Here is a 785,507-nt window from a genome sequence, read left to right as displayed (position 1 = left end):
TGCGCAAGGCAGGAAATTTAAATCTAGATTTTTCTAGACCAACCGTCAACCACTTTTTGAATTTTTCGAGAAAATTCTCGAAGCGGCCAACCACCCTTTATTTTTGAGAAAGAACAAGCCGCCGGGTCATTCCGTTGGGCTTCCCCGTGCGGCGAAAGAGGTTCTAGGTGAAACGCCATTGGAGGTCAAGCGGTTTTTTAAATTTTTTTTCATTCTTTCTACGCCGATTTTTCAACTAGTTGTATTAATTGTATTTTCAAACAAGACATTTTAGTCCTTTTGTTTTTAACCACCGGAATGGGCCTTGCTGACGACATCTTCCGGTGCGCAATGCTGCGCCGAAAGCCATGTTGGACTTCAAAAAAATGATGAAATGGATCAAGCTTTCCCGGTTCGGATTCCTCTATCATGTCCATGGAGGCCAAATGAAGAAGACCACGGAAAACCTGTATCGGGAACGGATGCTCTCCGTTCTCCTTCACATCCAGTCCCACCTCGACAGTGAGCTGGATTCCGACACCCTGGCCGAGATGACCTTTTTCTCCCCCGTCCACTTCCATCGCATCTTCAAAGGTATGATGGGTGAAACGGTGATCGAGCATATCCGGCGCATACGGCTCGAACGGGCCGCGCACCGACTCGCCGCCAACGCTGCAAACGTCACCACGACCGCATTCGATGCAGGATACGAAACCGTGGAGTCCTTCAGCCGCGCCTTCAAGAACAACTTCGGATGCCCTCCGTCCAAATACCGAAAACGGCACTGGGACACCTTGACCGAGAGATTCCCTGAACTGGTTCACTACAGGCCGGACAAGGTTCACGATTGCGTCCGCCTGGCGGAAAAGGAGACTGACATGGAAGTGCGGATAGAAGAAGTCGATGCAATGAGAGTGGCCTTTGTCCGCAAGACCGGCCCCTACAACGAATGCGGCGAAGCCTGGAGCAAGCTTTGTTCCTGGGCCGGGCCGAGGGGTCTGCTCCGCATGGGTGCCAAGTATATCGGCGTCGGCCACGACGACCCGCAGGTCACGCCACCGGACAAGATCCGCTATGACGCATGCGTCACCGTGGACGAAACGATCAATGGCGAAGGTGAAATCGGAATCCAGACAGTGGGCGGCGGCGAGTATGCCGTGACCATCCACAAGGGACCCTACGAAAACCTGGAGGCCACCTATGCCGAACTCATGGGCAAATGGCTTCCCCGAAGCGGCAGGCAGATCGGCGGCAACCCCTGCTTTGAAATGTACCTCAACGACCCGGACTCGACTCCGCCTGACGAGCTGCTGACCGGCATCTACATCTCGTTGGCCTAAACACAAAAGGCCCGACAATTTTGCCGGGCCTTTTTATTGATATATACTCGAGCTAGAAATCGAGACTCTTGGGCGTCCGGGGGAACGGCATGACGTCGCGGATGTTGGAAACGCCCGTGACCAGCATGAGCATGCGCTCGAAGCCCATGCCGAACCCGGCATGAGGCGCGGTGCCGAACTTGCGGGACTCCAGGTACCACCAATAGTCTTCCCGGTTCAGCCCCGTCTCGTCCATGCGGGCGGTGAGGACGTCCATGCGCTCCTCGCGCTGGCTGCCGCCGATGATCTCCCCGATGCGCGGCACCAGGCAATCCATGGCGGCCACGGTCTTGTCGTCGTCATTCAGGCGCATGTAGAACGGCTTGATGGTTTTGGGGTAGTCATAGACATAGACCGGCTTCTTGAACTTCTCCTCGCACAGGAACCGCTCGTGCTCGGTCTGGAGGTCGATACCCCACTCCACCGGATACTCGAACTTCTTCTTGGTCTTCTTGAGGATATTGATGGCCTCGGTGTAGGGCAGCCGCTCGAACGGATCCTTGAGTATGGTCTCAAGAGTGGACATCAGGGTCTTGTCCACCCAATTGGCGAACAGGTCCACGTCTTCGGCGCAGTTGTCCAGCATGTGGGAGACAAGGTACTTGATCATCTCCTCGCCCAAATCCATGTCGTCGCTCAGGTCGGCAAAGGCCATCTCCGGCTCGATCATCCAGAACTCGGCCACATGGCGCGGGGTGTTGGAATTCTCGGCGCGGAATGTGGGCCCGAAGGTGTAGCAATCGCCGAGCGACAGGGCGAACATCTCGGCTGACAACTGACCGGACACGGTCAGGGCGGACGGCTGGCCGAAGAAGTCCTCTTCCGGCCCTGCCTTGCTGCCCTGCTCCAACGTGGTCACGCGGAACATCTCCCCCGCTCCCTCGCAGTCGCTGCCTGTGATGATGGGCGTATGGATGTAGAAGAAATCCTTATCCGCAAAGAACTTGTGCACGGCCTGGGCCAACTCGGAACGCATGCGGAACATGGCCCCGTACTTGTTGGTCCTGGGCCGCAGGTGGGCGATGGATCGCAGGAACTCATCGGAATGGCGCTTCTTCTGAAGCGGAAAGGTCTCCTGGTCGGCCTCGCCGAGGACTTCAAGCGTCCTGCCGCGCACTTCCCATTTCTGGCCCTTGCCGGGCGACTCGACCAACTCGCCGGTCACGGCGACGGACGCCCCGGTGCCCGTCCTTGCCAAGGCGGCTTCGATCTCGGGCGTGTGGTCGACTATCACCTGGATCGTGCCGAGGCAGGAGCCGTCGTTGAGGGCGAGAAAGGAAAATCCCTTGCTGTCGCGCTTGGAGCGCACCCACCCCTTGATGACGATTTCCTCGACAGGGGCCGTAGCGTTCAGGGCGTATTTTATCTTGGTTCGTTTCATCAATGCATCCTTTTAGCGAATTTTTTCCCTGCTGATAGCGATTCTGACGTCAATTGGCAATCCAGGGACTCTGGATATCATGTGTTGCCACCTGTTGTCAGGTAGGATATTAAACACGCCCGAACAACAACTCTCTATATCCATGAGGACCTAGATGGGATTCTTCAGCAGATTGAAAAAGGCCTGGGGCAGCTCGGAAGACATCGCCCAGCAGGCTCTTGATGAATACAGGCAGGAGCAAGGCGTCACGGCAGAGCCGACCGCCGCGCAACCGGACCCTGCCCTCGAAACGACCGCTGTGGAGACGGCTCCCGTTACCCGGACCGATGCCGCGCCGACGGCCGAGGCGGAATGGCAACAGAGCCTGACCCTGTCGCTCAGGCAGGCAGAGCCCAAGCTCTCCGAGTGGCTGAACCTCATCGTCGAAGGCGTGGATGAAAAAGGTCCGGCCCTATGGGAACGGCTCGCCTTTCTGTTCAAGGCTCTCGGAGCGCCCGAAAGCGAAGCCAAGGAATTCATCGCCAAGTTTGAAGCCTGGCTGGACGACATGGGCTACGTTGCCGTGGTCGAATTCAAATCGGAGTTGCAGTTCCGTTTGGCCCTGGCCCTGGACCTGGAAGACGAAGAAGACGAGCGCGATCGCCTCTTCCTCAAGCTTTCCGAGGGGATATCCAAGACCCGGGAACAAATCACCAAACGCATCGACTCCCTGCTCTCAACCCACTCCTCACTGAACGACGACTTCTGGGACGAGTTTGAGGAAATCCTGATCATGGCCGATGTGGGCATGGAAGCGGCGACCCAGCTCATGGAAAACCTCAAGGCACGCGCCCGGAAGGCCGGGACCGACAACCCGGACGACTTCAAGGACATCCTGCGCGACGAGCTGGAAGAAATTTTCAAGGTCCCGCCGCGCATCGAAGTGGTCAACCCGCCCGAAGTGCTGATGATGGTCGGCGTCAACGGCGTGGGCAAGACCACCACCATCGCCAAACTCGCCTACCGCGCCCAGATGCAGGGCCGCAAGGTGCTCATCGCTGCGGGCGACACCTTCCGCGCGGCGGCCATCGACCAGCTCAAGGTTTGGGCGGACCGGCTCGGCGTGGGATTTTTCGCCAAGGCCGAGGGAAGCGACCCTGCCGCCGTGGCTTTCGAGGCCATGGACAAGGCCAAGAGCGAGGGGTACGACCTGCTTATCATCGACACGGCAGGCCGCCTTCACACCAAGGTCAACCTCATGGAGGAGTTGACCAAAATCCAGCGTGTGGTAGGCAAGAAGCATGAAGGCGCTCCCCACCGTTCCATCCTGGTCATCGACGCCACCACCGGCCAGAACGCACTGTCCCAGACCGCCCTGTTCAACAAGGCCGTGGGCGTGGACGAGATCATCCTGACCAAGCTGGACGGCACTGCCAAAGGCGGCGTCGTGGTGGCCGTGACGCTGCAGAACAAACTTCCGATCACCTTTGTGGGACTCGGCGAGAAAATGGAAGACCTGAGACCGTTCAACGGCCAGGACTTCGCCAAGGCCCTGCTCACATAAACCCTTTAATAAACGGTAAGTATCGTGTCCGAAGAATTCAAGGAACGCAATGGCGTGGAAAGCGGCGAGGAATCCTTTGCCGAACTGTTCGAACAGTACAGCGACGGCGGCGGGGATGACCTCAACGTCGGCGACAAGGTCTCCGGCAAGGTCATCCAGGTGGGCGAAACCACGGTCTTCGTGGACACCGGCACCAAGCTGGACGGCGTGGTCGAAAAGGAAGAACTGCTCGACGAGGACGGCAACTGCTCCGTGAAAGACGGCGACACCGTTGAACTCTACGTGGTCGGCAGGGACTCGGGCGGCATCAAGCTGTCCAAGGCCATCTCCGGCATCGGCGGCCTGGCCATGCTCGAAGAGGCCAAGGCCGGCGGACTGCCCGTGGAGGGCAAGGTCGAATCCACCTGCAAGGGCGGCTTCAACGTGTCCATCCTCCAGCGCCGCGCCTTCTGCCCGGTCAGCCAGATCGACGCACGTTTTGTGGAAGATCCCGAGGAATACGTGGGCAAGACCCTGGAATTCCTGGTCACCAAGCTGGAACAGCGGGGCCGCAACATCGTCATTTCCCGGCGGGCGCTCATCGAGCGCGAAGCAGCCGAATCCGCCGCCTCCTTTGTCGAGGAGACCAAGGTTGGCGACGAGGTCGAAGGCACCGTCACCCGGCTGGCCGGTTTCGGCGCGTTCGTCGAGATCATGCCGGGCCTGGACGGGCTGGTGCACATCTCCCAGATTTCCCATGGCCGCATCGGGCACCCCGAGGAAGCCGTGACCGTCGGCCAGAAGGTCAAGGCCAAGATCACCAAAATGGATCGCGACGACAAGGGACGGCTCAAGATTTCCCTGTCCATGAAGGAGCTGGCCCAGGATCCCTGGGACACCATCTCCTCCACCTTTGCCGAAGGCGACAGGGTCACCGGCAAGGTTGTCAGGCTGGCCGATTTCGGCGCGTTCGTCGAGATCGCGCCCGGCATCGACGGCCTGGTTCACGTCTCGGAGATGAGCTACACCCAGCGCGTCAACAAGCCCGCCGATTTCGTATCCGAGGGTCAGCAGGTGGCGGTCAAGATCAAATCCATCGATCCGGAAAAACGGCGCATCGGCCTGTCCATGAAGGACGCAGAAGGCGACCCGTGGATGGACGTGGCCGACAAGTACCAGACCGGCCAGAAGGTCACTGGCACCGTGGAGAAGCAGGAGCAGTTCGGCATCTTCATCCAGCTGGAACCCGGCATCACCGGGCTGCTGCCCAAGTCCGTCATCGCCCGGAGTGAAAACCCGGCTCCCTTCGAGAAACTCCACGCAGGCGACACGGTGGAAATCTTCATCGGAGAGGTCAAGGCCGGGGAACGCAAGATATCCCTGACCACCGGCGACGTGCAGGGGGCCGACGACTGGAAGCAGTTCGCTCCCAAGAAGCAGCAGGCCGCCGCCTCCACCGGAGGCATGGGAATGCTCGGAGCCGCGCTCCAGGAAGCCTTTGACAAGAAGAAATAACCGTGCACGCAGCAAAAGGCCCGGCTCCGAAAGGAACCGGGTCTTTTTTTATGGCCGGATGAAAGCGCCTTCAGAACAGGGGCGTAATCTCGGCGGAAAATCCGGGAAGCTCGATGCGGTAATGATGCAGGAACAGCATGTCGCCTTCCCCGTCGCCGTAAAGCGGATCGCCGATGATGGGATGGTCGATGGAGGCAAGGTGGGCACGGATCTGATGGCGCGCCCCCTTCAAGATGAGGCACCGGGCCAGGGTGGTGTCCTGAGCATGATCGTGGGCCAGGGAGGTCACGAACGTCCAACGGCAGTCATCCTTGTCGTCCTCATCGAGTACCCTGGTCGTCTTTCGGTCGTCGGTATCCAACCGGTTGCGCACGATCACCGTGCCGTCCAGCCGTCCGGCCACCTTGGCCAGATAGAATTTCATGATCCTGCCCTGCCGCTCGTACTTGCGGTAGAGTTCGCAGGCCTCCCGGCCCAAACCCACCAGCAGCAGGCCTGATGTCAGGTTGTCCAGCCTGTTCAAAAGCAAGGGCTCGACGTCCGGGATCATCTCCGGCAGGACCGCTTCGACGCTGGGCTCATCCCGCCCCGCTATGGCCGCCGAATGCACCCCGCCCGGCTTGAACACGGTGGCGAACGTTTCCCCGCGAGCGACCAGCTTCAGCCCCAGGGACTCGGGCGACAGGACGGCCAGCCCTCCGACGATATCGATCTCCTGGCCGGGACTCACCTTGTAGCCGGGCTTCTGCGGTTTGCCGTCCACGAGCACACGCCCGTCTTCGCACAGCCTGCGCCGCAACCTGAGTCCTGTGTCGGGCAATAGTGCGTGCAGGGCCTTGTCCAGGCGATACCCTTCCCCTCCGGGGCCGATGACATGCTTCTCGCTTTCTGGCATGGGTGGACAATACCCTCACGATACCCATCTAAGCAAGGACTTCGAGGACCGTTGACGGTGGGTCTGAATCGTCCTAGAAAAAGACTCTTCTTTACTAAAAAAACCAACGAGGAAAGCGCGATGGCAGCAGAAGTGCTTTGGATATCGGCCAAGGAAATCGACCAGCTCGGAATCACCATGACCGAGATCATGGACGGCGTGGAAGCGGGCTTTGCGGCCATCGGCCGGGACGAGGGGGAAATGCCCGCCAAGATCGGCATCCACCCGCGCGAAGACTGCTTCATTCATGCAATGCCCTGCTACCTCGGCGGCGACATCGACCGGGCAGGGGTCAAGTGCGTGTCCGGCTACCCGCCCAATCCGGCCAAGGGGCATCCCTACATCACCGGCATCATGCTGCTCAACGATCCGGAAACGGGCCTGCCGCAGGCCGTCATGGACGCGGCCTGGGTCACGGCCTGGCGCACGGGCGCGGCCTCCGGCGTGTACGCCCGCCACTTCGGCGACCCGGACACCACCTCCGTGGCCATGATCGGCACCGGGGTCCAGGCCCGGGTCAACCTGCTAGCCATGAAGGAAGTCTTCCCCAAACTCGCCGATATCCGCTGTTACGACCTGTACGAGGCTTCCACGGACCGGTTCATCGCCGACATGCAACCCCAGCTTCCGGGCGCCGCCTTCACCAAGTGCGCCGACATGCAATCCGCCGTGACCGGCAGCGACGTGCTCATCACCTGCACGCCCATCGTGGAAACGCCTGAACGGTTCATTCCCCGCGACTGGGTCAAGGACGATTGTCTCGTTATTTCTGTCGATTACGACTCCGCCATCCACGAAGACGTCTTTGCCGGCGCGAACTTCACCTGCGACAACCGGAACCAGTACGTCTGGACCCGCGAGCAGGGCACCTATTTCCGGAACGGCTACCCGGGGCCTGCGGACATCGACGCCGACATGAGCGAAATATGCTCCGGCACGAAGCCGGGCCAGCGCTCGGGCCGACGCGGAGCCGTACTCATGGGCATCGCCTCCCACGACATCATGACCGCCGCCCTGGTCTTTGACCGGGCCGCCAAAGCCGGTCTCGGCACCAAAGTGGAACTGTAGATGACAGGTCTGCTCTATGTCCTGGCCGCAGCTTTCATGTGGGGAATGATCGGCGTCTTCACCAAGTATATCCTGGCCGAGGAGGTATCCGCCCTGGAGATCGCCTTCTGGCGGGCCATCATCGGCTGGCTGTTCTTCCTGGCCCACGCCCTCGTTGCCGGACAGGCCAGAGCGCACCGCAAGGATCTGCCCGCCCTGTTCGGCTTCGGCTTCGTCTGCGTGACCATGTTCTACGGGGCCTATCAACTGGCCATCCGCGACGTGGGCATGGCCCTGGCGGCGGTCCTGCTTTACACGGCCCCCGCCTGGGTCGCGCTGCTGTCCTGCATCGTGCTCAAGGAGCGCATGACCCCGATCAAGGCGGCCTGTGTGGCCATGACCATCGCGGGCGTGGCCGCTATCAGCCTCGGGCCCAAGCTCATCAGTGACGCCGCTTTTGACCTGAACCTTTTCGGGCTCGCGGCCGGGCTGGTGTCCGGCTTCACTTACGCCCTGTATTACATACTTGGAAAGAAGTTCCTCTACCGCTACCCGACCCCGACCATCTTTGTGTACGCCCTGCCCTTCGGCGCGCTGCTCCTCCTGCCGTTCGTCGACTTCACGCCCAAGTCCGTCCAGGCGTGGATGCTCCTGGCCGGGTTGGCCCTGGTCACGTCATATGGCGCCTTTTCCATGTATTACGCGGGACTCAAGCGGATGGAGGCGACCCATGCCTCGATCATCGCCACTTTCGAGCCCGTGGTGGCCGCAGTGCTCGCCTTCCTGCTCTTCGGCGAGAAGTTCTCCCTGCCCGGATACCTGGGCAGCACCCTGATCATCGGGGCCGTTTTCCTGGTCATCATGACCGGCAGAAAAGCCCCGCAACCGGTGGCGGAAAAGGCGTAACCCATGTCGGAACTCAGGCAGGTCAAAGCGTCCGCCGGTGCGGGCAAGACATACCAGCTCACACGCCGTTTCCTGGCGCTGCTCGAAGGTTCCGACCCCGACGCCGTCCCGTTCGTCTGCGCCAACCGGACCGGCAAGGGATTCGCCTGGCCGGAAATCATGGCCGTGACCTTCACCAACAAGGCCGCCGCCGAGATGAAGGAGCGGGTGGTCTCCGGGCTCAAGGAAATCGCCCTGGAATCCGGCGGCCATGCAGACGTCTGCTCGCCCGAAACCGCCGGGCGGACCCTCGGCGCAATCCTGCGCCGCTACCACCGGCTCAACATCCGCACCATCGACTCCCTGCTCGCCCTGCTCCTGCGCCTCTTCGCCCTGGAATTCGGCGTGCGCCCGGACTTCGAGATCATCTTCAACCAGGACGAGCTGTTCGAAACCGTGTTCGACCACTTCGTCGCCCTGTGCGAAACCAGCGAAGTGGAAAACGACCTCCTGGCCGACGCCCTGGACACCCTGATCCGATCCGAGGGGCGGAGCGGATTCTGGGTACAGGACACCGTGCGCAAGCGGCTGGCCGAGTTGGTGCAGTTCCTCGACACCGCGCCGGACTCCCTGCTGGTGGACAAGGACCGCATCAAGGACCTGCTCATCGCCGAATTCGCCGAATTCAAGACGGCGGTGGACAACATGAGCGCTTTCCTGGAGGACGCAGGATTGCCCGTGGGCAAGCATTTCCTGAATTTTCTGGACAAATGCACGGCGGCCGAGGCCTTTGACCCCGTGCCCGACTCCGCCATGATCCAGAAGGAATCCTTCCGCGACTGCGTCAACGCCAAGGGCAAGGACAGCGTGGACAACGTGGCCGAGGCCCACTACGCCCGGTTGCAGATGGCCTGGACTCGCTACCGGTCCGCCCATCCCCTGCTCACCGGGGCCTTTTACCTGGCTCCGGCCATCGAGATCGCCGTACGGTTGGACAACGGCATGGAGGTGCTGCAACGCCAGCAGGGAACCGTGCTCAACGCGGGCGTGGCCCGGCGCATCGCCCACCTGCTCGACTCCGACGCGGTAGTGTCCGAGGCTTACTGCCGCTTGGGCTGCCGATTGCACCACCTGCTGGTGGATGAATTCCAGGACACCAGCCGTGACCAGTGGAACGCGGTCACGCCCCTGGCCTCGGAATGCCTGGCCAAGGGAGGCTCCCTGTACTGCGTGGGCGACGTCAAGCAGGCCATCTACGGCTGGCGCGGCGGCGACTCCACCCTCTTCGAAGGCATCGCCGCCCAACCCGAACTCGCGCCCCTGGCCGAGACCGTGGACGCGGGCAGCCTGCCCGACAACTGGCGCAGCTTCCGCAACGTGGTCGAATTCAACAACGACTTTTTCAGCCACCTCGAGGACGAGGAGCTGGCCAGGGAACTGGCTGACGATTTGTTCCGTTCCGCGCCCGACGACTTCCGGTGCGAGTTCGCACGCGCCCTGGCGACCGGCTTCGCCGACTGCGCCCAAGGCGTACCCGACAAGCACGCCGACACCGACGGCTACGTGCGCATGGAACGAATCCCCGGTGGTCGGAACAGCGACGTCGAAGATCAGGCCCTGGAACGGCTGGACGGGCTCATGGACGACCTCGTTGCCCGGCGCCGCTACCGCGACATGGGCATCCTGGTCCGGTCCCACAGCCACGCCGAGTTGGTCTGCGACCTGCTGGTGCGCAAGAACATCCCCGTCATCACGGAAAACTCGCTGCAACTGGACCGCCACCCCGTTGTCCGCCAGCTTGCCGGATTCCTGGCTTTCCTCGACTATCCCCGCGACGACCTGGCGTTCATGACCTTCATCATGGGCGAGGAGGTGTTCCTGGCCGAAACCGGGTTGGACAGCGCCGACGTGCTCGACTGGCTCACCCAGGCGAAACGGAATCCGCTGGGCGTCCGGTTCCGCAAGGATTTCCCCGACCAGTGGCAGCGGTACATCGAACCGTTCTACAACCAGTCCGGGCTGATGACGCCCTACGACCTGACGCGGGAGGCAATCCGGGTCTTCCGCGTGCTTGAGCGCCACCCCGAATCGGAGCTGTACGTCCGGCGCTTCCTCGAAGTGGTCCACCTGGCCGAAGAGAACGGCTACACGTCGCTGAGCAATTTTCTGGAATACTGGGCCGAAAATTCGGACCAGGAAAAGGTGCCCCTGCCGGACAACATCGACGCAGTGCGCATCATGACCATCCACAAGTCCAAGGGGCTGGAATTCCCGGTGGTCATTGTCCCGTTCCACCACTGGAAGGCGGACAACGACAAAAGCTACACCCTCATGGACTACCGGGATCACACCCTGCTCGCCCCCCTGCGCAAGGACATGGGACGGGCCTACCTCGAAAGCATGGGACGGGTCATGCGCGAACAGCTCAACCTGCTCTATGTGGCCTGGACCCGCGCCCGCGAGGAGTTGTACGGCTTCTTTGCGGAGCCCTCCGCGTCCACCCCTGCCCAGGTTGCCATCAACCGCTTCCTGGACCTCGACGACAACGGCATATTTGAACGCGGGAGCACTCCCGCCGAGACTCACCCCGCCGCGCCGACGCCCCGGCCCGTACCGCAACCCCTGCCGGAGGCCGAACCGGTCGTGGGCCTCATGGAATGGCTGCCCAGGCTGCGCGTCTATCGCCACAACCTGGAGGAATATTTCTTCAACGAACGGATGCGCGGCGAAGTGGCCCACCGGGTCATGGAGCATCTGCTGGTCACAGGCAGGGACGCGGACGACGCGCAACGGGCCATCCGTCTGGCCATGGCCGATTTTCCGGCTCTGGGCTCCCTGCCCCAAGACGACCTTGCCCGGCTGGGTTCGGACCTTGAGGCCATGACCCTGTGGGCGCTGTCGCAACCGGACCTGCGCGCCTGGCTGGACAGGGGCGTCCGCGAGCCCGAAGTCATGGACTCGGACGGCGAATTCAAACGATTCGATCTGCTCTGCCGGGACGGGGGGACCGTGATCGTGGACTTCAAGACCGGTCGCCAGGACCCGAAGAATCACGACCAGGTGCGTGAATACATGACCATCATGCGGACAATGGAGAACGTCGACCCCAAAGGGTATCTCGTCTACCTGGACCAACGTGAGATCGTCCAAGTGGAGGCAAACTAGATGCAGCCGCTGACACTCATCCCCTGGACCACGGACTTCATGGCCGCACTGGCCGACCTGATGGCCGAGCGCGGGTCGCTCTCCGACACCATCGTGCTTTTCCCGCACAACCGGCCGCGCCGCCACCTCAAGCCCCTGCTGCGGGATCATCCCGCCATTGAAAAGCCGGTCTTCATGCCCGAAATGATCTCCATCGCGGACTTCATCGGCGGCCTGCACAAACGCCTTGCCCCGGTCCCGCCCGTCCAGGCCAACCAGCTCGACCTGGTCTCCCTGCTGCACGGCGTGGTCTCGGACATCCATGGTCGCCCGGGAAGCCAGCTCTCCAAACTTCCGGAGCTGGATATCGAGCAGTTCCTTGCCTGGGGCATGCCGTTGGCAGGGCTCATGGACGACCTGCTGCGCCAGGACGTGACCCCGCAGGACCTCGACTACATGGAAGGTGAAGTCTCACCCTACGCAGCAGCCCTGCTCGGCCATCTGGGGGACATCCAGCGGGAATATCTCGCCAGACTCGAGGACAGGGGCTGGGCCACCGCCGGACTGGCCGCTCGTTTCGTGACCGGCCACATGGACGAGGTCATCACCCGACTGAAGGGCAAGACCGTGCTCGCAGCCGGGTTCTACGCCCTGAGCGGCAGCGAGGATGCGCTGTTCAAGGCGTTGTGGCAGGAGGGAATACTCCATCCGCTCATCCACGGAGACCCTGCCCTGGCCGACGACGCCGTGCCCCACTGGTCCGCAGCGGAGCACGCGGCATGGCTGACGCGCTGGCGGACCAAAGCGATCATTCCGCCCGAACTCGAGGGCCATGAACGAACCCCGGAGGTCCGGTTCTGCGAAGGCTATGATCGCCATTCCCAGCTGGCCCGACTGGAGGAGGACATGCTGGACGCCGGGAACCTGGCCGGTACCGCCGTCATCCTGCCGGACGAGGGCGCGCTGCTCCCCGTGCTGCATCACCTGCCCGAAAAGGACCCCAACATTTCAATGGGATATCCCCTGGGCCGAACCTCCCTGGCACGGCTGGTGGAGACCCTGCTCTCGCTCCAGGAGAACCGGCACAGGGACGGACGGTACTACTGGCGCGACGTGATCAACCTCATCCGCCATCCCTACCTGCGGTTGCTCGGGCCGGAAGACGCGCCTTTGCGTACCATCTTCCAGGTCTGGGAAGGAGAAATCCGGCAAGGCGAAAAATTCATCGACGTTGCGGCCTGGGAACCTCCCTACACCGACGAATCGCTGGAAGGCGTGGACCGTGCGATCGTGGAACCACTCCTCCGGGACCTGCTCGCCGGGAGCCTGGACAACTTCGAGAACACCGCCACCCTGGCCGATCTGGCCGACGCGCTGACCGGGCTGGCCGAACTCCTTCACGCAAGCGGGGAACGGCTCTGGCACAACTACCTGATCGACGCGGAATGTTTGTTCCGGCTGACCACCTCGGTCATCCCGCAGCTCAAAGGAGCCGAGGCCAGCCACGAACCGTTCAGCCGTACAACACAGTACGCCTTCCTTCGCCGCATGCTGTCCATGGAACGGGTCTCGTTCGAGCCCGACCCCATTGCCGGACTCCAGGTGCTGGGCGTGCTGGAGACGCGCCTGCTCCATTTCAACAGGCTGTTCGTCCTGGACGCAATCGAGGAGCGGCTGCCGGGCACCAACCCCTATGATCCGCTCCTGCCCGACCCGCTGCGCAACCTGCTCGGCCTGCCCGACTCGCGCGAGCGGGACAACGTTTCCGGCTACAATTTCTACAGATTGCTCATGGGTGCCGACGAGGCGGTCATCTACTACCAGGACGGCGTCCAGCCAGGCCAGCTCGACCAGAAGGCCGTGCGCAGCCGGTTCGTGGAGCAGCTCCTCTGGGAGCGGGAACAAAAACAGGGGCGCGCCATGACGCCGGAAGACGGAATCATCGACACCGTGACCTTCCCGGCCAGCCCCATCCCCCCGGAACCGCCCGCCGTCACGATCACCGCCGGACTGGGCGAAACGCTGTTGAACAAGCTCACTTCCAAGGGATTGTCGCCGTCCTCCCTGGACCGGTACATGAACTGCCCCAAGCAGTTCTTCTTCGACTATTTGACCGGCGTGCGCCCGGTAAAATCCGTGGAGGACGACACCGACCGCAGCGAGTTCGGCTCCCTCATCCACGAGGTGCTGACCGAATTTCTGACCCCGTACGTCAATGTGGAGACCGAACTGGGCAAACTCGACCCCACACCGCTCACGGCCCTGTTCAGCGACATCTTCAAGGCAAGCCCCCTGTACAAACGGCTCTCCCTGGACGGTCGGATGGGGCTGATGGAGGCAGGCCGGTACCGCCTGACCGAGTTCCTGGCCGGACAGCAGACCGCCACCCTGCTGGGGCTGGAAAAGGAAGCCTGCGCCTCCATCGAGGCCGAGGGCGTGACCGTCCCGATCAAGGGACGATTGGACCGGGTGGAGCAGCGGGACGGCAGGCTGGTCATCCTGGACTACAAGACCGGCAACGCCCCGCTCCCCCGCTCGGATTTCTGGGACGACATGGAACTGCGCGACCGCATGGAAACATTCGACCCTGACGTCGTGGATACGACGCTTTTGGCCGACATAGCCTCCGGCGTGCGCTCCGTGCAGGTCCCGGCCTATGTCTATCTCCATGCCCGAAGCGAGGGGCAGGTCCCGGACAACGCCGGGCTGGTCAACCTCGGCGACAACGGGAAGGAACAATTGATGTTCGGCAGGAAATGGACGGACGAGGAATGCGCCGAGGCCACGGGCGAAATCATCCCCCTGGTGATCCGGACCATCGTCACACACATGCTCCGGGCCACCCGGTTCGAGGCCCGAACCGGCAAACGGTGCCAATGGTGCGACTTCAAGACCGCCTGCGGCAGATAACCGACAAGGACTGACACCATGCAATACTCGGAAGGAAGCATCGGCAGGGTTTTCACCCTGCGCCTGGAAGACGGCGAGCGAGTGCCCAACTGCATCGAGCGATTCGCCCGGGAACACGGCATCATGACTGCCCAGTGCACCCTGCTGGGCGGCATCGACGGCGGCAACATCGTGGCCGGCCCCAAAGACGGCGATGCCCCGGTCATCGACCCCATTCTCCATCCGGTCAGCGGCGCGCACGAAGTCCTGGGCATGGGAACCCTGTTCCCCGACGAGACGGGCGTGCCGGTCCTGCACATGCACGCCGCCCTCGGCCGCGACGGCGACACGCACACCGGCTGCATCCGTCCCGGCCTGGACGTCTGGCTGGTTGGCGAAGTGATCATCATGGAAATCCTGGGCACGGACATGCTCAGGAAAAAAGAAGCCAAGAGCGGGCTGGCCCTGCTCTGCAAGGGATAGGGAATGTATTCGGCGCATACCGTCATCTGCGGTGCGGGCATAATCGGCCTGACCATTGCCCGCGAACTGCTCAAAGCGGGTTTCGACGACATCATCATCTTCGACAAGGAGCCGGAACCGGGCAAACACGCCTCCGGTCGGAACAGCGGCGTGCTCCATGCCGGAATCTATTATGACCCCGGCACCCTGAAAGCGAAGATGTGTCTGGAGGGCAACCGCCGCATGCAGGCCTACTGCGAGGAACGCGGCCTGCCGCTGTTCAGGTCCGGCAAGGTCATCGTGGCCCGTACCGAAGACGAGCTGTCCACACTGGATGAATTGCAGCGACGGGCCACGGCCAACGGCGGCACGGTGGAAATGATCGACGAGCGGCAGCTTGCCGAAATCGAACCCAACGCCAGGACCGTCGGTCGCGCCCTGCACTCACCGTTTACCGCCGTGGTGGACCCCAGGGCCATCCTGGCCGCCATGCGCACCGAGCTGGAACAATCCGGCAAGGTCCGGTTCTTCTTCGACACCCGGTTCATCGGCGCGAAAAAGAACGCGGCAGCGACCAGTCAGGGCGACATAAGCTACCAACAGTTCATCAACGCCGCCGGGGCCTACAGCGACAGGGTGGCCCAGGCCTTCGGCATCGCCGAAAACTACCGGTTGCTGCCGTTCAAGGGCATTTACAGGGTGCTGAAAAAACCCGCCGCCGACAAGATTCGGGGCTCCATCTACCCGGTGCCCAACATCAGGAACCCCTTTCTCGGCGTCCACTTCACCCGCAGCGTGCACGGCGACGTGTACGTCGGGCCCACGGCCATCCCGGCCTTCGGGCGCGAAAACTACGGCATCCTCAAAGGGTTGGATTCCGAGTTCCTGTCCATCCTGTTCCGCGACCTGCACATGTTCCTGGAGAATGAAAAATTCCGGACAATCGCCCTGGAAGAGCCGCGCAAGTACCTCTTCAAATACTTTTTCAACGACGCGGCCAGGCTGGTGAAACACATCGCTCCGCACGACGTGCTTCCCAGCTCCAAGGCGGGCATCCGGCCTCAGCTGGTGGACATAAAAAACAACCAGTTGGTCATGGATTTCGTGGTCGAGCGTTTCGGCAATACGGTCCATGTCCTGAACTCCATTTCCCCGGCTTTCACAAGCTCCATGTATTTCGCGGAACTGGTGGTCAAGGAACATGTTACAGGAGCATGACCAGTCGGTTCAAACACCAGTTTACCTTGACTTGGAACCGATTAAAGCGCAAGTGACAGCTAATATTAATATAGACGAGGTAATCCAATGAAACTTCCGAATCTCACATTCGGCGACCTGACGGCCCGGCTTCCCATCATCCAGGGCGGCATGGGCGTCGGCATATCCCTTTCCGGTCTGGCGAGTGCCGTGGCCAACGAAGGCGGGGTCGGCGTCATCGCCACCTCCATGATCGGCATGCGCGATCCCAAACGGTCCAAGGACCCCGAAGGGGCCGACCACCGCGGCCTGATCGAAGAAATCCGAAAGGCCCGCGGCAAGATGACCGACGGTCTGCTCGGCGTGAACATCATGTGTGCCCTGACCAACTACAGCGACATGGTCAAGACCTCCATCCGCGAAGGCGTGGACCTGATCATCTCCGGCGCTGGGCTGCCCATGGACCTGCCCGGCTACCTGCGCGAAGTCTCCGATGAACTGAAGAAGGACATAAAGACCAAACTGGTGCCCATCGTGTCCTCGGGCCGCGCCGCCAACATCCTTTGCAAGAAATGGATGAAGAAATTCGAATACCTGCCCGACGGCTTCGTTGTGGAAGGCCCCAGAGCGGGCGGCCACCTCGGCTTCAAGGCCGAAGATCTGGAAAAGCCCGAATTCCAGCTGGAGAACATCGTGACCGACGTCATCAACGCGGTACAGCCCTATCGCGACTCCCACCACAAGGACATCCCGGTCATCGCGGCTGGCGGCGTCTATACCGGTGACGACATCGCCAAATTCCTGGAAATGGGCGCGGCCGGCGTGCAGATGGGCACCCGATTCGTGGCCACCGAGGAATGCGATGCGGACGAGGCCTTCAAGCAGGCATACGTCAACGCGCAGAAAGAGGACGTGACCATCATCAAGAGCCCGGTGGGCCTGCCCGGCCGCGCTCTCAAGAACGCCTTCCTCGACGCCGTCTCCTCCGGCCTCAAGCATCCCAAGAAGTGCGTGCACAAGTGCCTGCACTCCTGCGCCGAGGAAAACTCCCCCTACTGCATCGCCCAGGCCCTGGTAAACGCCTACAAGGGCAGGCTCAAGCACGGGTTCGCCTTTGCCGGAGCCAACGCCTACCTGATCGACAAGATCGTCACGGTCAAGGAACTGATGACCGACCTGCGCGAGGAAGCCGAGCGCAAGTACGAGGAAGTCGGCATCAGGCTCCAGGAGACCCGCGAGGAGATGGGCAAAAAGATTCAGGAGACCAAGGAAGAGGCGGAACGCCGCATCCGGGACGCCCTGAACAAATAAAAAAACCAATGAAAAAGGCGGGACCGAATGGCCCCGCCTTTTTTTGCGTCCTGTGAACCGGGCCTATTCGAACCGGCGGGCGGAAATGATGGAGATGGGATCGACCGGCACATCGTCGTAGCCCTGCCATTCCCGGGTCCTGGCCTTGCTGATCTTCACGGCAACGTCCATGCCGTCGACGACCTCGCCGAACACGCAGTAGCCGAAATTCTCGTCGTCCTCGCCCGTGTGGTCGAGGTCCGGGTTGTCGGCGACGTTGATGTAGAACTGGCTGGCCGCAGAGTGCGGTTCGGGCAGGCGGCCCATGGCCACGGTGCCGGTCACGTTCTTCAGGCCGTTGGTCGCCTCGTTGACGATGGGCTCAAGGGTTTCCTTCTCCTCCATGGAAAAGGTCAGGCCGCCGGTCTGGATCATGAACCCCTTGATGACGCGGTGAAACAAGGTGCCGTCATAGAACTCGTCGTCGACATACCGGAGAAAGTTCTCAACGGTCTTGGGGGCCTTGTCCGGGAAAAGTTCGATCAGGATTTCGCCTTCCGGGGTCTCCAGAAGGACCATGGGATTTTCCATTATCTGCTCCGTATCATTCTTTTTTGTTATCGTCTTCGGTCACACCCGCCAAAGGGTGCGCCTGGTCGTATACCTGCATGATGCGCTGCATGTCCAGATGCGTGTACCGCTGGGTCGTGGTCAGGTTTTCGTGACCTAACAGTTCCTGCACGCTGCGCAGGTCCGCGCCCGCCTCAAGCATATGGGTTGCGAAGCTGTGCCGGAGCATATGCGGATGCACGTCCTTGGGCAGCCCGGCCAGCTTGGCGAGCTTGGCCACGATGCGGTTGGCCTGCCGCCGGTCGAGCCGCCTGCCCGCCCGGACGCTGACGAACAGCGCCTGCTCGGAGTAGTCTGAGAGCAGCGCATGGCGTTGCTCCATATAGCGTCGAATGCGCTTCACCGCAGCATCCGACAGGGGCACGATGCGCTCCTTGCTCCCCTTGCCCACCACTCGGATGACGTCGGAGTCCACGTCGTTCAGGTCCAGGCCCACGGCCTCGCTGATACGCAGGCCCGAGCCGTACAGCACCTCGGCCAGGGCGATGTCGCGCAGCCCTTCCGGGTCCGGCGTGACCGAGGCCTCCATCATGGACACGGCCTGATCCACGTTGAGCACCTGGGGATGGCGCTTCTCCTGCTTGGGATTGCGAATGCCCGCCATGGGGTCCTTGGCTATCTGCTTGTGACGCAGAAGATACTTGAAATAGGCGCGCAGACTGGACAGCTTGCGGCCCATGGAGGTCTTGGAGAGCCTACGACGATGGAGTTCGGCCAGAAAACCGCGCACCAGGTCACGGTCGATGCGCCCGGGTTTTTCCAGAGTCCGCTTCCGGGGCTTCAGAAACTCCTGAAACTGTTCGAGGTCGGTCCCGTACGAGCGGACGGTCGCGGCGGAGTATCCCTTTTCCACGCTGAGAAAAGCGAGAAAACCCTGGACCAGTTCGCCGGGCCGGTCACGCTTTGCGCTGGTCGATGACATAGCTGCTCTTGGGGTCTTCCTTGGCCTTCTTCTTGAGCCCCATGGCGATGGATGAAACCTCGCCGTAATGGCTTATGCGCCTGTCCGTATTGACCACTACGGCCAAAGAGATGGCCATGAGCGGGAAGACCTTGGTGTTGCCCTCCCGGTCCACGGAGGTGATGTTGCCCCGCTGGCGGTCTTCGGGGTCGTAGAAATGCGGCACGATGTCGTCGAAGGCCTTGATGATCCGCTTGCAGGCGTCCTCCACCAGATTCGGGGGCAGGATGAACACGAAATCATCGCCGCCCACGTGGCCGACAAAGGACTGCACCCCCTGATAGGAACGGATGGTGTTGACGATAAGCCGGGCGGCCATCATCAGAATCTCGTCGCCCCGGGAGAACCCGTACTTGTCGTTGTAGGACTTGAAATAATCGAGATCGCAGTAGGCCAGGGCAAAATCGTCGCCCGAGTCGATATGCTGCTGGATGCGCTGGATGATGGAAGTGTTGCCCGGCAGCTTGGACAGCGGGTTGGCGTCCAGCGCCCGCATGGCCCGGCACAGGGTCAGGTTGATGCGGTCGCGCACCTCGGACGGATTGAAGGGCCGGACCAGGAAATCGTCCACCTCGATCTGGTTCCAGTTCCACGGCGTCTCCACGTCCACCGGGTCCACGCACATGACCACCGGCAACTGGCGGTACACGTTTTCGCTCTTGACCAGATTGGCCACTTCCTTGCCGGAAATGTCGGCCAGCCGGTTGTCCACAACCAGCAGATCCGGCGGTTCGTTGAACAGGTGCTCAATGGCCTTGCCGCCGTTTTCGAACACCGTGAACTCGATGACGTCAGGCGACCACAGGGTGCGCAGCATGTCGGCAAACCCCTTGTCCGGAGAGAGCAGGAACGCGATCTGCTTGCGCTGGAACAGGGATTCTTCAAGGGTCTGGTTCATTTCCGGAATCTAGCATCGGTCCGCGTCCGCGTCAAAGCGGAAGCCCTTCCGCGCTCAAAGGCGGAAGGGCTCCGTGAATGCTTTGCCGACAGGGGGCTACTGCGCCCGGACGTCGCCGATGCGCATGGTGATCTGCTGCAGTTCCTCGGCCAGCCGGGCCAGATCGGTGACTGCGGTGGTGGATTCGTTCATGGATCCGGCGATCTCGTTGGACACGGTATTGACCTCCTCGACGCTCATGGACACTTCGCCCGTGGCGGCGGCCTGCTGCTCGGACGCTGCGGCGATACTGCGGATCTGCTCGTCCGCAATACGGGCGATGTTCAGGATATCGTTGAGGACCTCGCCGGCTTTTGAAGACAGCGCCGTGGATTGGTCGATGGCTTCGGTGGCCTTCTTGAAGGCTTCCAGGTTGCGCCGGGTGCCGCCCTGAATGGACTGGATGGCCTCCCCCACTTCCTGGGTGGCGTTCATGGTCTTCTCGGCCAGCTTGCGCACCTCGTCCGCCACCACGGCGAAACCCCGGCCCGCTTCGCCGGCCCTGGCCGCCTCGATGGCCGCGTTCAGGGCGAGCAGGTTGGTCTGATCGGCGATGTCGGAAATGACCGTCATGATGGCGCCGATGGACTCCACGTCCCCTCCCAGGGCCCGGATGTTCTCGTCCACCACGACCGCCCGCTGCCGAAGTTGCTCGATGGACTCGACCACAGCCGAAACCGCCTCGCCGCCACGTTCGGCGTTGGCACTCATTTCCTCGGCGCTGCGGGCCGCGGCGGACGCGTTGCGGGCGATCGCCATGACTGTGGCGCTCATCTCCTCCATGGTGGAAGCGACCTGCTCGGCCATTCCCTTCTGACGGTCCGCCCCTGCGGTGGTCTGTTCCACCTGGGCGGCCAGTTCCTGGGAGGCGGCCGACAGCATGGAGGCCACGGAGTCTGCCTGGGTGGCGGTCTCCAGCATCTCGCGCTGGGCGCGACGGATTTCGGTCTGGTCCATGACAACCTTCATGGCGCCAAGCACTTCGCCGTTCTGATCCAACAGGGGCATGCCGAAGTATTCGATCTCCATGACCCGCCCCGGATTGGCCTCGGTGTTGGAGAAGACCATCTCACGACCCTGCATCGCCTTGTCGCAGGCGCAGTTGCCGCCGGAGCAGTCTCCCGATTTGAAGTATTCGGAACAGGTGGTGCCGACCAGCGCCTGGGAGGTGGTGTTGCCCAGGCCCGCGGCCGCCTTGTTCATGAAATTGATCTTGTGATCCTTGGAAATGGCCATGAGCGGCAAGGGCAGCTCATCCAGCAGGAGGACCAATCCGTTGAGCATGTGGTTGGTGCCGCTCATGAGCCGCGCGTAATCGCCCTCGAATTGATCGGCCTTGGCCCGGTCATGCAGGTGGCCCTGTTCGATCCTGCCTGCCACATCGGCAAGATCCTGGATCATGGCCCGAACCGTGCGGCGGATATCGATGAGCGCCGACTGCATGTGGGCAATCTCGTCGCCGTTTTCCTTCTTTTCAAAGAGCTCGGCCAGGTCGCCGCGCGCCGTGTCCTCGGCCAGCCGCATGGTCCGCTTCACCGGCCTGAACACGAACCTGGCCAGGAGCATATGCACCAACAGCATGACCGAAGCGACCATAATCACGCCCACGATCTGCATGACCGTACGCTGCCGGACGGCTCCGGCGGCAATATCCTCGACATAGGCGCTCATGCAGATGGTCCAGCCCGTGGTCGGCTCGGTGGACACGGCCAGAACCTTCTCGCGCCCCTGCCAATCATACTCGATCACTCCCTCGTTGACGGCAAGGGCCTGCTTGACGAACTCCAGCCCGCTCACGTCCCTGCGGAACTGCTCGGGGTCGGGGTGCTGGATGAAGACCCCCGCCTTGTCCAGGACAAAGCCGTACCCTTCCTCGCCTATGGAAATCGGGGCGATGAACTGATTGACGAAGGCGTCCCAGGAACCGAGCAGGGATATGCCTCCGCTGATCTGCCCCCAGTCGTCGCGAATCGGATAGCTGACGGTCAGAACGCGGGATGTTGTTCCTGTAACGATATCGACGCTGTCGTCAATGACCCCGGTATCGTTGCCCGCCATGACATCCTTGAAATATCCCTTGGAGGCGACGCTGGTGCCCACCAGCCCCACGCCGTCCTTGTCGGCGGCGGCCACGATCGTCCCGGTATCGTCGAAGACCACCACGCCCCAAAGGTTGGGAGTGGCCTTGACGATGGACTCGCACGCCACCTGCGCCTCATCGGCCGCGCCCTGCACCGCGTAGTACATGTCCCGGTGTTGCGACAGCACCCGGGCCAGGGACTTCTGGTCGGTGATGAACATCGACAGGGATCGTGAACTGGACATGGCCTGAGAACTGGCCGTCTGAACGGCCTCTTTGTAGGTCATGGAAAAGGTGGAACCGGTAACGTAGACTACCAGACCACCGATTCCGATAGCGATCACCAAACAAAGTGGAATGAGGAGCTTGAAAGACAACCGACGACGAACAAAATCAAACATACACCGCCTCGCTTTGAACTTGAGGATGACATCGTGGTAATCAGAGCATGAATGGTCGGAGCCGGACAATGGGAGCCCGCCGCTCCCGATGCCGTAAACATCATGTCATCACCGATATGTCATTGCTTCTTATGTTCTTGATTTTATAGTTCATTTACACTTGTTGGTCAATCAATCAGGTGGGAATGACTATCAGGAAGCTCAAACACCTACACAAAGTGGCATGAATAAAAGTCGAAAAAAAATGGATCATGCTGTTTTCCGCATAATCCATCCCATGCCGCTCGCCTTTTCAGAGCAAAAAAATGCCAAAAATATCAGAATGTCAGGTCGGATACTTCAATCAACTGGTCAGCCATCTCATCCATGACCTTGTCCAGATCGGTCATCTTGAACTTGAGTTCGATGAGCGCTTCCGGGCGCAGATAGGAGGTCTGATCGTCGCCTGAATTGCCGAACTCGAAGAGCCGGGCCAGATAATCTGCGATATGCACCACGCAGGACATGGGCTTGTAGAATTCTGCCAGTTGCGGGGCATGGTGGCGGGCCATGGACTCCCGGATATTCGGGGGCAGCCCCCAATGCCGGGCAAGCCAGGCGTTGATGCGGTCGTGGCCAAATCCCATGACATCCTTTTCGGCCTGGAAATACGTCATGTCCTTGGCCTTGACCGTGTCGAGGATTGTCTGGTGCAGATCGGGCAACTGCACGGCGGTGACCACCTTGCCGAGATCGTGCAACAATCCGGCCACGGCGTATTCCTCCGGGTCCTCGAACCCGGCCCGGCGGGCGATGATGTTGCAGGCGGTGGCGCAGCCCAGGCTGTGTTCCCACAGCCCCTTCATGGCCTGAACCATCATGTCGAAGACCGAAGTGGAGATGATGATGCCGCGCACCACGTTGAAGCCAAGCAGCACCAGGGCGTGCTGGATGGAACTGATGCGGCCGGGGAACCCGTAGATGGGCGAATTGACCATCTTGAGCACCTTGGCCGAAAGCACCTGGTCCGTGGATATGACCTTGGCGATCCCCTCGGTCGACGCCTCGGGGTCCTGCACCATGGCCGTGACCTTTTCCAGGACCTGCGGCAGGGTCGGCAGGTCCTTGACCTGGAGGATTTCCCCGCGAACGCTGGTTTTCAGATCTTCCATGGCCTATTCCTCACCACCGTTGTCACCGGCCTCGTCCCCGGTCTCGTCCACCGCCTCAAGAGCCTTCATCCTGGCCTCCTGGGCTGCGGCCTTGAGCTGGAAATACTGATCCATGCGATTCTTGACCCGCATCATCCACTTGTCCTCGGCATGCCTTCTGAAAAGATGGTCCAGCCGCTCCTGGCGCTCGGCCCACTTGGTGCCCGAACCGGCTCCGCCCATGTCCACGGGGTGTCCCTGAACCGTGATGCGGTCAATGCTCATGGCCTGCAACCGCTTGATATGGCTGTCGCTGAGCTCCATGCCCTCGGCCATGATGGTCATCCCCCCCTCCTTGGTGACGGGTTTGGCCAGCTTCATGCCGGGCTTGGCGAGATCGATGGGTATTTTCTGCATAGTACAACCGGGTTTATTATCCCTTACACCTTGGATACACGGCGTCGGGCGCGCATTCAACCCCGATTAATCAAACTTTATCAAAGAAAATCAAAACACCCATAACCACAAAGGCCACGGCCGCGATCTTCTTGATGACGTCGGTGGGGATATACTGGCAGATGAACTGGGCGAACATCACGCCCAGAAAGCTGACCAGCACCAGAGCCAGGGAGGAACCGAGGAAGACTGTCCACGGTTTCTGGGTCTTTGCGGTCATGAGCATGCAGGCGAGCTGCGTCTTGTCTCCCAGTTCGGCCACGAACAGCGTACCAAATGTAGTGGCAAGCAATTTCCAATCCATGGGTGTTTCCTTTTATATTTGTGATTCCCGGGCCAGATACCACATGCCCGGCAGCTGTTTCACGGCCCCTCGCATCTCGAGCATCAGCAGGACCCGACTGATGATAGCCGGATTCCAGCCGAGTTCCCGGCCCAGAGCGTCGATATGCACCTTATCGGCAGAATCGAGAACAGCCAAGACCTTCAATTCGTCCCCGGTCAGCGACAGGCTCTCCCGGTCGGTCAGCGACGGTCGCTTGATGACCGGCTTGTCGCCTCCGTCCTCCTGACCGGCCGTCGGCTTCCTGCCTGCCTTGACCCTGGCCCGTCCCTGGTCGATCCCCTCCTCGTCCCGTGCCGGGGACGGATCGGGCACGTCCTCCAGTTCACGGGCAAAATCATAGCGCAGGATTTCAACGATGTCCGATGCGGATTCGACCAGGGCAGCGCCCTGCTTGATGAGGCGGTGACACCCGGTAAAGGAGGGCTGGCCGATCGGGCCCGGCACGGCGAACACGTCCCGGCCCTGCTCCCCTGCCAGGCGCGCCGTGATCAGGCTGCCGGACTTGTGGGCCGCCTCGGCCACCAGCACGCCCAGCGACAACCCGCTGATGATCCGGTTCCTGACCGGGAAATGCCCGCCGCGCGGCCGCACGCCCGGGCCGTACTCGGTGACCACCAGACCGTTCTGGTTCAATTCCTCGCGCACGTCGATATTGCCCGTGGGATAATCGATGTCCAGGCCGCAGCCGAGCACGGCAATGGAGCTGCCGAGACCAGCAAGGCCGCCCAGGTGCGCCTGCCGGTCAATGCCGAGCGCCAGCCCGGAAACCACGGTGATGCCGATCTTGGACAGTTGCGCGCTGACTCTCCCGGCTGTTTCCAGTCCAAGCCGTGTGCACTCCCGTGCGCCGACCACGGCCACACCGGGATTCTTGAACAGCGTCACGTCGCCCTGCACATAGAGCATGGCCGGAGGATCGGGGATTTCCTTGAGCTTATCGGGGAAACGGGGATCGAACCAGGTGACCACGTCCATGGACGCCTGCCGGGCCGCCCGGAACTCCTCTTCAGCGTCGGTCCGCCAGACCTCGGCCGCACAGGCCCGGGCCACCTTCTGACCGGACAGACCGAGTCCGTGCCAGGATTTCGCATCCTGCACGGCATCGAACGCGCTCGAATAATGACCGAACAACTCCCGCCACACCTTTGGCCCAAGTCGGGGGGTGTGTTTCAGGGCGAGACAGGCAAAAAACTCTTTATGTTGGTCCATCAGGTGTCCAAAGGAAAGGCCGGACCCCGCAAACGGCGAAAATCCGGCCATTCATGCCTCTTGTGTATGAAAAAATCCTAGCCGCCCAACCTCGTCAGCTCCTTGCGGCCCAACCCGGCCTCGTCGGAGTTCGGGAAATCCTCGATCAGGGCGCGCAGGTAGAAGATCGCGTTGTCGCGGTCGCCCACCCTGTCGTAGGCCATGCCGATCTTGAGCAGGGCCGCAGCGCTCTTGTGATGCTTCGGGAACCGCCCGGTGACCTCCTTGAATGTCAGGATGGCCTGGGCAAAATCCTTCTCGGAGTAATACGTCTCGCCTTTCCAGTACAGGGCGTTGGCCGCCAGTGCATCCGAGGGATACTTGGCCAGGAACTGGTCGAAGGTGGCGCGGGCCCCTTCCATATTGTCCATGGAATACTGCTTGTACCCCTTTGCGTACAGCGCCTGTGCACCGGAAATCTTCGCCTTGGGCCTGGAAGCAGTCATGGGCGCGGGCTTGGGCGCGGTTTTTCGCTTGACGACCTCCGGCTCCGGAATGGTCGCGGGCGGCTTGGGCACGTCGGCCCACGGTTTGTCCTCGCCGCTCTGGGCGACGGGCGGCTCGGTGGCCCCTTCCGGCTTCACCCAGCCATCGTCCTCGGGCTTCAGATCGGTCACCCACCCCTCGCCCGCCGGGGGCTCAGGCGTCTCTTCGGTGGGAACGGCCACGGACGTGCCGTTGCGCAACCCGGCGACCTTCTCCTCAAGGTCGGTCACCCGCTGGTCGAGCCGGTCCCTGTCCTCGACCACCTCGTCCGCCATCTGACGCTGCTTTTCACGGAAATTGAGGAAGCTCTCCTCAAGGGACTTGACGCGCCACTCCATGCTCGCCGTATCCGTGGTCGCGCTCTTCCCGGCGGCAGTGCAGCCGAAGAGAAACAGACCGAGGACGGCAAACAACAGGAACTTCAGGCATTTCATCGAGCGGCTCTCGCTTTATCACGGTTGATTGTTTCATTGGAAATAGGCGATACCACGATTTTTTGCAAGGAATCGTTGACAATTCCGCAACACCCCTCTTTGAGGGAAGCCTTGCATGCCGGACGATTTTCAGGCAGAAAAAACGCGCTATTCAACGCGATTCTTACGCACAAAAACGGAGCCTTCTTCCACCATGGATTTACAAGAAACCCTCAAGATGATTGGCCTGATGTTGGCCCCGGCCTTTTTCAGCCTGCTCGGCATGGGCGCACTCGGCAGCCCGGCCGTGGCCGTTCTCGGCGAACTCAGCGCCAAGACGAACAAAAAGGTCTTTTTCGACAAGTATGGCCAGCAGACAGGCTCCTTGGGATTGATACTGCTCGCGTTCCTGGTCGTCATCTATGGAGTCGGCATCGGCATCAGCCTCTACCGCTACCCCCGACTCATTGAGCAATCCCTCAACCCCGCCTCCCCGTTTTTTACCGGAGCCGTGCTTCTCGCCGTGTTCGCCGTGGCCGCGCTCATCTATTTCCTGACCTGGAAGTCCATGCGGCAGGCCAAGGCCCCCCACATCATACTGGGGCTCATCGCCGCCCTGTCCGCCATCGGCGCGGTGGCCGTGGTCACCCCGGCCAAACTCTTCTTCAACCTGTCCCAGGGAAGCCCCTCGCAGGAGGCCCTGGCAACGGCTTCGGCCATGGCCCTGCCGCTGTCCGCCATGTACGGCGTTCTGGTCCTTGCCGCCGCAGCCTCCCTGAGCCTGGCCTACCTCGTCATCCGCCGCAACAAGGACGACTTTGGCCGCGACTACTACTCCTTTGCCATGAAGCTGGCCGCGCGCTGGTCCATGCTGCCCATGATCGGCTTCATGGCCTGCCAGGGCTGGCTCTACGCCCGGCTGCCGGAGAATATCCAACTCATTATTCTCGGCACCCCTCTGGCCTATGTCTGGGCCGGAGTGGTCATCCTCGGCGCCGTCAACGTCGGGCTGTGGATACTCATTGCCCGCAACGAATCCCCGTTGCGCATGAAGGGGCCGGCCTTCCTGTCCGTCTTCATTTTCTGGGCCATGCACGCCCTGAACGCCACCCTGTTCGTCAACTTCATGACCATGCTGTAAGACACCGCCCTCCGCACGAAAAAAGGCCGGGAAGTTCACCTTCCCGGCCTTTTCCTTTTCGGTTCGAGGTATCTTACTTCCCGGCAGGCAGAGCCGCGCCGCCCACGGTCAGGGGTTCCTGTTTCCTCCCGAGCTGGGTGGACAGGGAGTAGATTTCGTGCGGGTCGAGGATCAGCACCACCGAGCCGTCGCCCATGATGGTGGCGCCCGACAACCCCTTGAGGTTGAAGTTGTTGAGATACTGCCCGAGGGGCTTGATGACGATCTCCTGGCGTTCCAGAAGCCGGTCCACAACAAGGCCGAGACGGCGGTCGTTGTCCTGGATGATGACCATGGGCAGGACGTCGCGGTCGTCCATGGACTGAGGGAGATCGAGCAGTTCGGCCAGTTCCACTATGCCCAGGACCTCGCCGCGCAGCTCGACGGCCTTGCGGTTGTTGACCTCGGAGAGCTTTTCCACCTCGATCTTGGTGGTCTCGGACACCGCGTCCAGCGGGATGGCGAACGTGTCGCCGCCAACCTGGACCATGAGGGCGTCGATGATGGCCAGGGTCAGCGGCAGGGTCAGGGTGAGCTTTGAGCCCTTGCCCACCTCGGACTGGGTGTGCACGCTGCCCTTGAGATTCTTGATGTTCGTCTTGACCACGTCCATGCCCACGCCGCGACCGGAGATGTCCGTGACCTTTTCAGCGGACGAGAAGCCGGGCGCGAAGATAAGGTCCAGCGCCTCGCGGTCGTCCATGGCGTTGGCCTCTTCCGGGGTGATGACGCCCTTTCGCATGGCCACCATCTTGAGCTTTTCCGGGTCCATGCCGCGACCGTCGTCTTCCACCTCGATGGCCACTGAATTGCCCTTGTGATAGGCGCGCAGCCAGACGTGGCCCTTGGGCTTCTTTCCGGCAGCGATACGCTCGTCCTCGGGTTCCAGGCCGTGGTCAACCGCGTTGCGGACGAGATGGACCAGCGGATCACCGATCTCCTCGACAACGGACTTGTCGAATTCGGTCTCTTCGCCTTCCATGATCAGTTCCACCTGCTTGCCCGACTTTCGGGACAGGTCGCGCACCAAGCGCGGGAACCGGGAAAACACGGTCTGGACCGGAACCATGCGGACCTTCATGATGGTGTCCTGAAGATCGTCCGATATACGCGCCATGGCGTAGGTGGTTTCCGTGAGCTGCTGGGCCACCACATGAACCTCTTCCTGCCCGTCCTCGAGGGCGCGGGCGAGCATGGCGTACCGGTTCCGGTTGATGATCAGCTCTCCGATGACGTTCATCAGATGGTCCAACTTGTGATGATCCACCCGGATGGTGCTCGACACCTTGGGCTTCGCAGGGGGCTGCTGTGCGCCACTGGACTTGCTGGCGTTACTCATAGGCTTCCTGGCCGCCGAAGCGGGCTTGGATACGGGTTGCTTGACGGGATCGGGCGCGGGAGCCGGCTTGGGGGCTTCCGCCACCGGTTCGGGCGCGGGGGCCGGTTCAGGGACGGGAGCTGCCGCCGGTTCGGAGATGGGCTCGGGTTCGGGAGCGGAGGCGACCTCGGCCCCCTCCTCTTCGATGGAACCGCCGACGGACTTCACGGCCTTGACGATCATCTCCCGCAGGATGGCATGTTCCTGTTCCAGGATGTCCAACATCAGAGAAAAATCCATGTCCGACTTGCGGGCCTGATCAACCAGACCGGCGGTTCTGGACGCGTACTCCCTGATTTCGTCGAACCCCATGTATCCCGTGGAGTTCTGAATGGTCTGGAAAGTACGGAACAGACCGTCGATGATGTCCTTCTGCCCGGAATCCTTCCGGAGCAGGTCGAAAGCGACGTCAACAGCCTTGAGCTGCTGGTCGATGGTGGAAATGAACAGGGCCACGTCCTCCGGATCGTATTCGTCTGCGACGGATTCGACCGCTGCCGCCTCGGCAGGAGTCGGCGCGGCTTCCGCTTCCTTGGGGTGATCCTCGGATTTACCGGAGACCAACCCCTGAACCGCAGCCGTATCGCCGTCGTTGGTGACCTTCTGGAGAATCTGCGCCATGGCGCTGGTATCCACGGGGTCGACCCTGCTGGTCTCTATATCGACCTTGGACACCAGGGTCTCGATGAGGTCCACGGCGGCCAGCAGCAGGTCGATCATGGACTGGCTGGAAGCGATCTCGCCCTTGCGGACCTTGTTGAGCAGGGTCTCGGCCTCGTGGGTCAGGGAATTGAGTTCCTTGAAGCCGATAATGCCGCTGTTGCCCTTGAGGTTGTGAAAATACCGGAACGTATCGTTGATCAGTTCCTCGGCCCCTTCGGGCTCCCCTTCCAGGGTCAGCAGACAACGGTTGAGGTTTTCCACGATCTCCTGGGCCTCTTCAAGAAAATCGGCCAGATGGCCTTCGCCCACCGTGGTCAGGGCATACGGGGTATCGTCGAAATCGGGATCGGGCTCCGGGACGAAGGCGGGCACGGAAGCAGTCACCTCTTCCTCGACCGTGGCGACAGGTTCCGGCGCAGGCGCAGGCGCAGGCTCGACAACGGACTGGGGCTCGGAAACAGGCTCAGGCTCCAGGACAACCTCGCCCTCCGCCCCGGGGCCCCCCGTGACATCCCCGAGTTCACCCTTCAGAGCCGCCTCGATTTGTGCGATGACGGGTCCGGTGTCCACGTCACCTTCCACGCCGCTGGTCTCCAGATTGTCGACCATGGTGCGCAGGGCGTCGGTGGCGGACAGGATCAGGTCCATGATCCCTTCCGTAACCTGCATGGACCCCTGGCGCAGTTCATCCAGGATGTTTTCCGCCTTGTGGGCCAGCCCGTTGATCTTGTTCAACCCCAAAAAGCCCGATGCGCCCTTGAGGGAGTGCATGGGCCGGAAAATCTCATTCAGAATGCCGAGGTTCTCGGGGCTCTTTTCCAGCTCGAGAAGATTCGGCTCAATGGTCTCCAAATGCTCTTTCGCTTCGATGAAAAAATCTGACAAGATTTCCGGATCGAGAAAGTCCTGGCTCATCGAGTCTCCTTCTGCAATGCCGCGTTATGTGGTTTCACACCGTCAGCCAAGCAGCATCTTGACGTTGCGGACGAGTTTTTCCGGTTGCGCGGGTTTGACCATGTACAGGTTCGCACCGACGGTCAAGCCGGTCTGAATGTCCTTGTCCTGCCCTTCGGTGGAAAGCACCACGATGGGGATGTCCCGGTAGCTCTCCTGCTCGCGAACGGTCTTTATGAACGTCAACCCATCCATGCGGGGCATGTTGACGTCGGAAACGATAAGATCGACAAAATCGAGACTGTATAGCTTTTCCAGCCCGTCAAGGCCGTCTTCCGCGGTGGTCACCTTGAAGCCTTCCTTCTTCATGATGAAGGCGACAAGATTCCTCACTGTTTTGGAATCGTCCACAATCAGAATATGTTTAGGCATGATGTTCCCCCTGGTAACACGTCTCGTGCCCGCATATCAAATCCAGCATAGCGAGGCTCCCTATTCTTCCTTCTTGTAAATAATTGAACCCGGAAACCGGATGGGCTTGAAGGCGCGCGTGATGTGGTGCAGCGACTCCGAGTGTCCGATGATCAGGTAACCGCCAGGAAGCAGGTTGTCGTAGAAATCGTTGATAACCTGCTTTTTCATTGCATCATCAAAATAGATTATGACGTTTCTGCAAAAAACAATCTGGGACCGCTCGATCCGCTTGATCTGATTGCGATCCTTGAGATTTATCTGACCGAAACTCACCAACTTCTTGATTTCCTGCTTGAGCTTGTTCTGCCCCCCCCCGGAATCAAAATACCGCTCCACGATGTCCTTGGGCGTTGTCCGCAGGGTGTAGTCGTTGTAAACGGCCTTGCGCGCAGACTCGAGGACGCGCTCCGACAGGTCGTTGGCAGTGATACGGATATCCCAGGAATCCATCTCCCCCTTGAGCACCTCGTTGATGATCATGGAAATTGTGTAGGGTTCCTCCCCGGTCGAACAACCCGCCGACCAGATGCGCAGCCGATTGCCCGCCTTGCGGCACTTGTCGAGCACGTCGGGCAGGACTTCCTTCTGGAAGACCTCAAGCTGCGGCGGATTGCGGTAGAAGCTGGTCTCGTTGGTTGTGATGACCTCGAACAGCTTCCTGAATTCCGCCGACCGCGACGAATCGTACCTGAGCAGATTGTAGTATTCGTCGAAATTCTTGAGGTTGAGTTTCTTGAGCCGGTTGCCGAGCCTGTTTTCAAGGAGATATTTCCTGTTGTCGGCTATCCAGATGCCGCATTCCTGATAAATGAAGTCACGCAGATTGACGAACTCCTGGTCCGTAATCCGAAGCTCCCTGCCCAGTGAGATGGTCTTTGAAAAAAGCGATGACATCTTTGTCGCCTACTCTTGGGCTTCCTGAATCCGGGTGATGGCCTCTTCCGCCGCGCTCACCAGTTCGTATTCATCACTGTTGGTGACCTCGAGCAGGGCATTGAACGCTTCGGGCCCTCCGATTCTGCCAAGCCCCTCGATTGCCTTCATGACGACGAAACGGTTGGTGTTCTTGAGCATGGCAACCAAATGCGGAACCCCTTCGGTCAGCCCGTGCTCGCCAAGGGCGTCGATGGCCCGTATCTTTACCCAATCGTCCTCGTCGTTCAGGGCGTGAAGGAGATGAGGGACCATCTCGTCGTCAAAATAGCGGCCCATGATCTCAATGACGGTCAGCCGCACGTCCTTGTTCTCGTCGCTGAGGCGCTGCAGAACCAACTGCCGCCAGTCGGAAGGATCACCGACGCCGGCCAGGGCCTCCAGCGCCACCTTCCTGACATCCGGAATCTCATCTTCCACGGCCTGCTTCAGGTAATCGAGGTTCTCGGTGGCACCGAGCTTGCCCAGGGCATAGATCGCCATGAAACGCTGGATTGGGTCCTCGCTGACGGCCATCTCCCTGAAGCGGGTCACGACCGCGTCGCCGCCGATGGCTATGCAGGCATTGAGGGCCGACTCCTTGACGTCGTCGTACTGATGCCCGAGCATCGGGAATATGTCATCCACGACCTCGGCCAACCGGAGCTTCTCGCCCAGCAGGTAGACCACGCTCTTGAGCACGGTGCCGTCCTTGTGCTCCTCGAGTATCTTGATGAAAAAGTCTTTTGCCGACTCGTCGGCCCGCTCCGCAGCAACGCTTATGATCTGCCGCTGGATGGGCAACGAAGTCTGCCAGAAAGCCTCCATGAGCACACCGCAGACCGCGTGCGCTTCGCTGCACTGCTCGGGCGCGATCAGGGAGAGGGCCTGCACGGCAACGCCGGCCGTGGTCTGGTCATCGCCGAGGACCCCTTCCTTCAGGGCTTCGGTCAGCCCGATTTCGGCCAGGCACCCGATGATGGTCTGCAGCCGGTCCTGATCACGATCCTGATCCAGGCCGGCCGCGATGGTGAGGATTCCCCTGGAGGCCTGTTCGCCGCCCACATGGGCCAGCCCCTGAATGGCTGCATCCTGTATTTCCTCGTCCTCGTCCTCGAGCGCCACCAGCAGGTACTGGCGGAACCGCTCCCGCTCCTCGTCGCTCAGGAGGGTCAGGGACTTGCCCCCGAGAATTTTGACCACGGCCTTGACGATTTTATTCCGCAGCGCGGTGGGTGCATCGGGCATGCGCCGCAAAAGCATGGTCACGGCCTTGACGTTGCCCAGCTCGCCCAGGGAATCGATGATCATCGACGCAACCAGGTCGGACGCGGAGTCCAACGCCTTGACCAGGGCGTCCACGGAACTGGAATGCCCGATCTTGGTCAGCGCCTCGATCACGGAATACTGAACCCACTCCTCGTCGTTGATGGCCTTGTTCAGGCAGGGAGCGGCCTCGGCCATGCCCAGATCGCCCAGGCTGACCGCAGCCTGGTAGCGGACGTTGACCTCGGGGTCCCTGAGGAGGGCGTCGCAGAGGGGCTCGACAGCCAACAGGCTCCCGGTGGAGCCGAGGATGTCGGCCATGAAAATTCGGATATCCGCGTCTTCATCCTGGCTGAGCTCGATGAGGGACCCCATATCCTGGCTCCCCACCTCCCGCAGGATGTCCATGGACAAATTCCGCACGGGGGCGTCGTCCGAGCGCAACAGCGGCAGCACGGCCTGCACCGTCTCCTTGCCGCCGATCTTCCTGAGGGAACTGTCCACCGCCTCCTGGATGCCGAGATGATTGGTGGTCAGCAATTCCGCCAGTTTGGGCACGGCTTCGGTACAATTGTCCTCGCCCGCCCTGAACGCGCTCTCACGGACGACCTCCTTGTCGTCGCTGTCGAGCAACGCCAGATATTCGGTACACTCCATGCTCCAAACCTCCAGTGCAAATTCAGAATTCAAACGGCCCTATTGATACAGATTCGAGACAATGGAGTCGGCCATGTCGTCGAGATCAATAATTTCATCCGCCAACTTCTCGTCTACGATGGCCTTGGGCATGCCATAGACCACGCAGGTGGAATCACTTTGGGCCAGCGCCCTGCCGCCCTTTTCCTTGAGAGCCCTGACGCCTTCGCATCCATCGTTGCCCATGCCGGTAAGGATGACGCCGAGACCGCGCCGCCCGACGGCTTTGGCGACCGAAGAGATGAGCACGTTGGCCGAAGGCTTGTACAACTCGCCCGACGGCTCGTCGGTGACCTTCAGTTCGATCCGGCTCACCTTCTGGTCCAGAACCACATGCCTGCCGCCCGGAGCCACGAAGACGCACCCCGGCCTGAGGACGTCGCCGGTTTCGGCTTCCTTGACCGAGAGCCGGCTGACGCCGTCAAGACGCTCGGCAAAGGGACCGGTAAAGGCCGCCGGCATGTGCTGGGCAATGACGATGCCCGCCGGGAAATCGGCCGGGAGAGATGACAGAATCTTCTGCACGACAGGGGGCCCGCCGGTGGAGACACCGATGGCGACCACGTCGCGAACCGGCTTGCCGGACCGGCGGTCCACAGGTGCCGCGACCTTCTGCCGGACGGGCCTGGCAGCGGGAGCCGTATGCCGCATCTTGCGGGCGGCCACGGCCTTGACCTTCTCGATCAGGTCCCGTTCGATCTTGATGATATCCAGAGAAACCTTGGAAAGCTGCTTGGGGATGAAATCCACGGCCCCGAGCTCCATGGCCTTCAGGGTGGACTCGGCGCCTTCGGTGGTCAGGGAGCTGACCATGAGGACGGGTCTCGGGGATTCCATCATGATGTGCCTGAGTGCGGTAAGACCGTCCATCCTGGGCATCTCGATATCCAGGGTGACAACGTCGGGATCGAAGGAGCGCACCATTTCCAGGCCTTCCTTGCCATCGCGTGCGGCACCGACCACCTTGATGCCCGGGTCCTTCTCGAGCATCGTGCAGATGGCTTTCCGCATGAATGCGGAATCATCCACAACCAAAACTGTAATCACTTAGAACTCCTTGCTTCCCTCTGCCGGATCATTATGCAGAAAACCACACACGCCCGACAAGGGCCAAAACACGTTTGACCGTACCGCCTCCGGCCATACATTGTAATTATTTTATCATGCAATTTCCGACTTTAGGCACCTTTCCCCCCTTTGTCCACAACCTTGACGATCCCCACATTTTTACCTTGCCTTTTCATCCCCCCTGAGCTAAACACCCCTCTCACGACATCGGGATGTGGCTCAGTCTGGTAGAGCGCTGCGTTCGGGACGCAGAGATCGGAGGTTCAAATCCTCTCATCCCGACCAGAAAAATCAAGGGTTTACGGAAATACTCCGTAAACCCTTTTTTGTTGTTGCCAGTATCTGAAAGGCACTTCGCTCAAAATCAGAGGGACACCTCCCCCAATTCCGGCTCACCTCAACATCAGCTCCTGCGCAGACTCCGCGTTAAAAAACGATCCAGCTGATTGGTGAATTCCTGCTTATCCTTTGGGCCGATGGGCGTCGGACCGCCGGAGACCATGTTGGCGCTTCGCAGTTCCTCCATCAGATTGCGCATTCGCAGCAACCCTTTCACGTTTTCTTCCGTATACAGCTCGCCACGTGGATTGAGGCCCGTGGCTCCCTTGTCCACGATCGCATCGGCCAAGGGGATGTCCGCCGTGATCACGAGGTCTCCCGGCTCGACCAGCCGGACGATTTCATTGTCCGCCTCGTTGAAGCCGGACGCCACATGGAGAGTCTTGATCAGCGGCGAAAGGGGAACGGAAAGAGGAAAGTTGGCCACCAGCGTCATGTCGATCTCGCGCCGAAGCACGGTCTTGAACAAAACATCCTTGATGACATTGGGACAGGCGTCGGCATCAACCCATATCTGCATCGGCACTCTCGTAAGGCTGGAATATTGAACGACTCAAAAAACGGACCCTATCCGCAATCGGCAAACAAGAAAACCCATTGCAATCAGCAATCGGCGGCTCCCTGCCGTCATTCCTTTGGTAAACACGCCTTCATCTTTCGAGGCGAGGGCCAGTGAAACACCGCTATTTTGAGCGTATCAAAATAGCGCCCACCTCTCAGGGAGAGATGCGCGCTGAAGCCACTATGGGCTTAGGCTCAAAGCCTACCAGCGAGGACGCTCTTCGCGAGCCTTGGCTCCGTCGGCTGCCGAATGGTTGCTCGCGCTCCGCGCGACCCACGGCTTACTCGACAGGGGGGCTCAGACCGTTTCCAGGCGGACCGTGTTCAGGACAACGGACAACGCCTTGAACCAGAATTCGACTTCATCGCCGTGTTGAAGGGCCAGCTCACTGGCGCTCTCGGCGGAAATGAGGGCGCAGACGTCCGTGCCGTCGTCAAGGCGGCCCAACACCTCTGAAATGACCGGAGAGTCGGTCACGCGCAGGATGGTGGCGTGAAAACGGTTGCGGGCGCTGCCCGCCGTTTCCCGGCCGCAGCGCATGACGTTCACCAGCGGCGCCTTGACCGTGGCCACCAAGGGACTCCCCTCTTTCAGGTCGAGGCTGTGCAGGCTGTCTGCGGTGATGACCGCGCTGATCTCGCAGCCGGAGCGCGTCTCCATGACCACCTCGGCCATGACCGAATCCTGCCTGATGCGGGTCACGTGGCCGACAAAGGAGTTTCGGGCGCTGGTCTGGCGGAGCATGGCCTTCTGCGCGCTGTGCACGATGGAATGCATGTCTTCCGGGGAGAACTGCTGGAAACAGGCGGTCAAATCGAGAGACGACTGGCCGAGCACATCACGGACCACGGTGATGGGCACGCCGCTGCGAAGCATTTCCACGGCCCTGGTGTTGCGCAGGACGTTGGGGCCGGACAGCTCACGGGGCAACCCCGCCTCCTTGCCGCGGGCGTAACAGATGCGGCGGAAGTATCCCGGGTCCGCGTGAAAGAAATCCCCGCGCGCCCCGCATCCCATGGGGCCATCCAATACGCCCATGATCTGGGAGAAGACCTCGTCGGGCAGGGGAACCGATCGCTTCCGATCCTCGGAACCAAGGCGGATGGCCGTGCTCCCGACATCGAAACAGGTGGCGTCGTCCAGGGACAGTATCTCACCCAGCCGCGCCCCTGAATGTCGAAGCAACAAGAAAATCAGCCACATGCGCATACGGGCGCGGATGCTGTCCGCCCGTTTGGCGCTGTCCTTCCATTGGGAGAAAGCCCGCTCGAACGCCAGCACCTGGGGCGGTTCCAGGTACTTCACATGCTCCGACACGCGGAAGAATTCCCGCGGACAGACCTTTCCCGATGGTTTGTTTGCATTCATCACATATCCATGAACAGTCACTCATTCATCCATTCGCGTGACCCGTTTGCGCCATTTGGACACAAAACATAGGGGAATAAGTACATCGACACAAGCCTCGCATGCACCATGCGCCCCGCCAACCCGAACACACCGCAGCCCATGACATTGAACATCAACATCCGGAAGCACCTGAACCAGTTCGAGCTGCACACCGCACTGTGCTGCCGCGCCGGTGAACTGACCGCCATAGTCGGCCCGTCCGGAGCGGGAAAAACCACCCTGGTACGCCTCGTGGCAGGCCTGGACCTGCCTGACCACGGCACCATCTCGCTGGGAGACGATATCTGGACCGATACCGAAACCGGACGATCCATTCCCACGCACAAACGGGAAATCGGACTGGTTTTTCAGGAATTCCCCCTGTTTCCGCACCTGACCGTACACCAGAACATCGGTTTCGGCGCCCCGGACGAAACCGATGTCGGGCCGCTCATGCAGACCTTCGGCATTCGCCACCTGGCCGACCGCAGGCCGAATTCCATTTCCGGCGGAGAACGGCAACGCGCGGCCTTCTGCCAGGCCCTTGCCCGCAAACCGAAACTCCTGCTCCTGGACGAACCCTTTTCCGCCCTGGACGTAGCCACCCGTTCCTCACTCTGCGGCCTGTTGATGGACCTCAAGGAGGACCTGAACATCCCCATCCTCCACGTGACCCACGACCTCATCGAAGCCCAGTGGCTCGGCGACGCCATCGTGGCCGTGGAAAACGGCAGAATCACGCTGGAGTGGCTGAACCGCCAGGCAATCCATCGTCCGTCGATCGCCCCGACCGTCTCACCCGTCTAACAAGGAAACGCATCATGCCCAGAATCCGCACACTCGTCCTGGCCCTTTGTTTCATCGCCCTCTTGGCCCCGACTGCACAGGCAGACGACGTGGTCCTCGCCTCGGGCGCGGGCTACAAGAAAATGGTCAACGCACTCAACGCGGCCTACAAGCAGCAGACCGGCCATGCTGTCAGCCTCATCTACGGCAACATGGCCCGCGTCACGACCCTGGCCCGTGAAAGCGGCGAGGTCGGGCTGGTCCTGGGAGACGAAGCCTTCCTGGACAAGGCCGGGCTGCCCATCGAAAAGAAACTGGAACTGGGACGGGGCAAGCTGGTCCTGGCCTTTGCCAAGTCCTCGAAGTTTTCCCGCGTGGAAGACCTGGACGACCCGCAGGCCGGACGTATCGCCCTGCCCGACACCAAGAAGGCGATCTACGGCAAGGCGGCCAGGGAATACCTGCTGACGAGCGGCCGCCTGCCCGGCATCCAGCCGCGATTGGTGGAAGTCGCGACCATTCCCCAGGTGTTCTCCTATCTGAACACCAATGAGGTGGACATGGGATTCCTCAACCTCACCCACGCCCTGAACGTCCAGGAACACATCGGCGAATTCGTGGTCATCGACGAAAGCGGCTACTCGCCCATCCGCATCATCGTCGGGGTCCTCGACACCTGCAGCAACAGGCAACAGGCCGATGAATTCCTGTCCTTCCTCCAGACGCCCGAGGCAAAGGCGATCATCAAGAAGCACGGGCTGTAAGGAGCCATGGACTTCCTTCGGATACTGACCGAGCCGCAGACCACCGGGCCACTCTGGCTGACGCTGAAAACCCTGGCTGCAGCGGGCGCGCTTCATCTCGTGGGCGGCGTGCTGATAGGCTACTACCTGACCAGCGGCAAGGGATTCATGCGTTCGGCCACGGACTTCCTGGTCACGCTCCCGCTGGTCTTTCCGCCCATTGCCACGGGCTTCATCCTGCTCATGCTGCTGGGCCGGGCCGGGCTCGTCGGCAGCGTCCTGCCCGTGGACATGGTCTTCAGCTTTCCGGGCGTGGTCCTGGCCTCGTTCGTGGCCGGAATGCCGCTCATGGTCAAGCCGGTGGAGGCCGCCCTGCGCGGCGACGTGAAGCGGCTGGCCGAGATCTCGCACGTGCTGGGCAAAAACCGATGGCAGACATTCTGGCTGGTGCTCCTGCCCGGCATCCGACGCAACGTGGCCGCCGGGTGGTTCCTGGCCCTGGGACGATCGTTGGGCGAGGTCGGCATCACGCTCATGCTCGGCGGCAACATCATCGGCAAGACCAACACCCTGTCCCTGGAAATCTACAACGCCGTGTTCAGCGGCGAATTCGACCGCGCGCTGGTGCTTTCGGCCGTCATCGGCGCGTTTTCCCTCACCATTTTCATCGCACTGAAAAGACTTTCAGCCGTATAGGAGACCCCATGAACACTCTTGAAACCGTTCGCGAAAAGGCGCTCAACCTGTGGGAAAAGGATGGCATCCTCGACGAACGCATCACCGTCACCGCCGGTCCCCTGACCGTCAAAGAGGCCATCGGCACGCCCGAAGAAACCGATTTTCCCATCCAGCAGGGCAAGGAAAAACTCATGGAAGCCGTGTTCCGGGGTGCGCGGGGCCAGGCCTTCACCGACCACTACGGCAATTTCACCGGCACCCTGGCCGAAGTGGCCGCCCTGCCCCTCGAGGACAACTTCAACCGCGCGGTGTTCGTGTCCACGTTGAACGCGGTCTGCCGCTCACAAGGCAAGGCGTGCGGCACGGTCCATTGCAGGAACACCGGCCCCAAGGACTGTTCGGGCGAGATATTCGACCACATCCGGCAGCACTACGACGCCGGGCGCATCACCATCATCGGCTTCCAGCCCGCCCTTGCCGAGGCGCTGAACAGCCGGGCCGAAATACGGCTCATCGACCTCGACCCCGACAACGTGGGCCAGGTCAAACGGGGGGTGTTGGTGGAAGGCGGCGACGCCACGCAGGACGCCGTGGAGTGGTGCGACCTGCTCCTTGTCACGGGCACCACTCTGGCCAACTCCACCATCGACCGGTTCCTGACCGACAAGCCGGTACTCTTTTACGGGACCACCATTTCGGGCGGGGCAGCGCTCATGGGCTGGGAGCGGTTCTGCCCGCAGTCCACCTAGCCGGGAAGGTATGAAGCGACATCGTCCGGGACGACGGCGTCGGCCACGAGTTCCAGCCCCGATCCTGCCGGGGCGAGGATGGTGCACATGCCATGCTCCGGCTCGAAACAAAAGAGGCCGTCCGTGGGGTGCCCCGTCACCCGGCAGAGCACGGAACGGATGACGCCCGCGTGGGTCACGGCCAGAACAGGCTGCGGCCCGGCGGCCAGCCTGACAAGAGCGGGCATGGCGCGGTCCGCAACGTCATCAAATGATTCGCCGCCAGGAGGCCGGAAGCCGCCGAAACGGACGCCGCGCTCGGCATACCCGGCGGGGAACCGGGTTCGGATATCGTCGAAGAACAGACCGTCCCACTCCCCCATGTCGATCTCATCCAGTTCCGGGATGATTTCCGCTTCCCTGTCCAGGCGTGCGGCCAGGGGCGCGAGGGTGTTCAGGGCGCGCCTTGCCGGGCTGGCGCACAACCGGACGAATCCGGCATCGGCCAGGCTCGCGGCCAGTCGCTCGGCCTGGGCGACTCCTTCGGCGGACAGGGCAACATCGGTTCGGCCCACACACCGTCCCTTTGCCTGATCTGTCCGGGCATGGCGAACCAGCACGATCATGCAAAAGCCTCCCGGGCCAGTTGCTCCGAGGACACGCCCATTTCCCGGTCGAACCGGGCCAGCAGGTTCCGGGCCCGTTCCAGACGGCCCCGGATGGCCGGAACCGCGCCGGGTTCGTCGGCATACATCTCCATCTTCTCCAGGTACCGCCCTTCCAGAAGGACCGGATGGTCGCAACGGACCAGTTTGTCCGCAAGAAAAACCACCTCCCTCTCCGAGATGGGCTCGTCAGGAAACAGCTCCACGTCGAAATGGGCCCGGACGATCTCGGCGGCCGCGTGGAACCCGTGATCATGGAGCAGTTCCGCGCCGGCTTCCTCATGGCGTCTGGTTCCCTTGCCGATATCGTGGGTCAGGGCCGCACCGCGCACCAGCTTTCGGTCAAGCGGCTTTACCCCGTCACGCCGGTTGAGGGCCGCGCACAGGGCTTCGGCCACACGGGACACGGCCTCGCAATGGCGCATGACGTGCCCGGTGCCGTCGGCCATGGCCCACAACTGGGCGCACTCCGCGTCGTCTGGGTACCCCCTGCCGAAGGAGGTCACGGCCAGGTCGTAGTCTTCCGGAAGGTCGAGGTCGTGCAGGATGCCCGAATCGGCCACATCCAGATCAGCCGAATCCGCCTCAAAACGTTTGAGCACTGCGCGCAGTCCGCCGACACCGTCATGATGCAGGATATCCGGGAGCAGGTCCCGGCGGATGACGGGCGGATGCCCCCGCTCGCCACGAAACCGGGGATAGAGAACCGCCGGGCGCTCCCGCCCGAACGCTTCGGCGAGGCCGCGCACCGTCTCCGGACGCACCAGGGGAACATCCGCCGGAAGCATGAAAAAACCGTCGATATCGTCGGGCAACGCCTTGACTCCGGCCAGGACGGAAGAAAACATGCCCTGCTCGAAGTCCGGGTTATGCACGGCCACGCCTCCGGCCTTTTCGGCGGCAGCAGCCACTTCATCGCCTCGCTTGCCCGTGACCACGATGATCGGCTCGATACACGCCGGGGCAAAAACATTGATGACCTGTTCCAATACGGTCCCGTCCCCCAGCGGCAGGAACGGCTTGAACCTGCCCATGCGTGAAGAAAGGCCCGCCGCCGGAATTACAGCCGCCAACCGCGTCATGCACCTGCTCCCGATCGGGCCTTGATCAATTCGCCGACAATGGAAACCGCGATCTCCTCGGGCGTCTGCGCGCCGATGGTCAGGCCGATGGGACAATGGCAGCGGTCGATATCAGCCTGGGTGAAACCGTCGTCCAGCAGCGATGCGTAAATCTTGTCGCGTTTCTTGCTGCTGCCGATCATGCCCACGTACCCGGCCTTGGTCCTGAGCGCCTCGGCCAGCACGTTGCGGTCGTGCAGATGGCCCCGCGTGACCACGACGATGAACGCGTCTTCGTCCACGTCGAGGCCGTCGAAGCACCCGTCAAAGGACGACAGCACCACCACCTCGTCCGCTTCCGGGAAACGGTCCTTGTTGGCAAAATCCGCCCGGTCGTCGAGGACCACCGTGCGAAACCCGACCATGGCCCCCACGCGCGCAGTAAACAGGGACACGTGCCCGGCACCGAAGATATAAAGCGGCGCAGGCGGGATAAATGGCTCGAGGAACAACATGTTCACGCCCCGGTTCTCGAAGCGCGGCTCAGTTTCTTCGGCGTCCTTGAGGACCATATGGTTCACGGCCCGCCACACATCGGTCTCCTCGTATCGCGTGGACAGGACCGAACGGACGCCCCTGCGCAGCAATCCGTCCAGCTCCCGGTAGGCGGCGGCGCACAGTCCGTCCGGTTCCACGGTCTCCAGCAATATGGACAGCCCGCCGCCGCAGATCATGTCCGAGTCGGCGGCCAGTTCCTGGGTCATGTCCACGAACATCAGATGCGCGGCCCCGTTCCCGGCTTCCAGCATGGCCCGACAATTCTTGCAGGCCAGGGCCTCGGCCAGCCCGCCGCCCACGGTGCCGATGATGGAACCGTCCCGGCGCACGGCCATCTTGGCACCCGAGGAGCGCGGCGTGGAGCCGGAGCTCTCCACCACGGTGGCCAGGGCAAAGGGTTCATTCCGGTCAATCAACCGGCAGACGGAACGCACAAAATTCTTCATGATCACAACTCCCTATCAATCACTATCCGCCGCTTCCCGAGCCCAGGTAAGGCCGGAGCAGCGTCATTTTTCATTTCAATATCGATTTGCAGCACATTTTCCGTAACACCCAGAGCGATGACGGGCAAAGAGGCAAGCGCACGCTTCGCGCGCTCCCCCACGCCGTTTCCGCCGCATACCAGCACATGGAGCGTCCGCCCGGACAGGCGCGCCGAAAAATCACTCAAACCTTCCACGGCGTACAACGCCTCGTTCAGCTCTTCGAGTCGGAGCAGGCCCGTGCCGACGGCAACGCCGGCCGCCAACCGGCGCACATGCGGATCAAGCCGCCGCAAGGGGCTGCCGCAACGGCAAGGGCCGGGCAGGATGCACCCCCGGTCGCCGGTCCGGTAGCGGATGAGCGGCATGCCGAGCTTGAGCACCGAAGTGACGACCATTTCGCCGAACTCCCCGTCAGGCACAAGGCTCCCGGTTTCCGGATCGACAATCTCGAGGAACACGTCGGCCTCGCGCAGGTGCAGGCCCGATCCCGGCGCACACTCCACTGCCCCGCCCAGCCCGGTCTCGATCATGCCCCAGTGCCGGAACACTCGACAGCCGAAAATCCGCTCCACGTTGTCGGCCAGCGCATCCGGAACCGAGTCCCAACAGAGCAGGACCGAGCAAACCGTGCCTGCGGGCAATCTCCGCCGCTCCCACTCGCGGGCGAGCAGATGGACGTGGGCGGGCGGCCCGACGATGCAGGACGCTTCCTCGGCGAGCAGGTGGTCCACCCCGGCTCCGGCATCCTCCAGGACGCCATGGGCCACGGCGCGCGCGCCGGAACGGGAAAGCGCGTCCACCAGCAACCGCCCTACCCCGCCGGGACGTTCCCCCGGCATGAGCACCAACGCGGTCTGCCCCGGCCCGACCAGATTGCGCATGCCCCAGTCAAAATAATCGGCAGTGGCCTCAAGGTCGTCACGGGTATGGAACACGCGCTTGGGCTGCCCGGTGGTGCCCGAGCTTTGCAGGGTCACGACCCGCGCAATGTCGTCCTGCGACACACACAGAAACCGTTCCGGCTGCTCGCGCAGGTCGTCGGGCGATACCGTGGGCAACCGGGAAAAATCCTCCGGGGACCGTATGGATGCCGGGTCCACGCCTGACAGGCTCCGCGCATAAAAGGAGCTGTTCGCCTGCGCATGAGCGATCAGCGTCCGCAACCTCGCAAGCTGCCACTCGCGCAGTGCATCCTTTGAAGGAGGAAGCTTGTCCGCCCGGCCCATGCGCCGGACGAGCCATTGGTCAAGGACAGGCAGAGCCACATTTCCCCCGGTACAGGGTTTCGCCGTCCATGGACGTCAGGTTGTAGGCGCAAAAGGGAATCAGCCGACCGTCGGGCGACACCACGTGAATGCAGCACCCCTTGAGCCGTTCGAGGTCGAGGGTCCAGGCGTCCTGAAAGGCCATGGCCGACACGGCCAGGGTGTGCGTGGCCGCCCGGCTGATAAAGGCGTCGAGCGCGTCCGGCGCGTCCGCCATGGGCAACGTCTTGTCCGGCGCAGCCCACTGGCGCTTGACGAACGCCTTGGCCTTGTCCGCGCCCTCGGACGCCGGACGCGGCGTGCAGCCGCATGTGCCGCCCGCCGACAGCTTGTCGAGGCCGCCGTCCTCGGCCACCACGTAATTGGCGTGAAAGGAGCAATGGGAGTGCTCGCACCCCGGCGGCAGGAAGTCCCGCGCCCGCACCGCGCCCCCGGTCTGCTTCTCCAACAGCCGCATCAGTTCGGGCAGGGTGATGCGCTGCTCGTCCGAAGGAGACCGGGGATAGCGACCGAAGTAGCTCACCGGCTGAAAATGCACGCCTCGCACCCCTGGCGATTGCTCCGCCGCCAGGCGCAGGATCGCGCCGAGGTCATGGTCGTTCACCCCCGGCACCACCGTGGGTACCAGCACGATGCCGATTCCCGCACGGAACAGCGCCTCGACGGCGGCCAGCTTGGTGTCGAGAAGCGGCCTGCCGCGCAGGGTCGAATAAATGGAATCCGCGGTACCGTCGAATTGCAGGAAAACGGAATCCAACCCCGCATCGGCAAGGACCTCGGCATAGCCGTGTTCCCGCCCGATGCGCAGGCCGTTGGTGTTGAGCTGGATAAAGGGGAATCCCTTGGCCTTGCCCAGCCGGATCAGGTCGGGCAGGTCGTCGCGCACCGTGGGTTCCCCACCGGAAAGCTGGACGTTGCAATGGCCGGACGCCTCGAACACCCGGTCGAAGAGGCGGCCCATCTCGTCCACCGTGGGATCGGGCGGGGCCGACCCGCCGGACGAGGCGAAGCAGACCGGGCAGCCCAGGTCGCAACGCCAGGTGATTTCCATGACGGCCGTGCAGGTGTGCTGGAGGTGTCCGTCGCACAGACCGCAATCCAGGGGGCACCCTTGCTCCACACGGGAAAAAGGTGTTTTCGGGAAAGACGGCACCTTGGGCCGCGACCAATCCTGAAAATCCGGCTGGCCGCGCCAGACAATGGTCCGGAAAATCCCGTGATCCGGGCAGCTCTTGACCAGAAAAACGCTGCCGCCCTGCATCTCGTGATGTGCCGGAATGGGGCGCAGGCAAACAGGGCATACGCTTCGCGGTAACCGGCTCATGCGTCGTCGCGCCCCTCGGAGAGATCGAAACCGTTATCGGCCAGAATTGTCCTGAGCTGGGCAAAGGTATCGGCCAAGAGCCCGCTGCAACGCTTCTTGTCGGGCTGGCCGCACTCCCGGTCCAGAATGGCTCCGCAGGTGATGCCGCCATACTGTTCCGTCGCCGCGACGAACCACTCGCGCAACTCCTCAAGCATGAGAGGCAGCTTGTCGTCGCTCTCCTCCATGTCCATGCCCTTGCCCGCGTACAGGCCCAACACGAGGGACGCGCCCGTATACACCCCGCACGGCCCGGAGCAATCGCCCAGACCGTTGCACAGCCCGGCAGCCGCCCGCGTCAGGTCAGGGTTCTCGCGGCCCATTTCGTCCAGGGCCAGCAAAACCATTATCTGGCTGCAGCAATATCCCTTTCCGGCCAATTCCATCAGCAGCAATCCGGTATCATCAAACATGCGTCCATCCTTTCTTCCTGGCGATCATCAAGAAATAGCCGAGGCCGCCGCGAGCGTTGCACCCGCACCCGGATTCCCCGACCCAAACAAGCTTGGCGGCCAAATCCCTGAGCAGACGGGAATGGTCTTCCACCAATTCGACCTCGAACCCGGCCTCTTCCACCATGGTCCGGGTCCGCGCGAAGGAAACGGCCCTGTCCGCACAGGAACCGGCCCCGGCGCCATCGTCGTCCGGGGCGCAGAGATCGGACAATGCCAGAAAGCCCCCGGCCTCGAGCACACGGTTGAATTCATCGAGCCCGGTTTTCGGATCAGCGAAAAGCGACAGCACGCATTCACAGAACACCGCCGAAAACGTCCCGTCGCCAAAGGGCAGGCAATCCCCCTTTCCCCGGACCATACCGGTCCTTTTCGCTTTTTCGATCTGTTCGGCGGAAAACTCCACGCCGTAGGCCCTGGCCCCGAACCGGGCACGCAACCTGCCCAGAGTGGCCCCAAGGCCGCAGCCCACGTCCAGCACCCGCCAGCCCGGCATCATGTCCATGGCCTCGGCGGCACGGTCCGTGAGCGCAAAGCCGCCGGGGCGCAACGTGTCGCCCGCAACCGTCCGCAGTCCGGGCCTTTCCCATAACGGGCGTCCATCCGGCACGGCTACTTGTCCTCCAGGAGATGCTCGACCTGGTTCATCTTGCCCAAAGCGAGGTTCTCCGGAATGAGAACCATGCCGCACTTGGGGCAGGCAGGCAGGGCCACGTTGAACAGCGAGTCGAGGTATTCCAATTCCACAGGCCGCAGGGCCAGCTCCTCGTCGCAGGTTGCGCACCGCCACTGGCCGGCATCGGCCTCGGGAACCTGTATCACGCTCATGACCGCTCTCCCTTGATGTGCATGCGGTGGGACCACGTGTTGTGCACGTAGTAACCACCGTCTCGTTCCTCGAATTCAACCCAGTAGGTGACCACGACAGGCCGAAACGCGGACAGGAAATGCCCGGTCTCGCCATGGACGAACCGCTGGCCGCCCCGACCGACGTGCAGCAACACCTTCTGGACGTCGCTTTTCAGGATGCGCCTGTCTTCCATGTTCGCGGCGGCCTGATCGGAAAACGCCACTTCAATGGCCTCGAACGGATCGCCGTTCGGGCCTGCGTCTTCCTGCCACAGCCCGCGCAGCAGTGTTTCCCGCAAACGGACGCGGTTCTCACGCCTGGCGGAGTATCCGGGTGACGGGCGCGCAGCCGGTGAGTCCCCCTTGGGATACAGCAGGTCGTAGAGGTGCAGGGCCCGCTTGCCGGTCCTGGCGATCATGTCGCGGCACATGGCGCAATAGGTGACAAAATCCTCTTCCCTGGCCCCGGCCCGGCGCTCCGCCACCTTCCGGCCCAACTCCGGGTTGGCCTCGGAAAGCAGGCCGCCGAAGCCGCAGCATTCGGTGTACTCGCCGGTCAGCTCCGGCTCCACCAGAGAGACGTTCGCCTGTTCGAGCAGGGCCCGGACATCCTCGCGCAACACCCTGTCGTGCCGGGCTGCGCAGGGATCGCTGATGGCCAGGGTCCCGCCCCCGTCCGTGGCCTGAACCGGCACCCCAAGGGCGCGCAGCACGGACCAGTGGGACACTATCTCCGCATCGGGCAGCCCGACGCGAAGGGTCTTGATGCAGGTCGGACAGGCCGCGATGATCTTGGGGCTGCCCAGGGATTCCCAGACGGACTTGAGCTCGGCCATTGCCTCCTCGAAAAGCCCGACCCGGCCCGACCAGTCGGCGGGCGCGCCGCAACAGTGGAGCATCAACCCCACGTTGCCCAGCCGTTCGCGCAAGTCGCCGTAGGCTGTTTCCACGCCGTCCGGGTCGGAGGCCGTCAACTGGCAGCCGGGAAAGAAAACATACTCGCTCGCATCCGTGCCGGGAGCGTGCCGGGCCAGCGCGCACCGCTCGCCATTGGCAAAGGCCATGTCGCGCAGGGCGAAATCATGCGCCGAGGGCGGCATCTTGCCCCGCTCGACCATGGACCGCCGGGCCTCCAGGCAGACGTCACCCATGGAAAAGTCTTCGGGGCACACGGTCTCGCACAACCCGCACAGCATGCACGAGTTGATCATGGTGTTGGCCTGGCGCGTGCCCATGACAATGGACTCGTTGTTGTAGATCTGCCGCGCGTAGACCTTGGGATAGTATTTGTAATGCCTGAGATATTCGCAGGTCTTCACGCACTCCATGCACTCGCACTGCAAACACCGCTTCGCCTCGTCGCGGGCCTCGACCTCGGCGTAGACGCCGTCGGAGGGAGTCGGGGGCAGCGGCTCCACCTTGTCCAGGCTGGTGAACAGCCGCGTCTCGTACGGGCCTTCCAGCTCACGGCCCGAAACCATGGAAACGCCCTGGGTGAAACGTTCGATGGAGTTGGCCGCCCGACGGCCCGTTGCCGCCTGGAAAACCGCAGACGGCTCCCCGGTCCGGCTGGCGAACAGCCCTGCCCGCTCGGTGCCGAGGGTAATCTCGTCCGGCTGGCCAAAGCTGCGCACGTCCTCGGGCAGGTCGTCGGAATCGATAAAGACCGCATCCTTTTCCTCAAGCAGGGAGTCGAGCAGTTCGGGAGTGAGGCTGACGTTCTCCTTCATGTCCGCACCCATGGCGCGTAGCGCTTCCATCTCGTTTGCCAGCACGCCTCCGGGCAGGGTCGATTCCGGGACGGCGGACAGGCAACTCCCCGCCTGCTCGCAGTACAGGGTCACGTCGAACCCGCGCCGGGCCATCTCCCAGGCAGCGCACAGCCCGGTCAGGGTGCCGCCGACCACGGCCACGGACTTATGCCTCGACGGCAAAGGCTTGGGCGGCCTCACCGACTTGGCGAGTGCGGCGCAGGCACGTTCCAGCGCGTCGATCTCCACGGCCCCGCCCGCGTCCTTGCGCACGCAGGCCCCCTTGCACGGGCCGTCGCACAACCGGACCAGCACGCCGGGCAGCGGAAGCGTCTTGGCAAGAACGGACCACGCCTTGTCAAAACGGCGCTGGGCCATCAACGCGCAAAAGCCCTTCACATCGACATGCAAAGGGCAGGACGCCGTGCATCGGGGCGCTTCTTCCTGCACGCACCGGCTCTCCAATCGTCTCAATTCTGACTGATCCATGCTTTTCCCTGCCGTCTATGGAGAAGAAAGAAAGCGGCCCATGCAGCGCATGGACCGCTCCCTGTTATTTGTTGTTAGCCTTTCAGGCCTGCCAGCACCTTTTCAGGCAGGGCGGGCAGCTCGCGGATACGCACGCCGCATGCGTTGTAGATGCCGTTGATGATCGCCGGGTGCGGGACGCACAGCGGAATCTCGCCAACGCCGGACGCGCCGTGCGGGCCGTCGGGCCGCTGGGACTCGACGTAGATGATCTCCATGTCGTCCGGAATCTGCTTGATGTACGGGAAACCGGCACCCTTCATGGTGGAGTGCTTCTTGATATCCTCGTAGTTCTCGGACAGGGCCAGGCCGACAGCCTGGGCCATGCCTCCGTAGATCTGGCCGTCAACAACCAGGAAGTTGTTGACCTTGCCCACGTCGGCCACGAAGGTCAGATGTTCCACAGTGGTATTGCCGGTGGCGATTTCCACGGCGACCTCGGCCATGCACAGGCCGTACATGTAGCAGGCAAAGGGCTTGCCCTGGCCGTTCTCGTCGCAGTTGTTGGCCGGAGCCGACCACTTGCCGTGATGCAGCAGGTCGATCTTCTCGTCCACCATCTCCTGGTAGGTGCGGAACGTGCCGTCAGGCTTGTTCATGGCGGCCATCAGCATCTCGCAGCCCACACGGATGGCGTTGCCGACCACGACCTGGGAGCGGGAACCGCCCGCCGGGCCGCCGTTCGGGCAATACCGGGTGTCGTTGAGATGCAGCTTGATCTGCTCGGGCTTCAGGCCCAGGGGACGCAGGGTTTCGTGAGCCGTGCCCAGCACGCCCATGTCAGCGCCCTGCCCGTGGTCGTGCCAGCAGGTCAGAACGGTCACGGAGCCGTCTTCCTCGAGACGGACGTCGGCCTCGGCGGTATCCGGGCCGTCAAGGCCGGAACCGTACACGCCAAGGGCGATGCCCACGCCGCGCTTGACCTCGGCCGTGGAATTGGCCTTGGCCTTCTTCTTGGCTTCCTCGTACTTGGGACGCAGCTTGTCGATCATCTCGGGCAGGGAGTACACTTCGGGATCGCAACCCGTGGGAGTGGTGGAACCCTTGCGGTACACGTTCTTGTAGCGCAGATCCAGCGGATCCATGCCCAGCTTCTCGGCCAGCTCATCCATCAGGACCTCGGACGGGAATTCCGCCTCGGGTCCGCCGTAACCGCGGAAAGCCGCGCCCCAGGCGTGGTTCGTGCACACGGTGCGGCCTTCGCCGCGAATGTTGGCGATGTCGTAACCCGCGCCAATGAACTGCGCGCCGCGAAGCGTCAGCAGGTCGCCGAACTCGGAGTACGGGCCATGGTCCACGGTCCAGTCGGTCTCCATGCCGAGCAGCTTGCCTTCCTTGTCGGCGGCCATGCGCACGGTGGTGAACTGCGGGGAACGCTTACCCGTGTAGGTCTGCTGCTGGTACCAGTCGTAGGCCAGGAAGACCGGCTTGCCGGTGGCCAGGCAGGCGGCGCCGACCAGGGCTTCCATGGTCGGGGAGAACTTGTAGCCGAAGGTGCCGCCGGTCGGGTTCTGGACCATGACGCCGTTTTCGGGCTCCACGCCCAGACCGGGAGCGATCATGTACAGGTGCAGATGCAGGCCGATGGATTTGGAGTGGATGCACAGCTTGCCTTCGTCGTCCAGGTAGGCGAATCCGACGTCCGGCTCGATGGGCATGTGGGGCTGACGGGTGGTGAAGAAGTCGCCTTCCATGACCACGTCGGCGGAATCGAAGATGGGCGCGGTTTCCCCGCCCTTGGCAATCTTCTGGGTGTAGTAGACGTTCGGCGTGCCCGGGTGAATCTCGATGGCGTCGTCGGCCATGGCGGCCGGGGCGCTCATGTATTCGGGCAGCCGTTCCAGTTCCACCTTGACCTTGGCCGCGGCTTCCTTGGCGTGCTTTTCGGTATCGGCGCAGACGATGGCGATGGCGTCACCGTACTGGAAGACCTTCTCGTCGCACAGGATGGGACGGTCCCAGCCGTCGCCCTTGTTGCTCGGGAAGGTGATCAGACCGGTGATGCGGTTCTTGCCCTTGACGTCCTTGTGAGTGACGACCTTTTCCACGCCGGGCATCTTCTCGGCCTCGGAGGTGTCGATGGACAGAATCTTGGCGTGGGAGACCTCGGCCTGCACCAGGGCGCACTTCAGGGTCTCGGCGGGCATCTTGATGCCCAGGTCCGCACCATAGTCCAGGGTGCCCGTGACCTTGGCGACAGCCGTGGGACGGGGATACTTGGAACCCCAGATGCGGCCGTCCTCGGGAATCTTGAACAGCAGGTCGTCCAGGGGCTTGTCGCCGCGCATGACGGCGGCGGCGTCCATGACCGCGTCCACCAGTTGCTTGTAACCCGTGCAGCGGCAGGCATTGCGATATTTCTGGAACCAGTCGCGGATGTCGTCGCGCGTCGGAGAGGGGTTGCTCTTGATCAGCGCATAGGTGGACACAATGAAGCCCGGAGTGCAGAAACCGCACTGGGCGCCGCCATTGGCGATCCAGGAAACCTGGATGGGATGCAGGTTGTCCGGAGTACCGATGCCCTCGGTGGTCAGGACGGTCGCACCGTCCTTGACGCGGCCCATCTTCATGGAGCAGGAGCGCACCAGCTTGTCATCGACGATGACGGAACAACTGCCGCACTGGCCGGTTCCGCAACCGACCTTGACACTGGTAAAACCGAGATTCTCGCGCAGGACATTGGCGAGCGTTTCGTCCTTATCGCAGATGACCTGCTTGGGCGCTCCGTTTACCGTAAGATTGAGTTTGATCATGACAGTATTCCTCCTTGTATGTGTCACTGTCGTGCTTTCGCGTCCTGTGGGGACGTAATTTGGATGTTATTTCCCGAAAGGACATATGGGGTACCGGCAGACGTCGCACGTCGCACAAAACCCCCCGTGTCCCAAGCTCACAATGTCCTCGCGCGTGACCGTTTCACCGGCCAGCAGACGGGGAACCACCAGATCGAAAATGGACGCCCTGTAGTACATGACGCAGCCGGGCAGCCCCAGGATGGGAACCCCGTCCAGGTCGGCGTAGAGGAACATGACGCCCGGAAACGTCGGCGAGCCGTAGGTGACGACTTCGGCCCCGGTGGACCGGATGGCCGTGGGAGTCTGGTCGTCCGGGTCCACCGACATGCCGCCCGTGACCACAACCATCTCCGCGCCCTCGGCGATGAAGGCCAGGATGGCGTCACGGGTCATGGCCGGATCGTCCGAGCTCAGCCGCTGATCCATGACCGTGGAGCCGAGCTGGGAAAACTTCTTGCGGATGACCGGACCGAACTTATCCTTGATGCGGCCGCTGTAGACCTCGCTGCCGGTGGTCACCAGCCCGACCTTGCGGTGCTTGAACTGCTTGACGCCCACCACGTAGGGATACTCGGCGCAGATCTCCTCAACCTGCTCGATCTTGCGTTCGTCGATGACCAGGGGAACCACGCGGGTTCCGGCCACGGCGCGCTTTTCAGTCACCTGCATGCCGTCGTGCATGGTCGCCAGCACGACCTCTTCGATGGAATTGATACGGTTCAGGGCCTCGACATTTACGTCGAGCAGGCCCGGAGAGGCCTCCAGATTGATGCGCCCCTCGCAGACGCCGGTCAGGGTGATGCCAGGCCCGGCTGCCGCCCTGGCTATCCGGGCCGCCGCTTCGTTTTCGTGAATGCGGCCCTTTTCCATGTTGAGGACGTAGACGTGCTCCTTTCCGATTTCCAGGAGCATGGGAATATCTTCTTCGGCGATGACGTGCCCCTTCCGAAAAGCGGGCCCCTTGGTTTCACCGGGTACGATGCGAGTCATGTCGTGGCACAGGACCATGCCTACGGCTTTTTGGACTGGAACGGTTTTCATCTGTTTACGGACTCCATATTGTTGACAAGAACTACGCTGCAACGTTTAAAATTCAATCATTAATTCAGGACTTTGAGCTGTCAGGCACAGATATCCCACAGCCCTCACGGTTGTATGTCCATACAGACATAATTCCTATGTGGCACTAGAATCCGTGTCAACAGCCTTCTAGACGAATTTTTTCACATTAATGTGAATTTATGGAATAGATTTTACGGCTAACAGACTTGAATAATTGATCTAGTTAACGAAATAGAAAAATCATCTTTCCCCAAAAACCCAATTGAACTTTGTAAAAAAGACACACGACCGTATGCCTTGGTGTCCAAAGGCGACCCTACTGAAGATGATGGCAGCCCAGGCTCTGCCGGTTGCTGCGGGCTGACATGGCGATGATGCCGGCGGCAAAACAACCGTGGTAGAGATCGATGAGGGGCTTGGAAAGAGGTGTCTTCCTGTAGAAACTGGTCAGGTCCTTGATGAGCACCCGCAAGTCCTCACAGGCCCGGGCAAGCCGTTGCTCGGTCCGGTTGATGCCCGCATAATTCCACATGGTCGAACGGATGCTCATCCAGTCCTGGGCGATGAGGGCCGGGTCCTCGTTCTGGACCTGCCCGGGATGCTGCCAGTCCGGGATGGAACGGAGCATCCGCTGGTTGGCGCTCCGGCCCCTGCCGAGCCGCGCACCGATGGCGTCCCCGGCGTTGCGCCCCCAAAGCACTCCTTCCAACAACGATGTGCTGGCCAGCCTGTTGGCCCCGTGCACCCCGGTGCAACTGCACTCGCCCACGGCATAGAGCCTGTCCAGGCTCGTGCGGCCGCTGATGTCCGCAAACACGCCGCCGCAATGGTAATGGGCTGCCGGAACCACGGGGATGGGTTCCCGGTCGATGTCGATGCCGATGTCCCGGCACCGGGCATGGATGGTGGGAAAGCGCTCGGACAGTTCATGCTCCACCGGGCGGCAGTCGAGATAGACGCAATCGTCGCCGGTACGGTGCAGGGTGTCCACGATGGCCCGCGACACCACGTCGCGCGGGGCCAGTTCCAGGCGGGCGTCATACCGGCCCATGAACCGATCTCCCCGGCGGTCCAGCAGGTGTGCGCCTTCGCCGCGCATGGCCTCGGTGATCAGGAACAACCGTTTGGACCGATGAAAGAGTGCGGTGGGATGGAACTGGACGTACTCGGCGTTCATGATCCGCGCCCCTGCCCGATGTGCCATGGCCATGGCCGCACCGAGGGAGCACTGGGCATTGGTGGAGTGGAGGAACAATCGCCCCGCTCCCCCGGTGGCAAGCACGGTGAAATCGGCAAGAAGGGTTTCAACCTCGTTGCTGTCCTGGTTGTAGACGTAGGCCCCGAGGCACTGGTTGGTCCGGCAATAACGGAAGGAAAGATTGCCCGTGTGGTGCAGGCTGGTGATCAGGTCCACTGCGGTGCGCCGGGTCATCACCCGGATATTCGGTTCATTGCGGACCGCCTCGGCGAGACAATCCATGATCGCCTTGCCGGTGTAGTCGCCGCAGAACAAGACCCGGTGGACCGAATGCGCTCCCTCGCGGGTCATGGCCAGGCTGCCGTCCCCGTTTCGGGCGAACGGCACCCGAAGCCGTTCCACCAGCATCTCACGCACGGCATCCGGACCGCATTTGGCCAGATGGTTGACCGCCTTGACGTGATTGTGTTGACAACCGGCCTGCATGATATCCTTGGACAACAGGGAAGGAGTGTCATCCTGTCCCCGGCCGACGATGCCGCCCTGGGCGTAGGCGGTGTTGCCGTCGCCGAGAAAATCCCCGGCCGAAAGCAGGGCGACGTGATAGCCTTGATCGGCCAGGCGCAGGGCGCAGCAGGCCCCGGCCACGCCGGAACCGATGACCAGGGCTTGGTATGCCTGACGAATCCGGGACATGCAGATGGGCTCAGACTGTGCCGGAGGGGATGAAACCGCAGGCGGTCTCGATCATTTGCCGGCTTCCCGGCAACACCATGAGCTTCCGCCCTTCGATATGCCAGGATGTGATCACACCGGCCTCTTCCAGGGAGGCCAGGGCCTTGCCCAGCATGTGCGGGAAAAGATGACGGGTGCGGTTGCTTGCGCCGCACAGGGAATGCAGGCTGCCGATGTCGGCCTTGAAGCCGCCCTTGAAGACAAGGACCGCACCGTGGAGCCACTTGGCCAGACCGGAGCGCTTCATGGAAAATCTACTTTCCACGGCCAGACGCAGGTTGCATTCGTTGCGGAGGGAATTCACCACATCGCCGTTCACCTCCACGAGGCAGCATTCCTTGCTCTGGTCGAGCAGAACGCGGTCGATGAGGCGGGTCATGTAGCGGTATCCCTTGCCCTCGATAAGCAGCGAACCGGTATGGAGGCGGAACAGGCTGGCGTAGACCCGGTCCCGGTTCTCATCGAAATTGCGCAGCCCCGTCTCACGCAGCACATCGGCGGGGTTCACCTGTATTTTCCCCTGGCTGTCCCGATTGGTGACGGTACGCATGGCACAATAAAGCAGGACGTCCAGGTCCCATTGGTCAAAGGTCTCGCCGGTAAAGGACACGCGCTTGTCCCGGGCAAGGTCCACGAGCTGCCTGTCCTTGACGAAATGGGACTTGCCCATGAACGAGGCGGAAAAGAGGTCGGAGAGCAAATAGATGCCGAGTTTCTGCTGGCGGAACTCCTTGCGGGGCCTGGGCACGTCCAGGAATCCGGTTTCCCCGGCGGTATAGGAATTGAGCGAAACAAACGCGCCGTTGGAATCGCTTCCATGTGCATAGTCAAACATCCTGGCCTCCTGATCGTGCCGCTACGGGTTGTCTTCCTGTCCGCCTACGGAGGCAACCAGCCGTCCGTGCGATCCGCCATTGCCGATGACGCCACCCTCCGGGGGTGTGCCCTGCCCCGGACGGCCGATCCATCCGGGACAGGGACTTCGGAAGGTTAGAAGGCGTCAAACTATGGTTCGATTTCTCGCGGGGGGCGCTCCGGGGCGCACTGGCGGCCCGAAGCCTCCCGGGAGAATCAAATCGAAATTCCTTCATCTGCCGGACTAGGCCGCGTCCGCCTCCAGTTGTGCGCTGGCCCTGCTCAACTCTCTGAGATGCTTGCGTTCTTCCTCGTAGCATTGATGAACCGCGTACTTTTCCGAACTGGGCACCAGTTCCTCCATCTCGAGGAAGAAGAGCATGGTATCCTTTTCAAAACCCATAGCCGCCTCGATGACTTCCTTTTCGCTCTCCGCCCGCTCCAGGAACTTCTGCCCCAGACTGTTGAACAGCATGTGCGATTCGATGAGCGCCTCGATGTACTGCATGTACTCGTCCTGAGTGGCCCAGGGGGGCACCCCCACCTTGCCCAGACGGGCCAGCATGCTCCGGAAAATGCCCTCATGCTTGGCCTCTTCTTCGGCGAGGTGTTTGAACATCTCCTTGACCCGGGGGGTCTCGGCCCTGTCAACGGCCTGCAGGTAGAACTCGCGTCCCCTCCGCTCTATCTTGATGGCGATGTTCGCTATTTCATTGGCATGGAAAAAATGAGCCATGTCAGTCCTCCGGTAAGGCCAAAAGTTGCCGAATCGGGGGGCGGTCCGATGCGGACCGCCCCGCCTGTTGCCGTCTACAATTCGTTGGGAAGCGCCTTCAGCTGCTCGTAGGTGTACACCGGCCCGTCCACGCAGACGTAGCTGCCGCCGATGTTGCACCGTCCGCACAAGCCGACGCCGCACTTCATCCGTTTTTCCAGGGTGGTGAGTATCTGGTTGTCCTTGAAGCCGAGCTTGAGCAACGCCTCCAGGGTGAACTTGATCATGATCGGCGGGCCGCAGGTCACGGCCACGGTGTTGTCGGCGGACGGCGCCATATCCAGAAGGACATTGGGGATCAGCCCCACCCTGTGCTCCCAACCGTCCGCCTCGGCGTCGATGGTCAGCACGGTGTTCAGGTCGTCCCGTTCCAGCCACTCCGGCAGCTCGTACTGAAAAGCCATGTCCTGCGGGGACCGGGCGCCGTAGAGCACGGAGATGTTTCCGTAGTCGGCGCGGTTGTCGAGCATGAACAGCAGGAGAGTCCTCAAGGGAGCCATGCCGATGCCGCCGCCCACGAACACGATGTCCTTGCCCTTGAGTTCCTCGTAGGGAAACCAGTTGCCGAGGGGGGCTCGGACGCCGATCTGGTCGCCCGCCGACAGGGAATGGAGCTTGGCCGTGACCTCGCCTGCCCGCATGACGCTGAACTGCAGGTAGTCCATGCGCGTGGGCGGCGAATTGATGACAAAGGTGGATTCGCCCGTTCCGAAGACCGAAAGCTGGCCCACCTGGCCGGGATGGAAGGTGAAGTTTTTCATTTCCTCTTCGCTGTTCAGGACCACGCGAAACGTCTTGATGTTCGGCGTTTCCTGGACGGTCTCGATGATGGTGGCCACCGAGGGAAGATAGGGATTTGGCATGTTCGTCATATTCGATTCCTGTTCAATGGCTTAACTTTCCGGTTGGGGGGCCGGTGCGGCGATCGCGTTCAGCACGACGGCTCTGATGTCCACCGAGGCCGGACAACTCTTGATGCAGCGTCCGCACCCGCAGCAGGCGATGTTGCCGTCATGCAGGGACGGGTAGTAGCTGAACTTGTGCCCCACGCGATTCTTGAGACGGTGTGCCTTGGTCGGCCGGGGATTGTGGCCGCTGGCTTCCTGGGTAAAGAGGCTGGACATGCAGTAGTCCCACGTGCGCAGCCTGACGCCCTCGTGCCCGAACTTCTCGTCGGAGATGTTGAAGCAGTAGCAGGTGGGGCACAGGTAGGTGCAGGTGCCGCAGCTGATGCACTTGCCTGCCTCGGCTTCCCAGAATTCGACGTCGTCGAAGTGCTCCAGCAACTTTTCACGGGCCGCGGACGGGTCCACGGGGTCGCCCATGGCGGCTTCGGCCGCTTCCTTGACCGCCCGGGCGTCCTCGACCTGCGCATCCGAAGCGTCGATGAGATCGGCCTTGATGAGCCCCTCTCCCCTTTCGGTAACGGCTTCGAACACGTAGCCGTCGGCAATGGGGGTCATGAGCACGTCCGACCCCGAAGGGGAGGCGGGCCCGCCACCGACCCAATTGCAGAAACAGGTGGTGGCGGGCTTCGCGCAGGTCATGGATATGAAAAGGGTCGCTTCACGGCGGGTAAGGTAGTTCAGGTCCCTGACCCGGTCGGTGTCGTACACCCTGTCTATCACGTTGAATCCGGCGGCATCGCAGGGCCGACCGCCGACAACCACGGTGGGCGTTCCATCCAGATGCTCGTTCACCTCGACCTCAACGCGACCGGGTTCCTCGGGATTCTTGTTGTATTTGTAAGTGAGCAGCGCCTCGCACTGCGGGAAGACCGCGTTCTTGGGCGACTGGGTGGGCCGGACCCGCAACTCCACGGATGCGGACTCGCAATAGGGGCCGAAGAGCACGGCATCCCCTTCACGCCGGGGCACGATGGTGCGGTATTGTTCCGCCATCTTTGCCAACCAGGAATCGAGTTCATTGTAAGCAAGGAATTTGGCAACCATTACCAGCCTCTCTCCGTGATATTTTCCTCTTCGATCTTGAAGGACTGCAGCGGGGGAATGTCGTCCACGCAGGTCCCGGCCCGGTAGTCGAAGAGATCATTGATTTCCTTGTTCATCTTGCGCCTGAGCAGGAGCAGCGGAATGGACATGGGGCAGGATCGCTCGCATTCGCCGCACTCGGTGCACCGCCCGGCCAGGTGCATGGTGTGAATGATCTGGAAGAGCAGCTTGTTCTGGACCGTGTCCTCCTGGGTCATCCAATGGGGATCGCGGCTCTGGGCAACGCAGTGGTCGCGGCAGACGCACATGGGGCATGCGTTCCGGCAGGCATAGCAGCGGACGCAACGGTCCATGGCATTGAGCCAGTGGCCCCGCCGTTCCTCCAGCGACAGCTTCTCGAATTCCGCGACATCGCTGTAGTCGTCGGTGGCGGATTCATCGGGAATCTCGCCCACCATCACGTCGGAAAGGAGCGGGCTCCGGTATTGGCAACGGCCACACTTGTCGGCGGCAACGTCCGCCAGGGCAAAGGAATGTTCCATGCCCTCGCTGGTCACCTTCACCGTGTCCCCGGACAAATCCACGCTCTCCACATAGTCCAGCGTGCCGAGCTCCCGGCCGATCTTCCTGACCGAGACCACGCCGGAACAGGGAATGCCGAACACGACCACGTCCCCGCGGTCGATGAGCTTCTCCTGAAGCAGTTCCACCACGGTGCGGCTGTCGCATCCCTTGACGATGATGCCGACCTTCCGCCCCTTGAGGCCCGTCAGGTGCGTGGCGAGGTTGTGCACGCACAGCGGGCCCGCGATCAGCCTGTCGACGTCCTCCGGGGTCTTCATGAACAGAGGGGTGGCGCGCAGGGGGTCAAAGCCCTGCTCCCAGCCGATGACCACGTCAAGCTCAGGGAGCCTGTCCTTGATCTTCTGCTTCAATTCTTCCAAATAATGCATTGAGTTACTCCGTTAAAATACCTGGCTAGAGACCCTGGAGGGCAATGGCTGCGGCCTGGGCGCACGCCTCACTGTCCAACCTGGGTGCGGGACCAAGCTCGTGAATGTGCTCCGTGAACTTCGACACCACGGTCTTCCATTTCTGCCCTTCGGAGGCGGAGACCCATGTGTATTCAAACCGCCGGGGATCGATGCCGAGTATGGGCAGGAAGCGCTTGAGCACCTCCAGCCGACGACGGGCGTAGTAGTTCCCCTCGCTGTAGTGGCAATCACGGGGGTGGCAGCCGGAAACCAGCACGCCGTCCGCCCCTTCGATCAGGCTCTTGACCACGAAAAGCGGGTCGATGCGGCCGGAACAGGGAACCCTGATGATGCGAAGATCCGTGGGTTGCTGGAATCGTCCGACGCCGGCGGTATCGGCACCGCCGTAAGAGCACCAGTTGCAGAGAAAGCCGACTATCCGTAATTCGGTAGCGTCTGCTGACATAAGACGTTGACCTCCGCGAGAATCTGATTGTCTGTGAAATGCTGCAATTGAATGGCCCCCTGCGGGCAGGTGGTGGTGCAGTTGCCGCAACCCTGGCAGACGGTCTCGATGACCTTGGCCTTGGGCTGTCCCCTGAATTCGGTCAGTTCGATGGCGGTGAAGGGGCAGGTCTCGATACACTTGCCGCAGCCCACGCACCGCTTGATGTCCACTTCCGATATCTGGGGATCGCTCTCCAGTTGATCCTTGGAAAAGAGCGCCAGCACCTTGGCGGCCGCCGCGCTCCCCTGCCCAACCGAGGAAGGGATGTCCTTGGGCCCCTGGCAGGCGCCCGCCAGATACACGCCCGCCGTATTGGTCTCGACCGGACGCAGTTTCGGATGGCTTTCCATGTAGAAGCCGTATGTGTCGTAGGAGATGCGGAGTTTCTCGGCCAGTTGGGGAGCTCCCTTGGCGGACTCCGCGCCCACGGCCAGGACGACCAGGTCGGCCTCGACCTCCACGGCGGCGCCCATGAGCGTGTCCGCCCCGCGCACCACGTAACGGTCGCCCTTGGGATAGATCATGGACACGCGGCCCCTGATGTACCTGGCCCCGTACTCCTCCATGGCGCGGCGTGTGAACTCGTCGTAGAGTTTTCCCGGAGCGCGGATGTCCATGTAGAAGACGTAGGACTGCGACTCGGGCAGGTGATCCTTGGTGAGGATGGCCTGCTTTGCCGTGTACATGCAGCAGAAACCCGAGCAATACGGGCGGCCGATGCTCTTGTCCCTGGACCCGACACACTGGATGAAGACCACGTTTTCCGGCTCCTTGCCGTCCGACGGGCGCTTGATGTGCCCGCCGGTAGGACCGGAAGCCGAGAGCAGCCGTTCGTATTGGATAGAGGTGATTACGTCGGTATAACGGCCGCCCCCGTACTCCCCGTAACGGGTATGGTCGAACAGGTCGAATCCGGTGGCCACCACGATGGCGCCCACGTTCTCGACTGCCTCTGCATCCGTTTGGTCGAATCGAATCGCTTTGGTGGGACAGATTTTTTCGCAGACTCCGCACTTGCCCTTGGTGAGCTTCATGCAGAATTCAGGGTTGATGGAGGCCTTCTTGGGAATGGCCTGGGGAAAAGGAATGTTGATGGCTGTGGTGGTCCCGATATCCTCGTTGAACACGTCCCGGGACTTCTTGCTCGGGCACTTCTCCATGCACTGGCCGCAGCCGGTACATGCCTCCCAGTCCACGTAGGTGGCCTTCCGGTTCACCGACACCTCGAAGTTGCCCACATAGCCCTGGACCCCGGCCACCTCGGCGTTGGCGTAGAGCGTGATGTTCGGGTGCTGGGCGACGTCGACCATCTTGGGGCCGAGAATGCAGCTCGAACAGTCGATGGTGGGAAAGGTCTTGTCCAGCTTGGACATCTTCCCGCCGATGGACGGGGTTTTCTCCACCAGCACGACCTCCAGGCCGCCGTCGGCGCAATCGAGGGCGGCCTGGATGCCGGCCACGCCGCCGCCAATGACCATGACCCGCTTGTTGATGCTGAATTTTTTCGCGGTAAGGCGCTTGTCATGGGTCAGCTTGGCAACCGCCATGGCCACCAGGTCGATCGCCTTTCCGGTGTTGGCCTCGATATCCTTGCCGATCCAGGAGACATGCTCGCGGATGTTGGCCATCTCGAACATGTACCGGTTGAGACCGGCGCGCTCCACCGTGCGGCGGAACGTGGGCTCGTGCATGCGCGGGGTGCACGATGCCACCACCACACCGTCGAGATTGTGCTCGCGGATGGCCTCGATGATGCCCTCCTGCCCCGGTTCGGAGCAGGCGTACATCGTGTCGCTGGCAAAAGCCACGTCAGGCAGCTTGCGCGCCTCTTCGGCCACCCTCGCCACATCCACGGTTCCAGCGATGTTGCTCCCGCAATGACAAACAAAAACACCTATTTTCATGCTACTGATGCTCCTTGCTGTTGACCGCTTCAGGAAGCGGACCGCCGCACTTCTTCCATTTTGCGAAACGCACCGACCGGGCGAACAATCAGATTGTCCAGCATCAGGCTGTCTTCACCCAGCCCGAGGGCCTTGCCGATGAGCTGCGTGTAGTAGAACACCGGCATGTTGTGCCGTGCGTTGTTGGCCGCGTTGATCTGCTTCTGCCGCAGATCCAGATTCATCTGGCACAGGGGACAGGCAGTGACCATGGCGTCGGCCCGCACGTCCTCGGCGGCGTCCAGCAGCTTGCCGGAAAGCTTCATGACCATGCCCTTGCGGGCCACGCCGAACGACGCGCCGCAGCACTCGACCTTCAGCGGGAAGGGAGCGATGTCCGCGCCCAGGGCGGCCATCAACCGGTCCATGGCAATGGGATTTTCGCAGTCGTCGAAATCCATGATCTCGGGGGGCCGGTTCATGATGCAGCCGTAGTACGGGGCCAGGCGGAGTCCCGACAGGGACTCGGTAACCCGGTCGGCTATCCGCCGGGGGCCGACCTGCTCGAACAGGACCTGGAGGACGGACATGACGGGCAACCGGTTCTCGACGGGTTCGTCAAGCAGCTTTTCAACCCGGGCCTTGAACTCCGGGTTGCGCATGCGGTGGCTGGCCGTCTTGAGATTGGTCAGGCAGCTGGGACAGGGAGTGATGATCCCCTCCACGTCCAATTTCTCCGCCTGGCCGATATTGCGGGCCGAAAGAGCGCAGGACAAGGCATGGTCCACCGTATGCGCAGGGGTCGAGCCGCAACAACTCCAGTCCGGGATGTCCACCAACTCGATGCCCAGCGTCTTGCAGACCGCGCGCGTGGATCGATCATACTCTGCGGAGGTTCCCAACCCGGAACAGCCGGGGTAGTAGGCGTAGGTGGGACTCACGATTCACGCTCCTTATTAAAGCGTTTGAAAATATCGGCCACGTTCTGCTTGCCGACGATGTCATGCGCCCTGAAGCTCAACTTGCCCTTGGGCAGAAGATCCATGCCCAGGTCGGCATCGGTCATGACGCGCCCGGTCTTGACGATGTATTTCGCCATGAGCCCCATCTCGAAAACACGGCCGTGCTTCTCGACGGAGTTCAGGAAGGTGTCCCAGAAAATCTTGATCTCGGGCTCGGGCTTGTGCCCGGCCCGGCGCGCCATGTGCCGCAGAACGTCCATGACCCGGGCCACGTCGATGTTGTTGGGGCATCGCGTGGTGCAGGACTCGCAGGAGGCGCACAGCCACAGGGCCCTGGAAGAGAGGACCGTTTCCCGCTGACCTGTTTGGGTGAGACGGACGATCTGGCTGACGGGGTAGTCGTAAAAGGAGGAATAGGGGCATCCCGCCGTGCAATTCCCGCATTGATAGCAGAGGGACAGATTCTGCTCGCTTTCCTTTTCCACTTGGCCGACAAAGTCCGCGTCGTAGGATTTATTGAGTAATACCGTGGTCATGTAATGTCCGTGTCGTTTGAAAGTTGGACGCCGGGATGGTCCGAATCACACCGGAACAAGGACCGGGGAAGGCATGCCCTCCCCGGTCGTTCTTCTGCTTACAGGGCGGCCGTGTAGATGGCGGTGACGTCGTCGTCGGTGGGACAACGGGGATTGGTGAAACCGCAGGCGTCCTTCTGGGCGTTGCCGGTCATGGTAGCGATGTCCTTGGCCTTGACATCCTTGCCATAGCGCTTGCCGAGCTCGACCAGGCCGGAAGGAATGCCGACGTCGGCGGACAGCTTCTTGATGGCTTCCAGGGCCAGTTCGGCCGCGTCGCGCGGGGACTTGCCTTCGATGTTCTCGCCCATGATCTCGGCCATCTTGACGAAGCGGTCGATCTTGGCGATGAGGTTGAACTTCTCCACGTGAGGCAGCAGGATGGCGTTGCATTCGCCATGCGGAAGGTCGTAGAAGCCGCCGAGCTGGTGAGCCATGGCGTGGACGTGACCCAGAGAGGCGTTGTTGAACGCCATACCGGCGAGGTACTGTGCGAAGCACATGCCTTCACGGGCAACGATGTCCTGGCCGTTGGCCACTGCGGGGCGCAGGTGCGTGAAGATCAGCTCGATGGCCTTCTCGGCGCAGGCGTCGGTCATGGGGGTGGCGATGGTGGAAACGTAGGCTTCCACGGCGTGGGTAAGGGCGTCCATGCCGGTGGCGGCGGTCAGCGCCGGAGGCATGCCGACCATCAGCAGCGGGTCATCCAGGGCGATGCCGGGAGTGACGCGCCAATCCACGATGGCCATCTTAACCTTGCGGGAAAGATCGGTGATGATGCAGAAACGGGTCATCTCGGAAGCGGTGCCGGCCGTGGTGTTGACGGCGACGTAGGGCGGCATGGGCTTGGTGGACTTGTCCACGCCTTCGTAATCATGAATGGTGCCGCCGTTGGAAACGACCAGGCCAATGCCCTTGCCGCAATCATGGGAGGAACCGCCGCCCAGAGTGATCAGGCTGTCGCACTTGGCTTTCTTGTAGACCTCAACGCCTTCGGCGACGTTGGCATCGGTCGGGTTGGGGATAGTCTTGTCGTAGACTTCGTACTTGACCTTGGCGTCATCAAGGATGTCGGTGACCTGTTTCAGGATTCCGGTGGCGACGATGCCGGGATCGGTGACGACCAGGGGTTTTTTACCGCCGAGAGCCTTGATCTTGCCGGGGATTTCCTTGGAAGCGCCGATACCGATGAGGGTCACGCTGGGAATGAAAAAACCGTTTACCTGTTCACGAACTGCCATAATTCCTCCTATAGGATCATAAAGGCGTTAAAGTGATGGATCGAAATGAACCGCAACAGACCTCCTTAAGGCAAACGGCGTGCCAAGTAATTATATTCAATTATTTTAATTCGTTGCCACATCCTCCCCGTTCCTCCTTCTCATCACGCGGGGCATTTTGTCCCTTCTGAAACATCCTCCCTGCCCCACATCAGATATTCAAAAAAAACACCTTTATATTCAGCATGTTAGATTCGTGTATCATTTTGATGCACTTTCCCGGGGTTTGGGTCAAAACAACACAGTGCAGTGAAACACCGCTCGTTCCCGCTCCGCATACCCGACAAAAAAAGAGAGCAGAAAAAATATTTTCTGCTCAACACACTCAAAAGAAAGACTTTTTTAATTAAAAAAAACCACCCCATTCAGCGGGGCACACCCCGCCTCAATGCGGAGGGAGGGAAAAGACAAGATGGAAACTCGGGGGAGGCGTCCTGTTTATTCGAGCCCGTACTTCTGAATCTTGCGGTACAGGGTCTTGCGCCCGATGCCGAGAACCTGGGCGGCCTTCTGCTTGTTGCCGGCGTAAATGGACAGGACGTAGGCGATGTGCTCGCGTTCCATGTTCTCAAGGGACATGGGCGGAGCATCGGACTTGCATGTGTTGCTGTCCAACAGTTCCTTGGGCAGGCAGTTTTCCGTTATGGCTCCGCCCTCGGACAGGATCAGGGCGCGCTCAAGCACGTTGCGCAGCTCGCGAACGTTGCCGGGCCAGCCGTAGCTGAGCAGCCGCTTCATGGTTTTTTCCGGCATGGCTGCGGCCGGTCTGCCGTTGGCCAGGAGCGAAAGGAAGTGCTCGACCAGCAGGGGCAGGTCCTCCTTGCGCTCCCTGAGCCTGGGGATGTGGATGTTGAAGACGTTGATGCGGTGAAACAAGGCCTCGTTGAATGTGCCCGCCTCCACGGCCTTTGCCAGGTCGCGGTTGGTGGCGAACAGGAAACGCACGTCGGCCCTGCGCTCCTTGTTTTCCCCCATCCGGCGGTACTCCTTGGTTTCGAGCAAGCGCAGCAGCGAGGCCTGGACATCCTCGGGCAGATCGCCGATTTCATCCAGGAACAACGTCCCCTTGTGAGCCACCGACACCAGCCCTTCATGCTCTTCGGTGGCCCCGGTGAAGGCCCCCTTCTTGTGGCCGAACAGCTCGGAGCGAACCATCTCCTTGTGCAGCATAGCGCAATTCTTGACGATAAGCGGTTGACAGGAGCGACCGCCGCGGTGGTGTATGGCCCGGGCGACCACGTCCTTGCCCGCCCCGCTTTCACCGGTGATCAACACCGGCACCTCCGAAGTGGTGAGCTTGTCTATGAGAAACTTGATCTCCCGGATGGGAGCGGACCGGCCGATAAGATTGTACCAATCGGTTTTCGCTTCCTGGGTATGCCTGAGCCCCTTGTTTTCCCGCTGCAGGCAGACGCGCTGGTAGGCGCGCTCGATGACCACTTCTAGACGATCCAGCTTGAAGGGCTTTGTGATGTAGTCGAAAACCCCCATGCGCATGGCTTCCACCGCGTTGTCGATGTCGCCGTGCCCGGTGATGAGAATGATCTCCACGTCCTGGTTGGCCACCTTGAACTCGGCGAACAGATCAAGCCCGTCCGCATCCGGCAGCCTGATGTCGAGGATGATGACGTCGAATTGCTGCTTCTTGAGCAACTGGCGGGCGCGGTGCGCATTTTCGGCCGTGTGGATGACGCGATCATCGGAATCCAGCTCGTTCTTGAGGAGCTTGCGGATGCTCTCCTCGTCATCGACGACCAACACATTATATGAAGATTGCATCTGTATCTCTATTTATCCAGTTGAACGGGGAGTACGACCCTGAAACAGGACCCTTCTCCCTCCACGCTGTGAACGGTTATTTCCCCGTTGTGATCCTTGACGATTCCATAACAGGTGGAGAGACCGATCCCGATGCCCTTGCCCATGGACTTGGTGGTGAAAAACGGGTCGAACAGCCTGTCCTTGATGTCCTGGGGAATGCCGGTGCCGGTATCCTCCACTTCCAGGGCAACGGAATCGCCCCCCTCCTTCATCGTCCGCACCATGATGGTGCCCTCCAACTCTTCCAGGGCGTCCATGGCGTTGGTCAGGAGGTTGAGGATGACCTGCTTGAGGCGGGGTTCGTCGGCATAGATGAGCGGCAGGTCGTCGCACAGGGCCTTGTCCAGAGTCAGCTTTTGCGACTTCTTCAAATGGAAGCCGAGGATGTTCAGGGTTTCCTCGATGATCCCGTTCAGATTGACGAATCCGAACACGGAGGTCTCGGGATGGCCGAAGTTGAGCAGGCTGCTCACGATATTCTGGCAGCGCGAACACTCCTGGAGAATGGTCTTGGTGTAGTCCTCGAACTCCCGGAGCACGTCTTCGGACATGCTGTCCCCATGCTTCTTGAGCCGACGCTGGATGCCCTCGGCATACCCGGAAATGGCCATCAGGGGATTGTTGACCTCGTGGGCCACGCCCGTGGCCAGGGTGCCGACCGTAACCATCTTCTCGGCCTGGTAGTACTTGGCCTGGAACTCCTTCTCGGTGGTCACGTCACGCTTGAAAATGAGTACCCGATTGCCCGCCCCGGTCGGGCTTTTCAAGGGTGAGGCCAGCATCTCGAACTGGCGGTTGCAGCCGTCGATCTTGAAAATAGCGGTCTCCTTGCACACCGTGTTGGTGGACAGGGACCGGAAGGCCGGGCATTCCGGGCAGGCGCCCCCCGAGTGGCGGAACAGCTCATAGCAATGCCGGCCTATGGGGTTGCCTTCAGGGAAAAGCTTGTGGAACTCGTTGTTCACCGACAGGATCTGCAGATCCTCGGACAGGACCATCATGACGTCGGTGATGCCGTCGATGATGGCCGCGATCTCACGCCGCTGGTCCTCCAACTCGTGGTTGGACTCCTGCAGTTCGTTGATCGTTTGTTGGAGCTCCTGAAAAAAGCCGAGCTTCGAATGCTCGATGCCGATCAGGTCGCTCAGGGTGGTGCCGGACGTCATTTACCAGGCCTCCTCACAAATGGACATGAGGTCTTCGGGGGAGGCCGGCCTCGGGTTGGTCAGATGGCAGGCGTCAAAGGTGGCGGTGGTGCAGATGTGTTTCAGGTCGGACTTGTCGGGCACCAGTTCCCGCAGGGAGGTGTTCAAATCCAGCTCCGCGAAGAGCTTCTCCAGCGTGTCTATGCCCAACAGGGCGGCGTCCTGGTCGGAACGGATATCCGACCCGGAGATCAGACGGCCGATCTCCCCCATCTTGGCCATGCGCGACGGAAGGTTGTAACGCATGACCGACGTCAGGAGCGTGGGGTGGACCCAGCCGTGAAGAACGTCGCATTGGCCGCCGAGGGCATGGGCCAGGGCGTGCAGGTCGCCCAGCCCGGCATTGCTGAAGGACATGCCCGCCGAAGTGCTGGCTATGGACAGCTGCTCCAGGGCCTCGATGTCCTTTTCCTCGGCTGCGGGCCTGAGGTTGGCGATGATCAGCTTGAGGGCGTTCAGGGCATGCAGTTCGGTGAACGGCGAGGCGAGCTTTGATACGTAGGACTCGATGGCGTGGGCCATTGCGTCGATGCCGGACGCCAGGATCAGGCTGCGGTCCTGGGTGACCAGAAGCTGGGGATCGATGATGGAAATATTCGGCACCAGGGACCGGCTGATGATCGACATCTTCACCTTCCGTTCCATGTCGGTGATGATGCAGAACTGGGAGATGTCCGAGCTGCTGCCTGCGGTGCTGGGGATGAAGATCATGGGCGGCAGCGGATGCATGATCCGGTTCGCGCCCTCATAGTCGCGGATTTCCCCGCCGTTGCCCACGATGGTGGCGATTCCCTTGGCAGCGTCCATGGGGCTGCCGCCGCCGATGGCGACAACCACGTCGCACCGCTCTTCCCGGTAGATTTCCACTCCCTTCTGGACCTGCTTGTCCCGGGGGTTGGAGTTGACCTCGTTGAAGTACACGCACCCCAGACCGTTGGCCCGGAGAATTCCCTTTACCAGGCCGACCCAACCGGCATCTTCCACGCCCTGGTCGCTGACGAAGAATACGCGCTTGGCTCCGACACGCTTGGCGCACTGCGCCAGATGTGTAATCGCTCCCCTACCGAAAATCACGTCAGGAATAGCAAATTTCGTACTGAGCATAAATCAATCCCCCAAGGCTGCGATGGTGTGTCGCACCATGTATCAAAACACGGGCAGTGAAGACGAAAATTCAATTTCTTTCAATAACAACAATCAATTCTTTTTTCGCCACCACACATGACAGGGCGATCATTTTTCAGAGCATCCGGCTTCCATTCGAATGGATACCCTTCGATCTCCAGCGCTGTCTTTGGCCGCTGAGGAACGGACATGAATTGTCCTGGATAATATGCGGATTGCCGACTGCGCATCCCGTTTCGACCAACGGAAAACCACCGCCACAGGCCGCCACCTGTCCCAAGTCCTGGTGCTCGCCGGCCACTTCCCTCGCGACAATCTTTTCCTACCGTCTAGGCCCCGTGGGTAGCCGTGTGTCAACCCTTCTGTCAACAACGACTCTCGAGACGTTTTGTACAATATTGTCAAAAACATACCCCGAAGAATCCAGTTGACCGGGAATGCCGACGATCCATCGGGGTCACACCAACATTTTGTCATAATGTGAAAAAACGAAAGGAATCACTGGTCCGGAGACACGATGCATCGGACTCGAAAAGCGGTGAAAAGCTCGAAGTATTTTTGTTCACCGCTCCTTGCCCAGCAGGCCAATTTCAGTGAGACGATTGCGTCTGGCTGCCAGATCATCTGCAACAATCCCCTCCTGAACACCGACCAGTTGGTCGAGATGGGTGGCGTGGCGTCCGTCCAGCAGGGAACGATGGCTTTCACCGAGAACCTGCGAGGATTGGGACTGGGTCATGAAAGGATTGGCAGGACGCAGGTGGGTGACCGCCACGTCGCCGAGATAGGCGGCGGGTTTGCCGCCCGCCAGCAACCGCAGGTCGGAGTCGAGGTCGTCGAACTGGCTGGGCGAAAAGCCGAGGTCGAACCCCCGATTCCCGGCCAGGGTCTCGACGCGGAAAAGATGGCAGCAGCCGGTCACCGAAGCGCAGTAGCGGCGGTACGCCAGGAAGTCCGGGACCAAACACTCTATGCCGGGTTCATGGATGGCCACCTCGTGGTCCTGGTTCATGGTTTCCCCCCGATCGAGAAGAAAGCCGTCCGCATGCTGGGTCAGACTCGGCGAAACGGCGTCCGCAACCCTGCAGCCCCAGACGCCGGCGTCCGGGAAATCCCTGGTTCCCGCAGCCAAGCCGCACAGCCAATCTCCGGGCACCAGCACGTCATCGTCGAGAAAGGCGATCCACTCGGCGCCGTCCCTGCGGGCCGCGTCCAGCAGCCAGTTGCGGGCAGCAGGCGCGCCCACGTTGACCGGCAGCGCGACCACCTCCATAACGCCGCCGAACCCCTCGCGGGCGGCCTCGGCCACGGCCAGGCTGTCGTCCTCGCTGCCGTTGATGAGAACCCTGACGGAAACGGCGTCCGCCCCGGAAGCAAGGTCGGAGGCGAGCACGCTCTCCAGGGTGCGGCGCAATTCATCGGCCTTGTTGTAGGAATAGATGGAAACCGCACACCGCCCCTCCAGCCTGGCGTCATACGCTGGCGGAAAAACGATGCGGTCCAGGGCGAGCAAGGCGGAGACATGATCGGGGAACACTTTCAAGATGCGGGAAAGGATGGACTTCGCCCCCTCGACATCCCCTGCCCCGGCCCGGGCAAGGGCCAACCGGAAGCCGCCCAGAGGCAGTCCGAACAGGGAGACGAGTTTTTCACAGGCCGGGACAGCCTGTTCGTATTGCTGCCCGGCCAAAAGGATATCGGGCAACAGCGCAGCGGCCAGGTCCGGCGCGGACCGGGAAAGCGATTCCCGGACGAACGACTCGGCCCACTGCCAGCGCGACAGCATGGTCTGGCGCATCAACGCCTGCCGGGCCACGGGCAGCGCCCCAGGCCGGGCGGCCAACGTATCAAACCGGGCCTCCATTTCATCAAAACGCCTATCCGCAAACAACTGCTCGGCGACCATGTCGTTGGCCGTGCCGACAGGGGCAACGGCAGCGGCCAGACGAAGCCCGGCTTCGGTCAACAGCCGCCCGACCAGGGGCGATTTGGCCTTGAGCGCCAGCAATTGCCCCGCCAGAGGGCTATTGAGGGGGAACTCGACAAAGGCCATGCACAACAACCGGATGCCGGTCTCGATCTCGGCCATGGCTTCGGCCCCGGAGGTTTCCGCCCTGGCAAAGGCCTTTTGCGCCGTTGAAAGCAGGTGGTTGTGGCCCAGTGTTCCGAAAGAATAATCGTCTCGCAAATCGTACTCCATTCCCATTTCAGTTCAGCCGAAGGGAACACGGTATAGCGGTCGTCAAAAAATCGCATCAATAAAAGAGTCTTACAATATTCATTCCAAAGCCTTGCCATTCGTTCATGCGTAACCGAAGTGGCGATATCAAAAACACGGTGTTATTTTAAGCGATTAGCTGTTGCAACATTCCCATTCTCAGGGCAATCTGACAGGACTGATTACTGCAGACCATTCAGATATGATTAAAGACCCAGGAGCAGACGTGACCCAGAGAATCAAGGCAGGAAATCTGTCGATCAATAAAGACCTTGCCGAGGCCATCAAAACCATCCTGACCGGGACCGGTCTGGATGAATCCGATTTCTGGGCCGGTGCCGAAAAGGTGCTGGCCGACTTCACGCCCCGCAACCGCGCCCTGCTGGCCGAGCGGGACCGCATCCAGGCGGCCATGGACGAGTGGCACCGCGCCCATCCCGGCCAACCCGCCGATATGCAGGCGTACCACGCCTTCCTGCGCGAGATCGGCTACCTCGTGCCCGAGGGCGACGACTTCACCATCGACGTGGACAACGTGGACCCGGAGATCGCCACCGTGGCCGGACCGCAGCTGGTCGTCCCGGCCACCAACGCCCGGTTCGCCCTGAACGCGGCCAACGCCCGCTGGGGCAGCCTGTACGACGCCCTGTACGGCTCCGACGTCATCGAGAAGGACGCGGTCCCTGCCAGGGGGTACGACCCGGCGCGCGGCAAACAGGTCATGGAATTTTCCGCAGCCCACCTGGATGAGGCCGCGCCCTTGGCCGACGGCTCGCACAAGGACGCCGTGGCCTATGCGGTGGAGGACGGCAAAGCCGTTGCCGTGACCACGGCCGACGGCGCGACCACCCCCCTGGCCGACCCGGCCCAGTTCGCCGGATTCGTCGAGGACGGCGGCCTGAAGAGCCTGCTGCTGGTCAAGAACGGGCTGCACATCGAATTGCAGTTCGACCGCGAGCACCCGGTTGGCAAGGACAACCCGGCGGGCATCAAGGACGTGGTCCTGGAATCCGCCGTGTCCACCATCCTGGACTGCGAGGACTCCGTGGCCGTGGTGGACGGCGAGGACAAGGCCGCCACCTATCTGAACCTGCTCGGTCTGGTCAAAGGCGACCTTGAAGCCAGCTTCTCCAAGGGCGGCGATACCGTCATCCGCACCCTGAACGACGACCGGCGCTACACCGCGCCCGACGGCTCCGAGCTGGTCCTGCCGGGCCGCAGCATCATGCTGGTCCGCACCGTGGGCCACCTGATGACCACCGACGCCATCCTCGACGGCGAAGGCAACGAAATTCCCGAGGGCATCCTCGACACCCTGGCCGCCGGGCTGATCTTCCTGCACGACGTCAAGGGCAACGGCAAATGGCGCAACAGCCGCACCGGCAGCGTCTACATCGTCAAGCCCAAGATGCACGGCCCGGCCGAGGTCGCCTTCACCTGCGACCTGTTCGCCGCAGTGGAGAAACTCCTGGGCATGCCCGCGCGTACCATGAAAGTGGGCATCATGGACGAGGAGCGGCGGACCACCGTCAACCTCAAGGAGTGCATCCGGGCGGCCAAGGACCGGGTCATTTTCATCAACACCGGGTTCCTGGACCGCACCGGCGACGAAATCCACACCGCCATGGAGGCCGGTCCCGTGGTCCGCAAGGAAGCCATCAAGGGCGAACCGTGGATCGCGGCCTACGAGGACTGGAACGTGGACGTGGGCCTGGCCTGCGGTTTCAGCGGCAAGGCGCAGATCGGCAAGGGCATGTGGCCCAAGCCGGACCGCATGAAGGAGATGGTCGACACCAAGGCCGTCCACCCCAAGGCGGGCGCGAACTGCGCCTGGGTGCCCTCGCCCACGGCGGCCACGCTGCACGCCATGCACTACCATCAGGTGAACGTGTTCGAGCGCCAGGCCGTGCTGTCCGGCAAGATGCGCGCCGACCTCGCCACCCTGACCACCCTACCCCTGATGGGCGACGCCCGGCCGTCCGCCGATGACGTGGCCCAGGAGCTGGCGAACAACGCCCAGTCCATCCTCGGCTACGTGGTACGCTGGGTCGACCAGGGCGTGGGCTGCTCCAAGGTGCCGGACTTGAGCGGCGTGGGACTGATGGAGGACAGGGCCACCCTGCGTATCTCCAGCCAGCACCTGGCCAACTGGCTGCGCCACGGCATCTGCACCGAGGACGCCGTCCTCGACACCCTCAAGGCCATGGCCGAGGTGGTGGACGAACAGAACCAGGGGGACCCGGCCTACACGCCCATGGCTCCCTCCTACGACGGTTTCGCTTTCCAGGCCGCCTGCGACCTGATATTCAAGGGGGCCCGGCAACCCAACGGGTACACCGAGCCCATCCTGCACGCCATGCGCCGCAGGGTGAAGGAAGCCGGTTGAATTCCACACCCCCTTTAGGAGAATGAGCCATGCCGCCCATTACCACATCCATATTCGAACTGCTCAAGATCGGCCCCGGCCCGTCCAGTTCCCACACGATCGCCCCCATGAAGGCGGGCCACGACTTCATGGAACTGGCCCGCCGGTTGCCCGAAGCGGACCGGCAAAGGGCCGACGCCCTGGAGATCCGCCTGTTCGGCTCCCTGTCCGCCACGGGCGAGGGGCACGGCACCCGGCGCGCAATCGTGTCCGGCCTGCTCGGCTTCCTGCCCGACACCTGCCGGCCCAATGTGCTGGAGGAGTTCGAGAAAACGGAGCAATCCTTCCAACTCGACCTCGGCGGTCCCACCCTTTCCTATTCGCCCGGCGAAATCATCCTGGACGCGGTCCGGCACGACCACCCGCACTCCAACACCATGATCTTCACCCTCAGGGCCGGGGATGACGTCCTGCTGGCCCGCACCTACTATTCCGTGGGCGGCGGCTTCCTGCGCAGGGAAGACGAAGAGGAGCCCGAACGCGGCCAACCGGCCTTTCCTTACAAGACTATGGCCGAACTGAAGCAGCACCTGCGGCGCAACTCCATGCGGTTGCACGAACTGATCCTGGCCAACGAAACGGCCGTCGTCGGGAGTACCGAGGCGGAAATCAACCAGGGACTCGACCGCATCGTCGAAGTCATGGAACGGGCCGTTGAGCTGGGCATCAAGAGCGCGGGCGTGCTGCCGGGCCCCATAGGCCTGCAGCGCAAGGCGGCCATCATGTACAACCGCGCCAAGGAAGAACAGTACCAGGGCACCGGATTCCTCAAGGCGATCAACGCCTACGCCCTGGCGGCCTCCGAAGAAAATGCGGCGGGGCATTGCGTCGTCACGGCCCCCACATGCGGAGCCGCGGGCGTGATTCCGGCCATAGTATTCATGCTCAAGCGCCACATGGGCGTTCCCCAGGACGAAATCCGCGAAGGACTCCTGGCTGCCTGCGCCATCGGCTTCCTGTGCAAGCACAACGCCTCCATCTCCGGGGCTGAAGTCGGCTGCCAGGGCGAGGTGGGCGTGGCCTCGGCCATGGCCGCCGCCCTGCTCGCCTATGCTCGAGGATACCGCTTTCAGGTGACTGAAAATGCTGCTGAAATCGCCATGGAGCACCATTTGGGCCTGACCTGCGACCCGGTGGGCGGCTACGTCCAGATACCGTGCATCGAACGCAACGCCATGGGTGCGGTCAAGGCGTACAACGCCTACCTCATCGCCTCCACCCTGGACGAGTCCTACCAGAAGGTCGACCTGGACAAGGCCATCGAAGCCATGGCCCAGACCGGCCGGGACATGTCGCGCAAGTACAAGGAGACGTCGCTCGGGGGGCTGGCGCAATCCATGACGGAATGTTAGGTTTGAAGAACTGCAAAAACCTTAAAAAACAATACATTCTTTACGGAGCATTTGATCGAGAATAATATTCTGCATGCCTGACCGGATTCCGGATTATGATTGCTTAAGCGTTCCGTTTCTGTTAGGAAGCGTCCTGGTTTTTCGCCCATTTTCTATTTCGGAGATTCAACAGTGATTTCTTTCAAAGGCGTCAACAAATGGTATGGGGACTTCCAGGTCCTCAAGAACATCAATCTCGACATCGCCAAGGGTGAGGTCGTGGTCGTGTGCGGCCCTTCGGGCTCCGGCAAATCCACCATGATTCGGTGTATCAACCGGCTGGAACCCATTCAGGAAGGCGACATCTCGGTGGACGACATGAACGTTTCCGACCCGCGCACCAACATGACCCTGTTGCGCGCCGAAGTCGGTTTCGTGTTTCAGCAGTTCAACCTCTATCCGCACATGACGGTCATGGAAAACATCACCCTGGCCCCCACGCTGGTGCGCGGCATGAGCCGGGGCGACGCCACGGCCATCGGCATGGACCTGCTCAAGAAGGTGGACATCCCGGACAAGGCGGGAGCCTACCCGTCCCAGCTCTCCGGCGGCCAGCAGCAGCGAGTGGCCATCGCCCGTGGACTGGCCATGCAGCCGAAGATCATGCTTTTCGACGAACCGACCAGCGCGCTGGACCCGGAAATGATCAACGAAGTGCTCGACGTCATGAAATCCCTGGCCCGCGAGGGAATGACCATGATCTGCGTCACCCACGAGATGGGCTTTGCCCGCGAAGTGGCGGACCGGGTCATCTTCATGGACGACGGTTATCTCGTTGAAGAGAACACGCCCGAGGAGTTCTTCAACAATCCGCAATCGGATCGAACCAAGGACTTCCTGAGCAAGATTCTCAGCCACTAAAGGAATTTCGCCCTTGACGGACATGGTGTCCGCCAGGGGCTTTTTCTTGGATGAACTCAACCATATCAGGAGAGGTAAATGAGAGTTCTTAAAATCACCGCCATGGCCGCACTGCTGCTCATGGCCGCTTCCGTTGCCTTCGCAGGTCCCACCTACGATCGCGTCATGTCCACCAAGGTCCTCAAGGCCGGTATCTCCAACCAGGGTATCCCCTTCGGCTTCATCAACGACAAGAACGAGTGGGTCGGCTTCGACGTCGACATGGCCACCGAGATCGCCAAGCGCCTGGGCGCCAACCTGGAAAAGGTCGTCGTCAACAACAACACCCGCATCTCCTTTGTCCAGACCAACCCGCCCAAGGTCGACATGGTCCTGTCCAACATGACCCACAAGCGCGTGCGCGACGAAAAGATCGACTTCTCCATCACCTACTTCTTCGACGGCCAGAAGTTCCTGGCCAAGAAGGGCGCCGTCAAGAACGTGGCCGACCTGGCCAACATGAAGGTCGGCTCCATGCAGGGCACCACCTCCATCGTCAACGCCACCGAATACCTGAAGAGCCTCGGCAACGCCGCTCCCAAGGTCACCGGCTACGACGGTGAAGTCGCCATGTTCGAGGCCCTGCGCTCCGGTCGCGTCCAGGCCATCACCACCGACTCCACCATCCTGCTCGGCTACGCCGCCAAGGTCCCCGGCCAGTTCGAACTGGTCGGCGAGTTCATCTCCGACGAGCCTTACGGCATCGGCCTGCCCCAGGACGACTCCGCATGGCGCGACGCCATCAACTTCACCGTCCAGGACATGTGGAAAGACGGCACGTACATGACCATCTACAACAAGTGGTTCGGTCCTGATTCCGCCTACCCGTTCCCCATGACCTCCAAGATCGAGATGTGGCCGTAGGCCCCATTTCACGAGTATGAAACAGGTCCCGGGGCTTGATGTCCCGGGGCCTTCTTCCGTAAAAGAGCACGATGTTTAAACGGCATTTCCAAAATCCCTGGGTCCAGAACCTCACCCTGCTGACATTGGTCGGCCTGGTGGTCTACTATTTCACCTTTGCCTTCGAATTCAAATATGATTTCGACTGGGCCGTCTTCTTCGTGGAAGGACAATACGGCCACATGGGCCACCTCATGGTCACCGGGCTGAACACCACCCTGACCATCACCTTCTACTCCGCGATCATCGCCCTGGTCATGGGCACCATCTTCGGCCTGGCCCGGTTGTCGAATTTCAAGCCGGTATACTGGTTCGCCACCTGCTATGTGGAGTTGTTCCGCAACACCCCGCTGCTCATCCAGCTCTTTTTCTGGAACTTCGCCCTGCCCTACGCCTTTCCCGAAGAAATCCGCTTCTGGCTCTTCGACCACAATTTCGAATTCTGGTGTGCAGTGGTGGGCTGCGGCGTGTTCACGGGCGCGTTCATGGCCGAGATCATCCGTGCGGGCATCCAGTCCATCCCCAAGGGACTGCTTGAGGCGTCCTACTCCTCGGGCCTGACCTTCCCCCAGACCCTGCGCAAGATCGTCCTGCCCCTGGCCTTCCGCGAGATCATCCCGCCGCTGGGCAGCGAGTTCCTGAACAACATGAAGAACACCTCGCTGGCCATGACCATCGGCGTGACCGAGCTGTTCTGGTCCATGCAGGAAGTGCTGTCCCTGACCTACCGCACGTTTGAATCCTTCATCGTGGCCACGGCCATCTACCTGCTGCTCTCCCTGATCATCGCCGCGTTCATGAACATCGTGAACGAGAAGCTCAAGATCATGCCGCAGGACAAGAAGACCATGCTGCGCGGTCTCGCCGACGTGCTCTTCAAGCCCTTCGGCATCATCGGCAGGGGACTGGAGTACGTGCTCTGGTACTTCCGCCGTTCCCCGGAAAAGAAGACGGTCTCCCCGATCACCCGCATGTGCCACACCCTGACCTGCTGGACCGTCAAGGGGGGCAAGGCGCTTTTTCTGGTCGCCCTGGCCTACGTGCTCTACATGCTCGGCGTGGCGCTCTTCCACTTCAACTACGAGATCATCTGGGCCAACCTGCCCGCCCTGCTCATCTGGCGCTTCCCCGGCGGCGACTCCACGGAGTTCTTCATGGGGCTGGGCGGCCTGTCCGGCTCCCTGCTCATGGCCCTCATCTCCATCACGGGCAGCTTCTTCATCGGCCTGATCATCGGCATGGGCCGTACGGCCAAAAGCCATGTCCTGCGCATTCCCTGCACCCTGTATATCGAGCTGGTCCGCGGCGTCCCCCTCATCCTGGTCATTCTCTGGTTCTATCAGGTCGTCCTGCAGTTCGTGTTCAAGCTCGAAATCCACGCCTTCTGGGCGGGCACCATCGCCCTGACCTTCTTCTTCGGCGCGTACATCGCCGAGACCGTGCGCGGCGGCATCGAGAACATCCCGCCCGGACAGGTTGAGGCGGCCAAGGCTTCCGGCCTGACCTACTTCCAGACCATGCGCAAGATCATCCTGCCCCAGGCCCTCAAGCAGATGCTCCCGGCCCTGGTCGGCATGTTCATCGCGGCCTTCAAGGACACCGCCCTGGTCTACATCATCGGCGTGATGGACCTGACCCGCGCCGCATACGCCATCAACAACAGGGTCATGATCTACCCGTTCGAGATCTACACCACGGTCATCGTGCTCTACTTCATCTTCAGCTACGTCATGAGCCTGTACGCCAAACGGCTGGAACGCAAACTCAGCCCGGAACAGGTCCGCATCGAGATGTAGCCCGCCCACGCCTGATCGGCGGACTCCGGTCACGACGTTATAAAAATTCCCCCTCCCCTTTGCGGGAGGGGTTTTTTTTCACGAATTTCTGCTATGGTGCGTGCACCGGTGCGCAAAAACCGTACATACGATTTTGCGCTGTTGGAATTTAATTAATCATTTCAGCCTGAAAATCATGGCATGCACCTTGCCTGATACGGGTTGAAACCATTGCACAACAATTGCTGGAGGTATCATGCAACGCTTCATCCTTTCCATCCTGGCCCTTTGCGCCCTGGTCCTGACGGTCAGTATGGCCACCGCCGCCACCGAAGCGCCTGCCGAGCTGAAGCTCGAAGCGCCTGCGGGGATCAAGGCCACCAAGAATCCGGTTACTTTCCCCCATGCCAAGCACGATGCGGCAGGGGTCGAGTGTGCCACCTGCCACCACACCTGGGACAGCAAGAGTGACGTTCAGTCCTGTTCCACCGCAGGCTGTCACGACCAGCCCGGCAAGAAGGGCGAAACCGCCTACTACTCCGCCTTCCACGCCAAGAATGCCGACAACAGCTGTCTCGGCTGCCACAAGATCATGAAGAAGGAAGGCAAGGTGGTCCCGGTCTCCTGCAAGGACTGCCACCCCAAGTAGTACGACCCGATCTTCCAATGAAAAAGGCCCGCACATGCGGGCCTTTTTCATTGGAAGATCACTCACCGGGACGATCACCCGGATGGCGGTGTCAGGTTACGAAACCCGCAGGGCTTCCTGGACGGCCTTGAGCTTCTTGACCTCGGCCAGCGCGGAATAGAGTTGATTCAGGTCCTTGACCTCAACGGTGAAGGCCAGGGTGGAAGTACCGTCCACCTTTGACTCGAAGCTGCCGGAGTCGATGTTGACCTCCTGCTCGGCCAGCATGGTGCATATCTTGCCGAGCATGCCGGGCTTGTTCAGGCACTTGACCTTGATCTTGGCGGGGTACGGCTTCTCTTCGACACCTTCCCAGGTCACCTGCAGCAGCCGCTCGTCCTCGAAGCTCTTGACGTTGTGGCAGTCGATGCGGTGCACGGTCACGCCGCGCCCGCGGGTGATGTAGCCCACGATCGGTTCGCCGGGCAGGGGGTTGCAGCAGCTCGCGAACCGGACCAGGACGTTGTCCACGCCGGAAATACTCAACCCGTCGCCCTTGGGCTTCTTTTTCTCTTCGACCGTCTCGCTGCCCCGGCTCCGGACCTTGCGCTCGTCCATGGGCTCGCCGTGGGTGATGGCATACAGCCGCTTGAGCACCTTGCGCGGGGTGAACCGGGAAAATCCGACCTGTGTCAGAAGGTCGTCCACGCTGCCGCAGTTGAATTCGCCCGCCAGCTTGAGGAATTCACCCTCCTTCATGGCCTTCTGGACATTGATGCCGATCCGGCGCCCCTCCTTTTCCAGGAGTTCCCTGGCCAGGGCGATGGCCCGCTCCTTTTCCACCGTGCGGATGTACTGCTTGATGCGGGTCCGGGCCTTGGCCGTCTTGACGAATTTGAGCCAGTCGCGACTGGGGACACGGTTCTTGTCCGTGATGATCTCCACGGAATCGCCGTTCTTGAGCGGCGTGTGCAGGGGTACGATGCGACCGTTGACCTTGGCGCCGGCACACTTGTCGCCCACCTCGGAGTGGATGGCATAGGCAAAGTCCACGGGCGTGGCCCCGTCGGGCAGTTCCTTGATGTCGCCGTTGGGCGTGAACACGTAGACTTCTTCCTGGAACATCTCCAGGCGCAGGGAGGACATGAACTCGCGCGGGTCGGACAGTTCGCGCTGCCAATCCATGATCTGCTTGAGCCAGGTGTACCGCTCGGCGTCGCGCCTGCCGGCGGTCTTGCCCTTCTTCGCCCCCTTGCCCACTTCCTTGTACTGCCAGTGGGCGGCCACGCCGTATTCGGCGATCTGGTTCATCTCCTCGGTGCGGATCTGGAACTCGATGCGCTCGCCGTCCGGCCCGATGACCGTGGAGTGGAGCGACTGGTACATGTTCGCCTTGGGAATGGAAATATAGTCCTTGAACCGGCCGGGAACGGGCCTCCAGGCCGCGTGGATGAGACCCAGTACGGCGTAGCAGTCCTTGAGCGACTTCAGGATGATGCGGAAGGCGATGAGGTCGTAGATTTCGTCGAAGGTCAGCCCCTGCTGCTCCATCTTCACATGGATGGAATGCAGATGCTTGGTGCGGCCGTAGACGACGCCCGAAATCTTGTTCTTCTTGAGCATGTCCTCGATCACGCCCACGACCTTCTCGATGTAGGGCTCGCCTGCGGCCCGGTGCTCCGAGACGGCATCGGTGAGCTGGCCGAACACGTCCGGCTTCAGGTAGCGGAGACAGAGGTCCTCCAACTCAGTCTTGACCCGGTGCAGGCCGAGCCGGTTGGCCAGCGGCGCGTAGATGTCCTGCGTTTCCTGGGCGATGAGCCGCTGCTTGACAGGCTTCATGTGCTCCAGGGTGCGCATGTTGTGCAGCCGGTCGGCCAGCTTGACCATGAGCACGCGGATATCCTCGGCCATGGCCAGGATGAGCTTGCGGATGTTCTCCGCCTGCTGCACCGCCCTGGACTCGAAGTCCATCTTGCTGATCTTGGTCACGCCGTCCACGATGTCGGCCACGTCGGAACCGAACAGGTCCTCGATCTCGTCCACCGTGGTGTCGGTGTCCTCCACCGTGTCGTGCAGCAACCCTGCGGCCACCGTGGCCTCGTCCAGCTGCATGTCGGCCAGGAGATTGGCCACGTTCATGGGGTGGGAAATATAGGGCTCGCCCGACCGGCGGACCACGCCGTCGTGGGCCTGGGCGGAAAAGACGTACGCCCGCTGGATCAGGTCCAGGTCGGGGTTGTCGATGTATGACGCCACCTTGTCGGTGATCTCGTTGATGCGAATCATGTATGGGTGCCTTACTGCCGTATCTGCAGGGTGCGCGGAATCCACCAGCGTTCCGAATTATACGATATGCCGGCTGGGGCCGCTTTTATATTTTGTATCCTGGCCTGGACGATGGGCAGGGCCATCGGCACGTAGAGGAAGCAGTACGGCACGTCGTCGTGCAGAATCTGCTGGACCTTGTCGTAGAGGGGCTTGCGCTCCTCCTGCCGCACCAGATGCCTGGCCCGCGTCAACAATTCATCCAGCTCCGGGTTGATGTACCGGGTGAAATTCAACCCGCCTTCAACCGCCATGGACGAATGCCAGACATTATAGATATCAGGGTCTTGTAAAATATTCCATCCCAAAATAAGGGCGTCAAACCGGCCCTTGTCCACGAACTCCTTGATAAAAGCCGCCCACTCCACGGTGCGAAGGTCCACCTTGATGCCGACGGCCTTGAGGCGTTCCTGGATGATGACCCCGGTCTTGATGCGCTGGGAGTTTCCCTGGTTGGTGATGATGGAGAAAAAGAACGGCTTGCCGTCCTTGTCCAGCCATCCGTCGCCGTCCGTATCCGTCCACCCCGCCTCGGCCAGAAGCCGCCGGGACTTGTCGGGATCGTAGGGACGCGGCTTGATGGTGTCGTTGTACTGCCAGGTGCCGGGCTTGTAGGGCCCGTTGGCCGCCTCGCCCAGACCATAGAGTACGCCCTTGACGATCTCCCGCCGGTCGATGGCGTAATCGATGGCCTGGCGCACCCGGAGGTCCTTGAAAAACGGGTGCTTGAAGTTGAACCCGAGAAACGTGTAGCCAAAGGAGAGAGACTTGAACTTGTTGAAGCTGCCGTCCCACCCGGGCCCGTCGGTCTGGTACAGGTATTGGAGCGGGTCGAGCCCCATGGAGTCCACATTGCCCGCCTTGAGTTCCAGGAACTGCGTGGCCATATCCGGAATCATCCGATAGATGATCCGGTCGATATAGGGCCTGCCCTCGAAGTAATCGGGGTTGGCCTCCAGGATTATCTGGCTCCCGGTCACCCATTCGCTGAGCTTGTACGGCCCTGCGCCGAGAGGTTGGCGGCTGTATTTCGTGTTCAGCAGATCCTCGTTCTCCAGGGCATGCTTGGGCAGGATGTCCATGGCCCAGGTAACCAGCGCCTTGGCGAACGGCTGGTCGTACACGACTTCGAAGGTGTATTTCCCGGTCAGCCGGAACTCCTTGACCAGCTTGAAGTTGCCGGCATAGGCCGTGGGCGTCTTGGGGTCGATCATGAGCCTGTACGTAAACTCCACGTCCTCGGCAGTCAGGGGGACGCCGTCGAACCAGCGAATGTCCTCCCGGACCTTGAACCTGAGGAGCTTGCCGCCGTCAAGGACTTCAAAGGACTCGGCGGCGTAGGGCACGAGATTGATGTCCTTGTCGTACTTGAGCAGACTGACGTATATCTGGGAAGCCACTTCATGGGACGCACTGTCCGAGGAAAGCATGGCGATGAGATTGCTCGGCTCGCCCAGCATGGGTTCCACCCGGGAACCTCCATATTCCGGCGCAGCGGGAACGTCGGCGGGCGTGACCGGAGGCACGGGCGTGGCAGGTCCTCCGGAATCGGAACACCCGGCGAGCGCTATCAGCAAAAGCGTAACGATGAACAGAAGAGTGCGTCTCATTTTTCCTTGCAAAACTAGCTCTGTTGGACCATAGAATGATACGAGCATGAACCGCCTTCATCACTATGAACCAACGGGTCCAAAAAGCCAAGAGCGGTGCCGCTGATATAATATGTATATACGACTTGCCCATTGTCTCAGTTATATGTAAATAGTTCAGTCCATTTGGCGTAATCCGAATTTACGAGCCCACGAATGAGCAACGCGGAAGAACAGGTAGTCAAATCCATATTGCAGGATTTCATAGGCGACTCCATCCCCGACTATATTCTGGAGATGGCCCAGGGAATTGTTGCGGAAAATGGAGTCACCAAGCTCGACCTCAAGAAGCGTGACCAGTACTGGGATATCGACGGCCAGGTGGCCGGCGACGACTTCCAGAACTACACCTCGGAAATCGGCCTGAACCTGGCTGAAAAGACCATCAACTACTACTGCAACTGCCCGGATTCCTTTTCCGGCGTCTGTCGCCACGTGGCAGCCACCGCCGTGAAGCTGAAGAAGTCCCTGGAGACCGAATCCGGGGAGGAGATGCCCGCACCGCGCACGGACTGGCGTCAGACCTTCAGACCCTTTTTCGCCACCGAACTGGAGCCCGAGGCGGGCCGCCACTATATCATCTACCGCATCTACCCGGAGCTGGGACGACTGCAGGTGGCCTTCTTCCGCGCCCGCCAGAACAAATCCGGCATCTCCCAGGTTCAGAACGAGGTGACCCTGGCCCAGATCGTGGAAAATCCCGACTGGTGCGACACCTCCCCGGCCCTGCCCGGCGTGGCCGAGCAAATCGGCCACTACCTCGACTACTGGGGACACAAGGTGGAGATTCCGGCGGGTCTGCACTCCTGGTTCTTCCGTGCGGTCAAGAACGAGTACTACCTCTACCTGCGCGAATCCGACAAGCCCGTGACCATCGAGTCCAAGCCCATGCAGCTCAAGCTCTCCCCGCACCTGAACGAGGATGGGCTGAACTTCGAGATACTGCTGGCCCGCGAGGACAAGATGCCCTTCCCCATCACCGATGAGGAGGAAATATATTTCTACGGACGCCTGCCGTTGTGGGTGTATTACAAGAACTCGTTCTACCCGGTGCAGACCGGCCTGGAGCCCAAGCTGGTCCAGTCCATGGTCGAGCAGAAACCCATCGTGCCGCACGCCGACGTGTCCGAGTTCCTGGACCGCGTCTGGACCCAGATTCCCATCAGCGACCTCTACGGGCAGGAGGACTTCCTGGAGCGGGTCGGCCCCATTTTCCAGCAGGCCGACTACGATCCCAAGCTCTACCTGGATGAGGAAGGCTCCCTGCTGGTCCTCAAAATCCAGAACATCTACACCAACGAGCACGGCGAGCACCTCATGGCCGGCCCCAACCCGGACCTGCAGACGGGCTCCTACCACGAGGCAGGCAAATCCTACCTCATCCGGCGCGCCCAGGACGAGGAGGCACAGCTCTTCGCCGAGCTGCAGGACATGAATTTCCAGCCCAGGAACAACCACATCTGGTTCATGGAGCAGGAGGAGGCCATCAACTTCCTGCTCGATCACTACCCCCAGCTGGTTGAGGCCTACCGCGTATTCGGCGAGCAGAACCTGACCCGCTACAAGGTGCGCACCACCCAGCCCGTGGTGGTGGCCGAGGTGGAAACCGACGAGGAAGAAAAGTGGTTCAACCTCGAACTGTCGGTGGAATACGACGATCAGAGAGTGCCCATCGAGGTTATTTGGGAGGCGTGGACCAAGGGCAAGCGGTATGTCCAGCTCAAGGACGGCTCCTACACTTCCCTGCCTGAATCCTGGCTCAACAAGCTGGGCCACAAGCTCAAGGCCCTGGGCTTTGACCCGGAAAAGGCGCCCAAGCAGCAGTTCAATCAGTTCGAAGCGCCGGTCCTTGAAAAGATCCTGGACGACCTGCCCCAGGCCCAGACCGACGAATTTTTCGTCAAGCTCAAAGAGAAGATCAACAATTTCGACCAGATCAAGATAATCGAACAGCCCAAGAGCCTGCAGGCCACGCTGCGCCCGTATCAGGTCCAGGGCTTGAGCTACCTCAACTTCCTGCGCGAATACGGATTCGGCGGCATCCTGGCAGACGAAATGGGCCTGGGAAAAACCATCCAGACCCTGTCCTACATCCAGTCCCTGGTGGACAAGGGCATCACCGGGCCGAACCTGATCATCGTGCCCACGTCCGTCCTGCCCAACTGGGAGCGGGAGGCGCAGAAGTTCGTCCCCAACCTGAAACGGCTGACCATCTACGGAGCCAAGCGCGAAGGGCTGTTCCAGCACATCTCCGACTCCCACCTGATCATCACCACCTATGCCCTGCTCAGGCGCGACCTGGACGAGCTGCTCAAGTACGAATACGCCTCGGTCATTCTCGACGAGGCCCAGAATATCAAGAACCCCAACACGATCACGGCCCGCTCCGTACGCAAGCTCGAGGCCGGACTGCGGGTCTGCCTGTCGGGCACGCCCATCGAGAACAACCTGTTCGAGTTGTGGTCCCTGTTCGAATTTCTCATGCCCGGCTTCCTGGGTTCGCAGCATTCCTTCCAGCGCGGCATCGTCAAGCCCATCAAGGACGGCGACGAGGAGACGCTCGACTACCTGCGCACCAGGGTCAAGCCGTTCATCCTGCGGCGCACCAAGTCCGAGGTGGCCAAGGACCTGCCGCCCAAGATCGAGACCACCCACTACTGCGAGTTGGTGGACGAACAGCGCGAGCTCTACAACGCCCTGGCCATGAAGCTCAAGGACCAGGTCCTCAGGGACGTGGACGAAAAGGGCATGGCCAAGAGCCAGATGTCCATTCTGGACGCCCTGCTCAAACTCCGCCAACTCTGCTGCCACCCGCGGCTGCTCAAACTCGACATGCCCGGCGTGTCCACCAACCTGCCCTCCGGCAAATTCGATGCCTTCAAGGACCTCGTCACGGACATCATCGAGGGCGGCCACAAGGTGCTGGTCTTCTCCCAGTTCGTGCAGATGCTTCACGTCATCCGCAACTGGCTGACCATCCGGGAAATCCCGTTCGCCTACCTGGACGGCTCGTCCAAGGACCGCTTCGAGCAGGTGGACAAGTTCAACGACAACGAAGACATCCCCATCTTCCTCATCTCGCTCAAGGCGGGCGGCACGGGCCTGAACCTGACCTCGGCGGACTACGTCATCCACTACGACCCGTGGTGGAACCCTGCCGTGGAAAACCAGGCAACCGACCGCACCCACCGCATCGGCCAGAAGCGCCAGGTCTTCGCGTACAAGATGATCTGCCAGAACACGGTGGAGGAGCGCATCCTCAAGCTGCAGGAACAGAAAAAGGACGTGGCCGAAGCGATCATCCCCGGCCAGTCCGCGCTCAAGAGCCTGACCAGGGACGACCTGGAAATGCTGTTTGAAATCTAATTAAATAGTAAATACTACTAGTTACAGCCGACCTCGCTCCTGATATCCCGATGACTGCACGGCCAGCCATCAGGTTTGGCGTATTAAAAGCAGGATACTCATGAGAGAACCAATGATCGCCCTTTATGAAGCCACGACCTTCATTTTCGACCCCCTGCACCGGTTCTGGGAAGACGACAGGACGCAAAAGACCGTGGCCGGCATTCTTATCTTCGTTTTCCTGCTCGCCCTGGCCACCATCGAACTGAAACGGCAGGGGCTCATCGTCGGGGGACTCGGCGACCAGATTCCGACCAGCCACTACATGGCCATCAGCCTCGCCTTCACCCTGGTCCTCGTCCTGGAAGTCATCAGCCTGATCTTCACCCTGCCCTGTTCCATTTCCAAGGCCGTGGGCAAGCAATTCGAGATACTGGCGCTCATCCTGCTTCGAAGCGCGTTCAAGACCCTGGCCGATTTCCCGGAGCCCATCACCATCACCGGGCACGAGCAGGAATTGTGGATCATCCTCACCGACGGAGGCGGGGCCGTGGTCATCTTCGCCCTGCTCGGCCTGTACAGGCTGCTCCAGAACAAGCTGGACGAAACCATCAAGGGCGGCCCGACCCTGTTCCGGTTCGTGGCCGCCAAAAAAATGGTGGCCCTGGTCATCCTGGCCATCTTCGTCGTCATGGGCGTGCAGAACGGCCTGAACATGCTCGGCGGCGGCGCGTCACACCACTTCTTCCTGAATTTCTACACGGTGCTGATCTTCAGCGACATCATGCTGGTGCTCATCGCCCAACGATTCCTGCCGGAATTCCGGGCGGTCTTCCGCAACTCCGGATTCGCCCTGGCCACGCTGCTCATCCGGCTCGCCCTGACCGCGCCGCCCTATTACAACGTGGCCATCGGCATCGGCGCGGCGGTCTTCGCCTGTCTGCTCACCCTGACCTACAACACCTTCTATTCCAACGCATCGAAATACGCCCGACGACAACATTGATCCCAAAAAAAGAGGGCGGCCATAAAGCCGCCCTCTTCATTTGATTCGCATGCCCGTTTTCTAGAACGGCACGTCGTCCATGCCGCTGGCCTCTGACGGGAAGGCGGGACCGAGGTCCTCTTCCTGCTCTGCGGGCCGCTGCCCCTGGGGCTGTCCCTGCGGGCGTCCCTGGGGCTGCTGGTAGCCGCCCTGGGGCTGATTCTGCTGGTAACCGCCCTGCTGGGCACCCTGCGAGTAATTGTTGTTCTGCTGGTAGCCGCCCTGCTGGCCGGCCTGGGCGCCCTGGCCGTCGGGCGCACGGTCCAGACCCTGTACGTTGTCGGCCACGATTTCGGTCATGTAGCGGTCCTGGCCGGTGGCCTGATCCTGCCACTTGCGGGTCTGCAGCTTGCCCTCGACCATGACCAGGCGGCCCTTGGAAAGATAGTTGCCGCAGAACTCCGCCGTCTGACGCCAGGCCACGATATTGTGCCATTCGGTCTTCTCGACGCGTTGGCCGGTCTGACGGTCGCGGTACCCCTCGTCAGTGGCGATGGAGAACTTGCAACGGGCCTGGCCGTTGGGGGTGTAGGACAACTCGGGATCACGCCCGAGCCTGCCGATGAGGATCACTTTATTCATGCTGCCAGCCATTTCAACTCCTTAAGGGAAATATGCTCTATACTGGGAAAATCAGTATCAGAATTTCTTTGCAATGTCTTCAAGCCTGTCCAGGCAGTCTTCCAGCTCGTAGCTGAGCCTGTCGGCCTCTTTGGGGGCGCGGTCGGCCAGGGCCTTCTCGATGGCATGGTAGAGCCGATCGGCCTCATTCGCCCCGTCCTTCAGGGCGTCGGCCACCCTGTCTTCCACCAGACCGGCACGAACCGCGTCGTACGCGGCCAGGGCCAGTTCCATGACGCCCTTTTTGGGCACCCTGTGGCCGCCCTCATCCCAGATCAGATTCCACAGGGAAGGCCAGGCCTTCTTCACGTCATCTTCATTGAACGTGTTCGCAGACACCCTGATCTGGAGATACTTGCCCATGGCTACGCCTCTTCTTCCCATTCACTCTGGATGCGGGCCACCACATCCTGAATGACGGTAAGCTGATCTTCCGGGCAGACGCCGATGAGCGGTTCGCCCTCATCCACGTTGTCGCCCCGGCCGAAATATACGGAATAGATGATTCCCTCGGGGCCGGAATAGGCCAGCGGCGTCTCGCGCTTCATGCGGGAGACGATGAGGAATTCCATCCCCTCGTGGACCTTGACCGACCGCTTGCCGGAAACCTTCAGCTTCTGGTCCACCTCGGGCACGAAATAGTATTTTGCCCGCTCCGGGGCGCGAAAGAGATACAGAGCCTCCTGGAGGATCAGCTCGATGACTTCCTTGCGGGTCAGGTAATGCTTGATGGTCAACAGCGGCTCACCGGCCTCGACGAACTGTCCCTCATGCCGGGTGTGGATGACCTCGACGTTGCCCTTTTCCGGGGCCATGATGGGCTTGCGGTTCTTTTCGCGGGTCAGGTGGGCCAGCAGGGTGCCGGGCTTTTCCTTGTAGTCCCCGCCGGGGCCCCGGACCTTGTCGCCCTGCTTCAGCCCGGCGAACTCGACCACGCCGGTATGGGGGGCGCAAACCACGATCTCGCGATAAGGGGATGCCTTGACTTTATCAAGTAACTCTTTGATATTAAGCACTATATTTCCTTTGCTTTCTGTATGGCGCAGCGTGTTTTAAACAAGCCTGACGCTGCCGTGTCGCTCAAGAGTCAGCGATAGTATAGGTTGCGCCCACCCATGGTCAAGAGGGATTGGTGGAGGTTCTTTTTGACCTCCCTGCGGTCCCAGATGCCGTGGATGTGACCCCGCTGCAGGGCGTGGTAGGCGCGATGATAATCAGGCGACACCGGCATGCCCGTGGTTTCGACGATGACCCCCGGACCGGCAAAGCCGATGTTGGAGGACTGGACCGCGAACTGATAGGGGGAGCAGCCCAGGAAAGAGGCCACCGGACCGGCATAGGAGTTGGTGTCGTAGAGTACGAGGTAAAGGCCGCCCGCATCGATATACCGGCGCACGGCGATGGTGCAGCGCGGCATCTGGATGACGCCGTTGACGCCCTCCTGGATACGGATGCCCGCCGTGCCGTGGACATAGGCGATGAACGGCTGGCGCTTGCGCCCCGCCCGCTCCGCCGCCCGGATGAACTTCTCGCCCTCGGCCGCGCCCACGGAACCGCCCCGGAATGGGGCGCACAGCACGGCCACGGTGGCGGCCACGTCCTCGATGGCGGTCTCAAAGGTGATGCAGGCCGATTTCAGCCCGGTCTTTTCCTTGGCCTTGTCCAGCTTGAGGTCGAATTTCTCGTAGCCCAGCGGATTGACTGACTCCAGCTGCTGGTTGAATTCCTTGGACATCTTGTAGTCGAAGACGTTTTCCAGGTACCAGCGGTATTCCATGGGAAAATGATGGCCGCAGGAGGGGCACACGCCCGCGAAGTCGCCGAACAGGTCGGGCACCCACAGGTCCGGGCAATGATGGGTGCGCACATTGGGACAGGAAATGGTCCTGTCCTCCTGGCTGCGCGGACTGATCCACGCCCATTCCGAGCCGGTGATGCACGCCCCGTCCTCCGGGCAGGAGAGCCGGGTCAACCGTTCCTTGACCTCTTCGCCCGCCCTGACCTGCTCCATGGAGTTGCCGGGCAGGATGCGGTCCACGCCCTTCTTGAGCGGCATGAGCAGCTTTCGGCGCACCAGATGAGCCTCGGCCCCCAGCTCCTCGAACATGGCGTCCAGCCGTTTCTTCTGCCGTCCGAGCAGGTCGTAACGGACAAAGGAATGGGTGGCCCAGATGGACCCCTTGGCTGCGGCAACGGCCCGGCTGACGATGCCGGTCCCGTCCATGCGGGCATGGCGGCTCATGGCCCGGTACTTGCGCTGGCGCGCTTCCACCAGCCGTTTCAACGAGGTCGGGGACAGGGTCCAGCGCATGAAGATGGACTCGGCGTCGTCGGACTTGCTGTCCCGCACGGCCATGGCCCGGAAAAGCTTCATGGGCTTGACGCCGGAGACCGTCTCATTGGTTGCCTGGACCAGTTCCCGGCGGAGCTCGCGGAAGAAATCATAGTGGTAGGGACGCGCGCCCAGCGGCGGCTCCTGCAGCACCCGGTCGATATACCCGTTGTTCAGGTTGTCCGTTGCGGTGATGCAGAGCTGACGGGCGCACTTCTCGATGAGCTCCGGCGTGGCGCGTACCCCGAGCTTGAGCCCGCCTTCAATGGCGGCCGCGCCCTCGGGGGAAATGACGGAATAGTAGCCGTGGGAGAGCATGATGCGGCGGTCGGCCAGCCCCACGGCTTCGGCCCCGCCGGAACCGCCCTCGGAAAAGACCGAAATGACGGGCACCCTGAGCGCGGCCAGTTCGTAGAGATTGCGGGCGATCTGCTGGGCCGCGCCCGGCCAATCCTCCACCGGATACGCGCCGGGGGTGAAGACAAAGGTGTGGACCGGAATGTTCTCGGTCTCGGCCACCTTCATGTAGTGCAGGGCCTTGGCATTGCCCCACGGCTTGACAGAACCGCCGTTGCGGAAGGACTCGCCGTGCCCTTTTTCCTGGCCGATGACCATGACCATCTGGTTGATGACCTTCTCGCCCACCCGGCGGGAAAAGACCGCACGCGCGATGAGCATGGACGGGTCGATGTTGTACTCGCCCCGTCCGCCGATCTCGGTGTAGTTGTCGTAGACGTTTTCCAGGATGTCCTTGAGGCAGATCCGCTGGGGATGCCGGACGATGCGCACCCGATCCATGGGCGTCAGGGTGGTGTCCAGCTTGCGCTCGGAAAAATCGAACAGATCCTCCATGCGGATCAGTTCTTCGCGGGTCGCGCCGCCGGGACGGGACGCGTGGCGTTCCAGCAGCTCGCCGAACTTGGCCGTGAGCAGCCTGACGGACTCGTCCTCGCGGTCGGCGAAGATGTCGCTGATGTAGGTCAGGCGATCCCTGAGGGACTGAATTCTCTTGTCAACGTCCATGTCAGAACTCCAGGAGCCCGTTGGTCTTGCGCTTCAGGAACTCGACGTTGGTGTGAAAACCGCCGGATGCGCCGGCAACGTTTCCCTCGAGCACCAACTCATCGAGGAACACGAGCCCCCGCTCCTTGGCCTGGGCCAGGTCCTTGCCCCAGATGATGGCCAGGGCGAGGTTGGGGTCATATTCCATCGGGATTTCGTAGGCGGAATCCGTCGGCACCTGTGTGTACACGTCGAGCCATTCATGGTCCTGCCAGCCGAATTTCGTGATGGTCCCGGCGCACGGCGTAAACCGGTTGTCGGTGTTCTCGGACACCAGCCGGTATTCGATGCCGACCCCCTCGAAGCCGATGGCGTCCTGATTGTACCCGAGCGGTTCGCCCAAGGCCAGCCGGAGCTGCTCGGTGATGATGTCCACAGGCTCGCCGTTCACGCGGGAAATGACGGCTGACACGCCGTTCTCCACCTGGATGCGGGTGTTGACCTCCATGAGGAACGGCTCGCCGCGCGGGGTGATGATCCACTCCCAGGTGCCCACGTTGTCGTAGCGGGTCTCCTCGGCCATGGCCAGGGAATGACGGGTGATCTCGTCCATGACGCGCCCGGCGTCGAAGGTGTATGACACCACGCCCGGGGCAAAGCCGGGAGCCACCTCGATGCGCTTCTGCTTGCCCGTGGACTGGATCGAGCAGTTGCGGGTGCCGAAATGGACATGGCGGTTGCCGGAGCGCTCGCCCACCACCTGGACTTCCAGATGGTTGAAATCAAAAATTCGCTGCTCGATGAGCACGCCCTCGTCGCCGAAATTGCGCTTGGCGTAGTTGCGGATGCGCCGGAATACGGAACGGAATTCCTCGATCCCGCCGACCTCTTCGATGCCCATGCCCCCGCCCCCGGCAGAGGCCTTGACCATGATGACGCCGTTCGAGATTCCCTGGCTGACCTGGAACTCAAACAGGGAGGACGCGATCTCGTCCGCCTCGATCTCGCTGTACACGGGACGGTCGGACCCGGGCACCGTGGGCACGCCCAGGCTGCGGGCGATGCGTTTGGTGTTGATCTTGTCCCCCAGGTCGCGGATGACCCACCAGGAGGGGCCGATGAATTCCATGGGCCGGTCACGGCGCACCACCCGCCGGGCAAAACGAAAGTCCTCGGCAAAAAAGCCGTAGCCGGGATGGACCGCCGTGGCCCCGCTCGCATCGGCCACGGAAAACAACTCGTTGGCGTCGAGATAGGATGTGATGGTGTAGACGGCGCTCTCGCCGCCCAGTTCACGCGCCAGACGGACGTGCCCCGAATGGCGGTCTTCACGGGTGGCGACGCAGACGAAATCCAGGCCGAGACGCTGACAGGCCTGCATGACCCGCATGGCGATCTCGCCGCGATTGGCTATGAGGACCTTGTGACGGTCGCTCGTACTCGAATTCACGGTCAGCCCTGCTCGCGTTTCTTCTTGCGCAGGGCGATGAGACGCTTCTGAACCTCGAGGACCAGCTTATCGAGCTTGATCTGCTTCTGCCGATCGAGATCGACGAAGTTCATGCCGACGATGCCGTTGTCCAGTACGCGCATGACCACGGCGTTCGCCCCGCGCAGGAAAATCTTGTCCTTGATCAGGAGTTCCACTTCAAGCGACTGGTTTTCCTTGAAACCCTTGTCCTGATCCAGAACCGCGAATCCGGTCGCGCTCAGGTCCATGACGCCCAGGGTCCTGCCCAGGGCCGGAAACCGGGCAGACAGGCCGGGAACCTTCGTGCGGAAGGCCTTCCTGAGTTGTCCGTCCTCATCCGGTATGCTGATTTCAAAATCCATTATTCCCCCAAAAGTCTCTTACACATCCGCCACGGATTATCAGTTGCCGGAAACCCTTTTTTCCAGGACGAACTCAACCCGCCTGTTCTTGGCGCGATATTCGTCCGAGGTGTTGGGATAGATCGGGTTGAGGTAGGCGAGCCCGGTGGCTGTCAGCCGGGTGGACTCCAGCCCCATCTTGAGCAACTCCCTGAGGACGTTGACCGCCCGCAGGGCCGATATCTCCCAATTGTCCTTGAAACGCGATCCCGAGCTCGGCCGGATATTGTCCGTATACCCGATGATCTTGATATTCTGATCCTTGTGCTTGATGAAAAAATCCTTGAGGGTGGCCACCATGCTTGCCCCCTGGGGCGTCAGCTGGACCTTGCCGGAATCGAACATGACGTCGCCGGGCACGCGGATGGTGATCACCCCGTCCTCGAAATTGGCGCTGATCACGCCTTCCACGCCCTTCTTTGTCTGCAGGGTCTTGACCTCGGCAAAGACCTTGCGCTGGGATTCGATGATCTGCCGCCGCATCAGGGCCTGGTCAAGGAGCACGCCCGCCTCTTCCTGGGAAATGCGCGAGGTTGAAATCTCCCTCATCCGTCCCTGGAGAGCCTGGGTCACCGACGAAAAAGTCTGCGAGAACTTCTCCGTGTCCAGAGTGGACATGGAGTACAGCAAGACGAAAAACACCAGAAGCAGCATGGAAAGGTCGGCAAACGTGGTCAACCACTCCTGGCCTTCCCCTTCCTCCTCGTCCCGGTAATCAATCAGATGATCGTCGTCCTGGCTCATCGTTGAATCTCACGCTCCACCGGTGCAAGGAAGGAAGAAAGCTTCTCGTACACCAGTCTCGGGTTGTTGTTCTCAAGTATGGACTTGGCACCCTCGAAAATGACCTCCAGGTGCAACTGCTCCTGCAGGGTGCGCGCCCTGAGCTTGGCCGCCATGGGAATGAAAAACAGGGTGGACATGGCCGACCCGTAGAAGGTGGTCAGCAGGGCCACGGCCATGGCCGGACCGATGGATTTGGGGTCGTCGAGCTGCGTCAGCATCTGGACCAGGCCGATGAGCGTACCCATCATTCCGAAGGCCGGGGCCAGGGCGGCCAGCCTCTTGAAGACGTCCTGCCCAACCTGATGGCGGCGGCGCATGGAGTTGATCTCGATGGACAATGTGGAGCGGATCAGGTCGGGATCGGCGTTATCGGCTATGAGCTGGCAGGATTTTTTGAGGACCATGTTCTCGGTCTGGACGTTTTCCAGGGCGATGAGCCCTTCGCGACGGCTGATCTCGGCCACCTTGACCATGATGTTGACCACGTCGCGAGTCTTGCTCTTGCGCTGCCCGAACATCTTGAAGGCGGCCTTAAAGGCCTGTATAACCTCTTCGAACGGGAACGCCACCATGATGGAGGCAAGGGTCCCGCCCACGACGATCATCATGCCGGGGACATTGATGAAGACGTCCACGGCCCCACCGAGTATGATGGCGCCTATTATGAGCGAGAACCCGACGGCAAGACCAAGTAGTGTCACTATATCCATAAAACGAGCCTGTCCTTCGAAAGCCTACACGTTCCGTTGATAAAGGCCCCTCCCCCGTCCCAGAAACCGCCGCGACCAAAGGAGCCAGCATGGAATACCAGAGAAAGATACAGCATTCTGCCGCATATATACAGGAAAAGCTAGGCAAAATTCAAGACGGATGTGTCGGTCTGGTCACGGGCACCGGTCTGGGAGGCCTGACCGATTCCATTGAAAACCCGGTCTCGATTCCCTTCGGCGACATCGACCGGTTCCCGGTCTCCACCGTGAAAAGCCATACCGGACGACTCGTATCCGGCTCCATCGACGGGGTTCCCGTCCTGGCCCTGGAGGGCAGATTCCACCTCTACGAAGGATTCACGCCCCTCGAGGCGACGCACAACATCCGCGTCCTGGGCGAGCTGGGCGTCGGGACGCTCATCCTGACCAACGCTGCGGGCGCTCTCAACCCTTCCTTCGAGACCGGCTCGCCCATGCTCATCGAGGACCACATAAACCTGACCGGGCAAACGCCCCTGCGCGGGGAGAACGTCGACGAATGGGGCGACCGCTTCCCGGACATGTGTGCCGTCTACGACCCGGCGCTCAGGCAACTGGCCGTGGACAAGGCGCTCGCCCTCGGCATCCGGCTGGAGCGCGGAGTGTACATGCAGATCACGGGACCGAACATGGAGACCCCGGCCGAGACCCGCATGTACCGGATGATGGGCGCGGACGCCATCGGCATGTCCACCTGCATGGAGGCCATCGCCGCCCACCACATGGGAATCCGGTTGCTGGCCATCTCCTGCCTGACCAACAAGAACCTGCCCGACTGCATGCAGGAGGCCTCCCTGGACGACGTCATCCGACAGGCGGGCAAGTCCTCGGCGGCCATGACGAAACTCATCCGGGCCGTCCTAAAGGAAATCCCGTAAACGGCCGATCATATCCATGAGCGAATCCCGCTCACGGCTGGTCACGTGTGTTTGAACCAAAACCGGGAAGACTGCGCATGCACAAAGCAGCACTGACGATTCTGGCGGCAGCCACCCTGCTCTTCGCATCGGGATGCGGCAACCGCATGTGGGAGGACGGCAAGAAGCTGACCAAGAACACGTACAACTACGTGTTCGACGACGCCCCCACGGCCGTGCCCTATCACGACGTCGCGGAAATCCCCATGATCGAAATCAACCACGATGCCGCCGACATCCTGAGCGACAACGTGGGCGGTGACGAGCTGTCCTCGTATTCCGCCGTCTACATCTACCGCTTCATCAACCAGGTGTCTCCCGACGACACGGCCGTGTTCGGCCAGGTCGTCGCCACGCAGGTGGCGGACCGGCTGGTCCAGCAGAAGCTTCGCATCACCGAAGGAGAGCCCGGCGGCACCGACTACCTCTATGCCGGCGACACCTCCGAGGCCGACTACATGGGACTTACGGACAAGAAGGCGGATAAGCTGCCCCCGAGGGTGGCCCGGCTCACCGGCAGCTACGTCATCGGCAACAACTTCATATACCTGTCCGCCAAGATCACCCGACTGGTGGACCGCACCGTGATCTCGGCCCACAACTGGACCATCCCCATCAGCGACAACGTCCGCGAAATGCTCCCACAGCTCAAAAATCCCGACGAGGGCATGGCCCCCACGGTCATGACCAAATTCGAATAGCCGACAAAGACAAAGGGGCGCCGGAAATCCGGCACCCCTTTTTTATTCGTTCAGTCCAGGCTAACGACGAGTCAGGACTTCTTCTTCCTTCCACACGTCTCCCGCGTCCTCGCCCCATTCCTTCTTGGCCAGCCTGTGGCCGAGGTTGAAGGCCTTGGTGTTCACGGCCCTGATCTTGGCGGGCAGTGCCGCTTCCAGGCTCTTGCGCATGGTCGCCTGATTCACGAACGGCAGGAGCATGGACAACGAGCCCAGGACCACGGTGTTCATGGCCTGGACAATGCCCACCTTGTCCCGCGCCAGGGCGGTGTAGGGCAGCCCCAGGAACTGGTTGGTAGGCGGCTGCTTGACCAGATCCGTTTCCAGCACCAGGACGCCGCCCGGCTTGAGGTAGGGGTAATAATTGTTGCACGCCTCCTGGGACAGGGCCACGAGGATATCCAGATTTTCCGCCTTGGGGTAGCTGATGGGGCTGGAGCTGATGACCAGGTCGCACTTGGATGAGCCGCCGCGCGCCTCGGGACCGTAGCTCTGGGTCTGGGTGACGTTGTAGCCGTGGCCCAACGCCAGCCCCTGGCCCATGATCTTGCCCAGGGTGATGATGCCCTGGCCGCCGAGGCCGGAAAACCGTATTTCAAAACGATCGAGTTCCTGTTGGCCTTTCATCTACTTGCCCCCCTTTGCCGCAGCCTTGAGGAACCCCCGCTGCATGGCGTAGTACTTCTCCTCGAATCCGGCACGGTCGCGCTCCACGAACACGCCGATGGGCATGCGGTCCGCGCGCTTGTCTTCGGGGAGCTCGTTGTATCGCTCCACCGGAACGGCCGTCTTCTTGAGCCAGTTGTACATGTCCACCGGGCTCTTGTACTTGTTCTTGCGCCCGAACTGGGTGTGACACGGGGTGATGGCCTCCACCAGGCTGAAACCGGGGCGCTCGATGGCCTGGGTCATGATCTTTTCCAGCTTGTTGACGTGGAAAACCGTGCCGCGGGCCACGAAATTGGCCCCCGCGCCCTTGGCCAGCTCCACGGTGTCGAAGCTCTTGTCGAGCTGGCCGTAGGGGTTGGTCATGGTGGTGGAGCCTTCCGGCGTGGCCGGTGAGGACTGCCCGCCGGTCATGCCGTAGATGTTGTTGTTCAGGACCAATGCGGTCACCCCGATATTGCGGCGGGCCGCGTGGATCAGGTGGTTGCCGCCGATGGACAGGGCGTCGCCGTCACCCATGATGCAGATGACGTTGAGCTTGGGATTGGACATCTTGATGCCCGTGGCAAAGCTCAGGGCGCGGCCATGGGTGGTGTGGACGGTATTGAAGTCCACGTACACGGCCAGACGGCCCGAGCAGCCGATGCCCGCCACCACGACCACGTCGTCCTTGGGGATGCCCAGGGAGTGGATGGAGCGGATCAGGGTGCCGAGCACGATGCCGTGGCCGCAGCCCGCGCACAGGACGTGCGGGAATTTCTTGTTGTGCCTCAGATACTGATGAATGACTTCGTTTCCGGTGATGTTGTTGCTCATGACGCTACCCCTGCATGATGACCTTGAGAATTTCCGAGGGCGTGACGATCTGACCGTCGATGCGGTTGATGGTCCGGACGGCGGCCCGGCCCATGTTCACGCGTTTCACCTCGCGGGACATCTGGCCCATGTTCATCTCCGGGACCACGAGGGTCTTCGCCTTGGCCAGAATCTTCTCCTGGTGACGGCGGGGATACGGGAACAGGGTCTTCAGTTTCAGGAGCCCCGCCTTGACGCCGTTCTCGCGCGCCTGATGCACGGCCAGTTCGGCGGAACGGGCCACGGAGCCGTAGGCGATGACGCAGACCTCGGCGTCCTCGGTTTCGATCTCCTCCACCAGCTGGATGTCGTAGAAGAACTGGTCGATCTTGCGGTGGATGCGGTCCATGAGTTCCACGATCTCCTCGGGGCGCTGCGTGGGGAACCCGTTGCGGTCATGGGTCAGGCCGGTGACGTGGAAACGATAGCCCGAACCGATGGGCGGCATGGGCGGCACGCCGCGCACGGTCTCCTCGTAGGGCTTGTACCATTCCGGCGGCATGGAGGGCACGGTGCGGGAAAAGACCTCGTACTCGCCCTCGTTGGGAATCTCGATCTTCTCCCGGGTGTGGGAGGTGACCTCGTCGAGCAGCAGGATGACGGGGGTCCGGTATTTCTCCGCCATGTTGAAGGCGGTGATGGTCATGTCCAGGCACTCCTGCACATTGGAAGCGGACAGGACGATGATGGGATGGTCCCCGTGCGTGCCCCAGCGGGCCTGCTGCACGTCGCCCTGCGCCGGACAGGTGGGCAGCCCGGTGGACGGCCCGCCGCGCATGACGTTGACCAGGACCATGGGCGCTTCGGCCATGATGGCGTAGCCGAGGTTCTCCTGCATGAGCGAGAAGCCCGGGCCCGAGGTGGCGGTCATGGCCTTGCGCCCGGCCAGGGATGCGCCGACCACCGCACCCATGGAAGCGATCTCGTCTTCCATCTGGATGAATACGCCATCATCGATCTTGGGCAGCCGCGCGGCCATGATCTCCATGATCTCCGAGGACGGAGTGATGGGATACCCGCCGTAGAACGTGCATCCGGCCAACAGCGCGCCCTCGACAACGGCCTCGTTGCCGAGCGCGAAAATTTCCTTGCGTTTCTTGCGTCTGGGCATGGACTAAGCCCCCTTCCCCGTTGCTTTCTTCTTTGCCTTGGGCTCCGGTTCGCTGTCGCCCATGTCGGCCTCAACCGGCTTCTTGCCCCTGACCACGATGGCGAAGTCGGGACAGTGCAGTTCGCAAAAGCCGCAACCGATACAGTCCTCTTCACGCACCACGGTGGATTTCCCCTGGTCGTTCAACTCAAGCACCTTGCCCGGGCAGAACTCCACGCAGATACCGCAGCCCTTGCACCAGTCCGGATAAATGGTGACCGAATTGTTACCTTTGTTTTTCCTGGCCATAGCTCCTTCCAGCGAATGAAAGATTACTCTTCGTGATCGCCTGAAATAACAGGCAGAAACAAAACCGCACGAGCGCCTGTTGAATTGCGACACTCACCTGAATTCCTAACAGGTTATTGCTTCAAGTCCAGCTTTTTAGATTTTTTTCCAGACGACGCTCCAAAACGAAAATGAAAAAACGCAAAATGCGCCCAAGGAAAATCCCTTTGAGCGCATTTTTTACCGCGATAAAAATCGAATCAGGCGCACAACACTGCGAGTGCGTTGACCACGCTGGCCGCCAAGGCGCTGCCGCCCTTGCGCCCTTCTATTGAAATATACGGGATTTTGCGGCTCATGAGCAGCGCCTTGGACTCGGCGGCGTTCACGAATCCCACAGGCATGCCCACCACCAATGCGGGTGCCGCCATGCCGGAATCCACGTGCTCAACCAATCGAATAAGCGCGGTGGGCGCATTTCCCACCACCCAAATGTCCGGCTTCAGCTCGTCCACGGCCACGTCCACTGCGGCTTTCGCCCGGGTTATCCCCTCGGCTTTGGCCCGCGCCACCACCCGAGGATCGTTCATCAGGCAGTGGACGACGCAGCCCAGCGGGTCGGTGCGGCGGACCGGAATCCCGCGTTTGGCCATCTCCGTATCCGTGACGATCACGGCCCCGCCTTTCAAGGCGTTGATGCCGCTTTCAACCGCATGACCCGAGAACCGGACCAGGTCAAGCAGCTCGAAATCGGCCGTGGTGTGGATCATCCTGCGTACGATATGCCATTTCGCACCGGCAAAGGGACGGGGCTCGGCCACTTCGGAATCAATGATCCGAAAGGATTCGGCCTCGATTTCCTCAGGTTTTTTGATGTTTCGAAAAGATATCTCGCTCAAAACCGCCTCCGCAAGGAACATGTTTTCGTGTTTTCCGAAGTATTTTTCTCTCGAAATCAAACGGTCCGGGAACGATTTTACATCATTTCCGGACCGCTGGGGTACATATTTCGACCGTTTTTCCGGGCTGACGCCCGATCAGGTTAGCGATCTCTGGCCTGATAGCGGGAGAGCTGGGCCTCCAATCTCCGACTGTAGGACGTCAGCACGTAACAGATCATGAAGTACAGCACCGCGATGGTGATCCATATCTCGAAGGAGGCGACCATTTCACGGTTGTCTACCTGAACGCCTGTACGCGTCAACTCGCCCACGCCGAGGATGGCGGCCAGGGACGTATCCTTGATCAGGGAGACGAACTGGTTGACGAAGGACGGGATCATGTTCCTGAGCGCCTGGGGCAGGATGACGAACTGCATGGCCTGGACCTGGGACAGGCCGGAGCCTCGAGCCGCCTCAAGCTGTCCCTTGGGCAATGCGAGCACGCCCGCGCGCACGATCTCGGCGACATAGGCGCCGGTAAAGATCATGAAGCAGAACATGGTCGTGGTGAACGCGGGCAACGTCTGCCCGATGAGCACCGGGGCCAGGAAAAAGAACCAGAAAATCAACAGCAAGAGTGGCATGCCGCGAATCATTTCAACATAGCAGACAGCGGGAATCTTGAGCCACCACCGTTTTGACAGCCGCATGAGTCCTGCGGCCAGACCGATCCAGAAGGCGCCGAAAATGCCGATGGCGGCCAGGATGATGGCGGCCAGCAACCCGCCCGGTTCATGGATGAACGGGAAGACCCCGTCGAACTGGGTCTGACCCCAGAGGAAGTAATCGAAATTGTGTATGACTATATCCCAATGCATTCCGTATCTCCCCTAATACATGACCTGAATCATGAAGTGCTTGTTGTACATGGTGATGCAGAATGAAACGATCAGGGAGATGATCATGTAAATCAGGAGGGCCACGGAGAAAGCCTCGAACGGAATGGCATGGTAGGATTCGATCTGCGTTGCCTGAAACATCATCTCGGTCACGCCGATGACCATGCACAGCGAGGAGTTCTTGATCAGGTTGAGCGCCTGTGAAATCAGCGGCGGAATGACGATGCGCAGGGCCTGGGGCAGGATGACGTAGCGATACCCCTGAAGGAAGGAAAGGCCCACGGCGCGGGACGCTTCAAGCTGGTTCTTGGGGATGGAAAATATGCCCGCGCGAATCTCCTCGGCAATGAAGGCCGAGGTGTACACGGTCAGGGCGATGACGCCGGTGATCAGCTCCACGTTGAACAGGACCCACTCGCCCACGAATTGGGTGCCGAACATGGAAAATGGACCCGGGAACCAATAGTAGAGATCATTCATCCACTCGTTGATGGCCGTCGGGATGATCACGTGAGACGCGTTGTACCAGAAGAAAATTTGTATGAGCAGCGGCGTGTTCCTGAAGAACTCGGTGTAAGCAAGGCTGAACCACTGGAAGGGCTTGAACGGCGTCATCCGCAGGACGCAGATGATGATGCCGAGCAGCATGGCGCAAATCAGGGAAATGGACGATATCTGCAAAGTGGTGACAAACCCGTCCCACATCCACTGGGCAGGCTCACCGCTAAACATTTTATGCCATTGAAAATTGTAATCCAAAACACTATCCGTCTGTTGATGTCTATTTTTCGGAAAAACCGGGGGCGCGCATCACGCCCCCGGTAAATGAAACCGAATCAGGCCATATTACATGGGCCAGAGCTCGAGCTGCCAACCGGCGGGCAGGTCGTAACCCATCCACTTCTTGAACAGCTTGTGGTAGGTGCCGTCGAGCCACATCTCGTTGAGGGACTTGTTGACGAAATCACGGAACTTGGAATCGTTCTCGGGCAGACCGAGGCCGTAAGGTTCGGAAGCGATGAAGTCACCGGCGATTTCCCAGTCGTCGGGATTGTCGTCGGAGGCCTTGAGACCGGCCAGGATACCGGAGTCGGTGGTCACGGCCTTGACCTTGCCCTGCTTCAGAGCCATGAAGGCCTGCGGGTATTCGTCAAAGGAGATGACCTGTGCTGCGGGCTGAGCAGCCTTGATGTTCTTCTCGGAGGTGGAACCCTTGACGGTACCGACCTTCTTGTTGGCCAGATCGGCAACGGAAGCGATGCCGCCGCCCTTCTTCACCAGGATCTTCTGACCGTCCATGAAGTAGGTGATGGAGAAGTCGATCTGTTCGTCACGGGAGAACTTGTGGGTCATGGTGGCGGCCAGCATGTCCACGGAACCCTGAACCAGCATGGGAATGCGGTTCTTGGAAGTAACGGTCTTGAACTCGGCCTTCACGCCCAGCTTGTCGGCGATGTATTTGCAGATGTCGATGTCCAGACCGGCCAGTTCCTTGGTCTCGGGATCAATGAAACCGAACAGGTAGACGGAGTCCTTGACGCCGCAAACCAGAACGCCCTTGGCCTTCACGTCTTCGATCTTGCCTGCGAAACCGACGTTCGCGGCAAACACGAAAGACAGTACCAGTGCCAAAACGAGTACCAAACGTTTCATAAAACCTCTCCTCGCTAAAGTTACTTGCTTTTATGCCAATTAAAGAATTTCCTTGAGGAAGTTCTTTGTACGCTCATGCTGAGGATTCTTGAAGAATTCATCCGGCGGAGCCTGCTCGACGACCACGCCCCCATCCATGAACAGGACCCGGTCGCAGACTTCGCGGGCAAAGCCCATTTCGTGGGTGACGCAGAGCATGGTCATACCCTCCCGCGCCAGGTCCTTCATGACGTTCAGGACCTCGTTGATCATTTCCGGATCAAGCGCCGAAGTGGGCTCGTCAAAAAGCATGACCTTCGGCTTCATGGCCAGGGAACGGGCGATGGCCACTCGCTGCTGCTGGCCGCCGGAAAGTTCCGCAGGATACTTGTGTGCCTGGTCGTGGATGCCCACCCGCTCCAGAAGAGTCAGGGCGCGCTCCTCGGCCTCGTCCTTGGGAACGTTCTTGACCTTAATTGGGGCCAGGGTCACGTTCTTCAGGACTGACAGATGCGGATAGAGGTTGAACTGCTGGAAAACGATGCCGATTTCGGCGCGCAGGTCGTTGATATTGACATCCTTGTCCAGGATATCCTTGCCGTCGAAGAGAATTTGTCCCTTCTGATATTCCTCGAGCCGGTTGATACAACGAATGAAGGTGGATTTGCCGGAACCGGACGGGCCGCATATGACCAGCACCTCGCCCTTGTTCACGGATTCGGTAATACCTTGAAGAACGTGAAAGTCGCCGTACCACTTGTGCAGCTTCTGCACTTCGATCATTGCCATTTGACGATTACTCCGATCATAAAAAGAGAAGATAACAAAAAAAAGTCCAGCCGGTCCTCATGTTCGCCGATAGGCGTACAGAGCTTCCTGAACAGACAGAAATCATTGTCTGAAAATGGAAAAAAGTCAAGGAACAGTTGTATTTTTGCCGACTAGTCTGCAACAAATGTCATTTTTTGGCATGCCCACACCATCAGTGGCGGGGAAGCACCATTTCCAGTGCCAAAATCGACATTTTCAGGCCTGTTTCCTGCCCCGGCGCAAAATCCATTGACGGTTCGTTCAACCCGGCCGTGCAATAACAAGAATTATGAGGCGGCCATCCGCCGTCAACGATGCACCGGGGGCATCGCGGCAGCCGATCCGGTAGACCTGGCCGGGAAGGCTCCCACCCACGCAAAAGGCCCCGCGCAATTGCGCGGGGCCTTTGTATTCGTGATGGGTCGGTCCGGACCTAGCTGTTCAGTTCGCGCTCCTGCGGGAAGAGCGGGAGGTAGCGGTAGACCAGGCTGAGAACCAGGAAGCCGTATGCCACGATCATGATGGACGAGGCGTACTCAACCCAGTTGGGTGCGTAGGTCTGCCAGGAATCGAACGGCATGGCCGGGAAGGCGATGGTCTGAACCGTGAAGATGTAGCGGTTCAGGGATACGCCGATGCAGTCCAGGATGGCTGCGGTGTACAGCAGCGCGGGACGGTTGCGGATGGACGGGGTCACCAGCATGATGGCCGGGACAACGCCGCACAGGATGATCTCGCTCCAGAGAAGCCATTTGCCGTAGATCATGCCGTAGAACATGTCGTCAAAGGTCAGACCGACGGAGGGCAGGTAGCCGGTGGCCCATGCCCAGGTGTCGAGGATCTTGAAGAACATGTAGACGCAGAGCATGGTGCCCGCGATCTTGCCCATCAGGGCCTTGGTCTTGAAGTCCACGAGCTTCTTGCCGGTCAGCTTCTCCATGAAGGTGGCGACCAGGACGGTGAAGACCGGGCCGGAACCGACGGCGGACAGGACGAACAGGAAGAACGTCCAGGGCCAGATGAAGAAGCCCTCGCGGAAGGCGAAGGGACGACCGATCAGGACGCCGTACATACCGCCAAGGGAACCCTGGTGGAAGGTGGACAGGAAGGCGCCGATACCGGCGAACAGGGCCATGTTGACGTGCATGTTGTGCGCCAGCGCATGAATGAAGGGAATCTTGTTCAGCTGCTTCTGCTCCAGGACCAGCGGGACGAACTCGATGATCAGGACGGTGCAGTAACAGGTGATGCAGAAGATAACTTCCGTCAGCATGGAGTGGACGTTCGGGTGCCAGTAGCCGAACCATGCGCGGCCCGGCTGGCCGATGTCGAGCGTCAGCACCAGCATGGCGCCGGAGTAGCAGATGAAACCGACCACGACGGTCAGGTTGATGATTTTCTCAAGCTGTTTGATCTTGAGGATGTACTTGAGCAGACCGGTGAAGAATGCACCGGCGCCCAGGGCGATCACTGCAAGGTCAAAGGTAATCCAGGCACCGAACCCGAAGTAGTTGTCCAGGCCGGTGGTGCCGATGCCGTTATACAGTACGAGGACGGCGGCGTAGAGACCCCAGGTGAAGAAGCCGAGAATAACGGCTGTCCAGATGAGGAAACGGCCAAAACCGCAACGCTGAACCCCTTCGGGGAAGAGTTTGCTATCCATTTTCAGCCTCCCTTAGTGACCGCTGCCACCGGCGTTGTAGTTATCGCCCTGCTTGCGGACCCACTCGCGCTCGGACATGTAGTAGACCTGAGGAGCCAGGCCGAGTTTCTCGAGCAGGCGGAAAGCGTTCGGGCTCTTGTGGAGCTCGTAGACTTCATGTTCGGGATTGTTGAGATCGCCGAAGTGGATAGCGCCGGTGGGACAGATGTCCTGGCAGGCGGTGGAATAAGCGCCGTCGGCCAGATTCATCGGGTCCTCGCCGTCGATGCGAGCCTTGTTCTTGGCGTCAAGGTAGCGGGAGTGGCAGAAGTTACACTTCTCGACCACACCGCGGGGACGGGGAGACGCGGCCGGGGAAAGCCCCTTGTCCATGCCTTCCGGCCAGAGCGGATCCCACCAGTTGAAGTAACGGGCGTGGTAGGGGCAGGCAGCCATGCAGTACCGACAACCGATGCAACGGGGGTAGATCTGCGAGACGATGCCGCCCTCTTCGTTCTTGTCCGTGGCCACGACCGGGCAGACAGGCACGCACGCGGGGTTGCCGCACTGCATGCAGGGCCTGGGCAGGTAGGCAGTCTCGTGTTCCGGGAAAGCCATGCCGTTGGACAGTTCGTAGACGTTCATCCAGGTCAGGGTCTTGAGCTTGTTGGACGCGTCGTCGCGGTCCTTGGTGAGAGCCTGAACGTAATTATAGGGGTCCGATTTGGTCATGGGAGCGATATTGTTCTCCACCTGGCAGCCGACCATGCAGGCGCCGCAGCCGGTGCACTTGTCAATATCTATGACCATGCCCCACTTGATTTTGAATTCTTTAACTTGCATGTCGGTTCCCCCTAGATTTTGGCGACGTTCACAGTGGAACCGGCCCATGTGGAGGCGCCAGCGGCAGCCTCGGAGCTCACCGTGAGGATCTTGTAGACATTATCGCCCTTCCCCTTCGAGAACTCGTCGCCGACGGTGTGGCCCATTCCGAGCGGAGCAGCCACGGCACCGGTCAGGACGCCTTCGAAGATTTGGACCAGGGCGGCGCAATCGCCGTTACCGCCGGAGAGCTTGACCTTGGAGCCAACGCTCACGCCGAGCTGCTTTGCAGTGGCGGAGTTCATCATCACCACCATGTTGTCGCCGAGCAACTGATTGTTGCTGATGGTGCACGGTGCGTTGGGGGTGGTAGCCTGATTGGCCGTACCGACGTTGAGCAGGGTGTAGGGGATGAGCCCCACGCCGCCGGAACCCTTGACGGGAACAGCGGCCTTGCCCAGGACGTTGGCGGCCAGGCCGGCAGCGACCGGAGTATCACCGGCAACCACGTAGGCGGAACCTTCGGTCAGCGAATCCATGTCCGCACCGACGGCTTCGGCCTTGGCTTCCAGCACTTCCTCGAAAGTCTCGAAGCCGAGATCGGCCAGACCGAGAATGAAGGTCGCCGCGCAGGCCGCCTTGACGGACGGCTTGGAGACCGGCACGCCCAGAACGTACGTCGCGTTGGCGACGCCGTAGGGGTTGGCCAGGTCGTCGAACCGCTCGTAGGCGTGCAGGGAAGGCAGCACCAGGTCGGCGGAAGCGGTGGTCTCGGTGTTGACGGAGTCGATGGCCACGGTGAAGCCGGCCTTGACCTGCTCGGGCAGGGCGTAGGCGGGGTTGGCCTCGTAGACGAACAGCAGGTCGGCGTTGACGCCTTCCAGGATGTCCTTCTTGAGCATCTCGGAACGGGTCATGGCGGTGGAAACCGCGCTGCCGAACTCGGGAAGGGCCTTCATGGCGCCGCCAAGCAGCAGGTTCAATGCGAACGCTGCGCCGTGGGCTGCCACGGAACCGCCGGGCACGACCACGGGATTGGACGCGGCCAAAAGCATCTTGGCGATTTCGGCCATCTGATCGGCCTTCACGCCGGTGGCGGCTTCGACCTTGGCCGGGCTGTAGTCGTTCATGACCATGGCCTTGAACGCGTCGAAATCGGCCACGTCAACGGCCTTGCCGGCCTGCAGGACGTAGTAGGCCACGCCCAGGGTGAAGGCGGCCATGCCCTCGGCCGGGACCGGCACCCACTTGTCGGTGACGGAAGCGGTCTTGGTCTGCATGGGACCGGCAAAGATGAACTTGCCGGACTCGTTGGCTGCGAAAGCGGCCAGGTTGGCGACCGTCGGGCCCCAGGACTCCAGTGCGTCGGCACCGGCCAGCAGGACCACGTCCGCGCCTTCCAGGTCATAACCGATCTGGCCGGAACCGCCCATCAGGCCGGTCCATGCCTTGTCGGCAGCCTGCATGTCGCAGGGCATCATATAGAAGGCGTCGCTGCCCTTGTCGGCCAGCAGCGCGGAGAAGACCTCGTTCACGGTACCGGTCTGATCGCCGGAGATGACGGCCACGTTGGCACCGGCGGCCTCCAGCTTCTCGGCCACGACTTCCTTGGCCTTTTCCCAGGAAATCTCCTCGCCGTTCAGCATGGGAGCCTTGATACGGTTGGGAGAGTTTTTGACCTGAACGCCGTTGGCGCACAGGGGGCAGACACCGCCGCCCGAAAGCGGGTTGTCTTCGTTGCCGGCAACGGCGAAGGCTTCTCCCGCAACAGTGCGGACCTTCACGGCACAGCCGGATTCACACATCTTGGACACCGCAGGAACACCCTTGACTTCCCCGTACTTCAGCGTGGGAATCCAGGGCCAGTTCTGCGTCCAGATGGATACATCATCAAGGGCGGTCCAGACCGTCGGAGTAAAAAGGATACCGACGGTGGCGCCCACACTCATCTGAATAAAAGCTCTGCGTGCTACGCTCATTTTCAGTACCCCTTTACTTATGGCAGGTGTAGCAGGCGTTGGGCTGGCCCTTGAGGGCGTGGCACCGTTCGCACTTCCACATCTTCATGGTCATCTTGCTGTACCCGGAAAGGATATTCCGCTCGAATGCCGGAGGCACGTCGTTGAGATGGACATCCTTCAGGTGGCACAGATTACAGTTCTGCTCGGGGAATTCCTCGGCCTCGAACACGGACGGATCGACGACGTCGGACAGTTCCTTCTTCAGCTCGGCCATGTCCTCGACGGTCATGTCCTTGTGAGCCGCGTGCGAAAAATACACGTTGTCAGGCTGGTACTGGTAATTCAGCCAGGGAACCTCCTTGCCCTGGATGAGGTACTTGACGACGTACTCACGTTCGGCGGCCAACTTGTCATCGTCGCCGGAAGCCAGATTGTCTTCGATGGCGCCGATTCCGGCCTTCATGATGGCGTCGTAGTCAGACGGGTCGATACCTTCTTCGGCAATGGCTTCCATTGCTTCTTCAGGATCGACGGCGTGACACTCGGCGCACACTTCGTTGGTCGGGAATCCGGCATAAGAGCCGTCATCCCTGAAATAGTGACAACTTTCGCAATCCATTCCCTGTCCATCCACATGCACGGCGTGGCTGAACCAGATAGGCTGTTCGACTTTTTCGAAGAACAGACCCGGGATCACAGCCCACCCCAAGACGCAGGTGGCCAGGAAGCCGATGATAAAGGGAAGAACCCCTCCACACCGTTTCGATGCTTTTCTTTCCTCCATAACCTTTGCCCCATCACTCTAAAGTTAATGTGAAAATCACACCAATTGAACTACGTTTCCATACGGCACCAATCGTTTTCGTGTCAAGAGAATATGAAAATTTTCACGATCTCTCGAAAGCGAAAAACAACTGTCATATCAATCGAATATGCGGCATTATTCACGTATCGGGTTATTTCTCGACCCTGCCGTAGACGTCATCGAATCTAACGATGTCGTCCTCCTCCAGATACGGGCCGCTCTGAATCTCGATGATATCCAGCAACACCTTGCCGGGATTGGCCAGACGATGCTGCGACGCCTTGGGGATGTCCACGAACTGGTTTTCCACCAGGATCACCGGCTTGTTGTCCACCTCAACCTCGGCGGTGCCCGAGACCACCACCCAATGCTCGCTGCGGTGATGATGCATCTGGGAACTCAACCGCGCTCCCGGAAGCACCTGGATACGCTTGATCTTGTACTGCGGCCCCTCTTCCAGCACGGTGTAGTTGCCCCAGGGGCGATGCACCGTGACGTGGCTTTCCACCAGTTGACTGCCCTGCTCCTTGAGGGCCGCCACCACGTCTCGCACCGCCTGGACGTGCGGCATGGGACAGGTCAGGGTGGCGTCCCGCGTCTGGACCATAATCATATCAGATAGGCCAACGGCGGCCAGCTTGCCGCCCTCGCTGATGAGCAGGGAGTTCCTGCAGTCGATGGCCAGGACGTCGCCCTTGATCACGTTGCCGTCGGCGTCCTTGTCTCCCAGCCGGTACATGGCCTCCCAGCTGCCGAGGTCGTCCCAGTCGAAACCGGCCCGGACCACGGAGATGTTGTCGATCTTTTCGACCACGCCGTAGTCCACGGAAATATTCGGGATATCGCGATATCCCTCCACCAGGGGCTTTTCCTCCCGGGCCATCCACCAATCCCAGAGTTGCGGCTCGCACCGGGCCACCTGGGTCAGGAAATGACGGGCCGAAAAGAGAAACATCCCGGAATTCCAAAGATGACTTCCTTCCTGGATGAACCGGGTGGCGGTCGCATAGTCCGGCTTCTCCACGAACCCGTCCACGGTATAGGCGTTCTCCCCCAGCTCCGTTCCCAGGGCGATGTAGCCGTAGCCGGTCTCCGGCTTGTGCGGCTCCACCCCGAAAGTGACGAACTTCTTCTCGGCGGCCAGGCGGGAGGCGCGTTGCAGGTCCCGGACCCACGCACCGGTGTCCCGGACCAGATGGTCGGACGGAAAAACCGCGGCCAGGGCGGACTCGTCTTCCATGACCACCCTGTCCAGGCCGAGCATGATGGCGGGCAGCGTGTTCCGTCCAAGGGGCTCGGCAAGGACCTGGCCCTCCAGGGCCGGGTCGATGACCGCCGCCTGCTTGCGCACCTCGAAGACGTGCTCCTCGTTGGTGACGATCCAGATGCGGGAGGGAGCAAAGGCTTCCAGCACGCGGGAAACCGTCTGCTGCAACAGGGTGGTCTCCCCGCCCAGGACGAGAAGCTGTTTGGGCATCAGGTTCCGGGACAGGGGCCACAGCCGGGTGCCTGAGCCCCCGGCAAGTATGATGGCATGGCACGGCGCGGCAAAACCGTCCCGGCTCATTTCGGCGTCGGACATGAATTAATCCTCATAAATGAAAGGAGAGTCGAAATCGGCCAGCCTCGGGAGCCGCTTGTCCTTTTCGGACATGACGGGCTCGCGCCCCCGCAGGGCAACCGCCCACTCCATGGCGATGTCGGGATCGTCCCAGACGATGCCGCCCTCGGTCTCGGGGGCGTACGGCGCGTCGACCTTATACTGGAATTCGGTGTCGGGCATGATGGTCACATACGCATGGCCGAAGCCGTGCGGGATGAACATCCGCTTGAAGTTGGCGGCGCTCAGGATGACGTGCCGCCACTTGCCGAAGGTCGGCGAACCCTTTCGCAGGTCCACGACCACGTCCAGGACCGCGCCGCGGGTCACCCAAACCAGTTTGGCCTGTGCCGCAGGGGGCGCCTGGAAGTGAAAACCGCGCAACACGCCGACATCCCTTGAGTAAGCGTGGTTGTCCTGAACAAACTCGCAGTCGATGCCGAGCTTCCCGAACGCTTCCCTGCTGTAGCTCTCCAGGAAAAAACCCCGCTCATCCTGGAACACCCTCGGCTCCAGGACGAGAAGGCCGGAAAAACCCGTTTCGTGAACCTGCATTCGCCTCTCCTTGTGAAATGACAGGTGACTGATGTTCCTGTAGCCGAGTTCCGCTCCCGGCACAAGCCCGCGCCCGGTTTACAGATTCCGTGAAAGAAAAAAAACGGTGTTCAGGTTCACATTTCTTCGACAGTTTGCTAGTCCCTATTCCCAGAGAGGGCAATCACACTACCCAAGGACGAACCGAATGAATTTTCTCGATATCATTCTCATCTGCATCGTCGCCCTGTTCCTCCTGCGCGGATTCTTCCGCGGATTGGTCCAGGAAATCCTGTCCCTGATCGCCGTTGTCCTGGCCGTGGTCCTGGCTTCCAACTTCGACCACCTGCTCCAGCCGCACCTGGCGCTCTACATCGACAGTGAGATGACCGTTGGCGTACTGTCGTATTCCATCATATTCGTGGGCACCCTGATTCTGGTCTGGCTCGTTGCCAAGCTCATAAGGACCATGCTCGAGATCACCCTCCTCGGCTGGGTCGACCGGACCGCAGGCGGCGTGTTCGGCCTGCTCGAAGGCGTACTCATCGGCCTGATCGGACTCATGTTCCTGCAGACGTTCGCCCCGAATTCGGACATCCTCACCCAGTCGGCCATCGCGCCTCAGGCCCAGCACCTTGTTGACAAGCTCGGGGAATACATCGACATTCCCAACCCGCAGGAGGCCCTTGATTCCGCAAGGGGCGTCCTGGGAATCGACGAGGGCGACACGGCCGAATAGGTCCGGGCGTCCGACACACTCTCATCTTCCGAAGGAGACCTCGCCATGAGCGATCACCATGACGCCGCAGCGGCCATGCAGGAACTTCTCGGCGTCATCGACGCCCTGCTCGCGCCGAACGGCTGCCCCTGGGACAAGGAGCAGACCCCCCGCTCCATGTGCGACTACCTGGCCGAAGAGACCTTCGAACTGATCGAAGGCATCCGCCAGGGCGACGCGCGCGAGGCCATGGAAGAGCTGGGCGACGTCATGTTCATCATCCTGTTCATCGCCACCCTCTACGAGCGGGACGGCGCGCACACCCTGGCCGAGTCCATCCGATACAGCGCGGCCAAGATGATCAGCCGTCACCCGCACGTATTCGAGGACGCGCAGACCAAGGACGTCAACGCCATCCTCGACACCTGGGAAGCCATCAAACGCGAAGAAAACAAGAAGACCGGCAGGAAAGGCGTATTCGATTCCCTGCCCGGCGGGCTGCCCCCCCTGCTCAAGGCATACCGCATCAACTCCAAGGCCGCCCGCAACAAGTTCACCTGGGATTCGGACGAGGCCGTGGAGGCGCAGCTCGAAGGGGAATGGAAGGAATGGAAGGATGCGCAGGCAGCAGGCGACGCCGAGGCCTCCGAGGAGGAGTTCGGCGACTACCTGTTCACCCTGGTCGAACTCGGTCGGCGCAAGGGCATCAAGGCCAACTCGGCCCTGGCCTTTGCCAACCAGAAATTCCTGAAACGCTTCGGCATGATGGAAGAGCTGGCCGAATCACGCGGCATGTCGCTGCCCGACCTGGACCTGGACGCCATGAACGCGCTCTGGGACGAGGTGAAGGAAGACGGCTCCCTCTAGCGGAAGACATATTTCAAAACGTAAAAGACGGCGACACCTGCGCCGATGCCCGTGTACATCAGGACTCACGGCACACAGCTTTTCTTGAGCTTCCAGGCCAGCCCCCCGGCCACGGCGATGCCCACCGCCAGGGCAATGACCGCCATCAGGACCTCATTCATGATTTCCCTCCCCTCATCAAGGCCATCCGGTCCGACCGGAGCCGAAGACCACATGCAGGATGTAGTACAGCGCAAAAATCGATCCGGCGACGGCCAGCAACAGGTACGGCAAGGTCAGCTTGGGCCGCTGCCAACGGTACAGCAGGACACCGACCCCGAGACTGGCGACGACCGCCATCACGAAAAAACCGACCTCGAAAGACATAAGCCCTCCATGACCAAGGCATAACCCGGCCCGGTTTTTTTCTCAACATCGCCCTAAAGATATGGAGGATACCGTCGATATGGCGGATAGGCGTTATTTCCGGCCTATTGGCTAGGGAGGGTACACTTTATGACCATGGCACTCGGCGGTCTTGGAGGCTACACGCCTTTTGATCAAGAGACATTCGGCGCCGCCGTGGTTTCCAAGACCCTGGACTACATGAACGATTCAGGCAGTGGCTCCAGCCTCGCCCCGGTGGACAAGGTCTCCGCCGAAGCGTCGCTCGTTTCCAAAACCTTGGACTACATGAACCCCGGGTCCTCGTCGGAAGACAAGACCGGCATGGCCCAAAGCTATGACTTCCAAACCAGCGTCCTCGGCGGACACGCCAAAGGCATCGTCGTCGACGCCATCATCTAACCAACCGGGGATAACGCCACGAAAAGGAAACCCCGCCCTTCTTCGCAGAGGGGCGGGGTTACTTTTCACAGCCGTTGGGCCGGTCAGTATTCCATGGCGTCCAGGTCCACGCCGAACTGCTTCCACTGAGCGTCGGCCAGCTCGTTGGCGCGGGCGACCATCTCCTCCTCCCACGGCTCCAGTACCAGGGTCTCGGCCACCAGTTGCCAGATGTACTTCACCTCGTATTTGTAGTCAGTGTAATACTTGGGGATACGCTTCATGATCTGGTCCCGGCAGTTTGAACAGCCGACCACCACCACGTCCGCGCCGGTGCGCTTGATCTGCTCGTACTTGTGCCGGGCATGGTGCGCGGACTCGTCCTCGAAGGGCATGGGCCACATGCCGCCGCCCGCGCCGCAGCAGTAATTGAGTCCCCGGCTCGGCGTCATGTCCGCGAAATCGTCCACGCACTGCCGGACGATCCACCTGGGCTCGTCGTAATACCCCTTGCCGAAATGGCGCGCCAGTTCCCGACCGTGCTTACAGGAGTCGTGCCAGGTGAACCGCTTGCCCGCGTTGACCGACTTGTCGAGCTTGATGCGCCCCTCGCGGATGACCTGAACAAGATAGTCGTAGAGATAGGTGAACCCCACCTCGTTGTTGGGGTCCTCGACGACACACGTTTCCATCCCCTTGCGGCAGCCGTAGGACCCGCCGCCGCAGTCCGGCATGATCATGCGCTCGATGTTGTACTTCTGCATGAAGTCGATCTTGCGCTTGGCCAGTTTTCTGTTGGCCGCGTAGTTGCCCGTGAACAACGCCCAGTCCACGGCCTCCCACCCCTCGCTCGGCACGGTCCAGTCCTCACGGGCGGCATAAAATATTCTCCACCACCAGAATTGGTCTTCGAAATCGCCGTAAACTTCCTTGGAGTTGGGGAAAAACAATAGGGGCTGTACCAGATAACTAGCCCATATGCTTCTTAACCCACTGTTTCAACTGTTTAAGTTGCCTTCGCGGATTGCTGTTGTTAAAGCGCCACTCGCATTCCTTCAAAAAGAGATGGAAATGCTTGGTAGGAATGCCGTTGAATTTTCTCATGTGGCGTTTGGCTTGGTTCCAAAAGTTCTCAATCCCATTGATGTGATTCTGGCTGTCGGCGAACAACTTGGAGTGGTTGATCCTGAAGTGCTTGAATTCGGACACATCGAGGACATTGTAGCCGTACCAGCAATCTGAGTAAACAACGCTGTCGGGCTGGATCTTCTCCTGGATAATCGGCATCAGCGTTTTGCCTTTGGCGTCGGGAATCACCTGTGTGTGTACCTTCCCGCCCCTTTTAAGGATCCCGAACACGGGCACTTTCCCTGCGGCCCCACGACCTCGTTTGCCCTTTCGCCTGCCGCCGAAATAGCTTTCATCGACTTCAAATTCGCCGAAAGCCATTCCTTCGTTGGCCTCTTCTTCGGCTATAATTTCACGAATCCGGTGAAAGTAATACGCAGCCGTTTTGAAGTTCACGCCGACCAGATCAGCGGCACATCGTGCTGTTGTCCCGGCTACAAAATGCTCAATCAAACGGAGCTGCTTCTCGCGACCTAAACGGCTCTTTCGCATTGCCATACCGATACCCCAACGGAGTTATCTGGTACAGCCCCAAACAATATCCTGGCGTTCGCCTTGTCCACCGGAACATAGAAGCCGGGGCACTCCTCTGCCATATCCACCCCCAGCTCGGCCATGCCTTCCAGGTATTCCTCCCTGGATATGGCCAGGTTGTTGCCGGTATCCACGTTGTTCTGCATGCCCTGATGCAGGGTGCCCGGCACCTTGTCGCGGTCGCGCAGGGACTTCATGTGCGCCATGACCGCCGGGATGTCGATGCCCATGGGGCAGGAGTAGGCGCACCGCCCGCAACCGGTGCACAGCCAGGGGAAATTGGAATCCACCACCTCGTCCACCATGCCGTAGGCAAGCATGCGCATGGCCGTGCGCGTGTCCCACCCCTCCATGCCGGGCGTCCCGGTGACCGGGCACCCGTTGGAACAGGTCCCGCAGGACATACAGGCGCTGAAATCGAACTTGTCGAGGAATTCCCGGACGTCCGGGTTCATGGGCTTGGGCATGACCGTCATGACTCACTCCTTGGCGCGATGTACGCGCGTTCGGTTCTCCGGGAGCGGACAACCGCTCCCGGAGAAGGTTCCCTACGCGCAGGATCGATGACCGGGCCCCCACCCGGGGGCCCAGGTCATGACCGCTGCCTCGGGACGGTCACAACCCTACGTTCTTGAGGTCCTCGCCGAGATATTCCCGCTCGTTTTCCCCCAGTATGCCCAGGGAGAGGCAGATGAGCGTCCACAGATGGACCACGGGGAACCCGGCTTCGTAATGTTCGCTCAGATCATGGATCTGAGAATGGCAGTTGTGGCACGGGGCGATACAGTAATCAGCCTTGGTCCGAAGAATCTGATCAAGCTTGATCCTGCCGTACTGCCTCCTCTCTTCGGCGAATCCCGATTGCAGGAATCCGCCGCCGCCGCCGCAACAATAGTTGTTTGACTTGTTGGGCCACATGTCGATGAAGTTCTCTTCGCCGACCACGGACCTGACCACGAACCGCAGGTCCTCGGCCACCGGGTCATGCAGGGATTTGCGGACCAGTTGGCAGGGGTCCTGGACCGTGAAGGTCACGCCCAGGTCCTTGTTCCAGTCGGAATTGACCGGCAGCTTGCCCTCGCGAATCCACTTCGCATACAGGCGGATGATGGACTCCATCCCGAAACTGTGCTCAACATTGAACTTTTGCAGTCCGGCCCGGACTGCGTAGAATTCGTGTCCTCACTCGGTGTTGAGCCAGACTTTGCATCCCAGGTCCTCCACAGCCTGGGCCTTGTTCCGGACCACCTTTTCCCATGACTCGTCGTCGGCCAGGAACATGCAGTAGTTCTCGGCGGCCCACCCCTTGGTGGAATAGGTCCAGTCCGCCCCGACCAGATGGAGAATCTTCCACAGGGGGACCATCTCGTCCGGCTCGGTGACGGGTTCGCGCGAGTTCTGGTTCAGGAAGTAGTATGCCCCCTTCTTGTCGATGGGCGCCTGCAGGTTTTCCATGCCCGGCTGTTCCTCGCGCACCTCTTCCAGCACATCCTCGATGACGAACTTGAAGTCCTCGCTGGACGCGCCCATGGCGCTGTTGCCCGACGTGTTCAAAGCCTGCTCGCAGGAGCCCAGGATGCCCTTGGGGCGCTCCTCCCTCGGCCAGGACTGCCGGGTGTAATAGACCAGCTGCGGGATATCCACCCCCATGGGGCAGGCGTGCACGCACCGTCTGCACATGGTGCAGAGCCAGACCCACGGCGTGGACCTGATTTCCTCCTCCTGCCCCAGAAGAGCCAAGCGGAGGAACTTGCGCGGATCCATGCCGTGCATGCCGGTGGCCGGACACCCCGAGGAACATGCGCCGCAGGTCAGGCACATGCTCAGGTTGCCATCTTCCGGCAGCAAACCCTTGACCTTGTCAACTAATTCAGACTGCTTCGGTTCGACCAGCAGTTCCGCTGCTTCGCCCATGGCTCACTCCTTTCAATCGTTTGCCGCAGGACATTCCGGGGGCGGCCTTCCGCCCCCGGAACGGTTTATATCGTTCAGGGCCAGTCATCGGGTCCGGCAGGCGACCCGACTAGACCGCTGCTTCGGCTTCCGCCTCGACCACCTGACCGGTCTGGTCGTACATGAGGCCGCACCGCAGATCGAAGAAGCGGTTGACGCTCATGGTCGGACACGGCGCATTGAGCGCCACCTGGGTAACGGTGGAGCCGAGGAACGCCTTGTCCGGGTCGCTTTCCTTGGAGTGGTGGGCCATTATGATCAGGTCCGCATCCTGCTGCCGGGCAAGCCGCAGAATCTCCATGGCGGGCTCGCCGACCTCGACCTTGTAGGAATGACCCTGAATGCCGTCCATCCGCCCTTCGTAGGCCTTTTCCAGCCGGGTCATGCACTCGCTCTTGCCCGGACCGCCGGGCTCGGTGACGTGAATGAGAACCAGGTTGGCCTTGTACTGGCGGGCCATCTGGCCGCCATAGGCCACCGCGCACTCGGCCTGGTCGGAGAAGTCCGTGGCCACGATGATGTTCTGGAACAGCGGCTCCTTGCAGTCCACGTCCTTGCACACGATCATGACCGGGCACCGGGCGCGCTGGCTTACGCGCTCGAGGGTGGAGCCCGCCATGCCCCACATCTTGGCGCGCTTTTCCTCGTATTCCTTGGTGTGCGGGCCCATGACGATGAGGTCCGTGTTCTTCTGCCGGGCCAGCCGCAACAGTTCGTTATGCGGAATTCCGGCCACCACCTTGATCTGCGAGTCCGGGATGGATTCGAGATACTTGCCGTACATCTGGGTCATCCGTTCCTGAAGCTGGCCGGTCTCGCCGGACGGCTCCAGGGTCTCGATGGAGCCCCAGCCCTGCTCCATGCCCGCCACGTGGGTCAGGTAGAGCTTGGATTCGAACTTGGTGGCGAACTCGGCCGCTGCCTTGACCGCGCACTCGTCGATACCGGTGGGCGTGACACCCACAATGATGTCCTTAAACATGACTTGCCCCCTTTTCCTTGAAGGTTATCCGTTCATACCTGCCGTTTCTGCATCGGTTTCGGGCTCGGGAACCGCCCACGCCCGGGTCTTTATGTCCTGCCTGACCGACGGGGTCAGGGTCAGGTTCTTGTCCAGCTGCATGGCCTTCTGGTCCAGCCCCAGGGCCAATCCCATCAGTTGGGTCAGATACAGCACCGGCACCGCCTTGCCGCCCGCCTTGACCGCCTTGTCCTGGTAGGCCTCCAGGTTCATCTGGCACAGCGGGCAGACCGTGACGATGGCGTCCGCGCCCTCGGCGTCGGCCAGGATCGCGGCCACGGATTTGACGGCCACTTCCGGGTGGGCCACCATCAGGGACGCCCCGCAGCACCGGTTGGACATGGACCACCGGAACACCTCACCGCCCATTGCGGTGATGAACGGCTCCATGGACACGGGCTTGCCCGGATCGTCGAAGACCGGATAGGGCCGCAGGATCTGGCATCCGTAATAGGGCGCGATCTTCATGCCCTTGAGTGAGTCGGTGACCTTCTGCTCCACGATCTTTGCGCCCACGTCGTTCTTGAGGACGTCGATCAGATGTCGGACCCGGACGTTGCCGCCGTAGGTCAGCCCCGAAGCCGCCAGGACCTCGTTGAGCCGGGCGTGGAGATGCCGGTCGCCCACCACCTCCCGGTTGACCTTGTAAAGATTCAGGTAACAGGCCGCGCACGGCGCCAGGACGTCGATACCGTCCATCTCCTGCTCCACGATGGCCAGGTTGCGGGCGGGCAGCACGTAGTTCATGAGCTCGCTCACAGGCTCGGCCGCGCTGGCCCCGCAGCAGGTCCAGTCGGGAATCTCTGTCAGCTCCGCGCCGAGCCGTTCCATGACCGCCCGGGTGGAGATGTCGAACTCGCGGGCGCTCTCGGTCAGGGAGCATCCGGGATAGTATGCATACTTCATCACAACCCCTCCATTTCACGCGCCTTGGCGAACAACGGCTTGAGCACGCCCCCCTGCCCCCTGGACGGGAGGTGGACCTTGCCCTTGCTCAGCATCTTCATGCCCAGCGGCAGGAAGGCGAGCGGCACTGTCGGGCTCTTCCGCTTGAGGAAATAGCGCTGCATCATGCTCGTCTCCTGCACCCGGCCGTGGGCCTCGACATCGTCCATGAACGCCTCGTAGAAAGCGCTGTTCCTGCGGGCTGCGGCACTGCCGTCCACCCTGGCCAACCGCTTCAAGGCGGCCATGGCAGAGGTCAGCTTGAGGCCGCGCGGACACCGCAGCGTGCACATGTAGCAGGATGAGCACATCCAGAATGTCCGGCTCTCCAGAATCTCGTCGAGCATGCCGAACTGGATCATCCGCCACATGGCCCTGGGGGTCACGTCCATGGCATGCCAGTTGGGACAGGACGCCGTGCAGGTGCCGCATTGCATGCACGCCCCCACGGACTCCCGAAGCCCCCCCAGAATGGACTGGTATTCCTCCGAAGCCGGACTCCATGTCTTCCTGACTGGTTCGCTCATGAGTCACTCCTTGCACTCTTGTCTTCCATTCTTCAGCCGGCTCAGGCCGGTTCTTCCAATGCCGCGTCGATGACGGACATCATGGGCCCGTCGTGGAATCCGGTCAGCACGGTGGCGCTGTTGGGACAGACCGCCGCGCAGGACCCGCAGCCCTGGCACAGGATTTCGTCCACCACGATCTTTTCCTCGGTCATGTCCAGGACCCGCGCGCCGTACGGGCAGGCCGCGACGCACGCCTGGCAGAGCGAACACAGGGAGTGCCGCACCGAGGCCACAACGGTCTCGCGGGCGATCTTCTCGGCGTTCAGGATGCGCAGGGCGCGCTGGGCGGAGGCCTTGGCCGAACTGATGGTCTCGTCCATGCGCCGGGGAGCCAGGCCGATGCCGCAGGCGAATACGCCCTGCTTGAGGAAATCGACGGGACGCCACTTGAAGTCGGCCTCCTGATAGAAGCCGTCCTGATCCACGGTCACGTCGAAGACCTCCAGCAATTCCTCCACATCGTTGGGCTCGATGCCGCTGGACAGGGAGAGAATATCCGGTCGAATCTCGATCTTCCTGTTGAGGATGGGATCAAACCCGGCGATCACGGGCTGGTGGTTCTCCTCGAACGTCACCTTGGGCGCGGTCTCGTCGTCGTACCGTATGAAGATGGCCCCGGCCCTGCGGGCCTGGGTGTAATATGTCTCCATGAATCCCTGGGTCATGATGTCGCGGTAGAAGACATAGATAGCCAGGTCGGGATTGCGCTGCTTCAGGTTGAGCACGTTCTTGAGCATCTCCGGACAGCAGACCTTGCTGCAGAAGGTGCGCTCCTCGCCCTCGTTGCGCCAGCACTGGATCATGGCCACAGACTTGATGGCCCCGGCGTCCAGCTGGCCGGTGGCGAGCTGCTCCTCCAGGGCGAGGTGGGTCATGACGGTCTTGTGCACGCACAGGCCGGACTCGTAGACCTTGGCCTCGTGGCCGCCGGTGGCCAGGATGGACACGCCGTGCTCCAGCTGGAACACGCCGCGCGGACTGGCGATGGCGGACCGGAACCGGCCCGCGCTGCCGCGCGAGAGGACCACCCTCGAATCGGTGAACGCCTTGATGTTGGGATGCTTCTCCACCTGGGCTATGAGCTCCTCCATGTACTTGCGCGGGTCCGAGCCGTCGAGCTGGGTGTGCAGCCGCATGGCCGTGCCGCCCAACTGCTCCTCGGTCTCCACCAGGCACACGCCGTACCCCTGGTCCGCGATGGCCATGGCGGCAGTCATGCCGGCCAGGCCGCCGCCCACGACCAGGGCGGATCGGGCCACGTCCACGGTGACCGCCGGACCGGACGGGTCCGCGCCCTGCAGCCGGGCCACGGCCGTGGACAGGGTGGAATAGACTTCCTTCTCCGCCCGGGCCCTGCACGCCTCGTCACCGGCCCCGCAGGCCGAGTCGAAGGTGGAGGTGTAGATATCCACCACGTCCATGAGGGCGGGGTTGAGGCCGATGGCCCTGCCCAGCTCCTTGAGCCGGGGAATATAGGCGTACGGCATGCACGCCCCGATGAGGATGCGGTTGGGCTTGTATTCCAGGGCGGCCTCCTCGATGTCCTTCCATCCCTGTGGGGTGCAGGCGCTGCCCACGGGCATGACCTTGCACACGGAATGGACACGGGCCATGCGCTCGCTCACTACTTCCAGATCCACGGCCTGCTCCAGGGTGGGACAGGAGGCGCAGATCGCCACCAGGGTCCGGGCCGGGTCGCGCGACACGTCCGGGTACTCCGGCTCGGACTCTGTTTCGATGCCCGCCAGCACGTCGTAGGCCTTGATGATGCGCGAGGCGGCCTGGGCCGCGGCCCCGGCCTGGATGACCGACTCGGAGATATCCCGAGGTTCCCCGAAGGCTCCGGCAGCGAACACGCCGACCTTGCTCGTCTTTTCGGACGCATAGGGCTGGGTTTCCAGGAAGCCCCACCGGTTGAGGTCGACACCCATGGTCAGGGCGAACTTGTCGGTGTCCCTGGGCGGACGCACGCCGGCGGCCAGCACGATCATGTCGTAGGTCTCGGACAGCAGCTCCCCGGAATCGGTCAGGTAGTCCACCCGGAGGCTCTGGCCGTCGTCCGCCGGGAAGATGGTGTGCGGACGACTGCGCACGAACCGCACGCCCTGTTCCTTCTCGGCGTTGCGGCGGTAGCGCTGGTACCCCTTTCCGGAGGTACGCATGTCCATGTAGTAAATGGTGGTGTCCATCTCGCCCCCGGTCATCCGCTTGGCAAGCAGGGCCTCCTTGATGGAAAACATGCAGCAGATGCCGGAACAGAAGTCCGCGTTCTTCTGGACGTCGCGCGATCCCACGCACTGAATCCAGGCGATCTTCTTCACGGGCTTGCCGTCCCCGGGCCGCAGGAGCTTTCCGCCCGTGGGGCCGGTGCCTGACATGAGCCGCTCGAACTCCACGGCGGTCAGCACGTTGGGATGGTCATAGGCCCAGATGTCGTTGCCGCCCTCCGGGTCCATGGCCGGGGTGTAGCAGTCGAATCCGCCCGCCAGGACCACGGTCCCCACTTCCAATTCCTCGGAGGAGTCGGACAGGATGCGCATGTAGAGCTTGTCCAGCCAGGGCACGAAGCGCTTGCTCGTGAACGGCTTGACCAGGTACTCCCGCGCGCCCTGCATGACCAGGTCGGCGGCGGTCTCTTCGTGGCCGGAATCGGCCATGACCACCACGGGCAGGTCGGGGCGCAATTCCCGGCTGCGGGTCAGCAGCCGCTCGGCGTCCATGTCGTTCAGGTTCATCCCCAGCAGGAGCAGGCCGAAACTCTGTTCCGAAGCCAGCGCGTCCACCGCCTCCTGGCCCGACCGGGCAAAATGAAGCGGGAAGTTCTGCTCCTCGAGTTCGGCCTGCATGAATTCCGCCAGTTCCGGATCGCGGTCGGCGACCAGGATGTGGAAATCCTTGCGCTCCTCCACCTTGAAGTCGATGGCTCCGGTGGGGCACGCGTCATGGCACTTCCAGCAGCGTATGCAGTTGTCCAGGTCCAGCACGTAGTGGTTGGGGATGGCGTAGGGCACGGGCAGGTACACGGCGGGCCGCTCGGTCAGGCCCGCGTTGAACTCGCTGGGCACCCGCACGGGGCAGACCTCGGAACACCTGCCGCAACTGACGCACTTTTGCGGGTCGATGAGCGTGGACTTCCGCGTCAGGGAGACCAGGTACTTGCCGGGCTCGCCCTCCATCTCCCCCACTTCGGTGGACAGGTAGATATCGATATTGTCGTGGAACAATCCCTTGCGCAGGCAGAACTGGCTGGACGAGTCCCGCGACATAAGCGGCAACATCTTGCACATGCCGCAGTGGTCGGATGGGAACTGGTGGTCGAGCTGGGCGAGTATCCCGCCATGGCTGGGCCGACGGTCGATGAGCGCCACCTTGTGGCCCGTGACCGCCAGGTCGAGCGCCGCCCGGATGCCTCCGATGCCCGCTCCGACCACCAATGCGCCGTATTGCTTTCTCATGACGTCCTCCTGGGAAGCCGCGTGTTAGGCCATGTGGGAAACCGTTTCCTGGAACTCGTCTTCCTTGAACACCGACAGGGGCGGCGACTCGTCCAGGCTGCGGCCCGGCACGTAGTCGAAACTCTCCTGAGTGCGTGCGGAAACAGTCCGGAACAACTCCATGACCGGAATGTCGTTGGGACAGGCGTTGGAACACTGGCCGCAGCCGACGCAGGCCGTGGACATGTGCGCCATGCGGGTCAGATGGTAGAAGACGGTGTCCGTGGGCAGCTTGAGGCTGCCCTTGCGCTTGGCCCAGCCCATGTACTGCCACGGCTTGTGCTCGAACACGTCGGTGTTGAAGACGCACTCCTTGCAGTAGCAGACCGGACAGGCCACACGGCAGTTGTAGCAATTGACGCAGGCCGACAGGTACTCGGACAGATCGGTCAGGGTGCCCGTTGCGGCGCTGGTTTGCTTGAACATCTCGTCGCGGGCGGCGGTGCGCTTGGCGACCATGGCCTCCAGGGCCTTGTCGCGCCCGTTGGTCGACTCGATCTCCGGCAGCCCCAGCCCGTTGAGCAGGGACTCGCCGCGTGCGCTGGTGGCCATGACCGGGATGTGATCGGACAGGTCCGCCCCGGCCACGCCGATGACGATATCCGCATTGGTCGGCGCGGGATATTCGCACGTCTTGCAGGCGGGAGCGATGTCCACGCCTCCGTTGGCGGTCAGCTTGTGGAACTCGAGCGTCTTCTCGAAGGCGTCGCCGTCGCCCCGGAACTGGTTGTAGGCCACGTTGTCGAACGCGCCCATACAGTCCATGCCCACCAGGATGAGGTCTTCCATGGACCCCTGGTTGAGCTTGACCAGCTCCACGAACGCCCGGATCTCGCAGGGCCGCATGACCGCGGCGATGCGCTCGCCGGTCTGGCCCCTCGTCAATCGGGACAAAAGCTTGGCCGAGTTCATGGGAAATGCCGGAGCCAGCGGGTCCGCACCCGAAAGCTGTTCCGGGTCCGTGACCAGGGTCGGCATGGGCATGCCCTTGCCGAACAGGTGCACGGGCACCATGATCCCGCCCAGCGACTCGTTCTCCAACAACCCGCGCAGGAAGCCCTGCAAGGCCGGAATCGGGCCGGAACCGTCGATCTGTATCTTTGCGGTGGTCGCCATGACACGCCCTCCTTGGGTCGCCTAGACCACGGCCATGGAACGTGCGTCCATGGGTCCGAGCTCTCTGATTTCATTGATGAAGTTGTTGACCGTCGCGGCAAACTCGTTGCCCTCGCTGGCCCCCACCCAGGTCAACTTGACCCGTTCCCTCTCGATGCCGAACTGGGGCAGAATCTCATTGAGCAGCTTGACCCTGCGCCGCGCCTTGTAGTTGCCGTTGATGTAGTGGCAGTCGCCGGGGTGGCAGCCGGACACCAGCACCCCGTCCGCACCGGACAGGAGCGACTTGACGATGTACTTGGGGTCCACCATGCCGGTACACATCATGCGGACCAGCCGCAGGTTGGGTTGCTGCACCATCCTCGAGGTCCCGGCCAGGTCGGCGGCGGTATAGGTGCACCAGTTGCAGACAAAGGCCAGTATGGTCGGTTCGAACTCTTGACTCATGGTTGCCTCCTCATGCCCGTTCCTCGGGTTGGTCTATCTGTACGGGTATCTTCACGGGTTCGGACTCCGGCTCCTCCACAGGCGGCAGCCAATCCGGGATCATGCCGAGCAACCCGTCGATCTCGTTGAATATCTGAGTCTCGTTGAAGTGCTTGATCTGGGCCGCTCCGCTGGGGCAATACCCGGCGCAGGAGCCGCATCCCTTGCACATGGCCTCGTTGATGACCGCAATGTTGCGGCGCTCGTCGAACTCGATGGCCGAGTAGGCGCACAACCCCACGCAGACCCGACAGCCCACGCACACGTCCGGGTTGATCCAGGAGGTGGTCGGCGAGATGGAGACCGTGCCCTTGGCGGCCAGGGCAATGGCCTGGGCCGCGCCGCCCGAGGCGTGGGACACCGCATCCGGGATGTCCTTGGGCCCCTGGCAGGTTCCGGCCAGGAACACGCCGTCCGTGGCCGTGGACACCGGGCCGAGCTTGGGGTGCTCTTCCAGGATGAATCCGTCCTGGCCCTGGGCCACGCCGAAGATGCGGGCCACTTCCGTGGTGTCCTTGCGCGGCTCCATGGCCGTGCACAGGATGACCATGTCCACGGGCAGCCGGATGTTCATGCCGAGCAGGGTATCCTCGCCCACCACGACCAGCTTGCCGTCCTCCTGCACGATCTCGGCGGGGCGGCCCCGGATGAAGGTCACGCCCTCGTCCTGGACCCGCTTGTAGAATTCCTCGTACCCCTTACCGAAACAGCGCATGTCGATGTAGAAATTGTAGACCTTGGTGTCGTGTCCCACCTTGTCCTTGATCAGGTGGTCGTACTTCAGCGCGTACATGCAGCAGGTGCGCGAACAGTATTCGTGGTAGTTCTTGTCGCGGCTGCCCACGCAATGGATGATGGCCACGGACTCCGGCTTTTGGCCGTTCTTCATGACGATCCTGCCCTCGGTGGGACCGACCGCGTTGTTCAGCCGCTCGAACTGGAGCGCCGTGTACACCTCGTCGTACTTTCCGAAGCCGTATTCCCGGATGGGGGTCGGGTCCATGGCGTCGTACCCGGTGGCCAGGACGATGGAGCCTACATGAAACACCTCGCGCCGCTCCTTCATCTCGTAGTCGATGGCCCCGGTGGGACAGATGGTGGCGCAGATGCCGCACTTGTCCTTGGTGATCTTCTTGCAGACGGAGCCGTCGATGACCGGAGTGCTGGGCACGGCCTGGGGCGAATTCCGGTAGATGGCCTTGCGGAATCCCAGCCCCTCGTTGAACTCGCTGAAGGCCTTGGTCGGACACTTCTCCAGGCAGGCGCCGCACCCGGTGCACACGGCCTCGTTCACGTAGCGCGGCTTGCGCAGGACCGTGACGGTGTAGTTGCCCACGAACCCGGTCACCTCCTCCACCTCGGACCAGGTCAGGAGATTGATGTTCGGCTCCTGGCTGACCGCCACCATCTTGGGAGTGGAAATACAGGCCGCGCAGTCGAGCGTCGGAAAGGTCTTGTCGAACTGGGCCATGTGCCCGCCGATGGACGGACTCTTCTCGATGAGGTGGACCTTGTGCCCGGACTTGGCAATGTCGAGCGCCGCCTGGATGCCCGCGATGCCCGCACCCACGACCATGACGTCGGGCAGGACCTCGACCTCGCGTGAAAAGAGTTCCCGGTGTTCTCCCACGCGCTCCACCGCAGCCTCCACGATGTGCCGCGCCTTGGCCGTGGCCTCCTCCGGGTCGGCCGTGGTCCAGGAGCAGTGCTCGCGGATGCAGCAGTGCTGCATGAGATAGGGGTTGAGTCCGGCCCGGGCGCACGCCTTCTGGAAAGTCTTCTCGTGCAGCCTCGGCGAACAGGACGCCACCACCACGCGATCAAGCCCGTAGCGGTGGATATCGTTGATGATCATCTCCTGCCCCGGGTCGGAGCACATGAACTGATAGTCCCGCGACACCGCCACATCCTTGAGGTTGCCCGCGAACGCGGCGACGTTTTCACAGTCGACCTTGCCCGCGATGTTGGACCCGCAGTGACAGACGTAGACACCGATCTTCCTGGCCATGTTCGTTCCTCCTTACACGGAGATCATCGCATTGGTTTTCCGCTGGTAAGCTCCAGGGTCAGCTCCCCCACCAGCTTCTTGAGTTCCTCGTTCTCGGCCGCCAGCTCCGACTCGGACTGCGTGCCGGGCAGCCGCTCGAAAATCTTGTGGCAGTTGTCGAGAAAATGCCCCCGCCACTTGTAGTACTGGCCGGGCCGCAGCTCGTGTGTCCGACAGAGGTCGTTTACGCAGCCTCCCATCAGCCCCTCCAAAACGATCTTTGCCTTGGTCTTTGCATCCCATTTGCGCCTCATCAGCCGAACCTCCTTGCCGGTCTTCCCCTGTCTCCCCAGGCGGGTGGTTCCATCATAGAGAGCAGGAGACCCGCCGCTGGTGCCGAATTCTTCCGACTGTCTTCATATGTTCCAGGCAACTCGCTGAATTCGAAGTTCAATGATCCGTTTCACTGGTTCGGCCCGCTTGCGTTCGGACAGCTCTCTTGCTCTCTTAAGACAAGATGCATGCCGAAGTGTGCATATGTGAGTCTTATTGAGATGATAGCCAAGACAGGAGGTGATGCGGAGGGCCACAAACGGCCGTTTTTCAGGCATTTTTCATCTCGCAGGACAAGACGGGTCTTGTCCTGCAAGACTTGTTTAAAACAGATGGAGAGTGGACCGGGGGCCCTGAAATGAAAATCCAGGGAGTTATTGCTCACGCCACTCTCATAGTCTCCAGGGGCTTCGAGCCGGGATTCTGTCTTGCCCGACAAGATTCCACACCGGAAAAGGCGGACTTGTTTTTAATTTAATACAACAATATCAAGGCACAACGGCAATTGCACACTGTTGTGAAAACATGATAGGGTAAGTCCCGGGAAACTCCGGAAGGAGCGTGGACCATGGCCGACATTCTGATCATAGACGGCAACACGGCGTTTGCCGAAGATCTGTCCGGAAATCTGGCGGAACACGGGCTGGAAACTGCCCGTTGCGAAACCCTTTCCCGGGCCATGGGACTCCTGCACACCGGCGACTACAAGGCGGTCCTGCTCGGCGACGACCTGAGCGACGGCGACAGCCTGGACTACCTGTCCACCATCCGGGAAATCCCCTCCTTCCCCGAAGTCATCGTCGTTTCCCGCAGCCGGGACCCGGACGTGGCCGAACGGGCCATCCAGTACGGGGCATGGAACTATGTGACCAAGCCTCCCAACATCCAGCGGCTTCTGGTCCTGCTGGAACGCGTCATCGCCTACCACATCGAACGCCACTCCGGGCAATGCCCGGTCTCCCTCAGACGCCAGGGCATCATCGGCAACAGCCGTCCGCTTCTCTCGTGCCTGGATTCCGTGGCGCAGGCCGCGGCCGGCGAGAGCAACGTCCTTCTCGTCGGCGAGACAGGCACGGGAAAGGAACTCTTCGCCCGGGCCATCCACAAGAACTCGCCCCGGAACAAGCGCCCCTTCGTGGTGGTGGACTGCGCGGCCCTGCCCGACACCCTGGCCGAGAACCTGCTCTTCGGTCACGAACGCGGAGCGTACACCAGCGCGGACTCCACCTCCGTGGGGCTGGTCAAACAGGCGGACAAGGGGACCCTGTTCCTGGACGAGGTGGGAGAACTGCCCATCGGGTTGCAGAAGGTCTTTTTGCGGGTGCTCGAAGGAAGGAGCTTCAGGCCCGTGGGCGGCGTCAAGGAGATTCAAAGCGACTTCCGGCTGCTGGCCGCCACCAACCGCGACCTGGAATCCATGGTCAACAAAGGGGAATTCCGCCGGGATCTCTTCTACCGGCTGCGCGGCATCCGCATCCAGCTCCCGCCGCTGCGGGAAATATCCGAGGACATCAACGAACTGACCTGCAAGTTCATCCAACGCCACTCCAAACGATTCAAGATGTCGTCCAAGGGATTCTCCCCGGATTTCCTGGACGCCCTCATGAATTACGACTGGCCGGGGAACATCCGCGAACTCATCAACACCATCGAACAGGCCCTTTCCCGGGCCGGGAACGACGCCATCCTCTACCCCCGCCACCTGCCCAAGGCGATCCGCGCCCAGGTGGCCCGGCGGACCCTGGAGAAGGACGCCGTCCAGGAACGGCCGACCTGCCAGCCCATCGTGCTGCACGAGGATTTCCCCGACCTCAAGACATACCGCGACAACCAGATCGCCGTAAGCGAGGAGCGGTATCTGCATACACTCATGGAAATGTCCGGCGGCAACATCAAGCATTCCTGCACCCTGTCCGGCCTGTCCAGGGCCCGGTTGTACGCCCTGCTCAAGCACTACGGCATTCAACGCCCAAAATAACGCCCCCATCCCAGTTGCAAATTGACTCCGACGGACATCGGTGGTTGAATACCGCCCACCATTATCAATATGTTCATATAAGCCATGACGCCGAAGCGACAGGAGATACGGCATGCAGCAACTGCCCACGGAAGAAATAGACCGGCGGATAGAACGGTTTCTGGACTGCGATCTTCCGGACCGCCCCACCGCCGACATCGGCTGTGCCCTGAGGGTCGCCGATTTCATGGAGTCCAAGGGATTCGGTTTCCAATTGACGGACATGTGCCCGAACAGCCCTGACCAGACCTTGTGGAAGGCGGTATTCATTACCGCAGATGCGGAATTCGCCGCCGAGGATGTCCGGGGAGCCGTGGCCATCTGCGCGGCGGCCGCAGCCGCCCTTGAAGCGGCTGAAGTGGCCTAGTCCCGACGGAAAACGACGCCATGGTCCATAAAAAGCCCTCATCCGCCCATTACCGGGCCATCCTCGAGTCCATTTCCGACGGCGTCTTCACGGTTGACGGGGAATGGCGGATCACATCCTTCAACCGGGCCGCCGAGGAGATCACCGGCATCCCGCGCAGGGAGGCGCTGGGCAAACGGTGCTCCGAGGTCTTCCGCTCCACCATGTGCACGGATCAATGCTGCCTGCGGGAGACCAAACGAACCGGCAAACCGCTGGTCGGGCGCACGGGCTACATCATCGACGCCCAGGGCAACCGCATTCCCATCAGCCTGTCCACCGCCGTATTGCGGGACGCGGACGGCACCGTCATCGGCGGGGCCGAGACCTTCCGCGACCTCAGCGAGGTGGAGGCATTGCGCAGCGAGTTGGACGGACGGTTCCGCGTAGGCGAACTGGTCAGCCGCAGTCCCCTCATGCAACGCCTCTTCTCCACCCTGGAACCCGTGGCCGCCAGTTCGAGCACGGTGCTCATTCTCGGCGAGACCGGCACGGGCAAGGAACTCATCGCCCGCACCATCCACGAATTGAGTTCTCGCCGGGACGGCCCCTTTGTGGCCGTCAACTGCGGAGCCCTGCCCGAGACCCTGCTGGAGTCGGAGCTCTTCGGCTACAAGGCCGGGGCCTTCACAGGAGCCACTCGTAACAAGCCCGGCCGCTTCGCCCTGGCCGCAGGCGGAACCCTTTTCCTGGACGAGATCGGCAACATCAGCCAGGCCATGCAGGTGCGGCTGCTCAGGGTCCTGCAGGAACAGGTCTATGACCCCCTGGGTTCCGTAACGCCCGAAAAGGCGGACGTGCGCATCGTCACCGCCACCCACAGCGACCTGACGGACATGGTCCGGCAGGGGGCCTTCCGCGAAGACTTTTACTATCGCATCAACATCGCCCGGGTGGAACTGCCGCCGCTGCGGCAACGCAAGGAGGACATACCCCTTCTCTGCATGGACTTCATACAGCATTTCAATGCGTTGCAGGGGAAGCAGGTGGAGGGTCTCAGTTCCGAGACTCTGTCCCTGCTCATGCTCCATTCCTGGCCCGGCAATGTCCGGGAACTGCGCAATGTGATAGAGCGCGCCTTCATCGTCTGTCACCAGGGGTCCATCCTGCCGAGCCACCTCCCGCCCGACTTCCCCGGGCCGGAAGGCCTGGACGGACCGTCCCCGGAAGACTCCCTGCCGGAAGCCGTCAACCGGCTGGAAAAACAACTCATCCTCAACGCCATCATACGATGCGGGGGCAACCGCCTGGCCGCCGCCAAGGAACTGGGCATCCACAAGAGCACCCTGTTCCGCAAGATTCGCCAGTTGTCCATCAAACCGCCTGTCCGCGACGGGCGTTCCTCGCCGGACAGGGAGCAGGCGGAGTAGCGAAACCGCGACTCCTGCATCCATCTGGGTCGCGATATCGCGACCCAAGCCCAAAACCATCTTTTTTCCTCATCAGCTTTCGTCAATCATGACGGCTAATTACCGTCAATCACTCCAGCCCGCACCCTGGCACGGTTGATGCTTTTATCCCTGGCAAGGAGCAGAGCCGACATGAACGCCGCCTTCAGCATATGGGAGGACCGGATAGCACCGGTTTTCGACACGGCGTCCCGACTGGCCGTCGTGACCGGGACGCGGACGGAGGGCCCCCCGCACGTGGTGACCATGCGGTGGACCTCGCCCGTGGAGGTCATCGCCATCCTGCTGGAACGGCACGTGTCCGTCCTCGTATGCGGCGCGATTTCCCGCCCACTCCACGACGCCATCGTCGACCGGAACATCGAGGTGCACCCCTTTGTCACCGGCGAATTGGACGACGTGGTGCGGGCCTGGCGGACCGGCAGGCTGCATGAGGACCGATTCCGCATGCCGGGCTGCGGTCGGGCGAACGGCGTACGCGGAAGGCGCACGCGCCGTCGGGGCGACCGCCGGGACAACGTGCATGCCCCCTTCGGGGCTTCAGCCGTTGCCGGCGGACAGGCCGTTTGCCGCTGCCCACGCTGCGGACGCGAGGTCTTCCACACGCCGGGCGTGCCCTGCTCCGCCAACCGATGCCCGGATTGCCACGCACCACTGGTGCGGGCGTAACCGACAACAAGGAGGCAGACATGCCACGCAGAGATGGTACCGGACCCAACGGTATGGGCTCGCAAACAGGTCGAGGCCTCGGGATGTGCACCGGTGTGAACGCGCCGGGCCTCAACCGGGGTTACGGAGCCGGATACGGCCGAAGAGGCGGTATGCGCGCCCGCAACGGCTACGGCTACGGTCCCGGATTCCGGGGCGGCCGTGGCGGATGGGGCGGCGGTGGCGGATGGTGGGGCGGAACCCCCGACTATGCCGCCGTGTACCCCGACGCCCGCGAATCCCTGGAGGAACGCGCCGCTTTCCTTGAAGCCGAACTGGCTTCCGTGAAACGGCGCATGGAAGAACTGAACGGGGACGACGCCGAATAACGGCTAGCCCCTTACGGCGGTGGGAGGCAAACAGCCTCCGACCGCCTTTCAAACAGACAGGCGCACAATGGCAGACTTAGACACTTTCCTGGACGAACTGCAAAGCACCCTGAACGAACAGACCAAGACCGCATATGGCGAAGAAGCCTTTGACCGATGGCGCAATCCGCCCCATCGCGGCAGACCGTCTGCGGCCAACTGCCAGGGCTCGTCCACCGGGAACTGCGGCGACACCATAACCATATTCCTCCAGATCGAGGACGACACGGTGCGGGACGCGGGATTTCATACCGACGGCTGCGGATCAAGCCAGATCAGCGGGTCCATGGCTGCGGAACTTGCCCTTGGCAAACGGTGTGAAGACCTGCCCGCCATTACCGGGGAGATCGTCCGCGACCGGCTGGGCGGCCTGCTCAAGGACGACGAGCACTGCGCCTGGCTGGCGGCCAACGCCCTGCACGACGCGGTCGGCGACTATTACAAACGCACCCTGCACCACACCGAACAAGCCTGAGAACAGCGGTTCTTAGCGGAGACATCATGACCAAAATCGGCGTCATTCGCTGCGAAAAAAACGAAAGGAAATGCCCGCTCACGGGATGCATCACCAGCCTAACGCAGCAGGCCCAGGGATTTGCATCCTATGACCAAACCCAACTCACAGGCGTCTTCACCTGCCGGGGCGACATGGACGACGTCGCGAACATGGCCAAGATACTGAAGGCCAAGGGAGCCGAAGCCATCCACCTGCCGACATGCCTGTTCGCCAACAAGTCGGACGGCGTCTGGATCATGGAAGGAGGCGGATTCTGCGACCGGATGGAAACCCTGACCGACCGCATCAACGAGGCGGGCCTCCCCTGCGTCAAGGGCACGGCCCACCTGCCCGAAGGATACGTTCCCGAAGTCTGATGCCGACCCGATCATCAACCCTTTCAACCGAGGATATCGCTATGCTCATGACCGACCTGCTGCCCATGGACCAGTGGCTGGCCCTGGAACAAACCCTGCACACCGACTGGGGAGTCAACGCCTGCGCCTACAACGCCGACGGCATGACCTTCACCGGATTCAAGAATTTCGTGAATCCCCTGTGCGCCGAAATCAAATCCCACCCCGAAGGCATCCAGGCCATCTGCTCGGTGGCACACCAGCACATGGCCAAGCAGGCCAAGGCCTCCGGCAACACCGTCATCGAACAATGCGACGGCGGCCTGCTCAAGATATGCACTCCGGTCTTCCACGACGGCGAGTTCGTCGGCATAGTGGGCGGTTGCGGCCGGGTGCCCGAAGATTCGGAGGTGGACACCTTCACCATCCACAAGGCCATCAACGTACCGCTGGACACAGTGGAGACTCTGGCAAAGGACGTGCCCGCCATCACCATGCAACGGGCCCGGGACATGGCCGATTTCCTTGAGGACTTCGTTTCGAAAATCCATTAGTACCACCGAAACACAAGGAGAATCCTCGCAATGGAAACGACCCCGATCATTGACCTGACGTCCTTTCTCGACGCCTGGACAACTGACCCGAACCTGACGAAAAACTGTTTTCTCCAACTCAAGAAGCATCTCGAGACCATGGACGGCGTCCGGTTCGACTTCGTGGCCCGTCCCGGCATCACGTACTCCCTGCGCGCATCCCACGCCAACCAGACGAGGCGCGGCCTGTTCGCCATGGTGGACGTCATCGACGACGACCCCGACGACCGCTGGCTGTCGGTCTGTTTCTACAGGGAACTGGTGGACGACCCCGACGGCCTGGGCGATGAAGTCCCCGGCGGGCTGATGGGTGAAGACGCCCGCTGCTTCGATCTCTACGAATCGGACGTTCCGCTGGTTTCCTACATCAAGGACCGGCTGAAAACCGCCTGTGCGGCCGCATCCACCGAGAATTGACCCCGCCAGGAACGGCACGTGAAAGGGCTTGCCCCGTCGGGGCAAGTCCTTTTTTGCGATCTCCGCCGAATCGGATATTCACGGGTGACATCCCGGGGCGGGCGGGTGTACGATTGTGGACGCGGACGCACCGGAAACGGTCCGACGCGCCCCGACACTGCCGCCAACCGCATCATTTCCCGGAGAGCCCCATGGACAGGTTCAAAGTATACATCACCCGCCGCATCCCGCGCGAGGGCATCGACCTCCTTCGCCGTGTGGCGGACGTGGACATCAACCCGTTGGACGCCCCCCTCGGCAGGGAGGAGCTGCTGGCCGTTGCCGCCGAATACGACGGCATACTGGGCGTGCTGACCGACAAGATCGACGCCCGGTTCATGGACGCGGCCAAAAATCTCAAGGGGTACGCCAACTACGCCGTGGGCTTCGACAACATCGACGTGCCCGAGGCCACCCGGCGCAAACTGCCCGTGTCCAACACCCCCGGCGTGCTCACCGACGCCACGGCGGAATGCGCCTGGGCGCTCCTCTTTGCCGTGGCCCGGCGCGTGGTCGAGACCGACACCATCATGCGCGCGGGCAGGTGGAAGGGCTGGGGGCCGCTCCAGTTCATCGGCGGCGACGTGCGCGGCAAAACCCTCGGCATCGTGGGCGCGGGCCGCATCGGCACGGCCATGGCTCTCATGAGCCGGGGATTCGACATGAAGGTGCTCTACACGAGTTCGTCCGGACGAAAAAACGGGGTGCTCGAATCCGAGTTGTCGGCCCGGCTGGTCTCCTTCGACCAATTGCTGGCAGAATCGGACTTCATCTCCATCCACACCCCGCTCACGCCGCAGACCAAGCACATGTTCGGCGCGGACGCCTTTTCCCGCATGAAGGACACGGCCTATGTCATCAACACGGGACGGGGGCCGGTCATCGACGAAAACGCCCTGGTCGCGGCCCTGCGCAAGGGCGACATCGCCGGGGCGGGGCTGGACGTATACGAGAACGAGCCCGCCATGGCCCCCGGCCTGGCCGGGCTGGACAACGTGGTGGTCCTGCCCCACATCGGATCGGCCACCAGATCGGCCCGGACCGGCATGGCCACCATGGCCGCCCGCAATCTCATCGCCATGCTCAAGGGCCAACGCCCGGAGACCTGCCTCAACCCGGAGATATTCGCCTAGCCGACCATGACCGTATATAAAGAAAAGGAACGCATTCTCCGCGCCATCGCGGACAGGGCGTTGCAGGCCGTCTCCCCGGACCCGGCCATGCGGACCGCCCTGTCACTTGAAAACGACACGCTGACCGTGGACGGTCGGACCTACGACCTGGCCTCTTTTGAGCGCATCTTCGTCATCGGTGCGGGCAAGGCGTCGGCGGCCATGGCCCGAACCCTGGAGTCCGTGCTGGGCGACCGGCTGCACGGCGGCCTGGTGGCCACCAAGTACGGCCACGGCGTGAAACTGAAAAAGACACGGGTCATGGAATCCGGCCACCCGGTGCCCGACCCGGCCGGGGAACGCGCGGCCAAGGACATCCTCGGACTGGCAAAGGGGACCACGGAAAAGGACCTCGTCTTCTGCCTGCTGTCCGGCGGGGCCAGCGCCATCGTGCCCGCCCCCCGCGACCCGGTGACCCTGAGCCACAAGCAGGCGGCCACCCGCAGCCTGCTCGAATGCGGCGCGACCATCAACGAGATCAACGCCATCCGCAAACACCTCTCCCGGTTCAAGGGCGGCCACCTGGCCGGGGCCCTGGAACCGGCCACGGTCGTCTCCCTGATCATCTCCGACGTCATCGGCGACCACCTCGACGTCATCGGCTCCGGGCCCACGGCCCCGGACGACTCCACCTTCCTGGACTGCCAGGCGGTGCTCGACAAATACGAGCTGTGCGCGGACCTGCCCGACGCGGTGCGCCGGGTCATCCGCGACGGCTGCGCCGGAAAGGAGCCCGAGACCCGCAAGAAAGGGGACAGCTGCTTTAACCGGGTGCTGAACACGATCATCGCGGGCAACGCCATGGCCGTGGACGGGGCTGCCGAGGCGGCCCGGGAGCTGGGCTACACCCCGGTGGTGACGGACTACGCCATGGCGGGCGAAGCGCGCGACACGGCGTCCCGGATGATCCGGCTGGCGCACGAATACGGTGAAGGCCTGCACGAGGTGAAGCCGCCCCTCTGCCTGCTGGCCGGAGGCGAGACCACCGTGACCGTCAGGGGGCGCGGCAAAGGGGGCCGGAACCAGGAATTCGCCCTGGCCGCGGCCATCGAGATCGCCGAAATCCATTCCTGCCGCGAGCAAATGTCCGTGCTCTGCCTGGGCACCGACGGCACGGACGGCCCCACGGACGCGGCCGGGGCCATGGTCTTCCCGGACACCATGGCCCGCTCCGAGGCGCAGGCCATGGTCGCCCGCGAATTCCTGGCGGACAACAACGCCTACCGATTCTTCACCAACACGGGCACCCTGCTCAAGACCGGCCCGACCCTGACCAACGTCATGGACGTGGTCGCCATCCTGGTGGACCCGAAGTAACGGCAACAGGACCCGCCTTTCCGTTGTATTGCTTTTTTCATTTCATACCGCTCTAATCCATTTATAAAAACGATTTGTGATATTGATCACAATGATACTATTGCTTGTCAGTAACGAGAAATTCAAATTGCTAGACCAAACATATCATACGGTTACAATTAAAAAAGTGTGTGGACCACAATGCTGCCCATCGCCCTTCGACTGCACCCCGGAGACGACGTCCTCGAAGAACTTGAACGCCTTGTACGTGAGCGGGAAATCCAGGCCGCCTGCGTGCTGACCTGCGTGGGGTCCCTGACCCGTGCCGTCCTGCGCATGGCCAACTGCGCGGAAGCCACGACCCTTGAGGGCCACTTTGAAATCGTGTCCCTGGTCGGGCTCCTTTCCAGCCACGGCTCCCACCTGCACATCGCCATCTCGGACGGAAGCGGCAAGACCGTGGGTGCACACCTGCTGCCCGGCAGCCGGGTGTACACCACCGCCGAGATCGTTGTCGGGGTCATGCCCGAATACCGCTTCCTGCGCACTCACGACCCGGAAACCGGATACCCGGAACTTTCCATACAACCCACAACCGTGACCAAGGAGTAGAGGACATGAGCATCAACGAACAAATCAAGAAAGATTTCACCACATTCACATGGGTCCTGATCGCGGTCGCCATCGCGGTCAACATCGTTGTCGGACAGTTGGTATCGCTCCTGAAACTACCTATTTTCCTGGACTCCATCGGCACGGTGATGGTGGGCGTCCTGGCCGGTCCCTGGGCCGGCGGCCTGGCCGGTCTGCTGACCAACCTCATCTGGGGCGTGATCAGCTCCCCCGTGGCCGCGGCCTTTGCCCCGGTGGCCATGGTCATCGGTATCGTGGCCGGCCTGTGTGCCCGTTACGGATTGTTCAAGACCTGGTGGCAGGCCATCATCGCCGGTCTGATCATCACCGTGTTCAACGCCGTGGTGGCCGTCCCCATCCGTCTCTACATGTTCGGCGGCATCACCGGCAGCGGCGCGGACTTCGTGACCGCATACATGCTCGCCCTGGGCAAGGACCTGTTCGGCTCCGTGGTGGTCACCGTGTTCACCTCCAACGTCATCGACAAGGTCGTCACCGCCGTCCTGGCCTGGGGCATCATCAAGGCTTTGCCCCAGCGGATCACGACCCGCTTCTCCGGCTCGATGCCGACCGCCGCCTGATCGCGGGCCCGAATCGCATCCCGGCAACAAACGGACGACCGCATTGAGCTCCCATGGCACGACCCTCTACATCGAGGGACGATCCCGACTTCACGGCTGCCACCCCTTCGGCAAGGTGTTCTTCATCCTGCTCGTCGGGGTGGCGGCCTATTTCGAGCCGGGGAACGCAGCCACGGCGGCGACGCTGCTCGGCCTGAACCTGGTCCTGGCCGTCACCGGCGGCATCTTCCCGGCCATGTGGAAATTCGCCTGGCGCACGCTCCTGCCGCTGGCCCTGTTCATGCTCCCCATCCACGGCTTCCTGTACCCGGGCAACCACACCGGCCTGCTCACCTGGCAAGGGATCACGCTCTACGAAGAGGGCTTGCGCTTCGGCGGGACCATCCTGTTGCAGTTGGCGGCCATCCTCGCGGCCTCCCTGCTCTTCGTCTTCACCACCCACCCGGCGGATTTCATCGCGGCCCTGAACAAGGCGGGCTGGCCGCCGGCCATGGCGTACATCGTGGGCAGCCCCCTGCTCATGCTGCCGGCCATGCGCGCCCGGACCGGCGTGATCAAGGCCGCACAACAGGCCAGGGGGCTGGATTCCGGCGGCAACCTTCTTGGCCGGATGCGCGCCCTGCCTCCCCTGATCGCCCCGCTGGTGCTGGGCGCGTTCACGGAAATCGAAGAGCGGGCCATCGCCCTGGAACTGCGGGGCTTCCGTTCGCCAGGGGCCAAGACCTCCCTGCGGATGGTCCCGGACTCCACCGCGCAACGGGTCGTGCGCAGGGCAATCCTGGCCGCGACCGGCTTTCTCGTCCTCCATGGGATGGTGTGGTGAAAAATGGCGATTATTGATATTTCGGGCCTCTCCTACACCTATCCGGACAGTGAAGACACGGCCCTGGACAACCTGTCCCTCGACATCGGGCAGGGCCAGTTCGTGGCCGTCATCGGCGCGAACAATTCGGGCAAGACCAGCCTGTGCCACGCCCTGACCGGCGTGATCCCCCACCTGTACCAGGGCAGCATCCGGGGCCATGTCCGCGTCTGCGACAAGGACAGCGCCGAGACGAGCGTGTCGGAGATGGCCGAATCCGTCGCCCTTGTCATGCAGAACCCGGAAAGCCAGCTGTCCGGCGTCCGCTTCACGGTCCGCGACGAAATCGCCTTTGGCCTGGAAAACCGGGGCATGGACAGGCAGTCCATGCTGGACCGGGTGGATGCGGCCCTCGCCCTGACCGGGCTGGCCGATCTGGCCGACCGCTCCCCCCACCACCTTTCCGGCGGCCAGATGCAAAAGGTGGCCCTGGCTGCGGCAGTGGCCGGGGACACGCCCATACTGGTCCTGGACGAACCCACCACATTCCTCGATCCGGCTTCCGCCCGGGCGGTCTTCGCAATTCTCCGCCAACTCGGGGAACAGGGCAAAACCATCGTGGTCGCCGAGCAGCGGCTGGAAAGCGTGGCCCTGTTCGCCGACCGGGTCATCGCCCTGCACAAGGGACAGGCCGTGCTGGACGGCGCGCCCGAGGAAGTGCTGGTCTCGCCGCGCATCAGGGACATCGGTCTCGACTGGACGCGGTTCACCCGCATCGGCGAACTGGCAGGGGAACGCGACCTTTGGCCGGAGGACGCCGGATTGCCCACCACCCTCGAAGACACCGTGCAGGGGCTGGGCAATGGCTGAAGCAAACGCCATGAAAATAGAAATGCGAGACATCTGCTTCCGTTACGACGGCGGGGTGGAGGCGCTCACAGACATTTCGCTCAGCCTGCGCCCGGGGGAATGCGTGGCCCTGGTCGGCCACAACGGCTCGGGCAAGTCAACCCTGGTCAAACACCTCAACGGACTGCTCCGGCCTACCCGCGGGGCGGTCCTGATCAACGGCGACCCCACCAGCGACAAACGGGTGGCCCAACTGGCAGGTTCGGTCGCCCTGCTCTTCCAGAACCCGGACAACCAGATATGCAAGGGCTCGGTGGTTGAGGAGGTGGCCTTTGGCCCGCGCAACCTGAAATACCCTGAGAAAAAGGTTCGGGAGTTGACCGCAGCCGCCATCGCCGCCATGGACCTTTCGGGCATGGAAGACCGCAACCCCCACGACCTGGGGCTGAGCGAACGCAAACGGCTGGCCATCGCCTCGGTCATGGCCATGGACACAGGGGCCGTGGTCCTGGACGAGCCCACTGCCGGACTCGACCCGCGAGAGCTCGGCCTGCTGGAGGCGATGCTGCGCACCCTCCGGGACCGGGGCAAGATCGTGCTGGCCATCAGCCACGACATGGACTTCGTGGCCGAGAACATGACCCGGGCCGTCTGCCTCGGGCAGGGACGCAAGCAATACGACGGGTCCGTTTCAGGCCTGTTCGAGAACCACACGCTGCTGGATCAATGCGGCCTGATCCCCCCACAGGCGGTACAGGTCGGTTTCCGCCTCGGGCTCGCAGCCGACGCACTGACGCCGGAAGGACTCGTTGCCGCGCTGGCAAAGGCGCGCAGGTGATGCGCTTCCCGGACAATCCGGAATCAATCGGACGCCGCTGACACGGAAATCTGTCCGGCTCCCTTTTCCCTGAACACGACCTGCATGACCGTGCCGGTCGCGTCGTCGGTCTTCATGGAGATATTCGCTCCGTGGGTCCGGGCGATGAGGGCCGCGTGATAAGTGCCCAGGCCGGTGCCGTTTTCCTTGCCCGCAGTGACGTACTTGTCGAAGAACCTGCGCCGGATGGGTTCGGGAACCGGGGCCGGATTGGAGAGGGTCAGCGTCTTGCGCTCCCCGTCGTCCAGGGACACCGTGACCACGTCGCCCTCGGCCGAGGCCTCGATGGCGTTCTGGATGAGATTCCGGCACAGGGTGCGCAGAAGCGGCCCCTCGCCGCTGATGAGAAAGACTTCGTCTCCCACGGCCTCGACCCCATTGACGGCCATGTCCAACCGCACGCCCCGGCTGGTCAGCAGCGGCATGAACTCCTCTTCCAGCTCGCACAGGACCTCCACCAGATCGATCCGTCCCGTATGCAGGGCATAGACCCCCTTCTCCATCTTGAACATGTCCAGGTGGTTGCGGATCATGTCGAGCATCCTGTACCCGGCCGAACGGATGCGCTTGATCAACCGCTCCTGCCTGTCCGTGAGGCCCCCCTCGGTGAGCAGCAGCTCCGGGTACCCGATGACCAGGCTCAACCCGGATTTCAGGTCGTGCCGGTTGATGCGCTCCACCTCGTCCTTGATCATCTCGGCCTGGTTCCGCTTCCTGATTTCCCGATACAACTGGTTGTTGTTCCTTATCAGTTCCAACTGCTTTGATTCGAGTTGCAGGGTCCGTTCCTGGACCCGCTGCTCCAGCATCTCCCGGTGGCGTCCCAACCGCCGGTCCCGGTGCTCGATCTTTTCCAGCATGGAGTTGAACTCCGCCACCAGGACGCCGATCTCATCATCGCTCTCATGCTCCACCCGGCGTGAATAATCCCGGCTCCGCGAGATGTCGTGCACCACCCTGGTCAGCTCGTGCAAGGGGCCGCCCAGCTTTCTCCTGACCACCCCCGCGACCTTGAAGCAGAACAGGAAAACCACCACCGAGATGAGGCAGCCGTTCACGAAATACCCCCGGATGAACGACCACTGGCCGTCCAGGGACATGCCGATGACCACCACGCTTCCCTGGTGGGCCGCAGGGACGGGCGCGGCCACGGTCAACTCCGACAAGCCCATGCGCACCGAGACATCGGACGCATCCTCCACTGCCGGGGCATCCTCGAACGAGACGAACACCGTGCCGTCGTCCAGGAGGACCGCCGCCCCGGTCACCTCGGGGATGAGGGACAGGGCCGCCAGGTTTTCCCGGGCCGCCTCGTCGTCCTCGAAATCCACGGACGCGGACAGGGATGAACCCATGAGTTCGGCCAGGGTCCTGGCCCGGTCGGCGGCATTGGTACGGAAGCCGTACATCATGGGGATGATGTTCAGCACGAAGAACAATCCCAAGGCCAGCAGGGTGATGGACAGAATGGCGGCAACGATCTTCCGGCCCAGGGGTCTGAGGCGTTGTTCGGTCATCGCTCCGCCTTCCTGTAGATGCGTGCCAGCTGCAACAGGCGTGAACTGACGGTCAACCCCGCCGCCTCGGCGGCATCGGAATTAATCTCCAGTTTCAACTTGCCGTTCTTCCAGGCGAAATCCACCACGCTCCCCAGCCCGAGGTTGACCGGATTCTGCGAGATCGTGAGCACGGGTTCCCCGGAAACCCTTTTCAGGATGGCGGCGACCTCCCGTTGCGGGGCCCCGATCAGGACCAGGACGTGGTATTTCCGGGCAGGCCATTGCACCAGCCTGAAACGGGCGGCAGCTTCCCCGGCGGCGAAATACGGCCTGAGCGCGTCGGGGTCCACGGCGGCAACGATGAACGGCTCATCCTTCCCCGGCCCGGCCCCCTCGGGCCAGGTGACGTACTTGACCAGTCGCTGGACGTACAATGCCCGCAACCGGTCGGGAGAGGCGGTGAGCCCCTGGCCGCCCCCGGCGACAGCGGTTGATAGGGAAAACGCCCAGATCAGGCACGCGAACAGGACCTGCCACCTCGGATGCATCAGAAATCCCAGGTCAGCCGCAATTTCAGGCTCGGGTCGACGCGCAACTCGGAGAACCGGTTGTCGGCCCCGGCCAGGTTCCGACCGATGACCTCCAGAAGAAGCTGGTCCGTGGCCCGCCAGGATGCGTGGGCCTCGACCTCGAAGTAACCGGGGTAAGCCCGCTTGTCCGGGCTGTCGATGAACCCGGCGAGCACGTCCAGGCCGACATCCTGCGCAGGCTTGGTCATGACCTGCAGCTTGACCTCGCTGCCCATGCCCTCTTCCGGCATTGCCCCGCCCATGGGCATGGCGTCCAGCCCGTAGAGCCGCTGGTAAATGAGACTGGCGGAGGGTCGCAGAGTGACCCGGTCGGAGACCCTCCACTCATAGAGCGCCTCCACCCCGTAGGCCGTTCCCTTGAGGGAATTGGTCAGGACGGCGGTGTTGGTCGCGTCATCGAAATCGTACATGATCAGGTCGTCGTAGTCGTTGACGTAAAACGACACGTCAAGACTCGTATCCCTTGAGAATCGGTGCCTGTACCCGGCTTCGTAGGCGACCAATTCCTCCGTATCCAGGTCGCCGGGGGCGATGACCCTGTACCGGTTCCCCTTGTAATCAATGAAAAAATCCCCGGACTGCTGATACCAGTTGTCGGTGCGCACCGCCCTGGACACGGCCAGCCAGTATTCCGAGTCCTCACGGGTGTGCAGCAACCGCACGGACGGCTGGATCTCCAGGCTCCCCTGCCCCAGGTAGTCGAACTTGGAACCCAGGAACAGGTACAGGCTCTCAGGCAGGACGGTGATCCTGTCCTGGATAAAGGCGTTGCCGGAGAAGGAATGGTCGTCACGATCCCTTTCGGGGCGATTCCTGTCCGGGATGTCTTCCCAATAATACCGTGTGCCCGCGCCCCAGGTCAGCCGGTGAATGCCCGCCTGCTCCGCCGCGTATTGCAGTTCCGCGTCCACGGTGTTGGCGATGTCGGTATAATCCCCCATCTGGATGCCGCCGTGGGAAAAAGAGGTTCTGAACCGGACGCCCGCGTCCAGGCCCGTGGCCCGGTCCCAGACGAACTGGGTGTACCCGTTGTACGACACGGAATCACGCGGCGAGAAGAAGCGGTCCACCCCCGCCGACGTTTCATGGATGCGCGACTCCTGCATCTCGCCCTGCAGGGTCAGCAAGTCGGTGTAGGCATTTTCCCAATCGTAGCGGAAGCCCCCCTGAAGGGTCTTCCAGTCGCGGGACCCCCTGTTCCGGCCGTCTCCCTTGATGCCGTCGCCGTCCTCGTAGGCGGTCCTGCCGAATCCCACGGCATGGCCGTTGTCACCGACCTCTCCGCCATACCGAACCACCTGCTCGACCCCGGAAGTCCCGACCGTGGTCACGCTCTGGCCGCCGCTGGCCTCCTCTGCGGTCTTGGTGATGATGTTGATGACACCGGTAAAGGAGTCGGCGCCCCACAGGCTGGTCCAGACTCCGCGAACCACCTCGATGCGTTTGATCATGCTGACGGGCACGGCGCTGCCCCAGTTCACACCGGAAGTGGTGGGCGAGGTGATGGGCCTGCCGTCGAGCAGGACCAGGTGCTTGTTGGAGAGCAGGCCGTTGAAGCCGCGAACGCCCACGGCCCACTTGTCCGTGTCCATGCGGGCGACGTGCACCCCCGGCACGAGCTTGAGGGCCTCGGGAATGGACGTCGCGCCCGACCGAAAAATATCCTCTTCGGTCAGCACGGTCACCGCCCCGGGCACCCGGGTCAGGGCTTCGGTCCTTCGAGAAGCCGTGACCACCTCCACATCCATCAGCTCTTCGAGGCTGAGGTCCTCCAAATCCTCACCCGCCAGGGCGAGGACGGGCAACAGGGCGAAAACGACCACCGCCAATGCAAGGATATAGCCGCCTGGATGCCGCATCTAGAACGACGATCCCTGGGGCACGGCCATGAGATAGCCGCGTCCGCGTATGGTCTTGATGCTGGCATGTCCGCCCAGCTTCTTGCGGATGTTGCTCATGTGCACATTGAGTACGTAGTCATCGAAATCCTCTCCCCGTCCCAATGCGTTTTCCATCAGCCGGTTGCGCTCGACCACGTTGCCCGCGTTCAGGGCCAGCATCTCGATGATGTCGTACTCGGTGGAGGTCAGGTGCACGGGCGCGCCGCCCAGCTGCAGGTTCCGGGCATTCCGGTTCAGGAGCACCTCCCCGATCTCGATGCTCTTTTTCTGGCGGGCAACGGGCATTGCGTCCTCCAGCTCATGAGCGTTGGAGTACCGGCGCAGCACAGCCCTGATCCGGGCCAGCAGTTCCCGAAGCTGGAAGGGCTTGGACACGTAATCGTCGGCCCCCATCTCCAGTCCCACCACCCGGTCGATCTCCTCGCCGCGTCCGGTCAGCATGATCACCGGCACCGGGGACTCCGCCCGCAACTGCCCCAGGATGTTGAACCCGCTTGTATCCGGCAGCATGACGTCGAGCAGCACCAGTTCATACTCGCCGTTTCCCGCCATCTCCAACCCGGAACTCCCCGAGGTTGCCGTGTCGAGACCGTATCCTTCGCCGTTGAGGTACGAGACCAGCAACTCCGCCAGCTCGGGATCATCGTCGATCAGCAACAATTGACTCATTCCATTCTCCTTTTGGACTGATCATAAATGTTCAGAATGCAGTTTGTAATAAAAAAAATATTAAAAAATATTTGGAAGCTAAAGAAACATTAATTCCATCTGTAAAAATCTATTCCCGCCATGCAACCCGATTGCAGGGAAAAAAATTCCTTCATGAACGTTTCCCGCTTTGCCTCCGTAAGAATGATCAAGAGGACCGGTTCATCGGGAGCCGGTTCGATGCATGGAAGCAACAACTTTCAAGGAGGAAAGTATGTCTCTGGTAGTCAACAACAATCTCATGGCCAACTCGGCCGCCCGGCACTTGAACGATTCCTACGGCGCGTTGAGCACGTCCACGGAACGCCTCTCTTCGGGGCTGCGCATCAACTCCTCGGCCGACGACGCCGCAGGCCTGGCCGTCCGCGAACTGATGCGGTCCGACGTCTCAACCCTCAACCAGGGGATCAGGAACGCCAACGACGGCATATCCATGATCCAGACCGCAGACGGAGCGCTCTCCGTCATCGACGAAAAGCTCATCCGCATGAAGGAACTGGCGGAGCAGGCTTCCACCGGCACATACACCGACGAACAGCGGGCCATCATCGACTCCGAGTACCAGGCCATGGCCTCGGAAATCACCCGTATCGCCAACGCCACCGACTTCAACGGCATCTATCTCCTCAACGGCAACCTGTCCGGGGATGGCATCACCATCCACTTCGGCACAGGCAACGACGCCGCAGAGGACAAGTATGACGTCACCATCGGCACCACCACCGCCTCGGCCCTCGGCGTCGGCCTGTCCGGTAACGCCGACCGGGCGGGAGCCGTGGTCTCCACCCAGGCGGCTGCGGAAGCCGCCCTCGAGGCCCTGGACGCGGCCATCGTGTCCAAGGACAAGATCCGCGCCAACCTCGGCGCCATGGAGAACCGCCTCTCCGCCACGGTTTCCAACCTGGAAGTCCAGGCCGAGAACCTGCAGGCGGCCGAGTCCCAGATCTCCGACGTGGACGTGGCCACCGAGATGACCGAGTACACCAAGCAGCAGATCATCACGCAGTCCGCCGTGGCCATGCTGTCCCAAGCCAATTCGCTCCCGCAGATGGCCCTGTCCCTCATCGGATAAAGCCGTCTCCTTCTCCAGGAGGGGGCCGGACCGGGACTCTCCCGGTCCGGCCCCACGTATTTGTTTCATCGCGCGAAAGACCGTCTTGGATGCAAAAAATCCGCATGCCCGGCAATTCGTTCCCCCCGGTCAACACGTCCGCACAAACGGGCCACGTCACCAATCATACTACGATTTGTTGTTAAGTTTCCTTTTCAATGCAAACTGATGCACAGGCTATACATTAAGAAAACGAATATTAGTATAATACTTTTTTGCTTTGAATTTATATTACTTTTTATAGTATTTATATCAGTTGGAACTGCTATTGCTGTGATGCCTACAGGAGGCAATCATGAGCAGCATATCTATTGAAATGGAAAGAGTATACGGACAATTATCATATGACATATTGTTCAAAGAACACTCTTCTCTCATATTCAAGCTAATAAACAACTTCAGTAAAGCAAAATGCTTGTCTCTTCATAGCAATGAAATAGACGACATATACCAGGAAGTAGCGCTTAAAATATACAAGAACGATTACCTGTCCCGCTACGACAAAGAAAAAAGCTCTTTCATAACCTGGCTCAACATTATCTGCAGGACCACTGTCATCGACTACTACAGGAAGAAAATGCGGTGGATGGAAGAGGTGCTCTCCGAACAGGGCCCGGTTCACACCGAAGACGGCATTGATGCGGAGTTGTTCTGCCTGCCCGCAGGAGTCCTGACCGGCAGACAGGCCCAGGTCATCACCATGATCTTCAAGGATGGAATGGAAACGGGAGAGATCGCCACCGCCCTGGACATCACCTGCAGGACCGTCCGCAGCATCAAGTTCCAGGCCCTGGAACGGCTCCGGAAGCACTACGGGGCCGCCCCCCCGATCCCCGAACAGGAAGAAGTCGCCGAAACAAGGAGGAAAGTCTCATGACCGTCGATACGACCAGCTATTACGACTCGCTGCTTGCGTCCTCGTCCACGAGCACCATCGAGTACACCAGCGCCGAAGAGGCGACCTCGCTGACCTCGGAGGACTTCCTGACCCTGCTGGTGACCGAGTTGCAGTACCAGGACCCCACTGATCCCATGGACAACGTGGAAATGGTCAACCAGCTGACCCAATACTCCCAGCTGGATGAACTGGCTTCCCTGAACGAAAAGATCGAGTCCTTCTCCGACACGCTGGACGCCATGTCCGCCGTGAGCGGCCTCGACTACCTGGGCATGGAGATCGAGGCCTCGGGCTACACCGTGACCAAGGACGGGGATGACGTCTCATCCATCTACTACACCCTGGAAGAGGACGCCGCGAGCCTGACCGTCAACGTCTACGACTCCAACGGCAACATAGTGGACACGGCCACGGCCACCGACGTCGAGGCCGGGACCTATGTCTTTGCCTGGGACGGATACGACTACACCGGTTCGGAGACCGACGACGGCACCTACTCCATCCTCTTCTCCGCCGAAAACGACGACGGCGATTCCTTCGACGTATCCACGACCACCACGGGCACCGTGACCGGCGTTTCCACCACCGACGACGGCGTCATCCTGACCCTGTCCGACGGACGAACCGTGAACATGGTCGACGTCACCTACGCCACCAACTGATCACCGAAAGACCAAGGAGCAATGCAATGAGTATCACCGGCTCTATGTACACCGGCATTTCCGGCCTCCACGCCCAAAGCCAGGCCACCTCGGTGGTCTCCAACAACCTGGCCAACTCCACCACCACGGCCTACAAGAGTTCCTCCATCCAGTTCGAGGACGTCTTCTACTCGACCGTTTACGCCGGGGGCTACCCCGACCAGGTGGGCAACGGCGTGACCGTGGCCTCCATCAACACGGACTATTCCCAGGGGGCGTATGCCTCCACCAACTCGTCCACGGACGTGGCCATCAACGGCGATGGCTTCTACATCGTGGAAGACCCGGAAACCGGCACCACCTACTACACCCGCGCAGGCAACTTCTCCTTCGACACCGACGGCTACCTGGTGGACTCCCACGGCAACCGCGTCCAGGGCTGGGAGATGACCGACGGCTCCATCGCCGGTTCCCTGGTGGACATCCAGCTGGACGAGTCGCAATCCCCGCCCAGCGCGACCACCGAGGTCAACTTCTCCCTGAACCTGGACTCCACCTCGACGGACAACGCCACCTCCACCACCGACCCGTACACGGCGCTGTTCGCCTACTACGACGGTACCCAGGACCCGCCCATCGGCGACTCGCTCTACGCATACCAGACCACCATCACGGTCTATGACGAGAACGGGTCCGCCCATGACCTGACCGTCTACATGGACCCGGTTGAAACGGACGACGACGCCATCGTCTGGGAATACATCGTCACCTGCGATGCGTCCTCCGACGAGCGGGTCTTCGACGGAACGGACATGGACACCACCAGCGGAGCCGGACTGCTCATGGCCGGAACCATGACCTTCGACACCTCGGGGCAGCTCATCTCCACCACGGCCTTCACCCTGACGGACACCCCCGTGGACTCCGATCCCATGAACATGGAAAACTGGACCCTGGCCGAGTTCGACTCCGAGGGCAACCCGCTGCTGGAGGCCAACTTCACCGGCTCGGATGAAAACCAGAAAATCGGCTTCAATTTCGGCCTGACCAATACGGATTTCTCCACAGGCACAGGCTGGACAACCACCACCATCGACTCCCTGGACGACATCGGCACCAGCGACCCGGACACCTTGCCCACCTTCAACAACTCCGTACTGGGCACCAGCGCGACCACCAGCTACGACGACAGCTCGGCCACCTACAGCCTGACCCAGGACGGCTACGCACCCGGCACCCTCATCGACGTGACGGTCAATGAAAACGGCGTCCTCTCGGGCAGCTACACCAACGGCCAGACCGAGGCCCTCTACACCTTCGCCCTGGCCGACTTCGCCAACCTCCAGGGCCTCACCGCCGAAGGCAGCAACCTCTATTCCGCCACCACGGAATCGGGCCAGGCGCGCATCGGCACCGCCGGGTCCGCCGGGTTCGGCACCATCGCGGCCAACTCCCTGGAGCAGTCCAACGTGGACACGGCCACGGAACTGACCAACCTGATCATCCTGCAGGCGGCCTACCAGGCAAACTCCAAGATCATCACCACGGCTGACACGCTGCTCTCCACCGCCATCAGCATGAAGCGCTAACGGAAGGTCACCGGGAGGTCCGCCATGATAAACAACCTGTACTCCATCGCCACCAAGGCGCTGCAGAATGCCCAGGTATCCATCGACAACGCGTCGAACAACATCGCCAACGCCGACACCGTCGGCTACCAGCGGACCGAGGTCAATTACGAGACCAGCGACTCCATCAGCATCTACGGGCTGTCGCTGGGCACCGGCGCGGACGTGGAGTCCATCCTGTCCCAGATGGACAAGTTCGTGGAGGCCCAATACCTGTCGGCCTACGCCGACCTTTCTTGTGAGACCGCTGCCCTGGAGTACCTGAGCCAGCTGGATTCCCTGCTCAACCAGTCCGATGGCGGCCTGAACGACACCTTGAGCGACTTCCTCACCGCCTGGAACGACCTGACCACCGACCCGGACTCCCTGTCCGCCCGCGAAGCGCTTCTGGGCGAGACCGAAACCCTGATCTACGCCCTGACCTCCACCATCGAGCAACTGGAGAGCTCGGTGGACGCGATCGACGCGGAAATCCAGACCGAGGTGTCCGACGCCAACAGCCTCATCGACGACATCGCGGCCCTGAACGCGGCCATTATGGCCAACCCCGGCGACAACCAGGCCATCTCGGACCGCGACCAGCTCATCCGCGAACTCGACGCCATCATCGGCGTTGAGACGCTCTACAAGGAGAGCGGCTCCGTCACCATCCTGACCGAGGAGGGGTACACCATGGTCGACGACACCGAGACCCACCACCTCGTCTACAGCTCCCCCAAGGTGACTCAATCGCTGCTCCGCGACTCAACCTACGAGGGCTCCCTGGAATTCGAGGGGGAGACCAGCGAGGAACTGCTCCTGGAATTCGTATCTACGGGGGCGGACGGCACGGCACAATTCAGGGTTTCCACCGACGGCGGGGACACCTGGCTCGAAGATGAAAACGGAGACACCATGCTCTATACCGCAGGCGACGAAAACAACAGTGTGGAAGTCGATGGCGTGGAAATCTGGTTCGACGGCAGCGGCGACCACGAGGCCGGTGACCGCTACACCATCGTGGCCAAGACCGGGTTGTATTGGGAAGGAAGCGACGGCTCCCTGACCAACATCACCCCCATGACCGACGCCTCCGGCCAGGACGTGTCCGGCCGCGTGTCCGGCGGCAGCCTGGCCGGACTGTTCACGGTCCGCGACGACGTGGTCACCCCGACCATGGACTCCCTGGACGAGCTGGCCGAATCCATCATCTGGGAAGTGAACTCGGCCCATGCCCAGGGTGCCGGAACGGAACACCACACCGCGCTCACCGGCAGCTATGAAGTGGAGGATTCTTCAGCCCTGTTGTCCAACAGCGGCCTGTATTTCGCCGACCAGGCCGCCTCCGGCGAAATCCAGCTGATCACCTACGACGAAGACGGCGCGGTCTCCACCTCGGCCATCCTCGCCTTCGACCTCGACTCCGACTCGCTGGACGACCTGGTGGCGGACATCAACGCGGCCTTCGGCGGCGAGTTGACGGCCTCCATCAACGCGGACGGCCAGTTCCAACTCGACGCGAGCGGGGACATGACCTTCGAGATCGCCGGGGATACCACGAACCTCATGGCCGCCCTCGGAGTGAACACCTATTTCACGGGCACCGACGCCTCGACCATCGCGGTGGACAGCTACGCGGCCCAGGATGTCTCGCACATCAACGCGGGCAGCGTTGGCGATGACGGCCTGGTGGCCTCGGGCTCCAACGACGTGGCCACCGCCATCACCGGGTTGTCCACAACCACGATCACCGTGGACGGCATGGAAACGACCCTGAGCCAGTACCTGGCCGGGATCGTCTCCGACGTGGGCTCGGCAGCGTCCTCCGCCGAACTGCAGCAGGCCTATGCCCAGACCTCCGCCGAATACCTCTACAACCAACAGGCCTCGGCCAGCGAAGTCAACATCGACGAGGAACTCATCGAACTGACCAAACAGCAGCAGGCCTACCAGGCCGCCGCCGAGATCATCAGCGTCACCAGGGCAATGATGGATACCATCCTGGACATCGTCTAAAGGAGCCCGCCATGCGCATCAGCACCTCCCAGATATTCTCCCAGTCGCTCAACCAGCTCAACTCCTCCCTGAACGACGTCACGCAGCTGACCATGATGAACGCCTCGCAAAAACGAATCAACAGCCCCTCCGACGATCCTGCGGGGATGGGCCGGGTCATGGAACTCAGTTCCTACGAAAGTTCCTTGAGCGGCTATCTCGAGAACTGCGCCACGGCCGACGAGTACCTGGGCCTGGCCGACGAGGTGCTCATGCAGGCCAGCGAGATCATCACCGCCGTCATGGAGCTGGCCGAACAAGGGGCCACCGAGACCTTCACCGAGACCCAACTGGAGATGATGGCCCTGGAAATGGAAGGCTATCTCGACAGCCTGTACGCCATCGCCAACACCGACCAGGGCACGGACGCCATATTCGCGGGCAACGACATCGAGAGCGACGCCTACGCCGTGGGCCTGGGCGTCACCCTGCCCGAAGGCTCCCTGAGCAACGCCGGCTTCACCTCGCTCCAAGGCGAGACCGACACCACCATCCGGGTGCGGTTCGATTCGGACGGGGAAATCGGCGCCGACGCCGTGGACTACAGCTATTCCACGGACAACGGCGAGACCTGGACCTCGGCCACCCTGGCCGCCGGCGACACCGTCCTCGACCTCGGCACGGTCCAGGCGGACATGCTGGCCGGGACCGACGTCGCCGCTTCGGAGGACGACGCCTTCATGGTGCGCCGGGCCATGGTCTACACCGGCAGCGACGAGGCCCTGAGCGTGGCAGTTTCCGAAGGGTCATCCGTGGAGATGAACACCGTGGGCTCCACCATCTTCGGCGGCGTGGACGCGGCCACGGGCCAGGCCTACGAGGAGCCCAACCTGTTCGAGACCATCAGCGACTGCATCGTCTACCTGGAAACGGGTGACTACGACGGCGTGGCCGAATGCCTGGAGAACATCCGCACCGCCCACGAGCACGTCGAGACCGGTGCCGCCAATATCGGGGCCAGGGAGGACAAGGTCACGTACATCGAACAATCCCTGAGCCTGGTCAAGGAGATCACCACCAACTCCATCAGCCGCGAGGAAGACGCCGATGCGGCCCAGCTGATCATCGAACTGGAGCAGGCCAACTACGTGTACGAGGCGGTGCTCTCCACCTCGTCCGACATCATGAAAATGACTCTGCTCAACTACATCTAGGGGTACGCCATGTCCTACGTTTCCTCCGTCTCCAGCGACGTCACGGCATACGAAACCGTTTCCCTCTCCGGTGAGGTCTCCTTCTCCGGCCTGGGCAACGGCACGGATTTCTCGGAGATCATCGACGCCACCATCGACGCCGAAAGCTACCAGTTGGAGGCGTACGAGGAACAAAAGACCGAAACCGAATACATCATCGACCTGCTGGAGATGCTCGACGAGGAACTCGAGGACCTCAACGAGACCCTGGACGACATGGACGAGCCCGACGAGTTCTTCGAAATGGAGGGCACCAGCAGCGGCGACGAAGTGACCGTGGAGCTGACCGGCGAAGCCGACGAGGGCGTCCATACCCTGATCGTGAACCAACTGGCCCAGAAGGACGTGTGGGTGAATTCCGGAGACGGATTCGACTCCGAGGACACCGTGGTCGCCGCCGCGGCCACCACCCTTGAACTGACCCTCGACGGCGAAACCATCTCCGTGGAGGTGGCCGCCGGGACCACCCTTGAAGGGTTGGTCAACGCGGTCAACAACGACGTGGACGCACGGGACAGGATTGAAGCCGAACTGCTCTACGACGGCGATGAATACTATTTCAAGCTGAGCAGCGAGGACGCCGGGGCGGACAACGCCATAACCATCGCCGGCAATGCGGGCCTGACCGGCCTGACGGGCTTCACCAACACCCAGACGGCGCAGAACGCCCAGATCAAGGTGGACGGGTTCCCGCCGGAAGAGGACGAATGGATCGAACGCGCCACCAACTCCATCGACGACGTGGTGGCAGGCATCACCTTCGAGCTCAAGGAATCCACGGATGCCGAGGGCGTGCGCATCAGCGTGGAGTACGATACGGACGCCATGATGGAGAAGATCGCCACCTTCGTCGAGTCGGTGAACCAGATCATCCTCGACATCCAGACCCTGACCGGCCGCGTCGATGACGACGAGGATGAGGACACGGAAAGCTACACCGTGGACAACTACGCCATGGACATCATCTACAACAACATCAAGAACTGCATCTCCTCAGGGGCGCTCGGCTTCACCGCATACGACAGCGAGGACGGCGGCGACTATTTCAACGCCCTCTCCCAGATCGGCATCAGCACCGACGCGGACGAGGGCTCCGACACCTTCGGCCAGTTGATCCTCGACGAGGACGAGCTGGAAGAGGCCATAGAGACGGACCCCGAGGCCATCGGCAACCTCTTTTCGCAACGGGGCGTCGGGGAGTCGGACACGGACGCGCTCCAGGTCCTGTCGGTCATCGACACGGTGACCCAGGCCGGCACGTACGACGTGCAGTACACCGTGGAAAGCGGCGTGCTGACCTCGGCCACCATCAACGGCGTCGCGGCCTCTGTGGACAGCGACAACTGGACCATCCTCGGCACCTCCGACAGCGTCTCGGGCCTGTACATGTCCGTCACCGACCGGACCGACGGCACCCACGGGGGCGACGTCCGGGTCAAGCAGGGCATCATCGGGGAACTGTCCGACATACTGGACGGCATCACCGACGCAGACGAGGGCTCCCTGCCCATCCTCATCGAAAACTACGAATCCAGCATCACCGCCCTGGACAACAACATCTACAATGAGGAAGCGCGGCTGGACGCCCTGGAAACAAGCCTCACCAGAAAATACGCCGCCCTAGACGCCCTGCTGTCGGAGTACGAGAACAAGAGCTCCCTGCTCTCCAGCCTGCTGTCGGATCTCTAGCGCCCACTGCGGGACCTCGGCTGTCCCGGGCCACATTCCCCCGGGCCCGCCCGCCTGCCGTTCCTCCGTCCACCGCCCGATGAAAATAAACATTTACTTTGTCGCGAAAAAGGCTGCAAATATATGTTGACTTTTTCGCACCGGGTTCATAAACCCCGCTCTCGCATGGAAGGGTGAATTTTTCATCCGCAATGCGAGATTACCGGGTTATCCCGAGTTAAATCTAGCTGGGAGGATTTATGAGTGACCCCTACACTGGAAAGATGGACCGCTGAACGGTCCACGGAACTCTACGGCGTCCGCGAATGGGGCGCCGGATTCTTCGGCATCTCCCCTTCGGGAGACCTTCAGGTAACCGCTGAGCCCGGCAATTTCTCCGGTGCGGTCTCCATTCCCGAAATACTTGCGGGAATACAGGACCGCGGCCTGGACATGCCCGTGCTTCTGCGCATCGAGAATATCCTCGACACACAGATTTCCCTGCTCAACGACAGCTTCCAGACGGCCATGGAATCCCTTGCTTTCAAGGGGTCCTATCTCGGCGCGTACCCGATCAAGGTCAACCAGCAGCAGCAGGTCGTGGAGGCCGTGACCCGTCACGGGAAAAAATACCACCACGGCCTGGAAGCGGGCAGCAAGGCGGAACTCATCGCGGCCATGGGCATGTTGCGCGACACCGAGGCGGTGCTCGTGTGCAACGGCTACAAGGACGAGGAGTTCATCGACCTCGGGCTGCACGCCACCCAGCTGGGATTCAAGTGCGTGCTGGTCATCGAGATGCCGGGCGAACTGCCCCTGATCATCGAGCGGGCCAAGGCCCTTGGCGTGGACCCCATCCTGGGAGTGCGCGTCAAGCTCTCCGCACAGGCCAACGGCATGTGGGCGGAGTCCGGCGGCGACCGATCCATCTTCGGCCTCAACGCCGCGCAGATCATCGAGGTCATCGACGCTCTCAAAGATGCCGGGATGCTCGACTGTCTCCAGTTGCTGCACTACCACCTCGGCTCGCAGATCCCCAACATCCGGGAAATCCGCAACGCCGTGGCCGAAGCCAGCCGCGTCTATGCGGGGCTGGTGGGCGAGGGAGCGGGCATGCGCTACCTCGACCTCGGCGGCGGGCTGGCCGTGGACTACGACGGCACCCAGACCAACTTCATGTCCAGCCGCAACTACTCGGTGGACGAATACTGCGTGGACGTGGTTGAAGGCGTCATGACCGTGCTCGACGAGCAGAACGTCCCCCACCCGACCATCATCACCGAGTCGGGCCGGGCATTGGTGGCCTACTACTCCATGCTGCTGTTCAACGTGCTCGACGCCGCGCGCTTCGAGCCGGAGCCGCTGCCCGACAAGCTGCCCGAAAACACCAACATTCACATCCTGCACCTCCACGACGCCATGCAGTCGCTCAACCTGCGCAACGTCCAGGAGTGCTTCAACGACATCCTCTACTACCGTGACGAAGTCCGGCAGGCGTTCGCCCAGGGCAAACTGTCCTTCCGCGAACGGGCGTTGGGCGACAGCGTGTTCTGGGAAACCATCCACCGCATCGCCCGGCTGGCCAAGGACATGCCCACGCTCCCACAGGAGCTGGAGGGCATCACCGAGGCCCTGTCCGACATCTACTACTGCAACTTCAGCGTGTTCCAGTCCCTGCCCGACTCCTGGGCCATAGGACAACTATTCCCGATCATGCCGGTGCATCGCCTGAACGAGATGCCCACCCGCGAGGGACTGCTGGCCGACATCACCTGCGACTGCGACGGCAAGATCGACCGCTTCATCGACAGCCAGGGCGTCAAGCGAACCATGCCCCTGCACGAATTGAAGGACAACGAGGAATACTGCCTCGGGGCCTTCCTTGTAGGGGCATACCAGGAAACGCTCGGCGACCTGCACAACCTGCTCGGCGACACCAACATCGTCACCATCAGGATACGCGAGAACGGCGAGTTCGACTTTGTCGGAGAACTGGAAGGCGACTCGGTCGAGGACATCCTCTCCTACGTGGAATACGACACCAAGGCGCTTCTGAACCGGTTCCGGGAAACGGCGGAAAACGCCGTCCGGTCCGGACAGATCACCCCGACGCAGCGGCGGAAAATCCTTCAGGCCTACAAGGACGGCCTGCAGGGGTACACGTACTTCGAACGATAGCAATTCATACCGCCCCACGGGGCGTTCAGTGAGGATACGCATATGTCCAAGGTTCTGATCATCGGCGCCGGAGGCGTCGGCAGCGTAGCGGTGCACAAGTGCGCCCAGGTCCCCGAGGTGTTCACCGAAATCCACCTCGCCAGCCGCACCAAATCCAAATGCGACGCCATCGCCAAATCCGTCAGGGAACGGACGGGCGTGGATGTCGCCACCTATGCAGTGGACGCGGACAACGTGGCCGAAACCGTCAAGCTGATCAACGCGGTCAAGCCCGACCTGCTGGTCAACCTCGCCCTGCCCTACCAGGACCTGCCGCTCATGGACGCCTGCCTGGAGACCGGGGTCAACTACCTCGACACCGCCAACTACGAGCCGCCCGAGGAAGCCAAGTTCGAATACAAATGGCAGTGGGCCTACCAGGAGCGGTTCAAGGAAGCCGGTCTCATGGCCCTGCTCGGTTCGGGCTTCGACCCGGGCGTGACCAACGTGTTCGCGGCCCACGCCATGAAGCACCACTTCGACGAGATCCACGTGCTGGACATCATCGACTGCAACGCGGGCGACCACGGCCAGGCCTTCGCCACCAACTTCAACCCGGAGATCAACATCCGGGAGATCACCCAGCGCGGCCGCTACTGGGAACGCGGCGAATGGGTCGAGACCGATCCGCTGTCCTGGTCCATGGACTACGACTTCCCCGAAGGCATCGGCCACAAGAAGTGCTACCTCATGTACCACGAGGAGCTGGAATCCCTGGTCATGCACATCAAGGGCCTCAAGCGCGCCCGGTTCTGGATGACCTTCGGCGACCAGTACCTGACCCACCTGCGGGTGCTGGAAGGCATCGGCATGACCTCCATCGAGCCCGTGGAGTACAACGGCCAGAAGATCCAGCCGCTCAAATTCCTCAAGGCGGTCCTGCCCGAGCCCGGCTCGCTGGGCCCGCTGACCAAGGGCCGCACCTGCATCGGCAACGTCATGCAGGGCGTCAAGGACTGCAAGGAGAAGAAGCTGTACGTGTACAACATCTGCTCCCACGAGGCCGCCTATGAAGAGGTCGGCTCCCAGGCCATCTCCTACACCACCGGCGTCCCGGCCATGATCGGGGCCATGATGATGCTGACCGGCAAATGGAAGGGCGAGGGCGTGTTCCACATGGAGCAGTTCGACCCCGATCCGTTCATGGCCGCCCTGAACAAGCACGGCCTGCCCTGGCAGGAAGTGGAACTGTAGTGGACGGCCGCCTGGAATATCGTTTCGACCCGGCCAAGGTCGATACCCCCTGCTACGTCGTGGACGAGGGATTGCTCCGGGACAACCTGGACACCCTCGCCACGGTCAGGGAGCGGGCCGGGTGCAAGGTGCTGCTCGCGCTCAAGTGCTTCGCCATGCACGCGGTCTTCCCCATGCTGGCCGGGAAACTCGACGGCGTTTGCGCCAGCTCGCCCCATGAGGCCCGATTGGGCCGGGAGGAGTTCGGCGGGGAGGTGCACACCTTTGCCGCCGGGTACTCCGAGCACGACATCCGCGACCTGTGCGAGACCAGCGACCACATCGTGTTCAACTCGTTTGCCCAGCTGCGCCGCTTCCGTCCGCTCGTGCAGCGGCTGGCCGTGGAGCAGGGAAAGGAGATCGAGCTGGGCGTGCGCATCAACCCGGAGCATTCCGAGGGGGCCACGCCCATCTATGATCCCTGTTCGCCCGGCTCGCGCCTGGGCGTCCGCCGCGCGCACTTCGACCCGGACGACCTTGAAGGCGTCACCGGCCTGCATTGGCACAACCTGTGCGAACAGGATGCGGACTGCCTTGAACGGACCATCGAGGCCGTGGAGCGCGGTTTCGCGGACGTGCTGCCGCGCATGCGCTACGTCAATTTCGGCGGCGGCCACCACATCACCCGGCCGGGCTACGACGTGGACCTGCTGGTCGATCTCGTCACCCGCTTCAAGAAGAAATGGGATGTCGAAGTCTACCTGGAGCCCGGCGAGGCCGTGGCCCTGAACGCGGGCTACCTGGTGGCCGGGGTGCTGGACGTGGTCGAGGCGGACATGCCGATAGTGATCATGGACTCCGCCGTGCCCTGCCACATGCCGGACGTCATCGAAATGCCCTACCGCCCCCACATCGTGGACTCGGGTGAACCGGGCGAAAGGGCCTGGACCTGCCGCATCGGCGGCCCGTCCTGCCTGGCGGGCGACGTGGCCGGGGAGTATTCCTTCGACCGGGCGGCAAAGACCGGCGACCGGCTGGTGTTCACGGACATGGCCATCTACACCATGGTCAAGACCAACACCTTCAACGGCATCCCGCTGCCGTCCATCTATCTGTACGACGACGCAAAGGAGTCGTTGACCCTCGTCCGCACCTTCGGATACGAGGATTTCAAGAACAGGCTTTCGTAGGGGGTATTATGGCTCTGCATTTTCTCGACGGTGAAATCGACAACGCCCGGCCCGAAGAGGCCGCCTTTCACGTCATACCGGTCCCGCTGGAGACATCCGTGTCCTACGGCTCCGGCACTTCGGAAGGCCCTGCGGCCGTCATAAACGCTTCCACTCAGCTGGAAGTGTGGAACGGCACGTCCACACCGGCGGAAAACGGCATCCACACCACCCCTCCCATCGACTGCGGGGGGCCCATTTCCAAGGTACTCGACCGGATCGAGGACGCGGTCTGCTACGCCGTCGAGTGTGAAGCCCTGCCCGTGGTCCTCGGCGGGGAGCACACGGTCACACTGGGCGCGCTCCGGGCCCTGCGGCAACACCGGCGCTTCGGCATCGTCCAGTTCGACGCCCACGCCGACCTGCGCAACACCTATGAAGGGTCGCCCTACTCCCACGCCTGCGTCATGCGCCGGGCCATGGACGACCTGGGCCTGCCGCTCTTCCAGATAGGGGTCCGCGCCATGTGCAAGGAGGAATCAGACTACCGCAAGGCCAACGAAGTCCCCCACCTCGACGCGCGCGAGCTGTTCCTCAAGGGCGTCCCCCGGCAGATTCTGCCCCCGGACTTCCCGGACAACATCTACATTTCCTTTGACGTGGACGGACTCGACCCGTCCGTGATCCGCGCCACCGGCACCCCGGTCCCCGGGGGGCTGAGTTGGCAGACGGCCATTTCGCTTCTGGAATCGGTGGTCAAGGGGAAGAAGCTCATCGGCGTGGACCTGGTGGAACTGGCTCCGGCAGCGGGCGATCACGCCTCGGACTTCGCCGCCGCCCAACTGGCCTACATCCTCATGGGGCTGGGAAACACGGCCGACTGATCCCCGGCCTCGCTGCGCGCCCCGCTTCACCGGGCGGCTAATCCGCCCGCCACTTCAGATTCTTCACGGATGAATACAGGTCCGCGTCTCTCTGCAGCCTGAGCACTGCGGCACGCGTCTCCCGTGCGAGCAGTCCCCAAAGCGGCTGGACCCTGTCGGGCACGGCCAAAAGCGCCTCCCTGACGCGCACGTCCCATCGGTCCCCGTAGCGGTCGATATCGTCCAACCGCAAATGCTTCCGGCAGTCGGGGCAGCCGCAATGGATGGCGTACGGCTCCTGGATGTTGAGCAGCCCGTATTCCGTGGTGATCTCTTCCCCGGCCCGGATGTCGCGCACCGCGATCTCCAGCCGGTAGTCGGTCATCATGGTGTTGGGGCAGCAGCTGTGGTTCATGTACCGGGCGTGGTCCCAGCTCAGCACCAGGCAACCGTTCCGGTCGTGATAGAGATACGTCTCCATGGATTCCCGGAGGGGATCGGGCAGCGCCTCGAACTCCTCCCTGGTCAGACAGGTGTCGAACCCGTCCCGGACCACGACGATGGTGCCCAGGGGGATGTCGCGGGTGGCGAACACGCCGTTGCCGATGACCGGAGAAACGGTCCTCACGACGGTATCGGGATGAATCATGGCCGATTCCTCAATAGACGTAGCGCACCTGCTGGCGCTCCGCCTCGATGCGGTTGAACAATGAGCGCATGATGCGCTCGTACAGCTCGTTGCCGAGCAGCTCGTCCTCGACGCCCGCGTCCACGCTGGGGTTGTCGTTGACCTCGATGACGTACGCCTTGCCCCCCACCTCCTTCAGGTCCACGCCGTAGAACCCGTTGCCGATGAGCGAGGAAGCGCTGACCGCCGCCTTGAGGATGCCGGGCGGTACCTGATTGACCGGCACCGCATCGGATTTGCCGCTGAATTCCTCGCCGCCCGTGGACGCCCAGTTGTATATCTGCCAGTGGTTGCTGGCCATGTAGTACTTGCAGGCATAGAGGGGCGTGTTGTCGATGAGCCCTATGCGCCAGTCGTAATCCGACTTGAGGAATTCCTGCCCGATGACCAGATCGGTCTTGGTGAACATGACGGCCAGCTTCTCCTTGAGGTCGTCAATGGTCTTGACCAGATACACGCCCTGGGAAAAGGAGCTCTCCGGCAGCTTGAGGACCAGGGGCAGGGGCAGCGACTTCAGGAACTTGTCGTCGCACGCCTTGCGGGCCAGCAGCCATCCCTTGGGCTGGCAGACGCCCGCGTTGGCCAACCGCTCCTGAAGATAGACCTTGTTGGAGCAGAGCATGATCGACCAGGGGTCGTCCACCACCACCAGTCCCTCGGTGTAGGCGTGCCGGGACATGCCGTAGGTGTGGTTGTCCAGGGCCGTGGTCTCGCGGATGAACAGGGCGTCGAATTCGCACATCCGCCGCTGGTCCGCCTTGGTGATGAACTCCACGTGAAACCCGACCTTTTCGGCAGCCTTGCGGAACCGCTCCAGGGCCATGGCGTCGGACGGCGGGGTCAGCTCGTCCTTGTTGGTCAGGATGGCCAGGTCGTACTTGTAGTTCTTGAGCCGGGGCCGGGTGTACCGCTTCCTGGCGCAGTAGGCGGTGAGCGCGTCACGAAGCAGGTCGGGGCTGTCGGCCAGGACCTGCTTGAGGTGGAGCACCTTGATCTTCTTCGGGCTCCACGCCCCGCTCCACTGCAACTGGATGGTGAAGAAAGGTATGGAAAACAGGGTGAACAGTTTCTGGGCCAGTTCACAGTAACGCGGGTTGTCGGTCATCCCCAGGATGACGGTCAACTCGAAGTTCGGCCCCTTGTTGGCGGGAAGCTTCCTGTCCACGTACTCCCGGATTTCGTCCAGCAGGCTCTGGGCCACCATGGTGGAGGTCGCGTCCTTCATGGCCATGACCGACGGGACCACCAGATGGTTGCGCGCGGACGCCAGCAGGGAGACGTAATACCCCATGGAGTGCGTCTTCTGGGAGTTGCACAGGTTCAGCACCTGGAACCGGCTCGACTTTGAATAGTTGGTGTCCGACAGGTAGTCCTTGGCCGAGCAGAAGGGAATCCCCGGTGCCCAGTCCTGGGACTGCCGGGCGTCGTCCACCACGATGACCATGTGGTCCTGGCCGCTGCCCTTGCCTGAAAGGGACAGGACCATTCTCAGCGCGGCCTCGCCCGGGCCGTAGTAGTCGGTCAGCGGCCTTGCGGGCTCGAAACCCATCCGCTTGTACCACTCCACCAGCTTGGTGTTGGCCATGTCGGCTTCCAGCGTGATCCGCTCGTAGCCGTGCGTCACGGCGAAATTGACGACGTGCTGCATGAGCGCCTCGCCCAATCCCATCATCCGGTAGGCCGTATCCACGGCCACGGAATAGACCCTGAGCGAACGCTTGTACTGAAACAGGATCGCGGCACCCATGCGGGTCGCCGGCTGCCTGCCTTCCGATTTTTCCAGGATCAGCACCGACTGGGCGGAACTCCTGATGCTGTTGCGCAGACTCTCTCGGGAGCTCTGCCGCTTGTCGCTGAAGCTCGTCCTTTCGAGATGCTCGAGAAATGGAAGGTCCGCCAAGGATGCTTCCCGGACAGCCAGGCGAAACGTGGATGCGCCCGGCTCCTCACATGTGGGGCTCATATGCAAGCCTCCGTTGAATAATTTCTTCCCGACCCAAGGCCGGAATGGCATATCATTATCCCCGTGCAAGTTTATGGTAAACAAAAATATACAAATTATTAGCACTGAAAATCAAATAGTTACAAAATAAATGTGTCGTCTAATCCGCGCAGGGCAATCATTGCCCCGGAATATTCCGGCCGAGACGATGACGCCTCTGTGCCGATATCGCCAAATAATAACGTCAATGCGCAATTTTCGCTTGCAAGCACTTGCTTTTTTCGATCTATACGAATCATAGAGAAGTCCCTTTTTTCGATCTTTTCAGTCAGGCTTCATTCATACCAGGCGGTGCAGCATGATTCGGATTTCCCGGGACGAATGCGTCAATACGGAAACGGCGACGCGAAAAGAATGGCTCGATACCAACGGCCTCGGCGGCTACGCCTCCAGCACGGTCATCAACTGCCATACCCGAAAGTATCACGGACTCCTCGTGGCGGCGCTCAAGGAGCCGCGCGGCAAGTTCGTTCTCCTGTCCAAGGTCGAGACCTCGCTGGTCCACGACGATCTGGAATTCAACCTCTCCACCAACAAATACCCGGGCGTCTACCACCCCACCGGACACCAGTTCGTGGAACGGTTCGAACAGGGCCTCCACCCGTCCATCACCTACCGCATCGGGGACGCCCTTATCCAAAAGTCCATGATCATGGTGCACGGCAGGAACACCGTGCTGCTCTGCTACGAGCTGCTCGAAGGCAAGGTCAAGCCTACCCTGCGCATCCGGCCCCTGCTGGCCTACCGGGACATCCACTCCCTGACCAGGGAGAACATGTTCCTGCGCCCCAAGTCCTACCCGGAAAAGAACGGTCGCAAGATCCAGCCCTACAACGGCATGCCGCCTCTCTTCATGGGCACCAACCGCCGTTCCGAATTCTTCCCCGGCCCCAAATGGAAGCTCAATTTCGAGTACCTCGCGGAACGCGAAAGAGGGTTCGACTACCAGGAAGACCTGTTCTGCCCCGGCATGTTCGAAACGACCCTGCAAAAAGGCAAGCCGGTCATCTTCGCGGCCTCCACCGACCCGCTGGGCAACCTCGAACGGCTGCGCAAAAAGGAAATCACCCGCCGCGAGACGGAATTCGCGGCGTGCAGGGACCGGGTCAAGCACGTCCAGCAACTCAAATACTTCTCCGGCCAGTTCCTGATCCGAAACGCTTCGGACTTCGCCTCCGTTGTCGCCGGGTACCACTGGTTCGGCGAGTGGGGACGCGACACCATGATCGCCCTGCCCGGCCTGACCTTTCACGCCGGGCGCAGGGGACTCGGCGAGGAAATCCTGGCCGCCTACGCAGCACTGGAACGCGACGGCCTGCTGCCCAACTATCTCGACCAGCACTCGGACCATCTGGCATACAACTCGGTGGACGCCTCGCTCTGGTTCTTCTGGGCCGTGCAGGAATACCTCAAGACCGGAGGGAGCAGGCGGTTCGTCATGGCCCGCGTCTTCCCTGCCCTGCGCGACATCATCAATGCCCATCTCGACGGCAGGGTGCCCCTGTGCGCCCTGGGCGGAGCCGGACTGCTCTACGCGGGCAACGAGCACACCCAGTTGACCTGGATGGACGCCCAGGCCTACGGCAGGCCCGTCACCCCCCGGCACGGGGCGGCGGTGGAAATCAATGCCCTGTGGTACAACGCGCTGCGTTTCTTCCTTGAGCTCTCGCCCGAACAGGATGAGCTGGCCACCCAGGCTCAACAGGCCGCAGACACGCTGGCCGCCAACTTCATCGACAAATTCTGGAACCATGCCGACAACTGCCTGAACGACGTCGTCAACGAACACGGTCGGGACCGGTGCATCCGGCCCAACCAGATATTTGCCGTTTCCCTGCCCCACACCATGCTGGACACGGGACAGATGCGGGCGATCATCAGCGTGGTCCAGGCCCATCTCCTCACTCCCTACGGCCTGCGAACGCTCTCGCCAAGGAACCCGGCCTATTCCCCCTTCTACAGGGGCGATGCGGACTCCCGCGATTCCGCCTACCACCAGGGCATGGTCTGGCCATGGCTGGCCGGCCATTTCGGCGAGGCGCTGCTCCGACAGGCCGAGGACAGGACCGGGGCCAAGGCCTTCCTGCGCAAATACTTCAGGCCGATCCTGCGGTCGTTCCCCGAAGACTTCGGCATCGCCTCGATCCCGGAACTGTACACGGGCAACCCGCCCCACATGCCCAAGGGGACCATCGCCCAGGCCTGGAGCGTGGCCGAAGCCATCCGCCTGAACAAACTGCTCGGGGAGAAATAGCCATGCGCGTACTCATGTTCGGGTGGGAATTCCCACCGTACATTTCCGGCGGGCTGGGCACGGCCTGCCTCGGGCTGACAAAGGGGCTGGCCAGCTTCGGCACGGAAATCATGTTTGTCCTGCCTCGGCTCGATTCCGACGAGGAAGGCAAACACCTGACCCTCATGGGAGCGAACCGGGTCCGGGCGAAAGTGGGCATCTCGGAGATTCTGGAGCTGCAGGAGCGCGTGTCCGTGCTCGAGGTGCTGTCGCCGCTGCGCCCCTATCTGACCGAAAAGGAATACCGCTCCATCCTGGAAAAGGACGAGCGCGTCACCGCCGCCGACATCTTCGGGGAGCTGCAGAACGACTTCGCGGGCGGGTACGGCAGCAACCTGATGGCCGAGATCGTCCGCTACAGCCTGGTGGGCGCCCACCTGGCGGCCCATGAGAAATTCGACGTCATCCACGCCCACGACTGGATGACCGCCCCGGCGGGCATCGAGGCGAAGAGGGTTTCGGGCAAGCCGCTGGTGATCCACGCCCACGCGCTGGAGTTCGACCGCAGCGGCGAACACATCAACCAGCAGGTATACGAGATCGAACGGGCGGGATTCGAGGCCGCCGACCGCATCGTGGCCGTCAGTCACTACACCAGGGACACCATCATAAAACGGTATTCCATCGACCCGGCCAAGATCACCGTGGTCCACAACGCCGTCTCCAAGGAGCGGCGCATAGGCCAGATGCGCATCGAAAAGCCCTTCAAGGAGAAACTGGTCCTCTTCCTGGGCCGCATCACCTTCCAGAAGGGACCGGACTATTTCGTCGAGGCCGCAGCCAGGGTGCTCAAAAAGAACCCGAACGTCCGCTTCGCCATGGCCGGTTTCGGCGACATGTTCCCCCGCATGGTGGAACGTATGGCCGAGCTGCGCATGGCCGACAAGTTCCACTTCCTCGGCTTCGTGCGCGGAGCCGACGTGGAACGCATCTACGCCATGAGCGACCTGTACGTCATGCCCAGCGTGTCCGAGCCCTTCGGCATCACGCCCCTGGAAGCCATCGTCTACGACGTGCCGTCCATCGTCTCCAAGCAATCCGGCGTGGCCGAGATACTCGACGACGCGGTCAAGGTCGACTTCTGGGACGTGGACCGCCTGGCCGACGAGATACTGGACATCCTCTGCAACGAGGAACGGGCCGACCGTTTGATCAAGAGCGGTCGCGAGGTTCTCAAAAAGATCCAATGGGAACAGGCTGCGGAAAAACTGCTGACCGTCTACCGCGAACTGACAGGGGGCGCCCGATGATATCCGTCTGCTTCTACTTCCAGGTCCACCAGCCCATGCGCCTCGACCAGAAGTACACCTTCTTCGACATGGGCAAGCGCCACAACTATCTGGATGAGGCGGCCAACCGGGACATCCTGCACAAGGTGGCCAACAAGTGCTACCTGCCCGCCAACCGGATGATGCTCGACCTGATCAACGAGTTCAAGGGAGACTTCCGCATCGCCTACGCCATCACCGGCGTGGCCCTGCGCCAGTTCCAACAATACTGCCCGGAGGTGCTCGAATCGTTCCGGGAGCTGGCCGACACCGGCTGCGTGGAGTTCATCGGGGAAACCCACTACCATTCCCTGGCCTTTCTCTTCTCCAGGGAGGAATTCCGGCGGCAGGTGAAGATGCACGAGGCCGCGCTCAAGGAGCACTTCGGCGTCGCGCCCGTGACCTTCCGCAACACCGAGCTCATCTACAGCAACGCCCTGGCTCTGGAGATCGAGAAGATGGGCTACAAGGCCATCCTGGCCGAAGGCGCCGACCAGGTGCTGGGCTGGCGTTCCCCCAACTACGTGTACCAGCCCGCCGGATGCTCCAAGCTCAAGGCCCTGCTCAAGAACTACCGGCTGTCCGACGACGTGGCCTTCCGCTTCTCGGACCGCAACTGGGATCAGTGGCCCGTGACCACGGACAAATTCACCCGCTGGGTCCACGCCATCGCCGGCGGTGGCGAGGTGATCAACCTGTTCATGGACTACGAGACCATCGGCGAACACCAATGGGAGGACACGGGCATCTTCCACTTCTTCCGCGACCTGCCCCGGGCCGTCATGGCCCACAAGGACTTCGTCTTCCGGACCCCGGCCGAAGCGGCCGCCAAGCTCGACCCCATGGCCCAACTCGACGTGCCCTATTTCACATCCTGGGCGGACCTCGAACGCGACGTCTCGGCCTGGCTCGGCAACCCCATGCAGGACCAGGCGGCAGAGCTGGCATACGGCCTGGAGGCCAGGGTGCTGGCCTCGGGCGACGAAGAGCTCATCAACACATGGCGGGAGCTGCTCACCAGCGACCACTTCTATTACATGTGCACGAAATGGTTCTCCGACGGGGACGTACACAAGTATTTCAACCCCTTCGAGACCCCTCACCAGGCGTTCATCACCTACATGAATGCGCTCAATGACCTGACGCTCAGGCTCAACGAGAACACGAAAGCATCCGACGAGGAGAACACCCATGGATAACAGTTGGCTTTTTGAAATCTCCTGGGAAGTCTGCAACAAGGTCGGCGGCATCCATACGGTTATTGGAAGCAAGGCCGCGCAGGCCATGCTTGCCTTTGAGGACCGCTACATCGCCCTGGGGCCGCTGCTCGACCGCAATCCGGGATTCGAGCCCTGCGATCCGCCCAAGGACCTGAAGCCCTCGCTGGAGCGATTGGAAAACATGGGAATTCACATCGCAGTGGGACGGTGGGACGTGCCCGGCAAGCCTTTGGCCTGGCTCATCGGCTTCCAGAATGCGATCCCCAGCCACGAAAAGCTCCTCTTCCAGCTCTGGAACGACTTCGGCGTGGATTCCATGTCCGGCTCCTGGGACTACATCGAGCCCGTCCTGTTCAGCACCGCCGCCGCCATGGTCGTCAAGGAAGTCAGCGACGACATGGAATCCGCCGACATCTTCGCCCACTTCCACGAATGGATGTCCGGCGCAGGCGTCCTCCATCTCAAGAAACACGCGCCCAGCGTATGTACCGTCCTCACCACCCACGCCACCATGCTCGGCAGGGCCATGTCCGGTTCCGGCGTGGACATCTACGAGCGGCTGGAGGAAATTGAACCGTCGCAGGAGGCCAAGGTCTTCGACGTCACGGCCAAGCATTCCATGGAATCGGTCTCGGCCCGCGAGGCGGACTGTTTCACCACCGTGTCCAACATCACCCGGCGGGAAGCCGCCAATCTGCTGGGCACCAACCCCGAGGTCGTGACGGTCAACGGCTTCAACCTCGAAGGGTTCGCCGATCCCGCCGAGGTGAAGAAGACCCGGGCATCCTCCCGGGAGCTGCTCCTGGACCTGGCCTCACGATTCCTTGAACGCGACCTGAAGCCGGACAAGACCCTTCTGGTGGCCACCAGCGGCCGATACGAATTCCACAACAAGGGCATCGACCTGCTCCTGGACAGCCTGTCCGACCTGAACGAAGCCCTGACCAAGGCGGACGCCGACGTCACGGTGGTGACCTTCCTGCTGGTCAGTTGCGGATACGCGGGCCTCAGCGACGAGGCGCGCCGAAGGCTGAAGAAGGAACGCTACGACATCGAAAAATACGCGGGAATCGCCACCCACCACCTGGGTGACGCCGAACACGACCCCATCGTGCAACGCTGCCGCGAACGGCATCTGGACAACACCGCCGGAAAGCGATGCTGCGTCATCTTCATACCGGTCTATCTCGACGGCAACGACGGTATCCTCAACCTGGAATACTACGACGCCCTGGCGGGCATGGACCTGACCGTGTTCCCGTCGTTCTACGAGCCGTGGGGCTACACTCCCATGGAAAGCGCGGCCTTTGCCGTGCCCACCGTCACCGCCGACCGGGCCGGATTCGGCCAGTGGGTCATGGAGATGCACCCGCAAGGCACACCGGGCGTCCAGGTCCTCAAGCGGTTGGAGGAAGACTACGACACGGCCCGCCGCAAGCTGGCACACTACCTTGACGACTTCACCAGATGGTCGCCCAAGGAGCGGGCCGACCGCAGCGCCGACGCGCGCCGGATCGCCGAGGAAACGACGTGGATCCACTTCTACCCGCGCTACATCGAAGCCTACGAATACGCGGCGAACATCCGCACCGAGCGGATCGCCGGAGTGCAGCGCATGGAAGCCGCACCCGGCAAGATGGTCTCCTTCAGCGGCGTCAACACGACCCAGCCCCGACTCCGGTCCTTCATGGTGGTCACCGAACTGCCACCGGCCCTGGCCCGGCTGCGCGAACTGGCCGACAATCTCTGGTGGGTATGGCACCGTGATTCCCAGGAACTCTTCGAGTGGATGGGCGGACACAAATGGGAGGAGTGCGGGCACAACCCGACGCTCCTGCTGGACACCATGGACCAGGAACGCCTCAACCAACTGGCCGAGGACTCGGAGTTCATGGCCCGGTTCGCGGGCGTCATGGCCCGTTTCGACGAGTACATGGCCGCAAGGAACCATGCGGATGTCCAGGGTATAACCTGGGATCATCCCATCTCATACTTCTCCATGGAGTTCGGACTGCACGAGTCCATTCCCATCTACTCGGGCGGCCTCGGCCTGTTGGCCGGCGACCACATCAAGTCTGCCAGCGACCTGAACCTGCCCTTCATCGGCGTCTCGCTGCTCTACAAAAACGGCTTCTTCCACCAACGGATCAACGGCAACGGCGACCAGGTCGTGGAATACCGGGAAAACAACTTCGCCACCATGCCCGTCACCCCGCTGCACAACGGCGACGCGGACAAGCTGCTCCTCGCCCTGGATCTGCCGGGACGGACCGTGTACGCCCAGATCTGGGAAATCAAGGTCGGCCGGGCCATCCTGTACCTGCTGGACACGGATGTGGTGGAGAACTCCCGCTCCGACCGCGACATCACGTCCCGGCTCTACGATCCCTCTTCCAAGGGCCGCATCGAACAGGAGATCATCCTCGGCGTGGGCGGCGTCCGGCTGCTCAAGGCCCTGAACATGGAGCCGGCCATCTACCACCTCAACGAAGGCCATTCCGCCTTCCTGCTGTTCGAACGCATCCGCCAGCTCATGCTCATCGACGGCGTGGATTTCGCCACTGCCAAGGAAGTCGTGCGCGGCTCCACGGTCTTCACCATGCACACGCCGGTTCCGGCGGGCAACGAACGGTTCGAGAAGTCCCTGGTGGAGAACTACTTCCGGGGCTACGCCGCCGAGATGGGCATCCCCTGGGACGCCCTGTGGAATCTGGGACACATCTACGCCGAAGAGGCGGACCACCTGAACATGACCGTGCTCGCCCTGCAGCTTTCCTGCATCCGCAACGGGGTCAGCAGGCTGCACGGCGACGTGTCCCGCCGCATGTGGATGGACCTGTGGCGGGGCTTCCTGCTCGGGGAGATCCCGGTGGGGCACATCACCAACGGGGTCCACATCACATCCTGGCTGGACGAACGGCTGCGCCACGACATCGAGGAGTCCTGCTCCCTTTCGGTGCATCAGACGCTGCTGGACGGGAACGACTGGAACTGCCTGGACGGTCTGGACGACCACCGTCTTTGGGACACCCACGTCGCCCTGAAACATCGCCTCTACGACGAAGTGCGCCGCTCCATCTCGACCCAGTGGACCCGGGAGGGCGAACCGCCCAACCGGCTCAAGGCCTTCCTCGACGCCCTGAACCCCGACCACCTGACCCTGTGCTTCGCCCGGCGCTGCACGGCCTACAAGCGCCCCACGCTGCTCTTCCACAACCTGCAGCGGGCCAAGGAAATCCTGTGCGGCGAGCGACCGGTGAACGTCATCTTCGCGGGCAAGTCGCACCCGGCGGACACCCTGGGCGCGAGCTTCATCAACCTCATCTGCCGACTGGCCAAGCAGGACGACTTCCTGGGCCGGGTCATCTTCCTGGAAAGCTACGACATCCGCCTGGCCCGTCTGCTCGTGTCCGGCGCGGACGTCTGGCTGAACAACCCGACCAGACTCATGGAGGCAAGCGGCACCAGCGGGATGAAGGCCGCGGCCAACGGCGTGCCCAACTGCTCCATCCTGGACGGCTGGTGGGACGAGGCCTTTGACGGCCGGAACGGCTGGGCCGTGGGCAGCGGCCTGACCTACGAGAGCCAGGTCAACCAGGACATCGTGGACGCGGACAACCTCTACGCGACCCTGGAGACGGAGGTCGTGCCCGAGTTCTACAACCGGGACGGCGGCATTCCCCACTCCTGGCTGAGCCGCATGAAGGACTCCATGAAAACAGCCTTCCGCCAGTACTCCACCCACCGCATGGTCCACGACTACATCGGGGACATGTACACCCCGGCCATTGCCCTGTCCGCCCGCAGGAACAAGGACAACTACCTCCTGGCCCAGGAGATCGGCGAGTGGCGCAAGCGCATTCCCGGCCGATTCTCCACGGTCACCATCCGGGACGTCCACGTGGACGGCCTCCACGGCGACGTCTTCAAACTCGGCAGCCAACTGACGGTCACCGCCAAGGTGGACAGAGGCCAACTCCTGGACGAGGAAGTCCTCGCCGAGCTGGTGGTCTCCACCCCCAACGACGAGGTGATCATCGACGCCATCCCCATGAAGCTCAAGCACACCGAAGGAAACATACTGGAATTCAGGGCGAATTACTCCCCGGCCACCTCGGGGCAGGTCCGCTACGGCGTCCGCGTCCTGCCCACCCACCCCGGCCTGTCCGGCAAGTGGGACACCCGTTTGATTCGCTGGAGCTGATCCTGCGGCAATAAAAAAGAAAGGGGCTTGCTTCGGATGAGGCGAGCCCTTTCCTTTTCCTCGCCCGTTCCCGACGGTCGGAAATCCGAAAAAAACGGAAAACGAAGTTTATTCTGTTTGAGGCTTAATACAACCACTCAAAATGAATAAACTTGCATATTTTTTGCTTGAATCAACCAATCAACACCTTTGAGGGGGTTGCCATAACGAATCATTATGTGCCGCACCACGCCGTCTGCATGGTGCGGAGACTTGGTGGCGTGGCCGTGGAAGCATGCCTGCCCCATGTCGGCGAATGCAATGAATTAAGCAGCCGGGGAGGAACAACCATGCGCAGGATCGTTTTCACCAGCCTGTTGCTGATCGCAGTCATAGCCTTTGCCCCATCGGCAAATGCCGCCATCCAGTACTACAAACTCGTCGGGACGGTCACTTCCCTCTACGAAGACGCAGAGGCTCCGCTCGACTACGCTGTCGGCGACCCCCTGACCATGTATATCGGGGTGGATACCGACATCTTCTCCAGCTATGCGTACAAGATGGTAATCACCACCACCGGCGTGGTCGCGGAGTACCCGTCCAACACCCCGTACACGACATACTATTACGCAGAGTATGTGGGCGGGAATCTGCAAGCGCCATACTACACTCCCAGCGCCGTGGGTGATTACACAGAGATCCACACGGCCCTAAACAATTATCCCGGCAACGATGTGGTGGCCCTTGGGGCAACAGGCAATTCCATCGTCCTCGACTCCTTCACCTTCATGTTCGAACCGGGGGAAACCGCCCGCCTCAATCACGAACTCTGGGGCGAGTCCCGCTCCGACCTCTCCTATTACCGCTCCACCGACATGCACCTTGACCCGACCTTTCTTCAGGGGACGTCCACCAGGCCGCAGATCACGCCCGTACCCGGCGCCATCTGGCTCCTCGCTTCCGGCCTGATCGGCCTCGCCGGACTGCGCGGAAAAATGCTCTGACCATATCGAGGGCGCAAGCTCTCGGATATCGCAGTGCACTCTGCACTTTGAATAAATTTGGCGGGAATAGGCGGGAAAAGAGCCTTTCAGGCTGTGGCAAGTGTCCATAGACTCATCCGCAGAATGAAGGCCGTTAATTCAAGTTCAGGGAAGGGACTTATGTCTAGACATCCGAAATGCATTTTGATGTTTGTAGCGGCTGTAGTCTTGGTGATCGGCCTGGCCGGCAATGCGTTTGCCGTAACCTCCTACACACCGGACTATATCGGGTATGATGACGTGTTCTGGGTCGAGGACGAGGTATACGCGGCCAACCGATCTTCATCCGCCATCCAACGAACCGACCCAAACAATGGGTACAACGTCGCGCGCTCCTTCAAGGCCGGCACCAACCAGTTGGGCGTTTCCAGCGCCGGGAGCAACGTCCTGGATGACTATACCTCCTGGGCCTATGCCGGATTGTATCAGGCCTACAGAGCCACCGGGAACACCCAATCATTTCAAATCGACATCGAAGGCTCCCTGCAGATGGGGACGCCTACCGAACCGGGCGGCTTTTACAGCGTCGGCCAGGATTTGGTCTATTCCCTCTATGCCTACGACGGCACGCAGTGGAACTTTGTCGAGAACAACACCATAAATGAACTGACGACACAGTTGACATCTGCCGGGAGCATGGCCGTCGACAATTCGTACACGCTGAATCTCAATTTGGCTGCCGGAACGGATTTTGTCCTCGGTCTCAAGTTGGGGACCGGCTACGGCAGCATCCTGTGGGGCGGGAGCGAGGTCGACTCCTTCTCCAATGATTTCTTTAACACCATGAGCCTCACGGAAGTCACGGGAGCGCAACACCTCAACGCCGCCCCCGTCCCCGGCGCCATCTGGCTCCTCGCCTCCGGCCTGATCGGCCTCGCCGGCCTGCGCAACAAAAGACGCTGACCACAACGAGAACCACACGAAAAAAGGCCTGTCTCGGTTGAGGCAGGCCTTTACTCATCCCCGGCGGGGAGGGAGGGATTCATTCCATCCGGTTGCACCATATCACCTCAAAATCACAACACTCTGGAATCATTTATGAACGAACTGTATCGGCCATTCACATGGCTACTTGAAGTGACCGGCATCGATCTCCAGCCGTTTGAGTATCTTTTGCAGGGCGACACGGGACAAGCCGCTCTCTCTGGCAGCCTGTGAGACATTGCCGCGGGTGTTCGCCAACAACTCCTCGACATAGGCGCGGGTGAAGTCGTCTATGATCTTTTCCTTGGCGTCCTTGAAGAGCATCACCTCCGGTTCATCTTTGTCGCCCGGCGCACCGTTCAGCTTCTCCACCAATTTGATGTGGCCCAACTCGAGGGATTCTCCGGCAGAGAACACGGCCAGCCTTCGAATGAAATTCTGCAACTCGCGGACATTGCCCGGCCAGCTTTTTGTGGAGAGATAGGCCACTCCGTCGGGATTGAAGAATTTGGGACACACCTTCATCTCCTCGCACGCCTTTTCAAGGAAATAGTGGGCAAGCACGGGGATATCCTCACTCCGCTCCCGCAGGGCCGGAACGTTCAGCGTCAGGACATTGAGGCGGTAGTAAAGATCCTCGCGAAACGTGTTGTCCTTGATCTTCTCTTCCAGGGGCTGATTGGTGGAGGCGATGATGCGCACATCGACCGGAAAGGTTTTGCTCGACCCCACGGGACGGACCTCCCCCTCCTGCAGCACGCGCAGCAGTTTGGTCTGGATGGCGGGCGACACGTCGCCGATCTCGTCCAGCATGAGCGTGCCCCCGTTGGCGGAGACGAATATGCCCTTGCGGTCGCGGTCGGCACCCGTGAACGCACCCTTGACGTGGCCGAACAACTCGCTCTCAAGCAACTGGTCCGGGATGGCCGGGCAGTTGACCATGAGCATGGGGCCCTTGCGCCTGCCGCTGAGCCGGTGGATGGTGCGGGCCACCAGTTCCTTGCCGGTGCCCGATTCGCCCCGCACGAGTACGGTGTAGTCCGACTCGGACACGGCGGCCACGCTCTCCTTCAGGCGGCGGATGGCCAGGGAATCCCCGACCAGCTCGTTGGCCCCGCACTGGCGGGCAACCAGTTCCTGCAAACGGGAGTTCTCGCTCAACAGGGAACTGCGTTCCAGGCCGCGCTCCACCACCTGAAACAGGGCGTCCGGCTCCACCGGCTTGACCAGAAAGTCGTAGGCGCCGTCCTTGAGGGCGTCCACGGCCGTGGGCACGGTGCCGTAGGCCGTGAGTATGACGACGCTCAGGTCGGGCTTGGCCGCCCTGGCCTGGCGCAGCAGCTCCGCGCCGTCCATGCCGGGCATGTTCAGGTCGGTGAGCAGCAGGCCGTAGGACTCGCGCGCGAGTTCCCGGAGCGCATCGTCGCCGGAATTCACGGCCTTGATGCGCTCCTCGGGGAAACGTCGTCCCAGAAGACGGGCCAGCCCCACGGCAAAGTCCTTCTCATCGTCGACAAGCAAGATGCCTACCTGGCGGCTCATTCCTCACCTCCCCCCGATTGGGTTTCGTCCACGGGCAGCCGGATCTCGAACACAGCGCCGCCATGGTTTCCTACGCGGATCGCCCCGCCCATCTCCTGGACGAGCCCATAGACCACGGCCAGCCCCAGCCCGGTCCCCTCACCCACTTCCTTGGTGGAGAAGAAGGGATCGAACAGGGACTTGAGATGCTCTTCCGGCACGCCCGGGCCATTGTCAGCCACCCGGAGGACCACCATGCCCGCCTTGGCGTCGAGCTCGGCCCCCACCTCGATGCGGCCCGTTTCGGAAACCACGGCGTCCAGGGCGTTCTTGAGCAGGTTGGCGATGATCTGTTCCACGTACTGCTCGTTGGCCATGACGTCCGGCAACCCGTCGCCCACGGTCAGGAGCAGGGTCACGCCCTTCTTGTCGGCCTGCACGCGGAACACGGACATGGCGTCCGCCACCACGCCGCCCACGTCGAGCCGGGCCTGGACCGCCCGCTTGGGCCGGGCGAAATTAAGCAGATCCTGAAGGACGTTCTGCGCCTGGGTGGCGTGCTTGAGAATGATCTCGGCGTCGGGCCTGATCTCCTGGCCGGGGACCGAGGTCTTGAGCAGCTCGGCGTAGCATTTGATGACGCCGAGCGGGTTGTTCATCTCGTGGGCAAGACCGGCTGCGAGCTGGCCCACGGTGGCCAGTTTCTCGCTCTGCTGCATGGTTTCCAGCATATGCCGTTCCTGGGTCACGTCGCGAACGTAGACGACGCCCTGTCCTTCACCTGACTCGCCGCCCGCGATGGGGAAGATGCTGATGACGAAGTGGCGGTCGCCCACGTCCACCGTGTGGGACATGAGCATCCCCGACTTCTGGGCGGCCCGCACGGGAAATTCCTCGAACGAGCCGCCGGACTTGAAGAGCGCGGCGCACCCCTCGTCGGTCATGGACCCGTCCAGGGACTTGGCGAGACGGCGCGCGGCCTCGTTGGCGAGGACCACGTTGCCGCCCGCATCCATGAGCAGGAGCGGATCGCCGATACCCTCGACGATGCCCTGCAGCATGTCCTTCTGCCGCAGCAGATTGTTCAGGGCGGACAGGTTCTCCATGGCGATGCCGAGCTGCTGGCCAAGGGCGCGGAGAATGTCCTGATCCTTGACCTTGATGCGGGTTTCCGGCTCCCATTCGAGATACAGTATGCCCTCGGTGAACTCATCGGACGCGCCCACCGGTATGAAGGCACGGTTATCCTCGTAGAACGACCGGGAATCCACCAGGATCTCCTTCCAGTTCTCCGGCAACTCGGGGCGCGGCAGCCCCTCGGGGTAAGTGTAATAACCGCGCGAGGCGAACATGCAGATGAATCCGGCGGACCGGGCGTTGAAGCGCTTCACCAGCAGCGGCAGGGAGTATTTCCACATTTCGCGCCGGTTGTGGCTGCGGTTCAGGCCGTCCAACAGTTGAACGAACAGGGACACGTCCGAACGGCGCTCGTCGGCTTCCTGCTGCAACTCGCTGGTCCGGACCACGACCATCTCCTCCAGATTCTCGGAGTGCTGCCGGAGCTGCGAGTGAACGGAATGAAGATGGTCGCCAAGCTCCTCCAGCCCCTGCACGACTTCTTCGATCTCGTCTTCCTGGTTCAGCTTCTCCAAAACCCGCAATTCCGGCTCTTCGTCGAACAGGTTGCGGAACTTCGCGGTCAGCCGCCGCAGGTTGGTCATGATCAGCCGGTTGAAAAAGGCCTGTACCAGAGCGAAGAAGATGAGCATCCCGGCGCCGTACAGAGCGGCGTAACCCATCGTCGCCTCGCGGATGCGGGCCACGGCCTGCTCCACCGGGATACCGACGACAACCAGACCGTCCAGGGCGTCGCGCTCATGGCCGAATCCGTGGTCCACGCCGTACCGCTCGATGAGCACCGGCGGGGAATCGACCGGATCGCCGTGACAGGTAAGGCAGGACTGTTTGAAGATGACCGGGCGCGCCTTGACGAAATAATCCGATCCCTTCACCTGCCGGTATCCCTCCCAGTACATCATGCCGGGATTGGCCCTGAACAGGGCGAGCAGATCCTTTTCCTCGGGATTGATCTCGTAGAGCGGGTTGCGGGCGTTCTCGGCCACGCGGCGATAGTGGTATTCCGACTGAGGCAAATCCAGCCGGTCCATAATGGCGCGGGACATATATGATGAAGACATGGCCTCGATGATGAATTCGTCATCCGGCAGGGAAGCAAACATCTTCGGGCGCAGGACCTCGCGCACATAGCTCTGCACGCTCGACACCTGGGCGAACATGAGGTCCGCCTTTTCGCGCACCTGGGTGTCCAACAGGGACGAGAGATGGAAATAGAGGCTGGAGGCGAAGAAGACGCCCAACAGCAAAACGATGGTGCCAAGGCCCACAAGGAACTTGGCCTGGAGTTTTTTCGGTCCGAGATTCGCCATGTATCGCTCCGGGGACAGGGTCCCCTTTTAAGTCTTTCAGTGCCGCCCCGAGCTGCGGAAAGAAGGCCGACACTACCTCATTTTTGCCTTCGCGTACAACCCGTCCCCACTTGGAGGCCAAGGTGCAAACCCAAGGTTAGCAACTGCAAACTCAAGTTTGCAACACCTAAAGAGCGCTTTGCTGTTTAATACAATAAATACAGACTGTTGCCATAATCAACCCATTTGGCACGAGCCTTGCCTTAGCAGAAACACCTGTTCACTTAAATTAACCCACAAGGAGAGGTTAGGTATGGCAAATGTTTCCGTCGGTCGCCCCGACAATACACCCACCTGGATCATCAGTGGCATACTGCTGATCTTGGGTGCCCTCGTAGCATCGGGAGTGCTCACCGGTCTGTTGACCACATTCAAGGTTCACAAAGCCATCGAGCTCATGGAAACCATGTGCTTCGTCGGCGGCGGTCTCGGCGTTGTCACCGCACTGATTCGCCAGTCCCGAATGAACAAGCCCATGGGCAAACTGGACGTCTTCGTCCTTGAAACCATTCCGGGCATCCTGTTCATTCTGGCCCTGGCCATGGGCATCCGCTGGTTTGCGGAGCCGATGGTCAAGATCGCGAGCGACTCCCTGGCACCCGTTCTCGGTTTCGCAATCTACAAGGTTCTTAATCTTAACTACGTCGTCCTCGGCATCATCGTCGGCATCATCATCACCAACAGCTGGGGCATCCCCAAATTCGCCGCTTCCGGCGTCAAGACCGCCCGCTTCGTCCTCAAGATGGGCGTCATCCTGCTCGGTGCCCGGTACTCCTTCGCCGAACTGGCAAAGCTGGGCATGGTCTCCGTCTGGATGATCGGTTTCTTCGTCCTGGGTACCGTTTTCTTCGTCCTGTTCCTGGGCAAGATCTTCAAGCAGCCCAAGACCATGACCGGCGTCCTGTCCGCAGGCATGGGCGTGTGCGGCGTGTCCGCAACCGTCGCATGCGCCCCGGTCGTCAAGGCCAAGTGCTCCGAGATGGCCTACACCATCGGCACCATCCTGGGCTTCGGTATTCTCTGCATGTTCGCCTTCCCGACCATCGGCAAGCTTGCGGGCATGAACGCCACCCAATTCGGCGCATGGGCCGGCACCGGCATCCTGAACTCCGCTCAGGTCGCTGCCGCCTGCCTTGCCTTCAACGCCGTGGACATCAAGACCCTGAAGGTCGGCGAGATCTTCAACATCACCCGTGTCCTGTTCCTGCCCATCATCGTCCTGGTGCTCGCCACCTGGTTCGGCAAGGCATCCGGTCAGAAGCTGTCCTTCAAGGAAGTTGTCATCGACAAGTTCCCCATCTTCATCCTGGGCTTCCTGCTGCTCTTCTTCATGTCCTCCATGGGCGTTTTCTCCCCTCCGGGCCACTACAAGGGTAAGTACCTCGATTTCAGCTACAACCAGCGCACCGAGGTCACCCCTGAGGAACTGACCATCCTGCAACAGGCTCAAACCGCAGGAATTCCCGGCCTCAACGCCGATGAACAGGCTGCCTTCGACAACCTCGTCAAGCAGCATCAGATCGCCGGCAACTTTGAAGACCGCGAGAACAAGTCCGCATTCGATGCAACCGCGCGTCAGCGCATGTCCGGCCTGGAATCCATGCTCGCCCGCGCCAAGGGCGGAGAGCTGTCCATTTCCAAGGACGTGACGTCCGCCATCAAGCACGCGGTCAAGCAGGTGCACAAGAAGTCCAAGACCGTCGTCACCCTGACCGACTGCATGATCTGGTTCTTCGCATACGGCCTCATCGGTCTCGGAATGCAGATCACCCGCAAGTCCCTCGCCCAGGCCGGCGGCTGGCCTCTCGTCATGGGCGGCATCTCCGGTGTGGCCAAGGCCACCCTGTCCTTCATCGTCGTCATGTACTTCGTCAAAGACGTCGTCCTTCACTAAAGGAGAAAGAAAATGGCACAGCCTGATGTCAATTGCGAAATAGATAAGTCCGATCAGGAACAGAACGAGGAACGCGCACTGTCCGTCTTCGCATCCGAAAAGAACGAAGACCTCACCGCTCTGGGTCTGGTCCTCGTGGTAACCTTCCTGGTCCTGCTGTTCACCAAGTGGATTGCGTAACCACATAAACTCCTCTCGCCGCAACCGGAGGAGGCACCGTGCCTCCTCCGGTTGCGGCACCCATTAAAAAGAATTTCGTCATGAAGCATATCCTTCTCGCCACACACGGCACCCCCGGAGCCCGCAAGGCTGAGCGACTCGCCCGGCAATGGGCCGACGCCTACGGCGCAAAAGTCACCGTCCTGTCCATCATCAACGAGGCCTGGGGCGACATGACCTGCGACGACTGGCTCAACACGTCCACCACGCGCAACAACTTCGGCTCTTACGTAGCCGGAGAGATCGCCAAGGAGATCGATGCCGTGTGGAACCGCGTCCGGACCGATTTCGAAGGCGTCGACATCGACTTCCTCAGCAAGGGCGGCAAGCTCGAAGAGGTGCTTGCCGAAGCGGCGGAAAAGACCGGTGCCGACGTGGCGATCATGGGCACCTGGCAGAAAGTCCAGGCTCCCGGCTTCAAGGACCGTTTCGAAAACAAGCGTCTGCACCCGCAGATGCCATGCCCTCTGGTGGTGGCGCCATGACCAATGCAACTGAGACCATAGACCGTAGAGACCTCGCCCATGTGGAGGCGGAAGAACTTCCCCGCGCAAACGTTTGGATGGAGACCAACCTGGCCTGGAATCCCGATTTCTGGGATTCCCTCCGCAACATGACCCTGATGCGCCTCAACCCGCACTGGCACATGGACAAATTTTCTGACGGGACCTACCCCGTGGAAGATGTGCTTGTGGAGAGCGAATTCAACGTCGCGCCCAGGCTTTCACGCGATGGCGGCACCTTCACGGCCGCGTTCCCGGAGATCGGCCTGACCCTGTCGGCACGCTCCTGCGACAAGGGGACGAACACGGCAGTGTCTTTTGCCATCACCCCGGCCAGGGGCGCGTCCTTCACTGTCGAAGACGCCCAACGCACCATGCAGTATTGGCTACCGAGCCTGCGCGAGTACTATCGCCTCTATGAGTCCGACTCGCTCAAGCACAGGACCTGGCGTTTCTTCATGAACAAGATCCTGCTGACCATGAACCCGACCCAACGCCGGATCTGCGGCTTCATGTTCAAGCTCACCGTGCTGGAATGCCTGCTCATCCTCATCCTGGGTGTGGGCTGGTTCTACTACGGCGCATAAGGGGGCACCATGGACATCAAATTGCTCAAGAACATGTTCCGCCACTTCTTCGTGGGGCTGGGAGCCATCACCTATCTTACGCTGGGCTTCACCCTGCTCTACCAGTACATCGGCGTGGTCAACGAATGGCCCGGCGTCTTCCTGACCGTGATGCACGAGACCTCCGGCGATTGGTGGCTGAACATCGACTGGTCCTCCCCGGTCCTGCTGGGAACGTTCATGTGCACCACCTTGGCAGCCCTGATCTACGCCGGATTGAAGCGCAACGATTTCGGTGAATACCGTGAACCCGACGTCCAGAGCCAATCCGGATTCTAAAATCCTCCCGGGGTCGGACTGCCCCCCGGCCCCGGGAGGCATTTCCCATCATCCGCCCCAAGATTCGGTCTCGGGGACATCGCCTCCCGTCCCATGAGGTTGGCACTCCGGACAATATGAGTTACCGTTTTCATGGTTCCCCTATTACCCCGGAGTCGCCGCTTCCCCTCTTTATCCCCACCACCCATGCTCCGGACCGATGTGAGTTAACCATGTGGAGCGCCTTGGAAAATATCGCGCTGAGAGAGAGCCTGCCCAACCCGATCGTCGCCGGGGAATCGATTCATGGCGTCCTCATTACCGGCCAGATCAAACGGGGCCGCTACAATCTTCACCACCTCGGTCGGCGGCGCTCGAGACATTATCTTCTCAAACAATTCTACAGTCTGAACACCGACGCATTCCTGCGCTGGCAGAATGAAGCGCGATTTATCGCCATTCCTCCTCCGGACGGCTTCATATGGCCTGTTGAAGAATGGCGGGGCGGAGTCATATCCCCATTCCCTGACGGCACCTCCCTTCACGAGTGGCTGGAAAAACCGCAGCCACTGAATGACCGCATCGGCATGGCCGCGATTCTGGCCCGGCGCATTTCGCAACTGCACATATCCGGCATCCGGCATCGCAACCTTTCGCCGACCGCTGTCTGGTTGGACGGCGAGACTCTCACCCTCACGGATTTCGGCTCGGCGCATTGCGACTGGTGGGACGACTTCTGGAAGGATTCCGCCTATACCGCCACTTCACCGGAATACTGTTCGCCGGAGTCACTGCAAGACTCGAAATGCGGGCAGGCGCATGACATCTATGCCTTAGGATTGCTGCTGCATCTGCTCCTGACCGGAAGAAGCGCCTTCGGGACCTTGAAACGTTTCCTGCGACCAACCTTCCCGGGCTCGGTTCTCCCCGACACGCTGCCGAGAACCGAAGACACTCCAGCCTCCATACGAAAACTCTGCACGGCATGCCTTGCCCCCGATCCCGTTGACCGGCCCACCGCCGTCGAAGCCGAGTCCGAATTGGAGCCATTCGCCGCCAAAGGATATCCCCCCAGGGAAAACATCATCCCCCCGCCTGCGGCAACAGACCGGGCAGACAATTTGAAAACCATGGTTTTCGTCAAGGATGACGCCAGGGCAATCCCTCTGTTCGAAGAAGTCCTGTCCATCGCCCAAAAATGCCCTGCCATATTCCTGTTCGTAGGATTGATCCCGAACAATCTGCCGAGCGGACACCTGGAACGCTTCAAGGGCAACATCTTCAGAAGACTGGGGCAGGGCTTCATGCAATGCCGGACATCAGGCCTGACTTGGAGTTTGAGACTTCTCGAAAACATTGATCACGACAAAGCCCAGGATGCCTTTATCCGCCTTTACCAGCCTGATGAGGTTCTCCAATAGACGTCTCGCGCAGTCCCACGAAATTGGCACGAACTATTCGCATAGCGGCATACACCCCACACAATTTCCGACTGTATTCTGGGAATAAAAAACAGCCACCCCATGCGTTCATACGCTTGAAATGACTGTATTTTTTTCTGGCGGAGAGGGAGGGATTCGAACCCCCGGACGGCTTGCACCGCCTCTGGTTTTCAAGACCAGCGCATTAAACCGGACTCTGCCACCTCTCCGTGGGGAATTCCGCATTGTTCATGGTGAAATGCGGGAAAATGGTTGTAGAAACCCGGCACCGGATTGTCAAGGTGCAAAGGGCTGTCCAGAAATTGCTCCCAGTGTTTGACACCTTTTCCTGCTTACCGTATGAGATGAGAATAGGTATCAACGAAATCCAAAAGCAAAACGACGGGATACACCATGAAAACCCCGCAAGACGCCTTTTCAGACTATCTGACCGACCAGAATCTCAAGATGACTCCTCAGCGACGGCTCATCCTGGAAACCATGCTCAAGCAGGGGGACCATGTGTCATCCGAGGAACTCTACGCGCGCGTCAAGAAGAAAGACCCGTCCATCGGCCAGGCCACCGTGTACAGGACCCTCAAGCTGCTCAGCGACTCCGGCCTGGTCGAACCCCTGGATTTCGCCGATGGCGTCACCAGATATGAGCCGAGCTACGGCAAGGAACATCACGACCACCTCATCTGCGAACGGTGCGGAAAAAACATCGAGATCATGGACGAGACCATCGAACGCAGGCAGGAAGCCATCGCCCGGGAGCACGGTTTCACCCTGTGCAGCCACAAGATGTACCTGTACGGCGTCTGCCCCGACTGCCGGAAAAAGGGCGAAGCCTAGACTCCCTATTCCTGCAACTGGGCAAGGAATTTGGCCAGCGGCTTGATTTCGCCTTTTACCGTATGCCAGGTATAACGGTTCCCCACCTTTTCCCCTTCCGACGTGAACTGAATTCCCAGGCCCAGGGCGCCGCCCGCGCCTGAGAACCGGCTTCGTATGGTCCCCAACGCCGTGAAGTAGGTGAATTTCTTCGTGTTCGGATTCCAGATGGAAACACGCAGGACCAGCTGGTTGCCCTTCTGCATGGGCGGCAGCCCGCCCTTGGGATGGAGCACGAACATGCGCAGGCCGCCTGCGGAGATGTTGTCCACCACCAGCCGGGTGTCACGTCCATATAGTGCGGGGTTGTTCACGGTCTGCATGTCCGGCCGCGTCATCCAGAAGGAATTGACCTTGCGGCCGCTCCACACCTTGACCCTGACCGCCCCTTCTCCGGCCACCCTGCGGCGGGCGTGACGACGGCGGATAATGAACTGGTAGCGGATCGGCGTAAGCAGGGTCAATTCCTTGAGCACCACCCCGCGCCGGTCCATGTGGCTGATGTAGGAGATGAAGGAATTGATCCGCCTGCCGGAATAGGAAAAGGGCTTGGCGAAACAGATCACGCGGGAATTCTTGAGTTTCATGGTTGCGGAAGTGACGTTGACCAGCTGCATGTTCATCCGCCCGCGCACCACGCTTCTCACCCGGGCGTCGCAGATCTTCATGCCCACCCCTTCGGGCGTGTACAGACAGACGTCCAGCAGGACTCCCTTGGAGACCAGATAGTTCTCGATGATCCGATGGCTGCGGCTGGAAACGAGATTGGTCACGAGATGGCCGACGCCAAACGCCAGCATGTGCCTGTATTTCCACAGGACCATGACCGCGACCACGGGAACGGCAACCAGAACCACCTGGGAAAGATACCCCAGAATGTCCATATTCCCGCCGCCCCCAAAGGTGCGCTGCACCTGGCGCAGGTAATCCGATTGGACAGAAAATTCGATCATGGTTTCCACGCTCGCGTTCAGCAATTTGACGCCTCAGCTACCTCAGCCTAACCGTCTGCAAATTCAATACCTCTTCACGTTCACACACAATCGGACTTACCTGTTGAGCACCCCGCGCAGACTATCGGGGGAACCGCCCACGGTCACGTTGACGGGTTCGCCCTGCTTGAGCAAGGCCCGCATGGAGTCCCGCCACAACCGACAAGGTCCGCATTTGTCAAAGGTTCTCAGCATGATCTCAAGATAAACACCCCATCTCACATACAGCAACGAATCATGCCGTGCAAGCAGCCCGGCGCCTCCTGACATCAAGTCTCAACCGAAACCGCCACCGGGCATTACGACCAAAAAACGTGCTCCCTCTCGAATACAACAAACTTGACGAGACAACACATCCACGAGCTGCCATAACAATTCCGAAAAACGACTTCCCACCGAAGAACGAACATTCCTTTCTCGGAAGTTTTTCAGTATGACTCTACAGAGCGGTGATTGACAGGGGTGATTATCGGCATACTCAACTTAGGGAGACAAGAGGATGAAATCGATCTCACGGGAGATTTTCAGAACGTATGATATCCGGGGCATCGTGGACAAGGATTTCGACGAAGAATGGGTCGAGAGACTCGGCAAGGCGTGCGGGGCCTATTTCCTGAATGCAGGCTCGAAAACCGCCGTTGTCGGCCATGACTGCCGCCAGACGTCGCCCGCCTATTCCAAGGCGTTGGCCGCCGGCCTGAACAGCGTCGGCGTGGATGTCATCGCCATCGGCCAGGTTTCCTCCCCGGCTTTCTATTATGCGGTCACCACCCTGAAGCAGACCGCGGGCGTCATGATCACTGCCAGCCACAACCCTGCGGAATACAACGGCTTCAAGGTCTGGTCCGGCAAGTCCACCATCCACTCCGACGAAATCCAGGACGTGTACGCCATCATGGAAAAAGGCGACTTCCCCGAAGGGACCGGCACAGTCACGAATAAGGACGTCATCCCCGCCTACATCAAGGAACTCTCTGCGGACGTGACCCTGGCCAAGCCCGTCAAGGTGGTTGTGGACGGCGGCAACGGCACGGGCGGCACCCTGACCGCCGATGCGCTGGAAGCGGCAGGGGCGGAAGTCATCCGCCTGTTCTGCGAGCCGGACGGCACCTTCCCCAATCACCACCCGGACCCCGTGATCGAAAAGAACATGACCCAGCTCCGCGACAAGGTGCTCGCTGAAAAGGCGGACCTCGGCATCGGCCTGGACGGCGACGGCGACCGCATCGGCGTGATCACGGAAAAAGGCGGCCTCATGTTCGGCGACCAGTTGGTGGCCATCTACGCCCGGGACATCCTCAAGGCCTTTCCCGGCGCGTCGATCATCGGCGAGGTCAAGTGCTCGCACCTCATGTACGACGACATCCGCAAACACGGCGGGGACGCGGTCATGTGGAAAACCGGCCACTCGCTGATCAAGGCCCGCATGCGCGAGATAGACGCCAAGTTCGCGGGCGAGATGTCCGGCCACATGTTCTTTGCCGACCGCTACTACGGCTTTGACGATGCCACTTACGCCGCCCTGCGCATCGTGGAAATCGTAAGCAAATCCGATAAGCCCATGAGCGCACTGCTCAACTGGCCCAAGACCTACTCCACCCCGGAAATCCGTGTGGACTGCCCGGAATCTCGCAAGACCGAGGTGGTGGGCAAAGCCGTCGAATACTTCAGCTCCAAATTCGAAGCCATCGACATCGACGGCGTGCGCGCAGTCTTCCCTGACGGCTGGGGGTTGTGCCGAGCCTCCAATACCCAGCCCGTTCTGGTTCTCCGCTTCGAGGCCGAAACCCCGGAAAGGCTGGAAGAAATCAAGACCATGTTCGAGGACAAGCTCAAGGAATGGATTTAACAAAAGATACAGTCAAATAGGCATTGAATGAGAGGACGTCCGTCACAGGGCGTCCTCTCATGTTTTCTGAACGGGACTATGCCCACAAAGATTCTAACCATCTAGGAAAGGTCCTTGATTTATGCCATAGGGACAACCATGACGCCGAGCTTCATCAAAATCCTTCTTCGCAACAATCTTGTCGTTGCGGCAATACTCTTCATTCTGCTGGGCACCCTTTTTGCCGGCCTCACCTACCAGGACCATCTGGCCAACGTCGAATTGTTCGAGAAACGCCATATTGCGGACCACCGCAACGCGCTGACCGAAAAGGTCACATGGTGCGCCCAATTCGTGGAGACTGAACGGGTCCAAGGAAAGAAACGGCTCGAGACACAACTCCGGAACATGGTCGGAGAAGCGGCGAAGATCATCACTTCGATCACCAGGTCCGGCATTCCGCGCTCGTCCCGGGAATTCACCCTGGAAATCGCACGGGAAGCCCTGCGTCCCATCCGCTTTCTCAATGGGCGGGGATACTTCTTCATGCTGGACCTCACCGGGGAAAACATCCTGTCTGCCGTGCACCCGGAAATGGAAGGGAAAAACATGCTCGAGGCCGCCGACTCCCGCGGCGGCTTCGTGGTCCGTGACATTCTTCGAATCGCCACCGAAAACGGCGAGGGGTTTTACGAATATCAATGGACCAAGCCCGGGGTTTCCGGCAATAACCACCGCAAACTATCATACGTGAAATACATACCCGAACTGGATGTGGTCGTCGGCACCGGGGATTACCTCGAAGACTACGAGTTGGATCTTCAGCAGCATATACTGACGGCGCTGGAGAATGTCGGCAGCGATGCCGATCAGTACCTGTTTGCGGGCACGTTCGACGGCGTTTCCCTCCTTGGGCCCGCCACGGGCAGAAACATGCTCCATGTCAGGGACGTCGACGGCGTCGAAGTGGTCAAAGAACTCATCCATGCCGCACGGGACGGCGGCGCATTCGTCGCCTACACTCTCCCCGCAGAAAACGGCGGGCACAGTCCACACAGGGAGCTCGGCTACGCCATCGCCCTGCATGACTGGGGCTGGTACATCGGCGCGGGCACGAGCCTCGAACACCTCGACAGGGAACTGCTTCTGGCAAAGGCACACCTGGAGCAGCGTTTCCTGAAATACACCGCCACAGCGCTGCTCATAGTCCTCATCATCACAGCCTGCACCTACTCCATCACGCGCAGGGTCGTCATCAAGGTCAAGGACAACATCGACGGCCTGAGCGATTCATTCGAAAAAGCCACACGCATCGGAGCGACTCTCTCATCCACCGATGCCACCTATGGGGAATTCCAGAGGGTCAAGGATTCCGCAAACAGGATGATCCTGTTCCAGCAAAAGGCCCGGCACCTGGAAAAGGTTCTTCTGGAAATCAATCAGCACTCCCAGACCTCCAACACGCTGGCCGAACTGCTCGCCTCCATCCACAAGATCATGTTGAGAGAGCTCGGAGCCGACAATTTCTTCGTCGCCCTGGTCGATGAAGAGGAGGACACCCTCGTCTACCAATATTGCGAAGACTCCACCATGTCCGTCTGCCCGACGATCGAGAACATCAACGATCCTCGACAAAAAAGGTTGAGCCTGTACCCCCTCAGGCAAGACAGACAGGTCTTGCTCTCCAAGGCGGAAATCCAACGCCTGCTTGAGAACGGGACCGTGGTCATGCACGGGGTCATTCCGGAGACCTGGCTCGGGGTGCCGCTCCGGGTCAGGGGGGAAATCAAGGGCGTCATGGTCATTCAGGACTATGACAAACCCAACTCATACAGCCGGATGGACCAGCAGCTTATCGCGGCCTGCTCGGATCAGATCGCGCTGGGAATAGAGCGGAAACGGGCCGAGGAAGCACTGGCCCAGTCCAAGAACGATTTCGAGAGCATCTTCAACAACTCCCAGGTTGGCATCATGCTGCTGCGCGGGGGACGCCAGCTCTACAGGGGCAATCAGCGGCTGGCCGACATTCTCGGATACGAATCGCCGGACGACATGAAAAGCATTTCCATGCGCGACCTGCACCTGAGCGATTCCCGGTTCCTCGAATTCGGCGAAAAATACTACTACAAGCTCACTCGGGAAGACCAAATCCAGGTGGAATACCAACTCGCCCGAAAGGACGGGACCCCGGTCTGGTGTTCACTTGGCGGCAAGGCGCTCAATCCGGCGAACCTGGACGAAGGCGTGGTCTGGGTCATTGACGACATCGGCCCGAGAAAGGCCATGGAAGAGGAATTGAAAAACGTCGCCGAAGCGGCAAACGCCGCCAACCGGGCCAAATCCGAGTTTCTCGCCAACATGAGCCACGAAATCCGGACGCCCATGAACGGCGTGCTCGGCATGCTGCAACTCATGCAGACCACCGAATTGAACCAGGAACAGAAAGAATACACGGACGCGGCCATCCGGTCCTCCAAGCGGCTGACCCAGCTCCTCACCGACATCCTCGACCTGTCACGGGTGGAAGCCGGAAAATTGAGCATCGCCGCAGAACCGTTCAACCTGCCGGAAACCCTCAGGCAATCCATCGAACTCTTCACCCCCACCGCCCGGCAGGCGGGCCTCGACCTGAAACTGGAACCGGACCCGGAATTGCCGGAGTTCGTCACGGGCGACCCATACAGACTGCAGCAGATCCTGGCCAACCTCATCGGCAATGCGCTGAAATTCACCCGGGAGGGCTCCGTCACGGTCGAAGCCGTCCCGTCTCCCAAGGGGGCCATCAATCGGACCACGGTCCTGTTCTCCATAGCGGACACGGGCATCGGCATCGCCCAAGACCAGATCGAGGCGCTCTTCTCGCCTTTCATGCAACTGGACGACGGAATCGGTCGGAACTTCCAGGGAGCGGGCCTCGGGCTTTCCATCTGCAAACGGCTCATCGACCTCATGGGCGGCCACATCGATATCCAAAGCGAACCCGGCAAGGGAACCACCGTCTTCTTCAGCATCGGCTTCAAGCCTGCGGAAACGCCCCCCTCCGAGCAGACCGCCGACACCGAACCACACGACGCTGTCCCCGCCCTCAAGGTCCTGCTCGCCGAGGACGACCGCGTCAGCGCCATCTCCGCACAGCGCCTCATGGAAAAGCTGGGCTGCACAGTGGTCGCGGTCCCGGACGGCATCCAGGCGCTCGACACTCTCAAACAGCAGAAGTTCGATGCCGTGTTAATGGATGTCCAGATGCCCGGAATGGACGGCACCGAGGCAACGCGGGCGATCCGCTCCGGCGAAGCCGGACCGGATAACCGGGACATTCCCATCGTGGCCCTCACCGCCTACGCCATGGCCGGGGACAAAGCGCAATTCATTGAGGCAGGCATGACCGACTACCTGGCCAAGCCTCTGGATATCGGCGAACTTGAAGCAATGCTCAAAAAGATATCCCGGACAACGTAGCGCATCAGGCTGCACTCTCGTTCAACAAAAAAGGCGCGCCCCGAAAGGGACGCGCCTTGTGGGAGAGACCGTTGTCTCGAATTGTTAGAGGAACTTTCTCCGCAGGCCGACCAGGCCGACCAGGCCGGAACCGAGAAGCCAGATGGCGCCGGGGATGGGGGTGGGGGAGAAGGTCAGGTTGTCCATCGTCACCACACTGTACATGGGGCTCAGGTTGAAAGTCAGCTTTGTTACGCCTTCGAAATCCGCCACGGTCAGGAAGCCGGGAAGCGAAGCCACCAGATTGGTCATGAGGCCATCGACCATACTCGTGGCGGTATAGGACGCGCCCGCGTCATTGGAGAGGGTCGTATTCCACATGGACAGATAGAATTGGGTGACGTCCACCGCACTGGAAAAAATGATTGAAGCGCTGGCCGGTGCCTGGTAGCCGACGGTCAACAGCAGCTTGTTCGGATCGTTGCCGTTGTCCCGAGCGATGATCCAGTTCTCAAAGGTCACGTCACCGATGGTGAACGTGGTGCTGTTGATCCAGGTGGGCGTCTCCTGAAAGGTGATGGTCGTGGTAGCGGCGCTGGCCACTCCGGCGGAAAGAACAAGGACGAAAACAGCCAGGGTTGCGAAAAGTTTCTTCATGGTCATCTCCCTTGAAATTGCGAATTTAACCAGTTTATGCAAAACGCATTCCATTCGACAAATAAAAGCTAATTCCAACAATAAAACAACAACTTACATTCACATGACGTAACGTCGTACAACTCCGGTATCGATTTTTCCGATTTTACCGGACTCCTGCATCCGGCCACAGAGGACAATGAACTCGGCAGCCCACCCCTTGACCCTTGAGGATTCCAAAGCGGCCATGTCGTGTTCGACCAAATGGCGGCCAGAAGCGAAGCCGAGCCTGCGAATAAAGAAATGGACTTACGATTTGTACCGTAAGCAAATGATTTTGACAAAAAATGATAGATTTGAACTCTCGAACGAGCTTAACACCCGTTACACGCTTAGCAGGCGTACAGGGGATTCCAAGCGAATCAAAAAGATCAATAATTACAAACCATTGTTGAGTCTAGTCGGATTTATTGGAAGGCTAATTTAACCTTTGTTCCCCCTAAAAGGGGGCACAAAGGGGGGCACAAAATTCTAACACCCTACTCTAGAGATACTCTCTATTGCGGTTGAACATCCTGCCGACCAATACTAAAATAAGCGAACCCGGCCTGTCCCATACGCTCTGGCTGGTACAGGTTGCGCCCGTCAAAAATCAACGGCGCGTTGAGAGCACTCTTGATGGCCTCAAAATCAGGATTGCGGAACTGATTCCAATCCGTAACCACAGCCAAAGCATCAGCCCCTTCCAGCACGCTATTCTGGTCGTCCATGATTTCCAGCCCCTCAATATGGCCGACCTCATCACGCGCACGATCATTAGCGACCGGGTCAAAGGCTCGCACCGACATTCCTTGTGCGGTGAGATCTTTGATAATCTCGATGGCTGACGCCTCGCGAATATCATCGGTATTGGCCTTGAATGCGATACCCCATAAGGCCAAGGTCTTGCCCTTCACACCGCCTTGCGGTTCATAGTACTCCAAAATCTTGTTGGCCAGGATATGCTTCTGAGCATTGTTGACCTCGTCCACGGACTTGATGAGCTTGGCTTCATAGCCATTCTCTGCCGCCGTACCGATGAGTGCCTTCACGTCCTTAGGAAAGCAGGACCCGCCGTAACCTACGCCTGGATAGATGAAACTATAGCCGATACGGCTATCCGAACCGATCCCTGCACGCACCTCAGTGACGTTGGCCCCAACCCGTTCACAAATACTAGCGACCTCGTTGATGAAAGATATCTTCGTCGCCAACATGCAGTTGGCAGCATACTTGGTCATCTCGGCAGAACGCACGCCCATGACGATAAGCTTCTCACGACTGCGGGCAAAAGGCGCATACAGTGTACCGATAACCTTGGCGGAATTGTTGTCTTCAGTACCCACGATTACACGATCGGGCTTCATAAAGTCATTAACCGCGTCGCCTTCTTTCAGGAACTCCGGGTTTGAAACGACATCAAATGGAATATCCTCACCACGCTTGGCAAGCTCCTCGGAAATAATACCGCGCACGCGATCAGCAGTTCCCACCGGCACTGTCGATTTATCGACCACGATTTTTGAAGCGGTCATCTTCTGGCCGACTTCACGGGCCACTGCATCCACGTACCGCAAGTCACAAGAGCCGTTCGCACCACAAGGCGTTCCTACGGTGATGAACACCACTTCACAAGCATCCAACCCTTCGCCGAGATCGGTAGTGAAGTGAAGACGGCTCTGCTGGGTATTGCGCTTGACCAAGTCTTCCAGGCTAGGCTCAAAAATATGCACTTTTCCCGACTTGAGCGTCTCCACAACCTTTGGGTTGACGTCCACGCAATAAATCGTGTTGCCCATTTCTGCGAAACAGGCAGCGGAAACCAAGCCGACATAACCGGTGCCAACGATGCATACGTTCATGGTACCACCTCCATATTAACATTCAGTGTGATGCAGAGTCAGATACCCCCGGCAAAGCCGGGGGCTTGAATTCGTGAGCCGCTCGAAGCGGCTTTAAGAACCGCCTAAAGGCGGAAAGACTTGTTCTCACCTCTGCGCCTGTACAATTGCCGCACCGACCATTTCGGCATGCGAAAACCAAGGGAATACAGCATCGATACAGGCGCTTATTGAGGGGCTTACGCCAAGAAAGACTCCCGCATAATTCGAACTCTTATGGTCCCCCGGCAGAGCCGGGGGATTTCTCATTGGATTAACAACTCTCACCCAACTCAAAAGGGAGATGATAGTCTTAGTTATGCTCATCCAAAGATAAACCGCGCAGAAGGTACGATTCGCACGGCCACATTACGCACAATTATAGGCAAGACGACGCCAACGACGGCGAGAATGGTGAAATACATGAAAAACCACCCACCATGCCATGGAACAAGCTGAAAAAGAAAACCCTTTGCAAGCCCGATCGATATAGTATTCATCAAATAAATGGGGAAGGAATACATACCAATATATTCCACGTACGACCGCAGGGGAAAATGAAGTCGGCCTACAAGAAGGCATGGAAACAGGGCTAGGGCAGAAACGAAGAATGAACGCTCCATATCTCCGAAATACACCGCGACAGCAAACAGCAAGTATACGTAGATCTTGCCTCGATCCAATATATTAATAAACGTATTGATCTCTTTTGCTACTATCCAGCCGAAGACAAAAAAGAAGAAGAACCTGAAATAGTAATCAAGAGCGAAAATTTTCAAATTAAAATCAAAGAGCTGAAAGACGACACCAACAAACAGAATCAGATATCGACTCAAGCCGAACTTTACGGCAAGTGGTGTCGACAAATAATACAAAAATAATACATAGATAAACCACAAGTAGTCTGAATAGGAACCAATCGGATACAGCAATACACCCACAAGTTCCAGCCCCCCCGATGGAACGTTATCAACATGTATGTAGTGTGACGCAACCACTTTTCCCAAGAAAATTAAACAAAGGAAAAAGAAATATGGTGGCAGCAGCCTGATGCACTTTTTTTTGTAAAAAGTGGCTATCGAATTAGAGGAAAAATCGTCGCCCAACGAATAATGGAAAGTGATTCCACACAGAAACATAAAGACTGACATGTGGAACATGTATATGTGATTCTTGAGGATGGTATACCATTCATGCCCGGAAGGGGGATGGCCGGAAACGATATGACCTATCACGACCAAAATTATCGCCACCCCTTTGGCAGCATCTACCTCTGATATCCTCCCACTCATTGACATCAACTCTTCATAATTTAAACAGGTTAGTTCGGCACACTTCGCCATATACATCAAGAGTCTTCGAGGCGATATCATCCCAACTGTACTCTGACAGAACGAAATCACGACCGAATTTTCCTGTATCAGCAAGATTCCCGGCGTGGATCAATGAATTCAATTTATCAGACAGATCAGCGACATCCCCCTGTCGAAAAACATAGCCAATCCGCCCTTCCTGGCCGGAGTAAACCTCCAGGCACTCCGGAATGTCGCTCGACAACGTCGGGCAGCCATAGCTCATGGCTTCAAGCATGGCGATAGGCATGCCTTCCAAATCTGAAGGGATGCAGAAAAACTTGGCGTTAGAAAAGGCTTCGTCTTTATCCATATCGAAAAGCGGGCCGGTAAAAACGATCCTTTCGTCATCTCCGGCAAGTTTTTTAAGCGTACCAAGATACCCCCCGCTCAAACTGTCTTCACCAACAATAGCAAGTTTCAGGTCGGTATCAAGGTTTCGGAACGCCTCGACGAGATAATGAATGCCCTTTTCCGGGACCAAGCGTCCCAGTGACAAAACAAAACGGCCGGGCTCCAACCCGAATCTCGTCAACCGTTCCAGCGGTCTTGATGTCGGCCGATCAATACCGTTAGGTATATATACAACCTGCTTCCCGTATCTCGAAGCGTAGTGCTCTCTCAACACTTTCGACACTACAATGGTTTTCGACGGACAATTGGCCGAAGTCCATGCACCTGCCTTGAGCACCAGGCTCGCTATGCCGCCCCATTTGGCTCTGAGGTGGTCAAGGCCATGCACGGTCACGACCGTGGCCACGCCTGTCAGCCGAGGCATCCACGACAGCAAAGAAGGACCGGTCGCATGAATATGGACGACGTCGTACCCCAAAAGCACCGATGGCATTGTGGCGGCAGTATGGGTTATCGCCTCCAGGTGTTTGCTATAAACAGCCGGACGATTCTTCAAGTGGATACCGGCGAAGTCACTGCCAAGGTCATTGTACTTTGACCGGCAAAAGACAGTAACGTCATGCCCGTGCGCGACCATCCGGGTGGATAACTCCTGCACATGGCGCTCGATTCCGCCTGAGCACTCCCCTCCGATGCTGCGAAGACCAAGGACTGCTATACGCATACTAGTCGAAGCACCAGTCAATTTCTTTCCCCAGAAGGGTTTTGATCTTGTTTTTCACCACCCACTTGGCAGGGGTTGCAAGATCTTTTTTCATTGCAGGAGCCGCACTCCCCACCATCCAGCATTGCTTGTCACATTTGCCGACCTTGCTCCTGACCGCTTGCGCCTCAGGACTGTTCCAAATTTCATCGAAACTCTTTTCCCTGATGTTCCCCATGCTTTCTTCCATCCCGTTGCAAGGTCGAATCTCGCCAAATGGATCCATGAAGAACAAATCAGAGCCGACCTCACAGGGAAGAAGGCGGGCATTGCCACGGACGTAGTTTGCCAACCCATAGTTAAAATAAGCCCTGAACCAATTCTTCGGGCGGTTGGTCTTCAGCAGCCGCTTGGCGACGGTCTTGAACTGGTCTGATATCATTTCAATATCTTCAAATGAATTATCGAACTTATGGAAGTAATAGGTGTTGTGCATCGCCGCAGTCGCGAACTCCATCCCCATGGCTTCAGCGAGCTCATAGAGCTCAACCATATCTTTCGCATTCCTGTCGGAAACAGTGGTCCCGAAGCCGATGTCTGCAAGCCCCATCTGTCTCAGCCCCAACAATGAACGGAGTCCATGGTCGAATCCATCCTTGAGTCCCCGGAGATCGTCATTCACGGCGGGCAGGCCTTCAATACTGATACGAACGCCCATTCTGGGGAAAAACCGCTCGGCGGCAGCGAGTATTTTATCTGTGTAGTATCCGTTAGTACTTACAACCAAACGATCCGTCTTTGTGAGAACGACTTCGATTATATCCTCAATGTCAGACCGCAAAAACGGTTCGCCGCCTGTAACATTAGCAAACCTGAAACCTCCAGGCAGCTTCTCGAGATCGGCAGGAGACACCTCTTCACTGTTCTTGGTTGGGAATTGCCACGTATTACACATGTGGCACTTGGCATTACATTTATATGTTACCGCCAACAATGCTTCGGGTGGCATTTGCATCTGAAACTCCTTTTTCCGCCTGATTCAATACTGAAGTCTTATACAGAATTCCCATAATAAAGTAGGACACACCCATCGTGGAGATATTCCCAACGTGATTGGTGGATACCATTACAACACAATGGAAAATAAAGACAATGTAAAAAGTTAGAAGGAATTTATCCGTTGATAATCTTCGCATATCACGAACAAATGCTCCACAGACCCGGAAGACATACATCAAGTAAAAAAACAGCCCGACAAAGCCTGTTTCAACCAGAATTCGGATATAGTCGTTGTGCGGAGGCAAATTACCCCATTTCGTCTTGGTCCTTACCAGCTCAGTCGAGCTTCCCAGACCAAACCCTAAAAGGGGACTCTTATCAAGAACAATATTCATGAGTTCTTTGGTCACTGAAACCCTGAAATCCACACTGTTGACCTGCCCTGGACGTTTGTCGATGATATCGGTCATTCCTTCAACAATAACTGACCCCAAAGCAAGGCCGACAAGGACAACCATCAATACGGCATACTTTCTCAGTGCCTTGCTGAAAGACGCCCAAACCAGAATTGCAAATCCGAGGGCGAACAAGACAGAACGCGAATAGGTCAAGACAATCGCCCCACCCACCGACACCATGTACACGAAAAAGAAAAACACTCGATGCTTGTTGAGTATCAAGAGGGCGATAACAATGAACAAAACGGCCAGGAAAAAGGCATACTGATTCGGATGGAAGAAGGTCGACAGCATCCTGAAGTAGCTTTGTCCCCAATAATTGGAAAACAAATTGGCTGAGCCGGAAAAGTACTGGTAATATCCGTACGCAACTATGGGAAGGGAAAACGCAGCGAACAGCTTTAGGACCTTAAAAGCATGATCGTAGGATCGAACTATGTTGTACCCCACAACGTACAATAACAACGTTGTTGCAACCTTAAGAAAAGTCAACAAGAACAACTGTAAATCCGTTGCGTTGTAAATGGACAAGGTGGAACTGAATAAAAACAGAAAGTAAAGGCCGATGGGGAACACGAAGAGCTTTCCACCGGGCTTGATCAGTTGATAACAACTGAATAGAAAAACGAACGAGCTGAAAAAGAACGACAAATAGCGGGAAACACCCCAGCCATAAAGGGAGTATATGGGTCCTTCAAGTGCGAGGCGGAAAAACAGCACTAAAAGAAATAAATATATTTCTTTATTGTTCATTCTCATATTGCTTCTTGATCTTGACACGGACTGCAGGAACACCCGCTACGACCTCACCCTTGATGGTGTCGGACATAACCACTGCGTTGGCGGCAACGGTTGTCCCTTCACGCAATATCAGGGGAGGTTTCCTGCAAAGGATTTTCGCCCCTGCCCCGATATTCACATTGTCCTCTACTATTATTCTTACTGGTAGCCCATCAGGCCCGTCATGCCCTCCACCGAGGACAACATGATTATAAATATTGCAGTTCTGACCGATGCTTGATCCCGGATGAAAGATCACTCCCAAGCCATGATGCCACAACCGGGTATTGCTGCCTATCGCAACTTGAGGAGGTAAAACGCACCCAAAGATCAAAAAAATGAACCCTTTGATCAATTGGGGGATCAATGGGACTTTGTACGTATACAGTCGATGTTGTACTTTATGCAGGAATAACAGCACCGATCATCTCACACTGTTGAATATGTCCATGACGTGGCTTATATGCGATTCACTCGAATGAAGTTCGTGTACTCTTTTCGAGGCATTTATCCCCATCGTCCTCACAGCATCAGCATTGTCGCTTGCCCAAGACATCTTTTCAGCCAAATCGGCGACATCATCAGGATTGTAAAAAAGGCCTGTCACGCCCTCCTCAACCAAATCAGTAAAACAACCATGCCTCGGCACAACGACCATTTTCGACCGCAATGCAGCCTCAAGCAACACATTTGGCTGGTTGTCATACCACACTGACGGTATCACCACGAACGAAGCTTTTGCATACAGCTCATTCAATTCTTCACCTGAAGCAAAATCCTTGAATGTCGCAATTGATCCATAGTCACGCTTCAAATCGATTTCATAGTCCGTTTTTCCCGTATACCCGACAAGACACAGGGGAAGCGTACCACTTTCGCAGCCAGCATATGCTTCAAGCAGCTGATGCACACCCTTCTCCTGCACAAATCTGCCGACAAAAAGAATGCGGTCCGGCGAATCTGAGTTGGCAGGCTCGTCTGCCAAGCTTTCGATCATTGTCGGCACATGATGACATTTTTCGGCAGGGAAACCGCATTCGATATATTTCTCCATGGTGAACAAAGACGGAAAAACGAAAGCGGATATCCGGCGCCGATGCCGAAGTAGCAGGTTGAAGTAATACGCAAAGACTTTTACCGAGCTTGCCGCCAGGGACCCTTTGACACACCTGTTCGCGATGCATCTATGGTAACCACGCTCTATACATTCTTCGCAGATTTTTCCATCTGCATACAGATGGGCCTGCGGACATATCGAACCGAAATCCGAGATTCTCACCACGCAGGGGACATCATTATTAATGAAGGAATCAATAACCGCTGGCGATATTTTGTTTAGATAATGAAGCACATACGCGACGTCAGGCTTTTGTTCTTCAACAAAATGTCGTGTTTTTTTGTACACTTCATACGAATAGAAATGCCTTGTGATCGACTTGACTAGCGTCGCGATGGATTTGTCATCGGGATTAAAGTAGGCATCGCCGCTCTTGGAAACGGATGAGAAAAAATAATCCTCGTATTCACACTTCTCATTCTCGGGGCTGTGTACCGAAATCGGCATCACGGAATTACCGCGCTCTTCAGCCAGAGCCTTGAATTTGAACAGGTACTTCTCCGGACCGCCACTTATGAAGTAGCGGTGGTTGCACAATGCGATTTTCATCGTTTAACCCAAGCCGTATTCCGAAAGGAGTTGTTTCAAATGGTGCCCATTCATCATGGAGTTATCCACGACTTGCGGGATTCTCTCTTCCAGATGCGCAACTATTTTTTTCTTATTATCCCACGCATTATCAAACGCCGCAGTCAGGGTCTCTTTTTCCATCTTGCTGATATTGTAAATCCATTCCTTTGCGCCAACCATTTCACCAAGTATTCCCCAGGTTCTATGATCATCCTCATAGGTCAAAGAAAGGAATGGCGTCAGGACCGAAGCCGCCCCGATGCAAGAGTGGGTTCTTTCGCCCGTAAAAAAGGCACAATGCAACTGCATGGATTTAAGCGTGCTGACACTTAAATCATCCTCAATAGCGACCATTTGATCTTTATGTTTGCACGCCTCAAGCACCCTCCTGGCCATCACACGATCATCGTGGAATTCCTTGGGGCCTATCGAATGAGGGAAAAACGCGATCTTTGCACCACACTTCTCAACGATATAATCGAAATACTGAGCGTAAATACTCACTCGGGCAGCCATCTTTTCAGACTCGTCGGCTATGGACTTAAGACACCCGTGAAAGACGTCTGTCTTGTTGACAAGCGTCGCACCGACGATCACATCCTTGTCCACGTCCAAGCCATGCTTTTCCAATACGGTACGACCAACGCTGGCATCGTCGGGGGAAACCAGAAAAGCCTTATCCGCAGTGAGATGGATGTTCGCATTCCGGATCTCCAGCTTGTCTCTCACGATACTGTAGCTTAACGCTTCACGGGTCGTAGCCAAGTTGACTCGTTCCAGCCCCATCTTGAATGCAGCTTTTGCCAAGGGACGTTCGTAGACAAAGGATTTCAAACTCGTTCCGTATACGACAACAGGAACGTTGATAAAATTGCAAAAAAGAATCAGTGCATTGTGCATAATAGCGTACGCATTATCATGAGCACAGATCACACAATCAACCTCATCGTACGCCTGAAAGAGCTTACTTTTGAAAAATTTGGAAGGCAGACCTTTGTCAATCTTCCGCATGATCAGATACAGCAGGTGCTTCGGGATCTGGCCCAACAAATGCTTAATCTTAACCCACTTCGTCGTACGTGCATATGGGATAAGAGTATCTGTTATAACTTCTACTGGATTACCATATATCTTTTGATCGTAATCAGGAGACGTGGAATATAGATAGAGCTTCTCTACTTCAATATCCCCAAATGTTCTTAAAATACCACGAAGAATAGCCTCTTCACCTTTGTTGTGTGCAGGAATATTCTCTGGAATTAGAACCTTCATACTTCCTCCTGTGCTGCTTTCGCACTCCGAACAATTGAATAGATAGAAACAGAGCTTGCTATTATGAAATTCAAGAAAAATGCTATGGAAATAGCGCTGGCTGCGCCGTCAATGCCATATCTGGGCGTCAGTGCCTGCAAAAGGACCACTGCGGTGCCGAGTTTAATTATTTCCAGTAAAAACCGCAACCGTGGTTGATTCAAAGCATAGAACAAATATTGAAATGGCAAATAGGCAACCTGAAAACACCAACCTATGGTGAGAATTTTTATCGCAGAAATGCTGCTGATATAAATGTCGCCAAAACCGATTTCGACAACGAACGGACAAACAAAATAGAAACCGATCAAGCCAACCAATATCAACATGATCGGCGCAAAAGCCTCTTTCAAATATTTCCGGAATGCCTGCATCGATTGCACAGCGAGCATGGACTTGGGCAAAAAGATACCGCTGACCGAGCCTGTAAACAAAGAAAAGACGAGGGCAATCTGAGCTGCAACCGCGTACTGTCCCAACTCTTCCAAGCCGACTATACGCCCTATCAACAGGACATCCACTCGTTGATAAACATAGTAAAGCAACGTGACGCCAAAAACCCACTTGCTCAAAGCCAAAACTTCGCGGAAGGAACTGCCAGAGGCCTTGCCGCTCCCGACACCAATTTTTCGCTGCAAATAGTAGGCACTCACCACCATGGATACTAAGGCTCCGGCCAGGTAGATGACCACTATGCTCAGCAGAGAAGCGTCATCCCAAAACAGATAACAGCCAACAAGACAGGCAAAGACAAGAAAAGGATGTGCGAAACCGATGATGGAATAAAGGCCAAAACGCTCTTTTTCCTGATATACGGCGGCCAATGTCCTGCTATAAACAAGAAAAGCTCCAGCGCACGCACTGAGCGAGAGTGCCACGATGATTTCAGACGATTCAAGATAGTATCGCCCATAAAAATATGCGACAGGGTAACTAACGAGTAGTATGAGAGCGATGTAATACTTCTTCAAGCGCAGGTTCGATTCAAGTATCGCGCTCTTCTGTTCGTCGTCCCCAGCGACTTTTGCAAACTTGATATATGAAATATCAAAGCACTGCGAAATCTGCCATGCCACATTCAGCACGGCTAAACATATCGTATAAAGGCCGAACTCTGCTACAGAAAGAAGCTTGGAGCAGATGACAATATTAAGAAACGAAAGAGCCCTTCCTGCGGCCGAACCAAAAAGCACTTGAGCGTAACTCCATAAAACAGGTGTTGCGTTAAGCCTCATTTCTCATCCCATTCTCCCCGGTGTCGTGTAATAGTCAACCGCCGAATCCACTCAAATCGATATGTCAAGAAATCGCAACGCATGCCTGCGCTCTAAAATGCGCCAAACTCTTCAATCAGTTCCTGATCAACACGCATGCTGCCAGCTTGTATAGCGGCTTTCACGTCACTATCAATAGATCTTTTGAAAATGAATCCGTTTTTGATGTCATCCAGTGAAGTGACGTTCTCTCCCACCTTTGTGCTGACAGCTCTTACACTGCTTCCAACAACAAAATACGTTTTCCACGAAAACAACCCTTTATAGCCAGCCCCCTTGGTATTTCCACTTTGTGCAATGAAACTATGCATTGCATTTGCGAGCATAAGGCAAGAGTCAAACCTCACTTTCCCTGTATGCATCCCAAGCAATTGAATGAAAAAACCCCTATTCTTCTGGTTCTTGTAGAGAAAGACATCATTCAAGAACCTGACAGTGTACCCATTATGGTAAAACTGAAGTGGTGTATTTATGTAGGTGTTACCAGAAAACGTAATCTTGTTGCTTTCAAGGCTGATGCCGTTAGCTTTTACGCACTTGCTGTTTATGAAAGAGCAGTTCTTAACCTGTATCGTTTTATTCCGATATTTTTCATCCCTTCGGCGATGCGAAAGATCCAAAGCGGCATCGCCACCATACCAATTCTCAAAGAAGCAACCATCTATCACCCCGTTGCTACCGGAATGAACCAGCACCCCGTCGATATTCTGAAACTTGTCGCTCACAATACTAGGGTCATGAAAATAGCTGTTACGCAGGGTGAAGGAATTCAAATCCAACGGGTCACCGGAGTACATGCCGCGTTTCGGATCAGAAAGCGCTTGGGGGCTACCATTGTTAATCCAGACTCCGATCCCGCTCCCGACGACCTGTCCATCGAGCGAAATTCCGCTCACCTCAACATTGCTGACATCAACCTTTCCACACCCCTCAATCCGAAGATGCGCGCGCTTGACCTTGCCCGAAAAGAAACAATTGGTAACGGTAACCTCATCACAATCTTCAATCAAAATGCTTTGGTATGCAGAGCTGACTCCCTTCCCCCATTGCGCAACCACACCATCAAGGACCACCTTCTTACAATTCTTGACGTATATAAAATTGCCGGAATACTTGTCAGCCGTATCAGCTAAATGCTCTCTATGGAATCTAACATTGCGAAGAACCACTTCAGGTAAATCCTTGAAAATGAGCATCCTGGACTGCTTTGCAAAACCGGAAGCCGCATCTGCCTGAAAACTCCAAGCGGGCTTCAAAGGTTTAGCATTCGCCACTGACACGCCACCTAGGGCGACACCGACGACAAGCATGCTAACCACCATGCAAAGGGAAAATAAGATTCGATTCATACGATCCACCTGTATTCTACAACTGCACATCCGTCTTTTAGTCAGCATGTAACTATCTCAAAAACCTTCGACAATTCCATGAACTTGCTTCCAAAAGCGGGTTACCGAGGGCCAACGGACACGAAGGAACCACTTTCGCCATATCAGCAATTTACATGCAAAACACATAAATTATCAAAATTACAGACATATTTTTAAGAACAGCCTCACGGCCTAAAATATAACCAAGGGTTTCCAACAACGACTCCACTTGCTGAACAACCTCGCTCAGTGTCAACTCAGAAGTGTAAATCCGCAATTCCGGGCTCTCCGATTCGATGAACGGGTCATCTCCTTGATCAGCCCAGCCCTCGCCTTCGCATAAATCCCCTTCCGGTCATTATATTCACATGGACCTCGACAAAGCACCGTATTGCTCGACAGCCTCGTTGGATCGGCCTGCGTGACTCGGGATACGGAGCGATGGGTGAGCAAACCGCGATGCCACCATTCTTTGACAATCTAACTGGCAACGAGGCCAATGCGGGTGACGTTCAAATTGCGATGCTCTCTAATGAAATCAAGCTCGCTCGACTCAAAAGCATTTCCAAATCGCACAGTTGATGCGGGCTCAAGGATACTGACTTGAAATCAGTTGCCTGCTTTTTGAGTAGCTCTCCCGCCGAAAATGTACGAGCAGGCTTTCCGCGCTGTGAGGGGGGAGCGAATCGGAATACTGCATTTGCTCGATATCTATCGCTTAAATTATTGAAACACAATCGAATCACACACGATGCCAACAATTCACCCTTTTAAACTGAAGTGACCATATATCATTAAGGATTCTATGTTAATGGATGAATTGCTAAAAAACCTTAAAAGATGGCTTGGGATAAAGGTCAGACCATCCCGACGTATCACATGCACATCAGAAAAAATCACAAAGAACTACACTTCAAATCCGACTTGGCAGGAACAACAAAGACAAGTCGAAAAAGATCTTACTATGATTGATGAGAAGAACACCTCTTCACAGAAACAGAGCCTTGGACTCACACTGAATGAACCAGAATAAATCCCCGGCAATATGGCTCGAATCCAAAAATTTGTCCCTGTGGGTGACAATTCCGCACGCAGGGACAACACGAAGTATCAAGATTCTTACTTTCTCAAAATACAAGGTTTTGATTTCGACTGATGATCAGCGCTCATAGGTGTCCTGGCTTGGCAGAGTGCCAGTACGAACTTAGGCAGTTCGCCTGATGCGAGCGTACAGGAACGGAACCAAACCAGAAATCAACATGAGGAACGACGGAGGGAGCGGAGTCGCAACCATACCGTATTCGGAGATATCAAAGGCTGCAATTCCGTTATGACCGTCAGCGACGAGGAGAATGCTGCTTTCGAAATCCAAACTCATGCCCCACGAATATGAATAGGGCCTGGGGAGTTGCTCTTCAATAATAAGCTCAGGGTCGAACGTTTCCAGAATGGAGTCCTGAGTCATTGCCTCAGGGTCTGAAATGTCAAGCACGTAGACACCATCAATGCCATTGCTGACAAAGGCAACGTTGCCATAAAACTCGATATCCAAAGGAGGCATGTCATTGCCAGTGGACACGCCGTTAAGAAACTTGCCGTTTGGAAGCTCAACCGTGGCAACCAGCGTGGGCTGGTCCGGCGTTTCAACATTATAGACCTCAACGCCTACCCCTTGCACCAGCACATATGCGTAATCGCCCTTGACGCCAATATCCCAAACGCCCAAAGGACTTTTCTCGTTCTCGGTAACGTACGTCTTGGTAACGAGATTTGCCGGATTAGAGACATCAACGACAGAAAAACCGCCAGGAGGATTAGCAACATAGGCGTAGTTGCCTTTGACCGCAAAGCCCTGCGCTTCTATTGAACGCCCCGTTTCCTTTTTGAAGGTGATACGATCAAGCTCTACAGGCTTGCTGGGGTCTTTGATGTCTACGCTGACAAAGCCACCCATGAAATCGCCCACATACAGAGTGCTGCCACTCACTGAAACGGAAGAGGCTCGGTAATAAGGATCGCCAGCATACGGATTAAATGTAGAGAGCAGGGCCGGCTTAGCCTTGTCTGCCAGACTGAATATCCGCACGCCATTGGTCCGTTCGGCCAAGAAAAGATAGTCATCATTCGCAAATATAGAGTAGGACTCATCGCCACTGGCGGACCGGTCAAGCCACCAATCGGTCATCCTCATATTGGAATAATCGGACACGTCGACGGTTCTCAGGTCCGCCCACCCGCTCGCCATGTAAGCGTAAGAGCCTTGCTGCCACACGTCTCGGTACATCCCCAATTCAGAAAATGAACCAACCTGGTTGATTGCGTAGGCTGCAGGCGACAAGGCGAGTACGAATATGAAAAGTCCGAAAAAAACCGTAATTGATTTTATCATTCACTGTCTCCACATTTTTTATATATCCCATGAAAGAAATATACCACATGTAAAAAAATTCAATGATAAAAAACAATTAAAATCGGACATTTTGATTGCCAGAAGTGTTTCCCCTTAAAGCGCCGTCGAGTCCGATATTCCCGGACATCAGGACACCGATCCTAAGCCGGGAGGAGGCGAGACCGCGCACTCACCGCGCCCTGTTTACGGCCTGACCCATTTGCGCCATTTTGCCATTTGGCAGGTCCACTGTCCGCAGCCCACAAAAAAAGACTCAAAGCCAACGGGCATACTCCCCCAAACAAGCATGAACGCGAGGCAAGGGGCACATGTTCAACTTTGAAAAAGCTTGAAAAGTTTCGGATAAGATGGAAAAAGTAATTGCTACTCTAAGGGAACCGTCTTCAACCTCCACGAAAGGCACTCACGTGAATTCCAGTCGCGAACTAACGTCATATCTCAAAGGTTTTGCAATACTGACAGTAGTCGGAAGCCATTTTTCCAACAGATTCATGCCTTTCAAACTCCCTCTGTTCGGGAACCATTTCATCACTTTCTTCTTTATCCTAAGCGGCTTTGGGCTCTATTATTCACTGAGCCGTACCCATGACGAAAAAACAAAACTGATCAGCTTTTATTTGAAACGATTTATCAGGATATATCCACTGTACTGGGCCAACTTCTTTATTGATTTGATTTTTGACAGAGGCCAGTCCCTTTCATCCGACCTCTTCTTCGACTTCTTCCTCATTCATTTTACCGACCCTCCGCGTGCATGGTTCCTCCATGCCTTGATCCCCTGCTATGTTTTAGCCCCCGCTCTTTACGCCTTGATAAGAAAATACAGGCTGAAAATGATTCCTGCACTCTGCGTGCTTTTTGGGGTGGCCAATCTTGTTTTGCATTACTTCTCTGCTCCTGAAGTCAGATGTTGGATGTACAGAAATATTTATCTTTCCGAGTACTTCTTATTCTGCATAGGCATGCTTTTTCCGATTATACATGAAAACTACGGAGCCAGTGGAAAAAACCGATGGGTCCTATTGACATCGCTAGTAATGCTCGGCTCGTTCATCTTCACTAACGGCTATACGTATATCCCCCCCATCCCTGGAAACAATACGACATTCGTTTCATGTTTGTTTATTGTCTCGACACTTGTATTTTCATACTTGTTCATCAATGCATACACGATCTATTTGCCCTTCAAGAGGATCCTGTGCCTTGTCGGATCTTACACGTATGGCATTTATCTGTTTGAAGGGATGTACGGCACTGCACTGGAAAAAATTGGCGTCATTGCTGGTAAGAACTATGTCAACGGCTTGTTTTTTATTCTGATTTTCCCTGCATTTTTTATTTGCTGCATGTTGGCGGAAGAACTGTTCGACAATCGTTTTAACGTAAAACTGTCCGTCGCCAACGTTAAAGGGAAAATATCCTCAACCTTCGCACGAGCATAGCCGAGCTAACCGTAAGCGCCTTCTTAAATATAACCAAGGGTTCCCAACAACAACTCCACTTGCTGAACAGCTTCGCTCGGCGTCAAATCCGACGTGTCTATCCGCAATTCTGGATTCTCCGGATCAATGTACGGGTCATCCACACCGGTCAACCCCTTAATGACTCCCGCCCGGGCCTTGGCATAGATGCCCTTTCGGTCACGCTGTTCACAAACTTCGAGCGGCGTGCTCACGTGAATCTCGACAAACCCACCGTGCTGCTCAATGGCCTCGCGGACCTGCCTGCGCGACTCGGGATACGGAGCAATGGGCGCACACACGGCTATTCCGCCATTCTTCACAATCTCGCTGGCCACGAAACCTATACGAGTAACATTCAAATTTCGGTGTTCCTTGCTGAAATCAAGTTCACTCGACAAGTTGGTTCGCACAATATCACCATCGAGCAACGTCACGGGCCTGTCGTTCAACTCCAACATCTTGACATAAAGCACTTTTGCCATGGTCGACTTGCCCGCGCCTGACAATCCTGTGAGAAAGAGACAGAAGCCCTGTTTGGAGGGCGGCTTGTAGGTCTTTTTTAAAGCGTCGAGCACTCCGGGAAAAGACATCCACTCAGGGACCTCTTTACCTCGGGTAAGCAGGCTTACAATACCGTTATGGTCGTTGGCGCAAAGCTTACCGCTTTCGGAAGACACATACTCTTTCCTGCCCTCGTCCAAAACCATGCACCGCTCCTTGATGGGAACGATACCCGTGACATCCTTTTGCTCAACAAGCCAATCAATATGCGCCTGAAATTCATCGGTAAGCACATTAAGCCTTGGCTCAGCCTTGCCCGAATCCCACACAAGCATATGAGTGCAGCCATAATTCTTATTCACAATGGCTCGCAAAAGCGCGCCCTTTGGCCCCATCTTTCGTTCAAACCAAGGCATGAGGTTAAGCAAGGCTTTGTTACGGGGAAAAGTCCCCACAAATTCCTGCATGCATCTTACCAAAGTGAAATGATCAACGCTGGAATACATGGATGGGAACATCAACGGAGACAGGAGGATACTGGCGCCCTCCTCATTAGCGATTTCTTCCAGCATGGCACGATCCGCCCTATGCAAAGGACGGCCCGCTTGTACACCAATGACTTTGCGCCACCCTTTCTGAGAAAAATATCGATGCACTTGAGCCGGCGTGAGTCGGATATCGGTAAAATCATAGCGTTGAGGGAAGGCCAATCCCTCGATTCTGCCACCCACATACCAAGGGTTTTCCAAACTACTTAAGCTTGCATTCACGCTGTCAGCTTCGACGGCGTCCCCCCAGATGACTTTTGCTTCCCTTTCCAGGTCTGGCTGCCAGACTTCACCCACGGTAAGAACAGCCAGCATAAAGCCTTCGGCATCACGCATAGCCACGCACTCGCCCGTATCAAGACTCTTCGCAAACTCTTCGTCCACGCCAAGACAGATAGGCAAGGGCCACACGGTGCCATCAGCAAGCTTCATATTATCAAGCACGCTCTCGTAGTCGTCGCGACACATATATCCGTCTAGTGGATAATAGGCCCGACTCAAAAGCATTTCCAAATCACATAGCTGATGAGGATTCAAGAATATGGATTTACAATCAATTGCCTGCCGCTTGAGAAGCTCCACGCGCCGAAAATGAACCAGCAGGCTTTCCGCATTATACGCGGGAAGTGATTCTGAATATTGCATCTATTTAATATCTTTATGTTAACCGTAAACCATACAAAGCCGCACCTAGCCTAAAAAACAATCCGCCCATTTTGATTTCAGCGACTATATATTATTAACTCTTTCGTGTTAATGAAAGAATCATGCCGACCTGAGGAAAAACATCTATCAATTTGATTTAATTGTATTTTTATGATGAACATCATGTCGTCGTCGACAAAGTTAAAAAAATCCAGTTTTTCCGGAATAATAAGCAACGACAACAAATCGCCAGGAGGATCACCGACCGCTCTCTCCCGCTTCCGCCCGATGCCACTGCCATCATACCACCAGTGCCGACCAAAATGGCGCGATATGACATTTTCTTCTTTAATTTTTTGAGGTATTCTAGCCAAAGGTAATTTGAAACAAAATATTATCAGCCTTTAAAAGACAAAATCTAATTATGGCTAAAAAAGCACTCATCACTGGAGTCACTGGACAGGACGGGGCGTACCTGGCGGAGCTACTTCTAAAAAAAGGGTATGAGGTACATGGCATCAAGCGCCGGTCCTCCTCTTTCAACACGGCCAGGGTTGACCACCTCTACAAGGATCCGCATGAAACTGATGTCAAATTCTTCATGCACTACGGAGACATGGCCGACTCAACGAACCTGATCAGATTGAATCAAAAAATCCAGCCGGACGAAATATACAACCTTGCAGCTCAAAGCCATGTCCAGGTTTCCTTCGAATCGCCCGAATATACTGCCAACTGCGACGCCATGGGCCCCTTAAGAATCCTCGAGGCTATCCGCATCCTAGGATTGACGGAGAAAACCAAATTCTACCAGGCATCCACCAGTGAGATGTTCGGCAAAGTGCTGGAAAGCCCCCAAAACGAAAAAACCCCCTTCTACCCGAGAAGTCCGTATGGCGCGGCAAAAGTTTACGGCTACTGGATCACCGTGAATTACCGCGAAGCCTATGGGATGTATGCCTGCAATGGCATCCTGTTTAATCACGAATCCCCTATACGTGGTGAAACATTCGTCACGCGCAAAATCACCAGAGCCGTCGCCCGGATTAAGCTCGGCCTCCAGGAAGAGCTCTATCTCGGCAACCTTGACGCCAAACGCGACTGGGGACACGCCCGTGATTACGTGAAAGCCATGTGGCTCATGCTCCAACAGGAAACCCCTGAGGATTACGTAATCGCTACAGGCAAAAACCATTCGGTCCGCGAATTCACTGAAAAGGCGTTCAAACATATCGGCATCAACATTTCATGGGAAGGCGCCGGCATAGAAGAAGTCGGCAAGGACGCAAGCACCGGCAAGACGCTTGTCCGCATTGATCAACGATATTTTAGGCCGACCGAGGTCGACCACCTACTGGGCGATCCAAGAAAAGCCCAAAATCAGCTCGGTTGGAAGGCCAAAACCAGCCTTGATGAGTTAGTTGAGACCATGGTCAAGGCCGACATCGAAGAGGCAGAAAGGGATGCCTTGTGCAAAACCAGTGGATTCAAGACCCTGAATCACTACGAATAGGAACTAACAGTTGAACGCTAATCCCAAAATATATGTAGCCGGTCACAAAGGGCTCGTGGGCTCAGCCATCGTCAGAATGCTAGAGGGGCGAGGATTGACCAATATTGTAACACGATCCCATAAAGACCTCGACCTCATTGACCAGGGGGCTGTCGCAGATTTTTTCGCAACCGAAAAGCCTGAATACGTTTTTTTAGCTGCAGCCAAGGTTGGCGGAATTATGGCCAATGTCACCTATGGCGCCGAATTCATATACGAAAACCTCATGATTCAGACCAACACCATGCACCAAAGCATGCTGCATGATGTGAAGAGATTGGTCTTTCTGGGCAGTTCCTGCATTTACCCCAAGATGGCCACACAACCAATCAAAGAAGAGTCATTGCTAACAGGGCCGCTGGAACCCACCAATTCTCCCTATGCTGTAGCCAAAATTGCCGGAATCGAAATGTGCTGGGCATACAATGCGCAATACGGCACCTCCTTCGCCCCAGTCATGCCGACCAACCTATACGGTCCCCGAGACAACTTCGATCTCCAAACTTCTCATGTTCTCCCCGCCATGATCCGCAAATTCCACCTGGGGAAATTGGCTATGGCTGGAGACTGGGATAAAATTGAGGCTGACGAAGAAAGAATGGGGAAGATCCCTAACAGCATCAAGGACGAAATCGGTTACACAAAACGGGACCACTCGTCATGCAGGGTGACTTTATGGGGAACTGGTTCACCATCTCGGGAATTCCTCCATGTGGACGACATGGCAAGGGCAACTGGTTTCGTCATGTTCGATACCGACACTACTGAACTAGTGAACATCGGTACGGGGGAAGAAATGACTATCCTTGATACGGCTACTCTCATTGCAAATATTGTCGGCTACTCAGGCGACATAATTTGGGATCGAGATAAACCCGATGGTACCGCTCGCAAAGTCCTTGATGTTCGAAAAATCAACAAGATGGGATGGAAACACCAGATCTACTTAAGGCAAGGACTAGAAAAAACCTACCGATCATACCTTGAGGCCGGACGAAAGGAGCCCCTGTAATAACCTTAACCTCATGACCATCGAGGGCAATTCTGACGCTCAGGACTTCATTTGAAGAGGGGGCAATGCTGGTTCCAACTCTAAAGAACTCCTCTAAAAATCAAACGATTGAAGCCGTTGCAAAGAATTAATCGGCAGTCTTGTATTTCTTACGATACTCCCTTAAAGCTAGCCTGATCCCCTCGTTGACGACTTGACTTTCGCTAATGCTGATCCTTTTTCCGGCCTTAGTGCGAAGTGTCTTCACCTTCCCAACAAACATAGACAATTCGTCTGCGAGTTCGATCTCAACGTAGTACGTCCGTTTCTCTTTAGCCACCTCACTTCTGGGGCGCCCCCTCTTGGCATTGACCTCTGAGGAAGCCTGAAAATTATTCTGCTTTGGAGTCTGCTTAAGGCTTTCCACTTTCCTCTGCGCCTCCATTATCTTGGCAGCTTCACTAAAATCCAGGTCCTCATATTCTTCTTCATCCGTCATCCCTGTATCTCCTTAAATCTTCACATTATACTGAAGAGTGACTTGGCAGCGACTCTACATTTGTCAACTGTCATGATCACATAAACCATCAGACCTTACCACTAAGTTATTTAATTAAATAATTAATAAATGTGCAAATGTCCAGATGTACACATCAAGGCTTTTCTACATGTGGTGATTATTTTTTGCAATAATTATTATAATATTATATTACTTACTTACGGAATTAATGATTTGCGATAATTTTTCTTTTTTGCCGAAAACGCTTCGTTCAACCCGCTCGACACATCACATGGGCATATTACCACCGCCATTCGTGACTCAATTGGGATACCTGACAGCCCCCTCAATAACTGAACACGCCCTCCCGAAAAGACCTCAACGTGAGCCACATACCTATCCCCTGATAGCCTAGCAACACTCAAATGCTCTCAACGCGTTTGTCGGTTTTTTCTGGAAAACAATGATAAAGAAGCGGCGCATACACATAAACACCTGTTTTTCAAAACATGGATTACTCCTTGCAATCAAGCATCGAACCAAAGGAGAAACCGTGTCTATATTTCGGAGTATATTTTTCATCGCAATTGCTGTTCTTACGATCGGAGCAACAGGCGCATCTGCTGCTGTCATCACGAATTGGGAGTCAGGCGACGCTGCACGCACTCTGCAGTCGCAATTTCTGTCCGCCCATACCACCCAAACCGAAACTTTTGAAAGTTTTGACCACCTGGACACGCCGTCCATGAAGATCGCTTTCGGAACCATCACCGGTGGCGGCTATGTTTCAGACAACACTGGACTTCAGTTCTCGTCTGGAGAATACGCAGCCAATGGTACCAAGTTCTTCAGCAACGGCACCACCGACAGCATGAGTGGCAAGCACGACTTTACCGTCAATCTGAATACACCGCAGCACGCCTTGGGCTTCTTCGCGATGGATTGGCAGGATATCGGCGGAAAGGTTAGCTTATCCCTTGGAGAACAACTCTCTCAATCCATCGACATCTTCACTTTAGTCGGGAAACACGACAGCGGAACGCTGATCTACTTCACTCTGCTTTCGGACATCGCCTTTGATTCGATCACATTCCACAAAAGCGGTGGAGACGGATACGCCATTGACGACTTGTCCGTGGCCGCCACTCCCATCCCCGGCGCAGCTTGGATTCTTGGCTCGGGCTTGATCGGCCTTGTAGGCCTCAGAAGGAAATATCACTCCGCATAGTTTACTGACTCCGAAAGACAAAATCCCCTCAGGCCATAAGATCTGGGGGGATTTTCTTATGCACCATCTTGTGACCAATAAGACCGAAGCAACATGGTATTGTCGACACCATTACCCTCTGCAGGTATTGTTTTGTAGCTGACAACTAATATTTTCAAAAACATTCACTCGTAAACCCGGGCCGGTCATTGTACATATTAACTTGATTGGGCAACTACTCTTGGAAAAACTCCAGGAAATCTTCCCTCTTGGTCTTCTCCAACCCCTTCCGGAAGTTGGTTCTCCACTTCGGTCCACGCGCCTTCAAATTCTCATAGGCTTCTTCCAGGGACTCCGGGTCTTCCTCAATGAGCAATTCAATCAGGCAGCTTGCTTGCTCACGATCCTTGTACGCCCTGGCCGCTTCACTGGAATTTCGCTTTTCGGACACGATCAGCTTATGGAGAGCAAAACGTGCTGGGGCCGGGATATGACACATGAGCCCACCACCTATGAGCAGGACGGCCTCAGTGGGAGCTTCGACAAGAAATTCCAGATACCGTTGAGGATGTGCATGGCTCTGAATCTTTGAAGCTCGAATGGGCTTCTTTCTTTCCGGACCGGAGAATGAGAACAGAACATCCACGCGCAACCCGTCTTTGTTCATGTACGACACTGGTGGCTGCTTGCGATCGAACCCCATGATACCATCAAAAGTCTCATCAAACTCCTTGAGGACGTCCAGCAACTCTTTCTCAATGGGTTTTTCTGGCATGGCAAGCTCTACGGAATCGGCCTTGGCCAGATCGACATCCTGCGTATAAAAAGCTGACTGGCCAAACTTCACACCAAGCATAGGTCCGTAGGCCTGAAACGCCAGAGTACCCACGAGAACCGACCGGGCAAGCACCCCTTCGTCGTGCAATGTCAGCAGGAGATTCGCCAGTTTTGCGGTCGGAGCTGTCACCCCATTTTTCTTGAGGGCGCTCACCAACTCTTCCCGGCTTTTATAGATGGCCTTGTCACTCGTAAACGATTTCACCCGTTCAAGGACCTTCTTGTATGAAGATGAGCCTATGAACTCGCGGGGCTGCTTGCCTCCGGCCACACGCCGGCTCTTCTGCAGATAATAATATGTGAGATCGTTCTCTCCCGGCACTTCCACCAGGCTGCCGCTCAGGGGCAAAGAGTGCGTGCTAAACTGAGTTGCCCGGCATTGGTCAAGTAGTTCGGCATAGATTGTATGGGTCATAAGAGGTAGACGTTTCATACGTTCACTATAATTCAATTTAAAAATGAAGTACAGCGCACAAAAAAAACCCACTCAAAGGTGGGCTGGCAATCCCCCCATTTCTAAGGGGGTCCGAATTAATTAAGGTCTGAATTAATAAAGGTCTGAATTAATACCCAATAAACCACTATAAAGAATGGTAAATCAATATCCCATGTCAAGATTTTTACCCAATTTAGACTATGCCACCTCTGCCCCGCCCCCTTCATGCCGCCAACTCACAACAAATGCGAACCTGCTGAAGAAAAAATCGAAATTTTAACCTTTGTTCTGTTTATGAATCTCCGAAGAAATTGCTTGAATCGTTTTCTCAGAGACACCGTTGCCGCCTGCGAAACTCGGCCAAAGATCTACAGCGGCCCTCACTTGAGATATAGCCCCTTCAACAACCTTCTTGCCCAATTTGAGGTTTTTCCCAACGCGGCGGATGTCATCTATTCCGGGATTACGTCCTTCACCACCAACATCCAATGCGTGCTCACCGCCAGGACCATCTGAGAAGACCATGTCGTAAGCAGGAGAGAGCCTCCATTCGCCAGTCTCATCCATGAGGAATGCGTGATTTTTGGTATGATCATCCCTATTGTGAGCGAATACGTTGAAAACCATACGAAGAAACATCTGGTTCACATCTTCTTGGTGACGGGTCAAAGCAGATGTCGCTTTTAGCAAATCTTCATATCCGATACTGGGCAAACGGAAGTCGGCGTTGAGAAGCCCGCAAGCCGTATGCATGTGCTTGCGACCGTCAGCGCCTCGGTCAAAACGCTTGATCCCAAAATAGCCAGGACCATTGTTTGATGGGAACACTCGTGTTTCCGGCATATCGATTCCAGCGACGACGGCCATGTCTGCATAGGCTTTTTCAATCAACCCTGTTTCGGGAGAATCGTCTACGCCGCAGAATTTGACCAGCCAGTATTCGTACCCTTCATCAAGTTGATCTTCACCATGAATCATGGTCCTTCCGTCAGGAGAAAGTCCAACCAGCGCTTTTGGCCGTGCTCCACCAGGTGAACCTCCGACCTTAAGCAGCTCCTTGAACACAGCCTCGGGGCTATCCTCCAAGACGAGTTTGACGGCCTCTGCCATCTCATCAAGATTGATATTGCCGTTGTCATCGTATTCCGACAGATTGGGGTGCTCCGGCTTGTAGACGAGCGCCCCCATTCCTCTGGAGCCGACCCATGCGAGCCTATCAAGAGGAGTCACCTGCCCAGGGCGTATGTCGAGTCTGCTCAGCGTACGGTCCATTAGGAGCCTTCCCCAACCATCAGGCAGACTGTCGTTGAAAACACCGTGTAAGCCTTCAAAGAGCCGCTCAGGGCCTTTGATGATGCCTCCAGTCAAGGAAGGCTTCAAATGGAAGGGGGATATATTAAGCTCGTCCACAGGGAAATTTTTATCGAACTCGAAGACAATCTCTCTGTTCACATAGGCTAAACGCCCAATTCGCACGGGCTCATTGAAATCAAGATAAACTGTCAACAGCTGAATATGATTTACACATTTGCTCATGATTTGCGCCCTCTCTGGCGAGTTTTTGGAAGCGTTTGTTCAAGGAGGGTGTCGAGCGAAGCCTTTTCTCTTGGCTGAAATAGTTTTTCAAAGTCATCTTCCCACCTCAGTGCAAAGGCAAGCTTGACTAAACTCTTCAGGGATATTTCGCCTTCCCTCTCGAACCTTTTCAAACTTCCCAGGCTGACACCTGCACGTTCGGCCAATCCGTGTTGGGTGAGATTGGCATCCAATCGAACACGGCGCAGTCGTTTTGCTAAACTGACTTGCACGTCATCAACAGATAATATATTAATCATAAATTCACCTTTAATCATTTTAAGGATACTATATTATCTTTTAAAGCATGTGTCAATGGGGCTTGTTCTTTTGTATGCGCAGATGCTGAACCCCATGCGCAAGCATGATAATTAAGAGTATTGCAAAACCCTACACTGGAACAAAGAGGCTGCCACGCAAACGGCAGCCTTTTTGTGCTCTGGACTGCGGAGGGCGAATGGGATATTTTGAAAATCTCAATGAACTTGTTTGGGACAAAACGAATGAACGTGCTACACCACGTTCACCCCACTAAGGGACCGCTTGCTGGCGGTCCCTTTCTTTTTCCCCTGGGCGATCTTCTATGGTTTAGATCTGGCCCTTGAGCGTGTTACTCCCCTGCCGGTCTCACTTCGAGTGATCTGTAAACTTCACTCCACCCCGCCCAAGCCCTCCAACACCTCCCGTCAAACCTGAATAATGTTTTTCCAGAAAATGTCCGCCTGATCACAGCCTGACGTGATACTTGAGCATATCAAGGCGGTTGACCGTGACACTATGGGGATACCATGGCTCACCTTGGCTTGGGTCGGTCCGCCTTGGCTCAATTTCGCCCGAGCAATCGCCCGGAACACCGGAACATCGGGCGAACATTCGCCCGATCATCCGACCGGGCGACAGGACGACAGGACGGGTGACACTACGACAGGACGAACCGGAACACCGGGCTGATTTTATGCGCAGAGGAAACCAGTCAAACAACCAGCCACTTTACCTTTTTCTCCTAGTTTGACTTCAAAAAAAATAACTGTATAGTCAGATACATGGGTAAATGAATAAACCAGCCAAACAACCAGCCAAAAATGGTAGGGATATCATGAAGCCGGTCATGCCCTATGGTAAATATTTAGGACCGCTCAAAGACCTCGCTCAAGAGGTCATTATGGCTTCGGCCTCTTTGGAGGGCCGGATAGCCCCTCGGACGGCCATGGTCCTTGGCAACAAACTCTGTTTGCTGAACTCGTTCTATAGCAACCTGATCGAGGGACACAAAACCTTTATCCCAGACATCGAGAAAGCTCTGGCAAATGATTTCAGCGAGAATGCTCAAGAGCGATACGCCCAGGAACTCTGCAGTACCCATGTTCGAGCTGAACGAGCTTTGATGAAACTCGTTTTGGATGGAGACATCGAAAATGTGAGTGCTCCTGCTTTTCTAAAACAAATCCACGGTGAGTTTTATTCGCACCTTCCTCCTGAGCATCAATTTACCCATGAGGCAGGAGGATTCACGGACATAGAGGTCAGACCTGGGCAATTTCGAGACCTGGAGGTTGCCGTTCATTTAGATGCTGGGACGCATGGCCCGAACCACAAGGATTTACATCAGGAGATAGATCAATTTTCCACGGATTACGACTCACGCCAAGTCCATGGCGATGAGCGCCTGATTGCCATGGCTTCCGCGCACCACCAGCTTACATGGCTCCATCCCTTCCGCGATGGGAATGGCAGGGTATGCCGCTTGCACTCCGGTTTATTCATGGCGCGGGCAGGAATCAACAAAGGCAACCTATGGTCTTTGTCCCGTGGACTTTCCAGAGCCAAGACCGAATACATGATGAACTTGTTCTCTGTTAACCCGGCTCCCAACGATACCCCTGAAGATCTCAATGAACGGCTTGCGGATTTCTGTGAATTTTTCCTTGAAGTTTGCCTCGATCAAATCAACTTCATAAAAAAGCAACTCCGACTTGAAAAAATCGAAAGCCGGATCGAATGGTTCGTGTCTGAACGCTCAGCAAAAGACGAAATGCCCCAATCTTCATCTCGTTTGTTGAGAGCCTTGTTTATGCAGGGGAACGTGAAGCGTGGCGAGGTCCCGTCCATCCTCAATACGAGCGAAACGACTTCCCGGCGAACAGTTCGAAAGCTAACGGATTTGGGCCTAGTGACATCCACAAGCCATAGGGCTCCTTTGACTGTGGGGCTCCCGACGTATGCTTTGGCCTACTATTTCCCATCATTGTACATTCCGGAATTGCTTGGCAGCAAATTTATAGAAACAATCGCCAAGACAGTAACCGGCTCTGAATAGGGAAACAAAATTCGGGGAGCGAACATGCAAGTATCTTATCCATTTCCTCCATAAAAGCCGACGGAACCACCTAGAAAAAGGTCGGCGGCTTCCCGATTTTTTTGGCCTTGGCATGCCTTGAGGCATGCTTAAATTCCATGAGGAAGCTTTGAGAGGTTATGACCCGTCCCCGTCAAAAGGACAGAGCAAACCCACGCAGGTTGCGGTGAGCAATGCCCCGGTCAGGGTCATGAACAGGAATAGCCCGGTCAGCTCCCAGCCGAAATAACCGATCAGCACCGGTATCAGCACGGGCTTGACCGAACGGCAGCACAGGAAATTGGCGATGCAGAAAGAGGACGCTCCCTTTTTCTTGAGGGTCGTGAACAGGGGATACCAGGCGTAGATCGGTCCCATGGACACGATGCCCGCCAGCGTGGAGAGCAGCACACCCTTGGCCCCTGCCTGATGGCCCATGAGCCGGGAGGCCAGGGACGGGGACAGGAAGCGGTTGAGCAGGATCATCATGGTCAGGGCCACGCAGAGCGGCAGCCCCAGTTGCAGGAATATCCGACCCCCGGCGCGGAGGGAGAGGATCATTTTTTCGGGGTCGTAAACGGAGGCCAGACCGTAGAGCGCGGCGCAACCCAGGGGGAAAAACCACGGCTTGAACGCGGCAAGCAATTTGCGGGAAGGCTCAGGCCGGCTCATGCGCACCTCACAACCACAGTCCAACGGCAAAGGAAAGCAACACGGCCATGACGAATCCGGCCAGATTGCGGACCACGGCGAAACGCTTGCCGAGCGCCTCGGCTTCCACCGGCAGCTGGATCAGCCCCACGGTAACCCAAGCCATCATCAAGGCCAGAATCCCGGCCAGGCTCACGCCCGCCTTGAGCAGACTTTCGCCGATGACGTAGCTGTTGACGGGATTGCCGACCATCACGCTGCCCAACACCCCGCCCCACAGGGCGTCCAGGAAAGGCACGCCCGCAAACAGCGAAAACAGAGTTTCCCGGCTCACGAATCCCTGCAACAGGCCCAGCAGCAGAATGACGCCGATCAGGCGCGGCAGCATGGCGTAAAATTGCCGCAAACCCTTTTTGGCGGCCTCGCCCCACCGGCCGGAGGGATCGGCAGGCGTAGCTTCCGCCGTGCCTGAGCCACCGGAAGCCCCGGTTTCCTCCGCAGCCGCAAGATAATCCGCAACGGCATCTGCCACGCTGCCGGACACACCCGTGGCCACCACGACGCCCTGCTTTTCCAGCGCCGCGGCAATGTGCGGGGCAACATGTCCCACCAGCACCGCCCCGGCCCCGGACTCCACGGCCAGGGACAACACCGCGACGCCGGCCCCCGGCCCGGACGCGCCCGAGGGACAGTCCAGGCGCTCGAAGGACATGTCGCCGGAATCCACGATCACCAGGTACGCGGCGGAGCCGAGCCGGTTGGACACCTGTCCGTCCAGTCCGGGCCGGTTGCTCGGAACGGCGATTTTCACGAATTCCTCCTGTCTATCCCGACAAACCGCTGCCGATCTCGACAGCAGTAATGGAGTTCCGGCATCTCACCCTCAGCCGACTAATCGTATGCCTTGCGAATCGGCTCATCCGACATCGCGGCTTCGAGCACGGGCTGCCATTCCGGGTCCTCCCAGGTGCCGAGCTTCGTGTGCATGTCCAGATATTTTTCCGGAATGGGGTGGGTGCCCACAACAACCTCGACGCCATACCGGCTCTCCAGAAACGATTTGAACGTCCCGATGTACGGGCACGGCGGGTATCCCACGATCAACCCCGTGGCCAGGTGAATGACGTCCACGCCATTCTTGACCATCTCGTCGCCCAGATATTCCACGTTGCCGCCCGGACAACCGTTGCAGGTGGCATAGCCCACTAGCTCGATTTCCTTGTCCGCATAAATGGAAAACGCGCCGGCGCGCTCCCGCATTGACCGCAAACATTTTCCCCCGGCGCATGTCCGGTAGCGATCGCAGATGACAATGCCTATTTTGACCGGATTGCTCATGACAACTCCTTTGCCAGTTCTGCCCGGCGAATATTCCTGCGAATGTACGGCCACCCGAAGATGACGCACCAACGTTCCGAATTCTTGATCCTCAGCCTTCCTTCGCACGGCCTGCGGTCTGTTTGTAGTAATCCCCCACGGCCTCGTGCAAGGCGTTGGCCGCCAGCCAGGCGCAGTGGTGGTCGTCAACGGGAAGGCAGTCCGGCCCGCCCAACCCTTCAAGGACGGTCTCCCCGGAGATGGCGGCAAGCGCTTCGCAGGGCTTGTCCACGGCCAGCTCCGCAGCCATGGAGCCGCTGATCATGCTGGAGCCGCAGCCGTCGGTGGCGAACCCTGCGTCACGCACCCTGTCGTCTTCTATGTGCAGAAATATCCGGATGGTGTCGCCACACTTCCCGGTGGACGCGCCTTCGTAATTGGCTTTGGCCGGTTTTCCCCGGTGCGGCGGATTGCGCCAACGCTCGAACCCGGCCTGACCATAGGCCTCGATGGTTTCCTCATTGATCTTGTCCTGAAGCTCATTCACGATGTCATCGAAGCTGGGCATTCTCTCCCCCGTTTGTCGGATAATAGCACCCGCCCCCCAACGGGAGCGGCCCTTGTGCAGTTTGCACCCCCAGGCTCCGTTCAGCAACCATAATCCGGGGTATGAACCAGAAAACCATGACGGATTTCGGGAGACCTCCCCGATCAATCGTGCAGCGGTCCCTACTCTTTCCGCCTTTCCCGGCATGTCCGCAGCCATTTACGCCCAGGGCTCCAAACTCGGGCGGGACTACCTGAAAACTTAAGCAGTCCCGCATCATGATTTGAAAACGAAAGCCGGTTCACGAAAACCAGGTTTCCACCTGGTCCCAGAGGTCGTCCTTGCTCAGGTGGTATCCTTGAGAATAATAGTGTTCTCGCCAAAGGTGACCACGGTATTGCCCGCGTCAGCCTTTCTTCATGTCTCGGCGCTTGCATTGCAAAAGACGAACAGTTGTCCGCTGAAAACAGGTTCATCCGTATATGGCCCCGCCAACGGGTTGCACGTTGCCCCAGACGAGTCGCTTGACGTGCAAACCAAGGAATCTCCCTCCCTCTTGATAGCCAAAATCATTCTCTCCGAGCGGTCGAAAAAAGAACTCGCCATGGCGTTGGACATGCTGGAGTCGCTGAAAAGGCATTCGAAAACCTCTTGAACCCAGACCATATTCAGTCTATATTTGGTCTGAGCACAAAAGAGGAGGACATCATGCACCTTTCAGATCAGATAAAACCCATCAGCTACTTGAAAGCCAACGCCTCGAAAATGTTGAGTGACATTGCGGAACAGCAACGTTACGTCATCACTCAAAACGGCGAGGCCAAGGCAGTACTCCAAAGCGTAAAAGAGTTTGAAAGGACGCAGGAGACACTTGCCTTACTCAAGCTTATAGCTTTGGGAAAATCTGCTATTGCCGAGGGAAAGGGCGAAGAGGCTTCCGCTGCTTTAAACCGCATGCGTGATGGCCTGTAACTCATGAAAGTTATCCTGGCTCCCTTCGCCGTCAGGGATATTGAAGAGATCATCCAACACATCCGTGAACAAGATTCACGGGATGCAGCCATTCACGTACTCGACAACCTGGAGCACACGATATTCAGTCTCGCGAACCTGCCGAACCGTGGTGCTCCCGTAAAGGAGCTCAGTGCGTTGGGCATCAAGAACATCCGTGAGATCTATTACAAGCCCTACAGGATTATCTACGAGATCGAGAGCGAAACTGTGCACGTCTTCTGTGTTGCCGACGGGCGCAGGGACATATTGTCGCTGCTTGAGAAACGAATCCTGGGAGCATAGCGGTCTATCCCGCCCGATCAATCATCGCCAGAATCTCGCGGCCTGGAAATACGACACCCTGCAAATCCTTTCCGCTGCACGGCGTCTCATTAAGGAAGGAGACTATCCAACTGTATTCGTCTTCAGTCTCTGGCTGACCTACTCCCCTTCGAAGACCTCTCCGGCCACATCAGCGCCACGCCTCAACGCCTCGTTCATCAAATGAGCATACCTCCGCAAAAAAAGACCGATAGCCATAAGCTACCGGTCTTCATTTTTTCAAACAGTCGGTTGTTACTTTTTCATCCTGCGACGAAGGCCGACAAGGCCTACCAACCCGGAACCGAGCAGCCAAATAGCGCCGGGAATGGGTGTGGGAGCCGTGGTCAGGATTCCACTGATGCGGGCTTCATCGCTTTTGGTCGATTCCCAATTCGCCCACTCCTCATCCCGAAAGTCTCCGGATACGCGGAACGACCCGACATCGAATAATTCTGCATATAAATAGGCCTCCTGCTCATACCCCCTAAAAGGGCTTCCAAAGTTATTAGCGAAGGAAAGCCACATTTTTTCTAGCACACCATCGGTCATGTAAACGAACACTTCCGTCGCGATTCTAAATGGGGCGAGTTCAGTCCATGACCTGCCGTTCATTTTGAGCGTGATGTCTGCCAGGTTAAAAACAAAAGAATCACCTTTGCTGGTCGGATCGGACCCAATAGAGGTGGCAGTATCAAAGCCAAAAGTCACAGCCACATCGGTGTATACGTCTCTTCCGGAACTATTGAGGGTGGACCAACTGCCATCGCCATTGAAAAGAAAGTCATATGTGAATTGAGCGGCCTGTGCCGGGATGGCGAATGATGCGAGAAGAAATAAACAGAACAATGTGGTTGAGACGGTGCGTTTCATTTTTTGTCCAAGGCAAAAGTTGTCGTGAATATGATCTTGTTCAATCAAAAATCTTGCACCACGAATCCATACAAACATCAATAGGGGAAAGTCCCAAATGTGAGCATTTCTTCAGAGGTTGCCCCCCCTATTCTCAAAATCAGACCGATACAGACCAATGAAGATATCCTAACTGTCCAGAATAAAGCATGAAGGTGCACTTTCCCCCGAAATACGGGCCACCGATTAAAATGGAATCAGCGTCGCCGCAACAGCTATCTTTCCGTACTTGTCAACGTAAAGTCATTCCCCTTGTGGTAGAAAATGGGCCTTTGGGTCACTCCCCATACTTCAGAACTGAGAGTCGGAACATTGTTCAAGATGTAATCGCCCAACTCCACAAGACTTACGGACTCGTCCTCAAATGCGGCATCCGCTTTCCCCTGAAGGCCATCGACAAGGACGTATGTAAACAACCCATGCCCCTTGAATCCTTCCAACGCATCACCAGAAGCAGTTGCTGCTGTTAAAACCGCTCGCCCTGTCGCCCTGTTCAAACGTCCTGTTGCTGCCTTCATATCCAGTCCAAGAGGGCTAGAAAAGGCGAATGAGCCGGACTGACAGGTGTCCAAGATTATCAGGCTTTCCTGCGCAGCAACCGACAACAAGGCTTTGTTGAGTGCCTGTTGCGAAATGGCATTCAGGGCAACAGACTCCTTAGTGAATCCCTGCAGCTCACTCGGCAGAAAATAATATGTGTTATCAACTGTTAACCCGTGACCACTCAGATAAAGGACAAAACAATCATCCGGCGAGGTCCTTCCGCCGACAGAACTGATGGCCTTCAAAACATTCGCTGTAGTCGCCTGTGAATTCTCTACGGTTTCTACGATGACATCGGCAAATCTTTTATGTGCGATTTCACTTATTGTACTTGAGAAATACCGAACGTCATTTACGGCATTGTTCAACACGAACTCTTTTGCCGCGTATTTATCAATACCGACAGCCAACACATAGAGCGTCTTCTTTCGCTCGGCAGCAAAAGTATTGGTCAGGACCACCCGGGCCGTGTTCGACTCAATGTGACTCAAAGGCGACTCACTTCGTACTTCAATCACGTTCTCTCCCGGGGCTGTGACCAGTTGTTTCGTCAATGCGTATCGTTTGCCTTTGACAGGCGAAACTGCCGGAGGTGCGTCTTCAGCCACCTTGACCCCGTTCAAAAAATAGGAAACCGGCCCAACTCCACTCCCTCCGTCCTCTATCGACACATCTACGTTCAAGACGCCATCCCGAACAACACAACTCGCACTGACCTCCGGAGGAAGCCCCTTTTCAAGCATGTCCAATATCTCTCCAACCTCTTTACGGGCCTTGATAATCCCGTCTTCACTCTTGCCCAACAACCGAGCCCGGACCAGGTCAGGACGATACAGGTTCTCGTAAAACCGTTCTATGCTGTAAAATCGAGCCTGTCGCCCTGCCCCTTGGTTATGGTGGAACCCGACGAGAGATTCTCCCCCTGCAGAATGATCAAAAAAACCTTCCGGAGTCCACGTCACCCTCCGCTTAAGGTCAGGGTGGACATAACTCGCCAACAGCGTTTCCCCGTTTGTTCCGTCATGCCAACGGACAGTGCCATCAGCCGAAAGGGAAACTATCCGCCTGCCCTCATCAATAGGAACCACTGCCAAGGTTGGGGCAAACGTTATATCTACCCACTTGATCGTCCCATCAGATGAATAGCCGGCAAGAAAAAAGAAAGATCCAAAGGCGACATCGCCATTGGGCATAATAGTATAACATGTAGCTGGGTTATTGAGGGGGAACCGCACACGCTTTCCGTTAATCACAGGATTACGGCTTTGCCCCCCGGGGATTTCAACAGTGGAGGAGTTCAGAACTCGAATTGGTTTCTGGAATCCGGAAGGCGCTGTTTTCGCCACAGCAACAGTGTCACTGACCATGTCAACAATGAGGCCTTGCCCATTGACGTCCTCAAGGAAAAAAACGGACCCATCGTTTTTAACGGCAAACAGCACATTCTTCTTGTAATCCTCTGTATACAAAGTAAGCGCAGGTACCGTTCTTTCGTAAACAGCCGACGACTTCTCATGGATGAGGGAGAAACCATTCGGGGTGACGACCAGGTGGTTGTCACCCTCCAGGCAATACGCGGCCTCCAGCGCATGGTCATTTGTATTAAGCCGATCTATGGTATACTGCTTCTGACCTTGAAGAATCTGTATGACGTCATACTTCAAAGCATAGATTGTCGGCAATGTGTCTTCCTGCCCCCACGACAAGCGTTTTCGATGCAACCCACTGGGAATATGCAAATCCTTCAACCTGCCGTTGTTGACTTCGACAAGATGCAGGAGGCTGTCTTCTCGCCCGCCGACCCACGCGACCTTGCTTCCATCGGGGGAAAAACAGGCCCTTCTAAGATCCAACTTGTCATGGGAGGAAAACAACTCGTTAAGATCTTTATCCAAGACGACGAACCCTTTATTATGGTGCGCCAACAGGTTTCCATTTTCTGCATAATGCACCCCCTCGATCAAGCCAGGAAGAAGCACCCGCTTCATAACTTTGAGCGTCTTCATATCTATTAAAGCCATTGTACGGGAGGTAGCAAAAGCAAGCACTTCCCCATCGGGCGAAAATGCACAGAAAGGCATTGGGAATGATGTTCCAGACATGAAAAAAGGCAAACTGACAGAGCCAATCATCCTGCCTGTTTCGACTGAAAACAGATAGACGAATTGCTTCCCGTTGACAGGAGACAAATGCGGGGCGGCAACAAGATCACCATCGTTCGTTATTGCAGGGTTGATGAGCGTGCCGAGTACCTCAGAATCCATCTCCACCCTGAAAGTTGCTAAGAGCTTGCCCGTGCTCACCTCCCACGCTTTGCAGGTCCGGTCTGCGGATGTTGACACAAAATATCGCAAATTATCACTCGCTCCGCCTCCGGTCAGCATCCCGTTATGCATGGGAGTATTCAGTCGGGTGATCAACTTTACTGATGACTTCCCGTTATAAAGGGCCGCCACATCCAAACCAATGGCCAGATTGGGTTGAAAGAACGTACACAGCAAAAGAAAGACAATAATTTTATTCCAATACCATTTTTTTTTCATTGTCAAAAACTACCATTTTGAATTAGTGGAGAACAGCTAGAAATTGCCATACCAACTTTTACACCAAGGAGAGATGAATGATCCGCGCTTTGAAGATTACATGCACCATTACATTATTATTTCTTTTGACCGCCTGTGTATCCCGCTACTCCACTTCGCAATACGGCAACAAGGTGGTCCTGAAAGACAACGAAATGCAGCAGGAACTGACTACCATTACCAAGGGAGCTCGTTTTCTGGGCAAAATCGATAGACCCATAAACGGCATCCGAATGAAAGCATTCGTTTACGAGAAAGGTAAAGATTATATCTTGGTTGGCGTAACTGATACCCAGCAGTTCATGGAGACATCCATGTACACCCAGGCACAGGACCCGAATCTGGTCAAAGCCTTGAAAATCCAAACCACAGGCTTGGACATCCGAAACTTCCCTTACATTGACAGAAGCCAGGGAGGATGTGCCTTGGGGTTGGTCAACGCCATTGAATTCAACGACAAGATGTTGCTGGCAATTTATCTCGATAACAGCTCCCTGTCCCCCTCGGAGTGCGGCACCGTCAACGACATTGAAGGTTTCTATGGTCTTTACCCGGAACGGGCTGAAAGATTCATCATCAAGGCATCCGAAGCCATTGAAATAACCAAGAATTAACATTCAGCTTTCTCTGGACGAATCAAACAGGCCTAAGCGGAGAGTCCATCCCGCTTGGGCCTGTTTACTGCCTCTGCCTAAGGGCCAATGTTAGCGATCTCAACCCTTCTATTGCGTGAATCGAGTGGGGCTGCCGGTCTCAGGAGTTTTCTCTCGCCCATCCCGTCGACCTCGAACATGTTGTCACTCAGGTCGAATTCCGATGCAAGGAAATTCCGGACAGCCTGCGCACGCTTCAGCGACAGGTTCAAATTATATCCGGCTGGCCCGGCTGCATCGGTATGCCCCACGATTCTGAAGGTGAAATGCCGCAGCGATGATTCGGATATGGCCTGCCCAACGGTCGTCAAAGTCGCAACGGCTTTGTCCGTAAGTTCAGCGGAGTCATACTTGAACTGAATGTTCAACAACACCTTGGGAGGAGTAGAAACGGGCGTCTTGGATGATCCGATTTTGATACCTCGCGTCTTGATTGCGGGACTGACGGAAAGGGCCTTGACCAGATCCTCCTTTGTCGGCTCTTTATCAAGAAATACGCCCTGATCATCCCCAAAAGCACTTCCAATTCCCAGTGCCAGAAAAAAAAACAAAACACCTACCATCCTCACTCGCATCTCTGCCTCCGTTATTCAAAAAACTCGGAAAGTACGACTTTCCGACCGTCCCCAATCAAGACTCCACGAAAACCGGTTCCACTATCGGCACAGAATACTCATCACCCTCGTTAATCATCAGACTCATCGCCAAGTTTCACGGAGCCTACATTGACTTCGCTCTCGCCTGCCGAGTCCGACATGTTGGTGATATCTTCGGTTTCGCCTTCGATTATTATATCGTCGGTCGAGCCGCCACCATTGCCGATCACGCTATGAACGTTGGTTTCGGCTTCTGCATTGAAACTGTCCGCTTTTGTGCTGATGTCCTCCGCAGTGGAATCAATGAGGATATCTCCGGTGTTGATGCCCTGCCCTCCCATGTTGCCAAGGTGCTGGGGAGTGGCCACACCCACCGGGGCTGTTTTGAAAACTTGTTGGAGAATCGGATCAAGATTCCTGTCCCCATGGGGATCCAAGGTATCGATCAATGCCGTATATTTGGTGTCGATGGCTGCGTTCAAGCCGGATGTGTCTATGGAAATGCCGTACGTCCCGCTTCCTAGAGTATCCACAGCGAATTTCACGACCGGCGCCAAGGGGGCCCCCACTCCGGTAGCGGCAGAGCCTCCGGCGGCAAGATCGCCAAGTATCTTGACCGGCAGTGAATATCCGATAGCCAAGGCCGTCTTGTCCCTTCCGCCTTCAAAATACAAAGACCCTCCGACAGAATCCTCAAGTAGCCCGGTTCCCTTCTTGGCAAGCAACTCGATCTCGATAAGATCTCCCAAATTCAACGAGGACACCGCCTGGCCTTCGAGGGCAATGAGGCCGGCACCGGCCCCCACCTCGGTTGCGACGACGAACTGTCCATCCTCAGTGAAGCCTACCGTCTGACGGCTTTCTGCCTCAACAAAACCGACTCGCTCAGCCCCCTTTAATTCCAACTCGCCCTCAACTCCCATCAGCTCGGCACCAAACTCAACCTCTCCCCCGGCTTTAAAGGTGTCGAAGCTCAACGCCCAGTCAGTCCGCATGCCTTGTACCGTCTTGCTATCGCCGAACGGAGATTCAAAGTAGTGCTCGCCATAGGGGGAATGGGTCACAAAAGGCATGTCAAAGTCATATGCCCCCATTCCTGCATAGGTTATCCCGGCCTGGCCCCACATATTCGCATCATCGGTGCCAACGCTGAATTCGAGGTCATCCATGGCAGGATCCTGCCGGATAAACTGCTGGGTGTAGTCGTGAATATCTTCATCCAGGCCCGCTTGTGCCGGAAGTACAAACAACAAACTAACCAGCAGAGCGAAGAACAACCGATAGGACATACTCATTGCTCCCCCCTCCTATTCCGCCTTTTGCAGCTGGAGCTCTGCCAGCTCTGCGATGCTTTTTGAGTTCCGCTGCTTCGCCAAGTCGACAAATATCGCTGCAGCTTCCTGGGCCCGCCCCATTTCCTTAAGAATCATTGCCTTGTTGTAATGCATGGTCATCAGGGACGGCGACGCCCTCAAACCCTGGTCAAGGATCGCCAACGCCCTCTCTTTTTCACCGCTCTTGAAATAGGCCGTGGCCAAGTTATTGACATTCATGCCGTTCGCCGAATCAAGCTGCAGGGCCTTCTCGAATTGTCGAGTGGCCTGGCCATTTTCATCGAGCCGCAACAACGCCGATCCCAGATTTGCATGATACGTGGCCAGCCGCTTTTCTTGCAGAGCACGTATATACATTCTCTTTGCGTTGCGCGCGCCTTCCGGATCGGGCAATTGCAAATAAGCCCGCCCCATTTCGCCCCAGATCACATGGCTCGGTCTGCCCAATTTTTCGGCTTCCGCCAACAACTTGAGCGCCATCTCAGGCTTGCCAAGTCCGTTGAAACAAACGCCCAACGAGAAATAAACATCGGCACTCCTGCGGCCCTGAGTAATTAGATAGTCGAGATTGACGATAGCCCCCTTGAAAGATCGCATCCCTATCAGGAGCCTGGCTCTATTCATGTATACGTAGTAGGCTTTGGGATCGCTCTTTATCGCGAGATTGAAGAAATCCATGGCCTCGTGAGGGCGATTGCGTTTGATGCACAGCAGCCCCACGCGATTGAGTACTCTGGGGTCGTGAGGCGCGATAGCGAGAGCGGCCTTATAAAAGGACATTGCGTCATCATACCGCTGCGTTGCCTCGAACAACTGCGCCAAGTTGCAATACCCGGCAACGTTGTCCTTGTTCTTTGCAACTGACTCTCTGAAGAAGCTGAGCGCTTTTTCGTAGTTCCTCTTGGCAAGATAGGTACGACCAAGGCCGTTCAGCACCTGTGGATCAGCAGGCTTGAAGGCGCGGGCTTTCTCATACAAGACCAACGCCCCGTCAAAATCACCGCGAGACTCTTTCTGTCCGGCGGCCTGGAGGAATGCGCCGACAACGTCGCCCCCAGACTGGGCAAGACAAAGCGTCGACGTCAGCAACAGAAATGCAACGGCAAACGACACGCCAGCCACACGGGAAACTTTCACGGACACCATCCTCATGACAACCTCATGTTCTTGAATTGACCCGCCGCACTCGCCGCAATTAGGGGAATCACCTAACCGTATTGATGCTCCATGACGATTCGACAACTGTGGTCGCTGTGTTGGAGCCAGTCTTACTGCCGACCTTGATCCCACGCACACGGGCATCAAGCTCCTGTTTTTGACCTTTGAACACCCCCATTCCGCTTTCGGTGCCTTTCAGCTTCACGCCGCCAAGCGGTTGCTGACTGGCGTATACAATGATCTTCTCATTCCCGAACGGAGGAGCGATTTCCATTTCAAACTTGTCACCGGTATCCGGTATGGAATACACCCGGCCTCCTTTGAAATAGGAAACCTGCCTGTACATGTTGGGGAGCAACTGAACGAGATCACCGCTTGCGGTTTCGTACACGACCTTGGCGAAGAAATCAGTGTTCCCTTTAATATTGATAACAATATTGTCGCCTTCGGTGTATTCGCGCTTGTCCGTCCACACATCCACCTTGAGCTTCTTGCCCGTACCGGAAGACGCCTGGACATGTTTCTGAACTTCAACAGTGCTTGTCGCCACCGTTGTGGCCGGTCGCTCTGGTCGGGATGCAGCAGAAGACTGCTCCGTGTTCTTGCCGGACTTGATCTCTACGGCCGCCGGTCCCGCTGCCCGTCCCGTTATCGCCGGTGCATTGATGAACAGCTGCTCGTAAAACTTTTCATCAAGCTTGTTCCCGGAAATGGTATACTTCGCCTTGCAGTCCTTAAGCGCGGATACGGTTGTCTTGTCCAACACACCATTCTGCCTGACCGGATACCCGTATATACGCAGCAGATTCTGGACCATGCTGATCTTTTCTTGCTTGGAAGCAAAATAGTATCGATCCTTGATGGTTTCCAGGACCACCGGGTCAGGCTTGGCCGAACCCGCATCCAGACACTTCCAGTAAGGAAGACCGAGATATTTGCCCACGACCTCCAGGATGCTCAATTCCACGAGTGTCCTGACGGCTGCATGGCGTCCCTGAATCTTCTTGACGCTACCTTTCACCCCGAAAGTCACTCCAAGAATCGAAAATCCAATTTCCGTATCACGCGCTCCTTTGTAAACACGCACGGAATTGACAGCCTGCATCCTAGGAACCATGGCCATGCTTTCGATGTCGACCAGGTTCAGGTCCAGCGTAACACTGGATATAGAATTCCGATCTTGAAAATTAAGATCTCCGGACGGCGCATTGGAGCCCATGCCGAACTCGCCGCCGAAATCATAGGAATCTCCGGTTGCCACCAGCGAGCGATCAAACTCGGTTATGCCCCCTGAAATAAGGATGTCGGGTTTTACCTTGTTCTGAAGCGTCGTGTACTTCAGCTTGTACATGTTGGAAAGATAGTGGGGGTCATAGGGAATGAAAACGACGCTTCCACCAATGGAATTCACCGCACTTTTGATCATCTCCGTGATATCGTACGGGATCTCGCCGCCAGTGGCCTGGGCTGCTCCGGTGTCATCGACCACGCCAACGGTCTGGATTTTGATCTTCGGGGAATTGAATACCCGTGTCATTCTGCCGAGCTTGCGCAATGCATCTGAATAATCCGTCTTCTTAACAGTCGGAGCTTCTTTCGGAAGATTATAATCGATCGTCTTGCTGACGCACGCACACAGCAACAATAAAATCAGGCAGGAGAGGGCAATCGGGAACTTATTCATCATTGGCACACCTGAAACAACCCCCTTCGACGAAGGATTGATTACTGATTGATTTGGTTGACGTCTTCCACATCGCCTTCGGGCGCGATGATAATGTCACCAACACGGGCATCGTCGCCGATGACAACACTGTTAATGTTGATATCTCCCCCGGATGACTCATTGACATTGCCGGACTTCTTGGCTGCGGCACGAGCTTTTACTTTGGAGAAGCTGGTATTATGCATCTTTTTCAAATCATTATCATAATGGATTCCATCCCCCATGGGAATCTTGTCATCCATATCTCCAGCGAAAGAAACGAGTGGAGCGACCATCAGCAACATGGCCACTCCACAAGCGAACAGCATCGCCTTACTAACATGCATATTAGTCCCCGACTTTCACACTGCCGACGTTCGTTTCTGCCTTGGAATTAAAGCCGCTGGCAGTGTTTTCGATGTCCTCGGCCTTGCCCTTGATGACGATGTCGCCGGTCTTGCCTTCTTTGACATTGACGGAATGAATATTCGTTTCCGCCTTGGAATTGATGCCGCTGGCAGTGTTTTCTACATCTTCAACATCAGACTCAATGGTGATGTCGCCCGTATTCGCCTGCCCGGCATATGCACCAGCAGCCCACACGGTAAAAGCAGCCACGATAAGCAACAACATGATCTTTTTCATCAGTTCGTCCTCCAAAGTTATTCCAATCACATACGATATCAGCAAGCGTTACTGTACGCTTTCAGCCTTGGTCCCAACAAACATAAAGTTCCCAACTAGGGAGGTTGATTCCCATGGAACCTGCTTGTTCCCGGTCGCCTGCAGGACATCGATCCTGACGCGCTTGAGCACTTCCTCTATGCGAAGCCCCGGAACCGAGAGATTCTTCAACAAAAACTTGGTGTAGACGCCGTTTCTCCCGTCTCCGTCGGCAGCCACCGCTCCGGGAGCAGTGGCATAAGCGACAATCGACCCCATGGGAGCATCAACCCTTGCAAGCCCTCTGCTCACACTTCTGTAACCCCGCGCAAAGGGATTATCCCTGCATGCATCCAGGATCGCGATATTCAGGCTCTGAGACTCCTCCATCTTGGCAAGCACCCTGCCCAAATGAACCGTTTCAAATTCGACATCGCCTTCAGACGCCATCTTCGCGTCTACTGGGACAAGGTAATTGACACCCTTCACCTGTATACCATGGCCCGCATAATAAAAAAGGCCCACATCAGCAGTACGCAACGCGTCGCCGAATCGATTGATGGCCTTGACCATTTCCTTGCGGTCAGCATCGGTCACGAGTTGGACTTCAAAATTCAGCTGCCGCAGTTTCGCAGAGACATCATTCGCGTCATTGACCGGATTGTCCAAAGGCGCAAATCCGTAATGAGAATTCCCCACAACGAGCGCGATCCGCCTCTCATCCGGTATGACAGGGATGACCGGCTCAGGTTCCTTGGGTTCAACAACAGGCCTCGGCTGGACTGTGCCCAACTGCTTTTCAAGCCGTATCTGGGATTGCGGGACATGAGACGGGGTGCTGGCCCCTTCCATGACGTCTTCAAGCATGGCCGTGTCCTGCGTTTTGAACCGATAGCCAAGTATAATAAGCGAATTGACCTGCTCGGCACACTCCCCCATTGCCCCCAATGAATAATACACTCTGGCCAGATGGAGTTTCGCCAGCTTGTAATCCGGCTTCAAGGCTATTGCGTGGCCAAACGCCTCGATGGCTTCCTGATCCTGCCTCAGACGCTCAAAACACAACCCAATGAAATAATTTATCATCGGATTGTCTTTATGTTCTTCGTAAGCTGCTCTGAATTCCTGCAGGGCACCAACATAATCACTCTGGAAGTAAAGCTTCTGGCCCTTGGAAATGGTATACGTCGAGGCCATGGCATTCGTGGCCAGCAGCAATACACTAAGACAGACAGCATGAAGCACAAATTTCTTCATCAATCAGCCTATTGCGTCTTAGAGACTTCCCACGTTCCGTGGATCAATTTGAAGTCATCGTTACTGACCAGGGTTCCATTTCCGGTTTCACCGTCCATTGTCCCCTGAAGGCTCACCCGCAGCTTAAAGCTTCGTGCCATAATTCGCCCCCGGCCATTACCCGAAGCCTGAAGCATGCCGTCACGGACTTCACCTTTGAGTCGGATATTAACTTGGCCTTTGCCATGGTCACGATGATTGAATTTAGCTTTCAGAGTGCCAGACAATTCATATCGTTCAGCGTCAATATCAATTGGAGTCATCTCCCAAACTATATTTCCCGTATAACCTTCGCCCCTGGAGGTTCCTTCCCATGTTTCTAAATTGCCTGCCATCGCAGACCCAAACACCCCAAACGCGCCAATCAACAAACACAAGAACAATCTAAACTTCATGCGTCCTCTCCATACTGGACTCTACTTATTTCCCATTCACATTTCCACACTTCGCCATAAACTGCGTGAAAACTGCCAAGCCATGAAAAAAGCATAATAAAACATCGGCAGCGCTTAATCTAGGATTCGCCCCGTACTTTCTCCCAAAGCGACTATTCACACAATTCAAAATTACGAAATCAACTAGCATACCAGACACCAAAAAGCTATTAGCCCAAGGTATTCTCCAATGGTTTGATAGGGAAAATGAGAAATTCTCCCACAACAAATCCAAAATAGGGAGAATGTCCTAGAGAAAACGTTGACCTAACTCAAACGGGGGAAGGCGCATCCCTCTCAGAGGTGGTTCCAATCCTTTACCCAGAGAAGTGGTTCCGCTTTGCTTGTTCAATGCCTTGAGCTGAGTCTTGATGTGGTCGGCTTCACCGAGAAGTGCTGACTTCTTTTTCACCAAGCCGGATACAACGTGTGACATGGACATGGGGTGCCTCCTTATTTCGGGAAGCATAGCCATGTCTGGGGGATGGTTTCTACACGGTCAATGTACAACAGCTACATAATGCCGGTCATTTCGACAAAAAGGAGTCCGAAGTGACGTACTCCCGGATATCTCTACACAGCTACGGGCGGGACATGCCAATATCTTCATGTTTGAAAATGCTCCCAGCAGCGTCCTCGATGAGGCGAAGAATGTCCATGTCATCTTGACGTTTGCAACTCATATGTTTTTCTCCTTGTTCAAGGAGCTCTTGTATGCCTCTTCAATCAGCCGCAATTTTACTTCTGGTATACCTGCCTGCCTGTTTTCTTCCCGCCAATTTTCACGGACCAGTGTAGCCATACCGTGGATTATTTCCCGTGCCTTGGGCAAGTCGAGATCAAAATCAGCACATCTCGACAGTGCATTTTCAAGGGTGGCGACTCGACCGAGCTTACCGACACCCAATGTCAAACGGCTCGCTTCATCACCCTCGCGCTGGGGTTGCGGCACGATATCGTAGGCGGGCGATAGTCGCCACTTACCGCTTGTGGTATCGTAAAGGAATCCATGATTTTTGAGGTGATCATCCCAGTTGTTGCACAGGATGTTGAAGACCATGCGGCGGAACAACTCCTCAAGATCGGCCTTGAGGTGGGCTGCCACCCCGAACCGACGAATGGCCAAGGCGATGTCGCCGTAAGTCCCGTCGGTCAGGCTGTCCGCCCCGGTGAGCGTCATGGCCGAAAGAAAGTGGCGGCGCATGAGCAGGCTACCTTCTCTGTCGAACCTGGCGGTCAAGAAGACATCCCGTCCGCCAACGTCAACCACGCGGCACTCGGGAACCCGAATGCCGCACTTCGCAGCCAGCCGCATAGCCGCCAACTCAATACGGCAGGTCGGCCACTGTTCCAGTTCCCGCGAGAATTTGGCGATCCAGGGCCTTCCCTCGTACACCACGGCCGCCTTTGGTTGCGCGCCGCCCACGGACGAACCGCGAATCAGGAAGCGCCGCTGGTCGGCGGGCAAAGACTCATGGTTGAGGACCGCATCCACGTCCCGGAGCATGGTGGCCAAATCGATGCGGTCTCCGGGGATTTCCTCGGGCCGCCAGGTGGGCTTAGCTGGGCTTGGGCCGCTCAGGTCCGGCCCAAAGGCGAGTGCTCCTATGCGGTCCTCCTGGTTCAGGACGGTGAGATAATCGAATTCCGAGGGAACGACCCCGTCCCGTTCTGCAGCCCTATCCAGCAGATGGCGGCCCCAGCCGTCCGGGCTGACATCTTGGAATGCCCGAAATACGCCTACAGCATGATATTCGGCCTGCCCCAGCGGTAACTGGAGCGGATCAACGGCAGCTGCATCCCTTCGTTCAAGGTAGCGACGGCCATAAGCGAATGTGGAAACCACCTCCCGACCGTCCTGGTGCATGACCAACAATCCGGCGGGCACAAATGCACCGTCTAGGTAGAGATAGACGTAAGTCTTGTCCGTGGGCATAGGGTTCTCCTATTGTACCTTCCGCGAAACACCTTTACCTGCATTCTGCTTAAAATCACTTCGCTGAAAAATACGGTTTTCAGCTCGCTCCGCCGCTTTCATCGGCGCGCCCCCCTGCCGGGTGCCATTGTACCGCGTCCGATTTTTGGTATAAAGATTTGATGGACACGACACTAGAAGTCGAGATCATCACGCTTCTTCGCACGAACCCGCTTCGGGCTTTTCAACTGCTGGAGGGACTTCCCCACTTTGTCCATGTCCGGATCGGCCACCTGGCCTAGCCCTTCAGCTAACCCAAGTACATCCAGCACCTGAACCAGGATGCCGATGCCCACCGACGGCTCGCCGCGTTCCAGTCGAATCAGTGTAGCGTGGCTGGTCGATGCCCGCATGGCCAGTTCGACCTGCGTCATCCCACGGCGCACGCGCGCTTCCTTAATATTCGCGCCCAGCGACTTTAGCGCTTCTGTTGCGTCGGGAGACAAAGCCTTACTTGCAAGCGAAGCATTTCCCATACGGACCTCAATACTAATATAAATATTATTTTAAATCGCTTTGACTAATATATAGATTAGTTTTTTGGACTATGCAAGCTGAAAGTGTTACGACAACCTTCCAGGAGAAAGGATCGTTGTGCGAAAAATTCGATGACAAATTCGAAGCTTTTCCAAGGTGCCTACGAAGGATTTGAGGCGCAAGCAGCCAATTCACCATGGTCGGCAGCCGTCCAATAAAATCAGAATTTTAAAACACTGAAAATCCCTACCAACACAACCGTCGGCCAACAAACTATTATTGCTAGACATTATAAAAAAGGCCCAAATGTTGCTCAGCAGCCATCACTCGACCTTTAGCAACATAAGGATATCTCAATGAAAAAGCTTTTTCTTCTGACCCTGCTCACCGCTGTACTCTCATCTTCCATGGCCTTTGCCATGACCGCGACCATTCAATTCACCACAGACAACCAATTAACCGAACTCACTCTTAACGGTAAAAGCATTATCCCAACCGCCACTATTACTGGAAATTTAGATGACTGGCGTGAGGTTAAGTCTTTCAACTTTGAATATGACCCAAGCCAATCCTATCTCTTCACCTGGTCCATCAAAAACTATGACACGAGCGGCAAGGCTGGGACTGAGGGCTCTAGCACTCTCCCTACCAGCGGAAACCCCATCGGCTTCATTGCCCAGGTTGATCTGGACGGTACCCCTGGATGGGAACTCACCTCACAACTCGATCAATACTGGTCTGTTGCAGGCGATTATGGCGTTGAATACGATTACGGAACCGGGGCATGGGGCAATCGCCCCGCATCCATCTCCTCTGATGCCAAATGGCTCAGTGTAACCGATGGTGCTTCAACCATGGAAGCCAGCCTCACCCTGACCCCGACTCCGATCCCTGGTGCAGCATGGTTACTCGGCTCCGGCCTGGTCGGCTTGGTGGGCCTGCGCAGACGGTTCAAAAGCTAACGCGCGCTCCGCAAAAAAACAAAAGAGGGAGTAGGTCTGCTTATAGACCTACTCCCTCTCCTTTTTCACAGATTGCCCTACTACTTGATCAACTTCTCATAGCAGGATTACCAGCCCGATTCCAACGGATAGCCTTGTCCAAATCATTGCTGTTGTGTTGAACACAGCAGACCAACGAAATCATTATCATAACACACCGATATTAAGAATCATTTTGGGCATGTAATAGATATGAATTTATGGTAGAATAGCAGTACACCTTAAAAAAAGAACTTAGCCAATCATTAAATACGATCAACATATGCCAATCTTTATCAAAAACAATGCATGTTTGCGGCCAGTCTTACCGGGCGCCAGGACGCTCGGCACTTTGATCCTGTTGATTGCACTTATCCCTATTCTTTTCGTGTCAACCGCCAGCGGGCAAGAAACGGACAAGATTCGAGTGGCAGGATTTCTTTATCCCCCGTTCTACCAAACACAAAGTGGAGTCCCCGAGGGAATAGCCGTAGATTTGGCCAACGCAATTTTTTCTCGACTGAACCGAGAGTGTTCTGTTGCTATCTTCCCGTTGAAGAGAACATTATCAATGCTGAAAAATGGAGAGGCGGACTGCACGCTCATTTTGATTAAAACGCCGGAGCGTCAGAAGTTCCTACACTTCACCGAACCAATCATCACAGTGCGAGGATTAATATGGTCAGCGGCCCACAGAGGAGCCATTCAGTTTCAAGCACTTGACGACCTGCGACAATACAAGATTGGTGTCACCCGCGGTTACAGCTATGGTCCGGAGTTCGACGATTTTCTCCAAACAATGCAGATAGAAACGGCAAACAGCGACTACTCCAACATGCTCAAATTGTTGGAAAACAGAATTGACATCTTCCCCGGCAATGAACTGGTTGTTGACTCACTCATCAAACGCCACCCCGAACTGCAGGACAAACTCCTCCATTCAAGCAAGGCGTTTATTGAATGGGAGCTTAGAATTGCAGTCAGTCGAAAGTCATGGGTTTCCTCTTTGCTTCCCGAAATCGAGGCGGTACTAGCCGACTTGAAACGTGAAGGGGTCGTGTCCGACATTGTCAAGACATACCTACCGTAAACTTTAAACCGCCTGTTTACATTGCGCTTAAAACTTATGGAGCATCGATCTCGCCCCGCGCACGCCTCGTAAACGGACAAGACATCTCGCAACCACGTCCATCCTACAGAAACGGCCTGACGACCTCGACACCAGCACGACCAACCCCGTCAGCCAAAGCACCCACCCCAAACATAGCCCCTTCACTCAAGACAAAGGCCTGCCTGAAAACGGCTCTACAGCGCTACACGGCAAAGCCGATTGCCCTTGAGTAAAAAAACCACCACCAATCTCTATACCTGCATCGGGAAAAGGGAGTGAGATTTCCTTCCAATATGGAGGAAAATCATTACATTCGAGTGCCTCAAAAAAATCATCGGCGCACTTGGAGTCAAGACACCCAAAATTTTGCACCCAGCCCCCCTTGCTGCGATTTCTTAAAAAAGGACAGGGAAAGGGCGCGGCGAAGGACCAAAAGCGCTCAGCGGCGATTCTGACGCATTTCACCCAACTGACGCTCAGTGCGTCTGTAATCCGCCAAGCCCCCCCCAGTCCTCATACAATCATGCCAGGATAACCATGCCTGAATCTTTGATGTAGTATTTCACGGAATCGAAACCCGTGAAATCAAGTTTGATAATCCTGTATTCCCCATAAAATGGGGGGGGGCAGACAATAATCCAGCCCGGCCTCAAAGCCGACCATGTGCCCCTCGTAGCCGATGGCGCTCCTGGGACATCGCGCCCCCCTGACATACACAGACTGGAGGCAAAGTGAAGAAAAATCATTGTCATGTGAAAAGGTGATTTTAAGGCCAAAAAAGAAACGGCCACAGATATGAAAGTGGAAGTACCCTTCACTTGTCATATCTTATACGGACTAGAATTTTTGACCTTGTCTTGTCATACAACAACGCGTTTTGAAAAGGCCTCAAAACAAGGGTTGATTTATGCACATTAACTACTGGTCCAAATTGGCCCATTTTGGACCAGTTGGGCCAGCTTGGACCAGTCGGACCAATATGCCTCCCCCAAAAACGTATCTCCAAAATCCCACATTAATCCTCCCACCGAACTGTCCAAACAACTGAATCCACCTCTTTCCAAAGTTCGATCTGAACTCTGGAGACGAATCTGTGTTCGAAACCAACACCAGAAACCCTCTCTGTGTTCGCAATCAACACTGGAGGGTTCCGTGTTCGCAACCAACACAGAAAGATCCGCCATTTTTATACTACATTTAAATTAACAAATATATTTACTAAAAGTAATACGAAACGATTACAGGCTTAAAATAATTAACAATTTAATAATATTCGTTATCAACCCTGGGGGGAACTACAATATTCGTTATCAACTGTGGAGAAACTCCGTAGTTCGTTATCAACTACGGACAATAATTGATAAAAAAGCTTGCAAAAAATGCTAAGTGGCGTATAAAGATACACAGCTTCGAAGCAAAAGGCCTGTTTTTTGTATATAGTGGTTCATAGTAACATTATATACAAATATTAAACAAAATTTAATCTTTTTACCAAAGGAGTTTAGTTATTAAAATGAAAATTAAATGCGCAGACTACAAAAAATTATCTTCAATTCTTAGTCTTAAGAAATCTACCATTAAAAAAATATGGAGAATATATCCACACTATTTTGTAACTGATGGAAGAAATCTTAAATCAGCTCGCTTTGATATAATAGAAGTGATCGAATACTTAAAGGAAAACAACAATGGCATTCCGGAAATACACAGGAAAGGGAGGGAAGTACCGCGTCCAATTCAAACACAGAGGAAGAACTTACAGTCACGTTGTAAAAACAAAAATAGAAGGCGAGGTGTGGAAAGTGGAAACCTTAAAACAACTCAAAAAAATGGAGAGGAGGGAGACCGCCGATTTGATGTGTTCAACGATAACTAGGAAGTATTTAGAAGACTGCGCGGCTAGGATGCAGCCGCAAACGGTTGAGGAAAAGAAACGGCATATAAAAAAATTTGCGAAATATGTCGCCAAATCTTACCCCCCGGAGCAACTACTTGTTGAGCAAGTTACAATTGAGTTGGCGCGAAATTTTATAGCGCATATTCAAAAGGCCAAAACCAACAAGACCGCCAACAGGTATCTGCGAAATCTGAAGGCCTGTTGGAACTGGAACATCAAGCAGGGTGAGAACATCGGCAACCCGTTTAGCAAGATCGAGAAGTACCCTGAAGAGGTCTACGTAAAGAAAGTGCCTTCAACGCAAGATGTGGTCTCGGTGATTATGGCAGCTGACAGATTTCAAGCTGACTTTCTCCAACTCCTCCTCCAGACTGCCGCGAGACCCGGCGAAATACGTAAACTCAAATGGGAAGACGTCTTCTTTGACCGTAAAATGATTCGACTATGGACAAGAAAACGCAAGGGCGGGGGTATGACCCCCCGCCCGGCCCTGATGACGCCCACAATGCGCGAGATATTGGACCGTCGTTGGAAGGACCGCAAAAACAGTCCGTGGGTGTTCACGGATCCTGCAACCGGCGATAGGTACGAACGTTCGGCCAAAGAACTCAGAGAGATGACACGGCGTCTTTGTGACAAAGCAGGGGTTCCCTACTTCGACATGTATTCTCTACGCCACTATGTGAGCCAACGAGTCATCGATTCGGGAAAAGCCAACCCGGTGGACATCCAGAAGTTGCTTGGCCACCAGCGCCTGACAACGACCGATAATTATATCCGATCACTCGTCCCGGATATGCAACATTTGAACGGCATCCTCGAGTCCCTTTTGGACGAAGGTCTGGCAGAAAAGTCCAAACCAACTGCCGCAAGCGGCCGGACGAAAATCCAATAGACAATACGAAAGGCCAGCCCCTCTCATGTATGGACCGCGTTCAGCGGTCCCTTTTCTTTTGTCTCGGCCTTTGATCGATAAAAAATTGATGGAGCGGCAGTGGGTTAACGTGATAATCTTAAAATGATCATCTGGATTGACCAGCAGCTCTCCCCACGATAGTAGAAATTATTCGGATACTAGAAAAAAGTGTTGCCAACACTCTACGTTGGAACAAAGAGGCTGACGCACAAACGGCAGCCTCTTTGCGTTCTGGACGACGGAGGGCGAATGAGATATTTTGAAATTCTCAATGAGCTTTGGGACAAAGCTTCGAACGTGTATCACCACGTTCACCCCACTAAGGGACCGCCGGCAAGCGGTCTCTTTCTTTTTCCCCTGGGCGATCTTCTATGGTTTAGTTCTGGCCCTTGAGCGTGTTACTCCCCTTGCCGGTCTCACTTGGGACGATATGTAAACTTCCCCGCTCCCCTCCTAAGTCCTCCAGCACCTCCCCCCGCAGCCCGATAATGTTTTCAGACCCAAAAAACGCCTGGAGGGACCTGGGCGTGATTTCTGGGCATACTGCGAGGGTCAGCCGTGACACGATGAAGATACGCCGGGCGGTTGTCCGGTTGTTTGCTTTGGTTCACCTTGGCCCTGCTCAGCGACTCACCGACATACCGACACATCGGATGGAACACCGGCACACCGGAACAGAACCGAACAGAACTGAGCAGAAAAGGGCAAAAGTGCGACAGCGATAGAACGCCCGATAGAGCGACAGAGCGACAGGACGGGTGACACTACGACAGGGCGACAGGACAGGTCAATGCGCCTATCACCCCGCCGGAATTCACAGTTCCACCCACCATCTATCCGTTCCCCCTGAGGCAGCAAGAGCCGCCCACTTCACCCCACGATCCTGGCCAACCTGGTGAATGTGGTAGTGCCCAAAAAACCATTGCTTTGGCTTTACCAGATTAAGAAGTCGGTCCAGGAGTTGAGGAGTTTCCTCCGCAAATTTCGCCAGCCACGGTTCCCTGGCATACCCTGCGGCGGCTCCTTGCGGATCTGGAAGCTGGCCGGGGCCGTGTGGCTCACCACAATATCAACGTGACCTCCATGATTGCGGTTCAGCTCTTCCAGGGCCGGTAGCTCTTCTAGCCGGCGCGTATCGTTCTTGTATGCGCCACCGTAAAACATCACCGTGCGATGATCGGGCAAAATAAGCACAGATCCGGCCGGAAGGTAGCAAACTTGAGGGGCGATTTGACAGGTGTCTTGTTTCACAAATTGGGCCAGCGCCTCGTGGTCCTCGTGATTTCCTTCACACCAATAAACGAGCGTGTCGCGCAGCTCCAGTGCCGGATCGGTAGGCGGCCAACCGTCTCTTGTTGGCCAATAGCCGAAGTCGCCAACCTGGAGGAGGATGTTTGGCTTTTAATCGTGAATCAATGAGTTGAGCGATTCGAAATCTCCATGAAGATCGCCCACAACTATAATTTTCATCAACCATAGATACCATTTCCGGCCGTGCCTGGGAATGTGCTATATTCTCCTCAGGAGGAATTCAAAATGATCTACACTCTACTCGGGGCTCTCGCCGGTCTGATCCTGATCTTCATCGCCGCGCTCCTAGAACGATGGCACCGAATTTCTTCGGCCCACGACTAGCCGACTTTACACCCTAGGAACATTTTTGATCTCTGGTGAGCTGAGTTTCCCAATTTTATAGGGAAACATAATCAAATGGGAATAAAGCAAACCAAGCAGATCTAATAATCTTCGGGGAGATAGACACTCAACTCCTGTCGTAACGCCGCGGCAAAATCATTCAGTGTCTCCTGGGTCTGCTCAACGGTCTTGCCCGGGGGCACGGCCATTTCGATGCGGACCAAGGCACCATCGGTTCTTTGCTGCAACAGGGCGTCCTGCACGAGATACCACTTGTTACGCCATTCGCTTGTCACCACACGACCGCGCTGTAGCAGCCAGAAATTCGAAATCAGCTTCTGGCTGCCCTTTCCCAGCACCATCTGAGTGACGGGGAATGCTCGCCCACCGCTGACGGGCGGAAGAACGCGCTTGGACAACATATCCCAGCCGCCACCAAGGAGACAGGAAGTGGGCGCATGAGCTGCATGCTCCACCGTCTGATGGGCATACCAGGAAACAAGGACCCAGATATCACCGCGTTCACCCGGAGTGGAGAACTGTCCATTCATGTAATCGTCCAAACCAAGGCTCTTGAGCACAGGCTCGGACAATTTCGAATACTTGCCCTGCCACTGCGCGACCTGCACAGGCAACCCGGTAAATCGGTGGCGGTGGGGAGTGTACTGCTGTTGCTTGAGGAAAAACGGCCCGGCCCACAACGTTGCCAACAAGACCAACACTACGGCTCCGTTCCATGCTCCCGGCAGAACAGCGTTGAATCGCGCAACATCAACCGGCTTGACGTCGTCGCCGGAGTTCTTGTCCCGCTCCGAGGCCAGCAGCATGGTGATGCCCCACAAAATGCCTAAGGAAAGCACATAGACCAGCCAGCCGGAAAAATCATGGAAAAACCCTTGGGCCAAAACCGGGTCGATGAACTTGGTCAGGATGCCGGTCAGGGCGATGCGGAAGGCATTGGAAAAGATGGTCACCGGTATGGAGGCAAGCAGCAGGACAATCCGCTTCCATGGGGCCTTGAGGAAAAACCAGCCCACAAGCAACGCCATGAGTATGGAAGGCCACAGGTAACGCAAGCCGCTACATGCATCCACTACCTGAAGTTGAATCACACCAAGATCGATGACGTTGCCCTCCCGAAAAACCGGGATATTCAGCAACCGCAGCACCTGCTCGGACAGATAGGATGAAATCAACCGCAACCGGAAGCTCGCCAAGCGGTCGATGAAAGCGGGGAACGGGATGGCAAAAACACCGATCACCATGGGCAGCCACAGGGCACGGAAGGACCGTTGCCCAAGGGCCACCAATGCCATGCCGCAAAACGACGACCACATGGACAGGTTGACGAAATAGCGCAGTGAGCCGAAGCGGCCTATGAAAAGGAATAGAATGGAAATTAAAAGCAGCAGGTATCCAAAAAACCCGCTCCCGCCCGAAGCCTCGGCTATGCGGCTGCGGTTGTTCCAGACGAGATAGATGATGATCGGAACAATCAGGTAGCAATGGGAGTAATCTTCACCATTCCAAAAATGCACCAGGACGGGAAAGTCGGCCCAGAAAATCGCTACCCAGGAAACCAAAGCCAGAGCGTAGAGGATGAAACGAGTCATGTATTATATGCTATCGCTGGTTAGAGGATATGGAGCTATGCAGATTAGTTACCCTTTGTCCGGCACCATAGCAACCCATAATCAAAAACGGATAAAAACTAACTCAAAGTTCCCGATTGATTAAAAAAGCCCGCCAAATCGGCAGGCTTATAAATCTCATAGGACTCACAAACTACACTAGGCCAAAAATCGTCTACGAATACCGGCTAAACCGAGTAGACCCGACCCCAGCAGCCAGATAGCACCGGGGATAGGCGTGGGATTCGCTGCCAAACCATGGACTTCCGTGATGTACCAGGAATCACCCTCACTGCCGTATCCGGTCAACTCCCAATAGCCACTGGCTAAAAGCGTCAGAGTGTATTCCATAAGCCCGGTCTCGCCATCATCGCTGTCGGAAATGAACAGCTTTGAAAACAGGCCGGTGTCATCCATGCTGTACCCCCAGGCAGTCACCGCATGGGAACCGGAGCCACCGAGCCCCAGGCCGACAGACATCCCGCTGCCCATGTATGAGGCAACGGTGTTCATGGCCATGTTCGGATCATTGTAGTACAAAGTTTTGCCATCCGACTCATATGAATTCATCGAGAAAAAAGAGTAGTAAGCATCGATGTCGAGAGAGGGATAAAATCCACCACCGCCATCGTTTGGGTCCTCGTCCTGGGACCAGCCGGACACGCCCTGCTTGTTGTTCGTCCCATCGAACCACCAATCCGCACCTATGTACATATTGCCACCGACATCGGTGAATTGCGATTGATAATAGCTGAACACCGCATCAGAGTTGTTGCTTGCGTAGGGGGCACTCCAATTCGTCCAGGTCAACATGTTGGAAACGGCCGCAGCCCAACACATGAGATCGTCATCGGTATTCGCCTGGGTTTTGTTGGCGTCCCAGACACTGCCCCCCCAAGTGTCGACCAGTGAAAACGTGGCCGCCTGAGCCGAGTAGCTCGCAACCACGACGAATAGAGCCACAAAAAACAAGACAACTAACCTTTTCATGTTTCCCCCTGAAGAAATTGCAAACTATATTGGCTTGTTGCAAAAAACATTCATAAGTAAGGATGTCGACAAGTTGCCCACAAAACCGGGAACGCCGTAATTTCATTCTGAAAATTCCGGACACATTGATTACCCTGATCCATGCAGGAAATAAAAAGAGGTGGGGTGAGCCGACATACGTAACGCCGCCATGCTTTTGTTGTGATAATGTGTCGAATAAGACCGAGCTCGTCCGGGAAACACGGACAAAGATAGCTATAGAAATGTATAGTTTTATCAGACAAAACTGGCGGCAGTTCCTGAAGTCGTTGCAGGCCAACGCCTATCGGAGATGGAATGAATTTTGCTTTTCGGTACAATGCGGTTCAAATTCAAGAAGGAGGGCTCGTATGCTTAAACGGTTTCAGATTCTGGTGATCGCATTGCTCATCGTCGCCTTTGCTGCTCCAGCGGCATTTGCCAGCACATTTTACAACACAATGGGATACAATCTCCATTACGATGATTGGGGAAACCCGCTTGGCGGGACGACGCTCCAATTCGGCACCAACGGTGAGCCCAACGGATTTGCCGTCGCAGCCGGGCCTACAGAGGAAGCGGGCGGTGACCTTGGGTATGCGATCATGCAACCCGGCGTGTCCGCCCAGAACCTGAACTTCACGGCCCAGATCAGTTACAGCAATCTTTTTCTCGCTCAGGGGCATTTTGGTCTTGAAATGGGTTGGAATCTGGCAGGCGAGCCTTTGGATGCCCAGACTGGTGACAACAATGCCGGTGTTGGTATTTATGCAGGCATCTACCACAACTTTGCCGATCCTGAGGCATCTCTTCGTGGCTTTGCAACCGCATATTACAACGAACAGACGGGTGCCGGTGGGCCGATAGCCGGCGGAAATCAGGCTCCGTTGCCTCTCCCCGATGAATTTTCAGGTTCCCTCAAACTCGAAAAAGTGGGACTTCAACTGACGACTTCCTGGGCTGGTGCGGACGGTGTCTTCAATGTGTTGGACGTCCTCGACCTCGGCGCCCTCGGCCTGGCGGGCGACTACATCACCATCGGCTTCTCCGCTGGTGCTGACGCGAACGGTTTCGCGAGTGTCTCATTCTCCGATTTCGAGGCAAACCCGGCCCCCCCGGCAGCCACTCCGATTCCGGGCGCTGTCTGGCTGCTCGGTTCCGGCCTGGTCGGCCTTGTCGGCCTTCGCAAGAAGTACCGCAGCTGACCCTTTTGACCTGATATATTGAACCCCTGCAAGTGAATGCTCGCAGGGTTTTTTTCTTTCGTGCCCAATCGCTTTCCCTTTTCAAACCTAACTGAACTGATATGACTTGAACGCTCATGGATGCCCTTCCGTCCCGCGCTCCTCATCTTTTAATCCACGTCTACGGAATGTCGCCTAATATTAGTCCCAAACCTCTTGTCAGACTCAAAGGGGGCACAAAGAGGGGGCACAAATTCACAATCACAACAAAAATGGGCTTACGGTGTTACCCGTAAGCCCGTGATTTTGGCGGAGAAGGAGAGATTTGAACTCTCGAACGAGCTTAACACCCGTTACACGCTTAGCAGGCGTGCGCCTTCAGCCAACTCGGCCACTTCTCCTGGGATCGCCGGGCACCGGACGATGCCGATGCGAGGCGGAAAAAACGTCTACACAATTCAGCCCGTCATTGTCAATGACGATCGCCCTTATTACCCTTTTTCGCCTTGCCTTTTCCGGCTTCACTTTCGGCTTCCTTGCGGCGACGGCGCTTGAGGGCCTTGTATTTGGTCTCGTGCCGCCGGGTCTTCGCGCCACCGATGCGCTCCCGTCCGGGGCCGCGCTTGCCGATGGAGGAAATGCCGCGGGCCTTTTCCCATTCCTTGTTGTCGTGGCTGGACCGGAACACGATATTCACCGGGGCTGCGGAGATGCCGAGCAACTTGCGGAACTGATTTTCCAGGTAACGGACATAGGACTGCTTGACCAGGGTGTGGTCGTTGCAGAAGAATACGAAAGTCGGAATCGGCTCGTCCGCCTGCGTCACGTAATAGAACTTGGGCCGCCTGCGCTTGACCACCGGGGGCTGGAGCTTTTCCAGCACGGCCGCCAGCGCCCGGTTGAGCGCGCCAGTGCCGATGCGGATTTCGCACTCCCGGCGCAGGGTTTCGGCCAGGGGAAGAAGCTTTCCGATGCCCACGCCCTTCTGTGCGCTGGTCATGACAACGGGCACATGAGGGATGACCCGCAGTTCGCGCCGGAACGCCTCAAGCGCCTTGTTGGTCTCGCTCTTGGGAATCAGGTCGCACTTGTTGACCACCACGATGAACGGGGTCTTCTCCTTGGCCAGGAATTCGATGAGCCGCTTGTCCTGACGCCCCACCCCCAACGTGATGTCGATGGTCAGGACGGTCACGTCGCTTCGCTTGGAATTCTTCAACGCCCGGATGACGCTGATCTTTTCCAGGTGGTCCTGGATATTGGCCCGCTTGCGCACCCCTGCGGTGTCCACGAAGGTGTAGCGCTTGCCCTTCTTCTCGAAGGTGACGTCGATGGAATCGCGGGTGGTCCCGGCCACGTCGGACACGATGAGCCGGTCCCTGCCGATGACGGCATTGATGATGGACGACTTGCCCGCGTTGGGACGGCCGAGCATGGTCAGCTTGAGCCCTGCCTCGACACGATCCTCCTCGGTCTCCTCGGGGATGCCCAGGTCCAGTACGAACCGCCGGACATAGTCGCGCACTTCGTGGAGGTTGTAGCCGTGGGCTGCGGAAACGGGCATTTGCTCGATGCCCATCTCGTGAAATTCCGCCGTCATCTGGGGGGCGAACTCACTTCCGTCCACCTTGTTGATCAGCATGAACACCGGCTTGCCGGATTTGCGCACGTACTCGGCGGCCTGCCGGTCGAGCGGAGTCAGCCCCTCTTTCCCGTCCACGACGAAAATGATGCCGTCGGCCTCTTCGATGGCCTCCCGGGCCTGCTCGAAGATTTCATCCTCGAAATCTTTGGACAGTTCAGGGGTGGCTTCGGATTCCAGGACCATGCCGCCTGTATCGACGAGGTCGAAGCGCACGTCGCCCATGACGCATTCACCGTAGATGCGGTCTCGCGTCACCCCCGGCATATCATGGGTAATGGCACGCGACTTTCTCAAAAATCGGTTGAAAAGCGTGGACTTGCCCACATTGGGGCGACCCACAAGGGCAACGATTGGCAACATGGTTGGCTCCAGGGTGGTGTTGTGTTGCGGGACTCTTGAAAAATCCCGCACTTCCGTTCAAGGAAGCGCGGGATTAGCCTATCTTTAATCGAATGTCGAGTCCATTGTTCCCGACGGCTTTCGGGAAACCGGCCTAACTGCCTCCCATGGACTCGATGATGGCGTTCAGCCTGGACGCCATGGCGGCCACCTCCTGGATGGCGCTGGTGGCCTGGTCCATGACCTGGGAAGCCTCCAGGGCGATCTGGTTGATCTCGTCCGTGGCCCGGTTGATCTCCTCGCTGGTGGCGGATTGCTCCTCGGCGGCCGTTGCGATGGCCCGGACCTGATCCGCAGCGGCTTCGATCCGGCCAACGATTTCCGCCAGTGCCTGCCCCGACTGGTTCGCCAGCTCCGTGCTGCGGGAAACCGAGGAAACCGCATTCTCGGTGGCGACCACGTTTTCCTGGGTCATATTCTGAATCTTGGTGATGGCCCCGCCTACCTCGCTGGTGGCGGTCATGGTCTTTTCCGCCAGCTTGCGGACTTCGTCGGCCACCACGGCAAAACCGCGTCCCGCCTCACCCGCGCGGGCCGCTTCAATGGCGGCATTGAGGGCAAGAAGATTGGTCTGGTCCGCGATGTCGGAAATCACTTCGAGAATCTTGCCGATATCCGCAGCCTGCCGCCCCAGCTCCTCCATGGAAACCTTGAGGTTGTCCGCCTGCACCTGCACGTCGCCGACCGCACCGATGACCTGGCTGACGATTTCCTCGCCGTCCTGGGCGTTGCGCTTGGCGGTGTCGGCCTCCTCGGCAGCGGAACCGGCATTGCGGGCAACCTCGAGGACAGTGGAATTCATCTGCTCCATTGCGGTGGAAGTCTCCTGCGCCCTGTGCCGCTGGGTGTCGGAACCGGTCTTGGCCTGCTCGATCTGGGCGGACAGCTCCTCGGCGGCGCTCGACAGCCTCTGAGAGACCTCCTCGGCCTCGGTGGCGGCGCTGGAGATGCGCTCGTTCTGTTCCTCGATCTGCTTCTGCTGGTTACGGATTTCGGTCACATCTATCCAGACGGCCAGGGACCCGAGCAGGTTGTCGTCCATGTCGTAGAACGGCGTGGCCACGACCTGCACGTTTTTCACATGCCCGTTCGGCGTGGTGTATTCCACTTCGGTCTCAAGCTGCTGCCGATCCCGGATGGCCCTGTCGGACAAAGTCTCCCTGTCCGGATCATTGTAATAGAACTGGCCGGAGCCGTAGCCCACGTAGTCCTCGGGCGCTCCCTCATGCTCGATGAGATCCAGCATGTACTGGTTCGTCCACAACAGCTTGTGGTCAGGCCCGATCAGGCTGCACGGCAGGGCCAGCCCATTGAGAACGCCTTCGGAAAATCCGAGCTTGTTCTTGAGTTCCCGGACCATGGCTTCGATCTGCCGGGCCAATCCCCTGAACTCATACCTGTACTTGCCTTCGAGCGTGGCCTGCAGATCGCCCCGGGCCACCTCGGAGGCGTACCCCAGGATGTTCTTGACCGGAGTGGTCACGAGCTTGCGGATACTGAACACCATGACCCCGATCAGCAACAGCGCGACCGCTGCGCCGCCCACCATCAGGGTGTTCCTCTGGGTCAGGGCTGCGGCCTCCATGTCGTCCTCGTAAGCACTCATGACCATGACCCAGCCGGTAGCGGGCATGGTCTCGAACACCATGTATTTCTTCCGTCCCTGCCAGTCGTACCAGGTCCCCCCGTTCTCGTTCTTCAAGGCGGTCTGAACGAAATCGTACTCGGACAAATCCTTCAGATACAATTCCTTGTTCACGGCATGGGCGATGATGCGTCCCTTGCCGTCGAGCATGAACCCGTAGCCGTTTTCGGCCACCCTGAAGGGATCGATGAACCGGGAGGTGAAATGCTCCCATTTGGGGAAGATGCCCACCCCGCCGATGATGTCGCCGTTGTGGTCATGCACCACGGCGGCGGCGGCGAAGATGAGGATGCCCCCACCGCTCTTGGACACCAGGATATTGTCGGAGAGGTAGTTTTCCGTCTTGCCCGAGAGTATCGCCTTGACGTATTCACGGCTGCTCCGGTCCGCCCCGGCCATACGGTCGCCCTTGGCGTTGTACCCGGCCACGACGTTGCCGTTGGTGTCGAAACAGAACGCTGCCCAATATCCCTCCGTCGTGTCGAGCAGATCCTGGAACATCCAATCCGCGCCCAAGGCGTCGTGGCCCCCCAGGGCGTCGATGACCACCTGCTGGGAGGCGATCATCCTGGCCATTGCGCCGGTCTGCAGTATGTAGTCGTCAAGGGCGGTCATGGACTGCTCGACCATATTGTTCATGGCCTGCTTCTCACCTTCTATTACCGTCTGGGCAGTATTGCCGCCCACCCACCAGACGCCGCTGACCACCGTCGCGGCGATAATCACCGCGATCAATAGCGTGACAGCCGTATTGATGCTCTTGAATTCCATTTCATCCCCTTACGGATCAAGTAAACCGGCAGGACAACCAAGTCCGGTGACCGAAAACAGATTCAATATTCATAAATATTTAACCGGATTCAATGACAACTGCAACCCGGTTAGAAAAAAGGCAGGGTGTAAAGCCTGCCTTGAATAACCGGATCGGCCGAACCCGATCAGGAATCCTCGAACAGCTTCCTGATGGACTCGGTGTAGGGCGGATAGAGCACTCCCTTTTCAGTGATGATGCCCGCGATCAGCTCGTTGGGGGTCGGGTCGAAAGCCAGATTGTAGACCTCGACGCCTTCGGGCGGGATGCGGTGGTCGCCGATGTGGGTCACTTCCCTGGGATCGCGGTCCTCGATGGGCACGTCGTCACCGGTGGGCGTCTCGATGTCGATGGTGTACTGGGGGGCGGCCACGTAGAACGGAATATTGAACCGCTTGGCGATGATGGCCACGCCAAAGGTCCCGATCTTGTTCACGGCGTCGCCGTTGGCGGTGATACGGTCCGCTCCCACCACCACCTTGTCCACCAGGCCGCGCTTCATGAGCAGGGCGCAGGCGTTGTCGCAGGCCACCTTGACCGGGATGCCGTCCTTGTGCAGCTCGTAGGCGGTCAGGCGTGCGCCCTGCAGGAACGGGCGGGTCTCGTTGGCGATGACCGACACCTTCTTGCCCTGGTCGATGGCCCCGCGCACCACGCCCAATGCCGTGCCGTACCCGGCGGTGGCCAGGGCGCCTGCGTTGCAGTGGGTCATGATGGTGTCGCCGTCGTCCATCAGCTCGCCGCCGAACTTGCCGATCAGCTCGCACATCTCGATGTCGTCCCGATGGATTTCCTTGGCCCTTTCAAGCCAGATTCCGAGCAGTTCCTCCAGGGAGACGTCGCCCGCCTCGTCCCAGACCCGACGCATCTCGCGCACGGCCCAGCGCAGATTCACGGCTGTTGGCCGCGCATCATGGATCTGGTCCAGCTTGGCCTGGAGATTGGCCTTCCAGTCCCCGTCCATGGACTGCACTTCGCGACCGGCCAGGTAGCAGCCGTAGGCTGCGGTCACCCCGATGGCGGGCGCGCCGCGCACGACCATGACCACCAGCGCGAAGCAGATGTCGTCCGTGGTCCTGCACTCGAACCAGTCCTCGCGGTTGGGCAGATACCGCTGGTCCAAAAGAATAAGGGCGTCCTTTTCCGGTGAATACTGAATATGCTCGGTCATTTTTGCCTCCGGCGGCCAGGGAACCTTTTGAAAAAGGTTCCCTGGACCCTCCAAAACTTCTTGTCTCGGCGCTGGCTGGTCAAAGGGAATCGCTACACACCGTATGCGCCGTGTGGAGGTAGCACCAAACCATTGTCAAATGTCAAAATTAAAGGCGGTGCGGAGTACGCACCCCACGCCGCCTCGGTTATCCCGCTTCCCCTTTGAACTCCCTGGCGGCGTGGCGACAAAAAGTTCTGAAAGGGGGGCCGGGGGATAACTCTTTCAAGAGTTTCCCCCCGGTCTTCATTACGAAAGCTTCTCGTTGATCAACTTGGTCACGACACCGGGATTGGCCTGCCCCTTGGACAGCCGCATGACCTGGCCCATGAAGAAACCCATGAGCTTTTTCTTGCCGCCCATGAAGGCTTCGACCTCGTCCGGATTCTCGGCGATGACCTTGTCCACCATGGCTTCCAGTTCGCCGGTGTCGGACATCTGGACCAGCCCCTTGGCCTTGACGTATTCGCCCGGGTCGTCGCCGGTCCGGCACAGATCGCGAAAGATGTCCTTGCCGATCTTGACGGAGATGGTCCCGTCGTCCACCAGCTTGAGCAAAGCGACCAGCTTGGCGGGGGTGAGCCGGATGTCGCACGCCACGGCCTCGGTGTCGTTGCAGTACGGCAGCAATTCGCCCACCACCCAGTTGGTGACCTTCTTGGGGTCATTGCCGTAGGCCTTGACCGCAGCCTCGAAGTACTCGGCCACGGCCAGCTCGCCGGTGATCAGGGCCGCGTCGTAATCGGCCAGTCCGTACTCGGCCATGAACCGGTCGCGCTTGGCGCGGGGCAGCTCGGGCAGTTCGGACCGCCATTTCTCCACCCAGGCTTCCTCCAGCACCAGGGGGACCAGGTCCGGGTCCGGGAAATAACGGTAGTCATGGGCCTCTTCCTTGCCGCGCATGGAATGGGTGGTGCCCTTGTCCACGTTGTACAGCCGGGTTTCCTGGATCACCTGCTCACCGTCCTCGACCAGGTCGGTCTGGCGGCCCACTTCATACTCGATGGCCTTCTGGATGTGCTTGAAGGAGTTGAGGTTCTTGAGTTCCGCGCGGGTGCCGAACTCCTCCTGGCCAAAGGGCCGGATGGAAACGTTGGCGTCGCAGCGGAAGCTGCCCTCCTCCATGTTGCCGTCGCAGATGCCGAGATAGAGCAACGTGGACCTGAGCTCCTTGAGATAGGCCACGGCCTCCTCGGCGGAGCGCATGTCCGGCTCGGAAACGATCTCGATGAGCGGCACGCCGGTTCGGTTCAGGTCCACGAAGCTGGCGTTGTCGGCCGGGGAGTGGATGTTCTTGCCCGCGTCCTCTTCCATGTGAATGCGGGTCAGGCCAACGCGCTTTTTCTCGCCGTCCACTTCGATGTCGACATGGCCATGCTCGCAGATGGGCAGCTCGAACTGGGAAATCTGATACCCCTTGGGCAGGTCGGGGTAGAAGTAGTTCTTGCGCGCGAACACGGACTTGAGGTTGATCTCGCAATCGGTGGCCAGCCCCGCCTTGACGGCATACTCGGCCACCTTTTCATTGAGCACGGGCAGCACGCCGGGCATACCGGAACAGACCGGACACACATTCTCGTTCGGATCGTTTCCGAACCTGGTGGAGCAGGAGCAGAAAATCTTGGTCTGCGTCTTGAGCTGGGCGTGAACCTCCAGCCCGATGACGGTTTCATAGCGGGACATGTCGCTCACCTATTTGTTGGTTTCGTAGAGTTCCGGGTTCAGCTTCGGATCATTGTACATCTTGAACTGGAAATACACCTTGGGCTTCTTGACGCCGACCGCGTACTCGTCGATCAGCTCCAGAATGGCCTGCTCCAGGTCCTCATGCTGCTGCTTGAGGGTCAGCACCTTGCCGCCGCAGGCCTCCTTGTGATCCTGATCCACGTCCTTGCGCCGGCACTGCTCGTCCATGTGGTAGATCTTGAGCGCCTGGATGGACAGCCGGTCCAGAGCCGCGCCCACGGTCTCGGTGTTGTACTTTTCCACACCGTCTTCGGGCAGCAGGGAATCGATCAGGCCGATGAGGCACTCGTCCACCCGCTCGATGAGGTCGTTGCGCTTCTGGTTGAGCTTGTCGATGGCGTACTTGCAGTCCGCGATGACCTTGGCGTCCACGTCCTGGCGGCGGGCCCGGTCCTCGACGTGCCAAAGCTGGAAGTTGGTCCAGTGCTGGCGACCCACCAGCTCCCGGAAACCGGGAATCCCGGCCAAATCGTCCTCGGGGTCGCCGTCGTATACGGGCTCGCCGTAATGCCAGTCCATGACGGACCGGAGCTGATGTTTGACGGCGTCCTGGATGGTCTCTTTAACAATCTCTATGGTGATGTCAGCCATTGATAAGTGCTTCTTTGCTTATGAGGAGATAAACGGTGGCCTCGGTCATGATGTTGTTGGCGATGGGTTCCACCGCGTTCCCTTCGCCGATGTAGTAGTCCACACGCGAACCGCGAATGGCGGTGCCGGTGTCCTGTGCCAGCCCGATGCCCGCCACCCTGCGCGTGCCCAGAGGCCGACCGTCCCGGGCATCCGGAATCTCGGCTTCAAAGGCCAGCAGACTCCCGAGCGGCAACAGCTTTCGGTCTGTAGCCAGTGAAACCATCGGCGTCAACGGCTTTCCTATGGTCCCCTCGGGCGGCGAGTTCTCCAGCCGGAAGAAAACATAGCTGCGATTTTCGGCCATCAGATCGAACATCTTTCCGGGATGCCTGGAGAAATATTCTTTGACATGATCCTTGGACAGCTTCCCCTTGGGCAAAAGGCCCCTGGCATGAAGGATGCGCCCCAGGCTGCGGAAGCCGTGTCCGTTCTTGGCGCCGTAAAGCACGTTGCGGGTGGTGCCGTCGGGCAGCTTGAGCCTGCCGCATCCTTCCACCTGCATGTAGAAGACGTCCACCGGGTCCTTGGCCCAGGCTATCTCCAACCCGCGCCCGGCCAGGACCTTGCGCACGTCCATGTCGCGCCGCTGGTAGTACGGCAGGACCCTGCCCTTCTCCACCCGATAGAATTGATCGTAGCCGCGCACCTTGCCGAAACGCAGGTCGCCGGGCACGCCGTAGATGGGAAAATCGTAGCCGGGCATCCGGACCAGGCTGGCCTCGATCTCGGGGGTGTAATATCCGGTCATCATGGGCTTGTTCTTCATGCCGTACCAGACGAAACGGCGGGCCAGCAGCTCGGGGTCGGCGTCCAGATGGGGCAGAAGATCAAGGAATTCCTCAAGGGATCGAACCACCTGCGCCCAGGTCAGGGTCATGCCGGGCCGGACCAGGGCGGGCTTGTCCTGATCCTGATTCAGGGCGTATTCCAGGCTGCGATGGACCGGGCCTTCCAGGGCGGTCCATGATTTCAACCCCTGGCTGCGGATGTCTATGCGGGCCATGTTCTGGAAGCCCTCGTCCCGGGACAGGGGGAAAAACATGTCGCAGACGGGCACGGAGTCCGGCTCGCGCACCGGCCGGAGCGTCAAGGTCTCGGTCACTTCGGGTCGGCACAGGCTGCCGGTGCAGACGGCGGCTTCCTCCGCAGGCGGCGGGTCGGCCTCGCCCCGGAAGACCGAGCCGTCCTTCATGCAGGAGAGCAGCGCCAGGAGGCAGAATACCGCCGCCAGGATGCGCACCGTCCGCCAGAAGAGTGCCCTGAAATCCGTCGTCATTGCCCGCGTCTGTGCCATAATGTCCCGTTGCCGTCCCTCTATCCGCAGGAGTCGATGGCCACGTCGCAGAACTTGCCCACTCCATACTCCCGCCTGCGGAAAAACTTTTCCGGATTGGGACCGATGATCTGGAGTTCCGGCGACGTCCGCTGCACGTCCAGGGCGATATGCATCTCCTTGGTGCAGCCGGTGGAGTAGGTGGCGTCCTTGCCGGTCCAGACCGGCGGCACCTTTTTCCCCATCAACTCGAAGCTCTTTTCAATATCGAAATACGTCTGGAAACGCCAGACATTGATGTACCCGCTGCGCTGGACCTTCTCCCACATGAACATCAGGTCGTCCGCGTCCATGCCCTCCTCGAAGTGCTCGCCGGGATTGATGATATAGGCGTCGTCAAGCTGGGCGCGCAGGTGCTCCACATAGGTGGAGATGACCTGGATGGCCTCCTTGGTCTGGCCGGGGACGGACCCGATGATGCCGGAGTAGAACATAACCGTCCGGCCCTGTGACCGGGCCTCGCGCATCTCGGCGATGATCTGCTCCGCCTTGCCGGTGATATACCGTTCACTGAAGGAATGGGCCCGCTTGGACCGGGGCCGGAAGTGGAGATGGAACTCGCCCTCCCCGTCCCGATAGAAATTGACCACGTCGCGGGTAAACTCGTGGCTGTTGTCGATGAGCCGGTCATAGAGTCCCTTGCCCTTGCCCAGGATGAGATCGCACTCCTTCCAGGCGCGGGCAAAGGTAACCGAGACCCGATACGGGTTGAACTTTTCGCGCGTGCCGTCGGAAATGACCACAAAGGAATGATGGGCCATTATGGACAGCAGTTCGTTCTTGGAAAGCCGGTCCTCGCTGACGAAATGCGCGCCGTTGAACGCCTTGGCCAGGACCGGATCGCTGTCCCGGTCCCAGAAGGTGGCCTGCTCGAAAAAGAAGCCCTCCTTCAGGGCCATGACCACGCGATGTCCCAGCCTGAGCAGGGTCCGCACCACCTTGAGGTCGAAGATGATGCCGCCCGCCCGGTTGGGCAGGTAGAGGATGCGGTGCGGGGTCTCGCCGCTCTTGCCGAGCCGCTCGAAGACCTCCCGGAACCGGTCTGACCCCTGCCGGAGTTCGTCGCCCAGGTTCGAGGCGGTGAACGCCTCCAGGGTGAGATTCTCGGGCGTCCAGTGATCGGTGGTGGTGGAGATGCGCATCAGCCGTTCGATTTCGAGCATGTCCAGGGTGAAGCGCAGATCATCGATGCGCCCGGAAAACGCCGTGTCCGGGAGGCCGTGGTTGACCAATTCGTCAAACCCCGTGCTCTCGACGATCTCTGCGGCCCGCCGGTTGAGCGCCTTGCGGATGAACCGGTACGGGTCATCGATGCCCGACTGGGTCATGAAGATGGTGATGAACCGCTTCATCAGCCGCGAGGGCATGATGATGGGCGAAGCCAGGATCATGCGGAACTTGTGCCGGGCGAGCTGGATGTACCGCCGCGCCTGCTCGCGGTCGGAGCAGAAATTCCGGGACAGGCTGATGAACCGCTTCCACTGCTCGATATACTTGGCCAGCAACCGGTCGGGCAGCCCTTCCTCCAGCAGCATGCGGAACATCCAGTCCGAGCACGGCGCGTAGAACTCGCCCTCGTCCAGGGCCAGCATGAACCGGAGCTGCTCGCCCGAGGCGTTCTTGTGCGGGTCGATGGTGTATTCGAGATGGTTCTCGGTCATGAAATGGAGCAGCAGCGCATCCAGGGCCGCGTCCCGGCCGTAGCGGATGTCCAACACCGAATTGTATTTCCTGGCAAGGCCCATATCTATTTCTCCGTCAGGAAGCCGTTCTTCTTCAATTTTTCAAAATATGCCCGCTGGCCGAAATCCACCACCAGGAGGTCTTTCTTTGCCCGGCGCAGGACGATTTCGTCTGCATGCTCGAGCCTGACAACGGCCTGGCCGTCCTCGGTCAGGTTGACCTCGCCGGTCGCCTCCTCCACCCTGACTCCGACCACGCCGGCGGCGGGAAAGACCATGGGCTTGAAGGAGTTCAGGAAAGGACAGACCGGGGTCACGCAATACGCCTCAAGCCCTGCGTGGACAAGGGGCCCGCCTGCGGACACGCCGTAAGCGGACGAACCCGCAGGCGTGGACACGATCAAACCGTCCGCCCGCAGGGTGGAGATGTCAATACCGTCGAACGACACGCTCAGCCGTATGAGCCGCGCCAACTCTCCCCTGCTGACAACCAGGTCGTTGACGACCAGCCCGTGGTGAACCGGTACGCCGCGACGCAGGACATCATACTCCAGAACCAGCCTGCGGGCCACGGGAAACCCCTCGGCCAGGACGTTGTCCAGCCACTCCTGCCAGCTGTCCCTGTGGAGCTGGGCCAGGAAACCCACCCGCCCGAGGTTGACGCCCATGAGCGGCACGCCGAAAGAATGCAGCAGCCGGGCAACGCCGATGAAGGTCCCGTCCCCGCCCAGAATCATGATCAGGTCGCACCGGTCGGAAACGGTCTCTCCGACACACCCGTCAAGCCGGTGCTCGCACCACTCGGCGTCCACGTTCCGGGAACGCAGAAACGACAGCATCCGGTCTTTGAGGGCCAGGGCCGATTCGTCGCCCGGCTTGGTCACGATGAGAATTTTTCCCAATGGAACGGTCATGGTTCAAATTTGTAGTTAAATTTAGAAAAACATTCAACCTTTTTCAAATTTCCAATCCCCGGACCCGATGATTAATTGCACTTTTCTAGATTTTTTTCCGATTTACCCCTAAAGTTAATTCCAGGCGGGTCGATCACTACAATCAAGGAGTGGGGAAATACCATGAGTGCAACTTCCGCCAATGTTCGAACCATGCTGCGCACCTACGGGAAGCAGCTTTCGAGCGCCAAGCGTCTGGCCCGTTTTCGGCAGGCGATCGGCGGATTGGAGCCCATGGACGACATCGCCAAGCAGGCGAAGCGTCGGGAACTGATCCAGCGCATTGCGCACGAGGTCATTGAAAACCTGATAGTCAACGCTTCCCCCTCTCCCGTGGTCAAGGCAGTCCTCGGCCAACTGGAGCGGGACATGGGAGAACATCTCGTTTTCGAATATCCCATCGAAGGCGGCGACGTTCAGGTACTGAGGGAGACACAGTCCGGTCCGCAGGAAGTGACCGGTCCCGAACGGGACAAGATCATGCGGCGGCTGTGGGAAATAGCATTGTCAAAGGTGGATGGAACCATGCTTTGATAACCCGTCCAAAACGGGAGGAACGACATGGTCATCAAGAACATAGTAGGGGAAACCAACCCTTACGCAAACAAGAAGATCGAAAGGCCCGAGGTCAAGGATCCGCAGAAGACGCAGGAAGCCGCCAAGAGCTCCGGCGAATCGGCAGACCGCGTCGTCCTGTCCTCCGAAGCCAGGTTGCGGGGCGCTGCCCTGCAGACCGCCTCGGAAGCGCCTGACGTCCGCCGGGAAAAGGTGGACGAGCTCAAGCGCAAGGTCAAGGACGGCACGTACCAGCCCGACCTGAAAAAGGCCGCCGCGAATTTGCTTCGCGAAGACCTGGATCTTCTTGTTTAGCAGGGGAAAGTAACCGACGGATTATGTGCCGATCGGACGGAAGTGCGTGGGATAGCCCGCTTCCGTCTGGGGAATCTGAAGACCTATCCTCGCCTGGGTGTTGATGACAATCGGCCCCTGCAGGTTGAGGGTGGTGTCTTCGGGCTTGTTTTGTGGAATGGTCACGGTCACCAGCACGGCCAGTTGCCTGATATTGTCCACCTTGAGGACCCTCCGGTCCGCATTCTCGATCTTCACGTCATAGTCGTCGATGAACGAATAGGGATCGGCCACCAGCAGGCCGAGTCCCGGATCGGTGATGCACTGCATGAGCAGGAAGGGGGAATCGTCCTCGCGCACGCTCAAGAGGGCGAACTCGCGTTTGTCCTCAAGCCCCACCAATCCCCGGGGGAAATAGATGATACCGTCCGGGCTCACTTCACGCTGGCCCAGCCTCGTCATTATTTTTCGCGATCTTTCTTTTGCCATAACGCCGCCGCCGCGAGCAGGTCCTGCTGGCTTGTTTCCAGCGCCTGCCTGTTCTGTTCCTTGATTTTCAAATACACCTCTTCCCGATAGACGGTCATGTCTTCGGGTACATCCAGGCCGATCTTTATCTGCTTGCCCTGAACACTCAGGATCTTCAGCTTGATATTATCGCCCAGGTAGAGGCTTTCTCCCGGTCTCCGGGTCAAAATCAACATGTCGTTACCAAATATTTCCTTCGACTTCTCCGCGACTTACACGGTATCCATGCCGACTACATCAACGCTGTCAGCAAGTAAAGCGTCTGAGCCGGGTTATTGCAGAAATCGGGAGCACCCAACCAAGGGCTCCGGCGATGCAGTCCATTGCCCATGCCCCGCTCGCGATGGCTAAATGAACTTGCCGAGGTTGAGCTGCATGATCATGGACGTGGACCGCAGCACGGATTCATAGATGATCTGCTGTTGGGCGAGATCGGTCATCAACTCGGAAATGTCCGCGTCCTCGATGGAACTGACAAGCGTCTCTTCGTTGAGGACAAGCCCGTCGATAATGGTTTCGCCGACGTCCAGCCGGTTCTCGCGGCCGCCGATCTCGGCGATGGAGTTCAGGATGTGCTCCTGGGCCTCGGTCAGGTTGGCCAGGGCCTGCTGCACGCCGGTCTGATTGTTGGTTTCGGTGAAGGCCACCAGATTGCCCATGACCTCGAACAGGTTCTTGGAGTATTCGTCCTGCCCCTGGATGGTCACGGCCATGCCTGCTGCACCGCCTGACTGGAACGCCCGGTTCCCGTTCGTCGAATCCAGCGTCAGGACGGAGCCTCCCGCCGCCAGAACCGCGTCCGGGTCCATGTAGATGCCGCCGAAAATATCCTTGCCCACGCTGTTGACCTGGACCTGCTCGCTGGACGACACGTCGAGATTGATGGCCGCCGAGCTGGGCCGGATGACGAACTGCTGCCCGGGCTGGATCAGATTCGAGCCGTTGGAAGCCAGGCTCAGGATGCCGCCGTTGGCGACGCTCAGGACGGCCGCGTTGGACGTGGTGTCCGCCGGGGCGATGTTGCCCGTCACCCAGTTGATGCCGCCGTCCATGGAGTAGGAATACTCTATGTCGTCGGCCATGGTCACGGCGGTGTCGTTGTCGATGCGTATGGTGACGTTGGAATCGAGGAACGAGCCCGATGCGCCGGCGGAGAGCAGGCCCACGCCCGGCCCCATGGAGTCCACCAGGGGCGGCGAGTCCTCGTCGTCGCCGAGATACTGGGCCGAGGGCCGAATCCAGAGCCAGGTGCCGTCGGCCGTGGACTCGTCGTTGGGGTCGTTGACCTTGATGGCCGTGTCGGCCATGAAGGTGACGCTGGTGCCGCTGCTTGGCAGGTTCAACGTGCCCTGCCCGGCCACGAAGGTAACGGAGCCGTCCGTCTTCCAGGTGTCGCCGCCGTCGGTGGAATAGCGGACGCCGAGGTTGGCGTCGGACAGGTTCATGTTGCCGCCCACGGCAGTGGCGCCGGTGGTGTCGTAGAACTGCACGAGTACCGTGGTATTGGACGAGCCGTTGACGGCAAAGTCCGCGTTGGCGGCAAAGGTGTCGTCGTTCGTGGTCAGCCACATGATCTGCTTGTAGGCGGGGCTGTCGACCTTGTGCCCCCCGAAAATCGACTTGTCTTCAAAGCTGGAGTTCGCCAGCCCGACCATCTGCTCGAACAGGGAACGCAGCTCGTAGCTGACCTGCTCGCGGTTGTCGGAATCGAGAGTGCCGGTGGCCGCCTGGGTCGCCAGTTCCTTGGCCCTGGTCAGGAGGGTGGACACCTGCATGAGGGATTCGTCGGCGCTGCCGAGCCACCCCTTGGCCGTGGAGATGTTCTCCTTGTACTGCTCGAGGGAACGCAGGGTGTCGCGGTGGTCCAGGATGCGGGTCATGCCCGTGGGGTCATCGCTGGGCCGGTTGATGCGCTTCTGCGTCTGGGCCTGCATGTTGAGGTCCATCAGGCTCGTCAACGACTTGTTCAGGTTGTTGACGTACCTGGAGAAAAGCATTTGTTGCGTTACGCGCATGGTTCCTCCACCTACGACTTGAGCGACAAGATCGTCTGCAGCATCTGGTCGGCGGTTGTGATGAGCTTGGCCGCCGCCGTATAGGACGCCTGGTACTTGATGAGATCGCTCATCTCCTCATCGAGGTTCACACCGGAAATTTCCTGCTGCCGCTCGTCCAGATCCTGCGACAGGGCACTGTAGAAATTGTAATTGAATTCCGACCGGCTGGTGTCGGAGCCGACATTGCCCACGATGCCGTTGTAGTAGTCCAGGATGGACTGGGTGGTGGTTCCCTCCATGGCCGTGCGCGTGGTCACGTCGACCTCGCGCAGGTCGTACATGGACAAGGCGGTGGTGTTGTCGCCCGCGTTCATCTCGCCGGCCCCGTTGACGTGGCCGGTCGCCAGATAATCCAGGTCCCCGGACACCTTCTCGTTGATCATCATGTCGCTTGGCGATTCGCCCTTGAGCAGCGTGTTGATGCCCAGGCCCGCGTACAACCCCGCCGTGTCCGTCCCAAAGGCGAAGGTGTAGCCGGGTTCGGCGTCCAACATCAGCTTATTGTTGACGATGGTGGCGCTCACCGCCCCGGCATAGGTCCGGTTGAAGGCGTCGCGCACATCTTCCAGGGTGTGGATGGCCGGGTTGAAGGTTCCCCCGCTGCCGTCGAAATCCAGGGCTGCGGACGACGCCAGCAACCCGGTGGACTCGTTGTAGACGTACATGAAGGAGCTGCCGGACTGGAGCCGATCGCCGAATGCCAGGCCCGTGGAGTCGCTGGCCAGCGCCTTGTCCGTATAGTCCACGCCGTAGGTGCCTTGAACAAAGGTGAAGGCCTGAAGCCCGGCCCCCTGGCTGTGGCGGCGGTTGGTCTCCCAGATGATGGACTCGGCCAGCTCGTCGAGCTTGGCCCGGTAGGACCCCACGTAGCTGTCGCGGAAGGTCATGAGCGCGGACAGGCTGCCGCCGGTGATGCGCCGCGAGTTCTCCTCGCCGTTGAAGTGCAGCTGCGGGGTGATCTCCTCGGCGTGCGAGGTGTTCTGTACCCAGTACAACCCCTGGTGCGGGCTGATGACGAAGCGGTCCCCCGCCACGAAATCGCCGCTGGCCAGCCCCTGGGAATTCGTCTCGGAACCGAACCATATCTGCAATTCCTCGACATTGACGCGATCATCGTAAGCCCTGGCCGAGAAGAGGCGCTGGTCGCCGTTCTCATCGGTCATCCAGGTCACGCCGCCGTCCAGGGAAACCCGGAACTGGGCCGCGTTGGCCGTGGAGGTCACCTGGCCCGCCATGGTGGAACCGGCGCTGGAGGCAACGAATTCGATGGTGTACTCGAAGTCGTCGTTGCCGTCGAAATATATGTTGCCGGCAAAGGTGGAGTCGTCGCGGTAGTCGGCGGTCTTGCGGGAATCACTGAACTCCAGCGAGAAATGGCTGGTGCCGTCGACCAGGGTGTGCCCGGCGGTGGTCATGACGGTGTAATCGCCGCCGCCGTTGTCGATGGTCCGCACGTCCAGGAGTTCCCCCAGGGCGCGGACCTTGCGGTCGCGTTCGTCGTACAGGCCGTTGGTATTGTTCTCGCCGGGAATCTCGTGGGTCTGGATTTCCTTGTTCAGGGCGGCGATGTCCGCCATCAGGGAATTGGCCTCGGCCACCTGGGCGGTGACCTCGCTGTTGATCCGGTCCTGCATGAGGGCGAGGTCGGTGTCCACCTGCTTGAGGGCGGCGATCATGGTGGCGGTGTCGTTGAGCACGGACTGCCGGGCGCCGTAGTTGTCGGGCCGCTGGGAAACCTCGTTCCAGGAATTAAAATACTGCGACAGCGAGCTGCTGATGCCGGTTCCGCTGGCCTCGTTGAGCAGGTCCTCGACGCCCCGGAGCTGTTCCCACAGGTTGCCCCACTTGTCCCTGAGGCCGGACTGCTGCAGGTACATCTGCTCCACCATGGAGTCGAAGTGGCGGATGACTTCCTTGGCGCGAACGCCGGTTCCCAACTGGCCGGGGGAATAATTGATGTACGGGCCGTCCTCGATGACCACGGAACGGCGCGAATACCCTTCGGTATTGACGTTGGCGATGTTCTCGCCGGTGACCTGCAGTTGCACCTGGGAGGCGAACAGGGCCCACCGTCCCATGTCCAGGATGGAATTGGCGCCGAATGACATCTACAACCTCCCGCTCAGGAGCCTGGCGTTGCTGGGAGCCTGGGCGAACCGGCCGGACCGGGCGTAGGCGGAAGTGTTCTTGGGCTTGATCTGATTGTGCATGAAGTCGAGCAATCCCTTGGATTGTTCGAAAAGGGCGCGGGCCATCTCACCGTTCTTGGAGGCCTGGACCGCGCATTTCTGCTCGGTTTGATCCAGCAGCCCCAGCAGTTCCCGGAACGTCACGACCATGCCGGGCTCCAGGGACGGAAACAAATCGCGCACCCTCTTGCCCGAAGGCTCGACCTGACGCACCATGTTGCGCAGAGACATCCTCTCCGCCGCCACCTGACGCATCAATTCCTGGATGGACAGTTCGATTCTGGATACGGCCTGGGGATTCAGCTTTGTGAGACGGGCAAATTCTTCCTCAAGAAGGAAAAACATGAGCATCATAGCCTTGTTCTGCCGGACCAAATTTTCCTCTACCAGACGGAGCATCGCATTCCCCTTTCAACCTTAACCAATTGACATATTGCAACTATTCACCAACCACGCTGTTTATTGAGTGATTGTGCACAACCGAATTTTGCAAATATCCGGCCAAACGATGCCCCTCCCATGCCAAAGGGCTGTCCTAACCGTCACCTTCGGTGGCGAGGTCGGCTTCGGCCACGGTGCTGCCGAGGTGCTCGGCTTCGATCCTGCGGACCAGCGAGTCCAGGCGGGCCCGGACCTCGAGATCGGTCATCCGCCTCGGCGCAGCCTTGCTGCCGGTCGATGCGGCGGCCACGTCACGAACGGCCGGGGCGATCCGGGAGCTGCTGGAAACATCCATGCTCGCCTCGCCGCCCCAGTCCTCAAGGGTCATGCCCTTGGACTCCTTGACCAGGGGAGCGCCCCCCCTGTCCAGGGGGATGGGCTGCGCCGCCAGCGGTCGGATGTCCACGCCGCCCGACAGGGTGGTCTTCGACACTTCCTTGAGCTTTTCGCTGAGTTGCGCGTAAATCATGTCGGCCAGGCCGATGCCGCCCGCCTTGGCCATCTTCTCGGCGAAGTCGCGGTCGAACATGGCCATGTAGCTGTCTTCCTGCTTGGAGTGGAGATACCCCTCCTTGGGGACTGACTGCTTCATCTGCTGCCACAGCTTGGAGATGAAGACCGCCTCGAAATTCTGGCACGCCTCCTTGAGCTGGGCCTCCTTGGTCTCGCCGGTGGTCAACCGGTCCTTGAGGCCGTCCATCTTCTGCTTGAAGCGGACCAGGTCCGACGTGTCGGCCTGCTGCGCGGCCAGACGGGGATCAACCGTGCTTTCGATCATGCTAGATAACCTCCACTTCGGCATGCAGGGAACCGGCCACCTTGAGCGCCCGGATGATGGATATGAGATCGCGCGGCGACGCGCCTATGGAGTTGAGGCCGTCCACCAGCTCCTGAAGGGTCGCGCCCTCCATGAGCATCAACTGGTTGTTGGCTTCGGTCACCTGGATGTCCGTCCTGGGGACGACCACGGTCTCGCCGTCCGAGAACGGGCCGGGCTGGCTGACTTCCTGATCCTCGGAAACGACGATCTGCAGGCTGCCGTGCGCCACGGCCACCTTGCTCAGCCGGACGTCCTGGCCGAGCACCACGGTGCCGGTCTTCTCGTCCACCACCACGCGGGCCTTGCCGTCCGGGGAAATGTCCAGGTTCTCCAGGGAGGCCATGAGCGGAACCATGTTGCCCCGGAAGCGGTCGGGCAACCGCAGGTCGATGGTGGAAATATCCTTGGCGCTGGCGAACTCGCCGCCCATGCTGGCGTTGATCTTGTTGACCACCTGCATGGTAGTGCCGAAATCGGCGACCGACAGGTTCAGGGTCATGGAGTCCTGCGTGTTGAACTTGAAGGGAACTCCCCGCTCGACCACGGCCCCGCTGGGGATGCGGCCCACGGTGGGGATGTTCTTCTGGGCATCCGCAGCCGCACCGGCCACGGAGAACCCGCCGATGGTCAGGGCGCCCTGGCCCACGGCGTACACCCGCCCGTCCAGTCCCTTGAGGGGCGTGATCAGCAGGATGCCGCCCAGCAGGCTCTTGGCGTCGCCAAGGGAAGAGACGGTCACGTCGATGGTGGAGCCGGGCTTGGCCGACACCGGCATCTTGGCCGTGACCATGACCGCGGCCACGTTCTTGGGTTTGAGGTCGGTGGGGTCGGTCTCGACGCCCATCTTTTCCAGCATGTTGGACATGGAGCGCATGGTGAAGGTGGACGAGGTGCCGTCCCCGGTGCCGGCAAGGCCGACAACCAGGCCGTACCCGACCAGTTCGTTGTTGCGGACGCCGCTGAAACTGGCGATGTCCTTCAGTCGCGCGGCATCCGCGTCGGACGGGGCCAGCACCACCGCCAGGAACAGGATGTTCGCGAGCAGGAGCAGGGCAAGGACAAGAGTCCTGGCCATTTCGCCCGCGTTCACGTGTTGCCGTTGCTGATTGATCTGCATGACGCTCACTCCTCAACCCCTTTGCATATTTTGCTCATTCTCTTGATCAGAAGGGATAGATGTTATCCAGGATACGCGACAGCCAGCCGGGCTTCTGCTTGTCCGCCAGCACACCCTGGCCATAGATTTCGATCTGGGCCTCCGCCAGCTTGGCGGAAGACACGGAATTGTCCGAGGCGATGTCCCGCTGCCGAATGAGGCCGCGCACCACCAGGAACTGCGTTTCGGCGTTGACCCTGATGCGGCGGGCTCCCTCGACCTGCAGCAGATTGCCGGGCAACCGGCGGACGATGCGGGTGGCGACGGTGGCCTCGAAGGAGGATTCCTGCTTGGTCTCTCCGTTGCCGGAAAACTCGGAAGACTGGGAAGCCTGGATGGAGGTCCCCACCTTCGCGCCCAGCTGGCCCGTCAGCGGGAGGGACCCGATGAGGCCGGTGGTCGGCATGGCGGTCACGCCGGTATTGTGGGTGTTCTCCTTGTCGGCCGTGGTCTCGGACTTCAGGCTGGTGTTCGCCTCTTCGGCCACCTTGACCAGGACGATGTCGCCGACGCGGCTGGCCCGGTTGTCGTCATAGAGGAACTCCGACCGGTTGGAATCGAACAGGGACCCCGGATTGAGAGTGGGATCATCCTGCTCGTACACCGGCGGCGTCAGGGGAGGCATGGGTTGCTCCTTGTAAGTGGGAGCGCACCCCGCCGCCAGCAGAACCAATGCTCCGATCAAGATAAAATACCTGCTCATGACAATCTCCTCGGCTACCTGACAACCACCGTGTCGTCGCTGATCACGGTAGCCATTATCGTCTTTTTGCTCTGCATGTTCATCACCGCCACTTCCTGGCCCATGCCCGCCTCGCCCTGCGCCTTGGCCTTGATGGTCAACTGCACATTGTTGCCGATGTACTTGAGATAGACGGTCTCGCCCTTTTCGATGAGCGGCACCGGCTCCAGGTGGGACATGGTGAAGACCTGTCCGCGCCCGAGGGTCCGGACCATGCGCCACGGTCCGCCCGTGCCGTCCCAGACCTCGGACTTGTGGGCCAGGTTCACGCGCCGGAAGGTGACGTTGTCCCTGCTCACCCGCTCATAGCGGTTGAGCGGCTTGGCGGCCACGGGAACGGCCTTCCAGACGTTGAGGAACACGGATCCGGCCCGGCGGGAAAGAATCCGGTCGTCGGGCGTCACGCCGTACAGTTTGATCTGATTGTGACCGGGCTTGAGATCCTGGTCCGCACGGATGGACAGCTTGTCATAGGTGTTCGGGAAAAAGATGTGCATGGGCAACTGGAGGTTCTTGAATTCCACCTCGCCGCCCAGCGCCTTTGCGCGCGGCGTCAAAAATGCGACGACGCGGGCCTTCAATTCCTCGCCGGAAATGACCCGTCCCCCCGTCTGCACGGCCATCTGACTGGGCAGCACCAGGTTGCCCGCCATGTCCCCGAGATAGTACTTGAGCACTTTCCTGAGCTTGTCCCGGTCAATGGTCACCGGCCGCCCGACCCGCGTCGACGCCTCCCACAGCTTGATCTGCGAAAGCGTCTTCCACTGATTCCGGGCCAGATCATTCACGGGATCGGCGATCTCGCCGAGGAGCACTATCGGCCCCTTGACGCAGGCCTCGCTTTTGACAATGGCCCGCCATCCGTTCCCGGATGCGGCCGACGCCAGCACGGGCATGGCCAGATACGCCGCCAGAATCACCGTCAACCCGGCGATCCAAAAAAGAAGCGTCTTCCCCAGCCTTGTGTCCTGTCTGTGCGTCATGACCTCTGTCCTGCCTTGCAACCGGCGACGGCGAATCACCGATTAGCGCTTGATGTTGATGGCCGTCTGCAGCATGCCGTCAGACGTTGTTATTGCCTTGGAATTGATCTCGAAGGCCCTCTGGCCCACGATCAGGCCGACCATTTCGTCCACCATCTCCACGTTGGACCCTTCCAGGAATCCCTGGGCGATGGTGCCGTAGTTGTCGTCGCCCGGAGTGCCTGCGACCGCTGCGCCGGAGGCCTCGCTGGCCCGGTAGAAGTTGCGGCCCGTGGCGATCAGCCCGGCCGGGTTCTGGAACCGGTAGAGGTCGATGTCTGCCTGGGCCAGGGCCACGCCGTCCTTGTCCAGGGCGGCGATATTGCCGGTCTCGGTGATCACCACGCTGGCCGTCTCCGCAGGCACGGAGAACTCGGGCTGCAGCGGATGGCCTCCGGCCGTCACCACCGTGCCCTCGTTGTCCAGCTTGAACGAACCGGCACGGGTATAGACGTCTTCACCGTTCATCTGGACGCGAAAGAACCCGTCGCCCTCGATGGCCATGTCCAGCGGGTTTCCGGTATTCTGGAAATCCCCCTGGGTGAAAAACTTGTGCACGGTCACGGGACGGACGCCCATGCCGATCTGCATGCCCACGGGGGTCCTGTTGCCCGCCTCGTTCTGGGTACCGGCGATCTTGAGGGTCTGGTACATCAGGTCCTCGAACTCGGCCCGGCTCTTCTTGAAGCCGGTGGTGTTCACGTTGGCCAGGTTGTTGGACAGCGTGTCGATGTGGGTCTGCATGGCGATCATGCCCGTGGCGGATGTCCAAAGGGAACGCATCATGGCAAAAGCCTCCTCATTTATATGGTTGGACGTCCAACCTGGGTGATCAGTTTCGAATCCGACTCGTCGGAAGCCTGGATCATCTTGGTATACATGGTAAAAGCGCGCTGTGTTTCGATCATGGCCACCATCTCGGTGACCACCTCCACGTTGCCTTTTTCCAGGAAGCCCTGCTCCACGGTCATGTCCTCGGCCGGGACGGCAGCGGCCCCATCCTTGGCCCGGAAGTTGTTGGCCCCCACCCTCTCCAACTGGGTCGGGGCGTCGAAATTCACGACGTCGAAGGAACCGGCAAGCTCGCCGTTGACCGAAATGTTGCCGGTGCCGTCGACCACGACGCGGGCACCGGGCGTGAGCACCAGGGGGCCGCCTTCCACCAGGACCGTGTTGCCGTCCTGGGTGCGTACCGTGCCCGTGGCGTCCACCAGAAAGTTGCCGGCCCGGGTGTAGAGGGTCTCTCCACCGGCCTCGACCGAGAAAAACCCCTCGCCGCTCAATGCGAAATCGAGCTGGTTTCCCGTTTGCTGGAGGCTGCCCTGGGAGAAATCGGTCTGCTGGGCGGCCAGGCGCGGCTTGGCCATGATCTGGGCCTCGGGAAAGAGTTTGTCCCCGCGCAGGTTGGTACGCTCGTCAACCAGGTAGTCATGGGCGAAACGAACAAAGGCGTCATGAAAGGCCAACTTGTCCTTTTTGAATGCCGACGTGTTCACGTTCGCCAAATTATTGGCGATCGATGACATCCTCATTTCATTGGATAAAGCACCGAATAGCGCGCTGTATGTACTGTCCCGCATAGGGCGATCCTCCTGTTCGCAGGTGGATTTGCACTATGCATGCCAATCCCGGGCGGGCATTGCCGCGTTCATGTCCGCACTTTGGGATGCGCCATGGGACCGGTCACGGAAACGGATGGAGAACACCAGGGCCGGACGCTGGTTAGGCGACGCCTGAGGGTGATGCATTCAAGAACATTCAGACGCCCCGGGCTCGGCACCCCCGGTCGTGCACGCATCAATTTATCGAACACGGTCGGCGGCACTTATGCCTTGCTTCCTGTTGACAAGGATTTCATATATGTATAAATAGGCTCGTTTCCAAGCGGGTGTAGCTCAGCTGGTAGAGTACAAGCTTCCCAAGCTTGGTGTCGCGGGTTCGACCCCCGTCACCCGCTCCAACGCCTTTCGCAAGGTGTGCTTTGATCGACCTTGCGGGGTTCGCGCAGGTGAGCTCGGGCTCACCTTTTTTATTGGCAAAAGCCGCCCGGGCGGCCGCAGGAGTTTACGGCAATGCGCCAGACATTCGAAGAAATGCTGTCGGACATAATCCGTCCCGAGGTGGAAAACCTCGGGTACGTTTTCTGGGGCCTCTCGTCGCCCGCTTCCGGCAAGAAACGCGTTGTCCGCATCTACATCGACCATGAAGGCGGCGTGACCATCGACCAATGCGCTCAGGTCAGCCGACAGGTAGGATTGATGCTCGAGGTGGAGGACGTCATTCCCGGTGCCTTTACCCTGGAAGTCTCCTCGCCCGGCCTGGAGCGGCCCTTCTTCCGGCCCGAACAGATGGCAGCATACGTCGGCCGCATCGTCGAGGTGGTCCTGAACGAACCCGTGGGCGAGCGGAAGAAATTCAAGGGAGAACTCAAGGGCGTCGACGGCGACACCTTCACCCTGGCCCTCGAAGACGATACCATGGACTTTGACTGGCTTTCCGTGAAGAAAGCCACCCTGGTCCACGAATTTTAGCGAGAAGCGACTATCAGCCGGGTGATACTCCCGGCACAAGCGGAGGAAAACACATGTCGGAGCTGAAAAAAGCCATCGACCAGATCAGCAAGGACAGGGGCATTGACCGCGACCTCCTGATCGACACCCTTGAAGAGGCCGTCCGTTCGGCCGTGGCCCGCAAATACGGCGAGACCATGGACATCGAAGTGGCCTTCAACGAAGAGCTCGGCGAGATCGAGGTCTTCGAGTTCAAGGTGGTCGTGGAAGAGGTGCATGATCCCATCAGCGAGATTTCGCTTGAGGACGCCACGGCCCACGATCCCAACGCCCGGTTGGACGATGAGATGGGCTTCCCGCTCAAGGTGGAGGACCTGGGCCGCATCGCTGCACAGAGTGCCAAGCAGGTCATCATCCAGCGCATGCGCGATGCCGAGCAGGAAATCATTTTCGAAGAATACAAGGACCGCGTGTCCGAGATCGCCAGCGGCATCATCCAGCGCCGCGACCGCACCGGCTGGATCATCAACCTCGGCCGCACCGAGGCCCTGCTGCCCAAGGACGAGCAGATTCCCCGCGAGCGCTACAAGCGCGGCGACCGCGTCCAGGCGTTCATCATTGATGTATTGAAGGAGTCCCGCGGCCCGCAGGTCATCGTGTCCCGCTCCCACCCCGATTACATGGTGGAGCTGTTCAAGCGCGAGGTGCCCGAAGTGGCCGACGGCACGGTCAAGATCATGGGCGTGGCCCGCGATCCCGGACTGCGCGCCAAGGTGGCCGTCATGTCCCGCGACCGCGACGTCGATCCCGTGGGCGCCTGTGTCGGCATCCGCGGCTCCCGCATCCAGAACGTGGTCCAGGAACTCAAGGGCGAACGCATCGACATCGTGGTCTGGTCCCCGGACATCGCCATGTACGCCCAGCACGCCCTGTCCCCGGCCATGATCACCCGGATCACCGTGGACGACGAGGACGAGGCATTGGAAGTGGTCTGCCCCGACGATCAGCTCACCCTGGCCATCGGCCGGAAGGGCCAGAACGTCAAACTGGCCGCCAAGCTGCTCGGCTGGAAGATCGACATCTTCACCGAATCCCGCTACGGCGAGATGAACGCGGGCCGCAAGGGCATGGACCAGATCGCGTCCGTGGCCGAAATCGACATGAACGCCTTCATCAACGCCGGGTTCGAAACCGTGGACGCCATCGTCCAGGCAACGGACGAGGAACTGCTGGAAGTGAACGGCCTGGACGAGTCCAAGATCAGCGAGATCAGGATGGCCATCAACATGCTTGATCTCGGTTCCGACACGGAAGAGGACTCCGCCGAAGAAGTGGAGACCGAGGACGTGACGGTCGAAGAAGAAGCAACCGATGCCGAGACGGAAAAGACTGCTGAAGCTGTCGAAGACGCCCCGGAAACGGACGATACCGAAACTCCCGCCGAAGGCGAGGAGACTGAATAACAGCCGGAGCACGGCGACGCATGACCGGACGGGAAGAAAAAGACTCCCCTGTACGCATGTGCGTCGCCTGCCGCCAACGCTTCCCCAAGGAAGAGCTTGAGCGGTACGTGCCAACGGCAAGCGCAGATGGACGGGACACGATTCCCGTCCACGACCCGGACAAGACGATGCCGGGGCGCGGATATTACGTATGCGGCCAGGCCCGATGCCGGGAGCGATTCCCGAAAATGGTCAAGGGCCTGATGAAAAAACGCGAGAGGTGATTCAATGACGGCAAAGGTTCGGGTAGAAGACTTGGCTGCCGAGTTCAAGCTCAGCAACAAGGAGATCATTCAGCAGCTTCGTGAAATCGGCGTTCAGGCGAAAAGCCAGAAGACCGTCGTGGAAGACGAAGATGTGGAGCGCCTCAAGGCGGAAATGAAGAAAGGCGGCACCCGGAAACGGGAAGTCCGCCGCGTGGGCGAAAAGGGCGTTGTCATCCGACGCCGCCGCGTCAAATCCAAACCGGCCCAGGAAGAAGCCGCTCCCGAAGCCGTGGAAACGGTCGAAGAGCCGGTTGAGATTCCGGTGCCGACCGAAGAAACTCCCGTGGCCGAAGAGGCCGCTCCCGAAACCGTGGAGCCGGAGAAGAAAAAGACCGCCAAAAAGAAGGCGGCCAAGACGACCAAGCCCAAGGTCAAGATCATTGAGCCCGCTGTCGCCGAGGTGAAGACCGAAGAACCCGAGGCAGAGGCCGAAGCTCCCGAAGCTCCGGTCCAGGAAGCCGTGGCTGAAGAGGCCGCCCCCGAACCCGCGCCCGAAGCCACCGAAGCTGCCGAACCCGCAGAAGCCGAAGAAGCTCCCAAAGCCGAAGAAGAACCCGCCGCTGCCGTCGCGGAGGAACAGGCCGAAGAGCCCAAGGCCGAAGAGAAGCAGCCTGCCAAGGCCAAAAAGAAGAAGAAAAAGAAAGAGCTCGAAGCTCCCAAGGTCAAGATCATCTCCATGCCCACGCAGGAGGAGGTCCAGGCCCGGGAAGCCGCCAAGATGGCACAGCCCGAGCGCCGTCCCGCCGGTCGCGGCCGCCCCGCTGGAGGCCGTCCCGGCGGCCCCCGTCCCGGCGGTGCCCCCGGCGCAGCCCGTCCCGGCGGACCCCGTCCGGGAGCCCCCGCACCCGATCCGGCCCTCCCCGATGGCCGCAGCAAGAAGAAAAAGGGCAAGAAGGACCGCCGCGTGGTGGAATTCGGCACTGCCGGTCGCAAGGACGAGACCCGTCATTTCAATGATCCCTTCCCGAGGGGAGGCAAGGGCCGCAAGAAGAAAGGCCGCAGAGGCTCCGTGCAGCAGGAGGCCATGCAGGCCCAGCCCATGAAGGCAGCCAAGCGTAAAATCAAATTCGACGAGGCCATCCGACTGGCCGACATGGCCCACCAGATGGGCGTCAAGGCCCAGGACCTCATCAAGGCCCTGTTCGGCATGGGCGTCATGGCCACCATCAACCAGTCGCTGGACTTCGACACCGCCTCCCTGCTCGCCACCGAGTTCGGCTACGACGTGGAAAACGTCTCCTTCGACGAACAGGAATTCCTGATTCCGGTGGAGGCCGACAAGGACGAGGATCTCAAGCCGCGTCCGCCCGTGGTGACCATCATGGGCCACGTCGACCACGGCAAGACCTCGCTGTTGGACGCCATCCGCCTGTCGAACGTCACCGACGGCGAAGCCGGCGGCATCACCCAGCACATCGGCGCCTACCACGTGCAGACCAATCGCGGCGAAGTCGTGTTCCTGGATACTCCGGGCCACGAAGCGTTCACGACCATGCGCATGCGCGGCGCTCAGGTGACGGACATCGTCATCCTCGTTGTCGCCGCCGACGACGGCGTCATGGACCAGACCCGCGAGGCCATCTCCCACTCCAAGGCTGCCGGCGTGCCCATCGTGGTGGCCGTCAACAAGATGGACAAGGAAGGGGCCAACCCGGACAACGTCAAGCGCGAACTGGCCGAGCTGGGCCTGTCCCCCGAAGACTGGGGCGGCGACACCATCTTCGCCCACGTTTCCGCCAAGCAGAAAGAAGGCATCGACGAGCTGCTTGAAATGGTCCTGCTCCAGGCCGAGGTCATGGAGCTCAAGGCCAACCCGGACAAGCACGCACGCGGACACATTGTCGAAGCGCGCCTGGACAAGGGCCGCGGCCCGGTGGGCACCATGCTCATCTCCGAAGGCACCATCAACCAGGGCGACTCCTTCGTGTCCGGCGTTCATTTCGGCAAGGTCCGGGCCATGTTCAACGACCAGGGCAAGAAGCTCAAAACGGCCGGACCGGCCATGCCCGTGGAAATCCAGGGCTTTGACGGCCTGCCCGAAGCCGGTGACGAGCTGTTTGTCGTGGACGACGAGAAGGTCGCCCGCCGCATCGCCAACAGCCGCGCCATGAAGCAGCGCGAGAAGATCCTGTCCTCCAAGTCCAAGGTCACCCTGGAGTCCTTCCTGGCATCCAAGCCGAACGACGAGGCCCAGACCCTGAACCTGGTGCTCAAGGCCGACGTGCAGGGCTCTTTGGAGGCCGTCACCGAGGCGCTGAACAAGCTGTCCACGGACGAGGTCAAGATCAGCGTGGTCCACGGCGGTGCCGGTGCCATCACCGAATCCGACATCCTGCTGGCCAGCGCGTCCGAAGCCGTCATCATCGGCTTCAACGTCCGCCCGAACCTGAAGGTCAAGGAAATCGCCGAACAGGAAGGCGTGGAAGTCCGCTTCTACGACATCATCTACAAGCTGGTGCAGGAAGTGAAGGACGCCATGTCCGGCATGCTCACCCCGGACATCGAGGAAGTCTACCTCGGCCAGGCCGAAGTACGGCAGACCTTCTCCGTGCCCAAGATCGGCATCATCGCCGGTTGTTACGTCCCGGACGGCAAGATCACCCGCGGCTGCAAGGCCCGCCTGCTCCGCGACGGCGTGGTCATCTACACCGGTCAGGTCTCCTCGCTCAAGCGCGAGAAGGACGACGCCCGCGAAGTCACCAAGGGCTTTGAGTGCGGCATCGGTCTCGAAAAGTTCAACGACATCAAGGCCGGAGACATCATCGAGGCCTTCGACACCAAGGAAATTGCCCGTACCATTGACTAAATAATGGATATCAAATCGCGGGCGGCCCATGTACAATGGGCCGCCCGTGTTTATTTATGACGATATGATCATCGGCGTACTCACCCTGGAATTCAGGCTGCACGGCAACCGCTCCCTCAAGGGCAAGCGCAAGGTGGCGCTCAGCCTGAAGCAGAAGCTGCGCAACAAGTTCAATGTGGCCGTTGCCGAGATCGAGGCCATGGACGTCCATGACAAGCTGGTGCTGGGGGTGGTCACCACCGCCAACGAGACCACCAGGGTGGAAAGCAGGCTGGCCAAGGCCCTGGCCATGATCGAGGCCATCTCCCCAGCGGAGCTGACCAGGTGCAATACTGAAATTTTTTCGGATACCGAGTAAGGACAGACATATGAAAGCTTCAAGCTCCCGCCGCGCCGTACGCATGGGCGACCAGATCATGCGCGAAGTCGGCACCCTGCTGGTGGAAGAGGCCGCCGATCCCCGGCTGCAGCTCGTCACCCTGAGCGGAGTGCGCATGAACGCCAACCTGCGTATCGCGGAGATTTTCTACACCGTGTCCGGCGACGAAGAGCACCGCAAAGAGGTCCAGACGGGCCTGGAAAAAGCCACCGGCTTCCTCCGGTCCCGGCTGGGAAGAAACCTCAAGCTCCAGTTCACCCCGGAGTTGCGGTTCGTTTTCGACGATTTTCTCGAGGATGTGGTCTATGGAAAATCCACGCAAACGGATTAGCGACATCATCCGGGAAAACGACGCCTTCCTGGTGACCTCGCACGCCAACCCGGACGGCGACGCCATCGGCTCCATCTGCGCCATGGGACACATCCTGGCCGCGCTCGGCAAGCAGTTCACCCTGTACAACCCGTCCGGCCTGCCCGAACGGTACGCCTTTGCCGACCAGCCCGCCCCCATAGGGACCGAGCTGCCGTCCGAGCTGCCCGCCTGGACCATCGTCATGGACTGCGGCGCAGGCCCGCGCATGGGCGACGATCTCATGGGCCGCCTGGACGAGACCTTGGTCATCAACATCGACCACCACCTGGGCAACGACGAATTCGGCGAAGTGAACTGGGTGGACCCGTCCCAACCCGCCGTGGGCACCATGGTCGCGGCCCTGGCCGCCGAGCTGAACGTCCCGGTGACCGGTCCCCTGGCCGAGAACATCTACCTGGCCGTGTCCACGGACACCGGTTTCTTCACTTACGGCAACACCACGCCCGAGTCCCTGGAACTGACCGCGCAGATGCTGCGCGACGGACTGGACATCGCCCGCCTGAACATGCTCATCACCAAACAATGGAGCGAGGAGCGCATGCGGCTGTGGACCGAGACCATGGGCAACGTGGAACTCCACCTCGACGGACTGGTGGCCACCACCGCCGTGACCAGGGAGATGTTCGCCCGCACCGGCACCACCTCCGAAGACACCGAGAACATCATCAATTTCGTGCGCCGCCTCAAGGCCGTGCGCGTGGCCGCCATCCTGCGCGAGGAAGGAACGGACCTGTACAAATTCTCCCTGCGCTCCTACGGCGACGACAACGTCCAGGCCATTGCCGCGAGATTCGGCGGCGGCGGCCACCGAAACGCCGCGGGCGGGACCATTGCCGCTCCGCTGCAGGAAGCCCGCGACATGCTCATCACCGCCATCGGCGAAAGCCTGGGGATCGCATAGATGGGTCGCAAGCGAAACAAGCGCAGCCCGGAACAGCGTGACGGGCTGCTCATCCTGAACAAGCCGTCCGGCCCCACATCCGCCGCCTGCCTGAACGACATCAAGCATCAGCTCAAGCAGTACAAGATCGGCCACGGCGGCACCCTCGATCCCATGGCCACGGGAGTGCTCCTGGTGCTCCTCGGCCACGGCACCAAACTTGCGCCGTACCTGTCCGGCGGCACCAAGACCTATTCCGGCACGTTCCGGCTCGGAATCACTACCGATACCCTTGATATTCAAGGGGAAGTGGTCAAAGAAGCCCCGGTCGAGGCGACCGTTGACGATGTCGAACGCGAAGTTTATCATTGGAAAGAGTTGACAGAGCAGGAAGTTCCTGCCTATTCCGCTGCCAAACACGAGGGCAAGCCGTTGTACGCCCTGGCCCGCGAGGGCAAGGAAACACCGGTCAAAATCAAGCCCATTGTTATTTCTCATGTGGAAACGCTGGACGTGCGGATGCCCGAGGCATCCTTCAGGGTCAGTTGCTCCGCCGGAACCTACATACGATCCCTGGTCCACAGCTTGGGGATTCGAATGGGGTGCGGCGCGACACTGACCAGCCTGGTCCGGGAGTCGAGCGAGCCGTTTACGCTCGCCCAGGCTCACGACCTCGAAGACGTCCTGGAGAATCCGGAAACATTTCCGGAAAAGGTGATCCCCCTAAAGGACACCCTGCCCCACTGGCCGAGATATCGGCTGACCGAACCGCTGGCCGGACTCGTTACGAACGGGGCCTGGCTGCCGGTCAATTCCCAGCCCGGCGAACTGCTGGCCGGGAAACTCGGCGACCGGGCCATGCTGCTCGATCCCGAGGACGAGCCGTTGGCTCTGGTGGAGGCGAAGCTCCAGGACGACAAGCCCAGATGGGCCATTCTTCGCGGTCTCTGGAACAGGGACTGAACCGCCTCCGCCGCACGGAAGGCAAAAAATAGAAAGCAACATCCAACTTAGGAGGATAACGCTGTGGTCATGACTGCTGAAGACAAGAAGAAAATCGTTGAAGAGTACAAGACCTGCGAAGGCGACACCGGTTCCCCCGAGGTCCAGGTGGCCCTGCTGACCGCACGCATCAAGTACCTGGCCGACCATTTCAAGACCCACAAGAAGGATCACCACTCCCGCACCGGTCTGCTGAAGCTCGTCGGACAACGTCGAAAACTTCTCAAATACCTGCAGAACAAGGACATCCAGCGCTACCGCGACCTCATCGGCCGCCTCGGTCTGCGCAAGTAGTTCTTTGAAAGTTTAGTGTTCGGGGGAAGCGCAAGCTTCCCCCGCCTGTTTACGTCACTTTCTGCGACGGAGCCGTCTTGGCTTCGTACACCTCGAGGTTCAGCTTAGTTGGCTGCGGAAGGCATTTTTGGGATCGCCCCAACAGTTCCTCCCCAAGCCGGCTAACCCGACAGAGGGTCATACGCAGGAAGTGATACACCTATTACCTTAAAAGGTAGGAAATCACTTATGACAATGATTCCTTTTGATGCCACCAGCCTGACCGCCAAGGTCGGCGACATCGACATCACAATCGAAACCGGGAAATACGCCCGCCAGGCCTCCGGTGCCGTGACCATCTCGTCCGGCAACACCACCGTCCTGGTCACGGCCGTGACCCAGCCCCTGGCAATCGACCGGGGCTTCTTCCCCCTGACCTGCAACTACCAGGAAATGGCCTACGCCGCCGGGCGCGTGCCGGGCAACTACTTCCGCCGCGAGGGCCGCCCGTCCGAACGCGAGACCCTGGTCTCCCGTCTCATCGACCGGCCCATCCGCCCCCTGTTCGCCAAAGGCTTCGCCGACGAGGTCCAGGTCATCGCCACGGTCCTGTCCGCCGACAAGCATGTCAACCCGGACGTCCTGGCCCTGACCGGCGCCTCCGCCGCCTGCCACATCTCCAAGATGCCCTTCCTCGGCCCCATCGTGGGTGCGCGCGTGGGCTACGTGGACAACGAATTCGTCCTCTACCCCACCTACAAGGGCATTGAGGAAAGGTCCTCCCTGAACCTGGTCTTCGCGGCCACCCGCGACGCCATGGTCATGGTTGAAGGCGGCGGCGACTTCGTCTCCGAAGATCTGGTTGCCGACGCCCTGGCCTGGGGCCACGAGCAGGTCACCCCGCTCTTCGACCTCCAGGACGAGCTCCGCGCCAAGGTCGGCGTTCCCAAGATCGAGGTCGAGGCTCCCGAACGCGACGAAGAAGTGGTCGAGTTCCTCGGCAACATCATCACCGACGACCTCAAGGCCGCTCTGACCACCCCCGAGAAGATGGTCCGCTACGCCGCCAAGGACGCTGCCAAGCAGAAGGCCAAGGAAGCCGTCGCCGAGAAGTTCCCGGATGACGAGGCCAAGCTGGCCGCCGTGTCCGACGTCATCGGCGACATGACCAAGAAGATCGTGCGCGAGCGCATCGTCAAGGAAGGCCTGCGCATCGACGGCCGTGACACCACCACCGTCCGCCCGCTGTCCATCGAGACCGGCATCCTGGCCCAGACCCACGGAAGCGTGCTCTTCCGCCGCGGCGAGACCTCTGCCCTGGCCGTGGCCACCCTGGGTTCCACCCGCGACGAACAGCGCTACGATTCCCTGCTCGGCGACGCCACCAAGCGGTTCATGCTGCACTACAACTTCCCCCCGTACTGCGTGGGTGAAGCCCGCATGCTGCGCGGCACCTCCCGCCGCGAAGTGGGCCACGGCGCCCTGGCCGAACGCGCCATCTCGCCCGTGCTGCCCAACCAGGACGACTTCCCGTTCACCATCCGCGTGGTCTCCGAAATCATGGAGTCCAACGGCTCCTCTTCCATGGCATCCGTGTGCGGCGCCACCCTGTCCCTCATGGACGCGGGCGTGCCCATCTCCGACCCCGTCGCCGGTATCGCCATGGGCCTGTGCAAGGAAGGCGACCAGTACTTCGTCCTGACCGACATCCTCGGCGACGAGGACGCGCTGGGCGACATGGACTTCAAGGTCGCGGGCACCCGTGACGGCATCACCGCCATCCAGATGGACATCAAGATCGCGGGCATCCCGCAGGACGTCCTCAAGAAGGCGTTGCACCAGGCCAAGGAAGCCCGCACCCATATCCTCGATCACATGGCCGAAGTCCTTGAAGCGCCCCGACCGGAACTGTCCGATCTGGCCCCGCAGATGGCCGTCGTGCACATCGATCCCGAAAAGATCCGCTCGGTCATCGGACCCGGCGGCAAGAACATCAAGGCCATCACCGCCGAGACCGAAGCCGACATCGACATCGAGGATTCCGGCAAGATCTCCATCTTCGCCCCGACCCTGGCTTCCATGGAAAAGGCCAAGGAAATGGTCCTCTACTACGACCAGAAGCCGGAACCGGGCAAGAACTACCTCGGCACCGTGCGCAAGGTGCTGGAAGTCGGTGCCCTCGTCGAAATCCTGCCCGGCCTGGAAGGCATGCTGCACATCTCCCAGCTCGACTTCGAACGCGTGGAACGCGTGGAAGACGTGGTCCAGCTCGGCCAGGAAGTGTGGGTCAAGTGCATCTCCCTGGAGCCCGGCGGACGCATCCGCCTGTCCCGCAAGGCATGGCTCATGGAAGAAGCCGGCCAGGAAGTGAACCTGGAAGACTTCAAGCGCCCCGCCCCGCGCGGCGGTGACCGCGGCGGTCGCAATGACCGTGGTGGCCGCAACGACCGTGGCGGTCGTCGCGACAACCGCGGCGGCGGACGTCGCTAGTCGCGAACTGACGCATTAAATGAACCGCCCTGCCCGGCCTAGCCGGACAGGGCGGTTTTTTTGTTGCCTTCGGCGACCGGCGGGGAAACCTCTTGGAAGAGGTTCCCCCGCCGGACTCCCCCTCCAGAACTTTTTGGCGCCGCTTCGCGGGGGTGGTGGCCGTGGCGGGATTTACAGGGCTGGAACATGGACAGGGGCTATGTCCAGGAGTAGGCTGATTGAAAACATGAGGAGCATTGTCGTGGCTGATATAATCATCTACGGGAAGGCCGGATGCCCGCATACGAAACGGGCGCTGGACGCCTACCCGGAAGCCGAATTCAGGGATGTGCTGATGAATCCGAAAGACATGGAGGACATGCTCGGGTACTCGAACGGACAGCGCAAGGTCCCTGTCATCGTCCAGGATGGTGAGCCCACGGTCGGCTACAATCGGGGCTCCTGACACGTCTGATGATTCCCGGCAGGTCGCCGGAACAATACGACAAAGGCCATCCAAAAGGATGGCCTTTGTCGTTCTCGATCAGATTCTCTATTGTATCCCGGTGTCCTGGAACATCGATTCGAACTGCTTCACTTCATCGGCGGAAAATACTCCATGCGTTTTGCCTTGCCGATACCAATAGTACGCCGATTCAACATCCTTTTTTTCGTCGTAGGACAAAATCAAGCCGACATAGCCATCACGAATCCGGGGGGCTATTGCCAACCCTTTTTGAAATAGGGCAATAGCCTCTTCAGGGTTTTCGGACTTATTTTCAGCCGTGAACCGACCGTACTCCATATAAAAGTTCCCAGCATCTGGCTCCAATGACAAGGCCTTCACAAACATCCTATCGGCATTCTCAATATCAGCGTCCCTGAGAAGATAGACCAGAGCGAACCCCCAATACGCCTGGTAGTTGTCGCCGTCCAGCAACCACGCCTGGTTAAACCGCTTGATCGCGGTGGACATGTCGCCCTTGCGGAAGAAATCCCATCCCCGCTTGGCGAAGAGCACTGCGCCCTGCTCTCTGGTATATCCCTTGGCCTCGATGTCGCTGATCAGATGTTCATCCGCCTGCAACAAGGCCGGAGTCTTCTCGATGCCGCCGTACATGGGCACCTCGTTCATAGGGTACTCTCCGGCCCGGACCGGCAGAGAAAAAACACATGCAGCAAAAAGAACCAACAGAATCCTGAACATCCACCCCTCCTAACTCACCAATACTCCTGCGTATCCGACCACCTGGTCATAATCGCCCGACACCTCGCCGGAGGTGGCGTAGGCCACCAGTTCGCCCCTGGTCGCGCCGAGCTCCAGGGCCGCGAACAGCCCCACGGTCATGGGCATGACGCCGCACATCGAGATGTTGTTGGAGCGCACGGTATTGAACAGGGCCGCCGGGTCGAGCTTGACCGCCTCGCCGATGGCCATGGCGTCCCGCTTCCTGGCGTCCTCATGGGTGATGTAGTGGCTCATGTCAGAACTGACCACGATGGTCACCGGGCGGCCCAGCACCTTGAGGGCCTGGCCGATGTTCCTGCCCACCTGCTTGAGAACGTCCAGATGGGGCATGGAAACGGCCATGGGCGCGATGCGAGTGGCCGGATTCAGCCGCTGCAGGAACGGCAGCACGACCTCGATGGAATGCTCGCCCAGATGGGCCTCGATATCCGGAGTGATGTGGGAGTCGGCGGCCATGAGTTCCTCGGCCAGTTCCGTGTCCACGGGGACAGGCCCGCCGGGGACCATCCAGTTTCCCTCGCTCCACAGGGCGAACGGCGCGCCCCGGCCCGTGTGGTTCGGCCCGAACAGGAGCACGGTCTCGGCCAGGTTGGCCTCGGCCAGGGTCCTGCCGCAGACCGCTCCGGAAAAGACATACCCCGCGTGGGGCACCATGGCCAGCAGGGTCGGCTCCTCGCGCCTGCCCGCACCCAGCCCGAGGAACCCGTCCACCACGGCGTTCAGGTTGTCGGCAACGCCATCATAAAACCGACCGGCAACAACAGGTGGCCTATCCATATATCACCTCTCGAATATCGCACTCCGAACAACTGACCGACCAGTATCACGAAACTGTACCGGCAACCACCCCCCGCTGAACGGCAACAGAAGATTTGAGAGGGAGAAAAGGAGCCGAAGCATCCCGGTCGCTAGGGACCGGGCCTGTACTCGGAGGCCTTTTGTTCAAGGTCGTAGGTGTCGAGGGCGGACTTGGCGAGCTGGGCCTGAAGGCTCTCGGGTTTTTTCTCGATGATGTCCTCAAGCAATTGCCTCCACTCGTCCATGGCCCCGGCCTTGCGGTAGATGCGGGCGAGCTTGAACCGGGTGGAAGCCCATTCCGGGTTCTCCACCTTGATGTATTTGTCATACTCCCTGGCCCACTTGAGGGCCTCCTCGTACCGGCCCGACCGCTCGGTGGCGTAGATGGACATCAGCACGGTGTCCTTGATCTTTTCAGGGTCGCCGTCGGTCTGGAGCAACAGGGCCAGCGCTTCCTGGGAGTAGACGAACACCCGTCGCAGGTCCTGGCGCTGCATGGCGTCCTTGGCCATGTAATACATGGCATAGGCGCGGAAGGCCGGGTCCACGGTGGTATCCTTGGCCAACTCCGCCCACATGGGCATGGCCTGCTTCAAATCGCCGAGGTTCTGCAGGGACATGGCCCGCGCGTAGTCGAGCTGCCGCTGCTGGGCCTCCTTGAGCGTCCAGTTCCTGGTGGCCATGGCCACCAGGTCCGCGATTTTCTTCCATTCAAGCTGGTCGAGGTAGATGTTCACGGCCAGGCCGAGGGCGTCGTCCGAAGTCCCCGGTATCTGCTTCTCCTGGAGGTACGGCTCGATCATCTCCAGCGCCTTGTCGGGCCGGCCGATCTTCCAATAGCTGGTGGCAATGGCGAGCCGGGTCTTGTCGTCGACCTTGGACCCTTCCTTGCCGATGAAATCATAGGTCTCCCAGTACCGGACCACGCGGGCATAACGCTCCTCGCCGAGCATGCCGGGCACGGCCAGGACAAAGACGGAATCGCCGAGTTGGCGGGCCTTGAACCCCAGTTCGCTGTCCGGGTACTTTTCCAGCAGGTCCTGGGCCGCAGTCAGCGCCTCGGGATACTTCTTGTTGAAGGCGTACCACATGGCCAGCTTGAGCTGGGCGATGGGCGCCAACTCGCTGTCCGGGTGCTTCTGCACGATCTCGGTGTAGACCTTCTGCGGATTGAGGTTGTAGGGCCTGTCGAAGACATCCACCATTTCGTGCATGGCCGGGTCGTCGTAGATGCCCTCCTCGGCCAGACGCATCTTGGCGATCATGGCCCCTTCCTGGGCCGGATAATTGGTGATGGTCTTCTCGTATACCTGCTTGGCGGGCTCCTTCAAGCCGAGCCGCAGGTAGATGTCGCCGAGACGGGCCAGGACCACGCCCGCCCCCTCTCCGTCCGGATTGAGATTGAAATAGGTGAAGTAATGATCCTTGGCCGCCTCCCACTTGCCGAGCTGCATCTCCACGCCCGCCGCAAGCCGCAGGAACTCCATGTTTTCCATGTAGTAGTCGGGCCACCGCTTGTCGATGTAGTCCACGATCTGAAAGGCCTGTTCCAGGAAGCCGGTGCGATGCAGGGAATCGGCCAGGTAGTAGGCCGCCTGCTTGACGAGCTGGTGTTCCGGGTAGGTCTGGATGAGATACTGGAATTGGTCGGCGGCCTTCTTGTAGTCGCGCTTCTTATAGAAATACTCGCCCCAATAATAGCTGATGGACGGGATGTTGTCGTCGTCCGGATACTTTTCCTGGAGGATCTTGAAGTACGCCCGCGCCTCGGGGAAGTTGCCCACCTGAAGATTGAGCAGCCCGAGGTTCAGGAGCGCCCTGGGCACCCGGTTGGAACGCAGGTTGGCGTTCATGGCCTCGATGAAGGCCTGGGAAATTTCGTCGAACTTGGCCGCCGGGTCCTCGGAATGAAGCTGCTTTTTGATGTCGGCCACGGCGTACAGGGTTTCCTCGCGCACATCGTCGGGCACGTCGGCCTGCTTGAGGATATCCTCGAAGATGGGCAGGGCCGCGTCCAATGCCCCGTTGAACATCAGGGACTGGCCTTCATACAGCTTGTCCCGGATTTCCTTCTGCCGGGCCTCGGCCTGCTCCTCGGGAGTCAGTTCCGGTGGCGCTTCGCCTTCCGCACCGGGCTCGACCTGCCGGTCCTCTGCGGCGGGGGTTTCCCCCTCGGCCATCTCGGCCACTTCCGGGGCGGGCTGCTCTGTGGCGGCTTCGACCTGCGAATCGGGCTTGGGAGCCGTCTCCGCAGGCGGTTGAACCTGACTGACCACGGCGTCCACCTGGTCCTGGTCCTCGGGTGTGGGTTCCGGCGGCGGCGCGCCCTCCACCACCACGGGCGGCGGCGGGGCCACTGCTCCGCCCACCTGCCCCTGCCCGGACATTTCCGGAGTGGTCACCAGGGGTGCCAGGGCCTGACGCTCTTCCACGGGCTCGCCGGGCGGCGGGGTAACGGCCCCTCCAGCCTGTCCCTCGCCTTCCACCGAAACAGGCGGCGACACAACGCCACCGGCCTGTCCAGCGCCCTCCACCGGGCCGACCACCGGGCCGGTCACCTGGCCGACCACCGGGCCGGACACTGCAGGAGCGCCGGGCTGGTCCACCAGCACGGACTGATTGCCCTCGCCCGCCAATTCTGCGAATTTCACTTCCTCGGCGGTCTTGTTGACGGCCTTGAAGCGCAACTCGCTGCCGGGCGGATAGTTGCCGGTCTCGGCTTCGGGCGACACGGGAGCCGGGGCCGGGGTCATGCCTTGGGGCTCGCCGCCCGGAGGGGCGTCGACTTCATTCCGCACCGAGTACGGTACGGCGAAAAACGGTTTTCGGTCGGCTTCGGCGGATTCAACCGGCAGGTCGGCCTCGCCCTTGATGGGCGGCTGCGCTTCGGTCTCCTTGTCCAGCACGGCCGCATCCAGTGCCTGAGCCACCTGGGCCGCGCCGGGCCGGGGCTGTTCCGCCTGATCCGGCGGCTGAGGAGGAGCGGGTTGCTGCTGGGGAGCGGGCACAGGCGCGGCCTGCACCGGTTTCCAGCGGGCACCGATGGGATCGCGGAAAATCTGGAGCACGAATTCGGGCTTGCCCGACGACGGGACCCGGATATAACCGAACGCATTGGTTTTCGTGACGATGCGCACACCGTCTTCGGTGGCGGAAATGGATTCCACCAACTTGCCGGGGAAATCTTTGACAGTGGGCTTGGGCTCGGTGTCCCAGCCACCGGCCGGCAGGGAAACAGTGATCTCGCGCTCTCCGACACGGGAAACGCTCGACTGCGGCAACTGGTCAGAATCAAAGGAGAATGTCAGCCTGTCAGAGTCGCCCCTGGACTGGAAATTCACACGCAGGGCATGGGCGGGACTGACAAAAATCCATCCCACGATCAGGGCCGCCACCAGCGGCCAGGCTGCAATTTTGGCGCTTTTCACTGTCACGTCGGGTAGTTATGCAATAGTCGTGCTATCCTGCGACCAAGGGGTCGCCCGTGCTTCCCCGGATCTACAGCAGATTCCGTTTTTTCAGTTTCTCGATGAGCGTGGTTCTCTTTATGCCGACCAGTTCCGCAGCCTTGTTCTTGACCCCGTCCGCCCGGTCCAGGGCCTCCTCCAAAAGCCGCCCCTCGATGGCTTCCAGGAACTCCTTGAGCTTCATGTCCTTGTCGGTCATGTCCCTCAGTTGGGGCCAGGCAAAGCCCAGCGGGGCCATCGGCTGGACTTCCTCCACCTTGACCAGGGGCGTCTCCCCAATGTCCTCGAAAATCTTGCCCGGCAGGTCTTCGGGCTGCACCTCGTTGCCGTCGCACAGGATGGACAACCGCTCCATGAAGTTCTCCAGCTCGCGCACGTTGCCCGGCCAGGAATACGTCAGGAGCATCTCCTTTGCCTTCTCGGCAAGCTTGAGGCTTCTCCGATCCTTGTTGGTGCAGTGACTGCACAGGAAGTGCTCGGCCAGGAGCAGGATGTCCAGGTTGCGCTCGCGCAGGGGCGGGAGATGCAGGGGGATAACATTGAGCCGATAGAACAGGTCCTCGCGGAACCGACCCGCAGCCACTTCCCCCTCCAGGTCGCGGTTGGTGGCCGCCACCACGCGCACGTCCACCTTCATGATGGAGGTGCCGCCGACCCGCTCGATCTCCTTCTCCTGCAGGGCGCGAAGGATTTTGACCTGGAGCGACAAATCCATTTCTCCGATCTCGTCCAAAAAGATGGTGCCGCCGTCGGCCAGCTCGAAGCGGCCCGGTCGCGTCCGGATGGCATGGGTGAACGCCCCTTTCTCATGGCCGAAGAGCTCGGATTCGAGCAGTTCCTTGGGGATGGCCCCGCAGTTGATGGGCACAAAGGGCTTGCTCCGGCGGACGCTGTTTTGATGCAAGGCACGGACAAGCAGTTCCTTGCCTGTGCCGGATTCCCCTGTGACCAGCACGGTGCTGTCGGTGGGAGCGACTTTTTCCAGAACCTTGAAGACCTTGGCAAGAGCGGGACTGTTCCCGATGATACCGTCCAGGTTAAGCGCCATTTCTCCTCCGAAGTCGGGTGGATATCAGGTGAGCGGGATATGGGGAGCCCGCGTCTATTTCTTTACTATACATCCTCTCTGTCAATATAATGACGCTATGTCAATGAGTTTAATCGTATTTTTTAAAAATATTCTAGAAACCTGCGGGCAGACCAGAAAAAATCCCGGCCGACGCAAACGCCGACCGGGACAATGGAACCATAACTTGTGCCGTCATTTCCTCATGGCGGGCCATCCTAGCCACGCCTGAGAATCTCCTTGGCAGGGATGAGCGCGGTGGCGGCGGCCCCCACGATGTTGCCCGCCACGCCCGGCCCGTCACCGGCCACGAAGAGCCCTTCGATGGCCGTTTCCAGGTGCTTGCGGGTGTCCACCTGGGTGGCGAAGAACTTGATCTCCGGGGCGTAGAGCAGGGTCTCGTCGTTGGACACGCCGGGCACCACGTTGTTGAGCTGCTCCAGGCCGTCCATGAGGTTGGTCAGGATGCGCTCGGGCAGGGCCATGGCGATGTCGCCGGGCACCACGTTCTTCATGGTCGGCTCGATGTAGCCGTTGCCGATGCGGTCCCAGGTGGACCGCCTTCCCCGCCGCAGGTCGCCGAACCGCTGCAGGATGGGCTTGCCGCCGCCGATGAGGGTGGCCAGCCGACCGATGGATTCCCCGTAGGCCTGGTTGTCCTCCACCGGATCGGTGAGCACCACCTTGGACAGGAAGGCGAAGTTGGTGTTGTCCGACTTGGTGTTCATGAGGGCGTGGCCGTTGACGCAGACGAAATCCTGGTAGTTCTCCAGGGCCACGAACCCGCCATAATTGGTGCAGAAGGTGCGGGTCTGGTCATCGTACTTGTTGGTGCGCACGAAGAACGTCGGGTCATAGATGACCTGGCAGAGGTCCTGCATGATCTCGTTGTGGACCTCCACGCGCACGCCCACCTCGATGCCCCGCTGGGAGACCTCGATGCCGTGCTTCCTGACCACCTGGGCCACCCACTCGGCACCCACGCGGCCCGGAGCCAGGATGACGTTTTTCGCCTTGTACTCATGGCGATTGGTGACCACCCCGGTGACCTTGCCCTTATTCACCACCACGTCCTTGACGATTTCGGAGGTGTGGAAAGTCACGCCCTTATCCTGGATATAGTCGGCCATGGCCGCGATGTGTCCGGGAAGGTTGTCGCTGCCCAGATGCTTCTGCTTGATGACCAGCAGGTCGATGCCGTGCTTGCGGGCGTCCTTGCGGATATCCTCGGCCTTGTTCATGTCCGTGGGGAAGACCTTGCCGTCCATGCCGAACCGGTTGAAAATATCCTCGGTTTCGTCAATGAGCGCGCGTGCCTCGGACGTGCCCACGAACTGGGTCAGGTCGGTCTTGCCGAGCTTGTGGATGAAGTTGAGCTTGCCGTCGGAAAACAACCCCGCCCCGCCCACGCCGCACAGGATGTTGCACGGGCGGCACTTGACGCACTCCTGATCGCCGGACAGCGGGCAATCGCGGATCAGGGGCTTCTTGCCCTTGTCGATGAGCAACACGTCCAGGTCGGAATGCTCGCCCAGCCAGTACGCGGCGAACAGCCCGGCCGGGCCGCCGCCCACGATGATAACGTCGAAATCGGTCTTCAAAGTCTTCGCGGTCATGATTTGCCTCCGGCGGCTGGGGGAAGGGTAAGGAAAAACCTTTCGGGAAAGGCTTTTCCTTCCCCTTCCCCCGAACCCCCATCCCCATCCTTTTCCAAAGCTTTTTGTATGCGCATCCGCGCGGGTGGGGTCCGCGCGAAAGAGCGTCCCCTGTTCAAGGGGTTGTCAACGTAACGCAAGTATGGCCCGCACTGGGCGCACCCGGAAACAGGGTTCGCGCAGACGGGCCATGATGGAACGTATGACAGGAGGGAAAGAAGTGTCAAGCCGTGGATCAGGCGACCATATTCAGGAGATGGCCGGTCATTTCCTCGCTGGCCCTGATAAAGGCGGTATTGGCGGAAAAGGCGTGGCCGGTGCGGATCATGTCCACCATCTCGCGGCCCAGGTCCGTGTTGGAGGTCTCCACCCCGTCGATGAACGCGCCGGGCGTGGTGGATTCCTGGATGGCCGCCACTTCCACGCCCTGGCCGCCGGGACCGGATTCGAGCGCAACGGAAGACGCCTTGAACTCGTCGGTGTTCACATTGGCGATGTTGTTGGCGGAAACGGCCTGGACGGTGCTGAGGGCATCCAGGGCCATGAGATTGGAGTCGGACATACGGAATCACTCCCTTGAGCAGTCAGGGGAAGCAGCCGAATAAAACATACGCCCTTTGGGGGAACTATGCAACTCGCGCTAGTGAACCATGGTTCCCGGCCAGGCAAGGACAAACGCTCCCCGCCCGCCGAACAACCTGATGGAAAGCGCCTTCAACTCCTTGGAAATGTCCTTGTCGGCAGCGATCACAAAGGAAATGTTGTTCTGATATTCCACGGCGCCATTGACCAGCGACCCGCCGCGCGAGTCGCCGAGTTCCGTGAAACCGCTGGCCATGGCGATCACTTCCTTTTCAAAAACGCGGATCGCGTCTGCGGAATCCGTGCCGTCCGGCAGGACCGAGTCCACGACCACGAAATGGATGAAGCTCGGAACGGTCTCCGCCGCCTGGGCGACGGCGCAAAGCGACAACAACACGATCAGGACCAGCGGGAAAAACCGTTTCATGGCGCTCTCCAACTTATGAATTGTTTTTTTCGATCACGGCAAATGCCGAATGGTTGTGGATGGACTCGAAGCTCTCCACCTCCACCTTGTACCAGTGGACCTGGGGGTGCTCGTCCAACCCCTTGGCGGCCTCGCGGACCACGTCCTCGACAAAGGTCGGATTGGCGAAGGCGGTCTCGGTAACGTACTTTTCATCCTCGCGCTTGAGCAGGGAATAGACCGGGCAGGACCCGGCCCGCTCGCCGATCTCGATGAGGTCCTCCAGCCAGAGGAACCCGTTGAAGCGGGTACGGATGCGGACCTCGGCCCGTTGGGAATGGGCGCCCTCGTCCGAAATGGCCTTGGAGCACGGGCACACGGTCATGACCGGCACGTCCGCGCCGAGGGTGAAGATCAGCTTGCCGTCCTTGAGCAATCCGTCCACCCGGCACGTGTAGTCCATGAGGCCGCTGGCCCCGGACATGGGGGACTTCCTGCGCAGGAAATAAGGGAACACGAACCGGACGTGGGCGCTCCGCGCCTGGAGCCGGTCCACCACATCGTCGAGCAGGGTACGGAAGGAATGGTAGTCCAAATCGCCGGACCAGTGCTCCAGCGCCTCCACGAACCTGCTCATGTGCGTGCCCTTGAACTCGGCGGGCAGGTCAACGGAAAGGGACACCTGGGCCACGGTGTGCTGGATGCCGGACTCCCGGTCGCGCACGATGATCGGCAGGCGCAATCCCTTCACGCCCACACGATCTATGGGCATGGCGATCGAGGATTGACTCTTCTGAACATCTTCCATCAAATCAAATCCTTGCCTGTGGTGGTCAGGGCCAGGTTGCCGTGCTTCACGCCCTTGGTGGAAATGAGTTTCTGGCCCAGTTCCTTGATGGTCTCGGCGTCGCCCTTGAGGATGATGACCTCGAGGCAATTGAAGTGGTCCAGGTGCACGTGCAGCGATGACTGGATGACGTGGTGCGCATCGTGCTGGATTTCGGTCAACCGCTGGGACAGTCCGGATTTGTGGTGGTCGTAGACCAGGGTCAGGGTACCGGCCAGGTCGCCGTCGGCCTGCTCCCACTCACGCTGGACCAGGGTGTTGCGGATGAGGTCGCGGATGGCTTCGGAACGGGTCTGGTAGCTGCGCTCCTCACACAGTTGGTCGAATTTTTCCAGCAGCTCGGAATCGAGAGACACGCCGAAACGGATGGTCTTGCCCATGGTATCCTCCTGTTAGGGGATGGTTACTTCCCACAAATTCACTGTCGCGTTCTGGCCGCACAGGGCCACTTTTTCCATTGCCAGCTTCTCGGCGGCGAATCCCCGGGCACGCAGCTCGTCCCACACGGGACGCGACACGGTGCGCACGGGCTCGCCGATCCAGATACGACCGCCGGGTGCAAGCGCGTGGCGAAAAAGCCTGATCAGCGGATTGAAAAATCGTTTCTCGTACAACACGTCCCCGGCCCATATGAACTCGAACGCCCCGGCCTCCACAGCGGGCTCGCGCCAGTCCATGACCGCCCAAAGCGGCTGCGGGACGCTGTTCAATTCCGCGTTGTGCCGGGCGAACCGCACGGCGGGCCACTCGTAGTCGAACCCCACCACCTGCGCCCCGACGCCGGCCGCTATCATGCCGGTCAACCCGAGGCCGCAGCCCACGTCGAGGCACGCCCGGCCATGAAGCCGATCCGCGTTGCGCACGATATGGCGGCCCAGCAGCACGCTGGCGGGCCACACCTCTGCCCAATACGGCAGCCGCTCGTCATCGCCCATGTCTTCACCGTCCATGGCGTCCCAGAGGGCCTCCATGTCGGCGGCCCGGTCGAGCAACCAGACGCGACCCTCGACCTCCACCTCCACGCGGGAGCCGGGGTCGGGAACGGCGAAATCGGCCCGAAGGCTCGCGGCGTCAATGGTGTTGGGCATGGCTGATACCCAAAGTACGCCCGGACAGTGTTATCGTCAACAACATTCGTAATACTTTTTGCATCACATATATAAATGTCGTATAACGTTCCCCACATCCTCAACGCTGTTTACGCGCTGCAATCACACCTTCTTTGACCCCCGACGAACGACAGACGTCATCTTTTTGGCGAATTCCGACGTTCATTCGTCCAGGCGGATTTATAATGGCGAAAGCGTCATTTTTTTTACTATTTTCAAGGCATAATTCCCATGTTAAGAGAGCGTTCATTCACTTCGTCAAGCCAATTTTTCCAACAAGGAGCAAAAATATGATTCCCGAAGATCTGTTGTACGCCAAAACCCACGAATGGGTCATGGTCGAAGGCGACGTGGCCACTGTCGGCATCACCCAGTTCGCCCAGGAGCAGTTGGGCGACCTGACCTTCGTTGAGATGCCCGAAGTGGGCGACACCTTCGAGGCCGGTTCCGAAATGGGCTCCGTCGAGTCCGTCAAGGCCGCCAGCGAAATCTACGCCCCTGTGACCGGCGAGGTCATCGAGATCAACGAGGAGCTGGAGGACGCGCCCGAAAAGGTCAACGAGGAACCGTATGGCTCGGGCTGGATCATCAAGTTCCGGATCAAGGGCGAGCCCGAAGGGCTGCTGGACGCAGACGGGTACGCCGCAGTCGTGGAAGCGGAAGCCCACTAAGCGAGTTTTCCAGGGCCGGGGCGAACGTCTCGGCCCTTTCATTTACATTATAATCAGTAGGTTCCATCATGCCGTTTGTACCGCATACCGAAAACGAGGTCCGGGAGATGCTCGCCGTCATCGGCGTGGATTCCGTGGAAGACCTCTTTGCCGAGATCACGGAGGAGATGCGCCCCAAGAGCTTCGAGCTCCCGGAAGGGCTCTCCGAAATGGACGTCCTCGCCAAGCTCGAGGCCATGGCCGCCAAGAACGCCACCGACCGGACGAGCTTCCTGGGCGCGGGCTTCTACGACCACTACATCCCCGCCGCAGTGGACGCCCTGACCATGCGCGGCGAGTTCTACACCGCCTACACCCCGTACCAGCCCGAGGCCTCCCAGGGGACGCTCCAGGCGATCTTCGAATACCAGACCGCCGTGACCCGGCTGCTGGGCATGGAGTGCGCCAACGCCTCGGTCTACGACGGCGGCACCGCTCTTTACGAGGCGCTGATGATGGCCGTGCGCAAGACCAAACGGCGCAAGATCATCGTTTCCGAGGCCCTGAACCCCATCTACCGTGTCATGCTCGGCTCCTACACCCGGAACCTGGACATCGAATTCGTCACCGTGCCCCACAAGGAAGGCCGGACCGACATCGACGGTCTCAAAAAGGCCATCGACACCGACACCGCCGCCCTGCTGGTGCAGAACCCGAACTTCTTCGGCTCCATCAACGACTTCACGGACCTGTTCACCGCCTGCCGCGAGGCCAAGGCCGTGTCCATCGTGTCCGCCTACCCGGTGCTCCAGACCCTGCTCAAGACGCCCGGCGAAATGGGCGCCGACGTCGCCGTGGCGGAAGGCCAGTCCCTGGGCCTGCCCCTGTCCTTCGGCGGGCCGTACCTCGGCATCATGACCTGCACCAAGAAGATGGTCCGCCAGATGCCCGGCCGCATCGTGGGCCGCACCGTGGATTCCAACGACCGCACCGGCTACGTGCTCACCCTCCAGGCCCGCGAGCAGCACATCCGCCGCCAGAAGGCGACCTCCAACATCTGCTCCAACCAGTCCCTGTGCGCCCTGCGCGCGCTGGTCCACATGTGCGCGCTCGGCGAGTTGGGCCTCAAGCGCGCCGCGCGCGTGTCCGTGGAACGCGCCCACATCTGCGCCGAACGCCTCACGGCCATCGACGGCGTGGACATGCTGACCAGGGGCCCGTTCGGCAACGAATTCGCCGTGACCCTGCCGGTGAACGCCTTCGAGGCCATCGCCAAGCTGACCGCGCGCGGCTTTGTCCCCGGCTTCCCCCTCGGCCGCTACTACGAAGGCCTGGAAAACGGCCTTTTGGTGGCCTGCACGGAAAAGACCAGTGAAGAACAGATCGGCATCTTCGCCGAGATGCTCAAAGGAGCGCTCAAATGAAGACCATATTCGATAAATCCGTAGCCGGACGCGAGGGCTGCTGGCCCTGCGAAGGCATGGCTGAAGAGGCCTACATCCCCAAGGACCTGCTGCGCGACGGCGACATCGGCCTGCCGTCCGCCTCCGAGCTGGACGTGGTGCGCCACTTCACCAAGCTCTCCCAGCGCAACTTCGGCGTGGACGGCAACTTCTATCCGCTCGGCTCCTGCACCATGAAGTACAACCCCAAGTTCACCGAAGTCGTGGCCGCCATGCCCGGCTTCACCCGGCTCCATCCGGTCCTGCCCCAGCTGCAGGGCGCGGGAGGTCTCTGCCAGGGTGCGCTCGAGGTCATGTACGAGACCGAAAACCTGCTGGCCGAGGTCACCGGCATGGCCGCCTACACCCTGCACCCCATGGCCGGGGCGCACGGCGAGCTGACCGGCGTCATGCTCATGGCCGCCTACCACAAGGACCGCGGCAACAAGAAGACCAAGGTCATCGTGCCCGACTCGGCCCACGGCACCAACCCGGCGTCCGCCGCCATCGCCGGCTATGACGTCGTGTCCGTGGAGTCCGTGGACGGCATCGTCTCCCCCGAGGCCCTGGCCGAGGTCCTGGACGACGAGGTGGCGGGCATGATGATGACCTGCCCCAACACCCTCGGCCTGTTCGAAAAGAACCTGCCCGAGATCGTGCGCATGCTGCGCAAGGTGGACGCCCTGCTCTACTACGACGGCGCCAACCTCAACGCGGTCATGGGCAAGATGCGCGTGGGCGACGTGGGCTTCGACATCGTGCACCTCAACCTGCACAAGACCTTTGCCACCCCGCACGGCGGCGGCGGCCCGGGCTCCGGCCCGGTGGGCGTCAGCGAACGGCTGGTCCCGTTCCTGCCCATCTCCCGCGTCGAGAAACGGGAGGACGGCCAATTCCGTCTCAACTACAACTATCCGAAATCCATCGGCTATGTGGCCCCGTTCTACGGGAACTTCGGCGTATACCTGAAGGCCTACGCCTACATCCTGCGCCTGGGCGGCACCGGCCTGACCCGGGCCACCGAGAACGCGGTCCTGGCCGCCAACTACATGCGCAAGCGTCTCTCGGACCACTTCGAAATCCCCTATGACCGCATCTGCATGCACGAATTCGTGGCCTCGGCCGCGCCCCAGGCCAAGAAGGGCGTCCACGCCCTGGACTTCGCCAAGGGGCTGCTGGACAAGGGCCACCACGCGCCCACGGTCTACTTCCCGCTCATCGTGCCCGAGGCGATCATGATCGAACCCACCGAGACCGAGAACAAGAAGACCCTGGACACGTTCTGCGACGACCTCATCGAGCTGGCCGGGCTGGTGGACACCAACCCCGAGGCCCTGACCTCGGCCCCGGTGACCCTGCCCGTGACCCGGCTGGACGAAACCCGAGCCGCTCGCGCCATGGAGCTGACCGATGACCTATGATCTCGTTGTAATCGGGGCCGGGCCCGGCGGCTTCGACTGCGCGGCGGAAGCCGCCGGTCACGGCCTGTCCGTCGCCCTGGTGGAAAAGGACTTCCTGGGCGGCACCTGCCTCAACCGAGGATGCATCCCCACCAAGCTCTGGCTCGGCGCGACCTCGGCCATCGAAGAACTGCACAACCAGGCCAAGATGAAGGTGGCCTCCGGCGAGATAATCGTTGATTTCGAGGCCCTTCAGCAGCGGGTGCGGAAACACCTTGCAGGCACCCGCAAGGCCATGGCCATGCAGCTCAAGGGCCTTGGCATCGAGCTTGTAGAAGGCTTCGGCAAGCTCGACGACGGCAAGGTCGTTGTCTCCGGCAATGAAGGAGAGACCGTCCTGGAATACAGGAATCTGGTCATCGCCACAGGGTCCAAGCCCATCTTCTTCCCCGGCCTGGAGCCGGACGGCCAGTGCGTGCTGGACTCCAACCAGTTCCTGGCCATGGAGGCCATGCCCAAGTCCCTGATAGTGGTCGGCGCAGGCTTCATCGGCCTGGAGATGGCCCAGGTGGCCCATCGCTTCGGGGCCAGGATCACCGTGGTGGACGCCATGGACCGCGTGGCCCCGCTGGAGGACCCGGAAGTGTCCAAGGCGCTCCAGTCCATGTTCAAGCGCTGGAAATGGGACATCCAATTGGAAAAACGCGTCTCCGGCGTCAGGACCGTGGACGGCCGCGCCGTGCTGACCTTCGACACCCGCGACACCCTTGAGGCCGATACGATCCTCGTGGCCGTGGGCCGTGGCCCGGTCACCGAAAACATGGGCCTCGAAGAAGCGGGCATCGAGCTCGAATTCAACAAGATCAAGGTGGACGAAAATCTGCAGGCCGCACCGAACGTCTACGCCATCGGCGACGTGAACGGCCGCATCCAGCTGGCCCACGCGGCCGCCCACCAGGCCTGGTACGCGGCTTCCCATATTGCGGGCAAGACGGACGGGCCCTATGCGTCCGGCCCGGTGCCGAGCGTGCTCTATGGCGCGCCCGAGGTCATGCGGGTCGGCAAGACCGAGAACGAATCCTTCCTGGACGACTATGACACCACCGAGGTGTCCAGGGCCCAGCTTGCGGCCAACCCCATGGCCCAGGCCCACGCGGCCACCCAGGGATTCGTGAAGGTGGTCTGGTCCGGCGGCAAAGTGGTGGGCGTCACCGGCGTGGGGCACGACGTGTCCCGGCTGGTCACCCCGGCCACCATGATCGTGCAGCAGGGCTGGACCGGCGACGACGTGCACAAGACCATGTTCGCCCACCCTTCCCTGGACGAGTCCCTGCTCATGGCCCTGAAAGCCGAAAGGAAGAAAGTGGAATGATTCTCGACATTCTCGACAACGCGGACTTTTACGTTCCCCTGAACCCGCACCTGGCCACGGCCTTCGCCTTCCTGCGCAGGCCCGACCTGGCCCAACTGGAGACGGGACGCCATGAAGTGGATGACGACGTCTATGCCGTGGTGGCCAGAGGCAAAGGCCGCAAGGTCGAGGATGCACTGATCGAGACCCATGACCACTACCTGGACCTCCAATACGTGATCAGCGGCACGGACACCATGGGCTGGAAAGCACGCAGGGACCTCGGTCCGACAACGGAAGCGTACGACCCGCGCAGCGACGTGGCCTTTTACAAGGACGCGCCCACGGCCTGGGCCGAAGTGGCTCCCGGCGCATTTGCCATCTTCTTTCCCGAGGACGCACACCTGCCCATGATCTCGGACGGCGAGCTGCACAAGGTGATCATGAAAGTCCGGGTCTGACGACACCCCACGCCAAATACAACCGGGAAGCCCGCACAGCGCGGACTTCCCGGTTATCGATTTCAATCATCCGACCTGGGTCACGGCCTGGGGATCGTAGTCGCCCACGGCATCCAGCCTGGCTGCGGCCAGCCGCCGCTTCTCCAGCATCTCCATCACCGCATCGGGGTTGGCCCCGAGCATGAAACCGTGGATGGAGATGGAATTCGAGAAGTTCAGGTAGACCACGGTGTAGAGCAGCCGCCCCAGACCGGACGTGAACCTGGGCCGGGCCGACCTGTTGATGACCACGCGCATGGTGGACAGGAACGGCATCCTTCCCTTTCTGAAGGACAGGACCTCGCCGAAACGGATCAAGGCGGGGCCGAACGGCGTGTACACCGAAAACCGGTCGTCCAATATCTTGATCATGGGCTGGCGGGTCATGACCGCCACACCGTTGATCATGGTCACGCCGAACCCGGCCATGCTGACACAATAGATCGCAAGCTTCAGGTTGTCGTTTTCAAGGTAGTGGAAACCGGCTGCGGCCAGTCCCAGGAAAACGGCCGCAAGCACAATGCAACCGCGGACACTCCGCCTATTCGGATAGATTTTGATTGGTACGTACAACATGGATGCACCCTGTTTTCGGTAAGAATTGCGACGGACGCATCGTCCGCCCCGAAAGAAGGCGCTCCTCCCGCGGGCCGCAAGGCCCGAGCCCCGGACACTGTCATTCATTTCCCCTGAATGCGCTGATGCTCATCCACGGGAAAAGGCGGCGCGCGCAACAGGCGAGCACGGTGCAGTCGACTTTGGTTTGGATTGAATTGAAACATGTCTGTTCCTCCGGTTGGTTACCGGAAAAACAGCCGAGCAGTGAATAAACCATATGACAATTCGCGCAACAACGCAAACCCTCATTGGATCAAACTCTTTCCAACGCGCCAACGGGCCTTGGAGAATGGTTCGGATACGGGAAGCCGACGCTAATGAACGGTGCGCCCTTCGGGCTCGCGGGAGAAGAAGATGCCCTCTTCCCGGGGGACTTCCAGGGCCATCAGCCCTTCGGTGGTCAGGTCCGGGCCGACCCAGAGATTGCCCGAGAGATTGAAGCCGTGCGCCAGCCGCTTGGCGTGGTCCAGGGCGATAGTCAGTTCCTGCAGGTAGTTTTCGCGGGAAAAGGCGAACTCGGCGTCGTGCTCCCAGTCGGGGCGGGGCTCGTCCGGGGGCCAGGCAATGGGGTTCCTGAGCCGCCAGACCACCTTGTCGGAGGTGTGAGAGACCATGACCCCGTCGTCGATGCCCAGGCAGGCCGGGTTGCCGCAATCACAGGTGTAGATGAAGAACTCGCCGGACATGGTGGCCGACGTGATCAGGTCCACGGGGTCGATGTACACGCCGACCTCGTGCAGGTACTGGCCGTCCACGGTCAGGTTGAAATCGATGTAGCCGTCCTCGGGATGCTTCTCATCCAGGGAAAGAGTGACGGTGATGCGGATTTCGTTCATGGGCTGCGTTCCTTGAGCTGACATTGGGACGGGTCACGTCCGGCACCGGTTGTCTAGCACAAAGGGCTACCCCCCACAACACCCGCCGACTCAGTCGTCATGGGCGATCTCGTGCCGGACTATGGCGGAGTTGTAGGCCGCGTTCACGGCCGATTCGGTCAACGTCCCCACCAATTTCCCCTCCTTGCCCGAGGACAGGACCGGCACCTGGGACACGCCGCGCGCGGTCATCCTGTCCAGGGCGTCCTGCAGGGTGTCGTCCATGGTCACGGTGACCAGGTCCTGCGTGGCCAGGTCCTGGGCGATGAGCAATTGGTCGAGCCCCTCCTCCCTCAGCACGGTGCGGATGTCGCGGAAGGAGATGATGCCGGTCAGCCGGCCATCCCCGTTCACCACGTGCAGGTAGGGCGCGTTCTCGGTCTTGAAGGTCCAGATGATCCGCGACAGCGGCATGGCCTGCGGGATGGTGACCACGTCGCTGACCATGACCTCCTTGACCATCATGTGACTCAAAAGGTGCCGTTCCCGGCCCGCCTCGATGTCGATGCCGCGCCGCAGCAGCTTGGTGGTGTAGATGGACGCCCGGTCAATGGTGGAATTCATGACCGTGGCCGTGATGCAGGTCAGCATGAGCGGCAGGATGATTGAATAGTCCGAGGTCATCTCGAAGATGATCAGGATGGCCGTGATGGGGGCATACGTGGTCCCGGCCACCACCCCGCCCATGGCCACCAGCGCATACGCCCCTGGCAGGGCCGTGTGGGCCGGGAACAGGGCGTGCGCCCCGAAGCCGAACACCCCGCCGGCCATGCAGCCGAGAAACAGCGACGGCGCGAAGATGCCGCCGGAGCCGCCCGAGCCCAGCGTGATGGAGGAGGCCAGGATCTTGACGAAGATGAGCACGAACAGCAGCTGGAACTCCATCTGGTTGACCAGGGCCAGGTTCATGGAGCCGTAGCCCACGCCGAACACCTGGGGAAACACGGCGAACACGCCGCCCAGCAACGCGCCGCCGATGGCCGGCTTGATCCACTCCGGGATGGGGATGGCGTCGAACCCGTCCTCGAACCAGTAAAGGATCTTGGTGAAGGACAGGGCCACCAGCCCGGTGACTACGCCGAGCAGCGGGTAGAGCAGGTATTCCCACAGGGAGACGATGGAATACGCAGGGATGTCGAAATGCGGAAAGTCGCCGAAATAATAGCGGGAAATGGCAGTTGCCGTAACCGAGGACAGGACCACGGGCGAGAACTGCATGACCCCGAAGTCGCCGATGATGATCTCCAGGGCGAACAGCACCCCGGCGATGGGCGCGTTGAATGTTGCGGCGATGCCCGCTGCCGCGCCGCACCCGACCATGGTCTTCATGTGCACGCTCGGGGTCTTGAACAACTGGCCCACGGACGAGCCGATGGACGCGCCGATCTGGACCATGGGCCCCTCCCGGCCCACTGATCCGCCCGAGCCGATGGTCACTGCCGAGGCGAATATCTTTGCCGCAGCCACCCTCTTGCGGATGCGCCCGCCCCGCAGGGCGATGGCCTGCATGACCTCGGGCACGCCGTGGCCCTTGGCCTCGCTGGCGAAGTTGGACACCACGATGCCGACGACAAGCCCGCCCATGGTCGGCACCACGAACTTCATCCAGAGCGGCACCGAGTCCGCAAACTGAATGAAATCAGCGGAATTCTGGTAAAAGGCCCACTGCATGAGCTTGAGCACGTACTTGAACAGCACGGCCCCGTATCCGGCGAGGACGCCGATGAGTATGGCCAGGAAAAGGTATCGGACGTTCGGACGCTTGAGCTTCTGAAAGAGCGGTTCGCCCCGGTCAGCGGTCATCGGGTCTCCAGTGTTCGCGGTGGCGCATTGACAACGTACCTGTGGAATTTACTTCCGATCAGGTCTGAATATACCCCGACTCCAAGGCGAGCGCAACGGCTCGTGCGGAAAACTTGAGGGGAACCGAGAAAAAGGGTAAGCAGAGCCTCCCCTGACAACAACATTCTTTGCATGGAGATATGGATGGCCAAATTCGAGATCAATCCGCTGACCCCGCAGCCCGAGTTCGACATGATGTACTACATGGAAATCGCCGGAGAATCACGCATAGACGGCGACATCCTGGAAGAATTCGAGGAGTTCTGGGACAAGTGGGCCGCCGAGAGCCTCAAGGCGTACGAGTTGAAGAACCCCGACGGCGAAGGCAAGTTCTTGCTCATCTTCCTGGACCAGGCCGCCGAAGACATCATCGAGGGCGTGTGGCAGGATTCCCCGACCCACGGGCTGCTCTTCCACGCCCTGGCCATTACCATGGTCATGAGCTCGGCCCAGGGCTTCGTGCCCGAGCTGCAGACCGGCAAGTGCGCCCCCCTGCCCCGGCCGGGCGAAGGCGTGCTCGGCGCGTTCGAGGAACTCGGCCTGACCTGGAACGAGGAAGGGACCGTGAACCGCAAGTACGCGGTGCTCACGCCCTACCCCTACACCGGCGGCTGCGAGGTCTGCTACCTGAGCGACTCCTGTCCCAAATCCACGGCCAAGAGCAAGCAGTGATGCGGTTTTCGGTCAAGGACGTCCTGACCATCCAGGTGGCCCCGGCCCTTGGCTGCACCGAACCGGTGGCCATAGCCCTGGGCGCTGCGGCGGCCATGTCCCTGCTCCCCTCCGCCGACTTCGACCACATCGAGGTGGCGGTGGATCCCAACGTGTACAAGAACGGCCTGGCCGTCTCCATCCCCGGCCCCTCCGACCTGGTCGGCCTGGACATGGCCTCGGCCCTCGGCGCCACGGGCGGCGACCCGAGCCTCAGCCTGGAAGTGCTCCGGCCCATCGACGACGACGCCGTTGCCCTGGCCAGGAAATCCCTGGCCGAGAAGAAAATCACGGTCACCCTGCTCAGGGAACAACAGGGTCTGCTCATCCGCACCAAGATCACCTCCGGCGACCATGTTGCCGAGTCCGTCATCGAGGGACTGCACGACAACATCACATCCCTGTCCCTGGACGGTCGGCCCGTGGACAGCCCCCTGATCAGGGTGCAGGCCGAGGACAAGGGCTCCCCCCTGGCGGCCATGGAGGAATGGCTCAAGTCCCTGAGCCTGACCGACCTCATCGCCCTGACAGACGAGCTGGACGAGGATGATTTCGCCTTCCTGCAGGAAGGCGTGGACGTGAACATGCGGCTGGCCGAGCAAGGCCTCAAGTACGGCCTCGGCCTGGGCGTGGGCAAGACCCTCGAACGCCTCGCGCGCCAGGGGCTGATCAAGAAGGACATGATGCTGGACGCCCGCATCCTGACCTCCGCCGCAGCCGACGCCCGCATGTCCGGCGCTCCCCTGCCCGCCATGAGCTCCGCCGGGTCCGGCAACCACGGGCTGACCGCCATCCTGCCCATCTGGGCGGTCAAGGACTACGTGGAAGGCGTTCAGACCCGTTCCGTGCTCGAAGCCATCGCCCTGTCGCACATCGTCACCGCCTTTGTTAAGGCGCACACCGGCCGCCTCTCGGCCATCTGCGGCTGTTCCGTGGCCGCAGGCGCGGGAGCCACCGCCGGGATAACCTTCCTGCTCGGCGGCGGGGCCACGCACATCGCCGGAGCGATCAAGAATCTCCTGGAAGACCTGGCGGGCATCATCTGCGACGGGGCCAAGGAAGGCTGCGCACTCAAGCTGGCCACCGCCGCCGGAACCGCTGTCCAGGCCGCACTGTTCGCCCTGCAGGGCGTCAACGTCCACCACACCGACGGCATCATCGGCCAATCGCCCGAAGACACCATGCGCAACGTCGGCACCCTGGCCGTGGACGGCATGATCCAGACCGACAAGACCATCCTGGAAATCATGCTCCAGAAGCAGTTCTCGGACGTGTAAGAGCCTCCGGCGGCTGGGGGAAGGGGAAGAGGGGAACCCTTTAAAAAGATGTTCCCCTCTTCCCCTTCCCCCAGACCCCATCCCCAACTCCCTTCCGAAACTTTTTGGGTCGCCTTCGGCGAGAGCCGTACAAGCTTGAAAGAGTTTGACGTGGTTTGCGCCAGGAAAAGCTAGTAGTAGGCCAGTCCCTGCGGGGCTGTCTTACCCTCGAAAAAGGCTTCGACCTTGTCCTTGTCCTCTTCGCTGACCTTGAGGTCGGAAACGGAGAGAACCGAGGGCATGCCTCCGTAGGTCTTCACTGCGCGGTCGATGAAATCGGCGTCCACGAACGCGCCCTTGAGGGTCACGCCCCTGCCGCCCCAACTGACCGTGAGGGAGAGGATGGGATCGCGATCAGGGGCCTTGGTGATCAGGTTGCCGGTCTTGACCAGCGCCTCCCGGACCTGGTCCGGGAACACGCCGCCCAGTTTGCCCAGGGTGTCGAGGAAGCCGGGCATCACGGCCAGGTAGTAGTATTGATCGATCTTGCAGGCAACGGACTTGCCCGGCAGATTCAGGAGCCACGGCTCCTCGGCAAAGCCCCTGCCCAGGGCCCGCTGCAAACGCTCGACGATCTCGGAGTAGTCCTTGAGTGGCATACCGCACCCTCGCTTCATGGGTTTTCCAGCTAATCGAATCAATTAGCCGAACACGGCCACCCTGTCCAGCCGCCTTTCCCCACGCCCTTTCTCCCCGGCCCCACGGAATGAGGCAAAGCAAACTCGCCTCACCCGTAAGCCCGCGCGAATGCGCCCACAAAAAGTTTTGAAAAGGAAGGGGTTGGGGGTCCGGGGGAAGGGGAAGGGAAAACTTTCTCAAAAGTTTTCCCTTCCCCTTCCCCCGGCCGCCGGAGGCACCGCCTAAACGGAAATAACCAGCGGCACGACCACCGGGTCGCGGCCGAGCACCTTGCGGAAGAAGCGGCGCAGGGCCGAGCGGATGCGTTCCTTGAGCTTGGTGGTGTCGCCGGGCGCGATGTTCTCGTGCACGTCGAGCACGATACACTTGGCGTCGTCCAGGAGGTGGCGGTACTCCTCCTCGAACACGAAGCCCTTGGACATGATGTCCGGGCCCATGGAGATTTCTCCGGTGGCCTCGTCCACCACCAGGACCACGATGACCATGCCCTCGCCGGCCAGGAGCTGGCGTTCCTTGAGCACGGACTGGCCCACGTCGCCCACGCCCTTGCCGTCCACCAGGATCTTCTCGGCGGAAATGCGCGGCAGCAGCTTGATGCCGTCGTCCTCGAAGAAGGTCACGGGCTGCCCGTTCTCCACGACCATGGACTTGTCCTCGTCCACGCCGCACTCGCAGGCCAGCCGCATGTGCTTGACCAGATGGCGGTACTCGCCGTGAACCGGGATGAAATATTCGGGCCGCACGGTCTGGAGCATCAGGGTCAATTCGCCCGCGTGGGCGTGGCCCGAGGCATGGACGCCGTGCATCTTCTCGTACAGAACCTCGGCCCCAAGGCGGTACAGGTTGTTGATGACCCGGTTGATGGCGCGCACGTTGCCCGGGATGAACCGGGAGGAGAGGATGACCAGGTCGTCGGGCCTGACCGCCAGTTGGCGGTGCTCGCCTGCGGCCATGCGGGACAGGGCGGCCAGGGGCTCACCCTGGGAGCCGGTCACCAGCAGGACCAATTCGTTGTCCGCGTACTCGTAAATGGTGTCCAGTTCGATGAACGTGCCCTTGGGAACCTTGAGGTGCCCCTGCTCGCGGGCCAGCTCGATATTCCGGGCCATGGACTTGCCGGACACGGCCACCTTGCGGCCCTCGGCGTCGGCCAGGTCGAAGACTTCCTGCATCCGCTGGATGTGGCTCGAGAAAAGCGAAACGAGGATGCGCCCCTTGGCCGTGGAAAAAATCTCGCGCAGGCTGACCTTGATCTCCCGCTCCGTCAGGGCGAACCCCTCGCTGCCCACGTTGGTGGAGTCGGATAGCATGAGCTTTACGCCCGGCTCGGAAAAATTGCGGAACGCGGCCAGGTCCGTTGCATGGCCGCCCAGCGGGTTGCGGTCGATCTTGAAGTCGCCGGTGTGCACCACCCGGCCCGCAGGCGTTTCGATGCCCAGCCCGTACCCCTCGATGATGGAATGGCAGACCGGAAAGAAATTGAACCGGAAATCGCCGAGCAGCACCCGGTCGTAGGGACGCACGGGCCGCAGGTCGGCCCACCTGTCCAGGTCATGTTCCCTGAGCTTGTTCTCCACCAGCCCCAGGGTGAACTCCGAGCCGTAGACCGGCACGTCAACGTTCTGCAACAGCCACGGCAGCGCGCCGATGTGGTCCTCATGGCCGTGGGTCAGGACGATGCCGTGCAGGCTGGACTTGTTCTTGAGCACGAAGTCGAAGCAGGGAATGACCACGTCCACCCCGAAATGGTAGTCCTCCGGGAACATGAGCCCGCAGTCCACCATGACCATGGAGCGGTCGGTCTTGTAGAGCATGCAGTTCATGCCGATCTCGCCGAGGCCGCCGAGGGGGTAGAGAGTGATTGCGTTTCCTGCCATGACTATCCTTGAGCGAGCAGTTCCTGATAGGCCGTGTTCATCATGTCGAAGAGGTCGTCCTTGAGCTTCTCCCGCTCCTTCAGGGTGTACTCGGAGGGGTCGATGACCGGCAGGGCTTTGACCCGGACCACAGGCCGGTTGTCGATGGTCAGCTTGCCCTTGGACATGATGCGGCCGGTGTTGGTCATGACGATGGGCACCACGGGCAGCCCGGCCTTCAGCGCGATGATCATGCCGCCGACCTTGAACTCCATGAGCTGGGAAAGTTCCGTATTGCGGGTGCCCTCCGGGAAAATGACCGGGGAGATGCCTTCCTTTGCCCTGTCCACGGCCTCACTGAGGGACTTCATGGCCGCACGCCGATTCTCGCGGTCGATGCAGATGTGTCCCGAATGGGCCAAGGCCTTGCCGTAGATGGGGATGTCGAACAGGGATTTCTTGGCCACGAACCGGATGCGGTTGCCCTTGAGCACCCGGAACAGCACCGGGATATCCAGGTTGGACTGGTGGTTGCCGATGAAAACGTAGTGCCCCTTGGGGTCCACCTCGCCCAGGTCGGCCTCGATCCTGATGCCCGCGAGTCTGACGGCGGCGTCACCCCATTTGAGCCCCCAGTAATCGTATTCCTCGGGAGTGGCTTTCTCGGGGTCCACCTGCATCATCCTGATGCTGTAGTAGACCGTCACCAAATACAAAAGCGGCACGAAAAATAAGCGTCGAAACATTGTCCATCCTTGTTGAGCAAAACTCCCGAATAAGTAAACCAAATCACTGCATCAAACAAGGAAAAGAAAGAGGGCGACGGGTATGAACCCGCCGCCCTCCGCATTGCGCTTGATCGGAACCTACTCGGCTTCGTCCGCCTTCTTGTTGGCGGCGATGACCTTCTCGGTTTCCTGGGGCGGGCATTCCTCGTAGGAAGCGAATTCCATGAAGAAGGTGCCCTGGCCCGCGGTCATGGAGTTGAGGTCCGGGGCGTACTTGAGCATCTCGGCCATGGGCACGTGGGCCCGGACCTCGGTGATGCCGGCCTGGGAGTCGGAACCCAGGACCTTGCCGCGACGGGACGACAGATCGCCGATGACGTCGCCCATGAAGGAATCGGGCACGGCCACGGTCACGAGCATGACCGGTTCGAGCAGGGCCATCTTGGCCTTTTCGCAGGCCTTCCTGAAGGCCAGGGAACCGGCCACCTTGAAGGCCATTTCCGAGGAGTCGACGTTGTGGTAGCTGCCGTCGTACAGGGAGACCTGGAAGTCGATGACCGGGTAACCGGCCAGCACGCCGCGCGCGGCGGTCTCCTGGACGCCCTTGTCAACGGCCGGGATGAACTGGCGGGGGATGGAGCCGCCGACAATCTTGTCTTCGAACTCGTAGCCCGCGCCGGACGGCCTGGGGGTCACGTTGATCCAGCAGTCGCCGAACTGGCCGCGACCGCCGGACTGTTTCTTGTGACGGCCCTGGACTTCCTTGGCCCCGGTCTTGAAGGTCTCGCGGTACGGAACCTTGGGCGTCTTCAGGACGATCTCGGTCTTGTAGCGGCGCTTGGCCTTTTCAACGGAAATCTCGATGTGGTTCTGGCCCATGCCGGACAGCAGGATGTCGCCGGACTCCTCGTCGCGGGACAGGGTCAGGGTGATGTCCTCGTCGAGCAGCTTGGCCACTGCGGCGTAGACCTTGTCCTCTTCGCCCTTCTCGACCGGAGCCAGGGCAAAGGTGATCAGCTGCGGAGCCATTTCCGGCTTGGCCAGCTCAAACTTGTCCTTCTCGACCAGGGTGTCCCCGGTGCGGGTGTTCTTGAGCTTGGCCAGGGTGACGATGGAACCGGGGCCCATGCCGCCCTTGAGCTGCGCCTGTTCCTTGCCGTTCATGGCCAGGAGCTGGCCCACGCGTTCCTTTTCGCCGTTGCTGGCGTTCAGGAGATGGGAGTCGGGATTGAGCGTGCCGGAGAGGACGCGGACAACAGTCAGCTGACCGGCGAACGGGTCGGCCATGGTCTTGAAGACAAAGCAGGCCAGGGGCGCGTCCGGGGAGGACTCGCGCTCGCCTTCCACGCCGACCCACGGCTTGTGGTCCAGGGGACCGGGCATCAGGTTCTGCACGGTGTCCAGGATCATCTGGCCGCCCTGGCAGTTCAGGGCCGCGGAAACCACCACGGGCACCAGCTCGCCGGAGGCCACGCCCGCCTTGAGACCCTTGGTGATGTCTTCGGGGGAAAGCTCGCCTTCCTCGAAGTACTTCTCCATGAGATCCTCGTCGGATTCGGCGATATTCTCGATCATGGTCTCGCGGATGGCCTCGACTTCGTCGGCGATGTCGGCGGGCACCTCGCCCTCCTCGACCTTGCCGTCGGCGCCGAACATGAGGGCCTTGCCGGACATCATGTCCACCACGCCCTTGAAATCTTCCTTGGAACCGATGGGATAGAACAGCAGCGCCGGGCGCGCACCCAGGGCTTCGGAAATGCCGTTGAAGGCCATATCGAAGTCGGCCCGGTCGCGGTCCATCTTGTTGATGACGATCATGGAGGGCAGGCCCTGTTCCTGAATCTGCGCCCAGACCTTGCGGGTCAGCGGCTTCACGCCGTCCACGGCGTCGATGACCATGACCACGCCGTCGGCTGCGGTCAAGGAATAGGAAAGATCACCTGCGAAATTGGAGTCGCCGGGGGTGTCTATGAGGAAGTGGTCGTTCTTTTTCCACTTGTAACAGGCGAGACCGGGCTGGACCGAGCCGCGCCGCTTGATTTCCTCGGGTTCGTAATCGAGAACGGTATTTCCGTCTTCGACCTTGCCGAGGCGATTGACAATTCCGGCATTGAAAAGAAGCATCTCGGCGACGGTGGTTTTACCACTTCCGCCGTGACCGACGAGTGCATAGGTTCTTTGTGTTTTCAGGTCAGGCATACTTCACTCCACATCGTTTTTTCAGGTTGTCCTTATTGGTTCCGAGGGAGCTAAAACCCTCGTGATAAGTACAGCACTTGGTTTTTAACGGGTTTAGTCCTATAGGAAGACCGACGCGAGGTTGTCAAGTGGTCCGAGTCGGTTTTCCACCATCCTATCCACCTGTTATTCCAAACTTTTTTTGACAGCTTCGCCGCTTTTTGCTGACATTGTCTTTATATTACGAGTGGTTGCATTCAACAATCGAGAAACTTACAGGAGTGAAATTTGCTGCTCACCAGCGAGATTTTCACGGCTTCGGCCACGTCGATCCGGGCCGACGGCGCACACCTTTTCTGGGCTGAAAAACCCTCTGATTCACTGACGGAATCCATGGCGGAATTCGGGCAGGCATCCCCGGTCCTGGTCCGCGAAACCGAGGCGGGGCTGACCCTCGTCGCCGGGCACGCGCGGCTGGCAGCGCTGGCCGCAGCAGGGCAGCCTGTGCTGGCGCGCATGGTCGAGGACGCCGACGACGTGTCAACGGGCCTCCTCTACCTGGCCGACAACGCGCAACGGCCCCTCGACGACGGCATGCGCCTGGCGGCCCTGCAATACTTCGCCCCGCGTGTGGACGAGGGGGTTCTGCGCCAGGACATCCTGCCCCGGCTGGGCATCAAGCCCAAGTCCAAGGACGCCAGGTTCCTCCTGGCCTGGCTCGGCATGGACAAGGAGTGGCAGGCCCTGCTGACCGCAGGCAACGTCCCCCTGGCGGCCGTCAGTCCCCTCGCCCGGATGTCCGTAGACGACCTCGCCGCCGTGAAGCCGTTGTTCACGGGCCTTTCCTGGTCGCGCTCCAGCGGCGTCAACGTCCTCACCTGGCTCTTCGAAACCGCCACGATGCACGGTGTCGCCGTGGCCGAAGTCATGGACCGGGCGGGCATGAACGCCGCCCTGGCCCAAGGGCTTTCCCCCAAGGACGCCATCGCCCGGCTGTCCACGGCTGCACGACAGGCCCGCCACCCCGAGCTGACGCGCTTGCAGGAGCGGTACGCCGCCGTCGCCGCCGAAATCACGGCGGGCACCAAATGGCGCATGACCCAGCCCGACAGTTTCGAAACCGGCGGCAGCGAGCTGACCATCCAGATCAAAAACGGCGAGCAGCTCAAGCAGGCCGTCAAGGACCTTGAGAATATGGCCGCCTCCACGGCATGGGACAAACTCTGGTCGCTGGGGAGCCGGGATGAGTAAGCGACTCCCCTCCCACCTGCGCAAGATCGGCCACGTGTTCGTCGACGAGTCCATGCAGGATTCGCCCATGGCTCGCCGCGTCCGCGACAAGCTGGCCGGGACCGACCGGGCCGACATCCCATGGACCGTGGTCCCGCCGGAACAGGACCGCATCGAATTCGTGCGGGGCGAGACCCAGGCGCTCTACCTCAAGGAATACAAGGGCAAGTTCCTGCGCTTCTGCCCCGGCACCCGCGCCTATCACTGCTGCGGTTACCGCATCATCCACATCGGTGAGAACTGCCCCATGGCCTGCTCCTACTGCATCCTCCAGGCATACTTCCAGGACCGGGTGCTCAAGATATGGGCCAACCAGGACGACCTGTTCACCGAGTTGGGCAACGCCTTCGGCGCGGACCGCAACACCCGGTACCGGGTGGGCACCGGCGAGTTCACCGACTCCCTGGCCCTGGAACACCTGACCGGGTACAGCGCCAACCTCATCCATTTCCTGGAGGACTACGACAACGTGGTCCTGGAGCTGAAATCCAAGGTGGTGGACCTGACCTGGATGGACGCGACCACGCGCACGGACCGCGTCCTGCCCGCCTGGTCCCTGAACGCGCCCTTCATCAACGAGCACGAGGAATTCGACGTCTCCACCCTGCGCGAGCGGCTGACTGCGGCCCGCACCTGCGCCGAGGCCGGGTTCCGGGTCTGCCTGCACTTCGACCCCATCATCCACTACCCCGGCTGGGAGGAAGGCTACGCCGAGACCATCGACATGATCTTCGACTATGTGAAACCGGAGCAGATCGCCTACATGTCGCTGGGGTCGTTCCGGTGCATGCCCCAGCTGACCCCGATCATCGAGAACAACTTCCCGGACACCACATACATATATAACGAGTTCGTGCCCGGCCTGGACGGCAAGGCGCGGCTCCTGCGCCCCCTGCGCGTGGCCCAGTTCAAGTTCATGGTGGACCGGCTCAGGAAGCACGGCATGGACAAGCAACTCTACTTCTGCATGGAGTCCACCGAAGTCTGGAACGAGGTCTTCGGATACGCGCCAAAAGACTTCGGCGGGCTGGGCAACCGGCTCATGGCGCAAGCTTTCGGAGAAGAATAAATGAGAGAACCCAAGGTCAATAAAACCGTCGTGGGACAAATCGTCCGCCACATCAATCACCACGGCGGTGTTTTCCAATACTGGAACGTGGGCATCGAGGAAGAAGGTTCGGACCGAAACCGTTCCACCGGCCATCTCCCCATGCGATTCGATATCCGCAATTCCGACGACGCCCGCGCCACCATGTCCCACCTGCTCGACATGGGCCTCATGGCGGACGACGAGTACGACACCGACCCCACGATATTGTTCATTCATGCTCATACGTTAATCGAGAGGTAGCAGCCTCGAAAACTCCAGACTTTGCGAATCGCTGAAAGGCTCATTTTTACCGGCCAAGCATGGAACTCCACTTCTGGATGGAATCCACCGAAGTCTGGAACGAGGTCTTCAGGTACGCGCCAAAGGATTTCGGCGGACTGGGCAACCGGCTCATGGATCAGACCTTCGGGGATCAGCCGGTCTTTCCGACTTTCTGTCGCAAATCGGAAAAAAATCGCCCCAAAGCTTGCGTTCCATATAATATTGGGCTAAGTACCCGCGACTTCAAATTCACACATCCCGCCCATAACTCCGGGTGGCCCGTGATGGCACGGGCTCCTTCGTGGACTGCGGGATGGACGAAAAACCCAGGAGATTCACATGGCTTACGTTACCATGAAGCAGATGCTGGAGACCGGCGTCCACTTCGGCCACCAGACCCGCCGCTGGAACCCCAAAATGCGCCCCTACATCTTCGGCGCGCGCAACGGCATTCACATCATGGACCTGCAGCAGACCGTCAAGATGTTTGCCACGGCCCACGATTTCATCGTCGACACCGTTTCCAAGGGCGGAAAGGTCCTGTTCATCGGCACCAAGCGCCAGGCCCAGGAGGCCGTCAAGGCCGAGGCCGAGCGTGCGGGCATGTTCTTCGTCACCCATCGCTGGATGGGCGGCACCCTGACCAACTTCCAGACCATCAAGCGTTCCATCGACCGCCTCAAGAATCTTGAGCAGATGTTCGAGGACGGCTCCATCTCCAAGTACACCAAGAAGGAAGCCGTGGGCATGAACCGCGAGGTCAAGAAGCTGAACCTGGCGCTGGGCGGCATCAAGGACATGAACGACGCCCCCAGGGCCGCCTTCGTCATCGATCCCAAGCGCGAACAGATCGCCATCCAGGAATGCCGCAAGCTCGGCATCCCGGTCGTGGCCGTGGTCGACTCCAACTGCGATCCCGACATGGTGGACTACATCATCCCCGGCAACGATGACGCCATCCGCGCCATCAAGCTGTTTGCCACCCACATGGCCGACGCCTGCATCGAAGGCGCCGCCATGCAGAAAGACTTTGCCGCCAAGGCCGAGGCCGAAAAGGCCGAAACCGCCAAGGCTGAAACCGCAGAAAAGGCCGAAGCCCCCGCCGAGGCCCCCGCTGAGGAGAAATAAGAATGGCTATTTCCGCTGCACAAGTGAAAGCCCTGCGCGAGAAGACCGGCGCAGGAATGATGGATTGCAAGAAAGCGCTGGTTGAGTCCGGCGGCGACGACGAAAAAGCCGTCATGTACCTTCGCGAGAAGGGTCTGTCCAAGGCCGCCAAGAAGGCCGGACGCGCCACTTCCGAGGGTCTGGTCACTCCCTACGTTTCCGAAGACGGCAAGACCGCCGTCATCTCCGAGCTGCTCTGCGAGACCGACTTCGTTGCCAAGGGCGACGACTTCAAGGCCTTTGCCGCAGCCCTGTCCGAGAAGATCGCCGGTCTGGACGTGACCACCGGCAACGCCGACGACCTGCCCGCAGACGTGGCCGACGTCACCGACCTCATCGCCAAGCTCGGCGAGAACATGGGTGTCGGCCGCTTTGCCAAGATCACCACCGACGGCGTGCTCGGCGTCTACGTCCACACCAACAACAAGCTCGGCGTCATCGTCGAACTGACCGGTGGCGGCGACGAGGACCTGGCCAAGGACGTGGCCATGCACGTGGCTGCAATGAACCCGCAGTGCATCGCTTCCGACGAGCTGCCCGCTGACGTCCTGGAAAAGGAAAAGGCCCTGTACATGAAGCAGGCCATGGACGAGGGCAAGCCCGAAAACATCGCCGAAAAGATCGTCTCCGGCCGCCTGAGCAAGTTCTACTCCGAAGTCTGCCTCATCGAGCAGGCCTTCATCAAGGAAGACAAGAAGAAGGTCAAGGACATCCTGGGCGGTGCCGCCGTGGCCGGCTTCCAGCGTCTGGCTCTCGGCGACAAGACCGAATAAGACCAAGACCGATATGAAAAAAACGGGCCGCACGGCCCGTTTTTTTTGGGCTGCGAGCCGCGTTGACGCAAGGCAGGCAGCCGACCTCAAACGCCCGTTTTTTTGGAGCACCGCATCACTCTGGCCTTTATCGGCGGCCTGAAATGTGATACCGCCTTTGGGCGAGATCGTTTCACCATATTCAAACGACACGCAGGGAACACAATGAGCAGCACACAATATAAGCGTATTTTACTGAAACTCAGCGGCGAGGCCCTGGCGGGCGACCAGCAGTTCGGCATCGAACCCGAGGCCATCGGCCAGTTCGCCAAGGAGATCGCGGAAGTGGCCGCCACCGGGCTGCAGATGGCACTGGTCATCGGCGGGGGCAACATCTTCCGGGGCATGGCCGCCTCTGCCAAGGGCATGGACCGCGCACAGGGCGACTACATGGGCATGCTGGCCACGGTCATGAACGCCCTGGCCGTGCAGGACGCCCTGGAAAAGAACGGCTGCGACACCCGGGTCATGACCGCCCTGCAGATGGCGGACGTTGCCGAACCGTACATCCGCCGCCGGGCGCTCAGGCACATGGACAAGGGCCGCGTGGTCATTTGCGCCGCAGGCACGGGCAACCCCTATTTCACCACGGATTCGGCGGCCGCCCTGCGCGCCCTGGAACTCAAGTGCGACGCCATCTTCAAGGCCACCAAGGTGGACGGCGTGTACGACAAGGACCCGGCGAAGTTCGACGACGCCGTGAGATACGAGACCGTCACGTACATGGAGACCCTGGAAAAGCGGCTCGGCGTCATGGACTCCACCGCCATTTCCATGGCCCGCGACAACGACCTGCCGATCATCGTCTTCAACCTGCACGAGGAAGGCAACATCCGCAGGGCCGCCAACGGCGACAACATAGGAACGACTGTCCAAGGAGAATAAAATGAAAACGCTACTCGACGACGGAAAGAAACGCATGGCCGGGGCCATCACCGCCCTTGAAAAGGAATTTTCCAAGCTGCGCACGGGCCGCGCCACCACCTCCCTGGTTGACTCCATCGTGGTGGACTACTACGGCACGCCCACGCCCATCAGCCAGCTGTCCTCGGTGTCCGTGCCGGACTCCAAGACCATCACCATCCAGCCCTGGGACAAGGGCGCGTTCGGCTCCGTGGAAAAGGCCATCATGACCTCCGACCTCGGCCTGAACCCGGTCAACGACGGCAAGATCATCCGCATCTCCATCCCGCCGCTGACCGAGGAACGCCGCCGGGACCTGGTCAAGGTGGCCAAGAAGTACACCGAGGACTGCAAGGTCGCCATCCGCAACGTTCGCCGCGACCTGAACGACTCCCTCAAGGCCATGGAGAAGGACAAGGACATTTCCGAAGACGAAAAGAAGAAAGGCGAGTCCGACGTGCAGAAGCTGACCGACGACTTCGTCAAGCAGTCCGACTCGGTTCTGGCCGAGAAAGAAAAGGAAATCCTGGAAATCTAGGGTTCCGCTCTTGTCGATGCATACCATTCCCACCCATATAGCCATCATCATGGACGGCAACGGCAGGTGGGCCAAACAGCGCGGGCTGAAACGGACCGACGGCCACAAGGCCGGGACCGAAGCGGCCCGCGCCGTGGTGACGCGCTGCCGCGAACTGGGGGTCAGGCACCTCACGCTCTATACCTTTTCCAAGGAAAACTGGGCGCGCCCCAAGGAAGAGGTCAAGACCCTGTTCGAGTTGCTGACCACCTTCCTCACGCGCGAGGAGAAGTCGCTCAAGGAGCAGGGCATCCGGCTCAGGGTCCTGGGCGACATCGACGGCATGCCGCTGGCCGTGCGCCAGGTGCTCAAGCACGTCATGCGCCAGACCAAGGCATGCACGGACATGACGCTCAACCTGGCCCTGAACTACTCGGGCCGGGACGAGATCCTGCGCGCGGCCCGGAACCTGGCCGCCAAGGGGACCGCCCCGGAGGCCATCACCGAAGAAGCCTTCGCCGCCGAGTTGTGGACCGCAGGCCAGCCGGACCCGGATCTGATCATCCGCACCAGCGGGGAGCTTCGGCTGTCCAACTACCTGCTCTTCCAGTGCGCCTACTCCGAATTCTACTTCACGGACGTCTACTGGCCCGACTTCTCGCCCGAGGAGCTGGAAAAGGCCATCGACTCCCTGAGCGCCCGGGAACGCCGCTTCGGCAGGACCGGCGACCAGATGGCGGAAAGCTGAAATACCGATGGCCATGATTCGCCGCAGATATGTTGCCCCCGTTCCCTATTTAGCGTACACAAAGTGGACTCGCGTCCATCACGCAACCACAGGTAACCGCTGAAATCACACATGGAAATATCCCCGCATAAACAACGAATCGCCACCAGCATAGTGCTGGCCGTCCTGCCGGCACTGGCCCTCATCTTCCAGGGCTGGGTGCTGTTCACGGTTCTCTCCCTTTTCTGCGTACTGACCCTGTGGGAATTCTACTCCATGTTCCGCCCGGTGCGGCACATGACCGCCTTCAAATCCCTGGGCGCGGCCTTCACCTTCCTGCTGCTCGGCGCATTCACCACCGGCGACGTCCGCTACCCCAGCGCCATCCTGCTGGCCGCATTCTGGGCGTCCGGGTTCATCTTCCTGGTCCGCTACAACCGGGACACCTCCGCCTCGTACCGCCACGCCGCCATCTTCCTGGTCGGCCTCATATACATCCCCATGAACTTCCACTTCTTCCTGTCCATGGACCGGATGGAGATACTCCTGATCATCGGCGCTGCGGCCGTGTCCGACACTGCGGCCTTCTACGCGGGCAGCCTGTGGGGCAAAAGGAAAATCTGGCCCCGCATCAGCCCCAAGAAATCATGGGCCGGGTCCATAGGCGGCTTCACGGCATGCGCCCTGGGGGTCACGGTCTACGGTGAGACCTTCGGCCTGCCGGAAGTGGCCCTGTGGAAGTGGATTCTCCTCGGCGGCCTGCTCAACGTGGCCGCCCAGATGGGCGACTTCCTAGAATCCGCCATCAAGCGCTCACTGGACATCAAGGACTCCGGCTCCATCCTGCCGGGCCACGGGGGCCTGCTCGACCGCGTGGATTCCCTGCTCCTGGTCACGCCCGCCTACGCGCTGGTCGCCATGTTCCACCCCTTCTTCCGCTAGGGCCCGGAGTCGGCTGTGAAATCCTACATCTCGTCCTGGCCCGCGACCGCCGCACTACCCGGCTTTCCGCGCGCCGTGACCATTCTCGGCGCCACCGGCTCCATCGGCGACTCCGCCTTCAAGGTCATGCGCAAGCACCCGGACCTGTTCACGGTCACGGCCCTGGCCGGAGGCCGCAACGGCAGGAAGCTGGCCGAGTTGTGCGCCGAATTCCGGCCCGCATACGCCTGCCTGCTCGACGACCGCGCCCGCAAGGAATTTCTCGACCACCTGCCGCCTGACTACAGGCCGGAGACCCTGATCGGCCCGGAAGGCTACGAGCGGTTGGCCGGTCTGGAGAAAGCCGACCTCGTGCTTTCCGCCATCGTGGGAGCCGCAGGATTCGGTCCCACCCTGGCCGCCGCGAAAAAAGGCAAGATGATCTGCCTGGCCAACAAGGAATCACTGGTGCTGGGCGGCCACATCATCCGCCGGGCCTGTCGGGAATCCGGGAGCGTGATCCTGCCCGTGGACTCCGAGCACAACGCCCTGTTCCAGGGGCTGGCCGGTCACAGCCGCGAGAAAGAGCTGAAGCGGCTCATCCTGACCGCCTCGGGCGGTCCCTTCCGGGGACGCGACCGCAGATTTCTCGAGACCGTCACCCGGGACCAGGCCCTGGACCATCCCAACTGGGACATGGGCGCGAAAATCTCCATCGACTCCGCCACCCTCATGAACAAGGGGCTGGAACTGATCGAGGCATGCCATCTGTACGGGTTGCCCCCGGAGCGGGTGGACGTGGTGGTCCACGCCCAATCCATCATCCATTCGCTGGTGGAATACGTGGACGGCTCGCAGTTGGCCCATCTCGGCCTGCCCGACATGCAGGTGCCCATCGCCCACTGCATGTGCTACCCGAACCGGGTGGCCGTGGACGTGCCGCAGCTCAACCTGGCCGAAGTGGGCAGCCTGACCTTCGAGCAGCCGGACCTGACCGCCTTCCCCTGCCTGCGATTGGCGGGCGAGGCCTACGCGGCCGGACCAAGCCATCCCATCGTGCTCAACGCGGTCAACGAAGTGGCCGTTGCCGCCTTCCTGGCCGATACGATCCGCTTCCTCGACATCCCGGCCATGATCGAAGACGCACTGGGCCGCCACACGGCCGTGGACGTTTCCACCCCCGAGGCGGTGCTGGCCCTGGACGCGCAGACGCACAGGGAAGCCCAAGCCGCCCTCTAGCCAAACGGCCGGAAGTGCTTATACTGTTCCGAGCCGTCGACCCAAACCGACGGCCCAAGAGGAAAACATGATCACAAGCATTGTCGCCATCGTCGTCGTTCTCGGCGGTCTCATCTTCTTCCACGAGCTGGGCCACTTCACCATCGCCCGCCTGTTCGGCATGGGCGTGAAGGCCTTCTCCCTGGGCTTCGGCCCCAAACTGGCGGGGGTCACCTCCGGCCGGACCGACTACAAACTCTCCCTGATCCCGCTGGGCGGCTACGTGGCCCTTGCCGGGGAACAGGGGGAGGAGGAAGCCGACTTCCCCGACGACCAGCTCTTTTCCAACCGTCCCGCATGGCAACGATTGTGCGTGGTGGCCGCCGGTCCGTTCTTCAACTTCCTGCTGGCCTTCCTCATCTACTGGTTCCTGGCCATGAGCCAGGGACAGGCCGTGGTCCTGCCCGTTGTGGGCGGGGTCCTGCCCGACTCCCCTGCCGCCGCCGCAGGATTTGCCAAGGACGACCTGATCACCGGCATCGACGGCGCTCCCATCGACTCGTGGAGCCAGATGGTCGAGACCATCCGGTCCGCCGAAGGCCGTCCCCTGACCATGACCGTTGACCGGGGCGAAGAGACACTGACCCTGACCGTCACGCCCATGGTCAACTCCTACACCAACCTGTTCGGCGAGACCGTGACCGTGCCCATGGTGGGCATCAACCAGTCGGGCCAGGTCCGCTTCGAGCCCGTGGAAGGCACCGGCATGACCGCCGCGCTCTACCACACCTGGAACATGTCCGCAGTGGTGGTGAAGGGCTTTTTATCCATCATCGAGCGCCTCATCCCGGTGGAGAATGTGGGCGGCCCGATCATGCTCGCCCAGATGGTCTCCAAGTCCGCCGAGTCCGGCATCTTCGACCTGCTCGGCATGATGGCCATCATCTCCATCAACCTGGCCATCATCAATCTTTTGCCCATCCCCGTGCTGGACGGCGGGCACATCCTGTTCTTTGCCCTGGAGATGGTCGTCCGCCGCCCCCTGAGCGAAAAGTGGAAGGGCCGCGCCATGCGCGTGGGCCTGCTCGTCCTGCTGCTGCTCATGAGCCTGGCCATCTTCAACGACGTCCGCAGACTGCTGTCCTAGGAGTCGGGTCATGGCCATCCCCAAGACACGCCCGGTCAAGGACCTCCTGCTCGTCATGGCCGGGGCCGAGGAACGGCTCCAGCTGGTCCTGGGCCAACCCGGACCGGACGGCTTCATCCTGCTCGCCTCGCGCCAGTGGACCGTGCCCGGCCAGTCCGTCCGATTCCTGGTCCCCGGCCTGAACGCCGTGCTGGACGAATTCGGCGTGGACCCCACCGTTCTCGACCGCATCGCCTGCGTGCGCGGCCCGGGCAGCTTCACCGGCCTCAGGCTAGTCCTGGCCGCCGCCGAAGGGCTGGCCGCCGGGCTCGACGTCCCCCTCGCGGGCCTGGACTACCTGCCCCTGCTCGCTTCCGGCCCCGCGCAACTTGCCGACGGCCCGCTGCACGTACTGACCTACGCCCGTCGCGGCCTGGTCTATTCCCAGTCTTTTGCCGCGCGCTCCATGACGGAGATCGCTCCCCTGGCCTCCCTCTCCCTGGACGAGGCCGCCGAACGCATCGGCGAGCACGGCGACACCGGCCTGCTCCTGGGCACCGGGCTGCGCAAGAACCCCGAGTTCTTCGCGGACCTCGCCACGGCTCGTCCGGGCCATACCCTGCTCGATGAGACCTGGGACAATCCCACCCCGGAAATCCTGCTCAAGGCGGCGGAAGCGGCCACCTATTTCAACGACCCCATCGAGCCCGTCTACGTTCGCCCCTCGGATGCCGAGGACAACCTGGAACAGATCGCCCGCAAGCGGGGCCTGGACCCTGTCGAGGCCAAGAAACGACTGGAAGCGTTGCGCGAAGAATAGCCCCGGACACACCATGCAGATCAGTCCCATCCTCCTCGAAGTCTTCAAGAACCGCTTTGCGTCAATTGCCGAGGAGATGGGCGTCACCCTGACCCACACCGCCTTTTCCCCCAACATCAAGGAACGCCGCGACCTGTCCTGCGCCGTGTTCGACGAGCAAGGCGACATGATCGCCCAGGCCGCGCACATCCCGGTGCACCTGGGGTCCATGCCCCTGTCCGTCAAGGCCGCCATGGCGGCCATGGAGGAGGAAGGCGGATTCGCGCCCGGCGACATGGCCATGCTCAACGACCCGTTCAAGGGCGGCACCCACCTGCCGGACATCACCATCGTGGCTCCGGTCTTTGCCGAAGGAAAGGACACGCCGTCTTTCTTCGTGGCCAACCGCGCCCACCATGCGGACGTGGGCGGCATGGCCGCCGGGTCCATGCCCCTGTCCACCTCGCTTTTCCAGGAGGGGCTGATCATTCCACCGGTCAGGATCGTCCGCCGAGGAGAGACCGACCGGGAGCTGATGCGGCTGATCCTGAACAACGTGCGCACCCCGCTTGAGCGCGAGGGCGACTTTGCGGCCCAGTTCATGGCCAATGTGACCGGGGTCCGGCGCATGACCGAGTGCGTGGACAAATACGGACTCGACACCTGCACGGCATACGCGCGGGCCCTCATGGACTACTCCGAACGCGTCACCCGGCAGGCCGTCAAGGACATCCCGGACGGCGAATACGAATATGAGGATTTCCTGGACGACGACGGCATGGGAGCCGAGGCCATCCCGATCCGGCTGAACATGACCGTGGCCGGAGACTCGGCCCGGCTCGATTTTTCCGCCAGCGGCGACCAGGTCCGGGGATCGGTCAACGCGGTGCGGTCCATCACCCTGTCCGCCGTGCTCTACGTGTTCCGCTCCCTGGCCGGGCGCGACATACCGGCCAACGCGGGCTGCCTGCGCCCCATAGAGGTCGTCACCCGGCCCGGCTCCATCCTGGACGCCCGGTTCCCGGCCGCTGTGGCGGGCGGCAACGTGGAGACCTCCCAACGCACCGTGGACGTCATCCTCGGCGCCCTGTCCCTGGCCATGCCCGACGCTGTCCCCGCTTCCAGCCAGGGGACCATGAACAACCTGACCATCGGCGGGCAGGCGGAGGGCAAGCCGTTCGCCTACTACGAGACCCTGGCGGGCGGCATGGGGGCGTCCCCCGAGGCGGACGGCGAATCCGGGGTCCACTCCCACATGACCAACACCCTGAATACGCCCGTGGAGGCCCTGGAATACGCCTACCCCATGCGGGTGCGGGAATATGCCGTCCTGCGCGGCACAGGCGGCAGGGGACGTCACTCAGGCGGTGATGGCATGGTCCGCGACGTGGAACTGCTCACCGATTGCGACGTCACCGTTCTTTCGGAACGGCGCAAGCGTGGCGCGCCCGGAACCGCCGGGGGCGAGCCCGGGCAGCCGGGACGCAACGTCCTCATCACCGGAACCGGCCCGGAACCGCTGCCCGGCAAATTCCACCGCAGCCTGAACAAAGGCGACCGCATCCGCATCGAGACGCCCGGCGGCGGCGGATTCGGCACGCCCGAAGAATAGCCCCGCCCTTAGGCCGGACAATCCGCCCACACTCGTTTCGACATGAAAAAACCGGCCCGAAGGCCGGTCAAAAAAGATCTCCCGGAACCGCGCGGATCATGTGACTGATGCTCTGCGGCTCCGGGAGAACATGTGGGGGGCGCAATTACGGAGTCAGCCGTTCCGCCGTATTCTGTATCTGCCGCCCGAGGGGCGTCTGCATGGAAATTTCCCTTTCCACCTTGGTGATGCCCTTGAGCACCGTGGAATGCCGCCGACCCAGCCGCTCGCCGATGGCCTTGAGCGACAGTTCGGTGTGCATCCGGGCCAGATAGAAGGCGGTGTTGCGGGCCAGGACCACCTGCCGCTTGCGGCTCTTGGACTTGAGCTCGTCATGGGACAGGCTGTAGCTCTTGCAGATGAAATCTATGATGTCCGCAAATCCCGGGGACGCGTTCTGCACGGCGTAGTTTTCCAGCACTTCCCAGGCCAGGTTCATGGTCACCGCACGGTTGAGCAGCCGCGCCTTGAGCACCAGGTTGTTCAGGCAGCTCTCCAACTGGCGGATGTCCATGGTAATCCTCTCGGCCAGAAGTTCCGAGACCTCGATCGGCACGTTCACCTGGAGCCTGCGCGCCTTGTCCATGACGATGCGGCGGCGGGTCTCCATGTCGGGACGGTCGATGTGGGCCATGAAGCCTGAACAGAAACGGGAGACCAGGCGGTCGTCCACGCCGGAAAACTCCTTGGGCATGAACGAGCTGGTCAGGACCACCTTGCATCCCCGGTCGCGCAACGCGCCCATGGTGCAGAGCAGTTCCTCCTGCATCTTTTCCTTGCCCTGGAAGAAGTGCACGTCCTCAAGCAGCAGGACGTCGATGCCCTCGCGGAACTGGGCCTTGAACTGATCCACCTGGCGGGCCTTGATGGCCAGGACCATGCGCGTGGCGAACTCCTCCGACGACAGGCAGGCCACCCTGATATTCTTGCGGTTGGCGGAGTTGCACAGGGCGTTGCCCACGGACTGAAGCAGGTGGGTCTTGCCCAGACCGGCTCCGGAACTCAGGAAAAGATGATCGGAATTGAAAATCGAGTTGCTGATGGATTTGCTGGCGGCGCAGGCCAGCTCGTTGGAAGGACCGACGACGAAGTCGTCGAAGGAGAACCGCCAATGGGGTGCCACGATGGGTTTCGGGGAATGATCCAGGGGCAACCCGAGATGGTGGTTCCGTTTCTCCCTGGCGACAGGTTTATTGCCCGCCGGCTTGGCATCCTTCAGTTCGACCTTCCTGGCCTGCACTTCAATAGTAATGCGCGGCTCGCCGCCGAGAACCTCGGCCGCAGACTCGCGGATGACCTGAAGAAGCCGGTCCCGGACCCAGTTGGCCACGAACTCGTTGGGTGCGGTCAGCGTCAGCCTCCCGCTGTCCACGCGACCGCCGAGGGGCTTGATCCAGACAGTGAAGAGACCGGGGTTGAGGCTCTTTTCCAGTGAGTGCAGAATTTGTTTCCAGACAGTATCGACCATGGAGTGGGAGATAGTTTATCACAGCACAAACAACAATTCGCGTATTCCAAATTCGAGCCCAAAGCAGGGCCCAGGTTATTGACAGCATGCCGCAGAGATAACGTGCTGAAACAAAAGGATTTATAACAAAACCCGCCAACTGGGCACCTTTTCCTCCCCAGCCCATTGAAACAACCGTGTTACAAGGGTTCCCCGGCTCTAGCATTTTTCTAGAAGTGTCAGTTATCAACAGTTGTTGAAAATTTTTTAAACAGTTTAAAATCCAACTTAGTCAACAATAGTCAAAATTACACTAATTTCCTTTTCCATTGACATTTTTTTGTGACAAGTATGATTTTTCCACCAGATGAAAAAAATGGTATTTTGCCACCTAACCACCCTGATTTATTTATTTAATATAACTAATAGCCATTCCCACTCGGTTCAAGGGCTCATTTCGGGGTGCCAACAGAGGGCAAAAACCCCCGGTTCCCAAGGGTTGCAACCGGGTTGTCATTTTGAACACCTTCAACCAGCTGAAAATCAAGAATAAAACAAGAATGACACACAATCGCCAAGAAACGCGCGGTGTCTGAGGGGTAGGAAAATCTCCCAGCCTTTGGAAAAAAATTAAGCCAGATTTTCTCGCACAGGGTACTTGCCACAGGCGAATTTCGGCGATTCCGGGCAATAACCCAGCTGCTCGCACCGTGCTCCGCCATTGGCAAATATAGCAGGAAGCTTATCTTTGCAGATGGCGAGCATCCGGTCGGCCACGGCGCGGACCTCCCACTGGGCGCGGTTGCAGCAGCGCAGGTGGAAGAAGTGGTGCAGGCTGCGGCAGTTCATGGTCATGACGATCTTGGTCTCAGCCGCCTGGGGCAGGACGAAACGGGCGTCCTCGTTGGCCTTGGATTTGCGCCCGTGGGCCACCAGGATGTCGCGCAGGTCGGTGTAGGCGCTCTGCACTTCGGCCATGAAGGATTCGAAACGCTCCCGGGCCTCGGGAATCTTGGCGATGGCCGGGGGCAGGATGTACTCCATGTCGTTCTCGGCCACATACCGCTGGCTCTGCTGCGAATAGGAGGCGATGCGATGGCGCACTATCTGGTGGGAGCAGGCCCGGGAAATGCCCTCGACGGCAAAGGTCATGGACACGTGCTCGATGGGACTGTCGTGGCCGGACTCCATGGTCTTGGACACGAAGTCGGCCTGGACCTGCGGATCGATCTCGCCGGAAAGGAGCTTGGGCCACATGTCGGCCACGAAACCGGCGTGGTAGCACTGGCGGAACGCGGCGTAGATGAGGGACAGGGCATCGGGGGTCATGGCCATGAAGTCGACCCTGAGTTTCTTTTCCGGCATGTATATTACTCCATAGTATAGATGTCGTTGATCGGACTTCTGCTTACCCCAATCCGGCGATGCTGTCACCAACGCGCCCGCAGTCGACCCGCCTAGTAACCGATCTTCTCCAGGGCGTCCCCGAGCATCTCCTCAGGGGGCTGCGCCGCATGAAGGATGAAATGCAGCACGGAATAGAAGACCGGCTCCATGCGCGCCAGCCGGGCGGACATCTCCCGCCACAGCCCCTCCTCGTCCTCGACCGAATCCCGCCCGGCCACGCGGCCAGACAGCAGCCGGGTGTCGGCCATGAGATAGAAGACCTTGCCCGCGCCGTGAATCAGGGGCTGCACATCCGCGTGCTCCACCAGCGAATCGTCCAGGACCACGACCCTGCCGCCCGGCTCGAGGGCCTCCACGGCCCGGTCCGTGGTCTCGGGCGTGATCACCTCGAGCCCGGTGCGTTCGCCGAGCAGCCGGGCCAGCTCCGCCTTGCCCGCACCGCGCAGGCCGACGAGGACGACATTGCCGGTATCCTGCCAGGCATCGGCGTAGTCCTCGCGCTTCTCGCCCTTGCCGAACTCCCTGCGCGAATCGGCTTCACCGACCTCGTACCGCTGGTTGATGAGGTATTTCACCATGTTCAATCCTTTTCTCGTGAAGTTTGCTTTGCCTCGCGGCCGATATCACGTACCATACCGAAAAACGAACACCGAACGGACGCACCATGCCCAAGGATCTCATTCATTTCAAGGTCGCCATGCAGACGGCGGACAGGCTGGCGGACACGCGCTTCGGTCCGTCCATTTCCCGGAACACGCCGGGCCTCCTGCTGGGCGCGGTCTTTCACGACGTCCTGTTCTACGGCGTGACCGAGGCGGGTCGCCCCCTGGCCGCCCTGGCCGACTGGCTGCACGGGGCAGACGGCCAGGACACATACGGGCTGGTCCGCATCCAGGCCGGGCATGCGGCTGTCTGCGACGACCGGGACCTGGCCTCCGCCCTGCTGGTGGGCATGGTCTCCCACCTGTTTGCCGACGCGGCCATGCACCCCCTGGTCTGGCACCTGTCCGGCCACTATTACGCGGACAAACCCGAGGAAAAGACCCTGGCCCGCCAGCACCACCGCGCCCTGGAATCTTTGATGGACATGCTCTTCTGTCCGGAGATGCTCGGTCGCCCGCTCTTCCTGATCCGCCACCTGCTCCGATCCGCGGGGCCCGGCCTCCTCGACGCCCTGCCCATGGGCAAACTGGCGGACCTGGCAGGCATCTCTGCGGGCAAGGCCCGGAAAGGCCTGCGCTCCGCCTTCCGCATCCACGCAGGATTTCAGGCGGCCTACCCGGTCAAGGCCCTGGCCCGGCTGCTCTTCGCGTTAATGCCCGTGCTCCCCGACTCGGCCAGGGAGATCGCCGCCCTTTTTTACGCCCCTCAGCTCATGATCCAGGCAGACCGGCTCCGGGACGAGGTGAGTTTCCGCCACCCGGTGACGGGCAAAGCCGCATCCGGGGCCATCCCCGACATGATGAACCAGGCTGCCGACAAGGCCGCCGATCTGTGCAGGAGGCTGGAACGAACGGTATATGAAGGGGAAAAGCCCGACCTGCCGGAAAGCGGACCGTCCATGGACGCAGGCCTGTCCGGGACGTCAGCCGACGCCATGCGGTACTTCGCCGACCCGTCTTTTCCCAAACTTCCCTGAATTTTCACCCAACCGCATTGCCCTGACCGACCGGATACGATAATAAAACCAGGAACAAATCGCGTTTATCAAAGGAGACTCACATGAAAAAAATCATCCTCATCGGCTCCGGCGTGGTCATTGCCGCCGTCATTGCCCTTGTCGTCCTAGTGGTCCTCAACCTCGGCGGCCTGATCAAGACCGCAGTCGAAAAATACGGCCCGCCCATCACCAAGACCGAGGTGCGCCTCGGCTCGGCCGACATCTCGGTCCTGTCCGGCTCCGGCTCCCTGGACGACTTCTTCCTTGGCAACCCCAAGGGCTTTTCCATGCCCAGCGCCGTGGAATGCGACACCATCCGCGTCTCCGTGGTGACCGACTCCCTGACCACGGACACCATCGTCATCGATGAAATCTACGTCGACGGCCCGGTGATCAGCTACGAGAAGAAGGGCTCCACCGACAACTTCAAGACCATCGTCAACAACATCAAGCAGACCGTTGCCGGAGAGAAAAAGGCCGACAAGCCCGCCGGTGGGGACACGGCCACGGAGACCGGCTCGGAAAAGAAGATCGTGATCAACAACTTCATCGTCAAGAACGGCAAGATCAACGTGGGCGGCTCCCTGCTCAAGGTCTTCGGCGACAAGGGCGTGGGCATCGACATGCCCGATATCCACCTGAAGGACATCGGCAAGGACAAGGAAACCTCCCCGGCCGAGGCGTTCTCCCAGATTCTGGCCGAGATGACCGGCGGCGTTTCCGGCTCCGTCACCCAGTTCGGCAAGGAGCTGCAGCAGCAGCTCGGCAAGGCCGTGGAAGGCGCAAGCAAGGCCGTGGAAGACGTGACCAAGGGCGGCGCGGAATCCGTCGGCGGCGCCATCAAGGGCTTGTTCGGCTCCGAGTAGTCTCCCATATAATATGTAGTGAACAGGGCCGCGCCGATTTTCCGGCGCGGCCCTTTCTCCATTCCGGAACAACATCTTGCCTGGCCCGCCCCGGATGCAGTACACAGGACAAACATGACCTCCGGCGACTACACAGCAGAACCCGTTATCCGGGACGATTCCCTGGCCGACGTACGCATCCGCGTCAACGGCAAGACCTGGCACCTCTGGGGCCGGGCCGGGCTGGATAGAGAAGCGGCCCTGGCGGCCGAGGTGCCGCCCGATACCCTGCCCGTGCTCATCGGCTCGGGACTGGGCCACTGCCTGGAAAAACTGCTGCAACGCGGTCTGCCCGTGGCCGTGGTGGACAGGGAAACCCCGCTGCTCGCCCTGACCGGAGCCAAAGAATCCGCCCAAGGGCGGCCAACCGTCCTGTGGGTGGACGACCCGGACCCGAAGGCAGCCTTCGACCGCATCGCGCAATGGGCGCAAACTCAGGGAAACCAGATCCTGCATCCGGTGGTCATGCCGCTCTACCCCCGCCTGGACAGGCAGTACTACGGAGCCCTGAACGAGACCGTGAAGGCGGCCGGGCGCACGGACTTCTGGTCCCTGGCCCGGTACCCGAAATTCCGCTCCGAGAACCCGAAAATCCTGTTCTTCGATTCCAGCTACTTCCTGTGCGATGAAATCCACGCCGGTCTTGACCGGCTCGGCGCAGCCCACCGGACCATACACCTGGACGACCTGGAGACCGGCAGCAACGAATTCATCGAGACCCTGCTCAAGGCGGTCATCGACTTCCGGCCCGACTTCGCGCTCACGGTCAACCACTTCGGTCTGGACCGCGAGGGCAAGCTGGCCGGGCTGCTGGACGACCTGGGACTGCCCCTGGCCTCCTGGTTCGTGGACAACCCCCATCTCATCCTTTTCGACTACGCCCACCCCGGCACCGGCAACACCGTGCTCTTCACCTTTGACGCGGACAACCTGGACCAGCTGCGGGAAAAGGGTTTTGCCAACGTCCACCACCTCCCCCTGGCCACGGACCCGGAACGGTTCCGGACCGGATCGGCAGCCGCGGGGAATCCGGAGTGGGCGTGCGACGTCTCGTTCGTGGGCAATTCCATGACGGCCCCGGTGGCCCGCAGCCTGGCCGGAGCAGGACTGCCGTCCCGGCTGTTGGAGGAATACGAGGACGTGGCCCGCGCGTTCGGCGAGTCCGGAGAGAACCGCGTGGACCGATTCCTCGCCCGCCACAGGCCGGACTGGCAAAAAGCCGTGGCCGGACTGGACGAGAGAGAGAACCGGCTGGCCTGCGAATCCCTGCTCACCTGGGAAGCCACCCGCCAGTACCGGCTGGCCTGCGTGCGGCAGACCCTGCCCTTCGCGCCGCTCATCGTGGGCGACCCCGGATGGGGGGAACTCCTGCCCAGCGACGCAGGCTGGCGGCATCTTCCGCCGCTGGACTATTATGCGGACCTGCCCCGCTTCTATCCGCTCACCAAGGTCAACTTCAACTGCACCAGCCGCCAGATGCCCGGCGCTGTCAACCAGCGCGTCTTCGACGTGCCCGCCTGCGGCGGCTTCCTGATCACGGATTACCGGGAGCAGATGGAAAGCCTCTTCGACCCCGGCACCGAGGCGATCACCTACCGGGAGCCGGGAGAAATTCCCGATCTCATCGATCATTTTCTGGGAGATTCGAACCAAAGGGATTCCGTCAGCCGCAGGGCCCGCGAGCGCATCCTGGCCGAACACACCTACGCGCACCGCCTGACGCGGCTCCTGGACATCATGCGTCGGACCTTCGGCTAGATTCAGCCCCAACTACCTGTTTTCATTCCACTTCCATCGCGAAGCAACGACCACTGCTCCTGCTGCGGCCCGGTTCTCGCCGCCCCCTTTGCCCTGGTGCGTGAAAATCAATTTTTCTCGGCATTCTCCATAATCTTCGCGCCAATGTTCAGAGCCTAAAAAAATCGTTCACCCAACCTAAAGTTTTTCCACCCAAGGACGATGAGTAGTGCAACAAAAGTAGGTTTACCCGGCAAAAACCGTATCACGCCGGGATGCGACCTAGGCATGGAAGCCAAAACAATTTCAAGGAGGAAATTATGTCTCTGGTTATCAACCACAACTTGATGGCGATGAGTGCAGCCCGGTACCTGGGTGAATCCTACGGCGCTCTGGAAACGTCCACCAAGCGTCTGTCTTCGGGTCTGCGCATCACCACGGCAGCCGACGACGCCGCCGGTCTGGCCGTCCGCGAATTGATGCGCGCCGACATCAGCTCCCTGCAACAGGGCATTCGTAATGCCAACGACGCCATCTCCCTCATCCAGACGGCTGACGGCGCCCTCGGCGTTATCGATGAAAAGCTGATCCGTATGAAGGAACTGGCCATGCAGGCCGCCACGGGTACCTACAACTCCGACCAGCGCCTGATCATCGACTCCGAGTTCCAGGCCATGGCTTCGGAAATCACCCGTATCGCCAACTCCACCGACTTCAACGGCATTTACCTGCTCAACGGCAGCCTGTCCGGAACCCACTCCGGCACCGCTCTCAAGTCCACCGGCGAACTGAAGGTCCACTTCGGTACCGGTAACGACTGCGCGGAAGACTACTATTACATCGAGATCGGCAACGCCACAGCGTCCGCTCTGGGCGTCGGCCTCGCCGCCGCCGGAACCGGCGCAGGTCGTTCCATCTCCACCCAGGCTCTCGCCCAGCAGACCCTGGACGTCCTGAACAACGCGATCATTTCCAAGGATAAGATCCGCGCCAACCTGGGTTCCCTCCAGAACCGCCTGGAAAACACCGTCACCGTCCTGGAAATCCAGGCCGAGAACGTCCAGGCCGCCGAATCCCGCATCTCCGACGTCGACGTGGCAACGGAAATGACCGAATTCGTGCGCAACCAGATCCTGACCCAGTCCGCAGTGTCCATGCTGGCACAGGCGAACTCCCTGCCGAGGATGGCTCTGTCCCTCATCGGTTAGTCCAGGATCAGATCGCTTCACGGCGAACTTCCGGGCCGGGCTCCGCCAAACGGGGTCCGGCCCTTTTTTCAAGGCCCTGACAGGGCCCGGACGTGGCATCGGGATTGCAAGTACTATGGCGACCTAATGGAACGGGAAAAATATTCCGATCAAGGAAATAGCCATGGCAGACAGCACATACACATCAGGACTCATCAACTTCGCAGGCCTGGGCAACGGAACCGATTTCAGCACGCTGATCGACGGACTCATCAGCATCGAGCAGAATCGCGTCACCCGCCTGGAGAACTGGCGCCTGTCGTGGGAAACGAAAAACGAATACTTCCAGGATCTCAACACCAAGATGCTGGAATTGAAGTCCACCCTTGAAGGGCTGGACTCCATGAACGAGTTCATGACCAAGGCAGTGGCCAGCAGCAACACCAACCTGCTCATCGCCACCGCCAATTCCGACGCCCAGCAGGCGTCCCACTCCATTGAAATCGGACAGCTCGCCACCAACGACGTCCTCGTCACCGCCTCCGGGGCAAACGCGATGGACGCGTCCATCACCAGCGCCGACACCTCGTTCACCTTCACCTACGGCGGCGAGTCCATCACCATCGACAACATCGCCGCCGGGACCACGCTGGAAGGGTTCATCAACATCATCAACAACCACTCCGACTCCCGCGGGAAGATCGTGGCCTCCACCATCTTCGACGGGTCCGTCTACCACCTCCAGCTCACGGGCGCGGACCAGGGCAGCGACAACCAGATCGTCATTTCCAACGCCGGGTCCCTCATCTTCGGGGCGGGCGACTTCACCGAGACCCAGGACGCGCAGAACGCGCAGATTCGGGTCAACGGCTTCCCGGCCTCCAATGCGGGCTGGATCGAACGCCCCAGCAACGTCATGGACGACGTCATCTCCGGCCTGACGCTCAACCTCAAGGACGCCGAACCCGGCACCACCGTCAGCCTGACGGTAACCACCGACACGGATGCCATCGCCGAAAACGTGACCAAGTTCGTGAGCGCCGTGAACGTCATCAGGGCGCAGATCCAGGCCATCACCAAAGTCGACGAGGACGGAGAAGGGTCCGTCCTGACAGGCAACTACGGAATCGACATCGTCTCGCAGAACCTCAAGAACATCACCGCCGAGATGGGCGCGGGATTCATTCCCTGGGATGAAGACACCCTGACCGGAGACAAGTATTCCGCCCTGTCCCAGTTGGGCATCATGACCGACGCCGAGGAGGCCTCCACCACCTACGGCATGCTGACCATCGACTACGACAAGCTCTACGAAGCCCTGGAAGCAGACCCGAACGCCGTGGCCGAACTCTTCTCCACCGAAATCTCGGCGGAAAGCCAGTCCCCCAACTTCACCGCCCTCTCGCTCATCGACGGCACGACCAAATCCGGCGTCTACGACGTGGAAATCGTCAGCGACGGCACGCAGATCACCAGCGCCACCATCAACGGCGAACCGGCCACCATCTCGGGCTGGGAAATCACCGGCACAACCGGGGACGCCACAGGTATGGCCATCAGGCTGGACAATACCGGCGCCGGGACCTATTCCGGCGAGGTTGCGGTCAAGCTCGGCAAGACCGGCGAGATGATCGACGAACTCACGGCGTTGACCAAGCCCTTCAACGAATTTACCTTTGAGGGCGGCCCCCTGGCGGTCCTCCAGAACAACTACAAAGACATCATGGATTCCATCGACAGCAAGATCGCCTTCGAGGAATCCCGGATCGAAAAGATGGAAAAGAACCTTCGCCTGAAATTCGCCAGGCTGGACGCCTTGCTCGGCCAGTACGACCTCAGGCAGGGACAACTCTCGGCTGCACTTGCTCAGCTTGAATAGAAGGAGACGGTTTAATGGCTAACCCCGCACGGGCGTACCTTGCTACCCAGGTCGAGACCACCACCCAGGGCGAATTGCTGATCATGCTCTATGAGGCGGCGATCAAGTTCCTCAAACGGGCGAGGATTGAGATCAAGAACAAGGATTTCGCCAAGAAGGGCATTTACATTTCCAAGGCGATGGCCATCATCCACGAGCTGTCGGAAAGCCTGAACAAGGAAAAAGGCGGCGACATCACTCCGAGGCTCGCCTCCCTGTACCAGTTCTGCACCAGCCAGCTGGTCAAGGCCAACATCCGCATGGACACGAAGATGATCGACGAAGTCATCCGCATCCTCGACGGGCTGCGCTCGGCCTACGCCCAGATCGTGCCCGAGCAGGACGGCAAGGTCGCGCCCGGAACCGCCGCCGCCAATCAGGCCGCGCCCCAACCGCCCGTGCCCCCGCAGCAACTCGCACCGCCTCCGGCGCCGCCCGCACCCCAGGCGTACCCGACTCAGCAGCAGCAGGGGAAGGCCGCCGCGCCCGAGCAGGCGGCTGCACCGAAACCGGCCCGGCCCGACGCGCAACCCCAAATGCGCTCGGCGGCCAAGGCGGCGAAATTCCGCGCCGCCAACGCTTACAACAATGCCAACCGATGACGAACGAACCGGCCCCAAGGGGCCGGTTTTCTTTGTCCTCCGCTCTCCCCCCTTGTTTACAAGCTCCCAAGCTTATGTCACCTTTCGGCCATGTCTGATTTCCCTGTCCGCGTCCTGCATGCGGCCAACCACCTCGGCCTCGGCGGCACCGAAAAAGTGATGCAGCTTTTCGTTGCCAACCTGGACCGAAGCCGCTTCATTCCGGCGGTATACAGCCGCAGCGACGGACCCCGCGCCAAACAGATCAGGGAACTGGGCGTCGACACCTTCATCGGCTCCGACCTTTTGGACGTTCTCCTGAAGTTCAAGCCCCACATCGTGCACGTCCACCGGGCGGGCTGGCCCGAGCCGGAGCTGCTCACGCCCATGAAACGCGCCCGCACGCCCGTGGTGGTGGAGACCAACGTTTTCGGCCGCTTCGACCCCAGCCCGTCAGCCTCGATCATTGACGCCACGCTGTTCGTGTCCCGGTTCTGCCTGGACCGGTTTGCGGCCGGCCACCATGCCCCGGCCCGGACGCCTCGCTACCGCTTCCTGTACAATCCGGTGGACACGGACCTGTTCGAAAGCCAGGCGCGCACGGACCGGGATTTCTCCATCCCGGCGGCGGGCCGCATCTCCCGCGCCGATCCCGGCAAGTGGTCGGGGCTGGCCCTGGAGTTCCTGCCCCATGTGGTCCGCGATATCCCGGACTTCCGCTATCACATCATCGGGTGCATTCCCAAGGCCCGCAAGTACCTTGAAGACAACGGATTCACCGACAACGTGGTGCTCTACGACCCCGTGGAAACCGACGCTGAAATCTGCGCCTTCATGGACCGGGTATCGGTCCTGGCCCACGCCAACGACACGGGGGAGTCCTTCGGCCTGGTCATTGCCGAGGCCATGGCCTGCGGGCTGCCGGTCGTCACCCACCCCAGCGACGGGCTCAAGGACAACGCCCAGCTGGAACTGGTGGAGGACGGCGTCACCGGTTTGGTGGCCGCCAACGCCGAAGAATACGCCAACGCACTGAAATTTCTATTCTCCCACCCGGAGGAAGCACGCCGCATGGGCGCGGCGGGCCGGGAAAAGGCGCGCCGCCTGTACCGGATGCAGACCGTCACCCGCCAGCTCGAAACCGTGTACCTCGAACTGCTTGAATCCAAAGGAATCGCCTGATGAATACCCGACTGATCACCAACTACACCAAAGCCGTCCTCGACTTCGCCTTTGCGGACGACGCCGGGACGGCTCCCGCGCAGCCTTCCGGCGACATCCCCGCCTTTGTCGAGCGCACCCGCGTTATCGCGGAAAAGAGCCGGGCCGAGGCCGTGGTCCTGTTCGGGCTGGAAGGCGGTGAACATGCCCTGGCCCTGCGCGAAGCCCTGCCCGAATGCACCCCGCTCGTGGTATGCGAGACCGACACGGCCGTTGCCCGCGCCTTCCTGGCCGACCACCCGGGCTGGGGGGACGAAGACGGCGGGGCGTGCGTCATCGGCGACTTGTCCCTCTGGGCGCAGCTCTACCTCCTGGCCCTGGCCGGAATCACGCCGGACAGCGCCACCCTGGCCCTGAACCCGTCCGCACCCGAGGACAAGCGCAAGCAGTATCAATCCCTGCAGCGGCTGTTCATGAACGCCGCGCCGCACCAGGCCATCAACAGCTCGTACCTGAGCCATGTGGGCGTCCAGGCCCCGGACCTGTCCGTGGGGGCCATTCTCAGCCCGGACGAGCCGGACCTCGACCTCTTCTTCAGCCAGTTCCCGGACTGGATACGCGAGGTGGTGGTCATCTGGGACGCGGACGCCGTGCCGGAGCTGGACATCGCCTGCGCCGCGCCGGTCCGCCATTTCGCCCAGCCGCTCACCGACTTCGCCACCCAGCGCAACCGCATGCTCGACGAATGCGCAGGCCAATGGGTGCTGTATCTCGACGGCGATGAAATGTTCAGCGAGGACGTCTGGGGACTGTTCACGGCCTGCATGCTCGTGAAGCGGCTGGAGGCGTGCTGGTTCCCGCGCATGACCCTCTACCCGGACGAAAACCGCGTCAAAGCGGGCTACGGCTTGTGGCCCGACCTCCAGCTCCGGCTGTTCCGCAACCGCGAATCAGTGCGCTTCACCCGGCCCGTGCACGAACGGCTGACCGGCGTCGAAGGGCGCACGGCCCTGGCCCTGGACGCGCCCATCCTGCACTACAGCCGGTTGCGCAAGACCCCGGAGGAACTGGCCGCCAAGCTGAAACGGTTCGACGAGGCCGGCGGCCTGAGCCACGTGCTCAACGAGGACTACCCCACAGTGGGCCGCTCCCTGCTGCCCGAGGCGTCCTTCATCATGGGAGCGCTGCAAATGCTGCTGCTGGAGGAGAACCCGGCTTGACCTCCGTTGCAGACCACTTGATTCTGCCGTACAAAATGGATACGACCACTCAACGTCGTACATAAATGTCTTTCAAGGAACGGCAATGCAGATAGTATGTCCCGAGTGCAAATTCGCCCGCGAGGTAGATGAGAGCAAGATTCCCGCTCGCTCTCAGGTTGCCACTTGCCCGAAATGCCAGACGAAATTCAAATTCCGCGAACTGCCTGAACAGGATTTTCTCATCGAGGAACCAGTTGCGCCCAAGCAGGAATCCAAGCCGGAACCGGTTGCCGAGGCCAAGCCCGAACCGACTCCCGAGCAGGAACCCGTACTGAAGCCGTTCGTCCAGAAGGTCCCGGCCCGGCCCGAAACCGCTCCGAAACCCGAGCCCGAAGCCGAAGAACCCACGTTCCCCGGCATCCCCGGCCCTGCGGCAGACGATGACGGCGGCCTGTGGGACCGGCTGCACACCATGACGCCCCCGGAGGCCAAGCCGGAAGACGATGCAACCCCCCGGCCCGAGGTTGAAAGGAAACCGCCCGTCATCGGAGCGAAGTACGGCCAGCCCGAGGACCAGAGCCGGGACAACGAGCCCGTTTCCGGCTGGACCGGCGAATTCAACTCGGATTTCCCGGACCCCATGGATTTCCAGGATGAGGAGGACGAAGCCATGGAGGAGGAAGGCCACACCGTTCAGGTGCCGCCGCCCTTCGAGCAGCTTGACCGCTACGGGTTTTTCAGCGGCCTGTTCCTGACCGTCAAACTGGTCCTTTTCTCCCCCAGGCTCTTCTTCTCGGTCATGCCCGTGGGCAACGGCGTGTCCAAGCCCCTGACCTTTGCCATCCTCATGGCCCTGATCCAGACCGTTGCCCAGTTCGCCTGGGGCATGGCCGGGCTGACCCCCGGCATGGAAGTCACGGCGGGCGGCGTGACCCCCGTGGACTACAACGTGACCAACGGCATGTTCGAGCTGCTGCTCACCCCGGCGTTCGCGGCCATCACCCTGTACCTCTTCACCGGATTCTACCACGTCATCCTGTCCATGCTCAAAGCCGGCGACCGTGGATTCGAAGGCTCGTTCCGCGCCCTGGCCTATGCATACGCCCCCATGATCACCGGCATCATTCCCATGCCCACCATGGAGATCATGGCCGGGTGGATGCTCCTCTACGCCGCGTGGAGCCTGGTGCTCACGGCCATCGGCTTCAAACATATTCACAAGACCTCCTACCTGAAGACCATTCCCGTCCTGCTCATGCCCCTGCTCGTCGGCATGATTCTCGCTCTGCTGATGATACAGGGGCAGATGCCCACGGTTTAGGAGAGAACGGATGTTCGGCTGGTTCAAAGACAAAATCGAGACCTTCAAGGCCCAACGCAAGCTGGCCAAGCAGGTGGACCCGTACGAGTTCAAGAAGGCCGCCCGCGAAATCAGGGACCTGGCCGTGCTCGCCGTCCAGCTGAACCCCAGGGAACGGGACATCCAGAAACTCGTGCGCAACATCCTGGTGGAAATGGAGCGGCTGGCCGAACTGGCCGACAGGCCGGAATTCCGCCGCCTGTCCACGGGCAAGCGGCTGCTCCTCAGGCAGGGGCTCAAGGAATCCCGCGACCAGTTGCTCGAATCCATCGAGTCCGCGCCCTCCCCCACCCAGACCCTCCAGTAACGATTCCGGCATACTCTTTGCTCTCATCCCACCAGTGAAATCCGGCGCGTCGGCCTCTTGGCGCCCAACCCGGAACGGTTGCAACCAATAACTGGTGTATGTCATGAAAAAAGCCTTACTTTTCGTACTGTTGCTGACAATGTCCGCGTGCGCGCAGATCGACCCGTCCATCACGGATCAGCCGACCATCTACCGTGATGCTCCCGTCAGGAAATCGCCGCTCCAGGTTTCCGTCCATCCGAGGGGCAAGCAATTCAGCCCCCTGACCGCCTTTGTCCAGCCGTTCGTCATCCAGCAGCGGACCCCGGACCACGCAGCCCTGGCCGACTCCTTTGCCCAGATATTCCACAATGCCTGGACCGAGGAACGGATCTTTCCTGTCCAGGAATTCGCCCCCGGCATCCGCTATCAGGGCCTGCGCTCCTCCCTGGCCGAGGCACGTGAAAAGGGCGCCGACCTGCTGGTCATGGGCAAGGTCCCCTACTTCTACGTCGGGCACACCGTGGACGACACCGCCATCACCCTCCAGGTGGACATCTACGCCGTCAACAGCGGCACCCTGCTCTGGACCATGATGCAGTCGGCGCGCATGGAGGAAAAGGCGCCCAAGGATTTCATCTACTTCCAGCAGAAAACCCGCATGAGCCTGAGCCCGGTCAACGACGTGATCCGGGCCATCGCCAAGGACATGGCCATCCCCCTCAAGGCCTGGCTGCCCGACCCGGACGTCCGGTACGGCTTTGCCCGGGACGCCGACGGCGTGAAGGCCGGTCTCGCGCCGCTCCCGGCCGACGGCAAAAGCATCATGGGCGAACAGGAATTGACGCCCGAGGAGAGCGGCAACGCAAACCCTGACGTCCGCCCCGTTGTCCGGGGCGTGAACCTCGACGTGAACTTCGACTTCGACAAGTCCACCATCAGGCAGGATTCCTATTCCCTGCTCGACGAGCTGGGCACGGCCATGCAGTCGCCGGAGCTCAAGGGCAAACGCATTCTCATCGGCGGCCACACCGACGCCAAGGGGAGCGCCGAATACAACCTCGTCCTCTCCAAGAAGCGGGCCGAGGCCGTGAAGCAGTATCTCGCGGATCGATGGAAGATCGACCCGGCCACCATGGACACCATCGGCTACGGCAAATCCCGGCCCCTGAACCAGGGGATGACCGATGCCGAACAGCAGCAAAACCGGCGGGTGGAAGTCCGGCTCGTGCAATAGCCTCCGAGATGACTTCTTGACATTTTGCGAACAATTCTTATCTTTTGCGTCGGGAACGCAACGGGGGGCCTTTCCAGGCCCTTTTTTCGTCCTTTTCAGCACGCGCTTTGTGTGATACCTGAGACCTTCACTTCACCCGAGAGGTATATTTAAATGATAGGTATTTCAAAACTCTACTGCGGCGCAGTCGAGACGTCCGACGCCCTGCGATACGGTCGTGAATCCGGGCAATTGCCCTCCCACCTGCTGCAGTTTTCCAAGGACAAGAAACCCGTCGTGGTCTGGAACATGACCCAGCGGTGCAACCTCAAATGTGTCCACTGTTACGCCCACGCCGTCGATCCCAGTGATCACAAGGACCCCATCTCCACCGAAAAAGCGATGGAAATGATCGACGACCTGGCCCAGTTCGGCGCACCGGTCATGCTCTTCTCCGGCGGCGAACCCCTGGTGCGCGAAGACCTCGTGGACCTGGCCAAGTACGCCACCAGCAAGGGCATGCGCGCGGTCATCTCCACCAACGGCACGCTCATCACCAAACGCAAGGCCAAGGAGCTCAAGGAAGTCGGCCTGTCCTACGTGGGCATCTCCATCGACGGTTCCGAAGAAGTGCACGACGATTTTCGCGGCGTGAAGGGCGCTTACAAGCAGGCCCTCAAAGGCGTGGAGAACTGTCTGGCCGAAGGCCTCAAGGTCGGCCTCCGCTTCACCATCAACAAGCGCAACGCCCCGGAGATTCCCCATCTCTTCAATCTCATTGAAGACATGGAAGTTCCCCGCATCTGTTTCTACCACCTGGTCTACTCCGGACGCGGCTCCGAGCTGATCAAGGAAGACCTGGACCACCAGGAAACCCGCGAAGTGGTCGACCTGATCATGGACAAGACCCGCGCCCTCTTCGACAAGGGGCTGCCCAAGGAAGTCCTGACCGTGGACAACCACGCCGACGGCCCCTACGTCTACTACCGCCTGCTCAAGGAAGATCCCGAACGGGCCAAGGAAGTGCTCGAACTGCTCAAGATGAACGAGGGCAACTCCTCGGGCCGCGGCATCGGCTGCATCTCCTGGGACGGCAAGGTGCACGCGGACCAGTTCATGCGCCACCACACTTTCGGCAACGTGCTGGAACGCCCGTTCTCCGAAATCTGGACCGACGAGAGCATCGACCTGCTGCACAAGCTCAAGGACAAGCGTCCGCACGTGGGCGGCCGCTGCGCCACCTGCCGCTTCCTGAACATCTGCGGCGGCAACTTCCGCGCCCGGGCCGAAGCCTACTACGACGACTTCTGGGCGCAGGACCCCGCCTGCTACCTCACTGACGAAGAGATCACCGGCGAAAAGCTGTAAGAATGTCTCCGACGGCCGGGGGGAACCTCTTGAAAGAGGTTTCCCCCGGACCCCCTTCCAGAACTTTTTGTCGCTCGCTTCGCTCGAAGGCGTGCGTTCTCCACAAGTTGCACATCTTTGCGGGGCAGGCGAAATCGGGTATAGATGGTTTCAAACTGCATAAACCTGATCCGGAGCGAATATGATCCCTGCTGAATTCTACCGTGGACGCCGTTTGCGGACCTCCCTGGCCCTGCGCGAGTTGGTCCGGGAAAACAAGGTCACTGCCGATGACCTGATCATGCCCTACTTCGTGGTCGAGACCGACGACGAGTCATTCAAAAAAGAAATTTCCTCCATGCCCGGCCAGTACCAGCTGTCCCTCAAACAGTTGGAGCGGAAAGTCGGCGAAGCCGTGGCCGACGGCCTCAAGGCGTGCATCCTGTTCGGCATTCCCGCCGAAAAGGACGAGGTCGGCTCCGGCGCGTACGACGACGCGGGCATCGTCCAGAAGGCCATCCGGCTCCTGAAGGACCGCTGGCCCGAGTTGGTCGTCATCGCCGACACCTGCCTGTGCGAATACACCTCCCACGGCCACTGCGGGCTGGTGAAAAATGATTACGTGCAGAACGACCCGACACTGAATCTCCTGGCCAAGGCCGCCGTGGCCCAGGCCAGGGCCGGGGCCGACATGGTCGCTCCGTCCGACATGATGGACGGCCGCGTGGCCGCCATCCGCGAGGCGCTGGACGAAGAAGGGTTCATCAACACCCCGATCATGTCCTACGCGGTCAAGTACGCGTCCGCCTTCTACGGGCCGTTTCGCGAGGCAGCGGAATCCGCGCCCCGGTTCGGCGACCGCAAGACCTACCAGATGGACCCGCCCAACGGTCGCGAAGCCATGCGGGAAGCCGTTGCCGACCTGGAGGAAGGCGCGGACATCCTGATGGTCAAGCCCGGCCTGCCCTATCTCGACATCGTCCGGCAGGTGCGCGACAACTTCGACACGCCCGTGGCCGTCTACCAGGTCAGCGGCGAATACTCGATGATCAAGGCCGCCGCCCAAAACGGCTGGATCGACGAGATGGGCGTGATCATGGAATCCCTGGTCGCCTTCAAGCGCGCCGGGGCCGACCTGATCCTGACTTACTTCACCGAAGACGTACTCAAGGCATTGAAATAACATGAGCGAACATCCCAAAGGCCATCCCGGCGGCTGTCCCCCCGAGGGTCATCCCGGCGGACACCCCGGCACCCATCCCCACGGCAAGGCACACCCCGGCGCGGAGCATGCGCCCAAAAAATATCTCGACGACGGCGTCACCCCCATCTGCCGGCTCATCGCCTGGGAAGTGACCCGTTCCTGCAACCTGGCCTGCAAGCACTGCCGGGCCGAGGCGCACCCCGAACCCTACGAGGGCGAACTGTCCACCGAAGAGGCCAAGGCGCTCATCGACACCTTCCCGGACGTGGGCAGCCCGATCATCATCTTCACCGGCGGCGAGCCCATGATGCGCCACGACGTGTACGAGCTGATCAGTTACGCCAAGGCCAAGGGACTGCGCTGCGTCATGGCCCCCAACGGCACGCTCATCACGCCCGAGACCGCACGGCAGATGAAGGACGCGGGCATCGAGCGGTGCTCCATCTCCATCGACGCGCCCGAGGCCGCCCAGCACGACGAATTCCGGGGCGAGGTCGGCGCATTCGACGCCTCCATGCGCGGCATCCGGTATCTCAAGGACGTGGGCATCGAGTTCCAGATCAACACCACGGTGACCAAGAACAACCTCCACCTGTTCAAGGACATCTTCAACCTGTGCGAAGAGATCGGTGCGTCCGCCTGGCACATCTTCCTGCTCGTGCCCACGGGCCGGGCCGTGGAACTGGGCACCGAGGTCATCACCGCCCAGGAGTACGAGGACGTGCTCAACTGGTTCTACGACTTCCGCAAGACCACGGCCATGCAACTCAAGGCCACCTGTGCGCCCCACTACCATCGCATCCTGCGCCAGCGCGCCAAGGAAGAAGGCACGCCGGTCAACTTCGAGAACTTCGGCCTGGACGCCGTTTCCCGCGGCTGCCTGGGCGGCATCGGTTTCTGCTTCATCTCCCACCGGGGCCAGGTCCAGCCCTGCGGCTACCTGGAACTCGACTGCGGCAACGTCCGCGAGATCCCGTTCCCGGAAATCTGGAAGCAGTCACCGGAGTTCCTCAACCTGCGCAACCCGGACGTGTACGACGGCAAGTGCGGCTACTGCGAATACGAAAAGGTCTGCGGCGGCTGCCGGGCCCGCGCCAAGACCATGAACGGCCATTACCTCAAGGAAGAGCCTTTGTGCTCCTATACGCCGAAAAAGAGGCCCAAGAAATAGGCCTCCGGACCCCCATCCCCATCCTTTTCCAAAGCTTTTTGTGCCGCTTCGCGGAGGGTGGGGGTCACGGGAAAAAGCCCGATTTGACCAGATATTTATAAATGATGAGTATTCACCGCGCTGACACGGCCCCGCCGAAGGCGCGACAAAAAGTTTAGGAAGGGGGATCCAAGGGGGAAACCCTTCTCAAAGGGTTCCCCCTTGGCCGCCGGAGGCATCATCCATGGACGCATACGACAAGCAGATACTCGACATCATCCAGTCCCACTTCCCGCTGACCTCCCGTCCTTACGAGGAAGTGGGCAAGCAGGTAGGGTTGAGCGAGACGGACGTACTGGGCCGTGTTCGGGACATGAAGAAATCCGGGCTCATCCGGCGCATGGGGGCGAACTTCAGCTCCCAGTCGCTGGGCTGGCAGTCAACCCTGTGCGCGGCCAGCGTGCCCGAGGACAAGCTGGACGAATTCGTGGCCGAAGTGAACGGACACGACGGCGTGACGCACAACTATCTGCGCGAGAACGAATTCAATGTCTGGTTTGCGCTGATCGCCCCGGACATGGACGCGGTGGAGGCAATCCTGGCTTCCATCACCGAAGCCACGGGCATCAAGGTCCTGAACCTGCCCGCGAGCAAGCTGTTCAAGATCAAGGTCGATTTCAAAATGGACAAGTAGCGGAGACGCTGACAAGAGAGACGCATGCACAGGATATTCAAGGCCCTGCTCCTCGGCCTGGCAGCGGGCATCATCGACGCCATCCCCATGGTTTTCCAGGGGCTACCCTGGGAAGCGAACATCTCAGCCCTGCTCCACTGGCTCGGACTCGGCATCATCATCACCTACGCCCGCATGCCCCTGCCCAATTGGGCCTCGGGCTCGGGCATCGCCCTGTTGACGGGCATCCCCATTGCGGTGCTGGCCTACCCGGCCAATCCGACAAGCGTCTTTCCCGTCATTATCTTCTCCGCCATCCTGGGCGGCCTGCTGGGCTACACCTCGGACCGGCTCATCAATCGACTGCCGTAATCCGTGGTGCTCCAAGGCGTGTCATAGCCGTTTACTTGGTCGATGTCGGGTTGAAATATTTCGCTTTGATCTGCTCGTACCGACTCTTCTCTCCTCTTTTGCTGATTTTCAGCCTGTCGAGCGCTTCCTGAAGCTGGGCGATGAACGCATCGCTGACGGACGTGTTGAACCCGAAATACATTCTCAGAGGCTCCAGCCTGCGGACCAGAGGATAATTTTCCGGCCGCATGCCGTGGGTGGGCATCATCCGCCTGGTTCCCTGGAGTGCCTGGGCGATCAAATCCACCCGGCCCTCCCGAAGCATCTTCAGCTGCGTCCCTATTCCCCGGAGTTCAACCAGATTCTGCTCAATCCCCGGATAGGCCTTGAGCAAAGCGAGTTGGAGTGCCGTGTTGCGGACCACTCCGATCCGATACCGGAATATATCCTCTTCCTTGTCCATGACGATCTTCGCGGCACCGTCGGCGAACAACCCCACCTCCATCGAATCGATGGGGCCGACCCATTTGTACACGTCAATACGCTCGGGCAACCTGGCCAGACACAGGAGGGCGGTCCCGGGGAGAGTCCGAACACTGGATACGGCGCGAGCCCAGTTCGATTTCTCAATGGAGACATCGACCTCCGGAATCCCGGCCTCCCGGACGATCTCCCACAACAATTCCACGGCAAAACCCGTTGGCACCCCCTGCTTGTGCAGTTGAATGTAAGGCGGCAGGTCATCCGCATAGAACAGCACTCTTTCCGCCAGGCCGGGGGACGGCCAACAGGCCGCCGCAAGGCAGAACAAAACCAGCACCCCTCTTTTCACCATATACCTTTCGCTCCTATTAATTCGAAAGACACTAGCCCATTTTCCAAAAAACCAACAAGCCTTAAGTGCTTGCGCCATCCTTCACCGGACTCGGAAAGACTTGCGATCCCAGCATGGAGCGGGTACACCACTCCTAACGACACCAACCAAGCGGAGCAGCGCCACGATGATACTTTCCCCTTCCATGCTTTCCTCGGATTTCGCCAACATGGAAAGCGAGCTGAAAGCCCTGGAAAAAGCCGGGCTGGACTGGGTCCACCTCGACGTCATGGACGGCATGTTCGTGCCCAACATCACCTTTGGGCCGCCGATCATCAAGGCCATGCGCAAGAAGTCCAAGCTCTTCTTCGACTGTCACCTGATGATCAATGATCCTGGCCGCTACATCCAGGACTTCGCCGACGCCGGAGCGGACCTCATCTGCGTTCATGCCGAGGCCTGCGACCACCTGGAGCGGGTCTGCGCCCAGATCGCCGAGACCGGAGCCAAGCCCGCCGTGGCCCTCAATCCGCACACCCCGCCCGAGACCATCCGCTATCTCCTGCCGCAGTTGTACATGGTCCTGATCATGTCCGTTAATCCCGGCTTCGGCGGCCAGAAATTCATCCCCTTCTGCAAGGACAAGGTGCGCGACCTCAAGACCATGATCAATGACGCCGGGGCCGACACCCTGATCCAGATCGACGGCGGCGTGACGCTGGACAACGCCCGCGAGTTGACCGAGGCGGGCGTGGACGTACTCGTGTCCGGTTCGGCCTTCTTCAAGCACCCGCCCTACGGCGAGCGGCACAAGGCGTTCCAGGCAGCCTGCAAGTAGGGACCTTATTTCACTGACCCAAGCCGGGGCTGCTCATTCCAGCCCCCTTTTTTATTGGACCCCCATGGCCGTAATCTCCCTCCGCGACATCTCCATCAACTTCACGGGCACCGTGCTGCTCGACGGAGTATCCCTCCGCATCGAGCCAGGTGAACGGGTCTGCCTGCTGGGGCGCAACGGCGAGGGAAAGTCCACCCTGCTGTCCATCATCGAGGGCAGGACAGCGCCCGACCGCGGCTCCGTGGATTATGCGCGCGGCTCCCGCGTGGCCATGCTGCCGCAGGAGGTGCCGCTGGACCTGTCCGGCACGGTCTACGACATCGCGGCCCAGGGACTCGGCGAAGTCGGACGCCACCTGACCGGCTACCACGAGGCGTCCCGCTCCCTGGCCGAAACGCCCGAGCCCGACGACGCACTGGTGGCCAGGCTTGAACGCGCCCAGCACGCCCTGGAGGACGCCGGGGGCTGGCCCCACCACCAAACCATCGAGACCGTGCTCTCGCACCTCAAGCTGGATGGCGACGAATCCTTTTCCGACCTGTCCGGGGGCACCAAGCGCCGCGCTCTGCTCGCCCGTGCACTGGTCACCAATCCGGACCTGCTCATCCTGGACGAGCCCACCAACCACCTGGACATCGATTCCATCACCTGGCTCGAGGATTTCCTGGTCCGTCAGAATGCGGCGCTGCTCTTCGTCACCCACGACCGCGCCTTCCTGCGCAAGCTGGCCACCCGCATCGTGGAACTGGACCGGGGCAGACTCTTCAACTGGGACTGCGACTACGACACCTATCTCGAACGCAAGGACGCGGTGCTCTCGGCCGAGGCCAAGCAGAACCACAATTTCGACAAGAAGCTGGCCGAGGAAGAGGCGTGGATACGCCGGGGCATCAAGGCCCGCCGAACCCGAAACATGGGCCGCGTCCGCGACCTGCGGAAGATGCGGCAGGAACGCCAGGCCCGCCGGGACCGCACCGGCTCGGTGTCCATGGTCATCCAGGAGGCCGAACGCACGGGCAAGCTGGTGGCCGAGGCCAAGAACATTTCCTTCGGCTACGACAACAAGCCGCTGATCACGGATTTCTCCACGGCCATCATGCGTGGCGACAAGGTCGGCCTGGTCGGCCCCAACGGCGCGGGCAAGACCACCCTGCTCAAGATACTGCTCGGTGAGCTCGAACCGGAGTCCGGCTCCGTGCGCCACGGCGTGAACCTCCAGGTCAGCTATTTCGACCAGCTTCGGGAACAGCTCGACGAGACCAAGGATGCCCGCTGGAACGTGGCCGACGGCAACGACTTCGTGGACATCAACGGCCATCGCCGCCACGTGATGTCCCACCTCAAGAATTTCCTGTTCACCCCGGACCGGTCAAAAGTGCCGGTCTCGGTGCTGTCCGGCGGCGAACGCAACCGGCTGCTCCTGGCCCGACTGTTCACCCGCCCGGCCAACGTCCTGGTCATGGACGAACCGACCAACGACCTGGACGCCGAGACCCTCGATCTCCTCGAAGAGCTGCTCATGGACTACCCCGGCACCCTGCTGCTGGTCAGTCATGACCGCGACTTCCTGAACAATGTGGTCACCTCGACCATCGGCTTCGAAGGCAACGGCATGGTGGCCGAGTACGTCGGCGGCTACGACGACTGGCTTCGACAGCGGCCCGAGCAGGCCCCTGCCCCGAAAGCGCAGGACAAGCCCAAAGCCGCGCCCAGGCCGGTCCAACCGGCAAAAAAGAAGCTCAGCTACAAGGAAAAATACGAACTGGGAAAAAAACGCGAGGAACTCAAAGCCATGCCCGCGCTCATCGAGCGGCTGGAAACGGACCTCGCGGAGGTGCAGGGCAGGATGTCCGATCCGGATTATTTCAAGACTCCTCCGGAAACAATGGCCGACGACCAAGGCCGCCTGGAATCCCTTGAGAGCGAGCTCGAAGCCGCTTACGCGACATGGGAGCAACTCGAAACCGCCCTTGAAGGCATTGAACTGGATTGATTATGAAGGACCTGACAATTCGCAACGTCACCATGGACGACCTCACGGCCTGCCATACCATCGAAGCCAACTGCTTCCCCGCTGCCGAGGCGGCCTGGACCACCTCCCTGCGCACCCGCATCGAGGAATACCACGAAGGCTTTCTCGTGGCCGAATTGAACGGCAAGGTGGTCGGCCAGGTCAACTCCGGAGCCACTGACAAGGACGACATCACCGACGAGGAGTTCAAGCAGCTCGTCGGCCACGACCCGGACGGCCGGAACATCGTCATCTTCTCCCTGTCGGTCCATCCCGAATTCCAACGCCGGGGCATCGCCGACCGGCTGATGACCGAGTTCATCAACCAGGCCCGCGACATGGGCAAGGGCGCAATCAAGCTGTTGTGCAAGGAAGATCTCATCCCCTACTACGCACGCCACGGCTTCCTGGATGACGGGCTGTCGGCCTCCAATCACGGGGGAGCCGCCTGGCATTCGATGACGTTGCACCTCTAGCCACCCGCGACCCCCGGCGTCACTTGGCACGCCTTTGCCGGTTGGACGCTCTCCTGCCGTCGTGCTATACTGAAACACCATAGACCATGGGGGAGGGGCGGCCATGAAATTCTCCGGCATCAATCTCCTTGACGAACTGGGCAAATCGGAACTGGCCGAACTGCGGGCCGCATTCCACGAGCGCTCCTTCGTCAAGGACCACATCATCTACACCCCGGAGGCGGAAGACGATCTCGTCTTCGTCATCTCCAAGGGGCGCGTGCGGATTTACCTGGCTTACGGGGACAAGGAGTTCACCCTGGCCATCCTGAATCCGGGCGACCTCTACGCCACCCATGCGGACTGCTACATCCAGGCCTTTGACGACACCACCCTGCTGCTCGCGGGCGTAAAAGAGGTAAAGACCGTCATGGCCAGGGTCCCCCTGTTCACCCGGACCATGGTGCGGGTTCTGGGGCACATCCTGCGCAACTCCTTTTCCATCATCGGCGACCTCGCCTTCAAGGACATCCGCGACCGACTGTTGAGCTACATCCTCGTCGAGGCCGATACTCACGGCACGAAGCTGGAGGACGGCGGCGTTGAGTTGCGATTCGACCTGACCATCGAACAGCTCTCCCTGCTCATGGGCGCAACCCGCCAGACCGTATCCACCCTGCTCAACAATCTGGAACGGGACGGACTGATCAAAAAAACCGGACGCGGCAGGTATTGCATCCCGGACATGGATGAACTCTCGCGGCAGGCGGACAAAAACGCGGCCTGATTATCCAAGCTCCCCCCGGCCCAGCCCCTACCCTCAATTCTTTTTCGCTCATCCTGCCTGTTTTGTCGGGTATCCGACATACCCTTTGCCCCCGGTGGTGTAAGCTACAGGCCAGCAATAGGGTTTCTTCAATATTTCCGGCGCGTAAAAACATTGCCCGGGACAAGCAGATTTGGAGGGAAAAATGGCAAAAGAACCGAGACCTATCGACCAGTTGACCATCTGGGACGATGCAAAGGCCATGATCAGGAAGGCCAGGGCCGAAGGCATCGAGACCGTGCACGAGCGGCTTGACCAACAGACGCCCCACTGCAAATTCTGTGAACTGGGCACCACCTGCCGCAACTGTACCATGGGCCCCTGCCGCGTCTCCGAGAAAAAACCGCGCGGCGTGTGCGGCGCCGACGCCGACGTCATCGTGGCCCGCAATTTCGGCCGGTTCGTGACCGGCGGTGCCGCCGGGCACTCCGATCACGGCCGCGACCTCATCGAAGTGCTGGAGGCCATCGTCGAAGGCGAGGCTCCGGACTACAAGATCACCGAGGAAGGCAAGCTGCGCACCATCGCCGGTGAGATCGGCATCAAAGAGGCAGGCCGCGACATCATGGACGTGGCCAAGGACGTCATGGAATGTTTCTTCGCCGACTTCGGGTCCCGCAAAAAGGAAGTCTCCTTCCTTTCCCGCGTGCCGCAGAAACGCAAGGACCTGTGGGCCAAACTCGGCATGACCCCGCGCGGCGTTGACCGCGAGATCGCCGAGATGATGCACCGCACCCACATGGGCTGCGACAACGACGCGCCCAACACCCTCATCCACGCGGCCCGCACGGCCCTGGCCGACGGCTGGGGCGGCTCCATGATCGGCACCGAACTGTCCGACGTCATCTTCGGCACACCCAAGCCCAGGATGTCCACGGCCAACCTCGGCGTCATCAAAGAGGATCAGGTCAACATCCTGGTGCACGGCCACAACCCGGTCGTCTCCGAGCAGATCCTGGCCGCCGCCCGCGATCCCGAACTCCTGGCCCGTGCCAAGGAACTCGGCGCATCCGGCATCAACCTGGCAGGCCTGTGCTGCACGGGCAACGAACTGCTCATGCGCCAGGGCATCCCCATGGCGGGCAACCACCTGATGACCGAGCTGGCCATCATCACCGGCGCGGTCGAGGCCATCGTGGTGGACTACCAGTGCATCATGCCCTCCCTGGTCCAGGTGGCCGGCTGCTACCACACCAAATTCATCGACACCGCCAACAAGGCCCGCTTCACCGGGGCCATCCACTTCGACTTCCAGCCGCGCACGGCCATGCAGCAGGCCAAGGAAATCGTGTCCATCGCGGTCGAGGCGTTCGCCGAGCGCGACGCCGGTCGCGTGGAAATCCCGGGCGAACCGATCGAGATCATGACCGGCTTCTCCAACGAGGCCGTCATCGAGGCCCTCGGCGGCTCCCTTGATCCGCTGATCCAGGCCATCGTGGCGGGCGACATCAAGGGCGCTGTCGGCATCGTGGGCTGCAACAACCCCAAGATCAAACACGACTCCCTGAACGTCGGCCTGGCCAAGGAACTGATCAAGCGCGACATCCTGGTCATCGCAACCGGCTGCGTCACCACCGCGGCGGGCAAGGCGGGACTGCTCGTGCCCGGCGCCATCGAGATGGCCGGTCCGGGCCTGAAAAAGGTCTGCGGTTCCCTGGGCATCCCGCCGGTCCTGCACTACGGGTCCTGCGTGGACAACTCCCGCATCATGCAGCTCTGCGCGGCCCTGGCCAACACCCTGAACGTGGACATCTCCGACCTGCCCGTGGGCGCGTCCTCGCCCGAGTGGTACTCGGAAAAGGCCGCCGCCATCGGCCTCTACGCCGTGGCCTCGGGCATCTACACCCACCTCGGCCACCCGCCGAACATCCTCGGCTCCGAGACCGTCACCAACCTGGCCGTCTCCGGCCTGGAAGACCTGGTGGGCGCGACCTTCTTCATCGAACCCGACCCCGTCAAGACGGCGGACCTGTTCGAGGAGCGGATCAACGCCAAGCGCAAGGGCCTCGGACTGGACAAGTAGACCCGCACGGGGACCTCTCTCGGGAGGTCCCCGTCTCCCAACTCAACGGAGATCGCATGAAGATAGCATTCGCCGGCAAGGGGGGCGTGGGCAAAACGTCCCTCACGGCATGGATGGCCGACCACCTCGCCCGCACCGGGCGCAATGTGTGGATGATCGACGCGGACACCGCCCTGTCCCTGGGACAGGCGTCGGGACTGGCCGCCGGGGACCTGCCCGAGCCGCTCATCCGGCGCGGGGACCTGGTCCGCGACCGCATCCACGCGGGCGGATTCCTGAATCTCAATCCCGACGTGGACGACCTGCCGGAGACCCTGGCCGTGGACGTGCCCCTCGGCGGCCCTGCCCGACCGGGCGTCACTCCGGGCCGCAAGCGGCTCATCGTCATGGGAGCCGTGACCAACGCGGGCGGCGGCTGCGCCTGCGACGCCAACGCCCTGCTCAAGGCGGTCCTGGCCCATATCGTCATGGACCGCGACGACTGGGTCCTGGTGGACCTGGAAGCGGGCGTGGAACACCTGGGACGCGGCACCGTGGCCCACGTGGACGGGCTGGTGGTGGTCTCCGAACCGTCCATGCGCAGCCTGCAGACCGGCGCGGAGGTCGGGCGCATGGCAACGGACCTCGGCCTGACCAACCAGGCCCTGGTCATCAACCGGCTCGCCCACGGCACCCCGCCCGCCCTGGACGGCCTGCCCGAATGGAGCGTCACCATACCGCCCCTCCCCGGCCTGATGGAACGGCAGATGACGGACGGCTCGGTCCTCGGCCTGCCCGAGACCGAACGCATCGACGCCATCATCGAGAATCTTCTGGACAGGCTCGGCGCGAAACGGCCCGCCCTGGCCTAGTAACCTCAGGGCCGCCCGCGCCAGCCCGACGCCAACGAGAAGGGCCCGGCAGAGAACTCTGCCGGGCCTTGTTTCATTCCTTGCATCAGCCGTCTAACCGAGCCAGTCGTCCTCCTCCTCGATGGGAGCGAAGCCACGGCGCATGGTGTTTTCGCAGACCAGGCGCGGATCGAGGAACTGGAGCAGGTAGTCGGGGCCGCCGGACTTGGAGCCCACGCCGGACATCTTGAAGCCGCCGAAGGCGTGGCGTTCCACCAGTGCGCCGACCGAAGGCTTGTTCAGGTAGAGGTTGCCGACGCGGAACTGCTTGTAGGCCAGCTCCAGATTGGCCGGGGACCGGGAGTAGATGGCCCCGGTCAGGGCGAACCGGGTGGAGTTGGCGATATCGATGGCGTCATTCATGTCCTTGGCGCGCATGACCGCCAGCACAGGGCCGAACACCTCTTCCCGGGCGATGCGGTGCTCCCTGGTGATGCCGTCCACGATGGTCAACGGCACGTAGCAGCCGCCCGTGGCCTTGAGGTCGTCGGACACCTCGCGCTTGACCAGCACGTTGCCCTCCTCCTCGGCGATCTTGACGTAGCGCAGCACATTTTCCCGGGCAGCCTTGTCCACCACCGGGCCCATGTAGTTGGCCGGATTCTCGGACGGGCCGAGCTTGACGGACCTGGCCGCCTCGGTCAGGCGCTCCACGAACCGGTCGTAGACCGCGTCGAGGACGATGACCCGCGAACAGGCCGAGCACTTCTGGCCCTGGAAGCCGAAGGCGGCATACAGCACGCCGAGCACGGCCTCGTCCAGGTCGGCGTCGTCGTCGATGATGGTGGCGTTCTTGCCGCCCATCTCGGCGATGACCCGCTTGCACTGCTGCTGGCCCGGCTGGACCCTGGCCGCCTTTTCCTGGATGCGCAGGCCGACCTCCATGGAGCCGGTGAAGGCGATGACGGATACGTCGGGGTGCTCGACGATATGGTCGCCGATGACCGAACCCCGGCCCGGAATGTAGTTGAACACGCCGTCGGGCAGTCCTGCGGCCTTCCACATCTCCACCAGGCCGTAGCCCACGCAGGAGGAAATCCCGGCGGGCTTGTAGACCACGGGGCAGCCGGACACGATGGCTGCGGAGACCATGCCCACGGAGATGGCCAGGGGGAAGTTCCACGGCGCGATGACCGCAGCCACGCCCTTGCCCTGGTAGAAGAGCTGGGACATCTCGCCTGGGGCGCGGCCCATGCGGCGGGGGTTGCCCAGCCGGATCATCTCGCGGGCGTAATATTCCAGGAAGTCGATGGCCTCGGCCACGTCGGCCTGGGCCTGATCCCACTGCTTGCCCACTTCCAGGATCTGCATGGCGGACAGGTCGTGGATATTGTCCTTGAGGTACCGGGCCGCCTTGAGCAGGACCTCGGCGCGTTCCTCGGCGGGCACGTCGCGCCAGGACAGATAGGCTTCGGAGGCGGCAGCGATGGCGTCGTCCGCCTCAGCCACGCCCGCCTGGCAGACGGACCCGATGATCTCGGACGGATCGGCCGGGTTGTAGGAATCCAGATGGTCGCCAGTGCGGACCTCCTGCCCGTTGATGAACAGGGGGACCTCCTTGCCCATGACGCCGCGCACCCTGGCAATGGCCTCGGGGTAGGCGGCGCGCTCGGCCTCGATGGTGAAGTCCGAAGGCGGGAAGTTGGCGAAACGGGGCAGCCCGCCCTGCGCTTCGGGCTCGGGCGCAACGCACTTGCCTTCCAACTGGCGGCGCAGGGTGGCCTCCGGGTTCTCCAGGAGCCGGTCCATGTCAGCCTCGTCGGCAAAGGTCTGCTTGAGGAATGACTCGTTTGCCGTATTCTCCAGCAACCGGCGGACCAGATAGGCCATGCCGGGCAGCAGGTCGCCGTAGGGGCAGTACAGGCGCACCCGCCTGGCCACGTTCTTGAGGCCCTTTCGGACGGGCTCGGCCATGCCGTAGAGCACCTGGAACTCGTAGCGGTCCTCGGCCACGTTCATGTCGGCGGCCATCTCCATGACGGCGGAGATGGTGCGGATGTTGTGCGAGGCGCAGGCGAAATGGCAGATGTCGGCGTTTTCAAGGATCATCCTGGCGGCGCGCTCAAAGGCCATGTCGGACTCGGGCTTGTGCGTCCAGACCGGCACGGGCCAGCCGTTCTGCTTGGCCAGGACGGTCTCGTAATCCCAGTATGCGCCCTTGACCAGACGTATGGAGATCGGCAGTCCCGTCTCGCGGGCCCAGGCCAGGAGGCCGCGCACGTCTTCGTCCGTGGAGCGGAGGTAGGCCTGGAACACGATGCCCAGGTGCGGGTAGTCGGGATATTTGGTGCGCAGCCGCTTGTACAACTCGACGGTGGCGCCCTTGTACTTGAGCTGCTCCATGTCGATGCACATGAACCCGCCCATCTCCATGACCTTCCTGTAGATGGGCTCGATGCGGGACATCATGCCTTCCACGGTGCCGTCCATGTCCACGGGCTTGGACTGGGAATAGAACGCGGACGGCTTGACCGCCACGTTGACCTTGGGAGCGTGCCCCCAATCGAGGTCGTCACCGCCGCCGTCCAGGGGCTTCCACTTGGCCAGCTCCTTCTGGATGGCTTCCAGCACTTCCATGTACCCTTCGCGATAGGCGTCGGACTCCACCTCGGACACGGTGGCCTCGCCCAGCAGGTCCAGGACAAAGGCGAAGCCGTCCTTGCGGAGCTTCTTGATGCCCTTGACCGCCTCCTTGGAGACCTGCCCGATGATGAACTGGCGGGCCATGGACTCGATGTTGGAGCGGATGGTCTTGTTCAGGACCTTGGCCACCAGACCGCCGCCGATCTTGGTCTTGGTGGCCCCCCATTTGAGGACGTCGGGAATGTTGGAATCGTCGCCTGCAAAATATTCTTCGATATGGCGCGAAAGCGACTCCGAGGTGTTCAGGTAAGGAAGAACATCAACAAACCTGAACATTTGGACCTTGAAATCCTCGTTTTTCATGGCCCAATCCATGACCTTTCCGGTCCACCAGCCCTTGTTGAAAACCGAAGGAGATTCGCCTGAAATGGACGAAAAAAACTCCCTGCCCCGAGCAATGATCCTCGGGTCCAGGGAGCTGATGTCAGTCGTCATGTTTAGCTCCTGTTATTCGTCTTCTCCGGGTAGCGGTATGACCCGGGATTCTTTCACCGTGGTCAGCACGATGGTTGAGTTGGTGTCCCTGACCGGCCCGATGGTGCCGAACTTGGCCAGCGTGGCCTGCAACGCTTCCGTATCTTCCACGCGCACCTTGACCAGATAGGAGTCGCGGCCCGCGGTATAATGAACTTCAAGAACTTCGGGGAATTCGGCGAGCTTGCTGCCCACTTCGGTGGCGCCCACGCCCTCTTCCACCCGGATGGAGGTGAAGGCCGTCAGCCCCCGCCCCAGTGCCTTGTGGTTGACAATGCACTCATATCCCTTGATGATGCTGGAATTCTTCAGCTTGCGTACCCGTTCGAGCACTGCCGAAGGGGCCTTGCCCACCTTCCGCGCGATCTCGGCATTGGATATCTTGCCGTCAGCCTGAAGTATGTTCAGGATTTCCAAATCCAGCTTGTCAATCTTTCTGTTATTCATAGAAATAGCAAATAATATTCTTCAAGCAGAAAGTCAATACCCTTTCAGAGGTTGGACCAAGAAATCGGCCCGCCCCTCTTTCCTGTTGCCAAATCCTCAGATATCTTTACAATTCGTGAATATTTGGGATTGAACATTTTGCCCGGACAAAGACATTGGCCGTGACGACTTCCATTCAGGACACCGCCCGCTTCACCGTGACCGCCGACGGAGACGCCCTCCGCGTGGCCCTCGGCGGTCGTCTTGACGCCGATGGAACGGCCTCCATATGGAAGGCAGCCCTGGAGGCCGTGAAGGCGGCCTCCTTTTCCGCCGTGGAAGCGGACTGCGGCGAGGTCACCTACATGGACGGCGCGGGCGTGGCCCTGCTCGTCCGGCTGCGGGAGGTGGCCGCCGCGAAGAACGCCCCCATCACCCTGAGCCGATTGCGCGACGAGGACGAGAATCTCCTCATGCTGACCTGGGAAACCGAACTGCCCCAGTGGGACCGGGCCAACCGGGAGCGGCGGGGACTGGCCGTGGCCGTGGGCGAGGCCACCGGCGAGATATGGAAAACCATCCACCAGATGATCTCCTTTGTGGGCGAGTCCTTTGCCCTGCTGGGCCAGGCCATACTCCATCCGGGCCAGGTCCGCTGGAAGGACGTGCTCCTCTCCTGCATCAACGTGGGCGTGGACTCCATGTTCATCATCGTGCTCATCGGATTTCTCATGGGGCTGATCATGTCGTTTCAGTCCGCCATCAGCCTGCAGCGGTTCGGCGGCGAGATATTCGTTCCCAACATGCTCGGGCTTGTCATGTTCCGCGAGATGGGCCCGCTTGTGACCTCCATCCTCCTGGCCGCCCGGTCCGGCTCGGCCTTTGCCGCCGAGATCGGCACCATGAAGATCAACGAGGAACTGGACGCCCTGACCACCATGGGGCTGTCGCCCATGAAATTCCTGGTGGTGCCCAAGCTGCTGTCCACCATGATGGTCGTGCCGCTGATGACCATGTTCTTCAACCTGGCCTCGCTGGTGGGCGGCGCGGTGGTCATGCTCTCCATGGGCTACCCCCTGGTCACCTTCACCTCCCGCGTGTTCAGCTATCTCGATTTCGGCGATTTCTGGGGCGGCATGGGCAAGGCCCTGGTCTTCAGTTTCCTGGTGGCCGGAGTGGGCTGCCTGCGCGGCATCCAGACCAGGACAGGGGCCAGCGCGGTGGGGCTGTCCACCACCTCGGCAGTGGTCTCCGGCATCATCTTGATCGCCTTTGCGGACGGCATCTTCGCCATGGCCTTCTACTATCTGGGGATATAGGTGGCGACCGTGGAAAGCAAAGAGATCGTCATCAGCGCACGCAACCTGACCTGCGGCTACGACGGGACCGTGATCGTGGACAATGTCAGCTTCGACATCACCCGAGGCGAGATATTCATCATCCTGGGCGGCTCGGGCTGCGGCAAGTCGACCCTGCTCAAGAACATGATCGGGCTCCTCACCCCCATGTCCGGCGAGGTCTGGTTCGGCGAGGACGAATTGACTGCGGCCACGGGCGGGAAACGGGACGCCATCATCCGCAAGTTCGGGGTCATGTACCAGATGGGCGCCCTGTTCGGGTCCATGTCGCTGTTGCAGAACGTCATGCTGCCGCTGGAGGAATTCACGGACCTGCCCCGGGACGCACGCGAGATCGTGGCCAAGTCCAAGCTGGCCATGGTCGACCTGGAGCACTCGGTGTACAAGATGCCCGCCGCCCTGTCCGGCGGCATGAAGAAACGGGCCGCCATCGCCCGGGCCATGGCGCTCGATCCCGGCATCCTCTTTCTGGACGAACCGGGGGCCGGGCTCGACCCCATTTCCAGCGCAAGCCTGGACGAACTGATCCTCGATCTCTCCCGGAATCTGGGCATCACGTTCGTCATCGTCACCCACGAGCTGGAGTCCATTTACAAAATCGCGGATCGGGTTATCATGCTCGACAAGGACGTCAAGTCCATCGTGGCCGAGGGCGATCCCAAGGTGCTGCGCGACACCTCCGACAACCTGTTCGTCAAACGATTCTTCCACCGCCAGCCAGGGTTGCTGCCTGACGGCCAAACTTCCATGAAGGATGCGGGATGATACGGAAAAACGACTATTACAAATTGGGCGTCTTCATCATCATCGGCACGGGCATGCTCATCGCGGTGATCATCATCCTCGGTGCGGGCCGCTATTTCGAGACCACCTACACCATGGAGACCTACTTCGACGAATCGGTCAACGGATTGGCCGTGGGCTCGCCTGTGAAGCTCAGGGGCGTCAAGATCGGACGCGTGGCCGACATCAGCTTCGTGCCCAACATATACAAGGACATCGACGCCTCCGGCTCCCGCTACGTGTACGTGGAATGCGACATCAACCCCGACCTCTACGACGACATCCCGGAAGTGGAATTCCGGAAACAGGTGCAGCAGGAAGTCAAGCGCGGCCTGCGGATACGCCCCACCTCGCTGGGGCTGACCGGGCAGCTGTTCCTGAACATCGTCTACGACGACCCCGACACGAGCACTCCGCTGCCCATCAACTGGGAACCCAAGCACTCATACATCCCATCCGCGCCGTCCACACTCAGCCAGGTGGAAGGGGCCATCACCACCATTTCCAAGACCTTGAGCAGCCTCAAGCAGGATGACCTCGAAGCCATCATCGGGGACGTCAAATCCATCGTCAACACCATCGCCGAATTCATGAAGACCGAAGGCGGACGCGCCGCAGGCAACAAGATCCTGGCCATCCTCGAAGAGACGCACTCCATCCTGAGCCGCACCGACGAACTCCTGGCCGACCCGGCCATGGACAAGATCATCCCCAACGCAGCCGGGGCCGCCGAATCGCTGAACACCATCCTCACCCGGTCCGCCGACGACATCATTGCGGCAGCAGGGGAAGCGCGGCAGGCCATGACCAGCTTCAAGCGGGCGTCCTCGGTGCTCGAAAAAGCCCTGTCCGACCCGCGCGTGGACACGGCCATGGGCGAGATCGCGCCCACGCTGGAAAACATCTCCAGGGCGTCCACGGACCTGACCGCCGCAGTCAGCAAGGTCCACGCCCTGGTCAACCGCCTCAACGGCGTGGTCGCCTCCGAGACGAGCAACGTCCACTCCATCCTCGAGGACACCCGCGAGGTCATGCAGAACATCAAGGAACTGACGGGCACCGCCAAGCGGTATCCCTCTGATCTCCTCTTCGGAGCGCCGCCCAAGAAACCCAACCCGGAAGCACCATAACCAGGGGCCAGAACCATGAAACGACACACCCTCATCCTGCTCGCCCTGGCGGCGCTCCTGGCCGCCGGCTGCGTCCAGCTTACCCACGACCCCGTGGACAAACGCTATTACCAGATTACGCCTGAACGCACGGCCGCCGGGGCCGCAACGAACAAGGACATGGTCCTCAAGGTGCGGCGGCTGTCCGTCTCCGACCTGTACAACACCCGCGAGCTGGTTTACCGAGAAGCCGACGGGCGTGTGGAGTCCGACTACTACAACATGTTCTTCGTCACCCCCGGCGACATGCTGACCCAGGAACTCCGCCAATGGCTTCGGGACTCGAACCTCTTCACCCACGTCATCGAGCCCGGTTCCATGGTCGTCCCGGGCCTGACGCTCGAAGGAGTTGTCAACGCGCTCTACGGCGACTATACGGCTGATGCGCCCACCGCCGTGGTCGAGATGCAATTCTTCGTGGTGGACGAATCCACGTCCAGGAACGTCATCGTTTTCTCCGCCGGCTATACGCAGCGCGTGCCTGTGTCCAAGGCCGATCCCACGGAGCTGGTCAAGGCCATGACGCAGGGCGTGGAAACGATCTTCACCAACCTTGAAACCGATCTGGCCAAAGCGCCGCTCACCCCATAATGGCAAAAAGAAAAGAAACATACAGACCCCAGGAATTCGACGAAAACGGGTACGACGGACCGAGTCGATCCCAGTTGAAAAGGGACATGACCGAGTTGCAGCAACTCGGAATGGACCTTGCCGCGCTTGGCGACGGCGTGATCAAAGGAGCGAATCTCCCCGAAGAGGTGGAGAAGGCCCTGCTGATGATCAAAAAAATAACCAAGCACGAGGCGCGGCGGCGGCACCTCCAGTACGTGGGCAAGCTCATGCGTACCTTCGACACCGGCCCCGTGCGCGAGATAGTGGAGGCCGCCAAGGCGGGCCACCAGATCAAGACCGCCGAGTTCAAGCGTTTGGAGAAATTGCGCGACCGCCTGATCGACGGCGACGACGACCTCCTCCAGGAACTCTTCGAGCAGCATCCCGAAGAAGGTCGGCGGCTGCGCCATTTGACGCTCGGCGCTCGCCGCGAGCGGGCCAGGGAGAAGCCGCCCAAGGACGCCCGCGCGCTCTTCAAGCTCCTGCGCTCCCTTCCTTCCCCGGAAAAATAATCATCGCACGCCCTTGACGCGGGCGCATACGGTTTTATCTATGGGGTCAACGAACCTCACGACGGCCCGCGCCGTATGCCAAGGAGATATCTGATGGTCATTCACGAATATGCCGGAATCCGCACCGAACTGCCTGACAGGGAATGTCCGCACTGCGGAAAGGTCCTGGACGCCTGGCTCGCTCCGCCGGAAACCGGCTGGGGAGTCATCCTGATCTGCAACAACAACAGTTGCCCCCACTACCTGGGCAGCGAGACCGACATCCTGCACAAACGCGACGATTCCCATCTGGGTTGCCGTTACGCGGAAAACCCGGACAACGGCTTCAAGCCCGTCAACGTCCTGGCAGTCTGCCCTCATTAGGGAAGATCATAGAACACCGTGAAAAGGGCTCTGCTTCGGCGGAGCCCTTTTCGCGTTTCACCCCGCCGCGACGCTGATCGGATGCATCCGAAGATGTGATGAACAAGGTATTTTCTTCCAGGCGGAAGAGTGCTAGACCGGGGATTCACTCGTAACGCAGGCAGGAATCATGGTCTTCACGGAAGGGAAAACAAAGGCTTTCATTGCACTCGGAGCGGGTGTCTTTCTCTGGGCCAGTTCATTTGTCGCGCTCAAGGTCGCCTTCAGGACATACGACCCCATGGTGGTCATCTTCGGCCGCATGCTCGTGGCCTCTCTCTGCTTCTTATTTGTCTTCAAGAACCTCAAAAACATCGACTATCAGCCCGGCGACTGGAAATTCCTGGTCTTCATGGGTGTCTGTGAGCCCGGCTTCTACTTCATCTTCGAGGCCCTGGCCCTGACCTACACCGACGCATCCCAGGCAGGCATGATCTGCGCCCTGCTGCCGCTCATGGTGGCCGTGGGCGCAAAATTCATCCTGAACGAGCCCCTGACCAGACGCACGGTGACCGGCTTCGGCCTGGCAATCGTCGGCGCCGTCACCCTGTCCGCAGTCGCCGAATCCACGGAAACGGCATCCAACCCGGCACTCGGCAACTTCCTGGAATTTCTGGCCATGATCTGCGCCTGCGGCTACATGATCACACTCAAGAGACTCACTCCCCGGTACAACCCGTGGTTTTTGACCATGGTCCAGGCCTTTGTCGGGGCGATATTCTATTTCCCGCTGCTCTTCCTGCCCTCCACCAGCCTGCCCACGAGTTTCGATCTGACCGGCCTGGCCTCCATCTTCTACCTCGGCGTGTTCGTGACCATCATGGCATACGGCCTGTACAACTACGGCATGTCCAAGATCCCGGCCGGCCAGGCATCGGCCTTCATCAACCTGATCCCGGTCATCACCCTGGTCCTGGGCGTGCTCATGCTCGGCGAACGCCTCAACTGGATGCAGTACGCAGCCTCCGCCGTGGTCGTCCTGGGCGTTTACGTGAGCCAGGAAAAACAGAAGAAAAAAGCCTCCGCCTAGCTGTCGATAAAGACGTCTGCGCGTGTGCAGCCCGCCTCGCGCAACAGGCGGGACACGGCCTCAACGCCCGCCTCGCCCACGTCCAGGCTGTAATCCGTGACAAAGGTCTCGATGTGGGTCCGGACCACCGCCTCGTCCATCTCCTGGGCATGAAATCTGATGTACCCCTGCCCGTCTTCCGGGTGGGAACGCGCATGGAGCAGGCTCTGCCGGATGGCCTCGTCCATGGCCCTTGCCGCGTCCTCGCCCAGTGACCGCTTCATGGCAATGCCGCCGAGCGGGATGGGCAGCCCGGTATGCTCCTCCCACCAGCCGCCGAGATCGAGGATGCGTTGCAGCCCCCTGGCCCGAAAGGTGAACCGCCCCTCGTGGATGACGACGCCCGCGGCCACGTCGCCGGATTCCACTGCGGGCATGACCTGGTCGAAGACCATCTCCACCGGTTCCACCGAAATGCCCGCCTCGCGGCAGCACAGCCCGAAGAGCAGGTTGGCCGTGGTCTTGCGGCCCGGTATGGCCACCCGCTTCCCGTCCAGGTCGCCAAGTTCGGCATGCTCTCCGGCCACCAGGATGGGGCCCACGCCGAAGCCCATGGCCCCGCCCGCCCGGAGCAGCACGTAGTCGTCGAGAATGCCCGCAGCGGCCGCCACCGACACCTTGACCACGTCCAGGTCACCGCTCCCGGCCTTGGAGTTCAATTCCTCCACGTCGGCCAGCGTGACGGAAAGCTCGCCGTCCCAATCCACGATGCCGGACGCCAGGGCGTGGAAGATGAAGGTGTCGTTGGGACAGGGCGAATAGCCGACAGTCAGATTGATGGGCATATTATCTCACTTGAATCATTGATCATTGGCATTCATATTGACAGCGGGGCCAGCCCCTTGTACTTATGGTGACCACCTGGTCACTTCTAGCGGAACCAGAACCAAAGAGCAAGCATGACGAAACCGGCGAAGACATTTGAAAACCTGCCCGATGAGAAGCGGGAACGGGTCCTGGCCGAGGCCACCCGCGAGTTCGCGGACCATGGTTTCCACCAGGCGAGCGTCAACCGCATAGTCAACCGGCTGGGCATCGCAAAGGGGTCCCTGTTCAAGTACTTCGGCAACAAGGAGGGGTTGTTCGAATACCTCTTCGGCCACGCCGTCGCCGAGTTCAAGAAACCGCTCAAGGCCATCCGTGACAACGGCACAGGCGACTTCTTCGACCGCATCGAACAGACCTTCCTGGCCAGCGGCGCGTTTGTGGACGCCCACCCGAACATCTACCGCATCTATCTGAAAATGCTCTTCAACGAGCGGTTTCCCCTGCGCGAACGGTTTCTGGGCGAGATTCGCAAGGCGCACGCCAAATTTCTCCGGCAGTTGATCGAAGACGGGAAAAAGCGGGGAGACCTGCCCGCCGGCCTCGACGCGGCAGACGCCGTCTTCATCCTGCACTCCACCATGGACCGTTTTCTCCAGGGATATGCCGTGCCCTCTCTGGATCACGGCGTGGAACCGACAGAAAACACTCTGCACGACAAGGCCCGCGCCATGACGGATTTGTTCCGCCACGGCCTGGGCGGCTCCCGGGAGGGATAGTGAACATATTCAAGAGCGACTACTTCGACAACATGGGCCTTGCCGACATCCGGGACAAGGTCATGAACGGCGAACGCCTCTCGCCCGACGACGGCCTGCGCCTTTTCAGCTGCCCCGAGCCCCTGGCCGTGGGTGCCCTGGCCCATCACGTCCGCACCCGGCTGCACGGCGACAAGGCGTTCTACGTCATCAACCAGCACGTCAACTACACCAACGTCTGCGTCAACGGCTGCGTGTTCTGCGCCTACCAGCGCGAGGAAGGGCAGAAAGGCGGGTTCGTGCTGACCGGGGACGACATCCTGGCCCGCATCGACGAGGCCGCCCTCGCCCCGCGCGAAATCCATATCGTGGGCGGCTGCCATCCCAGGCTCCCGCTCTCCTATTTCGAAGAGATTCTCGCGGCCATCAAGGAGCGTCACCCGCAAGTGGTGCTCAAATGCTTCACTGCCGTGGAGATCGCCCATTTCGCCAAGCTCGGGAACACCACCACGCGCGAAGTCCTGACCCGGCTCAAAGCCGTCGGCCTGGACATGCTGCCCGGCGGCGGCGCGGAAATCTTCAAGACCGAAATCCGCGAACAGCTCTGTCCGCGCAAATCCACGGCGGACGAGTGGCTGGCCGTGCACGAAGAGGCCCACACCCTCGGCCTCAAGACCAACTGCACCATGCTCTTCGGCCACATAGAGTCCCATGCGGACCGCATCGACCACCTGGTCCGGCTGCGCGAATCCCAGGACCGGGGCGGCGGGTACACCTGTTTCATTCCCCTGCCCTTCCTGACCGAGAACAGCCAGCTCGTCATCGACAACCCGCTGACCGGGTTGGAGGAGCTGCGAACCATCGCCGTGTCCCGGCTGATGCTCGACAACATCCCGCACATCAAGGCGTACTGGGTGATGCTCGGCGTCAAGCAGGCACAGGCCGCCCTCAAGTTCGGGGCCGACGATTTCGACGGGACCGTGGTCGAGGAAAAGATCGGCCACGAAGCCGGGGCCACCAGCCAGCAGGGAATGACCCGGGGCGAACTGGAGGCGATGATCCGTGGCTGCGGCTGCACGCCCGTGGAACGCGACGGCTACTTCAACGAAGTGTAGGCGCCTCCGGCGGCCGGGGGAAGGGGAGGAAAAACTCTTTGAAAAGGGTTGTTTCCTCCCCTTCCCCCGGCCCCCCATCCCCTCCTTTTCCCAAACTTTTTTGGGGCGTATGCGCGCGGGTTGGGGTTGAGGCGGGATGAACCCTAGTGAGAAAAGTATGAACAAGCTTGATTTGATATTCGAAAAGATTTTGGCTGGCGGGCGCATCGACTTCGATGAGGCCATGCTGCTGTACGCCGAAGCGGATTTCCATGACCTCGGCCACCTGGCCCATCAGGTGCGGCTGCGCAAGCACCCGGCCCCCATCGTCACCTACGTGGTGGACCGGAACATCAACTATTCCAACATCTGCGTATGCTGCTGCAAGTTCTGCGCGTTCTACAAGGGACCGGACGAAGACGGCGGGTACGTGCTCTCCCTTGAGGAGATAGGCCGGAAAATCGACGAGACCAAGGCCCTGGGCGGCACCCAGATCCTGATGCAGGGCGGGCACCACCCCGACCTGCCGCTGTCCTGGTACGAGGACATGCTCCGCTACATCAAGGCAAACCATCCCATCCACATCCACGCCTTTTCCCCGCCCGAGGTGGTCTTCTGGAGCGAAAAGGAAGACATTCCCGTGGCCGAGGTCATCAAGCGGCTGCGCGCTGCCGGACTGGACTCCATCCCCGGCGGCGGCGCGGAAATCCTGGTGGACGAGGTGCGGTCCCGGGTCGCGCCCAACAAGTGCCCTGCCGACCAGTGGCTCGGCGTCATGGAAGAGGCGCACAACCAGGGACTCAGGACCACCGCCACCATGATGTTCGGCCACGAGGAGACCCCGGCCCAGCGCATCGAGCACATGCTGGCCGTGCGCGACACCCAGGACCGTACCGGCGGGTTCACGGCCTTCATCCCCTGGACCTTCCAACCGGATCACACCCAGCTCCCCCACTGCCGTAAACTGACCAGCGTGGAATACCTGCGCACCCTGGCCCTGTCGCGGCTGGTGCTGGACAACGTGGACAACATCCAGGTCTCCTGGGTGACCATGGGCCCCAAGATAGCCCAGCTCGGCCTGTATTTCGGCGGCAACGACTTCGGCTCCACCATGATCGAGGAAAATGTGGTCAAGGCGGCGGGCGTCTCCTTCAGCCTCTCCCGCGCGGAGATTCACCGGCTGGTGGAAACCGCCGGATTCACGCCCCGCCAGCGGACCATGGACTACACCCTAATGGAGGCGAAGCAATGACCATCCGCCTCGGAAGAATCGGCTACCTCAACGTCCTGCCCATCTACCATCCCTTGGAGTCCGGGCTCATCGACAACGACTTTACCGTGGTCTCCGGCCCGCCGTCCGAACTGAACGGGCTCATGGACCGTGGCGAACTCGACATCTCCGCCGCCTCCTCCATCGAATACGGGCGGCACCCGGGCAAGTACTACCTGGTCCCGGACGTGGCCATCGGCAGCCGGGGGCCGGTGCAGAGCGTGCTCCTGCTCAGCCGCCATCCGGCCAAGGAATTGTCCGGGAAGGACATCCTTGTCAGCGCCCAGACCCACACCTCGGCGGCCCTGCTCCGCATCCTCCAGGCCGAGTTGTGGGGCATCGAGACCGGCTACACCACGGGCAGCGCCACCGCCGCCCTGGAAAAGGGCGACCTACCCGACGCCATCCTGGCCATCGGCGACGAGGCCCTGAATCTGCGCTATCATCCGGACTATCCCCACCGATTCGATCTGGGCGAGGCCTGGCGGGAACTGACCGGCCTGCCTTTCATTTTCGGTGTCTGGCTCGTGCAGCGCTCCAGCTGGGACCGTAGCCGGGAAAAGCTGCAATATGCCGCCCGGACGCTCATCGAGGGCAAAATATGGGGTGTCTCGCACATGCCGGATGTCTGCACCATGGCCGCTGACGCAAGCTGCCTGAGCGACGAGGAGATGTGCTCCTACTTCCACGGCCTGGTCTACGAGTTCGGCCCGAAGGAACAGCAGGGCCTGCTGGCCTTCTATGAACGGCTCAAGGCCCACGGACTCCTGGACGAGGTGCCCGAACTCCACTTCCTGCCCTGATCGGCGCGGCACGGCAACAAAAAGCACATCCCCTCACGCACCGTCGGTGCATGAGGGGATGTGCTCTTTCCTGAATGAGTGGGCCTGCTAGCTGTTGTATTCCGTGAACGCCCGGAGCGCGGGGAACATGTACCTGCCGCTGTGGCGGATGAGATAGAAATCGCGCTTGCCCGCGAGGGACGGGACGTTCAGAGGCCTGACAGTGCCGGTGTCGATCAGCTCCTGGGCTGCCAGGCGGGATGTGAAGCACACGCCCACCCCGGCTGCGGCATGGGCCAGGCTCTCGCAGGTCCCTTCCACACGGCACCGGATGTTGAGGTCTGAAAGAGAGTGACCCTCGGATGCCAGGGCGGACTCCAGGGCCTCGCGGGTAGCCGAGCCCTTGTCACGCATGATCCACGGCATGGCGGCCAGGTCGGCCAACGACACGGGCCCATCGCCAGCGGGAAGCCACGAGGCGGTCGGCGATGCCACCACAAGGGTCTCGTCTTGGACGAGGTGGGTCACTTCGAGCTCGGAATCGGTGGGCTTGCGGCCCACGATGCCGACGGCCCAATCGCCGCTGACGACCTGTCGGACGACCTCGCCCGAGCTGGCGGTGTGAACGGTGAAGCTCACCTCGGGGTAGCGTTGGCTGAACCCGGCCAGGATTCCGGGGAGGATGTTGTGGGAAGGAATGGTGCTGCAGCCGACGGACAGGTCCCCGACCACGCGGTCACGCAATTCCTCAATGGCGGCACGGGCCTGCTCCAGGTTGGCGAACACGCCAGCGGCGTTCCGGTACAGCACGTCGCCGGCCTGGGTGGCCATGATCGTCCGGCCCAGCCGGTCGAAAAGTTTGACCCCCAGCTCGTCTTCCAGGTTGGCCACATGGGAACTGATGGTCGGCTGAGACAGGAACAACATCTCTCCGGCCTTTGAAAAACTCTGTAATTCGTAGACCTTGCAAAAGGCCTCCAACTTTCTGATATCCATGTGACCCTATCTCCTGTATTGAAATTTTCAATACCTAAGCACAAAAAAAGGGCAGGCGCAAGGCCTGCCCTTTGGGAATCCCTAATCGTCCGATTTGTCCTCGGAATCAACGGCCTTTTCGGCCTTCTCTTCCTTGGGCTCGGCTTTCTTCTTGGGAGCAGCCTTCTTGGCGGGCTTCTTCTCTTCGTCCTTCTTTGCCTCGGTCTTCTTGGGAGCAGCCTTCTTGGGAGCGGCCTTCTTGGGCTCTTCCGCGACGGGAGCTTCCTCAACCTTGGTATCGGCGGCCAGCTTGGTCAGCGCAATGATGACCATGGGCGCGCAGTCACCCTTGCGGGGCTGGGACAGTTTGACGATGCGGGTGTAGCCACCCTTGCCGCCCTCGAAACGGGGGCCGATGTCGTCAAAGAGACGCTGAACCATCTGATGGCTGCCGAGGACCTTGTAGGCCTGACGGCGGGCGTGCAGGTCGTTGCGCAGTGCCAGGGTGATGAGCTTGTCGACGATGCGACGAAGTTCCTTGGCCTTGGGCTCGGTGGTGCGGATCTGCTCGTAGGTCAGGAGCGCGCGGGCCATGTTCTTGAACATGGCGGCGCGGTGAGTATTGGTCCGATTCAGTTTACGGCCAGACTTTCTATGCCTCATTTTTCTCTTTCCTCTTCAACCATTCCTGGTATTTCTTGTCAAAATCCTCGATCGTCATGCCGAACTTGAGGGACATGCCATCCAGGACGCGACGAATCTCGTCCAGGGACTTGCGACCGAAGTTCTTGGTCTTGAGCATGGTCTGTTCGGTGCGCTGAACCAGTTCCCCGACCATCTGGATGTTGGCGGCCTTCAAGCAGTTGGTGGCGCGAACAGAGAGTTCGAGCTCATCAATAGACTTGAAGAGATTGGGGTTCAGATCAATGCAGTCTTCCTCTTCCTCAGCGGTCTCGCTGGAGAGCTCATCGAAATTGATGAACACGGAAAGCTGCTCTTTCAGGATCTTGGCGCTGTATGCACAGGCATCCTCGGGGGAGACGGAACCGTCTGTCCACACTTCGAGGATGAGCTTATCGTAGTTCGTCATCTGGCCGACACGCGCCTGTTCGACGGAGTATGCGACCTTCTTGACAGGAGAGAAGCTGGCGTCGAGGACCATGGAGCCGATTTCATCGGTCAGCCCTTCGTGCATGTCGGCCGGGACGTAGCCCTTGCCCATGCGGACTTCCAGCTCCATCTTGAGGGAACGGTTTTCGGTCAGCGTGGCGATGAGCTGATCCTTGTTCAGAATGGTGACATTCTGATTTTCCTGGATCATGCCGGCCGTAACCTGACCCTTCTTGTTGGCTTCCAGGACCAAGCGCTGCGGCTCGTCCGTGGTCATAGCGATGCGAACCTGCTTCAGGTTCAGCACAACCTCGGTCATGTCCTCAAGAACACCCGGCAGCGTGGTGAATTCATGCTGCACTCCCTCGATGGTGGCCGACACGATGGCACAGCCCTGCATGGAGGAGAGAAGAACCCGGCGCATGGCGTTGCCGATGGTGGTGGCATAGCCGCGCTCCAGGGGTTCGCAGATGAACTTGCCGTACATGGAGGAAGACTTGGGATCGCGCACGAGTTTCTCGGGCTTGACCAATTCGCTCCAATTGCGGGTGTTGATGAGTTTGTCGCCGTTCTCAATAAGCATGTATTCCCCTATTTACTTGGAGTACAATTCGACAATGAGCTGCTCGTTGATCGGGAATTGGATGTCGTCCCGGCTCGGCATGGCCTTGACCGTGCCCTTGAAGTTGGCTCCGTCGGATTCCAGCCACTCGGGGCAGCCGCGGCGCGCGATGACTTCCTGGGCTTCGTTGATCACGGGGATCTTGCGAGCCTCTTCGCGCACCTCAATCACATCTTCGCTCTTGACCTGCATGGACGGGATGTTCACCCGGCGGCCGTTGAGCTTGAAGATGCCGTGACGCACCAGCTGGCGTGCCTGGTCGCGGGAGTTGGCGAAACCGAGGCGGTAAATGACGTTGTCCAGGCGGCGTTCCAGCAGGAACAGCAGGTTGTGACCGGTGACGCCCTTCATGCCGTCGGCACGATGGTAGTACATGCGGAACTGGCCTTCGAGCACGCCGTACATGCGGCGGACCTTCTGCTTTTCACGCAGCTGGATTGCGTAGTCGGACATCTTGTGGCGCATGCGGCCGGAGTGTCCCGGGGGGTACGGACGCTTTTCGTAAGCGCACTTATCGGTGTAGCAGCGATCGCCCTTGAGGAAGAGTTTCTCTCCCTCGCGGCGGCACAGCTTGCATTTTGCTTGAGTATATCTTGCCACGATACTTCTCCTTTAAGTTAGACGCGACGGCGTTTGGGCGGACGGCAACCGTTGTGGGGAATCGGGGTGATGTCCCGAATGAAGGTCACCTTGAAGCCCACGCTGTTGATGGCGCGCATGGCGGCCTCACGTCCGGAGCCGGGGCCCTTGACGTAGATGCCCACGGTACGCATGCCCGCATCCTGGGCGCGCTTGGCAGCGGATTCAGCAGCCATCTGGGCCGCGAAAGGAGTGGATTTACGGGAACCCTTGAAATGAGCACCGGCAGAAGCCCAGCTCACGACATTGCCCTTGACGTCGGTGAAGGTCACGATCGTGTTGTTGAACGTGGCCTTGACGTGAGCGATGCCTACGGGAATATTCTTTTTCTCTTTCTTCTTCCCAGCTCGACGAGGTCTAGCCATTACCTTAATCTCCGTTGAATAAAAGTCTTATAAAACGCCCCGGCGTTCACGGACGCCGCGGCGATCGTTGCGAAACGAGCCTACTTTTTCTTGCGGCCCATGACCGAACGACGGGGACCCTTGCGGGTACGGGCGTTGGTCTTGGACTTCTGGCCGCGCACGGGCAGGCCACGGCGATGACGCAGGCCGCGGTAGCAGCCGATATCCATCAGCCGCTTGATGTTGGTGGTGATCTCACGACGGAGGTCACCCTCAACCTTGTAATTGCTTTCAATTTCCTGACGGATGGCGCTGACTTCATCGGCAGTGAGGTTGTCACTGTTGGTCTGCCAGTCGACTTTGGTGTCCGTAAGGATCTTCAGGGCCATGGTCCGGCCGATGCCGTAAATGTAGGTCAGCGCAACGTCCATGCGCTTATTCTTCGGCAGGTCAACACCAGCAATACGTGCCATAGTTCTATCCCTCTATCCTTGACGCTGCTTGTGACGCGGGTTTTCACAGATTACCCGGAGTACGCCGTTGCGCCTGATTACTTTGCACTTGGAACACATTTTTTTCACAGAAGGTCTGACTTTCATGACCATTCTCCATTGTCTAAATACAATAATGCCCACGCCCCCTTACGGGGGTGGCCTTTTAAACGAAGCTGTATCTCATACAGCGTTTTCCGACAAAGAGCAAGTACGAATCAATCTCCCACAACGGGAGGCTACTCGGACAGGCTCAATATCATAGGCCCGCCGGAGGTGACCGCGATGGTGTGCTCGAAGTGAGCGGACAGCTTCCTGTCCTTTGTCACCGCAGTCCATTTGTCCTCGAGGACTTCAACTTCGTAGGTCCCAACCGTGACCATCGGCTCAATGGCGAGCACCATACCGGCTTTAAGAGGAACGCCGGCCATGCCCTTGGGGACGAAGTTGGGGATCTCGGGCTTCTCGTGAAGATGCGACCCTATTCCGTGTCCTACAAAACGGCGGACTATACCGAAGCCGAACCCTTCAACGTATGACTGAACTGCCGCGGAAATGTCATACAGGTTGTTGCCGGGTACGGCCTGCTCAATACCCTTATACAGAGACTCACGGGTTACATCCATGAGTTTTTCGGCTTCGCTGGAAACTTTACCCACCGCAAACGTGCGGGCGGAATCCCCGTAGAAGCCGTTGTACACGACGCCCATGTCAAAACTGACGATGTCCCCTTCCTTGAGGATACGCTCCTTGGAAGGAAAGCCGTGCACGATCTCTTCATTCACGGAACAACACAGGGCAAAGGGAAACCCCTGATACCCCAGAAACGCCGGACGGACGCCAAACTCTTCGCACCGCGCCCGGCAGATATCCTCGAAAAGCATGGTCGGCACGCCCGGCTGGACGTTCTTGCCCAGTTCGTCAAGGATACGGGAAACAATACGATTGGCCTCACGCATGAGGCCAATCTCATTATCGTTCTTGAGGAATACGCCTCTGAATTTCTTCAAGGCTAATTCCTTCCTCGGATTCTGTTGCCTTTCCCCATCAACCCCTCGTACTGGCGAGAGATCATGTAGGATTCGATCTGGCCCATGAAGTCCATGGCCACGCCGACGACGATCAGCAACGAGGTGCCGCCGAAGTAGAACGGGACATTGAACTTACTGATCAGAAACATGGGCAGCACACACACTGCGGCCACGTAAAACGCGCCCCACAGGGTGATGCGGGCGAGCACCTTGTCGATGTGCTCGCGGGTGCGGGCACCGGGACGGATGCCCGGGATGAAGCCGCCCTGCTTCTGGATATTCTCCGCGATTCCCTTGGGATCGAACATGATCGCCGTATAGAAATAGCAGAAGAATATGATGATGCCGATGAACAGCAGGTTGTAGATGATGGAATCGGGACTGAAGAACGCCGAGATGTCCTGCAGGATCTCGTTGTTCGAGAACTGCGCGAGCGTCGCGGGGAACATCAGGATGGACGATGCGAAGATCGGCGGGATAACACCCGCGGTGTTGATCTTGAGCGGCAGATGCGTAGTCTGCCCACCGAACATGCGGCGTCCCTGCTGACGCTTGGCGTAGTGAATCGGAATCCGTCGCTGACCGCGCTCCATGAAGACGATGAAGGCCAGAGTGGCCCCCATCACCGCCAGGAGAACGAGCAGGATGAAAAGGGATATCTCACCCACGGTCATCAGCTGCATGGTGTTGATCACCGCAGCGGGCAGACCGGCGATGATGCCGGCGTAGATGATGAGCGAGATACCGTTTCCGATTCCCTTTTCCGTCATTTGCTCTCCCAGCCACATCAGGAAGACGGTACCGGCGGTCAGGGTCAGGATGGTCATCACCTTGAACCCGATGCCGGAGAACAGCACCATGGGCGCGCCCGTGGGGCTGCTCATCTGCTCAAGACCGGTGGCAATGGCAAAGCCCTGCACAATGGTGATGAGCACCGTCCCGTACCTGGTGTACTGGGTTATTTTCTTTCTACCGGCCTCACCCTCCTCCTTCTGGAGGCGCTTCAGCTCGGGGCTGACCACGGTCAGCAGCTGAAGAATGATCGAGGCCGAGATGTACGGCATGATACCCAGGGCGAAAATGGACATATTTTTAAGTCCACCGCCTGAGAACATGTCGAAAATCCCGAAGAGGGTGTTCTGCGCCTGAGCAAAAAACTCGGAGAGCGCAGCGCTATCGACGCCTGGGATGGGAATGTGAATGCCCATCCGGTAGACAGCGAGCAGGGCGAACGTCCAGAGCAGCTTTTTCCGCAGCTCCGGCAACCGGGCAATATTGTCAACTCCAGCCATCGTATAGTTACCCTTTCGAAACGTCTAAGTTATGCTTCAATGGCCTTGGCGTTGCCGCCGGCCTTGGCAATTTTGTCGGCAGCGGACGCACTGAAGCGGTGAGCTTCGATGGTCACGGCCTTGTCGACGTCACCGGTACCGAGGACCTTGACCGGGGCACCGTCTTTGACGACGCCGCGCTCATACATGTCGGCCAGGGTGATTTCGTCCTTGCCTTCGAACAGGGCCAGAAGACGGCCCACGTTCACAGCTTCGTACTCTTCGCGGAAGGGATTCTTGAACCCGCGCTTGGGCAGACGGCGCGCCAAAGGCATCTGGCCGCCCTCGAAACCGGGACGGACACCGCCGCCGGAACGGGCGTTCTGACCCTTGTGGCCCTTGCCGGAGGTCTTGCCCCAGCCGGAGCCGGAGCCGCGACCGATGCGCTTGCGGTTCTTGTATTCTTCCGGGAAGGCGTAGAGTTCATGCAGTCTCATTATTCCACTACCTCCACAAGGTGCCTGACCTTATAGATCATGCCACGGATGACAGCGGTGTCATCGTGTTCCTTGACATGGCCGATCCGGCGAAGACCCAATGCTTCCAGGGTTTTGACCTGGTCGGGCTTGCAGCCGATCTTGCTCTTTTTCTGTTTGACCTTGATCACGGCGATCTCCTTTACTTGCGCGGAGTGGAAACCGAGACACCGCGCAGGGCGGACATTTCCTCGGCGCTCCGCAGGGACTCCAGACCAGCCATGGTGGCACGCAGCACGTTGTGCGGATTGTTGGTGCCAATAGCCTTGGTCAGGATGTCATGGACGCCCACGGCCTCCATGATCGCACGAACGGGACCACCGGCGATGATGCCGGTACCACGGGAGGCAGGCTTGAGCATGACGCGGCCTGCACCGTAGCGTCCCAGAACCTCATACGGAAGGGTGCCGTCCAGCAGAGGAACATTGATCATGTTCTTCTTGGCGCGCTCGGACGCCTTGCGGATGGCTTCAGGCACTTCGTTGGCCTTGCCCAGTCCGTATCCGACTCCACCTTCACCGTCACCGACGACCACCAGGCAGCTGAAGCTGAAACGGCGGCCGCCCTTGACGACCTTGGCGACGCGATTGAGGTAGACGATTTTTTCGATCAGTCCACTTTCATTCTGTTCCATTTTTCTTTCCTAGCTACCTAGAATTTAAGCCCGCCTTCACGGGCGCCGTCGGCAAGGGCTTTGATCTTGCCGTGATAGATATATCCATTACGATCGAAGACGACGGTCTCGATGTTCTTGGCCTTGGCGGCATCGGCGATAGCCTTGCCGACCTTGGCGGCGGACTCCTTGTTGGCCTTCAGGGCTTCGCCGCCCTTGTTCAGCACCTGGGTGCTGGTGGAGGCCAGAGTCACACCGTTTTCGTCGTCCACCAACTGGGCATAGAGATGCTGGTTGGAGCGGAAGACGACCAGACGGGGCCGGGACTCGGTACCGGAGATCTTCTTTCTGATGCGGGGCTTGCGGAGAAGCCGCTGTGCATTTTTGCTTTTGCTCATGACGTATACCCCTACTTGCCGGACTTGCCAGCCTTGCGGCGGATGAATTCGTCGATGTACTTGATGCCTTTGCCCTTGTAGGGTTCCGGCGGACGAACGCGACGAATCTGGGCCGCGACTTCGCCGACAAGCTGCTTGTCGATACCTTCGACAATCAACTTGGCGCCTTCGGCCTTGGCCTCGAGACCGGCGGGCAGATCGAACTCGACCGGGTGGGAATACCCGACGTTCAGCACGACCTTCTTGCCCTGCACGGACACTTTGTAACCGACGCCGATGACTTCCAGGGTCTTGGCGTACCCCTTGGTCACGCCTTCAACGCAGTTGGCGAGCAGGGTCCTGCGAAGACCATGCTGGGCCCGTGCGCGGCGGGAGTCGTCGACGCGATTAACAAACACCTTGCCATCCTCGATCTTGTACTCAACGGCCGAATCGACCGGAGTCTTCAGGGTCCCCTTGGGGCCCTTGACCTGGATCTCGGAGGCTCCTACGGACACCTCGACACCCGAGGGGATGTCGATGGGATTTTTTCCTATACGAGACATAACGGAACCTCTTTACCAGATTTCGCAGAGCAACTCGCCGCCGACATTGGCCTCTTTGGCCTTGGCGCCTTCGAGCAGCCCTTTCGAGGTGGACACGATACAAATACCGATGCCGTTCTGGACACGGGGGATATCAGATGCTCCGACGTACACGCGGCGACCCGGCTTGCTGACCTTTTTCAGGCCAGTGATAAGCGGTTTGCCATCGGTGTACTTGAGCGTAATACTGATGTCCCTGTCCTCGACAGCGTAGTCGGTGATATAACCTTCTTCCTTCAGGATACCCGCGATGGAAGACTTCATCTTGGAAGTCGGCACGTTAACGTCCTTGTGAAAGGCGCCATACGCATTCCGGATGCGGGTCAACATGTCGGCTACAGGATCAACAACAGCCATTTTCTTTCTCCTTAATTACCAGCTCGCCTTGCGGACGCCGGGGAGTTCACCGGCGAGAGCCTTGTTGCGGAAGCAGATACGACAAATGCCGTAGCGCCTCAGAAAAGCCCGAGGACGGCCACAAATCGGACAACGATTGTAGGCGCGAACCTTGAACTTGGGTTTGCGGCGTGCCTTAACGCGTAAGCTTGTTTTGGCCACTTTCCGTCCTCCTATTTCTTAAAGGGCATACCGAGCAGATCGAGAAGGGTCTTGGACTCCTTGTCGGTCTTGGCGGTGGTGCACACAGTAATGTTCATGCCCTTCGTCAACTCAACCTTGTCGATGTCAAGCTCGGGGAAGATAGTGTGCTCCTTGATGCCCATCGTGAAGTTTCCACGACCGTCGAAACCGCGGTCGGGAATGCCGCGGAAGTCGCGGACACGGGGCAGGGCGAAGCTCACGAGCTTGTCATAGAAGTCCCACATGGCCTCGCCGCGCAGGGTGACCCGGGTACCGACCGGCATGCCTTCGCGCAGCTTGAACTGGGCGATGGACTTCTTGGCGGTGGTGACCACGGCCTTCTGGCCTGCGATGGCGGTCAGCTCGTCCGCAGCGGCGTCGATCAGCTTGCTGTTCTGGCTGGCCTGACCGAGACCGATGTTCAGGGAGATCTTCACCAATCTGGGGATCTCCATTGCGGACTTGTACCCATACTCCTTGAGGAGCTCGGGGACGACCTTTTCATTATATACTTTTTCGAGACGTGTCATACTGATACCTATTTGAAGGTCTCGTTGCACTTCTTGCAGAAGCGCACCTTCTTTCCGTCTTCAGTCTTCTTGTACCCTACCCGCGTGGGCTTGGTGCACGCATCGCACACGACAGCCACATTGGATACATGGATAGGGGCTTCCTTCTCGATAATGCCGCCGGGCTGCTGGGCATAGGGGTTGGCCTTGGTGTGACGTTGAACCATGTTCACCTTCTCAACCAGGACTTTGTCCTTCTTCTTGAGGATCTTCAACACCTTGCCGACCTTACCCTTGTCCTTCCCGGCGATGACCATGACCTTATCGTCTTTACGGATCTTCGTCTTCATCATCATATCCTTTTACAGGACCTCGGGAGCGAGGGATACGATCTTCATAAAACCGGCGCCACGAAGCTCACGGGCAACAGGGCCGAAGATACGAGTACCAACGGGCTCCATGTTCGTGTTGAGCAGGACAGCGGAGTTGTTGTCGAACTTGATGTAGGAACCATCGGCGCGGCCGATTTCCTTCTTGGTCCGAACAATAACGGCCTTCATCACGGAACCCTTCTTCACCTTGGAGTGAGGCATGGCTTCCTTGATGGACACAACGATGATATCGCCGACGCCGGCATAACGGCGCTTGGAGCCTCCAAGCACCTTGATGCACTGGACCTTCTTGGCCCCGGAGTTGTCGGCCACGTCGAGGTTGGATTCTACCTGAATCATACTGATATCCTCCTAAACCCTAGACGGCCTTTTCGAGGATCTGCACCAGGTGCCAGCGCTTACGCCGGGACATGGGCCTCGATTCGACAATCTGCACCTTATCGCCAACACCGCAGTCATTGGCCGGATCATGGGCCATGAACTTCTTGCGGCGGCGGATATACTTCTTCAGCAGCGGATGCTTCACCAGGGTCTCGACGCGGACGACGATGGTCTTGTCGGCCTTGTCGGAGATCACCAGGCCGGTGAGCACGCGCTTGTTGCCTTTGAATTTATACTCAGCCATTTCTTACGCTCCCTGCCGTTCCCGCTGAATGGTCAGGATACGGGCGATGGTCTTTTTGGCGCCGCTGAGAGCCTGGGTGTTTTCCAGCTGAGCGGTCGCATGCTTGAAACGCATGGAGAAGAGCTCGTGCCGGGTATCCATCAGGGTCTTGGTCAGCTTTGCGTCATCCATTTCACGAAGTTCCTTGTTGGACAGCATTTACATACCCTCCTTCACAACGATGGTGGTCTTGATCGGCAGCTTGTAGGAAGCACGCTTGAGGGCTTCCTTGGCCAGCTCGATGTCAACACCCTTCACTTCGTACATGATACGGCCCGGTTTCACCGGCGCGACCCAACCGTCGGGAGCGCCTTTACCCTTGCCCTGGCGGACTTCCGCGGGCTTGGAGGTGGTGGGATAATCAGGGAAGATGCGAATCCAGACCTTACCGCCGCGCTTAATGTGACGCATGATGGCGACACGAGCGGACTCGATCTGCTGACTGGTGATCTTTCCGTGCTCCAGTGCCTTCAGGCCGATATCGCCGAAGGACACGCTGTTACCCCGTTGGGCCTTGCCTCTGAGACGGCCTTTCTGCCGCTTTCTGAATTTAACTCGTTTTGGAGCAAGCATTGTTATTGTACCTCTTTGTCCAGAATCTCACCCTTGAAGATCCAGACCTTGACACCGATCACGCCGTAGGTGGTAGCCGCTTCGGCGAAACCGTAGTCGATGTCGGCACGGAGGGTGTGCAGGGGCACACGACCATCACGGTACCATTCGCCGCGCGCAATTTCGGCACCTGCAAGGCGGCCTGCACACGCAACTTTGATACCCTCGGCGCCGAATTTCCTGGCAAGGCCCACCGTGCGCTTCATGGCACGGCGGAAGGCAATTCGACGTTCGAGTTGCTGGGCGATGTTCTCAGCTACGAGCTGAGCTTCAACCTCCGGTCGACGGATCTCGTTGACCTCAATGGTGAATTCAGTTTGAAACTTGTTGCGCAACTCTTCACGCAACTTTTCTATCTCAACACCCTTGCGCCCGATGACGATACCGGGACGCGCAGTGTGGATGATCAGGCGAATCTTGCCGCCGGCCCGCTCGATCTCGAGACGGGCAACACCGGCCTGAAACAGTTTTTTCTTGACGAACTTGCGAACCTGGTCGTCCTGAAGGACGTACGCGGGGTAGTCCTTTCTGCTGTACCAGCGGGACAGCCAGTTCTTGTTATACCCCAGCCGGAAACCGTAAGGATGTACTTTCTGTCCCATATTACTGCTCCTTCACCACGATGGTGATATGGCTGGTGCGCTTCCGGATGCGGTAGGCGCGGCCCATGGCACGCGGCTGGATACGCTTCCAGGTAGGACCTTCGTTAATCATGACCGTATCAACGATCAGGGAGTCGACATCGACTCCGGGCATCTGCTCCGCATTGGAAATGGCGGAGTACAGGACCTTGCTGAGAATCTCGGCGGGCTTCTTCGGGGTGAACCGGAGAATGTTCAGGGCGTCTTCGACGCCTTTGCCCTTGATGTTCTCGGCAACAATGCGGGTCTTGCGCGGAGACACACGTACGAACTTTGCTACTGCTTTCGCTTCCATGATGTCCTCCTCCCCTACTTCTTCTTGTCGGCGACATGGCCGAAGTAAGTGCGGGTGGGGGAGAATTCGCCCAGCTTGTGGCCGACCATATTCTCGGTCACGAACACCGGGATGAACTTCCGCCCATTATGGACGGCAAAGGTCATGCCGACCATTTCCGGGACGATGGTGGAACGACGGGACCAGGTCTTGATCACGCGTCGGTCGCCACTCTCGGAAGCCACTTGGATTTTCTTGATCAGATGGCCGTCGAGGAACGGGCCCTTCTTAAGAGATCTAGGCATTGGTTATACTCCTACTTCTGGCCGCGGCGTTTGACGATGAGCTTCGAGGAAGCCTTCTTCTTGTTCCGGGTCTTGTAGCCCTTGGCCGGGGTACCCCACGGGGACACCGGATGGCGACCACCGGAACTACGGCCCTCACCACCACCCAGCGGGTGATCGATCGGGTTCATTGCCACACCACGAACCTTCGGACGACGGCCAAGCCAACGATTACGTCCGGCCTTACCGATCTTGATGTTCTCATGATGAATATTGCCAACCTGGCCGACGGTGGCGCAGCAGGAGGCCAGGACCTTGCGGACCTCGCCGGAGGGCATGCGCAGGAGGGCGTACTTGCCTTCCTTTGCGATGAGCTGCGCGTACGTGCCGGCGGCACGGCAGAACTGACCGCCCTTTCCGGGGTGCAGTTCGATGTTGTGCACGATGGTACCGGTCGGGATATTGGCCAGGACCAGCGCGTTGCCGGGCTTGATGTCGGAACCTTCGCCGGAGGTGATGACATCACCCTGGTTCAGGCCGACGGGGCACAGGATGTAGCGCTTCTCGCCGTCTGCGTAATGCAGCAGTGCGATGCGGGCGCTGCGGTTCGGATCGTACTCGATCTCAGCGACCTTGGCGGGGATGGAATCCTTGTTCCGCTTGAAGTCGATGATGCGGTACAGGGACTTGTGACCACCGCCGCGACGGCGCATGGTGACGCGACCATTGTTGTTGCGACCGGCCTTCTTGGTCAGGCCCTTGGTCAGCGACTTCTCGGGAGTGGTCCGCGTGATTTCCGCAAAATCGGAAACCGTCTGGAACCGGCGGCCCGGAGAAGTAGGCTTCAGCTTACGGGTTGCCATGGTTACACTCCTTCGAAGATTTCGATTTTATCACCGGCGGCAAGCTTGACGTAGGCCTTCTTGTAACCGGGGATGCGACCACCGGTGGCCCGGCCGAACTTCGTGCGCGGCATTGCTTTCTTCTTGACGATATTCACGGACTCGACTTTGACGTCGAAGGCTGCCTCAACGGCCTTCTTCACCTCGATCTTGTTGGAGTCGGGGTGGACGTAAAAAGAGACGTGATTGGATTGCTCCTTGGCCTCATTGGCCTTTTCGGAGACCACGGGCTTCAGCAGAACTTTCGAATAATCCATTACTTCAACCTCTCTTGAACGTCTTGGGCGGCAGACTCGAGCATGATCAGCTCGGGGTACAGCAGCACGTCGTAAACATTCAGCTTGTCGGCTTCGATGACCTTGATGTGGGGCATGTTCCGTGCGGACAGCGCCAGCTTCTCATCAATGTCCTTGGCCACGATGAGGGTCTTGCCGAGGCCGAGCTTTTCAGCGATTTCGGCAAACGCCTTGGTCTTGATCTCGGCCAGCTCGATGGTGTTGACCACCCGCAGCTTCTCCTCGGAGAAGCGGGAGGACAGAGCCATCTGCAGGGCCAGCTTGCGGACCTTCTTGTTCACCTTGAAGCTGTAGTCGCGGGGCTGGGGACCAAAGGTGGTCGCACCGCCGCGCCACAGGGGCGAACGGGAGGAACCGGCACGGGCGCGTCCGGTGCCTTTCTGGCGCCAGGGCTTGCGGCCGCCGCCATTGATCAAGGCGCGGTTCTTGGTTGCATGGGTGCCCTGGCGCTTGGCAGCGCGCTGGGAACGGACAACCAGGTTGAGGATCTCGGGCTGGATTTCGACTTCGAAAACCTCGGGAGCCAACTCGATATCGCCCACTTTCTTATTGTTCTGATCTATGATCTGTAATTTTGCCATGATACTCACCTCTAACCGTTCTTGCGGATCATCACGAGACCGCCGTTGGCGCCGGGGATCTGCCCCTTCACCACGAGAACGTTGTCCTCGGGGCGGACGTCGACGATTTCCACGTTGGACACGGTCACGCGGGCGTTGCCCATTTGGCCGGGCATCTTCTTGCCCTTCCAGACACGACCGGGGTAGGTGGCGTTACCGACGGAGCCGGGAACGCGGTGAACCTTTTCAGCGCCGTGAGAGGCGCGGGACCCGGCGAAGTTGTGACGCTTCATGACGCCCTGGAAACCCTTACCCTTGGAAGTGCCGGTCACCTTGACCTTCTCGCCGGCGGCGAAAATGTCCACGGTGATTTCCTGGCCCAGCTCGTATTCCTCGACCGCCTCGATGGGGAATTCCTTCAGCGTGCGGTAGAGGTCTTTGCCGGCCTTGGCCTGGTGGCCCTTCATGGGCTTGTTGACCTTGCGTTCGGCAATGGTGTCAAAGCCGAGTTGCAGGGCGTTGTAGCCTTCCTTGTCGGTGGTCTTGATCTGCATGACCGGGCAGGGGCCTGCCTCGATAACGGTCACGGGGCAGATAGTGCCATCGTCCTTGAAAATGCGGGTCATGCCCACTTTCTTGCCAAGCAGTCCGAGAGTCTTAGCCATGACTAATCCTCCTAGAGCTTGATTTCGACGTCCACGCCGGCGGGAAGCGAAAGCTTGCCCAGGGCGTCAACCGTCTGCTGAGTGGGTTCAAGAATATCCAGAAGGCGCTTATGGATGCGCATTTCAAACTGCTCACGGGACTTCTTGTCCACGTGAACGGACTTCTGGACGGTGGTACGATGAATGTCGGTGGGCAGCGGCACGGGGCCGGCAATTGCCGCACCGGTATTCCGGGCGGTGTCAACGATCTCGGTGACAGCCTTGTCCAGAATACGGTAATCGTATGCTCTCAGTTTAATTCTGATGCGATCGCTCGCCATCGTCGAAGCAGACATAGTGCTTTCTCCTCAAAGGATTTATCTCAACTCGCGCTTTCAAAATAAAAAAGCGCTGTTCATTGCAGCGGTCGGGATGAGTACATCCCGAACGCCGCAGTGTCAAGCTGAGGGAAAATCCTCGGCTCTACGTTAATCTGTTCCTTTCATCAATTCTTCAGCCAAATTGTTCGGCAACTTCTCGTAGTGGTCGAACTGCATGGTAAAGGTAGCCCTGCCCTGTGTCTTGGAGCGCAGGTCCGTGGCGTATCCGAACATTTCGGACAGCGGGACGAACGAGCGGACGACCTGCACACCGACGCGGGCTTCCATTTCGCCCACGCGGCCGCGGCGGCCGTTCAAGTCACCCATGACGTCGCCGAGGTAATCCTCGGGGGTCACGACTTCCACCGACATGATCGGCTCGAGCAGGATCGGCTTTGCACCTCTGCAGGCTTCCTTGATCGCCAGAGAACCGGCAATGTAGAAGGCCTGCTCAGAGGAGTCGACTTCATGGTAGGAGCCGAACACGAGCTTGACCTTCACGTCCACCACCGGGAATCCGGCGGTGATGCCGTTCTTCATGGCATCCTGGATGCCCTTGTCAACGGCGGGGATGTATTCCTTGGGAATCACGCCGCCCTTGATCTCGTCCGCGAACTCGTAGCCCTTCTCAGGATTGGGCTCGATCTCGAGGACAACGTGGCCGTACTGGCCACGACCGCCAGACTGCTTGGCATGCTTGACATCCACCTTGTTCGGCGCGGAGATGGTCTCCCGGTACGCAACGCGGGGAGCGCCCACGTTGGCATTCACGTTGAACTCCCTGAGAAGGCGGTCAACGATGATTTCCAGGTGCAACTCGCCCATTCCGGCGATAAGGGTCTGCCCGGTTTCCTCATCGGTCTTGACGCGGAAGGACGGGTCCTCCTTGGCCAATTTGACGAGGGCGGCGGACAGGGTGTCGCGGTCTGCCTTGGTCTTGGGTTCGATAGCCACCTCGATGACCGGCTCCGGAATATCCAGGGACTCGAGAACAACGGGGTTCTTGAGATCGGCCAGGGTGTCGCCGGTGGCTACGTTCTTGAGGCCGACGGCGGCGACGATGTCACCGGCGTATGCCTCTTTTATTTCCTCACGCTTGTTGGCGTGCATCTTCAGAAGTCGACCGATGCGCTCCTTCTTCCCGGTGGCGCCGTTCATGAACGTGGCACCGGACTCGATCTTGCCGGAATAGAGGCGCAGGAAGGTCAGGTGACCGACGAACGGGTCGGTCATCAGCTTGAATGCCAGGGCCGCCAGCGGCTTGTCGTCGTCACAGGGGCACTCGACAACGGCTTCGTTGTCGGGGTTGACGCCCTTCATGATGGCGATGTCCAGCGGGGACGGCATGTAGTCGACAATGGCGTCGAGCAGCGGCTGGACGCCCTTGTTGCGGAATGCGGTGCCGCAGAGCACGGGGCAGATGGCCAAGGCGTTGGTGGCCTTGCGCACGCCCTCGCGAAGCTCTTCGGGGGTCAGCACCTCATCGGACATGTACCGTTCCAGAAGCGTCTCGTCTTCCTCGGCAATGGCCTCGATCATATCCGCGCGCATCTCCTCGTACTGGTCCTGGAGTTCGGCGGGAATGTCGGTGGTGGTGAAGCTGGCACCATGGTCCTGATGATCATAGATGTACGCTTTGCCCTCGATCAGGTCGACGACGCCTTCGAAATCGTCCTCGGCCCCAATGGGCAGCTGCAGAGGAACAGCTTTGGCGCCCAACCGGGTCTTCATCATTTCAACGCAACGGAAGAAGTCCGCGCCGACGCGGTCCATCTTGTTGACGAAGGCCATGCGGGGAACCTTGTACCGGTCGGCCTGACGCCACACGGTTTCGGACTGGGGCTCGACACCCGCCACGGAGTCGAAGACGGCGATGGCGCCGTCAAGCACGCGCAAGGCGCGCTCGACTTCCATGGTGAAGTCCACGTGGCCCGGGGTATCGATGATGTTGACGCGATGCTCGCGCCAAAAGCAGGTGGTTGCGGCAGACGTGATGGTGATGCCGCGTTCCTGCTCCTGAACCATCCAGTCCATGGTGGCTTCGCCGTCATGGACCTCACCGATCTTATGGGACACGCCGGTGTAGAACAGGATGCGCTCGGTCGTGGTAGTCTTGCCCGCATCGATGTGGGCCATGATACCAATATTGCGCTGTTTTTCTCTGGGTACTTTTCTTGCCACTTTAATGCTCCGAATCTACCAACGGTAGTGTGCAAAAGCTTTGTTGGCTTCTGCCATCTTGTGGGTATCTTCACGCTTTTTGACGGCGCCCCCACGGTTGTTGAAGGCATCCAGAAGCTCGCCGGAAAGACGGGCGACCATGCCCTTCTCACCACGCCCGCGGGCAAAAGCGATCAGCCAGCGGATGGCGAGTGCGGTCTGGCGGTCGGGACGAACTTCCATGGGCACCTGGTAGGTGGCACCGCCGACGCGGCGGGACTTGACCTCCAGGGACGGACGGATGTTTTCCAGGCACTTCTCAAAGGCACGCAACGGATCTTCGTTGGTCTTGTTGGCCAGGACGTCGACGGCCTTGTAGAAAATTCGTTCTGCGGTAGACTTCTTGCCGTCCAGCATCAGACGGTTGATGAAGCGAGTGACGAGTTTGCTGCCGTATACAGGATCCGGCAGGATCTGTCGCTTGGTGACAGGACCTTTACGAGGCATTTCTTTCTCCTTGAATTTCGGCCGGGGGGACATTATTTCGGGCAGCCTCCGCCCTACTTTGTCATCCCACCCCGGGCATTGCGAAAGAGGCTAAAACCTTATTTCGGGCGCTTGGTGCCGTACTTGGAACGACCACGGCGACGATCATCGACACCGGAGGTGTCCAGCGTACCGCGAACGATGTGGTAACGGACACCGGGAAGGTCTTTTACACGACCGCCACGGATCAGAACCACGGAGTGTTCCTGCAGGTTATGGCCTTCACCGCCGATGTAGGCGGTAACTTCCATGCCGTTGGTCAGGCGAACACGAGCGACCTTGCGAAGCGCGGAGTTCGGCTTCTTGGGGGTCGTGGTGTACACCCTGGTGCATACACCGCGGCGCTGGGGGCATTCCATCAGGGCCGGGGTCTTTTTCCGCTTGGGCTGCGCCTTGCGGCCGGAGCGGAGCAATTGGTTAATAGTGGGCATTCATCCTCCAATCATTAGTTAATAGATTACCCACGCGCGAATTTCGCGCAAAGAGGACCGCAAGTACTCCATATCCTCCGGCGTTGTCAAGGCATTTGCCCCGGAGAATCCATGTACTTTTGCGGTCTTCCCGCCAAAGAAATTGGAGAGGCGAGGCCTCTCCAATTTTATCAGCCAGTTATATCAGCACAAAGCCGTGTTATAAACTTCCCGTGTTTACGCCTGCGGCGCATCCACCAGAAGCGGGCTCTCTTCGAGTTCCTCCAGGAACTTGTCCGGGCGCTCCGGCTGTTCGGGCACGGAGATTCCGGAATCGGTGTACTTGCGGAAGCCGGTACCGGCAGGCACCAGGCGACCGACGATGACGTTTTCCTTCAGGCCGCGCAGGTAGTCGGACTTGCCCTTCAGGGACGCCTCGGTCAGGACCTTGGTCGTCTCCTGGAAGGATGCCGCGGAGATGAAGGAATCCGTGGACAGGGAAGCCTGGGTGATGCCCAGGACCAGGGTTTCGGCTACGGCGGGGGTTCCGCCCTCGGCTGCGACCCTGGCGTTTTCTTCCATGAACCGCAGCTTGTCCACCTGCTCGCCGATAAGGAAAGTGGTGGTGCCGGGGTTCAGGATCGAGACCTTCTTGAGCATCTGGCGCACGATGATCTCGATGTGCTTGTCGTTGATGTTGACGCCCTGGAAGCGGTACACGTCCTGGATCTCTTCGACCAGGTAGCGGGCAAGGTACTTCTCGCCCTTGATGCGCAGGAGGTCGTGCAGCTCCGGAGTGCCTTCGGTGAGCAGGTCTCCGGCTTCGACGAAGTCGGATTCCTGAACCGTGATGTGCTTGCCCTTGGGAATGAGGAATTCCTGGGCATCGCCCACTTCCGGGGTGACCACGACCTTGCGCTTGCCCTTGGACTCGGCACCGAAGGTGACGATGCCGTCGATGGAGGAGAGCACGCCCAGATCCTTGGGCTTGCGCACCTCGAACAGCTCGGCGACGCGCGGCAGACCGCCGACGATATCCTTGGTCTTGGACGACTCACGAGGCTTACGGGCGATGACGTCACCGGCCTTGACCTGGTCCCCGTCCTTGACCATGAGAATGGCACCCACCGGCATGGCGAAGTTGGCATCGATGTCGGTGCCGGGACGCTTGACCGGCTTGTTGTCGTCGCCCAGCAGGGTGACGGCGGGCCGGTAGTTGGTGGTGCGGTATTCCATGATGGTGTAGGACGCCTTGGAGGTGCGGTCCTCCTGGACGGTCTTGCCTTCGATGATATCCTTGAACTTGATGGCACCGGCGGCGTCGACGATGAACGGCTCCATGTACGGATCCCATTCGGCCAGCACGTCGCCCTTCTTGACTTCCTGTCCCTCGTCGACCATCAGGCGCGCGCCGGAAGGCAGCACGTACTTTTCACGCTCGCGGCCCTGCTCGTCGACGATGCCCACCTGGCAGCTCTTGCCGAGCACCATCTTGTGGCCGTCGGAGTTGACGACGGTGCGCATGCGGGCCGTGATGACGCGGCCGTTGTGCTGGGACTCGATGGCCGAGGATTCGATTTCCTTGGATGCGGTACCACCGATGTGGAAGGTACGCATGGTCAGCTGGGTGCCCGGCTCGCCGATGGACTGGGCGGCGATGATGCCGACCGTCTCACCCACGTTCACCAGGTGGCCGCGAGCCAGGTCGCGACCGTAGCACCGGGCGCACACGCCCTGCTTGGACTTGCAGGTCAGGCCGGAGCGGATGACGATGGAGTTGACGCCGGAAGCGTCGAGCTTCTTGGCGTACTGCGAATCGATGACCGTATTGGCCGGGATGACCAGCTCGCCGGTCTCCTCGTCAAAGGTGTCGAACATGGTCACGCGGCCCTGGACACGCTCGGCCAGACGCTGCTTGATCTCGCCGCCCTTGATCAGGTGGGTGAGTTCCAGCCCGTCCACGGTGCCGCAGTCCAGCTCGGACACGGTCACGTCCTGGACGACGTCGACGAGACGACGGGTCAGGTAACCGGAGTTGGCGGTCTTGAGCGCGGTATCGGCCAGACCCTTTCGTGCGCCGTGGGTGGAGATGAAGTACTGGAGAACCGACAGCCCCTCGCGGAAGGAGGCGGTGATCGGGGTCTCGATGATCTCACCGGACGGCTTGGCCATCAGGCCGCGCATACCGGCCAGCTGGCGCATCTGGTCCTGGTTGCCTCGGGCACCGGACGTGGCCATCATGTAGATCGGGTTGAAGCTCGAGTTGACCTCGGTCTTCCCGGTCTTGGGATCGGTCAGCACGTCTGTGGACATTTCCTGCATCATCTCGTTGGAGATGTCGTTGGTGACCTTGGTCCAGACGTCGACGATCTTGTTGTATTTCTCGGTACGGGTAATGATGCCGTCCTGAAACTGGTTCTCGATCTCGTCGACTTCCGCATTGGCGGTTGCGAGCATCGGGGCCTTGGCGTCGGGAATCTTGAGATCCTTGACGCCGATGGTCACGCCCGCGCGGGTGGCGTATTCGTAACCCAGGTCCTTGACCCTGTCGCACAGGATGACCGTGGCCTTGGTGCCCGCCAGACGGTAGGCGCCGGAGACCAGGGCGGCGATATTCTTCTTGTTCAGCACGCAGTTGACCAGGTCGAACGGCACCTTGTCGGGCAGCAGCTCGGCAACGATGATGCGACCGGTGGTGGTCTCGACGATCTCGCCGTCGATGCGGACCTTGATGCGCGCGTGGATGCCCACCACACCGAAATCGTGGGCCGAGATGACCTCTTCCGGGCTGGAGAAGATCATGCCCTCGCCCTTCTCGAAGGAACGCGGCGTGGTCAGGTAGTACAGACCGAGGACGATATCCTGCGAGGGGTTGATGATGGGCGAGCCGTTGGACGGGCTCAGGATGTTGTTGGAAGACATCATGAGCACGCGGCATTCGATCTGCGCCTCCACGGAGAGCGGAACGTGCACGGCCATCTGGTCACCGTCGAAGTCCGCGTTGTAGGCGGAGCAGACGAGCGGATGCAGCTGGATGGCCTTGCCCTCGACCAGGAGCGGCTCAAAGGCCTGGATGCCGAGGCGGTGCAGGGTCGGTGCGCGGTTGAGCATGATCGGGTACTCGCGGACCACGTCTTCCAGGATATCCCAGACGACCAGGTCTTCTCGCTCGACCATTTTCTTGGCGGACTTGATGGTGGTGGCGATCTCGCGTTTCTCCAGCTCGGAGTAGATGAACGGCTTGAACAGCTCCAGCGCCATCTTCTTGGGCAGGCCGCACTGGTGCAGCTTGAGCTTGGGACCGACAACGATGACCGAACGGCCGGAGTAGTCCACGCGCTTGCCGAGCAGGTTCTGGCGGAAACGGCCCTGCTTGCCCTTGATCATGTCGGACAGGGACTTGAGCGGACGGCCGTTGGTGCCGGTGATGGCGCGGCCGCGGCGGCCGTTGTCGAACAGTGCGTCCACGGCCTCCTGCAACATGCGCTTCTCGTTGCGGATGATGATCTCGGGAGCGCCCAGCTCCAGCAGCCTCTTCAACCGGTTGTTGCGGTTGATGACGCGGCGGTACAGGTCGTTGAGGTCCGAGGTGGCGAAGCGGCCGCCGTCCAGGGGGACCAGCGGGCGCAGCTCGGGCGGGATGATGGGAATCACTTCCATGATCATCCACTCGGGCTTGTTGCCGGACTCGATGAAGGCCTCGACGATCTTGAGGCGCTTGGTGATTTTCTTCTTCTTGGTCTGGGACCGCGTGGTCTGGGACTCCTCGCGCAACTCGGCGCGCAGGGTCGGCAGGTCCAGGGCCTCCAGCATGGTGCGGACGGTTTCCGCGCCCATGCCCACTTTCAGGGCGTCTTCGCCGAAGTGGTCGATGACCTGGAAGTACTGGTCCTCGCTCACCACCTGGTGCGTCTTGAGCGGGGTTTCGCCCGGATCAAGCACGATGTAGGAGTCGAAGTACAGGACCTTCTCCAGGTCGGCCATGGTGATGTCGAGCAGCGTGCCGATCTTGGAGGGCAGCGTCTTGAGAAACCAGATATGCGCAACCGGAGCGGCCAGCTCGATGTGGCCCATGCGCTCGCGGCGGACCTTGGAGGCGATGACCTCGACGCCGCACTTCTCGCAGACGATGCCGCGATGCTTCATGCGCTTGTACTTGCCGCAGTTGCACTCGTAGTCCTTCACGGGACCGAAGATCTTGGCGCAGAAAAGGCCATCACGTTCCGGCTTGAAGGTCCGGTAGTTGATGGTTTCCGGTTTTTTAACCTCGCCGAAGGACCATTCGCGAATGGTCTCGGGGGAGGCAATGGATATCTGGATAGCCTTCAGGTTTCGGCCCTGGGCCGCCTGATTCGGCGCTCCACGCAAGGTGAACAGATCGTCCAACGTCATGGATATCCCCTATCGTAAAAAGTTATCTCATGCCCGGCCGGCCGCTGAGCCGGCCGGGCCTATTACCTTATGGTCGTCGCTAGTCCACCAGCGGCTGCATTGCCGAAGGCATGGTCGGCGCGGAAGGTGCGCCGGGCCGCTTGCGGTCCTCGTAGTGCAGGGTCACATCCAGACCCAGCGACATGAGTTCCTTGACCAGGACGTTGAAGGATTCCGGCAAGCCGGCTTCCAGGAAGTTGTCGCCCTTGACGATCTTCTCGTACATCTTCACGCGGCCCTGCACATCGTCGGACTTGACGGTCAGGAACTCCTGCAGGAGGTACGCGGCGCCGTATGCTTCCAGCGCCCAGACTTCCATTTCACCCAGTCGCTGTCCGCCGAACTGGGCCTTACCGCCCAGAGGCTGCTGCGTGACGAGGGAGTACGGGCCCGTGGACCGGGCGTGGATCTTCTCGTCGACCAGGTGGTGCAGCTTGAGGATGTACATGATGCCCACGGTGACGCGGCTGTGGAAGGGCTCGCCCGTGCGGCCGTCATACAGGATGAACTTGCCGTCGGAGGCGAGACCGGCCTTTTCCAGCCAGCCCCAGATGCCGTCTTCCTCGGCGCCGTCGAAGACCGGGGTCTTGGCGACGATGCCGTTCTTGAGCTTCTTGAGGGCATCGACGAACTGCTCGTCGTCCAGGGTGTCGATCAACTCGTCCATGTCCGGGGTCGCCAGGATGGATTTCACTTCCTCGCGGATTCCCTTGAGGGAATTGCCGGACTCTTCCAGCATGGCGGTGACCTGCTGGCCGAGCTTGCGCCCTGCCATGCCCAGGTGGGTTTCCATGATCTGCCCGATATTCATACGGGAGGGAACGCCCAGCGGGTTGAGGACGATGTCCATGGGGGTGCCGTCGTCGAAGAACGGCATGTCTTCCTCGGGAAGGATGCAGGAAACGACGCCCTTGTTGCCGTGACGACCGGCCATTTTGTCACCCACGGAGAGCTTGCGCTTCACGGCGACGTAGACCTTGACCATCTTGATGACGCCCGGAGGCAGATCATCGCCTTCGGTAACCTTCTCGCGCTTGACGTCATATATATTCTTGATGAAGGCGACCTGCGACTCGTAGTCGGCCACGATCAGCTTGAGCTGGTCATTGGCGTCCTTGTCGAAGAGGCCGATCAGCTTCTTGACGGGGACGCCGTCCAGGGCTTCGCGGCTGATGACTTCGCCGGACTTGGCCAGCGTGGTCTTCTTGGAGCCGACAAGGTCCTTCTTGAGCTTGGTCCCTTCGAGGGAATCCCAGATCCTTTCGCGCACGGCGTCCGTCAGGGAAGCGATGTGCTTCAGTTCCTTGACGTCGAAGGCGGCCAGTTCGGCATCCTCGATAGCCTTGGTGCGGTCGTCCTTTTCGCCGGAGCGGCGGTTGAAGACCTTGACGTCCACGACCGTGCCCGCGATTCCCGGCGGCACCTTGAGGGACGTGTTCTTCACGTCGCGCGCCTTGTCGCCGAAGATGGCCCGCAGGAGCTTCTCTTCCGGGGTCAGCTGGGTCTCGCCCTTGGGCGTGATCTTACCGACCATGATGTCGTCGGGCTTGATGCGCGCACCGATGCGGATGATGCCGCATTCGTCGAGGTTGCGGAGCATCTCTTCCGAGACGTTGGAGATGTCGCGGGTCACCTCTTCGGGTCCGAGCTTGGTGTCGCGGGCGACCAGTTCGAACTCCTCGATGTGGATGGAGGTGAACACGTCTTCCTTGACCATGCGCTCGGAGATGAGGATGGAGTCCTCGTAGTTGAAACCGCACCAGGGCATGAAGGCCACGAGCAGGTTCTTGCCCAGGGCAAGCTCGCCGTGGTCGATGCCGGGGCCGTCGGCCAGGACTTCGCCCTTGAGGACGCGCTGCCCGACCTGGACGCGGGGCGTCTGGCCGAAGCAGGAGTTCTGGTTGGACTTGTGCCACTTCTGCAGCTCGTAGTGCTTGGCGCCGCCGGACTTGGAGTACAACCCCTTATCGTAGTTGATGATGACGCGCTCGGCATCCACATAGTGGACGACGCCATCTTCCTCGGCCAGCACGCAGGCGCCGGAGTCGCGAGCGACCGGGCCTTCCATGCCGGTGCCGACAAGCGGCTCCTCGGCCTGGAGAAGGGGCACGGCCTGACGCATCATGTTGGAACCCATGAGCGCGCGGTTGGCGTCATCGTGCTCCAGGAACGGAATCAGCGCGGCCGAGATGGAAACCGTCTGGCTGGGGCTGATGTCCATGCAGGTGACGTCTTCGGCTGCGGTCAGCTGAACGTCGCCCGCCAAGCGCGCGTTGACGCGCGGATTGACGAACACGCCCTTGTCGTCCAGGGGAGCGTTGGCCTGGGCCACCACTTCCTTGGCTTCCTTGGACGCATCCATGTAATTGATCTCATTGGTGATCTTTTTGTCCACGACCTTACGGTACGGCGTCTCGATGAAACCGTAGTCATTGACCTTGGCGTAGGTGGTCAGGGACACGATCAGGCCGATGTTCGGGCCTTCCGGAGTCTCAATGGGGCAGATGCGGCCGTAGTGCGAAGTATGCACGTCGCGCACTTCGAAGCCCGCGCGTTCGCGGGTCAGGCCGCCGGGTCCCAGCGCGGAGAGACGGCGCTTGTGGGTGACCTCGGAAAGCGGGTTGGTCTGATCCATGAACTGGCTGAGCTGGGAAGTTCCGAAGAACTCCTTGAGCACTGCGGCAACCGGCTTGGGGTTGATCAGGTCATGGGGCATCAGGGTGGCCACTTCCTGCAGGGACATGCGCTCCTTGATGGCGCGCTCCATGCGGACGAGACCGATGCGGTACTGGTTCTCCACCAGTTCGCCCACGGGGCGGACGCGGCGGTTGCCCAGATGGTCGATGTCGTCGGCCGGGCCGTGGGAATCCTTGAGCCGCATCAGTTCCCTGACCGCCAGGAGGATGTCCTCGTTGGTCAGGGTACGGATCGACAGGTCCACATCCTGGTTCAGACGGGAATTGAGCTTGTAACGGCCCACGCTGGACAGGTCGTAGTAGTCGGATGAGCGGAACAGGTTCTCGAAGAAGTTGGACGCAATCTCGGGCGTGGGCGGAGAGCTGGGGCGCAGACGACGGTAAATCTCGATCTGCGCGGTCTCCATGTCGGTGGTCTTGTCGAGCAAGAGCGTGTCGCGCAGGGAAGAGGAAACCTCCATGCCGCGGGTGTGCAGCACGTCCAGGTCCTTGATCTTGGCCTCGCGGAGCCTCTCGATGAGCTCGGGAGTAAGCTCTTCGGCCGCCTCGGCGAGCACTTCGCCGTTCTTGTCCACCATGTCCCTGGCCAGGTACTGGCCCACCAGGGAATCGGGATCGACCTCGATATTCTTGACCTCGGCACGCACCAGCTTGCGCCAGGCGCCCTTGGTGATGTCCTTGCCCTTGGCGATAACGACCTTGCCGTCGACCTTGATGTCGGTGAAGGCGATTTCCTTGCGGTACTGTTCGGCGACCACGGTGCGCTGCACCTTGGTCTTGAGCAGGGTGTAGGACTCGATGTCGTAGAAGTAATCGAGGATGTCGGCCCGGGACAGCCCCATGGCCTTGAGCAGTATGGTGACGGGCATCTTGCGGCGGCGGTCGATGCGCACGTACAGGATGTCCTTGTGATCGAAATCGAAATCGAGCCAGGAGCCGCGCATGGGAATGATGCGGCTCGAGTACAGGACTTTGCGGCTGGAGTGGGACTTGCCGGAATCATGCTCGAAGATGATGCCGGGGGAACGCTGCAACTGGTTCACGATGACACGCTCGGTGCCATTGATCACGTAGGTTCCCTTCTCGGTCATGAGCGGGAGCGTGCCGAAGTAGATGTCCTGTTCCTTGATGTCTCGAATCGTGCGGTTGTCAGTCTCTTCGTCCACGTCAAAAACTACGAGACGGACGGTGATACGTATGGGTGTCTCGTAGGTCAGGCCCTTCGAGATGCACTCATCGACGTCGTATTTTGGTTCGCCGATTTCATAGGAGACGAAATCAAGGCTAGCGGTCTTGTTGAAATCTTCAATGGGAAAAACGGACCTGAACACGCCCTCAAGCCCGAAATCACCACGGCTGGCCGGCGGGGTCTCCGCCTGGAGGAAACGATTGTACGAATCCACCTGGAGTTCCAGCAGGTGCGGGATGGGGAGCGTGTTGACGATTTTGCCGAATTTTTTTCTCAGTTGACCCATTGTACCCTCATGCATGAGTGGTTGATGGTTGGGGCGCCGGGTTTGGGGGGCCCTGGCCCTCTGTCAGGCACCATGGCCAGAACGGCGCAAGGTGCGGGGAAATGGGTAGATAAGCTGCAGCCGGAACCAAAACCACCGGCACACCGACGAGGAGCAGATTGTCATCCTACAGCGAGCAAACCCAAAATCAAAAGGCGATTAAACCATTATATATACATACAGAGCAAAGAGCGCAACGCCCTTATAGCAAGGACGAGCGCTCTTTGCTTTGTCAGCTTAAGATGTTGAAGTTACTTGACTTCAACTTCAGCGCCAGCTTCCTGGAGCTGCTTGGCGGCTTCGTCGGCTTCTTCCTTGGAAACGCCTTCCTTCAGAGCCTTGGGAGCTTCGTCGACCAGAGCCTTGGCCTCCTTGAGACCCAGGCCGGTGATGGCGCGGACAGCCTTGATGACGGCGATCTTGTTGCCGCCGGCACCGGTCAGGATGACGCTGAACTCGGTCTGCTCGTCGTCGCCACCAGCGTCGCCGCCGGCTGCGGGAGCAACCATCATGGCGGCTGCGGGAGCAGCGGCCTCGACGCCGAAGACGTCTTCGAGTTCCTTGATGAATTCGGACAGTTCCAGGACGGTCATGTTGCCGATGAATTCGACGACCTGTTCTTTGGTGATATCAGCCATGGTAAATTCTCCTTAAAAATTGATTCGCTTTGAACCTTGTGTTTAAGCGGCTTCCTTCTGGTCCTTGATGGCGGTCAAGGCATACAGGAATTTGCGCTCGATGTTTGCGAACAGACACACGAAATTACGCGGTACGGCTTGCATTGTGCCGAGTACGGAACTCAAGAGCTCAGGCTTGCTGGGCATTGTGGCGAGTTCCTTCACGCCGTCGGTATCAAGGAATTTCCCTTCGAGAGAGCCGAAACGCATGGAGAACTTTTTGTTCCCCTTGCCGTAATCGGCCAGCGTCTTGGCCAGGGCTACGGGATCATCGTAGCCCAGCGCAACGGCGCAGTTCTCTTTGAGGTGTTCACTCAGTCCACCGTGATCGGTGTCCTGAAGAGCCAACCGGGCCAGGGTATTCTTGACGACCTGGTAATCGACTCCGGCTTCATAGCACTTGGCGCGCAGATTGGTCATTTCCTCTACGGTCAGACCTTTGAAGTCGGTGACGATGGCGATGCTGGCGCGCGAAGCTTTTTCGTGCAGCTGCTCGATGATCTGGGCCTTTTCTTGCCTGTTCATCTACCACTCCTCGTCGTTCGGCCCGGAAAGCAGGTCAAAGCGTTGTCTGAGCAGGATATTAAGAGGGTAACGTCCCCCACCTGCCGTCTCTGACTCAACCTTCCGTGCGATTATCTACAGGGCTCCCGAAGGAGCCCGGCAATCCATAAACTTATCTTAGCTATCCAGGAATTTCCTGACAGTCAAGGGATCGATCTTGACGCCGGGGCCCATGGTGGAAGACACGGCCAGGCCCTTCATATAGGTGCCCTTCGCGGAGGAGGGCTTCAGGCGCATGACGGTATCCAGCAGGGACCGGAGGTTTTCCAGGAGCTTGTCAGGTCCGAAAGAGACCTTGCCGATGGGAGCGTGCAGCACGCCCGCCTTGTCGACCTTGAACTCGACCTTACCGGCCTTGAGTTCGGACACGGCGGTGGCCACGTCCATGGTCACGGTGCCGGTCTTGGCGTTGGGCATCAGGCCGCGGGGGCCGAGCACACGGCCGATCTTGCCGACCACTGCCATCATGTCGGGGGTCGCGACGGCCTTGTCGAAATCGAGCCAGCCACCCTGAATTTTTTCGACCAGATCGTCGGAACCGTAGTAATCGGCACCGGCTTCCTTGGCCTCGTTTTCCTTTTCGCCCTTACAGAAGACGGCCACGCGCACGTCCTTGCCCAGCCCATTGGGCAGGGAGACTGCGCCCCGGATCATCTGATCGGAGTACTTGGGGTCCACGCCGAGGTTGATAGCGACGTCCACGGTCTCGTCGAACTTTGCAAATGCGTTGTCGACAGCGACCTTGACGCCTTCCTCGACACCGACTCGCACATCAGTGTCACGATCACCGATAGCGTTGCGGTATTTTTTTCCATGCTTAGGCATTGTTATTTCCTCATTAACCCTTGACTTCGAGACCCATGCTGCGGGCGGTGCCCTCAATCTGAAGCATGGCGTTTTCGATGTCATTGGCATTCAAATCGACCATCTTCAATTCGGCGATCTCCCTGACCTGAGCCCGGGTAACCTTGCCGACCTTCTCCTTGTTGGGTTCACCGGAGCCCTTCTCGACCTTGGCTGCACGTTTGAGCAGCACTGCGGCCGGAGGAGTCTTGGTGATGAAGTCGAAGGAACGGTCCTGATAGACCGTGATGACGACAGGGATGATGAGTCCCTTCTGGTCCTGCGTCTTGGCATTGAACGCCTTGCAGAATTCCATGATATTCACGCCGTGCTGACCCAGGGCCGGACCGACCGGCGGGGAGGGGTTTGCACTGCCTGCGGGAATCTGCAGTTTGATCTTTCCTAATTCTTTCTTGGCCATTGTATTCCTCGATGAGAAATTTCGCTGTTTGCGAGTATATTTCGGGCTATCCCTTGTCCACTTGGACAAAGTCGAGCTCCACAGGAGTCTGCCGCCCGAAAATGGAGACGGAAACCTTGAGTTTGCCCTTGTCGTAGTTCACTTCTTCCACAACACCGTTGAATCCGCTGAACGGGCCGTCGATGACCCGCACCTCGTCTCCGCGTTCGAAATTGAACTTGGGACGCGGTTTTTCCTGGCGGCTTTCCATCATGTTGAGGATGTTTTCCGCCTCGCTGTCGCGCATGGGGGTCGGACGGTTCTTGCCGCCGACAAACCCGGTCACACGCGGGATGGACTGGATAAGATGCCAGGAATCATCCGTCAGGATCATCTTGACCATGATGTAGCCGGGATAGAACTTGCGGGTGCTCGTCTTGCGCTCACCCTTGACCATCTCGACGATCTTTTCGGTGGGCATGACGACCTCTTCGATGAGACCCTTGTCCTGTCCGGTGCGCATCATCTCGCGGATGGTCAACTCCACACGCTGCTCAAATCCTGAGTAGGTGTGAACGATGTACCAGCGGGCGCGAGGCGCGGCTTGTTCCATTGTGGCATCCATGTCGTGTTCCAGCCTTCGGAGGTAGCTTGGGTCCTAGGAAAGGACGACCTCGACGATCTTGGAGAGCGCCAAATCGACCACGCCCAGATAGAGAGCGATGACCACGGAAACGACAAACACGGCAATACACGTGGTGACCGTTTCCTTGCGGGTGGGCCAGACCACTTTCTTGATCTCGACTTTGGACTCCTCAAAGAACTGCAACAGCTCCCTGACTTTGCCCATCAGACCTGTAGACTGAGCCTGTGCGGCCTGCTTTTCAGCGACCTTCTTGCTTTTTTTCCTGGCCATATCTCTTCCCAATTATTGAGCGGTTGGCGGGACCCCGCTGTTGCGAGGTCCCGCGCCGCTGTAAGACTAAGTTGGCAGGGGTAGAGGGATTCGAACCCCCAACATCCGGTTTTGGAGACCGGCGTTCTAGCCGTTGGAACTATACCCCTGCTCTATCGAAGACTACTTGGACTCTTTGTGGACGGTGTGTTTCTTGTCCCAGGGACAATACTTCTTCACTTCCAGACGTCCGGTAGTGTTCTTCTTGTTCTTCTGCGTTGCGTAGTTCTTACGCTTGCACTCGGTGCACTGCAGCTGAATGTTGACGCGCATTGTGCTACTCCACGATCTCGGTCACAACACCGGCGCCGACGGTACGGCCGCCTTCGCGGATGGCGAAGCGGAGACCGGCTTCCATGGCGATGGGAGCGATGAGTTCGACGTTGAAGGTGGCGTTATCGCCGGGCATGACCATTTCGACGCCGTCGTCAAGGGTGACGACACCGGTGATGTCCGTCGTACGGAAGTAGAACTGGGGACGGTAACCGGTGAAGAACGGGGTGTGACGACCGCCTTCATCCTTGGACAGGACGTAGACCTCGGCCTTGAACTTGGTGTGCGGGGTGATGGAACCGGGCTTGGCAGCAACCTGGCCGCGTTCCACTTCCTCACGCTTCACGCCGCGGATCAGGAGACCGACGTTGTCACCGGCCTGGCCCTGGTCGAGCAGCTTGCGGAACATCTCGACACCGGTGCAGGTGGTCTTGATGGTGTCCTTGATACCGATGATGGCGACTTCCTCACCGACCTTGATGACGCCGCGCTCAACACGACCGGTGATGACGGTGCCGCGACCGGAGATGGAGAAAACGTCTTCCACGGGCATGAGGAACGGCATGTCGACGTCGCGCTCCGGCTCGGGGATGTATTCGTCGCAGGCCTTGAGCAGCTCGAAGATCGGGCCGGCTGCGGGATCGTCGACGGACTCGCATTCCAGGGCCTTCAGGGCGGAACCCTGAACAACCGGAATCTCGTCGCCGGGGAATTCGTACTTGTCGAGGAGCTCGCGGATTTCCATCTCGACCAGCTCGAGCAGCTCTTCGTCGTCGACCATGTCGCACTTGTTCATGAAGACGACCATGGCGGGCACGCCGACCTGACGGGCGAGCAGGATGTGCTCACGGGTCTGGGGCATGGGACCGTCGGTGGCTGCGCAGACCAGGATGGCACCGTCCATCTGAGCGGCACCAGTGATCATGTTCTTGATGTAGTCGGCGTGACCGGGGCAGTCCACGTGTGCGTAGTGGCGATTGTCGGTCTCGTACTCGACGTGAGCGGTGGCGATGGTGATGCCGCGCTCTTTCTCTTCAGGAGCCTTGTCGATCTCATCAAAGGCGATGAACTCGCCGTTGCCGGCCATGGCGGCCAGCTTGGTGATAGCGGCAGTCAACGTGGTCTTACCATGGTCAATGTGACCGATGGTGCCGATGTTGACGTGAGGCTTGCTACGTTCAAATTTTGCTTTGGCCATTTCAATAACCCCCTAAATCAATAAAGTTGTGTAGGTTTCTATACTCTAAATAATTGTTACCGAGTCAATAACAAAACAAACAAAAACCGTCGCGGACATCCATTCCGATCCGAATCGGAGCCTAGTCCAAGGGTCGAGACCCGTATGGCACGCCATATATTAATAGAGGAGATGGATGGAGAGATGGCTTAATGGAGCGGGAAACGGGACTCGAACCCGCAACCCTCAGCTTGGAAGGCTGATGCTCTAGCCAATTGAGCTATTCCCGCTCACTCTCTGTAGTCCATCAGCGGTATCTCTCAACCTGCCTCCTACAGCGTGACCTGAAAAATATGGTGGTGGGGGGAGGATTTGAACCTCCGAAGGCGTACGCCGACAGATTTACAGTCTGTTCCCTTTGGCCACTCGGGAACCCCACCATTTTGTACTATGGAGCTGGCGATGGGACTTGAACCCGCAACCGGCTGATTACAAATCAGCTGCTCTACCAATTGAGCTACGCCAGCTCGTCGGGAACGAAGTCTATATACGCCGCATTGTCAAAAATCAAGAGCTAAAAGACCTTTTTCCCCAGTTCCTGGAGAAGCGCGTCTTGCGCCCGAAGACGGAGTGACCTAAGTTTAATTCACTTGGTTTGTCAACCCTGATTTGGTATTTTTTCAAAATAATCCCCAGCCTGTCCCGGCATGCGAACCGACTTTCAACTCTCGGTCAACCGACCGCATCCATTCATTATATACTAGAACCCGCCTTCCGTCGGCATTCCCGCCTGCTTTTCCTTTGACTCACCTCGAGACAACCCGTAAAAGCTTCCCATCATGACCGCCTTTTCCATTCACCCGGATTCCCCCTGGCTCGCTCCGCTTGCGGGCTATTCCGACCTCCCCTTCCGGCTGCTGTCCAAACGGCACGGCTGCGGCGTGTGCTGCTCGGAGATGGTGTCGGTCAAGGGGCTGGCCTTCAAGAACGCCGGGACCAGGCGGCTTCTGGCCACCTGCCCGGAGGACGATCCCATGGTTCTTCAGCTCTTCGGCGCCGAGCCCGACTACTTCGGACCGGTCATGGAAAAGCTGGTGTCCATGGGCTACCGCAACTTCGACCTCAACTCGGGCTGCCCGGTGCGCAAGGTCCTCAAATCCGGCTCCGGGGTCAAGCTCATGGAAGACCCCGACCTGCTCGTGCGGCTGGCCTCCATCATGGTCGAGAAGGCCGCCGAACACCCGGACGGGGGCCGTGTGGGCGTCAAGTTCCGCCTGGGCTTCAACAAGGGCGAGGACGTATACATCGAGTTGGGCAAGCGCCTTGAGGACGCGGGCGTGGACTGGCTCACCCTGCACCCCCGGTACGGTCGACAGATGTTCGCGGGCAAGGCCGACTGGCCCAAACTCGCCCTGCTCAAGGAGGCCGTGTCCATCCCGGTCATCGCCTCCGGGGACCTGTTCACGGCCGAGGACGGCGTTCGCTGCGTGGAGGAGACCGGCGTGGATACCGTCATGTTCGCCCGGGGCGCGCTCTACGATCCGTCCATATTCGCCCGCTATGTGGCCCTGCGCCAAGGCACGGAGCCGGACCCCTTCGACGGGGCGCACCTGGCGGAAATCGTCAGGGAACATATCAGGCTTACTAAAGAATTCGAGGGAGATGGCCGATCTTTCAGAAAGATCCGGTCCATCATCCCGCGCTACGCCAAGGGCCTCAAGGGCATTCGGGCCCTGCGCGGCTCGCTCCTGGCGTGCGAGACCTGGGAGGATCTGGAAGCGGCGGCAGCCGTCATCAGCGAACTGGAACCTGCTGAAGGCCTGACCCGCGCCCCGGATGTTGACGACATTTGCCAATAGCGTTTACACAGTCCGCATCACCTCGCATAATTGCGCACTCTTGAATAAGGAAACGGGAGCTCCATGGCACAGCAATCCAACGACATCCTCCTCGAAGCCGGGACCAACGAACTCGAGATCGTCGAGTTCTACCTCGAAGAAGAACCCAAGGGCGGAAAGGACACCGATCTCAATCAGGAGGACCATGAGCCGGGCGACGGCCTGAAGCCGAGCCGCAAGGGCTACTACGGCGTCAACGTCGCCAAGGTCCTCGAGATCATCCGCATGCCGGAAGTCACCGAGATGCCGGAAGTTTCCCACGCAGCCGTGCTGGGGGCCTTCAACCTTCGCTCGCGGATCATTCCCCTGCTCGACCTGTGCACGTGGCTCAAGAAGAAGCGCGTGGAAAATGAACCGCCCAAGGTCATCGTCACCGAATTCAACCAGGTCACGTCCGCCTTCATGGTGTCCGGCGTCACCCGCATCCACCGCATTTCCTGGGAGGACGTGGAAGCCCCCAACAAATACGTGTCCGCCCTGTCTTCCGACTCCATCACCGGCGTGGTCAAATTCGACGACCGCATCGTCTTCATCCTCGACCTGGAACGCATCGTGTCCGAACTCAATCCGGATATGCGGCTGCAGTTCGAGGACAACGTGGATTTCGACACCTCCACCGGCTACAAGGCGCTCATCACCGACGACTCACCGCTCATCCGGGAGATGATCCGCGACATGCTCGGCCAGGCCGGATTCCGCGTGGAAAAGACGAACAACGGCAAGGAATGCTGGGACCGCCTCCTGGAACTGAAGGAGCGGGCCACCATGGACAACCGGCCCATCACGGACTTCGTCCAGGTCGTGGTCTCGGACATCGAGATGCCCATGATGGACGGCCACCACCTGTGCAAGCGCATCAAGGAAGACCCGGTCCTCAGGGACCTGCCGGTTATCCTCTTCTCCTCCCTGATCACGGAGAAGCTCCGCTACCGCGGCGAAACCGTGGGCGCGGACGACCAGATATCCAAGCCGGAAATCACCTATCTCGCCCAACGCGCCGCCGCCCTGATCCAGGACCGCGCCCGGCAACACCAGGCATAGCGCCTCCCCTTTTGGCAAAGCAAAAGGCCCCCGGGTATCACCTGGGGGCCTTTTATTCCTTAATAAAAAAACAACTAGCAGATGCGCGGCAGTTGCTCGCCTTCGAGCATGCCGAGCAGCCGCTTGCCGCCCAGGCCGGTGACCAGGACCACCTTGCCGGGGTTGGCGTCGGTCATGGTGCCGATGCGGCAGGCGTCCTGCCCCAGCGGGTCGGCGCGCATGATCTCCAACGCCTGTTCGGCGTGGGCCTCGGGCAGGATGCAGATGAACTTGCCCTCGTTGGCGAGATACAGCGGGTCCAGGCCGAGGATGGAGCAGCCGCCCTTGACCTCGGGCCGGATGGGCAGCGCATTCTCGTTCAGTTCGCAACAGACGTTGGAGCTGGTGGTGATCTCGTTGAGGGTGGTGGCCAGGCCGCCCCGTGTGGGGTCGCGCAGCACGTGGACCTCGGGCAATTCCTGCACCAGCCTGACCAGCAGGTGGTTGAGGGCGGCGGAGTCGGACTTGACCTCGGCCTCGAAATCCAGCCCCTCGCGGGTGCCGAGAATGGTCAGGCCGTGATCGCCGATGGTGCCGGAGATGAGCACGGCGTCGCCGGACCGGGCCGAGTCGCCGCTGGGGGCCGGGTCCACGATGATGTCGCCGATGCCGGTGGTGTTGATGAAGATCTTGTCCACCGCGCCCTTGGGCACCACCTTGGTGTCGCCGGACACGATCAGCACGCCCGCGTGTTCCACGGCCTCGGCCATGGACTTGACGATCACTTCCAGGTCGTCCATGGGCAACCCTTCCTCGATGATGTAGGCGCAGGTCATGTATTTGGGGATGGCTCCCATCATGGCCACGTCGTTGACCGTGCCGTGCACGGCCAGGGAGCCGATGTTGCCGCCGGGGAAGAAGATGGGGTCCACGGTAAATGAGTCCGTGGACATGGCCACGCGCCCGGACACGGCCAGCTCGGCCGCGTCGTTGAGGCGGTTCAGCTCGTCGTTGCCGAGGTTGCCGAGAAAGAGTTGGGAAATGAGACGCTGGGAGGCGCGTCCGCCGCTGCCGTAGTCGAGAAGCACTTTTTCAGACATTCTATTCCACTCGGTTTCGATTGCTAGCCGTGCGCTAGTCGAGTTTGTATTTGTAGTAGGCCGCGCAGGAGCCCTCGGTGGAAACCATGCACGGGCCGACCGGGTCGGCCGGTGTGCACGCCTTGCCGAAGAGCGGACATTCGTCGGGCTGCTTGATGCCCTTGAGGATGTCGCCGCATTTGCACCCCTTGAGGGCCGGGCCGTCGGTGATGACGATGCCGAATTCCTTCTTGGCGTCGAACTCCTCCCACTCGGGACGGATTTCCAGCCCGGAGCCGGGGATCATGCCGATGCCGCGCCACAGGGCGTCGCAGGGCTCGAAGACCTCGTACATGATCTCCATGGCCTTGGGGTTGCCGTGTTCGCCCACGATGCGCGTGTAGTTGTTGGCCACATGCGCCTCGCCCGTGTTGCGCCACTCGATCATCTGGTTCAGGGACTGGAGGATGTCCAGGGGCTCGAACCCGGTGACCACGGCGGACTTGCCGTACTTTTCGGCGATGAAATCATACGGGTCGGTGCCGATGATGGCGGATACGTGACCGGGCAGGATGAAGCCGTCGAGATTGATGGCCGTATCGGACAACAGGGCGTCCAGCGCCGTGGGCACGGTCTTGTGGAAACAGAGCACGCGCAGGTTCCTGATCCCCTGCCGGCGGGCCATCTTCATGGTCCCGGCGATGGTCGGGGCCGTGGTCTCGAAACCCACGCCGATGAAGACCACCAGGGCGTCGGGATTCTCCTTGGCCAGCTTGAGGGTGTCGAACGGGGAATAGACGACCTTGATCCGCGCGCCGTCGGCCTGTGCCTTCTTGAGGTTGCGGCGGCCTTCGCCGGGCACCCGCATGAGGTCGCCGAAGGTTGCCAGGATAACCCGCTCGTTCCCGGCCAGGTCCAGGAAGGCGTTGACCTCGGACTCGTGGGTCACGCAGACCGGACAGCCGGGGCCGCTCAGGTGGACGATCTTTTCAGGCAGGAGGGATCGCAGGCCGCTCTGGAAAATGGCGACAGTGTGCGTCCCGCAGACTTCCATAAACCGCAACTCGTCGGTGAGTTCGCCCCGCATCTTGTCGAGCAGCTTGCGGCACAATTCCGGGTCGCGGAATTTTTCCAATAATTCAAAGCTCAAAACTCGAATCCTTTGTAAAAATGGTGGGTCGGAATCCATCAGGTTAGCGACAGTCATATACCTTCTGAAAGAAGTGGGCAAATGAAAAACCCGCTCGATGCGACAGGTGCGGTGAGGCGGAAGGAGAGCTACGTCAACAGCCTGAAATCACGAATCATCTTTTGTCTCATTCGCCAAAGCTGCCCGGGCCAGGAATTCCAGCGAGACCAGGGCGGCCAGGATGACGGGGACCATGGCCACGGTCAGATTCCGGCTGGCCGCGTTGGACAGGAAAAACGAGCCCGGAGCGGGCGTGAGGATAATGTTGACCGTCCTGAGAGTGTTGATCAGGGAGAAGATCATGTACAGCACGCCCGCCGTGGTGACCAGGCCGGAGCCCATGCGGGCGGTGAACAGAATCCGGGCGATGCCCCCCGAAAACAGGAGCAGGGAGACGCAGTTGATGGTCAGCCGCATCGGGTAGGAAGGGGCGATACGGGCGAGCCAGAAAAAGACCCCGGCCAGGAAGGCCAGGAAGGCCATAAAGAGGAACGGGGCGATACGGGCCGGGCTGCCGCCGACAAAACGGCGCGTGCCCAGCCACAGGGCGCAGAATCCGCCGATGGAGGCGACGTGCGCGGCCATGGTCCGGGCCCATTCGCCCACCCACGGGCTGGCTCCCGCCAGCAGCGTTGCCAGGGCGATGCCCGCACACCCCCCGGCCCACCAGCCGCAGCCCGGGACACGGTGCACGGCGGACAGCCGCCACAGTCGGACACAGACCAGGCCGATGGCAAAAAAAGACAAGAAGAACAAGCCTTGCAGCATCACTCCATTGCGCTCCTTTTATCTCCCTCAGCCCCCAATATAGCCCATCTGGGGAAAAAGCGCGATACCGGGACGGAAAACATCGACCGGGTCCGCCGCGCCTCCCGGGAAATCCCTGCCTCCCGCTTTATTTTTCCCCGCCGGACTGGTAGGTAAGACCGGTCGGGCGCAATGATGCGGCCGACCAACCACGGCCCTGCGCCGCCCACCGTGAACGCCACGCCATGACAGCAAAAAAACCGAGTGCACAGTTTTCCGCCCGCTCCCCGCTGCCTTCCCCGCCGGGAATTGCCTTCGACCCCGCTCTCCCGGTGCCGGACGACGGCCAATGCAGGGCGTTCTGGGACAGGTTGGACATGCTGGACAATGTGGCCGCCCACAGCCTCAAGGTGGCCGACATCGCCACCTTCCTGGCCCGGCGCGCCGGCGAGCTGGGCATGGACGTGGACGTCCCCACGGTCCGCGCCTCGGCCATGCTCCACGACATCGCCAAGACCTACTCCATCCGGCACGGCGGCAACCACAGCCAACTCGGGGGGGCCTGGACCGTGGAACTGACCGGCAACCCGGCCATCGCCTCGGGCGTCACCCACCACGTTTACTGGCCTTTCGAGCTGGACCTCGACAAGTATTTCACTCCCCTGGCCGTGCTCTACGCGGACAAGCGCGTCAACCACAACCGGACCGTCCCCATCGAGGAGCGCTTCGAGGACCTGATCAAGCGGTACGGTATTCCCCTCGGCCTCCGGGAGAACATCCTGACAACCAAAAACCAGACTCTGACCCTGGAAAAACTGCTCAACGACACGCTCAAGGTAGACCTCAATGCATGTGATTTTGATAGCGGGCGGCTGGTCTGACGAACGAGACGTCTCCCTGTCCGGGGCCAGGAAGATCCACACGGCCCTGGAGGAACTGGGACACGACGTGACCTTCTTCGACCCGGCCGACGACTTTAAGAACCTGCTGAAGACGGCCAGAAAGGCCGACTTCGCCTTCATCAACCTGCACGGCACGCCCGGTGAGGACGGACTCATCCAGGCCGTGCTGGACAAGGCGGGCTGCCCCTACCAGGGGGCCGGGCCCGCAGCTTCCTACCTGGCCCTGAACAAGGCGGCCTCCAAGGAAGTTTTCGAGGACCTGGCCATCAAGACCCCGGCCTGGCAGATCATCACCCCCACCCAAGGCGTGAACGCCCCGCTGGACCTGCCGCTCCCCGTGTTCGTCAAGCCGGACAAGGGCGGCTCCAGCCTGGGCATGTCCCTGGTGAAAAAGGCCGAGGACCTCCCGGCGGCGCTGGACAAGGTGTTTGCCATGTGCCAGTCCGCCCTGGTCGAGGAATACATCCCCGGCGTGGAACTGACCTGCGGGATTCTCGGAGACAGGGCGCTGCCCCTGATCATGATCCGGCCCAAGGCGAACGCCGAATTCTTCGACTACGAGAACAAGTACGCGGAGGACGGGGCCGACGAAATCTGCCCGGCGCCGGTCAGCGACGCCCTGACCGCCTCCATCCAGGGCCAGATGCTCGCGGCACACAAGGCGCTGGGACTGACCGGCTACAGCCGGGGCGACTTCATGGTCACGGACTCCGGCGAGGCCTACCTGCTGGAAGTCAACACCCTGCCCGGCATGACCCCCACCAGCCTGCTTCCCCAGGCCGCAGCCCACGTGGGGCTCTCCTTCACCGACCTCATCGGGGAGCTGATCCGGCTCGGCATCGAGACGGGGTGCGCCTAGATGACCACGGCCACCGATTTCGCCCTCAAGGCATACTCTCTCGGTTGGAAAGCGGCCCTGCCCCTGCTCAAATTCAACCACCGGCTCAGGGACGGCTGGGAACAGCGCATCCTGTCCGGCGGCCTGCCCGCCCCGGCCCACCTGTGGATACAGGCGGCCAGCGGCGGCGAGGCGTACCTGGCCTGGGAAGTGCTCAAGAATCTGCAGTCCCCCCTGGACGAGACCCTGCGCGTGCTGGTCACCACCAACACCCTTCAGGGCTACCAGACCCTGGTCCGCGCCGCCGATGAAATCAACGCCGGCAAGAAGGGGTTGGCCGTGCAGCCCTGGTATTTCCCCTTTGACGCGCCGGACCTCATGGACCGCATGGCCGCCCAGGTCCGGCCCCGGACGGCCCTTATCCTGGAGACCGAGATCTGGCCGGGATTCCTGCGCGCGCTGAAACGAAGCGGCACGAAAATCCTGCTTGCCAACGGGCGCATGACGACCAAGAGCCTGGCCGGATACCTGACCTGGCCCACGCTGTTCCGGGAACTCGCCCCGGACGCAGTCATGGCCGTGTCCGAAACCGACGCCCGCCGCTTCGGCACCCTGTTCGGGCGCGAGCGCATCTGGGTCATGCCCAACATCAAATTCGACCGCATGGGCGACTTCACCCCCCTGCCCCGCAAGGACAACCCGCTCAAGGACATCCTCCCGCAAAATGCGGACTTCGCGGTCTTCGGCTCCGTGCGCAAGGAAGAGGAAACGCCTGTCCGGAAACTGGTCGCCGGGCTCATGCGCAAGCGGCCCAAGACCATCCTCGGCCTGTTCCCGCGCCACATGCACCACCTGGACCTGTGGCGAAAATGCGTGAACGAGACGGGCGTGAGCTGGACCCTGCGGTCAAAACTCACCGGCCCGGCAGAACCCGGCACGGTCGTGCTCTGGGACGCTTTCGGCGAACTGGTCCCGGCATACGGCCTGGCCAAGGCGGCCTTTGTGGGCGGCAGCCTGGCCCCCATGGGCGGACAGAATTTCCTGGAGCCCCTGACCTGCGGCGTGACCCCCGTCACCGGCCCCCACTGGAAGAACTTCGCCTGGGTGGGCCGGGAGATCATCGACTCCGGCCTGGCCGTGGAAGCCGGGGACTGGCGCGACGCCCTGGACGGGCTGGCGGCCATCCTGAGCAGCCCCGAACCGCGAAAGACCGTGGCCGCCAGGGCCAGGGCGTACATCAAGGATCGACGGGGCGGCGCGAAAGCCGTGTGCAAACGGCTTGCCGATTTCATAAATAATGATTAACTACGCTTCACGGAACAAAATGAGCGAATTTCCCGAGTGTCACGGAATCATCCCGGCGAGGTACGAATCCTCCCGCTTTCCGGGCAAGCCCCTGGCTGAGATCATGGGCAGGCCCATGTTCTGGCACGTCTACAGCCGGGCCGTGCAGTGCGAGCGCATGACCAGCGTCACGCTGGCCACCGACGACGAGCGCATCTTCGAGGCGGCGCGCTCCCTGAACGTACCCGTGGTCATGACCCGAAAGGATCACACCAGCGGCACGGACCGGGTGCTGGAGGCGGCACGGCAGATCGATATCGACCCCGACGCCGTGGTGGTCAACATCCAGGGCGACGAGCCGTGCCTCGAGCCGGAGATGCTCTCCGAACTGGTGGCCCCGTTCACCGACTGCCGGGTGAGGGTGACCACCCTGGCCACGGCCATCGGCGAAGAGGAGGCCCTGTCCCCGGACCGGGTCAAGGTGGTCAGGGCGCAAAACGGGCGGGCGCTGTATTTCTCGCGCTCCCTGGTGCCGTTCGACCGGGACGAAAAAGTGCACGGGTTCCTGCTCCACATCGGGCTCTACGCCTTCCGCATGGAAGCGCTCGAACGGTTCGGCGAGCTGGACCCGAGCCCGCTGGAACAACGAGAAAAACTGGAGCAGCTTCGTTTGCTCGAAGACGGAATAGATATTTACGTGACCGAGACCGGGTATGCCTGCCACGGAGTGGACAGACCCGAGGATCTCGAAAAAGCAAAGAACATCCTGGAGAACGATTAGATGAAAGCGATTCTTGCCCTGGAAGACGGAACCCTCTTCAAGGGAACCAGCTTCACCGGCCAGGGAGAGGCCTCGGGAGAGGTCATCTTCAACACCGGCATGACCGGATATCAGGAAATCCTGACCGACCCCTCCTACACCGGCCAGATGGTGACCATGACCTACCCGCTCATCGGCAACTACGGCGTGAACCCCGAGGATGTTGAATCCCACAAGGTCCAGGTCGGCGGCTTCATCGTCAAGGAATGCTGCAAGAAACCGAGCAACTGGCGCTCCACCATGTCCCTGCCCGACTACCTGACCGAGGTCGGCGTCATGGGCATAGAGGGCATCGACACCCGGGCCCTGACCCGCCACCTGCGCATCAACGGCGCCCAGCGCGGCTTCATGGCCACCGGCGACGTCGACCCGCAGGAGCTGGTCGAGAAAGCCCGGTCCATCGAGAACATGGAAGGGCTGAACCTGGCCGACCGCGTGTCCTGCGACAGGCCCTACACCTGGGACGGCAAGAAGCCGGTCTTCATCGACGACATGAAGAACTTCGCCTGGAAGGGCACCGGCCCCAAGCTGGCCGTGTACGACTTCGGCATCAAGTGGAACATCCTGCGCCTCATGGAGGCCCAGGGCTTCGACATGATCGTCCTGCCCTCCCACTACACCGCCGCCCAGGTACGCGAGCTCGCCCCGGACGCGGTCTTCCTGTCCAACGGCCCCGGCGACCCGGCTGCCGTGAAAACCGCCGTGGAGGCGTCCAGGGACCTGTGCGAGGACTACCCCATCGCGGGCATCTGCCTGGGCCACCAGATCCTCGGCCTGGCGCTGGGCGGCAAGACCTACAAGCTCAAGTTCGGCCACCACGGATGCAACCATCCGGTCATGGACCTGCAGACGGAAAAGATCGAAATTTCTTCCCAGAACCACGGGTTCTGCGTAGACATCGCAGGGCTGGATTTCCTTGAAACCACCCACATGAATCTCAACGACAACACCCTTGAGGGCTTCCGCCACAAGGACAAACCCGTGCTGGCCATCCAGCACCATCCGGAAGCAGGACCGGGCCCGCACGACAGCCGCTATTTCTTCACGCGTTTTCGTGATATGGTCCGGGAAAGTACCGGCAACTAGCCTGACACCGATTATAAAGGCAGGAGCGCAACATGTCCGCTGATCTCATAAAATCGCGCAAGAAACTCAACTCCGTCTCCACCCTCCTGAAGAAAGGCAAGTACATGCCCGCCGTCCAGGCGGTGCACGACGGCTTGATACTGTTCCTCAAGAACCAGGTCATGAAGGGCGAAAGAACGGAGTTCGAGGACATCCTCCAGAAAGTCACCTACACGCTCAATGCGGACAAGGAACTGCGGAAGATATACCCGCTGATCATCAGCTACGCGCCGGGAGAGGAGCGTGCCCTGCTCGACGCCATGCGCGAGCTGCTCCAGGAACTGCAAAAGGCGCTCAACGACTCGGTCCAGGACGACCTGCAGGCCATCCTGGCCCAGAAAAAGGCCGCCCTGGAACAGGGGCAGCAGCACCTGGACAACCAGGAGTGGGACCAGGCCAAGTCGGTCTTCGACCAATTGGTCAGCGACTTCGGCGGGGACACGGACCTCAAGGCGGACATCGCGGACCGCTACCTCAACGCGGGCCGGTACCAGGAAGCGTTCCACATGCTGGACGACGCCCTGAAGGATGACCCCAACGCCATCCACCTATACAACCGCATCGGCATGGTCCTGCGCAAGATGAAGGACTACGAGACCGCCGAAAAATACTATCTCAAGGCCCTGACCCTGACGTCCCAGGACGAATATCTCCTCTACAACGTCGGCCGCCTCTACTACGACTGGCGCAAGTGGAACAAGATGGCCAAATCCGCCCAGAAGGCCGTGGACATCAACCCCGACTTCGCCGAAGCGGTCAAGATGCTCAGATTCGCCCAGAAGAAGATGGCCGAGTAGATCGGCACCGAACCGAACAACCAGGAAGGGCTCCATGAGGAGCCCTTTTTTCATGCCTGGGATTCGATGATGCCGGCGGCCTCGGCCAGGTCCACGGCGACATGGTCCGTGTCGTCCACGCACCGGGGCCGATGCTTTTCCCCCTTGCCGGTCAGGACCAGGATGGTTCCCGCGCCCGTGGCCCTGCCCAGCCCCATGTCGGCACACTTGTCGCCGATCATCCAACTCCGCCCGGGGTCGAAACCCAGCTCGAGGGCGGCCTGGTCCATGAGTCCGGGGGCGGGCTTGCGGCAGAGGCACCCCTCCTCCGGTCCATGGGGGCAGTAATAGAATCCGTCCACAACCACGCCGTGTTCGGCCAGCAGTTCGACGAGCCGCCGGTTGCAGGCCTCGACGGACGCATGATCGAAATATCCCCGCCCGATGCCGGACTGGTTGGACAGCACGGCCAGCCCGAAGCCCAGCGCCTGCATCCGCCTGAGTCCCTCGGCGGCTCCGGGGAGCAGTTCCACGCCGGTCGGGTCGCTCAGGTAGTGCTTGTCCACGATGATGGTGCCGTCCCGGTCGAGCAGGACATACCGCTTTCCTTTGCTCATGCGGCCTCCCCGACCAGCCTGCGCAGCATGTCCAGGGCGGCCTCGAACGAGTCCACGGACGCCTCGCCCGTGCCCGCGAGGTCGTATCCGGTGCCGTGGTCCGGCGAGGTGCGCGGATACGGCAGCCCCAGGGTGACGTTCACGGCCCGGCTGAAATGCAGGAGCTTGAGCGGGGCCAGCCCCTGGTCATGATACATGGCCAGCACCGCCGGATACGCGCCCCTGGCCGCGAAGTGGAAAATCGTGTCGCCGGGAACGGGTCCGGCCACGTCCAGCCCCTCGGCCCCGGCCGCTTCCAGGGCCGGAATGATCACCTCGATCTCCTCACGCCCGATCTTGCCGGACTCCCCTGCATGGGGATTGAGGCCGCACACGCCGATGGGACCGGCGAGCCCGAGGGTTCGCAGGAAACCGGCGGTCAGCCGCAGGCAATGCAGGATGCGCTCGCCCGTGACCAGCCCCGGCACCTCGGCCAGGGGCGGATGGGTCGTCACCAAGCTGACCCGCAGCTTGGGCGAATCGTCCTCCGGGTCGTGGCCGCACAAATGCATGCACACGTTCTCCCGGCCCACGCCGAGTCGTTCGGCCAGGAACTCCGTGTGCCCGGGGAAGTCGAACCCCGCCTCCTGGAGCATGGCCTTGTTCAGCGGACAGGTCAGCAGGCCCTGGGCGATCCCGGCCTTGAGGACGTCCACGGCCGCGTCCAGGCTCGCCCCGGCAGCCAGCCCGCCGACCGGCATGGCCTTCCCGCACGGGAAATCGAGCCCGGCCAGCCGCTCCGGTTCGAAAAGATAGATTCCGGCGTCCCTGCCGACGACATCCGCAGGTGCGGTCACGGCCTCGAAAAACGTGGCCGCGCCGATACGCTCCAGTTCCCGGTCAAGGGGCGAAGCCGGACCGATGAGCAGAATGCGCTCCCCGATTGCCGGGGCGCGAGTGAAATGGCGGGCCACCAGTTCCGGGCCGAGGCCGCAGGGGTCGCCAAGGGTTATGCACAGGGTTTTCATGATATCTTCTTTGATGCTGGGCAATTGCGTTTGCGAAAAATGTACGCGCCCCCCCCGGATTCCGTCACCGGCGGTCCCGGCGGGCGGCCATGTAATCGGCCAGGATGCGTGCGTGGTCGAATGCCAGTTCGGGCCACTCGCCCAGGGGGAACACCCTTGCCTCGGCTGCGTCGTCCCCGGCCAGGAGCGAGTCCGGATCGGCGGGCACGCCGGTGTAGACCACGCTCATGGTGTGCTGACGGGGGTCCCGGTCCGGGTCGGAATAGACGCCGAGCAACCCGGTCAGGGTCACGTCCAGGCCGGTCTCCTCTCTCATCTCCCGAACAGCCGCGTGCTCGCAGGTCTCGCCGTAGTCCACGAAACCGCCGGGCAACGCCCAGCCGTAAGGCGGGTTGGCCCGTTTGATGAGCACCACTCCCTCGCCCTGCCCCGAAGGCATGGCAATGACCACGTCCACCGTGGGGGTCGGGTTGCGGTACACACCCACCTCCCTGCCGCAATGAGGGCACGGCTGCCGGACTATCATGCGTCTCTCCCGGTCATGAATTTCATATACCGGACTCTCCCCGAACCCGGCCCCGAAGTCAAACGACAGCTGCGCCGGTCACGAAATTTGTACCCGCCTCCCCGGGCCGCACGGGACGGCCCTCGCACTGCGCCGCTCCCGGCCCGATCGGCGGAGTCGTTGCGTGCTGAATACATAAATGTCTGTATAAATTGGAATATTTGTCGTAATGCAAACCATACGAGAAAGGCTTCATCGGACCATCCAGTGAAGCCTTGTGATTCTCGTGTGCAAAATAAAGGAAGAAGAATGCTTTGTATTTAGCAACCGACGTGCCAAAGACTGACAAACAGGTGCAATTATTTTTTAGTCAAATAAATTCAAATATTTGTATTTGTGCCAGAATCGTCTTCCGCAACAGCACCCCCTGAAAACGGTACAATATTTTTTACCCTTTGCGGGCAAAGGTCCATTTTGGGTGTATCGGAGTTCAAGATTTTATACGGTCGGTCCGTCGCGATTGGCCGAAACGACGCTGCGCGCCCCCCTTATGGAGAACGCGCAGAAAAACCGGCTGCGGTGGGGAGACTATGACGATTGCAGGGAAACGGAAAAGCCCTTGTCGCAGAGCTTTTTCACGGACACGGCACCGTCGCGGAGAATCTCCAAACGGCTTGCGCCGAGCATGCGGACCACGGTGGACGGCTTGTCGCCCCTGGGCCACGGCGGATCGAGGTAGGATTCGTCGACCAGCGCCAGCAGTTCGGGATCGAGGTCCTCGGGCAGCGCCACGGGCTCCTGGCCGGAGATATTGGCGCTGGTGGCCACGATGGGCCGCTTCAACCGGCGGGAGAGTTCGGCGGCAAAGGGATGGCCGCTGTATCGGACAGAGGTATACCCTTCCTCGTCACAGAGGAGGTCGGGCAATTCGGGAATGGCCTTGACCAGGATGGACAGGGGGCCGGGCCAGAACGCCTTGGCCAGTTCCAGCAGGGAGGAGGACTTGTTGTCCGTGACCAGCCCCAGCATGTCAATGCTGCCGATGATCAGCGGCAGCGGCATGTCGTCGGGCCGCCCCTTGATGCGGGTCACCCGCTCGCATGCTTCGCGATTCATGGCGTCGCAGCCGACTGCGTACAGCGTCTCCGTCGGATAGACGGCAACGCCGCCCGCATTCATGACCTTGAGAACATTATGCATGGCCACCCCTTTTTTATCTTGAATACCATTCGCGTTTGAGCTGTTCCAATTCCTCGTCGGAAAATGTGGGCGAATCATACATCCCCGCCCGGTCCCGTTGAGTGAATGCCTGATAGAGAATGATGGCCGCAGCCACCGACACATTGAAACTCTGTACCATGCCCTGCATGGGAATGTATATTTCATCTTCAACAAGCTCGGCCAATTCCGGGGAAGTGCCCCGATGCTCGTTGCTTAATATGATCGCTGTGGGCTTGGTGAAGTCGAAATCCATGACCGGTCGGGCGGTCTCGGAAAATCCGGTCCGCAACAGCTGCATGTCCCGGGCCCGCAGGGAATCGACCATGGCCCCGGCGTCCACGTGCAGGGTGCGGTGAATCCACTTTTTTGCCGAGGCGGAACTTTTCTTGCCGAGGTCGGGCCACTGGGACGTCGTATAATAGAGATGGACCCCGGCCACGCCGAAGGCGTCGCAGCTCCTGAGCACAGCAGAGACGTTGTGCGGGTCCCATATGTTGTCCATGACTAGAGTGAGGTCCTTCTGCCGCCTGGCAAGAACCCGATCGATGCGCTCTTTCCGTTTTTCCGTGATCTCGCGTGACATAGCCGGCTTGGTAACGATTCTCCCGGCAATTGGCAAGCCCGTCGGCAACACCAAGGACATGCAAAAATGAAAAAAACGTGCTATCGCAAGGCATGATAATCTTCAATCATCGTATTGACTTTTTTTCCTTTACCATAGGAAAAGAAGAGAAATTGGTACTATTTCCCTAGATACCGACGGAGTGAAGCATGCGCGCATTGATTGTCGAAGACGAATTCCTCAGCCGCAAAGTTTTGCGGTCCTTCCTCATGACCCTGTTCGATGTCGATATCGTCGTCAACGGGCGGGAGGCCGTTGAGGCGTTCAAGCTGAGCCACACGGACGGTAATCCGTACGACCTGATTCTGATGGACATCATGATGCCCGAGGTGGACGGGATCGAGGCATTGCAGAAGATCCGAAAGATCGAAAACGAAAACAACTATCGCCCGAGAGTCAAGGTGATCATGACCACGGCCCTGGACGATCCGCAGACCGTCATTAAGACGTTCTACGACGGCGAGGCCTCCGCCTACATCGTCAAGCCGGTTGCCAAGGACAAGCTTTACGAGGAACTGGAAAAGCTCGGACTTCTGAACAAATAGGAAAGGACCGTCATGAGCGAAGATCCAATGGTCGAGGAGTTCTTCTCCGAGGTCAACGACAAATACTACCCCCAGGTCATGGACGGGCTGGAAATGCTGGAAGGCGACAAACTCGCCGACGGCATCGAAATCCTGGCCCGCCCCCTGCACACCATCAAGGGTGTGACCGGCTTCATGGCGGGATTCGAAGAGGCATCCCATTTCACCCACAAGATCGAGGACTTCCTGAAGAAGGTCCAGTCCGGCGATGTGGATTCGACGTCGGAAAACGTCACCCTGCTCTCGCGCGGGGTGAACATGATCTTCCAGGTCCTTGAGCAGTTGCGCGAAGGGAACCCGGACGAGGAAGAGCAGAACGAGGTCCTGGAACTCATCCGCGCGGCATCGGAGTCCGGCCAGGAAATTTCCGAAATCACCGGCGCGGGCGTGGACGTGGAGACGCGGGACGAGGTGACCATCATCCGCGTCAAGGACCCCCGCGTCCACCTGGACGGCCATTTCAAGCCCATCATCTCGGCCATCCTCTCCGTGGAGCCCGGGGACTCCATCCTCCTGGACCTGGGCCAGGTCCTGACCTTCGGCTCCGGGGCCTGGGCGGCCGTGTCCTCCATGGGCACCACCTTCAAGATCGCCGCCTGCAACATGTCTGCCGAAGCCAGGATGACCCTCTACGCCTGGGGTTTCGACCAGACCATTTCCGTTTACGCCGACGAAGAAACCTATTTCACTACGCAATAAGGGGATATCATGCAGGACAGCATCATACAGTGCATCGAAGACATCGAGACGCAAATTCTCGACGTGGAAGCCACCGGCCAGGGCGCCGGCGAGGCCGTGGATGCACTCGGCTTGTCATGCATGAAACTCTCCTCGGCAAGCGTCATCGCCATCCTGGACATGCTCAAGGACGGCATCACGCCGCCGAGCCGGGAAATCATCACCTCCATGCTCGGCATCTGCGAGGCCCACAAGAAATTCTTCTTCGCCCTGGGCGGCCTTCTGGAAGATAGCGCCGACGCCCTGGCCAAGATCGAAAAGTCCTCCTCCGGCTTTGTCGAGGAGACCGAAGAGAGTGCGGCCAAGGCCTTTGAGGAGCCGCCCGCCGTTGAAGTCGAAATCGAAGAGCAAGGCGAGCAGGACCAGGCCGAAGAAGCCAAAAAGCCGGAAAAGGCCAAGCCCGAGGCCAAGACTGCGGCCTCGGCCATCTCCTCCATCCGCGTGCCCACGGACTCCCTGGACCGGGTCATCGAACTGGTGGGCAAGCTCATGGTCACCTATGCGGTCATCGCCCAGGGCGGCTCCACCAACATGTCCCAGGTGGCTTCCTCCCTGCGTGAACTGGACAACGTCATCAGCAAGCTCCAGATGGAGGTCAACTCCATCCGCCTGGTGCCGCTCAAGCAGATTTTCATGCCCATGCACCGGCTGGTCAAGAGCCTGAGCCAGAAGATCGGCAAGAAGATCGACTTCCAGGTCAATGGCGACGACCTGGCCCTGGACAAGACCATCGTGGAAAGCCTCAACGAGCCCCTGGTCCACCTGCTGCGCAACGCCGTGGACCACGGCCTGGAAGACCCCGACGGGCGCAAGGCCGCAGGCAAGACCGACACCGGCATCGTCACCCTGTCCGCCTGGCGGAAGGGCGACAACGCATACATCCAGGTCAGGGACGACGGCCGCGGGCTGGACCCCGACAGGATTCTCAACAAGGCCATCGAAAAGGGACTGGCCGAGGCGGACGGTGAATACGAAACCGGGGAAATCCTCCAGTTCGTGCTCCAGAGCGGCTTTTCCACGGCGGAGAAGATCACCGACGTGTCCGGTCGCGGCGTGGGCATGGACGCCGTGGTCAACGCCATCAAGGTCACCCTGGACGGCGACGTGCGCATCGAGAGCGAGCTGGGCAAGGGCGCGGCCTTCACCATCGAAATCCCCCTGGACCGCTCGGCCAACGAAGGCATCGTGGAAGCCCTCATCGCCAAGGTGGGCGGCGAGACGTTCATCGTGCCCAGCCGGGACGTGGTGGAAATATACATGCCGCGCCTCAACGACGTGGTCGGGCTGCCGGACGGACGCGAGACCGTGGACGTGCGCGGCGAGATCCACACCCTGCTCAGGCTTGCCGACCTCCTGGACCTGACCCCGCAGGTGGACGACATCGAGATGGCCCAGGCCATCGTCGTGCGCGTGGGCGACTACAAGGGCGCCATCCTGGTGGACGAGGTCCTCAGGCAGCAGCAGGTAGTCATCACGGGCTTCACCGTTCCCGTGGAGGAAATCTTCGACATCCCCATCCTCGGCTACGGCATGATGGGCGAATCCGACGCCCTGGTCATAGACACCGAGGAAATGATCCGCCACTTCCAGGAACGGATCGCCGCACAGGCGCAAACGAGCTTGACATAACGGCCCGACCGGACATAATTTCGCGACTTCAGGTGCTCGACAGCTCAATAGGGAATCCCGTGTGAATCGGGAGCGGACCCGCCGCCGTGACGCCCTGCCGACCGCTTTCAACACGCCACTGGGCATACGCCTGGGAAGGCGAAGGCGCGAGGGGCCAGCCGGAAGACCTGCCTGACAAGCCGCCACCGGGCCAGCCTGCCGGATTCTCGAATCCGCAGCCGCGCATCCGGTCGTTCCAAAGCGGCTTGACGACCATGGTCCTGCCCCGGTGGTACGAGGGCTTACCGCTTGCGGCACTGAAGGGAAAAAACGGCTCCCCTTTTCCGGAATCCGACGGAAAAGGGGGTTTTCATTCCCAGAACACGCCCTCCGAAACGGAGGAAATCATGCATCGTATCGTAGAATCGCTCATCGTCTGCGTTCTCGTTCTCACCCTGGCCGTCCCCGCCTTTGCCGGCCATCACGACCAGGGCCCGGCCAAACAGGCCATCGTCCTGGCCGCCTTCGGCACTTCCTATCCCGAGGCGCTCAAGTCCATCCTGAACATCCGGACCCGGATCGAAAAGGCCCACCCCGGCACGTTGGTCAGGCTCGCCTTCACCTCCGGCATCATCCGGAACATCTGGAAGGAACGCCGCGACGACGCGGCCTGGCAGAAGGCCAACCCCGGCGTGCCCGAAGACGTGCTGTTCGTGAAGAGCCCGCTGGCCACCCTGGCCGACCTGTCCGACGCCGGATACAAGGACGTCACCGTCCAGTCCCTGCACGTCTTCTCCGGCGAGGAGTTCGCGGACCTGAAGAACACCCTGATCGGCCTGCGCTCCATCCGCACGGTCAAGGCCAAATCCCTGCCCTTCACCGCCATGCGGCTGGGCCGCCCGGCGCTGGGCATGCCCGGCGACGCCCACCCCTACACCGAGGACATCGCTGCTGCGGCCCAGGCCCTCAAGGCGGACGTTGACGAGGCCGGGAAGATGGACGCCGCCCTGGTCTACATGGGCCATGGCAACGACTTCTACTCAACGGGCATCTACGCGGAATTCCAACGTGAAATGCAAAACAGGCACGACTACCCCGTGTATGTCGCCTGCGTGGAAGGCTACCCCGCCTTCGACGACATGCTGGCCCTGCTCAAACAAAGCGGCAAGAAGAACGTGCTGCTCAAGCCGTTCATGATCGTGGCCGGCGACCACGCCTCCAACGACATGGCCGGAGACGAGGACGACGCCTGGAAAGTGCTGCTCGCCAAGGAAGGCTTCACGGTCAAGACCGACCTGCGCGGGCTGGGCATGGTGGACGCCTGGGCGGACATCTACGTGCGCCACCTCGACGACGCCCTGGCCCAAACCCACCTCTTGCCGTAAGGAAAACCATGACCGCCGTTTCCCGCACCACCGCCGTCGCCGCCCTGGCCTGCTCCCTGGCAGGAATGGTGGTGCTGGCCGCCGGAATGGGCTTCATCGAAGTCTCGCCCGGCGAAGTGGTCGCCGCCCTGTCGGAGTGGCTGCGGGGAGCGGCGGAAACCGTGGACCCGCTCAAGGCGAGCGTGGTCATCGACGTCCGGCTGCCGCGCATCCTGTGCGCCCTGCTGGTGGGCTTCGGCCTGGCCGTGTCCGGCGCCGTCTTCCAGGGGTTGCTCCTCAACCCCCTGGCCGACCCGTTCACCCTGGGCGTGTCGTCCGGGGCGGCCTTCGGCGCGGCCCTGTCCCTGCTGCTGGGCCTGGCCTTCGCCGGTCCGGCCACCCTGCCGATCATGGCCTTTCTCGGGGCCACGGCCACCCTGGTGGCGGTCATCGCCATGTCCGGGCGCGACGGCGAGCTCAATCCGGCCAATCTCATCCTGGCGGGCGTCATCATCTCAGCCATCCTTTCGGCAGGGCTGAGCTTCATCAAGTACATGGCCGACGAACGGGTATCGGTCATCGTCTTCTGGCTCATGGGCAGTTTCGCGGCCCGCACCTGGACCGACGCCGTACTGGCCGGTTGCGCCGTGCTGCCCGGATTCCTGGCCTGCCTCTACTTCGCCCGCGACCTGAACGTCATGAGCCTGGGCGCACGCTCTGCCCGCAGCCTGGGCGTGGACACGGGAAAGATCCGTCTCTTCCTGCTGGTCACGGCGTCGCTGGTCAGCGCGGTCTGCGTGTCCGTTTCCGGGGTCATCGGATTCGTGGGGTTGATCATCCCCCACCTGATGCGCATGGTGGTCGGGCCGGACAACCGGTGGCTGCTGCCCGCCTCCGGCCTGGGCGGGGGAATCCTCCTGCTGGCGGCGGACACCTGCACCCGCGCCGTCCTGCCCCAGGAGGTGCCCATCGGCGTGCTCACCGCCCTCATCGGCGGCCCGGTGTTCTGCCACATCTTCACCCGCAGCCGCAGGAAACTCCATGGATAGCGGCCACATCAACACCACGTCCCTGCGCTTCGGGTACGGGGAATCGCCGGTCCTGCGCGGCCTGGACCTGGCCTTTGAGCCGGGCCTGCTCCACGGCATCGTCGGCCCGAACGGATGCGGCAAGTCCACCCTGCTCGGGCTTCTCTCCGGCCACCTCGCCCCAAACAGCGGCCAGGCCGCCCTTGACTCCGTTCCCGTCGGGGAGTATCCCGCTTCCCGACTGGCCCGCCGGTTGGCCCTGGTGGAACAGGTCCCTGTCGCCAACTTTCCCTTCACCGTGTTCGAGACCGTACTCATGGGCCGCCACCCGCACATCCCACGGTTCGCCCGCCCCTTGCCGACGGACCTGGAGATGACGGAACGGGCCCTGACGGTCATGGACCTCGGCCATCTGCGCGACCGGGTGCTGGCCGACCTGTCCGGGGGCGAACGGCAACGCGCCGTGGTGGCGCGGGGGCTGGCTCAGGACACCCCGGTCCTGCTCCTGGACGAGCCCACCTCGTCAATGGACATCCGGCACGGGCTGGCGACCATGACCGAGCTCCGACGGCTGGCGCGGGAGCAGGGCAGGAACGTGATCACGGTCCTACACGACCTCAACCTGGCGCTCAGGTTCTGCGACCGGGTGATCATCCTTGCCGACGGGACGGCGCACGCCCAGGGAACCGCTGAAGAGACGCTCACCCCGGCCAACATCGAAGCCATCTTCCGCGTCCGGACAACCGTGCTGGACACCGAAGCCGGACCGGCCATCATCTATTCACAGGAAGCATCGTGAACCGAATTCTCTCCGCCCTTCTTCTCATACTCCTCCTGCCTGCCACCGCCTCGGCCCTGACCATGACCGACGACTCCGGGAGAACCGTCACTTTCGACAAGCCGTTCACCCGCATCATTTCCCTGTACGCGGCGCACAGCGAAAACCTCTTCGAGCTCGGCCTCGACGAGGAAATCGTCGGCGTGTCCCGCCAGGAGGACTATCCCGCGCACGCCATGGAAAAGACCGCCTTCAGCGCCCGCGACGGCGTGGAGCGGTTCCTGGCCGCCGAGCCGGACCTGGTACTCATCCGCCCCATGCTCGACAGGGGGTATCCCGGCCTGTGGCAGGCCCTGGAACGACACGGGATCACCGTGGTCTCCCTGCAACCCAACACCGTGGACGAGATGTACGGGTACTGGCGCGCCCTCGGGCTGCTGACCGGCAGGGAAACGGATGCCGAGGGGATGGTCCGTACCTTCAAGGACAAGCTCTCCTTCTTCGAGGAACGGCTCGCGCACCTGCCGGAGCAGGAACGGCCCAGGGTATTTTTCGAATCCATCCACTCCAAACACGCCACCTTTTCGCCCGGCTCCATGCCCCTGTTCGTCCTGCACTACGCGGGCGGGCGGAACGCGGCGCCCGACGCCAGGCCGAAACGCGACACCAATATTGCCGCCTACGGCCTGGAACGCCTGCTCGACAGGGGCAAGGACATCGATTTCTACCTGGCCCAGTACGGAGCCATGAACCAGGTCTCGGTGGACAAGATCCGCAACGGCCCGGCTGCCTCGCGCATCAAGGCCGTGCTGAACAACACCGTCTTCCTGGTGGACGAGCACCTGGTATCCAGACCGACCATGCGGCTTTTGACGGGCATCGACACCGTATACCGGCTGCTGCACTGGTAGCCTGCGATTGACGCCGCAACCGAAACAGGACACAGTCTGCTCCCCGCAGGAGAGGCAAGGAAATACCATGACGAAGAAAGGCACGCTTTACGGCATCGGGGTCGGCCCCGGCGACCCGGAACTGATCACCCTCAAGGCCATCCGCGCCCTCGGCGAGGTGGACGTGGTCTTTGCCGCCGCCTCCACCAAGAACGACTATTCCACCGCCTACGGAATCGCCCGGCCGCATCTGAAGGAGGGCGCACAGGTCATCCAGCTCGGTTTTCCCATGACCAAGGACCCCGAAGAGCTCGAAAAGGCCTGGCAGGCCAATGCGGCCATCGTGGCCGAGGTGCTCGACCGCGGCGAGGACGCCGCCTTCCTGACCCTGGGCGACCCGCTGACATACTCCACATACGGCTACCTGCAGCGCACCCTGCTCAAGCTCGCCCCGGACACCCGGCTGCGGGCCATACCGGGCATCACCTCCTTCCACGCCGCCGCCGCCAGCATCGGGCTGGTCCTGGCCGAGTCCAAGGAGTCCCTGCTCATCACCTCGGGCGTGTCCGACCCGGACAGGTTGGAAGCACAGCTTGACGTGGCCGACAATGCCGTTATCCTGAAGGCCTACAAGAACTTCGAGGAAATCCGCGACACCCTGACCAGGCTGCGGCTCGCCGACAAGACGGTCCTGGTGTCCCGGCTGGGCATGGAAGGCGAGTCCATCCTGACCGACATCAAGGACGCGCCGGAAAGGCCGCACTACTTTTCCCTGGCCCTGGTCAAGAAGAACGAGGACAAATGAAGACAGCCATCGTCCTGGCCGCATTCGGCTCCCGCCACAAGAACGCCGCAGCGTCCCTCGACCACATCGTCGAGCGGGTGCGCCAAGCCCATCCCGACCTGCCCGTCCGGCTGGCCTATACGTCCAGCATCATCCGCGGGCATATGAAAAAGGCGGGCGAAGAAGTGGAATCCGTGGCCGAGGCCCTGGACGCGCTGCTCGATGACGGCGTCACCCACGTGGCCATCCAGTCCCTGCACCTGATCCCGGGCAACGAGTTCCACGAACTGCTCGGCCTGGCCAGCGAGATGATGCTCAAGGAAGGCGGGTTCAACCGCGTGGAGATCGGCTTTCCCCTGGTGGCGGACGAGAAACACCTCACGCGGGTGGCCGAGGCCATCCTGTCCATCGCCGAGGAGGGCAAGGGAGAGAACGACGCCGTGCTCTTCATGGGCCACGGCACGCGCCATGACAACTCCGTATACTACGAAGCCCTGCACCGCTTCTTCCAGGAGCGCGACCGGACCGTGCACATGGGCGTCATGGAACACCAGAAGGAAGCGTCCATCGACGTCTTCATCGAGCGGTTCAAGGCCGACGGGGTGAAGAAGGCATACCTCATCCCCTTCCTGTTCGGCGCGGGCTGGCACGTGGCCCGGGACATGATCGGCGACGGCGAGACCAGCTGGAAGACCCGGCTTGAACAGGCCGGAATCCGATGCGAACCCGTGCTCAAAGGGGCCGGTGAATACGACCGGCTGGTGAACATCTGGCTCGAACACCTGGACGACGCCCTCAAGCGGCTGACCCGGTGTTGACGGGGGGAGGCCCCTGACCCCTATCCCCTCTTTTCCTAAACTTTTTATAGGCGCATTCGCGCGGGTGACGGTTGAGGGAGGGGGTGCCGCTTCGCCGTTGGTCGGCGGGGGAAATGGGGGACGAATCCGCACGCCGGGCACGGGCTGCGTGACGCACAGGAAAAGCGGACCGTATTGCCAACCCCGACACCCATGGGCTAGTCTGCGACATCGACGGAGAACACCTTGAGCATACTCATTCACACCCACGACGGCGGCCGGTTCGCCCTGGAACCCCATGCGGGCGACTCCCTGGCCCGGACCATCTTTCTCTCCCGTCTGTGGCACGGGGTGCCGCTCTGCTCGGGGCTGGGCAAATGCGGCCTGTGCCGCGTGCGCTACCTCTCCGACGCGCCCGAGGCCAACTCCGACGAGCTGCGCAAGCTGGGCGCACAGGCCGTGGACGACGGCTGGCGGCTCTCCTGCCTGCACCCGTCGCAACCGTGCGAAATCGAACTGCCCGAACCGCGCCGCTCCCGGCGGGCCGTGCGCACCCTCAAGCAGGGTTCGGGCGACTTCAAGCTGGCCGTGGACCTCGGCACCACCTCCATCCACTGGACCGCGCTGGTCAACGACGAGCCCGTGGCCACGGGCAGCGAGCTCAATCCCCAGACCGGGTTGGGCTCCGAGGTCATGTCCCGACTGGCCGCAGCGGCCACGGCGGAGGGACGGTTCGTGCTCCGCGCCCTGATCACCGACCGGATCACCGACCTGGCGCGGCTGGCGGCCCGCAACCTCGGCGGGCAGTGCATCGGCCTGGCCGTGTCCGGCAACCCGGCCATGACCTACATCCTGCTGGGCAGGAAGCCGGACGACCTGGCCACCGCCCCCTACACACTTTCCTACACCGGTGGCGACGAGAAAATGCTGGGCGCGGGACTGCCCCCGGCCTACATCCCGCCGCTGCTCGCCCCGTTCGTGGGCGCGGACCTGTCCGCCGGACTGACCGCCGTCGAATACGACGCCGCTCCCCGCTACCCCCTGCTGCTGGCCGACCTCGGCACCAACGGCGAATTCATCCTGTCCGTTGCCCCGGACAAGCGGTTCTGCGCCAGCGTGCCCATGGGCCCGGCCCTGGAAGGCGTGGGCCTCTCCTTCGGGCGAACCGCCGGACCGGGGGCCATCACCGGCTTCACCCTGACGCCCAAGGGACTGGAAGCAACCTATTTCGACGGACTGCAGGGCGAGCCCGGCATGACCGGCACAGGCTATCTGTCGCTGGTGGCCATCCTGCTCAGACAGGGCGTGCTCACCGAGTCCGGCCAGTTCGGGCAGGGGACCACGCCCCTGGCAGCCAAGCTGGCCCAGCGGGTGACGACCATCAACGGCGAGCCCGCCTTCACCATCACGGACGACCTCTTCCTGCCCGCCTCGGACGTGGAGGAAATCCTCAAGGTGAAGGCCGCCTTCAACCTGGCCATGTCCGCCCTGCTCAAGGAAGCGGGCCTCGACCCGGCCGGTCTGGCGGCCATCCATATCGCCGGAGCCCTGGGCGAGCACGTGGGCCTCGACGACCTGGAGACCCTCGGCTTCCTGCCCGCCGGTTGTTCGGCCAAGGCGGTCAAGGCGGGCAACACCTCCCTCAAAGGGACCGAGCTGCTGCTCACCGACCCCGAAGCCCGGCATTTCGCCGAGTCCATCCCCGCCACCCTGACCCGGCTGGAGCTGGCCGGGGACGATTCCTTCGGCAGCGAATACGTGCGCCGTATGAGGTTTACCCATGTCGATTGACAATTTGTTCCCACCCATCACCGAAGAAAACGCGGCGGAGCTCGAACGGTTCGGCAAACTGCTGAAAAGGACCTGGCCGCTCAAAAGCAAACACCGGGAGCACCTCAAGTACGACATCCGGGACATGTCGCGCGGCCTGACCGTTGACCGGTCCAAGCGGCGCAAGGAGTACATGACCGACGACAAGTACCTGTCGCCCTACCTCCACTATTTCCTGCCCTGGAACCTGTACCGCATGTCCCGGCTCTTCACCGGACTGGAGCTGGACATCCCCGAGAACGGCCAGGTGGCGGACATCGGCACCGGCCCGCTCACGGCAGTCATCGCCCTGTGGATGGCCCGGCCCCACCTGCGCGGCCGCAAGCTCAACTTCACCTGCCTCGACCTGGCCCCCAAATCCATGCAGGTCGGGCTCAAGCTTTTCCAGGCCATGGCCGGGGAGGATTCCCCCTGGCGCATCAAGACGGTCAAGGCGGGCTTCCTGGACCATCTGCGCACCAAGCCCGACCTGCTCATCGCGGCCAACACCTTCAACGAGCTGGACTGGTCAGGCCGCACCGCCCGCCCCCAGGCCGAAGGGATCGCCAAGCACTTCGCCGCCTCGGTGTCGGACACGGGCCGCGTCCTGGTCATCGAGACCGGCGTGCGGCTCACCGGACGCATCATCGCCGAGCTGCGCTCCTCGCTGCTGGCAAACGGGTTCAGCCCCATCGCCCCCTGCCCCCACGACGGGGATTGCCCCATGCCCGCCCTGGGCCAGGGCACGTCCTGGTGCCACTTCAACTTCTCCGTCAAGGACGTGCCCGCCTGGCTGGAGGCCATGTCCAAGGACGCCCGTCTTGAAAAGGACAACGTGACCCTGAATTTCCTCTATCTCTCCCGCAAGGGCGGAACCAACTGGGGCGCTGTCCGGGCCATCTCCGAACCCTTCAAGCTGCACGGCAACAGGGGCCAGTACGCCTGCTCCGACCGGGGGCTGACGCTCATCGACTACGCACCCGGCACACGCCCGCTCCAGCCGGGCCAGTCCTTTGCGCCCAACTGGCCGGAAAGGCCCAAGACCGACCTCAAGTCCAAGGCCCTCATCCTGCCCTACAAACAGAAACCCGACACGAAATGAAGATCATCGACCTCGGGCTGATCGGCTACAAGGAAGCCGAGGCCCTGCAACTGGAAACGCTCGCGGCGGTCACCGCCGGTGAACGGGAGAACACCGTGTTCCTGCTGGAACACCCCAAGGTCATCACCCTGGGCCGCCAGGGCGGGGCCGAGAACCTGCACATGGACCCCAAGCTCCTGGCCGAGCACGGCATCGAGCTGGCCCAGACCACGCGCGGCGGCAACATCACCTGCCACTTCCCCGGCCAGCTGGTGGCCTACCCCATCTGGCGGGTGGAGAAACGGCCCGGCGGCATGCGCCGATTCTTCCACGACATGGAAGAGGCGGTCATCCGAACCTGCGCCCGCTTCGGCGTGGCAACCATCCGCAGGCCCGGTCATCCCGGAGTGTGGGTGGACGAAACACGGAAAATATGCTCAATGGGCATCGGCGTTAAGCGCTGGGTCACCTACCACGGGCTGGCCCTGAACGTGGGCCGCGACCTGAGCCTGTTCAACGCCATCACCCTGTGCGGCATCCAGGGCGCGGTCCCCACCTCCATCGAGGGGGAGACCGGGCGCGACATCGACATGAAGGACGTCAAGAATGTCTTTGAAGAAGAATTCAGAAAAGCCTTTGCGGATTCCGCCCTGGCTTAGGATCAAGCTGCCCGAGGGGCGAAATTTCTCCAACACCTCCGGGCTGATAGGCGACCTCAACCTGAACACGGTCTGCCAGTCCGCCAAGTGTCCCAACAAATGGGAATGCTTTTCCAAGAACGTGGCCACGTTCCTGATCATGGGCAACATCTGCACGCGCAACTGCGCCTTCTGCAACATCGCCTCCGGGGACCTGGAACCCCTCGACCCCACCGAACCGGCCCGCGTGGCCGAAGCCGCGAGGCGGCTGGAACTCAGGCACGTGGTCATCACCTCGGTCACCCGCGACGACCTCCCCGATGGCGGGTCCGGACACTTCGCGGCCACCATCAACGCCGTGCGCGCCGCCATGCCCGGCTGCACCATCGAGGTGCTCACCCCGGATTTCCGGGGCGATGAAGCCGCGCTCAAGACGGTGCTCGGTGCCCGCCCCAACGTGCTCAACCACAACCTGGAGACCGTGCCCCACCTGTACGAGGCGGTCCGCCCCCAGGCAGACTACGAGCAGTCGCTGCATTTCCTGAAACGGGCCAAGGAACTGGCTCCGGACATCCCGACCAAGTCGGGCATCATGGTCGGGCTGGGCGAAAACGACGATCAGATCATGAAGGTCCTCGACGACCTGGCCGAAATCAAGTGCGACATCGTGACCATCGGCCAGTACATGCAGCCCAGCCGCCTCCATCCGCTGGTCAAGCGCTACGTGGAGCCCGGGACGTTCGACCGCTACGCCGAGGAAGGGAAAAACCGGGGCATCCGCCACATGTTCTGCGCGCCCCTGGTCCGGTCGAGCTACAACGCGGCTGAATTCGTCTAGGCCCCCTTCGGGGAGACCAGGGCGCTGCCCTGGACCCGCTTAAGGCCGAGGGCCTTAAGAATCCCACGTCGCCTTCGGCGAGAGGCGCGCTGACGCCGTTTGGCGCCCGTCGTCCCCTGGGCCGGTTTGCGATTTGGACAAGAAAAACGAGAAACGCCGTATCATGCTCAAACATGGTGCGGCGTTTTTTCTTGTCCAAATCGCGGAAAGTTTATCTTGAAATCATTCGATCCCCCAAAACCCCATTTCTTTTCCACACCCCTTTTCAATCTACCTGACAGACAAAGACAAGACGCACCTGACCTCAACCACAACCCGCACGAATGCGCATACAAGAAGTTTAGGAAAAGATGGGGACGGGGGGCCGGAGGCCCACTCACCTCACCGGTTGCCCGGCCACGAACACCGCTTCCACTTTGATGGAGCCGATATCCTCGAGCGCGACATGTGTCGGGTCGTCGGCCAGGACCGCGAAGTCCGCTATCTTGCCCGGCTCGATGGAGCCGCGCTCCCTCTCCTCGAAGCCCGCATAGGCGGCGTCGATGGTGAACAGGCGCAACGCCTCCACGACCGTCAGCCGCTCGGTTTCCACCGGGTGCATCACAGCGGCCTGCACCCCTTCCAGCGGCGCATAGGGCGTGATGGGGCAGTCCGAGCCGCCGCACATCTTCACTCCGGCGTCGAGAAACGCCCGGTACGGCTGGATGCGGCGCACCCGTTCAGGTCCGAGCCGCCGCTCGTAATCTTCCATGTTGCTCATGAGATAGGGAAAGAAGGCCGGTTGCACGGCGGCGATGATCCCGGCCCGCGCCATGCGATGCAACTGGTCGTCGGTGGGCACCTCGCAGTGCTCGATGCGGTGGCGATGGTCGTCGCGGGGGTGTGCGGCCAGGGCCTTTTCCATGGCCGACAGCACCTGCTCGATGGCCCGGTCCGCCTCGCAATGGATGGTGGCCTGCAAGCCCGCCTTGTGGGCCTGCAGGATGAAGTCGTCCATCCGCTCCTGGGTGAAATTCAGCGTGCCGCAGTTGCCGGGCTGGTTGGCGTACGGCTCCAGAAAGGCGGCGGTGTAGGCGCTGATGGCCCCGTCCGCGCAAATGCAGCCGCCGATGCGCGGCAGCCCCAGCTCCAGGGTCTCCTCGATGTCCATGACCTGATTCCAGACGATGGCGTGCAGGGGCAGCTCGTCCTGGTGCTCCACCACCACCCGGGTGTCTCCGGGGCCGAACTCGCCGCCCTCGAGACAGTGCAGCGTGGTGACGCCTTTTTTCATGGCCGCCCGGCACGCCTCCTTGAACCGGGCCAGCTTGACCTCGGTGGGGGTCAGGGCGCTGACCTTGGGAACGACGTGCGACAGGATGCCGGGGTCGCGGACAACGCCGGTGGGCCCGTCGCCGTCCATGTCCATGCCCGGCAGCCCTGCGGGCAGATCGAGCAGGGCAAGGGCCCGGCTGTTCAGGGCACAGAGGTGCCATGACGAATGCACGATCATCAACGGGCGGTCCGGACAGGCCGCGTCCATTCCCCTGCGGTGGGGCAGCCTGATCTCCCGCAGGTTCAGCTCGTTGAAGGAAAAGCCGAAGAGCCACTGCCCCTCGGGCACGTCCGGGGCGGCCACGGCCACCTTCTCCATGATGGACTCCAGGGACGTGTCCTCGGAAAAGTCGAGGCCGTGCAGCACCTGCCCGGTGAGGCCGAGGTGCTGGTGGGTATCGATGAAACCCGGCAGGAGCGTGCTGCCATTCATGTCGCGGACGGGCCAACCGGCTTCAACCAGGGAAGCCATGTCGGTTTCGGAACCCACCCGGAGGATGCGCCCGTTTTCCACGGCCACGGAGGCAAAGCGGGTGTCCGCCTCGTCCATGGCGATGCCGTTGACGTTGGTCAGGATGAAATGATCGTGCATTGTATTGAAAGAGAATGAGGTGGTTAGAATATCCAGTCGCGAATCCGCAGGTCGATCTTGGGGATGCCCCGAAACCGGTCGATCTTGGGGGTGAAGGCAAAACGCATGGTCCGCCCGTAAGCCTCGCGGGTCAGGGTCTTGGCCGACCGCCACGCCTTGCCGGACAGCCGCGTCCCGGTCTCCGGGTCCTCCAGCACGATCTTCACGTGCTCGCGCTCCCTGCCGAAGGTGGCGTATTCCACCACCTTGACCGGCTTGGTGGCGAACACGGGTTCCGGGTTCCCCATGCCGTAAGGCTGCAACAATTCCAGCTCCTTGAGCAGGGTGTTGTTGATGTTGGCGAAACCCAGCTCGTGGTCGAGCTTGAGGGTGGGCGTGAGGGGCTCCGGTCCCAGGGTCTCGACCACGTGGTCATGAAACCGGCGGCGCAGGGCTTCGAGGTTGTCCGGCGACACGGTCAGCCCGGCCGCCTGTTTGTGCCCGCCGAAGCCTTCAAGCAAGTCTCCCACGGCCTGCAACCCCTCATAGAGGTTGAACTCGGAGATGGACCTGCCCGACCCCTTGAGCAGCCCCCCGGACGCTTCCGGGGCGCAGAGCAGGAGCGTGGGCCGATAGAACCTCTCCACCACCCGGGAGGCCACGATGCCGATGATGCCGGGGTGCCAGTGATCGCCGTAGAGCACCAGCCCGGCCCTTTGCCGCATGGACTCGGCCTGCTGCATCGCCTCGTCCGCAATCTCCTGCTCCTGGCGGCGACGCTCCAGGTTGATGGCATTGAGCTCCTCGGCAATGGGCATGGCCGTATCGAAATCCTTGGCCAGCAACAGATTGAGCGCCTTTTCCGGGTCGCCCATGCGCCCGGCTGCGTTGATGCGCGGGGCGATATTGAAGCCGATCTGCCCGGCCCCCAATTCCGCCTGGCGCTCGTAATCGCTGACCACCTTGAGGGCGGCCATGCCCGGTCGCCGTGCGTCCTTGATGAGCAGGAGCCCGTTCTTGACCAAAATGCGGTTCTGACCGGTCAGGCTGACCACGTCGGCGATGGTGCCCAGGGCCACCAGATCGAGCAGGGGCCGCCAATCCACGGGCTCGCCGGGCAGCAGCGGGTTCAGCGCGGCCATGAGCAGCAGGGCCACGCCCACCCCGGCCAGGTCGGCGTAGGGGCCCTCCTCGCCGAGACGCGGATCGCAGACCGCGTCGGCGTCCGGCAGCGTCTCGCCGGGCAGGTGATGGTCCGAGACCACCACGATCATGCCCAGTTCGCGGGCGCGGGCCACGGCTTCCATGTCCGAGATGCCGCAGTCCACGGTGAGCAGCATGTTCACGCCCTCGGAATGGAGCTTTTCGATATGCGGGACGTTGAGGCCGTACCCCTCCTCCATGCGATTGGGCAGATGGTGACGGACGTCCATGCCGTGCAGGGCGAAGAACTCCTTGACCAGGGCCGTGGCCGTGATGCCGTCCACGTCGTAGTCGCCCCAGACGCACAGGGTGCGTCCCTCGGCCAGCCCCCGGGCCAGGGTCTCGGCGCCGTCGGTCAGGCCGGGAATCTCGGACGGCGGGGCCATATGGCGCAGCAGCGGGCTCAGGAAGCGGTCCATCTCCTCCGCGCCGGACAGGCCTCGGTTGGCGAGGATCTCCACAATCAGTTCGGATACTTCCAGTTCATCCGCCAGTCGGGCGGCGTCAGGGGGCGCGGTCTTTTCGCCGCGAGGTTTCCAGATGCAGGGCAATGTGATTCCGGTAGGTTGGCAGGCTGTTGTAAAACGGCGGTCCCAGGCGTTGCTGCAAGGAACTCAAAACTCTCACGCGGAACAACCACGCTTCGGCCTCGAGCTCCTTTCCGCCTTTCATCTCACCATGTTGAACAGCCCATGTTTTTGACTTCTTTAATAATCCGTCAGGAAAGCACTTTCACGAACTGCTCGATGTCATCGGACTCGAACAGCTCTTCCGCGACCTCCATGAGGTCGTCCATGTCCACCTGCACGTCAAGGCAGAGTTCCTCCACCTTGCCCATATAGGGGCCGTCCGGGTCAGCCACGGCGTGGATCACATAATCCGCCAGACAGACGATGTTCGACTCTGCCGAGTGTTCCGGGGACAGGGCGGGCGAATGGTGCCAGTTGACCGGTTCCACCAGATCGGCGGGCAGATCCCATGACTTGAGCACCAGCGCGCCGACAACGGCGTGGTCCAGCCCCCAATATTCCTCTTCGGCCTCGCTGTCGGAAATTTCGTTGTCCTCGGCCATGTCGTGCATGGCCTGCCAGTCCTCGGGCCGCCGAAGAGCGGTGATGAGCTTGCCGATGTCGTGCAGCAGGCCCACGGTGAACAGGTTGTCCGGGTTGCCCACATCGACCATGTGCGACAACTCCTTGGCCACCATGGCCACCAGGAACTGGTGCGTCCAGTAATCGCTCAGATTGAAATCGCCGGGGATGTCGTACTTGGAGGACAGGCCGTTCACCCCGAGCGCCAGGACGATGTTGCGAATCTCGGCCATGCCGAGCACGGCTGCGGCGCGGGGCACGGACCGGACCTCGGCCTGCAGGCCGTAATAGGCCGAGTTGGCCAGGCTCAGAATGCGCGTGGTCAGCCCCTGATCCATGCTCAGGGTCTCGCCCACGTCCTCCAGGGAGGCCATGGACCCGCTGCCCGTCTGGACAAAAAGCTGTTTCAGCACGTCGGGGGAAAATGGCAGGTCTTCCCGCATGCGGGGAAGTTCGCTCAAAAACTGCTGAATCCTATTCTGGTTCATGGAAGCTCCCGCACTGCCGATCAGGTTCCATTTCGAGCGGACGCCTGCCCCGCTAATCCAGGTTGATGGGCGCGGACGGCTTTTTCTTCCTGGGCTCCGCCTGCGGCTTTTCCTCGCTGCCGTTTGTCGGCGGCGCACTCCGGGCTTCCTCGATCGGGATGTCCGGCCCCTCTCCCTGCGCCACAAGTCCCTTGCCCTTGAGGTAGCCCCAGAACTGACGGCTGGCCTCCAGGTTCGGATTCACCTGCAGACTCTTCAGCAAATATTCCTTGCACCCTTCGACGTTGCCCTTTTCGAAGTAGCAGCGCGCGATATTGTGGTAGAGATGTTCGTCGTTGCGCACCAGTTCCTCGGCCCGCAGATAGTATTGCAGGGCCTGGTCGTACATCTTGTTCTTGCGCATGTTGATGCCGAAGTCGTTGAACAGGTGCTTGTGCTCTTCCTCGAAAGCGGCCTCAAGGCCCACCAGACGCTCGAAAATGTCGTTGGCCTTGGCCTGGTCGCCCCGGTCGAGGTAGGTCAGCCCCAGGCCGAAGTTGGCCCGGACGTTCTCCTCGTCGATGGCCATGGCCTGCTTGTACTCGAACTCGGCGCTGTAGGCCGCGCCGCGCTCGCGGTGCTTCTCGCCGCGCACAATGGAGGTGTTCATCTCCTTCATGGCGGGATAGACGGTGGATACGTAAAACTCGGGCTCGGGGTTGAACTTGGTCAGAAATTCTTCGCGCTCGATGGTCCGCTTGGGGCCGGACGGGACGTAGTTCACATTGAGGGGCTGGATACAGATCTGGCCGTCGTCCTGCTCCTCGGCGTCCCAATAGGTCTTCTGGATCGTCTTGCGCTGGGTGGTGCCGGTGCCGATCTTGCCCACGGTCTGGGTGGAAAAGATGCCCTTGATCTTCTCGGCGCCATCGCGAACGAGTTCCTTCCCGGAGTCCGCACTCCCGGCTGGAACGCTCTCTTCGCCGCGCTTGTCCGGGGCGGAGGCGTCACCCTTTTTGGCGTCCGACTTGAATTCAAAATCGATCATGCCAGCTCCTGTCAGGCCTGTTCCATCTCCCCGATGATAGCAAGGGCCGCCTCCCTTGGAGAAACCGCCCTGGTGACGGGCCGCCCGACCACCAGGAAATCCGAACCGGACCGCACGGCCCGGCCTGGAGTGACCACCCGCCGCTGATCGTCGGCACCGGCGTCCGCAGGACGGATACCCGGCGTCAGGCAGACGAAACCCGGACCGCAGGCGCCCTTGATGCGCTCCACCTCGAGGCCGGAACAAACCACTCCATTTAGTCCATATTGCTTGGCTTTCACAGCCAGGTCAAGGGCCATCTCCGAAGGATCGCCCGCGTTGTCCACGGGCAGGTCCCCGGCCGCCATGCTGGTCAGCATGGTCACGGCCAGAACCAGAGGCTCCCGACCGGGCCGCGCCCCTTCGGCGCACCCCTGCATGGCCGCCCTGGCCATGCGCTCCCCGCCCAGGGCGTGGATGTTGACCATGTCCGCACCCAGCCTGACGGCGGACCGCACCGCGCCCTGCACGGTGTTGGGAATGTCGAAGAACTTGAGGTCCAGGAAGACCTTGTACCCGAGGTCCTTGAGGCCGGACACGACCCTGGGCCCCTCGGCGGTGAACAGCTCCAGGCCGACCTTCATCCACGGAGCCGCGCCGTCGAGCGTCCGGGCCATGGCCAGGGCCTCTTCGGCGTCCTTGAAATCCAGTGCGACTACCAGCTCAGCCATTGTTCTTCCATGTATCCATGATGTTGCCGAGGATGCCGGGCCGCAGCGCGGGCTTGCAGCGCCCGGCCAGGTATACGGACTTGAGTTCCCGGTACGCCTCGTCCAGGTCGTCGTTGACCACCCAGTAATCGAACCACTCGGCCTGGGCCAGCTCACCGGAGGCGTTGGCCAGCCTCTTGGCGATGGACTCGGCCGAGTCGGTGCCGCGCCCTTCCAGCCTGCGCACCAGCTCCTCGCGGGACGGCGGCAGCAGAAAGACGTAGGTGCCCTTGTAGAAGGTCTTCTTGAGCTGCTTGGCTCCCTGCACGTCGATGTCGAAGAGCACGTCGCGGCCTGCATGGAGCATCTCCTCCACCGGCCTGGTGGCCGTGCCGTAGAAATTGCCGTGGACCTCGGCCCACTCGCAGAAGTCGCCCCGGCTGCGCATGGCCACGAACTGGTCGCGGGTCACGAAGTTGTATTCACGCCCGTCCTGCTCGCTTCCGCGCGGCGCGCGGGTCGTGTAGGACACGGAAAAGCCGAAATCCGGGTACTCGTCCCGGAGCATGGAAATGAGCGTCGATTTGCCGGTGCCGCTGGGTGCGCAGACCACCAGGACCTGCCCCAGCCTGAAAGTATGATCGTCCCGGTTCACCGCCCCTCCCCTTCGTCGGCCTTGAAACGTTGCCCGATGGTCTCGGCCTGGATGGCCGACAGGATGACGTGGTTGGAATCGGTGACGATGATCGCCCTGGTCTTGCGGCCCTGGGTGGCGTCGATGAGCCGCCCGTCGGAGCGCGCGTCCTCACGCAGCCGCCGCATGGGCGCGCTGGACGGGTTGACGATGGAGATGACCCTGTCGAGCACCACGAAATTGCCGAAGCCGACGTTGAGCAAACCCTGTTTCTGCATAGCTTCCTGTTTCCCCGGACTGCCTATGACGGGACCCGTGCGCGGCAACGCCCGGATCACGTCATTCCCCGCAGTCCCTACTCGATGTTCTGAACCTGTTCGCGACAGCGTTCGAGTTCCGCCTTGAAATCAACCACCAGTCGGCTGACGTCCGTGTCCTGGGCCTTGTTGCCGCAGGTGTTGATCTCCCGGAAGGTCTCCTGAACCAGGAAATCGAGCTTCTTGCCCACCTGGCCGGTGTCGGCCAGGACCTCGCCCAGCCGATCCAGATGGGCGTCCAGCCGGGTCAGTTCCTCGGACACGTCGAGCTTGTCCGTGAGATAGGCCACTTCCTGCAGCAGCCGGTCCTCGGAGAAATCCGCATTGGCGGATTCGAGCATATCCGTGATGCGCTGCCGGAGGGCGACCTTCTTGGCTTCGAGCACATCGGGGATGCGTTCGCCCACCTGCCGGGCTAGGTCGCGCAGGGTGTCCAGGCGGGACATCAGGTCGGCCACCATGGCCTCGCCCTCCACGGCGCGGGAATCCACCCATTCCTTGAGGGCGCCCTCAAGGCCGTCGGTCAGGGACTTGGCCAGGCCGGGGTCCGGCTCCGAACCGTTGTCGCGCCACAGCGAGGACATGGAGAGCACCCGGTTGTAATCGGGATCGAAGACCCGCCCCTGGGACGCGGCCAGTTTCTCCATCTCCTTGAACATGGCCTTGGCCATGGTCTCGTTGAAGGAGACGCCCATGACCCCGGCGTCCAGGACCTCCAGGTTCAGGGCGACGTCCACCCGGCCTCTTGATGCGTAGGTGCGGACGATCTTTTCCCAGCCGTTCTCCAGGGACCGGAGATAGCCGGGCATGCGCCACTTGACGTCCAGGTACCGTCCGTTCACGGATTTGATCTCCCAGACGTGGGTCCAGGCTGCCGCCTGGGTCTCGTGCCGACCAAAGCCGGTCATGCTTACAGGCATGTGTATTCCTTTATGTTTGGCGGCCGCGTATTGAGCACGATTGCTCCACCTACGGCCTGCTCAGCTTGGTTTTATACGACTGACGCAGCTTTGTCAGCCGCGTTTTCATGTCCTCGCCCGCGTAATCCGGGAAGGTCCAGGGGAAATCGACCCAGCGCTTTTTTTGCCACATCAGGGTCAGGTCCGCCCATATGCCGTCCTTCAGATAGATGCGGTGCGAAAAATTCTTGCCCGTGGCCAGGACCAGGGACTGCATGGTCAGGAAACCGGGGTCGAGGTTGAACAACCGCTTCCCGGCCGTGCCCCAGCGGATTTCCAGCGTGTTGGTGAACGTCTTGATGTCCGCCAACTCGTCCAGGGGGCGCAGTGTCTCGAAGCTGACCAGCCGCCGCCGGATGGGGGTGCCCAGCTCCTCGTCGTAATAGTCGGTCTCCGTGAAATCGAACAGGCGCGAAACCTCGTCCGCCGGTCCGAAGGTCTGCTCCAGCTCGCTCCCCAGTTCCGGCCAGAACGCGCCCCAGTCCGAACCGAGGATGGAGATGACCAGCAGCCCCGGATCAGGGGTCTTGGGTATGCTCATGCGTCCTCCCCGGGCGTGCCCGACGGCTCCACCACGATGACGTTCTTGTCCAGGCGCACGGGATGCGCCCTGACCAGGGAACGCGGAGCCGCGTTCTCCGGCGGCGTCGCGAACCGGCAGGCGGCGTAATACTGACTGACGCCCCTGCCCCCGGCGTCCTGAACCAGCACGTCGAGGTGCGTCTGGTCCAGCAATTCCTTGAGAAAGGCCCGCTTCTTCCCGTTGACCAGTTCCCGGAGGCGGGCCGCGCGCTCCTTGCGGACCGGCACGTCCACGGGATCGGGCAGGTCGACGGCGCGGGTGCCGGGGCGCTCGGAATACGGAAATACGTGGCCGTAGGTCAAGGGTAATTCCCGACACAGGGCGAGGGTGTTCTCGAACCGGGCCTCGGTCTCGCCGGGGAAACCGGTGATCAGGTCCGCGCCCAGCCCCATGACCGGCCAGGCCTCCCTGAGCCTGTCCATGAACTCGACGGCCGACTGCGGCGAATAATGGCCGCGCCCCATGGCCTTGAGCACGTCCCTGTCCCCGCTTTGCAGGGAGAGATGAAGCTGCGGGCAGACCATGCGGGACGCGGACAGGACGTCGAGGGCCTTGTCGTCGAGCTGGCCCGGCTCCACCGAGGAGATGCGCAGCCGCGCCCTGCCCGCCCAGTCGAGGGCAAAGGTCTTTTCCAGCCGGTCCACCAGGTCCCAGAAATCGGGCTTGCCGTCCAGGTCGCGCCCGAAATGGCGCAGGTTGATGCCGCTCAGGATCATCTCGCGGAAACCGGCGGCCAGGAGGCGGCCCACCTCGTCGACCACCTCGTCCACGGGACGGCTCACGGACCGGCCCCGCGTCAGGGGCACGATGCAGTATGTGCAGAAATGGGAACAGCCGTCCTGAACCTTGACCACGGCCCGCGCCCTGTCGTAGCCGGAGATGGAAAACGGGGCGAAGCGCGGTTTCTCGCCGGTGCTCCCGCCCTCGGGGCCGGACAGCAGTTCGGGCTTGTCCGCCTGGGAAACCACCCGGACCACGCCGGGAAGCTGCGACAGCTCGTCGGGCATGACCTGGGCCGCGCACCCGGTGATGACGATCCTTGCCGCCGGGTTGTCCCTGTTGAAGCGGCGCACGGCCTGGCGCAGGTCGGCCACGGCGTTGGCGGTCACGGCGCAGGAGTTGACCAGGATCAGGTCGGCGTCCATCGGGGAGTCCACCTCGCGCGCCTGATTGCCCGCCCATGCCTCGGCAATGGAGCGGGTCTCGTACTGGTTGATTTTGCAACCAAGGGTGGCGGTGTAAAACGTATTCATGCTAGTGGTTGGTAACGGTTGAATTATTCCCTCACTCTAACGGGAGTGGACTCATGAGGCAAACGAATAGATCACTCGGCGCGCACTCTCGCGCCTGTTTTTCCGGCCCTGCCATGCTTTCGGTCATTCTGGCCCTTTTCCTGGTGACCGTGCTTTTGTCCGCCTGCAACACCACCGTGGGCGCAGGCGGTGGAACCGGCTCCACCCGCGTGGGCGGCAGCGTGGGCTCCACCGGCTCCATGGTGGGCATCGGCACCTCGGTCGGACCGAACCCGATGGTGGTCTCCTACCGCGACAGGCTGTTCAGCGGCCCAAGTGCCGTGCGCATCAACCACAAGGAAGGCGTCAAGGCCCTGCAAAACGGCGACTACGACGCGGCGGCCGCCATCTTCGAGGAGACCCTCAAGGCCTACCCGGCCCACTCGGACGCCACCTACTACCTCGGCCTGACCCGCATATACCAGGGACAGCGCGAGGCCGGCTTCGCCCTGCTCAAGAGCTACCGGGAACCTGACCACTATCGGATGACCACCGACGTGCAGCGCATGGCCGAATTCCTGGAGAAAAAGGAAGACGTCCCGGCCAAGACCGTGCACCAGACATTGAACCGGTACCGGATCGACGGCTACAATCGGGATTTGCAGGAAACCAGGGACTTGAACGTCTGGCACTAGAGTGCGGACTCGATGACCCCACCGCCGAGCACGACGCCTTCGCGGTCATAGACTGCGGCCACCTGCCCCGGCGTAGGCCGGACATGCGGCTCCCGGAAGTCGAAGCGCAGCCTGCCGCCGTCAAGACGAACGCGGCCCGGCTTGGCCTTCTGGCGATACCGGGTCTGGACCAGCACCTCATCGGGCCAGGTGTCCACCGGACGCATCAGGTTCACCCTTCCGGCCACGCAGCCGTGCGCGGCCAGTTCATCTCTGGTGCCCACGATAAGCGTATTCCCCGACACATCCTTGTCCAGCACGTAGAGCGGCTCGGTCCAGGCGATGCCCAGTCCCCGCCGCTGGCCCTGGGTGTGCCGCCAGAGGCCCTGGTGCTTTCCGACCCGGGTGCCGTCCGACAACACCGCCGGGCCGGGGCCGGGCATGGTGGCGCGAGCGGTCAGGAATTTCTGGTAGTCGTCGTCCGGCACGAAACATATTTCCTGGCTCTCGCTCGGCAGGGGCGGGGTCAGCCCGTGGCGGGCCAGGATGTCCGGCACGTCCTTCTTGTGGAAGTCGGCCAGGGGAAACTCCGCCCGGCGCAGCATGTCGATGGGAACCAGGGACAGAAAATAGCTCTGGTCCTTGGCCGCGTCCGCGCCACGGGCGAGCATGCGCCCCTCTTCCCCCTCCGCCATGCGCACGTAATGGCCGGTGGCCAGGCGGTCCGCGCCGAGCTTCCCGGCAGCGTCGAACAACACCCCGAACTTCATGCGCGGGTTGCACATGGCGCACGGGTTGGGCGTCAGCCCGGCCTTGTAGTCGGCAACGAACGGCGCAATGACCTGCTCGTCGAACTCCCTGTGCAGATCGAGGGCATGAAAGGGAACGCCCAGCGTGCCGCAGGCCTCGGCCAGCCCCTCGGCCACCCGCTCCCAGCCGGGATTCGGCGGCAGGAAGTGGCCGTGCACGGCAATGAGGTCGTGCCCCTGCTCCTTCAGGAGAACCAGGGACAGCAGGGAGTCCATGCCTCCGGATACGGCGACGGCGATGGTCATGTGTCGTTCCTCATTGCGCCTCAATAAAACAAGGGGCTGTACCAGATAACTAGCCCATATGCTTCTTAACCCACTGTTTCAACTGTTTAAGTTGCCTTCGCGGATTGCTGTTGTTAAAGCGCCACTCGCATTCCTTCAAAAAGAGATGGAAATGCTTGGTAGGAATGCCGTTGAATTTTCTCATGTGGCGTTTGGCTTGGTTCCAAAAGTTCTCAATCCCATTGATGTGATTCTGGCTGTCGGCGAACAACTTGGAGTGGTTGATCCTGAAGTGCTTGAATTCGGACACATCGAGGACATTGTAGCCGTACCAGCAATCTGAGTAAACAACGCTGTCGGGCTGGATCTTCTCCTGGATAATCGGCATCAGCGTTTTGCCTTTGGCGTCGGGAATCACCTGTGTGTGTACCTTCCCGCCCCTTTTAAGGATCCCGAACACGGGCACTTTCCCTGCGGCCCCACGACCTCGTTTGCCCTTTCGCCTGCCGCCGAAATAGCTTTCATCGACTTCAAATTCGCCGAAAGCCATTCCTTCGTTGGCCTCTTCTTCGGCTATAATTTCACGAATCCGGTGAAAGTAATACGCAGCCGTTTTGAAGTTCACGCCGACCAGATCAGCGGCACATCGTGCTGTTGTCCCGGCTACAAAATGCTCAATCAAACGGAGCTGCTTCTCGCGACCTAAACGGCTCTTTCGCATTGCCATACCGATACCCCAACGGAGTTATCTGGTACAGCCCCTAAAACAAAACCCCGGCGATGAACAGATGTCCAACGCCGGGGCGATCGCTGATCGGATATTCCTACAATGCGGGCATGGGCATGGGACCGAGATTGCGCTCCAGGCACTCGGCCACGGAGAGCATGTCCGCCTCGCAGAAGGCCGGGCCCATGAGCTGGAGACCGACCGGCATGCCGGAGTCCGCGCCCAACCCCACGGGCAGGCTCATGCCGGGCAGTCCGGCCAGGTTGGCGGAGATGGTGAAGATGTCGATGAGGTACATCTGCAGCGGGTCCACCTTGTCCCCCACCTTGAACGCCGTGGTGGGCAGCACCGGACCGGCGATGAAGTCGCACAGGGTGAACGCCTTGTCGAAGTCCTCGCGCAGGAGGCGGCGGACCTTGGCGGCCTTGTTGTAGTAGGCGTCGTAGTAGCCGGACGAGAGTACGTAGGTGCCGAGAATGATGCGCCGCTGCACCTCGTCGCCGAACCCCTGGGTGCGGCTTCTGGTGTACATGTCGATCAATTCGTCCGCGTCCTTGTCCCTGTGGCCGAAACGCACGCCGTCGAAACGCGAAAGGTTGGAAGACGCCTCTGCCATGGCGATGATGTAATAGGTGGCGATGGCGTAGTCGGTCAGGCTCAGGGAGACCTCCACGGTCCTGGCCCCGAGCGCCTCCATCTTGTCCACGGACGCCTTGAGGGACGCCTCGACCTCGGCGTCCAGCCCCTCGCCCCAGTACTCCCTGGGCAGGCCGATGGTCACGCCTTCGAGGTTCTCGCGGCCCAACGCTGCCAGGTAATCCGGGACCTCGACGTCCACCGAGGTGGAGTCCTTGGGGTCGTATCCGGCGATGACCTGGAGCATGCGGGCGGCGTCCTCCACGGACCGGGTCATGGGACCGATCTGGTCAAGGGACGACCCATAGGCGATGAGCCCGAAGCGGGACACGCGGCCATAGGTCGGCTTCAGGCCGACGATGCCGCAGAAGGACGCGGGCGTGCGGATGGAGCCGCCGGTGTCCGTGCCCAGCGCGCCGAAGCACTGGCCCGCGGCAACGGTTGCGCCGGAGCCGCCGGACGAACCGCCGGGGACGCGCTCGGTGTCCCACGGGTTGCGGGTCTGGAAAAAGGCGGAGTTCTCGGTGGACGAACCCATGGCGAACTCGTCCATGTTGGCCTTGCCGATGATGATCGCCCCGGCTTCCTTCAATCGGGTCACTGCCGTGGCGTCGTAGAAGGGAACGAAATTCTCGAGAATCTTCGAGGCGCAGGTGGTCTTGACGTCCTTGGTGGCCAGGAGGTCCTTGAGCACCACGGGAACGCCCCACAGCGGCTTGGCCGCATCCGGACCCGCCGCGTCCATGGCCTCGGCCTGCTTGAGGGCCTGTTCGCCGGTGACGGTGAGCAGGGCCTTGACCTCGGGCTCGGTGGCTTCGATGCGGTCCAGGCAGGCCCGCACGGCCTCAACGGCCGTCACCTCGCCGGACCCGAGCATGGCGGCCACCTGGGAGAGGGTCTTCGTATAGAGTTCAGACATTAATCAATCCTGAATTATATCAAATTATTAAACGATACGCGGAACAATGAAGAACTGGCCGTCCTGTTCCGGGGCGTTGGCCAGCACTTCCTCGCGCCTGTAGTCCTTCCTGACCTCGTCCTTGCGCAGCACGGTGGTATGCGCCACGGGGCTGTACATGGGCTCCACGGCGTCCGTGTCCAGCTCGCCGAGCTTGTCCATGTAATCGAGGATGTCGCCCACCTGACCGGCGAACAGCTCCAGCTTGTCCTGATCCAGGTCGAGCCGGGCGAGCCGGGCGATCCCGGCCACTTTCTCGGGACTGATCTTCATTCGATTCTCCTTATGGTCTGCCGGTTACATGTCCGGCGGAATATCGGGGTTGCGGGCGGGCTCTCCGGCCTTTTCCAGGGCCTTGACCTCCTGCTCCTTCATCCGCTCGCCATAGGCCTCGATGCGGCGGTCGCGACGGGACTCGGCGCGGATGATGCGGTCGGCGACCTTGTCCGCGTCGACCAACTGCTTGCCGTTGCGCACCGGGCTGAACAGGAACAGGTTCTGACTGGCCACGCCGGTCTCGTCCCAGGTCATGGGGGCCATGGAAAAATCGATCTGCTGGGCGGACCGGATGCGGCGGTTGACGTCGTCGGCGTCCCAGCCGGAAGGCAGGGTGCCGAACTTCCCGGCAAAACGGATGAAGTCATAGCCCAGGGCCACCCAGAAATCCGCCTGGCCGAGGCCTTCCTCGGTCAGCACGTTCTGCAGGGTGCGGCCGCCGTCGGAATCCTTCCACCACGCGCCGGGACAGACCGCCAGCCGGTAGTAATGCTCGTCGATGCCCTTGGCGGAATCCAGGGCGCGGCTCCACAGGCCGGGGCCGAGGAAGACCAGGGAATCGCCTTCATAGAAGAAGAAGTTGGGCAGGAGCGTCTGGGCCTGTTGCCAGCCGTCCGGGATGAAGACCGCACCGAAGTCGGGCCGCTCAAGCGGCGCTTCCTTGTTGTCCTGAAAATCGTCGGGCACCTTGAGCAGCTTGCCGATGCGCTTGCTCCACTGCTTGAACTCGTGCGGCGGGTAGGACTGCATGCCCCGGATGCGCCCGCCGAGCGGCGCGGCCTGGTTGTAAAAAATCTGGGCCATGGTCCGGCCGAACTTCTCTTCGGGGTAGAACACGGCCAGGTCGGTGATGCCCAGTTCGTTCACGGCCAGATTGACCAGACTGCGCACCTCGTCCACGCGGCTGGTAAAGAACCGCCACGCGTCCCTGCCTTCGGTGAGGTCGCCGAGGGAAGCCAGGAAGGTGAACACGGCCCGCTCCTTGAGTACGTCCGCGCCCGGGCTCCCGGCCTCGTAGAGTTTCTTGAAGGCGTCCACCCGCAAGGGGCCGCCGACCACGGAATAGTGACCGGGCAACGCGGCCAGCCGGGCCTCCCAGCCGGGAATCTCGGTGTTGATCACGCGCAGGTCCACTTCCACGCCGTCCTGTGCCAGCCGCCACTGGGCCAGCCCGGCGCCGCGCAGGATCTTGACGCCGACCTTGGCGTACGGCCCGGTGATGGGCAGGGCCAGGGCCAGCCCCACGCTCGGCAGCCCGTAGCGAGCTTCCAGCTCGGCCAGCCGGTTGGTCAGCGGGACCATGTCGGCCAACTCGGCGTTGGCGGCCAGGTTGCGCAGGGTGCGCCACGTGGCCCCCCAGCCGTCGGGGTCGTCAGCCGTGCGCACGCCGTGCTCGAAAGCGGTCAGGGCATAGGGGAACCGCCACTGGTTGACCAGGGTGACCCCCTTGGCCAGGTCGGCCACCTGCCCGTCGTCCAGCCCGTTCAGCCACTGCAGAAATTCGTGCTCGAACCCGGACCGCGCGGTCACGTCTTCCGGGGCCTGCTTGTAGAAACCGTCCAGGACGTCCAGGCTGCGCTCGAAGTCCGCCTTGTCAAGGAAGTACCGGCTGAACCAGAGGGCCACCTCCTGCCGGGCGTCCCAGGGGAGATCGCTCCCCAGCACCCAGCGCAGGTGGTTCTGCAGCCGTTCGGTCTTGTCCAGGGCGGCCATGGTGTCCAGATAGGTCCGTTCCCAGTCCGGGCTTTCAAGGGCCTTGGAATCGATGTTCGCCCAGGACTCCAGGGCGATGCGCGCCTGCTGGGGGTGGCCGTTCCGAAAGGCGGATTCCGCCAGCCGGGCGTAGACCAGGGGCAGCTCCGACTTGACCAGATCGCCCCGCGCCAGGGCCTCGGCGTAATAGAGTTCGGAGACCTCGAACTGCCTGGCCTGCCAGGCGGCGTCCGCCTCGACCAGCAGGTTGGGCGTGGAGAGCATATCCACGCTCTTGATCTCGATCTTCTTGGGCATGCACCCCCAGGCGACCAGGAGGACGCACGCCAGGATGAGGCAATTGCGGATGGGACGGGATGATATGTTCTGCATGTGTTTTCGACGCATGATTCGATCCGTTTGGGCAGCGTTTGACCAGCCTAATAAAAAACCCGGCCCGCAGGGTTGCGGACCGGGTAATGCTATACTTCGCTTGGCCTGTGAAGGCAAGTCGGCGATTCAGGAGCCGCCGGGCTACTTGACTTCGGTGTAGTCGGCGTCGACCACGTCGTCGTCATCCTTGGCGCCACCGGCCGCACCGGCGTCGCCGCCGGGTGCGCCCATGTCGGGACCGGGCTTGCCCTGGTCCGCGTTCTGCTGGGCGTACAACTGTTCGGCCAGCTTGTGGGAGGACTGCGCCAGATCGTCGGACTTGGCCTTGATATCGTCGGCGTCATCGGCTTCCAGCGCCTTCTTGAGCGCCTCGATCTTGGTCTCGATGTCGGCCTTGAGCCCGGCATCGACCTTGTCGCCGAGGTCGCGCAGGGATTTCTCGGAGGTGTAGACCAGGGTATCGGCCTGGTTGCGGACCTCGATCAGCTCCTGCTTCTTCTTGTCCTCGTCGGCGTGGGCCTCGGCGTCCTTGACCATCTTGTCGATCTCGTCGTCGGACAGGCCGGAGGATGCGGTGATCTGGATGGACTGCTCGCGGCCCGTGCCCATGTCCTTGGCGTTGACGTGCACGATGCCGTTGGCGTCGATGTCGAAGCCGACCTCGATCTGGGGCACGCCGCGCGGTGCCGGCGGAATGCCGGTCAGCTCGAAGTTGCCGAGCAGCTTGTTGTCCACGGACATAGGACGCTCACCCTGGAAGACGCGGATGGACACGGACGGCTGGTTGTCGGCTGCCGTGGTGAACACCTGGGACTTCTTGGTCGGGATGGTCGTGTTGCGCTCGATGAGCTTGGTCATGACGCCGCCCATGGTCTCGATGCCCAGGGAAAGCGGGGTCACGTCCAGCAGCAGGACGTCCTTGACGTCGCCGGCCAGGATGCCGCCCTGGATGGCCGCGCCCATGGCCACGACTTCGTCCGGGTTCACGGAGCGGTTGGGCTCCTTGCCGAAGAAGGACTTCACCTTCTCCTGGACCAGGGGCATGCGGGTCATGCCGCCGACGAGGATGACTTCGTCGATGTCGGAGGCGGACAGACCGGCGTCCTTGAGGGCCTTCCGGCACGGCTCGACGGTGCGGTCGACCAGGTCCTCGACGAGCTTCTCGAGCTTGCTGCGGCTGATCTTGACCATCATGTGCTTGGGACCGTTCTGGTCGGCGGTGATGAACGGCAGGTTGACCTCGGTCTCCATGGAGGAGGACAGCTCGTGCTTGGCCTTTTCGGAGGCCTCCTTGAGGCGCTGCAGGGCCATGCGGTCCTGAGCCAGGTCGATACCGTTCTCCTTCTTGAACTCGTTCACCAGGTATTCGATGATGCGGTGGTCGAAATCCTCGCCGCCCAGGAAGGTGTCGCCGTTGGTGGCGCGCACTTCCACGACGTTGTCGCCGACTTCGAGGATGGAGATGTCGAACGTGCCGCCGCCGAGGTCGAAGACCGCGATCTTCTCGTTGGCCTTCTTGTCGAAACCGTAGGCCAGGGAGGCCGCGGTGGGCTCGTTGATGATGCGCTTGACCTCGAGGCCCGCGATCTTGCCCGCGTCCTTGGTGGCCTGGCGCTGGGAATCGTTGAAGTAGGCGGGCACGGTGATGACCGCTTCGGTCACGGGCTCGCCCAGATAAATCTCAGCGTCCTTCTTCAGCTTCTGAAGGATCATGGCGGAGACTTCGGGCGGAGAGTATTTCTTGCCGCCGATCTCGACCCAGGCGTCGTTGCCGTTGCCCGCCACGATCTGATACGGACAGTGCTCCTGCCACTTCTTGACCTCGGGCGCGTCGGCCTGGCGGCCCATGAGCCGCTTTATGGCGAACACGGTTTTTTCAGGATTGGTCACAGACTGCCGTTTGGCGATGTCGCCGACCAGGCGCTCCTTGTCGGTAAAGGCCACGACGGACGGAGTGGTGCGTCCCCCTTCGGGGTTGCTGACGCACTTCGGGTCCTTGCCTTCCATGACGTAGACACAGGAGTTGGTGGTTCCAAGGTCGATCCCTATGATCTTACCCATGTTTATGTCCTCCTCAATATACTTCCCATCGAATTGTCGAATGGATGTTTTTTCTCGTTACTTTGTTCAATAACCACGCGTTCCGGCTTGTAAAGGGCCGGAGAAACAAAAAACCGGCTAACCCTTGTTGACCATGACCTTTGCCGGGCGAAGCAGGCGGCCCTTGAGGACGTAGCCCTGCTGCACCACCTGGGCGATCTGGTTGTCGCCCAGCTCCTCCTGCTCCACCGTGCCCACGGCCTCGTGGACCCCGGGGTCGAAGTCGGCGCCTACCGTGGCGGCGACGGCCTCCAGGCCATGGCCCTTCACGGCGTCCAGGAACAACTTGCGGGTCATGTCCACGCCGATGACGAAATTCTGGCAGGCGGCGTCCAGGCCGCCGGTGTGGGCCAGGGCGAGGTCGAGGTTGTCGAGCACGGGCAGCAGGTCCGCCAGGACCGACTCGCCGGCATACTTCTTCATCTCCTCGTTCTCGCGCAGGAGCCGCTTCTTGACGTTTTCGGAATCGGCCAGGGCGCGCAGCCGGATGGCCTCGGCCTCCTTGTGCACGTCGCAACCGGGACAGACCGACTCGCGGCACAGGGCCACAAGTTCCTCCTGACTCAGGGAAACCTCGGTTTCATCGCCGACCTCGACATCCACGGTCCCGGCCTGCTCGCCGGGCTGCTCCTCGGGGAAAACCCTGCCATCTTCGTCATACAAACCGTTGATGGGGACTTCATTATCAGTCTTTTTCACCATGAATTATAAATCCTTGAGTGCTGTGATTCGAATGGAAAGACCCGCCCTCGGCGTAGCCTGTGGGACAAATAAGCATGACGAAATCGTTGTCAATGGGAGGGCCGCATAAGAAAAAGCCCCCAAGGGGCAGGAAGCCGGATTCAGCGCCTAAAAAGCGTAGGTCTTCTTGCCCGCCACGGTCACTTCCTTGAGGAGCTTCCTGGAGTCCTTGAAGCCGGGAGCGATCTCCTGGAGATAGGTCAGGCATTCTACGGCCTGCCGGGGCTTGCCGCCGCGGGCCAGGGCGGCCCCGATGTTGTAGGCCAGGTCCGGCTTGTCCCTGTACATGTCCGGATTGATGGTGATGGCCGTGTGCATGTGCGAGGCGGCATCCTCGTACTGCTGGCCCTCTTCATAGGCCAGGGCGATGTTGTACTGGATGTTCTCGTCCTCGGGCGAATACTTGGCGGCCTCGGTGTAGGCCTCGATGGCCTCGCCCCACAGCCCCTGCTTGCGCAGGGAGATGCCCAGGCGGTTGTAAACGGCCATGGTCAGGGCGGACTTGGAACTCTTTACCATCTCCAGGGACTGACGGTAGTACTTTGCGGCCAGCTTGGGATCGAAACGCGAGGCCACTTCCGCAATGTCCATGGACATCTCGCCCACCACGCCCAGGGCCTCTTCCTTGGCCGCCGCGATGGCCTCGTCGAAATACTTCTCCGCCTCCACCGCGTTGCCCTGCTCGAAGTGCCGCTCCGCAATCTGGATTTTCCGGGTGCAGTTGAGCGGCGACATGCGGTCCAGCTTGCCGAGATACTTGAGCGCAGCCTCCTTGTCGCCGTCCTCGTCGTGCAGATCGACGATCTTCTGGAGCGGCTCCAGGTAGTCCACGGAATTGCGCTCGGCCTTCTTGTAGGCCTTGAGCGCTTCCTCGCGCATGGCCAGCCCCTTCTGGGCGTCGCCCATGATGACCATGGCGGCGGCATTGCTGGGCCACTTGGACAGGATGGACTCGGCCTGTTCCAGCGCCTCCTCGAAACGGTTGCACCGGATGTGCTCGCGGCCCTCCTCGACCAGGGCGTCCACCTCGCACTGCGGCTTGAGCTGGAAGGCTATCTTGGTGATGATGGAGTTGACGGAAGCCGGTTTCTTGAGAAAGCCGTTCGCCCCGTCCTCATAGAACTGGAACAGCCTTTCCCGGCTCAGTTCACGGGACAGGACCACGATCTTGACGTCCTTGTTCTCGGACTTGGTGTACCGCAGGGTCGCCAGGGCAAGTTCGGAATCGATGGCGTATTCCATGAACACGAAGGGCAGGAACCCGTCCCGCTTCATGGTCTGGACGTAAAAGGGCACCTGGGCCAGCTTCCTGACCATGTGGATGACGCCGCCCTTGAGCCCCATGGCGACCATGGCGCTGCGAAAGGTCTGGAAAAAAGTCTTGTCCTTGGTGACAAGTATAAAGACGCCGGGGGTTTCGGTGAACTCCCGGACAACGCCCTTGTAGCGGTTGACCACTTCCTCGTTGGTCTTGACCACGTAGACGCCTTTGGTCTCGGACTTCTTCTTGGCCTCAAGCTCCTTGAGCTCGGCCTCGTCCGATCGCACGACGTAAACGCTTTTCTTTTTGACTTCCTTCTTTCCCATGTGTGCTACCGACTTATGAGCAATCCACTATCTAGAACCATTTTTCAGGCACAAAGATCAATAGGAAAATTTCCCGATTACACCAAACAATACGAAATAATACTCCACCATTCATATCCGAAAAGATCCGTTTTCATAGATGGTCCGGGGCTCGCCGCCCGCAAACCAGGCCGTGACCCGCTTGGGCTGGGTGTTGACCAGGTCCCAATGCATGTCCGAGGCGTTGAAACCAAGTTCGTATTCCAGTTGAGGGGTGAGCAGCTCCCTCGGGCCGGTGAAGCTCTCCAGCACCGAGCCGCCCAGAGCGATGTGGCAGTTGCCGTGCTCCCCGCCGCAGTTCTCGTCCAGCAGGGTATGGGCCATGAACCGGTCCACCCGCGAAAACCGCTTGTCCGTGAGGGAGAACTCGCCCACGCGGCGCGCGCCGGCGTCGGAATACATCTGGTTCTGCAAAAAAATCTGCCCCCGCTCGGATTCAACGCGGGCGGCGACGCCGCCGGAAAAGTCCAGGGACACGCCGGCCACCAGGTGGCCGTACCGCAGGGTGGCCTGGTCGGCGTAGTACGTCCCTTCCACGCCGCGCGCGTCCGGGGCGAAATAGATTTCATAGCCCGGCACGTTGGCCCCGGACACGCCCACGAACCGCCGGTTGTCGCCCACCGGGACCTTGAGGTTGATGTCCTCGGACTCGACGTGCAGCCGCCTGATGTTCATGGAATCCAGCCAGGCGCACACCTCTCCCACTTCCCGCTTCAGCCGCCGCCACTCCGCCACCGGGGCGGGCATGTTCAGCCAGCATGCGCGCTTCAGGGCATAGGCGTACTCTTCAAGGGTCATGCCGGAGGCCTCGGCCAGAGCCTGTGTGGGATAGACGCAGGTGGTCCAGCCGAACGAACCGGACAGCCTGCGCTGCTGCAGGATGCGGCGTCGCGGCCCCTCGGCCCGCCGGGCCTCGGCTATGGTGCGCGGGTCCACGTTCTGGAGATGGGTCAAATCCTCGGGGGCGAGGATGGTGATGACGCCGCCGGCCTGGGCGTAAAGCTCGGACAGACCCGGCTGCTGGAACAGGAGCTGGCCGTAGCTGGAGTTGAGATGGCGCTCCATCTCCATGTACGGGGTGGGCGTGGCCACCGGCACCGGATTGAGATGCATGTCCATGAGCCGCGCATACACGGCTTCGGCCAGGGCCAGGCCCGGGATGTCGTAGCGGATGACCACCGACTCCATATTCCTGATGGGCTTTTCCCGGGTCTCGGCCAGGGCCCAGGTCAGGACCTCGGCGTAATTCTCCAAATCCACTTGATCATACAGCGGCAAAAAGGGCTCCTCGGTTCCGCACGCCACCAGCGGCGCGTCCCGACATGATACAGAACCATGGCACCTTGAGGCAATCGTTTTCAATCCTTGGCGATGTTTTGACATCCGCCGGACACGGTCGTACACATTGCCATGCCCATACTGCCAACGCCGGACTACCGTCCCAGCCCGCCCTTCCGCTTCGGCAACGTGTCCACCCTGTACCCGTCCCTGCTGCGGACGCCCCCGGTCCTGCCCGAACCGGAAACCCGCCGCGTGGAACTCGATGACGGCGACTTCCTGGACTACGACCTCCACAGTTCGCAAACCGGCCCGGCGCGCGGCGTGGTGGTGATCAGCCACGGCCTGGAAGGAAACTCGCGCCGAAAATACGTGCTCGGCATGGCCCTCATGGCCACCGGACTCGGTTTCGATGCGGTCTGCTGGTCCCAACGCGGATGCAGCAGCGAGCCCAACCGGCTGGAGCGGTGCTACCATTCCGGCGAGACGGGCGACCTGCACGCGGTCATCGCCCACTGCCTGGACGCGGGCGGATACGACACGGCGGCCCTGATCGGTTTTTCCATGGGCGGCAACCAGATTCTCAAGTACCTGGGCGAAGACCCGGCAAAGGTGCCGGACGCGGTCAAGGCGGCGGCGGTCTTTTCCGTGCCCTGCGATCTGGACGGCTGCGAGCAGGTGCTCGCCCTGCCCTCGCGCAAACTCTATTTCAAGTACTTCATGCGGGGGTTGAGCCGAAAGATACGGGACAAGGCGGCCATGTTCCCTGGCCGGGTGGATGCGGAACTGCTCAGGGGCATTCGCACCCTGCGCGACTTCGACGACCGGTTCACAGCCCCGGCCAACGGGTTCCGGGACGCTGCGGACTACTACGCCAAATCGAGCTGCCTGCAATTCCTGCCGAACGTCGCCGTGCCCGCCCTGGTCGTCAATTCCCTGGACGACCCGTTCATGTCGCCGTCCTGCTACCCCCGGCGAGAGGCCGAGGCCAACCCCGACCTGTTTCTCGAGATGCCGGACTTCGGCGGCCACGTGGGATTCGTGCTCACCGGCAACGGCAACGTCTACTGGTCCGAAAAGCGGGCCGCGTCCTTTCTGACGGAAATACTGGGCTAGGCTTTTCTGCGTTCCGCCGCCCGCATGACGAGCAAGGTCAGCAGGGGAATCAGCGCACCGGCCAGAGCCAGGACGCCGAGCACGGCGAACTTGTGGGCCCACTCCAGGGAGATGAGCTCCATGGACATGGCCCCCACGAAGAACATCTCGAAGGTGATCACCCCGGAGGCCGCGCCCACGTCCTTGGACACATGGTCAAGGATCATGGAGTTGGCGATGGGCCGCGAAAAGCCCACTGCGAACGTGATGCAGACCATGGGAACGGTGACGGTCAGCGGCGAGCCGCCCCCGAGAACGAGCATCAGCGCACCGGCCCCGAGCATGATGCAGAGGGAAGAGTAGAGAATCCGCATGGGGGGCACCACCCCGGCCAAACGCGTGCAGGTGAACGAGCCCACCATCAGGCCGAAGGCGTTGACGGCGAAATAGACGCCGAACATCTGCTCGGACATGCCGAATCCGTTGATGAAGATATCCGTGGAACCACCGATGAATCCGAAATGCGGCAGGACCATCAGGGCGAATGCCGTGGACAGCACGGTGAACGGCACGTTCCTGAACACCGTCAGGTAGCGCCCGGCCACGGCCAGGACCCCGCCCCTCGTGAATTCCGCCAGCGGCTCCTTGAGCCGGAACACGCCGTACAGCCCGATCAGGGCCAGGCATGCCTGGGTGACGAATATCCAGTGCCAGGAAGCGAACTTGAGGATCGCTCCGCCCAGGGTGGGGGCAAACATGGGGCAGAACGCCATGATGACCCCGATGTAGGCGAGTATCTTCTGCCGCTCCGCGCCCTCGTAGAGGTCCTTGGACAGGGCCAGGGAGAGGGAGGACGCCGAGGCCGCCCCGGCACCCTGGAGGGCTCGCGCCGCCAACAATACGGTGATGGACGGGGCAACGGCGCACAGGATGCTGCCGAGGATGAACAGCAGTATGCCGCCGAAGAGCACCGGCCGACGCCCGAACCGGTCCGACAGCGGGCCGTGGACAAGCAGAAAGACGCTGAAGGTGACGATGAAGATCACCAGCGACCGGTTGACCACGCCAAACGGCACGCCCCACAATTCCTGCAGCATGGGAATGGCGGGCAGATACATATCGATCGCCATGGCCGGGAAAGCGGCCAGGATGGAAAGAAAAAGCAGGTTGGGCATGGTACCTCGGCTGAAAGTTGAAGGCGCAACTTCTCAATAAGCCGAGGTGAAAGTCAAGCCCTTTCGGCACCATTGCAAAACGGTCTATTCGCGCCGCAGACCGCCCGAAAACACCGCCGCCAGGCCGATGATGAGCGCAATCAACCCGGCGCCCGCAGCGGGCCACAGCCATCCGGGAAGGGCGTCGTCGGGAATGATCCAGCGCTCGTAAATCTTCCGTCGCTGCTCTTCGCCCATGTCCCGGATGCCCTGATCCACCAACTCCAGGAGATCGGCCCTGCCCTGTGCGACAGCGGCCTTGAGGGTCTCCTCGTAGAGGCTCTGCAGGGGCACGAAGTCCCTGGACTGCCCCGTGGAGCCGAGCTGGTAAACCAACGTCGCGTACTCGGTCAGCAGTCCATCCACCTCGCCCGCCCGGGCACCCTCTACCATATGCCGGGAGTTTTTGTACGGCTTGCGCTTGAGTTCCGGATAGTGCTCCCTGAGCCAGGATTGGGAATACCCCTGTTCCAGTACGCCCACGTATCGGCCCCGGAGATCCGAGATGTCCGTAATGTCCAGGTCGGCGCGCACGAACAGCGTCGCCTTCTGCTTCAGGATCGGGATGGAAAAGTCGAGAAAGGCGTCACGGCTCTCTGTGTAATAGAGCCCCCCGTGCACGTCGGCGGTCCCCTCCCGCATCATCCTCAGGGAGTTGGGCCAATCCGTCTGCACGACCGTGACGCCTATGCCGGTCTGCACGGACCACGCCTTCCAGAAATCCAACACCAGCCCCTTGGGGGTGAAGTTCATGCCCTTGAAGGAAAGCGGCGGGGTATTGTCGGAATGGACGACGACCAGAGTGGGCATCTCCGCCTTTGCCCGAAGGTCGCGACCATGGACAACCGGCGCCGCCATCAGGACGGCAACCAGGACAACAAATACCGCAATCACAGGAAGCCTTGTATAATCCATTGCTTACCGTGATTAATCCTTCAAGAGGTTTTTGTAAAGAACCGCGCAAAAAAAAGCGCCCGGGCAAAGCCGGGCGCTATTGTTCTTGAACGACCTGCGGTTACTCGAAAACCAGTCCACCGTCCTTCTCGTCCACGGTCACCGTGGCCCCCTCCTCCAGCTCGCCGCCGATGAGCAGGCGGGCCAGCGGGGTCTCCAGGTTGGCCTGGAGATACCGGTGCAGCGGGCGCGCCCCGAAGCTCGGGTCGTAGGCGGAAGCCGCGATGAAGGACTTGGCCTTGTCAGTGAGTTCGAGCGTGATCTTGCGGTCTTCCAGCCGGGAACGCAGCCCCGCCGCCAGCAGGTCGATGATGCCGATGAGCTGTTCCCTCGACAGCGGCCTGAAGAGCACGGTCTCGTCCACCCGGTTGAGGAACTCGGGCCGGAAATGGCGGCGCAGGACCTCCATCACCTGATCTTCCACGCCCACCTTGAACTCCCCGGTCTCGTCGATGCCGTCGAGCATGTACTCGGCCCCGAGGTTGGAGGTCATGATGACGATGGTGTTCTTGAAATCAACGGTACGGCCGTGAGAGTCGGTCAATCTGCCGTCGTCGAGAATCTGCAGCAGGACGTTGAACACGTCGTGGTGCGCCTTCTCGATCTCGTCGAACAGGATGACCGAATACGGCTTGCGGCGCACGGCCTCGGTGAGCTGGCCGCCCTCGTCATAGCCGATGTAACCCGGAGGCGCGCCGATGAGCCGGGCCACGGTATGCTTCTCCATGTACTCGGACATGTCGATGCGCACCATGTTCTCCTCGGTGTCGAACAGGGCCGAAGCCAGGGTCTTGCACAGCTCGGTCTTGCCCACGCCGGTGGGGCCGAGGAAGATGAACGAACCGATGGGCCTGCTCGGGTCCTTGAGGCCCGCACGGGCGCGCAGCACCGCGTCGGCCACGGCCTGCACGGCCTGGTCCTGGCCGATGACCCGCTCGTGGAGCACGTCGGCCAGCTTGAGCAGCTTCTCGCGCTCCCCTTCCATGAGCCTGGAGACCGGGATGCCGGTCCACCTGGCGATGACCTGGGCGACGTCGTCCGGGCCGACCTCCTCCTTGACCATGCGTTGCGTGTCCCCGGATTCCAGTTCCCGGTTGCGCTCTTCAAGGTCCTTTTCAAGGGTATTGAGGCGACCGTATTCCAGTTCGGCGGCGCGGTTGTAGTCGTGCACGCGCTTGGCCTCGTCTATCTCGCGCCGGGTGGTCTCGATGGCCTCCTTGATGGAGCGAAGCCGCTCGATGCCGGACTTTTCGTTCTCCCACTGGGCGAGCAGCGCAGCCTGATGTTCCTTGATCTCCGCCAGCTTCTTCTCCAACCCCGTGAGCCGCTCGCGGGACGCCTTGTCCGACTCGCGCTTGAGGGCCTCGCGCTCGATCTCGAGCTGCATGATCTGGCGATTGGCCTTGTCCAGCTCATAGGGCTGGGAATCGATCTCGGTGCGGATCAGGGCTGCGGCCTCGTCGATGAGGTCGATGGCCTTGTCCGGGAGCTGCCGGTCGGTGATGTACCGGTTGGAGAGCACGGCGGCCTCCACGATGGCACTGTCCGCGATGCGCACGCCGTGGTGCACCTCGAACCGCTCCCGCAGCCCCCGCAGGATGGAAATGGTGTCCTCCACGTTGGGCTCTTCCACCAGCACCGTCTGGAAACGGCGCTCCAACGCCGGGTCCTTCTCGATGTATTTGCGGTATTCGTCGATGGTGGTCGCGCCGATGCAGTGCAGCTCGCCGCGCGCCAGCATGGGCTTGAGGATGTTGCCAGCGTCCATGGCCCCGTCGGTCTTGCCCGCGCCCACGATGGTGTGCATCTCGTCGATGAACATGATGATCTGCCCGGCGGACTCGGCCACCTCCTTGAGCACGGCCTTGAGCCGTTCCTCGAACTCGCCACGGTACTTGGCCCCGGCGATGAGCGCGGACATGTCCAGGGAAAACACGGTCTTGTTCTTGAGGCCCTCGGGCACGTCCTCATTGACGATGCGCTGGGCCAGCCCTTCCGCGATGGCCGTCTTGCCCACGCCCGCCTCGCCGATGAGCACCGGGTTGTTCTTGGTGCGCCGCGACAGGATGCGGATGACGCGGCGAATCTCGGAGTCGCGGCCGATGACCGGATCGAGCTTGCCTGAACGGGCCTCCTCCACCAGGTCGCGGCCGTACTTCTTGAGCGAATCGTAGGTCGCCTCGGGATTGTCCGAGGTCACGCGCTGCTTGCCGCGCACCTCTTCCAGCGCCCCGAGGACCTTGTTCTTGTCCAGGGAAAACTGCTTGTTCACGCGGCCCACGCCCGTGTTCGATCCCTCGTCCATGAGGGCCACGAAGACGTGTTCCACGGACACGTACTCGTCCTTCATGCGCTTGCGCATGTCGTCGGCCGCAACCAACGTCTTCTGCATGCGCGGCGTGATCATGATCTGGTCCGGGCGCGCCCCGGGACCGGACACGCTCGGCATCTTGGCGATCTCGGCGTCGACGGCGCCCAGATAGGCGTCGGGCGCAATGCCCAGCTTTCGCAGAATCTGGCCTGCCAGCCCCTGATCCTGCGCCACCAGGGCGTGCATGAGGTGTTCACAATCTATCTGCTGGTGACCGTTTCGGATGGCCAGATTCTGGGCCTCGGACACGGCGTCCTGCGTCTTTTTCGTAAAGGTATTCGGATCCATTATCGATACCCCCTTTTATTTAATGAAACCACTGCTTGGTAAAAAAATTTATTCCGGATCATTCTTCCAAGAGTGCTGTAGAATTGTTCGCCGGCAAGGCGCGGCAAAAAGATCAAGATCGACGCGTACCTCCTGCACGCGAGAGTTTGAGCTTTTTGGCGACAACGCAGCCAGAGGGCAATTATGCAGTGCTCTCATACGAGCCTTCTGAGCTCTTCAACTTCCTTTTCCAGTTCCTCCACCCGGTCGAGCAGGTCGACGATGATGGAGCCCGAGTCAAAGGTCACGTCCAGGTCCTTGACCAACCGCATGAGCTTGTGGATGCGGTACACGTCGCGCAACCGAAACAGGTATTCCTCGGCGGAGGTCTTCTTGGGACTGATCCAGCCCAGATCCACCAGTTCGGCGATCTCCGAGGGCTGGATGGAGGTCAGCTGCACGAGCTGCGCCCAGGCGACGTATTCACTGCGCTCCGGCAGATTGAGGCCGGGCAGCTGCAAAATCATTTCCTGTAGTCTTTTGGTGGTCATGGCCCCCCCTTAAAACGTTCTCGGCTTGAACTCGGATGCGGCGCGCAGCTTCTCCATGAGTTCTCGCTCGGCCTCGGACAGCCGCTCCGGCACCTGAATCATGATGCGCACGTACTGGTCGCCCTTTTTGGCCCCGGACCCGAGGCCGCGCCCCTTGATGCGCAGCTTCTTTCCCGATCCGATGCCCGGCGGGATCTTCATCTCCACCGCGCCGTCCAGGGTCGGTATGCGCAGGCTCGCGCCCAATGCGGCCTCCCACGGGGCCAGGGGCAGATCGAGGATGATGTCCGCGTCCGCCACCTTGAACATGTGGTGCGGCATGAGCCGGATCTTGAGGTACAGGTCGCCCTTGGGCCCGCCGCTCATGCCGGGATTGCCCTGGCCGGCCAGCCGAATCTTCTGCCCGTCCTTGATGCCGGGCGGCACCGTGACCTCCAGGGTCTTCGTGGTCATGCGGGGAACGCCCTCGGGGCCATGGACCTGCTCCTGCAGGGTGATGGACTTCTTGCCGCCGCGATAGGCCTCTTCCAGGGTCAGCTCATAGGACGCCTCGGCATCCGCCCCACGCCGGGGACGCTGCTGGAAACCGCCCTGCTGATAACCGCCCTGCTGGAAGCCGCCGCGAAACGAGCCGCCACCACCGCCGAAAATGGTCTCGAAAAAGTCGGAGAACCCGGCCCCGGACCCGCCGCCGGCGAATCCGCCGAAACCGCCGAAGTCCATGTTCTCATAGCCCGGCGGCGGCTGGAAGTTCTGACCGTGCTCCCAGTTGGAGCCGAACTGGTCGTAGAGCTTCCGCTTCTTCTCGTCCTTGAGGACTTCGTAGGCTTCGTTGATCTCCTTGAACTTGGCCTCGGCTCCGGCATCATTGGGATTGAGGTCGGGATGATATTTGCGGGCCAGTTTCTTGAAGGCCTTGCTGACCTCATCCTTGGAGGCGGAGCGGGAAACTCCGAGAAGTTTGTAGTAGTCCTTATATTCCATGCGAACGTGTTCCTTCAGTGATAAATCTATTTTCCGGTGCTCGCTTAAAATAATCCGCCCGGACAATGTGTCAAGTCGTTTCCAAAAAGATTTCGGATGATTTCCACAGGGTTTTCCACAAGGTCGATGCGACTTTCTGTGGAAAAAGGGCATAAGACATCCTTCCGCGACCGGCGGCGGGACAGGGGGGACAGATAAGCGTGGGGAAAGGGAAGGGATCAGATCGCCATTCGACAGGGGCGGGCGGGATGGCACAGGCCGTTATTCAGGGCATGCACCAGATCGGCACGGGACCGGACGGGAATCGTGAATTCCGTGGGATAGCGCCCCAGTTCGTCGAGCCGGTGGGCGTCGGAACCGGCCACGGAGGTCATGCTGCGGCCCAAGGCCAGGGACCTGGCCCGTTCGTTTTCGTCCGGCGAATTCCGGCCGTTATCCACCTCGATCAGATGACACAGCCCGGCATGGAACACGGACGGATCCACCGAACGACCGGCCCGAAACGGGTGGGCGGCCACCGCAGCGCCGCCGAGATCGCGAACCCGGAGCAGCAGGGCGTTGCCGGTCAACCCGTCCGGCAGGAATTCCACGTCGCCGAAAACCAGAAAATCCCCCTGCGGCGTGGAGTACTCCATGCCCACGGCGACGAACAGTCCGTCGGGCTGGAAACCTTCGTGAATTTGTGCCAAGACCTCGGTAGTATTGTGGTCGGTGAAGCACACCCCGTCCAAGCCCTTGGCCCGGGCGTGGGAAAGGATATCCGAAGGCTCCATGCAGCTGCACGGGGAGCAGGTGGAATGAACGTGAAGATCCATGCGCATGATAGGGATTATGATCCGTGCCTCCCGGAAACGCAACTTCATATAGTCGATTCATTTTATGACACGCATTGACTTCATCAATACAACCCCGCCTTGCCACGGAGCGCGCAGTGCCTGAGAAGTGTCTCCTCATTCTTCTTGACGGATTGGGGGACCGCTCCCATGCGCAGTTCGACGACCGCACTCCCCTTCAGGCGGCCCGCACGCCGTTTCTCGACCGGCTGGCCGCCTTGGGCGGCACCGGGCTGTACCACGCCACCCGGTTCGGGCAAGCCCTGCCCAGCGAAAACGCGCACTTCGCCATTTTCGGCGGCGCGCGCGACGAATTTCCGGGCCGGGGTCCCCTGGAGGCCCTGGGCGCGGGCGTGGACCTCGGTCCGCAGGATGTCGCCGTGCTCTCCCACTTCGCCCACGTTGTGCCTGACGAGCACAACCGGTTGGTCCTGAAACGCGACAAGGCCAAGGTCGGGCCGGACGAATGCCGCAGCCTGTTCGACGCCCTGCCGCCCTTCGAGCAGGACGGGATACGGATCACGCACCACCCGGCAGGCGGCCTGTTCGGGGTGCTGCGCCTGACAGGCCCGGTCAGCCCGCACATCACGGACTCCAATCCCATGGTGGACGGCAGGCGCATTCCCGCAGTCCTGCCGCTCAGGGATTACGCGCACGACCCGGCGGCCCTGGGCACGGCCAATGCGCTGCGGGCTTTCCTGATCGACGCATTTCACCGGCTCAAGACCGCTCCGGTCAACCTGGAGCGCATTGCCCGCGGCCTCGCCCCGATCACCGGCCTCGTCACCCAGCGCGCCGGGCGGCTCACGGATTGCCCCTCCTTCCGCGACCGATACGGCCTGCGGGGGCTGTCCATCGCCAGCGGGACCATGTACGCCGGGCTGGCCCGGTTCACCGGCATGGACTTTCACCGGGCCGGGGACACAGACGACCCTGGCCGCGACCTGGCCGAGCGCGTGAAGCTCGCCCGCAAAAGGTTTGCCGACTACGACTTCATCCACGTGCACACCAAGGCCCCGGATCAGGCCGCCCACACCAAGGACCCCATGGCCAAGGTCCGGGCCATCGAATCCCTGGACCGGGGGCTGGCGTCGGCCCTGGAACCGCTTGAGAACGACCCGTCCCTGCTGCTGGTCGTGACCGCCGACCACTCGACGCCGAGTAGCGGCCCGCTCATTCATTCGGGCGAGCCCGTGCCGCTCATGATCGTCGGCGACGGCGTGCGCCGCGACCCGGTCGGCTCCTTCGACGAAATCAGCGTGGCCGGGGGCTGTCTGGGCTGCATGCGCGGACCCGAGCTGCTCCTGACCATCCTCAACCATCTGGACAAGGCCCGGTTGGCGGGCATCCACGACTCCCCGGACCCCGTGGAGTATTGGCCCGGCGACCATCCCCCGTTCATCCTCGACCCCGACCAGGAACCATGACCGAACTCCATCCCCTCGGCTTCATCCACGGCCGATTCCAGGTACTGCACAACGACCACCTGGCCTACCTGCTGGAGGGCAAGGCCCGTTGCGAGAGCCTGATCATCGGCGTGACCAACCCCGACACGGCCTCCACGCGCGAGGAAACGGCCGACCCGGCCCGCTCCAGCCTGGACAACAATCCGCTGAGCTACGAGGAACGCGAGGCCATGGTCACTGCCGCCATGGTCGAGGCAGGAGTGCCCGCCAAAACGTTCGAGGTCGTGCCGTTCCCGATCTGCCGCCCGGAACTGTTCGACCGCCTCTGCCCCGCCGAGGCGATCTACTTCCTGACCATCTACGATGAATGGGGAAGGGAAAAGAAGCGCAGGTTCGAGACCCACGGCCTCCGAACCGAGGTCCTGTGGGAACGGCCCCCGGACCGGAAGGGAATCACGGGCAAGGATGTGCGGGCGGCCATCCGCGACGGACGGGCATGGCGCCATCTGGTGCCGCCGGCGGTGGCGAGACTCATCGATCAGTGGGAGCTCGGCGAACGGCTGCGCAAGGGATAGCCGGGATCAGGGCCCGAACGGCCGGTCATCGCCGGAAACCGTTTCATCGGGCTGGTAGTCGCGCGTTTCCGCGTTGTAGCAGTAGACGCACGCCCCGGGCCTGCGGAAATAGTTGATGAGCACGATGCCCGCGATGAACCCGCCCACGTGCGCCCACCAGGCCACGCCGTGGGCCGTGTTGGCCGAGGTGGAATACAGGCCGGACAGGAGCTGCATGACGAACCAGACGCCCAGGAACAGGGCCGCCGGGATACGCAGTATCAGCGGGTAGATGACGATCGGCACCAGGGTCAGCACCCGGCCCTGGGGATAGAGCACGGTGTACGCCCCCATGACCCCGGCCACGGCCCCGGACGCGCCCACGATGGGCGTGGGCGATGTTTGCTCGAAGGACATGTGCAGGGCCACGGCGGCCAGCCCGCAGAGGACATAGAAAAGCACGAACTTGCCGTGCCCGGTGACGTCCTCGATGTTGTCCCCGAAAATCCACAGCATCCACATGTTCATGATCACGTGCAGCCAGCCGCCGTGCAGGAACATGTAGGTCAGAAACGGCCAGCCCCAGGTGTCTGGATAGCCGGCCCAGACCGCCCAGTCGGGCTGGAAGAACCGGGCCGGGACAACGCCCAGCAGATGGTAGAGGTAAATCTGGTCGCGCGGGTTGATGGACTCCGTGTACAGGAACGCCAGGGCGTTGAGAACGATGATGACCACCACCGCATAGGGCCTGGTCACGCGGGGCACATTGTCGCGAAGGGGGATCACTCGGCCGCTCTCCTGACGTCGATTTCTCCGGCCAGCCCCGACCACAGGTCCGCGAGCCACTCTGAAAACGCCTGGTTGCGCGCGGTGTAAACGCCCGTGGCATGGTCGCGCAGCCGCCTCGCCTCACCGGCGAGGTCGTCCAGCGTGCCGGTGTTGTCCAGAACCAGGTCACAGGCCGCCAGCTTGCGGTCCTCGGGCCACTGCCAGGAATCGAACACGGCCATGGTCTCGCGGTCCAGGCCGCGCTTCTCGCGCAGTTCTCCGGTCCGTTTGGCGTCCGGGCAGGCCACGCCCGCCACCATGTCCACGAGATCACCCTCCTGCCACCCGCCCTCCAGGAGCAGCGGAATCTCGGCATAGGCAGCGGGCTCGTCCCGATGGACCTTGAAAAACTCCTCGCACGCGTGCCGCACCATGGGATGGACCATGTCCATGACGTCCCGGCGCACTCCCCCGGACTCCTGCATGGCCGCGAACAGCGCGGGCTTGTCCACCGCCCCGTCCTCCCGCGTGAACCGGCCGCCGAACCGCTGCCGGATCATGGCCGCCCCGTCGCCGTCCGGACCGTACAGCCCGGCAACCACCTCGTCGGCGGAGAAACACGGCAGCCCCATGTCCCTGAGCATGCCGAGCAGCGCGGACTTGCCGCTGCCGGGCATGCCCACGATACCCACGCGCAGGCACTCGCGGGTCAGCCCCGCCAGCAGGCGGCGGAAATCCTCGGGCGGTTCCAGCCACCGGGTGACCGGCTCTCCCGTGTCCGGATGGGTGACGGAAAGATAGAAGGCATGGAGCATCTGGCGCGGGGCCAGGCCTGCCAGCGAGTCCGGCCTGCGCGCCCACTCCGCGTTCTCGCGCGGGCCGTAGACCGCGTCCCCCAGGAGCGGGTGGCCGATGTGGGCCATGTGCACGCGGATCTGGTGGGTCCGGCCGGTAAAGATGCGCACGGCCACAAGAGAGGCCAGCCCGCGCGGTCCGGTCCAGATCACCCGGTACTCGCTTTTGGCCTCGCGTCCGCCTTTTTCGAGCACGGCCATGCGGGTCTTCTGGGTCTGGTGCCGCCCGACCGGGGCCTCGATGATGCCCTCGCCGCGTTCCGGGCAGCCATGCACGATGGCCAGGTAGACCTTGTGCGTGCGCCGCCCGGCAAATTCCGAGGCCAGCTTCAGCCGGGCCGCCTCGGTGCGGGCCACGGCCATGATGCCGGAGGTGTCCTTGTCCAGCCTGTGCACGATGCCCGGACGCTGCCCGTCCATGCCCGAGACGTCCGCGGCCATGTCCGGCCACTGGTGCAGCAGGAAGTTGACCAGGGTCGGCCCGGGTTCGCCGGGCGCGGGGTGGGTGGTCACGCCGGCGGGCTTGTTCACCACCAGCATGTGCTCGTCCTCGAACAGGACCTCCAGCCCGCCCGGGACCGCCTGCGGCGCGTCCTCGTCGAGGCTTGTCCCGCCGGACCCGATGGCCAGGACATCGCCCTCGGACAGCTTGAACTTCCCCTTGTCGACGACGGCATCGTTCACGGTGGCCAGGCCGTCCTCGATCCAGGTCTTGACGCGGCCGCGAGACACGCCCTCGTCGGCCAGCCGCCCCGCCCAGAACTTGTCCAGCCGCATGCCCCTGTCCGACTCCCCGGCGGTCCACTTCCATAAAATTTCTTTTTTCTTTTCGACCATGTTTCGAGGATATACCGGGAATCATTGGAAAGTAAAATTCAAATTGATTTTACGCATTCCATGATAGCCATTTGGGGTCTTGACCGTGCCCCTTGTTCAGCATAGAAAAAGGAAATTTTGCGCAATCGAAACTTTCTTTAGATAATATCACAAACACCACCAAGGAGGCACAATGGCCTTACACCTGGTCGACCATCCGCTTATCCGGCATAAGGTCGGACTTCTCCGCGAGCACGACATTTCCACCAGCCATTTCCGGACCCTGGCCAACGAAATCACCCGGCTCCTGACCTATGAAGCCACCAAGGATTTCGAGACCGAAAAAGTCACCATCCAGGGCTGGGCAGGCGACGTCGAGGTCGAACGCATCAAGGGCAAGAAGGTCACCGTGGTGCCCATCCTGCGCGCGGGCCTGGGCATGATGGACGGCGTGTTCGACATGATCCCCGGCGCCAAGGCGTCCGTGGTCGGCTTCTACCGCAACGAGGAAACCCTCGAGCCGGTCCAGTACTACGTCAAGCTGGCCAACAAGATCGAAGAACGCACCGCCCTGATCCTCGACCCCATGCTGGCCACCGGCGGCACCCTGGACGCCACCATCCGGCTGCTCAAGGACGCGGGCTGCAAGTCCATCCGGGGCTTGTTCCTGTGCGCCGCGCCCGAAGGCGTCAAACGAATCCTGGGCGACCACCCCGACGTGGACATCTACACGGCGGCGGTTGACGAGAAACTCAACGACATCGGCTATATCATCCCGGGTCTCGGAGACGCGGGAGACAAGATATTCGGCACCAAGTAGGTGAAAGGACACGCTTCACGGCGTGTCTTTTTTTGAGGTTTTAATCGGGGGGCAACCATTAACCATGGGAGGAGTTGGTTAATCATGAGTGACGTTCATTCCACTGCGTACAATTTCAGATTCAAAGACGCGCTGCTCGGCGCGCAGATGCTGTTCGTGGCCTTCGGCGCGTTGGTGCTGGTCCCGATCCTGACGGGCATCGACTCCAACGTGGCGCTGTTCACCGCCGGTATCGGCACGCTGATCTTCCAGCTGATCACCAAGGGCAAGGTCCCGGTCTTCCTGGCGTCGAGCTTTGCCTTCCTGCCGCCGCTGTTCGCAGCCCAGCAGGGCGAGTTCACCTATCCCGAAATCATGTGCGGGCTGGTGGCCGCCGGTGGCCTGTACATCGTCATCAGCATACTCATCCGCTTCTTCGGCTCCGGCTTCCTGCACAGGCTGCTGCCGCCCGTGGTCACCGGTCCGGTGATCATGCTCATCGGCCTGATCCTGGCCCCCGTGGCGGTCAACATGGCCATGGGCCACAACGGCGCCGTCTGGCTGGAGCCCAAGGTGCCGTCCATGATCGTGGCCGGGGTGGCCCTCCTGACCACCATCATGGTCTCCCTGCTCGGCAAAGGCTGGTTCAAGCTGATCCCCATCCTGTGCGGCGTCGGTGCCGGATATGCCTGCTCCCTGATCATGGACTCCACCGGCATCACCGCTTCCATGTACCAGGCCTTTGTCGATTCCGCCGTGGAAGGCAAGGTCGCGGGCATGGGGCTGGCCCCCTGGATGGACGGCACGCTGATCAGCTTCGGCGCGCTCAAGGACGCACCCGTGTTCGCGATGCCCAATTTCAGCTTCCCCACCTGGAGCTGGGAGGCCATCCTGTTCGTGGTGCCCATCGCCATCGCCCCGGCCATCGAGCACTTCGGCGACATCCTGGCCATCGGCTCCATCTCGGGCAAGGACTACGTGGAAGACCCCGGCATCCAGAACACCATGCTCGGTGACGGCATCGCCACCTCCGTGGCCTCCATGCTCGGCGGTCCCCCGAACACCACCTACTCCGAGGTGTCCGGCGCCGTGGCCCTGACCCGCGCCTTCAACCCGGCCATCATGACCTGGGCGGCCATCACCGCCATCCTGCTCGCCTTCGTGGGCAAACTCGGCGGTCTGCTCGGCACCATCCCCATGCCGGTCATGGGCGGCATCATGCTGCTGCTCTTCGGGGCCATCACCGTCATCGGCCTGTCCACCCTGGTGCGCTCGCAGCTCGACCTGATGCAGCCGCGCAACATGATCATCATCGCCATCATCATGGTCTTCGGCCTGGGCGGCATGGTCCTCAACGTGGGCGTCACCGACCTCAAGGGCATCGGCCTGGGCGCCATCGCAGGCGTGATCCTCAACCTCGTCCTCCCCGGCAAGGCGGAAGCCGACCAGAAGATCGCATAGCGAATCGAACATGAACATCAAAGGGGTCTGCGCTGCGGCACGGACCCCTTTTTTCGTTCCGACTGCGATCCGGCCCCGGCTCTCGACGCCGAACCGACACGAGCCGGTGCCCGTTCCCGCGTACGGACAGGGCGACTGCCTGAAATGGGTTGGACCAATGGGGAAAAAAGAGTAAGGTGCGCCAATGAGTTGGAGGAGATTGCCATGAAACGCGAATCCGTGACCGGACTTGTCCTGACCTACAACGGCGAGCGGTTGCTCGAAAAATGTCTCACGTCGCTGGACTTCTGCGACGAGATTTTGGTGGTGGATTCCGCGTCCACGGACCGGACGCTCGAGATCGCCGAACGATGCGGCGCGCGCGTCATCGTCAATCCGTGGCCCGGGCCGGTGGAGCAGTTCAAGATGGCCCTGTCAAAGGTCACCACCACCTGGATCGTGTCCCTGGACCAGGACGAATTCCTGACCGACGAACTGCGCGGGAACATCCTGCGCAAGCTGGCCACCCCGGACCGGGGCGCGGGCTACTATGTCCCGAGAAGCTCTTTTTATTTCAACCGGTTCATGAAGCATTCCGGCTGGTATCCGGACTACCTCTTCCGCTTCTTCCGTTCCGGCAAGATGGAGGTGACCGCCTCGGGCGCGCACTACCATTTCAAACCGCGCGGCGAGACCTTCAAGCTGGAGGGCGACATCCTCCACTACCCCTACGAGTCGTTCCAGCAGCACATGGAAAAGATCAACTACTACGCCGAGGAAGGCGCGGCCGCCCTGCGCGAAAAAGGCAAACGGGGCGGCTGGTTGAACGCCCTGCTCCACGCCAAGATGCGCTTCGTGAAACTCTACCTGCTCAAGCTCGGCTTCCTGGACGGCACCGCCGGGCTGTGCAACGCCCTGGCCGGGTTCTACTACACCTTCCAGAAATACATCCGCATAGAGGAAAAAGGGAAGTGGGGCGAAGAATAACTTCCTCCCGTCCCGATAAAGAATTCAGTTCCGAAACATTTTCCTTTGTGATAGAGATTCCCATTACACGACAACACCAATTTCAGGAGGAATCATGGAAGGAATAGATATCCAGGCCATTCTCAACAACATCAGCTTTTACGTCACTGAGTACGGGCTGCGCATCGTCATCGCACTGGTCATCTTCATCGTCGGTCGCTGGGTGGCCCAATACCTGGCGAGCCTCGTGCGCAAAGTGATGGTCAAGGCCAAGGTGGACGAAACCCTGCGGCCCTTCCTGCGCAATCTCCTGTATTACATGATGCTGGCGATGGTGGTCATCGCCTCGCTGAGCCAGGCAGGCATCAACGTCACCTCATTCCTGGCCGTTCTCGGCGCCGCAGGCCTGGCCGTCGGCCTCGCCCTCAAGGACTCCCTGTCCAACTTCGCCGCGGGCGTCATCATGATCATGCTCAGGTTCTTCAATCGCGGCGACTACATTACCGCAGCCGGTGAATCCGGAACCGTGACCGCCATCAATATTTTCAACACGGTGCTGACCACCCCGGACAACAAGGTCATCTCCATTCCCAACTCCGCCGTGCTCGGCGGCAACATCACCAACGTGACGGCCAACGCCACCCGGCGCGTGGACCTGGTCTTCGGCATCGGCTACGACGACGACCTGCTCAAGGCCAAGCAGACCCTGGAACGGATCGTCGCCGAAGAGCCGCGCGTGCTCAAGGACCCGGCCCCGCAGATCGAGGTTTCCGAGCTGGGCGACTCCTCGGTCAACTTCGTGTGCCGTCCCTGGTGCAACACCAGCGACTACTGGGGCGTGTACTTCGCCCTGACCGAAAAGGTGAAGCTGGTCTTCGACCAGGAAGGCATCTCCATCCCCTACCCCCAGCAGGACGTGCATCTCTACCCCGTGGAAAAGGCCCCCGGTTCCGAGCAATAACCGCGTTCGACAAGCAAACGAACATCCCCGTCACACTGTGTGACGGGGATGTTTTTTTTGAAGAATCGAAACCGCCTTCGGCGGTGATGTCGGATGATTTCGCCTCCGGCGGCCAAAGGGGCGGGCCCCCTATGGAAACCCTGTTTCCGCCTTCGGCGGGGACGACTTCACAAAAGGCAGCTTCTTTACTAATCCCATCCTCCCGAGCTAACACCGAAGGCCGACAAAAAGATTTGAAGGGGGAGTCCAGAGGGGGAAACTTTCTCGAAAGTTTCCCCCTCTGGACGCCGGAGGCATTTCCAAAAGAAGGCCCCGCAAAAGCGGGGCCTTCTTTTTTGCTGTGTGATCCGTAAAATCGTCGAGTTTGCCGAAGCTGCAAGGCGCGGGACACGCAGCACCAGCCTTCTACTGCAAGTGTCGCGGAACGCAGCAGATTCGGTAAAATCGTCAATTTTACTGGGCGTCGATCCAGGCGTTGGCCTCTTTCACGTCCAGGGTGCCCACGTAGATGGCCCGGCCGGAGATGGCACCCTCCAACCCCTTGTTGGACAGGGGGTAAAGATTCTTGATGTCGTCCATGGTGTGCACGCCGCCCGCCGCGATGACCGGGATGGAGGTCTTGGAACACAGGGAGGCCAGGGCGTCCACGTTGACGCCGGTCTGCATGCCGTCGCGGGAGATGTCCGTGTACACGATGAAGCGGACGCCGTCCTTTTCCAGGCGGGGCAGCACGTCGTCCACGGTCAGCCCGGCGTCTTCCACCCACCCCTTGGTCTTGAGCTTGCCGTCCACCGCGTCCAGGGACACGCCGATGCGGCCGGGAAGGGTGTGGCAGAGATCGGCGAACAGTGCCGGGTCCTCGAGGGCCATGGTGCCGATGATCAGCCTGTGCACTCCGGCCTCGATGTAATTGCGGGCCGTGGCGATGTCGCGGATGCCGCCGCCCAGCTGCACCGGGATGTCGATCTCGGAGCAGATGCGCTTGATGAGGTCGAAGTTCTTGGGAATGCCGGAGAACGCGCCGTCCAGGTCCACCACGTGGAGAAAACGGGCGCCGAGTTCCACCCAGTACCGGGCCTGGGCCACAGGATCGGAGGAAAAGACGGTGACCTGGTCCTCCTTGCCCTGGGCCAGGCGGACGCATTCACCGTTCTTGATGTCTACTGCCGGGAAAAGAATCATAATCCGAGTTCCATGAGTTTTTCTTCGATACCGTCCTGGGCAAGGCGGGTGGCGGTCACCCACTTTCCGCCCCGTGCGGCGAATTTGTTGGCTTTGTAGAGGTTCTCCAGAAGCGATTCCTGGGTTTCCTCGTAGCGGGAGCGTATCATGCGCTCCTGCTTGACGTCGATGAGGTAGAAGTCGATGGACACTGAAGCCGGGGCGCTGACGCCTGCGGCGCTGCCGTCACGCTCCTTCCAGCTGGTCAGTTGCGGCACCAGCAGGTAGTCGCACTGGATGCACTTGGCCACGCCGAGCCAGTACTTCCAGGCGGAGGTCTTGGGCAGGCCGGACTCCTCGAAGACCACCACGTCCTCGCACTGCTTCACCGCCGTGGGCACGATGTAGTCGAAGACCTGGTGCGCCTGGAGGGTGTCGGCAAGGATCATGTCCAGGGTCGCCGTCGTGCCGTCGGGGGCGGGCTTGCCTTCCTCGTCGAGGTATCCGGCGAGCAGTTCCCAGTTGTGGGTCGGATTGGTGAAGCCGGCCACGGCCAGCTTGCCCTCGGGACGGGGCACGGCTGCAGTACGGGATTTGCCGCAACCGGACAGGGACAGCAGGGAAAGGCTGAACAGGGCCAGCCCGAAAAACAGTGCGATGCGCTTCATCAGTCGAGACTCCCTTTAGTGCTGGAAACGCCCTTCCGACCGACGACCATGGCCTGTGCCAGGGCGAGGCCCAACGCCTTGAAGGCGGCTTCCAGGAGATGATGGCCGTTCTGGCCGTACTCGTATTTGACGTGCAGGTTCATCCCCGCCCTGTAGGCGAAGGACTTGAAAAATTCGCGCCAGACGTCCTTTTCCTCGCCCGCGATGATGGCGGGCAGGAGGGTATCGTCATAGACGATGTAGGGACGGCCGGACAGGTCAACCACCACTTCGGCCAGGGCCTCGTCCATGGGGACCTTGGCGCAGCCCACGCGGACGATGCCCTTCTTGTCGCCCAGGGCTTCGGCAAGGACCTGGCCCAGGCACAGGCCGATGTCCTCCATGGAATGGTGGGAATCGATCACCAGATCGCCCTTGCAGGTCAGGTCGAGATCAAAACCGCCCCAGAAGGCGAACAGGGTGAGCATGTGATCGGCGAAACCGATGCCGGTGTCCACCTTGGCCTTGCCCTGACCGTCCAGGTTCAGCGTCAACTTGATGTTCGTTTCCTTGGTGGTCCGATTCACCAACGCCCAGCGTTTGCCCATGACCTTCTCCTTCATTCGGTGAAATAATCCGCTTCACCCTACCGTATATAGGAAAAGTCTAGAAAAATAAACAGGGCAGGTCGAGCCTTTTTCGGCCCGCCTGCCCGGCTTGTTTCACATTCGATCCTAGCTCTCTTCGGTTTCGGCTGCGGCGTCCAGTTCGGCCCGGGCTGCGGCTTCCTCCTCGGCCCTCTTCTTCTCATGCCGCTTCTCCTTCTTGCCGAAGAAGTAGGCGACCCATATGCCGACCTCGTAGAGCACGATGAGCGGCCCGGCCATGAGGCACTGGGTGAACGGGTCGGGCGGAGTCAGGATGGCGGCCAAAACAAAACCGATCAAAATGGCGTACTTGCGCTTCTTGCGCAGCCCCGTGGACGACACCAGCCCCATGCGGGCCAGGAAAAAGATGAACAACGGCAGCTCGAACACGAATCCGAATGCGAACAGCAATTTCAGGCAGAAACTCAGGTATTCGTTCAGCTTTGGCGTGAACTGGATGCCTTCTGTAGAGAAACCGGCAAAGAAATCGAACGCATAGGGAAAGACCTGGAAGTAGCCGAACAGGGCGCCGCCGGTAAAGAACAGGGCGGACATGAGCGCCATGGGGATCATCATCTTGCGCTCGTGGGCGTACAGGCCGGGGGCGATGAACCCCCAGATCTGGGCGAACACATACGGGCTGACCAAAAAGATTCCGGCCACGATGGCGATCTTGATCTGGGCGAAGAACGCCTCCGCCGGGTAGGTGTACTGGAAATGCCCTTCCTGAGCGAGCTGCATGAGTGATTTCTGCAGGGCGTCCACAAAGACCTGCATCTGCTCGGAATGCTGGAATCCCTTGTCCGCCAGCACTTCCTTGAGAGCCCTGCCGAAGTCCTCGTAAAAACCGGGGGCCAACAGGGGGTTCTGGGCGGCCTGCTTCTGGAAGACATCGATCATGGGCTGCATGAGGATGTCGAACATCTGCTCGGCAAAGCCGTAACAGGCGACCATGCCCACACCGATGGCGATGAAGGCCTTGGTCAGGCGAACACGCAACTCGCCGAGGTGGTCGAGCAGGGACATGGCCCCCTCTTCGGCCTCCTCGTCCTCTTCGTCCTCTTCGCCTTCTTCCTCTTCATCGTCCACGGCTTCGCTGTCGTCGTCATCGCCGCCATCACCGCCACCGGCCACGGCGGCGTCGGGCTCGTCGGACGCGGTCGAGTCTTCGCCGGGAGCGTCGGCTTCCACCGGGTCGGCCCCGGCCTCTGCCGCTGCCTCTGTCGCTGCCTCATCGGCGACCTCGGGCGTGTCGTCGACCAGGGAAGGGTCCTCCCCGTCTGCGGCTTCCGACTCCACCCCGGACTCCACCCCGGGCTCTGCCTCGGGTGCTGTCTCGGATTCGACAGTCGGCTCGACTGCGGCTCCCTCTTCGGGAGCCTTCACATCGTCTTTGTCGGAACTCATGGGGATTTAGGCCTTTGTCTCTTCAGCGGGCGGAGGCGCGGCAGCCTCGGTCTGGACCGTGTCCTGGTCGGACTTGGCGGGTTCGGCCTCGGCGGCTTCCGCTTCCTGCTTGGCTTTCTCGGCCTTGCGGCGGGCGAGCTCTTCCTCCACCTCGCGCTTGCGGGCTTCGGCTTCAGCCTTGCTGACCTCGTCGTCGAGGGTGGTTTTGACGTCGTTGCCCACGCGCTTGAATTCCGCCACGCCCTTGCCGAGCGAACGGAGCATTTCAGGCAGCTTCTTGGGGCCGATGACGATGAGCGCCACGACGCAGATAATCAGTAACTCGGGTCCGCCTATACCAAACATATGTCACCTGAATCCAGTTAACGCTTTGAGATTATTCCCACTCGATGGTGGACGGCGGCTTGGAGGAAATGTCCAAGACCACGCGGTTGACACCCTTCACTTCATTGATGATGCGATTTGACATACGCGCCAGGAGCTCGGAAGGCAAGCGCGACCAGTCGGCAGTCATGGCATCCAGCGAATCCACGATGCGCAGGGCGATGACGTTCTCATAGGTGCGGTCGTCGCCCATGACGCCCACGGTCTTGAGCGGCAGGAGTACGGCAAACCCCTGCCAGACCTTGCGATACCAGTCCGACGCGACCATCTCGTTCTGCACGATCTTGTCGGCCAGGCGCAGGATATCCAGCCGCTCCTCGGTCACTTCGCCGATGATGCGGATGGACAGGCCCGGACCGGGGAACGGCTGCCGCCAGATGATGTGCTCGGGCAGGCCCAGCTCGTAGGCGGCGCGGCGCACTTCGTCCTTGAACAATTCACGCAGCGGCTCCACCAGCGCGAGATTCATCTTCTCGGGAAGGCCGCCCACGTTGTGGTGGGACTTGATGACCGCCGAGGGGCCCTTGAAGGATTCGGACTCGATGACGTCCGGGTACAGGGTGCCCTGGCCCAGGAACTTCACGCCCTCGATGGCCTTGGCCTCGCGATCGAATATCTCGATGAACTTGTAGCCGATGAGCTTGCGCTTCTTTTCCGGGTCCTCGACGCCCTTGAGGTCCGCCAGGAACTCGGCGGCGGCGTCCACGCACTTGACGTTGAGGTCGAAATGCTCTTCCAGGAAGCCGATGACTTCCTCGCGCTCGCCCATTCGCAACAGCCCGTTGTCCACGAAGATGCAGTGCAGGTTCTTGCCGATGGCCTTGTGCAGCATGACCGCTGCCACGGTGGAGTCGATGCCGCCGGACAGGCCGAGTACGACCTTGTCGTCGCCCACCTGCTTCTTGAGGTCCTCGATGGCCGTGTCCACGAAGGAGGCCATGGACCAGGAGGCGGTCAGCCCGGCCACCTTGAACAGGAAGTTCTGGATGATGGCGGAGCCGTGCTCGGTGTGGGCCACCTCCGGATGGAACTGGAGGGCGTAAATCTTCTTGTCCGCGTTGCCCATGGCCCCGAACTCGATGGAGTCGGTCTTGCCCATGGGCACGAAGCCGTCGGGCAGGGCCTCGACCCGGTCGCCGTGGGACATCCAGACGGTCAGGTCGTCCTTTTCCTCGACGCCGTCGAACAGGATGCAGTCGTTCAGGGCCGAAAACTTGGCGCGGCCGTATTCACGGTCCGTGGAAGCCACGACCCGGCCGCCCATGTTGTGGGCCAGAAGCTGCATGCCGTAGCAGATGCCGAGCACCGGGATGCCCATGTCCAGGTAATCCATGTTCAGCGGGGGCGCGCCGGCCTCCAGGACCGAAGACGGCCCGCCGGACAGGATCAGCGCGGACGGCTTGAACGCCTTCACCCGTTCGGGGTCGACGTTGCAGGGATGGATTTCCGAATACACACCGGCCTCGCGCACGCGACGTGCGATCAGCTGGGTGAACTGGCTGCCGAAATCAAGGATGAGTACTCTGTTGTCGTGCATAAAATCTCTCTAATTCACATCGATAAAAATGAAAAGACGAAATCCCTTAACCGAGCTGCGGCACACGCCTAGCCGTCCACCCTGTAATTGGGAGATTCCTTGGTGATGGCCACGTCGTGGACGTGGGATTCCCTGAGCCCGGCCGAGGAAATCTGGACCAGCTTGGACTTCTCGAACAGGTCGGCCAGGGATGCCGAGCCGGTGTATCCCATGCCGGAACGCAGGCCGCCGATGAACTGGTAGATGGTCTCGCCCACCTTGCCGCGATAGGGGACCCGGCCCACGATGCCCTCGGGCACCAGCTTCTTGGATTTCTCCTGGAAGTACCGGTCGGAGCTGCCCTTCTTCATGGCGTCGATGGAGCCCATGCCCCGGTACTGCTTGTAGGTGCGGCCCTGGTACAGGATGGTCTCGCCCGGCGACTCCTCGGTGCCTGCCAGGACCGATCCCATCATGCAGGAATGGGCGCCCACGGCCAGGGCCTTGACCACGTCGCCGGAATACTTGATGCCGCCGTCGGCGATGATGCACCTGTCGGCCTCGCGGGCGGCCCTGCCGGCCTCCATGACCGCAGTGATCTGCGGCACGCCCACACCGGCCACGATGCGGGTGGTGCAGATGGAACCGGGACCGATGCCCACCTTGACCGTATCAACGCCCGCCTCGATGAGCGCCTTGGCCCCTTCGTAGGTGGCGATGTTGCCGCCGATGAGCTGGACGTCCGGGTAGGCGGAACGCAACGCCCGGGTGGACTTGAGAATGTTTTCGGAGTGGCCGTGGGCCGAATCGAGCACCAGGAAGTCGGCCCCGGCGTGGAGAAGCGCCTCGGCCCGGGTCAGGCAGTCGTTGCCGACGCCCAGGGCTGCGCCCACTATCAGGCGGCCCCGGCCGTCCTTGACGGCACTGGGATATTTCTTGTGCTTGTTGATGTCCTTGATGGTGATCAGGCCGCGCAACCGGTTGTCGGCGTCCACCACCAGCAGTTTCTCGATGCGGTGCTGGTGCAGCTTGCGCTTGGCCTCTTCGGTGTCGATGCCCTCGGGCACGGTGACCAGGTCGCGGGAGGTCATCAGCTCGCTGACGAGGGCGGAGTCTTCCTTGACGAACCGGATGTCGCGGTTGGTGATGATCCCCACCAGATGATCCCCCTTGACCACGGGCAGGCCGGAAATGCGGTACTCGGCCATGATGGCCTTGACCTTGCCCAGATCATCGTCGGGATGAACGGTGAGGGGATCGGAGATCATGCCGGACTCGGACTTCTTGACCCGGTCGATCTCACGGGCCTGCTCGCGCACGGACATGTTCTTGTGGATGACCCCTGCCCCGCCGTGGCGGGCCATGGAGATGGCCATACGGGACTCGGTGACCGTGTCCATGGCCGCGGAGATAAGCGGGATGTTCAGCTTGATCTGCGGAGTCAGGTAGGAAGACACGTCCACCATGTCCGGCAGGATGTCGGAATAACCCGGCAGCAACAGTACATCATCGAAAGTCAGTGCTTTTTCAAGAATCTTGCTCATATCTCCTCCAGAGCGTTTGCGTTCACGTCGTGTATTTTCGTTCTTTTTTATTAAGCAGAGAGCCGGACGTTACCGCCCGGCTCTTGTCGTTTCAATTATAAGCCCAGGTAGGCTCGCTTGACCGACTCATCCGCGAGCAACTTGTCGCAGGAGTCGGTCAGGACCACCCGCCCGTTTTCCATGACGTACCCCCGGTGGCCGATCTTGAGCGCCAGGTTGGCGTTCTGCTCGACCAGGAAGATGGTCGTGTTCTGCTCGGCGTTGACCTTCTTGATTATGTCGAAGATCTGCCGGACCACCAGCGGGGCCAGCCCCATGGACGGCTCGTCCAGGAGCAGGAGGCGCGGCTTGGCCATGAGCGCCCTGGCGATGGCCAGCATCTGCTGCTCGCCTCCGGACAGGGTGCCGCCCTGCTGCCTGCGGCGCTCGGCCAGGATGGGGAACAGGTCGAAGCAGTACTCGATGTCCCGCTTTATGCCGTCCTTGTCGTTTCGCATGAACGCGCCCATGTCCAGATTTTCCTGCACGGTCAGTTCCGGAAAGATGAGCCTGCCCTCGGGCACCTGGCAGATGCCCTGGGACACGATCCTGTTGGGAGCTTCCCTGGTGATGTCGTCGCCGTCGTAGAGGACCTGGCCGCTGCGGGCCTGGACCACGCCGCACACGGTCATGAGCGTGGTGGACTTGCCCGCGCCGTTGGCGCCGATCAGGGTGATGATCTCGCCCTGATCGATGTACAGGTCCACGTCGTAGAGAGCCTGGATATTGCCGTAAAAGGAATTGACGTTCTTGAGTTCAAGCATCTTAGTCATCGTGGTCCTCTCCGAGGTACGCCTTGATGACGTCCGGGTTCGCCGCGATCTGCCCGGGCGTGCCGTCGGCTATCATGCGCCCGTAATCCAGGACGTAAATTCGGTCGGACATGGACATGACCATCTTCATGTCGTGCTCGATGAGCATGATGGAAATGTCGAACTTCTCCCTGATTTCCATTATGAGCCGCTCCAGATCCTTGGTCTCCTGGGGGTTCATGCCCGCTGCGGGCTCGTCCAGGAGCAGGAGGAACGGGTCGGTGGCCAGGGCGCGGGCAATCTCGAGCCTGCGCTGCTTGCCGTAGGGGATATTCGAAGCCAGTTCGTTGACGTACTCGTCCAGGCCCACCAGCACCAGCAGCTCGTAGGCGCGCTGGATGACGGCCTGCTCTTCCCTGCGGGTGGTTTTGTTGCGGGAAATGGCGCCCCAGATGGACGACTTGGTCCGGCAGTGTGTGCCGATCATGACGTTTTCCAGCGCGGTCATGGACGGGAAGAGGCGGATGTTCTGGAAGGTCCGGGCCATGCCCAGTTCCGTGACGATGTTCGGCTTCTTGCCGTTGATGCGGCGCGCCTTCACGCCCTCGGCCTCCGGGTCGATGATCACGTCCCCGGAAGTGGGTGTGTAGATGCCGGTGATGCAGTTGAAAAACGTGGTCTTCCCTGCGCCGTTGGGACCGATCAGGGCCACGATTTCCTTGTCCCCGACCACGAGATCGACTTCGTCAAGGGCACGGATGCCCCCGAAGTCCTTGCTCACGGCGTTGACGTTCAAGACTGGATTATTCATTGGGCGCACCCGCCGTATTCGTTTTGTATTTGTAGATCTTGCGCTTGGCGCTGATCAGCCCCTGGGGCCTGAAGACCATGACCAGAACCATGATGGCCCCGAACAGGAGCATGCGGAATTCGGCGAAGTCGCGCAGATACTCGGGCACCAGGATCAGGATGACGGCACCGGCGATGACGCCCCGGATGGAGCCCATGCCGCCGATGACCACGATGGACAGGATGATGGCCGATTCCCAGAAGGTGAAGGATGCGGGGTTGATGAAGGTCGTTTTGGCCGCAAAGATCACGCCGGCCATGCCCGCCCAGGTCGCGCCCAGGGCGAATGCCATGAGCTTGGTTTTCATCTTGTCGATTCCCATGGCCTGACAGGCGATCTCGTCCTCGCGCAGGGCGAGCCAGGCGCGCCCGATGCGGGAGTTCTGCAACCGGTTGACCGAGAAGATGGTCAGGATCATCAGCCCGATCATGATGTAGTACATGTAATGCGTGGAGCCGATGACGCCCAGCTCGATGCCGAACAGGGCGGGCCGGTCGATGGAGGAAATGCCGGAGGGGCCCATGGTCACGTCGCCCCAGTTTTCAAGCACCAATCGGATGATCTCGCCGAACCCCAGCGTGACGATGGCCAGGTAGTCGCCCTTGAGCCGCAGCACGGGGAAGCCGAGCAGCACGCCGAGCAGGGCCCCGAGCAACGCGCCAACGGGCAGCATGTACCAGAAATTGATGCCCCAGTGCATGTTGGTGAGGGCATATGCGTATGCGCCCACCGCGTAGAAGGCCACAAATCCGAGGTCGAGCAGACCGGCCAGGCCGACAACGATGTTCAGCCCCAGCCCGAGCACGATGTACAGCAGGCAGGAGATCATGATGTTGGTCTGGTACAGGTCGAACACCTTGGGGAAGACGGCGGCCATCCCGGCGAGGATGACCAGCGCCGAGTACTTCAGGATCGGATGGGACTGGACTCGGGTCAGCAGGGATTCGACCCGCGTCTCTTCCTTGGATTCGTCCTTCTTGAGTTCCTTGCGGGCCAGCAGCCAGCGCCAGATGAACGAGCCGAAGAAGACGGCCACGGCGATGTAGCCCATCCTCTCCCAATGCCAGTGCACGGTCTTCTCGATGGTGTTCACCCGGATGACCATGATGGGGAATGTCAGGAAAACGAACCAGACTGCGGCCACAAGCGACCTCTTGAACGCCTGGGCGAAGTTGTCGCACCCGGCGGTCAGGAAGAAGCTCAGAAAGCCCTGATGGTTCATTGTTTTGGTTTCACTCACGTTTATATTCCTTCAATCGGCCCAAAGGCCGCGTGATATCGTATTGCTAGACCTTCTGGGTCTTTTCCTTGCCCATGATGCCCGAGGGCCTGAAGATCAGGATGAGCACCAACAGGCAGAAGGCGAACACGTCCTCGTAGTCGGAGGACACGTAGCCTGTGGCGAACGCCTCGGTCAGGCCGAGGACCAGGGCGCCGAGCATGGCTCCGGGGATGGAGCCGATGCCGCCGAGCACCGCTGCGGTGAACGCCTTGATGCCCGCGATGAAGCCGATGAAATAGTTGATCTGCCCGATGTGCGAGGCGATGAGCACGCCGCCCACTGCGGCCAGGCTGGACCCGATGACGAAAGTGGCCGAGATGACCATGTCCACGTTGATGCCGACCAGCATGGCCATCTTGCGGTTCTGGGCCGTGGCCCGCATGGCCTTGCCGAGCTTGGTGAACTTGATGAACAGGGTCAGCCCGATGCAGGCGGCGACGGTGGCCAGGATGATGACCAGCTCCGATGAGCTCATGATGGAGCCGAGCCCCTCCATGAACCCGAATTCGGGAATCAGTTCCGGGAACGGCAGAAAGTCCGAGGTCTGGGACAGCATGACGTAGTTCTGCAGGAAGATGGACATGCCGATGGCGGAGATGAGCGGGGAAAGCCGTTGCGCGCCGCGCAGGGGCTTGTAGGCGACCTTCTCGATGGTGTAGCCGTAGGCTGCCGCCCAGATGATCGCGCAGACCACGGCGATGGCCAGGATGGAGATGCCCGGAAAGCCGAGCATGGTAAGCAGCCCGGCCACGATCAGCCCGGTGAACGCGCCGATCATGTAGATTTCGCCGTGGGCGAAGTTGATCAGCTCGATAATGCCGTAGACCATGGTGTAGCCCAGGGCGATGAGCGCATAGATGCTGCCCCGTGTCAGACCGCCTAGGAACAGCTCAAGGAAATAATCCATTGCGTTGAAATCCTGTTCATTAAATAAATCCAGGGGACGGACAATCGTCCGTCCCCTGGGTTAACGTTTCGTTAAGTCGATATCTACTTGACTTCCGCGTACTTGCCGTCTTTCACCTGGTACACGGAGAAGCCGACACCCTCTGCGTCGCCCTTGGCGTCGAACTTGATCTTGCCGACGGCGGTGTCGACGTAGCTGGTGCGCAGGGCGTTCATGACCGCGTCGTAGTCGGTGGAACCGGCAACCTGGACAGCGTTCAGCAGGGCCAGGGCGGCGGAGTATGCCTCGGGGAAGAAGGGACCGGGATCGGCGTTGAACTCGGCCTTATGGGCGGCAACGGCTTCCTGGTAGATGGCGTTGGAGGAGAAGTCCTTGGGGCCGGTGGCGTAGACGCCTTCGGCGTACTTGCCGGCGACCTTGATGAAGGTGTCGTCCTTCACGCCGTCATCGGACAGGAAGGGAATCTCGAGACCCTTCTTGCGCATGCCGGTGACGATCTTGGAGGCTTCCGGATGGTAGCCGCCGAAGATGACGCAATCGGCACCGGAGCCCTTGATCTTCTGGACAACGGCGGAGTAGTCGACCGCGCCGGGGGTCACGCCCTCGAACAGGACGGCCTCGATGTCGGCGTCGGCGTCGATGAACTGCTTGCAGAAAGAGGCGAAGCCCTTGCCGTAGTCACCCTTGTCGTGGATGATGGCGGCCTTCTTCAGGCCCAGGGACTTGGCGAAGTCGACTTCCAGGGCGGCCTGGGCGTCGTCCGGAGCGATGGTCCGGAAAAAGTTCGGGTACTCGCCGGACTGGGTCAGCGGCGGGTTGGTGGCGGAGGGGGACATGACCACGATCTTGCCATCCAGGTAGATGGGCAGCGCGGCCTTGGTGGCGCCGGAGCAGATGTGGCCGAGCACGATCTTGACGCCGTCGGACAGCATCTTGGTGGCGGCGTTGGTGGCCAGTTCGGGCTTGCACTGGTCGTCCTGTGCAACGACTTCAACCATGGCGCCGTTCACGCCGCCGGCGGCGTTGATCTTGGCAGCGGCCAGCTTGGCAGCGTTGACGCTGGGCAGGCCGTAGGAAGCCAGGTCGCCGGAGTGGGCACCGGCAACACCGAGCACCAGTTTGGCGGTTTCAGCCGGAGCGGCCTTTTCCTCAGCTTTCTTCTCAGCTTCGCCGCCGCAGGCAGCCAGCATGGCGACCATGGCGAGGCACAGCGCGATCAGACTCAGTTTGACTCTCATACTTCCTCTCCTCAAAACGTATAAGGTTCACAAGGTACTTGGTGCACGCAACACAACGGCCCTGAAATGGCCGCATCGCCGGTTGATGGCGGAATGTGTCATTGTATTTATTTTGCGAATCTTGTCAATAAATTCAGGTCGTTCTTTGGACCGGTTAACAAATTGGATTTACTGAATATTTATTTATCCAGATCCTCTTTGGCCAGCTTGAGCATCTCCGCATCATCCTTTTCCAGAGCCAGAACCTTCTCGAAGTATGTTCTGGCAACGTCCTGTTTTTTGAAATAATGCTTGTAAATGACGCCCAAATTAAAAAGGGCCAGGGTATCGTCACCGTCGATCTTCAGGATGGCCTCGTAGGATTCGGCGGCCTTTTGGAAATCTTCCTTGTTGAAATAGGCTATGCCGATCCCCTTGAGCACCCCGGTGTTTTCCGGGTCGAGCCGGTTGGCCGTGGCGAGCGGCACCAGGGCGCGGTCCCACGCGCGCATCATGAGAAAGGAGTTGCCCAGGCCGACCAGGGCCTCCACGTCTTCGGGGTCGGCTTCCACGCGGGCCATGAACTCCCGCACCTTGGACATGGCCCCGCCGCCCATGGCCGGTGCGTCGCCGTCCGGGCCGTGGTCCTGCACGCCGTCGCCGTCGTGGTCATGGTCCTCAACCTGGCTGCCGCCGCCCATCTGGGCCTTCACGAACAGGTTCGGGTGGTTCATGCGGTAGATGAAACTGGCGGCGAACATGACGGCCACGGCGACCAGGGTAAACAGGATGACGGCCTTGCGGCCCATGGCTGCGCTACCGGACATCGTCACCTCCGAGCAGTTCGATCTGGCGTTCGCGTTTGCCCAGTTCCGCCGAACGGGACATCAGGAAACCGATGTACCCGCCGAGGCCGAGTACGATCGCCGTGTAGGCCAATATTATGTAAGTGGTTGCCGACATTATTTCATATCCTTTGTATACAGGGTAAAAACCTATTCCTCGTCCCAGATGAGACGCGCTTCCATCTCAGCCTTGCGCCCGAGCTGCCTGATGCGGGCGAGCAGCATGGCTCCCCAGACGAAACCGAAGGCCGCCAGGCCCGCGAACACGGTGTGCCACATGCGGACCTCCATGCCCGAGCCCTTGCGCGCCAGCCCGTCGGGGTGGGCGCTGCCCCACAGCTTGGCCGCGAAAAATACCAGAGGCACGTCCAGGAAGGCGACGATGCCGAGCACGGCGCAGACCAGGGCCTTCCGGTCCCGGCCCATGGGCGTGGAGCGCAGGACCAGGTAGCCCGCGTACACATACCACATGATCAACGCGGTGGTCAGCTTCGGGTCCCAGAGCCACCAGTGGCCCCATTCCGCCCTGGCCCAGATGGAGCCGGTCACCAGGGACATGGTGGCAAAGAGCACGCCCAGTTCGGCGGCCGCACCGGATATGCGGTCGAAGACGTCCTTGCGGCCGAAAAGATAAAGAATGGACGAGACGAAGACCACGAAGAACGAGACCAGCGCCCACCAGGAACACGGCAGATGCATGTAGAATATCTTCTGCACCACCCCGGACTGGGCAATGGGTGCGTAGAGCCAGATCATGGCCTGGTGCGCCGCCAGGGCGAGGACGGCCAGGGCCGCGAGCATTTTCACTTTCATATCTATTCTTCCCCACTGTAGACGAACGGGAACAGGAACAGCCCGGCCCCGGCGAACAGGCAGTCAAAGGCGAAAATCAGTCCGAGCCACTTGTCGTAGCCCATGGTGTGCTCAGGCGAGAAGCACAGGCCGAACAGGGTGATCCCGGCCAGCAGCACGGGCAGCAGCAGCGGAAACACGATCACCGACAGGAGCGACTCGCGGGCCGCCTGCCCCTGGGAAAGCGCGCCGAGCAGCGCGCCGATGACCACCAGCCCGACGTCCGCGCCGAGCAGGGTCACGATGAGCAGCCACCACGGGCCGTGCACGGTCTGGCCGAGGAAGGCTGCCGTGGCCGGTAGAAACACCAGTTGGGACACGAACAGGAGCGTGAACCCGGCCGCGCCCTTGCCGATCCAGACCGCGTGCACGGGCGCGGGCGAGGACAGGATGCCGATGCGCGCGCCGTTCATCTCCTCGATGGAGAACAGGTCGTTGAAGACCAGGACCAGGCCGAAGGCGGACGCCAGCCAGAAGATGGCCCCGGCCGCCTGAGGCGAGATGGTCCCGCCAAGGGGCTTGGACAACGAGAACAGAAAGATGAGCAGGAGGCCGAGAAGCACCGCCTGGACCAGCCCCTGGCCGCCGGAAACCGACAGCTTGAGGTCCTTTCCGGCTATGACGAAGGACCGCTTCAGCATGCTCCCTCCGGCACGAACCCGCTTGCCGGGCCGAAATACGTGAGTTCCCTGTTGCCCAGCGCCAGCACCGTGTCGGCCAGGGCCGCGTCCTCGGCCACGTGATGGCTGATCCAGACCACGGACACGCCCTTGTCGCGCAGCCCCACGATCTCCTGCCGAAGACGGGCCAGGGACTTGGGGTCCAGCCCGGTTCCGGGCTCGTCCAGAAAGATGAGCCTGGGCTCCACCAGATAGATGCGGGCCAGGTTCAGCCGCTGGGCCATGCCGCGCGAGAACGACCCGGCCTTTTCCTCGGCGGCGAGCTGCAGCCCCACCCTCTGGAGCAGGGCCATGAGCTCGGCCCGGGACGGGGAAAGACCGTACATGGAACCCCAGAAGGCGAGGTTCTCCAGGGCCGTCAAGCCGGGATAGATGAAGGTGGCATGGCCGAGATAGGCGACCTCCTCCGGTTCGAGGTGCAGGGCCACCTCTCCGGCGGACTGCCTGGACAGGCCGGCCATGATGCGCATGAGCGTGGACTTGCCCGCGCCGTTGGGACCGGCCACGAGCATGATCTCGCCCGGACCCACCACGCAGGTCACTTCCTTGAACACGAGCTTGTTGCCGAAGAACTTGGCCGCCCGCTTCACGCTCAGCACAGGTGCGCCGGTCAGGGTCATCTACCGCCCCTCCCCCGGACGCGGCATGCGCCGCAGGAGCAGGAAGGCGATCACGCACATCAGGGTGCCGCCGATCCAGACCCAGTTGACCAGCGGGTTGACGCTGACCTTGAAGCTCGCCTTGTCGTCCTCGGTCAGGCCGAGAAGGGTCGAGTACAGCTCATCGCCCAGGCCGGGGATGGTGCCCACCTCGGCGTACTGCTGCCGCTCGTAATTCTTGTAGATGCGCTTCTCGGGCAGCATGATGCCGATGAGCCGCCCGTCGTCGTACACTTCCAGCGTGGCCGTGGCCCGCAGCTTGATGTCGCCCACGTCGCCGTCCTGCACCAGGTCGGTGAAGGTCACGGTGTACCCGTCGATGACGGCGGACTCGCCCTTGGCCAGCACGAACTCCTGCTCCACCTTGTAGGGGCCGGAAAAGGCGATGCCGAGCGCCATGAGCACCAGACCGAGGTGGACGCCGTACACGCCGAAGTTGTGGCGTCCCCGGCGCAGGGCCGGGTTGAAGACGAACAGCAGCACGATGGACACGATGGCTGCCGTGGACGCGGCTGCGGTCAGGGCGGCCACCACGTTGGTCATGCCGGAGAGGTAGAAGGCGACGAAGGAAATGACCAGCACTGCGGAAACGCCGATGAAGCCCCGCTTGTCGCGAATGCCGCCCTTCCAGCCGAGCCAGGGGCAAAAACAGAAGATGAGCACCAGGAAGGACATGAACGGCAGGCAGACGCGGTTGTAGAAATTGGCGTCCAGGCCGAGGGACTTGGTGGTCCAGAGCTGGCTGATGACCGGCCACATGGTGCCCAGGGTGACGACCATGCCCAGGGCCAGCAGGAACCAGGCCGCGATAACCAGCATGCCCTGGCGGCTCAGGAAGTCGGACAGGGTGCGGTGGGTCAGTCGCTCGGACAGGAATACGACCAGCAGGGTCAGGACCATCCAGCTCACCATGGACCAGAACAGGGGCTGGGCAACGCCCGACTCGCCGAAGGTGTGCAGGGAGTCGATGACGCCGGACCGGGTCAGGTAGGTGGAAAAGATGCACAGCAGGAAGGTCAGGGACATGAGAAAGACGTTGGTCCGCTGCAGGGCGTTGCGCCTCTTCTCGATGACGGCCGTGTGCAGCACGGCAGTGCCCGCGAACCAGGGGATCAGGGAGGCGTTCTCCACCGGGTCCCATGCCCAGTAGCCGCCCCAGCCCAGTTCCATGTAGGACCACCAGCCGCCCAGGACGATGCCCGCAGTCAGGAATATCCAGGACAGGATGTTCCAGTTGCGCGCCACCGTGACCCAGGACTTGGTCTCTCCGGCTATGGACGAGGCCAGGGCCGCGCAGGCCGGGATGGTGTAGAGGGCGAAACCGAGGAAAAGCAGCGGCGGATGGAAGATCATGCCGGGGTTGCGCAGGAGCGGGTTGAGGCCGCGCCCGTCATGGGGAGCCGGGATGATCTCGATGAACGGGTTGGACCAGCTTGTGAGCAGGAACAGGAAGAACCCCTGGACGGCCAGAAAGAACATCCAGAAGAAGAGCTTGGTATTCGAGGCCAGTGATTTGTAGCCGGGGGTGGCCACGAAAACCATGCCGGACACGGCGATGATCACCTCCCAGAACAGGAGCGATCCCTCGCGGCCGCCCCACAGGGCGGTCAGGGTGTAGACGAACGACAATGCGTTGTCCACGTTGTCGTAGACGTATTTGAAGGAGTAGTCGCGGGAGGTCAGGCCGATCAGGAGAATGACCGTGGAGAAAAGCACGCCCCCGGCGGCGATGAGCTGGCCCTTTTCCACGAACGGCAGGGCGGACTCCCGCCTGTTCCAGGCGGCGACCCCGGCGAATCCTGCCAGCGAGAGAAAGGCGAGAAGGGAAAACAGTAAACCGACGTATCCGGTCAGATGCATTCATTGCTCCTTAAAAGAAATATCAACCGGCCGTTGCGGGCCGCTCTTCGTCGAAAAGATTCTGTGGGCGATAGCGATGATGAACCGGACGGGCAAGCATGTGAAAAAGATTTCACTTGTCCCTATCCCTTGCCCTCTTCCATCTGCTTGCTCTGCTCTTCATACTTGGACGGGCACTTGGTCACCAGGGTACGGGCCACGAATTCCCCGCCGCCGGACGAGAACGCGCCTTCCACGATGACTTCCACACCGGGCTCGAAGGTGTCGGGCAATGCTCCCCTGTAGGACACCCGCAGGGACTTGCCGGGCTCAAGCTTGTCGATGAGGTCGAAGTCCGCACCGAGCTTGCCGTCCACCACGGCGAGGTTCTGCGGCGACACCTTGCCGAACAGGCGGGCGCTGCCGATCTCGGCCCGATCCTCGGCCAGGGCCTCGGATACGTTGAGAAAATACACGGAGTCCTGGGTCAGGCCCGAAAAAATGAGATAGCCGAGGCCGCCCAGAAACAGGACGAGGGCCACGGCATATACGATCTTGTTTGAATTCTTCGCCATTATGGTTCCTTGCGCCCGAGGCGCCGTTACTGCTCTTCCGCCTTGCCCGCCTTCTTGCGGCGGCCGGTCAACGCGTCCCGTTGTGCCCGGGCGAGCTGTCGCATATCCACGACTTTATCGGTCTCGTCAACTATTTCACTGCCCAGAATCTCTTCCAGCACGTCCTCCAGGGTGACCACTCCGGCCACCCCGCCGTATTCATCCAGCACGACGCACTGATGCAGACGGCTGCCCAGAAAATCCACCAGGAGCTTGTCCAGGGTGACGGTTTCCAGAACGAACCTGACCGGACGCATGATATCCGACAGCTTGAGATCGTCGCGGTCGTCGGCCAGCGCCTCGAGCACCTCCCGCCGGTAGACCACGCCCACCACATCCTCCGGATCGTCGTCCCATACCGGGATGCGGCTGTGCGGCCAATCCGTGTTCATCTCCCTGGCCTCGGCCACGGTCATGTCCGCAGGCAGGGTGAAGACCACTGTGCGAGGGGTCATGATCCGCTCAACCGTCTTGGAATCCAGGGCCAGGATGTTGCGGATGGACTTTTCCTCGTAGGGCTTGATCACGCCGGACCGCCTGGTCAGGCTGACGATGGCCCTGATGTCGTCTTCCGTGTGGTCCGGCTTCGCGTTCTTCGGGCTCACGGTCCTGGACAGGATACCCATGATGGTGATGACCGGCTTGAATATCCACACCAATCCCCCCAACGGTCTGGCCAACGGCGGCGCAATGGAGTCGGAGTAGACCACGCCGATGGTCTTGGGGAGGATCTCGGTGAAGATGAGAATAATTACTGTAAAGCCCACTGTAAAGAGCCAAAGCGTTTCTTTGCCGTATAAATTGGCCCAGGCCCATCCGGCAACGGCCGCCCCGGCGGTGTGGGCGCAGGTATTGAGCGTCAGGATGGCGGTGATGGGCTCCTCGATGTTGGAGCGCAGCTGATGCAGGAGCCCGGCGGACTTGCGGTCGCTGTCCTTGAGCTTCTGGATGTCCGCCCAGCTCATGGAATAGAGGGCCGCTTCGGCCACGGAACAGAACATGGAGACAAAGACGGCCACGCCGACGGCAAGGAGGAGTTCAAGCATAGGTTTGTTTCACTTCCTGGAAAAACGATCCGTTGTAAGGAGATTGAAGTACCGAACATAACAGAGGAGAAGAAGCGGCGCAACACGCAACACACTTGACTTCCAAGGCGATTGGGGCGACTTGAACAGGCATGAGCGGTTCCACCTCCAAGACCCCGGACGTCGTCTTCCGGCTGGGCCATATGGGCGACGTGGCGTTGACCACCGGCGTCCTTGCCCGCCGGCACGAAACCAGCGGCGATGCCTTTGTCTTCATCACCCGGGAATCCAACGCGCCCCTGCTCGAGAACCATCCCGCAGTCACCGGGGTCGTCGGCCTCTCACCGGAGGAACTGCGGTCCTGGTTCGCCACTGCGGGCGGCCTGACCGAACGGTTCAGGGGCCACACCCTCATCGACCTGCACGGGATACTGCGTTCCCGCATCCTGGCCCTGCGCTGGAAAGGCGAAGTGAAGCGCTACCCGAAGTTCGGCCTGACCCGCCGCCTCTACGACCGCACCCGGCTCGACGCCTTCCGCAGAAAACTCGAAGCCACGACCGTTCCCCAGCGGTATGCCATGGCCCTGGAATCCGAACCGCCGCCCGCCCAGGCCGTGGTGCCGCGCATCTTCCTCACCGACGCGGAACAGGCCGATGCGGCCGCCCGCCTGTCGCCGATCCACGACCACGGCCCGCTGGTTGCCCTGCATCCCTACGCCACTCACCCGGCAAAGGAATGGCCCCGGGAGCACTGGACATCCCTCATCTATCGACTGGAAAAGGAGGGTGTAGGCTGGTTCGTGGTGGGCCGGGACGACACACGGCTCATGGAGGGCGACGAGCGCGACCTGACAAACACCACGGACCTGCGCCGGACATGCGGCCTGCTTGCGCGGGCCGACCTGCTGGTGACCGGCGATTCCGGCCCCATGCACCTGGCCTGCGGCGTGTCCACGCCCGTCATCGCCCTGTTCGGCCCCACTGCCAAGGCCTGGGGGTTCTATCCCGCCGGTAGCCGCGACACGGTGCTGGAGCACGCGCTCGACTGCCGCCCCTGTTCCCTGCACGGGTCCAGGCCGTGCCGCAGGGGATTCGACTGCATGGCGTCCATCACGCCCGATGAGGTCATGGAAACGATCCGGCGCAAACTGGCCGGCTAGACTGATCCTCGCCCTTCCCTTTCAACCCGCTTTCGCTTGCCCCAATAGATTTCGATCTCGTCTGCGTGTTCCTCGAGGAACGCCTTGACGCCGTCGGGTACCAGCAGGGAGAGGTCGCGCCGATTCCGCCAGCGGCGGCGTATGTGGCCGCCCTTGATGTCCAGCCTGGGGATGTCGATGAGCCGGACCGCGCCCCCGGCCGGGAAGCGCCACAGGCCGATCTCCTCGCGCACGGCCTCGGGCCATTGGTCCTCGATGAACCCGGCCACGTCCCCGGCGGCCTCCCACCGGTTGACCACGATGAAGGAGGCGAGCCCCGGCAGATCCGGGCCGCGCTTCCACTGGGGGAGGTCCAGGAAGGTGGACGCCCCCATGATGAAATGGAATTCGTCCTTGGGCCGCTCGGTGCGGAAGCAGGTCAGGGTATCGCAGGTGAAGGACGGGCCGGGCCGGTCGCCCTCGATGGGTTCGGCCCCCAGACCGGACACGCCCGCAATGGCCCGCTCCACCAGCTCGAGGCGGAGGGAAAACGGCAGAATGTCCGAGTTGCGCTTATGGGGCGGTTCCTTGGCGGGCATGAGGTCCACGCGATCCAGCCCCACCTGCTCCAGGACCTCCACGGCCATGCGCACGTGACCGGTGTGGACCGGGTTGAAACTGCCTCCGAGAATGCCGATCTTCACGAACGATCTCCTTGGTTTCCGTCAGGATAAACGGGTTGCCCGCCCGGCGCAAGGGCTATGGGTCAACGGACCTGACCAGCTCCTCGTCCACGGTGAAGTCCACCCGCCGGTTCACGGGCATGAGCAGCTCGACCCGATCCTCGCCCAGGAGCATCCCCCTGAACGTCACCCGGACCCCGAAGATGCCTGCGGGCACGTCGTTGAAGGCGAACTCGCCCCTGTCCGTGGTGAAGGCCGTCAGCTCGTAGCCGGATATCTCGCGCTGGATTTCGACCCTGGCCCCGGCAACGGGACAGCCTGCGGAATTGAGCACCACGCCGTGGACGCGCCCGCCGCCCGCAAACACGGGCACGGACAGGCAGACGACAAGGAGTATGAGGACGGTTTTCTTCAGCATGGTTTACTCTCCCGGCTTCTTCTACCCCAATTCGGGCCCGCTCGCAAAAGGGCCGCCCGAAAAAGGCGGCCCGTGCATTCCTTATCTGTCGGAAGCTACTCCCGTATCTGCCCGTCTCCGAGGAGGACGAACTTGGCGGAGGTCAACTCCTTGATGCCCATGGGACCGTAGGCGTGGAGCTTGGAGGTGGAAATGCCGATCTCCGCGCCCAGGCCGAGCTGGCCGCCGTCGTTGAACCTCGTGGTGGCGTTGGCCACCACCAGGGAGGCGTCCACCTCGCGGATGAAGCGCATGCAGTTGGCGTAGTCCTCGCTCAGGATGGACTCGGTGTGGTTGGAACCGTATTCGGCGATGTAGTCCATGGCCTCGTCCATGTCGGCCACGACCTTGACGGCCATGACCAGGTCCAGGAACTCGTACCCCCAGTCCTCGTCCGCAGCGGGCTCGGCATACTCGCCGAGAAGGGGCAGGGACGCGGCGCAGGCCTTGAACCTGACGCCCTTGGGGCCGATGGCCGCAGCCACTTTGGGCAGCAGGGCCCCGGCCACGTCCTCATGGACGAGCAGGCACTCCATGGCGTTGCAGCCGCTGGGATACTGCATCTTGGCGTTCTCGATGATGTCCACCGCCCTGGCCACGTCGCAGGAGGCGTCGGCAAAAATCTGGCACACGCCCTTGTAGTGCTTGAGCACGGGCATGGTGGCCTGGCCGGTCACGGCCCGGATCAGCCCCTCGCCGCCGCGCGGGATGACCACGTCGATGTACTCTTCCAGCTTGAGCATCTCGGCCACGGCCTCGCGGTCCGTGGTGGGCGGCACCTGGACGGCGTCCTCGGGCAACCCTGCCCGCCTGAGCGCCTTGTGCATGAGGTCGGCCAGGCATCTGTTGGAGTGGAAGGCCTCGGAGCCGCCGCGCAGGATGACCGCGTTGCCCGCCTTGAGACAGAGGATGCCCGCGTCCACCGTGGCGTTGGGACGGGACTCGTAGATCATGGCCACCACGCCGAGCGGCACGCGCATGCGGCCGACCAGCATGCCGTTGGGCCGCTTGGTCATGGACTCGATCTCGCCCACGGGGTCGGCCATGGCCGCCACCTCTCGGCACCCCTGAATCATGGATTTGAGGACCTTCCCGCTTATGGTCAGCCGCTGCACGCGCGCCTTGTCCAGGCCGCGCCCGGCAGCCGCGTCGAGATCCAGCCTGTTGGCCCTGGCGATGGCCTCGGACTCGGATTCCAGCATGTCCGCCAGGATGAGCAGCGCGTCCTGCTTGGCCCTTCCCGATGCGCTGGACAACCTGCGGGCGGCCGCTTTGGCCCGTTTGCCCATCTCCACCATCTGTTCACGAATATCCATATCCACTCCTTGACTGCGGCGCTTTTGCGCCGAAGAAAATTTTGCATACCGTCGGGAACATTCTGCTAACCTCCCGCAGGGCGTTAAGTCAAACCCGCGACCAACCAGGGGCTACACTTTAGACGACGTCATATCATTCATTTTACATTTTTTGTCATTCGCCGCAAAAAACCACTGACGAATCCACGTATATTGTCCGATTTTCGCCTTCTCCGACAAAATAGGCTTTGACCTTTTTTACAATTTTGCTTATCAAGCCCTCTGCGTTGCCGGGCCTTGGTTCCCGGCCCTCTCACCACGAAATTCACTGTCATGGAGGCATGAAAAACCGATGGCTGAATCCAAAACCCCGCAGCAGGACGTGTTGACCGACATAGAGGCTCACACGCCCGCAACCCTGCACCCCATTCTCGAAGCCGCCTTTACCTATCGCAAGCAGCTCATCATCACCGTCAGCGTCATCGTGGCCGTGGCCGCAGTGTACGCGGGCGCGTCCGCCTATACCAAGCGGGCCATAACGTCCTCCCAGGCCGACCTGGGCGCCATCCTGGCCCAGGCCAGGGGCGCGGACAAGGTCGCTCAACTCGAACAGCTGGTCAACGACGCCCACGGCGCCGTCAAGCCCGCCGTGATCCTGGCCCTGGCCGAAGCCAGCATGGACGACGGCGAATTCGCCAAGGCCGCCGAGTACTGGGGCCAGGTTGCCGACAAAGCCGACGGCGACACACGGCTCGCCGCCCGGCTGGGCCAGGCCAAGGCGATGCTCCTCGCGGGCAAGGCCGCCGAATCCCTGGCAGCCCTGAAGGGACTGGCCGCCGAGGCCTCCGAGGGCTACGAAATCCCGCTCACCCGCCAGATCGCCGTGGCCGCCGAGGCCGCCGGAGAAAAGGGCGAGGCGCTGGCCGCATACAAGAAACTGGCCGAAAAGAACGTCAGCGACAAGCCGTTCGTGGACTACAAGATTTCGCAGCTGGAAGCTGAGTAAACCACCTATCCTTATCATAGATGGAGAGAGAACATGGCGAATCCCCTGTTGAATGAAAAGGGTGGCGACACCCACCTGCTCCTGGGCAACGAGGCCATCGTGCGCGGCGCCCTGGAGGGCGGGCTGCAGGTGGCCACCTGCTACCCCGGAACCCCTTCCTCGGAAGTGCCGGACACCCTGTACAAGCTGTCCCCCGGGGGCAAATATTACTTTGAATATTCCGTGAACGAGAAGGTGGCCCTTGAAGTGGCCGCCGGTGCGACCCTGGCCGGAGCCGCGACCCTGTGTACCATGAAGCACGTGGGCGTCAACGTGGCTGCGGACCCGCTGTTCACCCTGTGCTACGTGGGCGCTCCCGGCGGCCTGGTGCTGCTGTCCGCCGACGACCCGGGCTGCCATTCCAGCCAGAACGAGCAGGACAACCGCATCTACGCCCGGTCTGCGGGCATGCCGGTGTTCGAGCCGTCCACGGCCCAGGAGGCCAAGGACATGGCCCGCGACGGCCTCAAGCTGTCCCGCAAGCACGGCCAGCCCCTGCTGCTTCGCACCACCACCCGCGTCAACCACCTGCGCGGCCCGGTGGAGTTCGGCCCGGCCCCCGATCCCGGCAAGGTTGAAGGCTTCAAGCGCAACCCGTCCAAGTACGTCCCCATCCCGGCATTCGCCCGGCCCATGCACCTCGCCCTGATGGAGCGCATGGAAGCCCTGCGCGAAGAGGCCGAGAACTCCGAATACAACACCGTCACCGGCAGCGGAAAGCTGGGCATCGCCTGCTCCGGCATATCCCGCGCCTACGTGGCCGACGCCCTGGACAACGCCGGGCTGGCCGACAAGGTGACCCTGTTCGAACTCGGCTTCTCCTACCCCCTGCCCGAAAAGAAATGTCTCGACTTCATCAAGTCCGTGGACAAGGTGCTGGTGGTGGAGGAACTGGAGCCGGTGCTGGAGAACGATCTCCGCGTCCTGGCCCAGAAGAACAAGCTCGACATCGAAATCCTCGGCAAGGACGTGCTCCCGCGCCACGGCGAATTCACCGTGACCCTGGTGGAAAACGCCATCCGGGAACAACTCGGCGAGGCCCCGGTCGCGGCCTGCGACTGCCCGCTGCCCGAGCTGCCCATGCGTCCGCCGAACCTGTGCGCGGGCTGCCCCCATCGCGGCACCTATTTCGCGGCCCGGAAGGTCTTCGGCGACGACGCCGTCTACTCCTCCGACATCGGCTGCTACACGCTGGGCATCCTGCCCCCGCTCCAGACTGCGGACTTCCTCATCTGCATGGGGTCCTCCATCTCGGCGGGCGGCGGCGTGGCCCAGGCGTCCGGCCAGACGGTCGTCGCCTTCATCGGCGACTCCACCTACTTCCACTCCGGCCTGACCGGCGTGGCCAACGCGGTCTTCAACTCCCACGACGTGCTGCTGGTCATCCTGGACAACCGGACCACGGCCATGACCGGTCATCAGCCGAACCCCGGCGTCGACAAGACCGTCATCGGCGAAAACGACCACCCCCTGGACATCGAGGCCTCGGTTCGCGGCCTGGGCGTCACCGAGGTGCGCACGGTCAACCCGTTCAACCAGAAGAAGACCCTGGCCGCCTTCGAGGAACTCAAGGCGCTCAAGGGCGTGCGCGTGCTCATCGCCAAGGAGCCCTGCCCGCTCTACTCCCGCCGGGTCTACAAGAAGGTCGCCCCGCAGGTGGCCTATGTTGCCGACTCCTGCGCCGGCCGGTTCGACTGCCTGGACAAGCTGGCCTGCCCGGCCATGTTCAAGGAAGGCGGCAAGGCCGCGGTCAATCCGATCCTGTGCAACGGCTGCATGCTCTGCCTGCAGGTCTGCGGACACATCAAAGCCAAGAAGAGGGGGAGCTAACCCATGAGTGACGTCAAGAAAGTCCGCATATTCATGACCGGCGTGGGCGGCCAGGGAACCCTGACCGCCACCACCCTGCTGGCCCAGACCGTGCTCGCCCAGGGGCTGCCCGTGACCTCCGGCGAGATTCACGGCATGGCCCAGCGCGGCGGCGTGGTCGAATCCACGGTGCTCATCGGCTGCAAGTCCCCCAAGATCGGGCTGGGCGAGGCCGACATCCTGATCGGGTTCGAGCCCATGGAAACCATGCGCGCCCTGCCCTACCTGAAGCAGGGCGGCCTGGTGGTCTCCTCCATCGAATTCATGCCGCCCCTGGCCGTGGCCATGGGCAAGCAGGAATGCCCGGCCATCGACGATATCAAGAAGGCGGTCTCCGCCTGCACGGACAAGGCCTACTACATGGCCAACCAGACCATCGGCCTGGAAGCGGGCGCGGTGCAGTCCGGCAACGTGGCCATGCTCGGCGCGGTCTGCGCCGCAGGCGACCTGCCCTTCGGCCCCGAGGCCCTGGAAGCCGCCATCAAGGCCAATCTCCCCGAAAAGATCCAGGCCGTTAACCTCAAAGCATTGGAGCTGGGCGTCGCCGCACTGAACGCCTAGAACACGATCAAATGGCAACAACTACCCAGGACACCTCCGATCTCAGCTACCTAACCACGCTGAAGACCATCCAGGAGACCCTGAAACGGGACACCCCGCTTGAGGAATCCCTCAATCTGCTCCTGAAGACCCTGGCCCGCGACATGGAATACGTCCGGGCGTTCATGGTCATCATGGACCCCAAGACCGAAAACCTGAAGCTGTCCCTGACCTACTCCCCGGCCCAGGCCGAGGACGTGACCTACTCTCCGGGCCGGGGCATCATCGGGCGGGTGTTCGACTCCGGCCAGTCCATCACCGTGCCGCGCATGTCCGACGACCCCGAGTTCCTGAACAAGGCGTTCGGCCGGAGCGCGGATGAGCTGAAGAAACTCGGCTTCATCTGCGTGCCGGTCAAGAACCTGCGCTCGGACGACACCGAGGTCATCGGCGCGCTGTCCGTTGACGTGCCGCTCATCCCGGCGGACGACATGGACGCCCACCGCCAGTTCCTGGAGGTGGTGGCGGGCATCATCGCCGGCCACGTGGCCCAGCTCCAGGAGGAGATGGCCACCCAGAACCACCTGCTCACCCAGGGGCTCATGGCAGGCGGCGCGGAGGCTCCCACGCCCAAGGACTTCGTGGCCGCGAGCAAGGCCATGCGCCTTGTCCTCAGGCAGGCCAACCAGGTCGCGCCCAGCCGGGCCACTGCGCTGTTGCGCGGCGAATCCGGCACCGGCAAGGAGCTGCTGGCCGAGGCCATCCACTCCTCCAGCCCGCGCGCGGACAAACCGCTGATCAAGCTCAACTGCGCGGCCCTGCCCTCGGAACTCATCGAGTCCGAGTTGTTCGGCCACCAGAAGGGCGCGTTCACCGGCGCATTCCAGACCAAACGCGGCCTGTTCGAAGTGGCCGACCAGGGCACCCTGTTCCTGGACGAAATCGGCGAGCTCTCCATGGACGCCCAGGCCAAGGTGCTGCGGGCCATCCAGGAAAAGGAAATCCAGCGCGTCGGCTCCGAACAGACGATCACCGTGGACGTGCGCCTTATCTGCGCCACCCACCAGCCCCTTGAGGAACTGCTGGAAAAGGGCCGTTTCCGCGAGGACCTGTACTATCGCATCAACGTCTTCCCGATCTTCATCCCGCCCCTCAAGGAGCGGCGCGAGGACATCCTGCCCCTGGCAGAGCACTTCCTGGCGGATTTCACAGACGAGTACGGCAAGGAGGTCAAGCGCATCTCCACGCCCGCCATCGAGCTGCTGACCATGTACCACTGGCCCGGCAACGTGCGCGAACTCAAGAACTGCATGGAGCGCGCGGTCCTGCTCTGCGAGGAGCAGGTCATCCGCACCTACCACCTGCCGCCCACCCTGCAGTCCGCCGAGAGCTCGGCAACCGGCACCTCCCTGTCCTTCGGCGAGGCCGTGGCCAAGTTCGAGCAGGAGCTGCTGGTGGACTCCCTCAAGAAGTCCGGCGGCAACATGCTGCAATCCGCCCGGGACCTCCGCGTCTCCTACCGGATCGTCAACTACAAGGTGAAGAAATACAACATTGACGTGAAGAAGTTCTCGCAGTCCAGAGCGAGATCAAAAAAGAAACTCGTTGAATAAAAAAAGGCGGCCTGAACAGGCCGCCTTTTTTGTTGGATTCGTATCGGGGATTATTTGAAGGAACGGGCAAACAGCTCTTCCAGGGCTTTTTTGCCGTTGTCTTCAAGGAAGCGGGTGCCGGTGCCGGTGAAATGATTGTCGGTGATGACCGGGGCTTCAACGGAAACCCACTCGCCCTGCTCCCACTTGAACCAGCCGTTCTTGACCTGGCCGAAGACGTAGAGCTCCTTGTTGCAGATCTTGGCGAACTCGGCACCCCAACCAGTGCCGCCCTTGACGGTGCCGTCGTCCAGGATGGTGCCGACCACGAAGACCTGGTGGCTGGATTCCACCTGCCACATGATCGTCTGCAGGACCTTGCGCATCTTTTCGGCGTTGGTGAACTTGCGGTTGAGCAGCTTGGACACGTAGGTCAGGCTGACGTCCTTCTGCTTCAGTTCCTCGTCGGTCAGGACGCGGACACCGCGCGTGCGCTCGATCTTGTGGCCTTCAAAGGTGTAGTTCACTTCATTGATGCCGTGGTATTCGGCCAGCTTGCCGAACTGGTTCTCGGCGCCCTGGGCACCGCCGCTGAACAGGGTGTAGCTCTGGTTGGACATGGTCTCTCCTTGTATGAATATGGTCTTTATCTGCTTGGAGTTCCGGCATGGTAGCAGGTTTTTTTTCTGGCCGCACTGCCGGAAGGGAGGCTTGTGCATGATTATTTATCAAAAATCCACCCTTTTTTTGTAAATATAATACCAAACGGCCGGTTGACCCTCCATTGACATCCGGGTTGATGATGTCTATTTTCAGTCATGATAATAATGATACCTATTTTCATATACAGAGGTGATCGCCATGACCCGCAAGTATGCCCTGCCCCTGGCGCTGGCAACGCTGACAGCCCTGCTGGCGTTGACTTTCGTCCTATTCTCCGCACCCGAGGGGGATGCCATGACCGACGATAAAAATGTTGAAATCGCCACTATCGCAGGAGGCTGCTTCTGGTGCGTGGAATCCGACATGGAGAAGCTGCCCGGCGTGATCAAGGCCGTGTCCGGCTACGCGGGCGGCGAGGAAGCCGACCCTACCTACCAGCAGGTTTCCAGCGGCACAACGGGCCACAGGGAGGCCGTTCAGGTCTTCTTCGACCCCACGGTGGTGAGCTATGCCCGGGTGCTGGATCACTACTGGAAGCACTTCGACCCCACCGACGAGGGCGGGTCCTTCGGCGACCGGGGCTTCCAGTACACCTCCGCCATATTCTACCACTCCGAGGCCCAGCGCGAAGTCGCCGAGGCCTCGAAGAGGGCACTGGGCGAATCGGGCCGGTTCTCCGTCCCCGTCGTCACGCCCGTCATCCCCTTTACGACCTTTTACAATGCCGAGGGGTATCACCAGGATTACTACAAGCACAATCCCGTGCGCTACAAGACCTACCGCTTCTTCTCGGGCCGCGACCGGTTCGTGGACGAGCATTGGGGCGACGAGGCCAAGGCACCCGCTGCGGCGACGCCCGGCCCGGCCTCGGACGGATCAACCTTCGTGAAGCCCGACGACGCGACGCTCAAGTCCAGGCTCACGCCGCTCCAGTACAAGGTCACCCAGCATGAAGGCACCGAGCCGCCGTTCGACAACGAGTACTGGGACAACAAGCGGCCCGGCATCTACGTGGACATCGTCAGCGGCGAGCCGCTGTTCTCCAGCACGGACAAGTACAAGTCCGGCACGGGCTGGCCGAGCTTCACCCGCCCGATGGTCCCGGAAAACATCGTGGAAAAGGAAGACCGGAGCCTCTTCACCACCCGCACGGAAATCCGCAGCAGGAACGCGGACTCCCACCTGGGGCACGTCTTCAACGACGGGCCGGAACCCACGGGGCTGCGGTACTGCATGAACTCAGCCGCACTGCGCTTCGTGCCCAGGGAAGACATGGCGGCAGAGGGATATGGCGATTTCCTGCACTTCTTCGAATAGCCGCTTGCAGGCGACTGACCCATTGGAGGGGGGCCTTTCCACGTGTGAAAGGCTCCCCTTCTTCGCTTCTCATGCGGCACTATGACCGCGAATGCCAAATCCTGGGGAGCTTTACAATAAATGACTGCAGGTGGTATCATTGCTAGAGGGACAATACGCCATGAAAAATATCCGGACGCGCATACTGCGATTCACGGTCGCCCTGCTCACGGCGATCGCGCTCTCCGGCCCGCCGGTCATGGCGGACCGCGGTGTTTCGCTGGTATGCGACATCTGGCCTCCCTATCAGTTCAAAACCGAAGACGGCGTCACCGGCATGGCGGTGGAAATTGTCGAAGCCGTGTACCGGCGCATGGACATCGTTCACGTCGAGCTCCGGGCCTTCCCCTGGAAGCGGGCCCTGGACGCCATCCGGTACGCCGAGGCGGACGCGCTTATTTCCGCCAACCACACGCCGGCGCGTGAAATATACCTGCGCTACCCGGAGGAGCCGATCTTCGAGTCCTCCTGGGTGATCTGGACCAAGGCGGGCAGTTCCATCCTGACCCTGGACGACCTCAAGGGCAAGACCGTCGGGGTTGTGCTCGGCTACAGCTACACGCCCGAATTCTGGAACTTCATCACGGCCAATTGTACGGTGGAGAAAGTCTACAACGACGACATCAACTTCAGGAAGCTCAGCGAGGGCCGCCTGGACGCCACCGTAGCCGAGTTCGGCAACGGCCTGACCCTGGTCCGGGACCTTGGCGACACGGCCATCCGCCCGGTCAACGGCATCGAGATCAAGCGGGACGGGCTGTATATCGTGTTCAACCGCCAGGTGACGGGGGAAGCGTTCGTGCAGCGGTTCTCCGACGAGCTCAAGGCGTTCAAGCAGACCGATGAACACCAGGCTATCCGGGAGAAGTATCTGGGCAAAGGGAACTGAGGGTGATGGCGGCTGCGCCGCCGGGATTGATGGAATAAAGCGGGGAGCCTTCCTGATGGGAGGCTCCCCGCTTTTTGAATACAATTGGAGAAGAGGGAAAAGCCGTCGCTGACGCTCCTCCAAGTCTTTTTGTTGCCCTCCCGGCGGGGTTCTTTTTTGGCTGAGCCGCCCCAAAAAAGAACCAAAAAAATGCGGCTTTCCAGCGCGGCCGCCCCGCGCTCCCGGGGCAAGAATCTGATCGAATCCCCTGCGCTCCAGAAACAGTTGGTCGCTCCGCTCCCGCCGGGTTTCGGGCGGAGACGCTCCGGTGATTCGTCAGCTTCTAAGCCGCGTGTAGTTAGGGCTAACAATACGTCCTCTTATCAGATATTAAAGAATACTAAATACAGTAATAACGGCTACCCAAGGTTGCTCATAAAATGCAATTTTATACCCCCATAGCGGGATTAAAAGCGAGACAAGAAATCTATACGTTACTACGTACAATACAAAAAAACCAATCAATAAACATAGTCTATATTTTATATGACTAATAATCACACTCGAAATTTGCTCATCTGATGGCAACGAACCTCGAAGGAATAAAATATACTGTATCGCTGTAAGCCACCAAGGCTTTATCCTAAAAAGCTCATTAGCTATGAAATACCTGTGATATTTTAGCAACCGACAAAATGTACCTGAATTCCTTGCTACTTGTCGCAATGTATCGGCCAAAAAGATTAAGTACACCGCCGAAAACACTATCGCTAATATTCGAACTGGATAATCTTCAAATTTGTACAATAAAACCAATGACCCTATAGCGACTACCGCAAAAATGAATTTAATAAGCATCCGCTTAAATACAGCTTTAATGAGTGCGTCACTATACGCCTTCACTCCCTCGAAAATTAATGGGGTTATATGCGTAGAGCATATCTCATCTAAGCCACTAAGAAGCCGCCCAATATAATCAAACATACGCCCTCCATCCTTGGACGTATATAGATATGCAAATATAAAGGCGTTGTCCACGAAAAGAGGCCGCCCTTTCGGGCGGCCTTCTTCTTTCCGTATCTCAAGTAAAAATCTACGCCTTAAACACCCTCGGCACGCCGCCGGTGTCTTCGACCCTGAATCCTGCCTCGGCTATCTTGTCCCTTAACTCGTCGGACATGGCGAAGTCTTTGGCCTCGCGGGCCTTTTGGCGGTCGGCGACCATGCCCTGGACTTGGTCGGGGAGGTCGGAGAGGGGGACCGGCATCTGGGCGGGGTCGAGGATGCCCAGGATGGCGTCCATGGCCGTGAGTTCGTCCAGGCAGGCCTTGGCCGTCGGGCCGGTCAGGGTGTTGGCCTTGGCCCAGCCGTTGACCTGTTTCACGAACTTGAACAGGGTCGGCCAGAAGTGGTGCAGGGACAGGGTGTCGTCCATGGCGGCCTTGAAACCGGCCTTGAGGTCGAAGACAGCCTGTTCCGCGTCCGGGGGAACGGTGTCGCCGCGTCCGTCCAGGGCCAGGGTCAGGGTGACCGCGCATTCCTGGATTTTGCGCCAGTTGCGACCCCACATGTTCAGGGTGTCGCTCGAGGCGCACAGGGGCTTGCGGGTGGCCACCGAAAGAAGCCAGAGCCGGGCCGCGCGGAAGCCGCCGAGTTTTTCGGCCACGGCGGAAAGTTTCTCGCCCTCGCTGTCCGTTGCCTGCTGGCAGACCATCCAGGCCTGGAGTTCGCGGCCCGCCGTACTCCAGATGGCGCGCAGGTTTTCCAGGTGCGGGAAGCGGTGCTTGTCCGAGCCGATCATCACGTCGATGCGCGGCAGCTCGTCCAGGGCCATGGCCGCGTGCTGCAAAAACCAGCTCGGGCGCACGTTGCCCCACTCGGTTTCCAGGACCTCGCCGCGCTTCAGGTCGAGCAGCGTGGCCCGTTTCAGGAGCGTGAAATCGAGCGGGTTGTCCTTGACGTAGGCGTTCAGATCCACCGTGCGGCCGCCGGACACCTTGTCCATGTCCACCGTGCCGATCTCGCCGTACCGCTTGTCGCGGAACACGTCGAAATACACGCTGCGGAGCTTCTCGTAGGCCAGCCCCTTGCCCATGAGCCGGGTGCACAGGGCCACACAGGTCTCGTTGCTGGCGGAAGACAGGGGGAAATTCAGGGACTCGTCCACGCCCATGGACCGGGCGCGTTCCTCGATGACTTCGCGACCCTCGGCGGCCAGGCCGTCGCGGGACACGTCGCCCTCGCGGGCCGCGGTCAGGGTGCGGTCGTCCATGTCGGTCAACCCCACCGCCGCGTCCACGGCCGTGCCGCGCGCGATCATGTGGCGGGTGAACACGTCCAGCAGCACCACGCGCCGCCAGGCGTCCAGCCCGTCCGGGTTGTCCAGGCTCGGGCCCATGGTGTACACGCCCAGGCCGGAGCCGGTGTTCAGCGCCTTCTCGGTTCCCGAGGCCATGTCGAAAATCGTCACCCCGCCGCCGGACTGCTGCCGGTAGAGGTGGGTGGAGAGATACCGCTCGCCGGAATCGGGGAAGATGCAGACCACCACGCCCTTGTCCAGCCGTTCGGCCAGTTGCAGGGCCCCGCCCAGGGCCGCGCCGGAGCTCATGCCCGCGAAGATGCCCTCCTCGCGCGCCAGCCTGCGGCAGTTGTCGAATGCGGTCTCGTCGTCCACATGCAGGATTTCGTCGAGCGCGGTCTTGTCGTAGATGCCCGGCGGATAGGATTCGAGCATGTTCTTGAGACCCTGAATCTTGTGGCCCGCGTAGGGCTCCACGGCAGCCACGTACACGTCGCCCTCTTCATGCAGCCGCTTGGCGATGCCCATGGCCGTGCCCGAGGTACCCAGGGTCATGACGCAGTGGGTGACCGTGCCGTTCGTCTGTTCCCAGATTTCCCGGCCCGTGCCGTTGTAGTGGGCGTCGACGGAGGCCGGGTTGTTGTACTGGTCCATGAGCACGTACTTGTCCGGCTCCTCGCGGGCGTAGCGGTAGGCCTGCTCGATGGCCCCGTCAGTGGCCAGGTGCCCGGGCGTCAGCTCCAGCTCCGCCCCGTAGGCGGCCATGATCATCTTGCGCTCCTCGGAGGCCGTCTCCGGCATGAGCAGCTTGATCCTGTAGCCCTTGATGGCGGCCACCATGGCCAGCCCCACGCCGGTGTTGCCGGAGGTGGCCTCGATGATGATCTTGTCCTTGGTCAGTTCGCCGGACTTCTCGGCAGCCGCGATCATGGCGGCGGCCACCCGGTCCTTGATGGAGCCGCCGGGATTCCGGCACTCGATCTTGGCCAAAACCTTGACGTTCGGATTGGGGTTGAGGTGGCGAATCTCCACCAACGGCGTGTTGCCTATGAGCGCGAGCAGATCCTTGTTCATCCTACGGCCTTGAAATCATGCGGGTTGGTATTGCGGTTGTTGGACGCACCGTAAGGGAATATCGAAACGGGCGCAACTGGCATCAAACGTGCAAATCACGCCCAGGACCGTCCATTTTTTGAGCACCGAGAGGATGAACATGAGCGCATACCCCTACCTGAAAGACAACATCGAGTATCTTGAACGCACGGGAAACCCCATTTTCCAATGGCTTTCCGCCCAGGACTTCCAGATCGACAAGCTGAAGAACAACATCTTCATCAACGACTTCGGCCTGCACGACTGGCGCATGGAATCCGGCAAGGGATTGCTCGAATCACTGCCGCCCGAGGGGCTCTACGCAAACTGGCTGCACAAGGACAAGGCCGACACCTCGGCCACCTTCGTGGTCGGCTCGAACCTCGGCTACGGGGTCAACCACCTGCTCAAGAACACGCCCGACACGCACAAGGTCATGCTGCTCGAGCCGCGCACCGAGATGCTGCTCGCCTGCCTGGGCCAGACCGACTACCGGCCCTTCTTCGAGGCCAGGAAATTTCACATCCTGGTGCCGGACGAACGGTTCGTGGCCGAAGTCGTCAAGAACCTCGACCTGCAGTTCATCTACGGCCAGATCCACCTCAAGGGCGACCTGCCCAGCCGCCAGCTCGGCCCGGAATACGCCCAGTGGACCACCCTGATCAAGAACCGGCTGGAAAACTTTTCCCTGGAGCTGTCCACCCTGCGCTTCCGCCAGGACGTCATGGTCGGCAACGAGATCGACAACTTCAAGCGGGCCATGCTCGACGGCAGCCTGAAATCCATCGAAGGCAAGGCAAACGGCGTGGGCGCGGTCATCCTCGGCGCGGGCCCCAGCCTGGAAGACATGGCCCCCCGGCTGGCCGAACGGCCCGGACACGTGCTCTACACCTGCGCGCTGCAGACCCTGCCCGTGCTGCAGAAGCTCGGCATCAAGCCCCACCTGTGCGCGGCCATCGACTACGACTCCTCCATGCTCAGGATTTTCGACCGGCTGGACCCGGACTTCGCATCCGACATCCCGCTCATATACTCCACCAAGGTGGACCCCATGCTGCTCAAGCGCTACCCCGGCCCCACCCTGCCCATGTGGACCGTGGGCGGCATGGGCACATACGTGCTCAAGCAGCGCGACCTGGTGCTGGACGCGGGCGGCAACGTCTCCGTGACCCTGTCGCGGCTGCTGCGGACCTGCGGCGTGAGCCACATCCTGATGGTCGGCCAGGACTACGCCTGGATCAACGGGAAGTCCCACTCGGCGGGCCACCACAACACCAACACCAAGATAAAGCGGGCCTCCTACCACCAGGACACCAAGAACATGGATGGCGAGACCATCCTGACCACTGTCCAGTACATGACCGCCAAGCGCGAATTGGAATACGACCTCAAGCAGGCGGATTTCCCCATCTACAACGTCTACGGCGGCGGCGTGCCCATCGATGGCACCGAAGCCATCGACCTGGACGCGGCATACTCGCGCGGCATCCTGGCCTCGGCCCCCGGCAGCGTGGACCGGTTCATGGGCGACCTCATGGCCTGCCGAAACGCGGTCCCGCCCATCCGCCTGGAACCCCGCTCCCCCATGTGGACCACTTCCATGCGCAACGCGGAAAAGCACCTGACCAAGCTGTTCAAGAACATCACGGCCAACCAGAAGGAAATCCACACCTCGCTGGAACGGATCGAGATGTTCGTCAAGCAGGACCCCCTGTACATGCCCTACCTGTTCAACGAGACCCTGGACCTGGCCGGGCTGACCCGGGCCAAGGCCCGGCACGAACGGTCCGACCTCCAGGAATTCAAGTCCATCGCCAAACGCATCCTCAAGAAAGTCCGGGAAATGGACCGCAAGGTCTGCTTCACCGCCGAGGAAACCGCCGCCGCATAGGCGGGGCCTCCGGCGGCCGGGGGAAGGGGAGAGAGGGCACCCTTTGGGAAAGGGCTTCCCTCTCTCCCCTTCCCCCGGCCCCCCATCCCTCTCTTTTCCTAAACTTTTTATCGCGCCTTCGGCGAAGCTGTTCGACAGCAGGGATGTAAGGAATTCTCGCCACACTGCCTCTTCAACCGCCGTGAGCGCCGTTGGTGCCACCGGCACCAAACAGCGGGTCACCTGACTGCATCCCGAACAACGCCATCCCCGCAAACACACGGCTTCAGGCTTCGTAGAGTGGGTCAGGTGTGCATTTTCGGAGTGCGGTTTAACCGGAGGCGTAACCTAGCTACGGTGAGGATTAAACCGTGCTCCGAAAATGTGCAGATGGCCCGCTATCCGAAGCCGCATCCCGAACTTGAAGTTCGGGCCGTTTAATGAAATAGTGCGCCGCCATGGATGATAAAAAGCCCTACCTCGATGACGATGGAACCCTGGTCATCCCCTTCGAATGCTCGGACCACGCCTACAAGTACTGGAAACAGGAAGGCAAGCCCCTGACCGACATCCTCAAGGAACTCAACGCCGATCCCGAGACCTGGGCCCGGTACACCCATGTGACCTTCCCCGAAAACGGCGACAACGGGAATGAGTAGCCCTGTTCCGCGCCCTTGCCCGGACCGCCCGTCTATTCTATAAACCCGTATGCGCACCGCATCCCTGAAACACTGGGCGCTCTTTTCCGCGCCGCTCCTCGCCATGCTCGCCGTGGTCCTCCTGGCCTGCGGGTCCGAGCCGGACGTGGCCGTATTCTTCAAGGACCACCGGGCCGCCCATCCCGCCCTGCGGACCGCCATGAAGTGGCTGACCGACTGGTCCAATCCGGTCTTCTACGTCGGCTACGGCATCTCCCTGCTCATGGCCTGGAAGACGAACAACATGAAGCGGGTGCGTTTCATCCTGATCCTGCTCGCGGTCCAGGCGGTGGTGGCCGGACTGGCCGTCCATTTCCTCAAGCAGACCATCGGCCGACCGCGCCCCGGGCAGGGCGAATGGTTCGACCCCATCACCACCAAGGGCGCACAGCACTCCCTGCCCTCGGGCCACACCACCGAGATCACGGGCTGGACCCTGCCGCTGGTCCTGCGCGCCAAACGGTTCCTGCTGACCGGGGCGCTCGCCGTATTCGTCGCGGCCGTGGGCTTCTCGCGCATCTATCTCGGCTGGCACCACCCGTCCGACATCTTCTTCGGCTGGCTGCTCGGCAGCTTCGGCGGATTCGCCGCCATCATCATCGCGGACTCAACGCTCTTCACCACGAGGCGATAAATGGCCCCCATCCTCTCCCGCACCTGGACCCGCCTGGAAAACCACCCCTGGCTGACCATGACCCTGGCCGTGCTGGCCCAGACCTGGTTCACCATCGGCAACCGGGCACTCTGGTTCTCCGACGAGGTGCGCTACGCCAACGCCTACCAGAACCTGGTGCAGAACGGGAAATGGATGGTCCTGTCCCTCAACGGCCAGCCGTATCCGGACAAGCCGCCGGTCTATTTCTGGTTCCTCTGGCTCATCGACAAGTTGACCCCGGCGGACATGCCGCAGGTCTTCTTCATCGGCGCGGCGCTGTCCGGTCTCTTATTCATCTTCGCCGCCTACCGGCTGTCCCGGACCCTCAGGTTCGACAAGGCCGTCAGCCTGGGCGCGGCCCTGATCCTGCTGTCCACCTTCTTCCTGGCCGGGCTGTTCCACTACTCGCGCATGGACCTCATGTTCGCCGCGCTCATAGTGCTCGGCCACGGCTGCCTGTACCGGGCGTTCACCGAAGAAAAACAGGGGTGCTGGCCGCTCTGCGCCTTCCTGCTCGGCGGCGTGGCCACCCTGATCAAGGGACCGCTCGGCTTCCTGTTCCCGCTGCTGACCGCCTTCATCTGGCTGGCCTGGCGCGGGGAGCTGAGGAAGTTCTTCTCCCGGCAGATGGGCGCGGGGCTGCTGGCCATGCTGGCCATGATCGGGGCCTGGGTGGCCGGAGTCGTCCTGGCCGAGGGACCGGACTTCCTGCTGAACACGGTGCTCGGCAAGCACGTCATCCAGCGGGCCACCCGGACCTTCCACCACCGCGAATCCGTCTGGTACTATTTCATCGCCTTCCCGCTCGCCTGGCTGCCCTGGACCCTGGCCGCGTTCGCCGCCCCGGTCGGCAAATACCTCTCCCTGTCCCGCTGGGGCGAGATGTGGGCCGCAAGGCGCGAAGCCGGACCGCGCGCCTTTCTCTGGATCATGTTCGCGGCCACCTTCATTTTCCTGTCCTCCCTGAGCGGCAAGGTCCTCATCTACATCCTGCCCATGTTCCCGCCGCTGGCCCTGCTCACGGCGGACTTCATGCTGACCGGCGAGGAGAAACGCGTCACCCGGCTGTGGGCCCTGATTGCCGCGGTCTGGCTGGCCGCCGGCACCGGGCTGCTGATCGGCGGCGACATGCTGCCCTTCCCGGTGCCCCTGCGGGGGCTGGGCCTCTCCGCCTGCGTGCTCCTGATGGGGGGCGGCGGACTGTTGCTCCTGCGCGCCAGGGGGAGCCGGGCCTGCCTGCTCACTGCGGCCATGGCCATGATCCTCTGGATCTATCCGGTGGGATTGCTGGTGGCCCCTTCACTGGACGACGCCATGTCCCCCAAGCGGCAGGCGACCATCATCAAGGAATACGCGGACGCCGGGTACGAGCCCCACGCCATCAAGATTTATTCAGGTATCTTCGCCTATTACTCGGGATACGACCTGATCGAGACCAACCACCTAGACGAGCTGGTCGAGACCGTCAGGGACAAGGAAAAGGTGGTCCTTTCAGTGCGGGAAACCCAGTGGCCGCATTACAAGCCGCAGCTGCCCGGTTTCCGCATCGTGGACCGCCAATACATCGCGGGCATGGTCTACCTGATCGCCGTGAAGGGATGATGCTCTTTCGTTAGACAAACTCTAGACTTTCCACTATAGTCTCTGGTCAGTTATGGTCGGAAAAGTACTGCATACCCTCTTGCTCCTGGCAACTGCCGCCATTCTCGTCGGCTGCGCCGTCTACCCCGCCGTGCAGGTGGCCGGGCACGCCATGACGGGCTATGACGCGGCCGTCCTCGTGGACGACTATCTGCCGCGCAAAAACATCGAGGGAGGCGAACAGTGCGCCCTCGACCTGGACCGGATGCTCGAACGCCGCCTCCGGGAAAGACTGCGCCTCAAATGCCGCCAGCCCGTTGCCGCCCACGTCATCGACGCCAACGCCTATCTCGTGGGCCCGGTCCGGAACAGGGCCCAGGCCGATCACGCCATACGGACCGCAGCCACGGTGCAGGGGCTGAAGACCATCACCTGCAAATTCTATCACGCCCCCACAACCGACCAAACCCTCGAAGGCGCGACGCTGCACGAAGAACTCCTCAGCCGCCTCAAGGAGACAGGCTGGCTGGAGAGCGTGGACCTGCGCGTCGAGACCGTGGGCACCAACGCCGTGTTCATCGGCAAGACCGAAGACTACCGCCAGAAGACCCAGGCCCTGGCCATCGCCTCCGAGGTGAACGGCCTGACCGAGGTCGTCGACTACATCTCGGTCCGCGAGCCCCTGCCCGGCGAACAACGCCACGGCGACAAGCTGGCCGCGAGATAAGCGCCCCGGTTCCCGCCCCTCTCATCCTGCGAAACGCTCTTCGCAGGAGTCGAGCTTGAGCGGGCAGCATGCTTTTTGGAAAATGGAAAGCCCCCGTCTCTTTCGAGGCGGAGGCTTTTATTATCGGGTTCGGATTGCCGCTAGTCGATGCAGGCGAATATCTTGTCGAAGGTCTTGAGCACTTCCAGGCCGTCCTCGCCGGTGATGGGCACCGGGGTGCCCTGGCGCAGCGCGGTCAGGAACTGGGTCAGCTCCTCCTTCACCGGCTCGCGGAACATGAGCGGCCATTCGCGCACGGAGTAGGACTTGTCGTAGGTGGAGAAGGCCGAGTATTCCTTGACCTCCTGGGTGATCAGGTTGGCCTGGACGTACTTGTTCTCGCAGGCCACGTTGATCATCCGGCCCTTGTACGGGGTCACCCAGTTGGTGGTGATGTTGGCCAGCACGCCGTTTTCCATCTCCGTGGTGATCAGGGCGGAATCCTCATGCTCGCCGATGGAGCTGGAGCAGACCGCGTACACGGACTTGAACTCCGAACCGGTCAGGTAGCGGATCAGGTCGATGTCGTGGGACCCGAGGTCCTTGATCACGCCCACGTCCTGGATGCGCGGCGGATACGGGCCCACGCGCTCAATCTGGATGGAGATGACCTTGTCGTCCTCGCCGCTGATCAGTTCCTTGACCCGGGCAACCGCCGGATTGAACCGCTCCACATGGCCGACCATCAGGGCCACGCCCTTCTCCCTGGCCTTGGCCACCAGCGCTTCGCCCTCTGCGGATGTCTTGGCCAGCGGCTTCTCGATGATCACGTTGACGGACTTGTCCATGATCGCCATACCGGCCTCGTGGTGCAGGCTTGTGGGCACGCACACGCTCATGGCGTCCAGGTCATGAGCCAGCAGCTCATCCAGGGTGGCATAGGTCTTGACGCCGAACTGGGCCGCGACTTCCTCGCGCGCCTTTTCGTCCACGTCCACCACGCCGACCACTTCCACGTCAGCCATTTCAGTATAATTGCGCAGATGCACCCGACCCATCCAACCCAGGCCGACAACTCCAACTTTCATCATATGAAAAACCTCGTTTTACGTTCGTGTTTGCGTGTGCTTTCTACAGGGCAAAGTTCATCCTGGCAACCTTGTGCATCCATTCTTCCCTCCCCGTCTTGCGGGCGCTTCCCACATGCGGTACTAACCTCCCATGGACAAAGGAAATTCACTAGGCCCCATCTGGTTCAGCGTGGGCGAGGCATCCGGCGACCTGCACGGCGCGGAACTCATGAAGCGGCTGAAGGAGGCCGAGCCCGCCATCGGTCTCACCGGCATGGGCGGCCCGGCCATGGAGGCCGAGGGGCTTGCCAAGCGCTACGACATGGGCCTCATCTCCCTGGTGGGGGTCACGGAAATCCTCGGCGGCCTGCCCCGCATTCTCGGGCTGCTCCGAAAGATCAAGCGCGACCTGATCCGCATCAAACCCCGGGCCATCGTCCTGGTGGACTGCCCGGAGTTCAATTTCCGCATCGCCAAGATGGCAAAAAAACTCGATATACCGGTCTATTACTACATCAGCCCGCAGATCTGGGCCTGGCGCTCGGGCCGGGTCAGGTTCCTGCGCGAATACGTGCGCCGGGTCATCTGCATCCTGCCCTTCGAGAAACCGTTCTACGCCAAATTCGGCATGGACGTGGACTACGTGGGCCACCCGCTCATGGACGTGCTGCCCCTCGAGGAGCTGGACGCGCTCCCGGTCGACGACAACCGCATCGGCATCCTGCCCGGCAGCCGGACCAAGGAAATACGCACCCTCCTGCCCATCTTCGGCCAAACCGCCCGGCTGCTGAAAAAGGACCACCCGGACCTGACCTACGTCATGGTCTGCGCCCCCGGGCGGGACGAGGCCGAACTGGCCGAGTTGTGGCCCGACGACATCCCGGCGGAGTGCGTGACCCCGGACAACCGGTATGAGACCTTCCGCTCCTGCAAGATGATCCTGGCCGCGTCCGGCACCGTGACCCTGGAGACCGCGCTCATCGGCACCCCGGCCCTGGTCACCTACGCCGTGTCCCCCCTGTCGGCCATGATCGGCCGCTGGCTCATCAACGTGAACTACATCTCCCTGCCCAACCTCATCGCCGGCCACGCAATCTACCCGGAACACATCCAGGAGGACGCCAACCCCGAAGCATTGGCCGCCAACGCCCGAAAATGGCTGGACGACCCCGCCGCCTACGCAGGGGTCAAGAAAGAGTTGGCCTCGCTGCGCACCATGGTCGGCGAGCCCGGCGCGCCGCGCAGGGCCGCAGCCATCATCCTCGACGACCTGGCCCGGCTGGGCCGTTGAAGTGGCACCGCCCCTGATTTTCTGCTAATCTCCAATACCATGAACCGATTTGCCGTCCCCCTGAATCTCCCGCCCTGTGCGCCCCTGCAACCCGAATTCCGACGCCATTTCTCCGGCTGGCACCTGGGCATGGGACAGCCCGGCTCCCTGGCCGGATTCCTGCCCGGCCTCTTCCAGCTGGGCGCTGAAAAGCCCGGCTGCAAGAACGCTGCCCTGGGAATGGCCCTGTGGGCGTTCCAGGCCCACCCCCTGTCGCCGAACCTGGCCGCCTGGGGCGTGCGCGGACTCAAAGAGGGGCTCAAGGCGGGCGACGCCGCAGCCCGTGCCATGCTCGTTGCAGCCAATGCCGCGCCGCTGGACGACGGCGACGCCGAGGCCATGGACACATGGTATGAACTGGCGCGCCAGGATGACCGATCACTCATCCTCCGCTTCCTGGCCGTGGTCCTCGGCGACCCGAACAAGGGACTGTCCTGGCTCGACCACGTCTGGCAGGACTGCATCCACCTCGGCATGCCGGATATCCCGGCCGCCGCCCTGGACATGGTTCCCTGGCCCGACGCGGCCCTGCCGCTGAAGCAGCGCATGGAGGCGGACCAGGCCTTCCATTGCCTGCCGCCCGAGACGGCCCTGCCCGTCGTCGAAGGCCTGGACCCCGACATATGGGGGCTCTGGCGGGCCTACGCCGGAGGCGAACTGCTCCTGCGCATGGGCAGGAAGGGCGAAGCCAAGGGCCCGCTGGCCGCGCTGTGGAAGATGATTCCCTGGCACGTGAACCTGACGCTCAAGCTCTTCGACCTGTTCAATCCGTTGCAGCCCGGCGACCCGGCTGACACGGACTCCGTGGCCGTCCTGGTATACTCATGGAACAAGGCGGACCTGCTGGCCGACACCCTGGACAGCCTGCTTGCCAGCGACATCGGACAGGCAAAGGTCTTCGCCCTGGACAACGGCTCCACCGATCACACGGCGGAGGTGCTGGGAAAGGCGCGACAGGCGTTCGGGCCGGACCGGTTCCACATGGAGACCCTGCCCATCAACGTGGGAGCTCCCGCCGCCCGCAACTGGCTGCTCTCCCTGGACGGGGTGAAATCCGCCAAATGGGCGGCCTTCCTGGACGACGACATCGTGTTGCCCGCAGACTGGCTCCTGCGGCTGCTCGGCGCGGCCAGGGGGAGGGACGGCCTCGGGGCAGTGGGCTGCCGCATCACCGCCGCCTTCCCGCCGTACGGCCTGCAATCCGCGGACTACAATATTTTCCCCACACCGCCCGCGCCCACCAGGCCGGGCGAGCTGCCCAACCGGGTGCAGGTCTTCGACAACTGCGCCGGATCGCTGGACACGGGGCTGTTCACCTACACCCGGCCCTGCCTGTCCGTGTCCGGCTGCTGCCACATGGTCAGCCTCGCCTCCATCGAGAAGACCGGCGGCTTCGACCTGCGCTACACCCCGTCACAGTTCGACGACCTGGACCGGGACCTGCGCGCGTGCCTGGAGAGCATGCCCGCCCTGTACGTGGGCGACCTGGCCATCCGGCACGTCCAGCATTCCAGCCTGGCCAAGTCCCGCACCGCCCGGCAGATCGGCCAGGTCATGGGCAACAAGTTCAAGCTCGACACCAAGTATTCCGACGAGGAATTGATTCGCCTCGCCCAGGCCAACCAGGCACTCTTATGGTCGGACCTGGAACAAAAGTGCGCCTTCCTGGTTGACCGCCTCGGCCTCAGTGCCTAATTCCCTGCATACGAAAACCCAAGGGGGAATGCATGGCCGAAGATGTGCGCGTATACGGTGACTTCCACCGCATCAGCCCGGACATATATGAACAGCTCAAGGGAGCCATCCCGTTCGACCAGGTGGAATACGACGGCGACGTCCTGCGCGTGGACCACGAGGGACCCTATCTCTATATCGACGACTTCCTGGAACTGATCCGCGACCTGCTGCCGGAAAACGGCTACGGCCACGTGGAATACATCGACGAGGTGGAATGGGAGGTCACCCGGTACACCATCAAGCCGGGCGGTATCCAGTCAAAGGTGGTCAAGGTCGACAACGTGGTAGACGCCCACCAAAAAGAACACGGCCTGTAAAATGGGCGGGGGCACCGCATCTGCTGCGTTCCAGCCAACTTGCAGTAGAAGGCTACTGCTGCGTTGGCTGCGCCTTGCAGCTGCGGCACCCCCGCCCATTTTACGCGGATTGCCCGCTGGAGAATGAAAAGGCTGCCCCTTGTGGGGCAGCCTTTTCATTTCTGATTCTTCCCCCGAAAGCCCAAGGCTTTCGAGAGTGGGGTAGCTGTGCATTTATAGTGAATTGTAGGCGAGTCTTCGAGCCGTACAAGATCTAATGCCCACGGGTATCTCGGGTGGTTGGAAACCGGAGGCGTAGCAGCGCTACGGTGAGGATTTCCAATCCGCCCGAAAAATGTGCAGATGCCCCGCTATCGAAAGCCGCCTACGCGAAAGCGCTCCACAGCATCCTGGTGCCAACTATGAACAGCAGGATGGCGAATATCCTTTTCAGCTTGTCCACGGGCAGGCTGTGCGCCAGCTTCGCGCCCAGGGGGGCGGTCAGGACGGACATGGAGATGATGCCCAGGAAGGCCGGGATGTAGATGTAGCCGACGTGCGGACCGGGGATGCCTTCCACGCCCAGGCCGTTGACCACGAACCCGGCGGTGCCGGACAGGGCGATGGGCAGCCCCACCGCCGCAGCCGTGGCGATGGCCACGTGCATGGTCTTGTTGCACCAGGACAGGAAGGGCACGGTCAGGGTGCCGCCGCCGATGCCGACCAGGGCGGAGAAGACGCCGATGACGTTGCCCACGCCGAAGAGACCGACCTTGCCGGGCAGCTCGCGGGTCGGCTTGGGCTTGATGCCCATCAGCATCTGGGTGGCCACATAGTACAGGAACACGCCGAACAGCGCCTTGAGCCACATGGTGGACATGAGCGAGGCGATCCAGGCGCCGAGGTAGGTGCCCAGGATGATGCCCGGCATGAGCCGCCAGAATGCGGTGTAGTCGATGGCCCCGCGCTTGTGATGGGCGCGCATGCTGGACAGGGACGTGAAGATGATGGTCGCCAGCGAGGTGCCGAGCGCCACGTGCTGGATGTGCTCCACCGGGAATTTCTGGGCCTCGAATGCGAAGTTGAGCATGGGCACGATGACCAGCCCGCCGCCGATGCCGAGCAACCCGGCCAGGACCCCGGCCAATGCGCCCAGGGTGATGTACAGAAGATACGTCGTCAACATTTGGTGTTATCTCTTTATTCCGCTTTCGGGTTCATACATCCCGCCCCCGCAATGATTCCCCGCGAAGCGACAATTCGGGAAAAGGGTGGATGTGGCATGGGGAAAAGGGAGAGGCCCGGCCCGCCCACGGGTGGAGTCGCTCCCCATTGCCCTTCCGCCGAAGACGTTCCTAGAACAGGACGTTGAGGTCTATGGCCGCAATGTCCCGGCAGCCGGTCAGGACCATGGAGCCCACGAGCTGCCCCTTGAGGGTCTCGTAGTACTTTTCCACGCCTTCCTGGAGGCCGCCCACGGCAGCCACGGAAACGGGACGGCCGATCATGACGCAGTCCGCGCCCAGGGCGAGCATCTTGAGCACGTCCACGCCGGTGCGCACGCCGCCGTCGACCAGCACGGCCAACTTGCCCTTGACCGGCTCGGCCACCTCGTGCAGGACCTCGGCGGTGCCGGGAGTGTGGTCGATGACGCGGCCGCCGTGGTTGGAAACCACGATGCCGTCCGCCCCGACCTGGGCGGCCAGCTCGGCCTCATCCGGGGTCATGATGCCCTTGACGATGAACCTGGCGTCCCAAGAGTGGACCTTTTCGATGATCCGGGCCAGCTCTTCGGGAGTCTTGGGAGACACCGGGCGGCCCATCTGGCGCAGGGTGACCAGTCCGGCGGCGTCCACGTCCATGCCGAAGGTGGTGCAGCCGAGCTTGCGCGCCTTTTCCAGCTTCTCGTCGAGCTCCGCGCCCTCCCACGGCTTGATGAACGGGATGCCGTGGCCGTTGTTCTTCTCGATGGCCGCGAACCCGGACTCGTGGATGAACGGGGGCACGCCGTCGCCGGTGCAGCCGATGACCCCGGCGGCCCTGGAACCGGACACCACGGCGTCGGCATAGTCTTCTTCGGACACGCCGCCGCCCATGTTGAACGACACGCCGCCGATGGGCGCGGCCATGACCGGCATGGACAGCTTGTAACCGAGCACCTCGGTGGAAGTGTCCGGCTGGGTGGCGTCGTGCAAAAGCCGCATGTTCACGCGGATTCCCTCCAGGGCCTCCACATTGGACTTGAACGAGGAACCGGTTCCCACGCCGCCCATACCCGGGACTTCCCCGGCGCAGGCGCGGCCGTCGCACACCTTGCAGACGCGACAGAAGCCTTTCATCAGATCGCGGGCCTTGTCATTGACTTCCTTCATCTCAAATCTCCTTAGAATTTATTTGGTTCCGAAAATTATCTTTTCCACTTCGTCCAGGTGCTCGCGCATGGCGCGCTCGGCCTGCATGCCGTGACCGTTCTTCAGCGCGGCCACGATGGCCCAGTGTGACGCCACCGACGCCTTCTGCCGCTCCGGGGACTGCACGTCGTCGGCCCGGCTCCGGGCCAGGGCGTCGTGCAGGGCGGTCACCAGCTCCCTGAGCACCTTGTTGCCAGCGATGTCGGCCAGCAGCTGGTGGAACCGCTGGTCGTGCTCGCCTCCCGAAGAGCCGGTCCTGATGGCCTCCTCCTGTTGGTGAAGGATCGCCTCCAGCCGGGTGATGTCGTCGGGCTTGGCCTTGCCCGAGGCAATGGCCGCGATCTCGGGCTCCACCATCTTGCGCACGTCGAACACGTCCGCCAGGCTGTAGTCACCGGCCAGGATGGCGTCGATGAGCGACCCGGCCTGGGGTACGGGCTGATCATCCATGCGGCGCACGAATGTCCCGGCCCCCTGGCGGCTTTCCAGCATGCCCGCCTCGGCCAGGGACTTGATGCCCTCGCGCACAGTGGTCCGCGACACGCCGAACATCTCGGCCATGACCCGCTCGGCAGGCAGCCGGTCCCCGGGCGACAAATGGCCCTCATCGACCATCCGGCGAATCTGGACAACGATTTCTTCGGAGATGGATTTTCTGCCAACTCGCTGAATTTCCATACTTTCCCCCTAATTGGTTAGACCAATCTACCAATTAGACCAATGTTCCGGCGACGTCAACCCCTTGTGCATGCCGAGTGGCGCTGCGGAGGAATGTTTGCCTGGACATTTGCGGAGGATCAGAGCAAAGAAACAACCGTTTGCCCGGACGCCGGGTCCCTCATTCGGCCCCTTTTCGCCAGGCAACGGGAGAGATAATAACCCTATTCACCAAAACCGGCCAAAGCCGGTACCATATCATCATGAACAATCTAGAAAAGAAGTACGGCTTCTGGACCGCGACCGCCATGGTCGTGGGCATCGTCATCGGCTCGGGCGTCTTCTTCAAGGCGGACGACGTCCTCAAGGCATCGAACGGCAGCCTGACAACCGCGCTCACGGCGTGGCTCATCGGCGGGGCGATCATGATCGTCACGGCCTACGTGTTCTCCAACATCGCCACCCGCATCGAGCGGGTCAACGGCGTGGTCGACTATTTCGAGCAGGCCTACGGGCGCAACGCGGGATACATGGTCGCCTGGTTCATGACCTTCATATACTACCCGACCCTGGTGGCCGTGCTGGCCTGGGTGTCGGCCAACTACACCCAGGTGCTCCTGGGGTGGGAACAGGGCGTCTGGCCCATCGCCGCCCTGTACATGACCGCCTTCTTCCTGCTCAACTACTTCTCCCCGGTCCTGGCCGGGCGCTGGCAGGTGACGGCAACGGTCATCAAGCTCATCCCGCTGGCCCTGGTGGCCGTGGTCGGCACCGTGGCAGGCATGGGCTCCGGCATGACCGTGCAGAACTTCACCCAGGCCGCCCAGACCGTGGCCGACTCCGGCGGCGGGCTGGCCGTGGCCACCCTGTCCACGGCGTTCGCCTACGAGGGATGGATCATCGCCACGGTCATCAACGCCGAGCTCAAGGACGCCAAACGCACCCTGCCCCGCGCCCTGGTGGTGGGCACCATCGCCGTGGTGGTCATCTACATGACCTACTACCTCGGCATCTCCGGCGTGCTGACCAACGACCAGGTCCTGGCAGAGGGCGACGGCGCGCCCGTGCAGGTCATCGCCCTGATCTTCAGCAAGGTGTCCGGCACGCTGCTGACCGTGTTCGTCATCATCTCCTGCCTCGGCACCCTGAACGGCCTGATCATGGGCTCGGCCCGGGGCATGTTCTCCATCGCCTCCCGCGACATGGGCCCCCGCCCCGACCTGTTCAAGCGGGTCAACGCCGCCTACAACTCCACCACCTCCTCCGCGCTCATGGGCTTTGTCCTGTCCGCCTTCTGGCTGATGGTCTGGTATGGGAACTTCAAGGGCTGGTGGGGCGGCTTCATGGACATCTCGGAGCTGCCCATCGCCTTCCTGTACGTGATCTACATCTCCCTCTACTTCTGGGTGACGAAGACCTTCACCGACCTGGGCGGGTTCAGCCGCCGCGTCTGCCCGTTGCTGGCCGGGGCCGGGTCCCTATACATCATCTGGGGAGCCATCCAGAAGGACATGTTCGTCCACTTCCTGCTCCTGTCCCTGCTCATCCTGGGCGCGGGCCTGCTCCTCAAGAACGACCGGAAAAACACCCGACGGTAACGGGCGACGACGCGAACGGAAAGCCCCCGCGCATCGGATGCGCGGGGGCTTTTCTTATCGGCGGCTACACCCGCTTCAGGGTGTGCAGGGTGATCTCGGGGGTGGTGCCCAGCCGGATCGGCGGGCCCCAGTAACCGGTGCCCGTGTTGACGTAGAGCACCGTGTCCTCGTGCAGGTGCAGGCCGCGCACGTAGGTCTGGAACAGGTGGATGACGAAGTTGTAGGGGAAGTACTGTCCGCCGTGAGTGTGACCGGACAACTGGACGTCGAACCCGGCCTTTGCCGCCTCGTGGATGGAATTGGGCTGGTGGGCCAGGAGGATGGACACGTCGAACTCCGGCGCGCCCTGCATGGCTGCGGACGGGGACGACACATGGGTCGGCTCGATACGCTGGCTGCGATAATCCGACACGCCGGCCAGGAGGATGCGCCCGCGTCCCGTATCGATGAGCCGGTGCTCGTTGACCAGCGGAGTCATGCCCAGCCGGTCGGCCTCCACCAGCCATTCGTGGACGCCCGAATAATACTCGTGATTGCCGGTGCAGAACCAGACGCCGTGGGAAGCGTGCAGCTCGCCCATGGGCGCGATGTCCTCCTTGAGACCGTCCACGGACCCGTCCACCAGGTCGCCGGTGTGCACCACCATGTCCGCCCCCAGCCGGTTGACCGCGTCCACCACCATGCGCGCCCACCCGGACCGGATGGTCGGCCCGATGTGGGTGTCGGAGATCTGGGCGATGGTGAAGCCGTCGAGCCCCTCGGGCAGCCCCACCACGGGCAGGACGCTGTTCACAACCGCAGGTTCGCGCCGAGCGTTGAACATGCCGTACCCGGTGAGCGGCAGGGCGGCGGCGAAAAGCGCACCGTTGGTGGCGTTGAGCATGAAGCGGCGGCGGTCCAGGTCCGGCTCGATGAAGTACGGACGTTTGCTGCGCCGGACAAAGAGCTTGTTCAGGCTGGACATGATCGACGAGATAAGCCGGGGAATGTCGCGGACGAACATCAGAATGATCAGGATGGAGATGAACCCAAGGAAGGTGAACCCCACCCAGTCGATGGAATCGCAGACCAGGCATTCGTACTTGCTGCCCGAGCGCTGCATGAACCAGGTGATGCGGTGGCCGTACATGAGGATGGCCAGCATCAGCCAGAGGGTGATTTTCCGCTTGCGGCCCACGGGCAGCGGCGCGATGAGCCGCCATCCCAGATAGAGGACTATCAGGGTGGTCACGGTCATGACGATAACGGCCCAGGTCAACATACGCAATTCCCTTGAGGTTTTATCAACACCTCATGGGCTACTCTCGGGGAATTGTCAAATTTGTACCGGGCCTGCACTGCGGGAAACGATGGGACAGGGCCCCTTCCCGGCCGAAACCGGGAGGGGGCGATCCGTCAATTGCTCAGGATGCCCAGACCGGGCAGGACCTGGTTGTGGACGTGATCCAGGTACCGGGCGGCCGCCTGATTGAACTGGTAGGCATGGGTGGTGGCGGCCACGGCGTTGTTGCGCATGATGTCGAACCGCCAGCCCGCGTCGTCGTACCGGAGGTCGCGGTCGTCCCGGGAAACCGGGAACAACCCATCGGCCTCGATGCGTTCCCGCCACAATTCGCTGCGCCTGTCCTTGTCGTTGTCGTCACCGGCAAGAATCGCCTTGATGGAGGCCTCCGCCTGCGGCGCAAAGGCCGCGTGCCCGTCCGGCTCGTCGATGGAACCGGCCCCGGCCAGAAACGCCCGGTAGAGTGCGTGCAGGCGCGTGCACGACAGGTAAAAGGAATGCCGGTTGTCCCGATTCTCCAGGTCGTAATCGACAGGAATGGCCGGGCGCTCCTCGTAGCGGAACCGCCACGACAGATGCGGGATATCGGGACAGGTCGAGACCGAGGCGTGGCCCAGCCGGGAGCCTTCCGCCAGGGCGCCGGAGGCCTTGCCCCAGAGCACGTTGAGCAGATCGCCGAAGTCATTGATCGGGCTGACCAGCGTGGACTGCCTGATCCGGTTCCGGTCCGTGGCGAACCCGCTGAATCCGTAATGGGCATAGGTGTCCTGCAGCACGTGGGTGACAATGCCCAGCATATGCAGATCATGCCGCTGCCCCTTCTGGTCGAGGGCCAGCTTGATGATCGATTCCACGGCCACGTTGTCCGGCTCGCCCCAGGCGCACACGACCCTGTCCGCCACCCGGTTGCCGTAGCCGCCGGGCAGGAAATGAAACGGCAGCCAGACCCGCCACTGGTCCATGACGTTGGAGTTCTCGGGCAGGTCGTACATCCGATGCGCCGAGACCACCGGGAGCACATAGGTCAGGCCGTTCATCTCTACGGGCTCTGCCGTAACCGCTTCGTCGACGAACTCCGCCGCCGTGGCGATCGTCCTTGCCTGATCAGATGAAAAACCCGCTATCCGCGCAATGGCGTAAGTCCCGTAAAAATGCATATCGATCTGCATGAAGTCCTCCTGCAATAATTTGTTTTTCTAAACAAGAAACCCTATATACGAAGAGCCGACCCTGCTCAAGGTGGAAGATGGGGCCGATCAATATCCGTGCCGAAAACAACGACAAAAACGGCTGGGAAATTGTTGACACAACGGGAGCCCTTGCCTGTTGCGCCTTTGTCGCAATTCGGGAAAAGACGGGAATTCAATGTTCATTTTTTCTGTGGAATACGCACTCCGGCCTGTTCCCAAACGGGAAGCCCTGTGGTAAGCGACATTCAGATGTCGGCGACCACTTCCCTCCTGCGCCGATCCTCCCCCACCTGTCGAAAACCAATCCCACCGGAATCGAAAAATATTTTTTCTAAACTATATCTAGAAAAAAGTTATATATTTCGCCACCTGGCATATTTAACCCTTGTTGAAAACTTTTATGATTTCCTTATAATCCAAAATAATCGGTCATAACCTTAATTTTCAGGCTGAATAGTCAAAAATTTTTCGACAACCCCCTGTACAAAATTTCACGGCTGGGATATTGTCTCCCTCACGTGCCTGCCACCTTTTTTGCAAGTCGAAAACAGTGTCGGCACGTCACGGCAAACACTCCGAACCGACGGAGTCGCCGTGATTCCTTTTTCACGAGCACGACCGCGCAAGCAGGCCGGGGAACCTAGGGAGATATGTGAGAATGAGCGAGCCTGCGGGCATCTGGAAATACGTACGCGGTTTTGAGAACATGAGCCTGTGCGACTGGCCGGGCCGGACCACGTGCATCATCTTCCTGGGCGGATGCAACCTGCGCTGCCCCACATGTCACAATTACCAGCTCGCCTGGGACATGCACTCCCTGCCCGAACTCGACCCCGCCGCCATCAAGGCCTACATCCGCAACCGCGCCGGATGGCTCGACGGCGTCACCGTCACCGGCGGCGAGCCATCCATCGCCCCCGGCGTGGGCGAACTGATCTGGGAGATCAAGAAGACCGGTCTGCCCGTCAAGGTGGACACCAACGGCATGCGGCCCGAAGTCGTGCTGGACCTCATGCAGGACAAACTTGCGGATACATTTGCCGTGGACGTGAAGGGTCCCTGGCACAAGTATCCCGCCCTGACCGGCGGGGCCGTATCCGAACTGGCGGCACAGCGAAACCTGAACCGAATTTTCGAGTTGGCCGAGGCCCGGCCGGAGATGTTCTATTTCCGGTGCACCCGGGTTCCCGGCCTGACCGACATCGACCTGGCCACCGTGCGGAACTACCTGCCGCCGACGCACGAGCTCACCATCCAGAAATACGTACCCCCGAGGAGGAAGCCGGAGAATGCCAAGCCAAATCATGAAGAGAGACGGCCGGCTGGAAACGTGGTCAACTGACCGCATCGCCCAGGCCATATTCAAAGCGCTGAGCGCCAGCGGGATCAAGGACCCGCTTCTCTCCAAACGCCTCGCCCGCAAGGTCGAAGGCAAACTCGAAGGCATGGACATCCCCGAGCAGGAGCACGTGCAGAACATGGTCGAGCAGGTGCTCATGGAAGCCCGCCAGTACGACATCGCCAAGAAGTACATCCTGTACCGCGAAAAACGCCGCCAGCTCCGTTCCCAGAAAGAAGCCTACCTCGACATCAAGGACGTCATCGACACCTACCTCGACCAGGCCGACTGGCGCGTCAACGAAAACGCCAACATGACCCACTCCTTCCAGGGTCTCATGCTCCACCTGTCCGGTACGGTCCAGGCCCGCTACGCCCTGGAGAAATACCCCGAGGAAATCCGCCTGGCCCACGAGCACGCCTATTTCCATATACATGACCTGTCCTTCGGCCTGGCCGGGTACTGCGCGGGCTGGTCCCTGCGCGACCTGCTCCTGGAGGGCTTCAACCTGGAAGGCCGCGCCTCGGCCGGACCGGCCAAGCATTTCGACACCGCCCTGGGCCAGATGAACAACTTTCTCGGCACGCTGCAGAACGAGTGGGCGGGCGCCCAGGCGTTCAACAACGTGGACACCTACCTGGCTCCCTTCATCCGCGAGGACGGGCTCGACTACGAGCAGGTCCGCCAGTGCATGCAAAAATTCGTGTTCAACCTGAACACCACGTCGCGCTGGGGCGGCCAGTCGCCGTTCACCAACCTCTCCCTGGACCTCGTGGCGCCCAAACACATCGCCGGCGAGCCCATCATCATCGGCGGCAAGTACCATGAAGATCTGACCTACGCCGATTTCCAGGAAGAGATGGACATGATCAACAAGGCCTACATCGAGGTCATGCTCGAAGGGGACGCGGACGGCCGCATCTTCTCCTTCCCCATCCCGACCTACAACGTCACCGAGGACTTCCCCTGGGAGTCCGAGATCGGCGAAAAGCTCATGCAGCTGACCTCCAAGTACGGCGTGCCCTATTTCCAGAACTTCATCAGTTCGGACCTCAATCCCGAGGACGTCCGCTCCATGTGCTGCCGGTTGCAGATGGACCTGCGCGAACTGCGCACCAAGACCGGCGGCCTGTTCGGCGCGGGCGACCTGACCGGCTCCATCGGCGTGGTCACCCTGAACCTGCCCAAGCTCGCCTACCTGGCCCAATCCGAGGACGAGTTCCTGGACCTGGTCGAGGAATACGCCGAGCTGGCCAAGGAATCCCTGGAATTCAAGCGCAAGGTCATCAACAACAACCTGGACGCGGGCATGTTCCCCTGGTCCAAGCGCTACCTGAAGAACGGCTACAAGGGCCACTTCTCCACCATCGGCCTGCTCGGCGGCCACGAGGCGTGCCTGAACCTGATCGGCAAGGGCATCGAGACCGAATCCGGCGTGCGCCTCATGCGCCGCACGCTCAACCACCTGCGCCGCATCACCTCCCGTTTCCAGGAGGAGACCGGCTCCCTGTACAACCTGGAAGCCACGCCCGCAGAAGGAACCAGCTACCGGCTGGCCAAGATCGACAAGCAGCTCTACGCCGACATCCAGGCCCAGGGCAACGGCACCCCCTACTACACCAACTCCACCCAGCTGCCCGTGGGCATCTCCGAAGACGTGCTCTACGCCCTGGAGCACCAGAACCAGCTCCAGCCGCTCTACACCGGCGGCACCGTGTTCCACACCTTCCTTGGCGAGGCGGTCACCGACCCGAAGTCCCTCAAGAACTTCATCCTCAAGGCGTTCACCAAGACCAAGATTCCCTATGTCTCGGTCACGCCGACCTTCTCCATCTGCAAGGAACACGGCTACATCCTGGGCGAACACTTCGAGTGCCCCACCTGCGGCCAGGAGGCCGAGGTCTACACCCGCATCGTGGGCTACTACCGCCCCGTGTCCCGCTGGAACAAGGGCAAGCAGGCGGAATACGCCGACCGGGTGGTGTTCAGCGACTGCCTGTGCACCTAAGATAGTTCTGAAGGCCCACGAGGAATGGGCCTGAGGATAGTGGAATGCAAGCCCTGCGCCCCTCCCGGCGCGGGGCTTGTACTCTTTGGGACCCCCCGACCCCCATCCCCTCCTTTTCCCAAACTTTTCATATGCGCATCCGCGCGGGTGCTGTTTGAGAACGGTCGTGCCTCTTTCACCTCACGCCGTTCCAACACGCCACCATCTCAATTTCCCAATGACGAAACCCGACGCTTGTGGCGTGGGCACCGTCCCGAAGGATTTGCGTTGGCGGGCAAGGCGGCTTGCCGCTTGCCCGCCAACGCGAAGACTTCGGGACATTCCGTGCTGCCCGACCATGCCCAGCCGCCCCGCCCCCGCGCACCTCTCGCCGCAAGGCGACACGGGATTCTCAAGGCCCTCGGCCTTGAGCGGGTGCAGGGCAGCGCCCTGCCCGTCGGAGACGCCCGCCGGCGAGGCCCCCCTCCGACACCACAAACCTTGCCCGCCGGGAGGGGAAATGATAGGGAGTCAGGCCATGTCGTATCTGAAGGAATTCAAGAGTGCTGTCAGCCGGACGGCCAAGTGGGACCTGGGGGAGTTTACGGTCAACGAGACCGCGATGCCCATCGACCAGGCGGTGCTCAATGCCGTGGAGGAGACCGGGCACATACCGTTCGCGCAGCGGGCGGTGCAGACCCTGTCCGTGAACTTCGGCATGTTCCACATGCTGACCCGGAAGTTCCACATTCCCGGAGCGGTCATGACGCTGGGGAACGTGGCCGTGGACGGCGAGATGCGCCACCCGGCGACAACGGCGCACTTCAGGAAGATGATCGCCGACGAGTCCGGCGAGGACCAATTGGGCACCTACCATCTCTGGACCACCCTGCCCGGCGGAGTCATCCTGGATCACGTCATGCCCTCTGCCCTGCACGCGGACGGGATCATCACCGTCAACGACGTCGTGCCCGCCGAGCGGTTCCTGTACGGCCCGGCGGACGAACTGGACCACGGACTGACCTACCACCCCATGATCGTGGGCCTGGAATTCTTCATCGCCTCGGGCACCATCGACCGGGAGGCCATGGAATACCTGATGGGCGAACGGTTTCCGAAACAATATCGCTAGTTCATGAGGTCGCGGAGCCAGAGCTGAAAGGCGGGCTCCTCCTCGCCGGGAAGGCGGACGATCTCGGGGCGGTTGCGCACGAAGATCACCTTGACCGAACGGCCGGGGCGGTACTGCGACCACTTTGACGCGTCCATCCGGGCCGAGGCCGTGCGCGCGAATCCGTCGGGGTCGATATACTTGTAGTCGACGACCAGCCTGCCTTTGCCGGTGTCGGAGGACTCCACGCCGCGCACGGCCAGGACAACGCCGGTGGTGGCTTCCTCGCCATACAGCCTGGCCCGCTCCGCGCGCAGGATGTCGTAAGGCAGCGAAGCGAACGCCCAGACCAGGCAGGCCACGACGGCAGCGCCCACTATGATGCGTATCCGCCGATATTCGGCGGTCCGCTTGGCATGTGTTCCGGACATGAAGGCCATGCCCTTCAATACCTTGCCCAAAGCCCGGACGCAAGGCCGTGAAAAAATAACGCTTACCCCCGTCATCCTCCTTGCCAGGAACCGGGCGTAGGGATAAATTGTTCCCATGGGAGACCGGCCCGTCATTCGGGTCGACGACAGCGCATGACCGACAACATTCATCAGATAGAAAAATCCATCCTGCGCATGACGGCAGTGGTCCGCCAGGGCCAGGCCGAATTGACCGCCAAGAGCTTCGGAGAGGAACGCAATCCGGACCTGCGCCCCCGCGGCTGGTGGGTACTGGCCTGCGGCGAGCCCCTGGCCGAAGACTCCTTCGACAGCCGGGAAACGGCCAGGGAGCGGCTCCTCATAGCCACCCGCAAGGCCGGACTGGTCCTGCCCGAGAACATCTGGGTCTGGGACGAGGCGGGAACGGCCCAGCTGGTCATCAGCACCGTCCCCAGCCTGGAGCGGGCGCAGATCCTGGCCTCCCACCTCCGGGAAAAGGGATTGACCATCCGGGTCAAGCGCGAGACCTTCTGAGCAGAAAAAAGCCCCCGCGATCATTCGCGGGGGCTTTTTCGTTTCAATATGCGCTACCCTTGCGACGGATCGGGCAGGTAGGGCGTCAGTTCGGACACGGCCTCGAACAGGAAGTGGTCCACCAGAAAGCAGAACATGTGCCCCGCCGCAATGTGAATCTCCTGGACAACGGCGGTCTGGCCGGACGGGACCGTTACCAGGAAGTCCGAAACCGAGGCCATCTCCGCCCCGCTTTGCCCGGTCAGGCCCACGGTGACGATGCCGTTGCGCTTGGCTTCGCGCATGGCGCGGATGACGTTGGTCGAGGTGCCGGAAGTGGAAAAGCCCACCAGCATGTCGCCGGGACGGCCCAGGGCAAGGACCTGCTTGGAAAAGACCTCGTCAAAGCTGTAGTCGTTGGCGATGGCGGTCAGGGCCGAGGTGTCGGTGGTCAGGGCCAGGCCGGGCAGCGGCGGCCGCTCCAGCTTGATCCGGTTGGTGAACTCGGCGGCCAGGTGCTGGCAGTCGGCGGCGGACCCGCCGTTGCCGCAGAACATGACCTTGCCGCCCCCGGCCAGGCACACGGCCATGGCCCGGGCGATCTCAACCACCAACTCCGCCTTTGTATCGAAAAAGGCCTTGCGCGCCGTCAATCCGGCGGACGCGTGGTCCATCACTTTCTTCAAAGCGCTCTCAGACATATATTCCTCATTTCAGGGTGATCTTTTCAAGCATTCGTCCAACGTAGCATATAAACCCGAATCATGCGGTTGCCAAGTCCTGCGGGCGGGCTGGAGGGAAAAGACTTTTATTCGCCCGTATTTTGCGATACAGCCACCACGATGCAGGAACACGCCCGGACCGGGACGCCCTGCCCGAATTTCATGCACCACGCATAAGGACACAGCACCATGACCGAATCCAAGGAAAGCACCGTCAGACTGCTCATCACCTGCCCGGACCAGCCGGGCATCGTGGCCGCAGTCAGCGGATACCTGCACAAAAAGAACGCCAACATCATCCACTCGGACCAGCACTCGACCGACCCCGAAGGCGGCCGGTTCTTCATGCGCAACGAATTCTTCCTGCCCGGCCTGGACATGGACGGCCTTGAAGAGCTGCGCCGCGAATTCAGGGAAGAGGTGACCAACGGCTTCGTCATGGACTGGAGCCTGAACCCGGTCTGGAAGCCCAAGAAGATGGTCATCCTCTGTTCCAAGGTGGACCACGCGCTCATGGAGCTCTTGTGGCGGTGGAAACGGGGCGACCTGGAGGCGGACATCTCCATGGTCATCTCCAACCACCAGGATCTGCGCGAGTCCGTGGAGCACTTCGTGCCCTTCCACTACGTTCCGGTGGGCCCCTCCCTGCGCGACAAGGTGACCGCCGAGGACACCATGATCGATCTCATGGGCGACGTGGACCTGATCGTGCTGGCCCGCTACATGCAGATTCTGACCCCGGATTTCGTCAACAGATTCACGTGCAGGATCATCAACATCCACCACTCGTTCCTGCCCGCCTTCGTGGGCGCGGACCCATACCGCCGGGCGCACCAGCGCGGGGTCAAGCTCATCGGGGCCACGGCCCACTACATCACCGAACAGCTGGACGAGGGCCCGATCATCGAGCAGGACGTCATCCGCGTCACCCACAGCCACGACGTCGACGACCTGAAACGGCTGGGCGGCGACATCGAACGCCACGTCCTGGCCCGGGCGGTCAAGTGGCACCTCGAAGACCGCGTCATCGTGGACGGCAACAAGACCATCGTTTTCCGCAGGTAGGAATGCCTCCCCCGGACCCCCATCCCCTTTCTTTTCCAAAGCTTTTTGTATGCGCATCCGCGCGGTTCGCGGTCGAGGAAGTGTGTTCCTCTTGCTTGGTGCATCGTCCCAACACGCCACCACAACAATTTCCCAATAACGAATGGCGACGCTTGTGGCGTGGGCTCTGTCCCGAAGGATTTGCGCGGCATTGCGCGCGGCGCGCCGCGCGCAATGCCGCGTGAAGACTTCGGGACATTCCGTGTCCCGCCACTCCAGGCCGCATCTTTCCACCACCCACGCACCCCTCGCCGGAGGCGACACGGGATTCTCAAGGCCCCCGGCCTTGAGCGGGTGCAGGGCAGCGCTCTGCCCGTCGGAGACGCCCTGCGGCGAGCAGCCTCCGGGGCCGCCGGAGGCCTCCCCCCTCCCAAAAAACAACGTCCCCTGCGCCGGTCTGACGCAGGGGACGTTTCCCTTTCAAATTTCTATTCCCCGGACGGCGACTCTTCGGGCGGGGTCTCGACCGATTCTTCGGCTTCGGGCTGGGTCCGCTTGGACACCCCGTACTTGTCGAGAATCTCGCCCAAACGGGCCTTGAGATTGGTGGTGCCCCTGGCGACCAGCTCCAGGTTGATGAGGACCATGATGTCCACCCGGAAGACCGCCTTTTTCCAGAGACCGGCCAGCCCCTGCTGCAACTCGGGCTCAAGGGACAGGGTCTTCATGGTTTGGGCCAGCTGCTGGGCGGTCTTGGGCTTGAAAAGCACGGTCCCTTCGCGGGTGGTGTCCTTGCCGAACAACTGCTTCCTGCGAATCTTGGACATGTTGGGAAGCGCGTCCAGCTCGCTCTCCGGCACCCGTCGGGCGCGTCCCGAGCGGACCTGAATCTTGCCCCCCTCGTCCAGCCCGCGTTCCCCGAGCAGGTGGATCATGTTGTGCTCGAGCAGGAAAAACAGGATCTTCTCCAGCACCGGGATGGAGTAGTTCTTCTTGTAGGGCAGGATGGACTTGATGTGCTCCGGCGCATAGGCTTCCATGGACTTGAAAAAATGATCTCCGGTCACGCCGAGGGCGATGCACGCGCCCACGCCCAGGCCCACGAGCTGATCGAGCAGGAACTTGAACGCCTCCTGTTCCTTCCTGGCCTGGTCCCTGTCCTTGGCCTCGCCGCCTTCGCCTCCCGCAGCCGCAGCCACGCGGGCCATGTACTGCTTCTCGAAATCCCCGCCAATGGTGTCGAGGCAGGTCAGCCGGGCGGCCTGGAGCAACTCGTTTGCGGAAAACTGCTTGAACCCGGAAAGGGTGGAGAGCCTCTTGGCGAGCATGCCCTGCACGAGCTTGGCCCGCCTGGCGGCGGCCTCCTCGGTCTCGCTTTCCAGGTAGCACTGCTGGATGCGCGTCTTGTCTATCTTCTGGTCGGTCGGGTTGAGCTTGGCCAGGATGTCGTCAAAAAGGAAGCGGATGACCAGGAAGGAACGCTCCTTGGATATGTCGAACTTCTCGCCTTCCAGGATTTCCTTGTGGGCCTCGGCCACCTTGCTGGCCACGAACTGCTCGATGAACGCGGTCCAGAACGCCTGGTCTAGCTCGTGCTGCTCGATGAGCGCGGTGTACTCCTTGAGCGCATCCTGGCCGAAGTAGCGCAGGACCACTTCCTCGAAGTTGTCCGTGATCAACGCCATGGCGTAGACGATGCCCTGGACGCATTTGATGAGAATGGATTCGGTGTTCAGCAGCCCGCTCTTCAAGCTTTCGGCGCGCTCGGCGTCCTTGACCTTGACCGCTTTCTCGTAGTGGGCCAGCAGGACGATGAAATTGGCGATCTGCTTGTGGATGAACTCGTAGCCCGGGTGGCCCTGGCGGCCGCAGAGCAGTTCCATGACCGTCTTCTTCTGGGCCTCCAGCATCGGGAACTCGTTGATGGCGGTCTGATTGAGGGTCAGGAACTCAAGCAGCAGTTCACGCTCCATGACCTCACGGAGAGAGGAACGTTCCTTGAGCGCTCGGAGTCTGGTCTGGTAAGCGGCAAGTCGCTCGTCGTTGCCTGACCTGCCCCCTTCGGGTGCGTTTGCCATGAGCCCAACAGTCCTGAAGTGTTTAAGAATCGCCAGAAACAGTATGCCAACTCACGCATATTTGCAAAAAGTATTTGCCTCCCTCTCTTCGAGGGACCCCGGCCTTGACCTTCATCCGGCCAGGCGCGATAACCAAGCCGTGATCACCTGCACCAAATGCGGAGAGAAAAACTCCGACGACACCCGCTTCTGCGCCCGATGCAACCGAAAGCTGCAATCCTCCCGACGCGCCGCCCCCGCCGAAGACAGCCCGGTCGACGAACCCCTGGTGTCCTTCGAGCACCAGGGCATGCCCGCCGACGCCTGGCGCGACCTCAAGCGCTTGATGGAGGCCTGGGGCTACCTCCTGCTCCTGGCCGGGGTGGCCGCAGGCTGCTGGTGGTATCGCACCTGGTGGCCCCTGTACCCCACGGTGGGGCTGCTCGCCCTGCTCATCTATTTCAGGCGCGTCTGAAAACAAAAAGCCCCGGCTCGCTGCCGGGGCTTGTGCATTTCATACCCGTACGCGCCTATTGCGCCGGGGCGGGTTGGGCCTCGGTGGCGTTGTCGCCTTCCTGCGCGCCCTGGTCCTGCTCATACTCTTCCAGCGCCCTGCGCAGGTCCTCGTCGAGCAGGTCGGGAATGGGGCGGCCCCAGAACTTGTCGTCCAGCTTCTCCTCGGTGGTCTTTTCCGAACAGCAGACGATGGGCTCCGAATTCGGGCACTCCGGGGAGGAAAAATTCACCACGGCGCACTTGGCGTCCGCGTCGAAATGATAGGGGATGGTCTTGGTCAGCTTGAGGAATTCCTTGCCCTGGACACGGATCGTCTTGTCGGTCACCCCCACCAGGAACCGGGCCTCCTGCCTGGCGTAGAAGACCGAGAACAGATAAATGTCGTCCTTGACCCTGGCCACGAAATTGACCTCGAGCGGGTCCTTGCAGATGGCTCTGGCGACAACGGCCTTGCCCAAGCATATGTCCATATCCTGGAATTCGGACGCCGGGGCGTTCGTTGCGGCCAGCCCGGCGGCCAGAATGAGAAATGCAATGATGATCCGTCGCATGTCGTTTCCTTGTCGGTTATCCCAGATCGAGGAAGAGCTGGAACCCGTCGGGCTCCCTGGTCTCGCACCTCTCCTTGCATCCGCAGCACCGGTAATGTCCGGCCTTGAGATACCACTCCGCCTTCCACGAGCAATCGCAGTTGAAATACTCGTACACCGAGGCGTCTACCGCGCCCCGGTACCGGATGTACCCTTCCTCTTTCAGCTTTTCCTTGCACTTCATCGTCATTTCTTCTCTATGGACAGCCATGGGCAGGAAAAGATGTACACCGGCCCTTTCTGATTTGCAAAACTCATTCCACGGGAAAAATCAGCCACTTGCGGACTACGCCTTTTTTCCGGGCAAGACCATGGACGCGAAAAAGCTCAACGTGGCCACCGCTATGATGGCGGCCCCGGACGTGATGTCCAGGGAATAGGAGAGCCACAGCCCGGCCACGGTGAACAGGACGCTCAGAGCCGTGGACACTATCATCATCGACTTCAACGACTTGGTCCGCCGCTCCGCAATGAACGGCGGGATGGTCAGCAGGGCAATGACCAGGATCAGGCCGACCACCCGGATGATCATGACCACGCACAGCCCCACCAGGACGATGAGCAGGCAATGGAGAAAGCTGACGGGCACGCCGCGCGCCCGGGCGAACTCCTCGTCGAAGCTCATGGCCAGGAACCCCCGGAAAAAGACGAGCACCAGGCCGAAGACCAACACGGCCAGCCCGGCCATGAGCCAGAGGTCGGACCGGGTCACGGCCAGGATGGAGCCGAACAGGTAGCTCATCAGGTCCACGTTGTAGCCCGGCGTCAGGTCGAGCAGGATGATGCCCAATGCCATGCCCGCGGCCCAGATGGCCCCGATGACCGTGTCCACCCGCTCGCGGTCGCGCAGGGTGACCATGGCCATGACCAGAGCCGCGCACACCGTGAACACCGTGGTCACGGGCAGCACGGGCAGGCCGAGCAGGAAGGCGAGTCCCACCCCGCCGTAGGAGGCATGGGCGATGCCGCCGGAGATGAAGACGATGCGGTTGACCACCACCAGGGAACCGATGATCCCGCAGATGACGCTGGCCAGCAGGCCCGCTGCCAGGGCGTTCTGCATGAATTCGTAACCGAGGATGTCCATCATTCGGACTCCTCGTCGTGGGTGTGGAAGCAGCCGTGCTCGCAGTCGCAGCCCAGGTCGTGGGCACCGAGCACCCGGTGCGGCACGTGACCGTGGGTGACCAGCTCCACGGGGCAGGTCCCGGTGCCGGGCGTGCCGTAGGTGGATTGGTACATGTCGCCGGTGATGGCCGGGGCGGCGTGGAAATGAACCTTGCGGTTGACGCAGGCCACGGATTTGACGCCCTTGGCCAGGGCCGAGATGTCATGGCTGACCATGACGATGGTCATGTCGGCGTTCAGGTCGACGAGCAGGGTAAAGAGCGCGTTGCGGCTGGCGGAGTCCACGCTGGCCGTGGGCTCGTCGAGGAGCAGCAGTTCCGGGTCGGCCACCAGGGCGCGGGCGATGAACACCCGCTGCTTCTGGCCGCCTGACAGCCCTGCCAGCCCCCTGTCCGCGTATTGCAGCAGGTTGACCCGCTCAAGGGCCCGGCGCGCCTTGTCCTGCTCGTCGGGAGAACAGGACAGCCCGGCGATGCCGCCGAAGCCCGGCTTGACCAAGCCCATGCACACCGCGTCCAGCACGGAGATGGGAAAGGATTGGGCAACGTGGGTGTGCTGCGGCAGGTAGCCGATGCGCCCGCCCGCCGCGCCCGGCTCCTCGCCCAGGATGCGGACAACGCCGCTGTCCGGTCTTATGAGGCCGAGCATGAGCTTGAGCAACGTGGACTTGCCGCCCCCGTTGGGACCGAGCACGGCCAGGTAGTCCCCGGCCTCGATGGACAGGTTCACGTCTTCGAGAATGACCGTCCCGCCATGGGAAAAACTCACTCCTCTGAATTCAATGACATTTTCCGACACGCGTTTCTCCTGCGTTCACTGAGATATACAACCGGCCATCGATCGGGAAAGCCTAGCACACCCTTCCAGCTCATGCCAGCCATGCCAGCCACCACGCCCCGAGGGGAATGCACAGGGCAGCCAGGTACATCCACGCCCCGAGCGGCCGCCCGGGCAGTCCGTGGCCGGTGGTCAGCTTGCCGGCGACAACGCCCAGCCCGGCCCCCGACAGGAAACCGAACAGGTGCGCGCCGAGGTCGGTCCCTTCCCCGGCCCCGAGCATGGCCAGCAGCCCGAGACCGGCTCCGAAGGGAATGAGCGCGTTGGACGTGAAGCGCAGCAGCCGCCGCACCCGCTCGCCGCTGCCCAGGCCGTGGACGCCGCCACCCACGGTAAAGGGGGTGATGGCCGCCAACACGCCTGCCGCGCCGAAGGTGGCCGTGGAAAAACCGATGGCGTCGTGGTGTACGCCCAGGACCAGGGTATTGGCAAGATTGCCGAGCACCCCGGACAGGATGGTCAGCAGCCAGGTCAGGCCGCCTCCCAGCCGCCGGGACACCAGCCAGATGAAGACCCCGCCGATGACCGCGTTGCCCAGGACGTGCGGGCCGTCCGCGTGCAGGGTGAGGGCGGTGGCAGTACGCCACCACTGGCCGGACAGGATGGCCGACCCGTCGGCGCTGCCGATATCCGCCCACAGTTCGGGGTACACGCCGAGACCGGGGTAGACGCGGTGATACATGACATAAAAAAGCAGGAGCAATCCCAGGCCGACGAGGGTGGGCTCGAACCCGCTGACCGGGCGCAGGTCCGGCAGGGTGACGGACCCGATGTCGGGCCGGTTCTCCTCAAAATAGAGCGTGAGTTCCCTGGCCGCCCGGTCGGCGAACCACTCCTGGACCTCGATGACGTATCCCCCGCCCTCGGCTGCGGGCAGCCGTCGCATGCGGTAGGGCACGTGCCGGGCGGACAGGATGAGCGACCAGAGCTTGGCCTCCCGATGCGAAAGCCCGCCCTCGCCGTCCTCCACCACCAAGGGACGCAGGTCGGTCCATGCGTGACGCAGGACGCGGTTGAAGAATCCGGTGCGGGGGGTCTTGGGCTGCATGGGGTATATGTAATGCATAATCGCCCGGTGGCAAACAGCTTTCCCCCTTGCGCCGGAAGCATCCCCCGGCCTATGCTGCCGAAAACGCACGGAGCCGCCATGAAACACCGCCTCGCAACACTGATCGCAGGACTGACCCTTCTCCTTCCCCTGCCCGCCTTGGCGGCGGACCTCGACGTCATGATCGGCCAGATGCTCATGGCCGGATTCCGGGGCTACACCGCCGCGCCGGACAGCCGCATCGCCCGCGACATCCGCGACCACCACCTTGGCGGCGTGGTCCTGTTCGACTACGACGTGGCGCTGGGCAAGGCCGAACGAAACATCCGGAACCCGGAGCAGGTAAAGGCCCTGAACGAATCTCTCCAGTCCTACGCGGCCACCCCGCTGTTCATCGGCGTGGACCAGGAGGGCGGCAAGGTGCAGCGGCTCAAGAAGGCCTCCGGATTCCATGAGACGCCCTCGGCCCTGGCCATCTGCACGTCCGGTGAATTCAAGGTCCGCATGGCCGCCTACATGGTCGGCTCCACCTGCGCGGCAAACGGCTTCAACCTCGACTTCGCGCCCGTGGCCGACGTCAACGTCAACCCCGACAGCCCGGCCATCGGCAGGCTGGAACGGAGCTTTTCCGACGACCCCGAAAAGGTGACCCGGTGCGCGGAAATATACATGGGCGAACTGAAACGAAGCGGCGCGCTCTCCTGCCTCAAGCATTTTCCCGGCCACGGTTCGGCGGGCACGGACAGCCACGAAGGGCTGACCGACGTCACCGACACCTGGACCGAGGCGGAACTGATCCCCTACCGCGAGCTGATCGGCAGGGGGCTGCCGACCATGATCATGACCGCGCACATCTTCAACGCCAACCTCGACCCGAAGTACCCGGCCACCCTGTCGCACAAGGTCATCACAGGGCTTTTGCGCGACAAGCTCGGCTATGACGGCGTGGTCGTCACCGACGACATGACCATGGGGGCGATCACCGAATTCTACGGCCGCGACCAGGCCATCCGGCTGGCCATCCTGGCCGGGGCGGACATCCTGCTCTTCGGCAACAACCTCGCCTACGACGAAGAGATCGTGGGCAAGGCGCACGCCGCCATCCGGCGCATGGTGGATGAGGGAACCATCCCCCAAACACGCATCGAACAATCCTACCAACGGATCATGAAGCTCAAGGCGACCCTGAACTGACCACAAAAAAGCCGCCGCCCGGAGAACGGGCGGCGGCTTTTCATTCGCCATATCGATCGGCTACCAGAACAGGCCGCCGCCTCCGGTGGTCAACCGGATGGGACCGGGGAACTCCCTGGACAGGAGCAGCAGGTCGTTGCCGTCGAGTTCCACCCGCTCCACGCGGGCCAGGAAGGTCTTGAAGGAGTATTCCTGCTCATCCAGGGCCGGGCCGCACGACTTGCGGGTGGAGGCCATGGGGCCGAAGGTCAACCCGTCCTCAAGCAGGGTATACGTGCCGGTCAGCTCGTTGCACCCGCCGAACGCCTTGACCGTTCCGTCGCTCATGAATTCCATGGTCACCTCTTCGTTCATGCGCCGGGCGAACAACTCCTCGACGACCCACTTCTTGCCCACCATGGCTGACCGCAGATTCTCCCCGACAACCGGCTTGGGCTCCTCGTGGGAACCGCACCCGGCCACGGCAAACAGGACGATCAGGAAACAGACAACGGCCAAGCCTTTCATATGCGTGCGCATTGGGTAACTCCTTGATGTTCGATGCACTGGGATGGATACCAAGCCATCCGGCCCGTGGCAAGACGCGATGCAAAAAGCCCCCGACACACAACCTGTGCCGGGGGCTGATTTTCCCCTTTTCTTCTTCCACTCTCTTGCCCGACTCAAGGTTTTCGAGAGTGGTGGAGCTGTGCATTTTCTCGGATGCAGCCGAGCCGGAGGCGCAGCAGCGCTACGGCGAGGACTCGGTAAACCCGAAAAATGTGCAGATGCGCCGCTATCGCAAGCCGACGCTAGCCGACCTTGGGGCAGGCCTTGAGCGCCTCCTCAATATCCCGCTGGGGCAGTTCGAAGTTGGTCAGCAGCCCCTGGTTGAAGGCGTCGTAGGAGGCCAGGTCGAGCATGCCGTGGCCGGAGTACAGGAACACGATGACGTCGTCCGGGCCTGCGGTCTTGGCCGCTTCGATGGCCCCCTTGATGGCGTGGGAGGTCTCGGGCGCGGGCAGGAAACCCTCGGTCTGCATGAACAGCTTGGCCGCCTCGAAGCACTCGGTCTGGAAGTAGGCCACGGGATCGCACAGCCCCTCTTCCACGATATTGCAGACGATGGGCGCGTCGCCGTGGTAGCGCAGGCCGCCCGCGTGGATGGGCGCGGGCATGAAGTCATGGCCCAGGGTGTGCATCTTGACCAGCGGGGTGAGCCGGGCCATGTCGCCGAAATCGTAGCGGTATTCGCCGCGCGTCAGGGTCGGGCAAGCCTTGGGCTCCACCGCGATGAACTTGACCGGGTCGCCGTCGAGCTTCTGGGGCAGGAAGGGCAGGACCAGGCCGCCGAAGTTGGAACCGCCGCCCACGCAGCCGACCAGATGGGTGGCTTTCTCGCCGACCATTTCAAGCTGCTTCTGCACCTCCAGGCCGGTGATGGTCTGGTGGATGAGCACGTGGTTGAGCACGGAACCGAGGGCGTACTTGGTGTCGTCGCGGGTGGCCGCGTCCTCCACGGCCTCGGAGATGGCCAGGCCGAGGGAGCCCTTGCAGTCCGGATCGCGCTCCAGCATCTCGCGACCGGTGCGGGTCTGGTCGGACGGGGACGGATAGATGGTGCCGCCGTAAGTGTTGATGATCATCTTGCGGTACGGCTTCTGCTCGTACGAGACCTTGACCATGTAGACCACGCACTCCATGTCGTACTGGGCGCAGGCGAACGACAGGGCCGTGCCCCACTGGCCCGCGCCGGTCTCGGTGGCCAGCCGCTTAACGCCTTCCATCTTGTTGTAGTAGGCCTGGGGCACCGAGGTGTTGGGCTTGTGGGAACCGGCCGGGGAAACCGACTCGTCCTTGTAGTAGATCTTGCACTTGGCGCCGATGGCCTTTTCCAGCCTGTCGGCGCGTACCAGGGGCGAGGGACGCCAGATCTTGTACACGTCGAGGATTTCCTGCGGGATGTCGATGAACCGGTCCTGGCTCATTTCCTGGGCGATGAGCGAATCGGGAAAGATCGGAGACAGCATGTCCGGGGTCAGCGGCTCCATTGTCTGCGGGTTGAGGGGCGGAGCCATGGGGGTGGGCAGATCCGGCATGGGGTTGTACCACCGGGTCGGCATCTGATCCTGGGGCAAAAAGATTTTCTTAACGAACATGTGTTGTTCCTCCGAACAGTTTGAGGCCGGAATCGGGACGGTTGATCGAATCCCCCGCCTTTCCTCGGCGACCGATTGACAATAAAAAAACCACCGGACTCAACTCCAGCGGCTTCACTCGATCCCCAAACTGCGTGCACCAGCCACCGCCGACCCTCGGGACGACGGGAACACTTCAGCACGCAATCAGGAATCGGGCCGCTTGACGTTGCGCCACCCGCGTCCACAAAAATAAGTGTATGAGATGGGTGTTTTCATAAGAAATACCGTTACTCCCCCTGACAAGGCCAAGTCAAGACTGACGACAAAAACGTAGGCGCGATCAACGCATTTTTACCAATTCCGGGAGGATGTCCCCGGCCTTCCCGTGCAGGGCGAAATCCATGAACCCGCTGTTGGGCGTGGGTTCCAGGTTGATCTCCACGGTCACCGCGCCGTGGTCCTTTGCCAGTTGGAAGAAGGAGGCTGCGGGCTGCACCAGGCTGGACGTGCCGATGGACAGGAAGACGTCCGCCCCGGAGATGCGCTCGATGGCCAGCCTGAGCACGCCGGGCACCAGCGGCTCGCCGAACCAGACCACGCCAGGCCTGAGCATGTGCCCGCAGACCGGACATTCCGGCACGTCCGACAATTCGGAGCGGTCCTCGCGGGCATGCGTGCAGACCGTGCAGCGCACACGCCAGAGCGAACCGTGCATCTCCATGAGCTTCCTGGACCCCGCCAGCCCATGCAGGCCGTCCACGTTCTGGGTGATCAGCAGGAATTCCGGGACCTGCTCTTCCATCTTTGCCAGGGCGAAATGGGCCGGGTTCGGTTCGCACTTTCCCACCAACCCGCGCCGCCAGTTGTAGAACTCCCACACCAGTTCCGGGTGGGCGGCAAAGGCATCCGGCCGGGCCAGGTCCTCGGCCCTGTGCTGTTTCCACAGTCCGTCCTGCCCCCTGAACGTGGGCACCCCGCTCTCCGAGGACACACCCGCGCCGGTCAGGGCGACCACCTTGCGGGCACCGCTCAGCACCGCCTTCACCATTTCCAGATCAGCCTTCATGTCGTTTCCGATATCCTTTGTTTCCTGTTCATCCACATTTTTCCGCTTGAAAAAATCGGTTTTCGCCCCAGGCAGGGTACGCAAAAACCAGAAAAAAGTTCGCGAAAAAACCATTTTTGAGGGGCAATCGGCTCCCACAAACGGCTCGACCCCGATCAGAAAACGACCCATCCACCCCTGCGTCACTGCCGCCGGACAGCGCATCGGCTTGCAATCGGGCCGGATACGCGGCATAGTCCGCTACCGCAAATCGCGATACCAGTACAGATTCCCCATGAGAGAGGAGGACCAATTGGCTACCAAGACTGTATACTACATCGAAGGTGACGGCATCGGCCCCGAAGTTTGGAAGGCCGGTCGCCCCGTGATCGACGCCGCCGTGGAAAAAGCCTACGGCACAGAGAACGCGCTCGACTGGCAGCTGCTGCTGGCCGGTGAACGCGCCTTTAAGGAAACCGGCGAGCACCTGCCCAAGGCGACCATGGACGCCCTGGCCAATGCCGAGCTGGCCTTCAAGGGTCCGCTGAACACTCCGGTGGGCAAGGGCTTCCGATCCCTCAACGTCACCCTGCGCCAGGTCTTCGACCTCTACGCATGCATTCGTCCCATCAAATATTTCAAGGGGATAGAATCCCCGGTCAAGCGCCCCGACCTGGTTGACATGACCGTGTTCCGCGAGAACACCGAGGACGTGTACGCCGGTATTGAATACCAGTCCGGCAGCCCGGAAGCCAAGAAGTTAATTGAATTCCTGGTGGACGAGTTCGGTGCCAAGATCGACGCCACGGCGGGCGTGGGCATCAAGCCCATTACCCCGGCGGGCTCCAAGCGACTGGTCAAAAAGGCCCTGGATTTCGCCCTGGAACAGGGCAAGCCTTCCGTCACCCTGGTGCACAAGGGCAACATCATGAAGACCACCGAGGGCGGTTTCCGCGCCTGGGGTTATGAACTGGCCGAAGAGGAATACAAGGGCCGCGTCGTGCGCGAAGGCGAAGACGGCGAGGGTGTGATCATCAAGGACCGCATCGCGGACGCCATGTTCCAGAACGTGCTCATGTACCCGGAACAGTACTCCGTCATCGCCACCACCAACCTGAACGGCGACTATATCTCCGATGCCCTGGCCGCCCAGGTGGGCGGACTCGGCCTGGCGCCGGGCGTCAACATGGGCGACAAGCTCGCCTTTTTCGAGCCCACCCACGGCACCGCCCCGACCATCGCGGGCAAGGACATGGCCAACCCCGGCTCCCTGATCCTGTCCGGGGCCATGCTCCTTGAGCACATCGGCTGGCATGAAGCCGCCAACCTCATCCACAAGGCCGTGGAAAAGGGACTGGCCGACAAGAAGGTCACCGTGGACCTGGCCGCCCAGATCAGCGGCTCCACCCAGGTCGGCTGCCGGGAGTTCGGCGAAATCCTGCTCGGCAACCTCTAACGGTTCGCCCCACGTCACACCAAGGCCGCCCGGAATTCCGGGCGGCCTTTTTTTTGCCTGTGCCGCGATGTGAAATGGCACAAAACCTGCTTTGCATCTCCGATATACCCCATGCACGCAATCTGAAGCCCAAGGAGATATTTCGTGTACCTCAAGGAACTGCAGGAGAATTGGGACATTTTCGGCCAGGAGGACCCGCTCTGGGCCGTTTGTTCCGCTCCGGAAAAAAAGAACAACAAATGGAATATTCAGGATTTTTTCCAGACCGGCGTGGCTCGGATCGGTCGACTGCGTCAGTGGATGGACGAGAACGGCCTGCCGGGCCAAAGGAAGGCGGCACTGGACTTCGGCTGCGGAGTCGGCAGATTGACGCAGGCCCTGTGCGGCCATTTCGATACCTGCGTGGGCGTGGACATCGCACCGTCCATGATCAAGAAGGCCAAGGAATTCAACCGGCACGGCAGAAAGTGCGTCTACCGCCTCAACGAGGACAACAACCTGCAGTCGTTCCCGACCGGTTCCTTTGACCTCGTTTATACCGAACACGTGCTCCAGCACATCCGGCCACAGGTCGCCCTGCACTATATCGCCGAATTCGTCCGCGTGCTCAAACCCGGCGGGCTGGCCTATTTCCACTGCCCCAGCCAGGCTCCCTCATACGCCTATCCCGAGGACGGCATTCTGTGCTCCGTCGAAGCCGTCCCCGAGGCTCTGAGCATGTCCGTGGGCTCCGTGGCCGAGTTGCCGGTGAAGGTGACCAACACCTGCGCCCACCCCATCGGCACCGGGGAAGGCGTCAACGCCCCCGCCAAGATCGTCCACCATTGGCTCGACCTGAACTCCGACGCCGCATACCACAACCACGGCTACCTGAACTTTCCGGCAGGAGTCGTCCAGCCCGGCGAAACCATGGAAATGGACTACAAGGTCCCCTCCCCGGGAGAGCCGGGCGAATACGTCCTGGTGCTGACCCCGGCGGACTACTTCGGCAGGCCCATCGGCAACGGGGACAACGCGGCCAGCGTCCCCACCCTGGTCCGCCGGCGGGAAGAGGCGGCGGAGTCCGAACCGACCGTCAGCGCCAAGCGTCCCCGCAGCGAATCGCACGTGGTGCCGGAAGAGCTCGTCAGGACAGTGGTGGAAGCTGCGGGCGGCCGCATCGTCGACGTCGTCAGCCGGCAGAAGGAACTCGGCGGCCTTCGTACTTCCTATTATTACGTCACCCGCTGAACCCGCCCCGCCACTCTCCCGGCATGGCCCGAGCAGGAACGGTTTCGATATTAATTGTTGCTAAATCCACGGTGGTCTACTATGTCAAAACCATGCCTGAAAACGACAAACGCATCCTGATATTGGGCGTTGGAAATATCCTGTTCACGGACGAGGGCTTCGGCGTCAGAGTGGCCGAGGAACTGGAGCAGCAGTACGAATTTTCCGAGAATGTCACGGTCCTTGACGGCGGCACCCTGGGGCTGAAGCTCATGGGGCCGATCATGGAATCGGACTACCTGATCATCGTGGATATCGTGCTCAACGAATCCGCGCCCGGCGAAGTGCACCGGCTGCTGGGCGAGGACCTGAACAAGGCCTGCGCCTTCAAGAATTCAATGCACCAGACCGACCTGCTCGACACCCTGTCCAACTGCAGCATCCTGGGCAGCGTGCCCCAGGACGTGGTCCTGTACGGCATCGAGCCGGTCAACTACAAGGACATGTCCGCGGCCCTGTCCCCGGAGCTTGAGGCCAAGCTGCCCGAAGTCATGGAACTGGTGCTCGATGAAGTGACCGAGGCCGGCGGGACCTATATTCCACGCTCGGCCGACAACCCTGCAATGGAGAAAATCTATGTGCCTCGCGATACCAGCGGAAATTCTTGAGATAGAAGACGGCGTCGCCACCTGCAAGGTGGGTGAGGGCAACACCACGGTCCAGGCGTCGATCATGCTCCTCGACGAGGAAGTGACCCTCGGCGACTACATCATCATCCACGCGGGTTTTGCCCTGCGCAAGCTCGACCACAAGGAAGCCCAGGAGACCCTCAAGATCCTGCGCGACATGGTCGATCTCATGGGCGGCGAGAACTACCGGCACGAAATGCTGTAACCGCCGGACACACGACGCAAAAAGGCCCGGGACCGCATGGTTCCGGGCCTTTTTGCGTCCGCTAGTGACTGACGGTCTTGGAAAAGAGATTGATGACCGCCACGCCCGCCACGATGAGCCCCATGCCGATGACCGCCGGAAGGTCCGGGATCTGTTTGTAGATCACGGCCCCGGCCACGCCGATGAGCACGATGCCCGCCCCGGCCCAGATGGCGTAGGTCACGCCCATGGGGATGTAGCGAAGCACATGGCTGAGGAGATAGAAGGCCAACCCGTAGCCGACGACCACCACGACGCTCGGGCCGACCCGGGTGAACCCCTGGGAGGCCTGCAATGCGGTCGTGCCGATGACTTCGGCCAGGATGGCCATGGAAAGATACAGATATCCCATGATGCCTCGCGGTTCCGGGTTATGCCCGCATCTTCTTGCCGGGCATGAATGAGGTTCGCAAAAATGTGGGTGAGGCAAAGGCCAGCGGATTGCGCACCACCAGATCGGGCAGGATATGGTACCACCGGTAGCCCTGCCCCCGGAAGTAGGACCGCGCCTTGTCCAGGTGCCCTGTCTCCCGGGCCGCGTGCAGGGCCGCGTCCCGCTGGCACCGCGACCGGGCCAGGGGCCTGAGTATCCGCTCGCTGAACCCGTAGCGCACGAACATGGCCTTGATCCGCCGGTACTCCCTGTGCCGCGACACTCCGTCGGCAAGGGCGAACACCGCAACCACCAGCCAGCACAGCCCCCACCAGCCAAGCACCGCCGCTGCCGGGACATCCCCGGACGACCACCGGGCCACCCCCGCGCCCTTCAAACCAAAGGCAAGCGCAAGGGACGCCCCGCCCGTCATATACGGCCAAGGCGCGGCCTTCACATACCGCAAGACACTCTTCATCCGATCCTTCATACCAGACCCCTAGCCCACCTTTCCCCGCCGGTCAATTTTCAACCTACCCCACTTGATCAAATCCTCTCCTTCCCCCTTTCCTCCTGTCTTTCGGCGAAGAAGCAAAGCGGCCCTTCGCCCTCTTCCCCGGCACCGTGAGGCTTGGGAGAGTGGTGCAGATGTGCATTTTCTCGGGTACCGGCCGACCGGAGGCGTAGCAGCGCTACGGTGAGGATCGGACGGTGCCCGAAAAATGTGCAGATGCGCCGCTATCGCAAGCCGACGCCACAGCCCCGGACGCAAAAAAAAGAGGGCCCGGCAAAGCCGAGCCCTCTGTTTTTTGCGTCCGGGGCTGTGCTTACAGCACGCGGAACTTTTTGACGTTACCGGTCTTGTTGTCGATAACGTGCACGCCACAGGCGATGCAGGGGTCATAGGAGTGGACGGTACGCAGGATCTCGACCGGGCGTTCCGGATCGGCGATCGGGGTGTTGTCCAGCAGAGCCTCTTCGGTCGGGCCAGGGATGTCCTGATCACAGCGGGGGCCGAGGTTCCAGGTGGACGGAACGACCAGCTGGAAGTTTTCGATCTTGCTGTTCTTGATGTTGATCCAATGGCTCAGGCCGCCGCGGGGAGCGTTGACGTAACCGACACCCTGTGCTTCGGCGGGCATATCCCAATCCTTGCAGATGTCGAGGTCGCCCTTGGCGATGTTTTCCTTGAGGTCATTGACCCAGTCAGCGGTCTTGAGGGCGGTGACGAGGCATTCAATGCCGCGGGCACCGGTGCGGCCCAGGGTGGAGAACAGGGCTGCGGGACCGACGCCGAGCTTTTCAAGCACGAAGTTGACGTACTTGACGAACTCGGGCTGACCCAGGCCGTAGTTGACCAGGCAGGTGGCGAGGGGACCGACTTCGGTGGCTTTGCCATCGTAGCGGGGGGCCTTCATCCAGGAGTACTTGGTCTTGTCGTCCAGGCTGGTGTACATGGGATCGGTGACGCCTGCGTAGGGATGCTTCGGGGAATCATCCTTGTACCAGGAGTGCTTGACATGCTCTTCGACCATTGCGGGGTCAAAGGCCTGCACGTTGCCGATGTCACGGTTGAAGATGACGCCCGGCTTGACGTAGCGGGAGTTCAGATCCGCTTCGCCGCCCTGTGCGGGGTATTCGCCGAAGCTCATGAAGTTGGTGGTACCGCCGATGGCAGCCCAATCCTTGTAGTAGCTGGCAACGGCCAGGAGATCCGGGATGTAGCAATCCAGGATGAAGTCCATGATCTCGCTGTACAGACCCAGGAAGTCATTGATGTACTTGTCGGTCAGACCTTCGTAACAGGTCACGCCGCCCATGACGGTGAACTGGGTGTGCGGGTTCTTGGCGCCCCAGATGGCCATGGCCCGAGCGCATTTGACCTGCATGTGCAGGGCGTTCAGGTAGTGGTTGGTGGCCAGCAGGTTGACCTCGGGCGGCAGCACGTATGCGGGATGGCCGCCGAGGAAGTAGGCGTTGGTGAAGATGCCGAGACGACCGGAGTCGACGATGCCCTTGACGGTGTCCTTGGTCTTCTGAAGGTCTTCCTTGGAGGAGACGATCTTGGGATCGGGGCGCACGGTCGCGGCAACGGCCACGGCGATTTCAGCGGTCTTGGCGACATCGGCGTTCAGGCAGTCTGCCACGTCGACGAAGTCAAGAGCATGCAGGTGATAGAAGTGAACGATATGGTCATGCAGGAACTGCGCGGCCATCACCAGGTTACGGATGATGGTGGCGTTGTGGGGCAGGACCTTATCGACGCCGACGGCGTTGTCGACGGCGCGGGTGGAAGCGAGCGCGTGCACGTAGGTGCAGACACCGCAGGAACGCTGGGTGAAGTGCTGTGCATCGCGGGGATCACGGCCCTTCAGGATGATTTCCAGACCGCGGAACAGCTGGGAGCTGCTGCGGACGTCTATGATTTTGCCGTTTTCAACGACGGCCTCAATGCGAAGGTGACCCTCGATCCTGGTGACCGGATCCACGACTACATCGTGTTTCCCGTGCATCGGAGCGGCTTTCGGGGAGCAACCAGACATATTGTATCCTCCTTAAGAATTCGTTGTCTGCGTGAGTTGAACGAAACCGAGCAAATCTCCCGACTAGAGTTCGGTGAGATCGGCGTAGAAGTAGGTTTCGCCATCCCAATCCTTACCATCCCAGAAATCGGGCTGGGAGCAGCCGATGCAGGGGTGGCCGGACTGAACGGGCCAGTTGTACTGGTTGAACTTGACCGTCGGGCAGTTGTTGTAGGTCTCGGGACCACGACAACCGAGCTTACGCAGACACCAGCCCTTGCGAGCTTCCTCGGAACCGAAGGAAGGAGCGAACTGGTCATTGTCAAAGAATTCCTGCCTGGGGCAGTTGTCATGAACGGACTCGCCGTAGAAGGGAACCGGACGACCGGCGTCGTCGAGTTCGGGCACGCCCTTGGTCAGGAAGTGCACGATGGTGCCGACCAGGGAGAACGGGTTCGGGGGACAGCCGGGCACGTTGATGATGGCCTTGCCCGGGAACAGTTCGCCGATGCCCTTGGCGGCAGTCGGGTTCGGGGCGGCTTTCTGCACGCCACCGTAGGAAGCGCAGGTACCGTACGTGATGGTAGCGGCTGCTGCTTCCACGACCTTGGTCGTGTTTTCCAGCATGGTGTGACCGCCGACCTTGCCGTGTCCGCCGGGCTCCATGGCAGTACCGGCCGGAGCAGTGGGAACGCCACCTTCGATAACGGCGACGAATCCGCCCTTATCGACGGTATCCCACAGAGCCTTCTCTGCCGCGTGACCCGCTGCCGCCATGATGGTCTCATGGTAGTTCAGCGAGATGTAGTCCAGAATGAGAGCGTCGATGTAAGGTTCGACGGTCCTCAGGATGGACTCGGAACAACCCGTACATTCGGCATTGTGCAGCCAAACGACGTCAGGCCTGTTGTCAGCTGTGAGGGCTTCGGCGACCTTCGGGGCGAAAGCCGGACCCATGCCCATCACTGCGGCCACGGTTCCGCAGAACTTCATGAAATCACGACGAGAGACGCCGCGTTTTTCCAGCCGTTCCACGGCTCCTTCCTTGCCATGACCTACGGAAAATTTCATAGAACACCTCCGTAATAAAATGAGTCTGTTATACGTGAGAACACCGTTATTCTCTTGCATAACCGTCGGGCACAAGCCCGAACTCGGACCTAAACCGTTTTTGTCACGATTTCGATAAAAGTGACACGATTAACATTCTTTTCCCGAGTTCGTGCTATAACCCCCCGGAAAAATTAATTAACATTCTCGTAGCCCGGTTTACAAACAAAATCAATAGGGAAGTCAAAAAAATTTCAAGCTAAACGGCAAACTAGACTCCATATCGGGCCATTGTTAAAAAATTCGCAATTCATCATTACACCGGGAACCGGCCCCCGCCAAAGGAAAGCCCTTCCCAGACCACGGGGGCCGGCTGTTCAGCGTCCGGCATCCCTGGCTTCCGAGCCGGATCGTAACGCCATTGACTTGTCGGCGAGCCCCTGTATAGGAATATGGTAGAATCAGTTTTTCCTGGGCCGCAGGATACCCGGAGGTGAGACAAATCATGAATGTCATCGTCGACCTATCAATATTTCCAATGGATAAGGCGGGAACGAGCCTGAGCCCCTATGTAGCCCGCGTCATCGACATCATCCGCGACTCGGGTCTGAAGCACGAGCTGAACCCCATGGGGACCTGCATCGAGGGCCGGTGGGACGACGTCATGCGGGTCGTGGACGCCTGCTACCGGGAACTCGAAACCGATTCGGACCGCATCTATATATCAATGAAGGCGGACTGCCGCAGGGGTCGGCAGGACGGCATGGACGCCAAGATCAGAAGCGTCCGGGAAAAACAGCGTTGAGCCGCGCCATGCCGGATTCCATCCCCCCACCTTCCCCCCGACGCGAAACCGAAGCGACAGCCCCGATGCAGCATTCGGCAGCCAGTTCAACCTGCCTGAAATTCCTGACCCGCATCCTCCCTCCCCTGCTGATTGCGACCCTGATCTTCATGGCCGCCTTCGGCTATGTCATGCTCAGGGAAACCCGCTCTGAAATCGACCGGAACGTGGCCATGTTCGCCGACTCCCTGATTCCCGTCATCGACGACCTGCTGTGGAATTTTCAGCAGGAGGAACTGTCCAGCGCACTGGCCACCCTGTCCAGCAATCCGGCCATGCGTCGGGCCGAGATATTCGATTCCAACAACGAACTCTTCGTGGCCTACGGCGATCCGCCCGACCGGGACGCGCGCGCCGTCGAAGCCCCCATACTGCACCCGTTGACCGACGGAACGGCCAGACGCCTCGGCAGGCTGGTGGTCCACTACGATTATTCCAAGGCCGAGACGACGCTCATGGCCCACTTCATCGGCCAGGTGATCCGCCTGCTGATCATCATCATGGTCATGCTCGTCAGCGGATACTTCGCCTACCAGCGGGTCATCGGCAGGCCCCTCGGGCTGCTCCTGAACGGCATCAGGGAAACGAACTCCGAAGGGAAGCCTGGCATGGTGCAATGGGACGGCAACGACGAGATCGGCGAAATCATCCACGCCCACAACAGGATGGTCAAACATCTCTCCGACAAGGAATCCGCCCTGGCCGAGAGCGAACAGCGCTACCGGCAGTTGTTCGACAACGCCATGATCGGCATCTTCGAAACCAGCAAAGAGGGGAACATCCGCAACGCCAACGCCACCGTGGCCGATATCCTGGCCTACCCCTCGGTCGACGCCCTCCTGGAGGTGGACCTCGAACGCCACTACGTCGACCCCAAGGACCGGCTGAAGCTCTGGGAAATCCTGCTCACGAAAGGCCGCGTCACCAACTACCGGGTCCAGCTCCGGCGGGCCGACGATGTCGTCATCTGGGCGGAGCTGTCCGGCAAGCTCAACCCGGACGGCTCGTTCAACGCCACCCTGGAGGACGTGACCGCCCAGAGGGCCGCACGACAGGCGGTCGTTGAACGGGACGAGCTGCACCGCGCCTTCTTTGAAGAAAACAATGCGGTCATGCTCCTCCACGACCCCATGGACCTGACCATCCAGTTCGTAAATCCGGCGGCCTGCCTGTTCTATGGATACTCCGAGGCGGAACTGACCTCCATGACCATCCGCGACCTGAACTCCATGGACGACGCGGAGATTTTCGAGGAACTCAAACATGCGGCGGACGAAAAGAGGGGATATTTCAAGCAGGTCCACACGCTCAAGAGCGGCACGAGGCGGGACGTGGAGGTCTTTACCGGACCGGTCTCCATCGGCAGGCGCCAGCTCCACTACTCCATCGTCCACGACGTGACCGAAAAGCGGCGGATGGAAGCCCGGCTCAAACGCATGGCCACCCGCGACCAGCTCACCGGGACCTATAACCGGCATGCCTTTTTCGAAAAGGGCAAAAAGGAAATCGCGCGCGCCCAGCGCTACGGGCATCCGCTTTCCCTGCTCATGCTCGACCTGGACAAATTCAAGAACGTCAACGACGCCCACGGTCACTCCGTAGGCGACGAGGTGCTGCGCGTGTTCGCCCTGCGCTGCCGGGCGGGCCTGCGCGAAACGGACATCTTCGCCAGGCTGGGCGGAGAGGAGTTCGCGGCCCTGCTGGTCGAGACCGATGAGGAAACGGCCGTGGCCGTGGCCGAACGCATGCGCAGGACGGCCGCCGACGAACCCATCGTCACCGAGGCCGGGGAGATGGCCGTGACCATCAGCATCGGCATGGCAGCGCTCCAGGACAAAGAGGGCATGGCGATCCTCCTGCAGCGGGCGGACAAAGGGCTCTACGAGGCCAAGGCGGCAGGTCGAAACCGCGTGCGAAAGAACTGAGCCGACGTCCCATTCTCTTGTAACCAACCGGAATTCTGGTATGGTGTGAACGCAATCACCCATCACCAAGGAGCGTAAGTGACCATCGTAAGCCAGCAAGCCCTGCAGATGAAACAGGTTTCCCGCGGGAACTATCTGATGCGCAACGCGCTGAAGCACAACGTTATCTTCAACGAGGGGTCCAAGGGGGATGCGGCCTATATCCTGACCGAAGGCAAGATCGAGATTTCCGGCGTGATCGAGGGTCACAAGAAAGTCTTCGCCATCCTGACCCCCATATCCATATTCGGCGAAATGGCGCTTTTCCTGGACGACGGCGTGCGGACGGCCACGGCCATCGCCCTGGAGGATTCCAAGGTCATCGTGGTCACCAAGGACGACCTGGAGGAATTCATGCGGGAATCGCCCAAGGTCATCGCCTCCATCATCACCGTGCTGGTCAGCCGCCTCAAGACCACCACCCGGAAAGCGCTCAAGGTGCCGAGCATCGGCCTCGGCGTGGTCCGCATCCTTGACCTCTTTTCCACCTGCGGCAAGATGGAGCTCAAGTACGACGCCACGGTCAAGACCCTGTCCGACACTTTCCTGACCACCCCGGAAAAAATCGAGCAATACCTCCTCGGCCTGGCCGACCAGGGCCTCCTGGCCGTTGGCCGGGACCAGAACGACATCCGCATCATCCGCATCCGGGAGCGGGACATGCTCAACGCGGTGATGCAAAATAAATTCTGACCCGCCGCATGACCGATTTCATCACCACCGAACTGCACACGGCCCGATGCCTGCTGCGCCCCTGGCGTACCGAAGACATCCCGCTGGTGCCGCCCATCGCCGACACGCGGGCCATCTCCTGGAACACCTCGCTCAAGTTTCCCCACCCCTACGGCGAAGAAGCCGCCAGGACCATGGTCTCCTGGTCGCAGGCCGATGCGGGCGTGGACAAATGGCAATTCGCCGTTTTCAAGGACGGGCAACTCATCGGCGGCTGCGGCACCATCCGGGGCGAGGACGTGCACGCCCACACGGCCGTGGTGGGGTACTGGCTCGGCGTGGACTGGTGGGGCCGGGGCATCGCATCCGAAATCCTGGCCGCGCTGGTGGATTACATGCGCGAGGAGACCGACATCGAGCAGCTCACGGCCACGTGCTTCGGCTGGAACCCGGCCTCGCGCCGCGTACTCGAAAAAGCCGGTTTCCGGAACGAGGGCGTGCGCAAGGGCGTGGTCAAGAAGTGGGGTAAAACCACGGACCTGTGGGTATACGGGATGCTGCTCTAGTCCAGGGCCACCAATTCCAGGTCGCCCCAGGCAGCCACCTTCTGATCATATTGGGCAAAGACCCCGTCCAGGCCTTGCGCCGCCAGCTCCTTGGCGCGCCTGAGCACCCGGTCCATGTCCGCCTCGCTCCGCAACTCGTTGCACAGGGCCGTGGCTGCCGCGTCCGCGAACCGGGCGTCCCGGGCCCGCACGGCCACGAGGTCGCCGGTGCCGAGGCTCAGGGAGTGGCCGATGGTGGAACTGGAAGCGCAGACCGACACGGGGAACGCCCCGGCCTCGATGCGCAGCCCGATGGACGCGCCCGACCCCGGATCGGCCAGCAGGGCCACCACCCGCTCGCGGGTGGAGCACAAAAAGGTGTCGCCGCCGTTTTCGACGAGAATGTTGGGGCTCTGGCCTACAAACGCCTCGCCCACGGCCTGGGCCACTGCCCCGGCCACGGCGGCCATGGGCCCGACCCCGCAGGCGCGGCCCGCATGGGCCATGGCCCGCACCACCTCCGGCGCGTCCTCAGGCACGTCCACGGGAACCAGGGACTCTGCGAAATCCGGGTGGAACATGATCCAGTTCTTGATCTCCCCCCGCACCCCGGCCACAAAGGCCGCGATCTCGTCGCGCAGGTCCTGCTCGGCCACGATGAGCAGATCGGTCTGCTCCATGGCGACCTGGAACCGGACCTCGCCGCTTCCGGGCCTGACCGCGTCACGATACGCCCGGTCTGTGGAAAGATGGCGACCCGCCACTACCAACCCCTCCGGGGCGATGTTCCCAAAAGGGAACAGACAAGGAACAGCTTTACGAACACGTTATCCACACTCTCCTTAAAAGGACCTGCAAGCCCGCCCGCATTCCACCTCGACCACATACTCCCACCCCATCGAAACCCACGCGAATGCGCAAGAAAAAAGTTCAAGAAAGGAAATGGGATGGCACCCTAAAAGCCTTCGTCCGCGTTGATCAGGACGACCTGGATGCGGCCCTTGGGGAAGGACTTTTCGGTGATGGTCCAGACGTTGCAGATTCGCTGGGGCGAATCGCAGTCCATGCAGTAGCCCGTCTTGACGCACGGGGTCTTCATGTCCAGGCGCATGGTGTTGACCGGAGCCACATATTGCTTGATGCGCTCCATGGCCCGCTCCAGGTCCGGGACGATCTTGTTGCGCCCCACCAGGACGACCACGTTTTTGGGGCCGAAGGTGATGGCCCCGGTGCGGTTGCCGTACATGTCGAGGTTGACCAGATGGCCCTCCTCGGTCACGGCATTGGTCCCGCAGAAAAAACAGTCCACCAGCAGCGCCTGGCGGCGGCGCTCGTATTTCTCCTCGTTCGACAGGGACTTGTCCCAGGTGTCCAGGGCCTCGTACTGATCGCCGTCGCGCAGGGTCTCGTACAGGCCGGAGGAGGAAAAGGTCACGGAACCGCCCCAGGACACGGTTTTGGGCTCGAGCGCCGGAAGGATCTCCTCGAGGGCCACACGCCTGGCGTCTTCCAGGGAGTCGGCCATGTGGACATCGAACCCGTTTCGGGCCAGGGCTTCCTTGACGGTCCGGAGGTTCAGGCGAAAGTAGTTGTCGATGGGCTTGTCCATGACGCCTCCCTTATAGTAATGATATTATGTGCCGATGGCGAAACCGGCTTTTTTTTCTCGCCAACCGCTGGAAAAACCTGTAGCAGAATTCCCGGTCGCCCGGAAGCGGACCGGCTGGAAAGGAACCGAAATTTCATCTTGACGGTGGTCGGACCAGCGGTTATATCCTTCCGTTCAACGCAACTTCAGCAAATTATCACTCTTTTAGGAGACTATAGATATGAAACGCACTTACCAGCCCAGCAAATGCCGTCGCAAAAGAACCCACGGTTTCCTGGTGCGCTCCCGCACCAAAAACGGTCGTGCCGTGCTCCGTCGCCGTCGCGCCAAAGGGCGTAAGAGATTAGCCGTCTAGCTTGGAACAAGGAGCGCCGGCTGCTCAAAAGCCCTGAATTCAAGGTGTGTTACGAACAGGGCAGGAAGCACTTCACCACAAGTTTCATCCTGTTCGTCTGCAAGCGTGACGAGCCCTTCGGCGGACTCCGCCTGGGGCTGACCGTCAGCAAGAAGATGGGGCATGCAGTGGCGCGAAACCGTATTAAGAGGGTGGTGCGCGAGTATTTCAGGCTGCATCAATTCGATTTTGAACTGCCTCTCGATATTGTCGTCGTTCCGAAGCGGAACCTTGAGGCCAAGCAGCTCACTCTCGCCCTCGCCACAGACGAGTTTACCCCGCTCCTGACACGAATCAGGAAGGATGCGGCGGCCTCATAGAGAGGACATGATGCGCTCACTTTTCCTGGCGCTCATCTGGTTGTACCGCAAACTCATCTCCCCCTTGCTGCCTCCGGCATGCAGGTTCGTTCCCACGTGCTCCGAATACGGACAGGAAGCGATCATGCGCCACGGGGCTTTCAAAGGGGGTCTTCTTACGCTTTGGCGTCTCCTTCGTTGCCAGCCTTTTTGCCGCGGGGGCTACGACCCCGTCCCGGCCGTTTGGCCTGATTTCCGAACCAAAGCGAGATTCATCCCATGGAAAAGAAGGAGCAAGTCCGTCTTGTAATCGCCCTGGTCCTGAGCGCTGCCGTCCTCTTCGGATGGCAGTACATCATGGCCCCCTCTGCAGAGGAGCAGGCCGAGATGGCCCGCAAGGCCGCAGAGGCTGAACAGAAGACGGCCGCCCTGACCCAGCAACAGGCACCCGCAGCCCAGGCAGCAGCCGACGCCGCACCCGCCGCCGAATTCATTCCCACCGCCGGAACCCCGGTCACGGTGGATACCCCGCTTTACACCGCCACCTTCAATTCCCAGGGCGGCATCCTCGAGAAATTCGTCCTCAAGAATTACCGCGAGACCATCAAGGCGGGCTCCCCCAACGTCGACCTCGTCGGCAAGAACGCCTTTGCCAAGGGTCCCCTGGGCCTGATCCTGACCAAGAACGACAAGGAATACCACACCTGGAAGCGCGGCCAGTGGGCCTTTGACGGCTCCGACGTCACCGTGTCCGCCGGAGACGAAGGCAAGACCCTGACCTTCACCGGCCAGAGCGGCGACTTCCGCATCGAGCGCGTGCTCACCTTCCACGCGGACTCCTATCTCATCGAGGAATCCACCACGGTCACCAACCTGAGCTCCACCGGCGTGGAAGGTGCCCTGTCCTACACGGCCGCCGCCAAGTCCATGTCCGCCGAGGACGACCGGTACAACCCGACCAAGGTCGTCTACCTGACCGACGAGACCCGCGAGGAAATGAGCGACCGCGACGACCTCAAGGAAGAGGGCATGTCCGCCGCGACCGGCCTCAAGTGGGGCGCCATCGAATCCAACTATTTCCTGTTCGCCATCATGCCCTCCAGCACGGAGAGCTCCCTGTCCGCAGGCGTGCAGGACGACATCTTCCGCATGGCCGTGACCGAGGAAGCGACCTTCCTGCCCAACGTGGCCAAGACCCTGAAGGCGTCCTACTTCATCGGCTCCACGGACCGCGAAATGCTGGCCAAGATGCCCAACGACCTGAACGAGACCGTGAACTTCGGCTGGTTCGACTTCCTGGCCAAGCCGCTCCTGATCGGCCTGAACTTCTTCTATGACTACGTGGGCAACTACGGCGTGGCCATCATCATCCTGACCATCATCATCAAGCTCATCTTCTGGCCCCTGTCCCAGAAGAGCTACGCCTCCATGGAACAGATGAAGAAGCTCCAGCCCATGGTCGCCAAGCTCCGCGAAAAGTACGGCGACGACAAGCAGCGCCTCAACCAGGAGACCATGGCCCTGTACAAGACGTACAAGGTCAACCCCATGGGCGGCTGTCTGCCCATGGTGGTGCAGATCCCGGTCTTCTTCGGCCTGTACAAGGCCCTGCTCGGCGCGGTCGAGCTGCGTCACGCCCCGTTCATCGGGCACGTGCCGTTCACCGACCTGCCCTGGCTGGCCGACCTGTCCGCCAAGGACCCGTATTACATCACGCCCATCATCATGGGCGCGTCCATGTTCCTGCAGCAGAAGATGACCCCGAGCGCCGGCGATCCGACCCAGCAGAAAATCATGCTGCTCATGCCCGCGGTCTTCACCTTCATGTTCCTGCAGTTCCCGTCCGGCCTGGTCATCTACTGGCTGTTCAACAACCTCCTGTCCATCGGTCAGCAGTTGATGATCGCCCGCGCCTCCAAGGCCAAGGCCGCAGCGTCCAACGAATAACGGTTCCGGGGCCTCAAATCACCCGGCACGAGTAAAGAAAGGATACGTAAATGAGCGACTTCAAAGAATTCCAGGGCAAAGACCTGGACGAAGCCATCGAGTCCGCTTGCGATTACTTCAACCTGAAACGGGACCGGCTGGAAATCGAAATCCAGTCCGGCGGATCCTCCGGCATCTTCGGCATCATGGGTGTCAAGAAGGCCACGGTGAAGGCCCGCCCCCGCGCCCAGGTGAACGCGACGGACATCCTCCGGGACGAGGAAAAACCGGCCAAGCCCAAACGGGAGTCCAAACCCAAGGCCAAGCCCAAAAAGGCCGAAAAGCCCGAGGCCGCGCCCGAAGTGATCGACGACGAGGACGCGATTCTTGACGAGCCCAACGGCAACCTCATCCCTGAAGACGACTTCAACGACGTCAACGGCAACATGATCCAGCCCGAGGAGGCTCCGCGCCAGGAGCGCAAGCCCCGCGAACGCAAGCCCCGCCAGGCCCGGCCCGAAAAGCCCCGCCGCGAGCGCAAGCCGCGCGAGGTCAAGCCCAGGGAGCCCCGCGAGGAACGCCCCCGCACCGACCTCTCCACCCTGGACCCGAACGTGCTCGAAGCCGAGGTGCGCGAGATCATGGTCAAGCTGCTCGACCCCATCGTGGGCGAGACGACCATCGACATCACCATCGAATCCGACCGCGTCAAGGTCTTCATCGACGACGAGGAGAACTCCGGCCTGATCATCGGTCGCGAAGGCCAGACCCTGTCCTCCATCCAGTACCTGGTCAACCGGCTGGCCTCCCGCAAGATGGAAGCCTCCATCCGCGTCCAGGTGGACACCGGCGACTACCGCGAGCGCCAGGACGACAAGCTCAGGCAGATCGCCTGGCACCTGGCCGACAAGGCGGACAACCTGGGCCGGACCCAGTCCACCAAGCCCCTGTCCTCCTACCACCGCCGCGTGGTGCACCTTGCCCTCCAGGACAACGAGACCGTGTTCACCCGCTCCAAGGGCGAAGGCCCCATGAAGCGCGTGCTGATCGTTCCCAAGAGCCGCAAGAACGGCAGCCGCGCCCGCTACTAACGCTTCGAGCAGCGAGCCTGAAGAATAACGGAAGGGCCGCCCCGATTGGGCGGCCCTTTTTTATTGTAGGGAAAGGAAGAGTAAGAGAAAAGGCAAGTTGGTTTGCTGTAGATTGGCCGCGCTCCGCGAACGGGCTGTGTCTGTCATCTTTACTTTGTGTTTCGCCTTTACGGCGACGTACTTTTGGGCCGGAGCGACCAAAAGTAAGCAAAAGTCGCTCTTGTGATCTTCGTTTCTCCGCCCCCAAACCGGCTGAGAATCTGATCCAAACAGCCCGCTCCCGGATCGCCATGTCTTCGCTGCGCTTCGACGCGATCCGAAAAAGCCGCTTTCGCTGTTTGGTCAGCTTCTAGGCCTTGTTTGGTTTAATGGCTAGAGTAAAGTATAGTGAAATCTAGGACGATCACCCTTCCAGTTAACCCCTCATTCATAAATTTATACTTGCTTATTCTTGCAAAAGATCAACTTTGCTTGTTGATCCTTATAACGGAGCTTTAGACTATCTCTAATCGTATGAATGAGTATTATCGCTTGATTATAATCGCCAAATGAAATCTCTCGGTCCATAAAATCACTATCCTTAGCAAGCCACATGTGCACTCTATTCCTCAACTTTCTAAGATCGTCCAATTGCTCCATCTCATTTTCAGAGAGTTCCAACATGCCATGATGAATCAAATGAACAACAGCCTGTTGAAAGGAGTAATTCTTGGCTGCTTTTATATAATTTGCACAGTTCTTGTTTTCTTTACATACTCGCTTCTGTCTCATGCAACAATTGTGTGCGGTCTGGATAAAACCGTATGCTATTGATTCTATAATGGAAAAAACATGCAATGTCGCAATCCTAAATAAAACTGTTCCCACACTCAAGCCTATATGAAATCGATTTACAATAAAGTTCAATAAATCAGTTGATTAAAGAGAGTAAGCAATATTCGATCTGACTTTGACGTCATCAATCAAAGCATGAAGTTCATACTCTTCACGGAAATAGTTTGCTGTTCGTATATAGTCGTTTGGGAGCCAAATCCTCTCATCTTTCAGCAACTTAGGCTGTTCATTTGGAGAATTGATGTTATTATCCGCAAGTAATTGCTCACTTTGCCTAAATTGGCTTTCGATTTGTTTGGGTAAGGCTTTATAATCAATTTCCCAACTATTTTTGGGAACAAGGACGATCAACGCCATACCCAATGCCAAGCGCCGCACCAGCCCTGTTCTGGGGGCTTAGAATCTGACCGCGAGGGGGCGGCGGCTCCCGTCAGGTGACACGAGCGTATTTGATTGGCGGTTGAATTCTCTCGGAGAGGCACAGCGTATCGCCCACCCCGGATGGGAGCCGCCTCCGAGCGGATCAGCTTCTTGCCACCAAACTCGGGCGGCCGCGCTCGAAAAAGCGCTTTTTGGTTCCTTTTTGCCGCTTAGCAAAAAGCAACCGCCGCCCGCGGAGGGCTCGCCAAAGGCGAAATTGTCTTTATGGCGGGGCAACGCCCCGGCTCTCCTCCAAAAGCCTTCCAACCCCGCCGCCAGAGGCGGCCCTCCTTTTCCCTTTTGCCTTTCAAAAAAAGCTGCTGTACAACCCAGCCATGCTTGATCCGCGCCTCGCCAAAGACACCATCGCCGCCATCGCCACCCCGCCCGGGGACGGCGGGGTCGGCATCGTCCGCATTTCCGGCTCCCGCAGCCGGGAGATCGCCGAGGAGCTGTTCCGCGCCGCGAAACCGGCCTTCACCGGCCTTGTCCCATACCGGCTGCACTACGGGCACATCCTGGACAGTGACGGCGTGGAGCTGGACGACGTGCTGTGCGCGTTCATGCCCGGTCCCAAGTCGGTCACCGGCGAAGACGTGGTGGAGATCAACTGCCACGGCGGACGGGCCGTTCTGGCGGCGGTGCTGCAGGAAGCCCTCGACCGGGGCGCGCGCCTGGCCGAACGCGGCGAGTTCACCTACCGCGCCTTCATGAACGGGCGCATGGACCTGTCCCAGGCCGAGGCCGTGGCCGAAATGATCCACGCACCGACCAAGGCGGCCATGCACCTGGCCCAGGTCAAGCTGTCCGGCGTGCTCGGCGCGAAGATCGCGGACCTGCGCGCCCGGCTCGAACACCTGCGTGCCCAACTGACCGTGGCCGTGGACTTTCCCGACGACGAGGTGGAATGCCTCGCCCCGGAGGAGCTGATCGCCACATCAGCCGAGGTGCGCACCGAGATCGACGGCCTGCTTGCCGCCGTGGACCGGACCAGGGCGTGGCGCGAAGGCGCGCTGGCGGTCCTGGCCGGGCCGGTCAACGCGGGAAAATCCAGCCTCATGAACGCGCTGCTGGGGCGGACGCGGGCCATTGTCACGGACCAGCCCGGCACCACCCGCGACTATCTTGAGGAGACCGTCAACCTGGACGGCCTGACAATCAGGCTGGCCGACACCGCGGGCATGCGCCGGACCGACGACGTCATCGAAGCCGCAGGGCTGGAAATGGGCCGCGAGCTCATGGACCGCGCCGACCTGGTGCTGCTCCTGGCCGACGGGACCCTGCCCCTGAGCGACGAGACGCTGGCCACGGCTGGTTCCCTTGACGCGGCCAAGACCCTTGTCGTGCTCAACAAGTCCGACCTCGCAACTTTCGACGCAAAACTCGGGCAGCCGCTGGCGGACCTCGGCCTCGAAGTCATGGACGTCTCCGCCAAGACCGGCGCCCGCATCGACGCCCTCTGCTCCCGCGTCCGGGAGCGCATCCTCAAGGGTGCGGGGCAGCCCGACCCGGACGAGATCGCGCCCAACGCCCGACAGGCCGCCGTATTGGACGAAGCCGCCGAGGAGCTGCTCGGCCTGGAACAGGACACGGCGGCCGGAATTCCCTACGACCTCCTGGGCGTGCGCCTGGAAACCGCCTGCTCCACGCTCTCCGGCATCACCGGCGAGATCGCATCCGCCGACGTTCTCAACTCCATCTTCGACGCATTCTGCATAGGGAAATAAATCATGAAAGAAGACGACAACATCATCGACGTGCAACACGTCACCTGCGGCCTGGTGCCGCTCATGCAGACCCACCTCGAAGGGGCCGAGCCCGAAGTGGACACCGTATCCTTCAAGGTCCGCCAGGGCATCCGGACCGAGCTGTGGAACTCCTTCGGCACGGGCAGCCGATGGCGGCTGCTGTCCATCGAAGAGGACCTCTTCTTCGACGTGGCCACCTTCCAGCGCGTGGAGCAGAACGAGCTCGACCCCCTGGGGCTGATGGACTTCTAGGCTTACTTCCCGACCAGCTTGCGGGCCATCTCCAGGGTCCTGCCCTTGAGCGGGCCGAGCTCCCCCAGGGCGAGCATGGTCTCGACGTCTTCCATGGTGTCCATGTCGTCCAGCCGCTCCAACTCGGTGAAGGCCAGCCCCGTCCCGGCCAGGACGTTGAAGGCGCGCTCGTACACTCCGGGTGTGCTCCACTCCCCGGTGCGAAAGACCTCGGGCGAGAATCCCGTCCTGTGGAACCCGATCAGATAGTACCCGCCGTCGCCCGCCGGGCCGAGGCTGGCCCGGTCCGGCTCCAGACAGCGCAGCCCCAGATTGACGATGCCGGGGCTCAGGCCGGGGATGTCGCTGCCCACGAGCACCCCGCGCTGATAGCCCATGAAAAAGGCCTCCCGGAATCCGTTCTCCATGCGCCGTCCCAGGTCCGCGCCCTTCTGGGCCACGTAGCGCCGTCCCTTGCCCAGCCAGTCGCGCACCGCGTCGCGCCGGGATTCCGGGGTGAAGAAAACCACCACGTCACCGTCCACCCCCGCCTCCAGCTCGGCCAGCTTCTCCTCCACAAACGCCCGGTAGAACGCGGCCGCCTGCTCAGGCGTGGATTCCTCGGCCAGGCGCGTCTTGACGCGGCCCGGCTCGGGGTACTTGATGAAAAACAGGACGCAATTCTTGTTCACCGGCCTTCTCCTCCCCCTGTTTGGGCCTGGGGACGATATTCCCCGGCCAGCTTGTGCGGCGACACGCCGAGTCCGTACCTGAGCCGCAACCACCAGTTGGCCGCCACCCGTCGGCCCACGCCGTCCGTCTCATACCGGCGCGGCGAAGTGGCCACGCGCTCCCTGAGCAAGGCGATGCGCTCGCCCCGCTGCCTCAGGCGCGAGAACAGGTCCACGTCCTCCATGATCGGGATACCGGCAAAACCACCCATCTCCCGGAACAGGTCCGCCGCCAGGAACGGGGCCTGATCGCCGTAGGGAAGCCGCTCGATCCGCGTGCGCAGGTTGGCGAAAAGGGCCACCACACGCATGGACAGCCGGTCGGAATCAAAGCCCAGGGAGAAAGCCCCGGCCCGAACGTTGTCGACCAGCGCGCCCCGGACCAGGCCGGGCCAGCCCTCGGGGAGCCGGGTGTCGGCGTGCAGGAAAAGGAAGACGTCCCCGGTGGCCATGGCCGCGCCCGCGTTCATCTGCACGCCCCGCCCCTGCGGGCACTTCACGCGCACGGCCTGGCCGTCGGTCACGGCGGCCAGGGTGGCGTGGCCGGGCCCGCCGTCGGCCACGACGATCTCCACGGACGCTTGGCCCGAGGTCCGGCGCAGGTGATCGAGAGTATCGTTGATCACCCCGGATTCATTGTACACGGGAACGATGACGGAAATGTGGTTTGCGAAGGTTGTGTTCCGGGCCATGGAAGATTAATAGACGTTTTGCCCGCAATAATAAAGACCGGAGGAATCCATGAGAAAGGGCGTTACCCACGACCCCAAGGTCGTATCCGACCTCCTCGCCCGGACCGATGTGCTCTGGCTGGCCCTCACCGACGAGAGCGGCCCGCACTGCGTTCCCGTCAACTTCGCCGAGGAAGACGGCGTCATATACATCCACTCCGGCAGGAGGGGGCGCAAGGCCGCCTGCCTCGATTCCGGAAACAGGGTGGCCTTTTCCGCAGCCCTTGATATAGAGAAGAGAAAGGGCGGCGACGACGCCTGCAACCAGGGCTACCGATTCAAGTCGGTCATGGGCAACGGCACGCCGCGCGAACTCACAGGGGACGAAAAGATGCACGGCCTGGACCTGATCACGGTCAAGCATCTGGGCAGGCAGCTCCCCTACGTGGACAAGGTGCTGCCGATCACGGCCGTCTACGCCATCGACATCGAAGAGGCGACGGCACGAATCAAGGAGTGACCATGGTCATCTGTTTTTTCGGGGATTCCCTCACCCTCGGTTTCGGCGACCCGTCGGGCCTCGGCTGGCCCGGTCGCGTCACCGGCCAGCTGATCACGCTGGGCGCGGACGTGACCGGCTACAACCTGGGCATCCGCAAGGACATCGCCGCCAAACTCAGCGACCGCTGGCAACGCGAGGCCGAGTTGCGCCTGCTGCCCGGCATGGAGCACAAGCTGGTCTTCAGCCTCGGCGTGGCCGACGTCATGAACGAGGTCCCGGCCGACGACACCCTGGCCGTGGCCGAGACCATCCTGACCCAGGCCAAGACTTTCGGCGAGGTCCTGCTCGTCGGCCCCACACCCGTGGGCAACAACCGGCAGACCGACGCCATCGCCGATCTCTCGGACAGGCTGGCGGAACTCTGCGAGACCCTGGACGTGCCCTTCGTGGCCGTCATGGACCCCATGCGGAAGTCCGGCATCTATCAGCAGGCCCTCAAGGACGGCGACTCGATCCACCCCTCGGCCATGGGCTACGCGGCCCTGGCCGAATGCGTCCTGCAATCCATAACCGCCCGGAAATATTTCGGGCTGGACTAGACAAGAAAAATGAAAGAATTGAAATCGTTTGCGAGCGACAACAACTCCGGCGCGCATCCCGCCATCATGGAGGCCGTTGTCCGCGCCAACCAAGGCCACCTGAAATCCTACGGCGACGACGAAATCTCCATCCGCACCGACGAGGTGCTCAAGGAATTCTTCGGCTCACGGGCCCGCATCCACTACGTGACCACGGGCACCGCCGCCAACGTGCTCGGCATCCGGGCCGTGACCCACACCTACAACTCGGTGCTGTGCGCGGCCCAGGCCCACATCAACAACGACGAATGCGGCGCGCCCGAGGCCTTCGGCGGCATCAAGCTGGTGCCCATCCCGTCCCCGGACGGCAAGCTGACCCCGGGCATGATCGCCCCCTACCTCGGCCACCTCGGGTTCGTGCACGCCTCCCAGCCCAAGGTCATCTCCATCACCCAGCCCACGGAGCTGGGCAAGCTCTACACCCTCAAGGAGATCGAGGACATCGTGGAGTTCGCCCACGACCGCGACCTGCTGGTCCACCTGGACGGCGCGCGCATCGCCAACGCCTGCGCCGCGCTGGACTGCTCCTTCTTCGACATGACCACGGCCCTGGACATCGACTTCATCTCCTTCGGGGGCACCAAGAACGGCTGCCTCATGAGCGAGGCGGTCATCTTCCTGAACCCGGACATCGGCGAGGGCTTCCCCTACCTGCGCAAGCAGGCCATGCAGCTGGTGTCCAAGATGCGCTTCGTGTCCGCCCAGCTGGAGGCCTATCTCAAGGACGACCTGTGGCTGACCAACGCCCGCCAGGCCAACGCCATGGCGAAACGGCTGGCCGAAAAGGCCGGGGCCATCAAGGGCGTGGAGATCAAGGGCACCGTGGACTGCAACGCCCTGTTCGCCTATCTGCCGCCCGAGGCCACGGACATCCTGTTGGAGAAATATTACTTCTATATCTGGGACGAGCACGACCACACCGTGCGCTGGATGACCTCCTGGGCCACCACCGAAGAGATGGTGGACGAGTTCGTGGCGGACATCAAAAAGGCCGTGGAGGCCGTATCGTGAAGCGCGTCTGCGTCTACCTCGGCTCCAACCCCGGCAACCGGCCCGAATACGTGACCGCCACCAAGGCGCTGGGCCGCGAGCTGGCCGGACGCGGCCTCGGCCTGGTCTACGGCGGCTCCTCCACCGGGCTCATGGGGCGGCTGGCCGACGCCTGCCTGGAAGCGGGCGGCGACGCCGTGGGCATCATCCCCCGGCTGCTGGTGGATAAGGAAATCGCCCACAGGGGGCTGACCGAAATCCACGTGGTCGAGTCCATGCACGAGCGCAAGCAGAAGATGGCCGACCTCTCGGACGCGTTCATCGCCCTGCCCGGCGGTCTCGGCACCCTGGAGGAATTCTTCGAGGCCCTGACCTGGAACCAGCTCGGCTACCACACCAAGCCGTGCGGGTTGCTGGACGTGTCCGGCTACTACGCCTGCCTGACCGACCACATGGACCGCATGGTCAACGAGGGCTTCCTGGTGGCCGACCACCGACGCATGGTCATGACCAGCCCGGACCCGGCCGCCCTGCTCGACATGTTCGAGCACTACGACCCGCCTCAGGTGGACAAGTGGATTGAAATGAAGAAGGGATTGTAACGCTGCGGTAAAGTCTAACTTTTTCTCCCTCATCGCGTCTGAAAGCACGGTTCCTATTGTACTAACGGTTGCTCGCCAATAAATTTACCATGAATTCTATAGGATCACGAACAAGCCCGCCTTCTGCATTCAGAGATTCTGGGGTCACGTTTGTTGATGGCCACAATCCAGAAAAGATGCTGGTGTCATTGAAGTCAATAATATCATTGAGAGATTCTGCATAGTTGTCTTCTGGCTGCCCTTTCGCATACCAATTCGCAACTCTTGTGACTGCTCCGGCAATAAGATCTACCAATTGAAGCCCAACCCAATTCTTAGAGTCCCCAAGCTTTGTCTCTTTGACTCTTAAGGGAAAATACATCAATCGACTGTCTCTTCCCACAACCGTTTCAGCAATATCTGGAGATGTAAGAATTCCCCAAACATCTTTATGTGCTGCAATCATGCCAGATTGATCATGGGTTAATTCAAAGCTTTTATCTGTGGAGGTAGTAGCCCACATATTCATCAGTTGAAGCTCCATGGAGATGGTATCATCCAGAGCTTTGCTTGGAAGTGTTAGAATTCCTTGATGCCCTTCTTGCTGGTCCCACATGAGCATCTCATTGATATGACTTGATAACTCAGAGTTTCTATGGACCTCTAATAGGGATATGAAATCATTATAATCTGCTTCTTCTCTTTGTCGAAACATTTTGTTGGTTACATTCAAAAAGTGGGAGAAATCATCAGTACCAATGAACGCTGGGAAGCCATAAAAAAAGACATTGCAAAACGCTATGTTTCGCCCGTTGGCGTAAAAATCCTGACCAAGATTGTAATAGACGGTCTCTGCAATAAAATCTGCCATTTTGGCAACTAGCTGATACTTTTTATGGTTAAAAATCACCTTGATATCAGTAGGGTGCTCTGAGAAGATGTAATCGATGAATTGAAGCACAAATTTTTGGTTTCTTGGTCTCTTACGAAGTTGAGTGTGCTTTAGTTCATCTGTTCTTACTTCGCTAAAAAAATCTTTTTTTAGTTTTTGAGCATAACCCTCTTCGATGGCTAGGCTGGCAATTGTATATACAGGTTGCTCGTTGTTGACTAAATCTTCTCCAGTAAACCCACATTCATCAATAAATATTCTCATTATTCAATCTCCGACATCCCATTACCCTCTTCAAGTGAGTTGGGGCATATTTGCATTATGTAGTATCTTTTAGTCACACCAGCATAATTTATGACTTTTTTAGCCATGAATATGAAAAAACAGATCATAAACGTGTAATATATTAGACTTAACCAAATCATATTGAAGCAAACTCTTAGCGATGACGCTTGTGATTACATCCACTCCTGCTTCAATCTGGAAGGGGATACTTCGCTTTTCTTCATGGATGTAAATCATCCCAGAACGAGTGTTAGGACTGTAGCCAGAAACTCTTCCGGTGAACTGAGTTCGGTCAGAGTCAATTATCAGCTTATTGGTTAAGGCGTAGATATTATGGGAACACCTCCCTAATTCCAATATCTTTCGATACACCCCCCGGGTGGACAAGTGGATTGAAATGAAGAAGGGCCTCTGATCGAGGCCCTTTTTTTATTCGCAGATATTCTTCGCGTCCAGCGCGTCCAGCCACGGTGCGGGGCCGAAGCCCACGAGCACGGACTTTCCGGCTATCAATGTCGGGGTGCCGGGCAGTTCGGCTTCCCTGGACATGGCGGCGGACTCGAGCACATGCGCTTCGTGATCGCGCTGCATGCGCACGTAGAGTTCCTCCAGGTTGGTGTTGTCCAGCAGCTCCGGGAATTTCTCCGCGAACTGGGCCAGCACCAGCATGCGCGCCTCGGCCAGGTCCTTGGTCTTGGGCTGTTTCAGGTCGGTGTAGGCATAGTCCGCATAGGGCCGGAGCCTATCCGTTCCGGCCACGTCCTCGAGTATCCAGGCGGCCATGTCCGAACCGATGAAGCCCTTGCGCGGGAAAAAGGAGAGGCGCAGCCGACCGTATTTCGCCGGATATTCTTCGAGCAGCTTGTGGCCCAACCGGCAGTGCCAGCACAAAGGATCGGTGACGACCACGACGTCGCCCGTGCCCGTGCCATGGAGCTCCACCACGGCCTGGTCGAACAGGGCGCGGTACTCGGGTTCGCACCCCTTGCCGTCCTGCTCGTAGCCGGACTTTGCTCCACCCTTCTCCGCCTTGGCCGGGGGCGTTTTCTCTCCCACGGGCGGGGCGTCAGGCGCGTCCTGGCAGCCGAAAAGTGAAAACACAAATAAAATCAGCAAGATAGTTGTTATCGGTAAATGTCGCATGGGCCGAACATAAGCCCATATGCGCCGCTTGCCAAGGTCTGCGCAAAGCAAAATAGGGCCCCGCCCAAAGGACGGGGCCGAACAATCGGTTGCGGCATGCCGGATCAGGCGGCTGCAAAGCCGTCCCGCTCCGGGCGCAGGGGCAGGACCCGGTTGGCGCTCAGGAAACCGTTCACCCCGTCGCGGCCCATGAATCGGCCCAGGACCTTGGGGTCGGACTGCATCAGGTCCACCAGGATCAACCCGTCCAGGCAGTCGCCGAAGTCCGGGTCCACGTTGAAGCCGATGATCTTGCCGCCCAGCTTGAGATACTGCTTGAGCAGCACCGGGATGGACCGGCCGTCCTCGGCGTCGCGCACGAAGTCGGCCACGTCGGCCGGGTCGTTGAACACGCTGTCGGGCAGGGAGAAATCCACCTTCCGCAGCTTGCGCGACTTGGGCGGCCGCTTGGGCAGGGCCATCCGGGCCAGCTCCGGCAGGGAACAGTGGCGCTCCATGAAGCCCATGATGATCTCGCGGGACACGCCGGAATATTCGCTCGATATGGACACGCAGCCGAACAGCCGGGTGTACTTCGGATTCTGCACCACGAACGCGGCCACGCCCTTCCACAACAGCAGGAGTGGCTGGTAGCTGCGCTGGTACTTGGGCGTGATGAAGGAGCGGCCCATCTCCAGGGCGGGTCCCAGCTCGCGCAGGAAGCTCTCGCGGTAGTTGAACAGGGTGGAAGTGTACAGCCCGGTCACGCCCCGGTCCCTGAGGATTTCGTCGGTCAGGCCGAACCGGTACGCCCCGGCAACCTCGCGCTCGGCGTGATTCCAGAGGACCAGGTGGCGGTAGGTGTCGTCAAAGGCGTCGATGTCCATGGGCTTGCCCGTGCCCTCGCCCACCTGGCGGAACGTCTCCTCGCGCCGGATGCCGATCTCCCTGAGGATGCGGGGAATCTGAAAGGCCGTGGCGTGAAACACGGTGAAATCCCCGGACCGGTTCAGGATGTTCTCGTCCGGCAGGGTGGCCACCTCGCTGGCCAGGATGTGCTTGCCGCGCGACCGGGCGATGGGGGCCAGCTTCCGCCCCTGGTCGCGGCCCTTGATGCGGAATTTGGGCTTGCGCTCGCCGCGCAGGAGATAGGTGCGGAAGCGGAGATAGTCGACCAGTTCCTGGTCGGAGTCGAACTCCGCCACCTTGTCGGCGGACACCACCGACCCCAGCCCCATGCGGATGACGTCCTTTGTGGCGTGGCGCAAATTCTCATGCGGCAGGAGAACGGTGCGCAGCCGGGGGTGAATGAGCCCCAGGGTCTGGAACAGGCCGGAATTGCGGCCATCGAAAAAGACCGGCAACGCGCCGGCGCCGGTCTTGCGGATGATGCGGCCGATCATGGGGCTCCATCGCGGGTCCGAGACCATGCCCTTGCGCACCCTGAGGCTGGACACCTCCCCGGCGGGGAAGACCACCAGCATGCCGCCGTTTTTCAGCCAGCGCATGGACGCCTTGAGCCCGGCGATATTTTTCTTGGCCGACTCGTCCCTGCCGAAGGGGTCCACCTCGATGAGCAGGTCGTCCATCTCGGGGATCATGCCCAGCATGAAGTTGGCCATGATCTTGATGTCGCTGCGCACCTCGCGCAGGACGCGGACCAGAAGCAACCCTTCCAACACGCCGAAGGGATGGTTGCACACCGCCACCAGCGGCCCGGCGGCAGGCACGCGGGACACGGGCTGCCCGTCCACGGAAAACTGCACGCCGAGGGCCTCCATGGCCTGCTCCACGAACGGCTCGTCGCTCCCGTTTGCCTGCAGCGAGGAGTACAGGGAGTTGAGCGTCTCCAGACGCAACAACTTGGCGAGCGGCTTCCTGACCATGGAAAACAGGGCGTGGCGAACGGGATCGGAAAAAGGCGAATCAAGGCTGAAGAGCGGACCGGGGATACTGTCGTCCATGCTTCCCTCCTGTGTTGGATTTGATGGAAGGTATGTCAAAACCCGGTCGATTTCGCTCCGCTCCCATGACAAGTTGACGCATTTTGGTGACGCCTGCCCGGCGAATTCGTGACAACGCAACCGAACCGGAACAGTGCCCGCAAAAAAGCCCCGGACACGCTCGTATCCGGGGCCTGTCGGGCAACGTGCCGGGGCGGCGCTACTGCACCGCGCCCCCGGTCCTGACGGACCAGTGCTTCCGGGGAATGGGCAGGCACAGGCTCGTGTCCGGCAGGTCGGCGCACATGATCAGCCCGCCGGAGTGCTCCTCCCAAAACAATTGGTCCACAAACATGGCCACGGCCTGGGCGCGGGTCAGTTTCTCGCAGTCCGCCCCGGGCATGTACCGGCGCATGACCGCCTTGGCCCCTGCATGGACCAGCCGTGCGCCCTCACGGCTCAGGGCCACGTCCTCGTAGTCGATCTGATGCAATTTGGGCTCGAGGCCGAAGCTGCCCGGAAAGCTCGCCTGACAGCCGGATTGGTGCATTCCGCCCATGGTGACCTCCCTTTGCTTTTGCATGGATATTCTGCAAATCCCGGTCCGCCCCCCTCCCCTCTTTCGCGGCCACTTCGGCATTAATCGTCGCCGCCCCGTGACATGACGTGAAATTCCCGCTATATGGGATGCAAACACGCAAGGAGCTCCCGGAGGAGAGACACATGTCCACGACTCGGAATTCGGCAGGATTTTCCCCGGAATGCGAAGTAAGCATCCCGGAAATCGACGAGCAACACGCAACCTTTTTCGACATGATCGAAAGGATCGGCACGGTGGCGGACGACCTGTACCGCCCTCTGGACGACGACGCAGTGGACGAGGCCCTGGATATCATGGCCGAAATCCGCGAACACGCCCAGGCCCACTTCGGCACCGAAGAGGGCTACATGCAGGAGGTCGACTACCCCGGCCTGGACGACCACAGGACCGCCCACGAACGATTCCTCGACGACATCGCCCGCCTCGAGGGAGAGCTTTTGAACGGCTCGGCGGTCCCGCCCATCAAGGTCCGCACGTTCCTGACGGAATCCTGCCGGGGCCACATCCTGTCCATGGACAAGCCTTTCGGGCAATTCTACAATAAAAACAAATAACTGAACTCACCACGGCCAGACACAGCCCCATTCGGCCCGTCGCCGCCCGCGCGGGCCGGATTTTTTTTGCCCGCCTGCGCTTGACAGCACCGGCCCGGTGTTTATCTTTCACCCAGCCCGATGGGGAGACCCTCGGCAGAATAAAAAATCAATCTCTTTGGAGGTATGAGAGGATGAAACTGAAACCCTTGAACGACCGTGTCCTGGTCAAACGTCTGGAAATGGAAGAGAAAACCGCAGGCGGTATCTACATTCCGGATTCCGCCAAGGAAAAGCCCATGAAGGGCGAGATCGTGGCCGCCGGTCCCGGCAAGCTCGATGACGCAGGAAAGCGCGTCAAGATGACCGTCAAGAAAGGCGACCTGGTTCTGTTCGCCAAATACGCCGGTTCCGAAATCACCATCGACGGCGAGGAGCACCTCGTCATGCGCGAGGACGACATCCTCGCCATCGTCGACTAGGCCCACGCACCAACCGATCAATCATCACATTTCTTTACAATAAGGAGACACTGCAATGGCAAAAGAAATCCTTTTCGACGCCAAAGCCCGCGAAAAGCTGAAAGCGGGTGTCGACAAGCTGGCCAACGCCGTCAAAGTCACTCTCGGCCCCAAGGGCCGCAACGTGGTCATGGAGAAGTCCTTCGGCTCCCCCGTCATCACCAAGGACGGCGTGTCCGTGGCCAAGGAAATCGAACTGGAAGACAAGTTCGAGAACATGGGCGCACAGATGGTCAAGGAAGTTGCCTCCAAGACTTCCGACGTCGCCGGTGACGGCACCACCACCGCCACCATCCTGGCCCAGGCCATCTTCACCGAAGGCGTGAAGCTCGTGGCTGCCGGTCGCTCCCCCATGGCCATCAAGCGCGGCATCGACAAGGCCGTCGAAGCCATCGTCGCCGAGCTCGAGAAGGTGGCCAAGCCCACCCGCGACCAGAAGGAAATCGCCCAGGTCGGCACCATCTCCGCCAACAACGACGCCACCATCGGCAACATCATCGCCGAGGCCATGAACAAGGTCGGCAAGGAAGGCGTCATCACCGTTGAAGAGGCCAAGGGCCTGGACACCACCCTGGACGTCGTCGAAGGCATGCAGTTCGACCGCGGCTACCTCTCCCCCTACTTCGTGACCAACACCGAGCGCATGACCTGCGAAATGGAAGAGCCGCTGATCCTCATCAACGAAAAGAAAATCTCCAACATGAAAGAGCTGCTGCCCGTCCTCGAGCAGTGCGCCAAGATGTCCAAGCCGCTGCTGATCGTGGCCGAGGACATCGAGGGCGAAGCCCTGGCCACCCTGGTGGTCAACAAGCTGCGCGGCACCCTGAACGTGGTCGCCGTCAAGGCTCCCGGCTTCGGCGAACGCCGCAAGGCCATGCTGAAAGACATCGCCACCCTGACCGGCGGCACCGTTGTCTCCGAAGACCTCGGCATCAAGATCGAAGGCCTCACCGTCAACGATCTCGGCTCCGCCAAGCGCATCGTCATCGACAAGGAAAACACCGTCATCGTCGACGGCGCAGGCAAGGCCGACGAGATCAAGGCCCGCATCGCGCAGATCCGCGCCGAGATCGCCGACTCCACCTCCGACTACGACCGCGAGAAGCTCCAGGAGCGTCTGGCCAAGATCGTGGGCGGCGTGGCCGTCATCAACGTCGGTGCCGCCACCGAGACCGAGATGAAGGAAAAGAAAGCCCGCGTGGAAGACGCCCTGAACGCCACCCGCGCAGCCGTTGAAGAAGGCATCGTGCCCGGCGGCGGCGTGGTCCTGGCCCGCTGCGGCAAGGTCATCGCCAAGGTCAAGCCCGCTGACGACGACGAGCAGGCCGGTCTGAACATCATCGCCCGCGCCGTGGAAGAGCCCCTGCGCCAGATCGCCGGCAACGCCGGTCTCGAAGGCTCCATCGTGGTCGAGAAGATCAAGGAAGGCAAAGGCGGCTTCGGCTACAACGCCGCGACCGACCAGTACGAAGACCTGATCAAGGCCGGTGTCATCGATCCCAAGAAGGTCACCCGCACCGCGCTGCAGAACGCCGCTTCCGTGGCCGGTCTGCTGCTGACCACCGAGTGCGCCATCGCCGACAAGCCCGAGCCTGCTTCCGCAGCTCCGGCCATGCCCGGCGGCATGGGTGGAATGGGCGGCATGGGTGGTATGGGTGGTATGTACTAGCGTACAGCCCTTTAAGCCAAATAATGAAGCCGCCCCGGTCCTGTCGGACCGGGGCGGTTTTCTTTTTGGCTGTGGCGGATGGGAAGAGGGAAGAAGGAAGAGAAACGGAAGGCCGCCTTTGGCGGCGTTTTATTATAAAAGATTGCGCTACGCGCGCCCTCCCGGCGGGGTCCGTTTTTTTGTTGGGGCAAAAAAAGGGACGAAAAAAAGCCCCTTTAGTGTGCGCCGCCGCCCGAGTTTGGCGGCAAGAAGCTGATCCGCTCGGGGGCGGCTCCCATCCATGCTTGGGGTGGAAGGCTTGCCTTTCTTTGAGTCCGTACGCCCTGTCAGTTCATACGTGTCCCGATAAAGGAGCCGCCGCCCCCTCGCGGTCAGCTTCTAAGCCCCCAGAACAGGGCTGGGGATGGGATGACTCCACTAGAATGCTTTTTACCTGCGAAAACCAAAAAGCTTGTTTATTCATTGTGGATTAACCTACTGGTTATATGTGCAATTTTATAATTATTTGCTTAATAATTTGGTGTTGAGATATATGCAACGCATTCAAACCAAGACAAATTGACGATTCATTTCACGTCCTTCATGATAAAGTCGTCCACGACGTTATTTACGGCGCAAGCAAAGGAGACCACCGTGGACATTCATATTTCTGATTTAATAAAAGACATAGACATTAAAACGTGGCTTTTCATTGCCATATATTTTAGTCGTGAACTGCGTGCATGGTTGGATCGTCGGTGAAATGATCAACTGCCTATCTCATTAATATTTTCTGCATTACCCAACCAGAGCCATCAGTCCAAACAAAGCTTAAAAGCTGACAAAGCGGATTTTGAATAATTCTACTTGCCATAAATAGTCTTCGATTTGTTTTCTGGAGCTGGTGGTATTTACATCAGATATAAACCAAGACAAATTGACGATTCATTTCACGTCCTTCACAATAAGGTCGTCTACGTTTTTACGGCGATAGCCGACAGATGTATTCGTAAAGATTCTCATTTCTGATTCATTAAATGGCATCGACATCATAATCGGCTTTCAATTGCAAATTATATTAGCTGTGAACTGCACACATGGTTGGATTGTTGGTGCTATGGTCAATTTCCTATCAATCAGTAACGTTTCTTGTATTGCTCCACCCTAGCCATCAGGCCTAACAAGGCTTAGAAGCTGACAAAGCGGCGGAGCGGCTCTATCGAATCGCGTCGGAGCGAAGCGGAGACTTTCGATTCGGGAGCGCAGCCGGTTTGATCAGATTCTTGGCCGTTTTGGTGGCGGCTACCAGAGCGAAAAAGCGCTTTTTGCTTACTTTTGAGCGCTTTGGTTCAAAAGTAAGTCGGCCCGGAGGGACGAAACTCTCCTCCAAAAAAACGCCGCCCCGAAGGGCGGCATCCTTATCTCTTAACTCTTCAGCCTTTAGCCTTTCAACAAAAGACGAAAGGCTATTTCAAAATCTTGTTGGCAAGCAACTTCTGAATCCCCACCATGTCGCTGCCCTTTTTGAGCTCCTTGATGACCGGCTCATGCCGCCCGGAAACCCACATCTTGAGTTCGGCGTCGAGATCGAAATGCCCCGCGGTCTCCACGGAAAAGGAACTGATCGAGCGATACGGCAACGACAGGTAGTCCACCTTCTTGCCGGTCAAGCCCTGCTTGTCGATGAGAATGAGGCGGCCCGAGGTAAACACATACATGTCGCGGACCACCTTGAAGGCACGCTCGACCTTCTCCATATCGCCCAGAATCGGTAAAAGCTCATTCTCCACGTCCGCAACATCCACTTCCGTGGCGTTGCCCAATAATCCGTCCAGTAAACCCATTGGCGTCTCCTTTGTTACACAACGTACGGCAATCATGAAATAACACGGCAACTCCGGGACAACAACACGCTTCGGGAACAATCCCCCCCATCATTTTTATGCTGCCTGCAACACAGCCCGGCAATCCCGCAACTTGCCCCCAATCACCTTTAACCGGCTGTAATTACGTCAAACAGCCGTTTAAAAATCGACTCGAAAAATTACTTGTGGAAAACCCCCGGCGTTCTTCCAATCCATGTTGACAGGGGCCGCTTTTTTGTAAACATGGCAACAAATACTCATGGTTCACAACTCTCGACACACTGCTCCAAGCAAGGGGTTGCCGCCCAACGCGGCATCGACCAAGGGATCGGGTTACATAATGAAATACATACGAATCACCCTCTTCGCACTGGCCTTGACCGTGGCCGCTGCCCCGGCGTTCGCCAGCTCCGCGTCCCTCGGCCTGGCCGGGAACTACAATGCATTCATCTTCGGCAACTTCAGCAGTTCCTCCGACACCCAGGGACGGCTGGCGGTCGGCGGCAACGTCCACCTTGAGCACTACAGCGTGGGCGACAGGCTCAACCCCGGGACCACCGGCGACGTCCTGCTGGCCGGGGGCGACCTGACCTTCACCGGCGGGCGCGTCTACTACGGCGACGTCCGGGTCGGCGGCTCGGTGACCGGACCCGGCTACAAATTCTACGACGGCGCTCTTTACCAGAACTCCGACATGCCCTTCGACTTCGCCGCCCAGAAACAAAAATACACCAGCATGGCCAATTCCCTTGCCGCCCTGAGCGCCACCGGAACAACCACCTCCCAGTGGGGCGGCCTCTATATGACCGGGGACGGCACGAGCAATACCCAGGTATTCAATCTCGACGGCTCCACTCTGCTCAACAGCCACACCTTTGCACTCGACACCACCGGCTTCGCGCAGGACACCACCATTATCTTCAATGTGTCCGGCACCGCTTCCGGCCTGACCAACATGAGCATGGAATCCCTGAGACCCTTTGCCGGGTCCGTGCTCTTCAACTTCTACGAAGCCACCAGCCTGACCCTGTCCGGCATCGGCGTCTGGGGCTCCATCCTTGCCCCGCTGGCCGACATCGACAACCCCCAGGGCGTCATCAACGGCACGCTCATCGCCAACTCCTTTGACGGCCCCATGCAGCTCAACCTCGTTCCGTTCGAGGGCAACGTGCCGACCCCGATCCCCGGCTCCATCCTCCTCCTCGGGACCGGCATGCTCGGCCTCATCGGATGGCGCAAAAGACGCTAGCACGCGACCGCCCGAACCACACCAGCCAACCCGGCCCGCGAACCTTGTCGCGGGCCGGGTTTTTCGTTGCTCCGGCCATGGCCCGGTTTCACCCCGGAACGGTAGGCAACCTTCAACAATATAGGGGCTGTACGTCGGCTTCAAATGTGCTATAGTAATTATTGATCGGTTTCCGTCCCGGCCGAGCTTCACATCGACTTGCACAAAGGAGAATGGACATGCCCGCACCCAGTGCCCCGAAAACGCTCACCCTGTTCGCCCTGCTGGTCGCGTTGGTGGTCGCGGCCTCATATGTTGTCGCCCCCCTGTGGAACGACAAGCCCGAAGGCGTGCAGGAACACCCCCCGCTGATCTTTGAACAGACCATGACCGTGGGCGAATTCGCCAAGGCCAACAACCTGCCCAACCCGGCCATGAAAGAAATATTCGGGCTCAAGTCCAAGGCAGACCTGGACCGCCCGGTCACCGACTTCGGCATTCCCGGCGAGCGCATTCTCGAGGAAGCGGCCAAGCAACAGGCGCTGGGCTCCGAGTACGAATCCAAGAACTGGCTCAAGATCCCGCTCAAGTTCGGCCTGTGGTTCCTCTTCATGGGCGGGGCGTTCTACCTGCTGCGCAACAAGAAAATCAACGGAGCCAACCGAAAGTGGCTCTACCTCATCGCCACCGCGACCTTCGGCGTGATCCTGACCTCCGATCCCAGCCCCATGGGCACGGTCAAGGACACCATTCACCTGTTTGCCGTGGAAGGCGTGTTCTTCCCGCCGAGGCTCATCGCCCTGACCGTGTTCCTGCTCACGGTCTTCCTGGCCAACAAGTTCATCTGTTCCTGGGGGTGCCAGCTCGGCGTGCTCCAGGACCTGATCTTCCGCCTGAACCGCAACGCCAAGGACTCAAAGGCCGGGCCGCTCCCACAGATCAAGGTGCCATTCGTGGTCACCAATACCATCCGCATCGCCTTCCTGGCCGCCTTCACCGTGGCGGCGTTCGGCTGGGGGTATGAACTCATCGAGCCCATCGACCCGTTCCGGGTGTACAAGCCCATGACCTGGACGCTCGTCTGCGCCGGGTTCATCCTGGTCCTGCTCTTCCTCAGCCTGTTCGTCTACCGCCCCTGGTGCCACTTCGCCTGCCCCTTCGGTCTGGTCGGCTGGCTGGTCGAAAAATTCTCCCTGACCAAAATCAAGGTGGACTACGACACCTGCATCTCCTGCGAAGCCTGCGCCAAGGCCTGCCCGTCCACCGTCATGGACGCCATCCTCAAACAAAACCGCACCATCCCCGACTGTTTCTCCTGCGGGACCTGCATGGGAGTATGCCCCACCGACTCCATCTCCTTCACCTCCGGCAAACGAACCCCGCCACCGCCGGACAAATTCGATCAAGACGCATAAACAAACGGGGCCTGCGACTTTCGTCACAGGCCCCGTTTGTTTATGCCTCCGGCGGCCAGAGGGGAAACTTTTGTAAAAGTTTCCCCTCTGGACTCCCCTTCAAAACTTTTTATCGCGCCTTCGGCGGGTCAACCGAACATTTTTCCAAGACCCAACATCACTCCACAACACTCAGCCCTTCAGCAAAGCTGCACGCCAACAAAGAGCCGCGCGGATGCGCATATAAAAAGTTTAGGAAGGGAGAGGGGATGGGGGTTCGGGGGAAGGGGAGAGGGGAACCCTTCTCAAAGGGTTCCCCTCTCCCCTTCCCCCGGCCGCCGGAGGCAGCCCATGTCAGGCGCATCCCGAGGCCGAGTCGTTTTCTTGCCGGCAGAAGCCTTCCATGACTTCGAGGAAGCAGCGCAATGCGGGCGACCGGTCGCCCTTGCGCCAGACCAGTTTGAGGGGCGTGAGGTGCACTTCGCCCTGGAAGTCGAAGGGGATGAGGCGCACGGTGGACGGCAGGGCCGCGCGCATCCGTTCGGGCACGAAGCCGATGCCCATGCCCGCCGCGATGAGCGACAGCTTGGTCAGGTGCGTCTTGGCCTCCTGCACGATGCGGGGCTGGACGCCGTACTTGTGGTAACGGCCGATGGCCCGGTCATAGGCGTCCGGGTAGTGCTGGCGCGAGAACATGATGAACGGTTCCCTGTCGATATCCGGGTATCCGGCGTGGCCCCGCTCGGCCAGGGGATGTTCCTCGTGCACTGCCAGGTAGTAGCGGTCGGCCAGGAAGGTGCGCGCCTCAAGGTGATAGTGGTTCGCGTAGCAATGGTGGGACAGGCCCACGTCCATCTCCCCGGAGCGCAGGGCCAGGTTCTGGTCCGACGACTGCATCTCGCGGATATCCAGCTGGATGCCGGGATACCGCTTGCGGAAGGCGGTCACGCCCTTGAGAAAATCGGTGAACAGCCCGGAGGAAAGGAAGCCGACGCGCAGCTTGCCGATGATCCCCTCGGCCATCATGTTCATCTTCTCGATGCCGCCTTCCAGTGTGGCGATGGTGTCCCGTGCCACGGCCAGGAAGGTGGTCCCCTCGTCGGTCAGCGACACCTTGCGGCTGGTCCGCTCGAGGAGCTTGACCCCGAGTTCCTCCTCAAGGCGTTTTATCTGCTGCGACAACGGCGGCTGGGCGATATGGCACCGCTCGGCGGCCCGCCCGAAATGCAGCTCCTCGGCCACGGCGATGAAATACTTGAGTTGTCTGAGTTCCATGATCAAGAGGTACATCATATCGATGAACGTGTAAATATGTATTGGACATATTGATGCCCCGCCTCCTATTTTCACGACACAACAAGGAGGCAGACACATGCAGGGGAAGAATCATCGTCGTCTGAACAGTCTTTGGATTACCGGGTTGCTCTTGCTGCTGGCCGTGCCGGGCGCTGCAGCCGAACAGGGAGCGGGCCCGGATGCGACCTCCGTGACCGCCAATCCCGTAGGATTGGTCATGGATTCACGGGCCAACGCATACACGGTGGACCGGATCACGGGCAAGGTGTTCTGCCTGCCCCCCGGGAACGAGCCCATACACTACGCGACCATCAGCGACGAGCCCACCACCCTGGCCGTGGACCGTCGGCGCACGCTGTTCATCGGCACGGCAACCGGTCATATCCTTGCCGTGCGCCTGGACGGCACGGTGTGCGCGGCGTTTCGCTGCCCGCACGGCGTGACCGGGCTGGCAGTGGACCGTGACGGCGGCCTGCTCATCACCACGGGCAACGGGACGCTGGTCAAGGTGCGCCGTGCGGAACTCGTCATGAAGCGAGTGAACTAGAGATCGAGATTGTGGGCTTTCTTGGGGGCGCTGCTCTTGGCGCCGCCGGAACGCTTCGACCCGGAGAATATCTTGGGCTCCGCCTGCTTCATGAGCTTGGCGGCCTCGGCGTTGAGGGGGTTGCGGTCCAGGGCGGCCTTGGCGTTGTTGAAGACCTCGCTCCATTCCGACTTGGCCAGGTGGAGCTTTGCCAACCGAAGATACAGGTTCTCGGTGGGACCGAGCCAGCGCATGGCGTCCTTGACTGCGGCGATGGCCTGCTCGGTCTCGTGCATGCCCTCGAAAGCGAGGATCAGGGCGTTATGCGCGCGAGCGTCGGTGTTCTGCTTCTCAAGGGCCTTCCTGAGATAGGGTATGCCCTCCTGAAACAATCCCATCAGGACCATGCGGTTGCCGATGTCGGAATCGATGCCCTCGATGTCGGCGAAATATTCGGATATCTTGGCGAACAGCTTGCGGCCCTCGATGGGGGTGCCCGCCTTGACGAGCTGGGCGGCCTTGATCAGGTTGCCGTCCAGCACTGCCAACCGCTTGCGAAGCCGGTCCACCCGGGCCTTTTCCATGGCCTCGCCCAGTTTCTTGTGCAGCCGCTCCAGGGTCTTATAGAAGGCTTTCTCCTTGCCTTTCTGGTACTTGAGACCGGCGGGAAAAAGCTTTTTGATCATCTTCATCTTGTTGAGATCGCGCAGGGCCTCCACGAGATGGGACTGAATCTCAAACTTCTCGGCACCGTAAACCTGGCTCGTGACGAGCCCCCTGATGGCATTGGAAAGACAACTGAGGGTCTTCAGATAGTCATTCTTCTTGGCATAGGCCCGTGACCGGGCGATGTCTTCGCGTATTTCCTTGGCTGTGGCCATGCATAATCCGTGGCTGAATAATATTTAGTTTTCTCAAGTTGACTAATACAGCCTACCATTTTTTTCAAGCATGAACACGACTTGGCTACCACCGGAGGCCGCGAGTTGACGCGCCGGGTGCGGTCGGGCTAGCGTACCGGACCACTGCGGTCCCATTCACCCCTCTTCCAGGAGTCGGTTTGAACGTCTATCTCATCGTCATCATCGCGTCACTGGTCGCTTCCTGGCTGCTCGGCCTGCTCTCCGACCTGCTCACCAGCCGGGCCATGCGACCCGAGCCGCCGTCCGACTTCGCGGACGTCTTCGATCCCGCCACCTACGCTCGTTCCCAGGAGTACGCCCGCGCCTCCATGCGCTTTTCCTGCGTGACCGAGACCTTCAACACGGCAACCATCATCGTCCTGATCCTGGCCGGTGCGTTCAACTGGCTGGACCTGGCGGTGCGCTCGCCGGCGCTGTCGCCGATTCCCACCGGGCTCGCCTACATCGGATCGCTGGCGCTGGCCTCCGCGCTCATGAGCATGCCGTTCGAGGCCTACCACACCTTTGTCCTGGAAAACCGGTTCGGCTTCAACACCACCACCCTGCGCACCTTTCTCCTGGACCGACTCAAGGGCGTGCTCCTGACCAGCGTGCTGGGCGGCGTCCTGGCGGCCGGGGTGCTGTTCTTCTTCCACGAGGCCGGGGCCCTGGCCTGGCTCTGGTGCTGGGGATTCGCCGTGGCCGCGACCTTGATCCTGACCTATGTGGCCCCCACCTGGATTCTGCCCCTGTTCAACAAGTTCACGCCCATGGAGGCCGGGGAACTGCGGACGGCCATCGAGGAATACGCCCGCAAAAACGGCTTCGAGCTGTCCGGCATCTTCGTCATGGACGGCTCCAAGCGCTCCACCAAGGGCAACGCCTTTTTCACCGGGTTGGGCAAGCGGCGGCGCATCGCCCTGTTCGACACCCTGATCAAGGAGATGACCACCGAGGAGATAGTGGCCGTCCTCGCCCACGAGGTGGGCCACGCCAAACTCGGCCACATCCGCAAGCGCCTCGTCACCGGCATCGCCAAGACCGGGCTGATCTTCTGGCTCATGTCCCTGTTCCTCAACTCCCGGGGGCTGTTCGACGCCTTCGGCATGGAGCACATGTCTGTGTACGCCGGGCTGATTTTCTTTTTCCTGCTCTACACGCCCATTTCCATGATCCTGTCCGTGCTCTCGAACCTGTCGTCCAGACGCCACGAATTCCAGGCGGACGCGTTTGCCTCCAAAACCACCGACAGCGGCGGCGCGGCCATGATCTCGGCCCTGAAGAAGCTCTCCGCCCAGAACCTGTCCAACCTGACGCCCCACCCCCTGACGGTCTGGCTGGAATACGGCCACCCCCCGGTCATCGACCGCGTCCGGGCCCTCCGCGCACCCGCCCCGGCCCCCTGAGGCGGGCGCGGGGAAGCGCAACCCACCACAGCAATACAGAAATCATTGTCCTTGCTCCCCGGAATGTGGCATTGTCGGCATGCCCCGTTAATTTCAACCGGAAGCAGTCCCATGCGAGAAGTTCCCTTTGATCCGACCAACGACGAAATCATGGAACGCTTGCGCAACGTCCCGGCGTTCGACAGCCTCCCGGAAAGCCATATCAAGGCGATCATGCAGGCGGCCTCCATCCGCCGCTACGAAGGGGGCGAAGCCCTCATCAGGGAAGGCGAATTCGACAACAGGGTCTTCTTCCTCATCTTCGGCAAGCTCTCCATCACCGTCAACAACGTGGAAGTGGGCAAGCTGCAGCGGCTGGGCGACGTGTTCGGGGAGATGGGCATCATCGACGGCAGCCCCCGCTCGGCCACCATCTCGGCGGATCGGGCCTCCCTGGTGATCAGCCTGGACGACACGGCCCTGGGCTCCCTGGGCGAGGCGAGCAAGATATTCACCCAGGCGGTCATGTACCGGGTCTTCGCCGAAGTCATGGCCGTGCGCCTGCGAGAAGCCAACGCAAAAATCTCGGAACTCCAGGCCACCATCGACGACCTTCAAAATCCTGAATAAGAAATGCCTCCGGCGGCCAGAGGGGGAACCTCTTGAGAGAGGTTCCCCCTCTGGACTCCCCCTCCAGAACTTTTTGTCGCGCCTTCGGCGGGTCTGCCTGTAGCGGTTAATCCGCTTTGGTTGCCTCTCATCGTGAACAGTCGACACGGCACAACGGCCCGCCCGGCAGCAAAACACACCACCACCGACGATCCGCGCGCATGCGCAAACAAAAAGTTTAGGAAGGGAGAGGGGATGGGTGTTCGGGGGAAGGGGAGAGGGGAACCCTTCTCAAAGGGTTCCCCTCTCCCCTTCCCCCGGCCGCCGGAGGCAGCCTACCCGGCGGCCCGGGCCGCGACTTTGGCGGCTTCTTCGGCCTTGCCCTGGGCTTCGAGGGCTTCCACCAGGGTATCCCAGTAGGCGTCGATGCCCGGCGACAGGGCCGAGGACTGGCGGGCCAGGACCTCGGCGATCTGCGGGTCCTCGCCCTGGTCGAGGTAGAGCTTGGCCAGCATGTGCATGGCCTGGTGGTCGTTATGGTCGGCGTTCAGTGCCAGGTGGAGATATTCGCGGGTTCCCTCGATGTCGCCCTGCTTGTAGGCCACGCGGGCCAGGGGGCGGAGCACCATGCGCTCGCCGCCGGGCTGATCCGCGGCCTTCTTGTAGTAGTTGGCCGCCTTTTTCAGATGGTTGGCCTTTTCCTCGATGGACCCGAGGCGCATGAGGGAGAAGACGTGGCCGGGCTCTGCCTTGAGGCATTTGCGGTAGGACGCCGCCGCGCTCTTGAGGTCGCCCAGCCGATGGTTGGCCCAGCCGAGGTTGTAGAGCGCGAGCACATCCTTCTTGTCCACAGCCACAACGCCCTCGAACTCCCGGCGCGCTTCGTCGAAGCGGCCCAGCTGGGCGTAGCAGATGCCGAGCGAATTGCGGGCCAGCAGGTTGTTCTCGTCGTCCAGCAGGGCCAGCTTGAACTCCTCGATGGCCCCGTAGATGTCGCCGTCCATGAATCTGCGGTCAGCGGACAGGTTCAGGGAAATGGAATCGAACACGGCCACGCGCGGCTCGGGCAGGAGCAGGGCGTGGTCCAGCGCCTTGCGACAGTTTTCCAGGACGTCGGCCCGGTCGAAATTGAGGAACGGATAGCAGGCGGACCCCACGGAGACCTTGATGCCCAGGGAGGATTCGGCCAGCTTCTCGATTTCCAGGGTCCGCTCCATGAGCCGGTCCCGGTCCATGCCGACGGTAAAGAAGATCACGCCGTTGAGCCCGAAGCGCCCGCCCTCGGCCTCCTCGCCGAGCGCGCCCTGCGCCAGCCGGGCCACTTCGGCGGCCATCCTGTCCAGGGCCTCCTGGTAGCCCTCGTCGTCCTCGGCGGGCTGGTCCAGGATGCGGATCAGGGACAGGCTGAACCGTTCGGGCTCGAGCCGGGCCTCGGCAAAACGGGAAATGAATTCACTGTAGGAGTAGAGGTCGGTGGCGGCGTCCCTCGCAGGCATCACGGTATCCTTGTCGTCCTTTCCATTGAACATGCTCTCGTCACCCTCAACCAGCTTGAGGCGGTCGCCCGGCTCGACGGACCAGGCCGAATCGCCCAGGTGGAGCGCCTCGGCCAGGGACACGTCGTCCTGGACCTCGACCAGCACGATCTCGCCCTTGAACACGTGGCGGCCTTTGTCGCCGTCCTGTCCCGGCTTGGGCGCGCGCACCAGGAACCGCTGGCCCACCTTGGCCCCGGACGGCTCGCCCAGGGACACGACCATCCGGTTCATGGGCCGGACCTCGAGCACCCGGCCGCCCCTGGCCAGGATGTCGGCGTAGCCGAAGACCCGGTTGCGGCCCAGCTCCTTGGCCACGGTCACGCCGTTGCGCGCCTTGCGCACGATCATCCTCGCCTGCTCGGACCGGGTGCGCCGGAACTGCGCTCCCTCGAGTCCCTGCGGGTAGCAGACATAGCCGAGGCTGCCGGTGACGCCGATGGTATCGTTGGTGATGTCGTCCACAAAGGAAAGCTTGCTCAGGCCGGAGCGGATGACCTCGGACAGCTGGAAACAGGCGCGCGGCTTGGCGTCCGGCACCAGGATGGCGAACTTGTCGTTGGCGAAGCGGGAAACCGTGGTGTACTTGGGACAAACCATGTTCAACAGCCGCCCCACCTCGGCCAGGATGTCGTCGCCGGTCAGGTAGCCGTACCGCTCGTTGATGGGCTGGAAGGTGTCCAGGTCCAGGAAGATGACGCCGAAGGTGCCGGAAAAGCTCTGGTCCTCGGCCTTGCCCACACCGGCCTGACAACTGCCCGCCGCGATGCACCCCTGCACCCGGGCAATGGCCTGCTCCAGCTCGTCGAAAAAGAAATTCCGGGAATACAGGCCGGTCAGGGGATCGGTGACCGCCTTCTTGTACAGGGCGAGCTTCTCCAGCACCGACCCGGCCAGGGCCATGATGTACCTGGGGGCCGTGGACGGGGCCTTGAGGCGCACGCCCTTGGCGATGAAATAGCAGAGCATCTTGCCCTGGAAGACCAGGGGCAGGACGAGCTCGTTGTCCTCCTTGCGGAATTCCGGCTCGGGGATGACCCGGGTCTCCTCCCTGGGGAAGAACAGGCTGTAGGACGAAAACGGCACGAATTCCGCAATGGCGTCCTTGATGGTATGCTCGAAATCGATCAGCTCCTGTGGAGTAAACGATATGGACCCGTCCGCGAAGATGTCTTTTTTCGTCCTCATGGCCGGGAGCGTACAACGGCAATCCTTTTTTCTCAAATGAAATTAATACCCCGGGGCCTGAAAAAGGGACGCTGACTCACGCTTCGACGCGTCCCCCGATCAATGTTATGCTGAATTGCCCGACCAGCTATATCAATACATCTTGATATAGATATTTTGTTTGACTCTCCGAAAAAAAACTGTCAGGGAATCTCCAGAATGAAGATCGTCACCGACCCACAGGAACTACAACGGCAGTGCCTCGTCTGGCGAAATGCGGAAAGAACCGTCGGCCTGGTGCCGACCATGGGCTTTCTGCACGCCGGACACACGGCCCTCATGGACCGCATGCGGCCCGAGTGCGACCGCATGGTCGTGACCCTGTTCGTGAACCCGACCCAGTTCGGGGAGAACGAGGACCTCTCCAATTACCCGCACGACTTCGAGGGCGACTGCGCCAAGGCCGAGGCCCACGGCGCGGACCTGCTCTTTGCTCCCGCTCCGGACGCCATGTATGCGCCCGACCACGCCACCTGGGTCGAGGTCCCCGAGTTGGGCAGGCACCTGTGCGGCGCATCCCGCCCCATCCACTTCCGGGGGGTGTGCACGGTGGTGACCAAGCTGTTCAACCTGACCCGCGCCCACAAGGCCGTGTTCGGCCAGAAGGACTGGCAGCAGCTGGCCATTCTCCGGCGCATGGCGCGCGACCTGAACATGCCGGTCGAGATCATCGGCCACCCCATTGTCCGCGAATCGGACGGGCTGGCCCTGAGTTCGCGCAACGCCTACCTGACCGAGACGGAACGCGCCGCAGCCCCGGCCATCCGGCGGGGACTGCTCAACCTGCGCGAGACGGTCAGGGCCGGACAGCGGAACGCCGGGGCAGCCAGGGCGGCGCTGAAAGAGGAATATGCATCCACCCTGCCCATGGGCGAAGTGGATTACATCGAGATAGTGGACCCGGCGGACATCGTCCCCATGGAAGATATTTCCGGTCCGGTCCTTGCAGCCGTAGCCATTCGCCTGGGGAAGGCGCGGCTCATAGACAACATATTGATAGAGGTTTGATTTCATGGCCCAACGCTGTTTCCTGAGCGCCAAGATCCACGGCGCGACCATCACCGAGGCGAACCTGGAATACCGGGGGAGCCTGTCCATCGACCGCGCCCTGATGAAGGTCGTGGGCATTCTGCCTTACGAGCAGGTGGAGGTGTACAACCTGGACAACGGCGAGCGGCTCGCCACCTACGCCATCCCCGGAGAACCGGGACAGATATGCCTAAACGGGGCGGCCGCCCACAAGGGCGAGGTGGGACAACGCGTGATCATCGCCACCTACATGTGGCTGGACGAAACAGAGGCCAAGACCCGCAAGCCGCGCGTCGTGGTCGCAGGCCCGAACAACACCGTCGACGAAATCCTTGAGTGCGACCTCATTTCGGATTTCTAGGCTTTTTTTTACGTTTTTCCCTGAAGGAGGGGTAATCCATGCAGATCGAAGGCAAATACCTGTTCACTTCCGAGTCCGTGACCGAAGGCCATCCCGACAAGGTGGCCGACCAGATTTCCGACGCCATCCTGGACGCGATCATCGCCCAGGACTCCATGGCGCGCGTGGCCTGCGAGACGCTGGTCACCACCGGCATGGCATTCATCGCCGGTGAAATCTCCACCACGGCCTACGCCGACTTTCCCGAGATCGTCCGCGCCACCATCAAGGACATCGGCTACAATTCCGCCGACACCATGGGCTTCGACTCGGAAACCTGCGCCGTCATCTCCTCCATCGACAAGCAGTCCCCCGACATCGCGCAGGGCGTTGACCGCCAGAAGCCCGAGGAACAGGGCGCGGGCGACCAGGGCATGATGTTCGGTTTCGCCACCAATGAAACCCCGACCCTGATGCCCACCCCCATCTACTACGCCCATCAGCTCTCCAAGCGTCTGACCGACGTGCGCAAGGAAGGCATTCTCGACTACCTGCGCCCTGACGGAAAGACCCAGGTCTGCGTCGAATTCGACAACGGCAAGCCCATTCGCATCGACAACGTGGTCGTTTCCTCCCAGCATGCCGAAGGCGTCGAGCTGGGCCAGTTGCAGGAAGACATCCTGCGCGAAGTCGTGATGAAGACCCTGCCCGCCGAACTGATCGACGATAAGCTCAAGTCCTACATCAACCCCACCGGCCGCTTCGTCATCGGCGGCCCGGTCGGCGACTGCGGACTGACCGGTCGCAAGATCATCAACGACACCTACGGCGGCGCGGGTGCCCACGGCGGCGGCGCGTTCTCCGGCAAGGACCCGTCCAAGGTCGACCGCTCCGGTGCCTACATGGCCCGCTACGTGGCCAAGAACGTCGTGGCCGCAGGCCTGGCCGACCAGTGCGAAGTCCAGATCGCCTACGCCATCGGCGTGGCCGACCCGGTTTCCGTGGTCGTCTGCTCCCGCGGCACCGGCAAGGTGACCGACGAGGCGCTGACCAAGGCCGTCACCGAGGTCTTTGACATGCGCCCCTACTTCATCCTGGAACGCCTCAACCTGCGTCGTCCCATTTTCCAGGCCTCCACCAACTACGGCCACTTCGGCCGCGAACTCCCCGAGTTCACCTGGGAGCAGACCGACGCCGTGGACGATCTTCGCACCGCCTGCAAGATCTAACGCCCCTCCAGCCGATCAAAGGGTGGAAGCTTCGGCTTCCACCCTTTTTTCATTCCCGCCGACACGGGGACTCCCGAACGAGTCCGCCCTTTCCGTTTAGAAACTGATTCGAATGTCCAAAATTAGCAAAAACTACATTTTTGTAGGGCAATATTTTCCATCGTTGTCGAAAATCCATGACAATCACGCCACTTTCTGCTAGGAATCTCCAGCTTTATTGCGCTCATGTTCACATATTCGTTTGTCCTTTCCATATCTAAATGCGGAGCTAGCATGAACAACTATCCCAAAAGCAATGATGTCATCGGAAGCGTGAACCGTGGCAACGCCATCGAGTCCGGACTCTGTACCCTCTGCCGGGCGGACTGCCAGGGGAAATGCGAGACCTGGCTTGCATCCATGCGCGGTCGTGAAATCCTCTACCCCCGCGACTTCGGCCTTGTCACCGCAGGCAGCGGCAACACGACCCACGTGGGCGTTTCCTACAACTCCCTCCGGATTCAGGGGTTGAACTACGGGGCGATGGGCGCCGCCGACACCGACGGCGACCTGCTCTTCACCGACGTCAGCCTCGAGACCTCCTTCGGCGCAAGGGAAATCACCAAGTGCAAGGTTCCCTTCATGACCGGCGCCCTCGGCTCCACCTTCATCGCAGCCAAGTACTGGGACGCCTTTGCCGTGGGCTGCGCCCTGGTGGGCGCACCCATCGTCGTGGGTGAAAACGTGGTCGGCGTGGACCGGCAATCCGAGATCAAGAACGGCCGCATCGCCAAGGCTCCGGAACTGGAACGCCGCATCGACACCTACATGCGCTATTACGACGGCTACGGCGCCATCATCGTCCAGCTCAACGTGGAAGACACCCGCAACGGTGTGGCCGAATACGTGGCCGAAAAATACGGCGACAAGGTCATCATCGAACTCAAGTGGGGCCAGGGTGCCAAGAACATCGGCGGTGAAATCGAAGTCACCAGCCTGGAATACGCCCAATTCCTGAAGAAACGCGGCTATCTCGTTGATCCCGACCCCGAAAAGCCCGAGGTCCAGGAAGGCTACGCGCGCGGCTCCATCAAGCATTTCGCCCGCCACAGTCGGCTGGGCTACACCAACCTGTCCACCTACGAGCAGGTCCGCGACGAGTTCATGACCTCGGTCAAGTACCTGCGCGAACTTGGCTTCAAGCGGATATCCCTGAAAACCGGGTCCTACGGCATGGAAGCCCTGGCCATGGCCATCAAGTTCGCCTCCGAGGCCGAACTCGACCTGCTGACCATGGACGGCTCCGGCGGCGGCACCGGCATGAGCCCCTGGAACATGATGGAAAGCTGGGGCGTTCCCTCCATCCTGCTCCACGCCAAGGCCCACGAATACGCCTCCCGCCTGGCCGCACGCGGCAAGCGCGTGGTGGACATGTCCTTTGCCGGCGGCTTCGCCAAGGGCAGCAACATCTTCAAGGCCCTCGCACTGGGCGCGCCCTACACCAAGATGATCTGCATGGGCCGCGCCATGATGATCCCCGGCTTCCTCGGCTCCAACATCGAAGGAGTGCTCTTCCCCGAACGCCGCGAAACCGTCAACGGCAACTGGGACAAGCTCCCCGCCGCAGTCAGCAAGTACGGCCGGTCCGCCGAGGAAATCTTCACCTGCTACCAGGACGTGGAAAAGCAGATCGGCAAGAACGAGATGAAGAACGTCCCCCTCGGGGCCGTGGCCATCTGGAGCCTCGTGGACAAACTCTCCGCAGGGCTGCAGCAGCTCATGTGCGGCGCGCGCAAGTTCAACCTCCAACAGGTCGGTCGCGACGACATCGCCTCCGGCAACCGTGAGACGGAAAAAGAGACCGGCGTCAAGTTCATCACCGACATCATGGACGAGTCCGCCAAGAAGATACTCGACATGTAGCGGCTCACCCGATCAACGACACCACCACCCAAAGGGAGGGGCGCGCCTAGGCCGCCCCTCCCTTTCAACATGGGCCATGGTGCGCAGAAAAGACTGAAACCGGCCACCCCGGTGTTTCCACCCGGATATCCATGCGCCCTGCATCAAACCGGTTGCGCGTTCAGGTCATTCTTATTATGCTCATTCCAACATAATAAAACCCCATCCCACTCACGACAGGGAGTACCCAAATGCGGGAATCGGACGAAGACGGACAGCTGCCACCCTGCAAAATCGCGCTGGAAACAAAACCCGACTACATACTGTGCACCTGTGAAGGGGTTCTGGATGGACCCGCCCTGCTCGATCTGGCCGAGAAATCCCTCAGGAACCGGCTCGACCACAATCTCAACGGCATACTGGCCGACATAAGAAAGTCGACGTCGGAATTGTCCATGTACGATGCGGTTCAATTCGGCGAATGCCTCGCTGAACTGGCGTCCCCCGCAATGCGGGGCCGGATCGCCATCGTTCATGACCACCGGGGTGAGGCCGCTGCCCGGCTCTTCGAGACCGCGCTGATCAACAGGTCCTTCACGGTCCGGCTCTTCAGCGATTCAAAAGCGGCCGCAAGCTGGTTCACAGGCAAAATCGATCAGGACCCGGCAGGCCGACAATAATTCTACGTCATGCAGACAGGAGCACCACTCAACCCACCATTACCACAACCTCAATGACTTTCGCAGCCGAAGAAAATTCTCCGCACCCCTTGATCAAGCGGCCCAAACAGTATATTCGGTCAAATTATGGCACCGGTTTTGCTCTCTATCGCCAGAGGAATGTTTCTCCGGGGTGGATCGATCACTGCAACCAGCGGGTATCGAAAAGGAGATTTCCGGCATGGATTATTTCAAAAGGCTTGCTCTGGCTTTGCTGCTGACGATCCTGGCATCGTCAACGGCATGGGCGCTGACCATCGACTACTCGTACGTCGGCACACATGACTTCAACTCTTTGAACCAGGCCGCCTATGACGCCATAGGCCAACAGACCTGGATGTTCACCCACGCCTCGGTGGGCGGCAACATGCTCGGCGGCATGGACACCCTGCACTCCGGCGATTCCAACAAATACCAGCTGACCACGCCCACCGCGTCCTCGGGGTCCGCTCCGCCCGCGGGCGGCCTGACCCCCGGCTCGGTCTACGACGTGAACCGCGGCAATCCGGGCTGGGCCAGCAAGTACACGATCTTCGAGACCATGGTAAAGGCAGGCTGGGGCAACTCGGCGGACTTCGTCATGGACAAGCTCTGCTACATTGACCAGGCAGCCGATGTCAGCGTGTACCTGGCAATGATGAACGAGCTGGAAGGCCAATACTCGGCCACCTTCGTCTACACCACCATGCCCCTGACCACCGGCTCAGGCAGCAGCAACGACCTGCGCAACCGATACAACGAAGCGGTTCGCGCCTATGCCGAGACCAACGACAAGCTGCTCTTCGACATCGCCGACCTGGAGGCGCACGACGAGTTCGGCAATGAACAGACATACGTGGCCGGCGACGGCTCGGTATACCAAACCCTGTGGTCCGGCTGGACCGACGACGGCGGCCACCTGAACGGTGACGGCAGGATAATGATTGCGGAGGCGTGGTACGCAGTGGCCGCTTCTCAGGCAACCCCCATCCCGGGCACGGCCCTGCTGCTCGGTTTCGGCATCGCAGGCCTGACGGTAGTCCGGCGCAGGTTCACCACGGCATAAGACCCGGGACCGGAACGTAAAACTGCATAAAGGGCGGAGACTCACGTTTCCGCCCTTTTCTTGCGCCCGGAGGCTACCAGTTGCAGGACGATTCCTCCTCGCGCTTCATGTCCACGCACAGGATGCGGTGGCGGCCGGTGCCCTTGTGGTAGAAGACGTGGGAGATGGTTGTGCAGAGGTTGCCCGAAGCCAGTGATATGTAGGGACGGGTGGTGAACTTCTCCAGCCCGGCCTGGATCGGCAGGAAGTATTCCTTGAGCGAATGGTCGGCTCCCTCGCTGGCGGGTTCATACAAGAACCGCTTGCTGCTGTTGAGCCGGGCGGGGTTGCACAGGGTTTCGGAAATCTGGTTCCCCTTCATGTCCAGCACGTAGAGACACTCCACGCTCGGGTAGGTGTCGATGAACCGGGCCAGGTCCTTGCAGGTGTCCCTGGCCGGGCTCTCGGCCAGGGCCTGGCACATGGTCAGCACGGTCAGGTCGTAGCTGGAATAGCGCCGCTTGTCCTCGGCGATCTGCTGCGTCCGGTTCTCACGGTGCCTTTCGGCCAGGGCGTTGACCTTGCTCTCCATGCCGGGCACCGCGTCCAGCCCCGGAGCGGGCCGGGCGAAATAGAATCCCTGGAACACGTCCACCCCGTTGGAGAGCAGGCACATGGCCTCCTCGGCGGTCTCCACTCCCTCGGCCAGGACAAGGCAGCCGAGCCGGTTGGCCATCTGCACGAAGCTGCGGACCACTTCCAGCTTGTGGAAATGCTTGTTGACCCCGTTGATCAGGCAGCGGTCGAGCTTGATGACGTCCGGCTTGAGCATGGGAATGCGATCCAGGTTGGAAAAGCCCACGCCCACGTCGTCCAGGGCGATAAGAAAGCCGTGCTTGCGATAGAAGCGCACGAACTCCATCAGGGCCTCGGTGTCGTCGCATCGGGATTCGATGATCTCGATGATCACGTTGCCGGGGCTGACCCCGCACCGCTTTGCCAGATTCAGGATGTGGTTGGAGCCGCGCGTCTCCTCGTTGATGCAGGAGGCATCGACGTTCATGGAGAGCATCAGGCTTTTTTCCCTTCGATGGAGGGAGGCGAAAGCTTCGACCGCGTTGGTTCGGCAGGCCCGGTCCAGGGCGAGCCGGGATGCCTTGTCCCGGGCCTGCGCGAACAGCAGGGTTGGAGGTATGATTTCTCCGCTTTGGGGGTCGAATCCTCTGCTCAGGGCCTCCAGCCCGACAACGGCCTTCCGCTTGAGGGAAACCTGGGGCTGGAAGTGGATGATGATGGACCTGTTTTCAATGATCTCGCCAAGGTCCGGCACTGTCTTCAACACTGAAATTCTCGTTATTTTTGCTCGCCGGCTCTTTGCTCTCAAACCGTGCCGGGGAAATCCGGCATAAGGCCGGGGCGGCGGTGTGTGGACGCCGCCCCGGCGCTTGTATACGTGTCGCAATCCGTCCTAGAGGATACCGTCCTCGCCGGTCCTGATGCGCATGGCCTTGGCCAACTCGACGACGAAGATCACGCCGTCGCCTTCGTTGCCGGTCTGTCCGGCGGTCTTGATGGCCTCGATGGCCAGGGGCTCGAAGCTGTCGTTGACAGCGATCTCGAGACGGACCTTCTTGAGCAGGTTCACTTCCATCTGCACGCCGCGGTAGGTTTCGGTAAAGCCTTTCTGGCGGCCCGAACCGAGGACGTTGGTCACGGACAGGGAGTAGATCTCCTTGGCGTAAAGGGCCTGCTTCACTGCGTTCAGCATCTCAGGCCTGATGTATGCTATGATGAGCTTCATTTCTATATCTCCTTATGATCTCTGGTTAAGCGTCAACTGGCCCTATTCGTTGCTGAAGAGCTGGAAACCGTTGTAGGACTCGGAGCCGTGTTCGGCGATGTCCAGGCCCTTGAGCTCTTCTTCCTTCTTGACGCGGATGCCGAAGATGGCCTTGACGGCGGACATCAGGATGTAACCGGCACCGAAAGCCCAGATGAAGAACACGCCCACGCCGATCAGCTGCACGCCGAGCTGGGCCATGCCGCCGCCGTAGAACAATCCGCCGTCGACGTTGAACAGGCCCGCCGCAATGGTGCCCCAGGCGCCGCAGACGCCGTGGACCGAGGATGCGCCGACCGGATCGTCGATCTTGAGCACCTTGTCGATGAATTCGATGGACAGGACGACCAGGAGACCGGCGATGAGGCCGATGAGGATGGAAGCGCCGGGAGTGACGGTGGCACAGGGGGCGGTGATGCCGACCAGGCCGGCCAGGGCGCCGTTCATGGTCATGGAGATGTCGGGCTTGCCGTAACGGAACCAGGAGATGAACATGGCGCCGAGCACGCCGCCGGCAGCGGCCAGGGAGGTGTTCATGGCGATCAGGCCGATGGTGTTGTCGGCGGTGGTGGTGGAACCGGGGTTGAAGCCGAACCAACCGAACCAGAGCAGGAACACGCCCAGACCGGCCAGGGGGATGTTGTGACCGGGAATGGCCTTGGCCTTTCCGTCTTCGGAGTACTTGCCGACACGGGGACCGAGAACCAGGGCACCAGCCAGGGCGACCCAGCCACCCACGGAGTGGACCACGGAGGAACCGGCGAAGTCGCAGAAGCCGAGGCCTTCCAGCCAACCCGCGCCGTCATCGCCCAGCCACAGGGAACCCCAGGCCCAGTGGCCGGAGATGGGGTAGATGAGGCCGGTGATCACGATGGATACGATAATGTAGCTGCCGAACTTGGTGCGCTCGGCCATGCCGCCGGAAACGATGGTGGCGGCGGTGGCTGCGAACACGGACTGGAAGAACCAGAAGGTGTAGGTCCACATGATGTCGGATTCGGCGACGCCGCCCAGCATGTAGCCGGAGGTGCCGATGAAACCGCCCGCATCCAGGCCGAACATGACGGCAAAACCGAACAGGAAGAAGACGAGGGAACCGGCGGAGAAATCCAGGAAGTTCTTCATCATGATGTTGCCGGCGGATTTGGCGCGGGTGAAACCGGCCTCAACGCACGCGAAGCCCGCCTGCATGAGCATGACCAGACAGGCGGCGATCAGGGTCCAAAGGATGTTGCCGTTGGACTGGGTGAGATACTCCACCTCTTCTGCATAGGCGAGGGTGGGAGCCAGGGCTGCAACCAAAGCGGCCACGCCTATGGCGAGCCTCTTGGAAACATGGGTCGGGGACTTTCTCGAAAACATTGCAATACTCCTCTTTGAATGGAATGCGTTTCAAACCTGACACCCCTCTATCAAAAGCCGTGCCAAAGTCGTTTTTTGTTGCTATTCATGTAAAAGTCGCCATTTGTCCCGCTTTTTGTGTATTCTGATTTAACATTTATGTAATTTATTACAATTTTGAAGTCATTTTTTTAGGTCAAAATTGTCAAACTTTCGAAAAATGTTAAACACCATAAAAATGACCGCCGGTCGCAAGAAAATATGGTAATATATGATATCTCACTGAAATCGTAACAAATATTTTAGTTGACAGAACAACCCTCGCGGTGTAGCTCTAGTGGCCATGAAGACCACCACTGTTTCCAACGCATACTTTTCCAACTTTTATTTTTGGTATTGGTACAGCCACGCTCGCGGGCTTGGAAGAGGTGCTGTGTAACCAGTTGGTGGACTACAGAAGCAAAACAGGAATCCTCTTCAAGGGCCGCGGGCGAAAGCCGGCGGCCCTTGTTTTTTTATAACCGCCGGACACCCCGCCCCCTTGAGCGAACAATCAAGGAGAGAGAACATGCACATCGGCAAAGCAATCAGACTGGAGCGCATCTTCAACCGCAACACGGGCCGCACCATCGTGGTCCCCATGGACCACGGCGTGACAGTCGGCCCCATCGACGGGCTGGTGGACATGCGCGAAGCCGTGGGCAAGGTCGTGGACGGCGGGGCCAACGCCGTCATCGAGCACAAGGGGCTGGTCCGCTGCGGCCACCGCGCCGAGGGCAAGGACATCGGGCTCATCGTCCACCTGTCCGCCTCCACGTCCCTGTCGCCCTTCCCCAACGCCAAGTCCCTGGTAGCCTCGGTGGAGGACGCCATCCGGCTGGGCGCGGACGCCGTGTCCATCCACTGCAACCTGGGCGACGAGACCGAATCCGCCATGCTGAACGATTTCGGCAGAATGGCCTCGGACGCCGCCAACTGGGGCATCCCGCTGCTGGCCATGGTCTACGCGCGCGGTCCCAAGGTGAAGGACGAGTACGATCCCGAAGTGGTCGCCCACTGCGCCCGCGTGGGCACCGAGTTGGGCGCAGACGTGGTCAAGGTCCCCTACACCGGCGACATCGACACCTTTGCCAAGGTCTGCGACTCCTGCTGTGTCCCGGTGGTCATCGCGGGCGGGCCGAAACTTGACAGCACCAGGGCTTTCCTTCAGATGGTGCATGATTCCCTTGAAGCAGGCGGCGCAGGGCTGTCCGTGGGCCGCAACGTGTTCCAGCACAAGAATCCCACCCGCCTGGTGGAATCGCTGAACATGATCGTGCACGGCGACGAGACCGTGGAAGCCGCCCTCAACCATCTCAACGCATAACGGTAGCACCATGAAAAAAGTCATCTTCAAGTCCGTCCCCTTCGACAAGAAACTGGTCACCCTGGCCCTGGAATCCGGCGTGGACGCCGTCATGGTCGACAAGAACCACGTGGCCGCCGTCGAAGCCCTGAGCAAGATCACCACCCTCACCCCGGAAGACATGGTCACGGTGGAACTGACCAAGAAGGCGGACGAGGACGTGGCCGTCAAAGCCGCCAAGGCAGGCAAGGACGTGGTCCTCAAGAAGGGATGGGAGATCATCCCGGTGGAGAACATCCTGGCCCAGGTGGACTCCCTGGCCCTGGAATGCGAATCCCTGGACCGGGCCGTGCTGGCGGCGGGCATCCTGGAGCGCGGCTGCGACACCATCGTGGTCCTGCCCGAGGGCGCCGCCGACCTCAAGCAGATCGTCGCCGAACTCAAACTCTCGCAGGGAACCATGGATCTTCAAGCCGCCACCGTCACCGAAATAGAATCCACCGGCCTGGGTCACCGCGTCTGCGTGGACACCATCTCCGTGCTCAAGAGGGGCCAGGGCATGCTCATCGGCAATTCCTCGGCCTTCTCCTTCCTGGTCCACGCCGAGACCGAGTCCAACCCCTATGTGGCCGCACGCCCCTTCCGCATCAATGCGGGCGCGGTCCACGCCTACGCCCAGATGCCCGGCGACAAGACCACCTATCTCGAAGAACTGGGCGCGGGCGACGACGTGCTCATCGTGGGCGCGGGCGGGGCCACCTCCCTGGCCACCGTGGGCCGCGTCAAGGTGGAGGTCCGGCCCATGCTGCTCATCAAGGCGGAGGTGAAGACCGATGACGGCGTCAAGTCCGGCCAGGTGTTCCTGCAGAACGCGGAAACCATCCGCGTGGTCTCGGACAAGGGCGAACCCGTGTCCGTGGTCACCCTGAAGAAGGGCGACAAAATCATGGTCAGGACCGACGAGGCCGGACGCCACTTCGGCATGCGCATCAAGGAAGAGATCAAGGAAGGGTAGCCCCCGCCCCCCCATCCCCTCCTTTTCCCAAACTTTTTATGGCCGCTTCGCGGGGGGAGAGGGGGGAGATGAGAAATACGATGTTGCAAGGGCCTGTGAGAAGAGAGAGAATCACCCGCATCGGCACAACCCCGCCGAAGGCGCGACAAAAAGTTTAGGAAGGGGGATCCAAGGGGGAAACCCTTCTCAAAGGGTTTCCCCCTTGGCCGCCGGAGGCAAATCGGAGCAATCATGGCTGACAAGACTGAACAGAACGACATTCCCGATCTCGGCGAACTGCGCGAGAACATCGACGCCATCGACCGCGAAATCGTGGACCTGCTCAACAAGCGCGCCGAGGTGAGCCTCGGCGTGGGCCGGTACAAGGCGGCCACGGGCGAGACCATCTACAAGCCGTTTCGCGAGCAGGAAGTGCTGAACAAGATCGCGGATTCCAGCCCCGGCCCGCTGCCGGACAAGCACCTGCGCACCATCTACCGGGAGATCATGTCCTCCTCCCGCCATCTGCAGCGGCCCGAGCGGGTGGTCTACCTCGGCCCCGAGGGCACCTTTTCCTACTTCGCGGCCATCGAGCACATGGGCACCTCGGCCTCGCTCACGCCCAAGAACAACTTCGAGGAGATCTTCCGGGCCGTGGCCGAGGAAGGTGCGGAGCTGGGCGTCATCCCGCTGGAAAATTCCATAGAGGGCACCGTGGGCCAGGTGGTGGACCTGTTCATGAAATACACGGTCTACATCCAGGCCGAGGTCTTCAGCAAGATCAGCCACAGCCTCATGTCCAACGCCGAGAGGCTGGAGGACGTGGAGGTCATCTACTCCCACCCGCAGCCGTTGGGGCAATGCCGGGAATGGCTGCGCGCCAACATGCGCGACGTGCCGACCATCCCCCTGGAATCCACTGCGGAGGCCGCCGAGGTCGTGGCCGGGAAAAAGGCCGCCGCCGTGATCGGCCACATCAAGCTGGCCGACATGCACGGCCTGAATGTGCTGGCCCAGAACATCGAGGACCAGCCCGACAACTGGACGCGCTTTTTCATCATCGGCCCGTCGCCCTCCCAGGAGGACAAGCGGGACAAGACCACCATCCTGTTCACCCTGCCCGACCGGCCCGGTGCGCTGGCCCGGGTGCTGACGACCATGGCCCATCAATCCATCAACCTGTCCAAGCTCGAATCCCGCCCGTTCAAGGGCGAAAAATGGAAGTACGTCTTCTTCGCCGACCTGGCCTGCGACATGTCGGGCGGCCGGTACGAGGACGTGCTTCAGGACATCAGGGAGCAGTGCCACACGCTTCGCGTGCTCGGCACCTACCCCACCCAGGAGGAACGATAATGACCAAGGGACCGATCACCATCAACGCCCCGGCCAGCAAGTCGCTGTCCCACCGCACGCTCATCGCCGCAGCCTTGGCCAACGGCGAATCCGAGATATCCGGCATCCTCGAATCCGATGACATCACCCGCACCCGGGGCTGCCTGGCGGCCTGCGGCGCGCGGATCGAGGACAGGGACGGCCTGCTCGTCGTCACCGGCATGGAGGACGGCCCCAAGGGGGGCAACGCCGACGGCAAGCACAAGGACGAGGAGCCGCATGAACTGTACATGCACGAATCCGGGACCACCTGCCGGTTGATGACCGGCGTGGCCGCCGCCGGGCGCGGCACCTTCCGGGTGCACGGCGCCAAGCGCATGCACGAGCGGCCCATGGCCGAACTGACCACGGCCCTGTCCGGGCTGGGAACAAAATTCAAGTACGACGGCAAAGAGGGGTTCCTCCCCTTTGTTATGACCAGCAAGGGCTACACGAAGAAAAGCGTGGAAATCACCCTGGAAGAAAGCAGCCAATACCTCTCCGGCCTGCTCCTGGGTGCGCCCTTGGCTGATCATGCCATAACCATCTCCGTGACCGGCAAGAAGGCCGTGTCCTGGCCCTACGTGGCCCTGACCCTGCGCATCATGGAGGACTTCAAGGCGGGCTTCACCGTGGAAGTCCGCGAAGGCCGCTCCACCTGGAAGGAGGTCCCCTGGCGCTCGGTCAAGGGCGTGACCCCCGGCAAGGTCCGGTTCACCGTCCAGCCCACCGGCTACCAGCCCACCGACTACATCGTGGAAGGCGACTGGTCCAACGCCAGCTACTTCCTGGCCGCCGGCGCCGTGGGCCAACGCCCGGTGCTGATCAAGGGGCTGGCCGCCGATTCGCTCCAGGGCGACCGGGCGATCATGGACATCCTCAGCCAGATGGGCGCGGACATCAAGGTCACCTTCGACGGCATCCTGGTCACCCCGTCCCGCCTGAGGGGCATCAGCGTGGACATGGGCCGCTGCCCGGACCTGGTGCCCACGGTTTCCGCCGTGGCCGCCTTCGCCTCCACCCCGACGACCATCGAGAACGTGGCCCACCTGCGCATCAAGGAAACCGACCGGCTGGCGGCCTGCGCCACCGAAGTGGCCCGGACCCAGGCCGAGACCGAGATCGCGGGCGACTCCCTGATCATCCGGCCCGGACGGCTGCCCAAGGGCCACGCGGTGGACTTCACCACCCACAACGACCACCGCATGGCCATGTCCATGTCCCTGTTCAAACTGGCGGACATGGACGTAACGCTTGACAATCCGGCCTGCGTCAACAAATCATTCCCGGGCTTCTTCGACGAATGGAAGAAGGTCACCGATTAACTTGGCGGCTTGAATCATGGCAACAGCAGGAATCGAAAAAATCGCCATCGTGGGCGCGAACGGGCAGATGGGCGGTCTCTTCAGCAGGGACTTCGCCGCACTCGGCTGCACGGTCGCGCCCCTGAACCGGCCCTACGGGGACGACGCCGTGCGCGCCGCCCTCGACGGCTGCGATCTGCTCCTGCTCAGCGTCCCGGTAACGGCCATGGACGACGTCCTGAACACCCTGCTGCCGTTCATGGACACGACCACGATCCTTTGCGACGTGGGCAGCGTGAAGGTCCACCCGATCCGGACCATGCTCGACAAATACTCCGGCCCGGTGGTGGGCACCCACCCGCTCTTCGGGCCGGTGATCCCGGAAGGGTTCGAGCCCAGGATCGCGATCATGCCCGGCCGCGACAGTGATGCAAAAGCCGCAGAAGCGGTCACCGACCTGTTCACCCGCTGCGGGTACACCTGCTTTGACTCCACGCCCGAAGAACACGACCGGGCCATGGCCCTGATCCAGGGGCTGAACTACACCACCACCGCCGCCTACCTGGCCGCCGCCAGGGACATGGACGGCATCGAGAACTTCGTCACCCCGTCCTTCCAGCGCAGGCTGGACGCCGGAGCGAAGATGTTCACCCAGGACACCGAGCTGTTCGAAATCATCTCCGAGGCCAACCCGTTTTTGCAGGAGGTCTCGCGCAAGTTCATGTCCTACCTCGCCCTGGCTGCGGGCGGCGATCTCGACCTGCTCGCCGAGCGGGCCCAGTGGTGGTGGCGTAACGAAACATATTAAACGGGTGCGGCTCCTGCCGTTGCCAAGGATACGTCAGTAACCGAGGCCGCACCCGACGCAAAGGGTGCGGCCTCATTTTTTTCAAGGAGAATGTCATGGGATTCACGTGAAAGAGACATGAAAACCGGAAGAAGATCAAAGGATGGGAAGTCATTCCCAGGCCATATCATTAAACATAATCGGTAACCAAAGGATACTGACAATGGATACGATTACCCTCACGCAGCATGGCAAATGGTTGCCTGCCGACGTGCAGACCACCATCAGCCTGTACATGGGGCTGGTGGGCGACCAGCCGGGAATTCTCCTGGAATCGGCCGAGGTGGACGGACGGCTGGGCCGCTATTCCCTCATCGCCTTCGACTACCGCCTGACCCTGCACCCCGTGGACGGTAAGCTGGTGGTGGAGGTGGCCGACGACCGGCTCGCCCCCCTCAAGAAACTGGAAGGACTGGACTATCTCAGCGGCGTGAAACAGGCCGTTCAGATGCTGTCCATCGAGCAGAAGACCACCGGCGGATCCTCCGCGACCATCGGGCGCGACGGACTGCCGGGCCTGACGCGCGGCCTATACGGATACTTCGGCTACGGCGTGGCCGGGATGTTCGAGCGCAAGCTGGCGGAGGTGTGCAAACCCGCCGACGCCGAGGCGTGCCTGGTCCTGCCGGGCCAGATGGTCCTCTTCGACCACCTGCGCCACTCCTGCTGCTACCTCTCCCTGGACGAAGGCGCGGCACCCATGCCCGCTCCCATACAGTGGGGCGCGGACCTGACCGCCCCCGAGGCCGGGACGCCCACGGTCCACCCCGGCAAGGAAGAATACATGGCCGGTGTGGAGCGGTGCAAGGAACTCATCGCCGAGGGCGAGTGCATCCAGGTGGTGCTCTCCACCCGGTTCACCGTACCCGTGCCCGACGAGCCGTTCAAAATCTACCGGCGGCTCAGGCAGGCCAACCCCTCCCCGTTCATGTTCTACATGAAATTCCCGGATTGCCCGTCAATGGGCAAATCGTGCGGCACCACCCTGCTCGGCTCCTCGCCGGAGATGATGGTCCGGTCCGCTGCCGGGCAGCTCGAGGTCCGGCCCATCGCGGGCACCCGCTGGAGAGGCGATACCGTGAAGGAAGACATCAGGCTGGAAGAGGAGCTGCTGGCCGATCCCAAGGAACGGGCCGAGCACGTCATGCTCGTGGACCTGGGCCGAAACGACCTGGGCCGCATCTCCAAGCCCGGCACCGTGACCGTGGAAAAATTCATGAACGTCGAGCGGTTCTCCCACGTCATGCACCTCACCTCCTACGTCGAGGGCGAGCTCAAGGACGGGTTGGACGGCGTGGACGTGCTCCAGGCCACCTTCCCGGCGGGCACCCTGTCCGGCGCGCCCAAGATCAGGGCCATGGAGATCATCGCCGACCTGGAGCCCCAGGATCGCGGCCCCTACGGCGGCTGCATCGGCTGGATGGGACTGGACGACGGCGAGGTCTCCCTCGACACCGGCATCACCATCCGGTCCATGTGGGTCCGCGACGGCAAGTGCCACTGGCAGGCGGGCGCGGGCATCGTCTACGATTCCAACGCCGAAGCCGAATGGGTTGAATGCAACAACAAGGCCCGGGTGCTGCTCGAAGTCATCACCGGCAAGGGAGGCACCGATGTTTTTGCTGATCGATAATTTCGACTCCTTCACCTTCAACCTGGTGCAGGCCTTCCAGCAGCTGGGGGCCGACCCGGTGGTCATCCGCAACGACCGGGAGGAGGTCCTGGAACTGGCCGAGAGCGGCAAGCTCACCCGCGTCTGCCTCTCGCCCGGCCCCTCCAACCCGGAGAACGCTGGCTATTGCCTGGAGTTCCTGGCCCGGCTGCCCAAGGAGATCCCGGTGCTCGGCGTATGCCTGGGCCACCAGACCCTGGGGCACTTCGCCGGGGCTCCGGTCGAGCGCGCAGGGCGCATCATGCACGGCAAGACCTCCATGGTGGTCCACGAGGGCCGGGGCGTTTTCGCCGGGCTCGACTCCCCGTTCGAAGTCTGCCGCTACCACTCGCTCATCGTCCCGGCGGAAAAGGCCGCCGACATGATCGAGGTCACGGCCCGCACCCGGCAGGGCGAGGTCATGGGGCTGCAATACAAGGACCGCCCCTGGTTCGGAGTCCAGTTCCACCCGGAATCAATCCTCACTCCGGACGGCCCCAAGCTGCTTGCAAACTTCCTGAACATGAAAGGATAGAACCATGACCATCTCCGAAATACTCGACATACTGGCCCAGGGAAAAGCCCTGAACGACGACCAGGCGGACTTCATGTTCGCCGAGCTGATGGAAGGACGCATGTCCGAAGCCCAGGCCGGAGCCTTTCTCATGGGCCTGCGGGCCAAGGGAGAGGACTCCACCGACCTGGCCGCGGGCGTCCGTGCCGTGGTCGCCCATGCCCGCAAGATTCCCGGCTTCGACGGCAACCGTCCCGAACCGGTGGTCGACACCTGCGGCACCGGCGGCGACGGCCAGTGCTCCTTCAACAACTCCACGGCCGTGTCCCTGTTCCTGGCTGACATGGGCTACACCATCGCCAAGCACGGCAACCGCGCCCTGTCCTCCTCCTGCGGGTCCGCCGACGCCCTGGAAGCACTCGGCATCCCGCTGGAGCAGACCCCGGAAGAGGCTGCGGCAGGGCTGGAGAAACACCGTTTCGCCTTCCTGTTCGCCCCGGCCTACCACCCGGCCTTCAAGTACATCATGCCCGTGCGCCAGCAACTCGGCATCCGCACCCTGTTCAACTTCATGGGCCCGCTGACCAACCCGGCCCGGCCCTCCCACCAGCTGCTCGGCGTGGGCGACCCGGAACGGCTCTTCCTCATGGGCGAGACCCTGCTGCTGACCGGCGTGAAAAAAGCCCTCATCTTCGCGGGCGCGGGCGGCTTCGACGAGCTGACCACATGGGGCGTGAACCGGGGCTACATCATCGACGAGGGGCGCATGGACAAGGCCGCCATCGACCCGGCCCGCCTGGGCTTCGAACGGCACGACCCCAAGGACGTGGTGGTCGGCAGCAAGGGCGAGGCCATCGCCGTGCTCAGGGATATCCTGGCGGGCAAGGGAGCCAAGGCCATGATGGACATGGTGGCCCTGAATCTGGCAGGGTGCCTCCATCTTCTGGACCGGGGCTCCATGGCCGAATGCGCCGATATCGCCCGCGACGTCGTCAACAACGGATTGCAAAAAGGATTGCCGTATGCTGGATAAATTCAGGGAAGCCAAGCAGCTGGAGATCGACTCCCTGCAAAAGGACTTCGTGGAGGGCCGGTTGCCCGCCGTGTACCAGGGGGAACGCCCCTCGTTCGTCGAAGCCGTCAGGGCCAAGGGGCCGGGCGCGGTCATCGCCGAGTTCAAGCCCGCCAGCCCGTCGGCAGGCATCCTGCGGGACAGCCTGAACCCCATGGATTTCGCCGACATGTACGCGAACAACGGGGCGGCGGCCATCTCCGTGCTCACCGAGCACAAGTACTTCAAGGGCACCCCGGACTTCCTGTTCATGATGAGCCGGCCCGGCGTGCCGCTGTTGCGCAAGGACTTCATCTTCGACCCGCTCCAGGTGGCCATGACCGCCTCAAGCCCGGCCTCGGCCGTGCTGCTCATCGCCCGCATGTGCGAAGACGTCAACCACCTTGCGCAGCTCATCGAGATCGCCCGCATGCCCGGCCTGGCCCCGGTGGTCGAGATATTCGACCAGGCGGACCTGGACATGGCCCGCGCAGCCGGAGCCGACATCATCCAGGTCAACAACCGCGACCTGGACACTCTGGAAATCACCCTCGACCAGGCCCGCCGCTTCATCAAGCAGAAGCAGGAAGGCGAGCTGTGGATTTGCGCATCCGGCGTGTCCGAGCGCAGCCAGGTCGAGGAAATGGCCTCGCTCGGCTTCGACGCCGTGCTCATCGGCACATGCCTGATGACCGCCGAAGACCCCGGAGCCAAGCTGGCCGAACTCACGGGAGCCTAAAATGTCTCGCCCCCTGGTCAAGATCTGCGGCATGACCCGCATGCAGGATGTGGAGCTGTGCGCCGCGCTCGGCGCGGACCTGCTCGGCTTCATCTTCCACCCCAAATCCCCGCGCAACGTGGACCCGGACTTCGTGGCCTCGGTCAAGACCGGGATCACCAAGGTCGGCGTCTTTGTGGACCAGCCCCACGAAGAGGTTCTTGAGATCATGGAGCATTGCGGCCTGCACGCCGCACAGCTCCACGGCAACCAGGACATGCACTTCTGCTGGCGCATCGGCCCGGACCGGTCCATCCGCGTGTTCTGGCCGGAAACATATGCATCGGCTGCGGCGCTGTTGCGCGATCTGGAGGGATTTGAGGAAGCGTGCGGCCATTTCCTGCTCGACGCGGGCAGGATCGGCCAGGGCGGAACCGGCAGGACCATTGATTTTGGCATCCTGCAAGATATTGAAATACAAACACCTTGGTTCCTTGCAGGCGGCTTAGGGCCGCACAACATACGCGAGGCCATGGCCCTGAACCCTTCCGGCCTGGACATCAATTCAGGCGTGGAAAAGGCTCCGGGCATCAAGGACGAAGCAAAGCTGCGGGAAGTCTTCGATATTCTCGCGGAATACGAATAAGGATTTACCATGAAGAAAGGTTATTTCGGCGACTTCGGCGGGCAGTTCATCCCCGAGCTGCTCATGCCGCCGCTCATCGAGCTCGAGCAGGCCATGGAGACCATCCTCCCGTCCGAGGAGTTCCAGACGCGGTTTGCCCACATGCTCGAGGAAAACGTGGGCCGACCCTCGACCATCACGCACTGCCCCAACCTGTCCAAGGACCTGGGCCTGGACCTGTGGCTCAAGCGCGAGGACCTGAACCACTCGGGCGCGCACAAGATCAACAACTGCCTGGGCCAGGGACTGCTGGCCAAGATGATGGGCAAGGAAGTGCTCCTGGCCGAGACCGGCGCGGGCATGCACGGGGTGGCCACCACCGTGGCCGCGGCCATGCTCGACATGAAGGCGGTCATCTACATGGGCGCCACGGACATCGTGCGCCAGGCCCCCAACGTCAACCGCATGCGGCTCATGGGCGCGGAAATCGTGTCCGTCGAGTCCGGCACCAAGACCCTCAAGGACGCCATCAACGAAGCCCTCAGGCGCTGGATCGCGGACCAGGAGAACACCCACTACTGCTTCGGCACGGCTGCCGGGCCGCACCCGTTCCCCACCCTGGTGCGCGGATTCCAGCAGGTCATCTCCAAGGAGGCGCGGCGGCAGTTCATGGACCGCAACGACGGCAGCCTGCCGGACGTGGTCGTGGCCTGCGTGGGCGGCGGCTCCAACGCCATCGGCATGTTCCACCACTTCATCCCGGACGAGTCCGTCAGGATCGTGGGCGTTGAAGCGGCGGGCACCGGCGAGCCGGGCTGCTGCGACTCCGCTCCGCTCGACCACGGCACCAACGGCGTGCTGCACGGCATGGTCACCAAGCTGCTGCAGACCGACGAAGGCCAGATCCTGCCGTCCCATTCCGTGGCCCCCGGCCTGGACTACCCCGGCGTCGGCCCCGAGCACGCCCATCTCCAGGCCACCGGGCGGGTGAAATACACCACCATCAACGACGGCCAGGCGCTCAACGCCTTCAAGGCCCTGTCCCGGCGCGAGGGCATCATCCCGGCGCTCGAATCCTCCCACGCCGTGGCCTACGCCATCGAGAACAAGGCCGAACTGCAAGGCAGGTCCGTGCTCGTCTGCCTGTCCGGACGGGGAGACAAGGACCTCGGGATACTGGACCAAATTCTGTAAGGGGGAGCCTCCGGCGGCCGGGGGAAGGGGAGAGGGAAACCCTTTGAAAAGGGTTGTCCCTCTCCCCTTCCCCCGGACCCCCATCCCCTCTCCCTTCCTAAACTTTTTGTGTGCGCTTCGCGCAAGGGGCGCACAGGTGAGGTGAATACGATGAATCCGATGCAAATCAAGATAGAAGAGGCGAGGAAACAAGGCAAAGTGGGACTCATCCCCTTTCTGCCCGCAGGATTTCCCTCTCGCGAACAATTCTGGAAGGAATTGGAAGAACTGGACGCGGCGGGTGCCGGCGTCATCGAGATCGGCATGCCGTTCTCCGACCCCGTGGCCGACGGCCCGGTGGTGGAAAAGGCGTCGCTCAAATGCCTGGCCGACGGCATCAACCTGGCGTGGATATTCGACGGCCTCAAGGAGCGCAAGGGCCGGTTCAACGCGGCCCTGCTGCTCATGGGCTACCTCAACCCGGTCTACCAGTACGGGCTCGACAAGTTCGGCGCGGACTGCGAGGCCGCAGGCGTGTCCGGACTGATCATCGCGGACATGCCGTTCGAGGAGTCCGGCTTCGTCAAGGACGCCATCGAGCCGCACGGCGTGTCCCTGGTCCCCCTGGTCGGCCTGAACACCACCAGGGAACGCATGGCCCTGTATGCCGAAAACGCCCAGGGGTTCTGCTACTTCGTCTCGGTCCTCGGCACCACCGGCCAGCGCGAGTCCCTGCCCGCCAAGATCAAGGAAAAACTGGCCGAGGCCAAGGAAGTCTTCGACATCCCCATCGCGCTGGGCTTCGGCATCAAGCACCCGGACCAGCTCAAACAGTTCGAGGGCCTCATGGACGCCGCCGTGTTCGGCTCCGCCCTCATCACCCACATCGAAAACGGCAACACCAGCGACTCCTTCATGGAGCCGTGGAAGTAGGAATGCCTCCGGCGGCCGGGGGAAGGGGGAGAAAAACCCTTTGAAAAGGGTTGTTTCTCCCCCTTCCCCCGGACCCCCATCCCCCTCTTTTCCCAAACTTTTTATCGCCGCCTTCGGCGGGGATGACGTCATCTCCATTCAGGGAACGCGATCGCCTCACTAATCCATCCCCAATTATTCAATCTTATGGAGCGATTCGGATGCCGGCGGCATCCGACAGCGGCTCTCCTCCCCCGATGACGCGATTAGGAACAATTAATCATCTTTTTCTAATTTATGTTGGCACCAACTACAATATCCCCCATTGTCTAAGGCTCCAATTTTCTCTTCCCAGGGGATCTCAGCCGAACATAGTTTGCAATCCTCAATTACATATTCCTCTATCACTCGATTGTTGAATACCCACTTTTGTTTTTCACTCAATGACTCAACTCCCCGGTCAATTACCTGTCGTGTTATTCCTTGCGCGACATCTTCTCCATCTAAATAACCAAAGGCTAAAAGGTCTTTGAGAAAATCTTCTAACCCAAACTCAGAAGTATCCATAACACCCCCAAACTATAAAATAATGGATTTGATAAAATATAAGGTATAACAACTAAGCGTGGTTCACAAGCTTCAGCAACCCCCACGCTTGCCAAGCGCCCCTTGTTATTATACCTCAGCAGCACATGACTTCCCCGAAAGACAGCTACACGCCACAATACGATCTGATCGCCCTTGCGATCATCCTGGCCTCCTTTGCCGTCCGCTACTGGTTCGTCGCCTCCGGGCAGCTGAACCTGGTGCAGGACGAGGCCCAGTACTGGGATTGGATTCGCCGCCCGCAGCTTTCCTACTACTCCAAAGGGCCGCTCATCGCCTGGGTGATCGCCGCCTGGACGCAGGTCTTCGGCAACACCGAGCTGGGCGTGCGCTTCGGGTCGGTCATCGGCATGACCGGAATCCAGGCCGCCCTCTACGTGGGCGTGTCCCGGGTGTGGAAACGGCATTCCCTGGCCGTGTACGTGCTCTTCGTGGCCGCCACCATGCCGCTGCTGAACGGGCTGGGCGTGCTGGCCACCACCGACAACCCGCTCATCCTGTGCTGGACCGTGGCCTTCTTCGCCCTGTCCGCCGCCACCCGCAACGACCCCGACACAACGCCTTCCAACCGACCGTTCGTGATCCTGGCCGTGTGCATCGCCGTCGGCACCCTGGCCAAATACATGATGCTCGCCTTTATCGGCCTGGCCGTGATCCATTGCCTGATCCTGCACCTGCGCGGGCAGATGCCCCGCCGGTTCTGGGCCCGGTTCCTCCTGGCCTCGCTCGTCGGCACGGCCGTCGGCCTGGCCCCCATCGTGCTCTGGAACATGGACAACGACTGGGTGGCCTACAAGCACGTGGCAAAGCTTTCAAGCAGCGGTCCGGGCAAGCATTCGGGCATCCGCTTCCTGCCGTTCCTGGAAATGCTCGGCGCGCAGATCGGCCTGTTCGCCCCATGGTGGTTCCTGTTCGCCATGACCGGATCGTGGGCCGCCTTCAGGAAATCCTGGATCGGCCCGGTGGGAAGATTCGACGCGGCCTATCGCCACGGCCTCCAGGCGCTCCTCTATTTCTGGCCCCTGTGGGGCATCATCACCTTCAAGGCCATCTTCTCCAAGGTCGAGGCCAACTGGACCGCCGCCGCATTCATGGCCGGGGCGCTCCTGGGCGGCATGGCCCTCAAGGGATGGTGGGAATCCCCGCAGCGAAAGTTTCGCGGCCGGGCCATCCTTGCCGGTCTGGCCATGCTGCTCATGGCAATGACCTTCCTCTCCCCCCTGGCCCCGGTCCCTGACAACCTGAACCCGACCCACCGGCTCAAGGGGTGGACAGACCTGGGCCGACAGGTTGACCGGCTCAAACAGACCGAATTCCTCGACCCGGACAAGGTCTTCGTCTTCTCGGACAACTACGGCATCACCTCGGAACTCGCCTTCTACGTGCCCGGCCAGCCCATCACCTATTGCTCGTGGACGGAAATGCGGCGCATGAACCAGTACGACCTTTGGCCCGATCCGGGACAGGAGCGGGTCGGCTGGGACGCGGTCATGATCCGGGCCCGCGACGAGGAAGGCACTCCCACCGCGCTGGCCAGCATGTTCGAATCGGTGTCCGAGCCCATGGACTACCAGACCACGTTCAAGGGCGGACCGGGCCGCCGGTTCACCGTCATCCTGTGCAAGGGCTTCACCGGCGCCTGGCCCCGACTCGGACTCGGCAAATATTAGATCCCTCCGCATGAATCCACTTTCCGTGGACCATCATTGTCGACCTCGATGGGCGGAATCTATTTTTAGTAGATTTCACCCGCGCATTTCATAACAACCTGTGATTGCGCGATCTTTGCCCCCCAAGGGCTGTGGCGCTTTTTTCACCATGCCCGGATTTCTGGCAGGATTCTTGCTCAATTCCAACCGGGACCGACAGGGTGGAACCGGAACCTCAAAGCACGGGACAAGGGCGTATGTTCAAACTGAAACTGGCAATCATCTGTTGCATCATCTTCCTGCTGCCGGGATGCGCCATGGTGCCCTTCGGCCTCGGGCTCATTCCCGGTGCGCCATCCTATGTCTCGTCCCTCATCGGCGGCGGACAGACCATGTACGAAACCGCCATGGACGAGCGAAGCACGGAACAGCAGATGCTGGACGCCATCATCGCGGGGCACGCCCAGGCCGAGCTGTACAAGAACAAGGAAATCCGGGCCAGCCAGATCACCACCCATTGCTATTTCGGCAGGCTCTACCTGGTGGGCGAATACGACTCCCAGGAGCAGCTCAGGACCATCTACGAATGCGTAGACAAGGTGGAAAACAAGCGCGGCGTGGTCAGCCGCCTCTATCTCAAGGATGAGGGGGAGGAACACGACTTTCTCACCGAACAGGCCCAATACGCGGAGCTGCGCGCCCAGCTGATGGCCGACTTCGAGGTCACCAGCTCACCCATCGAGGTGGAGATCGTCCAGAACGACATCATCCTGCTCGGCGTCATCGCCGACAAGGAGGAGCGCGACCGCATCATGGCCCACGCCCTGTCCATGGACAACGTCAACCGGGTCATATCCTACCTCTACCACCAGGAAAACGGCGGCCCCGAGCCGCACATCATGACGGCCCAGCTGCCCCCCCGGTCGATGCCCGATGTTCCCGAACCCCCGATCAGAAAAAACAAACGCCAATCCAGGCCCAAGGTCACTGTCATGCCGCAACCGCGCGGTCCGGTGCTCGTGGTCACCAACCCCGACAGGGGGCGGTAGCCCGCTCTCCCCCCGCACCCGACCTTGGCCACCCTCCAAGTGAAGGCCGTCCGCAGCGTGCGGGCGGCCTTCACTTGTCCTGTGGAAAAGGATGTTCTCATGACAATATTGTGATATCCTGAGACCAACCAGAGGAGGACCCATGGATTTCGATCTGCGGGAATTCGTCCACCGCCACCAGCCCAACTTCCCGATCCGCCGAATCGGGCGGCTGGTCACGGATACCACCGACTTCACGTCCATCGGGTACGGCGATGTCATCCGCCTCGGCGACGTCCACTACCTGGTGCTCAGGGACGAGGCCGAGCGGAGGTTCAGCATCGAGGACTTCAAGTTCTGGGTCAAGCGGTGCACGACCCTTGAGACCCGACAGCCCGCCATCCTCAAGCTCGTCTTTCACGAGGAGTTCACCCAGCGCATCGGCCCCCTGTCCATCCGCAGCTTCCGGAGCGAGACCAAGGAGGCCCGCATCCTCGACCTGGTCAGGGACGATCCCCGGTTCATGCAGGGATTCTCCCTCAGGGACGAGGCAGGGAACCTGGTCAGGGTCCTGGACATCATCCGGGGCAAGCGGCTGGACATGGCCATCTACAACCTGCCCGGAACGCACCGCGAATACTTCGACACCGACCTGTACGCCATGCTCGTGCGTTTCATCTCCGCCTGCGAGGCCATCAAGTTCCTCCATGACAACGGCGAACGCCACGGCGATGTCCGACGCGACCATCTCTGGCTGGAGTCGGGCACGGGCACGGCCCGCTGGATCGACTTCGACTACGCCTACGAGGCGCACGCCAACCCCTACGCCCTGGACCTGTTCGGCCTGGGCAACGTCCTGCTCTTCATCACGGGCAAGCAGATATTCACGCCCAGGGAATTTGCGCACATGGACGGGGCGGACAGGATCGTCGAGGACGACCACTCCCTCATCTTCCGGAACCGCCTGGTGAACCTGCGGCGGCTGTTCCCGTATATCCCGGAGGAACTGAACCGGGTGCTCATGCACTTCGCCGCCGGAAGCGAAGTCTTCTACGAAACCGTGGACGAATTCCTGACGGACCTGCGCCCCTGTCTCGATCTCGTGCCCCAACCAAAGGAGGAAGCATGAACTTCAAGAAAATCCTGCTGGCCGTCGACGCGAGCGACAACGCCATGCGCGCCGTGGAATACGTCGGGGACATCGCCGGCGACTGCGCCGGGTTCTCCGTGGAGCTTTTGTGCATCGAGCGGCTGCCCCACCGCGACCTCTACCCGGACGAGGAGGCCTGGAAAAAGGCCTGCGAAGCCACGCGCACCGAATTGCGGAAATTCCTCAACAGGGCAAGGGACCATCTGGTGGGCATGGGCGTTTCCCTGGACAGGCTGACCGAGCAATACGTGACCAGTTGCGCCTCCCCCTTTGACGAACCGGGCCCGGCCTGCAGCCAGGGAACGGGCACGGCCCAGGAAATCCTCAACGCGCTGGATGCGGGCGGGTTCGGCACCGTGGTGGTGGGCCGCCGGGGCGTGTCCAAGGCCGAGGAGTTCCTGTTCGGGTCGGTGTCCAACAAGATCATCCACTCGGTCAAGAACAGCACTGTCTGGGTGGTCGCCTGACGCGCGGAGGCCGCAATGGAGACGGTTCGCGGGCTGATAAATCGGTTACGGCCCGGCCTGCATGTCCGGGCCTGCGGCCGGGTGGTCACGGACACCACGGAATTCATGTCCATCGGCCCCGGCGACGTCATCAGGGTCGGCGGCCGCCACTTCCTGGTGCACCGGGACGCGGTGGAGCGCGGCTATGCCTACAAGGACAACAAGTTCTGGGTCAAAAAGTGCATGGAACTGGAGACCGGCGAGGCCAAGCTGCTCAAGCTCGTCTTCCTCGAGAGCTTCCACCTCTCATACGGGTGCGTGAAGATCCGGTGCTACCGCAGCCCGCAGAAGGAGGCGCGCATGCTCGACCTGGTGCGCGGGGACACCCGGTTCATGCAGGGCAGGACCGCGCCCGACGCGGCGGGCAACCCGGTGCGGATCATCGACATCATCTCCGGCAAGCGCATCGACCTCGTTACCGCCGCCATCAAGGCGGACCACGAGACATACTTCCGCGAACACTTCCCCGGCATCCTGCACGGATTCATCAAGGCATGCGAGGCCATCGGCCACCTCCACGACCAGGGGGAACAGCACGGCGACATCAGCCTCGACCACCTCATGCGGGAACACGGGACCGGGGCGTTGCGCTGGATCGACTTCGACTACGCCTATGAGACCCGGGCCAACCCGTTCGCCCTGGACCTGTTCGGCCTGGGCCGCATGCTGGCCTGCATCACCGGCAAATGGGTGCACACGCTCCACACCCTCGGCGACTTCGGCCTGGACCCGGCAACGGCACGCCTTGAAGCGGGCGACTTTTCCTGCGTCCACAAAAACGAAATCATGAATCTGCGGAAGCTCTTCCCCTACGTGCCCGAAAGCCTCAACAGGGTGCTGCTCCACTTCGCGGAAAGCGCGGAGATCGGCTACGACTCGGTGGCCGAATTCGTCGGGGACATGCGGGACGCGGTCAGCCCATCCACCAGCGCATGATCTCGCGGCCGTAGAGCAGGTAGAGCATACAGCCCAGGCTGAGGAACGGACCGTAGGGCACGCGGCCCCGGATGCCGCCCTCGCCGGGGCGGATCATGTAGTAGACGGCTCCCCCGGCCCCGGTCACGGCGCTGACGAGGATGGTCAGGGGCAGCCCATGAAGGCCGACCATGGCCCCGATCATGGCCATGAGCTTGACGTCGCCGGTGCCCAGCCCCTCCTCCTTGCGCCACAGCCGGTACAGCTGCTGCAGCAACCAGAACAGTCCCGCGCCCAGCACGGCCCCGAGGCAGGCGTCCTGCCAGGTCGGCCCCTTGTCGAGCACGAAACCGGCGGCCAGGGCCAGCCCCGTGCCCCCGAGGGTGATGCGGTCCGGGAGCAGGAAGGTCTCGAAGTCGATGAAACTGCCGGCAATGAGCATGGTGCCGAGCACCAGGTACACCGCCCACTCCGGGGACATGCCGAACTTGTGGGCCGTTGCCAGGGCCCAGGCCAGGCAGGAGAGTTCCACCAGCAGGTATTGCGGGCCGATGGATGCGCCGCAATGGCGGCACCGCCCCTTGAGCAGGATGAAGCCGAGCACGGGGATGGTGTCGAGCCAGCCGAGCTTTTTCTCGCATGAGGGACAGCGGGAACGACCGGGCCTGAGAATGGGCTGCTCGTCGATCCACCGCTGGATGAAGATGGTGGACAGGCCGCCCAGTTCCAGGCCGATGACACCGGCGGCGAAGTAGAATGCCCACAGGGGGATGGCGTCCATGTTCCGTCCTTGCTACTTGAAGAATCGACGTTTTTCCTGCATGAATACCGCTTGAGCGCGGCACCCGTGACGCTACCGGATTTCACCGGGCCGCACAAGGGAGCCGCCTTGCCATCATTCACACAGAGGGAGCCGTCCATGGACCACCGTTTCATTCCGAATCTGACCGAGGAACAGATCGCCGACATCCAGCTCGAAGGCCTGAAGTGGACCGCGCAGCACGTCTATGCCGCCAGCCCGTTCTACAAGGCCAGGTGGCAGGAAACCGGCGTGGAACCCGGCGACGTCAAGACCCTGGACGACCTCCGCAAGCTCCCCTTCACCACCGCCGAAGACCTCAAGGACGGGTATCCCATGCCCCTGCTCTCGGTGCCCGAGGCGGACGTGGTCCGCATCCACGGCTCCAGCGGCACCACGGGAAAGCGCAAGATCCTGGCCTACACCCAAAACGACATCGACGTCTGGAAAGACATGTTCGCCCGATGCTACGAGATGGCCGGGCTGACCGTGGAAGACCGCGTGCAGATTTGCGTGGGCTACGGCTTGTGGACCGCCGGGGCGGGCTTCCAGCTGGGCTGTGAACGGTTCGGGGCCATGGCCCTGCCCGTGGGTCCCGGCCTGCTGGAAATCCAGCTCCAGATGCTCACCGACCTCAAGTCCACCTGCATCTGCTCCACGGCCTCCATGGCCCTGCTCATGGGCGAGGAAGTCCAGAAACAGGGGCTGACCGACAAGATCGCGCTGAAAAAGGCGATCTTCGGCTCCGAGACCCACACCCCCAAGATGCGCCGCCAGTTCGAGGAGGCCCTGGGCCTGGAGGACAGCTTCGACATCATCGGCATGACCGAGCTGTACGGCCCGGGCACCGGCCTGGAATGCGCGGCCCACGACGGCATCCACTACTGGGCGGACCTGTATATCGTGGAGATCCTCGACCCCGAGACCGGCGAGCCCGTGGCTCCGGGCGAAACGGGCGAGATGGTGGTCACCTCGCTCAGGAAGGAGGCCTCCCCGCTCATCCGCTACCGCACCCACGACCTGACCCGCATCCTGCCCGGCGACTGCGCCTGCGGCGTGACCATGCCGCGCATAGACAAGATCCAGGGCCGGTCCGACGACATGTTCATCTTCCGGGGCGTCAACATCTACCCCGGCCAGATCGGGTCCGTGCTGGAAGGGTTCAACGACCTGTCTGCGGAATACAAGATCACCCTGACCCGCAGGGGCGGCCTGGACCACATGGCCGTGCAGGTGGAGCGCGCCCCCGGCTCGACCGCCTCTCTCGACGAGAGCCTGGCCCAGGGGCTGGCCTCGGAAATCCGCAAGCACATCCTGGTCCGGTCCGAGGTCGAGATTCTCGGCCCCGGCGAACTGCCTCGCAGCTTCTCCAAGACCAAGCGCGTGCAGGACGACCGCGGCGAAGAGTAACCGGAGGAATCCATGCCCAGCCTGTCCGATACCCCGGCCCGCCACGTGGTCATCGACCGGCGCGAGGGACACTACATCGCCTTCCCGGACGTGATCCGGGCCGCAGGCGACCGGCTGGTGGTCGCCTACAACGAGATGAACGAGCACGTGCGGCCCGACCGCCGCGTGGTGGTGGTCAGGACCAGCGACGACCATGGCCGCACCTGGTCGCCCCCCGTCTATCCCGACTCGCCGTCCAGCCACTGCCCCCGGCTGCTCCGCCTTGCCGACGGCAGGCTGCTGATCTCGGACAGCTCCCGCATATTTCACACCAGCTCCGACAACGGCGACACCTGGACACCCATGCGGCCCTCCGGCCTGTCCCACGACATGCACGACCGCGTCCTGATCCTGGACGACGGCTCCTGGCTGACCGCCGGGCACCGGCACGTGGGAGAGGAACATCCGGCCATCCGCCAGCCTCCCACCGAACAGGTGGTGTTCCGCTCCACGGACCGGGGCGCGACCTGGAAACGCATCTCCGTGCTGGCCGCCCACCGCAACCTGACGCTGTGCGAGGCGTCCATGGTCCGGCTGCCGGACGGCCGCATCATGGCCCTGATGCGCGAAAACAGCTTCGTGTTCGAGCCCATGTACGCCTGTTTCAGCCGGGACGGCGGGCTCACCTGGTCCGACCCCGCGCCCACGTCGCTCATCGGCCACCGGCCGACCATGGGCCTGCTCGCCGACGGCAACCTCCTGGTCACCTACCGCAACACCGGCCCGGACTGGGGCACCTGTGCCTGGTCCGGCACGGCGGAGGAACTGCTGTCCGGTTTCCGGGTCCACGGCAGGAGTGCCGACCCCGGCAACCCGACCTTCACCGAAGACGGCATGCGGGTGCGCAACGAGGCGGGAAACGCGTCCGTGGTGCGCTATGCCCTGCGCCCCATGACCGACCCGCGCACGGCCACTCTTTGCTTCGAGACGACCGTCCGCGTGGACAGGGCGGACGCAAACGGCTGCGCCATCCGCGTGGGAGTGTGGTGGCGGCTGTATCCCGACGCCGTGGTGCCGGACGTGGAGGACGCAAAACCGATTTCACTTGAGCCGGGCCGCTTCAACCGCATCAAACTCGAGTACGCGGACGGCGAAGTGGCCCTGTCCGTCAACGGGGCACGCCGGGCGCTGGTCCGGGTCGAACCCGACCATGCAGAGACCCGACCCGTCATGTTCGGCGCGCCCTACCCCTTTGAGGACAACGCGGTGGACTGCACCTGGCAGCGGGCCGACCTGGCCGTCAATGAGCCCGCCTACGGCAGAAACTATTCGTGGTCGTGGCGGGCACAGGACGGGCCGCCCGACCAATGGATGCGCGACACTATCCTTGAACTGCGCAACGACCGCCACGCGGCGGCCCCGGACTTCGGCTATTCGGGCTGGTGCGAAACGGGTGACGGGCGACTGTTTTGTGCTTATCATCATGGAAACGGCACTGAACGCGGCTACGAACCGCTCAAGACGGCCCATGTGGCCGGAACCTGGTTCACCCCGGACGACTTCAAACAGGGAGGCCCCCATGGAACGCGCTGACATCGAACGGATTTTCGAGGCCTATTTCGAAAAATACAAGAAGACGGAAGGCGACCGCACGGCCTGGTCCGCCTACTGGACGGACATGACGCCCAACGGGGTGCTGGAGCTGAACCTGACCAAATGCCCCAGAGGCACGGTGTTCAAAATTTTCGTGGACAAGAAGAAGGCGGCAGAGGTCATCGGCTGGGACGCTTTCTTCGAAACCATGGAGCAGGTGGCGGCGGACCACCCCGGCCTGTACGCCCCGGACACGCTCTTTGCGGACATGGAAACCGCTATCTAGGAGCCTTTCCTGGCAAATATTTTTCCCTTGACTGGTATCCCCTCTCCGCGTAAGGGGCTTTACTACGGGAGTCGGTGGCGCTCACGGGAGCGCACCAGGATTTTTCCAGGCATCGCCGACGGTTGGTGGAATGAATTACAGGTTGTGAGTGCGTCCGTACGCGACTTTTCCTTGGAATCTTTCACCTGGCAATATCCGCCGTTACATTTTCATTCGCTTTTGGAGTTGAGTACGACATGTCCAAGAACATTTATGTGGGCAACCTGCCCTGGAGTGCCACCGAAGATGACGTCCGCGCTGCTTTCGCCGAATACGGCGAAGTCGTTTCCGTCAAACTGATCAACGACCGCGAAACCGGCCGCCCCCGCGGCTTCGGCTTTGTTGAAATGGAAGACCAGGGTGCGCTTGCCGCCATCGAAGCCCTGGACGGCACCGATTTCGGCGGCCGCAACATCAAGGTCAACGAGGCTCGGCCCCGTCCCGAACGCCCGCGTTGGTAGACATTGACATAGACGTCGATGCACGACACTATGAGCCCGCCCTGAGCAGGGGCGGGCTTTTCCCGTCGTTCAACTTTCAAAAAGGATTACTAGATGGCTAAAGAAGAAGGCATTGTCGTTCAAGGCACCGTTGAAGAAGCGTTGCCCAACGCCATGTTCCGCGTGGAACTCGAGAACGGTCACACCGTACTCGCCCATATTTCCGGCAAGATGCGCAAATTCCGCATCCGTGTCATGCCCGGCGACACCGTCACCGTGGAGCTCTCTCCCTACGACCTGACACGAGGCCGTATCACTTTCCGCCCCCGCTAGGCACTCACGGAGACCGGAGGAAGGGGAAGCGGAAAGAGTTTCCCACCCCTTTCCCCTCCCCCTTCCTCCGGCCCCGCTTGAGCCACTTCCCGCCCGGTGTGCCCCGTATCAACGGACGCAGCTTCTTCATTAATATCATTGCTGAAAGTATTTTTTCCTTGCTATAAGGGATGTATCTTCGTGCGATGGCAGAAAATGAAAGACAAGCAACGGCAGACAAAAACGGGACCCCGGGCGGACGGAACCGCCCCGTGTCCCAATGAAAACGAGTATCGCGCCCTGTTTGAGAATACGGGCACGGCCATGGCCACCGTGGACGAGGACTCGGTCATACTGCGTTGCAACACGCAATTCTCCAAACTCGCGGCCTGTCCCATCGAGGACATCGCCGGCAAGATGAAGTGGTCGGACTTCGTCGATGCCGAAGACCTGCGCCGCATGAAAACCTATTTTCGGCAACGGACACAGGCAGGGGGCCAGCCCCCGGACAATTACACGTTCACGTTTCTCGCCTGCGACAACGTCCGCAAGACGGTCCATGTCTTCGTCCGCCTGAACCCGGAAAGCGGGGAACGGATATGCTCGCTCATCGACGTCACGGACCGCGAGGAGACCCTGGAGGCCCTGCGCAAGAGCGAAGAGCGTTATGCGCTTGTGGCCAAAGGGGCCAACGACGGATTCTGGGACTGGGACCTGACCACGAACGCGGTCTGGTACTCCCAGCGGTACAAGGCGATCCTCGGCTATTCGGACGAGGAGTTCCCGAACCTGCCGGAATCGTGGATCAACGCCATACACCCGGATGACTATGGCCGGGCCCTCGACGCCAACAGCCAGTGCCTGGAAGGCAAGGTGGATCAATTCGAGGTGGAGTACAGGATGCTCCACAAGGACGGCTCGGTTCGCTGGATTCTCGGCAGGGGCGCCAGCGTGCGCGACAAAGACGGCAAGGTGCATCGCATGGCGGGCACCCACACCGACATCACCGCCAGAAAATTCAACGAGCGCACCACCAACGCCCTCTACGCCATCTCTTCGGCCATCAGCACCACCCGCGACCCGCGCGAACTGTATGAACACATCCACCGCATCATCGATGAAGCCATCGACGCGGACAATTTCTTCATCACCCTCCTGAACGAGGAGACCGATTCCCTGGAATTCGTGTATTTCTCCGACGAAAAGGACGACTACTACACCATCCCCGACGTCAGCGATCCCTCCCGGAACAGCCTGTCCATCCACGTCTTCCGCACAGGCGTGCCCCTGCTGCTTTCGGCCGCCTCCCCCCGGGACATGCAGCACATGGAGCAGATCGGCATCATCGGCACCCTCCCCGCGTCATGGCTGGGCGTGCCCCTGCGGCTGCGGGGCGTAATCATGGGAGCCATGGCCGTGCAGGACTACCAAAACCCCCGCCAGTACTCCGAGGCGGACGTGACCTTCATGACCGCTGTTTCGGAGCAGGTGGCCCTGGCCATCGAACGCAAGCTGAATGAGGAAGAGCTGGAACTCAAGGTCGACATGCGGACCCGCGAACTCCGCAAAAAGGCCGCCGAGCTGGAGGAAGCCAACGCCCGCCTCCTGGAGCTGGGCCAGGTCAAGTCGTCCCTGGTCTCGTCCGTGTCCCACGAGCTGCGGACCCCGCTGACGTCCATCCGGGGCTTCGCCAAGCTGTGCTCCAAGGACTTCCTCCGCTATTTCGGCATACTGGCCGACAGCCCCAAGCTGAAGAACAAGGCGGACCGCATCCGGAACAACCTGGAAATCATCGACATGGAAGGCGAACGGCTGACCCGCCTGATCAACGATTTCCTGGACATCAGCCGCATCGAGTCGGGCAAGGCGTCATGGCATGACCGCCTCATCGATCCGTGCGAAATCATCAGGCAGGCGGTCTCGGCCGCTTCGGGCAGCTTCGCGGCCAACCCCGAGATCAGGTTGGAGATCAATCTGCCCGACACCTGCAAGCCCATCCACGCAGACCCGGACAAGATACAGCAGGTGGTCATCAACCTCCTGAACAACGCCTACAAATTCACCCGAAAAGGCTCGGTCACCATCTCCCTCACGGAAGCCCGGGGGGCCATGACCGCATCGATTCTCGACACCGGGTCCGGCGTTCCCCCGGCGGACCTGCCCCATCTGTTCGAAAAATTTCACAAGTCCGTCTGCGGCGACACCGTCACCGACGAGAACAAGGGAACCGGCCTCGGGCTCGCCATCTGCAAGGAAATCGTCGAGCACTACGGCGGCAACATCTGGGTGGAGTCCACCGAGGGCCATGGCAGCTGCTTCTCCTTCTCGCTGCCCACGATCTGGAGCTAAAGCGCGTCCATGGGGGCCGCCCCTGCGGGGTCGCGCCGATGCGGCGCGCTCCGAATCCGCTGTCCTGCGGATTCGGCGAACACGAGGTACAAAAAACCCGCTCTCGGGGGAGAGCGGGTTATCGTCTGAGTGGTGCCCCCAGCGCGATTGACGGCCCCCGTCCATGGGGGCCGCCCCTGCGGGGTCGCGCCGATGCGGCGCGCTCCGAATCCGCTGTCCTGCGGATTCGGCGAACACGAGGTACAAAAAACCCGCTCTCGGGGGAGAGCGGGTTATCGTCTGAGTGGTGCCCCCAGCGCGATTGACGGCCCCCGTCCATGGGGGCCGCCCCTGCGGGGTCGCGCCGATGCGGCGCGCTCCGAATCCGCTGTCCTGCGGATTCGGCGAACACGAGGTACAAAAAACCCGCTCTCGGGGGAGAGCGGGTTATCGTCTGAGTGGTGCCCCCAGCGCGATTCGAACACGCGGCACCTGGATTAGGAATCCAGCGCTCTATCCAACTGAGCTATGGGGGCACGGGGAATTTCTCCTAGCCGACCGGTGGCGAAAAGGCAAGCGTTTCATGGATTGCAACGAATGTTGCGTGCAATTTGATTCACACTATTTACAAGTGGAAAAAAAGGGCTATATTTCCAAAATGCGGCTCAAGCCGCCATCCTGTTTTCCGCATCCTTAGTTTTGGAGGATATATGATTCGCAAAATCAAAATACTCACCATCGCCTTTGCCATGGTCATGGTCGTGCCGCTCGCCGCCAGGGCCAACGGTCTGCCCGTGTTCACGGAACTGGCCGCCACGGCGGGAAAGGCCGTGGCCTTCATCTCCACGGAGAAGACCGCCACGGGCGACCCGGGACGTCAGTTCCGCCAGCAGGTGCCCGAAGGACACCCCTTCCGTGAATTTTTCGAGCAGTTCGACCAGTTCTTCGGCCAGCAGGGACAGCAGCCGCGCATCCAGCGCGGACAGGGTTCCGGCTTCATCATCTCCTCCGACGGCCTGATCGTCACCAACAACCACGTCATCGACGGCGCGGACAAGGTGACCGTCAAGTTCCAGGACGACAAGAAGGAATACGTGGCCGAGGTGGTCGGCGCGGACAAGGAAACCGACCTGGCGGTCATCAGGATCAAGGCCGATCATCCCCTGCCCACCCTGAAATTCGGCGACTCCGACGCCCTCCAGGTGGGCGAGTGGGTCGTGGCCATCGGCAACCCTTACGGGTTGGACAACACCGTGACCGCAGGCATCATCTCGGCCAAGCACCGCATCATCGGCGCGGGGCCGTTCGACAACTTCCTGCAGACCGACGCCTCCATCAACCCCGGCAACTCCGGCGGTCCCCTGCTCAACATGCAGGGCGAGGTCATCGGCATCAACACGGCCATCAACGCGGCTGCCGAAAACATCGGCTTCGCCATCCCCAGCTCCCAGGCCGCCAACGTCATCGACCAGCTCAAGCAGGGCAAGACCCCGCAGCGCGGCTGGCTCGGCGTGACCATCCAGCGCGTGTCCGAAACCCAGGCCAAGGCCCTTGGCCTGCCCGAGCCCACCGGCGCCCTCGTGGCCTCCGTCGGCAAGGGGCACCCGGCCGACAAGGGCGGGGTCAAGCAGGGCGACGTCATCCTTCAGGTCAACGGCAAGAAGGTGGACGACAACAACGACCTGCTCAAGAAGATCGCGGGCCTGGCTCCCGGCGACAAGGCGAACCTGGTTTTGTGGCGCAACGGCAAGCGGGTGAAGAAGACCGTCATCCTCGGCCAGCGCGGCGACAAGACCCTCGCCTCCATGATTCCCAACGGCAAGGACAAGCTCGCCACCGACACCGTGCTCGGCATGGAACTCTCCCCGATCACCGAACAGGAGGCCCAGGCCCTCGGGCTGGAAAAGGCCTACGGCCTGCTCGTGGTCTCCGTGGACCAGACCACCCCGGCCGGCAAGGAAGGCATCCGCCAGGGCGACGTCATCGTCCAGGCCAACCAGCAGGACGTGAACTCCGTGGACGAATTGAAGGGCGTGATCGAACGCGACAAGAAACGCGGCGCGGTCATGCTCCTGATCAAACGCCAGGGCCAGAACAGCTTCGTGGCCCTGCCGCTGGACAAATAACCAATACGGGGGCTCCGCACGGAGCCCCCTTTTTAATGATTATGGACACCGTCACCCTCATCGCCCCGGCCAAGATAAACCTGCACCTCGAAATCCGGGGACTGCGGGAAGACGGCTATCACGAGCTGCACACGCTGTTCTACCCCGTGGACATGCCCTGCGACCTGATCAAGATCGAGCCCGCCCCGGACAACGACTTCTACATCCGCTGCCCGGACAACCCGGACCTAGAGACCACCTCCAACCTCATCTACAAGGCATGGAAGGCATACGGCACGGCCACCGGGTTCAAGCCCGGCGTGTTCGTCACACTGACCAAGCGCATCCCCATGGGAGGCGGCCTGGGCGGCGGCAGCTCAAACGCGGCGACCATGCTCAAATGGCTCAACGACGAGGCGGGCGATGCGGCCCTGGTCCCGGACGAACTGCTCTCCCTTGGAGCCGCCATCGGCGCGGACGTCCCCTTCTTCCTCATGAACGCCCCGGCCTGGGCGGGCGGCATCGGCGAAAAGCTCGAGCCCGCCGACGTGGACCTGTCCGACAAGACCCTGGTCATCGCCTGCCCGGCGATCCACGTCGACACCCCATGGGCGTTCAGGGCGTGGGACGAAAAAAATGGCTCCCCGCAAGCCCCGGAATCCTTGACATCCCAGCCTTCCGGGTCTAAGAATCCATCTCCCGTTTCGCCCCCGGACATGAGGAACGACTTCGAACCGGTCGTCTTCGACGAGTTCCCAACACTACGGGAAATCAAGGAAAAACTCCTTGCTGCCGGGGCCGAATTCGCCGCCATGAGCGGCTCGGGGGCCGCCCTGTTCGGCATTTATCCGACCAGGGAATCAGCCATGTCCGCTGCCCTGGCCCTCGAATCCGAAGGAATTGAAATTTTCACGGTGGACTGCCGATAGGCACCCGCCAAGGCCAATCAGGCCACTTCCTCGCCATCCTTCCAAGGCTGTCCAACCGGCGGCCGGCGAAGCGATGCCGCCGCTCCCCAAACGGGAAGCGGATTCGTCGAGAAGCGGTCAAGCGCAAGGCGCAAGGGCGAAGCTGTACAAAAGGTACTGCGAGCCCGCAGCACGCCTAAGGTGTAAGGTCTTCTAAGCGAACAAGTTCGCTAAGAATTCACTTAGCGCAGCGATTGGCCGCTTCTCGACGAATCCGCTGGGGCGTCGTCAAGTGGTAAGACATCAGGTTTTGGTCCTGACATTCGGGGGTTCGAATCCTCCCGCCCCAGCCAATTTTACAAAGCTATCCAGGGAGATGGACAATGCACGGCGAGTTGAAAATCATCAGCGGTTCTGCCAGCCCCAAGCTGGCTGATGCCATCTGCGAGCACCTGGGCACCAAGGCCTCACCGGTCCTGCGTGAACGCTTCTCCGACGGAGAGATCCGCATCGAGATCGGCGAGAACGTGCGCGGTGACGACGTGTTCGTGGTGCAGCCCACCTGTTCGCCCGTGAACTACCATCTCATGGAACTGTGCCTGATGCTCGACGCCCTCAAGCGGGCCAGCGCCTCCCGCGTCACCGCGGTGGTGCCCTACTTCGGCTATGCACGCCAGGACCGGAAAGTGGTTCCCAGGGCGCCCATCTCCGCCAAGTTGGTGGCCGACCTGCTGTCCACGGCGGGCATGCAGCGGCTCGTGACCATCGACCTGCACGCAGGCCAGATCCAGGGCTTCTTCAACTGTCCGGTGGACAACCTGTTCGCCGCCCCGGCCCTGCTCGAGCACCTGCGCGACAAGAACGAAGATTTCGTCATCATTTCCCCGGACGCGGGCGGCGTTGAGCGCGCCCGTGCCTATGCCAAACGCCTCGGCGCGTCCCTGGCCATCGTGGACAAGCGCCGCGACGCCCCCAACCAGGCCAAGGCCATGCACATCATCGGCGACGTCAGGGACAAGGTGGCCGTGGTGGTGGACGACATGATCGACACCGCCGGCACCATGTGCGCCGCCGCCAACGTGATCATGGAAAACGGGGCCAAGGAAGTCATGGCCTGCGCCACCCACCCGGTGCTGTCCGGCCCGGCCATCCAGCGGCTGGAAGAGTCCGCCTTTTCCGAGGTGGTTGTCACCGACACCATCCCGTTGGACGACAAGAAGACCTGCTGCTCCAAGATCAAGCAGCGGAGCGTGGCCTCCCTGCTGGCCAAGGCAATCAACAACGTGCACACGGAATCATCCGTTTCCGTGCTGTTTGTATAAAGGGAATCGTCCCGCATAAACCTGATAAAGCGCGAGCGTCCGTCCATGGTGGACGGCCAGGGCGTAAAAGGAGAAAATCACATGGCAGAACTGCTGAAACTCAACGTTGAGGAACGCACTGAACTGGGCAAGGGCCCCAACCGCCGCCTCCGTGCCACCGGCATGGTCCCGGGCATCTACTACGATGCCAAGGGCTCCAACATTCCGGTCAAGGTGGCCATGGTTCCCCTGCAGAAGGCCTACGCCGCAGTGGGCAACGCGCAGGTTTTCGAGCTGGTCCTGGAAAAGGGCGGCAAGACCGAAACCATGCCCGCGCTGCTCTGGCGCGTCCGCAACGAGCCGGTCAAGGGCCTGCCCGAGCACGTCGACTTCTTCGGCGTTGATCTGGACCAGGAAATCAAGGTCGCCGTCCACTTCGAGCTGGTCGGCTCCTCCAAGGGCGTCAAGCTCGGCGGTGTTCTGGAACTGTACCGCGACACCATCGAGGTCGTCTGCAAGCCCATGGACATTCCGTCCTCCATCACCATCGACATCACCGACCTCGACATCATGGATTCCGTCCACATCGAGGAAATCGAATTCCCCGAAGGCGTCACCCCGCTCTTTGACGAAAACTACGCCGTCGTGGCCGTCCAGGCCGCCCGCGAAGAGGAAGAGCTGGATGAGGACGAAGGCCTCGAAGGCATCATGGGCGAAGAGGAAGGCGAAGGCGAAGAAGGCGGCTCCGAAGAGGAAGCTTCCGAATAGTTCCGACATATACATTGATACGACTTCCCGGGGCGCGGCGTCGCGCTCCGGGATTTTTTTGCCTCCGGCCGAAGAGGCTGATAGACTGCACGCAACGAGAACGGACGGCACCCCGGCATGGACTACAAAGGCGTCATAGTGGGACTCGGCAATCCCGGCCCGAAATACGAGAAGACCCGGCACAACATCGGGTTCATGCTCGTTGATCACCTGTTGCTCCAGGCCGAACAGCGCAAGTCCATGCGGCTCGAGAAAATCAACGAGTCCGGCGACTACGAACTGTGGAGCGCCAAGTTTGCGGGCGCGTTCCGGCTGCTGGCCAAGCCCATGACCTACATGAACCTGAGCGGCAAGGCCGTGTCCAAGATCTGCGGCCGTCACAGGCTCGCTCCCGGGGACGTGGTCGTGGTCCACGACGAACTGGACCTGCCCGTGGGCCGGATGAAGTTCAAGATAGGCGGCGGCAACAACGGCCACAACGGATTGGAATCCATACAGGAACGTCTCGGCACCCCCGACTTCTGGCGGTTGCGCCTCGGAGTGAGCCGACCCGCCGACCCGTACAAGGTCATCAGCGACTGGGTGCTGGAGCCCTTTGCAGGCCGGGAAGCGTCGTTCCTGCCGGACATCATCGCTCACGCGGCCAAGGGGTTGGACATCTTTTACCGGCGTGGCAGGGGTTTTGCCCAGCAGCACGTCAACTCCTTCTCCCTCCGAGAAGAAGAAATGGAGTAATCGTGGACTCTTCAATCCCTTTTCGTTATGATGGCCTTCTGTCGCATGTAAAAAGCCCTTATTCAGGAGTTTAATTCACCGTGTTCAAGGTTAACGAATTGGTCGTGTATCCCTCTCAGGGAGTCGGTCGCGTGGAGCGTGTCGAATCCCAGGAGATCGGCGGGGTGAAAGCCGATTTCTATATCGTGCGGATACTGAGCAACAACGTGACCCTGATGGTCCCGGTGGCCAACGCCGAGAACGTGGGGCTCAGGCCCGTATGCTCCAAGCGCATAGGCCAGAAGATATTCGAATCCCTGGAAGACCGTTCCGAGTTTACCGGCTACACCGGCCAGAACTGGAACCGACGCTATCGCGAATATTCCGAGAAGCTCAAAAGCGGCGATCTCTCCGACGTGGCCTACGTCCTCAAGGAGCTCTTCCTCATCGGCAAGGACAAGGAACTGTCCTTTGGCGAACGCCGCCTCCTGGAGCAGGCCATGGGCCTGGTCTCCATGGAACTGGCCTACTCCGTGGACCGGGACCAGGAGTCCATCAAGGAAGATATCAACGAAATGTTCGCCGACGTTATCGCCGCCCAGGAAGAAAAGGATTAGTAGGGCTTGTCAAGGCCCGCCTTTTGCGATAACCCCTAAGTCGATGCCGCGTTGCGGCTTGATCATATTTTTCCCACACCACATGAGTTCTGACACGAGGCTGTGAGCGCAACTTCAAAAGAGGTACGCATTTTCGTCTTATCTTCGCCCCGTCCTCCCGGACCGGCCACTCCCATCTTTCGACACGCCTGCATCAGGAATATACAATAAGCTAGTATAGTTGCATCAAGCATACACGTTTGCACATCCTTCAACCTCAACCCAAAATTTCACGCATGGCCGAAAAAAAGACCGAGACCGAACCCAAAGGCAAGGCTGGCGCTCCCAAACGGGGCCGTCCCAAGAAAACAACCCCAAAGAAGGCGAAGACCATCGCCAACGGGAACGGGAACGGCGGCAGCCTGAACCTGACCGAGCTGAAGCTCAAATCCATGCAGGACCTGACGGACCTGGCCATGGAATTCGGAGTGGAAAACCCCTCCACCATGCGCAAGCAGGAACTGATCTTCTCCCTGCTTCAGGAGTGTGCCTCCCAGGACGGACAGATCTTCGGTGAAGGCGTACTGGAAATCCTGCCCGACGGCTTCGGTTTCCTGCGCTCCCCCATGTACAGCTACATGGCGGGCCCCGACGACATCTACGTTTCCCCGTCCCAGATTCGCCGCTTCGGCCTGCGCAAGGGCGACTGCGTGTCCGGCCAGATCCGCCCGCCCAAGGAAGGGGAACGGTATTTCGCCCTGCTGCGCGTGTCCGAGATCGGCTTCGAGGACCCCAAGCACTCCAAGAACCTGGTCCTCTTCGACAACCTGACACCGCTCTATCCCGAAGAGCAACTCAAGCTCGAAAACGGCAGCCAGAACTATTCTTCCCGCATCATCGACCTGCTCGTGCCCATCGGCAAGGGCCAGCGCGGCGTCATCGTGGCCCCGCCCCGCACGGGTAAGACGATCATGCTCCAGACCATCGCCAACTCCATCAACGCCAACCACCCCGAGGTGGACCTCATCGTCCTGCTCATCGACGAGCGGCCCGAGGAAGTGACCGACATGCAGCGCACGGTCAAGGCCGAGGTGGTCTCCTCCACCTTCGACGAACCGCCGCAGCGCCACGTTCAGGTTGCGGACATGGTCATCGAGAAGGCCAAGCGGTTGGTGGAACGCAAGCGCGACGTGGTCATCCTCCTCGACTCCATCACCCGCCTCGGGCGGGCCTACAACGCCGTGACCCCGTCCTCCGGGCGCGTGCTCTCCGGCGGTATCGACGCCAATGCCCTGCAGCGGCCCAAGCGCTTCTTCGGCGCGGCCCGCAACATCGAGGAAGGCGGCTCCCTGACCATCATATCCACTGCGCTCATCGACACCGGCTCGCGCATGGACGAGGTCATCTTCGAGGAGTTCAAGGGCACCGGCAACATGGAAATCTACCTGGACCGCCACCTGTCCGACAAGCGCGTGTACCCGGCCATCGACATCAACCGCTCCGGCACCCGCAAGGAAGAGCTGCTCCTGGAAGAGGACGTGCTCAACCGCGTCTGGATCCTGCGCAAGCTCCTCTCCCCCATGAATTCCATCGACTCCATGGAATTCCTGCGCGGCAAGATGAAGGGCACCAAAAACAACCAGGAGTTCCTGGACTCCATGTCCAAGTAGCGAACGCCGACAACGACACCCGGGGGCGCGGACACCAGTCCGCGCCCCTTTTTTGTGCAAAAGACAGCCTGTGGTTGCTTTGCGCAATCAAATGATTAGTATGGACTCCATGCGAAGAACGCCTGCCACACTGACCGCCCTGTTCGCGGCACTGCTCCTGGTTATCGCCCCCGTGGCGACCGCCCGCGCCAACATGCTGTTCGGCGACAAGCTGACCCTGCGCGACGAAAACAAGATGGGTCGGGAATTCGACCAGATCATCCGCAGCCGCATGGCCATGGTCGGCGACACCTACATCACCGACTACGTGGACCACATCGTGGCCCGGGTGGTCACCGGCAAACGCCCCATGCCCTATCAGGTCAAGAGCGCGGTCATCGCCAACCCGCTGCTCAACGCCTTTGCCATTCCCGGCGGCTTCATCTACGTCTTCACCGGCCTGATCCAGGCCGTGGAAACCGAATCGCAGCTGGCCGGGGTCATCGCCCACGAGCTCGCCCACGTCTCCCAACGCCACGTGGTCAGCCGCATCGAAAAGCAGAAACGGGTCACGGTCCTGTCCACGGCAGGCATGCTGGCCGGGCTGCTGCTCGGCGCGGTCACAGGCGGCGATACCGGCACCAAGGCGGGACAGGCCATCATGGTCGGTTCAGCGGGCGCGGGCGCGGCGGCCATGCTCCAGTATTCCCAGGAGGACGAGCGCGAAGCCGACCACGTGGGGCTCAACTCCATGGTCAAGGCGGGGTACAACCCGTCCGGCATGCCCGAGACCTTCGAGATCATGATGAAGAACCGGTGGTTCGACTCCGGCTCGGAAATGCCGAGCTACCTGTCCACCCACCCCGGGCTGGCCGACCGCATCTCCTACCTCCAGGACCGCATCCAGCGCATGCCCCCCGAATTCCTGGAGCGGCACGAGGACCCCACCCTGCTCAAAAAGATCCAGTGCCTGGTCCGGTCCAAGATGTCCCCGGCCAACACGGCCCTGGCCTATTGGGACGACAAGCCGAAATCCGACTACACCCCCATGGACTACGTGGGACGGGGCAACGCCCTGATGCGGCTCAAGAAAATGGAGGAGGCCCGGGCCGCCTTCGAGACAGCCCTCTCCAAGGCCGGGGACGATCCCTTGGTCGCCCGCGAGGCCGGCATCTACTATTTCACGGTCGGCGCGCCGGACAGGGCCGTCGGACTGCTGCAAAAGGCGGCCATCCACAACAAGCGCGACGCCCTGGCCCTGTTCTACCTGGCCCGGCTCCAGGCCGAGGGCAAGCAGTTCACCCAGGCCATCGCCAACATGCGCAAGGTGGAAACGCTCGTCCCGGAAGACTGGGAAGTGCACCACCACCTGGGCATGATCCTCGGTGCGTCCGGCGACCACTTCGGCGGCAACCTGCACCTGGGCTTTGCCTCCGCCTATTCCATGAATCTGGAAAAGGCCCGCCGCCACCAGCGTCAGGCCGGGGAACTTGCCCAGACCGAAACCCAGAAACAGGAACTCAAGGAATTGTCCGACCTGATCGAGGAGCGCGCCAAGGCCAAGAAATAGCCGACCCTTGTGAACCGGAAACTTTTGGCGTAGGTTGCTTTTCTTTCAAACCCGAACACCAAATAATACATGATCGTCGCACGGACATTAGAGGACATAGAGGACGCCATTGCCGGGTCATGCGTGACCATCGGCAACTTCGACGGCGTGCACAAGGGACACCAGAAACTCATCGAACTGGCCTGCTCGCGCGCCAAGGCCCGCGACCTGGTCTCCGTGGTGGTCACCTTCGACCCGCACCCCCTGCGGGTACTGCGCAGCGACAAGACGCCCCCCTTCATCACCCTGACCGAACAGAAGATCGAGCTCATTTCCCAGTACGGCCCCCAGGTCTGCCTGCTCCTGGAATTCACCAGGGACATGGCCAGACTCTCTCCCGAGGAATTCGTCCAAAAGTACCTTCTGGACGGACTGAAGATGAAGGAGATGATCATCGGCTACGACTATCACCTGGGCAAGGGCAGGGCCGGCAACTTCGAGACCCTGACCCAGCTGGGAGCCAAGCACGGCTTCACCGTGGACCGGCTGGACCCGGTGACCGTGGACGACGCCGTCGTCTCCTCCACCCGCATCCGCGACCTTGTCCAGGCGGGCAAGGTTTGGTCCGCGCGCCCCCTGCTGGGGCGGTTCTACCAGGTCAAGGGCGAGGTGGTGCACGGCATGGACCGGGGCGGCAAGCTGCTCGGCTTCCCCACGGCCAACCTGAAGCTGGTGGACGAGCTCTTCCCCAAGCCCGGCGTCTACGCCGTCTGGGTGGAGGTGGACAGGGAAGTCCACATGGGCGTGGCCAACATCGGCATCAACCCGACCTTCGGCAACGACGCCCTTTCCGTGGAAGCGCACATCCTTGATTTTTCCGGCGACATCTACGGCGCGGACATCCGCGTCCATTTCGTGCAGCGCATCCGCGACGAAAAGAAATTCAACGGCATCGACGAATTGAAAGCACGCATCGGCATCGACATCGACCTGGGACGGCAGATTCTCTCCCAGCCCGAAGCGGCCATCAGACTGACCCGTCCCGACTTCGACGGATAAGACCATGCCCATCGACGTCATCACCAGGGTAATGAATTATTGGAAGGACTTCGTGAAGTCCTACCGCACGGTCACCTCGTTCAGGTGGCTGGTCATCGGCGTGCTGGTCGGCGTGCTGTCCGGCCTCGTGGCCGTGGCCTTCTTCTGGCTGGTGGAGTTCGGCAAGCACATGATCCAGGCCAACCTGGCGGGCATCGTCTCCCCTGAACCGGCGGGCGAAGGCATCTTCGAGGGCCACGGCTCCGTGTTCCGGCCCTGGGTCATCCCCATTGCCACCACGGGCACGGCCCTGCTCACAGGCTGGCTGGTCAAGACCTTCATCCCAGAGACCATCAACGGCGGCACCGACGGCACCGACGCCACCATCAACGCCTTCCACAACCAGGGCGGCGTCATCAAGTCGCGCGTGGCCATCATCAGGGGGCTGTGCTCGGTGCTGACCATCGCCTCGGGCGGCTCCGCAGGCCGCGAAGGCCCCATCACCCAGATGGGCGCGGGCGCGGGCGCATGGATCGCCAAGATTTTCGACCTGTCCGCCAAGGAACGCCGTCTGCTCCTGCTGTCCGGTGCTGCCGGCGGCTTGGGGGCCATCTTCCGGGCCCCGCTCGGCGGCGCGCTGACCGCCATCGAGGTCATCTACCGCGAGGACTTCGAGGCCGAGGCCATCCTGCCCGCGGTCATGAGCTCGGTGGTCTCCTACTCCATCTATACATTCTTCTACGGCACCGACCCCATCTTCGGCATCCCGCGCTTCTCCTTCCACGACCCGCGCGAGCTGATCTTCTACGCCCTGCTCGCCTTTGTCTGCGCGGCGGTGGGCTGGATGTACATCAAGACGTTCTATTTCATAAAATACCACATCTTCTGCCCGCTGCAGGAGAAGATCGGCATCATCTGGGCCATGGGCCTGGGCGGCCTGTCCATGGGACTGCTCGGCATCGCCTACCCCTACACCGCCACCGACGGGCTGGTCACCGGCGGCATCCTGTCCGGCGGATACGGCTGGCTGGAGCTGGCCATTCTCGGCCAGATTCCGGCGCTGGGCATGTGCTACATGATCGTCGGCAAGACCGTGGCCACGTCCATCACCATCGGTTCGGGCATGTCCGGCGGCATGTTCGCGCCCGCCCTGTTCGTGGGCGGCATGTCCGGCGGACTGGTGGGCAAGATCGGGCACCATTTCTTCCCGAACATCGTCACCCAGCCCGGTGCCTACATCCTGGTCGGCATGGCCGCCTTCTTCGCCGGGGTCGCCAACGCGCCCATCGGCCCGCTGATCATGGTCACCGAACTGACACAGGGCTACGGGCTGCTGGCCCCGCTCATGCTGGCTTCGGCCATCTGCATCGTGCTCGGGCGCAACTACTCGCTCTACGAACACCAGGTGGAGAACAAGTTCGACTCCCCGGCCCACGTGGAAGACGCCACCATCAACGTGCTCGAACAGATGCACGTGTCCGACTTCTACGATCCCCACGACGTCATCGTCGTGGAGGAAGGGACCACGCTCAAGGCCCTGACCGACATCATCGCCAACTCCGACCAGCTCTACTTCCCGGTGCGGGGAGGAGAGGACGGCCGGTACGTGGGCATGGTCTCCATCCACAATATCCGCAACTGGATGTTCGACGAGGGGCTGCACGACCTGGTGGTGGTCAAGGACCTCATGTCCAGGCCGGTCTACGTCCGCCCGGACTACGACCTGTACCAGGCCCTGCTCCGCTTCGTGAACACGGACTACGGCCAGATTCCGGTGGTCGCCCAGACCAACACCTCGGAGATCATCGGGCTCATCAACCGCGACGACGTGTTCCAGGCCTATGCCGAGGCAATAGCCGAAGTGAAGGGCGGGGAATTGGGCGAAGCGGAAGAATAACCCGCAGACGGACGCCGCCTATGCCAGCGGCAGATTGAAGATGACCTCGGTCCCGATGCCGTTTTCAGACGGCGAACGGATCAGCAGCGTGCCGCCGTGCTCGTCGCAGATGACCCGCTTGACCTTGGTCAGGCCGATGCCCACGCCGCGGGCCTTGGTGGTGAAGAACGGGTCGGTCACATAGGGGAGCACGTCCCCGGCGATGCCCGGGCCGTCGTCCGTGATCCGCACGCCGTACCAGCGGTTTTCCTTCCATCCGCCCTCCCCCGACGAGAGGACGTCCCTGAATCGGCCGATGCCACCCTCCACGGTCAGATGCACGGTCTCGCCCGTGGCGAACTCCAAGGCGTTGACCAGAATCTCGGTCAAGGCCAGGACCACGATGCGCACGTCCACGCCCACCATGTCCTTCTCGAGCTGCATCGAGCACTCCAGGCCGAGTTCCATTTCCCGGGCCGTGACGCGCGCCTTTTCCAGGGCCTGCTCCACCATGCTCTCCACAAAGGCGACCTGGATTCCGCCCGCCGCAAGGGACACGTACTCGCGGACCACGCCCACCAGCCGCTCCAGCCGGAACCCGTCCTCGCGCACGGCCTCGGCATACTCGATCAGCGGGCTGTCCTCCGGGGCCTTTTTAATCATCAGCCCGGCCATGCCGCCGATGGACACCACCGGATTGCGAATCTGATGGGCCAGGGCGTCGGCAAAATGATTGAGGCTCTCCACCCGCTCCTTCTGCATCCGGACCACCTCGGCGGTCCGCTCCCGGACCCGCTCCTCAAGGACCTCGTTCTGGCTTTCGAGCAGCTCCTTGGCCCGCTTGAGCTGGAGGTGCGCGCGGACCCGTGCCGCCACCACCGGCGGGCTGATGGGCTTGGTGATGTAGTCCACAGCCCCCAGGGAAAGCCCCAGGGCCTCGTCGTCGGGCTTGTCCAGTGAAGTGACGAACATGACCGGGATGTCGCGGGTGGCAGGGTCCTCCTTGAGACGGCGGCACAGCTCGTGCCCGTTCATGTCCGGCATCATCACGTCGAGCAGGATCATGTCCGGCCCCGGCTCGGCACCGGCCCGCTCCAGGGCGGACTCCCCGTCCGTGGCCGCGACCAGCGCATAGGACGACTTCAGCGCCTCGACCATGATGGTGATGTTCTCGGGCTGATCATCCACGATGAGTATGGTTTCCCGGTGTGCCATGAAATCACCCTACACCGCCCACACATATTCAGGAATGATTTACTGCTGCAGGTTTACCCTTGCCAAACCGGTCTGAGGATTTATCTTCCGGGGTATCATGCAACACTGGAAATTCACCTCCGGACGGCTGACGCTTGCAGACGGCGACATCACCGCGCTCGACGCGGACGCCATCGTCAACGCGGCCAACTCCCGGCTGGCCGGGGGCGGCGGCGTGGACGGGGCCATCCACCGTGGCGCAGGCATGGACAAGCTCCAGGAAGCATGCCGGGAAATCATCAGGGAAATCGGCTCCCTGCCCCCGGGCGAGGCGGCCATCACCCCCGGCTTCGATCTCCCGGCCAAACACATCATCCACACCGTCGGCCCCATCTGGCGCGGCGGCGACGACCGCGAGCCCGAGTTGCTGGAAAACGCCTACGCCAACTCCCTCAAGCTCGCCCACGAACACGACATCCGGACCATCGCCTTTCCGGCCATATCCTGCGGCGTCTACGGCTACCCGGTCGAAGACGCGGCCCGCATCGCCCTGACCGCACTGCGGCGGGGACTCGAAGCGGGGCTGGTGGCCGAGGCGCGCATGGTCCTGCACGGGCAACCGGCCCTCGACATCTGGACCGGCATCGCCCGCGAAATACTGTAAGGAGACACTATGGAACTCAGAGGAACCACCATCGTGGCGGTCAAGGACGAAAACGGCACGGCCGTGGCCGGCGACGGACAGGTGACCATGGGCCAGGCCATCGCCATGAAACACACGGCCCGCAAGGTGCGCCGCATCTACAAGGACAAGGTAACCGTGGGCTTTGCCGGGGCAACGGCCGACGCCTTCACCCTGTCCGAGCGGTTCGAGACCAAGCTGGAGACCTATTCCGGCAACCTGCTCCGGGCGGCGGTGGAACTGGCCAAGGACTGGCGCACGGACAAGTACCTGCGCAAGCTCGAAGCCATGCTCCTGGCTGCGGACGGCGAGCACATCCTGATCATCTCCGGCACCGGCGACGTCATCGAACCCGACGACGGCATCGCGGCCATCGGCTCCGGCGGCTCCTACGCCCTGGCCGCAGCCCGTGCACTGAGCCAGAACACCGACTTCAGCGCATCGGAAATCGCGCGCAAGGCCATGGAGATCGCAGCCGACATCTGCGTCTACACGAACAACAACATCACGCTGGAATCCCAGACCAGATAAGCACCAAACCAGAGGCGGACCCGCCCTCTTTCCCACCCGCGCAGCGGCCATAAAAAATTTGGGAAAAGGAGGGGATGGGGGTTCGGGGGAAGGGGAGGAAAGCCCCCTTTTCAAAGGGTTTTTCCTCCCCTTCCCCCGACCGCCGGAGGCATCACATGAGCAACCTGACTCCCCGAGAGATCGTATCGGAACTGGACAAGTACATCATCGGCCAGAACGACGCCAAACGCATGGTGGCCATCGCCATGCGCAACCGCTGGCGCAGGCAGCAGATAGACCCGGACCTGCGCGACGAGATCGCGCCCAAGAACATCATCCTCATGGGCCCGACCGGCGTGGGCAAGACCGAGATCGCCCGCCGTCTGGCCCGGCTGACCAACTGCCCCTTCTTCAAGGTCGAAGCCACCAAGTTCACCGAGGTGGGCTACGTGGGCCGCGACGTGGAGTCCATGGTCCGCGACCTGATGGAGATCGGCATCACCATGGTCCGCAAGGAGGAAACGGAAAAGGTCCGCATCAAGGCCGAGAAGAACGCCGAGGAGCGGCTGCTGGACCTGCTCCTGCCGGGCAAGAAAAAGGAACCGGCCAATCCCATGGGCTTTTTCTCCGCCGGGCAGAACGGCGACGTCGAGCCGGTGGAGCCGCCCAAGGACGACGACACCAGGGAAAAGTTCCGCAGGATGTTCCGCCAGGGCCACCTGGACGAGCGCGAAGTGGAGATGGAGGTGACCATCCAGAGCGGGGCGCAGGTCGAGATCATGGCCATCCCCGGCATGCAGGACATGGGCTCCAACCTCCAGAGCGCGTTCTCCAACATGTTCCCGGGCAAGCGCAAGACGCGCAAGATGAAGATCAAGGACGCTTTTGAGGTGCTCATCGACGAGGAGGCGGACAAGCTCATCGACCCGGACGCGGTCAACGAGCTGGCCCGCGAACGCGTGGAGCAGTCGGGCATCCTGTTCATCGACGAGATGGACAAGATCGCCACCCGCCACGACCACGCCGGCGGCGGCTCGACCGACGTCTCCCGAGAAGGCGTGCAGCGCGACCTGCTGCCCATCGTCGAGGGCAGCGTGGTCAACACCAAATACGGCATGGTCAAGACCGACCACATCCTGTTCATCGCTGCCGGGGCCTTCCATTTCGCCAAGCCGTCGGACCTGATCCCGGAACTCCAGGGGCGCTTTCCCCTGCGCGAAGAGCTGGCCTCGCTGCACAAGGAGGAGTTCTACCGCATCCTGACGGAGCCCAAGAACGCGCTCACCGTGCAGTACAAGGCCCTGCTCCAGACCGAGGGCGTGGCCGTGGACTACACCAGGGAGGCGCTGGAGGAAATCTCGGCCATGGCCGAGAAGATCAACGAGGAGACCGAGAACATCGGTGCGCGCAGGCTCTACACCATCATGGAGAAGATCCTGGCCACCCTGTCCTTCGAGGCCCCGGACAAATCCGGCCAGAAGGTGGTCATCGACCGGGACTACGTCGTGGCCCAGCTCGGCCAGGTGATCGAGGACCGCGACCTGTCGCGCTACATCCTGTAGACAGCCATGGAAAAACGCATCTCCCTGATCGGCGTCCCCCTGGACCACAACTCCTCCTACCTGCGGGGCTCGGCCAAGGGCCCGCTCGCGCTGGTGGAAGCCCTGCACTGCGATTCGGCCAACCTGTGGACCGAGACCGGGCATGACCTGTCCGGGATCATCGACCACCGGGGGATCATCGACCTGGGAGATGCGGAAGAAGCCTTCGGCCGCATCGAAAACGCGGCCCGCGAGGCGGGCGAGAGCGGCGCCACGCCCATCTTCATCGGCGGCGACCACTCCGTGACCTACCCGCTGGTGAAAGGCATGAAGGCGGCGCACGGGGACTTCGCCGTCCTCCATTTCGACGCCCACCCCGACTGCTACCACGAGTTCGAAGGCAACCCCCTCTCCCACGCCTGCCCGTTCTCGCGGATAATGGAGGAGGGCCTCTGCACCCGGCTGGTATCCGTGGGCATCCGCACCGCCTCCGGCCACCAACGGGAACAGCGGGACAAATTCGGCATCCGGTGGCTGGAAATGAAGGACCGCCGGAAGTGGCCCGAATTGGTCTTCGACACCCCGGTATACATTACCGTGGACCTGGACGTCCTGGACCCGGCCTGCGCGCCCGGGGTGTCGCACCACGAGCCGGGCGGCATGACCACCCGCGAGCTGCTGGACGTCATCCATGCCGTGGACGCGCCCGTCATCGGCGCGGACATCGTGGAGCTCAACCCGGATCGCGACACCGACGGGATCACGGCCATGACCGGATCCAAGATACTGCGTGAAATTGCCGGGATGATGCTCGGCGGCTGACAAGTCCCGTCCGGCGTGCGACTGCCGCCATATCGGATTATCACCCGCTTGCCTGTTTTCCCGCTTATGCTATGGTCAATGACACCTTAAAACCAGCAAAGCCCGGAGGAACGCCCGGAAATGGCGGAAATCGACCGACAGGCGCTTGATCGCGTCTCCCTGAAAATACCCATACTGAGCGCGGTGCTCACGGAAGACACCCTCGCCTTCCGGCGCAGCCGTCCCCTGCTCGGCATTCTCGCCCTTGCCCTGGTCGTGGCCGTGGCCCTGCCGCTGATCAACATCACCATCATTTTCCCGGCCTATAGCAAACTGCTCATCGCCACCATCGAGACCGGCGCCGTGCGGTTGGCGGCACACACCATACCGCCCTCGGAAAAATACGGGAAGCTGACCCACCAAAGCATGGAGTCCCCGCGCCTTCTGGCCGACATCTACCGATTGGAAAAAAACTTCGAGCTGCTCAAGATCGGGCTTTACTCTCCTGAAGGGGCCACCCTGTATTCCTCCGACGCATCGGAGATCACGACCATCAACAAGAACCCGCAATTCCTGCGCGTGGTGGCCAAGGGGGGCATCGATTCAAAGCTCGGCACCACGACCAAACCCGGCCCGGGCGGCCTGAAAAAACGCGTCGACATGGTCATAACCACCGTCCCCCTCATGAACGACGGCGAGTTTCTCGGCGCCTTCGAGTTTCAATTCGACATCTCGGACGTCAAAAGCAACATGGACCGCTTCAACACCTATGCCACATACGGGTCCATCATCACGTCCCTGTGCATCCTGCTCGGCGTCATCGGCCTGCTGAGCAAGGAATCAAGCCGCCTCAAGGCATTGCGCCAGGCCGACAGGCTTCGGGCGGACGTGGACCGGATCACGCGGCACGACCTCAAGAGTCCCTTGGTGGGCGCGCTCAACGGCATCAGCTACCTCAAGCAGTACACGGAAACGAACGCGGAACAGCGGGAAGTGCTCGACGAAATGCACAACACGGTGATCGTCGGTCTCGACCTGATCAACCGAAGCCTGGACATCTACAAGATGGAAACCGGCAAGTACCAGTACACGCCGGTCGGCGTGGACATCGCATCCACCTGTCACCAGGTGGCCGCCGACCTGTCGGGCCTGGCCGCCGAACGGAACGTCACCATACGGATCATACGCGAGGATGCCCCGGAAGACGAAGCCGATGCGCTCTACGTTGCCGGAGAAGAGCCGCTCTGCTACTCCCTGCTCGCCAATCTGGTGAAGAACGGCGTCGAGGCCTCGGAGCCTGACCGGACAGTGGACATCATCCTGTCCTCCAACGGCGAGGTGACCATCGAGGTGCACAACACCGGAGCCGTTCCCGAGACCATCAGGGACAACTTTTTCGATAAATACACCACCGCCGGGAAACAGGACGGCACGGGACTGGGCACCTATTCGGCCCGGCTTCTGACCCGCACCATGGGCGGCGACATAACCATGCGTTCATCCGAAGAAGCGGGCACCACCATCACCGTGACCCTGCCCAAGCACGATTCCACTGAAACAGGAGCCTAGCCATGCCGTTCGTCAATATCCGCATCACCAGGGAAGGCGCCACCGCCGAACAGAAACAGCAGCTCATCCGGGGCGTCACCGACCTTCTGGCCGATGTGCTCGGCAAAAACCCCAAGACCACCTTCGTCATCATAGACGAGGTGGACACCGACAACTGGGGCATCGGAGGAGAGTCGGTGAGTTCGCTTCGGGCAGCGGGCCCCAAAAAGTCCACGGCGTAGCCCACGGCGGGAAGCGCGGAACGGCTCTACTCCAGTGGCCTATGCCTTGCTGTTTCGGGCTCCATACCCGCCTTTGGCGGGTATGATCGTCTCGTTTTTGGAGTGTGCGCGCATTCGCGTTTTACCGCATTCGTTATCCTTACATCGTGTTCCGCTTTTACAGCGGCTGACTTTTTGATTCGGGCCGTCCATGGCCCTCACCCCTCCGGGGTCGCGCCTTGCCAGGCGCGCTCCAAATCCGCTGTCCTGCGGATTTGTGGCTGGCGCACCAAAAAGTCAGCAAAAAGTGCGCTTTGTGAGCTTGGCCGCCCCGAGATCGGCGGCAAGAATCCGATGCGCTCGGCGCGGCTCCCATCCGTGGGGGATGCGAGGCGCTGCCTCCCCGCAAGGCCGAACTCCCTGGCGATACAATCGTGTCCCGTTTCGGGAGCCGCCGCCCCTCGCTGTCGACTTCTAAGCCGCCGATCAAGGGCTGAAGCGTTCCACTGACTGGGAGGCCAAGGGACAATAACGGGTGCGCCTTGGAAGAACAGTCCTAGGCGCGGTACGGTGCACGGGAGCGAGAGCCGCTGCCGGATCGCTTCGCTCTCCGGTGACGCTCCATGGGAATGGGGGAAAAAAGACTGGGGAAGCTGGTAGTTCGTTTATGGTTGTCTCGTCGCAACTGCTTCAAATCCACATACGAAGATCGGCAATTGATGGCGGGGCTTAGAGCCTGTCGAGGGCGACGCAGCGCGGCCCGTCCGAACCTGCGTATGCAGGCTATCCTGACGGGCAGCGAAGTCGCCTACAGGCTCTTGGCCCCGCCATCACGAGCTGGCGCAAAAGCGCGTTTTTTCCCCTATTTTTGGGGCGCTAGCCAAAAATAGGGCCGCCGAGGGGCGGAACACTCCAAAAGGAAAACGGGCAACGTTGAACGCGAATGCGCGCACACTCTAAAATATGAGGCGATCAAACCCGCAAAGCGGGTTTGGAGCCTACCCCCTAAACCCGCAGGGTCATCCGCACATCAGCGACGATGGCCCGCTCGTGATTGACGAGAACCGGGTTGAACTCGGCCTCCACCACCTGCGGAAGGTCGAGGGCCAGCCGCGACATGACCATGACGATCTCCTCGAGGGCGGTGAAGTTCACCGGCTGTTCGCCCTTCAGCCCCTTGAGCAGCATGTAGGACTTGATTTCGCGCACGATCTCGAAGGCATCCTGCTTTGACAGCGGGGCCAGCTTGAAGGCGATGTCCTTCATGATCTCCACGTAGATGCCGCCCAGCCCGAACATGAGCATGGGACCGAACTGCTCGTCGCGTTTGAAGCCGATTATCACTTCCCTGACGCCCGGAGGGGCCATCTCCTGGACCAGGCAGCCCGCGATGTAGGCGTCACGGCGCAGCCGCTGGGCCCGGGCCGTGATCTCCTTGAAGGTCTTCATGACCTCGGTGGCGTTGCCGAGATTCACCTTCACACCGCCCACGTCGGACTTGTGGGAGATGTCCGGCGAAGCGATCTTGAGCACCACGGGGTAACCGATCTCCTCGGCGGCGGCCACGGCCTCATCCGAGGAACGGGCCAGCACGGTTTGCGGCGTGGGCAGCCCGTACGCCTTGAGTACCTGCTGGGCTTCGAACTCCACGATCTCCGGCTGGTTGCGCCGCTCGTGATCGCGAATCAGTGCGCGGGCAGCCTCGATGTCGCGTTCGACCTCGCGGTACTGCGGCTCCGGGCGGTTCTTCCACAGGTAATATTCATACATGGCCTCGATGGCGTGCACTGCGGGCTCGGGGAAGGCGTAGCACGGGATGCCCGCCTCCATGAGCATGCGGCGCGCCCCGGCCACACGGGTCTTGCCCATGAAGCAGGCAAAGACGGGCTTGCCGGACTTCTCGGCGATGCGGATGACCGCCTCGGCGGTCTTCTCGATCTGCACGGAGGCCGTGGGCGTGAGCAGGACGAGGATGGAGTGGACCATGGGGTCGTCGGCCACCACGTCCAGGGTCTGGCGGTAGCGCTTGGCGTCCGCGTCGCCGACGATGTCCACCGGATTGTAGAAGGCCGCATAGCTGGGCAGAAATTCCTGAAGCCGCTGGATGGTCTTCTGGGACAGGGCGGCCATGGTCAGCCGGGACCGGTCAGCCGCGTCCGCCGCCAGGATGCCGGGCCCGCCGGAGTTGGTGACCAGGGCCAGGTTCGGGCCCTTGGGCAGGGGCTGGCTGGAAAAGGCCTGGGCCAGGTTGAAGAGCGAGGCCACGTCCCCCACCCGGATGACTCCGGACTGGTGGAAGGCGGCCGTGTAGGTCTGGTCCGACCCGGCAATGGCTCCGGTATGCGAGGAGGCGGCCTTGGCTCCGGCCGCCGTGGTGCCGGATTTGATCATGATCACGGGCTTGTTCAGGCAGGTCCGGCGCGCGGCGTCCAGGAAGGCGTCCCCGTGCTCCACGTTTTCGATGTAGCCGAGAATGACGCTCGTCTCATCGTCCTCGTTCAGGTAGTCGAGCATGTCCGCCTCGTCGAGCACGGCCTTGTTGCCCAGCGACACGAACTTGGAAAAGCCGATGTTCGCGCCCAGCGCCCAGTCGAGGATGGCCACGCACAGGGCGCCGCTCTGCGAAAAAAAGGCGATGGAACCGGGATTGGGCTGGCCTGCGGCAAAGGACGCGTTGACACCCGCCGAGGTGTTCATCATGCCCAGGCAGTTGGGGCCGAGCAACGCGATGGAGTGTTCCTCGCACAACGCGATGATCCGCTGTTCGAGGTCATACCCTTCCTTGCCCGCTTCCTTGAACCCGGCGGTGATGACGATGGCCGACTTGGCGCCGATGGCTCCCAGGGCCTCGATGGCCGGGATGACGAATTGGGGGGGCACCGAAATCACGGCCAGGTCAAGGCCGCGCGGCAGGTCCGCGATATCCGTGGTCACCGCAAGCCCCTCGATCTCGCCGCCCTTGGGATTCACGGGGATGACCCGGCCCTTGAACCCGGCCCCCAGCATGTTGGCGACCACGGTATGGCCCACCTTGCCGGGGGTGGCGGATGCGCCGATAACGGCCACTTTTTCGGGATAGAAGAAGGCGTGCAGTTTGTCCGTGGAAGTCAAGCGGGTCACTCCTGATGCGGTCGGGGTTGAACAGTGGGCCGAGAGTAACCCGAAAGGGGCGGAGGGAACAAGGGAAAGGTCGGCAGGAGACGGCTTCACTTCCTGAGCCAGGCCATGGCCCGGCCCGGGTCGTCGAACAGCCGGTAGCTCAGCGACCGGTTCTGGTAGATGGTCTCGTAGGTCTTGTAGAGGTCCTTCTTCTCCGGCCGATACAGGCAGGCCATCCTGCCCCCGTAGAGAGGAATCTCCCGCCCCACAAGCTCCCTGGCAATGGAGATGATCTCGTGGACGTCAATGGAGATGTCCACCTCCCGCTCATCGAGCAGGATACGGTGAACCCCGACCTTCAGGCCCGTGTCGATCACGTCCCGCGCCTTGGCCGCAGCCTCCTCGCCGCTGGCGATGACGCCGCAGACCGATGCCCTGAGCACGCCGTTCTCTATTTGGAAATCGATGGAATACATGTTCGCGTCCGTTTCTGTTTGTCGGTCCTTATTCCACATTCCACAAGGAAACCGCAAGGTTTCCGTTCGCGTCCGGCTCAACCGGCACAGACGACGCGGTCGGGGAAGCGCCTTCACCCGACCGCCCTCCGGCGGACAGGCCCTCTGGCGGACGCCTGCGGTTTGCTGTATCCTCCCCCGACACCACAGGAGGAACATCGTGCTCACCATCGGCGTCGACACCGGCGGCACCTTCACCGACTTCATCTATGTCTCCAACGAACGGATCGGCACCTACAAGACCTTGTCCACGCCGCACAACCCGGCCGAGGCGGTGCTGCACGGCCTGGCCCGCATCGCCGGGGACGCGGAGGACATGTCCGTGGTGCACGGCTCCACCGTGGCCACCAACGCCATCCTGGAACGCAAGGGGGTGCCCACCGCCCTGGTGACCAACGCCAATTTCACGGACGTCATCGAGATCGGCCGCCAGAACCGCAGCCGCCTCTACGACCTGGCCTACCGGCGGCAGCCCCACATCGTGCCGCGCGAACGCCGCTTCGGCGCGCCGGGCCGGATCGCCTCAACCGGCGAGGAGATCGAACCGTTTGACGAGGACGCGGCCCGGCAGGTGGTGCGGGCCGTGCGGAATTCCGGCGCGCAGTCCGCAGCCGTCTGCTTTCTTTTCTCCTTCCTGGCCCCGGACCACGAGAAACGCATGGGGGAAATGCTGGCCGAACTCGGCCTGCCCGTGTCCCTGTCCCATGAAATCCTGTCCGAATTCCGCGAGTTCGAGCGCACCTCCACCACGGTGGTCAACGCCTATGTCTCGCCCATCATGACCCGGTACCTGACCGATCTGACCCGGGGCATGGCGGGCAACAGGCTGCGCGTCATGCAGTCCAACGGCGGTTCCATCTCGACAGCCACGGCCATGCGCGAGTCCGTGCGCACCATCCTTTCCGGTCCGGCCGGCGGGGCGGTGGGTGCGCTGGAGATCGGACACGCCGCCGGGTTCGACAGACTGATCACCTTTGACATGGGCGGCACGAGTACGGACGTCAGCCTCATGGACGGGGACCTGCCCATGACCTTCGAGTCGAGCATAGCCGGGTACCCGGTCAAGGTGCCCATGATCGATATCCACACCGTGGGCGCGGGCGGCGGTTCCATCGCGTCCCCGGACCCCGGCGGCTCGCTGAGCGTGGGGCCCGAGAGCGCGGGCGCGGCCCCCGGCCCCATCTGCTACGGGCGGGGCGGCGTCGAGGTCACCGTGACCGACGCCAATCTCTTCCTCGGCCGCATCGTGCCCGAACGCTTCCTCGGCGGCGGCATGGCCCTGAACGCGGACGGTGCGCGGGAGGGCGTGGAAAGACTTGCCCGCCGGTTCGGCATGGGCCCGGGAGAGCTGGCCGAGGGCATCCTGGCCGTGGCCGCAGCCAACATGGAGCGGGCCATCCGGGTAATCTCCGTGGAAAAGGGGTTCGACCCCCGCGAGTTCACCCTGTTCTCCTTTGGCGGCGCGGGCGGCATGCACTGCGTCGAGCTGGCCCGGCTGCTGGGCATGCCCCGTGTCCTGATCCCGGTCAACCCCGGCATCCTCTCGGCCCAGGGCATGCTCCTGGCCGACGTGGTCAAGGACTACTCGCAAACCGTCATGCGCGGCGCGGACACCGGCGCGGACGACCTGGCCCCCCTGTTCGACGAGTTGGAAAAACAGGCCGGGGCCGAACTGGCCGCCGAGGGCGTCCCCCCTGAACGCATCGGCCACGAGCGATTCCTGGACATGCGCTACTCGGGCCAGTCCTTCGAGATCACGGTCCCGTTCGCCCCGGACATGCGCGAGGCGTTCGAAACCCTGCATGAACGCCGGTACGGCCACCGCAACGCGGCCAAGCCCGTGGAGGTGGTCAACGTCCGCCTGCGCAGCCGCGGCCGCCAGGACCGCCTCCCCCTGCCCCGCCTCCAAGCGGGCGAGGCCGCCCTCTCCGACCAGGCCGTGGTCGGCAGCCAACAAACCGTATTCAACGGCCAGCCATTTGAGACGGCCATCATCGACCGCACCGAGCTGCGCCCGGGCAACCGCTTCACCGGCCCGGCCATCGTCACGGAATACAGCTCCACCATCGTCATCCCGCCCGACACCCCGGTCACCGTGGACCCCCTGTCCAATCTGATCCTGCAAACCGGCTGACCCGCACCCCGCGCTTTTTCCCTTGACCCCGCCCCTCCCCCTGTTATAAAAATCGTCTCCCGTTTCGCCAGGATAGCTCAGTTGGTAGAGCAACTGATTCGTAATCAGTAGGTCGTCGGTTCAACTCCGATTCCTGGCTCCAGGAAAAACAAGCGCTTACGGCATGTCGTAAGCGCTTTTTTTGACCTGCTCCCCGAAAACTGGCCCACATCGAATGTTAAGTATGGGCCAGCTTTCGGGGAGCAGGTCATTCAACACAGCGCACAATGAATGGTTCACTGCATAATAGGACATGAGCATTTAAATAAATGGCGGCGGCGTCCTGAACAGGACATTTTCGGTAGCGTTTGTCTGAGACAGATTACTAAATGAAATCAAGATGATGGGATGGACTTAAACACAAGCGCCGGGAAAGACGATTATCAGCAGAGTTCAAGGCCGGGACGGTGCCGGGCGCATTATCGGGAGAACGCCGCAGCAGCGTCTTCGCGGATGTCCGGCGGGCTTCGCCTTGGCCCCGCGCGATCATCCCTTCAGCTCATGATTGAGGCGAACCGGCCGCTCTTCGGAGCCCGCAGCAACGCCCTACCCACTCCGCGCCCCGTCACATCAATATATTTTCCTGCGGGAAAAGCTCGCGCCGATTACCGAGAACGTGTTCTCGACGATGAACAGCGCATCTTCGTCGTGGGTGAAGGTTATCTCTTCCAGCTTCTTGAGCTGCACGTTGTTGACCACGGTCATGAGCACGTTCTTCTCTTGTCGGGAGAACGCGCCGAATCCCTTGAGAAACGTCGCACTCTGCTTGAGCTGGATGAGGACGTCCCTGCTGATCTCATCGGCCATGTTGGAGATGATGAACACGACCTTGCGCTGGCTGAAAAGCGACAGTGTCTGGTCCACCACCATGGAAGTGATAACGACCATGATCAGTGATGCTATGATGACGTCCAGCGGCAGCCGCATGAGGCTGCCGCAAAACAGCAATGCGTTGAACACCATATAGACGCGGCCGATGCCCACGTTGAATTTTTGGAAGAGATAGACGGCGATGACGTCCAGCCCGCCGTTGGATCCCAGGGAACGAAGCACGATGCCCGCCCCGAATCCGGTCATGACGCCGCTGGCTATGGCGGCGTACAGCTGATCCTGAACCTGGATGTGGATGGTGACCGACTCATAGAGGAGCGTGGTCGCCACCATGGCGTAGAGGCTGTAAAGAAAAAACCTCCGGCTGACCTTGAACCAGGCGAACAGGAACAGCGGCACGTTCAGCAGGAAGTATATCCAGCCGGGATTCATCGCGTCCGTCATATAGTACAGCAGGGAGGCAAGGCCGAACACGCCCCCGGTCACGAGGCCGTGGGGAACGGCCAGGCTCTTGATGCCCACCGATACGATGAGCGACCCCACTGTCAGGAGCAGCAGATTCCACCAGATCGAATAGGATATGTTAAGCCGAAAGACCGGCCCTTTGCCGAGATAGGATCTGCTTGTGCCAGACATTCATGCTCTCCAGTTTGCCCGCGATCTGCGTGTTGTTGTGCAACGTCCCGCCGAAGGTATACCCCGCCCTGGCAAAGACGATGTTCATGCCGAAGCTCTCGGCTCTGGCGATGGTATAGGCGACCTCGATATTGATGTCACGTGATGCTTCTTCCATGGTCGCCAGCAGCCTTCCCGCCGCCCCCTTTGCCCGGAACTCCGGCCGGGTGGCGAAATCCGTCATTTCGGCACAACGCCACTCCATATCCAACTCCACGGATGCGGCGGCAACAATCCGCCCTTCGGACACAATGCCGAAAAAGGCGGCATCGGCTATCATGGCCTGACGGATATAGGACGGGTCGTCGAGGGGGAACGGGTAGGTTTCGAACACCGCCCCGTAGAGCTCGGCCAACTCATCAGCATCGCCCAGCCGAAGACGGAGTATCTCCTCCCCGCCGGTAAGCGCAAGGGGTTCATGCCGTTTTCTCTCCGCTTGATCAAGTACTGCGGAAATCCGTTCGATGTTCCGCGGGACCGCCCGCCCCTGATCCAGGTATTTGCTCATGAAATACCCGGCCCGCTCCCCTTTGTGCATGAAGGGCACACGGGCTTCGTCCACGAACCCCAGGTCCGTGAAATGACTCATGGCGTCCGCCGGAACTTTGGCGAACAGCTTGGAGTAGCCGTGCCGCCGTCCCAGCTCATAGACGTCGTTCGCTATGCCCGGCAGGTCTTCGGGCGCGAGTTTCATCAGGTAAACGCGGTCATTGGTCGGTCCGTGCTGAACAAGGGAATGCCCGAGACGGATGATTTCATCAGGCTGCATCGTCTCTCCTCTCCAAACGTTCGTTGTTCTCCGGGGTCAGGCTGGTCGTGTCGTCCCAGTCGGACAGGAGCTTCTCGATGCCGATCGCCTTTTCTTCCGCATCGTCCTCCTTGAGCTGGAGGCTGCAGTTCAAACAATCGCGATCACAGTAGTTGGGCTCGTAGGACTCGGGCTCGTTGTAGGTGGTGATGACGCCCTCGTAATTCCTGAGCACCACCTTATTCGGCCCCCAGGACACGATGTAATTGGGCATGACCGGAATCTTGCCGCCGCCGCCCGGCGCGTCCACCACGTAGGTGGGCACGGAAAAGCCGCTTGTGTGGCCGCGCAGGCTCTCGATGATCTCGATACCCTTGCCGATTGGGGTGCGGAAATGGGTCAATCCCTCGGACAGGTCGCACTGATACAGATAGTAGGGGCGCACCCGGTTCTTGACCAGCTTGTGATTCAGGGTCCTTATCAGCCGCTGGCAGTCGTTGACTCCGGCCAGGAGCACGCTCTGGTTGCCCAGCGGTATCCCGGCCTCGGCCAGCTTCTGCAGGGCGCGTCGGGCGGACGTGGTGATCTCGCGAGGGTGGTTGAAATGCGTGTTGATCCAAAGCGGATGGTGCTTCTTCAGCATGGACACCAGCTCGTCCGTGATCCGGTAGGGCAGGACCACGGGCATGCGGGTGCCGATCCGGACCACCTCCACATGCTCGATTTCGCCGATCCGGGTCAGGACCCAATCCAAACGCTCGTCGGACAGCATGAACGGGTCGCCGCCCGAGAGAAGCACGTCGCGAATCTGCGGCGTGTTGCGGATGTACTCGAGCCCCTGCTCGATGTCGTCGCGGGACGGGATGGAATCCCGATCGCCCACCTTGCGCTTGCGCGTGCAGTGGCGGCAGTACATGGAGCAGAGGTTGCTGATGTGGAAGAGAACCCGGTCGGGATAGCGGTGGGTGATGCCCGGAGCCGGGCTGTCCTCGTCCTCGTGCAGGGGATCGGTCATGTCGAAACGACCGATCTTGAGTTCTTCGCCCGACGGGAAGGACTGGTGGAAGACCGGGTCGTTCTCGTAATCCTCCGGATCGATGAGGGAGAGATAATACGGGGTGACGGACATGGGGAACTTGTCCACGGTGCGTTCGAATATCCGTTTTTTCCCTTCCGGGAAGCTCACGCCCAGCACACGCTCGAAGTCATCGACGCTCTTGACGGAATGGCGGATATGCCACTTCCAGTCAGTCCAGTCCGATTTCGAGGTTTCCCGGCGGAGCGTCTCAGCGACCTCCTGTTGGTGTTCATTGAATATTTCCAAAACAACTCCTTGATTACAGTATCTGACTCAGGAACTCCCGAGTCCGTTCTTCCTTGGGGGCGTCGAAAAAGGCCGAGGGCGTGTTCTCTTCCAGGATCACGCCCTGGTCCATGAAGGCGACCATGTCCCCCACCTCGCGGGCAAAGCCCATCTCGTGAGTGACGACCATCATGGTCATGCCGTCCTCGGCCAGGTCCTTCATGACCGAGAGCACCTCGCCCACCAGCTCCGGGTCCAGGGCGGACGTGGGCTCGTCGAAGAGCATCACGTCCGGCTCCATGGCCAGGGCCCTGGCGATGGCCACGCGCTGTTTCTGGCCGCCGGACAACGTATTGGGATAGGCTTTCTCCTTGTCGCTCAAGCCGACCTTGTCCAGGAAATGCCTGCCGATTTCCCTGGCGGCCCGCTTCTTGACCTTCTTGACCTGGGACGGGCCCTCCATGACGTTGCCCAGCACGGTCATGTGGGGGAACAGGTTGAAATGCTGAAACACCATGCCCACCCTGGCGCGCAACGAGTTGATGCGTTTTTCATCGCCGGTCAGCTCCCACCCCTTGATGCGCACCGAGCCCTCCTGGAAGGTCTCCAGGTAGTTGACGCAGCGCAACAGGGTGGACTTGCCGGAGCCGCTGGCACCGATGACGCACAGGACCTCGGAGTCCAGGACGTCGAGGTCGATGCCCTTGAGCACGTGGTTGTCCCCGAACCACTTGTTCAGGCCGTTGATCTCGATGACGGGTTGTTGTTCGTCCAAAGTCATGCCTGCACCCCGTCCACATCGAGACGGGACTCGATGAAGCTGAAAGTCTTGCTGAAGATTGCCGTGTACAACAGATAGAACAACGCCGCGATGGTCAGCATCTCCATCATCATGAAATTGGACGAGGCCAACTGCTGGGACTTGAGCAGCAGCTCGTTGATGGTGATGGTTGAGGCCAGGGAGGAATCCTTCAGGGCGATGATGAACTGGTTGCCCAGGGCGGGAATGGCCCGCTTGAAGGCCTGCGGAAGCACGATGCGGACCATGGCGCGCCTGTAGGACATGCCCAGGCTCCGCGCGGCTTCCATCTGGCCGCCGGAGACGGAGACGATGGCCCCCCTGAATATCTCGGCGATATACGCGCCGTTGTGGATGCCGAGGGCCAGAGTGGCCGAGGTCAGGGCGTCGAACCCGGCCACGCTGCGCAGGCCGAAATAGATGAACAGCAGCTGAAGCAACAGGGGAGTACCCCGAATAAGGTATATGTAGGCCCGGGCCGGAAGGTAGAAGACCGGTTTCTCGGAAATGCGCAGAAAGGCCGTTCCCAGCCCCAGCCCCATTCCGAGCAGAATGCCCATGGTCGTGACCTTGATGGTCATCCAGGCAGCCGGCAGAAAGAACGGCAGGTATTTGGCGAGCGCGGTATAATCGAAGTACATGGCTTTGTCCTGTTGTTAAAAAAAGACCGACGCGGCGTTCCCCCACGAAACGCCGCGCCGGACCGGAGTGCGTTATCGGACCGTGATGTCGGTCTTGAGCCATTTGCGGCTGAGGTCGGAAAGGGTGCCGTCCGCATGCATGGCGCTCAGCGCCTTGTTGACCTCGGCCAGCAGGGTGTCGTCGCCCTTGCGGAAGGCCACGGCGATGTCTTCGCCGCGCAACGGCATCCCGAGCAGGGCTATGTCGAATTTCCCGCTGTTCATGGCATTCACGCCGACCACGCGGTCGGTGATGACGCCGTCCACCACGCCGTTGTTCAACTCGGTCAGGGTGTGGGTGTCGTCCTTGTAGAGCCTCACGTCCCCGGCCCCGAGCCCGACGGCGTCGTCGGAAAAGGTCGTTCCCGTGACCACGCCGATGATCTTACCCTTGAGCTGGGCAGGGTCGGAATAGGACGCGCCCTTCTTCACGAGCAGCTGCGCGCCCGAATAGTAGTATGGGGTTGAAAAATCGACCACTTCCAGCCGTTTCTCCGTCACGGCCATGGAACCGAGAATGCCGTCGTAGACGCCGGAACGCAGGCCTTCGATGATGCCGCTCCATTCGGTGGTCACGGGCTTGAGCGAAACGCCCAGGCGGGCGGCCACTTCCCTTGCGACGTCCACGTCAAAACCGACGAGTTCGTTGCTTTCGTTATAGAAGTTGAACGGGGGATACCCGCCGCTCATGGCGAAACTGATTTCCCCAGCCTTCTTGACCCGCGACAGCGAGTCGACGGTCTCTTCGGAACAACCCGCGAGCATGACGGCAAAAAGCGTGACCGCGACAGCGGCCAGCAGCAGACGAGAGCGTTTCATAAGTTCTCCTATAGAATTTTGAGGTAACAGTTCCTCGGCATGACGATGAATCGATCGCCGTTCCGGAGGCAGTCCGTCAGGCAGCCATTCGTCTGGGAAGCGATGAGGAACATCAGTAAGAAAGCCGCGACAAGAGACGCTGCGACAATGGACAGATCAATCAGGTCAAATGATTTGTTCTTGTTTGTGAGTCGCATCGGTTCTCGCCTGCGGTTTGCGTTGCCTTGGGGTGCATCCAAGCAGCAATGCCCGCATCCGGCAAGGGGGCGCGACGGGTATACTTCGGGTATTCGGGTATACCCGAACTAGGCGAGGGAGTGTTTTTGCCGCAGGTAGGTGAAAAGAGAGGTTTTTTGACCCCGAAGGCCCAACTTTTTGCGGATGTTTTTCCGATGGGTCTGGACGGTTTCAAAGGACATGTTGAGCAACTCGGCAACTTCCTTGCCGCTCCGCCCGAGCTGGATGAGCTGGCAGACCTCCATTTCGCGCGGGGAAAGGCGCAGGAGGTCGGAATCGAATTCGCCGGAAGCGTCGCCGACCATCTCCACAAGCTGGTCTTCGATGAGATTCCTGTACCCCTCGCGGACCTCGGGCGTGTCCGACGACGTAATGCGTTCCAGGGCCGGGAACATCTGCTTCCTGACCTGGCTGGTCAGCTGATCACGCATCTCCTTGCGGTTCTCTTCCACGGTTTTGAGGACCTGTTTCAGCGCGATTTCCTTTTCCTTCACTTCGGCCCGTTTCTCCTGCAGGTCCTCTTTGAGTTCGACATGGGCGGTCAGGTCGTGAAGGATGAGTTGAAACAGGGCATAGTCGTTGAAGAGGATCTTGCGCAGGGTGATCTCGGCCGGGAACCCCTCCCCGTTCCCGTCGATGGCGACCACGTTTTCCGTCCACTGGTCCTTGGCCTCAAGGGAATGCATGGCATTCAGGATGGCCGGGTGAAACCGCTTGCCCAGGAGCCGTTTGCAGTGTTCGCCGGTCAAGCCCTGTTCCGGCTTGGCGTGTTGCGTCTGCGCCGCGGTGTTGGCGGCTATGATGGCGCCGTGCTCGTCTATGAGAAAGGTCGCGTCCAGGACGGTGTCGAAAAATGCGTTGAACAGGGTAATGGAGTCGGACCAGGCGGAGATATTGTCCTCCAGCCGTTCCTCGTAGTTTTCGTACAAGGCCTCCATGGGCCTGTTGTCGGTGGCGATGACGACATACCCCCCTTGCGGGCAGAGCATGGCGGACACGGGGATTATCCGGAGCAGGAAACTGCGCCCGTCACAGCAGGATATTTCGTGTATCTGCAAAGGCGGAAACCGCTTGAGCGTCGTTTCAAGGGAATTGGTTTCCAGCGCAAGGGATTCCCAGAACACCCCCCCTTCTCTCGGCATTTCGGGCAGGTAGCTGAGCCGTACGTCGTTTGACTCCACCACCACGCCCCGACCGTCGACAAAGAGGATGACGTCGTCCCAGGCCTCTATCACATCCCCGGGGTCACTGAAGGCCGTCATCAATTGTTGCGTGTCGTCCATTGCCCCTGGGTAACACGCGGCAGAAGACATGAAAACCTCCAGGCTTTTGATAAAACCGTCGGGCGCGTTCCGAAACACGGCGGCAAGGGGAGTCATTCGGACAAACCAGAAACGCCATCAAGGCGCACACCCCCTCGGGTCGGGCCGCCCAGACAACACGGTTGCCATTTTTGGCGTCTTCATATATCAATAAATCTTGATATAGGAATATAGCAAGAAACGGAAAGCGGTGAAAAGCCGCTGCGGACGCGCCGCCGTATCCGGCACGCACCCGTTGATGACCACCTTTTCGGGAAGGGATTCAACACCTTGGAACCAGGCCCGTACAACCACAAGGATACAATAAGGATATACCATGAACATCGCCGACCGCATCTCGAACACCGACCGTTTCCTGTCCCTTGAATTCTTCCCGCCAAAGGAAAAGGACGCCTGGCCCCGTTTTTTCGACCAGGTCAGCAGGCTGGCCGGCCTTGACCCCCTGTTCGTCTCGGTTACGTATGGCGCGGGCGGGTCGTTCCAGGACAACACGCTGGAAATCGCATCCGAGGTGAACCGGCAATTCGGGCTGGCGACCATGTCACACCTGACCTGCGTGGGAGCGAAAAGGGACGGCATTTCCGAATACCTGGACAAACTCCTGGAGGCGGGCATCAAGGACATCCTGGCCCTGCGCGGAGACCTGCCGGGCACGGACCGGGATGAAGCCTTGAAGGACTTCGCCCATGCCTCGGACCTGGTGGAATTCGTCAAGCAGGGATGGCCTGAAATGGGGGTGGCCGCCGCCTGCTACCCGGACGCCCACCCGGAATCCCCCACCATCGACGACGACCTCAGATGGACATGCCACAAGTTCAATGCCGGGGCGGACTATGCCGTCACCCAGCTATTCTTCGACGTGCGCCGCTACAAGGACCTCGTCCGCCGGTTGCGCTCCCGGGGCATAACCAACCCCATCGTGCCGGGGGTGCTTCCCGTGCTGAGCATGCAGTCGCTGAACCGCATCCTCGCCCTGTGCGGGGCCAACATCCCGCTCAAGCAGTACCTTGAACTGCAGACAGCGCATGACGCCGGCGGCGATGAGGCCGTGCGGCGCAAGGGAATCGAAATCGCGCGGCAACAGATCAGGGAATTGCTGGCCATGGGAGCGCCGGGCATTCATCTGTACACCCTGAATAACGCGGACATCTGCCTGGACATCCTGACGGACCTTCCGGACCTGGACGGGTGATCGGCGGACAATGCGGCGATACCTGGGACGCCCTGCGGCGTGAGCCGAGAGGAGGGAGATTTCCGTTGTCTCATCATCCGCATCGCAGTAGCATGCCTCCGGGGAGAAATGACGCCATGAGAAAAATGCTTGTCATCACGCGCGACGGAGGCCGGTCGGAGGCCATCAGCGAACTGCTCGGCCAGGAGGAAGTCCTGACCCAGACCCTGCCCGCCCCTGCCGAGTCCGGCAGCGACAAGGAGATCGACACCCTCTTCGTGGACGTGGAATCCCTGCTCGGGCGAAACAAGTCCATCAACAAGGCCCTGGACAAGCTGTGGGCCAGCTACCCGTCCGCGGCCATCGTGGTCATGGCCGACGAGGAGCAGACCAAGCTCGCGGTGGACGCGGTCAAGGCCGGGGCCTTCGACTACCTCACCCATCCCATCGAAAAAGAGGAACTCGGCCTGATCGTGGACAAGGTGCGGGAGTCGGACGTGCTCCACTCCGAGCTCGACTACCTGCGCGGACAGTTCTGGAGCGAGGACTCGCTGGAATACGTGGACACCCGCAGCAAGGCCATGCGGGACGTGTTCGTCAAGATCCGCCAGGTGGCCGGAACCCGGACCACGGTCCTGCTGACCGGCGAGACAGGCACCGGCAAGTCCCTCATCGCCAAGCTCACCCATGCCCACTCCAACCGCCGGGACATGCCGTTCATCTCCGTGCACTGCGGGGCCATCCCCGACACCCTGGTGGAGAGCGAACTCTTCGGCCACGAACGGGGCGCGTTCACCGGGGCCGTCCGGCGCAAGCTGGGCAAGTTCGAACTGGCCCACGGGGGCACCATCTTCCTGGACGAGATCGGCACGGTCAGCCAGTCGGTCCAGGTCAAGCTCCTCCACACCCTCCAGGAGCGGGTGATACAGCGTGTCGGCGGGGAGAGCGACATCCCGGTGGACGTGCGCATCATCGCCGCCACCAACGAGGACATGGGCCAGCTCTGCGAGGAAGGGAAGTTCCGCAAGGACCTCTTCTACAGGCTGAACGTGTTCCCCGTGCGCATCCCCTCCCTGCGCGAGCGGCAGGAGGACCTGCCCCGGCTGTGCGAGGTGTTCATCAAGCAGTTCAACGGGCTGCTCAACACGGAAATCAAGGGCATCCACCCCCAGGTCCTGGACACCCTGTTCGATTACGAATGGCCGGGCAACGTCCGCGAGCTGGAAAACGTCATCGAGCGCGCCTGCATCCTGGAAACCGGCGACATACTCATGGCGGACAGCTTCCCCCCGGACCTGCTCGACTCCCAGGGCGACGTGGTCACCTCCCCGGTCAAGACGAGCCTGCCCCTCAAGGAGGCCCGCCAGATCACGGTGGACCGGTTCGAAAGACAGTACCTCGCCAGCCTCCTCGAGCAATGCGGCGGCGTGATCCGCGAGACCGCCCGCCGGGCCGGGATCACCACCCGGCAGTTGAATAAACTCATGAATCGCCACGGCCTGGAAAGGCGATCCTTCCGAAAAAAGAACCGCTAGTTCTTATATTGACACGGACAAGGAACTATTAATTCCTATCGTTAGACAACATCATGATTTAGCTGATTTTAATTCTAAGCCATCCCAACCACACAGGTGAATCACTCAGGTTTCACCCATCAATCTCTCTCCTCCAGATCGAAAAAAGGAACCGTCAGTTCCTATAATTCACGCCGCTGAACAAAAATATTATTTTATCCCGGCCAGTTACCCGTATGGCACGGGCTATGCTCAATGGAAGGTTGACCAAGAACGGGGATACATCATGAAACGCCAGTCCAACACCACGCCACCATCCAGGGAGACCCTCCGCGGAGTGATCGTCCCGTCCCAGTGGGACAACGAGTTCCGGGTGACCGGGATGCTGATCGCCTGTCCCGGCGAGCGGGAAGTGCGTGTGGCCAATCTGGAGGCGTTCCCCATGCTGCACCTTCTTGAACGGACCGAGGTCGAGTTGACGGGAACCGTCCGAAAGGACGGAATCGCGGAGACCATCCACATTGACCGCATCCAGAGCCTGTGCGAATAAGCGGCCCCCTTCGCGACCGCACGCGCTGCCTGAAAGAACAAGACCATGAGCAACCAGGAAACCACCGCTCCCCCGAAAGTATGTGAAGTCCGGATCATTTCGGGCGTCACGCCCGCCGACGTTGAAACCCTGCTGGAACTGGCGGGCTCGAGCGGCCTGTTTTCGGCGGACGCCCTGCTGTCCACCGAGGACATGGCCTGGGACAGCGCCTATGGCGACGGCAATGAAGCGCACGTGTTCCTTTTGGCCAGGGCCAACGTCGACACGGACGACCGGATCGTCGGTTTCCTCTGCTTCGGCCCCATACCGCACTGGCCGGACAACTACGAACTGTACGGCATAGCGGTCGATCCGGAATACCGACGTCTCGGCATCGGCTCCGGCCTGGTCTCCGAGATGTGCCGCAGGGTGGCCGAAATCATGGGCAAGAGGATCTTTCTGGAGACCGGAGCCCGGGAGGCCTTTGAGGCGGCACGCAGTTTCTACGAGGCCTCCGGTTTTGAATGTGAACACCGCTTTCACAAACAATTCATCCCCATAGAGGGAGATACTGTTTATCGACTGGACGTCATGCCCGACGAATCCGATCAACATTATCAATAGCCTTGGAGGAACCATGATCCAGGATGTTTACGAAGATTCCCTGTATGGGCAGATACTGCCGGCGGAATGGAAGGACGAGTCCGTGTCCAGCCTGGTCCTGCTCGTGGACGGCGAAGAGGAATTCTTTGTGGAGAACGACGAGGACGGCGAGGTCCTCCTGGACTACATCGACAGGTGGGTGACCATTGAAGGCGTGGTCACGGAACAAGACGACGAATTCCGGATCAAGGTCCGCAATTACATGCTTGAAGACGAACTGGACTACGTAGACGACGACGCCTGGTAGGGACCGGCAACACTCAGCCCGGCCCCTGCGACCGGTTTTCCGCGAGACACCGATGATACATCCGAACACCGAAGTGCGCTTCGTCAATCCGACCATGGGCTACGGCGTTTTCGCCACGGCGGACATCCCGCTGGGGACCATCGTATACGTCAAGGACAGGCTGGAGATCGAAATGACCGAAGCGGCATACAGCCGCCTCGACGATCACCACAAGGACCTGGTCAGCAAGTACTCCTACACCGACGAAAACGGCATCCGCATCCTGAGCTGGGACCACGCCAAGTACGTCAACCACCGGTGCGACTGCAACACCATCTCCACGGGCTACGGTTTCGAGATCGCCATCCGCAATATCTGGAAGGGCGAGGAAATCAGCGACGACTACGGCCTGTTCAATCTCGAAGAGGAAATCCCCGTGGCCTGCAATTGCGTCTGCTGCCGCAAGACCCTGCGGCCGGACGACTTCGAGCGGTGCCACCACGACTGGGACGAAAAGATCATCCCCGCCCTGGCCAAGCTCACGGACGTGCACCAGCCGCTCATGAAGTACATGGACGACGTCACCAGGAAACAGATCCGGGCCTACCTCTGCGGGGAGGAGCCGTACACCTCGGTGCTTGCCCTGCAATACCGCAAGGGCCACCCCTCGCCGGAGAAGACACCGGACAGCATGCGCCTCCAACCCTAGGACCTGAATGGCCAACAAACTGATAAGACAACCAAAAATGATCATCGGGTGGCGGGAATGGGTTTCGCTGCCCGATTTTCACGTTCCCGGGATAAAGGCAAAAGTGGACACGGGGGCGGCCACATCGGCCATCCACGCCTTCGACATCGAGCCCTTTGAAACGGCCGGGGAGCGGTTCGTCCGCTTCGCCATCCACCCCATCCAGGGGCGGCACGACGTTTCGATTCCCTGCGAGGCCAGGCTGATCGAGAAACGGAAGGTGAAGAACTCGGGCGGACACATCCAGAACAGATACGTCATCGCCACCACCCTGGCTCTGGCGGGCAACCAGTGGGAGATCGAGCTGACCCTGACCAACCGGGACGAAATGAAGTTCCGGATGCTCCTGGGGCGCTCGGCCATGAGAGATCGGCTCATCGTCGATCCGCAACAATCATACCGGGCCGGGAAGATGGCCCCCAACAAACTCTATCGGAACATACAAGAAAAATGAAAATCGCCATTCTCTCGCGCAAGCGGACCCTCTACTCCACCAACGCCCTGGTCGAGGCAGGCATCAAGGCCGGTCACGACGTGCGCGTCATCAACCCGCTGCGCTGCTACATGAATATAGCTTCACACAACCCTACAATCCACTACAAGGGGGAAGACCTCTCCGACATCGACGCCATCGTCCCGCGCATCGGCTCATCCATCACCTTTTACGGCACCGCCGTCGTCCGCCAGTTCGAGATGATGGGCGTATACAGCCTCAACGAGTCCGTGGCCATCACCCGCTCACGGGACAAGCTGCGCTCCATGCAGCTGCTGTCGCGCAGGGGCATCGGACTGCCCGTGACCGGGTTCGCCAACTCCACCAAGTTCACCGACGACCTGATCAAGATGGTCGGCGGCGCGCCCCTGGTGGTCAAGCTCCTGGAAGGGACCCAGGGCATCGGCGTGGTCCTGGCCGAGAACGACCAGGCCGCCAAGAGCGTCATCGAGGGGTTCCAGGGCGTCAAGGCCGACATCCTGGTCCAGGAATACATCGCGGAGGCCAAGGGCCGCGACATCCGCTGCCTGGTCATAGGCGGCAAGGTGGTGGCCTCCATGCAGCGCAAGGCCCTGGCCGGGGAATTCAGGTCCAACCTCCATCGCGGCGGTTCGGCCTCGACCATCAAGATCACCCCCGAGGAACGCTCCACCGCCGTGCGGGCCGCCAAGATCATGGGGCTCAACGTCTGCGGCGTGGACCTGCTCCGCACCCACCACGGGCCCGTGGTCATGGAGGTCAACTCCTCCCCCGGCCTGGAGGGCATCGAGGGGGTCACCGGCAAGGACCTGGCCGGCAAGATCATCGACTTCATCGAAAAGAACGCCCAGCCGGGCAAAACCAAGACACGGGGAAAGGGATAGCCATGGGAATCGTCCGCCTCCTGCTCGCCATTGCGGTTTTCAATTCGCATTTTCCGCTCACGGACCTGCCCGTGGTCGACGGGCACGAGGCGGTCCTGGCCTTTTTCGCCATCTCGGGCTTCTACATGGCCCTGATACTGGACGGGACGTACTCCTCGGCACGGTCGTTCTACATGGGACGGTTCCTGTCCCTGTACCCGATCTTCGCCTTTGCCATGTCCGTCAGCGTGGCCCTGCTGGTCACCCTGGACATCCACCCCATGGCCACCCTGGACAATGTGAAGAGCATCCTGGCCCACCCGGCGGGCTTCCTGTCCATGGTCTCCACCGCCATCCTGCCCGTGGGCCAGGAGCTGCTCTTCAGCTTCGCCATAACGCCCGAGAACGGGCTCCACTTCCTGACCGAGGCCGGGCGGACCGGGCTGTGGCACAGCGCCCCGCTCATCCAGGCGTGGTCCCTGTCCCTGGAGACCGTCTTCTACGCCCTGGCTCCCCTGCTGGTCGTCATGAGGACCCGGACGCTGGCCTGGCTCGTGGGCCTGAGCCTGTGCGCCAAGGTGCTGGTCGTGGCCGGCGGCTTCCTGGACGTCGTGTTCCTGAAGCGGTTCTTCCCCATCGAGTTCTGGCTCTTCGGCAGCGGAATCCTCGCCTACAGGTTCTACAAGACCCTGCCCGAGACCCCGGCCCTGTCCGACTCCCTGATCTTCGCGGCCCTCGTCACAATCATCGCCATGGTCGGCGAGGCCCCGCCGGAGGCGGCGCCCTTTGCGCTGCCCCTTGCCACCCTTTTCTCCCTGCCCTTCGTCTTCCGGCGATTCAGGGATTTTTCCTGGGACCGGGTCGTCGGCAAGGTCAGCTACCCCTTCTACCTCATCCACTTTACGGTCATCGCCATTTTTGAAACGACCATGGAAGAGCCCCTGGGATGGGATATCCTGGCGGTGTCCCTGGCCGCCGCCGTGGCCGTCCACGCCCTGTTCGCCCCCGGCATCGGCGTCCTGAAGCAGGCCGTGCGCCTGCCCCTAGGCGACCTGCCCGCCCGTGCCCGGGCGCGATTCCGAAACCCCTGACGCGCCCTCGCGCCCTTCGGCCATTCTTTGCAAGACCGTGCTTGCGCTCCATTCAGGCTTGCGATAGCTTTACCGCATCACGATGTCCTTCAGGTGGCCGCAAGGCCGTAACAGGGAATCCGGTGCGAATCCGGAGCGGTCCCGCCGCTGTATCCCCCATGAAGGTCTGAGCCGACAAGCCACTGCCGCAAGGCGGGAAGGCGGATCAGACGGGGAAAGCCAGAAGACCTACCTGAAGCGTTTCTCTCCGATTGCGGACCGCGGAGCCCGCACCCGGACACGAACGTATTTATCATAAAACTGTTGCCGGAGTTCCGGGGGTTCCGCCCCGGGAACCGTCATCGGCAGCCCGCAAACAGTCCCTTCCCGAGCCGCCCCGACGCTCGCGGATATCCGCGTTCAACTGTTTGCAACGAGATTCGGTTATGCCCATTCAGATTCAAAAACGCGACGGATGCATTGAAACCTGGTCCACCAAACGGATCGGCAACGCCATCTTCAAGGCCCTCAAGAGCAGCGGCATCAAGGACCCCCTGCTCGCCGACAGGCTGGCCGGGAAAGTGGAGAAAAAACTCGACGGCGTGGACGTCCCCGAGCAGGAGCTGGTCCAGGACATGGTCCAGCAGGTGCTGATGGAGGCCCGGCTCTACAAGGTGGCCGAGCGCTACATCGTATACCGCGAAAAACGCCGGGAACTGCGCTCCCAGAACGACGCCTTCCTGGACATCGCGGGCGTCACGGAAGGCTACCTGGAAAACGTGGACTGGCGGGTCAACGAGAACTCCAACATGGTCCACTCCTACCAGGGGCTGATCCTGCACATGGCCGGGGCCGTGCAGGCCCGCTACATGCTGGAGAAATACCCCGAGGAAGTGCGCATGGCCCACACCCACGGGTACTTCCACATCCACGACCTGTCCTTCGGCCTGGCCGGATACTGCTCGGGATGGTCCCTGCGCGACCTGCTGCTGGAAGGCTTCAACCTGCGCGACCGCTGCTCCTCGACCCCGGCCAAGCACTTTGACGCGGCCTGCGGCCAGATGGTCAACTTCCTCGGCACCCTCCAGAACGAATGGGCCGGGGCCCAGGCCTTCAACAACGTGGACACCTACCTGGCACCCTTCATCCGCCGCGACGGGCTGGGCTACAGGGAAGTGAAACAGCAGATCCAGAAGCTGCTCCACAACCTGAACGCCACGTCCCGCTGGGGCGGCCAGAGCCCGTTCACCAACTTCACCTTCGACTTCGTGCCCCCGTCCCACATCGCCAAGGAAGCCGTCATCATCGGCGGCGAGCTGCAGGACTCCACCTACGGCGAGTACGCCGAGGAAATGGCCATGATCAACCGGGCCTTCCTCGAAGTCATGCTCGAAGGCGACGCGGACGGGCGCATCTTCTCCTTCCCCATCCCCACGTACAACGTGACCGAGGATTTCCCCTGGGAATCCGAAGAGGGAAAACTGCTGCTCAAGATGACGGCCAAGTACGGTGCGCCCTACTTCCAGAACTTCATCAACTCCGACCTCAACCCCGAGGACGTCCGCTCCATGTGCTGCCGACTGCAGATGGACCTGCGGGAAATCCGCAAGAAGACCGGCGGGCTGTTCGGCGCGGGCGACCTGACCGGCTCCATCGGCGTGGTCACCCTCAACCTGCCCAAGCTCGCCTACCTGGCCCACAACGAGGAAGACTTCTTCGACCTGGTGTCCGAGTACGCCCAGCTTGCCGGCGAGTCGCTGGAATTCAAGCGGAAGGTGGTTGAGAAGAACCTTGCTGCGGGCATGTTCCCGTTTTCCCGCCGCTACCTCAAGAACGGCTTCAAGGGCCACTTCTCGACCATCGGGCTCATCGGCGGCCATGAGGCGTGCATGAACCTGCTGGGCAAGGGCGTGGACACGCCGTCCGGCTCCCGGCTCATGCAGCGCGTGCTCAACCAGCTGCGCCGCATGGTCGTCCGGTTCCAGGAGGAGACCGGCAACCTCTACAACCTGGAGGCCACTCCGGGCGAGGGCACCTGCTACCGGCTGGCGAAAATCGACAAGGACCTGTACGCCGACATCTACACCTCCGGCGGCGACACCCCCTACTACACCAACTCCACCCTGCTGCCCGTGGGCGCCAGCTCCGACGCGTTCTTTGCCCTGGAGCACCAGAACGACCTGCAGACGCTCTACAACGGCGGCACCGTATTCCATACGTTCCTCGGGGAAGCCGCACCGAGCGAGGAGAGCGTGAAGAACTTCCTGCTCAAGGCCATGAGCAGGACCAAGATCCCCTATATATCGGTCACGCCCACGTTCTCCATCTGCGAGGACCACGGCTACCTGTACGGGGAGCACTTCAACTGCCCGACCTGCGACAAGGAAACCGAGGTCTACACCAGGGTCGTGGGCTACTACCGCCCCGTGGGCCGCTGGAACAAGGGCAAGCAGGAAGAATACAGGGAGCGCGTCGAATACACGCAGGAGACCTTCTGCAAGACGGCCTAGCCGGGAACAGCCATGATCCTTGACGCCAACCAGATCACTTCCATCAGGCAGCACAACGACGAGGAACTGCGAACGGGATGCCGTGGGACGCACGGCTACCCCGCCAGCACCGTTCAGAACCTGCTGCACACCATCGAATCGTTGAAGAAAGAGAAACGAAAATGGAAGAAACTGGCCCAGGCCAGGGGCAAGGCCCTCAAGGCCATACGCGACATCGCGGATGGCGAAGACAGACAGTGACCCACGCCCGACCGCCATCCGACGGCGGCTCATGACGCGACCCGGGGCTGATGCGGTGTTGATCCGCATCAGCCCTTTTTCCCGGCCCTGCGCCGCCCTGGGACGGAAACCGGGCCGGGCAAGGGTACGCACCTGGCGATATCACATCATATATAATATTTTCAATGGAATAGGCCGGTCGCCATTGTCGTCATATTCACATTTACGTTAAACCCCTGTGTACAGAATTGATGAAAACGTAATGCCGGTGAATGGTTCGTGAGCACCCCCCGGCATGGACCACCCCTCCTCCGCCATTAATTTGATTTTGGCATCGTTTCCCGATGCCGCATTAAATCAGACGTTTATACCGCCGTCCTTCGATTATCCCGACAAAATATCACCGTCTTTCCCACCCGGAGGCCTCAAGTGGTCTCCGAATTGCTCTATTGGGCTCGTGCGCCTTGCACACAAAACTGTAGCCCCGTTGTAGGACAATGAACCCACGTTTCAAAAAAGCATTCGGCAATCTGGTTGTGGGAACCGCGCTCGTCGCGGTCGTCCTGATCCTGATAGTCACGGTCTTCGCCCCCTGGATCGCCCCATTCGACCCTGCGGAGCAGTTCTTCGACGGGCTGACGATGGAGGGCATGCCCCTGCCGCCCAACCACACCTACTGGCTGGGAACCGACCTCCTGGGCCGTGACCTGTTCTCCAGGCTGGTGTTCGGCGCGCGGACCTCGCTGCTGATCGGGCTGGTGGCCAACGGCATCGCCGTGGGCATCGGCTCCTTCCTCGGCATCGCCGCAGGGTACGCGGGCGGGCCGGTGGCGACACTCATCAACCGGTTCACGGACCTGATGATGGCCTTCCCCGCCCTGCTGCTGGCCATCGCCCTGGCCGCCATCTTCACCCCGAGCCTGTGGATCGTGGCCCTGGTCATCGCCATGGTCAACTGGGTCTGGGTGGCGCGGGTCGTCTACTCCCAGACGGCCTCGCTCAGGAAAAGCGAATTCATCGAGGCGGTCCGCTCACTGGGTGCGCGCTGGCCCCGCATCCTGTTCGTGCACATCCTGCCGCACCTGGTGCCGACCATGCTCATCTGGGCAACGCTGGGCATCTCCACCACCGTGCTGCTGGAGGCGACCCTGTCCTTCCTCGGCATCGGCGTGCGCCCGCCCACCCCGTCCTGGGGCGGCATCATCTTCGAGTGCCAATCCTATTTCATCGACGCGCCGTGGTTGGTCTTTTTCCCCGGCATCGCCATCCTGAGCGTGGCCCTGGCCTTCAACATCCTCGGCGACGCCCTGCGGGACGCCCTTGATCCCACCCAAAGGGGGAAAAGCTGATGCTGGTCACCTTCCTCAAACGATTCAGCCAGTCCCTGGGCATCCTGCTGGGCGTGACGGTCATCACCTTCATGCTGACCTACCTCATCCCGGCGGACCCGGTACGCATGCTCGCGGGCCGAAGCGCCAGCCAGGAGACCGTGGAAAACATCCGCCACCAGCTCGGCCTGGACCAGCCCCTGCCCGTCCAGTACGGCCGCTACGTGGTCAACCTGATCCAGGGCGACATGGGGCGCAGCTTCAAGCAGAAGACCGAGGTGACCACCCTGGTCCTCAGCCGCATGCCCGCCACCCTGCTGCTCATGGCCGGGGCGATCTTCTTCGAACTGCTCATCGGCATCCCGGCGGGCATCATCGGTGCGGTCAGAAGAGGCAGGAAGTCGGACAACTTCTTCATGATGATGTCGTTCATGGGCGTCTCGGCCCCGCAATTCGTGGTCGGGCTGATCATGCTCTACCTGTTCGCCTACAGGCTGGAATGGCTGCCCCTGGGCGGCTACGGCACCCTGGCCCACCTGGTCCTCCCGGCGGTCACCCTGGGGATCACCGGCGGCGGCTGGTACTCGCGCATGATGCGCTCCTCCATGATCGACGTCCTCCTGCAGGACTACATCCGCACGGCCCGGGCCAAGGGCGTGTCCCCGTGGCGCGTGGTCATGGTCCACGGCATGCGCAACGCGGTCCTGCCGGTCATCGCCATGATCGGCCTGGACATCGGCTTCTTCATGGCCGGCGCCATCGTGGTGGAATCGGTCTACGGCTGGCCCGGCATCGGGCAACTCGCCTGGCAGGCCATCCAGACCATCGACATCCCCGTCATCATGGGCGTGACGCTCGTGGCGGCGATATTCATTGTTCTAGGCAATTTCCTCGCCGACCTGGTGATGCCCCTCGTGGACCCCAGGCTGCGACAGAATTGACGATTGGGTCGCGCGTCTCGCGCAAAAACAAAGAGAGGTTCCGGAAATGAAAAAGAGAGTATTATTCCTGGCCGCCCTGGCCGTCCTGATGATGGCCGTGCCCGCCATGGCCATCAAGGCGGGCGGCGAAGCGGTGGTTTCCTACAAGGAAGACGTGGTCACCCTGGACCCGGCCATCGGCTATGACTGGCAGAACTGGTCCATCATCAAGTCCCTCAACGCCCGTCTCATGACCTATGAGGCAGGCACCGCCAAGCTGGTCACGGACATGGCCGAGGACTTCACCGTGTCCCCCGACGGCCTGACCTACGTGTTCACGCTGAAAAAAGGCGTGAAGTTCCACAACGGCCGCGAGGTCAAAGCCGGTGACGTGGTCTACTCCCTGACCCGCGTTGTCGAGCCCAAGACCCAGTCCCCGGCCCAGGGCTTCTACCACTCCATCAAGGGCTACGACGACCTGGTGGCGGGCAAGACCGCCGAACTGGCAGGCGTCACCGCGCCCGACGACTACACCGTCAAGGTCGAGCTGACCAGCCCCGACGCCACCGTGCTGCACGTGCTGGCGCTCAACTTCTCCTCCGTGGTCCCCAAGGAAGCCGTGGAGAAATGGGGCGACGACTTCGGCCACCACCCCGTGGGCGCAGGCGCGTTCAAGCTCGCCGAATGGAAACTCGGCCAGTACCTGACCATGGTGCGCAACCCCGACTACTTCGTGGCCGGTCTGCCGTACCTCGACAAGATCACCATCCAGATCGGCCTGGAGCCCTCGGTCGCCCTGCTCAAACTGCAGCGCGGCGAAGTGGACATCCTGGGCGACTCCATCCCTGCGGCGCGTTTCGTCAAGATCATGCAGGACCCCGAGTGGAGCAAACAGGTGGTCTCCGGTTCCGACCTCCAGACCGGCTACATCACCATGAACGTCAAGATGAAGCCCTTTGACGACGTGCGCGTGCGCCAGGCCGTGAACATGGCCGTGAACAAGGACCGCATCGTCAAGATGATCAACAACCGCGCCATCCCGGCCAACCAGCCCCTGCCCCCGACCATGCCGGGCTACGACAAGGCCTACAAAGGCTACGCCTTCGACGTGGCCAAGGCCAAGGCCCTGCTGGCCGAAGCCGGTCTGGCCGATGGTTTCGAGACCGAGCTGTACTGCATGAACGTCGACCCGAACCCCCGCATCGCCCAGTCCATCCAGCGCGACCTGGCCGAGATCGGCATCAAGGTCAACATCAAGTCCCAGTCGCAGGGCACGGTCATCGCCGCGGGCGGCGAGCCCGACCAGGCTCCCATGATCTGGTCCGGCGGCATGGCCTGGATCGCCGACTTCCCGGATCCGTCCAACTTCTACGGCCCGATCCTAGGCTGCGGCGGCGCGGTCAAGGGCGGCTGGAACTGGTCCTGGTACTGCAACGACGAGGTCGAGGCCATGGCCAACAAGGCCGACGCCATGTCCGACCCGGCCAAGCAGGCCGACCGCGAGAAACTGTGGATGGAAACGTTCATCAAGATCATGGACGACGCCCCGTGGGTCCCCGTGTTCAACGAAACCCGTTTCAACATGCACTCCAAGAACGTGAGCGGCGACAAGAAGGCCTTCATCGATCCCGTGCATATCCCGTTCAACTACAGCTACATCTACTCCAATGCAGTCCAATAGCATCGAAAAGAAACACCTCCACTTCGGTTGGGACAACGCCATCACCCCCGTGATGGCCGTTGCCCCCGGAAGCGTGGTGGAATTCGACACCCTGGACGCCGGCGGCGGCCAGCTGAACCGCAATTCCACCTTGGAAGACGTCTCCAAGTTCGATTTCGACAAGGTCAACCCGACATTCGGTCCCGTCTTTGTCGAGGGCGCCGAGCCCGGAGACGCATTGAAAGTAACCGTCATGGACCTGAAGCTCGAAGGTTGGGGATGGACCGCAAACATCCCCGGCTTCGGCCTCCTGGCCGACCGCTTCGACCAGCCCGCGCTGCACATCTGGGAGTTCGACCCCGCCTGCACCGCGCCCGCCGAGTTCAAGGGCGGAGCCAAGGTGCCGCTCAAGCCGTTCCCCGGCATCATGGGCAACGCCCTGCCCGAGGCGGGCTGCCACTCGGTGGTCAACCCGCGCAAGTTCGGCGGCAACATGGACACCCGCGACATGAACGTGGGCACGGAAATCCTGATCCCGGTCGGTGTCCCGGGCGCGCTCTTCTCCTGCGGAGACGGGCACGCCGCCCAGGGCGACGGCGAAATCTGCGGCACGGCCATCGAGGCCCCCATGGCCATGACCCTGAAACTGGACCTGGTGAAGGGCGCAAACCTGAACTTCCCGCAGTTCACCACCACGGGCCCGGTTTCCAGCCACTTCGACAAGGCCGGGTACGACGTGACCATGGCCATGGGCGAAGACCTCATGGAGTGCGCCAGGAACTGCGTCGGCGACATGGTCGACAAGCTGGCTGCGGAAAAGGGTCTCGCCCCCGTTGACGCCTACATGCTGTGCAGCGTGTGCGCAGACCTTCGCATCAGTGAAATCGTGGACATGCCCAACTGGATCGTGTCCTGCTACTTCCCGAGGATCGTCTTTGAACTCTAATACGACCCTGCCGGAGCAGTCCCTCGGGACTGCTCCGGCAGACACCAACATTCTCGAGGTGGACGACCTGACCGTCGGCTTCCATACCGACGACGGCGACATCCGCGTGCTGGACAAGATCAGCTACCACGTCCCCTCCGGGGAGACCGTGGGGCTGGTCGGCGAATCCGGCTGCGGCAAGTCGGTCAGCGTCATGACCCTCATGGGACTGCTCCCGTCGCCGCCCAGCTTCGTCGACAACGGGGCCATCCGGTTCCGGGGCAAGGACCTGCTCCAGGCCTCGAACAAGGAGCTGCGCTCCATCCGGGGCAGGGACATCGGCATGATCTTCCAGGAGCCCATGACCAGCCTGAACCCCACGTTCACCATCGGCTGGCAGTTGGCCGAACCGTTGCGCATCCACCTGGGCCACTCCAAGGATCGGGCCCGCGAGGAGTGTTTGAAGCTGCTCGACATGGTGGGCATCGGCGGCGGGGAAAAACGCCTCAGGCAGACGCCGCACCAGTTGTCCGGCGGGTTGCGCCAGCGGGTGATGATCGCCATGGCCCTGGCCTGCCGTCCCGGCCTGCTCATCGCCGACGAGCCGACCACCGCCCTCGACGTAACCATCCAGGCGCAGATCCTGGAACTGCTGGCCGAGCTGCAGGCGGACCTGAACATGTCCGTGCTCATGATCACACACGACCTCGGCGTGGTGGCCGAGACCTGCTCCTACGTCTATGTCATGTACGCGGGCCGAATCGTTGAGCACGGCCCCATCGACCGGTTGTTCGAGCATCCCTCGCACCCGTACACCAAAGGGCTGATGATCTCGATCCCGCGCCTGGACGAGGTGCGCAAGTGGCTGCCGACCATTCCCGGCACCGTGCCCAGCCCGCACCAGCGCGGCAAGGGGTGCTACTTTGCCGCCCGATGCGGGGAATGCACGCCCCGCTGCATCGAGGAGGCCCCGGCCATGACCGCCATCCATGAATCAAACGGGCAATCCCACTGCGTTGCCTGCTGGAAATACCTACCGCGATGAATACCAAAGAAGAACTCCTGGTGACCACCAACCTGGTCAAGCATTTCCCGCTCAAGGGCACGGACCGGGTCGTGCACGCCGTGGACGGCGTGAACCTGACGCTCAACCGGGGCGAGACCCTGAGCGTGGTCGGCGAGTCCGGCTGCGGCAAGTCCACCCTGGCCCGGCTGTGCATCCACCTGCTGGAGCCCACCGGCGGCACCGTGCACGTGAACGGCCACGACCTGACCTCCCTGAGCAGCAGGGAGTTGCAGGCGGACCGGCGGCAGATGCAGCTCGTGTTCCAGGACCCGTTCGCCTCGCTCAACCCGCGCCGCACCGTGGCCCAGACCCTGATCGAGCCCATGGTCATCCACAACGTGGGCACCCACGCCGAACGCAGGGCGCGCATGCAGGAGCTGCTCGAGACCGTGGGGTTGAAGCCGGAGATGGCCGACCGCTATCCCCATGAATTTTCCGGCGGCCAGCGCCAGCGAATCGGCATTGCCAGGGCCATCGCCCTGCGCCCGGAGCTGGTGGTCCTGGACGAGCCGGTCTCGGCCCTGGACGTGTCCATCCAGTCCCAGATCCTCAATCTTCTGGTGGAACTGCGGGAAAGGATGGCCCTCACCTACATGTTCATTTCCCACGACCTGGCCGTGGTCAAGCACATCAGCGACCGGGTGGCCGTCATGTACCTCGGGCAGATCGTGGAGACCGCGCACACCGACGGGCTCTACGACCGCCCCCTGCACCCGTACACCCGCGCCCTGCTCTCGGCCATCCCCGTGGCGGACATGGGCAAGCGCGCCCGGCGCACACGGCTCGGCGGCGACATCCCCGACCCCTCGCGTCCCCCGGAAGGCTGCCGATTCTGCCCGCGCTGCCCCCAGGCCATGGACCGCTGCAAAACCGAACCGCCCAGGGAACGGAACCTCGGCACCAAGAATTCGCCCCACTATGTGCGCTGCCACCTCTATAACGACTAGCGCGCATTGCCCGCCCGCTCCGGTCCGACCGGAGCGGGGACAATATTCGCCCTGCCCAAAATAAACCTTTACTTCTCTGAAAAAAGCTGTGACAAGGGGTCCACTCAGCGTGACTGGACGCACGATTACTTCTTTGCCCCCATTGGGCAACTAACGTTCCTCGTCAGAAAAAGATTTACTCCCCCGTACCAGAGCATGAATAAAACTCCCCCGGACATTCCGGGTTCGACCGCTGTCGCGCGCCGTCGATATTCCTTCCTTTTCACCCAAGGCTCTTTAATGACTTTTCAGACCTTTTCCTTTGACTCCCGCATCGAAGCGGGCATCAAATCCTGCGGCTATGCCGTGCCCACTCCCATCCAGGAGCAGGCCATCCCCCTCGTCCTCGAAGGACACGACGTCATGGGGCTGGCCCAGACCGGCACCGGCAAGACCGCTGCCTTTGCCCTGCCCCTGCTGCAGAAGATCATCTCCTGCACCTCCCGGCAGCGCACCCCGCGCGTCCTGATCCTGGCGCCGACCAGGGAACTGGCGCTCCAGATCACCGAAGACTTCAACTCCCTCGGCCGGAGAACCGGCATCCGCAGCTGCGCCGTCATCGGCGGTGTGGCCATGGGCCAGCAGATCCGGGCCTGCAAGACCTCCCAGGTCATCGTGGCCTGCCCCGGACGGCTGGTTGCGCTCACCTCCAGGATGGGCGTGGTCAACCTCGGCACCATCGACACCCTGGTCCTCGACGAAGCGGACAGGATGCTCGACATGGGCTTCATGCCGGACATCAAGCGGGTCATCGCCCAGCTCCCGGCCAAGCGGCAGAACCTGCTCTTCTCCGCCACCATGCCCAAGGACATCAGGCTCCTGGCCAACAAGATCCTGAACAACCCCAAGACCGTCCAGGTGGCCAACACCTCTCCCGTGGCCAGCGTGAATCACGTCTTCTACAAGACGCACACCAGCCAGAAGAACGCACTGCTGGAAAACCTGCTCTCCAGGGCCGAACACAAGAGCATGCTCATCTTCACCCGCACCAAGCACAAGGCCAGGGACCTGTCCCGCAAGCTCTCCCAACGGGGCTGGGACACGACTTTCCTGCAGGGCAACATGAGCCAGAACCAGCGCCAGCGGGCTCTGGACGGCTTCCGCAAGGGCCGCTTCTCCATCATGGTCGCCACGGACATTGCGGCGCGCGGCCTCGACTGCGACCGCATCACCCACGTGGTCAACTACGACATGCCCGACACGGTGGAAACCTACACCCACCGCATCGGCAGGACAGGCCGCGCAGGCCGCTCCGGCAACGCCATCACCCTGGTCACCCAGGCCGACATCGGCCAGGTCCGGGCCATCGAGCGGGCCATGAAGATCACGGTCAAGCCCGAGGTCCCCAGCGGCTTCGAGCCCCAGGCCAATGCTCCCGAGCCCCGGAGCGAATCACGCCCCTACCCGACGGGTAAAGGCAACGCCCGCAACGGGAGGCGCAACAAGCGCCGTCCCGCAAGGGCCGCAGCCTAGACTCCCGGCACGTTTTCAATAGGCCCGACCCCGAACCGGCGCACCTGCGCACAGGCGGAGCACGGCCACAATCGACCATTGACCCTTTTTCGAGACAACGCCGATACGACCTCATTCCGGGGCATGATCGGCACAACCCAACCAAACAAACAACAGGAGACTCTCATGTCCAAGAACTTATACGTCGGCAACCTTGCCTGGGCCACGACCGAAAACGACATCCGCAACGCCTTTGCAGCCCACGGTGAAGTCATCTCCGTCAAGCTCATCGAAGACCGTGAAACCGGCCGCCCCCGCGGCTTCGGCTTCGTGGAAATGGACGACGCCGGCGCTGACGCCGTCATCGCCGAATTCGACGGCAAGGACTTCGACGGCCGCAACATCAAGGTCAACATCGCCAAGCCCCGCGAGGAACGCCCCCGCTGGTAGGCATTTCGCCACACAAAACAAATTCCCCCTGTCTTCTTCGATGAAGGCAGGGGGTTTTTCATTTCACGAAGCGCCGTGCGTCTTTTTCGGTGCGAACCCATTCGCCCGCAAGGATTGCATTGTCTTCCCGCAGCTTTGGATTTATAAGCGCAGGAAGCCTTGGGTCCTTCAACCGACTATTCAACGGACCGGCAACCTATTCCTCCCCTATCCTGTTGCCGCGCCGCATCACGGGAGCACGCGTGTCTCGCATACCATCATCTCACACGGCCTGGTACACATTGCCCTTGAACCGACTTGCCTCCCCCGCATTGCTCTGCCTGCTCGCGCTCAGCGTGCTGGCCGGTTGCGGAGGCGAGGAAAAGCAGGCCAAACGCGCCCGCACCGTGCCGGTCACGGTGGTGGCCGCGACCCGTGAGGACGTGCCGGTCAGCTTGAGCGCAGTGGGCAACGTGACCCCGCTGGCCTCGGTGGAAATCAAATCCCGTGTGGGCGGCATCATCGACAAACAGCTGGTCAAAAACGGCCAGGACGTGAAAAAGGGCGACCTGCTCTTCCGCATCGACCCGCGCTCCTTCGACCTGGCGATCAAAGAGGCCCGGGCCAAGCTCGACCGCGACCGCGCCCACCTGAACAAGGCCCGCGAAGACCTGCGCCGATACTCCAAGCTCAGGGAAAAGAACGTGGTCTCCCAGGACACGTACGACGACACCTTTGCCGAGGCCACCTCCCTGGAAAACACCATCCGGCTGAACGAGGCGGCCCTGGAAAAGGCGCAGCTCGACCGCGCCTACGCCTCCATCACCGCGCCCATCTCCGGCCGCGTGGGCATCGTCCAGGTCAACGAGGGCAACGTCATCAAGGCCAACGACGACCGGACCCTGTGCGTCATCAACCAGATCCGGCCCATCATCGTGTCCTTCACCCTGCCGGAGCGATACCTCGGCGAGATCATGCAGCGCCAGGCCCACGGCCCGCTCCGGGTGGACATCACCCCTTCGGGCACCGACGGCCTGACCGTGCAGGGCGAGCTGACCGCCGTGGACAACGCCGTGGACACGACCACGGGCACCATCCGGCTGCTGGCCTCCTACCCCAACGAGGACAACCGGTTCTGGCCGGGGCAGTTCGCCCGCGTGGGGCTGACCCTGCGCACCCTGAAAGGCGCGCTCCTGCTCCCCACCGGGGCCGTGCTCCAGGGCATGAACGGGCCGTATGTGTACGTGGTCGCTCCCACGGAGAAGAACACCGGCACCGTAACCCCGCGCGACGTGACATCCACCTACATCGTGGGTGAACGGACAGTGATCGATTCCGGCCTCGAACCCGGCGAGCTGGTGGTGCTTGACGGCCAGGTAGGGTTGAGTCCCGGCGCGCAGGTATCCGTCAAGAACCAGCCGCCCCCCGGCGGGGAAGGCGGAAAGGACAAGGCGAAGACCGCCGAAGGCGCGCAGCAATGAACCCGTCGGCACTGTTCGTCCGCCGCCCGATCATGACCACCCTGGTCATGACCGCCATCCTCGTGTTCGGCGCCATGGCCTACCTCAGGCTGCCTGTCAGCGACCTGCCCAGCGTGGACTTCCCGACCATCGAGGTCCAGGCCAGCCTGTCCGGGGCCAACCCGGAGACCATGGCCTCGTCCGTGGCCACGCCCCTTGAAAAACAGTTCTCCACCATCTCCGGTCTCGACTCCATGACCTCCATATCGAGCCTCGGAGCCACCCGCGTCACCCTCCAGTTCGACCTGGAGCGGGACATCGACGACGCGGCCCTGGACGTGCAGTCGGCCATCACCACCGCGCTGAGAAGGCTGCCCGACGACATGACCTCGGCCCCGAGCTTCCGCAAGGTCAACCCGGCGGACTCGCCCATCCTGTACCTGGCCCTGTCCTCGCCCACCATGCGGCTGTCGGACGTCAACGAGTACGCCGAGAACCTCATGGCCCAGCGCATCTCCATGGTCAACGGCGTGGCCCAGGTCATGGTCTACGGGTCCAAGAAATACGCGGTCCGCATCCAGCTCTCGCCGGAGAAGCTCTCCTCCATGGAACTGGGCGTGGACGAGGTGGCCGACGCGGTGCGCAACGGCAACGTCAACCTGCCCGTGGGCACGGTGGCCGGGCCGGTGCGCGAGTATATCGTCCGCTCCAACGGCAAGCTCATGAACGCCGACGACTACCGCCCCCTGGTGGTGGCCTGGCGCAACGGGGCACCGGTGCGGCTGGCCGACGTGGCCGACGTGTTCGACTCCGTGTCCCAGACCCGGCGGCTCAACTGGTACAACGGCCAGCCCGGCATGGTCCTGGCCATCCAGCGGCAGCCCGGCACCAACACCGTGGAAGTGGTCCAGGCCGTGCGCAAGCTGCTGCCCTCCTTCCAGGAACAACTCCCGGCGGCGGTCGAGCTGGACGTGCTCTACGACCGCTCCGAGTCCATCAAGGAATCCATTCAGGACGTGCAGTTCACCCTGCTCCTGACCGTGGGGTTGGTCATCCTGGTCATTTTCCTCTTCCTGCGCCGCCTGTCCGCCACCCTCATCCCGAGCCTGGCCCTGCCCATGTCCATCATCGGCACCTTCGCCGTCATGTACCTCTACGGGTTCAGCCTGAACAACATCACGCTCATGGCCCTGACCCTGTCCGTGGGCTTCGTGGTGGACGACGCCATCGTCATGCTGGAAAACATCGTCCGCCACGGCGAGATGGGCAAGACCACCAGGGAGGCCGTGCTCGACGGCTCGCGCCAGGTGGCCTTCACCATCGTGTCCATGACCATCTCCCTGGCCGCGGTCTTCCTGCCCGTGCTGTTCATGGGCGGCATCGTGGGCAGGCTGTTCCACGAATTCGCGGTCACCATCTGCGCCTCGATCCTCATCTCCGGGCTGGTCTCCCTGACCCTGACGCCCATGCTCTGCAACCTGATCATCCGCCCGAAAAAGCGGGAGCAACACGGCAGGCTCTTCAATTTCTTCGAACGCGGCTTCGAGGCCATGCGCGACCTGTATTCCGGGACCCTGGACTGGACCATCCGCCACCACCGGCTGACCATGCTGGCCTCGGTGCTGGTCCTGGTCATGACCGTGGTCCTGTTCCGGGCCATCCCCAAGGGATTCCTGCCCACCGAGGACGCGGGCAGGCTCATGGTCTCCACCGAAGCGGAACAGGGCGTGGCCTTTGCCACCATGATGGAACGCCAGCAGCAGCTGATGAAGATCGTTTCCACCGACAAGGCCGTGGACGGCTACATGTCCGTGGTCGGCGGCGGCGGTCCCAACCGGGGCGGCAACACGGGCAGGCTCATGCTCCACCTGCGGCCCCGCTCCGAGCGCGAAAGCGTGGAGGTCGTGCAGCAACGGCTCAGGAAGAAGCTCTCCCAGGTGCCGGGCATCCGGGCGTTCGTGTCCAACCCGCCGCCCATCCGCATCGGCGGGCGCAGCTCGAAGGGGCAGTACCAGTACACCCTGCAAAGCCCCAACACCGAAGAACTGTTCCGGGTGACCGCCGAGATGGAAAGGCGCATGCAGGAACTGGACTCCATCCAGGACGTGACCTCGGACATGGAGTTCGACAACCCGGAGCTGAACATCGCCATCGACCGGGACAAGGCGTCGGCGCTGGGCATCACCGCCTACCAGGTGGAGGACGCCCTTTCCACGTCCTTCGGCAACCGCAAGATTTCCAGTATCTACGCGCCCACGGACACCTACGACGTGATCATGGAGCTGGCCCCGCAGTACCAGAGCAACCCGGACGCCCTGGCCATGCTCTCGGTGCGCTCGAAAAACGGCAAGCTGGTGCGCATGGAATCCCTGGCCAAATGGAACCTCGGCGTGGGGCCGCTGTCCGTGAACCACTCCGGGCAGCTGCCGTCCGCGACCATCTCCTTCAACCTGCCGCCGGGCCAATCCCTGGGCTCGGCCGTGGACACGGTGACCGCCCTGGCCCGCGACGTGGTGCCGCCGTCCATCTCCACCAGCTTTCAGGGCGAGGCCCAGGCCTTCCAGGAATCCATGCGCGGCCTGTGGGTGCTGCTGGCCATGGCCATCCTGGTCATCTACCTGGTGCTCGGCATCCTGTACGAGAGCTTCGTCCACCCGCTGACCATCCTGTCGGGACTGCCCTCGGCGGGCGTGGGCGCGCTCCTGACCCTGATCTTCTTCGGCGAGGCCCTGAACATCTACGCCTTTGTCGGCATCATCATGCTCATCGGGATCGTGAAAAAGAACGCCATCATGATGATCGACTTCGCCGTGGAGACCCAGCGCGAGCAGGGCCTGGCCGCCATGGAGGCGATCCGCCAGGGCGCGCTGACCCGGTTCCGGCCGATCATGATGACCACCATGGCCGCGCTCATGGGCACCCTGCCCATCGCGCTGGGCATCGGCGCGGGCGCGGAGGCGCGGCGGCCCCTCGGCCTGGCCGTGGTCGGCGGGCTCATGGTCTCCCAGCTCCTGACGCTCTACTTCACGCCGGTCTATTACATGTATCTGGATGCGGCCCAGCAGAAGCTGAACCGGTTGTTCGGCAACCGGGGGCGCTAGGAGCCCGTCAACTTTCGGCCAGGGCGTCCTCTTCCCGGGGTTCCAGATCGAGGGTGATGGTCACGGCCTCCTCCATTTCCGACACGAACCGGATATCCAATAATCCGATGACCTCGTCCTCGATCCTCTCGACAGAGAACGCGCAACCCTGCGGCAGAATGGCCGTGGCAGGCTCGAACACCTTTGTGCTGCCCACTCACCAGGCCAACGCCCTGATCTATATCCCGGCGGTCACCGCGCCATCGACCACGTCCGAAGCGGCACCGGCATGACCATAATCATGGTCGTGATGATTGCCACGACGATGACATTCCATTAGTTTGTTCACGGTGCCGGGGTCCGTCCCCTGCACCGTTTCAGGCAACAGGACAAACGACACGCATCAAACTCGCTCAAACGGATAATTCATTGACGCGACGCCTCGGCAGGAGACCAATCCGGCTTCCACACCCCGCCGCATGAGGCGTTTTGTCACGTTTCAAGGAGATGTAAACAATGCAAGCCCCCCTTTCCCGCACCTTTGCCGAGACCTTCCTCGGCGCAGCCCCCGGCTGGTACAAGCTGACCATCGTCGGGTTCCTCATCGCAAATCCCGTACTGATGATCACGGTCGGCCCCTTCGTCACCGGTTGGACGCTGATCGCCGAGTTCATCTTCACCCTGGCCATGGCGCTCAAGTGCTACCCCCTTCCGGCGGGCGGCCTGCTGGCCGTCGAGGCCGTGATCATGGGCCTGACCTCGCCCGAAGTGGTCTACCACGAAGCCCTGAAGAACTTCGAGGTCATTCTGCTGCTGATCTTCATGGTGGCGGGCATCTACTTCATGAAGGACTTCCTGCAGTTCACCTTCACCCGCATCCTGGTCCGGGTCCGCTCCAAGAAGGCCATCGCCCTGCTGTTCTGTATCGCGGGCGCGTTCCTCTCGGCCTTCCTGGACGCCCTGACCGTGACCGCAGTCATCATGGCCGTGGCCTACGGGTTCTACAACGTCTACCACCGGTTCGTGTCCGGCAAAAGCTACGCCGACGCCCACGACCTGAACTCGGACGATTCCGTCAGGGAGCAGTCCCGCGCGGAACTCCGCAAATTCAGGGGCTTCCTGCGCAACCTGATGATGCACGGCGCGGTGGGCACGGCCCTGGGCGGCGTGTGCACCCTGGTGGGCGAGCCGCAGAACCTGCTGGTGGGCGGCGAGATGGGCTGGCACTTCATCCCGTTCTTCCTGCACGCCATGCCCGTGACCATGCCCGTCCTGGCCGTGGGTCTCGTGACCTGCCTGGTCGTGGAGCAGTTCCACCTCTTCGGATACGGGCACAAACTGCCCGGCAACATCCGCTCCTTTCTCCTGGAGACAGCCATCGAGATGGAGGCAAAGGCAGGACCCAAGGGCCGGCTCAAGCTGGTCATCCAGGCATGCGTCGGCCTGTGGCTGATCGCCGCCCTGGCCTTCCACCTGGCGGCAGTGGGGCTGATCGGCCTGTCGGTCATCATCCTCCTGACCGCCTTCACGGGCGTCACCGAGGAGCACCAGCTCGGCCACGCCTTCGAGGAGGCCCTGCCCTTCACCGCACTGCTGGTGGTCTTCTTCTCCGTGGTCGCGGTCATCCACTCCCAGGAGCTGTTCACCCCGATCATCGAGTTCGTCCTGCACCTCAAGGGCCAGAACCAGCTCGTGGCATACTACGCGGCCAACGGAATTCTTTCGTCCATTTCGGACAACGTCTTTGTGGCCACGGTCTACATCTCGGAGACCAAGCTGCACTTCGTTCACGTGCTGGACACCATTCCCGGTATCGGGATGAGCGGGCAGGAACTCATGGCCCGGCTCACGGACACGCACATCGCGCGAGCCGAAACACTCGCGACCCTTCCTCACGATACCGCAGTCCTGGTCGAGCAGACCATGGAGCATTTCGACAAGCTGGCCGTGGCCATCAACACCGGGACCAACATCCCCTCGGTGGCCACCCCCAACGGCCAGGCAGCGTTTCTCTTCCTGCTGACCAGCGCCCTCGCTCCGGTCATCCGCCTCTCCTACGGCAGAATGGTCATGTTGGCGCTCCCCTACACGATCACCATGTCCCTGACCGGACTGGCAGCGGTGTACGCCTTTCTTTAACCCCCGTTAAAGAAACAACCGTCCGGCACGCAAGGGCTCCCGACCAATCATGATCGGGAGCCCTTTTCGCTTCCCCCGGTTCCCGGGCGCGCCCGCTCCCCGCCCTTCTTTTCATTGTTTCACATTATGAAAACTTTATCTGAATATTGAAATCATCTTGACGCCTATTTGGCCTGCCGCCTAATTTGGGTCCAACGGAGGAGAAACAGGACCTCCGACCGGCGGGCGCAGCCGGAGAATCTCAACCCGAAAACACCATGGCTGCAACGAGCATAAAATCGATCATCTCACTGGGCGAACCACTCATCGAGTTGTCGGCCACCGACGAAGGAACCCTCGACACGGTCTCCTCGTTCATCACCGGCTTCGGCGGCGACGCCTCCAACTTCGCGGTGGCGGCCCGCAGGGCCGGCGGGGACGTGTCCATGCTGACCCAGATCGGCCAGGACCCCTTTGGCGACGCATTCCTGAACATGTGGGCCAAAGAGGGCATCGACACCAGCCTAGTGAAGCGCTCCGCAGCCGGGCCCACCGGCATCTATTTCATATCCCGGAACAGCGGAAGCCACTATTTCACGTACTACAGGTCGGGCTCGGCGGCCTCGCTCATGACCCCGGACCTGCTGCCGGAGGTGTCCATCCGCGAGGCGCGCCTGCTCCACGTGACCGGCGTGACCCAGGGCATCTCCGACTCCGCCTGCGAGACATCCTTCGCCGCCATGGACATCGCACGGCAGGCCGGGACCCTCATCTCCTACGACCCCAATTACCGCCCGGCCCTGTGGCCCATGGAAAAGGCCGTCAGCGTGATCGAGGAGTCCGTTTCCCGGGCGGACATCATCTTTCCCAGCATGGAAGAGACCGAAATGCTTTTCGGCTCCATCGAGCCGGAAGCCGCCGTCCGGAAATACCTGGAGCTCGGCGCAGGGACAGTGGTCCTGAAACTGGGCACCCACGGCGCGCTGCTGGCGTCCGGCGACGGGATCAAGCGCATCCCGGCCATGCGGGTGAACGCGGTGGACGCCTCCGGGGCGGGCGATACCTTTGCCGGATCATTTGCCGCCGCGTACATGGAAAACCGCCCGCCCGAATGGTGTGCCCGCTTTGCGGTCACGGCGGCGGGGCTGAGCACCACGGGCTTCGGCTGCGTGACGCCCATACCCGCGAGAAAGGATATTCTGTCACATATGGCGCCCGGCCCCGACTAGCCGGGCCCGTTTTGTGAAATGAATTTCATATTATGGAAATTGTGTGAGCGGGACTGGAGGGAGAATTGGTCCCGTTGCGGTCCAAGCCGACATCTGCGACAAACAGATGCCGGGAAACAACTTTTCCTTTTTGCAAGGAGGGTATCGAAATGTTCAGACGTCTGATGATTGCAGTCCTCGTATTCGCGATGGCCGTGCCTGCCATGATCGGCTCGGCTTCTGCGGCGGACCACGTGTTCAAGTATGCCAACACGCAGTCGGAGAACCATCCCCGAAGCAAATCCATGGTCTACTTCAAGGAGCAGCTGGAAAAACGCTCCGACGGCAAGATCAAGGTCGAGCTGTACTTCTCCGGCACCCTGGGCAAGGAGTCCGAAGTTCTTGAAATGGTCAAGCTCGGCAACCTCCAGGGCTGCCGCGGCGGCCTGTTCGAACGCGCCAACAAGAAGTACCTGATGTACACCCTGCCCTTCATGTTCGCCAACGCCGACCAGGTGGTCAAGGTCATGAACTCCGACCTGGGCAAGGAAATCAACCAGGGCGCCATGGCCAACGGCTTCTACGTCCCGGCCACCGGCGTTGCAGGCGGCATGCGCCAGCCCACCAACAAGGTCCGTCCCATCACTTCCGTGGCCGACCTCAAGGGCCTCAAGCTGCGTACGCCCCCCATCGACGTGACCATCCGCACCTTCAAGGAACTGGGCGCCAACCCGCAGCAGGTCCCCTACACCGAGACCTACATGGCGCTGAAGACCGGCGTTGTGGACGGCCAGGAGAACCCCTTCTCCAACTGCGTGGACATGAAGTTCTACGAAGTCCAGAAATACCTGTCCGTCCTGAACTGGCAGGTCCATCCGGATCCGTTCTACGTCAACCCCGCATGGTACAAGGGCCTTCCCGCCGACCTGCAGAAGGTCTTCGACGAAGTGTCCGTGGACACCATGAACTACAGCAACAAGATCTGGCTGGCCTCTGAAGACGGCTACTACGAGACCCTCAAGGGCAAGCTCGAGGTCAACGTCCTCGAAGAAGCCGCCTACAAGGAATTCGTCGAAGCCGTGAAGCCGGTCTGGCAGTACTATGTCGATCAGGGCGACTTCACCTGGGACGACATCAATCGCGCCCAGAAGATCGCTCAGTAGTAGAAACTCCGTAACACATCGGCGATCACGGGAAGACCCCCCTTCCCGTGATCGCCGTGGACTCTGTGGAAGGGGAGGGTTCTATGCATTATTGGCTCGATACAATCGAATACTGGCTCAGGAAGGGGCTGGAAGTCACGGTCACCGTGTTCTTCCTGTTCATCCTCTGCCTGACGGTGACCCTGGTTGTCCTGCGGTACGGGTTCAACTCCTCACTCATCTGGGGCAGCGAAGCCATGAATTTCCTGTTCATCTACACCACGGCCCTCGGGGCCGCAGCCGCCATCAGCAACGGGACGCACATCAAGATCAGCTGTCTCAAGGACATGACCAAAGGAAACTTCCGGAAGGTCATGGACTTCGTGGGCTGCCTGCTGGTGTGCATGGTCAATGCCGTGATGGGCTGGTTCAGCCTCCCCTGGATCGCTTCGGCCGGTGCGTTCGAGTCGCCGGTCATGCGGTTGCCCATGTGGATCGTCCAGGCGATCATTCCCCTGGGATGCGGGCTGGCCTGCTTCTTCTGTCTGCTTCACATGATCCGCATCGTCGTCAGCGACGATCTCCAAGGGAGTGACACCACATGCTGATTCTTCTCTGCAGCCTCATGATCTGCCTGCTGCTCGGCGTTCCCATCGCCTATTCACTGGGCGTCTCCGGATTCCTCTATTTCCTTTTCGTCCACCCGGAACTGCTGACGGTCCTGCCCCAGCGGCTGTTCGCGGGCATGGATTCCTATGCCATGATCGCGCTCCCCCTGTTCATCCTCATGGGCCTGTTCATGAACTCGGGCGGCGTGACCACGCGACTCATCAATTTCAGCATGATCTTCGTCGGCCGCTTCCGCGGCGGCCTGGGCGCGGTCAACGTCATGGCCAGCATGATCTTCGGCGGCATATCCGGCTCCTCGGTCTCGGACACGGCGTCCGTGGGCGCGGTACTCATCCCGGAAATGGTCAAGAAGGGCTATACCCCCCAATTTTCCAGCGGCATCACCGTGGCCTCCTCCACCATGGGCATGATCATCCCGCCCAGCGTGCCGATGATCATCTACGCCCTGGTCAGCGAGGAATCCGTGGGCCAGCTGTTCATGGGCAGCCTGATCCCGGGCGTGCTCATCGGCGTATTGATGCTGGGCATCACCCTCGTGTATTCCTACATCAAGAAATACCCCAAGGAAGAAATCGTCCTGACCCGCGCCCTGGTCGTGGAACGGACCAGGCAGTCCATCCTGGCCATCATCATGCCCGCATTCGTGGTGGGCGCGGTGGTCTTCGGCGTGGCCACGGCCACGGAATCCGCAGGCATGGGAGCCCTCTACGCCTTCCTGGTCGGCGCATTCGTCATCCGCGAACTGGACCTGAAAAAGGTGCCGGAGCTGATGAAGAGCGCCATCCTGACCAGTTCCACGGTCATGATCATCATCGCCCTGTCCCAGCTCTACATCTGGATTCTCGCCCTGGAGCGCATCCCCCAGACCGTGGCCGCGTTCGTCACCGGCCTGGACATGCCCACCCTGCTCATGCTGCTGGTGCTCGACATCATCATCATCGTCACCGGCACCTTCGTCGACGTCAGCCCGGCCATCCTGCTGCTCACGCCGGTCTTCCTGCCCGCCGCCCGGGCCGTGGGCGTGGACGGCATCCAGTTCGGCGTCCTGCTCATCTCGGGCCTGGCCGTGGGCCTGGTCACGCCGCCGGTCGGCATGTGCTTGAATGTGGCCTCGGCAATAAGTAAACTCGGCATAGGGACCATATTCACCGCAGCCGCGCCATTCCTGCTGGCCAACCTGATCGTGCTTCTGCTGATCACGTTCGTGCCGCAGGTGACGCTCTGGCTGCCTTCACTGTTCTATTAACTACTTAATATGTAAAACATATATTCAAACCTTCAAGGAGCCATACAATGGAAGTTCGCCACGCAGTACACCCTGATCACGCCGCCGCCATGGACACTGACGAGCTGCGCGAACACTTTCTGATCGAATCCCTGTTCGAGGAAGAACCGACCATGGTCTACTCGTTCTACGACCGCCTCATCGTGGCCGGCGTGAAACCGACCAAGCCGGTCAGTCTCGAAGCCGACCCCAAGATCATCGGCGCGGACTACCTCCTGCAGCGCCGCGAGATGGGCGTCATCAACATCGGCGGCCCGGGCTCGGTGGCCGTGGACGGCGAAGGGTACGCCATGGCCCCCCGCGACGGCCTGTTCATCGGCATGGGCGGCAGGGAGATCGCCTTCAACAGCGACGACGCCGCCAACCCGGCGCGCTTCTACATCCTGAGCGCACCGGCCCACACCACCTACCCGACCACCCACATCTCCTTTGCCGACGCCCAGCCCGTCACCCTGGGCGAGGTGGAAAACAGCAACAAGCGGACCATCCGCAAGTACATCCATCCAGACGGCGTCAAGAGCTGCCAGCTGGTCATGGGCATGACCACCCTGGAAACGGGCTGCGTCTGGAACACCATGCCTCCCCACTCCCACCAGCGCCGCATGGAGGCCTACATCTACTTCGACATGAGCCCGGAAAACGTGGTCTTCCACCTCATGGGCGAACCGGACGAGACCCGGCATATCGTGGTCCGGGAAGGCCAGGTGGTGCTCTCCCCCAGTTGGTCCCTGCACTCGGGCGTGGGCACCGGCGCCTACACCTTCATCTGGGGCATGGCCGGCGAAAACCAGACCTTCACCGACATGGACGGCATCGACATGGGTGAACTCAAGTAAGGGGAAAACCATGATTCTCGATCAATTCAAACTCGACGGCAAGGTGGCCATCGTCACCGGCTGCAACCGGGGCATAGGCAGGGGCATGGCCCTCGGCCTGGCCGAGGCGGGCGCGGACATCGCCGGGGTCTTCCACTCCACGGCTACCGGAGTGGAAGAGGAAATCACGGCCATGGGCCGCCGGTTCTGCCCCATCCAGGCCGACCTCGGGGACCCGGGCTGCGTCCGGTCCATCGTGGACAAGGCCGTGGCCGAACTGGGCCGCGTGGACATCCTGGTCAACAACGCGGGCATCATCCGCAGGAGCCCCGCCCTGGAATTCAGCGAAGAGGACTGGGACCAGGTCATGGACGTGAACCTGAAGAGCGTCTTCTTCCTGTGCCAGGCCGCCGCCAAACAGATGGTGGAGCAGGGCCGGGGCGGCAAGATCATCAACGTGGCCTCCATGCTCTCCTTCCAGGGGGGCATCCTGGTCAGCTCCTACACCGCGTCCAAGAGCGGCGTCATGGGACTGACCCGGCTGCTGGCCAACGAATGGGCGTCCAAGGGCATCCAGGTCAACGCCATCGCTCCCGGCTACATCGCCACTGACAACACGGCTGCCCTGCGGGCCGACGAAGAGCGCAACAGGCAGATCCTGGCGCGCATCCCTGCCGACCGCTGGGGCGACCCCGAGGACCTCAAGGGGTGCGTGGTCTTCCTGGCCTCCAAGGCGTCGGAATACGTGAACGGGTATACCGTGGCCGTTGACGGCGGCTGGCTGGCAAGGTAGCAGAATCCGATGGCTGTACAGACACTCGACCGCGCCTTCGACATCGTCGAACTTTTGTCCAGGGAAACCGGTGGACTGAATCTCACCGAGATCGCCACGCGCATGAACCTGAACAAGTCCACGGCGCACCGCATCCTGGCCGCGCTCCAGGAGCGGGGTTACGTGGAGAAGCGCGAACAGGGGAAAGTCTACCGGCTGGGGCTCGAATTCATCGAGCTTTCCAGCGCCTTCCTGAACAGCCTGGAACTCAAGACCGAAGCCCAGCCCATCCTGAACCAGCTCTCCCGGCAGACCGGGCAGACCGTGTTCATGGCCATCATGCGGGAAGGCGACGTGGTCTACATCGACAAGGTCGAGTCCTTCAACAGCCTGCGCCGCTACAAGATCATCGGCAAGCGGATGCCCAGCTACGCCACCTCCCTGGGCAAGTCCCTGCTCACCGGGCTGACCGAGGCGGAAATCGTCAAGCTCTATGAGAACAGGCCGTTCAACAAGATCACGGAGTACACCATCGACAACGTCCACGACCTGCTCAAGGAAGTGGACCTGACCCGGCGGCGCGGCTGGGCGCACGACAACCAGGAGAACGAACTGGGGACCATGTGCGTCGGAGCACCGATCTACGACTACCGGAACATGGTCGTCGCGGCGGTCAGCGTGGCCTGGGAAATCGAAGGCCAGCCGGACCTCGACCTGAAGCGGGTGGCCGCGCTGGTGGTGGAAGCGACCCAGGAGATATCCCACCGCATGGGCTACCGCTGGAAGACCTCCTCGGTGAAACCGCTGTAGCCCGTCCGCTGCAAGTCAGGAAAGCTTATGAATCTGCTCGACACCATACGCGCCGTGTCCATCGTCCCGGTGGTCGCCCTGCCCGAGCCGGGCCACGCCGTCCCCCTGGCCAAGGCCCTGGTGGACGGGGAGCTGCCCATCGCGGAAGTGACCTTCCGCACTCCGGCCGCCGCCGAGGGCATCAGGCTGATGACCCGCGAATGCCCGGACATGCTGGTCGGCGCGGGCACGGTCCTGACCACGGCCCAGGTGGACGCGGCCATGGACGCCGGGGCGGCCTTCATCGTGGCTCCGGGCTTCGACCCCGTGGTGGTGGATTACTGCCTGGAACGATCCATTCCGGTCATGCCCGGCGTGTGCACGGCCAGCGAACTGACCCAGGCCGTGCTCCGGGAACTGCCTGCCGTGAAATTCTTCCCTGCCGAGGCCATGGGCGGCCTCAAGACGCTGAAGAGCCTGGCGGCCCCGTTCCGGCCCATGGACTTCATGGTCACGGGCGGGTTGTCCATGGACAACATGGCTCCCTACCTCGCCTGGGACCGCATCCTGGCCATCGGCGGCAGCTGGATGGTCAAGAAACAGCTCCTCGCGGACCGGGACTTCGACCGGGTGCGCGAGCTGGCTGCGGAAGCCGTGCAGGCGGTCCGCGCCCTCCGATCCTGATTCAACCGAAAACGTGATCCGGGCGGCTCAGCCCATTCCCGGCAGCTCCACGCGAACCACGGTGCCCTCTTCCTCGGTGGTGTTCATGGCGATGGTTCCCTTGTGTGCCTTCACGGCCAGCCGGGCGCTGTAGGTGCCCAGGCCGGTTCCGTTGTGCTTGCCGTGAGTGGAATACTTGGCGAAGAACGTCTCGCGCACTGACTCGGGCACGGGCAGGCTGTTGCGGACCTCCATGACCACGGGATCGCCCCGGGTGAAGGCCACCCGCACCGGCGCGTCGCCCGCCGACTCCAGGCCGTTCTTGAGCAGGTTGGCGGCCATGCAGTAGAGCAGGGTGGAATCGCCGGGGATGATGAGCGTGTCGTCCACGCCCACCGGCCTGCCGTCCAGCGTGATCTCCACCGGCTGGCCGAACTCCTTGTTCGACTCCAGCCCCCGGGCCGCCCGCCGGACAATGGACAGCCAGTCCGTGGGCACGGGGTCATGGTCATAGGTCCCGGACTCCAGCTTGTACAGGGTCAGGGACTGGTTGATCAGGTCCATCATGCGCATGCCCGCCTCTTCCAGCACCACGAGCATCTCCCGCTGCCGGTCGGTCAGGTTGTCCGCCTTGAGCAGCATTCCCGGCAACCCGACAATCCCCATGAGCGGCGACTTCAGGTCGTGCCGGACCATGCGCTCCACGTCCTCCCTGAGCTTTTCCGCCGCCTTGTGTGCCGTGATGTCGATGCCGATGAACAGGGTGCCCACGACCCGGTCATCCCGGTCCATGCTCATGGACGAAGCCAGGGAGAGCCAGGCGCTCGAGCCGTTGCTGCGGCTGACCTCGACCTCGTCGAGATAGGAATCGCCCCTCGGGTTCAGGGCGCCCGCGTCGGCGAACAGCAACTCTGAGGCCTTGCGCCCTTCCAACTCCTCCTGGGTATAGCCGAAGAATTCCCGCCCGAAGCGGTTCATGAACCGGATATTGCCGTCCAGGGAGAGCTCCAGGACGATGGCGTGGGACTGCTCGACCAGATTCCGGTATTGCCTGCGGCTCCGCCGCAACTCCTCCTCGGCGAGCTTGCGCGAGTCGATGATCCGGTTGCTGGCCCGGGTGCCGAGGTGATTGCCCTCCTCGTCGGTCACGGGCGCGCATCGGTGGCTGACCCAGTGTACGGTCCCGTCGGCCGCGATGATCCGGAAATCGAGGTCCGCCGCATCGCCCGCCCCCCGCTCACGGGCAAGGTGGTCGGCCACCAGCTCCGCGTCGTCCGGGTGGATGATCCGCTCCATGAGCCCCGGGTCAGCCATGAACGCCTCCCGCTCAAACCCCGTCACCCGCAGGCACGACGGCGAAAGGTACCGGAACTCTCCGTCCGGCCCGCGCCAGTATTCCCAGTCATAGGTGAAATCGGCCACCGTGCGGAACCGCTCTTCGCTGGCGACCAGCTTGTCGTTGGCATCCCTGAGCTGCCGGAAAACGGGCCGGATCAGGACCACCCCCGCGAAAACCGCCGCCGAGACCCCGAGACCGATGACCTCGAAGGTCAGGTCCGGTGTTTCAGCACCCTTCAGGCCCAACCACAGGGTGTACACCCGACGATGGACCATCCCGGCCAAGCCGACGGCAATGAGTATCCAGGAAATGCGGTGCCGGGTCAGGGCGATGAGGCGCAATGCCCAGACAGCGGCGGCCAGTTGCAGCAGGATGGATGCGGCTATGATCAAATGCATGGGCACGATCCTCCCGGAGGATGCGGGCGGCGGTCTAGTCGTCGTCCGTTGTCCGACCCTCCATTCTCTTCATTTTCTCGCGCAGGGTCTTGCGGTTGATGCCCAGGACCTCGGCGGCGCGGGTCTTGTTCCCCCCCACCATGGAGAGAACGTTCTTGATGTGCTCGAACTCCACCTCCGCCAGGGAACGGTTGACGCTGCCCTCGCGGGGCAGGGAGAAACGCATGGAGTCGGGCAGATCGGCCAGCTCGATGGGATCGTGGTCCACGATGACCACCAGCCTCTGGATGAGATTCTCCAGCTCACGCACGTTCCCGGGCCAGGTGTGCCGCCGAAGGGCGGCCAGGGCCTCGTCGGTGAAGCGCGGAGGCGTGCGATGCATGGAGTGGGCGAAACGGCTCAGGAAATGGTTGATCAGGACCAGGATGTCGTCCCCGCGCTCGTGCAGCGGCGGCACCGGGATGTCCACCACGTTGATCCGGTAGAACAGGTCCTCGCGAAAGCTGCCCTCGGCCACCAGGCTGCGCAGGTCCTTGTGGGAGGCCGCCAGGATGCGGGTGTCCACCTTGTGCACGATGGACGACCCCACCTTGCAGAACTCCTTGGACTGGATGACGCGCAGCAGCTTGGCCTGCATGTTGGGGCTGGCGTCGCCGATCTCGTCCAGGAATATGGACCCGCCGTTGGCGATCTCGAAGAAGCCCGCCCGTCCGTCCTTGGCCCCGGTGAACGCGCCCTTGACGTGGCCGAACAGTTCGGACTCCACCAGGGAGTCCGGGATGGCGGTGCAGTTGACCGGCACGAACGAGGCCGTGCGCCGGGCGGAGTTGTAATGCACGGCGCGGGCCACCAGCTCCTTGCCGGTGCCGGACTCACCGCTGATGAGCACGTTGGCGTCCGTGGCCGCAGCCTTGCCGATGCGCTTGAACACCCGCTCCATCTCGGGAGAGGTGCCGATGATGCCGAAATTGTCCGGCGGGGTGTCCGAGGAGGCCAGCACGCGCCGCCGCTGCAGCCGCTCCACGATGCGCGACACGGAGGTCAGGAGCTCCTCGGTGGTGAAGGGCTTGGCCAGGTACTCGCCCGCCCCGTCCTTGATGGCCTCCACCGCGCCCGGGATGGACGGGTAGCCGGTGATCATCATGATGTCCGTGTCCGGGAAGTTGGCGCGCACGTGCTTGATCAGGTCCAGGCCGGTGGACTCCGGCATGCGGTAGTCGGTGATCACGAGGTCGATGTCCAGCCCCTCGAGCAGGGCCACGGCCTCGTCCACCCGCGAACAGGTGAAGACCTCGTATCCCTCCGGCTGGAGATTGCGCTTGAGCACCTCCAGGGTGGCCTTAGAATCATCAACCGCCAAAACGCGTATCCGGTCACTCATTGATCAATCGCCTTGCTGATGGTGGAACAGGGAAAGGCCACCTCCACGCGGGTGCCTGTGTCCGGCGAGCTCTCCACCTGTATGAACGCGCCGTGGGCCTTGACTATCCCGTGGATGACCGAAAGTCCCAGCCCGGACCCCTTGTCCACCTCCTTGGTGGTGAAGAAGGGGGTGAAAATCTGCTTGAGCACGTCCGGGGTCATGCCGGTTCCTTCGTCCTCCACAATGAGATAGACGTCCTCCCCGTCGCCCAGGGTGCTGATGAAGACCGTGCCGCCCTCGGGCATGGCCTGCATGGCGTTGACCACCAGGTTGACCACCACCTGCTTGATGTGTTGCGGATCGGCCATGATCCGGGGCAGGGACACGTCGAAATCCCGCACGATGCTGATGTCGCCCCGCATGGCCCCGGACTCGGTGATGCGCAGGGCCTGCTCCACGGTGTCGTTGAGGTCGATGGGGGTGAACTGCGGCGGGAGCTGGCGGCCGAAAAACATGAGCTTGCGGATGATCTCGCGGGCGTGCAGGGACGAGTCCACGATGTTGTTCAGGTCCGTGACGAGCTGCTTGGACAGTTTCGGCGTCTGCAGGGCCAGCTCGGCAAAGCCGAGGATGTTGGCCAGGGGCTCGTTGATCTCGTGGGCCACCCCGGCCGAAAACTGGCCGATCTTGGCCAGCCGGTCGGACTGGCGAAGCTGCCGCTCCAACTCCTGCTTGGCCTCGCGCGTCTCCTTCTTGGAGATGGTCACGCAGATCTGGCGGGCCGCCGTGGCGAACAGGTCCATCTCGTCCTCGAGAAAAGCGACCCCGTTCCCGGAGGTCTCCCTGACGGCCATGGTGATGGACCCGCGCTTCTCGTCGTTGATCCGGATGGGCTCCTTGATCATGTGGTCCGTCTCGGCGAATCCGGGGGTCTCCCACACCCGGCGGTCGAGCTTCAACCGGATGAAGGTCTGGGCCGGGTTCTGAAAACCGGAAGGCAGCAGGTCTATCATCCGGACCAGCAGTTCATCCAGTTTCACGGAGGCGTCGCCGGACAGGAGGCTCAACTCGTACAGGCAGTTCAGTTCCTTGTTCCGTTCGATCAGGGCGAACCGCTCGCGCAGCAGCCCCTTCTCGCGCAGGACCAGGTCGGTCACGTCCTGGCCCACGCAGAGCAGGGAGATGACCTCGCCGTTGGAATCCGTGAGCGGCTTCAGGTTCCAGTTGACGTAGACCACGTCCCCGTCCTTGGCCCGGATGACCCCGGCAAAGGCGGTGATCCCCTGTCCATGCGCCGATTCCAACAGGGCGCGACGCGCCATCCTCCGCTCACCCTTGGGGATGAAGGTGGTGAACCAGTCCTTCCCGGCCAGCTCCTGCATGGTGTAGCCCGACATGGACTCCAGCTCGGAGTTGCCGTGGATGATCCCCCCGTCGAGATCCAGGGTAACCACGATGCCATGGCTGAGTTCCATGACAGTGTCGTAGTAATTCTGGAGGTTCATCATGTATCCCTCATCCTATCAAAATATAATGATTTTATAAATCAGTAAAGCCTTCCGTGCCCCGGTGAGCGCGGTCCGGCCGCCAACGGGCTGCCGGACCGCGCTGCAACGCGGGTAAGGAGTATTGCCTTGATTGCTAGTGACTCAGCTTCAAGCCCCATCCCTCGAACAGGAAGAGGATGGCGAAGCCGTACCACAGGGTATAGAACACATAAAAGGCCAGTGAGAACGCGACCAGACCGACCTCGTCCATGATCTGGACCGGTTCAACCCCAAAGTAGTTGTAGGCGGCCTCCACGGCCTTGGACTGCACCGTGCCCACCACCTTGGCGGCCTCGAACTGCTTCTGGGACTTCAACGACTTGTCCAGGAGCTTCAGGCTGGTCCACCAGTTGTACAGAGAACGCCGGGCGTCGAGGCTGTACTTGGCGGTCACCGCCGCGCCGTCATTGGCGTACATGTACGCCGAATCGGCCAGGCTGGCCTTGAGGATGGCCCCCAGGCTGCCCGTGACCTTCAGCCCGGTCCCCGAAGGAACGGCCGTTGCCCCGGCAGCGGCAAACAGGAGGGCGGACTGCGCGGCCTCGGCCTCGCTGGCGTAGGTCATGTCCACGGACACCTGCTTGGCGTCCAAGGCGGATGCCTCCTCCGTCAGTTGCGGGATGTAATTGATCGATCCCTTGGAGATGGAGTTATACAGATTGTCCAGGTACTCCATGGCGTTGTGCCCGCTGAAGATCGGCTGGAACATGAAGAACAGGACCACGAAGAAGGCGATGAGCATGGCCCCGCCCCCGTAGAATTCCTTCTTGTTGTAAATCATTTTAAAGCACCTCCGTTCTCTTGAGGGACCGGATGTTCATCAGGAAGGTCCCGATGACCCAGACCGAGAATCCGCCGATGACGACGAAAAACGCCCATATGCCGATGTCGTTGAGCACCGCCCCGAGGCCCGGCGAGATGGAGATCACCCCCATTTCCCCGAGCTTGGCGGGCAGGGCGAATATCCGGTTCACGAAACCGGCCAGCACGGCCATGGCGTAGAAGCCGCGGATGGTGATGCCGGGCACGACCTTGGTCACCAGGGCGCCGATCTGGATGCCCAGAAGGGAACCGATGAGCATGCCCATGGCCAGGGTGTAGAAGATGAAGCCGTAGATGGCGTACTGGCTGATGGAAGCAAAGCCCGCCGTGAAAACGATCTGGAAGATGTCGGTACCGACCGTGGTCATGGAGGACACGCCGAGCACGTAGACGAAGATCGGGAAGGTCAGGAAGCCGCCGCCCACGCCCATGATACCCGCAGCCAGGCCGACCAGCGCGCCGGACAGGACCAGGAATATCCAGGAAATCTGGCGACCGCCGGGGATCAGGTCCTGGTCGAACTTGACCATGGGCGGGAACTTCATGGCCTGGAGGTTCTTGGACAGCCCGCCGATGTCGGCGCCCTCGCTGCCGCCGTGGGCGTCGCCGCCGCCACCGGCCTTGCGGGAGCGCAGGTAGTCGGACAGGGCGTAGAAGCCCAGGAAGCCGAGCATCAGCGAGTAGACCGTGGTGATGAATGCGTCGGACAGGACCGGGTTGATCTCGTACAGGACGCGGTTGATCACCCCGCCCGCCGTGGCTCCGATGATCGCTCCGACGAGGAAGACCACGGCCAGGGGCACGGACACGTTGCCGAGCTTGCGGTGGATGACGCTGCCCATGATCGCCTTGGCGAAGATGTGGAACAGGTCGGTGCCGACGGCCAGGATGCCCTTGATGCCCGCACTCATCAGCGCCGGGGCGATGATGAAGCCGCCGCCCGCGCCGATGCAGCCGGTGATCAGGCCCGCGCCCATGCCGATGGCGATGGACACCATGAAGATGCCCACGGAGTAGAAGGCCGGGCTGTAGGCCTTCTTGCCGCCCAGCAGGTCGGGCAGGACCGGGCCGATGTCATCGGCGAAGGCGATGCCGCCGAGAATAACGGGTATGAGCATCAGCCCGATGATGAACAGCCTTTTCCGGCTTCCCATGATGGTCCGTGCGTTGTCGATCTCCCACTTGGCGAGCGCTCCGGCCCCCGCCATCATGAATCTTCCCCATTCGTTGAAAAATCGCATGACTTCCTCGCTTGTCTGGTTGTTTTTTCCCCGAAGCACTGCCCTAGCGGGCGCCCAACTCCAGGTTGTGTTTTCTGCGCATGGCGCCGTCCTCTATCTTGGCCGCCAGCTCATCCAGGTTGACCGGCTTGAGGAGGTAGTCGAACGCCCCCATGGCCAGGCTGGATATGACGATGTCCGTGTTGGCGTGGGCGGTGAGCATGATCACCTCCACCGCCGGATGGCGCCGCTTTATCTCCTGAAGAGTCTTGATCCCGTCCATGCCCGCCATCTTGATGTCGAGCAGGACCACCTCCGCCTCCTCCGCGTCCAGGGCGGCCAGCGCCTCGGCCCCTCCGCCCACTGTGCGGATGGAGAAACCTCGGCGGCCGAGCCGCTTGCCCAGGGTCGCGGTGTAGTCGACCTCGTCGTCGATGAGCAGGACCCGGATACCGTTCATGCGTCCGCTCTCCTTCCCCCCAAATGGAGAGTCTTGATGAGCAACCGCTCGAAATCGATGGGCTTGGACAGATACCCTTCAGCCCCCAGTTTCATGCACGCGTCGCGCGCTTCCTCGCTGCTGTGTCCGGTGAGCATGACCACCGGCATATCCGGAGCCATGAGCTTGAACACCTTGAGAATTTCCACGCCGTCCATACCCTCGAGCTTGAGATCCACGATGGCCACATCGAAGTCGTCGCTGTACAGGATGCGGATGGCCTCCTCGCCGCTGGCCGCAGGCGTGGCCGACACGCCCCGGCGGGCCATGCGCTTGCACAGCACCTCGGCGTATCCGGTCTCGTCATCCACTATGAGCAGTCTGACGTTCGGTCGGCATGTCCCGTTCCAGGTCACGGCGTTTCCTCCCCCTAGCCCATGCGCTGGGCTATTTCGCTGACCCGCGCTTCCACGGCCTCGCCGTCGTGCTCCTGCTTGAGGGCCACGGCCTCGAGAATCTTCTTGTTCAGGTCCTCGAAACTGCACGGCTTCATCAGATAATCGAAGGCGCCGAACTGCATGCCCTCCACGGCCGACGGCACCGTGGCGTGGCCGGTGAGCATGATTACCTCCACCAGCGGGTAGGCGTCCTTGATCTCCTGGAGCACGACCAGGCCGTCCTTGCCCGGCATCTTCATGTCCAGGATCACGACCTGCACGCCCGGGTTGTCCGCGAGCCGCTGCATGGCCTGGTCGCCGTTGAAAGCCTGGAGCACGGCCATGTTCCGCTTCTCCAACCGCTTGGCCATGGTTTCAACGAAACCGACTTCGTCATCCACAATAAGGATGGTTGCATCAGTCATGGTGCATCTCCTGTTGTCTTGCCTGTTGATCGACCGGCGGCGGGAACGGCAACCGGACCGTAAACCGGGTGCCTTCACCCACCGTGCTTTCCACTTCTATGTCACCACCCATCTGGTGGATGATTCCGAAACATATGGACAGGCCGAGGCCGGACCCCTTGCCCACCGGCTTGGTGGTGAAGAAGGGATCGAATATCCGGCCCAGGTTGGCCGCCGGGATGCCGGGACCGGTGTCCGCCACCACCACGACCGCCTCGTTTCCCTCGCGCCCGCAGGTGATGGTCAGGGTGCCGCCGTCGGCTTCCATGGCCTGGATGGAATTGTTGACCAGGTTGAGAAATACCTGCTGCAGTTCGGACATGGACGCGGCCACCGTCGGCAGGGTCGGGTCCATGTCCAGGGAAAAATCCACGTGCCCGTATCGGGCCCGCTGCATGGAGAGCTCCACCACCTCGCGCACCAACTCGGGCAGCGACACCTGGGTCACGCGCGGATCGGTCTGGCGGGCGAAGCTCAGGAGCTTGTGCGTGATGTCCTTGCACCGCCGCCCCTGGGTGACAACCTGGTTGAGGGCCCGGTCGACCTCGCCCCTGGAGGGCATGGGCGGGGCCTCGTCCTTCATCAGGTCGCTCACCCAGCCCGCCTCCTCGATCATGATGGCGACGGGGTTGTTGATCTCGTGGGCGATGCCCGCAGCCAGCTCGCCGATGGCGGCCAGCTTGCCGGTCTCCACCATCTGCCGGTTCATGAACTCGGACTCCCGGTCCATGGCCCGGCAGCGGCTCACCAGCTTTCGGGCGACGAACACGGCCATGGCCACGATGCCCATGCCGCCGAGGGCGAAGATGACCAGGACCACGTATTCGGTGCGGGCCATGTCGGAAAAGGCGTCGGTCACGTTCTGCTGATAGACGAGCTTCCACTTGCCCCCGTTGAGCGGGGAGGAGACCGTGACGTAGGTCTCATTGTCGCTGCCGTGGGAGTGGCGGATGGTCACACCCTTCTGGGCCTCGGCAAAAAGGATGGTCTCGCCGGGGGTGAGGACCAGCTTGGAGCCCAGGTCCTCGTGGGGCTTTGTCTGGAACACGCCCCCGTCGTTCAGGATGTAGGCGAACCCGGTCTCGCCGATGCGGATATTCTCCACCATGTGGCTGAAGGACAGGAAATCCACGGTTGCCCGCAGGGTCCAGGGCTTGCCGCCGGTGACGTTGTTGATGGTGATGATGAAGTGCGGAGACTGGCGGAGACCCTCGAACACGTCGGAAACAGATGCGTCCCGGCCCCGGGATTCCCGGTACCAGTCCGCCTCGGAATAATCGGCGCCCAACAGGTCGTAGGGCCCGGCGTAGGCCACCTGGCGACCGTCCTCGTCGATGACCCCGAGGTCCACGAAGATGCGGCCATACTGCAACTGCATGCCGCGCAGGGTCTTGGTCAGGAAATCGCCCGAGATCAGCTGCTCGTAGGAATAGGCCGTGTTCAGGTACTGAATCTCGTGCAGCTTGTCCCCGAGGAATGCGTCGATGTGGGTGGTGTGCTTGTCCACCACCTCGGAAAGATGGGAGTAGACCTTTTCACTGTATATGGACCGGAACTGGTCGAAGATGACCCCGCCCACCAGGATGAGCGGCGCAAGGGAGACCGTGATGACCGTGAGCACGATGTTGCGCGTCAGTCTGTCGTATGAAGTGGTCTTTTCCGGGTGCATGGCATACTCTCGTTGGGACCGGTCGCGCCGCCTGCGCGACAACGCCGATACCGGCCCATACAACCCCATGAGCAAGCCGTGTGCCATTGCGGGAAAATACGTACCTGTTGCGAATAGTGCCACCGGTGCATCCACCTAATTGATTTTATTCAACTTGCTACATCAATGAATCAATTTCTCCCACTTGCTTTCCCGCAAACCGGAAAGACCGGTGCGGAATGAATCACGCAAAAGCGGTACATTTCGTACCGGTGAGACCTTTTGTACCACCTCCCCCATATCACAGAAATACCCGCTTGGCACGGTCTGAAGGGGGGTGGCGCGAAAAAGCGGGGCGTTTCGACCCACACTTCGCCCAACACCTTGCGGGACGTGAATTTCCTGCACGAATTATTTTTTGGATAGAGCCGACCAGGTTCCCGCATTTCGCCGACAACACGGCGATATTGATGAGGAAAGTTTTTTTGCCTCTGCTGCGTCCGGTAGCGGATAAAAAGGGACCGGTCGGCAGCATTGGCATGTACATTGTAACGCTCCGGGCATGTCCGCCCCCGAACAACGAACCATTCCCGTGCGCGTCCTGCTGGTGGACGACGACCAGGGCTTCACCGACGTGCTGCGCCGGCGTCTTGTCCGGCGCGGCCTGACCGTGCGCACCGCCGGGGACGGGGGAGAGGCCTTCTCCATGATCGAGGCCGAGCCCTTTGACGTGGTGGTGCTGGACGTGGGGTTGCCGGACGTGGACGGCATGCAGCTGTTGCGGGCGATAAAGCGGTGCTCCCGTTCCATAGAGGTCATCGTGCTCACGGGCGGCGACACGGGCACCCTGGAATCGTTCCGCGCTGGTGCGTTCGACCTCTTCAACAAGCCTGCCGGGGCCGACGTCCTGGCCGACAGGATCATGGAGGCCGCACGGTCCCGTATCGGCCGCACCCCCGAGACCGGCTGACGCCAATGGTCACGCCCCCGCCCCGCCAGTGCAAAAGTCGGGGTAAAAGGGTGTGGTTTGCCCACGCCTTCCCGCCTTCGTTATGTATGGTATACGAAAGGGACCAAAGGGGGATGACCATGGAGTCCATGCACCACGAAATTCACGAGTACCGGGCGGGCTTTGCCCGAAAGCCGGTCACGTCCATCCGCGAAGTGCCGCTGACCATCGTGCTCAACGGACGCGAGGTGGTCACCCTGCTGTGCACGGCCAAACGACCGGAATACCTGGCCGTTGGATTCCTCAAATCCGACGCCTTCCTGTCCAGCCCTGACCAGATAACCGACCTGACCGTGCGCGAGGACGAGAACCGGATCGTGGCCGAGGTCGAGACCTGTCACGACCCCTGGAAGAACCGGGTCATGGAGCGGTCCATCACCTCGGGCTGCGGCAAGGGCACCAATTTCGGGCGCAACGTGGCCACCATCTCCAAGCGGCGGCTGACCGGGGACGTCCGGATCACCCCGGAACAGGTCCTCGCCCTGGCCAAGGAGCTGCACGAGCGCTCCACCCTCTACAAGATGACCCGCGGCTGCCACAACTCCGCCCTGTGCACGCCCGACAAGATGCTCCTCTTCCGCGAGGACATCGGTCGGCACAACGCCATCGACATGATCTGCGGCCAGTGCTTTCTGGACGACGTGTCAGTGGACGACAAGCTGATCGTCTCCACCGGCCGCGTGGCCTCTGAAATCCTGCTCAAGGTGGTCCGCATCGGCATCCCGATGCTCTGCTCCACGGCAGTGGCCACCAGCTTCTCGGTGGACCTGGCCCGCAAGACGGGCATCACGCTCATCGGCAACATCAAGGAAGACAGTTTCTGGGTCTACAACGACGCGGGCCGCATCGTCGGATACTGACCCCGGCGGTGATTCCTTCCTCCGTCACGGCTTTTTGCAAAAAATCTTTTATTTATTTTTCCTCTCGGAACAGGCTGGTATTCCGGCCTTTATCAATCCAATTATGCCCTTTTTGGCATAATTAGGTATTAGATTATCATGTCATTTTATCTAGTTAGGAGCTATGGTGTCAAAGCTTGAGCAAGTGCCGGACCTTTGGCAAGATGCGGTACGCACCATAGGTTTTCCCTGACGAGGAAAATACCCAAAAGGAAACCGCCATGGAACAGAACCTGCTGGACAAGAAACTCACCCAACTGCGGGGCAAGTCCTATATATCGGAAGAACTGATCGACCTGCTGGACACGGTGACCCACCTCCAGTTGGAAGAACTCGGCCAGGCGGACATCAGACTGCCCGCCGACAACCAGTTCGCCACCGCCGAAAACGTGATCCAGGGCGTGCCCCTGCTCGGGCGGGGCAACTTCCCCTATGACGCGAGCCAGGCCGAGGCGCTCCTGGACAAGGTGATCGGTTTGCTCGGGAACGTCGGCGGTCCGCTGGCCGACGGCGCTGCCGTGGCCCGCGCGGCCCTGGACTCCGGCGAACTCAAGCCAGCCGAGTTGTTCCAGAAGTTCCTGGAGGACGACCACGAATACTTCGCGCCCTGGGTCGAGCGCATGCCCGACGCCCCCAAGACGCTCTCTTTCCTGGCATTCTGCGCCCTCGGCCCGTCCATCGAGGCCGCGGCCCGGATGCTGGCAGACAAGCTGCCGGACGTGAAGGTCCCGGAAGTGGGCACCTGTCCCATCTGCGGGTCCCTGCCGCTCATATCCTCCCTGGAGCAGAAAGAGGGATTCCGGCACGCCACCTGCTCCTTCTGCCGCCACCACTACCGCATCAAGCGGATCGCCTGCCCGGTCTGCGGCGAGGAAGACCAGAAGAAGCTGACGTTCTTCACCGTGGACGAGGAGCCCGGCTTCCGGGTGGATGTCTGCGAAACCTGCAAGACGTACATCAAGACCATCGATTTCCGTGAACTGGACCGGGTGGCCGTGCCCATATTGGATGACCTGGATTCATTGGCGCTGGATTACGTGGCCGCCAACCAGGGGTACAAGCGGGCGACCCTGTCCGCGTGGGGTTTTTAAACCGGGGGTGAACCATGCCCGCCTTGCAACTGGAACGCATGAACAATTCGCACGTCATACCAGCAGACTGCACGCCGGGAACACCCGGCGGCTATAATGCCCTGCTGGGTGACGACCAGGCCGCGCGCGACTACCTGCTCGGCCTGACCTGGCCCATGGGCGACCCGTTCTGCCCGCGCTGCGGCCACCGCAAGGTCTACACCCTGTCCGGCGAGCGGCTCCGGTGCGCCAGCTGCAAGTACACGTTCCAGCCCTTTTCCGGGCGGTGGATCAACTCCGGCGCCCTGTCCCCGTCCGAATGGCTGCGGCTCATCAACCTGTTCGTGGAGGAACAGTCCGTCCACCAGATGAAAAAGGCGCTCAACCTCTCGTACAACACCGTGTACAAGGCCCTGACCGCCATCCGGTTCGCCATCCTGGCCCACGCCATCGACGCCCGCCAGCTCCTGAGCCCGGCCACGGGGCTGGACTCCTACATCAAGGGCAACCGGCTGACCGGCGGCCCGCGCGAGATGCGCATGGACACCATCCCGGTGTACGGCATCCTGCGCCGCGACGGCATGGTCTTCGTGGACCTGGTGCCCGGCTTCCAGGCCGAGACCCTGTTCCACTTCCACATGAACTTCCACCTGAAGCTCATCCGCACCGGCAACCTGGTATACACGGACCGGTACAAGGAGTACCACGCGCTCATGTTCTGCGGGAACGACTCCCTGCCCTACGAGATCATCCGCCGCTATGACGAGCCGCCCCACATCGACGCCATCGAGGACGACTTCTGGCAATACGCCCAGTCCCGCATCAAGAAATTCCGGGGCATCTCCTGCCAGCGCTTCCCCCTGTACATGAAGGAGCTGGAGTTCCGCTTCAACAACCGCGATGAATGTCTGAACGAGATCCTGGCCGCGTACTTGTGTGCGCTCGTTCCGAGCGCGGAATAGGGTCGCTTCGGGCAGCGGGGCCTGAAGAAGCCGGGGTGAACACCCCGGCGGGAAATAACAAAAGGACGCAAAAAGCCTCCTGCAGATGTCGAACGGCAGGAGGCTTCGTTCATGGTTATACAACGTTTACTATGCGTTCATCTTCCGCCTCAGCCCGACGAATCCGATCAAGCCGGAGCCCAAAAGCCAAACTGCGCCGGGAAGTGGCGTCGGGGCCGTATAACTAAAAGAGACGAGCATGTCGGCAGCATAGTACGAACCTGGTGCAACCCAATAGCCGTCGCCATACGCAGCCCTTTCCGAATCATCCATATAGCGGCTCAAATTCCCGTTCCATGTATCAATGTTGGCAATCTGGTATGTACCGGAAAAATTGGTTTCCCACATGCCGGTGGTGGCATCTGAAAAGAACGTCTCGCCGCCATTCATGACCACTTTTCCAAGAAAACCGATGGGGCCTCCAGTATTGTGTACATTCCATGTCAGGACATGATTAACCGTGGGATCAAGGTCGACGTTCAGAGTCGTTATGTCGCCCATATAGCCAAGCGAGCTTTCAGCCGGAAGGGAAACAGCGACGCCATCGATTGAGAAACCCAGAATAGCGTTATCCGCGTTCATGACGATCATGCCCGCGTGCGCATAGGAGCTAATTGCCAGAACAAATAGAATTGCTTTAAACAAAACGACTTTCATTAGAACCTCACAGGAAACAACACTCAAGGTTTAATAACGGACCAGGACAATATGCACGAATCAAACCAGATAATATTTATTCCTTAAAAACAGCTGATTGCTCCGCATACAGAGTCGAGAAGGAATCGCGTGTCCGACTTCTCTGGACTGAGTGAGAATATGATTCTCGACAATGATATAGTAGACAGCTTCGGCTCATTCGGCATCACACTAGCGCGTCCCATTGATTCCCGGCATAAAAGCCTCCCCTCAGCGTGGCTGAAGGGAGGCTTTTCTTCTTGCTGGCAAGCTGAATCCTAGGTTTTCTTCCTCAACCGAACACCCACCAATCCGAGCAGACCGGAACCGAAGAGCCAGATCGCGCCGGGGATGGGCGTGGGAGTGCTCCCGGCCAGCCACTCGGCCACGTTCACGGCGAAAGCGGGGTTGTCGAGATATTCCCCATACCAATCATCCAGAATACCGGTGTCCATAAGGGTCAACACGTTCCCGTCCCCCCACAAATGGGCGAAGGGCATGTCGAAAAGTGAGACCCCGCCCGAAGCCATTCCGCCGCCCTGGGGATGCACGCCGGCAATTCCCTGCGTCAACTCATGCGCCACGACCGGAATGGCCGTACCGGTCGAGACAGTGGGATCGTACGTGCCGCCGACCACGCCGAGAACACTGCTGTCCCACGTTGTCCAGTGATAGTTCTCGCCCATCATCAACACACGGCGCCCGGTGGCAATGTAACTGGTAAGATTGGAAACCTCGGTTGCCGACAGGACGGCTGACATGTCGCGCACATCAAGGAGGAGGGCATCATAGGACAGCATCTGAGCATAATTCTCAAAATTGGCAGCCACCTGAACATTGTTGCTCGTGGCCGTATTCAACGCTCCCGTCCAATTTGCATAGCCGGGCGCTCCGTATCCATATCCGTACGCCTGATACTGCGAAACCAGCACGGATTGCGCGTGCGCAGTCCCGACCGCAAAAACCATGACACCAAACAGCAAAAACACGATGCATCGTTTCATTGAATCCCCCCTGGTTTTCATGTCCGATCGCCGACGCCCCACACATCGGCCACGACCCGTCCCTCCCCAACCGGCGGGCGGGCTTTCAAACACCGTTTGAAGCAAAGCCTGTTCCACAATGGACAACATCCAATAAAAACAAATGCCGAAAAAAGGTGCACCCACAGCCATATGAATCCGTCCGAAAAAACCAGACGGAAATGGTGGGGAAATGGAGAAAACCGTGACGCAAAGCGGACTTTCGCGCTCCGGGTCCATGATGCAGTGACGACTTTTTTTCAGACCGCTGGACACGGGGTTGATACTTGCTCTAGAGTTCTCATAGTCGCCAACCCAGCAAGGATGCACCCATGCCGTCCAAAATACTGATCATCGACGATGAACGCCCGACCCTGGCCATGTTCGCGCTTTTTCTTGAGGCATACGGCTACGAGGTCTTTACTGCCGCCAGCGGTGCCGAAGGGATCGAAATGTTTCGCAAACACGCCGTCCCCATCGTACTCACGGACATCAAGATGCCCGGGATGAACGGCCTTGAGGTCCTGGATGCGATCAAGAAAATCGACCCCGTGACCGAGGTGATCATCATCACCGGCCACGGGGACATGGACCTGGCCATCTCGGCGCTGGGCCTCGGGGCCACCGACTTCATCAACAAGCCCATCCAGCAGGCCAAGCTCGACGCCGCCCTGAACCGCGCCAAGGAGCGCATTCGCCGCTCCCACGACGAAAAAACAAACTACGTTGTCCGCAGACAGGGCGAATCGTCGGTCATAGAAATCTGCGGGGAGGTCAACTCCAAGGCCGAGACGCGGCTGGACGACGCCTTTTCCTCCGCCCTCCGGGAAGCCGGGAAGCTGGTCCTCTCGTTCACGAAAGAATCCTCCATAAACGGTGCGGGCATGGCCCTGCTGACACAGCGCCTGCTCGAATGCCGGGACAACGGAAAGGCCGTGGCCCTCTGCGGGCTCACGGACGACATCAGAAAAATCGTCGACATGGTGGGCATCGGAAAGCTCGCCCGCATATTCGACACAGAGGAAGAGGCCCTCGAAAACAGTTGAGCCGCAATCCAGAGGAGAATTCCATGAGGTATATGCTCCGGGCGACAATCGCATTGGCAATCGTGCTCTACTGCACACCGGTCCTTGCCGGGCAGCCGCAGGTCGGCGACACGATTCCCGACTTCACCATCGCCCCCCTGGCCGTACAGGGCGACGCGACCCTGCTGGGTCTGGAAGAAAACCGCCCGTTCAAGCTGGGCGACATCCAAACGCCCTACGTCATAATCGAAATCATCGGGGTGTACTGCCCCCTCTGCCACGCCATGGCACCTTCCCTGACCCGGCTCTGCAAGCGGCTGAAAAAGGCCCGGCTCGACGACCGCGTCAGCCTGCTCGGCATCGCCGCCGGGGGAACGAGCATGGAGGTGCAGCATATCCGGGGCAAGGACTACATCTTCCCGGTCGCCCATGACACCGAGTACGACATCTACGGGAAACTGGGCGACCCCAAGACTCCCTTCACCATGCTCGTGGACCGGGAAGGCACGATACTCTACACCTACCTGGGCATCATCCCGGACTTCGACGCCTTTTTCAGGGAAATCCAAGCACTGGTGAAATGAGCGACCCCAGAGAAAAACCGGACACCCCCGGCTTCGGGGCAAGCGTTGTGCCCGAGGACCCGCAGTCGGTGCTCGACCACCAGCTCTTCCACCTGAAGGCTCTGTACGAAGCCTCCAGCGCCCTGGCCGTCCCGGTCACCCCGGGCGACATCCTCAAGACGTTTCTCCGGGTAACCATGGGGCCTCTCGGGCTGGCATTCGGTTTCGGGATCGTACTCCACGTCGACGAGTTGACCGTGGAAAGCATCGGCCTGGAACAACTCGTCGTCGACCAGTACCGGAAAACCGGCTTCAACCTGGTCCACAAGTTCTTCCCGGGGGACAGGCCGACCCCGACCCGGCCGGAGCCCGCCATCCTGGTCGGCGAGCACCTGCGATTCGATCCCAACCTCCCGGAAGGCACCTCCGCCGTGATCGGCATAAGCATGAGCGAAGAGTCGCACGCGGTTCTGGGCTTCGGCCCGAAGATTTCCGGGGAGCCCTACAGCACGGAAGAGACCGAGCTGCTCCAGAGCCTTGTCTCCATTCTGGCCGTGACCCTGAAGAAATCCCACGCCGCCGGGTGCATCCGCGACCTGAACACGGCCCTGAAAAAAAAGAATGAGCGGATACAGCAGGCCCTGGCCGAATCCGAACTGGCCCAGGAAGACCTGGCCAGGCACGCCTTCGAGCTCCAGGCCCTGTACGAGACGACCCTGGAGCTGACCGACATCAATGCCCCGGAAGCCATGCTCGACACCTTTGTCCTGTCGCTCATGGGGACCCTGTCCTACGCCAGCGGCTGGATCGGCCTCTACGGCCCGGACAGGGACCACGCCGAGGTGGCCTACCGCGGTCCCGACCCCGAGGCCCCGGCCCGGCTGGATTCGGCGAAAGGCCGGGAGGCCGTGCTGGCGCAGTTCGTTGCCCTCAAGGACAGGATGCCGCAGGCCAACCACTCCTGCCTGCTGGAAGACGACGCTTCCCGCGCTGCCCTCCCGGCCGAGGCCGACGTCGCCGTCCTCTTCGCCCTGGACCACGGCTGGCAGGGAGCCATCGGGCTGTCCGCCCCGCTGAGCCCGGGGACCGGGGAGCCCCGCCTGGACAAGGAAAGGAAACGCCTTCTCCTCTCCCTTGTCGGCACGTTCATGGTCGCCCTCGGCAACGCCAGGCAGCTTCACATGATCCGGGAAATGAACACCGAACTGGCCGCCCGCAACCGGGAGCTTCAGGCCACCCTGGACGAACTGACGTCCGCCAAGCATGAAATCGACGTCCAGACGGAGGCCAAGGAACGCATCGTCGGCCTGGTCCACGGCGAGGTGGACCGCGTCTGGCGGGCCTCCTGGCGCGACGTCGGGCTCATCCTCCTGGCCGGTCTGGCCCTCGGCTTTCTCTTCAACTTTTCCAGCCCCGAGGGCATCCGGATCATCCCGGAGTCGCTCACGGCACCCCCCACGGCCACCGTGGACGCCCTGGAGGCCGAACGCCTGACCCGGACCGGCAAAGCCGTGATCATCGATGCCCGGCCGGGCGATTTCTTCATCATCGGACACATCCCGGGCGCCATCAACCTGCCCGAGGAGCTGTTCGACTTCGTCTATTCCATGAAGTTGAGCGAGCTGGAACCGGATGTGCCGCTTCTGGTATACGGCCGCACCATCAGCCGTCATTACGACGCGGATGTCGCCCGGGAACTGATCCTGCTCGGGCACGAGCACGTCATGCTCATTGACGGCGGCCTGTCCGCCTGGGAAGATGCCGGACTGGAGGTGGCCAAGTGATCGAATGCCTCAAGAAGCTGCTGTCGAACCCGTGGCTGGCACTGGGATTCCGCCTCTACATCGGCGGCCTGTTCATCTACGCCGCAATGTACAAGATCAACTACGCGGCCGAGTTCAGCACCACCATCGCTTCCTACCGCCTCGTGCCATACTGGGCCGTCAACGGCCTGGCCGTGTTCATGCCGTGGACCGAAATCATCTGCGGCGCGCTGCTCGTCCTCGGCGTCAGGGTAAAGTCCGCGGCCACCATCATCATCGGGCTGCTCTCGGTCTTCACCGTCGCCATCGTCGTCAACATCCTCCGCGACGCGCCCATCAGCTGCGGATGCTTCCACACCCTTGAGGACCCCATCAGCTGGTGGACGGTCCTCCGCGACCTCAGCTGGATAGGCATGACCCTGCACATATACCACTTCGACAGGCTCTTCCAAACCGATCAGCTCTTCCTCGGCAAACTCAGGAGAATCGAGTCATGATGCGCTTCGCCGGAACCCTTCTCATCATCCTCACGCTTCTTGCCGCCTGCGCCCAGGACAAGAAGTCCGTCGCGGGCAAATACGTCGCCCGGGGCCCAGCCTCCGAAATCGTACTCACCCTCAATAAGGACGGCAAGGGGACCTGGTCCACCGACACCGACGAAATTCCCTTCAAATGGTCCCTGCGGGGCGACGGCAAGCTCTGGCTCCACACCAAGACGGGCGGCGTCCTCCAGGGCACGGTGGAAGACGGGACCATCCGCCTCGATCTGCCCGGCATCAGGGATCTGACCTTCAATTCGCAATAGCCCCTCCCGCCCTTTTCCCCCTCCTATCCGGCCTCCCTCCTTCCTCGGTGTGAAACCGTTGTGAAGTTATCAATTTATGCCTATTTTGACATAACACAAGTCCATTCATTACATATGTTTAGCTTAAAAAATCGTATTTCCCCCTGTGCAAAAATGAGGAGATGACATCTATAATGGCAATACGCCACGGATGCGCCCATAAGTGGGATAACCGAAAAATCTGGAGAGGTACGCTTATGCGCTTGTTCACCAACCATTCGGCGGCTGCATCCGCAACGGAAACCATGCCCTTCACCGGGCTGGGGTTCGACGCGGGCGACGTGCAGGCGGCGGCGCAACTGATGGTCCCGACACCACCTCGTTGTCATCCCGACAGCTCGGGTGCCATCCTGCCCGCCCCTGATTACGTCATGCAGCCAAGCGGCTATGAGTTGCTCGTGTCCCTGGGGCGCGAGATTCGCGGGCGATAAGCCTGCACCTTGTATTCAAACCTGGAGGTCGAATGCATACCAATCGAAGGAATTTCCTGAAGCTCTCCGCTGTCGCGGCCACGGCCACGGCGTTCGGCGGGCTCGGGTTCGGCTGCAATGCGAAGCAGGCCGGAGCACTGCCGGACTACGCATCCGCGCTCAACCCGAAATGGAGCAAGCAGACCACATCCATCTGCTGTTACTGTGCAGTGGGCTGTGGCCTTGTCGTCAACACGTCGCTCAAGGACATGCGGGCCATCAACGTAGAGGGTGATCCCGATCATCCCGTGTCCGAGGGCTCCCTGTGCGCCAAGGGCGCGTCCATCTGGCAGCTGGCCGAAAACGACCGCCGCCCGGACTCCGTCCTGTACCGCGCACCGTATGCCAAGGAATTCACGAAAGTCTCCCTGTCCTGGGCTCTGGAGAAGATCGCGCACAACGTCAAGAAGACGCGTGACGAAACCTTCACCGAAAAGAACGCCAAGGGCCAGGTGGTCAACCGCTGCGACGGCATCGCCTCCGCCGGTTCGGCCGCTCTCGACAACGAGGAGTGCTGGGCTTACCAGACAATGCTCCGCAGCCTCGGCCTGGTGTACATAGAGCACCAGGCGCGTATCTGACACAGCGCAACTGTTGCGGCTCTGGCAGAGTCGTTCGGACGCGGCGCGATGACCAATCACTGGACCGACATCCAGAATTCCGATTGTATTCTCATAATGGGCAGTAACGCTGCCGAAAACCACCCCATCTCCTTCAAGTGGGTGACCAAGGCGCAGGAAAAGGGCGCAACCCTGATCCACGTCGACCCCCGTTTCACCAGGACCTCGGCCAAGGCCGACATCTACGCGGGCATCCGCTCCGGCGCGGACATCGCCGTCCTCGGCGGCATGATCAAGTACATCCTGGACAATGACCTGATCTTCAAGGAGTACGTGGTCAACTACACCAACGCCTCCTTCATCGTCGGCGACAAATACTCCTTCATCGACGGCATGTTCTCCGGCTACGATCCCAAGACCCGAAGCTACGACAAGTCCACCTGGGCGTTCGCCATGGATGCGGACGGCAACCCGAAGAAGGACCCGACCCTCCAGAATCCCAAGTGCGTTTACCAGATGCTCAAGAAGCATTATGAACGCTACAATCTGGACAAGGTTGCCACCATCTCCGGCATGTCCAAGGAAGACCTGACCAAGCTCTACGAGACCTACGCGGCCACGGGTGTGGCCGACAAGGCGGGCACCGTCATGTACGCCATGGGCTGGACCCAGCACACCGTGGGCGTGCAGAATATCCGCTCCATGGCCATGATCCAGCTCCTGCTGGGCAACATCGGCATAGCCGGCGGCGGCGTCAACGCCCTGCGCGGCGAATCCAACGTCCAGGGCTCCACCGACCACTGCCTGCTGTTCCACATCCTCCCCGGCTACCTGAAGACCCCCCTGGCGGGCCAGGACACCCTGGAGATGTACAACAAGGCGTACACGCCCAAGTCCAATGATCCCAAGTCCGCCAACTGGTGGCAGAACTACCCGAAATACTCCGCCTCCCTGGTCAAGGCCATGTGGCAGGACGACGATCCGGCCACGGCCTACAAGTACCTGCCCAGGCTCGATACCTCTTCGGCCCGGGAGTACTCCTGGCTGACCATGTTCGACAAGATGGAGAAGGGACAGTTCAAGGGCTTCTTCGCATGGGGCATGAACCCGGCCTGTTCCGGCGCCAACGCCGACAAGAACAGGAAGGCCATGGCCAACCTGGACTGGCTGGTCAACGTCAACATCTTCCCCAATGAAACCGGCTGGTTCTGGGAAGGCCCCGGCATGGATCCGACCAAGATCAAGACCGAGGTCTTCTTCCTGCCCTGCGCGGTTTCCATTGAGAAGGAAGGCTCCATCACCAACTCCGGCCGCTGGATGCAGTGGCGCTACAAGGGCCCGGACGCACCGCACGGCCTGAAGCCGGACGGCGACCTCATGTACGAACTGATGCATGAGATCAAGGCCCTGTATGAAAAGGAAGGCGGCGCGTATCCCGAGCCCATCACCCGGCTCACCTGGGATTCCATCGCCACCAACGGCGTGTTCGACCCGCACAAGACGGCCCAGCTGATCAACGGCCGCTTCACCCGCGACATCGAGATCAAGGGCAAGATGTACAAGAAGGGTGAGCTGGTTCCCAGCTTCGCCTTCCTCCAGGACGACGGTTCCACCGCCTCCGGCAACTGGCTGTACTGCAACTCCTACACGGAAAAGGGCAACATGGCCGCTCGCCGCAGCCTGGCCCAGACACCGGAACAGGCAAGAATCGGGTTGTTCCCGAACTTCTCCTGGTGCTGGCCCGTCAACCGGCGCGTGCTCTACAACCGCGCCTCCGTAGACCTCCAGGGCAAACCCTACAACCCGGAAAAGGCGGTCATCGCCTGGAACGGCGAGAAGTGGGTCGGCGACGTACCCGACGGCGGCTGGGCCCCCGGCACCAAGTACGCCTTCATCATGCGCAAGCACGGCTTCGGCCAGCTGTACGGCCCCGGCCGCGCAGACGGTCCGCTGCCCGAATACTACGAACCGCTGGAATGTCCGGTCAAGGATCACCCCTTCTCCGGCACCCTGCACAATCCCACCGCCCTCTCGTTCGATGTCGAGGAAAAGGCCGTGTGCGATCCCAGGTATCCCCTGATCGGCACCACCTACCGCGTCACCGAACACTGGCAGACCGGCGTCATGACCCGCAACTGCGACTGGCTGACCGAATGCGAGCCGCAGGTCTTCGTGGAAATGAGCCCGGAACTGGCCGAGATGCGCGGCATCGAGAACGGCGACACGGTCACGGTCGACTCCCTGCGCGGGTCCATCTGGGCCAAGGCCATCGTCACCAAGCGCCTCAAGCCGTTCACTATCCAGGGCACCGAAGTCCATCAGGTGGGCCTGCCCTGGCACTTCGGCTGGACATGGCCCAAGAACGGCGGCGACTCGGCCAACCTGCTGACCCCGTCCGTCGGTGACCCGAACACCGGCATCCCCGAAACCAAGGCCTTCATGGTCAACGTCCGCAAGGCGTAAAGGAGGAATGAAATGAGTAAGACATTCTTCATCGACCTGACCAAGTGTACGGCCTGCCGTGGTTGCCAGGTTGCCTGCAAGCAATGGAAAAAACTGCCCGCCGAAGAGACCGAGAACTGGGGCTCCCACCAGAACCCCAAGGACCTGTCCGGCATCACCCTGAAACTGGTCCGCTTCCAGGAAGTGGGCACCAGCCCCGACGACATGCAGTGGCTGTTCTTCCCGGAACAGTGCCGCCACTGCGTGGAGCCGCCCTGCCTGGACGCCATGACCGTGCCCGGCTCCATCGTCCATGACCAGGAAACCGGCGCCGTGGTCTACACCGACCTGACCGCCAAGGAGGCGGACAAGGAAGCATTCGCCATGTCCTGCCCCTACGACATCCCCCGTATCAACAAGGAAACGGGCCAGGTCGTGAAGTGCGACATGTGCGTGGACCGCGTCAAGGCCGGGCTGCTGCCCGCCTGCGTGCAAACCTGCCCCACCGGCGCCATGAACTTCGGCGACCGCGAGGAAATGCTCGCCCTGGCTGAAAAAAGACTGGAAGCGGCACAGCAGAAGTACCCCGACGCCGAACTGGTGGACGCCGACTCCGTGCGCGTCATCTACCTGGCGCAGACCGACCCGGACAGCTACCACGAGTACATGTCCGCGTCGCTGTCACCGCGCGGGCCGCTGACCAGGAAGCAGTTCCTGGCCAAGCTGGGCCGTCCGGTCAAGCGCATGACCTCCTAACAACACCCCCCGGTGCGGACCGCCGCCGGTCCGCACCGGGCACGTTCAACGGTAGAACACCTCCGTAAGCCAAACCGTCCGGGCATCGTCCCGGGGCATGCGGAGTTTTTCCTGGACCCCGACGGGAAATCCCGCCGGGGTCCATTTTATCGGTTTGCGATGTTGAATCGTGGTGTTATGGGACGGTCTTGTCTTTTGGCTTCCAAGCCAGTAACTATGTCACGGAATCGATCAAATGGAGCCAACGGGAGACACCCCTATTGCGCAATGCGATCCGAATACTCTTATGCCTCTGCCTGCTCCTCTGGGCTGCGGCCGGCTGCGACCCGGACAATAATTCGACGGGAACGGACTCGCGCATGCCCGGCGTCTCGGACACGACGATCCGCCTCGGATCCTCCCTGGCCCTGACCGGGCACGCCGGATATCTCGGCACCCAGACCCTGCGCGGAGCCCAGGCCTATCTCCGCTTCATCAACGACAGCGGCGGCATCCACGGACGGCGCATCGACGTCATCGCACTGGACGACTCCTATGACCCGCCCCATTGCCTGGTCAACACCCAGAACCTGATCATCGACAACAACGTGCTCGCCCTGTTCTGCTATGTGGGCACGCCGACCACGGTCAAGGTGCTGCCCCTGGTGGAGGAAGCGCGCATCCCGCTGATCGGCATGTTCACCGGCGCCAACCGGCTGCGCGAGCCCTTCAACCGCTACGTGATCAACATCCGGGCCTCCTACTACCAGGAGACCGCCTCGGCCGTGCAGCACATCGTCGAAGACCTGGGGATCAAGCGCATTGCGGTCTTCTACCAGTACGACGCCTACGGATTCGACGGGCTGGTCGGCACGGAACTGGCCCTGAAGAAGTTCGGGCTGGACCTGGTGGCCCGCAGCTCCTACATCCGGGGCACCCAGAGCGTGGAGGACGGGCTGGAGAAGATCCGCAACTCCAACGCCGAAGCCGTGATCATGGTCGGCACATACGGGGCATGCGCCCGGTTCATAAACCTGGCCCGCGACGAGGACTACAACCCGCTCTTCTACAACGTCTCCTTTGTAGGCGCCGAGGAACTGGCCCGGCGCATCGGCACCTACTCGCCCGCCAACGTGCTCATGTCGCAGGTGGTCCCGCCGCCCTCCTTCTCCGCCGGAGACTCGGGAGTGGTGGCCGAATACGTGACCCTGCTCAAAAAATATTTCCCCGACGACACCCCGAGCTTCGTGGGCCTTGAAGGCTTCCTCAACGCCCGCATCCTGGTGGAAGGGTTGGAACGGGCGGGCCGCGACCTGACCCGTGAAGGCCTCATCCAGGCCATCGAATCGATCCAGGACCTGGAACTGGGACCGGGCATGTCCATCACGTACGGCCCCAAGGACCGGCAGGGGCTGGACGCCATCTACTTCACCCGGCTCGAGGGCGGACGGTTCATGCCCTTTGACGACTGGGCCGGACTCAAGGCCCGGCTGGAGAAAAACCGATGATGTTCATGGAAAAGCTGGCCGCCCGAATCTCGCACGTGGGATTGCGGGAAAAGCTGCTCTTTTCCATGCTGGCGGCGGTCCTCTTCATATCCGTGGCCATCGCCCTGGTCTCCCGCTACATCCTGGTCAGCTCCCTAACCAACGAGCTCGAGGCGCGCGGTTTCGCCATCGCCCACTCCGTTGCCGAGCGCGGCGGCTCCTACATCCTGGACGACAACATCCCCCAACTGCTGACGCTCATCTTTGACGAGGCAAAACTCAGGCAGCGCAAGAACCTGGTCTCCTACATCTTCATCGAGAACCAGCGGGGGGAGATCCTGGCCCACACCCTGACCCGAAACCTGCCGGACAACCTGCGGGCCAACTCCATCCCGCCGGGACAGAACACCTCCATCAAGCTGGTGGAACTCCACGGCCAGCAGATTTATGACCTTGCGGCGGGCATCCACGAGGGGCTGTACCCCATCGGCACGGTCCATGTGGGTCTGAACAAGAGCCACATCGACGCCCTGGTGGGCAAGCTGCGGGTCGCATTCCTCGGTTTCATTTCGGCGGTGGTCCTGATCACCATCTTCCTGAGTTCCTGGCTCTCCAAGTACATCACCAAGCCCGTATCCGACCTGACGCGGTTGTCCGACGAGATCAGCCGGGGCAATTTCGACACCCCGCTGCACTTCGGCGACGAGGACTGGGACACCTCCAAATGCCCCGCCTTCACCAACACGGACCTGCCCTGCTGGCACTTCGACCAATCCCGGGGCGAGGAACGGCCGGAGGACCTGCACCGGACCTGCGCGGACTGCGCGTTCTACCGCAAGCACAAGGGCGACGAGGTGGTCCAGCTGGGCGATTCCTTCCGCAACATGGTCTGGTCCATCAAGCTCTACCGGCGCCGACTCCGCGAGTCCGAGGAGAAATACCGCTCTCTGTTCGACTCCGGCCCGGACCCGATCTTCGTGGTGGACTGCACCACGGGCGAAATCCGCGACGCCAACCCGCGCACCCTGGAACTCTACGGGCACACCAAGAAAGAGCTCATCGGCATGAAATTCCTGGAGCTCGGCCCGGACCACAACGGCGGGTGCCTGGACTACTTCACCGAGGGCGGCGGCGGGTGCGTGTACTTCCCCAAACTCATCCACTACAAGAAGGACGGCGAGCCGTTCTTCGTGAACATGCACGCCTGCCCCATCTCCTACCGGGGCCGCCACGCCATCATCATCGCGGTCACGGACATCACCCAACTCATCGAGAAGGACGCCCAGCTCATCCAGGCGGGAAAGATGAAGTCCCTGGGTGAAATGTCCGCAGGCGTGGCCCATGAGATCAACCAGCCGCTCAATGCCATCAAGCTGGGCAGCGAGTTCCTGGCCCTGGCCCAGGACGAGGGCATGGAAATCCCCAAGGCCCACTTCCGGGAGGTCGTCAACGAGATTTCCACCCAGGTGGACCGCGCCGCGGAGATCATCGACACCCTGCGCTCCTTCAGCCGGAAATCCGACATGCTGGAGGAATCCGTGGACCTCAACCAGCCCATCAAGGCGGTACTGTCCATGCTCCGGCGGCAGTTCGAGCTGGACAACATCACCTTCGACCTGAAACTCGGCGAAGGGCTGCCCCCGGTCCAGGCCCATTCCAACCGGTTGCAGCAGGTGGTCTTCAACCTCGTTGCCAACGCCCGCGACGCCATCAATGACAAATCCTCGCGGGACCCGGATTCGGAACGGCGCATCTCCATCCGCACCGGCATCGACAACCACCTGGTCTACGCGGAAATCGAGGACACGGGCACGGGCATAGACAGGGACGACCGACACAAGATTTTCGAACCGTTCTTCACCACCAAGGAAGCGGGCCAGGGCATGGGCCTGGGCCTGGCCATCACCTACGGCATCGTAAAGGATTACGGCGGGGAAATCCGCATCAGGAGCGAAAAGGGCAAAGGCACCATCTTCAGGATGGAATTCCCGGCTCCAGGAGTGCGAGGAGGCACTGCATGACAACCAAGATTCTGGTCATAGACGACGAACAACCCACACTGAAGATGTTCAGCCTGCTGCTGTCGGCCTACGGCTACGAGGTGCTGACCGCCGAGAACGGACAAATGGGCGTGGACGTGTTCAGGGAACATTCCCCCTGGCTGGTGCTGACCGACATCAAGATGCCCGTCATGGACGGCATCGAGGTCCTGAAACGGATCAAGGCGGTCAACCCGCACACCGAGGTCATCGTCATCACCGGCCACGGCGACATGGATCTGGCCATCCAGGCGCTCAACCTGGACGCCACGGACTTCATCAACAAGCCCCTCCAGCGGGAGGCCCTGGAAAAGGCCCTGGAACGGGCACGGGAACGGCTGGCCATCGCCCGCAGCGAGGAAGAGCAGATAACCCTGGAAGAGCGACCCGCAGCCGCAGTGGTGGGCGTGCGCGGCAACGTCACCGCCCACACCATCCCCCACCTGAACGAGGCTTTCGACAAGGCCGTGAAAATGGGCAAGCCGACCATCCTCATCGATTTCGACGAGAACGCCTCCATCAACGGGGCGGGCATAACCGGACTCAAGGAGCTGCTCTCCGGAAACCGGGCCAGGGGCTTACACGTGGTCCTGGCCGGGCTGTCCAGCAACTTCAAGGCCGTGTTCGCCTCGGTGGGGATCACCCAGCTGGCCGACCTCTTCGACAATGAAAACGAAGCGCTGGGATCACAGTAGACGATCTTATTTCGGAAGCTTATCCAGTTCCTCCACCAACATGCCCAGATCGGGCCGCTTGTTGATGTCGCCGACGTGAACGAAGCGGATGATCCCCTGCCTGTCGATGACCACCAGGGCCCGCTCCGCCGTGCCGTCCGTGCGCAGGATGCCGTAGGTCCGGGCCACCGCCCCGTGGGGCCAGAAGTCGGACAGGACCGTGAAGTCGAGTCCGCCCATCGCCTCGACCCAGGCGAACTGGCTCGGCGTGTTGTCCACGGAGATGCCGATCAATTCCGCGTCATACTGCCGAAAGAGATCCAGGGCGGCGTTGTAGCCCGGCCACTGGTCCGAGCAGACCGGGGTCCAGGCGGCCGGGACAAAGGACAGGACCACGTTCTTCCTGCCCCTGAAATCGCTCAGCCGGACCTTGCCGCCCGCCAGCGCGGGCAGCTCGAAATCGGGCGCTTCGTCGCCCACGGCCACCTTGAGCGCCGAGTCCACGGGTTTAAGGCCATGGGGGGCGTAGACATGATCCATGGCCCCGGCCTGGGGCACGGCGAACAGAAGAACCAGATAAACAGTCAGAACAAAACGCATGATCATTCCCTCCCGTTCTCCCTGACGGCCTTGAGCAAGGAATCAAGCATCACCTTGTGGTCGTCCATCTCCCCTTCATGGAAGAAGATCAGTTTCAGGCCCGCCTTGAGGTCCACCAGATAAAAGGCCGGGGTGCCGACGTTTTCCAAAGCCTTGTGGGCCACGAAATCCTCGTCGTGGAACAAGGGAAAATCAGCCTCGTACTTCTTGGCGTAGAAGTTGATCTCGAACGGCGTGTTGCCCGCGCCTATGCCGATGAACCTGATGGCCGACCCGACATCCGAGGCCGCGAGCGCGCGCCGCAGGGCGTTCACTTCAGGCGCATCTCTCTGGCAGATGGGACAATACAGGCTGAACACCTCAACCAGGAGGTAGTCGCCCTTGATGTCCGACACTTTGAGGGGTGCGGTCTCGACACCGAGATGGGCCGCCTGCTCGGCAGTCAGGCTGCCGGTGAGTTCCAGGTCGGGGAAAACGTCCAGGGCCAGGGCCGGGACCGCCAGGAGCGTTAATATAGTCATGGTCAGAATCAATTTCTTCATGATCTTGCCTTTGGTATTTCGGTTGGAGTTTCTCTCCATACATGATGCGAGATATGGTGCTTTCTGGCAACTTGAATCGCACATTTCACCGGTTTCACACCACCGACGCAAAAAAGCCCTGCGCGGGCACTCCCGCGCAGGGCCTGAACCTCGATCTTTCCCGATTCATTCGTTCATGGACCGCAGGGCCTTGTCCAGCAGCAGATAACGACCGTAGATGTCTTCATACAATCCTTTGCGGGCCGAATCGGGCTCGGCCCCGCCCGTGAGGTCCATGGTCACGTACCGGGCCGCGAGTTCGGGCAGGGAGACCCTCTCGCCCCGGTCGGTCTTCACGCACCAGACGGCCTGGATGGCCGCTCCCAACGCGCCGGCCTCCTCGACCCGGGGCCTGAGCACGGGACACCCCAGGATGTCCGCCACGATCTGCCGCCACAATGCGGACCTGGCCCCGCCCCCCACCAGCCTGATCTCGGAAGGTTCCAGGCCCAGTCGCTGCATGACGTCCATGCCGTACCGGAGCCCGAAGGTCGCGCCTTCCATGGCCGCGCGGCACATGTTCTGCGGCGTGTAATTGGTGGAATTCATGCCGTGCAGGGAGGCCGTGGCACCCGGCAGGGCAGGAGTGCGCTCGCCGTTGAAATACGGCAACAGCAGCAGGCCGCCGCTGCCCGGCCCGGCCGACTCAGCCATCTCGTTGAGGCGACTGGTGCTCAGTTCAAGCAAGTTGCGGGTCAGCTCCGTGGCCACGGTCACGTTCATGGTGCAGACCAGGGGCAGCCAGCCGCCCGAAGAGGAACAGAACGCGGCCAGTTCCCCCCTGGGGTCAACCACCGGGGTCTCGGAATAGGCGTAGATGGTGCCCGATGTGCCCAGGGAGGCGGTGACCTGGCCGGGCACCACGTTGCCGGTGCCGATGGCGGCCATCATGTTGTCGCCGCCGCCGCTGGAGACCAGCACGTCGTCCGCAAAACCGAATTCCCCGGCCAGTTCCGGCCTGACCACCCCCACGGGCTGGTCGGATTCGATGAGCTCGGGCAGGCAGGCGGTCAGTTTGCCGGACGGGTCCATGGCGTCCAGGAGCTCGCCGCTCCACGCCCGCCGCTTGACGTCGAAAAAGGCCGTGCCCGAGGCGTCGCCGCATTCGGTGCGCCGCTCGCCGGTGAGCCAGAAATTGATGTAGTCGTGGGGCAGCAGGATGGTGGCCAACCGGTCGTAATTCTCCGGCTCGTTATCCTTGAGCCAGACCACCTTGGAAGCGGTGAACCCGGCGGCCACGGAGTTGCCGATGGCGTTCATCACGGCTTCGGGCCCGCCCATCCGCTCGGTGATCGCCGCGCACTGGGCCGTGGTGGCGGTGTCGCACCACAGCTTGGCCGGGCGGATGACCTCGCCCGCCGCGTCCAGGGGCACGAACCCGTGCTGCTGGCCCGACACGCCGATGCCCCGCACCAAGGACGGGTCGACCCTGGGGCCGGAAATCAGCCGGGAGATGACGGCGTGGCAGGCGGTCAGCCACCAGGACGGGTGCTGCTCGCGCATGCCCGCATTGTCTTCCAGCAGCCCGTGGGGGGCGTACGCCTCATCCAGGATATCGCCGCTTTCACCATCCAGGATCACCCCTTTGGTCCCCTGGGTCCCCGAGTCGATGCCTATGTACAGTTCACTCATGGAAGTCACACACTCCCCGCCGCCGACTCGTGGTTTCGATCCCCTTTCCCCTGACTGGCGGCGCACCAAAAAGTTTAGGAAAGGAGATGGGATGGGGGTCCGGAGGCAACCTAAATCAGGTTGCCCAAAATGTTCTCCAGCATCTCCTGGCGGCCGGATACCCGCTTGGGTTCGCCCAGCTCCAGGGCCTTGGCCTCCAGGGATTCCAGGGTCTCGTTGCCGTCGAGCATGGACTTGCCGAAGCCGGTGTCCCAGCCCGCATAGCGCTGCGCCCTGAACTCGTCGATGCGGCCGTCGTCGATGATGGCCTGGGCCGCGAGCAGCCCGCGGGCAAAGACATCCATGCCGCCGATGTGGGCGTGGAACAGGTCCACGCCGTCGATGGAACCGCGCCGGACCTTGGCGTCGAAATTCAGGCCGCCGGAGCCGAGGCCGCCCGCCCCCAGCACCACGAGCATGGCCCGGGTGACGTCGTACACGTTCGTGGGGAACTGGTCGGTGTCCCAGCCGAGCAGCAGGTCGCCGGTGTTGGCGTCGATGCTGCCGAGCTTGCCCGCGTCGGCGGCCACGGCCAGGTCGTGGGCGAAGTCGTGCCCGGCCAGGGTGGCGTGGTTGGCCTCGACGTTGAGCTTGAAGTGATCGAGCAGGTCGAACTCGCGCAGGAAGGACAGGACCGTGGCGGCGTCGAAATCATACTGGTGCTTGGTGGGTTCCTTGGGCTTGGGCTCGATGAGGAACTGGCCGGTGAACCCGATGCGCCGGGCGTAGTCGACGCACATGTGGAAGAAGGCCGCGATCTGCTCGCGCTCACGCTTCATGTCCGTGTTGAGCAGGGTCTCGTAGCCCTCGCGGCCGCCCCAGAATACGTAGTTCTCGCCGCCCAATTCCTTGGTGGCGGCGATGGCGTGGCGCACCTGCAGGGCGCAACAGGCCACGACGTGGGGGTCGGGATTGGAGGCCGCGCCGTGCATGAACCGGGGATGGCTGAACAGGTTGGCCGTGCCCCACAGGAGCTTGACCCCGGTCTCCGCCTGATGCTCCTTGGCCTTGGCCACCATGGTCTCCAGGTTGGAGATGGATTCCTGGAAGGTCTCCCCCTCCGGGGCCATGTCGCGGTCATGAAAGCAGTAATAGGGCACGCCGAGCTTGGTGACGAACTCGAAATTGGCGGCCATGGTCTTCTCCGCCACCTCCATGGGCGAACCCACGTTCCAGGCCCGCTGGAAGGTCCCGCTGCCGAAGGGGTCGCCCCCCTGGGACTTGAAGGTGTGCCAATAGGCCACCGCGAACCGAAGGTGTTCCTCCATGGTCTTGCCGCCCACGACCCGATCGGCTTCGTAATACTTGAAGGCCAGCGGGTTGATGGAATCCTTGCCCTCGAACTCGATCCGGCTGACTTCGGGGAAAAATTCATTCATTGCATACCTCGCTCTTCATTTTATTGATTTCATTGATCTTTGATTACAATCACCAACAACAACGACATGTCATTTTGCAAGGCGGGTCCTGTCCAACGGCGACTTGTACAGCTCGCTCAGGACAAACCCGGCGGCCCCGCGCGCCCAGTCGAAGTCGTTCCATTCCTGGACGACGATCCGGGTCACTGCGGCCTGTTCCTTGTTGAGATATTTCTTCACGGCCCGGCGCATGGGACCGAAGACCAGGTCCCCGGCGCGCACGCCCTCACCGGTGACGATGACCCGTTCCGGGTTGAAAATCTGGATCAGCCCGGCAATGCCCTGGCCGAGGATGGTCCCTCCCTCCCGGAAAATCCTGCGCAAGCCCGCATCGCCGTCCTTGGCCATCCGGGTCACGTCCTCGATGGTCAGCCGGTCGAGATCGAGCTTGCCGCCACGCCGCCGGGACAGGACCCCCCTGGCCCGCCGCAGGATGTTGCCGTCGCAGGCGTACGCCTCCACGCACCCCCGCTTGCCGCACCGGCAGGGCTCGCCGTCGGGCACCAGGACCACATGGCCGAACTCCGCGCCGATGCCCGTGGCGCCGCGATACAGCTTGCCGTCCACAACGATGCCCATGCCCACGCCGTGCTCCACGGTGACCACCAGAAAGTTGTCGATCCCCTTGCCCTGGCCGAACCACTGGGAGGCCACGGTCACGGAGTTGGCGTCGTTCTCGATGTAGGTGTCAACGCCCAGCCGCCGGGCGACCATGCTGCGGATGTGGCTGGTTCCATCCTTGAGCGGCGTCCACAGACATTTTCCCGCCGCCGAGTCCACGAACCCGGACACCCCGATGCCGCAGCCGGATATGTCCTCCATGCTCAGCCTGGCATCTTCCACGCAATGGCGAACGCCGTCCTCGATGAAGTCGGCCACCGTCTCCTCGTCACGCTCGCTGACGCGGATGGGCATGACCAGAGAAGATTTGACGTCGCCGATAAAGTCCACCACCGCGAAACTGACCTGGAAGGCGGAAATCTTGACGCCGACCACGTAGGCGGCCTCGGGGTTGAGCACCAGCATGATCCGCTTGCGCCCGCGCGACGGCGTGCACCGGCACGGCTCCTCGCGGATGATGCCCTCGCGGATCATGGCGGCGGTGATATTGGTTACGGACGCCCGGCTCTGGCCGGTTTTTTCGGCAATTTCCACCCTGGATATGCGGCCGACCTCACGAATGGTGTTCAATATGTTGAACTGGTTCATGGCGCGGGTGAAATCACGATTGGCAGCCTTCATTCCTGACCCTGCTTTAATTTACTCATAAAACATTAAACCCGACCCATTGGCCGATCAACAAAACAAAATTCATGTCTTGAAATTAAAATATAACAAATTATCCTAGCATATTACCACAACACAAAGCCGTAAAGACAACAAAAGGTATTTTGGTATCACTGCATCATTTAGCAGGGTTACAACCTGTTGGCAAGGAAACGCAACATTTTGAAATTCTTGCACTGTACAGACAATAGGCTTCCACGGCTTTCGCATTTGGACGATATATATCAAAATATACTGACCAGATAGCATAAACATTTTTAGAACGCGACAGGACCCCGCATTGCCCGTCGGCATGATAGTTCAATGAGAAAATTAATTCTTGCCAAGCGGTTATTTTTTTGTCAGGGTTTCCATTACCATGCGGCATGGTCCACCCCGCAGGGGAAGTGTGTGGATCGGGTTGCAGTCCCGCGTTTCGTGCCTGTTGCGGATGCCCTTTTCTTTCAAGGGCATATAAGGGCGAAACTGCGGGGAAAACACCCGGCGCGGAATGGGTCGGGGATTGTACACATCATTTTGTGGTAAGGAGGAATCCACATGTTTAAACGTCTTGCTCTGCTGACGGTTGCAGCCGTCATGATCCTTGCCTTCGGCACCAGCGCCGTGGCCAAGGACCTGATTGTCGGTGTGTCCTGGTCCAATTTCCAGGAAGAACGTTGGAAGACCGATGAAGCGGCCATCAAGGGCCAGCTCGAAAAAATGGGCGCCAAGTACATCATGGCCGACGCCCAGGCCTCCGCTGAAAAGCAGATCGCCGACATCGAGAACCTGATCGCCCGCGGCGCCAACGCCCTGATCGTGCTGGCCTGGGACGCCGATGCCGTCCTGCCCGCGGTCGCCAAGGCCGAGGCCGAAGGGTTGCCCGTGGTCGGCTACGACCGCCTCATCGAAAAAACCGGTGTCTTCTACCTGACCTTCGACAACAAGGAAGTGGGCCGCATGCAGGCCCGCGCCGTGTTCGCCGTGAAACCCGAAGGCAACTACGCCTTCATCAAGGGCGCGCCCACCGATCCCAACGCCGAATTCCTGTATGAAGGCCAGTTGGAAGTCCTGGACGAGGCCATCAAGGCCGGCAAGATCAAAAACGTGGCCGCACAGGGCACCGAAGGCTGGAAGCCCGAAGTCGCCCAGCGCAACATGGAACAGATCCTGACCGCCGCCAACAACAAGATCGACGCGGTCGTGGCCTCCAATGACGGCACCGCCGGCGGCGTCGTTGCCGCCCTGACCGCTCAGGGCATGGAAGGCATCACCCCGGTCTCCGGCCAGGACGGCGACCATGCCGCCCTGAACCGCGTTGCCCGCGGCACTCAGACCGTCTCCGTATGGAAAGACGCCCGCGAACTGGGCAAGGCTGCGGCAAAGATCGCCGTGGAACTGGCCAGCGGCAAGAAACCCGAAGGCACCATCAAGTGGTCCGGCGGCGCCAAGGGCATCGAGATGGACGCCATCCTTCTCGCCCCTGTCCCCGTCACCAAGGACAACCTGAACGTCGTCGTGGACGCAGGCTGGATCTCCAAGGACGTCCTCTGCCAGGGCGTCGAGGGCCAGTGCCCGTAGCCACCTGATCGGATAAGATTCAAGGGGACGCCCTCCGGGGCGTCCCCTTTCCATACCCGCCGGCCACTTCCCCGGGAGTCGGATTCGCGGTATGGTCATGGTACACGGTAACCTCTTCAGGACAGGCGGCCTATGAAACCCCAAGCACAAGAGAGCAAACTCTCCCTTTTCGAGCGGTTCTGCCACGAACTCGAAATCGACACCCGCATGCTCGCCATGATCGGCGCGCTGCTCGTCATCTGGATCACACTCAATATTTTCACCGACGGGATCTTCTTCACGGCCCGGAACATGTACAACCTGGCCGTGCAGACCTCTGTGGTCGGCATCATGGCCACGGGCATGGTGCTGGTCATCGTGGCCCGGCACATCGACCTCTCCGTGGGCTCGGTAATGGGCTTCACCGGCATGGCCATCGCCTTTCTGCAGGTCCACGTCTTCACACTGGGCGCGGCCTGGAACTGGCCGACCACGGTCCTTTGCGGCCTGCTCCTCGGCGCGCTGATCGGCCTGTGGCAGGGATGGTGGATCGCCTTTCGCGGCGTGCCCGCCTTCGTGGTCACCCTGGGCGGGCTCCTCGTCTTCCGCGGGGCGGCCTACCTGGTGACGGACGGCCGCACGGTCGCGCCCATGGACAAGACCTACCAGCTCCTGGGCGGCGGCATCGACGGCTCCATCGGGGCCACGGGCAGCTGGATTTTCGGCATCGTCTGCATCGCACTGCTCGTCATGGGCACCTTCAGGGGACGCTCACGGTGTCTGCGATACGGCTGCAAGCCCAAGGCATGGTGGGCGGAAATCCTGATCCTGACCGTGTCCATCGGCTTCATCTGCGGCTTCGTCATGGTCATGAACTCCTACTACAAGCCGCGCACCGAGATTCCGCGCGGCATCCCCATCCCGGTGCTCATCCTCATCGGCGTGGTCTTCGCCATGACCCTGCTGGCCAAGGTCACCAAGTTCGGCCGCTACGTGTTCGCCATCGGCGGCAACCCGGAGGCGGCGGAACTGTCCGGCATCAACGTGCCCCGCGTGACCATGTACATCTTCGGCGTCATGGGGCTGCTCTGCGGAGTGGCGGCGGTCATCACCACGGCCCGGCTCAACGCGGGCGCGAACTCCATGGGCATGATGGCCGAACTCAACGTCATCGCGGCGGCGGTCATCGGCGGCACATCCCTGGCGGGCGGCGTCGGTTCCATCGTCGGAGCCATCCTCGGCGCGCTGATCATGCAGTCGCTGGAGTCGGGCATGGTCCTGCTCGGCGTGTCCAGCGCCATGCGGCAGGTGGTCATCGGACTGGTCCTCATCGTGGCCGTCTGGTTCGACGTGGTCTACAACAAGAACAGGAGATAGGAGCGCATCATGGGTCAGACACCACTTGTTGAAATGCGCCACATATCCAAGCGATTCGGCGGCGTGCACGCGGTCAAGAACGTGACCATCGACCTCATGCCCGGCGAAGTGGTCGGCGTGGTGGGGCACAACGGCGCGGGCAAGACCGTGCTCATGAAGGCATTGTCCGGGGCCATTCCCGCCGACGAGGGCACCATCCTCATCAACGGCGAGAAGGCGATCATCAAGCAGCCGCGGGACGCGCGCAAGTACGGCATCGAGTGCATCTACCAGACCCTCGCCCTGTCGGACAACCTGGACGCACCGGCCAACCTCTTCCTGGGCCGCGAGTTGATGACCAAATACGGCACCCTCGACGACGACCGCATGGAGAACGAGGCGCGGGAGATCATCCACCGCCTCAACCCTAACTTCACCAACATCAAGGACCCGGTACGCAACATGTCCGGCGGCCAGCGCCAGTCCGTGGCCATTGCCCGGGCCATCTACTTCAACGCCAAGATACTGATCATGGACGAGCCCACGGCGGCATTGGGCCCGCACGAGACCGCCATGGTGGCCGAGCTGATCAAGCAGCTCAAGAGCGAGGGCATCGGCATCTTCCTCATCTCCCACGACCTGCACGACGTGTTCGACCTGGCCGACCGGATCTCCGTGATCAAGAACGGCAAGCTCGTGGGCACCCGGCGCACCTGCGACGTGACCAAGGACGAGGTCCTCGGCATGATCATCCTGGGCAAGAACCCGGAGCCGAAAGCCGCGTAACGCCTTGCGGCAAAGCCAAAAAAGGCCACCCCATTTCGGGGCGGCCTTTTTTGACGCCGGGCGCAGGGACGGTCATTCCAGCAGCAACAGCCGGACCGCCTCGATGCCGGACCATGTCTGGAACAGGGCCATGAGATAGAGGATGGCGTTGGCCGAACCGTGGGTCAGGGCCAGCCTCGGCCGCTTGCCGCTGGGTTTCTGCAGCATGTAGCCGGTGATCAGGCTGACCGCGAGAAACGGCAGCATGGCCAGGCCGATGGTGTAATGGGCCCCGGTCAGCCCAAGGGTCCCCCAGGACATCCGGGTGGCGTAAATGCCGAACACCAACCCCGCCAGCCAGAGCCAGACCGCGACCTTGCCCAGGAAGACGTGCCGTTTCCAGTTGAAGACCGCCTTCTTCCCGAGATGTTGGAAGCAGAACCGGCAGTATCCCATGTACAGGACATAGGTCCCCAGGAGCAGGGCCGCGGATTGCAGTATCGGGTGTATCCAGAGCATCATATCGGGCACCAACCTGTCATGTTCCGTTCATCAAAAGGGGCAGCAGCCCCATGGGCAACGACGCATGCATGGCCGCCGAAGCGAACCGCCAACGCCGGGTCACGGCGCAGCCCACGGCCAGTCCGCCGACCAGCATCATCCCGGGCGGCACCACAAGACGCAGGGCCCCGGCCCCGGCCAGCCAGGCCAGACAGCCAAGCCCCACGAAATACGCCCCCACCCAGACGCCCATGAGACGATGCCGGAAGCCTTCGGGCAGGGCCGCGTGGAGCAAGGCGAACCCGGCCCGCTCGTAATCCCGACGGTGCTTCTCGGCCAGCAGCCAGAAATGTGGCACCTGCCAGAGATAGAAGATGGTGGTCACCGACAGGATGCGCGGGTCGCCCGCACTCCCGCCAACGGCCAACCAGCCTGCAAGGGGCGGCACGGCCCCGGCGAATCCGCCCGCCAGCAGGGCCAGGGGGGTCACCGGCTTGAGCGGGGTGTAAATTCCATTGTAGACGAGAACGATCCCCAAACCAAGCGCCAGCAACGGCCAGCCGCCGGTTTGGAAAAACAGGCCCAATCCGGCCAGGGCCAGGGCGACGGCCAGGACGCCGCCCCTGCGCACCGGCATTTGCCCGCTTGCCAGCGGGCGGTCCATGGTCCGTTCCATGCGCCGGTCCCGATCGCGTTCCTGAACCTGATTCAGGACGGAGCAGCCGGAACAGAGCAGGAAAGCTCCCGCCGACGCGAACCAGGGCGCAAGCCCTCCGGTGCCGTGATAGAGCGCGCCGAACAGGGTCCCGGCGGCCACGGCCAGGCTGACGCGGGGTCGGATGAGCCGGATCAGGTCGTTGCTCACTGATCCCCTCCGGAACCGAGGGATTCAATGTACCGGATCAACCCTTCAAGCGTTTCCGGGGCCAGATCGTCATAGGCGGGCATCGCGTCTTCGAATCCTTCAGGGATAGTGTCCGAGGGGGCGATGATCGCCCGGCGCAAATAGTCCTCGTCCACGGCGACGGTCCGGGGATTGTTGCCGTCCGCGTCCGTGACCGTGCGCCGGGTCCCGAACAGGCCGAGGAAGGTCGGGCCCACGTCGTCCTCGCCCGTGGCGGTGTGGCAACCGAAGCACCCCTGCTCGTCGGCAAGGGTCTCGCCCGGATGCGGCGGGGCCGCCAGCGGATTGCCCGACTCGTCCAGGCCGAGCAGGTAATTGACGATGGCGTCGGCGTCCTCCTCGCTCAGGTCCCCCTCGTAGGGCGGCATCTCGTCGCCCCACCCCTCCACCATGGCGGCGCCGGGGTTGAGGATGGACGTCTTCAGATAGGCGGCGTTGGCCTTGAAGGTCCGGGCCGTGCCGTCAGGGAGGACCACGGGTCGGTCCGTGCCGCCGATGCCGTCGAGAGGCGGCGCCACGTCGGCGGTCCCGTCCATGGCATGGCAGTCAAAGCAACCGTATTCCTCCATCAGGGCCAGGCCGCGCGGCTTGCCGCCCGGTTCATCGGGCGTCCCTTCGAGCCAGCCGTCGAACTCCTCCTGGGTGACCACCTTGAGCAGGGTGATCATGTTCGCGTGCTTGAGGCCGCAGTATTCGGCACAGAAGATATCGAACTCGCCCTCCCTGTCGGACTGGAACCACGCCTCGGTGTCCATGCCGGGCACCAGGTCCCACTTGACGCGCATGGCCGGTATGTACAGGGAGTGGATGACGTCGCGGGAGGTCAGCTCCAACCGGATGGGCCGGTTCACGGGCACCACCAGCTCCGAAGATGTCTTGCCGTTCTCATAGGTGAACTTCCACGACCACATGCGCCCTTCAACGCCGACTACCATGGCGTTTTCCGGTATGGAGCGCATGGCCTGGAAGCTGGTCCAGCCGGTCCAGAACAGCCCCATGACGATGACCAGGGGCAACACCGTCCAGACCACTTCCAGCAGCACGCTGCCCTTGATGTCCGTGGCCACGGGGTTGCGCTTGTAGTGATAGCGCCACAGGAACCAGACCATGGCCACGGTCACGGCCAGCAGGACGAGCACGGCGAATCCGAAGATGATCAGGAACGCCTTGTCCACCTGTTGTGCTGCCGAGAATACCTGTGGATACATGGGCTTACCTGTACGCCGTGTCGAAAAAGGTGAGGCCTATGAAGATGGCCAGGATGACAAAGGCCGTGAGGACCATGAGCTTGAGCGTCAGGTTCTCGTACTTGAGGTGCATGAAGATGAAGACCACCAGGGACGCCTTGACCGAGGCCACGGACAGGGCGACGACCACGTTCAGGAAGCCGAGGTCGACCCCAGCCACCCAGACCGTGACCGCCGTGAGCGCCATGAGTGCGCCCCAGATTCCGACGAACACCCCGTAGCCGGGGCCGTGATGCCGTGTCTGTTCGTTCATGACAGCCCCCACTAGGTAATAAGGTAATAAAGCGGAAAAAGATAAATCCAGATCAGGTCCACCAGATGCCAGTACAGGCCTGCGTTTTCCAGGGCCACGAAATATTCCGGCGTGCACTTTTCCACCCTGATCTGCATCCACACCCAGCCGAAGACGGCCATGCCGATGACGACGTGCAGCCCGTGCAGCCCGGTCATGGTGTAGTACAGGGAGAAGAACGCCTGCTTTCCGGGAGCCCAGTCCGCAATGGCCGCCGAGCCGGGATAGATGCCCACGTGGAACTTGTGGGTCCACTCAAAGTACTTGATCACCAGGAAGCAGCAGGCCAGGAGCACGGTCAGGCCGATGAATATTTCGGCCAGCCTCCTGTCGCCCTTTTGCAGCGCGGTCACGGCCAGGGCCGCGAACAGGCTCGAGGTGATCAGCACCACGGTGTTGGTGGTGCCCATGGTCACGTCGAGCAGTTGGCTCGCCTCGTGGAATTCCTGCGGGAACCGTCCGAAGGTGACCGAAAACAGCACGAACAGCCCGCCGAAGAGCAGCACTTCCGTAAACAGGAAGAGCCACATGCCCATCTTGGCGCCATGGTAGTCCCTGTGCTCAGTCATGGTCCCGCACCTCGCCGAAGTCATAGGGGCCATGGGTGACCACGGGCTCCCTGTCGAAGTTGTGCGTGGGCGGCGGGGACGGCAGGGTCCATTCCAGGGTGGCCGCCTGCCACGGGTTGCGCTCGGCCTCGGGCCCCCTGTACCGGGAGCGGATCAGGTTGTAGATCATGAGCGCCAGGCCCGCGAAGGTGATCCACGAGCCGTAGGTGGAGTACTGGTGCAGCTCCGTGAACTGGGGCAGGTAGTCGTAGTAGCGGCGCGGCATTCCGGCCAGCCCCAGCAGATACATGGGAAAATACAGGCCGTTCAGGCCGATGACGAGCAGGACGGCGGCGATGGTCGCCTGTTTCCTGTCGTACATGCGGCCGTACATCTTGGGGAACCAGTAGTGGATGGCCGCGAACATGCCGAAACCCGTGCCGCCGAAGATGACGTAGTGGAAATGGCCGACCACGAAGTAGGTGTCGTGCACGTGCATGTCCGTGCCCGCGGAACCGAGAACCAGCCCGGTGATGCCGCCCATGGCGAACAGGAAGATGAAGCCCAGGGCGTAGATCAGCGGCGGCTCGGGCCGGATGGACCCCTTGTACATGGTGGACAGCCAGTTGAAGACCTTGACCGCCGATGGCACGGCCACGATGAAGGTCAGGAGCGAGAAGACCATGACCGCCGTGTCGGACATGCCGGAGACGAACATGTGGTGCGCCCAGACCAGGGACCCGGCAAAGGCGATGGCCAGGGACGAGCCCACGATGGTCTTGTAGCCGAAGATGGACTTGCGGCAGAAGACCGGGATGATGTCCGAGATCACGCCCATGGCGGGCAGGATCATGATGTACACCGCCGGGTGGGAGTAAATCCAGAACAGGTGCTGGTAGAGAATCGGGTCGCCGCCCCGGGCCGGGTCGAAGATGCCCATGCCCAGCATCCGCTCAAGGACGATGAGCACCACGGTGATGGACAGGATGGGCGTGGCCAGCACCTGAATCCAGGCCGTGGCGTACAGCGACCAGGCGAACAGGGTCAGCCGCGTCCACGTCAGCCCCGGCGCGCGCAGCCGGTGGATGGTGACGATGAAATTGAGCCCGGTCAGGATGGACGAGAAGCCGAGGATGAACACCCCGGCCACGGCCGCCGACACGTTGGTGGTCGTCTGGGCCGAAAACGGCACGTAGAAGGTCCAGCCCGTGTCCGGCGCGCCCCCGCCGGTGAACAGCGAGACCAGGGCCGTGCCCCCGCCGATGACGTAGAGCCAGAAGGAAAACATGTTCAGGCGCGGGAAGGCCACGTCCTCGGCCCCCAGCTGCAGGGGCAGGAAGATGTTGCCGAAGGCCGCCGGGATGGACGGGATGACCACCAGGAAGATCATGATCACACCGTGCAGGGTGAAGATGGCGTTGTAGGCCTGGGGGCCCACGAAGTCCTCGCCCGGGCGGAAGAGCTCGAGCCGGATGATCAGGCCGAGGAAGACGCCCACCGTGAAAAAGGCGAGCACGGACCACAGATAGAGCATGCCTATGCGCTTGTGGTCGATTGTGAACAGCCACTCGCGGACCCAGGACCTGTTGCCCGGAGTCATGAACCCGGCATCTACTGCCATCTACCGCTCCTTCTTCCTGCCTCCGAAAAACAACCAGGCCGCGAATATGACGATAAAGCCCAGAATGGAGTACCCCGAGACGCGCAGGATGTCGAAGACGTAGCGCCGTCCCTGGGGGTCGTAGTTGTAGCAGTAGGAAAGCAGCCGCTTGACCGACAGGCCGGTCTTGCCCTGGGCCGCTTCCATGCCCGCCATGGTGATGTCGAAAGGAAGGAAGGTGGTGCCGTAGAGGTAGCGGACCACCTTGCCGCCGGGTGCGACGGCGATGGCCGCCACGGGATGGGCCCACAGGCCGCCCTGCTTCTGCACGGTGTAGCCGATGGAATCCAGGGCGGCGTCGATGGCCTGCTCGTCGCCGGTGAGGAACGTCCACTGCTCCGGCGGGAACCCGTCCCCGGAAATGGCCGTGTAGTTGCGCTTGGCGCGGGCCGCGTCCTTGGGGGTCTCGCGCGGATCGAAGCTCAGGGAGACCACCCTGATCTCCTTGCCGGGCGTAAGCTTCACGTCAGGCAGGATGGAGGCCATGGACCCCTGGAGCATGTTGCAGACGTCCGGGCATCGGTAATAGATGGGCAAAAGGATCATCGGGATGTCGGCAAGCTCGCGCAGGTTGACGCGATTGCCTTCGGAGTCGGTGAACTCAACCGACGGGAGCAGGTTGCCGAGCTTTTCCTCGACGCCCACGGGCAGCCCCGCCTCCTCGGTCTCCTCCATCATCCGTTCATGGTCGTGATCCGCCTCGTCCATGGATTCCATGCCGGGCTCCGAATGATCCATGGTTCCGTCCATGGCCTCATGCGTCATGTCCCCCATTTGGGCGGACTCGCCCACGCCGACCGCCCAACCATGGGCGGCCAGCAGGGCGACAAGAACGGCAGATGCTATCAGCGCGCGCACGGCCGGTCCCTAGAGAGAACCGATGTGCGCGGCCAGGGCCTTGATCTCTTCGGCGGACAGCTTGGCCACCATGCGGGACATGAGCGCCTTTTTCTTCCCGCCGTAGGAGCCGTCGACATATCCGTTGAGCTTCATCTCGATTTCGTCGGCCGACTGACCCTTGAGCACCACGCCGCCTCCGGCATTGGACGATTCGCTTCCGTCCCGATGGCATTTGGCACAGCGGGTCTTGTACAGCCCGGCACCATCCACGGCAAAAGCCGCAGTCACGCCGAAACAGAGCACCAGGGTCAAAACAGCAAACACCTTTTTCATAATTCACCTCATAAGCTTGTCGTAGAGTTCGATTCCTGCCGACAGGATACGCCTAAACACGTTTTTTTGTAAACACCTGCAACTCTTCATGCCGTATTCCCCTCTCCGTTCCCATTATAATAGGTTACAATTCTCTGCCATGTTACAAGGTTGTATCTTTCATCGACAAACAGGGGACATTTATGAGCATCAAATGGAAACTGCTCCTCATGGTAGGCCTGCCTGTCTCGGCCATAATCATTATTTTTGTAATAGGCCTTTACAGCTTCGGCACCATCGACTCGAGTTCGACTGCGACGAACAGCCTGCACATGGACCGGGCGACGATGATCAATGCCGATCGCGACGCCTACCAGGCCCAGGTGGGGGTCATGAATGCCATGAACGCACCCTCCGTAAAAGCGCTGGAGGCATTCAAGGCCGATGTGAACGAAAACGTCCAGCAGACCCATGACCGCATCATCGGTCCCGGCGAAAACTTCACGAGCGACATGGCCGGGACCTTCGACGCATTCAAGTCCGCCTTCGAGACGTGGAAGACGAAAACGACGAACATCCTCAAGTTGACGGACGAAACCCTCGAAGCGAACCTGCTGGGCGCAGAAGAGGCCAAGGCCGCCCTGGCTTCCTTCGACGCCATGCGCAACGTCATCGACGAACTCGGGACCACCGCCGAGGACCGGCTTAAGAATCCGGGCCTGCCCATAGGGGAACGGATGGCCTACGAACAGGCCCTCGCCCTCATCCTCAACGCCGACCGTGACGCATACCAGGCATACGTGGCCCAGCTCCTCATCGCCCGGACCCGGGATATCGCCGAGGTCAAGGACCTCGCGGCATCCTTCAACGAGAACCTCAACCAGACCCGTGACCGGGTGACCGGGGGGGCCGACAAGCTCGCTGCCAGGGGAGCACAGCTCAAGGCGCAGTTTCTCGTCCAACTGGACGAATGGCAGCAGCACAGCCAGAAGGCTGTGGACCTGGCCACGGCCAACATCGAGAAGAACCTGCGGAAGGCCGAACTGTTTGTGCAGAGCGAAAAGGACTTCTCCACCATGCGCGGCACCATCGACGAACTCGGCAACATGGAGTTGACCCGCGTGGAAGAGAGGGTGGCCTCCATGAACGAGACCATCAGCTTCACCATATGGCTCTATGCCGCCATTTCCGCCATCTTCACCCTGGCCGCCGTCATCGTCGCCTGGCTGTTCTCCGTCAAACTGGCAGCAGTGATCAAACGGGCCGCCGACGTGGTCACCTCCCTAGCCCGGGGCGACTTCAACGTGGGGCTTGATGTCCGGCGCAACGACGAGATCGGCCAGATGTCGAACGCCATTTCCGGCATGATCAGCAAGCTCCGGTCCATAGTCATGGAAGTCCAGACCGCCACGGGCAACGTGGCCTCGGGCAGCCAGGAACTGGCCGGTTCCTCTGAATCCCTGAGCCAGGGAGCGACCGAGCAGGCGTCCTCCGTGGAAGAGGTCTCCTCGGCCATGGAGCAGATCACCGCCTCCATCAGCCAGAACGCGGACAGTTCCGCGAAGACCGAATCCATCGCCCGCCAGACCGCAGACGAGGCGCGCAAGGGCGGAGAGGCCGTGCAGCAGACCGTCACGGCCATGACCCAGATCGCCGAAAAGATTTCCATCATCGAGGAGATCGCCCGGCAGACCAACCTCCTGGCCCTCAATGCCGCCATCGAGGCCGCCCGGGCCGGAGAGCAGGGCAAGGGCTTCGCGGTCGTCGCCGCCGAGGTGCGGAAGCTGGCCGAACGAAGCGGCACCGCCGCCGCCGAAATCGGGGAGCTGTCTTCCTCTTCGGTTGCGGTCGCCACCAAGGCGGGCGAGCTGCTCAACTCCATCGTGCCCAGCATCGAAAACACCGCCGAAATGGTACAGGATATCTCCGCCGCCAGTTCCGAGCAGAACACAGGGGCTTCGGAGATCAACACCGCCCTCCAGCAACTCGACACCGTGGTCCAGGCAAACGCCGGAGTGTCCGAAGAAATCGCCTCCACGGCGGAAGAGCTGTCGGCACAGGCCGAGCAGCTGGAAAGCACCATGGCCTTCTTCCGCCTCGGAGACGGTCACGCCCCTGCGACCCGGACCGTGACCCGGAAACCCGCAAAGATGCTCGCTGCCGCCGAGCCGGAGGAAGGCATGACCCTCGACATGGACGACGGGGACGACGCCTTCGAGCGGTTCTGATCCTACCCTATCCAATACACACAGGGCGGCCCCGTTCGGGCCGCCCTTTTTCGTGTTCCCGCCCCCAAGAAAGCCCCTCCTCGATACCAGGAATTATGGATTTTCCCCTTCGAATTTACTCCATTAATAATTGAGTCGGCTGCGGCCATACGAATGGAAATCCACTTTGGTCACAAAAATAAACACAGCAATTAAAGACTGTTGGTAACTTTTTTTAGCTTTTTTTGATGGCACGCCACTTGCTTGTTTTCAGGGCAGCTATGGTGCCCGTTGCACCGTCACAGGAGTACACGATGCAAAGTTCACGCAACAACCGGAAAAGACGCGGAATGGCCGCGGTGGAGATGGCGCTGGTGCTGCCCATATTCATGCTGCTCCTGACGGGCATCATGGATGCCTCCAGGCTCTACTGGACGCGAAGCGTGGTCCGGGACGCCGCCTTTGAAGGCGCGCGCATGGCCATTCTGCACGAACCCACCGTCGAACAGGTGAAGACCGTGGTGGCCGAGGAACTCGCCGCCGCAGGGCTCGGCACGCTATCCGAAGTCACGGTCGGCGACCGCGAGCCGGAACAGCCGGTGGACGTCACGGTCACCGTACCGTTCGAGTTCTATGTCCTGGGAAACATCGTCCCCTCCCTCGGGGGGAACAAGCCGATTTCGGCCACGGCCGTCATGACGCACGAGAGATAGCCATGAGAAAGAACGACCAGACCAGAAACGGCAGCGCCGTCATCGAGTTCGCCCTGCTCATGTCCATGCTGCTGGTCCCGCTGCTGGCAGGGGTATGGGACGCGGCCCGGCTCATCGACATGAACCAGGTGCTCACCCGGGCCGCGCGCGAAGGCGTGGTCCTGGCCTCGCGTGGCGACGACCCGGTGACCCGGGTGCTCGACTATGTCCGCGCCGAAGGCCTGACAACCGACAACTTGACGGTCACCGTCGAGCACGGAGTAGAAGAGCCGGGCTTCGGCCAGGAGGTCTCGATCGCCCTCAGTTACAATTTCACAGACAGCACGGTTTATCCCTGGGAGCGCCTCCTGCCCAACGGGATGGGCGTCGTTGCCTATGCCAAGATGGAGTAATCCCGCCATGACACATATCCGAAATCTCTTCGCCGACCGGAACGGATCGGCCACCGTCATGGTCAGCCTGAGCCTGGCGGCCCTGATGGGACTGACCGCCCTGGCCGTTGACCTGGGGCGGGCCTACCTCAAGCACAGCGCCCTCCAGACAGCCGCCGACGCGGGAGCGCTGGCCGGGGCCAATTCGCTGCTGGCCGAAGGCAGGGACTTTGCAAAGCTCCGGGCCATCGTCACCCGGTATGCCGCCCGGAACCTCCAGGACGCGGACGTGCCCGGCGTCGCCCTGCAGGATACGGACATCGTCTTCCTCAAGGACGGCGTCCCGGACGAGGAAAACCCCAACCAGGTGGAAGTGACCGTCACCCTCAGCGGTGAGCGCGAAAACGCCTTCCCGCTCTATTTCGGCAAGGCCGTAAACGTTCCCGCCATGGACATCTCGGCGGTCTCCCGCGCAGGCATTGTGGGCATCTGCTCATCCAAGTGCGTCAAGCCCTTCGTGGTGCCCACCAAGTTCACCTGGGACGACGAGGCCGCACCCGGCACAAAGTACTACCGGAACGGCGAGCTGGATATCGAGAGCCTGCAGGAGTTGGACAGCGTGGTGGTCCAGGGATACTCCCAGGAGGACGTGGGCACCCGGATCATCATCAAGCCCGGCGACCCGAGCCTGGCCATCGCCCCGGGCCAGTACAACCTGGTGGACCTGCCCCCCCTGAACAAGGGAGTTCCCACCACCGGCGCGGCCATGGTCAAGGAGAACATCGAAGGATGCACCGGCTCCAACAGCGAAGCCACCGTGGAACCCGGCGACGAGCTGCTCATAGAGCCGGGCAATTCCGCCGGACCGGTCAAGGCCGGGGCAAACACCCTCATCGGCATGGACCCCTATGCCCGCTGGGACACCTCCACCAACTCCGTGGAAGGAAGCTCCTACCCCGACCCCCTGGACAGCCCCAGGGTCATCATCATCTCGTTCTACGATCCGCGCGACCCGCCATCCGGAGGGAGAAACTCCCTCATCATCTACGAACTGGGCGCGTTTTTCATCGAAGACGTGGACAGCACGGGCAACGTTTCCGCGCGGTTCATGAACACCCTGGCCGTGGAGCCGGACCCGACCGACAGCACCGAATGCCTGCTGCGCATGAGCCGGATTCTGCTCGACTCGAGCCGGATGTAACCAGCACGCGCACGCATCCATCCGCACGGCGCCGCCCTCCACCCGGGCGGCGCCTTTTTTCCTTCCGCCCGGCAGCCGACTTCATCCTGAACAAAACATACCTATCCGGTCTGGAATACCCATTTATCTGTGAAAAATATGGACTATTTCCTTTTCGTGTGTTTATACAGAACCATGTCTTTGTTCCATGGGCCGATGGCAACCGATAAATGCTAGTAAAATCAAGCATTTTACCATGTCGGAAGCTGGCCCTGAACATTGCCATCAGCTGGTTACAGCAACGGAATTGAGGGTGCACTTTGGGAAGGGATGCACATTGGTACAAGGCGGCGGTCGCCGCCAGAGCCGCCTCAAATCCTTGGGTGTCGAAATCGTCACGAACGAGAACATGGGAAGATCGTTCTAGACGGGTTTCATGAACCTGCTTGCGGGTCATCCCTCGGAGTTTGAGCGTCCCGGAGGCTTCGCCGATGCGTTGCCCGAGGGTTGCCTGCAGACGATGACCTGACCGGGATGGCCCATACGCCGTTTCATGACGATCGCGACCCCGCGTTGATTGACTCGACCCGCGCACTGCGGGTCACGTATTGCCGTTTCTCCCGCGAAGCGGTGTCACAACATAAGGGGGTGCTATGGGAAAAATCTCCTCTTGGGATTGGGAAATCGGCCAGAAAACGGTCGTTGAGTCCCTCTCCCCTCTCGATGGACACGAATGGCAGGAAGAGCCGTATGTCTCTCCTGACGGTGAAACCATCGCCGCAATCGTCAAGGTCGGCGACGGCGAATTCTCCATTCGTACCAACAACACAGTTTGGGAAGCCACGTTCGAAAAGATCTGGTATCCGAAGTTTTCTCCGGACGGACGGCTGACCGCCATCTGTCAGCAGGACATGGAATGGGCTCTGTTTGCGGACGGTGAATCTGTCGGCGAAGCCACGGACTACGTCTGGGACACGCTGATCAGCGAAGACGGTTCCACGTTCGCAACCATGTACAAGTCCATGGAACAGTACGGCATGTGCGTCAACGGCGAGCCGTGGGAAAACCTCTATGAGAACCTCAGCCAGCCCGCGCTGTCGAAAGACGGCGCCCACACGGCAGGCGTGGCCCAGGTCAAGTCAATGGCCGCAGCCGACCTCGAAGCTTTCAAGAGCGGCGCTTACTCCGTGGTCGTGGACGGCAAGCCCTGGGACAACATGTACGTCAACATCTGGACGCCGCGGTTCAACGATGCCGGCGACAAGGTCGCCGCGCAGGTCCGCGTCACCGTCTACGACAACACCATCGCCGTGGACGACGTGCCCTGGACCAAGACCTTCAACCAGGTCTGGGAACCGGTCTTCAACCCCAAGGACGACTCCGTGGCCGCCCCGGCCCGCGAAGGCGGCAAGTGGGGCGTGGCCAAGGACGGCGCGTTCATCTGGGAACCGCGTTACATCCAGTGTCTGGAATTGCAGTACGACGCTTCCGGCGACAACCTGTGGGCCGTGGTGGCCACCAGCTACGGGCAGTTCACCGCATGCAGGAACAACGCCCCCTGGAGCGAAACCTACCCCACCGCCAACGACCTGGTCGTCAGCCCCGACGGCACCCGTGCCGGGCTGCTGACCAGCGAGTACAACGAGAACTTCAAGATCGTTGTGGACGGCACCGCCTGGACCGGCACATACGACATGGCCTGGCCTGTCGCCTTCTCTGCCGATTCCAAGAACGTGGCCTGCATGGTGGAAAAGGACGGCAAGCGCCGCATCCTGGTCAACGGCAAGGCTTACGAGCGCGACTTCGACCAGGCGTGGCCCCCGGTCTTCAACGAGGACGGCACCAAGGTGCTGATCCGCGCCATCGAAAACAACAGCTATGTCCGCATCGTTGCCGACGTGGCCCAATTCTAGGCGGAGGGAGACGCAATGACATCCTTATATTCTTTCGTCACCGGCCCCCTGGCTTGGATCGCCTTCGGCATCTTCATCATAGGGTCCGTCTACCGTCTGGTCAGCATGTACGCGCTGGCCAAGGCCAAGGACGGCTCCTCCCTGGCTTACATGAGCTGGTTCTACGGACTGCGGTCCATCCTCGCCTGGATGGTCCCCTTCAAGTCCCAAGGCTGGAAATCCGATCCCCTGATGACTGTCACCACCTTCGTGTTCCACATCGCCTTCCTTCTGGTGGCGGTGTTCCTGAACGCGCACGTGGTCCTGTGGGACATGAACTTCGGCATCTCCATCCCGAGCCTGCCGACCGCTTTCGGCGACATCGTCAGCTTCGTGGCCATCGCGGGCTGTGCGGTCTTCGCCTATCGTCGGCTCTCCCTGCCCCACGTCAAGGGAGTCACCCGTTGCCAGGATTGGTTTGCCCTGATCCTCGTCATCCTGCCGTTCATCACCGGCGTCCTGGCCTATCACCAGATCGGCCCGGTTCTCCTGATGACCATCCTGCACGTGCTGAGCGCTGAACTGCTGATCGCACTGATCCCGTTCACCCGCCTGAGCCACGCGCTGTTCGTCCTGTTCACCAGGGCGTACATGGGATCGGAATTCGGCGGCGTTCGCCATGCCAATGACTGGTAGGCCAAACCATCACAGTAACGCGAGGTACGAATAATGAGTCACATTGCTGACAGAATCATATCCGATGTCGGCCTTGAGGCCGGCGTTGCCGGATTGACCACCGAGAAAATCGAGACAGTGGTCAACCAGATGCTCAAAGGCGAAACCGGCGCCAAACTCAGGGCATACAAAGAGACCTGCATGCGTTGCGGCCTCTGCTCCCAGGGTTGCCACTACTACATGTCCCACGACCAGGACCCGAGCTACTCGCCGGTCAACAAGGCCACGGAGACCATGTATGAACTGATGGAAAAGAAGGGCAAGGTCGAACCCCAGCGCATCTACGAGATGGCGCAGATGGCCTACACCGAATGCAACCTGTGCAAGCGGTGCGCTCACTACTGTCCCATCGGCATCGACACCGGCTACATAATGTCCATGGTCCGCCGCATCTGCTACCTGCTGGACGTTGTCCCGCAGTACATCCGCGACACCGCCCACTCCCACTCCTCCACCATGAACCAGATGTGGGTCAAGGACGACGAGTGGATCGACTCCCTGCAGTGGCAGGAAGACGAAGCCCGCGACGAATTCCCTGACCTGCGCATCCCGCTGGACAAGGAAGGCGCCGATATCTACTACTCGGTCATCGCCCCGGAACCCAAGTTCCGGACCCAGCTCATCTACCAGGCCGCCGCCATCATGAACGCAGCCGGTTGCGACTGGACCATGCCCTCCCATCCGGGTTGGGACAACTCGGACATGTGCATGTTCGTCGGCGACTTCGAGAACATGGGCCGCCTGAAACGCGCCCACTACGAATCGGCCCAGAAGCTGCGCGTCAAGCGCATCGTCATGGGCGAATGCGGCCACGCCTTCCGCTCTGTCTACGACATGGGCAACCGCTGGCTCGGCCACAAGAAGATGCCCGTCCCGGTCATCCACGCCATCGACTTCTACTGGGAACTGATCCGCGACAACAAGATCAAGATCACCCACAAGTACGAGAAGCCCGTCACCATCCAGGACCCGTGCAACATCATCCGCGGCCGGGGCCTCATGGACAAGCTGCGCGACGTGGTTCACTTCCTGTGCGAAGAGGTCGTGGAAATGACCCCCAACCGCGAGCACAACTACTGCTGCTGCGCGGGCGGCGGCGTCATCAACTGCGGTCCGCCGTTCAAGAACACCCGCATGACGGGCAACCGGGTCAAGGCCGAACAGCTCAAGGCCACCGGCGTCAAGGACGTGGTCATCCCGTGCCACAACTGCCACGGCGGCATTGAAGACATCATCGGTTACTATGATCTCGGCATGCACGGTAAGTTCATCGGCGACATCATCTACGAACTGATGGAAAAACCGGAACTCTAGGAGGACGCCATGAAAAAGAATACGCTGAAACTCGCGGCCTCCATGTTGACCATCATCGCGCTGGTCATCGCCTACATGGCTCCGGTCGCCTATTCCCAGGACGACATGACCCACATCCCGGTGGACGCGTTCGCCAAGCTGGAACGGCCCCAGGCCGCCTTCGAGCATGACGCGCACAACGAGAAGGCCGAGCTGGAAGACTGCGTGGTCTGCCACCACTCCAGGAACGACGACGGCACGCAGAACCTCGAGGAATCCTCCGAGGGCGAAGCCTGCTCCTCCTGCCACGAGGTGGAACGCACCGACGGCGGCACCCCGCTCATGCGCGCCTATCACGGGCAGTGCATCACCTGCCACGAGACACAGGGCAAGGGCCCCGTGGCCTGTGGCGAGTGCCACGTGAAGTAACCATTCGGTTCTACCGATAGAAACAGCCCCGGAAGGATATTCCTTCCGGGGCTTTTTTTGTTGTGGGCGCATTCGCGTTCAGCTTCATTCGTTCTCCTTACTTTGTGTTCCGCTTTTACAGCGGCTGACTTTTTGATTCGGGCCGTCCATGGCCCTCACCCCTTCGGGGTCGCGCCTTGCCAGGCGCGCTCCAAATCCGCTGTCCTGCGGATTTGTGGCTAGGCGCCCCAAAAAGTAAGCAAAAAGTGCGCTTGGCAAATTTGGCCGCCCCCAAGATCGCGGCAAGAATCCGATCAACTCGGGACGGCTCCCATCCCTGGGGATTGGCACGCGCTTCCTCTCCCTTAAACGATTCTCCCTGGAAAATTATCGTGTCGCCTCACGGGAGCCGCCGCCCCTCGCTGTCGGTTTCTAGGTCGCAATCAAGGGCTGATGCAAACCCTGATTGTTTGAGCATACGATCCTTTAGGTGCGCCCGTTGGAGATGAGCGAGTCTTTCGATAATGGCGGACAATCCGCTGTCAGGCCCTAGAGCCTGTTCCGGGCGACTTGCGTAGCCCGTCGACCCTGCCAAAGGAAGGTTTGCAGACGGGCAGCAACGTCGCCTACAGGCTCTTGGGCCTGACAGCGCGAGCTAGCCCAAAAAGCGCCCTTTTTCCCCTATTTTTGGGGCGCCAGCCAAAAACAGGGCCGCCGTAGTGGCGGAACACTCCAAAAGGAGAACGAATGAAGCTGAACGCGAATGCGCCCACACCAAAAAAAGCAGTTGAAGTCGCAAAACGAATTCAACTGCCACCAATCAAGCGTCACCACCAACATTAATTAAACATCTCGAAATCCTTGAGGAATCGTTCCCGACGCCGCTTCACGGCCGCCTTGTCGGTCATGATCATGTCCAGCTGACGGGTGTGGGTGATCAGGTAGCCAAGGATTTTCAATCGCTTGCCCATGGACTCGCGGGCCAGCCCCTCCACGCGGGCGACCAGGTTGTCCTCCCGCACCCGGACGCGGAAGTCGAATTCCTCAAGCAGATCGCCCACGAACCGGGCGCGCAGGATACGGCGCTCGGCATTGGCGGCCCCGCCCTTGAACTGGAAGCTGGCATAGTTCTCGCTGATCCGGTCCGAGACCAGTGACTCCACCCCGCAGTAATGGAAACCGAAACGGGACTGGAGCGCGCAGTAATTCTTCGAGACCATGAAATAGTTTTTCTGGGTGTAGTGAGAGCCTGCCGCCGTGACCAGGTTCGGGTTGGTGGTGGCCTCGAACATGACCGACATCAACCCGCGCGCGTGCACCGGGGGCGGCCCCTCCCACGGCACGGCCTGCATGCCCGCCCACAACGCCTGCATGGGATAGGACTCGACCTGTTCCAGGAGTACGCACCGGTCGGTGCGCTCGCGTGTCTCAGGGGCGAACCCGTCGTCCAGGTTGAGTATCCAGAACTGCTTGGGCACCCCGCAGATGAGTTGGCGGGACGCGGCCTCGATGAAGTCCTCGTTGGTGCCGAACTCGAACATCTCGGACACCGCCTTCTCGTGGCAGTAGCGCATGACGTCGTGCAGGGTCCGGCACTTTTCAGGCCGGAACTCCGGTGACTCCGGGTTGGTCAGGTTGAGCCGGACGATGTGCCGGGCCGCCTGCCTGAGGGCGGCGTGCACCTGGCTGCCCTGCATGACGCGCTGCCGTGGCCGTTCCACCAGCAGGGATTCCACCGCGCCCCGGTAGACGCTCCGCCCGTCCGCATCCACCGTCAGGATGGTCCCGTTCTCGAAATGTCCCACCGCGCCCTTGAGCCCGAACAGGGCCGGGACGCCGAACTCGCGGGCCACGTTGGCCAGGTGCCCGGCCATTCCCCCCTGCTCGGCGACGACCGCGCTGCACCGGTCGAGCAACGCAGCCCGGCTGGGCAACGCCTGCTTGATGATCATCACCCCGCCGTCCGGGAAGGTAAGCGCGTCCACGTCCTTGCGCAGGGTGTACGCCGGTCCGACGCCCACGCCCGGGCTGGCCACGCGCCCGCCGGACAGGACCGGCTCGGGCAGCGCAGAGTCCCCGCGCTCCGCCTTGCCGGCTCCGGGCGCATCGTCCGCAGACACCTGCATGAGCGGGCGGCATTGCAGCAGGTGGAAGCCGCCGTCCATGTCCATGGCCCACTCGATGTCCTGGGGCGTGCCGAAATGCTCCTCGATGCGGATGGCCTCGCGGGCCACGGCCAGGGCCTGCTCCTCGGTCAGGGAGGGGGCCTTCATCCGGTCCTCGGCAAGGTCCTCCCGGCAGACGCCCTCGTCATCGCCGCACACGAACATGACCGTCTTGTCGGCCACCACGCTCCAGCTCACTGCCAGCGGGTTGCGGCTGACGTGAAATTCATCTGTCTCGGCCGTGCCGTCGACCACGGGCTTGGGCAGCCCCCAGACCGAGTGGATGGAGACATGGTCGTCGCGCACGTTGACCGGGCTGCGGGAATAGGCCACGCCGCCTGCCGCGGCGCCCACCATGGTCATGCAGCCCACGCTCATTGCCACGTCCGTGTCCGGAATGCCGTGATTCATACGGTAGGCCATGGCCTGGCGGGAATACTTGGAAGCCACCACCTCCCGATAGGCATCGATCAGCGAGCCACGGTCCACGTTGAGCACGGACCGATACTGCCCGGCAAAGGAGGACCCCTCGGCGTCCTCGCCCAGGGCGCTCGAACGCACGGCCAGCTCCGGCTGCCGCTCGAGTTCCACGGACAGGGCGTCATAGGCCCCGAGGATGGCCTCGGCCAGGTCGCTCGGCACGGGCGTGTCCATTATCAGCTGCATGATGTCCGCCGAGGTCTTGAACACGGCGGCCCGGTCGTTCTCGTCCGTGGCCGTGATCAGCCGGTCGATCTCGCCGCCGATGCCGCCCGCCTGCATGAACCGGCGGTAGGCGGCCACGGTGATGACGAAACCGGCCGGGATGGTCAGGCCCAGCTTGCTCCCCGCCTCGCCCAGCATGGCCATCTTGGGTCCGCACAGGTCCGCGTGGTCGCGCCCCACACGGGCCAGGTCGATGACCGGCTGGCCTGATTCCGGGTGCTCCTCCGGGATGAGCACGGCCATGATCTTCTCGTTGATGGACTCCATGGCCCGGTTCAGTTCGGCCTGCCCCTTGGGATTCAGTTCGCCCAGGTGGCGGACCATCTTGTATATGGAGGTGGAGATGCGCGTGCACAGGGTCTGCACGTACTGCATGCCGTAGGGCGTGAACCCGCGCAACGCCTCTTCCAGCTCGCCTATCAGCTCGTGGGCGCGGGTGTTGGCCTGGATGAGCAGGCGGAAATGGTCATAGCGGACGGCAAACGTCCGGCGGATCTCGGCGATCTCTTCCGGAGTCCGTTCCCGTTTCTTCCACGGCAGCCAGTCAAACCACCCCATCACACCACCTTTTTCCGGCTATCACGCACATTGGCGATCCATGAGAAACGGCGACGGGCTTCGCGCCCGTCGCCGGGAAAATACGACACGTCGGGCCCGCTACTGGGAGTGGGTCCGGGCTTCGATGCGGCTCTCCTGATGCTGCTTTCGCTTGGCCGCGTCCTCCAGCTTGTACAGCAGCTCCTCGAACTCCACGGGCTTCATCAGGTAGTCGAACGCGCCGAGTTCCATGCCCCGGATGGCGATCTCCATGGAGGCGTGACCCGTGAGCATGATGACCTCCACAAGCGGCTCCATGGCCTTGATCTTGTGCAGGGCGGTCAACCCGTCCATGCCCGGCATCTTGACGTCGAGCAGGATGACGTCGGGCGCTGCGGCGGCGATCTTCTCCAGCGCCTCCTCGCCCGTCCCGGCTTCCTCCACGACAAATCCGCGCTTGTCCAGCCGCTTGCCCAGCGTTCTTCGAAATGACTCCTCGTCGTCCACGAGAAGCACAGTGATACCGGCCATACGTTTCTCCGTTTTTCTTGCCTATCTGCCGACGGCCTTGTGCACCTTGTCCAGCAGTTCTTCCAGTTCGCACGGCTTGAGCAGGTAGTCGAAGGCACCGGACTGCATGCCCTCCCTGGCCGCCTGTTCCGAGCCGTGGCCCGTGAGCATGATGACCGGCATGTCCGGCACCATCTTCTTGAATATATGCAAAATCTCGATGCCGTCCATATCCTCGAGCTTGAGATCCAGAATGGCCGCGTCGAAATCGCTTCCCCTGAGCACCCGGATGGCCTCGGTGCCGCTGGCCACAGGAGTGACGCGCACCCCGCGCCGCCCCAGCCGCTTGCTCATGACCTCCAGGAAGCCGACTTCATCATCCACCAGAAGAACCCGGATAGGCGTTTCGCTCATGGTTCGATACCCCGCTGCGCACACCGGCTCACCGCTAATCCCCCCTGCGCAGGACGATATGCCGCGCCCGCGCCTCAAGGATCTTGGTCTCGTGCGTCTGCTTCTTGTCGTACGCCTCATTGACCTTGGCCAGCAAGTCCTCCAGCTCGGCCGGTTTCATCAGGTAGTCGAAGGCCCCGGACTTCATGCCCTCGATGGCGGACTCCACGGTGGCGTGCCCGGTGAGCATGATGACCTCGACCAGCGGGTGCGCGTTCTTGATGAGCTTCAGCGCCTCGGTGCCGTCGATTCCGGGCATCTTCACGTCCATGACCACCACGTCCACCGAGTGGTTCCCGGCCAGGAAGTCGATGGCCTCCTGCCCGCTCATGGCGGTATGCACGGTCAGTCCCCGATTGGCCACCCGTTTTGCCAGGGTCTCCACGAAACCCTGTTCATCGTCCACGAGAAGAATGTTCGCAGGCATGAATACCTCCTGGTTTGCCCGTCCTGCCCGTCGGCCCGTCAGGCCGCCCCTCCTGCGCCGGGCACGTTGCACGCGACGCCTTCATCCACCTTGCCCGCCGGAAGCCGGAGGGTGAAGGTGGTCCCTTGGTTCACTGCGGAATTCACGGAAATGGTCCCGCCCATCTTGTTGATGATGCCGTAGATGATGGACAGGCCGAGCCCGGTCCCCTTGCCCACCGGCTTGGTGGTGAAGAACGGGTCGAAGATGCGCGGCAGGTTGGCCTTGGGAATGCCGCAGCCTGTGTCGCTGATGGCCACCAGCACCTGGTCGCCTTCCACCCGGGAGCTGATGTCGAGATTGCCCCCGCCCGGGTCCATGGCGTCGATGGCGTTGTTGACCAGGTTCAAAAAGACCTGCTGCATCTCGGAAGGGCTCGCCTCCAGCGGGGGGATGTTGTCCGCCAGGCTGGTCTCGATGACCACGTTGGCGTACTTGGCCCGCTGCTCGGACAGGGCCACGATCTCGTGGACCATTTCGTTGAGACAGAAATACTTGACCGTGGGGTCGATCTTGCGGGCGAAACTGAGGAGCTTGTGGGTGATCTCCTTGCACCGCCCGCCCTGGGTGCGGATCTGGTTCAGGGCCCGCTGCACCTCGCGCTCGTTGTCGCTCTTGGACAGCCCCTCTTCCAGCAGGTCCTGAATCCACCCGGCCTCCTCCACCATGATGGCCACCGGGTTGTTGATCTCGTGGGCGATGCCTGCGGCCAGCTCGCCCACGCTGGCCAGCTTGCCCGCCTCGATGACCTGCTCGTTCATGATCTCCTTGTCCAGGTCCGCATGCTCGATCCTGCGGGCCATGCGGCGGCTCATGAGGTAGGCCATGACCGTGATGGCTATGCCGCCCAGGAGCAGGACCACCAGGGCCAGGTTGCGGGAACGGTTGAGGTCGGAATAGGCGTCGGCCGACTCCTGCTGGTAGACCAGGAGCCACTCCCCGTTTTTGATGGGGCTGGTCACGAAAATGGTCTCGCGCCCGTTGGCGGGGTTGGTCCGGATGCTCATGGACGCCCGGCCCTGGGCCATTTCGGAGCTGGGCGAGCGAATGAGCTCGCGCAACAGGGGAATCTCGCCGGTCATGTCCCGGCGCGGCGTGGTCTGGAACTCCGCCTGCCGGTTGATGATGTAGGCCATGCCGGTCTCGCCGATGCGGATGTCCTCCACCAGCTTGTTGAAGGCGATGAAATCCAGCGTGGTGCGCAGGAACCACTCGCGTCCGTCCGCTTCGAGCCTGAGGGAGATGGTGAAGTGCGGCACGCCCCTGAGCCCCAGCCCCACGTCGGACACGTGCACGCTCCGCTCCCGGACCTCCCTGAGCCATCCCTCATCCGAGTAGTCCACGCCCTGGAGCTTGTACGGGCCGGAGTAGGCCACCTGGACCCCTTCGCTGTTGATCAGCCCGAGGTCCACGAAAACATTGCCGTGCCCCCGCACCAGGGCGTCATGCAGGGCCTCGAGCCGTGTCTGGTCGGACAGGGCGTCGATGTCCATGATCTCGGAAAAAACCTGTATTTCCGCGACCTTCTCTTTGAGATAACTGTCCACTGACTGATCGTGCTTGAGCACCAGCTCACGCAGGTGGGCCTCCACCTTTTCCTCGTAGACCACGCTGTACTGGTATCCGGCGATGAGGACGATGATCAGGAGAGGGGCAAAGGAAACCAGTATGATGGTGAACATCATGCTTTTGACAAGCCCCTGGTAGTAAGTGACATCTGACATCGCTTTGCTCCGTCTCGGTGTTCGGCCCGGCTCGTTCAGGACATTATTGCGGGGCGGTCCCGCGCACGGCGGCGCGTGGAATCCTTGGCTTGTCGTCAAAGTACAATGATTGTGAACATAAAGGCAATAAAAACCGGGAATCGGTACAAAATGCCCCGTTTCTCCGTCATAAAGCACGTTTTCGACCCGAATCGCCCGAAACTGCAACAATCCGGACGGGAAGAGGTTTGCCGAAATAATGGAAGGCCCGGCAGTTTTGGATTAGGATCAGGTCATGCGGACAACAACAAGCAGCGGCAGGAGTTGAGCATGTTGAAATTCCTCGACAAGATTCCCTTTGCCACCCCCAGGCTCCGGCGATGGGGGTTCTGGCTGCTGGCCGCCTTTGTCTGCTATGTCCTCTTCGGCTTCTTCGCGCTCCCGCCCATACTCAAGGACGTGCTGGTCACCCAGTTGAGCCGGAACCTCAACCGGCCCGCACGGGTCGGGGAGGTCTACTTCAACCCGCTTCTGCTCCACCTGGAGGTCACCGGGCTGGCCGTGAGCAAACTGGACGGCGAAGGCGACCTGATCTCCGCCGGAAAGATCATCGCGTCCCCGTCCGTCTCCACCCTGTGGCATTTCGCGCCCGTCATTTCCTATCTCCACCTCAAGGACCTGGCCCTGGACATCACCTTCCACGGAAACGGGCACTTCTCGGTGTCGGACCTCATGGACGACGGGCAGGACGGGGGCGATCCCCGCGAACGGGAAGACGCGGTCTTCCCCTTTGCCCTGTATGATTTCGAGTTGACCAACGCCAGCCTCGTCTTCGACGACCGGGTGCACGACAAGCGCCACGTCATATCCGACATCAACATGCGCGTGCCGTTCACCTCCAGCATTGAAGGCCGGGAAAAGGAATTCACCCAGCCCAAGTTCACCGCCGTGGTCAACGGCGATCCGGTGGAACTCAAGGGCCGCACCCTGCCCTTCGACCGGACCCTGCTCACCGAATTCGAACTCGGGGCCGTGGACATTTCCCTGGACCAGTACTGGCGCTACGTGCCCGTCCAGACGCCGCTCACGCTCAAGAACGGCCGTTTCACCTCGGACATTTCCCTCTTTTTCCAGCGCCCCGACGCCCACGCCATGAGCCTTTTCCTGGGAGGAGGCGGCAAGCTCACCGACCTCGAACTGGAAGACCCGCAGGAAGGGACCGTGATCCGGGTGAAGGAACTGGCCTTCGACATCGAGCGTTTCTCCCTCAAGGACAACTTCCTGGCATTGAAGCGGGTCGCCATGCAGGACCCGTATTTCAAGGTCGTCCGGGCACCCGGTGGCAGCGTCAACTGGGGCGGATACTTCCAGGCCGGGGAAGGGGAAACCGTGGAAGAAGGCGACGGCGTCGAAAACGGCGGCGCGCCCTTCCGGGTGGATTTCCACCGCGTGGAACTCCGCAACGGCTCCGTGGAATGGATCGACCGGGCCGTCCCCGGAGGCTATACGCGCACCTTCGGCAACCTCGAAGTCACGGGCGCGGAGATGGCCTCGCGCGGCGGCACCCCCGGCTCCTTCGAAGCGTCCGTCGGCTCTGCCGAACGGCTCTCGGTCAAGGGCACGGCCACCCTGGAACCGCTGCTGGCCCACGCCAAAGTCACGGTCGAGAACCTGTCCCTGCCCGATTTCACCCCCTATCTCGCCGAGGCCCAGCCCCTGGCCGTGGATTCCGGCGTGCTGGCTGCAAGCGCGGACGTGGCCTTTGCCATGGAGGACGGCAGGCCGGACATGAAGATCACGGGCGGGGCGGTGTCCCTGACGGACCTTGCGGCCCGCAAACCAGACGCCAAGGAGCCGAGCGTGACGCTGGCGGCCCTGAACGCGTCCGGCGCGACCCTGGACCTGGCCGGAAAATCCGTGGACGTGGACAAAGTGGCCGTCACCGGGCCGATGGTCACCGTGACCCGGGAGCGCGACGGAAAAATAGACCTCCAAACCCTCTTCACTCCCGAAGACGCCCGGGAACCGGCCCCGCAGCCCGAGGCCGAAGCCCCCGCGCCCGTCGCGAACGGCTGGAACGCGCGCATCAGGAACGTGTCGGTCGAGGACGGCGCCTTCACCTTCCTGGACCGGGTGCCCCGCAACAGGGCCAGCCTGGGCATCCGCCGGTTCAAGCTTGATCTCAAGGACCTCTCGACAGAGGACGGGGCGTCCTCCCCCTACTCGGCCGTCGGGACCTGGACCGGGGGCGGCTCGTTTGCCACACAGGGCAAGGCCACCCTCGACCCGATCACGGCCCGCGGCCGCTTCACGCTGACCGATTTCGGCCTGCGCCCCCTTGACGCCTACCTGGCCGACACCACGGAGCTGCTCTTCGCCAAGGGCAGGACCTACGCCAACCTCGAATACTCCTTCAGCCACGGCGCAACGCCACGGGTCTCGGTCAAGGGCGACGCGGCCCTGGCCGGGCTGTCCATGAAGACAACCTTCGCGGACACGGAATTCGTCGGCCTGGACCGGCTCGACATCAAGTCCATCGATTTCAGGAACGAGCCTCTTGAGCTGGTCATCAGCGAGATCAACCTGGACGGGCCTCGCGCGCTGGTGGAATACGCCGAGAACGGGCGGCTCAACATCCGGCGCGCCCTTCGCCTGCCCGAACCGCCGCCCATGACAGAGGAAAACGCCAAAAAGGAACAGGCCGAAAAAAAGAAAGCGTCCGCAGCCGCCACTGCCGACGACAGCGGGGGAAAGGCCGACGAGACGCCCCTGTTCGCCCGGCTGGACATCGGCAGGGTCTCCATGAAAAACGGCACCCTCCACTTCCGCGACGCCAGCGTCCATCCCCTGTTCACCAACGAGGTCGGAAAGATGACCCTCACCCTGACCGACATCGGCCGGACCGTCGAGGCACGCCCGAAGATCGATTTCACGGCGGAGATCGGCCCCACGCCCGTGTCCGTCACCGGAGTGCTCAACCCGGTTGTCACGCCCATCTATTCGGACCTCTCTCTCTCGGTGAACGGCATGGAGCTCGTGCCGCTTACGCCCTACACCGTCAAGAACCTGGCCTACCCCATCGAGAAGGGGCGGCTCTATGCGGACGTGACCTTCAAGACCGAGGACTGGAAACTCGACGCCAGGAACAAGTTCTTCATCGAGCAGTTGGTCCTCGGCCCCAAGGACAAGCGCCCCGACGCGCCCAACGTGCCGGTGAAGTTCGGCCTGGCCCTGCTCCAGGACGACAACGGCGACCTGGAACTCGACCTGCCCATCACCGGAAGGCTGGACGACCCCAACTTCCGCATCGGCGGCATCGTGTTCCGGGCCATCGTCAGCATGCTCTTCAAGGCCCTGGCTTCCCCGTTCACCCTGATCGGCTCCATCTTCGGCGGCGGCGGGGAAAACATGGACTTCGTGGTCTTCGAACCGGGCCGCGCCCGGCTGGACCAAAACGGCGAGGCCAAAATGGCGACCGTCATCAAGGCCCTGACCGAGCGCGACAGGCTCAAGCTCGAAGTGGACGGCGTCATCGACCCCGCGGCAGACGCCAACGGCCTGGCCCAGGTCATCTTCGAGCGCAAGATCAAGGAACAGAAATACCTCGACCAGCCCCGTTCGGTCCGGGCCGAGACCACGGTGGACGACATGGTGGTCAAGCCGGAAGAGTACGAGGAATACCTGTTCGAAGCCTACGCCGACGAACCGGACGAGGAGGGCGTGCGCCCCACCACCCTGTTCATGGTGGACGAGCAGCCCGTGGAGGTCATGGAGAAATTCATCCGCGACCGCATCGTCATCACCGACACGCTCCTGCACGAGCTGGCCATGCGGCGGGCCAACGCCGTCAAGAGCTACATCGTCGAGCGCAACCCGGCCCTGGCGGAACGGGTCTTCCTCCTGGACCGCGAGGACCGGAAGGGCAGGACAGGGGTTCCCGCCCACCGCGCGGATCTGGGGATCAATTAGATTCGACAACCCGGAACATGGTTCCGAGTGGACTCAGAAAAAGAGCCTCACCCGATCGGGTGAGGCTCTTTGCGATCGTATGCGGGCATAGCCCTTCGGTGCCTAGCCCCCGATGGAGGCCATGCGGGTGCTGCACACGCCCTCCTGCCCGGCGGACATGCGCTCGAGCAGTTCGTGGCCGATGGGCTTGGACCGCCCGGCGGCGCGGATGATGCGCTCCACGGCGTCCACGTTGAGGCGGGGATGGCGCAAAGCGGGACGCAGCCGGTACACCTTGTCAGAGAAGAGACAGGTGCGCAGCATGCCGTCCGAAGTGATGCGCAGCCGGTTGCAGGTGGCGCAGAAATGATTGGTGTAGGGGGTGATCAGGCCGATGCGGCCCTTGCCGCCTTCGATGTCGTACATGCGGGCCGGGCCGCGCCGTCGCTGCCCCTCGCCGGTCACAGGGCTCAGGTTCGCGTATTTGCCGGCCTCGGCCAGGATGTCGTCGGCGGTCCAGACCAGGGAGTCGTCCCAACCGGTCTCCAGGCCCACGGGCATGAATTCGATGAACCGGAAATCCAGCGCCCTGCGCGCGGCAAATTCCACGAAGTCGCCCATCTCGTCGTCGTTCACGCCCTTCATGGCCACGGCGTTGACCTTGAGCGCCATGCCCGCGTCCAGACAGCGGTCGATGTTCTCTCGCACGGTCAGGAACTGGTCCCGCCCGGTGATCCGCTCGTATTTGCTCCGGTCCATGGTGTCCAGCGAGATGTTCACCCGCCGGATGCCCGCCCGGGCCAGCCCCTCCACGTGCTCGCCGATGAGCGTGGCGTTGGTGGTCACGCACATGTCGATCTCCGGGAAACGCCCTGCAGCGGCCACCATGAAGTCGGCAAACCCCTTGCGCACGAACGGTTCGCCCCCGGTGAAACGGACCTTCTGCACGCCCAGGTTCCGGGACATGGAGATGAGGTCCATGATCTCCTCGTAGCGGAGGATGTCGGGATGCGGAATGAACTCCATTCCTTCGCCGGCGCAGTAGGTGCATCGCAGGTTGCAGCGGTCGGTCACGCTGATCCGCATGTAGCTGACAGCGCGACCGTGGGAGTCTTCAAGAGGGGCGATCATCTGACCTTCTAGGCAAAGATTTCTTTCTTGGTCACGGCCTCGGCCTTGACCCGATCGAGAAAATCGGCCAGGGCGGCCTTGACGTTTTCGCGGATGTCGCCCGCCACGATCAGGAACAGCACGTCGTCGCCGGGCTGCATCCGTCCGGAGTTGGCATGGGCCTTGGCCCTGAAAATGCCTTCACGGGCCTCGATCTCCTTGCGGATCTCTTCCATCTTTTCCCGATCCGGGGTGATCTCGATGGCCACCACCTCGCTGCGATCCTTGCGGGACCAGCCGCGAACAATGCCGTTGTGAACGAGCACCATGCCCACGTTGTCGGAAAATCCAGGCTCTTTTTTCAATTCTTCCAATGCTTTATTGATATCCATACAATACTCCTGATTGTCTTTCTCGGACCATGAACCACAGGGTACGCGGACCGCAAACCGGTCTCAAGCGGCCAGCTTTTCCCCCCGGTCAGGCACCGCCGCCATTTTTATGCGCGCTCAGGTCCGATAATAATACCATGAGGTATAATACCGGTTATCATGGCGGCAAACGGTGTGCAATGCACCGCACAACGGCAACACTCTCACGGTTGGGTTGCCGCGCATCACGCAGGGAAACGGCCGCGTCTCCCGATCATCGCCCTCCACTGCCCGGATCGGAGGGACCGCACGGCGGCCGGGATGCGCGCGCCACCTTGTAGTGCATGGGGCCAGGGTCAGCTTCCGAGTACACCTCTCCGGAACCGCCTGGCCCCTGCTCTTTTTGCCGGGGACGGCCCATCTCCTGCGTTGCTGCGAACTCGCTGTGGGAGGCCACAGCTTCGTTCTTGCGCCTTGGAGCTGGACCGCCCCCGGCAAAAAGAGCGGCTTCTCCATTTTCGCCTTGCGAAAACTTACGAAGCACGGGCTGCGCGTATTTGAAAGAGCTGGCTTGAAATCAGAGAGATTCGAGGCGACCGAGGACCTCGTCTATGAGCCTCCTGGGGGTGGACGCCCCGGCGGTGACCCCTACTCGGGTATGGCCGGAGAGTTCGTCCAGGTCGAGGTCTTCAATGGTCTCGATGTGACGGCAGGGAGTGCCCGCATCGGTGACCACCTGGGCCAGGCGACGGGTGTTGCCGGAGTTGTAGCCGCCGACCACGACCATGTAATCCACGGAGGCCGCCAGTTCCTTTGCCTCGGCCTGGCGGAGCTTGGTGGCGTCGCAGATGGTGTGGAGCACGGTCACGTCCAGGTTCTCGTCACCGGTCAACCGGGCCGCGATGCGGTCGAAGAGCACCCGGTCCTGGGTGGTCTGTGCCGCCAAAATGTAGCGCTTGTCCGGAGACAGGGCGCGGGCCAGGAGCTCCTCCTCTGAGCCGAAGACGTAAAATCCGTTGGCCGCGTAGCTCACCAGCCCGGCCACCTCGGGGTGGTCCGCCTCGCCGTAAAGCAGGAGCTCGCTGCCTTCGTCGGTGTGACGGCGGATGAGCAGCTGCGCCTTCTTGACCTTGGGACAGGTGGCGTCCTTGATCCTCACGTCGCGCCCGCGCAGGGAATCCTCCACCTGGCGGGTGATGCCGTGGGCGCGGATGACCACATAGGCCCCGCCCGGCACCTGGTCAGGACGGTCGACCATGACCACGCCCTTTTCCGCGTACCGCTTCAGGACCTGCGGGTTGTGGATGATGGGACCGAGAATGTAGATGGGGCGGCCATCGGCGCTTTCCACCAACTTGTCCAGTCGGTTCAGGGCCAGGGCCACGCCCATGCAGAATCCAGCCGTTTCGGCGAGCACGACTTCCACGCTCCGCCCTCCTTGAAATCCGCCCTGTCAGGGCATCCCGATCCGAAAATATACTTGACGGAACCGGTGGGGTTATGAATATGCTTGAAACAGTTGTTTCAAGCAGCTCGACACTCTGAAATCATACCGGGATATGTTATGAACGATTCCTCCGACGTCAATACCAAAACCGCACTTTTGGCCGCAGCGATTGCTGTTTTCGCCGAAAAAGGATTCGACTCGGCCACCGTACGCGACATCTGCGGGCGGGCCAAGGCCAACGTCGCGGCCGTCAATTATCACTACGGCAGCAAGGACGGGCTGTACGCGGCCGTGCTGGAGGAAATCTTTCCCACGGGCAAGGAATGGCAGGCCCAGGAATCGCCCAGCCTGTCGCCGGAAGACCGGCTGCGGGAATTCATCCGGGGCCTGGTCAGCGACATCTACGAACGGGGCAGCGACACCATCGCCCAGCACTGGGCCATCTTCCTGCGGGAAATGGCCAAGCCGAGCCAAAACCTGGATATCATCGTCCAGCACCAGGTCCAGCCCAGGGCCAACGAACTGCGCTCCATCCTGGCCGACATCCTGGGCCCGGACACGCCGAAAACCACCCTGGCCTACTGCAGTTCCAACATCTGGGCCATGATGCTCGACCACCTGCTGATCCAACCCATCCTGGACCGCCTCACTCCCCACCGCCCGGCCGTGGACGGCATCCTCGACGACTTCGTGGATCACGTGACGAAATTCTCACTGGGCGGCCTGCGGGCGGTAAAGGGATAACGGATTCAGGCCCTCTTGACCCGGGCGCGGTTTCCTGCGAAATTCCGCTACGCTTCAGGAGGGACCGTGCGCCGCTGCATCCGACTCATACGAATCGCGCTCATATTCGCGCTCATGACGCTCCCGGCACAGGCCGGGGCACCGGTGATGCCCTGCGTGGTCCTGGCCGAATTCCCCCACGACACCGACACCTCGACCCAGGGGTTCTTCATCCGGGACAACGTGTTCTACGAATCCTCGGGCGGCTACAACAAGTCCTTCCTCATCAAATCCGATCCGCGGACCGGCCGGGTCCTGCTCACCCATCCCATCGACACCGAGTACTTCGCCGAGGGCATCGCCCCGTTCAGGGACTCCTTGCGCCTGCTCACCTGGCAGTCCGGCACCGGGTTCGTCCATTCCCTCGACAATCTCCGCCAGTCGGGCCACTTCGCCTACCGGGGCCGGGGGCTCTACCACGAAGGATGGGGGCTGACCGTGGACAGGCGGTTCTTCATCCTGTCCTCGGGAACGTCCATCCTCCGCTTCCACTCCCCGGAGAGCTTCACCCTGGTCCGGACGCTCGAAGTCACGGACGCGGGCAGACCGGTCCCCATGCTCAACGAGCTGGAATATGTCGAGGGATTCATCTACGCCAACATCTGGAAATCCGACAAAATCGTGATCATCGACCCGCAGACCGGCGAGGTCCGCACCACCATGGACCTCTCCGCCCTCCGGGACCGCCTCGACCCCCGATCCGGCGTGGCCAACGGCATCGCCTACGACGCTGGGACCCGCCGCCTCTACGTCACCGGCAAACACTGGGACAAGGTGTTCGAGATCGCGATTCCCACGGTCGTCGGCTTGCGATAGCGGCGCATCTGCAGAATTTTCCGGCTTGGCCGCTGTCCTCGCCGTATTGGGATACGGTGTCTCCGGTCGTCGGCTTGCGATAGCGGCGCATCTGCACAATTTTCCGGCTTGGCCGCTGTCCTCGCCGTATTGGGATACGACTGCGGTACGGCTGCGCCGGAGAAATTGCACAGCTGCACCACTCTCACAAGCCTAAGGGCGTTAAGGGAGAGGTGTGTGCGGCTCTCTACGCCACTCTTAATCAGGAGAATATAAACGCAGGCGAACAAAAACCGGACAGTTGCCAACAAGCCCACTCCATCCAGCTAAAGCGATTCGGGTGCCAAGGGCACCCGACAGCGGGTCAACGCGCACCGTCCCTTACGGAGCAGTTTCCTACTCGAAGGACGCTCTCCCTCAACGCGATTAGGGTTTCGAGAGTGGGTCGCATGTGCAATTTCTTCGGGCAAAATCACCGCAGGCGTAGCCTTCTACGTTGAGGATGATTTTGCCCGAAAAATTGTGCAGGCGGCCCGCTATCGGAACCCGCCTACTTCTTCAAAATATACGCATACAAAAGCCAGGATGCACCAAACAAAATCATCGGGATGCACAGTATCTGGCCCATGGTCATCCAGCTGAGGGCCACGAACCCCAACTGGGCGTCGGGCTGACGGGCGAACTCCACCGCGAAACGGAACAGGCCGTAGCCGAGGAGGAAGAGCGCGCCCACGCACCCGGCGGGCCGGGGCTTGGCCGAATACCACCAGACCAGGACGAACAAAACCGCTCCTTCCAGCGCGGCCTCGTAGAGCTGGGACGGGTGGCGGGGCATGGTGCCCGCACCGGGAAAGATCATGCCGAACGGGTGGTCGGTGTACCGCCCCCACAGCTCTCCGTTGATGAAGTTGCCGATGCGGCCGAAAAAGAGGCCCGGCGGAATGAGCGGGGAAACGAAGTCGCCCATTTCCGGGAAGGACATGTTGTTGGCCCGACCGAAGAGCCAGATGACCAGGAGCACGCCGATGAGCCCGCCGTGGAAGGACATGCCCCCTTCCCAGATGGCGAAGACCTTGAGCGGCTGTTCGATGTAGTGGGCGAGGTTGTAGAAGAGCACGTACCCGATGCGGCCGCCCAGGACCACGCCGAGAATGGCCCAGGTCACGAAATCGTCCACCAGTGCGGGGGTCAGCTTGTTCCACGGCTTCTTGGCCCGGTACCGGCCCAGCAGCCAGCCGGACAGGATGCCGAAGACGTACATCATGCCGTACCAGCGCAGGGCCAGCGGGCCGATATGAATCATGACCGGATCGAATTGCGGATATTCGAGCATTCGGGGGGCTCCATATGCAGGTGCGTCTTTGTTTTCTTTGAAAAAATCGGTTACGGTGCGCGCAGTGGACAGGGTGTCCCTTTTCCCATGGCCCCGTCAACCCCCAAAAAGTCACCGACATGGAAAAGCCGCAGGAACTCGACATACTCGAAATGCCCGAAGAGGGGCTGGCCGCCTACTGGCTGTCCATCAAGAAGATCATGGACGCCAAAAAGGGCCGGGCCATCCTGGACGAGGAGATCGCCGGGACGGACGAACCGTTCATCCTCCACCTGCTGGAGACGGCCTTTTCCGGCCTGGACGTTTCCCGCGTGCGGCGGCTGACCCTGGCCAGGAAGGACATCCTCCTCGACGACTACCGGACCAAGATCGACCTCATGCGGCTGGCCGTCTACGCCATCGCCTCGGGCGAAAACCCGCGCATCACGCTGGTCCGCATGGACTCCAAGTTCGCCCACCCGCTCATGACCGAAGACCGCGCCTTCGACATGGCCACGGCCATGTTCGACGCCATCAAGCCCGCCGGGGTGGACCTGAACACGCTCTTGTCCGTGGACCACAAGCTCCAGGCCGACCGGCTGCTGGTCAAGCTCCTGTTCTTCGTCATGTTCGCCCGGCGCGAAGGCAAGGACAGCCTGGAAAAATTCATCCCCCACCTCGGGTCCCGCTTCTTTTCCGAGGGCGTGTCGCTGGCCATGGACAATTTCGAATCGGACTTCTTGGCCAACCACCTGGAAAACATCCGCGACCGGGTCATCACCCGCACCGAGCGCAAGATGGACATGGCCCTTGAAATGGCCCTGGGCATCCGTGAAAAGCTCGCCTACGACGACATCTTCCGCATCGCCAGGGCGTACATGCCCTGAACCGGGAAACCATGAACAGACACATCATCCCCGCATTGATCCTGGCGGCCGCCCTGCTCGCGGCCTGCTCCACGCCCCCCGTGAAGACGGCGGACAAGAACTTCGAGCGCGCCTGGCTGGCCTACACCACCCTCCGGACGGACCAGGCCGTCGGCTACTTCGCTGACGCCGCCGACTACTATGCCAAGGCGCTTGAAGCGGACCAGCCGAGTCGGGTGGCCCAATACCCGTCAAGCCGCGTCAAGGCGGGCATGGCCAACTATTTCGCCGGACGGTTCGAGAAGTGCATCGCGTCCATGGCCTCCGCGCGCCGCACCGGCGAGCGCATCTGGGAGGCGGACCTGTTCACGGCCCTGGCCCACGCCCGTTTGGGGGACCGGGACAAGGCGATCGGCAACCTCGCCCTGTTCCTGGAGGGACTGCCTCCGGTGCGCATGGTGTTCGAGATTGCTCAGGTCCAGCTGGCCGGGCTGCAGTACGACGCGGACCTCGACCGCACGGCGGACATCCTGGAAGAGAGCGTGCAGAAACAGATCGTCGAGGACATACGCCTGACCCTCTCGCCCAACACGATCATGCCGGTCACCGAACGGTGCAGCGGGACCTTCTGGTGGCGGCGCAACAAGAAACCGTGCAGCGCGTCCAGGGACACGGGCCAATAGTACGGTCCGGCACCGCCGGACTTGACGAACGGCGCGGAATGTACAACCATCCCCCAACTCAAACACGAACAGCCATTTTTGCATGACCACGGACACCATCGACATACCCGACCAATACCTGCGCTCCTTCAGCAAAGAAGAGATCAACGCCCTTCCCCTGCGCCGCTACGAGGGGGAAATCAAAGTCGTCCGCACCGAGAAGCAGCTCGCCAAGGCCGTGAAGGAAATGGGCAGGGACCCCCTGCTCGGCTTCGACACCGAGACCCGGCCCGTGTTCAAGAAAGGCAAGAAGCCCGGGCCGCCCGCCCTGCTCCAGCTGGCCACTGCCGAGTGTGCCTACGTCATCCAGTTGAATATCCTGCCCTTTACCGAAGACTTGTGCCGCATCCTGGCGAGCAGATCCGTGATCAAGACCGGCGTGGCCGTGCGCGACGACATCCTCGGCCTGCAAAAGCACTCCCGGTTCAAGCCGAGCGGATTCGTGGACCTCTCGGACATCACCGCCAACCACGGCCTGCAGACCTACGGATTGCGCAACATGGCCGCCAACCTGCTCGGCTTCCGCATCTCCAAGTCCGCCCAATGTTCCAACTGGGCCAAGGACCAGCTCACCCCGCAGCAGGTCAACTATGCGGCCACCGACGCCTGGATCAGCCGCCAGCTCTATCTGGCCCTGGACGAACTCGGCCTGATCTGACCCCCCGATTTCCCGCGCCGCCCGCACGGGCCTTGTCTGGCATGTAACGTGCAATTATCTCCTGAACGGGTAAAAAACGCCGTGTCTTTGCCGGTCTTTTGACGTTCCGGCAGTGAGGCGGTTTTCCACCGCGTCGAGACGAAATAAAAAAGCATAATGAATCCATTTGGATGCGCCACACCGTCCCGCACGGCGGCGTTCAGCACATACGGAGCCGTTTCATGAAAGATGAGCAGACCACCACACGCACCGCCGAGATTCCGAATCCCCCCCGATCAGGCAAGGTGTACGAGTTCAGCCCCAAGATCATCATCGTGGCCGGTCCGCCGGCAGCGGGCAAATCCTATGTGATGGACAAACTTGCCGATGAGCACGGCTATCTGCGACTCCAGCTGGACGGCATCAATCCCGCCATCGCAAAGCAATACGGCGGCGACATCGAGGCCGTCCGCGACCCCAAGACCTACGCCGACTACACCAAGGCGTTTGCCCGGTTCCTCCGCGCCAACCGGTACGGAAACATCGTGCTCGAAGGCTGCCGCGTGAGCCACCCGCATATCTTCCAGGCCTTCATGCAGGTGGTCAACGACCTGTATTCCCCGTTCACCATCGTGCAGTGCTTCTATCTCAACCCGCCCCGCCAGGTCCGCATGGACCGGTTCCTGCTGCGCAAGATCCGGAACGCCAAGAAGAACATCAAGGGCGGCCAGGGAGCCCTGGAAGCCGTCAGGAAAAACCGTTTCTGCGAGACCCTGGAGCCGATCCTGCCCGGTTTCGCGGAGGTCGCCGACGGGGAGCCCATCCTGCAATGGGCCGAGGAAAACCGGAACGCGGTCCACCCGGGCGTGCCCGAAGCGGACCGCGACGTGTTCAAGGCCATTGCCGAGGCCGAATCCTTCAACCCCTTTTACCAGACCATCGAGTACCGGGGCCGCATCCTGGTGCCCGGCTTCACCCAGTCGCCCCTGGCCTGGGAGAACATCCTGAAACTCGGCGTGGACTTCGCGGGCAAGACCCTGTGCGACTACGGCTGCATGCACGGCTACTACACCTTCAAGGCCGAGGAGCGCGGTGCCACGGGCGTGGGTCTGGACGTGGACCAGGGGGCCGTGGACCTGGCCAACTACCTGGCCTCGGTCAAAGGGGCCGGCTGCCATTTCATGATCTACGACATCACCACCCCGCTCAGGCAGAAATACGACATCATCATGGCCCTCAACGTCCTGCACAGGACGGGCAGGTTCGAGCTGACCACCCAAATCATGTTCGAGCACTGCAACGAGTGCATCCTTGAAGTGGGCGAATCGCAACTGCCGTTCATCATCGCCGAGGGCACGCGCCAGGGGTTCAAGCTCAGGCGGAACATCCCGTCCCACCGTCACCAATCATGCATCGGCCCCCGCCGTGTGCTGCACATGGCCCGGAAGGAGGCCTAGCCGGTGAAGCGGATCGCCTGGATCGGCGGTTACTATTTCCGGCCGCACCACACCCGCGAGCTGGGCTTCGACGTAATCAACATCCCGCTCTGCGAACCCACGGTCCTTACCTGGGACGACATCGCCGAACACTGCGACGGCGAACCCGACATCGTGCTCTATGCGGACCGGTCCATCCCGCCGCCGCTCATCGGCATCGAGGAGTACCCCTGCGCCACGGCCTTCTACGCCATCGACTCCCACATCCACTCCTGGTATCCGATGTACGCCCAGGCATTCGACCTCGCCGCCGTGTCCCTGCGCGACCACATGCCCCGCTTCCGCCAGCGGCTCAACCACGACCAGGTCATCTGGCTGCCGCCCTATCCCCTGCGTGACGAGCAACCGCCGGAGACGCCGCCCGTCAAGGAATGGGACCTGCTCTTCGTGGGCAACGTGGACCGGGAGACCACGCCCGTGCGCCATGAGTTCCTGAAGGAATTGAAGGCCCGCCTGCCCAACCTGGAGGTGCGTCAGGGCACGTTCGGGGAGTTGTTCCCGCGCGCTCGCGTGGTGCTCAATTATGCGGAGAAGGGAGACCTCAACTTTCGCGTGTTCGAGGCCCTGGCCACGGGCTCCTGCCTGGTCACGCCCGAGGTCGGGCACGGCCAGTCCCTGCTCTTCGAGGACGGCGTTCACTTCGCCACCTATCCCCTGGACGACATGGACCGGCTGGTGGAGATCGTCTGCGGACTGCTCGCCGACGACGACCTCCGGACGAATCTCGCCGCCGCAGGGCTGGCCGAGATCAACGCCGGCCACCGCCCCCGCCACCGCGCCGAGACCCTGCTCAAGGCCATGGACGCCATCGACCCGGCACTGACGAGAGCGCGCCGGGACAACGCCCCGCGCATCCACGCCAGGCACCTCAAGGTCATTTACCTGCATCTGGCCGAGGCCTACGCGGGCACGGAACTGGGCGAGAGCTACCTGAAAGCGGCGCTCAAGAAATAGGCTAGTATTCGCCGGAGGTGTCCGGCATCCTGCGATCCCTCTTGCGGGCCGCCGTCTGCTTCTTGCGGTCCAGCCGCTTGCGCTTGGCGGAATGGGGAACGCGCGTTTCCTTGCGCTTGGTCACCGGCTTGAGCGCCCATTGCATCAGCTCGATGAAACGCTCTATGGCCGAATCCTTGTTGGATTTCTGGCTGCGGAATTTCTGGCTGGTCACCCGGAGCACGCCCCGCTTGTCGATGCGGCGCTTGAGCTTGCCCTTGACCGCCACCTTCTGCAATTCGGTCAGGCTGGGGGAGTTGTCCACGTCGAACAGCAGCGTGACCCGCGTGTCCGTGGTGTTCACGTGCTGGCCGCCCGGCCCGGAGCTGCGGCTGGTGATGAAACGGATCTCATCAAAGGGGATGACGACCCTGTCGGTGATGCGAAACATGAGGGCACCCTGCCATGCCCGGCAGGGGCATGCAACCACATACAGGTTGACACGCATGCCGTTTTCCATACAATCCGCCACACCAAACCAAACGAGGTGTCCCATGTCCAACGATTGCCCCTGCGGCTCCGGTCTCGAAGCCGCCAAGTGCTGCAGACAATATCTTTCCGGCCAGGCCGATGCGCCCACGGCCGAAGCGCTGATGCGCTCCCGTTACTCCGCCTACGTGTTCAAGGAGATCGACTACCTGCACGACACCCTGGCCCCCGAGGCCCGGGAGGGCCACGACGAGAAGTCCGTGCGCGAATGGGCCGAGACCGCCGAATGGCTCGGGCTCGAAATCCACGACACCTGGGCCGGACAGCCCGGAGATGAGGCGGGCATCGTCGAGTTCTCGGCCACCTACGCCGTCGACGGCGAGACCATGACCCACCGCGAACGCAGCGAGTTCCGCTCCGAGGACGGCAAGTGGCTCTACGTTGACGGCCAGATGGTCTCAGGCCCGCCGATCCGCAAGGAACGCAAGATCGGCCGCAACGAGCCCTGCCCGTGCGGGTCGGGCAAGAAATTCAAGAAGTGCTGCGGACGCTAGGCCGCGACCTGCGATCACGGCGCGTTTGTTGATGAAAAAGGGCCGCTCCTGATGGAACGGCCCTTTTTTATTGGTTTTTGTTCGAACTACTTACAGAGCTTCTTGACCGCTTTCTTTATGCCCGCCTTGTCGATTCCCAACATGGCGCGCAGTTCCTTCTGGGTGCCGTGCTCGATGAACTCGTCGGGAATGGCCAACTGGTGGACGCGCTTGCCCGACAGGACGTTTTCCTCGTTGAGCATTTCCAGCACGGCGGAGCCGAAGCCGCCCGCCTGAGCGTTTTCCTCGAGGAGCAGGATGCGGTCGAAGCGACCGGCCAGTTCCAGGAGCTGCTTTGCGGGCAGGGGCTTGACGAAGCGGGAGTTGAACACGGCCACGGAAAGGCCGGTTTTTTCCAGCTCCATGGCCGCTTCCATGGCCGGGTACACGCGGGAGCCCAGGGTGACGATCACCGCGTCCTCGCCGTCGTGCACCAGTTCGCCCTTGCCTATGGCGATCCTGCGCGGGTTCTCCGACACCTTGGCCCCGACGCCGGTGCCGCGCGGGTAGCGCATGGCGCACGGCCCGTCATGGGCGAACGCCGTGGCCATCATCTGGGCCAGCTCGGCCTCGTCCTTGGGGGCCATGACCACCAGATTGGGGATGTGGCGCAGGAAACTCATGTCGAACACGCCATGGTGGGTGGCCCCGTCCTCGCCGACCAGGCCGCCGCGGTCCAGGAAGAAATTCACGTTCAGGTTCTGCAGGCAGACGTCGTGCACGATCTGGTCGTAGGCGCGCTGCAGGAAGGTGGAATAGATGGCCACCGCCGGTTTGTATCCCTGGGTGGCCAGCCCTGCGGCGAACGTCACCGCGTGCTGCTCGCAGATGCCCACGTCCACGAACCGCTCCGGGAACCGCTGGTGGAAACATTCGGTGCCAGTGCCCTCGGGCATGGCCGCGGTGATGGCCACGATCTTCTCGTCCTTGTCGGCCAGGGCGCAGAGCGTGGACCCGAAGATGGACGTGTAGGACGGCAGGCCCGAGCCGGAGAACTTGCGCGCCAACCCGGTCTCGGGGATGAACTTGCCCACCCCGTGATAGTGGGACGGGTCGCACTCGGCGGGCTGGTATCCCTTGCCCTTCTTGGTCATGACGTGCACGAGCACCGGCTTCTTGAGCTTCTTGATCTCCTCGAAGACCTTGACCATCTGGGCCGTGTCGTGGCCGTCGATGGGGCCGACGTAGGTGAAGTGGAAGGCCTCGAACAGGATGCCGGGCGTGAAGAAGGACTTGACGGAGTCGCCGTACCGCTTGGCATACCCGGCCAGGTCGTCGCCGATCTTGGGAATGGTGCCGAGCAGCCCTTCCACGTCGGCCTTGAGCCGCTGCAGGAACGGGGTGGTCATCTTGCGCGACAGGAACTGCGACAGGGCACCCACGTTCTTGGAGATGGACATCTCGTTGTCGTTCAGGACCACCACCATCTTGCGGCCCAGGTCGCCCGCCTGGTTCAAGCCCTCGAAGGCCAGCCCGGCGGTCAGGGAGCCGTCGCCGATGACGGCCACCACCTCGTGGTCCTCGCCCTTGAGGTCGCGGGCCATGGCCATGCCCAGCGCAGCGGAAATGGAGGTGGAGGAGTGGCCCACGCCGAAGTGGTCGTACTCCGACTCGGCCAGACGCGGGAAGCCGCTGAGGCCGTCCTTCTGGCGCAGGGTGGAGAATCGGTCCGCCCGGCCGGTCAACAGCTTGTGGGCATAGGCCTGATGGCCCACGTCCCAGACGAGCTTGTCACGCTCCAGGTCAAAGGAACGGAACAGGGCCAGGGTCAGTTCGATGACGCCAAGGGAGGGAGCCAGATGGCCGCCGTGGCAGGACACCTGGCTGATGATGACATCCCGGAGCTCGCTCGCGAGGACGTCTATCTGGTCGGTCTCCAGGGCGCGCACGTCGCCGGGCCGCCGTATCTTGGACAGGATGGCTGTCTTCTTCGGATCGTTGATCATAGACGGGAAAGATTAGTTCAATCAGTAAACCCTGTCCACTATGTATCGGGCCAATTGCCAGAGGAATTCCTGCTCGGCCCCATAGTATCCGGAAAGGCGCGTCAGTGCGATTTCAACATAGTCCGAGGCCAGCGACTTGCTCTTCTCCAGCCCCATGAGCGAGGGGTAGGTGGACTTGCCCATGGCCTCGTCGCTTCCTGCGGGCTTGCCAAGGGTCTCGGTGTCGCTGACCACGTCCAGGACGTCGTCCACGATCTGGAAGGCCACGCCGATGTTGCGCCCGAACTCGCGGGCGTTCTCCACGTCCGCGTCCCCGGCGCCCGCCAGGATGGCCCCGCACTCGCAGGCTGCGGTGATGAGCGCGCCGGTCTTCATGGCGTGCATGGTGCGCAGGTCGTCGAGCGGCACGTCGGTGCAACCGGTCAACTCCATGTCAACGGCCTGGCCGCCGACCATGCCGCCCGCGCCCGCCGCCTTGGCAAGCACGAAGACGGCCCTGAGCACGCGGTCCGCAGGCAGCCCGTTGACGATGGACGCGGCGCTCATCAGCCCGAAGGCCTCGGTGAGCAGCCCGTCGCCCGCCAGGATGGCCGTGGCCTCGTCGAACTGCTTGTGGTTGGACGGCCTGCCCCGCCGCAGGTCGTCGTCGTCCATTGCGGGCAGGTCGTCGTGGATGAGGGAATAGGTGTGGATACACTCGAGGGAGGCCGCAAAGGGCATGATCCTGTCCGTGACCCCCTCGCTGCCGAGCAGCCCGGCCCACGACAGCATCAGCACCGGGCGCAGCCGCTTTCCGCCCGCCAGCAGCGAGTACTCCATGGACCTGAGCAGCCGCTCCGGGATACCCCGATCCCGCATGCACAGGACCAGGAAATCCTCGACCCTTGCCGCGCGCACGGCCAGTTGTTCCTTGATGGTCATGTTCTTACTCCGTGTCGTCGCCGAGGGCCTCGAGGGCCTCGAATTCCCGGACCAGCCCCTCGGACACGATCTTGACCTCGTGCCGGGCGCTTTCCAGCTGCTTGCCGCACGCCTTGACCAGCTCCAGCCCCTCTTTGTACAGGGCCACGCCCTCTTCCAGGGGCAGGTCGCCGCGCTCCAGCTTCTCGACCACGTCCTTCAACCGCTCCAGGCGGCTCTCAAATGTATCTTTTGCCATGGATTCACTCCGTTGAACCGGCTCTGGACGATAGGTATCGCGCCGCCGGCTCCTGGTGTCATTATTCCTGATTGATCATTTCAAGCAATCTATTACTGACTGGAATATATTACTTTTAATTAAAAATACTTTCGATTTCGCCGGTGAAGAACAGCTCCGGGTCCACCACCTGTCCCTGGACGAAAACCGCCAGGTGCAGGTGTGCGCCGGTCACCCTGCCCGTGGCCCCGGACAATCCGATAGTCTGTCCGGCCTCCACCATGTCCCCCTCCCTGACCAGGATTTTGGACATGTGCGCGGACAGGGAGACCAGGCCGTTGCCGTGATCGATGAGCACACTGTTGCCAGCATAGTAGAAGCTGCCCGTCAGGACAACCCGGCCCGCAGCCATGGCATACAGCGGCGTGCCGAGCCAGGCGCGAAAGTCCAAACCGGTGTGGCGGCTCCTGGTGTGGCCGTTGAACACGCGATGCAGGCCGAAGCGGCTGAGCATCCTGCCCTTGGCCGGACGGGAAAACGGCATGGTCCAGTAGCGGACATCGGAGACGATGTTGATCGCCGCCGTGATCAGCTCCCGCTCCCGTTCGATGCGGGCCATGGCCTCTGGCGGCGGCGTGACCATCTTGGGGTCCACCCGCAGGGTCTCGCTCCCCCAGGCGGATTCAATGATCGTCAAGTCCGTGGAAAAAGTGCGTTCATGCCCCCAGATCGAGGCCGTGACCTCGATGGGATAGGTCCCGGTCTCACCGCGCAGGCCGATGCCGAGCAGCACCGGGGCCACGTACTTTTCCCTGTCGAGGGAAACCTCGGGACATACCTCGACGCCGTTCCAGCGGACGCGGACGTTCTCAAGGGGATACCAGGACTCGATTACGGCCAGGAACGGCTTGCCCACCCCGGCGGCTTCCGGGACCCGGACATCGACCATGGGACGAGGCCGGGCCAGGGCCGGGCCGGTCAGGAGCATGCACAGGAAAACGACCGCGACACAGCGGCGGAACAGGGAATATCTTGTCATGACGTTCGGCGGGTTACTGGATCATCTTGTCCACGGTGTTCTCGAACAACGGCTCCGGGTCCACGAGCTTGCCGAGCACGGACACGGAAAAATGCAGGTGCGGCCCCGTGGCCCGGCCGGACATACCCGACAGGCCTATGGCCTGGCCCCGCTGCACCTTGTCGCCCTGTTTCACGATGGGCTTGGACAGGTGGAAATACATGGTCACCACGCCGTTGCCGTGGTCGATGTACACGGAGTTGCCCGCATAGTAGTGGTCGCCCACCAGGATGACCACGCCGTCGGCCGCCGCCTTGACCGGGTTGCCCATGGGCGAACGCATGTCGTTGCCCCGATGCGGGTTCTTGGGCGTGCCGTTCAATATGCGCTGCAATCCGTAGGCGCTGGTCATGTCCCCGTCCACCGGGCGCAGCAGGGGCAGCCGCCACAACCGCTGGGCGGAGATCGTGTTCTTGGCCGCCGCGGTCAGTTCGCGCTCGGCGGCGATGCGGTCGTAGACCTCCTGCGGCGGCGTGACCATGGAGGGCGGCAGGGTCAATTCCTGCTTGGGATACTTCTTGGTGCGCACCTGCACGGCCCTGCGCAGGGTGTTCTCCTTGCCGTCCACCGAGGCGATGACGGTCAACTCCTGTTTGCCCGCCCTGGCGTCGATGACGTCGGTGCCGAGCATGGCCAGGGCGATGTGGCGGTTGTTCCAGACCGAGATGGACGGCACCACCTCCTTGCCCAGCCAGTGGATGGAAACGGATTCAAGGGGCTGGTCCGAGGTCAGCCGCACCAGAAAGGGCTGGCCGATCTCAACCTTGCCGGGCGCGGCCAGGACCAGGGCCGATTCCACGGAGACCGCTGACGCGGCGGATTCGGCGGCCACGGCGTCGGCGGGCAGGACCACGCCCACGTCGTCGCCCTCCTCGAGACCGAAATCCTGGGCCGGAACCGATACCGGAACCAACGGCAATGTCAGGGAAAGGACCAGAGCCAAAAGGAGAACAAGCCGTTTCATCAAAACCCCTATGCGTCTTTTTTCGGATCCGCGACCGTTGCGGCCACATGCCCGTGCTTCACCCTGATATCAAGAGCGTCGCCCTTCGTCACCTCTTTCGGGTCGCGCAGGAATCCGCCGGTCTTGCCCACGCGCACCAATGCGTACCCGCGCTCCAACGGCCCCTCGGGATCGAGCCCGTTCAGGGACGCGCGCAGCAATTCGAAATCGCGCGCCCTGGACTCGTTCTCCCGCAGGGCGGCCTGGGACAGCCGACGGCCCAGCCCGGCCAGGTCGCCGGACAGCCCGTCCATCCTCCCCGGCCCGAACGACCGGTTCAGCCTGTCCGCTGCCCGCACGGCCTCTTCGGCCCGCTCGAAATAATGATCCAGTCCCGCCCCCCCCAGCCGGGCCATGAGCGCCGTGAACCGATCCTCCATGCGCTCCAGCCGCCGCCCGGGCGACAGCCAGATGAGCGCCTTGCGCAGATGCTCGAAGCCGGCACCCTTGCCCGCCAGCCAATTGACGTAGGCGCGGCCGAGATTCATGTCCAGCACGTCCACCCTTTGCGCCAGGGTCTCGCGCCGGGGCCACAGCTCCTGGGCCGCGTGGCTCGGCGTGGCCGCGCGCCGGTCGGCCACGAAGTCGGCGATGGTCACGTCCGGCTCGTGCCCGATACCGGAAACCACCGGCAGGCGTGCCCGGTAGATGGCGTCGGCCACGGGCTCGGTGTTGAAGGCCCACAGGTCCTCCAGCGACCCGCCGCCGCGAATGAGCACGGCCACCTCGGCCCAGTCGTCCGCGTCCGCCGCATCCAGCGCCGCCGCTATCTTCTCCGGTGCATGGTCACCCTGGACCAGCGTCGGGTAGATGCGAATCTCCGCGCCGGTGCCGCGCGTATCGGCGATACGCAGGAAATCCCGGATGGCCGCGCCCGAAGCGGACGTGATCACCGCCACTCGCTTGGGATCGCCCGGGACAGCTATCTTGCGGTCCTCGTCGAAATATCCTTTCTCGGCCAGCTTCTTCTTGAGCGCCTCAAAGGCCACGGCCAGGTCGCCCACGCCCTGGTCCTGGACCAGCTCGGCCACCAACTGGTACTGGCCGCGCGGCTCGTACACGTTGAGCCTGCCCGCGCACAGCACCTCCATGCCGTCCTCCACGGCAGAGCCGGTCAGCGCGGTCTTGCCCTGCTCCTCCTCGATCTCGCCGGTGAGCGGATTGACCTTGTCCCCGCCCTTGTCCACGGGCACGGCGGAACTCTGCGACGACTTGAACCAGACAACGGACAGGGCCGCGTCCCCGTCGGTGAGCGTGAAATACACGTGCCCCGAAGCGGGCCGCGCCAGATTGGTCACCTGCCCGCGTACCCACACGAACGGGAACTCCGCCTCAAGCAGGGACTTGACGGACTTGGTGAGTTCGGAAACGGTCAGGATATTGGACAAGGGATGCCTCCGGCGGCCGGGGGAAGGGGAGAGGGAACCCCTTTGAAAAGGGTTGTCCCTCTCCCCTTCCCCCGGACCCCCATCCCCTCTCCTTTCCTAAACTTTTTATATCCGCTTCGCGGGCGGTGCGGGGCGGGGGCGCTGTTGTTTCTTGTTATTGTTGCAGGGTAATCAAAATCGCGGAAAAGACAAAGCCTACTTGGACGCCACGGCCACGCCCGCGCCGATCATGACGGTTCCGGCGGTCCGGTTCATGGCCTTCCACAGTTTGGTGGAGCGTATGGCGCTGCGGCCGCGCGAGGCCAGCCAGGCGTAGCCCATGGGCACCGAGAAGATGATGGGCAGGATGATGGAGACCACCAGCACGATATCCTTGGGGGTCAGGGCCTGCATGTCCACGAAACCGGGCAGGAACCCGCAATAGAAGGCGATGGCCTTGGGGTTGCCCGCAGTCACGCACAGGCCGGCCAGGTAGCTGCGGCCCGCGTTCACCGGCTCCACGCAGGCCGTGGTGTTGCCCGCCGGGGGAGTGGCCAGCCAGCAACGGACGCCGAGGTAGACGAGATAGGCCGCGCCCGCCCACTTGAGGATCACGAAATACGGGCCGATCTGCGAGGCCACCCAGCCCATGCCGAACAGGGCCGTCAGCAGATAGATGGTATCGCCGCAGGCCAGCCCGGCGGTGAAGGACGCCCCGGCCTTGAAGCCGCGCGCCAGGGACTGAGCCACCACGGCGGAAATGCCAGGCCCGGGAATCAGTGCGAAGACCAGGGTGGCCAGAGCCAACGCGATGCCGCTTTCAAGTGTCATTGTTCTCTCCTTAAAATATCCGGTCAGTTGCAACCTACCACCCCCAACCACACGCTTCAACCGGAAAGCAGGGGGGATGCCTCTGGACTCCCCTTCCAAAGCTTTTTGTCGCGCCTTCGGCGAAGTCCGTCGACCACGTCCCCCACCTCGCGAAGCGCCCCAAAAAGATTTGGAAAAGGAGGGGATGGGGGTCCGGGGGAAGGGGAGGAAAGAACCTTTCTCGAAAGGTTTTTCCTCCCCTTCCCCCGGCCGCCGGAGGCAAACAAAAAACCCGGCGCGGTGTTCCGCGCCGGGGGTATAAAACCACTATACGTACGGAACCTAGTCTATGCTCAGGCCCCAATTATTCCAGATCTGCTTGCGCCAGGAGGCGAAGGCCTCGGCGAAACCGTCGAGGGGCAGCTCGATCTTTTCGCCGGTCTTGCGGTCCTTGGCTTCGATGATGCCGCTCTTGAGCCCCTTGCCGCCCAGCACGAGCTGCATGGGGTAGCCGATGAGATCGGCCTCGGCGAACTTGACGCCCGGGCGTTCCTTGCGGTCGTCGAAGGCCGCGTCCACGCCCATCTTCATGATCTCGGCGTACAGCTCCTCGGCCTTGTCGGCCACGTCCTGGTCCTTGCCGCCGAGCGAGATCAGGCAGACCTCGAACGGGGCGATGGACGGCGGGAAGATGCAGCCGTTCTCATCATAGTTCTGCTCGATGGCCGAGGCCACGATGCGGGACACGCCGATGCCGTAGCAGCCCATGACCATGGGCCTGGTCTTGCCGTTCTCGTCCAGGAAGGTGGCTTCCATCTTCTCGGAATACTTGAGGCCGAGCTTGAACACGTGCCCCACCTCGATGCCCTTGGTGAACTCGATGGCGCCGCCGCATTCCGGGCAGGGATCGGTGGGCTCGATGACGCGCAGGTCGGCGTATTCGGCCACGGCACAGTCACGGCCCAGGGACAGGTGGGTGACGTGGGTGTCGCCCTTGTTGGCCCCGGCCACCCAGTCGGTGGCGAGCTTGAGTTCGCTGTCGGCGTAGACGGGAACGTCCTTGTCCAGGCCTGCGGGACCGGCGAACCCGATCGGGGCGTTGGTCAGCTTCCCGACCAGGGCCTCGTCGGCGAATTCGATCTCGTTGCCGCCCACCAGATTGCGCAGCTTGATGTCGTTCAGCTCACGGTCGCCGCGCACCAGACCGGCCACGGGCTTGCCGTCCACCACGAAAAGAAGCGTCTTGATCAGCTTGTCCGGGGTGATGGACAGGAAATCGCAGACCTCTTCCACGGTGTGCGCGCCGGGGGTGGCCACGTCTTCCATGGCCGGGCAGCCCGCGCCCGTCATGTCCGGGCCGTCGGGTACGGCCACCTTGGCCTTTTCCAGGTTGGCACCGAACTCGCAGGACCTGCAGGAGGCGATGGTGTCCTCGCCGGTATCGGCCAGGACCATGAACTCGTGGGAGAAGTCGCCGCCGATGGCCCCGGAGTCCGCCTGAACCGGCTTGAAGCGCAGGCCGATGCGGGAGAACGCGGCCTTGTACGCCTCGAACATGTCGAAATAGGATTTTTCCGCGCCTTCCTCGTCCTTGTCGAAGGAGTAGGCGTCCTTCATGATGAACTCGCGGCCGCGCATGAGGCCGAACCGGGGACGGATCTCGTCGCGGAACTTGGTCTGGACCTGGTACAGGTTGACGGGCAGCTGTTTGTAGGACTTGATCTCGCCGCGCACCAGGTCGGTGATGACCTCTTCGTGGGTGGGTCCGAGGCAGTAGTCGCGGTCGTGCCGGTCCTTGAACCGGAGCAGTTCCTTGCCGTAGTACTCCCAGCGGCCGGTCTCCTTCCACAGGTCGGCGGGCTGGACCGTGGGCAGCAGGACTTCCATGGCCCCGGCCCGGTCCATCTCCTCGCGCACGATCTTGGCCACCTTGTTGATGGACCGCAGCCCAAGCGGCAGGTAGTTGTAAATGCCGCTGGTCAGCTTGCGGATCATGCCCGCGCGCATCAGAAGCTTGTGGGAAACGACCTCGGCGTCGGCCGGGTCCTCCTTGAGGGTCGGAACGTAATACTTGGAAAGCCGCACTCTTATCTCCTTTCTTCGAGAAATTTCTCTATCTCTTTCATGAACTCGGGCAGCAGGTTCTCGTTGCCCTTGACCTTGCGCACCACCTCGCCCTTGCGGAAGATGATGCCCAGGTCACGGCCCCCGGCAATGCCTATATCCGCCTCTTTCGCCTCGCCCGGCCCGTTGACCACGCACCCCATGACGGCCACGGTGAAGACGTCCTCCACCCCGCGCAACGCTTCCTCCACCTGCTCGGCCAGCTCGATGAGCCCGATCTCCGTACGCCCGCAGGTGGGGCAGGAGATGATCTCCGGGCCGCGTTCGCGCAGGTTCAGGGCGCGCAGGATTTCATAGGCCACGCCGATCTCGGCCACCGGGTCATGGGTCAGGGAAACGCGCAGAGTGTCGCCGATGCCCTCATGAAGCAGGATGCCGAGGCCCACGGCGGATTTGACCGCTCCGCGCACCAGGGTCCCGGCCTCGGTGATGCCGATGTGCAGCGGGTAATCCACCTTGTCGCTCATGAGCCGGTAGGCGGCGATGGTTTTCATGACCGACGAGGTCTTAAGCGAAATCTTGATGTCATGGAAACCGCGCTTTTCCAGCATGGCCACATGGCGCAACCCGGACTCGACCATGGCCTCGGGCGTGGGCCCGCCGTACTGGCGGAGCAGGTCCTTTTCCAGGGACCCGCCGTTGACGCCGATGCGGATGGGGAGCTTCGCCCCCTGGGCGGCCCGCACCACGGCGTCCACCTTGCGCTCGTCCCCGATGTTGCCGGGGTTGATGCGCAGCCCGTCAAATCCCGCCTCCACGGCGGCCAGGGCCAGCCGGTAGTCGAAATGGATGTCCGCGATGAGCGGCACCGGCGACTCCCGGCGGATGTCCGCCAGCACCGAGGCGGCCTTGTCGTCGGGCACGGCCAGACGCACGATCTCGCACCCTGCCTCGGCCAGCCGGTTGATCTGCGCCACCGTGGACAACACGTCGCGGGTATCGGTGTTGCACATGGACTGGACCCGCACGGGGTTGTCTCCGCCGATGCCCACGGCGCCCACGTTCACCACTCTTGTCTGCTTCCGTTCCATGAGGAATGGCACGTTACGCAATTTCGCCCCGCAAGCCAAGCGCGGGAAACCAAACAACGCCGTACCTCACATTAATAATGGTACACCGACATGATCAATCTTATTTTTGTTCAAGACATTCATTACTAAAAAGGAGGGCTCAATGACTTTGAGTGTCCGAACCAAAATTCTCGTTTCGTTTACCGCAGCGCTCGTTCTGCTCTGTGTTTCGATCCTTTCCGTCAGCCTGACCTCCATTTACAACGACTCCGTGGAGTACAGCACCTCCTCGGCGGCGGGACAGTTAGAACACATCGACGGCACCATCGCCACATATATGCAGGAAGCCCTGAACAACACGGTCATGATGGCCGAAGATCCCAGGGCCAAACGGGTGGAAGAGATCCAGGGCAATTTCCTTGATCCGAACATGGAATACCCGACCAACGATCCCGGCCCTGAAGACCCCCTAGGCAGGGATATTCGAGGTTTCTACCAGATGATCCTCAAGTCCCACCCAAGTTACAAGGACTGCTACGTGGGCACCAGCAAAGGGGGCTTCATCATAGGCGGGGACGACCTCATGCCCGCAGGCTATGACCCTCGCAAGCGTCCCTGGTACAAGGCGGCTGCCGACAATCCCGGCAAGCCCGTCATATCCAAGGCGTACGTGTCCACAACCGGCGACGCCATGGTCAGCACGGGCAAGGCCGTGCTCGCCGACGGCGGGGTCGTGGGCGTAACGGCCATGGACATTTCCCTGGCGCAGCTCACCAAGCTCATCGAGCAGGTCAAACTGGGCGAGACCGGCTACGTCATGATGATCCAGGACGACGGCGTGGTCATCGCCGACCCCAGGACCCCCGACAACAACTTCAAGAATGTCGAAGAATTGGGCGACGAGCTGTACAGCAAGGCCTTTGTCATGGCCGGCGGTTCCCTAGATGGAGACATCAGCGGCGTGGCGCACAAGGCGGTCGTCCACACTTCACCGGTCCTCAAATGGAAGTTCATCGCCCTGATCGAAACCGCAGAAATAATGGCCCCGGTCTGGTCGAACGCCATCAATGCCACTCTTCTCTCCCTCCTCGCCCTGGCGGTCATCGGTGTACTCATGTGGTTCTACATGAATGGCCTGCTCATCCGTCCGCTGGGTGAAATCGTGAGGGTCCTGAACCTGGCGGTCGGAGGGGACTACACCTCCCGTCTGGCCGCAGACCGCAAGGACGACATGGGCACGATGTTCCGGGCCTTCAACACCATGTGCGACAAGCTCTCCGACATCGTAGCCCAGGTGGCCGTCGGCAGTGAGCACGTGGCCTCGGGCAGCGAGGAACTCTCCGGCACGTCGGCATCCCTGTCGGACGGCGCGACCAAGCAGGCCGCGTCTCTGGAAGAGGTTTCCGCCTCCATGGAGGAAATGACCTCCAACATCCGGGCCAATGCCGAGAATGCACAGGAGACCGATCGCATCGCCACCAAGGCGGCCGAAAACGCCAAAGTGGGCGGTACGGCCGTCACCGAAACCGTGTCGGCCATGCGCGAAATCGCGGAAAAGATATCCATCGTCGAGGAGATCGCCCGACAGACCAACCTGCTCGCCCTGAACGCGGCCATCGAAGCAGCCCGCGCAGGGGAGCACGGCAAAGGCTTCGCGGTGGTCGCCGCAGAGGTACGCAAGCTGGCGGAACGAAGCGGCCAAGCCGCCGCCGAGATCAGCGAACTCTCGTCCTCAAGTATGGAGGTAGCCGAAAAGGCGGGTACCCTGCTCAAGGAAATGGTCCCGGACATCGAGAAGACCGCCGAACTGATCCAGGAAATTACAACGGCGGGCAACGAGCAGTACACCGGGGCCGAGCAGATCAATTCAGCCCTGCAGCAACTCGACCAGGTGGTCCAGCAAAATGCCTCGGCTTCCGAGGAGATGGCCTCCACTTCGGCGGATCTGGCCAACCAAGCACATGGTTTGCAGCAGATCATCTCCTTCTTCAAGGTAAACCAGACCCAGGGCCGCCGCAGGACGCAACGGCCCCCGACCACGACCACCCGCATGGCCCCGGCCCGCCCCCCGCAACCGCTGCCCCAAGCCACTTCGCAACCGGACGAGGGCGGCATAGACCTGGAACTGTACGACTCGGACGACAACGACTTCGAGAAGTTCTAGCCGCCCATGCTATAACGGCCTATCATGGACACGAAAAACCCCGGCTCCAAGGAGTCGGGGTTTTGTTTCATTTGTTCCGGAAAGGGCTAACCGAGCTTCCTGCGCAGGCCGACCAGGCCGACCAGGCCGGTGCCCAGCAGCCAGACAGCGCCGGGGATGGGCGTGGGCATGTCTTCCTGATTGATGTCGATGGAAATCTCCCGGTTGGCCGTCGAGAACGGGCCGGTCGACATGCTCTCATAGGTGAACACCAGCTGGTACGTCATGCCGGTGATGAGCATCAGGTCGTAATACTCGAGGCTGGTCGCCGACAGGGAGCTGCCCCCGGCGGAAATCTCTTCGGAGTAGGTATCCGACAGCACGGAAACCCACTCTCCCATGGGCTCGGAAAGATCGAACGTGCTGGTCACGGACAGGTAGGGCGTGTCCGGCGTGTAGGCGAAGTAGTTGGAGATGTCCGTCAGGGTGGCGTTCACGCCGGTGACGATGTTGCGGCCATAGTCCGAGTACAGGACGAATTGGGCCGTGACCTGTCCGCTGTAGCTGCTGTCGGAATCCATGCCGTTTGCCACGAAATCCACCTGGTCGCCATGGGTGTCCCAGGATGCATTGTTGGACAGGGCGTCCGAGGTCGAGTTGAAATACGTCACCTCGAAGTAATAGGCCTGCGCCGCGCACGGCAGGCTCAGCATGACAAGCATGATCAACGCACAAATTTTCTTCATCTCAAACCTCGCTATAGGATGTCACCCTCGACATGCAACATTCATTCATACGTAAATATTACGAAAGCCTATACCAAACCGATCGCAAACACAATGCAGGATTCCGAAAAAAACGGACCTGTTACCGCCCTCCCCCGATACAAACCGTGAGCGATCAGGGTGCCGGAGGCGACCGACGGCGAGCCGCCCCGCCATGCCATGCCAAACGCCCGCTCCCCCTTTTCCCCGACGCCGCGAGCGCGGAAGCAAAAGAAGAAGCCCCGGAGATCGCTCTCCGGGGCTTCCTGTCTATTCCTCACGAGGGAAGGCTATTCGTCGTCCTTCTTCTCGGCGGGGGCTTTTTTCTTCTTGGGCTTGGGCGGCGTGCCCTGCTCGACCCAGACGGTCCGCTCGGTGAGCGGCTTGCGGTGCGTGTCCTTCATGGTCAGGCACTTGGTCGGGCAGTGGTCGCGGCAGTAGCCGCAGGAGATGCAGGCGTGCAGGTCGCAGGACCAGGTGCCCTTCTCTTTGTCCACGGTGATGCACTGGCTGGGGCACTTGCGTGAGCACATGCCGCAGAAGATGCACTTGTCGATGTCGATGACCAACTCGCCCCGGAAGTTGGGGAACGGCTCGCGGACCACGAACGGATAGTTGCGGGTCGCGGGCTTCTTGAGCAGGTTCTTGACGACTGTGGGTGTAAACAGCATGGGAACCTCCTAGCGTTCCGTGCAGCTGATGCACGGGTCGATGGACAGGACGTTGACCGGCACGTCGGCCAGTTCGCACCCGGGCATCATCGCCAGAAGCGGCGGGATGTTGGCGAACGTGGGGGTGCGGATACGCAAGCGGTCCAGATGCTTGGTGCCGTTGCCGCGGATGTAGTAGACGCACTCGCCGCGCGGCTGCTCCACCCGGTGGTAGACCTCGCCCTCGGGCGGGTTGCCCTTGACCTTGACTGCCAGCTCGCCCTCGGGGAGCTTGGAGATGGCCTGACGGACCAGGTCGATGGACTGGAGCACTTCGCGGAAACGGACCGTGGAACGCGCCCAGCAGTCGCCGGAGGTCTCCACGACCGGTTCGAAGTCCAGGAACTCGTAACCGCCGTAGCCGAGCATGCGCATGTCCTGGGCCACGCCGGAACCGCGCAGGGTCGGGCCTGCCGCGCCGAGTTCGTAGGCCTGGTCGTAGGTCAGGACGCCGACGTCAACGGTGCGGGCCTTGACCGAGTAGTCGTTCATGATGGTGTCCTGCAGCGCCTTGGTCTCCTTCTCCACGATGTCGATCTCGGACAGAATCCAGCGGATCTGATCGGGAGAGAGGTCGGCGCGCACGCCGCCGATGACGTTCACGGACACGATGACGCGGGAACCTGCGGTTGCCTCGTTGATGTCCATGATGCGCTCGCGAATCTTCCAGAACTGCATGAACAGGGACTCGAAGCCGAAGGCGTCGGCAAAGAGGCCCAGCCACAGCAGGTGGGAGTGGGTGCGGTGCAGCTCACTCCAGATGACCCGCAAAAGCTTGGCGCGGTCGGTGATCTCGATGCCCATGAGTTCCTCGATGGACTGCGAGTAGCAGGCGCCGTGGATCATGGAGCAGATACCGCAGACGCGCTCGCACACGGTGATCATCTGGTGGAAGTCGCGGATGTCGGCCAGCTTCTCCAGGCCGCGGTGGACGTAGCCCAGCGCGGGGATGGCCTCTTTGACGATCTCGTCCTCCACCTTGAGGGTCAGGTGGACCGGCTCCGGGAGGACGGGATGCTGCGGGCCGAAGGGAATTACGGTAGTAGCCATTTCAGCCCCCTATTTTTTCGGCGCGATCTTGACGTTGGAAGCCAGGGGAACCTGGGTCACCTCGGGGTCAAGATAGAGCGTGCGGTTGAAGTCGAGGACCAGGCCGTCGAACTTGACGTCCCACTGGTCGCGGATTTCGTTTTCCACCAGCAGGGCGGCGAAGTAGACGCCGGACACGCTCGGAATGGGCTTGTCCATGTCGGCCACGAGCCGCAGGTGGGAAGTTTCCAGATTCTTGTCGAAGTGGTACAGAATGCCGATCTTGCCTTCCCCCGCCTCGTAGGTGGAGTAGGTGACCAGCCGCTGACCATCGTTCTTCATATTCATGACCTCGCCGACAATGGTGTCGAGGGTCACGTCTTTTATCGTACCTATCATTATATACCTCGTGTGAAGCCGCTTAGGCTTCTTCCACTTTCTGCGCGAACTTTGCCAGGCCCGCGACCACGCCGTCGATGATTGCCTCGGGCTTGGCCGGGCAGCCGGGGACGTAGACGTCCACCGGGATGACCTTGTCCACGCCGCCCACGACATTGTAGGCCTCGCGGAACACGCCGCCGGAGTTGCCGCAAGCGCCGATGGCGATGACGGCCTTGGGCTCGGGCATCTGGTCGTAGATGTTCTTGAGCACTTTCTTGTTGCGGTGGTTGACCGTGCCGGTGACCAGGAGCACGTCGGCGTGCTTGGGGTTGCCCACGTTGATGACGCCGAACCGCTCCACGTCGTAGAGCGGAGTCAGGCAGGCCAGAACCTCGATATCGCAGCCGTTGCAGCTTCCGCAGTCGAAATGCATGATCCACGGAGACTTGGCGCGAGATTTTTTGATGAATGAACCGAACATATTTACCCCGCGTACAGCCAGATGAGGTTAACGACGGACATGCCCATGCCGAGCACCCAGACACGCTTGAGCATCCAGCGCCAGGTCATGCGGGCCATGGTGTTGTCCACCAGGATTTCGAGCATGTAGGTGGCGACCAGGAGCACCGCCATCCAGGCCACGTTGGTGTGCCAGAAGAGCGCGCACAGGCCGAGCACCAGGATGGTCTCGTACCAGTGGGCGATCTCGATCAGGGCCAGGTAGGGGCCGGAGTACTCGGTGAGCACGCCCTTGACCAGTTCCTGATGGCCGTGATGGGAGGTGGAGAAGTCGAACGGCGACTTCCGCAACTTGATGGTCAGGGCGTAGCCCAGGGCCAGGTACAGGAGAGGCATCTTGGCCAGCAGCGGCATCTCCTGGGACCAGACGGCCTCGATGGAGAAGGAGCCGGTGACCAGGTAGAAGCCGACGAAGACCAGAATCAGGACCGGCTCGTAGGCCAGAATCTGCATCAGCTCGCGCTGTGCGCCCACCTGGGAGTACGGGGACTTGGCGGCCATGGCGCCCATGACCAGGAAGACCGCGCCCACGGCCTGAACGAAGAAGATGAGCAGCAGGTCGCCCTGGGCGAAGAACAGGGCCACCGAGGTGGCGGCGGCGATGAGGTACACCCAGGCGCAGAGGATCTGCCACTGGTTGACGACCATCTTTTCCTTGCCGAGCAGCTTGGCCACATCATAGAAGGCCTGCATGATCGGCGGACCCTGACGGGACTGGAACCAGGCGGTGACGCGACGGTCCAGACCGGCGATCAGGCCGCCGAGAATCGGACCGGCCACAAGACCGATGATGACGAGAATAAGCGTATCCATTAGAGCGCCCCTCCCAGCATGAGGACGATCAATGCGACCGCCAGTGCGTTGCAGATGGGCGTGAGCTTTCCTTCAGCGAACAGCTCGCCCAGATACATGTTGCCCGCAGAGAACGGGACATCGCCGTTCATGGGACCGACATAGGTGCCGTCGACCGAGGAGTTTGCGCCGCCCAGGTAGGGAGGCATGATCCGGGTCTTGCGGTAGCCCGAGGCCGCCTTGACGGCGTAGAGCAGGCCCAGACCGAGGACCAGGAACAGGGGCACCACGACGAACGTTCCGTGAGCGGATTCAAGGGAACCGAAGCCCACGGTGAACGGAGCCGAGCCGAGCCAGGGGGCCAGCAGGGAATTGTATATCCACGGGGAAGCCACGGACAGGGCCACGGCGGCCAGGCAGATGATGAACAGCGGCAGGCGGATGAGCAGGGCCTGGGATTCGGACTTGGCGCCCTCTTCGCGGCTGCCCATCATGGAGCCTGCCCAGCGGGCCAGGTACACCACCATCATGGCCGAGCCCATGGCCAGCATGATGACGATGAAGATGTTCGAATCGGCGGAAGCCTCGATGGCCATCCATTTGCCCAGGAGCACGCCGAACGGGGGCAGCATCATGGTCAGGATGCCGATAATGGTGATCAGCGCAGTGCGGGGCAGCTTGGCGTACAGGCCGCGCATGTCCTCGATGTCGCGGGAGCCGATGGCCTGCTCGATGGTGCCGACGCACAGGAAGAGCAGGGACTTGGAAACCGCATGGAACAGGATCAGCATGATCGCTGCGGTCAGGGCCAACGGGGTGTTGATGCCCGCGCAGCAGATGATCAGGCCGAGGTTGGCCACCGTGGAGTAGGCCAGGATCTTCTTGCCGTTGGACTGACCGATGCCCAGAGCGGCGCAGGCCAGGAAAGTGAACGCGCCGCAGACGGCCACGCCGGTGGACAGGAAGGTATCGACGTAGGCCGGAGCGAACCGCAGGACCACGAAGACGCCCGCCTTGACCATGGTGGACGAGTGCAGGAGCGCGGACACCGGGGTCGGGGCGACCATGGCGCCGAGCAGCCAGGACTGGAACGGCACCTGTGCGGCCTTGGTGAAACCGGCCAGGCAGAGGAAGCCGACGCCGGTGACCATGAGCGCGCCCTGCGGGCCGGCGGCCAGGATGGCGGCGATGTTGAGCGTGCCGGTTTCGGAATAGACCAGCATCATGCCGATCACGAAGGCCAGGCCGCCAAGGGCGTTCATCCACAATGCGCGGACGGAGTTCTTGGTGGCGATCTCGGTGGCGTCGTGGCCGATGAGCATGAAGGAACAGAGCGTGGTCACTTCGAAGAAGAAGTACATCCACAGGATGTTGTTGGACAGGACCAGTCCGTTCATGGCCCCGAGGAAGAGCACCAGGAAAAAGAAGAAACGCGGCTGGCGCGACTTCTTCAGGTGCAGATGTTCCTCGTGTTCCTTCATATAGGGAATGGCGAAGATACAGATCAGGGAACCGATGACCGAAATCACCAGGACCATGACCAGGGTAAGCTGGTCGCCCATGAGCGCGGGGACCGCCTCATGCTTGAGGGAAATAAATTCAAACCACGCGAGCAGTACTGCCTGGGCCAGGGTGAAACCCTGGATGAGCAGACTCTTGTGTTTGAGACCATAAAAGAAAATGACGGCCAGCAGGGCGAAATCCAGGACAGTGACCAGGAAATCGCTGCTGATGCCAAGGATTGAACCGACCGCAATCGGCTCGAACGCCCCCTGTGCGAGCAGCCCGACCGACGCAAGCGTCAGGACCGCACCGGTGGCCACGACGGTCAGATTCCGGACGGCCGAAGACCGAACGAAATAACAGACCAGCGCGGCCGCTACCGGCAGGAGAATGAGAAGCAGTAGCAGATTCGACATGAAGACCTCGTTTCAAATGATGGAGAACGAGTACAGCAGACACGAAAAACCGGTTCACCTCCAACCGATTTTTCGCGCGAATGCACCTTACCCTTAGCCTAGTAAACAAGAGTCATTAGGGGAAGTCACGAGCCGAGTCAAGGTCCTTACGGAAGAAATAACCTCGTTTTTGTGCTTTTATAACTTACACATATGTATGTACATTTTTGTACAACAACCGGTTTTTCCCACAATACGACACAACCAGGTAGGAAATTTTGTGAAAAAAATAACAAATTACCCCGCACACCTGCCGTGAAAAGACCCATCAGAAAGAAATTATGTGAAATCCGTGACTAGAAATAGCCGAGGCTGGTGAGTGTATCCATGACCGCTTCCTTGGACCCGGAACGGCCCGCCCGCTCAGGGCCGTTTCCCGCCGGTTTGCGGGTGCACGGCTCGCAGCCCAGCGAACGGTATCCGAGGTCGTACAAACCGCAATGGGGGAGGCCGAACCGGGCGTAAAAAGCCCAGACGTCGGTCTCGGTGAAGTCGAGAATGGGATTGACCAGGGTGTAATCCGGGGCGCGGCGCTCCTCCATGACCGCCCTGCCCGCCCTGTCCGGGTGCTCGTCGCGCCGGATGCCGGACAGGAGGTGCGTGGTCCGGGTGGTCCGGACGGCAGCCTTGAGGGGCTCCACCTTGAGGTCGCGGCAGCAGGCCACGGGGTCCACGGCCAGGGGGTAGCCTTGGAGCCGGACGGCCGGGCGGGCCACGAACAGGTCCACGCCCCACTCTTCGGCCAGCCGGTCGCGGAAGGCCAGGACTTCGGGAAACTTGCACCCCGTGTCCAGGTTGATGGCCCGGGCCGGGCCCAGGCCGTGGTGGTCGAGCAGCGCCTTCCACACGAACAGGACCACGGTGGAGTCCTTGCCGCCGGTCCAGGCCACGCGCACGCGCCGGGGATCGACGACGGCGAGCAGGTCGGTCATCACGGCTTCGGTCCGGGCAACGGTTTCGTCAAGGGTGGGCATTGTCTTCTCCTGCGCATCCACATCTATAATGGACCGATGCGACTGCTTGCGTTATGGACATTTCATGACCAAAGAAAAAAAGCAAATCATCGACGACATGGTGTCCAACGAGAACCTGTGCGTGCTGGCAACCATCGAAGGGAACGTCCCGCACACCTCGCTGATGACGTTCTTCGCCGATCATGCGGCCATGAAGTTCTATTTTCTGACGCATTCGACGTCGAAAAAATACAAGAACCTCAAGAAAAATCCGCACGTCAGCCTGCTCATCGACAGGCGGGCCGACGACCTCGCCCTGTCCATCGAGGGGCACCATCTTCCCATCCGGAAGAAGCAGACCGTGGAGGCCATCATCCGGCTCTATCTTCTGAAACACCCGGAGATGGAGGAATTCGCCAACCACCCGGACACGGAGCTGATCCGAATCCAGGGGACAGCGGCCCAACTGGCCCAGGGCATGGACACCATTTTCACCACGAAATTGAAAAATTCCTGAAAAACTGCTTGACCTCCCGCGAGCATGGGCATAAACAGTCACTTCACTTCGCGCGCCCGTGGCTCAGCTGGATAGAGCATTCGGCTACGAACCGAAAGATCGCACGTTCGAATCGTGCCGGGCGCGCCACGCGACAAAAGACCCCTGTAAACCGAGTTTACAGGGGTTTTTCGTTGCCTGTGGCCAACAAAGACCGCTGAACTTTCTGCCCCCTGCCGGGCTGAACGGGACTCAATCCTCTTTTTCAGGATGAAACTTTATGATAACGGGTCAGTCATGAATTGCCCAAAATGCGGAACTCCCCTGCCCGAGGGCTGGCACACCTGCAAGCATTGCGGTGCGCGAATCACCCGTCCCAGCGACAAGATCGCCCGGCAGATGACGACCAGCGGCCGTTTCGCCATGGTCTGCGGCGGGTTGATGCTGCTGCTGGCCGGTTCCCTCTTCTTCTACGGCGAGGCCGACATGCTGTGGCAGGCCGTTCTCATCGTCCTGGGGCTGCTGCTCATCTTCGTGGGCAAGAAGATGGCCTAGGCGTCACGCCCCTGGTCCACGCCCATCCACTTCAAGACAGACAGCGCCGGGCACCAGCCCGTGACCGCGGATTGCAACAGGTTCGCGCCCACCAGGGTCGTGAACCAGAGCCAGTATGGTGAATGGAAATACGCCAGGATCAGGCTCACCAACACGAAAAATCCGGCCAAACCGCGAACGATGCGTTCTGCCATGACGGACCCTCCCCAAGCGGTGGCCCGGCGGGACCCCGCGCTACAGTGAAGAAATGAATACCACTACCGCTCGGCCAGGCCGCCGGCGGTGAAGGTCATGGTGCCGATATCGCCGAAGGTGGTGGCCTGGCGCACGGTCAGTTCCAGGGGGGAACCATAGTCCACGGTGAAGGCCTCGCCCTGGCTGAGCGGCCGGGTGCCGGTGGTGGTCACCAGCTTCCTGTCGGCCCCGTTGGACCACGCGCCTTCCAGCACGTACTGCCCCTGCGGCAACCGATAGCTGCCTCCTGAGACCCACGGGACGAGCAGGGACTGGCCCCTGGAATCGGCCAGCATGAGGGCGTGGACCTTGCGGGAGGCGATATCCACGTAGAACTCCGCACTCGGCACGCCGGGGGTCTCGCGGACCACGCGGAAACGGGTCACGTCGGGCCGGTCGGACTCGATGGAGTACTTGGACATGAAGTTGTCCGGGTCGAGGATGATCTCCCATCCCAGGTCCTGGCCGTTGTTGGCCCAGGGGATGGCCACGAACCCCTTGAGGTTGACCACCTCCTTGAAATCGCTGCCCCACAGCCCTTCCAGGATGAGCTGGTCGCCCATCACGGTCTGCAGGGTCTCGCCGTCGCGCACGAACACGGGGTTGTCGTTGAGCCAGCAGACGAAGACGGGCTTGTCTTCGCCCGGTGAAACCGGGAGTTTGCCGGTCCATTTCACCTTGGCCCTGGCCACCTGCTTGCCGTCGGATCGCAGCTCCAGCGCGGAAAACGGTTCCAGGGCCATGCGCCTGGCGCTGATCAGGTTCACACCGGGGCGGTCCGAGGCGAACAGGGCCAGTTCCGGAGAAAATTCACGGAGCCCCGACGACACGGACTTCACGGAAAGGGTCGAGCCGGGGGCGAGATTGATGACCCCGGACTCCGGCAGCAACCTGCCGTTGACGCTGACCTGGACACCCTTGCGGGCGTAGGCGCGGACTTCCTCGTCTGTGAAATCGGGCGGCAGCACGGTCACGCCGAGGCGCTGCAGGAGCATGATCGTGGCCGCCAGCTGCTGGCGGACCTTCCAGTCGATCTGGGTGATGGACTTGGAGACCTCCACGGCCATGGCCGGGATGCCGTGCTCGGCCAGGGCGTAGCAAGTCAGGGACTTGCGCATCTCCGGGTAGTCCGTACCCTGGTCGAAAGTCCGGGTGTTGAACAGCTTGAACTGGTAGTCGCTGGCCGCGATGCGCCCGTTGAGCTCCTCCAGCACGGAGTTGACCGTATGGGCCAGGTCGATCTTGTCGTAGACCAGGGTGTCCACGATGATGGACTGGCCGTACCGCTTGGGATTGCGCAGGTTGTCCACATAGGTCGGGTTGTAGAAGCCGCTGCCCTCGTGCAGGTGGATGAAGGCGTCGCTTTGCGCCAGGAGGAAACGGATGACCCGGGCCACGCGGTCCTCGTAGAACCGGTTGTAGTTCTGGTCGAACCGCCGGTTCATGTCCACGTTGATCTGCCGCTTGTGCAGGTTGATGGACGGCACGTTGGCCCGGGGCAGGACGATCACGCTCCCCTTGAGCACCTTGGCCTGGGAAAGCAGCTGGGCCGTGATGTAGCCCGCAGATTCATCGCCCTGGATGCCGCCCTGGACCATGATGGTGGGGCCGGGCTGTTCGCCCTTGAGGTAAACGACCTTGAGGGGGTATTGTGTGCCCGTGAAAAAGGAATGCTCCCACGAACCCGCAAGGGCGTGGGATGCAAAAAGGACCACTATCAGGCTAGGAAGAAGCCAGGATGTGATAAAGCGGATACGTTTCGGCGAAAATGACATCCCCGTCCTTTCCCTTGATTATCAACCGCAGAGCGAACAGATCTTTCTTGTCCTTGCCGTTCGGCAGGGCCATGCTGGTCTCCATGCGCTTGAATCGTTGAATCTGAAACGACAAATCGCTCTTGTTGGTCTTGGCCGACAGGGCCGTGCCGTCCTTGGTCAGGAAGATGAAGTCGGCCTGCCCGGTGATGGACGTGGCCGCCTGCAGGTTGTTGAGTTCGAAGGTGACGGACAGCTTGCTCCCGGAGAGCTTGGCCTGCATGTTCTCCACGCCGACCTGGCGGCTGTCCGTGCGGATGAATATCTTGTTCAGATCGACGTCGGGCCGCACTTCCTGCTGTTGTTCCTCGGCCTCGGTGGTGGCGGCGGACAACAGGGACTGGAGTTCGGCGGGGTCGTAGGACTCGAGAATCTTCTCCATGTTGCCCAGCCGTTCCAGGCGGACCTCGGCGTCCACCAGACGCTGTTCCAGGCTCTTGTTCTCGGAATGAAGCTCGGAATTGACCTTGAAGCCGCGCACGCCCATGTAGATGCCGCCCACGGCGCACAGGAGAAGAAACACCTGACTGAAGACGAACATCCTGAGCCAGAAGGGGCTTAAGCGGTACCGGGTCACGTCCCGGTCGTCCCGCATGAAGAGCACGCTGTACTTGGAATCGCTCATCTACCCCGTCTCCACTGCTCGCTTTCGATTTTCCACTTGTCGCCTTGAGGGGTCAGGACCATGGTCTTGTAGCCCTTGTCGCCATACCCGGTGGCGTCCTCGTAGACCTGGTCAAAAGCCACCTGCAACCCATTGGGATGCATGGTCACTTCCAAATCGTCAACCTCGACCTTAACAGGAGGCCTCCTGTCCCACAACGTCTTTTTGTAATCCGCTATGGCGTCCGCGCCGACCCGGTCGCCCTGCACGGCCCTTCCGTCGTAGAAGCTCCGGTAGGCGTCCACGTCCGCGCCCAGCCAGGCCTGACGCCAGTCTGCCAGGAAGCGCAGGGCCTCCTCGCGCTTGGCGGACAAATACTTGTCGTCCAGCCTCTCGGTGGCGGTCACGTATTCACGGCCCACGATGCGCCACTTCCCGCCGTCGTCGCGCTTCCAGTAGAAACGCTTGCCGGTGGTGGAGGAGCGGCCCGTGGTCCGGTAGTACTGGTCGAACCAGGTCACCCAGTAGCCCGGCCCGGGGATGGCCCGGACATTGTCCACCATGACGTGAATCCAGGGCTTGTTGGCGAAAATATTGCGCTTGTTGGCGATGAAGCCCTTGAAGTCCACCCTCTCGGATCGGGTCATGAGGGCGGCATCGTAGCGGTCGAACAGGGCCTCGTCCATGTGCTGCCAGTCCCTGGCCCAGGCGGTCAGCTCGCCGACCACTTCCAGGGCCTCGACCTCGTTGTCGCCCGGCTCCTGCACCCACTCCAGGCCGGAGCCGATGACCACGGGCGTGCCGTAAGGGGCCTCGGTGGCCACGTTCTCCATGTCGGGCACCTTGAGCGCCACGCAGCCCAGGGTGTCGCGCGGGACAAAGGTCTTGCCCCGGCCGTGCAGCCAGATGCCGCCGCCGGTCTTGCCGTTGATGCGGTCGATGGGGTTGGGATAGTTCAGGGCGTAGGCGATGTTGCCGTACAGGTCCCAGTCCAGGGGGCGGTCGATCTTGTGGCCCACGAAATAGACGCCCTCGGGAGTGCGCAGATCCCCTTCCACCAGCTTGTCGCCGGAGGATTGGCCCGTGGTGCACGGGAAACGGTAGACCTCGTGCAGGGGCGACTTGCGCTCGAACATGACGAGCTGCTGGGACGCCTTGTCCACCGCGATGATGCGCTCCGGCCCATAGGCGTGGGACGACAGCACCGGCACCCAGCCTTCGGCCAGGGCCGAGCCTGCGGAAATGATCAGTGTCAGAAAGAGTACGGCAAAACGCATGGTGAAAATTCTATCCGCTCCTCGCATGGGTTACCCCGAACCCGGCTGCACGCCTCCCCGGCGAGCCCTGCCTATTGTCCCGCAGCCAACAATTCCTGGCGGGTGAAGATGGAATCGAGTTCCAGCCCCGCCGCCTTGAGCTTTTCCCTGCCGCCTTCTTCGCGATCCAGAACGGCCAGCACGCCCACGATCTCGAGCCCCGCGTCCCGGACGCGCTGGGCCGCCGTGATCAACGTGCCGCCCGTGGTGCACACGTCCTCCAGGAGCACGACCCTGTCGCCTTCCCTGAAGTTGGCCAGCCCTTCGAGGTACTGGTCCGTGCCGTGGCCCTTGGACTTCTTGCGGATAATGAAACCGGGCAGCGGCCTCCCTTCCAGGTGGGAGACCACGGTCACGCCGGTGATGAGGGGGTCGGCGCCGAGCGTCATGCCGCCCACGCCGTCCACGTCATACCCCTTGAGCATCTCGAAAAAGAGCCGCCCGATGAGGTAGCCGCCCTCGGCGTGGAGCGCGGTCTGCTTGCAGTCGAAATAGTAATCGCTCTTCTTGCCCGATGTCAGCGTGAAGTCGCCCTCCTTGTAGGAAAGCTTGAGCAGGAGCCTGGCAAGTTTCTGTTTGAGTTCTGTCATCCCTGTTTCCCCTTGAACACGCGGTCGAAAACTACGTCTTCATATCGTTTGTAATACGAAGGGTCAAAGGCTTCGTCAAGATCGTTAGACTCAAGGTGCTTGTTTACTTCCGCATCCTTGCGCACCTCGTCCTCGAACTGGAGCCGGTCGGCCCAGCAGCGCATGGCCACCTTCTGGACCATTTCGTAGGCTGCCTGGCGTTTCAGCCCGGTGGCGATGAGTTTGTTCAGCACCCGCTGGGAGTAGAACAGGCCGAAGGAACCCATGAGGTTGCGCTCGATGTTGTCCTCCTTGACCACGAGACGCTCGAGCACGCCGCTCATGCGGTGCAGCATGTAGTCCACCAGGGCGGTGGTGTCGGGCATGATCATGCGCTCCACCGAGGAATGGGAAATGTCGCGCTCGTGCCACAGGGCCTGGTTCTCCATGGCGGCCAGGGAGTTGCCGCGGATGACGCGGGCCAGGCCGCAGAGGTTCTCGGCGGAAATGGGGTTCTTTTTGTGCGGCATGGCCGAGGAGCCTTTCTGGCCCTTGGAGAAACCCTCCTCCACTTCCAGGACCTCGGTGCGCTGCAGGTGGCGAAGCTCCAGCCCCAGCCGCTCGATGCCGCCGGCCAGCATGGCCAGGGCGGTGAAGAACTGGGCGTAGCGGTCGCGCTGCACGATCTGGGTGGAGTGGGGGTCGGCCTCAAGGCCGAGGATGGCGCAGGCGCGCTCCTCCAGCTCGGGGGAGAGGTGGGCGAAGGTGCCCACCGCGCCGGACAGCTTGCCCACGCGGATGTTCTCGCGGGCCGCCTCGAACCGCTCCTTGTGGCGCAGGAACTCGGCGTAGAAGCCGGTGAACTTGAGGCCGTAGGTGGTGGGCTCGGCGTGGATGCCGTGGGTCCGGCCCATGCAGAGCAGCCCCTTGTGCCTGTGGGCCAGGTCCGAAAGCACGCCCAGGATGCGGTCGATGCCCTCGGCCAGGATGGCCCCGGCGCGGGTCAGGAGCACCCCGTTGGCCGTGTCCACGATGTCGGAGGAGGTGCAGCCCAGGTGGATGAAGCGGGAGTTGTCGCCGACCTTCTCCTCCACTGCGGACAGGAAGGCGATCACGTCGTGCTTGGTGGTCTCCTCGATCTCCAGGATGCGGTCCAGATCAAAGTCCGCCTTGGCGTGGATGTCGTCGCAGGCGTCCTGCGGGACTTCGCCCAGTTCGGTCCAGGCCCTGGTCACGGCCAGTTCCACTTCCAGCCAGACCCGGAACTTGTTCTCCAGGGTCCACAACTCTCTCATTTGGGGACGGGAATACCGTTCAAGCATGTTCTCTCACTCTCCGTTAGATTGTGCGCCCGAGGCGCACCGGCATAGTAGGGCAAGGCCGGTGAAAAACACAAGGGCAGCGCCATGAAAAAAGGCAGCCGGAGCTGCCTTTTCGCGTAAATTCTAGGACGCGGACCCGGCGCTGGACGTGTCTGCCTTCGCAGGACACTTGGAGGCCGGTGCCGATTCCTTTTTGGCCGGGGCTTCTTCCCCGCCGCCTTCAGGCTTTTGCGCCTGACAGGGCGTGTTCCCGGCGCTCTTTCCGCCATACCCGTCGGCATACCAGCCGCTCCCCTTCAAATGAAAAGAGGAATGGGAGATGAGCCGCTGAGACTCCCCTCCGCACTCGGGACAAACCATTTCCTTTTCCTCGAAACCGGTCTGCCACTCCTCGAACACCGCGTTGCAGGAGCGGCACTGATACTCGTAAATGGGCATGACGTGATTTTCTGAATTCTGTTTTTTAGCTCAAAGCGTAAATTGTTCAGAGTGCGCCGATTGCAGGGCGCAAGAAAAATCCAAGGCCGAAGCGTATCCCGATACGCGAGGGTTTGGATTTTTCGCAGCCACGCCGCAGGCGGCGTGCCCTGAACAGTTTTCAACTAGGCCTTGGCGGCCTTGGCTTCCTTGATCCGGGCCTTGATGGCCTTCTTGCGGCGCTGACGCTTGCGATCCAATTCTTTCATGCGCTCATGCTTCTTGTGACGTGCCATGACGATCTCCTTGATATTGCTGCCCTGATCGGGCTTTTCTTTCTTGCGAGCCGCACTTCATATACCAATCGTTCCCGGTTTGTCCAGCCCCGCCGGGCCGGTTTTTCCTTGACTGAACCCGGCAGGATGTCCATATTCCCACCTCCAAGACAATACTTGAAGAGGACGGATATAATGATCAGAAGCGTCAGCGTGAAGAATGCAGTCAACGATGCCCTGGAGATTTTCCAGTTCGACCAATGGCTCCGGTTCTATTTCGTCAAGGAAAAGAACGGCGAACTCTGGATCGAAATTCCCGAAGAGGTCCTGGCGGAACTCAAGGTGAAGTTCGGCCCGCTCCACAGCTACGCCGACATGGTCAACAACGCGATCACCGACTACAAGCGCTCCCAGGAAAACGTCTGCTCCTTCGTGGCCGCCCGCCTGGACGGCCAGAAGTATGAAGCCACGGTCCTGCCCCAGGTGTTCGACAACGCCACCTTCAAGATCGAAATGTACATGTTCAACGTCTGGCTGAAGATGCACGAGGCGATCCTGGACGAGGAATACCAGGGTTTCGAAAGCTGGACGGAAATGTACGAAGGCTGGAACTCCATGGAGGAAGTCCGGACGTACCGCGCCAAGCTGGTGAAAAGCGGCATGGACCCGCAGATTCCGGCCTGCGACACCACCCAGTAGCCTGCCGCCGAAACAACACGAAAAGGCCCCTGCTCCGATCCGGAGCAGGGGCCTTTTCGTGAAATGAGATCGGCTACTTGCGTTCTTTCCTTTTCCGGTCCTTGCCGCCCTTTTCCACGCCCGTGACCTTGCCGCCCTCGCCCTTTATGATCAACACCGGAGGCTGGCCCTTGTCGGGTTTGGAGGCCACGAGCAGAGAGCCCGGCAGGTCGCGGACATCCACGGCCAGACCTGGTGAACACATCACGAGAGTGAGGACTGTTGCCAAAATCATGCTCTTCACTCGGGCCTCCAACTGCATGGGAGCAAGGGTGATGCCACATTGCAACACCCCTCCATCCCGGAATATTTTTGCTTACGGCGACGAGCAGACGCACCCAAAATTGCGCACGTGGACCACTCGTTCACTGCCTGCCGCGAGCATATCCGCCCCACCTGCGCCCTGTCAACGGGACTCGTAGCGGACGGAGTCGTCGAGGTAGAGGGAGAGCACGGCCTTGTCGATGGCGGACCGGGCCTCGTCGTCGCCGGGCGCGGCAAAACCCACGAAGTTCAATATCCCCTTCCGGGTGTAGACGATGTAGGAAAGGCTGAGCATGGTCCGCCCGTCGACCTCGACCTCCGACTCGATGCGGAGCGTCTTCTTTTCCCCGATGTAGGTGGCGCCCTTCAAGCGGACGGGCGAACCCGACCGGCGAATGGAACGGATCACGAAACGGTTGAAGTTGGAGATGTCGGCGGCGTGCATCTTGCGGCCGGGCCGGACCTCCACCAGCAGGACGGGGCCGCCCGCGGGGCTGACGTATCCGGCTCTCCACTCCGGGGCCATGTCGTGGACCGGGACCGGGCAGGAGAAGCCTTCCGCCGTTTCCAGCTCCCCGACAGGCACCACGTTCCACGTATTGGGCAGCCAGATGGTGTAACCCATGTCAGGATTGTAGTGCGGCAGGGAGGCCCATACCGGGGCCGAAAAGATGATCATCGCCAGGAAGGCGACAAGAAAAAACAGTATGCGCATAGGGGAACCTCTGCTTCACGGATGCGAAGCGCTCAGAGCAGAACGGAAACATACCCCCTTCGCCCGGTGATGACAAGTCCCAAGAAAACGAAACAATTCCTCCGCTTTCCCTTTTCATGCATCCCTTTTTGTCTTATCTCTATAAATAAGAGGAAACATAGCTTGTTGATACGGGCAAACATAACTTGGAGGTTGTGATGAAAAGCTACATCTGCATTGTGGAAGGAAAGGTCACGGGCGACAAGGTCATAGGCGTCACGTTCCAGTCCTGGGCCAAGACGGTGGCCGACGAACTCGGGCTCAAGGGTTGGATACGCAACATCGCCGACGGCAAGGCGGAAATCCTTCTCCAGGGCAGCGCGGAAGACTACGCCGTGTTCCGGGAGCGCCTCAAGACCGAGGCCCCGATCCCGGACCTGAGGAACGTGACCTGCAACGCCAGGGACCACGACAAGGAACACGACCACTTCGAGGCCAGGGGATAATCCGCCGGGCCGCATGCACTTCAGCGGGCCGCCGTCTCCCGGCACGGGGGCTGCGGCCCGCCATGCCTTTCAGGCCGGGCGCATTGCCCTGCACCATTGAATCCAGTACACTGAGCCCATGCCCAAGGTCCGCCAGTTCACCATCGCCGCCAAGCTTTTGATCTGGGCGTCCGCACTGATCATCATCTTTTTCGGCACCACGGCCTATCTCTTCCGGCAGGTGAGCCACGACGCAGAGGTCTCCAACCGCATCGTGGCCGAAAACCACGCCCTGGACTCGGCCATCCAGCGCATGCTGGAGCGGCTCTACTCGGTGCAGGACAACATCAGCCGCTACCGGCTGCTCGGCGGCGACGAGAAGGCCGTGGGCTTCATCGTCGAAGACCTGACCCGGTTCGGCGAAATCCTCGAAGACACCCTGGACAAGCATCCCCGGTACCGGGAGGAGTGGAAGGAGCTGACCGCCGAGTACGAGATCACCCTCGACCCCGGCGAGACCGTCGGCGACAACCTCGCGCCCAACGTCACGGTCCGGGAATGGACCGACATCCTCGAACAGTCGCTCCTCGACAACGTGGCCGACATGGAGCAGAGCCTGACCGAACTGCATGACGCCGGGCAGCGGGCCGCCGACATCGGCCTGTACGGGCTCATCGCCTGCCTCGTCCTGGGCGTGGGCGGCAGCCTGGGCCTGGCCTGGACCCTGAACCGATCGCTCTCCGAGGTCCAGCGCGGCATCAGGGAGCTGGGCACCGGGGCCACGCCCCGCGACATCAGGATTTTGTCCAATGACGAACTGGGCGAGCTGGCCCTGGCCTTCAACGCCATGGCCGCCCGGCTGCGGCGGGAGGAGCGCATGCGTTCGGACTTCGTGGCCATGCTCTCTCACGAAATCCGCACGCCCCTGACCTCGGTCCGGGAGTCCGTGGACCTCATCAAATCCGGCACCTTCGGCCAGGTCACCGAGCAGCAGGCCAAATTCCTGCACATCGCGGAGAGCGAGGCGATCCGGCTGTCCGAACTGCTGGCCCGGCTCATGTCCGTGTCCCGCATGGAATCCGAGACCCTGGAACTCAAGCCCGCCGAGACGGACGCGGGCAGGCTGATCGAGTTCACCCTGGAGCGGCTGGCCCCGACCGCCGAGGCCAAGTCCGTCACCCTCAAGGCCGAAGTCCCGGACACGCCGGTGGTCTTCACCGCCGACCGTGAACACATCCGCCAGGTGCTCCTGAACCTGGCCGGGAACGCCATCAAATTTTCCCCCGAGGGCGGCACGGTCACGGTGTCTGCTGCCTCCGGCGGAGACACGGTCACCTTCCGCGTCGAGGACGACGGCCCCGGCATTCCCGAAGAGGAACGCGAGCGCGTGTTCCTCAAGTATTACCGGGAGCCCGCCATGCGGGACTCGGTTGACGGCGCGGGACTGGGGCTGGCCATATCAAAACGCATCATCCTGGCCCACCAGGGGCGCATCTGGGTGGAGGGCGAACCGGGACGCGGGTCGCGGTTCTGTTTCTCCCTGCCCGTCAAGCACGCATGAGGAAATCCATGGCATCCACACCCCATATCCCGACCGTCCTGGTCGTGGACGACGACGAGAACATCCTCCAGGTGCTGGAGGCCCGGCTGCTCTCTTCCGGCCTGTCCCCGCTTCTGGCCGACCGGGCCGAAACCGCCCTGGAAATGCTGGCCGGGGAGCCCGTGGACCTGATCGTCTCGGACGTGAAGATGCCGGGCATGGGCGGCCACGGGCTGCTCAGGGAGGTGCTGGGCAACTGGCCGCACATCCCGATCATCATGCTCACGGCCCACGGCACCATCCCGGACGCCGTGGACGCCATCCAGGCCGGGGCCGCCGACTACCTGACCAAGCCCTTCGACGGCAAGGAGCTGGTGCGGCTCATCCGGTCCAGGCTGGAGGCCGCGCAGGCCGAGGAGCCCGCGCCCAGGCAACCCGCAGGCGCACGGTCCGCTCCCCCCGCCCCGGGATTCGGCGGCCTGATCGGCGGCAAGGCCCCATCCATGGCCCGGTTCCTGGAGCTGCTGGAGCGGGTGGCCCGGTCCACGGCCACGGTGCTGCTCTTCGGCGAATCCGGCACGGGCAAGGAACTGGCCGCGCGCATCCTGCACGAGGGAAGCCCGCGCGCGGACGGGCCGTTCGTCATCGTGGACTGCGGCTCCACACAGCCCACCCTGCTGGAGTCCGAGCTGTTCGGCCACGTCAAGGGGTCCTTCACCCACGCGGTCAAGGACAAGAAGGGACTGATCGAGGAAGCGGACGGCGGCACGCTGTTCCTGGACGAGATCGGCAACATTTCTCCCGACATGCAGACCCGGCTCCTGCGTTTCCTGCAGGAGGGCACCATCAGGCGGGTGGGCGACACCACGGAACGCAAAGTGTCCTGCCGGGTCATCGCGGCCACCAACGCGGACCTGCCCGGCATGGTGGCCGGGGGCGACTTCCGCGAGGACCTCTACTACCGGCTCAAGGTGGTCACCCTGACCATTCCCCCGCTCAGGGACCGCAGGGAGGACCTGCCCGAACTCATCGACGGCTTCATCCGGGGGCTGTGCGCCGACCAGGGCCGCGAACCGGTCGCCGTGTCCGGCGAGGCCATGCGGATACTCGAAGGCCACCCCTGGCCGGGCAATGTCCGTGAGCTGAAAAACGCCCTGGAGGGCGCCCTGGTCTTCTGCCGGGACGACGTCATCCGGCCTGCCGACCTGCAGTTGGAAGCGCCCCCGGCGGATTCCCCGGCCATGCGGGGCGAAAGCCTCTCTCTGGAAGCCAACGAGCGGGACGCGATCATCCGCGCCCTGGAAGCCGCCGGAGGCGTCAAGAAGGACGCCGCCGACAAACTCGGCATCAGCCGCAGGGCCATCCATTACAAGATCAAAAAGTACGGCATCGGCGTAAATGACGATTAAATCCCGCCATTATTTCCGTTTTACCGCCATCACGGGCTTGCCCCCGAAACCCTCTCAGTATATATAATTGAACAAGAGGCATCCCCCGACAGCGCACTACCTCGGAGACACATGAGCGAAACCAAAATACTCCTTGAGACCGGCACCAACGAGCTGGAAATCGTCGAATTCTATCTCGACGAGGCCCGGGATGATCGGGACTACCGCGGCTATTACGGCATCAACGTAGCCAAGGTCCTGGAAATCATCCAAATGCCGGAGCTGACCGAAATGCCCGAGGTGACCCACCCGGCAGTGCTGGGCGCCTTCAACCTGCGCAACCGGATCATCCCCCTCATCGACCTGGCCGCCTGGCTGGGACGATCCGGGACCAAAGCCGAAGCGCCCAAGGTCATCGTCACCGAGTTCAACCGGACCAAGTCGGCCTTCCTGGTCTCCGGCGTGACCCGCATCCACCGCATCGGATGGAAGGAAGTCGAGGCCCCCAACAACTACGTCTCCTCCCTGACGGCCAACTCCATCACCGGGGTGGTCAAGTTCACCAACCGCATCATCTTCATCCTGGACATGGAAAAGATATGCCTGGAGCTCAACCCGGACGCCTCCCGCAACGCACCGCTGCCGGAATCCGTCACCCAGGCCATCAAGGCCAAGGGGTTGCGGGTCCTGCTGGTGGACGACTCCTCCATGGCCCGCAACATGATCTCCGCCACCCTCACCGAAGCCGGGTTCATCGTCCACACCGAGGAAAACGGCGACGCGGCCCGGCGCTACCTGCTCGCCGTCCAGGAGAAGGCGGCACGGGAAGGCACGGCCATCAGCCACTACGTGGATCTCGTCATCACCGACATCGAAATGCCCTCCATGGACGGCCACACACTGACCCGTTTCATCAAGTCGGACCACGACCTCAAAGAACTGCCCGTGATCCTGTGCTCCTCCATCATCACCGAAACACTGCACCACAAGGGCGTATCCGTGGGAGCGGACGACCAGGTGTCCAAGGCCGAACTGGACGAACTCGCCGCCAGGGCCATGGCACTGCTCGAAAAGCCCGAATAGCGGAACTCCCCTCAAGACCCTCATGAAAGCCAAACTCGCCAGGAAATATTTCACATACGTTTCCAAGCACTTCCCAGTGATGTGCGCATCCGGGGCATTCCCCATGTTGCCGCCCGCCATGGACGCGGCCAAGCACCTCGACCGGCTGGACGACCTGTCCCGGCGCGGCCTGACCAAGCACGTCGCCGTTCTCGCCGGGTTCAAGCAGGATTTCCTGTCCGCCGCCACCAAGGCCAAGACGCCGGAGATCAAGGCCCAGGCGCACGCCCTGGCCCTCAGCGCGGGGGGAGCGGCCACGGAACTGGACTCCATCCTGACCCAGGCCAGGGGACCGGAAATCTACCTGCAGGTCGCCTTCACCGGATTGGAGCAGGCCGCCGACCTGCCCGCCAAAAACGACAAGGCGCGCCAGAAACGCTTCATCAGGCGGCTCCGGGACATCCCCGACCTGCTGGCCCATGCCCTGAACAACGTGGAGACCGTCAACCCGGCCAGCCGCGGCGCGGCCCAGACCATGATCCGGGACTGCGCCCGCTACCTGACCGATCTGGGCAACAGCGAACTGGGCCGGACCGGAAAGGCCCCCCGCCACCTGACCGACGCCCTGAACGCGCTCAAGGATTTCGACCGGTTCGTGACGTCCCGGCCGGAGACCTCGGAAAACCGGGGACCGTCCTTTACGGAAAAGGCGGAGACCGTCCTCGGCACCGACAGGTCCCCGCAGGACATCCTGGCCATCGCCGAAGAGGAATTCGACCGACGGCTGGCCTCCCTGCGCTGGCTGGAAGGGGAAATCGGCGGCGGCAGGAGCTGGCAGCAGATGTACGACGGGCACCAGGGCCCGGACATCGGCGGAGCAGAAGCCCTGGACGCGGTGGTCCGCGAAATCCACAGGCTGCGCCGCTTCGTGCACGAGGTCGCGCTGCCGGGCGTGTTCGCGGACACCCCCCTGCGCATCGAACCGCAACCGCTGCACCTGACCTCGACCCTGCGCCCCATCCACCACGACCCGGCCATCGGCGCCTGGGAGAACGAACCGTCGCGCTGCTACATCAGCCCGCAGATTTTCTCCGGGAGGGGGTTCCGGGACGACCCGATCCGGCTGGCGCGGGTGCGCAAGGAATTTCCCTTCATGGCCGCAGCCCAGACCTATCCCGGTCGCCACCTGCTGGACTCCCAGCGCCGCGCCCTGGGCGAATCGCCCATGGCCCAGTTGACCAACCCCCTGTTCATGGCCGGATGGATCGCCTTTGCCGAGAACCTGCTCGAGGAACTCGGCTACCTGGAGACCCCCCTGGACAGGCTGGTGCACCACAAGCGGGGATTGGCCCGTGCGGCGCTGGCCATGGTCGACGCGGGATTGGCCGTCGGGTCCATGGACCAGGAGGCGTGTTTGTCGGTCCTCGGCCAGGCAGGCTACTCCAAGGAGGAGGGACTCAACCACGTCAGGGCGATCCTCCTCGCCCCCACCTCCCGGGCCATGCCGGTCCTCGGACTGCACGAGATCACGGACCTGCGCAGACAGGCCGGGCTCGATCTCCCCGCCTATTGCGCCGCCCTGTTCCGGCACGGGCAGATTCCCCTGCGCCACACGGCGTTGAGCCTGGCCGGCTGATCCGGCGATTTCTTCGGAATACGGATAGGAAAGGGGCTACATGCTGCCCAGCGAACCGATCTCGGAAAGCTGGAAGACACGGGAAGCCTTGACGTGCTCGGACAGCATCTCGATGCGCTCGACGTTCTCGAGGAAAAACCTGGTCAGCTCGGCGTCCAGCTTGCCTTCCTCCACCTCCTGGCGGAGAATCTTCACGGCCTCGGACCGGGTGAACGCGGGCTTGTAATGGCGCTCCTGCGTCACGGCGTCGTAGATGTCCACGATGGACATCAGCCGACTCTGCACCAGCAGATCTTCGCCCTTGAGCCCGTCCGGATAGCCGGAGCCGTCCATGCGCTCGTGATGCTGACGGATGATGGCCAGCAGGTTGGCGAACGACTCCTGCATGGGGATGTGCTGGAGGATGCGCTCGCTCTCCGCCGGATGGCGCTCGATCTCCCGCCGCTCCTCGCGGGTCAGGTTGCCGTAGGCCAGCAGCAGGTTGTCCAGCTCGTCCTCGTACAGCAGGGGCAGGGATGTCTCCCCCCGGTTGAGGGAGCGCTTGCCCAGATCCCTGATGAAGTCCAGTTCCCCGGCGTCGGGCGTCATGGCCTTGTTCACGTTGGTCACGCAGTCGAAGGCGGCGGCCCAGTCGAAATCCTCGACAGCCCCCATGAGCTGGAACCGGGCACGGACCACGTCCATGCTCTTGGAGTTGAGCCGGGCCTGTTTGGTCAGGACCTCCTCCCGGATGCCGATCTTGCCGACGTCGTGCAGGATGCCCGAGTAGTACAGCTCGCGCAGCTCCTCGTCGGAAAAAACGCGCCCGTTGAAGCCGCCGTGCTCGTTCAGGGCATGGGCCAGGGCCACGGCCAGGCAGGCGACGCGTTCCGAGTGGCCCGCCGTAAACGGGTCCCGGGAATCGATGGCTTCGGCCAGGGCCTGCAGGATGGCGTCCATCAGCTTCTGCACCCCCTCGAAATTGAAGGCGTTCGACAGGGAAATTCCGGCCACCGAGGCCAGGGTCGACAGGCTCACCCGGTGGGCCGCCTCATACAGCCCCTTGTTTTCGGAGGCCAGGATGAGCATGCCCTCGCACCGGTTGGGCGAGACTATCGGTATGATGACCATGGCCCCGAGGCCGGGCAGCTCATGGTTCCACCGCTCGTCCCTGTCCAGGTCGTTGACGATCTCACCGTGTTCCTTCTCGGCCACGTCCTTGAAGAGATCGCTGTCCAGCATCCTGTGCAGGTTGGCACCGAAGGGAAACCCGAACTGGACGGCCAGCCGGAACCGGGAAGACGCCGGATCGCGGAGATAGATCATGCCCAACTCGCCCGGATAATTTTCCATCCGGCACTCGTTGATCAGCGCGTCCACCACGGCGCGCAGCCTGAGCGAGGTGTTGATGTTCGGCACCGAACGATGCAGCAGGGCGAGCTCCCGGTACTTGGCCAGGGCCTCGTCGGCGATGGACCGCCGTGCCAGCTCGACGTCGATGAGCTCCTGAAGGGAAAAGGCGATGAAGGACAGGGCCCGCCGGCAGCTTTCCGCACTTGCGGGGCCGCAATCGTCGGGAACTCCGGCCAGGATGTACCCGGAATGCACGTCGCTGAAGTTGATGCGCTCCGCTATGACGCCGGGACCGGGCTCGGCGCCGCCGGGAAAGGACTCGGCCCCTTCCACCAGGACCACTTCGCCTTCAAAGCTCACGGCCAGGACGCACCCGTTTCCGACCAGCTCGGCTCCCTTGCGGAGGAGCTTCTGCATCACGCTGGGGCGGATGTATTTTTTGAATGGGGCCATGGGAGAATGCGGGGGGTTGGCTAAATGCAGGCTACAGATCCAGCAAT

At 61.2% G+C, this 785,507-nt stretch carries 736 protein-coding genes, 12 tRNA genes, 2 pseudogenes and 2 riboswitches (1 of these 752 cut by a window edge); of the genes and pseudogenes, 354 read left to right on the top strand and 396 right to left on the bottom strand.

What is annotated here, in order from left to right:
- Positions 1–425: 425 nt before the first annotated feature.
- Entirely contained in the window at positions 426–1,319 is an 894-nt protein-coding gene (locus tag OO730_RS16220) for an AraC family transcriptional regulator (RefSeq protein ID WP_264982534.1), read from the top strand.
- A 52-nt stretch (positions 1,320–1,371) separates the two neighbouring features.
- On the opposite strand, the gene asnS is transcribed toward OO730_RS16220, so the two are convergent.
- Positions 1,372–2,739, bottom strand: coding sequence for an asparagine--tRNA ligase (gene asnS, locus OO730_RS16215; protein WP_264982533.1), 1,368 nt, complete (start codon positions 2,737–2,739; stop codon positions 1,372–1,374).
- A gap of 154 nt (positions 2,740–2,893) precedes the next feature.
- Between asnS and ftsY the strand changes: the two genes are divergently transcribed.
- Both ftsY and OO730_RS16205 read left to right on the top strand, forming a co-directional pair.
- Positions 2,894–4,282, top strand: coding sequence for a signal recognition particle-docking protein FtsY (gene ftsY, locus OO730_RS16210; protein WP_264982532.1), 1,389 nt, complete (start codon positions 2,894–2,896; stop codon positions 4,280–4,282).
- A 24-nt stretch (positions 4,283–4,306) separates the two neighbouring features.
- Positions 4,307–5,776: a 30S ribosomal protein S1 gene (locus tag OO730_RS16205; protein ID WP_264982531.1), complete on the top strand. Its 1,470-nt coding sequence runs from the start codon at positions 4,307–4,309 to the stop codon at positions 5,774–5,776.
- 70 nt (positions 5,777–5,846) lie between these two features.
- On the opposite strand, the gene OO730_RS16200 is transcribed toward OO730_RS16205, so the two are convergent.
- Positions 5,847–6,671, bottom strand: a complete 825-nt coding sequence (locus OO730_RS16200; protein ID WP_264982530.1) for a pseudouridine synthase — start codon at positions 6,669–6,671, stop codon at positions 5,847–5,849.
- Between the two features lie 120 nt (positions 6,672–6,791).
- On the opposite strand from OO730_RS16200, the gene OO730_RS16195 reads away from it, so the two are divergent.
- From OO730_RS16195 to OO730_RS16165, 7 genes are all read left to right on the top strand, one after another.
- Positions 6,792–7,778: an ornithine cyclodeaminase family protein gene (locus OO730_RS16195; RefSeq protein ID WP_264982529.1), complete on the top strand. Its 987-nt coding sequence runs from the start codon at positions 6,792–6,794 to the stop codon at positions 7,776–7,778.
- Complete coding sequence (locus OO730_RS16190; protein WP_264982528.1) at positions 7,779–8,663, top strand: DMT family transporter; 885 nt, start codon at positions 7,779–7,781, stop codon at positions 8,661–8,663.
- Positions 8,664–8,666: 3 nt separating this feature from the next.
- A complete protein-coding gene (locus OO730_RS16185; protein ID WP_264982527.1) occupies positions 8,667–11,807 on the top strand; it encodes a UvrD-helicase domain-containing protein in 3,141 nt (1,046 codons plus the stop codon).
- Positions 11,808–14,696, top strand: coding sequence for a PD-(D/E)XK nuclease family protein (locus tag OO730_RS16180; protein WP_264982526.1), 2,889 nt, complete (start codon positions 11,808–11,810; stop codon positions 14,694–14,696).
- An 18-nt stretch (positions 14,697–14,714) separates the two neighbouring features.
- A complete protein-coding gene (locus tag OO730_RS16175) occupies positions 14,715–15,158 on the top strand; it encodes a PPC domain-containing DNA-binding protein (protein ID WP_264982525.1) in 444 nt (147 codons plus the stop codon).
- A gap of 3 nt (positions 15,159–15,161) precedes the next feature.
- Positions 15,162–16,355, top strand: coding sequence for an L-2-hydroxyglutarate oxidase (gene lhgO, locus OO730_RS16170; RefSeq protein WP_264982524.1), 1,194 nt, complete (start codon positions 15,162–15,164; stop codon positions 16,353–16,355).
- A gap of 87 nt (positions 16,356–16,442) precedes the next feature.
- Positions 16,443–17,645 carry an NAD(P)H-dependent flavin oxidoreductase gene (locus OO730_RS16165; protein ID WP_264982523.1) on the top strand — a complete coding sequence of 401 codons (1,203 nt, stop codon included), beginning with the start codon at positions 16,443–16,445 and terminating at the stop codon, positions 17,643–17,645.
- Between the two features lie 63 nt (positions 17,646–17,708).
- Here OO730_RS16165 and OO730_RS16160 read toward each other — a convergent pair whose 3' ends face one another.
- The 9 genes from OO730_RS16160 to ybgF all read right to left on the bottom strand — a co-directional run bounded on the left by OO730_RS16160 (position 17,709) and on the right by ybgF (position 26,733).
- Positions 17,709–18,215, bottom strand: a complete 507-nt coding sequence (locus OO730_RS16160; RefSeq protein WP_264982522.1) for a peptidylprolyl isomerase — start codon at positions 18,213–18,215, stop codon at positions 17,709–17,711.
- A 13-nt stretch (positions 18,216–18,228) separates the two neighbouring features.
- A complete protein-coding gene (gene xerC / locus OO730_RS16155) occupies positions 18,229–19,176 on the bottom strand; it encodes a tyrosine recombinase XerC (RefSeq protein ID WP_264982521.1) in 948 nt (315 codons plus the stop codon).
- A complete protein-coding gene (locus OO730_RS16150) occupies positions 19,151–20,113 on the bottom strand; it encodes a GGDEF domain-containing response regulator (protein WP_264982520.1) in 963 nt (320 codons plus the stop codon). Before OO730_RS16150 ends, xerC begins: the two co-directional genes overlap by 26 nt.
- A gap of 96 nt (positions 20,114–20,209) precedes the next feature.
- On the bottom strand, positions 20,210–22,576 hold the full coding sequence (locus OO730_RS16145; RefSeq protein ID WP_264982519.1) for a methyl-accepting chemotaxis protein: 2,367 nt from the start codon (positions 22,574–22,576) through the stop codon (positions 20,210–20,212).
- A 374-nt stretch (positions 22,577–22,950) separates the two neighbouring features.
- Complete coding sequence (locus OO730_RS16140; protein ID WP_264982518.1) at positions 22,951–23,784, bottom strand: HDOD domain-containing protein; 834 nt, start codon at positions 23,782–23,784, stop codon at positions 22,951–22,953.
- A 3-nt stretch (positions 23,785–23,787) separates the two neighbouring features.
- Positions 23,788–24,180 carry a hypothetical protein gene (locus OO730_RS16135; protein WP_264982517.1) on the bottom strand — a complete coding sequence of 131 codons (393 nt, stop codon included), beginning with the start codon at positions 24,178–24,180 and terminating at the stop codon, positions 23,788–23,790.
- Positions 24,181–24,250: 70 nt separating this feature from the next.
- Entirely contained in the window at positions 24,251–24,523 is a 273-nt protein-coding gene (locus OO730_RS16130; protein ID WP_264982516.1) for a TMEM165/GDT1 family protein, read from the bottom strand.
- A 12-nt stretch (positions 24,524–24,535) separates the two neighbouring features.
- On the bottom strand, positions 24,536–25,774 hold the full coding sequence (gene dprA, locus OO730_RS16125; protein ID WP_264982515.1) for a DNA-processing protein DprA: 1,239 nt from the start codon (positions 25,772–25,774) through the stop codon (positions 24,536–24,538).
- Between the two features lie 77 nt (positions 25,775–25,851).
- A complete protein-coding gene (ybgF, locus tag OO730_RS16120; protein WP_264982514.1) occupies positions 25,852–26,733 on the bottom strand; it encodes a tol-pal system protein YbgF in 882 nt (293 codons plus the stop codon).
- Positions 26,734–26,926: 193 nt separating this feature from the next.
- Here ybgF and OO730_RS16115 point away from each other — a divergent pair, with 193 nt between their 5' ends.
- The gene (locus tag OO730_RS16115; protein WP_264982513.1) at positions 26,927–27,853 is read left to right on the top strand and encodes a hypothetical protein; all 927 of its coding nucleotides are present in this window, start codon (positions 26,927–26,929) and stop codon (positions 27,851–27,853) included.
- Positions 27,854–27,926: 73 nt separating this feature from the next.
- Here OO730_RS16115 and OO730_RS16110 read toward each other — a convergent pair whose 3' ends face one another.
- The 5 genes from OO730_RS16110 to OO730_RS16090 are packed head-to-tail and all read right to left on the bottom strand — an operon-like array spanning position 27,927 to position 35,222.
- On the bottom strand, positions 27,927–30,848 hold the full coding sequence (locus OO730_RS16110) for a chemotaxis protein CheA (protein ID WP_264982512.1): 2,922 nt from the start codon (positions 30,846–30,848) through the stop codon (positions 27,927–27,929).
- Positions 30,849–30,890: 42 nt separating this feature from the next.
- On the bottom strand, positions 30,891–31,259 hold the full coding sequence (locus tag OO730_RS16105; RefSeq protein ID WP_264982511.1) for a response regulator: 369 nt from the start codon (positions 31,257–31,259) through the stop codon (positions 30,891–30,893).
- 60 nt (positions 31,260–31,319) lie between these two features.
- Positions 31,320–32,195, bottom strand: a complete 876-nt coding sequence (locus OO730_RS16100) for a CheR family methyltransferase (RefSeq protein ID WP_264982510.1) — start codon at positions 32,193–32,195, stop codon at positions 31,320–31,322.
- A gap of 9 nt (positions 32,196–32,204) precedes the next feature.
- Positions 32,205–34,136, bottom strand: coding sequence for a HEAT repeat domain-containing protein (locus OO730_RS16095; RefSeq protein WP_264982509.1), 1,932 nt, complete (start codon positions 34,134–34,136; stop codon positions 32,205–32,207).
- A 39-nt stretch (positions 34,137–34,175) separates the two neighbouring features.
- The gene (locus tag OO730_RS16090) at positions 34,176–35,222 is read right to left on the bottom strand and encodes a protein-glutamate methylesterase/protein-glutamine glutaminase (protein WP_264982508.1); all 1,047 of its coding nucleotides are present in this window, start codon (positions 35,220–35,222) and stop codon (positions 34,176–34,178) included.
- 229 nt (positions 35,223–35,451) lie between these two features.
- Here OO730_RS16090 and OO730_RS16085 point away from each other — a divergent pair.
- Positions 35,452–35,528: transfer RNA gene (locus OO730_RS16085), tRNA-Pro, on the top strand.
- 118 nt (positions 35,529–35,646) lie between these two features.
- Here the strand turns inward: OO730_RS16085 and OO730_RS16080 are convergent.
- Positions 35,647–36,102 carry a YaiI/YqxD family protein gene (locus OO730_RS16080; protein WP_264982507.1) on the bottom strand — a complete coding sequence of 152 codons (456 nt, stop codon included), beginning with the start codon at positions 36,100–36,102 and terminating at the stop codon, positions 35,647–35,649.
- A 339-nt stretch (positions 36,103–36,441) separates the two neighbouring features.
- The gene (locus tag OO730_RS16075; protein WP_264982506.1) at positions 36,442–37,461 is read right to left on the bottom strand and encodes a TOBE domain-containing protein; all 1,020 of its coding nucleotides are present in this window, start codon (positions 37,459–37,461) and stop codon (positions 36,442–36,444) included.
- 192 nt (positions 37,462–37,653) lie between these two features.
- On the opposite strand from OO730_RS16075, the gene OO730_RS16070 reads away from it, so the two are divergent.
- From OO730_RS16070 to OO730_RS16055, 4 genes are read left to right on the top strand one after another with little or no spacing between them, the layout of a single operon-like run.
- Complete coding sequence (locus tag OO730_RS16070; protein WP_264982505.1) at positions 37,654–38,340, top strand: ATP-binding cassette domain-containing protein; 687 nt, start codon at positions 37,654–37,656, stop codon at positions 38,338–38,340.
- A gap of 14 nt (positions 38,341–38,354) precedes the next feature.
- Positions 38,355–39,083, top strand: a complete 729-nt coding sequence (modA, locus tag OO730_RS16065; protein ID WP_264982504.1) for a molybdate ABC transporter substrate-binding protein — start codon at positions 38,355–38,357, stop codon at positions 39,081–39,083.
- 6 nt (positions 39,084–39,089) lie between these two features.
- Positions 39,090–39,758 carry a molybdate ABC transporter permease subunit gene (locus OO730_RS16060; protein ID WP_264982503.1) on the top strand — a complete coding sequence of 223 codons (669 nt, stop codon included), beginning with the start codon at positions 39,090–39,092 and terminating at the stop codon, positions 39,756–39,758.
- An 8-nt stretch (positions 39,759–39,766) separates the two neighbouring features.
- Positions 39,767–40,489: a Rossmann-like domain-containing protein gene (locus tag OO730_RS16055; RefSeq protein WP_264982502.1), complete on the top strand. Its 723-nt coding sequence runs from the start codon at positions 39,767–39,769 to the stop codon at positions 40,487–40,489.
- On the opposite strand, the gene OO730_RS16050 is transcribed toward OO730_RS16055, so the two are convergent.
- The 26 genes from OO730_RS16050 to OO730_RS15925 all read right to left on the bottom strand — a co-directional run bounded on the left by OO730_RS16050 (position 40,486) and on the right by OO730_RS15925 (position 71,341).
- On the bottom strand, positions 40,486–41,094 hold the full coding sequence (locus OO730_RS16050; protein WP_264982501.1) for a histidine phosphatase family protein: 609 nt from the start codon (positions 41,092–41,094) through the stop codon (positions 40,486–40,488). The genes OO730_RS16055 and OO730_RS16050 overlap by 4 nt on opposite strands.
- Positions 41,091–42,215 carry a DVU_1551 family NTP transferase gene (locus tag OO730_RS16045; protein WP_264982500.1) on the bottom strand — a complete coding sequence of 375 codons (1,125 nt, stop codon included), beginning with the start codon at positions 42,213–42,215 and terminating at the stop codon, positions 41,091–41,093. The genes OO730_RS16050 and OO730_RS16045 overlap by 4 nt, the downstream gene beginning before the upstream one ends.
- The gene (locus OO730_RS16040) at positions 42,212–43,198 is read right to left on the bottom strand and encodes an XdhC family protein (protein ID WP_264982499.1); all 987 of its coding nucleotides are present in this window, start codon (positions 43,196–43,198) and stop codon (positions 42,212–42,214) included. The genes OO730_RS16045 and OO730_RS16040 overlap by 4 nt, the downstream gene beginning before the upstream one ends.
- 2 nt (positions 43,199–43,200) lie before the next feature.
- Positions 43,201–44,505, bottom strand: coding sequence for a DVU_1553 family AMP-dependent CoA ligase (locus OO730_RS16035; RefSeq protein ID WP_264982498.1), 1,305 nt, complete (start codon positions 44,503–44,505; stop codon positions 43,201–43,203).
- Positions 44,486–45,829 carry a radical SAM (seleno)protein TrsS gene (gene trsS, locus OO730_RS16030; RefSeq protein WP_264982497.1) on the bottom strand — a complete coding sequence of 448 codons (1,344 nt, stop codon included), beginning with the start codon at positions 45,827–45,829 and terminating at the stop codon, positions 44,486–44,488. The genes OO730_RS16035 and trsS overlap by 20 nt, the downstream gene beginning before the upstream one ends.
- Positions 45,826–46,281 (bottom strand): DVU_1555 family C-GCAxxG-C-C protein, encoded by a 456-nt coding sequence (locus OO730_RS16025; RefSeq protein WP_264982496.1) that lies wholly within the window; start codon positions 46,279–46,281, stop codon positions 45,826–45,828. Before OO730_RS16025 ends, trsS begins: the two co-directional genes overlap by 4 nt.
- A complete protein-coding gene (gene trsM, locus OO730_RS16020) occupies positions 46,274–46,930 on the bottom strand; it encodes a DVU_1556 family methyltransferase (protein ID WP_264982495.1) in 657 nt (218 codons plus the stop codon). The genes OO730_RS16025 and trsM overlap by 8 nt, the downstream gene beginning before the upstream one ends.
- A gap of 2 nt (positions 46,931–46,932) precedes the next feature.
- Positions 46,933–47,148 carry a DVU_1557 family redox protein gene (locus OO730_RS16015; RefSeq protein WP_264982494.1) on the bottom strand — a complete coding sequence of 72 codons (216 nt, stop codon included), beginning with the start codon at positions 47,146–47,148 and terminating at the stop codon, positions 46,933–46,935.
- Positions 47,145–49,409: a pyridine nucleotide-disulfide oxidoreductase/dicluster-binding protein gene (locus OO730_RS16010; protein ID WP_264982493.1), complete on the bottom strand. Its 2,265-nt coding sequence runs from the start codon at positions 49,407–49,409 to the stop codon at positions 47,145–47,147. Before OO730_RS16010 ends, OO730_RS16015 begins: the two co-directional genes overlap by 4 nt.
- A 74-nt stretch (positions 49,410–49,483) precedes the next feature.
- Positions 49,484–52,201: a molybdopterin-dependent aldehyde oxidoreductase gene (locus OO730_RS16005; protein ID WP_264982492.1), complete on the bottom strand. Its 2,718-nt coding sequence runs from the start codon at positions 52,199–52,201 to the stop codon at positions 49,484–49,486.
- 66 nt (positions 52,202–52,267) lie between these two features.
- Positions 52,268–53,284, bottom strand: a complete 1,017-nt coding sequence (locus OO730_RS16000; protein WP_264982491.1) for a molybdopterin-binding protein — start codon at positions 53,282–53,284, stop codon at positions 52,268–52,270.
- A gap of 337 nt (positions 53,285–53,621) precedes the next feature.
- A complete protein-coding gene (gene nadB, locus OO730_RS15995; protein ID WP_264982490.1) occupies positions 53,622–55,199 on the bottom strand; it encodes an L-aspartate oxidase in 1,578 nt (525 codons plus the stop codon).
- Positions 55,200–55,209: 10 nt separating this feature from the next.
- Entirely contained in the window at positions 55,210–56,073 is an 864-nt protein-coding gene (locus OO730_RS15990; RefSeq protein WP_264982489.1) for a hypothetical protein, read from the bottom strand.
- 264 nt (positions 56,074–56,337) lie between these two features.
- Positions 56,338–56,829 (bottom strand): ferritin-like domain-containing protein, encoded by a 492-nt coding sequence (locus OO730_RS15985; RefSeq protein WP_264982488.1) that lies wholly within the window; start codon positions 56,827–56,829, stop codon positions 56,338–56,340.
- A 74-nt stretch (positions 56,830–56,903) separates the two neighbouring features.
- Positions 56,904–57,740 carry an FAD/NAD(P)-binding protein gene (locus OO730_RS15980; RefSeq protein ID WP_264982487.1) on the bottom strand — a complete coding sequence of 279 codons (837 nt, stop codon included), beginning with the start codon at positions 57,738–57,740 and terminating at the stop codon, positions 56,904–56,906.
- A 21-nt stretch (positions 57,741–57,761) separates the two neighbouring features.
- On the bottom strand, positions 57,762–58,820 hold the full coding sequence (locus OO730_RS15975) for a 4Fe-4S dicluster domain-containing protein (protein ID WP_264982486.1): 1,059 nt from the start codon (positions 58,818–58,820) through the stop codon (positions 57,762–57,764).
- The gene (locus tag OO730_RS15970) at positions 58,820–59,773 is read right to left on the bottom strand and encodes a 4Fe-4S dicluster domain-containing protein (RefSeq protein WP_264982485.1); all 954 of its coding nucleotides are present in this window, start codon (positions 59,771–59,773) and stop codon (positions 58,820–58,822) included. The genes OO730_RS15975 and OO730_RS15970 overlap by 1 nt, the downstream gene beginning before the upstream one ends.
- Before the next feature lie 25 nt (positions 59,774–59,798).
- A complete protein-coding gene (locus tag OO730_RS15965; protein ID WP_264982484.1) occupies positions 59,799–60,260 on the bottom strand; it encodes a hydrogenase iron-sulfur subunit in 462 nt (153 codons plus the stop codon).
- Complete coding sequence (locus tag OO730_RS15960) at positions 60,230–62,206, bottom strand: CoB--CoM heterodisulfide reductase iron-sulfur subunit A family protein (RefSeq protein WP_264982483.1); 1,977 nt, start codon at positions 62,204–62,206, stop codon at positions 60,230–60,232. Before OO730_RS15960 ends, OO730_RS15965 begins: the two co-directional genes overlap by 31 nt.
- A 29-nt stretch (positions 62,207–62,235) precedes the next feature.
- The gene (locus tag OO730_RS15955) at positions 62,236–63,126 is read right to left on the bottom strand and encodes a CoB--CoM heterodisulfide reductase iron-sulfur subunit B family protein (RefSeq protein WP_264982482.1); all 891 of its coding nucleotides are present in this window, start codon (positions 63,124–63,126) and stop codon (positions 62,236–62,238) included.
- A complete protein-coding gene (locus OO730_RS15950; protein WP_264982481.1) occupies positions 63,123–63,683 on the bottom strand; it encodes a 4Fe-4S dicluster domain-containing protein in 561 nt (186 codons plus the stop codon). The genes OO730_RS15955 and OO730_RS15950 overlap by 4 nt, the downstream gene beginning before the upstream one ends.
- 98 nt (positions 63,684–63,781) lie before the next feature.
- Entirely contained in the window at positions 63,782–64,963 is a 1,182-nt protein-coding gene (locus OO730_RS15945; protein WP_264982480.1) for an iron-containing alcohol dehydrogenase, read from the bottom strand.
- Positions 64,964–65,440: 477 nt separating this feature from the next.
- Positions 65,441–66,781 carry a sigma-54-dependent transcriptional regulator gene (locus OO730_RS15940; RefSeq protein ID WP_264982479.1) on the bottom strand — a complete coding sequence of 447 codons (1,341 nt, stop codon included), beginning with the start codon at positions 66,779–66,781 and terminating at the stop codon, positions 65,441–65,443.
- Positions 66,782–66,789: 8 nt separating this feature from the next.
- Positions 66,790–67,989: a two-component system sensor histidine kinase NtrB gene (locus OO730_RS15935; protein ID WP_264982478.1), complete on the bottom strand. Its 1,200-nt coding sequence runs from the start codon at positions 67,987–67,989 to the stop codon at positions 66,790–66,792.
- Complete coding sequence (locus OO730_RS15930) at positions 67,990–69,132, bottom strand: iron-containing alcohol dehydrogenase (RefSeq protein WP_264982477.1); 1,143 nt, start codon at positions 69,130–69,132, stop codon at positions 67,990–67,992. It lies immediately after the preceding gene.
- Between the two features lie 583 nt (positions 69,133–69,715).
- Positions 69,716–71,341, bottom strand: a complete 1,626-nt coding sequence (locus tag OO730_RS15925; RefSeq protein ID WP_264982476.1) for a glycosyltransferase family 2 protein — start codon at positions 71,339–71,341, stop codon at positions 69,716–69,718.
- A gap of 256 nt (positions 71,342–71,597) precedes the next feature.
- On the opposite strand from OO730_RS15925, the gene OO730_RS15920 reads away from it, so the two are divergent.
- The 6 genes from OO730_RS15920 (at position 71,598) to OO730_RS15895 (ending at position 79,414) form a co-directional block, all read left to right on the top strand.
- The gene (locus OO730_RS15920) at positions 71,598–73,757 is read left to right on the top strand and encodes a malate synthase G (protein WP_264982475.1); all 2,160 of its coding nucleotides are present in this window, start codon (positions 71,598–71,600) and stop codon (positions 73,755–73,757) included.
- A 29-nt stretch (positions 73,758–73,786) separates the two neighbouring features.
- The gene (locus tag OO730_RS15915; protein ID WP_264982474.1) at positions 73,787–75,148 is read left to right on the top strand and encodes an L-serine ammonia-lyase; all 1,362 of its coding nucleotides are present in this window, start codon (positions 73,787–73,789) and stop codon (positions 75,146–75,148) included.
- 171 nt (positions 75,149–75,319) lie between these two features.
- A complete protein-coding gene (locus OO730_RS15910; RefSeq protein ID WP_264982473.1) occupies positions 75,320–76,048 on the top strand; it encodes an amino acid ABC transporter ATP-binding protein in 729 nt (242 codons plus the stop codon).
- A 78-nt stretch (positions 76,049–76,126) separates the two neighbouring features.
- Positions 76,127–76,951 (top strand): ABC transporter substrate-binding protein, encoded by an 825-nt coding sequence (locus OO730_RS15905; protein WP_264982472.1) that lies wholly within the window; start codon positions 76,127–76,129, stop codon positions 76,949–76,951.
- Positions 76,952–77,022: 71 nt separating this feature from the next.
- The gene (locus OO730_RS15900; protein ID WP_264982471.1) at positions 77,023–78,786 is read left to right on the top strand and encodes an amino acid ABC transporter permease; all 1,764 of its coding nucleotides are present in this window, start codon (positions 77,023–77,025) and stop codon (positions 78,784–78,786) included.
- Positions 78,787–79,021: 235 nt separating this feature from the next.
- The gene (locus OO730_RS15895; RefSeq protein WP_264982470.1) at positions 79,022–79,414 is read left to right on the top strand and encodes a cytochrome c3 family protein; all 393 of its coding nucleotides are present in this window, start codon (positions 79,022–79,024) and stop codon (positions 79,412–79,414) included.
- A 96-nt stretch (positions 79,415–79,510) separates the two neighbouring features.
- Here OO730_RS15895 and OO730_RS15890 read toward each other — a convergent pair whose 3' ends face one another.
- Complete coding sequence (locus tag OO730_RS15890) at positions 79,511–81,682, bottom strand: RelA/SpoT family protein (RefSeq protein WP_264982469.1); 2,172 nt, start codon at positions 81,680–81,682, stop codon at positions 79,511–79,513.
- A gap of 11 nt (positions 81,683–81,693) precedes the next feature.
- Entirely contained in the window at positions 81,694–83,331 is a 1,638-nt protein-coding gene (locus OO730_RS15885; RefSeq protein WP_264982468.1) for a peptide-binding protein, read from the bottom strand.
- 195 nt (positions 83,332–83,526) lie between these two features.
- On the opposite strand from OO730_RS15885, the gene OO730_RS15880 reads away from it, so the two are divergent.
- Together OO730_RS15880 and OO730_RS15875 are read left to right on the top strand one after the other, a co-directional pair.
- On the top strand, positions 83,527–86,736 hold the full coding sequence (locus OO730_RS15880) for a DEAD/DEAH box helicase (RefSeq protein WP_264982467.1): 3,210 nt from the start codon (positions 83,527–83,529) through the stop codon (positions 86,734–86,736).
- Between the two features lie 112 nt (positions 86,737–86,848).
- A complete protein-coding gene (locus OO730_RS15875) occupies positions 86,849–87,721 on the top strand; it encodes a hypothetical protein (RefSeq protein WP_264982466.1) in 873 nt (290 codons plus the stop codon).
- Positions 87,722–87,781: 60 nt separating this feature from the next.
- Here the strand turns inward: OO730_RS15875 and OO730_RS15870 are convergent, their stop codons facing one another.
- From OO730_RS15870 to OO730_RS15835, 8 genes are all read right to left on the bottom strand, one after another.
- The gene (locus tag OO730_RS15870; protein ID WP_264982465.1) at positions 87,782–88,354 is read right to left on the bottom strand and encodes a single-stranded DNA-binding protein; all 573 of its coding nucleotides are present in this window, start codon (positions 88,352–88,354) and stop codon (positions 87,782–87,784) included.
- Between the two features lie 45 nt (positions 88,355–88,399).
- Positions 88,400–88,744, bottom strand: coding sequence for a hypothetical protein (locus OO730_RS15865; RefSeq protein ID WP_264982464.1), 345 nt, complete (start codon positions 88,742–88,744; stop codon positions 88,400–88,402).
- Between the two features lie 2 nt (positions 88,745–88,746).
- The gene (locus OO730_RS15860; protein WP_264982463.1) at positions 88,747–89,397 is read right to left on the bottom strand and encodes a biotin attachment protein; all 651 of its coding nucleotides are present in this window, start codon (positions 89,395–89,397) and stop codon (positions 88,747–88,749) included.
- A 71-nt stretch (positions 89,398–89,468) separates the two neighbouring features.
- Complete coding sequence (locus OO730_RS15855) at positions 89,469–91,736, bottom strand: acetyl-CoA carboxylase carboxyl transferase subunit alpha/beta (RefSeq protein ID WP_264982462.1); 2,268 nt, start codon at positions 91,734–91,736, stop codon at positions 89,469–89,471.
- 1 nt (position 91,737) lies between these two features.
- A complete protein-coding gene (locus OO730_RS15850) occupies positions 91,738–93,165 on the bottom strand; it encodes an ATP-binding protein (protein ID WP_264982461.1) in 1,428 nt (475 codons plus the stop codon).
- Positions 93,166–93,167: 2 nt separating this feature from the next.
- Complete coding sequence (locus OO730_RS15845) at positions 93,168–93,548, bottom strand: PilZ domain-containing protein (protein ID WP_264982460.1); 381 nt, start codon at positions 93,546–93,548, stop codon at positions 93,168–93,170.
- Positions 93,549–93,587: 39 nt separating this feature from the next.
- Complete coding sequence (locus OO730_RS15840; RefSeq protein ID WP_264982459.1) at positions 93,588–94,331, bottom strand: flagellar motor protein MotB; 744 nt, start codon at positions 94,329–94,331, stop codon at positions 93,588–93,590.
- Positions 94,328–95,083, bottom strand: a complete 756-nt coding sequence (locus tag OO730_RS15835) for a motility protein A (RefSeq protein WP_264982458.1) — start codon at positions 95,081–95,083, stop codon at positions 94,328–94,330. Before OO730_RS15835 ends, OO730_RS15840 begins: the two co-directional genes overlap by 4 nt.
- An 89-nt stretch (positions 95,084–95,172) precedes the next feature.
- Between OO730_RS15835 and OO730_RS15830 the strand changes: the two genes are divergently transcribed.
- Together OO730_RS15830 and OO730_RS15825 are read left to right on the top strand one after the other, a co-directional pair.
- Positions 95,173–96,000: a purine-nucleoside phosphorylase gene (locus OO730_RS15830; RefSeq protein WP_264982457.1), complete on the top strand. Its 828-nt coding sequence runs from the start codon at positions 95,173–95,175 to the stop codon at positions 95,998–96,000.
- A 77-nt stretch (positions 96,001–96,077) separates the two neighbouring features.
- Positions 96,078–96,740, top strand: a complete 663-nt coding sequence (locus tag OO730_RS15825) for a FlgO family outer membrane protein (RefSeq protein WP_264982456.1) — start codon at positions 96,078–96,080, stop codon at positions 96,738–96,740.
- A gap of 60 nt (positions 96,741–96,800) precedes the next feature.
- On the opposite strand, the gene OO730_RS15820 is transcribed toward OO730_RS15825, so the two are convergent.
- From OO730_RS15820 to rfbC, 15 genes are all read right to left on the bottom strand, one after another.
- Positions 96,801–97,406, bottom strand: a complete 606-nt coding sequence (locus OO730_RS15820) for a 2-oxoacid:acceptor oxidoreductase family protein (protein ID WP_264982455.1) — start codon at positions 97,404–97,406, stop codon at positions 96,801–96,803.
- Positions 97,407–98,261, bottom strand: a complete 855-nt coding sequence (locus tag OO730_RS15815) for a 2-oxoacid:ferredoxin oxidoreductase subunit beta (protein WP_264982454.1) — start codon at positions 98,259–98,261, stop codon at positions 97,407–97,409.
- A 4-nt stretch (positions 98,262–98,265) separates the two neighbouring features.
- The gene (locus OO730_RS15810; RefSeq protein WP_264982453.1) at positions 98,266–99,411 is read right to left on the bottom strand and encodes a 2-oxoacid:acceptor oxidoreductase subunit alpha; all 1,146 of its coding nucleotides are present in this window, start codon (positions 99,409–99,411) and stop codon (positions 98,266–98,268) included.
- A 3-nt stretch (positions 99,412–99,414) separates the two neighbouring features.
- Complete coding sequence (locus OO730_RS15805) at positions 99,415–99,699, bottom strand: 4Fe-4S dicluster domain-containing protein (protein WP_264982452.1); 285 nt, start codon at positions 99,697–99,699, stop codon at positions 99,415–99,417.
- A gap of 239 nt (positions 99,700–99,938) precedes the next feature.
- Positions 99,939–100,598, bottom strand: a complete 660-nt coding sequence (locus tag OO730_RS15800; protein ID WP_264982451.1) for a precorrin-8X methylmutase — start codon at positions 100,596–100,598, stop codon at positions 99,939–99,941.
- Between the two features lie 122 nt (positions 100,599–100,720).
- The gene (locus OO730_RS15795; RefSeq protein WP_264982450.1) at positions 100,721–101,437 is read right to left on the bottom strand and encodes an amino acid ABC transporter permease; all 717 of its coding nucleotides are present in this window, start codon (positions 101,435–101,437) and stop codon (positions 100,721–100,723) included.
- 12 nt (positions 101,438–101,449) lie between these two features.
- Positions 101,450–102,217 carry an amino acid ABC transporter permease gene (locus tag OO730_RS15790; RefSeq protein WP_264982449.1) on the bottom strand — a complete coding sequence of 256 codons (768 nt, stop codon included), beginning with the start codon at positions 102,215–102,217 and terminating at the stop codon, positions 101,450–101,452.
- Positions 102,218–102,304: 87 nt separating this feature from the next.
- On the bottom strand, positions 102,305–103,111 hold the full coding sequence (locus OO730_RS15785; RefSeq protein ID WP_264982448.1) for an ABC transporter substrate-binding protein: 807 nt from the start codon (positions 103,109–103,111) through the stop codon (positions 102,305–102,307).
- A gap of 39 nt (positions 103,112–103,150) precedes the next feature.
- On the bottom strand, positions 103,151–103,879 hold the full coding sequence (locus OO730_RS15780) for an amino acid ABC transporter ATP-binding protein (protein ID WP_323373361.1): 729 nt from the start codon (positions 103,877–103,879) through the stop codon (positions 103,151–103,153).
- Positions 103,880–104,333: 454 nt separating this feature from the next.
- Positions 104,334–105,563: a menaquinone reductase integral membrane subunit QrcD gene (qrcD, locus tag OO730_RS15775; protein ID WP_264982447.1), complete on the bottom strand. Its 1,230-nt coding sequence runs from the start codon at positions 105,561–105,563 to the stop codon at positions 104,334–104,336.
- A gap of 12 nt (positions 105,564–105,575) precedes the next feature.
- The gene (gene qrcC, locus OO730_RS15770) at positions 105,576–106,385 is read right to left on the bottom strand and encodes a menaquinone reductase iron-sulfur cluster-binding subunit QrcC (protein WP_264982446.1); all 810 of its coding nucleotides are present in this window, start codon (positions 106,383–106,385) and stop codon (positions 105,576–105,578) included.
- 11 nt (positions 106,386–106,396) lie between these two features.
- Complete coding sequence (gene qrcB, locus OO730_RS15765) at positions 106,397–108,343, bottom strand: menaquinone reductase molybdopterin-binding-like subunit QrcB (RefSeq protein WP_264982445.1); 1,947 nt, start codon at positions 108,341–108,343, stop codon at positions 106,397–106,399.
- A gap of 13 nt (positions 108,344–108,356) precedes the next feature.
- Entirely contained in the window at positions 108,357–109,109 is a 753-nt protein-coding gene (locus tag OO730_RS15760) for a cytochrome c3 family protein (protein ID WP_264982444.1), read from the bottom strand.
- 172 nt (positions 109,110–109,281) lie between these two features.
- Positions 109,282–110,712, bottom strand: coding sequence for a mannose-1-phosphate guanylyltransferase/mannose-6-phosphate isomerase (locus tag OO730_RS15755; protein WP_264982443.1), 1,431 nt, complete (start codon positions 110,710–110,712; stop codon positions 109,282–109,284).
- Between the two features lie 3 nt (positions 110,713–110,715).
- On the bottom strand, positions 110,716–111,285 hold the full coding sequence (gene rfbC / locus OO730_RS15750; RefSeq protein WP_264982442.1) for a dTDP-4-dehydrorhamnose 3,5-epimerase: 570 nt from the start codon (positions 111,283–111,285) through the stop codon (positions 110,716–110,718).
- Between the two features lie 187 nt (positions 111,286–111,472).
- Between rfbC and OO730_RS15745 the strand changes: the two genes are divergently transcribed.
- Together OO730_RS15745 and mazG are read left to right on the top strand one after the other, a co-directional pair.
- Positions 111,473–112,003: a CvpA family protein gene (locus tag OO730_RS15745; protein WP_264982441.1), complete on the top strand. Its 531-nt coding sequence runs from the start codon at positions 111,473–111,475 to the stop codon at positions 112,001–112,003.
- Positions 112,004–112,048: 45 nt separating this feature from the next.
- Positions 112,049–112,849, top strand: coding sequence for a nucleoside triphosphate pyrophosphohydrolase (mazG, locus tag OO730_RS15740; RefSeq protein ID WP_264982440.1), 801 nt, complete (start codon positions 112,049–112,051; stop codon positions 112,847–112,849).
- Positions 112,850–113,026: 177 nt separating this feature from the next.
- Here the strand turns inward: mazG and OO730_RS15735 are convergent, their stop codons facing one another.
- A complete protein-coding gene (locus OO730_RS15735; protein ID WP_264982439.1) occupies positions 113,027–113,215 on the bottom strand; it encodes a hypothetical protein in 189 nt (62 codons plus the stop codon).
- A 129-nt stretch (positions 113,216–113,344) separates the two neighbouring features.
- Here OO730_RS15735 and OO730_RS15730 point away from each other — a divergent pair, with 129 nt between their 5' ends.
- Positions 113,345–113,635: a hypothetical protein gene (locus OO730_RS15730; RefSeq protein WP_264982438.1), complete on the top strand. Its 291-nt coding sequence runs from the start codon at positions 113,345–113,347 to the stop codon at positions 113,633–113,635.
- A gap of 83 nt (positions 113,636–113,718) precedes the next feature.
- Here OO730_RS15730 and OO730_RS15725 read toward each other — a convergent pair whose 3' ends face one another.
- From OO730_RS15725 to OO730_RS15670, 12 genes are all read right to left on the bottom strand, one after another.
- The gene (locus OO730_RS15725; protein WP_264982437.1) at positions 113,719–114,564 is read right to left on the bottom strand and encodes a (Fe-S)-binding protein; all 846 of its coding nucleotides are present in this window, start codon (positions 114,562–114,564) and stop codon (positions 113,719–113,721) included.
- A 19-nt stretch (positions 114,565–114,583) separates the two neighbouring features.
- Positions 114,584–115,234 (bottom strand): IS1595 family transposase, encoded by a 651-nt coding sequence (locus OO730_RS15720; protein ID WP_264984145.1) that lies wholly within the window; start codon positions 115,232–115,234, stop codon positions 114,584–114,586.
- Positions 115,216–115,752 (bottom strand): 4Fe-4S dicluster domain-containing protein, encoded by a 537-nt coding sequence (locus OO730_RS15715; RefSeq protein WP_264982436.1) that lies wholly within the window; start codon positions 115,750–115,752, stop codon positions 115,216–115,218. The genes OO730_RS15720 and OO730_RS15715 overlap by 19 nt, the downstream gene beginning before the upstream one ends.
- 139 nt (positions 115,753–115,891) lie before the next feature.
- On the bottom strand, positions 115,892–117,190 hold the full coding sequence (locus OO730_RS15710; protein ID WP_264982435.1) for a (Fe-S)-binding protein: 1,299 nt from the start codon (positions 117,188–117,190) through the stop codon (positions 115,892–115,894).
- 109 nt (positions 117,191–117,299) lie between these two features.
- Positions 117,300–118,211, bottom strand: a complete 912-nt coding sequence (locus tag OO730_RS15705) for a universal stress protein (RefSeq protein ID WP_264982434.1) — start codon at positions 118,209–118,211, stop codon at positions 117,300–117,302.
- Between the two features lie 24 nt (positions 118,212–118,235).
- Positions 118,236–119,156: a CoB--CoM heterodisulfide reductase iron-sulfur subunit B family protein gene (locus OO730_RS15700; protein ID WP_264984177.1), complete on the bottom strand. Its 921-nt coding sequence runs from the start codon at positions 119,154–119,156 to the stop codon at positions 118,236–118,238.
- Positions 119,156–119,722, bottom strand: coding sequence for a 4Fe-4S dicluster domain-containing protein (locus OO730_RS15695; protein WP_264982433.1), 567 nt, complete (start codon positions 119,720–119,722; stop codon positions 119,156–119,158). Before OO730_RS15695 ends, OO730_RS15700 begins: the two co-directional genes overlap by 1 nt.
- 41 nt (positions 119,723–119,763) lie before the next feature.
- Complete coding sequence (locus OO730_RS15690; protein WP_264982432.1) at positions 119,764–123,219, bottom strand: 4Fe-4S binding protein; 3,456 nt, start codon at positions 123,217–123,219, stop codon at positions 119,764–119,766.
- A 24-nt stretch (positions 123,220–123,243) separates the two neighbouring features.
- Positions 123,244–124,374 carry a Coenzyme F420 hydrogenase/dehydrogenase, beta subunit C-terminal domain gene (locus tag OO730_RS15685; RefSeq protein WP_264982431.1) on the bottom strand — a complete coding sequence of 377 codons (1,131 nt, stop codon included), beginning with the start codon at positions 124,372–124,374 and terminating at the stop codon, positions 123,244–123,246.
- A gap of 21 nt (positions 124,375–124,395) precedes the next feature.
- Positions 124,396–124,821: a hydrogenase iron-sulfur subunit gene (locus OO730_RS15680; protein ID WP_264982430.1), complete on the bottom strand. Its 426-nt coding sequence runs from the start codon at positions 124,819–124,821 to the stop codon at positions 124,396–124,398.
- A 10-nt stretch (positions 124,822–124,831) separates the two neighbouring features.
- On the bottom strand, positions 124,832–126,868 hold the full coding sequence (locus OO730_RS15675; RefSeq protein WP_264982429.1) for a CoB--CoM heterodisulfide reductase iron-sulfur subunit A family protein: 2,037 nt from the start codon (positions 126,866–126,868) through the stop codon (positions 124,832–124,834).
- A gap of 23 nt (positions 126,869–126,891) precedes the next feature.
- A complete protein-coding gene (locus OO730_RS15670) occupies positions 126,892–127,161 on the bottom strand; it encodes a transposase (RefSeq protein ID WP_264982428.1) in 270 nt (89 codons plus the stop codon).
- 587 nt (positions 127,162–127,748) lie between these two features.
- Here OO730_RS15670 and OO730_RS15665 point away from each other — a divergent pair.
- From OO730_RS15665 to OO730_RS15590, 16 genes are all read left to right on the top strand, one after another.
- Positions 127,749–129,158, top strand: coding sequence for a sigma-54-dependent transcriptional regulator (locus OO730_RS15665; protein WP_264982427.1), 1,410 nt, complete (start codon positions 127,749–127,751; stop codon positions 129,156–129,158).
- Positions 129,159–129,270: 112 nt separating this feature from the next.
- Positions 129,271–129,564: a hypothetical protein gene (locus OO730_RS15660; RefSeq protein ID WP_264982426.1), complete on the top strand. Its 294-nt coding sequence runs from the start codon at positions 129,271–129,273 to the stop codon at positions 129,562–129,564.
- Positions 129,565–129,584: 20 nt separating this feature from the next.
- Positions 129,585–130,973 carry a sigma-54 interaction domain-containing protein gene (locus OO730_RS15655; RefSeq protein ID WP_264982425.1) on the top strand — a complete coding sequence of 463 codons (1,389 nt, stop codon included), beginning with the start codon at positions 129,585–129,587 and terminating at the stop codon, positions 130,971–130,973.
- A gap of 171 nt (positions 130,974–131,144) precedes the next feature.
- On the top strand, positions 131,145–131,681 hold the full coding sequence (locus tag OO730_RS15650) for a NifB/NifX family molybdenum-iron cluster-binding protein (RefSeq protein ID WP_264982424.1): 537 nt from the start codon (positions 131,145–131,147) through the stop codon (positions 131,679–131,681).
- Positions 131,645–132,049 (top strand): DUF5320 domain-containing protein, encoded by a 405-nt coding sequence (locus OO730_RS15645; RefSeq protein WP_323373360.1) that lies wholly within the window; start codon positions 131,645–131,647, stop codon positions 132,047–132,049. The genes OO730_RS15650 and OO730_RS15645 overlap by 37 nt, the downstream gene beginning before the upstream one ends.
- A gap of 67 nt (positions 132,050–132,116) precedes the next feature.
- Positions 132,117–132,563, top strand: coding sequence for an iron-sulfur cluster assembly scaffold protein (locus OO730_RS15640; protein ID WP_264982422.1), 447 nt, complete (start codon positions 132,117–132,119; stop codon positions 132,561–132,563).
- Between the two features lie 26 nt (positions 132,564–132,589).
- A complete protein-coding gene (locus tag OO730_RS15635; RefSeq protein ID WP_264982421.1) occupies positions 132,590–132,961 on the top strand; it encodes a CGGC domain-containing protein in 372 nt (123 codons plus the stop codon).
- A 41-nt stretch (positions 132,962–133,002) separates the two neighbouring features.
- Complete coding sequence (locus tag OO730_RS15630) at positions 133,003–133,494, top strand: PocR ligand-binding domain-containing protein (RefSeq protein ID WP_264982420.1); 492 nt, start codon at positions 133,003–133,005, stop codon at positions 133,492–133,494.
- Between the two features lie 30 nt (positions 133,495–133,524).
- Positions 133,525–133,950, top strand: a complete 426-nt coding sequence (locus OO730_RS15625) for a hypothetical protein (protein WP_264982419.1) — start codon at positions 133,525–133,527, stop codon at positions 133,948–133,950.
- Positions 133,951–134,141: 191 nt separating this feature from the next.
- Positions 134,142–135,122 carry a 2-hydroxyacid dehydrogenase gene (locus OO730_RS15620; RefSeq protein ID WP_264982418.1) on the top strand — a complete coding sequence of 327 codons (981 nt, stop codon included), beginning with the start codon at positions 134,142–134,144 and terminating at the stop codon, positions 135,120–135,122.
- A gap of 6 nt (positions 135,123–135,128) precedes the next feature.
- Entirely contained in the window at positions 135,129–136,478 is a 1,350-nt protein-coding gene (locus OO730_RS15615; RefSeq protein ID WP_264982417.1) for a glycerate kinase type-2 family protein, read from the top strand.
- Positions 136,479–136,658: 180 nt separating this feature from the next.
- Positions 136,659–137,069, top strand: a complete 411-nt coding sequence (locus OO730_RS15610) for a PPC domain-containing DNA-binding protein (RefSeq protein WP_264982416.1) — start codon at positions 136,659–136,661, stop codon at positions 137,067–137,069.
- A gap of 5 nt (positions 137,070–137,074) precedes the next feature.
- On the top strand, positions 137,075–137,671 hold the full coding sequence (locus tag OO730_RS15605) for an ECF transporter S component (RefSeq protein WP_264982415.1): 597 nt from the start codon (positions 137,075–137,077) through the stop codon (positions 137,669–137,671).
- A 43-nt stretch (positions 137,672–137,714) separates the two neighbouring features.
- Positions 137,715–138,494: an energy-coupling factor transporter transmembrane component T family protein gene (locus OO730_RS15600; RefSeq protein ID WP_264982414.1), complete on the top strand. Its 780-nt coding sequence runs from the start codon at positions 137,715–137,717 to the stop codon at positions 138,492–138,494.
- A 3-nt stretch (positions 138,495–138,497) separates the two neighbouring features.
- The gene (locus OO730_RS15595) at positions 138,498–139,343 is read left to right on the top strand and encodes an energy-coupling factor ABC transporter ATP-binding protein (protein ID WP_264982413.1); all 846 of its coding nucleotides are present in this window, start codon (positions 138,498–138,500) and stop codon (positions 139,341–139,343) included.
- The gene (locus tag OO730_RS15590) at positions 139,336–140,160 is read left to right on the top strand and encodes an energy-coupling factor ABC transporter ATP-binding protein (protein WP_264982412.1); all 825 of its coding nucleotides are present in this window, start codon (positions 139,336–139,338) and stop codon (positions 140,158–140,160) included. Before OO730_RS15595 ends, OO730_RS15590 begins: the two co-directional genes overlap by 8 nt.
- A 23-nt stretch (positions 140,161–140,183) precedes the next feature.
- Here OO730_RS15590 and OO730_RS15585 read toward each other — a convergent pair whose 3' ends face one another.
- From OO730_RS15585 to OO730_RS15570, 4 genes are read right to left on the bottom strand one after another with little or no spacing between them, the layout of a single operon-like run.
- Positions 140,184–141,716, bottom strand: a complete 1,533-nt coding sequence (locus OO730_RS15585) for a CHASE sensor domain-containing protein (protein ID WP_264982411.1) — start codon at positions 141,714–141,716, stop codon at positions 140,184–140,186.
- A complete protein-coding gene (locus OO730_RS15580; RefSeq protein WP_264982410.1) occupies positions 141,713–142,246 on the bottom strand; it encodes a YfiR family protein in 534 nt (177 codons plus the stop codon). The genes OO730_RS15585 and OO730_RS15580 overlap by 4 nt, the downstream gene beginning before the upstream one ends.
- Complete coding sequence (locus OO730_RS15575) at positions 142,246–144,147, bottom strand: TonB-dependent receptor plug domain-containing protein (protein ID WP_264982409.1); 1,902 nt, start codon at positions 144,145–144,147, stop codon at positions 142,246–142,248. Before OO730_RS15575 ends, OO730_RS15580 begins: the two co-directional genes overlap by 1 nt.
- Complete coding sequence (locus OO730_RS15570) at positions 144,148–144,858, bottom strand: response regulator transcription factor (RefSeq protein WP_264982408.1); 711 nt, start codon at positions 144,856–144,858, stop codon at positions 144,148–144,150.
- Positions 144,859–145,111: 253 nt separating this feature from the next.
- Here OO730_RS15570 and OO730_RS15565 point away from each other — a divergent pair, with 253 nt between their 5' ends.
- From OO730_RS15565 to speB (OO730_RS15515), 11 genes are all read left to right on the top strand, one after another.
- A complete protein-coding gene (locus OO730_RS15565) occupies positions 145,112–145,969 on the top strand; it encodes a flagellin N-terminal helical domain-containing protein (RefSeq protein WP_264982407.1) in 858 nt (285 codons plus the stop codon).
- A gap of 334 nt (positions 145,970–146,303) precedes the next feature.
- Positions 146,304–146,885: an RNA polymerase sigma factor gene (locus tag OO730_RS15560; protein ID WP_264982406.1), complete on the top strand. Its 582-nt coding sequence runs from the start codon at positions 146,304–146,306 to the stop codon at positions 146,883–146,885.
- The gene (locus OO730_RS15555; protein WP_264982405.1) at positions 146,882–147,568 is read left to right on the top strand and encodes a flagellar hook assembly protein FlgD; all 687 of its coding nucleotides are present in this window, start codon (positions 146,882–146,884) and stop codon (positions 147,566–147,568) included. The genes OO730_RS15560 and OO730_RS15555 overlap by 4 nt, the downstream gene beginning before the upstream one ends.
- Positions 147,569–147,594: 26 nt before the next feature.
- Positions 147,595–149,136, top strand: coding sequence for a flagellar hook protein FlgE (locus tag OO730_RS15550; RefSeq protein ID WP_264982404.1), 1,542 nt, complete (start codon positions 147,595–147,597; stop codon positions 149,134–149,136).
- Between the two features lie 24 nt (positions 149,137–149,160).
- On the top strand, positions 149,161–151,170 hold the full coding sequence (locus tag OO730_RS15545; RefSeq protein ID WP_264982403.1) for a flagellar hook-associated protein FlgK: 2,010 nt from the start codon (positions 149,161–149,163) through the stop codon (positions 151,168–151,170).
- 11 nt (positions 151,171–151,181) lie between these two features.
- Positions 151,182–152,363 carry a flagellin N-terminal helical domain-containing protein gene (locus tag OO730_RS15540; RefSeq protein WP_264982402.1) on the top strand — a complete coding sequence of 394 codons (1,182 nt, stop codon included), beginning with the start codon at positions 151,182–151,184 and terminating at the stop codon, positions 152,361–152,363.
- Positions 152,364–152,372: 9 nt separating this feature from the next.
- Entirely contained in the window at positions 152,373–154,091 is a 1,719-nt protein-coding gene (gene fliD / locus OO730_RS15535) for a flagellar filament capping protein FliD (RefSeq protein ID WP_264982401.1), read from the top strand.
- Between the two features lie 243 nt (positions 154,092–154,334).
- Positions 154,335–156,248: a biosynthetic arginine decarboxylase gene (speA, locus tag OO730_RS15530; RefSeq protein WP_264982400.1), complete on the top strand. Its 1,914-nt coding sequence runs from the start codon at positions 154,335–154,337 to the stop codon at positions 156,246–156,248.
- A gap of 42 nt (positions 156,249–156,290) precedes the next feature.
- Positions 156,291–157,481: a saccharopine dehydrogenase family protein gene (locus OO730_RS15525; protein WP_264982399.1), complete on the top strand. Its 1,191-nt coding sequence runs from the start codon at positions 156,291–156,293 to the stop codon at positions 157,479–157,481.
- Positions 157,481–158,650, top strand: a complete 1,170-nt coding sequence (gene nspC / locus OO730_RS15520) for a carboxynorspermidine decarboxylase (protein ID WP_264982398.1) — start codon at positions 157,481–157,483, stop codon at positions 158,648–158,650. Before OO730_RS15525 ends, nspC begins: the two co-directional genes overlap by 1 nt.
- 8 nt (positions 158,651–158,658) lie before the next feature.
- Entirely contained in the window at positions 158,659–159,513 is an 855-nt protein-coding gene (gene speB / locus OO730_RS15515) for an agmatinase (protein ID WP_264982397.1), read from the top strand.
- Positions 159,514–159,550: 37 nt separating this feature from the next.
- Here speB (OO730_RS15515) and OO730_RS15510 read toward each other — a convergent pair whose 3' ends face one another.
- Positions 159,551–160,141: an SET domain-containing protein gene (locus OO730_RS15510; RefSeq protein WP_264982396.1), complete on the bottom strand. Its 591-nt coding sequence runs from the start codon at positions 160,139–160,141 to the stop codon at positions 159,551–159,553.
- Between the two features lie 10 nt (positions 160,142–160,151).
- Entirely contained in the window at positions 160,152–162,143 is a 1,992-nt protein-coding gene (locus tag OO730_RS15505) for a GNAT family N-acetyltransferase (protein ID WP_264982395.1), read from the bottom strand.
- Positions 162,144–162,480: 337 nt separating this feature from the next.
- Here OO730_RS15505 and OO730_RS15500 point away from each other — a divergent pair, with 337 nt between their 5' ends.
- The 6 genes from OO730_RS15500 to OO730_RS15475 all read left to right on the top strand — a co-directional run bounded on the left by OO730_RS15500 (position 162,481) and on the right by OO730_RS15475 (position 173,092).
- A complete protein-coding gene (locus OO730_RS15500; protein WP_264982394.1) occupies positions 162,481–164,436 on the top strand; it encodes an amylo-alpha-1,6-glucosidase in 1,956 nt (651 codons plus the stop codon).
- A 2-nt stretch (positions 164,437–164,438) separates the two neighbouring features.
- Complete coding sequence (locus OO730_RS15495; protein ID WP_264982393.1) at positions 164,439–165,725, top strand: glycosyltransferase family 4 protein; 1,287 nt, start codon at positions 164,439–164,441, stop codon at positions 165,723–165,725.
- The gene (locus OO730_RS15490) at positions 165,722–166,942 is read left to right on the top strand and encodes a glycoside hydrolase family 57 protein (protein WP_264982392.1); all 1,221 of its coding nucleotides are present in this window, start codon (positions 165,722–165,724) and stop codon (positions 166,940–166,942) included. The genes OO730_RS15495 and OO730_RS15490 overlap by 4 nt, the downstream gene beginning before the upstream one ends.
- Positions 166,935–171,167 (top strand): alpha-glucan family phosphorylase, encoded by a 4,233-nt coding sequence (gene glgP, locus OO730_RS15485; RefSeq protein WP_264982391.1) that lies wholly within the window; start codon positions 166,935–166,937, stop codon positions 171,165–171,167. Before OO730_RS15490 ends, glgP begins: the two co-directional genes overlap by 8 nt.
- Before the next feature lie 329 nt (positions 171,168–171,496).
- Positions 171,497–172,150, top strand: coding sequence for a VPLPA-CTERM sorting domain-containing protein (locus tag OO730_RS15480; protein ID WP_264982390.1), 654 nt, complete (start codon positions 171,497–171,499; stop codon positions 172,148–172,150).
- A gap of 159 nt (positions 172,151–172,309) precedes the next feature.
- Positions 172,310–173,092: a VPLPA-CTERM sorting domain-containing protein gene (locus OO730_RS15475; RefSeq protein WP_264982389.1), complete on the top strand. Its 783-nt coding sequence runs from the start codon at positions 172,310–172,312 to the stop codon at positions 173,090–173,092.
- Between the two features lie 165 nt (positions 173,093–173,257).
- Here OO730_RS15475 and OO730_RS15470 read toward each other — a convergent pair whose 3' ends face one another.
- Together OO730_RS15470 and OO730_RS15465 are read right to left on the bottom strand one after the other, a co-directional pair.
- Complete coding sequence (locus OO730_RS15470; protein WP_264982388.1) at positions 173,258–174,655, bottom strand: sigma-54-dependent transcriptional regulator; 1,398 nt, start codon at positions 174,653–174,655, stop codon at positions 173,258–173,260.
- Complete coding sequence (locus OO730_RS15465; RefSeq protein ID WP_264982387.1) at positions 174,652–177,081, bottom strand: c-type heme family protein; 2,430 nt, start codon at positions 177,079–177,081, stop codon at positions 174,652–174,654. The genes OO730_RS15470 and OO730_RS15465 overlap by 4 nt, the downstream gene beginning before the upstream one ends.
- Before the next feature lie 292 nt (positions 177,082–177,373).
- Between OO730_RS15465 and OO730_RS15460 the strand changes: the two genes are divergently transcribed.
- The 6 genes from OO730_RS15460 to OO730_RS15435 all read left to right on the top strand — a co-directional run bounded on the left by OO730_RS15460 (position 177,374) and on the right by OO730_RS15435 (position 182,041).
- A complete protein-coding gene (locus tag OO730_RS15460) occupies positions 177,374–179,014 on the top strand; it encodes a YeiH family protein (RefSeq protein WP_264982386.1) in 1,641 nt (546 codons plus the stop codon).
- A gap of 12 nt (positions 179,015–179,026) precedes the next feature.
- Entirely contained in the window at positions 179,027–179,194 is a 168-nt protein-coding gene (locus OO730_RS15455; RefSeq protein ID WP_264982385.1) for a hypothetical protein, read from the top strand.
- Between the two features lie 80 nt (positions 179,195–179,274).
- On the top strand, positions 179,275–179,718 hold the full coding sequence (locus OO730_RS15450; RefSeq protein ID WP_264982384.1) for a universal stress protein: 444 nt from the start codon (positions 179,275–179,277) through the stop codon (positions 179,716–179,718).
- Positions 179,715–180,323 carry a hypothetical protein gene (locus tag OO730_RS15445; protein WP_264982383.1) on the top strand — a complete coding sequence of 203 codons (609 nt, stop codon included), beginning with the start codon at positions 179,715–179,717 and terminating at the stop codon, positions 180,321–180,323. The genes OO730_RS15450 and OO730_RS15445 overlap by 4 nt, the downstream gene beginning before the upstream one ends.
- A gap of 9 nt (positions 180,324–180,332) precedes the next feature.
- Positions 180,333–180,641, top strand: a complete 309-nt coding sequence (locus OO730_RS15440) for a hypothetical protein (protein ID WP_264982381.1) — start codon at positions 180,333–180,335, stop codon at positions 180,639–180,641.
- Positions 180,642–180,865: 224 nt separating this feature from the next.
- Positions 180,866–182,041 carry a protein kinase domain-containing protein gene (locus OO730_RS15435; protein WP_264982380.1) on the top strand — a complete coding sequence of 392 codons (1,176 nt, stop codon included), beginning with the start codon at positions 180,866–180,868 and terminating at the stop codon, positions 182,039–182,041.
- A gap of 138 nt (positions 182,042–182,179) precedes the next feature.
- Here the strand turns inward: OO730_RS15435 and OO730_RS15430 are convergent.
- A tRNA-Ser gene (locus tag OO730_RS15430) sits at positions 182,180–182,271 on the bottom strand.
- Between the two features lie 184 nt (positions 182,272–182,455).
- On the opposite strand from OO730_RS15430, the gene OO730_RS15425 reads away from it, so the two are divergent.
- Positions 182,456–182,896, top strand: coding sequence for a Fur family transcriptional regulator (locus OO730_RS15425; protein WP_264982378.1), 441 nt, complete (start codon positions 182,456–182,458; stop codon positions 182,894–182,896).
- Between the two features lie 5 nt (positions 182,897–182,901).
- Here OO730_RS15425 and OO730_RS15420 read toward each other — a convergent pair whose 3' ends face one another.
- Together OO730_RS15420 and OO730_RS15415 are read right to left on the bottom strand one after the other, a co-directional pair.
- Positions 182,902–183,888 carry a hypothetical protein gene (locus OO730_RS15420; RefSeq protein WP_264982377.1) on the bottom strand — a complete coding sequence of 329 codons (987 nt, stop codon included), beginning with the start codon at positions 183,886–183,888 and terminating at the stop codon, positions 182,902–182,904.
- A 96-nt stretch (positions 183,889–183,984) separates the two neighbouring features.
- Positions 183,985–184,122 carry a hypothetical protein gene (locus OO730_RS15415; RefSeq protein ID WP_264982376.1) on the bottom strand — a complete coding sequence of 46 codons (138 nt, stop codon included), beginning with the start codon at positions 184,120–184,122 and terminating at the stop codon, positions 183,985–183,987.
- Positions 184,123–184,426: 304 nt separating this feature from the next.
- Here OO730_RS15415 and OO730_RS15410 point away from each other — a divergent pair, with 304 nt between their 5' ends.
- On the top strand, positions 184,427–185,776 hold the full coding sequence (locus tag OO730_RS15410) for a phosphomannomutase/phosphoglucomutase (RefSeq protein WP_264982375.1): 1,350 nt from the start codon (positions 184,427–184,429) through the stop codon (positions 185,774–185,776).
- A gap of 114 nt (positions 185,777–185,890) precedes the next feature.
- On the top strand, positions 185,891–189,214 hold the full coding sequence (locus tag OO730_RS15405) for a cache domain-containing protein (RefSeq protein ID WP_264982374.1): 3,324 nt from the start codon (positions 185,891–185,893) through the stop codon (positions 189,212–189,214).
- 84 nt (positions 189,215–189,298) lie between these two features.
- Here OO730_RS15405 and OO730_RS15400 read toward each other — a convergent pair whose 3' ends face one another.
- The 13 genes and pseudogenes from OO730_RS15400 to OO730_RS15340 all read right to left on the bottom strand — a co-directional run bounded on the left by OO730_RS15400 (position 189,299) and on the right by OO730_RS15340 (position 204,425).
- On the bottom strand, positions 189,299–189,850 hold the full coding sequence (locus OO730_RS15400) for a hypothetical protein (protein WP_264982372.1): 552 nt from the start codon (positions 189,848–189,850) through the stop codon (positions 189,299–189,301).
- Between the two features lie 536 nt (positions 189,851–190,386).
- Complete coding sequence (locus OO730_RS15395; RefSeq protein ID WP_264982371.1) at positions 190,387–191,730, bottom strand: UDP-glucose dehydrogenase family protein; 1,344 nt, start codon at positions 191,728–191,730, stop codon at positions 190,387–190,389.
- A 341-nt stretch (positions 191,731–192,071) separates the two neighbouring features.
- Complete coding sequence (locus OO730_RS15390; protein ID WP_264982370.1) at positions 192,072–193,040, bottom strand: acyltransferase family protein; 969 nt, start codon at positions 193,038–193,040, stop codon at positions 192,072–192,074.
- Positions 193,041–193,053: 13 nt separating this feature from the next.
- Entirely contained in the window at positions 193,054–194,178 is a 1,125-nt protein-coding gene (locus tag OO730_RS15385; RefSeq protein WP_264982369.1) for a glycosyltransferase family 4 protein, read from the bottom strand.
- A 1-nt stretch (position 194,179) separates the two neighbouring features.
- On the bottom strand, positions 194,180–195,172 hold the full coding sequence (locus OO730_RS15380; RefSeq protein WP_264982368.1) for a radical SAM protein: 993 nt from the start codon (positions 195,170–195,172) through the stop codon (positions 194,180–194,182).
- Positions 195,132–196,367 carry an O-antigen ligase family protein gene (locus tag OO730_RS15375; RefSeq protein WP_264982367.1) on the bottom strand — a complete coding sequence of 412 codons (1,236 nt, stop codon included), beginning with the start codon at positions 196,365–196,367 and terminating at the stop codon, positions 195,132–195,134. Before OO730_RS15375 ends, OO730_RS15380 begins: the two co-directional genes overlap by 41 nt.
- Positions 196,357–196,815 (bottom strand): serine O-acetyltransferase, encoded by a 459-nt coding sequence (locus OO730_RS15370; RefSeq protein WP_264982366.1) that lies wholly within the window; start codon positions 196,813–196,815, stop codon positions 196,357–196,359. Before OO730_RS15370 ends, OO730_RS15375 begins: the two co-directional genes overlap by 11 nt.
- Before the next feature lie 3 nt (positions 196,816–196,818).
- Entirely contained in the window at positions 196,819–198,060 is a 1,242-nt protein-coding gene (locus OO730_RS15365) for a glycosyltransferase family 4 protein (protein WP_264982365.1), read from the bottom strand.
- 3 nt (positions 198,061–198,063) lie between these two features.
- Complete coding sequence (locus OO730_RS15360; protein WP_264982364.1) at positions 198,064–199,353, bottom strand: polysaccharide pyruvyl transferase family protein; 1,290 nt, start codon at positions 199,351–199,353, stop codon at positions 198,064–198,066.
- Positions 199,350–200,627 carry an oligosaccharide flippase family protein gene (locus OO730_RS15355; protein ID WP_264982363.1) on the bottom strand — a complete coding sequence of 426 codons (1,278 nt, stop codon included), beginning with the start codon at positions 200,625–200,627 and terminating at the stop codon, positions 199,350–199,352. Before OO730_RS15355 ends, OO730_RS15360 begins: the two co-directional genes overlap by 4 nt.
- A 92-nt stretch (positions 200,628–200,719) precedes the next feature.
- Positions 200,720–202,015 (bottom strand): right-handed parallel beta-helix repeat-containing protein, encoded by a 1,296-nt coding sequence (locus tag OO730_RS15350; RefSeq protein WP_264982362.1) that lies wholly within the window; start codon positions 202,013–202,015, stop codon positions 200,720–200,722.
- A gap of 273 nt (positions 202,016–202,288) precedes the next feature.
- Positions 202,289–202,515 (bottom strand): annotated as a pseudogene (locus OO730_RS15345) (adenylyl-sulfate kinase).
- Between the two features lie 725 nt (positions 202,516–203,240).
- Positions 203,241–204,425, bottom strand: a complete 1,185-nt coding sequence (locus OO730_RS15340; RefSeq protein WP_264982361.1) for an LVIVD repeat-containing protein — start codon at positions 204,423–204,425, stop codon at positions 203,241–203,243.
- Between the two features lie 368 nt (positions 204,426–204,793).
- Between OO730_RS15340 and OO730_RS15335 the strand changes: the two genes are divergently transcribed.
- Positions 204,794–205,888, top strand: coding sequence for an acyltransferase family protein (locus OO730_RS15335; RefSeq protein ID WP_264982360.1), 1,095 nt, complete (start codon positions 204,794–204,796; stop codon positions 205,886–205,888).
- 23 nt (positions 205,889–205,911) lie between these two features.
- Here the strand turns inward: OO730_RS15335 and cysC are convergent, their stop codons facing one another.
- A complete protein-coding gene (cysC, locus tag OO730_RS15330) occupies positions 205,912–207,603 on the bottom strand; it encodes an adenylyl-sulfate kinase (RefSeq protein ID WP_264982359.1) in 1,692 nt (563 codons plus the stop codon).
- A 424-nt stretch (positions 207,604–208,027) separates the two neighbouring features.
- On the opposite strand from cysC, the gene gmd reads away from it, so the two are divergent.
- Both gmd and OO730_RS15320 read left to right on the top strand, forming a co-directional pair.
- The gene (gmd, locus tag OO730_RS15325) at positions 208,028–209,116 is read left to right on the top strand and encodes a GDP-mannose 4,6-dehydratase (RefSeq protein WP_264982358.1); all 1,089 of its coding nucleotides are present in this window, start codon (positions 208,028–208,030) and stop codon (positions 209,114–209,116) included.
- 10 nt (positions 209,117–209,126) lie between these two features.
- Positions 209,127–210,167: a GDP-L-fucose synthase family protein gene (locus tag OO730_RS15320; protein ID WP_264982357.1), complete on the top strand. Its 1,041-nt coding sequence runs from the start codon at positions 209,127–209,129 to the stop codon at positions 210,165–210,167.
- A gap of 127 nt (positions 210,168–210,294) precedes the next feature.
- On the opposite strand, the gene OO730_RS15315 is transcribed toward OO730_RS15320, so the two are convergent.
- The gene (locus OO730_RS15315; RefSeq protein WP_264982355.1) at positions 210,295–210,645 is read right to left on the bottom strand and encodes a hypothetical protein; all 351 of its coding nucleotides are present in this window, start codon (positions 210,643–210,645) and stop codon (positions 210,295–210,297) included.
- 553 nt (positions 210,646–211,198) lie between these two features.
- Here OO730_RS15315 and OO730_RS15310 point away from each other — a divergent pair.
- Positions 211,199–211,873, top strand: a complete 675-nt coding sequence (locus OO730_RS15310; RefSeq protein ID WP_264982354.1) for a VPLPA-CTERM sorting domain-containing protein — start codon at positions 211,199–211,201, stop codon at positions 211,871–211,873.
- A 214-nt stretch (positions 211,874–212,087) separates the two neighbouring features.
- Here OO730_RS15310 and OO730_RS15305 read toward each other — a convergent pair whose 3' ends face one another.
- The 3 genes from OO730_RS15305 to OO730_RS15295 all read right to left on the bottom strand — a co-directional run bounded on the left by OO730_RS15305 (position 212,088) and on the right by OO730_RS15295 (position 214,960).
- Entirely contained in the window at positions 212,088–213,104 is a 1,017-nt protein-coding gene (locus OO730_RS15305) for a GSU2403 family nucleotidyltransferase fold protein (RefSeq protein WP_264982353.1), read from the bottom strand.
- Positions 213,105–213,401: 297 nt separating this feature from the next.
- A complete protein-coding gene (locus OO730_RS15300) occupies positions 213,402–214,661 on the bottom strand; it encodes a type II toxin-antitoxin system HipA family toxin (RefSeq protein WP_264982352.1) in 1,260 nt (419 codons plus the stop codon).
- Complete coding sequence (locus OO730_RS15295) at positions 214,658–214,960, bottom strand: helix-turn-helix domain-containing protein (RefSeq protein ID WP_264982351.1); 303 nt, start codon at positions 214,958–214,960, stop codon at positions 214,658–214,660. The genes OO730_RS15300 and OO730_RS15295 overlap by 4 nt, the downstream gene beginning before the upstream one ends.
- A gap of 791 nt (positions 214,961–215,751) precedes the next feature.
- Between OO730_RS15295 and OO730_RS15290 the strand changes: the two genes are divergently transcribed.
- Positions 215,752–217,017 carry a Fic family protein gene (locus tag OO730_RS15290; RefSeq protein WP_264982350.1) on the top strand — a complete coding sequence of 422 codons (1,266 nt, stop codon included), beginning with the start codon at positions 215,752–215,754 and terminating at the stop codon, positions 217,015–217,017.
- 156 nt (positions 217,018–217,173) lie between these two features.
- Here the strand turns inward: OO730_RS15290 and OO730_RS15285 are convergent, their stop codons facing one another.
- From OO730_RS15285 to OO730_RS15270, 4 genes are all read right to left on the bottom strand, one after another.
- Positions 217,174–217,707, bottom strand: coding sequence for a hypothetical protein (locus OO730_RS15285; protein ID WP_264982349.1), 534 nt, complete (start codon positions 217,705–217,707; stop codon positions 217,174–217,176).
- A gap of 7 nt (positions 217,708–217,714) precedes the next feature.
- Complete coding sequence (locus OO730_RS15280) at positions 217,715–218,497, bottom strand: NifB/NifX family molybdenum-iron cluster-binding protein (protein WP_264982348.1); 783 nt, start codon at positions 218,495–218,497, stop codon at positions 217,715–217,717.
- 80 nt (positions 218,498–218,577) lie between these two features.
- Positions 218,578–219,024: a CGGC domain-containing protein gene (locus OO730_RS15275; protein ID WP_264982347.1), complete on the bottom strand. Its 447-nt coding sequence runs from the start codon at positions 219,022–219,024 to the stop codon at positions 218,578–218,580.
- Positions 219,025–219,115: 91 nt separating this feature from the next.
- Positions 219,116–219,571, bottom strand: a complete 456-nt coding sequence (locus OO730_RS15270) for an iron-sulfur cluster assembly scaffold protein (protein WP_264982346.1) — start codon at positions 219,569–219,571, stop codon at positions 219,116–219,118.
- A gap of 337 nt (positions 219,572–219,908) precedes the next feature.
- On the opposite strand from OO730_RS15270, the gene OO730_RS15265 reads away from it, so the two are divergent.
- Genes OO730_RS15265 through OO730_RS15255 form a run of 3 tightly spaced genes read left to right on the top strand, consistent with a single transcriptional unit; the run spans position 219,909 to position 220,846 of the window.
- Positions 219,909–220,205: a hypothetical protein gene (locus tag OO730_RS15265; RefSeq protein ID WP_264982345.1), complete on the top strand. Its 297-nt coding sequence runs from the start codon at positions 219,909–219,911 to the stop codon at positions 220,203–220,205.
- Positions 220,206–220,258: 53 nt separating this feature from the next.
- A complete protein-coding gene (locus tag OO730_RS15260) occupies positions 220,259–220,522 on the top strand; it encodes a type II toxin-antitoxin system Phd/YefM family antitoxin (protein WP_264982344.1) in 264 nt (87 codons plus the stop codon).
- Between the two features lie 3 nt (positions 220,523–220,525).
- A complete protein-coding gene (locus OO730_RS15255) occupies positions 220,526–220,846 on the top strand; it encodes a type II toxin-antitoxin system RelE/ParE family toxin (protein ID WP_264982343.1) in 321 nt (106 codons plus the stop codon).
- A 273-nt stretch (positions 220,847–221,119) separates the two neighbouring features.
- On the opposite strand, the gene OO730_RS15250 is transcribed toward OO730_RS15255, so the two are convergent.
- Both OO730_RS15250 and OO730_RS15245 read right to left on the bottom strand, forming a co-directional pair.
- Positions 221,120–221,737 (bottom strand): VPLPA-CTERM sorting domain-containing protein, encoded by a 618-nt coding sequence (locus OO730_RS15250; protein ID WP_264982342.1) that lies wholly within the window; start codon positions 221,735–221,737, stop codon positions 221,120–221,122.
- Between the two features lie 254 nt (positions 221,738–221,991).
- Entirely contained in the window at positions 221,992–224,862 is a 2,871-nt protein-coding gene (locus OO730_RS15245; protein WP_264982341.1) for a caspase family protein, read from the bottom strand.
- Positions 224,863–224,939: 77 nt separating this feature from the next.
- Here OO730_RS15245 and OO730_RS15240 point away from each other — a divergent pair, with 77 nt between their 5' ends.
- Positions 224,940–225,515, top strand: a complete 576-nt coding sequence (locus tag OO730_RS15240) for a hypothetical protein (RefSeq protein ID WP_264982340.1) — start codon at positions 224,940–224,942, stop codon at positions 225,513–225,515.
- A gap of 77 nt (positions 225,516–225,592) precedes the next feature.
- On the opposite strand, the gene OO730_RS15235 is transcribed toward OO730_RS15240, so the two are convergent.
- The 11 genes from OO730_RS15235 to OO730_RS15185 all read right to left on the bottom strand — a co-directional run bounded on the left by OO730_RS15235 (position 225,593) and on the right by OO730_RS15185 (position 235,191).
- A complete protein-coding gene (locus tag OO730_RS15235) occupies positions 225,593–226,117 on the bottom strand; it encodes an OmpA family protein (RefSeq protein ID WP_264982339.1) in 525 nt (174 codons plus the stop codon).
- 122 nt (positions 226,118–226,239) lie between these two features.
- Positions 226,240–227,445 carry a hypothetical protein gene (locus OO730_RS15230; RefSeq protein ID WP_264982338.1) on the bottom strand — a complete coding sequence of 402 codons (1,206 nt, stop codon included), beginning with the start codon at positions 227,443–227,445 and terminating at the stop codon, positions 226,240–226,242.
- Between the two features lie 12 nt (positions 227,446–227,457).
- Positions 227,458–228,621, bottom strand: a complete 1,164-nt coding sequence (locus OO730_RS15225; RefSeq protein ID WP_264982337.1) for a tetratricopeptide repeat protein — start codon at positions 228,619–228,621, stop codon at positions 227,458–227,460.
- Positions 228,622–228,688: 67 nt separating this feature from the next.
- Positions 228,689–230,329: a DUF4384 domain-containing protein gene (locus OO730_RS15220; RefSeq protein WP_264982336.1), complete on the bottom strand. Its 1,641-nt coding sequence runs from the start codon at positions 230,327–230,329 to the stop codon at positions 228,689–228,691.
- Positions 230,330–230,367: 38 nt separating this feature from the next.
- Positions 230,368–230,652 carry a hypothetical protein gene (locus OO730_RS15215; RefSeq protein ID WP_264982335.1) on the bottom strand — a complete coding sequence of 95 codons (285 nt, stop codon included), beginning with the start codon at positions 230,650–230,652 and terminating at the stop codon, positions 230,368–230,370.
- Between the two features lie 43 nt (positions 230,653–230,695).
- A complete protein-coding gene (locus OO730_RS15210; RefSeq protein ID WP_264982334.1) occupies positions 230,696–230,992 on the bottom strand; it encodes a hypothetical protein in 297 nt (98 codons plus the stop codon).
- A gap of 48 nt (positions 230,993–231,040) precedes the next feature.
- Positions 231,041–232,267 carry a caspase family protein gene (locus OO730_RS15205; protein ID WP_264982333.1) on the bottom strand — a complete coding sequence of 409 codons (1,227 nt, stop codon included), beginning with the start codon at positions 232,265–232,267 and terminating at the stop codon, positions 231,041–231,043.
- Between the two features lie 8 nt (positions 232,268–232,275).
- The gene (locus OO730_RS15200) at positions 232,276–232,701 is read right to left on the bottom strand and encodes a hypothetical protein (RefSeq protein ID WP_264982332.1); all 426 of its coding nucleotides are present in this window, start codon (positions 232,699–232,701) and stop codon (positions 232,276–232,278) included.
- Positions 232,702–232,990: 289 nt separating this feature from the next.
- On the bottom strand, positions 232,991–233,182 hold the full coding sequence (locus OO730_RS15195; RefSeq protein ID WP_264982331.1) for a hypothetical protein: 192 nt from the start codon (positions 233,180–233,182) through the stop codon (positions 232,991–232,993).
- A gap of 237 nt (positions 233,183–233,419) precedes the next feature.
- Positions 233,420–234,676: a type II toxin-antitoxin system HipA family toxin gene (locus OO730_RS15190; RefSeq protein WP_264982330.1), complete on the bottom strand. Its 1,257-nt coding sequence runs from the start codon at positions 234,674–234,676 to the stop codon at positions 233,420–233,422.
- Between the two features lie 173 nt (positions 234,677–234,849).
- Positions 234,850–235,191 carry a helix-turn-helix domain-containing protein gene (locus OO730_RS15185; RefSeq protein ID WP_264982329.1) on the bottom strand — a complete coding sequence of 114 codons (342 nt, stop codon included), beginning with the start codon at positions 235,189–235,191 and terminating at the stop codon, positions 234,850–234,852.
- 357 nt (positions 235,192–235,548) lie between these two features.
- Between OO730_RS15185 and OO730_RS15180 the strand changes: the two genes are divergently transcribed.
- The 3 genes from OO730_RS15180 to OO730_RS15170 all read left to right on the top strand — a co-directional run bounded on the left by OO730_RS15180 (position 235,549) and on the right by OO730_RS15170 (position 240,075).
- Positions 235,549–236,154, top strand: coding sequence for a VPLPA-CTERM sorting domain-containing protein (locus OO730_RS15180; protein WP_264982328.1), 606 nt, complete (start codon positions 235,549–235,551; stop codon positions 236,152–236,154).
- 301 nt (positions 236,155–236,455) lie between these two features.
- Entirely contained in the window at positions 236,456–237,262 is an 807-nt protein-coding gene (locus tag OO730_RS15175; protein ID WP_264982327.1) for a substrate-binding periplasmic protein, read from the top strand.
- A gap of 1,709 nt (positions 237,263–238,971) precedes the next feature.
- Positions 238,972–240,075, top strand: coding sequence for a tyrosine-type recombinase/integrase (locus OO730_RS15170; RefSeq protein WP_264982326.1), 1,104 nt, complete (start codon positions 238,972–238,974; stop codon positions 240,073–240,075).
- A 954-nt stretch (positions 240,076–241,029) separates the two neighbouring features.
- Here OO730_RS15170 and OO730_RS15165 read toward each other — a convergent pair.
- From OO730_RS15165 to OO730_RS15155, 3 genes are all read right to left on the bottom strand, one after another.
- A complete protein-coding gene (locus OO730_RS15165; RefSeq protein WP_264982325.1) occupies positions 241,030–241,347 on the bottom strand; it encodes a hypothetical protein in 318 nt (105 codons plus the stop codon).
- A gap of 485 nt (positions 241,348–241,832) precedes the next feature.
- Positions 241,833–243,344 (bottom strand): VPLPA-CTERM-specific exosortase XrtD, encoded by a 1,512-nt coding sequence (xrtD, locus tag OO730_RS15160; protein WP_264982324.1) that lies wholly within the window; start codon positions 243,342–243,344, stop codon positions 241,833–241,835.
- A 177-nt stretch (positions 243,345–243,521) separates the two neighbouring features.
- Positions 243,522–244,352, bottom strand: a complete 831-nt coding sequence (locus OO730_RS15155) for a hypothetical protein (RefSeq protein WP_264982323.1) — start codon at positions 244,350–244,352, stop codon at positions 243,522–243,524.
- A 389-nt stretch (positions 244,353–244,741) separates the two neighbouring features.
- Here OO730_RS15155 and OO730_RS15150 point away from each other — a divergent pair, with 389 nt between their 5' ends.
- Positions 244,742–245,575, top strand: a complete 834-nt coding sequence (locus OO730_RS15150; RefSeq protein ID WP_264982321.1) for a hypothetical protein — start codon at positions 244,742–244,744, stop codon at positions 245,573–245,575.
- Between the two features lie 286 nt (positions 245,576–245,861).
- On the opposite strand, the gene OO730_RS15145 is transcribed toward OO730_RS15150, so the two are convergent.
- The 9 genes from OO730_RS15145 to OO730_RS15105 all read right to left on the bottom strand — a co-directional run bounded on the left by OO730_RS15145 (position 245,862) and on the right by OO730_RS15105 (position 257,572).
- A tRNA-Ser gene (locus tag OO730_RS15145) sits at positions 245,862–245,955 on the bottom strand.
- Between the two features lie 71 nt (positions 245,956–246,026).
- The gene (gene der, locus OO730_RS15140; protein ID WP_264982320.1) at positions 246,027–247,559 is read right to left on the bottom strand and encodes a ribosome biogenesis GTPase Der; all 1,533 of its coding nucleotides are present in this window, start codon (positions 247,557–247,559) and stop codon (positions 246,027–246,029) included.
- A gap of 133 nt (positions 247,560–247,692) precedes the next feature.
- A complete protein-coding gene (locus tag OO730_RS15135; protein WP_264982319.1) occupies positions 247,693–250,014 on the bottom strand; it encodes a methyl-accepting chemotaxis protein in 2,322 nt (773 codons plus the stop codon).
- Positions 250,015–250,181: 167 nt separating this feature from the next.
- The gene (gene mtnA, locus OO730_RS15130; protein ID WP_264982318.1) at positions 250,182–251,225 is read right to left on the bottom strand and encodes an S-methyl-5-thioribose-1-phosphate isomerase; all 1,044 of its coding nucleotides are present in this window, start codon (positions 251,223–251,225) and stop codon (positions 250,182–250,184) included.
- Positions 251,226–251,513: 288 nt separating this feature from the next.
- Positions 251,514–252,947, bottom strand: a complete 1,434-nt coding sequence (gene gatB, locus OO730_RS15125) for an Asp-tRNA(Asn)/Glu-tRNA(Gln) amidotransferase subunit GatB (protein WP_264982317.1) — start codon at positions 252,945–252,947, stop codon at positions 251,514–251,516.
- 9 nt (positions 252,948–252,956) lie between these two features.
- Positions 252,957–253,601, bottom strand: coding sequence for a DUF4254 domain-containing protein (locus OO730_RS15120; RefSeq protein WP_264982316.1), 645 nt, complete (start codon positions 253,599–253,601; stop codon positions 252,957–252,959).
- On the bottom strand, positions 253,594–254,919 hold the full coding sequence (locus OO730_RS15115) for an MltA domain-containing protein (protein WP_264982315.1): 1,326 nt from the start codon (positions 254,917–254,919) through the stop codon (positions 253,594–253,596). Before OO730_RS15115 ends, OO730_RS15120 begins: the two co-directional genes overlap by 8 nt.
- Before the next feature lie 38 nt (positions 254,920–254,957).
- Complete coding sequence (locus OO730_RS15110) at positions 254,958–256,721, bottom strand: ARMT1-like domain-containing protein (protein ID WP_264982314.1); 1,764 nt, start codon at positions 256,719–256,721, stop codon at positions 254,958–254,960.
- A gap of 2 nt (positions 256,722–256,723) precedes the next feature.
- The gene (locus tag OO730_RS15105) at positions 256,724–257,572 is read right to left on the bottom strand and encodes an NAD(+)/NADH kinase (RefSeq protein ID WP_264982313.1); all 849 of its coding nucleotides are present in this window, start codon (positions 257,570–257,572) and stop codon (positions 256,724–256,726) included.
- Positions 257,573–257,734: 162 nt separating this feature from the next.
- Here OO730_RS15105 and OO730_RS15100 point away from each other — a divergent pair, with 162 nt between their 5' ends.
- Both OO730_RS15100 and flgM read left to right on the top strand, forming a co-directional pair.
- A complete protein-coding gene (locus tag OO730_RS15100) occupies positions 257,735–258,145 on the top strand; it encodes a DVU0524 family FlgM-associated protein (protein WP_264982312.1) in 411 nt (136 codons plus the stop codon).
- A gap of 27 nt (positions 258,146–258,172) precedes the next feature.
- A complete protein-coding gene (gene flgM, locus OO730_RS15095) occupies positions 258,173–258,481 on the top strand; it encodes a flagellar biosynthesis anti-sigma factor FlgM (RefSeq protein WP_264982311.1) in 309 nt (102 codons plus the stop codon).
- 21 nt (positions 258,482–258,502) lie between these two features.
- Here the strand turns inward: flgM and fliW are convergent, their stop codons facing one another.
- From fliW to flgF, 11 genes are all read right to left on the bottom strand, one after another.
- Positions 258,503–258,922 carry a flagellar assembly protein FliW gene (fliW, locus tag OO730_RS15090; protein WP_264982310.1) on the bottom strand — a complete coding sequence of 140 codons (420 nt, stop codon included), beginning with the start codon at positions 258,920–258,922 and terminating at the stop codon, positions 258,503–258,505.
- The gene (gene csrA, locus OO730_RS15085; RefSeq protein ID WP_264982309.1) at positions 258,922–259,164 is read right to left on the bottom strand and encodes a carbon storage regulator CsrA; all 243 of its coding nucleotides are present in this window, start codon (positions 259,162–259,164) and stop codon (positions 258,922–258,924) included. The genes fliW and csrA overlap by 1 nt, the downstream gene beginning before the upstream one ends.
- Before the next feature lie 171 nt (positions 259,165–259,335).
- Complete coding sequence (flgL, locus tag OO730_RS15080; protein ID WP_264982308.1) at positions 259,336–261,003, bottom strand: flagellar hook-associated protein FlgL; 1,668 nt, start codon at positions 261,001–261,003, stop codon at positions 259,336–259,338.
- A gap of 11 nt (positions 261,004–261,014) precedes the next feature.
- Positions 261,015–263,153, bottom strand: coding sequence for a flagellar hook-associated protein FlgK (gene flgK, locus OO730_RS15075; RefSeq protein ID WP_264982307.1), 2,139 nt, complete (start codon positions 263,151–263,153; stop codon positions 261,015–261,017).
- Positions 263,154–263,633, bottom strand: a complete 480-nt coding sequence (locus tag OO730_RS15070; protein WP_264982306.1) for a flagellar protein FlgN — start codon at positions 263,631–263,633, stop codon at positions 263,154–263,156.
- A 136-nt stretch (positions 263,634–263,769) separates the two neighbouring features.
- A complete protein-coding gene (locus OO730_RS15065; protein ID WP_264982305.1) occupies positions 263,770–264,453 on the bottom strand; it encodes a rod-binding protein in 684 nt (227 codons plus the stop codon).
- A 1-nt stretch (position 264,454) separates the two neighbouring features.
- Positions 264,455–265,570 carry a flagellar basal body P-ring protein FlgI gene (locus tag OO730_RS15060; RefSeq protein WP_264984176.1) on the bottom strand — a complete coding sequence of 372 codons (1,116 nt, stop codon included), beginning with the start codon at positions 265,568–265,570 and terminating at the stop codon, positions 264,455–264,457.
- Between the two features lie 88 nt (positions 265,571–265,658).
- Positions 265,659–266,354, bottom strand: coding sequence for a flagellar basal body L-ring protein FlgH (locus OO730_RS15055; RefSeq protein ID WP_264982304.1), 696 nt, complete (start codon positions 266,352–266,354; stop codon positions 265,659–265,661).
- A 14-nt stretch (positions 266,355–266,368) separates the two neighbouring features.
- Positions 266,369–267,376, bottom strand: coding sequence for a flagellar basal body P-ring formation chaperone FlgA (gene flgA, locus OO730_RS15050; RefSeq protein ID WP_264982303.1), 1,008 nt, complete (start codon positions 267,374–267,376; stop codon positions 266,369–266,371).
- Between the two features lie 42 nt (positions 267,377–267,418).
- Positions 267,419–268,201 carry a flagellar basal-body rod protein FlgG gene (gene flgG, locus OO730_RS15045; RefSeq protein ID WP_264982302.1) on the bottom strand — a complete coding sequence of 261 codons (783 nt, stop codon included), beginning with the start codon at positions 268,199–268,201 and terminating at the stop codon, positions 267,419–267,421.
- 17 nt (positions 268,202–268,218) lie between these two features.
- Positions 268,219–268,995, bottom strand: coding sequence for a flagellar basal-body rod protein FlgF (gene flgF / locus OO730_RS15040; protein ID WP_264982301.1), 777 nt, complete (start codon positions 268,993–268,995; stop codon positions 268,219–268,221).
- Positions 268,996–269,299: 304 nt separating this feature from the next.
- Here flgF and OO730_RS15035 point away from each other — a divergent pair.
- From OO730_RS15035 to uxx1, 12 genes are all read left to right on the top strand, one after another.
- A tRNA-Gly gene (locus tag OO730_RS15035) sits at positions 269,300–269,375 on the top strand.
- Between the two features lie 112 nt (positions 269,376–269,487).
- Entirely contained in the window at positions 269,488–269,946 is a 459-nt protein-coding gene (locus OO730_RS15030) for a ribosome maturation factor RimP (RefSeq protein ID WP_264982299.1), read from the top strand.
- A gap of 53 nt (positions 269,947–269,999) precedes the next feature.
- Positions 270,000–271,388, top strand: coding sequence for a transcription termination factor NusA (nusA, locus tag OO730_RS15025; protein WP_264982298.1), 1,389 nt, complete (start codon positions 270,000–270,002; stop codon positions 271,386–271,388).
- A 20-nt stretch (positions 271,389–271,408) separates the two neighbouring features.
- Positions 271,409–271,651 carry a YlxR family protein gene (locus OO730_RS15020; protein WP_264982297.1) on the top strand — a complete coding sequence of 81 codons (243 nt, stop codon included), beginning with the start codon at positions 271,409–271,411 and terminating at the stop codon, positions 271,649–271,651.
- A 4-nt stretch (positions 271,652–271,655) separates the two neighbouring features.
- Positions 271,656–274,499, top strand: a complete 2,844-nt coding sequence (gene infB / locus OO730_RS15015; RefSeq protein WP_264982296.1) for a translation initiation factor IF-2 — start codon at positions 271,656–271,658, stop codon at positions 274,497–274,499.
- Positions 274,500–274,563: 64 nt separating this feature from the next.
- The gene (locus tag OO730_RS15010) at positions 274,564–274,857 is read left to right on the top strand and encodes a DUF503 domain-containing protein (RefSeq protein WP_264984175.1); all 294 of its coding nucleotides are present in this window, start codon (positions 274,564–274,566) and stop codon (positions 274,855–274,857) included.
- 10 nt (positions 274,858–274,867) lie between these two features.
- A complete protein-coding gene (gene rbfA, locus OO730_RS15005) occupies positions 274,868–275,209 on the top strand; it encodes a 30S ribosome-binding factor RbfA (RefSeq protein WP_264982295.1) in 342 nt (113 codons plus the stop codon).
- On the top strand, positions 275,184–276,152 hold the full coding sequence (locus tag OO730_RS15000) for a DHH family phosphoesterase (RefSeq protein WP_264982294.1): 969 nt from the start codon (positions 275,184–275,186) through the stop codon (positions 276,150–276,152). Before rbfA ends, OO730_RS15000 begins: the two co-directional genes overlap by 26 nt.
- Positions 276,153–277,094 carry a tRNA pseudouridine(55) synthase TruB gene (gene truB, locus OO730_RS14995; protein WP_264982293.1) on the top strand — a complete coding sequence of 314 codons (942 nt, stop codon included), beginning with the start codon at positions 276,153–276,155 and terminating at the stop codon, positions 277,092–277,094.
- 63 nt (positions 277,095–277,157) lie between these two features.
- A complete protein-coding gene (gene rpsO / locus OO730_RS14990; RefSeq protein WP_264982292.1) occupies positions 277,158–277,427 on the top strand; it encodes a 30S ribosomal protein S15 in 270 nt (89 codons plus the stop codon).
- A gap of 228 nt (positions 277,428–277,655) precedes the next feature.
- On the top strand, positions 277,656–279,896 hold the full coding sequence (gene pnp, locus OO730_RS14985) for a polyribonucleotide nucleotidyltransferase (RefSeq protein ID WP_264982291.1): 2,241 nt from the start codon (positions 277,656–277,658) through the stop codon (positions 279,894–279,896).
- A gap of 241 nt (positions 279,897–280,137) precedes the next feature.
- On the top strand, positions 280,138–280,341 hold the full coding sequence (gene uxx1 / locus OO730_RS14980; protein ID WP_264982290.1) for a UXX-star selenoprotein family 1: 204 nt from the start codon (positions 280,138–280,140) through the stop codon (positions 280,339–280,341).
- An 87-nt stretch (positions 280,342–280,428) separates the two neighbouring features.
- Here uxx1 and OO730_RS14975 read toward each other — a convergent pair whose 3' ends face one another.
- The 10 genes from OO730_RS14975 to OO730_RS14930 form a co-directional block, all read right to left on the bottom strand.
- Positions 280,429–281,082: a tetratricopeptide repeat protein gene (locus tag OO730_RS14975; RefSeq protein WP_264982289.1), complete on the bottom strand. Its 654-nt coding sequence runs from the start codon at positions 281,080–281,082 to the stop codon at positions 280,429–280,431.
- 9 nt (positions 281,083–281,091) lie between these two features.
- Complete coding sequence (gene amrB, locus OO730_RS14970) at positions 281,092–281,901, bottom strand: AmmeMemoRadiSam system protein B (protein WP_264982288.1); 810 nt, start codon at positions 281,899–281,901, stop codon at positions 281,092–281,094.
- 131 nt (positions 281,902–282,032) lie between these two features.
- On the bottom strand, positions 282,033–285,350 hold the full coding sequence (locus OO730_RS14965) for a tetratricopeptide repeat protein (protein ID WP_264982287.1): 3,318 nt from the start codon (positions 285,348–285,350) through the stop codon (positions 282,033–282,035).
- Positions 285,351–285,420: 70 nt separating this feature from the next.
- Positions 285,421–286,437: a sigma-54 interaction domain-containing protein gene (locus tag OO730_RS14960; protein ID WP_264982286.1), complete on the bottom strand. Its 1,017-nt coding sequence runs from the start codon at positions 286,435–286,437 to the stop codon at positions 285,421–285,423.
- A gap of 236 nt (positions 286,438–286,673) precedes the next feature.
- On the bottom strand, positions 286,674–288,071 hold the full coding sequence (locus OO730_RS14955; RefSeq protein ID WP_264982285.1) for an NAD(P)/FAD-dependent oxidoreductase: 1,398 nt from the start codon (positions 288,069–288,071) through the stop codon (positions 286,674–286,676).
- Between the two features lie 274 nt (positions 288,072–288,345).
- Entirely contained in the window at positions 288,346–288,672 is a 327-nt protein-coding gene (locus OO730_RS14950; RefSeq protein ID WP_264982284.1) for a flagellar basal body rod C-terminal domain-containing protein, read from the bottom strand.
- A gap of 78 nt (positions 288,673–288,750) precedes the next feature.
- Positions 288,751–289,119, bottom strand: a complete 369-nt coding sequence (locus OO730_RS14945; protein ID WP_264982282.1) for a hypothetical protein — start codon at positions 289,117–289,119, stop codon at positions 288,751–288,753.
- A 13-nt stretch (positions 289,120–289,132) separates the two neighbouring features.
- Complete coding sequence (gene folE2, locus OO730_RS14940; RefSeq protein WP_264982281.1) at positions 289,133–289,906, bottom strand: GTP cyclohydrolase FolE2; 774 nt, start codon at positions 289,904–289,906, stop codon at positions 289,133–289,135.
- A complete protein-coding gene (gene nikR / locus OO730_RS14935; protein ID WP_264982280.1) occupies positions 289,906–290,325 on the bottom strand; it encodes a nickel-responsive transcriptional regulator NikR in 420 nt (139 codons plus the stop codon). The genes folE2 and nikR overlap by 1 nt, the downstream gene beginning before the upstream one ends.
- Positions 290,326–290,337: 12 nt before the next feature.
- Positions 290,338–291,033 (bottom strand): class I SAM-dependent methyltransferase, encoded by a 696-nt coding sequence (locus OO730_RS14930; RefSeq protein WP_264982279.1) that lies wholly within the window; start codon positions 291,031–291,033, stop codon positions 290,338–290,340.
- A gap of 311 nt (positions 291,034–291,344) precedes the next feature.
- Between OO730_RS14930 and gcvH the strand changes: the two genes are divergently transcribed.
- From gcvH to OO730_RS14905, 5 genes are all read left to right on the top strand, one after another.
- Complete coding sequence (gcvH, locus tag OO730_RS14925) at positions 291,345–291,725, top strand: glycine cleavage system protein GcvH (RefSeq protein WP_264982278.1); 381 nt, start codon at positions 291,345–291,347, stop codon at positions 291,723–291,725.
- Between the two features lie 68 nt (positions 291,726–291,793).
- Positions 291,794–293,128, top strand: coding sequence for an aminomethyl-transferring glycine dehydrogenase subunit GcvPA (gene gcvPA / locus OO730_RS14920; protein WP_264982277.1), 1,335 nt, complete (start codon positions 291,794–291,796; stop codon positions 293,126–293,128).
- Positions 293,125–294,567 (top strand): aminomethyl-transferring glycine dehydrogenase subunit GcvPB, encoded by a 1,443-nt coding sequence (gcvPB, locus tag OO730_RS14915; protein ID WP_264982276.1) that lies wholly within the window; start codon positions 293,125–293,127, stop codon positions 294,565–294,567. Before gcvPA ends, gcvPB begins: the two co-directional genes overlap by 4 nt.
- Complete coding sequence (locus OO730_RS14910) at positions 294,557–295,918, top strand: dihydrolipoyl dehydrogenase family protein (protein WP_264982275.1); 1,362 nt, start codon at positions 294,557–294,559, stop codon at positions 295,916–295,918. The genes gcvPB and OO730_RS14910 overlap by 11 nt, the downstream gene beginning before the upstream one ends.
- Positions 295,915–296,358, top strand: coding sequence for a YhcH/YjgK/YiaL family protein (locus OO730_RS14905; RefSeq protein ID WP_264982274.1), 444 nt, complete (start codon positions 295,915–295,917; stop codon positions 296,356–296,358). The genes OO730_RS14910 and OO730_RS14905 overlap by 4 nt, the downstream gene beginning before the upstream one ends.
- Before the next feature lie 66 nt (positions 296,359–296,424).
- Here the strand turns inward: OO730_RS14905 and OO730_RS14900 are convergent, their stop codons facing one another.
- From OO730_RS14900 to OO730_RS14890, 3 genes are all read right to left on the bottom strand, one after another.
- Positions 296,425–296,916, bottom strand: coding sequence for a hypothetical protein (locus OO730_RS14900; protein WP_264982272.1), 492 nt, complete (start codon positions 296,914–296,916; stop codon positions 296,425–296,427).
- 413 nt (positions 296,917–297,329) lie between these two features.
- Positions 297,330–297,851: a hypothetical protein gene (locus OO730_RS14895; RefSeq protein ID WP_264982271.1), complete on the bottom strand. Its 522-nt coding sequence runs from the start codon at positions 297,849–297,851 to the stop codon at positions 297,330–297,332.
- Between the two features lie 90 nt (positions 297,852–297,941).
- Entirely contained in the window at positions 297,942–299,693 is a 1,752-nt protein-coding gene (locus tag OO730_RS14890) for a chloride channel protein (protein ID WP_264982270.1), read from the bottom strand.
- A gap of 183 nt (positions 299,694–299,876) precedes the next feature.
- Between OO730_RS14890 and OO730_RS14885 the strand changes: the two genes are divergently transcribed.
- The gene (locus tag OO730_RS14885; RefSeq protein WP_264982269.1) at positions 299,877–300,404 is read left to right on the top strand and encodes a hypothetical protein; all 528 of its coding nucleotides are present in this window, start codon (positions 299,877–299,879) and stop codon (positions 300,402–300,404) included.
- Positions 300,404–301,720: an L-cysteine desulfidase family protein gene (locus tag OO730_RS14880; protein WP_264984174.1), complete on the top strand. Its 1,317-nt coding sequence runs from the start codon at positions 300,404–300,406 to the stop codon at positions 301,718–301,720. Before OO730_RS14885 ends, OO730_RS14880 begins: the two co-directional genes overlap by 1 nt.
- Before the next feature lie 170 nt (positions 301,721–301,890).
- On the opposite strand, the gene OO730_RS14875 is transcribed toward OO730_RS14880, so the two are convergent.
- The 4 genes from OO730_RS14875 to OO730_RS14860 form a co-directional block, all read right to left on the bottom strand.
- Complete coding sequence (locus OO730_RS14875; protein WP_264982267.1) at positions 301,891–302,358, bottom strand: hypothetical protein; 468 nt, start codon at positions 302,356–302,358, stop codon at positions 301,891–301,893.
- 261 nt (positions 302,359–302,619) lie between these two features.
- Complete coding sequence (locus tag OO730_RS14870) at positions 302,620–304,275, bottom strand: ribonuclease J (protein WP_264982266.1); 1,656 nt, start codon at positions 304,273–304,275, stop codon at positions 302,620–302,622.
- A 2-nt stretch (positions 304,276–304,277) separates the two neighbouring features.
- Positions 304,278–305,000 (bottom strand): lysophospholipid acyltransferase family protein, encoded by a 723-nt coding sequence (locus OO730_RS14865; protein ID WP_264982265.1) that lies wholly within the window; start codon positions 304,998–305,000, stop codon positions 304,278–304,280.
- A gap of 120 nt (positions 305,001–305,120) precedes the next feature.
- Entirely contained in the window at positions 305,121–307,181 is a 2,061-nt protein-coding gene (locus OO730_RS14860) for an elongation factor G (protein ID WP_264982264.1), read from the bottom strand.
- A 267-nt stretch (positions 307,182–307,448) separates the two neighbouring features.
- Here OO730_RS14860 and OO730_RS14855 point away from each other — a divergent pair, with 267 nt between their 5' ends.
- The 13 genes from OO730_RS14855 (at position 307,449) to OO730_RS14795 (ending at position 319,624) form a co-directional block, all read left to right on the top strand.
- Complete coding sequence (locus OO730_RS14855; RefSeq protein ID WP_264982263.1) at positions 307,449–308,411, top strand: ParB N-terminal domain-containing protein; 963 nt, start codon at positions 307,449–307,451, stop codon at positions 308,409–308,411.
- Positions 308,404–309,519 carry an SPL family radical SAM protein gene (locus OO730_RS14850; protein WP_264982262.1) on the top strand — a complete coding sequence of 372 codons (1,116 nt, stop codon included), beginning with the start codon at positions 308,404–308,406 and terminating at the stop codon, positions 309,517–309,519. Before OO730_RS14855 ends, OO730_RS14850 begins: the two co-directional genes overlap by 8 nt.
- Positions 309,520–309,801, top strand: coding sequence for a hypothetical protein (locus OO730_RS14845; RefSeq protein WP_264982261.1), 282 nt, complete (start codon positions 309,520–309,522; stop codon positions 309,799–309,801). It abuts the gene before it with no gap.
- Between the two features lie 360 nt (positions 309,802–310,161).
- Entirely contained in the window at positions 310,162–310,950 is a 789-nt protein-coding gene (rpsB, locus tag OO730_RS14840) for a 30S ribosomal protein S2 (RefSeq protein ID WP_264982259.1), read from the top strand.
- Positions 310,951–310,952: 2 nt separating this feature from the next.
- Complete coding sequence (gene tsf / locus OO730_RS14835) at positions 310,953–311,762, top strand: translation elongation factor Ts (protein WP_264982258.1); 810 nt, start codon at positions 310,953–310,955, stop codon at positions 311,760–311,762.
- A 204-nt stretch (positions 311,763–311,966) separates the two neighbouring features.
- On the top strand, positions 311,967–312,686 hold the full coding sequence (gene pyrH, locus OO730_RS14830; protein WP_264982257.1) for a UMP kinase: 720 nt from the start codon (positions 311,967–311,969) through the stop codon (positions 312,684–312,686).
- A 1-nt stretch (position 312,687) separates the two neighbouring features.
- Positions 312,688–313,242, top strand: a complete 555-nt coding sequence (frr, locus tag OO730_RS14825) for a ribosome recycling factor (RefSeq protein ID WP_264982256.1) — start codon at positions 312,688–312,690, stop codon at positions 313,240–313,242.
- Between the two features lie 16 nt (positions 313,243–313,258).
- On the top strand, positions 313,259–313,969 hold the full coding sequence (gene uppS, locus OO730_RS14820; protein WP_264982255.1) for a polyprenyl diphosphate synthase: 711 nt from the start codon (positions 313,259–313,261) through the stop codon (positions 313,967–313,969).
- A gap of 111 nt (positions 313,970–314,080) precedes the next feature.
- Positions 314,081–314,890 (top strand): phosphatidate cytidylyltransferase, encoded by an 810-nt coding sequence (locus OO730_RS14815; RefSeq protein ID WP_264982254.1) that lies wholly within the window; start codon positions 314,081–314,083, stop codon positions 314,888–314,890.
- A gap of 15 nt (positions 314,891–314,905) precedes the next feature.
- Positions 314,906–316,108: a 1-deoxy-D-xylulose-5-phosphate reductoisomerase gene (gene dxr / locus OO730_RS14810; RefSeq protein ID WP_264982253.1), complete on the top strand. Its 1,203-nt coding sequence runs from the start codon at positions 314,906–314,908 to the stop codon at positions 316,106–316,108.
- Positions 316,109–316,175: 67 nt separating this feature from the next.
- Complete coding sequence (gene rseP / locus OO730_RS14805; RefSeq protein ID WP_264982252.1) at positions 316,176–317,234, top strand: RIP metalloprotease RseP; 1,059 nt, start codon at positions 316,176–316,178, stop codon at positions 317,232–317,234.
- Positions 317,235–317,244: 10 nt separating this feature from the next.
- A complete protein-coding gene (tsaB, locus tag OO730_RS14800) occupies positions 317,245–318,033 on the top strand; it encodes a tRNA (adenosine(37)-N6)-threonylcarbamoyltransferase complex dimerization subunit type 1 TsaB (protein ID WP_264982250.1) in 789 nt (262 codons plus the stop codon).
- Between the two features lie 13 nt (positions 318,034–318,046).
- On the top strand, positions 318,047–319,624 hold the full coding sequence (locus tag OO730_RS14795; RefSeq protein ID WP_264982249.1) for a hydantoinase B/oxoprolinase family protein: 1,578 nt from the start codon (positions 318,047–318,049) through the stop codon (positions 319,622–319,624).
- A 145-nt stretch (positions 319,625–319,769) separates the two neighbouring features.
- On the opposite strand, the gene dnaA is transcribed toward OO730_RS14795, so the two are convergent.
- The 3 genes from dnaA to OO730_RS14780 form a co-directional block, all read right to left on the bottom strand.
- The gene (gene dnaA, locus OO730_RS14790) at positions 319,770–321,131 is read right to left on the bottom strand and encodes a chromosomal replication initiator protein DnaA (RefSeq protein WP_264982248.1); all 1,362 of its coding nucleotides are present in this window, start codon (positions 321,129–321,131) and stop codon (positions 319,770–319,772) included.
- 609 nt (positions 321,132–321,740) lie between these two features.
- Positions 321,741–322,475, bottom strand: a complete 735-nt coding sequence (gene thyX / locus OO730_RS14785) for an FAD-dependent thymidylate synthase (protein ID WP_264982247.1) — start codon at positions 322,473–322,475, stop codon at positions 321,741–321,743.
- Positions 322,476–322,567: 92 nt separating this feature from the next.
- Positions 322,568–323,095 carry a nucleoside/nucleotide kinase family protein gene (locus tag OO730_RS14780; protein WP_264982246.1) on the bottom strand — a complete coding sequence of 176 codons (528 nt, stop codon included), beginning with the start codon at positions 323,093–323,095 and terminating at the stop codon, positions 322,568–322,570.
- A gap of 86 nt (positions 323,096–323,181) precedes the next feature.
- Between OO730_RS14780 and OO730_RS14775 the strand changes: the two genes are divergently transcribed.
- The 16 genes from OO730_RS14775 (at position 323,182) to OO730_RS14700 (ending at position 340,476) form a co-directional block, all read left to right on the top strand.
- Positions 323,182–324,156, top strand: coding sequence for a zinc dependent phospholipase C family protein (locus OO730_RS14775; protein ID WP_264982245.1), 975 nt, complete (start codon positions 323,182–323,184; stop codon positions 324,154–324,156).
- Positions 324,157–324,239: 83 nt separating this feature from the next.
- The gene (locus OO730_RS14770) at positions 324,240–325,043 is read left to right on the top strand and encodes a hypothetical protein (RefSeq protein WP_264982244.1); all 804 of its coding nucleotides are present in this window, start codon (positions 324,240–324,242) and stop codon (positions 325,041–325,043) included.
- A gap of 114 nt (positions 325,044–325,157) precedes the next feature.
- A complete protein-coding gene (locus tag OO730_RS14765; protein WP_264982243.1) occupies positions 325,158–326,840 on the top strand; it encodes a CgeB family protein in 1,683 nt (560 codons plus the stop codon).
- A gap of 299 nt (positions 326,841–327,139) precedes the next feature.
- The gene (locus tag OO730_RS14760) at positions 327,140–328,027 is read left to right on the top strand and encodes a flagellin N-terminal helical domain-containing protein (protein ID WP_264982242.1); all 888 of its coding nucleotides are present in this window, start codon (positions 327,140–327,142) and stop codon (positions 328,025–328,027) included.
- 163 nt (positions 328,028–328,190) lie between these two features.
- A complete protein-coding gene (gene fliD / locus OO730_RS14755) occupies positions 328,191–329,885 on the top strand; it encodes a flagellar filament capping protein FliD (RefSeq protein WP_264982240.1) in 1,695 nt (564 codons plus the stop codon).
- A 14-nt stretch (positions 329,886–329,899) separates the two neighbouring features.
- Complete coding sequence (gene fliS / locus OO730_RS14750; protein ID WP_264982239.1) at positions 329,900–330,526, top strand: flagellar export chaperone FliS; 627 nt, start codon at positions 329,900–329,902, stop codon at positions 330,524–330,526.
- A 90-nt stretch (positions 330,527–330,616) separates the two neighbouring features.
- The gene (locus OO730_RS14745) at positions 330,617–331,687 is read left to right on the top strand and encodes a glycosyltransferase family 4 protein (RefSeq protein ID WP_264982238.1); all 1,071 of its coding nucleotides are present in this window, start codon (positions 330,617–330,619) and stop codon (positions 331,685–331,687) included.
- On the top strand, positions 331,687–332,886 hold the full coding sequence (locus OO730_RS14740; protein WP_264982237.1) for a glycosyltransferase family protein: 1,200 nt from the start codon (positions 331,687–331,689) through the stop codon (positions 332,884–332,886). The genes OO730_RS14745 and OO730_RS14740 overlap by 1 nt, the downstream gene beginning before the upstream one ends.
- Positions 332,887–332,971: 85 nt before the next feature.
- Positions 332,972–334,189: a YIP1 family protein gene (locus OO730_RS14735; protein WP_264982236.1), complete on the top strand. Its 1,218-nt coding sequence runs from the start codon at positions 332,972–332,974 to the stop codon at positions 334,187–334,189.
- 10 nt (positions 334,190–334,199) lie between these two features.
- On the top strand, positions 334,200–334,535 hold the full coding sequence (locus OO730_RS14730; RefSeq protein ID WP_264982235.1) for a hypothetical protein: 336 nt from the start codon (positions 334,200–334,202) through the stop codon (positions 334,533–334,535).
- Between the two features lie 103 nt (positions 334,536–334,638).
- On the top strand, positions 334,639–335,751 hold the full coding sequence (locus OO730_RS14725; protein ID WP_264982234.1) for an OmpA family protein: 1,113 nt from the start codon (positions 334,639–334,641) through the stop codon (positions 335,749–335,751).
- 153 nt (positions 335,752–335,904) lie between these two features.
- Entirely contained in the window at positions 335,905–337,098 is a 1,194-nt protein-coding gene (gene ahbC, locus OO730_RS14720) for a 12,18-didecarboxysiroheme deacetylase (RefSeq protein ID WP_264982233.1), read from the top strand.
- A 181-nt stretch (positions 337,099–337,279) separates the two neighbouring features.
- A complete protein-coding gene (hemB, locus tag OO730_RS14715) occupies positions 337,280–338,260 on the top strand; it encodes a porphobilinogen synthase (protein ID WP_264982232.1) in 981 nt (326 codons plus the stop codon).
- 1 nt (position 338,261) lies between these two features.
- Positions 338,262–339,452, top strand: a complete 1,191-nt coding sequence (gene ahbD / locus OO730_RS14710; RefSeq protein ID WP_264982231.1) for a heme b synthase — start codon at positions 338,262–338,264, stop codon at positions 339,450–339,452.
- A 223-nt stretch (positions 339,453–339,675) separates the two neighbouring features.
- On the top strand, positions 339,676–340,125 hold the full coding sequence (ahbA, locus tag OO730_RS14705) for a siroheme decarboxylase subunit alpha (protein WP_264982230.1): 450 nt from the start codon (positions 339,676–339,678) through the stop codon (positions 340,123–340,125).
- 24 nt (positions 340,126–340,149) lie between these two features.
- Complete coding sequence (locus OO730_RS14700) at positions 340,150–340,476, top strand: hypothetical protein (RefSeq protein WP_264982229.1); 327 nt, start codon at positions 340,150–340,152, stop codon at positions 340,474–340,476.
- A gap of 31 nt (positions 340,477–340,507) precedes the next feature.
- On the opposite strand, the gene OO730_RS14695 is transcribed toward OO730_RS14700, so the two are convergent.
- Positions 340,508–341,290: a substrate-binding periplasmic protein gene (locus OO730_RS14695; protein ID WP_264982228.1), complete on the bottom strand. Its 783-nt coding sequence runs from the start codon at positions 341,288–341,290 to the stop codon at positions 340,508–340,510.
- Positions 341,291–341,456: 166 nt separating this feature from the next.
- Here OO730_RS14695 and rpe point away from each other — a divergent pair, with 166 nt between their 5' ends.
- The 6 genes from rpe (at position 341,457) to OO730_RS14665 (ending at position 348,273) form a co-directional block, all read left to right on the top strand.
- Positions 341,457–342,107, top strand: a complete 651-nt coding sequence (gene rpe / locus OO730_RS14690) for a ribulose-phosphate 3-epimerase (protein WP_264982227.1) — start codon at positions 341,457–341,459, stop codon at positions 342,105–342,107.
- Between the two features lie 64 nt (positions 342,108–342,171).
- Positions 342,172–344,100, top strand: coding sequence for an ATP-binding cassette domain-containing protein (locus tag OO730_RS14685; protein WP_264982225.1), 1,929 nt, complete (start codon positions 342,172–342,174; stop codon positions 344,098–344,100).
- Between the two features lie 2 nt (positions 344,101–344,102).
- Entirely contained in the window at positions 344,103–344,594 is a 492-nt protein-coding gene (locus OO730_RS14680; protein ID WP_264982224.1) for a GNAT family N-acetyltransferase, read from the top strand.
- A gap of 103 nt (positions 344,595–344,697) precedes the next feature.
- Positions 344,698–345,360: a Crp/Fnr family transcriptional regulator gene (locus tag OO730_RS14675; RefSeq protein WP_264982223.1), complete on the top strand. Its 663-nt coding sequence runs from the start codon at positions 344,698–344,700 to the stop codon at positions 345,358–345,360.
- 184 nt (positions 345,361–345,544) lie between these two features.
- On the top strand, positions 345,545–347,422 hold the full coding sequence (gene cooS / locus OO730_RS14670) for an anaerobic carbon-monoxide dehydrogenase catalytic subunit (RefSeq protein ID WP_264982222.1): 1,878 nt from the start codon (positions 345,545–345,547) through the stop codon (positions 347,420–347,422).
- Positions 347,423–347,478: 56 nt separating this feature from the next.
- Positions 347,479–348,273: an ATP-binding protein gene (locus tag OO730_RS14665; RefSeq protein WP_264982221.1), complete on the top strand. Its 795-nt coding sequence runs from the start codon at positions 347,479–347,481 to the stop codon at positions 348,271–348,273.
- 93 nt (positions 348,274–348,366) lie between these two features.
- Here the strand turns inward: OO730_RS14665 and OO730_RS14660 are convergent, their stop codons facing one another.
- Entirely contained in the window at positions 348,367–351,390 is a 3,024-nt protein-coding gene (locus OO730_RS14660) for a proline dehydrogenase family protein (protein WP_264982220.1), read from the bottom strand.
- A 12-nt stretch (positions 351,391–351,402) separates the two neighbouring features.
- The gene (locus tag OO730_RS14655) at positions 351,403–351,876 is read right to left on the bottom strand and encodes an Lrp/AsnC family transcriptional regulator (RefSeq protein WP_264982219.1); all 474 of its coding nucleotides are present in this window, start codon (positions 351,874–351,876) and stop codon (positions 351,403–351,405) included.
- Positions 351,877–352,037: 161 nt separating this feature from the next.
- Between OO730_RS14655 and OO730_RS14650 the strand changes: the two genes are divergently transcribed.
- The 7 genes from OO730_RS14650 (at position 352,038) to OO730_RS14620 (ending at position 357,721) form a co-directional block, all read left to right on the top strand.
- Positions 352,038–353,174: an ABC transporter permease gene (locus OO730_RS14650; RefSeq protein ID WP_264982218.1), complete on the top strand. Its 1,137-nt coding sequence runs from the start codon at positions 352,038–352,040 to the stop codon at positions 353,172–353,174.
- A complete protein-coding gene (locus tag OO730_RS14645) occupies positions 353,175–353,978 on the top strand; it encodes an ABC transporter ATP-binding protein (RefSeq protein ID WP_264982217.1) in 804 nt (267 codons plus the stop codon).
- On the top strand, positions 353,975–355,126 hold the full coding sequence (locus OO730_RS14640; protein ID WP_264982216.1) for an MlaD family protein: 1,152 nt from the start codon (positions 353,975–353,977) through the stop codon (positions 355,124–355,126). Before OO730_RS14645 ends, OO730_RS14640 begins: the two co-directional genes overlap by 4 nt.
- Before the next feature lie 15 nt (positions 355,127–355,141).
- Entirely contained in the window at positions 355,142–355,756 is a 615-nt protein-coding gene (locus tag OO730_RS14635) for an ABC-type transport auxiliary lipoprotein family protein (RefSeq protein WP_264982215.1), read from the top strand.
- Positions 355,756–356,289, top strand: coding sequence for a ribosome biogenesis factor YjgA (yjgA, locus tag OO730_RS14630; protein ID WP_264982214.1), 534 nt, complete (start codon positions 355,756–355,758; stop codon positions 356,287–356,289). The genes OO730_RS14635 and yjgA overlap by 1 nt, the downstream gene beginning before the upstream one ends.
- A 93-nt stretch (positions 356,290–356,382) precedes the next feature.
- On the top strand, positions 356,383–356,652 hold the full coding sequence (locus tag OO730_RS14625) for a hypothetical protein (RefSeq protein ID WP_264982213.1): 270 nt from the start codon (positions 356,383–356,385) through the stop codon (positions 356,650–356,652).
- Between the two features lie 169 nt (positions 356,653–356,821).
- On the top strand, positions 356,822–357,721 hold the full coding sequence (locus OO730_RS14620; protein WP_264982212.1) for a DMT family transporter: 900 nt from the start codon (positions 356,822–356,824) through the stop codon (positions 357,719–357,721).
- On the opposite strand, the gene OO730_RS14615 is transcribed toward OO730_RS14620, so the two are convergent.
- Positions 357,718–358,545, bottom strand: coding sequence for a 1,4-dihydroxy-6-naphthoate synthase (locus OO730_RS14615; protein ID WP_264982211.1), 828 nt, complete (start codon positions 358,543–358,545; stop codon positions 357,718–357,720). The genes OO730_RS14620 and OO730_RS14615 overlap by 4 nt on opposite strands.
- Positions 358,546–358,659: 114 nt before the next feature.
- On the opposite strand from OO730_RS14615, the gene OO730_RS14610 reads away from it, so the two are divergent.
- The 4 genes from OO730_RS14610 (at position 358,660) to OO730_RS14595 (ending at position 362,450) form a co-directional block, all read left to right on the top strand.
- On the top strand, positions 358,660–359,304 hold the full coding sequence (locus OO730_RS14610) for a TetR/AcrR family transcriptional regulator (protein ID WP_264982210.1): 645 nt from the start codon (positions 358,660–358,662) through the stop codon (positions 359,302–359,304).
- Between the two features lie 5 nt (positions 359,305–359,309).
- Positions 359,310–360,398, top strand: a complete 1,089-nt coding sequence (gene mqnE, locus OO730_RS14605; protein ID WP_407681927.1) for an aminofutalosine synthase MqnE — start codon at positions 359,310–359,312, stop codon at positions 360,396–360,398.
- Positions 360,399–360,555: 157 nt separating this feature from the next.
- The gene (gene mqnC, locus OO730_RS14600) at positions 360,556–361,629 is read left to right on the top strand and encodes a cyclic dehypoxanthinyl futalosine synthase (protein ID WP_264982208.1); all 1,074 of its coding nucleotides are present in this window, start codon (positions 360,556–360,558) and stop codon (positions 361,627–361,629) included.
- Entirely contained in the window at positions 361,626–362,450 is an 825-nt protein-coding gene (locus OO730_RS14595; RefSeq protein ID WP_264982207.1) for a menaquinone biosynthetic enzyme MqnA/MqnD family protein, read from the top strand. Before mqnC ends, OO730_RS14595 begins: the two co-directional genes overlap by 4 nt.
- Before the next feature lie 87 nt (positions 362,451–362,537).
- Here the strand turns inward: OO730_RS14595 and OO730_RS14590 are convergent, their stop codons facing one another.
- The 47 genes and pseudogenes from OO730_RS14590 to OO730_RS14360 form a co-directional block, all read right to left on the bottom strand.
- On the bottom strand, positions 362,538–363,425 hold the full coding sequence (locus OO730_RS14590) for a selenium metabolism-associated LysR family transcriptional regulator (RefSeq protein ID WP_264982206.1): 888 nt from the start codon (positions 363,423–363,425) through the stop codon (positions 362,538–362,540).
- Between the two features lie 243 nt (positions 363,426–363,668).
- Positions 363,669–364,067, bottom strand: a pseudogene (gene rplQ / locus OO730_RS14585) (50S ribosomal protein L17); the annotation flags it as partial.
- The gene (locus tag OO730_RS14580; protein WP_264982204.1) at positions 364,057–365,097 is read right to left on the bottom strand and encodes a DNA-directed RNA polymerase subunit alpha; all 1,041 of its coding nucleotides are present in this window, start codon (positions 365,095–365,097) and stop codon (positions 364,057–364,059) included. The pseudogene rplQ and the gene OO730_RS14580, both read right to left, overlap by 11 nt.
- Positions 365,098–365,109: 12 nt before the next feature.
- Positions 365,110–365,736 (bottom strand): 30S ribosomal protein S4, encoded by a 627-nt coding sequence (rpsD, locus tag OO730_RS14575; RefSeq protein WP_264982203.1) that lies wholly within the window; start codon positions 365,734–365,736, stop codon positions 365,110–365,112.
- Between the two features lie 17 nt (positions 365,737–365,753).
- Positions 365,754–366,140 carry a 30S ribosomal protein S11 gene (gene rpsK / locus OO730_RS14570; RefSeq protein ID WP_264982202.1) on the bottom strand — a complete coding sequence of 129 codons (387 nt, stop codon included), beginning with the start codon at positions 366,138–366,140 and terminating at the stop codon, positions 365,754–365,756.
- Between the two features lie 80 nt (positions 366,141–366,220).
- Entirely contained in the window at positions 366,221–366,592 is a 372-nt protein-coding gene (gene rpsM / locus OO730_RS14565; RefSeq protein WP_264982201.1) for a 30S ribosomal protein S13, read from the bottom strand.
- Between the two features lie 12 nt (positions 366,593–366,604).
- Positions 366,605–366,718, bottom strand: coding sequence for a 50S ribosomal protein L36 (gene rpmJ, locus OO730_RS14560; RefSeq protein WP_014324049.1), 114 nt, complete (start codon positions 366,716–366,718; stop codon positions 366,605–366,607).
- 131 nt (positions 366,719–366,849) lie between these two features.
- Positions 366,850–367,620, bottom strand: coding sequence for a type I methionyl aminopeptidase (gene map, locus OO730_RS14555; protein ID WP_264982199.1), 771 nt, complete (start codon positions 367,618–367,620; stop codon positions 366,850–366,852).
- Positions 367,621–367,622: 2 nt separating this feature from the next.
- A complete protein-coding gene (secY, locus tag OO730_RS14550; protein WP_264982198.1) occupies positions 367,623–368,933 on the bottom strand; it encodes a preprotein translocase subunit SecY in 1,311 nt (436 codons plus the stop codon).
- A gap of 29 nt (positions 368,934–368,962) precedes the next feature.
- Positions 368,963–369,409 (bottom strand): 50S ribosomal protein L15, encoded by a 447-nt coding sequence (gene rplO / locus OO730_RS14545; RefSeq protein WP_264982197.1) that lies wholly within the window; start codon positions 369,407–369,409, stop codon positions 368,963–368,965.
- Entirely contained in the window at positions 369,409–369,579 is a 171-nt protein-coding gene (gene rpmD, locus OO730_RS14540) for a 50S ribosomal protein L30 (protein ID WP_264982196.1), read from the bottom strand. The genes rplO and rpmD overlap by 1 nt, the downstream gene beginning before the upstream one ends.
- An 11-nt stretch (positions 369,580–369,590) precedes the next feature.
- Complete coding sequence (gene rpsE, locus OO730_RS14535; protein ID WP_264982195.1) at positions 369,591–370,082, bottom strand: 30S ribosomal protein S5; 492 nt, start codon at positions 370,080–370,082, stop codon at positions 369,591–369,593.
- Between the two features lie 17 nt (positions 370,083–370,099).
- Positions 370,100–370,459: a 50S ribosomal protein L18 gene (rplR, locus tag OO730_RS14530; RefSeq protein ID WP_264982194.1), complete on the bottom strand. Its 360-nt coding sequence runs from the start codon at positions 370,457–370,459 to the stop codon at positions 370,100–370,102.
- Positions 370,460–370,470: 11 nt separating this feature from the next.
- Positions 370,471–371,004 (bottom strand): 50S ribosomal protein L6, encoded by a 534-nt coding sequence (rplF, locus tag OO730_RS14525; protein ID WP_264982193.1) that lies wholly within the window; start codon positions 371,002–371,004, stop codon positions 370,471–370,473.
- A gap of 12 nt (positions 371,005–371,016) precedes the next feature.
- Entirely contained in the window at positions 371,017–371,400 is a 384-nt protein-coding gene (gene rpsH, locus OO730_RS14520) for a 30S ribosomal protein S8 (protein WP_264982192.1), read from the bottom strand.
- 15 nt (positions 371,401–371,415) lie between these two features.
- Positions 371,416–371,601 (bottom strand): type Z 30S ribosomal protein S14, encoded by a 186-nt coding sequence (locus tag OO730_RS14515; protein WP_229592223.1) that lies wholly within the window; start codon positions 371,599–371,601, stop codon positions 371,416–371,418.
- 11 nt (positions 371,602–371,612) lie between these two features.
- Complete coding sequence (rplE, locus tag OO730_RS14510) at positions 371,613–372,152, bottom strand: 50S ribosomal protein L5 (protein ID WP_264982191.1); 540 nt, start codon at positions 372,150–372,152, stop codon at positions 371,613–371,615.
- Between the two features lie 8 nt (positions 372,153–372,160).
- Positions 372,161–372,484: a 50S ribosomal protein L24 gene (gene rplX / locus OO730_RS14505; RefSeq protein WP_264982190.1), complete on the bottom strand. Its 324-nt coding sequence runs from the start codon at positions 372,482–372,484 to the stop codon at positions 372,161–372,163.
- Between the two features lie 9 nt (positions 372,485–372,493).
- Positions 372,494–372,862, bottom strand: coding sequence for a 50S ribosomal protein L14 (rplN, locus tag OO730_RS14500; protein WP_264982189.1), 369 nt, complete (start codon positions 372,860–372,862; stop codon positions 372,494–372,496).
- A gap of 19 nt (positions 372,863–372,881) precedes the next feature.
- The gene (rpsQ, locus tag OO730_RS14495; protein ID WP_264982188.1) at positions 372,882–373,148 is read right to left on the bottom strand and encodes a 30S ribosomal protein S17; all 267 of its coding nucleotides are present in this window, start codon (positions 373,146–373,148) and stop codon (positions 372,882–372,884) included.
- Positions 373,149–373,151: 3 nt separating this feature from the next.
- Complete coding sequence (gene rpmC / locus OO730_RS14490; protein WP_264984173.1) at positions 373,152–373,343, bottom strand: 50S ribosomal protein L29; 192 nt, start codon at positions 373,341–373,343, stop codon at positions 373,152–373,154.
- A 3-nt stretch (positions 373,344–373,346) separates the two neighbouring features.
- The gene (gene rplP / locus OO730_RS14485; protein ID WP_264982187.1) at positions 373,347–373,760 is read right to left on the bottom strand and encodes a 50S ribosomal protein L16; all 414 of its coding nucleotides are present in this window, start codon (positions 373,758–373,760) and stop codon (positions 373,347–373,349) included.
- A gap of 2 nt (positions 373,761–373,762) precedes the next feature.
- Complete coding sequence (rpsC, locus tag OO730_RS14480; RefSeq protein WP_264982186.1) at positions 373,763–374,401, bottom strand: 30S ribosomal protein S3; 639 nt, start codon at positions 374,399–374,401, stop codon at positions 373,763–373,765.
- Position 374,402: 1 nt separating this feature from the next.
- The gene (gene rplV, locus OO730_RS14475; protein ID WP_264982185.1) at positions 374,403–374,735 is read right to left on the bottom strand and encodes a 50S ribosomal protein L22; all 333 of its coding nucleotides are present in this window, start codon (positions 374,733–374,735) and stop codon (positions 374,403–374,405) included.
- A 14-nt stretch (positions 374,736–374,749) separates the two neighbouring features.
- Positions 374,750–375,019 (bottom strand): 30S ribosomal protein S19, encoded by a 270-nt coding sequence (rpsS, locus tag OO730_RS14470; protein WP_264982184.1) that lies wholly within the window; start codon positions 375,017–375,019, stop codon positions 374,750–374,752.
- An 11-nt stretch (positions 375,020–375,030) separates the two neighbouring features.
- Positions 375,031–375,861: a 50S ribosomal protein L2 gene (gene rplB / locus OO730_RS14465; protein WP_264982183.1), complete on the bottom strand. Its 831-nt coding sequence runs from the start codon at positions 375,859–375,861 to the stop codon at positions 375,031–375,033.
- 2 nt (positions 375,862–375,863) lie between these two features.
- Positions 375,864–376,157, bottom strand: a complete 294-nt coding sequence (gene rplW, locus OO730_RS14460) for a 50S ribosomal protein L23 (RefSeq protein ID WP_264982182.1) — start codon at positions 376,155–376,157, stop codon at positions 375,864–375,866.
- The gene (rplD, locus tag OO730_RS14455) at positions 376,157–376,777 is read right to left on the bottom strand and encodes a 50S ribosomal protein L4 (protein ID WP_264982181.1); all 621 of its coding nucleotides are present in this window, start codon (positions 376,775–376,777) and stop codon (positions 376,157–376,159) included. The genes rplW and rplD overlap by 1 nt, the downstream gene beginning before the upstream one ends.
- Positions 376,778–376,788: 11 nt before the next feature.
- On the bottom strand, positions 376,789–377,421 hold the full coding sequence (gene rplC, locus OO730_RS14450) for a 50S ribosomal protein L3 (protein WP_264982180.1): 633 nt from the start codon (positions 377,419–377,421) through the stop codon (positions 376,789–376,791).
- A gap of 11 nt (positions 377,422–377,432) precedes the next feature.
- On the bottom strand, positions 377,433–377,756 hold the full coding sequence (rpsJ, locus tag OO730_RS14445; protein ID WP_264982179.1) for a 30S ribosomal protein S10: 324 nt from the start codon (positions 377,754–377,756) through the stop codon (positions 377,433–377,435).
- 132 nt (positions 377,757–377,888) lie between these two features.
- On the bottom strand, positions 377,889–379,961 hold the full coding sequence (gene fusA / locus OO730_RS14440) for an elongation factor G (protein ID WP_264982178.1): 2,073 nt from the start codon (positions 379,959–379,961) through the stop codon (positions 377,889–377,891).
- 15 nt (positions 379,962–379,976) lie between these two features.
- On the bottom strand, positions 379,977–380,447 hold the full coding sequence (gene rpsG / locus OO730_RS14435; RefSeq protein WP_264982177.1) for a 30S ribosomal protein S7: 471 nt from the start codon (positions 380,445–380,447) through the stop codon (positions 379,977–379,979).
- A 98-nt stretch (positions 380,448–380,545) separates the two neighbouring features.
- Positions 380,546–380,917, bottom strand: a complete 372-nt coding sequence (gene rpsL / locus OO730_RS14430; protein ID WP_264982176.1) for a 30S ribosomal protein S12 — start codon at positions 380,915–380,917, stop codon at positions 380,546–380,548.
- Positions 380,918–381,133: 216 nt separating this feature from the next.
- Positions 381,134–385,288 carry a DNA-directed RNA polymerase subunit beta' gene (gene rpoC, locus OO730_RS14425; RefSeq protein WP_264982175.1) on the bottom strand — a complete coding sequence of 1,385 codons (4,155 nt, stop codon included), beginning with the start codon at positions 385,286–385,288 and terminating at the stop codon, positions 381,134–381,136.
- Between the two features lie 79 nt (positions 385,289–385,367).
- The gene (gene rpoB, locus OO730_RS14420; protein WP_264982174.1) at positions 385,368–389,498 is read right to left on the bottom strand and encodes a DNA-directed RNA polymerase subunit beta; all 4,131 of its coding nucleotides are present in this window, start codon (positions 389,496–389,498) and stop codon (positions 385,368–385,370) included.
- A 290-nt stretch (positions 389,499–389,788) separates the two neighbouring features.
- Positions 389,789–390,175 carry a 50S ribosomal protein L7/L12 gene (gene rplL / locus OO730_RS14415; RefSeq protein WP_264982173.1) on the bottom strand — a complete coding sequence of 129 codons (387 nt, stop codon included), beginning with the start codon at positions 390,173–390,175 and terminating at the stop codon, positions 389,789–389,791.
- Between the two features lie 42 nt (positions 390,176–390,217).
- Positions 390,218–390,739, bottom strand: a complete 522-nt coding sequence (gene rplJ / locus OO730_RS14410) for a 50S ribosomal protein L10 (protein WP_264982172.1) — start codon at positions 390,737–390,739, stop codon at positions 390,218–390,220.
- Positions 390,740–390,895: 156 nt separating this feature from the next.
- Positions 390,896–391,603, bottom strand: coding sequence for a 50S ribosomal protein L1 (gene rplA / locus OO730_RS14405; RefSeq protein ID WP_264982171.1), 708 nt, complete (start codon positions 391,601–391,603; stop codon positions 390,896–390,898).
- Between the two features lie 13 nt (positions 391,604–391,616).
- Positions 391,617–392,042 carry a 50S ribosomal protein L11 gene (gene rplK / locus OO730_RS14400; RefSeq protein ID WP_264982170.1) on the bottom strand — a complete coding sequence of 142 codons (426 nt, stop codon included), beginning with the start codon at positions 392,040–392,042 and terminating at the stop codon, positions 391,617–391,619.
- 46 nt (positions 392,043–392,088) lie between these two features.
- A complete protein-coding gene (gene nusG / locus OO730_RS14395; protein ID WP_264982169.1) occupies positions 392,089–392,646 on the bottom strand; it encodes a transcription termination/antitermination protein NusG in 558 nt (185 codons plus the stop codon).
- A 33-nt stretch (positions 392,647–392,679) separates the two neighbouring features.
- The gene (gene secE / locus OO730_RS14390) at positions 392,680–392,937 is read right to left on the bottom strand and encodes a preprotein translocase subunit SecE (RefSeq protein WP_264982168.1); all 258 of its coding nucleotides are present in this window, start codon (positions 392,935–392,937) and stop codon (positions 392,680–392,682) included.
- Between the two features lie 72 nt (positions 392,938–393,009).
- Positions 393,010–393,086, bottom strand: a tRNA-Trp gene (locus OO730_RS14385).
- A gap of 13 nt (positions 393,087–393,099) precedes the next feature.
- A complete protein-coding gene (gene rpmG, locus OO730_RS14380; RefSeq protein WP_264982167.1) occupies positions 393,100–393,249 on the bottom strand; it encodes a 50S ribosomal protein L33 in 150 nt (49 codons plus the stop codon).
- A 4-nt stretch (positions 393,250–393,253) separates the two neighbouring features.
- Positions 393,254–394,447 carry an elongation factor Tu gene (tuf, locus tag OO730_RS14375; protein WP_264982166.1) on the bottom strand — a complete coding sequence of 398 codons (1,194 nt, stop codon included), beginning with the start codon at positions 394,445–394,447 and terminating at the stop codon, positions 393,254–393,256.
- A 192-nt stretch (positions 394,448–394,639) separates the two neighbouring features.
- A tRNA-Gly gene (locus OO730_RS14370) sits at positions 394,640–394,716 on the bottom strand.
- A gap of 64 nt (positions 394,717–394,780) precedes the next feature.
- Positions 394,781–394,866: transfer RNA gene (locus OO730_RS14365), tRNA-Tyr, on the bottom strand.
- Between the two features lie 11 nt (positions 394,867–394,877).
- Positions 394,878–394,953: transfer RNA gene (locus tag OO730_RS14360), tRNA-Thr, on the bottom strand.
- 312 nt (positions 394,954–395,265) lie between these two features.
- Between OO730_RS14360 and OO730_RS14355 the strand changes: the two genes are divergently transcribed.
- Together OO730_RS14355 and OO730_RS14350 are read left to right on the top strand one after the other, a co-directional pair.
- Positions 395,266–396,285 (top strand): tRNA dihydrouridine synthase, encoded by a 1,020-nt coding sequence (locus OO730_RS14355; RefSeq protein ID WP_264982165.1) that lies wholly within the window; start codon positions 395,266–395,268, stop codon positions 396,283–396,285.
- 63 nt (positions 396,286–396,348) lie between these two features.
- Positions 396,349–397,365 carry a chemotaxis protein gene (locus tag OO730_RS14350; protein ID WP_264982164.1) on the top strand — a complete coding sequence of 339 codons (1,017 nt, stop codon included), beginning with the start codon at positions 396,349–396,351 and terminating at the stop codon, positions 397,363–397,365.
- 74 nt (positions 397,366–397,439) lie between these two features.
- On the opposite strand, the gene hypE is transcribed toward OO730_RS14350, so the two are convergent.
- The 3 genes from hypE to OO730_RS14335 all read right to left on the bottom strand — a co-directional run bounded on the left by hypE (position 397,440) and on the right by OO730_RS14335 (position 400,380).
- Entirely contained in the window at positions 397,440–398,444 is a 1,005-nt protein-coding gene (hypE, locus tag OO730_RS14345; RefSeq protein WP_264982163.1) for a hydrogenase expression/formation protein HypE, read from the bottom strand.
- Between the two features lie 34 nt (positions 398,445–398,478).
- Positions 398,479–399,573 carry a hydrogenase formation protein HypD gene (gene hypD, locus OO730_RS14340; RefSeq protein WP_407681898.1) on the bottom strand — a complete coding sequence of 365 codons (1,095 nt, stop codon included), beginning with the start codon at positions 399,571–399,573 and terminating at the stop codon, positions 398,479–398,481.
- Between the two features lie 147 nt (positions 399,574–399,720).
- Positions 399,721–400,380: a hypothetical protein gene (locus tag OO730_RS14335; protein ID WP_264982162.1), complete on the bottom strand. Its 660-nt coding sequence runs from the start codon at positions 400,378–400,380 to the stop codon at positions 399,721–399,723.
- Positions 400,381–400,604: 224 nt separating this feature from the next.
- Between OO730_RS14335 and OO730_RS14330 the strand changes: the two genes are divergently transcribed.
- The 6 genes from OO730_RS14330 to OO730_RS14305 are packed head-to-tail and all read left to right on the top strand — an operon-like array spanning position 400,605 to position 406,125.
- A complete protein-coding gene (locus OO730_RS14330) occupies positions 400,605–401,240 on the top strand; it encodes an HDIG domain-containing metalloprotein (RefSeq protein ID WP_264982160.1) in 636 nt (211 codons plus the stop codon).
- A complete protein-coding gene (locus OO730_RS14325) occupies positions 401,206–402,120 on the top strand; it encodes a D-alanine--D-alanine ligase family protein (protein WP_264982159.1) in 915 nt (304 codons plus the stop codon). Before OO730_RS14330 ends, OO730_RS14325 begins: the two co-directional genes overlap by 35 nt.
- A complete protein-coding gene (locus OO730_RS14320; protein ID WP_264982158.1) occupies positions 402,121–403,404 on the top strand; it encodes a 3-deoxy-D-manno-octulosonic acid transferase in 1,284 nt (427 codons plus the stop codon). It begins immediately after the preceding gene.
- Positions 403,405–403,423: 19 nt separating this feature from the next.
- Positions 403,424–404,164 carry a 3-deoxy-manno-octulosonate cytidylyltransferase gene (gene kdsB, locus OO730_RS14315; protein ID WP_264982157.1) on the top strand — a complete coding sequence of 247 codons (741 nt, stop codon included), beginning with the start codon at positions 403,424–403,426 and terminating at the stop codon, positions 404,162–404,164.
- Positions 404,165–405,289, top strand: a complete 1,125-nt coding sequence (gene carA, locus OO730_RS14310) for a glutamine-hydrolyzing carbamoyl-phosphate synthase small subunit (RefSeq protein WP_264982156.1) — start codon at positions 404,165–404,167, stop codon at positions 405,287–405,289. It begins immediately after the preceding gene.
- A gap of 32 nt (positions 405,290–405,321) precedes the next feature.
- A complete protein-coding gene (locus tag OO730_RS14305; protein ID WP_264982155.1) occupies positions 405,322–406,125 on the top strand; it encodes a tetratricopeptide repeat protein in 804 nt (267 codons plus the stop codon).
- 50 nt (positions 406,126–406,175) lie between these two features.
- Here the strand turns inward: OO730_RS14305 and OO730_RS14300 are convergent, their stop codons facing one another.
- From OO730_RS14300 to OO730_RS14280, 5 genes are all read right to left on the bottom strand, one after another.
- Positions 406,176–406,721 (bottom strand): D-glycero-alpha-D-manno-heptose-1,7-bisphosphate 7-phosphatase, encoded by a 546-nt coding sequence (locus OO730_RS14300; protein WP_264982154.1) that lies wholly within the window; start codon positions 406,719–406,721, stop codon positions 406,176–406,178.
- Positions 406,718–407,728, bottom strand: a complete 1,011-nt coding sequence (gene pdxA, locus OO730_RS14295; protein ID WP_264982153.1) for a 4-hydroxythreonine-4-phosphate dehydrogenase PdxA — start codon at positions 407,726–407,728, stop codon at positions 406,718–406,720. The genes OO730_RS14300 and pdxA overlap by 4 nt, the downstream gene beginning before the upstream one ends.
- Before the next feature lie 64 nt (positions 407,729–407,792).
- Positions 407,793–408,254: an NUDIX hydrolase gene (locus tag OO730_RS14290; RefSeq protein ID WP_264982152.1), complete on the bottom strand. Its 462-nt coding sequence runs from the start codon at positions 408,252–408,254 to the stop codon at positions 407,793–407,795.
- A gap of 567 nt (positions 408,255–408,821) precedes the next feature.
- On the bottom strand, positions 408,822–409,433 hold the full coding sequence (locus OO730_RS14285; RefSeq protein WP_264982151.1) for an L-threonylcarbamoyladenylate synthase: 612 nt from the start codon (positions 409,431–409,433) through the stop codon (positions 408,822–408,824).
- A gap of 13 nt (positions 409,434–409,446) precedes the next feature.
- Complete coding sequence (locus tag OO730_RS14280; RefSeq protein WP_264982150.1) at positions 409,447–410,037, bottom strand: TrmH family RNA methyltransferase; 591 nt, start codon at positions 410,035–410,037, stop codon at positions 409,447–409,449.
- Positions 410,038–410,225: 188 nt separating this feature from the next.
- Here OO730_RS14280 and OO730_RS14275 point away from each other — a divergent pair, with 188 nt between their 5' ends.
- The 13 genes from OO730_RS14275 (at position 410,226) to lipA (ending at position 423,013) form a co-directional block, all read left to right on the top strand.
- Positions 410,226–410,621 carry a response regulator gene (locus OO730_RS14275; RefSeq protein ID WP_264982149.1) on the top strand — a complete coding sequence of 132 codons (396 nt, stop codon included), beginning with the start codon at positions 410,226–410,228 and terminating at the stop codon, positions 410,619–410,621.
- A 12-nt stretch (positions 410,622–410,633) separates the two neighbouring features.
- Positions 410,634–411,359, top strand: a complete 726-nt coding sequence (locus OO730_RS14270) for an Hpt domain-containing protein (protein WP_264982148.1) — start codon at positions 410,634–410,636, stop codon at positions 411,357–411,359.
- A 9-nt stretch (positions 411,360–411,368) separates the two neighbouring features.
- Positions 411,369–413,027 (top strand): chemotaxis protein CheA, encoded by a 1,659-nt coding sequence (locus tag OO730_RS14265; protein ID WP_264982147.1) that lies wholly within the window; start codon positions 411,369–411,371, stop codon positions 413,025–413,027.
- Between the two features lie 13 nt (positions 413,028–413,040).
- A riboswitch (cobalamin riboswitch) is annotated at positions 413,041–413,216 on the top strand.
- Between the two features lie 197 nt (positions 413,217–413,413).
- On the top strand, positions 413,414–414,391 hold the full coding sequence (locus OO730_RS14260) for a sirohydrochlorin cobaltochelatase (RefSeq protein ID WP_264982146.1): 978 nt from the start codon (positions 413,414–413,416) through the stop codon (positions 414,389–414,391).
- A gap of 8 nt (positions 414,392–414,399) precedes the next feature.
- Positions 414,400–415,419 carry a FecCD family ABC transporter permease gene (locus tag OO730_RS14255; RefSeq protein WP_264982145.1) on the top strand — a complete coding sequence of 340 codons (1,020 nt, stop codon included), beginning with the start codon at positions 414,400–414,402 and terminating at the stop codon, positions 415,417–415,419.
- Positions 415,412–416,197: an ABC transporter ATP-binding protein gene (locus tag OO730_RS14250; protein WP_264982144.1), complete on the top strand. Its 786-nt coding sequence runs from the start codon at positions 415,412–415,414 to the stop codon at positions 416,195–416,197. Before OO730_RS14255 ends, OO730_RS14250 begins: the two co-directional genes overlap by 8 nt.
- Entirely contained in the window at positions 416,194–417,087 is an 894-nt protein-coding gene (locus OO730_RS14245) for an ABC transporter substrate-binding protein (protein ID WP_264982143.1), read from the top strand. Before OO730_RS14250 ends, OO730_RS14245 begins: the two co-directional genes overlap by 4 nt.
- 67 nt (positions 417,088–417,154) lie before the next feature.
- Positions 417,155–417,871: a precorrin-2 C(20)-methyltransferase gene (gene cobI / locus OO730_RS14240; protein WP_264982142.1), complete on the top strand. Its 717-nt coding sequence runs from the start codon at positions 417,155–417,157 to the stop codon at positions 417,869–417,871.
- A complete protein-coding gene (locus tag OO730_RS14235) occupies positions 417,868–418,668 on the top strand; it encodes a sirohydrochlorin cobaltochelatase (RefSeq protein ID WP_264982141.1) in 801 nt (266 codons plus the stop codon). The genes cobI and OO730_RS14235 overlap by 4 nt, the downstream gene beginning before the upstream one ends.
- Before the next feature lie 225 nt (positions 418,669–418,893).
- Positions 418,894–420,438, top strand: coding sequence for an ASKHA domain-containing protein (locus OO730_RS14230; RefSeq protein WP_264982140.1), 1,545 nt, complete (start codon positions 418,894–418,896; stop codon positions 420,436–420,438).
- Complete coding sequence (locus OO730_RS14225) at positions 420,428–421,558, top strand: small ribosomal subunit Rsm22 family protein (RefSeq protein WP_264982139.1); 1,131 nt, start codon at positions 420,428–420,430, stop codon at positions 421,556–421,558. Before OO730_RS14230 ends, OO730_RS14225 begins: the two co-directional genes overlap by 11 nt.
- A complete protein-coding gene (gene lipB, locus OO730_RS14220) occupies positions 421,555–422,196 on the top strand; it encodes a lipoyl(octanoyl) transferase LipB (RefSeq protein WP_264982138.1) in 642 nt (213 codons plus the stop codon). Before OO730_RS14225 ends, lipB begins: the two co-directional genes overlap by 4 nt.
- On the top strand, positions 422,144–423,013 hold the full coding sequence (gene lipA / locus OO730_RS14215; protein WP_264982137.1) for a lipoyl synthase: 870 nt from the start codon (positions 422,144–422,146) through the stop codon (positions 423,011–423,013). The genes lipB and lipA overlap by 53 nt, the downstream gene beginning before the upstream one ends.
- Before the next feature lie 376 nt (positions 423,014–423,389).
- On the opposite strand, the gene OO730_RS14210 is transcribed toward lipA, so the two are convergent.
- The 10 genes from OO730_RS14210 to OO730_RS14165 form a co-directional block, all read right to left on the bottom strand.
- On the bottom strand, positions 423,390–424,919 hold the full coding sequence (locus OO730_RS14210) for an amidohydrolase (RefSeq protein WP_264982136.1): 1,530 nt from the start codon (positions 424,917–424,919) through the stop codon (positions 423,390–423,392).
- A 23-nt stretch (positions 424,920–424,942) separates the two neighbouring features.
- Complete coding sequence (gene recJ / locus OO730_RS14205) at positions 424,943–426,652, bottom strand: single-stranded-DNA-specific exonuclease RecJ (protein ID WP_264982135.1); 1,710 nt, start codon at positions 426,650–426,652, stop codon at positions 424,943–424,945.
- Positions 426,653–426,819: 167 nt separating this feature from the next.
- The gene (locus tag OO730_RS14200) at positions 426,820–427,680 is read right to left on the bottom strand and encodes an HDOD domain-containing protein (RefSeq protein WP_264982134.1); all 861 of its coding nucleotides are present in this window, start codon (positions 427,678–427,680) and stop codon (positions 426,820–426,822) included.
- 52 nt (positions 427,681–427,732) lie between these two features.
- Positions 427,733–428,707 (bottom strand): tetratricopeptide repeat protein, encoded by a 975-nt coding sequence (locus OO730_RS14195; protein ID WP_264982133.1) that lies wholly within the window; start codon positions 428,705–428,707, stop codon positions 427,733–427,735.
- 11 nt (positions 428,708–428,718) lie between these two features.
- Positions 428,719–429,417: an orotidine-5'-phosphate decarboxylase gene (gene pyrF / locus OO730_RS14190; protein ID WP_264982132.1), complete on the bottom strand. Its 699-nt coding sequence runs from the start codon at positions 429,415–429,417 to the stop codon at positions 428,719–428,721.
- The gene (gene gmk, locus OO730_RS14185) at positions 429,410–430,051 is read right to left on the bottom strand and encodes a guanylate kinase (RefSeq protein WP_264982131.1); all 642 of its coding nucleotides are present in this window, start codon (positions 430,049–430,051) and stop codon (positions 429,410–429,412) included. Before gmk ends, pyrF begins: the two co-directional genes overlap by 8 nt.
- Positions 430,048–430,308 carry a DUF370 domain-containing protein gene (locus OO730_RS14180; RefSeq protein ID WP_264982130.1) on the bottom strand — a complete coding sequence of 87 codons (261 nt, stop codon included), beginning with the start codon at positions 430,306–430,308 and terminating at the stop codon, positions 430,048–430,050. The genes gmk and OO730_RS14180 overlap by 4 nt, the downstream gene beginning before the upstream one ends.
- Before the next feature lie 77 nt (positions 430,309–430,385).
- Positions 430,386–431,267 carry a YicC/YloC family endoribonuclease gene (locus OO730_RS14175; protein WP_264982129.1) on the bottom strand — a complete coding sequence of 294 codons (882 nt, stop codon included), beginning with the start codon at positions 431,265–431,267 and terminating at the stop codon, positions 430,386–430,388.
- 49 nt (positions 431,268–431,316) lie between these two features.
- Positions 431,317–431,847, bottom strand: coding sequence for a DUF4416 family protein (locus OO730_RS14170; protein ID WP_264982128.1), 531 nt, complete (start codon positions 431,845–431,847; stop codon positions 431,317–431,319).
- Positions 431,844–433,142 (bottom strand): MiaB/RimO family radical SAM methylthiotransferase, encoded by a 1,299-nt coding sequence (locus tag OO730_RS14165; RefSeq protein ID WP_264982127.1) that lies wholly within the window; start codon positions 433,140–433,142, stop codon positions 431,844–431,846. The genes OO730_RS14170 and OO730_RS14165 overlap by 4 nt, the downstream gene beginning before the upstream one ends.
- A gap of 113 nt (positions 433,143–433,255) precedes the next feature.
- Here OO730_RS14165 and OO730_RS14160 point away from each other — a divergent pair, with 113 nt between their 5' ends.
- A complete protein-coding gene (locus tag OO730_RS14160) occupies positions 433,256–433,816 on the top strand; it encodes a tetratricopeptide repeat protein (RefSeq protein WP_264982126.1) in 561 nt (186 codons plus the stop codon).
- Here OO730_RS14160 and mnmA read toward each other — a convergent pair.
- From mnmA to OO730_RS14115, 9 genes are all read right to left on the bottom strand, one after another.
- Positions 433,813–434,850: a tRNA 2-thiouridine(34) synthase MnmA gene (mnmA, locus tag OO730_RS14155; RefSeq protein ID WP_264982125.1), complete on the bottom strand. Its 1,038-nt coding sequence runs from the start codon at positions 434,848–434,850 to the stop codon at positions 433,813–433,815. The genes OO730_RS14160 and mnmA overlap by 4 nt on opposite strands.
- Positions 434,851–434,899: 49 nt before the next feature.
- Positions 434,900–435,550, bottom strand: coding sequence for an IS1595 family transposase (locus tag OO730_RS14150; RefSeq protein ID WP_264984145.1), 651 nt, complete (start codon positions 435,548–435,550; stop codon positions 434,900–434,902).
- Positions 435,551–435,653: 103 nt separating this feature from the next.
- Entirely contained in the window at positions 435,654–437,111 is a 1,458-nt protein-coding gene (gene gatA, locus OO730_RS14145) for an Asp-tRNA(Asn)/Glu-tRNA(Gln) amidotransferase subunit GatA (protein ID WP_264982124.1), read from the bottom strand.
- 27 nt (positions 437,112–437,138) lie between these two features.
- A complete protein-coding gene (gene gatC / locus OO730_RS14140) occupies positions 437,139–437,423 on the bottom strand; it encodes an Asp-tRNA(Asn)/Glu-tRNA(Gln) amidotransferase subunit GatC (protein WP_264982123.1) in 285 nt (94 codons plus the stop codon).
- Between the two features lie 24 nt (positions 437,424–437,447).
- Positions 437,448–439,511, bottom strand: a complete 2,064-nt coding sequence (locus OO730_RS14135) for a type 1 periplasmic-binding domain-containing protein (protein WP_264982122.1) — start codon at positions 439,509–439,511, stop codon at positions 437,448–437,450.
- A gap of 141 nt (positions 439,512–439,652) precedes the next feature.
- Positions 439,653–441,572: a molecular chaperone DnaK gene (gene dnaK, locus OO730_RS14130; RefSeq protein WP_264982121.1), complete on the bottom strand. Its 1,920-nt coding sequence runs from the start codon at positions 441,570–441,572 to the stop codon at positions 439,653–439,655.
- Between the two features lie 117 nt (positions 441,573–441,689).
- Positions 441,690–442,313 carry a nucleotide exchange factor GrpE gene (locus tag OO730_RS14125; RefSeq protein ID WP_264982120.1) on the bottom strand — a complete coding sequence of 208 codons (624 nt, stop codon included), beginning with the start codon at positions 442,311–442,313 and terminating at the stop codon, positions 441,690–441,692.
- A 147-nt stretch (positions 442,314–442,460) separates the two neighbouring features.
- The gene (locus OO730_RS14120; protein ID WP_264982119.1) at positions 442,461–443,939 is read right to left on the bottom strand and encodes a tetratricopeptide repeat protein; all 1,479 of its coding nucleotides are present in this window, start codon (positions 443,937–443,939) and stop codon (positions 442,461–442,463) included.
- A 111-nt stretch (positions 443,940–444,050) separates the two neighbouring features.
- Positions 444,051–445,256: an aminopeptidase gene (locus OO730_RS14115; RefSeq protein WP_264982118.1), complete on the bottom strand. Its 1,206-nt coding sequence runs from the start codon at positions 445,254–445,256 to the stop codon at positions 444,051–444,053.
- Between the two features lie 132 nt (positions 445,257–445,388).
- Here OO730_RS14115 and OO730_RS14110 point away from each other — a divergent pair, with 132 nt between their 5' ends.
- Entirely contained in the window at positions 445,389–446,372 is a 984-nt protein-coding gene (locus OO730_RS14110) for a YheT family hydrolase (RefSeq protein WP_264982117.1), read from the top strand.
- Here OO730_RS14110 and OO730_RS14105 read toward each other — a convergent pair.
- The 6 genes from OO730_RS14105 to OO730_RS14080 all read right to left on the bottom strand — a co-directional run bounded on the left by OO730_RS14105 (position 446,369) and on the right by OO730_RS14080 (position 453,513).
- On the bottom strand, positions 446,369–447,526 hold the full coding sequence (locus OO730_RS14105; protein ID WP_264982116.1) for a multidrug effflux MFS transporter: 1,158 nt from the start codon (positions 447,524–447,526) through the stop codon (positions 446,369–446,371). The two genes, OO730_RS14110 and OO730_RS14105, sit on opposite strands and share 4 nt — an antisense overlap.
- 84 nt (positions 447,527–447,610) lie before the next feature.
- Entirely contained in the window at positions 447,611–448,423 is an 813-nt protein-coding gene (locus tag OO730_RS14100; protein ID WP_264982115.1) for a transporter substrate-binding domain-containing protein, read from the bottom strand.
- 157 nt (positions 448,424–448,580) lie between these two features.
- A complete protein-coding gene (gene clpB, locus OO730_RS14095; RefSeq protein WP_264982114.1) occupies positions 448,581–451,178 on the bottom strand; it encodes an ATP-dependent chaperone ClpB in 2,598 nt (865 codons plus the stop codon).
- A 194-nt stretch (positions 451,179–451,372) separates the two neighbouring features.
- Positions 451,373–451,708 carry a chaperone modulator CbpM gene (locus OO730_RS14090; protein ID WP_264982113.1) on the bottom strand — a complete coding sequence of 112 codons (336 nt, stop codon included), beginning with the start codon at positions 451,706–451,708 and terminating at the stop codon, positions 451,373–451,375.
- 9 nt (positions 451,709–451,717) lie between these two features.
- Entirely contained in the window at positions 451,718–452,692 is a 975-nt protein-coding gene (locus OO730_RS14085; protein WP_264982112.1) for a DnaJ C-terminal domain-containing protein, read from the bottom strand.
- Between the two features lie 218 nt (positions 452,693–452,910).
- Entirely contained in the window at positions 452,911–453,513 is a 603-nt protein-coding gene (locus OO730_RS14080) for a PHP domain-containing protein (protein ID WP_264982111.1), read from the bottom strand.
- A 110-nt stretch (positions 453,514–453,623) separates the two neighbouring features.
- Between OO730_RS14080 and OO730_RS14075 the strand changes: the two genes are divergently transcribed.
- Together OO730_RS14075 and OO730_RS14070 are read left to right on the top strand one after the other, a co-directional pair.
- Positions 453,624–454,952 (top strand): alkaline phosphatase family protein, encoded by a 1,329-nt coding sequence (locus tag OO730_RS14075; protein ID WP_264982110.1) that lies wholly within the window; start codon positions 453,624–453,626, stop codon positions 454,950–454,952.
- Positions 454,949–455,506 (top strand): nucleotidyl transferase family protein, encoded by a 558-nt coding sequence (locus OO730_RS14070; protein ID WP_264982109.1) that lies wholly within the window; start codon positions 454,949–454,951, stop codon positions 455,504–455,506. The genes OO730_RS14075 and OO730_RS14070 overlap by 4 nt, the downstream gene beginning before the upstream one ends.
- Before the next feature lie 6 nt (positions 455,507–455,512).
- Here OO730_RS14070 and OO730_RS14065 read toward each other — a convergent pair whose 3' ends face one another.
- Together OO730_RS14065 and OO730_RS14060 are read right to left on the bottom strand one after the other, a co-directional pair.
- A complete protein-coding gene (locus OO730_RS14065; protein WP_264982108.1) occupies positions 455,513–456,271 on the bottom strand; it encodes a rhomboid family intramembrane serine protease in 759 nt (252 codons plus the stop codon).
- Positions 456,268–457,944, bottom strand: coding sequence for a dephospho-CoA kinase (locus OO730_RS14060; protein WP_264982107.1), 1,677 nt, complete (start codon positions 457,942–457,944; stop codon positions 456,268–456,270). The genes OO730_RS14065 and OO730_RS14060 overlap by 4 nt, the downstream gene beginning before the upstream one ends.
- 172 nt (positions 457,945–458,116) lie before the next feature.
- Between OO730_RS14060 and upp the strand changes: the two genes are divergently transcribed.
- The 4 genes from upp (at position 458,117) to OO730_RS14040 (ending at position 462,089) form a co-directional block, all read left to right on the top strand.
- Positions 458,117–458,743 (top strand): uracil phosphoribosyltransferase, encoded by a 627-nt coding sequence (gene upp, locus OO730_RS14055; RefSeq protein WP_264982106.1) that lies wholly within the window; start codon positions 458,117–458,119, stop codon positions 458,741–458,743.
- An 84-nt stretch (positions 458,744–458,827) separates the two neighbouring features.
- Positions 458,828–460,183, top strand: coding sequence for a uracil-xanthine permease family protein (locus OO730_RS14050; RefSeq protein WP_264982105.1), 1,356 nt, complete (start codon positions 458,828–458,830; stop codon positions 460,181–460,183).
- 204 nt (positions 460,184–460,387) lie between these two features.
- The gene (locus OO730_RS14045) at positions 460,388–461,149 is read left to right on the top strand and encodes a glycosyltransferase family 2 protein (protein WP_264982104.1); all 762 of its coding nucleotides are present in this window, start codon (positions 460,388–460,390) and stop codon (positions 461,147–461,149) included.
- Positions 461,150–461,243: 94 nt separating this feature from the next.
- A complete protein-coding gene (locus OO730_RS14040; protein ID WP_264982103.1) occupies positions 461,244–462,089 on the top strand; it encodes a mechanosensitive ion channel family protein in 846 nt (281 codons plus the stop codon).
- Between the two features lie 453 nt (positions 462,090–462,542).
- Here OO730_RS14040 and hisA read toward each other — a convergent pair whose 3' ends face one another.
- The 20 genes from hisA to OO730_RS13940 form a co-directional block, all read right to left on the bottom strand.
- On the bottom strand, positions 462,543–463,271 hold the full coding sequence (gene hisA, locus OO730_RS14035) for a 1-(5-phosphoribosyl)-5-[(5-phosphoribosylamino)methylideneamino]imidazole-4-carboxamide isomerase (RefSeq protein ID WP_264982102.1): 729 nt from the start codon (positions 463,269–463,271) through the stop codon (positions 462,543–462,545).
- Positions 463,268–463,918: a hypothetical protein gene (locus OO730_RS14030; RefSeq protein ID WP_264982101.1), complete on the bottom strand. Its 651-nt coding sequence runs from the start codon at positions 463,916–463,918 to the stop codon at positions 463,268–463,270. The genes hisA and OO730_RS14030 overlap by 4 nt, the downstream gene beginning before the upstream one ends.
- Positions 463,918–464,505, bottom strand: coding sequence for an imidazoleglycerol-phosphate dehydratase HisB (hisB, locus tag OO730_RS14025; protein WP_264982100.1), 588 nt, complete (start codon positions 464,503–464,505; stop codon positions 463,918–463,920). The genes OO730_RS14030 and hisB overlap by 1 nt, the downstream gene beginning before the upstream one ends.
- Before the next feature lie 126 nt (positions 464,506–464,631).
- Positions 464,632–465,951, bottom strand: coding sequence for a twin-arginine translocase subunit TatC (gene tatC, locus OO730_RS14020; protein ID WP_264982098.1), 1,320 nt, complete (start codon positions 465,949–465,951; stop codon positions 464,632–464,634).
- 6 nt (positions 465,952–465,957) lie between these two features.
- Positions 465,958–466,296, bottom strand: coding sequence for a Sec-independent protein translocase protein TatB (gene tatB, locus OO730_RS14015; protein WP_264982097.1), 339 nt, complete (start codon positions 466,294–466,296; stop codon positions 465,958–465,960).
- Positions 466,297–466,327: 31 nt separating this feature from the next.
- Complete coding sequence (guaA, locus tag OO730_RS14010; RefSeq protein WP_264982096.1) at positions 466,328–467,872, bottom strand: glutamine-hydrolyzing GMP synthase; 1,545 nt, start codon at positions 467,870–467,872, stop codon at positions 466,328–466,330.
- Positions 467,873–467,940: 68 nt separating this feature from the next.
- On the bottom strand, positions 467,941–469,395 hold the full coding sequence (guaB, locus tag OO730_RS14005) for an IMP dehydrogenase (protein ID WP_264982095.1): 1,455 nt from the start codon (positions 469,393–469,395) through the stop codon (positions 467,941–467,943).
- Between the two features lie 95 nt (positions 469,396–469,490).
- A complete protein-coding gene (locus tag OO730_RS14000) occupies positions 469,491–470,198 on the bottom strand; it encodes an ABC transporter ATP-binding protein (RefSeq protein ID WP_264984171.1) in 708 nt (235 codons plus the stop codon).
- Between the two features lies 1 nt (position 470,199).
- On the bottom strand, positions 470,200–470,997 hold the full coding sequence (locus OO730_RS13995) for an ABC transporter ATP-binding protein (protein WP_264982094.1): 798 nt from the start codon (positions 470,995–470,997) through the stop codon (positions 470,200–470,202).
- The gene (locus OO730_RS13990) at positions 470,990–472,258 is read right to left on the bottom strand and encodes an ABC transporter permease subunit (protein WP_407681926.1); all 1,269 of its coding nucleotides are present in this window, start codon (positions 472,256–472,258) and stop codon (positions 470,990–470,992) included. Before OO730_RS13990 ends, OO730_RS13995 begins: the two co-directional genes overlap by 8 nt.
- A gap of 64 nt (positions 472,259–472,322) precedes the next feature.
- Positions 472,323–473,225 (bottom strand): branched-chain amino acid ABC transporter permease, encoded by a 903-nt coding sequence (locus tag OO730_RS13985; RefSeq protein WP_264982093.1) that lies wholly within the window; start codon positions 473,223–473,225, stop codon positions 472,323–472,325.
- Positions 473,226–473,308: 83 nt separating this feature from the next.
- Complete coding sequence (locus OO730_RS13980; RefSeq protein ID WP_264982092.1) at positions 473,309–474,463, bottom strand: branched-chain amino acid ABC transporter substrate-binding protein; 1,155 nt, start codon at positions 474,461–474,463, stop codon at positions 473,309–473,311.
- Positions 474,464–474,642: 179 nt separating this feature from the next.
- A complete protein-coding gene (locus OO730_RS13975; protein WP_264982091.1) occupies positions 474,643–475,269 on the bottom strand; it encodes a tetratricopeptide repeat protein in 627 nt (208 codons plus the stop codon).
- The gene (locus OO730_RS13970) at positions 475,259–475,405 is read right to left on the bottom strand and encodes a CcmD family protein (RefSeq protein WP_264982090.1); all 147 of its coding nucleotides are present in this window, start codon (positions 475,403–475,405) and stop codon (positions 475,259–475,261) included. The genes OO730_RS13975 and OO730_RS13970 overlap by 11 nt, the downstream gene beginning before the upstream one ends.
- Positions 475,406–475,437: 32 nt before the next feature.
- Positions 475,438–476,100 carry a cytochrome c biogenesis protein gene (locus OO730_RS13965; RefSeq protein WP_264982089.1) on the bottom strand — a complete coding sequence of 221 codons (663 nt, stop codon included), beginning with the start codon at positions 476,098–476,100 and terminating at the stop codon, positions 475,438–475,440.
- Between the two features lie 2 nt (positions 476,101–476,102).
- On the bottom strand, positions 476,103–476,780 hold the full coding sequence (locus OO730_RS13960) for a heme exporter protein CcmB (protein WP_264982088.1): 678 nt from the start codon (positions 476,778–476,780) through the stop codon (positions 476,103–476,105).
- Positions 476,774–477,439 carry an ABC transporter ATP-binding protein gene (locus OO730_RS13955; protein ID WP_264982087.1) on the bottom strand — a complete coding sequence of 222 codons (666 nt, stop codon included), beginning with the start codon at positions 477,437–477,439 and terminating at the stop codon, positions 476,774–476,776. The genes OO730_RS13960 and OO730_RS13955 overlap by 7 nt, the downstream gene beginning before the upstream one ends.
- Positions 477,440–479,338, bottom strand: a complete 1,899-nt coding sequence (locus OO730_RS13950; RefSeq protein WP_264982086.1) for a heme lyase CcmF/NrfE family subunit — start codon at positions 479,336–479,338, stop codon at positions 477,440–477,442.
- A 122-nt stretch (positions 479,339–479,460) separates the two neighbouring features.
- Positions 479,461–479,892 (bottom strand): cytochrome c maturation protein CcmE, encoded by a 432-nt coding sequence (locus OO730_RS13945; protein WP_264982085.1) that lies wholly within the window; start codon positions 479,890–479,892, stop codon positions 479,461–479,463.
- 26 nt (positions 479,893–479,918) lie between these two features.
- Complete coding sequence (locus OO730_RS13940) at positions 479,919–480,977, bottom strand: hemolysin family protein (RefSeq protein ID WP_264982084.1); 1,059 nt, start codon at positions 480,975–480,977, stop codon at positions 479,919–479,921.
- A 131-nt stretch (positions 480,978–481,108) separates the two neighbouring features.
- Here OO730_RS13940 and OO730_RS13935 point away from each other — a divergent pair, with 131 nt between their 5' ends.
- Positions 481,109–482,116 carry a glycosyltransferase family 9 protein gene (locus OO730_RS13935; protein ID WP_264982083.1) on the top strand — a complete coding sequence of 336 codons (1,008 nt, stop codon included), beginning with the start codon at positions 481,109–481,111 and terminating at the stop codon, positions 482,114–482,116.
- On the opposite strand, the gene nadD is transcribed toward OO730_RS13935, so the two are convergent.
- The 3 genes from nadD to OO730_RS13920 all read right to left on the bottom strand — a co-directional run bounded on the left by nadD (position 482,113) and on the right by OO730_RS13920 (position 484,659).
- The gene (gene nadD / locus OO730_RS13930) at positions 482,113–482,799 is read right to left on the bottom strand and encodes a nicotinate (nicotinamide) nucleotide adenylyltransferase (protein WP_264982082.1); all 687 of its coding nucleotides are present in this window, start codon (positions 482,797–482,799) and stop codon (positions 482,113–482,115) included. The two genes, OO730_RS13935 and nadD, sit on opposite strands and share 4 nt — an antisense overlap.
- Positions 482,800–482,854: 55 nt before the next feature.
- Complete coding sequence (locus OO730_RS13925) at positions 482,855–483,196, bottom strand: carboxypeptidase-like regulatory domain-containing protein (protein ID WP_264982081.1); 342 nt, start codon at positions 483,194–483,196, stop codon at positions 482,855–482,857.
- 95 nt (positions 483,197–483,291) lie between these two features.
- A complete protein-coding gene (locus tag OO730_RS13920; RefSeq protein ID WP_264984169.1) occupies positions 483,292–484,659 on the bottom strand; it encodes a glutamate-5-semialdehyde dehydrogenase in 1,368 nt (455 codons plus the stop codon).
- A 223-nt stretch (positions 484,660–484,882) separates the two neighbouring features.
- Between OO730_RS13920 and OO730_RS13915 the strand changes: the two genes are divergently transcribed.
- The 4 genes from OO730_RS13915 to OO730_RS13900 are packed head-to-tail and all read left to right on the top strand — an operon-like array spanning position 484,883 to position 489,597.
- Complete coding sequence (locus tag OO730_RS13915; protein WP_264982080.1) at positions 484,883–485,536, top strand: YfgM family protein; 654 nt, start codon at positions 484,883–484,885, stop codon at positions 485,534–485,536.
- A gap of 33 nt (positions 485,537–485,569) precedes the next feature.
- A complete protein-coding gene (iorA, locus tag OO730_RS13910) occupies positions 485,570–487,405 on the top strand; it encodes an indolepyruvate ferredoxin oxidoreductase subunit alpha (RefSeq protein ID WP_264982079.1) in 1,836 nt (611 codons plus the stop codon).
- A 3-nt stretch (positions 487,406–487,408) separates the two neighbouring features.
- Complete coding sequence (locus OO730_RS13905) at positions 487,409–488,005, top strand: indolepyruvate oxidoreductase subunit beta (RefSeq protein ID WP_264982078.1); 597 nt, start codon at positions 487,409–487,411, stop codon at positions 488,003–488,005.
- 11 nt (positions 488,006–488,016) lie between these two features.
- Positions 488,017–489,597, top strand: coding sequence for a sigma-54-dependent Fis family transcriptional regulator (locus tag OO730_RS13900; RefSeq protein WP_264982076.1), 1,581 nt, complete (start codon positions 488,017–488,019; stop codon positions 489,595–489,597).
- Between the two features lie 50 nt (positions 489,598–489,647).
- Here OO730_RS13900 and OO730_RS13895 read toward each other — a convergent pair whose 3' ends face one another.
- Positions 489,648–490,196, bottom strand: coding sequence for a hypothetical protein (locus tag OO730_RS13895; protein WP_264982075.1), 549 nt, complete (start codon positions 490,194–490,196; stop codon positions 489,648–489,650).
- A 241-nt stretch (positions 490,197–490,437) separates the two neighbouring features.
- On the opposite strand from OO730_RS13895, the gene msrB reads away from it, so the two are divergent.
- Together msrB and OO730_RS13885 are read left to right on the top strand one after the other, a co-directional pair.
- Positions 490,438–491,556, top strand: a complete 1,119-nt coding sequence (gene msrB, locus OO730_RS13890) for a peptide-methionine (R)-S-oxide reductase MsrB (protein ID WP_407681897.1) — start codon at positions 490,438–490,440, stop codon at positions 491,554–491,556.
- 160 nt (positions 491,557–491,716) lie between these two features.
- A complete protein-coding gene (locus OO730_RS13885; protein WP_264982074.1) occupies positions 491,717–492,484 on the top strand; it encodes a substrate-binding periplasmic protein in 768 nt (255 codons plus the stop codon).
- Positions 492,485–493,556: 1,072 nt separating this feature from the next.
- Here OO730_RS13885 and OO730_RS13880 read toward each other — a convergent pair.
- Positions 493,557–495,836, bottom strand: coding sequence for a cysteine synthase (locus OO730_RS13880; RefSeq protein ID WP_264982073.1), 2,280 nt, complete (start codon positions 495,834–495,836; stop codon positions 493,557–493,559).
- Positions 495,837–495,975: 139 nt separating this feature from the next.
- Between OO730_RS13880 and OO730_RS13875 the strand changes: the two genes are divergently transcribed.
- From OO730_RS13875 to OO730_RS13855, 5 genes are all read left to right on the top strand, one after another.
- Positions 495,976–497,745, top strand: a complete 1,770-nt coding sequence (locus OO730_RS13875; protein WP_264982072.1) for a motility associated factor glycosyltransferase family protein — start codon at positions 495,976–495,978, stop codon at positions 497,743–497,745.
- Between the two features lie 437 nt (positions 497,746–498,182).
- On the top strand, positions 498,183–498,383 hold the full coding sequence (locus OO730_RS13870; RefSeq protein ID WP_264982071.1) for a hypothetical protein: 201 nt from the start codon (positions 498,183–498,185) through the stop codon (positions 498,381–498,383).
- A 49-nt stretch (positions 498,384–498,432) separates the two neighbouring features.
- Positions 498,433–499,056 carry a phosphatase PAP2 family protein gene (locus OO730_RS13865; RefSeq protein ID WP_264982070.1) on the top strand — a complete coding sequence of 208 codons (624 nt, stop codon included), beginning with the start codon at positions 498,433–498,435 and terminating at the stop codon, positions 499,054–499,056.
- Positions 499,057–500,679 carry an ArnT family glycosyltransferase gene (locus OO730_RS13860; RefSeq protein WP_264982069.1) on the top strand — a complete coding sequence of 541 codons (1,623 nt, stop codon included), beginning with the start codon at positions 499,057–499,059 and terminating at the stop codon, positions 500,677–500,679. It abuts the gene before it with no gap.
- Between the two features lie 52 nt (positions 500,680–500,731).
- On the top strand, positions 500,732–501,385 hold the full coding sequence (locus tag OO730_RS13855; RefSeq protein WP_264982067.1) for a BON domain-containing protein: 654 nt from the start codon (positions 500,732–500,734) through the stop codon (positions 501,383–501,385).
- A 140-nt stretch (positions 501,386–501,525) separates the two neighbouring features.
- Here OO730_RS13855 and OO730_RS13850 read toward each other — a convergent pair whose 3' ends face one another.
- Positions 501,526–502,455 (bottom strand): Gfo/Idh/MocA family protein, encoded by a 930-nt coding sequence (locus OO730_RS13850; protein ID WP_264982066.1) that lies wholly within the window; start codon positions 502,453–502,455, stop codon positions 501,526–501,528.
- A 130-nt stretch (positions 502,456–502,585) separates the two neighbouring features.
- Here OO730_RS13850 and lpxB point away from each other — a divergent pair, with 130 nt between their 5' ends.
- Genes lpxB through OO730_RS13835 form a run of 3 tightly spaced genes read left to right on the top strand, consistent with a single transcriptional unit; the run spans position 502,586 to position 505,818 of the window.
- Complete coding sequence (lpxB, locus tag OO730_RS13845) at positions 502,586–503,725, top strand: lipid-A-disaccharide synthase (protein ID WP_264982065.1); 1,140 nt, start codon at positions 502,586–502,588, stop codon at positions 503,723–503,725.
- A 39-nt stretch (positions 503,726–503,764) separates the two neighbouring features.
- A complete protein-coding gene (locus OO730_RS13840) occupies positions 503,765–505,459 on the top strand; it encodes a glycosyltransferase family 2 protein (protein ID WP_264982064.1) in 1,695 nt (564 codons plus the stop codon).
- A gap of 32 nt (positions 505,460–505,491) precedes the next feature.
- Positions 505,492–505,818, top strand: coding sequence for a hypothetical protein (locus tag OO730_RS13835; RefSeq protein ID WP_264982063.1), 327 nt, complete (start codon positions 505,492–505,494; stop codon positions 505,816–505,818).
- A gap of 364 nt (positions 505,819–506,182) precedes the next feature.
- Here the strand turns inward: OO730_RS13835 and OO730_RS13830 are convergent, their stop codons facing one another.
- The 3 genes from OO730_RS13830 to OO730_RS13820 form a co-directional block, all read right to left on the bottom strand.
- Positions 506,183–506,983 (bottom strand): sulfite exporter TauE/SafE family protein, encoded by an 801-nt coding sequence (locus OO730_RS13830; RefSeq protein ID WP_264982062.1) that lies wholly within the window; start codon positions 506,981–506,983, stop codon positions 506,183–506,185.
- A gap of 169 nt (positions 506,984–507,152) precedes the next feature.
- Positions 507,153–508,169: an alpha-hydroxy-acid oxidizing protein gene (locus OO730_RS13825; RefSeq protein ID WP_264982061.1), complete on the bottom strand. Its 1,017-nt coding sequence runs from the start codon at positions 508,167–508,169 to the stop codon at positions 507,153–507,155.
- Between the two features lie 18 nt (positions 508,170–508,187).
- A complete protein-coding gene (locus tag OO730_RS13820) occupies positions 508,188–508,886 on the bottom strand; it encodes a FadR/GntR family transcriptional regulator (protein WP_264982060.1) in 699 nt (232 codons plus the stop codon).
- 242 nt (positions 508,887–509,128) lie between these two features.
- On the opposite strand from OO730_RS13820, the gene OO730_RS13815 reads away from it, so the two are divergent.
- Positions 509,129–510,463 carry an APC family permease gene (locus OO730_RS13815; RefSeq protein ID WP_264982059.1) on the top strand — a complete coding sequence of 445 codons (1,335 nt, stop codon included), beginning with the start codon at positions 509,129–509,131 and terminating at the stop codon, positions 510,461–510,463.
- 64 nt (positions 510,464–510,527) lie between these two features.
- On the opposite strand, the gene OO730_RS13810 is transcribed toward OO730_RS13815, so the two are convergent.
- Together OO730_RS13810 and OO730_RS13805 are read right to left on the bottom strand one after the other, a co-directional pair.
- Positions 510,528–511,724 carry a metallophosphoesterase gene (locus OO730_RS13810; RefSeq protein ID WP_264982058.1) on the bottom strand — a complete coding sequence of 399 codons (1,197 nt, stop codon included), beginning with the start codon at positions 511,722–511,724 and terminating at the stop codon, positions 510,528–510,530.
- A 134-nt stretch (positions 511,725–511,858) separates the two neighbouring features.
- Positions 511,859–512,914, bottom strand: a complete 1,056-nt coding sequence (locus OO730_RS13805) for a DUF6765 family protein (protein ID WP_264982057.1) — start codon at positions 512,912–512,914, stop codon at positions 511,859–511,861.
- A 77-nt stretch (positions 512,915–512,991) separates the two neighbouring features.
- Here OO730_RS13805 and OO730_RS13800 point away from each other — a divergent pair, with 77 nt between their 5' ends.
- The 4 genes from OO730_RS13800 to OO730_RS13785 all read left to right on the top strand — a co-directional run bounded on the left by OO730_RS13800 (position 512,992) and on the right by OO730_RS13785 (position 517,393).
- Positions 512,992–513,270 carry a hypothetical protein gene (locus OO730_RS13800; protein WP_264982056.1) on the top strand — a complete coding sequence of 93 codons (279 nt, stop codon included), beginning with the start codon at positions 512,992–512,994 and terminating at the stop codon, positions 513,268–513,270.
- 323 nt (positions 513,271–513,593) lie between these two features.
- Complete coding sequence (locus tag OO730_RS13795; RefSeq protein WP_264982055.1) at positions 513,594–514,277, top strand: anaerobic ribonucleoside-triphosphate reductase activating protein; 684 nt, start codon at positions 513,594–513,596, stop codon at positions 514,275–514,277.
- Positions 514,225–516,282: a ribonucleoside triphosphate reductase gene (locus OO730_RS13790; protein WP_264982054.1), complete on the top strand. Its 2,058-nt coding sequence runs from the start codon at positions 514,225–514,227 to the stop codon at positions 516,280–516,282. Before OO730_RS13795 ends, OO730_RS13790 begins: the two co-directional genes overlap by 53 nt.
- A 517-nt stretch (positions 516,283–516,799) precedes the next feature.
- Complete coding sequence (locus OO730_RS13785; protein ID WP_264982053.1) at positions 516,800–517,393, top strand: hypothetical protein; 594 nt, start codon at positions 516,800–516,802, stop codon at positions 517,391–517,393.
- Here OO730_RS13785 and OO730_RS13780 read toward each other — a convergent pair.
- Positions 517,390–517,803: a DUF3592 domain-containing protein gene (locus tag OO730_RS13780; RefSeq protein WP_264982052.1), complete on the bottom strand. Its 414-nt coding sequence runs from the start codon at positions 517,801–517,803 to the stop codon at positions 517,390–517,392. The two genes, OO730_RS13785 and OO730_RS13780, sit on opposite strands and share 4 nt — an antisense overlap.
- A gap of 153 nt (positions 517,804–517,956) precedes the next feature.
- On the opposite strand from OO730_RS13780, the gene OO730_RS13775 reads away from it, so the two are divergent.
- Complete coding sequence (locus tag OO730_RS13775; protein WP_264982051.1) at positions 517,957–518,337, top strand: hypothetical protein; 381 nt, start codon at positions 517,957–517,959, stop codon at positions 518,335–518,337.
- Positions 518,338–518,390: 53 nt separating this feature from the next.
- Here OO730_RS13775 and OO730_RS13770 read toward each other — a convergent pair whose 3' ends face one another.
- Entirely contained in the window at positions 518,391–519,017 is a 627-nt protein-coding gene (locus OO730_RS13770; protein WP_264982050.1) for a D-sedoheptulose 7-phosphate isomerase, read from the bottom strand.
- Between the two features lie 210 nt (positions 519,018–519,227).
- Here OO730_RS13770 and purU point away from each other — a divergent pair, with 210 nt between their 5' ends.
- A complete protein-coding gene (gene purU / locus OO730_RS13765) occupies positions 519,228–520,103 on the top strand; it encodes a formyltetrahydrofolate deformylase (protein WP_264982049.1) in 876 nt (291 codons plus the stop codon).
- A 467-nt stretch (positions 520,104–520,570) separates the two neighbouring features.
- Here the strand turns inward: purU and OO730_RS13760 are convergent, their stop codons facing one another.
- Positions 520,571–522,160, bottom strand: a complete 1,590-nt coding sequence (locus OO730_RS13760; RefSeq protein ID WP_264982048.1) for a hypothetical protein — start codon at positions 522,158–522,160, stop codon at positions 520,571–520,573.
- A 139-nt stretch (positions 522,161–522,299) separates the two neighbouring features.
- On the opposite strand from OO730_RS13760, the gene OO730_RS13755 reads away from it, so the two are divergent.
- The gene (locus tag OO730_RS13755; protein WP_264982046.1) at positions 522,300–522,614 is read left to right on the top strand and encodes a zinc ribbon domain-containing protein; all 315 of its coding nucleotides are present in this window, start codon (positions 522,300–522,302) and stop codon (positions 522,612–522,614) included.
- A gap of 55 nt (positions 522,615–522,669) precedes the next feature.
- Here OO730_RS13755 and OO730_RS13750 read toward each other — a convergent pair whose 3' ends face one another.
- From OO730_RS13750 to OO730_RS13730, 5 genes are all read right to left on the bottom strand, one after another.
- Positions 522,670–523,206: a hypothetical protein gene (locus OO730_RS13750; RefSeq protein ID WP_264982045.1), complete on the bottom strand. Its 537-nt coding sequence runs from the start codon at positions 523,204–523,206 to the stop codon at positions 522,670–522,672.
- A 16-nt stretch (positions 523,207–523,222) separates the two neighbouring features.
- Positions 523,223–523,435 (bottom strand): DNA-binding protein, encoded by a 213-nt coding sequence (locus OO730_RS13745; RefSeq protein ID WP_264982044.1) that lies wholly within the window; start codon positions 523,433–523,435, stop codon positions 523,223–523,225.
- A 96-nt stretch (positions 523,436–523,531) separates the two neighbouring features.
- The gene (locus OO730_RS13740) at positions 523,532–524,332 is read right to left on the bottom strand and encodes a metal ABC transporter permease (protein WP_407681925.1); all 801 of its coding nucleotides are present in this window, start codon (positions 524,330–524,332) and stop codon (positions 523,532–523,534) included.
- A complete protein-coding gene (locus OO730_RS13735) occupies positions 524,332–525,171 on the bottom strand; it encodes a metal ABC transporter ATP-binding protein (RefSeq protein WP_264982042.1) in 840 nt (279 codons plus the stop codon). The genes OO730_RS13740 and OO730_RS13735 overlap by 1 nt, the downstream gene beginning before the upstream one ends.
- 70 nt (positions 525,172–525,241) lie before the next feature.
- Positions 525,242–526,276, bottom strand: coding sequence for a rhomboid family intramembrane serine protease (locus OO730_RS13730; protein WP_264982041.1), 1,035 nt, complete (start codon positions 526,274–526,276; stop codon positions 525,242–525,244).
- 81 nt (positions 526,277–526,357) lie between these two features.
- Between OO730_RS13730 and OO730_RS13725 the strand changes: the two genes are divergently transcribed.
- Positions 526,358–527,452 (top strand): glycoside hydrolase family 3 protein, encoded by a 1,095-nt coding sequence (locus tag OO730_RS13725; RefSeq protein WP_264982040.1) that lies wholly within the window; start codon positions 526,358–526,360, stop codon positions 527,450–527,452.
- 60 nt (positions 527,453–527,512) lie between these two features.
- Here OO730_RS13725 and OO730_RS13720 read toward each other — a convergent pair whose 3' ends face one another.
- From OO730_RS13720 to OO730_RS13710, 3 genes are all read right to left on the bottom strand, one after another.
- A complete protein-coding gene (locus tag OO730_RS13720) occupies positions 527,513–527,971 on the bottom strand; it encodes an META domain-containing protein (RefSeq protein WP_264982039.1) in 459 nt (152 codons plus the stop codon).
- A 272-nt stretch (positions 527,972–528,243) separates the two neighbouring features.
- Positions 528,244–529,590 carry a TrpB-like pyridoxal phosphate-dependent enzyme gene (locus OO730_RS13715; RefSeq protein ID WP_264982038.1) on the bottom strand — a complete coding sequence of 449 codons (1,347 nt, stop codon included), beginning with the start codon at positions 529,588–529,590 and terminating at the stop codon, positions 528,244–528,246.
- A 322-nt stretch (positions 529,591–529,912) separates the two neighbouring features.
- A complete protein-coding gene (locus OO730_RS13710) occupies positions 529,913–530,638 on the bottom strand; it encodes an SIR2 family NAD-dependent protein deacylase (protein WP_264982037.1) in 726 nt (241 codons plus the stop codon).
- Positions 530,639–530,930: 292 nt separating this feature from the next.
- Here OO730_RS13710 and icd point away from each other — a divergent pair, with 292 nt between their 5' ends.
- The 4 genes from icd (at position 530,931) to OO730_RS13690 (ending at position 534,176) form a co-directional block, all read left to right on the top strand.
- Entirely contained in the window at positions 530,931–532,073 is a 1,143-nt protein-coding gene (gene icd, locus OO730_RS13705; RefSeq protein WP_264982036.1) for an NADP-dependent isocitrate dehydrogenase, read from the top strand.
- A 144-nt stretch (positions 532,074–532,217) separates the two neighbouring features.
- Positions 532,218–533,303, top strand: a complete 1,086-nt coding sequence (locus OO730_RS13700) for a class I SAM-dependent methyltransferase (protein ID WP_264982035.1) — start codon at positions 532,218–532,220, stop codon at positions 533,301–533,303.
- A gap of 92 nt (positions 533,304–533,395) precedes the next feature.
- The gene (locus tag OO730_RS13695; RefSeq protein WP_264982034.1) at positions 533,396–533,950 is read left to right on the top strand and encodes a HyaD/HybD family hydrogenase maturation endopeptidase; all 555 of its coding nucleotides are present in this window, start codon (positions 533,396–533,398) and stop codon (positions 533,948–533,950) included.
- Positions 533,919–534,176, top strand: coding sequence for a HypC/HybG/HupF family hydrogenase formation chaperone (locus OO730_RS13690; RefSeq protein ID WP_264982033.1), 258 nt, complete (start codon positions 533,919–533,921; stop codon positions 534,174–534,176). The genes OO730_RS13695 and OO730_RS13690 overlap by 32 nt, the downstream gene beginning before the upstream one ends.
- Before the next feature lie 61 nt (positions 534,177–534,237).
- On the opposite strand, the gene OO730_RS13685 is transcribed toward OO730_RS13690, so the two are convergent.
- The 4 genes from OO730_RS13685 to OO730_RS13670 all read right to left on the bottom strand — a co-directional run bounded on the left by OO730_RS13685 (position 534,238) and on the right by OO730_RS13670 (position 538,181).
- A complete protein-coding gene (locus OO730_RS13685) occupies positions 534,238–534,570 on the bottom strand; it encodes an SMR family transporter (protein WP_264984167.1) in 333 nt (110 codons plus the stop codon).
- A gap of 16 nt (positions 534,571–534,586) precedes the next feature.
- Positions 534,587–535,078, bottom strand: coding sequence for a hypothetical protein (locus tag OO730_RS13680; protein ID WP_264982032.1), 492 nt, complete (start codon positions 535,076–535,078; stop codon positions 534,587–534,589).
- Positions 535,079–535,415: 337 nt separating this feature from the next.
- On the bottom strand, positions 535,416–537,131 hold the full coding sequence (locus tag OO730_RS13675) for a nickel-dependent hydrogenase large subunit (protein WP_264982031.1): 1,716 nt from the start codon (positions 537,129–537,131) through the stop codon (positions 535,416–535,418).
- A gap of 63 nt (positions 537,132–537,194) precedes the next feature.
- Positions 537,195–538,181 carry a hydrogenase small subunit gene (locus tag OO730_RS13670; RefSeq protein WP_264982030.1) on the bottom strand — a complete coding sequence of 329 codons (987 nt, stop codon included), beginning with the start codon at positions 538,179–538,181 and terminating at the stop codon, positions 537,195–537,197.
- Positions 538,182–538,665: 484 nt separating this feature from the next.
- On the opposite strand from OO730_RS13670, the gene OO730_RS13665 reads away from it, so the two are divergent.
- The 4 genes from OO730_RS13665 (at position 538,666) to OO730_RS13650 (ending at position 542,206) form a co-directional block, all read left to right on the top strand.
- Positions 538,666–538,965: an MTH1187 family thiamine-binding protein gene (locus OO730_RS13665; protein WP_264982029.1), complete on the top strand. Its 300-nt coding sequence runs from the start codon at positions 538,666–538,668 to the stop codon at positions 538,963–538,965.
- A 65-nt stretch (positions 538,966–539,030) separates the two neighbouring features.
- Positions 539,031–540,929, top strand: a complete 1,899-nt coding sequence (locus OO730_RS13660; RefSeq protein ID WP_264982028.1) for a sensor domain-containing diguanylate cyclase — start codon at positions 539,031–539,033, stop codon at positions 540,927–540,929.
- 78 nt (positions 540,930–541,007) lie between these two features.
- On the top strand, positions 541,008–541,661 hold the full coding sequence (locus OO730_RS13655) for a Crp/Fnr family transcriptional regulator (protein ID WP_264982027.1): 654 nt from the start codon (positions 541,008–541,010) through the stop codon (positions 541,659–541,661).
- Positions 541,662–541,669: 8 nt separating this feature from the next.
- Positions 541,670–542,206: a GNAT family N-acetyltransferase gene (locus tag OO730_RS13650; protein WP_264982026.1), complete on the top strand. Its 537-nt coding sequence runs from the start codon at positions 541,670–541,672 to the stop codon at positions 542,204–542,206.
- Here the strand turns inward: OO730_RS13650 and OO730_RS13645 are convergent.
- A complete protein-coding gene (locus tag OO730_RS13645; RefSeq protein ID WP_264982025.1) occupies positions 542,203–542,949 on the bottom strand; it encodes a UPF0280 family protein in 747 nt (248 codons plus the stop codon). The two genes, OO730_RS13650 and OO730_RS13645, sit on opposite strands and share 4 nt — an antisense overlap.
- Positions 542,950–543,140: 191 nt before the next feature.
- Positions 543,141–543,794, bottom strand: coding sequence for a lactate utilization protein (locus tag OO730_RS13640; protein ID WP_264982024.1), 654 nt, complete (start codon positions 543,792–543,794; stop codon positions 543,141–543,143).
- 220 nt (positions 543,795–544,014) lie between these two features.
- On the opposite strand from OO730_RS13640, the gene rpmH reads away from it, so the two are divergent.
- Genes rpmH through OO730_RS13615 form a run of 5 tightly spaced genes read left to right on the top strand, consistent with a single transcriptional unit; the run spans position 544,015 to position 547,504 of the window.
- Complete coding sequence (gene rpmH / locus OO730_RS13635) at positions 544,015–544,149, top strand: 50S ribosomal protein L34 (protein ID WP_097012604.1); 135 nt, start codon at positions 544,015–544,017, stop codon at positions 544,147–544,149.
- Positions 544,137–544,508: a ribonuclease P protein component gene (gene rnpA / locus OO730_RS13630; protein WP_264984166.1), complete on the top strand. Its 372-nt coding sequence runs from the start codon at positions 544,137–544,139 to the stop codon at positions 544,506–544,508. Before rpmH ends, rnpA begins: the two co-directional genes overlap by 13 nt.
- Positions 544,492–544,797, top strand: a complete 306-nt coding sequence (yidD, locus tag OO730_RS13625) for a membrane protein insertion efficiency factor YidD (protein ID WP_323373358.1) — start codon at positions 544,492–544,494, stop codon at positions 544,795–544,797. Before rnpA ends, yidD begins: the two co-directional genes overlap by 17 nt.
- The gene (yidC, locus tag OO730_RS13620) at positions 544,767–546,434 is read left to right on the top strand and encodes a membrane protein insertase YidC (protein WP_264982023.1); all 1,668 of its coding nucleotides are present in this window, start codon (positions 544,767–544,769) and stop codon (positions 546,432–546,434) included. Before yidD ends, yidC begins: the two co-directional genes overlap by 31 nt.
- A gap of 50 nt (positions 546,435–546,484) precedes the next feature.
- Entirely contained in the window at positions 546,485–547,504 is a 1,020-nt protein-coding gene (locus OO730_RS13615) for a Jag family protein (RefSeq protein WP_264982022.1), read from the top strand.
- Between the two features lie 918 nt (positions 547,505–548,422).
- On the opposite strand, the gene OO730_RS13610 is transcribed toward OO730_RS13615, so the two are convergent.
- Positions 548,423–548,695, bottom strand: coding sequence for a hypothetical protein (locus tag OO730_RS13610; RefSeq protein WP_264982021.1), 273 nt, complete (start codon positions 548,693–548,695; stop codon positions 548,423–548,425).
- Positions 548,696–549,093: 398 nt separating this feature from the next.
- Here OO730_RS13610 and mnmE point away from each other — a divergent pair, with 398 nt between their 5' ends.
- Together mnmE and OO730_RS13600 are read left to right on the top strand one after the other, a co-directional pair.
- Positions 549,094–550,485: a tRNA uridine-5-carboxymethylaminomethyl(34) synthesis GTPase MnmE gene (mnmE, locus tag OO730_RS13605; protein ID WP_264982020.1), complete on the top strand. Its 1,392-nt coding sequence runs from the start codon at positions 549,094–549,096 to the stop codon at positions 550,483–550,485.
- A 3-nt stretch (positions 550,486–550,488) separates the two neighbouring features.
- Entirely contained in the window at positions 550,489–550,758 is a 270-nt protein-coding gene (locus OO730_RS13600; RefSeq protein ID WP_264982019.1) for a hypothetical protein, read from the top strand.
- Positions 550,759–550,760: 2 nt separating this feature from the next.
- Here the strand turns inward: OO730_RS13600 and OO730_RS13595 are convergent, their stop codons facing one another.
- Positions 550,761–551,429: a TIGR04282 family arsenosugar biosynthesis glycosyltransferase gene (locus tag OO730_RS13595; RefSeq protein WP_264982018.1), complete on the bottom strand. Its 669-nt coding sequence runs from the start codon at positions 551,427–551,429 to the stop codon at positions 550,761–550,763.
- Positions 551,426–552,160 carry a TIGR04283 family arsenosugar biosynthesis glycosyltransferase gene (locus OO730_RS13590; protein ID WP_264982017.1) on the bottom strand — a complete coding sequence of 245 codons (735 nt, stop codon included), beginning with the start codon at positions 552,158–552,160 and terminating at the stop codon, positions 551,426–551,428. Before OO730_RS13590 ends, OO730_RS13595 begins: the two co-directional genes overlap by 4 nt.
- Positions 552,161–552,209: 49 nt before the next feature.
- Here OO730_RS13590 and OO730_RS13585 point away from each other — a divergent pair, with 49 nt between their 5' ends.
- Genes OO730_RS13585 through OO730_RS13570 form a run of 4 tightly spaced genes read left to right on the top strand, consistent with a single transcriptional unit; the run spans position 552,210 to position 554,871 of the window.
- The gene (locus OO730_RS13585; RefSeq protein ID WP_264982016.1) at positions 552,210–552,659 is read left to right on the top strand and encodes a pyridoxamine 5'-phosphate oxidase family protein; all 450 of its coding nucleotides are present in this window, start codon (positions 552,210–552,212) and stop codon (positions 552,657–552,659) included.
- 2 nt (positions 552,660–552,661) lie between these two features.
- Complete coding sequence (locus OO730_RS13580) at positions 552,662–553,240, top strand: GDSL-type esterase/lipase family protein (protein ID WP_264982015.1); 579 nt, start codon at positions 552,662–552,664, stop codon at positions 553,238–553,240.
- Between the two features lie 9 nt (positions 553,241–553,249).
- Positions 553,250–554,290, top strand: a complete 1,041-nt coding sequence (locus OO730_RS13575; protein WP_264982014.1) for a threonine aldolase family protein — start codon at positions 553,250–553,252, stop codon at positions 554,288–554,290.
- Positions 554,287–554,871, top strand: a complete 585-nt coding sequence (locus tag OO730_RS13570) for an LOG family protein (RefSeq protein WP_264982013.1) — start codon at positions 554,287–554,289, stop codon at positions 554,869–554,871. Before OO730_RS13575 ends, OO730_RS13570 begins: the two co-directional genes overlap by 4 nt.
- Positions 554,872–554,932: 61 nt before the next feature.
- Here OO730_RS13570 and OO730_RS13565 read toward each other — a convergent pair whose 3' ends face one another.
- The 5 genes from OO730_RS13565 to OO730_RS13550 all read right to left on the bottom strand — a co-directional run bounded on the left by OO730_RS13565 (position 554,933) and on the right by OO730_RS13550 (position 559,651).
- Positions 554,933–556,006, bottom strand: coding sequence for a DUF3800 domain-containing protein (locus tag OO730_RS13565; RefSeq protein WP_264982012.1), 1,074 nt, complete (start codon positions 556,004–556,006; stop codon positions 554,933–554,935).
- A 99-nt stretch (positions 556,007–556,105) separates the two neighbouring features.
- Entirely contained in the window at positions 556,106–556,399 is a 294-nt protein-coding gene (locus OO730_RS16325) for a DUF7947 five-stranded beta-barrel domain-containing protein (RefSeq protein WP_456107259.1), read from the bottom strand.
- A 57-nt stretch (positions 556,400–556,456) separates the two neighbouring features.
- The gene (locus OO730_RS13560) at positions 556,457–557,128 is read right to left on the bottom strand and encodes a DsbA family protein (protein WP_264982011.1); all 672 of its coding nucleotides are present in this window, start codon (positions 557,126–557,128) and stop codon (positions 556,457–556,459) included.
- Positions 557,129–557,274: 146 nt separating this feature from the next.
- Positions 557,275–559,113 carry a lysophospholipid acyltransferase family protein gene (locus tag OO730_RS13555; RefSeq protein WP_264982010.1) on the bottom strand — a complete coding sequence of 613 codons (1,839 nt, stop codon included), beginning with the start codon at positions 559,111–559,113 and terminating at the stop codon, positions 557,275–557,277.
- Positions 559,114–559,312: 199 nt separating this feature from the next.
- The gene (locus tag OO730_RS13550) at positions 559,313–559,651 is read right to left on the bottom strand and encodes a hypothetical protein (RefSeq protein ID WP_264982009.1); all 339 of its coding nucleotides are present in this window, start codon (positions 559,649–559,651) and stop codon (positions 559,313–559,315) included.
- A gap of 164 nt (positions 559,652–559,815) precedes the next feature.
- Between OO730_RS13550 and OO730_RS13545 the strand changes: the two genes are divergently transcribed.
- The 3 genes from OO730_RS13545 to groL all read left to right on the top strand — a co-directional run bounded on the left by OO730_RS13545 (position 559,816) and on the right by groL (position 562,416).
- On the top strand, positions 559,816–560,247 hold the full coding sequence (locus OO730_RS13545) for a bacteriohemerythrin (protein WP_264982008.1): 432 nt from the start codon (positions 559,816–559,818) through the stop codon (positions 560,245–560,247).
- 173 nt (positions 560,248–560,420) lie between these two features.
- The gene (groES, locus tag OO730_RS13540) at positions 560,421–560,708 is read left to right on the top strand and encodes a co-chaperone GroES (protein ID WP_264982007.1); all 288 of its coding nucleotides are present in this window, start codon (positions 560,421–560,423) and stop codon (positions 560,706–560,708) included.
- Positions 560,709–560,763: 55 nt separating this feature from the next.
- Entirely contained in the window at positions 560,764–562,416 is a 1,653-nt protein-coding gene (gene groL, locus OO730_RS13535) for a chaperonin GroEL (protein WP_264982006.1), read from the top strand.
- Between the two features lie 1,445 nt (positions 562,417–563,861).
- Here the strand turns inward: groL and OO730_RS13530 are convergent.
- Positions 563,862–564,239, bottom strand: a complete 378-nt coding sequence (locus OO730_RS13530; RefSeq protein ID WP_264982005.1) for a PH domain-containing protein — start codon at positions 564,237–564,239, stop codon at positions 563,862–563,864.
- Between the two features lie 361 nt (positions 564,240–564,600).
- On the opposite strand from OO730_RS13530, the gene OO730_RS13525 reads away from it, so the two are divergent.
- Both OO730_RS13525 and OO730_RS13520 read left to right on the top strand, forming a co-directional pair.
- The gene (locus OO730_RS13525) at positions 564,601–565,509 is read left to right on the top strand and encodes a choice-of-anchor A family protein (protein WP_264982004.1); all 909 of its coding nucleotides are present in this window, start codon (positions 564,601–564,603) and stop codon (positions 565,507–565,509) included.
- Positions 565,510–565,727: 218 nt separating this feature from the next.
- Complete coding sequence (locus OO730_RS13520) at positions 565,728–566,903, top strand: 4Fe-4S binding protein (RefSeq protein ID WP_264982003.1); 1,176 nt, start codon at positions 565,728–565,730, stop codon at positions 566,901–566,903.
- A 333-nt stretch (positions 566,904–567,236) separates the two neighbouring features.
- Here OO730_RS13520 and OO730_RS13515 read toward each other — a convergent pair whose 3' ends face one another.
- Complete coding sequence (locus tag OO730_RS13515; RefSeq protein ID WP_264982002.1) at positions 567,237–568,157, bottom strand: LysR family transcriptional regulator; 921 nt, start codon at positions 568,155–568,157, stop codon at positions 567,237–567,239.
- A gap of 97 nt (positions 568,158–568,254) precedes the next feature.
- Here OO730_RS13515 and OO730_RS13510 point away from each other — a divergent pair, with 97 nt between their 5' ends.
- Positions 568,255–568,725 carry an NHL repeat-containing protein gene (locus OO730_RS13510; protein ID WP_264982001.1) on the top strand — a complete coding sequence of 157 codons (471 nt, stop codon included), beginning with the start codon at positions 568,255–568,257 and terminating at the stop codon, positions 568,723–568,725.
- Here OO730_RS13510 and OO730_RS13505 read toward each other — a convergent pair.
- Entirely contained in the window at positions 568,722–569,585 is an 864-nt protein-coding gene (locus tag OO730_RS13505) for a tetratricopeptide repeat protein (RefSeq protein WP_264982000.1), read from the bottom strand. The genes OO730_RS13510 and OO730_RS13505 overlap by 4 nt on opposite strands.
- A 179-nt stretch (positions 569,586–569,764) precedes the next feature.
- Here OO730_RS13505 and OO730_RS13500 point away from each other — a divergent pair, with 179 nt between their 5' ends.
- Positions 569,765–571,012 (top strand): M48 family metallopeptidase, encoded by a 1,248-nt coding sequence (locus tag OO730_RS13500; RefSeq protein WP_264981999.1) that lies wholly within the window; start codon positions 569,765–569,767, stop codon positions 571,010–571,012.
- Positions 571,013–571,123: 111 nt separating this feature from the next.
- Positions 571,124–571,621 (top strand): Crp/Fnr family transcriptional regulator, encoded by a 498-nt coding sequence (locus OO730_RS13495; RefSeq protein ID WP_264981998.1) that lies wholly within the window; start codon positions 571,124–571,126, stop codon positions 571,619–571,621.
- 314 nt (positions 571,622–571,935) lie between these two features.
- Here OO730_RS13495 and OO730_RS13490 read toward each other — a convergent pair whose 3' ends face one another.
- Positions 571,936–574,323: a tetratricopeptide repeat-containing diguanylate cyclase gene (locus OO730_RS13490; protein ID WP_264981997.1), complete on the bottom strand. Its 2,388-nt coding sequence runs from the start codon at positions 574,321–574,323 to the stop codon at positions 571,936–571,938.
- A gap of 198 nt (positions 574,324–574,521) precedes the next feature.
- Here OO730_RS13490 and panC point away from each other — a divergent pair, with 198 nt between their 5' ends.
- The 6 genes from panC (at position 574,522) to OO730_RS13460 (ending at position 580,605) form a co-directional block, all read left to right on the top strand.
- Positions 574,522–575,370 (top strand): pantoate--beta-alanine ligase, encoded by an 849-nt coding sequence (gene panC, locus OO730_RS13485; protein WP_264981996.1) that lies wholly within the window; start codon positions 574,522–574,524, stop codon positions 575,368–575,370.
- 4 nt (positions 575,371–575,374) lie between these two features.
- Entirely contained in the window at positions 575,375–575,752 is a 378-nt protein-coding gene (gene panD, locus OO730_RS13480; protein ID WP_264981995.1) for an aspartate 1-decarboxylase, read from the top strand.
- 38 nt (positions 575,753–575,790) lie between these two features.
- Positions 575,791–576,960, top strand: a complete 1,170-nt coding sequence (gene metK, locus OO730_RS13475; RefSeq protein ID WP_264981994.1) for a methionine adenosyltransferase — start codon at positions 575,791–575,793, stop codon at positions 576,958–576,960.
- Positions 576,961–577,233: 273 nt separating this feature from the next.
- Positions 577,234–578,862: a glutamate synthase-related protein gene (locus tag OO730_RS13470; protein ID WP_264981993.1), complete on the top strand. Its 1,629-nt coding sequence runs from the start codon at positions 577,234–577,236 to the stop codon at positions 578,860–578,862.
- Between the two features lie 230 nt (positions 578,863–579,092).
- Positions 579,093–579,521: a hypothetical protein gene (locus tag OO730_RS13465; RefSeq protein ID WP_264981992.1), complete on the top strand. Its 429-nt coding sequence runs from the start codon at positions 579,093–579,095 to the stop codon at positions 579,519–579,521.
- A 220-nt stretch (positions 579,522–579,741) separates the two neighbouring features.
- Positions 579,742–580,605: a VPLPA-CTERM sorting domain-containing protein gene (locus OO730_RS13460; RefSeq protein WP_264981991.1), complete on the top strand. Its 864-nt coding sequence runs from the start codon at positions 579,742–579,744 to the stop codon at positions 580,603–580,605.
- 73 nt (positions 580,606–580,678) lie between these two features.
- Here the strand turns inward: OO730_RS13460 and OO730_RS13455 are convergent, their stop codons facing one another.
- From OO730_RS13455 to OO730_RS13445, 3 genes are all read right to left on the bottom strand, one after another.
- Entirely contained in the window at positions 580,679–581,926 is a 1,248-nt protein-coding gene (locus OO730_RS13455; RefSeq protein WP_264981990.1) for an EAL domain-containing protein, read from the bottom strand.
- Between the two features lie 126 nt (positions 581,927–582,052).
- Positions 582,053–582,385 (bottom strand): P-II family nitrogen regulator, encoded by a 333-nt coding sequence (locus tag OO730_RS13450; RefSeq protein ID WP_264981989.1) that lies wholly within the window; start codon positions 582,383–582,385, stop codon positions 582,053–582,055.
- A 42-nt stretch (positions 582,386–582,427) separates the two neighbouring features.
- Positions 582,428–583,786 (bottom strand): ammonium transporter, encoded by a 1,359-nt coding sequence (locus OO730_RS13445; protein ID WP_264981988.1) that lies wholly within the window; start codon positions 583,784–583,786, stop codon positions 582,428–582,430.
- Positions 583,787–584,333: 547 nt separating this feature from the next.
- On the opposite strand from OO730_RS13445, the gene OO730_RS13440 reads away from it, so the two are divergent.
- The 12 genes from OO730_RS13440 (at position 584,334) to trpA (ending at position 596,291) form a co-directional block, all read left to right on the top strand.
- Positions 584,334–585,131: a 2-amino-3,7-dideoxy-D-threo-hept-6-ulosonate synthase gene (locus tag OO730_RS13440; protein WP_264981987.1), complete on the top strand. Its 798-nt coding sequence runs from the start codon at positions 584,334–584,336 to the stop codon at positions 585,129–585,131.
- Between the two features lie 10 nt (positions 585,132–585,141).
- A complete protein-coding gene (locus OO730_RS13435) occupies positions 585,142–586,125 on the top strand; it encodes a 3-dehydroquinate synthase II family protein (protein ID WP_264981986.1) in 984 nt (327 codons plus the stop codon).
- Positions 586,126–586,356: 231 nt separating this feature from the next.
- Complete coding sequence (gene pheA / locus OO730_RS13430) at positions 586,357–587,457, top strand: prephenate dehydratase (RefSeq protein WP_264981985.1); 1,101 nt, start codon at positions 586,357–586,359, stop codon at positions 587,455–587,457.
- The gene (gene aroA / locus OO730_RS13425; RefSeq protein WP_264981984.1) at positions 587,457–588,800 is read left to right on the top strand and encodes a 3-phosphoshikimate 1-carboxyvinyltransferase; all 1,344 of its coding nucleotides are present in this window, start codon (positions 587,457–587,459) and stop codon (positions 588,798–588,800) included. Before pheA ends, aroA begins: the two co-directional genes overlap by 1 nt.
- Before the next feature lie 16 nt (positions 588,801–588,816).
- Positions 588,817–589,587, top strand: a complete 771-nt coding sequence (locus OO730_RS13420) for a prephenate dehydrogenase/arogenate dehydrogenase family protein (RefSeq protein WP_264981983.1) — start codon at positions 588,817–588,819, stop codon at positions 589,585–589,587.
- 202 nt (positions 589,588–589,789) lie between these two features.
- Complete coding sequence (locus OO730_RS13415; RefSeq protein WP_264981982.1) at positions 589,790–591,259, top strand: anthranilate synthase component I family protein; 1,470 nt, start codon at positions 589,790–589,792, stop codon at positions 591,257–591,259.
- Complete coding sequence (locus OO730_RS13410; RefSeq protein ID WP_264981981.1) at positions 591,240–591,812, top strand: anthranilate synthase component II; 573 nt, start codon at positions 591,240–591,242, stop codon at positions 591,810–591,812. Before OO730_RS13415 ends, OO730_RS13410 begins: the two co-directional genes overlap by 20 nt.
- A 4-nt stretch (positions 591,813–591,816) precedes the next feature.
- On the top strand, positions 591,817–592,824 hold the full coding sequence (trpD, locus tag OO730_RS13405; RefSeq protein ID WP_264981980.1) for an anthranilate phosphoribosyltransferase: 1,008 nt from the start codon (positions 591,817–591,819) through the stop codon (positions 592,822–592,824).
- A complete protein-coding gene (locus OO730_RS13400; protein WP_264981979.1) occupies positions 592,814–593,581 on the top strand; it encodes an indole-3-glycerol phosphate synthase TrpC in 768 nt (255 codons plus the stop codon). The genes trpD and OO730_RS13400 overlap by 11 nt, the downstream gene beginning before the upstream one ends.
- Position 593,582: 1 nt before the next feature.
- A complete protein-coding gene (locus OO730_RS13395) occupies positions 593,583–594,206 on the top strand; it encodes a phosphoribosylanthranilate isomerase (RefSeq protein ID WP_264981978.1) in 624 nt (207 codons plus the stop codon).
- A 9-nt stretch (positions 594,207–594,215) separates the two neighbouring features.
- Positions 594,216–595,379, top strand: coding sequence for a tryptophan synthase subunit beta (trpB, locus tag OO730_RS13390; protein WP_264981977.1), 1,164 nt, complete (start codon positions 594,216–594,218; stop codon positions 595,377–595,379).
- Between the two features lie 150 nt (positions 595,380–595,529).
- Entirely contained in the window at positions 595,530–596,291 is a 762-nt protein-coding gene (trpA, locus tag OO730_RS13385; protein ID WP_264981976.1) for a tryptophan synthase subunit alpha, read from the top strand.
- A gap of 255 nt (positions 596,292–596,546) precedes the next feature.
- Here trpA and OO730_RS13380 read toward each other — a convergent pair whose 3' ends face one another.
- On the bottom strand, positions 596,547–596,837 hold the full coding sequence (locus OO730_RS13380; protein ID WP_264981975.1) for a hypothetical protein: 291 nt from the start codon (positions 596,835–596,837) through the stop codon (positions 596,547–596,549).
- 125 nt (positions 596,838–596,962) lie between these two features.
- Between OO730_RS13380 and OO730_RS13375 the strand changes: the two genes are divergently transcribed.
- The 5 genes from OO730_RS13375 (at position 596,963) to OO730_RS13355 (ending at position 602,145) form a co-directional block, all read left to right on the top strand.
- Positions 596,963–598,546 (top strand): ArnT family glycosyltransferase, encoded by a 1,584-nt coding sequence (locus OO730_RS13375; protein WP_264981974.1) that lies wholly within the window; start codon positions 596,963–596,965, stop codon positions 598,544–598,546.
- A gap of 236 nt (positions 598,547–598,782) precedes the next feature.
- Positions 598,783–599,574, top strand: coding sequence for a BON domain-containing protein (locus OO730_RS13370; protein ID WP_264981973.1), 792 nt, complete (start codon positions 598,783–598,785; stop codon positions 599,572–599,574).
- A 142-nt stretch (positions 599,575–599,716) separates the two neighbouring features.
- Complete coding sequence (locus tag OO730_RS13365) at positions 599,717–600,682, top strand: protein kinase family protein (protein ID WP_264981972.1); 966 nt, start codon at positions 599,717–599,719, stop codon at positions 600,680–600,682.
- A complete protein-coding gene (locus tag OO730_RS13360; protein ID WP_264981971.1) occupies positions 600,679–601,170 on the top strand; it encodes a universal stress protein in 492 nt (163 codons plus the stop codon). The genes OO730_RS13365 and OO730_RS13360 overlap by 4 nt, the downstream gene beginning before the upstream one ends.
- 15 nt (positions 601,171–601,185) lie before the next feature.
- Positions 601,186–602,145, top strand: coding sequence for a serine/threonine protein kinase (locus tag OO730_RS13355; RefSeq protein WP_264981970.1), 960 nt, complete (start codon positions 601,186–601,188; stop codon positions 602,143–602,145).
- Here the strand turns inward: OO730_RS13355 and OO730_RS13350 are convergent.
- Positions 602,123–602,905, bottom strand: a complete 783-nt coding sequence (locus tag OO730_RS13350) for a prepilin peptidase (protein WP_264981969.1) — start codon at positions 602,903–602,905, stop codon at positions 602,123–602,125. The genes OO730_RS13355 and OO730_RS13350 overlap by 23 nt on opposite strands.
- A 138-nt stretch (positions 602,906–603,043) precedes the next feature.
- Between OO730_RS13350 and OO730_RS13345 the strand changes: the two genes are divergently transcribed.
- The 6 genes from OO730_RS13345 (at position 603,044) to OO730_RS13320 (ending at position 609,331) form a co-directional block, all read left to right on the top strand.
- Entirely contained in the window at positions 603,044–604,333 is a 1,290-nt protein-coding gene (locus OO730_RS13345) for a phenylacetate--CoA ligase family protein (RefSeq protein WP_264981968.1), read from the top strand.
- Positions 604,334–604,345: 12 nt separating this feature from the next.
- Entirely contained in the window at positions 604,346–605,905 is a 1,560-nt protein-coding gene (locus OO730_RS13340) for an exo-alpha-sialidase (RefSeq protein ID WP_264981966.1), read from the top strand.
- On the top strand, positions 605,892–606,191 hold the full coding sequence (locus OO730_RS13335; protein WP_264981965.1) for a hypothetical protein: 300 nt from the start codon (positions 605,892–605,894) through the stop codon (positions 606,189–606,191). Before OO730_RS13340 ends, OO730_RS13335 begins: the two co-directional genes overlap by 14 nt.
- A gap of 236 nt (positions 606,192–606,427) precedes the next feature.
- Positions 606,428–606,691 carry an RNA recognition motif domain-containing protein gene (locus tag OO730_RS13330; protein WP_264981964.1) on the top strand — a complete coding sequence of 88 codons (264 nt, stop codon included), beginning with the start codon at positions 606,428–606,430 and terminating at the stop codon, positions 606,689–606,691.
- A 93-nt stretch (positions 606,692–606,784) separates the two neighbouring features.
- Complete coding sequence (gene infA, locus OO730_RS13325; RefSeq protein WP_163810014.1) at positions 606,785–607,003, top strand: translation initiation factor IF-1; 219 nt, start codon at positions 606,785–606,787, stop codon at positions 607,001–607,003.
- 195 nt (positions 607,004–607,198) lie between these two features.
- Complete coding sequence (locus OO730_RS13320) at positions 607,199–609,331, top strand: ATP-binding protein (protein WP_264981963.1); 2,133 nt, start codon at positions 607,199–607,201, stop codon at positions 609,329–609,331.
- Positions 609,332–609,769: 438 nt separating this feature from the next.
- On the opposite strand, the gene OO730_RS13315 is transcribed toward OO730_RS13320, so the two are convergent.
- A tRNA-Arg gene (locus OO730_RS13315) sits at positions 609,770–609,846 on the bottom strand.
- A gap of 174 nt (positions 609,847–610,020) precedes the next feature.
- Between OO730_RS13315 and OO730_RS13310 the strand changes: the two genes are divergently transcribed.
- From OO730_RS13310 to OO730_RS13260, 11 genes are all read left to right on the top strand, one after another.
- The gene (locus OO730_RS13310; protein ID WP_264981962.1) at positions 610,021–611,436 is read left to right on the top strand and encodes a Do family serine endopeptidase; all 1,416 of its coding nucleotides are present in this window, start codon (positions 610,021–610,023) and stop codon (positions 611,434–611,436) included.
- Positions 611,437–611,471: 35 nt separating this feature from the next.
- Entirely contained in the window at positions 611,472–612,344 is an 873-nt protein-coding gene (gene ispE, locus OO730_RS13305; RefSeq protein WP_264981961.1) for a 4-(cytidine 5'-diphospho)-2-C-methyl-D-erythritol kinase, read from the top strand.
- A gap of 257 nt (positions 612,345–612,601) precedes the next feature.
- Positions 612,602–612,676, top strand: a tRNA-Gln gene (locus tag OO730_RS13300).
- Between the two features lie 30 nt (positions 612,677–612,706).
- Positions 612,707–613,645, top strand: coding sequence for a ribose-phosphate diphosphokinase (locus tag OO730_RS13295; protein ID WP_264981960.1), 939 nt, complete (start codon positions 612,707–612,709; stop codon positions 613,643–613,645).
- 81 nt (positions 613,646–613,726) lie between these two features.
- Positions 613,727–614,392 carry a 50S ribosomal protein L25 gene (locus OO730_RS13290; protein WP_264981959.1) on the top strand — a complete coding sequence of 222 codons (666 nt, stop codon included), beginning with the start codon at positions 613,727–613,729 and terminating at the stop codon, positions 614,390–614,392.
- Positions 614,393–614,509: 117 nt separating this feature from the next.
- Positions 614,510–615,127: an aminoacyl-tRNA hydrolase gene (gene pth / locus OO730_RS13285; protein ID WP_264981958.1), complete on the top strand. Its 618-nt coding sequence runs from the start codon at positions 614,510–614,512 to the stop codon at positions 615,125–615,127.
- Positions 615,128–615,207: 80 nt separating this feature from the next.
- A complete protein-coding gene (locus OO730_RS13280; protein ID WP_264981957.1) occupies positions 615,208–615,723 on the top strand; it encodes a CarD family transcriptional regulator in 516 nt (171 codons plus the stop codon).
- Between the two features lie 275 nt (positions 615,724–615,998).
- Positions 615,999–617,372 (top strand): transcription termination factor Rho, encoded by a 1,374-nt coding sequence (rho, locus tag OO730_RS13275; protein ID WP_407681896.1) that lies wholly within the window; start codon positions 615,999–616,001, stop codon positions 617,370–617,372.
- Between the two features lie 109 nt (positions 617,373–617,481).
- A complete protein-coding gene (locus OO730_RS13270) occupies positions 617,482–618,921 on the top strand; it encodes a beta-barrel assembly-enhancing protease (protein ID WP_264981956.1) in 1,440 nt (479 codons plus the stop codon).
- A 69-nt stretch (positions 618,922–618,990) separates the two neighbouring features.
- Positions 618,991–619,959 (top strand): bifunctional riboflavin kinase/FAD synthetase, encoded by a 969-nt coding sequence (locus OO730_RS13265; RefSeq protein ID WP_264981955.1) that lies wholly within the window; start codon positions 618,991–618,993, stop codon positions 619,957–619,959.
- Positions 619,960–619,963: 4 nt separating this feature from the next.
- Positions 619,964–621,835: a chloride channel protein gene (locus OO730_RS13260; RefSeq protein ID WP_264981954.1), complete on the top strand. Its 1,872-nt coding sequence runs from the start codon at positions 619,964–619,966 to the stop codon at positions 621,833–621,835.
- A gap of 18 nt (positions 621,836–621,853) precedes the next feature.
- On the opposite strand, the gene OO730_RS13255 is transcribed toward OO730_RS13260, so the two are convergent.
- Entirely contained in the window at positions 621,854–623,029 is a 1,176-nt protein-coding gene (locus tag OO730_RS13255) for a hybrid sensor histidine kinase/response regulator (protein ID WP_264981953.1), read from the bottom strand.
- A gap of 97 nt (positions 623,030–623,126) precedes the next feature.
- On the opposite strand from OO730_RS13255, the gene OO730_RS13250 reads away from it, so the two are divergent.
- The 6 genes from OO730_RS13250 (at position 623,127) to OO730_RS13225 (ending at position 628,332) form a co-directional block, all read left to right on the top strand.
- Positions 623,127–623,672, top strand: coding sequence for an O-acetyl-ADP-ribose deacetylase (locus OO730_RS13250; RefSeq protein ID WP_264981952.1), 546 nt, complete (start codon positions 623,127–623,129; stop codon positions 623,670–623,672).
- 9 nt (positions 623,673–623,681) lie between these two features.
- Positions 623,682–624,221 carry an ATP-dependent protease subunit HslV gene (gene hslV, locus OO730_RS13245; protein WP_264981951.1) on the top strand — a complete coding sequence of 180 codons (540 nt, stop codon included), beginning with the start codon at positions 623,682–623,684 and terminating at the stop codon, positions 624,219–624,221.
- Positions 624,222–624,376: 155 nt separating this feature from the next.
- Positions 624,377–625,762: an ATP-dependent protease ATPase subunit HslU gene (gene hslU / locus OO730_RS13240; protein WP_264981950.1), complete on the top strand. Its 1,386-nt coding sequence runs from the start codon at positions 624,377–624,379 to the stop codon at positions 625,760–625,762.
- Between the two features lie 6 nt (positions 625,763–625,768).
- A complete protein-coding gene (gene speB, locus OO730_RS13235; RefSeq protein ID WP_264981949.1) occupies positions 625,769–626,563 on the top strand; it encodes an agmatinase in 795 nt (264 codons plus the stop codon).
- Between the two features lie 120 nt (positions 626,564–626,683).
- Positions 626,684–628,111 (top strand): sensor histidine kinase, encoded by a 1,428-nt coding sequence (locus OO730_RS13230; RefSeq protein ID WP_264981948.1) that lies wholly within the window; start codon positions 626,684–626,686, stop codon positions 628,109–628,111.
- Positions 628,112–628,113: 2 nt separating this feature from the next.
- On the top strand, positions 628,114–628,332 hold the full coding sequence (locus tag OO730_RS13225; protein ID WP_264981947.1) for a 4-oxalocrotonate tautomerase family protein: 219 nt from the start codon (positions 628,114–628,116) through the stop codon (positions 628,330–628,332).
- A gap of 984 nt (positions 628,333–629,316) precedes the next feature.
- Here the strand turns inward: OO730_RS13225 and OO730_RS13220 are convergent.
- Positions 629,317–631,422 carry an acetate--CoA ligase family protein gene (locus OO730_RS13220; protein ID WP_264981946.1) on the bottom strand — a complete coding sequence of 702 codons (2,106 nt, stop codon included), beginning with the start codon at positions 631,420–631,422 and terminating at the stop codon, positions 629,317–629,319.
- Between the two features lie 95 nt (positions 631,423–631,517).
- Positions 631,518–631,886, bottom strand: coding sequence for a hypothetical protein (locus OO730_RS13215; protein ID WP_264981945.1), 369 nt, complete (start codon positions 631,884–631,886; stop codon positions 631,518–631,520).
- Positions 631,887–632,085: 199 nt separating this feature from the next.
- Here OO730_RS13215 and OO730_RS13210 point away from each other — a divergent pair, with 199 nt between their 5' ends.
- Together OO730_RS13210 and OO730_RS13205 are read left to right on the top strand one after the other, a co-directional pair.
- Positions 632,086–634,059, top strand: coding sequence for a hydantoinase/oxoprolinase family protein (locus OO730_RS13210; RefSeq protein ID WP_264981944.1), 1,974 nt, complete (start codon positions 632,086–632,088; stop codon positions 634,057–634,059).
- 66 nt (positions 634,060–634,125) lie between these two features.
- Positions 634,126–634,201, top strand: a tRNA-Thr gene (locus OO730_RS13205).
- 467 nt (positions 634,202–634,668) lie between these two features.
- Here the strand turns inward: OO730_RS13205 and OO730_RS13200 are convergent.
- From OO730_RS13200 to OO730_RS13170, 7 genes are all read right to left on the bottom strand, one after another.
- On the bottom strand, positions 634,669–635,565 hold the full coding sequence (locus tag OO730_RS13200) for a YitT family protein (RefSeq protein ID WP_264981943.1): 897 nt from the start codon (positions 635,563–635,565) through the stop codon (positions 634,669–634,671).
- A complete protein-coding gene (ablB, locus tag OO730_RS13195; RefSeq protein ID WP_264981942.1) occupies positions 635,513–636,373 on the bottom strand; it encodes a putative beta-lysine N-acetyltransferase in 861 nt (286 codons plus the stop codon). Before ablB ends, OO730_RS13200 begins: the two co-directional genes overlap by 53 nt.
- Positions 636,363–637,676 (bottom strand): lysine 2,3-aminomutase, encoded by a 1,314-nt coding sequence (gene kamA, locus OO730_RS13190; protein WP_264981940.1) that lies wholly within the window; start codon positions 637,674–637,676, stop codon positions 636,363–636,365. The genes ablB and kamA overlap by 11 nt, the downstream gene beginning before the upstream one ends.
- Before the next feature lie 13 nt (positions 637,677–637,689).
- A complete protein-coding gene (locus OO730_RS13185) occupies positions 637,690–638,436 on the bottom strand; it encodes an amino acid ABC transporter ATP-binding protein (protein WP_264981939.1) in 747 nt (248 codons plus the stop codon).
- Entirely contained in the window at positions 638,433–639,095 is a 663-nt protein-coding gene (locus OO730_RS13180; protein ID WP_264981938.1) for an amino acid ABC transporter permease, read from the bottom strand. The genes OO730_RS13185 and OO730_RS13180 overlap by 4 nt, the downstream gene beginning before the upstream one ends.
- A 72-nt stretch (positions 639,096–639,167) precedes the next feature.
- Positions 639,168–639,953, bottom strand: coding sequence for an ABC transporter substrate-binding protein (locus OO730_RS13175; protein WP_407681895.1), 786 nt, complete (start codon positions 639,951–639,953; stop codon positions 639,168–639,170).
- Positions 639,954–640,258: 305 nt separating this feature from the next.
- Entirely contained in the window at positions 640,259–641,452 is a 1,194-nt protein-coding gene (locus OO730_RS13170) for a LuxR C-terminal-related transcriptional regulator (RefSeq protein WP_264981937.1), read from the bottom strand.
- Positions 641,453–641,828: 376 nt separating this feature from the next.
- Between OO730_RS13170 and OO730_RS13165 the strand changes: the two genes are divergently transcribed.
- The 21 genes from OO730_RS13165 to OO730_RS13065 all read left to right on the top strand — a co-directional run bounded on the left by OO730_RS13165 (position 641,829) and on the right by OO730_RS13065 (position 664,824).
- Entirely contained in the window at positions 641,829–642,704 is an 876-nt protein-coding gene (locus OO730_RS13165; protein WP_264981936.1) for a methylenetetrahydrofolate reductase, read from the top strand.
- 116 nt (positions 642,705–642,820) lie between these two features.
- On the top strand, positions 642,821–644,218 hold the full coding sequence (locus OO730_RS13160) for a sigma-54 dependent transcriptional regulator (RefSeq protein ID WP_264981935.1): 1,398 nt from the start codon (positions 642,821–642,823) through the stop codon (positions 644,216–644,218).
- A 265-nt stretch (positions 644,219–644,483) separates the two neighbouring features.
- Positions 644,484–644,747: a hypothetical protein gene (locus OO730_RS13155; RefSeq protein WP_264981934.1), complete on the top strand. Its 264-nt coding sequence runs from the start codon at positions 644,484–644,486 to the stop codon at positions 644,745–644,747.
- Positions 644,748–644,792: 45 nt separating this feature from the next.
- Positions 644,793–645,350 carry a GNAT family N-acetyltransferase gene (locus OO730_RS13150; RefSeq protein ID WP_264981933.1) on the top strand — a complete coding sequence of 186 codons (558 nt, stop codon included), beginning with the start codon at positions 644,793–644,795 and terminating at the stop codon, positions 645,348–645,350.
- A gap of 13 nt (positions 645,351–645,363) precedes the next feature.
- Complete coding sequence (locus OO730_RS13145) at positions 645,364–645,636, top strand: hypothetical protein (RefSeq protein ID WP_264981932.1); 273 nt, start codon at positions 645,364–645,366, stop codon at positions 645,634–645,636.
- 52 nt (positions 645,637–645,688) lie between these two features.
- Positions 645,689–646,324, top strand: coding sequence for an SET domain-containing protein (locus OO730_RS13140; protein WP_264981930.1), 636 nt, complete (start codon positions 645,689–645,691; stop codon positions 646,322–646,324).
- 7 nt (positions 646,325–646,331) lie between these two features.
- On the top strand, positions 646,332–646,817 hold the full coding sequence (locus OO730_RS13135; RefSeq protein ID WP_264981929.1) for an ATP-dependent zinc protease family protein: 486 nt from the start codon (positions 646,332–646,334) through the stop codon (positions 646,815–646,817).
- Positions 646,814–647,719, top strand: a complete 906-nt coding sequence (gene rimK, locus OO730_RS13130) for a 30S ribosomal protein S6--L-glutamate ligase (protein WP_264981928.1) — start codon at positions 646,814–646,816, stop codon at positions 647,717–647,719. The genes OO730_RS13135 and rimK overlap by 4 nt, the downstream gene beginning before the upstream one ends.
- A gap of 2 nt (positions 647,720–647,721) precedes the next feature.
- Positions 647,722–648,789 carry an acyltransferase family protein gene (locus tag OO730_RS13125; RefSeq protein ID WP_264981927.1) on the top strand — a complete coding sequence of 356 codons (1,068 nt, stop codon included), beginning with the start codon at positions 647,722–647,724 and terminating at the stop codon, positions 648,787–648,789.
- 74 nt (positions 648,790–648,863) lie between these two features.
- Positions 648,864–649,039, top strand: a riboswitch (cobalamin riboswitch).
- A 175-nt stretch (positions 649,040–649,214) separates the two neighbouring features.
- Positions 649,215–651,278 (top strand): ribonucleoside triphosphate reductase, encoded by a 2,064-nt coding sequence (locus tag OO730_RS13120; RefSeq protein WP_264981926.1) that lies wholly within the window; start codon positions 649,215–649,217, stop codon positions 651,276–651,278.
- A gap of 12 nt (positions 651,279–651,290) precedes the next feature.
- The gene (locus OO730_RS13115; RefSeq protein WP_264981925.1) at positions 651,291–651,518 is read left to right on the top strand and encodes a hypothetical protein; all 228 of its coding nucleotides are present in this window, start codon (positions 651,291–651,293) and stop codon (positions 651,516–651,518) included.
- Positions 651,519–651,994: 476 nt separating this feature from the next.
- Positions 651,995–652,846, top strand: a complete 852-nt coding sequence (locus OO730_RS13110) for an ABC transporter permease (RefSeq protein ID WP_264981924.1) — start codon at positions 651,995–651,997, stop codon at positions 652,844–652,846.
- Complete coding sequence (locus tag OO730_RS13105) at positions 652,846–653,766, top strand: ABC transporter permease (protein ID WP_264981923.1); 921 nt, start codon at positions 652,846–652,848, stop codon at positions 653,764–653,766. Before OO730_RS13110 ends, OO730_RS13105 begins: the two co-directional genes overlap by 1 nt.
- A gap of 46 nt (positions 653,767–653,812) precedes the next feature.
- Positions 653,813–655,426 (top strand): ABC transporter substrate-binding protein, encoded by a 1,614-nt coding sequence (locus OO730_RS13100; RefSeq protein WP_264981922.1) that lies wholly within the window; start codon positions 653,813–653,815, stop codon positions 655,424–655,426.
- Positions 655,413–656,351: an acetamidase/formamidase family protein gene (locus tag OO730_RS13095; RefSeq protein ID WP_264981921.1), complete on the top strand. Its 939-nt coding sequence runs from the start codon at positions 655,413–655,415 to the stop codon at positions 656,349–656,351. The genes OO730_RS13100 and OO730_RS13095 overlap by 14 nt, the downstream gene beginning before the upstream one ends.
- On the top strand, positions 656,341–657,375 hold the full coding sequence (locus tag OO730_RS13090; protein WP_264981920.1) for an ABC transporter ATP-binding protein: 1,035 nt from the start codon (positions 656,341–656,343) through the stop codon (positions 657,373–657,375). Before OO730_RS13095 ends, OO730_RS13090 begins: the two co-directional genes overlap by 11 nt.
- Positions 657,372–658,343: an ABC transporter ATP-binding protein gene (locus OO730_RS13085; protein ID WP_264981919.1), complete on the top strand. Its 972-nt coding sequence runs from the start codon at positions 657,372–657,374 to the stop codon at positions 658,341–658,343. The genes OO730_RS13090 and OO730_RS13085 overlap by 4 nt, the downstream gene beginning before the upstream one ends.
- Positions 658,344–658,622: 279 nt before the next feature.
- Positions 658,623–659,855 carry a DEAD/DEAH box helicase gene (locus tag OO730_RS13080; RefSeq protein WP_264981918.1) on the top strand — a complete coding sequence of 411 codons (1,233 nt, stop codon included), beginning with the start codon at positions 658,623–658,625 and terminating at the stop codon, positions 659,853–659,855.
- 165 nt (positions 659,856–660,020) lie between these two features.
- Entirely contained in the window at positions 660,021–660,284 is a 264-nt protein-coding gene (locus tag OO730_RS13075; RefSeq protein WP_264981917.1) for an RNA recognition motif domain-containing protein, read from the top strand.
- A gap of 287 nt (positions 660,285–660,571) precedes the next feature.
- Positions 660,572–661,744, top strand: coding sequence for an efflux RND transporter periplasmic adaptor subunit (locus OO730_RS13070; protein ID WP_264981916.1), 1,173 nt, complete (start codon positions 660,572–660,574; stop codon positions 661,742–661,744).
- Positions 661,741–664,824 carry an efflux RND transporter permease subunit gene (locus tag OO730_RS13065; RefSeq protein WP_264981915.1) on the top strand — a complete coding sequence of 1,028 codons (3,084 nt, stop codon included), beginning with the start codon at positions 661,741–661,743 and terminating at the stop codon, positions 664,822–664,824. Before OO730_RS13070 ends, OO730_RS13065 begins: the two co-directional genes overlap by 4 nt.
- 7 nt (positions 664,825–664,831) lie before the next feature.
- Here the strand turns inward: OO730_RS13065 and OO730_RS13060 are convergent, their stop codons facing one another.
- On the bottom strand, positions 664,832–665,020 hold the full coding sequence (locus OO730_RS13060; protein ID WP_264981914.1) for a hypothetical protein: 189 nt from the start codon (positions 665,018–665,020) through the stop codon (positions 664,832–664,834).
- 299 nt (positions 665,021–665,319) lie between these two features.
- Here OO730_RS13060 and nhaB point away from each other — a divergent pair, with 299 nt between their 5' ends.
- From nhaB to eda, 9 genes are all read left to right on the top strand, one after another.
- A complete protein-coding gene (nhaB, locus tag OO730_RS13055) occupies positions 665,320–666,942 on the top strand; it encodes a sodium/proton antiporter NhaB (protein ID WP_264981913.1) in 1,623 nt (540 codons plus the stop codon).
- A 257-nt stretch (positions 666,943–667,199) separates the two neighbouring features.
- Positions 667,200–668,150 carry a sugar kinase gene (locus OO730_RS13050; protein ID WP_264981912.1) on the top strand — a complete coding sequence of 317 codons (951 nt, stop codon included), beginning with the start codon at positions 667,200–667,202 and terminating at the stop codon, positions 668,148–668,150.
- A 149-nt stretch (positions 668,151–668,299) separates the two neighbouring features.
- Positions 668,300–669,292 (top strand): TRAP transporter substrate-binding protein, encoded by a 993-nt coding sequence (locus tag OO730_RS13045; protein WP_264981911.1) that lies wholly within the window; start codon positions 668,300–668,302, stop codon positions 669,290–669,292.
- An 83-nt stretch (positions 669,293–669,375) separates the two neighbouring features.
- Positions 669,376–669,879 (top strand): TRAP transporter small permease, encoded by a 504-nt coding sequence (locus tag OO730_RS13040; RefSeq protein ID WP_264981909.1) that lies wholly within the window; start codon positions 669,376–669,378, stop codon positions 669,877–669,879.
- A complete protein-coding gene (locus tag OO730_RS13035) occupies positions 669,873–671,147 on the top strand; it encodes a TRAP transporter large permease (protein ID WP_264981908.1) in 1,275 nt (424 codons plus the stop codon). The genes OO730_RS13040 and OO730_RS13035 overlap by 7 nt, the downstream gene beginning before the upstream one ends.
- Before the next feature lie 47 nt (positions 671,148–671,194).
- Positions 671,195–672,022 carry a 5-dehydro-4-deoxy-D-glucuronate isomerase gene (kduI, locus tag OO730_RS13030; RefSeq protein ID WP_264981907.1) on the top strand — a complete coding sequence of 276 codons (828 nt, stop codon included), beginning with the start codon at positions 671,195–671,197 and terminating at the stop codon, positions 672,020–672,022.
- A gap of 10 nt (positions 672,023–672,032) precedes the next feature.
- Positions 672,033–672,794: a 2-dehydro-3-deoxy-D-gluconate 5-dehydrogenase KduD gene (gene kduD, locus OO730_RS13025; protein ID WP_264981906.1), complete on the top strand. Its 762-nt coding sequence runs from the start codon at positions 672,033–672,035 to the stop codon at positions 672,792–672,794.
- A 9-nt stretch (positions 672,795–672,803) separates the two neighbouring features.
- A complete protein-coding gene (locus OO730_RS13020; RefSeq protein ID WP_264981905.1) occupies positions 672,804–673,583 on the top strand; it encodes an IclR family transcriptional regulator in 780 nt (259 codons plus the stop codon).
- A gap of 27 nt (positions 673,584–673,610) precedes the next feature.
- Complete coding sequence (gene eda / locus OO730_RS13015; RefSeq protein WP_264981904.1) at positions 673,611–674,246, top strand: bifunctional 4-hydroxy-2-oxoglutarate aldolase/2-dehydro-3-deoxy-phosphogluconate aldolase; 636 nt, start codon at positions 673,611–673,613, stop codon at positions 674,244–674,246.
- Positions 674,247–674,273: 27 nt separating this feature from the next.
- Here eda and OO730_RS13010 read toward each other — a convergent pair whose 3' ends face one another.
- The 9 genes from OO730_RS13010 to OO730_RS12970 all read right to left on the bottom strand — a co-directional run bounded on the left by OO730_RS13010 (position 674,274) and on the right by OO730_RS12970 (position 683,923).
- Positions 674,274–675,962 (bottom strand): PAS domain-containing sensor histidine kinase, encoded by a 1,689-nt coding sequence (locus OO730_RS13010; RefSeq protein ID WP_264981903.1) that lies wholly within the window; start codon positions 675,960–675,962, stop codon positions 674,274–674,276.
- 34 nt (positions 675,963–675,996) lie between these two features.
- A complete protein-coding gene (locus OO730_RS13005; RefSeq protein ID WP_264981902.1) occupies positions 675,997–677,343 on the bottom strand; it encodes a sigma-54-dependent transcriptional regulator in 1,347 nt (448 codons plus the stop codon).
- Positions 677,340–678,833, bottom strand: coding sequence for a PAS domain-containing sensor histidine kinase (locus tag OO730_RS13000; protein ID WP_264981901.1), 1,494 nt, complete (start codon positions 678,831–678,833; stop codon positions 677,340–677,342). Before OO730_RS13000 ends, OO730_RS13005 begins: the two co-directional genes overlap by 4 nt.
- Before the next feature lie 133 nt (positions 678,834–678,966).
- Positions 678,967–679,653 (bottom strand): hypothetical protein, encoded by a 687-nt coding sequence (locus OO730_RS12995; RefSeq protein ID WP_264981900.1) that lies wholly within the window; start codon positions 679,651–679,653, stop codon positions 678,967–678,969.
- 1 nt (position 679,654) lies between these two features.
- Positions 679,655–680,935 (bottom strand): sulfite exporter TauE/SafE family protein, encoded by a 1,281-nt coding sequence (locus tag OO730_RS12990; RefSeq protein ID WP_264981899.1) that lies wholly within the window; start codon positions 680,933–680,935, stop codon positions 679,655–679,657.
- A 43-nt stretch (positions 680,936–680,978) separates the two neighbouring features.
- Positions 680,979–681,374: a response regulator gene (locus tag OO730_RS12985; RefSeq protein ID WP_264981898.1), complete on the bottom strand. Its 396-nt coding sequence runs from the start codon at positions 681,372–681,374 to the stop codon at positions 680,979–680,981.
- Positions 681,371–681,769 (bottom strand): response regulator, encoded by a 399-nt coding sequence (locus OO730_RS12980; protein WP_264981897.1) that lies wholly within the window; start codon positions 681,767–681,769, stop codon positions 681,371–681,373. The genes OO730_RS12985 and OO730_RS12980 overlap by 4 nt, the downstream gene beginning before the upstream one ends.
- Before the next feature lie 14 nt (positions 681,770–681,783).
- Complete coding sequence (locus tag OO730_RS12975) at positions 681,784–682,215, bottom strand: response regulator (RefSeq protein WP_264981896.1); 432 nt, start codon at positions 682,213–682,215, stop codon at positions 681,784–681,786.
- Positions 682,208–683,923 carry a sensor histidine kinase gene (locus OO730_RS12970; RefSeq protein ID WP_264981895.1) on the bottom strand — a complete coding sequence of 572 codons (1,716 nt, stop codon included), beginning with the start codon at positions 683,921–683,923 and terminating at the stop codon, positions 682,208–682,210. The genes OO730_RS12975 and OO730_RS12970 overlap by 8 nt, the downstream gene beginning before the upstream one ends.
- Before the next feature lie 541 nt (positions 683,924–684,464).
- Here OO730_RS12970 and OO730_RS12965 point away from each other — a divergent pair.
- From OO730_RS12965 to OO730_RS12950, 4 genes are all read left to right on the top strand, one after another.
- Positions 684,465–684,872, top strand: coding sequence for a response regulator transcription factor (locus OO730_RS12965; RefSeq protein WP_264981894.1), 408 nt, complete (start codon positions 684,465–684,467; stop codon positions 684,870–684,872).
- A gap of 119 nt (positions 684,873–684,991) precedes the next feature.
- On the top strand, positions 684,992–685,771 hold the full coding sequence (gene fdhD / locus OO730_RS12960) for a formate dehydrogenase accessory sulfurtransferase FdhD (RefSeq protein ID WP_264981893.1): 780 nt from the start codon (positions 684,992–684,994) through the stop codon (positions 685,769–685,771).
- Between the two features lie 260 nt (positions 685,772–686,031).
- Positions 686,032–686,901: a formate dehydrogenase accessory protein FdhE gene (locus OO730_RS12955; protein ID WP_264981892.1), complete on the top strand. Its 870-nt coding sequence runs from the start codon at positions 686,032–686,034 to the stop codon at positions 686,899–686,901.
- 38 nt (positions 686,902–686,939) lie between these two features.
- Entirely contained in the window at positions 686,940–687,842 is a 903-nt protein-coding gene (locus OO730_RS12950; RefSeq protein ID WP_456107267.1) for a transposase, read from the top strand.
- 129 nt (positions 687,843–687,971) lie between these two features.
- On the opposite strand, the gene OO730_RS12945 is transcribed toward OO730_RS12950, so the two are convergent.
- Positions 687,972–688,538 carry a VPLPA-CTERM sorting domain-containing protein gene (locus OO730_RS12945; RefSeq protein WP_264981890.1) on the bottom strand — a complete coding sequence of 189 codons (567 nt, stop codon included), beginning with the start codon at positions 688,536–688,538 and terminating at the stop codon, positions 687,972–687,974.
- Between the two features lie 296 nt (positions 688,539–688,834).
- Complete coding sequence (locus tag OO730_RS12940) at positions 688,835–689,560, bottom strand: hypothetical protein (RefSeq protein WP_264981889.1); 726 nt, start codon at positions 689,558–689,560, stop codon at positions 688,835–688,837.
- Between the two features lie 350 nt (positions 689,561–689,910).
- Between OO730_RS12940 and OO730_RS12935 the strand changes: the two genes are divergently transcribed.
- From OO730_RS12935 to OO730_RS12885, 11 genes are all read left to right on the top strand, one after another.
- Positions 689,911–690,624, top strand: coding sequence for a response regulator (locus OO730_RS12935; protein ID WP_264981888.1), 714 nt, complete (start codon positions 689,911–689,913; stop codon positions 690,622–690,624).
- A gap of 23 nt (positions 690,625–690,647) precedes the next feature.
- Positions 690,648–691,187 (top strand): TlpA family protein disulfide reductase, encoded by a 540-nt coding sequence (locus tag OO730_RS12930; protein WP_264981887.1) that lies wholly within the window; start codon positions 690,648–690,650, stop codon positions 691,185–691,187.
- Positions 691,184–692,950 carry a rhodanese-like domain-containing protein gene (locus OO730_RS12925; RefSeq protein ID WP_264981886.1) on the top strand — a complete coding sequence of 589 codons (1,767 nt, stop codon included), beginning with the start codon at positions 691,184–691,186 and terminating at the stop codon, positions 692,948–692,950. Before OO730_RS12930 ends, OO730_RS12925 begins: the two co-directional genes overlap by 4 nt.
- Positions 692,947–693,426, top strand: coding sequence for a MauE/DoxX family redox-associated membrane protein (locus OO730_RS12920; protein ID WP_264981885.1), 480 nt, complete (start codon positions 692,947–692,949; stop codon positions 693,424–693,426). The genes OO730_RS12925 and OO730_RS12920 overlap by 4 nt, the downstream gene beginning before the upstream one ends.
- Positions 693,423–693,734, top strand: a complete 312-nt coding sequence (locus tag OO730_RS12915) for a hypothetical protein (RefSeq protein WP_264981884.1) — start codon at positions 693,423–693,425, stop codon at positions 693,732–693,734. Before OO730_RS12920 ends, OO730_RS12915 begins: the two co-directional genes overlap by 4 nt.
- Positions 693,735–693,976: 242 nt before the next feature.
- A complete protein-coding gene (locus tag OO730_RS12910) occupies positions 693,977–694,204 on the top strand; it encodes a hypothetical protein (protein ID WP_264981883.1) in 228 nt (75 codons plus the stop codon).
- A 32-nt stretch (positions 694,205–694,236) separates the two neighbouring features.
- Positions 694,237–697,266, top strand: coding sequence for a formate dehydrogenase-N subunit alpha (gene fdnG, locus OO730_RS12905; protein WP_264981882.1), 3,030 nt, complete (start codon positions 694,237–694,239; stop codon positions 697,264–697,266).
- Positions 697,267–697,278: 12 nt separating this feature from the next.
- On the top strand, positions 697,279–698,001 hold the full coding sequence (locus tag OO730_RS12900) for a 4Fe-4S dicluster domain-containing protein (protein ID WP_264981881.1): 723 nt from the start codon (positions 697,279–697,281) through the stop codon (positions 697,999–698,001).
- A gap of 359 nt (positions 698,002–698,360) precedes the next feature.
- Positions 698,361–699,488 (top strand): ABC transporter substrate-binding protein, encoded by a 1,128-nt coding sequence (locus OO730_RS12895; RefSeq protein ID WP_407681894.1) that lies wholly within the window; start codon positions 698,361–698,363, stop codon positions 699,486–699,488.
- Positions 699,485–701,488, top strand: coding sequence for an ATP-binding protein (locus tag OO730_RS12890; RefSeq protein ID WP_264981880.1), 2,004 nt, complete (start codon positions 699,485–699,487; stop codon positions 701,486–701,488). The genes OO730_RS12895 and OO730_RS12890 overlap by 4 nt, the downstream gene beginning before the upstream one ends.
- Complete coding sequence (locus OO730_RS12885; protein ID WP_264981879.1) at positions 701,485–702,201, top strand: response regulator; 717 nt, start codon at positions 701,485–701,487, stop codon at positions 702,199–702,201. Before OO730_RS12890 ends, OO730_RS12885 begins: the two co-directional genes overlap by 4 nt.
- 6 nt (positions 702,202–702,207) lie before the next feature.
- On the opposite strand, the gene OO730_RS12880 is transcribed toward OO730_RS12885, so the two are convergent.
- From OO730_RS12880 to OO730_RS12860, 5 genes are all read right to left on the bottom strand, one after another.
- On the bottom strand, positions 702,208–702,780 hold the full coding sequence (locus tag OO730_RS12880) for a peroxiredoxin (protein WP_264981878.1): 573 nt from the start codon (positions 702,778–702,780) through the stop codon (positions 702,208–702,210).
- 2 nt (positions 702,781–702,782) lie between these two features.
- Entirely contained in the window at positions 702,783–703,322 is a 540-nt protein-coding gene (locus OO730_RS12875; RefSeq protein ID WP_264981877.1) for a TlpA disulfide reductase family protein, read from the bottom strand.
- A gap of 165 nt (positions 703,323–703,487) precedes the next feature.
- Positions 703,488–704,993, bottom strand: coding sequence for a xylulokinase (xylB, locus tag OO730_RS12870; protein WP_264981876.1), 1,506 nt, complete (start codon positions 704,991–704,993; stop codon positions 703,488–703,490).
- A gap of 110 nt (positions 704,994–705,103) precedes the next feature.
- The gene (xylA, locus tag OO730_RS12865) at positions 705,104–706,411 is read right to left on the bottom strand and encodes a xylose isomerase (RefSeq protein WP_264981875.1); all 1,308 of its coding nucleotides are present in this window, start codon (positions 706,409–706,411) and stop codon (positions 705,104–705,106) included.
- Between the two features lie 69 nt (positions 706,412–706,480).
- Positions 706,481–707,692, bottom strand: a complete 1,212-nt coding sequence (locus tag OO730_RS12860; RefSeq protein WP_264981874.1) for an ROK family transcriptional regulator — start codon at positions 707,690–707,692, stop codon at positions 706,481–706,483.
- Between the two features lie 582 nt (positions 707,693–708,274).
- Between OO730_RS12860 and xylF the strand changes: the two genes are divergently transcribed.
- From xylF to OO730_RS12845, 3 genes are all read left to right on the top strand, one after another.
- Positions 708,275–709,297, top strand: coding sequence for a D-xylose ABC transporter substrate-binding protein (xylF, locus tag OO730_RS12855; RefSeq protein WP_264981873.1), 1,023 nt, complete (start codon positions 708,275–708,277; stop codon positions 709,295–709,297).
- 132 nt (positions 709,298–709,429) lie between these two features.
- Positions 709,430–710,653, top strand: a complete 1,224-nt coding sequence (locus tag OO730_RS12850) for a sugar ABC transporter permease (protein ID WP_264981872.1) — start codon at positions 709,430–709,432, stop codon at positions 710,651–710,653.
- Positions 710,654–710,662: 9 nt separating this feature from the next.
- Complete coding sequence (locus tag OO730_RS12845; protein WP_264981871.1) at positions 710,663–711,418, top strand: ATP-binding cassette domain-containing protein; 756 nt, start codon at positions 710,663–710,665, stop codon at positions 711,416–711,418.
- 72 nt (positions 711,419–711,490) lie between these two features.
- Here the strand turns inward: OO730_RS12845 and OO730_RS12840 are convergent, their stop codons facing one another.
- From OO730_RS12840 to OO730_RS12805, 8 genes are read right to left on the bottom strand one after another with little or no spacing between them, the layout of a single operon-like run.
- On the bottom strand, positions 711,491–711,919 hold the full coding sequence (locus OO730_RS12840) for a DUF4079 family protein (protein WP_264981870.1): 429 nt from the start codon (positions 711,917–711,919) through the stop codon (positions 711,491–711,493).
- A gap of 16 nt (positions 711,920–711,935) precedes the next feature.
- Positions 711,936–712,763, bottom strand: a complete 828-nt coding sequence (locus OO730_RS12835) for a UbiA family prenyltransferase (protein ID WP_264981869.1) — start codon at positions 712,761–712,763, stop codon at positions 711,936–711,938.
- Entirely contained in the window at positions 712,760–714,010 is a 1,251-nt protein-coding gene (gene coxB, locus OO730_RS12830; RefSeq protein ID WP_264981868.1) for a cytochrome c oxidase subunit II, read from the bottom strand. The genes OO730_RS12835 and coxB overlap by 4 nt, the downstream gene beginning before the upstream one ends.
- A gap of 4 nt (positions 714,011–714,014) precedes the next feature.
- Positions 714,015–714,302, bottom strand: a complete 288-nt coding sequence (locus OO730_RS12825; protein ID WP_264981867.1) for a cytochrome C oxidase subunit IV family protein — start codon at positions 714,300–714,302, stop codon at positions 714,015–714,017.
- Between the two features lie 11 nt (positions 714,303–714,313).
- Complete coding sequence (locus OO730_RS12820) at positions 714,314–714,910, bottom strand: cytochrome c oxidase subunit 3 family protein (RefSeq protein ID WP_264981866.1); 597 nt, start codon at positions 714,908–714,910, stop codon at positions 714,314–714,316.
- Positions 714,903–716,510 carry a cytochrome c oxidase subunit I gene (ctaD, locus tag OO730_RS12815; protein ID WP_264981865.1) on the bottom strand — a complete coding sequence of 536 codons (1,608 nt, stop codon included), beginning with the start codon at positions 716,508–716,510 and terminating at the stop codon, positions 714,903–714,905. Before ctaD ends, OO730_RS12820 begins: the two co-directional genes overlap by 8 nt.
- Positions 716,511–717,407: an SCO family protein gene (locus tag OO730_RS12810; protein ID WP_264981864.1), complete on the bottom strand. Its 897-nt coding sequence runs from the start codon at positions 717,405–717,407 to the stop codon at positions 716,511–716,513.
- Between the two features lie 9 nt (positions 717,408–717,416).
- The gene (locus OO730_RS12805; RefSeq protein WP_264981863.1) at positions 717,417–717,722 is read right to left on the bottom strand and encodes a c-type cytochrome; all 306 of its coding nucleotides are present in this window, start codon (positions 717,720–717,722) and stop codon (positions 717,417–717,419) included.
- Positions 717,723–717,904: 182 nt separating this feature from the next.
- On the opposite strand from OO730_RS12805, the gene OO730_RS12800 reads away from it, so the two are divergent.
- From OO730_RS12800 to tmcA, 8 genes are all read left to right on the top strand, one after another.
- Positions 717,905–719,929 (top strand): HAMP domain-containing methyl-accepting chemotaxis protein, encoded by a 2,025-nt coding sequence (locus tag OO730_RS12800; protein ID WP_264981862.1) that lies wholly within the window; start codon positions 717,905–717,907, stop codon positions 719,927–719,929.
- Between the two features lie 293 nt (positions 719,930–720,222).
- Positions 720,223–720,621, top strand: coding sequence for a TadE family protein (locus OO730_RS12795; protein WP_264981861.1), 399 nt, complete (start codon positions 720,223–720,225; stop codon positions 720,619–720,621).
- A gap of 2 nt (positions 720,622–720,623) precedes the next feature.
- Positions 720,624–721,013: a TadE family protein gene (locus OO730_RS12790; protein WP_264981860.1), complete on the top strand. Its 390-nt coding sequence runs from the start codon at positions 720,624–720,626 to the stop codon at positions 721,011–721,013.
- A gap of 7 nt (positions 721,014–721,020) precedes the next feature.
- Complete coding sequence (locus tag OO730_RS12785) at positions 721,021–722,193, top strand: Tad domain-containing protein (RefSeq protein WP_264981859.1); 1,173 nt, start codon at positions 721,021–721,023, stop codon at positions 722,191–722,193.
- Positions 722,194–722,825: 632 nt separating this feature from the next.
- A complete protein-coding gene (gene tmcD / locus OO730_RS12780) occupies positions 722,826–724,085 on the top strand; it encodes an electron transfer complex subunit TmcD (RefSeq protein WP_264981858.1) in 1,260 nt (419 codons plus the stop codon).
- A 15-nt stretch (positions 724,086–724,100) separates the two neighbouring features.
- On the top strand, positions 724,101–724,760 hold the full coding sequence (tmcC, locus tag OO730_RS12775) for a TmcC family electron transfer complex membrane anchor subunit (protein ID WP_264981857.1): 660 nt from the start codon (positions 724,101–724,103) through the stop codon (positions 724,758–724,760).
- Between the two features lie 33 nt (positions 724,761–724,793).
- Positions 724,794–726,113: an electron transfer complex ferredoxin TmcB gene (gene tmcB / locus OO730_RS12770; protein ID WP_264981856.1), complete on the top strand. Its 1,320-nt coding sequence runs from the start codon at positions 724,794–724,796 to the stop codon at positions 726,111–726,113.
- A gap of 9 nt (positions 726,114–726,122) precedes the next feature.
- Positions 726,123–726,521 carry an acidic tetraheme cytochrome c3 TmcA gene (gene tmcA, locus OO730_RS12765; RefSeq protein ID WP_264981855.1) on the top strand — a complete coding sequence of 133 codons (399 nt, stop codon included), beginning with the start codon at positions 726,123–726,125 and terminating at the stop codon, positions 726,519–726,521.
- A gap of 818 nt (positions 726,522–727,339) precedes the next feature.
- Here tmcA and OO730_RS12760 read toward each other — a convergent pair.
- The 5 genes from OO730_RS12760 to OO730_RS12740 all read right to left on the bottom strand — a co-directional run bounded on the left by OO730_RS12760 (position 727,340) and on the right by OO730_RS12740 (position 733,060).
- Complete coding sequence (locus OO730_RS12760) at positions 727,340–729,928, bottom strand: PEP/pyruvate-binding domain-containing protein (protein WP_264981854.1); 2,589 nt, start codon at positions 729,926–729,928, stop codon at positions 727,340–727,342.
- Positions 729,929–730,027: 99 nt separating this feature from the next.
- Positions 730,028–730,438, bottom strand: a complete 411-nt coding sequence (locus OO730_RS12755) for a response regulator (protein WP_264981853.1) — start codon at positions 730,436–730,438, stop codon at positions 730,028–730,030.
- Between the two features lie 21 nt (positions 730,439–730,459).
- The gene (locus OO730_RS12750; protein WP_264981852.1) at positions 730,460–730,831 is read right to left on the bottom strand and encodes a response regulator; all 372 of its coding nucleotides are present in this window, start codon (positions 730,829–730,831) and stop codon (positions 730,460–730,462) included.
- Between the two features lie 34 nt (positions 730,832–730,865).
- On the bottom strand, positions 730,866–731,297 hold the full coding sequence (locus OO730_RS12745; protein WP_264981851.1) for a response regulator: 432 nt from the start codon (positions 731,295–731,297) through the stop codon (positions 730,866–730,868).
- Between the two features lie 38 nt (positions 731,298–731,335).
- Entirely contained in the window at positions 731,336–733,060 is a 1,725-nt protein-coding gene (locus tag OO730_RS12740) for a sensor histidine kinase (RefSeq protein WP_264981850.1), read from the bottom strand.
- A gap of 309 nt (positions 733,061–733,369) precedes the next feature.
- On the opposite strand from OO730_RS12740, the gene OO730_RS12735 reads away from it, so the two are divergent.
- Positions 733,370–737,008: a DUF748 domain-containing protein gene (locus OO730_RS12735; protein ID WP_264981849.1), complete on the top strand. Its 3,639-nt coding sequence runs from the start codon at positions 733,370–733,372 to the stop codon at positions 737,006–737,008.
- A gap of 102 nt (positions 737,009–737,110) precedes the next feature.
- On the opposite strand, the gene moaA is transcribed toward OO730_RS12735, so the two are convergent.
- From moaA to ispH, 3 genes are all read right to left on the bottom strand, one after another.
- Complete coding sequence (gene moaA / locus OO730_RS12730) at positions 737,111–738,118, bottom strand: GTP 3',8-cyclase MoaA (protein ID WP_264981848.1); 1,008 nt, start codon at positions 738,116–738,118, stop codon at positions 737,111–737,113.
- A gap of 8 nt (positions 738,119–738,126) precedes the next feature.
- A complete protein-coding gene (locus OO730_RS12725; RefSeq protein WP_264981847.1) occupies positions 738,127–738,489 on the bottom strand; it encodes a molybdenum cofactor biosynthesis protein MoaE in 363 nt (120 codons plus the stop codon).
- Positions 738,490–739,045: 556 nt separating this feature from the next.
- A complete protein-coding gene (gene ispH, locus OO730_RS12720) occupies positions 739,046–739,894 on the bottom strand; it encodes a 4-hydroxy-3-methylbut-2-enyl diphosphate reductase (RefSeq protein WP_264981846.1) in 849 nt (282 codons plus the stop codon).
- A gap of 138 nt (positions 739,895–740,032) precedes the next feature.
- On the opposite strand from ispH, the gene OO730_RS12715 reads away from it, so the two are divergent.
- Both OO730_RS12715 and OO730_RS12710 read left to right on the top strand, forming a co-directional pair.
- Complete coding sequence (locus OO730_RS12715; protein ID WP_264981845.1) at positions 740,033–740,659, top strand: TetR/AcrR family transcriptional regulator; 627 nt, start codon at positions 740,033–740,035, stop codon at positions 740,657–740,659.
- Positions 740,660–740,725: 66 nt separating this feature from the next.
- Entirely contained in the window at positions 740,726–741,514 is a 789-nt protein-coding gene (locus tag OO730_RS12710) for a glutaminyl-peptide cyclotransferase (protein ID WP_264981844.1), read from the top strand.
- A 529-nt stretch (positions 741,515–742,043) separates the two neighbouring features.
- Here the strand turns inward: OO730_RS12710 and lgt are convergent.
- Positions 742,044–742,826: a prolipoprotein diacylglyceryl transferase gene (lgt, locus tag OO730_RS12705; protein ID WP_264981843.1), complete on the bottom strand. Its 783-nt coding sequence runs from the start codon at positions 742,824–742,826 to the stop codon at positions 742,044–742,046.
- Between the two features lie 119 nt (positions 742,827–742,945).
- Here lgt and OO730_RS12700 point away from each other — a divergent pair, with 119 nt between their 5' ends.
- From OO730_RS12700 to OO730_RS12680, 5 genes are all read left to right on the top strand, one after another.
- Entirely contained in the window at positions 742,946–743,692 is a 747-nt protein-coding gene (locus tag OO730_RS12700) for a hypothetical protein (RefSeq protein ID WP_264981842.1), read from the top strand.
- A gap of 11 nt (positions 743,693–743,703) precedes the next feature.
- Positions 743,704–744,354: a hypothetical protein gene (locus OO730_RS12695; RefSeq protein WP_264981841.1), complete on the top strand. Its 651-nt coding sequence runs from the start codon at positions 743,704–743,706 to the stop codon at positions 744,352–744,354.
- Positions 744,355–744,436: 82 nt separating this feature from the next.
- Positions 744,437–745,051 carry a 3'-5' exonuclease gene (locus OO730_RS12690; protein ID WP_264981840.1) on the top strand — a complete coding sequence of 205 codons (615 nt, stop codon included), beginning with the start codon at positions 744,437–744,439 and terminating at the stop codon, positions 745,049–745,051.
- A 221-nt stretch (positions 745,052–745,272) separates the two neighbouring features.
- Positions 745,273–746,487, top strand: a complete 1,215-nt coding sequence (locus tag OO730_RS12685; protein WP_264981839.1) for a methyltransferase domain-containing protein — start codon at positions 745,273–745,275, stop codon at positions 746,485–746,487.
- 3 nt (positions 746,488–746,490) lie between these two features.
- Positions 746,491–747,480: a glycosyltransferase family protein gene (locus OO730_RS12680; protein WP_264981838.1), complete on the top strand. Its 990-nt coding sequence runs from the start codon at positions 746,491–746,493 to the stop codon at positions 747,478–747,480.
- A gap of 1 nt (position 747,481) precedes the next feature.
- Here the strand turns inward: OO730_RS12680 and arfB are convergent, their stop codons facing one another.
- The gene (gene arfB / locus OO730_RS12675; protein ID WP_264981837.1) at positions 747,482–747,910 is read right to left on the bottom strand and encodes an alternative ribosome rescue aminoacyl-tRNA hydrolase ArfB; all 429 of its coding nucleotides are present in this window, start codon (positions 747,908–747,910) and stop codon (positions 747,482–747,484) included.
- A gap of 103 nt (positions 747,911–748,013) precedes the next feature.
- Between arfB and OO730_RS12670 the strand changes: the two genes are divergently transcribed.
- Positions 748,014–748,502 (top strand): YchJ family protein, encoded by a 489-nt coding sequence (locus OO730_RS12670; RefSeq protein WP_264981836.1) that lies wholly within the window; start codon positions 748,014–748,016, stop codon positions 748,500–748,502.
- An 86-nt stretch (positions 748,503–748,588) separates the two neighbouring features.
- On the opposite strand, the gene dxs is transcribed toward OO730_RS12670, so the two are convergent.
- From dxs to ispG, 9 genes are all read right to left on the bottom strand, one after another.
- A complete protein-coding gene (dxs, locus tag OO730_RS12665) occupies positions 748,589–750,487 on the bottom strand; it encodes a 1-deoxy-D-xylulose-5-phosphate synthase (protein ID WP_264981835.1) in 1,899 nt (632 codons plus the stop codon).
- A gap of 21 nt (positions 750,488–750,508) precedes the next feature.
- Positions 750,509–751,408 carry a polyprenyl synthetase family protein gene (locus OO730_RS12660; protein WP_264981834.1) on the bottom strand — a complete coding sequence of 300 codons (900 nt, stop codon included), beginning with the start codon at positions 751,406–751,408 and terminating at the stop codon, positions 750,509–750,511.
- A 4-nt stretch (positions 751,409–751,412) separates the two neighbouring features.
- Entirely contained in the window at positions 751,413–751,646 is a 234-nt protein-coding gene (gene xseB / locus OO730_RS12655; protein ID WP_264981833.1) for an exodeoxyribonuclease VII small subunit, read from the bottom strand.
- 115 nt (positions 751,647–751,761) lie between these two features.
- Positions 751,762–752,664, bottom strand: coding sequence for a M23 family metallopeptidase (locus OO730_RS12650; protein ID WP_264981832.1), 903 nt, complete (start codon positions 752,662–752,664; stop codon positions 751,762–751,764).
- A 13-nt stretch (positions 752,665–752,677) separates the two neighbouring features.
- On the bottom strand, positions 752,678–753,667 hold the full coding sequence (locus tag OO730_RS12645; RefSeq protein WP_264981831.1) for a M23 family metallopeptidase: 990 nt from the start codon (positions 753,665–753,667) through the stop codon (positions 752,678–752,680).
- Positions 753,668–753,675: 8 nt separating this feature from the next.
- Complete coding sequence (gene xseA, locus OO730_RS12640; RefSeq protein ID WP_264981830.1) at positions 753,676–755,094, bottom strand: exodeoxyribonuclease VII large subunit; 1,419 nt, start codon at positions 755,092–755,094, stop codon at positions 753,676–753,678.
- A gap of 195 nt (positions 755,095–755,289) precedes the next feature.
- Positions 755,290–755,904, bottom strand: coding sequence for a LysE family translocator (locus OO730_RS12635; RefSeq protein ID WP_264981829.1), 615 nt, complete (start codon positions 755,902–755,904; stop codon positions 755,290–755,292).
- A 321-nt stretch (positions 755,905–756,225) separates the two neighbouring features.
- The gene (locus tag OO730_RS12630; RefSeq protein WP_264981828.1) at positions 756,226–757,968 is read right to left on the bottom strand and encodes a proline--tRNA ligase; all 1,743 of its coding nucleotides are present in this window, start codon (positions 757,966–757,968) and stop codon (positions 756,226–756,228) included.
- Between the two features lie 2 nt (positions 757,969–757,970).
- On the bottom strand, positions 757,971–759,038 hold the full coding sequence (gene ispG, locus OO730_RS12625; RefSeq protein WP_264981827.1) for a flavodoxin-dependent (E)-4-hydroxy-3-methylbut-2-enyl-diphosphate synthase: 1,068 nt from the start codon (positions 759,036–759,038) through the stop codon (positions 757,971–757,973).
- Between the two features lie 142 nt (positions 759,039–759,180).
- Here ispG and OO730_RS12620 point away from each other — a divergent pair, with 142 nt between their 5' ends.
- Positions 759,181–761,181, top strand: a complete 2,001-nt coding sequence (locus OO730_RS12620; protein ID WP_264981826.1) for a methyl-accepting chemotaxis protein — start codon at positions 759,181–759,183, stop codon at positions 761,179–761,181.
- 86 nt (positions 761,182–761,267) lie between these two features.
- On the opposite strand, the gene OO730_RS12615 is transcribed toward OO730_RS12620, so the two are convergent.
- The 8 genes from OO730_RS12615 to OO730_RS12580 form a co-directional block, all read right to left on the bottom strand.
- Positions 761,268–761,906, bottom strand: a complete 639-nt coding sequence (locus tag OO730_RS12615) for a VPLPA-CTERM sorting domain-containing protein (protein WP_264981825.1) — start codon at positions 761,904–761,906, stop codon at positions 761,268–761,270.
- Between the two features lie 308 nt (positions 761,907–762,214).
- Positions 762,215–762,595, bottom strand: coding sequence for a 4Fe-4S binding protein (locus OO730_RS12610; protein WP_264981824.1), 381 nt, complete (start codon positions 762,593–762,595; stop codon positions 762,215–762,217).
- A 9-nt stretch (positions 762,596–762,604) separates the two neighbouring features.
- Positions 762,605–763,684, bottom strand: coding sequence for a hydrogenase large subunit (locus tag OO730_RS12605; RefSeq protein WP_264981823.1), 1,080 nt, complete (start codon positions 763,682–763,684; stop codon positions 762,605–762,607).
- Between the two features lie 9 nt (positions 763,685–763,693).
- The gene (locus tag OO730_RS12600) at positions 763,694–764,062 is read right to left on the bottom strand and encodes an NADH-quinone oxidoreductase subunit C (protein WP_264981822.1); all 369 of its coding nucleotides are present in this window, start codon (positions 764,060–764,062) and stop codon (positions 763,694–763,696) included.
- Positions 764,063–764,084: 22 nt separating this feature from the next.
- Positions 764,085–764,525 (bottom strand): NADH-quinone oxidoreductase subunit B family protein, encoded by a 441-nt coding sequence (locus tag OO730_RS12595; RefSeq protein WP_264981821.1) that lies wholly within the window; start codon positions 764,523–764,525, stop codon positions 764,085–764,087.
- 2 nt (positions 764,526–764,527) lie between these two features.
- Positions 764,528–765,376, bottom strand: coding sequence for a respiratory chain complex I subunit 1 family protein (locus OO730_RS12590; protein WP_264981820.1), 849 nt, complete (start codon positions 765,374–765,376; stop codon positions 764,528–764,530).
- Entirely contained in the window at positions 765,376–767,274 is a 1,899-nt protein-coding gene (locus OO730_RS12585) for an NADH-quinone oxidoreductase subunit 5 family protein (RefSeq protein WP_264981819.1), read from the bottom strand. The genes OO730_RS12590 and OO730_RS12585 overlap by 1 nt, the downstream gene beginning before the upstream one ends.
- 335 nt (positions 767,275–767,609) lie before the next feature.
- Positions 767,610–768,287, bottom strand: coding sequence for a phosphoadenosine phosphosulfate reductase family protein (locus OO730_RS12580; RefSeq protein WP_264981818.1), 678 nt, complete (start codon positions 768,285–768,287; stop codon positions 767,610–767,612).
- A 64-nt stretch (positions 768,288–768,351) separates the two neighbouring features.
- Here OO730_RS12580 and OO730_RS12575 point away from each other — a divergent pair, with 64 nt between their 5' ends.
- The 3 genes from OO730_RS12575 to OO730_RS12565 all read left to right on the top strand — a co-directional run bounded on the left by OO730_RS12575 (position 768,352) and on the right by OO730_RS12565 (position 769,317).
- Positions 768,352–768,783 carry a pyridoxamine 5'-phosphate oxidase family protein gene (locus OO730_RS12575; RefSeq protein WP_264981817.1) on the top strand — a complete coding sequence of 144 codons (432 nt, stop codon included), beginning with the start codon at positions 768,352–768,354 and terminating at the stop codon, positions 768,781–768,783.
- A gap of 52 nt (positions 768,784–768,835) precedes the next feature.
- Positions 768,836–768,912: transfer RNA gene (locus OO730_RS12570), tRNA-Arg, on the top strand.
- A 147-nt stretch (positions 768,913–769,059) separates the two neighbouring features.
- Entirely contained in the window at positions 769,060–769,317 is a 258-nt protein-coding gene (locus OO730_RS12565; RefSeq protein ID WP_264981816.1) for a zinc ribbon domain-containing protein, read from the top strand.
- On the opposite strand, the gene OO730_RS12560 is transcribed toward OO730_RS12565, so the two are convergent.
- The 7 genes from OO730_RS12560 to OO730_RS12530 all read right to left on the bottom strand — a co-directional run bounded on the left by OO730_RS12560 (position 769,314) and on the right by OO730_RS12530 (position 775,614).
- Positions 769,314–769,511 carry a YgaP family membrane protein gene (locus tag OO730_RS12560; protein ID WP_264981815.1) on the bottom strand — a complete coding sequence of 66 codons (198 nt, stop codon included), beginning with the start codon at positions 769,509–769,511 and terminating at the stop codon, positions 769,314–769,316. The two genes, OO730_RS12565 and OO730_RS12560, sit on opposite strands and share 4 nt — an antisense overlap.
- 63 nt (positions 769,512–769,574) lie before the next feature.
- On the bottom strand, positions 769,575–771,266 hold the full coding sequence (locus tag OO730_RS12555) for a M14/M99 family metallopeptidase (RefSeq protein ID WP_264981814.1): 1,692 nt from the start codon (positions 771,264–771,266) through the stop codon (positions 769,575–769,577).
- A gap of 7 nt (positions 771,267–771,273) precedes the next feature.
- Entirely contained in the window at positions 771,274–771,990 is a 717-nt protein-coding gene (locus OO730_RS12550) for a hypothetical protein (RefSeq protein ID WP_264981813.1), read from the bottom strand.
- Positions 771,987–773,246 carry a L,D-transpeptidase Cds6 family protein gene (locus tag OO730_RS12545; protein WP_264981812.1) on the bottom strand — a complete coding sequence of 420 codons (1,260 nt, stop codon included), beginning with the start codon at positions 773,244–773,246 and terminating at the stop codon, positions 771,987–771,989. Before OO730_RS12545 ends, OO730_RS12550 begins: the two co-directional genes overlap by 4 nt.
- A gap of 71 nt (positions 773,247–773,317) precedes the next feature.
- Entirely contained in the window at positions 773,318–773,875 is a 558-nt protein-coding gene (gene pyrE, locus OO730_RS12540) for an orotate phosphoribosyltransferase (RefSeq protein WP_264981811.1), read from the bottom strand.
- A complete protein-coding gene (purB, locus tag OO730_RS12535; protein ID WP_264981810.1) occupies positions 773,872–775,176 on the bottom strand; it encodes an adenylosuccinate lyase in 1,305 nt (434 codons plus the stop codon). Before purB ends, pyrE begins: the two co-directional genes overlap by 4 nt.
- 123 nt (positions 775,177–775,299) lie before the next feature.
- A complete protein-coding gene (locus tag OO730_RS12530; protein ID WP_264981809.1) occupies positions 775,300–775,614 on the bottom strand; it encodes an FmdB family zinc ribbon protein in 315 nt (104 codons plus the stop codon).
- Positions 775,615–776,063: 449 nt separating this feature from the next.
- On the opposite strand from OO730_RS12530, the gene OO730_RS12525 reads away from it, so the two are divergent.
- A complete protein-coding gene (locus OO730_RS12525) occupies positions 776,064–776,567 on the top strand; it encodes a hypothetical protein (protein ID WP_264981808.1) in 504 nt (167 codons plus the stop codon).
- Between the two features lie 73 nt (positions 776,568–776,640).
- Here OO730_RS12525 and OO730_RS12520 read toward each other — a convergent pair whose 3' ends face one another.
- Positions 776,641–776,841 carry a hypothetical protein gene (locus OO730_RS12520; RefSeq protein WP_264981807.1) on the bottom strand — a complete coding sequence of 67 codons (201 nt, stop codon included), beginning with the start codon at positions 776,839–776,841 and terminating at the stop codon, positions 776,641–776,643.
- Positions 776,842–777,012: 171 nt separating this feature from the next.
- Entirely contained in the window at positions 777,013–777,585 is a 573-nt protein-coding gene (locus OO730_RS12515; protein ID WP_264981806.1) for a hypothetical protein, read from the bottom strand.
- A gap of 197 nt (positions 777,586–777,782) precedes the next feature.
- Here OO730_RS12515 and OO730_RS12510 point away from each other — a divergent pair, with 197 nt between their 5' ends.
- The 5 genes from OO730_RS12510 to OO730_RS12490 all read left to right on the top strand — a co-directional run bounded on the left by OO730_RS12510 (position 777,783) and on the right by OO730_RS12490 (position 783,675).
- Positions 777,783–778,070, top strand: a complete 288-nt coding sequence (locus OO730_RS12510) for an acylphosphatase (protein ID WP_264981805.1) — start codon at positions 777,783–777,785, stop codon at positions 778,068–778,070.
- Positions 778,071–778,188: 118 nt separating this feature from the next.
- Entirely contained in the window at positions 778,189–779,610 is a 1,422-nt protein-coding gene (locus OO730_RS12505; RefSeq protein ID WP_264981804.1) for a sensor histidine kinase, read from the top strand.
- A gap of 8 nt (positions 779,611–779,618) precedes the next feature.
- The gene (locus tag OO730_RS12500) at positions 779,619–780,998 is read left to right on the top strand and encodes a sigma-54-dependent transcriptional regulator (protein ID WP_264981803.1); all 1,380 of its coding nucleotides are present in this window, start codon (positions 779,619–779,621) and stop codon (positions 780,996–780,998) included.
- Between the two features lie 111 nt (positions 780,999–781,109).
- A complete protein-coding gene (locus OO730_RS12495; RefSeq protein WP_264981802.1) occupies positions 781,110–782,060 on the top strand; it encodes a chemotaxis protein in 951 nt (316 codons plus the stop codon).
- 22 nt (positions 782,061–782,082) lie between these two features.
- On the top strand, positions 782,083–783,675 hold the full coding sequence (locus tag OO730_RS12490) for a DUF885 domain-containing protein (protein WP_264981801.1): 1,593 nt from the start codon (positions 782,083–782,085) through the stop codon (positions 783,673–783,675).
- Positions 783,676–783,711: 36 nt separating this feature from the next.
- Here OO730_RS12490 and OO730_RS12485 read toward each other — a convergent pair whose 3' ends face one another.
- Entirely contained in the window at positions 783,712–785,460 is a 1,749-nt protein-coding gene (locus OO730_RS12485; protein WP_264981800.1) for an HD-GYP domain-containing protein, read from the bottom strand.
- A gap of 31 nt (positions 785,461–785,491) precedes the next feature.
- On the bottom strand, positions 785,492–785,507 hold the 3' end of the coding sequence (locus OO730_RS12480; protein WP_264981799.1) for a response regulator transcription factor. It continues 365 nt past the right edge of the window; 16 of the gene's 381 nt are visible here — the last part of the coding sequence; its start codon lies off the right edge, out of view — the gene reads right to left on this strand; it ends in the stop codon at positions 785,492–785,494.

Origin of the sequence: Pseudodesulfovibrio portus (genome assembly GCF_026000375.1) — a bacterium.
In the GTDB taxonomy this organism is placed as follows: domain Bacteria; phylum Desulfobacterota; class Desulfovibrionia; order Desulfovibrionales; family Desulfovibrionaceae; genus Pseudodesulfovibrio; species Pseudodesulfovibrio portus.
Note: the sequence above shows the minus strand (reverse complement) of the source record. Positions and strands in the feature narration are given on the sequence as shown.

Coding starts and splice junctions, on each gene's coding strand:
- OO730_RS16220 (WP_264982534.1), top strand. CDS start 426: ATGAAGAAGACCACGGAAAACCTGTATCGGGAACGGATGCTCTCCGTT.
- asnS (WP_264982533.1), bottom strand. CDS start 2,739: ATGAAACGAACCAAGATAAAATACGCCCTGAACGCTACGGCCCCTGTC.
- ftsY (WP_264982532.1), top strand. CDS start 2,894: ATGGGATTCTTCAGCAGATTGAAAAAGGCCTGGGGCAGCTCGGAAGAC.
- OO730_RS16200 (WP_264982530.1), bottom strand. CDS start 6,671: ATGCCAGAAAGCGAGAAGCATGTCATCGGCCCCGGAGGGGAAGGGTAT.
- OO730_RS16195 (WP_264982529.1), top strand. CDS start 6,792: ATGGCAGCAGAAGTGCTTTGGATATCGGCCAAGGAAATCGACCAGCTC.
- OO730_RS16190 (WP_264982528.1), top strand. CDS start 7,779: ATGACAGGTCTGCTCTATGTCCTGGCCGCAGCTTTCATGTGGGGAATG.
- OO730_RS16185 (WP_264982527.1), top strand. CDS start 8,667: ATGTCGGAACTCAGGCAGGTCAAAGCGTCCGCCGGTGCGGGCAAGACA.
- OO730_RS16180 (WP_264982526.1), top strand. CDS start 11,808: ATGCAGCCGCTGACACTCATCCCCTGGACCACGGACTTCATGGCCGCA.
- OO730_RS16175 (WP_264982525.1), top strand. CDS start 14,715: ATGCAATACTCGGAAGGAAGCATCGGCAGGGTTTTCACCCTGCGCCTG.
- lhgO (WP_264982524.1), top strand. CDS start 15,162: ATGTATTCGGCGCATACCGTCATCTGCGGTGCGGGCATAATCGGCCTG.
- OO730_RS16165 (WP_264982523.1), top strand. CDS start 16,443: ATGAAACTTCCGAATCTCACATTCGGCGACCTGACGGCCCGGCTTCCC.
- OO730_RS16160 (WP_264982522.1), bottom strand. CDS start 18,215: ATGGAAAATCCCATGGTCCTTCTGGAGACCCCGGAAGGCGAAATCCTG.
- xerC (WP_264982521.1), bottom strand. CDS start 19,176: ATGTCATCGACCAGCGCAAAGCGTGACCGGCCCGGCGAACTGGTCCAG.
- OO730_RS16150 (WP_264982520.1), bottom strand. CDS start 20,113: ATGAACCAGACCCTTGAAGAATCCCTGTTCCAGCGCAAGCAGATCGCG.
- OO730_RS16140 (WP_264982518.1), bottom strand. CDS start 23,784: ATGGAAGATCTGAAAACCAGCGTTCGCGGGGAAATCCTCCAGGTCAAG.
- OO730_RS16135 (WP_264982517.1), bottom strand. CDS start 24,180: ATGCAGAAAATACCCATCGATCTCGCCAAGCCCGGCATGAAGCTGGCC.
- OO730_RS16130 (WP_264982516.1), bottom strand. CDS start 24,523: ATGGATTGGAAATTGCTTGCCACTACATTTGGTACGCTGTTCGTGGCC.
- dprA (WP_264982515.1), bottom strand. CDS start 25,774: ATGGACCAACATAAAGAGTTTTTTGCCTGTCTCGCCCTGAAACACACC.
- ybgF (WP_264982514.1), bottom strand. CDS start 26,733: ATGAAATGCCTGAAGTTCCTGTTGTTTGCCGTCCTCGGTCTGTTTCTC.
- OO730_RS16115 (WP_264982513.1), top strand. CDS start 26,927: ATGGATTTACAAGAAACCCTCAAGATGATTGGCCTGATGTTGGCCCCG.
- OO730_RS16110 (WP_264982512.1), bottom strand. CDS start 30,848: ATGAGCCAGGACTTTCTCGATCCGGAAATCTTGTCAGATTTTTTCATC.
- OO730_RS16105 (WP_264982511.1), bottom strand. CDS start 31,259: ATGCCTAAACATATTCTGATTGTGGACGATTCCAAAACAGTGAGGAAT.
- OO730_RS16100 (WP_264982510.1), bottom strand. CDS start 32,195: ATGTCATCGCTTTTTTCAAAGACCATCTCACTGGGCAGGGAGCTTCGG.
- OO730_RS16095 (WP_264982509.1), bottom strand. CDS start 34,136: ATGGAGTGTACCGAATATCTGGCGTTGCTCGACAGCGACGACAAGGAG.
- OO730_RS16080 (WP_264982507.1), bottom strand. CDS start 36,102: ATGCAGATATGGGTTGATGCCGACGCCTGTCCCAATGTCATCAAGGAT.
- OO730_RS16070 (WP_264982505.1), top strand. CDS start 37,654: ATGACATTGAACATCAACATCCGGAAGCACCTGAACCAGTTCGAGCTG.
- modA (WP_264982504.1), top strand. CDS start 38,355: ATGCCCAGAATCCGCACACTCGTCCTGGCCCTTTGTTTCATCGCCCTC.
- OO730_RS16060 (WP_264982503.1), top strand. CDS start 39,090: ATGGACTTCCTTCGGATACTGACCGAGCCGCAGACCACCGGGCCACTC.
- OO730_RS16055 (WP_264982502.1), top strand. CDS start 39,767: ATGAACACTCTTGAAACCGTTCGCGAAAAGGCGCTCAACCTGTGGGAA.
- OO730_RS16050 (WP_264982501.1), bottom strand. CDS start 41,094: ATGATCGTGCTGGTTCGCCATGCCCGGACAGATCAGGCAAAGGGACGG.
- OO730_RS16045 (WP_264982500.1), bottom strand. CDS start 42,215: ATGACGCGGTTGGCGGCTGTAATTCCGGCGGCGGGCCTTTCTTCACGC.
- OO730_RS16040 (WP_264982499.1), bottom strand. CDS start 43,198: ATGAAGAATTTTGTGCGTTCCGTCTGCCGGTTGATTGACCGGAATGAA.
- trsS (WP_264982497.1), bottom strand. CDS start 45,829: ATGAGCCGGTTACCGCGAAGCGTATGCCCTGTTTGCCTGCGCCCCATT.
- OO730_RS16025 (WP_264982496.1), bottom strand. CDS start 46,281: ATGTTTGATGATACCGGATTGCTGCTGATGGAATTGGCCGGAAAGGGA.
- OO730_RS16015 (WP_264982494.1), bottom strand. CDS start 47,148: ATGAGCGTGATACAGGTTCCCGAGGCCGATGCCGGCCAGTGGCGGTGC.
- OO730_RS16010 (WP_264982493.1), bottom strand. CDS start 49,409: ATGGATCAGTCAGAATTGAGACGATTGGAGAGCCGGTGCGTGCAGGAA.
- OO730_RS16005 (WP_264982492.1), bottom strand. CDS start 52,201: ATGATCAAACTCAATCTTACGGTAAACGGAGCGCCCAAGCAGGTCATC.
- OO730_RS16000 (WP_264982491.1), bottom strand. CDS start 53,284: ATGAAAACCGTTCCAGTCCAAAAAGCCGTAGGCATGGTCCTGTGCCAC.
- nadB (WP_264982490.1), bottom strand. CDS start 55,199: ATGTCCCGGATTCGTCAGGCATACCAAGCCCTGGTCATCGGTTCCGGC.
- OO730_RS15990 (WP_264982489.1), bottom strand. CDS start 56,073: ATGTTTGACTATGCACATGGAAGCGATTCCAACGGCGCGTTTGTTTCG.
- OO730_RS15985 (WP_264982488.1), bottom strand. CDS start 56,829: ATGGCTCATTTTTTCCATGCCAATGAAATAGCGAACATCGCCATCAAG.
- OO730_RS15980 (WP_264982487.1), bottom strand. CDS start 57,740: ATGACGAACATGCCAAATCCCTATCTTCCCTCGGTGGCCACCATCATC.
- OO730_RS15975 (WP_264982486.1), bottom strand. CDS start 58,820: ATGGTTGCCAAATTCCTTGCTTACAATGAACTCGATTCCTGGTTGGCA.
- OO730_RS15970 (WP_264982485.1), bottom strand. CDS start 59,773: ATGCATTATTTGGAAGAATTGAAGCAGAAGATCAAGGACAGGCTCCCT.
- OO730_RS15965 (WP_264982484.1), bottom strand. CDS start 60,260: ATGTCAGCAGACGCTACCGAATTACGGATAGTCGGCTTTCTCTGCAAC.
- OO730_RS15960 (WP_264982483.1), bottom strand. CDS start 62,206: ATGAAAATAGGTGTTTTTGTTTGTCATTGCGGGAGCAACATCGCTGGA.
- OO730_RS15950 (WP_264982481.1), bottom strand. CDS start 63,683: ATGACCACGGTATTACTCAATAAATCCTACGACGCGGACTTTGTCGGC.
- OO730_RS15945 (WP_264982480.1), bottom strand. CDS start 64,963: ATGGCAGTTCGTGAACAGGTAAACGGTTTTTTCATTCCCAGCGTGACC.
- OO730_RS15940 (WP_264982479.1), bottom strand. CDS start 66,781: ATGCAATCTTCATATAATGTGTTGGTCGTCGATGACGAGGAGAGCATC.
- OO730_RS15935 (WP_264982478.1), bottom strand. CDS start 67,989: ATGACGTCCGGCACCACCCTGAGCGACCTGATCGGCATCGAGCATTCG.
- OO730_RS15930 (WP_264982477.1), bottom strand. CDS start 69,132: ATGCTCAGTACGAAATTTGCTATTCCTGACGTGATTTTCGGTAGGGGA.
- OO730_RS15915 (WP_264982474.1), top strand. CDS start 73,787: ATGCCGCCCATTACCACATCCATATTCGAACTGCTCAAGATCGGCCCC.
- OO730_RS15905 (WP_264982472.1), top strand. CDS start 76,127: ATGAGAGTTCTTAAAATCACCGCCATGGCCGCACTGCTGCTCATGGCC.
- OO730_RS15900 (WP_264982471.1), top strand. CDS start 77,023: ATGTTTAAACGGCATTTCCAAAATCCCTGGGTCCAGAACCTCACCCTG.
- OO730_RS15895 (WP_264982470.1), top strand. CDS start 79,022: ATGCAACGCTTCATCCTTTCCATCCTGGCCCTTTGCGCCCTGGTCCTG.
- OO730_RS15890 (WP_264982469.1), bottom strand. CDS start 81,682: ATGATTCGCATCAACGAGATCACCGACAAGGTGGCGTCATACATCGAC.
- OO730_RS15885 (WP_264982468.1), bottom strand. CDS start 83,331: ATGAGACGCACTCTTCTGTTCATCGTTACGCTTTTGCTGATAGCGCTC.
- OO730_RS15880 (WP_264982467.1), top strand. CDS start 83,527: ATGAGCAACGCGGAAGAACAGGTAGTCAAATCCATATTGCAGGATTTC.
- OO730_RS15875 (WP_264982466.1), top strand. CDS start 86,849: ATGATCGCCCTTTATGAAGCCACGACCTTCATTTTCGACCCCCTGCAC.
- OO730_RS15870 (WP_264982465.1), bottom strand. CDS start 88,354: ATGGCTGGCAGCATGAATAAAGTGATCCTCATCGGCAGGCTCGGGCGT.
- OO730_RS15865 (WP_264982464.1), bottom strand. CDS start 88,744: ATGGGCAAGTATCTCCAGATCAGGGTGTCTGCGAACACGTTCAATGAA.
- OO730_RS15855 (WP_264982462.1), bottom strand. CDS start 91,736: ATGGACGTTGACAAGAGAATTCAGTCCCTCAGGGATCGCCTGACCTAC.
- OO730_RS15845 (WP_264982460.1), bottom strand. CDS start 93,548: ATGGATTTTGAAATCAGCATACCGGATGAGGACGGACAACTCAGGAAG.
- OO730_RS15840 (WP_264982459.1), bottom strand. CDS start 94,331: ATGAGCCAGGACGACGATCATCTGATTGATTACCGGGACGAGGAGGAA.
- OO730_RS15835 (WP_264982458.1), bottom strand. CDS start 95,083: ATGGATATAGTGACACTACTTGGTCTTGCCGTCGGGTTCTCGCTCATA.
- OO730_RS15830 (WP_264982457.1), top strand. CDS start 95,173: ATGGAATACCAGAGAAAGATACAGCATTCTGCCGCATATATACAGGAA.
- OO730_RS15825 (WP_264982456.1), top strand. CDS start 96,078: ATGCACAAAGCAGCACTGACGATTCTGGCGGCAGCCACCCTGCTCTTC.
- OO730_RS15820 (WP_264982455.1), bottom strand. CDS start 97,406: ATGAAAGGCCAACAGGAACTCGATCGTTTTGAAATACGGTTTTCCGGC.
- OO730_RS15815 (WP_264982454.1), bottom strand. CDS start 98,261: ATGAGCAACAACATCACCGGAAACGAAGTCATTCATCAGTATCTGAGG.
- OO730_RS15810 (WP_264982453.1), bottom strand. CDS start 99,411: ATGCCCAGACGCAAGAAACGCAAGGAAATTTTCGCGCTCGGCAACGAG.
- OO730_RS15805 (WP_264982452.1), bottom strand. CDS start 99,699: ATGGCCAGGAAAAACAAAGGTAACAATTCGGTCACCATTTATCCGGAC.
- OO730_RS15800 (WP_264982451.1), bottom strand. CDS start 100,598: ATGTTCCTTGCGGAGGCGGTTTTGAGCGAGATATCTTTTCGAAACATC.
- OO730_RS15795 (WP_264982450.1), bottom strand. CDS start 101,437: ATGCATTGGGATATAGTCATACACAATTTCGATTACTTCCTCTGGGGT.
- OO730_RS15785 (WP_264982448.1), bottom strand. CDS start 103,111: ATGAAACGTTTGGTACTCGTTTTGGCACTGGTACTGTCTTTCGTGTTT.
- OO730_RS15780 (WP_323373361.1), bottom strand. CDS start 103,879: ATGGCAATGATCGAAGTGCAGAAGCTGCACAAGTGGTACGGCGACTTT.
- qrcD (WP_264982447.1), bottom strand. CDS start 105,563: ATGGATAGCAAACTCTTCCCCGAAGGGGTTCAGCGTTGCGGTTTTGGC.
- qrcC (WP_264982446.1), bottom strand. CDS start 106,385: ATGCAAGTTAAAGAATTCAAAATCAAGTGGGGCATGGTCATAGATATT.
- qrcB (WP_264982445.1), bottom strand. CDS start 108,343: ATGAGCGTAGCACGCAGAGCTTTTATTCAGATGAGTGTGGGCGCCACC.
- OO730_RS15760 (WP_264982444.1), bottom strand. CDS start 109,109: ATGGAGGAAAGAAAAGCATCGAAACGGTGTGGAGGGGTTCTTCCCTTT.
- OO730_RS15755 (WP_264982443.1), bottom strand. CDS start 110,712: ATGTCCGACGCCGAAATGAGCCGGGACGGTTTTGCCGCGCCGTGCCAT.
- rfbC (WP_264982442.1), bottom strand. CDS start 111,285: ATGCAGGTTCACGAAACGGGTTTTTCCGGCCTTCTCGTCCTGGAGCCG.
- OO730_RS15745 (WP_264982441.1), top strand. CDS start 111,473: ATGAATTTTCTCGATATCATTCTCATCTGCATCGTCGCCCTGTTCCTC.
- mazG (WP_264982440.1), top strand. CDS start 112,049: ATGAGCGATCACCATGACGCCGCAGCGGCCATGCAGGAACTTCTCGGC.
- OO730_RS15735 (WP_264982439.1), bottom strand. CDS start 113,215: ATGTCTTTCGAGGTCGGTTTTTTCGTGATGGCGGTCGTCGCCAGTCTC.
- OO730_RS15730 (WP_264982438.1), top strand. CDS start 113,345: ATGACCATGGCACTCGGCGGTCTTGGAGGCTACACGCCTTTTGATCAA.
- OO730_RS15720 (WP_264984145.1), bottom strand. CDS start 115,234: ATGCGAAAGAGCCGTTTAGGTCGCGAGAAGCAGCTCCGTTTGATTGAG.
- OO730_RS15715 (WP_264982436.1), bottom strand. CDS start 115,752: ATGACGGTCATGCCCAAGCCCATGAACCCGGACGTCCGGGAATTCCTC.
- OO730_RS15705 (WP_264982434.1), bottom strand. CDS start 118,211: ATGTTTAAGGACATCATTGTGGGTGTCACGCCCACCGGTATCGACGAG.
- OO730_RS15700 (WP_264984177.1), bottom strand. CDS start 119,156: ATGAAGTATGCATACTATCCCGGATGCTCCCTGACCGAGAGCGCCCGC.
- OO730_RS15695 (WP_264982433.1), bottom strand. CDS start 119,722: ATGAGCGAACCAGTCAGGAAGACATGGAGTCCGGCTTCGGAGGAATAC.
- OO730_RS15690 (WP_264982432.1), bottom strand. CDS start 123,219: ATGAGAAAGCAATACGGCGCATTGGTGGTCGGAGCGGGCATCGGAGGC.
- OO730_RS15685 (WP_264982431.1), bottom strand. CDS start 124,374: ATGGCGACCACCGCAAAGATACAGATCGACGGTTCCGGCCCGATTCCG.
- OO730_RS15680 (WP_264982430.1), bottom strand. CDS start 124,821: ATGAGTCAAGAGTTCGAACCGACCATACTGGCCTTTGTCTGCAACTGG.
- OO730_RS15675 (WP_264982429.1), bottom strand. CDS start 126,868: ATGGCCAGGAAGATCGGTGTCTACGTCTGTCACTGCGGGTCCAACATC.
- OO730_RS15670 (WP_264982428.1), bottom strand. CDS start 127,161: ATGAGGCGCAAATGGGATGCAAAGACCAAGGCAAAGATCGTTTTGGAG.
- OO730_RS15665 (WP_264982427.1), top strand. CDS start 127,749: ATGGCCGACATTCTGATCATAGACGGCAACACGGCGTTTGCCGAAGAT.
- OO730_RS15660 (WP_264982426.1), top strand. CDS start 129,271: ATGCAGCAACTGCCCACGGAAGAAATAGACCGGCGGATAGAACGGTTT.
- OO730_RS15655 (WP_264982425.1), top strand. CDS start 129,585: ATGGTCCATAAAAAGCCCTCATCCGCCCATTACCGGGCCATCCTCGAG.
- OO730_RS15650 (WP_264982424.1), top strand. CDS start 131,145: ATGAACGCCGCCTTCAGCATATGGGAGGACCGGATAGCACCGGTTTTC.
- OO730_RS15645 (WP_323373360.1), top strand. CDS start 131,645: ATGCCCGGATTGCCACGCACCACTGGTGCGGGCGTAACCGACAACAAG.
- OO730_RS15640 (WP_264982422.1), top strand. CDS start 132,117: ATGGCAGACTTAGACACTTTCCTGGACGAACTGCAAAGCACCCTGAAC.
- OO730_RS15635 (WP_264982421.1), top strand. CDS start 132,590: ATGACCAAAATCGGCGTCATTCGCTGCGAAAAAAACGAAAGGAAATGC.
- OO730_RS15630 (WP_264982420.1), top strand. CDS start 133,003: ATGCTCATGACCGACCTGCTGCCCATGGACCAGTGGCTGGCCCTGGAA.
- OO730_RS15625 (WP_264982419.1), top strand. CDS start 133,525: ATGGAAACGACCCCGATCATTGACCTGACGTCCTTTCTCGACGCCTGG.
- OO730_RS15620 (WP_264982418.1), top strand. CDS start 134,142: ATGGACAGGTTCAAAGTATACATCACCCGCCGCATCCCGCGCGAGGGC.
- OO730_RS15615 (WP_264982417.1), top strand. CDS start 135,129: ATGACCGTATATAAAGAAAAGGAACGCATTCTCCGCGCCATCGCGGAC.
- OO730_RS15610 (WP_264982416.1), top strand. CDS start 136,659: ATGCTGCCCATCGCCCTTCGACTGCACCCCGGAGACGACGTCCTCGAA.
- OO730_RS15605 (WP_264982415.1), top strand. CDS start 137,075: ATGAGCATCAACGAACAAATCAAGAAAGATTTCACCACATTCACATGG.
- OO730_RS15595 (WP_264982413.1), top strand. CDS start 138,498: ATGGCGATTATTGATATTTCGGGCCTCTCCTACACCTATCCGGACAGT.
- OO730_RS15590 (WP_264982412.1), top strand. CDS start 139,336: ATGGCTGAAGCAAACGCCATGAAAATAGAAATGCGAGACATCTGCTTC.
- OO730_RS15585 (WP_264982411.1), bottom strand. CDS start 141,716: ATGACCGAACAACGCCTCAGACCCCTGGGCCGGAAGATCGTTGCCGCC.
- OO730_RS15580 (WP_264982410.1), bottom strand. CDS start 142,246: ATGCATCCGAGGTGGCAGGTCCTGTTCGCGTGCCTGATCTGGGCGTTT.
- OO730_RS15575 (WP_264982409.1), bottom strand. CDS start 144,147: ATGCGGCATCCAGGCGGCTATATCCTTGCATTGGCGGTGGTCGTTTTC.
- OO730_RS15570 (WP_264982408.1), bottom strand. CDS start 144,858: ATGAGTCAATTGTTGCTGATCGACGATGATCCCGAGCTGGCGGAGTTG.
- OO730_RS15565 (WP_264982407.1), top strand. CDS start 145,112: ATGTCTCTGGTAGTCAACAACAATCTCATGGCCAACTCGGCCGCCCGG.
- OO730_RS15560 (WP_264982406.1), top strand. CDS start 146,304: ATGAGCAGCATATCTATTGAAATGGAAAGAGTATACGGACAATTATCA.
- OO730_RS15555 (WP_264982405.1), top strand. CDS start 146,882: ATGACCGTCGATACGACCAGCTATTACGACTCGCTGCTTGCGTCCTCG.
- OO730_RS15550 (WP_264982404.1), top strand. CDS start 147,595: ATGAGTATCACCGGCTCTATGTACACCGGCATTTCCGGCCTCCACGCC.
- OO730_RS15545 (WP_264982403.1), top strand. CDS start 149,161: ATGATAAACAACCTGTACTCCATCGCCACCAAGGCGCTGCAGAATGCC.
- OO730_RS15540 (WP_264982402.1), top strand. CDS start 151,182: ATGCGCATCAGCACCTCCCAGATATTCTCCCAGTCGCTCAACCAGCTC.
- fliD (WP_264982401.1), top strand. CDS start 152,373: ATGTCCTACGTTTCCTCCGTCTCCAGCGACGTCACGGCATACGAAACC.
- OO730_RS15525 (WP_264982399.1), top strand. CDS start 156,291: ATGTCCAAGGTTCTGATCATCGGCGCCGGAGGCGTCGGCAGCGTAGCG.
- speB (WP_264982397.1), top strand. CDS start 158,659: ATGGCTCTGCATTTTCTCGACGGTGAAATCGACAACGCCCGGCCCGAA.
- OO730_RS15510 (WP_264982396.1), bottom strand. CDS start 160,141: ATGATTCATCCCGATACCGTCGTGAGGACCGTTTCTCCGGTCATCGGC.
- OO730_RS15505 (WP_264982395.1), bottom strand. CDS start 162,143: ATGAGCCCCACATGTGAGGAGCCGGGCGCATCCACGTTTCGCCTGGCT.
- OO730_RS15500 (WP_264982394.1), top strand. CDS start 162,481: ATGATTCGGATTTCCCGGGACGAATGCGTCAATACGGAAACGGCGACG.
- OO730_RS15495 (WP_264982393.1), top strand. CDS start 164,439: ATGCGCGTACTCATGTTCGGGTGGGAATTCCCACCGTACATTTCCGGC.
- OO730_RS15490 (WP_264982392.1), top strand. CDS start 165,722: ATGATATCCGTCTGCTTCTACTTCCAGGTCCACCAGCCCATGCGCCTC.
- glgP (WP_264982391.1), top strand. CDS start 166,935: ATGGATAACAGTTGGCTTTTTGAAATCTCCTGGGAAGTCTGCAACAAG.
- OO730_RS15480 (WP_264982390.1), top strand. CDS start 171,497: ATGCGCAGGATCGTTTTCACCAGCCTGTTGCTGATCGCAGTCATAGCC.
- OO730_RS15475 (WP_264982389.1), top strand. CDS start 172,310: ATGTCTAGACATCCGAAATGCATTTTGATGTTTGTAGCGGCTGTAGTC.
- OO730_RS15470 (WP_264982388.1), bottom strand. CDS start 174,655: ATGAGCCGCCAGGTAGGCATCTTGCTTGTCGACGATGAGAAGGACTTT.
- OO730_RS15465 (WP_264982387.1), bottom strand. CDS start 177,081: ATGGCGAATCTCGGACCGAAAAAACTCCAGGCCAAGTTCCTTGTGGGC.
- OO730_RS15460 (WP_264982386.1), top strand. CDS start 177,374: ATGGCAAATGTTTCCGTCGGTCGCCCCGACAATACACCCACCTGGATC.
- OO730_RS15455 (WP_264982385.1), top strand. CDS start 179,027: ATGGCACAGCCTGATGTCAATTGCGAAATAGATAAGTCCGATCAGGAA.
- OO730_RS15450 (WP_264982384.1), top strand. CDS start 179,275: ATGAAGCATATCCTTCTCGCCACACACGGCACCCCCGGAGCCCGCAAG.
- OO730_RS15445 (WP_264982383.1), top strand. CDS start 179,715: ATGACCAATGCAACTGAGACCATAGACCGTAGAGACCTCGCCCATGTG.
- OO730_RS15440 (WP_264982381.1), top strand. CDS start 180,333: ATGGACATCAAATTGCTCAAGAACATGTTCCGCCACTTCTTCGTGGGG.
- OO730_RS15425 (WP_264982378.1), top strand. CDS start 182,456: ATGAAAACCCCGCAAGACGCCTTTTCAGACTATCTGACCGACCAGAAT.
- OO730_RS15420 (WP_264982377.1), bottom strand. CDS start 183,888: ATGATCGAATTTTCTGTCCAATCGGATTACCTGCGCCAGGTGCAGCGC.
- OO730_RS15415 (WP_264982376.1), bottom strand. CDS start 184,122: ATGCTGAGAACCTTTGACAAATGCGGACCTTGTCGGTTGTGGCGGGAC.
- OO730_RS15410 (WP_264982375.1), top strand. CDS start 184,427: ATGAAATCGATCTCACGGGAGATTTTCAGAACGTATGATATCCGGGGC.
- OO730_RS15400 (WP_264982372.1), bottom strand. CDS start 189,850: ATGAAGAAACTTTTCGCAACCCTGGCTGTTTTCGTCCTTGTTCTTTCC.
- OO730_RS15395 (WP_264982371.1), bottom strand. CDS start 191,730: ATGAACGTATGCATCGTTGGCACCGGTTATGTCGGCTTGGTTTCCGCT.
- OO730_RS15390 (WP_264982370.1), bottom strand. CDS start 193,040: ATGAGTGGGAGGATATCAGAGGTAGATGCTGCCAAAGGGGTGGCGATA.
- OO730_RS15385 (WP_264982369.1), bottom strand. CDS start 194,178: ATGCGTATAGCAGTCCTTGGTCTTCGCAGCATCGGAGGGGAGTGCTCA.
- OO730_RS15380 (WP_264982368.1), bottom strand. CDS start 195,172: ATGCAAATGCCACCCGAAGCATTGTTGGCGGTAACATATAAATGTAAT.
- OO730_RS15375 (WP_264982367.1), bottom strand. CDS start 196,367: ATGAACAATAAAGAAATATATTTATTTCTTTTAGTGCTGTTTTTCCGC.
- OO730_RS15365 (WP_264982365.1), bottom strand. CDS start 198,060: ATGAAAATCGCATTGTGCAACCACCGCTACTTCATAAGTGGCGGTCCG.
- OO730_RS15360 (WP_264982364.1), bottom strand. CDS start 199,353: ATGAAGGTTCTAATTCCAGAGAATATTCCTGCACACAACAAAGGTGAA.
- OO730_RS15355 (WP_264982363.1), bottom strand. CDS start 200,627: ATGAGGCTTAACGCAACACCTGTTTTATGGAGTTACGCTCAAGTGCTT.
- OO730_RS15350 (WP_264982362.1), bottom strand. CDS start 202,015: ATGAATCGAATCTTATTTTCCCTTTGCATGGTGGTTAGCATGCTTGTC.
- OO730_RS15340 (WP_264982361.1), bottom strand. CDS start 204,425: ATGATAAAATCAATTACGGTTTTTTTCGGACTTTTCATATTCGTACTC.
- OO730_RS15335 (WP_264982360.1), top strand. CDS start 204,794: ATGGAAAAAGTAATTGCTACTCTAAGGGAACCGTCTTCAACCTCCACG.
- cysC (WP_264982359.1), bottom strand. CDS start 207,603: ATGCAATATTCAGAATCACTTCCCGCGTATAATGCGGAAAGCCTGCTG.
- gmd (WP_264982358.1), top strand. CDS start 208,028: ATGGCTAAAAAAGCACTCATCACTGGAGTCACTGGACAGGACGGGGCG.
- OO730_RS15315 (WP_264982355.1), bottom strand. CDS start 210,645: ATGACGGATGAAGAAGAATATGAGGACCTGGATTTTAGTGAAGCTGCC.
- OO730_RS15305 (WP_264982353.1), bottom strand. CDS start 213,104: ATGACCCATACAATCTATGCCGAACTACTTGACCAATGCCGGGCAACT.
- OO730_RS15300 (WP_264982352.1), bottom strand. CDS start 214,661: ATGAGCAAATGTGTAAATCATATTCAGCTGTTGACAGTTTATCTTGAT.
- OO730_RS15295 (WP_264982351.1), bottom strand. CDS start 214,960: ATGATTAATATATTATCTGTTGATGACGTGCAAGTCAGTTTAGCAAAA.
- OO730_RS15290 (WP_264982350.1), top strand. CDS start 215,752: ATGAATAAACCAGCCAAACAACCAGCCAAAAATGGTAGGGATATCATG.
- OO730_RS15285 (WP_264982349.1), bottom strand. CDS start 217,707: ATGAGCCGGCCTGAGCCTTCCCGCAAATTGCTTGCCGCGTTCAAGCCG.
- OO730_RS15275 (WP_264982347.1), bottom strand. CDS start 219,024: ATGAGCAATCCGGTCAAAATAGGCATTGTCATCTGCGATCGCTACCGG.
- OO730_RS15270 (WP_264982346.1), bottom strand. CDS start 219,571: ATGCCCAGCTTCGATGACATCGTGAATGAGCTTCAGGACAAGATCAAT.
- OO730_RS15260 (WP_264982344.1), top strand. CDS start 220,259: ATGCACCTTTCAGATCAGATAAAACCCATCAGCTACTTGAAAGCCAAC.
- OO730_RS15255 (WP_264982343.1), top strand. CDS start 220,526: ATGAAAGTTATCCTGGCTCCCTTCGCCGTCAGGGATATTGAAGAGATC.
- OO730_RS15250 (WP_264982342.1), bottom strand. CDS start 221,737: ATGAAACGCACCGTCTCAACCACATTGTTCTGTTTATTTCTTCTCGCA.
- OO730_RS15245 (WP_264982341.1), bottom strand. CDS start 224,862: ATGAAAAAAAAATGGTATTGGAATAAAATTATTGTCTTTCTTTTGCTG.
- OO730_RS15240 (WP_264982340.1), top strand. CDS start 224,940: ATGATCCGCGCTTTGAAGATTACATGCACCATTACATTATTATTTCTT.
- OO730_RS15235 (WP_264982339.1), bottom strand. CDS start 226,117: ATGGTAGGTGTTTTGTTTTTTTTTCTGGCACTGGGAATTGGAAGTGCT.
- OO730_RS15230 (WP_264982338.1), bottom strand. CDS start 227,445: ATGAGTATGTCCTATCGGTTGTTCTTCGCTCTGCTGGTTAGTTTGTTG.
- OO730_RS15220 (WP_264982336.1), bottom strand. CDS start 230,329: ATGATGAATAAGTTCCCGATTGCCCTCTCCTGCCTGATTTTATTGTTG.
- OO730_RS15215 (WP_264982335.1), bottom strand. CDS start 230,652: ATGTTGCTGATGGTCGCTCCACTCGTTTCTTTCGCTGGAGATATGGAT.
- OO730_RS15210 (WP_264982334.1), bottom strand. CDS start 230,992: ATGAAAAAGATCATGTTGTTGCTTATCGTGGCTGCTTTTACCGTGTGG.
- OO730_RS15205 (WP_264982333.1), bottom strand. CDS start 232,267: ATGAAGAAATTTGTGCTTCATGCTGTCTGTCTTAGTGTATTGCTGCTG.
- OO730_RS15200 (WP_264982332.1), bottom strand. CDS start 232,701: ATGAAGTTTAGATTGTTCTTGTGTTTGTTGATTGGCGCGTTTGGGGTG.
- OO730_RS15195 (WP_264982331.1), bottom strand. CDS start 233,182: ATGTCCATGTCACACGTTGTATCCGGCTTGGTGAAAAAGAAGTCAGCA.
- OO730_RS15190 (WP_264982330.1), bottom strand. CDS start 234,676: ATGCCCACGGACAAGACTTACGTCTATCTCTACCTAGACGGTGCATTT.
- OO730_RS15185 (WP_264982329.1), bottom strand. CDS start 235,191: ATGGGAAATGCTTCGCTTGCAAGTAAGGCTTTGTCTCCCGACGCAACA.
- OO730_RS15180 (WP_264982328.1), top strand. CDS start 235,549: ATGAAAAAGCTTTTTCTTCTGACCCTGCTCACCGCTGTACTCTCATCT.
- OO730_RS15175 (WP_264982327.1), top strand. CDS start 236,456: ATGCCAATCTTTATCAAAAACAATGCATGTTTGCGGCCAGTCTTACCG.
- OO730_RS15170 (WP_264982326.1), top strand. CDS start 238,972: ATGGCATTCCGGAAATACACAGGAAAGGGAGGGAAGTACCGCGTCCAA.
- xrtD (WP_264982324.1), bottom strand. CDS start 243,344: ATGACTCGTTTCATCCTCTACGCTCTGGCTTTGGTTTCCTGGGTAGCG.
- OO730_RS15155 (WP_264982323.1), bottom strand. CDS start 244,352: ATGAAAAGGTTAGTTGTCTTGTTTTTTGTGGCTCTATTCGTCGTGGTT.
- OO730_RS15150 (WP_264982321.1), top strand. CDS start 244,742: ATGCTTAAACGGTTTCAGATTCTGGTGATCGCATTGCTCATCGTCGCC.
- der (WP_264982320.1), bottom strand. CDS start 247,559: ATGTTGCCAATCGTTGCCCTTGTGGGTCGCCCCAATGTGGGCAAGTCC.
- OO730_RS15135 (WP_264982319.1), bottom strand. CDS start 250,014: ATGGAATTCAAGAGCATCAATACGGCTGTCACGCTATTGATCGCGGTG.
- mtnA (WP_264982318.1), bottom strand. CDS start 251,225: ATGACCGAGCATATTCAGTATTCACCGGAAAAGGACGCCCTTATTCTT.
- gatB (WP_264982317.1), bottom strand. CDS start 252,947: ATGTCCCGCTATGAAACCGTCATCGGGCTGGAGGTTCACGCCCAGCTC.
- OO730_RS15120 (WP_264982316.1), bottom strand. CDS start 253,601: ATGGCTGACATCACCATAGAGATTGTTAAAGAGACCATCCAGGACGCC.
- OO730_RS15115 (WP_264982315.1), bottom strand. CDS start 254,919: ATGACGACGGATTTCAGGGCACTCTTCTGGCGGACGGTGCGCATCCTG.
- OO730_RS15110 (WP_264982314.1), bottom strand. CDS start 256,721: ATGGGCCTTGCCAGGAAATACAATTCGGTGTTGGACATCCGCTACGGC.
- OO730_RS15105 (WP_264982313.1), bottom strand. CDS start 257,572: ATGACCGTTCCATTGGGAAAAATTCTCATCGTGACCAAGCCGGGCGAC.
- OO730_RS15100 (WP_264982312.1), top strand. CDS start 257,735: ATGAGTGCAACTTCCGCCAATGTTCGAACCATGCTGCGCACCTACGGG.
- flgM (WP_264982311.1), top strand. CDS start 258,173: ATGGTCATCAAGAACATAGTAGGGGAAACCAACCCTTACGCAAACAAG.
- fliW (WP_264982310.1), bottom strand. CDS start 258,922: ATGACGAGGCTGGGCCAGCGTGAAGTGAGCCCGGACGGTATCATCTAT.
- csrA (WP_264982309.1), bottom strand. CDS start 259,164: ATGTTGATTTTGACCCGGAGACCGGGAGAAAGCCTCTACCTGGGCGAT.
- flgL (WP_264982308.1), bottom strand. CDS start 261,003: ATGCGCGTAACGCAACAAATGCTTTTCTCCAGGTACGTCAACAACCTG.
- flgK (WP_264982307.1), bottom strand. CDS start 263,153: ATGTCATTCGGCGCCAATTCCATCCTGGACATGGGACGGTGGGCCCTG.
- OO730_RS15070 (WP_264982306.1), bottom strand. CDS start 263,633: ATGCTCCGTCTGGTAGAGGAAAATTTGGTCCGGCAGAACAAGGCTATG.
- OO730_RS15065 (WP_264982305.1), bottom strand. CDS start 264,453: ATGATCGAAAGCACGGTTGATCCCCGTCTGGCCGCGCAGCAGGCCGAC.
- OO730_RS15060 (WP_264984176.1), bottom strand. CDS start 265,570: ATGGCCAGGACTCTTGTCCTTGCCCTGCTCCTGCTCGCGAACATCCTG.
- OO730_RS15055 (WP_264982304.1), bottom strand. CDS start 266,354: ATGAGCAGGTATTTTATCTTGATCGGAGCATTGGTTCTGCTGGCGGCG.
- flgA (WP_264982303.1), bottom strand. CDS start 267,376: ATGACGCACAGACAGGACACAAGGCTGGGGAAGACGCTTCTTTTTTGG.
- flgG (WP_264982302.1), bottom strand. CDS start 268,201: ATGATGCGTTCCCTTTGGACATCCGCCACGGGCATGATCGCCATGCAG.
- flgF (WP_264982301.1), bottom strand. CDS start 268,995: ATGCGGGACAGTACATACAGCGCGCTATTCGGTGCTTTATCCAATGAA.
- OO730_RS15030 (WP_264982299.1), top strand. CDS start 269,488: ATGCGCCAGACATTCGAAGAAATGCTGTCGGACATAATCCGTCCCGAG.
- nusA (WP_264982298.1), top strand. CDS start 270,000: ATGTCGGAGCTGAAAAAAGCCATCGACCAGATCAGCAAGGACAGGGGC.
- OO730_RS15020 (WP_264982297.1), top strand. CDS start 271,409: ATGACCGGACGGGAAGAAAAAGACTCCCCTGTACGCATGTGCGTCGCC.
- infB (WP_264982296.1), top strand. CDS start 271,656: ATGACGGCAAAGGTTCGGGTAGAAGACTTGGCTGCCGAGTTCAAGCTC.
- OO730_RS15010 (WP_264984175.1), top strand. CDS start 274,564: ATGATCATCGGCGTACTCACCCTGGAATTCAGGCTGCACGGCAACCGC.
- rbfA (WP_264982295.1), top strand. CDS start 274,868: ATGAAAGCTTCAAGCTCCCGCCGCGCCGTACGCATGGGCGACCAGATC.
- OO730_RS15000 (WP_264982294.1), top strand. CDS start 275,184: ATGGAAAATCCACGCAAACGGATTAGCGACATCATCCGGGAAAACGAC.
- truB (WP_264982293.1), top strand. CDS start 276,153: ATGGGTCGCAAGCGAAACAAGCGCAGCCCGGAACAGCGTGACGGGCTG.
- pnp (WP_264982291.1), top strand. CDS start 277,656: ATGACAATGATTCCTTTTGATGCCACCAGCCTGACCGCCAAGGTCGGC.
- OO730_RS14975 (WP_264982289.1), bottom strand. CDS start 281,082: ATGTTCAGGATTCTGTTGGTTCTTTTTGCTGCATGTGTTTTTTCTCTG.
- amrB (WP_264982288.1), bottom strand. CDS start 281,901: ATGGATAGGCCACCTGTTGTTGCCGGTCGGTTTTATGATGGCGTTGCC.
- OO730_RS14960 (WP_264982286.1), bottom strand. CDS start 286,437: ATGGCGCTTAACCTGGACGGTATCATCGGGAACAGTCCCGCTCTTGCC.
- OO730_RS14955 (WP_264982285.1), bottom strand. CDS start 288,071: ATGACCGCGAAGACTTTGAAGACCGATTTCGACGTTATCATCGTGGGC.
- OO730_RS14950 (WP_264982284.1), bottom strand. CDS start 288,672: ATGTCCGACTCCAATCTCATGGCCCTGGATGCCCTCAGCACCGTCCAG.
- OO730_RS14945 (WP_264982282.1), bottom strand. CDS start 289,119: ATGAAACGGTTTTTCCCGCTGGTCCTGATCGTGTTGTTGTCGCTTTGC.
- folE2 (WP_264982281.1), bottom strand. CDS start 289,906: ATGGAAGATGTTCAGAAGAGTCAATCCTCGATCGCCATGCCCATAGAT.
- nikR (WP_264982280.1), bottom strand. CDS start 290,325: ATGGGCAAGACCATCCGTTTCGGCGTGTCTCTCGATTCCGAGCTGCTG.
- OO730_RS14930 (WP_264982279.1), bottom strand. CDS start 291,033: ATGCCCAACACCATTGACGCCGCGAGCCTTCGGGCCGATTTCGCCGTT.
- gcvH (WP_264982278.1), top strand. CDS start 291,345: ATGATTCCCGAAGATCTGTTGTACGCCAAAACCCACGAATGGGTCATG.
- gcvPA (WP_264982277.1), top strand. CDS start 291,794: ATGCCGTTTGTACCGCATACCGAAAACGAGGTCCGGGAGATGCTCGCC.
- gcvPB (WP_264982276.1), top strand. CDS start 293,125: ATGAAGACCATATTCGATAAATCCGTAGCCGGACGCGAGGGCTGCTGG.
- OO730_RS14910 (WP_264982275.1), top strand. CDS start 294,557: ATGACCTATGATCTCGTTGTAATCGGGGCCGGGCCCGGCGGCTTCGAC.
- OO730_RS14905 (WP_264982274.1), top strand. CDS start 295,915: ATGATTCTCGACATTCTCGACAACGCGGACTTTTACGTTCCCCTGAAC.
- OO730_RS14895 (WP_264982271.1), bottom strand. CDS start 297,851: ATGAACGAAATCCGCATCACCGTCACTCTTTCCCTGGATGAGAAGCAT.
- OO730_RS14890 (WP_264982270.1), bottom strand. CDS start 299,693: ATGACCGCTGACCGGGGCGAACCGCTCTTTCAGAAGCTCAAGCGTCCG.
- OO730_RS14885 (WP_264982269.1), top strand. CDS start 299,877: ATGGCCAAATTCGAGATCAATCCGCTGACCCCGCAGCCCGAGTTCGAC.
- OO730_RS14880 (WP_264984174.1), top strand. CDS start 300,404: ATGCGGTTTTCGGTCAAGGACGTCCTGACCATCCAGGTGGCCCCGGCC.
- OO730_RS14875 (WP_264982267.1), bottom strand. CDS start 302,358: ATGCCACTCAAGGACTACTCCGAGATCGTCGAGCGTTTGCAGCGGGCC.
- OO730_RS14870 (WP_264982266.1), bottom strand. CDS start 304,275: ATGGCAGGAAACGCAATCACTCTCTACCCCCTCGGCGGCCTCGGCGAG.
- OO730_RS14865 (WP_264982265.1), bottom strand. CDS start 305,000: ATGTTTCGACGCTTATTTTTCGTGCCGCTTTTGTATTTGGTGACGGTC.
- OO730_RS14860 (WP_264982264.1), bottom strand. CDS start 307,181: ATGCCTGACCTGAAAACACAAAGAACCTATGCACTCGTCGGTCACGGC.
- OO730_RS14850 (WP_264982262.1), top strand. CDS start 308,404: ATGAGTAAGCGACTCCCCTCCCACCTGCGCAAGATCGGCCACGTGTTC.
- OO730_RS14845 (WP_264982261.1), top strand. CDS start 309,520: ATGAGAGAACCCAAGGTCAATAAAACCGTCGTGGGACAAATCGTCCGC.
- rpsB (WP_264982259.1), top strand. CDS start 310,162: ATGGCTTACGTTACCATGAAGCAGATGCTGGAGACCGGCGTCCACTTC.
- tsf (WP_264982258.1), top strand. CDS start 310,953: ATGGCTATTTCCGCTGCACAAGTGAAAGCCCTGCGCGAGAAGACCGGC.
- pyrH (WP_264982257.1), top strand. CDS start 311,967: ATGAGCAGCACACAATATAAGCGTATTTTACTGAAACTCAGCGGCGAG.
- frr (WP_264982256.1), top strand. CDS start 312,688: ATGAAAACGCTACTCGACGACGGAAAGAAACGCATGGCCGGGGCCATC.
- uppS (WP_264982255.1), top strand. CDS start 313,259: ATGCATACCATTCCCACCCATATAGCCATCATCATGGACGGCAACGGC.
- OO730_RS14815 (WP_264982254.1), top strand. CDS start 314,081: ATGGAAATATCCCCGCATAAACAACGAATCGCCACCAGCATAGTGCTG.
- rseP (WP_264982252.1), top strand. CDS start 316,176: ATGATCACAAGCATTGTCGCCATCGTCGTCGTTCTCGGCGGTCTCATC.
- tsaB (WP_264982250.1), top strand. CDS start 317,245: ATGGCCATCCCCAAGACACGCCCGGTCAAGGACCTCCTGCTCGTCATG.
- OO730_RS14795 (WP_264982249.1), top strand. CDS start 318,047: ATGCAGATCAGTCCCATCCTCCTCGAAGTCTTCAAGAACCGCTTTGCG.
- dnaA (WP_264982248.1), bottom strand. CDS start 321,131: ATGGTCGATACTGTCTGGAAACAAATTCTGCACTCACTGGAAAAGAGC.
- thyX (WP_264982247.1), bottom strand. CDS start 322,475: ATGCCGGAAAAGAAACTCAGGGTCGACTTCATGGCCATGACCCCCGAT.
- OO730_RS14780 (WP_264982246.1), bottom strand. CDS start 323,095: ATGGTGAAATACCTCATCAACCAGCGGTACGAGGTCGGTGAAGCCGAT.
- OO730_RS14775 (WP_264982245.1), top strand. CDS start 323,182: ATGCCCAAGGATCTCATTCATTTCAAGGTCGCCATGCAGACGGCGGAC.
- OO730_RS14770 (WP_264982244.1), top strand. CDS start 324,240: ATGAAAAAAATCATCCTCATCGGCTCCGGCGTGGTCATTGCCGCCGTC.
- OO730_RS14765 (WP_264982243.1), top strand. CDS start 325,158: ATGACCTCCGGCGACTACACAGCAGAACCCGTTATCCGGGACGATTCC.
- OO730_RS14760 (WP_264982242.1), top strand. CDS start 327,140: ATGTCTCTGGTTATCAACCACAACTTGATGGCGATGAGTGCAGCCCGG.
- fliD (WP_264982240.1), top strand. CDS start 328,191: ATGGCAGACAGCACATACACATCAGGACTCATCAACTTCGCAGGCCTG.
- fliS (WP_264982239.1), top strand. CDS start 329,900: ATGGCTAACCCCGCACGGGCGTACCTTGCTACCCAGGTCGAGACCACC.
- OO730_RS14745 (WP_264982238.1), top strand. CDS start 330,617: ATGTCTGATTTCCCTGTCCGCGTCCTGCATGCGGCCAACCACCTCGGC.
- OO730_RS14740 (WP_264982237.1), top strand. CDS start 331,687: ATGAATACCCGACTGATCACCAACTACACCAAAGCCGTCCTCGACTTC.
- OO730_RS14735 (WP_264982236.1), top strand. CDS start 332,972: ATGCAGATAGTATGTCCCGAGTGCAAATTCGCCCGCGAGGTAGATGAG.
- OO730_RS14730 (WP_264982235.1), top strand. CDS start 334,200: ATGTTCGGCTGGTTCAAAGACAAAATCGAGACCTTCAAGGCCCAACGC.
- OO730_RS14725 (WP_264982234.1), top strand. CDS start 334,639: ATGAAAAAAGCCTTACTTTTCGTACTGTTGCTGACAATGTCCGCGTGC.
- ahbC (WP_264982233.1), top strand. CDS start 335,905: ATGATAGGTATTTCAAAACTCTACTGCGGCGCAGTCGAGACGTCCGAC.
- hemB (WP_264982232.1), top strand. CDS start 337,280: ATGATCCCTGCTGAATTCTACCGTGGACGCCGTTTGCGGACCTCCCTG.
- ahbD (WP_264982231.1), top strand. CDS start 338,262: ATGAGCGAACATCCCAAAGGCCATCCCGGCGGCTGTCCCCCCGAGGGT.
- ahbA (WP_264982230.1), top strand. CDS start 339,676: ATGGACGCATACGACAAGCAGATACTCGACATCATCCAGTCCCACTTC.
- OO730_RS14700 (WP_264982229.1), top strand. CDS start 340,150: ATGCACAGGATATTCAAGGCCCTGCTCCTCGGCCTGGCAGCGGGCATC.
- OO730_RS14695 (WP_264982228.1), bottom strand. CDS start 341,290: ATGGTGAAAAGAGGGGTGCTGGTTTTGTTCTGCCTTGCGGCGGCCTGT.
- rpe (WP_264982227.1), top strand. CDS start 341,457: ATGATACTTTCCCCTTCCATGCTTTCCTCGGATTTCGCCAACATGGAA.
- OO730_RS14685 (WP_264982225.1), top strand. CDS start 342,172: ATGGCCGTAATCTCCCTCCGCGACATCTCCATCAACTTCACGGGCACC.
- OO730_RS14680 (WP_264982224.1), top strand. CDS start 344,103: ATGAAGGACCTGACAATTCGCAACGTCACCATGGACGACCTCACGGCC.
- OO730_RS14675 (WP_264982223.1), top strand. CDS start 344,698: ATGAAATTCTCCGGCATCAATCTCCTTGACGAACTGGGCAAATCGGAA.
- cooS (WP_264982222.1), top strand. CDS start 345,545: ATGGCAAAAGAACCGAGACCTATCGACCAGTTGACCATCTGGGACGAT.
- OO730_RS14665 (WP_264982221.1), top strand. CDS start 347,479: ATGAAGATAGCATTCGCCGGCAAGGGGGGCGTGGGCAAAACGTCCCTC.
- OO730_RS14660 (WP_264982220.1), bottom strand. CDS start 351,390: ATGACGACTGACATCAGCTCCCTGGACCCGAGGATCATTGCTCGGGGC.
- OO730_RS14655 (WP_264982219.1), bottom strand. CDS start 351,876: ATGAATAACAGAAAGATTGACAAGCTGGATTTGGAAATCCTGAACATA.
- OO730_RS14640 (WP_264982216.1), top strand. CDS start 353,975: ATGATACGGAAAAACGACTATTACAAATTGGGCGTCTTCATCATCATC.
- OO730_RS14635 (WP_264982215.1), top strand. CDS start 355,142: ATGAAACGACACACCCTCATCCTGCTCGCCCTGGCGGCGCTCCTGGCC.
- yjgA (WP_264982214.1), top strand. CDS start 355,756: ATGGCAAAAAGAAAAGAAACATACAGACCCCAGGAATTCGACGAAAAC.
- OO730_RS14625 (WP_264982213.1), top strand. CDS start 356,383: ATGGTCATTCACGAATATGCCGGAATCCGCACCGAACTGCCTGACAGG.
- OO730_RS14620 (WP_264982212.1), top strand. CDS start 356,822: ATGGTCTTCACGGAAGGGAAAACAAAGGCTTTCATTGCACTCGGAGCG.
- OO730_RS14615 (WP_264982211.1), bottom strand. CDS start 358,545: ATGCCCATCAATCTGACTGTCGGCTATTCGCCCTGTCCCAACGACACC.
- OO730_RS14610 (WP_264982210.1), top strand. CDS start 358,660: ATGACGAAACCGGCGAAGACATTTGAAAACCTGCCCGATGAGAAGCGG.
- mqnC (WP_264982208.1), top strand. CDS start 360,556: ATGAACAAGCTTGATTTGATATTCGAAAAGATTTTGGCTGGCGGGCGC.
- OO730_RS14595 (WP_264982207.1), top strand. CDS start 361,626: ATGACCATCCGCCTCGGAAGAATCGGCTACCTCAACGTCCTGCCCATC.
- OO730_RS14590 (WP_264982206.1), bottom strand. CDS start 363,425: ATGGATATCAGAAAGTTGGAGGCCTTTTGCAAGGTCTACGAATTACAG.
- OO730_RS14580 (WP_264982204.1), bottom strand. CDS start 365,097: ATGCTTATTGAGAACGGCGACAAACTCATCAACACCCGCAATTGGAGC.
- rpsK (WP_264982202.1), bottom strand. CDS start 366,140: ATGGCTAGACCTCGTCGAGCTGGGAAGAAGAAAGAGAAAAAGAATATT.
- rpsM (WP_264982201.1), bottom strand. CDS start 366,592: ATGGCACGTATTGCTGGTGTTGACCTGCCGAAGAATAAGCGCATGGAC.
- rpmJ (WP_014324049.1), bottom strand. CDS start 366,718: ATGAAAGTCAGACCTTCTGTGAAAAAAATGTGTTCCAAGTGCAAAGTA.
- secY (WP_264982198.1), bottom strand. CDS start 368,933: ATGGCTGGAGTTGACAATATTGCCCGGTTGCCGGAGCTGCGGAAAAAG.
- rplO (WP_264982197.1), bottom strand. CDS start 369,409: ATGAGACTGCATGAACTCTACGCCTTCCCGGAAGAATACAAGAACCGC.
- rpsE (WP_264982195.1), bottom strand. CDS start 370,082: ATGGAACAGAATGAAAGTGGACTGATCGAAAAAATCGTCTACCTCAAT.
- rplR (WP_264982194.1), bottom strand. CDS start 370,459: ATGAGCAAAAGCAAAAATGCACAGCGGCTTCTCCGCAAGCCCCGCATC.
- rplF (WP_264982193.1), bottom strand. CDS start 371,004: ATGTCTCGTATAGGAAAAAATCCCATCGACATCCCCTCGGGTGTCGAG.
- rpsH (WP_264982192.1), bottom strand. CDS start 371,400: ATGGCTGTTGTTGATCCTGTAGCCGACATGTTGACCCGCATCCGGAAT.
- rplE (WP_264982191.1), bottom strand. CDS start 372,152: ATGACACGTCTCGAAAAAGTATATAATGAAAAGGTCGTCCCCGAGCTC.
- rplX (WP_264982190.1), bottom strand. CDS start 372,484: ATGATGAAGACGAAGATCCGTAAAGACGATAAGGTCATGGTCATCGCC.
- rplN (WP_264982189.1), bottom strand. CDS start 372,862: ATGATTCAGGTAGAATCCAACCTCGACGTGGCCGACAACTCCGGGGCC.
- rpsQ (WP_264982188.1), bottom strand. CDS start 373,148: ATGGCTGAGTATAAATTCAAAGGCAACAAGCGCGTGCTCACCGGCCTG.
- rplP (WP_264982187.1), bottom strand. CDS start 373,760: ATGCTTGCTCCAAAACGAGTTAAATTCAGAAAGCGGCAGAAAGGCCGT.
- rpsC (WP_264982186.1), bottom strand. CDS start 374,401: ATGGGACAGAAAGTACATCCTTACGGTTTCCGGCTGGGGTATAACAAG.
- rplV (WP_264982185.1), bottom strand. CDS start 374,735: ATGGAAGCGAAAGCAGTAGCAAAGTTCGTACGTGTGTCTCCGCGCAAG.
- rpsS (WP_264982184.1), bottom strand. CDS start 375,019: ATGCCTAGATCTCTTAAGAAGGGCCCGTTCCTCGACGGCCATCTGATC.
- rplB (WP_264982183.1), bottom strand. CDS start 375,861: ATGGCAACCCGTAAGCTGAAGCCTACTTCTCCGGGCCGCCGGTTCCAG.
- rplW (WP_264982182.1), bottom strand. CDS start 376,157: ATGGATTATTCGAAAGTTCTGCTGAAGCCCGTGGTCTCCGAAAAGGCC.
- rplD (WP_264982181.1), bottom strand. CDS start 376,777: ATGGCAAAATTACAGATCATAGATCAGAACAATAAGAAAGTGGGCGAT.
- rplC (WP_264982180.1), bottom strand. CDS start 377,421: ATGGCTAAGACTCTCGGACTGCTTGGCAAGAAAGTGGGCATGACCCGC.
- rpsJ (WP_264982179.1), bottom strand. CDS start 377,756: ATGTCTGCTTCGACGATGGCGAGCGATCGCATCAGAATTAAACTGAGA.
- rpsG (WP_264982177.1), bottom strand. CDS start 380,447: ATGCCTCGTAAAGGTCCTGTCACCAAGCGACAGATCCTGCCGGATCCT.
- rpsL (WP_264982176.1), bottom strand. CDS start 380,917: ATGCCCACTATTAACCAATTGCTCCGCTCCGGCCGCAAGGCGCAGCCC.
- rpoC (WP_264982175.1), bottom strand. CDS start 385,288: ATGACGTTGGACGATCTGTTCACCTTGCGTGGAGCGCCGAATCAGGCG.
- rpoB (WP_264982174.1), bottom strand. CDS start 389,498: ATGGGTCAACTGAGAAAAAAATTCGGCAAAATCGTCAACACGCTCCCC.
- rplL (WP_264982173.1), bottom strand. CDS start 390,175: ATGGCTGATATCACCAAAGAACAGGTCGTCGAATTCATCGGCAACATG.
- rplJ (WP_264982172.1), bottom strand. CDS start 390,739: ATGAACAGGCAAGAAAAGGCCCAGATCATCGAGCAGCTGCACGAAAAA.
- rplA (WP_264982171.1), bottom strand. CDS start 391,603: ATGCCTAAGCATGGAAAAAAATACCGCAACGCTATCGGTGATCGTGAC.
- rplK (WP_264982170.1), bottom strand. CDS start 392,042: ATGGCCAAGAAAGAATTAGGAAAGATCAAACTGCAGATTCCCGCAGGC.
- nusG (WP_264982169.1), bottom strand. CDS start 392,646: ATGGATGCCACAATGGAACAAGCCGCGCCTCGCGCCCGCTGGTACATC.
- secE (WP_264982168.1), bottom strand. CDS start 392,937: ATGGCCAGGAAAAAAAGCAAGAAGGTCGCTGAAAAGCAGGCCGCACAG.
- rpmG (WP_264982167.1), bottom strand. CDS start 393,249: ATGCGCGTCAACATTCAGCTGCAGTGCACCGAGTGCAAGCGTAAGAAC.
- tuf (WP_264982166.1), bottom strand. CDS start 394,447: ATGGCCAAAGCAAAATTTGAACGTAGCAAGCCTCACGTCAACATCGGC.
- OO730_RS14355 (WP_264982165.1), top strand. CDS start 395,266: ATGACCGCCTTTTCCATTCACCCGGATTCCCCCTGGCTCGCTCCGCTT.
- OO730_RS14350 (WP_264982164.1), top strand. CDS start 396,349: ATGGCACAGCAATCCAACGACATCCTCCTCGAAGCCGGGACCAACGAA.
- hypE (WP_264982163.1), bottom strand. CDS start 398,444: ATGTCTGAAAAAGTGCTTCTCGACTACGGCAGCGGCGGACGCGCCTCC.
- OO730_RS14335 (WP_264982162.1), bottom strand. CDS start 400,380: ATGCTGCAAGGCTTGTTCTTCTTGTCTTTTTTTGCCATCGGCCTGGTC.
- OO730_RS14330 (WP_264982160.1), top strand. CDS start 400,605: ATGACAGCAAAAAAACCGAGTGCACAGTTTTCCGCCCGCTCCCCGCTG.
- OO730_RS14325 (WP_264982159.1), top strand. CDS start 401,206: ATGCATGTGATTTTGATAGCGGGCGGCTGGTCTGACGAACGAGACGTC.
- OO730_RS14320 (WP_264982158.1), top strand. CDS start 402,121: ATGACCACGGCCACCGATTTCGCCCTCAAGGCATACTCTCTCGGTTGG.
- kdsB (WP_264982157.1), top strand. CDS start 403,424: ATGAGCGAATTTCCCGAGTGTCACGGAATCATCCCGGCGAGGTACGAA.
- carA (WP_264982156.1), top strand. CDS start 404,165: ATGAAAGCGATTCTTGCCCTGGAAGACGGAACCCTCTTCAAGGGAACC.
- OO730_RS14305 (WP_264982155.1), top strand. CDS start 405,322: ATGTCCGCTGATCTCATAAAATCGCGCAAGAAACTCAACTCCGTCTCC.
- OO730_RS14300 (WP_264982154.1), bottom strand. CDS start 406,721: ATGAGCAAAGGAAAGCGGTATGTCCTGCTCGACCGGGACGGCACCATC.
- pdxA (WP_264982153.1), bottom strand. CDS start 407,728: ATGAAAACCCTGTGCATAACCCTTGGCGACCCCTGCGGCCTCGGCCCG.
- OO730_RS14290 (WP_264982152.1), bottom strand. CDS start 408,254: ATGATAGTCCGGCAGCCGTGCCCTCATTGCGGCAGGGAGGTGGGTGTG.
- OO730_RS14285 (WP_264982151.1), bottom strand. CDS start 409,433: ATGCATAATGTTCTCAAGGTCATGAATGCGGGCGGCGTTGCCGTCTAT.
- OO730_RS14280 (WP_264982150.1), bottom strand. CDS start 410,037: ATGTCACGCGAGATCACGGAAAAACGGAAAGAGCGCATCGATCGGGTT.
- OO730_RS14275 (WP_264982149.1), top strand. CDS start 410,226: ATGCGCGCATTGATTGTCGAAGACGAATTCCTCAGCCGCAAAGTTTTG.
- OO730_RS14270 (WP_264982148.1), top strand. CDS start 410,634: ATGAGCGAAGATCCAATGGTCGAGGAGTTCTTCTCCGAGGTCAACGAC.
- OO730_RS14265 (WP_264982147.1), top strand. CDS start 411,369: ATGCAGGACAGCATCATACAGTGCATCGAAGACATCGAGACGCAAATT.
- OO730_RS14260 (WP_264982146.1), top strand. CDS start 413,414: ATGCATCGTATCGTAGAATCGCTCATCGTCTGCGTTCTCGTTCTCACC.
- OO730_RS14255 (WP_264982145.1), top strand. CDS start 414,400: ATGACCGCCGTTTCCCGCACCACCGCCGTCGCCGCCCTGGCCTGCTCC.
- OO730_RS14250 (WP_264982144.1), top strand. CDS start 415,412: ATGGATAGCGGCCACATCAACACCACGTCCCTGCGCTTCGGGTACGGG.
- cobI (WP_264982142.1), top strand. CDS start 417,155: ATGACGAAGAAAGGCACGCTTTACGGCATCGGGGTCGGCCCCGGCGAC.
- OO730_RS14235 (WP_264982141.1), top strand. CDS start 417,868: ATGAAGACAGCCATCGTCCTGGCCGCATTCGGCTCCCGCCACAAGAAC.
- OO730_RS14225 (WP_264982139.1), top strand. CDS start 420,428: ATGTCGATTGACAATTTGTTCCCACCCATCACCGAAGAAAACGCGGCG.
- lipB (WP_264982138.1), top strand. CDS start 421,555: ATGAAGATCATCGACCTCGGGCTGATCGGCTACAAGGAAGCCGAGGCC.
- lipA (WP_264982137.1), top strand. CDS start 422,144: ATGTCTTTGAAGAAGAATTCAGAAAAGCCTTTGCGGATTCCGCCCTGG.
- OO730_RS14210 (WP_264982136.1), bottom strand. CDS start 424,919: ATGCACGATCATTTCATCCTGACCAACGTCAACGGCATCGCCATGGAC.
- OO730_RS14200 (WP_264982134.1), bottom strand. CDS start 427,680: ATGAACCAGAATAGGATTCAGCAGTTTTTGAGCGAACTTCCCCGCATG.
- OO730_RS14195 (WP_264982133.1), bottom strand. CDS start 428,707: ATGATCGATTTTGAATTCAAGTCGGACGCCAAAAAGGGTGACGCCTCC.
- pyrF (WP_264982132.1), bottom strand. CDS start 429,417: ATGGCTGAGCTGGTAGTCGCACTGGATTTCAAGGACGCCGAAGAGGCC.
- OO730_RS14180 (WP_264982130.1), bottom strand. CDS start 430,308: ATGCAGAAACAGGGTTTGCTCAACGTCGGCTTCGGCAATTTCGTGGTG.
- OO730_RS14175 (WP_264982129.1), bottom strand. CDS start 431,267: ATGCCTGTAAGCATGACCGGCTTTGGTCGGCACGAGACCCAGGCGGCA.
- OO730_RS14170 (WP_264982128.1), bottom strand. CDS start 431,847: ATGAGCATACCCAAGACCCCTGATCCGGGGCTGCTGGTCATCTCCATC.
- OO730_RS14165 (WP_264982127.1), bottom strand. CDS start 433,142: ATGAATACGTTTTACACCGCCACCCTTGGTTGCAAAATCAACCAGTAC.
- OO730_RS14160 (WP_264982126.1), top strand. CDS start 433,256: ATGCTTTCGGTCATTCTGGCCCTTTTCCTGGTGACCGTGCTTTTGTCC.
- mnmA (WP_264982125.1), bottom strand. CDS start 434,850: ATGACCATCGCCGTCGCCGTATCCGGAGGCATGGACTCCCTGCTGTCC.
- OO730_RS14150 (WP_264984145.1), bottom strand. CDS start 435,550: ATGCGAAAGAGCCGTTTAGGTCGCGAGAAGCAGCTCCGTTTGATTGAG.
- gatA (WP_264982124.1), bottom strand. CDS start 437,111: ATGTCTGAACTCTATACGAAGACCCTCTCCCAGGTGGCCGCCATGCTC.
- gatC (WP_264982123.1), bottom strand. CDS start 437,423: ATGAAGATCAGTCCCGAGAAAGTGGCCGGGATCGCCCGGCTCGCCCGG.
- OO730_RS14135 (WP_264982122.1), bottom strand. CDS start 439,511: ATGCAGAACATATCATCCCGTCCCATCCGCAATTGCCTCATCCTGGCG.
- dnaK (WP_264982121.1), bottom strand. CDS start 441,572: ATGGGTAAGATCATAGGGATCGACCTTGGAACCACCAACTCCTGTGTC.
- OO730_RS14125 (WP_264982120.1), bottom strand. CDS start 442,313: ATGGTGAAAAAGACTGATAATGAAGTCCCCATCAACGGTTTGTATGAC.
- OO730_RS14120 (WP_264982119.1), bottom strand. CDS start 443,939: ATGGGAAAGAAGGAAGTCAAAAAGAAAAGCGTTTACGTCGTGCGATCG.
- OO730_RS14110 (WP_264982117.1), top strand. CDS start 445,389: ATGCCCATACTGCCAACGCCGGACTACCGTCCCAGCCCGCCCTTCCGC.
- OO730_RS14105 (WP_264982116.1), bottom strand. CDS start 447,526: ATGCCCAACCTGCTTTTTCTTTCCATCCTGGCCGCTTTCCCGGCCATG.
- OO730_RS14100 (WP_264982115.1), bottom strand. CDS start 448,423: ATGGCGGCGCCGGTTGTCCATGGTCGCGACCTTCGGGCAAAGGCGGAG.
- clpB (WP_264982114.1), bottom strand. CDS start 451,178: ATGGATCCGAATACCTTTACGAAAAAGACGCAGGACGCCGTGTCCGAG.
- OO730_RS14090 (WP_264982113.1), bottom strand. CDS start 451,708: ATGACCACCAAAAGACTACAGGAAATGATTTTGCAGCTGCCCGGCCTC.
- OO730_RS14085 (WP_264982112.1), bottom strand. CDS start 452,692: ATGGAATATAAGGACTACTACAAACTTCTCGGAGTTTCCCGCTCCGCC.
- OO730_RS14080 (WP_264982111.1), bottom strand. CDS start 453,513: ATGCGCATGGATCTTCACGTTCATTCCACCTGCTCCCCGTGCAGCTGC.
- OO730_RS14070 (WP_264982109.1), top strand. CDS start 454,949: ATGACCGAACTCCATCCCCTCGGCTTCATCCACGGCCGATTCCAGGTA.
- OO730_RS14060 (WP_264982107.1), bottom strand. CDS start 457,944: ATGGTCGAAAAGAAAAAAGAAATTTTATGGAAGTGGACCGCCGGGGAG.
- upp (WP_264982106.1), top strand. CDS start 458,117: ATGGCCTTACACCTGGTCGACCATCCGCTTATCCGGCATAAGGTCGGA.
- OO730_RS14050 (WP_264982105.1), top strand. CDS start 458,828: ATGAGTGACGTTCATTCCACTGCGTACAATTTCAGATTCAAAGACGCG.
- OO730_RS14045 (WP_264982104.1), top strand. CDS start 460,388: ATGAAACGCGAATCCGTGACCGGACTTGTCCTGACCTACAACGGCGAG.
- OO730_RS14040 (WP_264982103.1), top strand. CDS start 461,244: ATGGAAGGAATAGATATCCAGGCCATTCTCAACAACATCAGCTTTTAC.
- hisA (WP_264982102.1), bottom strand. CDS start 463,271: ATGATTCTTTTCCCGGCAGTAGACATCAAGAACGGTGAATGCGTCCGC.
- OO730_RS14030 (WP_264982101.1), bottom strand. CDS start 463,918: ATGAAGCGCATCGCACTGTTTTTCGGGCTGGCCCTGTTCAGCCTTTCC.
- hisB (WP_264982100.1), bottom strand. CDS start 464,505: ATGGGCAAACGCTGGGCGTTGGTGAATCGGACCACCAAGGAAACGAAC.
- tatC (WP_264982098.1), bottom strand. CDS start 465,951: ATGAGTTCCGACAAAGACGATGTGAAGGCTCCCGAAGAGGGAGCCGCA.
- tatB (WP_264982097.1), bottom strand. CDS start 466,296: ATGTTTGGTATAGGCGGACCCGAGTTACTGATTATCTGCGTCGTGGCG.
- guaA (WP_264982096.1), bottom strand. CDS start 467,872: ATGCACGACAACAGAGTACTCATCCTTGATTTCGGCAGCCAGTTCACC.
- guaB (WP_264982095.1), bottom strand. CDS start 469,395: ATGAGCAAGATTCTTGAAAAAGCACTGACTTTCGATGATGTACTGTTG.
- OO730_RS14000 (WP_264984171.1), bottom strand. CDS start 470,198: ATGCTTGAACTCAAGAACGTCAATTCCTTTTACGGCAATATCCAGGCT.
- OO730_RS13995 (WP_264982094.1), bottom strand. CDS start 470,997: ATGAATAATCCAGTCTTGAACGTCAACGCCGTGAGCAAGGACTTCGGG.
- OO730_RS13990 (WP_407681926.1), bottom strand. CDS start 472,258: ATGAACCATCAGGGCTTTCTGAGCTTCTTCCTGACCGCCGGGTGCGAC.
- OO730_RS13985 (WP_264982093.1), bottom strand. CDS start 473,225: ATGGATTATTTCCTTGAGCTGTTCCTAGGCGGTCTGACACGGGGCAGC.
- OO730_RS13980 (WP_264982092.1), bottom strand. CDS start 474,463: ATGAGAGTCAAACTGAGTCTGATCGCGCTGTGCCTCGCCATGGTCGCC.
- OO730_RS13975 (WP_264982091.1), bottom strand. CDS start 475,269: ATGTCCGGTAGCGCAGCCATGGGCCGCAAGGCCGTCATCCTGTTTACC.
- OO730_RS13970 (WP_264982090.1), bottom strand. CDS start 475,405: ATGTCGGCAACCACTTACATAATATTGGCCTACACGGCGATCGTACTC.
- OO730_RS13965 (WP_264982089.1), bottom strand. CDS start 476,100: ATGAAAGTGAAAATGCTCGCGGCCCTGGCCGTCCTCGCCCTGGCGGCG.
- OO730_RS13960 (WP_264982088.1), bottom strand. CDS start 476,780: ATGCTGAAGCGGTCCTTCGTCATAGCCGGAAAGGACCTCAAGCTGTCG.
- OO730_RS13955 (WP_264982087.1), bottom strand. CDS start 477,439: ATGACCCTGACCGGCGCACCTGTGCTGAGCGTGAAGCGGGCGGCCAAG.
- OO730_RS13950 (WP_264982086.1), bottom strand. CDS start 479,338: ATGCATCTGACCGGATACGTCGGTTTACTGTTTTCCCTTCTCGCCTTT.
- OO730_RS13945 (WP_264982085.1), bottom strand. CDS start 479,892: ATGGCGAAGAATTCAAACAAGATCGTATATGCCGTGGCCCTCGTCCTG.
- OO730_RS13940 (WP_264982084.1), bottom strand. CDS start 480,977: ATGCTTGAACTCCTCCTTGCCGTCGGCGTGGCCGTCTTTGTCTCCATG.
- OO730_RS13935 (WP_264982083.1), top strand. CDS start 481,109: ATGAGCGGTTCCACCTCCAAGACCCCGGACGTCGTCTTCCGGCTGGGC.
- OO730_RS13925 (WP_264982081.1), bottom strand. CDS start 483,196: ATGCTGAAGAAAACCGTCCTCATACTCCTTGTCGTCTGCCTGTCCGTG.
- OO730_RS13915 (WP_264982080.1), top strand. CDS start 484,883: ATGGCTGAATCCAAAACCCCGCAGCAGGACGTGTTGACCGACATAGAG.
- iorA (WP_264982079.1), top strand. CDS start 485,570: ATGGCGAATCCCCTGTTGAATGAAAAGGGTGGCGACACCCACCTGCTC.
- OO730_RS13905 (WP_264982078.1), top strand. CDS start 487,409: ATGAGTGACGTCAAGAAAGTCCGCATATTCATGACCGGCGTGGGCGGC.
- OO730_RS13900 (WP_264982076.1), top strand. CDS start 488,017: ATGGCAACAACTACCCAGGACACCTCCGATCTCAGCTACCTAACCACG.
- OO730_RS13895 (WP_264982075.1), bottom strand. CDS start 490,196: ATGTCCAACCAGAGCTACACCCTGTTCAGCGGCGGTGCCCAGGGCGCC.
- msrB (WP_407681897.1), top strand. CDS start 490,438: ATGACCCGCAAGTATGCCCTGCCCCTGGCGCTGGCAACGCTGACAGCC.
- OO730_RS13885 (WP_264982074.1), top strand. CDS start 491,717: ATGAAAAATATCCGGACGCGCATACTGCGATTCACGGTCGCCCTGCTC.
- OO730_RS13880 (WP_264982073.1), bottom strand. CDS start 495,836: ATGAACAAGGATCTGCTCGCGCTCATAGGCAACACGCCGTTGGTGGAG.
- OO730_RS13875 (WP_264982072.1), top strand. CDS start 495,976: ATGAGCGCATACCCCTACCTGAAAGACAACATCGAGTATCTTGAACGC.
- OO730_RS13870 (WP_264982071.1), top strand. CDS start 498,183: ATGGATGATAAAAAGCCCTACCTCGATGACGATGGAACCCTGGTCATC.
- OO730_RS13865 (WP_264982070.1), top strand. CDS start 498,433: ATGCGCACCGCATCCCTGAAACACTGGGCGCTCTTTTCCGCGCCGCTC.
- OO730_RS13860 (WP_264982069.1), top strand. CDS start 499,057: ATGGCCCCCATCCTCTCCCGCACCTGGACCCGCCTGGAAAACCACCCC.
- OO730_RS13855 (WP_264982067.1), top strand. CDS start 500,732: ATGGTCGGAAAAGTACTGCATACCCTCTTGCTCCTGGCAACTGCCGCC.
- OO730_RS13850 (WP_264982066.1), bottom strand. CDS start 502,455: ATGATGAAAGTTGGAGTTGTCGGCCTGGGTTGGATGGGTCGGGTGCAT.
- lpxB (WP_264982065.1), top strand. CDS start 502,586: ATGGACAAAGGAAATTCACTAGGCCCCATCTGGTTCAGCGTGGGCGAG.
- OO730_RS13840 (WP_264982064.1), top strand. CDS start 503,765: ATGAACCGATTTGCCGTCCCCCTGAATCTCCCGCCCTGTGCGCCCCTG.
- OO730_RS13835 (WP_264982063.1), top strand. CDS start 505,492: ATGGCCGAAGATGTGCGCGTATACGGTGACTTCCACCGCATCAGCCCG.
- OO730_RS13830 (WP_264982062.1), bottom strand. CDS start 506,983: ATGTTGACGACGTATCTTCTGTACATCACCCTGGGCGCATTGGCCGGG.
- OO730_RS13825 (WP_264982061.1), bottom strand. CDS start 508,169: ATGAAGGAAGTCAATGACAAGGCCCGCGATCTGATGAAAGGCTTCTGT.
- OO730_RS13820 (WP_264982060.1), bottom strand. CDS start 508,886: ATGGAAATTCAGCGAGTTGGCAGAAAATCCATCTCCGAAGAAATCGTT.
- OO730_RS13815 (WP_264982059.1), top strand. CDS start 509,129: ATGAACAATCTAGAAAAGAAGTACGGCTTCTGGACCGCGACCGCCATG.
- OO730_RS13810 (WP_264982058.1), bottom strand. CDS start 511,724: ATGTTGACCTGGGCCGTTATCGTCATGACCGTGACCACCCTGATAGTC.
- OO730_RS13805 (WP_264982057.1), bottom strand. CDS start 512,914: ATGCAGATCGATATGCATTTTTACGGGACTTACGCCATTGCGCGGATA.
- OO730_RS13800 (WP_264982056.1), top strand. CDS start 512,992: ATGGGGCCGATCAATATCCGTGCCGAAAACAACGACAAAAACGGCTGG.
- OO730_RS13795 (WP_264982055.1), top strand. CDS start 513,594: ATGAGCGAGCCTGCGGGCATCTGGAAATACGTACGCGGTTTTGAGAAC.
- OO730_RS13790 (WP_264982054.1), top strand. CDS start 514,225: ATGCCAAGCCAAATCATGAAGAGAGACGGCCGGCTGGAAACGTGGTCA.
- OO730_RS13785 (WP_264982053.1), top strand. CDS start 516,800: ATGTCGTATCTGAAGGAATTCAAGAGTGCTGTCAGCCGGACGGCCAAG.
- OO730_RS13780 (WP_264982052.1), bottom strand. CDS start 517,803: ATGTCCGGAACACATGCCAAGCGGACCGCCGAATATCGGCGGATACGC.
- OO730_RS13775 (WP_264982051.1), top strand. CDS start 517,957: ATGACCGACAACATTCATCAGATAGAAAAATCCATCCTGCGCATGACG.
- OO730_RS13770 (WP_264982050.1), bottom strand. CDS start 519,017: ATGTCTGAGAGCGCTTTGAAGAAAGTGATGGACCACGCGTCCGCCGGA.
- purU (WP_264982049.1), top strand. CDS start 519,228: ATGACCGAATCCAAGGAAAGCACCGTCAGACTGCTCATCACCTGCCCG.
- OO730_RS13760 (WP_264982048.1), bottom strand. CDS start 522,160: ATGGCAAACGCACCCGAAGGGGGCAGGTCAGGCAACGACGAGCGACTT.
- OO730_RS13750 (WP_264982045.1), bottom strand. CDS start 523,206: ATGCGACGGATCATCATTGCATTTCTCATTCTGGCCGCCGGGCTGGCC.
- OO730_RS13745 (WP_264982044.1), bottom strand. CDS start 523,435: ATGACGATGAAGTGCAAGGAAAAGCTGAAAGAGGAAGGGTACATCCGG.
- OO730_RS13740 (WP_407681925.1), bottom strand. CDS start 524,332: ATGGACATCCTCGGTTACGAATTCATGCAGAACGCCCTGGCAGCGGGC.
- OO730_RS13730 (WP_264982041.1), bottom strand. CDS start 526,276: ATGCATTACATATACCCCATGCAGCCCAAGACCCCCCGCACCGGATTC.
- OO730_RS13725 (WP_264982040.1), top strand. CDS start 526,358: ATGAAACACCGCCTCGCAACACTGATCGCAGGACTGACCCTTCTCCTT.
- OO730_RS13720 (WP_264982039.1), bottom strand. CDS start 527,971: ATGCGCACGCATATGAAAGGCTTGGCCGTTGTCTGTTTCCTGATCGTC.
- OO730_RS13715 (WP_264982038.1), bottom strand. CDS start 529,590: ATGTTCGTTAAGAAAATCTTTTTGCCCCAGGATCAGATGCCGACCCGG.
- OO730_RS13710 (WP_264982037.1), bottom strand. CDS start 530,638: ATGAAGGCTGATCTGGAAATGGTGAAGGCGGTGCTGAGCGGTGCCCGC.
- OO730_RS13695 (WP_264982034.1), top strand. CDS start 533,396: ATGCCTGAAAACGACAAACGCATCCTGATATTGGGCGTTGGAAATATC.
- OO730_RS13690 (WP_264982033.1), top strand. CDS start 533,919: ATGTGCCTCGCGATACCAGCGGAAATTCTTGAGATAGAAGACGGCGTC.
- OO730_RS13680 (WP_264982032.1), bottom strand. CDS start 535,078: ATGAAGGATCGGATGAAGAGTGTCTTGCGGTATGTGAAGGCCGCGCCT.
- OO730_RS13675 (WP_264982031.1), bottom strand. CDS start 537,131: ATGTCTGGTTGCTCCCCGAAAGCCGCTCCGATGCACGGGAAACACGAT.
- OO730_RS13670 (WP_264982030.1), bottom strand. CDS start 538,181: ATGAAATTTTCCGTAGGTCATGGCAAGGAAGGAGCCGTGGAACGGCTG.
- OO730_RS13665 (WP_264982029.1), top strand. CDS start 538,666: ATGAATGTCATCGTCGACCTATCAATATTTCCAATGGATAAGGCGGGA.
- OO730_RS13660 (WP_264982028.1), top strand. CDS start 539,031: ATGCAGCATTCGGCAGCCAGTTCAACCTGCCTGAAATTCCTGACCCGC.
- OO730_RS13650 (WP_264982026.1), top strand. CDS start 541,670: ATGACCGATTTCATCACCACCGAACTGCACACGGCCCGATGCCTGCTG.
- OO730_RS13640 (WP_264982024.1), bottom strand. CDS start 543,794: ATGGACAAGCCCATCGACAACTACTTTCGCCTGAACCTCCGGACCGTC.
- rpmH (WP_097012604.1), top strand. CDS start 544,015: ATGAAACGCACTTACCAGCCCAGCAAATGCCGTCGCAAAAGAACCCAC.
- yidD (WP_323373358.1), top strand. CDS start 544,492: ATGCGGCGGCCTCATAGAGAGGACATGATGCGCTCACTTTTCCTGGCG.
- yidC (WP_264982023.1), top strand. CDS start 544,767: ATGGAAAAGAAGGAGCAAGTCCGTCTTGTAATCGCCCTGGTCCTGAGC.
- OO730_RS13615 (WP_264982022.1), top strand. CDS start 546,485: ATGAGCGACTTCAAAGAATTCCAGGGCAAAGACCTGGACGAAGCCATC.
- OO730_RS13610 (WP_264982021.1), bottom strand. CDS start 548,695: ATGGCGTTGATCGTCCTTGTTCCCAAAAATAGTTGGGAAATTGATTAT.
- mnmE (WP_264982020.1), top strand. CDS start 549,094: ATGCTTGATCCGCGCCTCGCCAAAGACACCATCGCCGCCATCGCCACC.
- OO730_RS13600 (WP_264982019.1), top strand. CDS start 550,489: ATGAAAGAAGACGACAACATCATCGACGTGCAACACGTCACCTGCGGC.
- OO730_RS13590 (WP_264982017.1), bottom strand. CDS start 552,160: ATGGCCCGGAACACAACCTTCGCAAACCACATTTCCGTCATCGTTCCC.
- OO730_RS13585 (WP_264982016.1), top strand. CDS start 552,210: ATGAGAAAGGGCGTTACCCACGACCCCAAGGTCGTATCCGACCTCCTC.
- OO730_RS13580 (WP_264982015.1), top strand. CDS start 552,662: ATGGTCATCTGTTTTTTCGGGGATTCCCTCACCCTCGGTTTCGGCGAC.
- OO730_RS13575 (WP_264982014.1), top strand. CDS start 553,250: ATGAAAGAATTGAAATCGTTTGCGAGCGACAACAACTCCGGCGCGCAT.
- OO730_RS13565 (WP_264982012.1), bottom strand. CDS start 556,006: ATGAGAATATTTATTGATGAATGTGGGTTTACTGGAGAAGATTTAGTC.
- OO730_RS13555 (WP_264982010.1), bottom strand. CDS start 559,113: ATGGACGACAGTATCCCCGGTCCGCTCTTCAGCCTTGATTCGCCTTTT.
- OO730_RS13550 (WP_264982009.1), bottom strand. CDS start 559,651: ATGGGCGGAATGCACCAATCCGGCTGTCAGGCGAGCTTTCCGGGCAGC.
- OO730_RS13545 (WP_264982008.1), top strand. CDS start 559,816: ATGTCCACGACTCGGAATTCGGCAGGATTTTCCCCGGAATGCGAAGTA.
- groES (WP_264982007.1), top strand. CDS start 560,421: ATGAAACTGAAACCCTTGAACGACCGTGTCCTGGTCAAACGTCTGGAA.
- groL (WP_264982006.1), top strand. CDS start 560,764: ATGGCAAAAGAAATCCTTTTCGACGCCAAAGCCCGCGAAAAGCTGAAA.
- OO730_RS13530 (WP_264982005.1), bottom strand. CDS start 564,239: ATGGGTTTACTGGACGGATTATTGGGCAACGCCACGGAAGTGGATGTT.
- OO730_RS13525 (WP_264982004.1), top strand. CDS start 564,601: ATGAAATACATACGAATCACCCTCTTCGCACTGGCCTTGACCGTGGCC.
- OO730_RS13520 (WP_264982003.1), top strand. CDS start 565,728: ATGCCCGCACCCAGTGCCCCGAAAACGCTCACCCTGTTCGCCCTGCTG.
- OO730_RS13515 (WP_264982002.1), bottom strand. CDS start 568,157: ATGGAACTCAGACAACTCAAGTATTTCATCGCCGTGGCCGAGGAGCTG.
- OO730_RS13510 (WP_264982001.1), top strand. CDS start 568,255: ATGCAGGGGAAGAATCATCGTCGTCTGAACAGTCTTTGGATTACCGGG.
- OO730_RS13505 (WP_264982000.1), bottom strand. CDS start 569,585: ATGGCCACAGCCAAGGAAATACGCGAAGACATCGCCCGGTCACGGGCC.
- OO730_RS13495 (WP_264981998.1), top strand. CDS start 571,124: ATGCGAGAAGTTCCCTTTGATCCGACCAACGACGAAATCATGGAACGC.
- OO730_RS13490 (WP_264981997.1), bottom strand. CDS start 574,323: ATGAGGACGAAAAAAGACATCTTCGCGGACGGGTCCATATCGTTTACT.
- panC (WP_264981996.1), top strand. CDS start 574,522: ATGAAGATCGTCACCGACCCACAGGAACTACAACGGCAGTGCCTCGTC.
- panD (WP_264981995.1), top strand. CDS start 575,375: ATGGCCCAACGCTGTTTCCTGAGCGCCAAGATCCACGGCGCGACCATC.
- metK (WP_264981994.1), top strand. CDS start 575,791: ATGCAGATCGAAGGCAAATACCTGTTCACTTCCGAGTCCGTGACCGAA.
- OO730_RS13470 (WP_264981993.1), top strand. CDS start 577,234: ATGAACAACTATCCCAAAAGCAATGATGTCATCGGAAGCGTGAACCGT.
- OO730_RS13465 (WP_264981992.1), top strand. CDS start 579,093: ATGCGGGAATCGGACGAAGACGGACAGCTGCCACCCTGCAAAATCGCG.
- OO730_RS13460 (WP_264981991.1), top strand. CDS start 579,742: ATGGATTATTTCAAAAGGCTTGCTCTGGCTTTGCTGCTGACGATCCTG.
- OO730_RS13450 (WP_264981989.1), bottom strand. CDS start 582,385: ATGAAGCTCATCATAGCATACATCAGGCCTGAGATGCTGAACGCAGTG.
- OO730_RS13445 (WP_264981988.1), bottom strand. CDS start 583,786: ATGTTTTCGAGAAAGTCCCCGACCCATGTTTCCAAGAGGCTCGCCATA.
- OO730_RS13440 (WP_264981987.1), top strand. CDS start 584,334: ATGCACATCGGCAAAGCAATCAGACTGGAGCGCATCTTCAACCGCAAC.
- OO730_RS13435 (WP_264981986.1), top strand. CDS start 585,142: ATGAAAAAAGTCATCTTCAAGTCCGTCCCCTTCGACAAGAAACTGGTC.
- pheA (WP_264981985.1), top strand. CDS start 586,357: ATGGCTGACAAGACTGAACAGAACGACATTCCCGATCTCGGCGAACTG.
- aroA (WP_264981984.1), top strand. CDS start 587,457: ATGACCAAGGGACCGATCACCATCAACGCCCCGGCCAGCAAGTCGCTG.
- OO730_RS13420 (WP_264981983.1), top strand. CDS start 588,817: ATGGCAACAGCAGGAATCGAAAAAATCGCCATCGTGGGCGCGAACGGG.
- OO730_RS13415 (WP_264981982.1), top strand. CDS start 589,790: ATGGATACGATTACCCTCACGCAGCATGGCAAATGGTTGCCTGCCGAC.
- OO730_RS13410 (WP_264981981.1), top strand. CDS start 591,240: ATGTTTTTGCTGATCGATAATTTCGACTCCTTCACCTTCAACCTGGTG.
- trpD (WP_264981980.1), top strand. CDS start 591,817: ATGACCATCTCCGAAATACTCGACATACTGGCCCAGGGAAAAGCCCTG.
- OO730_RS13400 (WP_264981979.1), top strand. CDS start 592,814: ATGCTGGATAAATTCAGGGAAGCCAAGCAGCTGGAGATCGACTCCCTG.
- OO730_RS13395 (WP_264981978.1), top strand. CDS start 593,583: ATGTCTCGCCCCCTGGTCAAGATCTGCGGCATGACCCGCATGCAGGAT.
- trpB (WP_264981977.1), top strand. CDS start 594,216: ATGAAGAAAGGTTATTTCGGCGACTTCGGCGGGCAGTTCATCCCCGAG.
- trpA (WP_264981976.1), top strand. CDS start 595,530: ATGAATCCGATGCAAATCAAGATAGAAGAGGCGAGGAAACAAGGCAAA.
- OO730_RS13380 (WP_264981975.1), bottom strand. CDS start 596,837: ATGGATACTTCTGAGTTTGGGTTAGAAGATTTTCTCAAAGACCTTTTA.
- OO730_RS13375 (WP_264981974.1), top strand. CDS start 596,963: ATGACTTCCCCGAAAGACAGCTACACGCCACAATACGATCTGATCGCC.
- OO730_RS13370 (WP_264981973.1), top strand. CDS start 598,783: ATGTTCAAACTGAAACTGGCAATCATCTGTTGCATCATCTTCCTGCTG.
- OO730_RS13365 (WP_264981972.1), top strand. CDS start 599,717: ATGGATTTCGATCTGCGGGAATTCGTCCACCGCCACCAGCCCAACTTC.
- OO730_RS13360 (WP_264981971.1), top strand. CDS start 600,679: ATGAACTTCAAGAAAATCCTGCTGGCCGTCGACGCGAGCGACAACGCC.
- OO730_RS13355 (WP_264981970.1), top strand. CDS start 601,186: ATGGAGACGGTTCGCGGGCTGATAAATCGGTTACGGCCCGGCCTGCAT.
- OO730_RS13350 (WP_264981969.1), bottom strand. CDS start 602,905: ATGGACGCCATCCCCCTGTGGGCATTCTACTTCGCCGCCGGTGTCATC.
- OO730_RS13345 (WP_264981968.1), top strand. CDS start 603,044: ATGGACCACCGTTTCATTCCGAATCTGACCGAGGAACAGATCGCCGAC.
- OO730_RS13340 (WP_264981966.1), top strand. CDS start 604,346: ATGCCCAGCCTGTCCGATACCCCGGCCCGCCACGTGGTCATCGACCGG.
- OO730_RS13335 (WP_264981965.1), top strand. CDS start 605,892: ATGGAACGCGCTGACATCGAACGGATTTTCGAGGCCTATTTCGAAAAA.
- OO730_RS13330 (WP_264981964.1), top strand. CDS start 606,428: ATGTCCAAGAACATTTATGTGGGCAACCTGCCCTGGAGTGCCACCGAA.
- infA (WP_163810014.1), top strand. CDS start 606,785: ATGGCTAAAGAAGAAGGCATTGTCGTTCAAGGCACCGTTGAAGAAGCG.
- OO730_RS13320 (WP_264981963.1), top strand. CDS start 607,199: ATGAAAGACAAGCAACGGCAGACAAAAACGGGACCCCGGGCGGACGGA.
- OO730_RS13310 (WP_264981962.1), top strand. CDS start 610,021: ATGATTCGCAAAATCAAAATACTCACCATCGCCTTTGCCATGGTCATG.
- ispE (WP_264981961.1), top strand. CDS start 611,472: ATGATTATGGACACCGTCACCCTCATCGCCCCGGCCAAGATAAACCTG.
- OO730_RS13295 (WP_264981960.1), top strand. CDS start 612,707: ATGCACGGCGAGTTGAAAATCATCAGCGGTTCTGCCAGCCCCAAGCTG.
- OO730_RS13290 (WP_264981959.1), top strand. CDS start 613,727: ATGGCAGAACTGCTGAAACTCAACGTTGAGGAACGCACTGAACTGGGC.
- pth (WP_264981958.1), top strand. CDS start 614,510: ATGGACTACAAAGGCGTCATAGTGGGACTCGGCAATCCCGGCCCGAAA.
- rho (WP_407681896.1), top strand. CDS start 615,999: ATGGCCGAAAAAAAGACCGAGACCGAACCCAAAGGCAAGGCTGGCGCT.
- OO730_RS13270 (WP_264981956.1), top strand. CDS start 617,482: ATGCGAAGAACGCCTGCCACACTGACCGCCCTGTTCGCGGCACTGCTC.
- OO730_RS13265 (WP_264981955.1), top strand. CDS start 618,991: ATGATCGTCGCACGGACATTAGAGGACATAGAGGACGCCATTGCCGGG.
- OO730_RS13260 (WP_264981954.1), top strand. CDS start 619,964: ATGCCCATCGACGTCATCACCAGGGTAATGAATTATTGGAAGGACTTC.
- OO730_RS13255 (WP_264981953.1), bottom strand. CDS start 623,029: ATGGCACACCGGGAAACCATACTCATCGTGGATGATCAGCCCGAGAAC.
- OO730_RS13250 (WP_264981952.1), top strand. CDS start 623,127: ATGCAACACTGGAAATTCACCTCCGGACGGCTGACGCTTGCAGACGGC.
- hslV (WP_264981951.1), top strand. CDS start 623,682: ATGGAACTCAGAGGAACCACCATCGTGGCGGTCAAGGACGAAAACGGC.
- hslU (WP_264981950.1), top strand. CDS start 624,377: ATGAGCAACCTGACTCCCCGAGAGATCGTATCGGAACTGGACAAGTAC.
- speB (WP_264981949.1), top strand. CDS start 625,769: ATGGAAAAACGCATCTCCCTGATCGGCGTCCCCCTGGACCACAACTCC.
- OO730_RS13230 (WP_264981948.1), top strand. CDS start 626,684: ATGGCGGAAATCGACCGACAGGCGCTTGATCGCGTCTCCCTGAAAATA.
- OO730_RS13225 (WP_264981947.1), top strand. CDS start 628,114: ATGCCGTTCGTCAATATCCGCATCACCAGGGAAGGCGCCACCGCCGAA.
- OO730_RS13215 (WP_264981945.1), bottom strand. CDS start 631,886: ATGTATTCCATCGATTTCCAAATAGAGAACGGCGTGCTCAGGGCATCG.
- OO730_RS13200 (WP_264981943.1), bottom strand. CDS start 635,565: ATGTCTGGCACAAGCAGATCCTATCTCGGCAAAGGGCCGGTCTTTCGG.
- ablB (WP_264981942.1), bottom strand. CDS start 636,373: ATGCAGCCTGATGAAATCATCCGTCTCGGGCATTCCCTTGTTCAGCAC.
- OO730_RS13185 (WP_264981939.1), bottom strand. CDS start 638,436: ATGACTTTGGACGAACAACAACCCGTCATCGAGATCAACGGCCTGAAC.
- OO730_RS13180 (WP_264981938.1), bottom strand. CDS start 639,095: ATGTACTTCGATTATACCGCGCTCGCCAAATACCTGCCGTTCTTTCTG.
- OO730_RS13175 (WP_407681895.1), bottom strand. CDS start 639,953: ATGAAACGCTCTCGTCTGCTGCTGGCCGCTGTCGCGGTCACGCTTTTT.
- OO730_RS13170 (WP_264981937.1), bottom strand. CDS start 641,452: ATGACGGCCTTCAGTGACCCCGGGGATGTGATAGAGGCCTGGGACGAC.
- OO730_RS13165 (WP_264981936.1), top strand. CDS start 641,829: ATGAACATCGCCGACCGCATCTCGAACACCGACCGTTTCCTGTCCCTT.
- OO730_RS13160 (WP_264981935.1), top strand. CDS start 642,821: ATGAGAAAAATGCTTGTCATCACGCGCGACGGAGGCCGGTCGGAGGCC.
- OO730_RS13155 (WP_264981934.1), top strand. CDS start 644,484: ATGAAACGCCAGTCCAACACCACGCCACCATCCAGGGAGACCCTCCGC.
- OO730_RS13150 (WP_264981933.1), top strand. CDS start 644,793: ATGAGCAACCAGGAAACCACCGCTCCCCCGAAAGTATGTGAAGTCCGG.
- OO730_RS13145 (WP_264981932.1), top strand. CDS start 645,364: ATGATCCAGGATGTTTACGAAGATTCCCTGTATGGGCAGATACTGCCG.
- OO730_RS13140 (WP_264981930.1), top strand. CDS start 645,689: ATGATACATCCGAACACCGAAGTGCGCTTCGTCAATCCGACCATGGGC.
- OO730_RS13135 (WP_264981929.1), top strand. CDS start 646,332: ATGGCCAACAAACTGATAAGACAACCAAAAATGATCATCGGGTGGCGG.
- rimK (WP_264981928.1), top strand. CDS start 646,814: ATGAAAATCGCCATTCTCTCGCGCAAGCGGACCCTCTACTCCACCAAC.
- OO730_RS13125 (WP_264981927.1), top strand. CDS start 647,722: ATGGGAATCGTCCGCCTCCTGCTCGCCATTGCGGTTTTCAATTCGCAT.
- OO730_RS13120 (WP_264981926.1), top strand. CDS start 649,215: ATGCCCATTCAGATTCAAAAACGCGACGGATGCATTGAAACCTGGTCC.
- OO730_RS13115 (WP_264981925.1), top strand. CDS start 651,291: ATGATCCTTGACGCCAACCAGATCACTTCCATCAGGCAGCACAACGAC.
- OO730_RS13110 (WP_264981924.1), top strand. CDS start 651,995: ATGAACCCACGTTTCAAAAAAGCATTCGGCAATCTGGTTGTGGGAACC.
- OO730_RS13105 (WP_264981923.1), top strand. CDS start 652,846: ATGCTGGTCACCTTCCTCAAACGATTCAGCCAGTCCCTGGGCATCCTG.
- OO730_RS13100 (WP_264981922.1), top strand. CDS start 653,813: ATGAAAAAGAGAGTATTATTCCTGGCCGCCCTGGCCGTCCTGATGATG.
- OO730_RS13095 (WP_264981921.1), top strand. CDS start 655,413: ATGCAGTCCAATAGCATCGAAAAGAAACACCTCCACTTCGGTTGGGAC.
- OO730_RS13085 (WP_264981919.1), top strand. CDS start 657,372: ATGAATACCAAAGAAGAACTCCTGGTGACCACCAACCTGGTCAAGCAT.
- OO730_RS13080 (WP_264981918.1), top strand. CDS start 658,623: ATGACTTTTCAGACCTTTTCCTTTGACTCCCGCATCGAAGCGGGCATC.
- OO730_RS13075 (WP_264981917.1), top strand. CDS start 660,021: ATGTCCAAGAACTTATACGTCGGCAACCTTGCCTGGGCCACGACCGAA.
- OO730_RS13065 (WP_264981915.1), top strand. CDS start 661,741: ATGAACCCGTCGGCACTGTTCGTCCGCCGCCCGATCATGACCACCCTG.
- nhaB (WP_264981913.1), top strand. CDS start 665,320: ATGCAAGCCCCCCTTTCCCGCACCTTTGCCGAGACCTTCCTCGGCGCA.
- OO730_RS13050 (WP_264981912.1), top strand. CDS start 667,200: ATGGCTGCAACGAGCATAAAATCGATCATCTCACTGGGCGAACCACTC.
- OO730_RS13045 (WP_264981911.1), top strand. CDS start 668,300: ATGTTCAGACGTCTGATGATTGCAGTCCTCGTATTCGCGATGGCCGTG.
- OO730_RS13040 (WP_264981909.1), top strand. CDS start 669,376: ATGCATTATTGGCTCGATACAATCGAATACTGGCTCAGGAAGGGGCTG.
- OO730_RS13035 (WP_264981908.1), top strand. CDS start 669,873: ATGCTGATTCTTCTCTGCAGCCTCATGATCTGCCTGCTGCTCGGCGTT.
- kduI (WP_264981907.1), top strand. CDS start 671,195: ATGGAAGTTCGCCACGCAGTACACCCTGATCACGCCGCCGCCATGGAC.
- kduD (WP_264981906.1), top strand. CDS start 672,033: ATGATTCTCGATCAATTCAAACTCGACGGCAAGGTGGCCATCGTCACC.
- OO730_RS13020 (WP_264981905.1), top strand. CDS start 672,804: ATGGCTGTACAGACACTCGACCGCGCCTTCGACATCGTCGAACTTTTG.
- eda (WP_264981904.1), top strand. CDS start 673,611: ATGAATCTGCTCGACACCATACGCGCCGTGTCCATCGTCCCGGTGGTC.
- OO730_RS13010 (WP_264981903.1), bottom strand. CDS start 675,962: ATGCATTTGATCATAGCCGCATCCATCCTGCTGCAACTGGCCGCCGCT.
- OO730_RS13005 (WP_264981902.1), bottom strand. CDS start 677,343: ATGAGTGACCGGATACGCGTTTTGGCGGTTGATGATTCTAAGGCCACC.
- OO730_RS13000 (WP_264981901.1), bottom strand. CDS start 678,833: ATGATGAACCTCCAGAATTACTACGACACTGTCATGGAACTCAGCCAT.
- OO730_RS12995 (WP_264981900.1), bottom strand. CDS start 679,653: ATGATTTACAACAAGAAGGAATTCTACGGGGGCGGGGCCATGCTCATC.
- OO730_RS12990 (WP_264981899.1), bottom strand. CDS start 680,935: ATGCGATTTTTCAACGAATGGGGAAGATTCATGATGGCGGGGGCCGGA.
- OO730_RS12985 (WP_264981898.1), bottom strand. CDS start 681,374: ATGAACGGTATCCGGGTCCTGCTCATCGACGACGAGGTCGACTACACC.
- OO730_RS12975 (WP_264981896.1), bottom strand. CDS start 682,215: ATGACTGATGCAACCATCCTTATTGTGGATGACGAAGTCGGTTTCGTT.
- OO730_RS12970 (WP_264981895.1), bottom strand. CDS start 683,923: ATGCACCCGGAAAAGACCACTTCATACGACAGACTGACGCGCAACATC.
- OO730_RS12965 (WP_264981894.1), top strand. CDS start 684,465: ATGTCCGCCCCCGAACAACGAACCATTCCCGTGCGCGTCCTGCTGGTG.
- fdhD (WP_264981893.1), top strand. CDS start 684,992: ATGGAGTCCATGCACCACGAAATTCACGAGTACCGGGCGGGCTTTGCC.
- OO730_RS12955 (WP_264981892.1), top strand. CDS start 686,032: ATGGAACAGAACCTGCTGGACAAGAAACTCACCCAACTGCGGGGCAAG.
- OO730_RS12950 (WP_456107267.1), top strand. CDS start 686,940: ATGAACAATTCGCACGTCATACCAGCAGACTGCACGCCGGGAACACCC.
- OO730_RS12945 (WP_264981890.1), bottom strand. CDS start 688,538: ATGAAAGTCGTTTTGTTTAAAGCAATTCTATTTGTTCTGGCAATTAGC.
- OO730_RS12940 (WP_264981889.1), bottom strand. CDS start 689,560: ATGAAACGATGCATCGTGTTTTTGCTGTTTGGTGTCATGGTTTTTGCG.
- OO730_RS12935 (WP_264981888.1), top strand. CDS start 689,911: ATGCCGTCCAAAATACTGATCATCGACGATGAACGCCCGACCCTGGCC.
- OO730_RS12930 (WP_264981887.1), top strand. CDS start 690,648: ATGAGGTATATGCTCCGGGCGACAATCGCATTGGCAATCGTGCTCTAC.
- OO730_RS12925 (WP_264981886.1), top strand. CDS start 691,184: ATGAGCGACCCCAGAGAAAAACCGGACACCCCCGGCTTCGGGGCAAGC.
- OO730_RS12915 (WP_264981884.1), top strand. CDS start 693,423: ATGATGCGCTTCGCCGGAACCCTTCTCATCATCCTCACGCTTCTTGCC.
- OO730_RS12900 (WP_264981881.1), top strand. CDS start 697,279: ATGAGTAAGACATTCTTCATCGACCTGACCAAGTGTACGGCCTGCCGT.
- OO730_RS12895 (WP_407681894.1), top strand. CDS start 698,361: ATGCCCGGCGTCTCGGACACGACGATCCGCCTCGGATCCTCCCTGGCC.
- OO730_RS12890 (WP_264981880.1), top strand. CDS start 699,485: ATGATGTTCATGGAAAAGCTGGCCGCCCGAATCTCGCACGTGGGATTG.
- OO730_RS12885 (WP_264981879.1), top strand. CDS start 701,485: ATGACAACCAAGATTCTGGTCATAGACGACGAACAACCCACACTGAAG.
- OO730_RS12880 (WP_264981878.1), bottom strand. CDS start 702,780: ATGCGTTTTGTTCTGACTGTTTATCTGGTTCTTCTGTTCGCCGTGCCC.
- OO730_RS12875 (WP_264981877.1), bottom strand. CDS start 703,322: ATGAAGAAATTGATTCTGACCATGACTATATTAACGCTCCTGGCGGTC.
- xylB (WP_264981876.1), bottom strand. CDS start 704,993: ATGAGTGAACTGTACATAGGCATCGACTCGGGGACCCAGGGGACCAAA.
- xylA (WP_264981875.1), bottom strand. CDS start 706,411: ATGAATGAATTTTTCCCCGAAGTCAGCCGGATCGAGTTCGAGGGCAAG.
- OO730_RS12860 (WP_264981874.1), bottom strand. CDS start 707,692: ATGAAGGCTGCCAATCGTGATTTCACCCGCGCCATGAACCAGTTCAAC.
- xylF (WP_264981873.1), top strand. CDS start 708,275: ATGTTTAAACGTCTTGCTCTGCTGACGGTTGCAGCCGTCATGATCCTT.
- OO730_RS12850 (WP_264981872.1), top strand. CDS start 709,430: ATGAAACCCCAAGCACAAGAGAGCAAACTCTCCCTTTTCGAGCGGTTC.
- OO730_RS12845 (WP_264981871.1), top strand. CDS start 710,663: ATGGGTCAGACACCACTTGTTGAAATGCGCCACATATCCAAGCGATTC.
- OO730_RS12840 (WP_264981870.1), bottom strand. CDS start 711,919: ATGATGCTCTGGATACACCCGATACTGCAATCCGCGGCCCTGCTCCTG.
- coxB (WP_264981868.1), bottom strand. CDS start 714,010: ATGTATCCACAGGTATTCTCGGCAGCACAACAGGTGGACAAGGCGTTC.
- OO730_RS12825 (WP_264981867.1), bottom strand. CDS start 714,302: ATGAACGAACAGACACGGCATCACGGCCCCGGCTACGGGGTGTTCGTC.
- OO730_RS12820 (WP_264981866.1), bottom strand. CDS start 714,910: ATGACTGAGCACAGGGACTACCATGGCGCCAAGATGGGCATGTGGCTC.
- ctaD (WP_264981865.1), bottom strand. CDS start 716,510: ATGGCAGTAGATGCCGGGTTCATGACTCCGGGCAACAGGTCCTGGGTC.
- OO730_RS12805 (WP_264981863.1), bottom strand. CDS start 717,722: ATGAAAAAGGTGTTTGCTGTTTTGACCCTGGTGCTCTGTTTCGGCGTG.
- OO730_RS12800 (WP_264981862.1), top strand. CDS start 717,905: ATGAGCATCAAATGGAAACTGCTCCTCATGGTAGGCCTGCCTGTCTCG.
- OO730_RS12795 (WP_264981861.1), top strand. CDS start 720,223: ATGCAAAGTTCACGCAACAACCGGAAAAGACGCGGAATGGCCGCGGTG.
- OO730_RS12790 (WP_264981860.1), top strand. CDS start 720,624: ATGAGAAAGAACGACCAGACCAGAAACGGCAGCGCCGTCATCGAGTTC.
- OO730_RS12785 (WP_264981859.1), top strand. CDS start 721,021: ATGACACATATCCGAAATCTCTTCGCCGACCGGAACGGATCGGCCACC.
- tmcD (WP_264981858.1), top strand. CDS start 722,826: ATGGGAAAAATCTCCTCTTGGGATTGGGAAATCGGCCAGAAAACGGTC.
- tmcC (WP_264981857.1), top strand. CDS start 724,101: ATGACATCCTTATATTCTTTCGTCACCGGCCCCCTGGCTTGGATCGCC.
- tmcB (WP_264981856.1), top strand. CDS start 724,794: ATGAGTCACATTGCTGACAGAATCATATCCGATGTCGGCCTTGAGGCC.
- tmcA (WP_264981855.1), top strand. CDS start 726,123: ATGAAAAAGAATACGCTGAAACTCGCGGCCTCCATGTTGACCATCATC.
- OO730_RS12760 (WP_264981854.1), bottom strand. CDS start 729,928: ATGGGGTGGTTTGACTGGCTGCCGTGGAAGAAACGGGAACGGACTCCG.
- OO730_RS12755 (WP_264981853.1), bottom strand. CDS start 730,438: ATGGCCGGTATCACTGTGCTTCTCGTGGACGACGAGGAGTCATTTCGA.
- OO730_RS12750 (WP_264981852.1), bottom strand. CDS start 730,831: ATGAGCGAAACGCCTATCCGGGTTCTTCTGGTGGATGATGAAGTCGGC.
- OO730_RS12745 (WP_264981851.1), bottom strand. CDS start 731,297: ATGCCTGCGAACATTCTTCTCGTGGACGATGAACAGGGTTTCGTGGAG.
- OO730_RS12740 (WP_264981850.1), bottom strand. CDS start 733,060: ATGTCAGATGTCACTTACTACCAGGGGCTTGTCAAAAGCATGATGTTC.
- OO730_RS12735 (WP_264981849.1), top strand. CDS start 733,370: ATGTTGAAATTCCTCGACAAGATTCCCTTTGCCACCCCCAGGCTCCGG.
- moaA (WP_264981848.1), bottom strand. CDS start 738,118: ATGATCGCCCCTCTTGAAGACTCCCACGGTCGCGCTGTCAGCTACATG.
- OO730_RS12725 (WP_264981847.1), bottom strand. CDS start 738,489: ATGGATATCAATAAAGCATTGGAAGAATTGAAAAAAGAGCCTGGATTT.
- OO730_RS12715 (WP_264981845.1), top strand. CDS start 740,033: ATGAACGATTCCTCCGACGTCAATACCAAAACCGCACTTTTGGCCGCA.
- lgt (WP_264981843.1), bottom strand. CDS start 742,826: ATGCTCGAATATCCGCAATTCGATCCGGTCATGATTCATATCGGCCCG.
- OO730_RS12700 (WP_264981842.1), top strand. CDS start 742,946: ATGGAAAAGCCGCAGGAACTCGACATACTCGAAATGCCCGAAGAGGGG.
- OO730_RS12695 (WP_264981841.1), top strand. CDS start 743,704: ATGAACAGACACATCATCCCCGCATTGATCCTGGCGGCCGCCCTGCTC.
- OO730_RS12690 (WP_264981840.1), top strand. CDS start 744,437: ATGACCACGGACACCATCGACATACCCGACCAATACCTGCGCTCCTTC.
- OO730_RS12685 (WP_264981839.1), top strand. CDS start 745,273: ATGAAAGATGAGCAGACCACCACACGCACCGCCGAGATTCCGAATCCC.
- arfB (WP_264981837.1), bottom strand. CDS start 747,910: ATGTTTCGCATCACCGACAGGGTCGTCATCCCCTTTGATGAGATCCGT.
- OO730_RS12670 (WP_264981836.1), top strand. CDS start 748,014: ATGTCCAACGATTGCCCCTGCGGCTCCGGTCTCGAAGCCGCCAAGTGC.
- dxs (WP_264981835.1), bottom strand. CDS start 750,487: ATGATCAACGATCCGAAGAAGACAGCCATCCTGTCCAAGATACGGCGG.
- OO730_RS12660 (WP_264981834.1), bottom strand. CDS start 751,408: ATGACCATCAAGGAACAACTGGCCGTGCGCGCGGCAAGGGTCGAGGAT.
- xseB (WP_264981833.1), bottom strand. CDS start 751,646: ATGGCAAAAGATACATTTGAGAGCCGCCTGGAGCGGTTGAAGGACGTG.
- OO730_RS12650 (WP_264981832.1), bottom strand. CDS start 752,664: ATGACAAGATATTCCCTGTTCCGCCGCTGTGTCGCGGTCGTTTTCCTG.
- OO730_RS12645 (WP_264981831.1), bottom strand. CDS start 753,667: ATGAAACGGCTTGTTCTCCTTTTGGCTCTGGTCCTTTCCCTGACATTG.
- OO730_RS12635 (WP_264981829.1), bottom strand. CDS start 755,904: ATGACACTTGAAAGCGGCATCGCGTTGGCTCTGGCCACCCTGGTCTTC.
- ispG (WP_264981827.1), bottom strand. CDS start 759,038: ATGGAACGGAAGCAGACAAGAGTGGTGAACGTGGGCGCCGTGGGCATC.
- OO730_RS12620 (WP_264981826.1), top strand. CDS start 759,181: ATGACTTTGAGTGTCCGAACCAAAATTCTCGTTTCGTTTACCGCAGCG.
- OO730_RS12615 (WP_264981825.1), bottom strand. CDS start 761,906: ATGAAGAAAATTTGTGCGTTGATCATGCTTGTCATGCTGAGCCTGCCG.
- OO730_RS12610 (WP_264981824.1), bottom strand. CDS start 762,595: ATGCTGTTTACACCCACAGTCGTCAAGAACCTGCTCAAGAAGCCCGCG.
- OO730_RS12605 (WP_264981823.1), bottom strand. CDS start 763,684: ATGGCTACTACCGTAATTCCCTTCGGCCCGCAGCATCCCGTCCTCCCG.
- OO730_RS12600 (WP_264981822.1), bottom strand. CDS start 764,062: ATGATAGGTACGATAAAAGACGTGACCCTCGACACCATTGTCGGCGAG.
- OO730_RS12595 (WP_264981821.1), bottom strand. CDS start 764,525: ATGTTCGGTTCATTCATCAAAAAATCTCGCGCCAAGTCTCCGTGGATC.
- OO730_RS12590 (WP_264981820.1), bottom strand. CDS start 765,376: ATGGATACGCTTATTCTCGTCATCATCGGTCTTGTGGCCGGTCCGATT.
- OO730_RS12585 (WP_264981819.1), bottom strand. CDS start 767,274: ATGTCGAATCTGCTACTGCTTCTCATTCTCCTGCCGGTAGCGGCCGCG.
- OO730_RS12580 (WP_264981818.1), bottom strand. CDS start 768,287: ATGCCCACCCTTGACGAAACCGTTGCCCGGACCGAAGCCGTGATGACC.
- OO730_RS12575 (WP_264981817.1), top strand. CDS start 768,352: ATGACCAAAGAAAAAAAGCAAATCATCGACGACATGGTGTCCAACGAG.
- OO730_RS12565 (WP_264981816.1), top strand. CDS start 769,060: ATGAATTGCCCAAAATGCGGAACTCCCCTGCCCGAGGGCTGGCACACC.
- OO730_RS12560 (WP_264981815.1), bottom strand. CDS start 769,511: ATGGCAGAACGCATCGTTCGCGGTTTGGCCGGATTTTTCGTGTTGGTG.
- OO730_RS12550 (WP_264981813.1), bottom strand. CDS start 771,990: ATGAGCGATTCCAAGTACAGCGTGCTCTTCATGCGGGACGACCGGGAC.
- OO730_RS12545 (WP_264981812.1), bottom strand. CDS start 773,246: ATGCGTTTTGCCGTACTCTTTCTGACACTGATCATTTCCGCAGGCTCG.
- pyrE (WP_264981811.1), bottom strand. CDS start 773,875: ATGACAGAACTCAAACAGAAACTTGCCAGGCTCCTGCTCAAGCTTTCC.
- purB (WP_264981810.1), bottom strand. CDS start 775,176: ATGCTTGAACGGTATTCCCGTCCCCAAATGAGAGAGTTGTGGACCCTG.
- OO730_RS12530 (WP_264981809.1), bottom strand. CDS start 775,614: ATGCCCATTTACGAGTATCAGTGCCGCTCCTGCAACGCGGTGTTCGAG.
- OO730_RS12525 (WP_264981808.1), top strand. CDS start 776,064: ATGATCAGAAGCGTCAGCGTGAAGAATGCAGTCAACGATGCCCTGGAG.
- OO730_RS12520 (WP_264981807.1), bottom strand. CDS start 776,841: ATGATTTTGGCAACAGTCCTCACTCTCGTGATGTGTTCACCAGGTCTG.
- OO730_RS12515 (WP_264981806.1), bottom strand. CDS start 777,585: ATGCGCATACTGTTTTTTCTTGTCGCCTTCCTGGCGATGATCATCTTT.
- OO730_RS12510 (WP_264981805.1), top strand. CDS start 777,783: ATGAAAAGCTACATCTGCATTGTGGAAGGAAAGGTCACGGGCGACAAG.
- OO730_RS12505 (WP_264981804.1), top strand. CDS start 778,189: ATGCCCAAGGTCCGCCAGTTCACCATCGCCGCCAAGCTTTTGATCTGG.
- OO730_RS12500 (WP_264981803.1), top strand. CDS start 779,619: ATGGCATCCACACCCCATATCCCGACCGTCCTGGTCGTGGACGACGAC.
- OO730_RS12495 (WP_264981802.1), top strand. CDS start 781,110: ATGAGCGAAACCAAAATACTCCTTGAGACCGGCACCAACGAGCTGGAA.
- OO730_RS12490 (WP_264981801.1), top strand. CDS start 782,083: ATGAAAGCCAAACTCGCCAGGAAATATTTCACATACGTTTCCAAGCAC.
- OO730_RS12485 (WP_264981800.1), bottom strand. CDS start 785,460: ATGGCCCCATTCAAAAAATACATCCGCCCCAGCGTGATGCAGAAGCTC.